806 protein-coding genes, 13 tRNA genes, 2 other RNA genes, 7 pseudogenes and 3 riboswitches (1 of these 831 running past the window's edge) are annotated in these 794,995 nt (G+C 63.1%); of the genes and pseudogenes, 492 read left to right on the top strand and 336 right to left on the bottom strand.

Annotated elements, in window-relative coordinates:
* From V8192_RS12025 to V8192_RS12015, 3 genes are all read left to right on the top strand, one after another.
* The coding region (locus V8192_RS12025) for an RHO alpha subunit C-terminal catalytic domain-containing protein (RefSeq protein ID WP_341633303.1) at window positions 1-855 on the top strand (855 nt) is incomplete at its 5' end.
* Between the two features lie 70 nt (window positions 856-925).
* Complete coding sequence (locus tag V8192_RS12020) at window positions 926-1,558, top strand: nuclear transport factor 2 family protein (RefSeq protein WP_341633302.1); 633 nt, start codon at window positions 926-928, stop codon at window positions 1,556-1,558.
* A gap of 81 nt (window positions 1,559-1,639) precedes the next feature.
* Window positions 1,640-2,134, top strand: coding sequence for a cupin domain-containing protein (locus V8192_RS12015; RefSeq protein WP_341633301.1), 495 nt, complete (start codon window positions 1,640-1,642; stop codon window positions 2,132-2,134).
* Between the two features lie 6 nt (window positions 2,135-2,140).
* Here V8192_RS12015 and V8192_RS12010 read toward each other — a convergent pair whose 3' ends face one another.
* The 5 genes from V8192_RS12010 to V8192_RS11990 all read right to left on the bottom strand — a co-directional run bounded on the left by V8192_RS12010 (window position 2,141) and on the right by V8192_RS11990 (window position 6,659).
* The gene (locus V8192_RS12010) at window positions 2,141-3,709 is read right to left on the bottom strand and encodes an AMP-binding protein (RefSeq protein WP_341633300.1); all 1,569 of its coding nucleotides are present in this window, start codon (window positions 3,707-3,709) and stop codon (window positions 2,141-2,143) included.
* A 17-nt stretch (window positions 3,710-3,726) separates the two neighbouring features.
* Window positions 3,727-4,401 (bottom strand): TetR family transcriptional regulator, encoded by a 675-nt coding sequence (locus tag V8192_RS12005; RefSeq protein ID WP_341633299.1) that lies wholly within the window; start codon window positions 4,399-4,401, stop codon window positions 3,727-3,729.
* Window positions 4,402-4,499: 98 nt separating this feature from the next.
* Window positions 4,500-4,712, bottom strand: a complete 213-nt coding sequence (locus V8192_RS12000) for a lipoyl domain-containing protein (RefSeq protein ID WP_341633344.1) — start codon at window positions 4,710-4,712, stop codon at window positions 4,500-4,502.
* A gap of 19 nt (window positions 4,713-4,731) precedes the next feature.
* Window positions 4,732-5,730: an alpha-ketoacid dehydrogenase subunit beta gene (locus V8192_RS11995; protein WP_341633298.1), complete on the bottom strand. Its 999-nt coding sequence runs from the start codon at window positions 5,728-5,730 to the stop codon at window positions 4,732-4,734.
* Window positions 5,727-6,659, bottom strand: a complete 933-nt coding sequence (locus tag V8192_RS11990) for a thiamine pyrophosphate-dependent dehydrogenase E1 component subunit alpha (RefSeq protein WP_341633343.1) — start codon at window positions 6,657-6,659, stop codon at window positions 5,727-5,729. Before V8192_RS11990 ends, V8192_RS11995 begins: the two co-directional genes overlap by 4 nt.
* A gap of 349 nt (window positions 6,660-7,008) precedes the next feature.
* Between V8192_RS11990 and V8192_RS11985 the strand changes: the two genes are divergently transcribed.
* The 6 genes from V8192_RS11985 to V8192_RS11960 all read left to right on the top strand — a co-directional run bounded on the left by V8192_RS11985 (window position 7,009) and on the right by V8192_RS11960 (window position 17,034).
* Entirely contained in the window at window positions 7,009-9,549 is a 2,541-nt protein-coding gene (locus V8192_RS11985; protein ID WP_341633297.1) for a TonB-dependent receptor, read from the top strand.
* 259 nt (window positions 9,550-9,808) lie between these two features.
* Window positions 9,809-10,126 carry a 2Fe-2S iron-sulfur cluster-binding protein gene (locus tag V8192_RS11980; protein ID WP_341633296.1) on the top strand — a complete coding sequence of 106 codons (318 nt, stop codon included), beginning with the start codon at window positions 9,809-9,811 and terminating at the stop codon, window positions 10,124-10,126.
* A gap of 1 nt (window position 10,127) precedes the next feature.
* Window positions 10,128-11,354 (top strand): NAD(P)/FAD-dependent oxidoreductase, encoded by a 1,227-nt coding sequence (locus tag V8192_RS11975; RefSeq protein ID WP_341633342.1) that lies wholly within the window; start codon window positions 10,128-10,130, stop codon window positions 11,352-11,354.
* Between the two features lie 172 nt (window positions 11,355-11,526).
* A complete protein-coding gene (locus V8192_RS11970) occupies window positions 11,527-12,438 on the top strand; it encodes a HEPN domain-containing protein (RefSeq protein WP_341633295.1) in 912 nt (303 codons plus the stop codon).
* Window positions 12,439-12,833: 395 nt separating this feature from the next.
* Entirely contained in the window at window positions 12,834-16,226 is a 3,393-nt protein-coding gene (locus V8192_RS11965; protein ID WP_341633294.1) for a beta propeller repeat protein, read from the top strand.
* Window positions 16,227-16,443: 217 nt separating this feature from the next.
* On the top strand, window positions 16,444-17,034 hold the full coding sequence (locus tag V8192_RS11960) for a hypothetical protein (RefSeq protein WP_341633293.1): 591 nt from the start codon (window positions 16,444-16,446) through the stop codon (window positions 17,032-17,034).
* 99 nt (window positions 17,035-17,133) lie between these two features.
* Here V8192_RS11960 and V8192_RS11955 read toward each other — a convergent pair whose 3' ends face one another.
* The 12 genes from V8192_RS11955 to V8192_RS11900 form a co-directional block, all read right to left on the bottom strand.
* Window positions 17,134-17,865, bottom strand: a complete 732-nt coding sequence (locus tag V8192_RS11955; protein ID WP_341633292.1) for a hypothetical protein — start codon at window positions 17,863-17,865, stop codon at window positions 17,134-17,136.
* Between the two features lie 110 nt (window positions 17,866-17,975).
* A complete protein-coding gene (locus tag V8192_RS11950; protein WP_341633291.1) occupies window positions 17,976-18,392 on the bottom strand; it encodes a DUF4345 domain-containing protein in 417 nt (138 codons plus the stop codon).
* 6 nt (window positions 18,393-18,398) lie between these two features.
* Window positions 18,399-18,890 carry a peptide-methionine (R)-S-oxide reductase MsrB gene (msrB, locus tag V8192_RS11945; protein ID WP_341633290.1) on the bottom strand — a complete coding sequence of 164 codons (492 nt, stop codon included), beginning with the start codon at window positions 18,888-18,890 and terminating at the stop codon, window positions 18,399-18,401.
* 57 nt (window positions 18,891-18,947) lie between these two features.
* Window positions 18,948-19,682, bottom strand: coding sequence for an anti-sigma factor (locus tag V8192_RS11940; protein WP_341633289.1), 735 nt, complete (start codon window positions 19,680-19,682; stop codon window positions 18,948-18,950).
* Complete coding sequence (locus V8192_RS11935) at window positions 19,679-20,248, bottom strand: sigma-70 family RNA polymerase sigma factor (RefSeq protein WP_341633288.1); 570 nt, start codon at window positions 20,246-20,248, stop codon at window positions 19,679-19,681. Before V8192_RS11935 ends, V8192_RS11940 begins: the two co-directional genes overlap by 4 nt.
* Before the next feature lie 127 nt (window positions 20,249-20,375).
* Entirely contained in the window at window positions 20,376-20,933 is a 558-nt protein-coding gene (locus V8192_RS11930) for a fasciclin domain-containing protein (protein ID WP_373276346.1), read from the bottom strand.
* 248 nt (window positions 20,934-21,181) lie between these two features.
* Window positions 21,182-21,526, bottom strand: a complete 345-nt coding sequence (locus V8192_RS11925; RefSeq protein WP_341633287.1) for a hypothetical protein — start codon at window positions 21,524-21,526, stop codon at window positions 21,182-21,184.
* A gap of 205 nt (window positions 21,527-21,731) precedes the next feature.
* Window positions 21,732-22,127: a glycine zipper 2TM domain-containing protein gene (locus V8192_RS11920; protein ID WP_341633286.1), complete on the bottom strand. Its 396-nt coding sequence runs from the start codon at window positions 22,125-22,127 to the stop codon at window positions 21,732-21,734.
* Between the two features lie 194 nt (window positions 22,128-22,321).
* Window positions 22,322-22,852 (bottom strand): GNAT family N-acetyltransferase, encoded by a 531-nt coding sequence (locus V8192_RS11915; RefSeq protein WP_341633285.1) that lies wholly within the window; start codon window positions 22,850-22,852, stop codon window positions 22,322-22,324.
* Window positions 22,843-23,127 (bottom strand): type II toxin-antitoxin system TacA family antitoxin, encoded by a 285-nt coding sequence (locus tag V8192_RS11910; RefSeq protein ID WP_341633284.1) that lies wholly within the window; start codon window positions 23,125-23,127, stop codon window positions 22,843-22,845. The genes V8192_RS11915 and V8192_RS11910 overlap by 10 nt, the downstream gene beginning before the upstream one ends.
* A 1,034-nt stretch (window positions 23,128-24,161) precedes the next feature.
* On the bottom strand, window positions 24,162-24,647 hold the full coding sequence (locus tag V8192_RS11905) for a hypothetical protein (protein WP_341633283.1): 486 nt from the start codon (window positions 24,645-24,647) through the stop codon (window positions 24,162-24,164).
* Between the two features lie 138 nt (window positions 24,648-24,785).
* A tRNA-Thr gene (locus V8192_RS11900) sits at window positions 24,786-24,861 on the bottom strand.
* A 148-nt stretch (window positions 24,862-25,009) separates the two neighbouring features.
* On the opposite strand from V8192_RS11900, the gene V8192_RS11895 reads away from it, so the two are divergent.
* The 3 genes from V8192_RS11895 to V8192_RS11885 all read left to right on the top strand — a co-directional run bounded on the left by V8192_RS11895 (window position 25,010) and on the right by V8192_RS11885 (window position 32,016).
* Window positions 25,010-26,428, top strand: a complete 1,419-nt coding sequence (locus V8192_RS11895) for a PAS domain-containing protein (protein ID WP_341633282.1) — start codon at window positions 25,010-25,012, stop codon at window positions 26,426-26,428.
* An 87-nt stretch (window positions 26,429-26,515) separates the two neighbouring features.
* Window positions 26,516-31,156, top strand: a complete 4,641-nt coding sequence (locus V8192_RS11890) for an NAD-glutamate dehydrogenase (RefSeq protein ID WP_341633281.1) — start codon at window positions 26,516-26,518, stop codon at window positions 31,154-31,156.
* On the top strand, window positions 31,156-32,016 hold the full coding sequence (locus V8192_RS11885; protein ID WP_341633280.1) for an ATP-grasp domain-containing protein: 861 nt from the start codon (window positions 31,156-31,158) through the stop codon (window positions 32,014-32,016). Before V8192_RS11890 ends, V8192_RS11885 begins: the two co-directional genes overlap by 1 nt.
* Here V8192_RS11885 and V8192_RS11880 read toward each other — a convergent pair.
* The 5 genes from V8192_RS11880 to V8192_RS11860 are packed head-to-tail and all read right to left on the bottom strand — an operon-like array spanning window position 31,973 to window position 37,727.
* Window positions 31,973-32,212, bottom strand: coding sequence for a ribbon-helix-helix domain-containing protein (locus tag V8192_RS11880; RefSeq protein WP_341633279.1), 240 nt, complete (start codon window positions 32,210-32,212; stop codon window positions 31,973-31,975). The two genes, V8192_RS11885 and V8192_RS11880, sit on opposite strands and share 44 nt — an antisense overlap.
* A complete protein-coding gene (gene phbB, locus V8192_RS11875; protein WP_341633278.1) occupies window positions 32,212-32,934 on the bottom strand; it encodes an acetoacetyl-CoA reductase in 723 nt (240 codons plus the stop codon). The genes V8192_RS11880 and phbB overlap by 1 nt, the downstream gene beginning before the upstream one ends.
* A gap of 28 nt (window positions 32,935-32,962) precedes the next feature.
* On the bottom strand, window positions 32,963-33,964 hold the full coding sequence (gene hemH / locus V8192_RS11870; RefSeq protein WP_341633277.1) for a ferrochelatase: 1,002 nt from the start codon (window positions 33,962-33,964) through the stop codon (window positions 32,963-32,965).
* Entirely contained in the window at window positions 33,964-36,063 is a 2,100-nt protein-coding gene (locus V8192_RS11865) for a molybdopterin cofactor-binding domain-containing protein (protein WP_341633276.1), read from the bottom strand. Before V8192_RS11865 ends, hemH begins: the two co-directional genes overlap by 1 nt.
* Window positions 36,060-37,727 carry a class I adenylate-forming enzyme family protein gene (locus V8192_RS11860; protein ID WP_341633275.1) on the bottom strand — a complete coding sequence of 556 codons (1,668 nt, stop codon included), beginning with the start codon at window positions 37,725-37,727 and terminating at the stop codon, window positions 36,060-36,062. Before V8192_RS11860 ends, V8192_RS11865 begins: the two co-directional genes overlap by 4 nt.
* A gap of 59 nt (window positions 37,728-37,786) precedes the next feature.
* On the opposite strand from V8192_RS11860, the gene lgt reads away from it, so the two are divergent.
* From lgt to V8192_RS11830, 6 genes are all read left to right on the top strand, one after another.
* Entirely contained in the window at window positions 37,787-38,680 is an 894-nt protein-coding gene (lgt, locus tag V8192_RS11855) for a prolipoprotein diacylglyceryl transferase (RefSeq protein WP_341633274.1), read from the top strand.
* Entirely contained in the window at window positions 38,677-39,654 is a 978-nt protein-coding gene (locus V8192_RS11850) for a class I SAM-dependent methyltransferase (RefSeq protein WP_341633273.1), read from the top strand. The genes lgt and V8192_RS11850 overlap by 4 nt, the downstream gene beginning before the upstream one ends.
* Complete coding sequence (locus tag V8192_RS11845) at window positions 39,651-40,160, top strand: GNAT family N-acetyltransferase (protein WP_341633272.1); 510 nt, start codon at window positions 39,651-39,653, stop codon at window positions 40,158-40,160. The genes V8192_RS11850 and V8192_RS11845 overlap by 4 nt, the downstream gene beginning before the upstream one ends.
* The gene (pgeF, locus tag V8192_RS11840) at window positions 40,157-40,924 is read left to right on the top strand and encodes a peptidoglycan editing factor PgeF (protein WP_341633271.1); all 768 of its coding nucleotides are present in this window, start codon (window positions 40,157-40,159) and stop codon (window positions 40,922-40,924) included. The genes V8192_RS11845 and pgeF overlap by 4 nt, the downstream gene beginning before the upstream one ends.
* 92 nt (window positions 40,925-41,016) lie before the next feature.
* Window positions 41,017-42,327 (top strand): cystathionine gamma-synthase family protein, encoded by a 1,311-nt coding sequence (locus V8192_RS11835; RefSeq protein ID WP_373276345.1) that lies wholly within the window; start codon window positions 41,017-41,019, stop codon window positions 42,325-42,327.
* 18 nt (window positions 42,328-42,345) lie between these two features.
* Window positions 42,346-42,720 carry a VOC family protein gene (locus V8192_RS11830; RefSeq protein ID WP_341633270.1) on the top strand — a complete coding sequence of 125 codons (375 nt, stop codon included), beginning with the start codon at window positions 42,346-42,348 and terminating at the stop codon, window positions 42,718-42,720.
* 31 nt (window positions 42,721-42,751) lie between these two features.
* Here the strand turns inward: V8192_RS11830 and V8192_RS11825 are convergent, their stop codons facing one another.
* From V8192_RS11825 to V8192_RS11815, 3 genes are read right to left on the bottom strand one after another with little or no spacing between them, the layout of a single operon-like run.
* Window positions 42,752-43,423 carry an HAD family hydrolase gene (locus V8192_RS11825; protein WP_341633269.1) on the bottom strand — a complete coding sequence of 224 codons (672 nt, stop codon included), beginning with the start codon at window positions 43,421-43,423 and terminating at the stop codon, window positions 42,752-42,754.
* Window positions 43,420-44,184 (bottom strand): nucleotidyltransferase family protein, encoded by a 765-nt coding sequence (locus tag V8192_RS11820; RefSeq protein ID WP_341633268.1) that lies wholly within the window; start codon window positions 44,182-44,184, stop codon window positions 43,420-43,422. The genes V8192_RS11825 and V8192_RS11820 overlap by 4 nt, the downstream gene beginning before the upstream one ends.
* Window positions 44,181-45,422 (bottom strand): CDP-alcohol phosphatidyltransferase family protein, encoded by a 1,242-nt coding sequence (locus V8192_RS11815; RefSeq protein ID WP_341633267.1) that lies wholly within the window; start codon window positions 45,420-45,422, stop codon window positions 44,181-44,183. The genes V8192_RS11820 and V8192_RS11815 overlap by 4 nt, the downstream gene beginning before the upstream one ends.
* Here V8192_RS11815 and V8192_RS11810 point away from each other — a divergent pair.
* The 4 genes from V8192_RS11810 to V8192_RS11795 are packed head-to-tail and all read left to right on the top strand — an operon-like array spanning window position 45,390 to window position 48,884.
* Window positions 45,390-46,496 (top strand): ABC transporter permease, encoded by a 1,107-nt coding sequence (locus V8192_RS11810; RefSeq protein WP_341633266.1) that lies wholly within the window; start codon window positions 45,390-45,392, stop codon window positions 46,494-46,496. The two genes, V8192_RS11815 and V8192_RS11810, sit on opposite strands and share 33 nt — an antisense overlap.
* The gene (locus V8192_RS11805) at window positions 46,493-47,323 is read left to right on the top strand and encodes an ABC transporter ATP-binding protein (RefSeq protein WP_341633265.1); all 831 of its coding nucleotides are present in this window, start codon (window positions 46,493-46,495) and stop codon (window positions 47,321-47,323) included. Before V8192_RS11810 ends, V8192_RS11805 begins: the two co-directional genes overlap by 4 nt.
* Entirely contained in the window at window positions 47,323-48,276 is a 954-nt protein-coding gene (locus tag V8192_RS11800) for an MlaD family protein (RefSeq protein ID WP_341633264.1), read from the top strand. The genes V8192_RS11805 and V8192_RS11800 overlap by 1 nt, the downstream gene beginning before the upstream one ends.
* Window positions 48,273-48,884 (top strand): ABC-type transport auxiliary lipoprotein family protein, encoded by a 612-nt coding sequence (locus tag V8192_RS11795; RefSeq protein WP_341633263.1) that lies wholly within the window; start codon window positions 48,273-48,275, stop codon window positions 48,882-48,884. The genes V8192_RS11800 and V8192_RS11795 overlap by 4 nt, the downstream gene beginning before the upstream one ends.
* A gap of 14 nt (window positions 48,885-48,898) precedes the next feature.
* Here the strand turns inward: V8192_RS11795 and pepN are convergent, their stop codons facing one another.
* A complete protein-coding gene (pepN, locus tag V8192_RS11790) occupies window positions 48,899-51,529 on the bottom strand; it encodes an aminopeptidase N (protein WP_341633262.1) in 2,631 nt (876 codons plus the stop codon).
* Between the two features lie 155 nt (window positions 51,530-51,684).
* Here pepN and V8192_RS11785 point away from each other — a divergent pair, with 155 nt between their 5' ends.
* From V8192_RS11785 to V8192_RS11765, 5 genes are all read left to right on the top strand, one after another.
* Window positions 51,685-51,945, top strand: coding sequence for a DUF2171 domain-containing protein (locus V8192_RS11785; RefSeq protein WP_341633261.1), 261 nt, complete (start codon window positions 51,685-51,687; stop codon window positions 51,943-51,945).
* Window positions 51,946-52,043: 98 nt separating this feature from the next.
* Window positions 52,044-52,478, top strand: coding sequence for a hypothetical protein (locus tag V8192_RS11780; RefSeq protein ID WP_341633260.1), 435 nt, complete (start codon window positions 52,044-52,046; stop codon window positions 52,476-52,478).
* A gap of 84 nt (window positions 52,479-52,562) precedes the next feature.
* The gene (locus V8192_RS11775; RefSeq protein ID WP_341633259.1) at window positions 52,563-52,892 is read left to right on the top strand and encodes a hypothetical protein; all 330 of its coding nucleotides are present in this window, start codon (window positions 52,563-52,565) and stop codon (window positions 52,890-52,892) included.
* Window positions 52,893-52,937: 45 nt separating this feature from the next.
* Entirely contained in the window at window positions 52,938-53,564 is a 627-nt protein-coding gene (locus tag V8192_RS11770; RefSeq protein WP_341633258.1) for a trimeric intracellular cation channel family protein, read from the top strand.
* A gap of 31 nt (window positions 53,565-53,595) precedes the next feature.
* Window positions 53,596-54,768, top strand: coding sequence for an LL-diaminopimelate aminotransferase (locus V8192_RS11765; protein WP_341633257.1), 1,173 nt, complete (start codon window positions 53,596-53,598; stop codon window positions 54,766-54,768).
* 12 nt (window positions 54,769-54,780) lie between these two features.
* On the opposite strand, the gene V8192_RS11760 is transcribed toward V8192_RS11765, so the two are convergent.
* From V8192_RS11760 to V8192_RS11750, 3 genes are all read right to left on the bottom strand, one after another.
* Window positions 54,781-55,578, bottom strand: coding sequence for a transporter (locus tag V8192_RS11760; protein WP_341633256.1), 798 nt, complete (start codon window positions 55,576-55,578; stop codon window positions 54,781-54,783).
* A gap of 98 nt (window positions 55,579-55,676) precedes the next feature.
* Window positions 55,677-56,129, bottom strand: coding sequence for a PilZ domain-containing protein (locus tag V8192_RS11755; protein ID WP_341633339.1), 453 nt, complete (start codon window positions 56,127-56,129; stop codon window positions 55,677-55,679).
* Window positions 56,126-56,431 (bottom strand): hypothetical protein, encoded by a 306-nt coding sequence (locus V8192_RS11750; RefSeq protein WP_341633255.1) that lies wholly within the window; start codon window positions 56,429-56,431, stop codon window positions 56,126-56,128. The genes V8192_RS11755 and V8192_RS11750 overlap by 4 nt, the downstream gene beginning before the upstream one ends.
* A gap of 208 nt (window positions 56,432-56,639) precedes the next feature.
* On the opposite strand from V8192_RS11750, the gene V8192_RS11745 reads away from it, so the two are divergent.
* The 3 genes from V8192_RS11745 to V8192_RS11735 all read left to right on the top strand — a co-directional run bounded on the left by V8192_RS11745 (window position 56,640) and on the right by V8192_RS11735 (window position 58,450).
* A complete protein-coding gene (locus tag V8192_RS11745) occupies window positions 56,640-57,308 on the top strand; it encodes a PEPxxWA-CTERM sorting domain-containing protein (protein ID WP_341633254.1) in 669 nt (222 codons plus the stop codon).
* A 218-nt stretch (window positions 57,309-57,526) separates the two neighbouring features.
* Complete coding sequence (locus V8192_RS11740; RefSeq protein WP_341633253.1) at window positions 57,527-58,090, top strand: PEPxxWA-CTERM sorting domain-containing protein; 564 nt, start codon at window positions 57,527-57,529, stop codon at window positions 58,088-58,090.
* A 12-nt stretch (window positions 58,091-58,102) separates the two neighbouring features.
* Window positions 58,103-58,450: a DUF6481 family protein gene (locus tag V8192_RS11735; protein ID WP_341633252.1), complete on the top strand. Its 348-nt coding sequence runs from the start codon at window positions 58,103-58,105 to the stop codon at window positions 58,448-58,450.
* Between the two features lie 49 nt (window positions 58,451-58,499).
* Here V8192_RS11735 and V8192_RS11730 read toward each other — a convergent pair whose 3' ends face one another.
* From V8192_RS11730 to V8192_RS11710, 5 genes are all read right to left on the bottom strand, one after another.
* Window positions 58,500-58,988 carry a RidA family protein gene (locus V8192_RS11730; protein ID WP_341633251.1) on the bottom strand — a complete coding sequence of 163 codons (489 nt, stop codon included), beginning with the start codon at window positions 58,986-58,988 and terminating at the stop codon, window positions 58,500-58,502.
* A 109-nt stretch (window positions 58,989-59,097) separates the two neighbouring features.
* The gene (locus V8192_RS11725) at window positions 59,098-59,682 is read right to left on the bottom strand and encodes a YdeI/OmpD-associated family protein (RefSeq protein WP_341633250.1); all 585 of its coding nucleotides are present in this window, start codon (window positions 59,680-59,682) and stop codon (window positions 59,098-59,100) included.
* Window positions 59,683-59,793: 111 nt separating this feature from the next.
* On the bottom strand, window positions 59,794-60,171 hold the full coding sequence (locus V8192_RS11720; protein WP_341633249.1) for a PilZ domain-containing protein: 378 nt from the start codon (window positions 60,169-60,171) through the stop codon (window positions 59,794-59,796).
* Window positions 60,172-60,327: 156 nt separating this feature from the next.
* On the bottom strand, window positions 60,328-60,978 hold the full coding sequence (locus V8192_RS11715) for a L,D-transpeptidase family protein (protein WP_341633248.1): 651 nt from the start codon (window positions 60,976-60,978) through the stop codon (window positions 60,328-60,330).
* 7 nt (window positions 60,979-60,985) lie between these two features.
* Window positions 60,986-61,273, bottom strand: a complete 288-nt coding sequence (locus tag V8192_RS11710) for a PilZ domain-containing protein (RefSeq protein WP_341633247.1) — start codon at window positions 61,271-61,273, stop codon at window positions 60,986-60,988.
* Window positions 61,274-61,471: 198 nt separating this feature from the next.
* Between V8192_RS11710 and V8192_RS11705 the strand changes: the two genes are divergently transcribed.
* Together V8192_RS11705 and V8192_RS11700 are read left to right on the top strand one after the other, a co-directional pair.
* Window positions 61,472-61,855, top strand: a complete 384-nt coding sequence (locus tag V8192_RS11705) for a hypothetical protein (protein ID WP_341633246.1) — start codon at window positions 61,472-61,474, stop codon at window positions 61,853-61,855.
* 43 nt (window positions 61,856-61,898) lie between these two features.
* Entirely contained in the window at window positions 61,899-64,112 is a 2,214-nt protein-coding gene (locus V8192_RS11700; RefSeq protein ID WP_341633245.1) for a TonB-dependent receptor, read from the top strand.
* A 92-nt stretch (window positions 64,113-64,204) separates the two neighbouring features.
* On the opposite strand, the gene V8192_RS11695 is transcribed toward V8192_RS11700, so the two are convergent.
* Window positions 64,205-65,890 carry a M28 family metallopeptidase gene (locus tag V8192_RS11695; RefSeq protein WP_341633244.1) on the bottom strand — a complete coding sequence of 562 codons (1,686 nt, stop codon included), beginning with the start codon at window positions 65,888-65,890 and terminating at the stop codon, window positions 64,205-64,207.
* A gap of 84 nt (window positions 65,891-65,974) precedes the next feature.
* On the opposite strand from V8192_RS11695, the gene V8192_RS11690 reads away from it, so the two are divergent.
* Window positions 65,975-66,865, top strand: coding sequence for an ROK family protein (locus V8192_RS11690; RefSeq protein ID WP_341633243.1), 891 nt, complete (start codon window positions 65,975-65,977; stop codon window positions 66,863-66,865).
* Here V8192_RS11690 and V8192_RS11685 read toward each other — a convergent pair.
* Entirely contained in the window at window positions 66,846-67,604 is a 759-nt protein-coding gene (locus V8192_RS11685; protein WP_341633242.1) for a class I mannose-6-phosphate isomerase, read from the bottom strand. The genes V8192_RS11690 and V8192_RS11685 overlap by 20 nt on opposite strands.
* 88 nt (window positions 67,605-67,692) lie before the next feature.
* On the opposite strand from V8192_RS11685, the gene V8192_RS11680 reads away from it, so the two are divergent.
* The 9 genes from V8192_RS11680 to V8192_RS11640 all read left to right on the top strand — a co-directional run bounded on the left by V8192_RS11680 (window position 67,693) and on the right by V8192_RS11640 (window position 75,625).
* On the top strand, window positions 67,693-69,048 hold the full coding sequence (locus V8192_RS11680) for a sugar MFS transporter (RefSeq protein ID WP_341633241.1): 1,356 nt from the start codon (window positions 67,693-67,695) through the stop codon (window positions 69,046-69,048).
* Window positions 69,049-69,296: 248 nt separating this feature from the next.
* Window positions 69,297-71,237, top strand: coding sequence for a ribonucleoside-diphosphate reductase subunit alpha (locus V8192_RS11675; RefSeq protein ID WP_373276344.1), 1,941 nt, complete (start codon window positions 69,297-69,299; stop codon window positions 71,235-71,237).
* Window positions 71,234-71,362, top strand: a complete 129-nt coding sequence (locus V8192_RS11670) for a hypothetical protein (protein ID WP_341633240.1) — start codon at window positions 71,234-71,236, stop codon at window positions 71,360-71,362. The genes V8192_RS11675 and V8192_RS11670 overlap by 4 nt, the downstream gene beginning before the upstream one ends.
* Window positions 71,359-73,605: a transferrin receptor-like dimerization domain-containing protein gene (locus V8192_RS11665; protein WP_341633239.1), complete on the top strand. Its 2,247-nt coding sequence runs from the start codon at window positions 71,359-71,361 to the stop codon at window positions 73,603-73,605. Before V8192_RS11670 ends, V8192_RS11665 begins: the two co-directional genes overlap by 4 nt.
* Entirely contained in the window at window positions 73,602-73,832 is a 231-nt protein-coding gene (locus V8192_RS11660) for a hypothetical protein (RefSeq protein WP_341633238.1), read from the top strand. Before V8192_RS11665 ends, V8192_RS11660 begins: the two co-directional genes overlap by 4 nt.
* Window positions 73,829-74,047, top strand: coding sequence for a hypothetical protein (locus V8192_RS11655; RefSeq protein WP_341633237.1), 219 nt, complete (start codon window positions 73,829-73,831; stop codon window positions 74,045-74,047). The genes V8192_RS11660 and V8192_RS11655 overlap by 4 nt, the downstream gene beginning before the upstream one ends.
* On the top strand, window positions 74,044-74,325 hold the full coding sequence (locus tag V8192_RS11650) for a hypothetical protein (RefSeq protein ID WP_341633236.1): 282 nt from the start codon (window positions 74,044-74,046) through the stop codon (window positions 74,323-74,325). The genes V8192_RS11655 and V8192_RS11650 overlap by 4 nt, the downstream gene beginning before the upstream one ends.
* Window positions 74,325-74,525 carry a hypothetical protein gene (locus V8192_RS11645; RefSeq protein WP_341633235.1) on the top strand — a complete coding sequence of 67 codons (201 nt, stop codon included), beginning with the start codon at window positions 74,325-74,327 and terminating at the stop codon, window positions 74,523-74,525. Before V8192_RS11650 ends, V8192_RS11645 begins: the two co-directional genes overlap by 1 nt.
* A 14-nt stretch (window positions 74,526-74,539) precedes the next feature.
* Window positions 74,540-75,625, top strand: a complete 1,086-nt coding sequence (locus tag V8192_RS11640; RefSeq protein ID WP_341633234.1) for a ribonucleotide-diphosphate reductase subunit beta — start codon at window positions 74,540-74,542, stop codon at window positions 75,623-75,625.
* A gap of 41 nt (window positions 75,626-75,666) precedes the next feature.
* Here the strand turns inward: V8192_RS11640 and V8192_RS11635 are convergent, their stop codons facing one another.
* Entirely contained in the window at window positions 75,667-76,236 is a 570-nt protein-coding gene (locus V8192_RS11635; RefSeq protein WP_341633233.1) for a thermonuclease family protein, read from the bottom strand.
* Window positions 76,237-76,511: 275 nt separating this feature from the next.
* Here V8192_RS11635 and V8192_RS11630 point away from each other — a divergent pair, with 275 nt between their 5' ends.
* Window positions 76,512-76,907 carry a DUF6632 domain-containing protein gene (locus tag V8192_RS11630; protein ID WP_341633232.1) on the top strand — a complete coding sequence of 132 codons (396 nt, stop codon included), beginning with the start codon at window positions 76,512-76,514 and terminating at the stop codon, window positions 76,905-76,907.
* A 45-nt stretch (window positions 76,908-76,952) separates the two neighbouring features.
* Here the strand turns inward: V8192_RS11630 and V8192_RS11625 are convergent, their stop codons facing one another.
* Both V8192_RS11625 and V8192_RS11620 read right to left on the bottom strand, forming a co-directional pair.
* Window positions 76,953-77,129: a hypothetical protein gene (locus V8192_RS11625; RefSeq protein WP_341633231.1), complete on the bottom strand. Its 177-nt coding sequence runs from the start codon at window positions 77,127-77,129 to the stop codon at window positions 76,953-76,955.
* A gap of 173 nt (window positions 77,130-77,302) precedes the next feature.
* Window positions 77,303-77,641: a hypothetical protein gene (locus V8192_RS11620; RefSeq protein WP_341633230.1), complete on the bottom strand. Its 339-nt coding sequence runs from the start codon at window positions 77,639-77,641 to the stop codon at window positions 77,303-77,305.
* Window positions 77,642-77,774: 133 nt separating this feature from the next.
* On the opposite strand from V8192_RS11620, the gene V8192_RS11615 reads away from it, so the two are divergent.
* A complete protein-coding gene (locus V8192_RS11615; protein ID WP_341633229.1) occupies window positions 77,775-78,266 on the top strand; it encodes a carboxymuconolactone decarboxylase family protein in 492 nt (163 codons plus the stop codon).
* Between the two features lie 6 nt (window positions 78,267-78,272).
* Here the strand turns inward: V8192_RS11615 and V8192_RS11610 are convergent, their stop codons facing one another.
* Complete coding sequence (locus V8192_RS11610) at window positions 78,273-78,845, bottom strand: hypothetical protein (RefSeq protein ID WP_341633228.1); 573 nt, start codon at window positions 78,843-78,845, stop codon at window positions 78,273-78,275.
* A gap of 128 nt (window positions 78,846-78,973) precedes the next feature.
* Here V8192_RS11610 and V8192_RS11605 point away from each other — a divergent pair, with 128 nt between their 5' ends.
* Window positions 78,974-79,390: a hypothetical protein gene (locus V8192_RS11605; protein ID WP_341633227.1), complete on the top strand. Its 417-nt coding sequence runs from the start codon at window positions 78,974-78,976 to the stop codon at window positions 79,388-79,390.
* On the opposite strand, the gene V8192_RS11600 is transcribed toward V8192_RS11605, so the two are convergent.
* On the bottom strand, window positions 79,391-80,599 hold the full coding sequence (locus V8192_RS11600; protein ID WP_341633226.1) for a serine hydrolase domain-containing protein: 1,209 nt from the start codon (window positions 80,597-80,599) through the stop codon (window positions 79,391-79,393).
* 58 nt (window positions 80,600-80,657) lie between these two features.
* Between V8192_RS11600 and V8192_RS11595 the strand changes: the two genes are divergently transcribed.
* On the top strand, window positions 80,658-82,427 hold the full coding sequence (locus V8192_RS11595) for a PHA/PHB synthase family protein (RefSeq protein ID WP_341633225.1): 1,770 nt from the start codon (window positions 80,658-80,660) through the stop codon (window positions 82,425-82,427).
* On the top strand, window positions 82,411-82,851 hold the full coding sequence (locus V8192_RS11590; protein ID WP_341633224.1) for a GNAT family N-acetyltransferase: 441 nt from the start codon (window positions 82,411-82,413) through the stop codon (window positions 82,849-82,851). The genes V8192_RS11595 and V8192_RS11590 overlap by 17 nt, the downstream gene beginning before the upstream one ends.
* Here the strand turns inward: V8192_RS11590 and V8192_RS11585 are convergent, their stop codons facing one another.
* From V8192_RS11585 to rarD, 3 genes are read right to left on the bottom strand one after another with little or no spacing between them, the layout of a single operon-like run.
* Window positions 82,852-83,436: a YdeI/OmpD-associated family protein gene (locus V8192_RS11585; RefSeq protein WP_341633223.1), complete on the bottom strand. Its 585-nt coding sequence runs from the start codon at window positions 83,434-83,436 to the stop codon at window positions 82,852-82,854.
* Window positions 83,433-83,654: a hypothetical protein gene (locus tag V8192_RS11580; RefSeq protein WP_341633222.1), complete on the bottom strand. Its 222-nt coding sequence runs from the start codon at window positions 83,652-83,654 to the stop codon at window positions 83,433-83,435. The genes V8192_RS11585 and V8192_RS11580 overlap by 4 nt, the downstream gene beginning before the upstream one ends.
* 16 nt (window positions 83,655-83,670) lie before the next feature.
* Window positions 83,671-84,576 (bottom strand): EamA family transporter RarD, encoded by a 906-nt coding sequence (gene rarD / locus V8192_RS11575; RefSeq protein WP_341633221.1) that lies wholly within the window; start codon window positions 84,574-84,576, stop codon window positions 83,671-83,673.
* Between the two features lie 123 nt (window positions 84,577-84,699).
* Between rarD and V8192_RS11570 the strand changes: the two genes are divergently transcribed.
* The 6 genes from V8192_RS11570 to V8192_RS11545 are packed head-to-tail and all read left to right on the top strand — an operon-like array spanning window position 84,700 to window position 88,411.
* Window positions 84,700-85,380 carry a DUF4893 domain-containing protein gene (locus V8192_RS11570; RefSeq protein ID WP_341633220.1) on the top strand — a complete coding sequence of 227 codons (681 nt, stop codon included), beginning with the start codon at window positions 84,700-84,702 and terminating at the stop codon, window positions 85,378-85,380.
* The gene (locus tag V8192_RS11565; RefSeq protein ID WP_341633219.1) at window positions 85,377-85,745 is read left to right on the top strand and encodes a ribose-phosphate pyrophosphokinase; all 369 of its coding nucleotides are present in this window, start codon (window positions 85,377-85,379) and stop codon (window positions 85,743-85,745) included. Before V8192_RS11570 ends, V8192_RS11565 begins: the two co-directional genes overlap by 4 nt.
* Before the next feature lie 21 nt (window positions 85,746-85,766).
* On the top strand, window positions 85,767-86,840 hold the full coding sequence (locus V8192_RS11560) for an RluA family pseudouridine synthase (protein WP_341633218.1): 1,074 nt from the start codon (window positions 85,767-85,769) through the stop codon (window positions 86,838-86,840).
* Window positions 86,837-87,502 (top strand): HAD-IA family hydrolase, encoded by a 666-nt coding sequence (locus tag V8192_RS11555; protein WP_341633217.1) that lies wholly within the window; start codon window positions 86,837-86,839, stop codon window positions 87,500-87,502. Before V8192_RS11560 ends, V8192_RS11555 begins: the two co-directional genes overlap by 4 nt.
* Complete coding sequence (locus tag V8192_RS11550) at window positions 87,495-87,722, top strand: hypothetical protein (RefSeq protein WP_341633216.1); 228 nt, start codon at window positions 87,495-87,497, stop codon at window positions 87,720-87,722. The genes V8192_RS11555 and V8192_RS11550 overlap by 8 nt, the downstream gene beginning before the upstream one ends.
* The gene (locus tag V8192_RS11545; RefSeq protein WP_341633215.1) at window positions 87,719-88,411 is read left to right on the top strand and encodes an ATP12 family chaperone protein; all 693 of its coding nucleotides are present in this window, start codon (window positions 87,719-87,721) and stop codon (window positions 88,409-88,411) included. The genes V8192_RS11550 and V8192_RS11545 overlap by 4 nt, the downstream gene beginning before the upstream one ends.
* Here V8192_RS11545 and gmk read toward each other — a convergent pair.
* On the bottom strand, window positions 88,408-89,049 hold the full coding sequence (gmk, locus tag V8192_RS11540; protein ID WP_341633214.1) for a guanylate kinase: 642 nt from the start codon (window positions 89,047-89,049) through the stop codon (window positions 88,408-88,410). The genes V8192_RS11545 and gmk overlap by 4 nt on opposite strands.
* 123 nt (window positions 89,050-89,172) lie before the next feature.
* Between gmk and V8192_RS11535 the strand changes: the two genes are divergently transcribed.
* The 3 genes from V8192_RS11535 (at window position 89,173) to murA (ending at window position 91,713) form a co-directional block, all read left to right on the top strand.
* Window positions 89,173-89,904: a phasin family protein gene (locus V8192_RS11535; protein ID WP_341633213.1), complete on the top strand. Its 732-nt coding sequence runs from the start codon at window positions 89,173-89,175 to the stop codon at window positions 89,902-89,904.
* A gap of 155 nt (window positions 89,905-90,059) precedes the next feature.
* Window positions 90,060-90,392: an ATP-dependent Clp protease adapter ClpS gene (clpS, locus tag V8192_RS11530; protein ID WP_341633337.1), complete on the top strand. Its 333-nt coding sequence runs from the start codon at window positions 90,060-90,062 to the stop codon at window positions 90,390-90,392.
* A gap of 37 nt (window positions 90,393-90,429) precedes the next feature.
* Entirely contained in the window at window positions 90,430-91,713 is a 1,284-nt protein-coding gene (gene murA, locus V8192_RS11525; RefSeq protein ID WP_341633212.1) for a UDP-N-acetylglucosamine 1-carboxyvinyltransferase, read from the top strand.
* Here murA and V8192_RS11520 read toward each other — a convergent pair.
* The 4 genes from V8192_RS11520 to V8192_RS11505 are packed head-to-tail and all read right to left on the bottom strand — an operon-like array spanning window position 91,710 to window position 98,397.
* A complete protein-coding gene (locus V8192_RS11520; protein WP_341633211.1) occupies window positions 91,710-92,501 on the bottom strand; it encodes a GNAT family N-acetyltransferase in 792 nt (263 codons plus the stop codon). The two genes, murA and V8192_RS11520, sit on opposite strands and share 4 nt — an antisense overlap.
* Window positions 92,498-93,763 (bottom strand): DUF445 domain-containing protein, encoded by a 1,266-nt coding sequence (locus V8192_RS11515; protein ID WP_341633210.1) that lies wholly within the window; start codon window positions 93,761-93,763, stop codon window positions 92,498-92,500. Before V8192_RS11515 ends, V8192_RS11520 begins: the two co-directional genes overlap by 4 nt.
* Before the next feature lie 48 nt (window positions 93,764-93,811).
* Complete coding sequence (locus V8192_RS11510) at window positions 93,812-97,201, bottom strand: efflux RND transporter permease subunit (RefSeq protein ID WP_341633209.1); 3,390 nt, start codon at window positions 97,199-97,201, stop codon at window positions 93,812-93,814.
* A gap of 29 nt (window positions 97,202-97,230) precedes the next feature.
* A complete protein-coding gene (locus V8192_RS11505; RefSeq protein ID WP_341633208.1) occupies window positions 97,231-98,397 on the bottom strand; it encodes an efflux RND transporter periplasmic adaptor subunit in 1,167 nt (388 codons plus the stop codon).
* A 198-nt stretch (window positions 98,398-98,595) separates the two neighbouring features.
* Between V8192_RS11505 and V8192_RS11500 the strand changes: the two genes are divergently transcribed.
* Complete coding sequence (locus tag V8192_RS11500; RefSeq protein WP_341633207.1) at window positions 98,596-98,856, top strand: GlsB/YeaQ/YmgE family stress response membrane protein; 261 nt, start codon at window positions 98,596-98,598, stop codon at window positions 98,854-98,856.
* Between the two features lie 70 nt (window positions 98,857-98,926).
* Window positions 98,927-99,640, top strand: a complete 714-nt coding sequence (locus V8192_RS11495) for an SIMPL domain-containing protein (protein WP_341633206.1) — start codon at window positions 98,927-98,929, stop codon at window positions 99,638-99,640.
* Between the two features lie 67 nt (window positions 99,641-99,707).
* Here the strand turns inward: V8192_RS11495 and V8192_RS11490 are convergent, their stop codons facing one another.
* The 3 genes from V8192_RS11490 to V8192_RS11480 form a co-directional block, all read right to left on the bottom strand.
* The gene (locus V8192_RS11490; RefSeq protein ID WP_341633205.1) at window positions 99,708-99,965 is read right to left on the bottom strand and encodes a GlsB/YeaQ/YmgE family stress response membrane protein; all 258 of its coding nucleotides are present in this window, start codon (window positions 99,963-99,965) and stop codon (window positions 99,708-99,710) included.
* Between the two features lie 167 nt (window positions 99,966-100,132).
* Entirely contained in the window at window positions 100,133-100,432 is a 300-nt protein-coding gene (gene sciP / locus V8192_RS11485; RefSeq protein WP_341633204.1) for a CtrA inhibitor SciP, read from the bottom strand.
* Between the two features lie 92 nt (window positions 100,433-100,524).
* Window positions 100,525-100,749, bottom strand: a complete 225-nt coding sequence (locus tag V8192_RS11480; RefSeq protein ID WP_341633203.1) for a hypothetical protein — start codon at window positions 100,747-100,749, stop codon at window positions 100,525-100,527.
* 84 nt (window positions 100,750-100,833) lie between these two features.
* Here V8192_RS11480 and mnmA point away from each other — a divergent pair, with 84 nt between their 5' ends.
* Genes mnmA through V8192_RS11465 form a run of 3 tightly spaced genes read left to right on the top strand, consistent with a single transcriptional unit; the run spans window position 100,834 to window position 103,463 of the window.
* Window positions 100,834-101,952, top strand: a complete 1,119-nt coding sequence (gene mnmA / locus V8192_RS11475) for a tRNA 2-thiouridine(34) synthase MnmA (protein WP_341633202.1) — start codon at window positions 100,834-100,836, stop codon at window positions 101,950-101,952.
* Window positions 101,936-102,400 carry an NUDIX hydrolase gene (locus tag V8192_RS11470; RefSeq protein ID WP_341633201.1) on the top strand — a complete coding sequence of 155 codons (465 nt, stop codon included), beginning with the start codon at window positions 101,936-101,938 and terminating at the stop codon, window positions 102,398-102,400. Before mnmA ends, V8192_RS11470 begins: the two co-directional genes overlap by 17 nt.
* Window positions 102,401-102,404: 4 nt before the next feature.
* Window positions 102,405-103,463 carry an alpha/beta fold hydrolase gene (locus V8192_RS11465; protein ID WP_373276343.1) on the top strand — a complete coding sequence of 353 codons (1,059 nt, stop codon included), beginning with the start codon at window positions 102,405-102,407 and terminating at the stop codon, window positions 103,461-103,463.
* Here V8192_RS11465 and V8192_RS11460 read toward each other — a convergent pair.
* Genes V8192_RS11460 through pdxH form a run of 4 tightly spaced genes read right to left on the bottom strand, consistent with a single transcriptional unit; the run spans window position 103,435 to window position 106,167 of the window.
* The gene (locus tag V8192_RS11460) at window positions 103,435-103,884 is read right to left on the bottom strand and encodes a YybH family protein (RefSeq protein ID WP_341633200.1); all 450 of its coding nucleotides are present in this window, start codon (window positions 103,882-103,884) and stop codon (window positions 103,435-103,437) included. The two genes, V8192_RS11465 and V8192_RS11460, sit on opposite strands and share 29 nt — an antisense overlap.
* Window positions 103,881-104,663 (bottom strand): PhzF family phenazine biosynthesis protein, encoded by a 783-nt coding sequence (locus V8192_RS11455; protein ID WP_341633199.1) that lies wholly within the window; start codon window positions 104,661-104,663, stop codon window positions 103,881-103,883. Before V8192_RS11455 ends, V8192_RS11460 begins: the two co-directional genes overlap by 4 nt.
* Window positions 104,660-105,595, bottom strand: a complete 936-nt coding sequence (locus V8192_RS11450) for a cation diffusion facilitator family transporter (RefSeq protein WP_341633198.1) — start codon at window positions 105,593-105,595, stop codon at window positions 104,660-104,662. Before V8192_RS11450 ends, V8192_RS11455 begins: the two co-directional genes overlap by 4 nt.
* Complete coding sequence (pdxH, locus tag V8192_RS11445) at window positions 105,592-106,167, bottom strand: pyridoxamine 5'-phosphate oxidase (RefSeq protein WP_341633197.1); 576 nt, start codon at window positions 106,165-106,167, stop codon at window positions 105,592-105,594. Before pdxH ends, V8192_RS11450 begins: the two co-directional genes overlap by 4 nt.
* 80 nt (window positions 106,168-106,247) lie before the next feature.
* Here pdxH and V8192_RS11440 point away from each other — a divergent pair, with 80 nt between their 5' ends.
* The 4 genes from V8192_RS11440 to V8192_RS11425 are packed head-to-tail and all read left to right on the top strand — an operon-like array spanning window position 106,248 to window position 109,329.
* Entirely contained in the window at window positions 106,248-107,213 is a 966-nt protein-coding gene (locus V8192_RS11440; RefSeq protein ID WP_341633196.1) for a DnaJ C-terminal domain-containing protein, read from the top strand.
* Window positions 107,214-107,222: 9 nt separating this feature from the next.
* Window positions 107,223-108,257: a YihY/virulence factor BrkB family protein gene (locus V8192_RS11435; protein ID WP_341633195.1), complete on the top strand. Its 1,035-nt coding sequence runs from the start codon at window positions 107,223-107,225 to the stop codon at window positions 108,255-108,257.
* Complete coding sequence (gene fabI, locus V8192_RS11430; RefSeq protein WP_341633194.1) at window positions 108,254-109,057, top strand: enoyl-ACP reductase FabI; 804 nt, start codon at window positions 108,254-108,256, stop codon at window positions 109,055-109,057. The genes V8192_RS11435 and fabI overlap by 4 nt, the downstream gene beginning before the upstream one ends.
* Window positions 109,057-109,329, top strand: coding sequence for an acylphosphatase (locus V8192_RS11425; RefSeq protein ID WP_341633193.1), 273 nt, complete (start codon window positions 109,057-109,059; stop codon window positions 109,327-109,329). Before fabI ends, V8192_RS11425 begins: the two co-directional genes overlap by 1 nt.
* On the opposite strand, the gene V8192_RS11420 is transcribed toward V8192_RS11425, so the two are convergent.
* Window positions 109,326-110,615: an adenylosuccinate synthase gene (locus tag V8192_RS11420; protein WP_341633192.1), complete on the bottom strand. Its 1,290-nt coding sequence runs from the start codon at window positions 110,613-110,615 to the stop codon at window positions 109,326-109,328. The two genes, V8192_RS11425 and V8192_RS11420, sit on opposite strands and share 4 nt — an antisense overlap.
* Before the next feature lie 165 nt (window positions 110,616-110,780).
* Here V8192_RS11420 and V8192_RS11415 point away from each other — a divergent pair, with 165 nt between their 5' ends.
* The gene (locus V8192_RS11415; protein ID WP_341633191.1) at window positions 110,781-111,074 is read left to right on the top strand and encodes a hypothetical protein; all 294 of its coding nucleotides are present in this window, start codon (window positions 110,781-110,783) and stop codon (window positions 111,072-111,074) included.
* Between the two features lie 56 nt (window positions 111,075-111,130).
* On the opposite strand, the gene serA is transcribed toward V8192_RS11415, so the two are convergent.
* Window positions 111,131-112,750 (bottom strand): phosphoglycerate dehydrogenase, encoded by a 1,620-nt coding sequence (gene serA, locus V8192_RS11410; protein WP_341633190.1) that lies wholly within the window; start codon window positions 112,748-112,750, stop codon window positions 111,131-111,133.
* Window positions 112,717-113,883 (bottom strand): phosphoserine transaminase, encoded by a 1,167-nt coding sequence (locus V8192_RS11405; RefSeq protein WP_341633189.1) that lies wholly within the window; start codon window positions 113,881-113,883, stop codon window positions 112,717-112,719. The genes serA and V8192_RS11405 overlap by 34 nt, the downstream gene beginning before the upstream one ends.
* A 382-nt stretch (window positions 113,884-114,265) precedes the next feature.
* Here V8192_RS11405 and V8192_RS11400 point away from each other — a divergent pair, with 382 nt between their 5' ends.
* Together V8192_RS11400 and V8192_RS11395 are read left to right on the top strand one after the other, a co-directional pair.
* On the top strand, window positions 114,266-115,327 hold the full coding sequence (locus tag V8192_RS11400; RefSeq protein ID WP_341633188.1) for a M23 family metallopeptidase: 1,062 nt from the start codon (window positions 114,266-114,268) through the stop codon (window positions 115,325-115,327).
* Window positions 115,328-115,403: 76 nt separating this feature from the next.
* Window positions 115,404-115,736: a HesB/IscA family protein gene (locus V8192_RS11395; protein WP_341633187.1), complete on the top strand. Its 333-nt coding sequence runs from the start codon at window positions 115,404-115,406 to the stop codon at window positions 115,734-115,736.
* On the opposite strand, the gene V8192_RS11390 is transcribed toward V8192_RS11395, so the two are convergent.
* Window positions 115,737-116,363 carry a hypothetical protein gene (locus V8192_RS11390; RefSeq protein ID WP_341633186.1) on the bottom strand — a complete coding sequence of 209 codons (627 nt, stop codon included), beginning with the start codon at window positions 116,361-116,363 and terminating at the stop codon, window positions 115,737-115,739. It lies immediately after the preceding gene.
* Window positions 116,364-116,827: 464 nt separating this feature from the next.
* Here V8192_RS11390 and V8192_RS11385 point away from each other — a divergent pair, with 464 nt between their 5' ends.
* The gene (locus V8192_RS11385) at window positions 116,828-117,562 is read left to right on the top strand and encodes a helix-turn-helix domain-containing protein (RefSeq protein ID WP_341633185.1); all 735 of its coding nucleotides are present in this window, start codon (window positions 116,828-116,830) and stop codon (window positions 117,560-117,562) included.
* Between the two features lie 24 nt (window positions 117,563-117,586).
* Window positions 117,587-118,360, top strand: a complete 774-nt coding sequence (gene xth, locus V8192_RS11380; RefSeq protein ID WP_341633184.1) for an exodeoxyribonuclease III — start codon at window positions 117,587-117,589, stop codon at window positions 118,358-118,360.
* A 27-nt stretch (window positions 118,361-118,387) separates the two neighbouring features.
* On the opposite strand, the gene V8192_RS11375 is transcribed toward xth, so the two are convergent.
* A complete protein-coding gene (locus tag V8192_RS11375) occupies window positions 118,388-119,530 on the bottom strand; it encodes an N-acetyltransferase (RefSeq protein ID WP_341633183.1) in 1,143 nt (380 codons plus the stop codon).
* 101 nt (window positions 119,531-119,631) lie between these two features.
* Between V8192_RS11375 and V8192_RS11370 the strand changes: the two genes are divergently transcribed.
* The 8 genes from V8192_RS11370 to V8192_RS11335 all read left to right on the top strand — a co-directional run bounded on the left by V8192_RS11370 (window position 119,632) and on the right by V8192_RS11335 (window position 126,698).
* The gene (locus V8192_RS11370; protein WP_341633182.1) at window positions 119,632-120,732 is read left to right on the top strand and encodes a fatty acid desaturase family protein; all 1,101 of its coding nucleotides are present in this window, start codon (window positions 119,632-119,634) and stop codon (window positions 120,730-120,732) included.
* 122 nt (window positions 120,733-120,854) lie between these two features.
* Window positions 120,855-121,274, top strand: a complete 420-nt coding sequence (gene rplQ / locus V8192_RS11365; RefSeq protein WP_341633181.1) for a 50S ribosomal protein L17 — start codon at window positions 120,855-120,857, stop codon at window positions 121,272-121,274.
* A gap of 44 nt (window positions 121,275-121,318) precedes the next feature.
* On the top strand, window positions 121,319-121,543 hold the full coding sequence (locus V8192_RS11360) for a hypothetical protein (RefSeq protein ID WP_341633180.1): 225 nt from the start codon (window positions 121,319-121,321) through the stop codon (window positions 121,541-121,543).
* Between the two features lie 115 nt (window positions 121,544-121,658).
* Window positions 121,659-122,183 (top strand): hypothetical protein, encoded by a 525-nt coding sequence (locus V8192_RS11355; RefSeq protein WP_341633179.1) that lies wholly within the window; start codon window positions 121,659-121,661, stop codon window positions 122,181-122,183.
* Window positions 122,184-122,296: 113 nt separating this feature from the next.
* Complete coding sequence (gene guaA, locus V8192_RS11350) at window positions 122,297-123,871, top strand: glutamine-hydrolyzing GMP synthase (protein WP_341633178.1); 1,575 nt, start codon at window positions 122,297-122,299, stop codon at window positions 123,869-123,871.
* The gene (locus V8192_RS11345; protein ID WP_341633177.1) at window positions 123,868-125,370 is read left to right on the top strand and encodes a M28 family peptidase; all 1,503 of its coding nucleotides are present in this window, start codon (window positions 123,868-123,870) and stop codon (window positions 125,368-125,370) included. Before guaA ends, V8192_RS11345 begins: the two co-directional genes overlap by 4 nt.
* A 47-nt stretch (window positions 125,371-125,417) precedes the next feature.
* Complete coding sequence (locus V8192_RS11340; protein WP_341633176.1) at window positions 125,418-125,987, top strand: hypothetical protein; 570 nt, start codon at window positions 125,418-125,420, stop codon at window positions 125,985-125,987.
* Between the two features lie 117 nt (window positions 125,988-126,104).
* A complete protein-coding gene (locus V8192_RS11335) occupies window positions 126,105-126,698 on the top strand; it encodes a L,D-transpeptidase family protein (protein WP_341633335.1) in 594 nt (197 codons plus the stop codon).
* Between the two features lie 55 nt (window positions 126,699-126,753).
* Here V8192_RS11335 and V8192_RS11330 read toward each other — a convergent pair whose 3' ends face one another.
* From V8192_RS11330 to V8192_RS11320, 3 genes are all read right to left on the bottom strand, one after another.
* Window positions 126,754-127,377, bottom strand: a complete 624-nt coding sequence (locus tag V8192_RS11330) for a hypothetical protein (RefSeq protein WP_341633175.1) — start codon at window positions 127,375-127,377, stop codon at window positions 126,754-126,756.
* A 103-nt stretch (window positions 127,378-127,480) separates the two neighbouring features.
* Window positions 127,481-128,848, bottom strand: a complete 1,368-nt coding sequence (locus tag V8192_RS11325) for a sensor histidine kinase (RefSeq protein WP_341633174.1) — start codon at window positions 128,846-128,848, stop codon at window positions 127,481-127,483.
* A gap of 18 nt (window positions 128,849-128,866) precedes the next feature.
* Window positions 128,867-129,550, bottom strand: coding sequence for a winged helix-turn-helix domain-containing protein (locus tag V8192_RS11320; protein WP_341633173.1), 684 nt, complete (start codon window positions 129,548-129,550; stop codon window positions 128,867-128,869).
* A gap of 185 nt (window positions 129,551-129,735) precedes the next feature.
* Between V8192_RS11320 and V8192_RS11315 the strand changes: the two genes are divergently transcribed.
* On the top strand, window positions 129,736-130,173 hold the full coding sequence (locus tag V8192_RS11315) for an RrF2 family transcriptional regulator (protein ID WP_341633172.1): 438 nt from the start codon (window positions 129,736-129,738) through the stop codon (window positions 130,171-130,173).
* Window positions 130,174-130,187: 14 nt separating this feature from the next.
* On the opposite strand, the gene V8192_RS11310 is transcribed toward V8192_RS11315, so the two are convergent.
* Window positions 130,188-130,361, bottom strand: coding sequence for a hypothetical protein (locus V8192_RS11310; protein ID WP_341633171.1), 174 nt, complete (start codon window positions 130,359-130,361; stop codon window positions 130,188-130,190).
* Between the two features lie 364 nt (window positions 130,362-130,725).
* On the opposite strand from V8192_RS11310, the gene V8192_RS11305 reads away from it, so the two are divergent.
* The 6 genes from V8192_RS11305 to V8192_RS11280 all read left to right on the top strand — a co-directional run bounded on the left by V8192_RS11305 (window position 130,726) and on the right by V8192_RS11280 (window position 135,848).
* On the top strand, window positions 130,726-130,965 hold the full coding sequence (locus V8192_RS11305) for a DUF6894 family protein (RefSeq protein ID WP_341633170.1): 240 nt from the start codon (window positions 130,726-130,728) through the stop codon (window positions 130,963-130,965).
* A 95-nt stretch (window positions 130,966-131,060) separates the two neighbouring features.
* Complete coding sequence (locus V8192_RS11300; RefSeq protein WP_341633169.1) at window positions 131,061-131,780, top strand: Crp/Fnr family transcriptional regulator; 720 nt, start codon at window positions 131,061-131,063, stop codon at window positions 131,778-131,780.
* 122 nt (window positions 131,781-131,902) lie between these two features.
* A complete protein-coding gene (locus V8192_RS11295; protein WP_341633168.1) occupies window positions 131,903-132,601 on the top strand; it encodes a tetratricopeptide repeat protein in 699 nt (232 codons plus the stop codon).
* 8 nt (window positions 132,602-132,609) lie between these two features.
* A complete protein-coding gene (locus V8192_RS11290) occupies window positions 132,610-133,941 on the top strand; it encodes a PQQ-like beta-propeller repeat protein (protein ID WP_341633167.1) in 1,332 nt (443 codons plus the stop codon).
* Window positions 133,942-133,980: 39 nt separating this feature from the next.
* The gene (gene der / locus V8192_RS11285) at window positions 133,981-135,333 is read left to right on the top strand and encodes a ribosome biogenesis GTPase Der (protein ID WP_341633166.1); all 1,353 of its coding nucleotides are present in this window, start codon (window positions 133,981-133,983) and stop codon (window positions 135,331-135,333) included.
* Between the two features lie 80 nt (window positions 135,334-135,413).
* Window positions 135,414-135,848, top strand: a complete 435-nt coding sequence (locus V8192_RS11280; protein WP_341633165.1) for an Hpt domain-containing protein — start codon at window positions 135,414-135,416, stop codon at window positions 135,846-135,848.
* Here V8192_RS11280 and bfr read toward each other — a convergent pair.
* From bfr to V8192_RS11250, 6 genes are all read right to left on the bottom strand, one after another.
* Window positions 135,845-136,324 carry a bacterioferritin gene (bfr, locus tag V8192_RS11275; RefSeq protein ID WP_341633164.1) on the bottom strand — a complete coding sequence of 160 codons (480 nt, stop codon included), beginning with the start codon at window positions 136,322-136,324 and terminating at the stop codon, window positions 135,845-135,847. The genes V8192_RS11280 and bfr overlap by 4 nt on opposite strands.
* Before the next feature lie 16 nt (window positions 136,325-136,340).
* Window positions 136,341-136,565: a (2Fe-2S)-binding protein gene (locus V8192_RS11270; protein ID WP_341633163.1), complete on the bottom strand. Its 225-nt coding sequence runs from the start codon at window positions 136,563-136,565 to the stop codon at window positions 136,341-136,343.
* Window positions 136,566-136,574: 9 nt separating this feature from the next.
* Complete coding sequence (locus tag V8192_RS11265) at window positions 136,575-137,027, bottom strand: hypothetical protein (protein ID WP_341633162.1); 453 nt, start codon at window positions 137,025-137,027, stop codon at window positions 136,575-136,577.
* 72 nt (window positions 137,028-137,099) lie between these two features.
* Window positions 137,100-139,340: a phosphoribosylformylglycinamidine synthase subunit PurL gene (gene purL, locus V8192_RS11260; protein ID WP_341633161.1), complete on the bottom strand. Its 2,241-nt coding sequence runs from the start codon at window positions 139,338-139,340 to the stop codon at window positions 137,100-137,102.
* A gap of 33 nt (window positions 139,341-139,373) precedes the next feature.
* On the bottom strand, window positions 139,374-140,957 hold the full coding sequence (locus V8192_RS11255; protein WP_341633160.1) for a serine hydrolase domain-containing protein: 1,584 nt from the start codon (window positions 140,955-140,957) through the stop codon (window positions 139,374-139,376).
* A 134-nt stretch (window positions 140,958-141,091) separates the two neighbouring features.
* Window positions 141,092-141,484 (bottom strand): hypothetical protein, encoded by a 393-nt coding sequence (locus tag V8192_RS11250; RefSeq protein ID WP_341633159.1) that lies wholly within the window; start codon window positions 141,482-141,484, stop codon window positions 141,092-141,094.
* Between the two features lie 45 nt (window positions 141,485-141,529).
* Between V8192_RS11250 and V8192_RS11245 the strand changes: the two genes are divergently transcribed.
* The 18 genes from V8192_RS11245 (at window position 141,530) to V8192_RS11160 (ending at window position 160,933) form a co-directional block, all read left to right on the top strand.
* Window positions 141,530-141,811: a hypothetical protein gene (locus V8192_RS11245; RefSeq protein WP_341633158.1), complete on the top strand. Its 282-nt coding sequence runs from the start codon at window positions 141,530-141,532 to the stop codon at window positions 141,809-141,811.
* Window positions 141,808-142,548 (top strand): motility-associated ABC transporter substrate-binding family protein, encoded by a 741-nt coding sequence (locus tag V8192_RS11240; protein WP_341633157.1) that lies wholly within the window; start codon window positions 141,808-141,810, stop codon window positions 142,546-142,548. The genes V8192_RS11245 and V8192_RS11240 overlap by 4 nt, the downstream gene beginning before the upstream one ends.
* A gap of 272 nt (window positions 142,549-142,820) precedes the next feature.
* Complete coding sequence (locus V8192_RS11235; RefSeq protein WP_341633156.1) at window positions 142,821-143,309, top strand: division/cell wall cluster transcriptional repressor MraZ; 489 nt, start codon at window positions 142,821-142,823, stop codon at window positions 143,307-143,309.
* Window positions 143,306-144,262 (top strand): 16S rRNA (cytosine(1402)-N(4))-methyltransferase RsmH, encoded by a 957-nt coding sequence (gene rsmH, locus V8192_RS11230; protein WP_341633155.1) that lies wholly within the window; start codon window positions 143,306-143,308, stop codon window positions 144,260-144,262. Before V8192_RS11235 ends, rsmH begins: the two co-directional genes overlap by 4 nt.
* Complete coding sequence (locus V8192_RS11225; protein ID WP_341633154.1) at window positions 144,259-145,065, top strand: hypothetical protein; 807 nt, start codon at window positions 144,259-144,261, stop codon at window positions 145,063-145,065. Before rsmH ends, V8192_RS11225 begins: the two co-directional genes overlap by 4 nt.
* The gene (locus V8192_RS11220; RefSeq protein ID WP_341633153.1) at window positions 145,062-146,774 is read left to right on the top strand and encodes a peptidoglycan D,D-transpeptidase FtsI family protein; all 1,713 of its coding nucleotides are present in this window, start codon (window positions 145,062-145,064) and stop codon (window positions 146,772-146,774) included. The genes V8192_RS11225 and V8192_RS11220 overlap by 4 nt, the downstream gene beginning before the upstream one ends.
* Window positions 146,775-146,782: 8 nt before the next feature.
* Window positions 146,783-148,198, top strand: coding sequence for a UDP-N-acetylmuramoyl-L-alanyl-D-glutamate--2,6-diaminopimelate ligase (locus V8192_RS11215; protein WP_341633152.1), 1,416 nt, complete (start codon window positions 146,783-146,785; stop codon window positions 148,196-148,198).
* Window positions 148,195-149,580, top strand: coding sequence for a UDP-N-acetylmuramoyl-tripeptide--D-alanyl-D-alanine ligase (locus V8192_RS11210; protein ID WP_341633151.1), 1,386 nt, complete (start codon window positions 148,195-148,197; stop codon window positions 149,578-149,580). Before V8192_RS11215 ends, V8192_RS11210 begins: the two co-directional genes overlap by 4 nt.
* Window positions 149,568-150,638 carry a phospho-N-acetylmuramoyl-pentapeptide-transferase gene (mraY, locus tag V8192_RS11205; protein WP_341633150.1) on the top strand — a complete coding sequence of 357 codons (1,071 nt, stop codon included), beginning with the start codon at window positions 149,568-149,570 and terminating at the stop codon, window positions 150,636-150,638. Before V8192_RS11210 ends, mraY begins: the two co-directional genes overlap by 13 nt.
* Window positions 150,635-151,930 (top strand): UDP-N-acetylmuramoyl-L-alanine--D-glutamate ligase, encoded by a 1,296-nt coding sequence (gene murD, locus V8192_RS11200; protein WP_341633149.1) that lies wholly within the window; start codon window positions 150,635-150,637, stop codon window positions 151,928-151,930. The genes mraY and murD overlap by 4 nt, the downstream gene beginning before the upstream one ends.
* Entirely contained in the window at window positions 151,927-153,150 is a 1,224-nt protein-coding gene (locus V8192_RS11195; RefSeq protein ID WP_341633148.1) for an FtsW/RodA/SpoVE family cell cycle protein, read from the top strand. Before murD ends, V8192_RS11195 begins: the two co-directional genes overlap by 4 nt.
* Window positions 153,147-154,307 (top strand): undecaprenyldiphospho-muramoylpentapeptide beta-N-acetylglucosaminyltransferase, encoded by a 1,161-nt coding sequence (gene murG / locus V8192_RS11190; RefSeq protein ID WP_341633147.1) that lies wholly within the window; start codon window positions 153,147-153,149, stop codon window positions 154,305-154,307. The genes V8192_RS11195 and murG overlap by 4 nt, the downstream gene beginning before the upstream one ends.
* Window positions 154,304-155,716 (top strand): UDP-N-acetylmuramate--L-alanine ligase, encoded by a 1,413-nt coding sequence (gene murC, locus V8192_RS11185; protein ID WP_341633146.1) that lies wholly within the window; start codon window positions 154,304-154,306, stop codon window positions 155,714-155,716. The genes murG and murC overlap by 4 nt, the downstream gene beginning before the upstream one ends.
* Window positions 155,713-156,609: a UDP-N-acetylmuramate dehydrogenase gene (murB, locus tag V8192_RS11180; protein ID WP_341633145.1), complete on the top strand. Its 897-nt coding sequence runs from the start codon at window positions 155,713-155,715 to the stop codon at window positions 156,607-156,609. The genes murC and murB overlap by 4 nt, the downstream gene beginning before the upstream one ends.
* Window positions 156,606-157,532, top strand: coding sequence for a D-alanine--D-alanine ligase (locus V8192_RS11175; protein ID WP_341633144.1), 927 nt, complete (start codon window positions 156,606-156,608; stop codon window positions 157,530-157,532). Before murB ends, V8192_RS11175 begins: the two co-directional genes overlap by 4 nt.
* On the top strand, window positions 157,529-158,458 hold the full coding sequence (locus tag V8192_RS11170; protein WP_341633143.1) for a cell division protein FtsQ/DivIB: 930 nt from the start codon (window positions 157,529-157,531) through the stop codon (window positions 158,456-158,458). Before V8192_RS11175 ends, V8192_RS11170 begins: the two co-directional genes overlap by 4 nt.
* Window positions 158,458-159,711 carry a cell division protein FtsA gene (gene ftsA, locus V8192_RS11165; protein ID WP_341633142.1) on the top strand — a complete coding sequence of 418 codons (1,254 nt, stop codon included), beginning with the start codon at window positions 158,458-158,460 and terminating at the stop codon, window positions 159,709-159,711. Before V8192_RS11170 ends, ftsA begins: the two co-directional genes overlap by 1 nt.
* 4 nt (window positions 159,712-159,715) lie before the next feature.
* Complete coding sequence (locus tag V8192_RS11160) at window positions 159,716-160,933, top strand: MFS transporter (RefSeq protein WP_341633141.1); 1,218 nt, start codon at window positions 159,716-159,718, stop codon at window positions 160,931-160,933.
* Here the strand turns inward: V8192_RS11160 and V8192_RS11155 are convergent, their stop codons facing one another.
* Together V8192_RS11155 and V8192_RS11150 are read right to left on the bottom strand one after the other, a co-directional pair.
* On the bottom strand, window positions 160,934-161,476 hold the full coding sequence (locus V8192_RS11155; protein ID WP_341633140.1) for a c-type cytochrome: 543 nt from the start codon (window positions 161,474-161,476) through the stop codon (window positions 160,934-160,936).
* Between the two features lie 15 nt (window positions 161,477-161,491).
* Complete coding sequence (locus V8192_RS11150) at window positions 161,492-163,858, bottom strand: membrane-bound PQQ-dependent dehydrogenase, glucose/quinate/shikimate family (protein ID WP_341633139.1); 2,367 nt, start codon at window positions 163,856-163,858, stop codon at window positions 161,492-161,494.
* A gap of 369 nt (window positions 163,859-164,227) precedes the next feature.
* Here V8192_RS11150 and ftsZ point away from each other — a divergent pair, with 369 nt between their 5' ends.
* The 16 genes from ftsZ (at window position 164,228) to tatC (ending at window position 180,090) form a co-directional block, all read left to right on the top strand.
* Window positions 164,228-165,577 carry a cell division protein FtsZ gene (gene ftsZ, locus V8192_RS11145; RefSeq protein ID WP_341633138.1) on the top strand — a complete coding sequence of 450 codons (1,350 nt, stop codon included), beginning with the start codon at window positions 164,228-164,230 and terminating at the stop codon, window positions 165,575-165,577.
* Window positions 165,578-165,737: 160 nt separating this feature from the next.
* Window positions 165,738-166,976 carry a tetratricopeptide repeat protein gene (locus V8192_RS11140; protein ID WP_341633137.1) on the top strand — a complete coding sequence of 413 codons (1,239 nt, stop codon included), beginning with the start codon at window positions 165,738-165,740 and terminating at the stop codon, window positions 166,974-166,976.
* A complete protein-coding gene (locus V8192_RS11135; RefSeq protein WP_341633136.1) occupies window positions 166,973-168,136 on the top strand; it encodes a deoxyguanosinetriphosphate triphosphohydrolase in 1,164 nt (387 codons plus the stop codon). Before V8192_RS11140 ends, V8192_RS11135 begins: the two co-directional genes overlap by 4 nt.
* A 61-nt stretch (window positions 168,137-168,197) precedes the next feature.
* Window positions 168,198-169,640, top strand: coding sequence for a DUF1800 domain-containing protein (locus V8192_RS11130; RefSeq protein ID WP_341633135.1), 1,443 nt, complete (start codon window positions 168,198-168,200; stop codon window positions 169,638-169,640).
* Window positions 169,641-169,642: 2 nt separating this feature from the next.
* Window positions 169,643-170,803, top strand: a complete 1,161-nt coding sequence (locus V8192_RS11125) for a DUF1501 domain-containing protein (RefSeq protein ID WP_341633134.1) — start codon at window positions 169,643-169,645, stop codon at window positions 170,801-170,803.
* Window positions 170,804-170,896: 93 nt separating this feature from the next.
* The gene (locus V8192_RS11120) at window positions 170,897-171,205 is read left to right on the top strand and encodes a hypothetical protein (RefSeq protein ID WP_341633133.1); all 309 of its coding nucleotides are present in this window, start codon (window positions 170,897-170,899) and stop codon (window positions 171,203-171,205) included.
* Window positions 171,206-171,275: 70 nt separating this feature from the next.
* On the top strand, window positions 171,276-173,009 hold the full coding sequence (gene argS / locus V8192_RS11115; protein ID WP_341633132.1) for an arginine--tRNA ligase: 1,734 nt from the start codon (window positions 171,276-171,278) through the stop codon (window positions 173,007-173,009).
* Window positions 173,009-173,761, top strand: a complete 753-nt coding sequence (locus V8192_RS11110) for a hypothetical protein (RefSeq protein WP_341633131.1) — start codon at window positions 173,009-173,011, stop codon at window positions 173,759-173,761. The genes argS and V8192_RS11110 overlap by 1 nt, the downstream gene beginning before the upstream one ends.
* The gene (locus tag V8192_RS11105) at window positions 173,758-174,423 is read left to right on the top strand and encodes an SPOR domain-containing protein (protein ID WP_341633130.1); all 666 of its coding nucleotides are present in this window, start codon (window positions 173,758-173,760) and stop codon (window positions 174,421-174,423) included. The genes V8192_RS11110 and V8192_RS11105 overlap by 4 nt, the downstream gene beginning before the upstream one ends.
* A complete protein-coding gene (gene nagZ / locus V8192_RS11100; protein ID WP_341633129.1) occupies window positions 174,423-175,430 on the top strand; it encodes a beta-N-acetylhexosaminidase in 1,008 nt (335 codons plus the stop codon). The genes V8192_RS11105 and nagZ overlap by 1 nt, the downstream gene beginning before the upstream one ends.
* A gap of 113 nt (window positions 175,431-175,543) precedes the next feature.
* Window positions 175,544-177,163: a S10 family peptidase gene (locus V8192_RS11095; protein ID WP_341633128.1), complete on the top strand. Its 1,620-nt coding sequence runs from the start codon at window positions 175,544-175,546 to the stop codon at window positions 177,161-177,163.
* 45 nt (window positions 177,164-177,208) lie between these two features.
* On the top strand, window positions 177,209-177,982 hold the full coding sequence (locus V8192_RS11090) for a segregation and condensation protein A (RefSeq protein ID WP_373276342.1): 774 nt from the start codon (window positions 177,209-177,211) through the stop codon (window positions 177,980-177,982).
* A complete protein-coding gene (gene scpB / locus V8192_RS11085; protein ID WP_341633126.1) occupies window positions 177,979-178,548 on the top strand; it encodes an SMC-Scp complex subunit ScpB in 570 nt (189 codons plus the stop codon). Before V8192_RS11090 ends, scpB begins: the two co-directional genes overlap by 4 nt.
* 25 nt (window positions 178,549-178,573) lie before the next feature.
* Window positions 178,574-178,867, top strand: a complete 294-nt coding sequence (locus V8192_RS11080) for a twin-arginine translocase TatA/TatE family subunit (protein WP_341633125.1) — start codon at window positions 178,574-178,576, stop codon at window positions 178,865-178,867.
* Window positions 178,868-178,882: 15 nt separating this feature from the next.
* Window positions 178,883-179,251 (top strand): Sec-independent protein translocase protein TatB, encoded by a 369-nt coding sequence (gene tatB, locus V8192_RS11075; RefSeq protein ID WP_341633124.1) that lies wholly within the window; start codon window positions 178,883-178,885, stop codon window positions 179,249-179,251.
* Complete coding sequence (tatC, locus tag V8192_RS11070) at window positions 179,248-180,090, top strand: twin-arginine translocase subunit TatC (protein ID WP_341633123.1); 843 nt, start codon at window positions 179,248-179,250, stop codon at window positions 180,088-180,090. Before tatB ends, tatC begins: the two co-directional genes overlap by 4 nt.
* Before the next feature lie 132 nt (window positions 180,091-180,222).
* Here tatC and V8192_RS11065 read toward each other — a convergent pair whose 3' ends face one another.
* Complete coding sequence (locus tag V8192_RS11065; protein WP_341633122.1) at window positions 180,223-181,755, bottom strand: sensor histidine kinase; 1,533 nt, start codon at window positions 181,753-181,755, stop codon at window positions 180,223-180,225.
* A gap of 21 nt (window positions 181,756-181,776) precedes the next feature.
* On the bottom strand, window positions 181,777-181,971 hold the full coding sequence (locus V8192_RS11060; protein WP_341633121.1) for a NepR family anti-sigma factor: 195 nt from the start codon (window positions 181,969-181,971) through the stop codon (window positions 181,777-181,779).
* A gap of 321 nt (window positions 181,972-182,292) precedes the next feature.
* Between V8192_RS11060 and V8192_RS11055 the strand changes: the two genes are divergently transcribed.
* Together V8192_RS11055 and V8192_RS11050 are read left to right on the top strand one after the other, a co-directional pair.
* A complete protein-coding gene (locus tag V8192_RS11055; RefSeq protein WP_341633120.1) occupies window positions 182,293-183,093 on the top strand; it encodes a response regulator in 801 nt (266 codons plus the stop codon).
* A gap of 308 nt (window positions 183,094-183,401) precedes the next feature.
* Window positions 183,402-184,040, top strand: a complete 639-nt coding sequence (locus V8192_RS11050; protein WP_341633119.1) for a sigma-70 family RNA polymerase sigma factor — start codon at window positions 183,402-183,404, stop codon at window positions 184,038-184,040.
* A 16-nt stretch (window positions 184,041-184,056) separates the two neighbouring features.
* Here the strand turns inward: V8192_RS11050 and V8192_RS11045 are convergent, their stop codons facing one another.
* A complete protein-coding gene (locus V8192_RS11045; protein WP_341633118.1) occupies window positions 184,057-184,266 on the bottom strand; it encodes a hypothetical protein in 210 nt (69 codons plus the stop codon).
* A gap of 44 nt (window positions 184,267-184,310) precedes the next feature.
* Here V8192_RS11045 and V8192_RS11040 point away from each other — a divergent pair, with 44 nt between their 5' ends.
* The gene (locus tag V8192_RS11040; RefSeq protein WP_341633117.1) at window positions 184,311-187,004 is read left to right on the top strand and encodes a bifunctional [glutamine synthetase] adenylyltransferase/[glutamine synthetase]-adenylyl-L-tyrosine phosphorylase; all 2,694 of its coding nucleotides are present in this window, start codon (window positions 184,311-184,313) and stop codon (window positions 187,002-187,004) included.
* Complete coding sequence (locus tag V8192_RS11035; protein WP_341633116.1) at window positions 187,001-187,462, top strand: peroxiredoxin; 462 nt, start codon at window positions 187,001-187,003, stop codon at window positions 187,460-187,462. The genes V8192_RS11040 and V8192_RS11035 overlap by 4 nt, the downstream gene beginning before the upstream one ends.
* Here the strand turns inward: V8192_RS11035 and V8192_RS11030 are convergent.
* From V8192_RS11030 to V8192_RS11000, 7 genes are all read right to left on the bottom strand, one after another.
* A complete protein-coding gene (locus tag V8192_RS11030) occupies window positions 187,459-188,892 on the bottom strand; it encodes a M20/M25/M40 family metallo-hydrolase (RefSeq protein ID WP_341633115.1) in 1,434 nt (477 codons plus the stop codon). The genes V8192_RS11035 and V8192_RS11030 overlap by 4 nt on opposite strands.
* A 73-nt stretch (window positions 188,893-188,965) precedes the next feature.
* Complete coding sequence (locus V8192_RS11025; RefSeq protein ID WP_341633114.1) at window positions 188,966-190,399, bottom strand: M20/M25/M40 family metallo-hydrolase; 1,434 nt, start codon at window positions 190,397-190,399, stop codon at window positions 188,966-188,968.
* A gap of 54 nt (window positions 190,400-190,453) precedes the next feature.
* Window positions 190,454-191,563, bottom strand: coding sequence for a cell division protein ZapE (zapE, locus tag V8192_RS11020; RefSeq protein ID WP_341633113.1), 1,110 nt, complete (start codon window positions 191,561-191,563; stop codon window positions 190,454-190,456).
* The gene (locus V8192_RS11015) at window positions 191,560-192,060 is read right to left on the bottom strand and encodes a PaaI family thioesterase (RefSeq protein WP_341633112.1); all 501 of its coding nucleotides are present in this window, start codon (window positions 192,058-192,060) and stop codon (window positions 191,560-191,562) included. Before V8192_RS11015 ends, zapE begins: the two co-directional genes overlap by 4 nt.
* On the bottom strand, window positions 192,057-192,833 hold the full coding sequence (locus V8192_RS11010) for a succinate dehydrogenase iron-sulfur subunit (RefSeq protein WP_341633111.1): 777 nt from the start codon (window positions 192,831-192,833) through the stop codon (window positions 192,057-192,059). The genes V8192_RS11015 and V8192_RS11010 overlap by 4 nt, the downstream gene beginning before the upstream one ends.
* Window positions 192,834-193,036: 203 nt before the next feature.
* Window positions 193,037-193,405 (bottom strand): hypothetical protein, encoded by a 369-nt coding sequence (locus tag V8192_RS11005; protein ID WP_341633110.1) that lies wholly within the window; start codon window positions 193,403-193,405, stop codon window positions 193,037-193,039.
* Window positions 193,406-193,568: 163 nt separating this feature from the next.
* Complete coding sequence (locus V8192_RS11000; protein WP_341633109.1) at window positions 193,569-193,901, bottom strand: hypothetical protein; 333 nt, start codon at window positions 193,899-193,901, stop codon at window positions 193,569-193,571.
* Between the two features lie 213 nt (window positions 193,902-194,114).
* On the opposite strand from V8192_RS11000, the gene mdh reads away from it, so the two are divergent.
* The 6 genes from mdh to lpdA (V8192_RS10970) all read left to right on the top strand — a co-directional run bounded on the left by mdh (window position 194,115) and on the right by lpdA (V8192_RS10970) (window position 202,125).
* On the top strand, window positions 194,115-195,092 hold the full coding sequence (gene mdh, locus V8192_RS10995) for a malate dehydrogenase (protein WP_341633108.1): 978 nt from the start codon (window positions 194,115-194,117) through the stop codon (window positions 195,090-195,092).
* Window positions 195,093-195,632 (top strand): hypothetical protein, encoded by a 540-nt coding sequence (locus V8192_RS10990; RefSeq protein ID WP_341633107.1) that lies wholly within the window; start codon window positions 195,093-195,095, stop codon window positions 195,630-195,632.
* Window positions 195,629-196,516: a succinate--CoA ligase subunit alpha gene (gene sucD, locus V8192_RS10985; protein ID WP_341633106.1), complete on the top strand. Its 888-nt coding sequence runs from the start codon at window positions 195,629-195,631 to the stop codon at window positions 196,514-196,516. The genes V8192_RS10990 and sucD overlap by 4 nt, the downstream gene beginning before the upstream one ends.
* A complete protein-coding gene (locus V8192_RS10980) occupies window positions 196,513-199,338 on the top strand; it encodes a 2-oxoglutarate dehydrogenase E1 component (protein ID WP_341633105.1) in 2,826 nt (941 codons plus the stop codon). Before sucD ends, V8192_RS10980 begins: the two co-directional genes overlap by 4 nt.
* A 9-nt stretch (window positions 199,339-199,347) precedes the next feature.
* Window positions 199,348-200,652 (top strand): 2-oxoglutarate dehydrogenase complex dihydrolipoyllysine-residue succinyltransferase, encoded by a 1,305-nt coding sequence (gene odhB, locus V8192_RS10975; protein WP_341633104.1) that lies wholly within the window; start codon window positions 199,348-199,350, stop codon window positions 200,650-200,652.
* A gap of 75 nt (window positions 200,653-200,727) precedes the next feature.
* Window positions 200,728-202,125, top strand: a complete 1,398-nt coding sequence (gene lpdA, locus V8192_RS10970; protein ID WP_341633103.1) for a dihydrolipoyl dehydrogenase — start codon at window positions 200,728-200,730, stop codon at window positions 202,123-202,125.
* Window positions 202,126-202,147: 22 nt separating this feature from the next.
* On the opposite strand, the gene sppA is transcribed toward lpdA (V8192_RS10970), so the two are convergent.
* On the bottom strand, window positions 202,148-204,007 hold the full coding sequence (gene sppA / locus V8192_RS10965; RefSeq protein WP_341633102.1) for a signal peptide peptidase SppA: 1,860 nt from the start codon (window positions 204,005-204,007) through the stop codon (window positions 202,148-202,150).
* 96 nt (window positions 204,008-204,103) lie between these two features.
* Between sppA and V8192_RS10960 the strand changes: the two genes are divergently transcribed.
* The 3 genes from V8192_RS10960 to groL all read left to right on the top strand — a co-directional run bounded on the left by V8192_RS10960 (window position 204,104) and on the right by groL (window position 207,613).
* Window positions 204,104-205,498 (top strand): MATE family efflux transporter, encoded by a 1,395-nt coding sequence (locus V8192_RS10960; protein ID WP_341633101.1) that lies wholly within the window; start codon window positions 204,104-204,106, stop codon window positions 205,496-205,498.
* Window positions 205,499-205,632: 134 nt separating this feature from the next.
* Window positions 205,633-205,920 carry a co-chaperone GroES gene (gene groES, locus V8192_RS10955; RefSeq protein ID WP_341633100.1) on the top strand — a complete coding sequence of 96 codons (288 nt, stop codon included), beginning with the start codon at window positions 205,633-205,635 and terminating at the stop codon, window positions 205,918-205,920.
* A 49-nt stretch (window positions 205,921-205,969) separates the two neighbouring features.
* Window positions 205,970-207,613: a chaperonin GroEL gene (groL, locus tag V8192_RS10950; protein WP_341633099.1), complete on the top strand. Its 1,644-nt coding sequence runs from the start codon at window positions 205,970-205,972 to the stop codon at window positions 207,611-207,613.
* Window positions 207,614-207,633: 20 nt separating this feature from the next.
* On the opposite strand, the gene V8192_RS10945 is transcribed toward groL, so the two are convergent.
* On the bottom strand, window positions 207,634-207,846 hold the full coding sequence (locus V8192_RS10945; protein WP_341633098.1) for a hypothetical protein: 213 nt from the start codon (window positions 207,844-207,846) through the stop codon (window positions 207,634-207,636).
* 87 nt (window positions 207,847-207,933) lie between these two features.
* A complete protein-coding gene (locus V8192_RS10940; protein ID WP_341633097.1) occupies window positions 207,934-208,185 on the bottom strand; it encodes a hypothetical protein in 252 nt (83 codons plus the stop codon).
* A gap of 171 nt (window positions 208,186-208,356) precedes the next feature.
* Here V8192_RS10940 and V8192_RS10935 point away from each other — a divergent pair, with 171 nt between their 5' ends.
* Genes V8192_RS10935 through metH form a run of 4 tightly spaced genes read left to right on the top strand, consistent with a single transcriptional unit; the run spans window position 208,357 to window position 213,868 of the window.
* Window positions 208,357-209,316, top strand: a complete 960-nt coding sequence (locus V8192_RS10935) for an ArsR/SmtB family transcription factor (protein ID WP_341633096.1) — start codon at window positions 208,357-208,359, stop codon at window positions 209,314-209,316.
* Window positions 209,313-210,215: a methylenetetrahydrofolate reductase [NAD(P)H] gene (gene metF, locus V8192_RS10930; protein WP_341633095.1), complete on the top strand. Its 903-nt coding sequence runs from the start codon at window positions 209,313-209,315 to the stop codon at window positions 210,213-210,215. Before V8192_RS10935 ends, metF begins: the two co-directional genes overlap by 4 nt.
* Window positions 210,212-211,246: a homocysteine S-methyltransferase family protein gene (locus tag V8192_RS10925; protein ID WP_341633094.1), complete on the top strand. Its 1,035-nt coding sequence runs from the start codon at window positions 210,212-210,214 to the stop codon at window positions 211,244-211,246. The genes metF and V8192_RS10925 overlap by 4 nt, the downstream gene beginning before the upstream one ends.
* Window positions 211,247-211,255: 9 nt before the next feature.
* The gene (metH, locus tag V8192_RS10920) at window positions 211,256-213,868 is read left to right on the top strand and encodes a methionine synthase (protein ID WP_341633093.1); all 2,613 of its coding nucleotides are present in this window, start codon (window positions 211,256-211,258) and stop codon (window positions 213,866-213,868) included.
* Here the strand turns inward: metH and V8192_RS10915 are convergent.
* On the bottom strand, window positions 213,865-214,806 hold the full coding sequence (locus tag V8192_RS10915; RefSeq protein ID WP_341633092.1) for a hypothetical protein: 942 nt from the start codon (window positions 214,804-214,806) through the stop codon (window positions 213,865-213,867). The two genes, metH and V8192_RS10915, sit on opposite strands and share 4 nt — an antisense overlap.
* The gene (locus V8192_RS10910; protein WP_341633091.1) at window positions 214,773-215,705 is read right to left on the bottom strand and encodes a tetratricopeptide repeat protein; all 933 of its coding nucleotides are present in this window, start codon (window positions 215,703-215,705) and stop codon (window positions 214,773-214,775) included. Before V8192_RS10910 ends, V8192_RS10915 begins: the two co-directional genes overlap by 34 nt.
* A gap of 115 nt (window positions 215,706-215,820) precedes the next feature.
* On the opposite strand from V8192_RS10910, the gene V8192_RS10905 reads away from it, so the two are divergent.
* Complete coding sequence (locus tag V8192_RS10905; RefSeq protein ID WP_341633090.1) at window positions 215,821-217,794, top strand: protein-disulfide reductase DsbD family protein; 1,974 nt, start codon at window positions 215,821-215,823, stop codon at window positions 217,792-217,794.
* On the opposite strand, the gene V8192_RS10900 is transcribed toward V8192_RS10905, so the two are convergent.
* Window positions 217,763-219,409 carry an amidohydrolase gene (locus V8192_RS10900; RefSeq protein WP_341633089.1) on the bottom strand — a complete coding sequence of 549 codons (1,647 nt, stop codon included), beginning with the start codon at window positions 219,407-219,409 and terminating at the stop codon, window positions 217,763-217,765. The two genes, V8192_RS10905 and V8192_RS10900, sit on opposite strands and share 32 nt — an antisense overlap.
* A gap of 52 nt (window positions 219,410-219,461) precedes the next feature.
* On the opposite strand from V8192_RS10900, the gene V8192_RS10895 reads away from it, so the two are divergent.
* Both V8192_RS10895 and V8192_RS10890 read left to right on the top strand, forming a co-directional pair.
* Window positions 219,462-220,694, top strand: coding sequence for a threonine ammonia-lyase (locus V8192_RS10895; RefSeq protein WP_341633088.1), 1,233 nt, complete (start codon window positions 219,462-219,464; stop codon window positions 220,692-220,694).
* A gap of 139 nt (window positions 220,695-220,833) precedes the next feature.
* Entirely contained in the window at window positions 220,834-221,646 is an 813-nt protein-coding gene (locus tag V8192_RS10890; RefSeq protein WP_341633087.1) for an arginyltransferase, read from the top strand.
* Here V8192_RS10890 and V8192_RS10885 read toward each other — a convergent pair.
* Together V8192_RS10885 and ctrA are read right to left on the bottom strand one after the other, a co-directional pair.
* On the bottom strand, window positions 221,643-222,716 hold the full coding sequence (locus tag V8192_RS10885; protein ID WP_341633086.1) for a winged helix-turn-helix domain-containing protein: 1,074 nt from the start codon (window positions 222,714-222,716) through the stop codon (window positions 221,643-221,645). The two genes, V8192_RS10890 and V8192_RS10885, sit on opposite strands and share 4 nt — an antisense overlap.
* A gap of 171 nt (window positions 222,717-222,887) precedes the next feature.
* Entirely contained in the window at window positions 222,888-223,601 is a 714-nt protein-coding gene (gene ctrA / locus V8192_RS10880) for a response regulator transcription factor CtrA (RefSeq protein WP_341633085.1), read from the bottom strand.
* A gap of 197 nt (window positions 223,602-223,798) precedes the next feature.
* Between ctrA and V8192_RS10875 the strand changes: the two genes are divergently transcribed.
* Genes V8192_RS10875 through msrC form a run of 3 tightly spaced genes read left to right on the top strand, consistent with a single transcriptional unit; the run spans window position 223,799 to window position 225,328 of the window.
* Window positions 223,799-224,449 carry an RluA family pseudouridine synthase gene (locus V8192_RS10875; RefSeq protein WP_341633084.1) on the top strand — a complete coding sequence of 217 codons (651 nt, stop codon included), beginning with the start codon at window positions 223,799-223,801 and terminating at the stop codon, window positions 224,447-224,449.
* Entirely contained in the window at window positions 224,439-224,849 is a 411-nt protein-coding gene (gene arfB, locus V8192_RS10870) for an alternative ribosome rescue aminoacyl-tRNA hydrolase ArfB (protein WP_341633083.1), read from the top strand. Before V8192_RS10875 ends, arfB begins: the two co-directional genes overlap by 11 nt.
* Window positions 224,850-224,887: 38 nt before the next feature.
* The gene (msrC, locus tag V8192_RS10865; RefSeq protein WP_341633334.1) at window positions 224,888-225,328 is read left to right on the top strand and encodes a free L-methionine (R)-S-oxide reductase MsrC; all 441 of its coding nucleotides are present in this window, start codon (window positions 224,888-224,890) and stop codon (window positions 225,326-225,328) included.
* Here msrC and V8192_RS10860 read toward each other — a convergent pair.
* Entirely contained in the window at window positions 225,325-225,792 is a 468-nt protein-coding gene (locus V8192_RS10860; protein ID WP_341633082.1) for a universal stress protein, read from the bottom strand. The genes msrC and V8192_RS10860 overlap by 4 nt on opposite strands.
* Window positions 225,793-225,915: 123 nt before the next feature.
* Between V8192_RS10860 and V8192_RS10855 the strand changes: the two genes are divergently transcribed.
* The 11 genes from V8192_RS10855 to V8192_RS10805 all read left to right on the top strand — a co-directional run bounded on the left by V8192_RS10855 (window position 225,916) and on the right by V8192_RS10805 (window position 235,143).
* Window positions 225,916-227,259 (top strand): pyruvate dehydrogenase complex dihydrolipoamide acetyltransferase, encoded by a 1,344-nt coding sequence (locus V8192_RS10855; protein WP_341633081.1) that lies wholly within the window; start codon window positions 225,916-225,918, stop codon window positions 227,257-227,259.
* A gap of 10 nt (window positions 227,260-227,269) precedes the next feature.
* On the top strand, window positions 227,270-227,713 hold the full coding sequence (locus V8192_RS10850; protein WP_341633080.1) for a hypothetical protein: 444 nt from the start codon (window positions 227,270-227,272) through the stop codon (window positions 227,711-227,713).
* Between the two features lie 29 nt (window positions 227,714-227,742).
* Window positions 227,743-228,093, top strand: coding sequence for an acyl-CoA thioesterase (locus V8192_RS10845; RefSeq protein WP_341633079.1), 351 nt, complete (start codon window positions 227,743-227,745; stop codon window positions 228,091-228,093).
* The gene (lpdA, locus tag V8192_RS10840) at window positions 228,086-229,501 is read left to right on the top strand and encodes a dihydrolipoyl dehydrogenase (protein ID WP_341633078.1); all 1,416 of its coding nucleotides are present in this window, start codon (window positions 228,086-228,088) and stop codon (window positions 229,499-229,501) included. Before V8192_RS10845 ends, lpdA (V8192_RS10840) begins: the two co-directional genes overlap by 8 nt.
* 56 nt (window positions 229,502-229,557) lie before the next feature.
* Window positions 229,558-230,925: a hypothetical protein gene (locus V8192_RS10835; protein WP_341633077.1), complete on the top strand. Its 1,368-nt coding sequence runs from the start codon at window positions 229,558-229,560 to the stop codon at window positions 230,923-230,925.
* Between the two features lie 55 nt (window positions 230,926-230,980).
* Window positions 230,981-231,910: a cation diffusion facilitator family transporter gene (locus V8192_RS10830; RefSeq protein ID WP_341633076.1), complete on the top strand. Its 930-nt coding sequence runs from the start codon at window positions 230,981-230,983 to the stop codon at window positions 231,908-231,910.
* 11 nt (window positions 231,911-231,921) lie between these two features.
* On the top strand, window positions 231,922-232,266 hold the full coding sequence (locus V8192_RS10825; protein WP_341633075.1) for a DUF3140 domain-containing protein: 345 nt from the start codon (window positions 231,922-231,924) through the stop codon (window positions 232,264-232,266).
* Between the two features lie 3 nt (window positions 232,267-232,269).
* Window positions 232,270-232,680 carry a cupin domain-containing protein gene (locus V8192_RS10820; protein WP_341633074.1) on the top strand — a complete coding sequence of 137 codons (411 nt, stop codon included), beginning with the start codon at window positions 232,270-232,272 and terminating at the stop codon, window positions 232,678-232,680.
* 134 nt (window positions 232,681-232,814) lie between these two features.
* Window positions 232,815-233,849: an aminotransferase class IV gene (locus tag V8192_RS10815; protein ID WP_341633073.1), complete on the top strand. Its 1,035-nt coding sequence runs from the start codon at window positions 232,815-232,817 to the stop codon at window positions 233,847-233,849.
* Window positions 233,846-234,583, top strand: a complete 738-nt coding sequence (locus tag V8192_RS10810) for a sulfotransferase-like domain-containing protein (protein WP_341633072.1) — start codon at window positions 233,846-233,848, stop codon at window positions 234,581-234,583. The genes V8192_RS10815 and V8192_RS10810 overlap by 4 nt, the downstream gene beginning before the upstream one ends.
* Window positions 234,583-235,143 carry a hypothetical protein gene (locus V8192_RS10805; protein WP_341633071.1) on the top strand — a complete coding sequence of 187 codons (561 nt, stop codon included), beginning with the start codon at window positions 234,583-234,585 and terminating at the stop codon, window positions 235,141-235,143. The genes V8192_RS10810 and V8192_RS10805 overlap by 1 nt, the downstream gene beginning before the upstream one ends.
* Window positions 235,144-235,167: 24 nt before the next feature.
* Here the strand turns inward: V8192_RS10805 and V8192_RS10800 are convergent, their stop codons facing one another.
* A complete protein-coding gene (locus tag V8192_RS10800) occupies window positions 235,168-235,410 on the bottom strand; it encodes a hypothetical protein (RefSeq protein ID WP_341633070.1) in 243 nt (80 codons plus the stop codon).
* 70 nt (window positions 235,411-235,480) lie between these two features.
* Entirely contained in the window at window positions 235,481-236,053 is a 573-nt protein-coding gene (locus V8192_RS10795; RefSeq protein ID WP_341633069.1) for a YbhB/YbcL family Raf kinase inhibitor-like protein, read from the bottom strand.
* Between the two features lie 285 nt (window positions 236,054-236,338).
* Here V8192_RS10795 and rpsL point away from each other — a divergent pair, with 285 nt between their 5' ends.
* The 27 genes and pseudogenes from rpsL to V8192_RS10660 all read left to right on the top strand — a co-directional run bounded on the left by rpsL (window position 236,339) and on the right by V8192_RS10660 (window position 253,157).
* Entirely contained in the window at window positions 236,339-236,710 is a 372-nt protein-coding gene (gene rpsL / locus V8192_RS10790) for a 30S ribosomal protein S12 (protein ID WP_147044308.1), read from the top strand.
* Between the two features lie 59 nt (window positions 236,711-236,769).
* The gene (rpsG, locus tag V8192_RS10785; protein ID WP_341633068.1) at window positions 236,770-237,240 is read left to right on the top strand and encodes a 30S ribosomal protein S7; all 471 of its coding nucleotides are present in this window, start codon (window positions 236,770-236,772) and stop codon (window positions 237,238-237,240) included.
* Window positions 237,241-237,306: 66 nt separating this feature from the next.
* Complete coding sequence (fusA, locus tag V8192_RS10780) at window positions 237,307-239,400, top strand: elongation factor G (protein WP_341633067.1); 2,094 nt, start codon at window positions 237,307-237,309, stop codon at window positions 239,398-239,400.
* A gap of 75 nt (window positions 239,401-239,475) precedes the next feature.
* Window positions 239,476-240,666, top strand: a complete 1,191-nt coding sequence (gene tuf, locus V8192_RS10775) for an elongation factor Tu (protein ID WP_341633066.1) — start codon at window positions 239,476-239,478, stop codon at window positions 240,664-240,666.
* A gap of 120 nt (window positions 240,667-240,786) precedes the next feature.
* The gene (rpsJ, locus tag V8192_RS10770; protein ID WP_028969184.1) at window positions 240,787-241,098 is read left to right on the top strand and encodes a 30S ribosomal protein S10; all 312 of its coding nucleotides are present in this window, start codon (window positions 240,787-240,789) and stop codon (window positions 241,096-241,098) included.
* Window positions 241,099-241,273: 175 nt separating this feature from the next.
* Window positions 241,274-242,173 carry a 50S ribosomal protein L3 gene (gene rplC, locus V8192_RS10765; protein WP_341633065.1) on the top strand — a complete coding sequence of 300 codons (900 nt, stop codon included), beginning with the start codon at window positions 241,274-241,276 and terminating at the stop codon, window positions 242,171-242,173.
* A 3-nt stretch (window positions 242,174-242,176) separates the two neighbouring features.
* Window positions 242,177-242,803, top strand: coding sequence for a 50S ribosomal protein L4 (gene rplD / locus V8192_RS10760; RefSeq protein WP_341633064.1), 627 nt, complete (start codon window positions 242,177-242,179; stop codon window positions 242,801-242,803).
* Complete coding sequence (locus tag V8192_RS10755) at window positions 242,796-243,122, top strand: 50S ribosomal protein L23 (RefSeq protein WP_341633063.1); 327 nt, start codon at window positions 242,796-242,798, stop codon at window positions 243,120-243,122. Before rplD ends, V8192_RS10755 begins: the two co-directional genes overlap by 8 nt.
* Window positions 243,122-243,958, top strand: coding sequence for a 50S ribosomal protein L2 (gene rplB, locus V8192_RS10750; protein ID WP_341633062.1), 837 nt, complete (start codon window positions 243,122-243,124; stop codon window positions 243,956-243,958). The genes V8192_RS10755 and rplB overlap by 1 nt, the downstream gene beginning before the upstream one ends.
* Window positions 243,959-243,961: 3 nt before the next feature.
* On the top strand, window positions 243,962-244,237 hold the full coding sequence (gene rpsS, locus V8192_RS10745) for a 30S ribosomal protein S19 (RefSeq protein ID WP_341633061.1): 276 nt from the start codon (window positions 243,962-243,964) through the stop codon (window positions 244,235-244,237).
* Window positions 244,237-244,614: a 50S ribosomal protein L22 gene (gene rplV / locus V8192_RS10740; protein WP_341633060.1), complete on the top strand. Its 378-nt coding sequence runs from the start codon at window positions 244,237-244,239 to the stop codon at window positions 244,612-244,614. The genes rpsS and rplV overlap by 1 nt, the downstream gene beginning before the upstream one ends.
* 2 nt (window positions 244,615-244,616) lie before the next feature.
* On the top strand, window positions 244,617-245,330 hold the full coding sequence (gene rpsC, locus V8192_RS10735; protein WP_341633059.1) for a 30S ribosomal protein S3: 714 nt from the start codon (window positions 244,617-244,619) through the stop codon (window positions 245,328-245,330).
* Between the two features lie 19 nt (window positions 245,331-245,349).
* Window positions 245,350-245,784, top strand: coding sequence for a 50S ribosomal protein L16 (gene rplP / locus V8192_RS10730; protein ID WP_341633058.1), 435 nt, complete (start codon window positions 245,350-245,352; stop codon window positions 245,782-245,784).
* Between the two features lies 1 nt (window position 245,785).
* Window positions 245,786-245,992 (top strand): 50S ribosomal protein L29, encoded by a 207-nt coding sequence (gene rpmC / locus V8192_RS10725; RefSeq protein ID WP_341633057.1) that lies wholly within the window; start codon window positions 245,786-245,788, stop codon window positions 245,990-245,992.
* 13 nt (window positions 245,993-246,005) lie between these two features.
* Window positions 246,006-246,236, top strand: a pseudogene (gene rpsQ, locus V8192_RS10720) (30S ribosomal protein S17); the annotation flags it as partial.
* A 182-nt stretch (window positions 246,237-246,418) separates the two neighbouring features.
* Window positions 246,419-246,787, top strand: a complete 369-nt coding sequence (gene rplN / locus V8192_RS10715) for a 50S ribosomal protein L14 (RefSeq protein WP_028969193.1) — start codon at window positions 246,419-246,421, stop codon at window positions 246,785-246,787.
* Window positions 246,787-247,104, top strand: a complete 318-nt coding sequence (gene rplX, locus V8192_RS10710) for a 50S ribosomal protein L24 (protein WP_341633056.1) — start codon at window positions 246,787-246,789, stop codon at window positions 247,102-247,104. The genes rplN and rplX overlap by 1 nt, the downstream gene beginning before the upstream one ends.
* A gap of 169 nt (window positions 247,105-247,273) precedes the next feature.
* Window positions 247,274-247,840: pseudogene (gene rplE / locus V8192_RS10705) on the top strand (50S ribosomal protein L5); the annotation flags it as partial.
* A gap of 33 nt (window positions 247,841-247,873) precedes the next feature.
* Entirely contained in the window at window positions 247,874-248,179 is a 306-nt protein-coding gene (rpsN, locus tag V8192_RS10700) for a 30S ribosomal protein S14 (RefSeq protein ID WP_341633055.1), read from the top strand.
* A 10-nt stretch (window positions 248,180-248,189) separates the two neighbouring features.
* A complete protein-coding gene (gene rpsH, locus V8192_RS10695) occupies window positions 248,190-248,585 on the top strand; it encodes a 30S ribosomal protein S8 (RefSeq protein WP_341633054.1) in 396 nt (131 codons plus the stop codon).
* Window positions 248,585-249,121, top strand: coding sequence for a 50S ribosomal protein L6 (gene rplF / locus V8192_RS10690; protein WP_341633053.1), 537 nt, complete (start codon window positions 248,585-248,587; stop codon window positions 249,119-249,121). The genes rpsH and rplF overlap by 1 nt, the downstream gene beginning before the upstream one ends.
* A 2-nt stretch (window positions 249,122-249,123) precedes the next feature.
* A complete protein-coding gene (rplR, locus tag V8192_RS10685; protein WP_341633052.1) occupies window positions 249,124-249,477 on the top strand; it encodes a 50S ribosomal protein L18 in 354 nt (117 codons plus the stop codon).
* Window positions 249,478-250,224, top strand: coding sequence for a 30S ribosomal protein S5 (gene rpsE, locus V8192_RS10680; protein ID WP_341633051.1), 747 nt, complete (start codon window positions 249,478-249,480; stop codon window positions 250,222-250,224).
* A gap of 6 nt (window positions 250,225-250,230) precedes the next feature.
* Window positions 250,231-250,413: a 50S ribosomal protein L30 gene (gene rpmD / locus V8192_RS10675; protein ID WP_341633050.1), complete on the top strand. Its 183-nt coding sequence runs from the start codon at window positions 250,231-250,233 to the stop codon at window positions 250,411-250,413.
* A 61-nt stretch (window positions 250,414-250,474) separates the two neighbouring features.
* Window positions 250,475-250,999 (top strand): 50S ribosomal protein L15, encoded by a 525-nt coding sequence (rplO, locus tag V8192_RS10670; RefSeq protein WP_341633049.1) that lies wholly within the window; start codon window positions 250,475-250,477, stop codon window positions 250,997-250,999.
* 97 nt (window positions 251,000-251,096) lie between these two features.
* The gene (gene secY / locus V8192_RS10665; protein WP_341633048.1) at window positions 251,097-252,467 is read left to right on the top strand and encodes a preprotein translocase subunit SecY; all 1,371 of its coding nucleotides are present in this window, start codon (window positions 251,097-251,099) and stop codon (window positions 252,465-252,467) included.
* A gap of 39 nt (window positions 252,468-252,506) precedes the next feature.
* Window positions 252,507-253,157, top strand: a complete 651-nt coding sequence (locus V8192_RS10660) for an adenylate kinase (RefSeq protein WP_341633333.1) — start codon at window positions 252,507-252,509, stop codon at window positions 253,155-253,157.
* Here the strand turns inward: V8192_RS10660 and V8192_RS10655 are convergent.
* Window positions 253,154-253,645: a dihydrofolate reductase gene (locus tag V8192_RS10655; protein ID WP_341633047.1), complete on the bottom strand. Its 492-nt coding sequence runs from the start codon at window positions 253,643-253,645 to the stop codon at window positions 253,154-253,156. The genes V8192_RS10660 and V8192_RS10655 overlap by 4 nt on opposite strands.
* A 54-nt stretch (window positions 253,646-253,699) precedes the next feature.
* On the opposite strand from V8192_RS10655, the gene V8192_RS10650 reads away from it, so the two are divergent.
* The gene (locus V8192_RS10650) at window positions 253,700-255,118 is read left to right on the top strand and encodes an FAD-binding oxidoreductase (protein WP_341633046.1); all 1,419 of its coding nucleotides are present in this window, start codon (window positions 253,700-253,702) and stop codon (window positions 255,116-255,118) included.
* A gap of 38 nt (window positions 255,119-255,156) precedes the next feature.
* On the opposite strand, the gene V8192_RS10645 is transcribed toward V8192_RS10650, so the two are convergent.
* Window positions 255,157-255,233 (bottom strand) — tRNA-Arg (locus V8192_RS10645).
* Between the two features lie 187 nt (window positions 255,234-255,420).
* Here V8192_RS10645 and V8192_RS10640 point away from each other — a divergent pair.
* Window positions 255,421-256,167 (top strand): queuosine precursor transporter, encoded by a 747-nt coding sequence (locus V8192_RS10640; RefSeq protein WP_341633045.1) that lies wholly within the window; start codon window positions 255,421-255,423, stop codon window positions 256,165-256,167.
* Here the strand turns inward: V8192_RS10640 and purQ are convergent.
* Both purQ and purS read right to left on the bottom strand, forming a co-directional pair.
* Window positions 256,164-256,832, bottom strand: a complete 669-nt coding sequence (gene purQ, locus V8192_RS10635; protein ID WP_341633044.1) for a phosphoribosylformylglycinamidine synthase subunit PurQ — start codon at window positions 256,830-256,832, stop codon at window positions 256,164-256,166. The genes V8192_RS10640 and purQ overlap by 4 nt on opposite strands.
* Window positions 256,829-257,068 carry a phosphoribosylformylglycinamidine synthase subunit PurS gene (gene purS, locus V8192_RS10630; protein WP_341633043.1) on the bottom strand — a complete coding sequence of 80 codons (240 nt, stop codon included), beginning with the start codon at window positions 257,066-257,068 and terminating at the stop codon, window positions 256,829-256,831. Before purS ends, purQ begins: the two co-directional genes overlap by 4 nt.
* Before the next feature lie 143 nt (window positions 257,069-257,211).
* Between purS and V8192_RS10625 the strand changes: the two genes are divergently transcribed.
* Window positions 257,212-257,364: a hypothetical protein gene (locus V8192_RS10625; RefSeq protein WP_341633042.1), complete on the top strand. Its 153-nt coding sequence runs from the start codon at window positions 257,212-257,214 to the stop codon at window positions 257,362-257,364.
* On the opposite strand, the gene V8192_RS10620 is transcribed toward V8192_RS10625, so the two are convergent.
* The 3 genes from V8192_RS10620 to V8192_RS10610 all read right to left on the bottom strand — a co-directional run bounded on the left by V8192_RS10620 (window position 257,361) and on the right by V8192_RS10610 (window position 260,511).
* A complete protein-coding gene (locus V8192_RS10620) occupies window positions 257,361-258,491 on the bottom strand; it encodes an acyl-CoA dehydrogenase family protein (protein ID WP_341633041.1) in 1,131 nt (376 codons plus the stop codon). The two genes, V8192_RS10625 and V8192_RS10620, sit on opposite strands and share 4 nt — an antisense overlap.
* A gap of 2 nt (window positions 258,492-258,493) precedes the next feature.
* Window positions 258,494-259,651, bottom strand: coding sequence for an acyl-CoA dehydrogenase family protein (locus V8192_RS10615; protein WP_341633040.1), 1,158 nt, complete (start codon window positions 259,649-259,651; stop codon window positions 258,494-258,496).
* A gap of 134 nt (window positions 259,652-259,785) precedes the next feature.
* Window positions 259,786-260,511, bottom strand: a complete 726-nt coding sequence (locus V8192_RS10610; protein WP_341633039.1) for a GAF domain-containing protein — start codon at window positions 260,509-260,511, stop codon at window positions 259,786-259,788.
* A 187-nt stretch (window positions 260,512-260,698) separates the two neighbouring features.
* Between V8192_RS10610 and V8192_RS10605 the strand changes: the two genes are divergently transcribed.
* A complete protein-coding gene (locus V8192_RS10605; protein WP_341633038.1) occupies window positions 260,699-260,953 on the top strand; it encodes a hypothetical protein in 255 nt (84 codons plus the stop codon).
* Between the two features lie 13 nt (window positions 260,954-260,966).
* On the opposite strand, the gene V8192_RS10600 is transcribed toward V8192_RS10605, so the two are convergent.
* Window positions 260,967-261,416, bottom strand: a complete 450-nt coding sequence (locus tag V8192_RS10600; protein ID WP_341633037.1) for a YidH family protein — start codon at window positions 261,414-261,416, stop codon at window positions 260,967-260,969.
* A 112-nt stretch (window positions 261,417-261,528) separates the two neighbouring features.
* Between V8192_RS10600 and V8192_RS10595 the strand changes: the two genes are divergently transcribed.
* A complete protein-coding gene (locus V8192_RS10595) occupies window positions 261,529-263,595 on the top strand; it encodes a 3-hydroxyacyl-CoA dehydrogenase NAD-binding domain-containing protein (protein WP_341633036.1) in 2,067 nt (688 codons plus the stop codon).
* On the opposite strand, the gene V8192_RS10590 is transcribed toward V8192_RS10595, so the two are convergent.
* The gene (locus V8192_RS10590; protein ID WP_341633035.1) at window positions 263,592-264,764 is read right to left on the bottom strand and encodes an MFS transporter; all 1,173 of its coding nucleotides are present in this window, start codon (window positions 264,762-264,764) and stop codon (window positions 263,592-263,594) included. The genes V8192_RS10595 and V8192_RS10590 overlap by 4 nt on opposite strands.
* Window positions 264,765-264,858: 94 nt before the next feature.
* Here V8192_RS10590 and V8192_RS10585 point away from each other — a divergent pair, with 94 nt between their 5' ends.
* The gene (locus V8192_RS10585; RefSeq protein WP_341633034.1) at window positions 264,859-265,269 is read left to right on the top strand and encodes a MarR family winged helix-turn-helix transcriptional regulator; all 411 of its coding nucleotides are present in this window, start codon (window positions 264,859-264,861) and stop codon (window positions 265,267-265,269) included.
* A 3-nt stretch (window positions 265,270-265,272) separates the two neighbouring features.
* Here the strand turns inward: V8192_RS10585 and V8192_RS10580 are convergent, their stop codons facing one another.
* On the bottom strand, window positions 265,273-265,497 hold the full coding sequence (locus V8192_RS10580) for a plasmid stabilization protein (RefSeq protein ID WP_341633033.1): 225 nt from the start codon (window positions 265,495-265,497) through the stop codon (window positions 265,273-265,275).
* A 127-nt stretch (window positions 265,498-265,624) separates the two neighbouring features.
* Between V8192_RS10580 and typA the strand changes: the two genes are divergently transcribed.
* Entirely contained in the window at window positions 265,625-267,442 is a 1,818-nt protein-coding gene (gene typA / locus V8192_RS10575; protein WP_341633032.1) for a translational GTPase TypA, read from the top strand.
* Here typA and V8192_RS10570 read toward each other — a convergent pair.
* Both V8192_RS10570 and V8192_RS10565 read right to left on the bottom strand, forming a co-directional pair.
* The gene (locus tag V8192_RS10570) at window positions 267,439-267,888 is read right to left on the bottom strand and encodes a DUF3828 domain-containing protein (RefSeq protein ID WP_341633031.1); all 450 of its coding nucleotides are present in this window, start codon (window positions 267,886-267,888) and stop codon (window positions 267,439-267,441) included. The two genes, typA and V8192_RS10570, sit on opposite strands and share 4 nt — an antisense overlap.
* A complete protein-coding gene (locus tag V8192_RS10565) occupies window positions 267,885-268,283 on the bottom strand; it encodes an EVE domain-containing protein (RefSeq protein WP_341633030.1) in 399 nt (132 codons plus the stop codon). The genes V8192_RS10570 and V8192_RS10565 overlap by 4 nt, the downstream gene beginning before the upstream one ends.
* Before the next feature lie 338 nt (window positions 268,284-268,621).
* Between V8192_RS10565 and V8192_RS10560 the strand changes: the two genes are divergently transcribed.
* Together V8192_RS10560 and V8192_RS10555 are read left to right on the top strand one after the other, a co-directional pair.
* Window positions 268,622-269,338 (top strand): cell wall hydrolase, encoded by a 717-nt coding sequence (locus V8192_RS10560; RefSeq protein ID WP_341633029.1) that lies wholly within the window; start codon window positions 268,622-268,624, stop codon window positions 269,336-269,338.
* Window positions 269,339-269,533: 195 nt separating this feature from the next.
* Complete coding sequence (locus V8192_RS10555; RefSeq protein WP_341633028.1) at window positions 269,534-270,037, top strand: LytR/AlgR family response regulator transcription factor; 504 nt, start codon at window positions 269,534-269,536, stop codon at window positions 270,035-270,037.
* Here V8192_RS10555 and V8192_RS10550 read toward each other — a convergent pair.
* Entirely contained in the window at window positions 270,034-270,783 is a 750-nt protein-coding gene (locus V8192_RS10550) for a glutathione S-transferase family protein (RefSeq protein WP_341633027.1), read from the bottom strand. The two genes, V8192_RS10555 and V8192_RS10550, sit on opposite strands and share 4 nt — an antisense overlap.
* 95 nt (window positions 270,784-270,878) lie before the next feature.
* Here V8192_RS10550 and V8192_RS10545 point away from each other — a divergent pair, with 95 nt between their 5' ends.
* The gene (locus tag V8192_RS10545; protein WP_341633026.1) at window positions 270,879-271,442 is read left to right on the top strand and encodes a GIN domain-containing protein; all 564 of its coding nucleotides are present in this window, start codon (window positions 270,879-270,881) and stop codon (window positions 271,440-271,442) included.
* On the opposite strand, the gene V8192_RS10540 is transcribed toward V8192_RS10545, so the two are convergent.
* Window positions 271,436-272,872, bottom strand: a complete 1,437-nt coding sequence (locus tag V8192_RS10540) for a glycoside hydrolase family 43 protein (protein WP_341633025.1) — start codon at window positions 272,870-272,872, stop codon at window positions 271,436-271,438. The two genes, V8192_RS10545 and V8192_RS10540, sit on opposite strands and share 7 nt — an antisense overlap.
* Window positions 272,873-272,900: 28 nt before the next feature.
* A tRNA-Gln gene (locus V8192_RS10535) sits at window positions 272,901-272,974 on the bottom strand.
* 153 nt (window positions 272,975-273,127) lie between these two features.
* Between V8192_RS10535 and V8192_RS10530 the strand changes: the two genes are divergently transcribed.
* The 3 genes from V8192_RS10530 to V8192_RS10520 are packed head-to-tail and all read left to right on the top strand — an operon-like array spanning window position 273,128 to window position 276,117.
* Window positions 273,128-274,186: a Ppx/GppA phosphatase family protein gene (locus V8192_RS10530; RefSeq protein WP_341633024.1), complete on the top strand. Its 1,059-nt coding sequence runs from the start codon at window positions 273,128-273,130 to the stop codon at window positions 274,184-274,186.
* Window positions 274,183-274,827 (top strand): RlmE family RNA methyltransferase, encoded by a 645-nt coding sequence (locus V8192_RS10525; protein ID WP_373276341.1) that lies wholly within the window; start codon window positions 274,183-274,185, stop codon window positions 274,825-274,827. Before V8192_RS10530 ends, V8192_RS10525 begins: the two co-directional genes overlap by 4 nt.
* A 36-nt stretch (window positions 274,828-274,863) precedes the next feature.
* Entirely contained in the window at window positions 274,864-276,117 is a 1,254-nt protein-coding gene (locus V8192_RS10520) for an NRAMP family divalent metal transporter (RefSeq protein ID WP_341633023.1), read from the top strand.
* A 30-nt stretch (window positions 276,118-276,147) separates the two neighbouring features.
* Here V8192_RS10520 and V8192_RS10515 read toward each other — a convergent pair whose 3' ends face one another.
* The 3 genes from V8192_RS10515 to V8192_RS10505 form a co-directional block, all read right to left on the bottom strand.
* Window positions 276,148-276,870: a DsbA family protein gene (locus tag V8192_RS10515; RefSeq protein ID WP_341633022.1), complete on the bottom strand. Its 723-nt coding sequence runs from the start codon at window positions 276,868-276,870 to the stop codon at window positions 276,148-276,150.
* Window positions 276,867-278,267, bottom strand: a complete 1,401-nt coding sequence (locus V8192_RS10510; protein ID WP_341633021.1) for a M48 family metalloprotease — start codon at window positions 278,265-278,267, stop codon at window positions 276,867-276,869. The genes V8192_RS10515 and V8192_RS10510 overlap by 4 nt, the downstream gene beginning before the upstream one ends.
* A gap of 64 nt (window positions 278,268-278,331) precedes the next feature.
* Window positions 278,332-280,794, bottom strand: coding sequence for an Rne/Rng family ribonuclease (locus tag V8192_RS10505; RefSeq protein WP_341633020.1), 2,463 nt, complete (start codon window positions 280,792-280,794; stop codon window positions 278,332-278,334).
* 416 nt (window positions 280,795-281,210) lie between these two features.
* Between V8192_RS10505 and V8192_RS10500 the strand changes: the two genes are divergently transcribed.
* The 7 genes from V8192_RS10500 to V8192_RS10470 all read left to right on the top strand — a co-directional run bounded on the left by V8192_RS10500 (window position 281,211) and on the right by V8192_RS10470 (window position 287,930).
* Window positions 281,211-282,083 (top strand): N-acetylmuramoyl-L-alanine amidase family protein, encoded by an 873-nt coding sequence (locus V8192_RS10500; protein WP_341633019.1) that lies wholly within the window; start codon window positions 281,211-281,213, stop codon window positions 282,081-282,083.
* A 40-nt stretch (window positions 282,084-282,123) separates the two neighbouring features.
* Window positions 282,124-284,751 (top strand): penicillin-binding protein 1A, encoded by a 2,628-nt coding sequence (locus V8192_RS10495; protein ID WP_341633018.1) that lies wholly within the window; start codon window positions 282,124-282,126, stop codon window positions 284,749-284,751.
* A 36-nt stretch (window positions 284,752-284,787) separates the two neighbouring features.
* Window positions 284,788-285,915: a peptide chain release factor 2 gene (gene prfB, locus V8192_RS10490; RefSeq protein ID WP_341633017.1), complete on the top strand. Its 1,128-nt coding sequence runs from the start codon at window positions 284,788-284,790 to the stop codon at window positions 285,913-285,915.
* 22 nt (window positions 285,916-285,937) lie between these two features.
* A complete protein-coding gene (locus V8192_RS10485) occupies window positions 285,938-286,594 on the top strand; it encodes a class I SAM-dependent methyltransferase (RefSeq protein WP_341633016.1) in 657 nt (218 codons plus the stop codon).
* Window positions 286,595-286,685: 91 nt separating this feature from the next.
* Window positions 286,686-287,480 carry a thymidylate synthase gene (locus tag V8192_RS10480; RefSeq protein WP_341633015.1) on the top strand — a complete coding sequence of 265 codons (795 nt, stop codon included), beginning with the start codon at window positions 286,686-286,688 and terminating at the stop codon, window positions 287,478-287,480.
* A 97-nt stretch (window positions 287,481-287,577) separates the two neighbouring features.
* Window positions 287,578-287,721 (top strand): entericidin EcnA/B family protein, encoded by a 144-nt coding sequence (locus V8192_RS10475; protein WP_341633014.1) that lies wholly within the window; start codon window positions 287,578-287,580, stop codon window positions 287,719-287,721.
* A 65-nt stretch (window positions 287,722-287,786) separates the two neighbouring features.
* Entirely contained in the window at window positions 287,787-287,930 is a 144-nt protein-coding gene (locus V8192_RS10470; RefSeq protein WP_341633013.1) for an entericidin EcnA/B family protein, read from the top strand.
* An 85-nt stretch (window positions 287,931-288,015) separates the two neighbouring features.
* Here V8192_RS10470 and rpoC read toward each other — a convergent pair whose 3' ends face one another.
* Window positions 288,016-292,290: a DNA-directed RNA polymerase subunit beta' gene (gene rpoC, locus V8192_RS10465; RefSeq protein WP_341633012.1), complete on the bottom strand. Its 4,275-nt coding sequence runs from the start codon at window positions 292,288-292,290 to the stop codon at window positions 288,016-288,018.
* A 53-nt stretch (window positions 292,291-292,343) separates the two neighbouring features.
* On the bottom strand, window positions 292,344-296,516 hold the full coding sequence (rpoB, locus tag V8192_RS10460) for a DNA-directed RNA polymerase subunit beta (protein WP_341633011.1): 4,173 nt from the start codon (window positions 296,514-296,516) through the stop codon (window positions 292,344-292,346).
* 268 nt (window positions 296,517-296,784) lie between these two features.
* Between rpoB and V8192_RS14680 the strand changes: the two genes are divergently transcribed.
* Window positions 296,785-297,045 (top strand): PEPxxWA-CTERM sorting domain-containing protein, encoded by a 261-nt coding sequence (locus V8192_RS14680; RefSeq protein WP_505574276.1) that lies wholly within the window; start codon window positions 296,785-296,787, stop codon window positions 297,043-297,045.
* 65 nt (window positions 297,046-297,110) lie between these two features.
* Here the strand turns inward: V8192_RS14680 and V8192_RS10450 are convergent, their stop codons facing one another.
* Window positions 297,111-299,630 carry a TonB-dependent receptor gene (locus V8192_RS10450; RefSeq protein WP_341633010.1) on the bottom strand — a complete coding sequence of 840 codons (2,520 nt, stop codon included), beginning with the start codon at window positions 299,628-299,630 and terminating at the stop codon, window positions 297,111-297,113.
* 114 nt (window positions 299,631-299,744) lie between these two features.
* Between V8192_RS10450 and V8192_RS10445 the strand changes: the two genes are divergently transcribed.
* Entirely contained in the window at window positions 299,745-300,383 is a 639-nt protein-coding gene (locus V8192_RS10445) for a TetR/AcrR family transcriptional regulator (RefSeq protein ID WP_341633009.1), read from the top strand.
* The gene (locus V8192_RS10440; RefSeq protein WP_341633008.1) at window positions 300,380-301,258 is read left to right on the top strand and encodes an alpha/beta fold hydrolase; all 879 of its coding nucleotides are present in this window, start codon (window positions 300,380-300,382) and stop codon (window positions 301,256-301,258) included. Before V8192_RS10445 ends, V8192_RS10440 begins: the two co-directional genes overlap by 4 nt.
* A gap of 79 nt (window positions 301,259-301,337) precedes the next feature.
* Here the strand turns inward: V8192_RS10440 and rplL are convergent, their stop codons facing one another.
* From rplL to rplK, 4 genes are all read right to left on the bottom strand, one after another.
* A complete protein-coding gene (gene rplL / locus V8192_RS10435) occupies window positions 301,338-301,721 on the bottom strand; it encodes a 50S ribosomal protein L7/L12 (RefSeq protein WP_341633007.1) in 384 nt (127 codons plus the stop codon).
* A gap of 60 nt (window positions 301,722-301,781) precedes the next feature.
* The gene (gene rplJ, locus V8192_RS10430; protein ID WP_341633006.1) at window positions 301,782-302,297 is read right to left on the bottom strand and encodes a 50S ribosomal protein L10; all 516 of its coding nucleotides are present in this window, start codon (window positions 302,295-302,297) and stop codon (window positions 301,782-301,784) included.
* Between the two features lie 578 nt (window positions 302,298-302,875).
* The gene (rplA, locus tag V8192_RS10425) at window positions 302,876-303,571 is read right to left on the bottom strand and encodes a 50S ribosomal protein L1 (RefSeq protein ID WP_341633005.1); all 696 of its coding nucleotides are present in this window, start codon (window positions 303,569-303,571) and stop codon (window positions 302,876-302,878) included.
* Window positions 303,572-303,574: 3 nt separating this feature from the next.
* Window positions 303,575-304,006 (bottom strand): 50S ribosomal protein L11, encoded by a 432-nt coding sequence (gene rplK, locus V8192_RS10420; RefSeq protein WP_341633004.1) that lies wholly within the window; start codon window positions 304,004-304,006, stop codon window positions 303,575-303,577.
* Between the two features lie 226 nt (window positions 304,007-304,232).
* Between rplK and V8192_RS10415 the strand changes: the two genes are divergently transcribed.
* Window positions 304,233-304,664, top strand: a complete 432-nt coding sequence (locus V8192_RS10415) for a cupin domain-containing protein (protein ID WP_341633003.1) — start codon at window positions 304,233-304,235, stop codon at window positions 304,662-304,664.
* A 317-nt stretch (window positions 304,665-304,981) separates the two neighbouring features.
* Here the strand turns inward: V8192_RS10415 and nusG are convergent, their stop codons facing one another.
* From nusG to V8192_RS10395, 4 genes are all read right to left on the bottom strand, one after another.
* Window positions 304,982-305,521 (bottom strand): transcription termination/antitermination protein NusG, encoded by a 540-nt coding sequence (gene nusG / locus V8192_RS10410; RefSeq protein WP_341633002.1) that lies wholly within the window; start codon window positions 305,519-305,521, stop codon window positions 304,982-304,984.
* A 61-nt stretch (window positions 305,522-305,582) separates the two neighbouring features.
* A complete protein-coding gene (gene secE, locus V8192_RS10405) occupies window positions 305,583-305,780 on the bottom strand; it encodes a preprotein translocase subunit SecE (protein WP_341633001.1) in 198 nt (65 codons plus the stop codon).
* A 190-nt stretch (window positions 305,781-305,970) separates the two neighbouring features.
* A tRNA-Trp gene (locus V8192_RS10400) sits at window positions 305,971-306,046 on the bottom strand.
* Window positions 306,047-306,090: 44 nt separating this feature from the next.
* Window positions 306,091-308,064, bottom strand: coding sequence for a CocE/NonD family hydrolase (locus V8192_RS10395; RefSeq protein ID WP_341633000.1), 1,974 nt, complete (start codon window positions 308,062-308,064; stop codon window positions 306,091-306,093).
* A gap of 418 nt (window positions 308,065-308,482) precedes the next feature.
* Between V8192_RS10395 and V8192_RS10390 the strand changes: the two genes are divergently transcribed.
* Entirely contained in the window at window positions 308,483-309,076 is a 594-nt protein-coding gene (locus tag V8192_RS10390) for a cytochrome b (RefSeq protein WP_341632999.1), read from the top strand.
* On the opposite strand, the gene V8192_RS10385 is transcribed toward V8192_RS10390, so the two are convergent.
* The gene (locus V8192_RS10385; protein WP_341633330.1) at window positions 309,073-309,330 is read right to left on the bottom strand and encodes a PilZ domain-containing protein; all 258 of its coding nucleotides are present in this window, start codon (window positions 309,328-309,330) and stop codon (window positions 309,073-309,075) included. The two genes, V8192_RS10390 and V8192_RS10385, sit on opposite strands and share 4 nt — an antisense overlap.
* Window positions 309,331-309,468: 138 nt before the next feature.
* Complete coding sequence (locus V8192_RS10380) at window positions 309,469-311,235, bottom strand: fatty acyl-AMP ligase (RefSeq protein WP_341632998.1); 1,767 nt, start codon at window positions 311,233-311,235, stop codon at window positions 309,469-309,471.
* 92 nt (window positions 311,236-311,327) lie between these two features.
* Between V8192_RS10380 and V8192_RS10375 the strand changes: the two genes are divergently transcribed.
* From V8192_RS10375 to V8192_RS10355, 5 genes and pseudogenes are all read left to right on the top strand, one after another.
* Window positions 311,328-311,894 (top strand): regulatory protein RecX, encoded by a 567-nt coding sequence (locus V8192_RS10375; RefSeq protein WP_341632997.1) that lies wholly within the window; start codon window positions 311,328-311,330, stop codon window positions 311,892-311,894.
* A 44-nt stretch (window positions 311,895-311,938) separates the two neighbouring features.
* Window positions 311,939-312,538: a cold-shock protein gene (locus tag V8192_RS10370; RefSeq protein WP_341632996.1), complete on the top strand. Its 600-nt coding sequence runs from the start codon at window positions 311,939-311,941 to the stop codon at window positions 312,536-312,538.
* Window positions 312,539-312,633: 95 nt separating this feature from the next.
* Entirely contained in the window at window positions 312,634-312,993 is a 360-nt protein-coding gene (locus tag V8192_RS10365) for a DUF192 domain-containing protein (RefSeq protein WP_341632995.1), read from the top strand.
* Between the two features lie 39 nt (window positions 312,994-313,032).
* Window positions 313,033-313,416, top strand: coding sequence for an NADH:ubiquinone oxidoreductase subunit NDUFA12 (locus V8192_RS10360; RefSeq protein ID WP_341632994.1), 384 nt, complete (start codon window positions 313,033-313,035; stop codon window positions 313,414-313,416).
* Between the two features lie 140 nt (window positions 313,417-313,556).
* Window positions 313,557-313,790: pseudogene (locus V8192_RS10355) on the top strand (DUF2155 domain-containing protein); the annotation flags it as partial.
* Between the two features lie 35 nt (window positions 313,791-313,825).
* On the opposite strand, the gene aat reads toward V8192_RS10355, so the two are convergent.
* Window positions 313,826-314,548 (bottom strand): leucyl/phenylalanyl-tRNA--protein transferase, encoded by a 723-nt coding sequence (gene aat, locus V8192_RS10350; protein WP_341632993.1) that lies wholly within the window; start codon window positions 314,546-314,548, stop codon window positions 313,826-313,828.
* An 11-nt stretch (window positions 314,549-314,559) separates the two neighbouring features.
* The gene (gene arsC, locus V8192_RS10345; RefSeq protein WP_341632992.1) at window positions 314,560-314,907 is read right to left on the bottom strand and encodes an arsenate reductase (glutaredoxin); all 348 of its coding nucleotides are present in this window, start codon (window positions 314,905-314,907) and stop codon (window positions 314,560-314,562) included.
* 199 nt (window positions 314,908-315,106) lie between these two features.
* On the opposite strand from arsC, the gene V8192_RS10340 reads away from it, so the two are divergent.
* Complete coding sequence (locus V8192_RS10340) at window positions 315,107-315,676, top strand: YMGG-like glycine zipper-containing protein (protein WP_341632991.1); 570 nt, start codon at window positions 315,107-315,109, stop codon at window positions 315,674-315,676.
* Between the two features lie 52 nt (window positions 315,677-315,728).
* A complete protein-coding gene (locus V8192_RS10335; protein WP_341632990.1) occupies window positions 315,729-317,108 on the top strand; it encodes a L,D-transpeptidase family protein in 1,380 nt (459 codons plus the stop codon).
* On the opposite strand, the gene V8192_RS10330 is transcribed toward V8192_RS10335, so the two are convergent.
* Both V8192_RS10330 and V8192_RS10325 read right to left on the bottom strand, forming a co-directional pair.
* Window positions 317,105-317,812, bottom strand: a complete 708-nt coding sequence (locus V8192_RS10330; protein ID WP_341632989.1) for an energy transducer TonB — start codon at window positions 317,810-317,812, stop codon at window positions 317,105-317,107. The genes V8192_RS10335 and V8192_RS10330 overlap by 4 nt on opposite strands.
* A 43-nt stretch (window positions 317,813-317,855) precedes the next feature.
* On the bottom strand, window positions 317,856-319,091 hold the full coding sequence (locus V8192_RS10325) for an MFS transporter (protein ID WP_341632988.1): 1,236 nt from the start codon (window positions 319,089-319,091) through the stop codon (window positions 317,856-317,858).
* A gap of 140 nt (window positions 319,092-319,231) precedes the next feature.
* Here V8192_RS10325 and V8192_RS10320 point away from each other — a divergent pair, with 140 nt between their 5' ends.
* Complete coding sequence (locus tag V8192_RS10320) at window positions 319,232-319,534, top strand: GCG_CRPN prefix-to-repeats domain-containing protein (protein WP_341632987.1); 303 nt, start codon at window positions 319,232-319,234, stop codon at window positions 319,532-319,534.
* On the opposite strand, the gene accC is transcribed toward V8192_RS10320, so the two are convergent.
* Complete coding sequence (gene accC, locus V8192_RS10315; RefSeq protein WP_341632986.1) at window positions 319,486-320,835, bottom strand: acetyl-CoA carboxylase biotin carboxylase subunit; 1,350 nt, start codon at window positions 320,833-320,835, stop codon at window positions 319,486-319,488. The two genes, V8192_RS10320 and accC, sit on opposite strands and share 49 nt — an antisense overlap.
* 11 nt (window positions 320,836-320,846) lie before the next feature.
* On the bottom strand, window positions 320,847-321,359 hold the full coding sequence (gene accB, locus V8192_RS10310) for an acetyl-CoA carboxylase biotin carboxyl carrier protein (RefSeq protein ID WP_341632985.1): 513 nt from the start codon (window positions 321,357-321,359) through the stop codon (window positions 320,847-320,849).
* 104 nt (window positions 321,360-321,463) lie between these two features.
* Here accB and thiS point away from each other — a divergent pair.
* Window positions 321,464-322,474 (top strand): annotated as a pseudogene (gene thiS, locus V8192_RS10305) (sulfur carrier protein ThiS).
* Here the strand turns inward: thiS and V8192_RS10300 are convergent.
* Window positions 322,467-323,273, bottom strand: coding sequence for a class I SAM-dependent methyltransferase (locus tag V8192_RS10300; protein WP_341632984.1), 807 nt, complete (start codon window positions 323,271-323,273; stop codon window positions 322,467-322,469). The pseudogene thiS and the gene V8192_RS10300 overlap by 8 nt on opposite strands.
* Window positions 323,274-323,319: 46 nt before the next feature.
* Between V8192_RS10300 and V8192_RS10295 the strand changes: the two genes are divergently transcribed.
* Window positions 323,320-323,973, top strand: coding sequence for a protein-L-isoaspartate(D-aspartate) O-methyltransferase (locus V8192_RS10295; protein ID WP_341632983.1), 654 nt, complete (start codon window positions 323,320-323,322; stop codon window positions 323,971-323,973).
* A complete protein-coding gene (locus V8192_RS10290) occupies window positions 323,966-325,588 on the top strand; it encodes an erythromycin esterase family protein (protein ID WP_341632982.1) in 1,623 nt (540 codons plus the stop codon). Before V8192_RS10295 ends, V8192_RS10290 begins: the two co-directional genes overlap by 8 nt.
* Window positions 325,589-325,735: 147 nt before the next feature.
* Here the strand turns inward: V8192_RS10290 and V8192_RS14660 are convergent.
* Window positions 325,736-326,173: pseudogene (locus V8192_RS14660) on the bottom strand (class I SAM-dependent methyltransferase); the annotation flags it as partial.
* Window positions 326,174-326,222: 49 nt separating this feature from the next.
* The gene (locus V8192_RS10285; RefSeq protein WP_341632981.1) at window positions 326,223-327,884 is read right to left on the bottom strand and encodes a thiamine pyrophosphate-binding protein; all 1,662 of its coding nucleotides are present in this window, start codon (window positions 327,882-327,884) and stop codon (window positions 326,223-326,225) included.
* A gap of 56 nt (window positions 327,885-327,940) precedes the next feature.
* On the opposite strand from V8192_RS10285, the gene V8192_RS10280 reads away from it, so the two are divergent.
* Entirely contained in the window at window positions 327,941-328,255 is a 315-nt protein-coding gene (locus tag V8192_RS10280) for an EthD family reductase (protein WP_341632980.1), read from the top strand.
* Between the two features lie 112 nt (window positions 328,256-328,367).
* On the opposite strand, the gene V8192_RS10275 is transcribed toward V8192_RS10280, so the two are convergent.
* On the bottom strand, window positions 328,368-329,789 hold the full coding sequence (locus tag V8192_RS10275; protein ID WP_341632979.1) for an NAD-dependent succinate-semialdehyde dehydrogenase: 1,422 nt from the start codon (window positions 329,787-329,789) through the stop codon (window positions 328,368-328,370).
* A gap of 73 nt (window positions 329,790-329,862) precedes the next feature.
* Between V8192_RS10275 and V8192_RS10270 the strand changes: the two genes are divergently transcribed.
* From V8192_RS10270 to V8192_RS10195, 16 genes are all read left to right on the top strand, one after another.
* The gene (locus V8192_RS10270) at window positions 329,863-330,165 is read left to right on the top strand and encodes an SCP2 sterol-binding domain-containing protein (RefSeq protein ID WP_341632978.1); all 303 of its coding nucleotides are present in this window, start codon (window positions 329,863-329,865) and stop codon (window positions 330,163-330,165) included.
* Between the two features lie 88 nt (window positions 330,166-330,253).
* Complete coding sequence (locus V8192_RS10265) at window positions 330,254-330,766, top strand: hypothetical protein (RefSeq protein ID WP_341632977.1); 513 nt, start codon at window positions 330,254-330,256, stop codon at window positions 330,764-330,766.
* A gap of 112 nt (window positions 330,767-330,878) precedes the next feature.
* The gene (locus V8192_RS10260) at window positions 330,879-331,586 is read left to right on the top strand and encodes a CoA transferase subunit A (protein WP_341632976.1); all 708 of its coding nucleotides are present in this window, start codon (window positions 330,879-330,881) and stop codon (window positions 331,584-331,586) included.
* Window positions 331,586-332,242, top strand: a complete 657-nt coding sequence (locus tag V8192_RS10255; RefSeq protein WP_341632975.1) for a CoA transferase subunit B — start codon at window positions 331,586-331,588, stop codon at window positions 332,240-332,242. The genes V8192_RS10260 and V8192_RS10255 overlap by 1 nt, the downstream gene beginning before the upstream one ends.
* Before the next feature lie 185 nt (window positions 332,243-332,427).
* Entirely contained in the window at window positions 332,428-333,423 is a 996-nt protein-coding gene (locus V8192_RS10250; protein WP_341632974.1) for an NADPH:quinone oxidoreductase family protein, read from the top strand.
* Complete coding sequence (locus V8192_RS10245) at window positions 333,420-333,776, top strand: VanZ family protein (RefSeq protein ID WP_341632973.1); 357 nt, start codon at window positions 333,420-333,422, stop codon at window positions 333,774-333,776. Before V8192_RS10250 ends, V8192_RS10245 begins: the two co-directional genes overlap by 4 nt.
* Before the next feature lie 57 nt (window positions 333,777-333,833).
* On the top strand, window positions 333,834-334,163 hold the full coding sequence (locus V8192_RS10240) for a DUF1476 domain-containing protein (protein WP_341632972.1): 330 nt from the start codon (window positions 333,834-333,836) through the stop codon (window positions 334,161-334,163).
* Window positions 334,163-334,414: a BolA family protein gene (locus tag V8192_RS10235; RefSeq protein WP_341632971.1), complete on the top strand. Its 252-nt coding sequence runs from the start codon at window positions 334,163-334,165 to the stop codon at window positions 334,412-334,414. The genes V8192_RS10240 and V8192_RS10235 overlap by 1 nt, the downstream gene beginning before the upstream one ends.
* On the top strand, window positions 334,407-334,721 hold the full coding sequence (grxD, locus tag V8192_RS10230) for a Grx4 family monothiol glutaredoxin (RefSeq protein ID WP_341632970.1): 315 nt from the start codon (window positions 334,407-334,409) through the stop codon (window positions 334,719-334,721). The genes V8192_RS10235 and grxD overlap by 8 nt, the downstream gene beginning before the upstream one ends.
* 255 nt (window positions 334,722-334,976) lie before the next feature.
* Window positions 334,977-336,221, top strand: a complete 1,245-nt coding sequence (locus V8192_RS10225) for a glycosyltransferase (protein WP_341632969.1) — start codon at window positions 334,977-334,979, stop codon at window positions 336,219-336,221.
* Between the two features lie 42 nt (window positions 336,222-336,263).
* Window positions 336,264-337,217, top strand: a complete 954-nt coding sequence (locus V8192_RS10220) for a hypothetical protein (protein WP_341632968.1) — start codon at window positions 336,264-336,266, stop codon at window positions 337,215-337,217.
* 32 nt (window positions 337,218-337,249) lie between these two features.
* On the top strand, window positions 337,250-338,095 hold the full coding sequence (locus tag V8192_RS10215; RefSeq protein WP_341632967.1) for an MBL fold metallo-hydrolase: 846 nt from the start codon (window positions 337,250-337,252) through the stop codon (window positions 338,093-338,095).
* Window positions 338,080-338,805 (top strand): DUF4230 domain-containing protein, encoded by a 726-nt coding sequence (locus tag V8192_RS10210; protein ID WP_341632966.1) that lies wholly within the window; start codon window positions 338,080-338,082, stop codon window positions 338,803-338,805. The genes V8192_RS10215 and V8192_RS10210 overlap by 16 nt, the downstream gene beginning before the upstream one ends.
* Window positions 338,802-339,842 carry a quinolinate synthase NadA gene (nadA, locus tag V8192_RS10205; RefSeq protein ID WP_341632965.1) on the top strand — a complete coding sequence of 347 codons (1,041 nt, stop codon included), beginning with the start codon at window positions 338,802-338,804 and terminating at the stop codon, window positions 339,840-339,842. The genes V8192_RS10210 and nadA overlap by 4 nt, the downstream gene beginning before the upstream one ends.
* Window positions 339,843-340,053: 211 nt before the next feature.
* Window positions 340,054-340,365, top strand: a complete 312-nt coding sequence (locus tag V8192_RS10200; protein WP_341632964.1) for a hypothetical protein — start codon at window positions 340,054-340,056, stop codon at window positions 340,363-340,365.
* A 16-nt stretch (window positions 340,366-340,381) separates the two neighbouring features.
* Window positions 340,382-341,101: an energy transducer TonB gene (locus V8192_RS10195; protein WP_341632963.1), complete on the top strand. Its 720-nt coding sequence runs from the start codon at window positions 340,382-340,384 to the stop codon at window positions 341,099-341,101.
* 86 nt (window positions 341,102-341,187) lie between these two features.
* Here V8192_RS10195 and V8192_RS10190 read toward each other — a convergent pair whose 3' ends face one another.
* Window positions 341,188-341,622, bottom strand: coding sequence for a DUF4112 domain-containing protein (locus V8192_RS10190; protein ID WP_341632962.1), 435 nt, complete (start codon window positions 341,620-341,622; stop codon window positions 341,188-341,190).
* 1 nt (window position 341,623) lies between these two features.
* Complete coding sequence (locus V8192_RS10185; protein ID WP_341632961.1) at window positions 341,624-343,084, bottom strand: ABC transporter substrate-binding protein; 1,461 nt, start codon at window positions 343,082-343,084, stop codon at window positions 341,624-341,626.
* Between the two features lie 97 nt (window positions 343,085-343,181).
* Between V8192_RS10185 and V8192_RS10180 the strand changes: the two genes are divergently transcribed.
* The 9 genes from V8192_RS10180 to V8192_RS10140 all read left to right on the top strand — a co-directional run bounded on the left by V8192_RS10180 (window position 343,182) and on the right by V8192_RS10140 (window position 351,676).
* Window positions 343,182-345,146, top strand: a complete 1,965-nt coding sequence (locus V8192_RS10180) for a transglycosylase domain-containing protein (protein WP_341632960.1) — start codon at window positions 343,182-343,184, stop codon at window positions 345,144-345,146.
* A 152-nt stretch (window positions 345,147-345,298) separates the two neighbouring features.
* Window positions 345,299-345,460, top strand: coding sequence for a Flp family type IVb pilin (locus V8192_RS10175; RefSeq protein ID WP_341632959.1), 162 nt, complete (start codon window positions 345,299-345,301; stop codon window positions 345,458-345,460).
* Window positions 345,461-345,585: 125 nt separating this feature from the next.
* A complete protein-coding gene (locus V8192_RS10170) occupies window positions 345,586-345,897 on the top strand; it encodes a hypothetical protein (protein WP_341632958.1) in 312 nt (103 codons plus the stop codon).
* A 70-nt stretch (window positions 345,898-345,967) separates the two neighbouring features.
* Window positions 345,968-346,249, top strand: a complete 282-nt coding sequence (locus V8192_RS10165; protein WP_341632957.1) for a PilZ domain-containing protein — start codon at window positions 345,968-345,970, stop codon at window positions 346,247-346,249.
* A gap of 109 nt (window positions 346,250-346,358) precedes the next feature.
* Complete coding sequence (locus V8192_RS10160; protein ID WP_341632956.1) at window positions 346,359-348,389, top strand: EAL domain-containing protein; 2,031 nt, start codon at window positions 346,359-346,361, stop codon at window positions 348,387-348,389.
* Between the two features lie 212 nt (window positions 348,390-348,601).
* Complete coding sequence (locus tag V8192_RS10155) at window positions 348,602-349,339, top strand: DUF5131 family protein (RefSeq protein WP_341632955.1); 738 nt, start codon at window positions 348,602-348,604, stop codon at window positions 349,337-349,339.
* A complete protein-coding gene (gene tcmP / locus V8192_RS10150; protein WP_341632954.1) occupies window positions 349,336-350,220 on the top strand; it encodes a three-Cys-motif partner protein TcmP in 885 nt (294 codons plus the stop codon). The genes V8192_RS10155 and tcmP overlap by 4 nt, the downstream gene beginning before the upstream one ends.
* 61 nt (window positions 350,221-350,281) lie before the next feature.
* A complete protein-coding gene (locus tag V8192_RS10145; RefSeq protein WP_341632953.1) occupies window positions 350,282-350,821 on the top strand; it encodes a hypothetical protein in 540 nt (179 codons plus the stop codon).
* A 186-nt stretch (window positions 350,822-351,007) separates the two neighbouring features.
* A complete protein-coding gene (locus tag V8192_RS10140; RefSeq protein WP_341632952.1) occupies window positions 351,008-351,676 on the top strand; it encodes a recombinase family protein in 669 nt (222 codons plus the stop codon).
* A gap of 126 nt (window positions 351,677-351,802) precedes the next feature.
* On the opposite strand, the gene V8192_RS10135 is transcribed toward V8192_RS10140, so the two are convergent.
* Window positions 351,803-352,303: a hypothetical protein gene (locus V8192_RS10135; protein WP_341632951.1), complete on the bottom strand. Its 501-nt coding sequence runs from the start codon at window positions 352,301-352,303 to the stop codon at window positions 351,803-351,805.
* A 101-nt stretch (window positions 352,304-352,404) separates the two neighbouring features.
* Between V8192_RS10135 and V8192_RS10130 the strand changes: the two genes are divergently transcribed.
* The 4 genes from V8192_RS10130 to V8192_RS10115 all read left to right on the top strand — a co-directional run bounded on the left by V8192_RS10130 (window position 352,405) and on the right by V8192_RS10115 (window position 354,821).
* A complete protein-coding gene (locus V8192_RS10130) occupies window positions 352,405-352,881 on the top strand; it encodes a hypothetical protein (protein WP_341632950.1) in 477 nt (158 codons plus the stop codon).
* Between the two features lie 71 nt (window positions 352,882-352,952).
* Entirely contained in the window at window positions 352,953-353,249 is a 297-nt protein-coding gene (locus V8192_RS10125) for a hypothetical protein (RefSeq protein WP_341632949.1), read from the top strand.
* Between the two features lie 95 nt (window positions 353,250-353,344).
* The gene (locus tag V8192_RS10120) at window positions 353,345-354,106 is read left to right on the top strand and encodes a hypothetical protein (RefSeq protein WP_341632948.1); all 762 of its coding nucleotides are present in this window, start codon (window positions 353,345-353,347) and stop codon (window positions 354,104-354,106) included.
* 91 nt (window positions 354,107-354,197) lie between these two features.
* Window positions 354,198-354,821: a hypothetical protein gene (locus V8192_RS10115; protein WP_341632947.1), complete on the top strand. Its 624-nt coding sequence runs from the start codon at window positions 354,198-354,200 to the stop codon at window positions 354,819-354,821.
* On the opposite strand, the gene V8192_RS10110 is transcribed toward V8192_RS10115, so the two are convergent.
* From V8192_RS10110 to V8192_RS10100, 3 genes are all read right to left on the bottom strand, one after another.
* Entirely contained in the window at window positions 354,818-356,359 is a 1,542-nt protein-coding gene (locus tag V8192_RS10110; RefSeq protein WP_341632946.1) for a DUF6538 domain-containing protein, read from the bottom strand. The two genes, V8192_RS10115 and V8192_RS10110, sit on opposite strands and share 4 nt — an antisense overlap.
* Before the next feature lie 95 nt (window positions 356,360-356,454).
* Window positions 356,455-356,530, bottom strand: a tRNA-Ala gene (locus tag V8192_RS10105).
* A gap of 79 nt (window positions 356,531-356,609) precedes the next feature.
* Window positions 356,610-356,933, bottom strand: a complete 324-nt coding sequence (locus V8192_RS10100; protein ID WP_341632945.1) for a TIGR02300 family protein — start codon at window positions 356,931-356,933, stop codon at window positions 356,610-356,612.
* 120 nt (window positions 356,934-357,053) lie between these two features.
* On the opposite strand from V8192_RS10100, the gene cmk reads away from it, so the two are divergent.
* Both cmk and V8192_RS10090 read left to right on the top strand, forming a co-directional pair.
* Window positions 357,054-357,710: a (d)CMP kinase gene (cmk, locus tag V8192_RS10095; RefSeq protein ID WP_341632944.1), complete on the top strand. Its 657-nt coding sequence runs from the start codon at window positions 357,054-357,056 to the stop codon at window positions 357,708-357,710.
* Between the two features lie 70 nt (window positions 357,711-357,780).
* Window positions 357,781-359,376, top strand: a complete 1,596-nt coding sequence (locus V8192_RS10090; RefSeq protein ID WP_341632943.1) for a putative bifunctional diguanylate cyclase/phosphodiesterase — start codon at window positions 357,781-357,783, stop codon at window positions 359,374-359,376.
* Here the strand turns inward: V8192_RS10090 and V8192_RS10085 are convergent, their stop codons facing one another.
* Window positions 359,377-359,922, bottom strand: a complete 546-nt coding sequence (locus tag V8192_RS10085) for a CAP domain-containing protein (RefSeq protein ID WP_341632942.1) — start codon at window positions 359,920-359,922, stop codon at window positions 359,377-359,379. It abuts the gene before it with no gap.
* Window positions 359,923-360,355: 433 nt separating this feature from the next.
* Between V8192_RS10085 and V8192_RS10080 the strand changes: the two genes are divergently transcribed.
* The gene (locus V8192_RS10080) at window positions 360,356-361,231 is read left to right on the top strand and encodes an outer membrane protein (RefSeq protein WP_341632941.1); all 876 of its coding nucleotides are present in this window, start codon (window positions 360,356-360,358) and stop codon (window positions 361,229-361,231) included.
* Window positions 361,232-361,407: 176 nt separating this feature from the next.
* Complete coding sequence (locus V8192_RS10075; protein WP_373276354.1) at window positions 361,408-362,142, top strand: sulfite exporter TauE/SafE family protein; 735 nt, start codon at window positions 361,408-361,410, stop codon at window positions 362,140-362,142.
* Here V8192_RS10075 and V8192_RS10070 read toward each other — a convergent pair.
* Both V8192_RS10070 and V8192_RS10065 read right to left on the bottom strand, forming a co-directional pair.
* On the bottom strand, window positions 362,139-362,657 hold the full coding sequence (locus V8192_RS10070; RefSeq protein ID WP_341633329.1) for a carboxymuconolactone decarboxylase family protein: 519 nt from the start codon (window positions 362,655-362,657) through the stop codon (window positions 362,139-362,141). The two genes, V8192_RS10075 and V8192_RS10070, sit on opposite strands and share 4 nt — an antisense overlap.
* Before the next feature lie 119 nt (window positions 362,658-362,776).
* Window positions 362,777-363,322 carry a peroxiredoxin gene (locus V8192_RS10065; protein ID WP_341632939.1) on the bottom strand — a complete coding sequence of 182 codons (546 nt, stop codon included), beginning with the start codon at window positions 363,320-363,322 and terminating at the stop codon, window positions 362,777-362,779.
* A 121-nt stretch (window positions 363,323-363,443) separates the two neighbouring features.
* Between V8192_RS10065 and V8192_RS10060 the strand changes: the two genes are divergently transcribed.
* Window positions 363,444-364,406 (top strand): hydrogen peroxide-inducible genes activator, encoded by a 963-nt coding sequence (locus tag V8192_RS10060; protein WP_341632938.1) that lies wholly within the window; start codon window positions 363,444-363,446, stop codon window positions 364,404-364,406.
* A 16-nt stretch (window positions 364,407-364,422) separates the two neighbouring features.
* On the opposite strand, the gene katG is transcribed toward V8192_RS10060, so the two are convergent.
* Both katG and pgsA read right to left on the bottom strand, forming a co-directional pair.
* Window positions 364,423-366,687: a catalase/peroxidase HPI gene (gene katG / locus V8192_RS10055; RefSeq protein WP_341632937.1), complete on the bottom strand. Its 2,265-nt coding sequence runs from the start codon at window positions 366,685-366,687 to the stop codon at window positions 364,423-364,425.
* A 284-nt stretch (window positions 366,688-366,971) separates the two neighbouring features.
* On the bottom strand, window positions 366,972-367,538 hold the full coding sequence (gene pgsA, locus V8192_RS10050; protein ID WP_341632936.1) for a CDP-diacylglycerol--glycerol-3-phosphate 3-phosphatidyltransferase: 567 nt from the start codon (window positions 367,536-367,538) through the stop codon (window positions 366,972-366,974).
* 97 nt (window positions 367,539-367,635) lie between these two features.
* Between pgsA and V8192_RS10045 the strand changes: the two genes are divergently transcribed.
* Window positions 367,636-368,910 carry an MFS transporter gene (locus tag V8192_RS10045; protein ID WP_341633328.1) on the top strand — a complete coding sequence of 425 codons (1,275 nt, stop codon included), beginning with the start codon at window positions 367,636-367,638 and terminating at the stop codon, window positions 368,908-368,910.
* Between the two features lie 4 nt (window positions 368,911-368,914).
* On the opposite strand, the gene V8192_RS10040 is transcribed toward V8192_RS10045, so the two are convergent.
* The 5 genes from V8192_RS10040 to rpsA form a co-directional block, all read right to left on the bottom strand.
* Window positions 368,915-369,085, bottom strand: coding sequence for a hypothetical protein (locus V8192_RS10040; protein WP_341632935.1), 171 nt, complete (start codon window positions 369,083-369,085; stop codon window positions 368,915-368,917).
* A 104-nt stretch (window positions 369,086-369,189) separates the two neighbouring features.
* On the bottom strand, window positions 369,190-370,779 hold the full coding sequence (locus tag V8192_RS10035; RefSeq protein ID WP_341632934.1) for a putative bifunctional diguanylate cyclase/phosphodiesterase: 1,590 nt from the start codon (window positions 370,777-370,779) through the stop codon (window positions 369,190-369,192).
* A 193-nt stretch (window positions 370,780-370,972) separates the two neighbouring features.
* Window positions 370,973-371,058 (bottom strand) — tRNA-Leu (locus V8192_RS10030).
* A 36-nt stretch (window positions 371,059-371,094) separates the two neighbouring features.
* Window positions 371,095-371,391, bottom strand: a complete 297-nt coding sequence (locus V8192_RS10025; RefSeq protein ID WP_341632933.1) for an integration host factor subunit beta — start codon at window positions 371,389-371,391, stop codon at window positions 371,095-371,097.
* 148 nt (window positions 371,392-371,539) lie between these two features.
* Entirely contained in the window at window positions 371,540-373,276 is a 1,737-nt protein-coding gene (gene rpsA / locus V8192_RS10020; RefSeq protein WP_341632932.1) for a 30S ribosomal protein S1, read from the bottom strand.
* A 416-nt stretch (window positions 373,277-373,692) separates the two neighbouring features.
* On the opposite strand from rpsA, the gene V8192_RS10015 reads away from it, so the two are divergent.
* From V8192_RS10015 to V8192_RS10005, 3 genes are all read left to right on the top strand, one after another.
* A complete protein-coding gene (locus V8192_RS10015; protein WP_341632931.1) occupies window positions 373,693-374,691 on the top strand; it encodes an LLM class flavin-dependent oxidoreductase in 999 nt (332 codons plus the stop codon).
* 80 nt (window positions 374,692-374,771) lie between these two features.
* Window positions 374,772-375,458, top strand: coding sequence for a serine O-acetyltransferase (cysE, locus tag V8192_RS10010; RefSeq protein ID WP_341632930.1), 687 nt, complete (start codon window positions 374,772-374,774; stop codon window positions 375,456-375,458).
* Window positions 375,455-375,796 (top strand): DUF2794 domain-containing protein, encoded by a 342-nt coding sequence (locus V8192_RS10005; RefSeq protein WP_341632929.1) that lies wholly within the window; start codon window positions 375,455-375,457, stop codon window positions 375,794-375,796. Before cysE ends, V8192_RS10005 begins: the two co-directional genes overlap by 4 nt.
* Here the strand turns inward: V8192_RS10005 and V8192_RS10000 are convergent.
* On the bottom strand, window positions 375,777-376,883 hold the full coding sequence (locus V8192_RS10000; protein ID WP_341632928.1) for a hypothetical protein: 1,107 nt from the start codon (window positions 376,881-376,883) through the stop codon (window positions 375,777-375,779). The two genes, V8192_RS10005 and V8192_RS10000, sit on opposite strands and share 20 nt — an antisense overlap.
* A 152-nt stretch (window positions 376,884-377,035) precedes the next feature.
* On the opposite strand from V8192_RS10000, the gene V8192_RS09995 reads away from it, so the two are divergent.
* Complete coding sequence (locus tag V8192_RS09995) at window positions 377,036-377,428, top strand: hypothetical protein (protein WP_341632927.1); 393 nt, start codon at window positions 377,036-377,038, stop codon at window positions 377,426-377,428.
* Here the strand turns inward: V8192_RS09995 and rsmD are convergent.
* Both rsmD and V8192_RS09985 read right to left on the bottom strand, forming a co-directional pair.
* A complete protein-coding gene (rsmD, locus tag V8192_RS09990) occupies window positions 377,406-377,939 on the bottom strand; it encodes a 16S rRNA (guanine(966)-N(2))-methyltransferase RsmD (RefSeq protein WP_341632926.1) in 534 nt (177 codons plus the stop codon). The two genes, V8192_RS09995 and rsmD, sit on opposite strands and share 23 nt — an antisense overlap.
* Window positions 377,940-378,764 (bottom strand): pseudouridine synthase, encoded by an 825-nt coding sequence (locus V8192_RS09985; RefSeq protein ID WP_341632925.1) that lies wholly within the window; start codon window positions 378,762-378,764, stop codon window positions 377,940-377,942. It abuts the gene before it with no gap.
* Between the two features lie 15 nt (window positions 378,765-378,779).
* Here V8192_RS09985 and V8192_RS09980 point away from each other — a divergent pair, with 15 nt between their 5' ends.
* Window positions 378,780-379,217, top strand: coding sequence for a response regulator (locus V8192_RS09980; protein ID WP_341632924.1), 438 nt, complete (start codon window positions 378,780-378,782; stop codon window positions 379,215-379,217).
* A 94-nt stretch (window positions 379,218-379,311) separates the two neighbouring features.
* The gene (locus V8192_RS09975; RefSeq protein ID WP_341632923.1) at window positions 379,312-380,697 is read left to right on the top strand and encodes an AmpG family muropeptide MFS transporter; all 1,386 of its coding nucleotides are present in this window, start codon (window positions 379,312-379,314) and stop codon (window positions 380,695-380,697) included.
* On the opposite strand, the gene V8192_RS09970 is transcribed toward V8192_RS09975, so the two are convergent.
* Genes V8192_RS09970 through V8192_RS09955 form a run of 4 tightly spaced genes read right to left on the bottom strand, consistent with a single transcriptional unit; the run spans window position 380,694 to window position 383,835 of the window.
* Entirely contained in the window at window positions 380,694-381,992 is a 1,299-nt protein-coding gene (locus V8192_RS09970) for a bifunctional folylpolyglutamate synthase/dihydrofolate synthase (protein WP_341632922.1), read from the bottom strand. The genes V8192_RS09975 and V8192_RS09970 overlap by 4 nt on opposite strands.
* Entirely contained in the window at window positions 381,992-382,849 is an 858-nt protein-coding gene (gene accD, locus V8192_RS09965) for an acetyl-CoA carboxylase, carboxyltransferase subunit beta (RefSeq protein WP_341632921.1), read from the bottom strand. The genes V8192_RS09970 and accD overlap by 1 nt, the downstream gene beginning before the upstream one ends.
* Before the next feature lie 3 nt (window positions 382,850-382,852).
* Window positions 382,853-383,551, bottom strand: a complete 699-nt coding sequence (pyrF, locus tag V8192_RS09960) for an orotidine-5'-phosphate decarboxylase (RefSeq protein WP_341632920.1) — start codon at window positions 383,549-383,551, stop codon at window positions 382,853-382,855.
* Complete coding sequence (locus V8192_RS09955) at window positions 383,548-383,835, bottom strand: lipopolysaccharide assembly protein LapA domain-containing protein (RefSeq protein WP_341632919.1); 288 nt, start codon at window positions 383,833-383,835, stop codon at window positions 383,548-383,550. The genes pyrF and V8192_RS09955 overlap by 4 nt, the downstream gene beginning before the upstream one ends.
* Window positions 383,836-383,983: 148 nt before the next feature.
* Between V8192_RS09955 and V8192_RS09950 the strand changes: the two genes are divergently transcribed.
* Window positions 383,984-385,273: a serine hydrolase domain-containing protein gene (locus V8192_RS09950; protein ID WP_341632918.1), complete on the top strand. Its 1,290-nt coding sequence runs from the start codon at window positions 383,984-383,986 to the stop codon at window positions 385,271-385,273.
* Here V8192_RS09950 and V8192_RS09945 read toward each other — a convergent pair.
* Window positions 385,270-385,554, bottom strand: a complete 285-nt coding sequence (locus V8192_RS09945) for a hypothetical protein (protein ID WP_341632917.1) — start codon at window positions 385,552-385,554, stop codon at window positions 385,270-385,272. The genes V8192_RS09950 and V8192_RS09945 overlap by 4 nt on opposite strands.
* Before the next feature lie 34 nt (window positions 385,555-385,588).
* Here V8192_RS09945 and V8192_RS09940 point away from each other — a divergent pair, with 34 nt between their 5' ends.
* On the top strand, window positions 385,589-386,086 hold the full coding sequence (locus V8192_RS09940; RefSeq protein WP_341632916.1) for a hemerythrin domain-containing protein: 498 nt from the start codon (window positions 385,589-385,591) through the stop codon (window positions 386,084-386,086).
* A gap of 215 nt (window positions 386,087-386,301) precedes the next feature.
* On the top strand, window positions 386,302-386,463 hold the full coding sequence (locus V8192_RS09935; RefSeq protein WP_341632915.1) for a hypothetical protein: 162 nt from the start codon (window positions 386,302-386,304) through the stop codon (window positions 386,461-386,463).
* Between the two features lie 43 nt (window positions 386,464-386,506).
* Here the strand turns inward: V8192_RS09935 and V8192_RS09930 are convergent, their stop codons facing one another.
* From V8192_RS09930 to V8192_RS09920, 3 genes are all read right to left on the bottom strand, one after another.
* Window positions 386,507-387,808: a L,D-transpeptidase family protein gene (locus V8192_RS09930; RefSeq protein ID WP_341632914.1), complete on the bottom strand. Its 1,302-nt coding sequence runs from the start codon at window positions 387,806-387,808 to the stop codon at window positions 386,507-386,509.
* 190 nt (window positions 387,809-387,998) lie between these two features.
* Complete coding sequence (locus V8192_RS09925; protein WP_341632913.1) at window positions 387,999-388,553, bottom strand: L,D-transpeptidase family protein; 555 nt, start codon at window positions 388,551-388,553, stop codon at window positions 387,999-388,001.
* Between the two features lie 271 nt (window positions 388,554-388,824).
* Window positions 388,825-389,472: a LuxR C-terminal-related transcriptional regulator gene (locus V8192_RS09920; RefSeq protein ID WP_341632912.1), complete on the bottom strand. Its 648-nt coding sequence runs from the start codon at window positions 389,470-389,472 to the stop codon at window positions 388,825-388,827.
* Between the two features lie 155 nt (window positions 389,473-389,627).
* Between V8192_RS09920 and V8192_RS09915 the strand changes: the two genes are divergently transcribed.
* Window positions 389,628-390,230, top strand: coding sequence for a PilZ domain-containing protein (locus V8192_RS09915; RefSeq protein WP_341632911.1), 603 nt, complete (start codon window positions 389,628-389,630; stop codon window positions 390,228-390,230).
* A gap of 10 nt (window positions 390,231-390,240) precedes the next feature.
* Here V8192_RS09915 and V8192_RS09910 read toward each other — a convergent pair whose 3' ends face one another.
* Entirely contained in the window at window positions 390,241-392,529 is a 2,289-nt protein-coding gene (locus V8192_RS09910; RefSeq protein ID WP_341632910.1) for an ATP-dependent helicase, read from the bottom strand.
* 981 nt (window positions 392,530-393,510) lie between these two features.
* On the opposite strand from V8192_RS09910, the gene V8192_RS09905 reads away from it, so the two are divergent.
* Window positions 393,511-394,047, top strand: a complete 537-nt coding sequence (locus V8192_RS09905; RefSeq protein WP_341632909.1) for a hypothetical protein — start codon at window positions 393,511-393,513, stop codon at window positions 394,045-394,047.
* Between the two features lie 51 nt (window positions 394,048-394,098).
* On the opposite strand, the gene V8192_RS09900 is transcribed toward V8192_RS09905, so the two are convergent.
* Window positions 394,099-394,473 (bottom strand): cupredoxin domain-containing protein, encoded by a 375-nt coding sequence (locus tag V8192_RS09900; RefSeq protein WP_341632908.1) that lies wholly within the window; start codon window positions 394,471-394,473, stop codon window positions 394,099-394,101.
* Window positions 394,474-394,859: 386 nt separating this feature from the next.
* On the opposite strand from V8192_RS09900, the gene V8192_RS09895 reads away from it, so the two are divergent.
* Window positions 394,860-395,705: an outer membrane protein gene (locus V8192_RS09895; protein WP_341632907.1), complete on the top strand. Its 846-nt coding sequence runs from the start codon at window positions 394,860-394,862 to the stop codon at window positions 395,703-395,705.
* A gap of 103 nt (window positions 395,706-395,808) precedes the next feature.
* On the opposite strand, the gene V8192_RS09890 is transcribed toward V8192_RS09895, so the two are convergent.
* Window positions 395,809-397,143, bottom strand: a complete 1,335-nt coding sequence (locus tag V8192_RS09890; RefSeq protein WP_341632906.1) for a L,D-transpeptidase family protein — start codon at window positions 397,141-397,143, stop codon at window positions 395,809-395,811.
* Between the two features lie 489 nt (window positions 397,144-397,632).
* On the opposite strand from V8192_RS09890, the gene V8192_RS09885 reads away from it, so the two are divergent.
* The 3 genes from V8192_RS09885 to V8192_RS09875 all read left to right on the top strand — a co-directional run bounded on the left by V8192_RS09885 (window position 397,633) and on the right by V8192_RS09875 (window position 399,373).
* Window positions 397,633-398,415, top strand: coding sequence for an SDR family NAD(P)-dependent oxidoreductase (locus V8192_RS09885; protein WP_341632905.1), 783 nt, complete (start codon window positions 397,633-397,635; stop codon window positions 398,413-398,415).
* A complete protein-coding gene (cysQ, locus tag V8192_RS09880) occupies window positions 398,415-399,242 on the top strand; it encodes a 3'(2'),5'-bisphosphate nucleotidase CysQ (protein ID WP_341632904.1) in 828 nt (275 codons plus the stop codon). Before V8192_RS09885 ends, cysQ begins: the two co-directional genes overlap by 1 nt.
* A 55-nt stretch (window positions 399,243-399,297) precedes the next feature.
* Window positions 399,298-399,373 (top strand) — tRNA-Val (locus V8192_RS09875).
* 2 nt (window positions 399,374-399,375) lie between these two features.
* Here V8192_RS09875 and V8192_RS09870 read toward each other — a convergent pair.
* The 4 genes from V8192_RS09870 to V8192_RS09855 form a co-directional block, all read right to left on the bottom strand.
* Window positions 399,376-399,939 carry a helix-turn-helix domain-containing protein gene (locus tag V8192_RS09870; RefSeq protein ID WP_341632903.1) on the bottom strand — a complete coding sequence of 188 codons (564 nt, stop codon included), beginning with the start codon at window positions 399,937-399,939 and terminating at the stop codon, window positions 399,376-399,378.
* A gap of 170 nt (window positions 399,940-400,109) precedes the next feature.
* A complete protein-coding gene (locus tag V8192_RS09865) occupies window positions 400,110-400,631 on the bottom strand; it encodes a hypothetical protein (protein ID WP_341632902.1) in 522 nt (173 codons plus the stop codon).
* A 213-nt stretch (window positions 400,632-400,844) separates the two neighbouring features.
* A complete protein-coding gene (locus V8192_RS09860; protein ID WP_341632901.1) occupies window positions 400,845-401,249 on the bottom strand; it encodes a hypothetical protein in 405 nt (134 codons plus the stop codon).
* Window positions 401,250-401,251: 2 nt separating this feature from the next.
* Window positions 401,252-401,650 carry a helix-turn-helix domain-containing protein gene (locus V8192_RS09855; RefSeq protein WP_341632900.1) on the bottom strand — a complete coding sequence of 133 codons (399 nt, stop codon included), beginning with the start codon at window positions 401,648-401,650 and terminating at the stop codon, window positions 401,252-401,254.
* Window positions 401,651-401,727: 77 nt separating this feature from the next.
* On the opposite strand from V8192_RS09855, the gene V8192_RS09850 reads away from it, so the two are divergent.
* A complete protein-coding gene (locus V8192_RS09850; protein WP_341632899.1) occupies window positions 401,728-402,147 on the top strand; it encodes a hypothetical protein in 420 nt (139 codons plus the stop codon).
* 166 nt (window positions 402,148-402,313) lie between these two features.
* Here the strand turns inward: V8192_RS09850 and V8192_RS09845 are convergent, their stop codons facing one another.
* Window positions 402,314-403,228, bottom strand: a complete 915-nt coding sequence (locus V8192_RS09845) for an IS1595 family transposase (RefSeq protein WP_341632898.1) — start codon at window positions 403,226-403,228, stop codon at window positions 402,314-402,316.
* A gap of 431 nt (window positions 403,229-403,659) precedes the next feature.
* Here V8192_RS09845 and V8192_RS09840 point away from each other — a divergent pair, with 431 nt between their 5' ends.
* Entirely contained in the window at window positions 403,660-404,313 is a 654-nt protein-coding gene (locus V8192_RS09840) for a glutathione S-transferase family protein (protein ID WP_341632897.1), read from the top strand.
* Window positions 404,314-404,421: 108 nt separating this feature from the next.
* Here V8192_RS09840 and V8192_RS09835 read toward each other — a convergent pair whose 3' ends face one another.
* The 4 genes from V8192_RS09835 to rpsF all read right to left on the bottom strand — a co-directional run bounded on the left by V8192_RS09835 (window position 404,422) and on the right by rpsF (window position 406,420).
* Window positions 404,422-405,003: a hypothetical protein gene (locus V8192_RS09835; RefSeq protein WP_341632896.1), complete on the bottom strand. Its 582-nt coding sequence runs from the start codon at window positions 405,001-405,003 to the stop codon at window positions 404,422-404,424.
* Between the two features lie 167 nt (window positions 405,004-405,170).
* On the bottom strand, window positions 405,171-405,779 hold the full coding sequence (rplI, locus tag V8192_RS09830; protein WP_341632895.1) for a 50S ribosomal protein L9: 609 nt from the start codon (window positions 405,777-405,779) through the stop codon (window positions 405,171-405,173).
* Between the two features lie 12 nt (window positions 405,780-405,791).
* Window positions 405,792-406,016, bottom strand: a complete 225-nt coding sequence (gene rpsR / locus V8192_RS09825; RefSeq protein WP_341632894.1) for a 30S ribosomal protein S18 — start codon at window positions 406,014-406,016, stop codon at window positions 405,792-405,794.
* Complete coding sequence (gene rpsF, locus V8192_RS09820; protein ID WP_341632893.1) at window positions 406,016-406,420, bottom strand: 30S ribosomal protein S6; 405 nt, start codon at window positions 406,418-406,420, stop codon at window positions 406,016-406,018. Before rpsF ends, rpsR begins: the two co-directional genes overlap by 1 nt.
* A gap of 249 nt (window positions 406,421-406,669) precedes the next feature.
* Here rpsF and V8192_RS09815 point away from each other — a divergent pair, with 249 nt between their 5' ends.
* Both V8192_RS09815 and V8192_RS09810 read left to right on the top strand, forming a co-directional pair.
* Window positions 406,670-407,179 carry a hypothetical protein gene (locus V8192_RS09815; RefSeq protein ID WP_341632892.1) on the top strand — a complete coding sequence of 170 codons (510 nt, stop codon included), beginning with the start codon at window positions 406,670-406,672 and terminating at the stop codon, window positions 407,177-407,179.
* Window positions 407,180-407,230: 51 nt separating this feature from the next.
* Window positions 407,231-408,409, top strand: coding sequence for an aromatic ring-hydroxylating oxygenase subunit alpha (locus V8192_RS09810; protein WP_341632891.1), 1,179 nt, complete (start codon window positions 407,231-407,233; stop codon window positions 408,407-408,409).
* Here the strand turns inward: V8192_RS09810 and V8192_RS09805 are convergent.
* Window positions 408,342-409,718: an APC family permease gene (locus V8192_RS09805; protein ID WP_341632890.1), complete on the bottom strand. Its 1,377-nt coding sequence runs from the start codon at window positions 409,716-409,718 to the stop codon at window positions 408,342-408,344. The two genes, V8192_RS09810 and V8192_RS09805, sit on opposite strands and share 68 nt — an antisense overlap.
* Before the next feature lie 10 nt (window positions 409,719-409,728).
* Complete coding sequence (locus V8192_RS09800; protein WP_341632889.1) at window positions 409,729-410,199, bottom strand: DUF4142 domain-containing protein; 471 nt, start codon at window positions 410,197-410,199, stop codon at window positions 409,729-409,731.
* A gap of 130 nt (window positions 410,200-410,329) precedes the next feature.
* On the opposite strand from V8192_RS09800, the gene fabD reads away from it, so the two are divergent.
* From fabD to dnaJ, 4 genes are all read left to right on the top strand, one after another.
* Window positions 410,330-411,256, top strand: coding sequence for an ACP S-malonyltransferase (fabD, locus tag V8192_RS09795; RefSeq protein ID WP_341632888.1), 927 nt, complete (start codon window positions 410,330-410,332; stop codon window positions 411,254-411,256).
* A 2-nt stretch (window positions 411,257-411,258) separates the two neighbouring features.
* Window positions 411,259-411,999, top strand: a complete 741-nt coding sequence (gene fabG / locus V8192_RS09790) for a 3-oxoacyl-[acyl-carrier-protein] reductase (RefSeq protein WP_341633327.1) — start codon at window positions 411,259-411,261, stop codon at window positions 411,997-411,999.
* 130 nt (window positions 412,000-412,129) lie between these two features.
* Window positions 412,130-414,076, top strand: a complete 1,947-nt coding sequence (gene dnaK, locus V8192_RS09785) for a molecular chaperone DnaK (RefSeq protein ID WP_341632887.1) — start codon at window positions 412,130-412,132, stop codon at window positions 414,074-414,076.
* Between the two features lie 61 nt (window positions 414,077-414,137).
* Window positions 414,138-415,256: a molecular chaperone DnaJ gene (gene dnaJ, locus V8192_RS09780; RefSeq protein ID WP_341632886.1), complete on the top strand. Its 1,119-nt coding sequence runs from the start codon at window positions 414,138-414,140 to the stop codon at window positions 415,254-415,256.
* Here the strand turns inward: dnaJ and V8192_RS09775 are convergent.
* From V8192_RS09775 to purB, 5 genes are all read right to left on the bottom strand, one after another.
* Window positions 415,253-415,903 carry a glutathione S-transferase family protein gene (locus tag V8192_RS09775; protein WP_341632885.1) on the bottom strand — a complete coding sequence of 217 codons (651 nt, stop codon included), beginning with the start codon at window positions 415,901-415,903 and terminating at the stop codon, window positions 415,253-415,255. The two genes, dnaJ and V8192_RS09775, sit on opposite strands and share 4 nt — an antisense overlap.
* A gap of 11 nt (window positions 415,904-415,914) precedes the next feature.
* Entirely contained in the window at window positions 415,915-416,385 is a 471-nt protein-coding gene (locus tag V8192_RS09770) for an SRPBCC family protein (protein ID WP_341632884.1), read from the bottom strand.
* Window positions 416,386-416,703, bottom strand: coding sequence for an ArsR/SmtB family transcription factor (locus tag V8192_RS09765; protein WP_341632883.1), 318 nt, complete (start codon window positions 416,701-416,703; stop codon window positions 416,386-416,388).
* Between the two features lie 76 nt (window positions 416,704-416,779).
* Complete coding sequence (locus V8192_RS09760; protein ID WP_341632882.1) at window positions 416,780-417,640, bottom strand: GAF domain-containing protein; 861 nt, start codon at window positions 417,638-417,640, stop codon at window positions 416,780-416,782.
* Between the two features lie 72 nt (window positions 417,641-417,712).
* Window positions 417,713-419,038, bottom strand: coding sequence for an adenylosuccinate lyase (gene purB / locus V8192_RS09755; protein ID WP_341632881.1), 1,326 nt, complete (start codon window positions 419,036-419,038; stop codon window positions 417,713-417,715).
* Window positions 419,039-419,170: 132 nt separating this feature from the next.
* On the opposite strand from purB, the gene V8192_RS09750 reads away from it, so the two are divergent.
* From V8192_RS09750 to V8192_RS09740, 3 genes are read left to right on the top strand one after another with little or no spacing between them, the layout of a single operon-like run.
* Entirely contained in the window at window positions 419,171-422,410 is a 3,240-nt protein-coding gene (locus V8192_RS09750) for an intermembrane phospholipid transport protein YdbH family protein (RefSeq protein WP_341632880.1), read from the top strand.
* Entirely contained in the window at window positions 422,407-422,616 is a 210-nt protein-coding gene (locus tag V8192_RS09745; protein WP_373276340.1) for a YnbE family lipoprotein, read from the top strand. Before V8192_RS09750 ends, V8192_RS09745 begins: the two co-directional genes overlap by 4 nt.
* A complete protein-coding gene (locus V8192_RS09740; protein WP_341632879.1) occupies window positions 422,613-422,975 on the top strand; it encodes a YdbL family probable chaperone protein in 363 nt (120 codons plus the stop codon). The genes V8192_RS09745 and V8192_RS09740 overlap by 4 nt, the downstream gene beginning before the upstream one ends.
* Here the strand turns inward: V8192_RS09740 and V8192_RS09735 are convergent.
* Window positions 422,963-423,688, bottom strand: coding sequence for a hypothetical protein (locus tag V8192_RS09735; protein ID WP_341632878.1), 726 nt, complete (start codon window positions 423,686-423,688; stop codon window positions 422,963-422,965). The two genes, V8192_RS09740 and V8192_RS09735, sit on opposite strands and share 13 nt — an antisense overlap.
* Window positions 423,689-423,838: 150 nt before the next feature.
* Here V8192_RS09735 and V8192_RS09730 point away from each other — a divergent pair, with 150 nt between their 5' ends.
* The 5 genes from V8192_RS09730 to V8192_RS09710 are packed head-to-tail and all read left to right on the top strand — an operon-like array spanning window position 423,839 to window position 426,274.
* Window positions 423,839-424,174, top strand: a complete 336-nt coding sequence (locus V8192_RS09730; protein WP_341632877.1) for an AtpZ/AtpI family protein — start codon at window positions 423,839-423,841, stop codon at window positions 424,172-424,174.
* A gap of 33 nt (window positions 424,175-424,207) precedes the next feature.
* A complete protein-coding gene (locus V8192_RS09725) occupies window positions 424,208-424,957 on the top strand; it encodes a F0F1 ATP synthase subunit A (protein WP_341633325.1) in 750 nt (249 codons plus the stop codon).
* Window positions 424,958-424,986: 29 nt separating this feature from the next.
* Complete coding sequence (locus tag V8192_RS09720) at window positions 424,987-425,220, top strand: F0F1 ATP synthase subunit C (protein ID WP_341632876.1); 234 nt, start codon at window positions 424,987-424,989, stop codon at window positions 425,218-425,220.
* A 21-nt stretch (window positions 425,221-425,241) separates the two neighbouring features.
* A complete protein-coding gene (locus tag V8192_RS09715) occupies window positions 425,242-425,733 on the top strand; it encodes a F0F1 ATP synthase subunit B family protein (protein ID WP_341632875.1) in 492 nt (163 codons plus the stop codon).
* Window positions 425,726-426,274, top strand: a complete 549-nt coding sequence (locus V8192_RS09710) for a F0F1 ATP synthase subunit B family protein (RefSeq protein ID WP_341632874.1) — start codon at window positions 425,726-425,728, stop codon at window positions 426,272-426,274. The genes V8192_RS09715 and V8192_RS09710 overlap by 8 nt, the downstream gene beginning before the upstream one ends.
* A 3-nt stretch (window positions 426,275-426,277) precedes the next feature.
* Here V8192_RS09710 and V8192_RS09705 read toward each other — a convergent pair whose 3' ends face one another.
* Both V8192_RS09705 and paaZ read right to left on the bottom strand, forming a co-directional pair.
* Window positions 426,278-426,706 (bottom strand): CBS domain-containing protein, encoded by a 429-nt coding sequence (locus tag V8192_RS09705; protein WP_341632873.1) that lies wholly within the window; start codon window positions 426,704-426,706, stop codon window positions 426,278-426,280.
* 59 nt (window positions 426,707-426,765) lie between these two features.
* Window positions 426,766-428,784 (bottom strand): phenylacetic acid degradation bifunctional protein PaaZ, encoded by a 2,019-nt coding sequence (paaZ, locus tag V8192_RS09700; RefSeq protein ID WP_341632872.1) that lies wholly within the window; start codon window positions 428,782-428,784, stop codon window positions 426,766-426,768.
* A 195-nt stretch (window positions 428,785-428,979) separates the two neighbouring features.
* Between paaZ and V8192_RS09695 the strand changes: the two genes are divergently transcribed.
* Entirely contained in the window at window positions 428,980-429,939 is a 960-nt protein-coding gene (locus V8192_RS09695) for a threonine ammonia-lyase (protein ID WP_341632871.1), read from the top strand.
* 126 nt (window positions 429,940-430,065) lie between these two features.
* Window positions 430,066-430,563, top strand: a complete 498-nt coding sequence (locus V8192_RS09690) for a hypothetical protein (protein WP_341632870.1) — start codon at window positions 430,066-430,068, stop codon at window positions 430,561-430,563.
* Here V8192_RS09690 and V8192_RS09685 read toward each other — a convergent pair.
* Window positions 430,560-431,312, bottom strand: coding sequence for an SDR family NAD(P)-dependent oxidoreductase (locus tag V8192_RS09685; protein ID WP_373276353.1), 753 nt, complete (start codon window positions 431,310-431,312; stop codon window positions 430,560-430,562). The genes V8192_RS09690 and V8192_RS09685 overlap by 4 nt on opposite strands.
* Before the next feature lie 45 nt (window positions 431,313-431,357).
* On the opposite strand from V8192_RS09685, the gene V8192_RS09680 reads away from it, so the two are divergent.
* Both V8192_RS09680 and V8192_RS09675 read left to right on the top strand, forming a co-directional pair.
* Entirely contained in the window at window positions 431,358-432,593 is a 1,236-nt protein-coding gene (locus tag V8192_RS09680) for an acyl-CoA dehydrogenase family protein (protein ID WP_341632868.1), read from the top strand.
* Window positions 432,590-433,615, top strand: a complete 1,026-nt coding sequence (locus V8192_RS09675) for a phosphotransferase family protein (protein WP_341632867.1) — start codon at window positions 432,590-432,592, stop codon at window positions 433,613-433,615. Before V8192_RS09680 ends, V8192_RS09675 begins: the two co-directional genes overlap by 4 nt.
* Here V8192_RS09675 and V8192_RS09670 read toward each other — a convergent pair.
* Both V8192_RS09670 and paaG read right to left on the bottom strand, forming a co-directional pair.
* The gene (locus V8192_RS09670; RefSeq protein ID WP_341632866.1) at window positions 433,612-433,767 is read right to left on the bottom strand and encodes a DUF3309 family protein; all 156 of its coding nucleotides are present in this window, start codon (window positions 433,765-433,767) and stop codon (window positions 433,612-433,614) included. The two genes, V8192_RS09675 and V8192_RS09670, sit on opposite strands and share 4 nt — an antisense overlap.
* 66 nt (window positions 433,768-433,833) lie before the next feature.
* Window positions 433,834-434,613, bottom strand: coding sequence for a 2-(1,2-epoxy-1,2-dihydrophenyl)acetyl-CoA isomerase PaaG (paaG, locus tag V8192_RS09665; protein ID WP_341632865.1), 780 nt, complete (start codon window positions 434,611-434,613; stop codon window positions 433,834-433,836).
* Window positions 434,614-434,639: 26 nt separating this feature from the next.
* On the opposite strand from paaG, the gene paaI reads away from it, so the two are divergent.
* The 8 genes from paaI to V8192_RS09625 are packed head-to-tail and all read left to right on the top strand — an operon-like array spanning window position 434,640 to window position 442,719.
* Window positions 434,640-435,065 carry a hydroxyphenylacetyl-CoA thioesterase PaaI gene (paaI, locus tag V8192_RS09660; protein ID WP_341632864.1) on the top strand — a complete coding sequence of 142 codons (426 nt, stop codon included), beginning with the start codon at window positions 434,640-434,642 and terminating at the stop codon, window positions 435,063-435,065.
* Between the two features lie 31 nt (window positions 435,066-435,096).
* On the top strand, window positions 435,097-436,077 hold the full coding sequence (gene paaA / locus V8192_RS09655; protein WP_341632863.1) for a 1,2-phenylacetyl-CoA epoxidase subunit PaaA: 981 nt from the start codon (window positions 435,097-435,099) through the stop codon (window positions 436,075-436,077).
* Window positions 436,074-436,358: a 1,2-phenylacetyl-CoA epoxidase subunit PaaB gene (paaB, locus tag V8192_RS09650; RefSeq protein ID WP_341632862.1), complete on the top strand. Its 285-nt coding sequence runs from the start codon at window positions 436,074-436,076 to the stop codon at window positions 436,356-436,358. The genes paaA and paaB overlap by 4 nt, the downstream gene beginning before the upstream one ends.
* Complete coding sequence (gene paaC / locus V8192_RS09645) at window positions 436,358-437,167, top strand: 1,2-phenylacetyl-CoA epoxidase subunit PaaC (RefSeq protein ID WP_341632861.1); 810 nt, start codon at window positions 436,358-436,360, stop codon at window positions 437,165-437,167. The genes paaB and paaC overlap by 1 nt, the downstream gene beginning before the upstream one ends.
* Window positions 437,167-438,240 carry a 2Fe-2S iron-sulfur cluster-binding protein gene (locus V8192_RS09640; protein WP_341632860.1) on the top strand — a complete coding sequence of 358 codons (1,074 nt, stop codon included), beginning with the start codon at window positions 437,167-437,169 and terminating at the stop codon, window positions 438,238-438,240. The genes paaC and V8192_RS09640 overlap by 1 nt, the downstream gene beginning before the upstream one ends.
* Before the next feature lie 19 nt (window positions 438,241-438,259).
* Window positions 438,260-439,453, top strand: a complete 1,194-nt coding sequence (locus V8192_RS09635) for an amino acid aminotransferase (RefSeq protein WP_341632859.1) — start codon at window positions 438,260-438,262, stop codon at window positions 439,451-439,453.
* A gap of 7 nt (window positions 439,454-439,460) precedes the next feature.
* Window positions 439,461-441,518 carry an alpha-ketoacid dehydrogenase subunit alpha/beta gene (locus V8192_RS09630; protein WP_341632858.1) on the top strand — a complete coding sequence of 686 codons (2,058 nt, stop codon included), beginning with the start codon at window positions 439,461-439,463 and terminating at the stop codon, window positions 441,516-441,518.
* 1 nt (window position 441,519) lies between these two features.
* Window positions 441,520-442,719 (top strand): dihydrolipoamide acetyltransferase family protein, encoded by a 1,200-nt coding sequence (locus tag V8192_RS09625; protein WP_341632857.1) that lies wholly within the window; start codon window positions 441,520-441,522, stop codon window positions 442,717-442,719.
* 58 nt (window positions 442,720-442,777) lie between these two features.
* Here the strand turns inward: V8192_RS09625 and V8192_RS09620 are convergent, their stop codons facing one another.
* The 3 genes from V8192_RS09620 to V8192_RS09610 form a co-directional block, all read right to left on the bottom strand.
* A complete protein-coding gene (locus tag V8192_RS09620) occupies window positions 442,778-443,503 on the bottom strand; it encodes a metallophosphoesterase family protein (protein WP_341632856.1) in 726 nt (241 codons plus the stop codon).
* Window positions 443,493-444,275: a nucleotidyltransferase gene (locus V8192_RS09615; RefSeq protein ID WP_341632855.1), complete on the bottom strand. Its 783-nt coding sequence runs from the start codon at window positions 444,273-444,275 to the stop codon at window positions 443,493-443,495. Before V8192_RS09615 ends, V8192_RS09620 begins: the two co-directional genes overlap by 11 nt.
* Before the next feature lie 136 nt (window positions 444,276-444,411).
* Window positions 444,412-445,416: a beta-propeller fold lactonase family protein gene (locus V8192_RS09610; protein WP_341632854.1), complete on the bottom strand. Its 1,005-nt coding sequence runs from the start codon at window positions 445,414-445,416 to the stop codon at window positions 444,412-444,414.
* A 165-nt stretch (window positions 445,417-445,581) separates the two neighbouring features.
* On the opposite strand from V8192_RS09610, the gene V8192_RS09605 reads away from it, so the two are divergent.
* Window positions 445,582-447,063 (top strand): amidohydrolase family protein, encoded by a 1,482-nt coding sequence (locus V8192_RS09605; RefSeq protein ID WP_341632853.1) that lies wholly within the window; start codon window positions 445,582-445,584, stop codon window positions 447,061-447,063.
* On the opposite strand, the gene V8192_RS09600 is transcribed toward V8192_RS09605, so the two are convergent.
* Window positions 447,057-448,193 carry a DmpA family aminopeptidase gene (locus tag V8192_RS09600; protein WP_341632852.1) on the bottom strand — a complete coding sequence of 379 codons (1,137 nt, stop codon included), beginning with the start codon at window positions 448,191-448,193 and terminating at the stop codon, window positions 447,057-447,059. The genes V8192_RS09605 and V8192_RS09600 overlap by 7 nt on opposite strands.
* A gap of 38 nt (window positions 448,194-448,231) precedes the next feature.
* Window positions 448,232-448,693: an arginine repressor gene (argR, locus tag V8192_RS09595; protein ID WP_341632851.1), complete on the bottom strand. Its 462-nt coding sequence runs from the start codon at window positions 448,691-448,693 to the stop codon at window positions 448,232-448,234.
* Window positions 448,694-448,745: 52 nt separating this feature from the next.
* Between argR and argC the strand changes: the two genes are divergently transcribed.
* Genes argC through V8192_RS09570 form a run of 5 tightly spaced genes read left to right on the top strand, consistent with a single transcriptional unit; the run spans window position 448,746 to window position 453,865 of the window.
* Window positions 448,746-449,753, top strand: a complete 1,008-nt coding sequence (gene argC / locus V8192_RS09590) for an N-acetyl-gamma-glutamyl-phosphate reductase (protein ID WP_341632850.1) — start codon at window positions 448,746-448,748, stop codon at window positions 449,751-449,753.
* Window positions 449,750-450,910 (top strand): bifunctional glutamate N-acetyltransferase/amino-acid acetyltransferase ArgJ, encoded by a 1,161-nt coding sequence (argJ, locus tag V8192_RS09585; protein ID WP_341632849.1) that lies wholly within the window; start codon window positions 449,750-449,752, stop codon window positions 450,908-450,910. The genes argC and argJ overlap by 4 nt, the downstream gene beginning before the upstream one ends.
* Window positions 450,910-451,785 (top strand): acetylglutamate kinase, encoded by an 876-nt coding sequence (argB, locus tag V8192_RS09580; RefSeq protein WP_341632848.1) that lies wholly within the window; start codon window positions 450,910-450,912, stop codon window positions 451,783-451,785. Before argJ ends, argB begins: the two co-directional genes overlap by 1 nt.
* Window positions 451,782-452,636 carry an ornithine carbamoyltransferase gene (locus tag V8192_RS09575; RefSeq protein ID WP_341632847.1) on the top strand — a complete coding sequence of 285 codons (855 nt, stop codon included), beginning with the start codon at window positions 451,782-451,784 and terminating at the stop codon, window positions 452,634-452,636. The genes argB and V8192_RS09575 overlap by 4 nt, the downstream gene beginning before the upstream one ends.
* Window positions 452,636-453,865 (top strand): argininosuccinate synthase, encoded by a 1,230-nt coding sequence (locus tag V8192_RS09570; RefSeq protein ID WP_341632846.1) that lies wholly within the window; start codon window positions 452,636-452,638, stop codon window positions 453,863-453,865. The genes V8192_RS09575 and V8192_RS09570 overlap by 1 nt, the downstream gene beginning before the upstream one ends.
* Here V8192_RS09570 and argH read toward each other — a convergent pair.
* On the bottom strand, window positions 453,854-455,251 hold the full coding sequence (gene argH / locus V8192_RS09565) for an argininosuccinate lyase (RefSeq protein ID WP_341632845.1): 1,398 nt from the start codon (window positions 455,249-455,251) through the stop codon (window positions 453,854-453,856). The two genes, V8192_RS09570 and argH, sit on opposite strands and share 12 nt — an antisense overlap.
* A gap of 256 nt (window positions 455,252-455,507) precedes the next feature.
* Between argH and V8192_RS09560 the strand changes: the two genes are divergently transcribed.
* Both V8192_RS09560 and V8192_RS09555 read left to right on the top strand, forming a co-directional pair.
* Entirely contained in the window at window positions 455,508-457,223 is a 1,716-nt protein-coding gene (locus V8192_RS09560; protein WP_341632844.1) for a type I secretion system permease/ATPase, read from the top strand.
* Entirely contained in the window at window positions 457,220-458,563 is a 1,344-nt protein-coding gene (locus V8192_RS09555; RefSeq protein ID WP_341632843.1) for an HlyD family type I secretion periplasmic adaptor subunit, read from the top strand. Before V8192_RS09560 ends, V8192_RS09555 begins: the two co-directional genes overlap by 4 nt.
* A 4-nt stretch (window positions 458,564-458,567) precedes the next feature.
* On the opposite strand, the gene V8192_RS09550 is transcribed toward V8192_RS09555, so the two are convergent.
* A tRNA-Arg gene (locus V8192_RS09550) sits at window positions 458,568-458,644 on the bottom strand.
* Window positions 458,645-458,674: 30 nt separating this feature from the next.
* Window positions 458,675-459,745, bottom strand: a complete 1,071-nt coding sequence (locus V8192_RS09545) for a polyhydroxyalkanoate synthase family protein (RefSeq protein WP_341632842.1) — start codon at window positions 459,743-459,745, stop codon at window positions 458,675-458,677.
* Here V8192_RS09545 and phaR point away from each other — a divergent pair.
* Window positions 459,744-460,265, top strand: a complete 522-nt coding sequence (phaR, locus tag V8192_RS09540; RefSeq protein WP_341632841.1) for a polyhydroxyalkanoate synthesis repressor PhaR — start codon at window positions 459,744-459,746, stop codon at window positions 460,263-460,265. The genes V8192_RS09545 and phaR overlap by 2 nt on opposite strands.
* A gap of 5 nt (window positions 460,266-460,270) precedes the next feature.
* Window positions 460,271-460,726: a hypothetical protein gene (locus V8192_RS09535; protein ID WP_341632840.1), complete on the top strand. Its 456-nt coding sequence runs from the start codon at window positions 460,271-460,273 to the stop codon at window positions 460,724-460,726.
* Window positions 460,727-461,251: 525 nt separating this feature from the next.
* On the opposite strand, the gene V8192_RS09530 is transcribed toward V8192_RS09535, so the two are convergent.
* Both V8192_RS09530 and V8192_RS09525 read right to left on the bottom strand, forming a co-directional pair.
* On the bottom strand, window positions 461,252-461,638 hold the full coding sequence (locus V8192_RS09530; RefSeq protein ID WP_341632839.1) for a hypothetical protein: 387 nt from the start codon (window positions 461,636-461,638) through the stop codon (window positions 461,252-461,254).
* A 114-nt stretch (window positions 461,639-461,752) separates the two neighbouring features.
* Window positions 461,753-463,537 (bottom strand): ABC transporter transmembrane domain-containing protein, encoded by a 1,785-nt coding sequence (locus V8192_RS09525; RefSeq protein ID WP_341632838.1) that lies wholly within the window; start codon window positions 463,535-463,537, stop codon window positions 461,753-461,755.
* A gap of 138 nt (window positions 463,538-463,675) precedes the next feature.
* Here V8192_RS09525 and V8192_RS09520 point away from each other — a divergent pair, with 138 nt between their 5' ends.
* Both V8192_RS09520 and V8192_RS09515 read left to right on the top strand, forming a co-directional pair.
* The gene (locus V8192_RS09520) at window positions 463,676-464,641 is read left to right on the top strand and encodes a hypothetical protein (RefSeq protein ID WP_341632837.1); all 966 of its coding nucleotides are present in this window, start codon (window positions 463,676-463,678) and stop codon (window positions 464,639-464,641) included.
* 101 nt (window positions 464,642-464,742) lie between these two features.
* Window positions 464,743-465,972 (top strand): polyhydroxyalkanoate depolymerase, encoded by a 1,230-nt coding sequence (locus tag V8192_RS09515; protein WP_341632836.1) that lies wholly within the window; start codon window positions 464,743-464,745, stop codon window positions 465,970-465,972.
* 198 nt (window positions 465,973-466,170) lie between these two features.
* Here V8192_RS09515 and V8192_RS09510 read toward each other — a convergent pair whose 3' ends face one another.
* The 8 genes from V8192_RS09510 to V8192_RS09475 all read right to left on the bottom strand — a co-directional run bounded on the left by V8192_RS09510 (window position 466,171) and on the right by V8192_RS09475 (window position 473,146).
* Window positions 466,171-467,571 (bottom strand): MFS transporter, encoded by a 1,401-nt coding sequence (locus V8192_RS09510; protein WP_341632835.1) that lies wholly within the window; start codon window positions 467,569-467,571, stop codon window positions 466,171-466,173.
* The gene (locus V8192_RS09505) at window positions 467,568-467,819 is read right to left on the bottom strand and encodes a hypothetical protein (RefSeq protein ID WP_341632834.1); all 252 of its coding nucleotides are present in this window, start codon (window positions 467,817-467,819) and stop codon (window positions 467,568-467,570) included. Before V8192_RS09505 ends, V8192_RS09510 begins: the two co-directional genes overlap by 4 nt.
* Window positions 467,820-467,844: 25 nt before the next feature.
* Window positions 467,845-468,444 (bottom strand): DUF4126 domain-containing protein, encoded by a 600-nt coding sequence (locus tag V8192_RS09500; RefSeq protein WP_341632833.1) that lies wholly within the window; start codon window positions 468,442-468,444, stop codon window positions 467,845-467,847.
* Between the two features lie 7 nt (window positions 468,445-468,451).
* A complete protein-coding gene (locus V8192_RS09495) occupies window positions 468,452-469,228 on the bottom strand; it encodes an SPFH domain-containing protein (protein WP_341632832.1) in 777 nt (258 codons plus the stop codon).
* Window positions 469,229-469,257: 29 nt separating this feature from the next.
* Entirely contained in the window at window positions 469,258-470,433 is a 1,176-nt protein-coding gene (locus V8192_RS09490) for an acetyl-CoA C-acyltransferase (RefSeq protein ID WP_341632831.1), read from the bottom strand.
* A gap of 10 nt (window positions 470,434-470,443) precedes the next feature.
* Window positions 470,444-470,893 carry a MaoC family dehydratase gene (locus V8192_RS09485; RefSeq protein ID WP_341632830.1) on the bottom strand — a complete coding sequence of 150 codons (450 nt, stop codon included), beginning with the start codon at window positions 470,891-470,893 and terminating at the stop codon, window positions 470,444-470,446.
* A 193-nt stretch (window positions 470,894-471,086) separates the two neighbouring features.
* A complete protein-coding gene (locus V8192_RS09480) occupies window positions 471,087-472,169 on the bottom strand; it encodes a mechanosensitive ion channel family protein (RefSeq protein ID WP_341632829.1) in 1,083 nt (360 codons plus the stop codon).
* Complete coding sequence (locus tag V8192_RS09475) at window positions 472,166-473,146, bottom strand: DNA topoisomerase IB (RefSeq protein ID WP_341632828.1); 981 nt, start codon at window positions 473,144-473,146, stop codon at window positions 472,166-472,168. The genes V8192_RS09480 and V8192_RS09475 overlap by 4 nt, the downstream gene beginning before the upstream one ends.
* 140 nt (window positions 473,147-473,286) lie before the next feature.
* Here V8192_RS09475 and V8192_RS09470 point away from each other — a divergent pair, with 140 nt between their 5' ends.
* The 3 genes from V8192_RS09470 (at window position 473,287) to V8192_RS09460 (ending at window position 475,278) form a co-directional block, all read left to right on the top strand.
* Window positions 473,287-473,868: a DJ-1/PfpI/YhbO family deglycase/protease gene (locus V8192_RS09470; RefSeq protein WP_341632827.1), complete on the top strand. Its 582-nt coding sequence runs from the start codon at window positions 473,287-473,289 to the stop codon at window positions 473,866-473,868.
* A gap of 48 nt (window positions 473,869-473,916) precedes the next feature.
* Window positions 473,917-474,477, top strand: a complete 561-nt coding sequence (locus V8192_RS09465; protein ID WP_341632826.1) for a hypothetical protein — start codon at window positions 473,917-473,919, stop codon at window positions 474,475-474,477.
* A 156-nt stretch (window positions 474,478-474,633) separates the two neighbouring features.
* Window positions 474,634-475,278 (top strand): S24 family peptidase, encoded by a 645-nt coding sequence (locus V8192_RS09460; protein WP_341632825.1) that lies wholly within the window; start codon window positions 474,634-474,636, stop codon window positions 475,276-475,278.
* On the opposite strand, the gene V8192_RS09455 is transcribed toward V8192_RS09460, so the two are convergent.
* Window positions 475,275-475,445, bottom strand: coding sequence for a hypothetical protein (locus V8192_RS09455; RefSeq protein ID WP_341632824.1), 171 nt, complete (start codon window positions 475,443-475,445; stop codon window positions 475,275-475,277). The two genes, V8192_RS09460 and V8192_RS09455, sit on opposite strands and share 4 nt — an antisense overlap.
* Before the next feature lie 10 nt (window positions 475,446-475,455).
* Between V8192_RS09455 and V8192_RS09450 the strand changes: the two genes are divergently transcribed.
* The 5 genes from V8192_RS09450 to V8192_RS09430 all read left to right on the top strand — a co-directional run bounded on the left by V8192_RS09450 (window position 475,456) and on the right by V8192_RS09430 (window position 484,992).
* Window positions 475,456-475,767 (top strand): hypothetical protein, encoded by a 312-nt coding sequence (locus tag V8192_RS09450; protein WP_341632823.1) that lies wholly within the window; start codon window positions 475,456-475,458, stop codon window positions 475,765-475,767.
* A 95-nt stretch (window positions 475,768-475,862) separates the two neighbouring features.
* Window positions 475,863-477,851 carry an autotransporter assembly complex protein TamA gene (locus V8192_RS09445; RefSeq protein WP_341632822.1) on the top strand — a complete coding sequence of 663 codons (1,989 nt, stop codon included), beginning with the start codon at window positions 475,863-475,865 and terminating at the stop codon, window positions 477,849-477,851.
* The gene (locus V8192_RS09440; RefSeq protein WP_341632821.1) at window positions 477,851-482,023 is read left to right on the top strand and encodes a translocation/assembly module TamB domain-containing protein; all 4,173 of its coding nucleotides are present in this window, start codon (window positions 477,851-477,853) and stop codon (window positions 482,021-482,023) included. Before V8192_RS09445 ends, V8192_RS09440 begins: the two co-directional genes overlap by 1 nt.
* A gap of 150 nt (window positions 482,024-482,173) precedes the next feature.
* Complete coding sequence (locus V8192_RS09435) at window positions 482,174-483,583, top strand: amino acid permease (RefSeq protein ID WP_341632820.1); 1,410 nt, start codon at window positions 482,174-482,176, stop codon at window positions 483,581-483,583.
* Window positions 483,580-484,992, top strand: a complete 1,413-nt coding sequence (locus V8192_RS09430; RefSeq protein ID WP_341632819.1) for a hypothetical protein — start codon at window positions 483,580-483,582, stop codon at window positions 484,990-484,992. Before V8192_RS09435 ends, V8192_RS09430 begins: the two co-directional genes overlap by 4 nt.
* Here the strand turns inward: V8192_RS09430 and V8192_RS09425 are convergent.
* Both V8192_RS09425 and glnA read right to left on the bottom strand, forming a co-directional pair.
* Window positions 484,982-485,899 carry a PilZ domain-containing protein gene (locus V8192_RS09425; protein WP_341632818.1) on the bottom strand — a complete coding sequence of 306 codons (918 nt, stop codon included), beginning with the start codon at window positions 485,897-485,899 and terminating at the stop codon, window positions 484,982-484,984. The genes V8192_RS09430 and V8192_RS09425 overlap by 11 nt on opposite strands.
* Window positions 485,900-486,053: 154 nt before the next feature.
* A complete protein-coding gene (gene glnA, locus V8192_RS09420; protein ID WP_341632817.1) occupies window positions 486,054-487,466 on the bottom strand; it encodes a type I glutamate--ammonia ligase in 1,413 nt (470 codons plus the stop codon).
* Between the two features lie 231 nt (window positions 487,467-487,697).
* Between glnA and V8192_RS09415 the strand changes: the two genes are divergently transcribed.
* The 6 genes from V8192_RS09415 (at window position 487,698) to V8192_RS09390 (ending at window position 493,307) form a co-directional block, all read left to right on the top strand.
* On the top strand, window positions 487,698-488,591 hold the full coding sequence (locus tag V8192_RS09415; protein ID WP_341632816.1) for a TSUP family transporter: 894 nt from the start codon (window positions 487,698-487,700) through the stop codon (window positions 488,589-488,591).
* Between the two features lie 359 nt (window positions 488,592-488,950).
* Window positions 488,951-489,745 carry a hypothetical protein gene (locus tag V8192_RS09410; protein WP_341632815.1) on the top strand — a complete coding sequence of 265 codons (795 nt, stop codon included), beginning with the start codon at window positions 488,951-488,953 and terminating at the stop codon, window positions 489,743-489,745.
* A gap of 136 nt (window positions 489,746-489,881) precedes the next feature.
* On the top strand, window positions 489,882-490,466 hold the full coding sequence (gene petA / locus V8192_RS09405) for a ubiquinol-cytochrome c reductase iron-sulfur subunit (protein WP_341632814.1): 585 nt from the start codon (window positions 489,882-489,884) through the stop codon (window positions 490,464-490,466).
* A gap of 7 nt (window positions 490,467-490,473) precedes the next feature.
* Window positions 490,474-491,796, top strand: a complete 1,323-nt coding sequence (locus V8192_RS09400; RefSeq protein ID WP_341632813.1) for a cytochrome b — start codon at window positions 490,474-490,476, stop codon at window positions 491,794-491,796.
* Window positions 491,797-491,815: 19 nt separating this feature from the next.
* Window positions 491,816-492,739: a cytochrome c1 gene (locus V8192_RS09395; RefSeq protein ID WP_341633324.1), complete on the top strand. Its 924-nt coding sequence runs from the start codon at window positions 491,816-491,818 to the stop codon at window positions 492,737-492,739.
* Window positions 492,740-492,875: 136 nt separating this feature from the next.
* The gene (locus V8192_RS09390; protein ID WP_341632812.1) at window positions 492,876-493,307 is read left to right on the top strand and encodes a hypothetical protein; all 432 of its coding nucleotides are present in this window, start codon (window positions 492,876-492,878) and stop codon (window positions 493,305-493,307) included.
* On the opposite strand, the gene V8192_RS09385 is transcribed toward V8192_RS09390, so the two are convergent.
* Window positions 493,295-493,759 (bottom strand): MaoC family dehydratase, encoded by a 465-nt coding sequence (locus V8192_RS09385; RefSeq protein ID WP_341632811.1) that lies wholly within the window; start codon window positions 493,757-493,759, stop codon window positions 493,295-493,297. The two genes, V8192_RS09390 and V8192_RS09385, sit on opposite strands and share 13 nt — an antisense overlap.
* A gap of 47 nt (window positions 493,760-493,806) precedes the next feature.
* On the opposite strand from V8192_RS09385, the gene V8192_RS09380 reads away from it, so the two are divergent.
* From V8192_RS09380 to V8192_RS09365, 4 genes are all read left to right on the top strand, one after another.
* Entirely contained in the window at window positions 493,807-495,396 is a 1,590-nt protein-coding gene (locus tag V8192_RS09380) for a sulfotransferase (protein WP_341632810.1), read from the top strand.
* A gap of 104 nt (window positions 495,397-495,500) precedes the next feature.
* Window positions 495,501-498,116, top strand: a complete 2,616-nt coding sequence (locus V8192_RS09375; RefSeq protein WP_341632809.1) for a TonB-dependent receptor — start codon at window positions 495,501-495,503, stop codon at window positions 498,114-498,116.
* A gap of 37 nt (window positions 498,117-498,153) precedes the next feature.
* Window positions 498,154-498,804 (top strand): phosphatase PAP2 family protein, encoded by a 651-nt coding sequence (locus tag V8192_RS09370; protein ID WP_341632808.1) that lies wholly within the window; start codon window positions 498,154-498,156, stop codon window positions 498,802-498,804.
* A gap of 30 nt (window positions 498,805-498,834) precedes the next feature.
* Window positions 498,835-499,035 carry a hypothetical protein gene (locus V8192_RS09365; RefSeq protein WP_341632807.1) on the top strand — a complete coding sequence of 67 codons (201 nt, stop codon included), beginning with the start codon at window positions 498,835-498,837 and terminating at the stop codon, window positions 499,033-499,035.
* Between the two features lie 6 nt (window positions 499,036-499,041).
* Here V8192_RS09365 and ychF read toward each other — a convergent pair whose 3' ends face one another.
* The 3 genes from ychF to V8192_RS09350 all read right to left on the bottom strand — a co-directional run bounded on the left by ychF (window position 499,042) and on the right by V8192_RS09350 (window position 501,412).
* Window positions 499,042-500,142, bottom strand: coding sequence for a redox-regulated ATPase YchF (gene ychF, locus V8192_RS09360; RefSeq protein ID WP_341632806.1), 1,101 nt, complete (start codon window positions 500,140-500,142; stop codon window positions 499,042-499,044).
* Between the two features lie 207 nt (window positions 500,143-500,349).
* Window positions 500,350-501,039, bottom strand: a complete 690-nt coding sequence (locus V8192_RS09355; RefSeq protein WP_341632805.1) for an alternative oxidase — start codon at window positions 501,037-501,039, stop codon at window positions 500,350-500,352.
* A gap of 184 nt (window positions 501,040-501,223) precedes the next feature.
* Window positions 501,224-501,412 (bottom strand): hypothetical protein, encoded by a 189-nt coding sequence (locus tag V8192_RS09350; RefSeq protein ID WP_341632804.1) that lies wholly within the window; start codon window positions 501,410-501,412, stop codon window positions 501,224-501,226.
* 98 nt (window positions 501,413-501,510) lie between these two features.
* Here V8192_RS09350 and V8192_RS09345 point away from each other — a divergent pair, with 98 nt between their 5' ends.
* The 6 genes from V8192_RS09345 (at window position 501,511) to V8192_RS09320 (ending at window position 507,874) form a co-directional block, all read left to right on the top strand.
* Window positions 501,511-502,662: a PAS domain-containing sensor histidine kinase gene (locus V8192_RS09345; RefSeq protein WP_341632803.1), complete on the top strand. Its 1,152-nt coding sequence runs from the start codon at window positions 501,511-501,513 to the stop codon at window positions 502,660-502,662.
* Entirely contained in the window at window positions 502,655-503,284 is a 630-nt protein-coding gene (locus V8192_RS09340; protein WP_341632802.1) for a response regulator transcription factor, read from the top strand. Before V8192_RS09345 ends, V8192_RS09340 begins: the two co-directional genes overlap by 8 nt.
* Window positions 503,285-503,357: 73 nt before the next feature.
* Entirely contained in the window at window positions 503,358-503,786 is a 429-nt protein-coding gene (locus tag V8192_RS09335; protein WP_341632801.1) for a hypothetical protein, read from the top strand.
* A gap of 39 nt (window positions 503,787-503,825) precedes the next feature.
* Entirely contained in the window at window positions 503,826-504,113 is a 288-nt protein-coding gene (locus V8192_RS09330; RefSeq protein WP_341632800.1) for a hypothetical protein, read from the top strand.
* A 131-nt stretch (window positions 504,114-504,244) separates the two neighbouring features.
* Window positions 504,245-506,647, top strand: a complete 2,403-nt coding sequence (locus V8192_RS09325; RefSeq protein WP_341632799.1) for a nitric-oxide reductase large subunit — start codon at window positions 504,245-504,247, stop codon at window positions 506,645-506,647.
* Complete coding sequence (locus V8192_RS09320) at window positions 506,648-507,874, top strand: NnrS family protein (RefSeq protein ID WP_341632798.1); 1,227 nt, start codon at window positions 506,648-506,650, stop codon at window positions 507,872-507,874.
* A 6-nt stretch (window positions 507,875-507,880) separates the two neighbouring features.
* Here the strand turns inward: V8192_RS09320 and V8192_RS09315 are convergent, their stop codons facing one another.
* The gene (locus tag V8192_RS09315) at window positions 507,881-508,477 is read right to left on the bottom strand and encodes a TIGR02466 family protein (protein ID WP_341632797.1); all 597 of its coding nucleotides are present in this window, start codon (window positions 508,475-508,477) and stop codon (window positions 507,881-507,883) included.
* A gap of 43 nt (window positions 508,478-508,520) precedes the next feature.
* On the opposite strand from V8192_RS09315, the gene V8192_RS09310 reads away from it, so the two are divergent.
* Entirely contained in the window at window positions 508,521-510,311 is a 1,791-nt protein-coding gene (locus tag V8192_RS09310; RefSeq protein ID WP_341632796.1) for a TIR domain-containing protein, read from the top strand.
* Here V8192_RS09310 and pth read toward each other — a convergent pair.
* From pth to V8192_RS09290, 4 genes are all read right to left on the bottom strand, one after another.
* Window positions 510,271-510,852: an aminoacyl-tRNA hydrolase gene (gene pth, locus V8192_RS09305; protein ID WP_341632795.1), complete on the bottom strand. Its 582-nt coding sequence runs from the start codon at window positions 510,850-510,852 to the stop codon at window positions 510,271-510,273. The two genes, V8192_RS09310 and pth, sit on opposite strands and share 41 nt — an antisense overlap.
* A gap of 85 nt (window positions 510,853-510,937) precedes the next feature.
* Entirely contained in the window at window positions 510,938-511,618 is a 681-nt protein-coding gene (locus tag V8192_RS09300; protein ID WP_341632794.1) for a 50S ribosomal protein L25/general stress protein Ctc, read from the bottom strand.
* 110 nt (window positions 511,619-511,728) lie between these two features.
* Window positions 511,729-512,544, bottom strand: coding sequence for a TraB/GumN family protein (locus tag V8192_RS09295; RefSeq protein ID WP_341632793.1), 816 nt, complete (start codon window positions 512,542-512,544; stop codon window positions 511,729-511,731).
* Between the two features lie 231 nt (window positions 512,545-512,775).
* Window positions 512,776-513,672: a TraB/GumN family protein gene (locus V8192_RS09290; RefSeq protein ID WP_341632792.1), complete on the bottom strand. Its 897-nt coding sequence runs from the start codon at window positions 513,670-513,672 to the stop codon at window positions 512,776-512,778.
* 125 nt (window positions 513,673-513,797) lie between these two features.
* On the opposite strand from V8192_RS09290, the gene V8192_RS09285 reads away from it, so the two are divergent.
* Both V8192_RS09285 and glyS read left to right on the top strand, forming a co-directional pair.
* Window positions 513,798-514,649: a glycine--tRNA ligase subunit alpha gene (locus V8192_RS09285; RefSeq protein WP_373276339.1), complete on the top strand. Its 852-nt coding sequence runs from the start codon at window positions 513,798-513,800 to the stop codon at window positions 514,647-514,649.
* Complete coding sequence (glyS, locus tag V8192_RS09280; protein ID WP_341633322.1) at window positions 514,649-516,811, top strand: glycine--tRNA ligase subunit beta; 2,163 nt, start codon at window positions 514,649-514,651, stop codon at window positions 516,809-516,811. Before V8192_RS09285 ends, glyS begins: the two co-directional genes overlap by 1 nt.
* Here glyS and V8192_RS09275 read toward each other — a convergent pair.
* The 8 genes from V8192_RS09275 to V8192_RS09240 all read right to left on the bottom strand — a co-directional run bounded on the left by V8192_RS09275 (window position 516,808) and on the right by V8192_RS09240 (window position 524,110).
* Entirely contained in the window at window positions 516,808-517,071 is a 264-nt protein-coding gene (locus V8192_RS09275; RefSeq protein WP_341632791.1) for a hypothetical protein, read from the bottom strand. The genes glyS and V8192_RS09275 overlap by 4 nt on opposite strands.
* A gap of 69 nt (window positions 517,072-517,140) precedes the next feature.
* Complete coding sequence (locus V8192_RS09270; RefSeq protein ID WP_341632790.1) at window positions 517,141-518,142, bottom strand: type II secretion system F family protein; 1,002 nt, start codon at window positions 518,140-518,142, stop codon at window positions 517,141-517,143.
* Window positions 518,143-518,159: 17 nt separating this feature from the next.
* A complete protein-coding gene (locus tag V8192_RS09265; protein WP_341632789.1) occupies window positions 518,160-519,125 on the bottom strand; it encodes a type II secretion system F family protein in 966 nt (321 codons plus the stop codon).
* A 62-nt stretch (window positions 519,126-519,187) separates the two neighbouring features.
* Window positions 519,188-520,456 carry a pilus assembly protein CpaE gene (locus tag V8192_RS09260; RefSeq protein ID WP_341632788.1) on the bottom strand — a complete coding sequence of 423 codons (1,269 nt, stop codon included), beginning with the start codon at window positions 520,454-520,456 and terminating at the stop codon, window positions 519,188-519,190.
* The gene (locus tag V8192_RS09255) at window positions 520,456-521,091 is read right to left on the bottom strand and encodes a CpaD family pilus assembly lipoprotein (protein ID WP_341632787.1); all 636 of its coding nucleotides are present in this window, start codon (window positions 521,089-521,091) and stop codon (window positions 520,456-520,458) included. The genes V8192_RS09260 and V8192_RS09255 overlap by 1 nt, the downstream gene beginning before the upstream one ends.
* A gap of 29 nt (window positions 521,092-521,120) precedes the next feature.
* A complete protein-coding gene (locus V8192_RS09250; RefSeq protein ID WP_341632786.1) occupies window positions 521,121-522,581 on the bottom strand; it encodes a type II and III secretion system protein family protein in 1,461 nt (486 codons plus the stop codon).
* Window position 522,582: 1 nt separating this feature from the next.
* Window positions 522,583-523,590 carry a Flp pilus assembly protein CpaB gene (gene cpaB / locus V8192_RS09245; protein ID WP_341632785.1) on the bottom strand — a complete coding sequence of 336 codons (1,008 nt, stop codon included), beginning with the start codon at window positions 523,588-523,590 and terminating at the stop codon, window positions 522,583-522,585.
* A 46-nt stretch (window positions 523,591-523,636) separates the two neighbouring features.
* Window positions 523,637-524,110 carry an A24 family peptidase gene (locus V8192_RS09240; protein WP_341632784.1) on the bottom strand — a complete coding sequence of 158 codons (474 nt, stop codon included), beginning with the start codon at window positions 524,108-524,110 and terminating at the stop codon, window positions 523,637-523,639.
* Window positions 524,111-524,160: 50 nt separating this feature from the next.
* Here V8192_RS09240 and V8192_RS09235 point away from each other — a divergent pair, with 50 nt between their 5' ends.
* A complete protein-coding gene (locus V8192_RS09235) occupies window positions 524,161-525,255 on the top strand; it encodes an NAD(P)/FAD-dependent oxidoreductase (RefSeq protein WP_341632783.1) in 1,095 nt (364 codons plus the stop codon).
* 128 nt (window positions 525,256-525,383) lie between these two features.
* On the opposite strand, the gene rnhA is transcribed toward V8192_RS09235, so the two are convergent.
* Together rnhA and ispH are read right to left on the bottom strand one after the other, a co-directional pair.
* Entirely contained in the window at window positions 525,384-525,842 is a 459-nt protein-coding gene (gene rnhA, locus V8192_RS09230) for a ribonuclease HI (protein ID WP_341633321.1), read from the bottom strand.
* Window positions 525,826-526,806, bottom strand: a complete 981-nt coding sequence (ispH, locus tag V8192_RS09225) for a 4-hydroxy-3-methylbut-2-enyl diphosphate reductase (RefSeq protein WP_341632782.1) — start codon at window positions 526,804-526,806, stop codon at window positions 525,826-525,828. Before ispH ends, rnhA begins: the two co-directional genes overlap by 17 nt.
* A 79-nt stretch (window positions 526,807-526,885) precedes the next feature.
* On the opposite strand from ispH, the gene V8192_RS09220 reads away from it, so the two are divergent.
* From V8192_RS09220 to V8192_RS09180, 9 genes are all read left to right on the top strand, one after another.
* On the top strand, window positions 526,886-527,527 hold the full coding sequence (locus V8192_RS09220) for a hypothetical protein (protein ID WP_341632781.1): 642 nt from the start codon (window positions 526,886-526,888) through the stop codon (window positions 527,525-527,527).
* Window positions 527,528-527,608: 81 nt separating this feature from the next.
* A riboswitch (glycine riboswitch) is annotated at window positions 527,609-527,698 on the top strand.
* Between the two features lies 1 nt (window position 527,699).
* Window positions 527,700-527,776, top strand: a riboswitch (glycine riboswitch).
* Window positions 527,777-527,841: 65 nt separating this feature from the next.
* Window positions 527,842-529,041 (top strand): glycine cleavage system aminomethyltransferase GcvT, encoded by a 1,200-nt coding sequence (gcvT, locus tag V8192_RS09215; RefSeq protein WP_341632780.1) that lies wholly within the window; start codon window positions 527,842-527,844, stop codon window positions 529,039-529,041.
* Window positions 529,041-529,412 (top strand): glycine cleavage system protein GcvH, encoded by a 372-nt coding sequence (gene gcvH / locus V8192_RS09210; protein ID WP_341632779.1) that lies wholly within the window; start codon window positions 529,041-529,043, stop codon window positions 529,410-529,412. Before gcvT ends, gcvH begins: the two co-directional genes overlap by 1 nt.
* Window positions 529,409-530,158 carry a class I SAM-dependent methyltransferase gene (locus V8192_RS09205; protein WP_341632778.1) on the top strand — a complete coding sequence of 250 codons (750 nt, stop codon included), beginning with the start codon at window positions 529,409-529,411 and terminating at the stop codon, window positions 530,156-530,158. The genes gcvH and V8192_RS09205 overlap by 4 nt, the downstream gene beginning before the upstream one ends.
* Entirely contained in the window at window positions 530,158-531,516 is a 1,359-nt protein-coding gene (gcvPA, locus tag V8192_RS09200) for an aminomethyl-transferring glycine dehydrogenase subunit GcvPA (protein ID WP_341632777.1), read from the top strand. The genes V8192_RS09205 and gcvPA overlap by 1 nt, the downstream gene beginning before the upstream one ends.
* The gene (gcvPB, locus tag V8192_RS09195) at window positions 531,513-533,081 is read left to right on the top strand and encodes an aminomethyl-transferring glycine dehydrogenase subunit GcvPB (protein ID WP_341632776.1); all 1,569 of its coding nucleotides are present in this window, start codon (window positions 531,513-531,515) and stop codon (window positions 533,079-533,081) included. Before gcvPA ends, gcvPB begins: the two co-directional genes overlap by 4 nt.
* Before the next feature lie 12 nt (window positions 533,082-533,093).
* On the top strand, window positions 533,094-533,600 hold the full coding sequence (locus tag V8192_RS09190; RefSeq protein ID WP_341632775.1) for a CcdC protein domain-containing protein: 507 nt from the start codon (window positions 533,094-533,096) through the stop codon (window positions 533,598-533,600).
* Window positions 533,593-534,228, top strand: a complete 636-nt coding sequence (locus tag V8192_RS09185) for a DUF938 domain-containing protein (protein ID WP_341632774.1) — start codon at window positions 533,593-533,595, stop codon at window positions 534,226-534,228. The genes V8192_RS09190 and V8192_RS09185 overlap by 8 nt, the downstream gene beginning before the upstream one ends.
* A gap of 34 nt (window positions 534,229-534,262) precedes the next feature.
* Window positions 534,263-534,676: a PilZ domain-containing protein gene (locus tag V8192_RS09180; RefSeq protein WP_341632773.1), complete on the top strand. Its 414-nt coding sequence runs from the start codon at window positions 534,263-534,265 to the stop codon at window positions 534,674-534,676.
* On the opposite strand, the gene V8192_RS09175 is transcribed toward V8192_RS09180, so the two are convergent.
* The gene (locus V8192_RS09175) at window positions 534,677-535,336 is read right to left on the bottom strand and encodes a PilZ domain-containing protein (protein WP_341632772.1); all 660 of its coding nucleotides are present in this window, start codon (window positions 535,334-535,336) and stop codon (window positions 534,677-534,679) included.
* A 167-nt stretch (window positions 535,337-535,503) separates the two neighbouring features.
* On the opposite strand from V8192_RS09175, the gene V8192_RS09170 reads away from it, so the two are divergent.
* A complete protein-coding gene (locus V8192_RS09170) occupies window positions 535,504-536,496 on the top strand; it encodes an aspartyl protease family protein (RefSeq protein ID WP_341632771.1) in 993 nt (330 codons plus the stop codon).
* A 43-nt stretch (window positions 536,497-536,539) separates the two neighbouring features.
* On the opposite strand, the gene surE is transcribed toward V8192_RS09170, so the two are convergent.
* Entirely contained in the window at window positions 536,540-537,316 is a 777-nt protein-coding gene (gene surE, locus V8192_RS09165) for a 5'/3'-nucleotidase SurE (protein WP_341632770.1), read from the bottom strand.
* Between the two features lie 282 nt (window positions 537,317-537,598).
* On the opposite strand from surE, the gene dksA reads away from it, so the two are divergent.
* On the top strand, window positions 537,599-538,066 hold the full coding sequence (dksA, locus tag V8192_RS09160) for an RNA polymerase-binding protein DksA (protein ID WP_373276338.1): 468 nt from the start codon (window positions 537,599-537,601) through the stop codon (window positions 538,064-538,066).
* Between the two features lie 85 nt (window positions 538,067-538,151).
* Here the strand turns inward: dksA and V8192_RS09155 are convergent, their stop codons facing one another.
* Window positions 538,152-538,316: a DUF465 domain-containing protein gene (locus tag V8192_RS09155; RefSeq protein WP_341632769.1), complete on the bottom strand. Its 165-nt coding sequence runs from the start codon at window positions 538,314-538,316 to the stop codon at window positions 538,152-538,154.
* Between the two features lie 161 nt (window positions 538,317-538,477).
* Between V8192_RS09155 and V8192_RS09150 the strand changes: the two genes are divergently transcribed.
* The 4 genes from V8192_RS09150 to V8192_RS09135 all read left to right on the top strand — a co-directional run bounded on the left by V8192_RS09150 (window position 538,478) and on the right by V8192_RS09135 (window position 540,842).
* Complete coding sequence (locus tag V8192_RS09150) at window positions 538,478-538,675, top strand: YdcH family protein (protein ID WP_341632768.1); 198 nt, start codon at window positions 538,478-538,480, stop codon at window positions 538,673-538,675.
* Between the two features lie 99 nt (window positions 538,676-538,774).
* Entirely contained in the window at window positions 538,775-539,260 is a 486-nt protein-coding gene (locus V8192_RS09145; RefSeq protein ID WP_341632767.1) for a DUF1465 family protein, read from the top strand.
* Between the two features lie 11 nt (window positions 539,261-539,271).
* Window positions 539,272-540,414 carry an iron-containing alcohol dehydrogenase gene (locus V8192_RS09140; RefSeq protein ID WP_341632766.1) on the top strand — a complete coding sequence of 381 codons (1,143 nt, stop codon included), beginning with the start codon at window positions 539,272-539,274 and terminating at the stop codon, window positions 540,412-540,414.
* Window positions 540,411-540,842 (top strand): acyl-CoA thioesterase, encoded by a 432-nt coding sequence (locus V8192_RS09135; protein ID WP_341632765.1) that lies wholly within the window; start codon window positions 540,411-540,413, stop codon window positions 540,840-540,842. The genes V8192_RS09140 and V8192_RS09135 overlap by 4 nt, the downstream gene beginning before the upstream one ends.
* On the opposite strand, the gene V8192_RS09130 is transcribed toward V8192_RS09135, so the two are convergent.
* Both V8192_RS09130 and V8192_RS09125 read right to left on the bottom strand, forming a co-directional pair.
* Window positions 540,835-541,797, bottom strand: coding sequence for an NAD(P)H-dependent flavin oxidoreductase (locus tag V8192_RS09130; protein ID WP_341632764.1), 963 nt, complete (start codon window positions 541,795-541,797; stop codon window positions 540,835-540,837). The genes V8192_RS09135 and V8192_RS09130 overlap by 8 nt on opposite strands.
* Entirely contained in the window at window positions 541,794-542,792 is a 999-nt protein-coding gene (locus V8192_RS09125) for an NAD-dependent epimerase/dehydratase family protein (RefSeq protein ID WP_341632763.1), read from the bottom strand. The genes V8192_RS09130 and V8192_RS09125 overlap by 4 nt, the downstream gene beginning before the upstream one ends.
* A gap of 53 nt (window positions 542,793-542,845) precedes the next feature.
* On the opposite strand from V8192_RS09125, the gene V8192_RS09120 reads away from it, so the two are divergent.
* Genes V8192_RS09120 through V8192_RS09100 form a run of 5 tightly spaced genes read left to right on the top strand, consistent with a single transcriptional unit; the run spans window position 542,846 to window position 550,032 of the window.
* On the top strand, window positions 542,846-546,334 hold the full coding sequence (locus tag V8192_RS09120; RefSeq protein ID WP_341632762.1) for a hydantoinase B/oxoprolinase family protein: 3,489 nt from the start codon (window positions 542,846-542,848) through the stop codon (window positions 546,332-546,334).
* Complete coding sequence (locus V8192_RS09115) at window positions 546,334-547,002, top strand: DUF969 domain-containing protein (RefSeq protein WP_341633319.1); 669 nt, start codon at window positions 546,334-546,336, stop codon at window positions 547,000-547,002. Before V8192_RS09120 ends, V8192_RS09115 begins: the two co-directional genes overlap by 1 nt.
* Window positions 546,999-547,955 carry a DUF979 domain-containing protein gene (locus tag V8192_RS09110; RefSeq protein WP_341632761.1) on the top strand — a complete coding sequence of 319 codons (957 nt, stop codon included), beginning with the start codon at window positions 546,999-547,001 and terminating at the stop codon, window positions 547,953-547,955. The genes V8192_RS09115 and V8192_RS09110 overlap by 4 nt, the downstream gene beginning before the upstream one ends.
* Window positions 547,952-548,962, top strand: a complete 1,011-nt coding sequence (locus V8192_RS09105; RefSeq protein ID WP_341632760.1) for a DUF2891 domain-containing protein — start codon at window positions 547,952-547,954, stop codon at window positions 548,960-548,962. Before V8192_RS09110 ends, V8192_RS09105 begins: the two co-directional genes overlap by 4 nt.
* 2 nt (window positions 548,963-548,964) lie before the next feature.
* On the top strand, window positions 548,965-550,032 hold the full coding sequence (locus V8192_RS09100; protein WP_341632759.1) for a 2OG-Fe(II) oxygenase family protein: 1,068 nt from the start codon (window positions 548,965-548,967) through the stop codon (window positions 550,030-550,032).
* Here the strand turns inward: V8192_RS09100 and V8192_RS09095 are convergent.
* The 10 genes from V8192_RS09095 to V8192_RS09050 all read right to left on the bottom strand — a co-directional run bounded on the left by V8192_RS09095 (window position 550,029) and on the right by V8192_RS09050 (window position 561,264).
* Window positions 550,029-551,483 carry an efflux transporter outer membrane subunit gene (locus V8192_RS09095; RefSeq protein ID WP_341632758.1) on the bottom strand — a complete coding sequence of 485 codons (1,455 nt, stop codon included), beginning with the start codon at window positions 551,481-551,483 and terminating at the stop codon, window positions 550,029-550,031. The two genes, V8192_RS09100 and V8192_RS09095, sit on opposite strands and share 4 nt — an antisense overlap.
* Window positions 551,480-554,668, bottom strand: a complete 3,189-nt coding sequence (locus tag V8192_RS09090; protein WP_341632757.1) for a multidrug efflux RND transporter permease subunit — start codon at window positions 554,666-554,668, stop codon at window positions 551,480-551,482. Before V8192_RS09090 ends, V8192_RS09095 begins: the two co-directional genes overlap by 4 nt.
* A 3-nt stretch (window positions 554,669-554,671) precedes the next feature.
* A complete protein-coding gene (locus tag V8192_RS09085) occupies window positions 554,672-555,886 on the bottom strand; it encodes an efflux RND transporter periplasmic adaptor subunit (RefSeq protein ID WP_341632756.1) in 1,215 nt (404 codons plus the stop codon).
* Between the two features lie 259 nt (window positions 555,887-556,145).
* Complete coding sequence (locus V8192_RS09080) at window positions 556,146-556,286, bottom strand: hypothetical protein (protein WP_341632755.1); 141 nt, start codon at window positions 556,284-556,286, stop codon at window positions 556,146-556,148.
* An 81-nt stretch (window positions 556,287-556,367) separates the two neighbouring features.
* Window positions 556,368-557,117, bottom strand: coding sequence for a TorF family putative porin (locus V8192_RS09075; RefSeq protein WP_341632754.1), 750 nt, complete (start codon window positions 557,115-557,117; stop codon window positions 556,368-556,370).
* Complete coding sequence (locus tag V8192_RS09070; RefSeq protein ID WP_341632753.1) at window positions 557,059-558,315, bottom strand: S8 family peptidase; 1,257 nt, start codon at window positions 558,313-558,315, stop codon at window positions 557,059-557,061. Before V8192_RS09070 ends, V8192_RS09075 begins: the two co-directional genes overlap by 59 nt.
* Complete coding sequence (locus V8192_RS09065; protein WP_341632752.1) at window positions 558,312-558,941, bottom strand: anti-sigma factor family protein; 630 nt, start codon at window positions 558,939-558,941, stop codon at window positions 558,312-558,314. The genes V8192_RS09070 and V8192_RS09065 overlap by 4 nt, the downstream gene beginning before the upstream one ends.
* A 10-nt stretch (window positions 558,942-558,951) precedes the next feature.
* Window positions 558,952-559,551, bottom strand: coding sequence for an RNA polymerase sigma factor (locus tag V8192_RS09060; RefSeq protein ID WP_341632751.1), 600 nt, complete (start codon window positions 559,549-559,551; stop codon window positions 558,952-558,954).
* A gap of 157 nt (window positions 559,552-559,708) precedes the next feature.
* Entirely contained in the window at window positions 559,709-560,581 is an 873-nt protein-coding gene (locus V8192_RS09055; RefSeq protein WP_341632750.1) for an SMP-30/gluconolactonase/LRE family protein, read from the bottom strand.
* A 260-nt stretch (window positions 560,582-560,841) separates the two neighbouring features.
* Complete coding sequence (locus V8192_RS09050; RefSeq protein WP_341632749.1) at window positions 560,842-561,264, bottom strand: hypothetical protein; 423 nt, start codon at window positions 561,262-561,264, stop codon at window positions 560,842-560,844.
* 262 nt (window positions 561,265-561,526) lie between these two features.
* Here V8192_RS09050 and V8192_RS09045 point away from each other — a divergent pair, with 262 nt between their 5' ends.
* The 3 genes from V8192_RS09045 (at window position 561,527) to V8192_RS09035 (ending at window position 564,500) form a co-directional block, all read left to right on the top strand.
* Window positions 561,527-562,582, top strand: coding sequence for a hypothetical protein (locus tag V8192_RS09045; RefSeq protein ID WP_341632748.1), 1,056 nt, complete (start codon window positions 561,527-561,529; stop codon window positions 562,580-562,582).
* 67 nt (window positions 562,583-562,649) lie between these two features.
* The gene (locus tag V8192_RS09040) at window positions 562,650-563,057 is read left to right on the top strand and encodes a hypothetical protein (RefSeq protein ID WP_341632747.1); all 408 of its coding nucleotides are present in this window, start codon (window positions 562,650-562,652) and stop codon (window positions 563,055-563,057) included.
* Window positions 563,058-563,135: 78 nt separating this feature from the next.
* Window positions 563,136-564,500 (top strand): amidohydrolase family protein, encoded by a 1,365-nt coding sequence (locus tag V8192_RS09035; RefSeq protein ID WP_341632746.1) that lies wholly within the window; start codon window positions 563,136-563,138, stop codon window positions 564,498-564,500.
* A 73-nt stretch (window positions 564,501-564,573) separates the two neighbouring features.
* On the opposite strand, the gene V8192_RS09030 is transcribed toward V8192_RS09035, so the two are convergent.
* Window positions 564,574-565,452, bottom strand: a complete 879-nt coding sequence (locus V8192_RS09030) for an alpha/beta fold hydrolase (RefSeq protein ID WP_341632745.1) — start codon at window positions 565,450-565,452, stop codon at window positions 564,574-564,576.
* A 184-nt stretch (window positions 565,453-565,636) separates the two neighbouring features.
* Here V8192_RS09030 and V8192_RS09025 point away from each other — a divergent pair, with 184 nt between their 5' ends.
* Both V8192_RS09025 and V8192_RS09020 read left to right on the top strand, forming a co-directional pair.
* Window positions 565,637-567,262: a SulP family inorganic anion transporter gene (locus tag V8192_RS09025; protein WP_341632744.1), complete on the top strand. Its 1,626-nt coding sequence runs from the start codon at window positions 565,637-565,639 to the stop codon at window positions 567,260-567,262.
* A gap of 5 nt (window positions 567,263-567,267) precedes the next feature.
* Window positions 567,268-567,882, top strand: coding sequence for a ParB-like protein (locus tag V8192_RS09020; RefSeq protein WP_341632743.1), 615 nt, complete (start codon window positions 567,268-567,270; stop codon window positions 567,880-567,882).
* An 18-nt stretch (window positions 567,883-567,900) separates the two neighbouring features.
* Here V8192_RS09020 and V8192_RS09015 read toward each other — a convergent pair whose 3' ends face one another.
* Window positions 567,901-568,527: a MarR family winged helix-turn-helix transcriptional regulator gene (locus V8192_RS09015; RefSeq protein WP_341632742.1), complete on the bottom strand. Its 627-nt coding sequence runs from the start codon at window positions 568,525-568,527 to the stop codon at window positions 567,901-567,903.
* Window positions 568,528-568,537: 10 nt separating this feature from the next.
* Here V8192_RS09015 and V8192_RS09010 point away from each other — a divergent pair, with 10 nt between their 5' ends.
* Entirely contained in the window at window positions 568,538-569,038 is a 501-nt protein-coding gene (locus tag V8192_RS09010; RefSeq protein ID WP_341632741.1) for a hypothetical protein, read from the top strand.
* Between the two features lie 35 nt (window positions 569,039-569,073).
* Here the strand turns inward: V8192_RS09010 and V8192_RS09005 are convergent, their stop codons facing one another.
* Window positions 569,074-569,526 (bottom strand): PAS domain-containing protein, encoded by a 453-nt coding sequence (locus tag V8192_RS09005; RefSeq protein ID WP_341632740.1) that lies wholly within the window; start codon window positions 569,524-569,526, stop codon window positions 569,074-569,076.
* Window positions 569,527-569,557: 31 nt separating this feature from the next.
* Window positions 569,558-570,040 (bottom strand): hypothetical protein, encoded by a 483-nt coding sequence (locus V8192_RS09000; protein ID WP_341632739.1) that lies wholly within the window; start codon window positions 570,038-570,040, stop codon window positions 569,558-569,560.
* A 300-nt stretch (window positions 570,041-570,340) separates the two neighbouring features.
* Here V8192_RS09000 and V8192_RS08995 point away from each other — a divergent pair, with 300 nt between their 5' ends.
* On the top strand, window positions 570,341-570,697 hold the full coding sequence (locus tag V8192_RS08995; protein WP_341632738.1) for a hypothetical protein: 357 nt from the start codon (window positions 570,341-570,343) through the stop codon (window positions 570,695-570,697).
* On the opposite strand, the gene V8192_RS08990 is transcribed toward V8192_RS08995, so the two are convergent.
* On the bottom strand, window positions 570,645-570,869 hold the full coding sequence (locus V8192_RS08990; protein ID WP_341632737.1) for a hypothetical protein: 225 nt from the start codon (window positions 570,867-570,869) through the stop codon (window positions 570,645-570,647). The genes V8192_RS08995 and V8192_RS08990 overlap by 53 nt on opposite strands.
* A gap of 219 nt (window positions 570,870-571,088) precedes the next feature.
* Between V8192_RS08990 and V8192_RS08985 the strand changes: the two genes are divergently transcribed.
* The 5 genes from V8192_RS08985 (at window position 571,089) to V8192_RS08965 (ending at window position 575,873) form a co-directional block, all read left to right on the top strand.
* Complete coding sequence (locus tag V8192_RS08985) at window positions 571,089-571,418, top strand: hypothetical protein (protein ID WP_341632736.1); 330 nt, start codon at window positions 571,089-571,091, stop codon at window positions 571,416-571,418.
* Between the two features lie 163 nt (window positions 571,419-571,581).
* Complete coding sequence (locus tag V8192_RS08980) at window positions 571,582-572,130, top strand: hypothetical protein (protein ID WP_341632735.1); 549 nt, start codon at window positions 571,582-571,584, stop codon at window positions 572,128-572,130.
* Window positions 572,131-572,266: 136 nt separating this feature from the next.
* Complete coding sequence (locus V8192_RS08975) at window positions 572,267-572,728, top strand: hypothetical protein (protein ID WP_341632734.1); 462 nt, start codon at window positions 572,267-572,269, stop codon at window positions 572,726-572,728.
* 56 nt (window positions 572,729-572,784) lie between these two features.
* Window positions 572,785-575,184 carry a TcfC E-set like domain-containing protein gene (locus tag V8192_RS08970; protein WP_341632733.1) on the top strand — a complete coding sequence of 800 codons (2,400 nt, stop codon included), beginning with the start codon at window positions 572,785-572,787 and terminating at the stop codon, window positions 575,182-575,184.
* Complete coding sequence (locus V8192_RS08965) at window positions 575,181-575,873, top strand: fimbrial biogenesis chaperone (protein WP_341632732.1); 693 nt, start codon at window positions 575,181-575,183, stop codon at window positions 575,871-575,873. The genes V8192_RS08970 and V8192_RS08965 overlap by 4 nt, the downstream gene beginning before the upstream one ends.
* A 35-nt stretch (window positions 575,874-575,908) precedes the next feature.
* On the opposite strand, the gene V8192_RS08960 is transcribed toward V8192_RS08965, so the two are convergent.
* The 3 genes from V8192_RS08960 to V8192_RS08950 form a co-directional block, all read right to left on the bottom strand.
* Window positions 575,909-576,121 carry a hypothetical protein gene (locus V8192_RS08960; protein ID WP_341632731.1) on the bottom strand — a complete coding sequence of 71 codons (213 nt, stop codon included), beginning with the start codon at window positions 576,119-576,121 and terminating at the stop codon, window positions 575,909-575,911.
* 330 nt (window positions 576,122-576,451) lie between these two features.
* Window positions 576,452-576,808 carry a PilZ domain-containing protein gene (locus V8192_RS08955; protein WP_341632730.1) on the bottom strand — a complete coding sequence of 119 codons (357 nt, stop codon included), beginning with the start codon at window positions 576,806-576,808 and terminating at the stop codon, window positions 576,452-576,454.
* A 99-nt stretch (window positions 576,809-576,907) separates the two neighbouring features.
* Window positions 576,908-577,072 carry a hypothetical protein gene (locus V8192_RS08950; RefSeq protein ID WP_341632729.1) on the bottom strand — a complete coding sequence of 55 codons (165 nt, stop codon included), beginning with the start codon at window positions 577,070-577,072 and terminating at the stop codon, window positions 576,908-576,910.
* Between the two features lie 207 nt (window positions 577,073-577,279).
* Here V8192_RS08950 and V8192_RS08945 point away from each other — a divergent pair, with 207 nt between their 5' ends.
* Entirely contained in the window at window positions 577,280-577,738 is a 459-nt protein-coding gene (locus tag V8192_RS08945; protein WP_341632728.1) for a MarR family winged helix-turn-helix transcriptional regulator, read from the top strand.
* Here V8192_RS08945 and V8192_RS08940 read toward each other — a convergent pair.
* Complete coding sequence (locus tag V8192_RS08940) at window positions 577,735-577,926, bottom strand: hypothetical protein (protein WP_341632727.1); 192 nt, start codon at window positions 577,924-577,926, stop codon at window positions 577,735-577,737. The two genes, V8192_RS08945 and V8192_RS08940, sit on opposite strands and share 4 nt — an antisense overlap.
* 287 nt (window positions 577,927-578,213) lie before the next feature.
* On the opposite strand from V8192_RS08940, the gene V8192_RS08935 reads away from it, so the two are divergent.
* A complete protein-coding gene (locus tag V8192_RS08935; RefSeq protein ID WP_341632726.1) occupies window positions 578,214-579,137 on the top strand; it encodes a nucleotidyltransferase domain-containing protein in 924 nt (307 codons plus the stop codon).
* A 50-nt stretch (window positions 579,138-579,187) separates the two neighbouring features.
* On the opposite strand, the gene V8192_RS08930 is transcribed toward V8192_RS08935, so the two are convergent.
* The gene (locus V8192_RS08930; RefSeq protein ID WP_341632725.1) at window positions 579,188-579,757 is read right to left on the bottom strand and encodes a DUF8737 domain-containing protein; all 570 of its coding nucleotides are present in this window, start codon (window positions 579,755-579,757) and stop codon (window positions 579,188-579,190) included.
* A gap of 34 nt (window positions 579,758-579,791) precedes the next feature.
* Complete coding sequence (locus V8192_RS08925; protein ID WP_341632724.1) at window positions 579,792-580,076, bottom strand: hypothetical protein; 285 nt, start codon at window positions 580,074-580,076, stop codon at window positions 579,792-579,794.
* A 138-nt stretch (window positions 580,077-580,214) separates the two neighbouring features.
* On the opposite strand from V8192_RS08925, the gene V8192_RS08920 reads away from it, so the two are divergent.
* The 12 genes from V8192_RS08920 (at window position 580,215) to V8192_RS08865 (ending at window position 597,551) form a co-directional block, all read left to right on the top strand.
* Window positions 580,215-581,123, top strand: a complete 909-nt coding sequence (locus V8192_RS08920; RefSeq protein WP_341632723.1) for a LysR family transcriptional regulator — start codon at window positions 580,215-580,217, stop codon at window positions 581,121-581,123.
* Window positions 581,124-581,597: 474 nt separating this feature from the next.
* Window positions 581,598-582,308: an AfsR/SARP family transcriptional regulator gene (locus tag V8192_RS08915; RefSeq protein ID WP_341632722.1), complete on the top strand. Its 711-nt coding sequence runs from the start codon at window positions 581,598-581,600 to the stop codon at window positions 582,306-582,308.
* Between the two features lie 211 nt (window positions 582,309-582,519).
* On the top strand, window positions 582,520-584,889 hold the full coding sequence (locus V8192_RS08910) for a hypothetical protein (protein WP_341632721.1): 2,370 nt from the start codon (window positions 582,520-582,522) through the stop codon (window positions 584,887-584,889).
* Window positions 584,889-586,157: a hypothetical protein gene (locus tag V8192_RS08905; RefSeq protein ID WP_341632720.1), complete on the top strand. Its 1,269-nt coding sequence runs from the start codon at window positions 584,889-584,891 to the stop codon at window positions 586,155-586,157. Before V8192_RS08910 ends, V8192_RS08905 begins: the two co-directional genes overlap by 1 nt.
* 18 nt (window positions 586,158-586,175) lie before the next feature.
* Window positions 586,176-586,592: a hypothetical protein gene (locus V8192_RS08900; RefSeq protein ID WP_341632719.1), complete on the top strand. Its 417-nt coding sequence runs from the start codon at window positions 586,176-586,178 to the stop codon at window positions 586,590-586,592.
* Window positions 586,589-587,701, top strand: coding sequence for a hypothetical protein (locus tag V8192_RS08895; RefSeq protein ID WP_341632718.1), 1,113 nt, complete (start codon window positions 586,589-586,591; stop codon window positions 587,699-587,701). The genes V8192_RS08900 and V8192_RS08895 overlap by 4 nt, the downstream gene beginning before the upstream one ends.
* An 18-nt stretch (window positions 587,702-587,719) precedes the next feature.
* Window positions 587,720-591,427: an OmpA family protein gene (locus tag V8192_RS08890; protein ID WP_341632717.1), complete on the top strand. Its 3,708-nt coding sequence runs from the start codon at window positions 587,720-587,722 to the stop codon at window positions 591,425-591,427.
* 537 nt (window positions 591,428-591,964) lie between these two features.
* Window positions 591,965-592,942, top strand: a complete 978-nt coding sequence (gene gnd / locus V8192_RS08885) for a phosphogluconate dehydrogenase (NAD(+)-dependent, decarboxylating) (protein WP_341632716.1) — start codon at window positions 591,965-591,967, stop codon at window positions 592,940-592,942.
* Between the two features lie 211 nt (window positions 592,943-593,153).
* Window positions 593,154-593,453 carry an AbrB/MazE/SpoVT family DNA-binding domain-containing protein gene (locus V8192_RS08880; protein WP_341632715.1) on the top strand — a complete coding sequence of 100 codons (300 nt, stop codon included), beginning with the start codon at window positions 593,154-593,156 and terminating at the stop codon, window positions 593,451-593,453.
* Window positions 593,410-593,823, top strand: coding sequence for a type II toxin-antitoxin system VapC family toxin (locus V8192_RS08875; protein WP_341632714.1), 414 nt, complete (start codon window positions 593,410-593,412; stop codon window positions 593,821-593,823). The genes V8192_RS08880 and V8192_RS08875 overlap by 44 nt, the downstream gene beginning before the upstream one ends.
* A gap of 15 nt (window positions 593,824-593,838) precedes the next feature.
* Window positions 593,839-594,300, top strand: a complete 462-nt coding sequence (locus V8192_RS08870) for a monooxygenase family protein (protein ID WP_341632713.1) — start codon at window positions 593,839-593,841, stop codon at window positions 594,298-594,300.
* A 218-nt stretch (window positions 594,301-594,518) separates the two neighbouring features.
* Window positions 594,519-597,551 (top strand): PAS domain-containing protein, encoded by a 3,033-nt coding sequence (locus V8192_RS08865; protein ID WP_341632712.1) that lies wholly within the window; start codon window positions 594,519-594,521, stop codon window positions 597,549-597,551.
* A 107-nt stretch (window positions 597,552-597,658) separates the two neighbouring features.
* Here V8192_RS08865 and V8192_RS08860 read toward each other — a convergent pair whose 3' ends face one another.
* Together V8192_RS08860 and V8192_RS08855 are read right to left on the bottom strand one after the other, a co-directional pair.
* Window positions 597,659-599,068, bottom strand: coding sequence for a M20/M25/M40 family metallo-hydrolase (locus V8192_RS08860; RefSeq protein ID WP_373276337.1), 1,410 nt, complete (start codon window positions 599,066-599,068; stop codon window positions 597,659-597,661).
* A 132-nt stretch (window positions 599,069-599,200) separates the two neighbouring features.
* Window positions 599,201-599,276: transfer RNA gene (locus tag V8192_RS08855), tRNA-Lys, on the bottom strand.
* Between the two features lie 157 nt (window positions 599,277-599,433).
* Between V8192_RS08855 and V8192_RS08850 the strand changes: the two genes are divergently transcribed.
* Window positions 599,434-602,493: a VPS10 domain-containing protein gene (locus V8192_RS08850; RefSeq protein WP_341632710.1), complete on the top strand. Its 3,060-nt coding sequence runs from the start codon at window positions 599,434-599,436 to the stop codon at window positions 602,491-602,493.
* Window positions 602,494-602,498: 5 nt separating this feature from the next.
* Here V8192_RS08850 and rodA read toward each other — a convergent pair whose 3' ends face one another.
* The 5 genes from rodA to V8192_RS08825 are packed head-to-tail and all read right to left on the bottom strand — an operon-like array spanning window position 602,499 to window position 607,975.
* A complete protein-coding gene (gene rodA / locus V8192_RS08845) occupies window positions 602,499-603,611 on the bottom strand; it encodes a rod shape-determining protein RodA (protein WP_341632709.1) in 1,113 nt (370 codons plus the stop codon).
* Window positions 603,608-605,521, bottom strand: a complete 1,914-nt coding sequence (mrdA, locus tag V8192_RS08840) for a penicillin-binding protein 2 (protein ID WP_341632708.1) — start codon at window positions 605,519-605,521, stop codon at window positions 603,608-603,610. The genes rodA and mrdA overlap by 4 nt, the downstream gene beginning before the upstream one ends.
* Entirely contained in the window at window positions 605,518-606,039 is a 522-nt protein-coding gene (gene mreD, locus V8192_RS08835) for a rod shape-determining protein MreD (protein ID WP_341632707.1), read from the bottom strand. The genes mrdA and mreD overlap by 4 nt, the downstream gene beginning before the upstream one ends.
* Window positions 606,039-606,917, bottom strand: coding sequence for a rod shape-determining protein MreC (locus tag V8192_RS08830; protein WP_341632706.1), 879 nt, complete (start codon window positions 606,915-606,917; stop codon window positions 606,039-606,041). Before V8192_RS08830 ends, mreD begins: the two co-directional genes overlap by 1 nt.
* A 14-nt stretch (window positions 606,918-606,931) precedes the next feature.
* Complete coding sequence (locus V8192_RS08825; protein ID WP_341632705.1) at window positions 606,932-607,975, bottom strand: rod shape-determining protein; 1,044 nt, start codon at window positions 607,973-607,975, stop codon at window positions 606,932-606,934.
* A 155-nt stretch (window positions 607,976-608,130) separates the two neighbouring features.
* Here V8192_RS08825 and mutL point away from each other — a divergent pair, with 155 nt between their 5' ends.
* The 4 genes from mutL to V8192_RS08805 all read left to right on the top strand — a co-directional run bounded on the left by mutL (window position 608,131) and on the right by V8192_RS08805 (window position 611,150).
* On the top strand, window positions 608,131-609,870 hold the full coding sequence (gene mutL, locus V8192_RS08820) for a DNA mismatch repair endonuclease MutL (protein ID WP_341632704.1): 1,740 nt from the start codon (window positions 608,131-608,133) through the stop codon (window positions 609,868-609,870).
* A 30-nt stretch (window positions 609,871-609,900) separates the two neighbouring features.
* Window positions 609,901-609,962, top strand: a riboswitch (Fluoride riboswitch).
* 23 nt (window positions 609,963-609,985) lie between these two features.
* On the top strand, window positions 609,986-610,369 hold the full coding sequence (crcB, locus tag V8192_RS08815; protein ID WP_341632703.1) for a fluoride efflux transporter CrcB: 384 nt from the start codon (window positions 609,986-609,988) through the stop codon (window positions 610,367-610,369).
* Window positions 610,366-610,914, top strand: coding sequence for an inorganic diphosphatase (ppa, locus tag V8192_RS08810; RefSeq protein ID WP_341632702.1), 549 nt, complete (start codon window positions 610,366-610,368; stop codon window positions 610,912-610,914). The genes crcB and ppa overlap by 4 nt, the downstream gene beginning before the upstream one ends.
* A 62-nt stretch (window positions 610,915-610,976) precedes the next feature.
* Window positions 610,977-611,150, top strand: a complete 174-nt coding sequence (locus V8192_RS08805; RefSeq protein WP_341632701.1) for a hypothetical protein — start codon at window positions 610,977-610,979, stop codon at window positions 611,148-611,150.
* Between the two features lie 70 nt (window positions 611,151-611,220).
* On the opposite strand, the gene miaA is transcribed toward V8192_RS08805, so the two are convergent.
* Entirely contained in the window at window positions 611,221-612,150 is a 930-nt protein-coding gene (miaA, locus tag V8192_RS08800; RefSeq protein ID WP_341632700.1) for a tRNA (adenosine(37)-N6)-dimethylallyltransferase MiaA, read from the bottom strand.
* Between miaA and serB the strand changes: the two genes are divergently transcribed.
* Window positions 612,149-613,027: a phosphoserine phosphatase SerB gene (serB, locus tag V8192_RS08795; RefSeq protein ID WP_341632699.1), complete on the top strand. Its 879-nt coding sequence runs from the start codon at window positions 612,149-612,151 to the stop codon at window positions 613,025-613,027. The genes miaA and serB overlap by 2 nt on opposite strands.
* On the opposite strand, the gene V8192_RS08790 is transcribed toward serB, so the two are convergent.
* Window positions 613,028-613,951 carry an SPOR domain-containing protein gene (locus tag V8192_RS08790; RefSeq protein ID WP_341632698.1) on the bottom strand — a complete coding sequence of 308 codons (924 nt, stop codon included), beginning with the start codon at window positions 613,949-613,951 and terminating at the stop codon, window positions 613,028-613,030.
* Window positions 613,952-614,087: 136 nt separating this feature from the next.
* Between V8192_RS08790 and V8192_RS08785 the strand changes: the two genes are divergently transcribed.
* The 3 genes from V8192_RS08785 to V8192_RS08775 are packed head-to-tail and all read left to right on the top strand — an operon-like array spanning window position 614,088 to window position 616,850.
* Window positions 614,088-614,810 (top strand): AAA family ATPase, encoded by a 723-nt coding sequence (locus V8192_RS08785; protein WP_341632697.1) that lies wholly within the window; start codon window positions 614,088-614,090, stop codon window positions 614,808-614,810.
* A 12-nt stretch (window positions 614,811-614,822) separates the two neighbouring features.
* On the top strand, window positions 614,823-615,536 hold the full coding sequence (locus tag V8192_RS08780) for a hypothetical protein (RefSeq protein ID WP_341632696.1): 714 nt from the start codon (window positions 614,823-614,825) through the stop codon (window positions 615,534-615,536).
* A gap of 6 nt (window positions 615,537-615,542) precedes the next feature.
* Window positions 615,543-616,850: an SPOR domain-containing protein gene (locus tag V8192_RS08775; RefSeq protein WP_341632695.1), complete on the top strand. Its 1,308-nt coding sequence runs from the start codon at window positions 615,543-615,545 to the stop codon at window positions 616,848-616,850.
* On the opposite strand, the gene V8192_RS08770 is transcribed toward V8192_RS08775, so the two are convergent.
* The 4 genes from V8192_RS08770 to V8192_RS08755 form a co-directional block, all read right to left on the bottom strand.
* On the bottom strand, window positions 616,847-617,737 hold the full coding sequence (locus V8192_RS08770) for an aspartate carbamoyltransferase catalytic subunit (protein ID WP_341632694.1): 891 nt from the start codon (window positions 617,735-617,737) through the stop codon (window positions 616,847-616,849). The two genes, V8192_RS08775 and V8192_RS08770, sit on opposite strands and share 4 nt — an antisense overlap.
* 11 nt (window positions 617,738-617,748) lie before the next feature.
* Window positions 617,749-618,222: a Holliday junction resolvase RuvX gene (gene ruvX / locus V8192_RS08765; protein WP_373276352.1), complete on the bottom strand. Its 474-nt coding sequence runs from the start codon at window positions 618,220-618,222 to the stop codon at window positions 617,749-617,751.
* Window positions 618,219-619,334 carry a DUF3089 domain-containing protein gene (locus V8192_RS08760; protein ID WP_341632692.1) on the bottom strand — a complete coding sequence of 372 codons (1,116 nt, stop codon included), beginning with the start codon at window positions 619,332-619,334 and terminating at the stop codon, window positions 618,219-618,221. Before V8192_RS08760 ends, ruvX begins: the two co-directional genes overlap by 4 nt.
* 219 nt (window positions 619,335-619,553) lie before the next feature.
* The gene (locus tag V8192_RS08755) at window positions 619,554-620,189 is read right to left on the bottom strand and encodes a DUF6445 family protein (protein ID WP_341632691.1); all 636 of its coding nucleotides are present in this window, start codon (window positions 620,187-620,189) and stop codon (window positions 619,554-619,556) included.
* A gap of 136 nt (window positions 620,190-620,325) precedes the next feature.
* Here V8192_RS08755 and gatC point away from each other — a divergent pair, with 136 nt between their 5' ends.
* From gatC to V8192_RS08735, 4 genes are all read left to right on the top strand, one after another.
* The gene (gene gatC, locus V8192_RS08750; protein ID WP_341632690.1) at window positions 620,326-620,613 is read left to right on the top strand and encodes an Asp-tRNA(Asn)/Glu-tRNA(Gln) amidotransferase subunit GatC; all 288 of its coding nucleotides are present in this window, start codon (window positions 620,326-620,328) and stop codon (window positions 620,611-620,613) included.
* A complete protein-coding gene (gatA, locus tag V8192_RS08745; protein ID WP_341632689.1) occupies window positions 620,610-622,082 on the top strand; it encodes an Asp-tRNA(Asn)/Glu-tRNA(Gln) amidotransferase subunit GatA in 1,473 nt (490 codons plus the stop codon). The genes gatC and gatA overlap by 4 nt, the downstream gene beginning before the upstream one ends.
* Before the next feature lie 2 nt (window positions 622,083-622,084).
* Window positions 622,085-623,566, top strand: coding sequence for an Asp-tRNA(Asn)/Glu-tRNA(Gln) amidotransferase subunit GatB (gene gatB / locus V8192_RS08740; RefSeq protein ID WP_341632688.1), 1,482 nt, complete (start codon window positions 622,085-622,087; stop codon window positions 623,564-623,566).
* A gap of 101 nt (window positions 623,567-623,667) precedes the next feature.
* A complete protein-coding gene (locus tag V8192_RS08735; protein WP_341632687.1) occupies window positions 623,668-625,293 on the top strand; it encodes an alkaline phosphatase family protein in 1,626 nt (541 codons plus the stop codon).
* Between the two features lie 45 nt (window positions 625,294-625,338).
* On the opposite strand, the gene V8192_RS08730 is transcribed toward V8192_RS08735, so the two are convergent.
* The gene (locus V8192_RS08730) at window positions 625,339-625,518 is read right to left on the bottom strand and encodes a hypothetical protein (protein WP_341632686.1); all 180 of its coding nucleotides are present in this window, start codon (window positions 625,516-625,518) and stop codon (window positions 625,339-625,341) included.
* 108 nt (window positions 625,519-625,626) lie between these two features.
* Here V8192_RS08730 and V8192_RS08725 point away from each other — a divergent pair.
* The 7 genes from V8192_RS08725 to recA all read left to right on the top strand — a co-directional run bounded on the left by V8192_RS08725 (window position 625,627) and on the right by recA (window position 634,346).
* Window positions 625,627-625,711, top strand: a tRNA-Leu gene (locus V8192_RS08725).
* A 103-nt stretch (window positions 625,712-625,814) separates the two neighbouring features.
* Window positions 625,815-627,422, top strand: a complete 1,608-nt coding sequence (tig, locus tag V8192_RS08720) for a trigger factor (RefSeq protein WP_341633318.1) — start codon at window positions 625,815-625,817, stop codon at window positions 627,420-627,422.
* Window positions 627,419-628,363: a cupin domain-containing protein gene (locus tag V8192_RS08715; protein ID WP_341632685.1), complete on the top strand. Its 945-nt coding sequence runs from the start codon at window positions 627,419-627,421 to the stop codon at window positions 628,361-628,363. The genes tig and V8192_RS08715 overlap by 4 nt, the downstream gene beginning before the upstream one ends.
* A 25-nt stretch (window positions 628,364-628,388) precedes the next feature.
* Window positions 628,389-629,321 (top strand): glycosyltransferase family 2 protein, encoded by a 933-nt coding sequence (locus V8192_RS08710; RefSeq protein ID WP_341632684.1) that lies wholly within the window; start codon window positions 628,389-628,391, stop codon window positions 629,319-629,321.
* 140 nt (window positions 629,322-629,461) lie between these two features.
* Entirely contained in the window at window positions 629,462-632,320 is a 2,859-nt protein-coding gene (locus tag V8192_RS08705) for a TonB-dependent receptor domain-containing protein (RefSeq protein ID WP_341632683.1), read from the top strand.
* 162 nt (window positions 632,321-632,482) lie between these two features.
* Entirely contained in the window at window positions 632,483-633,139 is a 657-nt protein-coding gene (gene clpP / locus V8192_RS08700) for an ATP-dependent Clp endopeptidase proteolytic subunit ClpP (protein WP_373276336.1), read from the top strand.
* Window positions 633,140-633,263: 124 nt separating this feature from the next.
* Entirely contained in the window at window positions 633,264-634,346 is a 1,083-nt protein-coding gene (gene recA, locus V8192_RS08695; RefSeq protein ID WP_341632682.1) for a recombinase RecA, read from the top strand.
* Between the two features lie 68 nt (window positions 634,347-634,414).
* Here the strand turns inward: recA and V8192_RS08690 are convergent, their stop codons facing one another.
* Window positions 634,415-635,701 carry a multidrug effflux MFS transporter gene (locus V8192_RS08690; protein WP_341632681.1) on the bottom strand — a complete coding sequence of 429 codons (1,287 nt, stop codon included), beginning with the start codon at window positions 635,699-635,701 and terminating at the stop codon, window positions 634,415-634,417.
* Between the two features lie 71 nt (window positions 635,702-635,772).
* On the opposite strand from V8192_RS08690, the gene V8192_RS08685 reads away from it, so the two are divergent.
* Window positions 635,773-637,023: a M24 family metallopeptidase gene (locus V8192_RS08685; protein WP_341632680.1), complete on the top strand. Its 1,251-nt coding sequence runs from the start codon at window positions 635,773-635,775 to the stop codon at window positions 637,021-637,023.
* Here V8192_RS08685 and V8192_RS08680 read toward each other — a convergent pair.
* Both V8192_RS08680 and V8192_RS08675 read right to left on the bottom strand, forming a co-directional pair.
* Entirely contained in the window at window positions 637,020-637,679 is a 660-nt protein-coding gene (locus V8192_RS08680) for a LysE family translocator (protein ID WP_341632679.1), read from the bottom strand. The two genes, V8192_RS08685 and V8192_RS08680, sit on opposite strands and share 4 nt — an antisense overlap.
* 1 nt (window position 637,680) lies before the next feature.
* The gene (locus V8192_RS08675) at window positions 637,681-638,997 is read right to left on the bottom strand and encodes a dicarboxylate/amino acid:cation symporter (protein WP_341632678.1); all 1,317 of its coding nucleotides are present in this window, start codon (window positions 638,995-638,997) and stop codon (window positions 637,681-637,683) included.
* 86 nt (window positions 638,998-639,083) lie between these two features.
* Between V8192_RS08675 and V8192_RS08670 the strand changes: the two genes are divergently transcribed.
* Genes V8192_RS08670 through V8192_RS08660 form a run of 3 tightly spaced genes read left to right on the top strand, consistent with a single transcriptional unit; the run spans window position 639,084 to window position 641,655 of the window.
* The gene (locus V8192_RS08670; RefSeq protein WP_341632677.1) at window positions 639,084-640,061 is read left to right on the top strand and encodes a KpsF/GutQ family sugar-phosphate isomerase; all 978 of its coding nucleotides are present in this window, start codon (window positions 639,084-639,086) and stop codon (window positions 640,059-640,061) included.
* Window positions 640,058-640,855, top strand: coding sequence for a 3-deoxy-manno-octulosonate cytidylyltransferase (locus V8192_RS08665; protein ID WP_341632676.1), 798 nt, complete (start codon window positions 640,058-640,060; stop codon window positions 640,853-640,855). The genes V8192_RS08670 and V8192_RS08665 overlap by 4 nt, the downstream gene beginning before the upstream one ends.
* Window positions 640,852-641,655: a TIGR01459 family HAD-type hydrolase gene (locus tag V8192_RS08660; RefSeq protein WP_341632675.1), complete on the top strand. Its 804-nt coding sequence runs from the start codon at window positions 640,852-640,854 to the stop codon at window positions 641,653-641,655. The genes V8192_RS08665 and V8192_RS08660 overlap by 4 nt, the downstream gene beginning before the upstream one ends.
* Window positions 641,656-641,674: 19 nt before the next feature.
* Here the strand turns inward: V8192_RS08660 and V8192_RS08655 are convergent, their stop codons facing one another.
* Window positions 641,675-643,015: a lipopolysaccharide biosynthesis protein gene (locus V8192_RS08655; protein WP_341632674.1), complete on the bottom strand. Its 1,341-nt coding sequence runs from the start codon at window positions 643,013-643,015 to the stop codon at window positions 641,675-641,677.
* Window positions 643,016-643,154: 139 nt separating this feature from the next.
* Window positions 643,155-645,182 carry an elongation factor G gene (locus tag V8192_RS08650; protein WP_341632673.1) on the bottom strand — a complete coding sequence of 676 codons (2,028 nt, stop codon included), beginning with the start codon at window positions 645,180-645,182 and terminating at the stop codon, window positions 643,155-643,157.
* A gap of 158 nt (window positions 645,183-645,340) precedes the next feature.
* On the opposite strand from V8192_RS08650, the gene V8192_RS08645 reads away from it, so the two are divergent.
* On the top strand, window positions 645,341-646,639 hold the full coding sequence (locus tag V8192_RS08645; RefSeq protein WP_341632672.1) for a YihY/virulence factor BrkB family protein: 1,299 nt from the start codon (window positions 645,341-645,343) through the stop codon (window positions 646,637-646,639).
* A gap of 15 nt (window positions 646,640-646,654) precedes the next feature.
* Complete coding sequence (locus V8192_RS08640; RefSeq protein ID WP_341632671.1) at window positions 646,655-647,704, top strand: YihY/virulence factor BrkB family protein; 1,050 nt, start codon at window positions 646,655-646,657, stop codon at window positions 647,702-647,704.
* Here V8192_RS08640 and rpoH read toward each other — a convergent pair.
* Window positions 647,701-648,606 carry an RNA polymerase sigma factor RpoH gene (gene rpoH / locus V8192_RS08635; RefSeq protein WP_341632670.1) on the bottom strand — a complete coding sequence of 302 codons (906 nt, stop codon included), beginning with the start codon at window positions 648,604-648,606 and terminating at the stop codon, window positions 647,701-647,703. The two genes, V8192_RS08640 and rpoH, sit on opposite strands and share 4 nt — an antisense overlap.
* 69 nt (window positions 648,607-648,675) lie before the next feature.
* Window positions 648,676-649,620, bottom strand: a complete 945-nt coding sequence (locus tag V8192_RS08630; protein ID WP_373276335.1) for an RluA family pseudouridine synthase — start codon at window positions 649,618-649,620, stop codon at window positions 648,676-648,678.
* Between the two features lie 142 nt (window positions 649,621-649,762).
* Between V8192_RS08630 and V8192_RS08625 the strand changes: the two genes are divergently transcribed.
* The 9 genes from V8192_RS08625 to V8192_RS08585 all read left to right on the top strand — a co-directional run bounded on the left by V8192_RS08625 (window position 649,763) and on the right by V8192_RS08585 (window position 657,374).
* Complete coding sequence (locus V8192_RS08625) at window positions 649,763-650,344, top strand: histidine phosphotransferase family protein (RefSeq protein WP_341632668.1); 582 nt, start codon at window positions 649,763-649,765, stop codon at window positions 650,342-650,344.
* 115 nt (window positions 650,345-650,459) lie between these two features.
* A complete protein-coding gene (locus V8192_RS08620) occupies window positions 650,460-652,799 on the top strand; it encodes a chemotaxis protein CheA (RefSeq protein WP_341632667.1) in 2,340 nt (779 codons plus the stop codon).
* A complete protein-coding gene (locus V8192_RS08615) occupies window positions 652,796-653,236 on the top strand; it encodes a chemotaxis protein CheW (RefSeq protein ID WP_341632666.1) in 441 nt (146 codons plus the stop codon). The genes V8192_RS08620 and V8192_RS08615 overlap by 4 nt, the downstream gene beginning before the upstream one ends.
* A gap of 58 nt (window positions 653,237-653,294) precedes the next feature.
* Window positions 653,295-653,660 carry a response regulator gene (locus tag V8192_RS08610; RefSeq protein ID WP_341632665.1) on the top strand — a complete coding sequence of 122 codons (366 nt, stop codon included), beginning with the start codon at window positions 653,295-653,297 and terminating at the stop codon, window positions 653,658-653,660.
* A gap of 83 nt (window positions 653,661-653,743) precedes the next feature.
* Window positions 653,744-654,769 (top strand): chemotaxis-specific protein-glutamate methyltransferase CheB, encoded by a 1,026-nt coding sequence (cheB, locus tag V8192_RS08605; RefSeq protein WP_341632664.1) that lies wholly within the window; start codon window positions 653,744-653,746, stop codon window positions 654,767-654,769.
* 2 nt (window positions 654,770-654,771) lie between these two features.
* Window positions 654,772-655,647 (top strand): CheR family methyltransferase, encoded by an 876-nt coding sequence (locus V8192_RS08600; protein ID WP_341632663.1) that lies wholly within the window; start codon window positions 654,772-654,774, stop codon window positions 655,645-655,647.
* A gap of 31 nt (window positions 655,648-655,678) precedes the next feature.
* Window positions 655,679-656,365, top strand: coding sequence for an N-acetylmuramoyl-L-alanine amidase (locus V8192_RS08595; protein WP_341632662.1), 687 nt, complete (start codon window positions 655,679-655,681; stop codon window positions 656,363-656,365).
* Window positions 656,366-656,380: 15 nt separating this feature from the next.
* An RNA gene (gene rnpB / locus V8192_RS08590) (RNase P RNA component class A) lies at window positions 656,381-656,776 on the top strand.
* A 58-nt stretch (window positions 656,777-656,834) separates the two neighbouring features.
* A complete protein-coding gene (locus V8192_RS08585) occupies window positions 656,835-657,374 on the top strand; it encodes a J domain-containing protein (RefSeq protein ID WP_341632661.1) in 540 nt (179 codons plus the stop codon).
* On the opposite strand, the gene V8192_RS08580 is transcribed toward V8192_RS08585, so the two are convergent.
* The 7 genes from V8192_RS08580 to pspA form a co-directional block, all read right to left on the bottom strand.
* Entirely contained in the window at window positions 657,371-657,790 is a 420-nt protein-coding gene (locus V8192_RS08580) for a SufE family protein (RefSeq protein WP_341632660.1), read from the bottom strand. The two genes, V8192_RS08585 and V8192_RS08580, sit on opposite strands and share 4 nt — an antisense overlap.
* A gap of 18 nt (window positions 657,791-657,808) precedes the next feature.
* A complete protein-coding gene (locus V8192_RS08575) occupies window positions 657,809-658,057 on the bottom strand; it encodes a hypothetical protein (RefSeq protein WP_341632659.1) in 249 nt (82 codons plus the stop codon).
* The gene (locus V8192_RS08570; protein WP_341632658.1) at window positions 658,054-658,332 is read right to left on the bottom strand and encodes a hypothetical protein; all 279 of its coding nucleotides are present in this window, start codon (window positions 658,330-658,332) and stop codon (window positions 658,054-658,056) included. The genes V8192_RS08575 and V8192_RS08570 overlap by 4 nt, the downstream gene beginning before the upstream one ends.
* A gap of 58 nt (window positions 658,333-658,390) precedes the next feature.
* Window positions 658,391-658,696: a hypothetical protein gene (locus tag V8192_RS08565; protein ID WP_341632657.1), complete on the bottom strand. Its 306-nt coding sequence runs from the start codon at window positions 658,694-658,696 to the stop codon at window positions 658,391-658,393.
* 16 nt (window positions 658,697-658,712) lie between these two features.
* Entirely contained in the window at window positions 658,713-659,042 is a 330-nt protein-coding gene (locus V8192_RS08560; RefSeq protein WP_373276351.1) for a PspC domain-containing protein, read from the bottom strand.
* Between the two features lie 133 nt (window positions 659,043-659,175).
* Window positions 659,176-659,445 carry an envelope stress response membrane protein PspB gene (gene pspB / locus V8192_RS08555; protein ID WP_341632655.1) on the bottom strand — a complete coding sequence of 90 codons (270 nt, stop codon included), beginning with the start codon at window positions 659,443-659,445 and terminating at the stop codon, window positions 659,176-659,178.
* A 3-nt stretch (window positions 659,446-659,448) separates the two neighbouring features.
* A complete protein-coding gene (gene pspA, locus V8192_RS08550; RefSeq protein ID WP_341632654.1) occupies window positions 659,449-660,117 on the bottom strand; it encodes a phage shock protein PspA in 669 nt (222 codons plus the stop codon).
* Between the two features lie 167 nt (window positions 660,118-660,284).
* Here pspA and pspF point away from each other — a divergent pair, with 167 nt between their 5' ends.
* Window positions 660,285-661,331: a phage shock protein operon transcriptional activator gene (pspF, locus tag V8192_RS08545; RefSeq protein ID WP_341632653.1), complete on the top strand. Its 1,047-nt coding sequence runs from the start codon at window positions 660,285-660,287 to the stop codon at window positions 661,329-661,331.
* A gap of 110 nt (window positions 661,332-661,441) precedes the next feature.
* On the top strand, window positions 661,442-661,996 hold the full coding sequence (locus tag V8192_RS08540) for a tetratricopeptide repeat protein (RefSeq protein WP_341632652.1): 555 nt from the start codon (window positions 661,442-661,444) through the stop codon (window positions 661,994-661,996).
* Window positions 661,997-662,026: 30 nt separating this feature from the next.
* On the opposite strand, the gene V8192_RS08535 is transcribed toward V8192_RS08540, so the two are convergent.
* Window positions 662,027-662,599, bottom strand: coding sequence for a urate hydroxylase PuuD (locus V8192_RS08535; RefSeq protein ID WP_341632651.1), 573 nt, complete (start codon window positions 662,597-662,599; stop codon window positions 662,027-662,029).
* Window positions 662,600-662,791: 192 nt separating this feature from the next.
* Between V8192_RS08535 and V8192_RS08530 the strand changes: the two genes are divergently transcribed.
* Window positions 662,792-663,451: a superoxide dismutase gene (locus tag V8192_RS08530; protein WP_341632650.1), complete on the top strand. Its 660-nt coding sequence runs from the start codon at window positions 662,792-662,794 to the stop codon at window positions 663,449-663,451.
* A 49-nt stretch (window positions 663,452-663,500) separates the two neighbouring features.
* Here the strand turns inward: V8192_RS08530 and V8192_RS08525 are convergent, their stop codons facing one another.
* The 6 genes from V8192_RS08525 to dapF are packed head-to-tail and all read right to left on the bottom strand — an operon-like array spanning window position 663,501 to window position 668,682.
* Window positions 663,501-664,262, bottom strand: coding sequence for an ABC transporter permease (locus V8192_RS08525; protein WP_341632649.1), 762 nt, complete (start codon window positions 664,260-664,262; stop codon window positions 663,501-663,503).
* Window positions 664,259-665,197: an ABC transporter ATP-binding protein gene (locus V8192_RS08520; protein WP_341632648.1), complete on the bottom strand. Its 939-nt coding sequence runs from the start codon at window positions 665,195-665,197 to the stop codon at window positions 664,259-664,261. The genes V8192_RS08525 and V8192_RS08520 overlap by 4 nt, the downstream gene beginning before the upstream one ends.
* Entirely contained in the window at window positions 665,194-665,808 is a 615-nt protein-coding gene (locus V8192_RS08515) for a septation protein A (protein ID WP_341632647.1), read from the bottom strand. The genes V8192_RS08520 and V8192_RS08515 overlap by 4 nt, the downstream gene beginning before the upstream one ends.
* Window positions 665,805-666,722 carry a signal recognition particle-docking protein FtsY gene (gene ftsY, locus V8192_RS08510; protein WP_341632646.1) on the bottom strand — a complete coding sequence of 306 codons (918 nt, stop codon included), beginning with the start codon at window positions 666,720-666,722 and terminating at the stop codon, window positions 665,805-665,807. The genes V8192_RS08515 and ftsY overlap by 4 nt, the downstream gene beginning before the upstream one ends.
* Window positions 666,719-667,885: a MiaB/RimO family radical SAM methylthiotransferase gene (locus V8192_RS08505; RefSeq protein ID WP_341632645.1), complete on the bottom strand. Its 1,167-nt coding sequence runs from the start codon at window positions 667,883-667,885 to the stop codon at window positions 666,719-666,721. The genes ftsY and V8192_RS08505 overlap by 4 nt, the downstream gene beginning before the upstream one ends.
* Entirely contained in the window at window positions 667,882-668,682 is an 801-nt protein-coding gene (dapF, locus tag V8192_RS08500) for a diaminopimelate epimerase (RefSeq protein ID WP_341632644.1), read from the bottom strand. The genes V8192_RS08505 and dapF overlap by 4 nt, the downstream gene beginning before the upstream one ends.
* A 413-nt stretch (window positions 668,683-669,095) precedes the next feature.
* Between dapF and V8192_RS08495 the strand changes: the two genes are divergently transcribed.
* The 4 genes and pseudogenes from V8192_RS08495 (at window position 669,096) to rimM (ending at window position 672,347) form a co-directional block, all read left to right on the top strand.
* Complete coding sequence (locus V8192_RS08495) at window positions 669,096-669,515, top strand: hypothetical protein (RefSeq protein ID WP_341632643.1); 420 nt, start codon at window positions 669,096-669,098, stop codon at window positions 669,513-669,515.
* Between the two features lie 173 nt (window positions 669,516-669,688).
* The gene (gene ffh / locus V8192_RS08490; RefSeq protein WP_341632642.1) at window positions 669,689-671,176 is read left to right on the top strand and encodes a signal recognition particle protein; all 1,488 of its coding nucleotides are present in this window, start codon (window positions 669,689-669,691) and stop codon (window positions 671,174-671,176) included.
* A 29-nt stretch (window positions 671,177-671,205) separates the two neighbouring features.
* Window positions 671,206-671,664: pseudogene (rpsP, locus tag V8192_RS08485) on the top strand (30S ribosomal protein S16); the annotation flags it as partial.
* 188 nt (window positions 671,665-671,852) lie between these two features.
* Window positions 671,853-672,347 (top strand): ribosome maturation factor RimM, encoded by a 495-nt coding sequence (gene rimM, locus V8192_RS08480; RefSeq protein WP_341632641.1) that lies wholly within the window; start codon window positions 671,853-671,855, stop codon window positions 672,345-672,347.
* On the opposite strand, the gene V8192_RS08475 is transcribed toward rimM, so the two are convergent.
* Window positions 672,344-673,300 carry an NAD(P)/FAD-dependent oxidoreductase gene (locus tag V8192_RS08475; protein ID WP_341632640.1) on the bottom strand — a complete coding sequence of 319 codons (957 nt, stop codon included), beginning with the start codon at window positions 673,298-673,300 and terminating at the stop codon, window positions 672,344-672,346. The two genes, rimM and V8192_RS08475, sit on opposite strands and share 4 nt — an antisense overlap.
* Window positions 673,301-673,337: 37 nt before the next feature.
* Between V8192_RS08475 and trmD the strand changes: the two genes are divergently transcribed.
* From trmD to V8192_RS08460, 3 genes are all read left to right on the top strand, one after another.
* Window positions 673,338-674,072: a tRNA (guanosine(37)-N1)-methyltransferase TrmD gene (gene trmD, locus V8192_RS08470; RefSeq protein ID WP_341632639.1), complete on the top strand. Its 735-nt coding sequence runs from the start codon at window positions 673,338-673,340 to the stop codon at window positions 674,070-674,072.
* 2 nt (window positions 674,073-674,074) lie between these two features.
* On the top strand, window positions 674,075-674,506 hold the full coding sequence (gene rplS, locus V8192_RS08465; RefSeq protein WP_341632638.1) for a 50S ribosomal protein L19: 432 nt from the start codon (window positions 674,075-674,077) through the stop codon (window positions 674,504-674,506).
* Window positions 674,507-674,590: 84 nt separating this feature from the next.
* A complete protein-coding gene (locus V8192_RS08460; protein ID WP_341632637.1) occupies window positions 674,591-676,795 on the top strand; it encodes a S9 family peptidase in 2,205 nt (734 codons plus the stop codon).
* Between the two features lie 12 nt (window positions 676,796-676,807).
* Here the strand turns inward: V8192_RS08460 and V8192_RS08455 are convergent, their stop codons facing one another.
* Window positions 676,808-677,635 (bottom strand): DUF2189 domain-containing protein, encoded by an 828-nt coding sequence (locus V8192_RS08455; RefSeq protein ID WP_341632636.1) that lies wholly within the window; start codon window positions 677,633-677,635, stop codon window positions 676,808-676,810.
* A gap of 82 nt (window positions 677,636-677,717) precedes the next feature.
* The gene (locus V8192_RS08450; protein ID WP_341632635.1) at window positions 677,718-679,928 is read right to left on the bottom strand and encodes a M28 family peptidase; all 2,211 of its coding nucleotides are present in this window, start codon (window positions 679,926-679,928) and stop codon (window positions 677,718-677,720) included.
* Between the two features lie 107 nt (window positions 679,929-680,035).
* On the opposite strand from V8192_RS08450, the gene V8192_RS08445 reads away from it, so the two are divergent.
* On the top strand, window positions 680,036-681,064 hold the full coding sequence (locus tag V8192_RS08445; protein WP_341632634.1) for an aspartate-semialdehyde dehydrogenase: 1,029 nt from the start codon (window positions 680,036-680,038) through the stop codon (window positions 681,062-681,064).
* Here V8192_RS08445 and V8192_RS08440 read toward each other — a convergent pair.
* Together V8192_RS08440 and V8192_RS08435 are read right to left on the bottom strand one after the other, a co-directional pair.
* A complete protein-coding gene (locus V8192_RS08440; protein WP_341632633.1) occupies window positions 681,061-681,723 on the bottom strand; it encodes a Fe2+-dependent dioxygenase in 663 nt (220 codons plus the stop codon). The two genes, V8192_RS08445 and V8192_RS08440, sit on opposite strands and share 4 nt — an antisense overlap.
* A 15-nt stretch (window positions 681,724-681,738) precedes the next feature.
* Window positions 681,739-682,740 carry a hypothetical protein gene (locus V8192_RS08435; RefSeq protein ID WP_341632632.1) on the bottom strand — a complete coding sequence of 334 codons (1,002 nt, stop codon included), beginning with the start codon at window positions 682,738-682,740 and terminating at the stop codon, window positions 681,739-681,741.
* A 46-nt stretch (window positions 682,741-682,786) separates the two neighbouring features.
* Between V8192_RS08435 and V8192_RS08430 the strand changes: the two genes are divergently transcribed.
* Window positions 682,787-683,233, top strand: a complete 447-nt coding sequence (locus tag V8192_RS08430) for a GFA family protein (RefSeq protein ID WP_341632631.1) — start codon at window positions 682,787-682,789, stop codon at window positions 683,231-683,233.
* The gene (locus V8192_RS08425) at window positions 683,230-683,985 is read left to right on the top strand and encodes an alpha/beta fold hydrolase (protein ID WP_341632630.1); all 756 of its coding nucleotides are present in this window, start codon (window positions 683,230-683,232) and stop codon (window positions 683,983-683,985) included. The genes V8192_RS08430 and V8192_RS08425 overlap by 4 nt, the downstream gene beginning before the upstream one ends.
* Window positions 683,986-684,029: 44 nt before the next feature.
* Here the strand turns inward: V8192_RS08425 and V8192_RS08420 are convergent, their stop codons facing one another.
* Both V8192_RS08420 and V8192_RS08415 read right to left on the bottom strand, forming a co-directional pair.
* Complete coding sequence (locus tag V8192_RS08420) at window positions 684,030-684,470, bottom strand: hypothetical protein (protein WP_341632629.1); 441 nt, start codon at window positions 684,468-684,470, stop codon at window positions 684,030-684,032.
* Between the two features lie 122 nt (window positions 684,471-684,592).
* Entirely contained in the window at window positions 684,593-685,081 is a 489-nt protein-coding gene (locus V8192_RS08415) for a peroxiredoxin (protein WP_341632628.1), read from the bottom strand.
* A 105-nt stretch (window positions 685,082-685,186) separates the two neighbouring features.
* Here V8192_RS08415 and V8192_RS08410 point away from each other — a divergent pair, with 105 nt between their 5' ends.
* The 3 genes from V8192_RS08410 to ahcY all read left to right on the top strand — a co-directional run bounded on the left by V8192_RS08410 (window position 685,187) and on the right by ahcY (window position 688,327).
* Complete coding sequence (locus tag V8192_RS08410) at window positions 685,187-685,762, top strand: YqgE/AlgH family protein (protein WP_341632627.1); 576 nt, start codon at window positions 685,187-685,189, stop codon at window positions 685,760-685,762.
* 34 nt (window positions 685,763-685,796) lie between these two features.
* A complete protein-coding gene (locus tag V8192_RS08405) occupies window positions 685,797-686,804 on the top strand; it encodes a lysylphosphatidylglycerol synthase transmembrane domain-containing protein (RefSeq protein ID WP_341632626.1) in 1,008 nt (335 codons plus the stop codon).
* 110 nt (window positions 686,805-686,914) lie between these two features.
* Complete coding sequence (ahcY, locus tag V8192_RS08400; RefSeq protein ID WP_341632625.1) at window positions 686,915-688,327, top strand: adenosylhomocysteinase; 1,413 nt, start codon at window positions 686,915-686,917, stop codon at window positions 688,325-688,327.
* A gap of 12 nt (window positions 688,328-688,339) precedes the next feature.
* Here the strand turns inward: ahcY and V8192_RS08395 are convergent, their stop codons facing one another.
* Window positions 688,340-689,302: a 2OG-Fe(II) oxygenase gene (locus V8192_RS08395; protein WP_341632624.1), complete on the bottom strand. Its 963-nt coding sequence runs from the start codon at window positions 689,300-689,302 to the stop codon at window positions 688,340-688,342.
* Between the two features lie 99 nt (window positions 689,303-689,401).
* On the bottom strand, window positions 689,402-692,776 hold the full coding sequence (locus V8192_RS08390; protein WP_341632623.1) for a TonB-dependent receptor domain-containing protein: 3,375 nt from the start codon (window positions 692,774-692,776) through the stop codon (window positions 689,402-689,404).
* A 276-nt stretch (window positions 692,777-693,052) separates the two neighbouring features.
* Here V8192_RS08390 and V8192_RS08385 point away from each other — a divergent pair, with 276 nt between their 5' ends.
* The 5 genes from V8192_RS08385 to V8192_RS08365 all read left to right on the top strand — a co-directional run bounded on the left by V8192_RS08385 (window position 693,053) and on the right by V8192_RS08365 (window position 700,445).
* Window positions 693,053-695,407: a sensor histidine kinase gene (locus V8192_RS08385; RefSeq protein WP_341632622.1), complete on the top strand. Its 2,355-nt coding sequence runs from the start codon at window positions 693,053-693,055 to the stop codon at window positions 695,405-695,407.
* Window positions 695,404-695,835 (top strand): tRNA (adenosine(37)-N6)-threonylcarbamoyltransferase complex ATPase subunit type 1 TsaE, encoded by a 432-nt coding sequence (tsaE, locus tag V8192_RS08380; RefSeq protein ID WP_341632621.1) that lies wholly within the window; start codon window positions 695,404-695,406, stop codon window positions 695,833-695,835. The genes V8192_RS08385 and tsaE overlap by 4 nt, the downstream gene beginning before the upstream one ends.
* Window positions 695,823-696,821: an aminoglycoside phosphotransferase family protein gene (locus V8192_RS08375; RefSeq protein WP_341632620.1), complete on the top strand. Its 999-nt coding sequence runs from the start codon at window positions 695,823-695,825 to the stop codon at window positions 696,819-696,821. Before tsaE ends, V8192_RS08375 begins: the two co-directional genes overlap by 13 nt.
* Before the next feature lie 62 nt (window positions 696,822-696,883).
* Window positions 696,884-697,579 carry a nucleotidyltransferase family protein gene (locus V8192_RS08370; RefSeq protein WP_341633316.1) on the top strand — a complete coding sequence of 232 codons (696 nt, stop codon included), beginning with the start codon at window positions 696,884-696,886 and terminating at the stop codon, window positions 697,577-697,579.
* Window positions 697,572-700,445, top strand: a complete 2,874-nt coding sequence (locus tag V8192_RS08365; protein WP_341632619.1) for a PD-(D/E)XK nuclease family protein — start codon at window positions 697,572-697,574, stop codon at window positions 700,443-700,445. Before V8192_RS08370 ends, V8192_RS08365 begins: the two co-directional genes overlap by 8 nt.
* A 2-nt stretch (window positions 700,446-700,447) precedes the next feature.
* Here the strand turns inward: V8192_RS08365 and V8192_RS08360 are convergent, their stop codons facing one another.
* Window positions 700,448-700,597, bottom strand: a complete 150-nt coding sequence (locus V8192_RS08360; RefSeq protein WP_341632618.1) for a hypothetical protein — start codon at window positions 700,595-700,597, stop codon at window positions 700,448-700,450.
* Window positions 700,598-700,638: 41 nt separating this feature from the next.
* On the opposite strand from V8192_RS08360, the gene addA reads away from it, so the two are divergent.
* Window positions 700,639-704,049, top strand: coding sequence for a double-strand break repair helicase AddA (gene addA / locus V8192_RS08355; protein WP_341632617.1), 3,411 nt, complete (start codon window positions 700,639-700,641; stop codon window positions 704,047-704,049).
* 64 nt (window positions 704,050-704,113) lie between these two features.
* Window positions 704,114-704,434 (top strand): thioredoxin, encoded by a 321-nt coding sequence (trxA, locus tag V8192_RS08350; protein ID WP_341632616.1) that lies wholly within the window; start codon window positions 704,114-704,116, stop codon window positions 704,432-704,434.
* A gap of 4 nt (window positions 704,435-704,438) precedes the next feature.
* On the opposite strand, the gene V8192_RS08345 is transcribed toward trxA, so the two are convergent.
* Window positions 704,439-704,876: a GFA family protein gene (locus V8192_RS08345; RefSeq protein ID WP_341632615.1), complete on the bottom strand. Its 438-nt coding sequence runs from the start codon at window positions 704,874-704,876 to the stop codon at window positions 704,439-704,441.
* Between the two features lie 121 nt (window positions 704,877-704,997).
* On the opposite strand from V8192_RS08345, the gene secA reads away from it, so the two are divergent.
* Both secA and putA read left to right on the top strand, forming a co-directional pair.
* The gene (gene secA / locus V8192_RS08340) at window positions 704,998-707,733 is read left to right on the top strand and encodes a preprotein translocase subunit SecA (protein WP_341632614.1); all 2,736 of its coding nucleotides are present in this window, start codon (window positions 704,998-705,000) and stop codon (window positions 707,731-707,733) included.
* Entirely contained in the window at window positions 707,712-710,867 is a 3,156-nt protein-coding gene (putA, locus tag V8192_RS08335) for a bifunctional proline dehydrogenase/L-glutamate gamma-semialdehyde dehydrogenase PutA (RefSeq protein ID WP_341632613.1), read from the top strand. Before secA ends, putA begins: the two co-directional genes overlap by 22 nt.
* Window positions 710,868-711,029: 162 nt before the next feature.
* Here putA and V8192_RS08330 read toward each other — a convergent pair.
* Together V8192_RS08330 and V8192_RS08325 are read right to left on the bottom strand one after the other, a co-directional pair.
* A tRNA-Asn gene (locus tag V8192_RS08330) sits at window positions 711,030-711,104 on the bottom strand.
* A 57-nt stretch (window positions 711,105-711,161) separates the two neighbouring features.
* On the bottom strand, window positions 711,162-711,920 hold the full coding sequence (locus tag V8192_RS08325) for an NAD kinase (RefSeq protein ID WP_341633315.1): 759 nt from the start codon (window positions 711,918-711,920) through the stop codon (window positions 711,162-711,164).
* Between the two features lie 317 nt (window positions 711,921-712,237).
* Between V8192_RS08325 and V8192_RS08320 the strand changes: the two genes are divergently transcribed.
* A complete protein-coding gene (locus V8192_RS08320; protein WP_341632612.1) occupies window positions 712,238-712,984 on the top strand; it encodes an EAL domain-containing protein in 747 nt (248 codons plus the stop codon).
* Window positions 712,985-713,001: 17 nt separating this feature from the next.
* On the opposite strand, the gene mfd is transcribed toward V8192_RS08320, so the two are convergent.
* Window positions 713,002-716,490: a transcription-repair coupling factor gene (gene mfd / locus V8192_RS08315; protein WP_341632611.1), complete on the bottom strand. Its 3,489-nt coding sequence runs from the start codon at window positions 716,488-716,490 to the stop codon at window positions 713,002-713,004.
* Window positions 716,487-716,753 carry an FAD assembly factor SdhE gene (locus V8192_RS08310; protein ID WP_373276350.1) on the bottom strand — a complete coding sequence of 89 codons (267 nt, stop codon included), beginning with the start codon at window positions 716,751-716,753 and terminating at the stop codon, window positions 716,487-716,489. The genes mfd and V8192_RS08310 overlap by 4 nt, the downstream gene beginning before the upstream one ends.
* 63 nt (window positions 716,754-716,816) lie before the next feature.
* Here V8192_RS08310 and recG point away from each other — a divergent pair, with 63 nt between their 5' ends.
* Both recG and V8192_RS08300 read left to right on the top strand, forming a co-directional pair.
* Entirely contained in the window at window positions 716,817-718,877 is a 2,061-nt protein-coding gene (gene recG, locus V8192_RS08305) for an ATP-dependent DNA helicase RecG (protein ID WP_341632609.1), read from the top strand.
* 11 nt (window positions 718,878-718,888) lie between these two features.
* On the top strand, window positions 718,889-719,338 hold the full coding sequence (locus tag V8192_RS08300) for a DMT family transporter (protein ID WP_341632608.1): 450 nt from the start codon (window positions 718,889-718,891) through the stop codon (window positions 719,336-719,338).
* Here V8192_RS08300 and tyrS read toward each other — a convergent pair.
* The gene (gene tyrS / locus V8192_RS08295; RefSeq protein WP_341632607.1) at window positions 719,335-720,558 is read right to left on the bottom strand and encodes a tyrosine--tRNA ligase; all 1,224 of its coding nucleotides are present in this window, start codon (window positions 720,556-720,558) and stop codon (window positions 719,335-719,337) included. The genes V8192_RS08300 and tyrS overlap by 4 nt on opposite strands.
* 45 nt (window positions 720,559-720,603) lie before the next feature.
* Here tyrS and V8192_RS08290 point away from each other — a divergent pair, with 45 nt between their 5' ends.
* The 4 genes from V8192_RS08290 to V8192_RS08275 all read left to right on the top strand — a co-directional run bounded on the left by V8192_RS08290 (window position 720,604) and on the right by V8192_RS08275 (window position 724,654).
* Window positions 720,604-721,146, top strand: coding sequence for a DOMON-like domain-containing protein (locus V8192_RS08290; RefSeq protein WP_341632606.1), 543 nt, complete (start codon window positions 720,604-720,606; stop codon window positions 721,144-721,146).
* Between the two features lie 11 nt (window positions 721,147-721,157).
* Window positions 721,158-722,357, top strand: a complete 1,200-nt coding sequence (locus tag V8192_RS08285) for an exo-beta-N-acetylmuramidase NamZ family protein (protein WP_341632605.1) — start codon at window positions 721,158-721,160, stop codon at window positions 722,355-722,357.
* A gap of 152 nt (window positions 722,358-722,509) precedes the next feature.
* The gene (locus V8192_RS08280) at window positions 722,510-723,832 is read left to right on the top strand and encodes a methyl-accepting chemotaxis protein (protein ID WP_341632604.1); all 1,323 of its coding nucleotides are present in this window, start codon (window positions 722,510-722,512) and stop codon (window positions 723,830-723,832) included.
* A 150-nt stretch (window positions 723,833-723,982) separates the two neighbouring features.
* A complete protein-coding gene (locus tag V8192_RS08275; protein ID WP_341632603.1) occupies window positions 723,983-724,654 on the top strand; it encodes a DUF6975 family protein in 672 nt (223 codons plus the stop codon).
* Here V8192_RS08275 and V8192_RS08270 read toward each other — a convergent pair.
* A complete protein-coding gene (locus V8192_RS08270; protein ID WP_341632602.1) occupies window positions 724,651-724,941 on the bottom strand; it encodes a PspC domain-containing protein in 291 nt (96 codons plus the stop codon). The genes V8192_RS08275 and V8192_RS08270 overlap by 4 nt on opposite strands.
* 330 nt (window positions 724,942-725,271) lie before the next feature.
* Window positions 725,272-726,480, bottom strand: a complete 1,209-nt coding sequence (locus V8192_RS08265; RefSeq protein WP_341632601.1) for a chymotrypsin family serine protease — start codon at window positions 726,478-726,480, stop codon at window positions 725,272-725,274.
* A gap of 39 nt (window positions 726,481-726,519) precedes the next feature.
* On the opposite strand from V8192_RS08265, the gene msrB (V8192_RS08260) reads away from it, so the two are divergent.
* On the top strand, window positions 726,520-727,005 hold the full coding sequence (msrB, locus tag V8192_RS08260; protein WP_341632600.1) for a peptide-methionine (R)-S-oxide reductase MsrB: 486 nt from the start codon (window positions 726,520-726,522) through the stop codon (window positions 727,003-727,005).
* 1 nt (window position 727,006) lies between these two features.
* Window positions 727,007-727,849 (top strand): trypsin-like peptidase domain-containing protein, encoded by an 843-nt coding sequence (locus V8192_RS08255; RefSeq protein ID WP_341632599.1) that lies wholly within the window; start codon window positions 727,007-727,009, stop codon window positions 727,847-727,849.
* A 43-nt stretch (window positions 727,850-727,892) separates the two neighbouring features.
* On the opposite strand, the gene V8192_RS08250 is transcribed toward V8192_RS08255, so the two are convergent.
* Entirely contained in the window at window positions 727,893-728,693 is an 801-nt protein-coding gene (locus tag V8192_RS08250; RefSeq protein WP_341632598.1) for a hypothetical protein, read from the bottom strand.
* A 117-nt stretch (window positions 728,694-728,810) separates the two neighbouring features.
* Here V8192_RS08250 and V8192_RS08245 point away from each other — a divergent pair, with 117 nt between their 5' ends.
* Window positions 728,811-729,329, top strand: a complete 519-nt coding sequence (locus V8192_RS08245; protein ID WP_341632597.1) for a GNAT family N-acetyltransferase — start codon at window positions 728,811-728,813, stop codon at window positions 729,327-729,329.
* 80 nt (window positions 729,330-729,409) lie between these two features.
* Complete coding sequence (locus V8192_RS08240) at window positions 729,410-729,967, top strand: hypothetical protein (protein WP_341632596.1); 558 nt, start codon at window positions 729,410-729,412, stop codon at window positions 729,965-729,967.
* A gap of 796 nt (window positions 729,968-730,763) precedes the next feature.
* Here the strand turns inward: V8192_RS08240 and rpoD are convergent.
* Together rpoD and dnaG are read right to left on the bottom strand one after the other, a co-directional pair.
* Window positions 730,764-732,818 carry an RNA polymerase sigma factor RpoD gene (rpoD, locus tag V8192_RS08235; RefSeq protein WP_341632595.1) on the bottom strand — a complete coding sequence of 685 codons (2,055 nt, stop codon included), beginning with the start codon at window positions 732,816-732,818 and terminating at the stop codon, window positions 730,764-730,766.
* A gap of 13 nt (window positions 732,819-732,831) precedes the next feature.
* Window positions 732,832-734,670 carry a DNA primase gene (gene dnaG / locus V8192_RS08230; RefSeq protein WP_341632594.1) on the bottom strand — a complete coding sequence of 613 codons (1,839 nt, stop codon included), beginning with the start codon at window positions 734,668-734,670 and terminating at the stop codon, window positions 732,832-732,834.
* Between the two features lie 222 nt (window positions 734,671-734,892).
* Between dnaG and V8192_RS08225 the strand changes: the two genes are divergently transcribed.
* On the top strand, window positions 734,893-735,270 hold the full coding sequence (locus V8192_RS08225; RefSeq protein WP_341632593.1) for a hypothetical protein: 378 nt from the start codon (window positions 734,893-734,895) through the stop codon (window positions 735,268-735,270).
* A 62-nt stretch (window positions 735,271-735,332) separates the two neighbouring features.
* Here the strand turns inward: V8192_RS08225 and V8192_RS08220 are convergent, their stop codons facing one another.
* Window positions 735,333-735,785: a GatB/YqeY domain-containing protein gene (locus tag V8192_RS08220; protein WP_341632592.1), complete on the bottom strand. Its 453-nt coding sequence runs from the start codon at window positions 735,783-735,785 to the stop codon at window positions 735,333-735,335.
* 142 nt (window positions 735,786-735,927) lie between these two features.
* Between V8192_RS08220 and carA the strand changes: the two genes are divergently transcribed.
* The 5 genes from carA to V8192_RS08195 all read left to right on the top strand — a co-directional run bounded on the left by carA (window position 735,928) and on the right by V8192_RS08195 (window position 741,920).
* On the top strand, window positions 735,928-737,097 hold the full coding sequence (gene carA / locus V8192_RS08215) for a glutamine-hydrolyzing carbamoyl-phosphate synthase small subunit (RefSeq protein WP_341632591.1): 1,170 nt from the start codon (window positions 735,928-735,930) through the stop codon (window positions 737,095-737,097).
* Window positions 737,094-737,372 carry a hypothetical protein gene (locus V8192_RS08210; protein WP_341632590.1) on the top strand — a complete coding sequence of 93 codons (279 nt, stop codon included), beginning with the start codon at window positions 737,094-737,096 and terminating at the stop codon, window positions 737,370-737,372. The genes carA and V8192_RS08210 overlap by 4 nt, the downstream gene beginning before the upstream one ends.
* The gene (gene carB / locus V8192_RS08205) at window positions 737,372-740,734 is read left to right on the top strand and encodes a carbamoyl-phosphate synthase large subunit (protein WP_341632589.1); all 3,363 of its coding nucleotides are present in this window, start codon (window positions 737,372-737,374) and stop codon (window positions 740,732-740,734) included. Before V8192_RS08210 ends, carB begins: the two co-directional genes overlap by 1 nt.
* Before the next feature lie 77 nt (window positions 740,735-740,811).
* On the top strand, window positions 740,812-741,288 hold the full coding sequence (gene greA / locus V8192_RS08200; RefSeq protein WP_341632588.1) for a transcription elongation factor GreA: 477 nt from the start codon (window positions 740,812-740,814) through the stop codon (window positions 741,286-741,288).
* 2 nt (window positions 741,289-741,290) lie between these two features.
* Window positions 741,291-741,920, top strand: a complete 630-nt coding sequence (locus V8192_RS08195; RefSeq protein ID WP_341632587.1) for a rhomboid family intramembrane serine protease — start codon at window positions 741,291-741,293, stop codon at window positions 741,918-741,920.
* On the opposite strand, the gene V8192_RS08190 is transcribed toward V8192_RS08195, so the two are convergent.
* The 6 genes from V8192_RS08190 to V8192_RS08165 are packed head-to-tail and all read right to left on the bottom strand — an operon-like array spanning window position 741,905 to window position 745,712.
* The gene (locus tag V8192_RS08190) at window positions 741,905-743,686 is read right to left on the bottom strand and encodes a DUF885 domain-containing protein (protein ID WP_341632586.1); all 1,782 of its coding nucleotides are present in this window, start codon (window positions 743,684-743,686) and stop codon (window positions 741,905-741,907) included. The genes V8192_RS08195 and V8192_RS08190 overlap by 16 nt on opposite strands.
* A gap of 57 nt (window positions 743,687-743,743) precedes the next feature.
* Window positions 743,744-743,986, bottom strand: a complete 243-nt coding sequence (locus tag V8192_RS08185) for a DUF4170 domain-containing protein (RefSeq protein WP_341632585.1) — start codon at window positions 743,984-743,986, stop codon at window positions 743,744-743,746.
* Between the two features lie 33 nt (window positions 743,987-744,019).
* Entirely contained in the window at window positions 744,020-744,433 is a 414-nt protein-coding gene (locus V8192_RS08180; RefSeq protein WP_341632584.1) for a hypothetical protein, read from the bottom strand.
* Between the two features lie 3 nt (window positions 744,434-744,436).
* Complete coding sequence (locus V8192_RS08175) at window positions 744,437-744,784, bottom strand: DUF3618 domain-containing protein (RefSeq protein WP_341632583.1); 348 nt, start codon at window positions 744,782-744,784, stop codon at window positions 744,437-744,439.
* Window positions 744,784-745,128, bottom strand: a complete 345-nt coding sequence (locus tag V8192_RS08170; RefSeq protein WP_341632582.1) for a phage holin family protein — start codon at window positions 745,126-745,128, stop codon at window positions 744,784-744,786. Before V8192_RS08170 ends, V8192_RS08175 begins: the two co-directional genes overlap by 1 nt.
* Window positions 745,128-745,712 carry a hypothetical protein gene (locus V8192_RS08165; protein WP_341632581.1) on the bottom strand — a complete coding sequence of 195 codons (585 nt, stop codon included), beginning with the start codon at window positions 745,710-745,712 and terminating at the stop codon, window positions 745,128-745,130. Before V8192_RS08165 ends, V8192_RS08170 begins: the two co-directional genes overlap by 1 nt.
* Window positions 745,713-745,856: 144 nt before the next feature.
* Between V8192_RS08165 and eno the strand changes: the two genes are divergently transcribed.
* The 6 genes and pseudogenes from eno to V8192_RS08135 all read left to right on the top strand — a co-directional run bounded on the left by eno (window position 745,857) and on the right by V8192_RS08135 (window position 750,831).
* Complete coding sequence (eno, locus tag V8192_RS08160; protein ID WP_341632580.1) at window positions 745,857-747,146, top strand: phosphopyruvate hydratase; 1,290 nt, start codon at window positions 745,857-745,859, stop codon at window positions 747,144-747,146.
* A 154-nt stretch (window positions 747,147-747,300) separates the two neighbouring features.
* Window positions 747,301-747,615: an FtsB family cell division protein gene (locus V8192_RS08155; RefSeq protein WP_341632579.1), complete on the top strand. Its 315-nt coding sequence runs from the start codon at window positions 747,301-747,303 to the stop codon at window positions 747,613-747,615.
* A 120-nt stretch (window positions 747,616-747,735) separates the two neighbouring features.
* Window positions 747,736-748,743 (top strand): pyruvate dehydrogenase (acetyl-transferring) E1 component subunit alpha, encoded by a 1,008-nt coding sequence (gene pdhA / locus V8192_RS08150; protein WP_341633314.1) that lies wholly within the window; start codon window positions 747,736-747,738, stop codon window positions 748,741-748,743.
* Window positions 748,743-750,176, top strand: a complete 1,434-nt coding sequence (locus tag V8192_RS08145) for a pyruvate dehydrogenase complex E1 component subunit beta (protein WP_341632578.1) — start codon at window positions 748,743-748,745, stop codon at window positions 750,174-750,176. The genes pdhA and V8192_RS08145 overlap by 1 nt, the downstream gene beginning before the upstream one ends.
* Window positions 750,169-750,342, top strand: a pseudogene (locus V8192_RS14655) (squalene/phytoene synthase family protein); the annotation flags it as partial. The gene V8192_RS08145 and the pseudogene V8192_RS14655, both read left to right, overlap by 8 nt.
* Window positions 750,343-750,387: 45 nt before the next feature.
* Window positions 750,388-750,831, top strand: coding sequence for a hypothetical protein (locus tag V8192_RS08135; protein ID WP_341632576.1), 444 nt, complete (start codon window positions 750,388-750,390; stop codon window positions 750,829-750,831).
* Between the two features lie 11 nt (window positions 750,832-750,842).
* Here the strand turns inward: V8192_RS08135 and trmFO are convergent, their stop codons facing one another.
* Window positions 750,843-752,174, bottom strand: a complete 1,332-nt coding sequence (trmFO, locus tag V8192_RS08130; protein ID WP_341632575.1) for a methylenetetrahydrofolate--tRNA-(uracil(54)-C(5))-methyltransferase (FADH(2)-oxidizing) TrmFO — start codon at window positions 752,172-752,174, stop codon at window positions 750,843-750,845.
* Window positions 752,175-752,306: 132 nt separating this feature from the next.
* On the opposite strand from trmFO, the gene V8192_RS08125 reads away from it, so the two are divergent.
* Window positions 752,307-752,738 carry a DUF488 domain-containing protein gene (locus V8192_RS08125; RefSeq protein ID WP_341632574.1) on the top strand — a complete coding sequence of 144 codons (432 nt, stop codon included), beginning with the start codon at window positions 752,307-752,309 and terminating at the stop codon, window positions 752,736-752,738.
* Window positions 752,739-752,749: 11 nt separating this feature from the next.
* Here the strand turns inward: V8192_RS08125 and V8192_RS08120 are convergent, their stop codons facing one another.
* Together V8192_RS08120 and gyrA are read right to left on the bottom strand one after the other, a co-directional pair.
* On the bottom strand, window positions 752,750-753,256 hold the full coding sequence (locus V8192_RS08120; protein WP_341632573.1) for a host attachment family protein: 507 nt from the start codon (window positions 753,254-753,256) through the stop codon (window positions 752,750-752,752).
* A 96-nt stretch (window positions 753,257-753,352) separates the two neighbouring features.
* Window positions 753,353-756,088, bottom strand: coding sequence for a DNA gyrase subunit A (gyrA, locus tag V8192_RS08115; protein ID WP_373276349.1), 2,736 nt, complete (start codon window positions 756,086-756,088; stop codon window positions 753,353-753,355).
* A gap of 372 nt (window positions 756,089-756,460) precedes the next feature.
* Here gyrA and V8192_RS08110 point away from each other — a divergent pair, with 372 nt between their 5' ends.
* The 4 genes from V8192_RS08110 to V8192_RS08095 all read left to right on the top strand — a co-directional run bounded on the left by V8192_RS08110 (window position 756,461) and on the right by V8192_RS08095 (window position 759,772).
* The gene (locus V8192_RS08110; protein ID WP_341632572.1) at window positions 756,461-757,720 is read left to right on the top strand and encodes a tetratricopeptide repeat protein; all 1,260 of its coding nucleotides are present in this window, start codon (window positions 756,461-756,463) and stop codon (window positions 757,718-757,720) included.
* Window positions 757,721-757,889: 169 nt separating this feature from the next.
* Window positions 757,890-759,467: a sensor histidine kinase gene (locus V8192_RS08105; RefSeq protein WP_341632571.1), complete on the top strand. Its 1,578-nt coding sequence runs from the start codon at window positions 757,890-757,892 to the stop codon at window positions 759,465-759,467.
* Window positions 759,468-759,521: 54 nt separating this feature from the next.
* Window positions 759,522-759,596 (top strand) — tRNA-Ile (locus tag V8192_RS08100).
* 99 nt (window positions 759,597-759,695) lie between these two features.
* Window positions 759,696-759,772, top strand: a tRNA-Pro gene (locus V8192_RS08095).
* A gap of 58 nt (window positions 759,773-759,830) precedes the next feature.
* Here V8192_RS08095 and V8192_RS08090 read toward each other — a convergent pair.
* The 3 genes from V8192_RS08090 to V8192_RS08080 form a co-directional block, all read right to left on the bottom strand.
* Window positions 759,831-760,115 (bottom strand): hypothetical protein, encoded by a 285-nt coding sequence (locus V8192_RS08090; protein WP_341632570.1) that lies wholly within the window; start codon window positions 760,113-760,115, stop codon window positions 759,831-759,833.
* 26 nt (window positions 760,116-760,141) lie between these two features.
* Complete coding sequence (locus V8192_RS08085) at window positions 760,142-761,548, bottom strand: M20/M25/M40 family metallo-hydrolase (RefSeq protein ID WP_341632569.1); 1,407 nt, start codon at window positions 761,546-761,548, stop codon at window positions 760,142-760,144.
* A 70-nt stretch (window positions 761,549-761,618) separates the two neighbouring features.
* Window positions 761,619-762,689 (bottom strand): PA0069 family radical SAM protein, encoded by a 1,071-nt coding sequence (locus tag V8192_RS08080; protein ID WP_341632568.1) that lies wholly within the window; start codon window positions 762,687-762,689, stop codon window positions 761,619-761,621.
* Between the two features lie 191 nt (window positions 762,690-762,880).
* Here V8192_RS08080 and V8192_RS08075 point away from each other — a divergent pair, with 191 nt between their 5' ends.
* Window positions 762,881-763,753, top strand: coding sequence for an outer membrane protein (locus tag V8192_RS08075; RefSeq protein ID WP_341632567.1), 873 nt, complete (start codon window positions 762,881-762,883; stop codon window positions 763,751-763,753).
* A gap of 72 nt (window positions 763,754-763,825) precedes the next feature.
* On the opposite strand, the gene V8192_RS08070 is transcribed toward V8192_RS08075, so the two are convergent.
* Window positions 763,826-765,631, bottom strand: coding sequence for a lytic transglycosylase domain-containing protein (locus V8192_RS08070; protein WP_341632566.1), 1,806 nt, complete (start codon window positions 765,629-765,631; stop codon window positions 763,826-763,828).
* The gene (locus V8192_RS08065; protein WP_341632565.1) at window positions 765,628-766,368 is read right to left on the bottom strand and encodes a uracil-DNA glycosylase; all 741 of its coding nucleotides are present in this window, start codon (window positions 766,366-766,368) and stop codon (window positions 765,628-765,630) included. Before V8192_RS08065 ends, V8192_RS08070 begins: the two co-directional genes overlap by 4 nt.
* A gap of 109 nt (window positions 766,369-766,477) precedes the next feature.
* Here V8192_RS08065 and V8192_RS08060 point away from each other — a divergent pair, with 109 nt between their 5' ends.
* The 5 genes from V8192_RS08060 (at window position 766,478) to V8192_RS08040 (ending at window position 773,127) form a co-directional block, all read left to right on the top strand.
* Window positions 766,478-768,127, top strand: a complete 1,650-nt coding sequence (locus tag V8192_RS08060; protein ID WP_341632564.1) for an electron transfer flavoprotein-ubiquinone oxidoreductase — start codon at window positions 766,478-766,480, stop codon at window positions 768,125-768,127.
* Window positions 768,128-768,239: 112 nt separating this feature from the next.
* Window positions 768,240-769,778, top strand: coding sequence for a tetratricopeptide repeat protein (locus V8192_RS08055; RefSeq protein WP_341632563.1), 1,539 nt, complete (start codon window positions 768,240-768,242; stop codon window positions 769,776-769,778).
* Window positions 769,775-770,584, top strand: coding sequence for a 4-(cytidine 5'-diphospho)-2-C-methyl-D-erythritol kinase (locus V8192_RS08050; RefSeq protein WP_341632562.1), 810 nt, complete (start codon window positions 769,775-769,777; stop codon window positions 770,582-770,584). Before V8192_RS08055 ends, V8192_RS08050 begins: the two co-directional genes overlap by 4 nt.
* A 9-nt stretch (window positions 770,585-770,593) precedes the next feature.
* On the top strand, window positions 770,594-771,955 hold the full coding sequence (locus tag V8192_RS08045; RefSeq protein ID WP_341632561.1) for an NAD(P)H-hydrate dehydratase: 1,362 nt from the start codon (window positions 770,594-770,596) through the stop codon (window positions 771,953-771,955).
* Entirely contained in the window at window positions 771,952-773,127 is a 1,176-nt protein-coding gene (locus tag V8192_RS08040) for a class I SAM-dependent RNA methyltransferase (protein WP_341632560.1), read from the top strand. The genes V8192_RS08045 and V8192_RS08040 overlap by 4 nt, the downstream gene beginning before the upstream one ends.
* Here the strand turns inward: V8192_RS08040 and V8192_RS08035 are convergent.
* The 3 genes from V8192_RS08035 to V8192_RS08025 form a co-directional block, all read right to left on the bottom strand.
* The gene (locus V8192_RS08035; RefSeq protein WP_341632559.1) at window positions 773,111-773,539 is read right to left on the bottom strand and encodes an MAPEG family protein; all 429 of its coding nucleotides are present in this window, start codon (window positions 773,537-773,539) and stop codon (window positions 773,111-773,113) included. The genes V8192_RS08040 and V8192_RS08035 overlap by 17 nt on opposite strands.
* A 65-nt stretch (window positions 773,540-773,604) precedes the next feature.
* Window positions 773,605-774,687 (bottom strand): 1,9-bis(guanidino)-5-aza-nonane synthase, encoded by a 1,083-nt coding sequence (locus tag V8192_RS08030; RefSeq protein WP_341633312.1) that lies wholly within the window; start codon window positions 774,685-774,687, stop codon window positions 773,605-773,607.
* 142 nt (window positions 774,688-774,829) lie between these two features.
* Entirely contained in the window at window positions 774,830-776,059 is a 1,230-nt protein-coding gene (locus V8192_RS08025) for a type III PLP-dependent enzyme (protein ID WP_341632558.1), read from the bottom strand.
* Window positions 776,060-776,251: 192 nt separating this feature from the next.
* On the opposite strand from V8192_RS08025, the gene V8192_RS08020 reads away from it, so the two are divergent.
* Window positions 776,252-777,208, top strand: coding sequence for a threonine ammonia-lyase (locus V8192_RS08020; protein ID WP_341632557.1), 957 nt, complete (start codon window positions 776,252-776,254; stop codon window positions 777,206-777,208).
* On the opposite strand, the gene V8192_RS08015 is transcribed toward V8192_RS08020, so the two are convergent.
* Window positions 777,205-777,459: a hypothetical protein gene (locus tag V8192_RS08015; protein WP_341632556.1), complete on the bottom strand. Its 255-nt coding sequence runs from the start codon at window positions 777,457-777,459 to the stop codon at window positions 777,205-777,207. The two genes, V8192_RS08020 and V8192_RS08015, sit on opposite strands and share 4 nt — an antisense overlap.
* Before the next feature lie 52 nt (window positions 777,460-777,511).
* On the opposite strand from V8192_RS08015, the gene V8192_RS08010 reads away from it, so the two are divergent.
* Entirely contained in the window at window positions 777,512-777,679 is a 168-nt protein-coding gene (locus tag V8192_RS08010) for a hypothetical protein (protein WP_341632555.1), read from the top strand.
* Here the strand turns inward: V8192_RS08010 and V8192_RS08005 are convergent.
* On the bottom strand, window positions 777,651-778,334 hold the full coding sequence (locus V8192_RS08005; protein ID WP_341632554.1) for an alpha/beta hydrolase: 684 nt from the start codon (window positions 778,332-778,334) through the stop codon (window positions 777,651-777,653). The genes V8192_RS08010 and V8192_RS08005 overlap by 29 nt on opposite strands.
* Window positions 778,335-778,460: 126 nt before the next feature.
* On the opposite strand from V8192_RS08005, the gene V8192_RS08000 reads away from it, so the two are divergent.
* Genes V8192_RS08000 through V8192_RS07990 form a run of 3 tightly spaced genes read left to right on the top strand, consistent with a single transcriptional unit; the run spans window position 778,461 to window position 780,972 of the window.
* The gene (locus tag V8192_RS08000; RefSeq protein ID WP_341632553.1) at window positions 778,461-779,525 is read left to right on the top strand and encodes a cysteine desulfurase family protein; all 1,065 of its coding nucleotides are present in this window, start codon (window positions 778,461-778,463) and stop codon (window positions 779,523-779,525) included.
* Window positions 779,522-780,640, top strand: a complete 1,119-nt coding sequence (locus tag V8192_RS07995; protein ID WP_341632552.1) for a cysteine desulfurase family protein — start codon at window positions 779,522-779,524, stop codon at window positions 780,638-780,640. Before V8192_RS08000 ends, V8192_RS07995 begins: the two co-directional genes overlap by 4 nt.
* Window positions 780,637-780,972, top strand: coding sequence for a 2Fe-2S iron-sulfur cluster-binding protein (locus V8192_RS07990; RefSeq protein ID WP_341632551.1), 336 nt, complete (start codon window positions 780,637-780,639; stop codon window positions 780,970-780,972). The genes V8192_RS07995 and V8192_RS07990 overlap by 4 nt, the downstream gene beginning before the upstream one ends.
* Here V8192_RS07990 and V8192_RS07985 read toward each other — a convergent pair.
* Window positions 780,969-781,661: an EF-hand domain-containing protein gene (locus tag V8192_RS07985; RefSeq protein WP_341632550.1), complete on the bottom strand. Its 693-nt coding sequence runs from the start codon at window positions 781,659-781,661 to the stop codon at window positions 780,969-780,971. The genes V8192_RS07990 and V8192_RS07985 overlap by 4 nt on opposite strands.
* A 117-nt stretch (window positions 781,662-781,778) precedes the next feature.
* On the bottom strand, window positions 781,779-782,516 hold the full coding sequence (locus V8192_RS07980) for an EF-hand domain-containing protein (protein ID WP_341632549.1): 738 nt from the start codon (window positions 782,514-782,516) through the stop codon (window positions 781,779-781,781).
* Window positions 782,517-782,612: 96 nt separating this feature from the next.
* Here V8192_RS07980 and ffs point away from each other — a divergent pair.
* The 9 genes from ffs to V8192_RS07935 all read left to right on the top strand — a co-directional run bounded on the left by ffs (window position 782,613) and on the right by V8192_RS07935 (window position 789,859).
* Window positions 782,613-782,707: signal recognition particle sRNA small type (gene ffs / locus V8192_RS07975), an RNA gene on the top strand.
* A gap of 77 nt (window positions 782,708-782,784) precedes the next feature.
* On the top strand, window positions 782,785-784,413 hold the full coding sequence (locus V8192_RS07970) for a DNA polymerase III subunit gamma/tau (RefSeq protein WP_341632548.1): 1,629 nt from the start codon (window positions 782,785-782,787) through the stop codon (window positions 784,411-784,413).
* Between the two features lie 10 nt (window positions 784,414-784,423).
* The gene (locus V8192_RS07965; protein ID WP_341633311.1) at window positions 784,424-784,747 is read left to right on the top strand and encodes a YbaB/EbfC family nucleoid-associated protein; all 324 of its coding nucleotides are present in this window, start codon (window positions 784,424-784,426) and stop codon (window positions 784,745-784,747) included.
* A gap of 27 nt (window positions 784,748-784,774) precedes the next feature.
* Window positions 784,775-786,412, top strand: coding sequence for a long-chain fatty acid--CoA ligase (locus V8192_RS07960; protein WP_341632547.1), 1,638 nt, complete (start codon window positions 784,775-784,777; stop codon window positions 786,410-786,412).
* Between the two features lie 70 nt (window positions 786,413-786,482).
* A complete protein-coding gene (gene ettA / locus V8192_RS07955; RefSeq protein WP_341632546.1) occupies window positions 786,483-788,162 on the top strand; it encodes an energy-dependent translational throttle protein EttA in 1,680 nt (559 codons plus the stop codon).
* An 11-nt stretch (window positions 788,163-788,173) separates the two neighbouring features.
* Window positions 788,174-788,662, top strand: coding sequence for a helix-turn-helix transcriptional regulator (locus V8192_RS07950; RefSeq protein ID WP_341632545.1), 489 nt, complete (start codon window positions 788,174-788,176; stop codon window positions 788,660-788,662).
* The gene (locus V8192_RS07945) at window positions 788,641-789,048 is read left to right on the top strand and encodes a VOC family protein (RefSeq protein ID WP_341632544.1); all 408 of its coding nucleotides are present in this window, start codon (window positions 788,641-788,643) and stop codon (window positions 789,046-789,048) included. The genes V8192_RS07950 and V8192_RS07945 overlap by 22 nt, the downstream gene beginning before the upstream one ends.
* A gap of 50 nt (window positions 789,049-789,098) precedes the next feature.
* The gene (locus V8192_RS07940; RefSeq protein ID WP_341632543.1) at window positions 789,099-789,500 is read left to right on the top strand and encodes a DUF1801 domain-containing protein; all 402 of its coding nucleotides are present in this window, start codon (window positions 789,099-789,101) and stop codon (window positions 789,498-789,500) included.
* Window positions 789,501-789,568: 68 nt separating this feature from the next.
* Entirely contained in the window at window positions 789,569-789,859 is a 291-nt protein-coding gene (locus V8192_RS07935; protein ID WP_341632542.1) for a DUF1905 domain-containing protein, read from the top strand.
* Window positions 789,860-790,236: 377 nt separating this feature from the next.
* Here V8192_RS07935 and V8192_RS07930 read toward each other — a convergent pair whose 3' ends face one another.
* Both V8192_RS07930 and V8192_RS07925 read right to left on the bottom strand, forming a co-directional pair.
* Window positions 790,237-790,803, bottom strand: a complete 567-nt coding sequence (locus tag V8192_RS07930; RefSeq protein ID WP_341632541.1) for a PAS domain-containing protein — start codon at window positions 790,801-790,803, stop codon at window positions 790,237-790,239.
* A gap of 168 nt (window positions 790,804-790,971) precedes the next feature.
* On the bottom strand, window positions 790,972-791,700 hold the full coding sequence (locus V8192_RS07925) for an NYN domain-containing protein (RefSeq protein WP_341632540.1): 729 nt from the start codon (window positions 791,698-791,700) through the stop codon (window positions 790,972-790,974).
* Window positions 791,701-791,866: 166 nt separating this feature from the next.
* On the opposite strand from V8192_RS07925, the gene V8192_RS07920 reads away from it, so the two are divergent.
* A complete protein-coding gene (locus V8192_RS07920; RefSeq protein ID WP_341632539.1) occupies window positions 791,867-792,247 on the top strand; it encodes a hypothetical protein in 381 nt (126 codons plus the stop codon).
* A 24-nt stretch (window positions 792,248-792,271) separates the two neighbouring features.
* On the opposite strand, the gene V8192_RS07915 is transcribed toward V8192_RS07920, so the two are convergent.
* Window positions 792,272-792,907: a carbonic anhydrase gene (locus V8192_RS07915; protein ID WP_341632538.1), complete on the bottom strand. Its 636-nt coding sequence runs from the start codon at window positions 792,905-792,907 to the stop codon at window positions 792,272-792,274.
* Between the two features lie 65 nt (window positions 792,908-792,972).
* Here V8192_RS07915 and lipA point away from each other — a divergent pair, with 65 nt between their 5' ends.
* Window positions 792,973-793,893: a lipoyl synthase gene (gene lipA, locus V8192_RS07910; protein ID WP_341632537.1), complete on the top strand. Its 921-nt coding sequence runs from the start codon at window positions 792,973-792,975 to the stop codon at window positions 793,891-793,893.
* Entirely contained in the window at window positions 793,893-794,354 is a 462-nt protein-coding gene (locus V8192_RS07905; RefSeq protein ID WP_341632536.1) for a type II toxin-antitoxin system RatA family toxin, read from the top strand. Before lipA ends, V8192_RS07905 begins: the two co-directional genes overlap by 1 nt.
* Here the strand turns inward: V8192_RS07905 and V8192_RS07900 are convergent.
* Window positions 794,315-794,818 carry a CinA family protein gene (locus V8192_RS07900; RefSeq protein WP_341632535.1) on the bottom strand — a complete coding sequence of 168 codons (504 nt, stop codon included), beginning with the start codon at window positions 794,816-794,818 and terminating at the stop codon, window positions 794,315-794,317. The genes V8192_RS07905 and V8192_RS07900 overlap by 40 nt on opposite strands.
* Window positions 794,815-794,995: the end of a bifunctional 2-C-methyl-D-erythritol 4-phosphate cytidylyltransferase/2-C-methyl-D-erythritol 2,4-cyclodiphosphate synthase gene (locus V8192_RS07895; RefSeq protein ID WP_341632534.1), read on the bottom strand. The gene runs 959 nt beyond the window's last position; only the last 181 of its 1,140 coding nucleotides appear in the window; its start codon lies beyond the right edge, outside the window; the stop codon is at window positions 794,815-794,817. Before V8192_RS07895 ends, V8192_RS07900 begins: the two co-directional genes overlap by 4 nt.

The following is a 794,995-nucleotide window of genomic DNA, read 5'->3' as shown; positions in this document are numbered from 1 at the left end:
GGCGGTCCCACGCTCGAGGAATATCTCAGCCCCTTGCCCGAGCATTTCAAACGCTGGCCACACGAGGAATGCACGACAGTAGCCTGGGTCGGGAAGGTGATCCGCGCGAACTGGAAGGCTGTCATGGAGGCGTTCATGGAGGCCTGGCACGCCTATACCACGCATCCCCAGATCGCCGCCTTCGTCTCGGACATGAACAGCCGGTACAACATTTACGGCGACAACGTGAACGTGGGTCTCAATGCGCAGGGCGCGATGTCTCCGATGCTCGATCCGGAAGGCAAGAGCGAACAATGGATCGTTGACGAATATCTGAAGTTCAACGGCCGCTCCGCGCTCAACGAAGATGCACCGCTGATCAAGGTTCCGGAAGGATCAACTGCGCGCCGCGTTCTGGGCGAACGCGCGCGACATGATTATTCGGAGCTCTACGACCGGGATCTCGATCACGCGACCGACGCCGAGCTGCTGGACTCCATCTTCTACAGCGTGTTTCCCAACTGGGGCCCGTGGGGCGGCTTCATGCCGAGCCTCGACTATCGGTTCCGTCCATGGCCGGACCAGGACACCACCCTCATGGAAGTCCGGATCCTGCTTCGTCAAAAGCCGGGAGAACCCATTCCGCGGTCGGTGCCAATGCGGCTGCTCGAAGTGGGCGAACCCTGGATCGATGCAGCCGAGCTTGGAACGGTGCTTGCCGAGATCCTCGACCAGGACGTCTCGAATGTCGAAGAGCTTCATCGCGGACTGAAGAGCTCAAAGACCGGCAAAGTACAGCTCGGCGACTATCAGGAAATCAGGATCCGCCAGTTCCATCAGACCCTCGACAAGTATCTGTCCGGGGAAAACGGCTGAGCTTTTCCGGGGAAGCCGCAGGCACTGAGCTGACAGCGCGCGCATCGAAATCGCGAGTGACGGAGTATTTATGGACCAAGCTATCCAATCGCAGAACGCCAGTTTGAGCGTGGACGACGTGCGGCTCCTTCGTGAAGTCGCCGACCGCCAGGCAATCACCGAAAAGCTCTATCTCTACTGCCGCGCCTGCGACCGGCTGGATCTGGAGCTCATGTCGTCGATCTTCTGGCCCGAGGCGATCGCCCATCACGGCACTTATGTCGGACCGGCCGACGGTTTCTGGAGGGGCGCATTGTTCTTTCTCAGCCGGATCGAGGCGGCACTCCATTATGCGACCAACGTCATTGTCGAAGTCGACGGCGACCACGCATACCAGGAATCGATCTTCTACGCCTGGCACCGTGTTCAGAAGGGCGAGTTTGCACCGGCCTCTTTTTCTGCAAGCCCCTATGCGGGGGATCTCGAAGGGGCCGATGACATGGTCTTCGACGGCTTCCCGGGGCACGACATCACCAAGGACGAGGATGCCATCTTCTGCGGCCGTTATGTGAACAAGTTCGAGCGGCGCAAGGGCGAGTGGCGCATCATTGACCATATCTGCTTCGTTGAATGGGAGCATTGGCAAGAGGCATCCGAGCGTAGCCCGGTCGCCCTTCACAACCTTGCGCGCCGCGATCGCACCGATCCCGTCTACCAGCGCTGAGCCGGAGCGTTCCGTCACGCCTGGCCTTCCCTCAGGATCGTCGGCCATTTTCTGAGTTGAACCCACTAAAGGAGGCCAGGAATGGCACTCGGAGAGCTTGGACCCGTACGCCGGGTCGTAACGGGTCACGACAGCGATGCGCGGCCGGTTATCCTTTCGGACGAGACGTTTGACACCGAGGCGATCCCATCGGGAGCTGCCGAATATGTGGACCTCTGGAACGGGCGGTCGCTGCCGCTCGATAACAATGAGCTTTACGACTGCCGCCATGACCCGGATGCAGCGCTGGCCGGTGCGTCCATCGTTCGCATTGTCGACCTTGCTCCCGGCGGCGCCTCGCAGATGCACCGCACCAACACGCTGGACTATTGCGTGCTGATTTCAGGCGAGCTCGAGCTCGAGCTCGAGGGCGCCGTCACGACGCGGTTGAAACCTGGTGAGATCGTCGTGCAGCGGGGCACAATGCATTTGTGGCGCAACCCGTCGCCCACCACTCCTTGCCGCATCGTGTTCGTGCTGACTGAAGCAAAGCCCTACGTTCATGGCGGCGCCGCCCTGCCGGAAGTCCATGGATGATGAGGCTCAGCTCCCGAGGAGCTTTCGAAGTTCCATCTTCAGAACCTTGCCGCTCGCGTTCCGGGGGAGATCGGCAACGAACCTGACCTGGGTCGGCTTCTTGTATGAAGCCAGCCGGTCCTTGCACCAGGCGATGATCTCGGACTCGGTTGCCATTGCTCCTCCCCGAAGGACGACAAAGGCGATAGGGGTTTCAACCCACTTCTCATGCGGGCCTCCGACAATCGCAACTTCGCGCACCGCGGGATGTGCGTCAATCACGGCCTCGACTTCCGCGCAGTAGATATTCTCCCCGCCCGAAATGATCATGTCGCTTCTGCGGTCGACGACGAAGAGAAACCCGTCTTCGTCGGCGCGCACGAGATCGCCGGAGCGAAACCAACCCTCGTGAAAAGCGGCTGCCGTTTGCTCCGGTGATTGCCAATATCCCTGCATGACGGTCGGACCGCGATAAATGATCTCGCCGGTCTCGCCGGTAGGCACGTCGCGCATCTCTTCGTCGACGATCCGGACTTCCACTCCAGGTACCGGGGTGCCGATCGAACCCTGCTTGTCGGGAAAGCGGTCAGCCCGCATTGCGCACGTAATCGAGCTCATCTCGGTTTGACCGAAGACGTTGTAGGTGCGCACGCCTGGAAAGGTGCGGTGGAGAGCGTCCCGAATGGAGGGCGGACATACCGATGCCCCCCAGGTCGCTCGCTCGAGGCAGAGGTCCGCGTCTCCAAGCTTCGCTTCTTCGCAGATGGCCTGCCACTGCGAAGGCACGAAAAAGCATGAGGTGATGCGCTCGCGTTCGAACAGCGAGGCGACTTCGGATGCATCGAACCCGCCCGTTGGAAGGATGATCGAGGTTCCGCCAAGATAGAGAAACGGGAGCAACCCGTTGAGACCGCCGATGTGGAACAGGGGCAGTCCAGCGAGCCAGCGTCGATCCGTCGCTGAAATCTCGAGCGCCGCGATCATGTTCACGGTGTTCACGAACAGGTTCAGATGACTGAGAACTGCGCCCTTGGGCCGGCCAGTGGTCCCCGAGGTGTACATGATGAACGCGGGCTCGGTCTCCGCAACGTCGATACCAGGCGAGCTTGTGGACGATGCCTCGAGGATCTCGTCGTAATCATCGCCGCCCGGCGAGAGGCGAGGGCAGGCGCGAAAGATCATGCGGCATGAGCCCGACTGGACGATCTCGCACGGCGCCACGACCGGGCCTGCGAACGCGTCGACAATCGCGAATGCCGCCCCCGACTGGGAAAGGATATATTGGACCTCGGGGCCCTTGAGACGAAAATTGACCGGCACGCAGATCCCGCCTGCGCGGCAAATGGCAAGGTAGATCTCGGGCAGTTCAAGGCAGTTGTTCATCATGACTGCCACTCTGTCGCCGAGGCGCAGTCCCCGCTCGATGAGGCCATTTGCAAATGCGCTCACTCGTGCGTCGAGATCCTTATAGCTTCGTTCACGGCCTTCGAACTTGAACGCGATGACATCCGGAATTTGCCGCGCGCTGCGCGCCAGCTGCTCGCCGAGCGTGACGCGGCGCCAGAGATCCGAGCGCTCGCTGGAACTGGGCCCCATCCTTCGGTCTCGGGTCGCTACTGGGCCGCGCCCGGCGCGACCTCGTCCGCTCTCAGCCCGCGCAGGAGAATCTCCACCGTATGATTGATGAAGCGGCGCTTGATGTCTTCATCGATCTCCCCGTAATCGAAGACCGACTTGAGAGCGAAGCTCGCCGTAAACAGCTGATCGCAAGCCCCGATGATCGTGAAATAGAAGAGCATCGGATCAATCGGGCGGAAAGCGCCTTCCCGAACGCCCTGTTCGAGGATGGCTTTCTGGGCATCGGCCGCGGGCTTGACCAGTCGATCCGAGATTTTCTGGGACTCTTCTGGATCGCTTTCGCTCAGAAGAATGAACAGCAGCTTGTTGAGGTAGCGATGACGAAAGTAGATGTTGATGAGGCCGGCCGTATGGATCCTCAGCTTCTCGGTCGCGGTCATGTTGCTTTGAGCGAGATGCTCGAGGTCTGCCATCGGCACCAGCACGGCGCGTTCGATCAGCGCCAGCATCAGGCCTTGCTTGCTCCCGAAATAATATTTCACCAGCGCTGAATTTAGCTGGGCCTTGGCCGCGATTTCGCTCAGCGAGATATCCAGCGTCTGACCATCGTTCATGAGGTCCGCTGCAGCATCGAGCAGGGCGTCGCGTGTTGACCGGCGCGCACCGCGCTCGCCGGCTCTGGCACTCGAAGCTGCGGCTCCTGAACGCATTTTTGGGCTCCTACGTGCGGGCAAATGAGTGCTCCCGGCAGGCGTGACGAGAAGTGCCTCGCGCCTGGTCGACCGACGCGCAGTCATTGTTGCACCAATTAGCTGATTTCGGCGACCACCGCTCCGACGGGATAGGTTTCACCCACCTCTCCGATGAATCGGATTGTGCCGGTCGCAGGAGACTCGACTTCCTGGACCGACTTTTCGCTTTCCATCGCGAAAATTGGATCACCTTCACTCACAGCGCTCCCGTCGGCCACAAGCCATTCCGATATCGTTCCATCCTGCATTGCGAAACCGATTTTCGGCATAACCACTGTAACAGCCATCTCAAGCCGCGCCCCTAAGAATTGCAGTCTCGATCTCGGCAGCAGTCGGCATGAATGCACTCTCCAGCGGCTGAGAGAAGGGCACCGGCGAGTATTTGCCGCAGACGCGCGCGACCGGCTGCTTGAGCTTGCCGAAGAGCTTCTCGTTGATCCGCGTTGCGATCTCGGCGCCTACGCCGAAATCCTTCACGGCTTCGTGCACGATAACGGCCCTCCCGGTCTTCCCGACCGACTGAATGATGAGGTCCTCGTCAAACGGCGCAACGGTCCGGAGATCCACGACCTCAACGCTGACCTGGTCCTTCAGCTTGTCGACGACCGCGAGAACGTCGTTGACCTGCTTGCCGTAGGTGATGACGGAAACATCGCTGCCTTCCTTGACGACATTTGCCTTCCCGAGCGGGATGAATTCGCCGCGTTTGGGAGGAGCGCCCGGAACCCAGTAAATTCCGAGCGGCTCGACGAACAGGCAGGGATCGGGATCATGGACGCAGGACCGGAGCAGGCCATAGGCGTCCCTGGGGTTGCTCGGGATCACCACCTTCAGTCCGGGGGTGTGCGCGAACCAGGCCTCGAGGAAATCGCTGTGCTGGCCTCCGTTGGCGAAGCCGGCTCCCGTCATCATCCGGATCGTGATCGGCACGTGCGTCTGGCCGCCCGACATGAACCTCAGTTTCGCCGCGTGGTTGACGATCATGTCCATCGCGACGGTCGTGAAGTTCATCAGCATGATTTCCGCGATGGGTTTCATGCCGCCGATGGACGCGCCGATCGCGGCGCCGATGATGGCCTGTTCCGAAATGGGCGTCGAACGTACACGCTTGTCGCCGAATTTCGTCGAGAGGCCCTTGGTCACTTCGACGACGCCTCCGCCTTCCTTGTCTCCGACGTCCTCGCCGAACAAGATCACATCCGGATCTGCTTCAAGAGCATCGTAGAGCGCGAGATTGATTGCCTGGAGGGCGGTCATGGGTTCAACCGCGGTGTCGACTTCGCTCATGCTGCCACCTCATGCTCAAAAACATCGCGGCGAATTTCTGCGACGTCGGGGTAGGGACTGTTCATTGCAAATTCGAGCGCCTCATCGATCTCGCGCTCGATCTCTTTTTCCGTCTGGTCCAACTCTTCTGTCGACGCATAGCCCTGAGCGACGAGCCATTCCCGGAATGCGGGGACGGGATCCTTCTTCATCCACGCCTCTTTCTCGCCGGCGTCCATATAGCCATCCATGTCGCCCAGAAGGTGGCCATGGAAACGGAAGGTCATCGCTTCAATGAGCGTCGGGCCGCCGCCGGACCTCGCGCGATCCACGGCCTCCCTGGCTGCAGCATACATGGCGAGCGGGTCGTTGCCGTCGACGTGTATGCCGGGCATCGAATAGGCGGCAGCTCGCTTTGCAATCTGGTCGATGGCCGTTCCGAACTCGTATTTCGTATGCTCGGCATAGCGATTGTTCTGACAGACGAAGACAACCGGCAGCTTCCAGATGGAAGCAAGATTGAGCGACTCGTGAAAGGCGCCGATATTTGCCGCGCCGTCACCGAAATAGGCGACCGCGATGCGGTCTTCGCCGCGCATCTGAGAAGCAAGTGCAAGGCCGTTCGCAATCGGCATGGACGATCCGACGATACCGGTCGTGACCATCACTCCGGAGCGGGGATCGCTGATATGCATCGGGCCGCCCTTGCCCTTGCAGGTGCCGGTGGCGCGCCCCGCCAGTTCTGCCCAGAGCTCCTTGACCGGCACGCCCTTCGCGAGGGAATCGTGAATGCCGCGATAAATCGTGCAGACATAGTCGTCCGGCCGCAGGCAAACCGACACGGACGAGGGAATGACTTCCTGGCCGCGGGCCGAATAATAATTGCCGATGATCCGCCCTGATTGAATCACGGAGCGAAACCGCTCGTCATTCTGCTTCAGGAGCGCCATCTTCCGATAGATCTCCTTGAGCGTTTCAGCCGACGCAGGCGGCGCGTTCGAGTCTTGCACTTAAGCCCTCCTGACCCTTAATCGATCGAATAAACCGTAACCGACGCAATCATCGCCCGCAAGGGGCTCAGACGGCTCTGCTCACTGTCCCGTTAACTCGTGTTGCGCGTTTTCAAATAATCGCTTGACTAATTATTCTTCTCTGGGGAGATTGGGCCAGCCGTCGACCGGAGGACTGGGCCGGCGGCCAGCCAGGCTGCGCGCGCTCGGCGCGGGGCCGAAGCAAAAGGGGAGAAGCCAAATGAGGTGCGGAAAGAGCATCAGACGCCGCCCGTCTGCGCGAAAGATTGTGCTCGCGGCCAGTGTAAGTGCCTTTTCTATTCTTAGCTCCGAGGCTCAGGCGCAACAGGCACAAGTCCCTCAGCCGCCGGCGACAGCGCCTGCAGAAACACCAGGAGCTCCCGTTTCGCGCCCGGTTGCGCCAACCCCGACGCCGGCCGACTCCGTCGATCAGTCCACGCACACCGGAGCTCTCGAGCCGATCATCGTCACTGCACAGAAGCGTGCCGAGAACCTTCAGCGCGTTCCGATCGCGGTCACTGCCCTGAGCGGGAAGACGGTCGAAGACCTGCATGCACAGACGCTGCAGGGCCTTGCCGGGACCGTTCCGGCGATCCAGATCAACAACTACGTCAACACGCCGAACACGGCAGCCGTGTTCATCCGCGGCATGGGCATTCTGGAGGCGGACCCCTGGGCCGGTCAGACCGTCTCGATCGTGGTCGACGGCGTGCCCCAATATTTCTCGATGGGCGCGCTTCTCAATCTGTTCGACATTGACCGTGTCGAGGTCCTTCGGGGCCCGCAGGGCACGCTGTTCGGTGCAAATACCACGGGCGGCGTCGTAAACGTCATAACGCGTCAGCCGACCGGGCGCCTCGGGATCCGCGCCGATGTCACCTACGGCAACTGGCACCGTTTCGAGGCCGATGCTGCGCTCGATCTGCCGATCGTCGACGACCTGCTCGCAGGCAAGATCACCATCTCGCATTTCCAGCGCGACGGCTGGTTCACGAACATCGTGGACGGAAGCCATATGGACAGGCGTGATCTGACCGCTTTCCGGGCCTATCTGAAATTCACGCCGGCGCCCAATGTGGATGCAACATTGAGCGGGGAATACGACCGGGCCCGGAACGGCGCCCCTGTCCAGGTGAATGGCGGAGTTCCGGGAGAAGCCCTGTTCGTGGCGCCGGGGACGGTTTTCCCGAACGCCGTCCTGCCGATGTACCAGTCGCCGTGTACGTCGCTGTTGGTGCCGTGCCATGCGCCGGACAAATACTTCAGCGCGAACGACTCTGTCCCCGACAAGAGCGACATGGACACGTATTTCGCGAACCTGACGGTAAACATTCGCGGAACCCCGATCGGCGACATCACGTCCATCACGGGATACAAGGATTTCCATCTCGTCGAATATACCGACCAGGATGGAACGCCGCTGTTCCTCCTCGATACCTATCGCAACACGAAGGGCTGGCAGTTCAGCGAAGAGCTGAGAACCTTCGCGCAGATTACCCCGCGCCTCAGTGGCATCGCCGGCGTCTTCTACATGAAGACCCACTTCGACCACGTGCAGGTCCTCAGACTTCCCGGGCTCGGGTTGCCGCATATCAGGCAGGAGAACCCGCAAAATCAGGACAACCACTCGGTCTCGGGGTTCCTGCAGGCCTATTACAAGATCACCGACAACCTCAGGTTGCAGGCCGGCGTTCGGTACACGCACGAATTCACGAAAATGGTTGCCTCGCTCGATCGCTACGGCCCCACGGACGGGTTCACCGGCGGCGTCTTCATTCCATCTCTCAGCATCGCCGCGAGCGGCCAGAAGGCCTGGAACAACTGGGGTGCAAAGGTTGGATTAGATTATCAGATCACACCGGACCAGTTGCTGTACGGCTATTGGGCGAGAGGGTTCAAATCGGGCGGCTTCTCGGGACGAATCGGCGTTCCGCAGGATCTCGGGCCGTTTGACCCCGAATATGTGGATACCTTTGAGGTTGGAGCCAAGACCGATTGGTTTTCTCATCACCTCCGGGCGAACCTTGCCCTCTTTTACACCAACTACCGCGATATGCAGCTTGCTCAGCAGTACTTCACGACCGATGCCAACGGCGTTGTCGTTCAAGGCAATACTGTCCGCAACGTCGCTGCGTCCCACATCAAGGGCGTCGAGTTCGACATGACGGCCAACCCGGTGGCTGGTCTCAACCTCACGGGATCGCTCGCCTATCTGGATGCGAGATATAAGAAGTTTCTTCTGACCAACATCGACCCGGCGACCGGAGTGACGGTCGTCGACATGGCGGGTCACCGTCTTCAGAATTCACCGAAGTGGAGCGGAGCAGCCGGGGCGAATTATACGTTCAATGTCGGCACCGGGCATATCACTGCAAACGTGCTCTACACCTACACGAGCTCGAAATTCCTCACGTCGGTCCAGGATGCGCCGCGATCGAAGTTGCAGCCCACGCACATCGTGGACGCTAACCTCGACTGGGCTCCGGGGGGAACGAACTGGACGTTGAGTGTGTGGGGCAAGAACCTGTTCGATCAGCGTTACCTCCAGAACGTGTTCGACTTCCCAGGGGTATTCGCGTTCGTGAGTTATCAGTCTCCGCGCGAGTTCGGGGTGACTGCACGCTACCGCTTCGACAGTGAACGGCGTAGTCTCGTGGCGCCTCCGCCGCCGCCGCTCCCGCCGCCCCCGCCGCCATCCCAGACGTGCCCTGACGGATCGGTGGTTGCAGTGACGGCGACGTGCCCGGCTCCGCCACCGCCGCCTCCGCCTCCACCACCTCCTGCGCCGGCGCCTCAGCGGGGGCAGTAGCCAAGGGCGAAGCATCGCAATTGAATGAGATCAGCGCCCAACTGCCTTCTGGGAGGGAGTTGGGCGCTTCCACGCAGGACTGATGACGAGGCACTCACTCGCGCAATTGAAGCCCCTCGCGGAAAATCAATGAATGAGGGCCATGAGTTTCAGAAGCAGGCTTTCGCCGTCGGCGGAGCGAGAAACCGACCCGCCCCCCTAGATAATTCAGCAGGTTTCGAACGTCCGGCCGTGCTGCGTGCAAGAGGCAGAAGATGTTATGCCCAGACTGGTAGTGACGACCCGCGATGGGACGCAGCACGTCGCAGAGGGCGCGACCGGAAAATCGGTAATGGAGAATCTTCGCGACGCCGGGTTCGACGAAATTCTCGCGCTTTGCGGAGGCTGTTGCTCCTGTGGGACCTGTCACGTCTATGTCGATCCGCAATTTGCAGCGAGATTGCCGCCGGTCGCCGAAGAGGAGGACGATCTCCTGGCGGGGTCAGACCATCGAACCGAAAGATCGCGTCTATCCTGTCAGATCTGCTTTGAGGAAAGCCTCGACGGCCTCCGGCTGACGATCGCACCGGAGGATTGACCTGCTGACCGATATTGCAATCGTCGGTGCCGGTCACGCCGGCACCCGGGCGGCAGCCTTGCTTCGGCAAAAAGGGTTTCAGGGCTCCATCGCGCTCATCACCGACGAGGCCGAGCAGCCTTATGAACGGCCACCTCTTTCAAAAGAATACCTGGCCGGCGAGAAGTCCTTCGATCGTCTGCTTTTCCACCCGCCCGCCTTCTGGGCCGAGCGCGACATCAAGCTGATGACGGGCGCTTTGGTCACCAATGTCGATGCGCTCGCGCATGAATTGTGGCTGATGGACGGCCGGACCCTCAATTACGGCACGCTGATATGGGCAGCCGGAGGTCGGCCCCGAAGACTGGCTTGTGAAGGGGCATCTGCTGAGGGCGTCCATACGATCCGCAACCGCGCGGACGTCGATGCCGTGAGATGCCGTCTCAATAAGGTCAGCAACGTTGTGGTCATCGGGGGCGGGTACATCGGGCTCGAGGTCGCAGCCGTGCTGACCACTCTCGGCAAGAAGGTGACACTTCTCGAAGCGCTCGACCGAGTTCTGTCGCGGGTAGCTGGAGAGCCCCTGTCGAGGTTTTTCGAAGCGGAGCATCGGCGGCAAGGCGTCGATCTTCGAACGAACGTCCAGGTGGCCTCGATCGAGACCGCCGGCGGCCGCGTCGTGGGCGTTCATACGATCGACGGCAGTCGGATTGCCTGCGAGATGGTCATCGTCGGAACCGGTATTGAACCCAGCGTGGAGGCTCTGCTCGCTGCGGGGGCGCGAGGGTCTAACGGGATCGACGTCGACGAATATTGCCGCACGAGCCTCGCCGACGTTTTCGCTGCCGGCGACTGCGCAGCGCATGAAAACGCGTTTGCCGGCGGTAGGCGCGTTCGTCTCGAGTCGGTGCAGAATGCGTCAGATCAGGCGGCTGCAGCGGTAAGCGCGATCATGGGCGACCCGCAGCCATACCATGCGACGCCATGGTTCTGGTCGAACCAATATGATTTGCGACTCCAGACCGTCGGCCTTTCGACTGACTATGAAAGTGTGATTGTTCGCGGCGATCCCGCCAGTCGCAGCTTCAGCGTGATTTACGTGCGATCTGGTAACGTCGTGGCTCTCGACTGCGTGAATGCCACCGGGGATTATGTGCAGGGCCGAAAACTCGTGGAGGCAAAGGTCGCTGCAGACCAGGCGGCGATCGAGCGGACCGAGATTCCCCTGAAGTCACTAATGGCAGAATGAGTTCGAGCCCGGTCCAGCACGACCCCCCGGGTCGCGTCGGATCGTGTGCAACTGTTCGCGAGGGTCCGCGGCCTCAAGAATGGTGCGCATCTGCGCTGCAAAACCCGCACTGCCGAATATAATCGGCCTGGCGGCACTTGGCAGGCGCGCAATCTCGCGCGATTCTGCCGCCGTGAAAACCAGCCTCGAAGATCTCCCGGACGGCAAACGTCGAGAGCTCGCGCACGTTGTGGACGTGATCCGCGAAGGCTTTGCGGAGGCCATCGCACACCGGACCATGGACCGCTTCCGAAACGGGAAGATCCTCAAGATCATCCTGTTCGGAAGCTATGCTCGCGGCGACTGGGTAGATGATCCCGTGGGTCGGTACTTTTCCGACTTCGATCTGCTGGTCGTAGTCAGCCACGAGGATCTGACCGATGTGCCAGAATTCTGGACGAAGACCGAGGATCGGCTGCTTGCCGAACTAAGCGAAGGCAAGGAGCTTAGAACTCCGGTCAGCCTCATCTACCACAGCCTCGATGACGTGAACGAGAAGCTCAGGCTGGGGCGCTATTTCTTCATCGACATTCTCAAAGAGGGCATTTTGCTTTTCGATGAGCACGGCCATGCCTTTGTCGAACCGCGTGAGCTCAGCCCGCGCGAAGCACTCGACGAAAGCCGCGATTATTTTGAGCGATGGATGCAGGGTGCGGACGAGGCACTTGGAACCGCGGCTTTTGCAATGTCAAAGGAGTGGAAGAATAAGGCGGCTTTCGACCTCCACCAAGCGGCTGAACGACTCTATCAATGTCTCTTCCTGGTGCGCACGCTCTACACGCCGAAGACGCACAATCTGAACCGCCTGCGCGCACTCGCCGAGAGTATGGAACCTAGCTTGAAACAAGTCTGGCCTAGCTCAACGCGCGATGAGAAGCGCGCGTACGCCCGGCTTCGCGAAGCTTACATCAAGGCTCGCTATTCTCGCGAGTATCGGATCACGAGCGAGCAGCTCGAATGGCTCGGATCGCGCGTCGAGCTTTTGAGGGCCCTCGTCGACCGCGCGTGCCAGAGTCGCTTGGAGGCGCTCGAAAACGCGGCATAACCGATTGCGTGCTTCACAATTGCTCTCTCGCTGAAGTCGATGCGGCCCCTATTTTCTCTGCGCTTGAAAGGTGATCTGTGTTAAGGTGGTAGCGCTCGGGAATTACATGTCTTCGTAAGCGTAGCGACTCGCGATTTGGCGAAGGAGCGCTGGCTATGGGCAGGTATTCTTCACGGGCGAGCGGCCCCGCAATTGAGCGACACACCTACACCAAGTTCAGGGCTATAGCGGTTGCAGCTGCAGCCGGCCTCGCAAGCCCCCCGTATGTCTCGGCTTTGGCGCAGCATGTTCCACTGAATCAGGTTCCCGCCCCACCTCCGAAGGTGCCGCTGGATCAGGTTGCGGCCCCGCCTCCGAAAGTGCCACTGGATCAGGTTGCCGCCCCACCTCCGAAGGTGCCGCTGGATCAAGTTCCGGCCCCGCCGCCGAAGGTGCCACTGGACCAGGTTGCAGCGCCGTCGCCAAAGGTGCCCCTTGGCCAGGTGCCGGCCGGGCAGGTCCCGCACTCCATACCAACGGATGTGATCTTAGGGTCCGTCCAGATCGTCAAAGTCGATCCGATGCCGGTGGCGAGAGGCCAACTGTTTGATCTGATCGTGCGATTGACGAGCTTTTCGAGCCAGCCGCTGACCGTCAGCCTGGCGCAAAACACGCAGGCGATGCCCACCGCAACATCGCTGACGCTAGGCCCGAAGGAGCAGAAAGTTGTGGCGGTTCGGGCCCGCCTAAGCGCGGCGGGACCGTTTCGCGCGACCGCAACGGCAAGTTGGCAAACTTCCCTCACGGTCACGAAGGTTTTGCCGAGCGGCCAGATCGTGCGCGATCCGGTTTACAAAAGGCTCGGCGAGGATTCGGTGGATCTAAACGTCCTCGATGCGCCGCCGGCGTCGATGTCATTCATCGATCTCAGTCCGGATGATCTGGTTGATGGTTCCGGCAATCCGATCACGGCTTCGGGCGTGGTCGATGCCATGGCCGGAACGCAGGAAGCGCTGTTTGCCATTCCAAAGACCGCGGGCGTATGGCGCTCGATCAACGGCCAGCGCTGGCAATATCTGAAGGGTTCGCCCCCGCGGGCCTTCTCAATCGCAATCGACCCTCAGAACAGCTCGCATATCGCCGTTGGTGAGAGAGCCGACGACAACAGCGTGGCACGATTGGGGAGGTCCGGCCTCTGGGAATCCTCCGACTTCGGAAACAGCTGGGTTTACACCTATGACCCGACGCCGGACGCCGACACCCAGGGCATCTCATCGGTCGCCTTTTCCAACAAGTCGTCAGCACTGTTCATTTTAACCAATCACGGCGTCGCGCGCAGAGACCGTAGCCAAACGGCAAATCCGTTCGCGGGATCGTTCCAGTACTCCGTGCTCAACAAGAATTGCAGTGGTCCTACGTCCCTTGCTGGCGTGACTGCGTTGACCGTGAGTGAAACTAAGGTCTGGGCGCGCTCCGACGCCAATATTTTCTATTCGACCGACGACGGAAAAACCTTCGCCTGTCAGGCTTTTCCACCCTCGGTCTTCCTGCCGTCGGCGCCAACGAGCTTCTCAAATGTTGTTCCGACCTTCAACACGACCAGCGCCGGTGCAAATGACGATGCTTCGATCGGGGCGTTTGACGATCGCGCATTCGTCATTTTCAATGCCAATACCACCGTACCGCGAGACGACCCACGGGCGACGGAGGATCCGCGCTGCGATCCATCGGACACCGTCAGAAATATCCCCGGGTTCAATGCATGCGTTTTCTCGCGCTCACCGCTACTCATCTTCGATCCAGGAAGAACAGGGCCGGCGGCATGGACCGCCCAGTTTACCGGCGACCGTGACGGGCGCGGGCTCAACGGCCGCCGGTTCGTCCAAGCCTTTCCGATCAATGCGTTCAAGTGCCCGGCATTCGCGGACCGCTCAATTGGGATCGGCCGCCAGATCATCTACGGCTCCGGCCAGGGCATCCAGCAGGCGAGTGGCGTCGACTCATCCGGCCGAATCACGTGGGACCCGGTAATCCTGACCAGCGCCGGATCGTTCCCCGGTGCCCAGCCCACGTCTGTTCATCCGGACATGTGGAACGCTCTCATTCCGCGGGATTTTTGTCCTCCTGCCAAGCGCACTGTCTTCATGAGCACGGACGGGGGAATCTACGCCGGCCAGTCGGCAGATGGGAAAGCCAGTCTGTCGGGCGCAGCATGGACGCTTAGAAGCGATGGGCTTCATGTCCAGACAGTCCAGAGCCTGTTCATGTCGCTGGGCTCTACCGTACCGCCGCCTACGCCAGGCAAATCGGCGCTCCCGATCCGAACGATCGCCTACCCCACGCAAGATAATGACGGCTGGTTTCGTGACGCCCTGGGCCACTGGAAAATCGCCTCGGTTCATGGCGATGCCAATTATGTGCTCGGCGATCTCGCCCAGCCGGGCGCTTTGATTTGGCGGAGACTCAACGTCGACGGTGACGGGCAGTCGCGGGCCTGGGCAACGCTGGTTGGCGCTGACGGATCCTTGACGTCGATCATGCTTGGACGAAATCAGCCCTTTGACGGTCCAACCCGAATTCAGGCCATTCAGAGCCTGCCCGGGGAGGTGCAGCCGGAGGGCGCGTTGGACGTGGTCATGCTGGTCAGCCTGCCATTGATTAATTCCAACGGGGTGGCCGTCGCGGATCCGCCAGGAGGGACCGGCAGCGGCTCCCGTCTGGCGCTCATTCGCAATACTCGTTTCGACCTCAAACCGGATGGTCCGAGTGAAGGGTTTGCGAGCTGGAAGATCGAAATGGACCAGTTGCCCACGGACACGCGGCGCTTCTGGGCCTCGGGCGGCCATTTCCGGCCGAATTATTTCTTTTACACCGGAAACAGTAATACCGCGTGCCCGGATGGCATCCAAGTTCGTCGGATATCTGTTGTAACAAGAACTTTCGTTTGGTCCTGCCTGATCCGTAACCTGCAGGGCATTCCTGTAGGGAACGACTTCGTTCCGAGCCGCGGCCCGGCATTCGTCAATCCTTATGACCCCAAGATGCTTCTGGTGGCTTCTACCTCGCCAAGTGGGAATGGAGTCATCAAGCTGTCAATCAACGGCGGCAGGGACTTCTGCGATCTTCCCGCACTGACCGCGCTTTTGACTCAATCGGGGCGGTATCCCGTGACCGGCGTGTTCGATCCGGACACGGTCTTCAAGAAACTGGGATCGCGCTTTCATGGTTACCCATTCAGCGTTCCCTCTTCAGTCAGTTTCGACCGTGCCTGGCCTGGTCGCCTCGCGATCGTCTCGCCTTACACGGGGGTGTTCGTGGGAAGTTTTTCGCCGCCGGGTCAAAAGGTCGTCGGCACCTGCAAGGATCCGGGGTGGAGCGAGCCGGTGTGGCGCGACTTGAACGACGCGCAGCCAACTTCGATGTCCTACATCAGCGATGCAATGATCATTGGGACGTCGGTCGTCGTGGCGACCGAAGGTCGGGGCATATTCGAGCTTCCGAACGTCCGCGTGGCGCCGTCCGCCAGTTATTTCGACCCCGTGGCACAAGCGAACCCGACGGGTTCGATCGCCACGCTGCGCTCAGGCAACGGAGCGTTCTTGAGTTGGGGCCGGGTTCTGGTGACAGTCATACCCTACGGAGGGCGCGACCCGCTGATCAACCAGGTCCAAGTTCGGAGTGATGGCAACGGGAACGTGACTTTGCCCTCGACGATACCTCCGGGCAGTTACGTTACCCAACTCCAGTTCCTCGGTGATGGCGTGTCTGCGCCAAGCATCGCCAAGTTCGCGTTGAGAATTACACCCTAGGCGGCAAAGCAAAGGTCGCCGCTTGGGTTCAGAAGTCGTGGCATCCGAGCACGGCTCTTTCCGCTCGCCTACACGGAGCGGCGAACTAGCGGTACTTCGGTCGATGAACCCGACGGGAGCATTGTTGTTGTATTAGGTTCATGCGTCTTATTCGCTTAATACGCGTTTGATCTTCGAGCTCCCCCGTATTTTCGGGTGAGAACCGAAGGAATTTCCCTTGAATAACTTCACTAGATATCTCGCCGCTGCGGCGGCGCTTGGCGGCTTGTCCGCTCCGCTGGTGGCCCAGTCATACCCCTATGGCTACCAGCAGCAGTCCTATCCGCAGCAAGCCTACGGCTATCAGCAGTCCTATCCGCAGCAGTCCTATGGTTACCAGCAGCAGGGCTATCCGCAGCCGGCCTATGGCTACGGCCAGGGCTATGCCCAGAACCCCGTTGGCCAGATCATCGATAGCCTGCTCGGCAACCGCTACAATGTCACGGATCGCCAGGCGGTGTCGCAGTGCGCCTCGGCAGCGATGACCCAGGCCGCCGCACGATATGGCAACGGCTACAACCGCGGCTACGGCAACAACGGCTACAGCGGCGCGATGCGCGTCACCTCGATCACTGACGTCCAGCGCCGCAGCGACGGTCTGCGCGTTTCAGGCATCATGCGTTCGGGGTATGGTGGCCAGTACGAAAATGGGTATGGCTACCAGAACCGCAATGTCGCCGCCGCCAACGTCAGCTTCCGCTGTAACGTCGACTATCGCGGCGCCGTCACCAACGTCCGGATCGGCCGCAACATGGCCTACGGCCGCTAAAAGAACTGGCAGGTCGGTCGCGCCAAGCGTGCGGCCGCCCTGCCGAATTTCAGCCGAAATCAGAAGATGCAGTTTCCTAGTCGGGACCGAGGGTGACGATTAGGGCTTAGGCGTCGGTCCAGGGGGCGGCGCAAAGTTGCTTTCCCTGCAGAATTTCACCGTTCCGGATTCTGCCAGCCAGGCGCGACGGTCTGCCTCCGACGGCACGTACCCCACGCGTTCGACGGCATGCATCATTTGCTCCGCCGTTCCCGCCATTTCCTGGTTGCGCAGTCGCTCGCCTTCGATCTCGCGTACAAAGGTGCTTTGTACCTGGGCATCGAGCCTCAACGGCTGCGAGAGAGCGACCAGATTGCCTAGGGTCACCTCTTCTTGATCGCCAAGCGCGCGGACGTGCTGCATTTGGGCATAATAAATTGGAAGGAACTCGCGCTCGCGGTCATTGAGGTGTGGTGCGACCCCTTCGTAGATCACGCTCTGCCACGCACTCTCCGTCCACGAGCGGATAGGTGTGCGCACGGTGAAACGAAACAAGTCGGAATGAACCGGCAAGGGGGTCATCGTCGAACCGGCACCAATAACTGCCGCCTCGACCCGCTGGAGCTGTGCATCGACGCAATCGGCGACAGCCTTGCGTTCTTCGCTGACCAAGAAGCCGTGGCCCACCTCAGCACGTAGCGCCTTTCGCGCGTCGGCCGCGCGCGCGTGCCAGCTAACCCACTCCGCAATCTGCTCGAACGTGAGCGCGATCAGCACGCCAAGAACGATTATCCCGACCTCGCCGACGAACTCGCGCCAGCCGTGCAGCGGCTTAGGTAGGTGGACATGCATGTGGCTGCCCCTCCGCGACCGCCGAAAGGTAACAGAAGATCCTACGTCCGCAACGGGGTGAGCTCCGCCCTTCCGAATGGGTGGTGGTTCACGCGAGCGGACACTTGGCCTTAGCCCGGCGCATTGCCGGAAATCCGTTCCAGTCTCCGCAGCCACAGCAGGAGCAGCGGAACAACCACCAGCTCCATAACCAGCGCAAAGCGATGGGCGGTGCCAGGCGCACCCTGCTCGATTGCGCCGAGGAGGCGCGATAGCCCTCCTAGAATGACGATCAATCCCAGCGTCCGGAATGTGCCTGAGCGCTGCTCGAAGCGCGGAACCGCCCAGGCAAATGCAAGGCCGATTCCCAACAACAGTCCCGACAAATAACGAAAATGGCTGTCGAGATCGGCGGGTGTCGGCAGCGCTCCCTGGATCATCGCCGGGCCGATCAGCGCTCCCCTTGCGCCCGCGGTGATCGGGACGATCGTCGCCGCCAGTACAGTGATCTGGAACAGTCGTCGTTCGGTAGATGGAGTTAGCAGCAAGAGGGTTCAGGCGGGCCGGAAGGTGAGGGCAAGACCGTTCATGCAGTAGCGAAGGCCGGTCGGCTTAGGGCCGTCGTTGAACACGTGGCCCAAATGACCGCCGCACCTGGCGCACAGCACTTCGGTCCGCTCGATCAGGAGGCTTCGATCGGTCCTGGTTACCACCGAACCTGCAATTGGCTTCCAGAAGCTCGGCCAGCCGGTGCCGCTTTCGAATTTGGTTTGCGATGAAAACAGGGGCTGTGCGCATCCAGCGCAAAGAAACATGCCTTTGCGATGCTCCTTCAGAAGCGGGCTGGTGAATGGCAGTTCGGTGCCAGCATTGCGCAAGATTTCGAAACGCTGCGCTCCCAGGAGCCGTTTCCATTCCGCAGGCGTGCGATTTACGCGAAAGGGCGTCGGCGCTGCTGCACCTTCACGCGCAAACAGCAACACGCCTGTCGCCGCTGCGCCGGCCGCTCCGATAAAGGCGCGCCGGTCGATGTTGGTCTTGATCATTGGATCCTCGGGTTGCGCGATACCGGAAGATACGGAGGGAACTTCCGATCGGATGCATCAGGCCTTGGTGAGGGCGCCAGAAGCAATAACCGGCCCGGTGGGCGCGCCGGTGGGCGACCCGCCGGGCGGTTCGATCGAGATCGCGATGGTGGCGCCATGCTGCAGCAGATCTGCAAGAGCGTCAGCTAATCGCATGTGCATATGCTTGTCGGCGGGCATCGTGCCCAGCGAGCGCGGCTTTCCGCCAGCTGGGATCACCCAGAGTTCGCGCGCGTGGCTCGTGTCGGCAGGAATTTCGCCAGGTACGGCGAGCACCAGTTGACGAGCAGTAGGATCCCAGCTTGCAACGACCTTGATCGCGCCCTTGTCGCCGAGCATTGCGACCATCGGTACTGAAGCCGGCGAGCGATTCTGCGCGGGAGGAGCAACCGCGGGCCGCGGTTCGAACGCGAGGAAAAGCGTGAGCGATGCTGCAAGCGCGCCCATCGCTCCGGTCGCCGTCCGCCAGAGATTAAGCTTTCGCCGAAGCGCCGCGACATTGTCGTTGGAGGCTGTACGTCCGCCGACGGCAGCCTCAATTCTGCCCCACAGGCTCGCCGGTGGAGCGACCTCGCTAATTTCTGCATCGAGTGGCGCCAGCCGGCCGCGCCAGCGCGCGACAGCTGCAGCAAACTGGGGATCCGAGCTTGCGCGGGTCTCAGCTTTACTCAAATCATCACCAGTGAGGAGCCGCAGCGCGTGTTCAGCTGCCATGGCCTCGCGGTCGTCGGTTGGGTCGGGCTTGCTGGTCATCTCTCGAGACATCCCCGAAGGCGCTGCAATCCGCGCCGGATCCAGCTTTTCATCGTCGGCAAGGGAACGCCCGCCTGTGCCGCAAGCTGGGGATAGGTGGAGCCCTCGAAAAAGGCCGATCGGATCGCGGTTCGGGCTCGTTCCTCAAGCTCGTTCAGGCACTCGGAGAGACGCACCGAATCCTGCGCCTGTCCAACGACATCGAACGCTGATGGGGCCTCGTCCGGTATCTTCGCCGCAGCGTCGGCATCATCGACTTCGCTTCGCCGCTGGCGAATGCGATCGATAGCCCGATTGCGTGCAAGAACGGAAAGCCAGGTGATCGCGCCCGCCTTGCCAGCGTCAAACCGATCGGCCTTGCGCCAGACCGTTAGAAAGACCTCCTGAAGAACTTCCTGAGCTTCGGCTTCGTTACCGGTCAGGCGAAGACAGATGCCGTAAAGCTTGGCCGATGTTCGCTGGTAAAGGAGTTTGAAGGCACCTCTGTCTCCGCCTGCGATTTCGCGAAGCAGCCAAACGAGCTGGTCCGTCTTGTCGGTGCCTGGGGATTGGGAACGGGAATCCACTCGATCGCTCATGCCCGATGCGGGCGTCCACCGGAAGGGAAAGCCGACGGGAGGACGGCGTGTTCCGACTTGAAGCACTGCACCCTCCCGCCGAACGTCGTCGGCCGACAACAGCCGAGTAGCAGGATTAACTGGGCATCAATACCGTATCGACCACGTGGATAACGCCATTGGACTGCATCACGTTGGGGATGGTGATGCGGGCCCGGTCGCCCTTTGCGTCAATCACCCACCAGCCGTTACCGGCCTTGCGGAACATGAGATTGTCGCCTTCGACGGTCTTCAATGTCGCCGTGCCATGATTGCGTGCGGCCATTCCCGCGATTTGCTGCGCCGTGATGCGGCCCGGGACCACATGATAGGTGAGAATTTTATCGAGCGTCGCTTTGTTTTCCGGCTTCACGAGGGTTTCGACGGTTCCGGCCGGAAGCTTCGCAAAGGCGGCGTTGGTTGGGGCGAAGACCGTGAAAGGGCCTTTGCCAGACAAAGTGCCGACAAGGCCGCCCGCTTTGACGGCCGCGACGAGCGTCGTGTGGTCCTTTGAATTGACGGCATTCTGAACGATGTTGCGGGTCGAATACATCGCTGCGCCGCCAACCATCGGATTGGCCACCAGGGCGGTTCCCACGGACAGCGACAGAATGCCGAATGCTGCGATCGCAAAGCGCGAATTGAACATGTTCATTTCCTCCTCTTGGGCATCTCGATTGAGTTGCAAGAGGAGATACGGAGCGTCTTCGCGAACGGATGCATAAATGTCCTGGCCCTTGGAACGCCCCGCCTGGGGCAACGCTCAGCCGTTTTCGCGTGAACGTTGAGCGAGGGCTAACAACTGGTCAGCGCCCGTACGGGCGTCGGGGGCTTTGGCCGATCGGATGCTAGCGTCCGGCGCCAAGCCAAGCCGCATGGCAATTGGCAATTCGATCTTTTTGATTAGTCGCGATCGTCGTTCCAGTCGCGGTCGCGGTCGCGATCGCGGTAACGGTTGTCATCGCGATCGCGGTAGCGGTCATGGTGTCGATGGTGTCTGTAGTAACCCCGGCTCCAATAGCCGTTGCTATAGCCCGGATAGCCGTATCCATAGCTGCGATTCGAGTAGCCATAGCTCGGATACGCGGAGCCGTAGCCAGGATATGAATAGCCGTAACCCGGATATGAGTAGCCGGAGCCGGGGTATGAATAGCCGTAGTTGCCATAGCCGTAGTACTGCGCGGTAGCCGGACCGGCTGCCAGTGCAGCCGCCGCCACGGCCGCTGATCCGATGAACAATTTACGCATTTGAAAACCCTCTCGCTTGGCGGGCAAAGTCTCGGTGTTCGACAACGCTTGAGTTCCAAACGAACGTTCGGGTACCTCGTTGCTCACCTGAGACGGTTCGAGGGCTTATTAGGCCGGGAGAGGCATCCGCGACGTTCTGGAGCCCGGATTCAAAAAGGGGGTCGGGCGATTAGCCCGACCCCTTCTTCATTCGCCTATTCTCGATTTAGCAGGTTGATTTGCCGATTTCACGTCCGACCAGCGCCCCGAGCGCGGCGCCGAGGATTGTGCCCGTCGTGCCGCTGTTCTGGTGGTAGTAGCCGCTTCCGCGGCCGATCGATCGGCCCAGTAGAGCGCCCGCACCGGCACCAACTATGGTACCCGTCGTGCCGCTACAGCGATGGCGCCTATAGTCGTAACCACCGCGATAATAGCCGTTATCGTAGCCGTATGCCTGCTGAGGATAGTACCCTTGCTGCGGGTAATACCCCTGCTGCGGGTAATATCCTTGCTGCTGGTAGCCGTATCCGTTGTTGTAGTCGTGATAGTGCCGTGCGTCGGCAGCCGCGGGAACTGCAACCATCGATACCGCCGACATGACGAGAATGAATCTCTTTAACATCTTATTGCTCCCTTCGGGCGGCCTGCTTCCGGCCGTTGAGGAAGGTATGCACCTGCTGCCTTGTCGCCTTTCTGAACTTGCTGTTCAGCGTGCGTAGTGTCCGCTTCTGACCTTCGCGGCGATCGGGCAGGCTCAGAACTCAGCACGCCAGATATCATCCATCTCGCCTTCCTTCGCTGGCGAAGGAGAGCCGTTTATAGTGCCCTGGCGATTGTCTCGATTGGAAGAAACATTGTCCGGCTGTCCGTCCGAAACAGTAGAAAGCCGTACTTCAGGTAAAAGGTGACGGCTTCGTTATCGACAGCGTGAACCATCATCGCGCGAACTCCCGCCGACCGCGAAATATCGAGCGTGCGCCGCATGGCTTCCTGCAACATCGCTAGGCCGATCCCGCTCTTCTGATGGTCTTGGTCGACGGCGAGGCGGCCAAGCACCATCACCGGCACTGGATTCGGCAGGTTATGTCGAAGCCTCCGAGGTATCTCAGAAAGAGCGACGCCTCCCGTCGCGAGCGTGTAATATCCAACGATGTCACCGGCCTTAGGCCCATTATTGGCGACAACCACGTAGGTTCGCGATGCGCGACCTTCGTTCTCGAGCGCGCGGGCTTTGAGCCATTCGGTGAGTTTCGGATTGCCGCAGTCGAACCCTTCAATTCGGTGTTCGGTAGTAAGCGGGACTGGAGCCGAGTAGGGACGCGCAGCTTCGAACTCGACTACGCCCACGGCGGCGGCCGCTTCATCAGCGCCTTGAGGGCGTCATTGGGCTTAGGCGTATTATCCAGCACCTCGGCGAAAGCGGTGCTCTCTTCTGGATCGAGCGCGAAGACGCGCTGATCCAAGAGCACGTCAATGGCATGAAGACGAGCACTTTCGAGCACGAACTCCGTGCGCGTTTTTCCTTCGACGGCCGCGGCACTGTCGATCAGGTCGCGAGTCCGCACCGGGATGCGCATCGTAATAGTGGCGTCAGCTTTGGGACGTTCGACGAGGGCAGCCATTTCGCTCTCCTTTATGCACCGCAACATGTGTGAATGTACTAACGTTGTCAATACAGTGCTAAGTGCATACATGCGCTCCAGGCCGCCTCATTCGCAGCGGCGCCGACTGCTTCTCTGCGGTCGACTAGGGCCCTCAGTCACCATCGTTTCAATAGTTTAGAGAGATATTTCAAGCTGTTGGGGCTCTTTCCCAATCGCTTCCCAAACTGCCCCGAGTTTCCAGTTGGACGATTGCCTCGCCAAAGCACTTTGGCTCAATCCAAATAGCGAAAACCGACCTCCTCTAAACCCACTTTTCGGGTTCGACATTCGTACGTGCAATCGACGTAAGCTTGACGTCGAATTGACGTGGACGAGACGTCGGTATACAGTTCGCCCAGTATCGGAAAGGACATTGGTATGGCTTATCAAGACCCCAACAAAGTCGACTCGCCCCGTGGTCGCTGGCGCACAATCGAGGTGCTCAGAACTACCGGTGACGGCGGAGACGCCCTCGCCGTGGGAATGTGGGATGGCGATCCTAGGCTGGCCATGCGCTGGAACGGCTCGGGTGAGGAGTCCGGCGTAGGCAGCCCACAATCGCGCGGGCTTCCGACGTGGTTCATTCTCCCGAAGTGGACGCAACTTGGTGTCTTAGAAAAAGCAGAGTTGGACCCGCAGGTTCTCAATCGAGCGAAGGCGATCCTTTTGCTCTGATCCGCAGGCTATCTCACAAGAGTGTGAAGTTTGTTGAATGTGCCGCGCCCAGAGCGCAGATACCGGCCGACTAGAGCTCGGAAAGGCGGCGCCCCGCAAGAGCCCCGCCAGCACTGCAACCCGGCGATCGGAGTGGCTTTCTCGGCCATTTCTAGCGCCTCGCCGTAGTCAAAGAGACTTTGATCCCCCCCCGGACGCCCCCTATAGCATTTTGGAGTTTGGCCGTGATTTATGGAGCCGCGACGCTCGGATTTGTTCTATGGTTTTTGTCGGGCTCGTGAGTTGAGTTTCACGGATGCGTTAATGCACAATCCCCAAAAAGGTGGCGAAAGCCCCGCCTAAGACCGGTTGAGGATCGTAAAGACCGCATTCCCGTACTGGCTGGCGATGTGTCCTGGCATCATGACCGTGCCAAGAGTGTCATAGCCCTTCAGCTTCAGAACGAAGTCGCGATAATCGATCTCGGTGTCTGGGTTGAACTCATCGTTGGCTTGAACCCAAGGGAAAGCGATCTCGCCTTGGCTTATTCGCTCCTGCGCGCCACCGACCTTTCCGACCCTTTGTCCGTATTGGTAAATGCCGTCCGGATGGCGGGGCGCAGCAGCCGCCTGTGACTCATTAGACCCGCGCGCGGCCAGCTTGCGCTTGCAGTCCTCTAGCTCGTCGTCGCGCAGCCTCAAACGCGCCTCTAGCGCGCTGATCTCGTGACGCTTCACATAGTTTACGATCACCCAGATTATTCCGGTAACCACAAGGATTGCGCCCAGATATAGCACAGGCGCGGCCTTCACCGCGTCCCATTGCTGTTGGAGATCGACGTCCATGGTGGCGCCGGTCTATCAGCCATTAGTGGGTGTGCAAAAGTTCACAATTCCCACTTATCTTTGATAATTCGGTGGGGATGGAGTGGGGTTCGGTCCCCTGAGCGAGTAGCTTTTCCAAGCTAACCCATTGAAAAGAGGTGGTGCCGCTTGCGTGACTCGAACACGCGACCCCATCATTACGAATGATGTGCTCTACCAGCTGAGCTAAAGCGGCTTGGCTCTTTTGAGGAAGCGGGGCGCCACCTATCAGCGCATCGCAAGACCCGCAAGCGGCCTTGGTTGCTAACCGTTTATGCTTAACGGTTTCGTAATGCTGGTCGGCCATTTTCTCTGGGAACGGGAAGAGTGGGCACCGACATATAATGGACAGCTATCGCGAGCATCCGAGCGACTTTGGCGAACCGCAGTCGGAACCGACTTCGGCGCCGAGCGAAGTCGCGATCGGCACCGACGAGCGCCGGATGCACGTCCGCGCCTATAATTACTGGGTTTCCCTGCTCGGCGGCCGCGATTTCCCCTCGATCGAGGACCTGGAACCCAGCAGCGTCGAAGATTTCGCGTCGAACAGCCTGCTGCTCGACTTCACCTGTGGGCACGACAATCCGGCTCTGCCTTATGTCGGCGCGGGCATACGCGAGGAATGCGGCCTCAATGACGACACGCGGACCATTGCCGACATACCCAGTCGATCGCTGCTGTCGCGTCTAACCGACCATTACATGCAGATCATCGCCAACCGGGCGCCGGTTGGTTTTGAAGCGGAGTTCGAAAATCCCAAGAGCGAAAGCATCTGCTACCGCGGCATTCTCATGCCCTTCTCGTCGGACGGCGAGCAGATCGACTTCATCTACGGCGTCATAAACTGGAAGTGCGTCGAGGAACCTGCCAAGCTTGCTTCACCCGTAATCGATCTTCCTGTCGTGGAATTTGCCCAGTCAGAAGAGGCTCCTTCCGAAGAAGTAGCGCCAGAGCCCAGCGAGCCGGATGACGACTTCCTGGAGCTGACTGACAGGATCGAACATCCGGAAATTTCGGCTGCTGTCGACGCTACCTCCGAGCAAGCGTTCGAAGCCGAGGAGGCCGGGCCGGCACCGGAGGCGGCCGACATCCAGCCGCCCGTGCATTTTTCCTGGGAGGACGGTCCGCTTCACGGCGACGAGGAGGCCGAGGTGCCGCTGCCGGAAGCCTCGCTCGACGAGAATGCGGGCCTTGCCGACCGCCTGTGGGCCGCGCGCGAAACCGCCGAGAGCGTCAAGGCCGGCGAGGGCCGCACGCGTTCCGCGCTCTACAAGGCCTTGTCGCTTGCCTACGATTTCGCGATCGCGGCCGACGAGAACCCGCAAGACTATGCCGAGCTTCTCGAGGAATCCGGTGTGAAGGCCCAGGCCCGGGCCCCGATGACGCCGATCGTGAAGCTCGTCTTCGGGGTCGACTACGACAAGGCTCGCTTGACCGAGTTCGCCGCCGCTCTTTCCTTTGCGCAGCGCCAGAGCCTTCGCCTCGGCGAGTTCCAGGATTTCATCGAGAAGCAGCCGGGCGGCCTCAAAGGCCTCGTTGCTGCCGAGCGGCAGGCGCGCCGTCCCGAACCCAGGGCCGATACCCGGGGCGAGATTGCCCGCAATCGCCTCCGCACCGCGCCATCCATCTCGCTTGCCGACTTGTCCGCAACCGAAGAATTCGCGGTCGTGGTCACTCGCCGCGGAGCCGACGGCACCCATGAGCCCGTTGCGATCGTCGAGGATGAAGCACTGATCGAACGCGCGATCCGCCGCGCCGCCTGAACTGTTCGGACGCCCGGGGTTGTCCGCTTCGCGAGGGCGGGTCTATAGGCCGCCCCGCCTCACAAACCCTCGGAGCATAATCTTTTCATGACGGCCCATACGCGCCTGGATCCGCCCTTGGTCGAGTCCATCAGAAAGGCGCTGACCGGAAACGCGCTGCCCGGCGAGACGCAGGGACTGAGCCGCGAAGGCGAGCGCGAAGCCGCAGAATTCCTGGCGCAGGTCGCCGCCAGCCGCAAGCGCGGCGACCTTGGCCTCGAGATCGAATCCATCGGCGGTGAGGCCGGCAACCGGCGGATGCGGATCGGCATCGTCAACGACGACATGCCGTTCCTCGTCGACTCCGTCGCAAATGCCGTTGCGGCCCGCCAGCTGACCATCCACCGCCTGCTTCACCCGGTCGTCTGCGTGGCCCGAGATGATAAAGGTGAGCTCCAGGCAATCGAAGCATATTGCGGGGACAAGAGCCGCCGCGAATCCATGATGTACCTCGAGCTCGACCGCGCCGACGCGCGCGGCCGGCACGAGCTCGCCGCCGACCTCAAGCGCGTTCTTGGCGACGTCCGGCTTGCCGTGCGCGACTGGGAAGCGTTGCAGCGGCAGATGCGCGAGGATGCGGCCGCGATTTCGGATCCTGAAGGCGCGGCTCTCCTCAACTGGTTTGCGGACGGCGCAATGACCTTGCTCGGCTACCAGGTCGAGCGCCCCTACGAGCAGCCGTCCAGCACGCTCGGCATCTTCAGCATTCCGGGTGCACCGACCGACGAGGGCGGCGCGCTCGGTGCAATGCAATATTTCGAGAAGGGCGGCGACATCCCGCTCATGGCCAAGGCCGAGCGCAAGTCGACGGTCCATCGCCGCGTGCCGCTCGATCTCCTCGTCGTTCCGATCAAGGAAAAGGGCAAGGTCACCTCGATCGGCGTCCACGCGGGCCTCTGGACCAGCGAAGCGCTCCGTGTTCCGCCCGAAAAGGTGCCGGTCCTCCGGGCGCGCCTCAAGCAGCTTGATCAGGACTTCGGCTTCGATCCCAAGGGCCACTCGGGCAAGGCGCTTCGCCACGCGGTCGCATCGCTGCCGCGCGATCTCGTCATCGCCGTCGACTATGAGGAGCTGCGCGAACTCGTCATGATGGCGATGTCGCTTGCCGACCGGCCGCGGCCCGCACTCCTCCAGGTGCGCTCGATCCTCAAGGGCCAGCTCTTCACGTTCGTCTGGCTGCCGCGCGAAGAGCTCAGCACCGCCCGCCGTACCGCAATCGCGATGCTGCTCGAGAACGAGGTCGGCCGCGAGATCACCAGCTGGTCGGTCGAGCTCGGCGATGCCGATCTCGCCCTCATCCGCTACACCCAATATATCGAGGAATCCGCACCTTCGCCCGACGCAGAGGCCCTGGATGCCGCCGTCGTCGAGATGGTTCGCGGGTGGGCACCGGCCGTCGAAGGCGAACTCATCAATGCCTCGAGCGCGCCCAGGGCCACGCGCCTCGCGCTCACCTACATCAACAGCTTTCCCGACGGCTATCGTGCGCGAACAGCGCCCGAAGAGGGCGCTGCCGACATCCTGCGCCTCTCCGAACTTACCGACGAGAACGACCGCGGTGTCCGCATTACGCGCGACGAACATGACGCTCCCTGTCACCTGAGGCTCAAGACCTACCGCCGGGGCGGCCTCATTCCGCTGTCGGACGTCGTGCCCGTTCTCGAGAACTTCGGCTTCCGGGTGCTCGAGGAATTCCCCACCGCTCTTTCCGGCGGCAACGGCTACATCCACGATTTCCGCGTCGAACTCGGCGCGGAAGCCGAGATGCAGTCGATCCTTGCACGCGCGATCGAAATCGAGCGGGCAATAGCCAACGTGCTGTGCGGATCGGCGGAGGACGACGAGTTCAACCAGCTCGTCCTTTACGCAGGCCTCGACCAGCAATCGGTCGTGTGGCTGCGCGCCTGGTTCCGCTACCTTCGCCAGACCGGAAGCAGCTTTGGCCTCGTTACCGTCGTCGATGCTCTTCGCCGCGCGCCCAATGCCACGCGTGCGCTCATCGGCCTCTTCGTCGCCGCGCACGATCCCGCCGCCAAGCAGCGCGAGCGCCAGGTCGCCGATTACCGCGACCAGCTGGACCGCTCGCTCGCCAAGGTGCGCTCGATCGACGATGACCGGATCCTTCGGCGCCTGCGCTCGCTGGTTGACGCGATCCTTCGCACCAACGCGTTCGCGCCAGCCGCCGAGGAAGCGCTCGCCTTCAAGATCAACAGCTCGATGGTGCCGGGGCTCCCGGCTCCCGTGCCGTGGCGCGAGATCTGGGTTTATTCGCCGCGCGTCGAGGGCATTCACCTGCGCGGTGGTCCGGTTGCCCGCGGCGGCATCCGCTGGTCGGACCGGCGCGATGATTTCCGGACCGAAATCCTGGGTCTCATGAAGGCGCAGGTCGTGAAGAATGCCGTCATCGTCCCGACGGGCGCCAAGGGCGGCTTCTATCCCAAGCAGCTTCCGCCCATGTCGAACCGCGAGGGCTGGCTCGAGGAAGGAACGGAAAGCTACCGGATCTACATCCGTTCGCTCCTCTCGGTTACCGACAACCTCGTCAACGACAAGGTCGTTCACCCGGATGCCGTGGTGATCCACGACGACGATGATCCCTATTTCGTCGTAGCCGCAGACAAGGGCACCGCGACCTTCTCGGACATCGCCAACGAGATCGCGCTTTCGCGCAACTTCTGGCTCGGCGATGCCTTCGCGAGCGGCGGCAGCCACGGCTATGATCATAAGGCGATGGGCATCACTGCCCGCGGCGCCTGGATCTCTGTCCAGCGGCATTTCCTGGAAATGGGCGTCGACGTTCAATCGGATCCGGTGACCGTCGCCGGCTGCGGCGACATGTCGGGCGACGTGTTCGGGAACGGCATGCTCCTTTCGACGTCGATCCAGCTCATCGCCGCCTTCGACCATCGCCACATCTTCATCGATCCCAATCCTGATGCCGCGAGGAGCTTCGAAGAGCGCAAGCGCCTGTTCGAACTGCCGCGTTCGAGCTGGGACGATTACGACCGCAAGCTCATCAGCAAGGGCGGCGGAGTTTATCCCCGGACCGAGAAGTCCATTGCGCTCAGCCCGGAAGCCCGCCAGGCGCTCGGCATCGAGGCCAAGGCGCTCGATCCTGCAAGCCTCATCAACGCGATCCTCAAGAGCCCGGTGGATCTCTTCTGGTTCGGCGGCATCGGCACCTACATCAAGGCCTCGAACCAGAGCCAGGCAGACGTTGGCGATCCCTCGAACGATGCTCTTCGTGCAAGCGCCAACGAGCTTCGCGCCAAGGTGATCGGCGAGGGCGCGAACCTTGGGATCACGCAGGCCGGGCGCATCGAGTTTGCCGAGCGGGGCGGAAGGATCAACACCGACTTCATCGACAACAGCGCCGGCGTCGATTGCTCCGACAACGAGGTGAACATCAAGATCCCGCTCAACCGCGAGATGCGCGAAGGGCGACTGGAGTTTGCCAAGAGGAACGCGCTTCTTGCGCGCATGACCGAGGACGTCAGCGAGATCGTGCTCGAGGACAATCGCCTCCAGACGCTCGCATTGTCGATCGCTGAAGCGGGCGGCGTCCAGGCGCTCCCCGGACACGTGCGCACGATCGAGCTCCTCGAGAGCTCCGGGCGCCTCGACCGCAAGGTCGAGGGGCTTGGGACGAGCGAAGAGCTGCTCCGGCGGGGCCAGGACAATCGCGGGCTGACGCGGCCTGAACTTGCCGTCGTGCTCTCGATCTCGAAACTCGTCCTCCAGGCAGCTGCCGAGGACCTGAAGCTCGCCGAAGATTCTCTGGTCGGCCCCCAGCTCTTCGACGCGTTCCCCAAGGCGATGCGCAAGAGCGAGACCGAAGCCATCAAGGCCCACCGGCTTCGCAACGAGATCGTCGCGACCAAGGTCGCAAACCGGCTCGTCAATCGGCTGGGGCCGGGCGTCGCCTTCGACCTTACCGAAGAAGAGGGCGCCTCGCTCCACCAGGTCGTCTCCGCCTTCCTCGTCGCCGAGCGCCTGCTCGACCTCGACAGGCTATGGAGCGAGATCGAGCAGGACGGGCTTCCCGAGACCGTCAGGATCGAGCTCTTCTCGATTGCGGCAGCAAGCGTGCGCTCGCATCTTTCCGACATCATCCGGGCTGCCGGCGGAGAGACCACGGTCTCGACGCTCTGCGCGCTCCTCGAACCTGGAACGCGGAAAATCTCTGCTGCTGCAACCAAGCTCATCCGCTCGGAGGTCAAGAACGAGGCTGCAGCCCGCCGCGACCGGCTGATCGCCCTTGGCGCCAGCGAGGACATCGTGAAAGGGCTCGTGCGCCTCTACGAGCTCGACGGCGTCTTCGGGATCGCCGCGCTCGCTTCGCGGCACACGCTGGACGAACTTGAGGTGACGCGTGCCTACACCCGCCTCGGCGAAGCGCTCGGACTCGACTGGGCACAGCAGCAGGTGGCGCGTTTCGTACCGGCAGACCAGTGGGAGCGGCTTCTGACGGCCGGCCTAGCGCGCGACTTCGAGCAGCTGAGGATCGAATTCCTCTCGCGTTGCCGCGGCAAGGACGTCGATGACGGTGTCGAAGAATGGGTCAAGGCTCACGGCGAGCGCATCGGCCAGTTCCGCGAACTCGTCGGGCGGGCACGGAGCGAAGGCCATGTGAGTGCACCGATGCTTGCGCAGATCGCCGGCCAGGCGCGCATCCTCCTGGGCCACTGATGCGCGTTGCCGTTCTGGTTCCCGATCCGGACTATCCGGAGCCATGGAGCTGGGCGTTCGACATCGAGGCTGATGCGCTGAAAGCCGCCGGCTGCACCGTTGATCCTGTCGCGTGGACCAGGATCGACGTCGTTTCTTCCTACGACCTGGTGATGCCGCTGGTCGCCTGGGGCTACCACCTCGATTATCCGCGCTGGCTTCGGCTCCTCGACCGCGCCGAGGCCGAACATTGGCCGATGATCAACCGGCCGGCCCTGCTGCGCTGGAACAGCGACAAGGCCTATCTTGCCGAGCTTGCGGAGCGCGGCGTCGCGACGGTCCCGACGCTTGCAGTCGAAGCCTGCTGCGATGCCGACCTGGAAGAGGCGCGCCGGCGTTTCGAGAGCGACTGGCTGGTGATCAAGCCGCCCGTTTCCGCAAGCGCCACGGGGACGCACAGGCTCGGGCCCAACGATGATCTTCCAGCCGACAGCCTAAGAAGGCCGATGATCGTCCAGCCGCTCATCGAGGAAATATCACGCACGGGCGAATTCTCGCTGATGCTGTTCGACGGCGAATTCAGCCATGCCGTCGTGAAGCGTCCGAAAAGCGGCGATTTCCGGGTGCAGCCGCATCTTGGCGGCGTGACGCTGCCGTCCAAGGCACCTCCGGGCGCTGTAGCCCTCGCCAAGAAGGCCCTTCAGGCAGCGCCCGTTCCTGCTGCCTACGCGCGGGTCGATATCGTTCCCGACGATGAAGGGACGCTCCGCATCATGGAGCTGGAGCTCATCGAACCTGCCCTGTTCCTCGATCACGCCGACGACGGCGGCGCGGCTTTCACGAACTCGGTTCTGCGCGGGCTTCAAAAAGCCACTGTCTGATGGCCGAGGTGAGGTTGGGCGGTTCCTCCGCGTCCAGCCGCGCGACGTCGATCTCCGCCACGAGCGCATTCAAAGGGCAGCCACGCTCGCGCGCCGCGACCTCGAGAGCCTGCCAGAATACAGGTTCGAGGCTGATCGACGTCTGGTGCCCGGCAATGAGCACCGATCTCTTCTTCGGAGGCGCGTACTGCGCCATCAATACATGTGCTGGCCGCCGTTGATCGACAGCGTCGAACCGGTGACGAAGCCGGCATTCTCATCGCACAGGAACGCAACGCCTCGCGCGATTTCGTCGGCCTTGCCGAGGCGCCCGACGGGGATGCGCGCGACGATCTTGCCGAGCACGTCCTCGGGAACCGCGGCGACCATGTCGGTGTCGATATATCCAGGCGCGATCGCGTTGACGGTGACACCGAAGCGCGCGCCTTCCTGCGCGAGCGCCTTGGTGAAGCCGTGAATGCCGGACTTGGCCGCTGCATAATTCACCTGGCCGTACTGGCCAGCCTGGCCGTTGATCGAGCCGATATTGACGATCCGGCCATATTTGCGACCGACCATTCCGTCGAACACCGCCTTGGCCATGTTGAAGCAGCCGCCAAGATTGGTGTCGATCACCTCCTGCCACTGCTGGTGGCTCATCTTGCGGATGGTGGTGTCGCGTGTGATCCCCGCATTGTTGACGAGGACGTCAACCGGCCCGAGTTCTTCTTCGACCTTGCGCACGCCCTCCTGGCAGGCCTCGAAATCGGAAACGTCCCACTTGTAGGAGCGAATGCCGGTGCGCTCGCTGAATTCGCGGGCCCGTTCCTCGTTGCCCGCGTAATTGGCTGCGACGCTCAATCCCAGGTCGCGCAGCGCCATGCTGATTGCTTCGCCGATACCGCGCGTACCGCCGGTGACGATCGCCACTCGTGCCATAGCCGTCTCCTCTCTCCGGCTAGGGCGCTTATTGCTGTGGAAGCCAGCCTGCAAGTTCACGCGAGATAAGGCGTTCGAGCATGGCGATGCCTTCGGTCGAATCGTTGAGGCAATCGAGAAGCGCGAACTGCTCCCCGCCGCCCTCGAGGAACGTCTTTCGGCCGCGAATGCCGAGCTCCTCGAGAGTCTCGATGCAATCGACCGAAAATCCGGGTGCTGCGATCGCAGCGCGCTTCACGCCTTCTGAAGCGTAGCGCGCGAGCGTCGCTTCGGTCGCGGGCTCGAGCCATTTCGCGCGCCCGAACCGCGACTGGAACGCGATATCGACCTCGCGGCCGATTGCCTTGCCGAGGAGCCGCGCCGTCTTCTGGCAGTGGCAGTGATAGGGATCGCCGAGGTCGAGTGTCCTCACCGGCATGCCGTGAAAGCTCAGGAGCAGCCGCTCGGGCTCGAATTTGAGCGCCTTGAGCTGCTTTTCGATGCTCGCCGCGAGCGCGCCGATGTACGCGGGGTCGTCGTAATAAGGCGGCAGTGTCCGGAGCGCCGGCTGGAAGCGCATCCGCGCAAGGGTTCCGAAGACGGCGTCGTTGGCGGTCGCGGTCGTTGCCGCGCAATATTGGGGATAGAGCGGCGCTGAAAGGATGCGCGTACACCCTTCCGCCATCATGTTGTCGAGTGCCGCGGCAATGCCGGGATGACCGTAACGCATCGCATAATGAATGCTGACGCCGGGTAATTTCGCGCGGAGCGCCTCGGCCTGCCGCGCGGCGATCGCGCGCAGGGGCGAACCCTCGTTGGTCCAGATCTGGTTGTAAGCCTCGGCGGACCTTTTTGGCCTGGTCCTGAGGATGATACCGTGGAGGACCGGCTTCCAGGCGAGCGGGTGTATTTCGATGACGCGCGGGTCGCTGAGGAACTCGGCCAGGTAGCGGCGTACGGCGCGCGCTTCCGGCGCGTCCGGCGTTCCGAGATTGATGAGGAGGACGCCGATCCTGGGGGTGGGCGTTCGTGGATGATCGGGCGGAAGCATCAGCCCTCAGCCATAGGATTGAACGGGATCGAGCGCATCCGCCTTCCCGAGCCCGCGTGAACCGCGTTCGCGAGTGCAGGGGCTACGGGAAGCGTCCCAAGGCCGCTGATCCCGCCGGCAGGCTCGCTACTTGGAATGATCTCGATGCTGATGTCGGGAGTATCGGCCAGGCGAGGCAGGCCGATGCCGCCGATCGGACGCGCACGCGGCATGCCCGCGATCCATTCGGGCGAGTGAACTGTGGCCTGGGCAAGTGCCCAGACGAGGCCTCCCGCGATCTGTTGCTGGACGAGCCCGGTGTTGACGGTCCTCCCGCAATCGACGGCGGCGACGAGCCGGTGGGCTTTGACGCGCTGCTCTTCGCCGATGCTCGCGACTGCAACGAGGCCGATATGGGACCCGAAGGCGGAAGCTCCTGCAATGCCCATCGTGCTTCCCTGTCCCCCGCCATCCCATCCTGAGAGCCGTGCGGCAGCTTGGAGGCAGCGGGCAAGGCGCCCGTTGCCGCCAAGCATCGACATGCGGAAGGCAAGAGGCTCCATTCCGGCAGCGTGCGCGAGTTCGTCGATGAAGCTCTCGGTGAAGAACGCGAATTCGCGCTCCGGCGAACCTCTCATGTAGCCTGGCGTGATCGGAAGCTCGGCATCGACCGCTTCGATCCTGATGCTCGGAATTGAATAGGGCGGGACCGCTCCGCCAAGCGCGCTTCGCCCGAGCCTGTCTGGCGCGTCCTTGCCAGCGAGGCGCGCAAGGGCGGAGCCAAGGCCGTCTGCAGTCGCGACCTTCATTGCCCAGGCGGCAGTTATGCCCCCTTCGCCGGGAAGCGCGGTCATCCGGGCAAGAGCGCCGGGAGCAACGCGGTCCTGGTTCTGGCTCACCGACTGCGAGAGGACGACCTGGACGGGGCGCCCAAGCGACTTTGCGAGCTCGGCCGCGATCGAGGCTGCATCGGGCTCCATCGCGCGGCCGGCAGGTTCGCCCGCCGGCATCGGGTAGAGGTTCTGATAGGCTTTCCCGAACCCTGGCGCCTGCGTCGCGGCCCAGATCTCGACGGCTCCGTCACTGATCCGCGCAGTAGCAGTGACGGGCTCAAGCCCGAGATGCTGCGAGGGGGCTGCAAAATAGGTTGCGGCGAGGGGACGCGACCCGCGCACGGCCGCACCATAATTGCCGCGGGAGAACCATTCGTGACCGGCAACATTTGCAAGTGCGTGCTCAAATGCCTGGCGCATGTCGGGCGCGCTTCGCGTGCCTGAAAAATGAGGATCGCCGGCCTTTGCTCCGCGCTCTGCGGTCCACCAGTTTTCGGCAACTACAGCGACCCATCGATCGGTAGTGCTGACGTGAACCACGCCCGGGATCTTTGCTGCCAAATCGCGCAAAAACTGGGTGACCCGGCCACCGGGCGGCGCGATACGGACGCTCGCGAACAGGAGGCCCGGCAGCCGGACGTCCCCTGCAAAGCGCCAGCTCCCTTGCGCCTTTGCGGGGCCATCGAGCCGCTGCAGCGCCTGGCCGATCAGCCGTTCCTTGGCGCGCAGCGCGACGTTCCTCGGGACGCTCCGGTCCGCGGCTTCTTCGGCAAGCTCGGCAAAGGTGAAGGTCCTCACCCCATTGATGACGAACCCGTCGGCCGTGTCGCAGGACGAAGGATCGACGTTCCAGCGATCGGCCGCCGCGCCAACGAGCATCGCGCGGGCGGTAGCCGCCGCTTGGCGGAGCGGCTGCTCGAACGCGCGCACCGACGTCGAATTGGCGGTGATCCTTACTCCGGAAGGCCAGCCCTCTTCCTTCGCCATCGCATTGGCATAGGCTTTCGCGAGCGGCGCCGGCTCGGCTCCGATACTCTCCCAGGCGGCACCAAGTTCATCAGCGACGATCTGCGCAAGACCGGTCCAGATCCCCTGTCCAGTCTCGACCTGTGGGACTGCGACCGTGATCTTTCCGCTGTTGGCGATCCTGATGAAATTGCCAAACGTCTGCTCGCCCCTGGCGGGCGCAAGTTCGCTCTCGAGATGCCGGGGCCAGAGTGAAAAGGCGACCACCAGGCCAATGCCTGCGCCGCCCGAGATCAGCAGTGTGCGCCGGTCGAGCTTCAACGCGCGTATTGGGCCTTGAGCGCCCGCCGGTCGATCTTTCCCGTGCCGAGGCGAGGCAGCGGTTCAGCCGACATGATGATGCGTTCGGGGATCTTGAACTTGGCGAGCTTGCCATCGAGGAACGTGCGCAGCTCCCCGGCTTCGAGCTCTTCGCCGGGCTTCAGGTGGATGATCGCGACCGGCACTTCGCCAAGGCGCTCGTCCGCGGCCCCGAATACCGCCGCTTCCGCGACCGCGGGACACGCATAGCATTCCGCTTCGACCTCGGCCGCCGAGATATTCTCGCCGCCCCTGATGATGATTTCCTTCTTGCGGTCGACGATGAAGAGATAGCCATCTTCGTCGAGATAACCGACGTCGCCGGTCCGGACCGTTCCATCGGACGCGACCGTCTCTTGCGTTGCCTCCGGATTGTCCCAGTAGCACTTGATGTTGGCGGCCGTGCGAATGCCGATCTCGCCGGTTTCTCCGGCCCCAAGGCGCCGGTCTCCGGCGCCGAGGATCGAGACCTCGACGAGCGGCCTTTGCGCTCGTCCCGTGGACGCCGGCTTTGCCGCATAGCTGCTCCAGAAATTGGCGCAGCCCGTGGCGTTGGTCTCGGTAAGCCCATAGCCGAGCGCCGGCTGCGCGTCCGGAAATTCGCTCCGCAGCCGCTCGACGTGGCTTACCGGCCGCGGCGCGCCGCCCGCCGTGATGTCCTTGAGTGACGAGAGGTCATATCTGGAGCGTTCGGGGTGGTTCATGATCTCGAGGCTCATCGTCGGCACGCCGACGAAATAGGTGATCTTCTCCTTCTCGATCAGCCGGAGCGCCTCCGTCGCGTCCCACTTGGGCATGATCACCATGCACCGGCCGATGACGAAGCTGTTGAGCATCACCGGGACTTCGCCCGTGACGTGGAAGAGCGGAACGCTGAGCAAGGTCCGTGCAGGTGTTGCGGGCGCGCGGCCCTCCTGCGTCAGGAGCCCCAGAAGGACGATGAGGCCGGTCGAATAGGCATAGACGCCCGTGGTCACTGCCCGGTGCGTCGAGAGGGCGCCCTTGGCTTCACCGGTGGATCCGGACGTGAAGAGGATGGTCGCGTCATCCTCCGGGGATAATTCGGGGAGTGCCGCATTCTCGTCCGCGCCGTCCATGATTGCAGCAATCGCGTCCTCGACCCGCTGGTCGATGGGCAGGCACACAGTCTCATACCGCCCGCAGCGCTCGTTGATCTTCTTTGCGCGGGGCGGATCGGCGATGATGAGCTTTGGGCGCGTGAGCTCGACCGCATGCTCCATCTCGAAGGGTTCCCACCATCCGTTGAGGAGCGTCGCGATGCCGCCGGCCTTCAGGATTGCCATGTAGGTGACGATCCATGCCGGGCAGTTTCGCATCGCAAGGCCGACGCGGTCCCCCTTGGCGATGCCGCGGGCAACGAGGCCCCGTGCGAGACGATCCGAAATTCGCTCGAGATCGGCAAAGGTCAGGCGTTCCTCGCCTGCGACCACGGCCTCGTTCGCGCCGTTGAGGGCAGCGAATGCCTTGAAGAACGAGGGCAGGGTCGCCGGAAAGTTGGTGACGATTCCCCGCCCGAGCCCGTCGCGCCCGATCTCCAGCCGCCCGCCGGGGCCGGTGACCCTCGCAAGCTCCTCGTCGAACCGGCGGTCGAGCTCGCTTTTCATGGATGTGTCACCGCTCCTTTGCCTTTGCGCGCCCTCGTCTTATGAGACGCTGAACTTTGATGGGGAAGCCCTTGCAAGCCGTCGACAACAGCCGCTTCGTTGCGTTTCCCGACCTGGGCCTTTCGCCCGTCGCGCTCCACATCGGATCCTTCGACCTTCGCTGGTACAGCCTTGCCTACCTCGCCGGCATTTTCATCGGCTACTGGTACCTGCTCAAATTATTGAAAGAACCCGGCGCCCCGCTCGCGCGGCGGCACGCCGACGACCTCGTCTTCTATGCCGCGCTCGGCATCATCCTCGGCGGCCGCCTCGGCTACGTCCTCTTCTACAACTTCGGCCAGTATCTGAAGCATCCCCTCGAGATCCTCAAACTGTGGGACGGGGGAATGTCCTTCCACGGGGGTGTCATAGGAACGACGGCCGGGATCATCTATTTCGCCCACAAGGAGAAGCTGAACTGGCTTCGCATCCATGATTACGTCGCCTGCTGCGCGCCGTTCGGGCTTTTCTTCGGGCGCCTCGCCAATTTCATCAACCAGGAGCTGTGGGGCGCACCGACGACGGTCCCCTGGGCGATCCGCTTCCAGGAATACAACGAATTCGGGCAGCGCGTCCTTGGACCGCCCCGCCACCCGAGCCAGCTTTACGAAGCCGTCCTCGAGGGCATCGTATTGTTCGTCATCCTCGCTTTCATGTTCTGGAAGACCAAGGCACGCTACGAGCCCGGTAAGCTCGTCGGCATATTCATTTTCTTCTACGGAATCTTCCGGTTCGGGATCGAGTTCATCCGTGAGCCCGACCAGCAGCTGATCGGCTTTGCCCAGGCGACCCACCTCCACATGGGCCAGTGGCTTTCGCTTCCGATGATCCTTGGCGGGATTTACCTGATCTGGACTGCTCCGAGGCGCCGTGTGCGCGTCGAACCGACGGTCGGCACCGCCTCGGTCGCGTGACGCCGCTGGAGCGTGCGCTTCGCGAGCGGATCGCCGCCGAAGGGGCGATCACTCTCGAAGCCTTCATGGACGCCTGCAACGCTTATTATTACGCGACGCGTGATCCTCTGGGTGCTCGCGGCGACTTCACGACGGCGCCCGAAATCAGCCAGATGTTCGGCGAAATGATCGGCGCAGCGCTCGTCGACTGCTGGAGGCGCGGCGGCGCGCCGCCGGACGCCATCTATGTCGAGCTCGGTCCCGGGCGAGGAACGCTATCGAGCGATGCCTTGCGGGTCATGCGGGCAGGGGGCTTCAAGGGCGAGGTGCACCTCGTCGAAACGAGCCCGGTGCTGCGCGAGGCTCAGGAAGAGGCTATTCCAGGGGCAAGCTGGCACGATAGCATCGATGATCTTCCAGCGCGCCCGCTGCTCCTGATCGCAAACGAATTCTTGGACGCCCTGCCGGTGCGCCAGCACGTCGAAGGGCTCGAGCGGCACGTTCTCGTTGCAGCGGGCGGTCTTGCCTTCGACCGCGACGGGGAGATCATCGAGACGTCGCCTGCACGCGAGGAAGCGGCCGCTTCGATCGCGACCTGCCTTGCAGCCAAGGGGGGCGCCGCCATCTTCATCGACTATGGACACGAAAAGAGCTGCAGCGGAGATACGTTGCAGGCCGTGCGGGGTCACGGCTACTCCCCCGTACTTGCAAACCCCGGGGAACAGGACCTGACTTCACATGTCGATTTCGAGGCGCTCGCAGACGCAGCCCGGGAAATGGGCGCGGCGGTATCGCCGCTCGTTCCCCAGGGCGAGTGGCTGATCCGCCTCGGCATCGAGGCCCGCGCTCAATCTTTATCCAGGGCCAATCCCGAGCGAGCCGAGGAGATCCAGGCCGCGCTCGAGCGACTGACGTCGCCGAGCCAGATGGGCGCGCTCTTCAAGGTGGTCGCAATCCACGCACCCGACTGGCCCGCGCCGGCAGGTCTTGCATGACCATCACCTATCGCGATGCGACGCCTGCCGATGCTGCAACGCTCGACCGCATCTTCGATACGAGCTTCTGCGACACGTTCGGCCACCTCTATTCGCCCGAGGATCTCGAGGCCTTTCTCTCGAGCTTCGGCGTCGCCGACTGGGAAGCGCAGCTCAGCGACCCGGCCTTCTCGTGCCGGATTGCCGAACAGGAAGGCGAGGCAGCAGGCTATATCAAGCTGGGTCCGCTGAAGCTTCCGGTCGAGACCGAGGGCCCGGCGCTCCTCCTTGACCAGCTCTATGTCCTCAAGGAGCATCATGGCGCCGGCATCGCCCAGAGCCTCATGGACTGGGGCGTGGAGGAAGCCCGGAGGCGCGGCGCCTCGCAGATCTTCCTCACGGTCTTCGTCGACAATCACCGGGCGCGCCGCTTCTACGACCGCTATGACTTTGAAGCCGTCGGCCGCTACGACTTCATGGTCGGGAACCACGCGGACGAAGACATCATCATGAGAAAGCTGCTGTGAGCGACGTCGAGGTTATCCGGGCGGTGAGCCTCGGAAGCCTGCCGCACGGCTTTCTTGGCCGCCGCGGCGGCATCTCCGTGGGCGAAATGGCGGGGCTCAATGTCGGCTACGGAAGCAGCGATGACCGCGAGGCAATCGAGGGCAATCGCCGCCTCGCGGTCGCGGCGCTCCTTCCCGATGCCGAGCTTGCGACCGTCCACCAGGTCCACTCGGCCGAGGCGATCGTCGCCTACGAGGCATGGGACCAGGGATCGCGACCGAAGGCCGACGCCATGGTTACCGATCGGCCCAACCTCATGCTTGGGATCCTGACCGCCGACTGCGCGCCGGTCCTGTTCGCAGATCACAAGGCCGTGGTCGTCGGCGCCGCCCACGCGGGCTGGCGCGGAGCGCTTGCTGGCGTGACCGACGCCGCGATCGAAGCGATGGAAGTGCTGGGCGCCAGGCGCGAGAACATCCACGCGGCCGTCGGGCCATGTATCGCGCAGCCGAGCTACGAGGTGGACGAGGCCTTTCGCGCGCGCTTCCTGCACGCCGATGGAGACAACGAGAGGTTTTTCGTTTCGAGCGACGTCGGCAAGCCGCATTTCGATCTTGAGGCTTATGTCGTCCATCGCCTGATCGCCGCCGGGATCGACGAGGTCGAGGCCCTCAACCTCGACACCTACGGCCAGCCGGACCGGTTCTACAGCTATCGCCGTTCCGTTCACCGCGGCGAATCCGACTACGGCCGGCAGCTGAGCGCCATCGCAATTCCGGGCTAGGAAGACCCGCCCGCCTTATCGGGGCCGGCGCGCAGTTGATTGGCGCGGCGCGGGTGTTGGCGCTAAGGCGCGCTCCGACAAGGAGATCCAGTTTGCCCACCGAACGTGAAATCGCAGCCGCCAGCTCCAGCCACCGCGCGCCGCGGCCCTCGCCAACGAAGATCGGCAACCGCCAGTTAAGCGCCCAGACGCTGATGCTCGGCTACGGTTTCGACCCGGAACTGAGCGAAGGTTCGCTCAAGCCCCCCATTTTCCTCACGTCCACGTTCGTGTTCGAGAATGCGGCCGCCGGAAAGCGCTTCTTCGAAGGCGTGACGGGAAAGCGTCCCGGCGGCGCTGAAGGCCTTATCTACTCGCGCTTCAACGGACCCAACCAGGAGATATTGGAAGACCGGCTCGCGGTCTGGGAAGATGCCGACGACGCGCTCGCTTTCTCGAGCGGAATGTCGGCGATCGCGACGCTCCTCCTGACCTTCGTTCGTCCCGGCGACTGCGTCGTCCATTCGGGCCCGCTCTATGCGGCGACCGAGACCCTGATCGCCAAGATCCTTGGCCAGTTCGGCGTATCCTGGGTCGACTTTCCCTCGGGCGCAACGCGCGAGGAGATCGACGAGGCGCTCGCCAGGGGCAAGGAAAAGGGCCGCGTCAGCCTCATCTATCTCGAGAGCCCGGCCAATCCCACCAACATGCTGGTCGACGTCGAGGCCGTCGCTGCTGCCCGCAACGCGGCCTTCGGCGAGAGCGAGCGGCCGCCGATCGCCATCGACAATACGTTCCTGGGTCCGCTCTGGGCAAAGCCGCTTGCACAGGGCGCCGACATCTCCGTCTACAGCCTCACCAAATATGTGGGCGGTCACAGCGATCTCGTCGCAGGCGCGCTCGTCGGCGAGAAGAACCTCATCAACCAGGTGCGCATGTTCCGCAACACGATCGGAACCATCTGCGACCCCAATACCGCCTGGATGCTTCTTCGGAGCCTCGAGACCCTCGAACTGCGAATGTCTCGCGCAGGCGAGAATGCAGCAAAGGTCTGCGACTTCCTCAAGAGCCATCCCAAGGTCGAGAAGATCGGCTACCTGGGCTTCCTCGAGGAAGGCTCGCGCCAGGCCGACATCTTCCGCCGCCATTGCAGCGGTGCCGGTTCGACCTTCTCGCTCTATCTGAAGGGCGGCGAAAAGGAGGCCTTCGCCTTTCTGGACGCGCTCCAGATCGCCAACCTTGCGGTGAGCCTGGGCGGTACCGAAACGCTTGCGAGCGCGCCGGCGGCGATGACTCACCTGTCGGTCCCGGAAGAGCGCAAGAAGCAGCTCGACATCACGCCCAACCTCGTCCGGATCTCGATCGGCTGCGAGGACGCCGACGATCTCATCGCGGACTTCGCGAACGCGCTTCAGGCGGTCTAGAAACGAGCGGAGCTGAGAATGGCGGTACTTGGAGTTGGCGGCCTGTTCTTCAGGGCGAAGAACCCCGAGGCCCTTGGCAACTGGTACCGCGAGCATCTCAACGTCGGAGCGGGCTGCGCTGCGGAAAATGCAGGCGCTCCCGACGACATGTGCTGGATGGCCGGTGGCGGTCCCGTCGTCTTCGCGCCCTTCTCAGTGGATACCGACTATTTCCCTGGCGCCTTCATGCTGAACCTTCGGGTCAGCGGATTACCCGGGATGATCGAGACGCTGAGGAGCAAGGGGATCGCGGTCGAGACGCGCGAGGAATGGAACGATCCCAATGTCGGCTCCTTTGCGCGCATCCAGGATCCCGAGGGTAACCCGGTGGAGCTCTGGGAACCGGTAAGCTAGGCTGCAGTGCTTTGGTTGACCTCGGCTGCCGCTAGCCCCAGTCCTCGATCTCCCATCCCTTCTGCTCGGCGAGCCGTCGAAGCTTTCCGTGCGGGTTCACTGCAACCGGCTGGTCCGCCCACTCGAAGGCGGGTCGGTCCGAGACATGGTCCGAATAGAAGCGGACATGGCCGTGAGCACCTTTAAGCTCTGAGGCTTCGATCCAGTCGGAGATCATCCGCATTTTCGCCGGGCCGTAGCAATTCTCGCCGGCGATCTTCGCGTGAACGCGGTCATCAAGGCCGATGATCGATCCCGTGCCGATCACGTCGTCAAAGCCGAGACGCTCTGCAATCGCATCGGCATAGAGCCGGTATGACGCCGTCGCCAGAACGAGGCGGCGGCCCTGCGCCTTGTCGCGGGCGATTGCCTCTCTCGCGCCGGGCCGGATGTTGGTTGCGACCTGCCGGTCCGCGAAGCTTTCGACGAGAGGCTGAAGTTCGCGCGGGTGGATCACTGCACCGAGCAGCAGGCGGTGATTGATCTCCTTCAGCCTCGCGCGGTCGATCAGGCGCATGGCGTAGGCGAGCATAGAGAGGATCGCGAACGGAAGCAGCAACAGCCGCAACGGCGCGCGGCGCATCGCGCAGTGAACGAGAAACGGCGTGTAGGTCGGCCGCCTCGTGACCGTCCGGTCCATGTCGTAGACGGCAAGTTCGCTCATGCTTTCCCCGCCAGGATTGCATCAGCAAGATCATGGTCGGCGGGCTTGTCCACGTCGACGCCGGCAAGCGGGTTCGAAAGCGTTACTCCCCTGATCCTGAGGTGAAGGCGCCCGCCGAGCCGCGAGAGCACGTCGTTCATGCTGACGAGGCGAAGCGCCACGCACAGGAGCAGCACGGGACCAAGAAGCGACATGACCCTCCAGGCCTTCTTCCGGTCCTGCTCGACCGAGCGCCAGAGTTCGATCGCCGGGCGAACCGCGGGCGATGCAAGGGCAAAGAGGTTGGCGCCGGTGTATGCGCTCTTTCGAAACCTGATCCAGGTCCGCTCGGTATTGGGGAGGCGCGCCATCAGGTTCGCGCGGTCGACGACCCCGATCGCGACGTCGGAGCCACGCGCGCCGCGCGCGAACTCGTCGACCGTCTGGGGATCGAGAAGGGCATGGTCGGCGGTCGTGACGAGGAGCGGCCACCTTGTCCCGGGATCATCGCACAGGGCAAGCATCGTCTCGGCGATGGTTCCGCCAGATTCCCGGAATTCTACGCGCGGATCCTTGGGGATGACGGCTGCGAGCCTGTCGGGCGCCTGCGAGAGGACCAGTATCCGCGAGATGCTCGCACTCTGGAGGAGAGCCCTGACGGGACGGCGCACCATGGGCTCGCCCCGAAGGGCGATGAGCGCCTTCATGTCGGTCCCGAACTGCGACGCGAATTCGTCGCGCCCCGGCCTCGAGCCCGCAAGCAGGATGGCGGTAAAGCTCACGCGTCGAGCCAGCTCGCGATCTTCTCTCCGCGTCCCTGCCGCTCGGTCATCTGGGCGAGCCGCACCGCGTGGAAGATGAGACTGATAAGCGTCCACCAGGCCACCAGTTCCAGGCCGCTGTCGGGGCGGCGGACGAGGAGGCTGAGGACGAGGATCACCATGTTGGGATTGCGCCTCGCGGTAACCAGCCGGAACCTGCTGTCGAGCGGCCGCCAGACGTGGATCTCCATGCCGGAGAAGCGCTGGATCGAGAGGCCCTCGATCGCTCGCTGGGCGACATAGCCGCCGACGATCACCCAGAGGACCATCGTTGCGTAGACGGGTTCGAGCGGGCGCCCATAAGCGGCAAGGCCATGAAGCCATGCCCACCACCAGAAAGGCGGATGGACGAGGTCGATGCCGTGATCAAAGACATTGCCCCACCTGGAGGAAGCGCCGGTGCAGCGCGCGAGCTTTCCGTCAACGGTGTCGAGCACCATGAAACCAAAGCCAGAGATGACGCCCCACCAATATTCGCCGCGCCAGAAGAAGTAGAAGGCAAGGAGGCAGAGCAACGCGCCCGCCAGTGTCACCATGTTGGGCGAAACGCCCGCGCGCGCAGCCCAGCGCGTCAGGTAGAAGGCGGGCCTGCGCCAGAGATAGAGAGTGAGCGCATCCGTGACGCCCTTGTAGGCGCCGTCGTAAGCTGCGCGCTCGACAGGCTCGGGGTCTGATGGATCGAGCGGGAGGACGAACGGCCGCTCTCTTTTTCTCAGTGCCGTGTTGCTGAGCTGCGCAGTCTCGCCGGCGATCATCTCATAACCCTCGATCGCGGTTCCCGCTGCGAGGGCCTCAGCAATGCTTTGAGCATCGTCGTCTTGAGGCACGTGCGCCATCACCGGCTTTCCACTCAGCGTCAGCACGCTCCTTGGCCGGTCGCGCAATTCCTTCAGCCAGACGGGATCCCAGCCATAGGCCATGCTTGCAAGGATCGCGGCGCGCCCCTGTTGCGGCGCATCTGCGCATTCCAGACCGGCGTTGGCCGCAAGCCGGCAAGCGCGCGCGTGCGCATCCATCCCGAAAGGACGCGCGGGATTTTGGCCGATCGGCACGAAGAGGAGAGGTGTCTCATTATCCACTGCCGTCGAGGCATAGAGGGGCACCAGTCGGCAGAAAAGTCCCGCGACTTGCCCAGAAGAGCCATTTCGCGCACTACTCCCCCGCGCATGGCCGAGGTTACTGAGCAGGAGACGGATCACCCGAGCGGCTCGGTCTACCGGGTCGCTGGAGCGCTGACCATCACGCGCGCCGCGACCACCCAGCGCGAGCTCGACGCGCTCCAGGATCCCATCACCATCGATCTTAGCGAAATCGACCGCATGGACACGGTCGGTGCATGGATCGTCTATCGGACCGTGCGCGACCGGGGAGCGAAGGTCATCGGCGCGAGCCGCGACGAGGTCAGCCTTCTGAAGCAGGTCGGCGAGTTCGATCATCCGGCGCAGGTCGTTCCCGACGAGCCGCACAATTTCATGGCCGGCCTTCGCGAGCTTGGACAATGGGTCGTCGAAATCGGACACACCCTCATTGGTCTACTCGGCTTCTTCGGCGCGACGCTCCTTGGCTTTGCAAACGTCATCCGCAGACCCACCCGCCGCTTTCGCGTGAATGCCGTCGTCCAGCGCTTCGATGTCGTTGGCGTGCGCGCGCTCGGCATCATTGGGCTAATGAGCTTCCTCATCGGTATCGTCATTGCCCAGCAGGGCTCGGTTCAGCTCGCCCAGTTCGGCGCCGAAGTTTACACCATCAACCTCATCGGCCGCATCACGGTCCGCGAGCTCGGCACGCTCATGACGGCGATCATGGTCGCGGGCCGATCGGGATCGGCGTTCGCAGCGCAGATCGGAACGATGAAGATCACCGAGGAAATCGATGCAATGCGGACCATCGGCGTGTCGCCGATCGAGGCGCTCGTGCTTCCGCGCATCATTGCAGCAGTGATAATGATGCCGCTTCTCGCCTTCTGGTCGATGCTCCTTTCGCTCATCGGTGGCGGCGTGTTCGTCTGGCTCTCGCTCGGGATCCCGCCGCTCACCTACATCCAGCGCCTCCAGGAAGTGATCCCGCTCACCGACATGTGGGTGGGCATCATCAAGGCGCCGGTGTTCGGCTTCATCATCGCGCTCGCCGGCTGCTTCCAGGGCATGCTCGTCCAGGGGAACAGCGAGGAAGTGGGCTCGCGCACCACGACCGCCGTCGTCCAGTCGATCTTCCTGGTGATCGTGCTCGATGCCGTATTCGCAGTCTTCTTCAGCACGATCGGCTGGGTATGACGCAGGTCCCCGAGAACCTCGACCCGACGTACGTGTCGAAAGACTGCAAGCCCATCATCACCGTGAGGGGGCTTCGCAACAGTTTCGGGGAACAGGTCGTCCACGAAGACCTCGATCTCACCGTCTGCAGAGGCGAGATTCTCGGCGTCGTCGGAGGTTCGGGCACCGGCAAGTCCGTGCTTCTCCGCTCGATCATCGGGCTCCAGACACCTGACACGGGCGAGGTCGAGGTGCTGGGCGAAAACATGATCGGGCGGGAGGAGGACGAGGCCAAGAATATCCGGCGCCGCTGGGGTATCCTGTTCCAGAACGGCGCTCTCTTCTCGACGCTCACCGTTGCCGAGAATGTCGAAGTCCCGATCCGCGAATACTTTCCGGGGATCAAGCCGCCGCTCCTCGACGAGATGGCCTCCTACAAGATCGCGATGGGCGGCCTCGATGCCGATGCGGGACCCAAATATCCTTCCGAACTCTCGGGTGGCATGGTGAAGAGAGCAGCGCTCGCACGCGCCCTCGCGCTCGACCCTGAACTGCTTTTCCTCGACGAGCCGACCGCCGGGCTCGATCCGATCGCGGCGGCGGCGTTCGACCAGCTCATCAAGTCGCTCCAGAAACGGCTCGAGCTTACGGTCTTCCTGATCACGCACGACCTCGATACGCTGCACGCGATCTGTGACCGCGTGGCCGTCCTTGCCGACAAGAAGGTCGTTGCGGTCGGAACGATTCCGGAACTATTGGCTTTGGACCATCCTTGGATACAAGAATATTTTAACGGGCCACGCGGCCGGACTGCGGCAGCGGCTTACGAAGAAGGGGCAATCGCGTAGTGGAGACCCGGTCGAACTACGTCATGGTTGGCGCGGTCACGGTGGCGCTGCTCGCCGGCGTCCTTCTCTTCATCGTCTGGCTTGCCGGTCTCTCGAACAAGGCGACCAAGTGCTTCGACATCTATTTTGCGCAGGGTGTCGGCGGCCTCAACAAGGGCTCGAACGTCAGCTTCTCGGGCGTTCCCGTCGGCCAGGTCCAGAAGATTTCCCTCCTCCCGAACCGTCCCGAGTTCGTGTGGGTGAGGGTCGAGGTCGACGAGCAGACGCCCGTCCTCCAGGGCACGAGCGCGCAGATCCATGGCGTCGGCTTCACCGGCGTTTCGGAAATCCAGCTCCAGGGAGCCGAGCGCGGGCGGCCCTCGATCGACCAGGTCGGGCCGCAGGGCTGCCCGGTCATCCCGGCAACCTCGGGCGGCATCAGCGCGCTTCTCAACAGCGCCCCGGAACTCATTGACCGCATCCAGCGCCTGACGGAGCGATTGACCGAGCTCCTGAGCGACAAGAACCAGAATTCGATCGCCGACATTCTCGAGAATATCGACGCGACCACCGCCCAGCTTAGAAAGCACGCGCCAGAGATGGGCGACACGATCGCCGAGATCAAAATTGCGTCGCACAATGCCGGGCTCGCGGCCAACAATGTCGCGGCACTCTCGGCCAACGCCAACCGGCTGGTAAGCGAGGACGGGCGTCCGGCCATGGAGAACCTCAACAAGGCGCTGACCTCGGTCCAGCAAACGACTGACAATCTGAATTCGATGATCAGCGATGCGCGCCCCGGCGTTCAGAACTTCAGCAAGTCGACGCTCCCGGAGGCGAACAAGCTCGTTCATGACCTTCGCGACCTGACGCAGTCGCTCCAGGCGGTGTCGAACCGCATCAACCAGCAGGGGATCGGCGGCACGCTGGGGCCCGAAAAACTGCCCGACTACAAGCCAGGGAAACGCAAATGAGGCTGTTGGCCAAGACGAGTGCCGCAATTGCGCTGGCGGCGGGACTTAGCGCCTGCTCGCTGAGCGGCATGCTTGGGGGCGGAAAGCCGCCCACCAATCTCGTCACCCTGACGCCCGAGGCGGCTGAGCCGCCGCAGATCGCGCGGACCGTGGCTGCGGGTCAGGCCGTCACCATCTCGACCCCGTCCGTCGCAAGGGAGCTGAGCACCGTGCGCGTTCCGGTCCAGGTTTCGCCGACCGACGTTCAATATGTAGCGAACCTGCAGCTGGTCGACACGCCGGCGCGCCTGTTCGCGAGCCTTCTTTCCGAGACTGTCCGGCGCAGCACCAACCGCGTCGTCCTCGATGCAGAACAGACAACGCTCGATCCCGGTCTCACCGTCACCGGCGCCCTTCAGCGCTTCGGCTATGACGCTTCAACGGGCCAGGTCGTCGTGACCTACGACAGTTCGCTTTCAGTCGCGGGCGGCAATCGCGTCGAGACGCGCCGGTTCAGCGCGAGTGCTCCTGCGGACGGAACCGCCGCGACCGTCGGACCGGCACTGAACCGCGCCGCCAACCAGGTCGCCGCCGACGTGGCCCGCTGGATCGGAAGCAGCGGCTCCTAGGAGCCCCGCTCGCCTCAGGCGAGCGACTTGCTCACCTGCTCGTAGACGTCCTTCGACAGCCCCGGTGCCGCGACGATGCGCTCGAGGGCCTGCCGCATCATGGCGGCTCGCCTGGGCTCGAACCGCTTCCAGCGGCCGAAGGGCGGCACCAGGCGCGCGGCGATCTGCGGATTGAGCTTGTCGGCAGCGATGATCATGTCGGCAAGGAAGGCATAGCCGCGCCCGCCTGCGCTGTGGAACGCCCAGTGGTTCGCGCCGAACGTGCCGGCGAGCGAGCGCAGCCGATTGGGGTTGGTCATCACGAAGTCGGGATGCGCTGAGAGCTTCAGCACCTGGTCGACCGTGTCAATGCGCTGCGCGGCGGCCTGGAGCGCAAACCACTTGTCGAGCACGAGCGCATCGTCGTGGAAGCGCTCGTAGAAGGCCTCTAGCGCCTGCGCCCGCTCAGGCGCGTCGAGCGAGACGAGGACGCCGAGCGCTCCCTGGCGGTCCGTCATGTTGTCGGCCGCGGTGAACTGCGCCTTGGCAAGCTCCGCCGCTTTCCGTTCGTCGGCCGCCGCCATCAACCCCAGCGAAACGGTTCTCAACCGCCGGATACCCTTGGCGGTTGGAGAAAGGTCATCGCCTTCAGCCCCGCCGATCCGGTGTGCCGCAAGAAGATCGTCCGCCAAGGCCCTGCCGATTTCCGTGCGCAAGCGATCTCGCGAAGCGTGGATCGCATCGGGATCGACGACATCCATCCGGTCGGCGATGAGGCTCTCGCTCGGAAGCAGGATCGCCTCGGCCTTGAACGCCGGATCGAGCGCGTTCGATTTCAACGTCGCGCCGATGGCGCGGACAACGGGCTCGAAGTCGACGGCTTCGCCGCGGGCACCGGCCGTCAGCGCCGACATCATCAGCTCCTGCATCGCCTCGTAACGGGCGAAGGGATCGGTGTCGGTTTGGGCGAGCTGTTCGAGTTCGTGCGGCTTTCGCTCTGCAGTCAGCAGAACCGGTGCCGAAAAGTCGCGGTTGATCGATAGAAGCGGCGTTTCGCTCACATTCTCGAACGTCACGCTCTGCTCGGCCCCTTCGAGGACGATCAGCTTCTCCGGGCAGATCTCGGCTCCGCTCTCCTTGCCGATGATGGCGGTCTTGAGCGGTATGGGCATCGGCTGCTTGACCGCCTGCCCGGGCGTCGGGTCCTCCTGCTGGCGCAGGTGCAGGGTGGCGCGCTTCGCCGCCGTGTCATGATCGAGCCGAGCGCTGACCTTGGGCGTTCCAGCCTGGCTGTACCAGATCTTGAAGGGCGTCAGGTCAACGCCGCTCGCATCCTCAAGCGCCTTGACGAAATCATCGCAGGTGGCCGCTTCGCCGTCGTGCCTCTCAAAATAGAGATCCGTCCCGGCCCGGAACTTGTCCGGCCCGAGCACCGTCGCAAGCATCCGGATGACCTCGGCGCCCTTGTTGTAGACGGTCGCGGTGTAGAAGTTTGAAATCTCGATATAGCTGTCGGGCCGCACGGGGTGAGCAAGCGGTCCCTGGTCTTCCGGAAATTGCGCGGCGCGCAGCACCCGGACGTCTTCGATCCTCTTGACCGCAGGGCTCCCGATGTCCGCCGAGAAGCTCTGGTCGCGAAAGACCGTGAAGCCTTCCTTGAGGCTCAGCTGGAACCAGTCGCGGCAGGTCACGCGGTCGCCCGACCAGTTGTGGAAATATTCGTGTGCGACGACCCGGGCGATATTGTCGAAATCGGCGTCGGTCGCCGTCTCTTGGTCGGCAAGGACGTAAGCCGAATTGAAGATGTTGAGGCTCTTGTTCTCCATCGCCCCCATGTTGAAGTCCGAGACCGCAACGATGTTGAAGAGATCAAGATCATATTCGCGGCCATAGACCTTCTCGTCCCAGGCCATCGCCAGCTTCAGGCTCTCCATCGCATGATGGGTCTTGGGAAGATCAGCCTCCCGGACCCAGATGAAGAGATCGACCTTGCGGCCGCTCATCGTGGTGAAGCTGTCGCGGTTTGCCTTGAGGTCGCCGGCAACGAGCGCGAACAGGTAGCAGGGCTTGGGGAAGGGATCCTCCCACTGCGCCCAGTGGCGGCCATTTACGGCCTCGCCTTGCCCGGTCCGGTTGCCGTTCGAGAGGAGGACCGGGAAGGCAGCGGCGTCACCCTCCATCCGCACGCTGTATTTCGAGAGGACGTCCGGACGGTCGGGGAAAAAAGTTATCCGCCGGAACCCCTGCGCCTCGCACTGCGTGCAGAGCATGCCGTTCGAGGCATAAAGGCCCATGAGCTTGGTGTTGGCCTCCGGGTGGATGACGGCCTCGGTTTCGACGGTCGCGCGGTCGCCCGCGATGTCGACCAGGAGCGCCGGACCCTCCATCCGGTGCTCGGCCGGCTGCCCGTCCACGAGGACTGAAACCAGCTGCACTCCGTCGCCGTCGAGACGCAGCGGCCGATCGTGCGAGCCGTTGCGCTCGACATTGAGAGTGGCGCGGACCTTCGTCGTCTCGAGGCCAAGATCGAAGTCGAGGGCGAGCTCGGGCACGAGCCAGTCTGGAGGGCGGTAATCCTCGCGGCGGATGGTGAGGTGCGTCGGCGAGGGCGGCGCTTCGGGAGCCGTGTTGGCCTCGGGGATGGTGGTGGTGCGGACGTCAGCCATAGGGGGCCGGGGTAAGCGGGATTGGGAGCGCGGACAACCCGGCCCCGAGGATGACTCGTGCAACAAACAAGCGTAGTCGGGCACCGCGCCGCTGAACCCCTGGCGCGAGCGAAGCGTTGGAACCACATTCAACCCCCTCAAGCGAGGAGAATGCCATGAGCGGCTTCGATGATATCCGCGAACATATGGAAGTGATCGGCGCCGACGGCGTTCACATCGGCACGGTCGACCGCGTCGAGGAGAATCGCATCAAGCTCATCCGCGCCGACAGCGGCGTCGCACACGAAGAGCATCACCATTTCATTCCCAGGGGTCTTGTTGCCGAGGTCGAGGGCGACAAGGTGCGCCTGACCGCGCGCGGGGACGTCGTTGCCGACCTCTTTGAACAGGAACAGAGCGGTAATCCGATCGGCTGACGTTTTGCCGTCGTGCCGGACTTGATCCGGCATCCGCCTTGCTCTCAAATGCTGAGAAGCCCCGGCTGGAAGAAGCCGGGGTGGCGGGGAGGCGGCCAATGCACAGGATCCTGATCTTCACTGGTCTTGCCGCGGCATTGGGCGCCTGCGGGCAATCGAGCGACAACAAGACGCAGAACGAGGCTTCCGCGAATGCGGCGGCGCCCAGGAAGGAGCGTCCACCTTATTGCTTCTTCAAGGACAGCGAGACCAAGGCCTGGGCAGCCTCGCGCGGCAAGGACGGGAACATCACGCTCAAGGGCAAGGTCTATCGCGAGGATTCCCGCTACCAGGCACAGATCGGCAAGATGGACGTCGTAGGCACGACCGCAACGGTCTGGCCGACCATTGCTCCCAACATGAGCAGTTACGGCGCTCCCGATAACTGGTGGGACGTCAAAGCCGTGATCCCCAACAGCGCGGGGGTGGATCAGGTGAGCGTCCACTGCGGCGAGAAGACGATCGCTGATCTGAAAGTCCCCCTGAAAAACTGACGGGCGCAGCCGCGCCCCGGCTCGCCGACGAGCCCATCCACGCGCTTATTGCAAAGAGGCCGTCCAAGGAGCAGCTAGCCCCCCGTGAAGAAACGGGATCAACTGGCGAGTCCCGCGCAGGAAAGCAGCTGGACGCGGCCCGACGCCTATATCGAGGCCCTGGCGCGCAAGCGCAGCTTCCGCCGGCGCAATGCCGACCGGCAGCGCACTCAGCCAGAGCGGCCCAGGCTCTTGCTCTCGACGGTCCCGTTCATGGCGCTCATCGGGCTTCTTGCCGTCCTTGCGGTCCTGATCATGATCCTGGCCTTCCCCGGAGCCCAGCCGCAGCAGAAGGCCACGCAGTTCGCTCAGAAGGAGCAGGGCGTGGCGCAGCCCGGCTGGTTCCAGGAAGCGCAGAAGGAAATGCATCGCTAGCAAGGGCGGCTTGCTGGACCAGCGCGCCGGCTGCATGACGATGCCATGGCCGCTCCGATAGTTCCCCATTTCTACGACGCGCTCATCATTCTCGACTATTTCGGGATTGCGGTGTTCGCGATTTCGGGCGCCCTCGTTGCCGCGGAACGCCGGCTCGATTTCGTGACCTTCGTCTTCTTTGCGGCCGTGACGGGCGTCGGGGGCGGCACGCTTCGCGACCTCCTCATCGGAGCGCCGGTGTTCTGGATCAGGAACAATGCGACCCTCCTCATCTGCATCGGCGCTGCGCTCGCAGTCTGGTCCGTCAACAGCCGCTGGATTGCAGGAAAAGCCCTCGACTGGTTCGATGCCGCCGGCATGACCGCTTATGCGACCTTCGGGTCGGCCAAGGCGATCGGCTACGGCGTAGCACCGGTGCCGGCATTCGCGATGGGCGTCCTTACCGCCTGCTTCGGCGGGATCGTCCGCGACCTCCTTGCAGGCGAACCCTCGATCCTCATGAGCAACGAACTCTATGTCACTGCCGCAGCGCTTTCTGCGGGCCTCTTTGTCATTCTGACGCTGGTTGGAGTTCCGCTCTGGCTGGCGGCGATCCCAGCTGCCCTTGCCGGGTTCGTCCTGCGGGGCCTCGCGATCACCCGGGGCTGGAGCCTTCCAGCGTACAGGGATTGATGCGCCGAGGTCCCGGCTGCAGACTCGCGCGATGGAATCCGACTTCTACCGAATTCAGCGTCTTCCTCCCTACGTCTTTGCCGAGGTTAATGCGATGAAGGCCGCTGCGCGCGCACGCGGCGAGGACATCGTCGATCTTGGAATGGGAAATCCCGACAGGCCGCCGCCGCCGCACGTGATCGAGAAGCTCGCCGAAGTCGCAAGCAACCCTCATGCGCATGGCTATTCCGCGAGCCGGGGGATCCCGGGTCTCAGAAAGGCGCAGGCCGCCTATTACGAGCGCCGCTTCGGCGTGACGCTCGATCCTGACAAGGAAGTCATCGTCACCCTGGGGTCCAAAGAAGGGCTCGCCAATCTCGCCCAGGCGATCACGGCCCCCGGCGATGTCGTCCTTGCGCCCAACCCGTCCTACCCGATCCATACGTTCGGCTTCATCATCGCGGGCGCTGCGATCCGTTCGATCCCGGCTGCGCCGGGGGAGGAATTCTTCGAGCGCCTGACCAACGCCATGAAGTACACGGTGCCGCGCCCCAAGGTCCTGGTCGTCGGCTACCCCTCCAACCCCACGGCCTATGTCGCCGACCTTGGCTTCTATGAACGCCTCGTCGCCTTCGCGCGCGAGCACGGGCTCATCGTCATTTCCGACCTTGCTTATGCGGAGATCTATTTCGGCGACACGCCCACGCCGTCCATCCTCCAGGTCGAGGGCGCAAAGGACGTCGCGGTGGAGTTCACCTCGATGTCCAAGACCTATTCGATGGCGGGCTGGCGGATCGGCTTCGCGGTCGGCAATGCCCGTCTCATCGAGGCGCTCGCACGCGTCAAATCCTACCTCGACTACGGCGCGTTCACGCCGGTGCAGGCGGCGGCCGTAGCCGCGCTCAACGGCCCGCAGGATGTCGTCGCTGCCAACCGCGAACTCTATCGGAAGCGCCGCGACGTGCTCGTCGAGAGTTTCGGGCGTGCCGGCTGGCCGATCCCCGTCCCTAGTGCCTCGATGTTCGCCTGGGTCCCGATCCCGGAGCGCTTTCATAACCTGGGCTCGATGGAATTCTCAAAGCAGCTGCTGACTGACGCCCACGTGGCGGTCGCTCCGGGCGTCGGCTTCGGCGAAGAAGGCGAGGGGTTCGTCAGGATTGCGCTGGTCGAGAATGAACAGCGGCTTCGCCAGGCGGCCCGGGGCGTGAAGAAGATGCTGACCTGAAGAGCATCGAGCTCAAAAGCGGTAGGATATGCCCGTATAGACTTCGACGTCGGGCGTCTGCTTGTTGAGGCCGAAATTGGCCCCGGCGTCGAGCTGCAGGTCCTTGGTCACGAGGTAGGCAGCAGAGCCGTCCCAGGAGACCTCCCTGCCCGTGTTGCCCGGATCCCAGTCCCACAGCGCCCAGATCTCGGTTGAAAGATTGAGCTTGTCGCTCGCTGCAATGCCAAGGTTCACCACCTGCTGGGCTGCGAGATGATAGCCGTGGCCGTCACCGTCGGCGAGAAGATCGAGCTCGGGATCGAGCGAGAGGGTGAGCGGTCCCTTGCCAAGCGGTATCTGGACGGGGACGAGAAGGCCGCCTTCGACCTTTCCGTTCCCGAGCTCGTGGTTGGCGGTCGGGATTTTGACGAAAGGGTCGAGCGTCACCTGTACCGGGGCATTGTCCGGCGTCACTGCGTATTTCACCCGAAGCAGGGTGTCCCCGAAGCTCGAATGATGCTCGTCTATGCCGCCGCCATGGATCGAAACACTTTCGAGCGGCGTCACCCATAACTCGATGTCGGCCCGGCTGCTGACACCATATTTGATCGCAGTATTGCCCCACGTGACGGCGTCGGTGCGCACGCCATCCGACGTGTCCCGGCTCCAGTCGATAAGGCCGGTCTCGATCTGCCATTTTCCTTGAGGGACCGTGCATGGACCCGTGGACCTGCTCGGGCGATCAGCGCAGATCGGCTGAACATCCGCCCCCAAAGCCGGCGCGGCAGTGCCAACCAGCGCTGCTGCAAATATCATCCCTAGCCCCCGCATTGCTGTTTCATGCGCCTGCGCAAGAGCCTGGTCGAGAGTTCAGGGTGTAAAGTTCATGCGGCCGATATGCGCCCGTCATGGAAATACCCATGATTTCATTATGCGGGCGAGGGCAACTCCATCAGCCGCCCCAGGAGCATGTCGAACACTGCCGGATGAATGGCGCTCGAGAATTGCATCCCTGTTGCCGTACCGTCCGCCCAGCAGACGCGCGAACCCAGTGGTTCGAGCTGCGGGAAACGGGTAATGGTGCAATCGCCGACTTCGCAGGGCTCGAGCATTTCTACCCTGCAGCCGTCGACGGAAATGTCCTTGAGCATTACGCCGAAGCTGAAACCGCCCACGCGGCGCACCAGCGCCTCGGATGCAATTGCCTTGCGGCTGAAGCGGCGACGCTCGACCTTTGGGTCAAGAACATCGCTGGACTGGAGCTGAGATGCCGGCCCGCAGGCGAGATAGGCCTGCATCTTTTCGGATACGACCTTGCGGGTCCCGGCCCGGGCGCGGTCGCTGACCTTGAGCAGTCGGCGCTGGGCCGATCGATCAATCATATGCACTGCTGCACCCCCTTTTCCTGGGCTCCGCCACGAGCTGCATTCTGAAGCTGGATCTCCCGGCGTGCCCCACGATCGCTGATGAGGAGGAAATAAGGCGCTGCAGGAGAGGAAGCCCCGAGATTGGAGAAGGTGCCGCCGTGCGCTTTGGGCACGAATGCCCAGACCGCCGACTGGCGATCCTGGCTCCGCGCGAAGCAATCGGCGAAGGCCTGCGTCGACTTGGCCGTCGTCAGCACCGGAAGCGCCGGTGCATCCGCACGCGGAGCCGCAGCGTTAACGATTACGCTGAGCAACACGACTAGTCCAAAATCTTTCATCTCTGGTTCCGTTAACCATTACGCCAAATTCCAGCCCAACTCCTGAAAAACGCTGACACGAGTTAAGCTGGTTTACTGTTCGTTTACCTTGAGATCTTCCGCAACAACCAAATAACAGCTGCACCATTATGGGGCGCATCGTTTCGCCGACTTGATCGGGAGGTCGGATTCACTGCCAAGTGGCGTCGTGGAAAACGCGCTGGAACGACAGCCAAATATCGCGGCTGCAATCCGCCGATCTCGCAGTGCGCGGGCGGCGAAGAAGTCGCGCGCACGGCGTTCGGTGGTTCTTGCCGCGCTCGTATCGCTCGCACTTGCAGGCGGCGGGTTCCTGACCCTCGACAGTGTCATGGGAGGCGATGCCGTCCAGGCCGCGGTTGCCAAGGCCGAGAGCCTTGCCGACCTCATCGGCCAGCGTTCGCCGGGCCAGCGCACCGCGGCGCTGCTTACAAAGACCAAGCACGCCCGCGCGCTCACCAGGGCGCGCGCCCGGCCGCACGTGGACGTGCCGTCGCAGACCGAACTTGCAAAAGTCCTGCTGTCGCCACCGTCACCGGAAGTCGCGCTCGATCTCGCGCCGGCACTTCCAATGGCCTCACTGACCACGCCGCCGCCGGTCGCCGGCTTCATTGTCCCTCCTTCGGGCGGGGGCGGGGGCGGCCTCGTCTCTCCCCCCGGCGGCGGTGGGGGCGGCGGCGTCTCGCCACCAGGCGGAACCGAGACATTCCCGAGCGGACCACGCGAACCTGTGCCTAGCGCAGTGCCCGAGCCTGCCTCATGGGCACTTATGTTGCTGGGTTTCGGGCTGGTCGGCTGGCGTGCGCGCCGGACCCGGCCCGCGCTTAAGGCCGCTTAAGCTCCATTCGCCACCCAAGCCGGACTTCGAGCGCCTCTTCAGGCTACGAAAGCTAACGATGGCTTTCCGGCCCATTCCCGCCATTGGCGGAGGGCTGCTTCCGGCCCAGACCGGATCCCAATCCTTTGGTCCGAAATTCGCCGTTGCTTCATTGACTCTGCAGGCCGAAGGTGAGTTAATCAGAAGTTAATAAAAAATTAATGATCGAGGAGTGTCCTATGAGACCCGTTTCGATCGCCGCGGCAGCAGCGCTGGCGGCTCTGGTTTCCACGGCCGCCGATGCGTCTGTCGTCTATTCATATGACGACACGATCCACGGCCGTTCGTGGCAACTGACGACGTCGGATTTCATCACGTCCACCACGTCGTTTACGGCAGCCCAGCTCGACAGTTGCTCGCCGGCCAGCGGATTTCCGTGCTCGAGAATTGATTTCGATATTCAGGCTGCAGGACCAAACATCGATGAGATCCTCATATTCTGGGACATGGGCAACGGCGGCTTCCTGGTAGCCGGAGATTTCTTCCAGACAGGCTCGTTAGGAGCTGTGGGAACTTACAAGTTCAGCTATTCCGTCGGGACCCTGACGGTATCGCAGCCCACGTCGGGAGTACCCGAACCCGCGACGTGGGCGATGATGGTTCTCGGCTTCAGCGCGATGGCGTTCGCGATACGGCGGAGCCGCTCGGTTCTTCGCGTTGCTTCAATACCAGTCTATCGAACGCCTGCTTTTCCACCGGTGCGGACATTTTCACGGCCGACCGGACAGGACGGCACAGGTTGAGTTGTTTTTTCCATGCATGGGGCGAAAAGGCGCCAGGCTCGTTCTGCAACCATGACCTCATTTAAGCCTCCGTCCTTCCAGGACCGTGTCGGCCAGGCCGCCGACGCGAAGGAAAGAGCATTGGCGCAGCTTCGGCTCAGGCCTGAGCCGGACCAAAATAAATTGGCTGAACGCAAGGCTGCCAGCGTGCGGCGCCAGGCGCGTGAAGATGCGAAGTCAATCGCGAAGAATGCGGCCGCAGAAGCCGCAGCGCAGTCCAAGGCCAAAGCCGCAGCCAAGGCGTCTGCGCCCGTTCCAAGCGAAGCCGAGCGAAAGGCGGCGCGTGACGCCCGCTATGCCGCAAGGAAGGCTCGCAAATAGGCGGGAGGTCTGCCTTCTACCAATTGCGCACGTTTGCCGGGAGCCTGGATCAGCGAGCCTCTCTTATCTCGACTTCACCTTCCACGATCACCGGGGAGTTGAGTGCGAGCTCGGCCATGCCCGCGACTGCTCGCGGACACAGAGCGGCCTCTTCACCAAACAGATCGATCATGAGTTCGGTGAAACCGTCGATCACAGGCGCAAGCGCCACGAACCCTGGTGCAGCGTTGACCATTCCAAAGACCCGGGTCCAGCTGATCAACCGATCGAGATCTCCAATTTCCCGCTTGAGATCGGCAAGTATGGCAAGCGCCGCCGAACGAGCTGCCGCACGACCCTGTTCGAGGGTGAGGTCCGACCCAACCTTTCCCGCGGGCCCGGCGAAATCGCCATTTGGAAGCCGTGGTCCGTGACCCGCGATTATCGCGCGATTGCCGATGACACGGACCTGGCGCCAACTGATCCGGAAGCCAGGTGGCGCTCGCATTGGATCGGGCAGCACGAGACCCATTTTCGAAAGCTTGCCCTCGATGTGCATGATTTTGGTCTCCAGGTTGGCGCCGCCTCACTCGTCAAGCTTACGCGATTTGGCGTATGTCGGAAGCTGACACCTGATCCCGCCGGTGGCGTCCTCGAAGTTGTAATCGCTAGCCGTGAATCGTCTCGCCGCGCTCAAGCATGGCGACATATTCAGCGATTTTCCTCGCGCGGGTCTCGGGACGCTTAACGGAGCCGATGCGGTAGAGGATTGCGTATCTGTTCGCACCCTTCAGCGTTGCAAAGAACGTCGCTGCCTGCTGATTGGCGTTGAGTGCATCCTGAAGGTCAGTGGGGACTTTCGCGGAACTTGCGGGCGCGTAGGCCGCGGCCCATCTGCCATCGGCCTTTGCAGCCTCAATTTGCGCGAGGCCTGACTTTCGCATCCTCCCCTCGGCAAGAAGCTCCGTCGCTCGGCTCTTGTTCACCTGCGACCATCTGCTGCGACGTTTTCGGGGTGTGAAACGGACGAGCCAATATTCGTCGTCATATTTGTCGAGCTGGCCGTCGATCCACCCGTAACAGAGCGCGGCGTCGATGGCTTCAGCCTTCGTCAGGCCAGGGGCGCTCGCCGACTTCTTCGGGAGCTTCAGCCATGCGCCGGCGGCCTCCGCGGGCTGCCGATCCAGCCACTCTTCGAAACTTTCAGCTGCGGGAAAAGCCAGAACAGGTAAGCCGTCGCGCTGCTCAGTCACCGGAAGTGACATAGCCGACGGATCCGTCAGCGCAACGTCACGTGCGACTGGAACGGCAAACCTTGCAGGCTCCCGAATTCCGGGAGCCGTCCTGGCTGGGAGGAGATGCAGCTAGCGCGCCACGCCGTAGTGCCAGTCTCTGGCGGCAATCCTTTCATCGACGCTGCTCCAAATCACTGAAGCGACCGCCACCTCCCGGCGCAACCGGGCAAACTCAAAGTTCGCGAGCGGGACGTCGAACGAGATCCCGCACTCTTCCTCTTGCAACCAGGCGACCGTGCCGAACACATGGACGCAGTCCAGTCTCAGCGACACCGCCGCTCCGGTAGTGGGCAGATGCGCGCCCTTGAGCCTCGCACCTGTCATCGACAGGTCCACGAGCTCCGCAAGGGCAGAGTTTTCAACCGTACTGAGAACGGCTGGTAGTGGGAGTTTCTCGCGCGAGGCGGCGCGCCGACCCCCGCCGATTTTCTTGCCGAAGATACGCATACTCGAGCCTCCAAAAGGCCCCCCGAAACCAATTGTTAATCTCTTGCGCCCTAACGAATGCTTTCAGAACAGCGTGAAGATCTGGTTTACGAATTGCCGGCCGCGCGGCTTCTTCCGGTCTCACCGATGCCCGAAAATTCTTCCGTGAATTGCGTCCTAGCTGTTTGAAGCCGGAGCGCGATGTCCTCGCCCGGCACCATCGACGATGAGCACTTCATCGCCAAGATGCGTGGCCGCGAACAGCTTGGCCGCGAAAGCCTCCGGAACGCCGATGCAGCCGTGCGTTGCATAGCCCCAGCGCACGTTGCTTGCATGAATGGAGACGCCGTCGGCCGTCAGGCGAAGAGTGAACGGCATCGGCGCGTCATAGGTCGCCGAGCGATGGTCCTTGAGCTTGGCCAAGACGGGGAACCTGCCGGTAGGCGTCGGAACGCCATCGGCGCCATAGAGGATCACGGCGGTGCCGATCTCGTGACCGGCGCGAAAGACCGAAAGGATCTGCGAATTAAGGTCGACCCGGATCCAGGTCGGGCCCGCGGGGACGCCCTCTTCATCCCATCGATAGTCGCCGTAGGTCATCCGACCGGGCACGGCGAGGATCGTCTTCACCGGCCGATCGACCAGGCCCGCCGCCAAGGCCTCGTGCAAGCTTGAGGCCGAAACCGGCAGGCGGCCGGCCGGAAGCGCCGCGTTCCTAAGCGGCTGTGCTGAGGCAGCCGGCGGATGCGCCTGGCCTGCCATCGACAGCGCTGCGGCGGTCGTGCCGCCGAGCGCGAACGCAGACAAGCCGATCAGGAGGCGCCTCATCGGCTGATCAGATCCCGCTTTGCTCGGGCTGGACGTCGCCGCCGACGAAGCGGGCGCCTGCGCAATCATCGCGTACCCAGCAGACCTCGACGTGGCTGGCGCCGCGCTTCAGCACGCGAAGCTCGAACGTCTCGCCCCGCTCGAATGTATCGGCCGAGCGAATCTGGCAGCCGCCGTAGGAGAGGTCCGAAAGGACGACGTCGGAATCGCGCGTGTCGCTAAGTGCGAAGCCGCGAAGGTTGACCGGTCGCCGCTCGTCGCGACTGACGAAAGATCTGAGCTCGAGATGCTCCATTGTTTGCCCCTATGATGTGAGCCCCCGGCTTACCACGAAGCCCAACTGGCGGCCTGCGCACAGAAGCGGCTGTGCCAAAACCGAACGGTCGGGCGCCTGGGAATTTTTGGGCCGCTCGCGACGTCAAAGCCCATGAAACCGGGAGCCGCTGGGACGCCCGGGTGGAAATGGCACAAGAGGGTGACTAAGGCACAGGGCATGCCGCGCGAGCGCCGTCGGTTGACGTTCATCCTCCTTGCATGCGCGCTTGCCGTGCGAATGCTGGTCCCTGCCGGCTGGATGCCGGCGACAGTCGGAGGGCCGCTGGCGATCGAACCGTGTCCCGCCGCGGACGCCTCGCCGATCATTGCGATGGTGGGGCATCATCACGATGCCCGCCACCACTCGCACAAGGCGCAACATGATGGTGACTGCGCCTTTGCTCCGCTGTCGAGCGCGTTCGCTGCGTCCGACACGCCGGCCGCACTCCTCACCAAGATGCCAGTCGCCGCGGCGCGTCCGGAAATTCCAGCTGAGCTCTTCTTCGCGACGGGGCCGCCTGCGCTGCCACCTCCAGCAAGAGGACCGCCTGCAATCGCCTGATTTCGTTCGCCAATAACCGAACTCGAACAGGTGATTGTCAAAAATGCCCGCAATAGAAGCGCCGCCTGCGGCGTCGTCGGCCATCGTGGTCGTCGGCACTCGCGAGGCTGCAGAAAAGACTCCCAGCACCACCGAAAGCGTCACTGCAGCGAGGCTTCGTGCAACGGTCGCGGTCCGCAACACGGAAGACGCTCTTCGCTATCTGCCGAGCCTCCTCGTTCGCAAGCGCCACGTCGGCGACACGCAGGCGCCGCTGGCCACCCGGACCTCGGGTGTCGGAGCGAGCGCGCGCAGCCTCGTCTACGCCGACGGCGTGCTGCTGTCGGCGCTGATCGGCAACAATAACAACTTTGCCTCGCCGCGCTGGGGCATGATCTCGCCCGAAGAGATCGAGCGGGTGGACGTACTCTATGGCCCGTTCTCTGCCATGTATCCCGGCAATTCGATCGGTGCGGTGGTCAACATTACGACCAAAATGCCCGACAGGCTCGAGGCGTCGGCGACGGTGGCGGGCAATTTGCAGGCGTTCGATCAATATGAGACCCGCGGTCACCACCCGGCGTACCAGCTGAGCGGGACCGTGGGTGACAGGATCGGGCCTGCAGCCTGGTTCCTTTCGGCGAACCACGTCGACAGCCGAAGCCAGCCCCTTGCTTATGTCACGGCCCTGCGCCCGGCCACGGCTTCCGCTGCAGGAATTCCGGTGACGGGCGCGGTCGCTGCCCTGAACCGCGGCGGCCAGCCCATCTCGGTCATCGGGGCAGGCGGCTTCGAGCACCAGCGGCAGGACAATCTGAAAGCGAAGGTCGCAATCGAGCTGAGCTCGAGCCTGCACTTCACCTGGCAGACCGCCCTCTTCCTCAATGATACCGACAGTCACGCGGACAGCTATCTGAAAAACTCGAGCGGGATCCCGGTCTATGCCGGGGCCGTGAATATCGACGGGCGCGCGGTGACCATTCCCGCAAGCGCCTTTTCGAACCAGGTCTACCGGTTCGACGAGCGCCACTGGATGCATTCGGCCAGCCTCGAGCAGAACTCCGGCCAGTTCTTCTGGTCGCTGATCGGCTCGGTCTACCGCTATGCAAGGGACGACCAGCGCATCCCTTCAGTCGCGTTGCCGTCCGCTTCTGAAGGCGGCGCGGGATCAATCACGCGGATGGGCGGCACGGGTTGGCGAACGCTCGATCTCCACGGCTACACCCGCGCGCTCGAGGACCACGAGGTTCACGGCGGCGCACACTTTGACGGTTTCACGCTGAAGAGCCGCCGCTTCATGACGAGCGATTGGCTGAGCGGGGAAGCAGGCGCGTTGGCGCAGGAATCGCGCGGCAAGTCTCGAACACTCGCTCTGTGGGCGGAGGACGAGTGGACTCCGGCCCCTGGCTTCGTGCTGACGCTTGGTGCACGCTATGAGTGGTGGAAGGCCTATGGCGGGCGAAACTTTTCCTCCCTCCCGGCGCTCGATGTGAGCCAGCCGAAGCGAAGCGCGCAGGGACTGTCGCCAAAGATCTCGCTTCGCTGGGAGCCCGCAAGGCGCTGGACCGTCACGATTTCGGGCGGCCGTGCGCTTCGCTTTCCGACTGTCAGCGAGCTCTACCAGGCGATCAGCACGGGTCCGACGATCACCGTCCCCGATCCCCATCTCAAACCCGAAAAGGCGCTTTCGGCCGAGCTTGCGATCGAACGACGATTGCCCGGCGGCCACGCGCGGCTCTCCCTGTTCCGCGAGAGCATCAAGGATGCGCTGATCTCGCAGGCGGGGCTGCTGCCGAGCCAGACGCAATTATTCAGCTTCGTTCAGAATATCGGAGGAACACGAACGAGCGGGATCGAGCTTGCCATCGACAAGAGCAATCTACTCCCACGTTTCGATCTGTCCGGCAGCCTCACCTTGGCCGATCCCAGGATCGTCTCCGATCCGGCCCTGAGAGCTGCAGAGGGGAAGCTCATCCCGCAGGTGCCGCGCCGCAAGGCGACACTCGTTGCCACTTATCGCCCGACTGACCGCCTCTCGCTGACCGGAGCAGTGCGATATTCGAGCCGCATGTTCGGAACGATCGATAACAGCGACATCGTCGGCCATACCTTCCAGGGCTTCGAGGGCTATGTCGTCGCCGACGCTCGCGCGCTTTATCGCCTGGCGCCCCGGATCGACATTGCGATGGGCATCGAGAACCTCACCGACCGCCGCTATTTCCTTTTCCACCCGTTCCCGGGCCGCACCTTGACCGCCGAGGTCCACTGGCACCTGTGAGGTGCGTCTAGAGCCTGATCCGGCCGTCGATCTTCCGCGCCTTCTTCACGTCGACCATGCGGGCAAAGCAGCGGGCCCTGCCTCCACGAGGTTCAGAGTCCGCGCTCGCCCTTGCGGTGCACAGGCGAGCCCCCGCGCGCTGCCTCGCTTTGGGCGCGTACGGCCGCGAATTCGGAAGTCGGTTTCCACCGCGGCCAGGCGCGACTGTTCGCGAGCCTTGATCCGATCGCGTAGAACAGCTCGGCCTCCTGCGCCGCACCCTTGAGGTTCCAGGTCGGCGCCCAGGCATCGCAGGTCTGATGATAGCAGTTGGTGGTGAAGCTGCTCAGCCACCGCTCGCCAGCCGGCCGTCCGCCTTCGACCATGTCGTAGGCACCGGAAAGCGCCATATCGAGCAGCACCGGAACGCCGCGCTTGGCAAAGGAGAAGTGATCGGCGCGGTAGAAGAGGCCGCGCTCGGGATGGTTCTCGTCCGTCACATAGCGGCCCTGGGCCCTGGCGGCCGATGCGAGATAATCCTCCATCTCGCTCTGACCCCGCCCGACGAGCACAGCGTCCTTCACCGCCCCGTTCCACTGCAGCGTGTCGAAGGTGAGGTTGGCAACCATGGTCTCCATCGGAAACAGCGGATGCTGGGCATAATATTCTGAGCCGAGCAGCCCTCGCTCCTCGCCGGTCCAGGCGGCGAACAGCAGTGTTCTTGCCGGCCGCGGGCCTGCCGAGAACAGCCGTGCGTCCTCGAGCATCGCGGCGAGCCCCAGCGCATCGTCCGCGGCGCCCGGGCGGATCGTGCCGCCCTTTGCGTCAGGAGGACCGATGCCATAGGCGTCCCAGTGGCCGCCGTAGCTGACCGTCTCGCTGGGATATCTGGAGCCGGTGAGCTTACCAAGCACGTTATGGCTGGTGATGCGGGCGAGCGTCACCGGGATGTCGGCCGAGAAACTTGCCTTGAGGTCGATGGGCCGGAAGGCGGCGCTCCGCGCCTCACGCCTCACCTGGTCATAGTCGCGGCCCGCACGCTTGAGCAGCGCCGCGGCAACACCCTCCTGGATCCAGCCCTGAAGCAGCACGGGCTGGGGTGCGCTGGCGGGCAGTGAAATGGCATAGCTCTCGCCAGCAGGGCTCTTCACCACCGCCCAGGGGTAACCGGCACCTTCGGTTTCGTGGACGACCAGCGCAGCGATTGCGCCGCGCCGCGCAGCCTCCTCATACTTGTAGGTCCAGCGGCCATAATAAGTCATGGTTCTGCCGCCGAACTTGCCGGCGACGGGTTCGCCTTTCGCGGCCTCGAAATCGGGATCGTTGACGAGCATCACTGCGACCTTGCCGTGAAGGTCGACGCCCTTGAAATCGTCCCATCCGCGCTCGGGCGCCGCGACGCCGTAACCGACAAATACCATCGGCGCATTCTGGATGCGGACACGGTCCACCGGGCGAACCGTGCCGAGGTAAATGTCGTCCGGGAAACGGAGCTGCTGCGTCTGGCCGGCCTGCGTGACCGAAAGCGCCATCGGAGCTTTCAGCTGCGTGTGGATCATCGGCACTTCTTGGGTCCACCCGCCATTCTCTCCGGCAGGCTCCAGGCCCGCGGCCTTGAACTGCTCGATGAGGTAGGGGACGGTCTTGGCTTCTCCCGGCGTCCCGGGCGCCCGGCCCTGGAATTCGTCCGACGAAAGCACGCGGCTGATGTCGGACATGCGCTGCATGTTGACGTGTGGAGCAGGGGGCGCAGCGCCGATCGCGGCCAATCCTGCAAGTGCCAACAGGCTCCGCTTCATTCCCGCCTCCTCTTCGCTCGTCACCCGCGAAACGGACAGGAGCGGCGCTTGTTGCGTCCTCTTCCTCATCGTAGCACCCACTTTATGATGGCAGCTTCCGCCAACTTCGCGGGCGTCGAACTCGGCGGGACGAAATGCGTGGCAATCCTTGCGCGCGGCCCCGGCGACGTCCTCGCCCGTGAAACTCTCCCGACAACTTCTCCGGGTGAGACATTGGAACGCATCGAGCAGGTCCTCGAAGAATGGCAGTCGGAGCATGGATTTGGAGCGCTGGGGATCGGAAGCTTCGGTCCGCTCGACCTTGATCCGGGCTCTTTCACTTACGGCCAGATTACGAGCACCCCGAAGCCGGGCTGGCGCGGCGCCCCGGTGCGCGAACGGCTCGCGCGCGCTTCTGGCGTGCCGACGGTATTCGACACGGATGTGAACGGCGCTGCGCTCGCCGAAATGCGCTGGGGCTCGGGCCGGGGCTTCGATGATTTTGCCTATGCGACGGTCGGAACCGGCGTCGGCGTCGGGCTCATCGTCAACGGCAAGCCGACGCGCGGCTTTGCGCACTGCGAACTCGGACACATCCGTGTCGCAAGACTAGCGGGAGACGAGTTTCCCGGCTCCTGTCCCTATCACGGAGATTGCGTGGAAGGGCTTGCCGCGGGCCCGTCGCTCAAGGCGCGTGTGGGGGACCGCGTCGGTGCCCTGAAGCCCGATGATCCCGTCTGGAACTCGGTGGCCTGGGCTCTTGCGCAGCTCTGCCACGCAATCGTCTGCGCTGCGACGCCGCGGGCAATTGCAATCGGGGGCGGCGTCATCGGTCACCAGCCGCATCTGCTTCCGCTCGTCGAACGACTGCTGGTCGAAAGTCTTGCCGGTTATGTCGAACTACCGCCCGGCGCAGCTTACGTCCGCGCACCCGATCTCGGGAACGATGCCGGCCCCATGGGCGCGATCGCTCTTGCTATGACCGCCTTGCGCTAGCGCCGACAAGCATCTGCCCGGACGCAAGACCGAAGGTTTCGCCGGGTTGGAGAAGAAAGCAGTCTCCAGCACCTTTGCCCTCGAGCGGCATCACCCAGCGCTGGCGGTCCTCGAGCACGTCTTTTGCAGTGAGGACCAAGGTGAAGTGCGGTCCATCAACAAGCATGCGATTTTCCCCCCGCGAGAGGTGCACGAGCTGGTCGGGGAAGGGGCCGGCCTTCGCCACTTCAATAGCGTCCTCGAGGTGCAGCGCGCGGGGACGCCCATAATCATAAAGCCGGTAGGTGACGTCCGAATTCTGCTGGAATTCGAGGAGCGATATGCCCGCCCCGATCGCGTGGATGGTTCCTGACGGCACGAACACGAAATCGCCGGCACTGACGGGCCGCCAGTCGATCAGCTCCTCGATCGATCCGTCCAGCGCCGCCGCCTGAAGTTCTTCCTTGCGCGCAGCGCGCTTGAGCCCGAGGCCAATCGTTGCGCCTGGCTCTGCCTCGAGGATTGTCCAGCACTCGCTCTTTCCCTCCGGAAGACTTCGCGAGCGCGCCTGTTCGTCGTCGGGATGAACCTGGATCGAAAGCCGTTCGCTGGTGAAGATATATTTGGCGAGGAGGGGAAGGTCCTTATCGCCCTCGAACCAGACTTCACCGATCCTCGTCCCCGCTGGCGGGTCGAACATCGGCGGAAGCGTCGTCCTCCCCCACGGCTTTTCGACATAGCGGCGCTGAAGCTTGATCATCGCCAAAGGTTTAGCAGCGAACGCGCTGCCTTGTGGAAGCGAATTTTCACTGTCACGTTCGCTTCTCGAAGCGCGAAAAGGGGAAAGCGTGCGACAGCGGCAAAGTGCAGGCGTCGGCGGCGCCTACGGGGTGGTCACCTGCCTGTTCTTCGCCTGGGGGTTCATCACCTCGCTCAACGACCCCCTGGTCGCCTCGGTCAAAGGCATCTTCCGCCTCACCGATGTCGAAGCGCAGCTCACCGCCTTTGCCTTCTTCATCGCTTACGGGGTGATGAGCCTTCCCGGCGCCGTGCTCCTCAGCCGGATGAAGTCGGTTCCGACCGTGCTCCTGTCGCTCGGGCTGATGGTCGCCGGCTGCCTCATCATGATGGCTGCCGTGAACGCGGCGATCTATCCCTTGATCCTCCTTGGCCTTTTCGTGCTCGCTAGCGGGATCACCATTCTCCAGGTCGCCGCGAACCCTCTCGCCGCGGCCCTCGGTTCGCCCGAACGAAGCCACTTCCGGCTGACGTTCAGCCAGGCCTTCAACAGCTTCGGTACCTTTCTTGGACCGATCCTCGGCGCGCACCTTTTCCTGCGCGGAATCGAGATCAAGCCGGGCACGGCGGTCACTGAAAGCGCCAGGGCGAGCGCGCTTGCCGGCATCGACCGCGCGTACCTCTGGCTCGCGGCGATGCTCCTCCTCATCGGCCTCATGATCTTCCTTGCCCGCAGGCTCATCGGCGCTGCAGCGCCGCCGCCGCCGCACGAGACCGCGAAACTCGGCATCGGCGCCACGATCAGCGAAGCCTTGTCCTCGCGCTGGGCATTGTTCGGCGGTCTTGCAATCTTTCTTTACGTGGGCGCCGAGGTGGCGATCGGAACGCAGATGGCGCTGTTCCTCAACTCCGACCTGGTCTGGGGCCGCTCCGATGCGCTGTTCGATGCACCCCTCGTCCGTTTCGTCGTCCCTCAGGACGGCGTTACCGGCCTTTCGCTCGAGCAGGCCGGAAAGGCGACCGCGCTCTACTGGGGCGGAGCGATGGTCGGCCGGTTCGTCGGTTCGGCGCTCCTGACCAGGATTCCGGCGCCGAGGCTGCTTGCGATCTTCACCGCGGCGGCCTGCGCTCTTTGTCTTTTCGTCTTCAGCGTCGGCGGGGTTCCCGCAGGATGGGCCGCACTCTCGATCGGCCTCTTCAATTCCATCATGTTTCCGGTGATCTTCACCATCACGCTCGAGCGATCGACTGCCAGCGAAGAAGCGACGTCGGGCTTCCTCTGTTTCTCGATCGTCGGCGGAGCCGTCCTGCCCCTCGTCGCCGGCCTGGTTTCGCAGCACAGCAGTTACGTCACGGCCTTCATCGTCCCGGCGGTCTGCTACGCGGTCCTGTGCCTCTTCGCGATCGCTTCGCGGAGCGCCGACGTCCGCCTGCGCGAGGAGCCGGCATCGGCGACGATCCACTGATTGTCTGCGCGCCGGGTGTTGCACCGCGGCAAATCCACAGGATTTTGTGTTGACAGATCATTTACCCGCTTGCGTCCAGCGCGCGTTGAGGCACAATAGCTAGTAGCGAACGAGGGGGAACACTCAACAACTGGTGTTCTGGCGCCGGAATGACTATATTCCGGTGACGGGAAAACTCGTCCCCGCTTTCCACAGGGAAGGGGGACGAAAAAGCCCCGAAGGGCGCGAAAAACGGCTAGGGTGCAGCAATGGACCCGAGTCGAACAAGTCAGGAACAAACGGTCCTCGACAGGGCCGATGAAGGACAGGGTAGCGCGATGGATTTCTCCACTGGCTCAGAAGTACCGAGCGACGAGGTTTCGACGGTTGCAACCGGCTCGAAGGCAGTTCACGCGCCCAAGTTCGCGGTGAAGACCGATTCAAAGCGCGACGACCTCCTGACCGAGTTCGGCAAGGAGACGTTGAAGGACCGCTACCTGCTTCCGGGCGAGGGTTACCAGGACCTCTTCGCACGCGTCGCTGCGGCCTATTCGGACGATGCCGACCACGCGCAGCGCGTCTACGATTATATCTCCAGGCTGTGGTTCATGCCGGCAACGCCCGTGCTCTCGAACGGCGGCACGGGGCGCGGCCTTCCGATCAGCTGCTATCTCAACACCGTCGACGACAGCCTCGAAGGGATCGTCGGCACGTGGAACGAGAACGTGTGGCTGGCGAGCCGGGGCGGCGGCATCGGCACCTACTGGGGCCGGGTGCGCGGTATCGGCGAGCCCGTCGGTTTGAACGGCAAGACCAGCGGCATCATTCCGTTCGTCCGCGTGATGGACAGCCTGACGCTCGCGATCAGCCAGGGTTCGCTTCGCCGCGGTTCGGCTGCCTGCTACCTCGACGTCTCGCATCCCGAGATCGAGGAGTTCCTCGAGATCCGCAAGCCGTCGGGCGACTTCAACCGCAAGGCGCTGAACCTTCACCACGGCGTCCTCGTGACCAACGAATTCATGGAGGCGGTGCGGGACGGCTCAGAGTTCATGCTTCGCTCGCCGCGCGACGGCTCGGAGCGCGGCAAGGTCGATGCGCGCAGCCTGTTCCAGAAGCTGGTCGAAACCCGCCTTGCGACGGGCGAGCCCTACATCATCTTCATCGACGCCGTGAACAAGGCGATGCCCAAGCATCACCGCGACCTCGGCCTCAAGGTTTCGACCTCGAACCTCTGCTCGGAAATCACGCTGCCGACCGGCCGCGACCACCTCGGCGCGGACCGCACGGCCGTTTGCTGCCTCAGTTCCCTCAGCCTCGAGACCTGGGACGAGTGGAACAAGGACAAGCAGTTCATCGAGGACGTCATGCGCTTCCTCGACAACGTGCTCAGCGACTATATCGCCAGGGCCCCGGACGAGATGGCCCGCGCCAAGTACAGCGCCGAGCGCGAGCGCAGCGTCGGCCTCGGCGTCATGGGTTTCCACTCGTTCCTGCAGTCGCGCGGCCTGTCGTTCGAAGGCGCGATGGCAAAGAGCTGGAACCTCAAGATCTTCAAGCACATCCGTGCGCAGGTCGACCAGGCATCGATGATGCTCGCAAAAGAGCGCGGGCCGTGCCCCGATGCCGCCGACATGGGCGTGATGGAGCGCTTTTCCTGCAAGATGGCGATCGCGCCGACGGCGTCCATCTCGATCATCGCCGGCGGGACGTCGGCGTGCATCGAGCCGATCCCGGCCAACATCTACACCCACAAGACGTTGTCCGGCTCCTTCTCGATCAAGAACCCCTATCTTGAGAAGCTGCTCGCGACCAAGTCGAAGGACAGCGACAAGGTGTGGAACTCGATCCTCGAGCAGGGCGGCTCGGTCCAGCACCTCGACTTCCTGACGCAGGAAGAAAAGGACGTGTTCAAGACCAGCTTCGAGATCGATCAGCGCTGGCTGCTCGAGCTTGCAGCCGATCGCACGCCGTTCATCGACCAGGCCCAGTCATTGAATCTCTTCATCCCGGCCGACGTCGACAAGTGGGACCTCATGATGCTTCACTTCCGCGCCTGGGAGCTTGGCATCAAGTCGCTCTATTACCTGAGGTCCAAGTCCGTGCAGCGCGCGGGTTTCGCCGGCGGCGTCGAGGCGGACAACACGCCCGAGCTCAAGGAAATCCAGCTCGCTTCGACCACCGACTATGACGAATGCCTGGCGTGCCAGTGAAGCGCGCGTTCAGTCTCAGGAAATACGCGAAGCGCGCGGGGCTGATCGTCTTCGCGCTCGTGGCGCTGGACCTCGTTGCGGGCGTCGCGACCGTTGCCCTTGGATCGGAGTTCCTGAAACGATGAAGTTGCGTGCTGCATCCAGTATTGCCGTCCTGGCGTTCGCTCTTGTTGCATCGGGGGCAGCTGCGCAGCCTGGAGACACGCCGCAGGCACTGGAGAAGAATTTCGACGCGCTCATCAGCGCCGCCGACCAGCAGGCATGGCTCGGTGAGATGGCGTCGGCGCCGAACCACGTCGGTTCGCCCCACGACAAGGCCAATGCCGAGATGCAGCTGGCACTGTTCAAGCAATGGGGCTGGGACGCGCACATCGAGCGCTTCGACGTCCTCTATCCGACGCCCATCTCGACTACGGTCGAGCTCGTGGCGCCCCAGCACGTGCAGCTCGGGGGCCAGGAGCCGGCGATCGCCCAGGACCCGTCCACTGCAAACCTCGCAGCGGCGCTTCCGCCCTACGTCGCCTATCAGGGCGATGGCGACGTCACCGCGCCCGTCGTCTACCTCAACTACGGCATGCCCGACGATTATGACGCGCTTGCGCAGCGCGGTATCGACGTTCGCGGCAAGATCGTTCTGGCCCGCTACGGCGGCGGATGGCGCGGCCTCAAGCCCAAGCTCGCCCAGGAGCATGGCGCAATCGGCTGCCTCATCTATTCTGATCCTGCCGACGACAGCTATGCCGAGGCCGACGTCTATCCGCGTGGCGGCGGGCGTCCCGAAGGCGGCATCCAGCGTGGCTCGGTCGCCGACATGCCGACCTACCCCGGTGATCCGCTGACGCCAGGGATCGGCGCGACGCCCGCGGCCAAGCGGCTGACCCGCGAGCAGGCGGTGACGATCCTTAAGATCCCGACGCTCCCGATCTCGTACGGCGACGCGACCAAGATCATTTCAGCGCTTCAGGGTCCGCTCGTCACCGGAAATGAGCGGGGCGCGCTCGCGCTCGCCTATCACTGGGGCGGCACCGATGCCGTAAAGGTCCATCTCGCAGTCAAGTCCGACTGGTCACTCAAGCCCGTCTACGACGTCATCGCGATGCTGCCGGGAAACATGTATCCCGACCAATGGATCGTGCGCGGCAATCACCACGACGGCTGGGTCTTCGGCGCTTCCGATCCGCTGACCGGTCAGGTCGCTCTGATGAGCGAAGCCAAGGCGATGGGCCAGCTCTATCGCCAGGGCTGGCGGCCGGCCCGCACCATCGTCTACGCGAGCTGGGACGGCGAGGAGCCGGGGTTGCTAGGCTCGACCGAATGGGCCGAGGCCCATGCCGCCGACCTCAAGCGCAAGGCGCTCATCTACATCAACAGCGACGTCAACGGCCGCGGCTTCCTCGAGGCCGAGGGCAGCCACGAGCTCCAGCATTATTTCAACCAGGCCGCGAACGATGTTCCGGATCCCAAGACCGGCGCCTCCTCGGCGCGGCGCGGCCGCGCCGGTGTTCTTGCCAGTGCGTACATGGACAAGGATTCGGAGAAAGCGGACGTCGTCGAAGCAGCCAAGAGCGGAGGCGACCTTCCGCTGGGTGCGCTCGGCTCCGGCTCCGACTACACCGCTTTCCTGCAGCACCTCGGGATCGCCTCTCTGAACGTCGGTTACGGCGGCGAGGACGAGAATGCCGGTAGCTATCACTCGGTCTACGACACCTCCTATCACGTCCTTCATTTCGACGATCCTGGCCTCCAGTACGGCGCTGCACTGTCGAAGGTCGTGGGTCGTCTCGTCATGCGCGCGGCCGATGCGCCGCGGGTTCCGGCGCGCTATTCCGACTTCGCCTCGACGGTCTCTCGCTATCTCACCGACATCAAGAAGCTAGAGGCCGACCAGCGCGACAAGGACCGGACGCTTGCCGATCTCAGGCGCGAAGGGGACTTCACGCTCGCGTCCTCCCCGCAGGACCCGATCATTGCGCCCGCCGACCGCGGGATCACGCCCGTGTTCGACATGCTCCCGCTCGAAAATGCCGTCGACCACCTGAAGCGCGCAGCTTCGGCCGCCGATGGAATGCTCGACCGCGAGGAGAACCTGCCCCCCGCTACGCAGGCGCGGATCAACGCCGGCCTCGCGCAGATCGACCAGCTGCTGCTCGATCCTCGGGGCCTTCCGGGGCGTCCGTGGTTCCAGAACCTTGTTTACGCGCCTGGTACGCTGACCGGCTACGGCGCCAAGACCTTGCCAGGCGTTCGCGAGGCGATCGAGCAGCGCCGCTGGGACGATGCGCGCACCTATGTCGTGCGCACCGCCAGGGTCCTCGAGGATTATGCCAACCGCCTCGATGAGGTGACTGCCATGGCGAAAACGTCATGACCGCGGCCCTCACTCCTGGCCGGATCGCCGAACTGGCGGTCGCAGTGCTGCTGCTGGGTGGAGGCATCTGGTTCTACCGCCGCCGCGACAAGTCGGACAATTACGGCGGGCAGGGCGCAGTCATCCTGCTCGTTGTGGGCGTGATCATCGCAATCCACGGCCTTGGCCTCCTGCGTTACCATCCGAGCAAGGCCGAGGCCGAACTGATGAAGGAGCGGTCGCAATGATGACTGCCTTCGTCCTCATCGGCGCAGTCGCGTTCGTCGTCGGGCTGGTGCTGGTCGTCACTGCGATCCGTCACCAGAGCGAGCAGCAGCCGCGCTACGCCGCGATGCTGATCGGCGGTATGATGGTGACGGCATTCGGTCTCGTCATCGGCGGCTTTGCAATCGCCTATCAGCGGGCCGCGCCGCTCGACCTCAATGCAGGAGCTGCCCAATGAGCATTGCCAGCTGCATTCATAATGCATGCGTCGCGACGCAGGACGCGCACGCCGTCGTTGCGGGCGCTCCGGGCTTCTGGGCGGGCCTCTGGCACGGCCTCATCTTCCCGCTCGCCTGGATCGTCTCTCTCTTTGTGCAGCAGGTCGCCGTCTATGCCGTTCCCAACAACGGTGGCTGGTACGACTTCGGCTACTTCCTCGGCATCGTCGTGTTCGGCGTCGGTGCGAGGCGCGGCCACACCGTCTACCGCGACCGCGTCGTCAAGGTGAGGGGCTGATGACCGGAGCCGTTCTTCTTGGCGTGATTTTTGTTGTCGCGGTCAGCGACATGCTGCTTGCGCTTTATTTTCGTAGCCTCGCGAAGGGCGCGCGTTGGACAGCTCCCGCCATGTTCGTGGCTGCGCCCGTCATGTCGCTCGCCATCGTCCTCATTTTCTCTGGTGTGATCCCGTCGGGGATCGAGCCCGTCAGATTTTAAGCGGAGTAACGCTGATGCCCTTGTTGCAAGCCTCCAAGACCTACAAGCCCTTCGAATACCCCTGGGCATTCGAATATTGGAAACGCCAGCAACAGATCCACTGGATGCCGGAGGAAGTGCCGCTCGGCGAGGACTGCCGCGACTGGGCGCAGAAGCTCTCCGACCACGAGCGTAACCTGCTGACGCAGATCTTCCGCTTCTTCACGCAGGCCGACGTCGAGGTGCAGGATTGCTACCACGACAAATATGGCCGCGTGTTCAAGCCGACCGAAATCAAGATGATGCTGACCGCCTTCTCCAACATGGAGACGGTCCACATCGCTGCCTACTCGCACCTTCTTGATACGATCGGCATGCCCGAGAGCGAGTATTCGGCCTTCCTCCAGTACAAGGAGATGAAGGACAAGCACGACTACCTTCAGCAGTTCGGCGTCGACACGGACGAGGACATTGCAAAGACGCTCGCGATGTTCGGCGGCTTCACGGAAGGGCTCCAGCTGTTCGCGAGCTTCGCGATGCTGATGAACTTCCCGCGCTTCAACAAGATGAAGGGGATGGGCCAGATCATCAGCTGGTCCGTGCGGGATGAGAGTCTCCACTGCGAGGGTATCATCAAGCTCTTCCACACCTTCGTGAAGGAGCGGGACTGCCTGACGCCCGCCGTTCGCGAGGCGATCATCGATGCGTGCCAGAAGACGGTCCGGCTCGAGGACGCGTTCATCGACCTCGCGTTCGAGATGGGACCGGTCAACGGGATGAGCCCCAAGGAGATCAAGAAGTACATCCGCTACATCGCGGACTGGCGCCTCGGGCAGCTGGGCTTTGCGCCCATCTACATGGTCGACGAGCACCCGCTTCCCTGGCTCGCGCCGCTTCTCAACGGCGTCGAGCACGCCAACTTCTTCGAGACGCGCGCGACCGAATATTCAAAGGCCGCGACCCGCGGAAACTGGAATGAGGTCTGGGACAACTTCGACCGCCGGCAGAAGGCCAAGGCCACGGCCGCCGCGGCGAACGATGGAACGCAGGGCTCGGAAGGCTCAGCCGAAGGCGAGGGCGGGCCGGACATGTTCTCCGCCGCGGGGGTTGCTGCGGAATAGATGCCTCAAGGGGCAGTCGGCCCGACTGTCCCCACCCATGGCTAGCACCAGGGCCGGCGACCGCTCCCATATTCGCGCGCGAGGCCGGCGCTGATCATTGCCTCGCCGACATCGTCGCCGTCGACCGCGACGTTCCTCAACAGGCGCCCGTAGATATCGCGGTCACGCTCGATGCTGCTCATGGTTACCGCCCCGCTGTTGAGCAGCTCGTGCAGCTTCCGGGTCGCCTCACCCCCCAGCCGCGCTTCGGAATCGCAGCGTGGCGGATGCGTTTCCGGCGCGTCGATCCCGGCGATGCGAACCTTCTCGCCATTCACGTAGAAAGTGTCGCCGTCGACCACGCAGTTCGTCCCGCCGCCCGCAGGACAATAGCCGAACGAAGCGCTCGTCGCGGACGCCTTCCCGGGGGAACCATCGTCCCGCTGCTCCGACCTTTCTTGCCAGGCAATATCCTGCGCATCGGGGGTTCGCGTCGGTACCGCCTGCACCGCGTTCCACTCGATTGGCGCGTCGGGCCCCGTTGCTGCGCTCCGGCCGTTCCGGTCGAGGAGATATCCCCCCGCTACCCCGAAGGCGAGCGCGCCCGCGATTAGTGCAACCGGCATTTTCATGGGACCGGATGCTAGCCCCTTCAGCTTACTTCGAAGTTAGCGGATCTTCTGCGCTTCGATGCGATAAGCCAACTTTATCGATCCGGGCCCGCCATTGATTGGCATAAGACGCCCAATCCTTTAGCCTGCGTAACGAAGCTGCCCGCTGGGGAGTGGCTGCGCGGGGTGCGCAGCCGCGGCTGTGGCTCCTTCCTGTTCAGCGCACGCGCACTGAGGCGGCAATCGTATCTCCTGCCCCGCGGATGTGCGGCCATCTGCAAAGAGGAAGACATTTCATGCCAAACAAGAATCCGCTTCTGTCGGCAGCGCTCGTCGTTTTCGGCGCCGCCTTTCTGCTCATCTTTCCGCTGTCGATCTTCTGGTCGTCGGGCTGGGCCTGGAACTCGGGCGGACCGATGGCGAGCGACTATTTCCTGATGATCGTTGCTGTCTATTTCACGCTCGGCGTGTTCATGATCCGTTCGGCGAGGGACCCCGCGGCCAATGCCTCGCTCATCTGGTTCGTTGTGTGGTCCAGCCTCGCCCACGGCCTCGTGATGGCGTGGGAATCGTTCCGAACGCCAAACATGACCGGCCATCTCGTCGGTGACGTTCCTGCACTGCTGCTGGTTGCCGCGGTGCTCGGCGGCCTCATGACGCGGGTGAAGACTAGCCGGACCCTAGCCGTCTGACTGGAAGGGCCGGGGCGGAGAGACGACCGCTCCGGCCCTCACAAATCATCCCGTAATCGCGCTGAGGCCGATCGAGATCGCGTTGATCGCCAGCGCGAACAGGATGATGCCGACCACGGCCAGGCCGATTTCCCACTCGCGCGATTGCCACATCGCCTTGTCGAGGCTCGCCGGCTTTTGCGGCGGCACGGGATCGCGGCGGATGCGAGAGGGGCGCACCATGACGCCCTTTTTCCCTGGGTTACGACTCTTGATCACGAGCCAAGCTTACGCGCCTGAGCTTACCACAGCGTTAGCGCCGCCTCGGGAATCGATTGAATGGACGGCCACTGATCGGGCATCGTCTGGACCGCCGACATGGCGAACTGGCCGCTGCAGCAATAGGAAAAATGGGCCTAAGCCCGCCTCTTCACCCGCGAGTTGGCGAAGAGCTCGGCTTCGTTCTTGCGCCGGATCCGCTCCTTCACTTCGGACGTGAAGTCCGCGGGCTCCGTATTGCAGCGGCGGTGCGTGAGGCAGAGATTTTCGAGTGCAGGCGCCTCGTTTTCTAGCGCAGGCGAAAACTGCTCGACTTTGGGGCCAAGGTCATGGCCGTCGGGCAGATCGAACCGCATCGGGCGCCGGCAACGGCGGCAGTCATCGCCGTCACGCCCGCGAAGTGCCGCGAGGCGCTGCTGCTGGAGCTGCCGCTTGTGCTTCCAGGGCGTCAAATACTTGGCGACGATCGAGCTCATGGCGCCACCCTCTAGCAGAGCCCGGTCACCAAAAGCTTAGCGGCATCCAAACTCACGCTATTCGAAGCGGCCGTGCCTTGATCGGCAGCCTCTCCTTCTTAACTCGGTCGCCTGGCCGACAGAGGAGGAAAGAATGCCTGCCGAACCATTACGCATGGACCTCTCCAAGCTTGCTCCGGATGCCTATCGCCACTTCCTCCAGCTCGAGGGCCTCATCGGTGGGCACGTCGAACGCAAGCTCCTTCATCTCCTGAAGCTGCGCGCTTCGCAGATCAACGGGTGCGCATTCTGCATCGCAATGCATACCGACGAGGCGCTTCGCGACGGCGAACCCGTCGAGCGCCTGACCCTTCTTGATGCGTGGGAGGAAAGCTCGCTCTTTTCGGAAAAGGAGCGGGCAGCGCTCGCCTGGATCGAGGAGGTGACGCTGATTGCCGACAGCGGCGCAAGCAAGTCTGCCTTCGAGGCTCTGAAACCCCATTTCAGCGAGGCGGAAATAGCGTGGCTGACCCTTGCGGCCGTCCAGATCAATGCGTGGAACCGCATGGCGATCAGCAGCCGTGCCCAATATGACGCCAAGATGTTCGCCCATCGGGCGCCGGAGAAGGCGCCCGAGCCGGCATAACGGCGCCTACTGCTGGGCAGAAACGGGCGGAGGGGCAGGAGCAGGAGCCGGGAGCGCCGCGGACGCTGCTTCCTTCGCCTTTTTCGCCGCGGCCTCGGCTTCCTTGGCCTCGCGCTCGGCCCTGGCCGCAAGGTAGAGCTGATATTCGTTCTGCTGGGGGTCGGTGACGAAGGTCTTGCCGACATTTTCGCCCTTGATCGCTTTCTGGACCATGGTTGCTGCTGTCGCGGCAGCCGTTACGACGTCGATTACCGGCCCACCGCGGCAACCCATCGGGCCGACGGTTGCGCAGCTATGGTCGGCAAACGTCTCTCGGGGATTGCGGGGCGCTCCGGGATCGCCCTTCTTCTTCATGCGCCGCGCCGCGAGAACATCGGGATCGATGCGGTAACCCTGCGGCTTTGGAGCACAGACCACGATCTGGTGCGTGCTGGGATCACTGTTCGCCTCCATGCACTTGCGCAGGTCGGCTGCCGCGGCAGTCTCTGCAGGAGGAGTTGCCTGGACCGGCGGTGAGGCGGGCCCCGCGCTTGCCGCCTGGGCGAAGAGCATGAACGCGAGGGGCAGGCCAGCGGGCATCAGCACCGCCTTGTACCCCGCAAGGTTGCCGGTGCGTGAACCATCAATGGGTACTCTTACGGATTGCAACGTCATCCGAATGAGCGCGTTTGTGCCGTGTCCGAAACGGACTCGAAAGGAGCAGCCACATGCACCGTGTGTTGCTTGGCGCTGCCGCGACATTGGCGGCCCTTACCGCATCATCCTCGGCCTCCGCGCTGGACGCCGCGGCGACGACCAGTTTCAGCTCAGTCTCGGGTTCCCACGCCTCCCGCGGCACGCTTCGCGCCGTGCCGGCCAACAGTGGAGGGATGGATTTCCGCCGCGGCGGCCGCCACTTCCGGCATATCCGCGTCGGCGACGATGTCGCCGGCGGGGGCTTCGGGTACAGCGGCTACAACGATTACGGCGACTATGACGCCAATCGCAGCTTCGATCCCGACAAGTGGAACGACTGGTGGCACGAACGTCCTGACCGCGCCTTCCCGCGCTGGGTATGGAACAATCAGAACTGCACGCCGGATCGCATGTGGTACTCGGGCAGCGGCTGGCGCTGCACGCCCTAGTTACCGACCAAGAAGGGAATAAGTGCGCCTGAAGGCACGCACCTCGGGCGCGGTGTAGGCGCTGTCCGGCGCTTTGGCTGCAGGGTCGGCGACGCCCGTTACGAAATAAGCGACGCCGCGGCCACGCGTGCGATCGATCCAAAGTCCGCTCTTCATGCCGTAGGCGTCACCGGCGTGGCCGGTAAGGATGGCCCCCTTGGTGCCAATGTCATCGGCACAGCCGGGGACCCTGGTTGGAAGCTGGTGCGTACCGTTTCCGGCGCTGCAGTAGAAACCGCCGTCGGTCTTTCCATTGCGGCCATCGAAGCGCCAGACCTGGGTCAGAAGCGTGTCGAGCGACCGAGGCGAAAGGATCCGGATTCCCTCGAGCGTGCCTCCGTTCAGCATCATTCGGCCGATCCGCGCCAGTCCGCGGGCCGAAATGCGAAGTCCTCCCTGCGGCGCGAACAGCGATCCGTTGTCGCCGAGCTTCCAGCGGGCAAGGTCGCACGCCTCGCCGTCCTTGACGAAGACCGGGCAGGCGGGACGCCTGCCGTGCAAATCGTCCTTGACCGCTTTTCCCTCTGGCGTGTCGAGTTCGACGGCATGTGCGACAGCGGCATCGCTGCAGGTGGGCCAGTTGAAGCAGGCGTCGAGCTTCATGGGCTCAAGGACGTTGCGGCGCATCCATATGTCGAAGCGCTCGCCCGTCGCCTTCTCGATGATCGAGCCGATGATCGGATAGTTGAGATTGACGTAGGCGAAATATCCCTCGCCCGGGCCATGCTGGGCATCCCAGTTGCCGCGATCGGCCATGACCTGCCGAAGCGAGCCCCCGAGCGGGATCACATAGTCATCGTCATGCTCGCGCACCGAAGCCGTGTGTGAAAGCAGCATCGAGAGCGTGATGGGCCGGTCGGGAAAGTTCGGGTTGCGAAGCGGCCAGCCGAGCCAGCGGGAGACATCGCTGCTGAGATCAAGCTTGCCCTCATCGACCAGCTTCATGACGCCGATCGCAGTGATCATCTTGCTTACCGAGGCGACACGAACCGGGTCGTCGATGGTGACCCCCCGGCCGCTCTGGGGATCGGCGATTCCGTCGGCAAAGGTCCCCAGTTCGCCGTTACGGTCGAATGCGACGCCCACTTGCGCATGGACTGGCGGAACCTGGGCCGGGACGCTCGCGCAGCCGGCGAGCGCAAGGCTTGTGAGAAGAGCAAAGCGGCGCATGATTGCAGCACTATCGTCCGAGCTTCGTTTGATTGGCAACTGAGCGTAAGAGCAGGGCATGGTCGAGCAGACAAACAGCAGCGCGATCCCGACGCTGGAGGACTGGCAGCATTGGACTCTGGTGATGGGCCGCGCCCAGCAGATGCTGATGGAATTCTGGTCCGAGAGCCTCAAGAAGGACCAGCCCTTTCCGGCCTGGTCAGCGCCGGCTTTCGGATTTGGAGAGGCGCAGGCCCCAAGCGATCCGGTCGCCCTCATGACCGCGGGCGCACAGGCCTGGGCGAAGGGTCTTGAAGCCTGGGGCAAGATGCTCGGCGGCGTGATGCCTGCTCCGGCCGGCGACGCGCAGCAGCGCAAGGATCGCCGGTTCGCTGCTCCCGAATGGAGCGAGAACCCGATCTTCGACACCATTCGCCAGACCTATTTGCGGGTATCGGACCAGCTCCTTGGGACGGTCGACGAAATCGAGGGGATCGACGCCGAGACGCGCGAGAAGATGCGCTTTGCGACGAAGAGCTTTGTCGACGCGATGAGCCCGTCCAACTTTGCGGTGACGAACCCGCAGGTGCTGAAACGGACGCTGGAGACGAGGGGCGAGAACCTGCTGAAGGGTCTTGCCAACATGCTCAGGGACATTGCGGCCGGGCAGCTGACCCAGACGAAGCCGGGTGTGTTCGAGGTCGGCCGAAATCTCGCAACCACCCCGGGCAAGGTTATCAAGCAGACACCGCTCTACCAGCTGATCCAGTACACGCCGGCTACCGATGAGGTCTTGCGAACGCCGGTCGTGATCTTTCCGCCGTGGATCAACCGTTTCTATATCCTCGACCTGACGCCCGAGAAGAGCTTCGTCCGCTGGTGCGTCGAAAACGGCATCAGTCTCTTCATGGTGAGCTGGAAGTCGGCCGACGAGACCATCGCCGATGCACGGCTCGACGATTATGTCCTTCAAGGCCAGATCGACGCGATCGATTCGATCCGCGAGCTCCTCGGTGTGCCGAGCGTCCACGCGATCGGTTATTGCGTCGCCGGAACGACGCTTGCCGCAACGCTTGGCTATCTCGAGGCGAAGGGTGAGGCGGACAAGGTCAGGTCAGCGACCTTCTTCACCGCGCAGGTCGACTTCTCGAAGGCCGGCGACCTCAAGCTCTTTACTGGCGAGGAGACCATGGCGCTCCTCGACCAGCTGACCAAGGAGAAGGGTTTTCTCGACGGCCGTTACATGGCCGCGACGTTCAACCTGCTGCGCGGCCGCGACCTCATCTGGAACTACGTCGTCAACAACTACCTGCTTGGCGAGGAACCCCCGCCCTTCGACCTGCTGCACTGGAACAGCGACACGACCAACCTGCCAGCGGGCTGGCATCGCGACTATCTTGAAACCCTCTACAAGGGAAACAAGCTGGTCGTGGCGGGCGGGATCAAGGTTGCCGGGACGCCCATCGACATCGACCGGGTGAAGACGCCGACCTACATCCAGGCGGGCCGGGAAGACCACATCGCGCCGCCAGAGAGTGTGTGGAAGATCATGGACCATTTTTCCGGGCCCAAGCGGTTCGTCCTTGCAGGCTCCGGCCACATCGCGGGCGTGGTCAATCCGCCCGCTGCCAAGAAATACCAATATTGGGTCACTGCCGCACAGGCCGGGAACCTCGAGGAGTTCATCGCTTCGGCCAAGGAGCAACAGGGCAGCTGGTGGCCCGACTGGCTCGAATGGCTGAAGAGCCAGGACCCGGCGAGCGTCAAAGCCGCGGGAGCGCGAATTCCGGGAAAGGGCAAGCTCAAAGCCATCGAGGACGCGCCCGGGAGTTATGTCAAAGCGCACTGACACGCTGATCCTGAGGCTCGCGCGGCCGGAGGAACATGCCGAGCTCGAGCAGCTCCAGGCGCATGCCGCGCTCGAACTACCAGATTACCGCAGGCAACTCCTGGCCCATCCCGAAGCAATCCACCTCCCGCCCGCCCAGATCGCCAACGGCCAGGTCATCGTTGCCGAATATAACGGCCAGGTCGCCGGCTTCGCCGCGGTCGTAGGCGGCGAGCTCGACGGCCTTTTCGTCGAACCCGACCTCTGGGGGCGCGGGATTGGCCGGGCACTGCTCGACGCCGCCACGCAGGAAGCGCGCAAGCGCGGCCTCGCGCTCACCGTCATCGCCAATCCGAGCGCGAGGCGCTTCTATGAAAGCTGCGGCTTTTCTCTGGAGGGTGACGCGCAGACGCGTTTTGGACCCGCCCTCAAGATGTCGCGCTGATCAGCAGTTCTCGTATGTCCAGTTGCGGCGCTTGCCGTCGGCAAGCCATTCGAGCGCGCTCGCGATGCGCTTCTGGCGCGTCGTGTCCTGCTTGGCCTCCGCGATCCACTCGAGATATTCGCGGCGGTGCCCGGGCGCGAAGGTGTCGAACGCCTGCCGGGCCTGCGGTGAGTTTTCGAGCGCTGCGGCGAAGTCCGGATGCATGTCAGGAAGTGCCTTTGGCTCAGCCTTGGGTTTGCGCGGTGCCGGAGCGTTACTCAGCGCTGCGGCGCGGGCGATGATCACGTCCAGATCGGCGGGCAGGTCCTCAAGACTGGTCAACCTCCCCAGCTGGCCCATGGCGCCGGCCCTGGTCTCGAGCCCCAGCTCCTGGCCCCGCCAGAAATTTACTGCTGCGTGACCTTTGAAAGCCGCGGTCCCAAGGACGATCTTGCCGTTCCGGCAGAATGCCGGATGGCTCCACTTCATTGTTTCCTCGATATCGGGGACGAGCGAGTGCACGCGCTCGCGAACCTTGGCTAGAATCGGCTGCGCGAACGGCTGCGCTCTTGCGATATAGGCATCGATGCGCGGCTCCCGTTTCACAGGATGCCGCCTCCCAGCACCAGCCGAACTATGCCGATCACGATCACGAGCAGGTTGAGGTTCCGGCCTGCAGTGCCGCGTGAAATGACGCCGATCGCGGCGCCCACCACGGCAAGCGGAATGATGAGCCAGTTGAGCCAGCCAAGCAGCGGCAGGAAAGCGACCAGCGCGCAGATGAGCGCAACTAAGCCGACGATCAGCGAGACGAGGTTGAACATCCGTCGGTTCCTATCATCATTCGGGTGGCTGCGGCAGGCGGGGCGCGCGAACGAGCGCACTGACATAAAGGGCAAGGGCGAGCCAGATCGCCGGGAAGGCGATCGCGTGCGCGAGGCCGACATGCTCTCCATAGATGACGGCGATCATGAACTGCAGCGTCGGCGCAATGAACTGGAGCATTCCAAGGGTCGAATATTGCAGCCGCTTTGCAGCTGCCGTGAAGAGAAGGAGGGGCGTCGTCGAGACGATGCCTGCAAGGAGCAGAAGGGCCGTCAGCATTTCGCTTCCGCCGAACACGGCGATCCCTTGTGAACTTCGCCATGCGAGCCAGAAAAGGGCCAGTGGAAAGAGGATCGCAGTCTCGATCGCGAGGCCAGTGACGGCGTCGGCCGCGACGATCTTCCTGAGCAAACCATAGAGCGCGAACGTCGCGCACAAGCCGAGGCTGATCCAGAGCTGGCTGAGAGCCCCTGCGGCAAGCACCGAGATCCCGACTGCAGCAATCGCGACAGCCGTCCACTGCAGCCTCGTCAGTCGCTCGTGAAGGACGAAGCGGCCGAGCAGCACGTTCACGAGCGGATTGAGATAATAACCGAAGCTCGCCGCGAGAATCCGGTCGCTCGTCACCGCATAGACATAGAGAAGCCAGTTCGCGCCGATGAGAAGCGCTGTCGCAAACAGGATCGCGACGGTCTCCCTGCGCGCCAGCGCCGCGCGCACTTTGGGCCAGCCCCGTGACAATAGGACGAGTAGTGCAAGAAAGGGCAGGGACCAGACTATGCGGTGGGCAACGATGATCGCCGCCGGAAGAACTTCGATCACCTTGAAATATAGGGGAAGCACGCCCCACAGGGCGTAGGCGAGCAGTCCCAGGACCAGTCCGCCCCGATGCGCCTCTGACGATCGTTCGTTCGCGTTCATCGGCGATGCGCCTAGCGGCGGTGAAGCCTGCATGAAAGAAGATGGTGACCGGTTCGTTGGTTGAAACCGGACGCCCCCCCTGCCAATTTAAAACGGGGGCAGAGCGGAAGGGCCGGGTTCTCAGTGACGCGACTGACGAAAGCCATCCTGATACACGCCGCATTGGCGAGCGTATTGGCCGGCTGCGCGACCAAGCCCATGCTGCGGCCAGGCGCCCGTGCAAGCGTCGAAGTCGGGCCGCCGGCCAAGTCGAACGCCTGGAAGGGCGTGACGACCGCTGCTGATGAGGACCGGCTCTCGCGGCTGGGCCTGGCCTGGCAGGAGGCGCTGGCGGACGCCCAGAAGTCCAACCCGGCCGATGTTCGCCGGGAAGGTAAGCTCTTGCTGCCGCGCTCGGCCCTGCCGCGGCCCGATCCCACGCCCGGCAGCTACAATTGCCGCCTGATCAAGCTTGGCAGCGCGAGCGGCAAGGGACGGTCCTTCGAAACCTTCAAGCCTTTCTTCTGCTACGTCGAGGTCGAGGACAACCTCCTCACCATCGTCAAGCAGACCGGCAGCCAGCGACCGGCGGGCCGGCTGTGGGAGGACGATGATCCACGTCGGCTGATCTTCCTTGGCAGCCTCGCGCTCGGAAACGAGGACCAGCCGCTTGCCTATGGCGACGATCCCAAGCGGAACATGGCCGGCGTCCTCGAGCGGATCGGTCCGTTTCGCTGGCGCCTCGTGATTCCCTGGCCGCAAAGCACGTCCAAGCTCGACGTCTTCGAGCTCACTCCCGTAGATTTCACCCAGCAGCCCCGATGAGCGAAGCAGGATTGCTCGCGGATCCGTCCGAGGTCCGCGCGATCCTCATTGCTTCGGCGCAGGCGAGACAGGCGATCAGCTACTCGGAGGCGCTGGAACTCCTCGGGCATCACTTCACGCGTCCCAAGATGCGGGCTCTGTGCAAGGTTCTCGCCTTTGTCGACGAAGATGCCGAGGGGAGGGGGGAACCCGAGCTCGCCGTGCTGGTCGTCCGCCAGTCCGACGGGCTCCCGGGCCAGGGCTGGTGGGTCGGCGGCGCCAGGAAGCATGGCTACAAGGGCCTGTGGGAGGGCCCCAAGGCGGCAAGGCTGGTCCGCAAGATCCAGGCCCGGGCGTTCGATTATTGGGCGGGACGCGCGGCCTAGCTTTCGCTAAGCGCCCCCATCGTGAGCGATATTCGCACCTTTACCGTCAGCGAGGACGACGACGGCATCCGGCTTGACCGCTGGTTCAAGAGGCACATGCCCGAGGTCAGCTTCAACATCGTTTCGAGGTGGGCCCGGACGGGGCAGCTGCGCCTGGCAGGAAAGCGCGCGGTCCCCGGCGACCGCGTGGAGGCAGGCCAGGAAATCCGGGTGCCACCATTGGAGGCCGCACCTGCCCGCACGTCCCGGCCGCAGCCGAGGCGGGAGACCCTGACCGAGGACGAGCAGCAGTTCGTTCGCGACATGGTGATCTACGAAGACCCGGGTGCCTTCGTCCTCAACAAGCCGCCGGGTCTTGCGACCCAGGGCGGGACCAAGACGAACCAGCATCTCGACCGCCTCCTCGACGGCCTCGCCGACGAACGCGGACGGCCCAAGCTGGTGCACCGGCTCGACAAGGACACGTCAGGAGCGCTGCTGGTCGCGCGCACCGCGCGCTCGGCCGGCCATTTCGCAAAGGCCTTTTCGGGCCGTACCGCCCGCAAGGTCTATTGGGCGATCATCGTCGGCGTGCCCGACGCTGAGGAGGGCGTCATCGACGCGCCGCTTGCCAAGCAGCCGGGGACGGGCGGCGAGAAGATGCACGTCGATCACGAAGAGGGTCTGCCGGCCAAAACCCGCTGGCGCGTCATCGATCGGGCCGGAAACCGGGCGGCCTGGGTTGAGTTGCAACCGCTCACGGGGCGCACGCACCAGCTGCGTGCACACATGGCCTCGATCGGGCACCCGGTCGTCGGCGATGCCAAATATGGCGGATCCGAAGCCTTCCTGACGGGCGGGATCAGCAGGAAGCTGCATCTTCACGCGCGGCGCATCCGGCTCGATGCTCCCGAGGGGGGGAAGATCGACGTCACCGCGCAGCTGCCTTCGCATTTTGCCGAGAGCCTTGCGACCCTCGGCTTCGACGAGAGCATCGGGAACGCGTTGCCCCTCCAGCAGCCGAAGGCTCCGGCGAGGCCGGCCCGTCCCAGGCGCGAAACGCGCCGCGGGGAACGGCGCTCGCGAGGTTCCTCTGCAAAGCCCAGGCGGCGGTGAACAGGCTTGCGATCTTCGACTGCGACGGGACGCTCGTCGACGGCGGCGCGCCGATCTACGCGGCCTTGAGCTCGAGCCTCCAGCAGAACGGCCTTGCCGTACCGCCGCCCGGCGTTTCGAGGCGGGTGATCGGGCTCAGCCTCGCCGAGGCAATGGCAGCCCTGTTCCCTGACCTGCCGCCCGAGCGGCATCAAAAGCTCGCCGACGATTACAGGCGGGCATTCAAGGACCTTCGGATTGCAGGCGAAGTCGAGGAGCCGCTGTTCGAGGGCGTCATCGACCTTCTCGATGCGCTGGAGGAAGACGGGTGGATCCTTGCAATTGCGACCGGAAAATCCGACCGCGGCCTCAGGCACTGCCTCGAGCAGCACGGGATTCACGCCCGCTTCGCCTCCTTGCAGACTGCCGACAGCCATCCTTCAAAGCCGCACCCTTCGATGGTCGAACAGGCGATTGCCGATGCAGGGGCGGTGCCGGAAACGACGATCGTCGTTGGGGACACGAGCTTCGACATGGCCATGGCGCGTGCGGCGGGAGCCTCGGGCATCGGCGCTGGATGGGGCTATCATGAGCCCGAGGAACTGATCCGCGCGGGGGCTCTTGCCGTTGCTGGCAGGCCGCTCGACGTCCTCACTCTCATCAAGGAGCATGTCGATGGATGACGATGTCGCACGCAGGCGCCTGCTCGTACATTCACTGATCAGGCTCGCCGGCCTTGCAATCTTCTTCCTGGGCGTTGCGATCATGTACACGGATCTGCTGCGGCGCGGCGGCTGGCCCCAGCTTGGCGCGATAATCGCGATCATGGGTGTCCTTGATTCGATACTGGCGCCGCGACTGCTCAAGAGGGCCTGGGACGAACAGGACCGCCTCGGGGAATGAAGAAATTCTGGAAGGACGTCGCGGCCGAGCCCGAGGGCGAGGGCTGGACGATCAAGCTCGACGGCCGGCCGGTGCGGACTCCGGCACGGGCGGAGCTCGTCGTTCCTTCGGAGGCGCTCGCCGAGGGAATCGCAGGGGAATGGCGATCGGTCGAGGGCGCGGTTGATCCAAGGAAAATGCCGCTCACCGGTATCGCCAATGCTGCGATCGACCGGGTCGTGCCCGACCGCCGGGACTTTGCCCTCGGGATCGCTCGTTATGCTGAGGCCGACCTTGCCTGTTACCGCGCGCAAGGGCCTCGCGAGCTCTCCGAGCGCCAGTCGCAGGAATGGGACAAGCTCCTTGGATGGGCCCGCCGCCGGTATGACGTCGATTTTGCAACGACGTGCGAACTGATGCACGTGCCTCAACCTGCGGCAACGATCGAGCGCCTGAAGCAGGCGCTCGTTGCGCTCGGCCCCTTTCACCTGGCTGGACTTTCGCCGCTGGTGACGATCGGCGGATCTCTTCTTGCAGCGCTGGCGGTGCTCGAAAGGCAGGTATCGCCCGAAGCTGCCTGGGACGCTGTAAGCATCGACGAGCGCTGGCAGATAGAGCGCTGGGGCGCGGACGCCGAGGCCGAAGCGCTGCTCGAAAGCCGCCGCCGCGACTTTCTCGCGGCTGCCCGGTTCCTTCAATTCCTCGACTAGTGCGCCGGCCCGATGAGGTCGCGCACGAAGGTCACAAGACCAATGCCCCGGGTTCGCTTCAGGCGCTCGGCGGTGACGATTGCCCGCACCTGCGCAAGGCACTGGTCCATGTCGCGGTTGACGAGCACATATTCATATTCGGGCCAGTGGCTGATCTCCGCTGCCGCCCGTGACATCCGGTCGGCGATCACCGCGTCAGCATCTGTTCCCCGACTTCTCAGCCTCCGCTCCAGCTCCTGCATCGAGGGCGGAAGGATGAAGATCGAAACGAGGTCCTCGCCCATCGCCGCCTGGAGCTGCTGTGTGCCCTGCCAGTCGATGTCGAAAAGTATGTCGCGGCCCTGGCGGAGCGCCTGCTTCACCGGGGCCTTGGGGGTGCCGTAGCGGTAACCGAACACGGGCGCCCATTCGACGAACTCGCCATCGTCGATCATGCTGTCGAAGCCGTCGTCATTGACGAAATGATAGTCGACATCGTCGACTTCGCTCGAGCGCTTCGGCCGTGTCGTTGCCGAGACCGACATCGTCACTTCCTTGTCCGCGTCCAGCAACATCCGGGCGATAGTGGATTTACCGGCACCGGAGGGGGAGGAGAGCACGATGAGAAGGCCGCGGCGCTGGCGGATAGGCTGGTCCATGGCCGTTCTTGCTTCGGCCGAACCGTTGCCGTCAAGCGACGGAATGCTGCAGTGCACAAAAAATCCCTTGAATTAGTGCGGTGCAATGTATATTGTGCAGTGCAACAAATTGGAGAATGAGTGATGGCGGACGAAACCAAGGTTGAAGTGCAGGCTACCCGGCAAGCGGCGGCCGAAGCACCGGCCAAGGTCGCCGACGTGGTGGCCGAGACAATCGAAAAGGTTGCCAAGGAAAGCACCAGGACCGCCAGGCGCACCCGCGCAGCCACCGCTCGCCGCGTCAAGCGCGAGACGGTCGCTCAGAAGACGGCGGCGAAGGCCGCTCCTCGCCGCAAAGTACGCAGCACCCGCACCGCGACGCGCAAGACCGCTGCCGCGGCCCAGAAAAGGATCCAGAACGTGACCCAGAACGCTTTCAATCTGGACGCCATCCCGGCGTTCGCTCCGCTCCAGACGATCTTCGCTGACGCCAACGAGCGTAGCCAGGACCTCGTGAAGAAGAGCCAGAAGGTCGCCGAAGAGCTTGCCGATCTCGCCCGCGCCAACGTCGAGGCGGTCGTCGAGGCCGGCCGCGTTGCCACCGAGGGCGCCCGCTCGATCGGCCAGGACGTCGTTGCCAAGCAGCGCAACAGCTTCGAGCAGGCCGCGGACGCGATCCGCTCGCTCGCCGAGGCAAAGAGCCCGACCGAATATCTGCAGCTTCAGGGCGACTTCGCCCGTGCTTCGTTCGACCGCGTGGTCGCCGAGAGCTCGAAGCTGACCGAGTCGCTCGTCAAGCTTGCGGGTGAGGCTTTCCAGCCTCTCTCGAACCGCGCGTCGGCCAACGCCGAGCGCTTCAACACTTTCGTTGCCTGACCCTCTCCCCTCCTAAGTCAGGGCAACGACTGTCGGCGGTCGCTCCAGTAACGGGGCGGCCGCCATTTTTTTACCGATATGCTGCTAACTCGCGACTTGCCGCGTTTTTGCGGGCTGCCATATTTCAGAATCAGATGATTTCGAAACTGATCACCATGGCCAGCGGGCCCAACGATGACGACGGCCTCGACGAGATCGAGACCGGAGTTGCGACACGCACCCGGCCCAAGACGAAGAAGCCGTCCAACTACAAAGTGCTGATGCTCAATGACGACTATACGCCGATGGAGTTCGTCGTTCTCGTCCTTCAGCGCTTCTTTTCGATGGGCATCGAGGATGCGACCCGAGTCATGCTCCAGGTTCACCAGCAGGGCGTCGCGGTGTGCGGCGTCTTCACCTACGAAGTCGCCGAGACGAAGGTCACGCAGGTAATCGACTTCGCGCGGGAGAACCAGCATCCGCTGCAGTGCACGCTTGAAAAAGCCTGAGCATTGCAGCGGCGCCAAGGTCCGCTAAACCGCCGCCGTGGACAGTATCTGGATCAAGGGCGGCAACAAGCTTCAGGGTGAGATCCCCATCAGCGGCGCAAAGAACGCGGCGCTGACGCTGATGCCCTGCGCGCTTCTCACTGAGGAGAAGCTGACGCTCGTCAACCTGCCGAGACTCGCTGACGTCGACACGTTCAGCCACTTGCTGAACCAGCTCGGGGTTTCGACGTCGGTCGCCGGCGTCAAGAAGGGCCAGGTCGGCCGGCGCATGACGCTCCAGGCCGACGAGATCGTCTCGACGATCGCGCCTTACGACATGGTTCGGAAGATGCGCGCCTCGGTGCTGGTCCTTGGACCCATGCTCGCGCGCATGGGCGAGGCGACCGTCTCGCTGCCCGGCGGCTGCGCCATCGGCGACCGTCCGATCGACCTCCATTTGAAGGCGCTCGAATCCATGGGCGCGGACATCGAGCTGGCGGCCGGCTACGTGAAGGCGAGCGCGCCCAAGGGACGGCTTGCGGGCGGCGATTTCAGCTTTCCCGTGGTCTCGGTCGGGGCGACCGAGAATGCGCTCATGGCCGCCGTCCTCGCCAGGGGCAAAACGCAGCTCTTCAACGCGGCTCGCGAACCGGAGATTGTCGACCTTTGCAATCTCCTCGTCGCGATGGGCGCCAGGATCCGCGGCATCGGCTCGGGGCATCTCATCATCGACGGGGTCGAGGGTCTTCACGGCTGCGAATATGAAGTGATGCCCGACCGCATCGAAGCCGGCAGCTATGCCTGCGCCGCTGGGATCACCGGCGGATCCCTGGACCTTATCGGCGCGCGCCCAGACGACATGCAGGCGACGCTGACAGCGCTCGCCCATGCCGGCCTCGTCATCGAGTTTCACAATCGCGGCATCAAGGTCAGCGCCAACGGGGGCCTCAAACCCCTCGCGCTTTCAACATCCCCCTTCCCGGGCTTTGCGACCGACATGCAGGCACAGTTCATGGCGATGCTCGCGCTCGCGCAGGGCGACAGCTTCCTCGAAGAGACGATCTTCGAGAACCGCTACATGCACGTGCCCGAACTCCGGCGAATGGGCGCGAACGTCGACATTCACGGTCGGTCTGCGATCGTCCACGGGGTGGAAGGCCTCACCGGTGCGAGCGTCATGGCGACGGACCTGCGCGCTTCGATGAGCCTGGTGCTCGCAGGCCTTGCCGCCGAGGGCGAGACCGAGGTCCTTCGGGTCTATCACCTCGATCGCGGTTACGAGCGGCTGGAGGACAAGCTCTCTGCCGTCGGAGCCACGATCGAACGGCGAAGCGCCGGCTAGAGCTTCTTGAAGAAGCGGATGCTGCTCCGCTCGTAGCCCATGTGCCTGTAGAAGGCGTGGGCCGCAGTCCTTCGGTCATTACTCGTCACTTCGACCAGCTGGCACCCTTCCTTGCGCATCCACTGTTCGGCGGCCTCGACGAGCTTTCGGCCGATCCCGTGGCGCTGTGCTTCCTTGGCCACGACCAGGGCGGTGATGCGTCCCAGCGGCGCAGGTCGATGGACGACCACGCGCCGGCCGACGCCGCACATACCCACGATGACCTTATCCAGGCTCGCGACGATCGGCGTCTCGCCGGTCTTCTTGAGTGAAGCGAGGTTCTTGCGGACCTGCTTCTCCCCGATCTCGTGCCCAAGTTCGTGGATCAGCTCGGCAAGGCGGGGCGCGTCCGAGGACTTGGCGTCCCGTATCTTCAACTTGGGCTGGGGTTTGGGCCTGGGACTCGGCGGCTCAACCGGGGCTGCGCGCGGCGCGCGCTCCGGCCCGGGCGCAGCATCATTGGCCGGTTGCCGCCCGGCCCGCTTAGCCTTGGGCCTGCGCGGCATGACGGCGACGTCGAGCGATGCGCCCCAGTCCTTTGCACCGAGGTTCCGCAGATAGTCTTCGACAGCTTCGGGCGGGGCTGTCGGACCCTTGGCGTCCATTCCAAAGACGGCCTTTCCGGACGCGTCGGTCAAGCCGACCTTCCCGAACCGTCTCTTGCCCGGGGTCCGCACCCGCGAGCGCACGAGCCTCAGGCCCCGGTTGCGGGCGCTCTCGGCAAGCTCGTCCAGCCTTGGATCACTCATAATTTGTCGATCAGGTAGAGGATGAGCCCGACGAGCCCGCCGACGAGCGTGCCGTTGATCCGGATATACTGGAGGTCGCGTCCGACCGCGGATTCGAGACGCGCCGTCACGGTCCGGGCATCCCAGCTCCGGATCGTTTCCGAGACCAGCTTGACGATCGAGCCTCCATAGCTCGCCGCCATTCCGACCACCGCGCGGCGCGCGAACTGGTTGATCGCCGAGCGGATACGCGCGTCCTTTTCGAGCGTGCCGCCCATGGACATGAGGATTTCGCCGAGCTTGCCGGCAAGGACTGCGTCCGGATTGCGCGCCGCCCGGATGATCGCTTCCCGGCCTTTCTGCCAGAGAGTGTCGAGCCAGAGGCTCACGGACTTGTTGTCGAGCAACTGCTCCTTGATCCCCTCGACCCGCTCCTGCGTCTCGGGCCTCGTCTGGAGGTCGTTCGCGAGTTGCACCAGGGCCTCCTCGACCTTGATCCTGACGGGATGGGCAGGATCGGTGGACATTTCGACGGTGAGCTTCTTCAGGCCGTCGATAATCGCATCCGCCAGTTTCTCGTCGAGACCGGCGAGCTTCAGCACCCAGTTGGCTTTCTTCTGGACCATGTCGCGGATCAATTGCTCGTTGGCATCGAGCGCCCGCGCCATCCAGCGGATCGCCGCTTCCAGCATCGGCACGTGGCGGTCTTCGTTGATTGCGGAGGCGAGAGCGTGTCCCAGCAGGGGCGAGACCTGCATGGTGCGAAGGCGGGTCGAGATCGCGCCCTTGACGATGCCGCCGAGGCGCTCGTCATCGAGGCTCTCGAAAATGTCTGCGATGAGCCGCGAGGCGCCCGCGCGGATGCGCGTGCCCTCACCTGCAGGGGTCTGGAGAAACCGGCCGGCTGCGGCTGCAATGTCGAGCCGCTGCATGCGCCGGGCAACGACTGCCGGAATGAGGAAGTTTTCGCGCAGGAAGGTCGCCAGCGCTTCCCCGATGCGATCCTTGTTGCGCGGAATGATGGCGGTATGGGGAATTGGAAGCCCCAGAGGGTGCCGGAAGAGCGCCGTGACCGCAAACCAGTCGGCAAGTCCGCCGACCATGGCCGCTTCAGCAAAGGCCTTCACATAACCAAGGAATGGATAGTCGGCCTGAAACGCGCGCGCCGCGATGAAGACCGCAGCCATGACGACGAGAAGTCCGGTCGCGACAACCTTCATTCCCTGTGCACCGGGCTGCACAGGGTTGAAGCGGGATAGGGTGCCGTTGGCGATTGCCCTCATGCCGGCTCAATAGACGAGCCGGCGCCAAGGTTCACAAGCCCCGGCCGACTATTCCGCTGGTACTGGTTGTCCGCCTGCGTGTGCGTCGCTTCCAACGAAGCGGTGGAACAGCTTGCCCGCCCGCGTCTCGATAGAGATCGCGATCGAGAAATAGGCAGGGACGAGCACCAAGGTCAGGAGCGTCGAGAAGATGAGGCCTCCGATGACGGTGATGCCCATCGGGGCGCGCCAGCTGTTGTCGCCGCTAACCGACACCGCCGTCGGAAGCATGCCCGCGACCATTGCGACCGTGGTCATGACGATCGGCTGCGCACGCTTGTGGCCGGCTTCCCAGATCGCTGCGTTCTTTGCCATTCCATGGTTCATCATCTCGACTGCGAAGTCGACCAGCAGGATCGAGTTCTTGGCGACGATGCCGAACAGCATGAGGATGCCGATGAGGACGAACAGCGAGATCGGCTGGCCCGAAATGTGCAGCGCGATCGCCGCACCGAGCGGCGCCAGGATCAGCGAGCCCATGTTCACGAACGGCGCGAGGAAGCGGCGATAGAGCAGCACCAGCACCGCGAACACGAGCAGCACACCCGCGACCAGCGCGACGGCGAAGTTGAACAAGAGCTCCGACTGCCACTTCTGGTTGCCGAGGTTCATCTTCTGCACGCCCTGCGGCAGGTTCTTGAAGCTCGGCAGCTGGTAGACCTTGGCCCACACGTCACCCTCGACGACGCCCGGCGCGAGATCCGCTCCGATCGCGACCCGGCGCAGCTGGTTCGAGCGCTGGATGGTGGTCGGACCCGAGCCGAACCCGATCTGCGCAACCGCCTTCAGCGGCACCGATCCACCTGACGAGGTCGGAACGGGCAGGTTCTCGAGCGTCTGGATGTCGCGCCGGGCATTCTCCGAAAGCGAGACCTGGATCGGCACCTGGCGATCGGACAGCGAGAATTTCGCGCTGTTCTGCTCGATGTCGCCAAGGGTCGCGATGCGGACCGTCTGGCTCAGCGCCGACGTCGTCACGCCGAGATCGGCAGCGAGGTCGAAGCGCGGCTTGATGGTGATCTCGGGCTGGGCAAGCTGGCTGCCGACGCGCGGTGCGCGAAGGCCGGGCACAGTTTCCATCTCCTTGGCGATCCGGTTTGCAACTTCGGTCAGCTGAACCGGATCGTCGCCGCCCAGGTACAGCATGATGTCGCGCTGGTCATTGTCCGGCCCGCCGCCGTTCTGGCTCATGAAGCTGACGCGTGCGTCAGGGAAAGCCGAAAGCGTCGGGGCGAGGTTCCGCTCGAACTCGGTGCTCGTGACCTTCCTGCTCTTCTTGAGGACGATGTTGACCCTGCCGGTCGCGACGTTCACGCGCTCGAACACGCGCTCGACATTGGGATCCTTGGAGACGAGCGCTGCGACCCGGTCGGTTGCCGCTTCGGTCTGCTTGAGGGTGCTTCCCGGCGGCAGCGTGATGTTCACCCGTGAATAATCATCGTTCTGGGGCGGGAAGAAGGAAAGTGACAGGGTACCGAACAGGACGACGCTCAGGAGCAACGTTGCAAGCCCCGCTCCGACCATCGTCAGCCTGTGGTCCTTCATCCGGGCATTCCAGCGCGCAGCGAATATCCCGTGCCAATTGGCAAAGCCGCTGCTTCCGAAAGTCTGCACGAGAAATCCGATGAGCTTCGCGGCAGCCCATGCAAGGCCCATGGCGACAAGGACGGCAATCGCAAATCCGATCGCTCCTGGGATGCTTGCCTTGCCAAGGCCGGCCATCACGCCGCCGATGCCGCCGACGAACACGGCGATGACGGGCAACAGGAGGAGGGCCCCGATCGCGTAATAACCGAACTTGCGCGGCACGCTCGGCAACCGTGCAAGAAGCGCGTTGGCCTTGGTCGTATCGAGGCTCCAGTTGAGGACCTTCAGATAGACGTCCATCCACTTCCACGCAGCGTGCGGCTGGGCGCCGTGCGAACGCAGGAAATAGGCCGCGATCAGCGGCGTGATCATCCGGGCGACGAACAGGCTCATCAGCACCGACAGAACGACGGTGAAGCCGAATGCCTTGAAATATTGGCCGGCAATGCCGGGCATCAGCGCGACCGGCAGGAATACCGCGACGATCGCCATGGTCGTCGCGAGCACCGCAAGGCCGATCTCGTCGGCCGCGTCCAGCGCAGCCTGATAGGCCGATTTGCCCATGCGCATGTGGCGGACGATATTTTCGATCTCGACGATGGCATCGTCGACGAGGACGCCGGCAACGAGGCCCATCGCCATGGTCGACATGAAGTTCATGGTGATGCCCATGAGGCTCATGAACCAGAAGGCGGGGATGGCCGAGAGCGGGATGGACACGGCCGAAATGGCGGTCGCGCGGATGTCGCGAAGGAAGAGCAGGACGACGAGAACCGCAAGTGCAGCGCCCTCGATCAGGCCTTCCATGGCCGAGCGGTACTGCGCCTTCGTATAGTCGACGGTGTTGAAGACCTCGGAGAAGTGGACCTTGGGGTTTTCCTTCTCGAGCTTCCTCAGTTCGCGCCAGGCATTGTCGTAAGCGGTGACTTCCGACGAGCCCTTGGCGCGCTGGATCATGAACGTGACGACCTGGCGGCCGTTCATCTTGGCCAATGATCGCTGCTCGGAATTGCTGTCCTTGACGTCGCCGAGGTCGGCAAGCCGGACGAACCGGCCCCCTGGAAGCGCGATCTGGGTCTGCGACAGCTGATAGGCGTCCTGGGCATTTCCGAGCACGCGGACCGACTGCTCGGAGCCGGCGATCTCGGCTCTGCCGCCGGCGCCGTTCATGTTGCTCTGCCGGAGCTGCTGGTTGACCTGCGCGGCCGTAATCCCCTGGGCCTGGAGCGCGGCGGGGTCGAGGGTGACCCGGACCGTGCGGTCGACGCCGCCGACGCGGCTGACTGCCGCCACGCCCTCGAGGCCGAGCAGGCGCTTTGCGACCGTGTTGTCGATATACCAGCTGAGCTGCTCGAGCGTCATGTCGGTCGTCTGCGCGCCGATGTAGGAGATCGGTTCGTCCTCGGCGTCGACGCGGGTGATCTGCGGCTCGAGGATGCCCTCGGGGAGGTTACTCCGGATCTGCGAGATCGCATTGCGAACGTCGTTGACGGCCCGGTCCGTTGGAGTTCCGAGCTGGAAGGTGACGAAGGTCGTGCTGTTGCCCTCGTTCACCGTGCTGTTGATCTCGTCGACGCCGGTTATTCCGCGAACGGCCGATTCGACCCGCTGGGTAACCTGGGTCTCCAGTTCGTTGGGAGCAGCGCCGGGTTGCGATACGGAGACGATCGCGGCCGGAAAGTCGATGTCCGGCGCATTGTTGACCTGCATCCGGGCGAAGGCAATCAGCCCTGCGAGCATCAGCCCGACGAACAGCACGATGGGACCGACCGGGTTGCGAATGCACCAGGACGAGATGTTGCGGAAATTCATGGCCTACTGCTTTCGTTCGAGCGCCTTGTTCAGCGCGCCGCCTGCCGTTGCGGATTGACCTTCTGACCCGGGTTCAGGAACGGACCGGCCGAGAGCACGACCGCCTCGTTGCCCGACAGGCCTGAAGCGATGGTGACACCGTTGTCATTGACGGTGCCGATGTGGATGTCGCGGCGTTCGACCTCGTTCTTCCTGTTGATGATGTAGACGTAATTGCCCCGATCATCGCTCTGGACGGCGCTCTGCGGAAGCATCGGTGCCGTGGTGGTTCCGGCCGTGATCTGGGCCTGGGCGAAGCCGCCCGGACGCATGGCGGGATCGTACGGAACGGCGATGCGGACGTCGCCGAGGCGTGATTGCGGATCGATGACGGGCGCTACCTGCCAGACGCGGCCGGTAAAGGTGCGGTCCGAGCCGACCGGAGTGACCTGCGCGGGCATTCCGACATGGACGAATGCAAGGTCCTGCTGCGAGAGCTGGGCGCGCATTTCCATCTGGCCGCCTTCGGCCATTCGGAACAGCGCTCCGCTGCCCGGGCTGACGACCTGGCCGACTTCGACGTTGCGAGCGAGAATCAGGCCGGCGGCTGGCGCAACGACATTGAGCTGGCCGATCTGCGCCCGCGTTGCGCCAAGCTGGGCCTGCGTGACTCGAACCTGAGCAAACGCGGCATCGCGCTCGGCGCGCTTGGAATCGATTTCCGCCTTGGAGACGAAGCCCCGCCCAAGCAGTGCGACGGCGCGGTCGTAATTGGACTGCGCAAGCGCGGCATTGGCCCTTGCAGCTTCGATCTGCGCTGCCTGCTGGGCCGCCTGCTGCGCCTGGACCGAGCGGTCCACCACTGCGAGCACCTGTCCTGCACGAACCCAGCTGCCGGCATCGACGAGCACGCGCACCACGCGGCCGCCCGCTCCGGCTATTCCGACCGGCTGGTCACGCTTTGCTCCGAGCGGACCGCTTGCAGTAACCACTCGGCCCACCTGGCTTTCACCCGGAACGATGACGCTGACGGACGGGACCTGGCCCGCGCCGGCGCCCTGCACCGGCTTGTTCGAACTGCGCGCCATCAGCAGGCCCACGACCACCAGCACCACGATGATGGCAAGCGCTGCCGCAACGATGATCTGGCGCTGCCGCCGCGAGCGATCCACGACCACCAAGGTGTCGGAGGAGTGAATCGAAGTTTCCCTGTTCATGCTGTCCATGCCTGTTTGCGAATCTTGAGTGGCCCTGGGGAACTGTATTAGCCCAATAAGTCACCTCGTGCAACAGACCCCGTGCCGTTAACCGGGGCTACTGCTTTTCGACTAACGGTGGCACTTGTTTCGCGAGCGGGCGTTGCCGCAGCGAACGTGAAGGTCGGTTGAACGACATTTAACAAAAGGGTGCTCCAAATGGAACATTATGGGATCATCGGCTGGATCGTAATCGGCGGACTTGCCGGCGCGATCGCAAAGCTGTTGATGCCGGGTAGGGACCCTGGCGGTTGCATCATTACGGTGCTCCTCGGCATCGCCGGCGCCCTCGTCGCGGGCTGGCTCGGTCACGCTATCGGCTGGTATTCCGAGAGCGAGGGAGCAGGATTTATTGCCGCCATCGTCGGTGCGTTCATCTTGCTTCTCATCTACCGGCTCGTCGCCGGTCGGCGCGCCTAGCCGTTCAGCAAACAGCCATGGCGCCCGGGCAATCGTTCGCGCCATGGAACGAATGTCCAGGGGAAGAAGAATGAGAAGTGCGCTTGTCGCGGCGCTTGCGCTTGGCGCAGTCGCCATTCCGTCGGCTGCTGCGGCCCAGCAGGCAGGCATCACACAATCGATTTCGGGCACCCGTCTCGACGTGACCGCAACGGGCGAGGTCATGCGAGTGCCAGACGTGGCGGTCATTTCCGCCGGCGTCGTCGCCCGCTCGGCCACCGCCGCCGGCGCTATTCAGGACACTGCCAACAGGATGAACCAGGTGCTCGGAGCGCTCAAGCGCGCCGGCGTGGACGAGAAGGATATCCAGACGAGCAACGTCAGCCTGAACCCTGAATATCGGTATCCGGAGAACCAGGCCCCGCAGCTCGTTGGCTATACCGCGACGAACAATGTGACGGTCCGCTTCCGCGATATCCGCGCGTCCGGGAAGATTCTCGATGCCCTGGTCGCGCAGGGCGCGAACCAGATCAACGGTCCGACCCTCGTCGTCGACAAGCCGCAAGCCGCGCTGGACGAAGCGCGAGTGAAGGCGATCGCTGCGGCGCGGGGCCGCGCCGAGCTCTATGCCCGCAGCCTTGGCCTTCGCATCGTGCGCGTGGTCGCCATCAGCGAGCAATCGGAATATCCCTCGCAGCCGATGCCGGTTCTCATGGGCGCGCGCATGGCGAGCGCGGAGACGAAGATCGAGCCCGGGCAGCAGAAACTCCAGGTGAGCGTTGCAATGACTTTTGAATTGCAGTGAGCGCCTAAAAGAAAGGCCGCCCGGGACATGTCCCGGACGGCCCTTTCTTCAATTGTCTGTGTTCTTGCTAGCGAACCGTTCCCCTGCGGACCAGGTTGACGATCGCCAGAAGGATGACCGCGCCGATCAGCGAATAGAGGAATGTCTCGATCGTGATCCCGTTGTTCAGGGATGCCCCGCCACCAAAAAGCAGCCCTGCGATCACTGCGCCGATGATGCCTACGACGATGTTGAGGATGATGCCCTGCTGGGCGTCGGTCCTCATGATTAGGCTTGCAAGCCAGCCGCAAATTCCGCCGACGATCAGCCAGATGATAATACCCATCAGCCTTCCCTCCTGTTGTGAGGGCCGCCTATTACCCGGCGGCCCCTGCGGCACCACAGACGCGTGATGCGCGGCGATTGTTCCGCAAACGGAAGGGTTCGTCCAGAAAATTGGTTAGTAAACGCCAGTAAAGATGGTCAGGGCGGCCCGCGCCCCGGCAAGGCGTCTCAGTAACGCTGCTGACGTTCGTACTGGTCGCGATATTGCTTGATGCGGGTCACGCGAAGTCCCGGCATGCCACTACGGTCGACCGCACGCTGCCAGCTCGTGAATTCCTCGAGGCTCAAGGTATAACGCTTGCAGGCTTCGTCGACGGAGAGAAGACCACCCGCAACGGCCGCGACCACTTCTGCCTTGCGCCGCACGACCCAGCGAGTCGTGTTCGCAGGCGGCAAGGAGTCGAGTGTCAGCGGCTCACCTAGAGGGCCGATGACCTGCGCCGGACGAATCTTCTGGTTCTCGAGCATTGTTCCGTCACACCTGCTTAATCATTGCTACTGGCCACTGTTTAATTCGGCCCCGTTGAAAATATTCTGAAACGTGCTGGTTAACGCGCTGGTCAGTCGACTTTCTGTCCCTTTAACCTTGGGGCCCCTTCCGCAAATGTCCCGCCGAGAAGCTTCATCGCGTCGCGCCAGCCATCGCCGCCCGAGAGATAGCAAGCGATCGCATCCTCTCGTGAGTGCCCGCTTTTTTCGGCTGCAGTGCCGAGAAGATCGAGCAACTCGTTCAGGCTGAGCGGCTCTCCCGCAGTCGTGCGAAAGTCGCCCTCGTAACGCGCCAAAACCGTCCCCCCGTTCGCCTTTCCTCCGGACCGTCTAGTCCTGAGGAGTGAAATTCGGGTAAAGAGCCCGGAAAGACCTTTCCGATGCCGATCGATTTCCAGCTTGGCCGCCCCGTCGGCGATGCCCGGATCGTCGTCGCCATGTCCGGCGGCGTCGACAGCTCCGTGACGGCCGCGCTCGCGGCGCAGACGGGGGCTGAAGTCATCGGCGTCACTCTCCAGCTCTATGACCAGGGTGAAGCCGTGCGGCGGTCGGGCGCCTGCTGCGCGGGACAGGACATCTATGATGCGAGGACGGTCGCTGCGCGGCTCGGCATCGCGCATTACGTCCTCGACTATGAGACCCGCTTCAGGAGCGGCGTCATCGACCGCTTCGTCGACGAATATGCCGAGGGACGAACGCCGGTACCCTGTGCGAGCTGCAACCAGGGCGTGAAGTTCGTCGATCTGGTCGACTTCGCGCGCGGGCTGGGCGCGGACTGCCTTGCGACGGGCCATTACGTGCGCCGCTTAGTGAACGACGGGCGAGCAGAGCTTCACAAGGGAGCCGATCCGCGGCGCGACCAGAGCTATTTTCTCTATGGTACGACGAGCGCGCAGCTGGACTTTCTTCGGTTCCCGCTCGGTGACCTTCCGAAGGACGACGTTCGGCGCATCGCAGCAGAGCTCGGTCTGGAGGTCGCCGCCAAGCCCGACAGCCAGGACATCTGCTTCGTCCCGGACGGCGACTATGCAGGCCTCGTGAAGCGCCTGCGGCCGGAAACCGAAGCGCCCGGGGAGATCGTCGACCTCGATGGCCGCGTCCTGGGGCAGCATCGCGGGGTCGTGCATTTCACCGTCGGGCAGCGCCGGGGCATTGAAATCGGCGGCCAGAAGGAGCCGCTCTATGTCGTTCGGATCGAGCCTCACAAGGCGCGGATCGTCGTCGGTCCGCGCCGCTTTCTCGCCGTTGCAGCGCTGCGCGTTGCGGGCTGGAACTGGCTGGGGGAGGACCAGCAGGATGTAAGCGTCAAGGTCCGCTCCCTTGCTGCTGCAGTACCGGCTCGCCGGACCGGCGACTGGATCCATTTCCGCCAGCCCGAATATGGCGTCGCTCCGGGCCAGGCGGCTGTTGTCTACGAGGGCACCCGGCTCCTTGGCGGCGGATCGATCGCTGAGACTGAGCGCCTCGGTAAGAGCGACATGGATGCCGCAGCCGCTTAGCGCCGGCGTGTTGCTGTTCCGCCAGCAGAACGATCAAATCGAGGTCCTTCTGATCAGGCCGGGCGGCCCTTACTGGCGCAAGAAGGACGTGGGCGCCTGGATGATCCCCAAGGGAACGATCGAACCGGGAGAAGCGCCTTCCGAGGCCGCGCTGCGCGAGTTCGAGGAGGAAACGGGGACCCGCCTCGAGGCCGTCCCGTTTCCGCTCGGCATGGTGCGCCAGTCGGGCGGCAAGACCGTGCAGGCCTTCGCCGTTGAAGGTGATCTCGACGCCAAGCGCATCCGCTCCAACCAGTTCGAGCTGGAGTGGCCCCCTCGCAGCGGGCGCCGTGAAATGTTTCCGGAAGTCGAGGAAGGGCGCTGGATGACACTTGCCGAAGCCCGCAAGATGATGCTTCCGAGCCAGCTTCCGCTGCTCGACGCTCTCGAAGCAAAGCTTGAAGGATAGGCCGATGTTCGCGTTGCTTGCCCTATTTGCCGCCCAGGCCGCTATGGCGCCGCGCCCGAGCTGGCCGATCCGCGAGCAGGACATCGTGCTGAAGGATTTCCGGTTTCGCGACGGCGAGGGGCTACCCGTCCTCAAGATGCACGTCACCACGCTTGGAACGCCGCACCGCAACGGCGCCGGGCAGATCGACAATGCAGTGATGGTGCTTCACGGCACGGGAGGGACCGGCAAGCAGTTCCTCCAGCCCCAGTTTGCCGACGAACTTTATGGGCCCGGCCAGCCCCTCGATATCGGCCGCTATTACGTAGTCCTTCCCGATAACATCGGTCACGGCGGCTCCTCCAAGCCGTCGGACGGCATGCGGATGCATTTCCCCAAGTACGATTATGACGACATGATCGAGGCGCAGCATCGCATGCTGACCGAAGGTCTTGGAATAACGCACCTTCGACTGATAATGGGCACGTCGATGGGCTGCATGCACAGTTTCGTCTGGGGCGAGACCTATCCTGATTTCGCAAGCGCGCTGATGCCGCTCGCGTGCGAGCCGATTGAAATCGCGGGTCTCAACCGGATGTGGAGGCAGCTCGCGATCAAGGGCATCGAAGCCGATCCCGCCTGGCAGGGCGGCAATTATGCGGCCGAGCCGATGACCGGGCTGCGTGCAGCGGAGAACCTGCTGTTCGTGGCGGGATCCGCACCGCTCCTCTACCAGAGGCAATATCCGACCCGGATTACGGCCAGTGCCTATGCCGAGCAGCGCGTCGAAAACGCCATCAAGGTGCTCGATGCCAACGATCTCATCTACCAGCTGGACTCGTCGCGAAACTACAATCCCTGGCCGCGCCTCGAACGCATCAGGGTGCCGCTCATGTGGATCAACTCGGCCGACGATTTCATCAATCCGCGCAACCTTCCCGTTTCGGCCGAGGCGCTGAAGCGGATGCCGACGGCCCGCTTTCGGCTGATCCCGGAAACGGCCGAGACCCACGGCCACGGCACCCACACCTGGGCAAAGTTCTGGAGGCAGGACCTCAGCGAGCTTCTGGCGCGTTCAAGATAGGGTTCACGTCATATGCCGAGACGTGGTTCACCGTGATCAGCCAGCGTCCGTGCACCTTCCGGAACAGGCGGGTATTGACGCCTTCGGTCACTCGAGTGCCGCGTTCCAGCCGGTACTGGCCCACGAGCATCGCCGCGTCCGGCGCGAGGATGTCGACCTTCATGTTGTAGAAGTGCAGGTGCCCGCGCCGCTCGGGCGAACCGCCATAGTCGCGAACGTAATGATCCAGCGTCCCTTGCCAGCCGTCCTGGAACTTCCCGCCGGAGACGAAGATCACGTCCGGGTTCCTGAACCCCGCCATGTAGCCGCGAAAGTCGCCGCGGTTCCATGCGGCTTCCATGCTCGCGACGGTCGAGAGGATTGCGGTCCTGTCTGCTTGCGGGCTCGCTGCAGCGAGCGCGAGAAGGGCGATGAGGCTCACAGCTGGAACTGTCCCACGATGACCGTGTGGCAATGGCCGCCGAGGACCGCCCGGTCTCCCTCCAGGCGGCAATGGAGGACACCGGTGCGCTCGCTTGCCTGGAACGCGGTAAATTCGCTGCGGCCGAGCCGCCCCGTCCAGTAAGGAACCAGCGCGGCATGGGCCGAACCGGTGACGGGATCCTCGTCGATGCCGAGATAGGGAACGAACACCCGGCTGATCACGTCCTCCTGCTCGCCGCGTGCTGTCACGACGGGCATTCGCCGGATCCGCGCGAGGCTCTTGAAGTCCGGCCTGCAGGCGCGGACTTCGTCTGCGCCGCCGACTTCGATGATTGCCGCGTCATTATAGCCGTCGGCCAGCCAGACCGGGCTGTCCGGGAGCCCGAGCGCCGCGCAGAGCTCGGGCTCGCGCACCTCACTCAGCCTTGCAGCGCGCATGTCGAGCTCGAGAAGATCCTCGTGCCGGCTGACGATGAGGACGCCCGACTTGGTGGAGAATCGCACCGACTGTCCGGTCATCAAAATGTGGCCGGCCGCAAGCGTCGCGTGGCCGCAGAGCTCGACTTCAGCAGCGGGCGTGAACCACCGGAGGTCGAAATCCGCATCGTCCTTCGCGCTTGGGACGGTGAAGGCGGTTTCGCTAAGATTGTTCTCGGCGGCGATCGCCTGCATCAGCCGATCGTCGAGCCACTTCTCGAGCGGCATGACAGCCGCCGGATTTCCGGTGAGGGGCCGCTCGGCGAAGGCATCGACCTGAAAGAAGGGAGTGGTCGTCAAGAGGCTTGCTCCGTGATTTCCTGCGGGAGAAGGGTTTCCCTGTCGAACTGACCTTCGGGATCCACGTGGATCAGGATCTCGAGATCCGGGAAGACCTGCTGCAACTGCTCCTCGGCATGGTCGAGGCGGTCGTGCGCTTCCTGAACGGTCCAGTCTGCAGGTACCCAGACGTGGAACTGGACGAAGCGCAGGGTCCCGCTCTTTCGCGTGCGAAGGTCGTGAAGACCCCGGAGCTCCTCGAATCGAGCCGCGGCGTCGAGGAATTGCTGCCGCTCCTCTTCGGGCCATTCCCGGTCCATGAGCTGGTTTACCGCTTCTCTCGAGGCACGGTACGCACCTGCAAGTAGCCAGAGCGCGATAATGATGCCGAAGATGGCGTCGGCCCCGGCAATGTGCAGGGCCTGGTCGAGGAGGAGCGCGACGATCACCGCGCCATTCAGCAGGAGATCTGACTTGTAGTGGACATTGTCGGTCTTGATCGCGACCGATCCGGTGCGTGCGATCACTGCCCGCTGGTACCAAAGGAGCAGGATCGTCATTGCGATGGCGAGGATCGATACGACGATGCCCAAGCCCATCGCCTCGGTCTGGGCACCGTGCGTCAGCCGGTCGGCCGCGCGCCACATGATGCCGATCGCCGAGACCGTGATGAGTGCGACCTGCGCAAGTGCGACCAGTGCCTCCGCCTTGCCGTGGCCGAAGCGGTGGTCGAGATCGGCCGGCTGGGCGGCGATCCTGACGCCCATCAGTGTCGTCAGGCTCGCGATGACGTCGAGGGCCGTGTCGGCGAGCGATCCCAGCATTGCGGTTGAATCGGTCTGGTAGGCAGCCCAGCTCTTGGCGACGAGGAGCACGAGGGCAAGGGTCACGCTTGCAAGCGCCGCACGCGTCGAATGAACGGAATGCTCCGCTGTGGTCTTTGCCGTCGTCACGGGTAAAGCAGCCCCTCGGTCCAGCTGTCACCGTCACGGACGAACAGGCGACGCTCGTGCAGCCGATGCTCACGGTCGGTCCAGAACTCGATCCGGTCTGGCACAAGGCGGTAGCCGCCCCAGTTGAGCGGGCGCGGGACGTCGCGGCCCTCGAAGCGCCGCTTCATTTCCTCGAAGCGGGCCTCGAACGTCGAGCGATTGGCGAGCGGGCGGGACTGGTCGGAAGCCCAGGCGCCGAGCTGCGAATCGCGGGCGCGGGTTGCAAAATAGGCGTCCGCCTCGGCGTTCGACACCCGCGCGACGGCTCCCTCGAGGCGCACCTGCCGCCGAAGCGACTTCCAGTGAAAGAGCAATGCCGCGTTGGGGTTTCGGGCGAGTTCGCGGCCCTTTGCGCTCTCCTCATTCGTGTAGAAGACGAAGCCGTCCTGGCCATGCCCCTTCAGCAGCACCATGCGAACGCTCGGCCTTCCTGCCTCGTTCACCGTTGCAAGCGCCATTGCCTCGGGGTCGCTAAGTTCGGCGGCCCGCGCCTCGGCAAACCATTTGTCGAAGAGAGCGAGCGGATCGGTCATTGAAACGGGGCCTTAGGCTTGGCCTTGCGCGCACTGCAACCCATCTGGTCAGGCAAGTACTGTTGCGGCATGGGAGGACAATGGCACTCGACCTCTACCAGCGTCTGGGACTGAAGCGCGGGGCGAGCGAGGCTGAGATCAAGAAAGCCTATCGGAGCCTCGCAAAGCAGCTTCACCCCGATCGGAACAAGGATAATCCGAACGCCGCCAAAAGGTTCGGCGAGGTAACCCACGCCTACGACCTGTTGTCGGACAAGGACAAGCGCGCCCGCTACGACCGCGGTGAAATCGACGAGGAGGGCAATCCCAAGATGCCCTTCGGCGCGGGCTTCGGAGGCTATTCGAGCGGAGCGGGTGGCCCGCAGCCAGGCGCCGGGCAGGGCTTCGAGAATTTCAACTTCGGCGGCGCCGACGGGGCCGATCTCAGCGACCTCTTCGAAGGCCTCTTCGGCGGCGCTCCGGGAGGCGGCGCGCGTGCTCGAGGCGGCCCGTTCAGCGGCTTCCGCCAGCGGTCGCGGATGCCGCAGAAGGGCGCAGACGTCGCCTATCGCCTGAAGATACCCTTCGAGGATGCAGTCGCGCTGAAGCCGCAGCGGATCACGCTGGCTGACGGCAAGACCATCGACCTCAAGCTTCCCAACGGCCTTGAAGACGGCACGAGGATCAGGCTGGCGGGCAAGGGAGAAGAAGGTCCGGACGGTCGCGGGGACGCGATCGTGACCATCGAGGTTGCACCGCACCGCTTCTTCACCCGCGAGGGGACGAATATTCGCCTCGAGCTGCCGGTCACCCTCAAGGAAGCCGTCATCGGCGCCAAGGTGAAGGCGCCGACGCCCGAGGGCCCCGTCATGCTCACCGTCCCCAAAGGGACCAGCTCGGGCAAGGTGCTGCGGCTCAAGGGCCGGGGCTTCGTCGGTAAGGACGGCAAGCGCGGCGACCAGCTGGTGACCCTGGAGGTCGCGATACCGCAGGGTGATCCGGAGCTCGAACGATTCGCGGAAAGCTGGGACGGCGGCGGCAACCCGCGGGCTCCATTCGGAGTTTAGCGGCGCCGGATGCGCGATCTTTCTCCTGAATCGCCCGAGGCCCGGCGCAAGCGCCTCGCGAGCATGCGTGCGGCCTTCGGGACGGAGGTCGAGGAAAAGCTGAAGCCGCGCCTTACCGCCTGGAGGGTCGTCCAGCGGGTCGCGATTGGCGTCTACAACGACGGCTTCATCCACGCCGGCAATCTCGCCTATCTCTCCATCGTCGCCCTGTTCCCCTTTTTCATCGTCGCTGCGGCCGTTGCTCACATCGTCGGGGAGAACCAGGACGCCGCGCTGACGGTGACCAATGTCCTTCGCCGGCTTCCTCCCGACGTCGCTTCGACCCTTCGGGAACCGATCCAGGAGGTCCTGACGGTCCGGACCGGCACGCTGCTGTGGCTGGGCGCGATCGTCGGCCTGTGGACGGCGACGAGCTTCATCGAGACGATCCGCGATATCCTGAGGAGGGCGTACGGCGTCAAATTCTGCGCCCCTTTCTGGGAATACCGTCTCGGTTCGATGCTCATGATCGTTGGAGCGGTGCTGCTGCTGATGCTCGCCTTTGCAGTGAGCGCGGCCCTGACCCTCGCCCACCAGCTGATCATTCGCTGGTTCCCGCTGGCGCAGGATGTCGCATCGACGCTGGGCCTCTACCGGCTGGTGCCGGCAGTGACCCTGTTCGTCACCTTCTACGGTCTCTTCTACGCGCTCACTCCCTCGCGCTATCGCAAGCATCGATGCCGCAAGTGGCCGGGTGCGCTGCTGATCACGGTCTGGTGGCTGGCGACCGTCGAGATCCTTCCGAGCGTCCTTTCGCTGTTCGGGGGATACAGCCGCACCTACGGAAGCCTTGCGGGCGTCATGATCACGCTCATCTTCTTCTTCGTCGTTGGTCTTGGCGTGGTCATCGGCGCCGAGCTGAATGCAGCGCTGGCAGAAACCGGCGCCACCGCGCTAAAGGGCGAAATATATACCGGGCCGTACACCGATGAGCTGGAGGTTGAGGAACCGCAGCCCGGGGAAGACGTGGAACCGGTGCTGCAAAGAGAGGGGCCGCAACTTTGAATGGACTGATGCACGGCAAGCGCGGGCTGATCATGGGCCTTGCCAACGACCGTTCGCTCGCGTGGGGCATCGCCCGGTCACTCAGCGCCCAGGGCGCCGAGCTTGCATTTTCCTATCAGGGCGAAGCGCTCGAGAAACGCGTGCGGCCGCTTGCAGCCGAGCTCGGCTCCGACCTCCTCGTTGATTGCGATGTCTCCGATATGAAGGCGCTCGATCAGACCTTTGCGGGTCTGAAGGAGCGATGGGAAAGGCTGGACTTCGTCGTCCACGCCATCGGTTTTTCCGACAAGAATGAGCTGAGGGGCAAGTTCGTCGATACCTCGATGGACAATTTTCTCATGACCATGAACATCTCGGTCTACAGCTTCGTCGCCGTTGCCCAGCGAGCGCGCGCCCTGATGGAACCTGGCGGATCGCTCCTGACGCTGACCTATTACGGCGCCGAGAAGGTCATCCCTCACTATAATGTGATGGGCGTCGCGAAATCGGCGCTCGAGACGTCGGTGAAGTATCTGGCGGCCGATCTTGGCCCCGAGGGCATCCGCGTCAACGCCATCTCGGCAGGCCCCATCAAGACTCTCGCGGCGAGCGGGATCGGCGACTTCCGCTACATCATGAAGTGGAACGAATATAATTCTCCACTGCGCCGCAACGTCACGATCGAGGACGTCGGAGGCGCCGGCCTCTACCTGCTGAGCGACCTTGCCGCAGGCGTCACGGGCGAGATCCACCACGTCGATGCCGGTTACAATGTCGTGGGCATGAAGGCGGAGGACGCGCCGGACATAACGACGGTCTGATGAAGATCGCCCGCATGATCCGCATCAGCGGGCGCGTGCAGGGGGTATTCTTCCGTGCCTGGACGAAGGAGCAGGCCGATCGCCTCGAGGTAGGCGGCTGGATCCGCAACTGCCCGGACGGGTCGGTCGAGGGGCACGTTGAAGGCCCGGAACAGTCGGTTGAGAAGCTGCTGAGCCTCTTGCGTCACGGTCCGCCGGGCGCGCGGGTCGACCAGCTGAAGGTTGGCGAAGCAGCGATCGAGAATGCCGACTGGTTTGCCGTTCGGCACTAGCCGGCGAACGGATCTCTCACGAGGATCGTGTCGTCGCGCTCGGGCGACGTGCTGACGAGCGCGACCGGACAGCGGATCAGTTCTTCGATCCTTCGGACATATTTGATCGCCCGGGCTGGAAGGTCCGCCCAGCTCCGGGCACCGTGCGTCGATCCGGGCCAGCCTTCGACGTCCTCGTAGATCGGCTCGACCCGCGCCTGATCGGCAGCGTGGGGCGGGAGGTAGTCCACCTGCTGTCCGCCGATCCTGTAGCCGGTGCAGATGCGGACCGTTTCGAAGCCGTCGAGAACGTCAAGCTTGGTGAGCGCGACGCCGGTAACCCCGCTGACCGCAACGGCCTGGCGCACCAGGACGGCGTCGAACCAGCCGCAGCGCCGCCGCCGCCCCGTGACGGTGCCGAATTCGTGCCCTCGTTCGCCCAGTCGCTGGCCGGTTTCATTGTCCTGCTCGGTGGGGAAGGGGCCGGAGCCGACGCGCGTGGTGTAGGCCTTGACGATGCCGAGCACGAAGCCGGCGGCCGAGGGTCCCATTCCGCTTCCCGGGCCTGTGGTTCCTGCAACGGTGTTCGAAGAGGTGACGAACGGGTAGGTGCCGTGGTCGACGTCGAGCAATACCCCCTGTGCCCCCTCGAACAGGATGCGGCGGCCCTTGATGCGAGCCTCGTCGAGGTCGCGCCAGACCGGCTTTGCGAAGGGCAGGACGAAGTCGGCGATCTTGGCAAGGTCGCCCTTGAGGCGTTCGCGGTCGACGGGAGGTTCGCCAAAGCCGGCGCGAAGTGCGTCATGATGGGCGCACAGGCGATCGAGCAGGGGACCAAGTTCGCCAAGATGCGCAAGATCGCAAACCCGGATGGCGCGGCGGCCGACCTTGTCCTCGTAGGCCGGCCCGATGCCGCGCCTGGTGGTTCCGATCTTGCCGGCACCCGAGGCATCCTCGCGCAGCGCATCAAGGTCGCGGTGGATAGGGAGGATCAGGGGGCACGTCTCGGCGATCATCAGCACATCTGGCGTAACCTCGACGCCAAGCTCGCGCATCCGCTGGACCTCGTCCCTGAGAGCCCAGGGATCGAGGACGACGCCATTTCCGATGACCGAGGGCGTGCCGCGGACGATCCCTGACGGAAGCAGCGAGAGCTTGTAGGTCTGGTTTCCGACGACCAGCGTGTGGCCCGCGTTGTGGCCCCCCTGGAAACGGACGACCATGTCCGCGCGGCTCGCGAGCCAGTCGACGATCTTGCCCTTGCCTTCGTCGCCCCATTGGGCGCCGATGACGGTGACATTTCCCACTTTTGCGCTTTCCTGCTGTGCAGCCCGCGCGCTCCTAGGGGCGAAGGATCGCCGCGTCCAGCCACGCCAATCGTTCGTTCGGCGGAACGGAAGCGCGTCTTGGGCGTATTGCCGTTCCGTCCGAGCACCGCAGCGGACGAGGACATTACGACAGGGGAAATGCTCATGAAGTCCACCACTATTCTCGCAATTGCGCTCGGCGTCGGCGCCCTCGCCGCATGCAACAAGAGTCCAACCGAGCAGGCCGCCGAAAACGTCGAATCGACCTATGGCAATGCTGCCGAGAACGTCGAAGCAACGACGTCCAACGCCGCCGAGGCGATCGAATCCAACGCGAGCAACGCGTCTTCGGACGTGAAGGCCGCTGGAAAGAACGAGGCGTCCGCGATCAAGAACGAAGGCAAGCAGAAGGCCAACGAGATCCGCAACGGCGCAGCCACAACCAATAACGCGCAGTAATTCCGCAATTCTTGAAGGGCGCTCCGCTTGTTGCGGAGCGCCCTAATTTTTGTCGTTCAGAAGCTCAGCGGCACCACTTCGCGGACGCCGGCCAGGGACTGGAGCTGCTGTGCCAGTCCAGGCGTGATCGGATCGTCGACGGCGACGAGCGCCACGGCTTCGCCGCCTTCCTTGCGGCGGCCGAGGTTGAAGGTTGCGATGTTGATCCGGTTTTCTCCCAGCTGTGTCCCGAGGGAGCCGATGAAGCCGGGCTGATCGTCATTGACGATATAGATCATCTGGCCGGTGAGCTCGGCCTCGACGGGGATGCCGAAGATATTCACAAGCCGCGGCGCGCGGTTGCCGAACAGGGTCCCTTCCACCCGCTTGTCGCCATGCTCGGTGCCCACTTTCACCGCGACCAGCGTATGATAGTCGCCCTCGTCCTCATTGCGGATCTCGCGCACGGCGATGCCCCGCTCCTTTGCAAGATAGGGCGCGTTGACCATGTTCACCGTGTCCGACCAGGTGCGCATGACGCCGGCAAGCACAGCGCCGGTGATCGGCTTGATGTTGAGCTCTGCTGCGGCCCCTTCGACCTCGATATCGATCGAGCGGATCTCGGTCCCCGCGATCTGCCCCACTAGCCGGCCGAGCTTCTCTGCAAGGCCCATATAGGGCTTGAGACGAGGCGCTTCCTCGGCCGAGAGGGAAGGGACGTTGACCGCGTTCGTAATGCCGCCGAGCAGCAGAAAATCGCTCATCTGCTCGGCGATCTGGATTGCGACATTGACCTGCGCTTCGGTTGTCGAGGCTCCAAGATGGGGTGTGCAGATGAGCCCCGGAGTCCCGAACAATGGATTGTCCTTGGCCGGCTCCTCAGCGAACACGTCGAGAGCCGCCCCGGCGACGTGACCGCTGTCCAGCCCCTCCTTCAATGCAGCCTCGTCGATGAGGCCGCCCCGCGCGCAATTGACGATCCGAACGCCCTTCTTCGTCTTTGAAAGGGCTTCGCGCCCGAGAATTCCACGCGTTTGATCGGTAAGAGGCGTGTGAAGAGTGATGAAATCAGCACGCGCGAGGAGCTCATCCAGCTCGACCTTGTCGACGCCCAGCTCCACGGCGCGCTCGGGTGAGAGAAAGGGGTCATAGGCCACGACCTTCATCCTGAGGCCGTGCGCGCGGTCGGCGACGATCGAGCCGATATTGCCGCAGCCGATGAGCCCCAGCGTCTTGCCGGAAAGCTCGACCCCCATGAAGCGGTTCTTCTCCCACTTGCCCGACTGGGTTGACTGGTTGGCCTGCGGGATTTCCCGGGCGAGCGCGAAGAGCATCGCGATCGCATGCTCTGCAGTCGTGATCGAATTGCCGAACGGCGTGTTCATGACGACGATACCGCGCGCCGATGCCGCGGGGACGTCGATCGTATCGACGCCGATCCCTGCCCGGCCGATCACCTTGAGGCGGGGCAGCGCCGCATCCATTGCCGCCGCATTGACCTTGGTCGAGCTGCGCACGGCAAGGCCGTCATAGCCGCCGATGATGGCGTTGAGTTCATCGGGTGCGAGACCGGGCTTTTCATCGACGATGATCCCGCGATCGCGGAAGATTGCCGCTGCGCGGGGGTCCATCTTGTCGGCGATGAGGACTTTGACAGGCTGGCTCACGCTGTCACCTCCCACGCCCAGTCGAGCCATGGCCCGAGCGCCTCGATATCGGCCGTCTCGACCGTTGCGCCGCACCAGATCCGAAGACCGGGGGGCGCATCCCGATAGGCCGTGACGTCAAAGGCCGCGCTTTCACGTTCAAGCAGCTGCCCGATGGCCTTCTGGCGCGAGCGGTTCGCATCTTCATCGGAGCGATCCGCAAATTGCAGGCAGACAGACGTGTTGGAACGGATTGCAGGGTCTCTGGCCAGATGCTCGATCCAGGAAGATTGCTGCACCCACCGGTCGACTGCCGCGGCATTGGCATCGGCGCGGCCTATGAGCCCTTCGAGGCCGCCCGCCTGCTCTGCCCAGCCGAGTGCGAACAGCCAGTCCTCGACACACAGCATCGATGGCGTGTTGATGGTCTCGCCCTTGAAGATGCCCTCGATGAGCGCGCCTGCCTTGGTCAGCCGGAAGATCTTGGGCAGGGGACGAGGGGCCGGCTCCCGCTCGAGACGCTCGACCGCGCGGGGACTGAGAACGAGCATCCCGTGCGCAGCCTCGCCTCCGAGCGCCTTCTGCCAACTGAAGGTACCGACATCGATCTTCGCCCAGTCGATCGGCTGGGCGAAAGCTGCCGAGGTTGCATCGCAAATGGAAAGGCCCGTTCTGTCCGGAGAGATCCAGTCGGCACCGGGTACGCGGACGCCGCTCGTCGTGCCGTTCCAGGTGAAGACGATGTCGCTTGCAGGGTCGATGCCCCCAAGTTCGGCGATCTGTCCATAATCTGCGGTCCGCACTTCCGCGTCGAGCTTCAGCTGCTTGGCGACATCGATCACCCACCCGGCGCCGAAGCTCTCCCAGGCGAGCATGACGACGGGCCGAGCGCCCAGCAGCGACCACATGGCAAGCTCCATCGCACCCGTGTCGGACGCGGGAACGATGCCGAGCTTGTAGTCGCGCGGAAGACCGAGGAGGGCGTGCGTTCGCTCGATTGCCTCTGAAAGCCTTGCCTTGCCGACGCTCCCTCGATGCGAACGGCCGAGCGCGATGGTTTCCAGCTTGTCGGGTGACCAGCCGGGCGGTTTTGCGCACGGTCCGGACGAGAAATAGGGACGCTTCGGTTTGGTTCTTGGTTTCGCCACGCGCAGCTCTGGCGCGGCGGCAGTCACTTCAGTCATGTTACTCTCCTCGCAGAGAGCTCGCGCCGCGTTGGGACGGCGTGGCCCGGAGCCGTTTGTAAGGTCGATTGTGGCCGCGGCAAGGCACTGCGAATGTTTCGCGCCCGATTCTTTGGGTTTTGTTGCTGCACTGCACAACAGCTTGAATTCGTTCAAATTGCCCTCAGAAAAAGGGGATTCGAACGGTTCACCGCGCCGACCGGACGACTCGTCCCACCGAGTGCCGGGAGAGGTTGAATTTGTTAACCATCCGAAAGCAGTGTCGCTCAGGCCAGAACGCGGTGGGCAATACGCGAGCTTGGCACTGGGGCTGGGGAGCTCCTTTCAGAGATGGACTTGGCGACGTGCTTTTGCGCGCGCGCTGAAAGTGGAGCGGGATCAGATGACGCAAGTATTGGCCGCAACAACGGGCCTTTTTCGCGACCGCGACCTGTTTATCCACGACGGTTCCAAGCTTCGCCGATTTCGTATTTCCGCACCGCTTCAGGCGGTGTTTTTCATGATCATGCTCGGTCTGGTCGCCTGGGCGAGCTACGCGACCGCCCGGCTCGTGACGCGTCCCTATTCGGCAACGGCCGGCCAAGCGGCGAGCCTTCCGGCGGCGACCGAGGCCCGCGCCCGGCTGATCGAGCAGCGCCAGGGGCTGATCGAGGCAGCACTTGCAGGCCAGAAGATCGATCCGCAGCTGATCGCGGCCGCCCAGAGCGGCCGCGTTGCCAATGACGGCCCGCTTGCCCGCGTCGAGGAGGCGCAGCTCCAGCAGGCGGCGCTGGTCGCCAAGGCGCTGGACGTCCGTTACGAGGTCACTGCCGCCGAGCTGAAGCGCCTCGGCATCACCCCCGCCCGCGTCGGCAGCCGCGAAGGGGTCGGCGGGCCGTTCGAGGCCGCCGGCAACTCGACCTTCAAGGCGCTTTTCGACAGCTGGAAGAAGCTCGACCAGCTCCAGGACGGCGTGATCGCGATCCCGTCCGACAAGCCCGTCAGGGTGAACGTTGAATTCACGAGCGGCTTTGGCGTCCGCGCCGATCCCTTCGTGCACGGCGCAGCGATGCATCCCGGGATCGATCTTGCGGGTTCTTACGGCACGCCCATCTACGCGACTGCCGAGGGAACCGTGCTCCGCGCGGGCTGGAACAGCGGCGGCTACGGCAACATGGTCGAGCTTGATCACGGCCGCGGTATCGTCACCCGCTATGGCCACATGTCGGCGGTCCTGGTCCATGCCGGCGACCACGTGACCCGCGGCGAGCAGATCGGCCGCATGGGCTCGACCGGGCGCTCGACCGGCAACCACCTTCACTACGAAGTCCGCATCGATGGCCGGCCAGTCAACCCGATCCCGTTCATGAAGTCGACCGACTATGTCCTCGCCATGCAGCGCCGTTCGGGCGCCGCCTCGATGGACGCGGTGGCGATCGGCGGACCCACGGGCGGGCAGCACTGATCAGATGCCGGGCGAGGCTCGCTGATGGCCGTCGCCCTTCCTTGTCCGGTGCGATAGAGCACCCTATCTCGCCTTCGTGAGCGAACCTCAGATCATTCTTACGCCGAACGCCGCCAAGCGCGTGGCCTGGATCGCCTCGCGCCAGGACAAGCCGGCGATCCTGCGCCTCGCGGTGGACGGCGGCGGCTGCGCGGGTTTCACTTACAAGTTCGAGCTAGCGCCAGAGCCCGAGACCGACGACGAAATCGCGGAAACCGACGGTGTCAGGCTCATCGTCGACCCGGTCAGCCTGGACCTCGTTCGGGGCTCCGCCGTCGATTTCGTCGAGGACCTCGGCGGCGCCGCATTCAAGGTGACCAATCCCAATGCGCAATCGGGCTGCGGCTGCGGTTCGAGCTTTTCCGTCTAGCTAGCGGGCGTGGTCGTGGACCTCGCCTGCTGATGCGTTTACCGCCGCGCAGCTGACCTTGGGGTTGAACGGCGCAAACTGCCCACTCGGATTGTCCCTGAAGAGCCACACGTGGAGGTCGTAATGCGGCTCGAACATGTGTGCCTCGTCGACCTTGGTGTGCGGATCGTCGGCCATCATTTCATATCGGACGCCATGGAAGCTCGGCGGCTCCTTGTGGCCGGCCTCCGCCCATGCCCACCTGAAAACCAGATTCTCGACTGCGACGAGCCTCAGCGAGCCGTCGGCTTGCGGCTCGTAGACGAGTACGCTGGGCTTCAGGAAATCCGTGTGCGTGCCGTTGCCGTTGACCCGCGGGTTGGGCGGCGCGCTGATGCCGAGGAGATCGGGCCGGAAATAGTGGATGCCCATCGCGCCGGCATTGGCGGGACCTCCCATCATTTTGGAAGTCACGCACATATTGCCCGGATCGCGCACATAGCCCTCGGCTAACGCCACGCGGACGTCCTGGAACCGCGCCGTGGCAGCGCGCACGGTGGCGAGATCCGGCTCGCTCGGTGCCCCCTGCAGCGGGTGCGACAGGGCAACCGCTAGCGTCAGAGCGGCGCCGCTCAGTTTCGGAATCATGATTTCTTCTTTTTGCCTAGAGTGCGAAGCTCGTTCTGAGCTTGGGATGAAGCACACGCCGCAGCGGGCGGCCCGCCGGCAGAGGCCGCTTGGCCTCCGCAGACTTCGCCTTGCCCCCGGCCGAGTTCTCCTCGACCTTGGCCCGTGCGGCGTGAGCTAGCGCTATGTCCGACCAGAGCGGGCTCATAGCGGAAAGGCCTGAATGCCGGTTATGGCCTGGATCGCGAGCAGCACCGCGCCAACGGTTATCACACCCCCGAATCCGGCTTTTGCGCGACTGATGAACACGGTCACGTTCCCCTTTGACTTCGTGTCGTGAAGCTTGTGTGCCTAATGATCCGGCCGCGGTTCACCCGCTACGGGAAACTCTTGGAAATTCGCGTTCCGGACGACACCGGCGATTCTAATTGTTGACGAGTTGTGCGGAATTGTGCGGAGATGTGCGCAGTTTCGGGGGCGATTCCATGCAGGGCGAACTCAGTGTCGAGGGCAGCCAATCCGTGGCGCTAGTGGTGCGCGAGGAGCTCGCACGCCGCCGCCAGTCCCGGCAGTGGCTGGCCGACGAGGCGAGGGTCAGCCTGTCGACGCTGGAGAAGGCCCTTGCGGGCCGGCGCCCCTTCACGCTGGCAACCGTCGTGCGGCTCGAGGACGCTCTTGGCACGAGTTTGCGCGAGCGTCGCGGAGCCGGCGAGGCGACCCAGTTCGCGCCGGCCTCCATGGGCGCCTATGCGCGTCCCGCGGTCCAGTGGCTTGAGGGAACCTACCTTACGCTGCGTCCCTCCTTCAGTGAGGCCGGGGCGATCTTTGCCTATCTCACCTCGATCATCTGGGATGAGGCAAACGGCCACCTTGTCTTCAGTGAGGCGGCACGGACCGACAGCGACTACGAGCAGAAGGGCTTTGTCTCTTTTCCCAACCTTTCGGGCGCGATCTACCTCGTGACGATCAGTACGGGCCAGTATCGCATGGCGCTCCTCAACCGGCCCTCCGGCCGGTCGCTCAACGGCATTCTCCTCACCCTTGCCGCCGGCGAGGGAGCCCAGCTGATTCCAGCGGCCGTACCCATCGTGCTTGTCCCCGTCGATCCTGCCGCCGGTTCGGATCTGGGCGTGGTGCGCCCGGGCGATCGCTGCTTCGAGGAATATAGAGACTGCGTCGACCGGATCACGAAGCGGGACTACGCGCGCTTTCCTGCCTGAGCTCCGGCGGCTAAGCGAACGCCCGTGAAGCTTGCTACCTACAATCTGAACGGCATCCGCGCGCGCCTTCCGCGCCTCCTCGAGTGGCTCGGCCGCGAAAAGCCCGACATCGTCTGCCTCCAGGAACTGAAGTGTGCCGACGAGGCGCTCCCGATCGCCGACATCGAGGCGGCGGGATACGGTGCCGTATGGCATGGCCAGAAGGGCTTCAACGGCGTCGCCGTCCTCGCGAAGGGCGACACGCCCGAGCTTCGCCGCATGGGCTTGCCCGGTGATCCCGACGACACGCACAGTCGCTACATCGAGGCCGAGGCGGGCGGCGTCGTCGTGGGCTCGCTATACCTGCCCAACGGCAATCCCGTCGGGACCGAGAAGTTCGAATATAAGCTGCGGTGGATGGAGCGGCTTTGCGACCATGCTGGCGAACTCCTGGAAGAGGAGCGTCCGGTGGTCCTCTGCGGCGACTGGAACGTCGTTCCTGAGGATCGCGACGTCTTCTCGGTAAGGGCAACGCAGCACGACGCCGTGATGCAGCCCCAGGCGCGTCAGCTGTGGCGGCGGATCGTCAACCAGGGATGGACCGACGCCCTCCGGTCATTCCATCCTCGCGAACCCAAACTCTATACCTTCTGGGACTATACGGCGGGCTGCTGGCAGCGCGATCTCGGCTTTCGTCTCGATCATCTTCTTTGCTCGCCCGAAGCTTCCGACCGGCTGCGCGGCGCCGGCGTCGACAAGTGGGCGCGAGGCGAGGAGAAAGCGAGCGATCATGCGCCGACGTGGATCGAACTTGGGTGAGGAGAGGGTGGCGCTTAGCCCGCCTTCCTACAATGCCTTTTCGTAGATCCGGTAACGGTGGTTGATCCTCGCGCCCGGGAGCTCGGCGATCGAGAGCATTCCCTTGTTGTCCTCGAGGATCCAGCCGAACTCCCCAACCCCGATACCGAATTTTCCGACGCAGTCGCGGCGCGTATATTCGATCAGCATGAAGGCGAGCTGGCTCGCCAGGCGTGACTGGTGGAGTTTGCGTGCAACGCCCATCAACGGGACCCGGGCGCGCGTCGTCTTGGGCTTCCGGAGCCGCCACAGGAGCTTGATGAAGTTGAACGGGAACAGCTCCCCGTTGAGGTCCCTCGTCAGCTCGTTGATATCGGGGATCGTGAGCATGAATGCGACGGGTTCCCCGTCCACCTCGGCGATGCGCACCAGTTCGTTGAAGATGATCGGCTTCAGCTTCTTGCCCGCATAAGCGATCTCGGCCTCGGTGAGCGGGACATAGCCCCAGTTGTTCGACCAGGCGTCATTGACGAGGTTGAGGACGATCCGCGCTTCCTCGTCGAACTTCGACTTGTCGACCATCCGGATGCGGATGTGCCGGTTACGCTCGCCCATCGCAATCAGCCGGTTGATCTTTGGATCGTCCCAGTGAGCGATGTTGACCTCGTAGGTGAGGAGATCCTTGGCCTTCGAATAGCCCGCCGCCTCGATCCAGCCGCGATATTCGGGCCGGTGATGGCCCATCATGGCCGTCGGGGGTTCGGAAAATCCTTCGATCTCGAGTCCCGGCTCATCCCAGATCGAGAGACTTATCGGTCCCAGCGCCCGGGTCATACCCTGCGTCACGAGCCATTCCTCGGCGGTCTTGATGAGCGCGGCAGCAGCTTCGCCGTCGAGCGCTTCGAACATTCCCCACTGGCCGGTGCCCTGGCCCATATGTTCCTGGACGAGATCGTCGACCTGCGCGCTGACACGGCCGACGGTGGCGCCGCCCCGTTCGGCAAGCCAGAGCTGTGCGCGGGCATGCTCGAACCATGGGTTCTTTCCCGGCGTGATGAGGCCATGCACCTCGTCCTTGAGGGGCGGCACCCAGGCGGGGTCGTCCTTGTAGACGTCCCATGCGAAATCGACGAAAGTCTTCCTGTCCTTTTTCGTGAGAACCGGGCGGATCGTTACGGGCGCGCTGCTCATCGCGCTTCGCTAGCGGCTGATTGCGCTCAAAGCCAGTTAAGGTTGAGCCGCCTAAGTCCGGCCACTATCTCTTTCTAAACGAGGAACTTCCGCAAAGACTTATGGACCAGACAGCGACCCTTGAGCGCAATCGCGCGGACGCGGCTGAGCTTCAGCCGGCACGGCCGCCACGCGACGATGCTGCGATGCTCAAGGCCGCGGCGAACCTGACGCGCGACCTCAATGTCCCGAGCGCCGGCATCTACTGGGCCGACATGATCGGTTCGGCAACGGCAGGTTATGCCGCCCTGCTGAGCGCGATGTTCGTCAGCCCCGGCTGGCTCGCGCTTGGATGCGCGATCATCGCCGTCCTTGCCCTTTATCGCGCGGGCTCTTTCATCCACGAACTGACCCATATCAAGAAGGGATCAGTGAGGGGCTTCCGGCTGACCTGGAACCTTCTCGTGGGCGTTCCCCTCATGGTGCCGAGTTTCATGTATGAGGGGGTCCACAACCAGCACCACGCCAAGCGCTATTACGGGACCATCGACGATCCCGAATATCTGCCGCTGGCGCTGATGCATCCCTGGACGCTTCCGGTCTTCCTTGTCGCCGCGGCGCTTGCGCCCGTCGGCATGCTGATCCGCTTCGCCGTCCTTGCGCCGCTCTCGCTCGTCTTTCCAAGGCTTCGAGCCCTGGTCGTCGGTCGCTACTCGGGTCTCCAGATCAATCCCCGGTTCGTGCGTCCCAAGCCCGAGGGCGAGTTCGCCCGCGACTGGGCATTGCAGGAAGCCGCCTGCAGCGTCTGGGCAATCGCACTTCTCGTGATGGTTGCGACCGGCATTGTCCCGCTGCGCGACTTCCTCATCTTTCTGGGGATCGCCTCGGGCGTCATGTTCTTGAACCAGGTGCGCACCCTCGTGGCGCACCTGTGGGAAAACGGGGGCGAGCCGATGAGCGTGACTGCCCAGTTCCTCGACAGCGTCAACGTTCCTCCGCCCGCCACTCTCCCGGCGCTCTGGGCGCCCGTGGGCCTGCGCTATCACGCGCTCCATCACCTGCTTCCTGGGCTGCCCTACCACAATCTCGGCGAAGCCCACCGGCGGCTCTGCCGTGAGCTAGACTCGAATTCGGTCTATCATCGTTCGACCCACCGACACCTGTCGGCCCTGGTCGCGCGCCTTGCTGCAAGCACCTTGACTATGCGGCGCAATTCCGCTTGAGGCGTCCCGTCCGGCGGGCCGTAGTGCTCGCCGTTCTTGTTAGGGGTGAAGGCGGTCCCCCTTAAGAACTGCCTGGCCGGGGTTACCTCATACGGACCCCAGACGAACGGAAGGACAAGACCATGCGCCATCGTGTTGGCGGCCGTAAACTTCAGCGCACCTCGAGCCACCGCGCAGCCCTGTTTCGCAACATGGCGGCGGCGCTCATCAAGCACGAGCAGATCCTGACCACGACGGCCAAGGCGAAAGAACTTCGCCCCTATGTCGAGAAGCTGGTTACGCTCGCCAAGCGCGGAGGCCTCAGCAACCGCCGCCTCGCCCAGGCCCGGCTGATGGACGACAAGCAGCTTGCCAAGCTCTTCGACGTCATCGCGCCGCGCTACGCGGACCGCAACGGTGGGTACACCCGGGTCATCAAGGCCGGCATCCGCTCGTCCGACGCCGCGCCGATCGCCGTCATCGAGTTCGTCGATCGTGACGTCGCCGCCAAGGGCCAGGATTCAGGTCCGGTGGTCGCCGAGGAAGAGTTCGAAGCCGCCTAAGAGGCGCGAACCTCCTTTCCCGGATTCGTTCGGGCGCTGGATTGATGGTATCATTTCGCCTGGGCCACTCGGGGGTGGCGGGCATGCATTACTATCGCCTGTATTTCATGGACGGCTTCAGCGGTCACATCGATCATTTCCGCGAGTTCGAGGCGGAGCATGACGATGCTGCGCTCGCGATCGCCGAGCGCTGGCGCGAAAAGGGGCCGATGGAGCTCTGGAATCGCGAGCGCAAGCTCAAACATTGGGACGATCCGGCACTCGACTGACTTGCTGAACCGCAGCAAACGACCGGTTCAGCCCGGGTGCAAGGCCGTAACGATAGACCCGAACTTGGCCGCCGTGCGTTGTGCCGGCGGAACGAGAATCAGGAGTAACAGGGCCATGAGGTCTTTCACCAAGGTTCTGGCCGGCGGCGTTGTTTTTGCCGCACTCGCCAGTGCAGCGCCTGCGATGGCGCAATATTATCCCGGATACGGCGACCCCTACGGCGGAAACGTCGTCGGCCAGGTGCTCAACAGCGTCCTGGGTGGCGGCTACGGTGGCTACGGCGGCGGCTATGGTTACGGCTACGGCGTGAACAGCCAGGCTGCCATCAACCAGTGCGCAGCCGCCGCGCAGGCGCGTCTCAGCCGCACCTACGCCTACGGCAGCCCGTACGGCTATGGTGGCGGAGCGCGTGTGCTCGGGATCACCAGGGTTGAGCCGCGCGGCGATGGCGGTCTGAGGATCCGCGGCGTTGCGACGACCGGCTACAATGCCAGTCCGGACCTCACCTTCAGCTGCAAGACGGACTATCGCGGCTACATTCGCGACGTCGACGTCGACAGGGGCTACAGCAACTACAATTACGGCTATCAGCCCTACAACAATTACGATTACTCGCAGTACGGCTACCGCCGCTACTAAGCGACGTCCGATTGTCACCAAGGATGCGCCGGGGTCCCAGCAGGGGCTCCGGCGCATTTGCTTGTGACCCCTCGAAACTTTACTCTTCTGGCTCGTCTCCCTATCGGCCCGCCATGACGGCCCAAGCCCCCAAGAACGTCACCGGCGAATCCATCCTCATCGTCGACTTCGGCAGCCAGGTGACACAGCTCATCGCCCGGCGCATCCGCGAAGCCGGCGTCTATTCGGAAATCGCGTCCTTCAACGCTGCCGAAGAGGCGTTCGAGAGGCTTAAGCCCAAGGGTATCGTCTTTTCGGGCGGGCCCGCCTCTGTCACCGAGCAGGACAGCCCGCGCGCGCCGCAAGTTCTCTTTGAAAGCGGCCTGCCCCTGCTGGGCATCTGCTACGGCCAGCAGACGCTTCACCAGCAACTGGGCGGCAAGGTCGTTGCCTCGGACCAACGCGAGTTCGGCCGCGCCTTCATCGAGATCTTGTCGCCCTCGGCGCTGTTCGACGGCCTATGGACGGTGGGCGAGAAGCACCAGGTCTGGATGAGCCACGGGGACCGGGTCGAGACGCTCGCCCCGGGGTTCGAGGTCGTCGCGACTTCGGAAGGAGCTCCGTTCGCAATCGCGACCAATGAGGCCGAGAAGCGGTTCAGCCTCATGTTCCACCCCGAGGTCGTCCACACGCCCGATGGCGGTAAGCTCCTGGCGAACTTCGTGCGTCACGTGTGCGGCTGCGCCGGCGACTGGACGATGGCGAGCTTCCGCGACGCCAAGGTCGCCGACATCCGGGCGCAGGTCGGCAGCGGCCGCGTGATCTGCGGCCTCTCGGGCGGGGTCGACAGCGCGGTTGCGGCGGTGCTCATCCACGAGGCCATCGGCGAACAGCTCACCTGCGTATTCGTCGACCACGGCCTGCTCCGGCAGGGCGAAGCAGAGCAGGTCGTCGGCCTGTTCCGCAACAGCTACAACATTCCCCTGGTCCACGTTGACGCGAGCCGCGATTTCCTGACGGGACTGAAGGGGGTCACCGAACCCGAGGCCAAGCGCAAGTTCATCGGCAAGACATTCATCGACGTGTTCGAGACGGAGGCAAGGAAGATCGGCGGCGCCGATTTCCTGGCGCAGGGCACGCTGTACCCGGACGTCATCGAGAGCGTCAGCTTCACCGGCGGTCCTTCCGTGACGATCAAGAGCCACCACAACGTGGGAGGCCTGCCCGAACGGATGAACATGAAACTGGTCGAGCCGCTGCGCGAACTGTTCAAGGACGAAGTGCGAGAGCTCGGGCGCGAACTCGGGCTGCCCGAAGCCTTCGTCCGGCGCCATCCCTTCCCGGGGCCAGGCCTTGCCATCCGGATCCCGGGCGAAGTCACGCGTGAGAAATGTGACATCCTGCGCAAGGCCGACGCCGTCTATCTCGAGGAAATCCGCAACGCCGGGCTTTACGATGCGATCTGGCAGGCGTTCGCAGTGCTGCTGCCGGTCCGCACTGTCGGCGTCATGGGCGATTATCGTACCTATGATTATGTTTGCGGTCTTCGCGCGGTCACATCGCTAGACGGCATGACGGCCGATATCTATCCGTTTGATGCCGCGTTCCTCAGCCGCGTCGCGACGCGGATCGTGAACGAGGTCCAGGGCATCAACCGCGTCGTCTACGATTATACCTCCAAGCCTCCTGGAACGATCGAATGGGAATGAAGTGCGTCTTTGCCGCCGCCTTCATCGCGGGAGCCGCGCCATCAGCGGCTCAGCTTCCCAGGCTCGACCCGGACACCGCCGCCTGGTGGGCGACAACTGCGCAGCTCTCGAACGATGCAATGGAGGGTCGCGACACGGGGTCCGCCGCCTATGAGCGGGCTGCCCGCCTCGTTGCTTCGAAATTCCAGGAGGCGGGTCTCAGGCCGGCGGGCGAGAATGGCACCTGGTTCCAGCGCGTGCCGATGCACGAGACTGCGATCACCAGTGCAAGGTTGAGCGCGGGCGGTCGGCCGCTCCGTTTCCTTCACGATCTTACCGTCTCTCCCGCGCCAGGCATCCCGGCGAGTATCGACCTGCCACTTGCTTATGGCGGATATTGCGCTCCGCAGGCGCTCCGCGAGGTCAATGGCAGGATCGTCATCTGCCACGGGACCCATCGAGCCGGCTTTCCGAGCGCAGCGCAGCGCGAGGCGGCAGTCAGGAGCGCCGGAGCAGCCGGCATGATGACGATCGCCGATCCCGGGTTCACGGTAGAGCCGCCGCGCTGGCCCTACGCTTACGCGCGAACGGTCACGCTCGCGACCGATCCCGCCAGGAACGATGCGTTCCTCAGGATGACGCTGAATGCCGCCTCCCTTCGCAAGCTGCTTTCGGGTAGCGGCAGGAATGCCGAGGCGCTCATCGCGGCGGGAAGCGGGGGCCGCGTGCTTCCGAGCTTTGGTCTTGCCGCGCGCCTCAAGGGGAATTTCATCCTTCGCGAGCGGGACATTGCTTCGCCCAACGTGGTCGGTTTCCTGCCGGGCTCGGATCCGGCGCTTGCAAACCAGGTGATCGTCCTTTCCGCCCACCTCGACGGCTATGGCTATGGAGAACCGGTGAACGGCGATCGGATCTATAATGGTACGCTCGACGACGCGGCCTATGTCGCGCTGCTGATCCGGCTGGCGCAGCGGCAGCACGGGAAACCCTTCCGCCGGCCGATCCTTCTTCTTGCCGTCACGGGCGAGGAGAAGGGGCTCCTTGGTTCGCGCTGGTTCGTGCAGCACATGACGCTGCCGAAGTCGCGGATCGCAGCCGACATCAATCTTGACCAGCTTCGCCCGATCTTTCCGCTTGAGCTGCTGACCGTCCATGCGCTCGACGAGACGACCCTTGGCGATGATTCGCGCACGGTTGCCCGCAAGCTCGGCTTTGAAGTCCAGCGCGATCCTGAGCCGGAGCGCAATCTGCTCCAGCGCTCGGACCAGTGGCCCTTCATCCAGGCAGGGATCCCGGCAACGGCATTCGTGTTCGGCTATCGGCCAGGTTCACGAAGCGAGCAAATCTACCGGCGGTGGTACCGCACCGGTTATCACAAGCCCCAGGACGACCTGAACCAGCCAATCGACTGGAAGGCCGCTGCAGACTTCAACCGCTTCTTCTACGCGCTCGTGGACCGCGTCGCGAACGAGGGTGCGGCGCCCGCCTGGATGCCCGGAAGCACTCTCAAGCCGCATTGATCTAGCGCGGTTTCCCATTAGCCTCTCGTCCGGGCACGGGGGGAGCGATGGAATTCTTCAACTATGTGATGGTGCTCGCCTCGGTGATCATCGGGCTTGCTGTGACTCACCTTCTTCAGGGCGTCGCGAAGCTGATCCAGCACCCCGAGCGTCAGAAGCTCTACTGGGTCCACCTCCTCTGGGTCGCGCTCATGTTCCTGAACGCGCTCTTCCTCTGGTGGTGGGAATACCAGCTCTCCAGCGTCCACCGCTGGACGTTTGAGCTTTACCTCTTCGTCCTCAGCTTCGCCGTCGTGCTTTACCTCATCTGCGCAGTGCTGATGCCATCGGAGCTGCGCGAATATGCAAACTACCGGGCCTATTATTATTCACGGCGCCGCTGGCTCTTCGGCCTCGTGCTTCTCTTCAGCGTGATGGATTTCGCTGACAGTGCAATTAAGGGTTCAGCTCACCTCGCTTCGCTTGGCTGGCCCTATTTTGCCGCGTTCACGACCCGGTCGCTGCTGCTCCTTGGCGCAATGAAGACACGCAATGCCAAATATCACGCCTTCGTGGTCCTGCTCTTCATCGCGCAGCTGGTCGCGCTTGCCTTTCGAAGCTTTCACACAATGCAATGAAACAGGACGAATCTCGCGCGTTAACAGTAACTTGGTATTAACCGTGGCATTGACTTTGCCGACCGGCCCTTGCTGTTCAGCGAAACGACCTTTGAATGGGAGCGTTGAGTGAAGCCGATGAGATATTGGGCGATCAGCTTGGCCGCGGGGGTGGTCGCGGCAGCATCCTCGGGCGTGTCGGATGCCAAGGGCTTGCACCTGTTCGCCAAGCGGACGCACGAGGCCGCTGCGCCGGCACGAGCTCTGCCCGCTCCCTACCACTGGACCCAAGGGGCCGCTCCCAAGGCCCACTGGGACATGGTCGCCGAGTTCAAGAAGGTTGGACTGAAGCCCGGCGATTACGTCTGGGCTGCCTCGGTGCCGTCCGAAGGCGAGACCCGCGTCGTCGTCGATCTCCTGACGCAGATGACCTACGTCTATCGGGGTGACAAGCTCATCGGGGCCTCGACCATGTCGAGCGCCAAGACCGGGCACATCACGCCTTATGGCTATTGGTCCGTTCTCGAGAAGCGGCCCTTCTACCGGTCCAAGAAATACGACAATGCCCCGATGCCGTTTATGCAGCGCATCGACAATTACGGCATTGCCTTCCACGGCGGGCTAAATCCTGGATACCCCGCGAGCCATGGTTGCATGCGGCTTCCGATGAAGTTCGCCCAGAAGCTCTACGGCGTGACGAAGGTCGGAACGAAGGTCGTGATCGAGGGATAAGGAAAGCGCGGGCCGAAGGGGTCGGCCCGGGCTTTCCTTGCTCACGCCCTGCCGGTTAGCGGCGGCCGGGGCTCGTATTTTCCGAGTTGTTCGTGCCGAGGGTCGCTTCGCTGACGGGGCTCGGTGTATTGCCGCCGCCTTCAAGCACTCGCTCCTGGGTCAGCTCGAGCTCCGCCGCCTCGCCCACCGGGACCTCCTTGCCCTGCTGCCTGATACGGCGCCAGTTCTCGAAGTCCGAGTGGAACTGCCGCTCGCGTTCGCGGCAATAGTCCGCATAGTCATTGTCCAGAGCCCGCATCTGCCGGTCGCGCCAGCTGAGGTAATGGTCGTCCTGGCGGCTGCTGAAATTGCGCGGCGAACGTTCCCAGCCGCCGCGGTCTTCGAACCCTCCCTGTTCATGGCCCGAGCTGCTGACATCGCCTTGGAATTCGCCGTAGCCGCGGCCATAGGCGCCGCTGCCGCGCCGTTCGTCCACGCCCGGCCCTCGCCAGCCGCGATCATCATCGCGGCGCAGCGACGAGCGTTCGTCTCTCGAGCCGCCCGAGAAGTCGCGATTTTCTGAGCGGCCCCGGTCCCTATCGAGCATGAACGCGCGGTTACTCTCGCCCCAGTCCTCACCTCGATTGTCGCTTCGGTCCGGAGCCTCGTCATATTCACGAAGATAGCCATGTCGTGCCACGTTGGTCTCCCTTGCTGATTTCGCTTTCCCAAACGAACGAGTCGGCAGTGGGGATGCGCAGACTGCCGCTCGACCAAGGAGCTGGTCGCAGCCGCGCGTCGGCTTAGGCCGCGCTCGCTTCGCCGGAGTGGACAGGAAGCTCGAGGATGGTGCGCAAGCCCGGCCGATTATCCTCGAGCTTGAGCGAGCCTTCGTGGAGGTGAGCGATGGCTTCGGCAAGTGCAAGACCAAGCCCGGCGCCTTCATCGGACCGGCTTGAATCGAGCCGCCCGAACCGCCTGCGCGCTTCCTCGCGCCGCTCGGCAGGGATACCGGGTCCCCGGTCTGCAACCTCGATGCGGATCCTGCTCTCCCCGGGCTCGACGCCGACGCGGATGTCACCCCCAGCCGAGCCGTAGCGAATGGCGTTCTCGACAAGGTTGCTCACGGCTTGAGCGAGGAGCTGGCGGTGGCCGAACAGCGGCACCGGGCGGGAAGGCCGGTCAAATTGAAGGGTTGCTCCACGTTCTTCGGCAAGGGGGTCGTACATCTCGGTGAGCTCTGCTGCGAGTTCGCCGACGTCGAACCAGTTGAACTGCTTGCGCCCCGTCAGGGCTTCTGATCGGCTGATCTCGAGGACGGCGGTGAGGATCCGCATGAGCGCGTCGGCCTGGCGAATGACGCTTCCGAGAAGTTCCTCCTGGTCCTTGGGATCGTTCGCTTCGGCCGCGGCGAATGCGGCGGAGCGGAGGCGGCTGACGGGGGAGCGCAGGTCGTGAGCAAGGCTGTCCGTGAGCAGCCGCAGTTCTTCCATCAGCGCACTGATCCGGTCGAGCATGGCGTTGATCTGGCTGCCGAGACGGTCAAATGCGTCGCCCGCTCCCGAGACCGGAACGCGCTGCGAGAGGTCGCGGGCGCTGATCCTGGTCGCGACGCTCGCGATGTCGCTGATGCGCCGCCCGACGTATCGCGCGGTGACGAGCCCGCATAGCAGGCCCAAAAGTCCCGCGACGATGAGTGCGATGAGAAGCGAACGTTCGAGCGTGTCGCGAATGGCATAACCCTCGCCCGCGATGCGCCCGTTGATGACCCACTGCCCGCTCGGCATTCGCTGCACGATGAGAGCGGCTTCTCGCGGCGTCGTCTGTCCGTGCTTCCTGATGAGAGCTATATGATAGCCTTCACGCAGCGGCAGCAGGTTCGATGGCATGCTCTCCAGATTGCCCAGGGTCTCGCGAGAATTGGGACCAAGCAGTGCCACGACGGCCTGCGGGTCCGCGTAGGTCATCGTATCTTCAATGGCATCCTGGAGCGCAGGCTTGCCGCCCGAGCGATAGACATCGCTGAGGACCTTCGCCTGTTCGAATACCTGTCCCCGGACGGTCGTGACCGCCTCGTCGTGGGTGCGATAGTAAATGAAGCCGATAACCGCGAGGTTGGACAGCAGCGCGAGCAGGCCCGCAAGCAGCGCGATACGTAGTGTCGTTGGCACGAAGGAGAGCTTACCGCGTCAGGCGGCAAGCATGTAGCCCGCTCCGCGAACAGTATGCAGAAGCGGCTTTTCGAACCCCTCGTCGAGCTTGCGCCGGAGCCGGCTCACGTGAACGTCGATGACATTTGTGCCCGGATCGAAATGATAGTCCCAGACCTGCTCCAGAAGCATGGTCCTGGTGACCACGCGGCCCTCGTTGCGGGCGAAATATTCGAGAAGCAGATATTCACGAGGCTTCAGGTCGAGTTTCTTGCCGGCCCGTTTGACCGTTCGGGACAAAGGATCGATCTCGAGATCGCCTACCGCCAGTCGATGATCCGCGGGGTCGACGCGCGATTCCCGCCGGCGCAGAAGCGCGTTTACGCGCGCGAGCAGCTCGGCGAAGGAGAATGGTTTGACGAGATAATCGTCCGACCCGCATTCGAGCCCCTCTATTCGATCCCCAACGGACGCGAGGGCCGACAAGATGAGTACGGGCGTATCGATCCGCGCTGCGCGAAGGGCCTTCAGCACCGACAGGCCGTCGAGCACTGGAAGCATCCGATCAAGGATGATGAGGTCGAAGCTGCCGTCGGTCGCCCGAAACAGGCCGTCCTGGCCGTTGGTGGCTTGTTCGACGCTGTGGCCTTCCTGGTTAAGGCCCTTGGCAAGGTATGACGCGGTTTCGCGGTCATCCTCGATCAACAGGATCTTGCGGCCCATTCACGCTCCAAAAAAGTCCGGTGGCAGTCCGGACGGCGCCGCGCGGGGAGTCGGCGAAACGGCGCCGCCGGCTTCATTGCCGGTTATCTTTCATGGTTTCTCAAGCCCGTGGCTGCAAGGTTAAATGCCGTTCATCGATCCGGTTTGCGCTTGCGGATTGCATCGCTAGGCTCTGCGCAAGAACCATGATTGCACAGAAAACCCGTTACGCATTGCGCTCGCTGCTGTTCCTTGCCGAGGAGCAGGGCGGAGCGCCGGTACAGCTTAGCCGCATCGCCGAAACGCAGCGCGTGCCACCCAAGTACCTCGAACTCATCATGCTCGAGCTCAAGAAATCGGGAGTGGTGAAGAGCGCGCGCGGACCCAAGGGCGGCTACCAGCTGGCCCGGCCGGCGGAGCAGATTTCCTTCGGCGAGGTGGTCCGGACGATGGAGGGCCCGATCGCGCTGGTCTCCTGCGCGAGCGTCAATTTCTATGCGCCTTGCGGGGACTGCCAGGACGAAGCGACCTGCGCGATCCGACGTGCGTTCGCTATCCTCAGGGACCAGAGCACGACGGTGCTCGATTCGATCTCGCTTGCCCAGGGAGCCGGCTGGGAACAGCGGCTGGGCGGAGACAAGTGATGCTTTGTTAAAGGCTAGCCGAGAACGCTGATCCTGCCGCTCGATACAATGTGCTTTGCCGCCGAATGCACCCCGTAGTGGCTGCTGACGCTATTGATCGTTGCAGCCGCGGGCCTTGCGAGGAACGCGAGAGGAAGCGCGAGCAGGATTGCGCGGGCAAAGTCGCCAACCCATTGGCGGTCAACCATGGAAAAACTCCGATTTTGATCCACGCCGCTATTCGGCGCACTTGTTGTTTCGACGAACGTCCAAGACCGAAGTTCCCATCGTTTCATTCCCGCAACTTGCCCTAACTGGCGGGGTTAACGGCGGAACGTTAGAAGCCTGCGCCGTGTTGACTTCCCACGATGGACACCTGGGCAGACGAGCGATTGCCCGCGCGGGTGCCGGGGGGCGCATGACCGCGCCCGCGATTTGTGCGCGAAAGGCGAGTGGCAAGACCGAGCAACCGGTCGCGCAGCTTCTCGACCCGCATTGCAACTTCCTCCCGTGCGGGCCGAAACCTAACGCAGGTTAATAGTAGTTCCTGAGACTGACGATAGTGCGCAAGGAATGCCCCGGTATCGAATCCACATGATCAACTCGGACTTCCAGAGCTTCGAGGAGACGGACTATCCATCGGTCGAGCGGGCGCTGCGCGCCGGAGTTCTCGCCGCCGCCAACGTCGCAAGCGAGAAAGTGGCTGCAGGCGAAGCCAATTCCGCCATCGAAATTCGCGTGGAAGAAGGGGACAAGATCCTTGCGCGCCGGATCATCACTTTCAGCATTTCGGACCTGGCAATCGGCGAATGATCACGCTGGCAAGTCCCCGAATCCAACCTGTATCAATATGAGGTCGCGGCCGGCGAACTAGCTCGTTGGCTGCGGAAGGTACGGAGTTTGCGTCCATGATCGAGGTTCATCTCAGGAAGCTTCGGGCTCGCGACGAAATCAGCGCCCAGGAAGAGCAGGCGATCCGGGGCCTCATCTCGCAGGTCATCGAGATCCCCGAGGACAGGACTTTCATTCGCCACGGCGAAGAGCTTCACCAGTCGACGTTGCTGCTCGACGGCTGGCTCGCGCGCGCCAAGGATCTTCCCAGCGGCCAGCGCCAGATTGCCGAACTGCATGTCGCAGGCGACTTCGCGGATCTCCACGGCTTCACGCTGAAGCATCTCGACCATGACCTGATCTCGATGAGCCGTTGCCGCCTCGCGCTCGTTCCGCATGACCGGCTGGTCGAGTTGACGGAGCGCTTCCCTCACCTGACCCGTGTCTACTGGTTCAGCACGAACCTCGATGCAGCGATCCACCGCGAGTGGACGCTGTCCCTCGGCCGCCGCTCCGCGCTTGGCCGCATGGCGCACCTGTTCTGCGAGCTCAACATCCGCCTTGCGATTGCGGACCGGGCGCAGAACGACAGCTACGAATTTCCGCTGACTCAGGTGGAACTTGGAGAGTGCCTGGGTCTCACTGCGGTCCACGTGAACCGCACGCTCCAGGAGCTTCGCCGAATGGGCCTCCTCGAATTGCAGAACCGCCGGGTCAGCATCCTGGACCTCAAGGGACTGAAGGGCGTTGCCGAATTCGACCCCGCCTATCTCTATCTCGAAAAGGAGGTGCGTTAGCGCACCCCTTTGCGTTTCGCGCCGTAGCCGCTAGACGAAGCGGCGCCAGCTTCCGTTCATCTGGGGTGGGGAAGGGAAGCGACCGGCATGTGGATCCCTGACCGAGCGGATTGAGGCACTTTTTGGCGCAGCCCCCGGATATTAGCGATTCGTTCGTCCGCGAGGTCGATGAGAACCTCCGGCGCGATCAAATGCGCGACTTCTTCAAGGCGTACGGCAATTTGCTGGCCGTCTTCGTCGTCCTGCTCCTCGCGGCGAGCGGCGGGTTCATCTGGTGGAAGCAGCACCAGGCGCAGCAGCACGGCGAGCAGGTCGAGAAGCTGGCCGAGATCTACAAGGATGCGGGCTCGGGCAACACCACCCAGCTTCCGCAGCAGCTCGACGAGCTGTCGAAGAGCAATAGCAAGGCCGTTCGAACCCAGGCGCGATTCGTTCGCGCAGCGCTTGCGCTCCAGCAGAGCGACCAGAAGACCGCGATCGCGATCTTCAGGGAACTGGCGAATGACGGCAGCCTGCCGCCACCCTATCGCAATGCGGCCCTTGTCCGTGAGACCGCGCTCGAGTTCGACCAACTGCAGCCCCAGGAAGTCGTCGCGAGGCTTCAGCCGCTTGCGAAGCCCGGCGAGCCATGGTTCGGAAGCGCCGGCGAGCTCACCGCTCTTGCCATGATCAAGCAGGGCAGGAAGCAGGAAGCCGGACAACTCTTCGCTGCCATCGGCAGGGATAACAGCGTACCCGAAAGCATCCGCACCCGCGCCGTTCAGATCGCGGGCTCGCTAGGCGTCGACGCAAGCGCGGCGCTCCCGACCCAGGCCCAGTAGGACCACCAATGACTACAAAGAAGTATTTCCGCGTCGCCATCCTGATTGCGGCGGCACTCGCCGCCAGCGGCTGCGGCGTGTTCAAGAAAGGCAAGGCCAGTACGCCCGTCATCGGACAGCGGATCGCAGTCCTGACCGGCGAGGGCGACGTTACTGTCGATCCCGCGACTGCCACCTTGCCGATGAGCCTTCCGCAGCCTGCGGTGAACACCGACTGGACCCAGTCGGGCGGCAACGCGACGAAATCGATGGGTCACCTCGCGTTCGGCAACGCGCTGACTCGCGCCTTCACCGTCCAGGCCGGCCGCGGCAGCTCGCTTTCGGCTCGTCTCGCGGCTGCGCCGGTCGTTGCCAACGGGCGCATCTATGCGATCGACACACTCGGAACCGTGCGCGCCTTCGACGCGCGCACCGGCGGCAGCCTGTGGTCGAGCCAGACACCCTCCGAAAAGGGAAACCAGGCATCGCTGTACGGCGGCGGGATCGCCTACGACCAGGGCCGCATCTATGCGACCAACGGCCTTGGTTATGTCGCAGCGCTCGATGACCGCAACGGCGGCCTCATCTGGAAGGTGCGACCAGGCGGGCCGCTTCGCGGTGCCCCGACGGTCGCCAACGGCGCCGTCTATGTCATGAGCGAGGACAATCAGATCTATTCGCTCAAGGAAGACGACGGCTCGACCAACTGGTCGCAGGCCGCTTCGCTCGAGATTGCAGGCGTATTCGGCTCAGCATCTCCGGCAGTCGGGCAGGGCACGGTGGTCGCCGGATTCTCCTCGGGCGAACTCAACGCCTACCGCTACGAGAACGGGCGAATGGTCTGGCAGGACGCCCTGCAGCGCACCAGCATCCGAACGAGCGTCTCTTCGCTGAACGACATCGATGCCGACCCCGTGATCGACAATGGCCAGGTGATAGCGGTTGGCCAGGGCGGACGCATGGTTGCGCTCGATATCCTGACCGGCCAGCGCCAATGGGAGCTGAACATTGCCGGCATCGACACGCCGTGGGTCGCCGGCGACTGGATCTTCGTCGTGACGGACCAGGCAAAGCTGATTTCGGTCTATCGGCAGAACGGGCACATCCGCTGGATCACGCAGCTCCAGCAGTTCGTGAAGCCCAAATCGAAGAAGGGCGAAGTGGACTATTCGGGGCCGGTCCTTGCCGGCAACCGGCTGATCATCACCGGCTCCAACGGCGCTGTCATCACGGTCGACCCGGCTACCGGCGCGATCCAGGGGCAGACGACTGTCGGGGCACCGATCAGCCTCTCCCCGATCGTCGCGAACTCGACGCTCTACGTGCTGGACGACCGCGGCCGTCTGAACGCGTTTCGCTAGGTCCTCGCAGCGCCCTCACGGCGCTGCTATCCCCCCGCCATGCCTATTCCGACCGTCGCCATCGTGGGTCGTCCCAACGTCGGCAAATCCACGCTGTTCAATCGGCTCGTGGGCAAGCGCGTTGCCCTGGTCGACGACCGCCCCGGCGTCACTCGTGACCGGCGCGAGGGCGAGGCCAACCTCCTCGGTCTCGATTTCCGCGTGATCGATACTGCAGGCTTCGAGGATGAGGACGCAGCGACACTGCCCGGCCGGATGCGGCGCCAGACGGAGGCTGCCGTCGGCGATGCCGACGCGGCTCTGTTCATGGTCGATGCGAGAAACGGCATCACGCCGCTCGATGAAGAGATCGGTCGATGGCTTCGGGCAGAAACAACTCCGGTCATCGTTGTTGCCAACAAGGCAGAAGGAAACGCCGGCGAAAGCGGCATTCTTGATGCCTATCGCCTGGGGCTGGGCGAGCCGGTTGCGATCAGCGCAGAGCATGGGGAAGGGATTGCCGACCTCTTCGAGGCACTCCGCCCGCACGTCGAGCACGAACATTTCGAGAGCGACGAGGAGGACGAGAGCGAACATGCGCTGAGCCTCGCCGTCGTCGGCCGCCCGAACGCGGGCAAGTCGACGCTCGTCAACAGGATGCTTGGGCAGGAGCGGATGATCACCGGCCCCGAGGCCGGGATTACCCGCGATTCCATCAGTCTCGACTGGGAGTGGGAGGGGCGCCCGGTACGCCTCGTCGACACTGCGGGCCTGAGGAAGCGCGCCAAGGTCGAGGACAAGCTCGAACGCCTGTCGGCCGCCGATACCAGGCGCGCCATCGACTATGCCGAGGTAGTTGTCCTCCTTCTCGATGCGACGAGGGGCCTTGAGGTGCAGGACCTCAAAATCGCGGCGCAGGTCATCGATGAAGGCCGCGCACTCATCATCGCGCTCAACAAGTGGGATGTCGCCGACAATGCCTCGGCCCTCTTCAACGGGGTCAAGGCGGCGCTGCAGGAGGGCCTGGCCCAGTTGAAGGACGTGCCGGTTCTCACTGTCTCGGCCAAGACCGGCAAGGGCATCGATACGATCCTCAAGGTCGCCTTCGAGGTCCGCGAGGCCTGGAGCCGGCGCATTCCGACAGGCGAGCTCAACCGCTGGTTCGAGGCCGCGATTGCCGCCAACCCGCCGCCCGCGCCCAAGGGACAGCGGATCAAGCTTCGCTATATCACGCAGGTCAAGACAAGGCCGCCGAGCTTCGCGGTGTTCGGCAACCGGACCGACGAGCTGCCGGAAAGCTACCGCCGCTATCTCGTCAACGCCCTCCGGCGCGACCTCGGACTGGGGGCGGTTCCGCTTCGCCTCAATTTCCGCGGGCGCAGCAATCCGTTTGATCGCGGCCACCGGCGCTAAGCCAAATTTTACTCTTTTCCGACTATCCCGGAGCCTTGTGAAGTCAGCCGGCGGGGGCACCGGCGCTTGAGGAGCGGCATGTGAGCGAGGAAGCTCGGGAAATCGTCGATTGGGCGCATTTCGAACGATCGCGAAGCGAGCTGGGGCCCGGTTTCATCCGAATCCTCAGCTATTTCAAGGAGGACGGCGTCAAGTCGATCGCTCAGATCGAGGAGGCGATGCGCGAGGAGAACACGCCCGGGCTCGTCATTCCCGCGCACACCTTGAAGGGGGAGGCGCGCCAGCTCGGCGCCGAGCCCCTCGCCAAGATCGCCGAGCTCATCGAGACGACCGCGCGCTTTTGCGTCGAAACTCATCGCTTCCCTGACGAACTCGTTCCCGAGGTCGTCCAGCTCCGGACCCTGTTCAACGACACGGTCGAGCTCTTCGACAAGGCTACCAATCCCCTGAAGACGCGGACCGGTCCGGCGGGCTTTGGCCGGAAGGTCACGAACCAGGGCTTCGGCAGGATCTAGTCTTTTGCCGGCTCCGACTGGAGCTGGACATAGTTCTGAAGCCCCATCCGGCTAATCATCTCGAACTGCTGCTCGAGCGTGTCCACATGCTCTTCCTCGTTGTCGAGGATCTCCGAGAAAAGATCGCGGCTGCCGTAGTCGCGGACGCCCTCGCAATGCGCGATCGCACCCTTGAGGTGGGTGAGGGCCTCGAGTTCAAGCTCGAGGTCCGCACGAAGGATCTCTTCGACATTCTCACCGATCCGGAGTCGGCCGAGCGCCTGAAAATTGGGGAGGCCATCGAGAAAGAGGATTCGCTCCGCGAGGCGATCCGCATGCTTCATCTCGTCGATTGATTCGGATCGTTCGAACTGGGCGAGCTTGTGCACACCCCAATTGTCGAGCAGCCGATAGTGAAGCCAATATTGATTGGTCGCGGTCAGCTCGTTCTTGAGCGCCTCGTTAAGAAGCTCGAGGACTTTGGAATCCCCCTTCATGGGGGCGCGGATGCGCTCAAGCCGCGGCGGCGTCAACCGTCAGGAGATCGGCCCGCTCTTCCTCGACGATCTCGCCGGCGTAGTCGAGGCAGCAGCCGCACTGGACCTCGCAGCCCAGGCAAGCATAGGCCGTCTCGGGCGAGGGCGCTCCCGCCCTGGCAGCCTTGCGGACCTCGGCCTCCGTGATTCGGTTGCAGATGCACACGATCATGCATCCTATATAGTCGATAATGCGAACCATTCGCAAGATCTATGCGCGCAAATAGTGTCTCGCGATGAGCAGGGTAGGTAGCGCGACCAGCACGATGTGGGCGAAGAGCTGCGTTCCGATCGAAAGCGCGCTCGGCGGCCAGGCGGCGGGAAACCGCAGCGGCACGACGAGAAGGTTCATCACCACGTAGGTGACAAGACCATAGACGAGGACCGAGACGAGCGGTCGGTGAAGAAGCGACGGGTGGTCGCGCGCGGCAAGGATGAAGACGCCGACCATAACTGCCATCAGCGTGAAGTGCACGACGAGACCCAGTGCAGAGCCTGCTCCTCCCCATTCGGTCGCCCTTGGGAAAGGACCCGAGGCAACGAACCTCAGCATGGCCGCCGGCTCCCGGCCTCGCATCAGCGTCAGTCCGGTCGCCAGAAGAATGTCGAGCGTCCCGCACAGGATCGTTGCAAGGATGATTGGCTTGAAAACGGCACCCTGCATGTTTCCCCCCGTTTGCGGCCCGTAATTGCTTTCCGAAGCGCCGCCGAACCGCAGCCGGCGCTATCCCCCGACCTAGAATTCCGGTGCCAGCTCGCTCCGCATGAGATTGGCAAAGAACCCCTGATGGGCCCGCCGAAGCTCGGCGAGGGGTACTGACTGGGACTTGCCGGTTGCGCTCGAGCGGATCAGCACCGCGTCTCCGCCGGTCGTCCCGATCTCGATCGCGAACAGCTGGGCAGCGTTGGCGATCGCGCGGACCCCTTCCGGCCAGCGCGTCGTGACGAGCATCCGGCCCTGGTCCTCGCCGAACAGGATTGCTGCGGGATTGCGCGCGCTTGGAAGTTTCACCTCTGCGCCGATCGATCCCGCGAGCGCCATCTCCGCGATCGCGACCAGTGCGCCCCCATCGCTGATGTCGTGGATTGCGGTGACTTTGCCGCCGGCAATGAGATCGCGCGCGACCTGGCCAAGTCGCCGCTCGACCGCGAGATCGACGGGCGGTGGGGGACCTTCGCGGCGGCCGTGGCAGACCTCCAGCCAGAGGGACTGGCCGACATGCCCCGTCGAGTGGCCAAGGAGCATGAGCGTCTCGCCGTCCGACTTGAAGGCAAGGGTGGCTGAATGCTCCCAGTTCTCGAGGATCCCGACGCCGCCGATCGCCGGCGTTGGAAGGATCGCGAGGCTGGTCCCGTCCTCGTTCTTGGTTTCATTGTAGAGCGACACATTCCCGCTCACGACCGGAAAATCGAGCGCCTTTGCGGCCTCGGCCATGCCCTCGATGCAGCCGACGAACTGTCCCATGATCTCGGGCCGCTGCGGATTGCCGAAGTTCAGGCAGTTCGTGATGGCGAGCGGCGTTGCACCGACAGCGCAGAGGTTGCGATAGGCCTCGGCGACCGCCTGCTTCCCGCCCTCGACCGGATCTGCCTGGCAATAACGCGGGGTTACGTCCGTCGTCATTGCGAGGGCCTTCCTGGTCCCGTGCACCCGGACCACCGCGGCATCGCCTCCAGGCTTCTGGACCGTGTCGGCTCCGACCGATTGATCATACTGCTCCCAGACCCACCGCCGGCTCGCGAGGTTGGGGGAGGCCATGAGCTTCAGGAGGTCCGCGCCAATGTCGCCACTCTCGGGGACGTCACCCAGCGGCTCGGACGCCCTGGGAACGGTATAGGGTCGTTCGTAGCAGGGCGCTTCGTCGGCCAGCGGGCCAAGCGGGATGTCGCAAACGACTTCTCCCTCCCAGACCAATTCCATCCGGCCAGTGTCGGTCACTTCGCCGATCACGGCGAAATCCAGCTCCCACTTGCGAAAGACCGCCTCGGCCTCGCCCTCGCGCCCGGGCTTCAGGACCATCAGCATCCGCTCCTGGCTTTCAGAGAGCATCATTTCATAGGGCGTCATTCCGGCTTCTCGGCACGGGACCCTGTTCATGTCGAGCCGGATGCCCACGCCGCCCTTGCTCGCCATCTCGACCGACGACGAGGTGAGCCCGGCCGCTCCCATGTCCTGAATGGCGACGATGGCGTCCGACGCCATCAATTCGAGGCAGGCCTCGATGAGCAGTTTTTCGGTGAAGGGATCGCCCACTTGTACGGTCGGCCGCTTCTCCTCGCTGTCCTCGGAGAAGTCGGCGCTCGCCATCGTGGCGCCGTGAATTCCGTCCCTGCCGGTTTTCGAGCCGACATAGACCACCGGGTTACCGATGCCGGCCGCCGCCGAATAGAAGATCTTGTCGGTTTTCGCGACGCCGACGGTCATCGCGTTGACGAGGATGTTGCCGTCGTAGGCGGGGTCGAAGTTCACCTCGCCTCCAACGGTCGGGACCCCCACGCAATTGCCATAGCCGCCGATGCCGGCGACGACGCCGGCAACGAGATGGCGGGTCTTGGGGTGATCAGGCCGGCCGAACCGGAGCGCGTTCAGGTTGGCAACCGGTCGGGCGCCCATGGTGAAGACGTCGCGCAGAATCCCCCCGACACCGGTCGCCGCGCCCTGGTAGGGCTCGATGTAGGAGGGATGATTGTGGCTCTCCATCTTGAAGATCGCCGCATCGCCGTCCCCGATATCGATCACGCCTGCATTTTCGCCCGGACCCTGGATGACCCAGGGAGCGGACGTCGGCAGCTTTCTCAGGTGCACGCGCGAACTCTTGTAGCTGCAATGCTCTGACCACATGACGGAGAAGATGCCGAGCTCAACGCGATTCGGCTCGCGGCCCAGCGCCTTCAGGATGCGGTCATATTCCTCCGGCGAGAGGCCATGCTCTGCGACCATCTCGGGGGTGATGCGGGGGGCGTCCAACACGTCCATGGCGGCGCTCCTATCCGGCTTCCTGACGCAAGCCTAGATGTCGTGCCGAACGAACTTCTCACCCGACAAGATGAGCGTCTGCGGATGACCGTCGATGAAGTTGGCAAAGGAGGCGCGTTCCGGCGACCAGCTTTCCTTGCCGACGCGCCAGAGATTGTTGCCGATGGACACCATCGGATTCTCCGTACCGACCCATAACCTGCCGCCGCGTTCGACGATCACTGCAGGGCCGAACCACGGATTGTCGTTGACGTAGCGTCCTGCAAGCCTGGCAAGCGCGGCGTCCGGGCGAGGGAGGGCGCCGGAAACGCCTTCCCGAAGATAGGTGTCTGGACCCCAGCTCGCGCCCGTGATCGCGTTGCCCGATCGCTCGAACATCAAGGTGAAGTTGCGAAAGGAGGGGTGCGACGTGCGGAACTGTCCGTCATCGACAAACTGGAGCGGTGCACTGGTTCCGGCGGCGAGAATGGTGAGCGGATTGCCGGGACGAATCTCGAATTTGCCGGCAGGACCGGTGTAGCGCCCAGGGTATGACGCTGCATGGGAAAGCGGCGGCTCAAGCCGCGGCGGGGAGGGAAGGGGCCGCCCCGAGAGGGCATTGGTCAGCGCATCCACTGCAAAACGCGTCAGCAGGCGCGGCCGATACTCGGCAAAGGCATTGAGGGTCGAGCTGGCGAACGCGCCGACGCCGCTTGCTGTGTCGACATGGAAGGAGGACGAGAAGGACAGCATGCCCCCCGTGTGGTGGAGATAGGCACGCCCGTTTGCAGCGACATGCATCAGCCCGTTTCCATAGGCCATGCCTGGCGTATCGCTCGGGACTGCGTGACTGACGAACTGCCTCGCCTTGTCTCCGGGAAGCCCGAGCGCCCGTCGTCCTTGCGCAGCGCCTGAAAGCGCGCTGAGGAAGGCCAGCATGTCCTCGGCGGTCGAGGCCACGCATCCCGCGCCTGCAGTGACGTCCACCCAGGGGGCAGGCCGCAATGGCATGCCGCGAAGGTACGGCACCAGCTGGTCGGCCGGCTCGTAGCCCTGCGCGTAAAGAACCCTGTCCGCGCCGATGATTGCGCCCTTCGAGCGCCTCATCCCGAGCGGTGCGAATATGCGCTCGCGCAGCAGCCGGGACAGCGGCCTTCCGCCGACATGCTCGGCAAGCTTTCCGAGGATCTCGTAGCCGGTGTTCGAATAATGCCAGTGACGGCCCGGCGGGTAGGCGGTCCAGAGACCGCCAGCCGGAAACACCGGTGCGTCGCCCGGAAGGCCGGCGACATGATCGAGGAGATCCTGGACCCTGATCGCGTTGCCGTCCGGAAGGGAAACGGTCGGGAGCAGGGCGCTTACGCGATCGGTCAGGCGCAGGCGGCCCTCCGAGGCAAGCTGGTGCACGACCGATGCGACCATGACCTTGCTGATCGAGCCGATCTGGAAGAGCGTGTCGGGCGTAATCGGCGTTCGCGCGTCGGCGTTTGCATAGCCGAAATCGAGGGTCGTGCGCTCACCGGTCGGAGTGACCAGCCCCAGCGTCAATCCAGGAAGGAAATTGTAGTCGAGGTCTTCCCTGCCGAACGCGCGAATAGCCTCGAGCGCGTGGGTGAGGTCGGGACGGGCCTGCGCCAAGGCCGGCCCGGCAAGCTGGCCAGCAGCAATTGCGATGGCGCTTCCGGTGAAGGTTCGCCTGCTGAGAAGTAAATCGCTCCTCCGCGCCCGTTCAAATGACGCGGAGGGGCGATCCAAGCGGATTCTGCTTTTGCCTAGGCTTTGCAGGACTGGGCCGGATGGCCCGGGACGGCGATCTTGGCCGAGCTCGCGGTTGCCGCGCCCTCGACGGAATAGCCACCAGGAGCGCTCATGGCCTTGCCGGCTTCGGCCGCCGAGACCTGGGTCGGGCTTCCGCCCTCCTGGGTGCGAACGTTCGCAGTCTTGTTGTCCGACAGCCAGTCCACGTAGACGACCTTGTTGTCGGCACAACGATAGATCTTGCTGGCGACGATCGAGGGCGGCAGTGCGACTGGCCCTTTCGCCGCCACGTTGGCGGCGGGGTCGTTGACCTCCGGGCCGCCCGCGACGATCGTGTGACTTTCCTTGTTGCAGCCGGCTAGCGCTGCGGCTGCCGCAAGAGTGATGAGCAGAGGGGTGCGAGTCATACCTGCCCAATTGCGGGGTGGGAACGCACCGTCAAGGCCATCGTCTTGCATATTGTCGAACTGGGACATAGCTTTGTCGATCAAATGCCTTACCAGGCCGGAAGCAGCGCACAGCGCATTCGCATCGGACTGACGGGGCTTGCTTTCGCCTTTCTGCTGGTCCTGCTCGGCTCCATCATCAGCCGCTCGAGTCGGGACCACGTGAACAATGCGGCGGAGCAGGCTGCCGCCAACGAGCCTAGCGAGCCGCTCGCGGAACTCGGAGTGGCGCCCGGGTCATCGGAAAGCACCAACATCAGCAACAACAGCGCTGCTGCAAAGAAATGACCGGTGCGCGCGGGCGCGCGTTCGCCACGTTCGCCATTGGTCTTGCCGTCATTGCCCTAATTGCACTGGTCGTTCTTGCAAACGCGCGCACAGGTCGCCCGGCCTCGTCGCCACCACGCGCGGTCCAGTCGCGGAAACTTCTTTTGATCACCAGCCTGCCGATCATCTTCAACGAGGACTTCAGCCTCGCCGGCGGCGGGTCACCGGTCCTCAAGAAGCTCCGCACCTCCTATCGCGTCGCGCCGATCAGCGTCACCAGCCCCGCTGAACTTGCAGGGGGAAACCTGCTTCTGATGGCGCATGCGCCGGCACAGACTGCCCAGAACCTCGTTGCACTCGACGACTGGGTACGAAGGGGCGGCCATGTTCTTGTTCTTGCCGACCCGCTTCTCGAATGGCCGAGCAAGCGGCCGCTCGGCGACCGGCTGCGTCCTTCGCCCATGTTCATGGATACCGGTCTTCTTGCCCACTGGGGCCTCCGGCTCGACGCCCCTGACGAACGCGGACAGCAGGTCCGCAAGCTCGGCAGCTATCGAATAGTCACGGTCTCGCCCGGACGCCTGGCGGGCACGTGCGAAGTCGGGGACGATGGCTTCGACGCGCGGTGCAGGATTGGGAAGGGACGCGCGATCATCGTTGCCGATGCCGATTTCCTGAATACGCCGGCACTTGGCCGGGAGGCCCAGCACAACCTCGACGCGCTCATGGAAATGCTTGCCGCTCTGGCGCGGCCGTGATTCGCTGAGTCACAGACTTATCCACAGGGTCGGGAACTGGAACAGAAGCAGAATGAAACCATCGGTGCCCGTCCAAAAGCCGCAGAAATCCGCCGTCGACCATTAAATCCCATTAATTCCCACGAAAACCCATTGTATCCCGCAACCCGTTGAGTTACCAACATGGTTGGAGCGCAGGGGGCTGACCCTTTGATTCGAATCTGACGCGGCGCGCGCGACGGCGCGCATCCGCGGCCGATGGCCCGCGTGCTCCGAACGGGGAGTGTTTGGGCGTGGCGCTAGAGCATCTGTTTCAGGGCAGCGCACTGAACGCGGTCGACGGAAAAGGCCGCGTTTCCATTCCCGCATTCCTGCGCAGTGTGATCGAGCGCCGCGGCGATGCACGCACCATTGTTCTTGCAAAGCACGAAGCCTTTCCCTGCCTCAGCGCCTATGACCCCGCATATGCCGCGCTGAAGCATGCCAAGCTCGAGCGGCTGCTCGAAAAGGAAGAGACGAGCGCCGACGCGCAGCTCGAATACCAGCAGCGAAACCTCATGGCGTTCGCAGCAACCGAGGAAGTCCCCTACGACAGTTCCGGCCGCATCCTCATGCCCCCGATGATGCGCCGCAAGGGACAGATCGGGGATCTGGTCCTGTTCCTTGGCACTGGCGAGACCTTCCAGATCTGGAATCCCGACCTCCTCCTCGGCGACGATCGCATCCCCGAGGACCTCAAGGACATCGCCCGCTTTCGCCTCGAAGAGCGAGGCGCGTCATGACCAGCGCCGGCGCTAAAGCGGCCCCTCATGTGCCGGTGCTGGTCGATGACGTGATCGGTGCGCTGCGGCTTGCCGGCGGCGAGACGGTGGTCGATGGAACATTCGGAGCGGGCGGCTACACGCGCGCCATGCTCTCGGCGGGGGCGGGACGGGTGATCGGCTTTGATCGCGACCCCGACGCGATCGAGGCTGGACGGTCGCTCGTCCCGGACCCGCGCCTGCTTTTGATCGAAGACCGCTTTTCGCAGATGGACCGGGTGCTCGCTGAGCGTGGCATCGGCCAGGTCGACGCGATCGCGCTCGACATCGGTGTCAGCTCGATGCAGCTGGACCGCCCCGACCGCGGTTTTTCGTTCCAGGGCGACGGTCCGCTCGACATGCGGATGAGCAAGTCGGGCCTGACTGCCGCCGAGTTCCTGAATTCGGCCGAGGAGGCCGAGATCGCCCGGGTCCTGCGCGACTATGGGGAGGAGCCGCGCGCCCGGGCGATTGCCCGCGCCATCGTTGCTGCACGTCCCGTCGAACGCACCGCGGAACTCGCTGCGATCGTCCGCCGCGCCGCGGGGTTCCGGGCCGGACAAAAGAGTGATCCCGCGACCCGCACCTTCCAGGCAATCCGCATCCATCTCAATGCCGAGCTCGAGGAACTCGAGCGGGGTCTCGAAGCGGCCGAGCGTGCGCTGAAGCCCGGCGGCCGCATTGCAGTCGTCACCTTCCACAGTCTCGAGGACCGGATCGTCAAGCGCTTCTTCCGCGAGCGCAGCGGCGCAACTCCGGCAGGCTCGCGCCACCGGCCCGAGGTCGCCGACGTCCGCGAGCCGACCTTCGAGGACGTGGCAAAGCCCGTTTCACCCTCGGAGCGCGAGCTCGCTTCCAATCCGCGCGCCCGCTCGGCCCGGCTTCGCTCTGCCATCCGTACCTCCGCTCCACCTCGCAAGGAACGCCTGCAATGAGTACCCGCAGCTTCCGCTCGGTTTTCATGGTCGCAAGCTGCGCCGGTGCGGCGCTTGGCTGCTATCTTGTATCGCTGCGCGTCGCTTCCGAGCGCGCTTCGCTCGAGGACGTCGAGACGAAGATCGTGCTCGCACAGCGCGACATGCGCTTGCTTCAGACCGAGATCGGCACGCGGGGCCGACTCTCGCAGCTCGAACGGTGGAATGCCGGCGCCTTCGCACTTTCGGCGCCTTCCGCGGACCAGTTCCTCAAGGGCAGCTTCGAGCTCGCCCGCCTCGAGCAGCCGCAGCAGAAGGTCGATTTCCACGCCCCGGTGGTGCTTGCCTCGGCCCCCGCGCCGGCCAAGCAGCCAAGTGTGGGCCAGGCGGAAACCGACGATTCAGGAGCGCCTGCCCCTGCAACTGCACCTGCACCGACCGGGATGGCAGCCCGCTCGCTGCTTCATGAAGCAAGTTTGAGTACGGAGACGCGCGAGGTTCCGGCGCGGAGGGTCGTCGCATTGCCCCAGGCGACCGCCAAACCCATGGGCGCGCTGGCTACGGCGGCTAAGCCAGTTCCATCCAGGCCCATGAAGAAGCCGGACCTCGCGGCCGCCCAGCATCTTCAAAAGGTGGCGGAAAAGCCATTACTGACCACTTCGGCCACACGTTCGAAGGCGCCCGCCAAGAAATCCGTGGATAAGCTCGCGCTCGTTACGGCGAGGACGATGACAAAGCCGGTTCGCCTTGCGAAGGTCGATCCGCTCGCGCCGCTTCCGGCGAAGCATTCCGGTCACTCCAAGGATATCGCCGCCGAACGATGAACGCACCGTCGCCCGCTCTCGTCGCGCCACGGCCCGAGCGGCTCCGACTCGTCGGCCAGCGCCGCCAGCTGCTTGCGACCATGCATCAGCGGCTGATGTTCGGCATGCTGGTCTATGCCGGTATTGTCGCGCTGATCGCGCTTCGGATCCTCTATCTTGCGGCCTTTGGCGATCATGCGGGTCGCAAGGAAGGGCTGACCGCACTGGTTCCGGAGCGGGGAGACATCGTCGACCGGAACGGCGATCCGCTGGCACGCACGATCGATGCCTGGACCATCGCCGTTCATCCCTCGAAGGTGATCGGGGACAAGCTCGCCCTTGCACAGCGTCTTGCACAGCTGATTCCCGAGCAGTCGGCCGAGCAATATTTCGCGCTGCTGAAATCAGGTAAGCCATTCTTCTACCTCAGGCGCCGTGCTTCGCCTTCGCTTGTCGCGGCCGTGAACGCGATCGGTGAACCCGGCCTTGCGATCGAGCGTGAGCCGGACCGGCTCTACCCCCAGACGACGCTTGCCGCACATGTGCTCGGCTACACCGACATCGACGGCCACGGCGTTGCCGGCATGGAGCGGGCGATGGACAAATATCTGTCCGATCCTGCGACCCGCGGCGATCCGCTGGTCCTCTCGATCGACAGCCGCGTCCAGCAGGCCCTGGAGCACGAGCTCCTCGACGCGATGACCCATTTCTCCGCCATTGGCGCTGCCGGCGTCGTGATGGACGTCCACACGGGCGAGGTGCTGGCGATGACTTCGCTGCCCCAGCTCAATCCCAATGACGCGGGCAACGGTTCGATGGACGCGCGCTTCAACCGCGCGACACTGGGCGTCTACGAGCTGGGCTCGACGTTCAAGCCGTTCACCGTCGCGATGGCGATGGACCTCGGCGTCGTGAAGTCGTTCGGACAGATGTACAATTGCCCCGACGAGCTCCACGTCTATGGCCACACCGTGCATGACACCGAACCCTATGGCCGGCCGTGCTCGGTCGCCGAGATCATGAAGAACAGCTCGAACATCGGAACGGCACAGATTGCGGACCAGGTTGGAGCCGATCGCCAGAAGGCCTTCCTGAAGAAAATGGGCTTCCTCGATCCCGTCCGGGTGGAGCTGAAGGAGCGCGGCCGGACCCTGACGCCCGGTTCTCGCTGGGGTCCGTTCGAGACCATGACTGTCGGTTTCGGCCACGGCATTGCCGTCACGCCGCTACACCTTGCGACAGGCTATGCGACCCTGTTCAACGGCGGTGTTTACCACCCGGCAACCCTCCTCAAGATCGGTCCGGGGCACCCGGTGCCGCAGGGCATGCGAGTCTTCACCGAGGAGACCAGCTACAAGATGCGCGCGCTTCTGCGCCTGGTGGTCACGAGCGGAACGGGTCGCAAGGCCGACGCGCCCGGCTACCGCGTCGGCGGCAAGACGGGTACGGCTGAAAAGCTGGCGAACGGCCACTACACCTCGGCGGCGGTGGTCACGAGCTTCGCGGGTGTGTTCCCGATGGATGACCCGCGTTATGTGATGGTGATGATGCTCGACGATCCCAAGGCGACCAAGGAAACCTTTGGTTTCCATACTGCTGCATGGAACATCGGCCCGGCTTTCGGTGTCGCCGTGAGCCGGATCGCGCCGTTGCTCGGCGTCGAGCCCGACAAGAGCCGTGAGCCGGACATGAGCCAGGTTCTGCCATTCGTTCACGAGACGAAGGAGTAAGAGCTCCGGTGCGGCTGCGCGACCTCGCGGAGGTGGATTCGGATTCTGAAGTAACGGGCTTTGCGATCGATCACCGCAAGGTCGCTCCTGGAAGCGTCTTCGGCGCCTTTGCCGGCGCTCTGTTCAATGGCGAGGACTTCATCGACCGGGCCGTCGAGCGGGGAGCCGTCGCGGTCGTTGCTCGACGAGAGGCGAAGGTGCAAGGCGTTCCGCTGCTCGCCGACAGCGAGCCGAGGCGCCTGTTCGCCGGTCTTGCGGGGAAATTCTATGCGCCGTTTCCAGAGACGGTGGTCGCGGTGACGGGCACCAACGGCAAGACTTCGACTGTCGAGATGGCGCGCCAGATGTGGCGCATGTCGGGCCACCGTTCGGCATCGATCGGGACGCTCGGCGTCACAACGTCCGATGACCAGGTTAGCACGGGCCTCACGACGCCCGACATCGTGACTTTCCTCAGCAACATGGCCGGTCTCAACCGCATGGGCATCAGCCATGTCGCCTACGAAGCCTCGAGCCACGGCCTCGACCAGCATCGCTGCGAGGGCGTGCCCCTCGCGGCGGCGGCCTTCACCAATTTCAGTCGCGACCATCTGGATTATCACGGGACGATGGACGCCTATTTTGAAGCGAAGATGAGGCTCTTCGAGGAACTCCTGCCGCGGGGAAGACCGGCGGTCGTCTGGACCGACGATCCGAGGTCCGACGAGGTCGCCGAGCGGGCGCGTCGCAGCGGGCATGAACTCCTGACCGTCGGGCGCAAGGGCGAGACGATCCGCCTCGTCGAACAGGCGACGACGGCACTTGGCCAGACCCTGCTCCTTGAACATTCGGGAAAGTCGCACCGCCTCGCGCTGCCGCTCATCGGCGCCTACCAGGCATCGAACGTTCTCACGGCAGCGGGCCTCGTGATCGCGACGGGAGGCCAGTGGAACGCGACATTCTCGGCAATGCAGCGCGTCGCGCCCGTCCGCGGGCGCCTGGAGCGGGCAGTAATCAGTCGCTCGGGCGTTCCTGTCTATATCGACTATGCTCATACGCCCGATGCGCTCGAAGCGGCCATTGCGGCGCTGCGTCCGCACGTCGAGGGGCGCCTCATCACCGTGTTCGGCGCGGGCGGCGACCGCGACCAGGGCAAGCGTCCGCAGATGGGCGCTGTCGCCATGCGATTGTCGGACGTCGTCATCGTCACCGATGACAATCCAAGAAGCGAGGATCCCGCGCGGATCCGCGCCGAGGTGATGGAGGGAGCATCGGGGGCTACCGAAGTCCCTGGCCGGCGCGAGGCGATTGCCGAAGCGATCCGGATTGCGCGCGCCGGTGACATCGTGCTGGTGGCCGGTAAAGGTCACGAGACCGGACAGATCATCGGCGATAAGGTCCTGCCCTTCGACGACGCGCTGGTCGCGCGTGAGTGCGCGACATGAGCGCCCTTTGGACCTCGGACGAGATTGCTGCTGCGACCGGCGGCAGAGCAAGCGAGCGCTTCGAAGTCAGCGGCGTTACCTTCGACAGCCGCGAAGTTGCGCCGGGCGACCTTTTCGTCGCGATGCCCGGCACCGTGCACGACGGCCACAAGTTCGTCGAGGGCGCCTTTCAGGCCGGCGCTGCCGGCGTCATCGTGTCCACTCCGGTCAAGGGCCCGCACATCCTCGTCGGCGACACATTCGCTGCCCTCGAGGCGCTCGGCCGTGCTTCGCGCGAGCGAAGCCGCGCGACGATATTCGGAGTGACGGGTTCAGTCGGAAAGACGAGCACGAAGGAGGCGCTCTACGCAGCGCTGGAGCGTAACCGGCCCGGCAAGATCCATCGTTCGGTGAAAAGCTACAACAACCATACCGGTGTTCCGCTAAGTCTCGCGCGCATGCCCCGCGACGTCGATTATGCGGTGCTTGAAATGGGCATGAACAACGCCGGCGAGATCCGGGCGCTGACCGCGCAGGTACGGCCGCACGTCGCTCTCATCACGGCGATCGCGCCGGCGCACATCGAGAACCTGGGTTCCGAAGAGGCTATCGCGGACGCCAAGGCCGAGATTTTCGAAGGCCTGGTCCGGGGCGGAACAGCGATCATCCCGAACGACACGCCGTACCGCGATCGCCTGGTAAGGGCTGCACGCCGCCACGCCGACCGGATCATCACCTTTGGCCGCGGCGATGCCGATGTCCACGCAGTTCACGCCGTACCGGCCGAGAGTGGAGGGAGCCTCATCAGCGCTGCGCTCCTCGAACGCGAACTGACGTTCACCATCTCGCAGCGCGGCGAGCATTGGGTTTCCAACTCGCTTGCAGTGCTCGCGGGCATCGAAGCTGTCGGTGCGGACGTGGGCCTTGCGGGCCTTGCACTTGCAGACCTTGGCGGCCTCAAGGGTCGCGGCGAACGGTACCGGCTCGAAATGGAAGGCGGCGAGGTCCTGCTGATCGACGAGAGCTACAATGCCAATCCGGCATCGATGGCGGCAACGCTCAAGAGCTTTGGTGCCGAGCGGAATGTCGTGCGGCGCATTGCAGTGCTTGGACCGATGCGCGAGCTGGGAGAGCACAGCCATGCGCTCCATGCAGGCCTTGCCCCGTCGGTGCTCGACGCTCACGTCGACCGGCTTATCCTGATCAGCGAGGACATGCGGCCGCTTGACGAGGCACTTGGGGAGCGCGTCGCCATCGACCGCGTCGCCAGCGTCGATGATGCGACCGACGTCCTGATGCGTCTTCTTCGCCCGGGCGACGCTGTACTCGTCAAGGCTTCCAACTCGGTGGGGCTTGCGAAGCTGGTCGAGCGCGTTGCAGGAGGGCACGCATGCTCTACCTGATCGCCGAGCAGCTCGGCTTTCCCGGCATCCTCAACCTCATTCGGTACATCACCTTTCGTGCGGGGGCGGCAAGCGCGACCGCGCTGCTGATCGGACTGCTTATCGGACCAAGGTTCATCAGCTGGCTGAGGGCCAAGCAGGGTAAGGGTCAGCCCATCCGCACCGACGGGCCACAGACCCATCTCGCAAAGCGCGGCACGCCGACCATGGGCGGCCTTCTCATCCTCACCTCCGTCGCCGTTTCCGTGTTGCTCTGGATGGACTTCCGGAACCCTTATGTCTGGGCCTGCCTGCTGGTGACCGCCGGCTTCGGGCTGATCGGGTGGCTCGACGACTACGACAAGGTCCGCAAGGCGCATCACGCGGGCTTATCGGGCAAGACCCGACTTACTCTCGAGTTCATCATCGCGGGGGTGGCGACCTGGCTGATGGTTAGGACTGGCGGCACTGGGCTGCATCTGCCGTTCGTCAAGGAGACGGTCGTGGACCTTGGCTGGTTCTACATCGTGTTCGGCGCCTTCGTGATCGTAGCCTTCGGCAACGCCGTGAACCTTACCGACGGGCTGGATGGACTTGCGACCATGCCGGTGATCATCGCCAGCCTTGCCTTCGTCCTCTTTGCTTACCTCGTCGGCAACGCCCGATTTGCAGCATATCTCGGTATTCCGCACGTTCCCGGTGCCGGAGACCTGACGGTCCTCCTCCTTGCGATAATCGGGGCCGGCCTTGCCTTCCTGTGGTTCAATGCGCCGCCCGCGGCGGTCTTCATGGGGGACACGGGAAGTCTTGCGCTGGGCGGCGCGCTCGGCGCGGTCGCGGTCGCCACCCACCACGAATTTGCGCTCGTCATCGTCGGCGGGATTTTTGTCGTTGAGGCGCTGTCGGTCATCATCCAGGTCGCAGTGTACAAGCGCACCGGCAGGCGCGTTTTCCTGATGGCGCCGATCCATCATCACTTCGAGCATCTCGGCTGGTCCGAGCCGACGGTCGTGATCCGGTTCTGGATAATCAGCTTCGTGCTGGCGCTTGCCGGGCTCGCGACCCTCAAGCTGAGGTGATCACCGCAAGGGCCTTCGCCGGAAAAAAATATGCAGTCTACGGCCTGGCGCGGTCGGGGCTCGCGACCGTCGCTGCCTTGATGGCGAGCGATGCGGAAGTGACCGCATGGGACGCCAGGGAAGCGGCGCGCGAAACCCTCCGTTCCACGTTCCCCGAATGCCGCATCGCCGACCTCGATGAAGTGGATCTTGGTCAATTCGACAGTCTCGTGGTGACGCCGGGCTTGCCGCTCAACCGTCACCCGGTCGCGCGCCGTGCCCGGGACGCCGGCATCGAAATCATCGGCGACATCGAGCTCTTTTCCCGAGCGCGGTCCGAGCTTCCTCCCCACAAGGTCGTGGGCATTACGGGGACCAACGGCAAGTCGACGACGACCGCGCTCATCCATCATATCCTCGAGACTGCCGGGTTCGCGACCACGATGGGCGGCAATATCGGTCTTCCGATCCTGGCGCAGGGCGCGCTGCCTGAGGGAGGCATCTACGTGCTCGAGCTATCGAGCTACCAGATCGACCTGACCTTCAGCCTCGACTGCGATGTCGCCGTGCTGCTCAACGTGACGCCCGACCATCTCGATCGCTACGATGGTTTCGCCGCCTACCGGGCCTCGAAGATGCGGCTCTTCGAACTGCAGTCACCCGACCATGTCGCCGTCTTCGCCGGTGAGGATCAGTTCGGGTACGAGGCCCATCAGGACCGCTCCTTGAGGGCACGCGGCTCGACGTTGCTCGCCGTTCGCGCGGACGCAGTGAACCAGGATCACTGGCCTGCACTTCAAGGGCCGCACAACGCGCAGAACGCGGCCGCGGCCATAGCCGCCTGCAGTGCGCTGGGCGTCGGAGCAGGCGAGATTGAACTCGGCCTCAGAAGCTATCCCGGCCTTCCACACCGGATGGAGCGCGTCCGCGACATGGACGGCGTGCTCTTCGTCAACGACAGCAAGGCAACGAACCCGACAGCGACCGCCCCTGCGCTCGCTGCCTTCGCTCGTATCCGCTGGATTTGCGGTGGACAGGCGAAAACCGACAACCTCGACGAATGCGCGCCCCACTTCGGTCACGTCGCCAAGGCCTATACCATTGGCGCAGCGGGCGAATTGTTCGCTAGGCTCTTGTCGCCGCACATGAGCGTGGCAGAATGTGAAACGCTGGAACGAGCGGTGGGAGCGGCAGCGGCGGAGGCAGAGGCCGGGGAGACGGTCTTGCTGTCTCCTGCATGCGCGAGCTTCGACCAGTTCCGCGACTTCGAGGCCCGGGGCGAGCAGTTTAGGGAATTGGTGGGGGCATTATGATCAAGAGCATCTCCGGCCAGATCAAGGCCAAGGCCGCGCTGATCGATCCGGACCGCTACGGCCGCTCCGACACGAGCGCGATCGGCCGCTGGTTCTGGGAAATCGACAAGGTCCTGCTCCTGCTCGTGACCGTGCTCATCGCGATCGGCCTCATCGCTGTCGCCGCCGCCTCGCCGGCGGCCGGTCAGCGCTACTCGGGCGGGAACGTCCATTTTTCGGAGCTCTATTATTTCTGGCGCCAGCTTGGCTGGATCGCACTGGGCATCCCGGTGATGATCGGTATTTCGATGATGGCGAAGGAGCGAGCCCGGCGGCTGAGCCTGTTCGGCGCAGCCTTCTTCTTCGTCCTGCTGATCTTCGTCCCCGTCCTCGGTCCCGAGGTGAACGGGGCGAGGCGCTGGATCAACTTCGGGGTCGGCCAGGTGCAGCCTTCCGAATTCCTCAAGCCTTTCTTCGTGGTCTCGATGGCGTGGCTCCTCAGCCTGAGGGGCGCCGACAAGTCGCTGCCGGTCTACCCGATTTCCGCCCTTTTCACCGGTGCGATCGCGTTCCTCCTGATGAAGCAGCCGGACTTCGGAAGCACGATCATCTTCTGCGCAGTCTGGGTCGCGATGCTGGCGCTCGCGGGCGTGTCGTTCCGCATACTGGGCGGCCTTGCTGCGGCCGGCCTCATCGGCATCGTCCTTGCCTATTTCTTCTACCCGGTCGCGACGACACGTATCGACGAGTTTCTGTTTGGCACGGGGGATAATTTCCAAGTCGAGAACGCGATGAGAACGCTGACGGCCGGCGGCCTGTTCGGCATGGGTCCGGGTGGCGGCACCCGCAAGTTCGGACTCCCCGAGCCTCATACGGACTACATCTTTTCGGTGATCGGCGAGGAGTTCGGTCTCATCGCCTGCCTTGCAATCGCGTTGCTTTACCTCGGCATTGTCGCGCGCGTCCTCATCAAGCTCCTCGATGAGGACAACAGCTTCTCTATTCTGGCCGCCGCGGGGCTCGCCGTTGAATTTGGTCTCCAGGCGCTCATCAATATGATGGTCAACGTCCAGCTCGCCCCATCGAAGGGGATGACCCTGCCGTTCATCAGCTACGGCGGGTCATCGATGCTTGCGCTGTCGATCGGCATGGGCTTGCTGCTCGCCTTCACGCGACGAAACCCGTATCTCACGCGTTCGCCGTACGTCGTGAAGTGGAGCGGGGAGTCTCGGACCGCATGAATTTCGTGCTCGCTGCCGGGGGGACTGGCGGCCACATGGTACCGGCGCATGCGGTGGCTGCGGAGCTCCGGAGCCGCGGCCACGGGGTGCTGTTGATCACTGACGAGCGCGGCGCTCGCTTCCCGGGTCTGTTTGAGAACGTAGCGGTCCACGTCCTTCCCGCAGGACGGCTCGGAGGCGGACCGATCGGCTGGCTCAAGGCTGCAGGCTCCGTGATCAGGGGAAGGGCGGAAGCCAAGCGCCTCTACCGAGACCACAGGCCCGACGCCGTTGTCGGCTTCGGCGGCTATCCTGCATTTCCGTCGCTCCTTGCTGCGAGCGCGATGAAGATCCCGACCGTCCTCCACGAGCAGAACGCGGTTATGGGACGCGTGAACCGCCTGCTGGCGAGCGAGGCAGAGGCTGTCGGGGTCGCCTACGACGAGATCGATCGCCTCAAGCCCCGGAACCGGGCGAAGACCGTGGTCGTCGGCAACCCGGTGCGCGAGGAGATCGCGCGCCTTGGCGAAATGCCCTTTCCGCCGTTCGACGAGGTTGCCCCGCTGAAGATCCTCGTCACCGGCGGAAGCCAGGGCGCAGCGATCCTCAGCCAGGTGGTTCCCGAGGGGCTGGGCATGCTCGATCCGTCGCTCCGCCGGCGCCTTCAGGTCGTGCAGCAATGCCGCCCCGACGACATCGAGCGGGTTAGGAGCCAGTATGCAGCGCTCGGCATACCGGCCGAGCTCATGACCTATATCGAAGACATGGCAGCCAAGCTTGGTGACTGCCACCTGATGATCGGTCGCGCCGGAGCCTCGACCATCGCCGAGCTGACCGCCGCCGGACGCCCGGCGATCCTCGTTCCCTATGCCGCTGCAACCGACGATCACCAGACGGCAAATGCGCGCGAAATGGTGAAGGCGGGCGGAGCGCGCGCCATCAAGCAGGAGAATTTCACGCCGGACGTGCTCGCCCGCCAGATCGAGGCGCTGGCAATGGATCCCGTCGCCCTCAACAACGCGGCCGCGCGGGCGCTGTCGGTGGGGCGGCCCCACGCGGCGCGTGACCTTGCTGACCTTATCGAGCGGGTCGGGAATGGCGCGGCGCCAGTCGCGGTCGGACCGGCGCTCAGTCCCAGAGTGACCGCCGACGCTCCGGGCGGAGCAATGCCTGCATGAGGAAGGCTCTCGGGACGGATATCGGAACCATCCACTTCGTCGGCATCGGCGGCATCGGCATGTCGGGCATCGCCGAGGTGATGCACAGGCTCGGCTACAAGGTGCAGGGTTCCGACGTCGCCGAAGGCTACGTCGTCGAGAAGCTGCGCAAGGAAGGCATACCGGTCACGATCGGGCATTCGGCCGAGAACCTCGGCGATGCGGCGGTCGTGGTCTGCTCGACCGCGATCAGGGAAACTAATCCCGAGATCCAGGCCGCTGCCGAGCGGCGGCTGCCGAGGGTTCGCCGGGCCGAGATGCTGGCCGAGCTGATGCGCATGCAAAAGACGGTCGCGGTTGCCGGGACCCACGGCAAGACCACCACGACCTCGATGGTCGCGGCGCTTCTCGACGGAGGCGGGCTTGATCCCACCGTCATCAACGGCGGGATCATCAACCGCTACGGCTCGAACGCGCGCCTCGGCAAGGGCGACTGGTGGGTGATCGAGGCGGACGAGAGCGACGGCAGCTTCCTCCGCCTCGACGGGACGATCGCAGTCGTCACCAACATCGATCCCGAGCATCTCGAGCATTACGGCAGCTTCGACCGCGTGAAGGACGCCTTCGTCGAGTTCGTTGAAAACGTCCCCTTCTATGGGCTCGCTGTCCTGTGCGTCGATCATCCAGAGGTGCAGAACATCATCGGGCGCATCCGCGACCGCCGGATCGTAACCTACGGCTTTTCGGCGCTGGCCGATGTCCGGGCCGACAATGTGACGCCGGTCGCCGGTGGGACCAGGTTCGATGCACTGATCCTCGACAGGGAAGGGGAGCGGCGCGCGCTGCCCGTTCATGTACCGATCCCGGGCCGCCACAATGTCCAGAACGCCCTTGCGGCGATAGCGGTCGCGCTGGAACTTGGAATTTCCGACGAGGCAATAGTTGCCGGATTCGAACGTTTCGATGGCGTCAAGCGCCGCTTCACCAAAGTCGGAGACGTCGGCGGCACGATCATCATCGACGATTATGCCCATCATCCCACGGAAATCCGCGCGGTCCTGGCGGCTGCCCGGGAAGGCGCCGAAGAGCGGGTGATCGCGGTGATGCAGCCGCATCGCTACACGCGACTCCAGTCGCTGATGGACGAGTTCCAGAGCGCGTTCAACGATGCGGACGTCGTATTCGTCACCCCCGTTTATCCGGCGGGCGAGGAGCCGATCGAAGGCGTCGATTCCAACGCGCTTGCCGAAGGGCTTCGCGCGCACGGGCACCGGATGGTCCGGGCCGTCGAGGACCTCGACGAACTCTGCCGGGAACTGCGCGACCTTGCTGCCGAGGGCGACATGGTCATCTGCATGGGCGCTGGCGACATCACCAAGTGGGCCGCGGCGCTTGCACGCGGCATTGACGAAGCGCGGGCAAGGAAATGAGCGGGATCGCCATCGCATCCCGGGTCAGGGGGCGCCTGACGCAAAATGCGCCGCTTGCACCGCTCGTGTGGTTCAAGAGCGGAGGCGCCGCAGAATGGTTGTTCGAGCCGAAGGATGAGGATGACCTCGTGCAGTTCCTGCACGACCTTGATCCTCAGGTCCCGGTCATGCCGCTTGGCCTTGGTTCAAACCTCATCGTTCGCGATGGCGGCGTTCTTGGAGTCGTCGTGCGCCTCGGGAAGCCCTTTTCCAGGATCGAGCGGCTGGACGAGGTGACCCTTCGGTGCGGCGGCGGAGCAAGCGGCATCCTCGTTTCCTCCACAGCACGGGATGCCGGCATTGCCGGTCTCGAATTCCTCCGCGGCATACCAGGGACGGTTGGCGGCTTCGTTCGGATGAACGGCGGCGCCTACGGCCGGGAGGTCAAAGACATCCTCGCCTCCGCCCGGATTGCACTTCGCTCAGGAGAGGTGGTCGAATGGCCGCTGGAGAAGCTCGGTTACACCTACCGGCACAGCGAGCTTCCTGACGGCGCAGTGGTGATCGAGGCCGTGTTTCGGGGGACGCCTGGTGATCCGAAGGCGATCGGAGCGGAAATGGACGCGATCGCCCGCGCTCGCGAGGAATCGCAGCCCCTGAGGAGCCGGACTGGCGGATCGACATTCAAGAATCCGAGCGGCCATAAGGCATGGGCGCTCATCGACGCGGCCGGGTGCCGCGGGTTTCGGATGGGCGATGCCCAGGTCTCGGAAAAGCATTGCAACTTCCTCCTCAATCTCGGTAGCGCGACAAGCGCCGAGATCGAGGCGCTGGGCGAGGAAGTCCGTCGCCGAGTTGAGGCGAAAACCCACATCACATTGGAATGGGAAATCCAGCGGGTCGGCCAGCAATGAACAAGGATCTTCACGTTGTCGTCCTCATGGGGGGCTGGTCGTCCGAGCGCGAGGTGTCACTTACCAGCGGCAAGGGAGTTGCAGCGGCGCTGCGGGAGCAAGGCTGGTCCAACGTGACCGAGCTCGACATGGACCGCAACGTTGCTGCTCGTCTCTCCGGGCTCAAGCCGGACATGGTCTTCAATGCGCTTCACGGGACCCCCGGCGAGGATGGCACCGTGCAGGGCATGATGGACCTCATGGGAGTGAAATATACCCATAGCGGCCTTGAAACCTCGGTCATCGCCATCGACAAGGAGCTGACCAAGATGGTCTTGGTGCCGCACGGCATACGGATGCCGGCGGGGCGGGTCGTCAGCAGCGAGAGCCTCCACCAGGAAGACCCCCTTCCGCGGCCCTATGTCGTAAAGCCGGTGAACGAGGGCTCTTCGGTCGGCGTCGCCATCGTCACCGACGATGGAAATTACGGCAATCCGGTCGGCCACGACGTCCCTGGCCCCTGGGACGAGTTCGACAAGCTTCTCGCCGAGCCCTTCATCAAGGGCCGCGAGCTCACGGTCGCAGTGATCGGAGGCGAGCCGCTCGGAGTTACGGAACTGAAGCCCAACGCGGGCTTCTACGACTATGCAGCAAAATATACCGACGGTCTCACCACGCACATCTGCCCGGCCCAGGTGCCCTTCGAGATTGCAAGCGCGATGATGGATATGGCTGCAAGGGCGCACATGCTGCTCGGCTGCAAGGGAGCCTCCCGCTCCGACTTTCGCTGGGACGATGAGCTGGGCGAAGCCGGCATTTACCTGCTCGAGGTCAACACCCAGCCAGGAATGACGCCGCTCAGCCTCGTTCCCGAACAGGCCAAGCTCAAGGGTCTCAGCTACGGGGAACTCGTCGAGCGGCTCATCGAGGAGGCGCTTCGATGAGCGCGGCTCACGTCAGGCGCGGCGGAGCAGCGCGGACCAGGGCCAAGAAGCCGTCGAAGGTCGCCGTCCCCAAGAAGATCGCCAAGCGCCTGCCCGTCGACCAGACGCGCGTCAACAAAGTGGCGGCGCTCGTGTTCGGCGCTTTCCTGCTCGCGATCGGCTTTGTCGTGCTGCTCGCGCTCGACATCCCCGCAAAAGCGGAACGCGCTGCTGGCGCGGCGATCGGCCACGCGGGCTTCACGGTCAGCGGCTACCAGATCGTCGGCATCGTACATATGAACCGGGCGCTCGTTGATGCGGTCGTGACGGACGAGCTACGCCGGGCAGCCGATGAAACCGGCTCCGCCAAGGCCCCGCAGGCGCTGGTCAGCGTGTCCGAAATACGAAGGCGCCTGCTCGGCTACGGCTGGGTCAAGGATGCAAGGGTATCGCGGCATTTGCCTGACACGCTGGTGATCGACATCGTCGAGCGAAAGCCGGCCGCGTTGTGGCAGAACCAGGGTCAGCTCGCGCTGATCGATAGCGAGGGCGTGGTCCTCGACCGGGTGCCCGTCGACAAAATGCCGGACCTGCCGCTGCTCATCGGCCCCGGTGCGAACGACCAGGAGGAACAACTGACTAAGCTCATGTCGGCAGTTCCGACGCTCAAGCCGCAGCTTGCTTCAGCGACATGGGTGGGCGGCCGGCGGTGGGATCTCAACTTCCAGTCGGGCGAGATCGTCGTGCTTCCCGAGGGAGAGGAACAGGCCAAGGCCGTGCTTATGAAGTTCGCGCGCGCCGACAAGGAAAGCGGGCTGCTTGGCCGCGGCATTGTCCGCTTCGACCTCAGGAAGCCTGGTCAGATGACGGTAAGACTGCCGCGGGCGCCCGGCGAGCCCATCCTTCCGCCGGCTCCTCCTGTTCCTGCGGCGCCTCGGGAGGGATAGTGGCGCAGATATCCGACCAGCCCCTCATTGCGGTCCTCGACATCGGCTCTTCCAAAGTGAGCGCGATGATTGCCCGTGCCGACGATGAGGGCCGCCTCGCCGTACTCGGCACCGGGCAGCGCGAAAGCCGCGGCGTGAAGCGCGGGTTTATCACGGATATGGCGGCGAGCGAGTTCGCGGTGCGCGAGGCGGTCGAGCTTGCCGAACGCATGTCGGGGCTCACCGTGGAGGACGTCTGGGCGAGCTATGGGGCCGGAGGGCTTGTCAGCGACGTCGCCAACGTTGAGGTCGAGCTTGGCGGACATGCCGTGGAACAGGCCGACATCGACCAGCTGCTCCAGGCGGGGAAGGACGCGATCGACAAGAACGGGCAGGTGGTGCTCCACGCCCATCCGGCGCTCTACACAATCGACCGCGCCCAGGGTGTCCAGCAACCCATCGGACTTCATGCCAGTCGCCTCGGCGTTGATATCCACGTGATCGCGGCCGAGCCTTCGCCCTTGCGCAACATCGATACGGTAATTCGGCAAGCTCACCTGGGGGTGCGTGCGATCGTCGCTTCGCCGATCGCGGCCGGTCTTGCCTGCCTGAGCGAGGAGGAGCGCGAGCTTGGCGTTGCGCTTGTCGAAATGGGAGCCGAGGTCACCAACGTCTCGGTTCACTACGGCGGTATGCTCGTTGGTCTCCGGTCCATCCCGCTTGGAGCCAAGGACATCACCAACGACATTGCCGCTGCTTTCGCCGTCCAGCGCCGCGACGCCGAGCGGCTCAAATGTTTCTACGGTTCGGCGATGACCAGCCCGCGCGACAATCACGAGGTGATCGAGGCGACGCAGATCGGCGCCGAGCCGGGCGCCGAGCCGATGAAGATGACCCGCGCGCAGCTGATGATGGTCATCCGCCAGCGGGTCGAGGAATTGACGAACGAGATAGAGGCGGCTCTCAAAGGCCTGGGGTTCACCGGACCCGTGGGCCGGCAGGTCGTGCTCACCGGGGGCGGTGCCGAGCTCAAGAACGCCGCCGATTACATGCAGGGAGTTCTTGGCCGCGCCGTGCGTGTCGGCCGGCCAAGACAAATCACGGGCCTTCCCGATGCCCACAGCGGTCCGGCCTTCTCGACGCTCGTGGGTCTCGCGCTTCTCGCGGCAAGCGGTCGCGGAGACATTCGCGACATCGCCGGACCGGCGCCGCGCCAGACGCATACCAAGGGCGTCATCGGTCGGCTGATGTCCGCGCTGCGCAGCAATTACTAGGGGGATGGCGACGGCCCTTAAGCAGCCCGGGGCAACGCTCCTCGTTCTGCTGCTCGGCGTGGCCGTTCTCCTGAACTACACCGACCGGGGTGCCATCGGAATCGCTGCTCCCCTGATGACTTCCGAGCTGAAACTGGGCCCGGAAGCCTTCGGTCTGGTCCTGTCGGCATTCTTCTGGGTCTATGCTCCGGTGCAGCTTGTCGTCGGCTGGCTGGTCGATCGTTTCTCGGTTTACCGGCTGCTCGCGGCCGGTGTGTTCCTCTGGGCCGCCGCCACTCTGGCAATGGGCTTCGTCGCGGGCTTCGCCTCGCTCCTCCTGCTTCGCATCCTCCTTGGCATGGGCGAAACCATCGCCTTTCCCGGCGCGTCCAAGATCATCACCCGCCATGTGCCTGATGACCGCCGCGGGATGGCGAACGCTGTCCTTGCGCTCGGCATTGCCCTTGGACCGGCGCTGGGAACATTGGTTGGCGGGCTCATTCTTGCCACGCAGGGCTGGCGGGCGATCTTCATTGTCTTTGGGGCCGTGACCCTGCTCTGGCTCATTCCCTGGCAGCTTGCTGTCCGCAATTGGGAGGATCGCGCCAAGGACGCGCGGGGCGAAACTGTTCCCGTTCGCCTGCTCCTTCGCAAATGGCCGCTCTGGTCGATGTCGATCGCCCACATGGCAAGCAACTACGTCTTCTATTTCCTCCTCGGCTGGCTTCCCCTGTTTCTGACGAGATCGCGCGGTCTTCCAATCGCTGAAATGACGTTCATTGCGACGCTGGGCTACACCGCTCAGGCCGTGTCGGCGCTCGGCCTGGGCTATATCTCGGATTGGTGGACGCGACATGGCTACGGCGAACCTGCGGTGCGGCGGGCCATGATGTTCGGGGGGCAGCTTCTCGCCGCCGGGGCTGTCTTCGGCCTCGCCTACGCGCAGTCGGATGCAGCTCTTGCGTTGGTTCTGTGCGTTGCGGGGGTCGCGACAGGTGCATTGTCGCTCAACACCTATGCCGTCGCGCAGATGTTCGCCGGCCCGAGAACGGCCGGGACATGGGTCGGGATCCAGAATGCAATCGGCAACTTGTCGGGCATCTTCGGGCCGATCCTCACGGGCTTCATCGTCCAGCGGGCAGGCTATACGAGCGCGTGCATCGTGACCGCCGCAATCGCCGCTGCGGGCGCTCTATGGTGGATCGTCGGAGTCCCCAAAATCCGGGAAATCGAGTTCGATTAGCTAGCGTTTCCGTTCGCAGATCCTCGCCGAACGCCACCGTTCATAGGCTTGCGGAGGCATTTTCGACATCGCTGCGACGAATGCCACCACATCATGCATCTGCGCGTCCGTCATGCTCTCGCGCCAGGCGGGCATCGCCGTCATTTTGATCCCGTTGCGGACGATCCAATAGAGCTCGCTGGAACTCCACTTCTGGCTCGCATCGAGCAAATAGGGCGGCTGCGGATTGAGCCCGTTGGTCCATTGCTGGCGTGCGACGGCGGGAGCGCCGTGGCACGCAACGCAATGCGTTTCATATTGGCAGAAGCCGCTCATCGCCTGGGCCGGCGAAACGGTGCGTGGAAGCTCCGCCAGAGGCGCACGGCGTCTCACGGAGTTGATCATCGTCTCGTGAGTGATCCACTCGACCAACCTGCTGTGGGGGTGCGATGCGGCGACGTTGAAAGCGCCCGATTTCACGTAGGCGAAGACGATCACCGGACCGGCAATGCCGACCAGGATGCCGGCAGCAATGAAATGAGAAAGCGAGGGCCAGCGGATCACTGCCCCCGGGTCTTCTCACCGCGGCAGCGCATAGGCAATCACGCTGTCGCCCATCGGGGTCTCCATGAAATGATGGCCGCCGGCAAAGATCACCAGAAATTCGCGCCCGTCCTGCTGGTAGACGATCGGAGTCGCCTGGCCTCCCGCAGGGAGGGGCACCGACCACAAGACCTTCCCGCTACGCTCGTCGATCGCGCGAATGAGACCGTCGGTCGCGGCAGCAATGAAAACGAGCCCGCTCGCGGTCGTGACGGCGCCGCCGTTGTTGGGGGTGCCGATCGCGAATGGCAACATCGTCGGAACGTTGAACGGTCCATTCTCGCGCGCCGTGCCGAACGGCCGGTCCCAGAGCGTCCTCCCAGTGGCGAGGTCGATGGCGCGGATCCCGCCGTAGGGGGGCCGCTTGCACATCAGCTTGGTGAACGGCATCCGCCAGCCGGCGTCGACCTTCACTGCGTAGGGAACGCCCCACTGCGGGTCGATTTCGTGTGGTTTGCTCGGCGGTTCGCTGGTCGCGAACCGCGGGACGATATGTTGCCTGTTCGCCGCTTCTCGCGGAACGAGCCGGACGTAATTGGGCATGTCGTTGTAATTGGCGATGATCACGCCCCGGACCGGGTCGACGGACACGCTGCCCCAGTCGCTACCGCCGTTATAGCCTGGATATTGAACGGTGAACTTGTCTGGACGCGGCGGCGTGTAGAAGCCGCGATAGTCGGCCTGGCGGTACTGGATGCGGCACACCATCTGGTCGATCGGAGACATGCCCCACATGTCGGATTCGACGAGATCAGGCTTCCTCAGCGTATGCCAGAGTGACACGATCTGTCGGGCGGCCCGCTCCATCGGTTCGACTCCGCCGAGCGGCGCCGCGATCGAGCCGACGGGTGTCAGCGGCTTTCCGGTCGCACGGTCGAGGACATATAGATCGCCCTGCTTCGAGGGCACGAGAAGCGCTGGCGTTCCGTGATAGTCGACCAGGCTTGGCTGACTGCCGATGTCATAGTCCCAGACGTCCTTGCTGACGGTCTGGAAGTCCCACCGGGGCTTTCCGGTCGTCACGTCGATGGCGACAAGGGAGCTTGCATATTGGTTTGCCTGGGGCGTGCGACCGGCCGAGATGTAGTCGTCGGCCATGTTACCGATCGGCAGGTAGACGAGGCCAAGTTTCTCATCGCCCGCGCTGGTCGCCCAGCTATTGGGCGTTCCGCGGGCCCAGACCTGACCCTTCGGGGGATAGCCGGTCCAATCGGGATGCATCATGTCCCAGGCCCAGGCGAGCTTGCCGGTCTTCGCATCGAAGCCCTGGATCACGCCCGAAGGAGCGCACCGACACTGACCATCGAGAATCTGGTGCGGAACGACGAGGATGCCGCGCACGATCGTCGGGGCCGAATTGATGGAGGCAGAGCCGGGAGGCACCCAGCCCATGCCGATCTTGGTGTCCTGCTGACCCGTGCCGTTGAAGTCGGTGCACGGCTTTCCGGTAAGGGCATCGACGGCGATCAGGCGGCTGTCGAGCGTCCCTTCGATAATCCGGCTTGCACAGAGGCTGTTCGCGGCCGCGCCCGGGACCTTGTAATAAGCAACGCCCCTGCACGCGGTGGTGTAGGGAATCCACGCGTCGGGAACATGGGGGTCGACGCGCCATTGCGGCTTTCCGGTGGCCGCATCGAGCGCAACGATGACGTTCTTTGCGGTGCAGGTGTAGAGAAGGTTGCCGACTTTCAGCGGCGTGTTCTCCGTGCCGTAGAGCTTCGCATAGTCGGGACTGGTGGGCATCCCGCCGGTGTGGACTTCCCAGACCTTGCGCAGCTTGCCGACATTATCCGGCGTAATCTGCGTCAGCGGCGTGTAACGCCATGCCGCATTGGTACCACCATAGGCCTGCCAGTCGGCGCCCGTCGCAAAGCCCGATGGGTCATTCATTCCAGGCGAACTCTGCGCCGGAAGGGCAGCAATGACCTGGTCTCCACCGGCGCCGAGCAGCGCAAAGCTTGCAGCGACGAAAATGACGCCAAGAGCGATGCCGCCGCCTGCGAACTTCCAGCGGTTCGCCGCGACGCTCATCGTGGGCATCACAAGCAGTACGGCGATCAGCAGCACGAGCGGCGCAACCAGCCATGGCACCATTGCCCAGGCATTCCCTCGCGCTTCTGCAAATCCCCAGACCGCGCTGAGGACGAACAGGCCCAGGTAAATCCAGCCGCCAAGCAGGCGACCCTTGAACAGGAGCCACGCCGAGACGAGCATCGAAATGCCGGCGATGAAATAATAAAGCGATCCGCCGAGACTAGCGAGCCATGCGCCGCCAATGGTCAGCACGATCCCGATCAGCGCCATCACGAACGCCAGGATGGTTGCTGGCCAGCTGCGCTTCATCGCTCCGCCTCCCTACTGTTACCGAAGGTTAACGGGTGTCGGCGCGGCGACGTTCCATGAACTAGAGTTCATCAGGAAGGCGGGCCGCAAGGGCCGGAAAAGACCTTCTTTTTCTCCGTGCGGTCAGCCGGGCGACTCCTGCGGAGCGGCAGGTCGCTCCCGGGGCGGGCGGAAACGACCGGCGCTCCCGGTCCCGCGAGAAGCTCGCGGGCGATTGCCGATCTTGTGGATAAGTGAGTCTTTCGGGCGACACCAATCCCCACTTTTTTCGTCTGCGTTAACTTTTTTCCTTGGCTTGCGACTCGCAATGATTCAAAGATTCTCCCCGAAGGCTCAACGCGTTGCAGTGCTTGGGGGAGGTTTAGGGACATGAGCATCGATTTCGTCAGGCCGGAGGTCGACGAGCTTCGTCCGCGGATCAGCGTGATCGGCGTCGGCGGAGCTGGCGGCAACGCCATTGCCAACATGATGAATGCGGACGTTCAGGGCGTCGACTTCGTTGTCGCCAACACCGACGCACAGGCGCTCAACAATTCAACCGCGGATCACCGAATCCAGCTCGGCCTCAAGATCACCCAGGGCCTGGGCGCCGGTTCCCGTCCCGAGATCGGCCGCGCCGCTGCCGAAGAGACGCTCGACGAGATCATCCGCTCGCTCGATGGCGCGCACATGTGCTTCATCGCAGCCGGAATGGGCGGAGGCACTGGCACGGGCGCTGCGCCCGTCATCGCCAAGGCTGCCCGCGACAAGGGTATCCTCACCGTAGGCGTCGTCACCAAGCCCTTTGCGTTTGAAGGCGCCCGCCGTTCACGATCGGCCGATGCTGGTATCGCCGAACTTCAGCAGCACGTCGACACGCTGATCGTGATCCCCAACCAGAATCTCTTCCGACTCGCCAACTCCGAGACGACCTTCAAGCAGGCATTCGAAATGGCGGACGAGGTCCTCCAGCAGGGTGTCCGCGGGATCACCGATCTCATGGTCATGCCAGGACTGATCAACCTCGACTTCGCTGACGTCCGCTCGGTGATGAGCGAGATGGGCAAGGCAATGATGGGCACGGGCGAAGCCGATGGCGACAACCGGGCGATCGAGGCGGCCGAAAAAGCGATTTCCAATCCGCTGCTCGACGGAGTCTCGATGAAGGGCGCCAAGGGCGTCATCATCTCGATCACCGGCGGCGAGGACATGCGCCTCATGGAAGTCGACGAGGCGGCCAGCCACATCAAGGAACTGGTTGATCCCGACGCGAATATCATCTGGGGTTCGGCCTTCAACAACGACCTTGGCGGCAAGATCCGCGTTTCCGTGGTCGCCACCGGAATCGAGGCCGATGCGGTTGCACAGCCGACGCCGGGCAAGGTCTTCAGCTTCCCAGCTCGCTCGTCGGCTCCCGTTGCAGCTCCCGCCAAGTCGGCCGAGCCGGCAACCGAGCAGGAGCTCGCCCCCGAGACGATTGCGGAGCAGGGCGATGACGAGCTTCTCCTCGGCGCGGACGATATTCTAACCAGTCCAGTCGGATCTCCGCCGATTGCCCCGCCCACCGACGAGGACGAAGCTGACGCTCCGACTTCGTCGTCCGGCGGCGGCACGCTTTTCGAGCGCATGTCGAACATTGCCCGCGGCGCCCCCAAGGCTCAGATCGATCCGGACGAGTCTGATTACAAACCCGAGCCGATCGATATTCCGCGCTTCCTCAACCGCCAGAACAACCAGTAGGCGGTTCGGGAAAAATGAGAGAGGGTGGCCCGCGGGCCGCCCTTTTTCGTTGGAAAGCGGGCTTCTCACCGCCTCGTTCGCACGGGTCAGCGTAAACCCTCTAGGCAGAAAGCTTATTGCAAGATTCCATGCGCCACCGGGAGGGATGATGAGGGGATTGGTGCATTTTCGATTGGCGGCTGCAATTGCCGCATCAGCGCTCGCGGCAGCGGTTGCTCCACCGGCCTCGGCGCAGGGCAGCTATTCGCCATATGATGAGAGCCCCGCGGCTGCGCTCGCGCGTTATGTCCGCGAGCTTGCGTCCGACCCTAAAGATTTCGACTCCCTGATCGGCGCTGGAAAGGCGGCGCTCCAGCTTGGCGACGCACAGGCGGCAGCAGGTTTCTTTGCGCGTGCCGATGACGTTAATCCTCGCAGTCCTCTGCCACAGGCAGGCATGGGCGCGGTTTCCGTCGCCAATGGCGAGCCGCAGGCTGCGCTTCCTTACTTCAAGCGCGCGCAGCAGCTTGGCCTCCCGCTTTCGAGTTTCGCCTGCGATCGCGGCCTTGCCTATGACCTGATGGGACAGCAGTCCCAGGCGCAGGCAGACTATCGGATGGCGCTCGCCGGCCGTGATGCGGAGGAGGCCCGGCGTCGCCTGGCGCTCAGTCTCGCGATCGGCGGTGACCGCAACGGAGCGCTCGAAGCGCTCGCGCCGTTGTCGGCAAAGGGCGATTCTGGAGTTGCCCGGGTCCGCGCATTCGTTCTTGCGCTGACGGGCGATTCCGCCTCTGCGATGAGCGCGATCAATGCCGCCATGCCCGGCTCCGCTTACGGTGTCGCGCCGTTGCTCCAGCGATTGCCGGCCCTTTCGGCGGCGCAAAAGGCAGCCGCCGTGAATTTCGGAATCTTCCCCGATTCGAACGGGGTCGCTTACGCGTCGGCCGCTCCGGTGAGACCGATGTCGACGGCTGCTGCAGTAACCAGTGTCAGCACAGATCGGCTGTCGGGTATCGATTCGCTGCTTCGAACGGCTCCCGCTCCGGCGGCGTCCGCCGCTCCGCAGGCGGCCTGGCACCCGCCGTTACAGCTCGCTTATGCGCCCCACCCTGCTCCAGGCCTGGCCCAGCGGGCACCTGGCTCGTTTCAGCCGGGCATCTGGCTTCAGCTGGCGAGCGGGTCGGACGTCGATTCCCTGACAGAGCAGTTCCGCCGGATGAGGGCGAAGAACCCGGACGTGTTCCAGGGCATCAAGCCCTATGTTGCCCGGGGCAGCGACGGCGCGCGGCTCGTCGTGGGTCCGTTCCGAGGTAAGTCGGATGCAGATACCTTTTCGGAGGATTTGGAGACGATCGGCGTCGAGCCGCTTCAATGGAGCAATTCACAAGCTGACAGGATTGCGCCACTTCCTGTTGGATGAAACTTCCCACCGGTGTCGCCGCCAACCCCGTCCGATCACGCGGCCGCCTTCATCCCGAACTCAATTCAGGTCCGCGCGGACCGCGAGACATTTTCCAGCGCGACCGCGACCGCCTGATCCACTCGGTCGCGTTCCGACGGCTTCGCCACAAGACTCAGGTGTTCGTCGCCCCCGATGGCGACCATTACCGGGTCCGGCTGACCCACAGTCTCGAAGTTGCCCAGATCGGGCGCACGATGGCCCGCGCCCTGGGTCTCAATGAAGACCTCACCGAAGCGCTCTGCCTTGCTCATGACCTTGGTCACCCGCCCTTCGGCCATGCAGGCGAAGACGCGCTTGACGCTGCCCTGAAGGAAGCCGGCGGGTTCGATCACAATGCTCATACCATCCGCATCGTCACCACGCTCGAAACGCCCTATCCGGACTTCGCGGGCCTGAACTTGAGCTGGGAGTGCCTGGAGGGGCTCGCCAAGCACAACGGTCCGGTCAGTGTGCAGACCTGGGCAATGTCCCAAGCCAACGCGGAATGGGACCTCGACCTTGCAAGCTGGCCCGGCCTTGAAGCCCAGCTCGCGGCCATTTCCGATGATATCGCCTATGACAATCATGACATCGACGACGGACTTCGAGCCGGCCTGCTCGATCTGGACGAGCTCCTTCAGCTCTCGCTGGTCAGTCGACTGTGGAAGGTGATCGAAAAGCGTCATCCGCAAGCGTCGGTCGAAAAGCGGCAGCGGGCGCTGGTGCGCGACATGATCGGCTACATGGTGAGCGACGTTCTTGCGGAAACCGAGCGGCGGGTACTCTCATCGCGCGTGAAGACGATCGACGACGTGCGGTCCGCCGATGGGGCTCTGGCCGGCTTTTCAGGCGAGCTCGCGGTCGAGGAGCGCGAACTCAAGCGGTTTCTCTACACGCGGCTCTACGATCTACCGGAGCTCAAGCCGGTGCGGATCGAAGCCGAGCGTGTCGTATCGGATCTTGCTGCCGCTTATCGCGCCAATCCGGCGCTGCTGCCGAAGCATTGGCAATGCGATGCCGACGAAAGAGACCGGCTGCGTACGATCGGCGATTTTATCGCGGGCATGACGGACCGTTTCGCCATTGCCCGGCACGAGGAGCTGGTCGGCCCGGTCAATCTCCCGGCGGACAGGTTCTAGGAATGTCGCTTCACAGCGCGTTCAGCTGAGCTGAAGATATTCGTCCCGCGAGGAGACGGGGATGCAATCGTCGACGATCGCGCTCAGCCGCTTCGGGCTTGGCGCCCGGCACGGGGATCAGTCGCCAGCCGACGCCCGGCGCTGGCTTGTGCGGCAACTTGACCGGTTCGATGCGCGTCCACAGGCGCTAACCCAGGTGCCGCAACGCGCCGACGTCATCGGCCAGCTTGCCGATTATCTGCAGGAGCAACAGACGGCGGCCCGAGCGCGCCGGCAGGTGCAGCCTGCCTCGATGTTGACGGGGATGCCGCAGCAGCAGGGCGACGAGCAAGCCGATCCGGTAAAACGCTATCTGAGGCAGAGTATCCGCGAGGACTATCTCGTGATGAACTCCGCGCGGCTTCAATCAGCGCTCACGACGGACAGCCCCTTCGTCGAGCGACTCGTCCATTTCTGGGCAAACCATTTTGCAGTCTCGATCGACAAGCTGCCGGTGATCGGTCTTGCGGGCCTGCTGGAGTTCGAGGCCATCCGGCCACATGTGCTGGGCACCTTCTCCGACATGCTGATCGCCGTCGAGCAGCACCCGGCGATGCTCGTCTATCTCGACCAGGCGCAGTCGATCGGTCCCAATTCGCGCGCCGGGGAGCTTGCGGCCCTGCGCGGCGGAAAGAAGCGCGGCCTCAACGAGAATCTCGCGCGCGAGATCATGGAGTTGCACACGCTTGGTGTCAGGACCGGTTACAGCCAGGCAGACGTGACCGAGTTTGCCCGCGCTCTCACAGGGTGGACTGTGAGCGGTCTCGGCCGGGGTCCCGCCGCCCGCCTCATCGGCGGCACTCCCGGCCAGTTCCATTTTGCGGACGTACTCCATGAGCCAGGCACCCGGACCATCATCGGCAAGAGATATGGCCAATCCGGCGAAGCCCAGGCCCGCGCAGTTCTTCTCGACCTCGCCCAAAGCCCCGCGACCGCAAGGCATCTATCGACGAAGCTTGCCCGCCACTTTGCAGGCGACGACCCACCTTCGTCGCTGATCGAAAGGCTGAGCAGGGCCTACCTGTCGAGCGGCGGCAAGCTTCCCAGCGTCTACCGGGCGCTCATCGAATCCCCGGAACCCTGGCTGCCCCAGCCTCTCAAGTTCAAGACGCCGTGGGAGTGGTCCGTTTCAGCGCTCCGGGCAATGGATCTGAGAACCCTGGACGCCCCGGCTGCAGCGAACCTCCTTCGGCAACTCGGCCAGCCCACGTGGCAGCCGGGATCGCCAGCTGGCTGGGATGATGTCGCGGCAAGCTGGGCCGGGCCCGATGCGCTCGTGCGCCGTGTCGAAGTCGCGCAGCGCCTCGCCGACAGGGGAGGCAGGACGATCGACGCCAGGGCTCTTGCCGAAGAGCTTTTTCCAGGTTCGCTCAGCGCTTCGACGCGCACTGCCATCGCGCGTGCCGAAAGCCCTGCCGAGGGGCTCGCACTTCTGCTCGTCAGCCCCGAGTTCGTTAGGAGATGACCATGCTCACGCGCAGGACCTTCATCGTCTCCGGAACCGCGGTCTCGGCCCTTGCGGGCTTGGGATCGCCCAGCCTGGCCCTGGCCAACGCCAACACCGAGCGTCGGTTCGTATTCATCATTCAACGAGGAGCGGCCGACGGACTTTCGATAGTCGCTCCAACAGGGGACCCAGGCTTTGCCGCCGTCCGCGGAGATTTTGCCCAGGATTCGGCAGGAGGGACAAAGCTCGGCTCCTTCTTCACACTTCATCCAGCGCTGACCGAGGTGGGGAGGATGTACTCCCAAAGGCAGGCGTTGTTCGTTCACGCAGCGGCGTCCCAGTACCGCGACCGCTCCCATTTCGATGGCCAGAACGTGCTCGAGACAGGCGGCTCGGCAGCCTATCGATTAAAGGATGGCTGGATCAATCGCCTGCTCGGCCTTCTTCCCGCCTTGGAGGCAAGGGCGCTCGCGCTCTCGTCGACCGTGCCCATGGCGCTGAGGGGCGCTCACGAGGTTTCCTCCTACGCCGCAAGCCAGTTGCCCAGTCCGTCCGATGAACTGCTCGCCCGCGTCGATGCTCTCTACGACAGCGACCATCAGCTTCACTCGTTGTGGTCGGCCGCGATGGAGACGCGCACGAGGGCAGGAAATTCGATGCAGGCCGGAGGCGGCCAGAAGGGCGCTGCGACTGGAACGCTCGCCGCCAAGATGCTGCTTTTTGGCGAAGGTGCGCGCGTCGTAATGATCGAGACCAACGGCTGGGATACGCATTCCGCGCAGCGCGGTCGCCTGAACGCGCAGCTCAGGGACCTCGACCAGACGCTGGCCGCCCTCCGCACCGGCCTTGGGGCGGAATGGTCGAATACGCTGGTGATCGTTGCTACCGAATTCGGGCGCACCGCACGACCCAACGGGACTGGCGGAACCGACCACGGTCAGGCCTCGGCGGCTATGCTCCTCGGCGGCAGTATCGCTGGAGGCAAGGTGATTGCCGACTGGCCCGGCCTGTCGGACGCGGCGCTCTACGAGGGACGCGACCTCAAGCCGACGACCGATCTCGATGCGCTCATCGCAGGCGCGCTGGCGCAGCACTATGGGCTCGAGCCTGCGCACGTGATGAGGGCGCTCTTCCCCGAAAGCCGTGGATCGGCGCTCCAGGCGGCGCTGGTGCTCAGCTAGCAGGACCCGGTTTCCTTTCCTTAACCACCACGCGCGATGATGCGGCCGATGGGGTGCAAGCGGGTCATTGTTCGAAGCGCATTGTGCGCGGCAATGCTGGTCGTGCTCGCCGGGCCATCGGCTGCTGCACCCGGCGAACCGCTGATCGTGACACCGCTCGGCAACCCTGACCCGGGTCTGGTTGCAGCGCCCGAGCCGCAGCTGATGCTTACGAAACTGCACAGCGGCGATGACCGCGATTCGGCTATCGAGGAGGCAATACAGAGCTTTGGCCGCGCCATCGGACAGGCCTCGCGCGCGGACCAGCAGGCCATCGAGGCACGCTGCCGATCCGGCCAGGCGAGCGCCAGTTCGGCCGATCGCTTCGCCTGGGCCGCCACGTGCCAATACGTCCGTCACTGACACCTTGAAGAGGTGACGCGCGAGCCTTGCTGCGCTAGAGGCGCCGCTTCCCAGCAGTGGTGGACGCGAATTGAGCCTCTACGCCCAATATTCCGCGCTCCTTGACGGAGTGCTTGATGACCTCGTCGCCGAAGGGTCGCTGCCAGCGGGCCTCGATCGCCGGATCGTGACGGTCGAACCGCCGCGAGATCCGTCTCACGGCGACCTCGCGACGAACGCGGCAATGGTGCTTGCCAAGCCCGCGGGCACGAACCCGCGCGCGCTTGCCGAGCTGATCAAGAGCAAGCTCGAGGCCGTGCCGACGGTGATCTCTGCGGCAATCGCCGGGCCCGGTTTCATCAACCTTCGCCTCGTGCCCGATGCGTGGCGCGACGAGCTGCGCACGATCCTCATGCAGGGTGAGGCCTATGGCCTTTCGACCGTCGGCGCCAACGAACGCGTCAACGTCGAATATGTCTCCGCCAACCCGACGGGCCCGCTGCACATGGGGCATTGCCGCGGCGCGGTCGTCGGCGACAGTCTTGCGCGGCTTCTGGAGGCCGCGGGATTCCGCGTCACCAAGGAATATTACGTCAACGATGCGGGTGCCCAGGTCGATACGCTCGCAAGGTCCGTTCAGCTGAGATACCTTGAGGCCCTCGGACAAGACATCGGAGAGATCCCCGAGGGAATGTACCCGGGCGAATATCTGAAGCCCGTCGGCACGATCCTCGCTGCTGAACATGGCGACACTTATGTCGGAAAGCCGGAGGCCGAATGGCTGCCAGTGTTCCGCGAGGCTGCAATCAAGGCGATGCTGGACCTCATCCGCTACGATCTTGGCCTTCTCAACATCCACCACGACCGGTTCTCGTCCGAAGCCGAGGTTCAGAAGAGTGGCGCGGTCACGGAGGCCATGGAGGTGCTCCGGGGCAAGGGCCTCGTATATGAAGGCACGCTCGAACGTCCCAAGAGCCTCAGTCCGCACGACGAATGGGAGCCGGTTCAACTCACTCTCTTCCGTTCGACCCAATTCGGTGATGACCAGGACCGGCCGATGAAGAAATCGGACGGCAGCTGGACCTATTTCGGCGCCGATGCCGCGTATCACTGGCAAAAGGCCAAGGAGGCGGATCACCTCGTCGACATCTGGGGCGCCGACCACGCCGGGACGGTCAAGCGCGTGCAGTCCGCGGTTACCGCGCTCACGGACAAGCGGGTCGATCTCGACGTCAAGCTCGTCCAGATGGTCCGCCTGTTCCGCGGCGGTGAGCCGGTGAAGATGAGCAAGCGGGCAGGCGACTTCGTGACGCTCGCGGAAGTGGTCAACGAAGTCGGCCGCGACGTCGTCCGCTTCATGATGCTCACGCGACGCGCCGACGCTCCGCTGGACTTCGATTTCACCAAGGTCGTCGAGGCTTCCAAAGACAATCCTGTCTTCTACGTCCAATATGCGCACGCAAGGATCAGCTCGCTCAAGCGCAAGGCGGCCGAGGCGGGTCTCGACCTTGGGAAAGAGGCCGACCTTGCACTCCTCGACGAGGAGGAACTCGGGCTCGTGAAGCGAATGTCGCAATATCCGCGAGTCCTCGAAAGTGCTGCGCTTGCGCACGAGCCGCACCGGATTGCCTTCTACCTTTATGATCTCGCCGCCGAGTTCCATGCCCTGTGGAACCGCGGAAACGATGCTCCCGACCGCCGTTTCCTCATCGAGAATAATCCACAACTTTCGCGGGCGCGGCTGGAACTCGCGATGGGAATCGCGCAGATCATCAGAAGCGGCCTCGATCTGATGGGGGTCGCTGCAACCGAGGAGATGCGTTGATGAGCCGCGTCGATACGGCGGCCCCTGACCGGCTGCCGTGGCTCCCAGACGAACCTTCGCCGGCCCCCGTGAGGCGGCAGCCAGGTTCGGTCGTTCCCTGGACGGTAGGGGGGGCGATCGCGATCGTCGTGGCCGGTGCCTTCTGGCTCGGAGCCCGCAGCTTGAACACGCAGGGTCCCCAAAATCGCACGCGCGGCGAGGCGTCGACCACGGTGCATTTGCCCGCTCCGCGGGCAATGGAGCCGCAAGTCAGGATTTCCGCTCCGCCAGAGGTTCGGCCTGTTGCCGCTCCCGAGGTCCGACCCACACCCATTCACGAGGTGCACGTTGTCCCTCCGCGACCGGCCAAATCCCACGCAGCGCCGGCTCCCGAAGCCTCATCCGGGGAGAAGCTGGCGGCGCAAACGGCGAATATCGCCCCGCCGCCTCAACCGGCCCGGTTCGTGCCCCCCAAGCCTTGGGACCCCCGCATCTTCCAGGGGGCCTCGGGCAGACTCGTCCAGATCGGCGCCTTCGGGACCACTCACCAGGCCAAACGGGGCTGGTGGTTCATGGTCCGCGCCTATCCGGCCGTTGCTCATTTGCCTGCGGTCGTGCGAACGAGCCGCAATTCCAGGGGGCGGGCCTTCTACCGCTTCCAGGTTGGCACCACCTCGCAGGCGCATTCCGAGATCCTCTGCCAGCGGATGCAGCGCATCGGGCTGAGCTGCGCTGTTGTCGGCCTTCCGTGGAAGGCCAAGGTCGAACGGTGACCGACGACCGTAGCCTGGATGAGCCTCTGCCGTGGCTCGCGCCCGTCGAAGACGAGGACGAGCCGCGCGGCATCTCGGCCCGGCGCATGCTCGTCGCGCTTGCCGTCGTGGTCCTTGCCGGCGTGGTGGTCGCCGGGACATTCTTCTGGCTTGGCCGACGGGACACGGTCGTGAACGGACCGCCGGAGCTGATCAAGGCGCCGCCAGGACCCTATAAGATCAAGCCTCCGAACCCGGGCGGGCTCGACATCAACGGCGAAAGCGAGACCGCGTTCGAGACGAGCGCGGGCGAGGACAAGGATTCGCAGCTCGACCTGAACAAGCTGCCCGAGACTCCTGTCGCAAAGCCTGTGAAGACCGCGCCCAAGCCCGCGCCTGCGGGCGAGGCGAAGGCGCCCGCGGCGGCCGAGGCCCCGGCATCGCCGCCCGCTGGCGGGTCCGGCAGCATCGTTCAGCTCGGCGCCTTCGCAAACCAGGCGCAGGCCGAGCGCGCATGGACCGTCCTGTCGGCCCGATTCCCGAGCGTCGCATCGCTCAGCAAGATGATCATACCGTTCTCGGGAGGCATTCGGCTGCGCGCCGGTGCGCCTTCGCCGGCCCAAGCCAAGCAGGTCTGCCAGACCCTCAAGGCCGCCGGCGAGAATTGCTTCGTCGCGCAATAATGCAGGCCGCGATCTACGGACTTGAGGGCGTTGCGCTCACGAACGAGGAACGAGGCTTCTTCCGTGACGCGGAGCCCGCCGGCTTCATCCTGTTCAGGCGGAACTGCGAAACGCCGGATCAGCTACTGCGGCTCACCGACAGCCTGCGTGCGCTTTCAGGCAAGGACGACCTTCCCATCCTGATCGACCAGGAAGGGGGCCGGGTCGCCCGCATGCGGCCGCCTGAATGGCCGGCCTTTCCCGCAGCCGAGAAGTTCGCGATCCTCTACCGCGCAGCGCCTTCTTCGGCGATCGAGGCTGTCCGCGCCAATGCACGGGCGCTTGCTCTGATGCTCCGGTCGGCCGGCATCAATGTCAACGCGCTGCCGCTGCTCGACGTCCGACAGGAGGGTGCAAGCGACATCATCGGCGACCGCGCGCTCGGATCCGAGCCGATGCAGGTCGCAGCGCTTGGCCGCGCCGTCCTGACCGGCATGGCGTCGGCAGGCGTTGTCGGGATCATCAAGCACATGCCGGGACATGGCCGGGCGCTCGTCGACAGCCACAAGGAACTGCCGGTCGTCAGTGCGTCTGCCGCGGACCTCGAGACCGACCTCGAGCCGTTCGAGCGGCTCGCGTCCGCCCCGATGGGGATGACCGCCCACGTCGTCTATACGACCTGGGACCCTGACCGGCCGGCGAGCCTTTCGCCGATCGTGATCCGCGACATCATCAGGGAGCGGATCGGTTTTGACGGCTGGCTGATGAGCGATGACCTTGGCATGGAGGCGCTGCGCGGTGATTTTGGGGACCGCGCCGCAGGGGTGATCGCAGCGGGGTGTGACGTTGCGCTGCACTGCTCGGGCAAGATGAACGAGATGGTCGCGGTGGCAGCCGCGGTTCCTGCGATGAGCGCGGAAGGCCACGATCGACTGGAACGCGCCATGGCCGAGACTCGAATCGATCTCGACCGCATTGATTTTGCTGAGGAAATTGCCAAGCGCGATCAGTTGCTCGCGCTCGTCTAGTCCGTCGTTCGTCGACGCTACAGGCCTCTTCGTCGACCGTCATGCGCGTTGGCCAGGATTGGCGCCAAGTTCGGGCCAGTTTCCTGTTACCCTATCCAAAGAGAAGGTTCCTGATGCGCTTCATGCTTGCTGCGTCCGCTGCCGCTTTGCTGCTTTCGACCTCTGCTCTCGCCCAGAACGCAGGGTCTTCCGGCGACAAGCCCAAGAGCCTCGATGCGATCCACAGCGAACAGATGATCGAGCAGGCAAAGTCGGGCTATGCTGACGCGCCGGTAGATGAGCGCACGGTGCAGACGCGGCACAGCGCATCGGTTGGCGGCCGCACAATTCCCTACACGGCGACTGCCGGCACGCTCACCATTCGGGATGTCGCGGGCAAGCCCAAGGCAAGCATCTTCTACACCGCCTACACGGCCGACGGCGCGTCAAGCGCCGGGCGCCCCGTCATGTTCTTCTATAATGGCGGGCCGGGTTCGGCATCGCTGTGGCTGCGCATGGGGTCGTTCGGACCGATGCGAATCCAGACCGGAAATCCGGAGACGATCCGGCCGGCCCCGTTCAACTTCGGCGCAAACCCGGACACCTTGCTCGGCTCGACCGATCTCGTCTTCATCGACGCGCCCGGCACCGGATATTCGCGGCCGCTCGGCGATGCGAAGGGCAGCGATTTCTACGGCGTCGACCAGGATGCCGACGCATTCTCCCGCGCTATCATCCGCTACGTGACCAAGTTCGGTCGCTGGGACAGCCCCAAGTTTCTGTTCGGCGAGAGCTACGGAACCACGCGTTCAGGCGCGCTTGCCTACCAGCTCCAGGACCGCGGACTCGCGCTGAACGGCGTCATTCTCCTCTCCTCGATCATGAATTACGGCCGGCGCCAGCCTGGGCTCGACCGGGACTATCTCAACTATCTGCCGAGCTATGCGGCGACGGCCTGGTACCACCACAAAATGGCCAATGCTCCCGCAACCGTTGATCAGGCCGCGGCCGAGGCCCGGGCGTTCGCGCAGGGACCTTATGCAGCAGCCCTCGAGAAGGGTCAGACCATCAGCCCCGAGGAGCGTCATTCGGTTGCGCTGCAGATGAGCGCACTCACCGGCCTCTCACCCGAGTTCATCGAGCGGGCCAACCTGCGCGTCGACCTCTCCCGTTTCCGCAAGGAGCTGCTGCGGAGCGAGCGTGAAACGATCGGCCGCTACGATTCGCGCTATACCGGCGTCGATCCTGATGCCGCCGGCGAGAGCCCGGACTATGATGCTTCCGATACGGCCATCAGCGGCGCGTTCATCGGCACGCTCAACACCTATCTGGCACGCGATCTCGGCTACCAGACCAACATGGCGTATCGGGCGAGCGCGAGCGAGGAAGAGGGTTTCAAGTGGGACTGGAACCACAAGGCGCCGGGAGCGCGCTTCCCGCTGCAGTCTCCGGACACGGCGCTGGATCTTGCCGCGGCCATGCGCCAGAATCCCTATCTCAAGGTCCTGTCGCTGAACGGCTGGTATGACATGGCGACGCCATTTTTCGGCACCGAATATGATCTCAACCACATGATGCTCGAGCCGGCGCAGGCACGGAACCTCCAGTTCCGCTACTATCCGTCCGGCCACATGGTCTATCTCAACCCTGACGCGCTTCACTCGATGCGTCTGGACGTCGAGCGTTTCGTCTACGACGCAGTCGGCGAGGCCCGCGGCGGAACGCCTGTGGCGGCACCCCGCCGCCGGCACTAGTTATCCCCAACAGAATGTGGCCCTGCCTTCGCAGGGCCACAACTAATGGTTATTATCCCTGCCGTGGACGAGGATTTCGAGGAACGGCCGTTCCGCCAGTCGGATGAGTTCAATCTCAATCTCGACGGCTGGGAGGGTCCCCTCGACCTTCTGCTGACCCTTGCCCGCGCGCAGAAGGTTGATCTTGCGCAGATCTCGATCCTTCAGCTCGTCGAACAATATCTCGCCTACCTCTCTGAGGCGCGGGCGCTCAAACTGGAAATCGCTGCCGACTATCTCGTGATGGCGGCTTGGCTTGCGTACCTCAAATCCTGCCTGCTCCTGCCCAAGGATCCGGAGCAGGATCCCAGCCCTGAAGAGATTGCCTTGCGGCTCCAACTGCGGCTCCAGCGCCTCGATGCGATGCGCGAGGCAGGTGCGCGGCTGCTTGGGCGTGACCGCATCGGCAGGGACGTGTTCCTGCGCGGGGCGCCGGAGGGGCTGAGGCTCGTGCGCAAGGCCGCCTGGCAGGTGCGAGACTTCGACCTGTTTGCCGCCTATGGCGCGGTCCGGGCCCGAACGGCGCCCGCGATGCACGTGGTCCATGCACGGGCCGTCATGACTCTTGACGAAGCCATCGAGCGCGTGGGCCGCATGATCGGCATGGCGCTTGACTGGACCTTTCTCGAAACCTTCCTTCCCTCGACCACTGACCCGCAGTTCCGAAGGTCGTGTCTCGCGTCGAGCTTCCTCGCCGCGCTCGAGCTTGCCCGGCGAGGCCGGCTCGACATTGCCCAGGACGAAGCGTTCGCCCCGATTTGGCTGAAGAGGGCAGCGTGACGGACGAGCTGGTGCGAGCAATCGAAGCGACGCTTTTTGCTTCGGCATCCCCACTCGGCGTCGAGGAAATCGCCGAGCATGTGGGCGAAGGCGAGATCAAGGGAGCGCTGGAGGAGCTTGCCAGCCAGTATGAAGGACGCGGAATCGAGCTCGTCGAACGGGCTGGCCGCTGGCACTTCCAGACCGCGCCGGACCTTGCTCACCTGCTGCGCCGCACACGCGAGGAGCCGCGGCGCCTGTCGCGGGCGGCGACCGAGACATTGGCGATCATTGCGTATCACGAACCCGTCTCGAGGGCGGAAATCGAGGCAATCCGCGGCGTCCAGATTTCGAAAGGCACGCTTGACGTGCTGATGGACGCCGGCTGGGTGCGGCCGGCCGGGCGCAGGGAGGGCCCCGGCCGGCCGTTGCTCTATGCGACGACCCAGGATTTCCTTACCCACTTCGGCCTTGGTTCGCGCCGCGACCTGCCGGGGATCGATGACCTCAAGGCGGCGGGACTTTTGGACCCGCTCGATGAGTCAGTCTTCCAGCTTCAGCTGGAAAGCGACGACCAAGGGGACTAGATAGCCCCGCAAAGGAGTTTCCCCGATGGGCGGTTTTAGCATTTGGCACATTCTGATTCTTGCGGTCCTCGTCCTGCTTTTGTTCGGCGGGAACCGGTTTTCCGCGATGATGGGAGACGTCGCCAAGGGCATTAAGAGCTTCAAGCAGGGAATGGCGGACGAGGATGATGACAAGATGCGGCGCTATGACGAGCAGCGCCGTGCCGATCCGCCCCGCCAGCTTCCGCGCGACGAGGCCCGCCCGCAGGAACCGATCGACGTGACGCCGCGTCCCGCCGAGCCCGCGGCGCCGCCGCCGCGAGACGACGAAGTCCGCTAAGCTCTCCCAACGCTCATGTTCGGCGTTGATTCTTCCGAGCTGGCCGTCGTCGCCATCCTCGCACTGATCTTCATTGGTCCCAAAGATCTGCCGAAGGTCATGCGTACCGTCGGCTACTGGGTGGGCCGCGTGCGCGGCATGGCCCGGCATTTCACCGCCGGCCTCGAGAACATGGTGCGCGAGGCGGAACTGGAGGAAATGGAGAAACGCTGGCGCGAGGAGAATGAGCGGATCATGCGGCTCCATCCCGCACAGCCCGAGCACGGTGAAGTCGGCCAGCCCGACGAGATGCCGCCGGTCGCGGACATCCCTGAACCCAGGCTGCCGTTCTCCGAAGCTCAGGCCGAAGACGAGCTGCCGCCTGAAAAGCGGCCGCTGCCATGAAAGACATCGACGATAGCAAGCAGCCGCTTCTTGAGCATCTGATCGAACTGCGGCGACGGCTTCTGTGGTCGCTGGCAACTCTCGTCGCCTGCTTCTTCGTCTGCTTCTATTTCGCCAAGGACATATTCGCCGTGCTGGTCCAGCCGCTGCTGCGCGCCGGCCAGGGCAAGCTCATCTACACGGACATATTCGAGGCCTTCTTCACGCAGGTGAAAGTCGCTTTGTTCGCGGCCATCATGCTGGCCTTCCCGATGATCGCGACGCAGCTCTGGCGGTTTGTCGCGCCGGGCCTCTACGCCAAGGAGAAAAAGGCTTTCCTGCCGTTTCTGATCATGACGCCGTTCTTCTTCGCTGGGGGGGCATGCTTTGCCTATTTCGCAGCGATGCCCTGGGCGCTCCATTTCCTCCTCAGCTACCAGGGCAATATCGGCGGCATCCAGCAGGAGGCGCTGCCGGGGGTCGGAAATTACCTGACTTTCGTCACAAGATTCCTCTTCGGTTTCGGCACCGCCTTCCTGCTGCCGATTCTCCTCATGATTCTCGAGCGAGCCGGCATCGTCACCCGCGAGCAGCTTGCGAAGTCGCGGCGCTACGCGATTGTCGCCTCCGCTGCGGTCGCTGCCGTCCTGACACCGCCCGACGTCGTCTCGATGCTAATGCTGCTTGTGCCGCTCTATGGCCTCTACGAGCTTGCGATCCTCGCTATCCGCGTGACGCATTGGCGCGAGGCTCGCCGGGCGTCGCGTTCAAATCCTCAGGTGGTGACAATGCCCCAGACAGAAGAGGGCCCGGAAGCGCCACCGGGGGGGGGGAGGGTTGGCGGTTCCGGGCCCATTTAAGCGGATAGCGAGAGCGGGGGGGCAAAAGGTCACTATCCGAACAGCATAACGCCCGTTCTTCGAAATGGGTTCCGGGCTGTCTCAAACTTTTGCGTTTTTTTTGGCTGTCGCCGTAACGACTGGCGGGGGCGGCTAAGTTGATGGAAATACAGGCAAATCTACGCTGTACCGACCAAGCTTGCGGTCGAGCGCGGATCGCAGCTGCTTGGCAAGTCCGCCGACGATCCTTTCGAACTGCACTTTTTCCGGATCGTCCTTCTCGTCGGGCACAAGGACCGGGCTGGTGAGCGCGAGGCGGGCCGTGAGCTCGCTCGTCCGCCGCAGCGAAAGCTCGACCGGCTCCTTGGGCGCGTGCAGCATCGCGAATTCGACGACTTCCGTGACCAGGAACGCGACCGCTACCGCGGCATCCTGCGTCGTATTGAGAGAATCGATGTCGAGTTCGACCATCAGCCCGCGGGCTGCGTCCGGCGCACTTGCCCTCAGTTCCGCCGCAAGCTCGGTAACCAGCGGCCGAAGAGCGATCCCGCGGTTCTCCTCCATTTCGGCAAAGTGGTTCCGGTGGACGATCGAGAGTGCACCGACGCGCCTGCTGATCCCGGCATAGGCCCCACGGGCTTCGGGGCTCTCGGCACTGCGGCCGTGAATGTTCAGAAGCGATGCGACCACCTGGAGATTGTTCTTCACGCGGTGATGGACCTCGCGCACCAGGCGCCGCTGCCCTTCGAGAGCTCCGCTCATTTCAAGCTCCGATTCCTCGGCGCGGGCGATTGCGCGCCCGAATGCGTCGCGCAGTTCCTGGATTTCCTCACTGGGCCCGAGTTTCTGCGGGAGGACGAGAGGGCCCTCGCCGGGCCGATAGGCAACGACCGCCTGCTCGAGATGCTTGAGCGGTCTGATCAAGAGGCGGCTGACCAGCAGCCAGGTGAGGAGGGCAGCGGCAATCCACATCAGGAGGGGAAGCAGCAGAAGCAGCCGATCGATGGTCGCGATCCTGCGGTGCGCCATGCCGATTCGTGCGTACAGATCCTTGTTGCTGATCGGCCAGTCGCTGAAAGTGAGGCTTGGATCGGGGCCAGGAGCGGGACCCAGAAGACGAAGCTCACGCATGTCGTCGCGAAGCACCAGGCTGCGGAGGGTTGATGCAACTTGCGAGGCCGCCGTCCGAAGCTCGTCGGTCGAAAGAACCGCCGTTGCCTCGCCCTTGTCGACGCCAACGCGGATTGCGACGCCATCCCCTGAAGGAGCGATGCGGACTCGAATCTGTCCCGGCCCCACCACGGGCAGGTCACCGGTGTCTCCGACCTTGCCGATTGCGCAAAGAGGCTTGCCGTCGGGCGTTTCCAGTTCGAAGCTCTGCGCAACGGCAGGCGCGATCGAAAGCGACTGCGTCGTCCGTTCGCAGGCTCCGTTCGTGCCGCTTGCAAGGGCTCCATTGGCCGCAATGCGAAGCGCCAGCGCGTTCCGCGCAATCAGGCTCTCGATCGATCCGACGGCGGCGCGTGACTGGTCCTGGTCGCGGCCTTCCAGCGCGGTATTGGCCTGCCGAATCCCGCTTTCGCCAATCCAGGCGAGCGCGATCCCGATCGGCAGCAGGACGGAGGTCAGGATGAGCAGAAGCTTGGCTGCCGTCGGCAGCCGGGCGAAACGTTCCGCCAGCGTCATGCGATCCTCCGGACGGAGGTTCTAGGTGAGCTTTCCAAGCAGATTAAGGAAATCGTCGGGAACGGCTTCACGAAGCGTATCATCGTAAGCCGAGCGTAACGCGCGGCCGAGATCGCTGGAGCGCTGCCTGCGCGCGCCCCGATCGGAAGCTGCGGACTTCTTCGAGCGCCTGGAATCTCCGGCTCCCTCCGTGTCGCTTCGCTTCTTCGCACTCAACTCCAGTCCCCCCTACGCGCGGGTCCTTGCGCGCTCATAATCAACTCTTTCCACGGTGCAACCGGCTCGTTGCTAAAGCCACGAACAGGCGACTGTCCCAAGACGATACGCATCGGGCCGACCGCTACGCAGCACAATTGTGCCGTCGCAGCGAGGCCGGCCCAACCGCGGAAACCAAATGGCCGGTGCTTTGTTCCAGATTGGCTTTCATCTCTGGGGGGCGACCAAGCTCGGACATTCGAACTCCTTCCAGGGTTGCAACCATTCAGGCGCGCCGCCTAAGACGGCGCCAATTACGATTTCGAGGGAGAATACCCGATCATGTCCCTTGGCCAGGAACTTGCTCCGCACCTGCCATTCCTCCGCCGTTATGCCCGCGCGCTTACCGGCAGCCAGACCCACGGCGACGCGTTCGTCCGTGCGACGCTCGAAGCGATCGTCGCCAAGCCCGACGAGTTTCCGCGCGATGTCGATCCGCGTCTTGGACTCTACAAGACCTTCCACGCCATCTGGTCGACCGCCAACGTCGAGGAAGGCGAGGAGCCGATGCAGGGCCCCATGGGCGCAGAAGGCATCGCTCATGCGCGCCTTTCCCGAATCACCCCGCTCTCCCGCCAGGCGTTGCTGCTGACGTCACTCGAAGGATTTTCGTCCGAGGACACCGCCTATCTCATCAACGCGTCCCCGGCCGACGTCGATTCGCTCGTCGCCGAGGCGCTTGAGGAAATCGAGCGGCAAACCCTCGCCGACGTCCTGATCATCGAGGACGAGCCGATCATCGCGATGGATATCGAGACGATCGTCCGCGACCTCGGCCACAATGTGACGGGCGTTGCTGTCACGCGCGACGAAGCCGTTGCTCAGGCTCGTCAGAATCCTCCCGGCCTCGTCCTTGCGGATATTCAGCTTGCCGACGATTCGAGCGGCATCGATGCGGTCAAGGACATTCTCGCGGAGTTCTCCGTCCCGGTGATCTTCATCACGGCCTTCCCGGAGCGGCTGCTTACCGGCACTCGTCCGGAGCCCACCTTCCTCATCACCAAGCCATTCCAGCGCTCGACGGTGAAGGCGGCGATTGCCCAGGCCCTCTTTTTCGACGCGGCAACAGTCCCGGCGGCCTGACGAGCGGAACACGGTTCAGCCCGGCGCGTTGGCCGGGCGAACAGTGATTTCGTAACGAGAGCAGAATGGCTGATCCGCGACCTTCCGATTCTCCGGTCCGAGAGACCGCGACGGAGGCGCGTGCGGGTTCGACTCCTGGCGTTGCCAGGAACGTTCTGATCTTTGGCACGCTGCTGGTGATTATTATTTTTGCCGTGATCGTCTTGGTCGGGCGCCCCTGAGCACCTAGCTTCTGTCACAGTCGCTGTTCATGTTCGATCAACGCTCGCGCGGCCACGTCCGCGCCAGTCTAACGGGTGGGGTCTAGTTTGACGGAAGCGCGCGAAGAGGACCGACCAGCCACTGCTTCAGCAGAGCCTGTTCCGCTGTCGGATCCTGAGTTCAAGGATCAGCTTGCGGCGGTTATCCCGCACCTGCGCGCGTTCGGTCGCTCGCTCTCGGGAAGTCGCGATCTCGCCGATGATCTCGTGCAGGAAACGCTGCTCAAGGCCTGGGCCGCGCGCAAGCGCTTCCAGGCCGGTACGAACATGCGCGCCTGGACCTTCATCATTCTGCGCAACCTGTTCCTCAGCCAGATGCGGCGCGCGCGATTCAAGGGCGAATGGGACGATATTACCGCTTCGAAGATCCTCGCTGCACCGGCGAGCCAGGATCGGCACATCGAACTTGGTGACATGCAGCGTGCTCTGATGCACCTGCCACAACCTCAGCGCGAGGCACTGATCCTCGTGGGGGCAGGCGGCTTCGCCTACGAGGAGGCAGCGGAAATCTGCGGCTGCGCGGTGGGCACGATCAAGAGCCGCGTCGCGCGCGGTCGGGTCGCCCTCGAGCAATTGCTCTCGAGCGGCAAGCTGCCGTCAAGGCGCCAGCACCGGACCGATCCCGACAAGTCGGCGTTGCAGACGATCATGGGGGAAGTCGACCAGCTCAGCCGCGACCACGAGTGATCGCCGGGCGTAAGCCTCAGTTCAAGCGCCGCAAAAGCTCCGCAAAATCCCGATCACATGGCTCGGTTGCCGCGGCCTCGAACGCGCGGCGAAGCGCAGCCGTGATCCCGGCATGCGTCGGCGGCATGTCGACCTGGATGAGTCGGCGGTCCATCGCGTTCTGGTCCGACGCCCAATGAGAATCCCGTTCCAGCTTCATTGCCATTGCAAACGACGCAACAGGCACGGAAGTTTCCTGCGAGTCGGGCGCGAAACGGTGAAAATGGGACGATGAGCGGGTTAGGTTCGACTTGCGGCAGGCCGGAGGCACTGCGCCGCGCCGCAGATCACGCACCTTTCCTGCGCGAGTCAATCCAGGTTCGGCCCGACATTGCCGAGACTTTTGCAACGAGCGGAGCAATCGCAGCAACGCAGCTCGCGCTGGGGGCTGACGGCGACACCCTTGAGATGCGCCTGCGGCGCCAGCGTCATGGGCTCGCTCTTGCGGTCGCACTCGGTGACCTCTCGGGAGAGCTGCAGCTCGAGGAAGTGACGGCGATGCTCTCCAGCTTTGCTGACCGGGCGCTGGACGAAGCGGTGCGCGGGACCATGGCGGAGCGCGTCGGGCAAGCCGATCCCCGCGGGTTCACCGTGATCGCCATGGGCAAGCTTGGCAGCCACGAACTCAATTATTCGTCGGACGTGGACCTTTTGCTCCTGTTTGATCCTGAGACCTTGCCCAGGCGCAGCCGCGAGGATGCCGGGGAGGCCGCCGTGCGCGTCGGTCGACGCCTCATCGAGATCATGCAGAAGCGCACTGCCGATGGATATGTGCAACGTGTGGACCTGAGGCTCAGGCCCTCGCCCGAGGTCACGCCCATCGTCCTTCCGGTCAACGCCGCCATCTCGCATTACGAATCGAGCGCTCTACCGTGGGAGAGAGCCGCTTTCATCCGCGCGCGGCCTGCGGCCGGCGACCTTTCGCTCGGACAGCGCTTCCTGGACTCCATCCAGCCCTTCGTCTGGCGGCGTTCACTCGACTTCGGGGTGATCGAGGAGGTGCGCCAGATCTCGGCAAGGATCCGCGACCATTTCGCGCAAGGTGCAATTATCGGGCCCGGCTACGACCTCAAGCGCGGCCGCGGCGGCATCCGGGAGGTCGAGTTCTTCGTCCAGATCCAGCAGATGATTCACGGCGGGAGGGATGCTTCGGTGCGTGCTCCTGCAACTCTGGATGCGATCAGCGCGCTGCTGGCGGCGGGCCGCCTCGAGGATGCGGCTGCAGGAGACCTCGCAGATGCGTACCGCGCTTTGCGCACCATCGAACACCGGGTGCAGATGATCGAGGACGCCCAGACCCATTTGCTCCCGCTCGAGCCGGCGGGGCTGGACAATGTCGCTCAGCTGCACGGGCTTGCCGACGGGAGCGAGCTCCTCGACGAGCTACGTCCCCATGTGGAGCGCGTCGGGACCTTGTTCGATGGCCTCGCGCCGGACACCAGCGCCCGGCTGTCGAATGATCCCGACATCCTTGGCGAGGAGCTGGAGACCCTTGGTTTCTTGGACCCCGGCTCCGCTGCCCGGCACATCGCCAACTGGCGCTCGGGCAAGGCCCGGTCGCTCCGTTCACCTCCTGCGCGACAGGCGTTCGAGGCGATGCTCCCCGGATTGCTGCGGGCGATCGCTGCAGGCCCCGATCCGAACTATGCGCTCAATCGCCTCGGCGACATCGTCGAACGCCTGTCGAGCGGCGTGAATTTCTTCCGTCTGCTCGAGGCCCGGCCGGTGCTTGCTCGCCTTCTTGCAAAAGTTCTCGCCCATGCTCCCGCGCTCGCCGATCAGCTCGCGCGGCGGCCCGAACTTTTCGAAGGCCTGTTCGACGCCTCGAGCTTTGCCATGCCGCCCGAACCTCAGGACTTCGCACAGCTGCTTGCAAATGCGATGGCCGGGAATCCCTACGACATCGCGCTCGACCGGGCCCGAAGGCTGGTCAATGAACGTCGCTTTGCGCTCGGCGTGCAATTGATCGATCGCCGCCGCGACCCGCTGGAGGTGACCGAGGGTTATGCGCGCGTGGCAGAAGGGGCGCTCGTTGCGCTGGGCAGCGCTGCCGAAAGCCAGTTCAGGGACGCACACGGCGCCTTTGGAGACAGCGAACTGGTCGTTCTCGGCCTTGGCCGGTTCGGCGGCCACTCACTGACACACGCGTCCGACCTCGATATCATCTACCTGCATACGGCTGCGCAGGGGACTACCTCAAACGGTCCGAAACCCCTCGGACCAAACGACTATTTCAATCGCCTCGCGAGCCGCGTGACCGCCGCGCTCAGCGTACCGACGGCGGCAGGTCCTCTCTATGAAGTCGATACCCGCCTGAGGCCCGAAGGAGCCAAGGGCATGCTCGTGGTGTCGATCGAAGCCTTCGAACGCTATCAGCGCAACGAGGCGTGGACCTGGGAGCATATGGCCCTATGCCGCGCGCGCCCGGTCTTCGGGTCCGCGGACGTGCGTGCACGCGTGACGGCGATGATCGACGACATCCTGAGGCTTCCACGCGACTATGGGAAAGTCGCCGAAGATGCATCGAAGATGCGAGCCGAGATCGCGCGCCACAAACCGCCGCACGGTCCGCTCGACGTGAAGCTTGGACCGGGCGGGCTGGTTGATCTCGAGTTCGCCGTTCACGTTCTTCAACTGACCAGACATGTCGGGCTCAGTACCCGGCTCGAAATTGCGCTCGAGGAACTGGAAGCAGACTCTTTGGTGCCTGCAAATATTGTCGACTCGCTAAAGTTGCTTTCGCGCATGCTGGTCATGATGCGGCTCGTCGCCCCGGGCGACATCAAGCCCACATCCGAAACCTGGCAACTGGTCGCGGAGGCGTGCGGCGCAGGAAGCTGGGAGGAGCTTCTTGCAGAGCACGAAGCTGCGCGGCACAGGATCGCCACGCTTTGGAACAGCATCAGGCAAGGGACATCGAAATGATCAGCGAAGGCGACCGGGCACCGGCAATCACTGTTATGCCGAGCGATGGGAGCAAGATCGACCTGGCTTCACCAGGTCAGCCCGTCGTCCTCTATTTCTACCCGAAGGACGATACGTCCGGCTGTACTCGGGAAGCGCAGGACTTCACGGCCCTAGCCGGCGAGTTCGCCAAGTCGGGAGTGAAGATCGTCGGCGTGTCGCGCGATCCGATGAAGAGCCACGAGAAATTCATCGGGAAATACGGCCTCGCCGTTCCTCTCGCTTCGGACGAGGACGGAAAGATTTCCGAGGCCTTTGGTACCTGGGTCGAGAAATCGATGTACGGCCGGAAATATATGGGGATGGAACGCGCAACCTATCTCATCGCGCAAGACGGGCGCGTTGTTCGCGCATGGCGCAAGGTGAAGGTTCCAGGCCACGCACAGGAGGTGCTCGGCGCGGCCAGGAAAGATGCCTAGCCGGCCAGCGCCTTCATGATCATTTCCCAGTGCAGTACGTCATCGTACATCGCGCGCACGGGAATTCGCTCGTCGAGGCCGTGGGCGCGCTCATCGTCGGGCGAGATGCCCCAGCTTCCATCGACGTCGTAGACGGGAATGCCCTTCGCGCGGAAGAAACTGCCGTCGCTGGCACCCGTGGACATCACCGGAAACACGTGCATTGCAGGCCCGTGAAAGCGAAGAGACGCGGCCTTGACCGCGTTGATAACGTCTGCACGCGGAGGTGAAGCCGGCGTCGGCACGCCGATATAGCCCGGGTCCGCCACGATCTCGACCTTGGGACCGACGAGCTGCTGGAGTTCGGCCTGCACCTGCTTCGGTTCGACGCCCGGGAAGATCCTGCAATTGACTGTCGCCTGCGCGGTTTGCGGAAGCGCGTTATCGGCATGCCCGCCCTTCAGCATGGTCGCGACGCAGCGCGTGCGGGTCAACCCGACCTCGAGCGGATTTGCCTCGATGGCGTCAGCCGCCGCGCCGTCTTTCGGGTTGGCAAGCCAGGCGCGGATCTGCCGTCCGAGCGGGCTGTTGCCTTCCTGCTGGGCGCGCTCGGCAAAATAGCCGCGAGTGATCTCGTTCTGCATCGGCTCGAAGCGATAGGCACGAAGCTTCTCAAGCGCGTCGGCAAGATCGTAGATCGCATTGTCGGGCCGCGGGCGGGAGCTGTGTCCGCCGGGATTATGGGTGGTGAAGAAATAGGTCTGAAAAGTCTTCTCCGCCATCGAGATGCCGAAGCCCAGGGGTCGGAAGTTGCGGTCATACGATGCGCCCCCGCCGTCGGCGTTCAGCCCGAACTCGGCGTCCGTCAGGTTGCGCCACTGCGTTGAGCCGAGCGTTGCACCCTTTCCCTGTGTTTCCTCATCGCCGCTATAAAAGAAGATGATGTCGCGATCGGGCTTGAAACCCTCGCTCATCAGCTTGACCGCGGCCATCGTCGTCGCGACGTCGCCGTTTTTCATGTCACTCGTGCCGCGCCCGAGGAAGTAGCCCCCTTCCTCGCGGAACTCGAACGGGTCGTACTTCCAGTCCTCGCGCTTGGCCTCCACCACGTCCATGTGACCCAGGATCAGCATCGGCTTCTTGGTCGGATGCGGCGAGCGCCACCGCACGATGAGCGCTTCCGTCTTGTCGCCGGGAAGCGCCTCGTACGGCATGAAGTGAATGTCCGCATCGGGGATCCCTGCGGCCCTGAACTGGTCGGCGAGCAGCTTTGCAACCTGCGGCACTTCGCCGCGTCCCCGGACGCTTGGAATCTCGATGGCCTGCTTGAAAAGGGCGCGGGTCTTTGCCTGCCACGCGGCCGGCAGTTGCGTCGGAACCGTACGTGGATCGACCGCGGCAAGTGCAGCGGTCGAGCTCAGTGCAAAGAGCAGAGCAACGAGGGAACGCATCGATCAATTCCTCCAGTGATGCGGCGGCCCACTAGATGGTGGGCTATCGCAGTCAAGCTATTCAGTTCGTGAACTATTTTCCGGCGAGATCCCTCAGCATCAGCTCCCAGTGGACGACATTGTCGTAGAGGGACTGGACCGGAATGCGCTCGTCCTTTCCGTGCGCGCGAAAGTCGGTCGGGACCTGCACCCAGGCCCCGTTGGTGCCGTAAATCGGAATCCCCGCGACACGGAAGGGCCGGGCATCGCTGGCGCCCGTGGACATCTCGGGAAAGACCGGCATTGCGGGATGAAGCGCCTGTACCGCGCGCGTGAATGCTGCCGTGACGTCGGGCCGGAGCGGAGAGGCAAGCGAGGCGACGTAATCGTCGTTCCGGGTGACCACGACGGTCGGGTCGTTCACGATATGCTCCAGCTCTCCCTTGACCGTATTGGGATCCTCACCCGGAAAGATCCGGCAATTGATCATCGCGGTTGCGAGCTGGGGAAGCGCATTGTCGGCATGCCCGCCGAACAGGCGAGTCGGCACGCAGCGGGTCCGCGTCAGCCCGACCTCGCTCTCGCTCGCCTCGATGAAATCGGCGGCCTCGCCGTCATTGGGATTTGCAAGCCAGCGCCGCATGGCGTCGCCGAGCGGCCCTTTTTCCATCTTTGCCCGGGCCGTGAAATAAGCCCGGGTCGTCTCGTTCATCTTGGGCGTGAAGCGGTATGCCTCCAGTTTGTCGAGGGCGTGAGCAAGGCTGTAGATGGCATTGTCCTTGCGCGGCTTTGACGAATGTCCGCCCCGGTTTCGCACAGTGAACGTATAGCTTGCGAAGGTCTTCTCGGCAGTCTGCATCGAAAAGCCGGCAGGGCTTCCATCGACATTGAATCCGCCGCCGCCGCCGTCGGCATTGAGACCGAATTCCGGATGGCCGAGAAGGTCGAGCCAATCGCTCGCACCCTTTCTTGCACCGATTCCGTTGGTCTCTTCATCGCCAGTAAACAGGACCACGATGTCACGGCTCGGTTTGAATCCCGCGGCCCGCAGATTGATCATCGCCTGGGTGATGGCCGTTATGCCATCCTTCATGTCGATGGTGCCCCGGCCATAATAATAATTGTCGCGCTCGGTGAGCACGAACGGGTCCGTGGTCGAATCCTCGCGCTTTGCCTCGACGACATCCATGTGGCCCATGAGGAGGAGGGGCTTGGCCCTGGGCGTCCCGGCGGCCCTCCAGCGGACGATCAGGGCGGCGGTATCGTCATCGCCGGTCGTCGCGCTTCCGGTGTGATAGGGAAGCACGTGCACGTCGGCCGCCGGAAAGCCCCCCGCTTTGAACTGGTCCGCAAGATATTGCGCCATCTCGGGTACCTTGTGGCGTCCGATGACGGTGGGCGTATTGACGATGTGCTCGAACATAGCGTGCGTCGACTGACGCTGAACCGGCGTAAGCTGCGGTCCCGCCCCGGCCGCGGCCGTTGATGCAAGCGCAATGAACGATGCTGCGGCCAACAGTCGGTGCATAGATCCCCTCCCCGGAAAATGAGTTGCGCGACGCTACGCTTCCGCGCCAGCGCGTCAAGCGGCGATGCCGTGCCCCTCCGCCAGATATTCTGCGCTCCGCATTTCCTCGAGGCGGCTGGCGGTGCGCTGGAATTCGAAGCTGCCATCGCCGGCCGGATAGAGACCTTCAGGCTCAGCGTCGGCGGCCGCCAGCAGTTTGACCTTGTGCTCGTACAGGGCGTCCACGAGCGTGACGAAGCGCGCCGCTTCGTTGCGCATTTCCCGTCCCATGACCGGAATGCCGACGATGATGACCGTGTGAAAACGACGGGCGATCGCGAGATAGTCGGCCGCACCGCGCGGTTCGCCGCAAAGGCGCTTGAACGAGAAGACCGCGACACCCTTGAGACTCTTGGGCACGTGAAGCGTGCGCCCGCCGCCCACTTCGATATCCTCGGAAGGAACTTTCGCCCGGTCCTCGACCGGATAGTCCGTCAGCTGGAAGAAGGCCTGGCTGAGGGCGGCGGTGGCGGCGGGACCATTCGGCAGGTGCCAGACCTCGACGCCGGTCAAACGGTCGAGCCGGTAGTCAACGGGCCCGTCGACCTCGACAACAAGCATCCGGCGTTCGATGAGCTCGATGAACGGGAAGAACAATTCACGGTTGAGCCCGCCCTTGTAGAGATCGCGCGGGGCCCTGTTTGACGTCGTGACGACTTTCACGCCCCGCTCGAGCAGCTTGCCGAACAGCCGGGATACGATCATCGCGTCGGCAGGATTGGTGATCTGCATCTCGTCGAAGCACAGGAGGCTTGCGCCCGCTGCAATCTCTTCGGCAACGGGGTCTATGGGATCGCCCTGCCCGCGCTCCCGGGCCTGCCTCAGTCTCGAATGCGTTTCCAGCATGAACTCGTTGAAGTGGACGCGGCGCTTGGGCTCGATTTTGATGTCGACGAAGGCGAGATCCATGAGCATCGACTTGCCGCGGCCGACGCCCCCCCAGAGATAAACCCCGCAAGGGCTTTCCGACGGCTCCTTGAAGAGCCGTGAAAGGAAGCCGTTTCCGTTCGCGATCCCGGCTGCAAGCCTGTCGAGCGCAGCCACGGCGCGCGCCTGAGCCGGATCCGGCTTCAGCTCGCCCGCGGCAATGAGTTGGTCGTACGCCGCCCGGACCGGTGCAGTCATCGTGCCGGTGCGTTGGGCCGGTTCACTTTCTTGAGTGTCCCGCTGAAGCTGTAGCAATTCTCGCCGTTCTGCTTGACGACGCCCTGAAGAAAAGCGTGCCCGCGCGTCTGCCTGACGAGTTCGACGTAAGCATCGAGCGGAGAGCCGGCCTGGCCCCGGTGGAGGAAATGGGTGCTGAGATGGAGCGTCACGTAGTGCGCGCGGTCCATTCCTCCGCAAAGACCGCCGGCAAACATCGACATGTCGATGAAGCTCATGACCGCGCCGCCGTGGATCGACCCGCCCATGTTCATGTGCGCCTCGGTCGGGAACATCCGGCAAATTCCGCGTCCAGGCCCGTCAGGCTTGAACAGCAGCCGCCCCGTCGCTGCAGCGAAGCTCGACGGTGGGAAGTCGCCCCAGCTGTACCAACCGGGATTGTCCGGATCGGGCGCGGCTCCGCGAGGAAGGCCGACGTCCTCCATCAGTTCCTCGTTTTGCGTACCCTCGTCGCTCACGCTGTCCGTTCGGCGATCAGCTTCTTGGTCTCGGCGATCGCCTTTGCAGGGTTGAGACCCTTGGGACAGACGTTCGCGCAGTTCATGATTGTGTGGCAGCGATAGAGCCGGAACGGGTCCTCGAGCTGGTCGAGCCGCTCGCCCGTGGCTTCATCGCGGCTGTCCGCGAGCCAGCGATAGGCCTGGAGGAGAATTGCGGGTCCCAGGAACTTGTCGGAGTTCCACCAATAGCTTGGGCAACTCGTCGAGCAGCAGAAGCAAAGGATGCATTCATAAAGTCCGTCGAGCTTGGAGCGGTCCTCCGGACTCTGCAGCCGCTCGCGTGATGGAGCCGGGCTCACCGACTTCAGCCACGGCTGGATCGAGGAATATTGCGCATAAGCGTGTGTCAGGTCGGGAACGAGGTCCTTCACCACGTCCATGTGCGGCAAGGGCGTGATCTGAACGTCGCCCTTCAATTCATCGATGGAGGTCGTGCAGGCGAGCCCGTTGCGCCCCTCCATGTTCATCGCGCACGAGCCGCAGATCCCTTCACGACACGACCGCCGGAACGTCAGCGTCGGGTCGATCTCGTTCTTGATCTTGATGAGCGCGTCGAGGACCATCGGTCCGCATTTGTCGAGGTCGATGGTGTAACGGTCCCAGCGTGGGTTCGCCTCGCTATCGGGGTCATAGCGGTAGATCTTGAACGTCTTGAGGCGCTTTCCCTCTTCGGGCTTCCACTCGCGTCCCTTTTTGACGGTACTGTTCCTGGGCAGGAAGAATTCGGCCAAGCGCTCAACTCCTTGTTGAGTGGGCCGCTAGCACGCGCCGATGCGCCTTTGGAAGAGTCAAGCGTTCGCTTCCTCTGGCCGACGTCTGGCAGGACGCGTCCGGTTGCCCGATGTGCCGGTGAGGCGTCATGGGTTCCCGCTGGAGCCAGAGCGCGCCGGCAGCGGCTGGAAGCCCCGCCGGCGGCTGAGGCCGGAATTGATTGCTAGCGGAGAAGCGCGCCCACTACCTGCTGGATCAGCATCGTCCGCGGGTCGACCGCGTAGAGATATCCGTCGTTGTAATAATAGCGGTAGCGGGTGCTGAGATCGTAGCGCCGCCTTACGTCGTATGGGATGCGGCCGTAGGAATAGAGCGTGCCGTAGCCGCTTTGCCATCTCTCGCCGCGGGCGAGCTTTCGGGCCTGTCCGGGCGGCATGCACCCGTTGTTTTTCTTGGCGAGGCCAGGCGGACAGCCGCCAAAATCCCCGTCACCGTCACCGTGACCGTGACCGTGACCGTTGCCCGGCTTTCCAAGTGCAGGCCCCGCAAGGCCGAGGGCCGCCGCGCCGGCGAGAAGAAGCAAATGTCTCATGCTGTCTCCAATTTCTGGATTGAACTGCGGACGAAACGATTGCGGGCCGCTTGCAGTTGCGATGCCGAGTGCTTTTTGTCGCGTCTCCGGGCCCTCGGTCCGTCCCAAACGAAGGGCCGCCCAAAGCATCGGGCGGCCCTTCCTGGTCCTGGGCGCCGAGCGCCTAGTGGCTGTACGTGTCGATAACCTTCGTTATCGCGTAGGTCGTCGGGTCGACCTCATAGAGATAGCCGTCGTCGTAGACGTAGCGCATGTTCGAGCCGAGCTTGTAATAGGTCACGACCGGCTGAGGAATGTCGGTAAGCGCCGTGTAGGTATAATTCGGGCCGTAGACATATCCGACCGCGCGCGCCGGAGGTGTTCCCTTGACGCGGTGCATCGAGACGCAGACGCCATTATCCCACTTGGTGCAGACGTAGGTCTTTGCCGGTGCCGGAGCGGCCGTCACGGCCATAACGGCAGCGGCGCTCGACAGTCCGAGAAGAATCTTCCTCATGATTGTCTCCTATTTTCATCAGCCACGTCGGGCTGCCCACATTTAACGATTGGTCCGGTGCAGGGTTTCGAAGCTGTTCATCTGGCTGAAAGGCGCCGAGCGGCCGGTCCCGTTTCCAAGGCGGTTGCCCGACTCTGCCTGCCGGTTTAGAGCGCCGCCAAAATATCGCGCCCGGTCCTCGGTGCGCTCGCAACAGCAGAGGAAACTGGCCTAATGGCTCGGAAGAAGATCGCCCTTATCGGCGCCGGCATGATCGGCGGTACGCTCGCCCACCTCGCGGCAATGCGTGAACTCGGTGACATCGTCCTGTTCGACATCGCCGAAGGTATTCCCGAGGGTAAGGCGCTCGACATCGCGCAGGCAGGCCCGGTCGATGATTTCGACGCCAGCCTGAAGGGATCGTCGGATTATGCCGACATTGCTGGCGCGGACGTCTGCATCGTGACCGCCGGCGTTGCCCGCAAGCCCGGCATGAGCCGTGATGATCTGATCGGCATCAACCTCAAGGTCATGAAGTCGGTCGGCGAGGGCATCCGTACCCACGCTCCCAACGCATTTGTTATCTGCATCACCAACCCGCTCGATGCGATGGTGTGGGCGTTGCGCGAATTCTCAGGCCTTCCGCCGCACATGGTGGTGGGCATGGCAGGAGTGCTCGACAGCGCGCGGTTCCGTCATTTCCTTGCCGAGGAATTCAACGTCAGCGTCGAGGACGTCACCGCCTTCGTGCTTGGGGGCCACGGGGACACGATGGTCCCCGTCGTCGGCTATTCAACGGTTGCAGGGATCCCGATCCCGGATCTCATCAAGATGGGCTGGTCGACCAAGGAAAAGATCGACTCCATCGTCAAGCGCACGCGCGGCGGCGGAGGCGAGATCGTCGCCCTGTTGAAGACCGGATCGGCTTATTACGCCCCGGCCACGAGCGCGATCGCGATGGCCGAGAGCTTCCTCAAGGACAAAAAACGCGTCCTTCCCTGTGCCGCGCACCTCAGCGGCCAGTACGGCGTCAACGATCTCTACGTCGGCGTTCCGGTAGTGATCGGCGCGGGCGGCGTCGAACGGATCGTCGAGATCGAACTCGACCCACAGGCCCGCGACAATTTCAACGTCAGTGTCGATGCCGTAAAGGAACTGCTCGAAGCGTGCAGGCAGATTGACAACTCGCTTGCGGAAGAAGCCGTCGCCTGAATGCCGGCCCTCGCTGCCTCCTTGTTATTGATGCAAGCTTCACCAGCTCCGTCCGAGACGGCCGTCAGTCCCGCAATCGCGGCTTACCGCGAGGCCTGCATCGAGGGCTCGTTCAAGCTTTCGCCGGCACGCGGGCGGGTACTGAAACCGGGCGAACCGTACAATTTTCTCGACTATCTGGCCTTCCCGGAATCCATTTCCCATCGGACCATCGTGAAGCTCAGCGAGCCGCCTTCAACCTACCTCATTTTTACCGAGTACAAGCAGCTTCAGCCAGGAAGCATCGCAAGGACCTGTGCGTTGGATTCCAATTCGGTTTCCAAGCGCGAGGCGATGGGCGCCTTTCTCGAGGGGCTGCCGGACAAGGAAGTTTCCCCAAAATGGATTCCCGACATGTATGAGCCGATATGGACCGTGAGCCATCCTGAGCTCGGTTACGCCAAGCAGTTCAGGTACCGCGAGGATGGGTCAACGGTGCTGGAAATCGGAATGTATCCGACCTCCGCTGCTCCAATGAACGCAGGTACGACAAAGCAATGAGCATCCTCGTCGATAGGAATACCAAGGTCATCACGCAGGGCATGACTGGTGAAACGGGGACGTTTCACACACAGCAGGCGCTTGCGTACGGCACCCAAATGGTCGCGGGCGTTACCCCGGGAAAGGGCGGCACCGAGCATATCGGCCTCCCGGTGTTCAATACCGTCCACGAAGCGGTCGCCAAGACCGGCGCAACCGCTTCGGTGATCTACGTTCCGCCGCCATTCGCGGCAGATTCGATCCTCGAGGCAGTCGATGCCGAGGTGCCCCTCATCGTTGCGATCACCGAGGGCATTCCGGTGCTCGACATGGTCAAGGTGAAGCGCGCCCTCTCGGGCTCCAAGTCCCGGCTGATCGGCCCCAATTGCCCGGGTGTACTCACTCCCAACGAATGCAAGATCGGGATCATGCCCGGCAACATCTTCCAGAAGGGGAGCGTGGGCGTCGTCAGCCGTTCCGGCACGCTCACTTATGAAGCCGTGTTCCAGACGACGAACGAAGGCCTCGGGCAGACGACTGCCGTCGGTATCGGCGGAGACCCCGTAAAGGGCACGGAATTCATCGACATCCTCGAGATGTTCCTTGCCGACGATGAGACTCAATCGATCATCATGATCGGCGAAATCGGCGGCAGCGCGGAGGAAGATGCAGCTCAGTTCCTTGCGGACGAGGCGAAACGCGGACGCAGGAAGCCCGTTGTAGGCTTCATTGCCGGGCGCACTGCTCCTCCTGGACGCCGCATGGGCCATGCCGGCGCCATCGTCTCGGGCGGGAAGGGCGATGCCGAAAGCAAGATCGCGGCGATGGAAGCGGCTGGAATTACTGTCAGCCCCAGCCCATCTCAACTGGGTAGGACCCTCAAGGAGTTGCTGGTTTCGGCATGAACGAAGTGGCGCGTATCGAGGAACAGGAAAAAGGTCCAAGCTGGGCACGGTCGAACTGGCCCCTGGCCGAACTCGATGACCTGAACCTTGGTCTCGATCCGACCCAGGCGACGATCGAGAAGGTGAAGGCCGCAGTCGCCGAGCGCGTTGCCCAGGCTAGCAGCGATCCCCAGGCAATTCGGCGCGCCGCGGAGGATTCGATCCGTGCCATGATGCTGATCCGCACCTACCGGGTGCGCGGTCATCTTGCCGCGGACCTGGATCCGCTGCGGCTTACTAGACGCGAGGTCCCGGCGGACCTCACGGCCGAATATCACGGCTTTAGCGACAATGATCTTGATCGGCCTGTGTGGCTGTGCGGCGCGCTCGGCTTCGAACAGGCGACCGTCCGCGAGATCGTGCGGGTGTTGCAGCGGAACTACTGCGGACACGTCGGCCTCGAATACATGCACATCAACGATGTGGATGAGCGCCGCTTCCTCCAGGGCCGGATGGAAGGCAAGGACGCCGAGATCACTTTCACACCCGAGGGCAAGCAATCCATCCTCGCCAAGGTCATCCACGCCGAGCAGTGGGAAAAATTCCTCGCCCGCAAATATGTCGGGACGAAGCGTTTCGGCCTGGACGGAGGCGAAAGCGCCGTTCCCGCGCTGGAAGCAGTCATCAAGTATGGCGGCCTCATGGGCGTTACCGAGATCGACGTCGGCATGGCCCATCGCGGTCGCCTCAACGTGCTTTCTAACGTGATGGGAAAACCCGCGCAGGCGATCTTCCACGAGTTCGCCGGCGGCGCGACCAATCCCGCCGATGTCGGCGGCTCGGGCGACGTGAAATACCACCTTGGAACATCGTCCGACCGCGAGTTCGACGGCAACCGGGTCCATCTTTCGCTGCTTCCCAACCCCTCGCACCTCGAGGCGGTCGACCCAGTGGTCCTGGGCAAGGCACGCGCGCTTCAGACGATCCGCGAAGACCAGCGCGGGAGAACGGTTCTTCCGATGCTCCTCCACGGCGATGCCGCCTTTGCAGGCCAGGGCGTCGTCTGGGAGTGCCTCAGCTTCTCCGGGCTCCCCGGCTATGGAACCGGCGGGACCATCCACTTCATCATCAACAACCAGGTCGGCTTTACGACAAGCCCCCAGTTCGCCCGGTCCTCGCCCTACCCGTCGGACGTGGCCAAGGGCATCCAGGCGCCGATCCTCCACGTCAATGGCGACGATCCCGAAGCGGTGACCTTCTGCTGCAAACTCGCGATCGAGTTCCGGCAGACGTTCGGCCGCGACATCGTCATCGACATGTGGTGCTATCGGCGCTTCGGCCACAACGAGGGCGACGAGCCGAGCTTCACCCAGCCGCAAATGTACGCGGCGATCAAGAAACACCCGCCAATCAGCCAGACCTATGGCCAGAAGCTGATCGGGGAAGGCGTGGTCGACCAGGCCTGGATCGAGCAGCAGACGAAGGATTACGTCGCTCATCTCGAAGACCAGTTCGAAGGCGCAGTTTCCTACCTGCCCAACAAGGCCGACTGGTTCGAGGGTCGCTGGGCAGGACTTGGTCGCCCCGACGAGCCGGTTCTTGGCCGCCGCAATATTCCGACCGCGATCAGCAACGAGGAGGTCCGGCGTCTCGGCGAGGTGCTGACGAGTGTTCCGGAGGGCTTCGTGATCCACAAGACCCTTCAGCGCATCCTGGATGCCAAGAAGGAGATGTTCGGGTCGGGCGAGGGCTTCGACTGGGCGACCGCGGAAGCGCTGGCTTTCGGGAGCCTGGTCGCGGAAGGCCTGGGCGTTCGCCTGTCGGGTCAGGACAGCGGCCGCGGAACCTTCAGCCAGCGGCATGCCGTTTGGGTCGATCAGCAGACCGGCCAGAAATACATCCCGCTGACGAGCATCGGCCCGGCACGCTTCGAAGTGCGCGATAGTCCGCTGTCAGAATTCGGCGTGCTCGGCTTTGAATATGGCTATTCGCTTGCCGACCCCAAAACGCTCGTTTTGTGGGAAGCGCAGTTCGGCGATTTCGCGAATGGTGCGCAGAGCATCATCGACCAGTTCGTCGCCGCAGGGGAGGCCAAGTGGCTTCGTGCGAGCGGCCTTGTCATGCTGCTGCCTCACGGCTTCGAAGGCCAGGGCCCGGAGCACAGCTCGGCGCGTCTTGAACGCTATCTGCAGCTTTGCGCGGAGGACAATTTCCAGGTCGCCAACTGCACGACCCCCGCCAATTATTTCCACATCCTTAGGCGGCAGATGCGGCGGGATTTCCGCAAGCCGCTCGTGATGATGACGCCCAAGTCGCTGCTGCGGAACAAGCTCGCGGTTTCGAGCATCGCGGATTTTACGGGGGAGAGCCATTTCCGCCGGATCCTCAGCGACCTCAATCCCCCCGCCGAAGGGGAAACCCGCCGACTGGTCCTGTGCTCGGGCAAGCTGGCCTACGAGCTCATGGAAGCGCGTGATGCGGCGGGCGATCTTGGTGTCGAAATCGTGCGCATCGAGCAACTCTATCCCTTCCCCTCGGAGCCTCTGCTGAGACGCCTCAAAGCGATGCCGAAGCTCACCGACCTCGTCTGGGCGCAGGAAGAACCGAAGAACAACGGCGCCTGGCTGTTCGTCGAAGACCTGCTCGAGCAATGTCTCGCCGATTCCGGGCGCGCCGGCATGCGGCCGCAATATGCAGGTCGAGATTCCAGCGCTTCGCCCGCGACGGGCCTTGCCAAGCGTCACGTTGCCGAACAGGCGGCGCTCATTGCCGCTGCGCTCGGTCACGATTCAACAAGCGGCGGCCGCGCCGCAACCGAGCGGCCGCCGGTCGCTGCAGAATAAAGGGAAACCATGGCCACTGATGTTGAAGTTCCGGCGCTCGGCGAATCCATCACCGAAGGAACGCTCGCCCAGTGGCTCAAGAAGCCGGGGGAGGCCGTTGCCGCCGACGAGCCGATCGCGAGCCTCGAGACGGACAAGGTCAGCGTCGAGGTTCCATCGCCCGTTGCCGGTGTTCTGACCGAGCAACTCGCCCAGGAAGGCGACAATGTCGCGGTCGGCGCCGTTATTGCCCGGATCGACGAAACGGCGACCGCCGGCGCGGCGGCGGCGGCCCCGACCCCCGCCCAGTCCGCTGCGGCCGGCACGGCCAATCCGCCGGGCGCCGGCGAAACTCCAGCGCTTCGCGCGGAGATGCCTGCACCGGTTGCCGAACTCGATCGGGAGGAAGAGCACATCACGACCTTGTCGCCGGCGGTCCGGCGGGCGGTGCTCGAATATCATGTCGACCCGACGAAGATCCGGGGCACGGGCAAGGACGGCCGGCTGACCAAGGACGACGTGATCGCTGCCGCCCAGTCGAAGGGCCCGCCCAGTCCAGGAGCGCCCGAGGCAAAGGCACCCTCGGCTCCCGCGGCACCTGCGCCGCAGGCCCGGCCCGCGGGCGGAGCGGGCGAGCGGCGCGAGGAGCGCGTCAAGATGACGCGGCTTCGGCAGACGATCGCCCGGCGCCTCAAGGAAGCGCAAAATACGGCGGCCATGCTGACGACGTTCAACGACGTCGACATGAGCGCGGTCATCGATGCCCGCGCCCGGTACAAGGACCTTTTCGAGAAGAAGCACGGCATCCGCCTCGGCTTCATGGGCTTTTTCGTGAAGGCCTGCGCGTTGGCCGCGAAGGACGTGCCTTCCGTCAACGGCAGCATCGAGGGAGAGGAGATCGTCTATCACGACTATCTCGACGTCTCGGTCGCCGTCTCTGCACCCAAGGGTCTTGTCGTGCCCGTCGTGCGCAATGCCGACAGCATGAGCTTTGCGGATATCGAAAAGACGATCGCGGATTTCGGCAGGCGCGCAAAGGACGGCACCCTTACGGTCGAGGAGATGCAGGGTGGCACCTTCACCATTTCCAACGGCGGAGTCTTCGGTTCGCTGCTCTCAACGCCGATTATCAATCCGCCCCAGTCGGCAGTCCTCGGCATGCACCGGATTGAGGAGCGGCCGGTCGTAAAGGGCGGACAGATCGTGGCCCGGCCGATGATGTATCTGGCGCTGAGCTACGATCACCGCTTGATCGACGGACGGGAGGCAGTGACTTTCCTCGTGCGCGTGAAGGAGGCGATCGAGGACCCGACGCGCCTCTTGATCGACCTCTAGTTTTCGGGCGTCGAGCTTGCGGCTCGGGTGCTGCCAACCTAAGTCGCGCCTCAAATCCACTCGACGGAGCATTTGATGGCCGACGCCTATGATTTCGACGTGCTTGTCATCGGCGCGGGCCCGGGAGGCTATGTCGCCGCGATCCGCGCGGCCCAGCTTGGTCTCAGGACGGCCTGCGCAGAAAGCCGCGAAACGCTTGGCGGCACCTGCCTCAACGTCGGCTGCATTCCCTCCAAGGCGCTTCTGCATGCCTCCGAGCTGTTCGAGGAAGCGGCACACGGCACTCTTGCCAAATGGGGCATCAAGACGAGCGGTGTCGAAGTTGATCTCGATACCATGCACGGCAGCCGCAAGGAGGCCGTGAAGGGCCTCACCCAGGGCGTCGAGTTCCTGTTCAAGAAGAACAAGGTCGAATGGCTGAAGGGGCTGGCCACGTTCGAGAGCGCGGATACGGTCAAGGTCGGTGACCGGACGGTGCGTGCGAAGAACGTCGTCATCGCCACCGGTTCATCGGTCACTCCGTTGCCCGGCATAACCATCGACCAGGAGCGCATCGTCGACTCGACCGGGGCTCTCGAGCTCCAGCAAGTGCCGCGGCGGATGGTCGTGATCGGGGGCGGCGTCATCGGACTTGAGCTCGGCTCGGTATGGCGACGTCTGGGAGCTCAGGTGACGGTCGTCGAATTTCTCGACCAGATCCTCCCAGGCTTTGACGCCGAGGTTCGCAAGGAAGCCAACAAGATCTTCAAGAAGCAGGGCTTCGAGTTCAGGCTTTCGACCAAGGTCACCAAGGCCGAGCGCAAGGGCGACACGGTGAGCCTTACAGTGGAGCCAGCGGCCGGCGGAGCAGCGGAAACCATCGAGACCGATGTCGTGCTTGTCTCGATCGGGCGTCGGCCCAACACCGAGGGTCTTGGTCTTGAGAAAGCGGGACTCCAGACCAACCAGCGCGGCCAGATCGAGACCGACCACGAGTTCCGCACCAAGGTCGCGGGCATCTGGGCAATCGGCGACGTGATCCCGGGACCGATGCTCGCCCACAAGGCCGAGGACGAGGGCATTGCGGTCGCTGAAAACATCGCCGGACTGACGGGCATCGTGAACCGCGAGATCATTCCCTCGGTCGTCTACACCATGCCCGAGATCGCGGGCGTTGGCCTCACCGAAGAGGAGGCTCGCAAGTCAGGCGAGGTGAAGGTCGGCAAGTTCCCGATGCTCGCGAACAGCCGCGCCAAGACCAACCGCGAGCCCGATGGCTTCGTGAAGGTCGTCGCGGACGCGAAGACGGACAGGGTTCTTGGCGTCTGGATGATCGCCTCGGTTGCAGGGACGATGATCGCGCAGGCAGCGCAGGCGATGGAGTTCGGCGCGACGAGCGAGGATATCGCTTATACCTGCCATGCTCACCCGACGCACTCGGAAGCGCTCAAGGAAGCGGCGATGGCGGTTCAGGGCAAGCCGATCCACATCTGAACCGGCCGGCCCTTCACCGGCTTCAGTTCAGCCAGCCTTTGACGAACCCCAGGAGCGTCAGATCCTTCTGCTCGATGCGCGCCGGGGCGACCGCCGGGCATTCGAGGCAGCGCACCTGGATACTGGGGCCGGACAGGATCGAGCGGACTTCGGCAAGGACGGACGCCAGTTGCTGCTGGGGTTCGTGTGCGAGCGTTGAGAAGGCGTCGGTCGGTGTCGCAGAGTCATCGTCGTTGGTGTTGGCAAGCGTCGCGATGAGCTGATCGCGAAGGCTGGGCTGCGCCTCGAGGTAGCGGACGCCGCGTTCGTTACCGAGGCCCGCAAGTTGCGCCGCCTTGGCAATCGCATCGCTGAAGCCTCCGAAACCGTCGACGAGGCCGATCTGCCGCGCGGTGCCGCCATCCCAGACGCGCCCCTGCGCGATCTGGTCGATCTGCTGGGGTGTCTTGTGGCGTGACTGGGCAACGAGGCTGAGGAAACGGCCATACATCGACTCAACGCCCGTCTGCAGGAGCTGGCTGGCCTGCGGCGAGGGGCCCTTGAGAAGATCGGGCTCGCCCGAGAGCGGCGTCGTCTTGACCCCGTCGGCGCCGACTCCGAGCTTCTGGAGGGTGCCCTGAAAGCTGGGCAACACCCCGAACACGCCGATCGAACCGGTGATGGTCGAGGGCTCTGCGTAGATGAAGTCGGCAGGGGTCGAGACCCAGTAGCCGCCCGATGCAGCGACGCTGCCCATCGAAACTACGATCGGGATCTTCTTCGATTTTGCTTCGACCAGGGCCTGCCGGATCCGCTCCGATGCAAGCACCGATCCGCCCGGGCTGTCGACGCGCACGACCAGCGCCTTGACGCCGCGGTTTCGTATGCCGTCCTGGATCTGGCTTGCGATCGTATCGCCGCCGGCAGTGCCCGGTCCTGCCTTCCCGTCGACGATCATGCCGGCGATGGTGACGACCCCGATGGGGCCCGATGGTTTCTGGTTGACGACATCGCCGACGTAGGAACCCAGCGAAATGCGCTTGAAAGCGGATCCATGCTCGCCGGCTCCTCCGCCAAGATCGGCAAGGCGGGATTCAAAATCGCGGCGGTCGCCGATGCGGTCGACGAGTCCTGCCTGGAGGGCGGCCTTGGCCATGTCGCCGCCGGCAGCGGCGACGGCGCCGTTCATGTTCGAGAGAAACAGGTCGATATTGGCCTTCGGCCGGGCCTGCTTCACTTCCTGGCGCCAGGTTTCGAGCCTCGCCTCATCGAGCGCGGTATAATTCTGCCTCGCCTCAGGCGACATGTCGTTGCGGATGTAGGGTTCGACCGCCGACTTGTAGGTGCCGACCCGGTAGACGTTGGCGGTTACGCCGAGCTTGTCGAGAAGCCCCTTGTAATAGAGGTTGGAACCGCCGGGGCCGGTGACCAGCACGCCGCCAAGCGGGTTCAGCCAGATTTCCGATGCCGCCGATGCAAGTGCGTAGCTGTCGTCCGTGAAACCGACGCCATAGGCGATGACAGGCTTACCGGCGCCGCGTACGCGCCGGACCGCGTCGGCAAGATCACCGATGGCGGTGGCTCCGCCCCCCGTGAAACCGTCGAGGTCGAGCGCGACCGCTTTCACTCGGCCGTCGTCACGGGCCTTGTCGAGCGCAGCGACGAGGTCGCGCAGGCGATATTCCTGGATCCGGCTGGAACCGGCGACGTCCGCCCACTGGCGGCGGGAAGGCTGCTCGACCACGCTGCCGTCGAGGTTCAGGTGAAGCACGCCGTCCCTCACCGGCGCGGGCCGTGCGGACAGAGCGCCATAGAGGCCGGCGAAGAACAGGATCAGGACGAGGAGGACGAGCGCGTCCTTCACCCCGACCAGTAGTTTCCAGATCGCGCGCAGAAATGTCATTGCCAAGCCTCTAGCTATTTGCCGCCGTTGCTAGCGGACTAGTGTCCGCACGGCCAAACCTTTTCGACGCGCGGGAGCCCAGCTACGGCCGGGGCAATGGACAGCGCCGGCACACGCATAGCCAAGGGCAACTGGCGCACGGAGTTACGGGCGATGATGACGCTCGCCTGGCCCCTGATCCTTGCCAATTTGACCCAGCAGGCCATCCAGGCGACCGACGTGCTGCTGATGGGGCGTCTCGGCGCTGCGCAGCTTGCCGCGGCGACGCTCGCCCTCAATCTCACTTTTACCTTCAACCTCCTGATGCTCGGGCTTCTCATCGCTTCCTCGCCGATGATGGCGACGGCTCTGGGGAAGCGGTCCAACTCGGTCCGGGACGTCCGCCGCACCTTCCGTGCCGGGCTCTGGCTTCTTGCGCTGGCCCTCCCGCCCTACTGGCTGCTCTTGTGGCACGTCGGCGCCTTCATGCAGGCATTCGGCGAAGCCGAGAGCCTCGCACGTCAGGGACAGACCTTTCTGCGCGCCTACATGTGGTGCACCGCGCCCTGGCTGCTCTTCCAGCTGCTCCGCAATTTCGTTTCAGCGCTCGAGCGGCCGCGCGCCATCCTCTGGCTCAGCATCAGCGGGATCGCGCTCAATGCTCTTCTCAGCTGGTCGCTGATCTTCGGCCACTTGGGAATGCCTGCCCTTGGTCTTGCAGGGGGCGGGATCGGAAGCACGCTGACCTGGCTCATCCTGTGCGGGGCCCTTGTCATGCTCGTCCAGCGCGACCGGCAGTTCCGCCGCTTCCACCTGTTCGGCCACTGGTGGCGCTTCGACCAGCAACGGACCATTGCGATGGTCCGTCTCGGCTGGCCAATCGGCCTCACCATGGCGCTCGAGATGGGCGTGTTCGCGCTTGCCGCCTATTTCATGGGCTGGATCGGAGCGCCGGCGGTCGCGGCGCACGCGGTGGCACTCCAGATTGCCGCTCTGACCTTCATGGTCCCGCTCGGCCTCGGGCAGGCGGCGACCGTTCGGGTCGGCCTCGCCCTTGGCCGCCGCGACGATGCCGGTATCGCACGGGCGGGCTGGACTGCCTGGGTGATCGGTGTCGGGTTCATGGGATCGATGGCGCTCGTGATGTGGGGCATTCCCCGGCAACTCGTCACCTTGTTCCTCGCCGACGTTCCGGCGAACGCGATGGTCATTGGACTTGCCGTGAGCTTCCTTCGCGTTGCCGCGGCATTCCAGCTGGTCGACGGGGCGCAGGTGATTGGCGCGGGCATGCTTCGCGGCCTTCACGATACGCGCTGGCCGCTGATCTTCGCGCTCGTCGGTTACTGGGTCGTTGGTCTTGGCATCGCCCTGTGGCTGGCGTTCGCCCGCGACTGGAAGGGCGTGGGAATCTGGGTCGGACTTGCCAGCGGACTTGCGGCAGTTGCAGTGTTGATGCTTGTCCGCTGGGTGCTGCGCGCGCGCCTCGGCCTGACCCGAGTCTCGCACGCCTAACACCAAAAGGTTTGAGTCGAACCGTTGACGGACGCTGAAGCGGCAACCATATGCGCGCCATCGCTGGCACTCTCAATGGCAGAGTGCCAACGTGCAAGGTTCAACTAACTAGAGAGAAGAGGGGGTTCCGACCCATGGGTTTCAGGCCGCTTCATGACCGTGTCCTCGTCCGCCGCGTCGAGGCCGATGATAAGACTGCTGGCGGGATCATCATTCCCGACACCGCCAAGGAAAAGCCGCAGGAGGGCGAAGTCATCGCCGTCGGCACCGGTTCCAAGGCCGATGACGGCAAGGTTACGCCGCTGGACGTCAAGGCCGGCGACAAGATCCTGTTCGGCAAATGGTCGGGGACCGAGGTCAAGATCGACGGTCAGGACCTGATCATCATGAAGGAAAGCGACATCCTCGGGGTAGTCGGCTGATCCTTCGCTTCCAACAGCAACTCAAATCTGAAAACGAAAGGGTAGCCAGATGGCAGCCAAGGACGTGAAATTCAGCCGTGATGCGCGCGAGCGCATCCTTAACGGCGTCGATATCCTCGCCAATGCGGTGAAAGTGACGCTGGGGCCCAAGGGCCGCAACGTCGTCATCGAAAAGAGCTTTGGCGCTCCGCGCGTCACCAAGGACGGCGTCACCGTCGCCAAGGAAATCGAGCTCAAGGACAAGTTCGAGAACATGGGCGCGCAGATGGTGCGCGAAGTCGCCTCGAAGACCAACGACATCGCCGGCGACGGCACCACCACTGCGACGGTTCTCGCTCAGTCGATCGTCCGCGAGGGCATGAAGTCGGTCGCGGCCGGCATGAACCCGATGGACCTCAAGCGCGGCATCGACATCGCCGTGAAGAAGGTGGTCGAGGACCTCAAGAGCCGTTCGAAGGACGTCTCGGGTTCCAACGAGATCGCCCAGGTCGGAATTATCTCGGCGAACGGCGACCGCGAGGTCGGCGAGAAGATCGCCGAGGCCATGGAGAAGGTCGGCAAGGAAGGCGTGATCACCGTCGAGGAGGCCAAGGGCCTCGAGTTCGAACTCGACGTCGTCGAGGGCATGCAGTTCGACCGCGGCTATCTCTCGCCCTACTTCATCACCAATCCTGAGAAGATGCAGGTCGAGCTTTCGGATCCCTATATCCTGATCCACGAGAAGAAGCTGTCGAACCTGCAGGCGATGCTTCCAATCCTCGAGGCTGTCGTTCAGAGCGGTCGTCCGCTCCTGATCATCGCCGAGGACATCGAGGGCGAGGCGCTTGCGACCCTGGTCGTCAACAAGCTCCGCGGCGGCCTTAAGGTCGCGGCCGTCAAGGCGCCTGGCTTCGGCGATCGCCGCAAGGCGATGCTCGAGGACATTGCGATCCTCACCGGCGGCGAGATGATCAGCGAGGATCTCGGCATCAAGCTCGAGAGCGTCACTCTGAACATGCTCGGCCAGGCCAAGCGCGTCACGATCGACAAGGACAATACGACGATCGTCGACGGGCACGGCACTCGCGAGTCAATCGAGGGTCGCGTGGGCGCCATCCGCCAGCAGATCGACAGCACGACGTCCGACTATGATCGCGAGAAGCTGCAGGAGCGGCTTGCCAAGCTCGCCGGCGGCGTTGCGGTCATCAAGGTCGGAGGTGCGACCGAGGTCGAGGTGAAGGAGCGCAAGGACCGCGTCGATGACGCGCTTCATGCGACCCGCGCCGCGGTCGAGGAAGGCATCGTCCCCGGCGGCGGTACTGCGCTTCTCTACGCGATCAAGGCTCTCGAGAGCCTCAAGGGCGAGAACGACGACCAGACCCGCGGAATCGACATCATCCGCAAGGCGCTCCAGTCGCCGGTGCGTCAGATCGCCGAGAATGCCGGTCATGATGGAGCAGTGGTCGCCGGCAAGCTGATCGAGGGCAATGACCCGAACCTCGGCTTCAACGCGCAGACCGAGGCTTATGAGAACCTGGTTCAGGCTGGCGTGATCGACCCGACCAAGGTCGTTCGCACGGCCCTCCAGGACGCCGCGAGCGTCGCTGGTCTCCTCATCACGACCGAGGCCTCGATCGCCGAGGCTCCGGACGACAAGCCTGCCCCGGCGATGGCCGGCGGCGGAATGGGCGGAATGGGAGGAATGGACTTCTAAGTCCGTTCGCTCATCTTGCTTCAGTTGGAAGGGCCGGGGCCATGCTCCGGCCCTTCTTCGTTTTGGGTCGCCGCCGGGGTCCCTTTACTCGGGGCAGGCTCGTTTCGGGCCATGTCGTTGAGCATGTCCTCGGCATTATCGAGCTGCGCCGATTGTTCGGCGGTCGGCGCCGGCGGTCCCTTGTCACGGCAGGACGCGGCAAGGAGCAGGATGCAGAGAATGAGCCTGTTCACTTGTTCGGGACTACCATCCCGATGGACCATAAAAAAAGGGCCGCCCGAGGGCGGCCCTTTTCCCGTAAATTCGCTTGTAGGCGAGGCTTACTTGTTCTCGACAGCAGCCTGAGCGTTGTCGACAGCGTTGCCGGCGTTCTGGACGGCATTGCCAGCTGCGTTGAGCGCGGCGTCGGCATTCGCCGTGGCACCGGCATTCTCGGTCGCCGCATTGACGTCCGTCGAAGCGGTGTTCTCGACTGCGGTCTCATTCGCCGCATTGTTCTCGGCATTGTTCTTGTTGCACCCGGCGAGGCCGAGGGCCAGGACCGCTGCGGTTACGATCGCAACCTTCTTCATGAGACTTTCACTCCCTTCATAAATGCCCCTGGGGAGGGCACCAACCCGGACCTCAACGTGCGAGTCGTTTAGGCCAGACCGGCGGCAATAGCGACAATCCCTATTGGCAGACAAGGGATTATTTCTACAGCCTGAATTGACCATATAAAGATATCTTTATATCCTTATCTCGTGACTTCAGAACTCCCGCTAGCCGACCGGTTCCAAGCGCTCGCCGATCCGACGCGCCTGCGCATCCTCGCGCTCTTGCGGCTGATGGAATTGTCCGTGGGCGAGCTTGCGCAGGTGCTGGGGCAAAGCCAGCCGCGTGTTTCGCGGCATTTGAAGATACTTGCCGATGCCGGGGTGCTCGACCGCCGAAAGGAAGGAAGCTGGGTCTTCCTGACGCTGGCGGACGCCGAGCGGGTCGAACCCTTGTTTGGGCTCATCGACAATTGGGCCGATCCCTCGACCCAGCTTTCCTTTGCCTCCGATGCAGCGCGCACCGAATCGATCCGCGCAGAGCGCGCCCAGGCCGCCAACCGCTACTTTGCAGGCCACGCCGAGGTCTGGGACCAGATTCGCTCCCTCCATGTCGCGGAGAGCGAAGTTGAAAGCGCGATCGATCGCGCATTTGCCGGGCAGACACTCGGCCGGTTCGTCGACATCGGCACGGGAACGGGCCGAATGATCGAGCTGTTCGGACCCCGCTCGGCCCAGGCAATCGGCATCGACCGGTCCTCCGAAATGCTCCGTCTCGCGCGCGTCAAGCTGGAGGCTGCAGGCATTCACTCGAGCCTCCGGCAGGGAGACATGTACGCGCTTCCGCTCGACGATCAGACTGCGGACAGCATCATCATCCACCAGGTGCTTCATTATGCGCATTCCCCCGCCTCGGCGATCGTCGAGGCCGCACGCGTCCTTGCGCCCGGCGGCACGCTCCTCGTCGTCGATTTTGCGGCTCACGAGCGCGAGGAGCTGCGTGATCGCGACGCTCATATCCGCCTCGGATTTGAGGATGAGGTCATGGCCGGCTGGTTTGCTGCCGCGGGTCTAGTAGTTGACCAGGTTCAGCATTTGAAAGGCGGCGAACTGACCGTGACCTTATGGCGAGGGATCAAGACGGCATTGCCGCAAAGGAGGGCCGCGTGAACGCCTTCGAAAGCCTGGGGCAGCACCTGCCACTGTTCGCAGAAGCGCGCGGCGACATCGAGGTCAGCTTCGAATTCTTTCCGCCCAAGACGGAAAAAATGGAACAGACCCTGTGGGAGTCGATCAAGACACTCGAGCCGCTCCATCCCCGGTTTGTTTCGGTGACCTACGGCGCCGGCGGATCAACTCGCGAACGCACTCACGCGACCGTCTCGAGGATCCTGAACGAAAGTTCGCTGGCGCCGGCTGCGCACCTTACCTGCGTCGGCGCGAGCCGTGAGGAAGTTGACGAGGTCGCCCGTGCATATTGGGACGCGGGCGTCAGGCACATCGTCGCGCTCCGCGGCGACCCCTCCGAGCCGGGAATTCCCTACAGCCAGTACCCCGGAGGCTATGAAAACGCCGCCGAACTGGTGGCAGGCCTCAAGAAAGTCGCGCCGTTCGAAATTTCCGTTGCAGCCTATCCGGAAATCCATCCGGACTCGGGAACACGCAAGGCCGATCTCGACAATCTCAGGCGCAAGGTCGACGCCGGCGCCGACCGGGCGATCACCCAGTTCTTCTTCTCTCCGGAATGCTTTCTGCGCTTTCAGGACGAAGTTGCCGATGCAGGCATTGATATCGAGATCGTCCCGGGGGTCATGCCGGTCACCAATTTCGCCGGAATCGTGCGCATGGCTTCCAATTGCGGAACGGCGCTTCCAGCCTGGCTCGGTCATCTGTTCGAGGGTCTCGACGACCTTCCCGCGGCGCGTCAGCTCATCGCCGCGACCATTGCCGCTGAGCTGTGCGGTCAGCTTTACGCCGGCGGCGTCCGCCATTTTCATTTCTACACGCTCAACCGTGCGGAACTCAGTTACGCGATCTGCCATCTTCTTGGGGTGAGGGCCAAAAAATGACACCATCAGAAAGCCTTCGTGCCGAAGCCGCCCGGCGGATCCTTATCAAGGACGGTGCCTACGGAACCTCGATCCAGGATCGAAAGCTGCAGAGCGCGGACTATTGCGGCGGCCTCAGCCTGCTGAAGGACCAGCGCGGCAACAACGACCTGTTGAACATCACGAGGCCCGATATCGTGCGGTCGATCTGCGAAAGCTTCGCCAAGGCCGGCGCCGAGATCCTTGCGACCAACAGCTTCAATGCGAATGCGATCTCGCAATCGGACTATGGTGCCGAGCATCTCGTCGGCGACATCAACCGGGCGGCCGCCCGGATCACGCGGGAGGTTGCCGACAGTGACGGCAGGAAGCGCTGGGTTGCAGGCGCGCTCGGACCCACGAACAAGACCCTGTCGCTATCGCCGAACGTCAACGATCCTGGATTTCGTGAAGTCGACTTCGATCAGGTGAAGGCCGTCTACCGGGAGCAGATCGATGCTCTGGTCGAAGGCGGCGTAGACTTCATCCTGGTGGAGACAATTTTCGATACGCTGAATGCCAAGGCCGCAATCATGGCGACCCTCGAGGCCGAACAGGCACTGGGCCGCGAGCTGCCGCTGATGATCTCGATGACGCTTACCGATCTCTCCGGGAGGAACCTTTCGGGCCACACGGTCGAAGCGTTTTGGGCCTCGGTGCGCCACGCGCGACCGGTCACGATCGGGCTCAATTGCTCGTTCGGAGCAGCGCAGCTGAGGCCGCACCTCACCGCCCTTTCGGCGATCGCCGATACGCTGGTGATGGCCTATCCGAACGCCGGGCTTCCCAATGAGCTCGGCGAATATGACGAAGCGGCCGAGCAGACGGCCGATCAGGTCCGCGAATGGGCCGAGAATAAGCTCGTGAACATCGTCGGCGGCTGTTGCGGGACGACTCCCCTGCACATTGCTGCCATCGCCGGGGCGGTGCGTGATTGCACGCCGCGCATCGCCCCGGCTCCTCCTCCCGGCACTCTGCTCGCCGGGCTCGAGCCGATGCTGATCGCCGCCTGACCCATGGAGATGACACGCGTGAATGATGTCGGCGCCGGCGCGCGCTTTGTAAACATTGGCGAGCGCTGCAACGTCACGGGCTCGGCCCGGTTCAAGAAACTGGTGCTCGCCGGTGACTATGATGCTGCAGTCGAGGTTGCTCGCGACCAGGTCGAGAACGGGGCTCAGATCGTCGACGTCAACATGGACGAGGCCCTGCTCGATTCCGAGCAGGCAATGGCAGTGTTCCTCAAGCGCATCGCCGCCGAACCCGACATTGCCCGCGTGCCCGTCATGATCGACAGCTCCAAATGGAGCGTGATCGAGGCCGGGCTGAAATGCGTCTCGGGCAAGCCGATCGTCAACTCCATTTCCATGAAGGAGGGCGAGGGACCGTTCATCGAGCTCGCGCGCAAGTGCCGCTCCTACGGCGCCGCGGTCGTGGTCATGGCCTTCGACGAAGTCGGGCAGGCTGACACATCCCAGCGCAAGGTCGAGATCTGCGAACGCGCCTACAAGCTTCTGGTCGCCGATGGCACCGATGCCGGGGACATCATCTTCGATCCCAACATCTTCGCTGTCGCGACCGGCATCGAGGAGCACCGCCGCTACGCGTTGGATTTCATCGAGGCGGCAAGCGAAATCCGGCGCCGCTGCCCCGGCACCCACATCTCAGGCGGACTGTCCAATCTGAGCTTCTCGTTCCGCGGCAACGAACCGGTGCGCCGCGCGATGCACAGCGTATTTCTCTACCACGCCATTCCAGCAGGAATGGACATGGGGATCGTCAACGCCGGCCAGCTCGACGTCTATGACCAGATCGACCCGGAACTGCGCGATGCCTGCGAGGACGTGGTGCTCGACCGGCGTGAGGATGCGACCGAGCGGCTGATCGAGCTTGCGGAGCGGTACAAGGGAACCGACGCTGCTGCAGAGAAGGCCGCTGCCGAGTGGCGATCCCTCCCGGTTGGAGAACGTCTGTCCTACGCGCTTGTGAAAGGGATCGACGCGCATATTGTCGACGACACCGAGGAAGCGCGGCAGGAGTTCGCAAGGCCGATCCAGGTGATCGAAGGCCCCCTGATGGACGGCATGAACATCGTCGGTGATCTTTTCGGATCGGGGAAAATGTTCCTGCCGCAGGTGGTGAAGTCCGCGCGCGTCATGAAGCGAGCCGTGGCGCACCTCATTCCCTTCATCGAGAAAGAAAAAGAGGAAACCGGAGTTACCACCGGCAAGGGCCGGATCGTGATGGCGACCGTCAAGGGCGACGTTCACGACATCGGCAAGAACATCGTCGGCGTCGTCCTGCAGTGCAACGGTTTCGAGGTGATCGACCTTGGAGTGATGGTGCCATGGCAGGACATCCTCAAAGCCGCGAACGACAACCGCGCTGACATGATCGGTCTCTCCGGCCTCATCACGCCCTCGCTCGACGAGATGGTGACGGTCGCCGGCGAAATGCAGCGCGCAGACATGACCCTGCCGTTGCTGATCGGCGGTGCCACAACGAGCAAGGCGCACACTGCGCTGAGGATTGACCCGGCCTATGAAGGGCCAGTGATCCACGTGCTCGATGCAAGCCGTGCGGTGGGCGTTGCCTCCTCGCTCGTCTCGGACACGCAGCGCGAGCCGCTGATCGCCACGACGGCCGATGATTATGACAAGTTGCGCAAGTCGCGGGAACGCAGCGGCCAGAGCCAGCTCTCGAGCCTGAAGGAGGCACGCGCCAACGCGTTTCCGTTCGATCCCTCGGGCCAGGCCCCTGCGCCGGCTTACCCAGGGCTCCACCATTTCGGCGAGTGGCCGGTGGCGGACCTGCGCGCCTCGATCGACTGGACTCCCTTCTTTCGCGCCTGGGAACTTGCCGGCAACTACCCCGCCATCCTCGACGATCCAGTCGTCGGCGAGAGCGCTCGCGGCCTTTTCAACGATGCACAGGCGATGCTCGACCAGATTATCGCCGAGCGATGGGTGACGCCTAAGGCCACCGTCGGACTGTGGCGTTGCAAGCGCGAAGGGGACGACGTCCTCGTGCTCGCCGGCAACGACTGGACGCGTGTTCCCTTTCTCCGCCAGCAGGTGAAAAAGCGCGAGGGAAGAGCCAACCTCTGCCTCGCCGATTTCATTAATCCGGACGGAGAGGACTGGATCGGCGGCTTCGCCGTCGGAATCCATGGCCTCGAGCCGCATCTTGAGCGGTTCAAGCAGACGATCGACGATTACGACGACATCCTGCTGAAGGCGCTCGCCGACCGCATGGCCGAGAGCTTTGCTGAGGTGCTTCACGCAACGGTGCGCAACCGCCTCTGGGGCTATGCGGACGAACACCTATCCAATGCCGACCTTATCCGGGAGAAGTTCAACGGCATCCGCCCTGCGCCCGGCTATCCAGCCTGTCCCGATCACAGCCTAAAGCCCGTCCTTTTCGACATGCTCGGAGGCAATCCCGCCGAAGTGACGCTGACCGAGAATTTCGCGATGCTGCCGACTTCAGCGGTTTCGGGCTTCTATTTTGGTCATCGCGACAGCCAGTATTTCGGAGTCGCGCGGATCGGAAGCGACCAGCTCGAGGAGTATGCCGAGCGCCGGGGTGTCTCGATCGAACAGGCGACGCGCTGGCTGCGGCCGAACCTCGACTAGTTCATCGATTTCCGAAGAGTGGCTTCTGAATAGAGCGAACCGGATTCTGCCGAGCGCAGCGCACGGGATCGCGCGGGCCACCTGGCTCGCCAATCGTCGAACATGCCGGCGGAAACATGATCGGCAAGAGCAATGGACCGAAGGTCGGCGTCAGCGTCCCGGAGAATTGAGCGGCTCTTGTCGGCTTTCCCTACCTGGAAATGCTCGTCGATGGCCCCGAGCGTCGAGCGCGCGGCCGAAATCAGGAATTGCGCTGTCCCTGCATCCCCGGCCCCGAAGCTGCCCCGGGCGAGCACGACAGCCGTTTCGACATTTCCGAGCGCCTGCTCGAGCGTGACATCGACTGTTGCGGGGCCCTTGCACGCGCTTTTCGAGAGGCTCCGCACATAGATCGTAAGACCGTCGAGTACGGCTGCCGGCGGCTCGGGCCCGTCGAATTCCTGTGTGACGAGGCCATGGATGAAGCGCCTGAGGTCTTCCTTGTTGGGATCGCGGGAGACCTTGAGCGTTGAGGGGGCGCCGGCAAGGTCGGGGATAGGCTTTGGATTGAATATCCCATCACCCCGGTGCGAACTCATGAGAGATGCCGTGACGTCGGCCGTGCCTGGACGGTCGGAGATGCCCGGGAAATGGAAGTCGGCATTAGTGCGCCCGTTGCGATGGCAACTGGCACAGCTCAGCCCCGCGCGTGCCGCCTGGCCGCCAAGAAGGAGCGGAGCCCGAAAGGCCAAGCGGCCGATCTCGGCGGAGCGCTCGAGCACCGGATCCCGATAGCGCTGGCGGCACTCTGCGGGCTGGTGAACGAGGGCACCGGCAAGGTCGCTCGTCTGGAGCCAGCGCGCCTCCCGGATCGGCAGGTCCGCCGGTGATGCCGCGCCGCAGAGGAGCAGGGCTCCCGCCGCCGCTATTGCGCGGGCTCGCCCTTGGCCTCGACCCACCGTCTCAACTCATTGGCTTCGGCGCATCCGAACGTGCAGAGGGAATCGAGCCTGGCGAGCATGCGCTTGCCGCCTGCAAGATCGCCGCGCTCGATCAGCAGCTCGCCATAATATTCGGTCGCGCCCTTGTGGTCCGGTGCCGCAGCCAGTGCCTGCCTGTAATAGCTGACGGCAATGTCGAAACGGCCAAGCTTGCGGTTGGCAAAGCCAAGGTAGGTGAGCACGTCCGGGTGAGCGCCGAAGGTCGCCTTGGCGCTCTGGAGCTCATCGATCGCCGCCTGGTACTGCTTTTGGTTGATGAGGCTGACCGCTTGCAAATAGGCCGTGTCGCCGGCCCTGGCGCTCGCGAAAAGAAAAGGCGGGCTGGTCTGCAGCTGGGCATGAGGCGGCTGCCCGATAGCTGACTGGACCGCGTCGATGGCCTGCTTGATCTGGTCCGCATCCTTGCACGTGCCCCTGCATTCGTCATTCAGCTTCTGGAGACGGCCAAGAGCAGCCTGGGCCCTGGCCGTGTCGCCGAGCTTTGCATAAGTGATGCCGAGCTCCTGCTCGGCGGGGATCAGCTTCGAATCCGCGCGGATCGCTTTTTCATAATGCCTTGCCGCGCCCTTGAGATCGTTGAGGCCGGCGTCCGCCATCCCGGCAAGGAAATTCGTGTTGGCGTCCTCGGGAGAGACACCCAGCACCCGCGCGAAGGATTTCTTCGCATCGGAGAATTGCTGTGCCTTAAGAGCATCAACGCCCTTGCGATATTCATCGGCCGCGTCGAACTGCGGCAGGTTCATGCTGGGAGTGCTTGTTGCTCCCATGCCGCCCGAATTGCCCATTGCGAAAGCGATTGCTGGAAAGAGAGCAAGGCCAAGGCTTAGCGCAGTTCGTGCGGCGGCGGTCGCGTGCATGGGAAATCCCCTCGTGCTGGAGTGGCTCAGAAATACCAACGGCCTTAGTGCGCTCGATTGAACCGAATGGTTCAAGCCTCGACCAAACGGCCTTCACCCTTTAGCCGCAAGGATCATGCGGAGATTCCTTCTTCTCCTCCTGCTGCTGTTTCTCGCGCCGGCTCAGGCGGAGGGACGCGGCATCGTGGCTCAGCTCGTTGCCGAAGGGCCCGCACCTCCTGGCGGCGAGGTCGAGCTTGCAATCCGCATGCGTCCGGCTCCCGGCTGGCACGGTTACTGGCTCAATCCCGGCGATGCCGGCCTGCCGATGAGCCTCGATTGGCAGCTTCCAAAGGGCTTCGCTGCGGGCCCGCTTCGTTATCCGGTACCTGGCCGCCTGACTGTCGCGGGCCTCATGAACTATGTGTTCCAGAGCGACTATGCACTGCTGGTCCGGTTGAAGGTTCCGAAGGACGCCGCCGGTACGGTTCCCATCCGCGCGCAGGCGCGCTGGCTCGCCTGCACCGACAAGATCTGCGTCCCCGAGCAGGGCCCGCTCGCGCTCGATCTGCCCGTCGGTAGCGGAACGCCCGCCCGCGCGCAGTTCGACGCATGGCGAACGCGGCTGCCCCAGCCACTTGCAACTCTTGGCAAGTTCGAGCTTGGCGATGGAAAGCTCCGGGTCGCCATTCCACTACCCGCGAGCGTTGAAGTGCGTGATCCCTACGTCTTTCCGATCACGGACAAGATCGTTGATTACGAAGCCCCGCAAAGCTTCCGCCGAGCGGGCGATTGGCTCGTCGCGGAATTGAGCGCGAAGGCCGCCCCGGCTGGCTTTTCAGGGGTGCTCGCGATTGCCGGGGGGAGGGGGCTCGAGTTCAGCGCCGTGCCGGGCGCCGTTCCGGCGGGGGGGGAATCACTCGGCGGCCCCGGCTGGGAAGCTATGCTGTTTGCAGTTCTCGGGGCGGTTGCGGGCGGCATTCTTCTCAATCTCATGCCTTGCGTCTTCCCGATCCTTGCATTGAAGGCGCTGCACCTTTCCCGGATGGGCGGAGAAAGCGGCCGGGCACGAACCGATGCACTTGCCTATGGCGCGGGCGCGATAATCGGTACTGGCGCTCTTGGCGCCGTACTCCTTGCGATTCGCGCCGCGGGTACCGAGGCCGGGTGGGCATTCCAGCTGCAGGACCCGCGCACCATCATGCTCCTGCTGCTCCTTGCAGTTGCAATCACCGCGAACCTCCTTGGCCTGTTCGAGCTGCCGGTGCTGGGCGGTGGCGCTCAGCCTGCAGGAAGCTTTGGAACAGGAGCGCTTGCGGCATTCGTGGCAACTCCGTGCGCAGGCCCGTTCCTTGGCGCCGCGCTCGGGACGGCCCTTCTGCTTCCGGCAGCTGGATCGGTGGCGGTCTTTGCAGCGCTTGGACTTGGTCTCGCGCTCCCGTTTCTGCTCGTCGCCTTCATTCCCGGAGCCCGGAGGCTGCTTCCAAAGCCAGGACCCTGGATGGACCGGCTAAAGCGTTTCCTTGCCATTCCCATGTGGGCGAGCGCCGCTGCAGCCCTGTGGCTGCTTTACCGGCAAACAGGCGAGCGGGGTCTGCTGGTCGGCATCGCTCTTACGATCGGACTGCTGTTTGCGCTGTTCGAGACCGGGCGCCTCCAAAGGACCGGCAGAGGGGGCGCCTGGGGCGGCGGCCTCGCTGCCCTCGCTCTCGCCGTCATCGCGCTTGCGCTCGTCCCCGGGCGCAGCGCTTCAACCGGGGGGCCGGCTGGCGCGCAGAAGTGGAGCGAGGCGCGCGTCCAGAGCTATGTTCAGAATGGCACGCCCGTGTTCGCTTATTTCACGGCGGACTGGTGCCTTACATGCAAGGTCAACGAAGCGGCGGCAATCGATCGCAGCGAGGTTCGGGATGCCTTCAGAAAGGCACACGTCAAGGTCCTGGTCGGTGACTGGACCAGCGGCGACCCGGCGATCACCCGCTTCCTCGAAGGTCGCGCCCGTGCCGGCGTTCCGCTCTATCTCTGGTATACTCCCGGAAAGCCGCCTGAAGAGCTGCCGCAGGTGCTCACGCCCGCAATGCTTATCTCCCGCGCTCAGGCCGCGAACCGCTAGCGGGACGGCTCCAGACCCGTTTCCCTCCGACCCAGGTCTCGAGCACCTCCGTGCGTGCGAGCTGCTGCGGATCGACCTTGGTCGGATCGCGATCGACCAGGATGAAGTCGGCCCACTTGCCGGGCTCAAGGGCCCCGATCCTGTCCTCGGCGAAACCGGCATAGGCGGATCCCCTTGTATAGGCGTGGAAAGCTTCCCCGAGCGACAGCCGCTCCGAGGGAATCCATCCGCCTGGCGGCTGACCATTGACGTCCTGGCGGCTGATCGCTGCCGAAAGGCCGGGGAAGGGATTGGGCGATTCCACCGGGAAGTCCGTCCCGAACGCCAGCCTGGCGCCGCTCTTCAGCACGCTCTGCCACGCATAGGACCCGGCGAGACGGTTCGGTCCGAGCCGGTCCTGGGCCATCAACCGATCACTCGTCTGATGGGTCGGCTGCATCGAGGCGATAATTCCAGCGGGCGCGAGGCGATGGATGTCGGCAGGATCGACGATCTGGAAATGCTCAATGCGCCAGCGCCTGTCGCCGGGATACTTGCGGTGCAACTGCTCGTATGTCCCGATGACCTGGGCGTTGGCCGCATCCCCGATTGCGTGGGTCGCGGTCTGGAATCCGGCGGCCGCAGCCTGGTCCGCGAGCGCAAGTATCTCCGCATCCGAATGAAACTGGAGGCCGCGCGTGTCCGGCCTGTCTGCATAAGGCTGCTTCAGCCATGCGCCGCGAGAGCCGAGCGCGCCGTCCGCGAAAAACTTGATCCCGACCGCCCTTAGCCGGTCGCCGTACATCCACCCCGTCGGGGCCGGCACCGCCTTCATCGATTCGACGCCGAGCAGGTAGCTCATCAGCCGAACATTCAATCGTCCGGCTTCTCCCGCCCGTCGAAAAGCCTCCCAGTCCGCAACCGACGTGCTCATCGAGCCCACGCCCGTCACGCCGAAGCCGAGCAGGATCTCCTGCGCCTTGGCCAATGCCCGGTCGAGGTCCGGCTGCGTCGGCGCCGGGATGGACTTGTCGATCAGTCCCCGAGCATTGTCGACGAAGAGGCCGTTTTCGATGCGCCCGCCAGCGGGCGCCGGTGTCTGGGTCGTCACGCCGGCGGCTCGCATCGCCGCGCTGTTTGCGACAACGGCATGGCCGTCCACCCGCTCGAGCACGACCGGCCGGTCCGGCACCACCGCGTCCAGATCCGCTGCAGTGGGAAAGCGCTTTTCGGGCCAGAGTTCCTGGTTCCAGCCAAAGCCGATCAGCCAAGGCATGTCCCGGTGCGCGGCGGCATAGGACCGAAGTCGCTCCTTGAGATCGCCGAGGGATGATGTGCCGACGAGGTTCAGGTGAAGCGCGCTGAAGCCAAGGTCCGTCACATGGCCGTGCGCATCGATGAGGCCCGGGAGCAGGGTCTCGCCGTGAGCATCGATAATAAGGTTCGCGCTCGGCGGCGTCTCTCCTGAACGGAGCACTCGCACGATCTTCCCGTCATCACCGATGAGAATACCGGTGAAGTGCCGGATCTGGCTTTGTCCATCCGCTTGGATGCCGTTGGCGTTGATGACGAGCGTGGTTGCGCCCGCGTTGGAGGCGAGCAGCGCTGCTGCGAGGGCGACTAGGGTCTTACGCATGGCCGCGGGCATAGCATTGTTAGGAGCACGCGGAAGGTCTAGCGGATCTGGCATGTTACAGACGTCCAGCTTGCAGCCCCCCACCATCGACGACATTCGGGCGGCGGCGCGGCGCATCGACGGCGCCGTGATCCGCACCCCGATGCTGGTGAGTAAGACCCTGTCCGAAATTATCGGCGCCGAAGTCTGGCTGAAGTTCGAGAACCTGCAGTTTACCGCCGCCTACAAGGAACGCGGAGCGCTGAACAAATTGCTCCAGCTTTCGCCGGAGGAGCGGGCCCGCGGCGTTATCGCCGCCTCGGCCGGCAATCATGCGCAAGCCGTCGCTTATCATGCCAAGCGGCTCGGGATTCCGGCGACCATCGTCATGCCGGAATCGACGCCGACGGTGAAGGTGACCCAGACCGCCGGTCACGGCGCCAAGGTCGTGCTGTTCGGAAAGATCGTCGACGACGCCTTCACCAGGGCTCGGGAGCTCGCGCTCGAGAATGGGTACGTGTTCGTCCACGCCTTTGACGATCCGCAGATTATCGCCGGTGCCGGGACCCTGGGCATCGAGATGCTGGAAGACGCGCCCGATCTGGACACCATCGTCGTGCCCATCGGAGGCGGCGGCCTCATGTCCGGAATATCGATTGCTGCCCGCGCGCTGAAGCCGGACATCGAGCTCATCGGCGTCGAGGCGGAACTCTATCCTTCGATGAAATGCGCGATCCAGCAGTGTCAGATGCCGCTTGGCGGAGATACGCTGGCTGAAGGAATCGCGGTCAAGCAGCCAGGCGAGCTCACTTCGCGCATCCTCAAGGAATATGCGAACGACGTCGCGCTGGTCTCGGAACGCGATCTCGAGCGCGCAGTGGCGATGCTCGTCGGGATCGAGAAGACCGTCGTTGAAGGAGCGGGCGCTGCCGGCATTGCCGCAATGCTTGCCGAACCCGGGCGCTACAAGGGCAAGAAGGTCGCCACCCTGCTGTGTGGCGGAAACATCGACACGCACCTGCTCGCGAACGTTCTGGTTCGCGACCTCGTCCGGCAGGGGCGTATCGCGCGGCTCCATGTTGCTGCGCACGACCAGCCGGGCGCGCTCGCTGCGATCACCGCTAAGGTCTACGAGGCGGGGGTCAACGTCATCGAGATCAATCACAGCCGGATCTTCACCAGGCTGCCTGCCAAGGACACGATGATCGAAGTTGAATGCGAGGCCCGCGATCCTCAGTCGATCGACGACGTGGTGGCGCGACTCGAAGCGGCGGGCTTCCGGGTCGAACGCGCTTCCCTCGACTGATTATCGCACGGGTTTTGTCGCAAACGGTTGTCTCTAGCCGGGACAACGACCGCAATCCGTCGAAATTGACGCATCCGAACTCTTTTCTTCGGCGTTAACCGGCAGCATAAAGAGTCTGGCAACTATCAGTGAGGTCCGGGTGAGCGCACCCTTTCGCTTCCCCAAATTCTTTGTGACGAACCCGAACCCGTGTCCGTACCTCCCGGGCAAGGTGGAGCGGAAGGTTTTTACCGAACTGAGCGGCCGCCATGCGAGCGAACTGAACGAGGCGCTCGGGCGGATTGGTTTTCGCCGCAGCCAGTCGGTCGCCTATCGCCCGAGCTGCATCGATTGCTCCGCCTGCGTCTCCGTCAGAGTGCTCGCGGCGGAGTTCGAAGCCACCGCAACCCAGCGCAAGCTGCTCCGCCGCCACGGCGACCTCGAAGTCAGCGCATGCAAGTCATGGACCACCGACGAGCAGTACCAGTTGTTACGGCGCTATCTTTCCGTTCGCCATCCGGGCGGCGGCATGGCGGAGATGGACGAAGGCGACTTTGCCGACATGGTCGAGCAGACCCCCGTCCGCACTTATGTCATCGAATATCGCGAACCCTCGACAGACGGGCGTCCTGGCCGGCTCGTCGGGGCGTGCCTCAGCGACCAGCAGAGCGACGGACTTTCGATGATCTACAGCTTCTTCGACGTCGGGCCGGACGCCCGCAGGGGCCTCGGGACGTTCATCATCCTCGATCATATCGTCCGTGCCGCTCGCGCGGGGCTGCCCTATGTCTATCTTGGCTATTGGGTCGAGGGCTCTTCCCGGATGGCGTACAAGACGAGCTTCCGACCGCTCGAACGGCTCGGTCGTGACGGCTGGCGACGGATGGACAGGATCGGTGCAGCTGACGCGCTCGACGAACCGATCGCGCTTCCGAGCCGGCGCGATCGCAAGCGCCTCCTCATCGAGGCTTAGCTTCTTATTCGGCCCAGGCGCTTTTGCGCGTGGGTCATTGCGACGACGACGCAGCCGGCGAACAGCGCTCCTTCAAGACCCGAAGTAACGAGCTGCGTCACGGGGCCGAACGTGCTTTCGCCGAACAGAGCGCCCATCCGGTCGACCCGCAACTTCGATCCTTTGAATTCTCCCTCGAGGAGGACCAGGCTTCCAAGAAGGAGACGACCGCCCAGCAGCGTTGCTGCGATCCCGGAGATAGCGCCCAGCGGCACCGCAATCGCTGCGGCCTTGCGAAGCGAGCCCCGAGGGAAGGCGAGCCAGGCGCTCAGGCCGACGCCGCCCCCCAGCAGCAGTCCTTCCATCGCGCCCGTAAATCCGCGAGGCCCGCGCCCGACCAGCAAAGTGAAGGCATCCAGGCCGACAAGCTTGACCGCGGCTCCGACGACGAGGCCTCCGCCGGCCCCCGCGGCCACCAGCCAATAGCCTTGCCTCGGCACCGCGAGCGTCGCGGCGCCGATGGAAAAGCTTACTCCGGCGCCTCCCATGATGCCAACGATGACCGTGATGCAGAGAATGACCAGCATGGTCGACAACGCCCCCACTCCGCCCTGGGCCGGCTCCAACGCGCCGAGAAAGCCGTAAATGAGGCCGCCGATCACCCCTGCTGCAATACCACCGAGCGTGCCTGCAAGGCCGGTCGCAACCGCCGCGGCCCGGCGATCGGGATTGCTCGGGGAGGGGGCCTGCGCGCCAGGGCTATCGACCAGACGGACCGGCGCGATGAAGCGATAACCGTGCTTGGGTACCGTCTCGATGAAACGGGGACTTGCTGCATCGTCACCGAGCTTGCGGCGGAGAGTCTTCATGCACTGCGTCAGCGCCTCGTCGGTGACGGGAACACCCCGCCAGACTTCGGTCAGGAACCGATCCTTGGAGACGAGCTTGCCCTCCTGGGCAACCAGAAGCGCGAGTGCGTCGAAGTAGCGGCCGTTGACCTCGACCGGGCCGGCCGGCGATCTCAGCCGCCGGTCGGCGGTGTCGAGCACGAACCGGTCGAATGCGAAGCTCGCGGCCAAACTGTCCCTCAACGCTTATTCATGCTGCTCGCCGGCGGATCGGCCAAGCCCGTCCACGAGTGATGCATGGGCGTTCTCAAATCGCAAGCAATTCGGAGCCAATCCGTCCAGGAGGGTGCCCCAAATAAAAAAGGCGGAGCCTTCCGGCCCCGCCTTTCTCCCCGTTGCCCCGTAACAATGGTCTCAGGCGACTGCGGCCTGCGACTGGGTCTCTTCGTCGTCCTCGGCGTCACGCAGCACATAGCCGCGGCCCCAGACGGTTTCGATGTAATTGGCGCCTCCGCAGGCCAGCGACAGCTTCTTGCGCAGCTTGCAGATGAACACGTCGATGATCTTCAGTTCGGGCTCGTCCATTCCGCCATAGAGATGATTGAGGAACATCTCCTTGGTAAGGGTCGTGCCCTTCCGGAGCGACAGGAGCTCCAGCATTGCATATTCCTTGCCGGTGAGGTGCACGCGGGCGCCGTCGACCTCGACCGTCTTTGCATCGAGATTCACTGCGAGCTTGCCGGTGCGGATCACCGATTGCGAATGGCCCTTCGAGCGGCGGACGATCGCGTGGATTCGGGCGACCAGCTCGTCACGGTGGAAGGGCTTGGTGACATAATCATCGGCGCCGAAGCCGAGCGCCCGGACCTTGCTGTCCATCTCGCCAATACCGGACAGGATCAGAACCGGAGTGGAGACCTTCGCCGTCCGAAGCTTCTTGAGCACATCGTAACCGTGCATGTCGGGCAGGTTGAGGTCGAGAAGGATGATGTCGTAGTCGTAGAGCTTGCCCAGATCGAGGCCTTCTTCACCAAGATCCGTCGTGTAAACGTTGAAGCCCTCGGTCCCGAGCATCAGTTCGATGCTCTTTGCCGTCGTCGGCTCATCCTCAATCAGCAGCACGCGCATCGATGATCCCCCCGTTCCCGACCGAAGACGTAAATCGCCCTTAACGGCCTTGAAGCGTCCATTAACCATTCGAGATCTGAAGGGAAAAGGTTAATATTTCCTAACGCGCTGGATTCCTTGTGTTGTTGCAGACGAGTCACAAATTCGCCCACAGCCGCGCCTTGCGCGGAAGCCTTCCTAACCTCCATGGCCTTCTCATGCTCCTTTCCGATTTTATCCTCTTCACCGATGCCGAGGCGATCGTGCTCGACAAGCCGGCGGGCCTGCCGGTCGATGCTCCGCGCCGCGGCGGCGACAGCATCGCGGCAAGGCTCGGCGAGCTGAAACTGGGGTTCAAGCGGGAGCCGACGGCAATGCACCGGCTCGACACGGACACGAGCGGGTGCCTTCTTTTCGCGCGGACTGCGAAGGCCCGCGCCATGTTCCAGCAGCTGTTCGAGAAGCGCGCTGTAGAAAAATTCTATCTTGCCGTCGTGGCGGCCGAGGTTCGTGAGGAATCGGGACTTATCGACATTCCGCTCGCGAAGACGTCGAGCGCAGAGGCTGGCTGGCGGATGGTCGCAGATGCTCATGGCCTTCCCGCAACAACGCACTGGCGGCGAATTGCGGTTCGCAGCGGCGCGAGCCTGCTGGAGTTCCGTCCCATGACGGGACGCACCCACCAGATCCGTGCGCACGCGCGCGAGGCCTTCGGTCGCGGGATCGCCGGCGACCGCGTCTACGGGGTTCCAGGAGGACCGATGCTGCTCCATGCATCTCGACTGGTCGTCCCCCGCGATGGCAAGCCGGCAATCGACGTGACTGCTCCCCTTCCTGATTCTTTCGGCGAGTGGCGCGATGCGGCCTGAGGACGTCATCATCCCCGAGCACGCGCTAAGCGAAACCTTCCTCGCAGCGACCGGGCCGGGCGGGCAGAATGTCAACAAGGTCGCGACCGCGGTGCAGCTGCGCGTCGATGTCTTCAGCCTCGGCCTTCACCCTGACGCCTATGAGAAGCTCAAGCGCATTGCCGGGAGCCGGCTCACCGGGTCCGGCGAAATTCTGATCACTGCGCGCCGGTTCCGAACGCAGGAAGCGAACCGAACCGATGCCCGCAACAGGCTGGCGGAGATGATTGCCGCTGCCCATATGGTAGATAGGAAACGCAAGCCGACGCGGCCGACGAAGGCGGCAAGGGCACAGCGGGTCGAGAAAAAGCGCCAGCGCAGCACGCTGAAGCAGGGGCGCGGGAAGGTGACGTTCGATTGACTTACGACTTCAGGATCGCAGCAGCGGACACCACAACGATGTACCGCGACCTTGCATCTGCGCTCGAGGGCCTCGTTGCCGGCGAGCCCGACCCGGTCGCCAACATGGCAAATGCGGCGGCGCTGGTTTTCGAAACCTTGCCCGACCTCAACTGGGCGGGCTTCTACCGCAATATCGGCGGCGAACTCGTCCTTGGCCCGTTCCAGGGTAGGCCTGCCTGCATCAGGATCAAGTTCGGTGAAGGCGTCTGCGGTGCTGCGGCCGCGACGCTGCAGGTCCAGCGGGTCGAAGACGTCAACGCTTTTCCGGGACACATCGCCTGCGATTCCGCCTCGAACAGCGAGATTGTCGTGCCGATCGTGCGTGAGGGCGAACTTCTCGCCGTGCTCGATCTCGACAGTCCGAACAGGGGACGGTTCACCAGCGAAGACGAAGCGGGCTGCGTAAGACTTGCGGAGATTCTCGCCCGCGTTCTCTAGGAGAGCTGCTCCAGCCGGTCGTCGCTGAGGCTTCCCGGGATGATCATGACGGGGCAGGGCAGCAGCCCGGCATCATGTCCTGCAAAGTCCGCGACGAGCGGTCCCGGCGTTCCGCTCGGCGCCGCACCCAGGACGAGCGCTGCGACCTCCTCGCGTTCCCCGATGAAATCACGGACACTACGCACCGCCTCGCCCTGGCGGATGATGATCTGCGCATCGATGCCCGATTCGTCGAGAATTTCGCCGATCGCGGAACTCACCACACCCTCGATCCTCAGCCGCTGCTCTTCCTCGATCGCCGCCTGTACGCCGCCGAACTGTACGAAGTCCTGGGGCTCGACGATCCCGAGGACTTCGATGCGCCCGCCGGTCTTTGCAGCGCGGCGCGCTGCAAAGCGCAACGCGACCCGCGACTCCGCGCTATCGTCGACCACGACGAGGTAGGTGCGCTGGCTTTCCCCCATGCAATCGCGAGTGCTGCGTTAAACCGTGAATAAGTGCAAGCGGGTGACTAGGGTATTCGGCGCGGACTTGACCACGCCCGCCGCATTGGCTTTGAGCGCGCGAGTCTTTCAGGACAGGTCCTCATGCCAATCGAACTCAAGATGCCCGCCCTTTCCCCGACCATGGAGGAGGGGACCCTTGCCAAGTGGCTCGTGAAAGAGGGCGACGAGGTCAAGTCGGGCGACATCCTCGCCGAGATCGAGACCGACAAGGCGACAATGGAGTTCGAGGCGGTCGACGAAGGCAAGATTGCCAAGATCCTCGTCCCCGAGGGAAGCGAGGGCGTGAAGGTCGGTGCGCCCATCGCCATTCTTGCGGGCGAGGGGGAAGATGCGGCGAAGGCCGCGGCGGGGGCTCCCAAGCCGGACACCGCAGCAGCGGCTCCGCCCAAGTCAGCGCCCGAACCAAAGGCGGATGCTACTCCAAGGACTGCTCCTGCCCCGGCATCGGCGACGAGGGAGCCGGCTCCATCGGCACCTGGACCCACGAGCGAGGCCGCGCCGGCAGCCGGTGGCGAAGGTGAGCGCGTCAAGGCTTCGCCGCTCGCCCGGCGCCTTGCGCAGGCACAGAAGCTCGACCTTTCCACAATCCAGGGGAGTGGTCCTGGCGGCCGGATCGTTCGAGCCGACGTCGATGCCGCTGCGGGGAGCGCCCCCGCGGCCGCCCCAGCCCGTGCTCCCGCGCCGCAGGCCGCGCCTGCGACGCATCTCGTCATGCCTGGACCCATCGAGCAGGCGATCCCGCACGAGACGGTCAAGCTGTCGAACATCCGGAAGACTATCGCGCGCCGCCTGACCGAGGCGAAGCAGCAGGTCCCTCACATCTACCTGACCGTCGATATCCAGCTCGACGCGTTGCTCAAGCTTCGCGGCGAGCTGAACGCGGGCCTTGCCGCCCGCAACATCAAGCTCAGCGTCAACGACCTCCTCATCAAGGCGCTTGCGCAGTCGCTCATCGCCGTTCCCGAATGCAACGTCGCTTTCGCGGGCGACCAGATGCTCAAATATAATCGCGCGGACATCTCGGTCGCCGTGTCGATCCCTGCAGGGCTCATTACGCCGATCATCGTCGCGGCCGAGACGAAGAGCGTTTCGGCGATCTCGGCCGAAATGAAGGATCTCGCTGAGCGGGCCCGCGACGGCAAACTCCAGCCGCAGGAATATCAGGGCGGAACCGCCTCGATATCGAACATGGGGATGTTCGGTATCAAGCAGTTCGAAGCCGTCATCAATCCGCCGCAGGGGATGATCATGGCGATCGGTGCCGGCGAGAAGCGGCCCTACGTCATCAACGAGAGCCTGCAAATCGCGACCGTGATGAGCGCAACGGGCAGCTTCGACCACCGGGCGATCGACGGCGCCGACGGCGCAAAGCTGATGAAAGCGTTCAAGGAGCTGGTCGAAAATCCCCTGGGAATGCTCGCGTAGGAGGTTCTTCATGTTCGTGAGAACAGCGCGGGGCGAACTCCTCCCACTGGCTGTCGTCGATCGGCTGTGGTCGACCCACGACGCCGGGCAATTGACCGAACATGGGCGTCTTAAGGACGGGACCGTCGAACAGCTTGCTCCAGGCGAGATTGCGCGTCTCAACGAGGCCGACGCCCACTCGTTTCCGGCCGCACCCGACACCTATGTGCTCCAGGAAGTGCTCGACGAACATGATCGGATGTCGCTCGAGCGGGTACTCGTTCTCGGCTGGATCGTGAGCCCCGACCGGGGCGTGCTCCCGATCACGATCGAGGGCGTCAACCACGGCCTCGAGGGAACGGCGCCGGTACTGATGCCGTCGGGCGAAGTGGTTCTGGCGATGAACTGCACTTACGCGAACGAGGAGTGCTATTTCGCCGACCTTAGAACGTCCACCAAAGTCTCCCCGACTTGACCCGTACTCCGCTCATCCGTGTCACCGCCATGCCAGCAGACACGAACCCTTATGGGGGCGTGTTCGGCGGCTGGCTGCTGGGCCAGATGGGCCTGGCCTGCGGTTCGTTCGCCTCGCGCCGAACGAGGGGTAAGGCGATCCTTGTTGCTGCCGACGCCATCAGGTTTCCCGGCGCAATGGCCGTCGGGGACGAGCTCAGCGTCTATGTCGACCTGCTGAAACAGGGGCGCACGTCCGTTCGGCTGAAAGCCGAAGCGATCGCCCGCCAGCGGGACGGTGAAAATGAAACCCTCGTGGCGGAGGGCGAGTTCACCTTCGTCGCGCTCGACGACAGGAACCAGCCGCGATCGATCGCGGCGGAAGAGGAAAACAATGGCTGACCAATATGACGTGATCGTGCTTGGGTCCGGACCCGGAGGCTATGTCGCCGCCATCCGCGCGGCGCAGCTCGGGTTGAAAACGGCGATCGTCGAGCGCGAGAACCTGGGCGGCATCTGCCTTAACTGGGGCTGCATTCCGACGAAGGCGCTCCTGCGCACTGCCGAGGTCTACCATTATCTCCAGCACGCCGATGCATACGGCCTCAGCAATGAGAAACCCTCGTTCGACCTCGGCAAGGTCGTCGCTCGAAGCCGGGCCGTTGCAAAGCAGCTCAACCAGGGCGTCGCCCACCTGATGAAGAAGAACAAGATCACCGTCCTGATGGGCGAGGGGAAGGTGACCGGAAAGGGCAAGATGTCGGTAAGAGGTCCCGACGGCAAAGAGACCGAGCTGGCCGCAAGACACATCATTCTTGCGACCGGCGCCCGCGCTCGTGACCTGCCTTTCGCGAAGGCCGACGGGAAGCGGATCTGGACCTATCGGCATGCGATGACCCCCTCGGAGATGCCGACCGAGCTGTTGGTCATCGGCTCAGGTGCGATCGGGATCGAGTTTGCGAGCTTCTTTGCCGACCTTGGGGCCAGGGTCACCGTGGTTGAAATGCTGGACCGCCTCGTTCCCGTCGAAGACGCGGAGGTCAGCGCCCAGCTCGCCAAGAGCCTCCAGAAGCAGGGTCTTACAATCCTCACAAGCGCCGGCGTCGAGAGCATCACGACCGATGCAAAGGGCGTCGCAGCGAAGATCAAGACGAGTGACGGAAAGACCTCCGAACAGCGTTTCAGCCATTGTATCGTCGCGGTCGGCATCCTTCCCAACACCGAAAATATCGGCCTTGAGCAGCTGGGGGTGAAAACGACCAAGGGCCACGTGGACACCGACGCCTACGGCCGGACGAACGTGCCCGGGATCTGGGCGATTGGCGATATAACCGCTCCGCCCTGGCTCGCGCACAAGGCCAGCCACGAAGGCGTGACGGCCGTCGAAGCCATCGCGCAGGAGCTCGGCAACAAGGGCGTTCATCCGCATCCGACCGATCCCAGGAACATCCCTGGCTGTACCTATTGCCGCCCCCAGGTCGCTTCTGTCGGCCTCACCGAGGCGAAGGCTAAGGAAGCGGGTTACGAGGTCAAGGTCGGCAAGTTTCCGGCGATCGGCAATGGCAAGGCAATTGCGCTGGGAGAGGTCGACGGGTTCGTGAAAACCGTATTCGACGCGAAAACAGGCGAGCTGCTGGGCGCTCACATGATCGGCGCCGAGGTCACCGAGCTCATCCAGGGCTATACGGTCGGCAAGACAGCGGAACTGGTCGAAGATGATTTCATCCAGACGGTGTTCCCGCATCCGACCCTTTCCGAAATGATGCATGAGAGCGTGCTCGCCGCGTTCGGGCGCGTGATTCACATCTGACTGGGCCCGCCAGGGCTTGGGTTGCCGGCGGCGCTGCGGCACTGCTGATCGCGGCCGTGACGGCCTGCTTCTGGCCGGGCGTGCCCATGTACGACACCGTCGCACAATATGGGCAGGTTCTAAGCAACGAGGTGGACGACTGGCACCCGCCGGTCATGGTCCGCCTGTGGCAGCTCCTGCGCCCGCTTGCGCCCCAGGGGGCCCCCATGTTCGCTCTCCAGACTGCGCTCTACGCGCTCGGGTTCGGCCTCCTCGTTGCCGCGCTCGCGCGAACAGCGCGTCCAAAATCCGCCATCGCGGCTGCTGCCCTCGGCCTCTCTCCGCTCCTTCTTGGATGGCAGATGGTTGTGCTCAAGGACGCGCAGATGCTGGGCGCGCTCGTCGCAGCCATCGGCATTGCCGCGCATTACCGGCTACAGGATCGCAATATCCCGTTGGGTACCGCCGCAGTGATGGTTTTGCTCATTGGCTATGCGACCTTGGTTCGCGCAAATGCCGTGTTCGCCACTGCGCCACTCGCCGCCCTCCTCCTGCGGCGACCTTTATCCATCGCCGTTCGGGGCCTCGCTGCGGTTATCGCCGTCGTGGCGGTTCTTGCTGCAACTCCGCTCATCGACCACCGACTTCTGGGCTCTGCCAGGAGCGAGGTCGCAAAGACCCAGCCGATCTTTGACCTCGCCGCGATCGCAGTCTCCTCGCCGGCTTCCCCCAGCGTCTTCACGAACGCCGAGCGTGAGCAGATCGGGAGACTTCACTGCGTTAAGGCATTCTTCTGGGATCCGCTTGGCGATCCGACGGCCTGCTCGGCAGCAACGGGCCGGCTGATGGCCGCGCCCGAGAGCGACCTCTATCGGGCTCTTGCCGCCGGCGTCGCTGCCCACCCGCTCGCATATGCGAGCCACCGGCTTCAACACTGGAACGCGACCGAGCGCTGGCTGGTCCAGCCCGGGCTCCCCGATGCGGCGCCGCCAATCGAGGCGGAGCCGAACGATCTTGGCCTGGAGACGCCGCCGAGCGCCCTTGCCGCAGGCTGGCAGGACGTCGCCGCCGTCGAGGCCGCAAGTCCGCTGGGCTGGCCGGTCGTCTGGACTGTGGTGAGCCTTTGCCTGCTTCCAATTGCCTGGCGCAGGCGCTCTGAGCCAGCGGGCGGCCTTGCCCTTGCCTTCATCGTTTCGGGTCTCACCCTGGAAGCGAGCTTTCTCATCGTCAGCATCGCCTCGGATCTTCGCTATCATCTATGGCCGATGCTCGCCGCGCCGCTCGCGCTGATCTTTCTTGGCGACGATCTTCGGGCACCGCGCCGTCAATGGATCATCGGGGCCGTCCTTGTGATCGTCGTCATCGCGGGCGGTGTCATCGCCCGTTCCTCGCTTCCTCGCGCTCCCGACAGCTACCAGGGCATGATCGATGCCGCCACTGGATGAAGCCGAGCGGGGCGGCTAGGGACGCCATGAACGAAGGCCCCGGGGGAACGAACGGTTGAGCGCCCACACGACCAGCACGCGAACGCTCGTCGTCGCGCTTGCCGCAAATCTTGGGATCGCCGCCTCAAAGTTTCTCGCGGCGGCCGTTACCGGTTCCTCGGCAATGCTTACCGAGGGTGTGCATAGCGTCGTCGATTCAACCAATCAGCTACTTTTGATGTGGGGACGACGGGCTGCAAAGAAGCCGCCCGACAAGATCCATCCCTTCGGCTACGGGCGCGAACTGTATTTCTGGAGCTTCGTCGTCGCCGTTCTGGTCTTCTCGCTCGGAGCGGGCGTGTCAGTGTACGAAGGTATTCTGCACATCCTCACACCAGAGCCGGCGGTCTCGCCTGGAATTGCCTATGCAGTCCTCCTCGTCGCCTTCCTGCTGGAGGGCTGGTCGACGGTGGAAGCCTATCGCGACTTCAGCAATGCCAAGGGCGACCTCGGCTGGTTCCAGGCGGTCCGCCAGTCCAAGGACCCGCCGGCCTTCATCGTTCTTCTCGAGAACGGTGCCGCCATGGCGGGCATCATCGCGGCAGCGGTTGGCCTCGTCGCCTCGCAGATAACGGGAGATCCCTTCTTTGATGGGGCTGCATCGATCATCATCGGGGTCATCCTCGGATTTACCGCGATCCTGCTCGCCTATGAATCGAAGGGCCTGCTGATCGGCGAGGCTGCAGATCCCGTCCTGGTCGACAATCTGCGTCGGCTGGCAGGCAGCCAGTCAGGAGTGGTCGGGGTCGGGCATGTGCTTACCGTCCACAGCTCGCCCGACCAGATCACCGTCATGATGAACGTCGACTTCCAGGACGATCTGCCTGCCGGCGAAGTAGAGCGCATCGTATGCCGCGTCGAAGTCGAGGCGCGGGAGAGATGGCCCGCCGTCAGGCGCTTGTTCGTAAGACCCATGCAGGGCGCTGCCGAGCAGCCGGGGTATTGAGCTTGCCCGTGATGAGCGAGGCTGATCGGACCAGAGTTCGGCGGGATTTTCTCGGATCCGTGAACATGAGCGCGGCCGAGCTCGAGCAATGGCTTGCGACGAGCGAAAGCCGGAAGGTCGGATGGAAGGGCACCAAGGGGGACCGGCCTGAAAGTGTCGGGCACGCGAGCGGTCGGCTCATTGTCCGGATCCTGCGCAAGGAGGAGGCCGAGCTCAGCGACGACGATCTCCTGCACATGCGCAAGGTCGTTGGCTTCATCCGCCGTCACTTGGCCCAGCAGCCCGCGAACATCTACACGTCCCGCTGGCGTTACAGCCTGATGAACTGGGGGCATGACCCACTCAAAGGAGAATGACGCATGAAGGGCTATTGCGACAACATCGAGAAGCGGACCCTTGAGAATGAGGATTTCCGCCGTGTCCTCTACACCGGACATCATCTGCAGCTGGTCGCGATGACTCTTCAGCCGGGCGACGAGATCGGCGAGGAGGTGCATGAAGACCGCGACCAGTTCTTCCGGATCGAGGAAGGAAACGGCGTCGTCGACATCGACGGAGTTCCCAATCACGTCGAGGACGATTCCGCGGTGATCGTGCCGGCGGGCGCTCGGCACAACGTCCGGAACACCGGGAGCGCTGCGCTGCGCCTTTATACAATCTACGGACCGCCCGAGCACCTGGACGGTATCGTCCAGTCGACCAAGGCCGAGGCCGACAGGCGCCATCCACACGAGGAATGGGACGGCGGGGTCACCGAACAGGGCGCCTAGCCAATTTTGCTGCCCCTTCCGCCCTGGTCACCGCGCTGAAGAGATGCGGTGGGCCAAGGCGGGAGTGATAATGCCGGCCGCAGGAAGTGGCGGGGCGTTGACATGGGATCTGAGGTCCCCGGTGCAGGATTTCGATGCCGATCGGGCGCTGGCGCGATATCTCGCCGATGGGCTCCACGCCGCGCCGCCGCGCTCGCCGGACGGCATTCCAGCTAGTTGCCAAGCCCGCGTCCGCGCTGCACGGTCGCGCCATGGCGAAGTCGATGCATGATGTTTCCGACCCGCGGAACGCCTCGGTCCTGATCAATGTCAACGGCGAGCTGAAGCCGCGTGCCGAGGCAGTCGTCTCGGTGTTCGACAGCGGGTTCATGCTTGGTGATGGCGTCTGGGAAGGGCTGCGGGTTCACCGCGGCAAACTCTCCTTTCTCGACCGCCATCTCGACCGGCTGTTCGAGGGTGCAAAAGCGCTCGCCATGGACATCGGCATCAGCCGCGAGGGTCTTTCCAAGCGCCTGTACGACACGCTTGATGCCAATCACATGACCGAGGGCGTCCACGTCCGCCTGATGGTGACCCGCGGCGTGCGCTCGACGCCATACCAGGACCCACGCGTCGTGGTCACTCCGGCAACCGTGGTGATCATCGCCGAGTACAAGAAACCTGACCCCGACGTCTTCGAGCGCGGCCTCAAGTTGTTCACGGTCCATGTCCGCCGCGGCGATCCCGCGGTCCAGGACCAGAAGATCAACTCGCATTCCAAGCTCAACTGCATTCTCGCCTCGATCCAGGCGACCCAGGCCGGTGCAGACGAAGGATTGATGCTCGATCCGCTCGGCTTTGTTGCAACCTGCAATTCGACGCATTTCTTCATCGTCCGCAAGGGCGAGGTTTGGACGTCGAGCGGCAAATATTGCCTCGGCGGCATCACTCGCGGTCTTGCACTCGAGATCGCCCGCGACGCTGGCATCCCGGCCATCGAAAAGGATTTCTCGCTGACCGACGTCTATGGCGCGGACGAGGCATTCGTCACCGGGACATTTGCCGGCATCGTGTCCGTAAGGGAGGTCGATGGTCGAACGCTTGGGTGCCGTGGTCCGGTAGTCGAGCGCCTTCAGGGCCTTTACGCGCAGCGGATCGAGCGCGACGCTGCCGAGCAAGTTCGGCCGTGACGATCCGCATTGCGATGTGGTCGGGGCCCCGTAACCTTTCCACCGCGATGATGCGCAGCTTCGGAAACCGGCCGGACACGTTCGTTTCGGATGAGCCTTTCTACGGCTGCTTCCTGAAGACGACCGGCGCCAGCCATCCCATGCGGGAAGAGACCATCGCAGCGATGGACTGCGACTGGGGAAGCGTCATGGAGGCGCTTCGAAGCGAGGCGCCGGGCGGCGCGCAATTCTGGTATCAGAAGCACATGTGGCACCACATGGTCGGCCCGGTCGGTCACGAGGATTTCGAAGGGTTCAGGCACGCGTTCCTGATCCGCGAGCCCGAGCGGATGATCGCCTCGTATCTGCGCAAGCGCGAAGCGGCCGCCTTCGAGAACTTTGGGATGGACCGCCAGGCGCAGTTCTTCGAGCGCGAGGCGGATCGGCTTGGTCATTCGCCGCCCGTGATTGACGCAAATGACGTGCTTTCAGACCCTGAAGGCGTGCTCAGGTCGCTTTGCGATGCGCTCGGCATTCCGTGGGACAAGGCAATGCTGGCCTGGGCCGCGGGAAGGCGGTCGACTGACGGGGCCTGGGCGCCGCATTGGTACGGGGCCGTCGAGACCAGCACGGGGTTCGGGCAGCCGGAGCGGGGCCCGGTCGACCTCCCCGACGATGCCCGCCGGCTCGCCGATCGCTGCCGTCCCTTTTACGACCGCCTCGCAGAACACCGCATCCTGCCCAGGCTAGGCTGATGGACGCATTCGGTTATCTCTCGGTCCTCATCTCCATCATCCTGGGGCTCGCGATCGCCCAGGTCCTCCAGGGCTATCGGGCACTCCTGCTAGCCCGAGGAAGGATCCATTCCGATCCCGCGGCCCTCATCTGGAGAGGGCTCGTATTGCTGTTCGCGGCCCAGGCCTGGTGGGCGAGCTTCGGCCTGACCAAGCGCGGCGAATGGGACTTCCTCGATTTCGCGGTAATCCTGCTCCAGATGGGCCTTCTCTACATGCTCTCGGCCCTGGTGCTTCCGGACGTCCCCGCGGAGGAACGTCTTGACCTTTCCGGCCACTTCGAGCGGCATCGGAAAGCGTTCTTCGCCTTCCTGGTGGCGATGCTTGCAAGCAGCATCCTCAAGGAAGCGGTGCTCGAGCACCGCCTTCCATCGCCGCTCAACCTGACATTCCACCTGGTGCTCGCCGCCATTGCCGGCGCGGGCATCGCGTTCAGCGGGAAGAGAATTCAGCTGGCTCTTGCAGTCACTGCGGTCGCCGGCTCCCTCTCATACGTGGCGCTGCTCTTCGCACATCTTTGAAGGCAGCTGACGCGGACGCCTGTGCTAGGCGATCACCCTGACGCCGTTCGCCGCCCACTCCTGGTCGACGTCGACATCGAGATCGGCCCATTCCTCGCGGGTGCGGCACTGGATGGTCTCGATGCGGCTCCCCGTCTCCGGATCCACGCGCAGGCAATATCTGGTCTGAGGCGTTCCGGACGGAGCGCCTGGCTGAGAGGCAGCCGGGTGCAGGGGCAATGCAGCCACCATCACGCTCAAGGGGATGATGAGGTCTTTGTACGTCATGTCGCTCTCCTTCAAGGCCAGGCGGACATCCCCTCCGCTTTGGCAGTTTAGCAGGAGTTGCGAGGTCGGCCTACTTTCGCTCGTAGGTGCCGATCAGTTCGCCCTGGGCGATCGCGTGCTTTTCCGCCGCCCGCTCGACGTCGGCGACTTTGGCGCCGGGCGCCACCTCCAGTCGAGGCACGTCGAGCGCGAAGAGCCGGAAATGATAGTGGTGCGGGCCGTGGCCCTTGGGTGGGCAGGGGCCGCCATAGCCAGGTTTGCCGAAATCATTGGCGACTTCGGTACCGACCTTGCCTTCCGCGCCGAGCGAGCGGGCCGATGCGGGGATGTCGAACACTCCCCAGTGGCGGAACGTGCCGCTCGGAGCATCCGGGTCGTCGATCACGAGCGCGAAGCTTTTCGTGCCTTCCGGCGGCTCCCCCCAGTGCAGGGCGGGCCTCTGGTCGGCTCCGTCGCAGGTATACTGGGCCGGGATGGGCTGACCTTCCCGGAAGGCGTCGCTCGTGAGGCTGAGTTTGGCGAGCGCTGCGTTCTCCACGGTTGCACCTCCGTTGGTTTGGGGGCCCGACCGGCTGTCGGCACCGCAGCTTGCCAGAAGCGCAAGCGCGAGAGAGGGGCCGAGCCTCGAAATGCTAAGGGTCATGTCGTGCCTCCCTTCAAAGGAAGCCCCACACGAACGAGCAGTACGCGCCAAGCGTTCCTTTGCACCGGGGCGCGGTTGACCCTTCACCCCTCGCCCGCTATGTGCCCGCCCGTCCGAGCGTCCTCTCGATTCATGGCTTTGATTCAGCTGGCGCCGGGCAAGAGCTGAACATTGCTCAACATGCGCGTCGCCGGGCGGCCCGTAAGGCTGCTTTGGCTCCGCGCTTTTTCTGTTGAGCAAAGTAACCCGCGGGGACTTCCCGCAAACATCAAGGTGAAGGGCTTCATGCCAACGATTAACCAGCTGATCCGCAAGGGTCGCGAGCCGCAAAAGGCCAAGTCCAAGGTCCCTGCGATGGAGCAGAATCCGCAGAAGCGCGGCGTCTGCACCCGTGTCTACACGACTACTCCGAAGAAGCCGAACTCGGCGCTTCGCAAGGTGGCGAAGGTGCGGCTCACCAACCAGCGCGAGGTGATCAGCTACATTCCGGGCGAGGGCCACAACCTCCAGGAGCACAGCGTTGTCCTAATCCGCGGCGGGCGCGTCCGCGACCTTCCGGGCGTCCGCTACCACGTCCTTCGCGGTGTCCTCGACACGCAGGGCGTCAAGGATCGCAAGCAGTCCCGCTCGAAGTACGGCGCCAAGCGTCCCAAGTAATTCACGAGAGTAAGCCCCGGACAGGTTCCGGAACCGGCTGAAGAGAAAGGAAACATCCAATGTCTCGTCGTCGTCGCCCAGAAAAGCGCGAAATCCTCCCTGATCCCAAGTTCGGGGACCTGGTCCTGTCGAAGTTCATGAATTCGGTCATGCTCGACGGCAAGAAGTCGGTTGCCGAGGGCATCGTCTACGGCGCGCTCGACAATGTCGAAACCCGCCTGAAGCGCGAGCCGCTCGGCGTCTTCCATGATGCGCTCAACAATGTGAAGCCCGGCATCGAGGTCCGCTCCCGCCGCGTCGGCGGTGCGACCTATCAGGTTCCGGTCGAGGTTCGTCCCGAGCGTGCCCAGGCACTTGCCATCAGGTGGCTGATCGGCGCCGCTCGCGCCCGTTCCGAGAAGACCATGTCGGGCAGGCTTTCGGGCGAGCTGATGGACGCGGCGCAGAACCGCGGCAACGCCGTCAAGAAGCGCGAGGACACGCACCGCATGGCGGAAGCGAACCGCGCGTTCAGCCACTACCGCTGGTAAGAACCGTACCTATATTGGTGGGGACCGGGCAAACCCGCTCCCCAAATCGCTAAGGAAGACACGAAAATGGCCCGCAGCCATCCGCTCGAGCGCTATCGCAACATCGGCATCATGGCACACATCGACGCCGGCAAGACGACGACCACCGAGCGCATCCTCTATTACACCGGCAAGTCCTACAAGATCGGCGAGGTCCACGAGGGCACCGCGACCATGGACTGGATGGAGCAAGAGCAGGAGCGGGGGATCACGATCACGTCCGCCGCGACGACCTGTTTCTGGCGTGCTGGCGACGGCAAGGGCGAAGAGCACCGCATCAACATCATCGACACGCCGGGACACGTCGACTTCACCATCGAGGTCGAGCGCTCGCTTCGCGTGCTCGACGGTGCGGTAGCCTGTTTCGACGGCGTCGCCGGCGTCGAGCCGCAGTCGGAGACGGTCTGGCGGCAGGCCGAAAAGTACAATGTTCCGCGCATGTGCTTCGTCAACAAGCTCGACCGCACCGGCGCGAATTTCGACATGTGCGTCGGCATGATCAAGGACCGTCTCGGTGCGCGTCCGCTCGTGCTTTACCTCCCGATAGGTCTTGAGAGCAGCTTCAAGGGCCTCGTTGACCTGGTCGAGAACCGGGCGATCATCTGGCTCGAGGAGAGCCTCGGCGCCAAGTTCGAATATCAGGACATTCCCGACGACCTGAAAGGCGCGGCCGAGGCTGCGCGCCAGGAACTCATCGAGACTGCAGTCGAGCAGGACGATGACGTGATGGTGGCCTATCTCGAAGGCAACGAGCCCGATGTCGCGACCCTGAAGAGGCTGATCCGCAAGGGCACGCTCAACTTCTCGTTCGTGCCGGTGCTCTGCGGCTCGGCGTTCAAGAACAAGGGTGTCCAGCCCCTGCTCGACGCAGTGGTGGATTATCTCCCGAGCCCGCTCGACATTCCGCCGGTCGAGGGCGTCAATCCGGACACCGATGCAGCCGATACCCGCGAGGCGTCGGACACGGCGCCGTTCTCCGCGCTGGCGTTCAAGATCATGAACGACCCGTTCGTCGGTACGCTGACCTTCGCGCGCATCTACTCGGGCAAGCTCGAGAAGGGCACGGTCAGCAACTCGGTCAAGGACAAGAAGGAAAAGATCGGGCGCATGCTGCTCATGCATGCGAACAACCGGGAAGACATCGAGACCGCTTATGCCGGCGACATCGTCGCCATCGCGGGCCTTAAGGAAACGACGACCGGCGACACGTTGTGCGATCCGGCCAAGCCCATCATCCTCGAGCGGATGGAGTTCCCGGATCCCGTCATCGAAGTGGCCGTCGAGCCCAAGACGAAGGCCGACCAGGAGAAAATGGGCATCGCCCTCAACCGCCTGGCCGCCGAGGATCCGAGCTTCCGCGTCACGACCGACCATGAATCGGGCCAGACCATCATCAAGGGGATGGGCGAGCTTCACCTCGAGATCCTCGTCGACCGCATGAAGCGCGAGTTCAAGGTCGAGGCCAATGTCGGCGCGCCGCAGGTCGCCTACCGCGAATATCTCGCGAAGCCGATCGAGCTTACATACACCCACAAGAAGCAGTCGGGCGGCTCCGGTCAGTTCGGCGAAGTGAAGGTGAAGGTGGTTCCCGGCGAGCGTGGCTCGGGCTTCCAGTTCCTCGACGAGATCAAGGGCGGCAACATCCCGCGCGAGTACATCCCGTCGGTGGAGAAGGGCATGCGGGAGACGGCCGAGACGGGTTCGCTCATCGGCTTCCCGATCGTCGACTTCTCGGTCCACCTGATCGACGGCAAGTACCATGACGTCGACTCTTCGGCATTGGCGTTCGAGATCACTGGGCGCGGCGCGATGCGCGAAGCTGCGCAGAAGGCCGGAATCAAGATCCTCGAGCCGATCATGAAGGTCGAGGTGGTGACGCCGGAGGATTATCTCGGCGACGTCATCGGCGACATCAACAGCCGGCGCGGCCAGATCCAGGGTACCGACAGCCGTGGCAATGCGCAGGTGGTCGAGGCGATGGTGCCGCTCGCGAACATGTTCGGCTACGTCAACCAGCTGCGTTCGTTTACGCAGGGACGCGCCCAGTACACCATGCAGTTCTCGCATTATGACGAGGTGCCGCAGAACGTCGCCGACGAGGTGAAGGCGAAGCTAGCGTAAGCGCAAAATAGTAGTTATGGGCGCGTCCGCGATGAGGGCGGCCGCCCGAATTCCTTTAAATAGAAGAGGCGTAAAATGGCGAAGGCTAAATTCGAGCGGAATAAGCCGCACGTGAACATTGGCACCATCGGTCACGTCGACCATGGCAAGACGTCCCTCACGGCGGCGATCACCAAGGTTCTTGCCGAGTCGGGCAAGGCCGAGTTCACCGACTATGCAAACATCGACAAGGCGCCCGAGGAGCGCGAGCGCGGTATCACCATTTCGACGGCGCACGTCGAATATGAGACCGACAAGCGCCACTATGCGCACGTCGACTGCCCGGGCCACGCGGACTATGTGAAGAACATGATCACCGGCGCTGCCCAGATGGACGGCGCGATCCTGGTCGTGTCGGCCGCCGACGGTCCGATGCCGCAGACCAAGGAGCACATCCTGCTCGCCAAGCAGGTCGGCGTTCCGACGATGGTCGTGTTCCTCAACAAGGTCGACCAGGTCGACGATCCGGAGCTGCTGGAGCTCGTCGAGCTCGAGATCCGCGAAGAGCTTTCCAAGCGCGATTTCGACGGCGACAACATTCCGATCGTCTCGGGTTCGGCCCTTGCGGCCCTCGAGGACAGCAACAAGGAAATCGGCCACGACGCGATCCTGAAGCTCATGGACGCGGTCGATGACTGGATCCCGACCCCCGAGCGTCCGCTCGACAAGCCGTTCCTGATGCCGATCGAAGACGTGTTCTCGATCTCCGGCCGCGGCACCGTCGTGACCGGCCGTGTCGAAACGGGCGTCATCAAGGTTGGCGAGGAAGTCGAAGTGGTCGGCATCCGCGACACCCAGAAGACGGTCGTGACCGGCGTCGAGATGTTCCGCAAGTTGCTCGACCAGGGCCAGGCGGGCGACAACATCGGCGCGCTTCTGCGCGGCATCGGTCGTGAGGACGTCGAGCGCGGCCAGGTTCTGGCCAAGCCCGGCTCGATCACGCCGCACACCGACTTCAAGGCAGAGGTCTATGTCCTTTCGAAGGACGAGGGGGGCCGTCACACGCCGTTCTTCGCCAACTATCGGCCGCAGTTCTACTTCCGGACGACGGACGTCACTGGCGAGGTCCAGCTCCCGGAGGGCACCGAGATGGTGATGCCGGGCGACAACGTGAATCTGGGCGTCAAGCTGATTGCCCCGATCGCCATGGACCCGGGCCTGCGCTTCGCGATCCGCGAAGGTGGCCGTACGGTCGGCGCAGGGGTTGTCGCCGAGATCACTAAGTAATATAGGGCGCCTGCCGCGCGATTCTGATCTCAGGGTCGCGCGGCTCGCTTTTGAGGTTTGGCTTTGTTCGCGGGACTGCCCGTTGGGTAGGCTCGCAGGCTCTTTCGCATCGGTAGGGAAATGGAAACGCAGAATATCCGGATTCGCCTGAAGGCGTTCGATCATCGAGTGCTCGACCAGGCGACTGGCGACATTGCCGACACGGCGCGTCGCACGGGTGCTCTCATTCGCGGTCCGATTCCCCTTCCGACGCGTATCGAGAAGTTCACCGTCAACCGTTCGCCGCACGTCGACAAGAAGTCGCGCGAGCAGTTCGAGGTGAGGACCTACAAGAGGCTGCTCGACATCGTGCAGCCGACGCCGCAGACGGTCGATGCGCTGATGAAGCTCGACCTCGCCGCCGGCGTCGACGTCGAGATCAAGCTGGCTTAACCGGCCAGTGCCCCTCTTTTGAGGGGTGAGAAATGGTGGATACCGCCGGAGACAAGCTCCGGGCTGCGTCCCCGCCGCTCTGTTCAAGGAGCATTAGCCCAGGCGGGGCACGCAAACATTTGATGGGCTGCAAGCACCCGAAATGGTTCGGGTGCCTCTGTGGAGGAGTTTGATCATGCGCACCGGCGTGATCGCGAAGAAGGTCGGTATGACCCGCCTGTTCCAGGCTGACGGTCGGCATGTGCCGGTTACCGTTCTGCAGCTGGACGACGTACAGGTCATCGGCCGCCGTGAAATGGATCGTGACGGCTATACCGCCGTCCAGCTCGGCGCCGGCAAGGCGAAGGCGAAGAACGTCGCCAAGCCCCAGCGCGCGGCTTTCGGCAAGGCCGAGGTCGAGCCCAAGGCGAGGATCGCCGAGTTCCGCGTCGCCGAGGACGCGCTCCTCGATGTTGGTGCACACATCAGTGCGGATCACTTTGTCGCAGGCCAGCTCGTCGACGTTGCAGGCGTGACGCAGGGCAAGGGCTTCGCGGGGGCCATGAAGCGTTGGGGCTTCGGGGGTCTGCGCGCAACTCACGGTGTTTCGGTTTCTCACCGCTCGCACGGTTCGACGGGTAACCGCCAGGATCCGGGCCGCGTCTTCAAGAACAAGAAGATGGCCGGCCACATGGGCGCCCGCAACCGTACTCAGCAGAACCTCGAGGTCGTCCGCACGGACCCGATCCGCGGCCTGCTGTTCATCAAGGGCTCCGTCCCCGGCCACAAGGGCGCCTGGCTCACGGTCAGCGACGCGATCAAGCTTCCGCGCCACGACACCGCTCCTTATCCTGCCGGCCTCCTCGAGGAACTGAAGCAGGAAGAGGTCGAAGTGCCGGCCGCTGGCCTGGTCGACGACGCCGCGGTCCACGAGATCCCGGCGCTGCCGAGCGACGAGGAAGTCGCGGCCATAGCCGCTGAGCAGGAAGCTGGCGTTGCTGCCGAGGCCGAGGCCCAGGCAGCCGCCGAAAATGAAGCAACGGAAGCTCCGAAGGACGAGGCCAAGCCCTCGCCCGACGAGAGCAAGGAAGGCTAAGCGATGAAGGTCAAGGTACAGACCCTCGACGCCAAGGCTGGCGGTGACATCGAGCTCAACGACGAGATTTTCGCCGTCGAGCCTCGCGCCGACATCCTTCACCGCGTCGTCACCTGGCAGCTCGTCAACCGTCGCGCTCCGGCCCGTGCGGCCCGCGAGCGCAGCGATGTCGCGCGCACCGGCAAGAAGTTCGGCCGTCAGAAGGGCGGCGGCACCGCCCGTCACGGCGACCGCAGGGCGCCGATCTTCATCGGCGGCGGCAAGGCGCACGGTCCGCGCGCGCGCATCTTCGCCTCGAGCCTCAACAAGAAGGTCCGTCAGCTCGGCCTCAAGATGGCTTTGTCGTCCAAGGCCCGCGACGGTAACCTCGTCGTCCTCGACAACCTCGACGTTGCCGAAGGCAAGACGAAGACGCTGAAGGCGCAGCTTGAGAAGCTGGGCTTCGGCAAGACCGCGCTGGTCATCGACGGCGAGGCACTCAACGTCGGTTTCGCCCGCGCCTCATCGAACCTCGAGAGCGTGAACCTGCTGCCGGCGATGGGGGCCAATGTTTACGACATCATGCGGCACGATACGCTGGTCCTGACCCGCGCAGCCGTCGAGAAGCTGGAGGCCCGGTTCAATGGCTAAGAAGCCGCAGAAGCCCGCGCCCGAGGCGCGCCACTACGACATCGTGCTTGCACCGCACATCACCGAGAAGTCGACGATGCTCTCGGAAAACAACTCTGTGGTGTTCAAGGTCGCGCCCGGCGCGACCAAGCCCGAGATCAAGGCTGCGATCGAGGCGCTTTTCAACCGCAAGGTTGCGAACGTGAACACGATCGTCACCAAGGGCAAGTCGAAGCGCTGGCAAGGCCGTCCCTACCGGCGCTCGGATTTCAAGAAGGCGATCGTGACGCTGGTGGAAGGCCAGGATCCGATCGACATTACTGAAGGGGTGCGGGGCTGATGGCTCTCAAGCAATATAACCCGACCTCGCCGGCCCGCCGCGGCCTGATCCTGGTCGACAAGTCGGCGCTGTGGAAGGGCAAGCCGGTCAAGAAGCTGACCGAAGGCAAGCGCAAGACCGGCGGTCGCAACAACAAGGGTCATGTGACCTCCCGCGGCATCGCCGGCGGTCACAAGCAGCGCTATCGCTATGTCGATTTCAAGCGCCGCACCTGGGACGTCCAGGCCACGGTCGAGCGTCTCGAATATGACCCGAACCGCTCCGCGTTCATCGCTCTCATCACCTATGAGGGCGGCGAGCAGGCCTACATCCTCGCGCCGCAGCGCCTTGCGCCCGGCGACAAGGTGATCGCCGGCAAGAAGGTCGACGTTAAGCCCGGCAATGCGATGGAAGTCGGCCAAATGCCCGTGGGCACGATCGTTCACAACGTCGAGCTCAAGCCCGGCAAGGGCGGTCAGATCGCCCGTGCAGCGGGCACCTACGTGCAGGTTGTGGGCCGCGACCGCGGAATGGTGATCGTCAGGCTGAATTCAGGCGAGCAGCGCTATGTCCGTTCGGACTGCATGGCGACGGTCGGCGCAGTGTCGAACCCCGACAATGCGAACACCAACCTAGCCAAGGCAGGCCGCAGCCGCTGGCTCGGCAAGCGGCCGCTCACCCGCGGCGTTGCCAAGAACCCGGTCGACCACCCGCACGGCGGTGGTGAAGGCCGGACCTCGGGCGGCCGTCATCCGGTTACTCCGTGGGGCAAGCCGACCAAGGGCGCCCGCACTCGTCACAACAAGTCGACCGACAAGTTCATCATTCGGTCGCGTCACGCGAAGAAGAAGGGTTAATCCATGGCCCGTTCCATCTGGAAAGGTCCTTTCGTCGAGCTTTCGCTCCTGAAGAAGGCGGAAGCTGCGCAGGAAAAGGGCGGCCGCGCGCCGATCAGGACCTGGTCACGTCGTTCGACCATCCTGCCTCAGTTCGTCGGACTGACCTTCAATGTCTACAACGGCCGCAAGTTCATCCCCGTCTCGGTCAACGAGGAAATGGTCGGGATGAAGCTTGGTGAGTTCGCGCCGACGCGAACCTTCCACGGCCACGCCTCAGACAAGAAGGGCAAGCGCTGATGGCCAAGCCAGTTGCACCCCGCAAGGTCGGCGAGAAGGAAGCGCTTGCGGTCGGGACCACGATCCGCGGCTCCGCACGAAAGCTCAACCTCGTCGCCGGAATGATCCGCGGCAAGAAGGTCGAGCAGGCGCTCAGCATCCTCCAGTTCTCGCCCAAGGCGATGGCCGAGGACGTGCGCAAGGTCCTCGCGTCCGCAGTCGCCAATGCCGAGAACAACCACAACCTCGACGTCGATGCGCTCATTGTCGCCGAGGCGAGCGTCGGCAAGTCGATCTCGATGAAGCGCTTCGCGACCCGTGCGCGCGGGCGGTCCAGCCGGATCGTCAAGCCGTTCAGCCGTCTCCGGGTCGTCGTTCGCGAGCAGGAAGAAGCTTAATCATGGGTCAGAAATCCTCACCGATCGGGCTTCGCCTGCAAATCAACCGTACCTGGGACAGCCGCTGGTTTGCGGAAGGCCAGGATTACGGCCGTCTGCTGCTCGAAGATCTCAATATCCGTAAGTTCATCCTCAAGAAGGTCCCCCAGGCCGCGATCTCGAAGGTCGTGATCGAGCGCCCGGCGAAGATCTGCCGGATCAGCATCTATGCTGCCCGTCCGGGCGTGATCATCGGCAAGAAGGGCGCCGACATCGAGAAGCTCAAGAAAGAGCTCCAGAAGATGACGAGCTCGGAGGTGAGCCTCAACATCGTCGAGATCCGCAAGCCGGAGATCGACGCCAAGCTCGTCGCCCAGGGCGTCGCCGACCAGCTCGAGCGCCGGATCGCCTTCCGCCGCGCGATGAAGCGGGCCGTGCAGTCGGCCCTTCGCCTCGGTGCAGAAGGGATCAGGATTACCTGTTCGGGCCGCCTTGGCGGTGCCGAGATCGCGCGTACCGAATGGTATCGCGAGGGCCGCGTTCCGCTGCACACGCTGCGCGGCAACGTCGATTACGCCGAGGCCGAGGCGCACACCGCCTATGGCGTGTGCGGCGTCAAGGTGTGGGTCTTCAAGGGCGAGATTTTCGCCCACGACCCGCTCGCACAGGACCGCCTGATGATGGAGGCCCAGACCTCCGGCGTTCGGCCGGCCCGCGAAGAACGCGGCAACCGGTAAGCGCGAAGGAAAATAACAGATGTTGCAACCCAAGCGCACCAAGTTCCGCAAGGCCTTCAAGGGCCGCATCCATGGCAACGCCAAGGGCGGAACCGAGCTCAATTTCGGCGCCTTCGGCCTCAAGGCCATGGAGCCGGAACGGATCACTGCTCGCCAGATCGAGGCGGCCCGCCGCGCGATCACCCGGCACATCAAGCGTACCGGCCGTCTCTGGATCCGGGTGTTCCCGGACGTTCCGGTGAGCTCCAAGCCTGCCGAAGTCCGCATGGGCTCGGGCAAGGGCGCGCCGGAATTCTGGGTCGCCCGTGTGAAGCCCGGCCGCATTCTCTTCGAGCTCGACGGGGTGCCTGGCTCGCTTGCGAAGACGGCGTTTGAACGCGCGGCTGAAAAGCTCCCGATCAAGACGAAGGTCGTGGCCCGCCTTGGCGAGAGCCTGGCCGCGGAGGAAAAGTAAGATGCCTGCGATCGACGATCTCAAGCAGAAGACCGACGACCAGCTCCAGCAGGAGCTGGGCGATCTGAAGCGCGAGCAGTTCAACCTGCGCTTCCAGTCGGCCACCAACCAGCTCGAGAAGCCGAGCCGAGTGCGCGAAGTTCGCCGCACGATCGCCCGGATCAAGACGCTGCAGAACGAACGCGCCCGCGCGCAGGCGAAGGGCTGAGGAGACTATCGAGATGCCAAAGCGCGTCCTCACCGGCACCGTGGTGTCCGACAAGGGTGACAAGACGGTCGTGGTCCGTGTCGAGCGGCGGGTGAAGCACCCGCTCTATGGCAAGATCATCAAGCTGTCGAAGAAATACCACGCTCATGATGCGGCCAATGAATTCCGCATGGGTGAGATCGTGCGCATCGAAGAGTGCGCGCCGATCTCGAAGCTGAAGACGTGGAAGGTCGTCGATCGCATCGGCGCTGCGAAGATGGGTGCAGTCGAGATCGACGAGCCCGAGCTCGTTGCGCCGACCGAGGAACCGGCGAAACCTGCGGAAGAGAAGGCCGAAAAGCCTGCCAAGAAGGGCAAGAAGGCCAAGGCCGAAGACGTCGCCGAAGCGGACGCCTGAGAAGAATTTGAGAGGATAAGGGTCGAACCATGATCCAGATGCAGTCCAACCTGGACGTTGCGGATAACAGCGGCGCAAAGCGCGTCCAGTGCATCAAGGTGCTGGGCGGCTCGAAGCGCCGCACTGCCGGCGTCGGCGACATCATCGTCGTCAGCGTCAAGGAAGCGGCGCCTCGCGGCCGCGTGAAGAAGGGCGACGTCCACCGTGCGGTGATCGTTCGAACGGCCAAGGATATCCGTCGTCCCGACGGGTCCGTGATCCGCTTCGACAGCAACGCCGCGGTGCTGGTCAACAAGAACGAGGAGCCGATCGGCACCCGTATCTTCGGCCCGGTGGTCCGCGAGCTTCGCGCAAGGAAGCACATGAAGATCATTTCGCTCGCCCCGGAGGTGCTGTGATGGCGGCGAGCAAAATCAAGAAGGGTGACCGCGTCGTCGTCCTGTCCGGCAAGGACAAGGGCCGTACGGGCGAGGTCGTGAGGGCGATGCCCAAGGAAGGCAAGGTCGTCGTCTCGGGGATCAACGTCCACGCGCGTCACCGCAAGCCGACCCAGCTCAACCCGCAGGGCGGGATCGAGCGCAAGGAAGCGCCGCTGCACGTGTCCAAGGTCGCAATCGCGACCGCCGACGGCAAGCCGAGCCGCGTCCGTTTCGAGGAGCGCGACGGCAAGAAGGTCCGCGTCGCGGCCAAGACCGGAGAGCTGATCCATGGCTGACAAGGAAAAGAAGGTCGAAGAGGCTCAAGAGCCCGCGACCGAACAGGTAGAGCTGGTCGGAGAGGCCAAGAAGGCCGAAGCCGAGGCGATCGAGGCGTTGCCCAAGGCCCAGAAGGCCGAGGCGCCCAAGCCCGAGAAGGTTGCGGACAAGCCGGCCAAGAAGCCAGCGAACTATGCCCCGCGCCTCAAGGCCGATTACGAGGACCGCATCGTCAAGGCGATGACCGAGAAGTTCGGTTACAAGAACCGCCTCGAGGTTCCGCGCCTTGAAAAGATCGTGATCAACATGGGCGTTGGCGATGCGACCCAGGACAAGAAGCGCGTCGAGACCGCTGCCGCCGAGATGCAGGCGATTTCTGGCCAGAAGCCGGTGATCACCAAGGCCAAGAAGTCGATCGCTCAGTTCAAGCTGCGTGAAGGCATGCCGATCGGTTGCAAGGTCACGCTGCGGCGCGAGCGCATGTACGAGTTCCTGGACCGTCTGGTGACGATCGCGCTCCCGCGGGTTCGCGATTTTCGCGGGCTCAACCCCAAGTCGTTCGATGGCCGTGGCAATTATGCCCTCGGCCTCAAGGAACAGATCATCTTCCCCGAGATCAACTACGATCAGATCGACAAGGTCCGGGGCATGGATGTCATTGTAACCACCACCGCGAAGACAGATGAGGAGGCGCGCGAGTTGCTGCGCCTGTTCAACTTCCCCTTCCCGGCAGAGGAGCAGCGGCAGGCCGCGTAAGCGCGCCTGCCCGATAGGAGAAGAACTTAAGTCATGGCGAAACTGAGTTCGATCAACAAGAACGAGCGGCGCAAGAAGCTCGTCCAGCAGAATGCGGCGAAGTACGCGAAGCTGAAGGCGATCGCGAACGATGAGTCGAAGGACGAGACCGAGCGCCTGATCGCGCGTCTGAAGATGGCCGAGTTGCCGCGCAACGGGAATCCCACGCGGGTTCGCAACCGTTGCGAGCTGACCGGCCGGTCGCGCGCTTATTACCGCAAGTTCCGCCTGTCGCGGATCATGCTCCGGGAGCTGGCCAACAAGGGTCTGATCCCGGGTGTGATCAAGTCGAGCTGGTAAGGGTTAGAATATGGCGATGACCGATCCACTGGGTGACCTGCTCACCCGCATCCGCAACGGCCAGCAGGCCCGGAAGGACAGTGTCCTTACCCCGGCCTCGAAGCTGCGCGTGCGGGTGCTCGATGTGCTCCAGCGCGAAGGCTACATCCGCGGCTACTCGGAAGAGGTGCTCGCGGGTCAGAAGGGCCTGCGCATCGAGCTCAAATATTTCGAAGGCCAGCCGGCAATCCAGCACCTGGCCCGCGTGTCGAAACCTGGCCGCCGCGTCTATTCAGCGGCGCGCGAGCTTCCCCGCATTCGCAACGGTCTTGGCACGATCATCGTGTCGACTCCTCGCGGCGTGCTCTCGGATGCCGAAGCGCGCGAGCAGAACGTCGGCGGCGAAGTGCTGGCGGAGGTGTTCTAATGTCCCGCATTGGCAAGAAACCGGTCGCGATGCCGCAGGGCGTCACGGCGACCGTCGAGGGCCAGACCCTGACCGTCAAAGGTCCCAAGGGGTCGCTCTCGATGCCGCTGCTCGACGATCTCGTGAAATATGAGATCGATGAGGGCGAAATCCGCGTCACGCCGTTGACCGACGCGCAGCGCAACCGCGCCGCGTGGGGCATGACCCGCACCAACGTTCAGAACCTCATCACTGGCGTGACCGAGGGCTTCACCAAGGTGCTCGAGATCACCGGCGTCGGCTATCGCGCCCAGGCGCAGGGCCGCAAGCTGCGCCTGCAGCTCGGCTACAGCCACGATGTGAACTACGACCTCCCGGAAGGCATCGACGTGAAGACGCCCGATCAGAACACGATCGAGATCAGCGGCATCGACAAGCAGAAGGTCGGTCAGGTCGCGGCCGAGATCCGCCGCTGGCGCAAGCCCGAGCCGTACAAGGGCAAGGGCATCAAATATCGCGGCGAGTACATCTTCCGCAAAGAAGGCAAGAAGAAGTAGCCATGGCGAAACTCTCCCTTTTCGACCGCCGCCGCCGCCGTGTGCGCACGGCGCTTCGCGCCCGCGCTTCCGGCAAGCCGCGGCTTTCGGTTCATCGCTCGGGCCGCCACATCTACGCCCAGGTCATCGACGACGCGGCGGGCAAGACGCTTGCCTCGGCCTCGACCCTCGACAAGGACCTGAAGGGCAAAACGGGCGCCACGACGGACAGCGCGGCTGCAGTCGGAACGACGATTGCAGAGCGCGCCAAGAAGGCGGGCGTATCCAAGGTCGTCTTCGACCGTGGCGGCTTCCTGTTCCATGGCCGAGTGAAGGCCCTCGCCGACGCTGCCCGCGAAGGCGGACTGGAGTTTTAAATGGCTGACGAAAACCAGACCAACGAAGTCAACACCGACCCGACCGAGGTGACGCAGGTTGCCGAGGCGACCCCGGCGCAGGCCGACGAACCGCAGCAGGCTCCCCGCGGCCGTGGTCCGCGCGGTGGGCGCGGCCGTGGCGGTGAAGGTGGCGGACGTGGCCGCGGCCGGCGCGACGATCGGCGCGGCCGCCGCGACGACGAGGAAGGTGGCGAGGAGCTCATTGAGAAGCTCGTTCACATCAACCGCGTGTCCAAGACCGTGAAGGGCGGCAAGCGCTTCGGCTTTGCCGCGCTCGTTGTGGTGGGCGACGGCAAGGGCCGCGCGGGCTTCGGCCACGGCAAGGCCCGCGAGGTGCCCGAGGCGATTTCGAAGGCGACTGCCGCCGCGAAGAAGGCGATGATCCGCGTTCCCCTGCGCGACGGCCGGACGCTTCATCATGACGCGCTTGGGCATTTCGGCGCTGGCCGGGTGACGATCCGCACGGCTCCGGCCGGAACGGGCATCATCGCGGGCGGCCCGATGCGGGCGATCTTCGAGAGCCTTGGCGTTGCCGATGTCGTCACCAAGTCGGTCGGCACTTCCAACCCCTACAACATGATCCGGGCCACTTTCGAGGCGCTGAAGGATCAGAACAGTCCGCGCGCGGTTTCTCAGCGTCGCGGCAAGAAGGTCGCAGACCTGTTGGGCCGCGGCGGCGCAAGCAACGCCGAAGCCGAGGCGCAGGCCGAAGCGATCGCGGAGTAAGTACAGATGTCGAAGATCAGGATCACCCAGACCGGATCGCCGATCCGCCGCGACAAGACGCAGCGGGCGACGCTTGTCGGCCTCGGCCTAAACAAGCTGCGCCGCAGCGTGGAAGTGGAGGGCACGCCTGAAGTGCTCGGCCAGGTCCGCAAGGTGCAGCACCTCGTGAAGGTCGAAGAGGCCGCCTAACCCCATTGCTCCCTCAAGAAAGGGAGCGCCGCGCGACAAAAGCGAAAGCGAGTGCAGATCAATGAAGCTCAATCAACTCAAGGATAACAAGGGCGCCCGCCAGGCGCGCGTCCGCGTCGGCCGCGGCATCGGATCCGGCCTCGGCAAGACTGCCGGGCGCGGCCAGAAGGGCGCCAAGTCGCGCTCGGGCGTCAGCATCGCCGGCTTTGAGGGCGGCCAGATGCCGCTCCACATGCGACTGCCGAAGCGCGGCTTCAACAATATCTTCGCCCGCGATTATGCCGAAGTGAACATCGGTGCCGTGCAGAAGGCGATCGATGCCGGCAAGCTCGACATCAAGGCGACACTGGACCAAGCAGCGCTCAGGGACGCTGGCCTTGCCCGAGGCGGCAAGGACGGCGTTCGCCTGCTCGGCAAGGGCGAGCTCAAGGCCAAGCTCAGCTTCAAGGTCGCTGGCGTGTCCAAGGGCGCGCGAGAGGCCGTTGAGAAGGCTGGCGGCTCGATCGAACTGATCGAGCGCAAGAACCCGGCCGAGCTCGCCGCCGCGAAGAAGGGCTCGCGCAAGGCCGCCGCTGCAAAGGCCTAAGGGGCCTTAGACAAGCGGCCTTGAGCCACTATATCGGCGGCGGGGAGGCTTTTGAGCCTATTCGCCGCCGTTCGTTTTTCCGGGGATTTTTCAGTCGATGGCATCAGCAGCCGAACAACTCGCCTCCAGCATTTCGTTCGCGAACTTTCAGAAGGCGACCGAGCTCAAGAAAAGGCTGTGGTTCACGATCGGCGCACTGATCCTGTTCCGCTTGCTCTCGTTCGTGCCGGTGCCGGGCATCGATCCCGTCGCAATGAGCGCGCTGTACCAGACGCAGAGCGGCGGCATTCTCGACGTCTTCAACACCTTCTCTGGTGGCGCGCTCTCGCGCTTTTCAATCGTGGCGCTCGGCGTCATGCCCTACATCACCGCCTCGATCGTCATCCAGCTCGGTGCGACGCTCTACGGCCCCTGGCAGGCGCTTCGCAAAGAAGGCGAGACCGGACGCAAGAAGCTCAATCAATACACGCGCTACCTCACCGTGATGATCACCCTGGTCCAGGGCTATCTCGCGGTCCGGGGCCTTGAGGCTCAGACACTCCGTCAGGGCATCCAGGCAGTCGTCATGCCGGGCGTGCTGTTCGAGCTTGCCGGCACGGTTAGCCTCGTGGGCGGCACTCTGTTCCTGATGTGGATCGGCGAGCAGATCACTAGCCGGGGCATCGGCAACGGCGTGTCGCTGATCATCATGGCGGGCATCGTCGCGCGCCTTCCGCAAGGGGTCGGCCAGCTGCTCGAAGGGGGACGCACGGGTTCGCTCAGCGGCGTTCTCATCGTCGGAATCATCGCGCTCAGCGTCGTGCTCATTCTCTTCATCTGCTTCATGGAACGGGCCCAGCGACGGGTGCTGATCCAGTATCCCAAGCGCCAGACCGCAAGAGGGATGCAACAGGAGCGCTCGCACCTTCCCATCAAGCTCAACACGGCCGGCGTGATCCCGCCGATCTTCGCTTCATCGCTGCTGCTGATGCCGCTGACCGTACTTCAGTGGGCGGGTAACCGGGCGGCGACGGAGGGGACGGCGAACGACTGGCTGATCACCATCACCACCTTCCTCCAGCCGCATTCGCCGGTCTACATCTCGCTTTATGCGATCGGCATCGCCTTCTTCACCTTCTTCTACACGGCGGTGCAGTTCAACAGCGAGGAGACTGCCGATAATCTGAAGCGCCATGGCGGTTTCATTCCCGGTGTGCGCCCGGGCAAGGCGACCGAGCATTATTTCGACTATCTGCTGAACCGCATCACGGTCGTCGGTGCTGCTTACCTGGTGCTGATCTGCGCGATCCCCGAGGTCCTCGCGGGCTCGGCGGGCCTGTCGAACCTGCGTCTTGGCGGGACCAGCTTGCTCATCGTCGTCAACGTGACGATGGACACCGTAAGTCAGATCCAAAGCCACTTGATCGCGCATCAATATGGCGACCTCATCAAGAAAGCGAAGCTCAAGACGACGCCGCGGCGGCGCTAACCTTCTCAAGCCGGCGAACAGGGAGAGCGCGCCGCAATGCTGAACATCATCCTGTTGGGCCCGCCGGGGGCGGGCAAGGGGACGCAGGCCGGGCGACTTCAGGCGCAGCGCGGAATGATCCAGCTGTCGACCGGCGACATGCTACGCGAGGCAGTCGCTGCCGGAACCCCGGTTGGCCTCAAGGCCAAGGCCGTCATGGAACGGGGCGAACTGGTGAGCGATGCCATCGTCAGCGCCCTGATCGGCGAGCGCCTCGACGCCTCGGCCGACAAGGGCGCGATCTTCGACGGCTTTCCAAGAACCAAACATCAGGCCGAAGCGCTCGAGATCCTGCTCGCCGAGAGAGGTCGCACGCTCGACCATGTCATCGAGCTCTCGGTCGACGACGAAGCGCTCATCAAGAGGATCACCGGGCGGTTCACCTGCGCCAAGTGCGGGACGGGCTATCACGACAGCTTTCGGCCGACGCGAGTGCCGGGCGTGTGCGACGTCTGCGGGTCGACCGAGTTCCGGCGGCGCCCGGACGACAATGAACAGACCGTCCGGACGCGCATGGACGAATATCGCGCCAAGACTGCGCCCATCCTGCCCTTCTACGAAGCCAAAGGACTTGTCCGCCGCGTCAACGGAATGGGGTCGATGGACGAAGTTGCAGCCGAGATCGACGCAATCCTCGACGCGGCTGCCTAGCCGCGCTCCAGCGTCACGAAGCGGAAGGCCGGGCGGCCGTCCGCCGCTCCATGCTCTTCCCTGAATGTCTCGCGCCAGGCGCCAGCGGCGCGCGGATCCTCGATAATGGTGTCGCCCGGGACGTCGTCGAGCACTTCGGTAAGCTCCAGCCGGTCTGCCCTCGGCAGGAAAAGCCTGAAGATGTCGGCGCCCCCGATCACCGAAACGGGCGCCTCGCCGGCAAGCTGCAGAGCTTGTGCCATGTCATGGGCAACTTCGGCGCCGTTCGCGTGCCAGTTTCGGTCCCGGGTCAGAACGACATGACGCCGGCCCGGCAATAGCCCGGGCAGACTGTCGAACGTCTTCCGGCCCATCACCATCACGCTTCCCATGGTCAGCGCCTTGAACCGTTTGAGGTCGGCAGGAAGATGCCAGGGGAGTTTTTCCTCGCGGCCGATCACGCCGTTTTGCGCGCGCGCGATGACAAGGGTGATGGCCGGTCTATCCACGACGATCACTGTGGCGGTGTCGCGCCTCGGTGCCAAGCAGGCTAATGGACCCACATGAACGGTTCCGAAGCACTGCTGATTGAAGAAGCTCGACGCAGGATCGGGCCCAAGGGCGTGATCACCGACCCCAAGGCGATCGAGCCATGGGTGACCGACTGGCGCGGCCGGATCCACGGGGCGGCTCCTGCGATCCTTGCTCCTTCCTCGACCGAAGAAGTCGTGGAAATCGTTCGTCTTGCGTCCGAGCACCGGGTGCCCCTCGTCCCCCAGGGCGGCAATACGGGAATGGCGGCAGGAGCAACCCCGCCGGCCGACGGCAGCGCGGTCATCCTTTCGATGCGGCGAATGAACCGCATCCGCTCGCTTCATCCCGAGAACCGGCTCGCAGTCGCAGAGGCCGGAGTCATACTCGCAGCGGTCCACGAGGCCGCCCACGAGCGGGGGATGCGGTTCCCGCTCACTCTTGGGGCCCGAGGTAGCTGCACGATCGGCGGTCTCGCCTCGACCAATGCAGGAGGAACGCAGGTCCTGAAGTTCGGAACGATGCGTTCGCTCGTCGCGGGAGTGGAAGCCGTGCTTCCCGACGGCTCGGTTCACAATGGGCTCTCAGGCCTCAAGAAGGACAATCGCGGTTACAGCCTCGACCAGCTGCTGGTCGGGGCGGAAGGAACTCTGGGGGTGATCACTGCAGTTGCACTGCGGCTTGTCCCGGCGGTTACTGCGCGCGCGGTCGCGTGGGCAGGCGTCGCGGACCCCGCCAGGGCACTTGAACTCCTGCGCTATCTCGAGGCGCGCACCGACAGCATCGAAGGGTTCGAACTGGTAGCGGGAGATTCGCTTGCGCTCGTTCTGAAGCATGTTCCCAACACTCGTGCCCCGCTTGAAGGAGAGCATGAATGGCACGTGCTGGTCGAAGCGACGACGAGCGCGGTCGAGCGGGATGTCGCGGGCGAGCTTGAGGGCCTCCTCGGTGCGGCATTGCAGCAAGGCCTCATCGGTGATGCAGTGCTCGCTGCCAGCGAGGGCCAGGCGGAAGCATTCTGGAAGCTGCGCGATTCAATCTCGGAAGCGGAGCGGGCCCAGGGTCAGACCCTGGCGCACGACATATCGGTCGCAGTCGCGGACATGCCTGCGTTCCTCACCGATGCCGCGGCAAAGGTCGAGGCCAAGTTTCCGGGCGTGATCGCGAGCGGGTTTGGCCACCTCGGCGACGGCAACATCCATTTCCACGTCCGCGCCGGGAGCCACGCTGCTTCTGACTGGTACGATAAGGAAGGGGAGCAGATCACGCGCTTCGTGGACGATCTCGTTACTGCTGCAGGGGGCTCGATCTCGGCCGAGCATGGCATCGGCCAGCTTAAGCGAGCGGAGTTCGCGCGGCTGGCACCGCCTGGCCGCGTTCACGCGCTTCGAGCTATCAAGCGGGCGCTTGATCCGCTGGCTATCATGAATCCGGGAAAGCTCGTTCCCTAGTCAGGATCGCATCGCGGCCAGTTCAGCTTTTTAAGAAGTGGCGCGCCCGGCAGGATTCGAACCTGCGACATTCGGCTTAGAAGGCCGATGCTCTATCCAGCTGAGCTACGGGCGCGCGCAAGCGAATGCCTAGTCTGATAGCGTGAACAGCGGAACCGTATAGCTCATGATAGGCATCTGGTGTCGCGCTTGCGGATTTTTTTATCCTGCCTGTTGCTAAGTCCCGGCCGGCTTCCTTCAGCGCGCGGGCCGCGACTTCCAGGCGAATTGACGCCCCGCACGGCAGCGCTAGGCATCAGCGGATGAAAGCCGAAGGGGAGGGGTTGCAGCACGTCGAGGCGCGGACGCTGCACGGGACGCATTTTCGCTATTTCGACTTCGTCATGGTCGCCTTCGTGGTGGTGCTGCTTCTCTCGAACGTTATCGGCGCCGAGAAACGCTCCTTCGTCAATCTTCCCGGCATAGGCCCGTGGCCGTTCGGCGCTGGAATCCTGTTCTTCCCGATCTCCTATGTCATCGATGACGTGCTGACCGAGGTCTACGGCTATGCGCGGGCCCGCCGCGCGATCTGGGCCGGTTTTGCGGCACTTGGCTTCATGGCAATCATGGAATGGACGGTTGTCCACTTGCCGGCCGCCGAGGGCTGGACCGGACAGCCAGCCTACGAGCGCGTGTTCGGCTCTGGATGGCGAATCATCATCGCGTCGCTGACTGCCTTCTTCGCCGGCGATTTCCTGAACTCCGTCGTCCTCGCCAAGATGAAGATCTGGACCAACGGCAAGCACCTCTGGACGCGGACGATCGGCAGCACGATCGTGGGAGAAGGGGCGGACAGCCTGATATTCTACCCGCTTGCCTTCTACGGCATGGCCGACTGGCCGGTCAGCGCGCTTGGCGCGGTGATGCTGAGCCAGTTTATCCTGAAGGTGAGCTGGGAGGTGGTCCTCACTCCCGTCACGTATGTCGTCATAGGCTGGCTGAAGACGCGCGAGGGCGTCGACGTTTACGACTTGGGGACAGATTTCTCCCCGTTCACCACCGATATCTAGGCGTTCACCGTTTCCAGCAGTCCCTCGAACAGACGGCGGCCGTCGGTGCCGCCGTGAGCGGGCTCAACCATTCTTTCCGGGTGCGGCATCAGCCCCAGGACGTTGCCCGCATCGTTGAGGATACCGGCGATGTCGCGCGCCGAGCCGTTGCACTCGTCGAGGTAGCGGAACGCCACGCGCCCTTGGCCCTCGAGCCGGTCGAGCGTTGAATCATCCGCCTGGTAATTGCCGTCGTGGTGCGCAACCGGAAGGACAATTGCCTCCCCGGCTTCATATTGAGCAGTGAACAGGCTCTGGCTGTTCTCGACGCGAAGCGGGACATTGCGACACACGAAGCTCAGCCGCGCATTGCGCATCAGCGCTCCAGGGAGCAATCCGGCCTCGGTCAGCACCTGGAATCCATTGCAGATGCCAAGTACGGACACGCCGCGTGCCGCGGCATCCTTCACGGCGCGCATGACGGGCGAGCGGGCGGCCATTGCGCCGGACCTCAGATAATCGCCGTAGGAAAAGCCGCCCGGCACACCGACGAGGTCGGTTCCCGGCGGAAGCTCGGTTTCCTTATGCCAGACCATATTGGGTTTGCGGCCGGTGATCAGTTCGAGCGCAACGGCGAGATCACGGTCACAGTTTGACCCCGGGAAGACGATGACTGCACTCTTCATGCGTTCTCCAGCCGTTCGATCCTGAAATTCTCGATGACCGTGTTGGCCAAAAGTTTGCGGCACATGTCCTCGATCAGGGCATCGCTCGTGCCCTCGGCAAGGTCCAGTTCGATCATCTTGCCCGCGCGGACGTCGTTCACGCCCGAGAAGCCGAGCCCTTCCAGGGCATGGTGAATGGCTTTCCCCTGGGGGTCGAGAACTCCGTTCTTGAGAGTGATGAACACGCGCGCTTTCATCGGTTCGCCTCTTAATTCCTGGGGTGCGGCGCCTCTATGGCTAGCGGCCCCGACCTGGGCAAGTTTCATACTCCGTTTACCTTGTTGGCCGATGATCAGCCACGCGCCGGTCAGTTGTTCACCGACGCTCGAGAGGAGTTCCCATGGTCGGCGGAATTGCGATCGCCATGTTTATCGCGCTCGTCGGCTGGGGCGGTAAATATTTCGGCTGGGATGATCCGGATGGGAAAGTCCAGCTCGCGCTCGTAACGGCCTTCATTCTGGGCATCATCGGCGGATTCAAGAGCAGAGGCTAATAACCGCTCAAGAGGGCGACCCGTTCGCGGTGCGCGAAGACGTCGCCGAACATTTCCCCAAGCACTGCCTCCCGCTTCATGAACAGTCCGATGTCGTGTTCGTCGGTCATTCCGATGCCGCCATGCATCTGCACGCCTTCCCGCACGGCGAGATTGGCCGCATCGACGGCCTTCGCCTTGGCGACTGACACATAGAGGCCGGCGTCGGGATCCCCGGAGTCCAGGAGCTCGGCCGCTTTGAAAGCCGCAGCACGAGCTATCTCGACCTCGGAATAGAGGTGAGCGGCCCGGTGTTGCAGCGCCTGGAACTCGCCGATGAACTTGCCGAACTGCTTGCGCTGTCGGAGGTAGTCGAGGGTCATCGCCGAGGCTCCTGAGGCGAGACCGACGAGCTCTGCTGCAATACCGGCGTTCCCCGCCTGAAGCGCTCGCTCGAGCCGGTGCCAGCCGCCATCGACATCCCCAATGGCAGCATCGGCGTCGAGCTCGACATTATCGAAGTCGAGCCTTGCAGCCTTCGAACTGTCAACGAGCGCAACATTTTCAACGTTCAGTCCGGGAATATCCTTGGGGACCGCAAAGAGCGTCAGTCCGGCAGTATCGCCCGGTGAGCCGGCTGTGCGGGCCGCCGTGACGATCATGTCGGCCGAGGCGCCCTGAACCACGAACTGCTTGGCGCCGTTGAGCACGAAGCCGTTGCCTTGGCGCTTGGCCTCAAGCGCGGTTCGCTCGGGGTGGTGCCGCGGGCCCTCGTCGACTGCGAGACTCAGCACAGCCTCACCCGCGAGGATGGCGGGATACCAGTGCTCGGCATGCTGGGTACCCTCGAGCGCCCGTGTTGCAACGACTGCGGTGGCAAGGAACGGCGAGGGCGTGAGATTGCGCCCGATTTCTTCGAGGACGAGAGCCACCTCGGTCGCGCCGAGCCCGAGGCCTCCGTGGCTCTCGGGGATGCAGATGCCGGTGAGGCCAAGGTTGGCGAACTCTCTCCAAAGGTCGTGTCCGAAGCCGTCGTTACAACCGGTATCGCGCCAGTGGCGGAGCTGCGTTGCTATGCCGCCTTGCTTGGAAAGGAAGCTCGCCGCGGTTTCCTGCAGCATCTTCTGGTCATCGGTGAGGAGAGCCATTGTCAGGCGCCCGGCAGACGAAGAATGTGCTTGGCGACGATGTTCAGCTGGATCTCGCTGGTACCGCCTTCAATCGAATTGCCTTTCGACCGGAGCCACGAGCGAGGGTTGCTGCCGCCCTTGCTGCGGTCACTGTCCCATTCGAGGGCGTCGCTTCCGCCTGCCGCCATCGCAAGTGCGTTTCGTCGCTTGTTCAGCTCCGTCCCCGCATATTTCATCATGGACGGGGAGGCCGAGTGCGCTTCACCCGCTTTCCACAGCGCTGTGAACCGTTCGCTCATCGCTGCAAAGGCAAGCGCGTCCACGTCGAACGCCGCGATCTCGGCCCGTAGCAGGGGGTTGCCGGGTTTCATCACCGGCCCCAGCGTGACAGCAGATCCCCCGGTCCCAAGGCCCATCCCGGCGATCATCTCCCGCTCGTGGCCGAGCAGATATTTAGCGACATCCCAGCCCTTGTTTACGTCGCCTACGATCTGGTCCTTGGGCACCTTCACGTCGTCGAAGAATGTCTCGCAAAAGGGCGACGAGCCGCTGATGAGGAGAATTGGCCTCGTCGAGACGCCGGGCGAGTCCATGTCGAACAGAAAGAAGCTGATCCCGCCCTGCTTGGATTCGCTCGAGGTCCGCACGAGGCAGAAGATCCAGTCGGCCTTGTCGGCATAGCTGGTCCATACCTTTTGCCCGTTGACCAGCCAGTGGTCGCCCCTGTCGTCCGCCCTGGTGTTGAGACCGGCAAGGTCCGAGCCCGCTCCCGGTTCGGAATAACCCTGGCACCAGCGGATTTCGCCGCGGGCGATTTGCGGCAAATAATGCTTCTTCTGTTCTTCTGTCCCGAACTTCAGCAGCGCTGGGCCCAGCATGGAAATTCCAAAGCTCGTCAGCGGCGACCGTGCCTCGATGCGCTGCATTTCCTCCTTGAGCGCCCGCGTCTCTTCGGGAGACAATCCTCCGCCGCCATAGTCCTTGGGCCAGTCGGCTACGGTCCAGCCGCGTGCTGCCATGGCCTCGAGCCACTTCTTCTGGGCGTCGGACTGGAATACCCAGTTTCGTCCACCCCAGCATATATCGGCCTCGGACCGGATCGGCTGGCGCATCTCGATGGGGCAATTCTCCTCGAGGAATGCCCGCGCTTCGCTACGAAATTCCTCGACTTCTCTCACTGGGAGCCTCCCACCGTCATTCGCCGAGCCAAGCACGGCTTACCCCCATTAGGGAAGTTATTTTCCAGTGGGCCTGCGCACGAAGGCCTTATCGCCGTGGCGAGCGTTAAGGGCGGCGCTGCGCCCACATGTCCCTAGTCTTCAGCCGTTTCAGGCTCGGCGAGGTAGCGCTGAACGATTTCCGCAAGCTTTCTGCTGTTCTCGACGACGGCCTCGACTGCCTCTTGGCCTTCGGCGTCGAGAGAAGGGGCCTGCTGGCTGATTGCTGTCGCAAGCGCCTGAAGGGCGGCGACCTGCCTCGGCAGCACGTCGGAAACGTGCATTCCGGGAGTGGGATTACGCGCCCTCGTGATGGCCTGGGCGACATTGTCCGCGATAACGTCGATGGCGCCGAGTTCGGCCCGGGTCGGGCCGCTCAAGCTGCGATGATAAATGGCGAAAGTGCCCATGAGATGGCCGTCGGCGTGCCGGATCGGCGTTGACCAGCAGGATCGAAGTCCGTGCGGAAGGGCAAGATCGCGGTACGCCGCCCACAGCGGGTCTGTCGCGATGTCGGTTACATATACGGGGCGGCCCAGGTACGCGGCCGTCCCGCAGGAGCCCGCCGATGGCCCGATCTCCGATCCGTCGATCGCGTCGACATAGGGCTTGGGAAGGCTCGGGGCTGCGCCGTGCGTCAATCGCTTTCCGTCCGGACTGAGCAGCAGCACAGACGTCAGTATCTCGTCGTCCGACATCTGCTCGACCGTCAGCAAGTGTCTGCTGAGAATTTCCTCGAGACTGTCGCCACGCCTGAGTTCGGCGGCAACGTCGCTCTGGCGAAGCTGCAGCGCCTGCCGCAGTCCGGCTGCAAAAGACATTCAGCTCTCCTGCTGAATTCCGGTGGGCCTGCAAATTTGACCTGCAGGTCAATTTGCCCACCACAGTCTATCGCAATTGCCGATCTCGCAGAAGCGGGCGGATTCTGCGGTTTTGCCCGGTCCGTCTCGTGCCCCAACCTTGGGGTTCACGCTGGTAAGAGACTTAAAAGCCAGCAGAATTACTGGTATGAAAGCCATTCCGTCCCTGACGAGTCGCGCGTTGCGAGGACTGGGCGGAATGGGCCGGGCGCACATGGAAAGTGACGCCGTCTATTACAGCCGCCGAGCGCGCGAGGAGCGCCAGGCGGCTTTTGGCGCCGCGCAGAAGAAGGTTCGGGACCGCCATCTCGAATTCGCGCTGGCGTACGAGCTTCGGACTCGCTTCCTGCTGGGGGACCCTCCGGTCGAGATCGTAATCGAGCCTTTTCTCATTCGGGGCTAGGGCTCGCCTTCCTTCAAGCCGACCAGATGCCGATCAGTGCTGCGAGGGTCACCACGAGCAGTATGATATTCATCGGGATGACGAGCTTGCGAGGCAGTGGCCTCAGGTCGGGATGAGTGGCCTTCGAAATGCCATGCAGCTCGCGCCAGACCGCCGCGACGATGCAAAAGCCGGCGAACAGGATCAGGATCGAGCCGGTCGTCCGGCCGACCCACTCCGGCAGGACCCCCCTTACCAGCGCCTTGGCGCCGACCCCGCTCGCAAGTGCCGCAAGAGCCGTACGCATCCAGGCCGCATAGGTACGCTCGGCAGCAAGTAAGCTCCGGTCGCCGGCAAGTATGGTCCGCCGATCCGCGCTGTCTGCGAACTGACCGATGCTCTGCTCGACCGCGCGCGCACTTCGCTTGATCTCGGCGGTCTGCCCCCGCAATTCCCGTTCGCGCATGTCCGGCCGGTCGGGCACTCTTCAATCTCCTCGCCATTGTTACGCGCGAACGGTCCCCTGGTTGCGCCACTTGCAAGCGTGTCAGCAGCGGCCTAGCCCCGCCGATCGGAGACCCGCCATGGAAGACCTGATGGAAAAGACGACGACCGGTCCGATCTCGACCCGCAAGCACGGCGACGTGCTGATCATCCTTTCGAACAATCCGCCTGTGAACGCGCTGTCGACACCTGTTCGGCAGGGCCTTGTAGAGGCCATCGCAGAGGCAGAGTCGGACGAATCCGTAAAGGCAGTCGTGATCGCCTGCGAGGGGCAGACCTTCTTTGCAGGAGCCGACATCACTGAATTCGGAAAGCCGCCGCAGCAGCCGTGGCTTCCGCTGGTCGTGGACACGATCGAGAACTGCAGCAAGCCGGTGGTCGCTGCCATCCACGGAACCGCGCTTGGGGGAGGCCTCGAGGTTGCGCTCGCCTGCCATTACCGCGTCGCGGTACCTTCGGCGAAGCTTGGAACTCCCGAGGTCAAGTTGGGACTGCTGCCAGGCGCTGGAGGGACCCAGCGGCTGCCGCGCGTCGCGGGCGTTCGCAAGGCTCTGGAAATGTGCGCGACCGGCAACCCGATTTCGGCAAAAGCGGCCTTTGATTGCGGACTGGTAGACCGGCTGATCGAGGACGACCTTATCCCGCATGCGGTGGGCTATGCCGAAGAAGTCCGGAACGTGCGCCCGCTGCCCAAGAGCTCGGAACGGAACTATAAGATCAACGAGTGCGATCCGGCGGTATTCGATGAATTCCGCCAGGAAAATGCGCGCAAGTTCCGCGGCTTCGAGGCGCCAGAGGCCAACATCAAGGCAGTGAGAACCGCCTGCGAGAAGCCTTATTCAGAAGGCGTTATCGAGGAACGCAAGCTGTTCATGGAGTTGATGAGCGGCACCCAGGCCCGAGCCCAGCAATATTTTTTCTTCGCCGAGCGAAAGGCCGCGAAGATCGAAGGCCTTCCCGAGAACACCGAACCCCGGCCGGTCCGCAAGGTCGGCGTGATCGGGGCGGGCACGATGGGCGGCGGCATCTCGATGAACTTCCTCTCGTCCGGAATTCCCGTGACGATCGTCGAGATGGGGCAGGAGGCACTCGACCGCGGCACCGGCGTCATGCTTCGCAATTACGAAGCGAGCGCGAAGAAGGGAAAGCTGACTGCCGAGCAGGTAGGCAAGGCGATGGGATTGCTCGAGCCGACCCTCGACTTTGCCGCGCTTGCAGACTGCGATCTCATTATCGAGGCCGTCTACGAGAACATGGACGTCAAGAAGGAGGTCTTCGGGCGGCTCGACAAGCTCGCAAAGCCGGGTGCGATCCTGGCGTCCAACACGTCGTATCTGGACATCAACGAGATCGCGGCGAGCATCTCGCGGCCCAGCGATGTCGTCGGCCTGCACTTCTTCTCGCCTGCGAACGTGATGAAGCTCCTCGAAGTGGTACGCGGTGACATGACGGCGCCGGACGTGCTGCTGACGGCAATGAAGATCGGCAAGGCGATCCGCAAAGTCCCCGTGGTTGCTCGCGTCTGTCACGGCTTCATCGGCAACCGCATGCTGATGCCGCGCCAGATCGAGGCGACCAAGCTTCTCCTTGAAGGAGCGACACCCGAGCAGGTCGATCGCGTCCATGTTGAGTTCGGGATGCCGATGGGGCCCTTCCAGATGGCGGACCTCGCGGGCGTCGACATCGGCTGGCATCGCGACCCGAACCGGGTCGAGAATATTCGCGATGCGTTGTGCGCAATCGACAGGTGGGGCCAGAAGAAGGGCGCCGGCTTCTACGATTATGACGAGAGGCGCCGACCCACGCCCTCACCCCTGGTCCAGGAAATCATCGAGGATTTCGCGCGAAAGCACGACGTCGAGCGCCGCGAGATCAGCGACGAGGAAATCGTCGAGCGCACGCTCTACACAATGGTGAACGAGGGCGCCAAGATCCTCGAAGAAGGCATTGCCCAGCGCGCCTCCGACATCGATGTCGTCTGGGTCTACGGCTACGGCTGGCCGGTTTATCGTGGCGGCCCGATGTTCTGGGCGGACACGGTGGGACTGGAGACGATCGTCGAGGGTCTGAAGCGGCAGGAAGAGAGGATGAAGCCCGAGTTCAGCTTTTCCAAGCTCCTTCTCGAGAAGGCGCGGGCCGGCGAGAAGTTTACGCGCTAGGAGCGGCGCTCCTGAAGCAGGCTCAGCATTGCAAGGGCGACGGCTGCAACGGCGGCGCTCGTAATAAAGGTCGCTGACGAGCCGTGGTGGTCCCACAGCCACCCGGCGCCAAGGTTTGCGAGCAGCGAAGCGATACCGGTTACGAACCAGAAGGCGCCGAAGCTCGTCGCGCGCAGTTCTTCGGGTGCACTATCGGCGATCATGCGCGCGAAGATGCCCTGCGTCAGCGCCATATGCGCTCCCCACAGGACGGCTCCAAGCGCAAGGCCGGCGAAAGTGCTGCTCGCGGCAAGGACAAGGTTGCCGGCGACGAGCACGATCATTCCGGCCATGAGGATGGTGCGCGGGCGCATGCGGTCGCTGAGGTCACCTGCCGGATAGGCAAGCGCGACATAGGCGAGATTGAAAATCGCGAGCGTCAGGGGCGACATTGCCCCCGTCAGCCCGATATCGATGCCCTTGAGGATCAGGAAAGCCTCGGAAAAGCGAGCCAGGGTGAAAAGAAATCCCACCTGCAGGAGGCGCTTGGTTTCCCGGTCGAGCTGCTTGAACCCGGCGAAGAAGGGAGATTTCTTCAAGGGCGCGAGGTGGTCCTGCGGTTCCCGGAGCGCCAGCCAGGCGAGCAGGAACGAGAGGCCAGCCGGGATGACTGCAATCCAGAAGACCTTGCGAATGTCGCTTGCAAGCCACGCCATGAGGCCGATGGCGACGATCGGGGCAAGAAGCGCACCGACCGTGTCCAGTGCCTGCCTCAGGCCAAAGGCTCGGCCGCGAATCTCGGGCGGCGTTTCGTCTGCGACCATGGCATCGCGCGGCGATCCCCGGATGCCCTTGCCGATGCGGTCGGCAAAGCGCGCCGCCATCAGCGCCCAGACATTCGCCGCGAGCGGGAAAAGCGGCTTCGAGAGGGCGGCAATGCCATAACCCGCCATGACCCAGGGCTTGCGCTTCAGGCTGCGGTCCGAAAGCCGGCCTGAAAAGAGCTTGGCGAAGTTGGCTGTCGCCTCGGCGATGCCGTCGATTGCGCCAAGCGCCGTCGCCGGGAGGCCGAGGACCAGCGTGATGAATGCCGGAAGGAGGGCGTGATAGATCTCGCTCGAGAGATCCATGAACAGGCTGACGAAGCCCAGGACCCAGACGTTGCGGGGAAGACGGGGACGAGAACTCACCGGCCCACATTGCGGCCCTCATCGCCGAAGGCAAGTGACGCATCGGCAACAACAACAATATTGCGCCGTCATAAACATTTGCTAGGTTGCAAGCATGATCGGGGGATCAACGCCGGAAGCGCTGGCGGCGCGATTTACCGCAGTCGTCCACTCGTGGATCAGCGAGGGCGCCACGGAGCGGACCGATCGCGCCCGGCGCAAACTCCTCTCGTCCATCGCGAACAACGAACCCGCGACGCTCAATGATGTCGCGCAGTCGATCGGTCGCGGGGCCCCGGCCGTCAGTCGTTCCGTCGATGCGCTCGTTCGCTCGGGACTTGTCGAGCGGACCCAGGATCCCAATAACCGGCGCCGCCTCGCGCTGCGCCTCACCCAGCAGGGGCGCGAACAGCTGACAAAGCGGGTCGCGGCGGGATCCGCGCTGCGCGCCAAGCTCGACCGCCTCGCACACAGCGAACTTCGGGCGCTCGAGCGCGCGATCGAGATCCTGGAGCGCGGAAACTAGCTGTCAGCCGTGGCCGCGACGGCGGCGGGTCTCCCAGCCCTTCTTGGCGGCTTCACTGCGGCTGCTCTTGCGGCCGTGGCCTGAATTCTTTCCGCCCTTGTCCTGCTTGTTCACTGTCGCCCAGGCGCGCCGTTCTGCCTCTTTCTTGGAGACGCCGCGCTTCTCATAGCCTTCTTCGATATGTTCGGCCTTGCGATCCTGCTTGGATGTATAAGCTCCACGGGGCATCGCTACTCTCCCTCGTTCGTTACTCGAACATGCAAACGCTCCAGGCCGGCAGCCGTGCCATGCTGCATTGCAACATGGGTTGGTTTTCACTATGTCGCGTCCACCAATTCTTTCCGGAAAAATCGAAATGAACCTGCGCAACGTGGCGATCATAGCCCACGTCGATCATGGCAAGACGACCCTTGTCGACCAGCTCTTCCGCCAGTCGGGCACGTTCCGCGACAACCAGCGCGTCGAGGAGCGCGCGATGGATTCGAACGATCTCGAAAAGGAGCGGGGGATCACCATCCTCGCAAAGTGCACGTCCGTCGAATGGCACGGCACCCACATCAACATCGTCGACACTCCCGGCCACGCCGACTTCGGCGCCGAGGTCGAGCGGATCCTCAGCATGGTGGACGGCGTCATCCTCCTGGTGGATGCAGCCGAAGGGCCCATGCCCCAGACGAAGTTCGTCACCGGAAAGGCGCTTGCTCTCGGGCTTCGGCCGATCGTCGTCGTCAACAAGATCGACCGGCCGGATGCGCGCCCTGCCGAGGTGCTCGACGAAATCTTCGAATTGTTCCTGAACCTCGATGCCAATGACGAACAGCTCGATTTCCCGACGCTCTATGCAAGTGGCCGTGCGGGATATGCAGGGCGCGAGGACAGCGTACGCGGAGGCGATTTGACGCCCCTTTTCGAAACTATCGTCAGCCACGTGCCTGCGCCGAAGCTCGATGCGGGCGGCGAGTTCAAGATGCTTGCGACGCTGCTCGACCGCGACCCTTTCCTCGGCCGTATTCTGACGGGCCGGATCGAAAGCGGAGCAATCAGCGTCAATGATCCGATCCGCGCAATGGACGTCAACGGGAATGTCGTCGAAGACGGCAGGGCGACCAAGCTGTTCGCGTTCCGCGGTCTGGAGCGCGTTCCCGTCGAGCAGGCTGAAGCAGGCGACATCATCGCGATTGCCGGCCTCATCAAGGCGACCGTCTCCAATACGATCGGTACTCCAACCATCGCCGAGCCGCTTGCCGCACGCGAGATCGACCCGCCGACGCTCAGCATGACCTTCGCAGTCAACGACAGTCCCTTCGCCGGCAAGGATGGCGACAAGGTGCAGAGCCGTGTCATCCGCGACCGCCTGGTGCGCGAGGCAGAGGGCAATGTCGCGATCAGGGTAACGGAGACCATCGGCGGCGAGGCCTATGAGGTCGCCGGCCGCGGCGAGCTCCAGCTTGGCGTGCTGATCGAAACGCTTCGCCGCGAGGGCTTCGAGCTTGGCATCAGCCGTCCCCGCGTTCTGTTCCGGGATGGCCCCAACGGGCGCGAAGAGCCCTATGAAACCGTTGTCGTGGACGTCGACGACGAATTCTCGGGCACGGTCATCGACAAGATGTCGCTGCGCAAGGCCGAGATGACCGACATGCGGCCCTCCGGCGGCGGCAAGACTCGCCTTACCTTCTCGGCTCCGTCCCGGGGCCTCCTGGGCTATCACGGCGAGTTCCTGTCCGATACGCGCGGAACCGGCATCATGAACCGGCTGTTCGAGAAATACGGCCCCTTCAAGGGATCGATTGCCGGCCGCCAGAATGGCGTCCTCATCTCGATGGAGCAGGGACCCGCCGTTGCCTACGCCCTGAACGCGCTTGAAGAACGGGGCATCCTTTTCGTTTCGCCGGGCGAGATGCTCTACGAGGGCATGGTCATTGGCGAGAATGCCAAGCCGCAAGACCTCGAAGTCAATCCGCTCAAGTCCAAGCAGCTCACCAACTTTCGTGCTTCAGGAAAGGACGAAGGCATTCGCCTCACGCCGCCGCGCCGGATGAGCCTTGAACAGGCGATCGCCTATATCCAGGACGACGAACTGGTCGAAGTGACGCCAAAGGCGATCCGAATCCGCAAGCGCTACCTCGATCCCCACGAGCGCAAGCGCCAGGCACGGAAGCTCGAAGCGGCCTAATGCCTGGCCTGCCGAGCCCGGTTCGAGCCCTCGAGCGCGCGCAGCAGGCTCGGTTCGTCGGGCGATGAAATGTCGGCTATCCGCCAGCCGGGCTTTGTCTGCACGAGGCTGAATGACACCCGCCGCGGCTTTTCTCGGGCAAAGTAGATCAGGACTTCGATCCGCGTGCGGCGAGGCCCCTTCTTCCTGGCGGCGGTGATGCGGGCCTTGAGACCGGCTGCATCCTGGCACTGGCAGACGGGATCACCGTCGAGGTAGCCGACCTCGCCTTTCGAAAGCCGGCTGTCCTCGTCGATCGCGGCGAGGAGCCTCGGTGCGAAATAACGGGCTGGGTCGCCGAGCGGATTGAAGTCTGTGCGCCGGTAACTGCGGTAGAGGCGTTCGATGTATTGACCTGGCGGCTCCATTGCGAGCGCCGCGGCAAGAGCGGCCGCTGCGAGCATCATTGGGCCATCTTCAAGATCCTGTCCCACTCCTCATCGCGTACCGGCGCGACGGAGAGGCGCGACTGGCGGATCAACTCCATCTTGGCGAGCTTCGGCTCAGACTTGATTTCTGCCAGGGTCACGGGTTTCGCAAGAGCGCGTACCGGCTCGACTTTGACCGAAACCCAGTCCGCGTCCTTGGGATCGGGCCGCGCCTCGCGGGCGATGCGCATGACGCCGACCACGGCCTTGTCGGACATGCTGTGATAGAAGAATGCGTCGTCGCCTTCCTTCATCGCCTTGAGGTGAAGCCGCGCTGCATTGTTGCGCACGCCGTCCCATTCCGTGCTCCCGTCGCGCACGAGATCGGACCAGCTGTAGCTTTCGGGCTCGGATTTCATCAGCCAATGGGCCACGCCATTTGTCTCCTTTCGGGACCGAAACTGTTAGCCGGACGGTGAAACGAATTAAACCGGCGATAAACGGTTTTCTGGGCCTGTGGAAAACTTTGAAAAACTGAACAATCTGAAAGGGTTCCTGATTCCATCCCGCGAGTCGCACAACTCACCGACATGCCCTTGGCCTCTCCGATTCGTTAACATATCTGGGATGAAGCAAATGAGAGCGGCGAGCCCGACGGCGATCTGAAAACGGCCGAAGGCTCCAGGCAAGACGGGGTATCCCCTGGAGGCAAAGAGCTCTGAAGAGAGCCTCTCCAGCGGGATCCTCCGCCAACACAAGGGCAAAAACAGTAGTGGTAAAGCTTCTCGGCGGGCGCGGCGCGTCCGCGGTCATGGGCCTTTTGATGCTTGGTCTCGCCTCGAGCGCGGCCGCGCAGGACATGAGCGCGCTCGGCAGCGTATCCGCAGCGGTGAAGGCGACGCAGGGCGCCCCCGCAGCTAGCCAGCTTGCTCCGACGCCTGCGGTTGCTTCGACGACGGCCGTCGCCAGCATCAACGGCACGGTCGTCCAAAGCCAGCCGGCGCAGTCGGTAACGGTTCGGCTCGCGCCCTCGATCGCGACAGAGGCTTCCTGGCTCTACAAGGCGGGATGGCCTCTCTACGCGCTGGTCGACAAGTTTGCGACCAGTGCCGCGCTGGACGAGCAGACGAACTGCCTTGCAACGGCAGTCTATTTCGAAGCGCGTGGTGAGAGCGTGGACGGACAGCTGGCGGTCGCCCGGGTGGTCATGAACCGCGCTGCCTCCGGGCGCTATCCGCCGGACTGGTGCAGCGTCGTCAAGCAGCACGCCCAGTTCTCGTTCGTCCGACACGGCGAGTTTCCCACTGTGGATGCCAATTGCCAGGCCTGGCGCCGCGCCGAGGCGATCGCCGAACTTGCGGTTGCGAACGTCGTTCCAAGCGTCAGCAACGACGTACTTTGGTATCACGCCAACTATGTCGCGCCGGCCTGGCGCCGCGGCCTCCAGGAGGTCCAGCAGATCGGCGCGCACATCTTCTATCGCGCTTAACATTTTCGATTTGGAGGGGGCGAGGGCGTTCCGGGCAGCAATGTCCGGGGCGCCTTTCTCGTTTCGGCGCATGACGGCAGCGGCTCAGCGATAACTCCGTTCACGAGGGATTCGCATGCGAATCGATCCGCGCAACGATCAAGTGACGGATTTTCCGGGGGGAATCTCCGCCCGGCGCATCGGGGAGGTCGCGGGATGCTCAATATCCTGATTGTCGAAGACGACAGCCAGCTGGCGGTTACGCTCAAATATCTGGTCGAGGACAATCCACGCTACCGCGTGATTGCGATCGCCGACGACGCCGACTCGGGGATCACGGCTGCCGAAATGCATCAGCCGGACCTGGTCTTGCTGGATCTGCATCTTGCCCATGGAACCACGGGTTTTTCGGTCGCCGTTCGGCTCAATGATCTTGGCGTGCCCTGCCTTTTCGTCAGCGGCAAGGCACCCCGCTTTCCAATGCCGGATCTCGCGATTGGCTGCCTCATGAAGCCCTTCACCGCCGAGGACGTGCATCGTTCGCTAGCGGCGGCCGAGGACCTTCTTCGCGGCCGCGAGACCTTACGGCCGAAAATGCCGCAGAACCTGACGCTCTATGAGCCGGCGCACACCGCCGCGGTCGAGGAGCCAGGCTTCATCCCCTCCAAGCGCTCGCTAAGGACACGCTTCGAGCACTGGATGGCGGGGCAGCACCACTAGAGCCGCATCATGCCGCGACGCGGTTCACGCACGCCGAGCGTCGCCTCGGTGAGCCGCGCGCCCGCTTCGATCAGGGCCTGGCGCCGACCCTTTATGTCCGCGTTGCGCTGGACATCCTCGAGCGGCAGCAGGCTTGCAAGGCAGGGGTGCGCAAGCGTCCGTTCGACAAAGGCCGACGTGCGCGGCCACTGCTCTGCGTTCGTGCTGAAGCCCGCGTAGGAGGCATTGCGAAAGAAGCTCGCGAGCGAGATATCGGCGACGCCGATCTCGCCGAACAGGAAGCCGTTTGCCGGCAGTTCGCCCTCGAGATAATCGAGCGATCGCGGGATGTCGCTATCGAGCGCCGTCTGGATCCGCTCCTCATCGCCCGGAACGCCCCATACGAGCGGATGGACGACTTTCTGGTAGAAGAGGCTCCAGATGAAGAGGTCGCCAAGTCGTGTATCCGCATATTCCTCGAGCCAGCGCGCGCGGGCGCGTTCCTGGGGTTCGGACGGAAACAGCGGGTGACCAGGATAGGTCTCGTCGAGATAGGCGCAGATCACCGATGAATCGCTGACCGAAAAGTCTCCATCGATGAGGACCGGGATACGGCAAAGCGGGCTGAGGCGGCGGAATTCGTCATTGCCGAAGAAGGGAGTGATGGGGTCGACCTCGTAAGCGATGCCCTTGAGGTTCAGGCATGCCAGCACCTTGCGCACGTAGGGACTGACGTAGCTGCCGATGATCGTGAGCGGCTTGGTCATCCCGTTTCCTTGCAACCGGGGTTCCTCCGCCGCAAGTGCTGGACACGCTGCATTTGTAGCGCTACAGATGTAGCGTACTTTCCTGAGAGGTTCTCATGACCCGCATTCTTCCGCCGTTCGCCCTGATCCTCGCTGCCTCAGCACCGGCCCTTGCAACTGAAACGCTCGCCGTACCGTCCTTCCAGTCGATCGAGCTTCGCGGCGGCGGCGATGTCCAGGTGCGCAGGGCCCCCGTCCAGCGAGTAACGCTCCTGGAGGGCAGCAGCCGGTATACGAGCGTCCTGGTCCTCAGCCGGGGCAGGCTGAGGATCGACGCCTGCAACGCACAATGCCCGCGAAATTACCGGCTGAATATTCTCGTCGAAAGTCCGGCAGTCCCGACCCTTGCCGTCGAAGGTGGGGGCAAGATCACCGCGGCCAACGGGTTCGGTGCCCAGCAGCAACTCGTCGCCGCCGTCGATGGCGGCGGCGTCATCGACACGTCCAATGTTGCCGCCGACACCGCGACTGCGGCCGTCAGCGGCGGCGGCGAAATCAAGGTCCGGGCGCTTCGCGTGCTCACCGCGGCCGTCAACGGCGGAGGTCTGGTGCGTTACTGGGGCAATCCAAGGGTGACGACGGCAATCAGGGGCGGGGGGGCCGTGCGAGCGGCTCATTGAGGGCCAGCAAGCTCCAGTACCCTGACGTGGTCGGCACGGAACTCAAGTCCGATCGTCAACAAGGCCCGAAACGCGTTGTAGCCGCCCGTTCCCGGATGGAACGCATGGAAGAAGAGCTGCGGCTCACCCTCCAGACCCTGCGCTACCGATGCATGGCCGGGCGCGAGCCATTCGCGCGTCGATCGAAGCAAAGGTTCGCCCTGCTTGGCATAGGGGCCGAGCGGATGGTCAGCTGATGCAACCCCGATTCCATATGACGGCGTCGAGAAATCATTGCCGGCATAGAAAAGCCAGTACCGGCCGTTCTGGCGCGTCACGAACGGTCCTTCGATGAGGTGCCCTTCCCAATCGAGATCGTTGCATAGCACGAGCCGGTCCTCGCCGATCAGGGATCGCCCGTCGTCGGCGATGCGCTGAGCGCGGATGGGGGTCGTCATCGATTCAAGGATGGTGGCAGCAAGACCAAACTCGATCAGTGCGGACCTGACTTGCGCCCAGTTCGCAAGCGCCGCCTCGATCAGGGGATGCATGAGGAAGAAGCGGACCATCGGCCGCTGGACGTTCGCCCAGCCGACGATTGCAGCTGCGAATGCCGCGGTTCGCCGATCAGCCTGCGATACGAACAACTTGTCGATCAGGTCCGGATTGTCGCGCAGCAGCATCGCAAGGGGTCGGGGCCAGATGCTGTTCGTGTCGTCCTTCCAGAACAGGTATTTTTGTCCGTCGGCATCCACGAACAGGTGAGAATCGATGACACCGCCGCTCATCTGTGCCTGGCCCGCAGCATAGCCAAGGCCGGTCGTGTTGACGGGCTTGCCCGTCACGAGCGGACTTCCATTGTCAGTCCATGGCCCGAGCGGCGAGGAAGCCCTGGCGAGGCCGATCGCAAGTGCGTTGTTCGCCTGCCTTGCGGTGAACACGAGCCAATATTCATCGCCGACCCTCGCCATCTCCGGGGCCCAGAAGTCGGCGATGTTCCGTCCCTTTGCGGCCCAGCGAGGTTCCTGGCCCCCGGGAAAGACGAAGCCTCTCGGCTCCCAGTGCCGAAGGTCGCTCGAATGCAGGATCGGAAAGGCGTCCGGTGCATCATTGGAGGTGCAGGTGAGCCAATAATCCTCTCCATCCCTCAGCACTGCAGGATCGCCGTAACCCACCAGGATCTGCGGGTGGACGTTCTCGGTGAGGAGCGGCCGCCAGGGAAGGCTTGCCTGCGGATGGTCGACTGCATCGGCAAAGACGTGCGGAATGCGGGTTCCAAAGTCGTGCGCGAGTTCCAGGAAGAAATCGGAGAAGTCCTGCTGCGTTGCCGTCCGAACCAGATAGCTCGCGCTCAATCCGTCGGACGCGACCTTGATGCGGAAGCCCTCGCCTTCGGTCTCGACGCCGACGGAGAAGGCAGTTTCGCGTGTCTGGGACCGTGTGTCAGCCATGCAGGCGTTCAATGCGTATGGCCGAGGATGGATGCCCCGCGTGGATTCGAACCACGATTGACGGAGTCAGAGTCCGTAGTCTTACCATTAGACGACGGGGCAGCTTGGAAGCCCGGCGAGATAGAAAGGGCGTTCAACACTGTCAACGCCGCGACAGGAACGACCCCGGCCTTGCCCAAAGCCATCAAATTGTGATTAAAACGGTACCAAGTCAGCCGTCCGCATTGGGCGGTGAAGGACAGAAATGGGCGTGTAATGGCGCAGCGCGTCGCCAGTGCGCCGGTCCTGCAGCAAAGGTACGCCACGCAGGGCAGGCCGTCGAACCAGGGTTTCCCCCAGAAACGGGAGCCGCACCGCCACACCTATGGCGCAATTGACCTTGGCACCAACAATTGCAGGCTGCTGATCGCTCGCCCTAACGAGGGAGGGTTTACCGTCATCGATGCCTTTTCGCGCATCGTCCGCCTGGGTGAGGGGCTCTCGCACACGGGCGAACTGTCGCAGGAGGCGATGGACCGCGCCGTCGGCGCCCTCGGCGTCTGTTCCGAAAAGCTCAGGCGCCGGAACGTCTCCCTTTCCCGCTCGGTCGCGACAGAGGCCTGCCGCCGGGCCAAGAACGGTGCTGAGTTTGCCGAGCGGGTCCGTTCCCAGACCGGCATCGTGCTCGACATCATCGAACCGGCCGAGGAGGCGCGCCTGGCGGTCCTTGGATGCCACAAGTTGCTGGAGCCCGGTGACGGTCCCGCCCTCATCTTCGATATCGGCGGGGGTTCTACCGAACTGGTCCTCGTCGACCAGGAGGAGGGTACGCCGAGGATCAGGGCATGGTGGAGTGCGCCCTGGGGCGTCGTTTCGCTCACCGAAAGCGAGGGCAAAGAGGCCCTCGAGGGTGCCGACAGGCTCAAGGCCTATATGCGCATGCGTGAGCGGGCGCGGCGCGCCTTTGCAAACTTTGCGACGATGCTTCCAAAGGACCGCGATGGAATCCGCCTTCTCGGGACCAGCGGGACGGTGACGACGCTCGCAAGCGTACACTTGGCACTTCCGTCCTATGACCGGCGGGCGGTCGACGGCCTGCATGTCCCGATCGAGGCGATGCAGACGATCAGCGCGATGATCGCGGGCATGGATTACGGGGAGCGTTCCGCCTTGCCCTGCATCGGGAACGAGCGCGCGGACCTGGTCGTGGCCGGCTGCGCGATCCTCGAGGCAATCATGGAGATCTGGCCTGCGAAGAACCTCGGAGTTGCCGATCGCGGTATCCGCGAAGGGATTCTGCGTTCCCTGATGGCTCGCGACGGCTGGCAATTGTGAAGCGGGTGAAGACCGCCAAGGGGCGGAAGGATTCCTCGACCCGTTGGCTCGAACGCCAGCTCAACGATCCTTACGTGAAGCGCGCGAAAGCGGAGAATTATCGCAGTCGCGCAGCGTACAAGCTGCTCGAGCTCGATGAACGCTTTAAGCTTCTGAAGGGCGTAAAGGCAGTGGTCGACCTTGGCATTGCGCCGGGAGGGTGGAGCCAGGTCGTCCGGCGCAAGGTGCCGGGCGCAAACATCGTGGGCATTGACCTGCTTCCAACTGATCCGATCGATGGGGTCACCATCCTCCAGCTCGACTTCATGGAGGATGCGGCACCTGCCCGGCTGAAGGAGGCGCTCGGATCTGGAGCCGACCTCGTCCTGTCGGATATGGCGGCCAATACCGTTGGCCATCAGCAGACTGACCATCTTCGGACCATGGCCCTGGTCGAAGCGGGCCTTGAATTTGCGCGCGAGGTGCTGAGGCCTGGCGGCGCCTACCTTGCCAAGGTGCTCGCAGGGGGCGCCGACAACCAGCTTGTCGCGGAGCTCAAGCGAAGCTTCGCAACCGTGAAGCATGCCAAGCCGCCCGCGAGCCGGAAGGATTCGAGCGAATGGTACGTCGTCGCCCAGGGATTCAAGGGAGGCGCCGAATAAGCTAGGTTCCAGGTTCTGCGCCGCGGGGAGGGTTCGTTGGAAGATAAGAAATCGTTTCTCGGGCGGCTCGGCCCGGGACTGATCACCGGTGCGGCGGATGACGACCCGAGCGGGATCGGCACGTACAGCCAGGTCGGCGCGCAGTTCGGTTACGGCCTGTCGTGGAGCCTGCTCTTCAGCCTACCGTTCATGGTCGTCATCCAGGATGTCGCAGCGCAGATCGGATCCGTGACGGGCCGCGGTATCGCGGCAAATCTCAGAAGCCATTACGCACGGCCGCTTCTCTGGCTTGCGGTAGTTCTGCTGCTTCTTGCAAACGTCATCAATCTCGGCGCCGACCTTAGTGCAATGGGCGCGGTGATGGAGATGCTCCTGGGCGGTCCGGTCGTCGCCTACACGCTCGGCTTCGGACTGATCTGCCTCTTCCTCGAGATATTCCTGAACTACCGCCACTATGCGGCGATCCTGAAGTTCACGACGCTTAGCCTGTTTGCCTATGTTGCGGTCGTTCTGACAGTCCATCTCCCGTGGGGAGAGGCACTGCGCGGCGTTCTTATACCCCATGTCGAATGGACGACGGCTTTTGCGACCGGCTTCGTCGCAATCCTTGGGACGACGATCAGCCCTTATCTGTTCTTCTGGCAGGCGGCGCAGGAGATCGAGGAGGAAAAGCGAACCCATTCGAAGCCGCTCTACGTCGCGCCGAGGAAGGCGGGACCGGAAATGGCCCGGATCCGTCAGGACACGCTGATCGGCATGGCCTTCAGCAATATCGTGGCCGTGTTCATTGTCTGGGCAGCTGCAGCCACCCTTCACGCTCACGGCGTCACGACCATCGAGACGGCCGCTGAGGCAGCGGAGGCATTAAGACCGGTCGCCGGGCGCTTCGCGTTCCTGCTCTTTGCACTCGGGATCATCGGCACCGGTCTCCTTGCCGTTCCGGTCCTTGCGGGATCGGCTGCCTATGCGGTTGCGGAAATGCTCGGTCGGCCGGCCAGCCTCGATTCCAAGCCGCTCAAGGCGCGTCTCTTCTACGGGACGATTGCGTGCACCACGCTCGCGGGAGCACTGCTTCAGTCGGTGGGCGTCAACCCCGTCCGCGCGCTCTACTGGAGCGCGGTCGTAAATGGCGTTCTTGCAGCCCCCCTGATGGCCCTGATGATGCTCATCGTCACCAACCCCCGCGCCATGGGACATCTGACGCTCGGGCGAAAAGGGGCGATACTTGGCTGGGCGGCAACGGTCCTCATGGCCGTTGCGACCCTGCTTTTCTTCGTCTCGCTCTACTGACCGATCGGCGGAGCTGCAAAGGGCGGTGGTTCAGGCCCCTCGCCGCGCGCGGGCGATCGCGTCCTTGAGCGTGTTGTAGCCGACCGCCCCGTTCATCACCTTGTCGCCGATCACGAACAAAGGCGTACCGGTAGCGCCGAGCTCGCCGGCGAGCTTCATGTTCCGGTTGAGCTCCGCCTCCACCTCAGGATCGGGCTGGGGCTGGGGAGCAAGGCCTGCCGCCTGCGCGGCCTTTGCATTCGTGTCGGGCGCAGGCCGGCCGCTTGCCCACAACGTGTCATGGAAACGCGAAAAGCGGCCGAGTTTGCTTGCTGCAAGGGATAGCCGCGCCGCGGTCAGACTGTCGGGACCAAGGATCGGAAGCTCCCGGTAGACGACCCTTAAGCCCTTGTCTTCCTGCAGAAGCCTGTCGACGCTGGGATTGCTCGCCTTGCAGTAAGGGCAGGCGTAATCGAAAAACTCGACGAGCGTGACCTCCGGCTTTGCGGCCCCCTTCCACGAGCTTCCAAAAGGCGTCTCGATCGCGGCGCGGTTGGCGGCAAGCACCGGCGCATATTGCGCGTCTCGAAGAGCAGAGACGGCATCGGTCAGGATGGCGGGGTCGGCAAGGAGGCCCTGACGGACAATCTTGCTGCTAAGGACGGCCGGAGCTGCGTAAAACAGCAATGCGGCGGTCAGGAGCGATCCTACGATGCCGCCGATCAGCGCCGCTCCCAACCCTCCCGATCGTGCGGCGACCCTGGTCTCGTTCACTCGCTATAGTCTTTCTTGTCGCGGTATTTCTTGTCTTTCTTGGCGAGCTCAGCGCGGGACACCATCGCGATATCCTGCGCGCGCAGGTAGTCCGGCGTTCCTGCCGGAATCCCCTTCATCGCCATCTGGGCGTTCGCAAGCGCCATCTTCGGATCGTTCTGGAGGTTGCTCCGCTCGGCCGTCGCAAGGGAAGCGCGCGCCTGATCGCCCTCGCGATCATAGATGATTCCAAGCTGATACCAGGCGAAGGGGTCCTCGTTGTCGCGGTTCACGGCGACCTTCAGGATCTGCTTCGCCTCCACGAAGTTCTTGGGATCCTCGGTCGCCACGAGCGCGTGGCCCAGCATCGCTGCGATCATCGGCGCTTCTCCTGAGCGACGTGTCGCCTCGCGTAGCACCGGTATGGCTTCCTGGGGCTTGCCGCCCTCGAGAAGGATCTGGCCCTTCAATTCGAGGAAGAAAGGATCGTGAGGGTCCTTCGCGAGCAGCGCGTCTGCCTCCGAGACGGCCTTATCGGGATAACCCCCGAGGTGATAGGCATAGGCGCGCGCATAATGTGCCGGGATGCTCTGGTCGCTCTCGGGATATTTGAGGACGGCCTGCTTGGGATTGACGTAGCCAAGTAGCTTCGCCTTGACGCGCTGGAAACGCGCCTCAAGCTCGGGGTCCGTCGGTTTGCTCCAGGACGGGTCGGTACGGAGAGTCTGCCCAAGGGCCTGGATCCGCTCCGAAGAGAGTGGGTGATCGCGGTCGAAGCTGTCCTTCGAATAGATCGCCAGCCGATATTCGAGATTTTGAAGCTTGCTGAAGAAGTCCAGCATGCCCTTGCCGCTGATGCCCGCTTTCGAGAGCAGGCGCGCGCCTGTGGCGTCCGCCGTCGCTTCCTGCCCACGCGTGAAGGCCATGAACTCGCCAAGGGCGGCCCGCTCGCCTGCCTGCATGATACCGATACCGGCTTCACCGCCGCCGGCCGCGAGCGCGACGGCCCCGAGAACCAGCGAAAGGATCGAGATGCCCAACGCCTGCTTTTCGCCCTGCTCGCTCCTGATCGCGTCGCCGGCGATCACGTGTCCAAGCTCGTGCGCGACAACGCCCTGAAGCTGGTTCACGTTGTCCGCATCTTCGAGCAGTCCCGACTGGACGTAAACCGTCTGTCCTCTCGCGACGAAGGCGTTGATCTCCGGATCGTTCAGCAAGGCGACGTTGACGCTGTTGGGGTCAAGTCCTCCGGCAATGATCAGCGGCCGGGCCATCTGCTTGAACATCAGCTCGGTCTCGGTGTCCCGCAGCACCTGAGGCGCCGAATCCTGCTGCGCCAGCGCGGGCTGGGCAGTGGCCGCAGCGAGGACGAGCGCCATCACCAGAAGGCGCGTAAGGCGGGCGAGCGACGATTTCATCGCCCGCCCGCTTAGCATTTCCGGGCATGAACGCGGCATGAAAACCGCTCGTCGGCTGACCGGCCTAGCCGAACGTCCTTTGCCACCACCCGCGCCTGAGTTCGCTGCTCTGATCTTCGGTGCTGTCGTTGTTGGCGACAGGAACCGGTGCTGCCTCTGCAGCAGCCGCGGGGACTTGCTCCTCTTCGGCGGCCTTCTTGGATCGGCGCTTCCTTGCCGGCTTCTCGGCCGGGGCTGCTTGTTCGGCGCTCTCGGCAGGCGGTGCTTCCGCGGGCTCCGGCTCTGCTACAGCCACCTCCGCCTCGACGGCCACCTTCTTGCGCCGACCGCGCTTGGGCGGGGCGGGCTCAGGCTCTCCGGCATGCTCTGTTTCAGCGATTGGAGGTTCATCCTCGATCGGCCTTTCGACCATCGGCGAGCTGTCAGGCTCAACTGCGCCCTCGACCTGTTCCGGCGCGGCCGAAGCAGCGCCGCGGCCCCGGCGACGGCGGCGACGGCGGCCGCCTTCGCGAGTTTCCTCGGTCGGCCCTTCCTTCGCCTCAGCTTCTGCGACGGGCTCCTCTGAGGCTTCGAGGGCAACGGCTTCGCCAGCCTCGAGCGGCTCAGCGCCCTCGCGGCGACCGCGGCCTCTGCCGCCGCGCCGGCGCCGGCGGCGTCTGCGACCCTGCCGTTCGCTTTCGCTTTCGGATGCGGCGTGAGTGCCCGTTTCCCCTTCTTCTTCTTCCTCTTCCTCCTCGTCGTCCTCGGGCTCGATTGCCTCGGCATCGAGATCCTGATCGTCAACGGCAATGGCCTGGGGAGCTCGAGGAACCGCGACAGGCCTTGGACCGGAGCTGTCGACGGTCATGCGTGCGCCCTCGAAGCTCTCGTCGATGATCACCTCGATCGACACTCCGTAGCGAAGTTCGATATCGGCAAGCTCGGCGCGCTTCTTGTTGAGCAGGTAAACAGCAGCCTCCTTGCCGGCGCGCAGAGAAATGCGATCGCCGCGCCCGCGCGCCGCCTCGTCCTCGAGGATGCGCAGCGCCGACAATCCGGCCGACGCGGCCGTGCGCATGAGGCCGGTACCCTCGCAATGCGGGCAGGGTTTGGTCGAGGCTTCGAGCACGCCCGTGCGCAGCCGCTGGCGGCTCATCTCCATGAGGCCGAAACTGGAAATACGGCCGACCTGGATCCGGGCACGGTCGTTCTTCAGCGCTTCCTTCATTGCTTTCTCGACTTTGCGGACATGGCTCGACTGCTCCATGTCGATGAAGTCGATCACGATGAGGCCCGCCATGTCCCGCAGCCTCAACTGTCGGGCGACCTCCTGGGCGGCTTCGAGATTCGTGTTGTAAGCCGTCTGCTCGATGTTGTGCTCGCGGGTCGAGCGGCCCGAGTTGATGTCGATCGAGACCAGTGCCTCGGTCGGATTGATGACGAGGTAGCCCCCGGACTTCAGCTGGACGATGGGCTGGTACATCGCGCTCAGCTGGTCCTCGACGCCGTAGCGCTGGAACAGGGGCGTTGTTTCGCTGTGGAGCTTCACCCGCCGCACATGGCTCGGCATCAACAGCTTCATGAAGCCGCGAGCGGCCCTGTAGCCGTCCTCGCCCTCGACGATCACTTCTTCGATCTCGCGGTGATAGAGATCCCGGATGGCGCGCTTGATAAGGTCGCTGTCGCGGTAGATGAGGGCAGGCGCGGTGCTCGACAAAGTGCGCTCGCGGATCTCGTCCCACAGCCGCGCAAGATAGTCGAAATCGCGTTTGATCTCGGTCTTGGTGCGGGAAAGGCCGGCCGTGCGGACGATCAGCCCCATCGTGGATGGAAGCTTGAGGTCCGTCATGATGGACTTGAGGCGCTTGCGATCCGCCCCGTTGGAAATCTTGCGCGATATGCCGCCACCGTGACTGGTGTTGGGCATCAGGACGCAATAGCGGCCTGCGAGGCTGAGATAGGTCGTAAGGGCCGCCCCCTTGTTGCCGCGCTCCTCCTTGACGACCTGGACCAGCAGCACTTGGCGGCGCTGGATCACGTCCTGGATCTTGTATCGACGCCTCAGGTTCTGGCGCTTGCGGCGAAGCTCGTCCGCCGCCGACTCATCGACAGGCGATCGTGCCGAGCCGGTCCCGGCTTCCTCGGTCGAGCCTTCGCCCTCGAGGTCGTCGCCACCGCGCTCGTCGTAATCCTCATCGGAGTGTTCGTCGTCGCTGCCGTTGTCGAACTCGGCAGCGCGAAGGCGCTCCTCCTCGGCGGCATGCTCGGCTTCCTCGCGAAGAAGTGCCTCGCGATCGGCCTTCGGGATCTGATAATAATCGGGGTGAATTTCGCTGAACGCGAGGAACCCGTGACGATTGCCGCCGTAATCGACGAACGCCGCCTGGAGCGACGGTTCTACCCTGGTGACCTTGGCGAGATAGATATTGCCTTTGAGCTGTTTGTGCTCGGCGGATTCGAAGTCAAACTCCTCGATCCGGTTTCCCTTGACGACCGCGACCCGGGTCTCTTCCGGGTGGCGCGCATCGATCAGCATGCGCATGGACATTGAATATTCTCCGGGCGCGCCTCGGCAGCGATACGGCGCTGCGGCGCGCGAAATTGGAACTTTCGCTGGTGGCGAAAGCAGGATGAATGGAAAGCGCCTCTGCTCGATTTGCCATCCTGCAGCCGTGCGCAGGGAACGCGCCGGCCGCACCTTTGTGGAGCGGACGTTGGGCGTTCTGTGGCATCATTCGAGCGTCAACCTCGTGTGGCCACGGTCCATCGCACCGGCCGGGCCGAATATTCTCCGGCGGTTGCCGAAGATTGCTATCCGGTTAGCATCAAGGGGTGACTGCCGCAACCGGCGCGACTACGCTCGTCAAAGCTCGTTGCATCCCGAAATATCAGTATTTTCCGGCTCTCGCCGGTGAAGGCAATTTTCCATTAACCAAATTCACGTGATACAAGCGTTTGGGTTCAATGACTTGGTTGAGGGCGATGATCGAGGGGAGGGCTAGGCGCCACGCGATTGCGGGCGCGGCGGTGACTGGGATCGCCGCCGTTGCGCTTCTCGTCCTCCTCGTCGGCCGCGGGAGCGATGCCGCCGCACAATCGAGCCTCACCGTCGACCTCCCTCCGCCAGCCAGTGACCGGATCTACGGCTCTCCGGTCGCAAAGGGCCGGCCGATCGTGGTGATCGACGCCGGCCACGGCGGTCGGGATCCAGGTGCGACGAGTGTCTCCGGGCAGGTCCGTGAAAAGGAACTGACCCTTGCACTTGCACAAGCGCTTCGCGACGAACTGGTGAAACGGGGGCGGGTGCGGGTGGCCATGACCCGCGAGGACGATCGCTACCTGACGCTCGATGATCGCGCGGCCGTCGCCCGCCGTCTCAACGCAGCGATGTTCGTCTCCATCCACATCGACAGCGCCGCCAACCCCCTTGCCCGCGGCGCGAGCGTCTATTCCCTTTCCGATGTCGCCTCGGACGCCGAGGCAGCGCGTCTCGCTGCGCGCGAGAATGCCGACTCAGGGACAATTGGCCGCGACGGCTCGGTCGAGACCATGCTCGCCGACCTTGCCATGCGCTCGCAGATGACTGCCTCGGCAGATCTCGCGTCCCGTCTCGTCAACAAGGCCGCCGGCCGGGTCGAGCTTCGCCCCAATCCTCACCGTTTCGCTGCTTTTCACGTGCTTCGCCGCGCCGATGCGCCAGCCGTATTGTTCGAGGCGGGATATCTCAGCAACGCCGACGACGAGGTGCTTCTGCGCAACCCGAACGAGCGCTCCAAGATGGTCCTTGCGCTTTCACAGGCGATCGAGACAGATATCGCAGCGCACCTGCGCCGTTAGTCTTCCCGCTGCCTTCCTAACCCGCTAGACGCTTCGCCCAATGAAGTTCGAGCGCCTGAACGTTCCGGAGTGGCCGCTGCCGGATCTCGTCGCCTTCAACGAGCGGGTGCACGGGGTGATCGATCCCTGGTGGCAGCGCCGATGGATTCGCCTGATCACCTGGATCGCAGCCGTGCTCTTCGCCCTTTTTGCGGCGATGTGGCTCTATTTCGCGAGTACCTTGCCGTCGGCTCAATACCTGCTTTCCTATCAGCCGCCCCTGCCGACCAACATCCGCGGGTTTGACGGCGAGCCGGTCCAGACCTTCGCGCGCGAAAGACGGGTCGATCTCTCCTATGACGAGATCCCGCCGCTCGTGGTGCACGCCTTCATCTCGGCCGAGGACAAGAGCTTTTTCGAGCATCACGGGCTCGATTACGGCGGGTTCGTCAAGGCCGTCTTCAACTACACGACCCACATCGGCCGTCACGGCCGGGTCCCGGGCGGGTCGACCATCACCCAGCAGGTCGCCAAATACCTGCTGCGCGACAGCAGCTACAATGTCGGACGCAAGGCGCGTGAAGCGATCATGGCCTTCCGGCTCGAAGACACGCTCAGCAAGCAGCAAATCCTCGAACTCTATCTCAATTCCATCTTCCTTGGCCGCAATGCCTATGGCGTGCAGGCGGCCGCACGCGCCTATTTCGACAAGGACGTCAACGAGCTGACTTTGCCGGAGGCGGCTTACCTTGCGGTCCTGCCGCGGGCTCCCGCCAATTACGATCCCGAGCGGGCGACCCAGAAGGCGCTCGACCGCCGCAGCTACGTGCTTCGCGAGATGTACAAGAATGGCTACATCACCGAAGACCAGTACAAGGCCGCGGAGACGCAGTCGCTCGGGACCATCCGCTATGGCAGCAACGAGAAGTTCCGGCAGCAGGGCGGCTACTTCATGGAGGAAGTCCGCCGCGAGCTGATCAAGCAGTTCGGGCAGGACGTTAAGGACGGCCCAAACAGCCTCTACGCCGGCGGATTGTGGGTCAGGAGTTCGATGAACCCGACCATGCAGGACGCTGCGGCACAGGCGCTGCGCGACGGCCTCGTGAGGTTCGACGGGAATCGCGGCTGGACCGACCTCAACAAGAAGATCGACCTGTCCAGGGACTGGGCCGGCCAGCTCGACCGGGCGCCCGTCGGAACCGGATATCCCGACTGGCTGAAGGCGGTCGTGCTGCAGAAGGGCGATACGCAGGCAACGATCGGGTTTTCCGACGGGTCGAGCGGCACCTTGTCGGCTGCCGATGCCGCCATGCCCAAGCGAGGCGTCGGCGGACGCGCGTTCGATTTCCTGAACCCTGGCATGGTGATCATCGTCAAGCGCACCTCAGGAAACAGCTATGCGCTCCGCGGGGTCCCGGAGGTTTCCGGCGGCATGCTCGTCGAGGAAGTCCACACCGGGCGGGTGATGGCGATGCAGGGCGGCTTCGACGTTGTCGGGTCCAGCTATAACCGCGCCACGCAGGCGCTTCGTCAGCCCGGCTCGGCGTTCAAGCCGATCGTCTACGTAACTGCCCTCATGAACGGCTTCACCCCGGCAACGATTGAACTCGATGCGCCCTTCTGCGTGTGGCAGGGCGCGGGCCTTGGCCAGAAGTGCTTCGTCAACTTCGATCGCCGGTCAGCAGGGCCGCACACCATGCGCTGGGGCGTCGAGCAATCGCGCAACCTGATGACCGTGCGGGCGGCATCCACCGTTGGCATGCCCAAGATCACCGATACGGCGCGCAAGCTCGGCGTCGGCGATTATGGCAATTACCTGTCGTTCGCTCTTGGTGCGGGCGATACGACGGTTCTTCGCCTGACCAACGCCTATGCCATCCTTGCCAACCAGGGACGGCAGGTGAAGCCGACCACGATCGACTATGTCGAAGACCGCAACGGCAAGGTCATCTACAGGACCGACAGCCGCTGCGCGCTGATGGGCAATTGCAACGCTCCCGATTGGGACGGGGGAGCAATGCCAAGGCCGCCAAGCCGCACCAGGCAGCTGCTCGACCCGATGGCTTCCTTCCAGATGGTCCATATCATGGAAGGGGTGATCAAACGGGGCACCGCCACGGTGCTTCGCGATCTCGACCGGCCATTGTTCGGCAAGACCGGAACCACCAACGGGCCGACCAACGTCTGGTTCGTCGGCGGGACGCCCGACATCGTTGCCGGCGTCTATCTCGGTTACGACACCCCGCGACCGCTCGGAGGCTGGGCGCAGGGCGGTCGGATCTCGGCCCCCATCTGGAAAGAATGGGCACTGACCGCGCTCAAGAACCAGCCCAAGGTGCCATTCGTAGCCCCGGCGGGCATCCGCTGGGTACGCATCGACCGCGCAAGCGGGAAGCCCGTCTTCGGCGTGTTCCCGACGAGCTCGGATCCCCTGTCATCGGTAATCTGGGAAGCGTTCCAGCCCCAGACGGAAGAGCAGCGAAACTTCCGCAGCTCGCTCGGAGACCCCTATAATTCCGACCAGCGGCAGCAGGCGATCCAGGCCTGGATGCAGCAGCAGCAACAGCTCCAGCAGGAACGGCAGAAGCAGCAGCAGGACAGCAATAGTGCGCCGGCATCGACGCCGGCGCAGCCAGCGCCGGGAGCGCCGCCGGCGACTGCTGGCTTGCCAACGGTGAACACGCTCTAATAGGGCTGCACCAGACCCGAACAGAGAGCATGAACGATGCGCGCCGAAGCGCAGGCCCATATCGACCAGATCAACGCCGCGACTGCGCTGCTGCGCCAGTTCCTCGACTGGGACCGTGCCTTGAAGCGCCTCGGGGAGCTGAACGCGAAGGTCGAGGATCCTACATTGTGGGACGATCCCAAGGCTGCGCAGGAGGTGATGCGTGAACGGCGCCGCCTCGAAGAGGCTATCGACGCGACGCGCACCTTGGAGCGCGAGCTTGCAGATACGTCAGAGCTGATCGAACTTGCTGAAAGCGAGGGCGACAACGAGCTTGTGGAGGACGGGATTCGAAGCCTCGCCGAGCTTGCAGAGCGGGCGGACCGCGACAAGGTCGCAGCGCTCCTTGCGGGCGAAGCCGACGCCAACAATGCCTATGTCGAGATCAATGCGGGCGCGGGCGGCACCGAGAGCCAGGACTGGGCCGAGATGCTCCAGCGCATGTACAGCCGATGGGCGGAACGCCACCGGATGAAGGTGGAACTCGTCGACTATCATTCCGGCGAGCAGGCGGGGATCAAGTCGGCGACGCTACTGATCAAGGGCGAGAACGCTTACGGCAATCTCAAGGTCGAAAGCGGTGTGCACCGCTTGGTCCGAATTTCACCCTACGATGCCAACGCGCGCCGGCACACCAGCTTTTCGAGCGTCTGGGTCTATCCGGAAGTCGACGAGGATATCGACATCCAGGTGGACGACAAGGACCTGCGGATCGATACCTACCGATCCTCGGGCGCAGGCGGACAACATGTGAACACGACCGACAGTGCGGTGCGGATCACTCATATTCCGACGGGCATCGTGGTGGCGTGCCAGAACGAACGCTCGCAGCATAAGAACCGCGCCTCGGCGATGAAGCAGCTGAAAGCGCGCCTCTACGAGGCGGAGCTGCAGAAGCGCGAAGCGGAGACCAGTGCAGCAAATGCGGCAAAGACGGATATCGGCTGGGGTCACCAGATCCGCTCCTATGTCCTGCAGCCGTACCAGCTGGTGAAAGACCTTCGCACCGCCGTTACGTCAACCAGCCCGGGAGATGTTCTCGACGGGGATCTCGATCGGTTCATGGCCGCCGCTTTGTCGCAGCGCGTGACAGGAGAGACGGTCGAGGTCGAGGATGTGGAGTAGGGCACAGGCAGCAGGGGCGCTAATGCTCCTTGCGGGATGCCGAGCGCAGCCAACCGAGCCGCACTTCCCAGTTGCGCACCGCGACGTCGCTCCAATCGTCGGTGGTACCTTCTCGACCGAAGATGCGCGCGACCGGCTTGGCGAAGCCGAGGAGGTCATGGATCTCGCCGGCGTCAGGGCCGGCATGTCGGTTGCCGACGTGGGGGCCGGTGAGGGCTATTACACAGTGCGCCTTGCTCGGGTGGTCGGCGCCAAGGGCCGGGTCCTTGCCGAGGATATCGTTCCTGATGTTCGTGATTCGCTCAGTGACCGCGTGCAGCGCGAGCGGCTCGACAATGTCGCAGTGAAGCTGGGCGCTCCCGACAACCCAATGCTTCCGTCGGGCTCGTTTGATCGCGTCTTTCTCGTTCATATGTATCACGAGGTCGCGAGCCCCTATGCCTTTCTCTGGCATATGCGCGAAGGCCTGAAGCCGAACGGCCTCGTGATTGTCGTCGATGCGAAGCGCGCGGTGAAACAGCATGGAATGCCGCCTGCCGAGCTCAAATGCGAGTTTGCAGCGCTCAACATGCAGCCCGTCAAGTTCACGGTCCTCACGGGCGGGGATGTCTATTTCATGGCCTTCCGTCTCGCGGGCCCGCGGCCTGCACCCGAGCAGATCAAGCCCTGCAGCGCGTAAGAGCGCAAAATGCAGCTCACCGCGCACCAGCGGCCTCGTTGCTTGAAAGATTAGCATTGGAACAAGGCCTCGAGCGCCATAGGTAGTCCTGATGCGGCAATATCTCGAACTCATGCAGCTGATCCTCGACAGGGGCGTCGAGCAGGAAGACCGCACCGGTACGGGCACCTTGTCCTGGTTCGGCGCGCAAATGCGCTTCGATCTTGCGGACGGCTTTCCGCTCCTGACGACCAAGAAGCTGCACCTGAGATCGATCATCGTGGAGCTGCTCTGGTTTCTTCGCGGGGATACCAATGTGCGCTGGCTCAATGAGCGCAAGGTCAGCATCTGGGACGATTGGGCAGACGAAAAGGGTGACCTTGGGCCGGTCTACGGCAAGCAATGGCGCGATTGGGAGACCGCCGACGGCCGGCATGTCGACCAGATTGCGAACCTCGTCGAACTCATCCGCAAGGACCCCTGTTCGAGGCGTCAGATCGTCACTGCATGGAACCCGGGCGAGATTTCCAAAATGGCGCTCGCCCCCTGTCACTGCCTGTTCCAGACACAGGTCGCAGCGGGACGGTTGAACATGCAGCTCTACCAGCGCAGCGCGGACGTCTTCCTCGGCGTGCCGTTCAATATCGCCTCCTACGCGCTTTTGACCCACATGCTGGCGCGCGAATGCGGGCTGGAACCGGGCGTGTTCGTCTGGACCGGCGGCGACTGCCACCTTTACTCGAACCACCTCGAGCAGGCTCGCCTGCAGCTGGAGCGTGAACCTCGAGACCTACCCAAACTGGTCATCAAGGATCGCGGGCAGGGCCTCTTTTCCTACGAGCCTGAAGACTTTCAGTTCGAGAACTACGAGCCGCACCCGCATATCGCCGCCCCGGTCGCAGTCTAGGGCGCGTTCGCCACATCCTCGACTGAAATACGCTGCTTATGGAGCCGTTTCGAACTCGCCGCGTTAGTTCCTGCCGTTAGCCAGGAGAGGACAAGTCATGTTCCAGAAAGTAACGACCGTGATCCTGATCGGCACCGCCTTGGTGCTGGCAGCGTGCAACACGGTCCGAGGCGCAGCGCGCGACGTCAATTCCGTCGCGAATTGCACCGAAAACGCGATGGGCGGAAGCTCGCGCTGCTAAGTAACTAGACAAACTGCTGTTGCCGCGGCCACACTCGTTCCGGAGCTTTAATGGAGGAGCGAGTGATGGTTCAGAAGGTGGCGGCGTTGGTGTTGGTCAGTGCGTGCCTTGTTGTGGCGGCGTGCAACACCGTGCGCGGCGCCGCTCAGGACGTGACCTCGGTCGCGAATTGCACCGAGAACACGATCAACAAGGGCTATTGTAAATAAGTCCAGGATTGGGCCGCTCAGACGGCAAAAAGAAAACCCCGCCGGCGCTGAACCGGCGGGGTTTTTGTTTGCCGAAGGGAAGGGCCTAGCTCTTCAGATAATCGCCCGCGTCGGCATCGAGGCCGTGGCCGCTCGGAACCACTTCGCCAAGCGGGTCACTGCCGATCCCGGCGGTGTCGTCGCGAGGAGTACGGGCGAGCTCGGCCGCACGAAGCTCCTCGGCGGAATCAGGAGCGATCAGCGCTTCCTGCATCCGCCGCTGGGCCGCCCGCAGCGCCGTGTCACGCGAGGAGGCAGCAACGCGCAGGCGGTTCATGCCCGCGCCCGTGCCTGCCGGGATCAGGCGCCCGACGATGACGTTTTCCTTGAGACCCTGAAGGACGTCGACCTTGCCCTGCACCGCGGCCTCGGTCAGCACGCGCGTGGTCTCCTGGAACGAGGCTGCCGAGATAAAGCTGCGGGTCTGCAGCGACGCCTTGGTGATGCCCAGGAGCACCGGCTTGCCCTCGGCCTTCTTCTGGCCCTTGGTGAGCCTCGAGTTCGTCTCGTCCATCTCGTCACGGTCGACCTGCTCGCCTGCGAGCAGCGTCGTGTCGCCGCCGTCGGTGATCTCGACCTTCTGCAGCATCTGGCGAACGATCACCTCGATGTGCTTGTCGTTGATCTTCACGCCCTGCAGTCGATAGACCTCCTGGATCTCGCTCACGAGATACTCGGCGAGCGCTTCGACCCCGAGGACCTCCAGGATGTCGTGCGGATCGGGTGAACCGCCGACGAGATTGTCCCCGCGCTTCACGTAATCGCCTTCCTGGACCTCGATCATCTTCGACTTCGGCACGAGATACTCGACCGGTTCCGACCCGTCGTCGGGCACGATCGCGATCTTCCGCTTCGCCTTGTAGTCGCGCATGAAGGTAACCTTGCCGGACACCTTGGCGATGATCGCATTCTCCTTGGGCTTGCGCGCCTCGAACAGCTCGGCGACGCGCGGCAGGCCACCGGTGATGTCACGCGTACGCGCGGCTTCCCGCGGCATGCGCGCCAGCACTTCGCCTGCCTCTACCTGCTGGCCGTCCTCGACCGCGATGATCGCGCCAGGCGCCAGACGGTAAACTCCGGCTTCCTTCGCCTTTTCGCCGGTGAGCGTCAGGCGGGGATGGAGCGACTCCTTCTTCGACTTTGCCGTATCGTCCGTGACCACGCGCTGGGTGATCCCGGTCGATTCGTCGACCTGCTCGGTCATCGTCCGGTTCTCGATCAGGTCCTGGTACTTCACGATACCGGCCTTCTCGGTGATCACCGGGCTGAACGAGGGATCCCATTCCGCGATGCGGTCGCCGCGGCTGACGATATGGCCACTCTCGCACAGCAGGTGCGCACCGTAGGGCACGCGGTGGGTCGAAAGCTCACGCCCGTCCATGTCGACGATCGCGATCTCGCCCGAGCGCGACAGCGAGAGATGCCGGCCGCGCGGGTCGACGATCGTGGGCATGTCGCGGAACTCGATCGTTCCGTCGACAGGCGCTTCAAGGTTCGACTGCTCGTTGAGCTGCGCCGCGCCGCCGATGTGGAAGGTCCGCATCGTCAGCTGCGTACCCGGCTCACCGATCGACTGGGCCGCGATCACGCCGACCGCCTCGCCGATGTTGACCGGAGTGCCGCGTGCAAGGTCGCGTCCGTAGCACTTGGCGCAAACGCCCTGCTTCGAAGCGCAGATCAGCGGGCTGCGGATCTTCACGCCCTGGAGACCGATCTCCTCGATGCGTGCGACCATTGCCTCGTCGAGGAGCTCGCCCTCGGCGATGACCGTCTCGCCCGACTTGGGATCGACGATGTCCTCGGCAGTGGTGCGGCCGAGCACCCGATCCGCAAGCGAGGCGATGACTGCGCCGCCCTGGACGATCGCGCGCATCTCGAGCGCACGGTCGGTGCCGCAATCATCCTCGATGATCACGGCGTCCTGAGACACGTCGACGAGACGGCGGGTGAGGTAACCCGAGTTCGCCGTCTTGAGCGCCGTGTCCGCGAGACCCTTGCGGGCACCGTGGGTGGAGTTGAAATACTCAAGGACGGTGAGACCTTCCTTGAAGTTCGAGATGATCGGCGTCTCGATGATCTCGCCCGACGGCTTGGCCATGAGACCGCGCATGCCGGCAAGCTGCTTGATCTGCGCCTGCGAGCCGCGGGCGCCCGAGTGAGCCATCATGTAGATCGAATTGAGATCGGCCTGACGTCCGTCCGGCCGCTTGGGAGTGGCCGAGATCTCCTTCATCATGGCGCTTGCGACCTGGTCGCCGCAGCGCGACCAGGCGTCGATCACCTTGTTGTACTTTTCCTGCTGGGTGATGAGGCCGTCCTGGTACTGCTGCTCGTAATCCTTCACGAGCGCGCGCGTCTCCTCGACGAGGCCCTCCTTCGCCTTCGGAATGACCATGTCATCCTTGCCGAAGGAAATGCCTGCCGCGAAGGCGTGCCGGAAGCCGAGCTGCATGATCGCGTCGGCGAACAGCACGGTCTCCTTCTGGCCCGTGTGGCGATAGACGATGTCGATGACGTCGCCGATCTCCTTCTTGGTGAGGATCCGGTTGACCGTTTCGAACGGGACCTTGTGGCTCTTGGGGAGAGTTTCGCCGAGCAGCATCCGGCCCGCCGTCGTCTCGAAGCGCTTCATGTAGGTCTGACCCTGCTCGTCCGTCTGCGGGACGCGGCTGATGATCTTCGAGTGAAGAGTGACAGCCCCTGCCGCAAGGGCCTGGTGGACTTCCGACATGTCGCTGAGGAGCATGCCCTGGCCCGGCTCGTCCTCCTTTTCGAGGCTGAGATAGTAGAGACCGAGCACCATGTCCTGCGAGGGGACGATGATCGGCTTGCCGTTGGCGGGCGAGAGAATGTTGTTGGTCGACATCATGAGGACGCGCGCTTCCAGCTGCGCCTCGAGGCTCAGCGGAACGTGCACTGCCATCTGGTCGCCGTCGAAGTCGGCATTGAAGGCCGCGCAGACCAGCGGATGAAGCTGGATTGCCTTGCCCTCGATGAGCACGGGCTCGAACGCCTGGATACCGAGACGGTGGAGCGTCGGGGCGCGGTTCAGGAGCACGGGGTGCTCGCGGATCACCTCGTCGAGGATGTCCCAGACCTCCTTGCGCTCTTTCTCGACCCACTTCTTCGCCTGCTTCAGCGTCATGCTGAGACCCTTGGCGTCGAGGCGGGAATAGATGAACGGCTTGAACAGCTCCAAGGCCATCTTCTTGGGGAGACCGCACTGGTGGAGCTTCAGCTCCGGACCAGTCACGATGACCGAACGCCCTGAATAGTCGACGCGCTTGCCGAGCAGGTTCTGGCGGAACCGGCCCTGCTTGCCCTTGAGCATGTCGGACAGCGACTTCAGCGGACGCTTGTTGGCACCCGTGATCGTCCGGCCGCGGCGGCCATTGTCGAAGAGGGCGTCGACCGCCTCCTGGAGCATGCGCTTTTCGTTGCGAACGATGATATCGGGCGCGCGAAGTTCCATGAGCCGCTTCAGACGGTTGTTGCGGTTGATCACGCGGCGATAGAGGTCGTTGAGGTCCGAGGTCGCGAACCGGCCGCCGTCGAGCGGCACGAGCGGGCGAAGCTCGGGCGGAATGACGGGGACGACATCGAGGATCATCCATTCGGGACGATTGCCCGATTCAAGGAAGCTCTCGACGACCTTCAGGCGCTTGATGATCTTCTTGGGCTTGAGCTCTGACTTGGTTTCCGCAAGCTCCTGGAGCAGCAGTTCCTTCTCGCCCGCAAGGTCGAGGTCCATCAGCATCTGCTTGACGGCTTCGGCGCCGATACCGGCCGAGAAGGCGTCCTCGCCATATTCGTCCTGGGCGGCGAGAAGCTCGTCCTCCGTCAGGAGCTGATACTTCTCGAGCGCGGTAAGGCCCGGCTCGATCACGACATAGCTCTCGAAATAAAGGATACGCTCGAGCTGCTTCAGCTGCATGTCGAGCAGCAGGCCGATCCGGCTCGGGAGCGACTTCAGGAACCAGATGTGAGCGACCGGAGCGGCGAGCTCGATGTGGCCCATGCGCTCGCGGCGGACCTTCGAGACGGTGACTTCGACGCCGCACTTCTCGCAGACGATTCCCTTGTATTTCATCCGCTTGTACTTGCCGCACAAGCACTCGTAGTCCTTGATCGGACCGAAGATGCGCGCGCAGAACAGGCCGTCTCGCTCCGGCTTGAACGTGCGGTAGTTGATCGTCTCGGGCTTCTTGATCTCGCCGAACGACCAGCTGCGGATCTTGTCGGGCGAGGCGATGCCGATGCGGATTTCGTCGAAGGTCTCCGGCTTGGCAATCGGGTTCGCGAAGTTCGTCAGTTCGTTCATTTGCTAAGCTCCTGACCCCTCCCCGAGATCGGGAGGGGTGGTGTGTCCTTGGTTTACTCGGCGGCGAGGGCGGTCGGGGCGTCATCCTCGTCGGCAACGCTGTCCAGCTCGACGTTGAGGCCCAGCGAACGCATTTCCTTGACGAGCACGTTGAAGCTCTCCGGAATGCCGGCCTCGAACGTGTCGTCGCCCTTGACGATCGCCTCGTAGACCTTCGTTCGGCCGATGACGTCGTCGGACTTCACCGTCAGCATTTCCTGAAGCGTGTAGGCGGCGCCGTAAGCCTGAAGAGCCCACACCTCCATTTCGCCGAAGCGCTGTCCGCCGAACTGCGCCTTGCCGCCCAGCGGCTGCTGGGTGACGAGGCTGTAGGGGCCGATCGAGCGTGCGTGGATCTTGTCGTCCACGAGGTGGTGGAGCTTCAGCATGTAGATGTAGCCCACGGTCACCTTGCGGTCGAACGGATTGCCCGTGCGGCCGTCGTACAGCGTCACCTGGCCCGAGGTGTCGAGACCCGCCTTGTCCAGCATCGCGCTGACGTCGGGTTCGCGCGCACCGTCGAACACCGGAGTGCCCATCGGAACGCCGGCGGTGAGGTTGGCCGCAAGGTCCATCAACGCGTCGTCATCGCGGGCGTCGATGTCCTTGGCATAGCCATCGCCATAGACGTCCTTGAGCTTGGCCCGGATCGCCCTCACGTCCTTGCCGGCGACGTCCCTGCCGCGCTCGTGCATGCCCTCGAGCATCTCCTGGATCTGGCGGCCAAGGCCGCGCGAGGCCCACCCGAGGTGGGTCTCGAAGATCTGCCCGACGTTCATTCGGCTCGGCACGCCCAGCGGGTTCAACACGATGTCGACCTGGGTCCCGTCCTCGAGGAACGGCATGTCCTCGATTGGCAGGATGCGGCTGATCACGCCCTTATTGCCGTGACGTCCGGCCATCTTGTCGCCCGGCTGAAGCTTGCGCTTCACCGCCACGAACACCTTGACCATCTTGAGCACGCCTGGCGGCAGCTCATCGCCGCGTTCCAGCTTCTCGACACGGTCCTCGAAGCGCCGGTTGATGGCGTTGGTCGCCTCGTCATACTGCGCCTTCACCGCTTCGAAGTCGGCCTGGCGCTTGTCGTCCTTGACGGCGATCTTCCACCAATCGTGACGATCGACGCTCTCGAGAGTCTCGGCGTCGAGCGCCGAGCCCTTCTTGATACCCTTCGGCGCGGCCGTTGCGACCTGGCCGACGAGCATCTCGCGCAGGCGCGAGAAGGTGGCCCGGTTGAGGATCCCCCGCTCGTCGTCGGCGTCCTTCTTGAGGCGCTCCTTTTCCTCGGTCTGGATGGCGCGGGTACGATCGTCGATGTCGATGCCGTGGCGGTTGAACACGCGGACCTCGACCACGGTCCCCGATACGCCCGGCGGCAGCCGAAGCGAGGTGTCGCGGACGTCGGAGGCCTTCTCGCCGAAGATCGCGCGAAGCAGCTTCTCTTCGGGAGTCATCGGGCTCTCGCCCTTCGGCGTGATCTTGCCGACCAGGATATCGCCCGGTTCGACTTCGGCGCCGATATAGACGATGCCCGCCTCGTCGAGGTTGCGCAGGGCTTCCTCGCCGACGTTCGGGATGTCGCGGGTGATGTCTTCGGGCCCGAGCTTGGTATCGCGGGCCATGACCTCGAACTCCTCGATATGGATCGAGGTGAAGACGTCATCCTTCACGATGCGCTCTGAGATGAGGATCGAATCCTCATAGTTGTACCCGTTCCACGGCATGAACGCGACGAGCACGTTCCGGCCGAGCGCGAGTTCGCCATATTCGGTCGAGGGACCGTCCGCGATGATCTCGCCTGCCTCGACCGGGTCACCTACCTTCACCAGCGGACGCTGATTGATGCAAGTATTCTGGTTCGAGCGCTGGAACTTCATCAGCGTATAAATGTCGACGCCGGACTCGCCGGGCCGCAGGTCGCCGGTGGCGCGCACGACGATGCGGGTCGCGTCGACCTGGTCGACGACGCCTGAACGGCGCGCTGCGATCGCAGCGCCCGAATCGCGCGCAACCGTCTCTTCCATGCCGGTGCCGACGAGGGGAGCCTCGGCCTTGATGAGCGGCACCGCCTGGCGCTGCATGTTCGAGCCCATAAGCGCACGGTTGGCGTCGTCATTCTCGAGGAACGGAATGAGCGAAGCTGCAACCGACACGAGCTGCTTTGGAGACACGTCCATCAAGGTGATCTGCTCGCGCGGAGCGATCAGGAACTCGCCGTTGCGGCGGGCCGAGATGATCTCCTCGACAAAGGTCCCGTCCTTGTTGAGCTCGGCGTTCGCCTGGGCGATCGTGTGCTTCGCCTCCTCCATCGCGGACAGATAGACGACCTCGTTGGTCACCTTGCCGTCGACGACCTTGCGGTAGGGGGTCTCGATGAAGCCATATTTGTTCACCCGGCTGAAGCTTGCCAGCGAGTTGATAAGCCCGATGTTGGGACCCTCAGGCGTCTCGATCGGGCAGATGCGGCCATAGTGGGTGGGGTGAACGTCGCGAACCTCGAAGCCCGCGCGCTCGCGGGTGAGGCCGCCCGGCCCGAGCGCCGAGACACGGCGCTTGTGGGTGACTTCCGAGAGCGGGTTCGTCTGGTCCATGAACTGCGAGAGCTGCGAGGAACCGAAGAACTCGCGGACGGCGGCAACGGCCGGCTTCGCATTGATGAGGTCGTTGGGCATGACGGTCGATACATCGACGCTGCTCATGCGCTCCTTGACCGCGCGCTCCATGCGCAGGAGGCCGACGCGATACTGGTTCTCCAAGAGCTCGCCGACCGAGCGGACCCGGCGGTTGGCGAGGTTGTCGATGTCGTCGATCTCGCCCTTGCCGTCCTTGAGATTCACGAGTTCCTGAACGACTGCGAGGATATCCTCCCTGCGGAGGGTCGTAACGGTGTCCTCGGCATCGAGGCCGAGGCGCATGTTGAGCTTCACCCGGCCGACGGCCGAGAGGTCGTAGCGCTCGGGGTCGAAGAACAGGCCGTAGAAGAGCGCATCCGCAGTCTCGCGCGTCGGCGGCTCGCCGGGACGCATCACGCGGTAGATGTCGGCGAGCGCGCTGTCGCCGTCCTCGCTCTTGTCCGCCTTGAGGGTGTTGCGGATCCACGGGCCCGTGTTGACGAAGTCGATGTCCAGCAGCTCGAGCGTCTTGACGCCCGCATTGTCGAGCTTCTCGAGGTTTTCCGGGGTAACCTCGTCGCCGGCCTCGATGTAAATCTCGCCCGTTTTCGCGTTGATGAGGTCATGCGCCGAATAGCGGCCGAAGATCTCCTCGGTCGGGATGATCAGGTTCTTGAGACCGTCCTTGGCTGCCTGGTTGGCGCGGCGCGGCGTGATCTTCTCGCCGGCCTTGAACATCACTTCGCCGCTATCGGCGTCGGCAACGTCGTGCGTCGGCTTCTGCCCGCGCCAGGCTTCGACGGAATAGGGGATCTGCCAGCCGTTCTTGCCGCGGACGTAGCTGACCGTCCTGTAGAAGGTGTTGAGGATCTCTTCGCTCGACATGCCGAGGGCATGGAGGAGCGCAGTAACCGGCAGCTTTCGCTTGCGGTCGATGCGGACGTTGACGATGTCCTTGGCGTCGAACTCGAAGTCCAGCCAGCTGCCGCGGTAAGGAATGACCCGGGCGGCGAAGAGGAACTTGCCGCTCGCGTGGGTCTTGCCGCGGTCGTGGTCGAACAGAACGCCCGGCGAGCGGTGCATCTGGCTGACGATCACGCGCTCGGTGCCGTTGATGATGAAAGTGCCGTTCATCGTCATGAGCGGCATGTCGCCCATGTAGACGTCCTGCTCCTTGATATCGATCACGGACTTGGCCTCCGTCTCGGGATCGATCTCGAAGGTCGTGAGACGCAGGGTAACGCGCATCGGGGCCGCATAGGTCAGCCCGCGCTGGCGGCACTCGTCGGTGTCGTATTTGGGCTCTTCGAGCTCATAATGATCGAAATCGAGGTGCGCGGTCCCGGCAAAGTCGACGATCGGGAATACCGAGCGGAGCGTCTTCTCGAGACCGGACACGTAACCGGTCTTGGGATCGGAGCGGAGGAACTGCTCGTAGCTCTCGCGCTGAACCTCGATGAGGTTCGGCATCTCGGAAATTTCGTGGATGTTGCCGAAAATCTTGCGGATGCGTCGCGAGTTGGTCTTGAGCCCGCTCGTCGTCTTCCGGGTCGATTCGATCGCTTTGGTGGCCATGTGCTTCCCTGCGCTACGCGAAGACGCACGGAAGCGTCCCCGCTAGGTTGCCCGATTTCCGGGCCGTCTTGTGGAGCGCTTGCCCCGCTACCCTCTCCAATGCGTTCGGTCCGTGCGCCGTTCGGACCCTGTCCCGGAGAGGACGGGAAAAGCCCCGGGCGCACGTCACCGTGCGGCGGAGCCGACTATTTGTTGGATGAGACCGATATAATGCTATTTCCCTCCTTGTGAAGGGGGGAAAGCGCAGTTCGCGCGAATAGATGGAGATTTGGGGCGCCCAAGGAGGTGTCCCGGCTTCCGGCTATCATGCATCAAAGCCAACAGCCGCCTGTGGGGCGGAATCCATTTCTCGTTCGACAGTGCGGCGGGTCTCACCGCCGGCCGCAGCGTCGGAACTTTCGCGTTGAATCAGTCGGTCTTCAACGCCGTGCCCGAGCCCTCGACATGGACGATGATGCTCCTCGGGTTCGGGTGCATCGGCGGCGCCATGCGCCGCAGGAAAAAAGGAGCAATCGCGCAAATCACGTGACTAAGTCCGCAGGTCGACAAGAGGGGCAGCTCTTGCGGGAGCTGCCCCTCCCTGGTTCACGCGTCCTAGAAATTCACTGCCGCGGACAGCCAGATTTGCCGCGGGTTGCCATAGAAGCCCGTCAGCACGCCGGTGCGGCCGAGCGTCGGCACGGCTTGCGTCGGCGACGTGATCGGAGTTCCGGCTGCGGTGATGAAGTCGCCAGTATAAGGGTTTTGCAGCAGGAAGTTGTAACCCGAGACGACATACTTCTTGTTTGCCAGATTCTTTCCATGGAGACCGAACTCGTAGCGACCGCCGTTCGAACGCCACATGATGTTCGCATCCCACAGAGCAAAGCCTGGCTGATCGATACCCGGAGATCTCAGCTCGAACTGCTGGCTGCTGCTGCGATAAGAGAGGGTGCTGTTGAGATTGAGACGGCCGCCAAATGCGGGCGCGTCATAGTCGATCGAACCGCTGAGGGTCCACTTCGGCGTATTCTGGATCTTCCTGAAATTCGCAAGGTCAACTTGGACGGGCGTGATCAACGGCGCGCCGTTGATGTTGCGATTCACAACCGTCAGAAAACTTAGATATTTCGCATCCAGATAACCAAGCGTTCCGGCGAGATTCAGCCGGTCACCGGACGCCAACATGTCTTGTGCCGCGCGCAAGTTCGTCTCGAGTTCGACGCCCCGGAAACGGGCCTTGCCCGCGTTGGTGGTAATTCCGACGAATGTCGGCACGCCGGTCGCAGTCACGCCGCCCGCCGAACCTGGGACCTGGACGTCCTTATAGTTTGCCTGGAACACGGCCAGCGCGAACTGCAGGCGGCGTTTGAACAATGCAGCCTTCCATCCTGCTTCGTAGCTGTCCACCTTCTCGGGGTCGAAGGCCATGAAGTCGTAGATCTCCTGCGCCGTGGGCGGCGTGGCCGGATTCGAGCGCGGTGTCGCGGTGGTCAGGCCGCGCGGGTCGAACCCGCCGCCTTTGAAGCCTCGTGAGTAGCTGACATAAATGTTGTTGTTCGGGTTTGGCTTGAAATTGACGGAGGCGCGTGGGGTGAATGCCCTGTCTGTTCGGCTGCCCTCGAAATTGGACGTGAGCGCGCCGAGCTGGCTCCCGACTCCAAAGCCGAAACTGCCGCCAAGCTGAGGTGCGCCCCCGAGAACGTAGTTTGCACGAATGATGCGCGCGTGGCGGTGGTCGTTCGTATAGCGACCCCCAACCGAAAGGCTCCACTGCGGCGTGAAGTCATAGGTGAAATCGCCGAATATCGCCCATGTCTTTGTCCGCACATCACCGCTCGTGGTCGCGGTGAGGCCCGGCAGTGCAAATACGCAACCCGGCAGGGGAACCGTCGGGCAGGTCGTGTAAAGCCGGACGTCAAATATGTCCTGAGCTCTCGCGTTCAGGTAGTAGACGCCGATGATGCCCTGAAGCGGGCCCTTGTCGACAACGCCCTGGAATTCCTGGCTGAATTGGTGATTACGGTAGATGGCGGGCACGTCCGTGTCGGCGTAAGGCAGCGCGTCGAAGTCGATCGGCGTGAAGCCCGTGTCCTTGCGGTACGCGGTGATCGTACGGAACTTCAACCAATCGGTGACGTCCATCTCGCCATGGAGCGCGATCCCGCCGCCCCGGATCCGCTGCTCCGGATCATTGAGGCTGCCTTGCGTATCCCAGACGTGACCGAGCACCTGCTGGCCGCCATTACAGGCGAACGGCGTTATCGAGAGCGTGCAGAGGTTCGGGATGAGCCGGTGGCCGCCACGCGGATTGCTGTTGTCCCACACGTAGTCGCCCTCGACGCGGAACCACGCCCTGTCAGACGGAATAAACTCGATGGTGCCGCGAGCTCCGACCACATCCTTGTTATAGTTGCGAAGTCCGTTGGTGAGGTTCTTTCCGAACCCGTTGTTGCTGAGCCTCGCAACCGTGCCGCTTATGAACAGACCCTTGGTTAAAGGTGAGGAGGCCGAGACGATCAGGTCGGCCTGATGATAGGTGCCAAGATTCGTCCGCATGCTGAAGTGCGGCCCATCCTGCGGGATCCGGCGAGTGACATATTTGATTGCGCCGCCGACGGTGTTGCGACCGTAGAGCGTGCCCTGCGGGCCGCGCAGCACTTCGATTCGTTCGACATCGTAGATGTCGAGCACTGCAGCTTGCGGACGATTGAAATAGACGTCGTCGAGGTAAAGCCCGACCCCCTGTTCGAAGCCTGCGACCGGATCCTGCTGGCCGATACCGCGGATGAATGGCGTGAGCGTCGAATTTGTCCCTCGTGAAACTTCGAGAGTGACGTTTGGCGTCGTGTCCGCAACGTCGGTGATGTCCAGTGCACCCTGGCGGTCGAGCTGTTCACCCGAATAAGCGGTGACAGCGACCGGCACGTTGAGCAGGATTTCATTGCGACGGCGCGTCGTGACGACGATTTCCTGATCGCTGCCCGTCGCGGCCTGTGTCTGCGTTTGCTGGTTGTTCGCCGTTTGCCCGGAAGTCGTGCCGGGGTTGGTTTGAGCTGCAAAAGCTGGAGTTGTGGAAAGCGCCGCGGCGGCAACGGTGCCGAAAAGAGCGGCGCGTGCAAAGGTCACGCCCATCAGACTGTTCTCCCCCTTCCAGGCGCGGTTGCGCCCGAAGTCAGAATCGTGTCTACTGAAACTTGAACCGTGTTTCAACTTGCTAATGAAATCCGCCGCGGTAGGGGGAGCCGGATGGGGGTAAAGATCGAGGACATAGCGCCATCGGGCGCGACCCGCGTCTCGAAAGCCCCGCGGACAGCGCGCGGCGAGCGGACGTTGCGCAAGATCCTTGACGCGGCACGCCAGGAATTCGGGGAGCGCGGGTTTTCCGACAGTTCGATCGTCGGTATTACGCGGCGCGCCGGCGTGGCGCTCGGTACCTTTTACACCTACTTCGATTCAAAAGAGGCTCTTTTCCAGGCACTGGTTCGCGACATGTCGATCCAAGTGCGCGATACGGTCGCGCCAGCGTTTAGGGAGGCGACCGACGCGCTCGACGGTGCGCGTCGCGGTCTGGAACTCTTCCTCGAATTCGTACGCGATCATCGCGACATTTACCGCATCATCGACGAGGCCGAGTTCGTCGATCCTCGCGCTTACCGCGAACATTATGAGACGACTGCAACGCGCATTGCGGCTCGCTTTGCGGCCGCGCGCGACAGTGGCGAGATTGCCGAGGATCTGACGAACGAAGATCTCGACATCCTCGCCTGGGCGTCGATGGGCGCCAATGTCTTCCTTGGTCTCCGGTTTTTCGTGTGGGACAGCGCGGATCCCAAGCATGTGGCGGCAGTCACCAACCGCCTCTTGCGAAAGGGTCTTACTTCATGAGCGACAGCAAACTGGTCGTGCGCGGCTATGAGGATCGCTATTTCACGGTCGGGGACGGTCTTCGGCTGCATTACCGCGATTATCCCGGCACCAGCCGCAAGCCGCCATTGCTTTGCCTGCATGGTTTGACACGAAACTCGCGCGACTGGGCGCAGTTCGCCGCTCATTATTCACCAGAGCACCGCGTACTGGCGCTTGATTTTCGTGGTCGCGCACAAAGCGAATATGACCCGGTTTGCGCGCGATACACGCCACTGACCTATGCCGGCGATGTGATCGAAATGCTCGACCAGCTCGGAATACCCGAGGCGATATTCGTCGGCACTTCGCTCGGCGGGCTTGTCACCATGGTGATTGCCGCGACGGCACCGCAGCGCATCAAGGCCAGCATCCTCAACGACGTCGGTCCAGACGTCGATCCAGCCGGCATCGATCGCATCCTTTCTTATGTCGGCAAGGATGTGCGTTTCGGTAGCTGGGATGAAGCGGCCGAGGCGATTGCCGCCAATTACGGCGGTTCGTTCGAGAGATACACGCATGACGACTGGATCAAGATGGCAAAGCGGAACTGCCGCGAGGAAGACGGCCAAATCCGGTTCGACTATGACATGGCAATCGCGGAGCCCTTCAAGACGATGGGAGCAACGCCGCAAGTCGACCTGTGGCCCTTATTCGAGGCGCTCGGCCGCAAGCCGCTGCTCGTCATCCGCGGCGAAAAGAGCGATCTTCTGACAGTTCAAACGACGGCGAAGATGCAGTCGGTTGCTCCAAACATGAAGCTCGCTGTCGTGCAGGGCGTGGGGCACGCCCCTGAGCTCAACGAGCCTGAGGCGGTAGCGGCGATTGAAGGCTTTCTGGCCGGGTTGAACGCCTGATCGCCAGCATTCCAGCGACGCAATAGAAAAAGGGCGGCCCCATTGGAGCCGCCCTTCAATCGCCAAACGCCTTCGAAGCTTACTTGAGCTCGACGGTTCCGCCGGCTTCCTCGATCTGCTTCTTGATCTTCTCGGCTTCGTCCTTGTTGACGCCTTCCTTGAGCGGCTTCGGCGCGCCTTCGACCAGCGCCTTCGCCTCGCCGAGGCCAAGACCGGTAATCACGCGGACTTCCTTGATCACGTTGATCTTCTTGCCACCGTCGCCGGTGAGAATGACGTCGAACTCGGTCTTTTCTTCAGCAGCCGGTGCGCCGGCGCCGGCGGCACCACCGGCCGGTGCGGCAACCGCCACAGCAGCGGCGGCCGAAACGCCCCACTTCTCTTCGAGCGCCTTGGCGAGATCCGCGGCTTCGAGAACGGTCAGTTCGGACAGCTGGTCGACCAGCTTAGCAATGTCAGCCATTTGATACTCCTTGGTGGGGCATTGGCCCCAAGTTGTCGTGCGTTGATGAAAAAGGTTCGCTTAGGCGGCCTGTTGGGCCGCATAGGCGCCGAAAACCCGTGCCAGCTGTGCACCTGGCTCGTTGATCGTACGGGCGATCTTGGTCGCGGGAGCCTGGATGAGGCCCACGATCGTCGCGCGCAGTTCGTCGAGCGAGGGAAGCGCAGCAAGTGCCTTGATCCCGTTTACGTCGAGGACCGTGTCGCCCATCGCTCCGCCGACGATCTCGAACTTGTCGGTCGTCTTGGCGAAATCGACTGCCACCTTGGCAGCCGCGACGGGGTCTTCGGACGTCGCAAGCGCAGTCGGGCCCTTGAGAAGGTCGCCGATCGGCTTGTAGCGCGTGTCCTCGAGCGCAATCAGGGCAAGTCGGTTCTTCGCAACTTTGAACTGGGCCCCGGCATCGCGCATCTTGAGCCGCAGGTCCGTGGACTGTGCGACCGTGAGTCCGAGATTGCGGGTGACGACCACCACGCTCGTCTCGGTCAAGACGTTTTTCAGCTCGGCGACCAGATCGGCTTTTTGCGAACGATCCACTGCCTACTCCAACATTTCGCTCGAAGCTTCACTTCGAGCGAGGTTCAACAAAGCTCCGGCGCGAACGCCAAAGCACTGAATGTCCGTGGGGCGTTGGATCGGCGGCGTTGCAATGGGCAACGCACGACGGGAGCGGTTTCCCGCTTCCGAGTGATTCCTGTCCCCGTCTAGGCTGCAAATTAAGAGGAGTTCCCGCTAGGGACCTGACCTCGGCAGCTGTCTCGGACGGCTGCACCGGACGAGCCGGTGCGAGGGCGCGCCTATAGCGAAAAATGCCGGTCGATCAACCCTTAGGGATGGGCCTTCAGCCAGGAAGCGCGCCGGCGCGCTCGCGCGCCTGCTTGTCTACTTGAAAATCGATCCGTGCAATCAACCCGCTTGCGGTCAGTCGTTGCAGTGCGGGGAGCTGCGTCTGGACGCCGGTTTCGACCGGCGCGAGGAGCGCTACAAGCCCGGCGGCAAAAGCGCGAGGCAAGCGCTGGAGGTTGCGAAAAGTGCAGCTGCAGATTTCATGAGAACCCTCCCAGGCGCGGCGAAGACGCAGCCGCGCCCGCGCCCGGAAGGGAAACAGTCGTTCGTTAGGCGCCGGCAACCTCGGCGAGGTCGACCTTCACGCCCGGGCCCATCGTCGAGGAAACCGAGAGCTTCTTCACGAACTTGCCCTTGGCGCCCGATGGCTTGCCCTTGATGATCGCGTCGATGAACGCGCTGAAATTCTCCTTGAGGTCCTCCTCGGAGAAGCTCGCCTTGCCGATGCCGGCGTGGACGATGCCCGCCTTCTCGACGCGGAACTCGACCTGGCCCGATTTTGCATCGTTGACTGCCTTGGCGACATCCATCGTGACCGTGCCGAGTTTCGGGTTCGGCATCAGGCCCTTGGGACCCAGGACTTTTCCGAGGCGGCCGACGACACCCATCATGTCGGGGGTCGCAATCACACGATCGAAATCGATCTGGCCGCCCTGAATGGTTTCCATCAGGTCCTCGGCCCCCACGACGTCGGCGCCGGCTGCCTTGGCCTCGTCGGCCTTGGCGCCCTTGGCGAACACCGCAACGCGGACGCTCTTGCCGGTGCCCTTGGGCAGATTGACAACGCCCCGGACCATCTGGTCCGCGTGCCGCGGATCAACCCCCAGATTCAAGGCGACCTCGATGGTCTCGTCGAACTTGGCGCTCGCATTGCCCTTCACGAGCGCGATCGCCTCGTCGACACCATAAAGCTTTTCGCGGTCGACGACCTGCAGTGATTTCTGGCGCTTGGAAAGCTTAGTCATCTCTTAGCCCTCCACCACGTTGAGGCCCATCGCGCGGGCGCTGCCTTCGATGATCTTGGTCGCCGCGTCGAGGTCGTTGGCGTTGAGATCCTTCATCTTGGTCTCGGCAATGTCGCGCAGCTGCGAGCGGCGGATCGTGCCCGCCGTTGCCTTGCCAGGCTCCTGCGAGCCCTTGCCAATCTTGGCCGCCTTCTTGAGCAGGAAGCTCGCGGGCGGGGTCTTGGTCGTGAAGGAGAAGCTTCGATCCGCATAGACCGTGATCACGGTCGGGATCGGTGCGCCTTTCTCGAGCTCCTGCGTCGCCGCGTTGAAGGCCTTGCAGAATTCCATGATATTGACGCCGCGCTGGCCAAGTGCCGGGCCGATGGGCGGCGCGGGATTGGCGGTGCCGGCTGGCACCTGCAGCTTGATGTAGCCGGTGATTTTCTTTGCCATTGTCTCACTCTTTAGTGCCCACCGCCGCCAGGCGGAGGAGGGCGGTTCAAGTTTAGCGGTTCAAGCGAACGCCGAAGCGATCTCCCGCAAATTGCGCTTCGAACCATCCCGAAGAATGGTCCGCTGCTCTCCCGGTTTCTCAGGAAGGCGGCCGCCTACATGAATTGGGCCGCGCCTGCAACTTATGCTAACAGCTTTGCGGGGAAGGTGTGAACAGGAGTAGCGAATGAAGAGGGCTATTCTTCTCACTGCAATGGCTTTGCTCACCGCCTCGTCGGCACAGGCGAAAACGCTCAGGTGGATGGACGGTCCGCCCGGGCTCCCGGCTGGAGCAAAATTCGCGGTCGTCTCGGGGGATCCCGGGAAGGAAGGCAAGTTCACCGTCCAGATCAAGATGCCTGCGGGCTACGCCGTTCCCGCCCACCATCATCCGACGGACGAGCGGGTTTCGGTTCTGTCTGGTGAGCTTCGTTACGGGATGGGCGACAAGCTCGATCGCGACCGCGCGGGCACCTTGAACCGAGGTCATCACGTCGTGATGCAGTCGGGCATGAACCACTGGGTGTTTACCAAGGACCCGGCAACGATTCAGGTCAGCGCGATGGGCCCCTTCCAGATTACCTACGTCGATCCCAAGGACGACCCGCGCACCAAGTAAATGCCGGGATGCGCCATCAATCGGTGGCGCCCGGGGTGCAGGACACGCGAAATGCTATTCCGCTGCAACACGCCTTGCAGTTGGCCTTTGTTCGCTCGCCTGCGCCGCAGAGACCCGCGATCGCCGGCAGCGCTTGGGACCGGGTACCCCAACGAAACAATAAGTGCCCGCATGCGGTGAAGCGTTGCGGGCGGGCACCGGTAAGCGCCCCTGAGGGACGACATCAGCAAAATTGCCCCTGGCCAAAGAAGAAAAGGACCGTCCGAAAGCGGCCCTCAGCCTGATGCAGTAACCGGATTTGGGCTCGTGACCCCTGGTTACTTCACTCTCTCGACTTGCTCGAACTCGAGCTCGACCGGGGTGGCACGACCGAAGATGCTGACCGAAACCTTCACTCGGCCGCGGTCGAAATCGAGCTCTTCCACGACGCCGTTGAAGCTTGCGAAAGGTCCGTCGAGCACCTTCACCGCATCGCCGATCTCATAGTCGACATTGATCTTCGCCTTTGGCGCGTGGGTTGCTGCTTCGTCCTTGGTGCTGAGCATGCGCGCCGCCTGCGCATCCGGGATCGGCTGGGGCTTTCCGCCCGGTCCCAGGAAACCCGTTACCTTGGGGGTGTTCTTGACGAGGTGGTAGACCTGGTCGTTCATCTCGAGCTTGGCGAGAACGTAACCGGGCATGAACTTGCGCTCGGATTCGACGCGCTTGCCGCGTTTGATCTCGGTGACAGTCTCGGTAGGCACCTCGATCTGTTCGACGAAGCGCTCGAGCCCCATTCGGGTCGCTTCGCTCATGATCGCGTCACGGACCTTGTTCTCGAAGCCCGAATAAGCGTGGATGATGTACCAGCGGGACATTGTTCTTACCTTTTAGATCCCTGATCCCGATCTCTCCTGGGAAGGAGCAGTGGGATGAAAGCTAGCCGAGGAAGCTCAGCAGATATTTCACGACCGTCGAGAAGAAGGCGTCGGTCGCGGCGAAAAAGAAAGCAAGCAGCAGAGTCATGATGATGACCATGATCGCGGTCGCGACCGTCTCCTTGCGGGTCGGCCAGTGCACTCTGCCCGTTTCGACACGGACCTGACGGATGAATTCGCCGGGGGAGACTTTGGCCACGTTCGTTCTGCTCGCTTGCGGATAGAAAAGCGCCCCGCGGACCTCTCGGGGCGGCGGGGCTGCGGCTCACTTAGCGGCGGCAGCTCGACTCTTCAAGGTCGTGAAACTGCCGTCCGATGTCACTCGTTGCGGGGTCCTGCTTGACCGCACCTCGGCCGCGCATTGCTCCTCGTCGGGCGGAAGGGAAGGGTGGCAGGAGTGGAGGGACTCGAACCCCCGGCCCTCGGTTTTGGAGACCGATGCTCTACCAACTGAGCTACACTCCTAGGACGCGAGGGCAGGTAGCCAGCAGGAGCGCGCCGCGCAAGGCTCAGTGAACGATCGGAAGACCGATCCAGCTGCCGCCCGTCCCAGTGAACACCCGCTGCGTCTGCGCACGATAGTCGCCGGGCTTCGCAAAGAAGATATTCGGGACAAAAGTCTGCGGGTTGCGATCGTAGAGCGGGAACCAGGTGGACTGGACCTGGATCATGAGCCGGTGCCCGGGCTGAACCACATAGTCGACCTGTGGCAATGCGAACTCGTAACTGACGGGCTGGTTTGCTGGAACGGGACTAGGATGCGCCGGATCGGTCCGGTAGCGGCCGCGCATCACGTCCATGGCGATCGCCAGCTCATAGCCCCCGAGTTCGGGTTTTTGCGGATATTGGTCGGGATAGACATCGATCAGCTTCACGATCCAGTCGCTGTCGGTGCCGCTGGTCGAGGCGACGAGATGAACCAGCGGCGTTCCCGCAAGACGCAGCGGCTCGCTCATCGGGGCGCTGGAATAAGTGAGGACGTCGGTTCGCGCTTCGGCGAAACGCTGGTCATCGACGAGCCACTGCCGCCAGCTCGAGTTGGGGCCGTAGGGCGGCAGGTTCGGACGGGCACGGTAGGTGACGGGACGCGCTGGATCGGAGACGTAGGAATCGAATGCCCGTCCGCCTGGAACAGCAAAGCTCATTCCGTTGCCCGGGGTCAGATAGAGCGGGGTGAGGTTTGCCGGGCACCCGGCGGCACAGGCGAGCGGCCAGTCATTGAGCTGCTTCCACTGGTTCGTTCCGGCCTCGAAGGCGGTGACTCGCGCGATGTTGGCGGGCGGTCCGGCTTTCAGATGTTCGTCGAGGAACGGGATCATCACGTTCTGGCGGAACCATTTGGCGGTATCGGAGCCCCACTCGATGGGACCAAGCGAATATGCGCTGATGTTCGCCTGTCCGTGGTGCCACGGGCCAAGCACGAGATGGGCGTTGCCATTGTCCCCTCGCTTGACCGCGTCGAACACGGCAGGCGCTCCGTAAATGTCTTCCTGGTCCCATTCGCTATCGACGAGCAGGGTCGGGACGGTCAGGGGTCTCGCGGCAAGGATCCGGTCTACCGCCTGGTCCTGCCAATATTCGTCATAGGCGGGATGCTGCGTCAGCCGTAGCCAGAAGGGTAACTGGTCCATTCCCATCGCACGGCCGTACTCTCCTGCTGAACCGTGGCGGAGAAAGGTGGCGTAGTCGTCGTAAGCGCCGGAGAACCATTGTTCCTCCGACTTCTTGTTGGCCGTCTGGCCATAGACGTAGCCGATCATTTCCTGGCGGAATGCGCCGTTGTGGAACCAGTCGTCGCCCTTCCAGACGTCGACCATCGGATTGATCGGGACGGAGGCCTTGAGGGCTGGGTGTGGATTGACGAGGGTCATCAGGGCGGTGAAGCCGTCGTAGCTCGTTCCGAACGTTCCCACTCGGCCGTTCGACTCGGGGACGTTCTTCACCAGCCACTCGATCGTGTCCCAGGCATCGGTCGAATGGTCCACGCTTGTCGGATTGAGGGGGCCCTTGAGGGGCCGGTTCATGACGTAATCGCCCTCGGACTTATATTTACCGCGCACGTCCTCAACGGCGACGATGTAGCCCGCGCGCACGAGCTCGGCATTGAGCGGCGAGAGGATATTCTCCGGCCATGGGCCGAAACCGCCGCGCTCGGTCGCCTTGTCGGCGGAGTAAGGCGTGCGATCGAGCATGATCGGATGCTTGCCGCCCGTGCCGCCACCGCGCGGAATGATGAGGACGGCATAGAGGCTCGCCCCGTCGCGCATCGGAATGTGAACCTCGCGGCGCACATATTGGAATTCGGCGCGCGGCGGCACGAAGCGCTGCGGGATGTCGCCGCCCTTCGGGATCGGCGCGACCGGCTGGAAGTGCGGCGGGATGTCTCCGCCCGGCTGGACGGCGGGCTGTACGTGGCTCTCGGCGAACACGGGGGGCGCAAGCGCCAGCGCCGCTGCAAGGAACGCCAATTTCTTGAGGCTCATTCGACTCCCTCTCGCGCGGCGCTATTGGCATGGCGCGCGCACGAGGAGCAACCCGGGTCCGGTTTTCCAGTCGAAAAGGAGCGGCCCCCGCGAAGCGCGGTCATGACGAGGTTCGCCAACGCTCTTCAAAGCCTGCAGTGGATCGCCTGCATTGCCATAGACGTCTTGCTCTTCGGAGCTGGGGTGACGGTGCCCGCGCGAAATCGTTCGGGGATACGGCCGTTTGCGCCTGGGTCGTGGACAGACCCGCAGATTGTCGGGCCAGAGCCTGCAAAGCTGCAGCGCTCGCCGTCGGAACGAAAGCGCAACGCGAGATGTTGGCGGGCGACATTCGAGCCGATGGGGCGAAGATATATCTTGAAGCGTTCGCGCTTTTCGCGAACTCTTGCAACAAGACGGGCTTGGACAGGCAGGTGAAATGAACGACCGGACCTTCTTCGACCGCACAACGCGCGTGATCGCCGCTGATGACGGAACGACCTATGACAGCGTGGCGATCGGCCTTCACTGGACAACCGCGGTACTCGTCATCGTGCAGTTCGTTTCGGCAATAACCTGGGACTATTGGGCGCGTGATACCCGTGAAACGATGCAAAGCCTGCACGTCTCGCTCGGCGTTCTTCTGACCGTTGTCATCATCGCCCGGATAATCTGGCGCCTGCTGCCGGGCCATCAGGTTTCATCGCTCGAGCTTGGCTGGGTCCGGACGCTCTCGAAGGGCGTCCATTACCTCTTCTATGTACTGTTGGCGGCGCAGGCGACGACGGGCTTCCTCTGGCGCTGGGCACAGGGTCACCCGGTGGCTTTCTTCGGGATCGGCATTCCCAACCCCTTCGGCGCCCTCGACCGCACCTCGCGGCATACGCTCCATGACCTTCACGAGAAAATCGGCTGGGGCATCATCATCATCGCCGCAGGCCACGCCGCGGCTGCCCTTTATCACCATTATGCGCTTCACGACCGTGTGCTCGGCCGTATGTTCCCGCCGGCGCGCCGATCAGAAGCGGTCTAGATTTCCGTCTCTTCGATGAACTTTGTACCAGCGCTTCCGAAAAGGGCCCAGCGCACCTGCGCCTTCACCCGGCCGATCCGCGGTATGGCGATCGTGAGCAACTCGCCGATCCGGAAGTGGTCGGTGCCGTCGAGGCGGCATCCCTCGTTCGAAATGTTGCTGACGAGCGCCGCCGACTGACTGCCGTCGGCGCGGTGGACCACCGCGTCGACCTCGACCGGAAACCGGTCCTGCCTGCCAATCCAACCCTGCATGCGCTCCACGACGCGCTCCCCCGTCCGAACGGATCTCTAGTGCGGCCACGTAAACATAGGTTTAATCCGGCCGTCTAGGAACTTAAGGCTTGGACCCCAACGTGGGTTAGAAATCGCAAGACCGGCCGGTTCCCCGGCTCAGGCGGCGATGTCGTAGGGCTGGATCTCGCCCGACAGGTAGAGGTTTCGCGCCTTTGTCCTCGAGAGCTTGCCCGAGCTCGTACGCGGGAGCGTTCGTGGGGGAACCAGCTCGACGACGGGCGTTATCCCGGTAATTGCCCGGACCCGCTCGCGGATCTCGTCACGAAGGCGGCCGCGCTCGGCGGCGTCGGACACGCGGCAATGGACGAGGACCGCCGGGGTTTCCTCGCCCGATGGTCCCGTGATCGCGAACGCCGCAATATCCCCGGACTTGAATCCTGGCAGCTGCTCGACGGCCCATTCGATGTCCTGCGGCCAGTGATTGCGCCCGTTGATGATGATCATGTCCTTGGCGCGGCCGACGATGAAAATGTAGCCTTTGGACATGTAGCCCATGTCGCCGGTGTCGAGCCAGCCATCCTCGCTCAGCGCCGCTTTCGTCGATTCCTCGTCGCGGAAATAGCTGTGCATGACGCTCTGGCCGCGGACGTAGACCTTTCCGATCCCTCGCTCGGACAGGATCTCGCCATCATTGTCCCTGATCTCGATCTCCATTCCGGTGACCGGGCGCCCGCAATTCACCACCGCACGGTAGCGACGGGGACGCTGATCGTCGGGGACACCGCCGGACAATTCGTTTTCCTCGACCAGCTCGAGCCGGATTCCCTCGCCGGGCGGCATCAGCGATACCGCCAGTGTCGCTTCCGCAAGACCGTAGCTCGGACAGAATGCGCTTGCCTTGAAACCCGCCTCGTCGAAGCAGTCGACGAAGGCCTGCATGACGTCCGGGCGGATCATGTCTGCCCCGTTTCCGGCGATGCGCCAGCGCGCGAGGTCGAAACGGTCCTGGGCGCGCGTCTGGGAACTCATTCGGCGCGAACAGATGTCGTAGCCGAAGGTCGGGGAATAGCTGACCGTCGTGCCCGGGTTGCGGGTGATCATGTCGAGCCAGGCAAGCGGTCGGCGCGCGAAATCCTCGGTCTTGAGATAGTCGACCGACATCTGAAGCGACATTGGCGAGAGGAAGCAGCCAACCAGTCCCATGTCATGATACCAGGGCAGCCAGGAAACGCAGCGATCCGTATCGCGGATCTGGAGGCCGATGCCATGAGCACGCAGATTGTCCAGAAGCGCTCGGTGGGTGACCGCAACACCGTGCGGAAAGCGCGTCGAGCCGCTCGAATATTGAAGGTAGGCAATGTCCTCAGGCTGCGCGTCCGGAAATGCCGCGCTGGAAGGTTCAATGCCTTCAAGCTCGTCCCACGAGCGCGAGACGACGCCTGCCTTCTTCGCAGCGTCGGCGCAGAAGTCCGCAAGCTCCGGCGGGTAGAGGAAGAGCGCAGGATCGCAGCTCTTCAGCTGGACGCCGAGCTGGTCGACATAAGCGTCGCGACCGCCAAAGCTGGTGGGCAAGGGCAGGGGGACAGGCCAGGCGCCCGCATAGACGGCGCCGAAGAAGACTGTGGCGAACTCTGCTCCGGTTTCGGCGACCAGCGCAATGCGGTCGCCCGGCTTGATGCCGAGCGCGAGGAATCGCCGTCCCGCGACAAGCGCATCGGCTCGCAGGTCCTTATAGGCGTAAGCGCTTGCAAGCATCCCGCGCGCGTCGTGGAAATTCAGGCCGCGCTTGCCCGTCGCTGCATAGTCGAGCGCCTCGCCAATCGTGCCAAAGTCGGCAAGCCGGCGCGGCAGGTCGTTATCGATGGTCGGGGTCGCCCCCGCGGGCGCGAGGTTCTTGATCACCGAAGTATTGCGCTCAAGCACGCAGTCCATTCCCTGACAGTTTCCGTTCGTTTGGGCCGCACCCCTCATGCAGCCGCGTTCTCCTTGGCGAGGGACTGTGGCACAAAAACGGCGTGAGTCCACCGTTCAAGACCAGGCGCACGGCGCCGCCGCTCAACGACGCCGCGCTCAGCGAACTCGCGCTGCGCTATGTCGGCAAGTATGCAACGACCCGCTCTAAGCTGCGCGCCTATCTTGCAAGAAAGCTCCGCGAGCGAGGCTGGGAGGGTTCGCTCGACCCTGACCTCGAGGCGCTCGCCGACAGGTTTGCAGAGCTTGGATACGTCGACGACGCAGCCTTTGCGCTCGCCAGGTCGCGCTCGCTTGCCGGCCGCGGCTTTGGGAGGCGGCGGCTGGCCGAGCAGCTGAGGCATGCGGGGATCGCCGAGGAGGACAGCCGCGAGGCGCTCGATGCGGCCGAAACCGTGGCCGTCTCGGCTGCGCTTCGCTTCGCGCAGCGGCGAAGAATCGGTCCTTTCGCCGCTGAAATGGCGGACCCCCGGACACGCGAACGGGCGATTGCCGCGATGGTCCGGGCGGGCCATGATTCTACCCTTGCGCGCAAGATTGTGGGCCTCGAGCCCGAGCAAGATGCCGATCTCGTTAACCTATGTGAAAGTTTGAGGCCCGACACAACGTAAAGTCGGTTTGCCGACACAATTACCCATGTTAATGGGGACTGATGGTGCGTACAGCTTTGCAACTGGCCGAAGGGGGCAATGACCACGCAATGGAGTCGGACGAGAGCTCGGGTCCGTCCGAGATGGAGCCCATTACCGGGCGTGTGAAGTGGTTCGATGCGACGCGCGGCTTCGGCTTCCTGGTGAGCGATGAGGTGGACGGCGATGTGCTGCTCCATTTCAGCGTACTGCGCGAACACGGCCGCCGCAGCGTTCCCGAGGGTACCGTCATCGAGTGTGTGCCCGTGCGACTTGACCGCGGCCTGCAGGCGAAGCGGGTTTTGTCGATCGACACCTCGTCGGCCTTGCCGCAACAGCCGCGCTCGTCCATTCCAGCGGGTGAACGCGCCGATCGCAAGGCACTTGCGGAAAATGCCGGCGAGTTCGAGCCGGTGGAGGTAAAATGGTTCAACCGCGTTCGCGGCTATGGCTTCGTCAAGCGACCGGACGAGTCGGGCGGCGAGGATGTCTTCGTGCACATGGAGACGGTGCGGATCTCGCACTTGCCGGAGCTCCAGCCAGGGCAGTTCCTCGAGGCCCGGATTGCGCCGTCGGCCAAGGGACTGACCGCCGTCGAACTTCGCGCCATCGGCGGGTCGGACTAGCCGCCGGCGCTTTCGCGGTACTGATCGCCTGCAGTCCTCAAGCGCCAGCCCAGAATGCTCCGGCTGAAAACGTTGCGCAGACGGGTCTTCGTGAAGTGCCGCTGACGGTCCGTTCGAAAAACGGCGTGCATCATTTCATCGTCGAGGTGGCCGCGACCCCCGAACAGCAGGAGCGGGGCCTCATGTTCCGCAAATCGCTCGCCCATGACCGGGGCATGATCTTCCCTTACGATCCCCCCCAGGAAGTTGCCTTCTGGATGAAGCACACGCTCATCCCGCTCGATATCATCTACATCAGGAGCGACGGCACCATCGCGCGGATCGTCAACGCCGAACCGATGGACATTACACCGCTGCCTTCCGGCGAGCCGGTGGTCGCCGTGCTCGAGATCGGCGGCGGACGTGCGAAGGACCTTGGAATTCACGAAGGCGACATGGTGAACTGGACGCACTAGCTTGCTTCGCGACGAGCGGGGGCGCTAAGGCGCTCGCCCATGGGATTTTGGTCCAGAACATTCACCTGGTGGAACGGCGCCACGTGGGGAACGGCGCTTTTCACGCGCCGGTTCGGCAACGAGGTCGGCCGCGACGAGGCGGGAAACGTCTATTATCAGGATAAGAAGCGTCCCCACCGGCGATGGGTGATTTATTCCGGCGCGAATGACGGTAGCCGGGTGCCGCCGAACTGGCAGCTCTGGTTGAGAGGTACGATCGAGGACTTGCCCGACAAGGCGCTTCCGCCTGTGCGAAAGTTTCAGCAGAAGCCGACCGCGAATCTCACGGGAACGATCGAAGCTTTCCGTCCCGACGGCGCGCTTGGATCCGGCAGGCTGCGCCCGGCCTCGACCGGGGACTATGAACCCTGGATCCCCGAATAAGCGTGCGATACGTCGCAGTTCCGTTGCTGATCGTGCTTGCGCTTGCCGGGTGCGGCAAGCGTTCCGAGCAGCAGAACGTTCCGCTTCCGACGGCGCGTCAGCCGGCCACGACCGCGAGCGGGCAGGGCGGAGTTACACCGATGGCCCAGCGGGTTGCGGTCCTTGGCATTCTCAACAAGCGTAACGGCATCGTCCAGAATATCGCTCTTCACCCCGGCCAGTCGGCACGCTGGAAGGACGTCATCGTGCGATTGCGCGCATGCGAGACGACCGCTCCATGGGAGCTCGAGAAACTGACCGGGGCCTTCGTCCAGGTTGACGTCCAGCAGCCCGACAAGCGCTGGAACCGCATCTTCTCCGGATGGCTCTACAAGGAATCGCCCTCGCTGAACGTCGTCGAGCATCCGGTCTATGACGTTTGGCCCAGAAGCTGCGAAATGACGTATCCCGCCGGCCCTCCCGCACCAGCGGCCCCGGCGAGCTCGAGCAGCCTCTCGAGCGCGAAGAAGTCCGGCGGGCCTTCGGCTGCAGAACCGGGCGCATCGACCAATGCGCCGGCCGGCGCGCCCCCGCCGAGCGCGGCCGACAATAATGCGACGTAGGTCTCACGCGGCACGCTGATCGCGCCGAGCGAGGCGAGGTGCTCGGTCATGAACTGGCAGTCGAGCAACGTGAAATTGCCGACCTTGAGACGGGCAACCAGCCATGCGAGCGCGACCTTCGACGCATCGCGCACCCGGCTGAACATGCTTTCCCCAAAGAAGGCCCGGCCGAGCTTCACGCCGTAAAGTCCGCCGACGAGCTCGCCTCCGCTCCATACTTCGATCGAGTGGGCATGACCCGAGCCGTGAAGTGCGAGCATGGCCCGCTCGAGCTCGGCGTTGATCCAGGTTTCTTCGCGCTCGGCACAGGCCGAAATGACGGCCTGAAAATCGGAGTCGAGAGTGACTTCGAGCCGCCCGGACCGAAGCGTCCGGCGAAGCGAATGCGACATGTGAAAACGATCGAGCGGGATAAGCGCCCGGTTGCGCGGCTCGACCCAGAAGAGCTCGGCCGCATTGCGGCTGTCCGCCATCGGGAAGATTCCGGTGGCATAACCCTGCAGCAACAGGCGCGGGTCGAGGCGACTCATGCGGCGGGAATTTACAAAATCTCGCGGACCTTGTCCTGCGGTCGGCAAAGCCGCACGCCGTTGGGCGTCTCGACGATCGGGCGGTTGATGAGGATGGGGTGGGCGACCATCGCGTCGAGAACCTCGTCGTCGCTGATATCGGGACGGTCGAGTCCGAGCTCGCCGGCAAGAGGTTCCTTGGTACGCAGGCCCTCGCGCGGACTAATGCCGGCACGCGCATAAAGGCGGACGAGTTCGTCGCGAGACGGCGGGTTTTTCAAATACTCGTGAATCCAGACGTCACAGCCGGCCTCGCGCAGGATATCGAGCGTCTTTCGCGATGTTCCGCACATCGGATTGTGAAAAATTGTAACTTTCATTTCCCTACTACTTCCGAAATGGATTCAGCTGGTTAAACAAAGATTTAACGCCGTCGACAGCCTTTCGCGCAAGCCTATTGTCGCGGCTGCGGAACGATGTCGCCAGATCGTCGTTCCAGCGCTTGTAACATGCACCGTCGTCGGCGGAAGGTACCGGCGTACGCATGTTCTACAGCTCATTTGAACGGGAGAAAGAGCGATGCAGAAATCCATCATAGCCCTGGCGCTTGGAAGTACCGCCATGCTCGGCGCTTGCGCGAACAATCCGCGTGTCGCGGAAGGCGCGGCGATCGGCGCGGCCGGCGGTGCGGCCGTTGGTGCCGTGGTGCCGGGCGTTAGCGTCATCGAGGGTGCCGCAGTGGGCGCCGCGATCGGCGGTCTTGCCGGCGCTGTCTGGGCCGACAACAACAATGACGGCTACGTCGATGGCTACATGTACAACGGCCAATATTATGCCGGCACGCCGCAGGGCTATGATCCCTCGACGCACAGCGTTCTTGCCAGTGCTGCCACCGGCGCCCTTGGCGGCGCGGCGCTTGGCGCGGCTGCGGGCGCAGTGATCCCCGGCGTGAGCATCCTCCAGGGCGCGGTCGTCGGCGCTGCCGTCGGCGGTCTTGCCGGAGCGATCTGGGCCGACCGTGACAACGACGGCCGGGTGGACGGCTACGTCTACAACGGGCAATATTATGCCGGTGCGCCGTCATCGACCGCTCTTCCGCCTCCGCCTCCGCCAGCTCCGGCGCCGATGGCACGCGGCGAACGCGGGTGAGTCAGACGGCCGCCGAACCGAATTTTCGGCGGGAAATCTGATTGGAGAATACGTGATCAGTTCGCGTGATGAGTGCACCGGCCGCTGGCCGGTGCACTTTTTTAAGAATGTCGGTTTGTTCGCCGCGGTTTTGCTCGCGGCGACGGGCGTTCCTGCTGCCGCGGCGCCACTGGCACCCGCCGTTGCACAGTCGCAGCAGCCCGTTTCGGGCCAGACGGTTGATGACTTCTACCGCATGCGAAACGGTTATCCGTTGTGGCTGGCGGCGAATTCGGGCGATGCGGCGCAGCAGCTTGTCGGTCTCCTTTCGACGTCCAATCTCGATGGCCTGAACCCTGCGCGATACAACGTCGCAGGACTTCAGCAGTCGATCGAGGCTGCGCGCACCGGGAAGCGCAAGCGGATCGACGAGGCCGACCGGCAGCTTTCTGCCGCGTTCGTCGCCTATGTGACCGACTTGCGTCAGGATCCCGGCGTCGGGGTCACCTATGTCGACCCGAGTCTCAGGCCCAGGGCGCCAAGCCCCCTGGCGTCATTGCTGATGGCAGCAGCGGCGCCTTCGCTCCCCGATTATGTTCATTCCATGGGATGGATGCACCCTATTTACGGGCAGCTTCGTCAGGCACTCGGAGGTCATGGCTATTCAACCGACCAGCAGCGTGACGTACTTGCGCTCAACCTGACCCGGGCGCGCGTACTGCCAGCGGGCAAGCAGCGCTATGTTCTCGTTAACGCCGCCCAGCAGCGCCTCTACATGTACGAGGACGAGAAACCGGTCGACTCGATGGTCGTCGTGGTCGGCAAGCCCAAGTGGCCCACGCCGATGCTGACGGCCTACATCCGATACGCCGCCCTCAACCCTTATTGGTACGTGCCCTCCGATCTTGCCGGCGAAGACGTCGGTCAGTTCGTCCTCAAGCAGGGCCTCTCCTATCTCGACAAGATGGGATACGAAATCGTCGATGACTGGACTCCCAATCCCACGATCATCGATCCCAAGACGATCGACTGGAAGGGAGTGGTCGACGGGAAGGTGGAGGTCCTCATCCGCCAAAAGCCCGGTCCCCAGAACTTCATGGGGCGCATGAAGTTCATGTTCCCGAACCAGTTTGGTGTCTATCTTCACGACAATCCGCGCCGCGAGCTCTTCCTGAAATCGGCCCGCTACTTCAGCGGTGGCTGCGTAAGGCTCGAGGACGCCGCCCGTCTTGGGCGCTGGCTGTTCGGGCACGACCTTGACTGGCAGTCCGCCGGTCCGGAGCAGCCCGTGCCCCTGGCCCAACCCGTGCCTGTCTACATCACCTACCTGACCGCGATGCCGGACGGCGCCTCGATTGCCTATTACGACGATGTCTACGGACGCGACGCCGCGAAGGTTGCAACTGCAGGTACCGATGCGGTGACGGGCGGCACTGGGGCCGGAAGCCGCTAGGGCTTCCACCAGTTGGGGAAGAACGTAACGTCCTGTGCGACTGGACGGCCGGCGGCATCGCGCGCCGGATCGAAACGGATGTACCGCACGGTCAGCTGACACATCAGTGTATCGGCATATCCGTTCCCGCTTGAGCGGGCGACGCGGCAATTGGAGACGGTCCCGTCAGGATTGACGCGTAGCGTGACACCGACGGTTCCCGTGCGAAGTCCGGTTGCCGCGAGCTGGCCATATTCGCGGTCCGGGATCCGCGAAATGCGACGCGCTGGCGTATAACCGGAGAAGTCGTTGCCACCACCTCCCGGTCCATTTCCCCTGCCGCCTGCACCTGGGCCATTCCCGGCCCCGGCCGCACCCGGGCTCGAGGCTGCGCCCGTGCCTGCGACTTTAGCCGCGGGGACGGGCGAGGGCTCGGGCAGCTTGGGCGGCGGAGCAACAATCGGTGATGCCTGGGCCCTTCTCGCGGGAGTTCCTTGGGGCTGCCTCATTGCGGGTCGAGGGACCGGTTTCGGCAACGGCTGGACGGGAGGCGGGGGCGGCGGCTCATTGATGCTGATGGTCGTCAGGTGCTCTACGGCGCGCTGCACCATCTGAACGTTGAGGCCCGAGACGATGATAAGGGCAAGAGCGGCATGAACGGCGACGACGCCGGCGATTGCCTTGGCCTTGTCGGGTCGGCCCGCAGTTCCTCGATAGCTGGACACAGCCATATCCTTGCTTCGAACAACGCCCGTTCGAAGCGATGGTTTAGTCGCGGGCAGCCACCGCGTCTGCGGTGAAGTCCGCGTTCTTGCGTTCGGGGCCAACTGCCGTCCAGATGGCAATGATCACGGCCGTGATGCCGCAGACAAGCGCCAGTGCGAAAGCGTAATCGTCTCCTCTTCCTTCGGCAATGCCGGCCTGGATCGGCGCGTTCTTGGAAGCGATGAGGTTGCCAAGCTGGTACGCGAAGCCTGGAAAGAGGCTTCGAGCTAGCGGGGGCGACAGCTCGTTGAGGTGGACCGGCACTATCCCCCATGCGCCCTGCACGGCGACCTGCATGAGGAAGCCGCCAAGAGCGAGCAGCGCGGGCGTTGCGGAAAAAGCCCAGAGCGGGATGATCGGCAGAGCAAGCAGGCTTGCGATGACGATCGCTCGCCTGCGCCCGATCCGTTCCGACCAGATTCCGAACGAGATGCCGCCCACCATTGCGCCCACGTTCATCAGCGCGGTGAGCGTCCCCGTCGTATGCGTGTCGAAGTGATGCTGCTTCTGGAGGAAGGTCGGATAAAGATCCTGCGTGCCGTGGCTGAAGAAGTTGAACGCCGTCATCAGCACGACGAGATAAAGAGCAATCTTCCAATGCCTGACGAGCTCCATGACGGGATTGGGCCGGCTCATTCCGCGTCGTGCCTCGAACACGGGGCTCTCGCGGACGTGGATGCGGATGAGCAGCACGAGGAGGGCAGGAGCGATGCCCACCATGAACATGCCGCGCCAGCCGATCGTGTCGAAGAGCAGGAAGTAAACCAGGCTCGCGACGAAATAACCTGAGGGATAGCCGCTCTGGAGCAGTCCGGAGACAGGCCCCCGGAGCCCTGCCGGAATGGATTCCATCACCAGACTCGCGCCAAGACCCCATTCTCCGCCCATCGCGACCCCGAACAGGAAACGCAGCGCCAGCAGGCTTGTCAGCGAAGGCGCAAAACCCGACGCAAATTCGAGCAACGAGAAGAGAATGATGTTGGCCATCAATACCGGCCGTCGCCCGAAATGTTCGCCCAGCCAGCCGAAGGCGAATGCGCCGATGGGGCGCGCGGCGAGCGTCAGGAAGACCGCCTGGGAAACCGCCTTGATGTCGGTCCCGAATTCCCTGGCGATTGCCGAAAGCATGAACACCATCAGGAAATAGTCGAAGGCGTCGAGGGTCCAGCCCAGATAGCTTGCCCAGATCGCGCTGCGTTGCGAAGGTTCGAGCGATTTCAGGTCTGCGATCAGGCTCATCAGCGGCTTCTCCCTCAGCCGATCGGTGATGCCCGCGGGCCAGCCGGTCGGCAAGCGCCTTCAGCGCGGCTCCTTAACCCTCGTTCATGGAACAGGCGGTCTCAGGACCGCGTTTCCCGAGACCCTTAACTAAGAAGGTCATGAAGGCTCTTATCGCGCTTGCAGCTGCGAGCCTTGTTGCGATCGTTGCGGCAGCCCCGGCCGATGCCAGGCAGGGGTGCGGCCCGGGCATGCACCGCATACCCAATGGCATGTGCGTTCCAAATCGTGGACGAACGCAGGTCTATGTCGTCGGCCGCTATTATCCGGGCCATGGCTACTGGTATCAGAACCGATGGTGGCACAACCGCTACCGCGCCCCACAACAGCTGGCGCTATCGCTAGGATCGGCGGGTTACTGCGCGTTCCTCGCGAGCCACTGCTCGAGCCATTTGATGGTGTAGTCGCCGGCGAGGAATTCGGGGTCGCGTACCAGCTTCTGGTGAAGCGGGATGGTGGTCTTCATCCCCTCCACCACAAATTCCTCCAGTGCGCGTCGGAGGCGGCGGATGCAGCTGTCTCTGTTGGACCCATAGACGATCAGCTTCCCGATCATGCTGTCGTAATAAGGCGGCACGCGGTAGCCGGTGTAGAGACCGCTATCGACACGCACGTGCATGCCTCCAGGTGCGACATAATTCTTCACGAGACCGGGTGAAGGCGCAAAGGTCTCAGGGTCCTCTGCATTGATCCTGCACTCGATTGCATGGCCGTGAAGCACCACTTGGTCCTGCGTGCAGGAAAGGCTCTCTCCACATGCGATCCGGATCTGCTCTCGAACCAGATCTATTCCGGTGATCATCTCGGTGACGGGATGCTCGACCTGGAGCCGGGTATTCATTTCGATGAAGTAGAATTCGCCGTTCTCGTACAGGAACTCGATCGTACCGGCGCCCCGATAGCTCATCTCCGCCATCGCCTTACGGACGCGTTCGCCCATCAGCTCCCGTTCGACGCGGCTGATCGCGGGGGAGGGCGCTTCCTCAAGCACTTTTTGGTGGCGGCGCTGAAGCGAGCAATCGCGTTCGCCAAGGTGAATTGCAGCGCCGTTCCCGTCGCCGAACACCTGGAATTCGATGTGGCGGGGATCGGCGAGATACTTTTCCATGTACACCGTGTCGTCGCCGAACGCGGATCGAGCCTCGGATGCCGCTTGGCTCATCAGGCTCTCGAGCTGGTCCTCCTCGGGCACGACCTTCATGCCGCGTCCGCCGCCACCCGAGGCGGCCTTGATGAGGACGGGGTACCCGATGTCCTCAGCGAGCCTCTTTGCCTCGGCGACGCTACGAAGCGGGCCGTCGGAACCGGGAACGAGCGGCAGGCCAAGCTTGGCGGCGGTGCGCTTCGCCTCGATCTTGTCGCCCATCGTTCGGATATGCTCCGGCTTGGGCCCCACCCAGATGATGTTGTGGCTCTCGACGATCTCGGCGAACTGCGCGTTCTCCGAGAGGAAGCCGTAGCCGGGGTGGATCGCGTCGGCGTGGACGATCTCGGCCGCCGAGATGATGTTGGGGATGTTGAGATAGCTCTCGGTCGCGGGCGGCGGCCCGATGCACACCGTTTCGTCGGCGAGGCGCACATGCATCGCATCGGTGTCCGCGGTGGAGTGGACCGCAACCGTCTTGATCCCCATTTCGTGGCATGCTCGGTGGACGCGGAGCGCAATCTCGCCGCGGTTGGCGATCAGCAGTTTCTGGATCTTCACCAGAGCGGCCCTTAGCCGATGATCACGAGCGGCTGGTCGAACTCGACGGGCTGGGCGTCGGCGACCATGATCTTCTTGATCACGCCCCCCTCGGGCGCGGTGATGGGGTTCATTACCTTCATGGCTTCGACAATCAGGAGCGTGTCGCCAGCCTTCACGGGCTTGCCGACCTCGATGAAGGCGTTGGCACCAGGCTCCGAGGCAAGGAAGGCAGTACCGACCATCGGCGACTTGACCATGGTCCCGGCAACCTCGCCGGCAGCTTCTGTTCCTATGTCCTCCTTGGCCTGCATCGGCGGACCCGTGAGGGCAGGAGCAGCAACCATGGCGGGGCCTGCCGACGGCATTGCGCCGATCACCGGCGGAGCCTCGCGTGCAACCTTGATTCGCCGCTCCCCGTCAGCAACTTCGATCTCCGTCAGCTCGTTGGCGGTGAGGAGCTCGGCAAGCTCCCGCACCAGATCGGGATCGATGCGCATGGCATCCTTTTCCCCCGAGCGGGCGGGCTCTTTCGATTGAGGCATGTTCTTCCCTATTCCTTTGGTGCAGCGCTCTGTCAGACGATGCGCCCTCAGTCCACCCTGAACAGACTTGGCGCTGCGACTGGTGGCTCCTAAGGCCGTGCCCGATGAGTCTGGACGGCAGCCTTGGAATCCGGGTGAACGGCGAGCACCGACGGGTACCCGGCGGGATCAGCGTCGCCGAGATGCTGAATGGCCTTGGCCTTGATCCACTGCGCGTGGCTGTCGAGCGCAATCTCGAGATCGTCCCGCGTTCCACGCTCGGGCTCGTTTGTGTCGAGGACGGCGATGATTTTGAAATCGTGCATTTCGTTGGAGGAGGTTGAGTGACGGCGCAACAGAAGATCAAGGCCGACCGCTGGAGCGTCGCGGGCCGCCTGTTCACGTCGCGGCTGATCGTCGGCACGGGCAAGTACAAGAGCCTCGAAGAAAATGCGGCTGCAGTCGAGGCATCGGGAGCGGAAATCGTCACCGTCGCGGTCCGGCGGGTGAACGTCTCGGACCCGAGCCAGCCGAGGCTCACCGATTTCATTGATCCCAACAAAATCACCTATCTACCCAACACGGCCGGTTGCTTTTCAGCCGACGAGGCGATCCGCACCCTGCGCCTCGCGCGCGAGGCGGGCGGCTGGAACCTCGTGAAGCTGGAGGTGCTGGGCGAGGCCAAGACCCTCTACCCGAACATGCGCGAAACGCTTCGCGCGACCGAGGTCCTCGTCAAGGAAGGCTTCGAACCGATGGTCTATTGCGTCGACGATCCGATCGCTGCCAAGCAGCTCGAGGAAGCGGGCGCCGTCGCGATCATGCCGCTGGGGGCGCCAATCGGCTCCGGGCTGGGACTGCAGAATCTCGTCACGATCAGGCTGATCGTCGAGGGAGCAGGAGTGCCCGTATTGGTCGACGCCGGCGTCGGTACGGCCAGCGATGCCGCCGAAGCGATGGAACTTGGCTGCGAGGGCGTTCTCATGAATACAGCCATCGCCGAGGCAAAGGACCCGGTATTGATGGCGCGCGCGATGAGGGCGGCGGTTGAAGCTGGGCGCCTCGCCTATCTTGCAGGACGCATGCAGAAGCGGCGTTACGCAGATCCCAGCAGCCCGCTCGCGGGCCTTATTTAGTCGCGGTCACGACGTGCGCCGACATGGGCGCATCAAAGCCCTTTGCACCTTCAAACTGGCGCAGCGCCGCACTTGCCGCGTCTGTCGCCAACGCAAGTGCGCCTTCCCCTTGCTTCTCGATGTCGGATCTCATTGGCGTCCCTTGCGTGAGCGCGATCGCTGCGTCGTGGGCCGATGCCGCGCGGCTTCGAAGATCGACGGTTTCGATCTCGATACTCGCAAAGCCCGCAGCACGAAGATCCTCCTCGATCCGTGCCGTGTCGAAGTAACGGAAGGGCACCCGCTCGTAAAAGGCGGTACAGTTCTCGGGAAAGAGGTCGGCAACGGCGCGTCCGGCGACCTTGGTGGCAAGGTTTGAATCGATGCTGTTCCAGACCAGGAGAAGGTAGGTCCCGCCGTCCCGAAGGACCCGCCAGGCCTCCCTGTTTGCCTTCACCTTGTCCGGGAAGAACATCACGCCGAACTGGCAGGCGACGAGATCGAAGCTGCCATCGTCAAAGGGCAATGAGAGCGCGTCACCCTGCAGGAAGCTGATGTTGGGCGATCTTAGGCGGCTGATCGCCCGCTCGAGCATGGGCTGGTTGAGATCGGTCGCGACGATCTGCGCATCTGGAAGGACGTCGAGTAGAGCCTCTGTCAGCACTCCAGTCCCCGCCGCCGTCTCGAGGATCCGGCGGGGGTGCAGCTCCCGTGCTTTTTCTGCTGCGTGCCGGGCGTAGGGACGGAATATGAGCGGCACCATGTAGCGGTCGTAAATCACCGGAATGGAGCCGGCGAAGACGCTGTCGGTGCCGGTCATCGGAACGCCCCCCTTGCTCCGTTGGTTCTCGCTGGGAATCGAGTCCATGACAGACTTCGCATCCGAGCGCGAGGCGATGGTCGAACGGCAGCTGCGCCGCCGGGGAATCACCGAGCCGGACATCCTCGACGCGTTTCGCGCCGTTCCGCGCGAAGCATTTGTTGGCGGGAATGTCGCCCATCTCGCTTACGGTGATCACCCGCTTCCGATCGAGGCAGAGCAAACCATCTCACAGCCCTATATCGTCGCGCTGATGATCCAGGCCGCGGCCATCCGGCGCGGCGACAGGGTGCTCGAGGTCGGATCAGGCTCGGGGTATGCCGCTGCCGTCATCAGCCGCATCGCGGCGCAAGTGATCGGTATCGAGCGGCAGCACGAGCTGGTCGAGGTCGCAAGCAAGAGGCTCCAGCTTCTCGGCTACGACAATGTCGTTATCGTCGAAGGCGACGGTACCAAGGGCTGGTCCGAGGCGGCACCCTATGATGCGATCCTCGCGGCAGCGAGCGGCAGCCACGTGCCTCAACCGCTCGTCGACCAGCTGAAGACCGGGGGGCGACTTGTCATGCCGCTGGGTGAGCCGGGCTGGAACCAGAAGCTCATCCGTATCCTCAAGAGCGAGGATGGGTCGCTTCAACAGTCGGACCTCGGCGCAGTACGGTTCGTTCCACTGATCGGCGAGCAAGGTTGGAAAGATGCTTGATTCGGAACTGGATCGCACGTCGCGGCTGATTGCCGGGGCGGCTGAGCCGCTGCCCGACATCGAGGACGAGCGGTTTGGGGCGTTCTTCGATCGTTTTGCCGATGCGCGGGTGGTTCTCCTCGGCGAAGCGAGCCACGGTACGTCCGAATTCTACCGCGCCCGAGCGGCTATCTCGAGGCGATTGATCGAGCATCACGGGTTCAACATCGTCGCCCTCGAGGCTGACTGGCCCGATGCAGCCACCATCGACCGGACCGTCAGGCATCGCGAGTGGCGGTCTGGCGAACTTCGCGCTTTCGAGCGCTTTCCAACCTGGATGTGGCGCAACCGCGAGTTTGACGACTTCGTTCACTGGCTTCGCGCCCATAATGCCGGCAGGCCCTATGAGGGCATGTGCGGCTTCTACGGGCTCGATCTCTACAATCTCTCCGGCTCGATGCAGGCGGTCATCGAATTTCTGGAGCGCGAAGACCCCGAACTCGCGCAGATTGCGCACCGCCGCTACGGCTGTCTTGAGCCATGGGCCGACGAGCCTCAGCTCTACGGTCGCAATGCGCTTCTGGAGGGCTATGCGCGCTGCGAAGTCGGCGTCATCCAGATGCTGAAGGATCTGCTGCAGCGGCAGCTCGACTGTTACTCCCCCGAATGCGACGAATGGCTGGACGCGGCCGCGAACGCACGTCTCGTTAAGGACGCCGAGGCTTACTACCGGGTCATGTATCATGGCTCCGCGGAGAGCTGGAACCTGCGCGACACGCACATGTTCGAGACGCTCGCCATGATCCTGGAGGCCAAGGGCCCACAGTCGAAGGCGATCGTCTGGGCTCATAACAGTCATATCGGCAATGCGGCTTCAACCGAAATGGGGCAGCGACGCGGAGAGCTGAACATCGGCCAGCTAGCCAAGGAAAAGTGGGACTCGAAGGCCAGGTTGATCGGCTTTGGGACACATAGTGGAACCGTCGCCGCGGCCGACGACTGGGACGAGCCGATGCAGATAAAACAAATTCGTCCCTCGCTGCCGCAGAGCCATGAACGGGCAAGTCACGACAGCGCGTTGCCGCGTTTCCTGCTTGACCTGCGTTCCGGCGCGGTTGGACGTGAGGTGGGCGAGGCGCTGCTCGAACCGCGGCTCGAGCGGTTCATCGGGGTCATTTACCGCCCGGAGACAGAGCGCTGGAGCCACTATAGCGATGCGATCCTCGCGCGGCAGTTCGATGCCTGGGTGTGGTTCGACGAAACTCATGCCGTCACAAACAGCAGGTCGTCCTGGCGAAGGTCCCGCGCCTTGCGACCGATATCGCCGTTGCCGCGGCCGACACCAGAGCAACGGTTCCTAAGGGCGACGGACCCCTTCAATGACCCAGGCGAGCGCCTCGCCGCTCCGCGTCCGGAGCAGCTTTCGGGGCTGAAGTTCAAAGCCGGTCGCGAGCGGCTGCAGCAAATTCTCGATGCTGCGATCATCAACACAGCAGAGCGCAAGCGAGTCGAGCATGACGAGCTCGGGTGCAAGAGCGTCCACAACGGCCCGCCAGACCTGCATCCTGCCGAGCTCGGGACTGCGGATATGCGAATGGAGACCGCGGCCTGCTTCCTCGATCAGCGAGTCATTTGAAACTTCGCTTTTCAGGAGCGCGATCCGCTCGGAAAGAGCCCTCGCGTCGCCCGAAAAGAATGCGGCCTGGACGCGGACCCCGCACAGGCCCTCGATCGCTCGCCGATGGCGTCGCATCGCCGCCAGGACGGGGCCGTCCGGGTGATGGACCAGCAACGACAGCCGACCACGCGGCACCAATACACGCGCTACCTGCGTCGAGGTCGCGACGGGATCGCCGTATTCATAGCCAAATTGGCTCACCGCGCAGTCGAACGAGCATTCCGGAAATGGCAGGGCTTCCATCGCCACGTTGGAAAGAAGCCGGAGTTCCGGGCTCGCTGAGCCCGGAACCCGGGCGATGTCGACGCCCGTCACCGCCAGTTGCGGGCCTGTCTCCCTGAGTGCTCGGCCGACCGCTCCCGATCCGCAGCCGAGGTCGAGCACGCGGGCGGTTTTGGACAGCCTGGATGCGAGAGCCGACCAGTGTTCGTCGAGAGGATCGCTAAGATCGGGGCTGCGCCCGAGACAACGGGAGTTTCGACCGTGGCCGGACCAGAATAGACTCCACGCTTCTGCGGTATTGGTTGCGTATGGCGGGCTCACTCGAGCTTGTGTGCGTCTTCCAAGCTCCGCAGTTCATGTCGCCTGAAATCTACGAACGCTTCCTCTCGCGAAGCTTCGTGATGGTGGTCGCGTTGCTGATCTGCTCGACGTCAGTCTTGCAGTGGAGAAGGCGAACGCCCTTCCGGCGGATTGCCTCGTCGAGCGCCGGGATGAACGCCTCGGTGCTCTCGATCGTCTCGGCCCAACCCCCATAGGCGCGTGCAAGGACCGAAAAATCGGGATTCCTGAGCTCGGTCGCACTGATCCGTTCGGGATATTCGCGTTCCTGGTGCATGCGGATCGTGCCGTAGCTGCCATTGTCGACGAGTATGACGAGGAGATCGGCTCCGTATTGAGCCGCCGTCGCCAATTCCTGGCCGTTCATCAGGAAATCCCCGTCGCCTGCGACGCAGACGACCGGTCGGTCCCTGAAACGTAGAGCGCCGGCAACCGCGGCGGGAAGGCCGTAACCCATCGTTCCGCTTGTCGGGGCGAGCTGTGTCGGCATGGGGCCGTAACGCCAGTAGCGATGCCACCAGCCGGAGAAATTGCCGGCGCCGTTACAGATGATGGTGTTTGGTGGGAGCTTATCGCGCATGGCCGCGACGCAGGGCCCCAGATCGAGCTTCGCGCCTTCGCGGGCCTTGGGTTCCGACCAGTCGAGCCATTCCTTGTGTGCCTCCTCGCCCAGCGAGAAGCGCACAAGCTCGGGATCGACCCATTCATCGATCATCTCGGCGAACTCACCCATGTCTGCGCAGATCGGAAGGTCGGCGTGATACACGCGGCCCAGCTCGTTGGGGTCGGGATGGACATGGACGAGAGTCTGACCGGGATGTTCGGGCGTGATGAGGGTGTAGCCGTCAGTGGTCGCTTCACCGAGGCGCGGGCCGACGGCGAGGATGAGATCGGCCTCTCGAATGCGCTGCTGCAGCTTCGGGTTGGGGCCATAGCCAAGCTGGCCTGCATAGACTTGGCAGGTGTTGCAGATCGCGTCCTGGCGGCGGAAGGCCGCGGCAACGGGGACCCCGTAGCGGAAGGCGAAATTTGCAAAATGGTGGGAGGCTCGGGGATTCCAGTCTGCGCCGCCGACGATCGCGACGGGCGAAGCGGCCTCTTTCAATAATTCGAACAGTGCTTGGATCGCGCCCGGATCGGGCTCCTCGACGACCGGCGGCACCGGCGGGCGGTCCGCTACCTCGACCTCGTCGCGCAGCATGTCTTCAGGGAGAGAGAGCACGACAGGGCCCGGCCTCCCGGCGGTCGCGACCCGGTAGGCGCGGGCCACATATTCAGGAATGCGCTGCGCATTCTCTATTCTCGCAGCCCACTTAGCGATCGGGGCGAAAAAAGCGGGAAAATCGATTTCCTGGAAGCCTTCGCGGTCGCGGTCGCCGCGCGCGACATCACCGATGAACAGGATCATCGGCGTCGAATCCTGGAAAGCGACGTGAACACCGCCGCTCGCGTTGGTCGCGCCGGGACCTCGGGTCACGAATGCAATGCCCGGCCGCCCGGTCATCTTGCCGTCCGCGTCGGCCATGTAGGCGACGCCGCCCTCCTGGCGGCAGACGATCGCCTCTATCTCCGGCGTGTCGAGGAGTGCGTCGAGCACTGCAAGGAAGCTCTCACCTGGGACAGTGAAGATGCGGTCGCATCCCTGGATCTTCAGCTGGTCAACGAGAATGCGTCCGCCGGTGCGCTTGGTCATGGCCCGCGCTCTAGCGGCTGGCGGGTCGGGTGCAAACTCGTGTAGGCGCGCGCTGCATGATCACCATCAGCATCACCTATCCACATGTCGACGGTGCGACCTTCGACTGGAACTATTACACGGCCACGCACCTGCCGCTTGTCGGCGAGACCTTCAAGCCGTTCGGTCTCACCTTTGCCAGCGTTCTACGCGGGATCGAAGCGGCGGGCGGCGGCGCGCCTCCTTACGTCGTGACGGTGCTTCTGACCTTCTCCGACGATCAGGCCGCCCGCAATGCAATTGCGTCGGAGCCCGCGAGGAAGCTTCGCGAAGATCTTGCAAACTTCACGACCATCAAGCCGATCGTTCAGCTCAATACGCCCATTCCCTGACGTCCCGGCGACGGCTTGGCGCAGCGCTCGGACCCGACCGATCTAGCCGGTGCGGGTCCCCGGAAACGGCGATCCGAGCGCGAGCAGCCGGAACACCGGACCGACTAGCGGTTCACGCCTGATGGATTGCCTTGACTACCTGATAGCTCTCGAGGCCCTCTTTTCCGCCTTCTGATCCGAATCCCGAATCCTTGACGCCACCGAAGGGCGCATCGGCAACGCTGATGGCAAATGTATTGACCCCGACCATGCCGCTCTCGACGAGGTCGCCGATGAGATTGGCACGGCGACCGTTCTCGGTAAAAGCAAAGGCGGCGAGGCCATAGGGGAGGCGGTTTGCCTGCTCGATGACTTCCTCGAACGTGTCGAACGGCCGCGAAACGGCGACTGGACCAAACGGCTCCTCATTCATGATCTGGGCGTCGTCGGGAACGTCGGCGAGCAGCGTCGGCTGGAAGAAGAAGCCGCTGTCGCCTCGTTCGCCGCCGGCAACCAGCCGTGCGCCCTTGGCCTTGGCATCCCCAACGAGACGGTCGATCGCCTCAGGCCGCCGCTGGTTGGCGAGCGGACCCATGCGGGTTCCCTCCTGGAGGCCGTTGCCAACCGTGACCCTGGCCGTCCGCTCGGCAAAGCCCTTGACGAAGGCATCGTAAATGCCGCGCTGGACGTAGAAGCGGGTCGGCGAGACGCAGACCTGACCAGCATTCCTGAATTTCTGCGGCACGACCATGTCGAGCGTCTTCTCGAGGTCACAGTCCTCGAAGATCAGCACCGGCGCATGACCGCCAAGTTCCATCGTCACGCGGGTCATGCTGTCCGCGCATAGCTTCATCAGATGCTTGCCGACTGCCGTCGAGCCGGTGAAGCTGACCTTGCGGATCGTGCGACTGGCAATGAGCGTGCTGCTGACAAGGTCGGCATCGCCGTGGACGAGCTGGGCAACGCCTGCCGGAATCCCGGCATCTGCAAGTGCGCGGAACAGCTCGGTCGTGGAGCCTGGAGTCTCGTGCGGCGGGCGAGAAATGACCGTGCAGCCGGCAGCGAGCGCCGGCGCGACTTTCTTTGCCAGGAGGTAGATCGGGAAGTTCCACGGGGTGAAGGTCGCAGTCGGCCCGACCGGCTGGCGGATGACGCGGCTGAGCTGGCCTGCGGGACGAACGAGCGTGCGGCCATAGTCCCGCTTTGCCTCCTCGGCATACCAGTCGAAGAGCTGCGCGGACGCGAGCGTCTCGGCCTTTGCTTCTGCAAGGATCTTGCCCTGCTCCTGGGTCAGCGTCGCGGCGATCGCATCGGCGCGTTCGCGCAGCAGCTTGGCCGCCTTGTGGAGGATCGCGCCGCGCTTCTCGACATCGAGCGCCCGCCACTCGGGCCAGGCGCGGCCCGACGCCGCGAGTGCTTCGTCGAGGTCGGCCTTCGTCGCGTAGGGCACCTCGGCAATCGGCTTTGCGTCCACCGGATTGACGACAGTGTGACCCGCGTCCGCGGACTTCCAGACGCCGTCGATGAAGAGCTTGAGGTCGGTTTCGTATCCCATGCGCGCCAGATAGGCCTCGCTTGAAGGCGCCGCAACACGCGGCTACCGCTACTGACAAAGGAGAAAGCAAGCGATGACGAAGCAGGACCTGGTCCAGCGAATGCAGGAAAGCAGCGCCTGGGTACCCGGCAAACGGGTCAAGATTGATTTTGGTGGCAATGAAGGCGCCATCATGCTCGATGGCGCTGCACAGCAAGTGACTGAAGATGATGGCGCGGCCGATACGACGATCCGGGTCGGATGGGACGACTGGCAGCAGATGGCCGCAGGCCAGCTAGACGGAATGACCGCGTTCATGATGGGCAAGCTCAAGGTCGAAGGCGACATGGGCAATGCGATGCAGCTCCAGGGCGTTCTCTCGAAGCTCCGCAGCTAGCGCCGGCCGCGCGCCGGTTCGTCGAAGCGCGATTGCCCGAGTGTCTCCACGAGGTGACATTCGAGCCTCAACTGAGGGAGGGCTCACGATGCGACGAGCAATCAGTGCATCCGCCCTTGCCGCGGGCATTTTCTCGGCAAGTCCGGGGCCGGCCGTTCAGGCTTCGTCTGTGCGCGCAGCCTGCGCCGCGCCAGAATATCACCAGCTCGATTTCTGGACCGGTCGCTGGGATGTCTACAACAAGGCGGGCCAGCTCGTCGCGCACAGCCTGATCGAACGCGTCTACGACTGCGGCATTCGCGAGAACTGGATGCCGATTGGAAAAGCTGGCGGTGGATCCCTCAGCATCTACGTTCCCGACCAGAGGCACTGGGAGCAATTCTGGATCGATTCATCCGGAAGCCGTGCGTTTTTCACAGGCGCCTGGAACGGGTCCGCCATGGTGATTACCGGCAAGTGGGCAGGTCCCCTTGTCCGGATGAGCTACAGCAAGAATGCGGATGGCTCGGTCCGCCAGTCCGGCGAACAGTCGACCGATAAGGGCAAGAGCTGGTCGCCCTCGTTCGAGTTCACGTACCGGCGCGCTCCAAGCGGTAACTGACACTTGCTTGACCCCCATTCGGCGAGGCTCCTATGGCCGCGCTGCCCGACATTCGAGCGGTAAAGTTGAAAGCTGGTTCAACTTTGCGTAGCCCGGCCCCAGGAGACGCGACGTGCAGAAAATCTACGCCAGTGCCGAGGCTGCGCTCGAAGGACTGCTGTTCGATGGAATGACGATTGCGGCGGGCGGTTTCGGCCTGTGCGGCATTCCTGAGCGACTGATCGATGCCATCCAGGCGAGCGGGGTCAAGGAGCTCACCATCGCATCGAACAATGCCGGCATCGACAACGAGGGCCTCGGCAAGCTGCTCCGAACGCGGCAGGTGAAAAAGATGATCTCGTCCTATGTCGGCGAGAACAAGGAGTTCGAGCGTCAATTCCTCGCCGGCGAGATCGAGGTCGAGTTCACTCCCCAGGGCACTCTTGCAGAGCGGATGCGCGCCGGCGGCGCGGGCATTCCAGGCTTCTACACCAGGACCGGTGTCGGGACCGAGGTCGCCGAGGGCAAGGAGCACAAGGATTTCGACGGGGAGACCTATGTGCTCGAGCGCGGAATTCGCGCGGACCTCAGCATCGTCAAGGGCTGGAAGGCGGACGAAACCGGCAATCTCATGTTCCGCAAGACTGCCCGGAACTTCAACCAGCCAGCGGCGACCTGCGGCAAGGTTTGCATCGCCGAGGTGGAGCAGATCGTGCCGGTAGGATCGCTTGATCCGGACTGCGTCCATTTACCCTCGATTTTCGTCAATCGCCTGATCCTCGGCGCTCCTTATGACAAGAAGATCGAGTTCCGGACCGTACGGCAGCGGGAGGCGGCGTGATGGCGACGGCAGTTGAGGCAAAGGGTTGGACGCGTGACCAGATGGCGCAGCGCGCCGCGAAGGAACTTCGCGATGGCTTCTACGTAAATCTTGGCATCGGGATCCCGACCCTTGTCGCAAATCACGTGCCGCAAGGCATGACCGTGACGCTACAGAGCGAGAACGGGATGCTTGGAATCGGACCGTTTCCGTATGACGACGCGGTCGATCCGGACCTCATCAACGCCGGCAAGCAGACCATCAGCGAGCTGCCGCAGTCGAGCTATTTCGACAGCGCGACCAGCTTTGCCATGATCCGCGGCGGACACATCGATCTTGCGGTGCTGGGCGGCATGGAGGTCAGCGAGGCCGGCGATCTTGCCAACTGGATGGTCCCAGGGAAGATGATCAAGGGAATGGGCGGCGCCATGGACCTCGTCGCGGGCGTCAAGAAGATCATCGTCGTCATGGAGCATGTCTCCAAGAACGGCGACCCCAAGTTCATTCCCCAATGCACGCTGCCGCTGACCGGCAAGAACGTCGTGGACATGATCATCACCGACATCGCAGTCTTCCAGCGACCCGACCACGAGAGTGCCTTCAGGCTTGTCGAGCTCGCTCCTGGCGTGACGCGAGAAGAGGTGCGTGAGAAGACGACCGCGCATTACACCGATTGATTTCGCGCCGGTCGTTCGCTTTCATCTGCGGTTGAAACGCGTGGTTCCTGCAACCTTCCCTCGCAAAGAGTGATTGAAGCCAATGGAGGCAAATTGGCCGAGCGCCTTATGAGCGAACCGCAATTGGTTGCCGGAGAAGATCTTCGGCGCGATGTTGACCTTTGCCCTTCAGCGCAGGCCATCTCGTGAAAGCCCTCCTGTCGCTTGAGCCGGGCGGCCCCGAGACGCTGCGCCTGAAGGAGGTTCCTCTTCCTCAACCTCGCCGCGCAGAGCTCCTGGTCCGTGTGCGGGCATGCGCAATCAATTTTCCCGATACGCTCATCATCGAGGACAAATATCAGCTGAAACCGGAACGGCCCTTCGCTCCGGGTGGAGAAATCGCCGGCGAAGTCGTCAGCCTGGGTGAGGGGGTCACCGGTTGGTCTGCGGGCGATCGCCTGATCGCAGCGACCGGCTTTGGCGGGCTTGCCGAGCAGGTGATCGTTCCTGCCGAACGCGCGGTCCCATTACCCCTGGAGCGGAGCTTCGAGGAAGGATCCGCGCTCCTGATGACTTATGCGACCGTGATCCACGCACTCGTGGACCGCGCCAGGCTGCAGCCGGGGCAGACCCTTCTCGTTCTTGGAGCAGCAGGGGGTATTGGGATCGCGGCCGTCGAGATTGGAAAGGCTATTGGCGCGCGGGTGATTGCTGCGGCCTCGTCAGATGAGAAGGCACGGGCAGCGACCAAGGCGGGCGCCGACCTTGCGATCGTCTATCCCACGGGTCCCTTCGATCGTGACGGCCAGAAGGCGCTTTCCGCCCTGTTCAAGGATGCTGCTGGTCCCGCGGGGGCCGATGTCATCCTCGACCCTGTCGGCGGCGACTATACGGAGCCGGCACTGAGATCGATCGCGTGGGAAGGTCGCTTCCTCGTGGTTGGTTTTCCTGCCGGTATCGCCCGCCTTCCGCTCAACCTCACGCTTCTGAAAAGCTGCGATGTGTGCGGCGTTTTCTGGGGCGCCTTTGCAGCGCGTGATCCTCGCCGCAACGCTGCGCATGTCGAACAGCTCTTTCGCTGGTGGGACGAAGGGAAGATCACCCCCAGGATCAGCGCCACCTATCCGCTGGAGCGCGCTGGAGAGGCTATCGCAGCACTTCGGGAAAGAACCGCCGTCGGCAAGCTGGTGGTCGTCCTTTGAGCCTGTCGAGGCGGCGCGCCGGCCGGATCGCGCGCGCCGTCTTCTGGGCGGCCTTCTGCTTCACTTTCGTCATGGCGGTTCTGCCGCATCCGCCCGAAGTTCCGGGCCAGCCCAATGACAAGGTCCAGCATATCGCAGCGTTCGCCACCCTCGCGCTGCTTGGAAGTCTCGCTTACCCCGCTGTCCGTCTGCTCAGTCTCCTCGTGGGCCTTTCCCTGTTCGGTGCGCTGATCGAGATGGTGCAAGCCATTCCCGCGCTCCAGCGCGACAGTGACGTGCGCGACTGGATCGCGGATACGATTGCAGCTGCAGCCGTGCTCCTGGCGGTTCGGTGGTGGCGTTCACGGCGCTAGCGTTGCCTACGGCGCGGCGCGGCCCTATCTGCCCCGGCGAATGCACAAGGGGAACGCATGACCCAGTTTGACGATCGCGAGCGCGCCTTCGAATCCAAGTTCGCACATGACGAGGAGATGAAATTCCGGATCACGGCGCGGCGCAACCGGCTGCTCGGTGAATGGGCCGCGCGCCAGATGGGACTGACCGAAGCGGAGGGCGAATCCTACGCAAAGGACGTGGTACGATCCGACTTCGAGGAAGCGGGCGAGCATGATGTGATCCGCAAGGTGCTCGGTGATCTCACGTCAGCGGGCGTCGATTGCGACGAGGAGAAGGTGCGCGAAGCCCTCCGTAACAAGGAGATCGAGGCGCGCCGGCAGATCATTGAAAGCACCAACCTCTGATGCCGATGGCCGCGAGCGAGATCGAGCGCCTGATCAAGACGTCGATACCCGACGCGGAGGTGACAATTCGCGATCTTGCCGGCGATGGCGACCACTACGCAGCGCGCATCGTGTCGAAGAGTTTTGAGGGAATGAGCCGCATCAGACAGCACCAGACTGTCTATGCAGCGCTTGGGGGCCGGGTCGGGGGTGAGCTACATGCGCTGCAGCTCGAAACTGCAGTGCCTCAATCGGAGACGAAAAGTGAGTGATGCCCAGAGCCGAATCGGCCAGATCGTGAAGAGCAATGACGTGGTCCTGTTCATGAAGGGAACTGCGCTTTTCCCGCAATGCGGCTTCTCGAGCCGGGCAATTGCAATCCTCGATCGTATCGGCGCCAGATACGAGACGGTCGACGTGCTTCAGGATCCCGAAATCCGATCTGGCATCAAGGACTATTCAGACTGGCCAACGATCCCGCAGCTCTATGTACGCGGCGAATTCGTCGGCGGTTCGGACATCATGATGGAGATGTTCGAGAGCGGGGAGCTTAAGGAACTGATCGGCCAGGAAGTCTGATGGCGGACGCCTGAAATGGAGAAGGGGTGGTTCAGCTGGACCAGAGAACCGCTGAACCACCCCTTCATGGCGTGGAACCAAGTGGACGGCATTACTGTAGCAATGCGCGTGCCAAACTAAAAAAACGGCAGATTTCTGGTACTTTCTTCTGGTAGCAAGGATGGACAGAACCGGCGTGCGTAAGAATTTCCGACAGATTTCACCTGGAGCGACTGCCGTTGGCACTTTGCCTCGTGTCCCGGGTTGGATGAAGCGGTGAGTCGCTCTGATCCTTCGCCGGTCCGTTTTGGCGGGGCCAAGCTGTTTTGCGACCTGACCCAAAGCTGGTCAGACGTCGGAGGCGGTGTGCGCACCTATCTGCTGCACAAGCGCCGGCATATCCTGGAGGCAACCCCCCACCGCCACTTGATGATCATCCCGGGGCCCAATGATTCGGTTATCGAACAGGAACGGGCGATCACCGTGACGATCCGCTCGCCCCAGGTTCCCGGAAGCCCGCATTACCGGCTGATGCTGCGCAACGGTGCAGTCCGGCGGGCGCTGGAAGAATACCGGCCGGACCTCATCGAGTGCCAGGACGCGTACAACTTGCCGTGGGCCGCGATCGCCTACCGGCGCAAAGCTCCCCAGACAGCCCTGATCGCAGCCTACATGACCGATTTCCCCACGGTCTACGTCGAGCGCCCGCTGTCCAGGTTCATCACGAGGCCTGTTGCAGGAATACTCGGGCGTGCAGCCTACGCCTATTGCGGAGCGCTGTACCGCCGGTTCGATTCCGTTTTCGCGCTGAGTGAAAATGGCGGTGCGGCCAAGCTTCGGGCGCTCGGCATCAATGAAGTCGAGGCGGTACCGCTGGGTGTCGAAGTGGGCGAGTTCGGGCCAACGAAGAGAGATCCAAGACTGCGTCAGGGCCTGGGCCTTGCGGACAACCAGCCACTCCTAATCTACGTCGGCAGGCTGGACGGCGAGAAAAAGCCCGATGTCGTGGTGGACGCCTTCCGCCGTCTCCCGGAAACCCTCGGCGCCAAGCTCGCACTCCTTGGTGAAGGGCCGTTAAAGGCCGACATCGAGGCGCTTGGAGACGAGCGCATCGTCATGCCGGGTTACGTGAACAACCGTGCCGAACTCGCGCGTTGGCTCGCGAGTGCGGACGTCTACGTATCCGCCATGGCTGACGAAACCTTTGGAATTTCGATCATCGAGGCGCAGGCCTCCGGCCTGCCGGTCGTCGGGGTCGCTGCCGGCGCGATGCTCGACCGCGTGAGGGAAAGCATGGGTCGCCTCGGGCCCGTGGGCGATGCGGTGGCAATGGCTGAGAACGTCCGGTCGGTTTTGTCGAGCGAGCGCTTGGCGATGGCCAGCGCGGCGCGGGCCCACGCGCTTCAGTTCAGCTGGGACAGCAGCATGGAAGCCCTGTTCGGCCGGGTATACCCGGCAGCATTCGAGCGTCGGCGCGAGCGTCAGCTGGCTCTTTCGGGAGCGGCGGCACTCGCCGCCTAGCCGGTTCAACGGGCATTCAGCGGCAGGACTGAAAATCAGGTGATGCATTCGAGGCTAATCAGTATCGTCATGCTCGCGTCGCTTGCGGCTGCGCCGTCGGCAGCGGCATCGAAGGCTGCCAGGAAATCCGTGCCGAAGGCTCCTTCTACACTCGCTCCGAAGCTCATCCAGAACTGTGATTCGCACAAGTTCGAAACAGTCGTCGACTCCCTGATCGACGGACAGCCCCACCAGTCGAAGGTCAAGCTCTGCGGGGTGGAGGGTCAGAGCGACGCCGAGTGGATCGAGACGCTTCGCGACGCGATCAAGAAGCTCGATGCCAACAAGGACATGGCGGGCCCCCAAAGGGACCAGATCGTCACTGCCATCAAGACCGAGATTGCGCGCCTGACGATCCTTGGAGCTGGACCGGTTCTCCCGCGTCGGGGGAGCGAAGCGACGGCTCTCCCTCAATCGCCGTTGTCACGCGATTACGCGACCTTGCCGCCGCTCCCTGTACCCCGCGAGACGGCGCCCCCGCCAAGGGACGTTCGACGCGAGGGGGCCGCGGGCAGCGATAGCTCGACGGCCGCCGTGCAGAAGGACTTTGCCCAGCTGCCTCCGATGCCCTCGCCCCTTCCGGCGGCAGCCCCGCCGGCCGCGACTGCGGTGCTTGCTCCGGCACTGCCACTCCGTCTCAACTTCGGTTGCGACACTCCTGGAGACCTTTCGTCCGACGCGCCCTGTGCGGAGTTCGAGCGTGAAACGAGGGTTACCGTTCATGCCGGCGAGGACATTCCGGCCGGTACTCTTCTCGAGTTCGTCCGCAACGACCATCCTCAGGCGCAAGTGGCGCTTGGCGGCCTTCGCCGCGGAGGCATGCTGCAGGTTGTGCTTCCTGCGAAAGTCTGCAGCGGCTTTGCGACGGGCAAGCTCGAGCTGAGGGTTGTCCGGGACGATGGAAATGGCGTGCCGCGGCCGCTCAGCAGCGAAGGGCCTTACAGCTTGCGCTGCTAGCAAGCAGGCGGGCGCCGTGGCACAGGCAGCGCATGGAAGCGCCCTATGCGAAGCTTGAGCAGCTGGAGCCCGGCATCGCGCGGGTGCTCGCGCATAATCCGTCCGCTTTCACATACTACGGGACACAGACATATCTCCTCGGCATCGACGAGGTCGCAGTGATCGACCCTGGCCCAGACATGCCAGAGCATATCGAGGCGCTTGAGAAGGCAATTGCGGGAAGACCCGTTGCCGCCATCATGTGCACTCACACTCACCGCGACCACAGCCCGGCTGCAGGGCCGCTTGCGAAGCGGGTCGGTGCGCCTGTCATCGGCTGCGCGGCGCTGGCGCTGGAGACTGTCGGTCCCAGGGCCGATGCTTCCTTCGATGGCGATTATGCGCCCGACCGCGTGCTCGCCGACGGCGAGACGGTGCATGTCGGCGGCGATGCGATATGTGCGGTCGCGACCCCCGGACATACCTCCAACCATCTGTGTTTTGCCTATCGCGGCGCCTTGTTCAGCGGCGATCACGTGATGGGCTGGTCGACCACGGTGGTTGTACCGCCCGATGGCGACATGGCGGCCTACATGCTGAGCCTCGACAAGCTGAGGCATCGCAATGACCGGACCTATTACCCGGCGCACGGACCGGCCGTTCAGAAGCCGGCCCAGTACGTCCGCCACCTGGTGGGTCACCGGATGCAGCGTGAGAAACAGATCCTCACCCTCGTGCGCGAGCGTTCAAGGGCGGTCCCCGATATCGTCGCCAATGCCTACCCGAGCCTTGATCCGCGTCTGGTCATCGCCGCGGGCGGCTCCGTGCTCGCTCATCTAAGGGACCTTGAGCGGCGAGGCCTCGTTAAACAGCAGCAGGACTTATGGACAGTCGTGTGAACCAGCCTCTGGTGCTCGTCATGGTCGCGGTTGCGCTGATCCTCGGCTTGCTCGTTGGCGCGGTCACCGGAATTGCCGGCCGGATCTTCGGTGGTCCAAATCCCAGGACGATCGCATCGGCGAGCCTTGAATCGATGCGCGCGCAGAATCGCCTGACGGTGTTCGCCGCCCGATACGTGTCGGTGGTGACGAGCGAGCAGGAGCGGCTCGGAGGACTTCTGAGCTCTGAACGGACGCTGATCCTGCCAGGCGACGTCCGCTATGAACTCGACTTGTCAAAGCTGCAGGCAAGCGACGTCAGCTGGGACGGATCGGCGCATTCGCTCAAGGTCCGGCTCCCCGAGGTCGAAGTCGCGGGACCCGACGTCGATATCAACGCCGTTAAGGAATATGGGAGCGGCGGGGTATTCTCCAGCCTCACCAACGCGAGCCAGCAGCTGGACACTGCCAATCGCGAAAAAGCGGTGGCTGACCTTCGCAAGCAGGCGACTGCGGCAATGCCGATGCAGCTTGCTCACCAGGCCGCACGGACGGCGATCGAGCGAAGCTTTGCCATGCCCCTGGTTGCAGCGGGCTTCAAGGACGTGAAAGTTCTCGCGCGCTTCCCGACGGAAGGGGACAAGGACGCTTCCTATATCGACCTCTCCACCCCATATGAGGAAGCAATCCAGGAAGCGGAGCGGCGAAGGGCTGCTCAAGGGCAAAGATGACTGTTCAGACCTCCAGCCTCAAGGGTCTTGATCTGCTTAAGGAGATCGGACGCCTCAAAGACGAGCGCAATGCCGTCATCCTCGCGCATTACTACCAGAAGCCAGAGATCCAGGATCTCGCCGACTTTGTCGGAGACAGCCTCGATCTATCGCGTAGGGCCGCCGAAACGGACGCCGATGTGATCGCCTTTTGCGGCGTTCGCTTCATGGCGGAGACCGCCAAGATCCTTTCGCCTGAAAAGATCGTGATATTGCCCGACATGGATGCCGGCTGCAGTCTCGAGGATTCTTGCCCGCCGGACCAATTTGCTGCGTTTCGAGCAGCGCATCCCGACCATATCGCGCTCACCTACATCAATTGCTCAGCAGCTGTGAAAGCGCTGTCGGACATCATCGTGACCAGCAGCAGCGCGGGCGTGATCCTCGAACAGATTCCAAAAGACCAGAAGATCATCTTCGGACCCGACCGGCATCTTGGCGGATACCTCGCCCGCAAGACCGGGCGCGACATGCTGCTCTGGCCTGGCATCTGCATCGTGCACCAGGCGTTCAGCGAGACCGAACTCCTGAAGCTCAAGGCCGAGCATCCGAATGCGCCGGTCGCAGCCCATCCGGAATGTCCTCCTCACATCGTCGATCATGCAGATCTTGTCGGCTCGACCAAGGCCATCCTGGACTTCGCGCTGAGCAGTGAAGCCCAGACGATCCTCGTCGCCACCGAGCCACACATCATTCACCAGATGCAGAAGGCCGCGCCCCACAAGGTCTTCATCGGTGTTCCTGGCGGCGACGGAAACTGCAACTGCAACATGTGCCCGTACATGGCGCTCAACACGCTGGAAAAGCTCTATGCAGCGCTCCGCGATCTTGAGCCGAGGATCGAGCTTTCACCCGAGGTCATGGAGCGTGCCCGCATTCCGCTCGAGCGCATGCTGGAGATGGCCGGCCGCACGGTTGGCCAAGGAGATGTGGGAAGACCAGTGCTGCCCGTCATCGATCATCCCGGGGAGATCGATCCGGCGATCAGCGGCGACTGATCCACTGGGCTCGGACGACGAGAATATTTGCCCGAAGAGGTCGTTTCGGGGTTTAAACGGAACAGCCCGGTGCCAAAGCCGTTAAACGGCCGGGCTGATGTGCTGCTGTACGTCTACTGACAAGCACGGCCCGCCGTAACCAACCGCCATTGCGAAACATGACGCGAGAATTCTCGTTAGAATGGCGAAACAACGAGTGAGAGACTGACAAATGCGCAAACTCAACAAGATCGTCACCGCCGCTGCACTCGCGGTCACCGCCGCCGGGTCGGTCGCAGTGCCTGCCGACGCTAGGACGCGTCACCGCCATTATTACAGCAGCACCCGTTACCACTATAAGTATTGCCGCCGCTCGTCGGCTGCGACCGGCAAGGTCGTCGGCGGCGTTACCGGCGCGGTGGTCGGCCATAGCCTGCTTGGCCACGGCCTGCTCGGCACGGCAGCCGGCGCCGTTGGCGGCGTCGTCGCGGGCGGAGCCATCGACCGGACGCTCACCGCGCCCCGGCGCTGCTATTATCGTTAAGCGTTGAAGCGGGCAGATGCCCGCCTACGCCGAACAACGTAAAACGGTACGGCCGCGGGAGCGCATTACGGCGCTCGCCGCGGTCGCCATCGTTCAGGCAGGGCTCGCGATTGGCTTGCTCACGGGCCTTCGTGTCGACGTCACCCACCCAGGCGAGATCGTCGAGCGGCTCGTCAGCATCACGCTCCAGAAGCCGCCGCCGCCTCCGCCCCCGGTTCAACCTCCACCCCGTCCCCGGCATCAAGAGGCTGCAGCGCCCAAGGCAGCGCCTGACAAGCTTGGGGGATCGCCGGGTCCTCAGCCCGCGCATGCGCCGCCCTCAGTGACGCCGATCGTGGCAGTGAAGCCGACTGCCGCACCCTCAGGGGGAGGCACCGGAACCGGTCCCGCGCTCGGGCCAGGCGCGGGCGGGGGGACTGGAGGAAACGGGTACGGGGAGGGAGACGGCGGGACTGACCTTGAGCATATCTCCGGGGATATCGGGCAATCGGACTATCCCCGCGATCTCGGCAGGGCAGGAGTGGGGGGACGTGTGAGTGTCACCCTGACGGTCGAGCCGACAGGACGGGTGAGCGCGTGCCGTCTCGACCGCTCGAGCGGAGTCCCGGAACTCGACTCACTGACCTGCCGTCTGATGCAGCAGCGCTTCCGGTTTCGCCCGAGCACCGATCGCTACGGGCGTCCCATCCGCGACGAGGTGGATTGGGACCACGACTGGATCCCGCCGCGCGGCTAGGAGACGGGAGAGGAAGAGCCCACCGGCTCGTCATTTTCCGCCAGACGTTCGGCCCGCCCCAATCGAGGCCAAAGGCGATGTGGAAATCAATCAGATCGCGTCGCCGTTGTCTCGATAGTCGTTGCCGCAGGATGATGTTTTTCGAGATGCTTCTTGATGATCTTCAGGTTGCGCGTGTTGGACCGAAAGAACAGGGTTGGGAGAACTCCCACGACCGGAACGACGGAAAATAGACCGAGAAGCCAGTTCGTCCCGACGTTTCCGCTCATTCGAGCCATCTGCCATTTGGACATGCCAAGATTCTTGGCTTCCCAAACGATATAGGCTCCGAGCGCCGCTGCCGCGATGTCCCCGACGATCGGCACGAGGTCCAGGATGACGTCGAGCCCGACGTCCCGCCGAGTACCCGGAATGACGAATAGATGCTCGAGCAGACGTTCCATCGTCTCGACACGCTGGCGGACGGACTGTGGATCCGAATCGAGCTTGGGAAGGTGCAGTCGGTGATCGTCCGTCGCCATCTCAGTCAGACCCTGGCTGTTGTTGCAGGCCCGTGAGCGTGTGACGTGCGTAACGGTTCCCCGCGAAGTTCTGGACGCGGGCCGAGACGAGTGACCAGCGGACGGGCGCAGTGATCGGAATGAAAAGCTCCGCTTCGTCGATCCGGGCCGCCGCCTGAACGAGCAGGGCATAACGTTGCGCGGGCACAGGTGATTGACGCGCGGCCTCCATCAGCTCGTCTGCCTGTTGGTCGCAGACGGGCGTGATATCGCACCGGAAACGGCGAACGAACCACGAGGCGGAGGTCGAGGGCGCGACCTCGTCCACAAGTGCAAAATCGGCCTCGATCGGCCTTTGCGCCCGTTCGACTGATATACCGATCGCACCCCAGTCGCGCCTGATCTCCTGAAACAGGAGATCAGCGCCCGGTCCGGCCGGCAGGAATACCTCTATCACGGGCTTGTTCTTGCCCAGCAGCCGATCGCTTTGGCTGCGCAGCGCCGCGATCCGGTCGCCAAGGGGCGTTCCGATCCACGACGGCGCCAGCGGTGCCGGCATGCCGTCGAGACCGGGTTCGAGCAAGGTCGCACGCGGCGCAAGGTCGGGAACTCCAAGCGCGCCGATCAGATTGCCCCGGTCGATCGCCTGCGCGAGGAGCTGCCGGACTTCGGGATTGTCGAGCGGGCCGCCGGCTCGCATCGGGACGAACCCGAACAATCCCGAGGCGGGGTCAAATCTCAGCGCCCCGCGCGGCAGCTGCACCTGCCGTGCGAGCGGCAGGTCGGCAAATGTTCCGCCAAGAAGGAGATCGGTCTTGGACGCGGCAAAGTCGGTGATCGCAGCGCTGGCGGGGGCGCCCGCAAGCAGGACTTCCTCGCGCTCGAGCTGGCCTTCGTCCCCATTGCTGATCTCGCGGCTGAGACGAACTTCTCCTCCGGGCCCGCCGGTCGAGACGGCGGTGAAAGGACCAGTGCCACTGCTCCCGCGGAGGATGGCGAGCTCGGGTTGCGCCAATAGCGAGAGCAGCGTGGGCCGCGGCGCGAGCAGCTGGATCTCGATGACCCGGTCGGTCATCGCCACCACATCCTCGATTGCGCCGAGGGAGTCCCGGAGCGGATTGCGACTGCGCTCCGCCAGCTGCCGCTTCAGCAGCCGCGCAATCTGCTGCGCAGTGATCTGCTCGCCGTCCGGCCATTTGGCCGACGCGATCCTGAAGATGTAGCCAAGACCATCCTCGCTGACGTTCCAGCGCTCTGCGAGTCCCGGCACGATATTGCCGTTCGCGTCGAAGCGCACGAGCCCCTGGGCGACACTTGCAAGGAGCACGGCATCTGCCGGTGGGAGTGGACCAAGGGACGGATCGCGCAGACGCGGGGCTCCGCCGATCACGACAGCCTTCAGCGCACCTCGAGGCTGCTCGTGGCAGGAGCCGGTAGCCAGCGACAAGGCGCACAACAGCAGCAAGGCGATGTGACGCCGCATCTGCGCCGATTTACCGGCAACGCCTCATTCAGCAAGCACTGGATATTGGCTCCAAGCTGTATTAGTTAAGTAAGGCAGTTACGTGGGTGCCGCTGAGATGAGGCTGGAGGAGAGGGACGCAATCTGGACTCGTGACGGCGTTCCCATCGAGGAGCTGCCCGATCCGTTCCCGCCAGAGGCGCCGCCGCCGGTTGAAGCCGAATCGTCCAAACGCCGCCGTTGGCCGCTTGTCCTTTATGCGACGGCAGCACTGATCGCGGTGACGCTGATCTGGCTGGTCATCACTGCGCCCCTGTCGCGGGCCCTGGAGCCACTCTCCGACCCCGCCTTGCTCCTCATGAGCGATGACGGGCATCCGATTGCGCTTCGGGGAGCGATCAAGGAGGCACCCGTCGACGTCGCCAAGCTCAATCCGCTGACGCCTGCTGCCTTCGTGGCCATCGAGGACCGGCGCTTCTATCGCCATTGGGGGGTCGACCTGCGCGGAATGGGGCGGGCCTTCGTTGCGGACATGCGCGGGGGCGGCGTTCGGCAGGGCGGAAGCACGATTACACAGCAGCTTGCCAAGACGAACTTCCTGTCGGGAGATCGAACGATCAAGCGCAAGGCCCAGGAAGTCATTATCGCTTTCTGGCTGGAGGCGTGGCTGACCAAGCAGGAGATCCTGTCCCGCTATCTGTCGAGCGTCTATTTCGGCGATGGAGTCTACGGACTGCGTGCGGCCTCCCACCATTATTTCCACCGCGATCCGCAACAGCTCAATCTCGCGCAATCCGCGATGCTTGCCGGGTTGGTGCAGGCGCCCTCCCGTCTGGCGCCGACCCAGCATCTTGCAGCAGCTCAGAAACGCGGCCGGCTCGTCCTCCGCGCAATGGCGGATACAGGCGTGATCAGCGAGGCGCGCGCCAGTGGCACTGCGGATGCGAGGCCCGTGGTGCAGGAGGCAAAGCTTCCAGCCGGAACCTATTTTGCCGATTGGGTCGCACCCTCTGCGGCAGGCGCCTTTGAATCCGGCTTTGGCCGCGTGAAGGTGCAGACAACGCTCGACCGGACCTTCCAGCGTCTTGCCGAGCGGGCTGTGAACCGTGCCTCGATCGGTGATGCACAGGCGGCACTGGTTGCCATGCGGCCTGATGGCCGCGTCGTCGCGATGGTGGGAGGCAGGAGCTACGCCCAGTCTTCGTTCAACCGGGTCACCCAGGCACGGCGGCAGCCCGGTTCCGCATTCAAGCTCTTTGTCTATCTGGCTGCACTGCGCGCGGGCTGGACGCCCGACAGCATGATCGCCGATTCACCGGTGACCATCGAAGGCTGGACGCCTGAGAACAGCGACCGTGTTTATCGCGGCCGGATCACTCTGCGCGAGGCATTCGCGCGCTCGAGCAACGCCGCAACAGTACGTCTGATGCAGCAGGTCGGCCGCGCAAACGTCATTCGCGCCGCGAGAGATCTGGGCATTACCACCCCCCTGCCGGACAAGCCGAGCCTTGCGCTAGGCACCGCGGGCGTCAGCCTGCTCGAGCTGACTTCCGCTTACGCTGCGGCTGAAAGCGGCCGATACCCCGTAGTGGCGAGAGGGCTCCCAGCCGAGCAACAGGCTGAAGGTCTCAAGGCGTTCTTTCGGACGGCAGGAGTCCTCGACCCGGACCGCGATCGTGGTCCCATGTTCGACCTCCTCTATGCAGCGGCGAACAACGGCACCGGCCGCCGGGCTGCCCTTCCTGTTCCCACTTTTGGAAAGACGGGCACGACGCAGGAAAACAGGGACGCGCTTTTTGTGGGCTTTGCCGGAAACCTGGTCGTTGGAGTTTGGGTCGGCCGCGACGACAACCGGTCTCTTGGAAAAATCAGCGGGGGCACCGTTCCCGCCGAAATCTGGCACAATTTCATGAGTTCGGCGCTCGCAGTCGATCACGAGCGCGGCCCAGCGCTACCCCCCGGCTTTCACCGGCCGGACCCGGAGCAGGAAAGCAAGAGCCCGCTTCCGCGCGAATGGAGCAATTCGACCAAGCCGCTCCGTGATCTCGTCCGGCAATTGGACGACCTCATCGGAGGTCGCTGAAAGCCTTAACGAAAGTTCATGTCGCGCCCCTGACATTTTAACCGTTCCTAAACCACGGACCGGCAGATTCCCCTCAGCCTGGGTCGGGTACAGGGTTGCACAGGCGGTAGGGCTCGATCCCGTTTGTCAAAGCCCATGATGGGAGACCAGAGATGGCGAAGTTTATGAAGCTGTTCAAGAATGAAGAAGGCGCAACGGCCATCGAATACGGCCTGATTGCTGCGCTGATTGCAGTCGCTGCCATTGGGGCGATGCAGGGCATCGGCAACAAGCTGAATACGACGTTCAACAACGTTTCAAATTCGCTCGGCTAAGAAGTTTCGTCAAACCCGAATAAGCGGCGGCGCCTTTCGCGTCGCCGCTTTTCTTTTGCCCGTTAACCTCTTCCACAACGGCCCTTATTGCGGCACTTGAGCCGCCAATGTCAGTTGAGGGGGTAATGAAGCGCTCATTGGCGATGCTGGGCCTACTTTTCTCGGTACGCGCCGGCGCCGAGGCGCGGCCCATCCTTTATGATCCTGTATCGCTCAACATCGGCGTGAACTGCCAATGGCAGTCGCGGTGCATGGTGCAGCAGCACAGGGCGATGAAGCGCGCCCTCAACTATGTCGCGAGAGAGCGGCCCCCACAGTGGCGGGTGCAGCTGTGCAATCGGAACGCAAGAAGAGCTGGCAACCGCGTCGATTGGATTGGTTTCGATCACTGCATCGGCAACCGCGCGCTGAAACCCGTAAGGCGAATGCGCCGCTAGCTGCGTTTAGTCTCCGGGGCTGCGCGCAAGGCCGTTCTTTGTTACTGTTGTTGTCGCGAAGGAGCATCCAATGGCTCGCACCCGCGGCATCAACAAAAGAGCGCCACGCATCGATATTCATCAGCCGGCAGTTCTCATCAACGCGGACGGCGTACGGTCCCAAGTCGTCGTCCTTGATGTGTCGAGTGGGGGATTTCGGCTGAAGGTCTCCGATTTTCTGTTGCGAATTGGCGAGTTCGTCACGCTTCGTGTGGAACATAGCGAGGAATTTCCAGCGCAGATCCGATGGGCTTTGGGGGACGAAGCGGGCGGGATCTTCCTGGAGCCGGTCGCCTACGAACGATGGACGTGATCCGACCCCAATTTCCTCAGTCCTGGCTAACGATACCTTAACGTCGATGGGGCATGATCTGCTTCTCGTCGAACGTGCATTTGGTGTGCGCTAGGGACGTGGGGATCCTGTGGGCAGTTTTAGCCGATTACTCAGATCATCTAGCGAGTCCGCGCAGGAGCCCGCGGAGGCACAGCCTTCGCGCGCAGAGGGTCTGATCGAGGAATTCGAAGCCAGCGAGAAAGGCTGGTTCTGGGAAACCGAGCGCGACGGTACGCTGTCATACATCAGTGAAAGCGTCGCAAGGACCCTCGGACGAGAGCTGGGCGATCTCCTCGGGCGGCCTTTCGCCGATCTAATCTCCACGCGGACCGAGGACAGCGGCCCGTCTGAGCGCACGCTTGGATTCTATCTTTCCTCCCACGTCGCCTTCCAGGACCTGACGGTAAGGGCCAGAAGCAAGAACGAGATCTGGTGGTCGGTCTCAGGAAGGCCGATTCACGACCAGGTCGGCCGTTTTTTCGGTTTCCGCGGATTCGCTTCTGATCTCACCAAGATGAGACAATCCGAAGTGGAGCTGGACCGTCTGGCACGGCAGGACTCGCTTACCGGGCTTGCCAACCGGGAAGCCCTGCGGCGGGCACTCGACGATGCGCTGATAAGCGCCAGCCGCAGGAAGCACCGCTGCTCCGTTTTCCTACTCGATCTCGACCGCTTCAAGGCCGTCAACGACACGCTGGGTCACCCGGCGGGCGATACGCTGCTTCGCCTGGTTGCTCTGAGGCTCACAGACGAAGTCGGGGATCTTGGTCAGGTTGGGCGGCTGGGGGGCGACGAATTCGAAATCGTTCTCCCGGCGGTCTCCTCCGAAGCCGACCTATCGCGCCTTGCGCAGGCCATCATTGATAGCCTCACGCGCCCGTACTTCATCAACGGCACGAACGTCACCATCGGGGCTTCTGTCGGGATCGTAACTTCGGATTATGATGATCGCACGGCCGACGATCTCATGCGAGACGCCGACCTTGCCCTCTATGCGGCGAAGGCGGCGGGAAAAGGGACTTACCGTTTCTACGTGCCCGAGATGCACGAGGAAGCACGCGAGCGGCAGCTCATGGAATCGGACCTTCGCGTCGCTATCGAGAAAGGCCAGCTGAGCGTTGTCTTTCAGCCAAGCGTGGATGCGACGACCGAAGTCCTCACGGGTTTCGAAGCGCTGGTGCGATGGACCCATCCAGAACATGGTCCGGTCAGCCCAGTGCAGTTCATTCCGCTCGCCGAGGAATTCGGCATCATCAACGAAATTGGCGAATGGGTATTGCGGGCGGCTTGCACCGAGGCGGCCAAGTGGCCGCGTCACGTTACGGTCGCGGTGAACCTGTCGCCGGTTCAGTTTAAGGCACAGTCACTGCCTACCATGATCAGAACGGTGCTGAGCGAAACCGGTCTTGCCGCAAAGCAGCTCGAGCTAGAGATCACGGAAGGGGTATTCCTGAGCAACGACGATCATGTTCACGAGATGATCGCCAGCCTCAAGAACATCGGCGTCAAGCTCGCCCTCGACGACTTCGGAACCGGCTATTCGAGCCTTAGCTATCTTCAGCGCGTCCCGTTCGACAAGATCAAGATCGACCAATCCTTTGTACGCGGCGCTTCCGACCCCAACAGTCGCAACGCCGCGCTCATCCGGGCAATGGTGGGTTTGGCGTCGGATCTTCAGATGACGACGACTGCCGAAGGCGTCGAGACGCAGGACGAACTGCTGCTTGTGAGGAAGCTCGGCTGCTCGCTGGTGCAGGGCTATATATTCGGCAAGCCAATGCCAGCCGAGGAGGCCTTCAAGCTCGCCTCGTCAAACAGCTCGGTCGCGCCGGACGGGTTCAAGAGGGCCCGTGAAACGCGCGTCAGGACCATCAGGGCCGCTGTGGTGCACCATGGAGGCAAGGTCATCCCGGGCCGCCTCAAGAACATCTCGTCGGGCGGCGCAATGGTCGAGGTCGTGGGGGAGCTGCCGGTGGGAGCGGAGATACGCCTCGACTCCTCATTCGGGTTCCTGATCGACGCGAAAGTCATCTGGACCAAGGGCGGCCAGACAGGAATGCAGTTCCGCGAACCGTTCAATCTCAAGCTGTTGCAAGCGGCAAAGCCGGGCCGGATCTAGTCGAGCTCAAATTGACCAGTTGGGGAAATGGTGGAGCCGAGGGGGATCGAACCCCTGACCCGTAACCATTGGAAAACAAAGACATTTTTCTGAGCGGCTGTTACCGTTGGTACACCCAGATGTAACAGTTCAGCGAGCTACGGCAAGCCTCCCGATGCGCCACCATTGCGCGGACCTTCAAGGCAAGGCATTTTATCCACAGGGGGAGTGGCGTGGCAGATCGCAGCAGCATCGAGTGGACAGACGCTACTTGGAACCCAGTAACGGGCTGCACCAAGATCAGTCCGGGGTGCGACCATTGCTATGCCGAGCGGTTCGCTGAACGGTTCCGTGGTGTAGCTGGCCATCCCTTCGAGGCCGGGTTTGATCTGACGTTGAGGCCGGAGCGGCTGGCCCATCCGCTTAGCTGGCGCAGGCCTCGCATGGTGTTCGTAAACTCCATGAGCGACCTATTTCATAAGGAAGTGCCGACCGCCTTCATCGATAAGGTATTCGACACCATGGAGGCCGCCGACTGGCATACCTTCCAAGTCCTCACCAAGCGTAGTTCCCTTATGAGCCGGTACTTGCAAAAGCGGTACGCAGAACGCCCGCCGCCGGGTAATGTATGGTTGGGGGTGTCCGTCGAGGATGGCGCTAGGAAGAGCCGTGTCGAACATTTGCGATCAGCTCCCGCCGCTGTCCGGTTCCTGTCTGTAGAGCCGCTCTTGGGGCCGGTCGGGAAGCTAAAGCTCCAAGACATTCATTGGGTAATCGTTGGTGGTGAAAGTGGCCCGCGTGCGCGACCAGTTGCGCTGGAGTGGGTGCGTGAGGTCCGCGACCAGTGCTTAGCGCAGCAAGTCCCCTTCTTCTTCAAGCAATGGGGCGGGCTGCGCCCTAAGACTGGTGGCAGGACTATCGAGGGCAGGGAATGGAATGAGTTCCCCAGTTGCCCAACTCTAGCTGCATGACCGTTCGCGCCCGTAAGCTCGACGTTACGGTAGGCCCGTGGGCGAAGGAGAAGCTCCAGGCGCTTGCGGATTACCTTGAGTACTACAACACCGTTCTGAAGAAGCAGGCTTGGCTCACGGGAACCATCTTCATCGATGGGTTCGCTGGAGCAGGGTACTCGCAGATCAGAGCGAAGTCGGACCCCAACCCGAGGCTCATTGACCTAACGGATGAGGAGCAATCCGAGTTCATAGCAGGTTCCCCTCGCGTCGCGTTGGAGCTGAAGACGCCCTTCCAGTTCTACCTGTTCATTGAGCGGGACGACCTTCGCAGGGCAGAGCTTGAGAAGCTCATCGCTGAGTTCCCTGATCGTGTCATTCGGGTCAGGGGCGGCGATGCGGGTACTGTTATCTCAGAGGTACTGTCCAAGCGGGATGACTGGAGCAAATACCGTGGAGTTGCCTTCCTCGACCCGTTCGGCACCCACTTGCCGTGGACCACTATTGAGCAGCTAGCTGCGACCAAGTCATTCGAGGTCTTAATCAACTTTCCCCTCCAGATGGCTATTCAGCGGCTGATACCCAAGGAAGGCGAGATTGATGAGGAGTGGCGCGGCCACTTCGATGAGTACTTTGGAACTGAAGAGTGGTTCGGTGAGGTCTATCAGCACACCGAGGGGCTGTTCGGCTGCGAGCTGAAGAAACGCGATGACTACGGCAAGCGCCTCCTACGGCTCTATCTCAAGCGCCTTGAGGCGGCGTTCGGCCATGTCTCGCCAGCTAAGCTGATCTGCAACACGAAGAAGCATTCACTGTACTACCTTGTTTGGGCTGGCCCTCATGCCGCTGGGCTGAAGGGTGCGCAGCACATCCTCAGCAAGGGGCAGCACGTTAGGGTCTAGGCCGCTGACACTAGCTTTCATTGCTCGAACGCTGGTCATTAAGGGATGAACGTTACGTCGGATGAGTACCGACTGGGGGATGAGGGTGGTTGTGAAAAGATCTTATGTGCGGCTGGGCATAGCCATTACCGCTTTAGCTCTGCCAAGCGCGGCACATGCCGACGTTGTATGGCCCGCTTTGTTTGTTGAGCGGAAGTTGCTCAGCATCCCAGTGATAGCATTGGGTTTGCTGGTCGAAGCATTGGTACTTCGGTTCTGCTTCGCCATGAGCTGGAAGCGGTCACTCACAGCATCGTTAGCGGTGAACGCTATTTCGACCATCCTAGGTATCCTGCTCATTCCACTGGCAGGCATTGTCTGGGAAATCTTCCCGGGGATTATCCTCTACAAGAGCTTCAATATGGGTACGTTCAACCCGATAACTTGGTCGGCAACATTTATCCTAGCCCTAGCGATAACGACCAGCATTGAGGTTGTTTGCCTTCGTCGGTTCTTCGGAGTTCCCGGCGGTAAGCGGACATGGCTTTGGTGGACGCTAGCTAACGCCGTGACGGTGGGTCTCGCCTTCGCCGGCCTCGTGGTTGAACCCATCAGCGCGTGAGCGCAGCACTCAACGACCTATATCCGGGCAGCTCGCGCGAAAGCGCCCCTCTGATCGGACGCGCGTGACCTTCCCCCCAAGGGGCCACACGATTGCTCAAATCATTCTGTCCAGAATAGTCTAACGTTCATTTGACAGTTATGGACAGTACCGTTACCCCGCTGCCAACAACAGCAGGGGCCAGTAATGCGTACCATCAACTACTACAGGGTATCGACGGCCAAGCAGGGCCGCAGCGGCTTGGGGCTGGAGGCGCAGCGGGCAGCTATCGCGAGCTTCTGCGCTAGTCGGGGATGTGAGCCGCTAGGCGAGTACACAGAGCAAGAGAGCGGCAAGCGGGATGATCGGCCGGAGCTGGCCAAGGCGCTCCACCATGCCAAGGTGACAGGGGCCACCCTCGTTATCGCAAAGCTCGACAGGCTCAGCCGCAATCTGGCCTTCCTCGCTGCCCTACAGGATGCCGGGACCAAGTTCGTTGCGGCGGACATGCCGGAAGCCAACGAGCTGACCATCCACATCATGGCAGCCATGGCACAGGCAGAGCGCAAGGCGATCAGCAAGCGGACCAAGGAAGCCCTAGCAGCAGCGAAAGCGAGGGGGACTAAGCTCGGCAATCCGATGGGTGCAAAGGCGTTCGGTAGTTACAGGGGGAACGGGGCTGCGGTCGCTGCGATCAAGGCTAAGTCGAGCGCCTTTGCTGCCGATGTCATGCCGATTGTCGATGCCATTAAGGCAGACGGCCACAGCAGCCTGCGAGCTATCGCCAAGGAACTGAACGGGCGGGGGATAGTCACTGCGAGGGGCGGAAAATGGGGGCCACAATCTGTCAGTGATTTGCTCCGGGCCGCATCCTGATTTGAAACCATGCGGCAGAGCCGATTTAAAGCTCGCTGGAGCCTATCTCGGACCGTCGCGCACGGAGATAGCGCAGTCCTCCTTTGCCATTCCACGGCCCGCAAATCGGCTCTCGCTGGGTGTGAGTTAACCGGAGCAAGCAACCAGATCGAAGAACTGCTTGGGCGCGCCATCGCGGGGGTTCAGCTCAGCAACTTGATGCCACAGTGCATCGCCCAGGCGCGGGATGAGGATGTGCGCAGGAGCGGTGTCACCACGATGCGGGATGCTGTCGATCACGTTGTATTGCGCGTCAGTCGCAATGTAATCGAAGTCACCTAGCGGTCGCGGCCCGCCATCGGGATTAGGAGGCTTCCAATCGGGTGCATCGACATCAGTAGTGGAGGCCAGATGCTGAAGGTCGTCCGCGCCACCCGGCCAAGGCAAAAACCAATACGTTCTGTTAGTCTTCCCCATGTGAACCCGAAAAGCGAGGTGGCTCGGCCAATCATCCCACCCGCTTGCGGCCTTGGCGGTGTTCACATTGCGGAAGCTTGCGGTGATGCTCGGCGCTGTGCGCATTGAGTACCGCGCGTGTTCGACGGTGCAGGAGAGAGACGCAGCAGCCGCTACCAACGCGATCAACATGCGGTCACGCTATACAGTCTGATGTCCACTTTCCAGCCGTTGCGTTTGCGCCGAACTGCACGCATCCTCGCATCGCTCGGGGAATGTAGGCGGGGGCCTGTATGTTGCTTCTACTGTTGCAGGCTGCCGTCGCGCAGCCGCCATTGAACCTAACCTGCGTCGGCGGCGGTACTGCCAACAAGGCGGCGGTCGCGACGGTCAACTCATACGGCAATGCATCGGGGATGGTTGGCACGACACCCTTCAGTGCATCCGGCAACGGTAGCTCGACTGTCACCACCATGCGCCATCAGGGGTTTGAAGATCAGGTAGATCTTAGGCTGTTCGCCGGGGATGACCGTATCAGGATGCCCCGGACCATGCTCCCGCCACTCCACGGTGGGGCGGATGGCTGGTTCAAGCTCAAGGATGTCCGCGTGGATGATCGATCGATCAAGGCCAGTGCGGCAGTGAACTTTATGAATAACCCCAAGGTCTACGTTGACCGGGTGACAGGCACGATCACCATATCAGGAAGAGGAGGGGATTTTACCGGACAGTGCGAAGCTATGGACCCCCAAGCTCCGAAGAAGTTCTAGGCGGCGTTCCTCGCTGACCATTGCGGAGAGCGGTAAATCGGTAGATGCTAATTGCCGTTAGGAGCGAGCCGATGGCAGATGTGACCTTCGCAGTTATGAGCATTCTGACGGCGGTCGGGCTGCTGCTGGTAGTGCTTAAGCCTGTTCCTATCTCTACGGGTCGAGCGTTCATATATGCGGGGGCGGCCACGCTTTGCGCCCATGCCATAGGAGTAAAGATTGTTGCGCCAATCCCGGAAGCGGCTGCCGACAAGCTAAGCTGGGTCACGCTGTTCGGTATGGCCGCGATGATTTTCTTGGTGGCTGGCCGTGGATTGGTCCGAACTGTCCGGAAGGATAATCCGGCTGCCTCGGGGATGGCGAACTAGCTTCAGACTTCCGCGTGTTGGCAACGTAAGAGCCGCACTTCACGACCTGCGATCTGCCGCGCCATCAATGGGCCGAACATCGCTTGCGACGGTTCATGCTCGACGTCATGGCAAGCCCGAGTACCCCGCGTAGATGGATGATGTTTGTGGAAGTGAGTGACGCCGATCAGCCGGTGAGTGACGGTAACGCCGATGCAGTAACCGCCGACCGCTTTGAGGCAGAGTACCAACGCATCCTTGCCGAGCTGCCGGACGATCTTCCCGATTACCGGGTGCCGCAGCCGAGCAGCGAGGAGGAAGCCTTCAGGGCGGAGGCCGAACGCTTGCTTGCACAGCTTCAGGAGCAGTTCCCTACACTATCGGGCAAGAAGATCGGGGGGGTCGGTAAACTGTACCTGTATGACCCCGAGACGTACAACGATACGCTAGAGCGAGACATCGTTCGGCGCTGGCTGGCAGAGCCGGAAACCTTGGAGCTTAGTGCCGAGCAAATGGCCCGGCTGGCGTCGAGCTGGTACGAGCGCGATGTTACACCCCATCGTTTCAAGCGCCGGTTCAAAGATCGGAAGCTCGCAAGCGAACTGCATCGGATATGCTTGGAGCATGGCAATCCCACAGACATCACTAAGTGCAACAGTCTCCCCGGTGTCCAACGACTGCTAAGGGTCCGAGCTAGGCAAACATCCAATGATTGGAGCTTCAGAGGAGAGATTATCTTTAGCTCAACTGGGGATGTCCTAATTAATCACAAGATCGCTTCCCAAGATGTTACAAGCACTGGCAAGAAGAGAGTTAGAGGTAATGGGGCGGCTATTGCCATTGACACCTTGAGGAAGCTGCTGGCATCATATCAATGATCTTGCCCCTGCTGTTCGGATAGGGAAATCAGGGGGCATCATTTGTATCCCTTATATTGCACAATCTGCACAAAATCAGCCGCACGTTCCCGTGACCCGCACCCATGGGGCGAAGTTCGGCGCGATGGAGCCTACGATTACCAAGTCACCCCGGCCATACGGGCCGCAGTCCGATACTCGATTTGCCCTACATCAGCGCCAGCCGCGAGCCGACAAGCTGGATGCCCGGCAGCGGCGGCTATGCGATGCCGACGCCGCGTTCATGGCAGCCCTCCGGCGCCGCGTGAGCAGCGAGGAGCGGTGGTCCGCCTTCATGGACGGCGCGTCCTACTACATCGCCTTGGAGAAGCCCTGCGGGCGCTGTAGCGACTTCCGCAAACGGACCCGTGATCGGTCCTGCTACCGTTGCCACTTACTGCGGGGTGCCGAGAACTTCGAACGGATGAAGGCGGGCCTTCCCTGCAAGGTTATGCGTAACAAGGACAGCCACCTGGACCTGCTAGATCGGCAACGACGGGAGCGGGAAGGCGACTGTATAATCCGGGAGTTCGGCACCATCACCGTAACCCGGTGGCCGACCGGGCGGTTAGAGGTTGTGTTCCCGGATGGGTACCATGAGCAGGACCTCTCCAAGCGAAAGCCCGAAGAAGTCTACCGCGCCATGGAGCTGCTGCCAGAGCTTAAGGACGCCCTGATCTGGGCGGGTTGGTATTAGGCCGCATCATTCAAGGTCGCTGCGCCACCTATCCGCAGTCCGGGGACTTTGTAGAGGTTCATGGCTTCTACCAGCCAATACAGGTTGTACCCGGTGCCGTAGTCGTCATGCACATCCTTACTGCTGTGGCCGACGAGCTGGCGCTGGATGCCCTCTGGAATGTCGCGCCGCCGAATATGGTCCGTGAACGTGTGCCGAAACGAGTGGAACGTCATCCGCTTATCAGTCACGTTGCAGGTATCGCGGAGATAGCGCCCGAACCACTGGCCCCACTTATGAGTAAGATTGCCGTACGGCCCGGGTGTGAGCTGATCGAACAATCTCTCGCGCCCTTGCTCGCTCGCTGCCTTGGCGAAAGCGACAAAGCCTAACTGCTGTAGCTGAGGGTGGACCGGGATAAGTCGCTCGCTCTCGGCGGTCTTAAGCTCAGTGCCATCCTCTCCTTCGACTTCGATGAGACTGATGAACCAACCGCGTTGCTCGGTCCCGTCCGGGTCGGGGTACGTCAGTTCCGCTATGTCTGATGGTCGGAGCTGTCCAAGTTCCTCCATCCGCGCGCCGGTGAATAGGGCGAGCAGGGGTATCCAGTAGGCTGCCTCTCCGCGACCTTGCGCTGGACGTTCGCCCTTGCCGTAAACTGGGCTGGAGAAGATGGTATTGAGAGCAGCGAGGTCGAATGGCTTGCGCTTATTCTTAGCGGCCTGCGTATCCTTCACGGTGATGCCATGCGCGACATTGTTGGGCGCATGTCCGTTGTCGGCCGCCCACTGAAGCAATGTGCGTAACCGGCTCAGCTTCTGCTTGATGTTGGCTAGGGTCTGACCTTCCTCCAGCAACTTGGACTTAAAGGTGAGGACATCCTGCCGGGTGAGTTGAGCGACCGGCTTCCTCCCGACCCGCTCATAGACCCAGCGGGCAACGGACCGATGAGCATCAATGCCCTTCTGCTTAGGCTTCCGCTCCGCTGCCCACCCGTCAACAACGCCCTCATCGAGCCATACAGCAGCGTCAGCGCCCGATGAAACGACCTGCGGGGTAGTAGGGCCGGACGCCTGCACGGCAGCTAGACGGGCCTCTGCGGCGGCTGCACGCTCCTCTTGTTCACGGATGAGGTCCTTCAGGGCGGCGTATCGCGGTGGCATCCGGGCCGTGGAATACTCCAGCCGTTCGCGCCACTCATCGCGATAATGCCGACGCTCTGCTCGTCGGCGTTGCCGCTCGGCCTCCTGCCGCGCCGCGAACTCGGCCTGCTCATGGGCGAACTCACCAAGCCAGCCGCCATCGATCAGCTCTGCTGGGGGTGTTCCGGTTGACCTGTCGGCTGCGAGCTTGGCCCGCGCCTCATCAAACAGAAGGTCAGTCTGCTGAACGAACTCCGGCAGTCGCCGCTTGGCTGCCTCCCGGTCCTTAGTGCCAAGCGACAGCTTGAACTCAGCCCTCGGTTTGCCGGTGGCAGTCAGGAGGTAAGGCCGAAGTTCGGCGGGAACGACGCGGCGGAAATAATAGGTCGAGCCGACCTGATCGAGGTACGTACACATGGGGTCCTACATCCCTATTACAGATGTAACACCCGCTTGGGATAAGTGCCTGTTTTCCGGTGTTTTCCTATGCCCTACAAGGGCTTAGGAGAGGTTGGTGGAGCCGAGGGGGATCGAACCCCTGACCTTCGCAATGCCATTGCGACGCTCTCCCAGCTGAGCTACGGCCCCACGTCCCTGAGCCCTTAGGCGATGTATCCCCCGCTGGAAAAGGGGGAATATCAACCCGGGCCTTGCTGAAATTCCTCGTCTAGGTTTCGTCGTCCTCGCCGGCGGTCTCGACGCCGAGATCGTCGTCGCCCGTCTCGAGGTCGACTTCCTCGTCGGCGCTGACCTCAGCGTCTTCGTCGATCGCGAGATCGTCGGCTGCAAGTTCATCGTCTCGCGCAGGTTCTTTGGCGGCGGCTGGCGCAGCGGCCTCGAAAGCAAGCGGCTGCTTCGATTTCAGCACCGGTTCCGGAATCCAGTCCGTCCCGCAATTGATGCAATGCACCGGATCCTCGTTGCCGAGATCGTAAAAGCGCGTCGAGCATTTGGGGCAAGTGCGCTTGGTGCCCCATTCGGGCTTCACCATGAGGGTCTCAACTCCAGTAAAATGTCATTGGCGCATGGCTTTGCCAGCGCGTTCGGCGGGGCGCCTTGCCATAGGGATATGCCCCTGTCAAAGCAGCGCGCCTTGGCCAAGGAAATGGGATTGATCGACGGCAAAAAGAAGGGGCCGGTTATTGCCGTCGACGGACCAGCCGCAAGCGGCAAGGGGACCGTTGCGCGTGCGCTCGCGGCGCATTTCAACCTTCCACACATGGACACCGGCCTTCTCTACCGCGCGGTAGCTCTCAAATTGTGGCGCTGGGGCGGGGACCCCGCCAGCGAGTTCGAGGCGCTGCGTGCTTGCGACGAGCTGGGCCTCAATCCGGAGGACGAAGAACTGAGAAGCGAGCCGGTCGGCAAGATCGCCTCGATGATCTCGGCTTATCCATCCGTTCGAACTGCGCTTCTCAAGCGCCAGCAAGATTTTGCGGCACAGGAGGGCGGCGCCGTCCTCGATGGCCGTGACATCGGAACGGTTGTTGCCCCGGACGCGGATGCGAAGCTCTTCGTCACTGCTTCAACGGAGGTTCGTGCCGACCGCCGCCTCAAGGAGCTCCAGGCGAGAGGAATGGTCGCGCATTACGAGGAAGTACTCGCCGATATCACGGCGCGTGACGAACGCGATTCGGGCCGTGCGGTCGCTCCGCTGAGACCTGCTCCCGATGCAATGCTGCTCGATACGAGCAATCTCGATCCTGACGAGGCGATCGCCAACGCGATCTTGCTCGTGGAGAAGCGGGTCGCCCGAGCCGAAGGCTGACGCTCTAGGCTAGGACAATATTCACTTCTCTTCGTCATAACCGGGGCGGGCAAGAAGTGGATCGAGTAGATTGCGTAAGGCTCGAAGCAAAACCGTCCGCCTCGCGGGCAGCCATGTCATCACCACGTGCGCGACCATCGCGGCGTTACTGCTCTTCGTTGCCCTGGGAAGCCGGATCGTGCCTGCCGCACTCCTGGGCAACCCGCTCCCGGCGTCGGACAGCACGCTCAAGGTCGCCTTCCTGCTCAACATCGCGATCATCCTGTTCGGGTGGCGCCGCTCGAAGGATCTGAAGGAGGCGCTCGATGCCTACGAGGCTGCCGAGCGCCTGGCGCAGCGCAACGCCAACACGGACCCGGCGACCGGACTTGCGAACCGACGCGAGCTGATGCGTTCTCTTGAGGAAGCGCTGCAGGACAAAAGTGGCGGGATATTTCTCGTGATCGACCTCGATCATTTCAAGCGAGTGAACGATCTTCACGGCCACCTTGCGGGTGACAAGGTTCTTCTCCGGGTCGCCGAGGCGTGCAGGAAGTCGGCTCCGGACGATGCTTGCTGCGCGCGCACCGGGGGCGATGAATTCGCGGTACTGTTGCCGGGCTCGGACGCTGCCACGGCTGAAGACGTGGCCACAAGAATTCTCTCAGCCGTTGCCGAGCCTCTCTTTGTCGAAGGAGCGCAGATGCAGGTGACTGCATCGATAGGCCTCGCACGCCTTGGCGACTGCGGGGACGAGGAAAGCGCTCTTCGCCAGAGCGACGTTGCACTTTATGCCGCCAAGCGCTCCGGGCGTAATGGTCTTGCCTGGTTCGATAAGGAACTCGAGCGCGAGATCACCGAACGGCTCAAGCTCGAAGAGGACATTCGCCATGGCATCAAGGCCGGCGAGTTCGTTCCCTTCTTCCAGCCGCTGGTCGATCTTGCCACCCGCCAGATCATCGGTTTTGAGGCGCTCGCCCGCTGGCGCAGTCCGGCGCGCGGGCTGATGGAGGCAGAGGCCTTCATCGAGACGGCGGAGCGGACGGGCTTGATCGGCCCCCTGACGTTGAGCGTTCTCGAACAGGCGCTGAAGGAAGCGCGGGGATGGCCCGGGCACCTGAAGCTCGCCGTCAACGTGTCTCCAGTTCAGTTTCGTGACGCGATGCTCGCAGAGCATATTCTGAAACTGCTCGCTGCCACCGGCTATCCCGCAAGCCGACTTGAAATCGAGATCACCGAGGGCTCGCTGCTCGAAGACCGCGATCAGGTGCTGACCATCATTCGCAGTCTCAAGAACGTCGGGGTCAGCATTTCCCTGGATGACTTCGGAACGGGTTATGCAAGCCTTGCCCAGGTCAATCGATTGCCACTCGACCGCATCAAGATCGACAAGAGCTTCATCACGACGATCGTGAAAAGCCAGCAGACGGCGGCAATCGTCAGCACAATTGCCGGCCTGGGACATAATCTTGACGTGCCGATCACGGCTGAAGGCGTCGAGTCCGAGCAGATCCGCAACGCTCTTGCGGATTTCGGCTGTTCCGAGGCCCAGGGGTGGCTGTTCGGAAGGGCCATTTCAGCCGAAGCGGTGCGCAACTTCCTCGCCATGAGCGGCGAGACGCCCATGGGCTCTCCCGCATCCGAGGAACCGCCGAAGGCAAGACCTCGCGCCAAGCGGCGCTGGTAATCAGCGTTCCGCGATTGAGGCGGCCACGAATATCGGCTTGCCGTCGATGTTTCCCGGCGGCGAATAGCGACAGATGAGATAATCCCAGTCGGCGGCATAGATCGCGCATCCCACGCGGGTCGTCGTCGGCCACACCATCTGCGTGTAGTGCGCAATGTCCTCCCACTGTCCGGTGCGACTGACTGCAGGAAACACGCCGGGCTGCAGAAGATACTTTTCCTTGCTCCACATGCCGACGAATCCCTCCGGAGACATGGTCCCATGCCAAGCCATGGCGAGATTCTCGCGTTCCCCGGGACGGGATTCGCGGGGCGAGTGAACAAGCGTCCGAAGTCGCGCGAGAGCCGGTCCGTACGATGCAGCATGCACGGCAAGCTCGGCGTCCCAGCGAAGGGGCGGCGCGCCGACCATCGAGCGCTCGCGGTTGTGCGCCGCAAGGACACGCGAAGCGAGGTCGCCGCGCGGGTCTTCCCCCACGGGCTGCGCTGAAACGGCGCTCGCAAGTGCAAATGTAACGAAGGCAGGAACGGCGCGCGAAAGCAGCATGACACCGAATTTCTCAGGAACTGCCTAAGCTACAGTTAAGTCATTGCTATTGGGCCGCTCTTGCAGTCCCACGCATACGACTGCGACACAGAATTCGTGTCGCTGAGAGCATAAAGGGCCGATTACTGCGATCGTCTGAGACTTCCGCCGATCAGGGCTTGCGGCGCAACGACCATATGAACGCCGACAAGCTGCTGATCAGTGCAGCAAGGGCGAGAAGTATGGCAGGATCAAGAACGAGCATGGTGGCGACTCCATGGCGATCTTGTTCCCTATTTGTTTCCTACGGACAATAGGTAAAAACCTATCTGAGGCGACATTAAATCGCTCGGTGCGGCTTTGCTGCAACGCCCGCGCGCTTGCGGACTTGGCTGATTTCCCTAGTTTTGCGGGGAGTCGAGACTAGCTCGCTCGAGAAACAAGGGGATCAGACATGCGCAAGCTCGTGATTGCTGCAGCGCTGTTATCAACGGCCGTTGCCACTCCCGCCCTCGCGCGCGATGGCGCGCCATATCTGGGTATCGACGCTGGGCTGGTGCGGCCCAACAACCTTAACCTTCGCTTTTCCAATTCGGCCACATCGATCAGCGATGCCGTCGTTCTGAAGCACAAATGGGGTTATGACGTGGACGCCGTCTTCGGCTACGATTTCGGACGCTTCCGGGTCGAAGGCGAGGCGTCTTACAAGCGCACGCGGATCAAGGATGCGGTCATCCAGGATACCGCGCTCCACGCAGTGGGCGCTCCTGGCATAGGCATCGCGGATTTCAATTCCAATGGTCATGGCGGCGTCTTTTCGGGGATGCTCAATGGCCTGGTCGATATTGGCCCTCAGGACTCGTTCAACATCTCCCTTGGAGGCGGTGTCGGTGAGGCATGGGCCAATTACCGGGCCGGCCTCACTCCGACCAACCCATTCAACTTTGCCGACCGCGACAACGCCCTGGCATGGCAGATCCTTGCCGAGGTGCACGTTCCCATCACCACGAACCTCGATGCCGGTATCAAGTACCGGCACTTCGAGACCGGCAAGCTCAAGTTCGGGTCGTTCTGCGACACCGGCTGCGGGACTGTCCTGCCCTACCGTCTGTCGGGCAAGTACAGGTCCAACAGCTTCATGGCGAGCCTGGTCTACAATTTCTGGTCCCCGCCGCCGCCGCCTCCGCCGCCGCCGCCTCCTCCGCCTCCGCCTCCGCCGCCTGCAACGCAGACCTGCCCGGACGGCTCGGTGATCCCGGCAACGGCGACCTGTCCGGCGCCGCCGCCCCCACCGCCGCCGCCGCCCCCGGCGCCGGAGCGCGGCCTGTAAGATAGTTTAGCTGCTTAAGAGCGCGAGCGTCGGAGGCGACGCTCGCGCTTTCTTTCCCTAAAGGGAACCGGAAGTCGCCTGCAGGGATTGCACCGCGGGCGCACTAGCACTCCGTGGGGGCCTCGATCTTCTCCGCCTATAACCCGCTCTACTCGGCCGCTGGTTTTCTGGTCGGAATGCTCGTTGGTCTGACCGGCGTCGGTGGCGGATCGCTGATGACGCCGATCCTCGTGCTGCTGTTCAATTTCCATCCGGCGACGGCCGTCGGAACTGACCTGCTCTATGCGTCGGTCACGAAGACCGTTGGAACCGCGGTTCACGGAAAGAAGGGCACGGTCGACTGGCGGATCGTGGGCGCGCTTGCCTCCGGGAGTGTTCCCGCTGCGATCTCGACGCTGTTCGTGATGAGCCGAGTCGGAACGCTGAACGAGAGTGCCGCAAACCTGTTGAATCTCCTGCTCGGCATCGCTCTTCTTGCAACCAGCATCTCGGTTCTTTTCCGCCCGCAGATACTGCGGTGGGCCGGCCATCACATCCACGCGATGGAACGCGACAGACGCACGCGCTGGACAGTTGCGCTGGGCGCCGCGCTCGGGGTACTCGTTTCGGTAACGTCGGTGGGCGCAGGAGCGCTAGGGACCACCGCCCTGCTCATCCTTTATCCCCGGCTGCCGGTGGCGCGGATTGCAGCAAGCGACATCGCGCACGCAGTGCCGCTGACCCTCATCGCCGGCATCGGCCACTGGCTGATCGGCTCGGTCGACCTCATGCTCATGCTGGCGCTTCTGCTCGGATCGATCCCGGGCATCATCGTTGGAAGCCTGCTGAGTGCACGCGCGTCCGACAACCTGCTCCGGCCGGTACTCGCAGCAACGCTCTTCGTCGTCGCAGTAAGGCTGCTCGTGGGCTAGAGCGTCGCGTGGACGGTCGCGATCGCCTTCATGACGGCGGCAATCCGGACGGCATTCTGAATGACGTCGGGCTTCACTCCATGCTCAAGCAGCAGACGCTCGTGGCTGTCGATGCACATGCCGCAACCGTTCATTGCCGAGACTGCTAGCGCGAAAAGCTCGAAATCATCCCTGGAGATGCCGTGCTGCCCGAGGAAGTTCATCCTCAGCCGGGCAGGCTTGGTTCCATATTCCGGGTTCGCGACGAGGTGGACGAAGCGATAATAGACGTTGTTCATGGCCATTACGGCCGCCGCGCCGCGGGCCGCATTCGCGACCTTGTCCTCGAGCTTGCCGGCCACCTCCTCTTCTGCCGCCGCGACGAGCGGCCGGTGTCCGGAGGCATGGGCGCAGGAGAGAAGAAGACCGAGCTTGCGCTCCTCGCCGATCAGCTGGTCGCTGAGTATGGAACCGAGGTTGAGCCGAAGGTCCTTTGCATATTCGGGAAGCGTGTCGGCAAATTGCTTTAGCGACATCATGATCTCTCCAGGACATGAAAAAGGGGCGGGCCTGGGGAAGAGAGCCCGCCCCTTCCGGTGGCCGGTGCGCCGGCCAATCGACCTCCCCAAGGGGGAAAGGGAGGGCGATTTCTTCGTTAGGCCGCCTGCGGCTTCAGGACCTCTTCTCCGGGGGTCCAGTTGCACGGGCAGAGCTCGTCCGTTTGCAGCGCGTCCAGAACCCGGAGCGTCTCGGCAGGATTGCGGCCGACGTTCAAGCCGTTGACGGTCACGTGCTGGATCACGTTATCGGGGTCGATGACGAAGGTGGCGCGATAGGCGACGCCCTCGTCGCGATCGACGATCCCGAGGGACTCGGCGAGCTCCTTCTTGTTGTCCGCGATCCACGGGAAATCGGCCTGAGCGAGCTGTTCATCCGAACGCCGCCAGGCGAAATGGACGTGCGCAGTGTCCGTCGAGGCGCCGATGAGGACCGCGTCGCGATCCTCGAAATCGGCCTTGAGCTCGCCGTAGCCGACGATCTCGGTCGGGCAGACGAAGGTGAAATCCTTGGGCCAGTAAAAGAGCACCTTCCACTTGCCGTTGGTTTCGCCAAGATCGATCGTCTCGCCTGCCGGCAGCGCGGACGTGCCCTGCTGGACCGGAAGCTTGAGTGCCGGAAGCTTGTCACCAACGGTAAGCATGTAATCAGATCTCCCTTATTTGTTGCGCTGCAACGTAACTTTGGATGAGGGTTATCTAGGTAGCTGGCTTAAATCGTTCAAGTCCATTATACGGCTGTCTGTGATTGGATTTTTCGATTAAATGATCGTCCATCTCCCGACCGTCAAACAACTCCAATATCTCGTCGCGTTGCGGCGCTTTGGACATTTCGGAAAGGCAGCCGACGCATGCTTCGTCACGCAGTCCACCTTGTCCGCGGGCCTGCGCGAACTCGAGACGCTGCTTGGTATCACTCTAGTCGAACGCACCCGCCGGGTGGTCCGGTTCACCCCTCTTGGAGAGAAGATTGCCGACAAGGCCGTGAAGGTCTTGCGGGAGACCGAGGAACTGGCCGAAATGGCGCGGGCGCAGGGACGTCCGCTGCACGGCGAGCTGAGGATGGGAGTGATCCCCACCATTGCTCCCTTCCTTCTGCCAACGATGCTGCCCCGGCTGCGCGATCAATGGCCGCAGCTGAAGCTGTACCTGCGCGAAGAGACCAGTAGCGCAGCCTGCGAGGCGCTTCACCGCGGCCAGCTCGACTGCGTGCTCCTCGCCTTGCCCTTCGCGTGCGGCGAAGTCGACAGCGCGCTATTGTTCGATGACCCCCTGTTCATTGCCTATCCGCATGGCGAGGCGCCCCGTGCCCGCTCGATAGACGCTGCCGAGATCGACGAGAACCGCCTGCTCCTGCTCGAGGACGGCCATTGTCTCAAGGACCATGCGCTTTCCGCCTGCAACCGGCCCGAACTCAGAGCCCATGCGGCGATGATGGGGACTTCGCTTCATACCCTCGTGCAGATGGTCGACAATGGCTTGGGACTGACGTTCGTCCCGGGCATGGCGATCGAAGCGGGAATCCTATCGGGGACCGGGGTCGTTGCAAGGCCGCTGAAGTCCGAACATCCCTATCGCCGGATCGCGCTCATATGGCGCAGGTCCAGCCCGCGCGAGCACGAGTTCCAGATGCTCGCGGCGACGTTGCGGCGGATTGCGGCCGATCTCATCCCGGATGTGGAGCCCGCAGAGACAGGCAAGACTGCGCTCGAGCCAGCCCAAGGCTGACCCGAGCGCGTCTCCACTATTTTGCGGCGACCGGCTCTGCGATGCTGCCGCCGTCCCCGGTGCTCTTCTCCTTCCAGCCGGAAGATTTGCGGGAAAGGTCGAAGCGGTCGGCGTTCATGACCTTCGTCCAGGCCGCGATGAAGTCCTTCACGAACTTTTCCCCGGCGTCGGCAGAACCGTAGACTTCCGAGAGGGCCCGTAGCTGCGAGTTGGAGCCGAACACGAGATCCGTCCGCGTAGCGATCCATTTCTCCTGGTCGGTCCCCCGGTCGGTTCCGACGAATTCCTCGTCGCTTTCATCGTCGACCTGCTTCCAGGCAGTCCGCATGTCGAGCAGGTTGACGAAGAAATCGTTCGTGAGCTGTCCCACCCGGTTGGTGAACACGCCGTGTTTGCGTCCGCCGCTGTTGGCGCCAAGCACGCGAAGCCCGCCGAGGAGAACGGTCATCTCGGGAGCGGTAAGGCCGAGCAGCTGGGCCCTGTCGACCAGCAGTTCTTCGGTCGGCACATTGTACCGGACGCCGAGATAGTTGCGGAAACCGTCGGCTTTGGGCTCGAGGACCTCGAAGCTCTCGAAGTCGGTTTCCTGTTCGCCGGCATCGCCTCGCCCTCCGGTAAACGGCACCTTCACGTCGTACCCGGCATCCTTCGCGGCCTTCTCGACGGCTGCCGAGCCGGCGAGCACGATCGCGTCGGCAAGCGACATGTCGCCGCGCAGCTCGTCGATCTTGGAGAGCACCCTTGCGAGCTCGGGTGGGTCATTGACCTCCCAGTCCCTGATCTTGGGGAAACGAATGCGCGCGCCGTTGGCGCCGCCACGATGGTCAGAGCTGCGATAGGTCGACGCCGAGGCCCACGCGGCCTTCACCAGTTCGCTGACGGTCAATCCGCTGCCAAGAACCTTCGACTTGAAATCGGCAATCGTGTTTTCGCCAGGAGTGCTGCCCCGCGGTACCGGGTCCTGCCAGATGAGGTCCTCGTTAGGGACTTCAGGACCAAGGTATCTCGCCTTGGGCCCCATGTCGCGATGGGTGAGTTTGAACCAGGCGCGGGCGAACGCGTCCGCGAAGGCCTGCGGATCCTTGCGGAACTTCTCCGAGATCTTGCGGAAGTCCGGATCCATCTTGAAGGCCATGTCCGCCGTCGTCATCATCGTCGGGACCTTTTTGCCGGGCGTGTGCGCCGCGGGCGCCATGTCCTCGGGCTTCTGGTCTTTTGGCTGCCATTGTTTTGCGCCGGCCGGGCTGGTCACCAGCTCGTAATCATAATCGAGCAGCATGTGGAAGTAGCCGTTGTCGGTATTCCACCTCCTCGGCGTCGGAGTCCACGGCCCCTCCAGCCCGCTCGTAATCGTGTCGTCGGCCATGCCGCATCCGTGTCCGCTCTGCCAGCCGAGGCCCTGCTGCGCGATGTCCGCGCCTTCGGGCTCCGCGCCGACCTTGGAGGCATCACCTGCTCCGTGGCATTTGCCGAAGGTGTGCCCGCCCGCCGTCAGCGCGACCGTTTCCTCGTCGTTCATGGCCATGCGGGAGAAGGTCATTCGGATTTCGCGGGCCGAAGCGAGCGGGTCGGCACTTCCACCGGGCCCTTCGGGATTGACGTAAATGAGGCCCATCTGGACGGCCGCAAGAGGGTTCTCCATCGCGGTCCCCGCGTCCTCGCCCATTCGCGGATTTGCACCCTTGCCAACCCAGTTTTCCTCGGTGCCCCAATAGACGTCGTGTTCGGGCTCGTAGACGTCCTTGCGGCCTCCGCCGAAGCCGAAAGTCGGACCGCCCATGGACTCGATGGCGACATTGCCTGCGAGTATGAGAAGATCCGCCCAGCTGAGATTGCGTCCATATTTCTGCTTGATGGGCCAGAGCAGCCGCCGAGCCTTGTCGAGATTGGCATTGTCCGGCCAGGAATTGAGCGGAGCAAATCGCTGCTGGCCCGAATTCGCGCCGCCCCGGCCGTCGCCGGTGCGGTAGGTTCCTGCTGCATGCCAGGCCATTCGGATGAAAAACGGGCCGTAATGCCCGTAGTCCGCCGGCCACCAGGGCTGACTGTCGGTCATCAGGGACGTCAGATCGCGCTTCACCGCGTCATAGTCGAGCTTCAGGAACGCTTCGGCATAATCGAAATCGTCGCCGTAAGGATCGCCGGTCGCACCTTGCTGGAGCAGGATTTCGAGCGAGAGCTGGTTCGGCCACCAGTCGCGGTTGGTGCGCCCGAGCAGTGTCCGAAGAGCCAGAGGCTCCCTTGAAGGATCGCTGAGCGGGCTGCTGGTCTTCGCGTCCATAGGTCCAATGCCCTCCTTTAAAATTGGCAGGCTGCGTTAGGACGGGTCGCGGAGCGAACGGAAACGAGTTGTTCTCGTCAGTGAGAACAAGGAAATCGATTATTGCCGATTGGAAGGCGGGGGCCGCGGCCGGGAGCGGGGAGGGGAGCCGCCGCGGCCCCTGTTGAGTCACAAGCAATGGCGGCGAACGGCGCCTGTCACGCGGGTTCACCGAATATGCTTGTTTTGGAGGTCAGGAAAACGACTAAAGTTCGTCAGAGATAATCGCGAAATCGATCAGCCTCTCAGTCCATGTGCCTGAGGCCGGTACGAAGATAGCTGTAGCCGGTCATGAGCGTCAGCGCGGCTGCCGCCCACAGGCAGACGAGCCCCACGTCGTGGACCCAGGTCATGTGCGGGAGGGCGCCCCCAAGGATGAGCGCGCCGAGGGCGACGAGCTGGAAAGTGGTTTTCCACTTGGCAAGCGCGCTGACCGGAACCGAAACCTGGAGGCCGGCCAGATATTCGCGAAGTCCTGAGACGATGATCTCGCGAAGGAGAATGATGAGACCGGCGATGATGTGCAGTCCGGCGATCTCGGGGACCGGGTTCGATTTTCGGCTGGAGATCAGCATGACGAGGACTGCCGCCACCATGATCTTGTCGGCAATGGGATCGAGGAACTGGCCCAGCTTCGAGATGCTGCCCCACGCCCGGGCGAGATAGCCGTCGAGATAGTCCGTGATCCCGACCAGACAGTAGAGGACGAAGGTGATCGCATAATCGATGGGCGCAGGGCGCCACAGAAGGAACACCAGGATCGGCACCGCGAGGATGCGCGAAAGCGTCAGCAGGTTAGGCAGTGACAGCATCGTTTCGGGGCATGACCGTTATAGGGTTTGGCGCGATGCGCAAAGCTGGCTATGCGTTCGCACCTATTCCGATGGCAGCCCACGCGCCCCAACCTTGATCCAGAACATCACTCACCTGCTCCGCGCGCGGCGGTTCGTGCCCCTGTTCGCGACCCAGTTCCTCGGCGCTTTCAACGACAGCCTCTTCAAACAGGCCGTCGTCCTGTTCGTCACCTACCAGCTCTTTTCGGACCCGCACCGCGAATTCCAGTTCAGCGCCATCGCCCAAGGGCTGTTCATCCTGCCCTTCTTTCTCTTTTCCGCGCTTGCGGGCCAAATTGCCGACGATCATGACAAGGCGCGGCTGATCCGCATCATCAAGTTCGCCGAAATCCTCATCATGATCCTTGGCGGTGCCGGCCTTATGCTCGCGAACATCCCGCTGATGCTGGCGGGCGTCTTTGCAATGGGTATCCACTCGACCTTCTTTGGTCCGATCAAATACGCGATCCTTCCGCAGCACCTCGATCGCGACGAAGTGCTCGGGGGCACCGGGCTTGTCGAAGCCGGTACGTACATCGCCATTCTCCTGGGGACGATCCTTGCCGGAGTCCTTGCCTCGCGGCCGCAGTCGGCAGCCGCGGCAGTCCTCGTTTTCGCACTGCTGGGATATTTTGCCGGACGGCAGGTTCCTCCTGCGCCGCCGGCCGCGGAGCGATTACCAATCACCTGGCACATCATTCACGCCTCGATCGAACTTGTCAGCGCGACCCTCCACATCCGGCGCCTGTTCCTGGCAATCCTATCGATCAGCTTCTTCTGGACGATCGGCGCGGTGCTGATCATCATCTTTCCGCCGCTCGTCAAAAACGTGCTCGGCGCCGACGAGCAGGTCGCGAGCCTTTTCATCGCCATTTTCTCGATCGGAATCGCGATCGGGTCGGTTGCCATCAACCGGATGCTGAAGAGTGAGGTCTCTGCCCGTTTCGCACCCGCCTCAGTGATCGCGATGGGGCTGTTCGTCCTGCTGCTGCATTTCGTCGCGCTGTCGTGGGGCAAGCACAACGGGCCGAGCCTCACCACCCTTGCAAACTTCCTCTTCAATCCGATGGCGTGGCCACTGATCCTGTGCCTTCTGGGTGTCGCGATCACCGGTGGGATGTTCGTCGTGCCGCTGTACGCGTTCCTCACGACGACGGTGCCCAAGACCGAGACGGCCCGGACCGTTGCCGCAAACAATATCGTCAATTCGGGCGCGATGGTGATCGGCTCGCTCGTCGCCTTCGGTCTCAGCAGTGCCGGCGTCGGACCGGTGGGCCAGCTGCTGCTGGTCGCGGGCATGTGCCTGGTCTCGGCATGGCTCGGCTGGAAGCTTCACCTCGCCTGCGACTGAGCGCTTAACCGATCAGGATCGAGACGAAGAGGAAACCGGCAACGAAGGTGGCTGCGAAAAGCTTCAGCTCTTCCGGCAGCTCCGCGCGGGCAGCTGCAGGCTCGTCCACCACGCGCAACGGCCCCCGGCCGAAGCGGAATGGATGCGAGGCAAAAACTGGCCTGACGAGCTGCATGGCAAAATCCCTAACGCGGTCTTTACCATGTTCCAAACTCACGCAAGGGAAACCGGCTCCGAACCGTCCCGTGCCGGGACGTCAGGTAATTTTCTTACGTAGACTTAGGCTTTGCGGGCGATGCGCAGCGGGGATGCCTGGGGGTCGTCCCTCGAGGCGAGTAGGTCACGTGCCTGCTCTGCGGGCATGGGCTTTCCGAAGTACCAGCCCTGTCCGATCTGGCAGCCGAGCCTTACGACCGTGCGGTAAGATTCCTCGTTCTCGATGCCCTCGACGCAGACCGGCACCCGTAAGGCGCCTGCAAGCGTCGTGACTGCGCGGACGATGGCGGAGCTTTCGCGCTTGGCATTGATATTGGTGACGAAGCTGCGGTCGATCTTGATGATGTCGAATGGCAGCGAGCGCAGGTGGGAAAGCGAGGAAAAGCCAGTTCCGAAATCGTCGAGCGCCAGTCGAATTCCTTGGTTCTTGAGACTTGTGACAATGGTCCGCGCGAGCTCGATGTCGGCAAACAGTGAGCTCTCCGTGACTTCGATGACCAGCCGCTCTGCAGGAAAGCCCGTGTCCGCGAGCGTTCGCACGATGCGCTGGGCGAGCCAGCCGTCGGCCAGCTGGAAGGGCGAGATGTTGACGGAGATCTTGATCTTGGGGTCCCACGAGGCAGCTTCACGCAGCGCCTCGGCGATTACATGCTCCGACAGGCGTCCGATCAGACCGATCTCTTCGGCGACGGGAATGAAGACGTCGGGGCCGATGAGGCCAGAAAGCGGGTGGATCCAGCGGGCGAGCATTTCGAACCCGACGATTTCGCCCGTCTGAAGGTCGACCTGTGGCTCGAAGTAGGGAACGAACTGGCCATATTCGAGACCGTGGCGGATTCCCTGCTCGATCTCGCCATGGGCGATTAGGGCTCGCTCCATGCCATCATCGAACCAGACGGGGCGGGCGACCCGGCCGCTTCGTGCATGATCCATCGCGATATCGGCCCGCCGGAGCAGGTCTGGAATGCGGACGTCCGCCGCGAGCGCGGTCGCAATGCCCGCGAACGCGCCGACCTGAATGATCTTCTCCTCGAAGAGGAGCGGCCGCGTAACTGTCCGCAAGACGGCGTCGGCGAGGACGTCGGCCCGTGCCATGTCCTCGTTCTTGAGCGCGAGCGCGACCGCAAACTCGTTTCCGCTGAGACGGGCCAGCACCGCGTCGGGCCCCAGTTCGTCCGCAAGCGAGACCGAAATCGTCTTGAGGAGGCGGTCGCCGGTCTCATAGCCGTGCTGGTCGTTGACGGCCTTGAAGCGGTGAATCTGGAAGGAGATGATGACGAGATTGTCGCCGTTCTCGCGGGCCGCGGCGCACAAGATTCCGGCACGATCAGCAAAGCCCTTTCGATTATAGAGGCCGGTGATCGTGTCCGTCGTCGCAAGGACCGTCGCCCGCCGTTCGTGCTCGGCCCGCATTTCGGCTTCATGCTGGAGATCGACGTACCGGCGCCAGCCGAACAGGATAAGGGCGACGTTGAGCGTCAGCGCGGTGCTCGCAAGGCGAATTTCGGGACCGAATTCCTGCCCGCCGATCCGAAGATTATGAAAGAAGGCGCTGCCATTCCAGATGAGGAGCATGACCGCGGTGATGAGCACCGCCAGCACCACTGCATCGCGGCGTGCCTTGATCAGCCTTGAGCTCGTTGAGCTGGTCACTCTTGGTCCGCCACTAGCCACGCGAACACTGATTACTTTGGAACGCTTAATAAATTCCCTCTACGAAACGAGATTAGCGCAAGTACGTAAACGCTTGAGGGATCTCGCTTTTTAAGGTTCGCTATGCCGTCGCCGATAGAGCGGCAACAGCCAGCCCGACGCGAATGCGGGGATCTCGCCTCTCGCTCGGCAATGGTGCGGACGGCGGGATTTGAACCCGCACTCCCTAACGGGAAGAGGATTTTAAGTCCCCAGCGTCTACCGTTCCGCCACGTCCGCTTGCCCAGCCACGGCGACGGTAGAGCCGGCCACAGGCTATTCCGCGGTGACTTCCTTCAGGTTTAAGCGCTCGCGCATTTCCTTGCCCGGCTTGAAATAGGGCACTCGCTTTGCATTCACGGAGACCGCCTCGCCGGTCCGCGGATTGCGGCCGACGCGGCCGTCGCGCTGCCGTGTTGAAAACGCGCCAAAGCCGCGCAACTCGACGCGGCCGCCACTTGCAAGCTGGTCAGTGATGGAATCAAAAATCGCGCTTACTACGCCCTCGACCTCGCGCTGCGTGAGGTCCGGGAAATCGGTGCAAAGCTTCTGCACCAGCTCAGAACGGATCATCGGCGTCCCCGCTTAAGGATGAACCGGCCCCAACTCCCCAGTTTAAACACGGGCCGCTTGAGTGTGAGGCTGTCAGGAAATCTTGTCTCACGCAAGAAGGATTTGCGCGGCACTCCACGAAAGAATGCCGCGCATTTCCGTGACTTGGTTACTTCTTCTTGGTGGATTTGCCCGCCTGGGCTTCCTTGAGGGCGGCGCCGAGGATGTCACCAAGCGAAGCGCCCGAATCCGAACTGCCGTACTGCGCGACGGCCTCCTTCTCCTCGGCAATCTGACGTGCCTTGACGGAGAAGTTGGGCTTCTTCGACCGATCGAACCCGGTGACCATCGCATCGAGCTTCTGGCCGACCTGGAAGCGTTCCGGACGCTGCTCGTCGCGGTCACGGCCAAGATCGCCGCGCTTGATGAAGCCGCCCGCTCCATCGTCGCCGACCTGCACGTCGAGCCCGGCATCCTGGACGGCCCTGACCGTGACGGTCACGGTATCGCCCTTCTTGACGCCGCCCGCGGTCGCACTTGCACTGCCCACGACAGCGCCTGCGCCTCCACCTTCGAGCTGCTTCATGCCGAGCGAAATGCGCTCCTTTTCGACATCGACGTCGAGCACCTGGGCGCGCACGGTTTCACCCTTGCGGTGAAGCTGAAGCGCTTCTTCGCCGGATACGCCCCAGGCGATATCCGACATGTGCACCATGCCATCGACATCGCCTTCCAGGCCGACGAACAGCCCGAACTCGGTCGCATTCTTGACCTCGCCCTCGACGACGGATCCGACCGGGTGTGCCTCGGCAAAGGCTTCCCACGGGTTCGACTGGGCCTGCTTGAGGCCAAGCGAGATGCGCCTCTTCTCCTCGTCGACCTCGAGGACCTTGACGTCCACCTCCTGCGAGGTTGAGACGATCTTGCCCGGATGGACGTTCTTCTTGGTCCAGCTCATCTCCGAGACGTGGACGAGACCCTCGATGCCCGGCTCGAGCTCGACGAAGGCACCATATTCGGTGATGTTGGTGACCCGGCCGCGGAACACGCCGCCCACCGGATACTTGGCTGCCGCGCCCTCCCAGGGATCGCTCTCGAGCTGCTTCATGCCAAGCGAGATCCGCTGCGTCTCCCGGTTTATGCGAATGATCTGCACCTTCACCGTGTCACCGATGTTCAGCACTTCGGAGGGGTGATTGACCCGCTTGTAGGAAATATCGGTCACGTGGAGCAGGCCGTCGATGCCGCCCAGATCGACGAAGGCGCCGTAGTCGGTGATGTTCTTGACCACGCCCTCGATCACCTGGCCCTCCGCCAGGCTCTGGATCAGGCCGGAACGCTGCTCGGCTCGGGTTTCCTCGAGAATTGCGCGGCGCGAAACCACGATATTGCCGCGGCGCCGATCCATCTTGAGAATCTGGAAGGGCTGGGGAAGATCCATGAGCGGCTGGACATCCCGCACCGGGCGGATGTCCACCTGCGAGCCTGGCAGGAAGGCAACAGCACCGCCAAGATCGACGGTGAAGCCGCCTTTCACCCGGCCGAAGATCACGCCCTCGACACGGTTGCCCGCAGAAAATTCGCCTTCGAGCTTGTCCCATGCCGCCTCGCGGCGCGCGCGGTCACGCGAGAGCATCGCTTCGCCTGCCGAATTCTCGACGCGGTCGACATATACCTCGACCTCGTCACCAATCTTGAGGTCGGCCTTCTGACCGGGCGCGGCGAATTCGCGCAGGGCCACGCGGCCCTCGCTCTTCAAGCCGACGTCGATCACGGCCATGTCGTTCTCGATCCCGGTCACGGTGCCCTTCACCACCTTGCCCTCGAAGGTTTCGTTTTCGCCGCCCAGGCTTTCATTGAGAAGGGCCGCGAAATCATCGCGGGTCGGGAAGGTCGTGGTCGCCATAAACTGTGTGTGTCCTGATCTCGTCAAATTCGCTTGCCGCGCCGCGCCACCATGGCGAGGCTCCTGCATGCGGACCTGGTTTCATTTGCTGCCGCGACGGCCCCATGCCGCAGCGGCGTCCCAGAGGTGGGTTCTCGAACAGTGTTCCGCCATGACAAAAAGCGCGTTACGGCGCCGGGTCTGCCGGACCGCCGTACGCGCTCGCCAAAGACGGGCTGTCCGAGGGGGTTACCACCCCGCAGGACGGTGCGCCCCTTAGCTTAGAGGGCCAATCGGGACAACCCGCCTTTAGACACAGCGGCGGAGAGCGGCCCTTGTTCGCGGCCCCCGATCATTCATCTTTGGCGTGAAGGGCTGCCAGGGGAGGGGGAGTTCCAGCCCTTTATTATCCGGTGCTCGGGCCCACATCCACGCGCATGGTTCCGCTCTCGGTCCTCGATCTCTCTCCTGTCACGCAAGGTAGCGATCCCGGCGCTTCCTTGCGCAATTCCGCGGATCTTGCACGCAACGCCGAGCGCCTCGGGTACAAACGGTTCTGGATGGCCGAACACCATTCGATGCCGGGAATCGCAAGCGCCGCCACGGCCGTCGCCCTCGCCTATGTCGGGTCCAAGACCTCGACCATCCGGATCGGCGCTGGCGGTGTCATGCTTCCCAACCACGCTCCGCTCGTGATCGCCGAACAGTTCGGGACCCTCGAGGCGCTTTATCCCGGGCGCATCGACCTGGGGCTCGGAAGGGCGCCCGGCACCGATCAGGCTGCCGCTTACGCCCTGCGCCGCAACCTTGCTTCGGATGCTGACCAGTTTCCCCACGATGTCGTCGAGCTCATGGGCTATTTCAAAGGCGAGAACGGCCGCGTCCGCGCCATTCCCGGCGAAGGTCTCGACATCCCGATCTGGATCCTGGGCTCGAGCCTCTTCGGTGCTCAGCTCGCTGCCATGCTCGGCCTTCCCTATGCCTTCGCGTCGCACTTCGCGCCGCAGATGATGATGGAGGCAAGCGATCTCTATCGCGAGCGGTTCGTGCCCTCGGAGCAGCTTGCAGAACCCTACGTGATGCTGGGTTTCAACGCGATCGTTGCCGAAACCGACGAGGAGGCCGAGCTCCTTGCGACCTCCGTCCAGCAGGCCTTCGTCTCGCTGCGCGCGGGCAACCCCATCCAGCTCCCGCCGCCCAGGGCCGGTTTCGCCGAGGAGCTGCCGCTCGAGGCCCGTGCGATCCTCCGCTCGGTCTTGTCTGCGAGCGCGATCGGAAGCCCTGAGAGAGCGGGCCGGCAGCTCAAGGAATTCATCGATCGGACCAGGCCCGACGAACTCATGGTAACAGCGCAGGTCTACGACCACGGCGCGCGCCTGCGGTCGTACGAGCTGCTGATGGAGCGCGTGAGCCGACTTGCAGAGTCCCCGCAGTGAAAGCTTCCGTTGACCAGCTGCTGGTATTTGGATCGGAGCTTACTTAGATTGGGGCGCCGTTAGGAAAGGAGTTTGAGCGCTTGCAGTCCGGGCTCATCGCCTATCTGGATTCGGTCAAGTCACGCGACCCCGCGGCACGCTCGCGCTGGGACGTGCTTTTCTATCCCGGCGTTACAGCGCTCGGGCTTCACCGCCTCGCGCACTGGCTGTGGGAAGGGCGGCTGTTCTTCCTCGCGCGCCTGATCAACCACACCGCGCGGTTCCTTACGGCCATAGACATCCATCCGGGCGCGAAAATCGGCAAGCGCTTCTTCCTCGACCATGGCTTCAGTGTCATCGGCGAGAGCGCCGAGATCGGGGACGACGTCACCATTTATCAGCATGTGACCTTGGGCGGCACGAACCCGACGACGGGCGTCGGCGGCAAGCGCCATCCGACGCTTCGTGACGGCGTCGTCGTCGGCTCAGGAGCGCAGATCCTGGGCCCGATCGTCATCGGTGAGGGCGCCAAGGTCGGCGCGAACTCGGTCGTGACCAAGGACGTCGCAGCAGGGCAAACCGTCGTTGGCATCCCGGCCAAGCCGGTTCCCGTCGACGTGGTCCACTACAGTCCCGGCTTCATGCCCTACGGCACCCCCTGCGGGGAGGATCTCGATCCGGTGAGGACGCGGCTTCTCGAGCTTGAAAACGAGATCGACGAGCTCCGCACCGAGCTCAAGGCCCTCAAGCTTGAACGGGCGCCGCAGCCCAAGGTCAAAAGCGCTTGAGCGTCGTCGCGCCGTTTCCCAGTGCCTGGGACCGGCGCCCAATCGCCACCTTTGACCGCAGGGAGCTGACGCGCATCCTCGACCTTTATGGCCGGATGGTCGCTGCCGGTCACTGGCGCGACTATGCGCTGAGGATTGACCCAGATGTCGCGGTGTTCGCTGCTTTCCGGCGCCACAGCGAGCGCCCCGAGGTAAGGATCGAAAAACGCCCCGAGCTTCGGCACAAGCAGGGGGCGTTCGCGCTCGTTGGCGAGCATGGCGTGGTGCTCAAGCGGGGCCATGAGCTTGCGGGCGTCCTGGCCCCGCTCGAGCGGCGCCTCATGCGGCTGGTTGGATAAGCGCTGAGCGATCGAGAAGCGGAAGCTTGTCGCGAAGGCTCTCCGGGAGCGACTTGACGACCGCGGTCCGGGCCTGATGCCAGAAGGCAGAAAGCATCAGCAGCGCCGAGCCGATCACCAGGGCCGTCAGTGCAACATTGAGCTCGACTGCGCCGAACTGCCGAAACAGCTCGTTCAGTGCAAAGAGCACGTAGGCGAGCGCCGACACGAGCAAGGCCCGCCGGTCAACCGCAAGCGCCGTGATTCCAAGGACGACATAGAGCAATACTGCAGTAAGACCGCCTCCCAGCCCCACATGCCCGCTGTTGAGACCGAGCAAGGTGAAGACAGGGTGGACGATCATGGGCGCTGCAAGGAGGTGCAGCCAGAAAGCGACGTCCGAGCGGCGGGTCAGCCGGCCGCGATCCGAGGAGTCCCACCACATGGCGAACAGGAACACTCCGAAGCCAAGGAAGAGGACCAGTCCCAGGATCGTGTTTCTTGCCTGGTCGATGTTGCCGCCAAGGCCGGCGATGAGGAGTGCGACGACGATCCCGGCAACAGCTGCCGCACCCGCGGCTACCGTGATCGGGACATGAAAGCGCCTCCAGTGCACCCAGGCCGCACCCCCCGCAACGGCAGCCGAGACGGCCCCGAGCAGGCCGCCGAGCTGGTCATTGCCGTCGACGTGTGCGGGACCAACGCCGAGGATGAGCGCGAACAGGGTGGCAGCGAACACGCCGCCTACGAAGGACAAAAGGAGGAGGATCGAAGGGAGTGCCATGCGGCGCTTGCCCGTGAAATATATCGCCAGGCCCCACGAGGTGAGCGCGACGAAGAGAGGCGCAAGAAAGGTCGGCCCGCGGGGGTCGATCGTGAGCCTGGCCGACTGGCCGATGCTCTGTCCGATCCACCCGACGGCGAACAGCAGGATTGCCGCTGCAATCGTGACGAAGATGTCATTGAAGCCCGTCAGCAGACGAAATTGCTCTTCGTCGGGGATCGCAGTCGCGCGCTGCCGCTCGATATGAGCGCGAAGCGCGCTCGCGGCTTCCTCGGTGATCACTCCCGAAGCAACCGCATCATCCAGCTCTTGCTGAGAATACATGCCTCTTCCTCCTGTTTTGCGGGAGGATAGACGGCTGTGTATTAGTGTGTCAATACAGCATGACAAACAGAAGCCGTGCCGGCCGCTCCCGGGGGATACGGAAATGGCCCAATGAGTTGAGGAGCTAAGGCTAGATCACAGGAGCGATGAGGATGGCAAAGAAGACGACCTCGAAGAGTGGCGGGAAGGCAGGCGGCGCGGGCCGCGACACCCGCGGCAAGAAGACCGGCACGTCGGTCGCGAAGCTGTCGGCGAGGAGCGAGGGCGGTTCACGATCCTCGGACGCAGGTATGGGGGAGGCGTTCATAAAGCTTATGCAAAGTCCGCTCGTCGCCGAACTGGTGGCAGTGGCTGCGACGGCCGCTCTCGCGGCCCTTGCCGAACATGGCTTTACGAGCGGTGGCACGACCCGCGGCAAGCGCGCGGGAAAAGCTGTAAAGGAGGCGGGCAAGGCCGCCGCCGCAGCCGTCGGCCGCAGGCTCGGAACCGAGGTCGACGAAATCAGGAAGGCCGCGAGCGCCTCTAGAACCGGCGCAAAAGCGTAAGGCGCGCGGGGCCGACCTCCCGCGTCGTCTCAATCCTGAAGGGTCCCGGCTCGACCTTATCATCGCGGCCCGTTTCGATGCTCATCCATCCGCCCTCGCCGAGCCAATCCGCGTTCGCGACGGCTTCGACCACTGCGCTTCCGGATCCGGGCGCATAGGGAGGATCGGCGAAAATGAGATCAAAGGTCCTCGAGCGCGGGAGCACAAGCCCCGAGCGCTGGAGGATCTCGACGCTTGCGCCCAGCCTTTGCGCATTGCGGCGGATCACCGCGGCCGCCGCGGCATCAGTCTCGACGAAGGTCGCGTGGGCAGCGCCGCGCGACAGCGCTTCCAGGCCCAGGGCTCCGCTTCCTGCAAAGAGGTCCGCGACCCGAAGGTCCTCGAAACTGCCGATGCGGCTCGCAATCATCGAGAAGAGGGTCTCACGCACACGGTCAAGGGTAGGCCGCGTGGCTTGTCCGGGCGGGGCCTCGAGCGGCCGACGCCGCCATTTGCCGGCGATGATCCTCACCTAGAGGCTCTTCCGGAATGCTTCTTGCTCGCTCTCCGCGACCTCGTCGACGTCACCTGGACCAAGGCCTGCGAGAGTAAGCGGGCCGTAGCTGGTCCGAATGAGCCGGGAGACCTGAAGCCCAAGATGGGCAAGGACCTTGCGCACCTCGCGGTTCTTGCCCTCTGCAAGGCTCATTTCGACCCAGCAATTGCGTCCAGTGCGCCGCTCGAGATTGGCATTGATTGACCCGTAATGGATGCCCTCGATGGTGATCCCCTCTGCGAGCCGCTCGAGCTGTTCCTGAGTGACGTGGCCGAAGGCGCGCGCGCGGTAGGTCCGAACAACGCCAGTGCGGGGCAGCTCGAGCTGGCGCTTCAGCTCGCCATCGTTGGTGAGGAGCAGCAGCCCTTCGGTCATGAAATCGAGGCGCCCAACGGGGATCAGCCTCGGAAGGCCGGGCGGCAGCCGGTCGTAGATCGTCGCGCGGCCTCGGGAATCGTGCGCAGCAGTGATGGTCCTTTGCGGCTTGTAGAATCGGAACAGCCTCGTCGAGGCCGCCGGGCGCACCGCCTTTCCATCGACGCTCACACCCTCGAGATTTTCGAGCAGGGTCGCAGGCGTGGTCAGTTTTTGGCCGTTGAGTTCGACCCTTCCTTCAAGGATCATGCGTTCGACCTCGCGCCGCGAGGCGACGCCTGCCCTCGCCAGCAACTTCGCGATGCGCTGGAGACCGCCCGCCGCCGCAGGCGCGCGGACCTGTGGCCCGGGGGGCACAGCGCGCTTCTTGGCATTGCCGCGATGCGGCACCGGTTTGCGCTTCGTTCGTTGCGGTGGCGTAGTCATGGGTCGGAAACGAGAATGCTGTTCGGGAAGCGTAAGCAGGTCGTCAAGCGGATCCTTATCGTCGAAGACGAGCCGCTGACCGCGTTCGATAATGAGAATATCCTTGCCGATGCCGGCTACGAGATCGTCGCGACGGTGGATGACCTCCAGGAGGCACTCGCCGTTCTCGAGCGCGAAGCGGTGGACCTAGTCCTCAGCGACCTTCGCCTGAAAAAGGAGCAGACCGGGATCGAGCTTGCAAACGAGGCGAGGGGTCGGGGCATTCCGACATTGTTCGCAACCGGGCACACTTATCCCGGTGCAGCGCAAATCGCTGTCGGCTGCCTGATGAAGCCCTATTCGGAGCGTCAGCTGACCAAGGCGATCGAATGCGTCGACAGGCACCTGCAGGGCGAGAAAGTGAAGACTCCTCGGGGCCTCGAGCTGTTCGTCGCGATAAACGAGGAGGAATAGCCGACCGCCCGTTCATCGCGGGGCTAGGCTTGCGTGGAAACAAGGCTAGTGTCGGGCTGAAGGACCCGGACGCGGGGATACAGGGGAGGGATCATTGGCAGCTTCTGCGAAGTCGACGGCCGAACGTAAGGGCCAATCATTCGGCGAAGTTGCCTCTTCCTATCTGAAGCCTCGTCCGCTCGGAGCCTTCCTGCTCGGGATTTCTAGCGGGTTTCCGCTGACGCTGCTTCTTGCGACGATGTCCTATTGGCTTTCAAAGGTCGGCATCGACAAGAAGACGATCGGTTTCGCCTTCGCGCTCGGCACCCCCTACACGCTGAAATTTCTCTGGGCGCCGCTGATCGACGGCATCAGCATTCCTGTGCTGACGCGCTTCCTTGGCCAGAGACGGGCCTGGCTTTGGACCGTGCAGGCGTTTCTCGCATTCGCGCTCATCCAGCTTGGAGCGAGCGATCCCGTCCATCACATCGGCCGCTTTGCGGTCTGGGGCGTCATCGTCGCCTTCCTAGCCGCGACGCAGGACATCATCATCGATGCCTATCGGATCGAGACATTGCCCGACGACGAGCTCGCGCAGGGAACCGCGACCAATCAGGTCGGCTACCGCACGGGCAATCTGCTTGCGGGCGCGGGGACCATCTATCTTGCCTCGAACGAGGGCATGGGCCTTGGCTGGGCCGCCGCCTACGGAACAACGGCGTTTCTCGTCCTCCCGGGCGCGATCGCATCGCTCTGGCTTGGGCCTGGCCGTCATACCGCGGTGCGCGAGCGCAGGCTTGGTCTTGCGGCAGCCGCGCACTTCCTGAAGCACAATGTCGTCGCGCCGTTCGCCGATTTCCTGCGGCGTCCCGGTGCCTGGCTGATCCTGCTTTTCGTACTCACCTACAAGCTTGGTGACGCGGTCGGCCAGAACATGCTGTCGCCGATGGTGGTACACCAGGGTTTCACCGATACCGACTATATCGCGATCAACAAGCTGGTCGGCTTCTGGTGCCTCGTGATCGGCTCGCTCATTGCCGGCGCACTGATCGCCCGCTTCGGAATGAGCCGGCTGCTGTTTGGAGCGGGCATCATCATGATGTTTGCGAACCTGCTGTTCGCTGCGGTTGCCAACACGGGCCATTCGGTGCCCCTGCTGACGCTTGCGGTTGCGACCGAGAACCTCTTTGCGGCAATTAGCCTCACGGTCTTCGCGACCTACCTTGCAGGCCTTTCGAACACGGCCTTCACCGCGACCCAATATGCGCTTTTATCGAGTGTCGCGGCAGTCGCGCGAACATTTGCAACAACACCCTCGGGCGTCGTTGCAGATTATCTCGGCTTTCCGTCTTTCTACGTTTTCTGCGCTTTCCTCGGCATCCCCGGACTGGTCTTTCTCTACTTCATGCGCAGAGCCGGATTCGTGGTCGAGACCGTTCGTCAGAAAGGCGTGCAGGGCGCCGAGCCCGAAGTCGAGGAGAAACCGTCCAAGGCTTCCTAGGCGGGCACCTGGCCGTTTGCTGACAGGACGGCGCCGGCGAGATAAAGCGAACCGAAGATCAGCACGCGGGCGTCGGCCGGAATGCTGGCGAGCGCCTGTTCGACGTCGTCGTGGCCCTCGGCTCGCATCCCTGCACCCGCGGCTATCTCGGTGAGATCATCGGGCGAAAAGCAGCTGTGGTCGGGGATGGGAACTGTGTGAACCTCATCGACGATGCCGCTGAAAGGCTCAAGCATTCCCAGCGGATCCTTTGTTGCAAGACTGGCGAAGACGATGTGCAGCGCCTTGCCGTCATCGAACTGATGGCGCGCATAGGTCGCGATCTGCCGCGCGGCGGAGGGATTGTGGCCGCCGTCGAGCCAGATCTCCCGATCGCCGGCGAGCGGCCCGGGACCAAGTCGTTGGAGCCGCGCCGGCCAATCGGCCCAGCCCACTGCCGCGGCGAGCGCGGCGTCTGGCACGGACAGCACTTGCTGGTGCCGCAGCATGGCGATGGCGAGGGCGGCATTCATCGCCTGGTGACGGCCGGGAAGCCGGGGTAGCGGAAGGTGGAGTTCGCCGCGCTCGTCGCGATAGTGGAGGCGGCCCTGCCGAGTGATCGCGTCCCAGGTGGCGCCCCGCGGCAGCCACGCGGCGCCCCTTTCCCGGGCGACCTCGCCGATGCGGGTTGCAACCGCCGGCGGGTAGAGCTGTGTGACGAGCGGAACGCCGTTTTTCGCGATTCCCGCCTTTTCGGCGGCGATATCGGTGAGGCCATGGCCAAGGAATTGCTGGTGATCCAGCGCGAGGTTCGCGATTCCCGTGACGAGCGGCCTGTCGATGACATTGGTTGCATCGAGCCGGCCACCAAGGCCGACTTCGAGGATGCACGCCTCAGCTGGCGTTCGTGCAAAAGCGAGGATGGCAGCCGCGGTAGCGACTTCAAAGAAGCTGGGCTCAATCCCAGCGCCAGCATCGAGCACTTCAGAGAGGAGGTCGGAGAGCTCCTCATCCCCGATCAACCGCCCGGCGATCCGGATGCGCTCGTTGAAGCGGACAAGGTGAGGACTGGTGAAGGCATGAACCTTGTGGCCGCCCGCCTCGAGAGCAGAGCGGAGAAAGGCGACCGTCGATCCCTTCCCGTTGGTGCCTGCAACGTGGATGACGGGCGGCAACCGATCCTGTGGTCGACCCAGCCGTGCAAGCACGGCCGCAATCCTCTCCAGGCCAAGACGGTCGCCCGCCGGGGAGAGCTTCGACAGGCGGTCGAGCTGCGCCTGGACACCTGGATGCGCCGAGCGCGCGAAATCCGCCATCAGGCGGCCTCTTGGGACTCCGGCGCGAGATAGGAGATCAACAGCGCCAGCTTGTCCTTCAGCTCGCCGCGCGGCACGACCATGTCGATCATGCCATGGTCGAGAAGATATTCGGCGCGCTGAAAGCCTTCGGGCAGTTTCTCCCGGATCGTCTGCTCGATGACCCGCTGCCCGGCAAACCCGATCAGCGCTCCGGGCTCGGCGATCTGCACGTCACCGAGCATCGCATAGGAGGCCGTAATCCCGCCGGTCGTCGGATCGGTCAGCACGACGATGTAAGGAAGGCCCGCCTCGCGCAGCATCTGCAATGCAACGGTCGTCTTGGGCATTTGCATGAGGGAGAGGGCACCTTCCTGCATGCGCGCGCCTCCGCCGGCAGTGAAAATGATGTAGGGGCAGCGGTCGGCAATGGCGCGCTCGACCGCAGCGACGAAGGCCGCGCCGACAGCGGTCCCCATCGAGCCGAGCATGAAACCCGTGTTCTGGACGCCGACGATCACGCTCGAACCGTTTATCCTGCCCTTCCCATTCACCAGCGCATCGCGATCGTGGGTTGCTGTTCGTGCAGCCTTCAGCCGCTCCGAGTATCGTTTGGTGTCCTTGAACTTGAGCGGATCCTCGCGAACCTCGGGCGCGGGGAGAAGTTCGTATTGAGCGGCGTCGAACAGCTGTTCGAACCTTTTCTCAGGCCCGATGCGATCGTGAAAGTTGCAGCGCGGGCAGACGTTGTAATTCTCTTCCCACTCCTTGACGAAAACCATGGTCCCGCACTTGATGCACTTGTGCCAGAGGTTCTCGGCCGTTTGCCGCTTGGGAAGAAACGGAATGCCGTTGCGGACGCGGCTTAACCAACTCATCGATCAATTCCTCGCTTGGGCAGGCATGTGGGCGAGGCCCGCCCCGATGTCCATGATCGCACCGGCAGGATCGGCTGCTCCGGTGATCGGCCGCCCGATGACCAGCACCGAGGCGCCATCCTCGAGCGCCTGGGCAGGCGTGACCACCCGTTTCTGGTCTCCCACGTCGGCGCCGGCAGGCCGGATTCCGGGTACGACAAAGAAGCCGCCCTCCCAGGCGGCCCGGGCCGAAGCGACTTCCGCTCCGGAGCAGACGATGCCGTCAAGGCCGCTCTCGCGCGCGAGGTCGGCAAGGTGCCTCACCTGGTCGCCCGGCGATCGCGAAATGCCTAAATCCCCAAGATCAGCCGCATCGAGACTGGTGAGCAGCGTTACAGCGACGACCCGCGTTCCTTGCGGGGCTGCGCGCTTGGCGGCGCGGAGCATTTCCCGCCCGCCGGCCGCGTGGACGGTTAGGATCGCCGGAGCGAGTGGAGCAAGGGCCTCGATTGCCTTTTCGACCGTGTTCGGGATGTCGTGAAGCTTGAGATCGAGGAAGACGGGAAGCCCAAGCTTGGTGATGCGGCTCACGCCCTCGGGGCCCTGGGCCGAAAAGAATTCCAGACCAAGCTTCACTCCGCCTGCATGTCCGCGGATCGCTTCGGCAAGGTTCAGTGCCCGCGCGAGGTCCGGCGTGTCGATCGCCACGAAGATCGGCTTCACGCTGCTGCCTCTTCCTCTTCGGCGACAGTTTCGAACGGCAAAGCCGCGACGCGGTTGCGCTCCATTGCATCGGCTCGTCGGCGAAGCGACCAGATCCGCGCGCGCAAGATGAGCCACGTCGGCAAGAAGCCGATCAGGAAGACAATGAGCATCAGGACCGGCAGCTTGATGTCGGCCTGGATATCTCCCCAGAGATTCAAGGTGACGTCCGACCAATTGCGGCTCGCAAACAGGACGACGACGACCGCGATCAGGACCCAGAACAGGGTCTTTAGGAATTGCATGGCGGGGCCGTTTAGGCGAGCCGCGCGTTTAAGGCCAGCGCCGGTAGCGTTCGTCGCGCCGCAGACTCGCTTCGTCGCAACTGCGTTAAGCTGTCGGTTGAGACGCGGAACCCCTGCCGCCACACCGCGGATAGGGGTGGGGAGAAGAGTGATTTTGGAGAAGGCGCAGAAGCTCGGCCTGGGCGCGTTTGCATTGCTCATGGGCGCGTCGCTGCTGGCGATGCGTCCTCACGATGCGTCCAGCAGCAAGCCACCGCAGGTTACGGCCGCGCACCTTAAACTCGCGACACTCTCGCCGGATTCGCGGCGCGATATTGACTATCGACTGCTCGACATGCGGCTGAAGGAGCTCATGGCCAAGCCGGCAATGGTCGGACTGGCTGTCGGCGTGGTCGAGAACGGACGAATCACGTTCCTCCAGGGCTATGGCGAGACGCTCGCGGGCTCGGGCGACAAGGTGACGCCGGAGACGGTATTCCGCTGGGCCTCGACCTCCAAGGGGGTCGCGGCGACGATGGTCACCAAGCTTGCCGAGCAGGGCAAGATCAATCTCCAGGCCCCTGTTGCGAATTACGCGCCCGACCTCAAGCTTCCGGCAGGTAATGAATATAAGGCGACCGTCGGCGACCTTCTGTCGCATCGGCTCGGACTTTATCGCAACGCTTACGACAACAAGCTGGAGGAAGGGCAGGATCCGAGCTTGCTCCGGTCCAGCCTTGCGCAGCTAAGTCCCGTCTGTGCCCCGGGTACGTGCTGGGACTACCAGAACGTCGCCTATGACGCTTCGAGCGAGATGGTCTCGCGCATCACCAACATGCCCTACGAGCAGGCGGTGAAGCGCTACCTGTTCAATCCGATCGGAATGTCCAGCGGCAGCGTGTCGATGGCGGGGCTTCAGTCGAATGCGAGCTGGGCCAAGCCGCACAGTGCGGGCCGGCGACCCGAGCCCATCGTCGATACCTATTACCATGTCCCTGGCGCCGCCGGCATCAACAGCAACATCAAGGATATGGCGCTGTGGATGGAGGCGCAGATGGGCGAAATGCCCGATGTGCTCGATGCCAAGGTACTGGATACCATTCACGCGCCCTACGTGGTGACACCGACCGAGCGGGGCCGGATGCGCAAGTTCCTCGAGCGCCTCGGCACAGCCTGGTATGGCTATGGCTGGCGAAGCTACGATTATGCCGGGCACCGGATCATCGGCCACCGAGGCGGTATCCGCGGGTATCGGTCCCTCATCCTGTTCGATCCTCAGAAGAAGAGCGGGGTAGTCGCCCTCTGGAATAGCGACACCTGGCAGCCAGGCGGCCTCGAGTTCGAGGTGATGGACATGATCTATCACCTTCCCTCCCGCGACTGGCTCGAGCTCAACAAGAATCCGGCGAAATCGATTGCGGCCCTCGACGCCGAGCCTGACAGCGGCGGCCCGTCCTAACCTCGCTCGGCTTCAGCTTCTGCCTTCCTGATCTCTCGCTGCTGGTCGAGGTGCGCCTTGTACCGGCACGCCATGCCCAAAATCGAAGTCGCCATGCCGAGGATGAGCGCAGGAAGGTGCCACCAGGGATCGTTCGACTTGGGCCAGGCGATCGCGCCGAGGAAGAAGACGCTCGCGATCGAGACCAGATAGCCGAGGCCCTTCCAGTCCACTCCTTGGCGTGCGGGAATCGTGACGCCTTCGCGGCCCATTTGATCTGAGGAACATCCAGGCTCGCGCATTGGTTTCCTTGCTTAAATCACATCGGAGGATTCCATGGCCGACAAGAACGCAATCGCTCTCCTGAAGGAAGATCACCGCGCCGTTGAAAAGCTGTTCAAGGAATTCGAAGAGGCCAAGGGCGAAGGACGCAAGGAGAAGCTTGCGCGGCGCATCTGCCTTGAACTTTCGATCCACACGAAGATCGAGGAAGAGATTTTCTATCCTGCGTGCGAGGGCAAGGTCGATGAAGACCTCCTGAAGGAAGCTTTTGTGGAGCACGACGCGGCGAAGCTCCTGATCGCCGAAATCGAGGCCGGAAATGGCAAGAGCGACGACTTCTTCGATGCAAAGGTCAAGGTCCTTTCAGAGGAAATCGAGCACCACGTCGAGGAGGAAGAAAAGGAGCTGTTCCCTGAGGTGCGCAAGGCTGACATCGACCTTGACGCGGTGGGAGAGCAGCTTGCTGATCGGAAGTCCGAACTTTTGAAGGACTTCAAAAAGTCCGGGGTTCCCGAGCCGGAGCTCAAGACGATGGACGAGGTCTCTATCTAGCGACTCGATACGGGTCCAAAACGAGAATCGCGCCCGGGAAAAAGCCCAGTTTTCTCCCGGATTATGGTCCCATCCTCTACCGATGGTATAGGAAGCGCGGGAGCGCATTTTGGATTATGCAGGCGTTGCGTTCCTGACAGCCCCAAAGAGGGGTGCCATCGGGCTCGATGGCCCCCGTGCGAAGCTGCCGCTTGTACGAGCCTGGGGCGACCGCGATGGGTAACGACGATCATATCTATCATCGGGAACGGGAGCAGCATTGCCGCCTGATGGCGGAGCTTGCGAGTGATCCCGATGTCCGTCGGCGACATGAGGAACTTGCCAAACTTCATGCAGGCCGCGCCGCTCTTCAAGGCGTAGGCAATCGGGCCGCATAAGCGCGGTCTAGGAGTGCCCCGGCCCCCCGTTACCGGCGCTGCGCTAGCGCAGCGCAGCGACCTGTGAGTCGCGCCCATAGATGTCATCGACGAAGCTCAGCTGACCGCCGTCGGCGTGCGCCGTCAGATAAGTCACGTAGATCGGTACCGGCGCCGGGAGCAGGACATTCTCCTCGGGCTCGCGCGACGCGGCCTGCGGCTCACGCCCCATCAGCCACCGGCCGAGCCGCTGGGCGTCCTGAAGGCGAATGCATCCGTGACTGAGGTTGCGATCGTCCGACGCGAACAGGTCCTTGTTCGGCGTGTCGTGCAGGTAGATGTCCGAGCCGTTGGGGAAGGGGATCTTGATCCGGCCCATTGAGTTCGCCGGCCCGGGCAGCTGGCGAACGCGCACCACCGTCTCGCCGGCAGCGACTTGCCGCCAGTTGACCTTGGCAGGATCAAGCAGCTGATCCGATCCGTCGTCGGCCATTACCTGGTACCCGTGAGACTTGAGGTAGCCGAGGCCCTGGTCGAGCACGTTCCTGGCGATCAGCGAGCGAACCATGTCCGCAGATACGTGCCAGTAAGGGTTCAGCGTCGCGTAATAGATGGTGCTGGCGATGAGCGGTGTCTGCGTGGAAGGATCGGCCTTGCCGACGATCACTTTCATCGAATCGACGATCCTGCCGTCTTCGATCATGTACAGCCTCGCGCCTGCGGTATCGATCATGACGAAACGGCCTTGGGGAGGGATGTCGCGGGCATGATCGAGACTCGCAAGCACGCGAGGATCGAGCTGGCCGCCATTGGACTGCATCGCCGCCCAGGCGGCATCGCGCAGTTCGGCATAGATGGGGTTCACCTGCGAGACTGAACGGACGTACGCCCCGAGCGAGGGCGCCGCGGCCGCCTTGGCAAGGATGGTCGCGGCGGAATCCCGGCGCGGAGTTACCCATCGATCGGCGTAGGTCATTCCCGAAGGGGGCGTCTGGAGCGCTTCGACATAGTGCACGAAAGCCGCCGAGAGCAGCCGGTCCGCCGCTGCTGCGGCCGCAGGATCACCGCCCGCCGCGCGGGCGAGGAGTTCCTGGGCCTGGGCAGCAATTGCCGGTCCGCTTGCGTAACCGTCGAGCGATGCGCGCTGAAGGAGCCCGATCAGTTCGCGGGCCGAAGCGCTGTCCACGCCGCCGCGAACCCACAGCGGAGCACCGCCTCTGCTCGCGTAAAAGGCATTGAGCGCCTGGTCCGCGGCAGGGTCGTAACTGGAAGCAGTCGCCAGCTCTGGGCTGGTCGCTGCCTGGGAAGGTACAGAAATTCCCATCAGTGCCGCACAGGCGACACCGGCAAGCATCCGGATTTTCACTGGTCGAAACCTTTGTTTTTCAGTCCTTTGAAGCGCAGAACGCTGCAGGGAGCTTGTTGTTCAAAATAAGTATTGACAAACGTGTTTCAATTGTTCCGCAACCGAACAGTCTGTTCCGGAAGGGAACATCTCCGGTGAGTCGCTAAGGGGCCGACAGGGGCCGCGCCGAGCGGGCGCGGCCCTCGGCTGTTCACGCGCCGATAAAGACCGGCGTTCCGACGCCGGTGACCGTGTAGAGTTTCTTGGCAAAGGCGCTCGGCAACCGGATGCAGCCGTGCGAGGCTGGGTAGCCAGGATTGAAGCCGCCGTGCAGAGCGATCCCATATTCGTCGATGCGCTGCATCCATGGCATCGGGGCATTGTCGTACTTCTTCGACCTGTAGAACGGCTTCTTGTCGAGGACCGAAAAGATCCCGGTCGGACTGGGCTTGTCGGTGCGCCCGGTCGAAATCGTCGCTGCAGCAACCAGCGTGTCACCACGATAGAGATAGGCGAGCTGGTCGGAGAGGCTGATCACGACGCGTTCGGCGCCAGTCGCGTCCGGTACGTCCCGCCAGACATACTGGCCGGGACGCAGGAGCTTGGGCCCGAAGGCGTTGAGCATGTCCACACGCGCCTGGCTCGCCGCGTCGCTCGCCTCCATCTTCGCTTCGTAGGTTTCCAGCGCAGACGCGGGAGTGGGTGCGACCACGTTCGCAAGGACGCACGTTCCCGACAGCGCCAGCACAAGGCCAATACGCTTCATTTTACACCTGAAATTTGTTCTTGACTTTTGCAGCGGAAATGCATCGCGGCCGAGTCGGGTTCCCCGGTTGTTGTTTCTGTCTCTTCCGCGAACAGCCTAGGCGCCTTTTTTCGCGGGGTGGGCCCCCGCGCCACGTCCCGATCAGATCGTGAAGCAAATGGCGGTTAAGAGGCGACGGGCACGAAGCAGAAGGGATAACACCCCGCGTTTCCGACGGCTTGAAGCGAGATCCTGGAATTGGCCGGTCGGAGGCCAATTCCATGAGCCGGGTTCAGCTCCGGTTTGCTGGAACCTCCATCATCAGCTGAAGTGGCCGGCCCTCATTGTCCTCGAAGGCCGCCATCCACTCCTCGGTGCCATTTCGGTGGCGATGGATGAGGTGGGGTGCGTTGATGAACTTGACGCCGCGCTGCTCGAGCGCGTCCCTCGTCGCATGGATGTCGGAAACAAGAAGGTAGAGGATCGACTGGCAGGCGAGATCGCCTTCCTCTTCAGTGAGCATCAGCCGCACGCCGCCCAGATCGAAGAAGGCGAGGTTGCCGAAACTGTACAATTCGGGAAGGCCGAGCACGTCCCGGTACCAGGCGTGCGACGCGGAGAAATCCCTGGTGGTGCGCGCGATCTGCCCAAGCGACATGTTGGGATTTGGAGCGGCTGCGGCATTCATGGCGGACCTCCTGCGCCGGTGAAGCGCCGTTGTTTTTGCAATTCCGTCCCATTTCCCGAGCTGCCCTCGGCTCGAGAAACCAAGTTTGGAGAGCGCATTGCCGACATGGAATTTCACCGCGTCGACGCTGACACCCATACGTTCGGCGATACGGCGGTTGGTCATGCCGTGGCGGACCTGCTCGGCTACCTTCCACTCAGCCGGTGTCAGCAGATCGTCGTGACGGGGGCGCCCACGGCTGTTCGTCGTCATGAAGCGAGACCTTAACGCTGCGCGATCCGAATTACCCTACCCGCTCTTTCGTGGGCCATCGTTAGCGACTTGTTAGTGCAGCAGGGCCAAGGTTGGTCCGACAGGTGCCGGAATGATGCAAATTGCCTGACGCCCCCTCAGTCACAACCGTCGTCGTGGGAAATCGTCTCCCATGGCCCGATGAACCGTCTGCCGCAGCCGGCGACGGTCCCTTCGACGCCGCTGCGATCTATCAGTCAGGCGCGCGCCAGGACTGCGTCATTCGCAAGATTTCTGCGCTCGGAGCGACCATCGGAAGTGATCTCGTGCCAGCACTCGGGGAACGAGTCTCGATCGAGATTGCAACCGGACAGAGGCCTTCCGGCAAGATCGCCTGGACCGGCCGTAAGGAGCTCGGTATCCGCTTTGATGACTGCATCGACATCATCGCGCTGCTGAACCGCAAGCTCGTCAGCCAGACACCGGAACGCCGGACCATGCCGCGGCTCGAGGTGCGGTGCCCGGCGCACATCAAGTGCGGGGAACATTTCTGGCCGGCCGTGCTGAGAAATATCTCGGCTAAGGGTCTGCAGCTCGAGGGAGAGCAGCTGCCTGCGATCGGCACCTATTCGGCCGTCTTTGTCGAGGGCCTCAACGTTCCCGCCGGAGAAGTCGTCTGGAAGCGATCCAATCTCGCTGGGGTCGAGCTGTTCGAGGAGCTGAGCTGGACGTCGATTATCTCGTGGGTCCGCGATCTGGTGCGCAAGGCGGGCGGCTAGGCGGCCCCCCTCAATCGGCGCTGACGAAGCTGTCGAGAACCTTCTTTCGGCCCGAATGCTCGAAGTCGATCTCGAGCTTGTTGCCTTCGATTGCCGCGATGGTGCCGTAACCGAACTTGCCATGGAACACGCGCTGGCCCAGCGACAGGTCGCTTCGCCCCTGATTGCCGAGGCTCACCGCCGAAGCCCGGGCCTCGATGATCCGCGCCGGCTCGGGGTTGAAATTGCCCCGTGCAGCGCGTTGCCATCCAGGTCCTCGAGTGCTCGCGCGCATTGATTGAGCCGGCCCGAGATGCGCGAAGGGGTCGGAACGCTCGGACCACTGGGCCCGCCACAAACTTTCACCCCCGGTCATCGTCGTCTGTTCATCGATATTGGGCTTGGGCAATTCGCCAACAAACCGCGACGGGATCGAGCTTGTCCACTGGCCGTAGATGCGGCGATTTGCCGCATGGAAGATCGCGGCGCGGCGCCGGGCGCGCGTGATAGCGACGTAGGCGAGGCGGCGTTCTTCCTCGAGCGAGGCAAGGCCTCCCTCATCGAGCGAACGCTGCGAGGGAAATACGCCTTCTTCCCAGCCTGCGAGATAGACGATGTCGAACTCGAGGCCCTTGGCCGCGTGGATGGTCATGATCGTCACGCGATCGCCCTGCCGAGCCTCATCATTGTCCATTACTAGCGACACGTGCTCGAGAAAGGCGCCGAGCGATTCATATTCTTCCATCGCGCGCGTCAGTTCGGCGAGGTTTTCGAGGCGGCCGGCACTTTCGGCCGAGCGATCCGCCTGAAGCATGGCAGTGTAGCCGCTTTCATCGAGCATGATGCGCGCAAGCTCGGGATGAGGAAGCTCGGCTGCCATTTGGCGCCATCGTGCAATGTCAGCCACGAAATTGCCGAGACTGCGCCGGGCCTGCGGCGTCAGTTCGTCGCTGTCGAGCAAGGTGGCGGCCGCAAGCAGGAGAGGTTGCTGCGTTGCACGCGCGTGGCGGTGAATGGTCGCGACCGCCTTGTCTCCAAGGCCGCGCTTGGGCGTGTTGACGATCCGTTCGAAAGCCAGATCGTCTGCGGGCTGGCTGACGAGGCGGAGATAGGCGATGGCGTCGCGGATTTCGGCGCGCTCGTAAAACCGGAAACCGCCGATGATCTGGTAGTATAGTCCGATCGCAATGAAGCGCTCCTCGAACTCGCGGGTTTGGAACTGCGCGCGGACGAGAATTGCGATATCGTCGAGACTTCCGCCGGAACGCATGTGGCTTTCGGCTTCCTCGCCGACCCGCCGCGCTTCTTCAGGACCGTCCCAGACACCGATGACCCGGACTTTCTCGCCATCGCCAGCATCGGTCCAGAGAGTCTTTCCAAGCCGCCCCGAATTGTGGGCGATCAGCCCGTCGGCAGCCGCGAGGATGTGGCTGGTCGAACGATAATTCTGCTCCAGCCGCACGATCTTGGCGCCCGGGAAATCCCGCTCGAAGCGGAGGATGTTTGCGACTTCCGCCCCGCGCCAGGAATAGATGGATTGATCGTCGTCTCCTACGCAGCAAAGATTGCGGCGCGGCTCAGCAAGAAGTCTTAGCCACTCATATTGGGACTGGTTGGTGTCCTGATATTCGTCGACGAGAATGTAGCGGAAGCGCTCGCGATAGGCCTGGAGTACATCGGCGTGGGTACGGAATATCACGAGCATGTGGAGGAGCAGGTCGCCGAAGTCGCAGGCGTTCAGGGTTTTGAGCCGCTCCTGGTACTGGGCGTAAAGTTCAGCGCCGCGCCCGGCGGCGAAGGCTTCGGATTCGCCTGCGTCGACCTGCGAGGCAGTGAGACCGCGATTCTTCCACCGGTCGATGAGCCCCGCGAGCTGGCGGGCCGGCCAACGCTTCTCGTCGAGATTGGCGGCGTGAATGAGCTGTTTGAGGACACGCAGCTGGTCGTCGGTATCGAGGATGGTGAAATTGGACTGAAGTCCGGCAAGCTCTGCATGGCTCCGGAGCATTCGCGCCGCAACGGAATGGAAGGTACCGAGCCAGGGCATGCCCTCAAGAGCGCCTCCTGACAGCGCGCCGACCCGCTCGCGCATCTCACGCGCGGCTTTGTTGGTGAAGGTGACTGCAAGGATTTGGCTCGGCCACGCCTTGCGCGTCGCAATGAGATGGGCGAGCCGGGCCGTGAGCGCGGCTGTCTTTCCGGTTCCTGCTCCGGCAAGAACAAGCACCGGACCCTCCGTCGTGAGCACCGCCTCCCGCTGAGGGCGGTTCAGGCCCCTGAGATAGGCGGGTTCTGGATTTAGCGCGGACGTTTCAGACACTTGATCGAGGTAGGCTGGAGGTTGCCGAACGGCAACCGACGGCCTCGCCGAATAGCGGTACTTTGTGGATTGGTCACGGAACAAAAGGAGGCCGAAAATACGCGCAGGTCAATGCCGTTGCCGCGCCGTTCGCGACGCGGTCGGTTCGCTCAAAACCGCTTTTTTGACATGGTTCCTACGGTTGCTACCGATATCCCCGTTATCCACAGCCTTATTACCGAAAATTTTGCTTCCGCGACTCGGGGCGAAGGTGCATGGTCTTCAAGTGATCGGGGCGGACGTCCCAGTCTCCTTCGGGAGGAAGGGGCAGAAGAACCGATCTCCGCCGGCCGGCAATGGGAAGAGCTTTCGGGTTCTTTTCGGGGCCAGCCGGGAAGAGGCGCCGGAAGAGATGATCTTCCTGTCGCGCGACGCGGCTCCTGAGGTTCTTCGGAATCGAGGTGAGCAAAGCGGGACGCGAGAGAGGTTATCCCAAGAAGGGCCGCAGAAAATCGGACGGTTTTGACCTGAGAACTTCGGTTTTCGTGGACAGGCCGGAAGAGCGAAAGACAAGCGAACCCTCGGGAGGCGCAGTCAAGTAGATCATCTGGCTCCTCGCAAGAGGGAGCAGTTCGATCGGAAGCGACGCCTGAGCTGGTGAGCCAGGATCGAGAGCGGGTAGGTAGGCCGCAAGGTACTATCAACCAGGTTACGAATACCGGCAGATCCTTCGCTCGGCGCAGTGGGGGCTGGCAGCAATGCCGGCCCCCATTTCCTTTGGGGCAGCAATTTTCGCACCCAAAATTCCGTCATTCTCCTTTCGCGCCAGCGGTTCTTCCACCGGGGATGATACGCGGTTTGCGCTTTGCCGAGGGTAGCCGGCGCGCCGGGCCGAACCAGCCTTCTTGCAGCTGATGGACACCAATCCGATTTCCCGCGTTTGGCGGATCAGGTGGCGACGGTAATCATGCCGTTGGAGCGTGGGGTGCGAAGGAGTGAAATGTGTTCCGCGCAATAGCTGCTTTGGCCCTGGCGTCCGCCTCCGCCCAGCCGACCTCTACCCTGACGTCGACCATCCCCTGGTGGGAGCGTGTCACCGTCACCGTTGGTGACGATGGGGAAACCCATTCGTGTCGTTATGAATCGAGCCTGCGACCGCAAAATGCGCAGGACTGCTCGGTTGCGAGCGCGCAGGCTTCGATGTCGAAGACTGCAAGTTCGTCGGGCGGCAAAGACCAGGTGACGCGGATCACGTTCGAGCGCCGGTTCAGTCCGGGCGAGAAGCCCGACGGCGCCTCGCTCCAGCCCGGCGAAACTCTGCTCGGCAGTTCGGTGATGGCTCTTGCCATCGACGGTCAGGGCGCGGTCAAGGGCTGCAAGGTCGTTTCGACAGCAGGATCTCTGCCCCCCCAATATGGCTGCAACGAAGCTTCATCCGAGCGTTTCGAGGCGAGCGTCAGCACTGCGCGCGTGCCGGCAGCGGCACGTGCAGGTTTCATGACCGTGCTCGTCTACGGCCATAGCGAGCACGTCGTCTAGCTCCGGAGGTTTTGCGTGGGCTCGTTCGTCCACGCGGAAAATCACGGACTGCTAATCGACCAGGATCTGATCGCTCATTCCCAGCTGTTTGTGGAAAAAATGGCTGCAATGGGCGCCGTAGCTTCCCGCGCGAGGTACGAGCGTCACGCTTCTCGACATGTGCGGCGGGAGATCAATCTCGCCGCCTGGCGCTGAGCCCCGAACGATCGTTGAATTTGCGAAGAACCGCTCTGCGCTGAAATCGTGGCTGCTCCCCGAGCGGTTTTCGAACACCAGCGTCACGGGACGACCAGCGGCGAGGTGAAGCGGGACGGGGCTAAACCCGTAGCTCCAGACGACTATGGTCTGGGTCGCAGGCTGTGCAAGGGCCGAGCCGCCGAAGGATAGAGACAATGCGGCAACAAGTGCGCGGCGGTACATCCTCATAAATGCCTCCTCATGTATCCCTGGGTGTCGCTGCCGGGGACGAGGGTTCAAATGCAGGGCGACACATACGAACCGAATCGGTCAAATAACTTCGGAGCGAACGAACCATAAGACGAGGTGGCCTGCTTAGATCGAGGCAGACCGGCTGCTCGCGCGAGACCTTAGGGACCGGGATGCCGATTCCGTTAGAGGCGTTCCTAAAGACCGGATCACTGAGGCTTCTGCGGCAGATACGATACATCAAGGTCTCTCGTTTTTCTCAGGCATCGCGGCAACTGAGGCTTTTCGGCAACAGCAGGAGGCAATCACAACCTTGCGCGGCAACCGGTGCTCTCATAATGTGTTCCGGCGGTTCAATCTTAGAACGCAAGTGAAAGGGGACAATTATGCGCAAGCTGGCCATTGCGATGGCGCTCGCGTCGACGGCCATCGCTACCCCGGCCGTCGCTCGGGATCATTCATTCTACGCGGGGCTCGAAGGTGGCGCCATGATAGTCGAGGACATGCACCTCGGCTACACGGATCCAACTCGGACCTTTGCTGACGCTTACCGGATCAATTATGGCACCGGCCTCGATGTCGATGCGATCGCCGGATACGATTTCGGCGTCGTTCGTCTCGAAGGGGAACTTGGTTACAAGCACGCATCGGTTGACAGCATCAACGCTCCGGCGAGCGCTGCTCCGATCCTGCCGAACACGACTGGCATGCTCTCTGGCGGAAAGGTCAATTCCCTTTCCGGCATGGTCAACGTGCTGCTCGACTTTGGCAATGAAGAAGCACTGAGCGGTTACATTGGCGGCGGCGCTGGTTATGCCAACGTCAAGGTCAGTGCTGCTACGGGTACGCCTGGTGCGCATGCCTTCAGTGACTCAGATTCGCACTTCGCCATGCAGGCGATTGCGGGTGTGCGTTATGCAGTCACCCCGAACATCGACGTCGGCATCAAGGTTCGCCACTTCGAAGCGCGCAACCTGAAGTTCTCCGACACCTTCAACGGTGTGCCGTTCACCTTCGACGGGACGTTCCGCGAGAACAGCCTGCTCGCAAGCGTGATCTACAACTTCTGGGCACCGCCGCCGCCTCCGCCGCCTCCGCCGCCTCCGCCACCTCCGCCGCCGCCACCGGCGACGCAGACCTGCCCGGATGGCTCGGTGATCCCGGCAACGGCGACCTGCCCGGCGCCGCCACCGCCACCGCCGCCTCCGCCGCCGGCTCCAGAGCGCGGCTAAGCGGCCAGTTCGGCAAAAAGATACCGGCCCGGACAACTCGTCCGGGCCGGTTTTCTTTTGTGCTGCCAATGCATGGTGGCGGACGGCCTAAGCCGTCAGAGGTTCAATTGGCCTGGGCAACCTGCGGGGCGGCTTTGTCCCATCCATAGAAGTCATTCGCATAGCTGACCTTGCCGTCGACCACGTGCGCCGTCAGGTAAGTGAGAACGATCGGGACCCCTTGAGGAAGTTTCACCGCAGTCTCGGGGTCACTGCCCGGCGCGACCGGATCCTGTCCGCCCAATAGCCAGCGCCCGAACCGGCGGGCATCCTCAACCCTCACGCAACCGTTGCTGAGGTTGCGCACCTGCTTGCCAAACAGATCCTTGCTCGGCGTATCGTGAAGATAGATTCCCTCGGGGTTGTCGAAGGGAAATTTGAGATTGCCCATCGAGTTCAAGGGACCCGGATCCTGACGGATGAGGAGGTGCGTCGTGCCGGCTGCAGCCGCCTTCCAGTCGACCGTCGCGGCATCGACGTCCTTGGCATTCATGCTCCACTCGTCGATCACGTGATATCCGTGAGACTTGAGGTATCTGGCGCCTTGCCGAAGGTAGGTTGGCGCGATTGTCTTGCGCACCAGATGGTCGGGCGCGTGCCAATAGGGATTGTAGGTGATGTAATACATCATGCTCGCAATGAGCGGTGTCGGCAATTCGTTCGTGCCAACGATGATCTTCATGGAATCAACCGGACGTCCGTCCTCGAACATCGTCAGTTGCTGGTTCCCGGAATCGACGAGCACAAAGCGGCCGCGTGCTGGAATCGAGCGGGCCCGGTCGAGGTTGGCCAACAGTCGCGCGTCAGGAGTCAGATTGCCGTTCGCCTGTGCATCTGCCCAGGCGGTGTCCCGCAGTTGTTGGTAGACGGGGTTGAGGTCGGAGGTCGCCGATATATAGCCTGCAAGCGACGGGGCAGCGGCCGCGGTCAAAAGGATTTCCTCCGTCCGGGTCCCGTGCGGCTTCAATATCGCATAGGCGTAAATCATCCCGTCGGTGGGTCTTTTCAGGGCTTGGACATAGCGGACCCACGCGGCCGATAGGAGTTGGTCAGCTGCTCCCGCCGCGGCAGGCGTCGCACGTACCTGCGAAACCGCCGACTGCACTTGCGCTGCGAGTTGCGGCCCTTCGGCAAAGCCGTCGAACGGAGAGCGCCGAAGAACTGCGGTCAGCTGCGCGATCGCGGGGCTGTCCGGCCCGTTCCGGAACCAGATTTGGCCAATGTGATAGGTCGAATAAGCGGCTGCGACGTCTGCCGGAATATTGAAAGCGGGGCCCGGGGCCGGAGCAGGCGCAGGGACACCCTGCTGAGCCTGCGCGCCAGCGCCTGCGAGGAGCAAGCTCAGTCCAAATCCAACTGCCCTCAGGCTCTGCGCCGTAGCGCGCACCGCAACCCCCATTTTCTATTTACGACCAGGATATCATCATCCTGCTCAAAAGTTTGGGATTTCTTATTAATAACGCCAATCTGCATTCGCGATGAATATCGCGCCTGCGGTAAATTAAATCCTGAAGTCAGGGGGCCGAAAGCCGGACGGAACGGAACCAAGATCCGGCGCATCGTTGCTCGAAACTGCAGGGATGCCTCGAAGGACCTTCGCCCGCGAGCGGCGCGCGTGCACCCAAGAGCGCGATAACTCCCGTGGCCGCCGTCGATGTCGAGCCAGTGAGCAAGACGCTCTTTGCGCTCCGGGTCTCCACCAATCCAGGACCTAGCTGAAACGGCCACGCCCAAACCCCCTGTCTTGTAGTCCGTCGTGCGCAACTCGACACCTGTATCTACGAAGCGCCTTCTCCCCGTGCTCGTTCCGCAGACGGGATCGTACTGGCTTGTGCGAGGCGCGGCTGAGCGCTTAGGCGGGCCAAACAATTGGGACGAAGGAACGGACATGGACGTAAACGGAGTGGCCGCCGTGGTGACGGGAGCGGCATCGGGCCTGGGCGAGGCAACTGCCCGCGAGCTGGCCCGCCTCGGCGCCAAAGTCGCCGTGTTCGATCGTGATAACCAGAGGGGAGAGCAGGTGGCCCGCGATATCGGCGGCATCTTCTGCGAAGTGGACGTAACCTCCGACGACAAAGTCCGTGCAGCCTTCGACAAGGCACGGGCTGCGCACGGCCAGGAGCGGATTCTGGTGAATTGCGCCGGCGTCGCCAACGCGGCCAAGACGGTCGCCCGCGAGAAGGATACCAAGGCTCCCAAATTCTACCCGATGCAGCAGTTCGAACTCGCGATTCAGATCAATCTCATCGGGACATTCCGCTGCATTGCCAATTCAGCCTTCGGCATGGTGGGGCTCGATCCCATTGGCTCCGACGGTGAAAGAGGCGTCATCATCAACACGGCATCGGTTGCGGCCGAGGACGGCCAAATCGGACAGGCTGCCTATTCCGCATCAAAGGGCGGAGTGCTCGCGATGGCCCTGCCGATCGCGCGCGACCTCATGAACGATGGAGTACGGGTGAACACGATACTTCCGGGGGTGTTCAAGACGCCGATGGTCGCCATGATGCCGCCCAACGTCCAGGACGCCCTCGGAGCGCAGGTGCCTTTCCCCAAGCGCCTCGGCCAGGCCGAGGAATATGCGCGGCTCGCGCGCTTCATGATCGAGAATCCGTATATGAATGCCGCTTCCGTACGGCTCGACGGCGGCATCCGGATGGCGCCCCGCTGATGATCGACTACGGCCTCCTCATCGATGATATCGCGGAGGCCGCCCGGGAGGCAGGTGAAGCGATTCTCGAGGTGGTGAGGAAGGGCTTCGAAGTCGAATCGAAGCAAGATTCCTCTCCGGTGACGGAAGCGGATCGAACAGCCGAGCTCATCATTTTGTCGGCGCTGGCTCGCGCCGCCCAAGGCGTCCCGGTGATTGCCGAGGAAGAGGTCGCAGCAGGGCGCATTCCCCCGCATGGCGACATTTACTTCCTGGTTGATCCGCTCGACGGAACCAGGGAGTTCGTTCGCGGGGGTGACGATTACACCGTAAATATCGGCCTTATCGAGCAAGGCGCGCCCAGGCTCGGAGTCGTCTTCGCTCCCGCCACCGGAAGGCTCCACGCCGGCGTGGTCGGCACTGGCGCGTGGTGCGACGAAGGTGCCGGCAGGCTCCCGATCCGTACCCGCCCACGCGGTAGCGAACTGACCGCCGTCGCCTCGAAGTCTCACCTCAACCAATCGACCATCGACTATCTGCAGGCGGCCGTGGGAGCTTGCGGCTACGTGGCCGTCGGATCCTCTCTGAAGTTCTGCATTGTCGCTGAAGGCAATGCCGACATCTACCCTCGAGCCTCACCCACGAGCGAGTGGGACACCGCTGCCGGACACGCAGTGCTGCTGGCAGCCGGCGGTCTCGTCGACGGGCCTGATGGTAGCCCGCTGGCCTATGGCAAGAGCGCCTTCCTCAATCGTGCCTTCGTTGCAACCTCGGGCTGGAAGCCTCTTCGTCTCGAATCCTTCCTTGAACCCTTCGGGGGCGGAGGCGACCTGCCGCAAGGCCTCTAGAGAGTAGCCGTCCGGCGCTTGCAGTGCAGACTTGCGCATGCAACTGGAGCGCAACGGGCGGTTAGCTCAGCTGGTAGAGCATCTCGTTTACACCGAGAGGGTCGGCGGTTCGAGCCCGTCACCGCCCACCATTTCAAAGACCTCGAACCAGCCTCGAGGCGACCGCGAGCCATGCGGGATTGGCTAGGACCTGCTGGCGGCCCCCCGCTTCTAGCGGAAGGATCTGGAGCTTTTCCTCGTCACCGTTGATGAGCCGTCCGAAAAGAAACCGGCCTCCCGGACGTGGAACAAGGACGTCGCGATTGAGCGCGCTTCTATATTCACCCGGTCCAATCATCTGGCACCACAGCTCGTCACCGGCGCGATATTCTCCGATGCTACTCGCGACGAGTACGGCGATCTGGCCCTCATCGGCGCGTGGCGGAACCACGATGGCCGGTTTGCGCGGTGCAATCGCGCCGCCTTGGCCAAGGATTGCTGCGACCTTCAGCTGGGCCACGGCCGCACCTTCCACGAGATCCTGCGCCTCGACCCCGAGCGCACGGGCGATCCGGTTCAGCCAGCCGACCGACACGGTTCTAACGCCGGTCTCGAGGCGCCCGATCGTTTGAGGCGTGGTCGGTGGCTCGCACCGGGCGGCAACGTCATCCAGCGTCAGGCCGCGCGCGCGGCGCACCTCCCTGATCCTCGTGATCATCAGTGGCCCCTTTTGAACCAACCAGGTTTGTTCAACCTCCTATGATTTTTCCGTTGTGGCAAGATCAGGGCAATTATGTACTTGAGTTAGCAAGGGTTGATTCGCTATGACTGTCAAGCGTGACAGGCCGGTAACCGAAGTGGTTAGCCCCGGTATGATTGAAGCGGGAATTACTCGCCTTCTTGATCTAGAGGAGGCGGAAGTGGGGCAATCTTATCTGGTAGCTGAGGTCTATCGAGCGATGCGAGAACTCGAAGGGCTGCCTGCGCCGTCGTCGGACCGCCATTGATCCCATCGGCTTCCCTTACCCAAACCCATTTCAAACAGCGCATGATCCACACCGAATACGGCAGCGTGTCCTGCATCGTCTGGAGAAGGGATTTCAGCGCGTCGATTGGCGCAGCAAACGGGATTTCGCGCCCGCGTCTATCCACCTTGTAGATTGTGCCGTGATATTCTCCACCCCACGACAACGGAAGCGCATGCTCAAGGATGTTACGGTTCTCACGCAGCCGGTTCATGAGGGCCACAAGATGCAGGCCGTGATCCTTGAGCAAAGCGTCGGTTTCGAACCGGTCGATAAGAAACTTCGCGAACTCAGCTTTGGTGGCATTGCCCATCTCGCCCAGGACGAAGCCCGCGACACGAGCATCAGTGTCCAGATAGTGAAACGCAAGCCGGTCGAGACGCATCTCAAGCTCGTTCCACGCAATCGCGATCTCGCCTACTATGCGAGCATATGTGCTGTGAGCAGGACGTTTAGCCAATGACGAAAGCCGACAATGAGATCTACTCCGAAGAGGAGACTGTCGCACGGCGCGAGGCTGCGTTGAAGCGAATGCTTAGCACGCCTCACACGACACATAAGGACAGCAAGCTTGGGAAACGGAAACTATGACGCGCTGTTAGGACGTCACCGTTAATTCAAACTCGAAAATGACGCTGTCTTGGCCATTTTGCGTCATGTGAAGTTTGAACTTGCCCAAGCCACCGGAGTGCCATGGAAAGATTCGCCACACGATTTGGGCGGGCATCGCCGCCGCATTTTCCGGAAGTTGCATGTCCCCGAAGTCTGACTCGGCCAGCCTCTGACCGTTATTCCCTTCGACCCACGTAATAATGTGCACAGCTTTGCCGACGGGCAACTGACCGTGGATTAAGAAAGTCAGCGGCGCTGTGAAGCTTTGAGAGCCTTTCGGCAACGTGATGCCGTTGCTGTAAAGGCCGACGATAATCAGCTTGCCGTTATCTTCTGTGCGAACGTCGTCGCACAAAAGGACGTATGAAACTTTCAGGGGAGCCGTCGCCACGGCTAGAGGACCGTGTCGAAAAAATTGGTAGGTTCGGCTTTCCCGCGTGTCCAATCCATCAGCGGTAGGTCGGTTTGCCTGTCTGTGCGCTCGCGCCTGGCGTCCTCGTAGGAGTAGTTCGGCCTTGGTAGATTGGCCAACGGCTCCAATGTGATTTTGAGTCGGTGGTTTGCTGCCCGAGCGATGTTGTGCAGCGTGCGCAACGTGACATTGCTCGCCTTGCCGGTAATGACCCGGCTGAACTGGCTGGGGTCCATGTCGATTCGACCGGCAAGGATTTGCTGATCTACGTCGCAGTCTTTTACGATCTTTGCGACTGCCTTCCATGTCCGCAGGCGCAGCGTGAACCAATGCTCGCCGAGAGCAGCTGCGCTGATCGGCTCTAACTTCGTGGTCATCATATTGTCCTAGCCCCACAGTTTGAAATGCAATTCGCGAGTGGCCAGCCGCGGTACCGAGGACGGACCCCCGCGAGTACGTGCCACTCGTCGTGAACCGTTTGCATGGCCGTCTGAAAAGGACACTTGTCGCGCAGCTTGCTAACGAAGGCGAAAAAGAGATCGGGCGCGGCAAAGCAGCCGAATATGCGCGCTGTCGGCGCGAACGTGATTTTGATTTCCCAAATGTCCGTGAGGTGCTTGTTCTTCCTCGGTTTCAGCCGCTTGAAGAACTCATCATCGTCGGCAATTTCGTCGGCGATAACGTAGGATTTGAGCAAGGCGCGAATGTTGTCGAGATAGTCCTGCTCCCGTTTGGTAGCAGCCTTCTCGTAAAGGCGGTCATGGATGCTCTTCGCAATATACAAGCAGCGTTTCTCACACTCATCATCGTCGAACGCCGGCACGAATCGCGCGAAGTCGCCGGAAGCTTCAGCCTCCTCCAAAATCGTTACGATTGACTTAAAAGTCAATTGGTCTGCAACTGATTTGCGACAGTCCGTGCAATTTCTGAGTCTGCATACCACTGGCCACGCTCTGGCGATTCGGCGCTCCGAAACTAACGCAGATCAAGTGTGAGTCCAGCGCTGGCGACGCTCACCAATCCAGCGCGGTGGCCTGAAGTAGCTAGGCTGCGAGTGCGTTAGTCCGCCGATAGGTGAGCCGACGCCCGACCATCCCCTTGAGGACGAGCGCAGCTCGCTCACCATCGCTGATGGTCTTGGTTGAGTAGCGCATGTCAAACTCGGCCAGATAGCGGTGCATGTGAGTGGCGCTCATGTGATGGTAGATGCCGACAACGCCGCGCTTGAAGATCGAAAAGAAGTTCTCTGCCGTGTTGCTGTGAACGCCCCCGGGACGCGCAAATTCGCGGTTGCTGTGAAGCGTCGTTCCATGTGCAGCGAACTCTTCGCCGATGCGATTATAAAAGCGCGCGTCGTCGGTCATGAGGATCGAGCTGCGATGCACGTTTGTGACCAGCGCGGCGCGCACGTTGGTATGGCCAATGTGCGTGATGTGGAACGACTTAGCGCGACCATCTTCGCGGTCGATCAGGGTGACGATTTTCTTCTTCGGCGCGATCTTGCCTGACAGACGCTTGCGCTTGCGACCGCCGACCACGGCTTCGTCACTCTCGACAACTTTACCCGGTCCGCCGAGCGGCTCGTGGGGGTTGTTGGCTTCATCCATCGCCTCGCGGATGCGGTGACAAAGGAACCATGCCGTCTTGTAGGTCACGCCCAGCATGCGCTCCATTTGCTTGGCGCTCATGCCCTTCTTGGAAGCCGCCATGAGGTGCGTTGCGAGCAACCACTTGTGGAGCGGAACGTGGCTGCGCTCCATCACCGTTCCGGTTCGCACCGTGAACTTCTGGCGGCAGACGTTGCAGAGGAACATCCCAGCCTGTGTTTTGCCGCCCATGCGGGTGACGCCAGTGCTCTCGCAGAACGGGCACACGGGCTCGCCATCGGGCCAACGCGACTGCTCAATGTGCGCGGTGGCCTTTGCTTCGTCATGGAAGATCGGATTTGTGATATTCATGGCTTGCCTCTTGCAAGCTTAGTACCACTGAGTGCCTGCTAAGTAAAGTATATAATTGCCAAGATCAGCGAGGATTCGACCTGCCGGAACGCGCACTCATCGGCGCCGGAGCCCGATGATCCGTTCCTCTCGGTACGCATCCGCTTAGCTCGTCGGACCGCGGCAATCGCGAGCGGCCCGGCCCATCGCAGAAAGGCACGGCCGGGCCGGAGACTCGCGTCGATTCGGGTGTGTTAGCCCACACGAGTCTCACTCCACTTATACACGAACTGCTGTTCCAGCGCTTCCAGCGCTTGCAGCGGATCGTGTATCGAAGATCGTCCTTGCTGCAGTTGCTGCGCGTCGCCGGCACTCCTAGTGGGACAGCATCAAATCAGCGGGCGAGGAACCTTCCAGGTCCGCCGTCTGACGTGAAAACCGGGGAGCAACCAATGATCCTTTATGGCTCGTCCTTGTCGCCGTTCGTGCGCAAGGTACTTGCGGTCGCAGGCGAGAAGAAGATCCAGATCGAGCTGCGTCCGACCGGCAGCGCGCCGGGCCACCCGAGCGCCGAATTTCTGGAGGTTAGCCCATTCCGCAAGATGCCTGGCCTGCGCGACGGCGATTACACGCTCGCGGATTCCAGCGCGATCGTCCATTATTTGGAAGCAAAGCAGCCCGAGCCTGCGATGATCCCTTCCGATCCAAGGCTGCGGGGTAAGACCATTTGGTACGATGAGTTCGCGGACACGATCCTTGTGGCTTGCGGCTCGAAGATTTTCTTCAACCGGATCGTGCGGCCGCGCTTCCTTGGTCTCCCTTGCGATGATGCGGCCGTCCGCGAGGCCGAGCTCAATGACCTGCCTCCCATTCTCGATTATCTCGAGAGGGTCGTTCCGTCAGAGGGCTATCTGGTCGGCGATAAGCTGTCGCTCGCCGATATCGCGGTTGCCAGTCCGTTCGCCAATTTTCGGCACACTAAGACGAACGTGGACCCCGATCGCTATCCCCGGATCCGAGCCTATGTGGATCGCATTCTCGCTCGGCCAAGTTTTTCAGAGTGGATTGAGCGGGAGGCTGCGCTTCTTGCAAGGGAGCCTGCCTGAAAGGGAAGCGCCGCGCTCCTTTTGAGAACGCGGCGCTTTTCGCCGTACTCAACAGGCCTTTCCGGAAGGAGGCGCCTTCGAATTTCCTCCGGAAGGCCCGCGGCTGCCTTAGCTATCCGACCCTTCGGAGCTGTCGGATTCGTTGGCATCCTCACCGAGCGCTCCTCGGCCCTGCCTGGCGAAATCCGAGCCCTGAGTTGCGTCAGCAGATGAACCGGCGGGCGAGCTGCCCGAACCACTATTTTGCAAATAGTCGCTGGATCCTGAACCCTTCGAGCCGATGAACCCTTCGTCCGACGAAGTCCCGGAACTGCTTGCCTGACCGCCTGAGCCCGAATTCTGATCGGCGGTGAGCGTTCCGCCATCACTTCTCGAGCTGGCCTGTCCGCTTGAGCTTTGTCCTCCGACGCTGGCGCCCTGGCCTACGGTCGTTCCTGAACCGGTATTGCTGTCGTTGCCGCCGAGGGGCTGACCGGCCTGGCTGCCAAGCCCCTGGGATTCCCGCCCGCTGCTCTGACCGCCGGAGCTGCCTTCATTGGCCTTCTCACTCGTCGTCTGCTGGGATCCCGACCGGCCGGCTCCGCCGGCCGGCTGTTGGCCGAACTCGTTCTGCTGGCTTTGCTGCCCGGCGGGCTGCTCGTTCCCAGTGTCCTGGTTCTTCTGGAACTCGTCGTCGCGTTCTTCAGCCATTGCGAAATACTCCTCACATGGTCCCCGCTCGCTCCGGGTGCAGAACATGGATCGGCGATCAACCGTTCCGAGCGCCCAACAGGCTTTGCGACGAACGGCCCGGCGCAACAAAAAAGGCCGCCGCTCTTTCGAGCAGCGGCCTCCTTTTTTCTGGCTGACGGCCGAGACTAGGCCTGTTCTGCCTCGTTCTCGGTCGATTCCGGTTCGGGCGAGCCTTCGGCCGCCGCGCCTGGCTCGGCGTTCGGGTCGTAGGCTTCGGTGAACGCAGCCGTATCGCGCTCGAACATCTGTGCCATGACGTCGATGCCCTGAGCCTGGAGATCCGCCTCTTCGGGCGAGCGAGCGACGTTGACCTTCACCGTCACCGCGACCTCCGGATGAAGCGCTATTCTCACCTCGTGCATACCGATCGCCTTGATCGGACGATCGAGCACCACCTGGCTCTTGGTCACCGTAGCGCCTTCGGCCTCGAGCGCGTCGACGATGTCGCGTGCACTGACCGAGCCGTAGAGCTGACCGGTGTTCGAGGCCTGGCGGATCAGCTGGACGGTCTTGCCGTCCACGCCCTTGGCGCTCTTTTCGGCCTCCGAGCGGCGGTTGGCATTTTCTTCCTCGATCCGCGCGCGGTTCGTTTCGAACAGCTTGCGGTTCGCGTCGTTGGCGCGCAACGCCTTCTTGCGCGGCAAGAGGTAGTTTCGGGCAAAGCCGTCCTTGACCTTCACCACGTCGCCGATGGCGCCAAGCTTCTCGACGCGCTCAAGCAGGATCACTTCCATGGGTCGCTCTCCTTACTTCACGATGTAGGGAAGAAGGCCGATGTGGCGGGCGCGCTTGATGGCCCGCGCGAGCTCGCGCTGCTTCTTCGAGGAGACGGCGGTGATGCGGGACGGAACGATCTTGCCGCGTTCGGAGACAAAACCCTGCAGCAGGCGCACGTCCTTGTAATCGATCTTCGGCGCGTCCTTGCCCGAGAAGGGGCACGACTTGCGGCGACGGAAGAATGCGCGAGCCATTATTCGACCTCCTCTTCACGCGGACGAAAGCTCGGACGATCATCGCGCTCTCCGCGTTCGGAACGCCGTTCGCGCTCCTTCTCGCCGCGCCGCATCATCGCGGACGGGCCCTTTTCATGCTCGTCGACCCGGATTGTGAGGAAGCGGATGATGTCCTCGTTGATGTTCGACTGACGTTCGAGCTCGGCGATCGCTGCTGGCGGCGCATCGACATCGAGCGCGACATAATGCGCCTTCCGGTTCTTCGCGATCCGGTAAGCGAGGCTGCGCAGGCCCCAGGTTTCGGTCTTGGCGACCTTCCCGCCATTATCTTCAATGATCTTGGTGGCGTTTTCCGCGAGCGCATCAATCTGGGCCTGTGCAAGGTCCTGGCGCGCGAGGAAAACATGCTCGTAGAGCGGCATGTTTCAATTCTCTCTGTTGACCGATCGCTGACGCCGCACGGTGCGACGCCCCTCCGGCTGTCTTCCAAAAACAACGGGCGCCCGGACAATGCCGCGCGCCAGCGCCGCCGCCTATGGGCGAACGTGCCCAAAAAGGCAAGTACGGCATGAACTTCGTGAGACCTTACGCCCACAAAGGAGTAAGGCGAAACAGCCGTGGGAGCCGCGGCCTAGTCTCCTCCGTTCTTACGGCATGAAAGGAGCCATATCATGACTGCATTATCGATCAGGGCCACTGTTGCGTCGCTCGCCGCGATCGCAATTGCAGGCTGCACGACGACTGGCGTTGGAACGGGTCAATCGGTCGGTGGAAACGTTGGAGCAACCTTCACCTGGACCGAGACGGGCGGAACCCAGGGCAATATGGTTGCACAGCTCAGCAACGGCCAGGTGTTCCAGGGCCCGATGTTCCAGATCACGCAGGAAAGCCGCTTCGATTACGGACCGCTGTGGAACGGATGGGGCCTGGGTGTCGGCTGGGGGCGCGGCTGGGGCGGACGCCGCTGGGGCTGGGGCTGGGGCGGCTGGGGCGGCTGGGGCCCTGACACGGTCACCCAATATACCGGCCAGGTGCTCGCCAACCTGCAGGGCCCCGGCGGGTTCATGCGCTGCCATTTCACGCTGATGAGCCCGTCGGTCGGCATGGCCGGCGGCGGCGTTGGTCAATGCCAGCTTCCTACGGGAACGATCATCAACGCGCAGTTCCCGCGCCATCGTTAAGTCGACAGGCGCGGATTGCGGTCCGCGCCCTTGTCGTGCCAAATTGGGTGGATGGCAACGCAGCTGAAGTCGGTGCACCCGACGCCTGACCCGCTGGACGGAATGAGCCTGCCAGGCTGGCTGTACTTCGATCCCGAGTTCTTCGAGGCCGAAAAAAAGGCCTTTTTGCGCGCCGCTCCTCAGGTCGTGTGTCACGAGCACGAGATTGCCGAGCCCGGAGCCTGGAGGACCCTCGACTATCTGGGGGAGAGCGTAATCGTGATCCGGGGCGACGACGGCGAGCCAAGGGCGTTCTCTAACGTCTGCCGGCATCGGGGATCCCGCCTCGTCGACGGGAACGGCGGCTGCACGAAGCTGCTGACCTGCCCGTACCATGCCTGGAGCTACGCGAGGGACGGCCGGTTGGTCGGTGTTCCGCACCGCGGCGAATATCCGGACCTTCGGACCGATGAGCTTGGCCTTGTCCCTGTTGAGCTTGAGAATTGGCTGGGCTTCCTATTCGTGAGGCTGGAGCCTGGCGGACCTTCGGTCGCCGAGATGATGGCGCCCTATGAGGACGAGGTTGCCCCTTACCGTTTTGCCGACCTCCGGCCGATCGGGCGCGTTACCCTTCGTGAGCGCAAGCTCAACTGGAAAACCATCGCGGACAATTACTCTGACGGGCTGCATATTCCCATCGGTCATCCCGGGCTCACGCGCCTGTTCGGCAGGAACTACCGGATCGAGGCGCGCAGCTACGTCGACAGAATGGAGGGCGATCTTGCCGAGAAGGAATCGACCAATCCTTCCGAGCGTTCGTATCAGCGCCTTCTTCCAAGGGTCGACCACCTGCCGGAAAGTCACCAGCGCAAGTGGCTCTATTACAAGCTGTTTCCGAACGTCGCTTTCGACATCTACCCGGACCAGGTCGATTTCATGCAGTTTCTGCCGGTGAGCGCCACCGAGACGGTCATCCGGGAGATCAGCTACGCAGTTCCGGACGAGCGCCGCGAAATGCAGGTAGCGCGCCACCTCAACTGGCGCATCAATCGGCGGGTCAACGCCGAGGACACCGAGCTCATTGCTCGTGTGCAGCTCGGCATGCAGTCTCCGACCTACAGGCCCGGCCCACTGGGGACGAGCGAGGTGTGCCTTCGAAGCTTCGCGCAGAAACTCCGGAAACTCATTCCGGAAGCTCGGCTGGAGGCGCCGCCTGCAGCCGGCTGGAGCCGTATAGCCAGCGCGAGATGAACCTGACCGGGAGGCCGGCAAGCGCAAGCCCGAACCCCCATAAGGTGGCTTCGAGACCCGCCCCGACGAACATCGCAAGCGAATAAAGAATCGCGACGAGCCCGATGATCGTTCCCTTGCCGACGACCTTGAGCTTGAGCGCTGCTGCTGCGCAGACGGCGTAGAGCACCAGCGCGGCGACCGTCGAAACCAGCGTGATGAAGACGTATAGCGCGACGAAATTCTTCGACGAACTCGCAAGCACCAGCAAGGCTGCGATCGCGGCCGAAATGAGGAGTGCACCAGCAGGCGCACCGACTTTGTTCGTCTTGCGGAATATCGGGGGCAAATCGCGGGCGTCGGCGATCGTGCGCGCAACTTCAGCGGCGAACAGCAGGAGGGAATTGCCAGTTCCGAAAGCGCTCACCGCCGCAATGATCGCGACGACCATCCCTGCGATAGGACCAAGGATCGGCGCGATTGCGTCGGCAAAGGGGGCACCGCTCTTTGCAGCAAGCAAGCTCGGCAGGAGCATGAGTGCCGAAACCGTAGAGAGCAGATAAATGATTGCGGTGAAGCCGGTTCCGACGATCGTCGCCATCGGAACCGTGGCTGTCGAATCGCGGGTCACACGTGCCGTTACTGCTGCCGCTTCGAACCCCGTCAGCGAGAAGAGCATGAGCGCGCCTGCAACAGTGATTGCGGATACTCCTATGGGCGTCGGCTCGAGCTGCTCGACGGCATGGCCTCCGGCAAGGCGCGCGATCACGAAGACGACGACCGCGACCAATGGAACGATCTTGATGAGTGTCGCGGTGACCTGAAGCACACCGGCGGACCGGGCGCCGCCCCAGTTGACGACGGTCAGCACGGCAATGCTGCCGAGTGCGACAGCGATGAGCCCTGGGCCCGACGCCGTTGCCGGAAAGACGTGTCCCAGGGCGCCGGCGACCGCAACCGAGACGGCCGCAACTCCGGTAATCTGGGAAATCATGTAGCTCCAGAGCGTCAGGAAGGCGGCGGTCTCTCCAAATGCCTGGGTCACATAGGCGAACGGGCCGCCAGGAATGGAGGCCGAGAGCCGCGCCAGCGAATAGGCTAGGCACATCGTGCCAAAGCCTGTGACGAGGAAGGCAATCACGAGATTAAAGCCGAAAGGGGCGAGCGTCGTCGGCAGGAGGTAGATGCCCGAGCCGATCATCGAGCCGATGACCATTGCGAGGCTCATCCATTTGCCGAGCATTCGCGATGCCGGCTCCGGACGGCTGTCGATTGCGATCGCTTCCTCGCTCATCGCGGGGACTGTCGCAGGTCGGTTGCGGACGCGCAACGGCTCCTGGCTAGCGAAGTGATCGGGCCATCGAGAGGTGGTGTTGCATGACCGGGATCGTCGCCGCCGCATAAGCGGCGGTCGCGCGATCCCCGCTGCGGACCTGCGCGCGGAAGAGCGCGATGTCCTTCTGATGATCGCCGATCATGTAACGTCGAACCTCGCGGTCGAAGCCGCGGCCGCTAAGGCGCTGCAGCCGCCGCTGTTCGCTGCGGGCCTCGGGAGTGAGCGTCGCGGGAATGCGAAGATGCATCCTGTCTGCGATGGCCTGCGCCTGTTGCAGTCCCTTGCCGTGATCGCCCACGAGCATCGAACCGAAGCTGCGGACCTCCTGCGTGGACCCTTGGCGCTGGATCATCCGTCCCAAGGTCACTTCGGAATAATTGCCCTGAATGGCGGCACGCAGGAAGACGGGAGCGGGCGCCGCCAACGCCGACGCTGGAACGAGCGCGACTGCGACAGTGAGGATCTTGCGGAACATGGACGTGCCTTTCCGTTTTCAGATGATCTTGCTCGGAAACCCGCCCGCCCGTGCGCCGGTTCCGACGGCTGCTTGACCCTCGCGGTTCCAGGGGCCAAGCGGCGCGCTTTGATTTTTCCGAGGGAACCCGATGCGCGCATTCCTTTTTCCGGGACAGGGCAGCCAGGCCGTGGGCATGGGTGCAGCGCTTGCCGGTGCAAGCCGGCAGGCACGCGATGTGTTCGATGAGGTAGACGAAGCGCTCGACCAGAACCTTTTCCGCCTCATGTGCGAGGGGCCTGACGAAGAGCTGAGGCTTACGGAAAATGCGCAGCCGGCGATCATGGCGCATTCGCTTGCCATATTGCGCACGATGGGCGTCCGCGTGGACGAGGTCGCAAGCTTTGTCGCGGGCCACAGTCTTGGCGAATATACAGCGCTGTGCGCATCGCGCTCATTCGATCTTCCGACAACGGCACGGTTGCTGAAGTTGCGCGGCCAGGCGATGCAGCGGGCAGTGCCGGTCGGCGAGGGAGCGATGGCGGCACTGCTCGGCGCCGATCTTGCGCTTGCGGAAAAGATTGCCGGCGCGGCATCCCAGGGCGAAGTCTGCACGGTCGCGAACGACAACGATCCCTCGCAGGTGGTGATCTCGGGGACGAAATCCGCCATCGATCGCGCGATCGCTCTTGCAAAGGAAATGGGCGCAAAGAGAGCGATCCCGCTTCCTGTCTCGGCGCCGTTCCATTGCGCTCTCATGCAGCCTGCTGCCGAAGCGATGCGGGACGCTCTTGGCTACGTGATCGTTGAAGAGCCGGTGGTGCCGGTGTTCACGAACGTGACGGCCCAGCCGCAGACCGACCCCGACACGATCCGAAACCAGCTCGTCGAGCAGGTTACCGCTATGGTCCGCTGGCGCGAGAGCGTAGCCAACATGTTCGACGCCGGAGTCCAGGATTTTGTTGAAATCGGCGGCAAGGTCCTCGGCCCCATGGTCAAGCGCATCGTTCCCGACGCGAAGGTCGCAAGCATCGTCACGATCGAGGACGTCGAAGCGCTCACGAAGGAGATTGCGTGACGATGTTCGACCTTGAGGGAATGACCGCGCTGGTGACAGGCGCGTCCGGAGGACTTGGCAGCGCCATCGCCGATGCGCTTGCCGGGGCGGGAGCGCGGCTCGCTTTGTCGGGCAGCAATGTCGAAAAGCTCGAGACCTTCCGCTCCAGCCTTGCTGGCGACCATGTTGCCCTGCCTTGCAACCTTTCGGACGGCGCTGCTGTCGACCAGCTCGTTCCCCGCGCGGTAGAGGCTCTTGGAGGAAAACTCGACATTCTAGTCAATAACGCCGGGGTCACTCGCGACAATCTTCTCATGCGCATGAAGGATGAGGAGTTCGAGGAAGTGATCCGCATCAATCTTGAAGCTGCGTTCAGGCTGATGCGGGCGGCTGCAAAGCCGATGATGAAGGCCCGTTTTGGACGGATCATCTCGATCACGTCCGTCGTCGGAGTGACCGGCAATCCGGGGCAGGCCAATTATGTTGCTTCGAAAGCGGGCCTGATCGGAATGACGAAATCGGTCGCGCAGGAGCTGGCCAGCCGCAGCATCACTGTCAATGCAATTGCCCCCGGATTCATGATTTCGGCGATGACTGATGCGCTTACCGAGCAGCAGCGCGCGGGCATCCTGTCGCGAATCCCGATGGGAGTGATGGGAAGCGGGGAGGATATCGGCGCGGCCTGCGTCTATCTTGCCTCGAAGGAGGCGGGCTACGTCACTGGCCAGACGATCCACGTCAACGGCGGCATGGCGATGCCCTGACGCAAGGTTAAGGCTCTCTTGCCGTACTCCTTGTCGTCGGTTCCACCGCACCTATATCCCGAATGAATTCAACATTTCGGCTGCCTAAAAAAGGGGGCCGATTGGGGCTGGAAGAAGAGGGATAGAAAACATGGCCAAGGTCATCGGTATCGACTTGGGCACAACCAACAGCTGCGTAGCGGTGATGGAAGGCGGCAAGCCGAAGGTCATCGAAAATAGCGAGGGGGCGCGGACCACTCCGTCCGTGGTCGCCTTCACGAAAGACGGCGAACGCCTGATCGGCCAGCCGGCCAAGCGCCAGGCGGTCACCAATCCCGACAACACGATTTTCGCGGTGAAGCGTCTCATCGGCCGTCGGTTCGACGACCCGATCACCAAGAAGGACACCGAGCTGGTGCCCTACAAGATCGTCAAGGGCGCCAATGGCGACGCGTGGGTGCAGGCTGGTGGCAAGGACTATTCGCCCTCGCAGATCTCGGCCTTTATCCTCCAGAAGATGAAGGAGACCGCCGAGGCGTATCTCGGCGAAACCGTCACCCAGGCCGTGATCACGGTTCCAGCTTACTTCAACGACGCGCAGCGTCAGGCAACGAAAGATGCCGGCCAGATCGCCGGCCTTGAGGTCCTGCGCATCATCAACGAGCCCACTGCCGCGGCCCTCGCCTATGGGCTCGAGAAGGACGACGGCAAGACAATCGCGGTATACGACCTTGGCGGCGGAACCTTCGACGTTTCGATCCTCGAGATCGGCGACGGGGTTTTCGAGGTGAAGTCGACCAATGGCGACACATTCCTCGGCGGCGAAGATTTCGACGCCCGGATCGTCAACTGGCTTGCGGACCGGTTCAAGACGAAGGAAAACATCGATCTGCGTACCGATCGGCTCGCGCTTCAGCGCCTGAAGGAGGCCGCGGAAAAAGCCAAGATCGAGCTTTCTTCGGCGGCCACGACCGAGATCAACCAGCCCTTCATCACGGCGCGCATGGAGGGAGGCACCACGACGCCGCTCCACCTCGTCGAGACGATCAGCCGCGCGGATCTCGAGAAACTGGTCGATGACCTCATCGAGCGGACGATCGAACCCTGCAAGAAGGCGCTCAAGGATGCCGGCGTGGACGCCAAGGACATCCATGACGTCGTCCTCGTCGGGGGCATGACCCGCATGCCGCGTGTGCGCGAGCGCGTGAAGGAGTTTTTCGGCAAGGATCCGCACACCGGCGTGAACCCGGATGAAGTGGTCGCCATGGGCGCAGCGATCCAGGCGGGCGTTCTCCAGGGGGACGTCAAGGACGTGCTGCTGCTCGATGTCACGCCGCTATCCCTCGGGATCGAGACTCTGGGCGGGGTTTTCACCCGGATGATCGACCGCAACACGACCATTCCGACGAAGAAGAGCCAGGTTTTCTCGACCGCCGAGGACAACCAGAACGCCGTGACGATCCGCGTCTTCCAGGGCGAGCGCGAGATGGCTGCGGACAACAAGGTTCTGGGGCAGTTCGATCTTGTCGGAATCCCGCCGGCGCCGCGAGGTGTGCCGCAGATCGAGGTGACGTTCGACATCGATGCAAACGGTATCGTCAACGTCTCGGCCAAGGACAAGGGAACGGGCAAGGAGCAGCAGATCCGGATCCAGGCTTCCGGCGGTCTTTCCGACAGCGACATCGAGAAAATGGTGCACGAGGCGGAGCAGTTCGCCGAGGACGACAAGAAGCGTCGCAGCGCTGCCGAGGCCCGGAACAATGCGGAAAGCCTCATCCACTCGACCGAGAAGCAGCTCGCCGAGCATGGCGACAAGGTTTCGCCAGATGTGAAGGGCGAGATCGAGCAGGCGCTCGCCGAAGCCAAAACGGCCGTTGAAAGCGGCGATGCCGAGCAGATGCAGCAGAAGACCGCTGCGCTGACCCAGGCCGCGATGAAACTGGGCGAGGCAATGTACAAGGCCCAGCAGGCCGAGACCGAGGGGGCCGCTGGCCCAGACGCCGGCACGTCGGGTCCAGGGACGGAGCAGAAGCCTGGCGAGGAAGAAGTCGTTGACGCGGAATTCTCCGAGGTCGACGAGGGCGAGAACAAGGGATGATGACCAGGCGCGGCTTCTCATCTGGGGGCCGCGCCGGTCCTGTAGGGCGTAGCGGGGAGCATTGATGGTCGAGCAGGACTATTACCAACTGCTGGGCGTCGTTCGCGGCGCCGACGACGCTTCGATCAAGGCGGCGTACCGCAGGCTCGCCAAGGAACATCACCCGGACCGCAAGAACGGCTGCAAGGAATCGGAAGCGCACTTCAAGGCGATCAACGAAGCCTATGACGTGCTGAAGGATCCGCAGAAGCGCGCCGCCTACGACCGTTTCGGAAAAGCTGCGTTCCAGAACGGCGGCGGCGGAGACCCCTTTGCCGAGGCGGGATTCAACGGCTTCTCCGACATCTTCTCGACGATTTTCGGCGAGTTCATGGACCCGCGGGCGCAGCAGAACGCCGCGCGCGGCGCGGACCTTCGCTACGATCTCGAATTAAGCCTCGAGGAAGCATTCACCGGGGTCGACAAGACCATCACCGTGCAGGCGATGACGACCTGCGAGCGCTGCCACGGCCGCGGCTGCACCAAGGCCGATCATTGCGCGAGCACCTGCAAGACCTGCAGCGGCATGGGCAAGGTTCGCGCGCAACAGGGATTCTTTGTCGTCGAGCGCGGCTGTCCGACCTGCCGCGGCGCAGGCGAGGTCATTACCGATCCGTGCGGCAACTGCCATGGCGAGGGAAGGGCGCTCTCGCAGCGCAAGCTGTCGGTGAAAATTCCGGCCGGCGTCGACGAGGGTACGCGCATCCGGGTCGCGGGTGAGGGTGAAGCAGGCGTTCGCGGCGCAGGAGGCGGCGACCTGTACCTCTTCGTCCATATGAAGCGCCATCCGATCTATGCGCGCGAGGGCACGACATTGATCGCCGATTGCCCGGTGAGTTTCACAACCGCGGCGCTGGGCGGGGCGATCAGCCTTCCAGGGATCGACGGCAATTCGATCGAGCTCAAGATTCCGAGCGGAATCCAGTCGGGCGAGCAACTGAGGCATCGCGGTGCGGGGATGAGCGTCTTGAACGGCCGTGGGCGCGGTGATCTCGTCGCCCGGATCCTCGTTGAGACGCCGACAAGGATGAGCCCCAAACAGAAGAAGCTCCTCGAGGAATTCCGGGAGACGGAAACCGGCGAGGAATGCCCTGCGACTAAGAGCTTCTTTGCCCGCGCTCGCGATTATTTTGCGGGCTAGGCTGCTTCGCTGAGAGCGGCCGGCGGCTGCGTCGCCACAAAGCTCGGCCTCGTCTTCATTCGCTCCAGCCAGGGCGCGAGCCGTGTTCCGGCAATGAGGTCGGCGCCTTCCGGCGTATCGCACAACAGGTCCAGCTGAGCGCCGAGCATGATGTCGGCGATGCTCATGCTTTCTCCAGAAAAGTAGGACTGTCCGCCAAGAATGCCGTCCAGCGTACTGAAACAGGTTCGAGCCATCGGCATTGCCTCGGCGATCGCCTGCTCGTTGCTCGGCAGCCCAAGCAGCCTTGGACCGATGATACGATTGAAGGCGATTGGTGCCGAAGCCTTCGGAAAGAAATAGCATTCAATGATGCCGATGACCTGGTTTACCCGGGCGCGCGCCTTTGGATTGCCGGGCATGAGCGGCGGGCTGGGAAAGATCTCGTCGAGGTAGCGCAGGATCGCTTGGGTTTCATAGATTTCGAAACCCGAATGCTCGAGAATTGGGATGCGGCCAAAGGGATGCTTCTCGAGATGCTGCGCACTACGCATGTCGGCGGGAGACATCGCCTCCAGCTCATAATCGACGCCTTTTTCAATCAGCCCGATTTGGACGCTTCGAAGAAACGGGCTTCCAGGAATTCCATGGACCTTGATGCTGGACATCTTTCGCTCTCCTATCGTTCTGAGGCTTCCGAATAGAGTTGGAGGAGGAGACCCCAGCCGTTGGGCGAATCCACCGCTTCACGGGCCGCTTCCGCGCGCTCACCCATGCGTTCGAGATGACGGTGCTCGAGATGCACCCGAGTTCCGGTTCCCTCGGGTGTGAAGATGACCTCGACCTCGGTGATAAGGTCAGGATCGAAGGTCCAGTCGGGAGTCAGCTGCCACGCAAGCAGCAGGCGCGAAGGGGGTTCCCAAGCGAGCACCTTCCCGACATCGCATTCCGATCCGTCAGCGAGGAGTTCGTACCAACGACCGCTTTCGCGCGGCTCGATCACAGGCCGGTCAAGATCGGTCTTCCCGATGTGATGAGACTTGGGCCACCAGCTCCCGATTCCCGAAGTGAAGACCGTGAATGCATGTTCCTGCGGTGCGTTCACGAAGATGGTCTTGCGCACCGGTGCTGGTTGAATCTTCGTGCTCATTCATGCTCCTTTGCGGGCACTGTACTCGGCTTCCTCGGCGAACGCGGCGAGCGCGGATTCCCAGAAGCGATCAAGCCAGGCGCGCATTGCGCCGAGCCCCCTGGGATCGATGTAGTAGATGCGCCGCGTCCCCTCGCTCCGATCCGCAACCAGCCCGGCCTCTTTCAGCACCTTTAGATGCTGTGACACGGCTGGGCGGGTGACCGGCAGTCCTCTTGCGATTTCGCCGACCGGGCGAGGTCCCTGCCGCAGCCGTTCGAGGACTGCCCGGCGAGTCGGATCGTGGAGGGCGCCGAAAATCCGATCAGTGTTAGTCATAACTTACCGTTAGCGATCACTAACATAATAGTCAACGGCTCGACGCGCTCGCAGTCCTTGACCTGCGTAGAATTGGTTAGTGTTTTGCTGCCCGGTCCAGCTGGAGCCGCAGCGCGAACATCTGTGCGAAAAGCTCCGCGGCCGCGTGGAGCTCGAAGCTCGGCTTACGGGGTGAGCGGCTTTCGCAGCAAAACTCGCCATCGAGCTGGCCGACCGTGAAGGGCACCCGGAGCATTGCGCGGATTCCATCCTCGCGCAGCTTGCCGCGATCATCGCTGGTAGGCGCGCGCATCAGCGCCTCGTGCACCGAGGTCTCGTCGGGCGCGCGCGGAAAAACTTCTACGCCTCTGGCGTCTGCATCCGCGATGAGCAGCGGCAGGTCCCGCGCATCCGCCGGCGCAGAGAATCGTGAGCGGCTGCTCTCGGCGCGCTCGTCGCCGCAGCTGAGCGTCACCCGATCATAGCCGGTAAGCGCCCGCATTCGGCGGGCTGCACCTTCGAGGAGGGCATCCCCGGCGAAGTCCGACAAACCTGCAATCAGTCCGCCAACGCTTCCGAAATGTTCCCCGAAACAGCCGGGAGCGGGCACGGCTTCGAGCAGCACCCGGCCTTCGCTCAGCTGGAATGCAATATCGACCAGGGCCGGGTCGTCGGTCAGCCTGACCGAGTAGGCGCGGGCGATGCCGATTGCTCCGCTGAGACGCGAAAAAAGGTTGCGAAGGTCGTGAAGCGCCTGGGAATGAACGAATTCCCCCAGGGGTTCGTCAATCAGCGTGGCGTGGGACTCGCCGAGTAGCTTGTGGATGTTCTCGGAAGCTCGCAGCACGATCCAGTCAGGAGAAAGCTCCAGCAGATAGCAGCCCGGCTGGACGCAGATGCTCTCGCCGCTGCTCGGCGCGTCCTCATCGCGGCGGTCGATCTCTTCGACTGTTTCCATACCCCCGGTCCGGCAGCAGAATAACCGGGGATTTGCGCAGTGCACATGAAAAATTTGTGTCCTGCGAAACAGTTAAGCTGACTTGCCGAACACCCGGTCGAAGATCGTGTCGACGTGTCGCATGTGATAGCCAAGATCGAAGAGGCCATCGAGCTCGTCGGCCGAGAGCCGTTTGGAGACATCGGGGTCAGCCTTGAGCAGACTGAGAAGCGACAGCTCTCCATCCGACTCCCAGACCTTCATCGCATTGCGCTGCACGAGCGCGTAGCTCTCCTCGCGGCTGAGACCCGCCTGGGTGAGCGCCAGAAGCACGCGCTGCGAGTGAACGAGACCTCCCATGCGATCGAGGTTCTTTTGCATTCGCTCGGGGTAGATCAAGAGCTTGTCGACGACACTCGTCAGGCGGCCGAGCGCGAAGTCGAGGGTGATCGTCGCATCCGGTCCGATGAACCGTTCCACGGACGAGTGCGAAATGTCCCGCTCATGCCAGAGCGCCACATTCTCAAGTGCCGGTGTCACGTAGCCGCGGACCACCCTTGCAAGACCGGTGAGGTTTTCGGTCAGGACGGGATTGCGCTTGTGCGGCATCGCCGAGCTCCCTTTCTGGCCCGGCGAAAAATACTCCTCCGCCTCCAGTACCTCGGTTCGCTGCAAATGCCGTATTTCGGTTGCAAGCCGCTCGACCGAAGAAGCGACGACGCCCAGCGTTGCGAAGAACATGGCGTGTCGGTCACGCGGGATGACCTGCGTCGACACCGGCTCAATGACGAGTTCCAACGCTGCAGCGACATGCTCCTCCACCTCCGGCCTGACGTTGGCAAAGGTGCCCACGGCGCCCGAAATGGCGCAGGTCGCGACGTCATTGCGGGCAGCGGCGAGCCGCTCGCGATTGCGGGAGAATTCGGCATGCGCCTGTGCAAGCTTCACGCCGAAGGTCGTGGGTTCCGCATGGATGCCGTGGCTCCGGCCTATCGTCGGCGTCATCTTGTGTTCCATCGCGCGCCGTTTCAGCACGCCAAGAAGTTCGTCGATATCGCGCAAGAGAAGGTCCGCGGCCTGCTTGAGCTGGACCGCAAGCGCCGTGTCGAGCACGTCCGAGCTCGTCATGCCCTGATGAAGCCAGCGCCGCTCCGGACCGAGCTTCTCGCCGGCCCAGGTGAGAAAGGCGATGACGTCGTGCTTGGTAACAGCCTCGATCGCGTCGATGGCCTCGATATCGATCTCTCCGATGACGTCGCGGTCGTAAGCTTCGCGGATCGTCCTTGCATCTTTGGCTGGGATCATCCCGATCCGGCCCATCGCTTCGGCTGCAAACACCTCGATTTGCCACCAGATCCGGTAGCGGTTCTTTGCCGACCAGATGGCCGTCATTTCGGGACGCGAATAGCGGGGGACCATGATGCGGGCGGCTAGCAGGGATGCCGTCCGGCTTCAAATGGCGAGGATTTGGTGTGGCCTAAATGAGCCGTCTTGCGCGAGGGTCATGCCGCATCTGGAACGGTCATCGCACGCGCGGGTTAGTAAGACCCAATGAACGAGCGGCGGAGAGATGAGGGGCTCGACCGGCCCGAGCCCGCGCATGTTGAAATCGTGCGCCGGCCGCTTTGGGCCCGCATCGCGTCGGCGCTCGCCGCCGTTCTGCTCGTCGTGCTCATCGTTGCCATCGTGTCGGTGTGGATACAGCGGCGGACGATCGCCACACACTATCTCAAAGGGGAATTCGAACGACGAGGAGTGACGGCGAGCTATCACCTCGATCGCGTCGGACTGCGCACCCAGGAAGTCACCAACCTCGTCATCGGCGATCCACGCCGGCCGGACCTCGTCGCCCGCTATGCGCACATCGAGACGCGCCTCAAGTGGAACGGCAATTTCGAGGTCTATCGCATCGTTGCGCGCGGCGTTCGCCTTCGCGGGCGGCTGGTTCATGGCCGCGTGAGCTGGGGCCAGATCGACAAGCTCCTGCCGCCTCCCACCAACAAACCCTTCGCGCTTCCCGAATTCGTGCTCGATATCGCCGACAGCACGATCTCGCTTGGCACTCCGTTCGGACCGCTCGGGTTCGCGCTCGAGGGTAACGGCAAGCTGAGTGGCGGCTTTGCCGGGCACGTGGCGATCGTCAGCCCGCGCCTGGTTCCTGGACGCTGCGCGGCCGTCGACCTTAAGGCCAATTTCGCCGTCGCCGTCGTTGCGCGGCACCCGAGGGTCGAGGGCCCACTGACCCTTGAACGCTTTGCATGTCCCGTCAGCCGCTTCGACATCGCAAAACCGAGGTTTGATGCGAAGGCGAGCTTCAACGAGGCGTTCACCAGCATCGACGGCAGCGGCCGCATGGCGATCTTCACATTGATCGCCGGCGCCAACGGCCTCGCGAACTTCGCGGGCGACATTACCTACAAGGGCTCCCTGAACCATGCTTCGGGCCGAGTAAGGTTGTCCGCCCAGAAATCGCGCCTTGCGACGATCACGGCCGACCGGACCAATCTTAACGGCGCCTATAGCCTCAACGGGCGTGAGGGGACGTTCGACCTCGTCGGCGACTATGCCGCCAGCAGCGCTGCGCTCGCACCGAGCATGATCGCCGGGGTGACCGGCCCTCTCGCAGCAGCCGCCAGAACCCCGATCGGACCCATAACCTCGAGCATCGGCGGTGCGATCGTCCGGACCGCCCGCAACTTCAATTCCTCGGGTCAGATCCGCGTCGTGAACTTCCCTCACGGAGGCGCTGCCCGGATCACCGAGGCAGACATCAACGGTCCAGGAGGCGCCAGGGCGCGGGTCTTCGGCGGCAGCGGGGTCACGTATTACTGGCCGGCAGGAGGCCTCAGGATCGATGGCAACATCGAGATGGGCGGCGGCGGCCTGCCGCAGGCCCGGGTGAGCCTCAGCCAGCCCCGTGCCGGAGCGCCGATGAGCGGCGTAGCGGACGTCGCGCCCTATTTTGCGAACGGCCAGCGCCTCGCACTGACGCCGATTCACTTCGGTCCGGGGCGAGGCGGCTCGACGGCGGTGAGCACCGTCGCGCAGCTCGATGGCCCGTTCTCCGACGGCCGTGTGCAGGCGCTTCGTCTTCCGATCAATGGCGAGGTCGGGCAGTCGGGGGGGTTCGCCTTCGGCACCTCCTGCCTCGTCGTCAGTTTTAACGCCCTCCAGGTGAGCACGCTGCAATTCGGTCCGACGCGGCTGCCCGTCTGCCCGATCGGCTCCGCAATCATCCTCAAGCGTCCAGGCAGCCCCGTGCTTACAAACGCGCGCTTGAACAGCATGGCTCTCGACGGACGCATCGGCAGCTCCCCACTGCACGTCGCCGCCGCCGCGGGGCAGATCGTCAATCAGCAATTCAATTTCACGAAGGTGGGCCTCAGGCTGGGAAGGGTGACTTCGCCAGTCATCTTTGAGGCAACAGCGCTGAGCGGCACTTTTGCGGGCTATCTCCACGGCAATTTCGACAATGCGAGCGGAACCATCGGAAAGGTGCCCCTGCAGCTGAGCGACGCCTCGGGCAATTGGGTCTTTCGAAACAGGAACCTGACCGTGAACAGCGCCCTCACCGTCAGCGACCGCAGTCCCAATCCGCGCTTCTACCCGCTGCGGAGCGACAACGTGCACTTTGCACTGGCCGGTGACCATATCCGGGCGACCGGATCGCTGAGGCATCCTGCTACGGGTACGCTCGTCACCAACGCCGACATCGTGCACCGGCTCTCGACGGGTACCGGCCATGCGACGCTCGAGGTGCCGGGTCTCGCCTTCGGTCCCAACTTCCAGCCCGAACAGCTAACGCGGCTTACGGAAGGCGTGGTGGCGCTCGTCAACGGTACGGTCCACGGCCAGGGCCGCATCGACTGGGCCGAAGGAGGGAAGGTCAGCTCGAGCGGCGAGTTTGCAACGGCGAACATGGACCTTGCTGCGCCCTTTGGACCAGTGACCGGCCTCAGCACGACCGTCCACTTCAGCGATCTTCTCGGGCTCACGACGCCGCCAGGGCAGGTTATGACCGTGAATACCGTCAATCCCGGCATCACCGTCAGTAACGGCGTTATCCACTATCAGCTGCTGCCGCATGATCTCGTGAAGGTCGAACGGGGCGAATGGCCATTCATGGGCGGCCGCCTGATCCTGCACGAAACCGTGCTGAACTTTGGTGCTCCAAGCGCGAAGCACCTCACGTTCGAGTTGCAGGGATTCAATGCGAAGATGTTCGTGGACAGCCTCGGTTTCCAGGGCTTCGAGCTTACCGGAACCTTCGACGGCGTGCTGCCGATGGTCTTCGACGAGAACGGCGGCCGCATCGCCGGGGGTGTACTGACCTCCCGGGCACCGGGCGGCGAGCTCAAGTACAGCGGCACCAAACCTGGCGGACTTGCAGGCGGACTGGCCTTCGACCTCCTCAGCGACATCCGCTACCGCTCGATGGTCATCCGCCTCGACGGCGATCTGGCCGGAGAATTCGCAACCCGTCTCGCGATCGACAAGGTATCGCTTGGTCCTGGCCACGGAATCATCGCGAGCCTTGTCCATTCGGCCTTCAGCAAGCTTCCGCTGAAGCTCAATCTCAATATCAACGGGCCGTTTCGGGCGCTCATCCAGATGGCCAAGGCCTTCAAGGATCCAACCCAGGTCATCGCTCCGGTGGTGCCGTTCCCGATCGACTCCCCTGCGCTGAAAGTCGAAGTGCTGAGCACTACGAAGAGCGAACAGCAAGGCGGCGCTGCCCCCGCGCATGCGCCTGTCCCCAAACCGTCACCACCATCCGGAGGTAGGAAGTGAAACGAACGCTGATCAGCACTGCACTTTGCGTTGCGGCGACAGTGCCGCTCGCAAGCTGCATCACCGTCAAAGCCCCCAGCAAGCCGATCGAGGTGAACCTCAATGTCGACATCCGGCAGGAGGTGCTCGTGCGGCTCCAGCAGGACGTCCAGCAGATGATCCAGAAGAACCCGCAGGCCTTCCCTCCGGCGCCGACGCATCCATGAAGAGCCTCATCTTCTCCCTTGTCGTACTGGCTGCCACTCCGTTGGCTGCCCAGTCGGTGCAGCTTGCCGCTGCAATTCAGGCGGGACAGGTGGGCGAGCGCTATGATGGCTACATGGGGACCGTGGGCGAACCTTCACCCGACCTTCGGCGGCAGGTCGCCGCAATCAATCTTCGGCGACGTAATCTCTATATCGAGCTAGCGGGGCGCAGAAACGTCACCGCATCTGTGGTGGGCTTGACGGCGGCCTGCACGCTGATCGCGCAATTGCCTGTGGGTCAAAGCTACATGCTGAGCGACGGCGTCTGGCGGAGGCGAGCGGCCGGCCAGCCGGTGTCCACTCCGGATTACTGCCGTTGAGTTTCGAACGAGGTTCGATATCCGGGCTTTAATGAAGAAACCATCTTCGCCGTGACGGGAAGCAGGATCTCATATTCCCCTTCGGCATAGGGGCCCGCGATATAAGGAGAGGCGACGAAATCAAATCCATCAAAGCGCCCGTTGCTGTCCCTGTCCACCGGCGCGATGGCGAGGTCATCAAACCGGGGGCATTGATCGAACTCGCCGCCAAGCTTCTCGCCCCCTCTGCGTTTGAACCGTTCGGCGTCGAGCAGCTCGCAATAGGCAGTACGAGCGAGCTTCGCAAAATCGGAAGCGTGGATGAATAGCTCGGGAACCCTTTGCTCCCGGTTCATCCTTCTGTCCCACAGCAGTGCACCGAAACTGGTGTTCGAGTGAGCGCCGCCGGTGAACGTGGCGAGCTGGTTCTGGAGGGACAGTAGCCGGGTGCTTTGGCCGCTTACCGTCCATTGCATCGAGTAACGATCCCGAATGCTCGCGCGCTGCTGCTCTTGGTAGACCTGCTGGTTCTCGAGGCCCGAACGAAGCGCCCTGCCGTAGGCTTCCTGCGCGCTGTTACGCATCATTGTGTCGATTGCCGGCACGCGGGCTGCTTGGGCCGGCCAGAAGTAAGTGAATTCAAGAGCTGCGCTTCGGCGCACGATCTTCACGCCGCCAGCAGGCGTCGCAGATGTGCAAAAGAGGCAAGCGGCCAAGAGGATGCCGTGCTTCATTGCGGCAGGGTACAGCCGCTTGCCGCGGTTGACTATCGGCCTGCCCGTTCATAAAGGAGCCGCGCCTTGGCGGTATCGCTTTTCCGCCATGTTCCTCGTCCCTGGCTGGCTCCTGGTGAAATGCCGAGGGGCGACGCACAGGGGAGACACATGGCTGAGGACGAAATCGACAAGGTTCCGAAGCTTCCACCAGATGCGCGGCTCGAATCGCTCGATGAGCGGCTCGACCGGTTGCAGCAGGACGAAGCGAAGAGGACCGCCAAACGTCAGCCTGATAGCAGTTATCAGGCAGGTCAGCTGGTTCTCAGTCAGCTCGTGGGCGCGCCTTTGGGCGGGGGGCTCATCGGGTGGCTGATGGATCGCTGGTTCGGTACGAACCCTTGGTGGATGTTGGTGATGCTGTTCGTCGGTTTCGCCGTCGGCATCTGGAATGTCTTTCGAATTGCAAACAGGTCCCAGGGCAAGGCTCCGGGCGAACGAGAATAGGAAGAGAAAGTGGCGGCCGGCGACATCGACCCGATGCACCAGTTTGTGATCGAGCCGATCTTCGGCTCATTCCAGCGAAACAACCCGTTCGTGTTCACCAACAGTGCCCTTTGGACTCTGATCGTCCTGTTCACGATCTGGTTGTTCATGTTCGGTGGCATGAAGCGCGAATTGATACCCGGCCGGTGGCAGATCATGGTCGAGGGCCTGATCGGCTTCGTCGACGACATGGTCCACGCGAGTATTGGTCCCGAAGGCAAGAAATATCTGCCCTGGGTGTTCACGGCCTTCATCTTCCTGCTGTTCGCCAATCTCATGGGCAACATGCCATTTGGTGTCGTCGCCGCGGCGCATCCCTTCACGGTGACCAGCCAGTTCACCTTCACCGGCATCATGTCCTTGATCAGTTTCGCGATCGTGATCGGTGTTGGTTTCTACAAGCATGGACTGCATTTCTTTTCGCTGTTCCTGCCCTCCGGCGTGCCGCTGATCGGCAAGATTCTGCTGTTCCCGATCGAATTCGTCTCGTTCCTGGTCAGGCCCTTCAGCCTCGGTCTTCGTCCGTTTATCGCCATGTTCGCCGGGCATATCTTGCTGGACATCTTCGGTAACTTCGTCGTTCAGGGTCTGCAGGCCGGCGGTGGTGGGATCGCCATCTCGCTTCTGTGCTTCCTGTTCGTCACTTTCATCAGTGCGCTCGAGCTGCTCGTCGCAGCGATCCAGGCCTATGTGTTTGCAATTTTGACGTCGCTGTACATCAACGACGCGGTCAATCTTCACTAACCACGATTTTTTCCAAGAGGAGTTCAACAATGGATCTTGCTTCCGCCAAGGTTATCGGCGCCGGTCTCGCGGCGATCGGCGTGGGCGCCGCAGCGCTCGGCGTCGGCTATGTCTTCGGCTCGTTCGTCAATAGCTCGCTGCGCAATCCCGCAGCGGCTGACAGCCAGCAGGGCCGGCTGTTCATCGGCTTCGCAGCTGCCGAGCTCCTCGGTCTGATGGCGTTCGCCATTGCGATGATCATCCTCTACGCCTTCAAGGGCTAAGCAAGCGCTCAAGGCGGTACGATGCCTCAGCTTTCGCAGCTTTCCCAGGTCTACCTCTCCCAGTTTCTCTGGCTGGCGGTAGCACTCGGCTTCATCTTCTTCGTGATCGCCCGCGGGATGGTTCCCAAGATCCAGGCGACTGTCGATGCACGCGAGCAGCGCATCGCCGGCGATCTTGAGGCTGCCCAGAAGGCGCGGGCTGCTGCTGACGAGACTGAGGCCGATTGGCGCGCGCGCATGGATGCGGCGCGCGCAGAGGCCGCCCGCCTAGCCAATGAGGCAAAGCAGGAAGGCGCAAGGCAGACGGAGGCAAGCGTCAAGGCGGCTGCCGAGAAGATCAATCTCAGGGTCGAGAGCGCGACAGGCAAGATCCGCGAAGCGCTCGATTCGGCTCGCGCCGAGGTCGAGAATGTCGCTGCCGACGCAACCAGGGAGATGGTCGCTCGGCTGACCGGTATCGCGATCGATCCCAAGGAAGCCGCAGCAGCGGTGAAGGCTGAGCTGAATGTCTGAGCAGCAAACCCAGGCATCGATCGGCCATGCGGCGGCACCGGAAGCCGGCGAGCCGTCATTCCTCGGGCTGAATCCCGGCGGATGGGTCGCGCTCGCGATGCTGGCCGTCTTCGCCGTCCTCATCTGGAAGAAGGTCCCGGCGGCGATCGGCCGGGCTCTCGACAGCAAGATCGCGCTTATTCGCGGCCAGCTCGCCGAAGCGGAAGCGCTCCGCAAGGAGGCTGAGGCGCTGAAGGCCGAATATGAAGCGAAGGCTGCTTCGGCAGACAAGGACCGCGAGATATTGCTCGAGCGCGCCCGCCACGAGGCCGGCGAGATTGTCGCCAAGGCCAAGGTGGACGCAGAATTGTTGATCGACCGCCGTACGCGCATGGCGGAGGACAAGATCGCCGCCGAGGAGCGTTCGGCAGTGGAGCAGGTTCGTGCAGCAGCGGCCGATGCGGCCGCCAAGGCTGCCGCGCGGCTGATCGCCGAACGTCACGATGCCGCCACCGACGCCAAGCTTGTCGATCAGGCCATTAGGGAAATCGGTTCCCGGTAAAGCTTACTGGCGGTGATCGCCGCCGGGCTGGCTCACTCCCTCGAGCGCTTCTGAGGCGCACTCGGTGTCGGTTTCCCGGCTGAGATCGCCGAGGCTGACGATACCGCACAGGCATTCCTTGTCGTCGAGTACCGGCAGACGCCGAACCTGGGCCTCGCTCATCTTCGCTGCGGCTTCCTCGACGTCGTCGTTGAGCCGAACGATGACGAGATCGTCCGTCATCAGCTCGCGCACGGGCGTCTCGGGCCCATAGCCCCGGGCGATGCCGCGGACAGCAATGTCCCTGTCTGTGATCATCCCGAGCAGGCGGTCGCCGTCGGTCACCGGGATGGATCCCGCGTCCGCGTTCAGCATGAAGTTTGCTGCCTGCTGCACCGACTGGTCGGGCCGCACGGTCTGGACGTCGCGCGTCATCACTTCGCTGACTTTCATGGTGGCACTCCTCCTGGAACCGACCCCAAGAACGATCGGCCAAGGGCAGGGGTTGCTCTCTACGGCTCGTTTTCGGTCAGGAGGTCGTAGCTCGCGACGAGCTCGTCCTTCTGGTTGTAAACCTCGACGGCCCAGCGGACCTGCCCAGTTTCCTCCGACTTGATCGACTTGGATCGGACGGTGAGTTCCACGCGGATCGAATCGCCTGGATAGACAGGGGTCAGGAAGCGCAGATTCTCAAGGCCGGTATTGGCAAGCACGGGACCAGGGTCGGGATCGACGAACAATCCGGCGGCGAAGCTCAGAAGCAGATAGCCGTGCGCGACACGTCCCTCGAAGATCGGAGAAGCCTTTGCCGCTTCTTCGTCCATGTGGGCGTAGAACTTGTCTCCGGTGAATTCCGCGAAATGCTCGATATCTTGAAGGCTGACGGTTCGGCTGGCCGTCTTCCAGGTGTCGCCGATGTGCAGTTCGCTCATCTTCAGGCGGAACGGGTGCGTTTCGATGATACGCTTTGGGGCGCCCGGGACATATTGCTCGGTGATGGCGCTGATCATCGCTGGAGAGGACTGGATCGCCGTGCGCTGCATGTAATGCTTGACGCCCCGCACCCCGCCCATCTCCTCGCTTCCGCCAGCACGCCCCGGGCCTCCGTGAACAAGCACGGGAAGCGGAGAGCCGTGGCCGGTCGATTCGGCCGCGTTCGTCCGGTCGATCACCAGCATGCGTCCGTGATATGCGGCTGCACCGGCTACGAAATCATGGGCTGCCTGCGGCGAGTGCGTGAACAGGGAGAGGACGAGGCTTCCCTTGCCCCTGTTCGCGAGCGCAACAGCGTCTTCCATGTCGCTGTAGGGCATGATCGTGGAAACAGGTCCGAACGGCTCGCAGTCGTGGACTGCCGACGTTCCCCAGGGATCGTCGGTTCGCAGGAGAACGGGAGGAAGGAAGGCCCCGCCGCGCACCGGAGGCTCGGCGTCGGGGTCACCTGCGACGATCCTTGCACCAGCGCTTTGCAGTTCTGCAATGCGCGCCCGGACGTCGTCGCGCTGGCTGATGCTGACGAGTGCTCCCATGCGCGTGTCCTCGGCGCGCGGATCCCCGACCTTGGTCCTTGAAAGACGCTCGGCCAGGGCGCGCTCGACCGCGTCGAGATATTGCGCCGGCGCCATGGCGCGCCGGATGGCAGTGCATTTCTGCCCTGCCTTTACGGTCATCTCGGTCGCGACTTCCTTGATGAACAGATCGAATTCCGGTGTCCCGGGAGCAGCGTCAGGACCAAGGAGCGAAGCGTTGAGGCTGTCCTGTTCGGCAATGAAGCGCACCGATTCCCGAATGACGGCGGGATGGGTACGAAGCTTGAGGGCGGTGTGAGCCGAGCCCGTGAAGCTGACAATGTCCTGGCCCGTCAAATGGTCGAAGAGGTCGCCGACGCCGCCCACGATAAGCTGGATCGCTCCTGCAGGTAGGACGTTGGCCTCGATCATGATCCGGAACGCAGCTTCCGCAAGATAGGCGGTCGCCGAGGCCGGCTTCACGATTGCCGGAACCCCGGCGAGGAGAGTGGGTGCAAGCTTCTCCAGCATTCCCCAGACGGGAAAGTTGAAGGCGTTGATGTGCACAGCGGCGCCCTGCAGCGGCGTATAGATGTGCTGGCCCACAAACGACCCGTTCTTTGAAAGTCCCTCCAGCGGCCCGTCGAGGAGTACGTGAGCGTCCGGCAACTCGCGCCGGCCCTTCGAGGAGAAGGAAAAGAGCGTTCCGGCGCCCCCCTCGATATCGATCCATCCATCCTTGCGGGTGGCACCGGTCAGATAGTTGAGTTCATAGAGCTCTTCCTTGCGGGCCATGAGGGCAAGGCCGAGCGCCTTGATCATTCGCGCGCGCTCATGAAAGGTCATCTTACGGAGCGCTGCGCCGCCGATTTCCCGGGCGTGGCTCAGCATTGCGCCGAAATCGAGTCCGCCCGACCCGGTCGTCGCAACGGCAGTACCGTCAATCGCGCTTGGAATTTCGACGAGGCCGTCGCCTGCGATCCAGCGGTCGCGATCGTAGTTCAGGAGCTGTTGGGTCTTCATGTCATCATTCTTCCGTCAGGGGCGGCCGGTCGGCAGCCATGTTCGGCGGGTCCGCTAAACGGCTGCCAATAGAGTCTCACCCGAGGCAACACCACCGCCATCGAGGAGGAGCCGGCGGCGTCCACAAAATGCGGCATTGGAAGGCGTGCCGCCGCTCCTTAAGAGAGGGTGCAGGCCCAGCGTACGAGGAACGCGATGATTGCACCGGTACGTCCAATCTCGATCGAAGACATTGAAAGTGCGCGCGAGCGCATCAGGGGTATCGTTGCAAGGACCCCGCTCGTAAAGCTGGAGCTCGGGCCGGGAGCGCCCGACATCCGGCTGAAACTCGAGAACCTCCAGCCGACGAACGCGTACAAGATCCGCGGCGGGTCCAATGCCGTCGCGAGCCTCTCGGACGAGGAACGGGCAAAGGGTGTCTGGACGATCAGCGCAGGCAATGCCGGGCAGGGTGTCGCTTATGCAGCAAGGGCCTTTGGCATTCCCTGTACGGTGGTTGCGATCGAGACGGCTCCCCAGACCAAGCTCGACCGGATGCGCGCACTCGGCGCAACCATCGTGCCGGTATCCTACGACCGCGCCTGGGTTGCCGCCGAGACTCACGAGTTCGAGGGGCTCGAGGGCACATTTGTCCATCCCTTCGACAATCACGAATTCATTTCAGGTCACGCGACGATGGGATTGGAAATTGTCGAGGACTGTCCCGAGGTCGGAACGGTGATCTGCGCGATCGGCGGAGGAGGGCTCATTACCGGCGTCGGGAGCGCAATCAAGGCTTGCAAGCCGGCGACAAAAGTCATTGGCGCCGAGCCCGAAACAGCCTCGCCCTACGCCTTGTCGCTGCGCGAGGGCGGTCCGCAGAAGTTTCTCGATTGGAAGGCTTCGTTCGTTGACGGAGCCGGCGGCAAGAGCGTCACCGAGCGGATGTGGCAGCGCATGCGGCCGGTCACGGACGGAACCATCACCGTGACGCTGGAACAGACCCGCGATGCAATGCGCATCATTGCTGAAAAATCACGGACGATTGCGGAAGGGGCAGGAGCCCTTGCGCTAGCCGCTGCGCTAAGCGACCCGTCGCTTGGCGGCCCGATCGTCTGCGTCGTCTCAGGCGGAAACATCGATCTCGACAAGTTCGCAGAGCTCGTCGCGAGCTAGGCGTTCGAGCCCGGCCAGCTGACCGCCGGATTAAACTTCTTTGCTAACGGTCTATCCGACAGCTGGCGTTCAGAATCGCGCGATAGGTTTTGGGTTGCTGGATCAACCACCACCGGAGAACTCGCCATGCGAAAAGCTCTTAGCATCGCTGCGGCCGGTCTTAGCGCCGTCACCCTTGCCGGCGCTGCATTCGCCGCGGCCCGGAACACCCACATGTTAAGCGTGCCGCTCCCGGACGGCTCGGTTGCGCAGGTCGAATATGTCGGAAGCGTCCCTCCAAGGGTAACGGTCTCACCGGCCGTTCCGGCCTTCACGCCATTCGGCATGCTTGATCGCAGCGCGTTCGACATCGAGCGCCAGATGGACGCGATGATGCAGCAGATCTCGTCGATGGCACGAGTGCCCGCGGTCGGAGGAACCGGCCTCGACGTTGCAGCTTACGGCAATGCACCGGCCGGTTCGAGCAGCGTCACCATCGTAACGACCAGCAGCGGCGGCAAGACGTGCACGCGAAGAACGGAGGTCAATTCACAGGGACCGGGCAAACCGCCCAAGGTCGCCTCCAGTCTCACTGGAGACTGTGCCGGAGGTGCAGCTCCAGCGCCGCAGCGCAACCCGACCTAGAGCATCCTCAGATCGAATCGGCTGGTCGTCGGATGGCTGCTCGAGAGACCTCCATCGACGACCAGGGCAGCACCATTGACGTAGCTCGACTCGTTCGAGGCAAGGAACAGTGCTGCCCTTGCGATCTCCTCGGGTTCGCCCCCGCGCCTCAGGGGATTGAGTTCGCCGATCCGGTTCGCCTTGCCGGCCTGCCGGGCCATGTCGTACATCGGCTTGGTCATGCCGGTCTCGATAAGGCCCGGACAGATGGCATTGACGCGCACGCCGGACCCTGAAAGCTGCTGTGCCGCAGTCTGCACGAGATTGATGACGCCCGCCTTTGATGCCGAGTAGGCAGCGCCGCCCGCACCCGAGCGAAGCCCGGCGACGCTCGCTGTGCAGATGACCGATCCGCCGCCGCGAGCGGCGATGATCGGAGCCGCATATTTGATCGCGAGAAACGGGCCGATGAGATTGACGCGCAGGATCTCGGCCCAGTCGTCCGCACTTTGCTCTCTTATCGTTGCCCAGCCGCCCGAGACGCCGGCGTTTGCGAAGAAGATGTCGAGGCCGCCGTGCTTGCTCGTCACGTCGTTCACGAGCCGAACGACATCGGGCTCGCTTCCTGCATCGACGACGACATCGCTGCCCTCACTGACGTCGGCACCAACCACGATCGCGCCTTCGCTCCGGAACAGCTGAACGGCAGCCCTCCCGATGCCCGAGGCCGCACCCGTGACGACAGCGACCTTTCCCGCAAGCGACTGCATCACCGGCTCATAGCCAACTAACATTGTTGCTGGTAGGCCAAACCCATGGATTTCAGCCTTAGCGCGGACGAGACCCAGTGGCAGGACCAGGTCCGCGATTTCATGGCCGAATATGTTCGGCCGCGCGTTCCGGACTACGAAGCGCAGCAGCGCGAAGGGGATCGCTGGAAGGTTCTCCCGGTCATCGAGGAGCTGAAGGCGAAGGCAAGAGCCGAGGGTCTCTGGAACCTCTTCATGCCCCCGTCCCACGGTGCGGCGAGCCTCGACGACACCTTCCAATTCGAAGGCCCGGCGCTCACCAATCTCCAATATGCCTTTTGCGCCGAGGAGATGGGCCGCATTCTCTGGTCGTCGGAGGTGTTCAACTGCTCGGCACCCGACACCGGCAACATGGAGGTCCTCAACCGCTACGGCACTCGCGAGCAGAAGGAGGAGTGGCTGCGACCGCTCATGGACGGAGAGATCCGTTCGGCATTCCTGATGACCGAGCCCGAGGTCGCCTCGTCCGACGCGACCAATATCAGGTGCAGCATCGAGATGCGCGGCAACGAATATGTGATCAATGGCCGCAAGTGGTGGTCGAGCGGCGCGGGCGACCCGCGGTGCAAGATCGCGATCCTCATGGGAAAGACGGATCCTGCGGCCGAACTTCACGAGCAGCAATCGATGATCCTGGTGCCGCTCGATGCCCCGGGCGTCACGATCAAGCGGCACTTGCCGGTCTTTGGCTATGACGACGCACCGCACGGACACATGGAGATTGAACTCGACGAGGTGCGAGTGCCGCCGTCCAACATGCTGCTCGGCGAGGGCCGGGGATTCGAGATCGCGCAGGGACGGCTTGGCCCGGGGCGGATCCATCACTGCATGCGGACGATCGGGGCCGCCGAAGAAGCACTGGGCGCCATGGTAGAGCGTCTCATGTCCCGCACCGCTTTCGGGAAGTCGATCGCCGAACAGGGCGTATGGGAAGAGCGGGTCGCCAATGCACGGATCGAAATCGAGATGACGAGGCTGTTGTGCCTCAAGGCAGCGGACATGATGGACAGGGCCGGCAACAAGGCGGCCAAGGGCGAGATTGCGATGATCAAGGTTGCAGCGCCGATCATGGCGCTCAAGGTCATTGACGATGCCATCCAGGCATTCGGTGCCGCGGGGGTCTCGGAAGATGCAGGGCTCGCGCGAGCCTATGCCTCGATCCGCACCCTGCGGCTCGCCGACGGTCCCGACGAGGTGCACCGGCGCGCCATTGCCCGCCTCGAGTACAAGAAACATCGGTGAGCGAGAAGCAGGTCGACGAAATTGCGCTCGGCCAATGGCTGGAGGCGAACGTCGAGGGCTTCGCGGGTCCCTTTGTACTGACCAAGTATCCGTCGGGCCAATCTAACCCGACCTATCGGATACGGGCGACTTCGGGCGATTATGTGATGCGCCGCAAGCCCTTCGGGACTCTTCTGCCCTCGGCTCACGCGGTCGATCGCGAGTACCAGCTGCTGTCGGCGCTCTTTCCGTTGGGCTTCCCCGTACCCGAGCCTTTGGCCCTGTGCGACGATCCGGAGCTCATCGGCGCAATCTTCTACGTGATGGCGATGGCGAAGGGGCGACCCTACGCCAACGGCGCTCTTCCCGATTTCGATCGTGAGACCCGACGGAGCATGTACGAGCAGCTCGTCGATACGCTTGCCGAGCTGCATAACGTGGATCCCGAGCGCGCGGGCCTTGGCGCTTTTGGAAAGCCCGGCAATTATTTCGAGCGCCAGGTCGCGCGCTGGACTCGCCAGTACCGCGATTCCCAGACCGACTTCATTGCCGAAATGGAGCGACTGATCGCCTTCCTTCCCGCGACTGTTCCCGAGCAGTCCCGGACCGCGATCGTGCACGGTGACTATCGCATCGACAATGTCATCTACGACGGCGACGGGAGCCTGACTGCGGTTCTGGACTGGGAGCTTGCAACGCTCGGTGATCCCCTGGCCGATTTCTCGTATCTTGCGATGCAGTGGGTCATGCCCGCGGACGGGGGCGCAGGACTTGCCGGCCTCGACCTGCAGCAACTTGGCATACCATCCCTCGAGGAGATCGTGGGCCGTTATTCAGAGCGTGCCGGCGTAGCGGTGGCGGACAAGCTTGACTGGTATTTCGCGTACAACCTGTTCCGCCTCGCCGGCATCGTCCAGGGCATCAAGAAGCGCGTGATAGACGGCACCGCGAGCCACGCGCAGGCGGCCGAAATGGCCAAACGCGTGCCGATGCTCGCGAGTGCCGCCTGGACCTTTGCCAGGAAAGCAGGCGCGGCGGGCTAGATTCTGCCCAGCAGCACCAGGACGACGATGATGATGAGGATGAGGCCCAACAGGCCCGACGGGCCATAGCCCCAGCTCGCGCTGTGACCCCAGCGCGGGAGAGCGCCGATGAGCAGCAGAATGAGCAGAATGATTAGGATCGTGCCAAGCACGGCGTGCCTCCTCTTTTGGTTGTTTGTGCGACGTAACGAACCAAAACCAAGGAGGGTTGCAGCCGTTCAACGCCCTTTGAATTTCGGCTGTCTCTTCTCGAGAAAGGCGGCGACTCCTTCGCGGTAATCCTCGGTGAAGCCGAGGCGCCGCATCGCCCCGGCCTGTCGATCCAGCTCTTCATCGAGGCTGTATTGCCAGCTCGCCCGGATCATCTCCTTGATTGCGGCAAGGCCGAGTGGCGGAAGCGAGGCAAGCCTGGCTGCTACCCCCTCGACTTCCGTGTCGAGCGCATCATCCTCGACCGCCTTCCAGATCAGTCCCCATTCCGCCGCCCTCTCGGCTGCGAGCGGCTCGCCGGTAAGTGCAAGTCCAAGCGCTCGTGCCTGGCCGACCAGGCGCGGAAGCGCCCATGTGCCCCCGCTATCGGGAATGAGGCCTATGGAGGAAAAGCTCTGGATGAACCTGGCCGACTTCGCAGCAATCGCGATATCGCAAGCAAGGGCGATGTTGGCGCCGGCACCAGCGGCGACTCCGTTGACGCGCGCGATCACCGGCTGGGGAAGAGAGGTCAGGGTACGGATCAGGGGATTCCACTGCGCCTCTACCGTTTCACCAAGGTCCACCGCCTCACCCGGCGCAACCGCCCGGTCATTGAGGTCCTGTCCCGCGCAAAAGCCGCGACCTGAGCCAGTCAGGACCACGACACGCGCATCGCCGAGATTCGCGAGCGCGTCGCGCACTTCTTCGTGCATCTGAACCGTGAAGCTGTTGAGCCGGTCAGGCCGATTGAGAGTTATCCGGGCGATCGCTCCGTCCGCCTTGAACTCGATGGTCTCGTAAGCCATGCGCGCCGAGTAGCGAAGGAGAGGCAGTGGACGCAAACGAACTCGCCGGCCGCGTCGCACGGCACATGATCGCCGCGGAAGGAACCGGACCCGCTTGGGGCCTCGCAATCGAGGAAGTAGGCGAAAACTATGCGCGCGTCTCGATGGTGGTGCGCCCCGATATGCTGAACGGCCATGGATTTGCTCACGGCGGAATGATCTTCGCGCTCGCCGACAGTGCATTTGCCTATGTGTGCAATGGCGCCAATCACGCCAGCGTGGCGGCGCAGGCTTCGATCGTCTTTCTCGATAAGGTGAAGGAAGGCGAGACGTTGATCGCCGAAGCCCATGAGGTCGCGCGCGAGGGCCGCGCCGGGGTGACCCGTGTCGCCGTCCGCGCAGGCGACGGTCGCAGCATTGCGGAGTTCACGGGCTATTCGCGCACGCTTGGCGGACCGGTCGTCGATATTTGAACCTTGGGCGCGCAGGGACTAGATCGCTTGCATGTACACGACCGAGCTCCAGAAGACCGCGAAGATCGAGAATCTCGAGGACCCCAAGCTACTCGACGCCTTCGAGGCGCGAGTCGCTGCAGATGACTTCATCGAGCCCAAGGACTGGATGCCGGAGGCGTATCGGCGCACGCTGACGCGGCAGATCAGCCAGCACGCGCATTCAGAGATCGTCGGGATGCTTCCCGAAGGCAATTGGATCACGAGGGCACCCTCGCTTCGGCGCAAGGCGATTCTCCTCGCGAAGGTGCAGGACGAGGCCGGACACGGACTCTATCTCTATTGCGCTGCGGAGACGCTGGGCACGAGCCGTGAGCAGATGATCGAGGCGCTGCACTCCGGAAAAGCCAAATATTCGACGATCTTCAATTATCCGACGCTTACCTGGGCCGACATCGGGGCGATCGGCTGGCTCGTCGATGGCGCTGCAATCATGAACCAGGTCCCGCTGCAACGGACGTCATACGGACCCTATGCAAGAGCGATGGTCCGCATATGCAAGGAAGAAAGCTTCCACCAGCGGCAGGGCTACGAGATCATGATCGCCCTGGCGAATGGCAGCTCCGAACAGAAGCGGATGGCGCAAGATGCCCTCAATCGGTGGTGGTGGCCCAGCCTCATGATGTTCGGACCGCCGGACGCCGACAGTCCCAACACCGCTCAGTCGATGCGGTGGCGGATCAAGCGCGAGACCAATGACGAGCTCCGGCAGAAGTTCGTCGACATCACGGTGCCTCAAGCCGATTTCCTCGGCCTCACCGTTCCCGACCCCGACCTTTCCTGGAACGAGGAGCGGGGCAGCTATGATTTCGGAAAAATCGACTGGGAGGAGTTCTACGCCGTTGTCAGGGGCGAGGGCCCTGTCGCAAAGGAGCGGATGAAGGCCCGGAGGGAGGCGTGGGACGAGGGTGCCTGGGTACGCGAGGCCGCGGCGGCGCATGAGGAGAAGCGGCGCGCGAGGAAGGCGGCGTGAGCAGTGACTGGCCGCTGTGGGAAGTATTCGTCCGCTCGAGGGGCGGCCTTTCGCATCGCCACGTTGGCAGTGTTCATGCTCCTGACGCGGAGCTCGCGCTCGCGCATGCGCGCGACACTTACACACGGCGGATGGAAGGAGTGAGCCTCTGGGTCGTGCCCTCGGCCGAGATCGTCGCGAGCGATCCCGACCATGCAGGCGAGCTTTTCGAGCCGGCTGAAAGCAAGATCTACCGGCATCCCACCTTCTACGAGATCCCGGACGAGGTGAAGCACATCTGATGGCTTCGCTGCCGCCGATCGACGTGCCGAGGGGAGCAATCGGTTCGGGCGTATTCGACGCGCCTGCCGAGCCTGGACGCGACCCTGCTCACCACGATTATCTGCTCCGCCTGGGCGACGATGCGCTGGTTCTCGGGCAGCGCCTGTCCGAATGGTGCGGTCACGGACCGGTGCTCGAAGTCGACATCAGCCTCGCCAATCTCGCGCTCGACCTCGTCGGCCAGGCAAATCTACTGCTCAATGATGCGGGCGATGGAGACCGGCTGGCATTCCATCGCGACGTGCTCGATTTCAGGAACTGCCTCTTGGTCGAGCAACCTAACGGTGACTTCGCGCAGACGATTGCGCGCCATTTCCTGTATGCGACCTGGCAGCATCTCCTGTTTCAGCGCTTGACTCAGTCGAGTGACAAGTTCCTCTCGGATTTCGCGCACAAGGCGGTCAAGGAAGTCGCGTACCATCGTGACCTCGCTGCCGACTGGACAATTCGCCTGGGCGACGGCACCGCGGAAAGCTCGGCCCGGATGGCCGACGGTCTCGACTGGTGCTGGAGGTTCGTGCCCGAGCTGTTCGAGGTGGACGACACGCTCCAGGCAGCGATCGACCAGGGGATCGCCCCCGATCCACGCGAATTTGAAGATGAGTATCGCTCTTCGATCAAAAGCGTGCTGGAGACAGCGCGGCTGGCGGCGCCCGCCGAACAGCGCCCGATCCTCGGCGGCCGTCGGGGACATCATAGCGAGCATCTCGGCCATCTGCTGGCGATCATGCAATTCCTGCCGCGAACCTATCCCGACGCGAGCTGGTAATGAGTGTCCATTTTCACGCGCTAAAGGTCGCGGAGATCGTTCCGGAGACCGCCGAAGCCAATTCCATCCGCTTTGAAATTCCGGCCGAGCTGCGCGACAGCTTCGCCTTTGCCGCAGGCCAGCACCTCACTCTTCGCGCTACCATCAACGGGACGGAAGTTCGCCGCAACTATTCCCTGTGCACCGCGCCGCGCGACGCTGACTGGATGGTCACCGTGAAAAGGATTGGCGGGGGACTCTTCTCGAACTGGGTCGGCGACGCGCTCAGGGCCGGGGATACCCTCGAGGTGATGGTGCCGCACGGCAGTTTCACCACGTCGTTCGATGCTCAGAACAGCCGTCATCTCGTCGGTATTGCGGGAGGGTCGGGGATCACCCCCGTCATCTCGCTGATAAAGACCCTCCTCGCCGAGGAGCCCAAGAGCCGGTTCACATTGCTCTACGGCAACCGCGACAGCAGCTCGGTCATCTTTCTCGAGGCGCTGGCGGGAATGAAGGACAAGTATCTCGGCCGCTTCGAGGTCTATCATTTCCTCGATGCGGAGGAACAGGACATCGAGCTCTTCAACGGAATGCTCGACCGCAAGCGCCTCGAGGAAGTCATCCCGGCGCTGATTCCCGATATGGCAGAGGTGGAGGGCTGGTTCATCTGCGGACCCGGCCCGATGATGGACGCTGCGGAAGGGGCCTTGCTCGACCGTAACATCCCCAAGGACCGGATCCACATCGAGCGCTTCACCGCGGACAGGCCACCCGAAGCCGTATCGCGCGAGATTGCGCAACTTCAGACCAAGGCTGAAGGGGTGAGCGTTGCAGTGACCCTCGACGGCCGCACGCGCCGCGTGCCCTTCACGAAGGGCAACATCCTCGACAGTGCTCGCGCGGCGGGCCTTCCTGCACCCTTTGCATGCAAGGCCGGCGTTTGTGCGACATGCCGTGCGAAAGTGACTAAGGGGGAGGTCGAGATGGCTGCCCGCTACGGACTCACGGACGAGGAAGTCGCGGAAGGCTATGTGCTGACCTGCCAGTCGGTACCGCTCGCTGATGGCGTCGCTGTGGATTACGATGCGTGACTGGGCTAATCGGCCTTCCATGCTAACCCGCACCGACACCCGCGGCCTCTCCGATCTGCCGGAGGTGCAGAGTGACTCCCTCATCGCGCTCATCGGCATGGTCAATGCCGACCCGCGGCCCGACAAGATCGATGTCGGCGTCGGCGTCTTCCGCGACGGTGCAGGGAACACTCCCATCCTCAAGGTAATGAAGGAAGCCGAGCAGCGGCTTCTCGATACGCAGTCGACCAAGGCCTATCTCGGCAGTTCTGGCGACAAGCGGTTTACCGAGTTGCTCCGACCCGTCCTTCTTGGCCAGCATGCCGGCGACGAACGCATCGTCGGTCTTCAGACTCCCGGTGGCTGCGGGGCCCTTCGGCTAGGGTTCGAGCTTCTCGCGGCAGCCAATCCGAACGCGCGCGTCTTTCTTGGCACGCCGACCTGGCCAAATCATCCGCCGATCGTCACGGCGGTTGGCCTCAAGGCCGTTGAATATGCCTATTACGAGCGCGGCCAGGCGATCATCCGCTTCGAGGACATGATCGCGGCGCTTCAGTCGGGCGAGCCGGGCGACGTCGCCCTCCTTCACGGCTGCTGCCACAATCCGACCGGCGCCGACCTCAGCGAAGAGCAATGGCGTGAAGTCGTTCGAGTGGTAAGCGAGCGCGGGCTGACGCCCCTGATTGACATTGCCTACCAGGGCTTCGGACGCGGTCTCGACGAGGATGCCTTCGGCGTTCGGCTGATGCTCGATGCCTGCGACGAAGTAGTCATTGCACAGAGCTGCGACAAGAACTTCAGCGTCTATCGTGATCGCGTCGGGTCCGTGTGGGTCAAGACCAGGTCGGCAGACGCGACGAGGACGGCAATGGCGCACCTCCACCAGATCGCCCGGGAAATGTGGTCGATGCCTCCCGACCATGGCGCGGCCGCGATCCACATCATCCTCGATGACCCGGAGCTTCGCGCGCGCTGGCTCGTCGAACTCCAGGGGATGCGGGACCGTATCAACTCGGTGCGGCAGCGGATCGCAGCCGCTGATCCGCGAATCTCTTTCATCGGTCGCCAGTTCGGCATGTTCTCGATGCTCCCGCTCAGCAAGGAACAGGTGCTGAAGCTTCGGAAGGACGATGGAATCTACATGGCCGACAGCGGCCGCTTCAACGTGGTCGGCATGGGCGACAGCAAGATCGATCGATTTATCACCGCCGTGGTCGGCGCACTGGACGCGTAGAACGACCATGGCTGATCGCGACCCGGGCCGAGTGTCGGCCGACGTGGACTGGCGCGAGGTCGCGCGCCTGGTGCTCACCAGCCGGGAGATGGACCGGCTCGAGGAGCAGGAACTGGTTCCCGCCAAGAAGGTGCTCTACCAGTTCAGCGCGCGTGGTCATGATATGGCCCAGGTGTTGCTCGGCCTTCAGCTCAAGGACGGTGACGGCGCTTTCGGATATTATCGGTCTAGGCCGCTGCTGCTCGCGCTCGGTGTTCCACTCGCCGACGCGCTTGGCTCGGGGATGGGCCTTGCCGGCGGCTATTCTGACGGGCGCGATATCGGGGTCGTTTTCAACTATCCCAATCCGGGCGGCGCGCATGCGCTTCCGATGTGCGGGGGCGTCGGAGCACAATATACGCCCGCGGCCGGCTGGGCACAGGCGATCAAATACAAGCAGCACGTGTTGAAGGAGGGTCCTCTCGATGCGATCTCCCTGGTGCTCGGAGGAGACGCGAGCTGCGCGACGGGCGGATTTTGGTCTGCGTTAACCATTGCGACGACACAAAGATTGCCATTGCTCATCTATGTCGAGGACAATGGGTACGGGATCTCGGTTCCCTCTCATTATCAGACTCCTGGCGAAGATATTGCGGCCAATCTCGCGACCTTTTCCGGGCTGGCCATCTTCAACGGTGATGGCACCGAACCGGCCGAGGCGGCCAAGCTGATCGAGGATGCTGTTGGCCATGTCCGGGAGCAGCAGGCTCCGGCACTTCTGCGGCTCAGAGTGCCGCGGCTCGAGGGCCACAGCTACCAGGATACGCAGACCTATAAAACCAAGGAACAAGTCGTGGCAGAGTGGCAGCGCGACCCGCTGCCCAAGCTCAAGGCACATTGTGCGAAACGTCAGGTCGGCGAGGATGCCTGGGCTGACCTCGAGCGCGAGGTCGCCTGGCAAGTCCAGGCGGGGCTCGCAGAGGCGGAGGCGAGGGGGGTATCCTCTCCCGAGACCGTCACGAGCAATGTCTTTTTCGAAGGCGAACTGCAGCAGGTCGGAGGTCTTTGGAGCAGTGGCTACAGGCAGCCTGCCTCGACCGATCAGCCGCAGGGCGAGGGTCAGCGCATCAACATGGTCACTGCCATCCGCCGGGTGCTCGACCAGGAACTTGAAGCGAACCCGCGCCTCCTTGCATTTGGCGAGGACGTCGGGCCCAAGGGCGGCGTTCATGCAGTAACACTTGGACTCCAGGACAAGTTTGGCTCCGAGCGCGTGTTTGATACCTCGCTCAACGAGGAGGGTATTGTCGGGCGGGCGGTCGGAATGGCGCTTGCAGGGCTCATGCCCGTCCCCGAAATCCAGTTCCGGAAGTATGCCGAGCCCGCGACCGAGCAGATTCACGACGCCGGCACCATGCGCTGGCGGACCCATAACCGCTTCGCGGCGCCGATGGTGCTGCGCGTGCCCGGCGGGTTCTTCAAGTGCGGCGATCCCTGGCACTCGATGACCAACGAGGTCGAGTTCGTGCACAATCCTGGATGGAAGGTCGCAGTCCCTTCCAATGCCGAGGACGCGGCCGGCTTGCTGCGCGGAAGTCTGCGCGGGAACGACCCCGTGCTCTTCTTCGAGCATCGCGCCATGCTCGACGACAGCTGGGCGCGGCGCCCGTGGCCCGGAGACGACTATGTGCTACCGTTCGGACGGGCCAGGAAAACGCGCGAAGGCGACTCGATCACAATCGTGACCTGGGGTGCGATGGTGCCGCGCTGCGAAGAGGCCGCCGAAGGCTTCAGTGCCGACGTCATCGACCTTCGCACTCTGCAACCCTGGGACAAGGACATGGTGCTTGAAAGCGTCCGCCGGACGCGTCGGTGCCTCATCGTCCACGAGGACCTGCGGACGGGCGGGTTCGGCGCGGAGATTGCTGCTGTCGTCGCGGACGAAGCCTTTCTCGACCTCGATGCCCCGGTTGCGCGGGTGACCATGCCCGACATCCCCAGTCCGCATCATCCCAAACTGATGGAGTGGGCGCTGCCGTCTCCGGCCCGAATTCGGCCCGAGATTGAACGCCTCGTGGGTTTTTGACTTGATCGAGGTCCGCGTCCCTGACGAACAGGAAGGTACCAAGGCGGTCGTCCGTGCCTGGCTCAAGCAGATTGGCGATGCGGTCGCCAAAAACGATCCGCTGGTCGAACTTGAAACGGACAAGGTCACGCAGGAAGTTCCCGCGCCCGCGGCCGGAGTTCTTGCCGAAATTCTGCTCGATACGGACGCAGAAGCGGTGCCCGGGGCCCTCTTGGCGAGGATCGAACAGGGTATTGCTGTCGAGCCTGCCGCCGCAGAGGCGCTCTCCGGGCCTGCCCAGGCCAGGAAGCAAGGATCGCCGGAAAAGACAGATCATGTTCGCGGGCCAGGGGAGAACGAAACAAGGCTGAGCCCGTCGGTCCGCCGCGCCTGCCTCCAGCACGGGGTCGATCCGACAAGGATCCAGGGCACCGGCCGCAACGGGCGTGTCACCCGCGAGGATATTGATCGCGTCGTTGCATCGGCAACGATCGTCAGCATCGGCGAGCCTTCCACCGCCCAGCCGCGTCAGTTCAATCCGCAGGATATTCCGCACGATCGCATGCGGCTCACCATCGCGGAAAACATGGTTCGTGCAGTTGCCGACCAGCCGCACGTGACCGCCGTGTTCGAGGCGGACTTCTCAAGCGTCGCGGCGCACAAGGCCGCGATGGCCGCGAAGGGCGTGAAGCTCAGTTACACCGCCTACATCGTCAAGGCAGCGGCCGATGCGATGGCGGCGGCGCCGGCGATCAATGGACGCTGGGAAAAGGACCGCATTAGCGTGTCGCCGACCATCGATGTGGGCGTCGGCACGGCCCTGGGTGAAAAGGGGCTGGTCGTCCCGGTAGTAAAGGACGCGGGCAGGCTCGAGCTCGAGCAGATCGGTGCAAGGCTCGATGACCTGACGAAGCGCGCGCGCGAGGGCAGGCTGGAGAGGTCCGATGTTTCCGGCGGAAGCTTCACCATCTCCAATCACGGCGTTTCCGGATCGCTACTTGCTGCTCCCATCATCCTTCACCAGGGACAGGCGGCGATCCTCGGTGTCGGCAAGCTCGAGAAGCGGCTGGTGGTCCGCGAAGTTGGCGGCCAGGACGCGATCCTCATCAGACCAATGGCCTACGTAACGCTCACCATCGACCACCGGGTCGTCGACGGGCACCAGACCAATGCGTGGCTGACGCGCTTTGTCGATATCCTCGAAAGCTGGCCGCAGCAGTAGCAGCGCGACGACTGTCTTTTGCGTGAGGCAGAACCCGCAAACGGAAAATCGCCGAAGCTCAGATCTCAAGCATTGCATAGGGGCGGCCAAATTTTGGCCGGACCACGAACTGCGCGACGTTGTACACCGGTTTTCCAAGCGGCGTGCGCCCCTCGTAAGTACCGTGGTGCGCGTGGCCGTGCACGACTGCTTTCACATGGTCGAACCGGTCGATTGGTTCGGCGAGGCGCTGTGCTCCCAGGTACTGGAAGATTTCGGCCGGCTCGCCCTCCAGCGTGCCGGTGATCGGCGAATAATGGAGAACGGCGACGCTGCGCTCGGTGCGCAGCGTGCGCAGGGCGTTTTCTAGCTTGCGGGCCTCTTTCATGGCTTCATCCACGAATGCCTTGACGATGGGCTCGCCGAACGGTGCGAGTTCGCCTCGTCCGAAGCCGCCGAGAAATCCCTTGACGCCGGCAAAGCCGACCCCGTCGATTTCGTGCGCCTGCTCATCGAGCACCACCATCCCTGCGCCGTGAAGGATCTCGCAGACCCTCTCGGGACATCCGCATTCGTAATCATGGTTCCCGAGCACGCCGAGCACCGGGATCGTGCAGGACTTGATGTCCTCGGCGAGGATTTCGGCCTCCCTCTCCTTGCCGAAATTGGTGAGATCGCCGCACAGGAGCAGAACGTCCGCATGGCTGGAAATTTCGGTGAACAGCTCACGGTAGGGAGCTTCATCGTTCTCCTGCACGTGAAGATCGCCAATTGCCGCCACCCGCATCGGACGGTTATTCGCCATATTGCTCTTCGAGATTACCGACCGCGTCCGAGAAGCCCCAGCGGTCCACGTCGATCGAATAGTCTCGCGGAGAGAATATGCGTCCGCGGCAGACTTTCTTGCCCGGTCCGGTGATGTCGGCCTGGTCCTGCAGCCGTTCGAGCAGCTCGTTCATCAACCATCTTGGAACGCAATGCCGCTCACTGGGATAGATGAAACGGAAGTTGAGGAGGGCCATCAGCAGCACTTCCCAGTAGAGCTCCATGTGGCTGAGCAATTGCTTCCAGTCGATCGCTTCATGGCACTTGAGGATCATGTGCGCGACGTCGGCCATGTCGTAGCGGTGGTGATCCTGGACAAAGATCTTCGACCAGATGAACTGGGTCGGCGGAACGAGTTTCACCCTGGCTCCAAACAGCTCGGTTTCGGGCGCGCCCACGAACCAGAGGTCAGTGACGTGCGTCGTGACCGTGGGCATGTTGGTGATCACGTCCACGAAAAGTTCGCCCCGTGTCACGCGGTAGAGCCAGCGCTCATCGACGATCTCCACGTCGAAGCCCTGTCCCTTGAAATAATGCAGCATCTTGAGGGCATCGCCGGCCTTGGCGAAGACGTCGACGTCCTTAGTCGGGCGATCGATACCGGTATAGCTTGCGAGCGCGTAAGTGCCCGACACGAGGAACGGAATTCCCGATTGGGCCATGTGCTTGAGGACTTCCGAGTAGAAGGCCTCCGCGGCTGGCGCCGGCTTGATCAGCGCAGGCTTGCGCTCGAGCGAATGAACATTGTCCACGCGTCACAAACGGGGAGGCCGGTAGCGAGGTTCCACTTAGGTGGCGCCCAAGGGGGCCTTCCCTCCAGCCCGAAAGGCCGGCCTGATTGATGGTCAGATATTCCAGCGCCGCACTGATCCAAGATCGAAGTCTCGTTCAGTGCGTCGCCGCCACGGGCGCCACGACAAGGATGCGGAAGGTGCCCGGAACGGCCTTCGGCCGCTCGTTGCCGACCGCAGGCTGAAGATCGGTTGCCGGCAGGTAGGCACGGCCCGTCGAGGGGTCGAGGGCGATCGTGCGCGCGCTTTTCGCCGTTTGCACGGTTTCGACCAGACGTGCCACTGGAGCAAGCTCGATCACCGACAGGCTACCGTCCGCTCCCGAGGGTATGAGTGCGACATGGCGGCGTTCGTCGAAGGCTGCGCCGTCGGGACGCTTCCCGATGGGAATGGAGGCGACGGGCTTGCCGGCCGCGGAGAGAATGACGGCAACGCCGTTCGCGCAGGCCGAGACGGTCTCGCGCGTGGCGGGATCATAAACGATACCGGTCGGACCATCGCAACCCGGGAGCGGCTCGTGCCTCAGCACCTTCCTTGCCCGGGTATCGATCACTGCGACCTCGTTGCGGTCCTCGACGTTGACATAGAGATGGCCGCGGCCGTCCGATGCTCCAAGTTCCAGTGAACCCCCGACCGCAACCTGGCCAAGGACCTTGGCTGACCGCGGATCGATCACGGTGATCCCTCCATCGCCCGGCGTCATGATCCACACGTCATGCGTCGCGGGGTCATAAGTGGCAGCGTCCGGCTTCTTTCCCGTCGGAAGGGTCGAGCGCACCTCACCGGTGCGACCATCGATGATCGTCGCCGTGTTGGAATTTCCGTTCGTGACGAGGACGTTGCTCGTGCCGGGAATTGCGAGGGCGGCATGACCGCCGTCCGCGGCAGCGAGCTTGTCGGTGACCTTGCCGCTTGCAAGGTCGACGGCCGTCACCGCGTCGCGGCGCGCCACGTAAAGGCGCTTGGCCATCGGATCGACGCTGAGCAGATCCCAGCCGCCGTCCGCCGCCTTGATCTGGTCCGCGGCGTGATAGGCAGGATTTGCGGCAACTGCGGCTGACGAAGAAACCAGGGCAAGCGCCGTAATGAAAAGCGAACGCACGAATGATATCCTTCCAACATCTGCTCGGACTGACCCTAGCCGCAAGTCAGTCGTCCGAGACCATGAAATTTTGGCCACATTCGGTGCGAACTTCTGACTGGCCAGGGGACCCGTTGCGGTCATCGCGGCGGCATGCAAGCTAACGTCCGGATTGGAGGAGCGCCCATGGATTTCCGGCTTCTTGCAGCTTGCGCGGCTACTGCGCTGTCATCGGCCGCGATCGGTGCGTCGGTTCTTGCACCGCCGCCCGCGCTCTCCGCGGACGTCCAGGCCTTCGTCCACGTACCTGGAGGCCAGATCGCCATCCAGCATCTTCGCATCATCGATGGCACGGGTGCCGCGCCGATCGAGAACGCGACCCTGCTGATCGACGGTTCAAAGATCGGGGCCGTCCTCAAGTCCGGTTCGCCAATACCGGCGGGTTACCGGCTTCTTGACGGAACCGGCGAAACGGCGATGCCGGGACTCGTGGGCATGCACAACCACATGTTCTACATCGCTCGGCCCAACCTCGATGCGAGCGGCCATTCAGAAAGCCCGCTCGACGTCCCGCAAATGACGTTCAGCGCGCCGCGGCTCTATCTCGGCAGCGGGGTCACGACGATGCGTACCACCGGGAGCGTCGAACCCTATACCGATCTCAACGTGAAGACCGCTATCGACAGCGGCAAGCTCGCGGGCCCTCACATGGACGTGACCGCGCCCTATCTCGAGGGCTCCGGCAGCCCGTTCATCCAGATGCACCAGATCACCTCGCCTGAGGATGCGCGGCGCACGGTGGGCTTCTGGGCAGAGCAGGGAGCAACCTCGTTCAAGGCCTACATGAACATCACGCGGGCCGAGCTCAAAGCCGCAATCGACGAGGCTCACCGCCGTCATCTGAAAATCACGGGTCACCTTTGCTCCGTCACCTATCCGGAAGCTGCAGCGCTTGGCATCGACGACCTCGAGCACGGCTTTTTTGTCAATACGCAGCTCGATCCGGGCAAGCAGCCTGATACGTGCACGGCAACGACCGGGACGCCGACCCTGCAGGCGATGAAGCCCGGCAGCATCGAAGCCAATGCGCTCATCAAGCTTCTGGTCGATCGGCACGTCGCGGTTACATCCACCCTGCCGGTGTTCGAGCAGAGCCTTGCGCTTCACGCGCCCCTCAACCCGCGCGCGATGGCCGTCCTGACCCCCCAGGCCCGAGAGGATTATCTTTACCTGCGCAACCTTGCCGCGAGCCGCGGTTCAACGGCGAAGGGAGAAGCCTTCGCGGAGGCCTACAAGAACGACCTGGGCCTCGAACGCCAGTTTGTTGCTGCCGGAGGCCTGCTGCTCGCGGGGCCTGATCCGACCGGCAATGGCGGGGTCATTCCCGGTTTCGGCGATCAACGCGAAATTGAGCTGCTGGTCGAGGCAGGCTTCTCGCCGGTGGAAGCGATCCGGATCGCAACTCTCAATGGAGCGATCTTTCTGGGGCTCGCCGATCGCATCGGCACGATTGCCCCGGGCAAGGAGGCTGACCTGTTCATCGTCGGCGGGAACCCTGCCGCGAACATCGCGGACGTCGAGAAGGTAGTCCTCGTCTTCAAGGACGGCGTGGGATTCGACAGCCGAAAGCTGATCGACAGCGTACGCGGGCGCTACGGCCGCTATTGACCGCGCGCGCGCCGGTAGAGCTTCACCACCTCTTCGATCGGCAGCGCGTCGACGTGGCGGCCATTGCCGTCCATCGGTGTCGCGGCGAACAGGGAATTGATGGCCGCCTCCTCTGCTGCCTCGACGGCGGCTTCGAACAGAGGCGACATCTGCTCGTTGGGCAGGTCGACCACCGGGCTCGGCTGGGCACGCCGCTCGGAAGTCCGGCGAACCTGGTCATTGACCGAAAAGGCGAGGGCATATTCGCCCGAACCATTGGTCATGGGTGAGCCCGTGCGTGCGATGCCAAGGAGACCCCGATGGGCTAGCCGCTCCAGGTTGCGGTCAGAAAGAGGGGCGTCGGTGGCGACGACGACGATCACCGAGCCATCGCCGCTAGCCTTGGAAAGCTCGTCCTTGAGATAATACTTGCCGAGTGCCTGGCCGACGGGAACACCCGCGACCTGGAGAACGCCGCCGTAATTCGTCTGAACCAGAACACCCACCGTCCAGCCGCCAAGGCTTCCAGGAAGCTGGCGCGAACTGGTCCCGATCCCGCCCTTCCAGCTGAAACAAATCGTGCCGGTGCCGGCGCCGACCGCGCCCTCCTCGACGGGGCCGCCGTGAGCCCGCTCGATCGCGGCGAGCGCGTCGGTAGATCGCACCTTGCGGGCACGGATGTCGTTAAGCGTGCCGTCATTGGTCTCGCCGACGATGGCGTTGACCGACCGGACATCTTCGTTGCCGGGCTGTCTCAGGGTCCATTCGATGGTTCCGGCGGCAGCTTCAGGGACGCTGAGCGTGTTCGTGAGCACGATCGGCGTTTCGATCTCACCAAGTTCCCTGACCTGCGTCGAGCCCATGAACTTGCCATAGGCATTCCCGACCGCGAACCCTGCAGGGACCTTGTCCTGGTAGAGATTGCCGCCATGCGGCAGGATCGCGGTCACGCCCGTACGGACTGTTGCACCTTCGATGATCGTGACCTGTCCGACCCTCACGCCGGCAACATCGGTGATTGCGTTGAGAGGGCCGGTTGGAAGGATCCCGATGGCAATGCCTGCTTCCCGTGCACGCGGGCGCCGCTCGGCCGCCTGGGCGTTCGCGGTCATGAGGAGCAGCAGGCTGAGGAGCGCGGCGCGAACATGCACGCACTCATGATTGCCGCATCATGTTCGTGCGGCAAGCCCTAGTGCAGTTCGCCTCGAAGCTTGACGCTCAGCGCCTCGGCTTCGGCGGAGCTGCGGCAGGCGATGAAGATCGCGTCGTCACCGCAGATCGTTCCGACGACCTCGGCAAGCTCCGACTGGTCCAGTACGACCCCCACGAGATGCGCGGAGCCGGGAGGCGTCTTGATGACAACGAGGTTGACCGCCGTCTCAACGGAACGGACCCAGTCCCTGAACACCGCCGCAAGGCGGGGGCTGGCACGGTTCGGCGCACTTTCCGGGAGAGCATAGCTCAAATGGCCATCGCGCCGGACCTTGATTGCGCCCAGTTGCTCAAGATCGCGCGAGACGGTCGCCTGGGTCACCAGAAAGCCCAGGGAACCTAATCGCTCGGCAAGCTCTTCCTGGCTCGACAGCGCGTTTTCCCGGATAAGGTCCGCGATTGCCCGCTGCCGACGCTCCTTGAGATCGGTCATACGCATGAATATGCACCATCTTGCATAGATATGCAATAAAGTGGATAGGGGCCGCGCGATGATTCGAACCGCGATCCTTGGTGCCTCGGGCTATGTGGGGGGTGAACTCCTGCGGCTGATCGCCGCGCATCCCCATTTAGTCCCGGCAAGGCTGTTCGGTGGAAGCAAGGCGGGGAGGCCTCTTTCAGCGGTGCATCCGCACCTCGCGCCTGCCTATCCGCATGCACTGCTCGAAACGATCGAACCTGGCGCCTTCAAGGATGTCGATCTCGTCTTTGCGGCACTTCCGCACGGTCACAGCCAGCGGCTGGCGGCCGAGATCCTCAAGAGCGGAATCCCGTTCGTCGACCTCGGCGCGGATTTCCGGCTCGAGGATGCGGCGACCTACGAGCGGTGGTACGGCCATGCGCACGAGGCACCCGAGCTACTCGGGGAATTCGTCTACGGTATCCCCGAGCTCAACCGCGACGCGATCAGAAACTCGAAGGCGGTTGCTGCCGCCGGCTGCTATGCAACTGCCGCGATCCTGGCGCTGAAGCCGCTGGTCGACGCCAAGCTGGTCAGGGCTGAGGGCCTGATCGTCGATGCAGCCTCGGGCGTCAGCGGAGCCGGGCGCGATGCCAAAGAAGCTACTGCCTTCAGCACCGTCCACGGCAGCTTTTCAGCTTATGGGCTTCTCAACCATCGTCATACGGCCGAAATGGAAATGGCGACCGGTGGGACGGTGTTGTTCACTCCGCACCTTGCGCCCATTGATCGCGGCATCCTTGCGACTTGCTACGGCGAAGCGCTCGGCCCCTGCGATCCGCTCGAGACGCTGCAAAGGTCGTATTCCGAAGAGCTGTTTGTCCACGTAACGGACCAGCTGCCCGCCACCAAGTGGGTCGCAGGGTCGAACGGCGCTCAGCTCACCGCCCGCTATGACGGACGGACCGGTCGCGTCCTTGCTTTGTCGGCAATCGACAATCTCGGCAAAGGCGCTGCGGGCCAGATGATCCAGTGCGCCAATCTGATGCTCGGCCTCGAGGAGAGCGCCGGCCTTACGACGATCGGAATCTATCCATGAGTGTGACCGCGGCCGAGGGCTTCGTTGCAGCCGGCTGTCATGCCGGCATCAAGCGGCGCAAGTTCGATATGGCTCTCCTTGCAACCAAAGATCTCCAGCCGGTTCCCTGCGCTGCGGTCTTTACGCAGAACAAGTTTGCAGCGCCTCCCGTCGAGTTCGATCGGGCAACGCTCCAGGCGAATGGCGGCAAGGCTGCGGCGGTGATCGTCAACTCGGGCAATGCCAATGCAGGAACGGGAGCTTCGGGCTATAAAGATGCGCAGCTTATGGCCGCCGCGACCGGTCAGGCCCTTCAGATCGCAAACTCGCATGTGCTCGTCTGTTCAACCGGGATCATCGGGACGCCGCTTCCAATGGATCCGATCCTCGCGGCAACGCCGCGCCTCGCGCACAAATTGTCCATTGAGGGCGGTCACGATGCAGCGCGCGGGATCCTCACGACCGATCACGAGGCGAAGGAAGTCGTCATCCAGGGCTCGAACTTCACCCTCGGCGGGATGGCCAAGGGTTGCGGCATGATCGCGCCGAACATGGCGACAATGCTCGCTTTCCTGACCACGGACGCGGGCGTTTCGCGATCCGTCATGCAGAAGGCGCTGAAGGCTGCCGCGGACGCGACGTTCAACACGCTCAACGTAGATGGCGCGACCTCGACAAACGACACCGCGATGCTTCTTGCAAGCGGCAAGCGCGGGCAGACGGACCCGGAGGAATTCGCAAACGTCGTCCTCGCCGCATGCCGCGATCTCACGATGAAGATGGCGCGCGATGCCGAGGGCATGACCCGGATCGCGCATCTTGCAGTCACGGGAGCGCGCACCAGCGAGGAAGCGAGGATCGCTGCGAAGAACATCGTCGAGAACAACCTTGTGAAGTGCAGCTGGTACGGCGGGGACCCTTACTGGGGTCGGCTGATGGCAGCCGCCGGATCGGCCGGCGTTGACCTCGACGTCGCAAAATCGCGCGTGGCCTACGGCGGCATTGTCGTTGCGAGCGCCGGGGTTGCGATCGAGCATGACGGCCAGGCACTTGCCGAGCACATGATGAGCGACGAGGTCGAGATCGAGGTTCACCTCGGCGCTGGCCATGGCTCGGCCAAGATGATCGGGATCGATCTTGGGCCAGGCTACATCAAAGAGAATAGCAAGACCTCGTGATGGCCAGTCTCCCGCCAACCGAAATCGCCCGCATCCTCGTCGAAGCGCTCCCCTACATCCGCCAGTTCGCCGGCAAATCGATTGTGGTGAAACTGGGCGGCGCGGCAATCGATCGCGACAGCGATCTTGCGCTCGCGCAGGACGTGCTTCTCCTCAGGAGCGTCGGAGTGCGATGCGTCCTCGTCCATGGTGGCGGCCCCCAGGTCGACGCCATGCTTCGCCGCGTCGGGAAGGAGCCGGAGTTTCGCGACGGCCTCCGGGTGACTGACGCCGAGACGCTCGAGATCGTTCGCATGGTGCTCGTTGGAAAGATCAATCGCGATCTTGTGGCGACGATCAACAGCCAGGCTGGAGACGAGCCCGTCGCGGTCGGAGTCTCCGGCGAGGATGCGGGGTTGCTTACGGTCACGCCGGGAGACCAGACGCTCGGCTTCGTCGGGAATGTCTCGGGTGTGCGCGCCGAACTCATCCACCGCCTCCTCGATGATGGATTGACCCCGGTCGTATCGACCGTCGGGGCCGATGCTGGCGGTCAGCCATTTAACGTCAATGCCGACGAGGCCGCGCGCGCCATCGCGGTCGCGATGAAGGCCGAGAAGATCGTCTATTTGACGGCGGTTCCGGGTCTGCTCGAAGATCCCGGGGATGAACAAACGCTCGTTCCCCGGCTGACGTCGGCCGAGCTTCGCGAGCGCATCGATCACGAAAGCGTCGGCAAGGGCATGATCCCCAAACTGAGGGCCTGCGCCGACGCGGTCGATCAGGGCGTCAATTTCGCCCATATCATCGACGGGCGAGTGCGCCATTCACTGCTCATCGAACTGCTGACCGATCACGGAGTGGGCACGATGATCCGTCGGGAGAAGAGCTGGTGAGGCACCTTTTGTCCATGCGCGACCTCACCTCGAGCGACGTCGAGTGGATCCTCGCGGCATCCGAGCAGCCCGCTCCCCGCTTGCTGGAAGGGAAGGGCGTCGCGCTTTACTTCGAGAAGCCAAGTTCGCGGACGCGCAATTCAATGGAGCTGGCGGCCGCCCAGCTTGGGGGACATCCCGTCTACATCCAGCCTGCTGAACTTGGCATCGGCACGCGCGAGAGCGTCGCGGACGTCACTCACACTCTGGCCTGTTTTCACGCGATTATCGCGGGGCGGGTGTTTGACCACGCCCTGCTTGAGGAAATGGCGCGTGTGAACGCCGCGCCCGTTCTCAACATGTTATCCGCAACCGACCATCCGCTTCAGGCCCTGGCCGACCTCCTGACGGTCAGGCAGCTGCTGGGCCGGCTTGAGGGTGCAAGAATCGCCTTCATCGGCGAGGGCAACAACGTGTCACGCTCGCTCGCCGAAGCCTGCGCGCTCGTCGGTGCCCGGTTCACGATCGCGAGCCCCGAGGGTTATGGCCTTGGCAATGCGATGGGCGTTCGCCAGCTAACCGATCCCGAGGAAGCTGTTGAAGGGGCGGACATCGTCTACACCGACGTCTGGGTCTCGATGGGAGGCGAAGAGAGCGAGGAGCGACGGGCTGCGTTCGAGCCATACCAGGTCAACGAGGCCCTGATGGCACTGGCACCAAACGCGCGCTTTCTTCACTGCCTTCCCGCGCGCCGGGGAGAGGAAGTGACGGCGCCGATAATCGACAGTTCGCGCTCGGCGATCTGGCGCCAGGCCGAGAACCGGATGCACACGGCGCGCGGTGCCATGCTTTGGATGTTGGAACAGAAATAATGACAAACAAGAAAATGAAGGTCGTGCTCGCTTATTCCGGCGGCCTCGACACCTCCATCATCCTGAAATGGCTGCAAACCGAATATGATGCAGAGGTCGTGACCTTCACGGCGGACCTGGGACAGGGCGAAGAAGTTGAGCCGGCCCGGCGCAAGGCCGAGATGCTCGGGGTTAAGCCCCAAAATATCTTCATCGAGGATCTGCGCGAGGAATTCGTCCGCGACTTCGTGTTCCCGATGTTTCGCGCCAACACGCAATACGAGGGGGATTATCTTCTCGGAACGTCGATCGCCCGGCCGCTGATCGCCAAGCGCCAGATCGAGATCGCGCGAGAGGTCGGCGCGGATGCGGTCTGTCATGGTGCGACCGGCAAGGGCAATGACCAGGTCCGCTTCGAGCTTGGCTATTATGCGCTCGAGCCCGAGATCAAGGTGATCGCGCCGTGGCGCGAGTGGAGCTTCCAGAGCCGCGAGGCGCTCATCGATTTTGCGGAGAAGTACCAGATCCCCATTGCCAAGGATAAGCGTGGCGAGGCTCCCTTCTCCATCGACGCAAACCTCCTCCACTCCTCCTCGGAAGGAAAGGTGCTTGAAGACCCGGCAGCCGAGCCGCCCGAATATGTCCACCAGCGGACGGTTTCGCCCGAAGATGCACCCGACAAGGCGCGCGTCGTCACCATCGACTTCGAGCGCGGGGATGCGGTCGCGATCGACGGCGAGAAGCTGTCACCGGCCAACTTGCTCACGAAGCTCAATCAGCTTGGCCACGACAATGGAATCGGCCGGCTCGACCTCGTCGAGAACCGATTTGTCGGAATGAAATCGCGCGGCGTTTACGAAACTCCCGGCGGCACCATCCTTCTAGCAGCGCACCGGGGCATCGAGAGCATCACGCTGGATGGTGGCGCGATGCATCTCAAGGACGAATTGATGCCGCGCTACGCCAGCCTCATTTACAACGGCTTCTGGTTCGCACCGGAGCGCGAGATGCTGCAGGCGGCCATCGACAGGAGCCAGGAGCATGTGACGGGCCGCGTCACGATGAAGCTCTACAAGGGCAATGCGACCGTCATCGGGCGCGAGAGCAGCCAGTCTCTTTATGACCAGGATCTGGTGACGTTCGAGGAAGGAAGCGGAAGCTACGATCACCGTGATGCGGCGGGGTTCATCCGACTGAACGCACTTCGGTTGCGCACGATCGCGCAGCGCGACCGCCGCCTAAAGTCCTAGGCCTTCTTTCGCGGCGGCGATCTGCTCGCGCACGCGAGCCGGCGCAGTTCCGCCATAGCTGGTGCGGCTTCGGACCGATGCCTCGACACACAGTACGTCATAGACCCGCTCGTCGATGCAATCGGCGATCTCGCGAAGTATTTCCAGCGGCAGTTCGGAGAGTTCGCATCGGCGATCTTCCGCCGCTTTTACGGCGCGGCCGGTGATGTGATGCGCTTCGCGAAACGGAATGTTGGCTTCCCGAACGAGCCAGTCGGCAAGATCGGTCGCCGTCGAAAACCCCTGCGAGGCGGCGGCGAGCATGCGGTCCGGAACGAAGTCCACCGTCTCGACCATCCCGGCGAGCGCCTCGAGCGACAGGATGAGGAGATCCCGGGCGTCGAACACGGGCTCCTTGTCGTCCTGCATGTCCTTCGAATAAGCGAGCGGCAGCCCCTTCATCGTCGCCATCAGCGAGACGAGGCTTCCAATAATCCGGCCGCTATGGCCGCGGACCAGCTCCGCGGCGTCGGGGTTGCGTTTCTGCGGCATGATCGAGGAGCCGGTCGAAAACTGGTCTGAGAGTTTCACGAAGCCGAACGGCGCGCTCGCCCAGATGATGAGCTCTTCGGAAAGACGCGACAGGTGAAGCGAACACTGAGTAGCGGCCATCAGATAATCGAGCGCGAAATCGCGGTCCGAGACGCTGTCGAGGCTGTTGGCCGTTGCACCATCGAAGGCGAGCGCGTCGGCGGTGCGCTCGCGATCAATCGGAAAACCGGTGCCTGCGAGAGCAGCTGAACCGAGCGGGCTCTGGTTCATCCGGGCACGCGCTTCGGTGAACCGCGAAAGGTCGCGGCGCAGCATTTCGTAATAGGCCATCAGGTGATGGCCCAGCGTCACCGGTTGCGCGACCTGAAGGTGCGTGAAACCGGGCATGATCGTCTCGGCGTGCTCCTCGGCTCGCTCGACGAGGACACGCTGCAGGCCGCGAACAGCATCGAGGGTTTCATCGCAGGCGTTTCGCACCCACAGACGAAAATCGGTTGCGACCTGGTCATTGCGAGACCTAGCCGTATGGAGGCGGCCGGCGGTCGCGCCGATCAATTCCCCGAGGCGGTGTTCGACGGTCATGTGGATGTCCTCGAGCTCGAGGCGTTCCGGAACGCCCTTTTGCTCGTATTCGGCACCGATCTGGTCGAGACCCTCGAGAATTGCAGACGCATCTGCGTCCGAGATGATGCCCTGGTCTCGAAGCATCGCCGCATGAGCCTTCGAAGCGGCGATGTCCTCGCGCCAAAGGCGCTTGTCGAATCCGATCGACGCATTGATGCGCGTCATCAGGCCGTCGGGCTTGGCCTTGAAGCGCCCGCCCCAGGTTCGCTGTCCATCCGGCTTGTCCGCCATGCGCTCCGCCGTGCCACGCACGCCGAAGTGGGTCAAACGGGTGAAGACTCTAAGATTCATGGTATTTCTTGCCGCCGAACCACATTGGGACTGCTCCGGTTTCCCTCCTAAGAAGCTGTTATTCCTTTCTTTTGTAAAATCGCGTAGGCCATGGAGCGGGTGCGCCGCGATCCTTTTGAAAAAGGCTCTTGCGTCCCCTCTGGGATAAAATAGCAGTGGCGGCGGCGTGTCATACAGAAGATCAGCAGCGATAAAGTTGCTTGGGGTCGAGGTTCCTGAGGCGCTCGCCGGGGCTCTTCGTCAGTGCCGCCGGCATTTCGTCGCGGCTGCCTGGTTCAGCCTGCTGATCAATGTCCTCTATCTCGCTCCGACCCTCTACATGCTTCAGGTCTACGACCGCGTCGTTCCGACTGGCGGCAAGACAACCCTGCTGTTCGTCACCCTGGCGCTGGCGCTCGCGCTGGTCTCGATGTGTGGTCTCGACATGGTCCGCGCGCGGCTTCTCGTCCGCGCGAGCGAACGCGTCGACGCAATTCTTGCGCCGCGGCTCCTCGAACAGATGATGGCCGCCGATACCGCCGGCACGGCACAGGGAATGCGCGACTTCGACTCGATCCGCGCGACCATCGGCACGCCGATCATTGCCGCCATGTTTGATGCACCCTGGACTCCGGTCTTCCTCCTCGTTGCCTTCATGTTGCACTTCTGGATCGGGATCATGGCGATCATCTCGGCCGTAATCCTCGTGTCGCTCGCCTGGTCGAACCAGAAGGCAACGCGGTCGCGGATGGACGTTGCCACCACTGCGATGGCGGCGGCGCACAATTCGGAGCAGGCGGCCGCTGTCCATGCAGCGACTGTGCGGGGCCTTGGCATGACGGACGCGATGGTCGCCCGGCAGCTGGACAATCGCCGGATCGCGCTTGCCAACTTGGTCGAGGCGCAAATGGCAGGCAGCCGCCTCACCGCGACCAGCAAGTTCTTCCGCATGTTCGTCCAGTCCGCCGCCCTGGGTCTTGGTGCACTGCTTGCGATTGCTGGAGACATTTCCGCAGGCGCGATCATTGCCGCCTCGATCCTGCTCAGCCGTGCGCTCGCTCCGATCGAAAGCATCATTGCGGGCTGGCCCTCCATAACGACCGCGAGGGCAGCGGTTCGCCGGCTGGCAATCACGCTCGAAAGTCTGGGCGACGAGCGCGCACATACCACTCTTCCTGCACCCAAGGGGCTCGTCGAAGTCGAGGGTGCCGGAGTCCGCGGCAGCGACGGTCGTCCGATCCTCGTCGGGATCAGCTTCCGTGCGCAGCCGGGCAAGATCCTGGGCATTATCGGTCCGAACGGGTCGGGCAAGTCTACGCTTGGGCGCGTGCTGGTGGGCGCAATAACGCCCGCTGTCGGCGCGGTCAGGATCGACGGGGCGAGGCTTGGAGACTGGGACCGAAGCGAGCTTGGCCGTCACATCGGCTACATGCCTCAGGAGCCGTCGCTGTTCGAAGGCACGATCAAGGAGAATATCTCCCGGTTCGTCACGCCGTTGACAGCCGACGAGGTAAAGGAAGTCGACGACAAAGTGATTGCCGCCGCAATGGAGGCAGGTGTTCACGAGATGATCCTGCAACTGCCGCAGGCTTACGAGAGCCGCCTTGGGCTCATGGGTTCGGGACTGTCGCTCGGACAGGCGCAGAGGATCGCGCTCGCGCGCGCTCTATACGGTTCTCCCACCATCCTCGTTCTTGATGAACCCAACGCCTTTCTCGACACTGCCGGCGAATCCGCTCTCATCGGCGCACTCAGCCGGGCGCGTGCGCGCGGCGCAACGGTCATCGTCATCGCGCATCGCCGCGGGATCGTCGATGCGTCCGACGAGCTGCTGGTGCTCGAGGATGGCCGACCGAAAATGATGGGTCCCTCCTCCGCGGTGGTGAGGCGGCTCGCAGGCCCGCAGAAGCCCAAGGCGGAGAATGCTGCATGAGCGACGCACTCGTCCTTCCGGTCGGGCCAGAAGCCGTCGCCGGCGATCCGCAGCCCGAAATCCGCCGCGGCATCATCATATCGATTCTCTTCTTCGTCCTGTTCCTTGGCTGGGCAGCCTTCATGCCCCTCGACGCGGGCGTGAATGCGCCCGGCATTATCGCCGTGTCAGGCAACCGCCAGACGGTCCAGCACAAGGATGGCGGGGTCATCACCGCCATCCACGTGCGTGAAGGTCAGCACGTCGAGGCGGGACAGGTGCTGGTCGAGCTGTCCGCCCCGGAGCTGAGAGCTTCGGAGCGCGCTCTGACAAGCGATTATCTGACACTTCTTGCACAGCGATCGCGCTTGCTCGCGGAACGGAGCGGCCAACGCGATTTCGGACCGCCGCCAGAATTTGCGTCGCTGTCGCCGGACGATCGTCCGATCGCCCAGCAGGTATTGGACCTCCAGCGCTCCGAGATGCACGCCCGGTCGGGTTCCATCTCCGCGCAGCAATCCGTCCTTGGGCAGCGCGCAGGCCAGCTCGTTCAGCAGCAGTCCGGATACACCCAGCAGCGGGCGCAGCTGCTCGAGCAGCAGCGCCTCATCGGCGAGGAGCTGGATGGTCTTCGTAAAATCGCGGAAAAAGGCTTTGCCTCAATGAACCGCGTTCGCGAGCTCGAGCGCCAGCAGGCGGAACTCAAAGGCCAGCAGGCAGCGATGGAAGCCGAATATGCCCGTGCAGGTCAGGGTATCGGTGAGACCAAGATGCAATCGCTGACGGTGACGCGTGACCGTCTCGAGCAGATCGAATCCGATCTCAAGGACACCCAGGGCAAGATATCGGAAGTGCTTCCAAAGCTCGTCGCGACCCGCGAGCAATTGCAGCACTCGCTGGTGCGGGCACCCGCAACAGGCCAGGTCGTGGGCCTTACCGTGTTCACCGTCGGAGGCGTGGTCGAGCCCGGCCAGAAGCTGATGGACATCGTCCCCGATGGCCGGGAACTGGTCATCCAGGCGCAGCTTAATCCGACGGACGCCGATGATGCTTACCCGGGCCAGCGCGCCCAAGTCCGCTTTCTGACCGTCCACAACCGGTCCCTGCCGCTGTTTACGGGCACGGTCAGGACCGTCTCCGCCGACAGCTTCACGGACGACAAGACCGGCCGTTCCTATTTCCGTGCGGAAATCGTGGTTCCTGAAAAGGAGCTCAACAGGGTGCGCTCGGTCCTCGGCCGCGGCGAGCTTCGTCCCGGGCTCCCCGTCGAATCGGTTCTCACGGTCCGCAAGCGGACTGCTCTTGATTATCTCCTGGAACCGCTCACCGGTGCATTGTGGCGCTCGGGCCACGAGGACTGAAGACTGGCGCACCCGACAGGATTCGAACCTGTGGCCTTTGCCTTCGGAGGGCAACGCTCTATCCAGCTGAGCTACGGGTGCGTTAGGAGGCGGACTTAGCGACCGCGTTCCTTACCGGCAAGGCGGCAGGAACGCCTTGATGCGTTCGCAAAGTGTGTTTCTTGCCGACCCGACGATCATTCCGACATGTCCTGAAGAAATTGGGACCGCCTCCCCCGAGGCAACCGTCTGGCCTGGTGCAATCGTGTCCCGCTCGGCAGTAAAGTGAAGTGCCGGAGCCAGGAGCCGATCAGAAACCAGGCGGCCGGCGACCAGCCATTGCCCTGAACCGGGCAGGTCCACCCCGAACAGACGCTCAACAAGCTCCTTTGCCGCCGGATATGGTAGAGGTTCTCCCTCGTTCGCCCACTCTTCAAGTTCGACGAAGCGGCGCGCTTGGGCGCTGTCCGGATCCAGTTGAGCAAACTGGGCGAACTTGCGGACGGTGCGCTCGGGGTCGAGCGACCAGAAGGCGGCCTGCAGCACCTCCATCGGCAGCGCGCCAAGATTTTCCGCGGCGCCTTTCGCCCGTTGCCACATGTCCAGTAGCGCACTTCTCGAACGCTCGGGATACCGGCTGAAATTCCAGGGTGCGGCCAGCGTGATGACGCGCTCCACCTCGATGAGGTTAGCAGCCGCGATCGACATGGTGCCGCCGAGGCAATAGCCAACGAGGGCGGCCGGTTCGCCCATCCTGTGCAGCAAAGGCAGCAGCAAGGCCTCGATATGGCCCGTTACGGAAAGCTCGGCACGCTCTCCCGACTTCCCCCAGTCCACGAGAAGGACCCGGCGTCCCATCCGGGCAATGGAGCCAGCGAGCGATACCTGCTCATCAAGATCGAGAATTCGCGGCGGGTTGATGAGCGAGGGTATGAGAACCAGGGGCGCTCCATTGCCGCCTAGATGTCGGAGCGTTGCGCCACGAACGCGCGCAAATTCGGGATTCGCGGGCTTGCGCTCGTAGCGCGGCGCCCGCTCATAAGCGCGCAAACCGGCAAGCGCCTCTGCTGCGAGCTCCGGATCGCGCGAGGAGACCTCCCGTACCAATTCGAGAAAGAGGGGCAGCGGCCGCGGCGCGCGTGCATGTTGCAGCGCACTATCTTCCGGTAGTAAGTCGCTTTTCGAATGCGGAGAGCTGTTCATGGCCAAATCTGCGGGCAAGGTTACGATCAAGAAATATGCGAACCGGCGTCTGTATGACACCGAAAGCTCGACTTACATCACGCTCGACCGGTTGGCGCAAATGGTGCGCGAGGGCCGCGAGTTCGAGGTGGTCGACGCAAAGAGCGGCGAGGACATCACCCGGCAGGTACTGACCCAGATCATTGTCGATGAGGAGGCGCGCGGCTCGACCATGCTTCCGATCAACTTCCTCAAGCAGCTGATCGGCCTTTACGGCAATTCCATGCAGAATCTCGTTCCGCAATATCTCGAGGCTGCCATGGAGGCATTCCAACGTAACCAGAGCGCAGTGAAAGATGCGTTCGGCGGGAACGTTTTTGCCGACATCGCCAAGCGCAACATGGCGATGTTCGAGGATGCAAGCCGCGCTTTCACGACCGGTGGAAAGACTTCGAAGAACGAGTCGACTCCGAGCGACGTCGACGAACTGAAAGCCGAGCTTGCTGCACTGCAGGCGAAGGTCGACCGACTGAGCCGCTGAAAATCATGAGAATTACAATCGCCAGCGCGTTCGCGCTGATCGCCGCGACGTCGCTCGAGGCGCAGTCCCTTCCCGATCTCAGCGCGGTTACGCCGATCGAAGGCAATTGGACTTACGCAGCGACGCCGGAGGGCAGCGATGCGACCTTTGCAAATGCGTCGGGTGGTCCGCAGCTATTCGTCCACTGCATGAAGGCAACGCGGCGCGTCAGTATCTCCAAGCCCGCGAACGCTGCAGCGCCGGCGATCAGCATATGGACGAGTTCGCTTACACGCAGCGTGCCCTCAAGCTTCAATCCTGCAACCGCGCGGCTGACGATCGATCTTTCCAATTACGACCCGATACTCGACGCCATTGCAACGAGCCGGGGACGAATCGGATTCAGCGTTGGAACCGAGTCTCCACTCGTTCTTCCTGCCTGGGCAGAAGCAGCTCATGTGATCGAGGATTGCCGCGCCTGAGCGGCGCGAAGCGAAGAAGATTGCCGAATGTTCACCGCATTACAAGTCTTGCGCTCGCGCTAACGATGAATCATCCTTCATGCGGCTTCAACGCAGCGAAAGGAGGTGATCCGATGTCTCATGGTTCAGCAGGGAGGTCGGAGAGGGGTGTTCGTAAGGCCTAATCGCTGACGGACGGCCACACCTCTGGCCGCTGACCATGTCGAAGGGCATCGCTGCATCAACCGCAGCGGTGCCCTTTAACATATCCGGCTTTCGCGCATTTCCGGCTTCATTCGGGAACCGTTACGGGGATAAAGTGTCTTTTGCCGCAATCGAGGGAGATGAAGCGATGGCCAAGTCCGCACGTAAGAGTTCTACCGGGTCGTCTTCGAGCAAAGACACGGTCGACAAGCTCGCCAAGGCGGCAATGAGCAAGGAAATGCTCGCTGCGGGTCTGGCCGCAGCTGCTGCAGCAATCAGCGCCAGCCCAAAAGCGCGCCGCGCGATTCGCGATGCAGGTCTCGACGCAGCCGACACTGCAAGTCAGGCTGCCAGCAATGTCATGGCAAGCGCAACCAAGCTTGGTTCATTGATCGCAGAAGCGGTCGCCGAAGCTGCACAACGCGTGATGTCGGGCAAGTGGACGGTTGAAGGGAGTGCGAGCACGACTTCGGCTTCCGGTTCGTCCTCGGGCAGCTCGCGCAGCAGCAGCGGCGCTCGCAAGTCGAGCGGATCGCGCGCGAAGTCCACTGCTTCGCGAGCGAAGTCGTCGAGCGCCCGTTCGACCTCGCCCCGGAAGAGGAGCGCGGGAGCGAAATCGTCCGCGGCCGGCACCAAGTCGACCACCGGTTCCAGCCGATCGAGCGGCGCGCGCAAGTCACCGAGCCGTGCGTCTGCGACGCGCGCTAAGACCGCTTCGGCAGGTAGCACCAAATCCCGGAGCAGCTCCGGCCGCTCGCGCGGCAAGTCCTCGCGCGGTTCGGGCGCACGCGGCCGCGGTGGCAGCCCGTCCGGAGGCGGCGGCGAGGGCGGCGGCTCAAAGGCCTAAGCCGCGCGATCCTCGAATTGTAGACGGGCGAGGCGCGCGTAGAGGCCTCCCCGGGCGCTGAGGCTCGCGTGGTTGCCTTCCTCGACGATCCGGCCTTCGTTCATGACGACGATGCGGTCGGCGGCGCGCACCGTCGCGAGACGGTGAGCGATGACGATCGTCGTGCGATCTTCCATGAGCCGGTCGAGAGCATCCTGAACCAGTCGCTCGCTTTCGGCATCGAGCGCCGAGGTTGCTTCGTCGAGCAATAGAAGCGGCGCATCACGCAGAAGGGCCCGGGCGATTGCGATCCGCTGCCGCTGTCCGCCCGAGAGACGCGCCCCGCCTTCACCCATGTAAGTGTCGAGCCCGTCAGGCAGGGCGCGGAGGAACTGCTCCGCATTTGCATCCTGAGCGGCTCGCCACAGTTCCTCCTCGCTGGCCTCCCAGTTGCCGTAACGAAGATTGTCGCGCGCCGAGGCTGCAAAAATCACCGTGTCCTGCGGCACCATCGCGATGCGTGCACGGATATCGGCGGGATCCGCGTCTCTGAGGTCGACGCCGTCGAGAAGGACGGCCCCTTGATCTGGATCGTAGAATCGCTCGGCGAGCTGGAAGAGTGTTGTCTTGCCGGCGCCCGACGGGCCGACGACTGCAAGCCGCTCCCGCGCCCGGACCTTCAGGGTGAAGTCGTTGAGCGCAGAGGTATCTCGCCGTGTCGGATAGTGAAAGGTGACATTTTCGAAGGCGAGCTCGCCGCGGGGCGGGACGGGTAGCTCCGCAGGTTGCGCGGGAGCGCTGATCGCGGGCTTCGCGTCAAGCAATTCTCCGAGGCGTTCCGACGCGCCGGCAGCTCTGAGCAGGTCACCGTAGACCTCCGACAGATTGCCAAAAGCGCCGGCAAGAAGGCCGCCATAAAGGACGAATGCCGCGATAGTGCCGCCTGTCATGCGCCCGGCTGCGACCTCGGAAGCCCCTTGCCAGATCACGAGCGTGATGGATCCGAAGATCAGGAAAATGACGATTGCAGTCATGACGGCGCGCACCAGAATGCGGCGCTTGGCGGTAGCGAAGACGCGGCCGACGGCCTGCGAGAACCGGCTCGTTTCGCGCTCTTCCTGGTTGAATGCCTGCACGATCTTCATCGCGCCGAGCACCTCACTGGTGACCGTGCCGAGATCGGCTATCCGGTCCTGGCTTCGCGTAGAAATCGAACGGACGCGCCGTCCAAGCACCGCGATTGGCAGTACGACGAGGAGCGCGCCCGCAAGGATGGACAGCGCAAGCTTGGGCGCGAGGGTGAACAATATGACGATGCAGACCAGGCCGAGGATCGTGTTGCGCAAAGCCACGGACACCGTGGTTCCGACGACCTGCTCGATGATCGTCGTGTCGACGGTGATGCGCGAGGTGATCTCCGCCGGACGATTTTCCTCGAAAAAGCCCGGGGATAGGCGCAGCAGGTTCCGGTGCACCGCGAGACGAATGTCCGCGACCGTGCGCTCGCCCATCCACGAGACGGAGTAGAACCTGACCGCTGTCGCAAGCGCCATGACGCCGACGAGCAGTAGCAGATATTCAAACCAGCGCGCGATGTCCCGGCTCGTCCCGGCGCCCGAAGCGAAGCCCTTGTCGATGATGAGCTTGAACGCATAGGGCACGCCGGACGTCGCGGCGGCCGCCACCAGCAGCGCAAGGGCGGCAACTGCAATGTGGCCGGGATACCGGAGCGCAAAGCTCCATACCATTCGAAGGTTCCGGATGGACCGCCCCTTCGGCCGGTTCGCGCTTTGGATCGCCATGCCGCTCAGTAACAGCCTGCATGGCGCGCCTCAAATGACGTCCAGGCAATGGGTATTTTGCCGTTTCTTGAAACGGTTGCGTCGGTTAGGCGAGCGCGTAGTAAATGCTGGTTTAACGAATCGCGAGGCAAGTGACACATGGCTGCGGAGGAAAACCAGCATCGGCCGGGCTTCAGCGGCCTACTGACTGAGCTGACCGACAGCGACGTCGTGATCGAGATCGGGGCGTCCGGTACGAGCCGCCAGCTGCTCGAAGTCGGCCCTGTCAGGTTTCTCGAGGATGCAGTCACGGCTTCCTATCGGGCGCTTGCGGGCTCGGTGCCCGTTCAGCTCGAGACGGTTGCAGTGCTGGAAGAAGTTTCGAAGCGCAGCCTCTCGCTCTGGTTGCGAACCCGTCATTCAGGAGATGGCGCCCTGGCGGATGGCGCCGATACGTCGCTTCTGAAGTTTCTCGCGCGCGGAACGCTCGCGATGATCGCCTGGATGGACGGCTCGCCCACCCTGCATCTCTCCGACCTCCAGCAGGCAATCAGGGTGCTCGCCTGGGGAACCTCGATCACGACCGCGGCCCATCCGGTACTTCCTGACTCTTCGAAGCTCGTTGGCGCGATCTCCGCGTGGCAGAAGGCCAAGGCCGCCCTCCATCCCGGTGATTCGGTCCGGATTATCACCAACAACGGTTCGGCCAAGCTCGATCTCGACAAGCGTATCGAAGACCCCCGGACGCTGCTTCTCTCGCGCAAATTGGTCAATCACTCCGCCGATATCATCTTCGTCGTCGAAATGCCGGACTACGAGGGAAGCGGGCAGTGGCAGCTGAAGCATGGAGAAACGCGAACCACAGCCATCGCAGAGCCCGGCACCTCGCTCGACGGCTTCTACCGCCGGGAGCTCGACATTCGCCCGGGTGACGCTCTGCGCTGCCGCGTCGACGTCGAGACCTCCTACGGACCTGATCACGAGGTCCTCGCGGAGCGCTACCGGATCATTGATATCATCGAAGTCCTGCCAGCCGGCAGGAACGAGATCGCTCCCGCATCGCCCGCCGCTGGCGAGGCGGCCGAGCGAGAGCCGGTCCAGGAGCTTGAAGAGGCCACTTCCTAGCGCTCGTATCGCTGCGGGACTGCCGCAGTGCAACATTCACCTTGCCAGCGACGTTAATGGTGGCCACATCACGGGCACAAGGGGCGCTTTTGTGAGGTTTGATGCTTTACGATGCTTATGAGGTCCAGCGCTCTTTTCTCGCAGGTGCGAGCAAGCTAGCCGGGCTTGGAGCCGGCTGGCTCAACAATCCGGCCAATCCCCTTGGCTACAGTGCGATGGGTCCTCTCGTTGCAGCGAGCCTCGAGGTCTTCGCACATGCAGCAGCTCCGCGCGGCAAGCCTGAATTCGGGATCGAAAGGGTCCGCGTCCGCGGAAAGGACGTGCCGATCCACGAGGAGATCCTGCTGAGAAAGCCGTTCGGCCAGCTCAAGCATTTCTCTCGTGAAGGAGCGACGCGGGGTCCCAGCCTTCTCATCGTCGCTCCGATGTCGGGTCACTATGCGACCCTGCTTCGCGGAACGGTCGAACGTCTTCTGCCAAGGTTCGACGTCTTCATTACCGATTGGCGTGACGCCAAGCTGGTCCCGCTCTCGCAAGGGGGCTTCGATCTTGATGATTACATCGATTATCTGATCGAGTTCCTCCAGCTCATCGGCAAGAAGACTGGCGAGCGTCCCCACATGCTGGCGGTCTGCCAGCCCGCCGTTCCGGCGTTTGCAGCTGCGGCGCTGATGAACGAGGACAAGGATCCGTATCGCCCCAAGTCGCTGACATTGATGGGAGGGCCGATCGACACCCGCGAGGCGCCGACGGCCGTGAATACGCTCGCAACCCAGCGCCCGTTCGCCTGGTTCGAGCAAAATGTCGTCGCCACTGTTCCGATGATCTACCCTGGCGCCGGACGGAAGGTCTATCCCGGCTTCCTGCAGCTGGCGGGGTTCATGACCATGAACCTTGGATCCCACCTTGTCAGCCATTGGGAGATGTTCAAGCATCTGGTCGTCGGTGACGAGGAGAGCGCGGCGTCGACGCAGAAATTCTACGACGAATATCGATCCGTGTGCGACATGACGGCCGAATTCTATCTCCAGACCGTTGACGTCGTCTTCCAGCAGCATCTGCTGCCGAAGGGGGAGATGGAACATCGGGGCCGGCTCGTTCGACCCGATGCTATCCGTGATACGGCATTGCTGGCGATCGAGGGCGAGCGCGACGACATCTCGGGGATCGGTCAGACGAAGGCTGCGCTCGAAATTGCCTCGAGACTGCCCAAGACGAAGAAGCAGTATTTGCTGGCGAGGGACGTCGGCCACTACGGCATCTTCAACGGCCGCAAGTGGCGCGAGAATATTGCCCCGGTTGTCGAGAAGTTCATCGAGGCCCACTCGTAACCCGTTGAATTGAGGGACGAAGACCCCATCTCTTTGCGCAGTTTCAACTGGCGAAAGGAGGTGGTCTGATGTCTCATTGTCACGTGCCGGACACGGTTTGGGTGAGCGCAGCCCCAGCGGAGGTCCGCGCTTAACGTCAGGCCACCTCGGCTTCGACAATGGAAGGCCGTCCGGCACCCGCCGGGCGGCCTTTGTCGTTCACGAGTTCTTCTTCATCTTCACCCCGCCGAGCATGGTGAGGGCGACGAGGCAGCTCGACACGGCAACGGCGGCGGAGATCGCCATCGCAAAGTGGAAGCCTTCGAACAGCGCCGAACCCCTGCTTGCAAGCACGGCGCCGAGCAGCGCGGTTGCGATCAGGCCCCCGGTGCGCGCAACGGCGCTGTTGAAGCCGGAAGCCATTGCGACATGAACCTCTTCAACTGACCCGAGGACCGAAGAGGTGAGGGGCGCAACGGCGATCGTCATTCCTGCGGCCATGACCGCGATCGCCGGGAAAATCCCCGTCCAATAGCTGCTGTGGGGCTCCGCGAGCCAGCAAAGCAGCATTCCGGCGCCGACCACGAGCGGCCCGATGGTCAGTGGCAGTCGCGGACCTGTGCGCGCGGCGAGACCTCCCATGGTCGGAGAGAGCGATGTCATGAGGAGAGGCAGGGGAAGCATTGCGAGGCCCGCCTGGACCGGAGAATAACCGCCGCTGGTAATCAGCACGTAAGGGATGAGCAGCATCGCTGCTCCAAAGGCCGCGTACAACAGAAATGTGAGGAGGTTGAGGCCGGAAAAGCACCTGTTGGCAAGGAGCGAAAGCGGCAGCATGGCGCGCTCGCCCCGCCGGTATTCAGCAACAAGGAACAGGCCCAGCATCACTGTACCGACGACCAGTGCGATGATCGCCTCGCCGGTCAGATGCCGCCTCGCCGACCAAAGGGTCAATGCGTAGGTAAGGCCGCCAAGTCCGGCCGTTGCCAGAAGCGCACCCGCGTAGTCAGTGCGGCCCGCGCCAGGCTCGCGGCTTTCGGCAACGAAGCGCAGCGCTATCAGGATGGCTCCAAGTGCGAGCGGAAGGTTGATGTAGAAAATCGCCGGCCAGCCGATAGTGCTGACCAGCCATCCGCCGATCAGGGGCGCGATGGCTGCAGCAGCTGCTCCCGCCGCAGCCCAGATGCCCACTGCACGGCCTCGTTTCTCGCCGGAGAAAGCCGCGTTGAGGAGGGCAAGGCTGTTGGGCAGGAGGAGTGCGGCGCCAATGCCCTGTGCCGCGCGCGCGGCAAGCAGGATCGGAAGGCTCGGCGCGAGCGCGCATACGAGCGACGTGATCGCAAAAATGCTGGTGCCGACGACGAGCAGTAGCCGGCGTCCGAAATGATCGCCGAGCGCACCGCCCAGAAGGAGAAGTGCCGAAAGGGGCAGCAGATAGGCGTTGACCACCCATTGAACCTGTTCGGCGTGCGCTCCGTAGCTCTCGCGGATAGCCGGCAGCGCGACGCTGAGGACGGACCCTTCGACGAACGACAGGCTCGAAGCGAGAACACAGGCGACGAGTGTCCAGCGCGGATCGGCGCGCTCGCGTACCCTTCCGCTGGCGTCCCGCGGGCTCAATCGACCCGTTCTGCGATCGCTGCCTCGACCATCTTCCTCCACATGTCCGCATCGCCCGCCGCTGCCATTTCGGGATCCGGTTCGCGCATCGTGTGGAGGACCGCGAGGGCCTGGTTGACATGCTCGCGCCAGAGCCTGTCGATCTTCTCGCCCGCCGACGGGTCGCTACCTTCGGCATTGCTGCTGTGCGCGGCTCCGGCAAGGACGCGCGCAATGCGTTCCACCAGCGGCTTTTCAGAAACGGGCATCGTTCACACTCCTCTTTTGGCGCACTCAACCCGCCTGCCGCCCTTTAGGTTCAAGAAAGCGCCGGACCATATGCCTCGCCGCGAGTACGAGCCAGATCGACAGGATCACGAGAACGAGCGCGATTAGTGCCGAGGCAATTGGATTGGCAATCGCAAGGCCGAGCAGGCCTGCCGTTGCAACATCCTCTCCGGTCGAGACGATCGCGTTCGAGAAGGGCTCCGGACTTGCATTGACAAGCGTTCGAGCACCCGCCTTTCCGGCATGGGCGACGAGCGCTGAAGCACCGCCTAAAAGGAAACTTCCGACCTGCCAGGCGGGGTCGGCACCGTCGACGATAGCCATCGCGAGCAAAGCCCCGCCAAGGGGGCGGACAACCGAATGGACGGCGTCCCAGAGGCTGTCCACCCAGGCGATCTTGTCGGCAAAGAATTCGGCAACCGCGCCGAGCGCGGCGATGCCGATGATCCAGTTATTGGCAAGGGCGTCGAGCGCGTGAAGCTGCTGGGGCAGCGCGACCCATCCAAGCTTCATCGACAGGCCCACCGCGAAGGTGACGAAGTAGAGGCGCCAGCCGGCGAGCAGGCTGACGGTCGATGCCAGCGCGATCAGCTGGATTGCACTCACCCTCGGCTCATTCGGCCGTCGCAGGCGGCAGGCCCGCGATCTTCCTTGCGGCATGGACGAGTTCGACCGGAAGCATCGCGATGATCGTGCTGTTGTGTTCGACTCCGATCTCGGCAAGCGCTTGCAGCCGCCTCAGTTCGAGCGCTCCCGGGACGGCGCTGATCACCTCTGCCGCGCTCGAGAGCTTCGCAGCCGCTTCCTGCTCGCCTTCGGCGCGGACGATGCGTGCCCGCTTCTCGCGGACCGCCTCCGCCTCCTTGGCAATGGCTCTTTGCATCTGCTCGGGGATGTCGACGTCCTTGATTTCGACCGAATCGATTTCCACCCCCCATTTCAGCGAGGCGTCTCGAAGCAGCTGCTGAAGCCGGTGATTGATGGAGGCGCGGTCCTTCAGCATGAGATCAAGATCGCTTTGCCCGATGGCATCACGAAGCGCCGTCTCGGCGGCCTGGACCGTCGCCCCTCGCCAGTCCTCGACCGCCGTCACGACCTGAATGGGCGAATCCGCGCGAAACCACAGGACTGCATTCACCCGTACCGCGACACCATCGCGCGTGATGGTTTCCTGGGTTTCCAATTGATAGGTGATGATCCGCTGGTCGACCCTAACGACGCGGTCAACAAAGGGAATGAGCCAGTACCAGCCCGGCCCCTTGGTCTGCCCGAGACGACCCAGGCGAAACAGGACACCGCGCTGATATTCCTGATTGATCCCGAAGCTCTTGAGCGACGTAACCAGGAACAGCACGACGATGACGGCCAGAAGGCCCACGGCGACAGGCATTGGCTTTCCCCGAAAGAATCGGCAGCCGATTATAGCACTTCGAACAATCCTGCCGCGCCCATTCCTCCCCCGACGCACATCGTGACCATGACGTGCTTCGCGCCGCGGCGTTTGCCCTCGATGAGTGCATGGCCGACGAGGCGCGCACCACTCATCCCATAGGGGTGGCCAATCGAGATCGCACCGCCGTTCACATTCAGCCGGTCCTCGGGGATTCCAAGCTTGTCCATGCAGTAGAGCACCTGGACTGCGAACGCCTCATTGAGTTCCCAGAGTCCGATATCGTCCATGGAAAGGCCAAAGCGCTTCAGAAGCTTCGGCACTGCGAATACCGGCCCGATTCCCATTTCTTCAGGAGCAGTCCCGGCGACAGCCATGCCTATGTACCGGCCCAGCGGCTCAAGCCCCCGCTTCTCGGCGAGGGACGCCTCCATCACGACCGAGGCCGACGCCCCGTCGCTGAGCTGGCTCGCATTACCTGCGGTGATCACGCTTCCCGGCCCTCGCACCGGCTCGAGCTTCTGCAGTCCCTCAAGGGTGGTCTCCGGCCGATTGCCCTCGTCGCGGTCGAGCGTCACCTCTTTCATTGAGACCTCTCCGGTCTCCTTGTCCTTGACCGCCATCTTCGCCGCCACCGGAATGATTTCATCGTCGAACTTGCCGGTTCGCTGGGCCTCAGCGGTCCGCTGCTGCGAGCGAAGCGCGTATTCGTCGCAGCGATCGCGCGAAATCGAATATCGCTTGCCGACGATCTCGGCGGTGTCGATCATCGGCATGTAGACACCGTTGTGCATGCTCAGGAGCTCGGGGTCCGGTCCAAGCCGCATCTCTCCCGTCTGGACGAGGCTGATGCTCTCCACTCCGCCGGCGACGACGATATCCATTCGATCGACGATCACCTGCTTTGCTGCGGTCGCGATCGACATGAGGCCGGACGAGCATTGGCGGTCGATCGACATGCCGGCCACTTCCACGGGCAACCCGGCGCGAAGGGCAGCGGTTCGCCCAATCGTCGTCTGGACCCCCTGTTGGAGCGCCGCCCCCATGATAACGTCGTCGACCTCGGCGGGATCGACTCTTGCGCGTTCCACCGCCGCGCGGATTGGATGCGCGGCAAGGGTAGGCGAGGGCGTTGCGTTGAAAGCGCCCCGATAAGCTTTTCCGATGCCTGTTCGGGCGGTCGAAACGATCACGGCGTCGCGCATCAAAATCTCCTCAGGTGAAAATCAGGCCGAGCCAGACGGCGGTCAGCGCCGGCTTGTCCTCGCCTTCGATTTCGACGGTCACGATGTGCCGCATCAATATCTGACCGGGCGCCTTCTCCTCAATCGAGTCAAGGATGAAGCGTCCCCGTACGCGTTTGCCCGAGCGAACCGGAGCGAGGAATCGCACCCGGTCCAGGCCGTAATTGACGGCCATCTTCACCCCTTGAGGAATGAGCATCGCCTCGGCTCCCATCCGGGAGAGCAACGAAAGCGAGAGGAAACCGTGCGCGATCGTTCCGCCAAATGGCGTCTGAGCGGTCACGTCGACGTGAATGAATTGGCGGTCCTCGGTCGCTTCGGCGAAGGCGTCGATCCGTGCCTGGTCAACTGTCAGCCACGAGGAGGTGCCGACTTCCTGGCCGATGCGGGCGCGGATATCGTCGAGGCTTGCGAGGGGCATCGCGCTTATTTGCAGAGGTGTGAATAGGAGTGCAATGGGCGACGCTCAAACATGCTGCAGCTAAGCTAGAGATGCCCACTCCGGAAATGCAGGTCGAACATCAGGCCTCGATCACACCCGAGAACTGGAAGCGGATGTTCGAGCAGCGCGGGATCGCTCTCGACGGACAGCCGATCGAAGGCGCCAGGGACGCCTAGAAGGGGAGCGGGGCCGTCGGCTGGTCCGATGCCCGCATGAGATGCAGCTTATTCTTCCCGATCCGCTCGATCAGCGCGCTGAGGATCGCCGACCGGTTCGCCGCCATCATCTCGTTGTCGCGCGTCGTATCGTCGTAGACCAAGTCGTAGGTCAGTGCTCCGCCTCCGGCACCGGCAAGTGCACAGCGCACGAGCTTGCATCCCTTTCGGTCCGCGACCGCAGCCGCCGCCGCTTCGCCCACGGCCTTGATCGAGGCTGCCGAAGCATCGCCTGCAATTGCAATATAGAGGGTGAACCTCCGTGCCTTTGCCTGCGCGAGATTATGGATCTCCCGCTCGAGCAGCTTGGTGTTCGCCATGATCAGCTGCTCGCCCGTCACCGAACGCAGCCGCGTCGTCTTGAGACCGATGCGTTCGACGGTTCCGGTGCTCTGGTCGTAGCGGATGGTGTCGCCCTTCTTGAACGGCTTGTCGAACAGGATCGAAAGGGCTGCGAACAGGTCGGAAAAAATGCCCTGCGCAGCGAGGCCGATCGCAATGCCGCCGATGCCGAGCCCCGCCACCAACGCGGTGACGTTGACCCCGAGGTTGTCGAGTATGAGGATCCCCGCAATCGCGAACAGCGCGACGCTGACCAGCACTCGGATGATGGCCATGGCATTGCCAAGCGCACTGGAACTGCTGTCTTCCGCCACCCGGCGACCAATCAGTCCCAGGATCAGCTCACGCCCCCAGATCGCCCCCTGCAGGGCAAAGGCGATCACGAACAAGATGTCGATGAGGCGTGCAACCCTGTGGGGAAGATCGGCATAGGTTGAGACCACGTCCGCCGCGGCAAGGACCATGAACGCAAGACTTGTTCTTGCAAACACCCGGCCGATTACGGCCCTCCAGCTCATTGCCAGCTCATCGCGCCGGATGGTCCGCTCGCCGTAGCTTCGAAGCACGAGCATGATGGCGACGAGTGCAGCCGCGGCGGCGAGGCCGACGACCAGTCCTTCGCGATTGGCCTCGAACCAGGCCGAGAGCATTTTCACCCCCATGAGCGGCGTCTTGGCGGCCCTTGCGCCCGCGATCAAGCGGCGGCTGTTCGCGCCGCTTGCCTTGGCTTCCTGCGCGGGCGCTTGCCCACCCTAACCAGGAATTCGAGCAAGGCGACTTCGGCACTGGAGAGGCGCTTTTTCCCGCGCGGCCGCTCCATGGCGTCGAGCGGATCGCGCGGGTTCACCTTCACTGCCTCGAGCAACTGAGGGTGAACATAAGACTTGCGGCTGATGGCGGGAGTGTTGCCAAGTGCCTCGGCCACGGGCTCGACGACGGTCTTGACGCTGATGCGTGCATTTTCGCTTTTTCGCAGCAACTGCTCGATGGCGATCACGCTCGCGCCCCAGGTGCGGAAGTGCTTGGCGGTGAAATCGCCTCCCGTCGCCTGCCTGATGTATTCATTGACGTCTCCCGACGTGATCGGCTTGGGCACCCCGTCTCCGTTGATATATTGGAACAGCATCTGGCCTGGCAGCTCCTGGCAGCGCTTGCAGATGCGCTTAAGGTGGGTGTCGGTGATGCTGACCTCATGAACGATCCCGTGCTTGCCGGTAAATCGCATCAGGAGCGAGTGACCGCTTCGCCGAAGGTGGCGGCGCCTTAAGGTTGTCGCGCCGTAGCTCTTGTTCTGCTTTGCATATTCTTCGTTCCCCACCCGGATATGCTCAGTGTCGAGAAGGCGGACGATTGCGGCAAGAACGGCGTCTTTGGACAGTTCCCGGCGCCTGAGATCCTGATCGACCCGCCGGCGGAGCCGCTGCAGAGACTTTCCGAATTCCAGCAGTCCTTCATATTTCGCGCTTTCCCGCTTGGCGCGGAAATCGGCGTGATAGCGATATTGCGTGCGCCCTCGTGCATCGATGCCGGTTGCTTGGAGATGACCGTTCGGATCGGCGCAAAACCACGCGTTCGCGTAAGCAGGGGGAAGTCCGATTGCGTTGAGCCGCTCGATCTCTTCGCGGTCGGTGATGCGATCACCTTCGGGTCCGAAATAGGCCCAGTATCTGCCCATTCGTTTGCGGGTGATTCCTGGCTCGGTGTTGCTGCTATGCCGAAGCATTTTCGCGGCCAGCTGGTTTTACTCGACTCATCAAGCGGCATAAGCGAGCGGGGCGAGAGCGGGTTCCTGCGAGCAAGTGAAGGAGGTACCCAATGCCGTCGATTCCGAACTCCAGAATTTTGATCGTCGCCACCGACGGGTTCGAGGAATGGGAGCTCTTTGGCCCGCGTCAGATCCTGCAGCAGCGGGGTGCCGAGGTCGTTCTTGCCTCGCTGACGCGCGACCCGATTCAGGCGACGGTCCATGATGATCCCGGAAAGACCATCCGTCCCGATATCACCATCGAGGAGGCCAATCCGGACGATTTCGAAGCGCTCATCCTGCCAGGAGGCGTCCGCAATCCCGACCACCTCCGCATCCACGGCAATGTGATTGCACTCATCAAGGCCTTCGCAGAAGAGGGCAAGCCGATCGGCGCAATCTGCCATGGCCCCTGGCTGCTCGTGGAAGCAGATCTCCTGCGCGGGCGGAAAGCCACTAGCTGGCCGTCAATTCGCACCGATCTAAGGAATGCGGGCGCCAACGTCGTCGACGAAGCCGCCGTCATCGACGCCAATATCGTCACCAGCCGAAATCCCGACGATGTCGAGGCCTTCACGAACGCACTCATCGACCTCATCGAAAAGCTGCCCGAGGTCGAGACGATCGATCACCCCCGCGAGGTGCCCGCCTAACGGAGTGGAAACCTTCCTTGGCTAAAAGTCCGCGCGATGAACGCGCGGATGATCAATCGTATCGAGACCGGTGCCGAACAGGTGGCGGCTGCGCTCCTTGGAGGCTCGGCGGGCTACGCCGCTTTTGCGCTGTCCGGCGGGGCTCAGCGCACTTTCTATGCCGCCGGTGCATCGGCTCTGGTCTACATTCTGTGCCGCATGGGAATGAAGGCGGCGAGCGGAGGGAAGGCCCGCTTCGACCTCCGAATTTTGGACGTGAGCAGTCTTGGCATCCCCGAGCCGGAAGAATTGCTGCTGACGGAGCAGGTCAGCGAGGAGCTGCTCCTTACTCAATCGGATCGCCTCGATGCCGAGCTCCTCCTGACCGACGCGGACCGGCTTCCAGGCACAGGCGCGCCAATGTCCGAGCCGCTGCTCCTCGATGATGTTCTTGCGGCGGTGGGCGCGGATGCACGTGTTGTTCGCCTGTTCGACCGGAAGGCGATGCCGACGCCTGGTCAGATGAGCTCCAGCATCGAGCGGCATCTCGACCGGGGAGCCGGTCCCGGACCCGATGCGGCGCAGGCGCTGTCGGACGCGCTCGCCCAACTGAGACGTTCGCTTCGCTAGCGAATAACCGGGACTGCGATCCCTGCCGCTTCGTCGCCGCCGACCGCCTCTGTGCAAAATCCTGTCGGAAGCTTCTCAGAAATCGAACGCGAGGTCGATTTTGCCGTGGATCCCTGATAGTCTAGGAAAATTCCTACGGCCATGAAATGATCCGCGATGGACGACCCCCGCCTTGCTCTCGAGCGGCTCTGTAAGGAGCGCGGCGAAGATTTTGCCGGGCTTTCGCGCATGCTCGGGCGCAACGCTGCCTATGTCCAGCAATACGTCCGTCGCGGCGTGCCAAAGAGGCTTCGGGAGGAGGAGCGGCGCAAGCTCGCCCGCTATTTTGCAGTTCCCGAAACACTTCTTGGCGGACCCGTAGATGCCGCGCTGGCGCCAGGCGGCCTCGTCAGCATCGTCCGGCACAAGGTGATGGTTTCGGCGGGCCCTGGCGCGGTGCCGGGGGAGGAGCCTGGAAAGCCCTATTTCGCATTCGACGAACGCTGGCTGAAAGCCCTGACTCCAAGTGCCCCCGCAAGCCTGTCGATCGTCCGTGTCGAAGGGGATTCGATGGCCCCGACCCTCAGCGCCGGCGATGACATCCTGGTCGACCTTGGCGATGGCGCCGATAGGCTCCGGGATGGAATTTACGTCTTGCGAAGCGATGATGCGCTGGTGGTGAAGCGCGTGGCACTCAATCCCGTCGCCCGCCGGGTGACGGTCCAGTCGGATAATCCTGCCTATCCTGACTGGCCCGATTGCGAACTTGCGGACATCAATCCGATTGGGCGGGTGATCTGGGCCGGTCGAAGGATCGTCTAGCTGCGCCGGAAATAGTCGATCGCCCAGGTGAGCAGGGCAAGAGCGATCCCCACCCCCGTGCCAATCAGGATCCCTTTCATCGGATTGCCGATGGCAAGACCGAAGGGCAGTCCGGCAAGGATAAAAATCGTGAGGAAACAGCCGCCAGCGCGGGTTGAGCTTTGCATCGGCGCCGCAATGCCAAGTGCGTGGCCGTTCGCCAAGAGCGAACATGGTCAACGCCGCGTTGACGATGATCGTCCGCAGTCGCTCAATGGTCGCCGGGTTAGAAGCGTTCCGATGGACATGCTCTTCATTCATGGCCGCGTTGCGCTCGCCGATGCTTCAGATCTCATTGAGCGTTACGGCGACGATGCCGGCTTCGAGGCTGCATCGCGCGCCGAGCGCAGCCGCGACAACGGCAATGTCGAGCGATTCTGCCACTGGCGGCAGATCGAGCGCGTCATAGCGACCCTTAGCAGCGACGAAATCGTGGGAACGGTTCACTAACCGATCCTCCTGCCGCCGGAACGTACTGGCGCCATTCAGGAGCCCCGGGTAAGGCTTGCTCTTCAATGAGCGGGAGGGGTTCAAGGATCAGTGCCGTGCGGCTGCTGTGTGCGGCTGCAGCGGCATCCTTTGAGCCGTCAGTGCTCCTCGCGCAGGCTGCACCGCAGACGCCCCCACCGAAGGAGCAGCAGCCCGACGCTGCAGAACTCGATCCCAACGCACCTCTGGCGCCGTTGCCGGACCTTGGGGTCGCGTGGCCCGAGCTGAACGCGAAGGATGTCGCAGCACCTCCGCCACCGGTGATCACGTCGCAGTCCAAAACCCGTCGCCTCGTCGCGGCGGGCGCTGGGGACATCCGGTACACGCTCGAGGTCGAAGGCCTCGGCTCGCTCGGCAATTTTGAGGAGCTGATGCGGAATTTCCGCCAGCAGTCCGCGCTCGAGGCAGAACGCAAGCGCCCTGCGAATGCAGCCCAGATCGGCCGGCGTGCGAGCGCCGATGCGGACCTACTTGCCCAGTTGCTTCGGTCGCAGGGCTATTATGATGCCGACGTCGAGCCAAGGACCGAAAAGGCCGGCGACGCGCTGCGCGTGGTGCTCGCGGCGGAGCCGGGCCAGCAATACCGTTTTGCCTCGGTCGACCTGCCGGGCCTCGAGGCCGCCGGCCCCGAAGCCGCGAGGTTGAGGGACGCCTTCGCGGTGAAGGCCGGCGATCCCGTCATCGCTGCCGACGTGATTGCAGGCGGTCTTGCGCTAACGCAGTCGCTGGGGGAGGCGGGATTTGCCGGAGCGAGGCTGGGTGACCAGGACATCGAGGTCAATCACGAGACGCACCTTGCGACCCTCACCCTGCCGGTTAATCCGGGTCCGGTCGCCCGCTTCGGCGCAATCCACGTCAGCGGCCGTCCCAACTTCAGCGCACGGCACGTCGGCATCATCGCACGCTTCAAGCGGGGCGACCCGTTCAAGCGCTCCAAGCTCGACGATCTGAGGCGCGCGCTTATTGCGACAACGCTCGTTGCCAACGTCGATATCGAGGTGGTTCCAGCCCAGGGCGGACGTGTCGTCGACCTCAATGTCAGGCTCGAACCTGCGCCTCCTCACACTATCGCGGGCGACCTTGGTTACGGAACCGCACAGGGCGTCCTTGCCGAAATCAGCTGGACGAACCGCAATTTCTTCAACCCCGAAGGCGCTCTGACGCTGCGCGGTATCGCAGGCACGACCGAACAGCTCCTGGGAGCACAGGTACGATTTTCAAACTTCCTGCAGCGCGACCAGACTCTCAGCCTGCAGGCGTCGGCCTCGCACCAGAAATTCGCGGCCTACAAGGCAAGGACCATATATCTCGCAGCCAATATCGAGCGTCAGAGCAACTTCATCTGGCAGAAGAAATGGACCTGGTCGTACGGAGGTGAGTGGCTCGCGACGGACGAACGCGGCGTGTTCAGCAGCACCGGCGTCAAGGACACCAGGACCTTCCTCGTTGCAGCCGCGCCGCTCACTCTTGGGTACGACGGCAGCGACAGTCTGCTCGATCCGACGCGCGGCTTCCGGCTGAGCGGCCGGATCAGCCCCGAAATCTCCTTCCACGGCGGACACATGACCTATGTCCGCGCTCAATTCGATGCGAGCGCCTACCATCCCGTCTCGGACAGGGTCGTTCTTGCGGGCCGTGTTCGCCTCGGCACCATCGTCGGCGCCGGCGTCTTCGATATAGCACCGTCGCGCCGTTTCTATTCCGGCGGGGGCGGATCGGTTCGCGGTTACGGCTATCAGCAACTCGGGCCCAAGGACCAGGATGGTGATCCCATCGGGGGCAGAGGCCTTGCCGAATTCGGCCTCGAAGCGCGCGTCAGGCTGAAGCAGTTTGGCGGCAATTTCGGGATCGTGCCCTTCTTTGATGGCGGCTCGCTTGCAACCGGCATCCGTCCTGCGTTCGACAAGTGGCGTTACGCGGCCGGGCTCGGGCTGCGCTATTATTCGAGCTTCGGGCCCATCCGCATCGATCTCGGCGTCCCGCTCAACCGCCAGAAGGGCGATGGTCCGTTTGCGGTCACCGTCTCGCTCGGCCAGGCTTTCTGATGGCCGAGGTCGCGGTCGATACACAGACACGGGAGCGGCCCCCGCGGCGATTGCGGCGAGACTGGGTGCGGCGCCTGCTCAACGAGCTCTTCGCGCTGTTCGTCGCGCTCCTTTTCCTGTTCGCAGGCCTGCTTGTGCTTCTCGACAGCGCGCCCGGGCACCGCTTCATCGTCGACCAGCTCAGCAAGCTCGAGACCGCCTCGGGTTTGCGCATCCGCATCGGACGCATTGACGGCTCAATCTTCGGCAAATCGCAGTTGCGCAATGTCACGATCGCCGACGGTCGCGGCGTTTTCCTCACATCGCCCAACATCAAACTCGACTGGACGCCTGGGGCATGGCTCGACAACAAGTTGTACGTCGACAGCCTGACTGCCGAGCGTGTGACGCTCATCCGCATTCCCAAACTCAAGCCGAGTACCAAGAAAGGCCCGATTCTTCCCGGGTTCGACATCCACATCGGCCAACTGCGCATCGATCGGCTCGACATCGGCCCGGCGGTGGGGGGCAAAGCGCGCAGCGGCAGGGTGCGAGGCAAGGCCAATGTCCACCGTGGCCGAGCGCTCGTCGAACTTGCGGCCGTCATCAACGGCGGCGGCGACCGGATTGGCTTCCGTCTGGATGCGGAGCCCGACCGTAACCGGTTCGACGTCGCTGCAAGGGTGATTGCACCGGCGGACGGTCTGGTCCCAGCGCTCATCGGCGCCAATCGGTCGGTCAATCTCTCGGTCGGCGGCAAGGGCAGCTGGACGCGCTGGCGCGGGACTGCTGCACTCGACCTCTCCGGCCGCCCCGCGGCACGTCTTGCTCTCGGGGTCGATAGCGGCAGGTATCAGCTGCAGGGCCAGATGGCGTCCGCTCCATTCCTGACGGGCAAATTGCAGCGGCTGACCTCGCCCATCGTCACGATCCGGGGTGACGCGACGCTGAAGGACCGGCTGCTCGACGGCGAGCTTGCTGCGGGCTCTCCCGAGCTTCGGGCAGTCGCCAGGGGCACGATCGACCTTGCGAACAACTATTATCGCGGAATGCGGCTCGGCATCGATCTTTTGAAACCTCCTGCGCTGTTCACCAACATGACGGGCAAGAGCGTACGCATGGTGTGGACGCTCGACGGTCCGTTCGCGACCGCAGATTATTCCTACCGACTGACTTCCGGTTTCGTGCAGTTCGACAATAACGGATTTACGGGCTTGCATGCCGAAGGGCGGGGACGCCTAACGCCCTGGCCGATGCGGGTGCCCATCCGCCTGTCCGCAAAGGCGATCACCGGTATTGGCGACGTCGCTGGCGCGATGCTTGCCAATCCCACCATCGAAGGATGGCTGACCCTCACGCCCAAGCTCGTGCAGGGAGAGGGCCTCAGGCTCACCAGCGCGAAGTGGACTGGCAAGCTTTCGCTCCTCATCGACCTCGTCACCGGCCGCTTCGACGTCCTTCTCTCGGGGGCGATGCAACGCTATCTGATCCCGGGTCTGGGCATTGTCGACGTCGTTACCGATCTCCATGTCGTGCCCGGTCCCAACAATAAGGGCAGTCACGTCGTCGGCACTGCCAGAGCCTGGGTCCGGCGGCTCGACAACAGCTTTTTCCAAAGCCTCACCGGCGGGTTGCCGTCGCTCACGACCAGTCTCGAGCGTGGTAATGACGGCATTGTCCACTTCACGAACCTGCAGATCTACTCGCCCAAGTTGAGGCTGTCTGGCGCAGGCGTCCGCTTCAAAGACGGGACGTTCCACATCAACGCTGCGGGACGCCAGGCGAAATATGGGCCCGTGAGGCTGGTGCTCGACGGTCATATCGAGCGACCCAGGCTCGACGTCTTCCTCGCCAGTCCCAATGAGGCGCTCGGGATCACCGCCATGCGCCTGTCGCTCGATCCGATTGCGGCGGGCTACAATTACCGCGCGAGCGGAGGCTCGCGGCTCGAAGCATTCACGAGCAACGGCCAGATCCTTCTACCGCACAATGCGCCGACGGTAATTGCCGTTGCAGCACTCGACGCAGGCCCCGCCCATGCGAGCGGCACTCTTACTTCCCTTCCGGGAGGGTTCAGCGGACGACTGACGCTTGCGAGGAGTGCCCTGGGCGGGACACTGGATTTCGCGCCTGCTGGCGGAGCGCAGCGTATCGATGCACACCTCGTCGCGAGCAACGCCAACTTCCCGACTGCTTTCTCGGTGCGGAGCGGCAGGGCGGATGGCATCATCATTCTCGCCGACGACCGCACGACCATCGAAGGCAGCCTCGACGGCCGCGGTATTTCGGCAGGGGCGGTCACGCTCGCCCGGCTCACCGCCAATGCCCGCCTGACCAACGGCACCGGCCAGGTCCGGGCTGCGTTCGCAGGCCGCCGCGGCGCAGCCTTCGCTTTCTCCACCCTGGCCGACATTTCGCCCGACACGATCAGACTTACAGGAAGCGGGCGGATCGAACGTCAGCCCCTTGTCCTCAACCAGCCGGCCGTGCTCACTCGCTCCGGCGATGGCTGGGCACTTGCTCCGACCAATCTCAGTTTTGCCGGCGGGAACGCGACGCTCTCGGGGCGCAGCGGTTCCGCTCCGGAAATCCACGCACAGCTGGCGGCAATGCCTTTGCAAGTGCTCGATCTGCTCTGGCCCAACCTCGACCTGTCGGGTTCAGCAACCGGCCGCCTCGACTATGCCTGGAAAAGCAATCGAAGCGGCCGCCTCGACCTGAAGGTCCATGGGCTGAGCAGGGCCGGCCTGGTGCTTGCCTCCAAGCCGATCGACGTTGCCGTCGCTGCAATCGTCAACGGAAACCAGGCGGGACTGCGCGCCGTCGCCGCCAGTGACGGATCGATCGTCGGGCGCGCGCAAGCAAAGTTCGCCCCGATGGGGCCGGGGCCCTTGGTTGCAGAGCTGATGAACGCGCCTCTGTTCGCGCAACTTCGCTATGTCGGACCGGCCGACACCCTCTGGCGGCTGACGGGCAGCGAGATCATCGACATGTCAGGTCCGCTTGCCGTTGGCGCCGACATCGGCGGCCGCCTTGCCGATCCGGTGATCCGCGGGTCCCTGCGAACCCAGAACGGACGCCTCGAGAGCCAGGTCACTGGAATGGTGATCGACCATGTCGCGAGCCAGGCCACCTTCTCGGGTCCGCAGCTGATTTTCCGCGAGATCACCGGGCAGACCACCGGCGGGGGCAGTATTTCGGGCGGCGGCAACATCACCTTCTCGGGCGGAAAGACGCTCCTCAACCTCTCGTTCAACGCCAGCCAGGCCTTGTTGCTCAATCGTGACGACGTCGCGGCCCGGGTCACCGGCCGTGTCGACCTCAAGTCCGATGCCAACGGCGGTCTCATCGCCGGCGATCTCAAGCTCAACAAGGGTCGCTTCCAGCTCGGGCACGCGAGCGCGGCGGCAGCGGTGCCGCAGCTCAACGTTCGCGAAACTGGCCTCGACGAAGAGGACGTGATCGAACCTGCATCGCTCCATCCCTGGAAGCTCAATCTCAAGCTCGCGGGCAGCGATCTCCAGGTTACCGGCCTTGGCATCAGCAGCCGATGGACCACGAACCTCCAGATCGGAGGTCTCGCCGATGCGCCGCGATTTACCGGACGCGCCGACCTCGTCCAAGGCAATTACGATTTTGCCGGCCGCATCTTCCGGATCGATCGCGGAGTCATCCGCTTCCGCGGGGAAAGCCCGCCCGATCCGCTTCTGGACATCCATGCCGAAGCGTCAGTGCAGGGCCTCGATGCATCCGTGAACGTGCGCGGGACGGGCGTCAGGCCGGAGATCAGCTTTGCAAGCACGCCTCCAATGCCCCAGGACGAACTTTTATCGCGGATCCTTTTCGGAACCTCCATCACCAACCTTTCTGCTCCGGAGGCTCTTCAGCTGGCTTCGGCGGTCGCAGCCCTGCAATCGGGAAACGGCAGCCTCGATCCGATCAACGCGCTCCGCCGTGCCATCGGTCTTGATCGCCTTCGGGTCGTCCCCGCCGACGTTGCAACAGGACAGAAAACTGCGCTCGGCGCCGGCAAATACATCACCCGAAGGCTGTATGTTGAGGTGATCACCGATGGAGCGGGCTATTCGGCAACACAGGTCGAATATCAGATGACGCGCTGGCTTTCGCTGCTGTCGACCGTTTCGACCATCGGGCGATCGAACGCGAGCGTTCGCGTCAGCAAGGATTACTAGTCGGCGGTTGACGAAGGCGCGACCGATACGAGGATTGACGAGCCCTGCTGTCATTGCGAGCGTAGCCAGGCAGTCCAGCGCGACTTCGTGGATTGCTTCGTCGCTGCGCTCCTCGCAAGGACGAATGACGCGAGGGGGAGTCACCGAAAGATGAAGAATTGGAACGTCCGCAAAGCGGTCATCGCGCCCGACCAGATGCCCGAGGAGCACCGTCTCAAGAAATCGCTGTCCTGGCCGCATCTTGTCGCCCTCGGGGTCGGAGCGATCGTCGGGACCGGCATCCTGACGCTGATCGGGGTGGGTGCGGGCAAGGCTGGCCCGGCGGTTATCCTCTCCTTCACGATCGCTGGGGTCATCTGCGCGTGCGCGGCGCTCGCCTACGCCGAAGTTGCAACGATGATCCCGGCGTCCGGCTCCGCCTACACCTATAGCTATGTCGTCTTCGGCGAACTTATCGCCTGGATGATCGGGGTGGCACTGATTTTGGAATATACGCTCGTTGTCAGTGCCGTCGCAGTCGGCTGGTCGGGCTATGCCTCGGGATTTCTGAAAGCGATCGGACTGGGATTGCCCGAGGTCCTGATCCAAGGGCCGGAACTCGGCGGCATCATCAACCTTCCGGCGATCTTCATCATCTGGGTCGTGGCTGCGCTCCTCATCGCCGGTACGCGCGAAAGCGCGACGTTCAACGCCATCCTGGTCCTCATCAAGATGGCGGCACTGGCTCTCTTCATTGCCGTCGCCCTGCCGGTCTTTAACGCGGACCATTTCCATCCCTTCATGCCTTTCGGCTTCCCGCGCAGCGGGCCGTCGGGAAGCGAGGTGGGCGTGATGGCCGCCGCGGCGATCATCTTCTTTGCATTCTACGGGTTCGACGCGATTGCCACCGCCGCCGAGGAGGCCAAGAACCCAAGCCGCGACCTTGCGATCGGCATCGTCGGGTCAATGGTGGTCTGTGTTCTCATCTACATGGCGGTGGCCGCAGCGGCGATCGGTGCCGTCGCCTACACGGGCTTTGCAAACAGCACAGAACCACTTGCACTGATCCTGCGCGAAATTGGCCAGCCATGGGCGGCCAAGGTTCTCGGGGCGTCGGCGGTCATCGCACTTCCCACCGTGATTCTCGCCTTCTTCTATGGACAGAGCCGCATTTTCTTCACCGTCGCCAGGGATGGTCTTCTTCCAAGCAGCCTCGCTCGCGTGTCGCGCCGGGGGACGCCTGTCAGGATCACCATCTTCACCGCAATCGTGACCTCGGTCTTTGGCGGACTCATCCCGCTCACCAGCATCGCGGCCCTTGCCAACGCCGGCACGCTCGCCGCTTTCATCGCGGTTTGCGCCGCGATGCTCGTTCTTCGTCGCCGGGAGCCGCATGCCGAGCGCAAGTTCCGTGCACCTGCCGCCCCACTAGTTGCGACAGTAGGGATAGTGGGCTGTCTCTACCTGTTCATCAGCCTTCCGAACCGCACGCAGATCTTCTTCCTCAGCGCCCAGGTTATCGGTCTCGTGCTTTACGCGATCTACGGTAGTCGCGCCGCGGAACGCGCCCGCGCGCGATGAGCACAGCTGCGGTCACGGACAAGCGGGCCGGACAGGCTTCGTCGATCCTTCCCTTGTTCGTTGCCGTGCTGCTGATCCCGGCGGTGCTCGGCAGCTCGAAAACCATTTTCAATGATGGCGACGTGAGCTGGCACATCGCCACCGGTCGATGGATCATCGATCACCGCGTGATCCCGCGTTTCGATCCCTTTTCCTTCACATGGGCGGGAAAGCCTTGGGTGCCGATCGAATGGCTTGCCGAAGTCTTTTACGCCTCTGCCTACCGCCTCGCCGGTTATTCAGGAGTGGCGGCGCTTGTCACTGCTGCACTGATGGCGCTGCATGCAGCGGTCTACCTTAACGCGACCCGATGGGTACGCCTCGCACTCCTGCCCGTCGTGCTCATGGACTTCGCGATCATTCCAATGCTGCTCGCAAGGCCCCACGTCCTCACCTGGCCGCTCCTGGCGGTCTGGCTGCTGCTGATGATGCGAGCGCGTGAACAGGACCGGGCTCCGCCGATCGTCGCGACGCTCCTGATAAGCCTTTGGGCGAACCTTCATGGCGGCTTTGTCTTCGGTCTGCTCGTCACGGCCCTGTTTGGCCTGGAAGCGCTGGTTGCTTCGGTCGATAAGGGAAAGGTGCTGCGGCAATGGATTCCCTTCGGGGCAGCCTGCGCACTCGCTCTATTCATCAACGGCAACGGCCTCGAGGGCGTTCTCCACCCGCTGCGCTTCACCCAGTTGCAGATGCTTCCCCTGATCGACGAGTGGAAACCCTCAAGTCCGGCCCGGACACCCTTCTTCTTCGCTGCACTCGCCCTTGCGCTGGCATTGACCGCCTGGAAGCGGCCACGGCTGCCGTGGACCCGCTGGTTGCTGCTCGCGATCTTCCTTGGCCTCGCGCTGCTGCAGGTCCGCCATCAGGCCATGTTCGCCATCTTGGCGGCAATGATCCTTCCGGAGGGATTTGCGGCGGGGAGAACCGCGGGACCCGCCATCGACCGGTCCATGCGCTGGATAGCTGCCGGCGGCGCACTGCTGCTTGTCTTCGTTCGCGGGCTCATGCCTCTCGAGCCGCCGGACAATGAAGCCAATCCGTGGAACCTCATTGCTGCAGTCCCTGCTGAATTGCGCTCACAGCCGGTCCTTAACGGCTATTCCATGGGCGGTCCGCTCATCCTTTCGGGTATCCGGCCCTATATCGACGGGCGGGGGGACATGTACGGCGACGCGCTTGTCCTCGGTTTCTCGCGGATCACGCACGGCGATGCTTCGGCGTTCGACCAAGCGGTGCAGCGCTGGAACATCCGCTGGGCGATGGTCCCGAACGACGACAAGGCGCTGATCGCGCTGCTCGAACAATCTCGATGGCGAAAGATCCATGCCGACAGGGTCGGCGCGATCTATGCGCGGCCTGCTAGTGTTTGAGGAAGCCGTCGAGCTGTTGCTGAAGCTCGGCGACCGACAGGCGATTCCAGCGCTGGGCGGATCCGTTGTCGCTTGTTCCCGACCCCTTGAGGTATGACGGGGGCGTCCATTCGACGGGTGCGACGCTCGGACGGGCTTCCGCAAGCAGTCCAAGATCGAATTCGGTGTGGAACCTGAGGCCCACTTGGTCCCCGACAGCCCACTCGACCGTAGCTGAGAGCGAGACAGCCTCGCTCAGCTCAAGGAGCGGCTCGGCGCCGACGAGCACTTGGTCGGACGTCTCGATCATCGCGCCCGTGCTCGAGATATTGCGGATGCGGACGTCGGAGCTTTGATAATTGTGATGGAGCGTCGCGTTCCAGATCAGCGGGTGCCGCGCTGCGGTCCGGTGTTCGTCATCTCTTGGCTCCGGCTCGGCCATGGACGGAACGGCCGCCGCTTCTTCGCGCACGGGAAAGGCAATGTGCGGGAAGGTGCGCTCGATCACGTGTCGCAGCACCGTTGCTACCTGGTCGGATGGCCAGTCGAGACGCGTCTCGTGCGCAAACTCGAGGCCGAGACGGCCCTCGCGCATCCAGCAGACGGCACATTCGATAGTTCCGTGCTGGCCAAGGTGGAGATCGATTCGATCCCAGAGCATGGGTTCGAAGTCGGCCGCGATCATTGCGCCGCCCCCCGAGAGGTTGACGAGCTCGACCTCGTGATCAGTGCCGTTGTGCGTGACCCGGGCGCGCTCGCCGGTGAGCCGATGGCGATCCTCGCCCCGGCTATTGGCGCGCTGTCGCGACTCGCGCGCGACCGCCACGCTGTGCAGCGTGTCGGGCCTGGCTCCCTTGGGTTTCTTGCGTCGTAACAGGGATTCCTCGCCGACTGCTGCGCCGCCGTAGATCTTCGCCCTGATATTCATCGCACTGCTCCGTACTCGCGCGACCTATCAATAGTTCGTCGTGGTTACGGAATCGTGCACGCTGTTTTGGGAAGTCGCGATGCCGATGGGAGGAAAGGGAAGGTGGGAGGGTTCCCCCCATCGGCGTCCCGAAAGACTGGATGTTACCGCAAAATTAAGCGGAATAATACATGTCGAATTCAACCGGGCTGGGAGTCGTTTCCCACCGCATGACCTCTTCCCATTTCAGATCGATGTAAGAATCGATCTGGTCGTCGCTGAACACGTCACCGCGCGTCAGGAAGGCCCGGTCGTTCTGAAGGCTGACGAGCGCCTCGCGAAGCGAGCCGCAGACGGTCGGGACGTGGACCAGTTCCTGCGGTGGCAGGTCATAGAGGTTCTTGTCCATCGGGTCTCCGGGATGGATCCGGTTCTGGATCCCGTCGAGACCGGCCATCAGCAACGCCGCATAGGCAAGATAGGGGTTGGCAAGAGCATCGGGGAAACGGAACTCGACCCGCTTCGCCTTTTCGCCTGCGCCGTAGGGGATACGGCAGGAAGCCGATCGGTTGCGGCTTGAATAAGCAAGGAGCACGGGCGCCTCGAACCCCGGAACCAGTCGCTTGTAGCTGTTGGTCGTGGGGTTGGTGAAAGCGTTGAGCGCCCGCGCGTGCTTGATCACCCCGCCAATGAAATAAAGCGCCATCTCGCTGAGGCCAGCATAGCCGTTGCCGGCGAACAGCGGCTTGCCGCCCTTCCAGATCGACATGTGTGTGTGCATCCCGCTGCCGTTATCCTTGGCGATCGGCTTTGGCATGAAGGTTGCCGTCTTGCCGTAGGCATGCGCGACCATGTGGACGACATATTTGTAGATCTGCATGCGGTCGGCAGTCTCGACGAGGCCGCCATAAGTCAGCCCGAGCTCGTGCTGGGAAGCGGCCACCTCGTGATGGTGCTTGTCCATCGGCAGCCCCATCTCCAGCATGGTCGAAACCATCTCGCCGCGGATGTCCATCGCGCTGTCGACCGGAGCGACCGGAAAATAGCCTCCCTTTGCGCGCGGGCGGTGAGCAAGATTGCCGCCTTCATATTCGCGCATGGTGTTGGTCGGAAGTTCGACGTCGTCGATCTTGAAGCCGCTTGCGCTGTAGCCGTCCTCGAACCGGACGTCGTCGAACATGAAGAACTCTGCCTCCGGGCCGACGAACACCGTGTCGCCGATCCCGGTCTGCTTGAGATAGGCCTCGGCTCGGGTGGCCGTCGAACGGGGATCGCGCGCGTAGAGCTCGCCCGTGCTGGGTTCGACGACGTTGCAGAACAACACGAGCATCGGCGTTGCGCTGAAGGGGTCGACATAGGCCGCATCGAGGTCGGGCTTCAGGATCATGTCCGACTCGTTGATCGCCTTCCAGCCGGCGATCGAGGATCCGTCGAACATGAAACCGTCGGTAAGACTGTCCTCGTCCACCACGGTCGAGGCCATGGTGAGGTGCTGCCACTTGCCCTTGGGATCGGTGAATCGGAGGTCGACCCAATCGATCTCCTCATCCTTGAGGCGTGAAAGGATGGTGCCCGCGTTGTTCGCCATTGGATCGGTTTCCGCTCAAAAGTTTCGTAACGCCCGAACGAAAAACGGCGCCGGCCCGGCGGCCTGCCGGACGAGGACGAATTGCGAATCGGGCTTGCACTCACAGATTCCCGACAGACCGGGCGAAGTCAGGAGCGCGGCGAATATTTCACCGGCGGAGCCTCCCGTTGTGCGCAAGCCCAGATGCTGTAGCATTTCCCACCTGCGGCTAACCGTTCGAAGGGGTAGTGGATGCTGATTGCGCTGCTCGTACCACTGTGCCTCGCAATCATCTTCTTTGCGATCGTCCTTGCGCGTTCAGCGATCGAGACGCGGGCCTGGCCTCCCCTCGAGAGCATCGCGCTCGGCGCGGTCGTGAGTTTCTTCGACACGCTCGGCATCGGCTCGTTCGCTCCGACCGCGGCCTGGCTCAAGTTCCGTCGGCTCGTCCCTGACAAGCTGCTGCCCCCGACGATGCTCGTGGGCCTCACTCCGCCAGCGATGACGGAGTCGATCATCTTCCTCATTCTCCTGGGAGTGATGGTCGACCCCGTTCTTCTGTTCGGCTCCGCCATTGCAGTTCTGCTCGGGGGCCTCGTCGGCGCTCCGCTCGTCGCGAGGGCGCGGGTGTGGATCGTCCAGCTGGTCGTCGCCATCGGACTGATGCTCGCGGCCGCAGCTTACGCGATGACGAACCTTCACCTCTTTCCTGGCGGCGGCACTGCCGCGGGTCTGTCGCCGTCCCTCACCGTCGCGGCGATCGCGGCAAGCTTCGGTTTTGGAGTGCTTCTCAATTTCGGTGTCGGGAATTACGCGCCGACCCTCGTCATGCTGAGCCTCATGGGCATGGACCCGCGGCTATGCTTTCCGATCATGGCAGGAGGCGCCGCCCTGATGGGAGCGGGCGCGGGAGCGCGGCATATCCAGTTGGGCACCACCGATCTCAAGACCGTGGTCGGCCTCGCGCTCGGCGGGATTCCGGCGGTCTTCGTTGCTGCATTCATCGTCAAGACGATGCCGATCGAGACGCTGCGCTGGCTTGTCATCGTGGTCGTTCTCTACGCAGCCGGGGTCATGCTGCGCGCCTCGCTCCTGGGCCGGCGTGAGCACCGTGCCGAGATGGGGACGGCAGCAATCGCGGAATAGGTTTGGGTGCGGCTCCGGAACAGTTGATGGCACAATCCATCATCGCAGCCCGGGCGGGCAAGAAGGAGGCGGAAGTAAATGCGCTCCATGCTGCTTTGGTTGATCGGCGTCCCGATCCCGATCATTCTGCTGCTGGCGCTGTGCACTCATCATTTCTGACGAGCTGCCAGTGCACCAGAAAACTCTGTTAATCTTTCGTTAACCGCGTTAATGGCGCGTCACCGGGTACCTGAATCGACCTCCGGTAGCCCGGCAGGGGTCCGCCTCGTTCTCGAGGCGGGCCCCGTCTCCTAATCGCAGTTTCAAGGGCCTGGAGGGAGGGCTAAGGTCGGCTCGCGGAGACTCGGGGGGGATTAGTCATGGCTACTGTGGCTCAACGGCCTGCAGCACCCGTAACAGGGGACGAAGGCTTCTTTCTACGCGGCGCAATCGCGATCGCCTGCACGATCGTCGCCGCCTTCTCGTTCCAGTATCTGATGGGCCGATCGACCTTCGCGGCTCCCCTGAGGGTCCATCTTCACGCCTGGGTGTTCATGGGGTGGGTCGCCATCTACCTTGCCCAGAACGTCTTCGTCGCAACCGACCGGATGAACCTTCACCGCCGGCTCGGATGGATTGCGGCAGGCTGGATGGTGCCGATGATCGTCATGGGGTTCATCGTCACCGCCGTAATGGTGCGCCATGGCACCGTGCCATTCTTCTTCAGGCCCCTGCAATTCCTGATTTTCGACCCGGTCACGGTTCTTACCTTCGCGGCCCTCACCACCAGCGCGATCGTGATGAGGCGGCGCACGGAATGGCACCGGCGGCTTCACTTCTGCGGCACGTCGATGCTGCTTGGTCCCGCGTTCGGCAGGCTGCTTCCGATGCCGCTGCTGCAGCCGCTCGCATGGGAAGCCGCCTTCGCTGCATCGCTGCTGTTTCCGCTTGCCGGAATGTGGGCAGACCTGCGCCGCAGCGGTCGTGTTCATCCCGCCTGGGCTTATGGAATCGCGACCATGATCGGCAGTTTCGTACTCGTCGAGGCTCTAACCTACAGTCCTGCCGGAACGCAGATTTATGACGCAGTGACGCGCGGTTCCCCCGGGGCTTCCATCGCGCCGCTGGAGTTTGCGCCGCCTCCGCCAGGACCGCTCATGACGGGACGGGGATAAAAGGGCTGCCCTAGAGGCCCTTGTCCGCCATAAATCCCCTCGCTATCAGGCCGCCCAATCGCTCCGGAGTTAGCACCCGGCGCGGCGTCCTACCGTGCCGACCGGCACACCAGAATTCGCGTCACAAAGGGGTATGATGGCCACCAAGGCACAACCGGCTGAGGGTCCCGCAACCACAGGTTCCAGCGGCGACGGCGTACGGCGCCGGGATTTCCTCAATGTCGCTGCGGTCAGCTTCGCAGGGGTTGGAACCGTCGCGGCGCTCGCGCCGCTGTTCGTCCAGATGGCGCCGTCGGCCGACGTGCTTGCGCTGGCGACGACCGAGGTCGACATTTCCAAGATCCAGTCAGGTCAGGGCATCAAGGCGGTATGGCGCAAGCAGCCCGTCTTCATCCGTAATCTGACGCCAAAGGAAATCGCGGAGGCCAATGCGGTCAAGCTTTCCGACCTGCGGGATCCCGAGACGCTCGCGCAGAGGACCAAGCCTGGCAAGGCCAACTGGCTGATCACGCTTGGCGTCTGCACCCATCTTGGTTGCGTACCGCTCGGCATCGGCGAGGGAGAGAACAAGGGGCCCTATGGCGGCTATTTCTGCCCGTGCCATGGCTCGATGTACGATACGGCGGCGCGTATCCGGCAAGGGCCGGCGCCGAAGAACCTGATGGTTCCCGACTACAAGTTCATGTCGCCGACGACGGTAATGATCGGCGCAAAGGGGTAAGCACAAAATGAGCTTTTCTTGGGCCAAGCCCTATGAACCCAAGCATCCCGTCATGCGCTGGCTCGACGAGCGCTTGCCGCTTCCGCGCCTCGCCTACGGCGCCGTCGGCGGCGGATATCCCGTGCCCCGCAACCTCAACTACTGGTGGAACTTCGGCGTTCTTGCCGGCATCTTCCTGACCATCCAGATCATCACGGGCATCGTCCTTGCGATGCACTATTACGCGTCGGGCGACGGTGCGTTCAATTCCGTGAACCAGCTGATCATGCGCGACGTCAACGCCGGCTGGCTGCTGCGCTACGCGCACATGAACGGCGCGAGTTTCTTCTTTATCGTGACGTACATCCACATTTTCCGTGGCCTTTACTACGGCTCCTACAAGGCACCGCGCGAGCTCATTTGGATGCTCGGCCTCGTGATCTACCTCTTGATGATGGCCACCGCCTTTATGGGCTACGTGCTGCCCTGGGGTCAGATGAGCTATTGGGGGGCGCAGGTCATTACCGGCTTCTTCTCGGCTTTCCCGATCATCGGCGAGCCGCTGCGCGTCTGGCTTCTTGGAGGCTATGCGCCGGACCAGGCCGCCCTGACCCGCTTCTTCTCGCTTCACTACCTGCTCCCCTTCGTGATCGCGGCGGTCGTGATCCTGCACATCTGGGCGCTCCATATTCCAGGTTCGGGCAATCCGACGGGTGTCGATGTCAAGGAGGAGCGCGATACGCTGCCGTTCCACCCCTTCTACACGGCCAAGGATGGCTGGTTCGCTGCTGCGTTCCTGCTCTTCTACTGCATCGTCACTTTCTTCGCTCCGAACTATCTGGGCCACGCGGACAATTACATTCCGGCAAATCCGCTCGCGACGCCCGCCGAAATCGTGCCCGAGTGGTATTTCTGGCCTTTCTACGCGATCCTGCGCTCGTTCACGTTCGACTTCATCCTGCCCGCGAAGCTGTGGGGAGTGCTGGCGATGTTCAGCTCGATCCTCCTGCTTTTCTTCCTGCCGTGGCTGGACAAGTCGCCGGTCCGCTCGGGTTCCTATCGCCCTGTCTTCAAGCGCTTCTTCATCCTCCTTGTGATCGACGTGGTGCTTCTGGGCTGGGCAGGCGGCGGAGCGCCAACGCCGCTCCGCAACGCGATCGGACAGATTTGCGCTGCCTATTATTTCCTTCACTTCCTCGTGATCCTGCCGATCGTGTCGCGGTTTGAAACGCCGCTTCCGCTCCCGAGCTCGATTTCCGAGAGCGTGCTGCACGGGGAGGCCGCGGAAGCTGCGCCCGCCGGGCAGAAAAAGAAGCGCGGCGGCTCAGTCGCCACGGCTGCGGCCGAGTAAAGGGGCATAGGGGAACATGCTGGCTCGCCTGATTAGTTACGCCATTGGCTTCGTCTTCGCCGGGATCCTGTTGATCTCGCTGATCACGGGGGTTGCGACCTATATCCATAGTCCGCCCGCTCCGCTCGCCGCCGAGGAGTTCCACCGGCAGCCAAAGCCGCTGCACCTCGCGTCCGACGGTCCTTTCGGCAAGTTCGACCGGCGGCAGCTGCAGCGCGGCTTCCAGGTCTATTCGGAAGTCTGCTCGGCGTGCCACAGCCTGAAGCTGGTCTCGTTCCGGGACCTCAAGGGCCTGGGTTACAATGACGCCGAGATCAAGAAGATCGCGTCTGACTGGAAGACCCAGGTCCCCTCGATCAATCCGGACACCGGTGAAGCCACGACCCGCAAGGCTCTGGCCTCCGATAATTTCCCGCCGCCCTTTGCGAACGAAGTGGCCGCTCGAGCGGCCAATAACAATGCGCTTCCGCCTGACCTGTCGCTCATCACCAAGGCGCGTGAAGGCGGAGCACCCTACGTCTATTCGCTGCTGACCGGCTTCCAGCCCGAACCCGCGGAGCTGCTCAAGAAGTTCCCGGAGGCGAAGACGCCGCCGAACCTGCACTACAATCCCTATTTCGCGAACCTCAACATCGCGATGCCGCCGCCCCTGACCACGACTGGCCAGGTGACCTACGCGGACGGAACTCCGGCGACGGTCGACCAGATGGCCAAGGATGTCGCGGCCTTTCTGGTTTGGACTGCGGAGCCAAGCCTTGAGAACCGTCACGCCGCGGGCATCGCGGTGGTCGTGTTCCTGCTGATCGGCACGATCCTTGGTTATCTTGCCTACCGGCAGATCTGGTACGAGGCGAAGCGATCGGTCCGGGTGACAGGTCCGCTTGATCCCCAGAACCAGACGAAGACGCGCCGGGCCAAGGCCAAGCAGGGCGTCGCAGGCTAATCCGCTGCAAATCCGGCTGCAAAAAAGTCGCTGACCTGCCATGTCGTGAGAATGGCCCTCGTTCATTTCAGCGACATGGCGGAACGCGCATAACCGGCGCTGCAGGTTTGTAACCTCATCCTTGAGGAGGATTACAATGCGTATGCGTCTTGCAGTGGCGCTCGTCGGCGGCGCTCTCAGCCTGAGTGGCTGCGCCTACGACATCTATGGCGACCCATATGGTTACGGCAGTTACGGCTACGGCCCCTATAGCGGCGTCTCCGGATATTATGGCAGTTACGGATACCCCGGTTACGGATACCCCGGTTACGGCTATGACGGCTATGGATACGGCGGCTACGATCCGTTCGGATGGTACGGCGACTATTATTATCCGGGCGTCGGCATCTACCTCTATGACCGCGGCCGCAACCGCCACCGATGGAACGACACTCAGCGGCGTTACTGGACCAACCGCACCAGCGCCTGGGAGAGCCGTTCGGGCACGACCATGGTCCGTGGTAACTGGAGCGGCTTCAACCGGGACCGTGGAACCACGACGTCAGACCGGCGGCATCACAGCGAGTGATGATGATCGGCGGGTCGCCGCCGGATCAGAACGATCGAGGTGAAGGTCATCACCACCTGGTCATCCTGGTTGGTCACGGTCGTGCGTGTCCTGAAGGAACCCATTTCCGGGCGGCTGCGTGAAGGCGTTTTCTCGAGAATTTGCCCTCGAACGTGGAGCGTGTCCCCGGGATAGACGGGCTTCTTCCACCTCAGCTCGTCGATGCCTGGCGAGCCGAGCCCCGCCTGGCGGTGCTTCACGACATGGCGTGCGATGACCGCCATCGTCATTGCCGCCGTGTGCCAGCCGCTCGCCGCGATCCTTCCAAAATGCGTCTTTGCCGCTTCCTCGTCAGATAGGTGAAAGGGCTGCGGATCATATTTGCTCGCGAACTCGAGCACTTCCTCGCGAGTCACTTTATACGAGCCGAAATCGGTTTCCGCGCCGACTTCCAAATCCTCGAAATAGATCATGGTGCCGGCGCATAGCGGCGGCCGTTGCTTGGCGCTACGGTAGCAAGGTGGCGACCTCTTTTTCCACTGGCGCGCGCTTGCACCCCAGCCTTCTTGAGGCCGCCGTGGCGCTCAATGAAAATCGCCTCGATGTCGCGGAGCGCATCCTCAAGCCGCACCTCAAGGAAGACCCGTTCGACGTAGCCGCCATCAGGATGCTGGCGGAACTCGCTGCCCGCATCGGTCGCTGGCGGGACGCCGAGAGCCTTCTTCGCCGCGCAGTCGAGCTTGCGCCGGGCTGGAACGCGGCCAAAGCCAACCTGGCCCTCGTACTTGGTCGTACCGGCAGGGCGCCCGAGGCGCTGGGACTGCTCGAAGAGATCTTCGAAGAAGAGCCCGACGATGTCGGACACTGGAATCTCAAGGCGGCGACGCTTGGCCGCGTCGGAGAGTTTGAAGAAGCGATCAGGCTTTATGAAGGAGTGCTCGAGCGTAGTCCCGCTCAGCCGCGTGTGTGGCTGAGCTACGGGCACATGCTGAAGACGATCGGCCGCCAGGCAGATGGCATTGCCGCCTACCGGAAGGCCATCGAGCTGCAGCCGACGCTCGGTGATGCCTGGTGGAGCCTTGCGAACCTCAAGACGGTAAGGTTTGACGAGCGCGACCTCCTCGCGATGAAGGCTGCGCTCGAGACGCCGGGCCTTGGCGATGAAGACCGGTTCCATCTCGATTTCGCCCTCGGCAAGGCGTTCCATGACGAGGGCCGTATCGAGGAGGCCTTCGCTCATTATTCGAGAGCAAACGCCCTGCGCCTCAAACGGCAGCCTTATCGCCCGGATGAGATCAGCCGATCCGTCGACCGCTCGATCGCGGCGTTCACGCATGATGCTTTTGCCGAGCGGCCCGGCGGTGCCCAGGCACCCGACCCGATCTTCATCGTCGGAATGCCGCGTGCCGGCTCGACACTCCTCGAGCAGATCCTTTCCTCGCACAGCATGGTCGAGGGAACTTCGGAGCTACCCGACTTACCCTTGCTGTCGCGAAAAATGGGGAGCTATCCGGAGGGGATTCTCAAGGCATCAGCAGACGAACGGCGCGATCTTGGCGAGGAATATCTGAAACGCGCCAGCGTTCAACGCCGGACCGATCGTCCCTTCTTCATCGACAAGCTGCCGAACAACTGGCTGTTTGTCCCGCTCATCCAGCTCATCCTTCCAAACGCCAAGGTCATCGACGCGCGGCGCCACCCACTCGGCTGCTGCCTTTCGAACTATCGCCAGCATTTCGCCCGCGGGCAGGCGTTCACGTACGATCTCCACGACGTCGGCCGCTATTATTCGGATTACGTTCGATTGATGGCGCATGTGGATGCAGTCCTTCCTGGACGCGTTCACCGCGTGATCTACGAACGGATGGTTGATGACACGGAGACAGAAGTAAGGCGGTTGCTCGAATATTGCGGTCTCGGCTTCGAATCCCAGGTCCTCGAATTCTACAACACCGAGCGCGCGGTTCGGACGGCGAGCTCCGAGCAGGTACGCCAGCCCATCTATCGCGAGGGGACCGAAGAGTGGCGCGCCTATGAGCAGCACCTCCTGCCGCTCAAGGCGGCCCTCGGGGCCGTACTCGACAGCTATCCCGACGCGCCCGCGTCCTGAAAGCAACGCCTCTGTAACAATCGTGTCAGCAGGACCTTCGCTCCTGTTGACTTTGCGCATCCGCTCTGCCGCAATGGCGACACAGGGCGATTGGGGGATTTTCAATGACCAATTTCCGCGCGATGACTCTGGGTCTTCTCGCTTCCACGGCGCTTGCGAGCCCGGCGCTCGGCCAGCCCGTGTCGACCGGCCAATCACCGGCGCCCGGGACGAATGCGACGGACGTGACTGCGCCGCCGCCGCGGGTTCAGAAGGCCCAGGACGGCAACGTGCCCGATCAGACCGAGATCGTCATTACCGCCACCAAGCGCGAGGAGCGTCTTCAGAACGTCCCGATGAGCGTCCAGGCGCTCGGCACGAGGCGGCTGGATCAGCTCAACATCTCCAATTTCGAGCAGTACACCAAGCAGCTGCCGTCGGTGACCTTCAACACGTCGCAGTCTGGCGGCACGGTGGTCTACATGCGCGGTGTCGCGACCGGCGGCGATGGCAACCACTCGGGATCGCTGCCTTCAGTCGGCGTCTATCTTGACGAGCAGCCGGTGACCACGGTCGGCGGCGCCCTCGACGTCCACATCTACGACATCGCCCGGATCGAAAGCCTCGCTGGTCCGCAGGGCACTCTCTACGGCGCATCGAGCGAAGCAGGGACGATCAGGATCATCACCAACAAGCCCGACCTCACGGCAACCTATGGACGCGTCGACGGCGAGCTCAATTCCGTCGATCACGGCAAGGCCGGCGGAAAGCTCGAGGGGATGATCAACATCCCGATTGCCCGGATGATCGCATTCCGGGGCGTCGGTTTTTACCAGAAGGACGCCGGCTTCATCGATAACGTGCCCGGCACCCGGACCTATTGCGGAACTCCGGTCACCGTACCCAATCCTAACCCGCCGCCTGCAACCACGATCGTGGGCTGTGTCCACAACGGAATCAGCGTCAACAACAACCAGTTCCTGCGCAAGAATATCAACGCAGTGACGACCTACGGCGGTCGGGCGGCGCTCAAAATCGACCTTGACGACAATTGGACCGTCACTCCGACGATCATGCACCAATATTCGAAACAGGACGGGTTCTACGCGTTCGACCCGACAGTCGGCGATCTCAAGGTCCAGCGCTTCCGGAATGAATATCGCCGCGACAAGTTCACGCAGGCGGCGCTCACCGTCCAGGGCAAGATCTGGAATTTCGACCTGACCTACGCCGGCGCATATATGGACCGGCCGACTTATTCACTGGGCGACTATACGGATTACGCCGATGCCTATGACCAGGCGTATGAAGGCCACGGCGGCCTCGCCAACTATTTCTACTACCAGGACGCGGCGGGTAACACGATCGATCCCAGGCAGTACATCCTGGGAAGCGAGCACTTCAAGAAGATGAGCCAGGAAATGCGGATCGCGACACCGCAGACCTGGCGTGCAAGGGCCATCGTGGGCGCTTTCTACCAGGTTCAGAAGAACCACATCTACCAGAACTACCTCGTCGACAATCTCGCGCCGAACCTGTCGGTCAATGGCTGGCCCGGAACCTTGTGGCTGACCCTCCAGGACCGCAAGGACAAGGACTGGGCGCTGTTCGGCGAAGGCGAATTCGATCTCACCCCCAAGCTCACCTTCATCGCGGGCGGACGGGTGTTCCGCTATCGGAACAGCCTGTTCGGATTTGCGGGCTTCGGCAAGAATCCCGCCTTTACCGAGGACAATGGCTTTCCGCCGCCTCCCAACGGGGCTGGAGGCAGCTCCGGCGTACGCCGCTGCCTCACCGTAAATGGTCTGCAGTTGCTCGACGACGAGAGTTCGCCCTTCGCTTCGGGAGGAGTTGCCGGAACGCCGTGCACCAACGTTGGCAACGTGGTGGACGGCAAAGCGGTGCCGAGGGAGAGCAGGGGGCATGGGTTCACGCATCGGCTGAGCGCACGCTACAAGCCGACCAAGGACCTGATGTTCTATGCGACGTGGTCGAGAGGTTTCAGGCCCGGCGGCATCAACCGCCAGCCGAGCGCCCCGGCCTATAATTCCGACTTCCTCACCAACTACGAGCTTGGCTGGAAAACCACCTTCGGGCCGCTGACCTGGAACGGCGCGCTCTATCACCAGATCTGGCGCAAATTTCAGTTCAGCTTCCTTGGCGATAACAGCCTGACCGTGATCCAGAACGGTCGCGACGCCAAGATCAACGGCGTCGAGACGGACGTCTCGTACGTTGCCGGAGGTCTCTCGGTGAACGCTGCCGCGGCCTATACGGACGCCAAGACAAAGGGAGCGATCTGCCACTCCTCTGTCGATCCGACGGCCGATTGTTCCTTGCCAGGCGACTGGATCGTCACGCCCTCGGGAACGAGGCTTCCGGTGACGCCGAAGTTCAAGGCCACGGCGACGGCGCGATACAGCTGGGCCGTGGGACCAGGTAAAGCCCACGTCCAGGGCAGCATCGCCTACCAGGGCTCGGCCAGCGTCGACATCCGCCAGGATGCCGACGGCGCCGGCACGAACCCGAATTCCTATCTCGGAAAGCTCCACGCCTCGACGCTCGTGGACCTCTTCGCGGGATACGACTGGGGCAGGTACGATTTCGAACTGTTTGGCAGCAACATCTTCGACAAGCGCAATGAGCTTGCCCGCTTTGTCGCCTGCAGCATCTGTACGCGCACCTATATTCTGCCTGGCAGGCCGCGCACCATCGGCATTCGGGCGGGGGTGAAATTCTAGGGCTGAACGGCGAGCGTCGCCGCTCGTTGTGCGGCGGATGACTGAACAAGTGCCGCGACGCGCCGTGCAATGGCGTTTCATTCTGGCCGTTGTTGGCCTCACAGCCATTTGGCTGGCGATGCTGCTTTGGGGGCGAGGCGCGCTCGACCGGACCGTCTATGAGGCGCTTTATGCCGGTCGCCGGCCGGTGCTCCTCGCCGTTGCGCGCTTCTTCACGGCCCTGGGCGAACCCTCGGTGCTTATTGCTGCCTGTGTCGGCTGCGCCCTCTGGCTCTGGCACGCGGGCCGAGGCCGGCTTGGCCTCGTGCTCCTGTCAATTGCACTGATCGGTCGAGGATTGAGCGAGGTGCAGAAATACTGGATCGCGCGCGCCCGTCCGGATCTCGAGGCGCACCTTGTCGTGGTCAAAACGAACAGCTTCCCAAGTGGTCATGCCGCAAGCTCGATGATCTTCTATCTCGCGCTCGCCCTGGCGCTTACTGCGCACCTTCGCTCGCATCGCATCGTGGCAGCGGGCGCCGTGATCTTGTCGCTGCTGATCGGGACGAGCCGGGTGATGCTCGGCGTTCACTGGCCAAGCGACGTCATCGGCGGCTGGAGCTTCGGGATGCTTTGGGTGCTCCTGACACTGAGGCCCGCCGAGCGCTTGTTTCGTGCCAATTCCGAGATGCGCCGAACCGGGCTATAGTGCCCGCGGGGGCACAGGAGGGACGAGGGAATGTCGAGACCATTCACCTGGACCGCATCGGCAATCTTTGCGCTGGTTGCGCTTATTCACCTTTATCGGATGCTGACTCACTTTCGGGTCGTCATCGGTTCCCTCGTCATCCCTCAATGGGCAAGCATCCTTGGCTTCGTCATCCCCGCAATCTTGAGCTGGATGCTGTGCCGGGAAGCCCGCGGCGCGCGTGGCCCTTGAGATGCTTCAGACGTTGAAGCGGAACAGCATGACGTCGCCGTCCTTCACGACATAGTCCTTGCCCTCTGACCGAAGCTTGCCGGCATCGCGGGCGCCAGTCTCGCCGGCGAACTTGATGTAGTCTTCGTAGGCGATCGTTTCGGCACGGATGAAGCCGCGCTCGAAATCGGTATGGATCTCGCCTGCCGCTTCGGGCGCCTTCGCGCCCTTGTGCACCGTCCAGGCGCGGGCTTCCTTGGGGCCCGCAGTGTAGAAGGTAATCAGCCCCAACAGCGCATAGGCCGCGTGGATCATCCGGTTGAGGCCGGTCTCGTGAAGTCCGAGGTCCGCGAGGAAGGCCTCCCGTTCCTCGGCCGGGAGGGTTGCGATTTCCGCCTCGATTGCAGCCGAGATCACGACGGCCTGCGCGCCTTCGGAAGCCGCTTTGTCGAAGACCTTGCGGGAAAGTGCATTTCCGTTCGCAGCCTCGTCTTCATCGACGTTGCAGACGTAGAGCACGGGCTTTGCGGTCAGGAGCTGCGCGCGCTGGAGCGCCCTTGCTTCCTCGTCGTCCCGCGGCTGCACGATGCGCGCGGGCTTGGACGCACGCAATAGATCGAGTGCTTGGCCGAGAACCGACGCTTCGATCTTCGCTTCCTTGTCCCCTTGCTGCGCCTTCTTCAAAAGGTTCGGCACTCTCCGCTCGAGGCTTTCGAGGTCCGCAAGCATCAACTCGGTCTCGACCGTCTCTGCATCCGCGATTGGATCCACACGTCCCTCGACGTGGGTTACGTCGCCATTCTCAAAACAGCGCAGCACGTGGATGATAGCATCCACCTCGCGAATGTTGGCGAGGAACTGGTTGCCGAGGCCCTCGCCCTGGCTCGCACCGCGGACAAGGCCGGCAATGTCAACAAATTCGATCTGGGTCTCCACCTCCTGCGCGGACTCGGCGATCTTGGCGATGCTGTCCAGGCGAGGGTCGGGGACTGCCACCCGGCCCACATTGGGTTCGATCGTGCAAAATGGATAATTTGCCGCCTGAGCTGCGGCAGTCTCGGTCAAGGCATTGAAAAGCGTCGATTTGCCGACGTTCGGCAGGCCGACGATGCCGCAGCGGAAGCCCATGATTGTCCTTGATTAAGGGAGAAGTGACGCCGCGCTTAGCCGCGCCTTTCAGGAAATTGAAGCGTTCGCCGGATCTTTCCGGCGGATCTTCTCACAGGCCGGTGATCGACTGACGCGTCGGGTTGAAGTGATTGGCGCCCCGGTCGCGAAGGGGCGCCAACTTCACGTTGGAGTGAGGAAAGGCGCCTCCTGTCCTCTTTCCTGGCGTCAGGCCGCTTCCTTCCACTGGGGCCGAAGTTCGTGATGTGGCGGGCAGGCCGCAACCGAGCCCTGCGGAAGCCCGGCGAGCTCGTTGGCGAACCCGTGGTTGACGTCGCGGTGGTGGGCTTCGTCAGCCCGCACGACCAGCACTACGTCCCGCAGGGTCGCGCCGTCTGGGAGACCCCAGTAACGCCTCGCAATCGCGGGCGCCGGCACGTTCTCGGAACGACCCTCGTCGATTTCGGCAAGATAGTGGGTGTAGCTGATGACCGCCTCTTCCTCGAAGTAGCCGACGACGCGGTGCGCAGTCTTCGAACTGATGAGGTAAAGCGCAAAGAAGAAGCAGTAGAAGATCCACTGCACCCCGATGATGACCGCCCGCTCGAAAAGGGTCGGCTTGCTGATCTCAATGAAGGTCATGAGATGCATGCGCTCGTTTTCGGCTTCGTCCATAAGCGTGCGAATCCAGCCCTTGTCATCGCAGATGCGGCGAAGACAGTGCAGGTGATTGATCGTTGCCCCGACCATCCCCGGGACCGCAGCAACCGTCTCGAGCACAACGGCGCGATGCCCGTATCGCTCGGCGAAGAAGGTGTCCGCGCACCAGCGAAGGGCCTTGGTGAAGCCGAAGGCAACGCGGTCGGATAGCCCCTTGGGATCATGATGGACCGAAAGGTCAATGAAGGGCGCGTTCATACGTAACTCTACTCCTGTCGCTTGCAAAACAGCCGATTGGCTGTTGCGGCGGGCGTCTAGGTCGAGGATGAACGCCTCGAAATCAGGGAATTTACGTAACGGAAAATACGAAGCCGGCGTGATCAACGCGTCAGCATTGCGTCGAAGTTCGTTCCTGGTTTTTTAGATTCTCCCGACGGTCCATCTACCGCCGCTTTTGACCCGGCGTTGCCTCGCCAGTCGCGCCTGCATCTCGAATTGCTCGGTCGATGACCTCGAGCGAATTCTTGCGCCCTTCGGCTTCGACCCGGGTGCGGTATCGCGCGAGCCGCCGTGCCAGATCGGCGGATCCGGGCTCATAATCTTCGTCGATCCGCGGGGCATGACTTTTCATGATGTCGCTTCATGTAGCGATGCGCCGGACGCGATTGGATAAGTAAGTTTCCGGAGTGCGCGCCGGCCGCGAAGCTGCCTTTGGGTTCGCGCATCGTTATGGCGAAACTCATCGACGAACAGACTTCGGAACCCCTCCGGGAAGCCGAGGCCCATTTGCGGTCAATCCTGGCGACCGTGCCCGACGCGATGGTGGTGATCGACGAACAGGGCACGATCCTGTCCTTCAGCGCTGCAGCGGAGACAATGTTCGGTTACGCTGAGACCGACGTCGTCGCCCAGAACGTCAAGATATTGATGCCTTCGCCCGACCGCGAACGGCACGATCAGTACATCATCAACTATCTGACGACCGGCAAGCGCAAGATCATCGGCGTCGGCCGCGTGACGACAGCGCTGCACCGCGACGGAAATACTTTTCCGATCGAGCTCTCCGTCGGCGAAGCCTGGATTGGCGAACGGCGGATTTTCACGGGGTTTATCCGCGATCTCACCGAGCGCCAGCAAACGCTGCTTCGGATGCAGGACCTTCAATCGGAACTCGCCCACGTCGGCCGGGTCAGTGAAATGGGAACACTTGCCTCATCCCTGGCGCACGAACTCAATCAGCCTCTGACTGCGGTCGCGAGCTACTGCGAAAGCGCGCGCGACCTCCTCGATCCCGACCCTGATGCACAGACGCTCGGCATGGTGAGAGACGCGCTCGATGAAGCGGCGCAGCAGGCCGTTCGCGCGGGGCAGATCGTGCGGCGGCTTCGGGACTTCATGAGCACTGGCGAAACCGAGCGGCATGTCGAAAGCCTGCAGCGTCTCATCAATGAAGCCAACGCGCTCGCACTGGTTGGCTCGCGGGAGCACGGGATCGACGTACAGCTCAAACTCGACCCGGGCGCCGACAAGGTGCTGGTCGATCGGATTCAGATTCAACAGGTGCTCGTCAATCTCATCCGCAACGCAATCGATGCGATGATGGACACTGCCAGGCGATGCCTGTCCTTGCGCACCGGGCAGGATGGCCAGGGGTTCGTCGAGGTCATCATCGAGGATACGGGCTCGGGCATCAGCGAGGCCATCGCGCCGCAATTATTCCAGCCGTTCGTCACATCGAAACAGAGCGGGATGGGAATTGGCCTCTCCATCTGTCGGACGATCGTCGAGGCGCATGGCGGCCGGATCTGGTTTGAACCCGGAAAAAGCGGCGGAACGGCATTCCATTTCACCGTGCCAAGTGGAGAAGCGAGAAATGGGTAGCGAAGACTTTCGCAACGTACATCTTGTCGACGATGACGACGCGATCCGCCGCTCCGTGAGCTTTGCGCTCAAGACATCGGGCTTTCAGGTGAGGGTATACGAGGACGGCGATGGAATCCTGAAGGTCGCACCGGACCTCGAGGCCGGTTGCATCCTTCTCGACATCCGGATGCCCGGGATGGACGGTCTTGAGGTGCAGGAGGCACTGAAATCGAAGGGCGTCACGCTTCCGGTCGTCATCATGACCGGCCACGGGGACGTCAGTCTCGCCGTTCGGGCGATGAAGGCCGGAGCCGTCGATTTCATCGAAAAGCCATTCCAGAAGGCCGTTCTGCTCTCGGCGATCGAGCATGGAATGGCGAGGCTCCACCAATCGGCCTCAAGTCTCAGGGAAGCGAACAATGCCTCGGTCAAGCTCCAGCTTCTGAGCGCGCGTGAGCGCGATGTTCTCGATGGGCTTGCAAAGGGACTTCCGAACAAGTCGATCGCCTACGATCTCGGCATCAGTCCGCGCACCGTCGAAATTCATCGCGCGAACCTCATGGCCAAGCTTGGCGTGAAGAGCCTTTCGGAAGCGCTTCGCGTTGCCTTTGCGGCCGAAGGCAGTCCTTCCGCTACGTAACATTACGAATGGAGCAGCCGTTCGACGAGCGCCATCCAGAGCCCAGTCAAAAGCTCGCGATGGAGTTGGTGGAATGAGTCGTCGTCAAACCCGGGAACAGCTTCTTGTCCGCGACGAGATCGTCGCTGCGCCTGCGAAGCGCGCCTGCGAAGACCAGAACTTCGAGCTCCCAGCGGCGATCTACATCGCAATGGTAACGATGTTTGCAGGGTTCGTGGCCGTGCTCAGTCTTGCGTTCCGCGGCGGACATCTTCCCGTTGTCTACGGCGTCATCTTCGCGTTCATTGCCGCTTTCTTCGCGATTCCGGCGATGTTTCCAGCAATGGTCCCCAAGGACGACCGCCGGACCGGGGCGCTGAGCCTTTTCGATTTCGGTCACCGCGGCATCATGACTGCAACGGGCCGAGCGAGCGCGCGCGAGGCGACCGTCCTTGTCCTGCTGCTGCCCTGCCTCATCCTTTGCTTCGGGATTTCCGTCGCGATCATCGCGTCGCTCACCTGAGATTTTGTGGACTCCAACTCAGCCCCATGGAGGTAAATCGTGGTCATTCTTCAAAGTCATTGGACCGATCGGCCAATTGAGAATGGCCAGCTCTCGCGGGACCGCGGTGGGCTCTTCGCGCTTGGGAATTCGGTGAAGCAGGCAAGAGCGGAGTCTGACCTCGACTATCTGCGCATGCGGGCCCTCAAGGAGTTGAGTGCCGCCGCAGGCGCACGGGACATTCGTGTCCGCCGTGTGCACTTCGAAATGGCGAAACGGTACCAGGCGCTGCTCCGGAGGGCCGAAGCTCAGTGGCTCCCGCGCTTGCGTTTCGCAGGAGAAGAATGAAGCTCGGCTGCACGCAGCCGACTAGATGTTCAACAGCATCCCTCCCTTAAGTTGCGGCGCACAATTCCAATGGCCGAAGCCCGGCCGGCCGCAACTTCCTGAGGGCGGAGGTTTTAATAGGGAGGGCGCACGTGCAGGACCGGGAACTAGCTCAACCATCGGTCGACCCCATCAGCAATATCCTCAAATGGATATTGCTCGTGACCGCTATCCTCTGTTTTGCGCTCCTTGGATGGGCAACGGTCCTCACTTACGAAATGGTGCCTCCGCACCCGCAAGTCTTCAAGGATCGCTCCGGAACCGCGATCATGACGGGCGAGGACATCGCCGCCGGCAAGGCTGGTTTCCAGAAAGCCGACCTCATGGATTACGGCAGCATCTACGGCATGGGGTCCTATTTCGGGGAGGATTATACCGCCTCGACCCTCGTTCGGCTGGGCGTGCTTACCAAGCAAAACCTAGCCGGATCGGGGAATATCCCGCCAAGTACGGCCGCGCCTGGTAACGGGTCGCTCGCCACGGCAGGGCCAGGCCAGTCAGCGCCCGTCATGACCACTCCTCCTGCCTCCTCGCGTGCCGAGGCACTCTCGGACGCCGCGGTCACCGCGACGATGCAGAAGCAGCTCCATGAAATCGATCTCACCCAACCAATCGTGATTCTTCCGGACGCAGCTGCGCAGGCAGTGCGGCAGCTCCAGCGCGAGCTCTCGACGAAGCTCAGTACGAGCAATCTGTCGGCGGGCTGGGTTCCCGCGCGAAGTCTCGACCCGGGCCTGCGCGCGAGGACCGCCGACTTCATCATCTATTCCGCAATCACGACCGTAGCCCGGCGTCCAGGTCAGCCAGGTACGTCATGGACCGAGAACTGGCCCTACGAACCCTCTGTCGGGAACACCCCGACCACGAATACCTTCCAATGGACCTGGATCAGCTTCTGCTTCACCTTCTTTGCAATGGGGTTCGTGCTGTGGCTCTACCGAGCCTATCTCGAGCATCCCGATGATGAGCCGAGAGAACGTGGTCTCGCAACCTATCGGGCGCTGACCCCGAGCCAGATCAAGACGGGCAAATATTTCATTGTGGTGGCGCTGGTGTTCCTTGCTTCGCAAGGGGCGGGTGCGATCATGGCTCACTCTTATTATGACCGGGAGACATTCTACGGCGTCCAGCTCAACTACATCCTTCCCTTCAACTTCCTGAGGAGCTTCCACCTACAGGCGCCGATCATATGGATCGGGCTTGGATGGATCGCGAGCGGGCTTTTCATCGCGCCAGCCATTGCGGGCGGACGCGAAGCAAAAGGGCAGGGGTTGCTCGTCGACCTCCTGTTCTGGGTTTCGCTGTTCGTCGTCGCGGCAGCCCTCACCGGAAATTATCTCGGCATCCAGGGGGTGATCGACAAAGGCTGGTTCTGGTTCGGGAACCAGGGCCTTTCCTACATCCAGCTCGGCCGCTTCTGGCAGATTCTGTTCTTCGTCGCGCTGCTCAGCTGGAGCGGTCTCATGTTCCGTGCCCTGTGGCCATCACGCGATGTTCTCGTTGAAGCGACCAAACAATTCTGGAGTGGCCGCATCCGGCTGGAGCACCTGATCTGGGCAGCGACAATCAATGTCGCCGTCCTCTATGTCTTTGGGATGATTCCGCTCACCGGAATCGAGAAGTCCTTCACGCTTACCGATTTCTGGCGCTGGTGGGTCGTTCACCTCTGGGTCGAGCAATCCTTCGAGTTCTTCGCGGTTGCAATGAGCGCCTACCTTCTGATGTCGCTCGGTCTTGTGTCGCGCACGCTCGCCGAGCGTTCCGTCTATCTCGAGCTCATTCTCATCTTCATGGGAGGCGTGCTTGGCACGGGGCACCATCTCTATTGGGCAGGCGGCCCCAGCATGTGGGTGCCACTGGGCTCGATGTTCTCCTTCATCGAGGTTCTTCCTCTGGTTCTTCTCATTCTCGAGGCGATTACCCAGCACCGCCTGATCAAGGGCGCCGGAGCCGCCTTCGATTATGGGCTAGCCTACCTCTATATCTTGGGCTCGGCCTTCTGGAACTTCGTCGGCGCCGGAGTTTTTGGCGGCGGAACGCTGAATGCGCCGCTCGTGAATTATTACGAACACGGCACCTTCCTGACGCTCAACCACGCGCACACATCACTGTTTGGTGCATTCGGCCTTCTCGCGCTCGGCCTCATTTACTTCTGTCTTCGCTATCGTGCCGGACCCGACGCGCAGTTCAACGAGACGCCAGGACGGATCGCGTTCTGGTGCTACAATGCGGGGCTGGTGATGTGGATCTTCCTTCACTTCTTCCCGATCGGCTGGCCACAACTCAACGCCGTATACGAGCACGGGCTTGCATGGGCGCGCAGCCAGGCCTTCTACGACCAGACCCGCTTCTGGCAGTGGATGCGCCTCCCCGGGGACGTCGTCTTCTCTGCCGGCGCACTGATCATGGGCTGGGACTTCATCGCGAAACTGGGAAAGCCGATCGGAACTTTGGGAGAATCCCGGCAAACTCCGGTGCCGGTGCCGGCCGAATAAATGAGCGGAAAGCTCAAGGTCGAAACCCGCGGCGAGCAGATGCTTGCACTAAGGAAGCGGCGAATGGCGGCGACCCTTCCGTTCCTCCGGGGCGGCTTCAGACCGTTCTTCTTCGGTGCCGCCGTTTGGGCCGTGATCGCAATCGCTCTCTGGCTTTGCGCGCTTGGGGGCCGGGTCAGTCTTCCAACACGGTTCGACGCCCTCGCCTGGCATCGCCACGAGATGATCTTCGGCTTCGTCGGAGCGGCGGTGTCGGGCTTCCTCCTGACGGCGATCCCCAATTGGACGGGCCGGCTTCCCATTGCCGGCAAGCCGCTGCTCTCGCTTTTCGGCCTATGGGCCGCATCGCGGCTCGCCGTTCTGTTTTCAGCCTTCGCCGGGCTGTGGCCCGCCGCGCTCCTCGACGTCGGATTGTTCGTTGCCCTTGCTCTCCTCGCCGGCCGCGAAGTGCTTGCCAGCAACAACCGCAACATGCCGGTCGTAGGGCTCGTGCTCCTTTTCGCCCTGGCCGACGCCGCGGACTATGCGGAAGCTGCAGGAACCATCTCCGGCGGTTACGGCTGGCGCGGTGCAATATCGCTCGTAATCATCATGATCTCGCTGATTGGCGGGCGGATCATTCCCTCGTTCACCAGAAACTGGATGGTGAAGCAGGGCTCGGATGGACCGCTTCCGACGCAGCCCCAGAGCCTCGATCTTCTCGTGATCGCGACGACAGCGATCGCGCTCTTCTTCTGGGTCGCATTCGCAAACAAGCCGCTCACGGGCTGGATGCTCGTCCTTGCCGCGCTGGCGCAGGCGCTGCGCCTTTCGCGGTGGGGAGGGCTTCGGACGATGAGAGATCCCTTGGTACTCATCCTCCACGTCGGCTATCTCTGGGTCCCTACGGGGCTCTTGCTGCTCGGCCTTTCGCGGGCCGGCCTCGATGTCCCGGAGAGCGCTGGAGTCCATGCGCTGACGGCAGGCGGAATGACGACAATGATCCTTGCCGTCATGACCCGCGCGACCCTTGGGCATACAGGGCGCGACCTCAGGGCGTCGCCGATCACCGTGTTCGCCTATGCTTCAGCCGCCCTTGGCGCGCTGCTGCGTGTCACCGCCTCGCTCGGCCTTGGCGCCTATTCGACGATGCTCAACGTCGCCGGTGCGTTCTGGGGCGCCGCCCTGCTGTTGTTCCTGTACGTCTACACGCCGATCCTGTGGAGCCCGCGGGTCGGGGAGCGGTGATCGAGCTCAGCTGAAATTGAAGGAAATGCTGAGGCGTTCTCCCCGTCCGGTCCCGGGAAGGACTTCGTGTCTCAGCCAGCTCTCCCACAGGAGGAGCAGTCCCGCACGGGGAAGGATGCTCACGAACGGCTGCAGCTCGTCGTCGGCATCTCTGCGACGCTGCGGCGCAGCCATCATCTGCGGAAGACGCGGGTCCTCGAAGCGGATCGCGCCGGCGCCCTTCGGGACCTCGACGTAGAGGGTGCCCGAGATGATGCTGTGCGGATGTACATGTCCACTATGATGTCCACCGGATTTCAACAGGTTCACCCACAGGCTGTCGAGCCTGGGTCTGCGGGAAAGTTCAAATGCGCATTCCTCGGCGAACTGCGACGCGTGCCGGGTGAGCCGCTTTGCAAGATCCCCGAAGGCGGGGTCGCGGCGCGGCAAGTCGTTGAGAGAGGCGTAGCTCGTATAGCCGGCGTAGCCGTGCTCTTTTGACCAGCCGCGTCCCGCCTGGTCGTCGCTCGCGAGCATCCGGATCGAATGCGCGAGATCTTTGAGGAGCGCATCATCGGCAAGCTCCCCCTCGTGAACCTGGGTGACGAACAGTCGACGTGCCATGGACTCGCCGTAGAGTCCTGATATCGAGCCGGGAAGGGGCTGAATGTCGGACGTGTTTGTGTCCTATGCGCGGCAAGACGAGCCGCATGCCCGAAGTGTTGTCGAGGCACTTCGAGCTGAGGGTTACCGCGTCTGGCGCGATGACGAGCTTCCTGCACACCGGCCGTACGCCGAAGTCATCGAGGAGCGGATCGCCGGCGCAAAGGCGCTTGTTGCTCTCTGGTCCAGCGAGGCAGCCAAGTCTCAGTGGGTCAGGGCGGAGGCTGATGCGGCGCGATCGGCGGGCAAGCTTGCGCAAGCAACGCTCGATGGAACGATACCCCCGCTGCCATTCAACCAGATCCAGTGCGCGGATCTCTCCGCCTGGGACGGAAGCGCCGATGCCCCGGGATGGTCCAAGCTCCTTTCAAGCCTTGCCGAGCTCGTGGGCCCCGCGAAGCATCAGGCCTCGCAAACCCGCTCGCGGCGCGAGTTCGCGGTTTGCGTCTTACCGTTCCAGAACATGAGTGGTGACGCCGAGCAGGAATATTTCAGCGACGGCATCAGCGAGGACATCACCACCGATCTCTCCAAAGTATCGGCGCTTGCGGTCACGGCCCGCAACACCGCCTTTACCTTCAAGGGAGCCGCCGTCGATATCTGCGAGGTGGCGCGCAAGCTCGGGGTCAGCCACGTCCTCGAAGGAAGCGTGCGCAAGGCGGGTGGACGGGTCCGGATCACTGCCCAGCTGATCGACGGAACAACGGGCGACCATCTCTGGGCCGAACGCTACGACCGCGATTTGACGGACATCTTCGAGATCCAGGACGAGATTTCAAAAGCGATCGTCGAAGCGCTGAAGCTCAAGCTCCTGCCGGCTGAGCAGAAAGCGATCGAGAAGAGGGGAACGACGAATTCTGACGCGTACAATCTCTATCTGATGGCGCGTCAGTCGTGGATTACCGGCGACTTTGGCGATCGACGGCGCGAGGAAAAGGTGATCCGCATTTGCAGGCGCGCGGTGGAGCTTGATCCTCAATATCCGCAGGCCTGGGCGCTGATGGCACTCGCCCAGTCGAACCTCTGCCACGGATTTGCCGCAAGCGAGGCGGTCGATGATGGTACGGCGGCTGCCGATCAGGCGCTCGTTCTCGATCCGAACATCGCCGAAGCGCATCTGCCAAAGGCCTGGCGTCTCGCCCAGGAAGGCCGGCACGACGATGCCAATCGCGAACTTGCGATCGCGCTCGAGCTTGGCCCCGATTCATGGGAGGTCAACAAGGAGGCCGCACGATTATTCTACCGGCAGAGACGGGCCGAGGAGGCGGCCCGTTACCTCGAGAAAGCGACGCGGGTCATGGAGGCTGATTACCACGGCCTCGGGATGCTCCTTGCATATTATTATGGCCGGGGTGACCTCGACGATGCCCGGCGAACTTCCCAAAGGCTCCTCGTACAGGTCGAAAAAGTGCTCGCGAGCGATCCTGACAACGGCGCTGCGCTTGCCTTTGGCGCAATGGGCCTTGCCACACTTGGAAACATGGACAGGGCAGCCGACTGGATCGAACGCTGCCTGCTTGTCGATCCTGAGAACCTCCAGATGAGGTACAATCTTGCCTGGGGCACCAACAAGGTCCTCGGCGATCCGGAAGGGGCCGTCGAGATGCTTGAGCCCGTCCTTGCCAATGCCGGAGCCAATATCATTCGCCTCGCCGCCAATGATCCGAACCTCGATAACCTCAGGGACCATCCCGTCTTCGCCAAAATGATGTCGGCGGCCAAGGAGCGGGTCGGGCTTACGCCAACTCCTCCCTTCAGGGCTCCTGGTGCAGCCGAAGCGCCACTTCGCTCATGAAGCGCGGATCATCGCCTCCTGCGAGCCATTCCGCCTCGCTCGCGATTGCCGCCAGCATATCGCTCAACGGCTCCATTTCGGCCTTTGCGAAATTGCCAAGCACGTAGGGGGTAACGAGGTCCTTGCGGCCGGGACCAGGGTGACCGATGCCGATCCGCACGCGCCTGAAATCGGGTCCAAGGCTTGCGTCGATCGACCGCAGCCCGTTGTGTCCGGCGGTACCGCCGCCGACCTTCACCTTGACCTTGAACGGCGCAAGATCGAGCTCGTCGTGGAAGGCGGTCAGCGCGTCGACGTCGAGCTTGTAGAAGCGCAGCGCCTGCTGAACCGCGTCACCGCTGTCGTTCATGAAGGTTTGCGGCTTCAGCAGCAGGATGCGATCCGGGCCGATTCGGCCCTCGGCGATGAGACTGCGGAATTTTTTCTGCCATGGCCCGAAGCCGTGTGCCTCGGCGACGATATCGGCGGCCATGAAGCCGACATTATGGCGCTGCAGCGCATATTTCGCGCCAGGATTGCCAAGACCCGCCCAGATTTGCATCGCGGCGCACCTAGCCTGAGCGGCAGCCAAAAAGAAACCGCCCGCCGGTGAGGGCGGGCGGTTGTCGTCTTGTATATTTCCTGGATCAGCCCTCGGCGGCCTGGGAGCCTTCGCCCTCCGTCTGGCCTTCCTCGGCTTCGCCCTCGACCGTCGGAACCTCGCCCGCAGGTGCAGCCTCTTCTTCTTCCTCGGCCTTCATTGCCGAAGGAGCAACGATGGTGGCGACGGTGAAATCCTCGTCCGTATTGGCCGGCGTGACGCCCTCCGGGAGCTTCACGGTACCGATGTGGATGGAATCGCCGATCTCGAGGCCGTCGAGCGGCACGTGGATCTCGTTCGGGATGCTTGCCGCGTCGCAGACGAGCTCCAGCTCGTGCACCACGACATTGAGGACGCCGCCACGCTTGAGGCCAGGTGAGGCTTCCTCGTTGTCAAAGCGCATCGGCACGGCAACGTGCACCTTGGTGTGCTCGCCGATCCTCAGGAAATCGACGTGGACCGGGCGGCTCGTGACCGGGTGGAAATCGATCGCCTTGGGCAAGGTGCGATGCGCCTTTCCCTTGAAGTCGATCATCACGACCGTGTTCATGAAGTGACCGGTGGAAAGCATCCTTGAAAGAAGCTTCTCTTCGATATGGATCGAGAGAGGCTCTTTCTTTTCGCCGTAGACCACGGCGGGAACCCGTCCGTCGCGGCGCAGTGCGCGGGAGGCTCCCTTGCCAGCCCGGTCGCGCGCCTCGGCGGGCAGCGTCAGCTGTTCGCTCATTTGGCTATACTCCGATTGCTAAAAACCCGCCGCCACGCCTCCAGGGATGACCATGGCTAAGGGAAGGGGCGCCCTAGTCGAGGGCGGCCGCAAAAGCAAGTTCGACCGACCTAGTTGACCCGCTGCGAGGCTATGCCGCGCTCGGCCAGCCGCACAAGGAGACTGTCCTTGCCCGCAAGATGGCCTGCGCCGACTGCGACAAATACGGTGCCGGGAGTCTGCATGCGAGCCCTGATCCAGTCGGCCCAGCGCTCGTTCCGCTCGGTGAACATCATCCGGTAGGTATCGGGCGAGGCGTTCTCGAGCTGGCCGAGCATCCGGACGAAGACGCTCTGGTCACCGCGCTTCCAGGCGGACTGCATTTCCGACATCGCCTTCGAAAGGCCTTCCAGCGGGCCGGCGCCGACGACGACCGGCTGTCCTGCCCGCGGTACGGGCGCTATCGCCGGCTGCGATGAAGGAAGACGGTTGAACATGTCGAGCTGCGACTGAAGCGTCTCGAGCCCCTCGACATCCTTGCCTTCGGCCTCGGCCACGTGCCGAAGTACCATGTCGGCACCGTTGTCGACCCGCATGCCCTGCGAGCGGCCGGCGCTGATGGCCATCCTGGTTGTTGCGAGGAACGAGGCGGACGGCGTGACCGAGGGCGGCTTGAACCCGGGAGTAGGAAGCAGGAAGGCCTGCCGGGGCTGTTCGGGAACGAGGGTCTCCAGGACCAGCTCGTTCGATTGTTCAAAGGCGTCCCTGACGCGGTCGCCGAACCACTGCGAATGGCCGTCGAGCGCGTGGAAGGTGCCGAAAATGTAGATGGTCGTGTCGGCGTCCCGGACCATGAACATGGCAGGCTGATCGGCCGGCGGAGCCGCATTGGGCACGGTCATCGGCGATGCGGCGGCCAGCGCTGCAGCGGCGAGCAAATTCACCATCCATCACCCTCCCGAGGCGAATGGCGCTGGAGCGAGGGATACCCGGACATCGGCGCGGCGCATTCGTCGCAGCGGGGAGCGGTCCCCCGACCACCCTCGATCCAGGCATCGGACCCCCCAGCCCGATACGTTGGAATGATGGTCATCAACTCGTTAAGAAAAGTCTAGCGAAAACCGGCAAAAGGTGAACATTTATCGGCTGATAGCCTCGAGGACCGGCCTTGCGGCCGCTTATTGCAGGCGGCGAACCCGGTAGCCGTCCTTCTTGAGCATCTCGACCACCGAATCCCGGCCGGCAAGGTGGCCGGCGCCGACCGCGATGAGGACTGCGCCGGGCTGAGCCATCCGCGATTCGATCCACTTGCTCCAATTGGCGTTTCGCTGGTGGATCAATGCCTGCTGGAGCGCCGGGGAAGCCGAAAGATCCCGGTCGAAGGTGCGCGCAATTCCCTGGACGTCGCCTTTCGACCAGGCCTGGAGCATCCCTGAGAAATCCGCGTTCATCGACTTGTCGCCTTCGATCGCGCCTTCGAGGAGGGAGCGTTGCGCGTTCTCGGGAAGACGATCGAAAAAGCTGAGCTGTTCAAGGTTGCTCTCGAGCTCGCCGACTGATTTTCCATGAGTTGTGAAGTCGTTCTTGAGAACGCCTTCGACGCCGCCTGAAAGCCCAAGTGCGCGAAACTTGTCACCGAGAAGAATGAAGGCCGCGGCCCAGGTCTTCATCTTGTCCAGCGCCTGGACGGGCATGCCACTCTTCTTCATCGCTTCCTGAAGCGCCATACGCTTGCCCGCCGGTACACGCTGGATGAGCGGCGGCAGGCCGTTTGCAAATCCAAGGCTCGCCATCGCGGACATGAGCTTTCCGGGATTCTTGTCATCGATGATCGTCTCCACGACCAGTTCCTGCGAGCCTGCAACCGCCTGGTCGAAGGCGGGGGTTCGCCATTGAACCTGGTCGGGAAGCAAGTGAATCGTTCCGAAGAGATAGATGGTGGTGTCGGGATCGCTCACCTCCCACAAGGCCGGCCTTGCAGCGTGCGGTGCGCGCGCCGCTGCCGGCACGGCGCCAAAGGCAATCAGCGGTACGCCAAGCGCGGTGACGAGCCGCCGAAGGAAATTTTTCACCATCAATTCAAATCCTCTCACCCGAGGGTTCGCATGGGTCGCTAACGGGCACAAGCTGAACCCCGACTTGCCCCTCCGCGAAGCATCCGCCAAAGCGCCGGAAACCACCTTCGACGGGGCATTTCCGCTTGAGCCTGAGCTTCCAGGACCTGATCCTTACGCTCCACCGCTACTGGGGCGCACAGGACTGCGTGATCCTGCAGCCCTATGACATGGAGATGGGGGCAGGGACGTTCCACCCCGCGACGGTGCTGCGCGCGCTTGGTCCCGATGCGTGGCGCGCAGCCTATGTTCAGCCCTGCCGCCGGCCCACCGATGGCCGGTACGGCGAAAACCCGAACCGGCTGGGTCATTACTATCAGTACCAGGTCGTTCTGAAGCCAAGCCCGGATGACCTGCAGGATCTTTATCTCGGCAGCCTGCGCGAGATCGGCATTGATCCCCTGAAGCACGACATAAGGTTCGTGGAAGACGACTGGGAAAGTCCAACGCTCGGCGCCTGGGGTCTTGGCTGGGAAGTATGGTGTGACGGGATGGAGGTGACCCAGTTCACCTATTTCCAGCAGGTCGGGGGGTTCGAATGCCGGCCGGTAACTGGTGAGCTCACCTACGGGCTCGAACGCCTCGCTATGTACATCCAGGGTGTCGACAACGTGTTCAGCCTGAAATTCAACGATGCCGGCGTCACCTATGGAGACGTCTTCCGCGAGAACGAGATCGAGATGTCGACCTACAATTTCGAGGTCGCCGACACCGACGCATTGTTCGAGCTGTTCCGCAAGGCTGCGGCCGAAAGCGAACGGTGCCTCGAGGCAAAGCTGCCGATCCCCGCCTATGAGCAGGCAATCAAGGCCAGCCACCTGTTCAACACGCTTCAGGCTAGGGGAGTGATCAGCGTCGCCGAGCGCCAGGCCTATATCGGGCGCGTGCGCGACCTTGCGAAGGCGGCCTGCGGAGCGTGGCTGGAGCGCACCGCCTGATGGCCGACTTCCTGCTCGAACTGTTGTCGGAAGAGATCCCGGCCCGAATGCAGGCGAAGGCCCGCAACGATCTTGCGCGCCTATTCGCCGAGTGTGTCCAGGCGGCGGGACTGAAGACCGGCGAAATCGATGTCCATTCGACACCGCGCCGGCTGGTGCTGATCGCGCGCGAGGTCGCGCAAGCGACCCTTGCGAGCCGCGAGGAAGTGAAGGGGCCGCGCACTTCCGCCCCGCCGCAGGCCCTTGAGGGTTTCCTTCGCAAGACGGGGCTCCGCCGGGAGCAGCTCGAGGATCGCGACGGCGTCTATTTCGCCCTGATCGAACGGGCAGGACAATCCGCCGGCGTCGTTCTTGGTGAGGCCGTCAGGCGCATCGTTGCTGACTTCCCCTGGCCCAAGTCGATGCGGTGGGGGTCCGGGACACTCCGGTGGGTGCGCCCCCTTCACGGCATCGTCGCGCTTCTGGGCGAAGAGATCGTGCCGGTCGAGATCGACGGCATTGCATCGGGCGCGACGACGTTCGGGCATCGTTTCCACCACCCGGGCCCGATCACGATCGGTGGAGCTGCCGACTACGCCGAGAAGCTTCGAGCGTGCCATGTGATCGTCGACCAGGAGGAGCGCGAGCGACTGATCCGCGACGGGGCCGCCGCCGTAGCGGCAGCGGCAGGGCTTCAACTCCTGCCGGACGAAGGGCTGGTTGTCGAAAATGCGGGGCTTACCGAATGGCCGGTGCCGCTGGTTGGCCGCTTTGATCCCGAATTTCTCGACGTGCCGCGGGAAGTCATCGTCCTCACGATGCGCACCAATCAGAAATATTTTGCCTGCACCAATGACGAAGGCCTGCTTGCGCCGGCGTTCGTATGTGTCGCCAACGTCGGCGCGGCCGATGGCGGGGAGGCGATCAGCAAGGGAAATGCGCGAGTGCTCGCAGCGCGCCTCGCCGATGCGCGATTCTTCTGGGAGCAAGACCTCAAGATTCCTCTCGAGGAGCAGGCGAGAAAGCTTGGCGGGATCGTTTTCCACGAGAAGCTCGGGACCGTCGCAGACAAGGTCGATCGGATCTCAAGGCTGGCGCGATGGCTGGTCGAAAGCGGCACACTCAAGGCCGATCCCGACGAGGTCGAGCGCGCTTCAAGGCTGGCCAAAGCCGATCTCGTCACCGGAATGGTCGGCGAGTTTCCTGAGCTGCAGGGCGTCATCGGGGGCTATCTTGCCGAGGTCCAGGGCGAAACAGCGGCCGTCGCCGAGGCGGTTCGCGACCAGTATAAGCCGATCGGGCAGGGAGAGGCCCCAAGGGCTCCCGTCAGCGTTGCGGTGGCGCTCGCGGACAAACTCGACACGATTTGCGCCTTCTTCGGCATCGACCAGAAACCGACCGGTTCAAAGGATCCGTTCGCGCTTCGCCGAGCCGCAATCGCATCGATAGAACTCATCGTCCAAAATTCTCTGCGGGTGGGGCTCGCCGAGGCGGTGCGCGGCGCACTTGCAATCCGCGCTGCACAATCGGGGGAGGAAGCAGGCGCACACCGACTTGACCGAACTGCCCCTGAAATTCTCGATTTCTTCGCCGATCGCCTGAAGGTGCAGCAACGCGAGGCCGGGGTTCGACACGACCTCATCGACGCGGTCTTCGCGCTTGGAGGCGAGGATGATCTGGTGCGACTGCTCGCCCGCGTGAAGGCGCTCCAGCTGTTCATCGAAACGGAAGACGGCGCGGACCTCCTCACCGCCTACAAGCGGGCCGCCAACATTCTCAGAAAGGAAAACTGGACGGGTCCGCAGGTGATGGGCTCGCCGGCCTCGCAGGGAATTCCGCAGACAGGTGAAGAGGACCCGCTGGTGCTCGTCGAAGAGCCGATCCTCAAGGACGCTGTTGCCGAGATGGCATCAGGGACGGCGGGGGCCGACATGCCGCAGGAAAAAGCGTTGATCGCCGCCCTCGATTCGGCCGAGCCCAAGGCCGATTCTGCTGTTCTTTGCGAAGACTTCGCCGGTGCGATGGCTGCGCTGGCGTCGCTCCGGAGCCCCATCGACCAGTTCTTCGACCATGTGACGGTCAACGACCCCGATCCCGCCAAGCGCGAGCGGCGCCTCAATCTTCTGATGCGCTTTCGCGACAGCGTCGGTCGCGTCGCCGACTTTAGCAGGATCGAGGGCTAGAGCGGCCGGTCCTCGGCCGGGTTCCGGACCGCAGCGCCGCGCAGGCTGTCGCGCTCGCGCCATTCCTTCTCGCGCTCGTCCCACTCGCGCTGGCGATCCTCGTGCGCCTTCTCGAGCTCGCGCCGCCGTTCGACTTCGCTGTTGTAGCGTGTCTTCCATTTGCGCCGCCCGCCGGCGGTCAGGAATACCCCGATGAGGATGCCGAGGAGGAAAGTAAGGGCGCAGATCGCCCACAGGTTGGGATCGGTGGTGATGTTCATGTCGGCTCCCGAACGACAGGGGTTACGCGGCGACTACGCTTCAGCGCACCGCCGCGTTCCCTCCATTCGTCAGCCGTTCAGGAAGTGATCGTGGATCGAGCAGCTCGCCGGGCCGAGAATGACCACGAAGAGCGTCGGAAGAATGAACAGGATCAGCGGTACCGTCATGATCGCGGGCAACCGCGCCGCTTTCTCTTCCGCGCGCATCATGCGCTGATGGCGGAACTCGGCGGACAGGACGCGCAGTGCGCTTGCAAGCGGCGTGCCGTACTTTTCGGTCTGGATCATGGTGGTAACGACGCCTCGTACGGCTTCCAGATCGACGCGCTGCGCGAGATTCTCGAAGGCCTGGCGGCGTTCGTTGAGGAAGCCGAGCTCGATGGCAGTCAGTCCGAACTCGTCGCCAAGTTCAGGATAGGCCTTGCCAAGCTCGCGTGACACCCGCCCGAAAGCGGCGTCGACGGTGAGACCTGCCTCAGCGCAGATCACCAGGAGGTCGAGGGCATCCGGGAGCCCCTTGCGGATCGCGTTGCTGCGCTTCTGGACCTTGTTCTTCAGCCAGACGTCGGGCGCCTTGTAGCTGCCGACGAGCACGCCGGCGACGGTCGCATAGCGGCGGAACCATCCCCAGTCGGGCCAGTGGTTGAGCATGTAGATCATCACCACTGCGCCGATGCCGAGCACGACCGGCAGCACGAAGCGCGCGAAGATGATGAAAAAGGCCAGGTCCTTGGTGCGGATGCCGGCCTGCATGAGGCGGATCTGCGTCTTCTTGACCTGGTCGTCCTGAAGCATCTTGAACTGCGACAGGAGCTGCCGGACGTTGTCCGCGGCCTGGTTGCGATTGGTGAGCCTCTTGCGCTTGTTGGTCGAGGCAACGATGCCCGCCTTCAGCTGCTCGCGGCGCTCGTTGAGGGCTTTCACCCGTCGCGCCATCGGGTCTTTCACCGTCGTCGCTGCATAAGCGGCGAACAGCACGGCGAAGGTCGCGACGGCACTGAGGATCGTCGCGATCCAGATGACGTCGAAGCCGAGGATGTGTGGGCCGCTCGGGGGCGCCGCAACCTGCATGGTCTAACTAGCCTCCCTTAGATCTCGAAGTTGACCATCTTGGCCATGATGAGGCCGCCAAGGCCCATCCAGATCATGCCGCCGATTCCGGCAACGATCAGGCGCTGGTCAATGAAGAATTGGCCCATGTACCGAGGGTTGATCATGTACACGAGGCCGAAGACGACGAACGGCAGCGAGCCGACGATATAGGCCGATGCCTTCGATTCCGAGCTCATCGCGCGAATCTTGAGCTTCATCTGCGCACGCTTGCGGAGCACGTCGGCAAGGTTCGACAGGGTCTCGGCAAGGTTGCCGCCGGTCTCGCGCTGGATGGCAAGCGTGATGACGAAGAACTGGAACTCGGCGGTACCGAGGCGGTCAGCCGTTTCCTGGAGAGCAGCTTCCATCGTGCGGCCGATCTTCATCTTGTCGGAGACCATTCGGAACTCGACGCCGACCGGCCCCTGGATTTCGCCCGCGACGATGCCCAGCGTCTCGGTGATGGGCAGACCCGAGCGAAGCCCGCGCACCATCAGCTCGATCGCATCGGGGAAGTTCGAAGTGAACTTGTTGATGCGGCGCTTGATCATCCGGCCGACAAAGAAATGCGGTCCGCCGATGCCGAAAAAGATGCCCAGCAGCAGCGACAGGAACAGCGGCGCCCCTTTTATGGTCAGCGCGACGGTCACGAAGAGCACGATGCCGGTGGCGATTATCGCATACTTGCCAAGGCTGATGTCCTTTCCCGTCTGCTCGAGGCGCTTGCGCAGGAGCGCCGGCCTCGGGATCAGGGTCGAGGCAATGCCCTCGAACTTGGTCGCCCGCTCCGCGAACAGCTTGCGGATCTGTGCCTGGGCGCTGCCCGCGATGGTATCGCCGTGACGCTCCTTGATGAGTTCGATGCGCCGCTTGACGTTCTTGGCAGCGGATGGACCGCTCAGCGCCGTGAGGGCGAGCATGATCGCCGCGGCCGCACCGATAATAAGTAGCCACAAGAGCATGCTTGCCTCGCCTTCTCACTTCTTACGATCGGCGCCCGATGGGAACGCCGTGCACCGCTCGCTTAGGCCGCTTTGTCCTTCGGCTTGGCGAGCATCGACTTCAGATTGTCGACCAGCGACTTGTTCCCGCCGGTCGCCTGCGGCTCAGCTGCAGTCCCTTCCTCGCTCGCATGGTTGAGAACCATGCCCGAGAGCGCGTTGAAGGGAGCCGCGAGCTTGCCGCCGGCAACTTCGGCCATCGGCTTGCCGAGCTTTGCCGACTGGGCAGCAACCTTGGAGTCGAACGGGAAGACGACATCGACCGACCGTTCGATCGATTGCTCGAAATCCTTGCGGCTGATCTCCAGGGCTCCGCCCGAGGGAACGCTGTTTGCAACGACGATCACCTTCGTCTGCGGTGCATTGGATTTCAGCCACGCAAGAATGCGGATCGTGTCGCGTGTCGCGGCGAGCGTCAGCTCGGCGACCACGACTGCGACGTGCGCATCGTGCACCAGGTGCGGATACTGGATCAGCATCTGCCGGGGCAGGTCGAGTACGGTCGATTCGAACGCGTTGCGCATCTCTTCCTGCAGCTGGAAGAAAGCGGAGCCGTCGGTTACCAGCGGCTGGTGGATGGGCGCTTCGGCCGAGAGAACCGAGAGGCGCTCGTTGGCGCGAACCATGGCGCGTTCGATGAACAGTCCGTCGATGCGGCTCGGATTCTCGATGGCGTCGGTAAGACCGCGGCCTGGCTCGAGGTCGAGCGCCAGGGCGCCCGTGCCGAAATGCACGTCGAGGTCGAGCAGCGCCGTCGAGCGGCGCGCCTTTTCACCGAAGAGCCAGGCGAGAGAGGTCGCGATCGTCGAAGCGCCGACGCCGCCGCGGACGCCGATAACGGCAGCCATGACGTGCGGGCGATCCGCCTGCGTCTCGCCGCGCGGTCCCGAAAGGATCATCTGCGCGTGTGCAAAGGTGTCGCGCAGCTGATCAACGGTGAAGGGCTTCAGCAGATAATCGTGAATGCCGCTCGCGACGAGGTCGCGATAGAGGCGCACGTCGTTGACGGTGCCCGCTGCAATCACGATCGTGCCGGGCTCGCAGACTTCCGCGAGCGCGTTGATGTCGTTCAGCGGATCCGCGGACTCGCTGAGGTCGACGAACAGGATGTTCGGACTTGCCGATACCGAGAGCGACTGGACGGCGTTGCGAAGACCGCCCTTGTTCACTTTCTCCGGCGACCAGCCGTGCTCGACCGCCACCGGCCGAAGCATGTCGGCGGTCGCGTCGTCGCACACGAAGGCCGTGAACGGATCGCGCAAACCTGCGCGTGCCTGGAACGGGGCGTTCATTAATTGCCTCCCTTGGGCGATACTGACTGGAGACCGCCGGCGCCCGTCATGGGCTTGGTGCGGTACATGTCGACTGCGCGGGCCGCGGCGACCGCATCGGTGACCGGGGCGGCCTCGCGGCCGTGGATCAGGTCTTGCGGATCGGCGATCATCGCAGCGAGGTTGGAGTTCACCGAGCAGCCGTAATTGGACATCGACTGGTTGTTCCAGTCGGGCTGCGAGGGCCGGCTCCAGTTCGGGCAGTTGGGCACGAACGCGCGGCGACGAGCGACAACCACACGGACCGATCCGGGCCGGACGGGACCCGCAGTGACAGGAGCGCCGGGCGTCACGATCATTCCGTAGCGGCCCGCGATGACGGCAACCTGCGACCGGGCACCGGGGGCGTAGCCGCCGTCGACGTAGACCGTGTCGCCATAGCCAAGATCGAGGCCCTGGAACCATCCGTTCAGGCGATCACTCTCGCCTGAAGCAAGGGTGCCTCCGGGAGCTGCGGCGTCGAACACGTAGTTCGCGCTGGTCACGACCGGCACGTTGACGGCGGACAGTCCGGCCGCCCTCACATCGGGTCCGGTGGGCGTCTGGCAGCCCGCCAGGGCAGAGCCGAGAGCGATGAGGAGAAACTTCGAGCGCATCGTCGATTCCTTCCTGAAAGGGCCGCGGATCACCGACGGAACCCGGGGGCGGGAGCCGCGCTACCGGCCGGGATCGGCGCGGCGGGTGCAGCAATGGCCGTCGGAGTGCGGTCGCCGCTGCGGCCGCTGAACGTCTGTCCGCCGACGTCACGCACGAGGTCGTTCGGTGCGCGGTAGCCGTCGATTGGAGTTGCGAGCTGTCCGGAGATCGGGCGGACCAGATACGGCGTCACGATGACGACCATTTCCGTTTCCTGCCGCTGGTACTTGGTCGAGCGGAACAGCATGCCCAGGATCGGCAGGTCGCCAAGGAACGGTGCCTTGTCGACGCTGTTGTTCCCCGTGTTCTGCAACAGGCCGGCAATCATGAAGGACTGGCCCGAGCCGAGCTCGACCGTCGTTTCCGCGCGCCTCGTGATGAGTGCGGGCACCTTGAAGTTGGCAAGGTTTACCGCGCCTGCATCGGAAAGCTGGCTGACCTCGGGTCGGACGCGCATGGAAATGCGCCCGTCGCCAAGCACGATCGGCGTGAAGGCGAGGCCAACACCGTACTGCTTGTATTCGATGGTCACGGCATTGTTGCCCTGCGACACCGGGATCGGGAACTCGCCGCCGGCGAGGAAGCTCGCAGTCTCGCCCGAGAGGGCCGTCAGCGTCGGTTCCGCGAGGATCGTTGCGACGCCGTCGCTTGCGGCGATGTCGAGCGAACCCAGAATGTCGAGGCCGAGCAGGTGCCCGAACGCGCCGAGAGTCGTTGCCGTGCTCGAGATGTTGACAATCCCGCTGTTAGGACCGCTGATGGTGCCGGGATTGCCGCGGCCGATGGCGAATTTGAAGCCGCCGGTCGAGTCGTGCGACAGCAGATTGACGCCCATCGATTTCAACAGCGAACGATTGACCTCTGCGATGCGCACCTTGAGCATCACCTGCAGCGGCGTCGCCGTTTTCAGCCGGTTGACCGGAACGATGTCCAGAAGGTCACCCACCTTCTTGCCCGGATTGAGCAGCGAAGTGACAAGCGACTGGGCCTGCGCCGCATCTTCGGGCGAGGCGACCGTGCCGTTCATGACCGCGACCTGACCGACGGTGGTGATGGTGATGTTCGAGTCAGGCATTGCGGCGTGAATGATTTCGTTCACGTTCGCGAGGTTCTGGGCGACCCGGACATTGGTCGCGTAGACAACGCGGCCGCCTTTCGAGGTCGCAAAGATCGTCGTTTCGCCCGAGTCCTTGCCGAACACGTAGAGCTGGGTCGGCGAGCGGACCTGGACGTCGGCGATGGCGTCGTTGGCGACAAAGAGGTCGCTCATCGGCTCCGACAGACGGATGAGGGTACCCGTGCCCTTGCTGAGGTTCAGCGTCTCGGCCGGCTTGGCCGAGGTCGGCTGGGCAGCGGCCGGAGCCGCGGCGCCTGCCGTGCCGAGCGCAATTGCCAGTGCGGCCATTGCGGTGCCGAGGCGAGCCCGGCGGGTGATGGCTTGAGTCTTCATCTTAGCGAGCTCCCACCGGAACAACGGTGACATTATTGCCGCGAGCGATGCGGACGACCGGGCCGACGGGCATGGCCGCCGCCGCCGGGGTTGCACCCGTGGCTCCCGCAGCCGGAGCTGCGGCAGTGCGAGCGGGGACGGAGCGGCGCTGGAAGCGCGACACGTCACCGCCGGTCGAGAAGGTCGTGCTGCCGTCGATCGGCCGGTTGGCCATTGCCGTCAGCATCTGCCTTTCCTGGTCCGGGCTGGTGCCGGCCGGAACCTTGATGTCGCCGGCTGCAACCGCACGCTCCATGTCCGACGTGTTGTCGGCGATCGAGCGAAGGGACAGCGACAGCGAGCCGAGGCTCTGCGCAACCGCGATCTTCTCGGCGATGCGCGGAGTGACCTCGAGCGTTACGTTCGAGAACGCGCGCACCTGGGTCTTGCCCTCATCATCCTTGTCGGTCATGCGCTGGTCGGTCGCGAGGACCCTCAGGTTGCGAAGGATCGTCTCGGCAACCTTCAGCGGGGCGCCGTCACCGCCGCCCTGGACCTGCTGTGTCAGCACGAGGTCGACATGGTCGCCCGGGAAGACGAAGCCCGCGACGCCGGCGGAGAGGTTCACGGGAACCGTGATGGCGCGCATTCCGGGGCCAAGCGCCGCGGCGAGGAAGCCGCGATCCTGCGGCCCGACGAGCGCTCCGCGGGTCACCGGCTGACCTGCCGTGATCGGATAGCGAACGACCGTGCCGAGCAGCTTGCGGGGATCGCCGTCAGGCTGGCCCTCGACATAATAGGCGTTCTGCATCAGTTCCTTCGGCCAGGGCTGAAGAGTGAAGCTGTCGGCATCGATAATCGTACCGACGGGCAGCGACTTCTTGGCGACCAGCACCTTGGGTCCCATCGGGACGGGCGCGGCCGCAGCCTGCGGCGCAGCAGCACCGGCGAACATATTCTTGGCCATGACAGCGGTTACGACCGCTATGACCAGCGCTCCAACGAGCAGCGCGAGCTTCTTTACATCCATGGCGAAATCGCCTCCCCCTTACGGGCCCCTTGAACAGCCTCAGAAATCAGACAAATTGGTTAAGAAACCGTTGGGCGAGAATCGCGAGACCGCCAAAGGCGATCGCGACCCCATACGGAATGTTCGGACGTCCCTCGCGCCGAGCTGCCCGGTGCCAGCCGACAATGGCCAAGGTCAGCACCCCGCCCGCGACAGACATCAGCACCAGAAACTTGACCGTCGATGCGATCGGAAACCACAGCGCGAACGCGGCTGCGAGCTTCACATCGCCTCCACCCATCATCCCCATGTAGAATGCCGCAGCGAGCAGCCCGAACACCGTAACGGCGGCTGCAACGTGCACCGCCATGCCAGGCCAGGGCGCCAGCGAAATCGACATCCAGTAAAGGGGAGCTCCGAGCGCCACCGTCAAATTCAGGCGGTTCGAAATCGTGAACGTGCGCGCATCGATCACCGCAGCGACGACGAGCATCGCTGCGAGCCACAGGAGCAACAGATCGGTAAACGTGCCGTTGAACATGGTTCCACCCCTAGACGGCGCGGCTTTCCAATTCGTAACCAGCGACGGGAATGGACAAATTTGACGTCATCATCGTGGGCGGAGGCATCGCCGGTGCAAGCCTTGGAGCCGAGATAGCAGCGAGCACTCGGACGCTCATCATCGAGGCCGAAGACCATTGCGGCTACCATTCGACCGGCCGCTCGGCCGCATTCTACCTCGAAAGCTATGGAGGGCCTGAGGTTGCGAAGCTGAGCAAGGCATCGCGCTCATTTCTCGAGTCGCCGCCTGCCGGTTTTTCCGAACATGGGTTCCTGCGCACGCGCGGCGACCTTCACCTGACCCATGACGAGTTGCCCAGTCTCCCAGCCGGGATCGACACGAGGATCATCGAACGCGCCGAACTCGAGCGCCTTCTTCCCGGAATCAGGCCGCAATGGCGCCGGGCGCTGTTCGAGCCCGGCTGCGCAGACATTGATGCGGGAGGCCTGCACGGTGCTTATCTGCGCCGGTTTCGGCGGGACGGGGGCGAACTTGGCACGCGTGCGAGGCTGCACTCGGCCACCCGGCGCGAAGGCGCGTGGCACGTGACCCTCGAAGACGGTTCAACGCTGGATGCAGCGACGATCGTGATTGCCGCCGGCGCCTGGGCCGACGACGTCGCAAGAGCGTGCGGTCTTGCGCCCCTCGACATTGCGCCCAAGCGGCGGACGATGGTTCAGCTGAGAGTTGGGCGCGCCGGTCTCAGGGATCTGCCCCTGGTCGATGATGCCGAGGGCACATTCTACTTCAAGGGGGAGGGCGAGAGGTCGCTGTGGCTCAGTCCCCACGACGAAATCGCGAGCGTACCCTGCGATGCAGCGCCCGAGGAGATCGACATCGCGATCGCGATCGAGCGTTTCAAGAATGTGGTCGATTGGCCGGTGGAACGGGTCGAGCGCAGCTGGGCGGGCCTTCGAAGCTTCGCTCCGGACCGCCTCCCGGTCTATGGATTTGATGCGACTGCGCCCGGCATTTTCTGGTGTGTGGGGCAAGGGGGGTTCGGGATCCAGACTTCGCCTGCCGCCGCCAGGCTCGCGGCATCCCTGCTTCTTGGTGAAGCGGGCCATCCAACCGTTGCGAAGATCGACCCGGCAATTTTTTCGCCGCGGCGTTTCCCACACTGATCCTGAAGTGAGAGTTGGGGAGGCGTGGGTGACGCCTCCCCTCACCAACTTTCCAACAGGGGAACGAGAGAGTCGGTGACGGCCGGCTATTTAATCCTGCCGACTCCGCATCAAAAGTGAACTTTAATTCACAGCCTGTGGTGGGTTCGCTGATCGTCCGCGGCGGCACAAGCGAGCGCATCGACGCGGTCGTTTTCGGGATGCCCGCTGTGGCCCTTCACCCAATGCCATTCGACCCGGTGCGGTGCTGCAGCGCTGATCAGCTCCTGCCACAGCCGGGCGTTCTTGACCGGCTTCTTGTCGGCGGTCCGCCATCCATTGCGCTGCCAGTTGTGAACCCAGCGGGTGATCCCGTCACGAACGTAGATGCTGTCGGTGTGCAAACGCACGAGACAGGGCCGCTTTAGGGCTTCTAGACCCTTGATCGCAGCCATCAGTTCCATTCGGTTGTTGGTGGTGAGGGCCTCGCCCCCCGATAGCTCGCGCTCCTTGCCGCCCGTCCGGAGGAGAGCGGCCCAGCCGCCAGGACCGGGGTTGCCGCGGCAGGCACCGTCGGTGAAGATGTCGACTTCAGGCAAGTTGGTCAGGCGCAAGCTCGCGCGGCAGCTTGAAAACCATCCGCTCGGGGGTGTGGTCCGCCTCGACTTCCTCGATATCGAAGCGGGTGCGCAGGGCGTCGACCACCTCGCGAACGAGCGTTTCCGGCGCCGAGGCGCCTGCGGTTATCCCGAGGGTCTCGGGCTTTCCGAGCCAGTGCCAGTCGATGTCGGACGCGCGCTCGATGAGGCGCGCCGGTACACCGAGGCGCTCGGCGACTTCAGCGAGGCGGAGCGAGTTGCTGCTGTTGGGAGCGCCGATGACAAGCATCCGCTCGCACTCCGCAGCAATTGCCTTCACGGCGGCCTGCCGATTCGAGGTCGCGTAGCAGATGTCCTCGCTGCGCGGCGCGCGGATGCCCGGGAACCGGGCCTTTAGGGCCTCCACGATCGCGGCCGTATCGTCGACCGAGAGGGTCGTTTGTGTCAGGAATGCAAGGCTCGCAGTGGCGGGAACCCCAAGGTCACCGACGTCCTCGACCGTCTCGACGAGCGTCATGGACCCGTTGGGTACCTGCCCGAAGGTGCCGATGACCTCGGGGTGACCGGCATGGCCGATAAAGAGGATGTGGCGCCCTTCCTCGATAAGGCGCTGGGCCTGGCGATGGACTTTGGAGACGAGGGGACAGGTCGCATCGACATAGGTAAGGCCGCGATCCTGCGCCGCCGCGGGCACGGACTTTGGAACTCCGTGCGCGGAAAACACGACGGGCCTGTCGTCCGGAACCTCGTCGAGCTCGTCGACGAATACGGCGCCCATGCTTTTCAGACGTTCGACCACGAACCGGTTATGGACAATTTCGTGGCGCACGTAGACGGGTGAACCGAACCGCTCGAGCGCAAGCTCCACGATCTGGATCGCCCGGTCGACGCCGGCGCAGAAACCGCGGGGCGCTGCGATCACGACGCGCAAGGGAGGAAGTGGGCTTGGGGGTTCAGGCACGGTGCAGGCCATGTAAGGCATCGCTTGCAGCCATAGAAGGCCCTTCCTATGAACGCGGGCCAGTTCTCTGCCTCAAAGGAACCATCCGCACGTGAAGCTCCGCCTCGCCGCTCTAACTGCCCTGACGCTGCTCGGTGGGTGCCGCCATGCGGGCGACCTCACATCCGACAATGGCGGGGGCGTCTATGCCGTGCGCAGCACGTGCCCGATCACCGGCATCCCTGCAGGGACTGGCGACGTCACCATTTTCAATCCATCGGACAGCCGCGATTCCCGTGCCATCGACGTGACTGCGGCGATCACCCAGCTCCGCGCCTTCTGCCAGGACGCGGGCAATGACGTGGTTTCGACCATCACCTTCACGGTAGTCGGCCTTCGCCGTGATGCGGGGCCGGCGAGGCAGGTGATACTCCCTTATTTCGATGTCGCGCTCCGCGGCGGCAGCAGCATTGCAGCCAAGCAGATCGGCGCCGTGGCCCTCAACTTCCCCGCAGGAAGCCAGCACGCGACGACCCGGGCCCAGGCCAGCGTCCGCGTGAACCGTTCCGCAGCGACGCTTCCCGCCAGCGTCCGCGCGATCCTCACTCGTCCGCGCAAGGCGGGCGAGGCGGAGGCCGCGATCGATCCTTTGGCTGAACCTGGAGTCCGGTCGGCTGTTGCGAACGCGACATTCGAGCATCTGGTGGGCTTCCAGCTGACGCAGGACCAGCTGAAGTACAACGCAACCCGCTAGATTCTCACGCGCAAGTTCGCGTTGACTCCCGTTTCCAGCACCGCCAAGGCTCCGCCCGTCGCCGGAGGGTGAAACCTCCGGAATGGCCGCGCGGGAGAGTGTGGCGACAGCCACCGCCGAAGGAGCAACCGCCCCCGGAATCTCTCAGGCACCACGGACCGCGCGCGCCTGACAGTCTGGAAAGTGCTCTTCTTCAGTCGAAGGCGGGCCGCCGAAGGGGCAAAGCTCTCAGGCGCTAGGGACAGACGGGGGCGGCTGGCACTGGCTCGTGAGGCGAGCCTTGTCCGTCGCACCTTTTTCTGGAGCGCATGGTAATGAGCAGGGAAGTCCATAACGGCCCGACCGACGACACCCAGGCGCGGGGCACGCCCTACAGCGGCGATCCCGACGGCGGCGCGGGTGCTCGGCCCGAGCCCCTTGGCAAGCTGGCGCTCGATTCGTGGCATCGAGCTCGAGGAGCGCGGATGGTCCCCTTCGCCGGCTACGAGATGCCCGTGCAGTACGAAGGCATCATCGCCGAGCACCTCTGGACTCGCGAGAATGCCGGCCTGTTCGACGTGAGCCACATGGGCCAGCTCCTCGTTCATGGCCAAGGCGTGGATGCGGCACTGGAATCGCTGATGCCCGGAGACTTCCGCGCGGCAAAGGACATGGTCCCCAAATATTCGCTGCTGTTGGACGAGCATGGCGGGATCATCGACGACCTCATGGCCACTCGCCGCGGCGACGATTTCTATGTCGTTGTGAACGGTGCAACCAAGCACGGCGACATGAACGTCATGCGCGCAAATCTGCCGGCCGAAATCGTCATCGACTATATGAAGGAGCAGGCGCTCCTCGCGCTACAGGGACCCCGTGCAGCGGAAGTGCTCGAGACGCTCATTCCGGGCGTCGCCGAGCTCAGCTTCATGGAGGGGCGGCCATTCAACTGGAGCGGCCACAGCCTATGGATCAGCCGTTCCGGCTACACGGGCGAGGACGGGTTCGAGATTTCGGTTCCCGGAAATGCAGCGGCCGCGCTTGCCGACGCGATCACTGCGCATGACCTTGCAAGGCCGATCGGGCTTGGCGCTCGGGATTCGCTTCGGCTCGAGGCCGGGCTTCCGCTCTACGGCCACGACCTTGATCTCAAGACTACGCCGGTGATGGCCGGCCTCAACTTTGCCATCAACAAAAGGCGGCGCGCCGAGGGTGGTTTCCCGGGCGCCATGCGCATCCTTGCCGAGCTCGACAATGGTCCGATCGAGAAGCGCGTGGGCTTCGAGATCGATGGACGACAGCCGGTTCGCGAAGGTGCGCTTGTCCTTGATGGCGAGGGTAACGAGGTAGGCAAGATCACGAGCGGCGGGTTCTCGCCGAGCCTGCAGCGCCCGATCGCCATGGGCTATGTTGCAAATCACCTTTCGGGACAGGGCACCTCGCTGAAGCTCGAGCAGCGCGGAAAGCTGTTCGATGCGCGCGTCGTTTCAATGCCATTCGTTCCGCACCGCTATCACCGCAAGGGAGCTGCCTGATGCCTGTCTATTTCACAAAGGAGCACGAATGGATCCGGGTCGAGGAGGACACTGCGACCGTCGGAATCTCCAGCCACGCCCAGGAACAGCTGGGCGACATCGTCTTTGCTGAAGTTCCCGATGCGGGCCGGCGCCTTGCCAAGGGCCAGGAGGCCGCCGTGGTCGAATCCGTGAAGGCTGCCTCCGATGTCTATGCCCCGGTCTCGGGCGAAGTGATCGAAGGCAATCAGGCAGTCGTCGACGATCCGGCGCTCGTGAACAGCGATCCAGAGGGGCAGGGCTGGTTCTTCAAGCTGAAGCTCGACAATCCATCCGAGCTGGGCGGATTGATGGACGAGGGCGCCTACCGCGAGTGGATACAGACCCTTTGAGCAAGGCGGTCGCCTCGACCAGCAAATGGGATGCCGCAGATTATGCGCGGGTTGGCGGTTTCGTCGCCGAACTCGGCGGGGCGGCGCTCGACCTTCTCGATCCCCTGCCCGGGGAGCGGATCCTCGATGTCGGCTGCGGCGAAGGTACGCTGACGAACCGGATCATCGAGCGCGGAGCGACGGTGCTCGGGATCGACAGCTCTCCTGAAATGATCGCAGCGGCCCGCGAAAGAGGCGTCGATGCGCTGCTGCTTGCAGCCGAGGACATGCAATTCTTCGCCCAGTTCGACGCAGCCTTCTCCAATGCGACCCTTCACTGGGTGTTGCACAAGGAGCAGGCGGCCCGCGCGATCTTCCGAGCGCTAAAGCCCGGCGGCCGGTTCGCCGGCGAGATGGGTGGCGAGGGCAATCTGAGAAAGCTGCGCGAGGCACTCGATGAGGAGCTCGTCATCCGTGGCTATCTTCCGCCCCTAGAAGCCAGCAACTGGTACGCGTGCCCAGAGGATTTTGCTGCGGTCTACGAGGCTGCCGGCTTTGGGGAGATCGATGCCCGGCTGATCGAGCGTCCGACTCCCATCGAGCATGGCATTGCCCAATGGGTGACGACCTTCCGCAAGGGGTGGCTCGATCGGGCCGGCGTTCCCGAGGAAGAGCGAGGGGAAATTGGAACGGCGGTCGCGGACCGCGTCGGATCCAACGTCGCTGACTATGTCCGACTCCGCTTCATCATGAGGAAGCCTGACTGATGCGCTATCTGCCGCTGAGCAATGCCGACCGCAGCGACATGCTGGGTGTGATCGGCTCCGGCTCGATCGAGGAACTGTTCAAGGACGTGCCTGGCGAGGCTCGGCTCACCGGACCGATCGACGGACTGCCTATGCACGCCTCCGAGATGGAGGTTGAGCGGCACATGACCGCTCTGTCGCGCAAGAACATGGTCGCAGGCAGTACGCCTTTCTTCCTGGGCTGCGGCGCCTACAGGCACCACGTCCCGGCGAGCGTCGATCATGTCATCCAGCGCGGTGAATTCCTGACCAGCTATACGCCCTACCAGCCAGAGATCGCGCAGGGCACGCTGCAGATGCTGTTTGAATTCCAGACGCAGGTTGCGCGGCTGTTCGGCTGCGAGGTGGCGAACGCCTCGATGTACGACGGTTCGACCGCGATGTGGGAGGCGATCGTCATGGCGCGCCGCATCACGCGCAAGAACAAGACGATCTTCTCCTCCGGCGTCCATCCTCACTATGTCAGCGTTGCTCGAACCATGGCGAAGTTCACCGGGGACGAGCTCCACGGCGGAGCGCCCGAACTCGGCGCTGCAACGGACGCCGACAAGCTCATCGCATTGATGGACGGGGAGACAAGCGCGGTTGTCGTCCAATACCCTGATATCCTCGGCCGCATCACGGACCTTACGCCCATCGCCGAAGCGGCGCACTCTTCCGGCGCCCTCCTTATCGCAGTCGTCACCGAACCGGTGGCGCTGGGACTGATCCGGTCTCCTGGAGAAATGGGCGCCGACATCGTCGTCGGCGAGGGCCAGTCGATCGGTGTCGGCCTCCAGTTCGGCGGCCCTTACGTCGGCCTGTTCGCGTGCCGCGAGAAGCATGTCAGGCAGATGCCGGGGCGGCTCGTGGGCGAAACGGTCGACGCAGAAGGAAAGCGCGGCTTCGTTCTGACGCTGTCGACACGCGAGCAGCACATCCGCCGCGAGAAGGCGACCTCGAACATCTGCACCAGCTCGGTCCTCTGCGCCCTCGCATTCACGGCCCATCTGACGCTTCTGGGCGAAAAGGGGCTGAGGCAGCTGGCTTCCTTGAACCACGCGCGCGCGTGCGAGGCTGCGGACCGCCTCGCTGCCATCTCGGGAGTGGAAGTCGTGAACGACAGTTTCTTCAACGAATTCACCTTGAGGCTGCCGATCGCGGCGCGCCCCGCAGTGCATGCGATGGTGAAGAGCGGCGTGCTTGGCGGTGTCTCGCTCGGCCGGCTCTATCCCGGCATCCAGAGCCTCGAGAACGGTCTTGTGATCGCGGTCACCGAAACCGTGAGCGCCGAAGACATCTTCGCACTTGAAACTGCCGTAAAGGAGGTCGTCCAATGACCATCAATCCTTCGGGATGGCGGCCCTCTTCGCCGGCGAACGAGCAGGGACAAATGGAGACGGTCACCGGGAACCGCGCCCTGATGCTCGAGGAGCCCCTGCTGTTCGAGATCGGTTCGACCGGGCAGACCGGCGTCGACTTCGAGGACGCGCCGAAGTGCGAGGCGAGGATTGGAAAGCTCGAACGCTCGCGTCCGATCGGGCTTCCGGGCCTCAGCGAGCCAGAGACGGTTCGCCACTACACCCGCCTGTCGCGACAGAATTATGCGATTGATCTGGGCCTTTTCCCCCTCGGGTCATGCACGATGAAACACAATCCGCGGCTCAATGAGAAGGTCGCGAGGCTGCCGGGTTTCGCGGACGTTCACCCGTTGCAGCCGCAGGAGACGGTCCAGGGCGCGCTGGAGGTGATCAACGAGCTGGCGTTCTGGCTGCTCGAACTCACCGGCATGCAGGGCGTTGCGATGAGCCCGAAGGCCGGCGCACACGGCGAGCTGTGCGGTCTCCTTTGCATCAGGGCCGCACTCGAGGCCCGCGGCGACCGCCGCGAAGTCGTGCTGGTGCCTGAAAGCGCTCACGGGACGAACCCCGCCACCGCCGCCTTTGCCGGCTATCGCGTCGAGAACATTCCGGCGAATGCAGCCGGACGGGTCGACCTCGAGGCGCTGCAGGCTCGGCTCGGACCCGATGTCGCGGCGGTGATGATCACCAATCCCAACACCTGCGGCCTCTTCGAACCTGACATGAAGGCGATAAGCGACGCGGTCCACGCCGCGGGCGCGTTCGTCTATTGTGACGGAGCGAACTTCAACGCGATCGTTGGCAAGGTCCGCCCGGGGGACCTCGGGGTCGACGCCATGCACATCAACCTCCACAAGACTTTCTCGACCCCACACGGAGGGGGCGGGCCCGGATCAGGGCCGGTGGTGTTGTCAGAAGCGCTCGCTCCCTATGGTCCGCTGCCCTTCGTCGCCCGGATGGCAGACGGCAGCTACAAGCTCGTCGAAGAGGAAAATGCCGGAGAGGAGCATCCCCACGCATTCGGCCGAATGGTGGCATTCCACGGACAGATGGGAATGTTCACCCGCGCGCTCGCTTATATTCTGAGCCACGGCGCGGACGGCCTGAAGCAAGTTGCAGAAGATGCGGTCCTCAACGCCAATTATATTCTCAGGAGCCTTGAAGACGTGCTCGAAGCGCCCTTCGCCAAGAGCGGGCCCTGCATGCACGAAGCAATCTTTTCCGATCGCGGCTTTGCTGGCGACGTCAATACGCTCGACCTCGCCAAGGCTCTGATCGACGAGGGCTTCCATCCAATGACCATGTATTTTCCGCTGGTCGTGCACGGTGCGATGCTCGTCGAACCGACCGAAACCGAATCCAAGGCGAGCTTAGACCAGTTCATCATGGCAGTTCGCTCGATCGCGCAACGGGCGAGAGCCGGCGACCAGAGCCTGAAATCGGCCCCGGTCTACGCACCGCGTCGGCGGCTCGATGAAACCCTGGCGGCGAGAAAGCCTGTGCTGACATACAAGGAACAAGATCACGCCGAAGCGGCGGAGTAGGGAGGGCAGCGGGTGCAGCATCAAGGGGGAAGTTTCGCTGCAACGGCGCTACCGTTTGTGGTGCTCGCCGTGGTCCTGCTCCTGCGGTTCCGCTCGATGGGCAAGGAGCGGCGGCTCAATCCGGGGACGCTGTGGATCGTGCCGGTGCTCTATTTTCTTATCGCGGGCTCGATGCTGTTCGCACTTGTCCCTCCGCCTCTTGGCTGGGGGCTTCTCCTTGCCGGCCTTGTGATCGGCATCGCGGCAGGCTGGCACCGCGGCAAGCTGATCCTGATCCGCCGGAACTCCGAAACCGGCGAATTGCGCCAGAAGGCTTCACCCCTGGCGATGCTGCTTCTGCTGGTGCTGGTTGCACTCAAGCTTGGAGCCCGCGCGATCTTCGGTGAAACCGCCGCTGGCCAGCCGGGAAGCAGCGCCATGCTTCTAACTGATGCGTTCATCGGCTTCGCGCTCGGCCTGCTCTCGGCAACGCGGCTTGAGCTTTACTTGCGTGCGCGCAGAATTGCCGCGAATGGGTGACGTCCGCCGGTTTTACGAAGCCCAGATAGCGGGAGCCCGCCGCTCGGCTCCTGCGGCACTTCGCAATCGGGAACCGATTGCAAAGGTCCTTGCCGACTGGCTGCCGTCGACCGGCCTGGTCCTCGAGATCGCGAGCGGGACCGGCGAACACGCGGTCTATTTTGCCGAACGCTTTCACGAGCTCGAATGGCAGCCAAGCGACGTCCACGAGGATGCACTGAGATCCATTTCTGCATGGCAGGAGGGGAGCCGGCTCTCCAACGTTCGCGCGCCGGTTTTCCTCGATGCGGCCGCCGCCGACTGGCCGATAGCGAAAGCCGACGCCATCATCAGCATCAACATGGTTCACATCAGCCCGTGGGCTTCGGCACTGGGGCTCATCGGGGGAGCCGTCCGGCTGCTGAATCCTGGCGCGCCGCTGATCCTTTATGGTCCCTGGCTGAAGGACGACATTCCGACCGCCCAAAGCAACCTCGACTTTGACGAGAGCCTCAAGAGCCGCGATCCGGAATGGGGTTTGCGGAGCGTTGAAGATTTCGCGGCCGCGGCTGGCGAGCGGGGACTCCGGCTCGACGAAACCCGGGTCATGCCCGCAAATAATCTGATGCTTCTTCTGCGCCGATGTTAAACTAAGATTTACCGTCCGGGCTTACGAACGAGTCATGGACGAGAGCAGCATTTCCCAGAACCGGCGTTCGCGTCGGTCACCGGTGCTCCTGACAGCCACCATCTACGTCGCCGGCGTTCCCGTGACGGTAAAGCTGCGCAACCTTTCCGAGCAAGGCGCCCTGATCGAAAGCGATCGCCTGCCGGCGGAAGGATCGGAAACCTATTTCGAACGCAAGGACATGCGCCTCAAGAGCCGCATTGTCTGGGTTCAGGGAAAGTTTGCCGGAGTGGCGTTCGACACGCCGCTGAAGCGCGAGGAAGTGCTCCGGCAGATTCCTGCGCCCAAGCAAAAGGCGCAGCAGGATTTCCGCCGTCCGGGTCTGGCTTGCCGGCCATTGTCGGCGCACGAGCGCAGCATGGTCGAAAACTGGCTCGCCAAGGCTCAGATCGGATTGATCGGCGATTGATCAGCCGGTCGCGCAGCGGCGCTCGTCGCCCTGCTGCTCGCGAAGAAACCCCATCAACTCGTCGACAGGATAGACGCGGTTGAAGCCGATCCCGTAATAATGACCTTCTCTCCACCGGACGACGCCGGCTGCCGAATGAAGGCCCGGCAGCCCAACGACGACATCGCCGTCAAGCTGCAGCCGGGTTGGCGATTCAACACATAGGCCACCCTGCGAAATGTTGACGACGCGGGCACTCCAGACTTCACCTTCATGGCGCAGCGACGCACTGCACTCGAGCTCGATCCGCGGCATTCGCGGCCGCGGGGCGCCTCCCGGGGCGCTCAGCAACGTGACGACGTCTACCTTTGAATCGAAGACGATTCCCGTAAGACCGTTCTCGGACCATTGTGCGATCCCGCTGACGCTTTCCCCGTGCTTGAGCTCGACCGCGAGACGGGTCCCGGCCTCGATCGGGGAATAGGGGCGGATCATCATACCGCCTGCCGATACGTTGCGGATGAGGCAAAGTTCGCGGCGGCCATCAATGACGAGCGCGCCGACGCGCAGCAGGCTCATGTACCGATCGCCCGTGCGACGTTCGCCCCTTCGACGCTCAGGCTGTGCCGGCGGCGCTGCCGAGATCGAATAATTGGTGGTTTCAACCAGACGTTTGCTCAAGACAGTGGGCTCCGACACTCGAATTGCGCAACTTGCGTTGCCTCAATCCAATCCGACGTTCGTCGAACCGGCCCCACTCCGCGCAGATCCCTAGCAGCCAAGGCTTACCAGAGAGTTTCATTACAGCCGTTCCGGCGGTTTGCCGTGCGCTCGACGCGAGCGTAGAGATGCACCGGGAGAAGGTCATGAAGAAGAGCCTTGCAGTACTGACGTTTCTATCGGCCGCTTCTGCCGCCTGGGCGCAGCCCGCGACAACGCAGCTGGATTCGGTTGCCGGTGTTCCCGAGATCGACAAGGCAACGCAGACGCAGGACGTCAAATTCCGCAACGAGCACGACGACCGGATGACCGTTCCGGTACGACTGTCGGGAGCAGGACCTTATCGCTTCCTCGTCGATACCGGCGCCGACCGCACCGCGGTCTCGAGAGAGATTGCTGACAGATTGAACCTCAAGAGCGCGGGCGGCGCAGAGCTGCACACGGTCGCCGGGACTTCGGAAGTGAGAACGGCGACGGTTCACGATTTCGAATTCACGCATCCTCCTGAACGGTCGGTCGAAGCGGCAGTGCTCGAGAGCGCCAATATCGGGGCGGACGGAATTGTCGGGGTGGATATGCTGCGCTCGCAGCGCGTCCAGTTCGATTTCCAGAACCAGACCATGTCGATCGTGCCCTCGAAGTCGCCGGACTTCCGTCCTGAGCCCGGGACCATCATCGTCGAGGCGCGCCGCAAGAACGGCCGTCTCATCGTCACCGATGCGGAGGCGAACGGCGCGCGCCTGACGGTTGTCCTCGATACAGGCTCGCAAATCACCATCGGCAACCAGGCGCTTCGCGAGCGGCTCGTCGGACGCAATCTCATCAATGGCCGGCAAACGGTCGAGCTTGAATCTGTCACCGGCGAGAAGATCTCGGGCGAATATATGTTCATTCGTGAGCTCAACGTCGGCGGCATTGGTCTCAACAACCTCGCAATCGTCTTCACCAATGCCCACACATTCAAGCAGCTCGGGCTCGACAAAAGACCCGCGCTCCTTCTGGGCATGAATGCCATCCGCGCCTTCAAGAAGGTGTCGATCGACTTTGCCAACAAGAAATTCAGGGTCGTTCTGCCCGAAAGCAGCGGCCTCGACGTGCGCCTCGCGAGCGCGGAAGACTGACGGCTCCTTTCGTTGTCTGGCGCCGCCTGTCCGATGCGCGGGCCTAGGCCTGATCTCCGATCAAGCGCTCGTGCAGGGACTGCAGCGAGGCTTCATGCGTCAAATCAAGGTGCAGCGGGCTGACTGAAACATAGCCGGCGGCGATCGCCTCGAGGTCGGTGAGATGTCCGGGCGTCTCCACCATCGGTCCCAGCCCGAACCAGTAGTAATCGTAGCCGCGCGGATCGGTTCGCTGGACGATGCGGAGGCGGCCGTAGTCGCGCAGGCCCTGGCGGCAGACCCTGATTCCCTGGACGTCGTCGGGCGATATCGCAGGAAAGTTGACGTTGATGAGGGTCTTGGGCTCCGTCTTGAAGTCCAGCAAAGGTCCAAGAACCCGCTCGGCCCAGGCCTCCGCAGCAGCGAATGGGACCGTGTCTCCCATCCCTTCGCGCGAATAGCCTTGGCTCAGCGCTATCGAGGGGACGCCGGCGAGTGCGCCTTCCATGGCTGCCGAGACCGTTCCTGAATAAGTGACGTCTTCGGCAAGATTGGCGCCCCGGTTGATCCCGGAAAGGATCACGTCCGGGGGCGAATCCTTCATGACGTGCGCGAGTGCAAGCATGACGGCGTCGGTTGGCGTTCCCGTCACCGAGAAGCGCCGGTCATCGTGTCGCCGGAGTCGCACGGGCGTCGTCAGGGTGAGCGAATGGCCGGCCCCAGACTGTTCTTCTGCCGGCGCGACGATCCATATGTCGTCGCTGAACTTGCGGGCGACGCTTTCCAGCAATCGCAAGCCGCGGGCGTTCACGCCGTCGTCGTTCGTGAGGAGAATGCGCACAAAATGCCTATGGGCGAGCGGCCTTTACGCTGCAACTGCGAAGAAAAACGCGCCATATTCGCAACAGCTTGGCGATTTCTTCACTGTTCGTTCGTCAGTTCTTGTTAACAGTCGGCGGCATATTTATAGGCCCAATTGGGGATGACAGGCTTTGCCGGATAAGTCCCGGGAAAGTCAGTCTTATTCGCCTCCGGCTGCACCGGTGGCCCCGGCCGCAGCCAGGCGGCGGCGTATGGGGCGTCCGCATTGGGAACGTGCGGGCATGTGCGGGGAGGGACTTGAATGGCGACTGCTCTAGTCGACCTTTACGGCGGCGAAGATTTCGAACCTTTCGACAGAATCATTCTTCCCGAGGGCTATCGTCCCTCGGACGACGAAGAATTCATGTGCGGCAAGCACCGCGCTTATTTCCTTCGCAAGCTCAAGGCGTGGAAGGAAGACATCATCGAGGAGTCGCGCCAGACCATGGCGCAGCTGCAGGTCGACTCGCTGCGCGAGCCCGATCTTGCCGACCGCGCCTCGAGCGAGACCGACTGGTCCATCGAGCTGCGCACGCGTGATCGGCAGCGCAAGCTGATCTCGAAGATCGATTGTGCGATCCGCCGCCTCTACGAGGGCGAGTATGGCTATTGCGAAGTGAGCGGCGAGCCGATCACGCTTGGCCGGCTCGAGGCACGCCCGATCGCGACGATGACGCTCGAGGCACAGGAGCGCCACGAGCGTATCGAGCGCGTGTCCAGAGACGATTAGGAAGGTTCAAGCGCCGCGGCGTTGGCGTGCCGGTCGGTCCTCGGACTGACTGCGCGCCAAAACGCCGCGCACAAAAAAGGCCGCCTCAGTGTGTGAGGTGGCCGGCCATTTCGTCTTTCAGTTTCAGTTTCTCTTTCTTGAGTCGGTGGAGAAGGTCTTCGTCGGGATGGGCTCGATGCTCTTCTTCCTCGATGAGGGCGTGAAGAGCCGCATGCTTCGACTCCAATTCCTCGACCATTGCCTTGTCCATTGGTGCGGTTCCTTTCGGTCAGCTTGTCACCACCGCGTAATAAAACACGAATCGCTGCGATTGTCTTGAGCCATCTAACGGCTGGACGAGGCAGCAGCGCTGCTCGCCGTGAATGCCGGTGAGGTTCCGGGACCGCCTCAGATCGGCTAGATCATGCACAAATGAATGACGATCAGCCGCCGCCGACGCTCGAAGCACTGAAGGCCGAGCACCGGCGATTGGACGAGCGCATTCAGTTCCTCTCCTCCGAGCCGACGGGAGATCAGCTCCAGCTTGCCCGCCTCAAACGCCGCAAGCTGATGCTGAAGGACCAGATCCAGCAGATCATCGACTCCAGTGTTCCGGACATCATTGCCTAGAGAGCGGTGTCCCGTTGGGAGACAGAACGCGACCCATTCAAGCCCTCGGGATGGATCGGACGTTTTCTCGGGGCGTAGAGAGTGGCAGTGTCGATGGTCATGGACGAATCAGATATGTCGAAACCACAGGTGCGCATCACCTCGCGGTTGATCGACTCCCTGTATACGGAAGCGATGCTGCTTGCCGACGAGGCGCGTTCCTATTTCGATGACGCGGGACGCGAGGAACGCTCGACTCTTCAGCCTTTCGCACGGGTCGGCTTTGCCTGCGAATCGCTTAAGGTAACGACCCGCATCATGCACATCGTCGCCTGGCTCCTGACGCAGCGCGCAATCGAGTCGGGCGAAATCGCGGCACGCGATGGACAGCGACCGGAGCGCCGCCTCGGTAACGCGCAGGACAGCGATCCGCTCGTTGTCGGGACGTTGCCGCCCTCAGCGCAAAAGCTGATCAACTCGAGCGCCGATCTTTACGCGCGCGTGAAGCGGCTCGACGATGGCGGTCTTGAGGTGGATGCACCGCAAAGCCCGGCCCGGGCGCTGATGGGCCGCCTCGAACGTGGACTTGGCGGACAGAGCGGCTAACTAGACGGCCCATGCGGCCGTTTACTTTCAATCCAGGGCCGAAGCTGCTTGCTGGTCCCCAGCAGGCGCAGGCTCTTGCAGAGAAACTGCCCGCAGGTCCCTGTCTTCTCGTCACGGACAAGGAACTGGTTAGCATCGGCATTCCCGATGCGTACCGCGACGCGATCGGCGGCGGGCGCGAGGTCACTGTTTTCGATTGCGTGGAGGCGGATCCCTCGAAGGCGACTCTGATTGCGGCTACCGAGGCAGGCCGCTCGGCAGGCGTCACCTCCGTCGTTGGCCTTGGGGGCGGCAGCCCAATGGATGTAGCCAAGCTCGCAGCCTACCTTCTTGGGTCCGGCGACAGTCTGGACGAGATCTGGGGGGTAGGGCTCGCAAGGGGTGAAAGGCTTCCCCTGGCACTGATCCCGACGACGGCCGGTACGGGTTCGGAAGCGACGCCGATCTCGGTAATCACCTGCGAGGGAGGAGTGAAGCTTGCGGTGAACTCGGCACCGCTGATCGCCGACTGGTCGGTCCTCGACCCCACGCTGACACTCGGGCTTCCGGGCCACGTCACCGCGGCCACGGGCATCGATGCGATCGTTCACGCGGTGGAGGCCTTCACCTCGGCGCGTCTCAAAAACCCGTTGTCCGATGTTCTCGCGCGCGAGGCGCTTCGCCTCCTCAGCGCCAATCTTCTAACGGCGGTCAGGGAGCCGCAGAACCTCGAAGCCCGCTCCTCGATGCTGCTTGGTGCCCATCTTGCGGGCCTCGCCTTTTCGAACGCCCCGGTAGCGGGCGTGCACGCACTTGCTTATCCGCTCGGCGGGCTGCACCACCTGCCGCATGGCCTTACGAACGCGCTGATGCTTCGTCACGTCATGGGGCACAATCTCGAAGCGGCTCGCGATCATTATGCAGAGCTTGCCGAGATCGTTGAGCCAGGGTGCGCGGCCGAGGGAAGCCAGGCGAAGGCAGCCTTGCTCATCGAACGATTGCAGGGACTTGCGAAGAATAGCGGCCTCTCGCTGCGTCTGCGGGACCATGGCATTGCGTTCGAAGAAGCGTCAGCACTTGCGAAGGAGGCGATGAAGCAGACGCGCCTCCTCGTGAACAACCCCTGCGAGATCAGCGAGAGCGATGCGCAGCGCCTTTACGAGGCCGCCTGGTGACCCGCGAGGCTGCCGCCGGAAGGGACGAATTCAGGACATGGCAGCGGTTCACGACCCGTTGGGCCGACAACGATGCCTATGGCCACGTCAACAACACGATCTTCTACGAATGGTTCGACAGCGCAGTGAACAGCTGGCTCGTCGAGCAAGACATGCTCGACATTGCCAATGGAAATCCGATCGCGCTCGTCGCCGAGACGCGCTGCAGCTATTTCGAGCCACTCGCCTTTCCCCAGGAGGTTGAGGTAGGCCTTACGGCCGCACACGTAGGCGGCTCGAGCATCCGCTACCGGATCGGCGTTTTTGGTATCGGCAGCAAGAAAGCGGCCGCACAGGGCGAGTTCTTGCATGTCGTGGTGGACCGTGACACTCGCCGGCCGGTCGACATACCCGCGAGCTGGCGCGCGAGGCTGAAGACGATCAGCTAGCGCAAAGCCGCGCCTTGGCTTCGAAAAATTGCTCGGCCAGGAGATCCACATACTCGGCGACCGGACGAACGCGGTCGATGGCCCCGATGCCCTGGCCCGAGCCCCAGATGTCGCGCCATGCCTTGGACTTGCCCGAACCCTCGGAGCCGAACTTCATCGTCTCGAGATTGCCGCGCTCGAGATTGTCAGGATCGAGCCCCGCGTTGACGATGGACGAGCGCAGATAATTGCCGTGCACACCGGTGAAGAGATCGGAATAGACGATATCGGCTGCCCCGCTATCCACGATCGCCTGTTTGTAGCCCTCGGGCGCGTTGGCTTCCGTGGTCGCGATGAAGGGTGATCCCACATAGGCAAGGTCGGCGCCGGCCGCCTTTGCGGCAAGCACCGAGCGACCGTTTGCAATTGCCCCCGAGAGGATCAGTGGTCCCTCGAACCAGGAGCGGATTTCCTGGACCAAGGCGAACGGCGACCACCGTCCGGCGTGCCCCCCGGCGCCGGCCGCAACCGCGATGATTCCGTCTGCGCCCTTTTCGACAGCCTTTCTTGCGAAGCGGTCGTCGATCACGTCATGAAGCGTAATACCGCCCCACGAATGCACAGCTTCATTGAGTTCCGCCCGCGCGCCGAGCGAGGTTATGACGATTGGCACCTTCCACTTTGCACAGACCGTCATGTCGTGTTCGAACCGGTCGTTCGAACGGTGGACGATCTGGTTGACGGCGTAAGGGGCGGCGGGCCGCTCCGGATGCTCTCGGTCCCATCGGGCGAGGCTTTCCGTGATCTCGTTCAACCATTCGTCGAGCAGCTCCGCCGGCCGGGCGTTCAGTGCCGGGAAGCTTCCGACAATACCGCTCGTGCACTGGGCGATGACGAGCCTTGGGTTGGAGACGATGAACATCGGAGAACCGATGACTGGAATGCGCAGTCCGCCAAGGATCGGAGGCAGGCTCACAGTCCGTGATACTCCCGGTACCACTGTACGAACCGCGGCACGCCTTCAGTAATGCTCGTCGTCGATCGGAACCCATGGTCACGCTCGATCGCGCTGATGTCGGCGAAGGTCTCGAGCACGTCGCCCGCCTGCATCGGCTGGGGATCGAGCAAGGCCTTTCGCCCGGTCTCCTCCTCCAGAAGCTCGACGACACGCATGAGGTTTTCGCTGCGGCTGTTTCCGATGTTGTACAGCGCGTGCGGACTGGTGCTTCCGCCGGCCTTGGTCTGGCCGTCATCGAGCGGCGGACCGTCGAGGCAGGCGACAACACCCCGGACAATGTCGTCGACGTAGGTGAAATCGCGCCGCATTTCCCCGCCATTGAACAGCGGGATCGGCTCGCCCGCGTACATCGCCTTCGTGAAAATCCACATCGCCATGTCGGGCCGGCCCCATGGCCCATAGACGGTGAAGAAGCGAAGGCCGGTCAAGGGGAGGCGATAGAGGCTCGAATAGCTTTCGCTCAAGAGCTCGTCGGCCTTCTTTGTCGCCGCATAGAGCGAGAGGGGGTGATCGACGCGGTCCTCGACCCGGAACGGCAGGCTCTTGTTTCCGCCATAGACGGAAGAGGACGACGCATAGACCGTATGCCGGGGCCGCCGGGCGCGAGCGAGCTCGAGCATGTTGCAATGCCCCACGAGGTTCGACTGCACGTAGACGTGCGGGTTCTTGAGGCTGTAGCGGACACCGGCCTGCGCCCCGAGGTGGACAATGCCCTCGATGTCGATCGTGTCCGCGAAGGCGCTCAGCGCGTCCGCATCGGAAAAGTCGATCTTCTCGAAGCGGAAGCGATTTCCGAATTGCTGCTTCAGGTTCGTCAGTCGCGCCTGCTTGAGGCCCGGGTCGTAATAATCGTTGAGGTTGTCGATCGCCGCAACCTCGTCTCCGCGCTCGAGCAGTACGCGCGAGGTCGCCGCCCCGATGAACCCCGCAGCTCCCGTTACCAGAACAGCCATGCCGGTTTCTTAGGGGGTGCAGTCGAGGCCGCAAAGGCCTTAGAGGCCAGTCGATGAAACCCGGCTGGACCTTTGCAATCGACCGCGGCGGTACTTTCACCGACGTCGTCGCACGCTCGTCGGCAGGACGCATCAGGATCGAGAAGCTGCTTTCCGAGAATCGTGCCCAGTACGAGGACGCAGCCCTCGAGGCGATTGCGCGCATCCTCGCTGACGAGGGCGGTGAGATCGCCGAGGTGCGCATGGGTACCACCGTTGCCACGAATGCCCTTCTTGAGCGCAAGGGCGAGCGCGTTGCGCTTGCCATTACACGGGGTTTCGGGGACGCGCTCAGGATCGGCTACCAGGCCCGGCCCTCCATCTTCGCACGGCACATTGTCCTGCCATCGATGCTCTACGAGCAAGTGCTTGAGATCGATGAACGGGTCGGCGTCAACGGCGAGGTCCTCGTGCCGCTCGATGAGGTGCAGGCGCGCGAAGCGCTCGCGCGGGCCCGCGAGAGCGGCATCGATGCGCTCGCCATTGTCCTGATGCACGGGTGGCGCTTCCTCGACCACGAGCGGCGCCTCGCGGGGATCGCGAGCAAGCTCGGCTTCAGCCAGATCTCCGTCAGTCACGAGGTGGCGCCATTGATCAAGCTCGTCGGCCGGGGCGACACTACCGTGGTCGACGCCTACCTCTCGCCGGTGCTGCGACGCTATGTCGAGCGCGTTGCGGCAGGCCTTCCGGAGAAGGCCGATCTTCACTTCATGCAGTCGAACGGCGGCCTTGCACGAGCAAACGCATTCCGGGGCAAGGATGCAATCCTCTCGGGGCCCGCTGGAGGAGTGGTCGGGATGGTCGCGGCAAGCGCGCCCCTTGGACGTGAGCGGCTGATCGGCTTCGATATGGGCGGGACTTCTACAGACGTGTCGCACTACGCGGGCCAGTTCGAGCTTGCGGACGAGAGTGTCGTTGCGGGAGTTCGGATTCGTGCTCCGATGATGCAGATCCATACGGTCGCGGCGGGTGGCGGCTCGGTCTGCAGGTTCGATGGAATGCGCTTTCGCGTTGGTCCTGAAAGCGCCGGTGCGAGTCCTGGTCCTGCCTGTTATCGCAGCGGCGGTCCCTTGACCCTTACCGACTGCAACCTTTTCCTCGGGCGTATCGATCCCTCCCGGTTCCCGGCAGTGTTCGGGCCGGATGCGAACCAGCCGCTGGACCAAGATGCGGCCACGGCTCGCCTCAAGGAGGTCGCCGACCAGCTGGGAGGCTCAAAGGATCTTGCGGATATTGCGCGAGGCTTTCTCGATATTGCAGTCGACAACATGGCTGCGGCGATCCGCAAGATCTCGATCGCCCGGGGACATGATGTCACGCGCTATACGCTTGCCTGCTTCGGGGGAGCTGGCGGGCAACATGCGTGCGCCGTCGCGGACGCGCTCGGCATGGAGACGATCCTTGTCCATCCCCTCGCCGGCGTGTTGTCTGCCTTCGGTATCGGTATCGCCGATGTGAAGGCGATCCGGGAAGCGAGCTGGCTGAAACCGCTCGAAGAGGATTTTGAAGCAGCCCTTGGCGATCTTGAGCGCGCTGCCGAAGCCGCGCTGCTCGAGCAGGGCGTGTCCCGCGATCGCATCGAGCTCCTCCGCCGCACGCGCCTGCGCACGGTCGGCAGCGACACGACCCTCGAGGTCGCGGTCAGCTCGCGCAGCGAAATGCAGTCGGCCTTCGCGGCGTTGCACAGGAAGCGCTTCGGCTATTGGGACGCGGGCGCGCAGGTCATCGTTGACGCGCTGGTCGTAGAAGCAATCGGGCGATCGGCCGTCCCGCCGGCCCTCGACATGAAAGCCAAAGGCACGGGACAGATCTTCGAGGGACCCGCGCTCATCTTCGAACCGACCTCGACCATCGTAGTCGAGCACGGCTGGCGCGCCGAGCGCACGAACGACGGCACGCTCGTTCTTGTTCGCCCCGTGCCGCTCGAACGCACAAAGGCGATCGGCACCGATGTCGACCCCGTCCGTCTCGAGATTTTCAACAATCTCTTCATGGCGATAGCCGAAGAAATGGGTGTTGCGCTGCAATCGACGGCGACCAGCGTCAACATCAAGGAGCGGCTCGATTTCTCCTGCGCGATCTTCGATGCCGGGGGCGCGCTAATTGCCAATGCCCCCCATATCCCGGTGCATCTCGGCTCCATGGGCGAGAGCATTCGGCGCGTGATCGAGGCACGGGGCGGCGGCGCTGACGGACGCGGAATCCGGCGCGGCGATGCCTACGCGCTTAACGACCCTTACCGTGGCGGAACGCATCTGCCGGATATCACGGTCGTCCTTCCCGTCTTCTATGGAGACGGGGAAGAGCCGTCCGCCTTCGTCGCCGCTCGAGGCCACCATGCGGATATCGGCGGCATTGCACCGGGGTCGATGCCGCCCGACAGCCGGAGCATCGACCAGGAAGGCGTGCTTATCGATAATGCGCTGCTCGTCGACGAGGGCCGTTTCTGCGAGGCGGAAATGCGCGCGCTGCTGGGGTCAGGAAAATGGCCGGCACGCAGCCCTGACCGTAACATGTCGGATCTGAAGGCCCAGCTCGCGGCGTGCGTGAGGGGTGCAGAAGGGCTCGTGCAGACCGCTCAGGAATATGGAGCGCAGGTAGTCGCAGCCTACATGGGCCACGTCCTTGCGAATGCCGAGGAATCGGTGCGCCGGCTGCTCGATCGCCTGGACGACGGCGAATTCGATTATGAAATGGACAATGGTGCCCACGTCCGCGTGCGGATCTCAATCGACAAGAAGGCGCGCTCGGCAACCTTTGATTTCACCGGCACGAGCGGCCAGCTCCAGGACAATTTCAACGCGCCATATTCGATAGTTCGGGCAGCATCGCTCTACGTCGTTCGAACATTGATCGATGATCAGATCCCGATGAACGATGGCTGCCTCCGGCCGATCAGGCTGGTCGTCCCCGACGCCTCGATGCTCAACCCTCGATATCCGGCCGCCGTCGTCGCCGGAAACGTGGAGACGAGCCAGGTCGTGACCGATGCATTGTTTGCCGCAACGCGGCGCCTCGCGCCGAGCCAGGGAACGATGAACAACTTCACATTCGGGAATGAGAGATACCAATATTACGAAACGATTGCCGGCGGTTCGGGAGCGGGACCGGATCATGACGGGACCAGTGCGGTACAGACCCACATGACCAATAGCCGGCTGACGGATCCGGAAATCCTCGAAAGCAGGCTGCCCGTTCGCCTTGACCAGTTCGCAATCCGTCACGGCTCGGGAGGGGAGGGTGCGCATCGCGGCGGCGAAGGGGTGGTTCGAGCCGTCACATTCCTTGAGCCCATGCGCGCGAACATCCTCGCCAACCGGCGCCGCGTTCCTCCGAGGGGAATCGAGGGAGGGGCGGACGCAAAGGCCGGCCGCAACTGGGTCGAGCGCGCCGACGGCAGCGTCGAAATGCTGAGCGCTACGGCCTATGCCGAGGTTGGGCCCGGCGACCGTTTCGTAATCGAGACGCCCGGCGGGGGCGGGTATGGCAGGAGAGGCGAGTGATCGATTATTGGCCGCTGATCGGAATTGCGCTCGTCGTTGTCGGTTTTGCGCTCCGGTTCAATCCCTTGCTCGTCGTCGCGCTTGCAGGACTTGCAACCGGGCTTTTCGCCGGAATGCCCTTCGAAAAGGTCCTCGCGACCCTCGGCAAGGGGTTCAACGACAATCGCAACGTCACCCTCATTTATATCGTGCTTCCGGTTATCGGGCTTCTCGAGCGCTTCGGGTTGCAGCAGCGCGCGCGAACGATCATCGCCGAGATGCGCGGTGCGACCACCGGCCGCCTGCTTCTCCTCTATCTGGGGTTTCGGCAGATCTTCTCGGCGCTCGGCCTCACATCGGTAGCGGGCCACGCGCAGACCGTTCGACCACTCGTTGCCCCGATGGCGCTTGCCGCGGCCGAGAAGCAGCACGGCAGCCTGGACGAGGAAACCACCGAGAAGGTGAAGGCGATGTCTGCGGCGACCGACAATGTCGGCCTGTTCTTTGGCGAGGATATCTTCATCGCGATTTCATCGATCCTCCTCATTCAGGGTGCGCTTGCCGGCTTCGGAATCGAGCTCACTCCGTTCCAGCTGTCGGTCTGGGCGATCCCGAGTGCCATTTTGGCGTTCCTGATCCACGGGACCCGGCTTCTGCTGCTCGACCGCAGGCTCGGACGGCGACGATGATCGACCTGCACTGGCTCTACATCTTCGCCGGAACAGTGTTCGGCAGCTTCGCAATCGGGTCGGCCCGAGATTCGAGCAACCCGAAGCGAATGGGCAATGCCGCATTCTGGACATTGCTGACCGTCAGTTTCTGGTTCGGCGATTTCCTCGGAAATATTGGCAACGGCGTGCTGGTGCTTGCTCTCGTCGTGCTTGCCGGAACGCACCGGCTTGCCCGGGGATCGAATGCGTCGACCACCGGTGAAGAGCGCGAGCAATTTTCCGGGCGCTACGGCAACCGGCTGTTCCTTCCGGCGCTGATTATCCCGTTCACCGCGTTCATCGGCACGCTGCTGTTCAATTATACGCCGCTCAAAGACACAGGCTGGATCGATCCGAAGGCGGTGACCCTGGTGCTGCTTGGTTGCGGGGTCATCATCGCCACGGCGACATGCTATTTCTGGCTTCGCCCACCGGTCATGGCCGGCGTTGATGAAGGAAGCCGTCTCGCCAATGCCATCGGCTGGGCGATGGTGCTTCCGCAGATGCTGGCATCGCTTGGAGTTATCTTCGCCGCGGCGGGCGTTGGAGGCACGATCGGTGCGCTCGTCAGCGCGATCATTCCGAGCGGGAGCATATTCCTGGCAGTCGTTCTCTACGCGCTCGGAATGGTCGTCTTCACGATGATCATGGGCAATGCATTCGCTGCCTTCCCCGTGATGGCCGCTGCAATCGGGGTTCCGATCCTGATCCACGGCGATGGAGGCAATCCCGCCGTCATCGGCGCGGTCGGCATGCTGTCGGGTTTCTGCGGAACGCTCATGACCCCCATGGCTGCCAACTTCAACATCGTCCCTGCGGCCCTTCTCGAGCTCAAGAGCCAATATTCGGTGATTCGCGCCCAGGTGCCGACGGCCATTGCAATGCTCATCGCCAATGCCGCCATCCTCTACGTTGCAGGGTTCCACCTATGACGAGACTTGATCACGAGATGGGTTCCCGGATGGCTGAAATCGCGCTTGGCCACGTGACCAGGGAATATCCCCACAAGCTGGACCACGTGCTCGAAAGCGATGAGGACGCAAGGACACCCCGCACCCTCCATCCGATCTTTTTCGGGAGCTTCGACTGGCACAGCTGTGTCCACGGGTGGTGGGCGCTCCTGAGCCTTCGCCGATTGTTTCCGCAAATCAGGGAAGCGGCCGCGATCGCGAGCCTCGCAGACGAGACTTTCACCCGGGAAAAAGTCAGAGCCGAGCTCGCTTACCTGGAACGGGGGTCGAGCCGGGGGTTCGAGCGTCCCTACGGCTGGGCCTGGCTCTTGAAACTGCACCTTGAAGCGGCGGACCACCCCGAGCGCTGGGGCGGGGAGCTTGAACCCCTTGCACGCGCCTTTGCCGGTCGCCTCGGCGGATACTTGGACATTCTTACCTACCCGATCCGGGTCGGAACGCATTTCAATACGGCCTTTGCTCTCATCCTCTCGCTCGACTGGGCCGAACGGTTCGATCCGCCGCTGGCTCAACGGATCCGCAACAGGGCGCTTCACTGGTTTGGCGCCGACCGGGATTGCCAGGCGTGGGAACCGGGAGGCGACGAGTTCCTGTCATCGGCCCTCACCGAAGGCCTCTGCATGGCGCGGGCGCAGCCGCAGGACTTTTCCGCCTGGTTCGCGCAATTCCTGCCGGGCGTTTCCAATCGGCAGCCGGCGGCGCTGTTCGAGCCTGCGACTGTCAGTGATCGGACCGACGGCAAGATTGCTCATCTGGATGGGCTCAATCTCAGCCGTTCGTGGTGCTGGCGAAGCATCGCGCCCGCTCTTCCAGCGGAAAAAAGTGCGATCGCTGAGGCGGCTGCCGACGAACACCTCGCCGCTGCTCTTCCCCACATCGCGGGCGATTACATGGGTGAACACTGGCTCGCGAGCTTCGCGCTCCTTGCGTTCCTGTCGCACGAGCAGCATGCAGCGGCTATGATCTAGTGATGGCGGACACGAACGCACTCAGCGCGGACTTCCGCAAGTACGACCAGGTCGAGAAGGCCCACACTTACCGACTTGCCGAACATGAGGGCGATGAGTTCGACGAGGATTATGAAATCGCGACGCTGGACCTGTCCCAGTTCCTCTCGGGAAGCGAGCGCGACAAGGCTCGGTTCGCCAGCAACTTCGTCGCAGCACTGGGTGAAATCGGCTTTGCCGTCCTTGAAGGACACGGCATCGATCGCGCGCTCTACGACGAGGTTGACGAGGCGGTGCTGGAATTATTCGGAGAAACGCCGCTTGCCGACAAGCTGCGCTTCCGGGCCGAGCGGCACGGCTCCGTCGCGCAAGGCTATTTCCCGATCGAGCATACAAGCGAGATCCATGACGATCTTGTCGAAGGATGGGTCTTTTGCAGGCGCGCGTTCGATGTTCCGCAACACCGGGAGGGGAGGTTCGAGCCCGAGGACTATTGGCCGCGAGCCGGGTTTGAACCGCGCTTTCGCAAGGTCGTCGAGGCTCATGAGCGTCTGTTCGTCCCGATCGCGCAGGCAATGCTCCAAGGCCTCGGCTGCAATTCGCACCTGCTCGATCAAAAACTCCGCCAGACCAACCTCGGGCTTCGGCTGAATTACTATCCGCCAATGACGGGCAGACAGGACCAATCCGGCGCAGGAAGGTTGCTTGGCCACGAAGACGTCGACCTCTTCACCTTGCTTCCGGCATCGAAGATCGACGGGCTCCAGGTATGGAATCACCGTAGCGGCAAGTGGGTGAAGCTCAGTCCCCCTCGAGGCTCCCTCATCATCAACACCGGCGACTATATGCAGCGCATATCGAACGATCGGCTGCCCTCGACCACCCACCGTGTGGGCAAGCCCGGCGACGGCTCACATATCGAGCGTCCGCGCGTGTCGTTCGCGACCAATGTGTACCTCTGGGAAGACGAACTCCTCGAGGTCCTTCCAGGTCTTGGCCCGCCAAAATACCCGCCCATCAAGGCGATCACCTTTCACACCCGAAGCACCGCCAAATTCTACGGCGACGACTATGCTGTGAATGAGGTCTAGCTAGGCGAGCACAAATCGGTGGTCGGTCCGGCCACGACGCGGTCGCCCGGCAGCGGCTGGCACACGGGCGTCGACTGAAGGGAAGCGTCTCCGCCGATCGTCTGGTAGGTCGTCACGATATTCCGGGCGGCAGTAAGCTTGATCTGAACGATCTGCTGCTGAGCTGCATAATAGGACCGCTGGGCATCGAGCACCGTCAGGAACGGATCGATTCCGGCGCGGTAGCGCGCCTCGGTCAACGTGTAGGTGTCGGCGGTCGCAAGCTGCTGCCGCTCGCGCGCGGCGATTTCGTCGTTCATCGTGCCCCGGCGGGCAAGCGCGTCGGCAACCTCACGGAACGCCGTCTGGACCGTGTGCTGGTAGGTCGCGACAGCGGCACTGCGCTGGGCTTCGCTGAGGCGAACATTGGCGTGGCCCGCACCGCCCTGAAAGATCGTGTAGCCCGCATTGGCGCCCGCGCTCCAGCCGAATGCGCCGCCGGTGAACAGCTTTACGAGCGCGCTGCTCGCAAAGCCCAGCAGGCCGGTAAGCGAGATGCGTGGAAAAAGGGCTGCCCTCGCCGCGCCAATCTGGGCGTTCGCAGCGCGCAGCTGATACTCGGCTTGGAGCACGTCCGGCCGCCGCAGCAGGACGTAGGAATCAAGGCCCGCGGGGACGGGCGCAACATGGCCGAACGCCTCGTCGATGGATGCCGACAAGAGCTTCGGATCGATGGGCGCACCCACCAGCAACTGCAGTGCATTCACATCCTGCGCGACGGCCGTCCGTTGCCGGGCGAGGTCTGCCTGAGCGACGTCGAGTATCTGTTCGGCCTGCCTGAGGTCGGTTCGGGGCGCCACTCCGCCCTCCAAACGGGCGCGGGTCAGATTGACGCTCTTTTGAGCGCTTGCTGCCGTTTCCTGCGAGATCCGCAACAGGCTCGAGTCCGCGGCGTAATCGAGCCAGGCCCCCGCCACGTCGGCAACAAGAGCGAGGCGAGTTGCGCGTGCCCCGGCTTCGCTCGCAAGATAGCGTTCGAGCTGTACGTGGGTGAGCGAGCGGACCCGTCCGAACAAGTCGATCTCGAAGCTCGGGACGCTGACACCGGCCGTATATTGCGCGCTGACGTCGCTCGATTTGTCTCCGGATACGCTGACCCCCGCGCTCGAATTCACGGTTGGCAGCTGCTGCGCCCGTTGAATCCGGTATTGCTCGCGCGCAGCGGCAATATTGGAGGCTGCGACCATGAGGTCCCGGTTGTTGGCCAGGGCCTCGCCGATGAGCGCTTGCAGTCGAGGGTCCTTGAAAACCTCTTGGTAGGTGAGAACGGGCAATCCCACTTCTGCCTGAACGAGATAGGGATCGCCGACCGGCCAAGACGCCGGAATTGCCGGGTCGGGCCGTACATATTTGGGCTCCATGGTGGTGCAGGCCGATGCAAGCAGCGTGACGAGAATGAGGGCGCGCTTCATGCCTTTGCCTCCCGTCGGCGCCGCAGCCTTTCGCGAAGCACCTTCACGCCGTCGCGTACACCGCGGCGTACAAGGACGAAGAAGAAGGGGATGTAGAAGATGGCGAGAATGGTCGCGGTCAGCATTCCGCCGATGACGGCTGTTCCGATCGCCATTCGGCTGTTGGCCCCGGCACCGGTTGCAAGAGCGAGCGGAAGAACGCCGAAAATGAAGGCGAAGCTCGTCATTAAGATCGGTCGCAGGCGGATACGTGCGGCCTCGATCGCAGCATCGATGACGCGCTGGCCCTGACGCTCGGCGCGCTCCGCAAATTCGACCATCAGAATCGCGTTCTTGGCGGAAAGGCCCATGGTCGTGATGAGACCGACTTGGAGATAGACATCATTCTGCAGGCCCCGCAGCGTCACGAACAAAATCGAGCCCAGAAGCCCCACGGGGATGACGAGGAGGACGGCCACCGGGATCGACCAGCTTTCGTACAGTGCCGCGAGGCACAGGAAGACGACGATGAGCGCGACTGCATAAAGGATTGGCGCCTGGCCCGCCGACAGCCGTTCCTGGTATGACTGGCCGGCCCAGGCGACCGTGATCCCGGGGACCTTGCTCGCGAGACTCTCGATGATGTTCATCGCCTGACCCGAGCTCACGCCGGGAGTTCCCTGTCCCGAGATTTCAAACGAGGGATAGCCAAGGAAACGTGACGAGCTCGTCGGGGTCGTGATCCACGAGGTCTGGGCGAAGGACGAGAAGGGGACCATGCTCCCCTGGGTGTTGCGGACGAACCATTGGTCGATGTCGCTCGGCTTGGAACGGAAAGGAGCATCACCCTGGACGTACACGCGCTTGACGCGCCCGCGGTCGATGAAATCGTTCACATAGCGACCGCCCCAGGCGGCCGAGAGCGTGTTGTTCACGTCGGCGGGATTGAGGCCGAGCGTCGCGACGCGTTGCTGGTCGATATTGACCTTGAGGCTCGCGACATCGGGAAGCTCGCTCAGGCGAACCGACGTGAGTTGGGGGTTCGCCGAGGCTTCGGCCAGGAGGCGGTCTCTTGCGTCAGCAAACTGCTCCCTCGTCATGCTGCCGGTGTTCAGCATCTCCATCGTGAAGCCGGTGGATTGGCCAAGGCCGCGGATCGCGCCTGGGACCAGCGCGAAAACCTGCGCATCGCGAAGCCCCCGAAATGCGGCCGAGGCACGCTGGACGATGGCGTCGGCGCTGTTTTTCGAGCCCTTGCGTTTGTCGTAGTCGGCAAGGTTCATGAAGCCCTGTCCGGTGTTCTGACCTGCGGCTCCCTGTCCGCCCCCTGCAACGGTGAAGAAGGTCTTGATATTGTTGCGGTCGGGACCGCGCAGGAAGTAATCCTCGACCTGCCTTTGGACCTGCTGCGTGCGGGTCATGGTTGCGCCGGCGGGCAAGCGGAACTGGACCAGCGCTGCACCCTGGTCCTCGGTCGGCAGGAAGCCAGTCGGAAGCCGGAAAAACAGCAGCATGAGCATCACGACCACGCCCGCATAGATGGCGAGGAAAATCCATTTACGGTCGACCACACGGCTGACGCTCTGGACGAACCAGTCGCGGAAGCGATCGAAACCCGCGTTGAACTTCAAACGGCCAAGCTCGATCGTGTGAGCGGCGCGGGGAGCCGACCGGCCAAACCAGGTTTCCTCGACCGTTGCGTGCTTGCGGCGCAGGATGTTCGCCGCGATCGCCGGGCTGAGCGTCAGTGCAATGAAGACCGAGAGAGCCATCGCAGAGACGATGGTGGCCGAGAACTGCCGGTAGATGACGCCGGTCGACCCACCAAAGAAGACCATCGGCAGAAAGACTGCGGAAAGCACCAGCGCGATTGCGACAAGCGCCATCTGGATCTGCTCCATCGAGGCGACCGTCGCATCGCGCGGCGTCATCTCGGGATTTTCTTCAAGCAGGCGTTCGACGTTCTCGACCACGACGATTGCATCGTCGACCAGCAGCCCGGTCGCGAGCACGAGACCGAAGAGGGTCATGGTGTTGATTGAAAAACCGAGCGCGTAGAGGATCCCGAAGGTCCCCAGGAGCACGACGGGCACGGCGATGAACGGGATGAGTGTCGCCCGCCAGCTCTGGAGGAAGACGAACATGACGAGGACGACCAGCAAAATCGCCTCGAGAAGGGTCTTCACCACCTCCCAGATCGAGAGCTTGATGAAGTCGGTCGTGTCGTTCGCATACGCGTAGCGGAATCCCGCTGGCATGCGAGGCGCGATCTCGGCGACCTTCTGCTTGACAAGCGTTGCTGTCCTCAGCGCATTGGCGCCGGGTTCGAGCGAAATGCCGATGCCGGCGCCTGGGTGCCCGTTGGCGCGGATCCTCGCCGAATAATTGTCCGCGCCCATTTCGACGCGTGCAACATCGCCGAGCAGGACACGCGCACCGGTCGGGTCCGACTTCACGACAACGTTGCGAAATTGTTCAGGCGTCTGGAGTCGCCCTTGTGACGTCACCGTCGCGTTGAGCTGCTGGCCTTCGGGCTGCGGCAGGCCGCCGACCTCGCCGGCGGCGATCTCAGTATTCTGGTTCTGAAGGGCAGTGATCACGTCGCCCGGGACCAAGCCGAAGCTCTGGAGCTTGTGAGGATCGAGCCAGATGCGCATCGCGTAGGAGGATCCGAACACGTTGACGTCGCCGACGCCCGGCACCCGCGAAAGCTCGTCCTGCATGTTCGTTGTCAGCCAGTCGGAGACGTCGAAGTTCGTGCTTTTGTCGGTCGTATCGTAGATCGACACGATCATCAGAAGGTCAGGCGCGCCCTTGGTGACGCGCACACCCTGCTGCTGGACCTGCTGTGGAAGCCGCGAGATCGCAGCCTGGATGGCGTTCTGGACCTGGACCTGAGCAATGTCCGGATCGACGCCCTTCTGGAGAATGACACTGATCGAGACCTGCCCGCGCGCCGTCGAGGACGATTGAAAATAGAGCATCCCGTCGATGCCCGTGAGCTGCTGCTCGAGAATCTGGGTTACGCTGCTTTCGAGCGTTGCGGCGGAGGCGCCGGGGTAACTTGCACGAATGTTGATCTGCGTCGGGGCGACATCCGGATATTGGGCGACGGGCAGCGAAATGATCGCTCCTATTCCCACCAGCATGATGATGATTGCGATCACCCACGCAAAAATCGGGCGATCGATGAAGAGCTTCGACATCCGCTAGCGGCTCTGGCGCTGGTTCTTCATTGCGCCCGGCGGCGGCGCCTTCACCTTCTGCGGTGCGTTCTGCGGCACCGGCTTGATCGGATCTCCGTCCTTGAGGTTCGCCGTTCCCTGGGTGATGACCTTTTCGCCGGGGGCAAGGCCGCCGGTCACGACCCACTCGGTCCCTTGCGTGCGAACCGCCTGGACGGTCCGCTGGACCGCACGGTTCCCAGGTCCGACCACGAACAGGGTCGCGTTTCCTTGTGGATCCCGGGAAATTGCCTGCTGAGGAACGAGAATGGCGGAGGTCTGCACGGCCTGTGCGAACTGGGCCGTTACGAACATGCCGGGCAGGAGGATCGACTGCGGATTTGGAAACCGGGCCCGGATCGTCACTGTTCCGGTACCCTGGTTGACGATGACTTCGCTGAATTCGACCGTGCCCGTGTAACCGTACATCGAGCCATCCGGCAGCTTGAGGCGCACCTGCGCTTCGGTCGAAACCGCACCGCCCTTAGAAAGTGCCGCCCGCAAGTTCAAAAGGTCCGCGGCGGACTGCTGGATGTCGACGAAGACCGGATCAAGGCGAGTGATCGTTGCAAGAGCGTCGGTCTGATTGGCCGTGACGAGCGCGCCTTCGGTGACACTGGAGAGACTTATTCGGCCGGTGATCGGCGCAGGCACCCTTGTGAAGCGCATGTTGACCTGCGCCTGCCGGAGGCTCGCGCTGTTCTGCGCCACTGCGGCGTCCGCCTGCCGCGCCTGGGCGAGGGCGTCCGTATAATCCTGCTTGGAAATTGCCTCCATCTTGGCAAGCGGCGCGTAACGTTGCGCCCGCGTCCGAGCGGCGACCGCACTGGCACGGGCGCTCTGAAGGTTGGCCGATGCCTGGGCCTGCTGCGCTGCGTAGATGCTCGGATCGATCTGATAGAGCGTCTGCCCCTGGTGCACGACCGATCCCTCGCGAAACATCCGCCTGAGGATCACGCCCGAGACCTGCGGCCGGACGTCGGACACCTGGTATGCCGCCACCCGGCCGGGCAGTTCCTGCTCAATCGGCGCGCTGCCCAGCTGGACGACGACATAGCCGACACTTGGAGTCCCGCCGCCGCCGCGACCCGCCCGGCCTCCCCGCCCGCCGGCGGGATCGGTGCTGTTGCCGCAGGCCGTGAGGAGGAGACAGGCCGCAACGAGTGTCGCTGCTCGGCGAGAAAACGAACGATCAGTCACAGGCGCGCCCAATTTCGATTGTCCGTCCGGATTGCAAAACTGGCCGCCTTTAAACTGGCGACCATGCGCCAATCGAGAGTTGAACGTTAACTATCGTACATCGCGGAGTGAGGCATGTCTCAATCCGCGAGGAATCTGTCAACTATTGTCCTACAAAATATATATATGTCGGCGCACGAATTGTATCGGCGCCGGTTGTTTTTCGTGAACACAGAACCGCCTCTGACGCCGGCAATATGAACATCGGCGGGCCGCTAGGTTAACTTTCGACAATAGCGGCCGTTCCTTCGACGAACGGGCCCGAAGCGCCGACGAGCGGCCGCCGCTCACGAACGGGCCGCGGACCGCCCCTTGGGCTGCTTGCTGCCGATGGATAGAAGCTCGCCGAGTGCGCGGCCATTGGCGGGGGGGCGCCGGCCCTCGCGCACTCGGCGAGCACCTGGTTAGTGGGCTTCTGGCGCTCTCCGGTTCATTGCCCGTGTCAAAGGCTGTAAGTCAGACCGACGATCAGGGCGTTGCGCTTGTGACGGCGATCGCGATAGGCTCCCTGGCCTGGGCGCACTGCGCTCCAGGCGGCTTCGATCGAAACGGGGCCCGCGACGCGAGCGATTTCGAGCTTCCAGTCAAGGTCCTCGGAATAGCGGTAGCCGGGATGGACAGTTCGAAAGGGCACGAGGAGCCCAGCGTGGGCGCTAAAGCTCATGTTCTTGCCAAGCGGCCAGTTGCCATTCAGCTCGCCATAAGCCGAGCCGCCCTTCACATAATCGGGCGAGAGGTTGATCCTTGCACTGACGAGCTTGCCGGAAACTCCCGCATAGACTTCGCTGTAGGAGAGGGAGGCCGCGCGATCCGAATATTTCGAATAAGAGGAATGGGTGACGCCGAGATCCACCGACATTCGCGGCGAAACACGCGTCGCATAGCCACCGTTCAGGATAAAACCGAGGGGCTTCAATCCTTCGCTGCGGCTCGCGACAACGCTGCCCGAAACCGCTCCATAAAGCCCGTTCGGCGCGTCATATGACAAGTCCAGAATACCGGCCGGCCGGCCATCGCTCAGCGAATAGCCGCGGAACCGCAAATCATTGAACAGCGAGACGGCTGCATTGACCTGCGCTTTCGCTGGCGAGCCGCCAAGGCATGCCAGGGAAAGCGCACAGGCTGCAAGCGGACTAATCGCCCTGGTGGCCCGTCGGCCCTCCAGCAAGCCGCGCAGGCGTGCAGCAGTCACAGGCGCCCGCTACCCGAAGCAGGCTGGCGCACGCATCGATCTTCCCTCCGCCGCTCCGGTCGGAGACAAGCACAAGCGAAGCCGAGTGGCGCCGCTCGCGCATCAGTGCGACGAGACCGCTGACGTGCGCAGCGGCGTACGAATTGCCATTGACGAGAAACCATCGTCCTCCCGGCTCTGTGGTCGGGACATCGCGTCCGGGCGCAATGTACGCGCGAGCGTGCGGCGGTGCCAAGGCGGCGTCAGCGACCGCCAGAATGCCGGGCATTGAAGCGGGGAAGCCGCCGCTCACCTGCTTGCCGTCGAAGGCCGTAACCACGGTGCTTCCCTTGCCGAGCGCGAGCTTCAGGAGTTCACGAAGGAGGCGGTCATCCGGACCGCTGAGGCTGAGGTTGATCACCTCTGCACGGTTCTCGACGGCAAAATAGATAGCCTTTGCAAGGCTGAGCGTGTCGCAGACTGTGGCTGCGCTCGGAGATCCTTTCACCTGCCAGCAGGCGCGCAGCCCCATGAGACGTGCACCAGGTGCAACGCCGGCGATGCCGATGCCATTGTCGGCTTTTGCAGCGATGATACCGGCGACACCCGTGCCGTGCTGCTCCGCTGCAAGCGGCTGTCCGCTGACGAAGTTGCGATTGACGAGCAGTTGACCGCTAAGGTCTGGGTGAGTGGTCTCAATGCCGCTGTCGACGACGGCAATTCGCACTCCTCGCCCTGTCGCAATCCGATGGAGGTCCGCAAGGTGCCACAGGTTGGCCGCAGGCTCAGCGGCGAACAGGGGGTCATTGTGCGGCGCGGCCGCGCCGCGCGCGCCATAGAGAGCGATCGGCTGGGCCCAATCGACGTCGGGGTCGTGCGAGACCTGGTCTGCGGCGGCACTCGTCGATCGGCCATTGGGGACGATCATCACAAAGCAGTCGACGCCGATCATCGGCATCGGCCAGTTGTCGGTAAGAGCAAGGCCGTATTGATGAGCAATACGTTTCGCGACGCGGCGGCGGGCGCTTTCTCCTACCTGATCCCCATAGGCTCCCCCATAATCGCCGGTCAGCCGATAATGCGCGGCGGCCTGGCGGAGCATCACCAGAATCTCGCGGTCGGGAGGAGGCGTTTCCGCGCGGGCGGGGCTCCAGGCGAGCGAGACGAGCATCGCGGTGATAACCGCAAGAAATGGCAACGGCTGCCGGGCGCGTCTCACGGGAGAGTTCCGTCGATGGGCTGCGCCATCTGAACATCACGGTCCTTCTGGAGACGGTCGAGCGACTGCAGGCGCTGTTCGGAAGGAACGTGCAGCAGATAGGCGTTTGCGTCTGTCGGGCCCTCGACGATCGAAGCATTGGCCGAGCGAAGAGTCGACCTCAGCTTCTCTTCAGTAGCCTGTGGCCGGAAGATGATGATGAGGTCTGCGTTGGCGGGCGCAGGGGCGGAGCCGAGCGCCTGATAGTTGGGCCTGCTCATGGAGAAAAGGAGCGTTCCTCCAATGACCAGTACTCCCAGCTGAGCCGCGGCAAGGCCGGCCACTACGGGGTGCCTGACGATGCTCCAGCGGCGTCTGCCCGCTCTTGCCCCAGAATCCCTCTGCGTGCGGCCCGGCTCCATTCGCCTACGGAGCCGGGCCCAACCGGCATCGACCTCCGGTGTATAACCTCGGAATTCATGAACCAGGCGCCGCTCGAGGAGGAGCTGTTCGCGGCAATCTGCGCATGACGACAAATGCTGTTCGACGAGAAGCCGATCAGAAGGTTCAAGCTGCCCTGTCGCATACCATGGCAGAAGCATCTCGGCTTCATCGTGCGGCTGCGCGTGTGAAACGGGATCGGACATGAGCTTCTCCCTAGAGCCAATCCGACATTTTGCCCGGGAGCGCCCGCTTCAGGCGGCGCCGGGCGTGGAACATGCGGGTCTTCACGGTGTCGACAGGACACTCGACGATCTCTGCAATCTGCCGGTAGCCCATGCCGTGGAAGTAGGTGAGGTCGACGACTGCGCGATGCTCTGGTGAGAGGGTCGCCATCGCGTCGCGAAGCGCCTGCGCAAGGCGCTGGTGCTGCAAGTGCGCATCGGGTTCGGGCTCGTCGCTCGCCTCGTGCTCGAGGCTCTCGTCGGGCAGCGGATCAGGCCAGCGCGACTTTGCTTTGAGCGCCTTGCGATAGGCGATCGCGAAGATCCAGGTCGAGGGCTTGCTCGAGCCCCGGAAACGATCCGCAGTTTGCCAGACCACCATCATCGTATCGTCAAGAACCTCTTCCACGAGTTGCGGCCGTTGCAGGATATTGGCGAGAAACCGGCCCAGTCGGGGCTGATACATGCGGTACAGCGCCTCGAACGCCTCGAGATTCTTGGCGCCGACATGGGCCAATAACTGCCTTTCGTCCGGGGCGCCCGTTCGAGCTGCCCCGGTCCACGGGCGCTTGAGACTCGCCGACCAGCTCACTTGCGGACTATCCCCACGCTCATGGGTGTCTCCGGGCGCCGGGAAGGTTCATGCCGGCGCGCAAGCACAGTTTACGCTCTATTCTTTCGAAGTCGAACTCAGGCGAATGGAAGTTGCAGCGTGCTTCTCCCCGATGACCTTCGAGCGGATTGAAGGATCAGAGACGAGCGAGAGGACAAGGGATCCCTGGCACGTCGACGCGAAACTCGAACAGGTCTCCGATGAGGGGTTGCCTCGCGATCGCGTTGGAAGAAAGGAGCTGACGCGCCGTCGTAGCATAGGCCGTCCTCAGGTCATTGCCGCCAAAGGCGATCTTCGTAATGTTCGACACCGGGAAGCGGACCTTGTCGACGAGGTCGCCGGCGGGGGAGTAGCGCCGGGCCTCCCAGCCAGCATAGAGCGAAATCCACAAATGCCCCTCGGCGTCGATGGTGGGACCATCAGGATGGCCCTCCTTGGGATCGATTCGGACGAACGGTCGCGGATCTCGAAGATCGCCATCATTCGCGATGTCGGCGACAGCGATCGTGCCCTTGAGCGTATCCACGTAATAGAGAAGCTTGCCGTCGGGCGAGACCGCGGGACCGTTCGTGATCGCGATCCCTTCGAGCTGCGTCGCTGTCAGCCTCCCCTCGAAATAGGTGTAGAAAGCGCCGCTTCTTGCCTTTTCCCCATTGTCCATCGTGCCGAACCAAAGACGGCCCGAAGGATCGGTCACGCCGTCGTTCAGGCGGTTGGTGGGAAGCTGCGGCTCTACTTGGACTAGGAGCTCGAAATCGCCGCTTGTCTCGTCGAACCGATAGAGACCCGACTGGAGCCCCGCAACGAACCCTCCGCCTTCGGCGGGAAGGATGAAGCCTACCTGCTCGGGTGCATTCCAGCTTTGCTTGCTGGCGGTTCGAGGTTCGTATCGATGGATCTGCTGCTTCTTGATGTCGACGAACCAGAGCGCTTCGTCCCTCCCGGTCCACACAGGTCCCTCGCCGAGCTCGGCCCCAAGCTCCCATACGGCAGACGGCGCTCGGGACATGTCAGAACTCCCCTCTGCGAGCGAAGAATTGGCGGCCTGCGGTCAATGGCAGGATAACTTCGTTTTGCAGGAGGCGGCGGCCTCCCGGGCGCGCCGTGTCGACGGTCTCGGGCTTCTGTTCGGGCGTGTACGATTTTAGTCCTTGGAGTGTCCGCATGTTGCCACGGACAACGCGCGAAGCGCGAATGTGTCCGGCGGGGAGGAACGCGTGGGCGACCTTGGAAGGTCGCATTGCGCCGGCGCTGAACCGCATCACCCGGTCACCGTGCCTTTCCTGAGCTGCGTACAACCTCGTGGATTTCCTTGGTTAGGTCCGTGTTCTGCAGCAGCAAGCGCTTCATTTCGTCGTTGATCCGCAGCAGTTCCTCTGAATCGCGATAGGTCTGCTCGAGCTGACGATCCGATTTTTCGGCCGCGATCTTCTGTCCGACCATGATGATCGAGAGGAGGACGAGCTGGAGGAAGGTCTGGGCGATCCAGGCGATAAGCGTCGCGGTGCCGCCCCTGATCGCCGCCGGGAGGCTTACAAGCGCGAGCGCTGCGAAGGCGTAGGCACACCACATCGTCCCCACGACATTGGTGATGGAAATCGCGAGCCAGTCATTGAAGCGATTCTCCCGTCTTTCGAGCGGGCGGAGAAACTTCTTCCTCAATTCCATGTACGGATTGGGAGAATGGTCCATGGTGTCATCCCTTCTAGCCGCGCAGTGCTAGCCTTCGTGCACTTCGTCTTCCACCCATTGAAAAATGGCCGTCCGGCGGTCCGCTGCCACGCTGATTGTCTTCGCGCCGGCTTCCACACAATCTTGTCGCGATGCTTGTCATGACCTTCCAGGAGCCAAGGGGAACATCACCGAAAACTAGTTTCCGCGTCTCGGGCTTAACGGAAAGCTTATCGCTTCCGGTTCTAATGCGCTTTCGGAAAGTTCGAAGCGGAGTTCGCGTATGGCAACGCTCGCCAATCGGGAGACGTATTCGGCCCTCGGCAAGGGTCTCGGCGCGTGCGCTGCAATGGGAACCTGCTTTTGCATTCTGGACACGATCCGGAACCCGAGTGCCGGCACCTTCATGAGCGTGTGCATCTTCGGTTCTGCTGCCTGGGCACTGCTCGCGGGAGCGGTCAAGGTGAAGCGGCCGAGTTTCGCGACCTCGGCCCCCGAGCACGCATCGGAAACGATCGTCGGATGGGAACTTGGAGCGCCTTCCTGGATCCGCGCCTTGGTCTGGATCGGGCTTTTTCTCGTCATGCTCGTGCTTGTCGCCGAAGCGACACTCAACAGATCACGGCTGCATATCTCTGCGAACGGCGCAAAGCTGTTCTCTACGGCGGCGTTCGGGATCTATCTCCTGGGATGCCAGCGCTTGGAGAGGTTTGTCAGACTGCACCTTCGCGGGCGCTATCCCGACAAACCGCAAGTCTCGATCAGCGCAACAGGCCTCTGGATCACGGGGACCGAGATCCCATGGGGCTCCATTCAAGGGCTCACTCGCCGGAAGCGCAGCCTCAAGGTCATCGGCGTGGAGACAATTCTCGTTCGCGCCCGCAATTCTAAGCGATCCGAGGACATTGAAATCGATCTTTCGGACAGCGTTGAGGATCCGGACCTGCTCTATGCAAAGCTCCGGTCCGCCGCCGCGGCTCACGGAGTGCAGCTTCAGCTACCACGACGCGAGTCAGCTGCGGCGACGCGAAAGCGCGTGGCCGCGACCCGCGAGCAGGCAAGGGCGTCGCTGGCAAAGGCCGAACAATGGCGCGCGGGCCTGGGGGAGGGGATGGCCAAAACAGAAGCGCAACTGGAAGACGTGAAGTCCAGGATCGTTCAGACCGAGAACAGGATCGCGGAGCTGAAGGCCGCCCTTTCAAAGGAAGATTGCCCGCTCGAACAGACCCAAAAGCAATTGGAGCTGACACAAGCCAGTCTCCGGACGATGCTTGGCTTGCGCGAGGCAACGGAAAGGTTGCTCGCAACCCAGCGAAAGGCATACGAAAAACGCCTCTAGGCGAGGTCGCGTAAAGCGGGAGTTGCACCCCATTGCGAAGATCGCCTTCGCTGGCGATAGATGTTTTGTGCGATCAGCTGGAATCTTCGACGAGCTCTCAAAACGGGTGCCTTCGATCGTGGCACTTACCTTTTGCGCCGCGCTTCTCGCAGCCTGGACTGGCGCACCTGTCTGGCTCTCGGACGCCCTTGCGATCATCGTCGTTGGCCTCGCTCTCCTGCTGCTGGCTGGACGGGGGCGGCGCCGGGAGTTCAAGAGCCCGGCGGGCATCAAGCAGGTGATTGGATACGAGCTCGCCGGCGAAGGGACGCCGCGGGGCTCTTACCTGTTGGGCTTTTTCGGCTTCCTCACCCTCATGCTGATCGGCTTCCAATCCCCTTATCGGATGCCCGTCTTTTCGGGCATCGCGCTGACCCTCGTGTGGGGCTTTGTGAACGCCCGCTATCCCGAGGATGAGAACACCCCGCAGCACTGACGCAGCTTCTGCTGCCATTGCAGACAGCCTGCCGTTCGACCAACAAGGGAGGCCAAAAAGAGGAGTAGCGACGCGCTCATGCCTACCTTCAAGGCACTGCTAAAATTCGCTCTTGCCGCGACCGCCTTCGCCGCAGGTGCGCAGGCGACCGGCGCTCCTATCCAGATAGCAGCATTCATCCACGTCAACGTCGTGCCGATGACCCAAGACCAGGTCTTGAGGGACCAGACTGTGCTGGTCGAAAAAGGCAGGATCGCTTTCATCGGCCGCGGGATCGCGATCCCCGAAGGAGCCGAGGTGATCGAGGGAAATGGCAGGTTCCTGTTGCCCGGCCTTGCCGACATGCACAGTCATTCTGATACCCGCGAGGACTTGAAGGTCTATCTCGCGAACGGGGTGACGACGATCCTCAACATGGGAGGCGCCTCAGCGGGGTTCATGGACAGCATTCGTCCGGGCGCGAACAGGGGAGCGCTCCCGGGCCCCCATGTCTACGCCGCTTTCAGGGTCGACGGTTCGCCCCAGTACAACAACTTTTTCGTGACGACGCCCGACGAAGCCCGGGCAATCGTTCGTATCGCCAAGACCAACGGATACGACTTCATCAAGGTCTACAACGATCTTTCCCCGGAATGCTTCGAGGCACTGATCGAGGAGGGAAAGGCATTGCATGTACCGATCGTGGGACATGGCGTTACCGCGGTCGGATTAAGAAAGCAGCTCGACGCCGGCCAGGTGATGGTCGCCCACACCGAGGAGTTTCTCTATACCGTGTTCTACGGTCCTGGTGACATCCCCGAGGCGGGCGCACCGGATCCATCGAAAATCCCCGGCGCGATCAATTTCGTTTTGCGCGACAAGGCGTTCGTCACGGCGGACCTCAACACCTATGCGACGATTGCCCGGCAGTGGGGAAAACCTGCGGTTGCCGCCGCCTATCTCCATTCGCCCGACGTACGATATCTTGGTCCCAGCGATCGCATCCTTTGGGCACGAGAGGATTATAAGAAGCGCCGCGGATCCCTCGATGCGCGGGCCGCGTTCCTGCAGCGGTTCATCAAGGCGATGAGCGATGCCGGAGTCCCGCTGATCGCGGGTACCGATGCTCCTTCAATTCCCGGGCTCGTTGCAGGCTTTTCGCTTCATGATGATTTGAAGGCGCTGACAGAGGCTGGCCTGACACTTTATCAGGCCCTGGCGACTGCCACCCGAACTCCGGGCGAGTTCATTCGGCAATCGCTGGGCGAGCAGGTTCCATTCGGGACTGTCACGGTCGGCGCTCGTGCCGATCTCGTCCTTAGTCAAGAAAACCCCCTCGCCAATCTTGCAACCTTGCGCAGACCCATTGGGGTCATGGCCGCGGGACGCTGGTATTCCGCAAAGGAGCTCAGCGGATTGCTTCAAAGCGTCGCAACAGAATACGGGCGAGCATCCAGTCCATAAATTCGCTCGGGACTTTGCGCCTTGCACGAAAAGCGGGCCGCTTCGAGGCAGCGGCCCGCTCTTGCGTGCCGGATCAGCCGGTCGTCTCGGCCAATGGTATGGCGGATCGATCCGATGCTCCGCCACTAGAGCCAAGGAACGCGACGAGGTCGTCGCAAAGCCGCTCCTTGTCCGTCTCGAACAGGCCGTGCGCGCTCCCGTCATATTCGATCAGCTTCGAGCCGGGCACTCTCTTTGCCATCACTCGCCCAGTGGCATCGATCGGCACCGTCTTGTCGGACGTCCCGTGGATGATGAGGGTCGGCACGCCATCGAAGCTCTGGATGTCGGGCCGGAAGTCGGTGCTGGCGAAGGCACTCGCCGCCGCGAGCGTGGGTCTCAATCCTGCCATCATCGATTGGCGCCAGGCGTTCGTCTCCACTTCGCCGCTGACAGGCTGGCTGATGAACCCCGTTCCGAAGAAGTCTTTGAAGAATGCTTTGAAGAAATGCGCGCGGTCCTTCTTTATGCCCGCGGCGATCTCGTCGAAGCTCGATTGCGGTACGCCGTTAGGATTGTCGCCTGCCTGGAGCATGGCAGGAACGACAGAACTTATCAGCACGGCTTTTTTCACTCGCTTTCTTCCCTGCTTGGTGAGGAACCGCGCGACTTCGCCGCCGCCCATTGAGAATCCGACAAGCGAGACGGGCTCGGTAATGCCGGCGTCCTCGAGAACCGCCGCCACATCGTCGCTATAGGTGTCGTAGTCATGGCCGTTCCACGGCTGGTCCGAACGGCCAAAGCCGCGCCGGTCGGGAAAGATACAGCGATGCCCCGCTTCGACCAGTCTCAATGCCGCGTCGTCCCACGTGTCGGCACTCAACGGCCAACCGTGAAGCAACACGACGGGATCACCTCGTCCCCAATCCTTGTAATAGAGCATGCAGCCGTCGCGAGCCCGGGCATAAGGCATTGGAAGCTCTCCTTCTGATCCCACCTGCCCCTTCTAACTCGCAGCAGCGCTCAAGGGTGCCTCGGACAGGCCAGTTCCACGGTCGGCTCAGCCCATCGGGACCGCGCTCTTGCCCGGCGCTGGGGCCAAGCACTGCGTTCAACAGCTATTGACAACTGGTCCTCGATCCGTGGGTTTTATCGCCATGGCACCCCCAAGCCCGCGAAGCCCGATCGTCGGCGACCTTGTCGGAAGTGTTTCGCTCGCGGGCCTCATGGTCCCGGAGGCGATCGCCTATTCGGCGATCGCGGGATTGCCGGCCTCGTTCGGTCTCATGGCTGCGATCACCGGACCCATTGCCTACGCAATCAATGGTCGAAGCCGGCTTGCGGTTGTTACCGCGACCAGTGGGGCGGCAGCTCTGCTGGCCGCAGCGATATCCAACGCCGGTATTGCGGATGTCCCCCGGAGCGAGTGTGCTCTCGCGTTGACGTTTCTTATCGGCATCTTCTTTCTTCTGGGCGCAGCTTTTCGACTGGCTTCTCTCACGAGCTTTGTCTCGCGCGCCGTCCTCCACGGATTTGGACTGGGTCTCGCGATCACCATCACCATCCGGCAATTGCCGAATTTGTTCGGACTGGGGATCAGCCAGGGACCCCCATTGCAGATCCTTGGCTCGATGATTGCAAATGCGCGCAGTATCCATGGGCCGAGCGCCATGCTTGGCTGCCTTGCGCTCCTCTTTGCCTGGCTGTGCAGACGTTTCAAATTTTCCGCAGGCGGCCTTGTCCTCACCGTTTCCGCGGTTCTCGCGATGCACTTTGGCCCAGCGGGACACTTCGGAATTAGAACCGCCGGTCCCCTCGATCTCAACTTCGCCGCTCCGCATCTCCCAGCGTTGCCCGCCAGGGACTGGGCCAGACTGTCACAGCTCGCCTTGCCTGTCGCGCTCGTTATCCTCGCGGAGAGCTGGGCAACGATCCGCTCACTTGCCGCCCCGCGCGGAGAAGCTGTTTCGGCCGAGCGCGAAATTACGGCTCTGGGTTTGTCAAATCTCGCCTCCGCGCTCTTTCGCGGACTGCCGGTGGGCGCAGGTTTTTCGATCGGCAACGCGAGCGAGCAGGCTGGCACCGCGAGCAGGGCAGGGGCGGTGCTTGCCGCGATCATTGCGGGCGTCGCCGCTTTCGGCGCAGCTGGCTGGATGGCTCTTATTCCGGAGCCTGTTCTTGCAGCCATTGTCATTTCGGCCCTCGCACATGCATTGTCGCCGAAGCCGATCTATTCGCTTTTCCGCCTGGACCGGGACCAATGGGTGGCGATTGCGGCCGCAGTTGGCGTCCTGCTGCTGGGTATCGTCAATGGACTGCTCATTGCCGTCGCCCTTTCCGTCCTCGGGCTCCTCCGGCGGCTTGCCTACCCCAGTCTCAGCGAGCTTGGACGGACGGGCGCCCATGATTTCGTCGATTGCTCGACGCACCCGGAAGCAGCGCCCGTCGCCGGGATGCTCGTCATTCGTCCAAATGCGCCTCTATTCTTCGGGAATGCCGAGACGATCCTGTTCGACATCGGGCGACGAGCCCGGAAAGAGCGGGCGAAGACCATCATCCTCAGCCTCGAAGAAACAGACGATCTCGATAGCAGCACGCTGGAGGCGCTCCTCGAGTTCAGGCAGGCAATGGCAGCCCAAGGGAGATCGCTGATCCTTGCGCGCGTACACGACCGGGCGAGGACCGTCCTTGATCGGGGCGGCCTTGCAGATCTTGCACAGGCGGGGACCTTCAGCGTGGACGATGCCGTCAGCATGGCTGCTCGTGCGCCTTTGATGGAGTAGGAAAATTGGCCGACAATCGAGACCCGCTGCTTTCTCCCGTTCCCATCCATCAGCTCCGGCCAACCCAGATCACCGTGGGGTTGATCGAAGTGACCGAGCGGCGGAGGCGATGGGACGAGCTCGGCGGGAAGAAAGCCGAATATCTAGGGCAGCACATGATGCCCGTCGTCATCGGACCCAAGGGCCATCCCTACGTCATCGATCATCACCATCTTGCGCGAGCGTTGCACGATGAGGGGCAGAAAAAGGTGCTCATCCAGCCTGTCGCCAATCTTCACAGCCTCTCCCAGGAGCATTTCTGGCGCTTTCTCGACAACAAGGGCTGGCTTCATCCGTTCGACGAACACGGGAGACGGCAGCCCTACTCGGCCATTCCCAAAAGGATTGCCCATCTGAAGGATGATCCCTTCAGATCGCTGGCGGGCGCCGTCAGGAATGCCGGCGGCTATGCCAAGGAGGTCACGCCCTTCATGGAGTTCATCTGGGCCGACTATTTCCGCAGCACTTTTCGCGCCCGCGATATCCGAAATCACTGGAAGCGAACGCTGGAAGAGGCCGTCGCGCTAGCCCGCGGTCACGACGCCCATTTCATGCCTGGCTGGTGTGGACCCGCCATTTAAGACGCGTCCGGCAGCGCTTCAGAGCGGAAGCACCGATGGCCATACCGAGGCCAGATAGCGCTCCATGACGTTCCGGCCGGACTCCGACATTTCCAGCCACCAGCGGCGCTCGCCCTCCGGATCATGGCGGCGGACGAGCAGGCCCTCCTGCTCTAGAACGCTTATCCACCGAAGCGCGGTGGTGGCGGGGACGACGCTTTCACGGCAGATCGTGCTCACGAGCAGCGGTTCCTTCTCGAGGAGTGCCACGTAGGCCTGGAGCAGGATGTCCCATGCGGGATCAGCGAACAAATGCGCGCCAAAGAAACTCGCTCGTGCGCGCCTCGCGACCAGCAATTGTTTCAGCTGGGCGCATGAGGGGCGCGATTCCGTCTTGCCCGTCTCTTGAGGATTGATCTCAACTTTTTTCCCCAGCCCATTGAATTGAGGAAGGAAACATTTGGGCGTCGCTGGAGAATTCGGATACCGGTTAGAAATCAATTTGCGCGTCACCGGCTTTCCCTCGAAAGAAACGGGTGCGGTCTTGGCAGACCTAGCATTCTTCTTGATCGGTTTTCGGCGACAATGCAGTTTGCTCGGGGCACAGACTGTGCACTTTGCTTTTAAAAAGAGACCAGCTTCAGGAGTAAAAACTGTTTCCAGCACCTCGAATTGCGTGGTCCTTTCAGTCGATGACGAAGAAGTTGGAGCCAAGAGCCGTCTTGTTCACATTGCGCTACTGAACCTCAATCTGCGTTTCATGGAGAACTGGCGTTCGGTCCAAATGGCTGCGGCCGGTTCCGTACTCGATTACGAATCCCTCATGATCCTGATGGCGATCATCGTGATTGTCGGGGAAAGGATACTTCGAGCCGAACTGGAACCCGAGCTTCAATCGCTCGAGCGGCTTCTCCCGCCGGAGAGGGTCGGAAAAGCAAACTTCAGTTCCATTGCCGCTGCGACCGGGATCAACCGTGAGACCGTTCGGCGCAAAGTGAACAAGCTTCAGAAGGCCGGGTGGCTCGTGCGTGACAAAGAAGGTATCCGGACTGTGCCGGGCGTCATCCCTTACGAAGACCTTCGAGGCATCATCGGCGCACAGCTCGATGCACTCACCCGGACGGTGAATCAGCTGACGAGGCTTGGAGTCTTGCCGGCCAAGTGCCGCGAAGTCTGAGGCTTGGGCAGGATCCGTTCCGGACGCCAGCCTTCTCAGATCACGAATTTCAGGCCGTGCAGGCAGATGACCTTGCCGGCCTGGCATACGGGAGCGCCAATCAGGCGAACCCGGCGAGCTTCGCCGACTGCGGCCGCGCGGATATCGATGTCGAGCGTGAAACCACGCTTGTGGCGAATGGCGTGGCTGCGCAGACGCTCCATTTTCGCCCTCGAATCTTCGGAGTAGAGCGAGAGGGCGTCAGACCGGCTGACGACTGTGCCCCGCGGTAATCCGAAAATATCGTACACTCCGCCAGACCAGGTAAGCGTCTCCTTTGTAAGGTCGCACTCCCAGAGTCCGGCGTGCTGCAGGCCAAGAGCGCCGACACCTTCGGGCTCGATTGCATCGGCAACAGCGCAATTGAGGATGAGCCCCAGGTCGAAATGACGCGGCTGCTCCCACAGCGGCCAGCTGCTGTGAAGGGGAGAGGGGTCAGCGAGGCTCATTCAACTTTCCACGTCCCCGTCCAGGGGACGATCAGATGGTAGTGACGCTCGGAAGCTGGGCAAAATAGTGGCGCAGTGCCCGGCTCGTGTCGGGCGCAAGCTCGACATAGGCGCGGCGACCGTCATGCGGATCATCGCGGCGCACAAAAAGTCCTTTGTCGACGATCGCGTTCAGCCATCTCAAGGCCGTCGTCGCCGGGACGGCTGCGGCGGCGCATAGGTTCGAGACGGTCACGCGGTGCTGTGACAACTCGGCCTTCAGAAGCTCGAGCATCATGTCCCAGGCGGGATCAGCAAAAAGGTCGGCCGCGAAGTAGCTGGCGCGAAGCCGCCGGGCATGGATCACCGCCCGAACGCTATCGACCGACAAGTCGGGACCCGATGCCGAACCGGACGTGAAGGTCGACCGCCCCTGGTCTGCCGAAAGGCGCGCAAGCGTGCTCGCGATGCGACCCACCTCATCGCTCAGCTGGAGCAGGCGTTCCGGATTCAATTCTTTGTTGTGAGCAGTCATTGAGAACCTCGACCCATCCAATGGTTCAGCTGTATCGATCCGAGCTCCTGCTAATTAACCTTAGTAATGGACCGATGTCAGCCCATTTCCGCGTCCAAAATGGAGTAAATTGCTGGTTTGCCTCGGAAAGCCGCGGGCATGCCGCGCCCTTGCTTGCACCCGTACCCTAAATCTGCTTACCATCGATGGGTCAGCGTGCCGAGCTGATCCGTCGAGAATCGCACGTCAGTCCTCAAAGACCAGTCGCTTCGCGAAGCTGTTTTTTCGCAGCTGATCTCAGGGGAATTCAAGGGATATGGCGTGGAATTTGAGCCTGTCGTCACCGACGAGCAGCGAATTGCATCGATCTTAAGGCTTCGACGGGCCCGGACCGACGAGTTCGGAGCCGGGCTATTCGACGATCTGGCCTGGGATATCCTCCTCCAGCTCTATGCAGCGAGGCTCGGCAACCGGAAGTTGCGCCTTGCAGACCTTGGCGACATTGCGCCCACATCGACGCTTGCCCGCTGGACTGCGGTCCTTGAGGAGCGGGATCTCGTCTCGTGCGGGCTCGATCCTCTGAAGCCCTGCGATATGTGGATCGAATTGTCGAATGCCGGCGAAGTCAAAATGGCAAGACTGTTCCGGAGCCTTCTCCATTCTCACTCATTCGCGTGAACGCCGCGCTCATTGTTGCCGGCAGGAGATCTTCGAGTTGGTTTGCGGCGAGATCGACATGTGCTGCGATCTGCCCCGGTGCAGCTGCAAGATCGAGGAGCTCGATCGCAGAATGGAGATGAAAAAGAGCGCTCGTCAGCAGCTTCTGCTTTGAATTTTCAATGTCGCTCATGATCGTCCGAACTCGTGCTATCGTCGTTAATTTTTCGTGAACTCCCTAGCCTAGCGAAGGCTCGATGCAAAGACGCAGCTGCTTTGACCCGAGTCCAGGGCCTCTCTGCCCTCGTCTCCCGGGACGGAGCGAAACTGTGTCCGAAACGGTGCCTTCCGCAACCTTCCGTTTGATCGCCGGAACGAAAAGGTCCGCTGCTTCATTTTGCTGGCGGCAGACATGAGACTCTGGCGAACCATTTCGATTGCATGCGCGATGCTGCCGCTATTTGCTCCCGCGCCCGCTTACGCGCAATCGATCCGCGGCAATCTTGGCGCCCAGTCCCGGGCGTCCATCCACATCAGCGTGACGGTGGTCCCCCGGTTCCAGATCCCGGCCAGCGCGCGGGAGCCCAGTCTCTCGAACGCTCCGGCGTTGAGATACTCCCTCGTCCGTACGCCCCTTGATGGATCTTCGACCACTCCGGCGAAGGCCGAGAGTGGAGAAAAGGGAGCGGCTCTCGATGCGACCCCCGGAGAAGGTGCGCTGGTGCTCGTCGTTCCCGACTAGAGACTCAAGGCTCGGGCCTTAGCTTCATGAGGAAGGCTTAGGCCTTCGTAACCGTTCCTGCTCACGCGCTTGGGCGAGCGGCGATTTAACGTCTTTTTTACGGGGTCCAAGTTACCTCCAAAACGGACCGGTCTTTAATGGACCGTCGTGGTGGGGACAGAAAATGGACAATGCTCGGTATCGTCGGCTCGTCGCCGGCATCATTATGGCAGCGCTTGCGCAAGGTACGGCTCTCGGAGCGACGCAGGGATCGCTCGGCTCTACGTCGACGGGATCGATCTCGATCGGCGCAAGCGTTCCCAATCGCATACAGATCAGCGGCCTTGCGGATGTATCCTTCACGAACCAGGATCCGGCAACGCCCGCTGCCAATGCACAGAATGTCTGCGTCTGGAGCAACACCAGCACCAAGGGCTACAATGTCACTGCAACGGGCAGCGGCACGGGAAGCGCCTTCACGCTCGCGAACGGCGCGGCAACCGTGCCTTATGCCGTCGAGTGGGCCGGAAGCTCCGGGCAGAGCACCGGAACGGCGCTGACGACCGGCTCGGCGCTGGCGGGGCTGACGTCGACGGCGACTAATGCCACCTGTTCTTCAGGACCGGGAAGCTCGGCAAGCCTGATCGTCAAGATCCCGACGACAAGCCTTCAGAGCATGCAGGCTGCGGCCTCATACACCGGCACGCTCACCCTGGTCGTCGCACCAGAGTGATCGCGCGCTGGTGGTGGCGACCCAAACTTCTGCCACCGCCCTTGTGAAGACAAAGAGCGGACCAGGCTTTTTGCCGGGCGCGGCTGCCCGGTCGGCGGCGCTCGCTTGCGCTCGCCGCCGGCGGGCGCCTTTCGCCTTGCTGCTTCTGTTGCCGCTCATCACCGCGGGAGAGCCGGCAAGTGCGGCCAGCAATAAGGTGAGGATCAGCAAACTTGTCGACATCGCCTTTGGGACGATCGCCAATCTTGGCGCGGATGCAGTTCGCAGCGAGAGCGTCTGCCTTTTCGCCGACACCAGCACCAACGGCTATAATGTCACCGCGACAGGGACAGGAACCGGAGGAGCCTTCGAGCTCTCCGGCCCTGGCCGCATGGCCTATGACGTTCAGTGGAGCAGCTCGTCGGGGCAAAGCTCGGGTACCCGGCTTGTCCCCAACGTTCCGCTTACGGGCCAGGTGAGCTCCGCGACGCAGCAGACCTGCGGCACCGGGCCTGCGACGAGCGCGAGCCTGGTCGTCATTCTCCGCGCGGCGGCGCTCTCGAGCGCGGGCGCCGGAGCCTATAGCGGAACACTCACTGTTCTCATCGGACCTGAGTGATCGGGCCAGCGATGCGACGCATAGTAAGCCATGCCCTACGCCTTCTCGCGTTAACCATGATTTTGCCTGGATCGGCTGGCGCGGCTAGCTTTGTCTCGAGCGGGATCCCCGAGGGCTTCGACGAGCTGGCAACTCCACGCGAGGTTTTCGTCGACGTCTATTTCGGCGGGCGCAAGGTCGGGGAAGCGCTTGCGGTGACGAGGCCGGGATACTTGAGGTTCAAATCTCCCGGCGTCCTCTTAGCGCTTCCGGACGTGATCGAGGCGCCGCAGCTCACGTCCACCCTCTCTGGCGAACTTCCCGTCAACGGCCAGGCGATCTGCTCGCAGTCCAATGCCGGCCAATGCGGAACCCTCGAGCCCGAGATCGCTGCAATCATCTATGATGAAGACCATTTCCGGGTCGACGTCTTCATCAACCCCAGGTTCCTCCGCACCGTTCCGACGAAGACCCAGGGCTATTTGCCGGTGCCGAGCGCGCCGCTCTCCGTAACCAACACCGTGGGGCTGAACGCGTCAGGGACTTTCGGGGGGTCGTCGACCTACAATATCCAGAACCGCACCATCATCGGGCTTCACAACGCCCGGGTCCGGGCCAACACGTCGGTTGCCTCCGATCTCGGGCTAGTGGTCGACGATCTGGTTGCTGAAGTGGATCGGAAGGACCTGCGCTATTCGGCGGGGCTGTTTTGGGCGCCCGGCGACGAGTTTACTGGTCAGCGCCGGATTCTGGGGGCAGGGGTTGGAACCCAATTCGACACTTGGGCGGACCAGCAAGAACTTCACGGCACCCCGCTCATCCTGTTTCTTTCGCAGCCTGCGCGTGTCGAGCTCGTGGTCGATGGCCGGCTCGTCAGCTCGCGCTCCTACGATGCCGGGAACATCGAACTCGATACGTCCGCCTTGTCGGAAGGCTCCTATTCAGTCTTGCTCAGAATCCGGGAAGCCAACGGGTCGGTCCGCGAGGAGCACAGGTTCTTCGTCAAGAACGCCAAGATGCCTCCTTCGAGGCACCCGATATTCTACGCCTACGGCGGCCTTCTTGCGAACACGCGCCGTCATCGGCCTGTCAGCCTCACCCACAGCTTTTACTATCAGGCCGGAACCGCCTGGCGGCTGACCAACAGTCTTGCGTTCGACGCCGCGGTCCTTGGCACGCAGCACAACGCCATTGCGCAAGCAGGCGCCTGGTACATCAAGGGGCCGGCGCGGTTGCGCGCCGCGGGCCTCGCTTCAAGCACGGGGGATTGGGGGGCACTGCTACAGCTCAGCACGGCAGGGCACGGCCTCTTCAGCGCGAGCTTTGATCTGAGGCGCATCTGGTCCCATGACAACAAGCCTCTGGTTCCGCTGCCTTTTTATACGAACAATTTCGACCTTGGCCCTCCAAGCGGGCTGCAGCTTGCGTCCGGCTCCTATACCCAGGCGACCGCGAGCCTCGGGCTGCGGCTCGGAACGGGCTTTCTCTCGGTCGTCGGATCCTATCGAAAGGACCGGCACCTTCCTGCGGATTACACGATCGGCCCGAGCGTCAATCTCCCGGTGGTCACGCGAAACCGGTTGCAGCTCGTGTTCGAAGCCTCGGCGGAGCGTACGAGGACCGAGAAGGCAGCTTTTGCAGGCCTTCGGGTCCTTTTCAATTCCGGGCATCTGTCGATGCTTGGAACGGCTGGCCACGCCTATCAGGATGAGAAAGGGGAGCGCTCGATCTCGCGCGCCGTCGGAAGTCTCGCGGCGCAATATTCCTACGAAACTGCAGATCGGACGCTCATCAACGGCGAAGCAGGGGTCGACAGGAACATCGCGTCCTCGACGATCCACGCCGGCGGTACCATCGAGAGCCATCTGGGGAATTTGCGCGCCGATGTCCTTCACGATCTCGAGGGCCGCGGGGGTACGCAATATGACGTGGCTTTCCAGTCGGGATTCGGGCTTGGCGCACAAGCGGCCGCCTGGAGCGGCCGCGATCTTGAGCAGAGTGCAATCGTCGTCTCAGTGAAAGGAGATGCGTCTGGTGCTTCGTTCAACGTTCTTGTCGATGACGTTGCCAAGGGTATCGTCAGCACGGGGCACCGCCTTTCGATCTTCGTTCCGGGTTATCGCACCTACAAGGTCCGGCTCGTTCCAACCGCTGCCGTACCGGTCGATTATGACAGCGCCGCCCGCGAGGTGACCCTTTATCCGGGTAATGTTCAGTCGCTCGCGTGGCGCGCCGAAACCTATTTCACCGTCTTCGGGCAGGCGACTTCGAGCAATGGAGAGCCGATTTCCGACGCGCTCGTTCAGACGCCCAAGGGCATCGCACAGACCGACGGGAACGGCTATTTCCAGGTCGACGTACGCCGCGGAGATGCGATCAGCATCGCGAGAGCTGACGGTCCCGCGTGCAAGGCCAGTATCGGCGAGGTCACGGTCAGGAACGACTTTGCTTCGATCGGAAAGGTTGTCTGCCAGTGAGCAAGTTTCATCGCCTTGTGATGCTTCCCTTTGCCCTTGCGTCCTTCGCGTGGGCGGCGCCTGCGAGCGCCGATCTCGTATTGAGCGAGCTCATCGTCGAGCTTCAGCCCGCAAAGCAGGTTCGCGATGACGTGGAGATCTGGAACAATTCTCCTGAACGAAGCTACGTTGCTGTCGAGCCTCGCGAGATCCTCAACCCGGGCCGGCCTTCCCAGAGCGAGAGAAAGGATCCCGATCCGCAGAAGCTCGGCCTTCTCGTTTCGCCTTCGCGAATGATCCTTGAGCCTGGCCAGCGCAAGCTCGTGAGGATGGCGATGCTCTCCTCGGACGCCGACAAGGAGCACGTCTACCGCGTGACCGTCAAACCGGTCGTCGGCGGGATCCAATCGAGTGACACAGGTCTCAAGGTGGTGATCGGCTATGATGTCCTGGTGCTGGTGAGGCCCGCGCAACCTGCGCCGCGCGTCACTGCTTTGAGAAAAGGCAGGGAGCTGACCTTCAGCAACTCCGGCAATGTCAGCGTGGAAGTCATCGAGGGACGCCAGTGTCCAAATGCCCGTGCGCAGTGCGCGCAGCTACCGGGGAAGAGGCTCTATCCTGGGGCTTCCTGGACCGTTGAGCTGCCCTCCGATCTTCCCGCCCAATATGTGCTGAAGTCGCCGGGGCGATCCGACCGGGCGACATACTGACCGCGGCTGAGCCACGTCTTTCTGGTCTCGTCAGATCACAGGTGCGGTTCGCGTGGAGATGCCGGCGCCGATTTCCGTGCGTGCTTGGCAATGAGGTCCCGAAGGCGGCAGATCGCAAGATCAAGATGCGCACCGATTTCGGCCGTCCCTTCGCACCGGTCGATCAGCTCCAGCGCTTCTTCCATTCGCGAAAGGGCTTCAGGACCGTCCCGATGCAGCGCTTCCGACCCGTCTTTGCCCATACGCATCCCCATCGCACCCGAGCGGGCAATAAACCCCAATGGGCGCGAACCAGCGACAATTGAACCCATTTCGGAGCGATGATCAACGCCCGACTAACGCCTGACAGGCTAGAGGGTTCGCACACGTTCTCAACCCCACTTGGGAACGTTGAAAACTATGGGAAGGCTCGCCGCTCGAGACGGCGGGCCTTCTTTGCACGGGGGAAAAGAAGACGTTCCTGCCCCACACCAAATGCCCGCAAAGCCAAGACGAAATTAAGAATAGGGCGGCCCTCGTGGCGGGCCGAAGATAACCTGCATCTAGGTCCCTGGGGCCGCGCGAAGTCTCAAGTAGTTTCAGGAAGCGAGCCGCACCCGCCCTTCGATCCAATGGGCAATGACCTGCATCGGGATTGGCGTCTCGAACACCAGTCCTGCCTCATCGCGGCTGTTCCAGCGAACATAGGCGTCGAGCGATGGCAGGTCGGCGAGCGTGACGATTGCGCGGTCGCCCTGTGCCAACGGCGAGGTGGTCCGGACCCGGACCCCCATGCTTGAAATATCGCATACGACGGCTCGGTAGATGCGGCCGCCGGACCGGAGGCACGCGGATGCCTGGACATTGACGCGCGGTGTCGAGCGGCGACGCTGCGGCCTCAGCTTCTGGCGGACGCGTAGCAGCGCCTCGGCATTGAGCTCCGTATTGAAGTTCATGCCAGCGACATCGTCCTCAAGCCACAAGATCCGTCCGGGAACCGGCGTTTCGTCGGCGACGCGGATCGAGGCATGGTCTTCGACGACCGGCTGCGAATATCATTTTAGCTGTACGCCCGCAGACGAGATGTTCTTGACGAGGCAAAGTGATGATTTGCCATATTGCTCAAGGACGCCGACCCTCAGGATCAGCGTGTAGCGCGCTTGCCTGCGGCGCTCGGTCTGGCCCGAGGCGTCGCCTTCCGTTTTCGAATTCCGTATCAAGGTGAGCTCCCCGCCAGGAGCGATTTTGCCGCCGCTACGCTTGCAGAATTCTCTACACTCAATCCAAAGTGGTTTCGATTGTGCCAGGATGCAAGTCACGAAAAATCCATGAGAATTCTGACAGGGAAAACGAAGCATTAACTATTATTGGTAATAGAAGACACTGCTCGGGAACATTGTGCTTTGGACGATGAAACGATGGGAAGCATGGCTTACGGCAACCTTACTCACCCAGAACGTTCGACCGCTCTCAATCCCGATGGCGGCTCTGTTCCGGCCTCGACCGGCGCGTCGGCGAATGCCGGAGCCGGCGGGAAAGGAAAGGCGATCCCGCAGCTCGTGAGGGCAATCCAGGCTGCAAGGCGCCGCCGTGACGCCTTGTTCGCGCCGGAGCTGTTTGCAGATCCTGCATGGGACATGCTGCTCGAACTTTATGCACTTCATCTCGAGCAGAAACGCGTATCCGTTTCGAGCCTGTGCATTGCTGCCTATGTACCTCCAACAACGGCCCTTCGCTGGGTCGCGAAGCTGGAAGAGGAGCGGCTGGCCACACGCACCGAGGATCCGATGGACGGTCGCCGTACCTGGATTGAACTCAGCGCAGTGGGGATCGAGCGAATGGAGCGCTATTTCGAGATGCTGCCGCTCGCGTCCGCTTCAATCTAGTCGGGCAACGACCTGCGCATGTTGCGGCCGAACTCCTCGGCCGCCGCGCTCGCATCAGAAAGATGCTCTTCCAATCGAACGATCGCGAGATCGAGGTGAGCCCCGATCTGCGCGGGTGCCTGGCTCTCGTCGAGCATTGTCAAAGCGCGTCGCATGAGAGCAAGCGCCTCGCTCCACATAATGTCCATCTTTTGCCCCCCGCCTCCGAGCAGCCGGTGCGCACATCATATTGAATTCACCGCGTTTGAACCAGATCCCAAGATGTGGTGCTGGGGACACGACTTTCGAGCAACGGAACAGGCGCGAACCGAGCTCTGATTTATCCGATTTCCTCACGCGAACGGATTGCAGAGGCGTGGTTCAGAATTGTCGCTTGTCTGGCCCGGTGGTCCGACGCGACGCTTGCACTGCAATTTTCGGTGCGCCGATGATGCACTGTGCAGACTTTGTTCGACGCAATAGGAATAGGCTCGCGATGCGCACCGGTCTCGATCATCTTCCATCCGCGAAGCGGCGTGAGCTCGAACGCGTGGTGCAGATCCTGTTCGAGGAGTTCGATGAGGCGCGCTCGCTCGCGACCCAGGAGTGGAAGAAGAAGGGCCGCATTCTCAAGATCATTCTTTACGGCTCATATGCGCGGGGAAACTGGGTCGACGAGCCGCACACGGCCAAAGGCTACCAGTCCGATTTCGACCTATTGGTCATCGTCAATGACAAGAGGCTCGTCGATCGCGTCCAATATTGGGTGAAAGCGGAGGAACGGCTCAACCGCGAGCTATCGATTACCCGGACGCTGAAGACACCGGTCAACTTCATCGTCCACACGCTTGACGAGGTGAACGAGGGTCTCGTCGATGGCCGGTTCTTCTTCATGGATGTCGTTCGCGACGGTGTCGCCATCTATCAAAGCGATGACAGCGAACTCGCCGAGCCCAGGCCGAAGACACCAGCGCAGGCGCTCGCGATGGCCAAGGAATATTATGACGACTGGTTTCCGAGTGCAGCTGCGCTTCAAGAAGGAACTAATTTCTACATCGGGAAAGGCCGTTTCAAGGAGGCGGCTTTTTCCCTTCACCAAGCGACGGAACGGCTTTACCACTGTGTCTTGCTCGTCTGCACTTTCTACACGCCGCACATCCACAATCTTGCGTTTCTCCGGACCCAGGCCGAGCGGCTCGATCGTCGCCTAGCTGAGGTCTGGCCGGCTGGCGGACGCAAGGAGCGCGCCATGTTTGAGAAGCTCAAGGACGCCTATGTGAAGGCGCGTTATTCCAAACAATACCGCATCACTGCTGATGAACTTGCTTGGCTGAGCGAGCGGGTCAGTGAGCTGGCAAAGGCAGTTGAGGTCGTTTGTCTTGAACGGATAAGGGTTTTGAAGCGCATCGGCGCTGGGTGATTGGGGCGGCTCCGCCGTCGACTAAACCGCGAACTACGAACGACGCTTCCCTACAAGGATCCTCGCGCTGACCGGAATTTGCCTCGGTCATGAGGTGAGGCCGATTTCAACTCTCGAGCAGCCCCATCTTCGCTCAAGTTCGTCCTCCACCGCGCGAGCAGAATGAACGCCGCCACATGAGTGATCATGAGGATTGGTACGTAGATGATGGGAATAGCGTAGGTGGTGCCGAGCTGCCCGGCGACATCAGCGAGCCCAAGCCGGGTCGCATTGTAATAATCAACCAGGAGGTCGGCGACGCCGACAACATTGAATCCGGCAACGAAGAGCCAAAACAACGGACGTCGCCTGATTGTCAGGAGCGCAGCAATAGCAAGAACGCCGGTTGCAAAATCACCCCAGGCGGCAAACTTCGCGAACGTTGAAGGAAGCGCACCGACCACCCCGGGAAGAATGAATACGAGGCCGAAGAAACGGAAGCTGTGAAGCGTGGCGATGGCCCGCTGCGCAGCTACTGGCTCCATGGCTCTGAGCCTCGGCCAGATGTAAGTGCCAAAGGCAAGCAGCCACGCGACGTAGCCGAGCACCAGATGAATATCGAAGATGTTGCTCTGCGTCATGGGGATCGTCCATCAAAGCCGCCCAACGTCGGGCTCAGGATTCGGCAATCAGTAGCCGGAGTGGGAAAAGCGGACCGACGGGGATGTATTCGTGATCGATCAGATCTTCCTTGGCCAATGGCAGGTCATCCATGATGGCGCTCGCCTCAGCGAGATCCTTTGTATCGAGGAGGAAGATCGCGCCGCGTCCGTCACCTCGCGCGTACCATTCGCGGATCTTGCCGCTGAGATAGAGTTGCACCGTGTGCCTGATTTCATTGGGCATGATGCCCATCACCCGTTCGCGGGTGATTCCAGGTTTCGCAGTAAGGATGACCATCACGCCAGTTGTTGAAGGCGATGTCGCTTCCGAATGTTGAGTTGGAGGGGCCATGATAAATGTCCTTTGGGCACGGGTCGGAGGCTGGATTTAGGACGGCTTCCGGCGCGTGACTATTCGCGATAATGTGGATAGCTTGTGAAGCAGCGCTACACAGTCAGGCGGGGCGCGCTCGAAGGAGTTGAAGCCTTTCTAGCGACGGCCAGGCACCGAAGTTTCCGTCGGGCGGCGAGCGAGCTTGGAGTCACGCCTTCGGCCATCAGTCAGGCGGTTCGAGCGCTGGAAGCGCGACTGGGAGCAGTGCTGCTCTTTCGGACGACCAGGAGCGTTGGGCTCACCGAAGCGGGTCAGCGTTTCTTCGATCGCGCGGCGCCGGCGTTCGATGAGCTAATCGCGGCGGCCGAGGCCGCCCGCGACCTTGGCCAGCGGCCAACGGGTCTGCTGCGCCTCTCAGTCCCCAGAGGAGTCGTGCCCCTGATCCTCGAACCGATCATTGCATCCTTTTGCAATGCCCATCCGCAAATGGAGGTGGAGATCGCCGCCAGCGAACAAATGGTCGACCTTGCGAGCGGCGGCTTCGACGCTGGAATCCGAATGGGACAGCTCATTGCGCCTGACATGGTCGCTGTGCGGCTCACGCAGCCTTTTCCCTTCGTAGTGGTCGGAAGTCCTGAATATCTGGAACGTCACGGTCGCCCGGAGAGGCTGGAGGACCTGGGCCATCACGCGTGCTTGCGCCTGCGCCGATCGAGCGGAGCCATCGGGTCCTGGACCTTTATCGACGGCAATAAGAGGATCGAGGCAGTCGTCGCAGGGCCTCTCATCGCCCACGATTACCCGACGCTTATCGGCGCTGCCCGGCGTGGTCTCGGCCTCGCTCAAGTGCCCGAGCCTCTGGCGAGGGTCGCTCTGGGCGAAGGCGCACTTCAAGCGCTGTTGCCGGAGTTTGCGCTGACGACGCCCGGCGTGTTTCTCTATCACGTAGGCAAGCGCCAGGTCCTGCCCAAGCTACGGGCGTTCATCGACCACGTGAAGGGCTTGGATTGAAGGTAGCGCACCGGACATCGGTTCGGGATTACAATTCGAACTATGGGATTCGTCGAAACGCTCGTTCACGGTGCCGAGCATAGGCTGGCCCGGTCGGGGGAGGGGAGGGTTGGACCGGGCCACTCCTACGCGTCTTCCGTGCTTGGAGACGCGGGTGAATGAGCCCTAGCAGACGTTAATCGCGACTGAACCTGCGCAACTGGCCGGCGTCTTTTGCAGGGCGAATGACCTGGGCCATTGCTCGGCGATCGACCGCGCAGGTTCGCACCGCGGCTGAACTGCGCCATACAGTCGATTACTGATTCATGTTATTTAGCGCCTGCTCGGTGAGTCGCGGAGGCGGCTGTGCGGGCAACAGGTCGATTGACGAAATCCGATTGAAAACGGGATAGGACGGCGCTGGCGCGAAGGGTCCGCCGCGCTGTTGCGCCCGAGGTCTGACTAGACGCCGGAACGACGCGGTCAGCTACGAGCATGGACGGAGCGCTTGGCATGGGAACGACCGAGCGGATGGTGGCGATTGTCGGGCGCCTCGGCGTGCGCCCGATGGTGCGCCTTTCGCTGCCGGCCCGGCGCATCCTTGCGTTCCTCGCTTTGTCGGGAGGAGGACCTGTCCCGCGAGCGATTGCGTCGGCGAAGCTCTGGCCGGATTTCCCGGAAGAGGCGGCTCGGGCAAACCTCAGGCGTGCCCTGTGGAACGTCCCGGCGGGATGGATCGGATCGGAGGGCGATGATCTCCTCCTCAATGCAGCGACCGATCTTGCCGACGCAGAACTTGCAGCTACCCGTGCGCTCGAGGAGGCAGAGCTTCAGCTGGACGAGATCAAGCTTCTTTCGAGCGATCTCCTCGAGGGCTGGAACGAGGAATGGGCGATCCCTGCCCAGGATCGTTTCAGGCTCCTTCGGGTGCAGGCGCTCGAGATGGCCTGTCGAACGATGACACGGGCGGGGCACCTAACCCTTGCGATCCAGGCTGGATCCGCAGCTCTTGCGGCCGAACCCTTGCGCGAATCTGCTGCAGCGGCGCTTATCGACGCGCATCTTGCGCAGGAGAACCGCTATGAGGCGGTTCGGTGCTTCCGGTCGCTCGCGCGCCGGCTGAACGACGAACTCGGGGTCGACCCGCAGCCCGCGCTTGCCGAACGTGTCATGGCTTGCGCTATTCCCGTGGGCTGCCTTCACTAAATAGCTCGGCCCTGCCGCAGATCAGGGACGGGACGCTCGGCGGACGGTTTCGCGATGCAGCGCGGATGATAGATGGACGCTGCGCGCGATGCAGCGGGACCCTCCCGGTGCCGCTCCGGGGACGAGGGCGAGCCGCGCCGGGAACGGCTGGCGAGCGGTCCCTGGACTCTCTTTGTGGTCTAATTTCTCCGACTCACAAGAAGGAGGGCTTATGGACCAGCTTCGCGAGCAGCCGTGGAACGGCGAAGCGACGCTCGAGTCTCCATTCGCCGAGGCCGCGCTTGACCCTCGCCAGGAGGCCTTGGGCGAATCTGAAATGGCATCCCCCTTTGCCGAAGCGCTAGAGGCGAGCCTGCCTGAAAACGAGCGGGACCAGCTGCTCGCCGAGGCGTTCGCTGAACTCAGGGATGAAGCCTTCGATGCTGCCGTTTCCGCGCTTGCGGAGGAAACCGAACAGGCAGTCGCCGATCGGTTCACCGGTGAAACGCCGGCACAGTCGGGAGAGCGCGAGCGTTTTGCCGACAATTATCTTTCACCCGTTCGCTTCGAGGCCGAACGCTACCTCAATACCCTGGAGGCCGGGCTTGCCGGACTCGACTTCGGATCGCTGACCGAAGAGCAACTCGACGAGAAGCTCGACCAGTTCGATCCCCAGCTGGGCGAGGTGACGCCCGCGGGCGAGGAATTTATCGGCGGTCTCATCCGAAAGGCGAAAAGCGCCGTCAAGTTCGTGGCCAATGCGGCAAAAAGTGTCGGCGGTCTCGCGGGCAAGCTCCTGGGCCCCGTCCTCGGGCGGCTGAAGAAGCTTATCGAGCCTCTGCTGAAACGTGTGCTGCAATTTGCGATCGGCCGGCTTCCGGCCCCGCTGCGCCCGGCCGCGCGCGAGCTTGCCAAGCGCATCAGCCTCGAGGCCGAGGAAGGCGAAGGAGAGGCCGAACAATGGGAAGGGCCAGCTTTGGAAGCGGAGGAAGGCGAAGAGCTCGCGTCCCCCGCTTCACCCGGCGACCCCGAGAGCCTCGCCGAGGAATTCGACGCGGCGCTCGCCGAAGCATTTGCGGGTGACTTCCAGGAGGGTGAAGCCGAGCAGGAAGAATTCTACGGCAGCGAAAGCGAGACCGACGGGCGTCAGCTGGAGCAGCTCGCCGAAGCACGCTCCAGGCTCATCGAGACCCTCAAGAGCGGCGACGAGGAGGCGGTAGGTCCCGCAGTCGAGCAGTTCGTACCCGTGCTCCTTGGAGCGCTGCGCCTCGGCATCAATCTCGTCGGCAGACCCAAAGTCGTCAGCTTCCTTGCCGGATATCTTGCCAAGCTGATCCGCGGATGGGTGGGGCCGCAGCTCTCGCAGCCCCTCTCGAACGCCATCGTCGACACCGGCCTGCGGCTGGTTTCGCTCGAGGCCGAGGAGGAAGGCGGCGCACTGTCCTCCGAAGCAGGGCCGATCGCTCTTGCGAGCGCTATCGAGGATACCATCCGTCGCTTTTCGGAACAGGAATCCTATATTTTCGAGAATGAGGAGCTGACCGAGCTTGCTGCCGCCGAAGCGTTCAGTGAAGCGGTATCGAGCCACTTCCCTCCTCAATTCGTCCGGCCCGATCTTCGTCAGGCACCGTCGCTTGGCGGAACCTTCGTCGCAAGGCGGCCAAGAAGCGTCCGGGCATATCGCAAGTACAGCCGGCTGCCCGAAATCGAGGTCACGCCGCAGATTGCAGATTCGCTGCCAAGCTTTGGCGGACGCACGCTTGGCGGAACGCTTCGCGCGGCTGGCGTCAAGCTGCCGGTCCGCGCGCGAATGCACATCTACCAGGCGGCGCCGGGAACGACCCTGCCGTCGATCGCGAGGACCGATCAGTCATTGAACGGGCAGGGAAGGGGCTACGTGCCCTCGAGCAGCTTTCATCCCCTGACCCCGGCAGCCGCGGGGCTCCTGCTTCGCGAACCCCGCCTCGGCGTCTCCCCGCCGGCTTCCTTCATGCGCTCGCCAAACCGGGTCGCCGTCGGCCAGCGGGTCTATGTGCTTCAGCCCGTCACGGCCGGAGTTCCGACCTTGCCCGCCACGCGCGCAGGGCGAATAACCGCTGCCCGGCTTGCCCCAAGCAGCACGCGCGTCCGGATCGACCGCGCAGGCGAACGGCTGACGGCCCGCTTCTTCTTCAGCGAAGCCGAAGCACAGCGCATTGCAAGGCTGATCCGCGAGGGCAGGGGTCACAATGCCCTGGTCCAGGCCCTGGTCGGTGCTTGGCGCACGATCGATCCCGGCCATTCAGGTTCGCTTATCCTCGGCAAGCATGGCGAAGCCTTCGAGGAGCTCACGCCGGGTCTCCCCAAGCAGCGCCGGCGCTTGGGCGCACATCGCCACCATCACCGACGCCGGATGCGTCAGTGGATCATTCCGGCGCTTGCCAGGTGGGCACGCTACAATGCCGAGGCATTCGCGCGCGCTGCGGCCGATCCTGCCTCAGGGGTGACCGTCCTCGTCCAGATGGGACTTCCTTTCGGCATGGCGCGCCGCGGCCTGCGCCAGTCGCTCCCTGGCATGCCGCCGGCGGTCACGGTCTCGGTGGTTCCGGGGATGCGGGGCTGATGGCGAAGACTGCCGTCCTCGACCAGCGGCTCGTGGCCGCCGACCTCAAGCGCCAGCTGGCGCACTGGCTGGCGGCTGCGCGTACCTTCCGCGACGCCGAGGAATTTGCCTCGCTCGAGGCGTGGCGTTCGGTCGAGCGTGATACCGGGGCACCGCTCCGCAAGCAGATGAACGTGATCGTCGAAGAGCTGATCGCGATGGGCGAGGCAGCCGGTCGCCTGCTCGACGAGGCCGCGAACGATGCGCAGCGACTTCCTGCCGCCGCAGCGGCGGTCCTCCTCTTCCGGCGACGCTACGTGCAGGTCGACACGACGATCGATTTCCTTGGCGACGCGGTAAATTCGCGCACGAGCGCAGTCCTTCGCGCCGCTCTTTCCAACCTCGACGATCTTGCCGTCGCCAGCATGACCCCCGCGCTCGAGCGGGCCGGAAAACCTATTCCGAGGGTCCTGACTTACCAGGACAAGGGCACGGGCGCCTCGATTTTACGCGCCGGCGTTCGATTGTGGGCTCCGGGTGCAGTGATGCCGGTCGCGGCGATCAAGGTCGTCAGGCACAATCTCTATCGGCCCACCTCGCTCTTCCACGAGACCGGACATCAGGTCGCCTATCTCACCGACTGGACCCCCTCGGTCGAGGAATGCATCGCCAAGTCTCTTTCGGGCGACCGAGAGCTCGCTACGATGTGGACACCGTGGGCATCGGAAATCACGGCCGACGTCTTTGCTTTCCTTCACACGGGCTATGCGTCGGTCGCAGCGCTTTATGACGTCGTCAGCGACGCCGCGACAATATTGCGCTGGCCGGTCGGGGATCCCCATCCGATAGGCTGGCTGAGGACGGCGCTTGGCTGCGAGTTCTCGCGCCACTGTTTCGGCGAGGACGGCCCCTGGTCTCACCTTCTTGGCGCGATGGACGCGCATTATCCTCCGAGCCTTGCGGACGAATCTGTTCGGCCGCTCCTCGAGCGATCGCGCCGCGTGATGCCGTCCATTGCAGCAGCCTGCCTCTCGGCTCCGGTTCCTGCCCTTGGCGGAAAGCCTATGACGGATGTTCACGATCCCGCGCGAGTTTCGCCTGCAGCGCTTCAGCAGCTGGAGACGGGGGCCGGCCCGGCGCTCTGGACATCGCCGCACTGGCGGCAGGCCGAAGGCATCCGGATCGTCGCCCTTGCAGGACTTCGGGAAGCGGAAAAGCCCGAGACAGCTCCCCAATGGATCGAACGCGCCCGCCGGTGGCTGACCGGCGGCGAAGCGCTAGCCGCTTGATGAGGAAGGAATAGCAGGATGGCCAAGACGACAGGAACAGCGGGCAAGGATGCCGCCTCGGCTGAGCTGAACAGCGATCTGCTCCAGTTCATCGTCGAACGGCACGACCAGCTCTGGACGAGGATCACCGAACGCGACGATGCCCTGCACAACCAGGTACTCGGGATCGTCTCGAAGATCGTCGATGCAAATTCGCTCGACCGGGTTCTGGCAACAGGCCTTCAGGAAATCGCCGACCAGCTCGAGGAGCAGATGAGCCCCTTAAGGGAGATTCCGAACAGCCATAAGCGGCTCGAGGACCCCGAGGACGCGCGGCTCACGGCTCTCAATCTCGCGCTCGAGCGCCCCGATTTTTCCCTTCCTGGAGCAACGGAGGTCGGGCCCCTGCTCGGCGTCCCGACACCCGATTTCGAAGCAGGGAGTTACCGGTCATGATTCCGCTTCTCGTCCAGCGCATCTCAAACGGATTGGCGATCCCGCCCGAGGATGCTGCACTGCTGGTGCTGACGTCGGATCCTTTCGACATCGTCCTTCACATGGAGCAGCTCTGGCATCTCTCCAAGCCGTGGGGAGCGCCCCCTGCCGCGGGCCCCGCAAAGCAGGCCCTGTTCGGAACCGGAGCCTTTGCCGCTTACGCTCCCGCCTTTCTCCCGGCCTGGGATCATCTGGGCTACAGTTACGTGCTCGAGAATACGCGGATCATCCAGATCCTTCGCCGCGTGGTGCGCGAATACCGGTCGGGTGAAGGACTGGGCTTTCCAAAAGTCGAGACGCAGCGCTGGCTGGATGCGACCGAGGTCTTGCTGTTCGGCGCTGCCAATCCAATCGCCTCCTGGCTGTCGACCAGCACCGTGAGGCAGGACCCGGAAGGGGTGCGGCGAAACGCCTACTGGCGCTTCTTCGGCCTCGACCTCGCCTTCGGCACCGATGACAACCGTTCGCCGACCTATGACAAGGCAACGGCTGCAAACACGACCTTCGTCCGTCTGTTCGAGGAGCTGCTGTTCGAACTCTGGCAGGCAATGTCGAACGTGCGCAACGTCGCGGGCGTCAACAATGCCGATGATGACCGCATCTACCGCATCGCCGAGGAGCTGCGGTTCATTCTTACCTCAAGACGCCTCAATTCCATGCTTGGGCGCGAAGAACTTGCCGCAGCGACGGCACTCGGCTGGGCCGAGCTCACGGTCGCATTCAACACGCCGCTCGTTGCGGATCTCAGCGCCAAGGCGCGGGATCCGGCAAGCCGCCTGCAGCTCATCGGCGAGCGCGTGGGCCTCAAGGCGCACAGCAAGAGCGCGGCTTTCTTCTCGATGGCAGCTGACCTGTCGAAATTCCTCTACCTGGTCGAGTCCGGACTCGTGGCGGGACCCGACAAGTCATGGCTTCTGTACATGGAGACCCCGCCGATGGGGCAGACCGGTAACCCGATCGGACCGGAATCGCGGCGCGTGATCACCGAATGGGCAGCAGCCACCGGCAAGGACCTGAAGATTCGCGCAAAGCCGGCCGAGATACGGCCGCGCCTGGTTGCAGTCGCCTGAAGCTGAGGAGGGCCGGTCATGGACGCTCTGAGGGACGAGCAGTTCGACGAGCTTGGGCTGGAGACCCCGTTCAGCGGGTCGCTGACGGGCGAGACGGACCGCGAAGGTCCGCTGAATTTTGGGGAAGAAACGTTCGTGACCCTCCCCTCGAGCGAGCTCCAGTCAGCATCCTCGCTCGAAAGCGCCATTTCAGAAGCCGAGAGCGAGGCGGCCCAGTCGAGCGAGGCCGAATGGCTCGAGGCCGAATGGCTCGAAACGCCGTCGGCCGCCGCCGCGGAGTCGCTGGAAAGCTACTGCGAGCGCCTCGGCCGGCAATGGTCGGAGCGGCGCAGGGGCGATCCTTCGGCCGAGGCCCTGCGCGCCTGGCTCATGGAAGATCATGAAGCGACCCAGCTCGGTGCTCAACAGCGCTGGAAGAAGCTCAGCGGTTCGGCCGATTTCGCTTCCCGCGTCACTCGCGCCTGGATGATCAGCCGCGAAGAGCAGATGCACTTCCAGACTGATCCAGGCGCTGGCGTGAAGCCTCTTGGTCCGTTCAACCCGCCCGCGGCGAAAGTGGAGCTGATCGCCGAAGGGCTCATTGAGGGGAGCGACAAGGCGCCGGTTGCGCCGCTCACCGCGCGGTTCGCGCGGCAACTCAAGCGGACGTTTCCGGGCGTCCAGATGTCCAACTACCGCGGCCACGGTGGCGGGTCGTTTCTCAATCGCGGTTATTCCCTCGACCTGTTCCTGGAGGGCCGCGACGAGCGGGGCTTCTACAAGCCGGAACAGGTCAAGAAGCTCCTGAGAGCAGTGAGTTCGGCCGCGCGGTCGGTTGGTGCCGGATGGCGCTGCCTTTACAACGATTTCCAAGTTGCTGACGCGATCAACCGCGAGTTCGGGCACCGCCACGTCCTTTTCATCGGCGCAGTGAGCCGTGACCGCTCCAAGCGAGTGACCGGCCTCAATTGGCACGGGCCCAACCCGCTGATCCTGCACGTGCATCTCGACCTTGCACCAGTTGCTGGGGCCGAGCTCGGGGAAAGCGAGCATTCTGACGCTGGTGAAGCCGAAGTGCATCTTTGCGCCGCATGCGAGAAAGGCCGTGCCGACGGTTTTGCATTCCATGATCAAGCAGTTCTGGAGGAGGTGAGGGACCCGTTCGAAAGCCGCGGCGAAGCGCTCGAGCAACGGGGCGAGGAGCCGCACGCAGAAGCCTTTGAGCAGGAGTCGAAGGAATTGGCGGAGGCGGGCCTGAGCCCGGCCGAGCGGCGAGCGCTGGAAATCACCAGCACGCTTGAAACGGGGAAGGCCGGAGGTTTCTACGGCTTAAGCGGAAATTTCGACGGCCAGGGCCTGTCTTTCGGCCTCGTCAACTGGACGATTGGTACCGGCAGCCTCCAGCCGCTGCTGCGCGATTTCGCGCATGAGGAGCCGTCCCGCTGGAAGGCGGTCTTCGGTCGCGACGCCGACCGCTTCGAGGCCCTCATCGCCAGGAAGGGCCGCGAAGCCGAGCGCGAGCAGCTCCGCTTCGCGGTCGAGGAGATGAACGAGAAAGCGCTGGTGCGCGGACACGTGCGCTGGGCGATCAGGGAGCCCTGGCGAACCTATTTCAAACGCCTCTCCGAAGAGCCCGCGTTCCGGCAGATCCAACTGCGCTACGTTCGCAACCTGCTTGGGCGTGCTGCCTATTTCTGCCGGTTGTTCGCACTCAAGAGCGAACGTGCCTTTGCGTTCATGTTCGACGCGGTGTCGAGCCACGGCAAATGGTGGCTGACCAGGAAGTTTCCCGGCGGCGCACAGAAGCGCCGGCTGCTTCTGGAAGAGCGCCTTCGTCCCTTTGGCGGCATCGGTCACGGTCCCGAGCGCGAGGTGCTGCTGATTATTGCCGATGTCCTTGCCGAAACGTCGGCGCCGCGCTGGGCCGATAACGTGCGCTCGCGCAAACGCTGGTTCGTGACGGGAGAGCACCGCCGGGCCCGCGAACTCGCCGGCCTCGAGCCGAGTGCCGACCGTCCCTGGACCTTATCTGCAGGCACCATCGTCCATGAGGAAGGCGAAGAACTTGCCTGGCTAGACTTCGAGGGAGGTCCCCAGATGGAGGAGTTCAGCTCAGAATATCATGAGGGCGAGGCGCCCTGGCCCGGCGAGGCGGAAAACTGGGCTGCCGAGGCTGAAAGCCAGTTCGAGTCTGAGGGCGGCTTTGGTTCAGAGACAGCCTTTGGCTCTGAAGCCGCTCTGGGCGAACTCGGTTTTGAAAGTGGTTTTGGTTCTGAATCCTTAGAACAGGGGGAAGAGGAGTGGCGACCGAGCGAAGCGATGGTCGAGGCTCTCCTGGCAGCACCCCAGAGCGAATCCCTGGACTATGAGGAATCGGAAGCCCCGGCGCAGGCGTGCCGTGATTATCCCGATTCCTACCGGAAGCTCATTCGGCGGCGAAATACGCCTGGCGAAGTTCTCAACCGAACGCAGGGCAATCCTTCGACCGATCTCACTTTGCAGTTCAGCGATTATGACGTGAACGCCTATCTCGCCGGCGAAAAGGCGAAGCATGCCGCAAACGTGGGAACGATCACCGACTTCATCCGCCGGCGCCTTGCCCAGGGCTCGAGCGTTGATGTCACCATCACCGGTTCGGCAAGCCACACCGGCACCCGGGAGTACAACCAGGAGCTGTCGGACAAGCGTGCCGACTGCATGGCCCGGATGATCCGCGCGTCACTGACGTCCTCGGAGCTTGCGCGGATACGCTTCGACACGCACGGCGAGGGCTTCGATAAATCAAAGTGCGAAGGCTCGCAGTGCGAGCTTCCGGGCTTTCGCTCGGTGCTCGTGAGCGTCCACGCGCCTAACCGGCCACCGACGCCCATCAAGCCGGAGCCGCCTGGCTTCGATAAATTTTCGATCCGATGCTGTTCGTTCCACAGCAAGAAGATCGAGGAGGTCGCCCTTGATGCGTTGCTGAGGAAGCTTCCCGAAGGAATGCCCCGCTGGGCCGCTGAGAAGATCGAGCCGATCTTGCGCAAGCGCGGGGCCGAGGTGCTGAGCAAGCTCCTGAAGCGCCTCCCGAAACTTGCGCAGCTCTCGGGCGACGTGAAGAAGCTGCTGAAGTTCCTGCCTGTCGAAATCACGCGGCAGACCGCAGTCTTCCAGATCAGGGAACGGCGCGACGTCCCGAACCCCGAGCAGATCACGCTATGCTATTCGGGGTGGGGTGGTCGCCTTGCGCTCCCGCTTCCCGGCAAGCTCGATGATGCGCTCGACGAACTCCTGCCGCCGCTGCCGAAATTTGCCCCGAGAGTGATGGTCGAGGCTCGCGAGCAGCTCAAACGCCTGATGAAGGACGAGCTCAAGAACCTGCTCCCGGGCCGCGTCGCCAGCCTTCTTGGAAAGCTCGACAGCAACACACCGGGCCCATGGAAGCCGTTCGAACTGAACAGGAGACAGCGGCTCGCAGTCTTCCTCGGCCGCGCCGAGATCTTCATCGACATCATTTCCGACATCCAGGAGCCTGGACAGATTACCCTCGGCTTCGACAGCCGGCCGTGGACGATGCCGGACAAGCAGCAGCGGACCATTTTGAGGTGTCAGCGCGGCTGCGCAGAATCGGTGATCCAGCTACAGATTGCCGGAGGCGGCTTCGATCTCCTCTCGGTCAATGTCGGCGATCTGGAGAGCAAGGGCTGCGCGTGCACGACCGAGGCGCAGTCGGAGGCGTTTGAGCCCGAGGCGTTTGAGTTCGCCTGAGGCTTTCAGCTGCCTCAAGACCGAACCCGATATGTGTAAAGCAAGCGATACATGCTGCGCGTGGAGAACGGCCGGCCTTTCGTATCCCGGGCGCGTTAACATCGTCCGTTGTACAAAAAATTAACTGACCGCGGCGCATTGCGGACGAGGCCGCATAGTATTGCGGCCGTCCGCAGCCTGTACGAAAGGCCACGGCCGCGTAAGCCATGCTGCAGGTGCGTACGCCCGTGGCCGCGTTCCCAAGGAACACGGCTAGGGGCATCCCCGCACGAGCCCGTGCACCCCCGTGATCAGTTCCAAAGCTGGCAAGCGGACTGTCGTTCGATGAATGGACGCTGCAGGATAGTCTTCGTCTGCCCCCGAGCTTCTTGAATTGCATCTTGATGCCTGGGGCAGGCCCCAGGAGATGGTGGAGCGCCTAGCCGACGATTAGCAGGAGGTGCCGATAAAAAGCGTAACCCGCGGCTCGGACAGCTCCGGGATAGGCAATCGCTACTCAAAATCGGCTAGGTACCAGGCAAAGGAGTCGTACGCGAAATGCGTCTAGCGGTAATCGGCCTGGGCCGGATGGGTGGTAATATTTCGAGGCGCCTCCTGCGCGCGGGCCACGAAGTCGTCGGCTTCGACCGGAACGAGGAGAGTGTTCGTGAACTGATTTCGGACGGCCTGGTCGGAACCAGTTCGCTCGAGGCTGCCGCGGCGAACCTTTCGGCGCCGCGCATTTTCTGGGTGATGCTCCCAGCGGGTGCTGCGACCGAAGAGACCGTCATTGCACTCCGCGACCTCGCAGAGCCTGGCGATGTGATCATCGATGGGGGCAACAGCTTCTTCAAGGACGACATCCGGCGTTCGAAAGAATGCGCGACAACCGGAATCCACTACGTCGATGTCGGGACTTCGGGTGGCATCTGGGGACTGGACCGGGGCTATTGCCTGATGATCGGCGGCGATCCCGAAGCGGTCGAGCTTCTCGATCCGATCTTCAACTCGCTGGCTCCGGGCCTGGGCACAACCGTTCCAACGCCGACCCGGATCAGTGGCGACGAGCGGCCGGAGCGCGGCTACATCCACGCCGGTCCGGCTGGATCCGGCCATTTCGTGAAGATGGTGCACAACGGGATCGAGTATGGGCTGATGCAGGCCTACGCTGAGGGCTTCGACATCCTGCGAGGGCGCGCGTCCGAAAAGCTCGCAGCTGATGAAAAATATGCGCTCAACTTGCCCGACATTGCCGAGGTCTGGCGCCGAGGATCTGTCATTTCATCCTGGCTGCTCGACCTTTGTGCGCTCGAACTCGCCGGTGACCACGAACTCAAGCAGTTCAGTGGGCGGGTTGCCGACAGCGGGGAAGGCCAGTGGACCGTTGACGCGGCGATGGAGGAAGCGATCCCCGCAAACGTCCTTACCGCTGCGCTGTTCGCGCGCTACCGGAGCCGGGAAGACGATAGCTTCGCTGACAAGATCCTTTCTGCAATGCGGTTCGGATTCGGCGGCCATGTCGAGATGCCACAATGAAGGGGTGCCCCGCGAGAAGCGCAGCTTTCGAGTGGGGGAGTCTTGCCGAAGCTAGCCGCGGGAAGCTCGAAACCGACAGTCGCCACTGGCTGCTGGTTTGCTTCGCATAGCTGCACCATTTTTCTGGCCTGCGGGCGACCGCTGCAAATTGGCAACCTGCGCTCGCCCGGATCGCGATGCTTGACAAATCTTTGATCTCCGGCAATCTTACATGGTTCTTACCAGAAAGAAATTCGCGATGCCGTCTTCAGAAAGGCTAACTACGGTACTCTCGACCAAGGGACAGGTTATATTGCCGAAGGTCATTCGTGACCGTCGACATTGGGACAGCGGTACCAGACTTGTGGTTGAGGACACGGACGATGGCGTTCTCCTCAAGCGCGCCCCACTTTTCGAGCCTACCAGCATCACAAAGGTCGCAGGCATGCTTGCTTACCCAGGCAAAGCCAAATCCATCGAAGAAATGGATGCTGCGGTCGCGCGGGAAGCCAAACGTCGTGCGCGCCATTGATACCAACGTCCTCATCCGTTTCCTAACGAAGGACGATCCAGAGCAATACGCGAAGGCAAGAGTGCTGATAGAAGGGGGCGACATCTTTGTTGCCACCACCGTTCTACTGGAAGCTGAATGGGTGCTACGCAGTGGCTATGAGTATAGTCGCATCGACATCATCAGCGCCCTTCGAAGCTTTGGCGGTCTAGCAGGTGTCACGCTCGAGAATCCTTACGCCACTGCTCAGGCGCTCGAATGGGCCGAGGCCGGTATGGACTTCGCGGACGCTCTCCATCTCGCATCGTCGAGCCGGTACGGCAGCTTTCACACTTTTGATGCGAGACTTCTCAGGTCCGCCCCCGATGACGTCGAGGTGTGCGGGCCCTGACGGCAGGATCATCTAATGCAAGCGATCGACCGCCAGTCGGTAGACCTCACGCAATACCCGGATCTTGTGATGATAATGCTCGGCTTTCGAGTTCGCGGCTGGCGCGGTCTTTTGGCGATGCGCCAAGTCGGTCCAGGCCTCGCCCGGATCGGGCGTGAGCGACCCGACGGACTGCTTGCTCACGAAGGAATGCTATTCGGTTGGACGCATTTCGGTTTCCGACAATATTGGCGCGACTTCGGTTCGCTGGAGCGTTTCACTCGAAGCGAACCGCACGCCGAGTGGTGGCGTCGCATTAGCGAACTCTCAGCGTCCGCTGGGTTCTGGCACGAGACCTATCATGCCAAGGGTGGTGTCGAAGCACTGTACGTCGGAATGGGAAGCGCGGTGGGTCTGCAGCGGTTCGCGCCAGCACTTTCGCCGATCGGATCGTTCTTAACGGCGCGGCAGCGACTATCTAGAGCGGTCAACACGTAGAGTGACCAGTAGAGGCTCCGTCCTGCCACCCAATCGAGTGATCGTCCGCATCGGCCAGGACTCGCCGGAAGCAAGACGGTCGGCTTTCGGCCAAGTGCCGTCCCGGACCGCTGTGAAGGGCGACAGGCAGGGATAAAGCGCAAGTCTACATGCCAAGGCGCCCGCGGTCGCAGGCTCGGCCTTGCATTCGTGACTTCGTTGCCTGACTTGTGATGGCGGTGAGCTCCCGAATCATAAATGAAGAGAGCGATGTTGCTCTCACTGCAACCAACGACGCCGCACAATCGAGCGATCTCAACTTCCTCGCCGGTGGAGGTGAAGTCGGTGCGCTGATGCGCTCCCATGATTGGTCTAAATCCCCCCTGGGTAAGCCTTACACCTGGCCCCAATCCCTTCGCTCAGTCGTCGGCTTGCTGCTCAATTCCAAGTTTCCCATGTTCGTAGCCTGGGGAGAACAGCTCGGCTTTCTCTACAACGACCCCTACGCCGAGATCCTTGGAGGCAAGCACCCTCAAGCTCTAGGCGCGCGCTTTCATGATATCTGGACGGAGATCTGGCCCGACATCGCGCCACTCATCGATGCGGCGATGCGGGGCGAATCAATCTACCGCGAGGACCTGCCCCTCACCATGAACCGCAAGGGTTATGATGAGCACACTTGGTTCACATTCAGCTACTCGCCAGTGCGGAATGAAAGCGGCGTGGTCGCTGGGATGTTCTGCGCGGTTAAGGAGACCACCGACCAGGTGCTGGGCAAGCGCCGGCGCGAAGCGCTCCTGAACCTCGACGAGCGGTTGCGCGATCTCGCCGATACTGGCGATCTGTCATTCGTTGCATCGGAGCTGCTCGGCGAAACGCTGGGGGCGGATCGGGTAGGTTACGGCGTCATCGATCCCCGGACCAGAAGCATTTCCGTCGAGCGCAGCTGGAGCAAAGCGGACCTGGACGACGTCTCGGGGCGTCATCAATTCAGCGATTACGGCGACTACATCGGAGAACTCCTTCGCGGAGTACCCGTCGCGAACAGCGATGTGAGCACTGACCCCCGCACACGCGCCAAGAAAGAGGCGTTCCAAAGCCTCGGCATGAGAGCACACCTGGATGTCCCCGTGATCGAGGACGGTCGAGCGGTCGCTGAGATGTTCCTCCACTCGAAGTTGCCGCGCCTCTGGACCGACGACGAGATCGCATTCTGCCGCGACGTCGCCGAACGGACCCACGCCGCGATCGCCCGTCGTGCGGCAGAGCAGGTAGGACGCGAAAGCGAGGCGCGGCTTCGCGCGGCACTCGAGGCGAGCCAATCGGGAACCTTCCATTGGGATATCGTCACCAACGAGCTGGATTGGGATGACGCGCTGGATAAGTTGTTCGGCTTGAGGCCTGGCAACACGGCACGTAGCCTCGATCAGTTCATTGAGATGGTGCACCCGGACGAGAGGGCGGGCGTCATCGAGCGCTGCCAACGGTGCGCCAGCACAGGCGCTGATTTCGAAATGGAGTTCCGCGTCGTCTGGCCAGACGGAACTATTCATTGGCTTTACGACAGGGGCAAGACCTTCGGCGGCGAGGATGGCCGTCCCGCATTCATGACCGGGGCGTGCGTCGACATTACTGAACGGATGACGGCCGAAGAGCAGCGCCGAGAAAGCGAGGAACGACTGCGCCTCGCGACTGAGGCCGCGAACATCGGTACTTGGGACTTCAACCCGGAAACCGGCGACCTTCGTTGGGACGAGCGCTGCAAAGAGCTGTTCGGCCTCAGTCCAGAATCGGCCATCGATTATTCAGTCTTTCTCGCAGGTCTGCATCCGGATGACCGCGAAAATACGGATAAAGCTGTGCAAGCCGCATTGGAGCCCGGCAGTTCCGGCCAATTTAATGTCCGCTACCGGACCATCGGCCCGGACGATCATGTCGAGCGTTGGATCGCGGCCTCCGGACGCACCGTGTTCGTAAATACGAGTGGCGAGCGACGCGCGGTGCGTTTCATCGGAACGGTCATCGATATTAGCGAGCGGGTGCGAGCGGAACAGGCGCTGACCGCTCTGAATGAAACGCTCGAAAGCCGGGTCCAGGAAGAGATCAGCCGCCGCGCCCAGGCCGAGGATGTGCTTCGCCAGACGCAGAAGATGGAAACGGTGGGGCAGCTTTCAGGCGGTATCGCCCACGACTTCAACAATTTGCTCCAGGTCATCCACGGCAATCTGTCGATCCTGCAGCTTGCCCTTCCTAGCGATGACGGCAAGCTGAGGCGCGCTGTGGCTAACGCCATGAGCGGCACAGAGCGAGCCGCAGTCCTTACCAAACGCTTGCTCGCTTTCTCTCGTCGGCAGCCGCTCGATCCCCGTCCGGTCGACGTTAATCGGCTTATCCTCGACATGACCGAATTGCTCCATCGAACGCTCGGGGAAACGATCGTTATCGAAACGCGCTTGTCGGCGGAGGTGCCCAATGCGCTCGTGGACGGAAATCAGCTCGAGAACGCGATCATCAACCTCGCGATTAACGCGCGCGACGCGATGCCGGGAGGCGGACGACTTGAGATCACCACCGCAATTGCCGAGCTTGATACGGCTTATGTCACGGCAAATCCTGACGCGCGGCCCGGCAATTACGTCCGTATCCAGGTTAAAGATCACGGCGAGGGCATGAGCGAGGCGATTCGCAACCGCGCGATCGAGCCATTCTTCTCAACCAAGGAGGTCGGCCAAGGGACGGGCCTAGGCTTGTCCATGGTCTATGGCTTCATTCGGCAATCGGGAGGGCACCTCCTCCTCAACTCAAAAGAGGGCGTCGGCACGACAGTCGAGCTCTACGTGCCGTGCTCGGAGTCTGCAGCGCAGATTCACTCATCGCGAACCGAGAACCCAGAACTGCCGCGCGGCCGCGGTGAATGCGTGCTCCTCTGCGAGGATGATAACGAGGTCCGCTCTTTCTCAAGCGAAGTTCTGAGTGATCTTGGTTATACCGTTATCGAATCTCGCGATGCCAATTCCGCGATGGCGGCGCTCGCCGAGCGTGGCTTCGTCGATCTCCTCTTTACCGATGTCGTTCTTCCTGGCGGCAAGACCGGGGCGGATCTGGCTCGCGAAGCGCGCAGAATTCAGCCGGGGCTGAAGGTTCTCTTTACAACCGGATATGCTCGAAGTGCGCTCGATAGCGAGCAGCGGGGCGCCAAGAGCCTTGAGCTATTATTGAAGCCATTTGCAGTTGAGGACCTTGCCACCAAAGTCCGCGAGATTCTGGGCTAAGTCTGTTGTCCGCTTGGAATCGGTCTGGTCGATCCCGCATACCTGAGCCTAGGTCTGCTTCCGTTGGTATCACGCCTAAAAGCGGACGGTCCCGGGAGAAAGCGTCGTCAGCCGGCGTACGCCTTGATCAAGTCGTAAAGGTAGTCACGCCCGACGTAGAGGGATCTCACTTCGACCCGCTCGTTTAAGCCGTGCACGCCGTTGCCGTCTGGGTCGCCCCATGCGCCCGGCACCCCGTAGGTGGGGATGCCTACTGCGCCCAGAAAAGTCGCATCGGTATAGCCATTGGACATCGACGGAACGACCGGCACACCTGGGAAATACTTAGCGGCCAGCTGCTTTGCCGGTCTCATAACTTTGGGATCGAGCGGAGGTGCAGGGGGCGACGGACGGAGCGGCGCGAGCGTCGTCACGCTTACACCCTGATCGCCGACGATGTTCGCTAGCTCTCCGCGGATTTCTTCAACCGAATGCCCTGGAAAGATCCGACAATTAACGAATGCCCCGGCGCGCTGTGCCAGGGCGTTGCGTGCATGCCCGCCGTCCAGCATGGTTGCGACGCACGTTGTCCGGAGATTGGAATGTAGTTCGGGGTCACGGTTCACCACCGTTTCGGCGGCCTTGTCACGCGGGTTGGCGACTAATGCCAACATCGCCGCCCCGGTCGCATCATGGCGCCCTGCGCCCGCTTCCCGGAAATAGGTCCTGGTAGTCTCGGTCCACTCGATGGGAAACTCATGCGCCTCGATTTTCACGAGGGCATGCGCCAGCTCATATATGGCGTTGTCGGGCCGAGGCACCGAGCTGTGGCCGCCCGGATTGCGAGTCTCGAGTCTGTAGGTCGCGAACGTCTTCTCGCCGACCTGCATGGCCTGCTCAACGACGTGGCCCTTGCCGTCACTTGCGCCGCCGCCGCCCTCGTTCAAGGCGAACTCCGCATCGATAAGATCCCGCTTGTTCGCGGCGAGCCATTGAGCGCCGTTGAAGGCTCCGTTGGTTTCTTCACCACAGGTGAGGGCAATCTTCACCGTGCGCTTCGGCTTGTAACCGGATCGCCGGAACCGACTGAGCGTATCGACGAGCATCGCAGCCATCGCTTTGTCGTCCAAGGAGCCGCGACCGTAAAAATAGCCATTCTCCTCGATCAGAGTGAACGGGTCGCGGCTCCAGTCCTCGCGTTTGGCTTCAACAACGTCGAGATGGGCGATGCCTAATATCGGCTTCAGTGTTCTCGATGTGCCGGGATAGACGGCGACTAGCCCGCCTTCTTTGGGATGTTCGGGATCGGCGAACAAAGTGAGTTGGCTTTCCGGAAGTCCGGCTGATTTGAGCCGCGCGGCCATCCTCTGAGCGGCGAGGGTGCAGCTCCCGGAGCTTAATGTCGTGTTTGTTTCAACCAGTTCTTTGTAGAGGCTGCGGAACTCCACCTGGTCCGGACGAAGCGTCTCGGCAGCGGCCGCTGCGCCACCAGCAACCATCGAATATACTGCGCACGCGCAGGCCAGCAATTCAGTCATTTTCCGCATAAAATTGCCCCTCCCCAGAAGAGGGGAACCTACCAGAGGCAGCTATGTCGGCAATGGGTCTGGTACCCAAACGGTACCCCAACAAAACCTTCGACGACTAACCTCGTCTAAGTCGTTGAAGAATGGTGGACGCACTAGGGCTCGAACCTAGGACCCGCTGATTAAGAGTCAGCTGCTCTACCAACTGAGCTATGCGTCCACTGCCGTTAGGCGGAGCTCCGGCGGTGCTTTCCGCTCTGGAGCGGCGGCGCCGGTAGCATGGGCTTAACTGGGGCGCAACCGCCTGATCTTCAAGCGGCGCTCCTGCTGTTCTACGTGAGGAACGACTCGTCCTTCCCCGCTCCAGGAAATTGCCCGTGCGCCTTCGAACCAATCTGCTTGCTGCTGCCGCTCTTGTGTCCCTCTCGGTCAGCGCCCATTCGGCGAGCGTCGACCCAAGTCTTTTCCAGGATCTCCACTGGCGCTCCGTCGGCCCTTTTCGGGGCGGCCGGGTGCTCGCGGTTCAAGGCGATCCTGTGGATGCAAAGCGTTTTTACTTCGGGGCGGTCAACGGCGGCGTATGGCGCAGCGATGATGCAGGACGCACCTGGCAGCCGATCTTCGACCAGGTGAACGTGGGATCGATCGGTGCCATCGCAATTGCTCCTTCAAATCCCAAGATCATCTATGTCGGTACGGGCGAAGCGGACATGCGCTCGGATATTGCCCAGGGCATCGGCATGTTCCGGTCGAGCGATGCCGGCGCGACCTGGCAGGCCATCGGTCTTTCCGATACCCAGCAGATCGGCAAGATCCTGGTCGATCCGCGCAATCCCAATGTCATCCTCGTTGCAGCGCTTGGGCACCCTTATGGCCCCAACGAGGAGCGCGGTATCTTCCGCTCGACCGACGGCGGCGCGCACTGGACTAAAACGCTCTACAGGGATGCGGACACCGGCGCGATCGACATGGCCTTCGAACCTGGAAACCCGAGCGTCGTCTACGCAGCGCTCTGGCAGACGAGGCGTCCCCCCTGGAATACCTACCCGCCTTCAAACGGCTCTGGCAGCGGGCTCTACAAGTCAACCGACGGCGGGCGCACGTGGCATCAACTTGCAGGACACGGCCTTCCCGGATCTCCGGCGCGGATCGGCATCGCTACAAGTGGAGCAAAGCCGCATCGTGTTTATACGCTGATCGACAGCGACAAGGCTGGGGAAGGCGGCCTCTATCGCTCCGACAACTCCGGCGCGAGCTGGACCAAGGTCACCGGCGACAAGCGCATCTGGCAGCGCGGCTGGTACTTCGGCGGGATCACCGCCAATCCCAAGAATGCGAACCAGCTCTGGGTTCAGAACACCATCCAGCTGCGCTCGGACGATGGGGGCGCTCACTTCGTGCCGATCAAGGGCGATCCGACGGGGGATGATTTCCACACGCTCTGGATCGACCCGAAGAATCCGGATCGGCGCATCCTCGGGGTCGACCAGGGAACTCTGGTCACCATCAACGGGGGCAGGACCTGGAGCAGCTGGTACAACCAGCCGACGGCCCAATTTTATCACGTGTCGACCGACAATCGCTTCCCCTATCGCATTTACGGAGCACAGCAGGATTCAGGCGCAGCATCCGTTGCAAGCCGAACGGACAACAGGTTCGACGGCATTACCATGGGCGAGTTTCATGAAGTGACGGCGGGCGGCGAGAGCGGCGAGATCGCGCCCGATCCCGATGATCCCGATGTCGTCTACGGGGGCGCCGTCGACAGGCTCGACCTCAAATCAGGGCAAACCAGAAGTGTCGATCCGACGCTTGCGTTCCCGGGTGAATATCGGGGCGAGTGGACTCTCCCGCTGACGTTCGGAAAGCGGGACCACGCCCTCTACTTTGGCAACCAGCGTCTGTTCCGGACGATGAACGGAGGGCAGACGTGGACGCCCATCAGTCCGGATCTGACGCGGCCGGACCCAGAGGCGCCGGCGACACTCGACGCAGCGACGCTCAAGGACACTGCAACCAAGGGCCCGCGTCGAGGCGTCATCTATGACATCGGGACATCCCCGATCCGTGACGGTCTCATCTGGGTCGGCACGGACGACGGCCTCATCTGGCGGACGGACGACAATGGCGCGCACTGGATCAACGTCACTCCGCCGCAGCTGAAGCCCTGGTGGAAAGTCGGGATCATCGAGCCATCGCACTTCGATCCCAGCACCGCTTATGCTGCGATCGATCTCCACCGGATCGATGACCAGCGGCCGCTCATTCTGAGAACACGTGATGGGGGCCGGACCTGGACCGAGATCACCAACGGCCTGCCAAGGGGCGCCGGTGCCAACTCGGTCAACGTCGTTCGCGAGGACCCGGCGCGTCGCGGGCTCCTTTTTGCTGGAACCGAACGGAGCGCCTACGTCTCCTTCGACGACGGCGAGAGCTGGCAATTGCTCAACCGCGACCTTCCCACCACCTCGGTCCGCGACATCACCATTCACGGCGATGACCTCGTGATCGCCACCCACGGCCGCGGCTTCTATGTGCTCGACGACATCGTTCCGCTTCGTGCTCTCGCCGGCAATGCCGCCCCTGGCATCCACCTCTACCCGCAGGCCGCCGCCTACCGCGTCAACGAGCCGAACTTCACGGGTACACCCATGCCCAAGGACGAGCCGGTCAGCGTCAATCCGCCGCTCGGCGCGATGATCGACTATGCGCTTCCGGCAACCGCCACCGGCCCGGTGCAGGTCGCGATTTACGACCAGTCAGGAGCGCTGGTGAGCCGTTTCAGCAGCACTGACCCTGTAAAGCCGATCGACCTCTCCAAGTTACCGGTCGCGCCAGAATGGGTCGTCTCGCCAAGGCCGCCGGCAGCGGGACCTGGCCATCATCGCTTCGTCTGGGACCTGCATTATGCAAAGCCCGCCGGCCTCAAGGAGGAAGACACGCCCCAAGGTGTCTGGGCTCCACCCGGGCGCTATACGGTCGAGCTGACGACGAACGGACAGGCGCTTCGCCAACCCCTGACCGTCCTTGCCGATCCCAGAGTCCGCGTCAGCCAGGCTGATTTCGACGCCGAGTTTCACCTCGCAAAGCAGATAGAGGCCCAGCGCGTGCGGGTGCGCGCAATGCTGGAGCAGGCTCGGGATCTCAAGGAGAGCCTTGGCAGGCTCAAGGGCCAAGCCGATGCCGATGCACTGTCGGCAAAGCTCGACCGCTTCCTCGGCGAGGCGGCGCCGATTGCAGGGACCAGCGACCCGACGACCCTCACCAGCGTTTCGGAGTGGCTGGACAATCTCGCGCAGGCCGTGGACGGTGCAGACGGCGCCCCGAGCCCCGACAACCTTCGTGGATATGCGGCGCTCGTGGCGGCACTCGATGCAATCGAGCCCAGGTGGCGAAGCTTCGAAGCGGCCGCGCGGGCCCGTGTGCCTGCTGCCTGATCCCGTCAGATCAGGCGGGACACCGTTCGCTGCTGGCGCTCGAGGGCCATCAGCAGGCCAAGGCACAGCATCACCGTCATGACGGCAGACCCGCCGAAGCTCACGAGCGGGAGCGGCACGCCGACGACGGGAGCAAGGCCCATCACCATCATGAGATTGATGGCGACGTAGAAGAAGATGGTGGCCGAAAGACCGGCGGCGGCGAGCTGCGCAAACCTCGTCCGGCCGTTCTGGCTGACGCGCATCCCCCAGCTGATCACTCCAGCGAAGGCGAGGATCAGAAGGACGCCACCGACCAATCCCCATTCTTCCGCCATGGTGGCGAATACGAAGTCGGTGTGACCTTCGGGGAGATAGTCGAGGTGGCTTTGACTGCCGTGGAGGAAGCCCTTGCCCCAGATGCCGCCGGAACCGATCGCGATCTTCGACTGGGCGATATGGTATCCTGCGCCCAGCGGGTCGCTCTCGGGATCCAGGAACACGTCGATGCGCTTGCGCTGATAGCCGTGCATCATCCCATAGACGATTGGGGCCGCAACCCCGACGACCGCGGCGGGAGCGGCGAAAATCCACCAGGGAAGTCCCGCGAGGAACATGACGGTCACGCCGCAGAGCATGACCATGATGCACGTTCCAAGGTCGGGCTGGACGAGGATCAGGACCGCGGGAACGCCAAGCAGTGCTAGCGCCGGCCAGATGGCTCGCCATTTGCGGATCTCGGCAGCGGGAACGAGCTCGTAGAAACGGGCGAGCGTCAGAACGATCGCAGGCTTCATGAATTCCGAAGGCTGGAGCCGGACAGGACCGAGATCGAGCCAGCGCTGCGCGCCTTTGCTGACGAAGCCCAGCGCCTCGACGCCAAGGAGCATGACGAGCGTGACGCCGTAGAGCGGAAAGGCGATCGCCTTGATGGTCGATTCCCTCATCCAAGACATTCCAACGGCGATGCCAAGGAAGCCGACAAAGACGATCGCCTGCTTGACCGCCCAGGGATGAATAGAACCTCCCGCCGCCGAATAGAGAACGACGAGGCCGAAGGCTGCAATGGCCGTGACGAGGAAGATAAGCCGCCACGGCAGCCTCGCGAGCGGCCGCGGAATGATCGCCGAAGTGATCATGCCTTTTCGGCGGGGAGCGGCGGCAGGCCGTTCGCGCTGCGCCAGGCGGCGGTCTTGTGCTGCATTCGTTCGATAAGGGTTCCGCCGATGCTCTGCTCGAAGGCCTGAAGCGACGCGATCGCCTTCTTGCGGTCGTAGAGGAAGGTGAGCGTGTCTCGGATCAACGGGGCTGCGACCGCGGCGCCGAAACCGCCATGCTCGACGATGGCTCCGGCTGCGTATCGCGGATTGTCGAAGGGAACGAACCCCATGAACAAGGAATGGTCACGGAGCTTCCAGAGGGCCGCAGTATAGTCGCCGCGCTCGCTGGAGCTGAGATTGTGGGTCTGGGCGGTGCCGGTCTTTCCCGCCATCTGGATGCCCGGAAGCGGGAGCTTTGCTGCAGCGGCCGTCCCGTGATCGACGACGCCTGCCATCGCGGTGCGGATGAAATTCAGGTGGTCGGCGTCCACCGCGAGCTGCTGCTGCGGGACCACCGGCTTGCTCTTGAGCAGGCGCGGCATCACCCGCTTCCCGGTCGCCAGGCGGCTTGCCATGACGGCGAGCTGCATCGGGTTGATGAGAACCATGCCCTGGCCGATTGACATGTTGATCGTGTCATACGTCTGCCACTGGCGATGATATTTGCGCATCATCCAGTCAGGATCGGGGATCGTTCCGTAGCGCTGGTTGTCAAAAGGCAAATCGAACTTCTCGCCAAAGCCCATCGAGCGGACCATCGGAGCAAGCTTTTCAGCGCCCACGCGCCGGCACATCTCGTAGAAATAGATGTCGCAGCTCTGCTCGATCGCGCGGGTCATATCGACCGGGCCGTGGCGCTTGTCGCAGTGGAAGACGTGATTGCCGAGCGGGTAGGAGCCGGTGCAGTTCACCCGTTCGGTGCGATCGATGCCGGCATTGAGAAGCGCCATGGCCATCGAGGGCTTGATCGTTGAGCCGGAGGGGTAAAGGCTCTCCAGGGCCTTGTCGACGAGCGGCAAATGGTCGTCTCCCGACAGCATCCTCCACTCGTTCTTGCTGATCCCGTCGGAAAAATTGTTCGGGTCGAACGAGGGCATCGACGGCATGGCCAGGATGTCCCCGTTGGTGACGTCAAGAACCACGACCGAACAGGATTGGTCGCCGATCCGCCGCGCTGCATATTCGTGCAGCTCTGAGTCGATCGTCAGCTGGACCGTGCCTCCGCTGCGGTCGGGCTTGGGCTCGAGCTCCTTTACAAGCTTGCCTCGCGCGGTGACTTCCACGCGCTGGCCGCCGGGCTCGCCGCGAAGAACCGGCTCGAGCGTCTTTTCAAGGCCTTCCTTGCCGATCTTGACGCCCGGGATGAGGAGCAGCGGGTTCTTGTTCTCCTTTTCATATTCCGTCGCCGATGCAGCGCCTACATATCCGACGAGCTGGCCCACCGCCGGTCCTGCCGGATAGAAGCGTGTGAACCCCCGCGAGGCTGCGACGCCGGGAAGGTCGGGCAGCCGAACGGTAATCGCTGCATATTGCTCGTAATCCACGTTGTCGGCGACGGAGACGGGCTGAAAGCCCCGCGACTGTGACAGTTCGCGCGTAATCCGTTCGACTTCGTCCGGCGGCAGGCTCAGCAGCCGCTGGAGTTCGGCGATGATCTTGGGCCCATCGAGGATCTGCTGCGGGATGAGATCGACGCGGAAGCTCGCCTTGTTGATCGCGATCGGCCTGCCGTTGCGGTCGATTATCCATCCGCGCCGCGGCGGCACCGGGATGAGCTGGACCCGGTTGCTCTCCGAGAGCAGCTGGTATTTTTCGTTCTGTGCGATTGCAAGCCACCCCATGCGGCCCACGAGAAGACCGCCGACGGCCGCCTGCGCGCCGCCGAGCAGCATCATCCTCCTCGAAAAGGTGATCGACTGGTGGGCGACGGTGATGCGCATGTGCTTCATCGGCCGAGCCTCCAGGCATCGACCCTGGAAACAACCCAGGCAATCGCCGGGAAGATGCAGATCGAGATGACGAGCGCCGGCACCATTCTAACAAAGGGAGGCGCCGCGTCGGCAAGCCTTGCAACGCGCCACTGCAGCCATTCGTTGATTGCGATCAGCACTGCTGCAAGCACCCATTCGATCCAGTAGTCACGCCACATCGTGCGGCGATCGATAAGATCGAGCGCCAGCATGGTCGAACTCCACAAAGCTATTGAAAATCCTATGGGATAACCGGTGAACAGGTCGTTGACGAAGCCGAGCGGAGCAGCCCACCAGGCCGGCCATGGGTCGGCCCTGAGCAGTCGCCAGCTGATGAAGACGAGAAATCCGAAATCCGGATACCAGCCGCTGGTCGAAATGATCGGAAGGGCTGCGAGGAGCGAGGCGGTGACGACCGTGATCGCAGGCACGTAAGCGGCAAAGCGCGAAGGCCCTTGTCCGATGCGCCGCGGCGGTGTGAGGGCGGCCCGGACCATCAGGGTGCTTCCGTTGCCGCCGGCGCCTTCTCGGCTGCGACTGCTGCCGGCTCGAAGGGGGCCTCGACGATCGCGAAACTGGTCGTCGAGGGATCTGCAAGCGGCAGGGCGACCGCGCCGTCATCGTCGAGCTTGACGACGCGCGCGATCGGCACGAGCGGCGGATAGAGGCCGCCCGTTCCGGACGTGATGATGATGTCGCCGCGCTTGAAGGGATTACGGCCAACCTCGAGCGGCCGAACATCGATCGTTCCGTCGCCGCGGCCCTGCGCGATGACCGGAATACCGTTTCTCAGCAGCCGCGCGGGGACGATATTGGCCCGGTCCGAAACCAGGAGGACTCTCGAGGCAAGTGCGCCTGCATCGATGATCCGGCCGACGAGCCCGTCCGCCGAGCGAACCGGCATTCCGACCCTGACCCCGTCCCGCGAACCTGCAGAAAGGATCGCGAACCGGCGCGGGCTGTTGAACGAGGAACCGACGATACGCCCCGCTGCGAGCGTGGTCCGCTCGTGTTCGCGAAGCTGGAGCGTCGCTTTCAGCTGCAAGTTCTCCTGGAAGATTGCCCTTGCCTCGACCATGCGCTGAAGCATCGCCCGGCGATCGCGCTTCAGCGCGGCGTTCTGGTTCGCTGCATCCCAGTAATTGCCTGCTCCCGTGAATATGCCGGAAGCCGTCGCCGTCACTTCGTGAAGCGCGCCTGCCACCGGACCCGTGACATCAAGCGCTGCGCCTCGAACCCGCTCGAAGGTCTGCGGCGCGACCAGCGACATGGTGAGCATGACGAGGCCCACGATGATCCCTGCGATCACCGCGAGGAAACTGAAGAACAGCCCGTACTGGGCTCGACGCGACCAGCCGGGACGCGCGGTCGCCACCGCTCAGCCCCGCTTTATGCGGTTTGCAGCACGCCGCGGAACTGCTCTTCCTCCAGCGCGCGGCCGGTGCCGAGCGCGACGCAGGTGAGCGGGTCGTCGGCGACCGTGACAGGAAGGCCGGTCTCGTCGCGCAATACCTCGTCGAGACCCTGCAGCAGCGCGCCGCCCCCGGTGAGGACGATGCCCTGGTCGCAAATGTCGGCGGCAAGTTCGGGGGCCGTGTTCTCGAGCGCGATCCGAACGCCTTCGACAATCGTTCCGACGGGCTCCGAGAGGGCTTCGGCGATCTGGCCCTGGTTGATCGATATTTCCTTGGGCACGCCGTTGACGAGGTCGCGGCCCTTGATGTGGACAGTCTTGCCGATCCCGTCGACCGGCGGCTTGGCGATGCCGACTTCCTTCTTGATCCGTTCGGCGGTCGCTTCACCGATCAGCAGATTGTGGTTGCGGCGGACATAGGAGCTGATTGCCTCGTCCATCTTGTCGCCGCCAACCCGGACCGACGTCGTGTAGGCGAGGCCCCGAAGCGAGAGGACAGCGACCTCGGTCGTTCCTCCGCCGATATCGACCACCATCGATCCGATGGGCTGGGTCACCGGCATGTCGGCCCCGATCGCGGCGGCCATGGGCTCCTCGATCAGGTAGACGGCACTTGCGCCGGCGTTCGACGCGGCATCGCGGATGGCGCGGCGCTCGACCGACGTCGATCCCGAGGGAACGCAGATGACGATCTCGGGGAAACGCCAGGCGCGCATCTTGCCGCCGTGCACCTTGTGGATGAAGTGCTTGATCATCTGCTCGGCGACGTCGATGTCGGCGATGACGCCGTCGCGCAGGGGACGGATCGCCTCGATCTGGTCGGGCGTCTTTCCCATCATCAGCTTGGCGTCGTCTCCGACAGCCTTGACCTTCTTGATCCCGTTGATGGTCTCGATGGCGACGACCGACGGCTCATTGAGGACGATGCCGCGGCCGCGGACGTACACGAGCGTGTTGGCGGTCCCAAGATCGATCGCCATGTCGTGCGACATCCATTTGAACCAACGATTCCAGAACATTAAACCCCGCCCTCTCGCTGATGTTCGCCGCGCAGTCGCAAAAAAGCTCGCGCCGCTTAAATTCTGATTCTACTCAACCCGTTGAATGCGCCCTGAATTTTCGGGAAAAATCAGGGCTTCGCCGGCGCCTTCCGAATGGGCTAGGAACGGTTAACATGTCAATAAGAAGGCTGCCTCCGGAACTCATCAATCGCATCGCCGCGGGCGAGGTTGTCGAGCGACCTGCGAGCGCGCTCAAAGAACTTGTGGAAAACTCGCTCGACGCGGGCGCGACTCAGCTGTCGGTGAGGCTTCGGGCGGGCGGACTCGACCTTATCGAAGTCGCTGATGACGGCTGCGGAATGAGCCCGGACGAGATGCGCCTCGCGCTCGAGCGTCATGCGACATCCAAACTTCCAGACAACGCGATCGACCGCATAACGAGTTTCGGCTTTCGGGGCGAAGCCTTGCCCTCCATCGCCAGCGTGTCACGCCTGACCCTTGAGAGCCGCGTGCGCGGCAAGGACGGTTGGCGGATCGCGCTCGACCATGGCGAGGGTCTGGAAGAAGGGCCCGCGGCGCTTCCGCCCGGGACCCGGATCCGCGTCGAGGGCCTCTTCGACAAGGTTCCGGCACGGCGCAAGTTCCTCCGCTCGCCGCGGGCGGAATATGCAGCCTGTCTCGATGCCGTGAAGCGGCTTGCGATGGCGAGGAGCGATGTCGGTTTCACGCTCGAACACGACGGACGGCGCATCCTGACGCTTCAGCCGGCAGACGCACCGGCGCGGGTCGCGGAGATTCTCACACATGAGCTCGACCGCCACGGGATCGGGATCGACTGCACGAGAGACGGTCTTCACCTGACCGGCGTCATCAGCCTTCCGACCTTCAATCGCGGCATGGCCGACCAGCAATATCTCTTTGTGAACTCAAGGCCGGTCAAGGACCGGCTCCTCGTCGGCGCACTTCGCGCAGCCTACCGCGACCTCATCGCCCGCGACCGGCACCCGATCGCCGCGCTTTTTCTCGACGTTCCGCTCGAGGAAGTCGACGTCAACGTCCACCCGGCAAAGACCGAAGTCCGCTTTCGCGATCCGGCTTGCGTCCGGGGACTGATCGTCGGCGGCTTGAGGCGCGCGCTTGACGAAGAAAGCGGCAGGAGCGCGGCGCGGGAGCAGGCTGCCGCCCCCGTCATGTGGACTTCGAGCGCAAGCTACCAGCCCGAGCCCAATCTCAGCCTTGGGCTTTCGAGCCTCAAGGGCGCGCAAAGGGTCTTCGAGCCCGTCGCCTTCGTCCCCCAGGCCCGCGCCGAGCCGGCCGTTGAGCCGGTACCGAGCTATCCCCTCGGGGTTGCGCGCGGACAGGTGGCCGCAACTTATATCGTCGCGGAAGCCGAGGACGGGCTCGTTATCGTCGACCAGCACGCCGCGCACGAGCGGCTTGTCCTCGAACGGATGCGGGCCGGGCGGGAAGGAGGGCTGGTTGCTCGCCAGGCACTGCTGATCCCGGAAGTCGTCGAGCTCGACGAGCCCGACTGCGACCGCCTGGAAGGAGCAGCGACCGAGCTTGCCGAAATGGGTCTTGAACTCGAGCGGTTCGGGCCTTCAGCGATACTGGTCAGGTCTCTTCCGGCGGCACTTGGCAAGACGGATGCCGATGCTCTTCTTCAGGATCTCGCCACCGAGATCGCGGAGCTTGGAGGTCCGATGAGCCTTCGTGACAAGCTCGACCACGTCGCGGCGACCATCGCCTGCCACGGCTCCGTCCGCGCGGGCCGCCTGCTCTCGGTCGCCGAGATGAACGCCCTCCTTCGCGAAATGGAGGTGACGCCCCGGTCCGGTCAGTGCAATCACGGCCGTCCGACCTGGGTGAAGCTTGGCCATGGAGAGATCGAAAAGCTGTTCGGCCGCCGGTAGCTTGTCCGAAAGGATTGTATTGCTAAGGAGATACCCTCGGGGAATGGGGTCTCCCTTGTAACCGCCGACCGGCTGATGGCTCCTACAGGCGCATTCGTGCAGCAGTAGGAGCATTATGCTTTATCTCATCGTGTTCATCGGAGCCGGCATCGGCGGCGCGCTTCGCCACGGCGTCAACATCAGCGCTGCCAGATTATTCGGCTTCGGCTTTCCGTTCGGGACCTTCATCGTCAACGTCGCGGGCTCGTTCGTGATGGGCTTGCTTGCCGGCTTCTTTGCCTATCGTGCCGGCGTTCCCCAGCATGTCCGGCTGTTCCTGACGACCGGCATCCTGGGCGGTTTCACGACGTTCTCGACCTTCTCGCTCGACACTGCCTTGCTCATCGAGCGCCATTCGCTGGGGCTTGCGGCAGGTTATGTCATAGGCTCGGTCGCTGCGGCCCTGGCGGCATTGTTCTTTGGCCTGGCGGTGTTTAGGAGCGCGGGCCACCTGCCATGAACATTGACCTTATTCCCACGGGCGATGATCCGCCCAGCAACATCAACGTCGTCATCGAAGTCCCCGTCGGCGGGGAGCCGGTGAAATATGAATTCGACAAGAAGTCGGGCGCCCTGTTCGTCGATCGCATCCTTCACACACCGATGCGCTATCCGGCCAATTATGGCTTCGTCCCCCACACGCTCTCCCCGGACGGCGATCCGCTCGATGCCCTGGTGATCGCCCGCTCGCCGTTCGTCCCGGGATGCGTCGTGCGCGCACGTCCGATCGGCGTACTCAACCTCGAAGACGAGCACGGCGGCGACGAGAAGCTCATTTGCGTTCCCGTCGATACGACCTTCCCTTATTATTCAGACGTCGGCGAGCGCCAGGACCTGCCCTCGATCGTCCTGCAGCAGATCGAACATTTCTTCACCCACTATAAGGACCTGGAAGCCGACAAGTGGGTGCGGGTCGGCCACTGGGGCGATGCGGCGGACGCCGGTCGAATCGTGCTTGAGGCGATTGAGCGAGCCAAGGGCAGGGTCGAGGCAACAATCGCCTGAGCAGGCGCGACATTCAGGCTCGATTCTGCTACCTATCCTCCTCCCAAGGACGGAGGCGCGCCATGTCTAACGATGACCGCATCTATTTCGCGCGCCGGGCTGCCGAGGAACAGGAACGCGCAGTATCCGCCGCCAACCCGGATGTCGCCCAGGCCCATCGAAGGATGCAGCGCGCCTATCTCGAGCGCGCGAGCGTCGGCGACCGGCCGCAGGGCGCCAACGAAACGATCGGCTGATCAGCCTTCTGCAGCCTTGAGGAGGGGTAGATCTCTTCAGGCATCAAGGAGCGGGTCCGGGCCCGGCGGCCTAGCTCTGCAAAGTGAGGAGGGCCAGCGCTTCCCCAAGACGGTCGAGATCGAGCGCTTCCTTCCATCGCGGCCAGCCTGCGGGAGGCTGATGAGCGAACCAGGTATATTGGCGCTTTGCATAGCGGCGGGTCGCCTGCTGCCCCCTCGCGACCGCCTCGTCGAGCGAACTCTCTCCGAGCAGGTAGGCAGAAATTTCGCGCACTCCGATGGCGCGCATCACCGGGAGGTTGGGATTGAGGTTTCGGGCAAGGAGCGCCTCGACCTCCGGAACTGCGCCGGCCGCCGCCATGTGCACAAACCGTTCGTCGCAGCGGGCGTAAATCCACTTGCGGGGCGGGAGCAGGATGAGAGGACGAAGTTCGACCTCGCCGGCGATTCCGCCGTGGCGCTGGCCCTGCCATTCACCAAGGGTGCGGCCGGTTGAAAGGATGACCTCGAGCGCGCGGCTGATCCGCGCGGTGTCTGCAGGCTCGAGCCTCGAAGCGGCGGCCGGATCGAGCATCTGCAGCCTGGCGCGATTTTCCTCGGTTGATGTGCTTCGCACCCGCATCCGAACCTCAGGATCGATCGCGGGAACCGGAGCGATCCCCTCGAGCAGCGTCCGGAGGTAAAGGCCGGTCCCTCCAACGAGAAGCGGCGTTCGCCCGCGGGCATGGACGTCGGCGATCGCGGTCTTCGCCATCAAGGCCCATTCGGCTGCCGAACAGGGGAGGGCGCCGTCCCGGACGCCGTAGAGCTGGTGTTCGGCCTGCCCTAGCTCCTCGCTTCCCGGGGCAGCGCTCAAAATGCGAAGGTCGCGGTAAAGCTGTGCACTGTCGGCGTTGACGATTACGCCTCCAATTTGCTCTGCAAGCGCGAGCGCCAGTGCCGACTTGCCGCTCGCAGTCGGCCCGGCAATGAGGGCAAGTGGAGGTTTGGACGAAGGCATGGGTATCGCGACCCTGATAGCAGCGGGACGGCTCGATGACAGGCTGGTCGACCGCGTGCTCGGCCTGTTGCGCGAGCTCGATCCGGGAGCATCGTTTCTTCGCTGGATCGATGAGGGAGATGCAGCCGACCTCGCCTTTGCCGGCGTGGGAAAGTCCGCCCGCTGGGCGATCGACGGCCTCGAGGGCGTCGATATCGTGGTGCAACAGGACGAGCCCAGGTGGAAAAGCCTCCTCGTGGCTGACATGGATTCGACCATCATCGGTCAGGAATGCATCGACGAGCTTGCAGACTATGTCGGTCTCAAGGACAAGGTGGCGCGGATCACCGAGCGGGCCATGCAGGGCGAGCTCGATTTTCCAGGTGCGCTGCGGGAACGCGTGCGGCTGCTTGCGGGCCTCGACCAGCGGGCGCTCAGCCGCTGTCTTAGCGAACGGGTCGAAATCACCGCCGGTGCGGAAACGCTCGTCCAGACCATGCGGGCGGGAGGTGCAAGCTGCCTCCTCGTCTCGGGCGGCTTCCTCTCCTTTGCCGAGCCCATCGCAAGCGCGGTCGGTTTCGACCGGGTGAGGGCAAACCGCCTGGTATTTACTGGCGGCAAGCTTTCGGGCGAGGTTGGAGATCCCATCATCGATGCGATGGCGAAACGCGACGCGCTCGTCGAAGAGCGGGACCGGCTGGGCCTCAAAGTGGAGGATGTGATTGCGATCGGCGACGGCGCGAACGACAAGTTGATGATCGAGGAGGCCGGCCTTGGCATCGCTTTTCGTGCCAAGCCCGCGCTGGTCGACGTCGCCGACGCCGAGCTGAGGCACCATGGACTGGACGCACTCCTCTGGGTCCAGGGGGTCGCCCGCCGCGACTGGTTCCGAAACTAGCTATTTTGCAGGGACAGGAAAGCAGGCCGTGCCAATGGCGCGGCAGGCAGCTTCGGCGGCAGCGCGGCTTGCAAAAGGTCCCACCTGGAGACGCGTGACGCTTCCTGCGGCAATATAAAAAGGCCCGCGCCCTTGGAGCGCGGCCTTCCCCGAGACCCGGTGATAAAGCGCTTCGGCACCGCCCCACTGCGAGAAAGCGCCAAGCTGAATACGCCAGTTGCCGGTCGCAGGTGCGGGAATCCGTTCAGGAGCGGCGGCCTTTGCAACCTGCACCTTGGGCGGTTTGATCGTGACCTTTCTTGGCATCGTCTGCCTTGGCGGAGGAGCTTCGGCGGTTCGCACTGCCTTCACCGTCCGTGCGGCTGGCGGTGGCGGCGAGGGCGCCATCGCCAGCGCCTTTTTCCGGTCGATAGCCGGCATCAGCTCGTTCAGCTGCGCAAGCGTGTCTCTTGCGGGCACGAGGCCCTGCCCGGCGGCGCGGCTCACATAGGAATAGCCGAGCATCCGGTCCTGCGTGACGCCGTCCCCGTTATAAAGGGCGGTGCCGTAGACGAGCTGGGCGCGCGGTTCCCCTTCTTCTGCTGCCTGCTTGAGCCATTTGAGGCCCGAAGCCTGGTCGCCGTTCTGGAAAAGCAGGAGGCCAAGGGTGGTCTGCGCATCGAGATGACCGCTCGTCGCCGCTTTCTCGAACCAGCTCTTGGCGAGGGCGAGATTGATCGGCACTCCGCGGCCAAGCCGGTAGGCCTGGCCAAGATTGAACTGGGCGTCGGCATCGCCCTTCTCCGCGAGCGGACGCCAAATGGCGACTGCGCCTGCATAATCGGCGCGCTGCCATGCATCTATTCCGGCTTTTACCGACTGCGCAGAGAGTGGGGCGCTCAGGAGCGCTGCGAGAAAAGCGGCGACTAAGTACCTGGCACCCATGCGTTAACTCACCCCCGAATCTTCTTAGCCGACCGCAGGGTAAGGGCAAACAGCGTCGTGGCAATGTTAACCAGATTTTAGAGGCTCTGGTGTCACTCCGCTCGCTGAATTGGCGTTATCACGCGAGGGGAAAAGCATGCGCGTCCTGGCAATGGCATCGCAAAAGGGCGGGTCCGGTAAGACGACCCTGTCCGGACATCTTGCGGTGCAGGCACAGCTCTCGGGAGCTGGCCCGGTCTGCCTGATCGACATCGATCCGCAAGGCAGCCTTGCCGATTGGTGGAACGAACGCGAAGCCGACATGCCGGCCTTTGCGCAGACCACCGTCGCCCGGCTTGCATCGGACCTCGAGGTCCTTCGGCAGCAGGGCTTTCGTCTCGCCGTCATCGACACTCCTCCAGCCATCACCATGGCGATCCAGAGCGTCATCGCCGTTGCCGAGCTGATCGTAATTCCCACCCGCCCGAGCCCGCACGACCTTCGTGCCGTCGGCGCCACGGTCGATCTTTGCGACCGGGCCGGGAAGCCCCTCATCTTCGTCGTCAATGCTGCAACGCCCAAGGCGAAGATCACCTACGAGGCAGCTGTCGCGCTCTCGCAGCACGGCACCGTTGCACCCGTCACTCTTCACCACCGCACGGACTTTGCAGCCTCGATGATCGATGGCCGCACGGTCATGGAAATCGATCCCCAGGGCCGATCCGCCAAGGAAGTCGGCGAGTTGTGGGAATATATTTCCGACCGCCTCGAGAAGAATTTCCGCCGGACGGTGTTTGCCGCTCCGGGCGCTGCGCCGGGAATCACCGCTGTCAGTCCGCGTCCCGTAGGTGGTTTCGGCCGCCGCGTTGTCGGCCAGTAAGGAGCCGCGCAAGTGGCCACCGAAGCCAAGCCTTTCGCCTCCCTTTCTTCTGGCCTTCTCGCCCGCAAGGGCGCTGCCCGGCCCGCCATGCGCCCGCAAGGGTTCGGCCAGGTCGGCAATGGCCTGGAGGACCTGGGTTGGAACGACATGGGCTTTGAGCCGCCGAAGCCGGCCGAAGTCGCGCGGGATCCTGATCATGATGCCTTCGGCGACGATGTGGTCGAGCATCCGCGGGCGCATCCCACGGGACTGACGCCCATCCATTCGCCTGTCCATTCCCAACAGGCGGAGATCGAAGACCGCTTCAGCGCCGCGGATGACGTCGAGCGGGAAGAGATCGAAGACCGCTTCAGCGCCGCGGATGACGCCGAGCGGGAAGAGATCGAAGACCACTTCAGCGCCGCGGATGACGCTGAAGAGGAGATCGACGAGACGGCCGAGCCCTATGAGCCCGAGGCAGTTGAAGCCCCGGTCAAGGCCCCGGTCGTTCTGCCGGTCGCAGTCGCTGTTCCAAGGCGCGCTCCGCGCCCGCGTTCAGTGCCTGGAAGCAAGGGAAAGGCGGCGTTCACGCTCCGCCTCGATCCAAACCGTCATCTCAAGTTGCGGCTCGCATGCGCGGTGGATGGGCGCTCGGCTCAGCAGCTTGTGACCGATGCGCTCGATCAGATGCTCGAGCGCATGCCCGAACTCGACGGGCTGGCCGCAAAGGCAAAACGCAGGGGGTAATTTTCGATGACTCAGCCTTTTCGCTCCAGTTCTGCAGCCTCTCTCATCGTGCTCGCATCGATGATGGCGGGCTGCGCCGCGCACCCGAGTCACGTGGCGGCCGCCTCTTCGGCCGGAAAGGCAGATCCGCAGGTGGGTCTCGCAACGCGGGCCATGGCTGCTCTCGACGCGAACAATGCTCCGGCTGCCATTGACTTTGCCGAGCGCGCGGTTGCGAACACGCCCACCGATGCGGGCTTTCGCGCACTTCTTGGCAGCGCTTATTTCGCCGGCGGGCGTTTCCACTCGGCAGAGGCTGCGTACAAGGATTCGCTGACGATCGATGGAAACCAGCCTCAGGTCATCCTGAAGCTCGCGCTGGTCGAGATCGCTCAGGGCAAGAATGTCGAAGCCGTTGCCAGCCTGAATGCAGGCCGCGCAGTGCTCGATCCTTCCGATTACGGCCTTGCACTGGCTCTCGCGGGCCATCCGGCCGCTGCAGTGACAATTCTCCAGACCGCAGCGCGCCAGCAGAGTGCCGACGCGACGGTTCGCCAGAATCTCGCCCTTGCCTATGCGCTCGCCGGCGACTGGAGCAACGCTCGGATCATCGCCGCGCAGGACGTCCCCGCGAACCAGCTTGATGATCGCATTCAGCAGTGGATGCAGTTCGCAAAGCCAGCTCATGCTTCCGATCAGGTGGCCTCGCTGGTCGGCGTGAAGCCGGCGGCGGTCGATGCCGGTCAACCGGTCCAGCTTGCCCTCAACAAGGCAAGTCCGACCGCGACCCAGGTTGCAGCGTCAGTCGCGGCTCCGCCCAAGCCCGCTCAGCCGAACATCGTCGTCGAAGCCTCAGTCCCGGAGTCGATCCCGGCGCCTGTTCATGCAGTCGCTCCGGCCCCGCCGCCGGCGCGTCCGACCATCGCCACCCTTGCCCAGTCGGCAGTCAGCGAAGCCAAGGCAGTCATCGCGTCCTTTACCCACAGCGCTCCCGTTGCTCCAAAGCCGGCGGTGGTTCGCCGCGCTGCTGTACAGACGGTCGCGGCGCGCCGCGGGAATTCGACGGCGGTCGTGCAGCTCGGCGCCTATGGCTCGCCGCAACGTGTGCTGACCGCATGGGACGGGCAGGCTCGCAAATATGGCGCACTCAAGGCCTATCTGCCGATGAGCGCCCGCTTCTCAAGCGCGAAGGGCACGTTCTACCGCCTGTCCGTGCGTGGTTTCGACAGCCTTGGCCAGGCGAATGCTCTGTGCAGCTCCCTTCGCCACCAGGGTGGAACCTGCTTCGTTCGCAATCTCGCGGGCGACACGCCGGTCCAGTACGCCTCGCGCTAGGAAGCGCTCCCGATCACCAGCTCGAGGCAGGCCATCCGGACTGCAACGCCCATCTGAACCTGCAGGGCGATGAGTGATCGCTGCGGATCGTCGGCGACGCTGTCGGCAATCTCGACGCCCCGGTTCATTGGACCCGGATGCATGACCACCGCGCCTTTGGATGCAGTTGCGAGCCGTTCGGGCGTGAGCCCGTAACGAGACAAATACTCGCCCGGCGCATCGCCGAGCTCGTCCTCGAGCCGCTCGCGCTGGACGCGGAGCATCATCACGACGTCTGCGCCCGCGATTGCTTCGTCCACGGAGACCTTGGGCAGGCCCAGGGGCATCAGCTCGGAAGGTCCGGCAAGCCGGACCTCCGCGCCGAGCCGCGGCAGTAGCTTGGCGTTCGAGCGGGCGACCCGGCTGTGGCGGATGTCGCCGCAGATCGCGATCTTGAGGCCATCAATTCGGCCGAGCCGATGCCGTATCGTGGCCGCATCGAGGAGAGCCTGCGTCGGATGCTCGTTGGTGCCGTCGCCCGCGTTCAGCACCGGCGCGTCCATGACCGATGCAAAGATTGCTGGAGCGCCGTTATCGCGGTGGCGGATCACAAGCGCATCGGGCCGCATCGCGTTGAGGGTCCGGGCGGTGTCCTCAAGAGTCTCGCCCTTGCTGACCGAGCTCCGCTCGACCGATAGCGCGATCGCCGAAGCACCCAGGCGATGAGCGGCGGTCGCGAACGACATCGCCGTCCGCGTCGAGTTCTCATAGAAAACGTTGAAGATGATCCGGCCATGCAGGCGTTCGGTCGAACGCCGCCCCCGGTTGCCTTCGAAATAGAGATCGGCGCGATCGATGATGTCGGCGATCTCGGCGTCGCTCAGCGAGTCGATTGAAAGAATGTCCACGAGCGCGTCGCTTATTGCGGCGGCAACAGGTTGGCCAGTGCGTCGATCGCGCCCTGGAGGATGTGCGCTGCCGCGAGGGCATCGACCTTCTCGGCCCGGCGGGCGCGGCTGACGTCGGCTTCGATCATCGCTCGCTCGACTGCCTGCGTCGACCAGCGCTCGTCCCAGAGGAGGAGCGGCAACTCGAGCGGCGAAAGATTGCGGGCGAACGCTCGAACGGACTGGGTTCGCGGGCTGTCACTGCCGTCCATGTTGAGGGGAAGGCCAACGACGAGACCTACCAGATGCTCGCGTTCGATGATGACCGTGAGGTTCGCGAGATCCCTCGTGAACTTTGTCCGGCGAATGGTCTCGAGTGGGCCTGCAAAATGCCACCCGGCATCGCAAATCGCGATCCCGATGGTCTTCGTTCCGACATCCAGTCCCGCGAGCTTGCCCCCGGCTCCGAGCAGGCTTGCAAACTCGCTGATGTCGGCAGTGATCAGCGATGCCATGCAGTCAGCCTTCGTTCTGCGTCTTGGCGGATCGCTCCCCAGAAGAGTGCGTAATCGTAGACGTGATAATTGTTGCCAGGCAGGACGTACGGCCCGAGCGGCGGCGGTATGCCGTCAACGATGAGAAGCCCCTTGTCGCAGTGCGCTCCAATCAAGCCCGGCTGAAGGGTTGCCGAGCTAAGATCGGCGTTCGGGACCAGCGTCCCCTTGTTCTCACCGGGAGCGCCGACGCCATTCATCGTCCCGGTGATCGGATTGATGCAAAGGACATCATCCGGTCGCCGTTCCTGGCCAGTGAGGCCTCTGGTCTTCTTCCACGCATCCAGCATGATTCCAGGATTGGCCGGCGCCCGGAACGTCATCCATGAGAGGATGCAGCCGGTTTCGGCTGGAGCAGTGCATGCCGGCAGGCCGAGCGCGGGAAGGTCAGCGGTCGTGCTGATCGGCCATCCGACGACATAGGCAGCGACGATGCGATTGGAGACTGGTTGGCCAGCGATTTTCTCGCGGAGCAGGCGCTCGAGATGAAGTGCCCCCTGACTGTGCGCTGCAAGGATGATCGGGCTTCCCTTGGGCACCTGCCGCAGGAATTCGTCGAAGGCCGCGGCGACGTCGCGATAGGCAAGGTCGAGCGCCTTTCGGGCATCTTCGCTCTTGAGGAGAAAGGCTCCGTAGGCGGCCTGGCGGTAGCGCGGCGCCCAGACCACCGCATTCTGGTTGAAGGCGCTTGCCTGGCTTTGGACGAAAAGCCGGGTCCGAAATTCGGTGTCGACGCCCGGCTCCAGCGGCGCGTTCCATCGATCGCGCTCCAGATAGGTCGTCGGATGAATGTAGAAGAGCTGCGCCTGGAGTGCTTTCCCTTGTCGGGGGGGATCGCCTTCCGGAAGCCACGGCGACGGGTCGTCCGGAAGTCCTGGCCGGGCGATCCAGTTCGACGCCTGACCGTAGTCCGGAGCGCCGCCAGCCTTTGCGGGCTCAAAATGTCCCTTTGGCGCGGCCTCGCTGATCAGTGCACGTCCGCCCCATTGGTAGATCGAAAAGGCGGCCGCGACGACCAGCACGGTCAGCACGAACACACAACCTAGGAATCGCCGGGCGTACATCGGGCGGGCGGTTAGGGGAGGGGAATGGTCCGGGCAAGCGGCCCGAACTCCCCCCGCGTCGACGGGACGCGCAAACCGTTGGAAAGGAAGACTTATGGCGGGAAACTGAACCGGGACCCTAGTTCCATCGGGTGAGCCCGCTGGCGGAGCGGATCGACCGGCGCGCTGCGGGCAAGCATATGACCGGGCCGCCTCATCTCTTGTTCTGGACGCAGGGAGTTAGGCCTGCGCCTGCGCGCCGTTCGTTGCAGCACCGCGCAGGAAAAACATGAGATAGACGAGCCGGCCATTCTCGAGCGAATCGCCGAAGCTTGGACCGGCGGTGTGCCAATATTGCGGCTGGAGCAGGATCAGCCGGTTGAACCGCATGGGCACCGTCATCGTCAGTTCCCACTTGGACCGGTCGTGAGCGTCCTTGTCGAGGATTTGCGCTCGAAGCTCCTCGTAGGAGGAGTAACCCGTCTCCTGAAGTGCTTCGGGGGTCAGCGGAAGGTGATCGGTATTGGTCGGCAGATGGCGGTAGAATTCCGTTCCTCCCCGGCAATCCTCCGGCCGCGAGAGAAAGAGAATTCCCGACCAATGGCTCTGGTCGATGTGGATGCGTGCAGGCTTGTCGTCGTCCGAAGCGAGCGAGACACGGCAGCTGCCATGCGAGAAATCCCTCGTCCACGGCGCTCGAACGGGCTCGTAGACCAGCTGCGACACCGTTCTCTCAAGGCCCTCGATGTTGATTTTTTCGACCGAGTTGAGGCCGGGATAACGACCCTCGACCCTGTACGTGAGCTCGAGCGCCCTTTGCCGGACGATCTGCGGGTTGCGCAGGAAGTCGTCGATCACGATCACATGCGGAATCACGCGCAATCGCCCCCAAAGCACTGGTTCCGAGCCAGGGACAGTAGCGTGTCCGGCAGCGGGCGCAAATTCTTCGGGGGCCCCAGAGGTGTTCGCGCGCTTGCCGCTCCGGGGCCCCGCGGCTATCGCGCCGCCCGCAATGTCAGTTTCTTCCGAACAGGTCCGGCACATCGCCAAGCTCGCGCGGATCGCGATGAGCGAGGAGGAACTCGAGCGCCTCGTGCCCGAGCTCAACAATATCCTTGGCTGGGTAGAGCAGCTCGGCGAAGTCGATACCGACGGGATCGAGCCGCTGACGGCAGTGATCGACCAGGAGCTTCGCCTGCGCGAGGACGTCGTCGATGCCGGCAACATTCGTGACGAGGTCCTCGCCAATGCTCCCGATGCGCAGCACGGATTCTTCGCGGTCCCCAAGGTGATCGAATGATCGAGCTGACGACAAAGTCGATTGCGGAGCTGCGCGAGGGCTTCCGGGCCGGGGACTTCAGCGCGCGCGAGATCGCGGAAGGGTTCAACGCTGCGGTCGCGGCCGCAAAGTCTCTCAACGCCTATACCGTCGAGACTCCGGAGGACGCGCTCGCAGCTGCCGAAGCGGCCGACAATGCGCGGGGAGGCGGCGAATTGCCTTCGCTCGCCGGCATTCCGCTCGGAATCAAGGACCTGTTCGCGACAAGGGGCGTCGACACGACAGCGGGCAGCAGGATCCTCAAGAATTTCAGGCCGCCCTATGAAAGCACCGTCACTGCAAATCTGCGCAAGGCGGGCGCCGGGATGCTCGGCAAGCTCAACATGGACGAGTTTGCCATGGGCTCATCGAACGAGACCAGCGCCTATGGGCCCGTGGTCAGTCCGTGGCGGCGCAAGGGAAGCAACGTCGGCCTGACGCCGGGCGGTTCTTCAGGTGGTTCGGCGGCCGCAGTCGCTGCCGGCATTGCTCCTGGGGTAACCGGCACGGACACCGGCGGCTCGATCCGCCAGCCCGCCGCCTTCACGGGCATTTGCGGGATCAAGCCGACCTATGGCCGCTGCTCGCGCTGGGGGATCGTCGCCTTTGCAAGCTCGCTCGACCAGGCGGGCCCGATGGCAAGGACGGTGCGCGACTGCGCGATCCTGCTTGAGGCGATGGTGAGCTTCGATCCCAAGGATTCGACGTCCCTCGACCTGCCGGTGCCGGCTTGGGAAAGGCAATTGTCGAGCGACCTTAAGGGCAAGCGCGTCGGCATTCCCAGGGAATATCGGATCGATGGAGTGCCGGCCGAGATCGACGCCTTGTGGGACCAGGGTATCGAGTGGCTGAAGGATGCCGGCGCGACGCCGGTCGAGATCAGCCTTCCGCACACCAAATATGCGCTTCCGACCTACTATATCATCGCGCCTGCCGAGGCTTCCTCGAACCTCGCCCGCTACGACGGCGTTCGTTACGGGATAAGGGTCACTGGCAATGACGGCCTCGATGGCATGTATTCGGCGACCCGGGCCGAAGGGTTCGGCGCCGAGGTGAAGCGCAGGATCATGATCGGTACCTACGTTCTGTCGGCCGGGTTCTACGATGCCTATTTTACCAAGGCGCAGAAGGTTCGGGCGCTCATCAAGCAGGACTTTGCACGTGCGTTCGAGCAGTGCGACGTCATCCTGACCCCCACAGCGCCTTCTGCCGCGTTCGGGATCGGCGAGACCACCGACCCGCTTGCAATGTACCTCAACGACGTGTTCGCAGTCCCTGCGAGCCTGGCGGGCCTCCCGGCGATGAGTGTTCCTGGCGGACTTGACGGACAGGGACTTCCGCTGGGGCTCCACCTCATCGGCAACGCACTCGACGAGCAGGCCGTCCTGAACGCTGGCCTCGCGATCGAGGAGCGGGCCGGGTTCACTGCGCGGCCGGAGAAATGGTGGTAGTGATGGCGGACGCAGCTGCTCCCTTCCGAATCAAGGGCGAAACGGGCGAATGGGAGGTCGTGGTCGGCCTCGAGGTCCACGCGCAGATTACGGCGAGCAAGGCCAAGCTTTTCTCGGGCGCTGCGACGGCGTTCGGAGCCGAGCCGAACACGCAGGTGAGTCTCGTCGACGCTGCGATGCCCGGCATGCTTCCAGTGCCGAACAGGGAATGCATTCGGCAGGCGGTCCGGACCGGCATGGCGCTTGATGCCAAGATCAACGCATGGAGCCGTTTCGACCGGAAGAATTATTTCTACGCCGACCTGCCCCAGGGCTACCAGATCAGTCAGTTGTACCATCCGCTGGTCGGAGAGGGTGAGATCGAGGTCCTCGTCGACGAGAAGAACGAGGCAAGCGCCAAGCGGATCGGCATCGAGCGGATCCACGTCGAACAGGATGCGGGCAAGCTGATGCACGACCAGCATCCGACCATGAGCTATGTCGATCTCAATCGCTGCGGCGTTGCACTGATGGAAATCGTGTCGCGACCGGACATGCGAAGTCCTGCCGAGGCGGGGGCTTATCTCAGAAAACTTCGCGCAATCCTGCGCTACGTGGGTTCTTGCGACGGCAATATGGAAGAGGGCTCGATGCGAGCCGACGTGAACGTCAGCGTGCGAAAGCCCGGCGATGCATTCGGGACCAGGACCGAGACCAAGAATGTCAATTCCGTCCGGTTCGTGATGGCGGTGGTCGAGCACGAGGCGAAGCGGCAGGTCGAGCTCATCGAAAGCGGCGGCAAGGTCGCGCAGGAAACCCGTCTTTTCGACCCCGACAAGGGCGTGACCCGGTCTTTGAGGTCCAAGGAAGACGCGCACGATTATCGCTATTTCCCGGATCCCGATCTCTTGCCGCTCGAGCTCGACGAAGCGTTTCTCGAAGAATGCCGGGGATCACTCCCGGAGCTTCCCGACGCCAAGCGGCAACGATATGAGGATCTTGGGATAACGACCTACAACGCCGGCGTCCTGACCGCCGAAGTGGAAACGGCGCGGTGGTTCGATGCACTGCTCGATGCAGGTGTCGACCCGAAACAGGGTGCTAACTGGGTGGTTGCGGAGCTGTTCGGAGCGCTCAACCGGCGTTCCGAGAGCATCGAGAAAAGTCCCGTTTCTCCCTCGCAGGCTGCCGAGCTTCTGGGTCTTGTCGCAAACGGCACGATTTCCGGAACCATTGCCAAGCAGGTCTTTGAGATCATGCTCGAGACGGGCGAGGGCCCGTCCGATGTCGTCGAGAAGCGCGGACTGAAACAGACGAGCGACACCGGGGCGATCGACGCCGAGATCGATAAGGTTCTCGCAGCCAATGCCGACAAGGTTGCCGAGTATAAGGGCGGCAAGCAGCAGTTGTTCGGCTTCTTCGTGGGCCAGACGATGAAGGCGATGCAGGGCAAGGCCAATCCGCAGCTCGTCAACGAGCGGCTGCGCTCCAAACTCTCCGATTAAATCGGCGGAGCGGCCTTGATCCCGCGCACGGAGCCATATCAGTGTCAGTTTCAAAGAGCAGGGGTCGGTTCCCGCTCACAGGGACGGTCATCGGGAGGTACATGCGTAAATTGATTCTGGCTGTCGCGGCGGCTCTCATTGCTTCCCAGTCCGGTGCCCAGCCGCAGGCGCGGCCGCCAAGGCTCCTCGTCGTCATCTCGATCGACCAGTTCTCCGCAGACCTGTTCGACCAATACAGGCCGCAGTTCACGGGCGGCTTTGCGCGTCTTGCGTCGGGGACGGTGTTTCACAACGGCTACCAGAGCCACGCAGCGACCGAGACCTGTCCAGGCCATTCGACGATCCTCACGGGCGATCATCCATCGAGGACGGGGATCGTGAACAATGTCTGGATCGACCAGTCGATCTCGCGGTCCGACAAAAGCGTCTACTGCGCCGAGGACGAGACCAGACCCGGCACGAGCTCGACCGCCTACAAAGTCTCTCCAACGCACCTCGTGGTGCCGACATTGGGCGAGCTCATGAAGGCTCGTTGGCCCGGTAGCCGGAGTGTGGCGGTCGCAGGCAAGGACAGGGCCGCTGTCATGATGACGGGCCATCTCGTCGACCAGCGCTGGTATTGGGACGGTAAAACGTTCGTCACCGATCTCGAGAGCGCGCCAGTTCCAAGAATCGTGCCCAAATTCACTGCTGCGCTCGCGGCGGCGCTGGCCCAGTCACTCCCGGCGCTCGAGGCGCCCCCGCTTTGCCAGGGCCGCGCTGCACCAATCGTATTGGAGGGCGGCGCCAAGACGGTGGGTTCAGGCCAGCTTGCGCGTGCGGCAGGGGATCTTGCCGCCTTCCGCGCATCGCCGGAGCTCGATGGTGACACGCTGGCGCTCGCCGCGGGTCTTCTCGACGAAATGCAGCTTGGCCGCGGGGCCAGTTCGGATCTCCTCGCGATCAGTCTTTCGGCGACCGACTATGTGGGTCATGCCTACGGCCCGGGGGGGCAGGAGATGTGTCTCCAGCTGCTGGAGCTCGACCGCGAGCTCGGCGACTTCCTGCAAGTGCTCGACCGGCGCGGCATCGATTATGCGGTCGCGCTCACCGCCGATCACGGAGGCAAGGATATCCCCGAGCGTGAACGGCTGGCCGGCGTCCGCGATGCAGCCCGCGTCGATCCGGCGCTCAGCCCGGCGACAATGGGCAAGGCGCTCACCGCCAGGCTCGCACTTCGCGGGCCGGGCCTCCTCGGCGATAGTCCAGCCGGCGACATGTGGGTCGACCACAGCCTTCCGGCGAGTGACCAGCATCGGCTTCTTTCCGCTGCCCTTGCCGCCTACCGCGCGCATCCGCAGGTCGAGGCGGTGTTCTCCGCTGCGCAGATCGCTGCGACTGCGGTGCCGACGGGCGATCCTGCAGGCTGGAGTGTCCTCCAGCGCGTGAGGGCAAGCTATTATCCCGGCCGGTCCGGAGACCTGTTCGTCGTTCTGAAGCCCAACATCACTCCCATCGCCAGTCCGACGGGCTCCGTCGCGACTCACGGGTCGGTCTGGGACTACGACCGGCGCGTGCCGATCCTCTTCTGGCGTCCCGGAACCAGCGGCTCGACCATCGAGCGGTCGGCCGAGACCACCGATATCCTGCCGACTCTGGCAGGCATGATCGGTCTCAGCCTTGCCCCCGGGTCAATCGATGGACATTGCCTGGCGGAGGTCCCGGGGGCTTCCTGCCCCGCACGCTGAGCGGCAGCTACTTGCCGCCGCTCGCTCGCTCCTGGACTGCGAGGGTCATCCGACCGGCGAAATGGGCGTTGTCGGCGGCTCGGTCCCCGGCGAGGGAGGCGAGGGGACGTCGATATTGGGCGTCGTGCCGGGCTCCTCGGACGGAGCGTGGGTTGGCTGTCCCGGCTGCGAGGGCTGAGGCGTCCCGGGCGAGGGCGAAGGTTCTTCTGGCGGATGCTGCTGCATCGATGGGCTCCTTTTCACTCCGAACGCCCATCCCGACATGAGGGTTGCGGGCTTATGCGGGTTGCCCGGCGTCCGATCCTTGCTATAGGCCGCGGCTTCTTGGGCCGCGCGCGCGTGGCGGAACTGGTAGACGCGCTGGATTTAGGTTCCAGTATCGCAAGATGTGGGGGTTCAAGTCCCTCCGCGCGCACCATGTCCACGCGCAGGCTGTCCGGGGGATTGCCGGCGCTTGGCATCGGCGGGCCCCGGGACCGCCGCCCGCCAAGCGATAGAATTCAGGATATGGACCAGTGACCATCAAGACTGTCGAGACCCAGAACGAAGGCCTGAAGCGCGCCTTCATGCTGACCATTCCCGCCGAGGACATCGAAGCGCGGGTCGAGCAGGAAGTGAAACGCATCGCGCCGCAGATCCGCATGCCAGGCTTCCGTCCCGGGAAGGTTCCGCCGAACCTCATCCGCAAGATGCACGGAGAGAGCCTTCGCGGCGATGCCCTGCAGGGCGCAGTCCAGGAAGGCGTGCAGCAGCTGCTGACAGAGCAGAAGATTCGCCCCGCGCTGCAGCCGCAGGTCGAACTCAACGAGGGCTATGAGCCCGGCAAGGACGCCGAGATCAAGGTCAGCCTCGAGGCACTGCCGGACGTGCCGCCACCGGAGATCGGCGATCTGAAGCTCGACCGCTTGACGGTGGAGCCCGACGAGAAGGCGGTGGACGAGCAGATCGGACAGCTCGCGAGCCAGAACAAGCGCTGGGAGGATGCCGATAAGAAATATGCCGCCGCCAACGGCGACCTCGTCGTCATGGACTTCGAAGGCGAGGTCGAGGGGAAGCCTTTCGAGGGTGGCAAGGGCGAGGACATGTCCATCGAGCTCGGCTCCGGTCGGCTGATCCCGGGGTTCGAGGAGCAGCTCGTCGGTGCAAAGTCCGGCGACACGCGCGAGGTCAAAGTGACCTTCCCCGAGGATTATCCGGTCGAGAACCTCAAGGGGAAGGACGCGCTGTTCGCGATCACCGTCAAGGGTGTGAAGACCGCTGGCGAGACCAAGGTCGACGAAGAGTTCGCAAAGTCCCTTGGGCTCAACGATCTCGACCAGCTGAAGGGCCTGGTCCGCGACCAGCAGACCCAGGAGCTGAACGGTCTTACCCGGACCCACATGAAGCGCCAGCTGCTCGACCAGCTCGCCGGCCGGCACGATTTCCCGGTGCCCGAATCAATGGTCGAGGCGGAGTATGAGAACATCCTTGGCCAGCTTCGCCACGAAGCGAGCCACGAAGCCGATCCTCAGGCTGCGCTCGCGGAGATCGAGGCGGAATCGGGCGAATACCGGCGCATCGCGGAGCGTCGCGTGCGCCTTGGACTTCTGCTCTCGGAGATCGGCTCTGCCAACGGTGTGGAAGTCACCGAACAGGAGATGAACCGCCTCATCATGCAGGCGGCGTCCCAGTACCAGGGCAAGGATCGCGAAACCTTCATCCGCTACATTCAGCAGGAGCCGATGGCTGCAGCCCAGCTTCGCGCCCCGCTCTACGAGGACAAGGTCGTCGACTTCCTCTTCTCGAAGGCCAACATCAGCGAACGGAAGGCGACCCGCGCCGAACTGGAGGCGGACCTCGAGGCCGAAGAAGGGCATGTCCACGGCCCAGGCTGCGGCCACGACCATGGTCACGACCATGCACCGGCCAAGGGGAAGAAGTCGGCCTCCAAGGCCAAGGCCGCCAAGGCAGAGGACAAGCTCGTCGCCGAAGAGCCGGCAAAGGGGGCGGTTGAAAAATCCTCGCCCAAGCCGACGCCCGCCAAGCCGGTGAAGGATGGCGCGGGCTCGAAGGCCCCCGCCGCCAAAGCCAAGCCGGACGCAAAGGCCAAGAAGGCGCCGGCAAAGAAGGCGCCGGCAAAGAAGGCTTGAACAAAGCCGAAATCGACTGCGAGGACCTGAACCTCGCGATCGAGGACCTGCGACGCAAGGGCTTCCGCCTGGACGCCATTTACCCCGCCGAGGATCCCACGTCAGCGGTCCTCAGCCGAGGGTCGGAAAGCGTCCGGCTCGCGGTGCCGGGCGCTCCGGTACTTCCAGCTGCATTGCCCGGGTTCAGAGCCGAATTCGTTCTGACCCATGCTGGCGGCCAATCGTCAGAGGGCCGTGCCGGCATGCTGTACCGAGACCTCATCCCGGGACGGACGGGCGGCCGCTATGTCGCATCCCACATTACCATTCCCGAAGGCGGGCCCGTCAGCGACTGGGTTCATTATCACCGAATTGCCCTTCAGATGATCTTCGTCAGGCGAGGCTGGGTGCGTGTCGTCTACGAGGATCAGGGCGAGCCCTTCATCATGGAGGCGGGCGACATCGTTCTTCAGCCGCCTCTCATCCGCCACCGAGTGCTCGAAAGTTCCCCGGGCCTCGAGGTGATCGAGATCAGCGCACCTGCGCTTCACGCGACGTTCGCCGATCACGAGATGGAACTGCCCGGGCGCCGTTCGCCGGACCGGCTGTTTGGCAACCAGCGCTTTCTTCACCGACGTCTGTCACTGGGATCCTGGACACCTTTTGGCGCAGGGGAGGCCAAGGAAACCGGTATGAACGAAGCGACGGCCGGCCTTGCCGACGTCCGGCTGGTCCGGGCCGGGGTTGCCGGCGCCGTCGAATTTGGCCCGCACTCTGGGGAACTTGTGTTCGGTTTCGTGCTCGAGGGTAAAGCAAGGCTCAACGGGCACGAGCTTCATGCTGCCGACGCCTTCGTCATTCCGCCGGGCAAGTCGTGGAGGTTCTTCGATGCGAACCGAGACTTCCGGTTACTCCACGTGACGACTGCGCGGCTCGACGCAGCCGCTGATTATTTCCTATAGCTGCCGACTTCCTGAGGGGGTGCGCTTGAACGAGGGTCAATCACCGAAAATTGCGGTCGTGCTTCCTTGTTACAACGAAGAAGCCGCAATCGGTGCAACAGTGGCGGGCTTCCGGGCCGCGCTGCCAGGCGCGACCATCTACGTCTACGATAACAACAGCGCGGATCGGACGAGCGAGATAGCTGTCCAGGCGGGCGCCGTCGTCAGGATGGAACGGCAGCAGGGAAAGGGACATGTCGTCAGGCGCATGTTCGCGGACATCGACGCCGACGTCTACGTGATGGCCGACGGAGATCTCACCTACGATCCCAAGTCGGCACCACAGATGGTCGATCTCCTCCTTGCCGAGCAGCTGGACATGGTCGTGGGCACCCGGCGGCACGAGGAGAAGGAAGCCTATCGAGGGGGCCACGTTCTGGGGAACAGGCTGTTCACGGGGATTCTTGCCGGTCTGTTCGGTCGCAGCTTCACGGATATCTTCTCGGGCTACCGGGTTTTCTCGCGGCGGTTCGTGAAGAGCTTTCCCGTCCTCTCGTCGGGTTTCGAGATCGAGACGGAAATGAGCGTTCACGCGCTGGAGCTGAGAATGCCGGTCGGAGAGGTCGAGACCGTCTACGCCGCGCGCCCGGAAGGCTCGGAGTCGAAGCTTTCCACCTATTCGGACGGGTGGCGCATCCTCCGAACGATCGTCACCCTCTACCGGGTCGAGCGGCCTTCGCTTTTCTTCGGGACAATCGGCGCGCTGCTGGTGGCGATCGCGGTCGTGCTCGCGATCCCGCTTGTCATGACCTACCTCAAAACGGGGCTGGTTCCTCGCTTTCCGACCGCGATCCTCGTTACGGGAATCATCATCGTGGCGGTCCTGTGTTTCTTCGCCGGGCTCATACTCGACACTGTGACGAGGGGTCGGCGGGAGGTACGTCGGTTATCTTATCTTTCGTTAGCGGCTCCTCGGTAACTGTCGAAAATTTGCATCAGCGGTCGACAATTGTGTCGGCAGCGTGACAGTTTTTCGCGACTAATTTCTGACGGCTGTTAGTTTTGCTTGCTTAAGCGACGTGTCGGTCAACGGCACCGCACACAAAGGGGGAAGGGAATATGAACCGGTTCGACACTGTCCTTCGGACGAGCGTGGCTTTTATGGCATTGTCCGCGGGCGGTGGAGTTGCAGCGGCCCAGACCGCGGCTCCCGCGCAGGCCTCCGTGCCTGCAAGCCAGGAAATCGTGATTACGGGATCGCGCATCCGCCGCGATCCTCTCAATCAGAATGCTCCGGTAGTCTTCCTCGACAAGAGCACGATCGACAAGACGGGCCTGTCGGCGGTCGGCGACGTGCTGCAGCGCATTCCGAGCGCTGCCGGCGGCCTCAATACGAAGGTGAACAACAGCGGCAACCTCGGCAACCCGCCCGACGGCGGTGGTGTCGGCGCGGGCTCGGCCACGATCGACCTGCGATACCTTGGCGCGAACCGTACCCTGGTGCTCGTCGACGGCCTGCGCTTTGTGAATGGCACCAGTGCCAGCGGCATTCCCGGCGCCGTCGATCTCAACACCATCCCCATCAACATGATCGACCGCGTTGAGGTCCTACAGTCCGGCGCTTCGCCGCTCTACGGCTCGGACGCGATTGCAGGCGTCGTCAACGTCATAACGGTCTCTCAACAGCGGGGGCTCAGGGCGTCGGCCCAATATGGCGAGTTCGGCCAGGGAGATGGCAAGACCTGGGACCTCCAGGCGAGCTACGGATTCCATCCCAACCGGACCAGCATCGTCTTCGGCGCCAGCTATGCCAAGCAGGACCCAGTCTATTCGAGGGATCGCTCGATCTCGCTGTTTCCCAATCCGGGGCAGACGTCATGCACCGATCCTGTTGGCGGTTGCAGCAGCGCCGCGATCAACGGGCGCTTCCGGACATTTGTGGTGCCAGATAACAGCCAGACGATATCCAACCCGCCGAATAACCATCCCACACTGGCCGACCTGCGGCATTTCACCAATGCAGACCGTTTTAACTTCGCACCGTTCCAGTACATTATCACGCCCTCGAAGCGCTACGGCGCCTGGTTCAGCTCGAAGAGCGAGCTCAGCGATGTGGTGAACCTTCGGATAAAGGCGCTCTACAATCACCGCGATTCCGAGAACAAGGCGGCCTATGAGCCCCTGTTCATCGGCCCCGACGCGGGCAATGGCGCGGGCAGCCTGTTCGACACCTTGTCCTTCGACGTCACCAACCCGTACAATCCTTACGGCGTGACGCTCCAGTCGGGGGTCAACCCCAACGGCACGCCGAACGGCCAGACGCCGAACTATTCGTTTATCGCGCGTCGCCTCGTCGAGGCGGGACAGCGCGATTTCCATCAGCACGTCGACACCATGTCGGTTACCGGCACACTGGACGGCTCTTTCCACATCGGTTCGCGCCAGTGGTACTGGGACATCAACACCACCTGGGGACACAATAAGGCGAAGCAGAGCTTCACCGGAAACGTTCGGGCCGACCGCGTCGCACAGGCGATCGGCCCGGTCGCGAATTGTACGGCGCCCTGCGTTCCTTTGAACCTCTTCGGCGGCCAGGGGTCGATCACCCCGGCGATGCTCGGATGGATCGCGTTCACCGAGCATGACAAGAGCGCGCAGGAACTGTGGGACAACAGCGCCAACATCTCTGGCCCTGTCTTCGACCTGCCCGCAGGACCGGTTGAAGTCGCGCTCGGTTATGAGCACCGCTACCAGAAGGCCTATTTCACGCCGGACCCGATCGTCTCGGCGGGCCTTGGTGCGGACATCCCGGCTCAGCCCGCAAAGGGCCATTACGACGTCAACGAGTTCTACGGAGAGGTCCGGGTTCCGATCCTGAAGGACGTGCCCGGCGCCTATTCGCTGGAGGTCAACGGCGCAGGCCGATACTCCCATTATTCGACCAGTGGCGGAAGTACGACCTACACCGCCAATGGTCTGTGGAGGCCGGTGCACGATCTGCTTGTTCGCGGCACGTATTCGACCGGGTTCCGCGCCCCGACGATCGGCGAGCTATTCGGCGGGCGGTCGCGTTTTGACCTTCCGGTCACGGATCCTTGCACGAGCGACGTCAGCGGCGCGTTCCAGACCAACGCCACGGTGCGTGCAAACTGCATTGCACACGGCGTCCCGGCTAACGGCAGCTACGCCGAGCCGCCGGGCCAGCTTCCCGTCATCACGCAGGGCAATATCAACCTCAAACCCGAGAAGTCGAAGAGCCTCAACTTCGGTGCGGTGTACGCCCACTCGTGGGGCGGCAATTCCTTCAGCATCGAGGGCGATTATCACGACATCAAGATCGACCACGCAATCAGTGCGCTCGATCCTAACTTGACGCTCAACAATTGCGCGTTCCAGGGGACCGGCTGCAACCTCATCATCCGTACCGCCAACGGCTTCGTGAACGAGATCGACGGAACGCTTCAGAACCTCGACAGCATTCATACGCGGTCGATTGACACGAGCCTCACTTACCGTTCACCGCCCACCCAGATGGGCAGGTTCGGGCTCACGGCGAACGGCTCGTGGCTGCTCAAATATGTTCTGGTCGAGTCAAACGGCTTTCTCGTGATCAACCGTCGGGGAACCGAGCGCGGAAGCCCCGACCAGGCCTATCCAAAGTTCAAAGGAAACGCGACGGTCGACTGGTCGCTGGGAGACGTCGCCCTTGCACTGACGGGCCGGTACATAGCGGCGGTGAGCGAGATCAATCCGAACACCAACCTGCCCAACATCCTGCACAAGAGGCTCTATGTGGACGGGCAGTTCAACTGGCGCCTGCCGTTCCTCGAGCGGCGCGTGACCCTGACCGTTGGAGGCAACAACCTCACCGACAAGGATCCGCCCGCTTGCTTTACCTGCAGCGTGAACAATTATGATCCGACGACTTATGACGTTCCGGGACGCTTCTTCTACGGCCGCATCTCGTACAAGATGTAGTCGCTAGGGGACTTCCTGCAGCGATGGTGGGCGGCTCGCTTCGGCGCAGCCGCCCATTTTCTTGCTGGCATGCCGCCCTGAACATGCCGCGCGGGTCAATCCTTGAACCTTTCCGAATTCACGCCGATGTAGGTGCGACCAGTAATAAAGGATCCGCCTCTCGTGATTGATCATCAGGACATCGTCTCCCAGCTCGTTCCCATCGTCATCGAGCAATCCAACCGGGGCGAGCGCAGCTTCGACATCTATTCGCGGCTGCTGCGCGAGCGGATCGTATTCATCACCGGCGCGATCGAGGACCATATGGCCTCGCTCGTCACCGCCCAGCTGCTCTTCCTCGAGTCCGAGAACCCGAAGAAGGACATCTTCATGTACATCAACTCGCCGGGCGGCGTGGTGACCGCCGGCCTCGCGATCCACGATACGATGCAATACATCCGTCCCAAGATCAGCACCGTCTGCATCGGCCAGGCCGCTTCGATGGGAAGCTTTCTTCTCGCCGCTGGCGAGCCTGGAATGCGGGTCGCCCTTACCAACAGCCGGATCATGATCCACCAGCCTTCGGGCGGCGCGCAGGGCATGGCCGCTGACATCGAGATCCAGGCGCGCGAGATCCTGAGGATGCGCCAGCGTCTCAACGAGCTCTATGCGAAGTATACGGGCCAGGCGCTCGAGGAAATCGAGAAGGCGATGGACCGCGATAAGTTCCTTGAGACGGACGAAGCCAAGGCGTTCGGTTTGATCGACGAAGTCTTCGACAAGCGGCCCGAGCCGGGCGACGATTCCGGCACTGGGGCTGGAGACGTGACCCCGGCTTAGTACAACAGAGAGCTTCCTTTGCCTTCGTTCTCCTATTGTTCTCCAAGAACAAATGGGATACGAGCATTTCTCCACAGGCGGGGTTCGGCCGCCGTTGATTGACGCTTGAACGGAGACAGGGGACATGGCAGCGCAGCTCAAAGTCATCGATAGAACATCGGAAGCCCCAAGGATGGATCGTCAGAAGGCGCTTGAAGCGGCGCTTGCCCAAATCGACCGCGCCTTCGGCAAAGGCTCCGCGATGAAATTGGGCAGCCGCGAAAAGATCGAGATCGAAACGATCTCGAGCGGAAGTCTTGGACTCGACATCGCGCTCGGCGTCGGCGGCCTCCCGCGCGGACGCATCATCGAGATCTACGGGCCGGAAAGTTCAGGCAAGACGACGCTCGCGCTGCACGCGATTGCAGAGGCGCAGCGGAACGGCGGAACGGCCGCCTTCGTGGACGCCGAGCACGCCCTCGATCCGGTTTACGCGAGGAAGCTTGGCGTCGACATCGACGAACTGATCGTGTCCCAGCCGGACACCGGCGAACAGGCGCTCGAGATCGTCGACACGCTCGTCCGGTCGAATGCAGTCGATGTCCTCGTGGTGGACTCGGTCGCGGCACTAGTGCCCCGCGCCGAGATCGAAGGTGAGATGGGGGACAGCCATGTTGGCCTCCAGGCGCGTCTCATGAGCCAGGCGTTGCGAAAGCTTACCGGGTCGATCAGCCGCTCGCAGTGCATGGTCATCTTCATCAATCAGGTCCGGATGAAGATCGGCGTCATGTACGGCAATCCGGAGACGACGACTGGGGGCAATGCGCTGAAATTCTATGCCTCGGTGAGGCTCGACATCCGGCGCACCGGACAGATCAAGGACCGCGACGACATCGTCGGCAACACGACGCGCGTAAAGGTGGTCAAGAACAAGGTCGCGCCGCCGTTCAAGCAGGTCGAGTTCGACATCATGTACGGCGAGGGTATCTCGAAGATTGGAGAGATCCTGGACCTTGGGGTCAAAGCCGGCCTCGTCGAGAAATCCGGATCCTGGTTCAGCTATGATTCGGTACGGATCGGCCAGGGACGCGAGAACGCCAAGCAGTATCTCAAGGAAAATCCAGAGGTCGCAAAGCGCATCGAAAACGCAATCCGCGGCAAAACCGAGGAAGTCGGCGAGGCCTTGATGGTCGGCGCTGGCCCGGACGACGGCGAACTCGCCGAATAGGCTAAGAACTCCCCAGCGGCGGGCGGATGTGCATGGCGCTCCGCCCGCTGCCCTTGCTTGCGAACTTCTTAGGCGAGGTCTTCGGGGATTGCTGTCGAATCTCGAGCGGCTTCCTGCTCATCGGGATCGGACTCGATGGGAGCGAACAGCCGCTTGGGCTCGGTCATCAGGAGCACGACAAAGCCGCCGGTCGCGCAGGCCGCAGTACCGATGAGATAGGGCAGGGTAGTTCCGTTGAAGTGGCGTCCGATGAGGAAGCCGAGCACTGCGCCCCCGATCGTGCCGATCATACCCTGGACCGATGAAGCTGTTCCCGCAATCGGTGCCATATGCTCCATCGCGAGCGTGCTAAGGTTCGAGGAGGTGAAGGCGAATGCGCACATGGTGAGCGCCTGGAGGAAGATGAAGCTTCCCAGTGTCTCGTGGCCGGTGAGCGCGACCCCCACGTGGATGAGCGCAATGCCCATGAACGCAGCGGCGGCCGTATGGCCGACCCGGCGCAGGCCGAACCTGCCGACGACGCGCGAATTGGTCCAGGATGCGAGCGCCATCGGCGCTGCGATGGCGGCGAAAACTGCTCCGATCAGCCTGGGCTCGTGGAAAGCCTCGAAGACGATCTGCTGGATGGAAGCGATATAGGCAACGAGGACGCCGAAGCTGATCGTGAGCGCTGCCGTATAGCCCCGCGATTGCGGCTCGCGAATGGTGTCCCAGATGGCTGAAGCCATGTCCCCAAATCTGAGGCTTCGGCGAAATTCCGGATGAAGCGTTTCCGGCAGGCGAACCCACGACCAGAGCAGCATTGCAAGCGCGTAGGCGGCGAGGACGACGAAGATGGCTTCCCACGGCGCGATGAGCAGAATTGCAAGACCGATGTTTGGAGCGAGCACCGGCATCAGCATGAAGACCATGAACACGAGGCTCATGACGCGGGCCATGGCTTCGCGCTCGAAAAGGTCCCGGACCATCGCAACGACAAGCACGCGAGTGACTGCAGCTGACGCGCCCATGGCGAACCGCGAAGCAATCAAGAGCGGGAAGGTCCCGACAAATGCGCACAGCAATGCAAAGATGCCATAGAGGATGATCCCCGCTGCAAGGACGGGCTTTCGTCCAAACCGGTCGGCGAGCGGCCCCCAGATCAGTTGCGTCGAGGCGAACCCGACGAAGTAGGCGACAACGACAAGCTGCCGGTCATTCTCGTTGAGTACGTGGAGCGACCGGCCGATCGCCGGGAGCGCCGGGATCATCGCATCGATCGCGAAGGAATTGAGGCCCATGAGCGCGGCGAGCATCGCTGTCATCTCGCGCGTCCCGGGGCGCTTCACACCGTCATGAGAAAGGGACTCGAACATGGAAGCGCGCGTGCTGGCCGATTGGCCACGAGCGTGCAACAGTGAGCCTCGAAAACGGCTGGGGGATTGAGATGATTCAGCGTCGCAGCTTTCTTGCCGGCACCGGGGCATTTGCCGCCGCACTGACGGTGCCGTTCGATCGCGTGCTGGCCACAGCGAAGGAAAAACTGGCGCCCGTCGCGCTTCCGCCGCCAATCAGCCAGGCCGAGCGCGTCCAGCGGATGACGCGTGCTCGGGCTCTCATGCAGCAGAACGGGATTGGAGCGGTTATCGTCGAATCGGGATCGAGCCTCGATTATCTGACCGGGGTTCAGTGGCACCGGTCAGAACGCCTCACAGCAGCAGTCATTCCAGCTGAAGGCGATCCCGTCATCGTAACGCCTTTCTTCGAGCGCCCTTCCGTTGCCGAAACGCTCGCCATTCCCGCCGAGATCAGGAGCTGGAACGAAGACGAGGATCCGCTGAAGCTCGTCGCTGACTTCCTGAGGGAACGCCGCGTCGCGGGACAGCCCGTCGGCTTCGAGGAGACCGACCGCTATTTCATCGTCGACCGCCTCGCGCAGCAGCTACCCGGGACAAAGGCAGTAAACGCCAATCCCGTCGTTCGCTCTCTGAGGCTTATCAAGTCGCCGTCCGAACTTGCACTGATGCAAGCGGCCAACGACATCACCATCCGGGCGATGCGCCATGCCGGCGAAGGCGCCCGGGCCGGTATGACTCCTGCCGACTTCGGCGCCGCGATCGACGCTGCCACGGCCTCGCTTGGCGGAAGCCCCGAGTTCTCGCTTGTGCTCATAGATGAAGCCTCGGCCCAACCGCATGGCTCAAGAAAACCGCAGGTGGCGAGGGCTGGAAGTACGATCCTTTTCGATTGCGGGTGCACCGTTCACGGCTACCAGTCCGATATCTCCCGTACGTTCGTCTTCGGCGCCGCCCCCTCTTCCGAGCAGCGCAAGGTCTGGGATCAGGTCCGTCAGGGTCAGCAGATCGCGATCCGCGCCGCGCGAATCGGCGCTCCTGCAGGAAGCGTGGATGACGCTGTTCGCGCTGCCTACGAAAGCTGGGGCTATGGACCGGGCTACAAGCTTCCCGGTCTCTCGCACCGGACCGGGCACGGCATCGGCATGGACGGCCATGAGCCGGCCTATCTTGTTCACGGCGACATGACGCCGCTTGCGCCTGGCATGTGCTTTTCAGACGAGCCGGGGATCTACATTCCCGGCAAGTTCGGAGTGCGGCTCGAGGACTGCTGGTACATGACGAACTCGGGTCCGCGATTTTTCACTGAGCCGCCGTCGAGCATTGATCGGCCGTTCGGCTAGGCTCGCCTCGCGAAGGCGAGGCGCAGGGCAAAGCCAGCCATCGCCGTTGCCGCAAGATAGCGGGCAGCGCGGCCGATCCAGCTCACGTGCGCGAGCCTTTTGGCAGTGCTTGCCGCAACGAGCGCGACGAGGACGTTCACGATCGTTCCGACGATGGCGAACCAGAGGCCAAGGCAGAGGATCTGCAGCGCCGGGATGCGCGCTGCTGGGTCGACGAACTGCGGCAGGAAGGCCAGGAAGAAGAGCGCGACCTTGGGGTTGAGAATGTTGACGAGTGCCGCAGAGCGGAGGAGCTTCGATCCCGACTGGTGCGGCTGGCCAGTGCGCTCTCCGCCATCGCCGTTTCCTGCCCATATCAGCGAAATCGCAATGTAGGCGAGATAGGCAGCGCCAATCCATTTAATGATGGTGAAAGCGCTCTGCGAGGCGGCGAGGAGCGCCGAGAGGCCAAGGACAGCCGCGCTAATGTGAACGAGAGTTCCTGCCCCGATCCCAAGCGCCGCAACGATGCCGTCGCGCCGTCCGCCCCGTGCCGAACTTGCAATGACGAAGGTCATATCGGCGCCCGGCACGATGTTAAGCGCAAGGCCAGAAGCGACGAAAGCCAGAAAGAGCCCCAGGCGGGGAAGCAGCTCGATTCCCGCGATGCTCAGCACCTCAGAAGTGGTCGTGTACTTCGCCCGCGTGCGGAACGTGCGAAGGCGCGTGGCGCGTGTCGACTTCGGGGGAGCGTTCGGATCCCAAGGCACCCTCCCAGCGAGCAACGACACTTGCTGCCACCGCGTTGCCGATCACGTTCGTTCCCGATCGCCCCATGTCGAGGAAGTGATCCACAGCAAGGATCAGGAGCAGGCCTGCTTCCGGGATTTTGAACATTGGCATGATCGCGGCAATGACGACGAGGCTCGCGCGCGGAACACCCGCCATGCCCTTCGACGTCACCATCAAGACGAGGAGCATGGTGATTTCCTGGCCGAGCGACAGATGGATGCCGTAGGCCTGCGCGATGAAGATCGTCGCGAAGGTCATGTACATCATCGAGCCGTCCAGATTGAACGAATAGCCCAGGGGCAGGACGAAGCTCGCGATACGGGGCGGGACACCGAAGCGGTCAAGCTCTTCGAGCGTCCGCGGATAGGCCGCCTCGGAGGACGCGGTTGAGAAGGCGAGCAGTACAGGGTCCCTGATGTAGCGCACGAGGTGCCGTGTTCTGGGACCCACGATGAGGAAGCAAACCCCGATCAATACCGCCCACAAAACGATAAGTCCGAGGTAGAAGCTTCCCACGAACTTCCCGAGCGTCGCCACGATCTGGGGTCCGCGCTCGGCAAGTGCGCTCGTCACCGCGGTAAACACGGCGAAGGGGGCGAAGCGCATCACGTAATTCGTGACCTGCAGCATGACCCGGACGAGCGCCTCGACCCCGTGGACGATGGGGCGTCCCTTTTCGCCGACCGCGGTCAGTGCGATGCCGAAGAATAGAGAGAAAATGACGATGGGCAGGATCTCGTTGGCGCTCATCGCCTCGAAGATCGACTGCGGCACGACGTGGCTGATGAAATCCTTGAGATTGAACGCGGCGGTTTCGACCCCGCTTGCCGTCGAGGATGCCGGCAGCGGGAGGTTGAGGCCGACGCCCGGTTGCAGTGCATTGACGATGATGAGGCCCAGCGTAAGCGAAACAAGGCTCGCCAGGATGAACCAAAGTATCGAGCGCACCCCGACACGGCCAAGGGCCGCAACGTCGCCCATGTGCGCGATGCCAGCGACAAGGGTCGAGAAAACGAGGGGCGCGATGATCATCTTGATCAGACGCAGGAACAGCGCAGTGACTATGCTGAGATAATCAGCGATTTCCTTGAGCTGCGCGGCGCTGGCCGGGGTGCCGTCGTCAATCGCGGCGTTGATCGCCCAGCCGGCGATCAGGCCGAGCACCAGCGCAATGAGGATGTAGCGGGTCAGTGTCTTGGCCATAAGTCCCCTTCGTGGCAGGACCCAAGCCGCAGGTTCACTCCACGTCAAGCTTCACAGCTGTCGCCCGCATGGGTAGGGCGCGCGTCATGGCAGCAGATAATCCCACCCCAGTAGGCGTTCTCGAGTTCGGGCGCGCCATTTTGCACGACGAGGCGCGGGCTCTCGATGCACTTGCCGATAGCCTCGGCTCGCCCTTCGAGAAGGCCATTGGCCTCATCTACGACTGCAAGGGCAAACTGATCGTCAGCGGGCTTGGCAAATCGGGCCATGTCGGTCGCAAGATTGCCGCGACCTTCGCCTCTACCGGCACCACCGCGGTTTTCCTTCATCTTGCCGAAGCCATTCACGGCGATCTTGGAATGGCGGCCGAGGGCGACGTCGCAATCCTCATTTCCCAGAGCGGGGAAACGTCAGAGCTGGAACCGGTTATCGACCATTTTCAGCGTGCTCGCATTCCGATCATCGCAATCACCGGTCACGATGGCACAACCCTTGCGGAGGCCGCGACCGCACCGCTCGTACTCCCGCATTGGCCCGAGGTTGGACCTGAGTCCGTCGCTCCAACTACCTCCACCACCATGACCCTTGCTCTTGGCGATGCGCTGGCGATGACGGTCATGCGCCAGAAAGGCTTCACCCGCACCGACTTTGGGCGGCTCCATCCGGGCGGAACGCTCGGAGCGCGCCTGCGGCCCGTGCGCCGGCTGATGCATGGCGGCAAGTCGCTCCCGCTCACCGGCGCGGTGAGTTCGATGCACGACACGATCGTTGAAATGACCGCGAAACGGCTCGGTGTCGTCGGCGTGACGGACGAGAACGGCTATCTGGTCGGGGTGATCACGGACGGCGATCTTCGCCGCAATATCGAGCGCGGGCTCGAGCATAGTGCCGGCGAGTTCATGACGCGCGATCCCAAGACCATCGGGCCTGATGATCTGATCGACGACGCGCTTGCGCTGTTCGATGAGTTCAAGATCACTGCGCTCTTTGTTGTCACGGACGACGGGGAGGGAAAGAAGCCCGTCGGAGTTCTCCACATCCACGATTGCCCCGTCAGCCGATGAACAGCGTCATCCTGATCCCCGCTCGCTATCAATCGTCGCGCTATCCTGGAAAACCATTGGTTCCGCTCAAAGGCGCGAACGGCATAGCAAAACCGCTTATTCAGCGGAGCGTTGAAGCGGCCCGCCGGGTATCCGGCGTGTCTGGGGTATTCGTCGTGACGGACGACGAGCGCATTGCAGACGCATGTGCGCCCGCGCGCGTTGGTGTCATCATGACCTCACCCGACTGCCTCAATGGCACCGAGCGCTGTGCCGAGGCGCTCGATCAGCTTCACGACGTTGACCTGGTCATCAATTTCCAGGGGGACGCACTGCTGACGCCAGCTTATTTTATCGAAGCTTTGGTAGCCCGCATGCGCTCCGATCCTGAAGCAATGGTCGCAACTCCCGCCATGCGCGTCACGAGCGCGGAGGTTCGGCAGCTCCAGGCCGAGGAAATGCGGGGCCTCGTCGGGGGCACGAGCGTTGTGACCGACAGCCAGGGTCACGCACTTTACTTCTCCAAGCGGCTGATCCCGCATCTTCCACCAGCGGCCCTTGAAGGGGAGATGTCTCCCGTTCGCCTCCACGTTGGTGTTTATGCCTATCGCCCCGAGGCACTTCGCGCTTACGTAAGGACGCCTGTCAGCGAGCTGGAGAAGCTCGAGGGCCTGGAGCAGCTGCGCTTTCTATCGGCAGGTGTTCCGGTCGCGGTCGTCGAGGTCGAAACGCCCGCCTTCACGCTTCGCGAGTTGAATAACCCCGAAGATGTCCTGCCAATCGAGCAGGCCCTCGCGGAGGCCGGCCTCGAGTGAATTATTTCGATTCGCTCGACCCAAGGTACCGCTTGATCCTGTGCGATGTCTGGGGGGTCGTTCACGACGGCGTGAACCTGTATCCAGGCGCCGAAGCACGGCTCAAAAAATGGCGCGGGGAGGGCCGGTGCGTCGCCCTCATTACCAATGCGCCGCGTACCGCCGAAGCCGTCGAGGAGCAGCTCCAACGCATTGGATTGCCGCGCGAATCCTATGACTTCGTAGCGACCAGCGGCGAGGCGGGCATCGAAGCGCTGAACCGGCTAAAAGACCCGGTGGGGTTCGTGGGTACGACCGGCGACCGTCAAATCCTCGAGGGCAGGGGAGTCAGAATTTCGGCCCGCGACGATTTCACCGAGCTCGCCTGCACCGGAATCATGGCGGAGCGACCGCGGCCGGAGGACTACGCGGCTGATCTTGAACGGTGGGCAAATCGGGACGTCCACATGCATTGCCTCAATCCGGACCGCGTGGTCGTTCGAGGCGGCATCATGGAGGCATGCGCGGGCGCGATTGCGGACCTTTACCAGGAATTCGGCGGGCGCGTGACGTGGTACGGCAAGCCGTTCGAAGCGATTTATCGCCATGCCCTGCACCGGGCCGGAGACCCACCGGCCAACCAGGTCCTTGCCGTGGGCGACGGCATTCAAACGGACATTCTGGGCGCTGCCCGGATGGGCTTCGACGCGGTCTTCGTCAGCGAGGGCATTCATGCCGGCGAACCTTTCCCCCAAGATTTTGCGGTCCGGAACGGACTTGGTGAATGGCATCCGGTGGGGGCCGTTGAAGGACTTGCCTGAGCGATCTGTTCTACGCTGACTAAGGGCACCCGCTTTCTGAAAGATTGCTCCGCTGGGCCGGTTTCGCGCGCATACGGCGGTGCTCGCCAAGGAGCTGAATCATCATCGCGGCGGTGTTGACCAGATTCGCGAGCACGAGGGCGATCGCAGCTCCAGTAATGTTCCACTCCCACGAGAGCGGAGCAATGGAGGCGAAGAAGATCGCGCTTCCGAGGAGTTTCCCCTTAAGCGGGCCGTCCGATCGGCCAAGCGCGTAGAGCATTGGTGCAAGCGGGAAGCTGAAAACTCCGAGGAACGGGATCGCCATCAGGATTATCAGCGGCTGATAGGCGCCGAGGAAGGCTTTTCCGAACAGCAGGGACATGAGAGGCTTGCCGCCGACGAGAAGGAGCAAGATCGCAGTCAAGGCTATTCCGCTCACCAGAGCCGTGCCCCGGACCATGAGCTTCCAGGGCTTCCTGGAGGTAAGGTCCATGCGCATGACTTCCGGGTAAAAAGCCTTGCCAAGAAGATCGGCTGGTTTGGATGCGCTGTCGGCTAGCTGCGATGCGATCCGGAAGAGTGCAGCACCGGCGGGCCCCAGCAATCCGCCTACCACCAGCCTCCCAATGGGACCCCAGACGGCCTGCACGCTGGTCGTCAGGTTGACATCGATTGCGAAACGCCAGGCTCCGGGGAGGACCGTGGGACGCAGCGTCGGACGAATACCGGCAAGAAGCCCGTTCCGCTTGAGCTCGCGCCAACCCAGAACCCAGGGGTAAACCTGCCCGGCGAGCTCGGTCACGTACCAGACCGCGACGTAAACAGAGAACGGTGCAGCCGTGAAAAATGCGACGCCCGCGAGGACTGCCCGGGTAATCGGGGTGATGGTGTCTGACCAGCTCATCAGATCGAAGCGATCGAGGACGCGAAGCACGCCATCGGGAGTTGCGGAACTCATGATCGGCAGGACCGTGCAGTAGAGCATCGCAAGCCAGAGATATTCTTGGCTGATGCCCGTCCATGGACCAATGAACGGCAGCAGGACCGCGCCTCCGATGAGGCCGATGATTCCGCTCAATACGTCAAGGCCGAAAGCAAAGCCCGTCGCGACCTTGAAATGCTCCGGATCGCCATGAGCGATGCCGTGCCCGCCGTAGCGAACGATCAGCTGCCACGACTGGAACTTGGCGATGCCGTTCACAGCTTTCACGTAGCTGGTGATGAGGATCAGCACGCCGAATAGAACCACGCCGAGCCCGCGTGCAGCGAAGGCGAGCGTCGCGATGCCGCAGACCGCGGCCACGATCTTCGAGGCGCCGAGATAGCTCGTATTCTTGAGCAGCGAGCGGAAATGCTGGTCTTTGAACCAGTGCTTCATTGTCGCCGGGCTTATACGCGCGGCTGCGATCCGCAAACATGCTTCCTCTCGAAGCAGGCTCCGGGTCCTTCGCTAGAGCCCTTCGGCCAGCGGCGATCGGAATGCTGTCCGAAAGCCGGGACGGACTGCGGCGTTTTCGCTACGCGGGCTCCGGCTCACGCTGTTGGATCACCTTGTCGGCAAGGGGACCATTGAGTTCGGCCAGATGGTCGAATTCGGACTCGTAGGTTGCAAGCCCCTGGCTCTGCGACCTGAGCTCGGCCTCGAGCCCCGACAGTTCGGCTTCGGGGATCAGGGCGTCAATTCGGTCCCATCCGGTCCACCCGTCGCGCGGACCCATGCCGAGCATCTGGCCGCGTCTGCCTGCGACCGCCGAAGTCACCCGGCTCGTTGCGCTCGACGGGCAGACGACCGTGAGCTTGTGCATGGGCTCGAGGAGATGCGGGTTTGCTGCAGCGAGCGCCTCCTGCATGGCAATCCGTCCCGCCAGTCGGAACGCGAGTTCGGAACTGTCGACGCTGTGATAGCTGCCGTCGACCAGGGTGACCGAACAATCGACCACCTGGAAGCCGAGCGGTCCCTTGCGCATGGCCTCGGCAACTCCTTCCTCAACGGCCGGAATCCATTGCCTCGGCACTGAGCCGCCGTGGATTTTCTCCTCGAAGATGAACCCGGAACCACGCGGCAGTGGCTTCACTTCGATGATGACGTCGCCGAACTGGCCATGACCGCCTGACTGCTTCTTGTGGCGGCCCTTCTGGGTAACGTGCTTGCGGATCGATTCACGGTAGCCGACTGAGGGCACGTGGCTTCGTACCTCGACTCCGTATCGGCGCTTCAGCCGCGCGATCACGGTGTTGAGATGCTCGTCGTTCACTCCCCGCAGGCGGATCTCGTGGTTCGCTTCATCATGTTCGATGACGAGCGCCGAGTCTTCCTCGCTGAGGCGCTGGAGCGCGCCAGAAAGCTTGACGTCGTCCTTGCGGTCCGCAGGCTCGATCGCGATCGCGCAGTTGCGCGCCGGATATTCGATTTCAATTCCTTGCGGGAGCTTGCCGGTGCCGAGCCACTGGCCCGCCTTGACGGTATCGATCTTGGCGACGGCGACAAGGTCGCCGTCACGCGCCTCGCTGACCTTCGCGGTCTTATCCCCCTGGACCGAGAACAGGGCGCCGAGACGGGCGTGGTCGCCGTCCTCGGTCTTGAGATCGGAGCCTTCAGCGATGCGGCCACCGAGCACCCGGGAGAGTGCCAGCCGCCCGATCGAGCCGTGGATTATCTTGAACACGTAAAGCGAGGGGTCCGATACTCCGAGACGGTTGGCGGCGTTCTGGGGCGGAGGAGCCTCGTGGCGCATCGCCTTAAGCAACCTGCGAACGCCCCATGAACTGCTGGCGGAGCCGAACAGGACCGATACACCAAGGTTGTCGCCGGTCTCGCGGGCAAGGTCCTGGAGCACCTTCTCGCGGGTGGGCGATTGATCCATCAGCAATTGCTCGAGAAGTTCGTCGTCGTGATCTGCAAGCTGTTCGAGCATGTGAGTGCGCGCTTCAAGCTCGCGGTCCTGGAGCTCGGAAGGGATCCCCACGCGCTCCGAGGGCTGCCCCGCACGATATTTGAACGCATATTCGAGGGCGAGATCAACGAAGCCGCTGATCTTCTCCCCGTCCCAGATCGGAATCTGGCGCGCCATCAGCGGCGAGACGCTCATCGGCTGCAGCGCCGAGAGAAGGTCGCGGATCCGGCCATGCGCCTGGTCGATGCGATTGACGAAAATGAGGTGAGGGATGCCGAGTTCGTCGAGCGCGCGTAGCGCAGGAGCTGCCAGCGGAGCGCGCGCAGGATCGGGATCGACGACGACGATTGCAACGTCGGCGATCGCAAGTGCCTTCGCACCGTCGGCGGCAAAGCCGATCGAGCCAGGGACGTCGATGATCGCGAAATCATCGCCAAGATAGCTGAAATTGTAGAGATTGAGTTCGGTCGAACCGCCGCGCTGGCGCGCTTCAGGGCTCGAATCCCCGATGCTGGAGCCGTTGGCGGTGGACCCTAACCGGTCGGTGGCGCCGGCCGCGAACAGCATCGCTTCGGCAAGGCTGGTTTTTCCTGCGCCGGCGGGTCCCACCAGCGCAATTACTCGGGTGCCTTTGGATGGTTGTCCGGCCATGCGACTCTCCCTTCGTGCCGTTACGGGCGCGCGAGTCGCACAAGAAAGGCGCTCGGGCGCCGTCTGGTGAAACTCCCACCGTCCGCCTGTTTTTCGCGCTTTGCAAGAGGGGAACGGCTCGCCCCGTGCCGGGTTGGGCCGCCAAGGAGCCTCGCCGCATGGAAAGCATGACAACGAAGGCGGCGAGCGCCGCAAGTGCCCCGCCCGGGAAGAAGGGGCGCGAGGCTGAAACGCCAGCGCAAATCCCGGCTCCGGGATGGAAGGAGATCGCATTCCGAACCTGGAAAGAATCCTCGAAGGACAACATCTCGCTCGTTGCCGCAGGCGTGGCTTTCTACGGGTTTCTGGCACTGGTGCCGCTGCTTGGTGCGACTGTCCTCACCTATGGCCTCATCGCCAATCCGGACACAGTGCTCCACAACGTCCAGTCCCTGGCGAAGACGATGCCGCAGGACATCGCGAAGCTCGTCGGCGATCAGCTGTTGAACGTCGTCAAGACATCGGGAGGCAAAAAGGGGCTTGGTCTCATTGCTGCCCTCGCCGTTGCTCTGTGGGGTGCGCGCAACGCTGCCGGCTCCGTCATCATCGCGCTCAACATTGCCTATGAAGAGGAAGAGAAACGCGGCTGGCTGCAGGTAACCTTCCTGTCGATCGCGATCACGGCCGCGACGGTGCTCCTCGCAATGATCGGTGCCGCTGCGATCGGAACGATGTCGGCACTCAACCGATTGCTTCCCGCAACGGGCCCCGCCTTGATCTTCGCCGGCCAAGCGCTCGCCTATGCGTTTCTTGCTGCGGTAGCTGCCGCTGCAGCAGCAACGCTCTACCGCTACGGGCCGTCGCGCAAACGCGCGAAATGGACCTGGATCACTCCGGGCTCCTTGTTCTTCGCGCTCGCGTGGGTGGTGTTGACGCTGGGGTTCGGATTCTACGTCTCCCGCTTCGGCAAGTACAACGTCACCTATGGCTCCCTTGGCGGCGTCATAATCTTCGTCACGTGGCTGTATCTTTCGAGCTTCGTCCTTCTGTTTGGAGCGGAGTTCAATTCAGAGGTCGAGCATCAGACAGCGCGGGACACGACGGCGCAGCCGGGTGACAGACCGCTCGGCGAGCGCGGCGCCTGGTCAGCGGACCATGTCGCCGACGGGCCGCAGGATGAGGGCAAGGAAGCGGGGAGGGAGCCGCCGCTCTCGGACGATCCGGGGGCGCGCGAGGATGGCGAGCGTCCCGCGCCGGCCCGGCCCGAACATTCATCACCGTGGCAGGGACAGCCCTATTTCGCAGCCCGCCTCACCAGCCGCGCGGCGAGTATCGCCGGGCTTCGCAAGGTCGGCATAGCCTCGGCGGCGCTCTCCACCCTGGGGCTGTCGATGTTGCGAAAGCGCGGACGTGAAGCTGCAGGCGCAACGCTCGTCGCAGCCGCAGTTGGTCTGTCGCTGCTCAGGCGGGAGGATTAGGCTAGCAGCGAGAACATGGCTGATCGCGAACCGAACATCGATCCCCGCGGACACCAGGCGGTTTCGCCGTGGCAGATGCCGGCTGCGGCCTGGAAGGACATCGGGGCACGGACCTACAAAAGGGTTTGGGACGACAACGTCGGTCTCGTCGCCGCCGGAGTTGCGTTCTACGGCTTCTTCGCCCTGCTATCGCTCCTGGGCCTTATCGTTCTCGTCTACGGCTTTGTTGCCGACCCATTCACGGTCGTCGAGCACATGCAGGCGCTGACGGCAGTTCTTCCAAGCGATGTCGCCCTGGTCATCGGGGACCAGCTGATGACTGCGGTCCGGGCTTCACAGAAGACCAAGGGGTTCGGCATCCTGCTCGCATTTCTCATCGCGGTTTACGGCGGCACCAATGGCGCTGCCTCGGTGATCACGGCGCTCAATATCGCCTATGAGGAAAAGGAGAAGCGGTCGCTTCTGGCTTTCTACGTGCTTGCGGTTCTGATGACTCTCGCGGCGCTTCTGGTGGCCCTGTGTGCCCTGGCAGCGACCGCAACCCTTGCTTATCTCCAGCACGTCTTCCCGAAAGCATCGACCGAGCTCGTGACCGCGGGGAAGGTCGCGGGCTACTTGGTCCTAGCGCTTCTCGCCTCGGGGATTGCATCGACGCTCTATCGTTTCGGACCTTCGCGCGAGCAGGCGAAGTGGACCTGGATTACTCCTGGAAGCCTGTTCGCTGCGCTTGCCTGGCTGCTCCTGACGTGGGCGTTCGGAGTCTACGTCAGCCGTTTTACGAACTATCGCGCAAGCTACGGTTCTCTAGCTGCTGTCGTCGCCCTCCTGACCTGGATGTACTTGTCGGCTTATGCGTTCGTGTTTGGTGCGGAGCTCAACAGCGAGATCGAGCACCAGACCGCCAAGGACAGCACTACCGGGTCACCAGAGCCGCTGGGCGAGCGGGGCGCCTGGGCGGCCGACAATGTCGCAATCGACGACGCGGTGCAGGACCGGCCCGAGGAACAGCGCGAAGGTGAAAAGCTGACGCAGGCGACGCCCAAGGTCGCCGACGAAAGGGGCTAGGCCGCCGGAAGCAGCCGGCGCTCGCCCGCAAGGCGCAGAAGCGCCGCCTGAAGTTTCTCAAACGCGCGAACCTCGATCTGCCGGATGCGCTCCCGGCTTACGCCATAGACCTGACTGAGCTCCTCAAGCGTCTTCGGCTCGTCGGCAAGGCGGCGCTCCATCAGGATGTGCTTCTCGCGGTCGTTGAGGCTTTCAAGCGCGCTCATCAGCAGGTCGTGACGAACCCGGGTCTCCTCGTCCTCCGCGATCCGCTCGTCCTGCAAGGGGCCGCTGTCGACCAGGAAATCCTGCCACTGGTTCTCGCCCTCGCTGTCCTTGAGAGGGGCGTTAAGGCTGGTGTCTCCGCCCATCGCCATGCGACGGTTCATCGACACGACTTCGTCCTCGCTCACTCCAAGATCGGTGGCGATCTTCGCGACGTCCTGGGGCTTGAGGTCACCTTCCTCGAAAGCGTCGATCTGGTTCTTCATCCGGCGAAGGTTGAAGAACAGCTTCTTCTGCGCCGCCGTGGTGCCCATTTTGACGAGGCTCCAGGAGCGCAGGATGAATTCCTGGATGGAGGCGCGGATCCACCACATCGCATAGGTCGCGAGGCGGAAACCGCGGTCGGGTTCGAACTTCTTCACGCCCTGCATCAGGCCGATATTGCCTTCGCTGATGAGCTCGCTGACCGGGAGACCATAGCCGCGATAGCCCATGGCGATCTTGGCAACGAGCCGAAGGTGCGAATTGACCAGCTTTGCCGCTGCCTCGGTGTCCCCGTGCTCGCGCCACCGCTTGGCAAGCATATATTCTTCCTCGGGGCTGAGGATCGGAAATTTCTTGATCTCCGAGAGATAGCGGTTGAGTCCGGCCTCCCCGCCGGACGCCGGGATTGAGACGATCCCTTTTGCTTCAGCCATTTTCTTCGTCTTCTCCCTTTTGCAGGGCGAGATCCTCAGGATGGGACCTGCGCCCTAACGAGTTAATTCCTATACACCAAGCGCCTTGAACAGTTCCTGCATGTCCGGCGGCATGGGACTTGAGAACGACATCCTGTGCTTTGTGACAGGATGGACGAACCCAAGTTCAGCCGCGTGCAGCGCCTGCCGGTGAAACTGCAATTCCTTCAAGATCTTGCCATGTGCCTTTCCCGACCGGCCGTACACCGGGTCGCCGAGCAGCGGATGACCGATCGAGGCCATGTGAACGCGGACCTGGTGAGTGCGGCCGGTTTCCAGCCGACATTCGACGAGGGCCGCCTCGCCAAGAAGCTTGAGCCGCTTCCAGTGTGTCACGGCCCGCCTGCCGCGATTGGCGATGGCAATCTTCTTGCGATTGACCGGTGAGCGCGCCAGCGGCGCATCGATGGTGCCGGCAGCGGTCTTCGGCACGCCGCCCACGAGCGCCAAATAGCGCCGGTCTATCGAGTGAGCGGCAAATTGCTTGGCAAGTCCTTCGTGGGCGACGTCGGTCTTGGCGACGACCAGCAGGCCCGACGTATCCTTGTCGATCCGGTGGACGATGCCTGGTCGTGCAACGCCGCCGATGCCCGAAAGAGATCCTCGGCAATGATGGAGGAGGGCATTGACGAGCGTCCCGTCGAGATTTCCCGCGGCCGGATGAACGACGAGGCCGGCGGGTTTGTCCACGACGAGGAGATGCTCGTCCTCGAACAGTATGTTCAGCGGTATGTCCTGCGCCTCGTTGTGTGCCGGCTGAGGCTCGGGGACAGCGACCCGGAGGGATTCCTCGCCGCGGACCTTGGCGGCAGGGTCCCGGACCGCCCCCCCATCCGTTTCCACAGCACCGCTCCGGATCAGGGCCTTGAGGCGTTCACGCGACAAGGTGGGCAGGGCTGCCGCAAGCGCACGGTCGAGCCGCCAGCCGGCATGGGCAGGCTCCAGGCTCACGCGGATCGTCTGAATTCCCCCCATCCTTGTCGATAATATGGGAATCGTGCACCGGCGCTTCAACGTTGTAGCGCTTGCGCGACATGAAACTCTGCCGCATCAATTGCTTGCGATGAAGCCAGTTGATCTTGCGAGCCTGCTCTGCTCCCGCCTTTGCCACGATCTCATGTCGCCAATCGGAGCGCTCAACAATGGCATCGAGCTGCTGGCCGACGAGACCGACCCCGAAATGCGCGAGAAGTGCCTGGAGCTGCTCGCGGACAGCGCCCGGGCGTCGGCAAACAAGCTCAAGTTCTTCCGGCTCGCCTTCGGAGCTGCCGGCGGGTTCGGCGAAGAGATCGATACGCACGAAGCGGAGGTCGCACTCGAAGGACTGTTCGGCCCGGAACGCCGTATCGAACTCGGCTGGAGCGTTGGCGAGGCAAAGCTGCCCAAGGATGCAGTAAAGCTGCTGCTCAATCTTGCGATGCTTGCAGGCGATGCGCTTGTACGCGGCGGAAGGCTCGATGTCGGGGCCGAACGCTGTGATGGGGAGGTAGAGGTCGCAGTCCGCGCGGAAGGGCCCCGGATTCTCCTCGATCCTGCGCTCCGCCAGACGCTCTCGGATGGCGGCGACGGCTCGATCGAGCCTCGTGCGGCGGCTGCATGGCTGGCGCACAATATGGTCGCGAGCGGTGGCGGCACGATCCAGCTGTCCGATCCAGGAGACGCGGCCCTTCTCATAGGAGCGCGTATCCGGGCCGCCTGACGTTCCCGGCACTTTTTCGAGCGCCCGCCCCCCGCGCGGCTGCCGAATACACGGATAACGGGGCATTAACTCCTCCCCGGCATAAGCATCCCGAACCCCATGGGATTGCACGCGCGTGGATGATCTGATTGCTGATTTCGTAGCCGAATGCCGCGAAATGCTCGAAGCGCTGGGCGGCGAGATCGTTGCCTGGGAAGCGCAGCCTGACGACCGTGCGCGGCTCGATAGCATCTTCCGCTTCGTCCACACGGTGAAGGGCAATTGCGGGTTTTTCGATTTTCCCCGTCTCGAGGCGCTCAGCCACGCGGCCGAGGACGCGCTCGCCGACGTGAGGGGCGGGCGCCGGCAGGCCGATGCCTTCCTTGTCAGTGCGGTTCTCGCGATCATCGACCGCATCGGCGAAATGGTGGCTGCAATCGAGGCCGGCGAGGAGATGCCTGCGGGCGATGACAGCGCTCTCATTCATGCGCTTGCGCCTGGCGCAGAAGCTTCTGCAACGCCCGTCGCCGCGGCAGTCGCCGAAGGTGGCGTCCGCTCGTCGGCGGCGCCGAGGACGATCCGGTTGTCGGTCGAGCTTCTCGACCGGGTGATGAGCACGGTCTCCGACATGGTGCTGGCGAGGAACGAGCTTGCGCGGCGCCTTCGTGAATCGGAAGCCGACGTTGCGGTCGACGGAGCCTTCGAGCGATTGTCCTCGATCATTGCCGAAATGCGCGACGCGATCACCCGCACGCGCATGCAGCGGATCGAGAACCTGTTCGTCGGCCTGCCGCGGATGGTCCGCGATCTTTCGGCAGAGCTTGGAAAACAGGTGCTGGTCGATATTGAAGGGGGCGACGTCGAGCTCGATCGCGAGATGATCGAGATGATCCGGGACCCCTTGACACATATCATCCGGAACGCCGTCGATCACGGCATCGAAAAACCGGCGGAGCGCCTCAAGGCCGGAAAGCGCGAAATCGGAGTGCTTTCGGTTTCGGCGCGCCAGTCGGGTAACCAGATCCTCATCGACATCCATGACGATGGTCGCGGCATCGACGGCAAGAAGCTGCTCGAGAAGGCGATTGCATCGGGAATCGTCGACAAGCTCGGTGCGAGCCAGCTTTCAGTGCGCGAGCAGCTCGCGTTGATCTTCGAAGCGGGGCTGTCGACTGCAAAGCAGGTCACCGCAATCTCCGGTCGCGGCGTCGGAATGGACGTGGTCCGCTCGAACGTCGAACGGATCGGCGGCATCGTCGAGGTCGACAGCAGGGTCGGCGAGGGCACCCGAATGACCCTTCGGGTTCCACTGACCCTCACCATCATTCCAGCGCTCACGGTCTCGATCGCCGGCCAGCACTTTGCCATTCCGCGCTCGGCCATCGAGGAGATCGTTCGCGCCAATGGCGAGAGCGTCACTCTCGAGCACGTCGGCGGAGCGGGCATCGCGACCATCAGAGGCCGCCGCGTTCCGGAGGTTTCGCTTGCCGCCGTCCTCGGTCTCGAGAGCGGAATCGACGAACAGGACCGTACGCTGATCGTGCTCCACCCAGCGGGGGGCGACGTTTATGCGCTCTCGGTGGACCGGATCCATGATCACGAGGAACTTGTCGTCAAACCCGCCGCACCAGTGGTCATGGCGACGGGCCTCTATGCCGGGACGACGCTGGCCGACGACGGAAGCCCGATCCTGCTCTTCGATCCCGCCGGCATCGCCGAGGTGGCCGGTGTGAAGCTCGAGGCGCTGGAACGCGGCGCGCGGATTGCCGATGGTCCTGCTAGCGCAGTCTCGAAAGCGATCCCCGTCCTTCTTTTCCGCGGCGTGGACGGCGGCCGCCGAGCGCTCCGCCTCGCGATCGTCGATCGTATCGAGGAGGTGGCGGCCTCCAACGTCAAACAGGCGGCAGGACAGCTGCGCGTCAAGGTTGGTGAAGCAATCCTGCCCCTTGCAGGCATGACCTCCAGCGAGGTCGGGGACGGCAAGATCCGTCTCTTCCGCCTCAATGACGGCGCCCACGAGATCGGCTACGCATTCAGCGAGGTCGTCGACTTTGCGACGATCGAACATGACATCATCCACGCCGAAAGGGCCGGCGAGATCGGCGGCGTCACGTTGATCAACGGCGAACCCGCCGAGCTCGTCGACGCGCACTGGCTGTTCGCAAACCATGTCGGAGCGGCGGCCAGGGCGACGGATCTCCCGGTTTGCCGCATACCCAACGATGATCCCTGGATGCAGAACATGCTGCGCCCGATCGTCGAGGCAGCAGGCTACCGCGTCATCGGGGATGAAGATGCCGAAAAGGCCGACCTCGTTATCGCGGCTGATGGCGAACAGGTCCGCAAGGACGCCAGGGCCATCATCCTTCGAAACGAGCCGGAACCGAGCAGCAGGAAGGACGAGAGCATCTACCGTTATGACCGCGCTGGCCTTCTCATGGCGCTCAAGTCCGCAGCCGGGGGGAAAGCCAAGTGAACGAGCTTCTGCTGGTCGTGACGATCGCCGGTGAGCGGGTCGCCCTGCCGTCGGCGGCGGTCGAGTCCGTCGTCGAGCTGGATACCCTCATCCCGGTACCCCGGGCTGCTCCGCACGTCGCCGGACTTTCCGCGCTTCGAAGCAGGGTGCTGACGGTCATCGACTGCATGCGCTCGCTCGAGCTTGGCGCGACCGATTGCAGTGACGGAATTCGCGAAGCTGCAGTCGTCGAACTCGGCGGTCATCATTACGCGCTCATCGTCGATCTCGTCGAAGACGTCGTTGAGGCGCTTTCCGAGCCGCTGCCGGTGCGCGCGGCGATGGGAGCGGGATGGGAGCGCGTCTCATGTGGAATGGTCGAGACCGAGACCGGGCCGCTGCTGCTGGCCGACGTTTCGGCACTGATTGCCGGTGCCGAGGCCAAGGCCGCGGCTTAAGCTCTTCGTTACCCTTAGCGTTTATTTGCCTCACGGTTGGAAGCGGGAAAGCCGAAGAATGAAAAGCTGTTTGATCGTCGATGACTCGAAGGTGATCCGAAAGGTCGCGCGGCACATTCTCGAGACCCTCGAGTTCGAGGTCGAGGAAGCCGGTGACGGCCAGGAAGCGCTGTCCCGCTGTGAGGCTAAGATGCCTGACGTCGTGCTGCTCGACTGGAACATGCCGGTGATGAGCGGGATGGAGTTCCTGAAACTCCTGCGCCAGCGCGGTCATGAGGACCAGCCCAAGGTCGTGTTCTGCACGACCGAGAATGACATGGCGCACATTCGCGCTGCACTGGAAGCCGGTGCAGACGAATATGTGATGAAGCCTTTCGACCGCGAGACGCTCCACATCAAGCTCCAGCTCGTCGGCGTCGCCTGAGCGGCCGGGTCATGGAGCGGGCGCTCGCCAGATCGCGGGACCGCTTTTTGGACCCGCGCAGTACAGGTCGCAGAATCCGACTCATGATCGTCGATGACTCGACGGTCGCACGCGCCGTGCTGTCGCGCATGGTGGAAAGCGATCCTGCATTCGAGATCACCGCGGTCGCCGGAACTGCCGAAGATGCCATCGAGGCGCTCGGGGAGTGCCGCGTGGACATCGTCATCCTGGATCTCGAGATGCCTGGAGCGGGCGGTCTCAAGTCCATTCCCCGGATCATTGCAGCTGCTGCTGGCGCAAAGATCATGATTGTCTCGTCCCTCGCCGAAGACGGCGCCGAGCAGACCGTTGCAGCGCTTGCTCTTGGCGCAGCGGACACCATGCCAAAACCAGGGACCGGACGCTTCAACGGCAGGTTTTCCGAGATATTGCTCGGCAAGCTCAAGGCCCTGGGTTACGTCGGTGACCGGCTGGCCATGCCGGTCGCGGAAGGCTCCGTTTCGCGCACGCTTCTTCGGGCAATGCCTTCGGACGCGATCGAGTGCCTTGCAATCGGTGCATCAACCGGGGGCATTCACGCGCTTGGCGTTCTCTTCAAGGCGCTTCCTACAAGGATCGGAGTGCCGATCCTTGTGACACAGCACCTGCCCATTCCTTTCATGAGCGTCTTCGCGCGCCAGCTCGGCTGCGTTGCGCGGCGCGAGGCGCTTGTCGCGCAGGACGGCATGGAGCTCGTTCCCGACCTCATCCTGGTTGCGCCGGGCGATGCGCACCTCACGGTCGAACCTTCGCGTTCGGGGCATGTCGTGCGCCTTACCCATGGCCGCAGTAGCAGCGGCTGCATGCCCTCGGTTGATCCGATGTTTGCATCCGTTGGAGCGATGTTTGGGAGCGGTGCGCTGGGAGTGGTCCTCACCGGCATGGGTCGCGACGGTGCCGAAGGCGCTTCGCGACTGGTTGCCTGCGGTGGATCCATTTTTGCGCAGGACGAAGGCAGCTGCGCGGTATGGGGGATGCCGCGCGCCGTACTTGAGGCGGGACTGGCCTGCGCCGTGCTTCCGCCTGAGAAAATCGCCCGGCGTATCGCCGGTCGGACCGAGGAGCAGTAGGCGTGCAAATAAGCGACAGTTCGAGCCGTATTCTCGCAGGCCTCCTTGAAGCACGCACCGGCCAGCAGCTCACCATGAGCCGCCGGTGGCGCATCGAAACGGCACTTTCCGCATTGCTTCGCGAGCGCGGCATCGCGACCCTTGATGAGCTCATCACCATCCTCGTCATGGGCAAGGAGCCGAGCTTGTCACAAAAGGTCGTCGAAGCGCTGCTTAACAACGAGACTTACTTCTTTCGCGATCGCGCGCCCTTTGACGTGCTGCAGCGGCATGCGCTCCCCGAGCTCGCCCAGCGACGGGCCCAAAACAAGCACCTCAAGATCTGGTCCGCCGGCTGCTCGAGCGGCCAGGAAGTCTATTCGCTCTCGATGCTTTTTGCCGAGGAGCCCGACAAGTGGCGCGGCTGGACCATCGATATCCTCGGGACCGACGTTTCCACCTCGTGCGTGGACCGCTCCCGCTCCGGCGCGTACAGCCAGTTTGAGGTGCAGCGGGGTCTTGGAATCAACCAGATGATCCGGTGGTTCGAGGAAACACCGGAAGGTTGGCGAGCCGTCGAAGGCCTTCGCAAACCAGTCCGCTTCCAGGTGCACAATCTTCTAGAGCCGGCACCTCATCCAGGCGATTTCGACATCATATTGTGCCGGAACGTCCTCCTCTACCTCAGCCCGGAGAAGAAGACGCTCGCGTTCGAGAGGATTGCAGGCGCGATGGCGGCTGACGGCTGGCTGATGCTCGGGGCAGGCGAGACGGTGATCGGACAATCGGGCAAGCTTGGCGCCGATATCAACGCCCGGGGCCTCTATCGGCTCGTTGGCGACAAGAGCCGTGTCGAGAAACGCGGTGGTCCGGACCGGAGAATATCAGCCGGGGGTTGACCCCGCGGCCGTAGCTGTGCGCCATTGGCGCATGGATCTGGACTTCGTCGAGCGGCTGTCGCCCAATTTTGACGAGCGGCAGCTGCCTGTCTCGATGATCGTGCTTCACTATACCGGGATGCCCGATGCCCAGGGGGCCCTTGATCGCCTGACATCTCCGGAGGCGGGCGTCTCCTGCCATTACCTGATCGACGAGGATGGAACCGCCTATCGTCTCGTCGACGAGCAGAAACGCGCCTGGCACGCCGGTAAATCCCGGTGGCGGGGAATAACGGACGTCAATTCTGCAAGCGTCGGGATCGAGATCGTCAATCCCGGCCACGAATTCGGCTACCGTCCGTTTCCTGACGAACAGATCGCCTCGCTCATCCCGCTCGTCGCGGATATCAAGGAGCGGCATGGCATCGGCCGTGGCAATGTGGTCGGCCATTCGGATGTTGCACCGGCGCGGAAGGAAGACCCTGGCGAGCTATTTCCCTGGCAGGCGCTTGCAAAGCGCCGCCTTGCACTCCCGAGCCCGACGCGGGACCTCATCGATCCTTACTGGACCGATGCGGGCTTCCTGCTGGCCCTCGAGCGTTTCGGTTATGACGTCACCGAGCCCCAAAAGGCGGTCATTGCCTTCCAGCGCCGCTTCCGTCCCGACATGATCGACGGGATCATCGACGGCGAGTGCCGCGCAAAACTGCTCGCCTTGTTGCTGCCGAGGCCGCAGTAGCCCATATTGGCAAAGCCAGAGGGCCGGGCGGCCGCGGGTTTCGAATGAAACGCGAGGAAAGTCCGGGCTCCATGGAACCACGGTGCCGGGTAACGCCCGGCGAGCTGTCATAGCCTTGGCGAAGGCGGCTCAGGGAAAGTGCCACAGAAAGGACACCGCCCGTCTTCGGACAGGTAAGGTCGAAAGGGTGCGGCAAGAGCGCACCGCGGCCCTGGCAACAGGACCGGCACGGTAAACCCCACCGGGTGCAAGACCGAATAGGGGCGGCATATGGGCCTGGTTCCGGCTCGCTGCCCGGGTTGGTTGCTGGAGGGGCGGGGCAACCCGTCCCCTAGAGGAATGGCCGCACATCCTCTCCCGTCTGCAGACGGGGGTGGAGGACAGAACCCGGCTTACAGGCCCTCTGGCATTTTTCACTGGAGTCGGCGGCTCGCAATCGGGCCGACGACACCCTAAACCGCAGGAAGCTATGCCTCGGCAGAAAAGATCGGACGATTGGGGATTCCCCCGCTGGCGCTCGTACGGCGACAAGGGCCGGACTGCGGCAAGGCTGCGCCTGTGTGACCGTGAGGGCTGCACGGAGATCGGCGACCGGCCGGCTCCCAAGGCGCCCAACAGCCCCGAGCGCTGGTATTTCTGCGAGGCCCATGCTGCCGAATACAACAAGAACTGGAACTATTTTGCCGGGCTCAGTCCCGAGGAAGCTGCCCGCCGGGCTGCCGAGGAAGAGCAAGGCTCCAAGGGCTTCCGCAAGTCCGCCCAATGGAAATGGGCGGGTCCGGGCGACGGCAGCCGGTCACGCGACGAGATGCGCGCGCTAGATGCACTCGAGCTCGACAGCGACGCCGAGTTCACCGCGATCAAGGCCGCGCACCGGCGGCTCGTCAAGGAGACACATCCGGACGCGAACCCCGGTGACGAGGAAGCTGCAAAGCGCTTCAAGCAGGTCCAGGCCGCCTATGACGTGCTGCGCAAGGCTGAAGAGCGCAAGAACGGAAAAGAGGCTTAAGCCGCAGCCGCGTAGCGCTCGGCGGTCTGTTTCACGAGCGCGATCATGTTGGGTACGCCCTGCGTCCGGTTTGCAGTGAGATGCCTCGACAGCTCGAAAGGCGCGAGGCATTCGGCGATGTCGAGTTTGGAGACCTCGGCGGCCGGCATGTCCTGGACCGCGCTGAGGACGAGTGCGACAACGCCTTTGGTGATTGCCGAATTGCTGTCGGCAAGAAAGTGCAGCCGTCCCTTGGCGCTGGTGGGATAGACCCAGACCGACGCCGAGCAACCGCGCACCTTGGTCGCGTCGGTCTTCAGCGCATCGACCATGGGTTCGAGCTGCCGGCCTAGGTCAATCAATAGCCGGTAGCGATCCTCCGCATCGACGAGCTGATATTCTTCCAGGATCTCCGAGAGAGGGGGAAGGCCGGTCATTCCATCCGCCTAGCACCGCTATCGATCGCGAAGCGACTCGATTTCCTTGGCGAGGCTATTCTCTTTTTCGACGGTGATGCGCTCGAGGACCTTGATACGCTCCTTGAGCTCCTGAACCTCCTGGCGGAGGCGCTGGGTTTCCTGCGAATCGATGGGGTCGCCCCGCATTTCCCGCATTGAACGAACGGGAATGCCGAGCCTGTGTCTTACGATCGAGAAAACGAAGACCATGAACAGGAGGGCAAGGACAAACTCGGGACCATTCATTGGGTCTTTTCTCCCGAAGTAACGCGCGGCGCATCGCGCAGCGCCTCGATCTGCGCCGCCGTCTGGGCGCCGCCGTCCGTGACGATCTGCTCGACCACCCGAAGCCGCTGCTCGAAACGCTCCATGTGCTGGGCATATTGAGCGCTTTTCTCCGCGGCGAGATGGGTCTGCGCGTCGATCTGCTTTTCCTTGATCCGCAGCCACATCTTGAACGGCGCGAAGCCGATCGCCGCCAGGGGAATGAGAACCCAGATCCAGCTCGCGATATTGTTCATGTTGGTAGTGCCCCTTTATCCGCTGTGTGCGGGAATGTCGTTACGGCCGAGCTTTGGATCAAGCCGACGGGTCGCTTGCCGCAATGCGCTTGCGAGCGGTCCGTCGCGGTGCCTCGCGCAATGCCTCGATCTGCGCAGCGGTCTGGGCCCCACCGTCGGTCACGATCTGTTCGAGGACGCGAACGCGTTCCTCGAGCTCGTGCGATCTCGACGCATATTGCGCGGCCTTTTCGGCCGCGTTGAGCGCTTCGACCTCGAGCTTCTTCTCGCGGAATTTGAAGAAGCGATTGGCGATCAGCATGATCATGACCGTTGGCAGGCCAATGATGATCGTCGCAAGCATGACGGCTGTCGGACCTTGCATTATCCTCTTCCCCTCTTCAGCGCAGCTGTTCGATCTCTCGTGCAAGAGAGCGGTTCTCGGTGGTCACGTAACTCTCAATGTCGGCAAGCCGGCGATCGATATCCTTAAGGCGCGAGCGAATGTCGCGCGCGGCGCGCGTCGGGGACGCCCTGACGCCCTGCCAGAATTGCTGTTCTTCACGGTCCACCCGCTCGAGCGCCACGGGCTTGTTGGGGCTCACCCACCCCATGATGAAATAAAAGGGCAGGATGCTGCCGCCGCTCATGAACAGGGCGGCAAGCATCGCAACGCGGATCAGGCTGACGTCAAAGCCCGTATAGTCGGCGATGCCGGCGCAGACCCCCATGATCTTGCCGTTGCGCTTGTCGCGATAGAAGCGCGTGCGGCTGGCCGGCTGCTCTGCATAATAGGTTGGCTGTTCGGTTATCGGCTGCGGCTGGTTGGTGCGAGGCTCGACGGGATAGCGGTCGTAGGCCATTTCATTCACCGTCTACGAGCAGGCGCCGCTCTTCGTGGGCCGGCATGCATTGCTGGCGCCAGTTCGGATTTTCGGCTGTCATGATGCGCTCGATCGTGCACAGGCGGTCGTCGAGACGACGCGCCGCCTCGTGCAGCTCATCGAGGAGCTTCTCGTCCCCCGAGGTGAGGGTCGCAGCAGTCTTCCATTTCGTAATGTAGTGAAACACCAGCCAGGGCAGGCCGATAAAAAGCATCCCGACGATGAGCACGGGAATCAGCACGTCATCCATCTTCTATTTCCCCCTTGCCTTGAGCGCGGCCTTCATTGCTGCAAGCTCGGCATCGACCGACTCCGCGGCCTTCAGTTCTGCAATTTCTTCCTCGAGGCTCTTGGGCCCGGTCATTCCGAGCGCATCCGCACGGCCCTCGGCAAAATCTGCACGCCGCTCCAGCAGTTCGAACTTGGAGAATGCATCTTCCGTCCGGCTGCCGTTCATGATCTCGCGGGCGCGGGCGCGGGTGACCGCGCTTTCGAAACGCGCTGCAATGGCGTTCTGGCGGGCACGCGCCTCGCGAAGCTTGTTCTGGAGCTTGGCGATGTCGCCTTCATAGCCTTTCAGCGTGTCGTCGATGCCCTTGATCTCGTCGCGCAGCCCGTCTGCCATGTCGGCGGCCTTCTGCCGCTCGATGAGGGCTGCCTTTGCAAGGTCCTCCCGCTCCTTCGACAGGGCGAGCTCGGCCTTCTCGGTCCAGTTCTTCTGGAGGTCATCGAGGCGCGAAAGCGCGCGTCGCATCTCCTTGCCGTCGGCGATGCAACGGGCGGCCGAAGCGCGTACCTCGACCAGTGTCTCCTCCATTTCGAGGATCACCATCCGGATCATCTTCGCCGGATCTTCCGAGCGGTCGAGCATCTCGGTGATGTTGGCGGCGAAGATATCCCGTGTTCGGGAAAAAATACTCATCAAACACTCCGCATGCGAAAATTAGGGCCCTAAACCTGCGATTGACCATTCAAGAGCCGTGCCAGAATGGCAAAAAGGCCGCTCTTATGCAAAATCCTTCATTTCGTTCCTGAAATCGCAGTGAAAATCCTTGCCAAATGGTGGGATCTGCCACCAACAGTCGGCGCGTGGAGCGGTCCGAACAGTTCATCGGCCAGAGCCTGGCCTTCCTCGATGCGGTTGAGCGCGCGAGCCGTGCCGCCCCCCTTAACCGTCCGGTGCTTGTTATCGGAGAGCGGGGCACCGGCAAGGAGCTCATCGCCGAACGTCTGCACCACCTCTCGTCCCGCTGGGCGGGCCCGCTGATTATCATGAACTGCGCGGCACTTCCCGAAAATCTCATCGAGGCCGAATTGTTCGGCCACGAGGCCGGGAGCTTCACCGGTGCCGTCAAGACGCGTCACGGCCGGTTCGAGGAAGCCGATGGCGGGACATTGTTCCTCGACGAGCTCGGGACCTTGTCCATGCCTGCCCAGGACCGTCTCCTGCGCGCCGTCGAATATGGAGAGATCACGCGCATCGGCGCGTCAAAGCCGATCGGAGTCGACGTGCGGATCGTCGCCGCGACCAACGAGAACCTTCCCGCGCAGGTCGAAAGGGGCAGGTTCAGGCCTGACCTCCTTGACCGTCTGTCCTTCGAGGTCATCACGCTTCCGCCGCTGCGCGCACGCGACGGCGACGTGCCGCTCCTGGCCGAGCATTTCGGGCGCCGCATGGCGGTCGAGCTCGATTGGCCCAACTGGCCCGGCTTCACGCCGCGCGCGCTCGCTGAGCTCGAGGCTTATCCGTGGCTCGGAAATGTGCGTGAACTGAGGAATGTGATCGAGCGGGCCGTCTATCGGCATGAAGATCCCGAGCGCCCAGTCGACAAGATCAACTTCGATCCGTTTCATTCCCCCTGGGCTCCGGCGGCGACTTTCAGGGCCGCCACTCACGCGCCGCCGGCGGAAGTTGAAGACGTCGGCAGCACGCCTGTTGCAGCAGCCCCGCCGCCTCCCCCTGCCGGGACCAACGATTTCCGGGCGGCCGTATCCGATTACGAGCGGGTGCTGCTCGAGGACGCACTACGTCGGAACCGGTTCAACCAGCGGGCGACCGCGGCGGCGCTCAACCTCAGTTATGACCAGCTTCGCCACGCACTGAAGCGTCACAAGCTGCAGGACACCGCCGTCTAGAGGTCTTCAGCCGATTTGCGGGGCGCCCCGCTCGTCTATTTGTCGAAACGCTGGTGAACCTGGCCTCGATCGGGCGTACCGTGCCTCCTGCTCATGGAAGGAGGCTTGATATGAAGAGCCTGACTTTGTTCGCGGGTGCCGCGATGTTGGCTTTGGGCGTTTCGGCCGCTTCGGCCGCGATAATCAGCCTCGGGGGTCCGCTCTCCCGGATCTGCTATGAGCAGGCCCTGGCGCGCGACGGCCGCGACGTTGCGATCGAGGGCTGCACGCGTTCGCTCGACGAGGAAGCCCTGATGCCGCACGACCGTGCAGCGACGCTGGTCAATCGCGGCATTCTCTACATGGTGCACGGCAACGATCTTTCTGCCGATGCAGACTTCAATGCCGCTCTTGCGATGGACGCCCGCCTGTCCGATGCCTGGCTGAACAAGGGCTTCCTGCGGCTTCGCAAAGGCAATGGCCGCGATGCATTGCCACTGCTCCAGAAGGGCATCGACAACGCTCCCCACCGCCAGGCCCTCGCAATCTTTGCAAGGGGCGTCGCCTATGAGCAAATGGGCCAATACCGCCTCGCTTATGCGGATTTGAAGCGGGCTCACGATCTCGAGCCCGGCTGGTCGCTTCCAAGCGAATATCTCGCAAGCTACCGGTTCGTCGGCCGGTAGAAGCCCGGCAAACAAACGAGGGCCGGCTCCCTAGTGGGCGTTGGTCATCGCCAACAGCATCGGGATCGACAGCAAGGTGTTGGTCCTCGAGAAGATCATGGCGACACGCGCCGCCTTGGCTTTGGTCGCGTCGTCCGCCGGTACCATTCCGAGCGCCTTCTTCTGGTTCGGCCAGATGACGAACCACACGTTGAACGCCATGATGAGAGCAAGCCACATGCCGATGCCGATCAGCCGAGCGGTTCGATCGAGAGTGAGCGCTTCCCTAAGCTCGCCGTAGGACCAGGCGAGGAGCAGCCCCGTCAAGACGGTGAATGCCGCGCCCCAGCGAAAATAGAACAACGCGCTCGGGGCGATATATTTGGAGACCCCCGGTTTGAGCTCTGCGGGTATCGTGGGCATCGTGGGGATCTGCACGAAGTTGAAATAGTAAAGCAGACCGATCCACGTAATTCCGAAGAAGACGTGCAGCCATTGCAGGACCCCGTTCAGCAGATCGCCCGTGGGGGGCCGATACCCGGAATCCGGAAAGACCGTGATCAGGACCGCAAGCAGCACGCCCACGATCACAACGACCGCAAGATTCTCAAAGAACTTTCCCATCTGCTTCCCCCTTTTGTGATCCGATACCCCCGCATCGGCCGTGCACTTCAGCGCAAATGATCGTTTCGTTGTCGTTTGTGGGTTGAATTTTCCTGCCGCGCAAGCATCTGGGACGCATGCGGGCGGGGGGCTTGCTATGGGGAGTCGGCGTGCAAGCGTCGTTTTCCCGGCACTTCAAGGAGTTGCCTCGAAATGTCGTTCCAGCTGCCCGATCTACCATTCGCCAAGGATGCTCTTGCCCCGGTCATGTCGGCAGAGACCCTCGAATATCATCACGGCAAGCACCACAGGGCGTACGTGAACAAGACCAACGAGCTCGTCCAGGGCCAGCAGGACTTGTCCGGTGCCTCGCTGATCCAGGTCGTCAAGGCCGCCAAGCAAGGCGGGAACAACAAGCTTTTCAACAACAGCGCGCAGCTGTGGAACCACAGCTTCTTCTGGCAGTGCCTCAGTCCTGCTGGAGGTCAGCAGCCCGGCGGCAAGCTCGCCAAGCTGATCGAGGACGGATTTGGCAATCCTCAGGCGCTTCTCGACAAGCTCCAGGAAGAAGCCGTGAACCACTTCTCCAACGGCTGGGCGTGGCTGGTCCTCGATCGCGGCAGCCTGCGTGTCACTTCTCTTCACGATGCGGACACGCCGATCGTCCATGACGGCATGGTGCCCTTGTTCACGCTCGATGTGTGGGAGCATGCTTATTACATCGACTATCGCAATGAGCGGCCTCGGTTTGCCTCGAGCGTTCTATCCAACATCGTCAACTGGGACTTCGTGGCCCAGAATCTCGACGGCCAGGGCTTCGAGCGCGCAAACCAGCAAGGTGAGGGCGCACGCTCGGCAGAGTTGACGGCCTGACCGTCCAGCTATGGGGTCGTCAGTCCGGTTGCGGACTGACGTTTCCCCTTCATTGCTTGAGCCGGTACCCTGTTCTGAACATCCACCCGATCACCGCCATGCACACGGCGATGATGCCGAGGGTAACGAGAACGCTGGACCAGACGGGCACGTCAGCGATCGAATAGAAGCTCCAGCGAAATCCGCTGATCACATGGACGATCGGATTGAACAGCGTGATCGTCCGGAACGGCTCATGCAGAGCCTTTACCGAGTAAAAAGCGCCGCCGAGGAAGGTCAGCGGGGTGATCACCAGCATCGGAATGATCTGGAGCTGCTCAAAATTCTGCGCCCAGACGCCGATGGCGAAGCCGAATAGACAAAAGCCGCTCGAAATGGCGATGAGAAACAGGATCATCGCGAGCGGATGATCGACCCGCACGGGCACGAAAAGCGTGGCCGTCGCAAGCGTCACGAGCGCGAGGATGACGGACTTGGTAACGGCTGCGCCGACATAGGCGAGAACCGCTTCCAGACTCGAGATCGGTGCTGATAAAAGTTCGTAAATCGTTCCTGTAAACTTTGGAAAATAAATGCCAAAACTGGCATTGAAGATTGATTGCATGAAGACGCTGAGAAGAGTCAGTCCAGGGACGATGAAGGCCCCGAAGCTCACTCCTTCCATGCTCGTCATGCGGCTGCCAAGTGCCGACCCGAACACGACGAAATAAAGAGCAGTGGTGATCACCGGCGTGATGAGGCTCTGCCAGAGCGTCCGCTTCCAGCGCGCCATCTCGAACCGATAGATCGCCGCAATTCCATGGCTGTTCATGCGGCGCTCCGCGGCTGGTGGACGAGCTCGACGAAAATGTCCTCGAGGCTGGACTGGTGCGTGGAGAGGTCCTTGTAGGCAATCCCAAGGTCGCCCAGGCGCCGCATCAGCGAGGCGATCCCCGTGCGTTCGGCATGGCTGTCGAATTCGTAGCAAAGCACGTGTCCGTCCTGCTCGAGGCGGAGCCTCCATTCCCCGAGATCCGGCGGAATTGCAGCGAGGGGCTCTGCGAGCATGATATCGAGTGTCTTCCTACCCATTCTGGCAATGAGAGACTTCTTCTCGTCGACGGCAATGAGCTCGCCCTTGCTGATGACCCCGACCCGGTCGGCCATCTCCTCGGCTTCTTCGATATAGTGGGTGGTCAGGATAATCGTCGTCCCATCGGCGCGAAGCTTGCGGACGAGTTCCCACATGTCACGGCGAAGTTCGACGTCCACGCCCGCGGTCGGCTCATCGAGGAACAGGATTTCCGGCTCATGGGACAGCGCCTTTGCGATCATCACGCGCCTCTTCATGCCGCCCGAGAGGTGCATCATGATCGTCTTGCGCTTGTCCCAGAGCGAAAGTCGTTTCAGCAGTTCCTCCGTGAAGGCATCGTCGCGTGGCTTTCCGTAGAGGCCGCGTGAGAAGCTCACCGTGTTCCAGACCGGCTCGAACGCCTCCGTCGTGAGTTCCTGCGGTACAAGACCGATGCGGCTGCGTGCGTGGCGATAGTCGTCGTGCCAGTTCTTTCCGTCGACGAGCACTTCCCCGCTGGTTGAGGTCACGATGCCGCAGATGATGTTGATCAGTGTCGTCTTGCCCGCGCCATTGGGGCCCAGGAGCGCGAAGATCTCGCCCCGGTTGATGTCGAGATCGACCGACCTCAGGGCATCGACCCCGGTTCCATAGGTCTTGCGCAGCTTGCGGATGGAGAGAATGGGATCGCTCATTCGATTGGCCCTGGTTCGGAAGGCATCGCGTCATCTTTCATAAGGCCGTGCCGCAGGAGCATTGGGATGTTCGCCGCGGCGAACAGGAAAGTGAGGGGAAGTGCGCCCCAGAGCTTGAAGCCGACCCAGAAATTGGTGGTGCTGTTGCGCCAGACCAGCTCGTTCAGGATCGCCATGAAGACAAAAAAGGCCGCCCAGTTACGCGTAAGCTTTGCCCAGCCCTTCTCATCAAGACCGGGATAGGTTGATCCAAGGACGCGCTGGAGGAGAGGGCGGTCGGTCGCCAGTCCGAACCATAGCAGGCCCGATACCAGCGCATAATAGACCGTCGGCTTCATCTTGATGAAGCTCTCGTTGTGCAGCCAGATGGTCAGTCCTCCAAGGATCACCACCATCACGCCCGAAAACCATAGCAACGGCGAAATCCGGTGGTAGCGGATCGCCGAGAAGAGCATTGCGGCGATCATCGCGACCATGAAGGCCCCGGTTGCCACGAAGATCTTCATGAAGGTCGGCACTGGCGCCAAAAAATTGACGAGAAAGAAGACCAGCAGCGGCCCTAGATCGATCAGGAGCTTGGCGCCGCCCTGCGGCTCTTGAGGCCGGCTCATTCGGGCGGCAGTCCGGCAATCGCGCGAGCGACGGCGCGGGGGTCGAAGGGACGCAGGTCGTCGGCCGTTTCGCCAACACCGATCGCGTGGATTGGAAGGCCGAATTTCTCGGCGGCCGCGACGAGGATGCCGCCTCGGGCAGTGCCGTCGAGCTTGGTCATGATGAGGCCCGTCACCCCGGCCGTTTCCCGGAACACCTCGACCTGCGCAAGCGCGTTCTGGCCAGTGGTCGCGTCGAGGACGAGAAGGACGTCGTGCGGGGCCTGCGGGTTGAGGCGGCCGAGAACCCGCCGGATCTTTGCAAGCTCCTCCATCAGGTGAGCCTTGTTCTGGAGCCTGCCGGCGGTGTCGACGATGAGGACGTCTTCGCCGGTGGCGGTCGCCTGTTTTACGCCGTCAAATACGATTCCAGCAGCGTCTCCTCCTTCCCTCCCGGAAATGACCGGCGCTCCGACGCGCTGTCCCCAGACCTGGAGCTGCTCGATCGCAGCGGCTCGAAACGTGTCCCCGGCTGCAAGGAGGACGCCATAATCCTGCTCCTTCAGCCAATGCGCGAGCTTCCCGATAGTCGTCGTCTTGCCCGAACCGTTGACGCCGATCACCAGGATTACATGCGGGCGAGGAAACCCGTTTATTTCGAGTGGCTTGGCAACAGGTGCCAAGATTTTTTCGATCTCATCGGCAAGGATTGAGCGAAGGCCTCTCTCGTCGAGCCGATCGAACTTCTGACGGGCGATCGCCTCGCGGATGCGGTGAGAGGCTTCAGGACCCAGATCCGAAGCTATCAGTGCTTCCTCGATGTCGTCGAGTGTCGAGGTGTCGAGGGCTGCGCGGGCGGTAAGGCCGGTCAGGTTGTCGGCGACCCGTTCGGCAGTCTTCTGAAATCCACCGCGGAGGCGGTCGAGCCAGCTCATGCCCAGGCCGCCGTGACGATGTCTTCGTCGCAGCTGAGGATTTGCGCGGGCGCGGCCGCTCCGCGGGCAGCACCCTCGATCCGCACTGGAGCAAAATTGTCGGTGTGTCCTCTCCCGCCGTTTTCGATCAGAACGGGCTGTGTCGATCCGACCAGGCCGCCGAGCCAGCGACGACGGCGGTTTGCCGCCCAATTGCGCAGGCGCGCAGCGCGACCTTTCACGACTTCACGTGGCAGCTGCGGCATTCTTGCTGCAGGCGTGCCCGGGCGCGGCGAGAAGGGAAAGACATGAGCAGCAACGATATCACAATCATCTAGCAATTTCAGGGTGTTGATAGACATTTCCTCTGTTTCGGTGGGAAATCCGGCAATGATATCGGCTCCAATGGTCGCGTCGGTGCGGGTCTCTTTGATCCGCTCCACGGCGCGGACGGCGGCCGCCCTGCTGTGACGCCTTTTCATCCGCTTGAGGATCAGGTCATCGCCGGCCTGCAGTGACAGGTGGAAGTGCGGCATCAACCGCGGCTCACTTTCAATGAGCTCGAATAGATCTTCATCGATCTCGATGCTGTCGAGCGAGGAGAGGCGAAGCCGTGCAAGTCTTGGTTCGGATGCGAGTAGCCTTTGGCAAAGCCTGCCGAGGCCTCCTTCATAGTCGGTAATGTCGACGCCGGTCAGGACGATTTCCTTCGCACCCCGATCGATCTCGCGCGCCACGGCATCGAGGATTGCGCCGAACGGCAGTGAGCGGCTGGGCCCTCGAGCCTGCCAGATCGAACAGAAGGTGCAGCGGTGGTCGCAGCCAGACTGGACGCCAACGAAGCTGCGAACATGGCCCATGAAACCAGACGGCACTGGCGGCATGACGTCAACTTGTGACAAGCTATTGAGTTTGTTGAAATTTCCAACGATAAGCTCAACGCCAGGCAAGTCCGCGAGGGCTCGCGGTTCGAGCTCTGCGGCGCATCCCGTGACGAGGATCTTGGCGCCTGGCCGCTCCCGATGGACGCGCCGTATCGCCTGGCGGGTCTGGCGGACTGCCTCGTTTGTAACAGCGCAGCTGTTGACGACGACCCAGTCCTCGTCGGTCGTCGCAGAGCGCGCGATCGTCTCGCTTTCGGCAAAGTTGAGCCGGCAGCCAAGAGTGATGGTTTCGACACTCACAGGAGAGCCTCGAGGTCGAGCTCGCCGCTGAAAACATGCGTTGCCTTGCCGCGCATCCGGACGAGTTCGCCCGGAGCCCAGCCGATGGTGAGCGATCCGCCTTGCATGATGACGGTCGCGGGCGAAGTCACCCGCCTCGTCTTGATCGCGCAGACCGCGGTCGCACAGGCCCCGGTGCCGCAAGCGAGTGTCAGGCCGGCGCCCCGTTCCCATGTCTTCAGGTGAATGGACGCGCCCTCGACCTTTGCGACATTGACGTTGATCCGCTCGGGAAAGGCCGGATCATGCTCGATCCTTGGACCAAGATCCGCGATCGGAATCGCTTCTGGCTCCCCGACGAAGAAGACGAGGTGCGGATTTCCGACATTGACCGCCATCGGCTCTGCAAGTCCGTCCCAGGCCATCGGAAGAGCGTTGGTGTCCATTGCATAGGCGAGTGGAATTTCCTCCCAGGCGAACCGCGGCTCGCCAAGACTAACCTCCACCTCCTCTCCAAGGTCCGAACCTTCGAGCAGGCCTCCGGGGCTGTCGATGCGCCTGGCGCCCGTCAGCTGCACGATGCAGCGCGTGGCATTGCCGCAGGCTTCGACCTCGCTGCCGTCGCTGTTCCAGATTCGCATTCGAAGATCCGCCCGATCGCTCGGCTCAAGCAGGATCAGCTGATCGCAGCCGATGCCGGTCCTGCGGTCCGCGATCGCCCTTGCAAGACGCGGCGTGACGTCGACCGGCTTCTCGCGCCCATCGAGGATCACGAAGTCGTTGCCGAGCCCGTGCATCTTGTCGAAGCGCTGTCTCATCCTCCTAGGCAAGTTCCGGCGCACAGCCGCGCATCGGCTCGATAACCCGGGCGAGCACGTCCGCACCATTGAGAACGGAGGCGCCGCAGCGCTCCCAGTGAGCGAGCAGTGCCCTTGGCAAAGAAGAGCGGACGCTCGGGTTCGCGCAAGAAGCGCGACTGGCCGACCCGGCCGAGCATGAGGGGTGCCGGCTCGCCGGATCCAAGCTGTGAGCCGTCAGCTTAATCGCAACATAGGGCGTGCCGCACCGATCGAGAGCCGCGAACAGGGGTTGAAACCACTGCGGGTGCTCGTAGAGGACGGCTAGCTGCGCGCTTCTGGCAACACTCATTGCCGCGCGCACTTACGGAGCGGTCGGGCGCAAGTCCACAAGTGAGGGTCAGGTAAAGATGGCGCGAGCGGCGAGTGACGTCATGCAATCGATCATCTTTTCGGCAATCCTCGACGGGGTTGCGGCGCTGAAGCGTGCTTCCGGGGGCCTTCCCAACCAGCTGCTGCGCGACGTGCAGGCAATTCATCCCAACGTGACCTTCGCCGATCTTCCCAAGGACCTGCAGGACCAGATCGCGGAAAGCACGCGCGCGGCTTTCACCCAGCTTTTGAAAGAGGGCTACGCGGTTGGACCGCGGCAGCAGATTCAACAGACGCGGCCACTCGACCGCGTTCCCGAACGTGATCGTCGGGGTCCGCCGCGTGGCCCCAATCAGGGGCATCGCCGCGGCGGCCGCCCGCCCAAGGGCGGCGGCACGGACGATCGACCCAATGGTCCCGGTGGTGGACGCCCGTCCGGCGGCCGGCCACGCAAACCCAAGGGCAAACCTCGGCTAGGTTGAACTTGCGCGCATGAACGGCTAAGCGCCGCGGCGTCTTAACGGACATACATCATGTCGAGCGCCCGAGGGTGCACGCCGGCCGACGAGGTTTCGTCCGCCGGCGTATTTTGCGTTCGACGTGGAGTTTCGGCGGGCAGCCCCCACATCGGGGGTCTGTCAGATGGAGTGAGTGAATGTTCGACACGTTGAGCGATCGGCTCGGCAGCGTATTCGACCGGCTTCGGGGACGTGGTGCCCTGACGGAGGCCGATGTGCGCGCCGCGATGCGCGAAGTGCGGGTGGCCCTTCTGGAAGCGGACGTTGCACTCCCGGTGGCACGCGACTTCGTCGAACGGGTCACCGAAAGAGCCGTGGGCCAGGAGGTGCTGCGCTCGGTCACGCCCGGCCAGATGGTCGTCAAGATCGTCAATGACGCGCTGATCGAGACGCTCGGCGCCGAGACCGCCGAACTCGACCTTAATGTCAGCCCGCCGGCGGTCGTCATGATGGTCGGCCTGCAGGGGTCGGGCAAAACCACCACCACCGCCAAGCTCGCGAAACGCCTTGCCGAGCGCGATCGCAAGAAGGTGCTGATGGCATCGCTCGACGTCGCCCGGCCGGCCGCCCAGGAGCAGCTGGCAGTGCTCGGCCGCCAGACCAGCGTCGACACGCTGCCGATTGTGGCGGGACAGCAGCCGGTCGACATCGCGAGGCGGGCGCTGAACGCGGCGAAGCTCCAGGGATATGACGTGGTGCTGCTCGACACCGCAGGGCGCCTCCACGTCGACGACCAGCTCATGAGCGAGATGAAGGCGGTCGCTGAGGCTTCCGCCCCCACCGAAACCCTGCTCGTGGTGGACAGTCTGACGGGCCAGGACGCGGTCAATGTCGCCAAGGGCTTTGCGGCAGAGGTCGATCTTACCGGTGTAATCCTCACCCGCATGGACGGCGATGCCCGCGGCGGTGCTGCCCTGTCGATGCGAGCCGTGACGGGCAAGCCGATCAAGTTTGCAGGCGTTGGCGAAGCCCTCGACAAGCTTGAGGCCTTCCACCCGGACCGGGTCGCCGGACGCATTCTTGGAATGGGCGACGTGGTCAGCCTCGTCGAGCGTGCCGCCGAGACCATCAAGGTCGAGGAAGCGGAGAAGCTCGCGGCCAAGATGGCCAAGGGCAAGTTCGACCTCGATGACCTCCGCGCCCAGCTGCAGCAGATGCAACGGATGGGCGGGCTGGGGGCTCTGGCCGGAATGATGCCGGGGCTGAAGGGCATGAAGGGCGCGATGGACCAGGCCGCGAACAGCAAGGCGCTGGTTCACATGGAGGCGATGCTTTCGTCGATGACCGCCAAGGAGCGTGCGAAGCCCGACGTCATCAACGCCAAGCGCAAGATCCGGATTGCCAAGGGCTCGGGGACCACGGTCCAGGAAATCAACAAGCTCCTGAAGACGCATCAGGAAATGTCGAGTGCCATGAAGCGGCTCAAGAAGATGGGCGGTCTTGGCAAGCTCGCTGCGATGTTCAGCAAGGGTGGCCTTGAAGGTGCGCTCGGCGGACTTGCCCCTCCGGGCGCACTTCCTTCGGGCAGCGCCCCCGGTCTTGGCGGCGGCGGATCATTACCCGGACTGGGGGGTGGCGCTCCGTTCAATCTTCCGCCCGGTTTCGACAAGTTTTCAAAACGATAAACGAAATAGTTGAAAGGAAAAACGAAGTCATGGCTCTAGCAATTCGCCTCTCGCGCGGTGGCGCCAAGAAGCGGCCCTATTACCGCATCGTCGTCACCGACAGCCGTTCGCCCCGCGACGGCCGCTTCATCGAAAAGGTCGGGACCTATAACCCGCTGCTCGCGAAGGATTCGCCCGAGCGCGTCAAGCTCGATGCCGACCGGGTCAGCCATTGGCTGAGCGTCGGCGCCCAGCCGTCGGACCGCGTCCTGCGCTTCCTCGATGCCGCCGGCATCCGCGAGCGTGCTGCCCGCAACAATCCGAACAAGGCGGAGCCGGGCGAGAAGGCCAAGGAACGAGCCGAATCCCGCGCGGCCAAGGAAGCCGCTGCTGCTGAAGCTGCTGCTGCGCCGCAGGAGGAAGCCGAGGCCGTTGTTGCCGAGGAAATCGAGGCCGCGACCGCAGAGCCGACTGCCGAGGCCGAAGCCGTTGCCGCCGAGGTCTCCGAGCAGACGCCCCCGGCAGAGGCGACTTCCGAGCCCGATAACCAGGGCGAGTCCAGCGCGGAACCGGCCGAAGGCGCCGATGACGCGACGCCTCCCACGAGCGAATCCCCGCAGGCAGCCGAGACGACAGGCGAAGGCCAGTCGTCCGAAGAGCCCGCTGAAGGGGCCGCCGAGGACGCCAAGGCCTGAACATGAGCGAGAGCGGCGAGCGTAGGATCGCGCTCGCCGCGGTCGCCGGCGCCCATGGCGTCAGGGGCGAGGTCCGGCTCAAACTGTTCAGCGAGAAGGCCGAGAACCTCGCCAGGCACCAGAATCTTATCGTTGGAGGAGCCGCACGGCGTCTCCTTTCGATTCGCGAGGGCAGCAACACTGCAGTCGCACGGTTCGAGGGAATTGCGGATCGCGCCGCTGCCGAGGCGATCCGCGGCGCGCTGGTCGAGGTGGAGCGTTCGGACCTGCCGCCGCTCGAGGAAGGCGAATATTATCACGCCGATCTCGTCGGAGTTGCGGCGGTGGATCAATCCGGGAACGCGATCGGGACCATCCTCGGGGTGGATAATTATGGCGCCGGGGACCTGCTGGAGATCGAACTGGAAGACGGGAAGCGTTCGCTGATACCGTTTCGCCAGGGCATCGCCGATCTTGCAGACGGCAAGGTCGTCGTGGATCCGGAGTTTCTCGCCTAGCTGTCGCTGGCGGCTTCCTGCATCTCGCCTCGCGCTTCTCGCCAGCGTGATTGTTGCTCGCAAAGATCGTTGCGAATCGTGGTTGCTGCGACGCCGCCTTCGCCCATCGCATGGCTGATCTGGTCGAGGCCGATGACCACGTCTCCAGCCGCATAGAGGCCCGGAACGTTTGTGCGCTGGTGGCTGTCCACCTTGATGCAGCTGTCGTTCGACAGGGCAGCGCCGGCCATCTCGGCCAATTGCGTGTGAGTGTCTGACCCGAGTGCGGGATAAATGGTGTCGAAGGTGTAATGGCCCTCGGCGGTGTCGACAACGATACAGCCATCGGGGATGGCGACTGCCTGCGCAGGACCATCGACACACTCGATGCCGGCGTCCTTCAACCTTCTGAAATCCTCGGGCTTGAGACGGAGCGCCTTGTCCGGAGCAATGAGGGTCACATCGGCAGTATAGCTCCTCATGAACAGCGCCTCTGCCACTCCGTGGCTGTCGCTGCCGATCACTCCTACCTTCTTGTCAGTGACTTCATACCCATCGCATATCGGGCAGTAGCGAACGAGGCCGCGCGTCAGCGCCTCGTCGTGCAGTTCCTCGTCCATCGGGAGCCGCCGGTTGGTGACGCCGGTCGCGAGAAGCACGCTTCGAGCGGCCGTGCTGCCTGATCCCCAGGTCGCCGTGAAGAGGTTCGTTTGAGCGTCCCGCTCGAGCTTCGTCACGAATTCGGCTTCCATCTTCGCGCCATATTTGCACGCCTGATCCCGCATTCGCGCAACGAGTTCGGTTCCCTTGATCCCGTCCGGGAAGCCCGGGACGTTGCGCGTACAGGGTATCGAGGACGCCCGGCTCTTTCCGGCGTCGACGACCATGACCTCGAGGTGGAATCTTGCAAGATAGATGGCGGCGGTAAGGCCCGCCGGTCCTCCTCCGATGATGAGGCAGTCGAGGGTTTCCATGCGCAGCCCAATGGATTGTGATAGCGGCGGTTCCGCAATGACGTTCAGGGCCTCCATTCTCACGCTCTATCCAGACATGTTCCCAGGGCCCCTCGGCGCGAGCCTCGCCGGCAAGGCGCTCCAGCAAGGTCTATGGAGCCTCGAGGCCAGGAACATTCGCGATTTTGCAACCGACAAGCACCGGAGCGTCGACGACACGCCCGCCGGCGGCGGAGCCGGAATGGTGCTTCGGCCAGACGTGCTCGCCTCCGCGCTCGACGAGGTCGCGGACGGGCGGCCGATGCTTGCATTGTCTCCGCGCGGTGCGCCGCTGGCGCAGGCCAGGGTCCGGGAACTTGCGAGCGGGGAGGGACTGATCCTTCTGTGCGGGCGCTTCGAGGGATTCGACGAGCGCATCTTTGAAGCTCGCCCACTGGAGCCGGTCTCGATCGGTGACTATGTCCTGTCGGGCGGCGAGCTTGCAGCGATGGTGATCCTCGATGCTTGCGTGAGGCTGCTTCCCGGGGTAATGGGCGCGGCCTCCAGCGGAGAGGAGGAGAGCTTCGAGCAAGGTCTCCTGGAATATCCGCACTATACCCGGCCTGTAACATGGGAAGGGCGCACGATCCCCGAAGTGCTGCGGTCGGGGGATCATGCGAAGATCGCGGCGTGGCGACACGAACGTGCGATCAAAGATACACGGCTAAGGCGGCCGGACCTGATCGAGCGCCACGGGGGCGCATCGCAGGCACCGCCCTCTGGCGCGCGGCGACGAGAAACGAAGGCTGACTGACAATGAACCTGATCGAGACCCTGGAGCGCGAAGCGATCGACGCGCTGACCAAGGACAAGCCCGTTCCCGAATTCCGCCCGGGCGACACGCTGCGCGTCGGCGTCAAGGTGATCGAGGGCGACCGCACCCGCGTGCAGGCGTTCGAGGGCGTTTGTATCGCCCGCGCCAACAAGGGCGTGGGTTCGAGCTTCACCGTCCGCAAGATTTCATTCGGCGAGGGCGTTGAACGCGTCTTCCCGCTTTATTCACCGATCATCGATTCGATCGAGGTCGTGCGCCGCGGCGATGTTCGCCGCGCCAAACTCTATTACCTTCGTGGCCGTACGGGTAAGGCTGCCCGTATCGCCGAGCGCCGCACCGTCCAGCGCGATGTAGCAGGCGGGCAGGGTGCGGAGACCGAGGCTCAGCGCGCCGAGAAGGCTCCCGAGGCCTAGTAACTCCGGTCCGAGATCCATTGGGAGGCGGAGCGTTCGCGCTCCGCCTTTTCTTTTGCCGTTTTGAACCTAGGGTCGCGACGCATGCGTAAGCTTGCCTCTGCCCTTCTCCTTGCCGCCGCTTCCCCAGCCTTCGCCAGCGATATCCCGCTCGAGCGCATCTTCTCGAGCCCCGCACTCAGCGGACCCACCCCGCGCGAGGCCCGGATATCTCCCGACGGTCACTATGTGACACTTCTGAAGAACCGGCCGGAGGACAAGGAGCGGTACGATCTGTGGGCGATCGATACCGTGACCGGCAGCGAGCGGATGCTGGTCGATTCCAAGAAGGTCGGCAGCGGCGGCGCTATCTCGGAGGAAGAGAAGATGCGTCGCGAGCGGGCGCGTATCGCCGGCACCAAGGGGATCACCGAATATGGATGGGCGCCGGATTCCCGGTCGATCCTGATGCCCATCGACGGGGACCTTTATCTTGCAACGCTCGATGGACATGTGCGCCGGCTGACGAACACCGCCGCGACGGAGATCGATCCGAAGGTATCCGAGACGGGCCGCTATCTGTCTTTCCTCAGGGATCACAATGTGTTCGTCATGGATGCTGCAACCGGGCAGGAACATCCGCTGACCAGCGATGGCGGCGGCACGCTCAGCTGGGGCTCCGCGGAGTTCGTCGCACAGGAGGAACTTGGACGCGATACGGGCCACTGGTGGTCGCCGGACGATCGATATCTCGCCGTTACGCGCGTTGACGAAAGCCCTGTCGAGATAGTCAAGAGGGCCGCGATCGGCGCTTCGGGGACGGACCTGATCGAGCAACGCTATCCCGCCGCCGGGACAAGGAATGCTGTTGTCGGCCTCTATGTCATGACCCCCGATGGGCAGTCGAAAGTGAAGGCCGATCTCGGTAGCGATCCCGATTACTATCTGGCGCGAGTAGACTGGGCCAGGGACGCTCGAAGCCTGTACGTGCAGCGCCTCAGCCGTGATCAGAAGCGGCTCGACATGCTCCGGGTCGACCCGGCGACAGGACATGCGACCCTGCTGTTCTCGGAGACGTCACCGACCTGGGTGAACCTCACCGACAATTTCAAGGCGCTCAAGGACGGGAGTTTCGTCTGGTCATCCGAGCGAACCGGCTATTCGCACCTCTATCGCTGGAAGAAAGGCCGATGGAGGCAGCTGACCCATGGCGAATGGGCGGTCGAGAAAGTCGCGGGTGTCGATGAAAAAACGCACCGGATCTATTTCATGGGCACACTCGAGAGCCCGCTCGAGCAACAGCTCTACTGGGTCAGTTACGATCGAGCATCCACACCGATCCGAGTGACGGAAAAAGGGTGGTACAACAATGCGGTGATGGACAAGGGCGCGACCCGCGCGCTGGTGACGCGCTCTGATACTTCCCAACCCTCGCAAACGTATCTCGCTGACCGGACCGGCAAGCGTCTAGCCTGGGTGGAGGAAAACGCACTCAACGCATCGCACCCTTACGCACCCTACCTCGACAGCCACGTAAAGCCGGTGTTCGGAAGCATTACGGGGCCTGACGGTTCCAGGCTCTACTATCGGCTGCTCACGCCCAGGTTGGAGCCGGGCAAGCATTATCCCGTCTTCTTCTATGTCTATGGCGGTCCCCACGGACAGCAGGTCACCGATGCTTGGTACGCGCAGCTTCCCCTCCACGAGGCGCTCGTCGACCGAGGCTGGATCGTCTTCACCCTCGACAACCGAGGGACCAATCGTCGCGGAACGAAGTTCGAAAACGCGGTCTACCGCGACATGGGCGATGCCGAAGTTCAGGACCAGCTCGCGGGCGTCAAGTGGCTGAAAGAGCAGCCGTTCGTCGATCCGGGAAAGATCGCGGTAATGGGCTGGTCTTACGGGGGTTACATGACCCTCAAGCTGCTCGAGAAAGCACCCGGTGTCTTCGCGGCAGGTGTTGCAGTGGCACCCGTTACGAAATGGGAGCTTTACGACACCGCCTATACCGAGCGCTACCTTGGCAATCCTGCGCTTGATCCCAAGCCCTACGAGATATCAGGTGCGCTCGGAGACGCGGTGAAAATTCGCGACCCCCTGCTTCTGGTTCACGGCATGTCGGACGACAACGTGATCTTCCAGAACAGCACTGAACTTTATGCTCGTCTGCAGCAAGCGAAGCGCCCGTTCGAAATGATGGCCTATCCCGGAGCGACGCATGCGATCGCCGGGGAGGGGCCCCAGACGCACGTCTGGACAACCATCATTCGCTTTCTTGACGACAAGGTCCTCGGCAAGCGCCAAGACTAGGCGACTAGGCGACTAGGCGACTTGGCGGCTTCCGAGCGCATCGCGGTCGATGAGCCGCGTGTAGAGATGCCAGGTCGCATAGCCGAGCCACGGCAGGACGAAGGCGAGGCCGACGAACAGCGGGATCGACCCGAGCACCAGCAATGCGCCAACGATGATCCCCCAGCGGATCATCTCGCCCTTGTTCGAATGAGCAGCTCGCCACGAAGCGGAGACCGCCTCCGGAGCACTGATGTTGGAGTCGACCAGCATCGGCAGGGAAACGACGCTCAAGGCGAGCACTATCCATCCGAATATCGCCCCGACGGCGCCGCCCGCAATGATCAGCGCCCACCCGCGCGGAGTTGTGAAGATTGTCGCGAGGAAATCAGGAACCGATTCCGGCGTCGCCCAGCCGAACAGGGCCGCGTAAAGCGCGCCGGCGGCGAGGAGCCACAGGAAGAAGATGAGTAGCAGCATCCCGGCAACGATCCCCATTTCATCGGCGGATGGGCGTTTGCGGACCTCTAGAAAGTTGAACCAGTGCACGTCCTGCTGTCCTGCCTCGCGCCTTCTTGCGAGTTCATAGAAGCCGACGGCTGCGACCGGCCCCAGCAGCCCGACCCCGGCAACGACTGGTACGAAGAAGGGCATCAGCGGCGAGCTGGTGGTCATCACGACGGCCGCAAGACCAATGACGGTATAAACCACGCCCGCGAACACGATGTCGCCCCGGAAGGTCAGGAAATCGTCAAGTCCTCGACGCAACGAATAACTGAGATCCTCGTGGTTGATCTTGCGGACACGGATTTGTGCTGGTTTACGCGACGCACCGCCGCCAGCGATCGTGTTGGTCGCCATGACACCTCCTTTGATCGGTGCCGTCCGGCGCATCGCACGCCGGGCGCCTCCCCTGGCGCATATCACAAAGCAGGCGAGTCGGTCAGAGCTTAACGCTGGAACGAGTAATCGTCTGGTTCGGTGCATATTGCGGGATCGCATCGCGCGGCCGTGCTTGGATCAGCGGGCGAGCCTCCCCCGGAAGGCCGAACGCGGTCGAGAAGATCTCCGCCTCGACGGGCATGCGGGTGCCAAGGACGACCTCGACCTGAAGTCCCTCGCATGATCGGCCCGTGCAGCGCAGGAGCGGCTTGTCCGGCTCTCCATTTTCGGGAATTGGCGCTGCAGCACCCGGCAGGCCAAGCGCGAGAACCTTGGCCTCTCTTGGGAATCGGATCGATATGCTGTTGGCGCCGCCCGCCGACAGTACGATGCGGAGCCGCCGCTGAGCCCCCTCCTGGCTGCTGGCGACGACGCGGGCGGAGGGCTCCGGACCTGCGAGAAGCGGCGCTCGCGTGATCCACCTCGTCCTGCCGTTATAGGGGAGAACACCCCTGCTCCATTCCCCCGGATAATTGGGGGGCAAGGGCGCCTGCTTGGTAGCAATTGCCCAATTCGCGCTGTGCGACTGGACATCCCGGAAATAATCGATGCTGAACCCCAGGGGCCGGTCGCCGCTTGCACGGGGTATTGCGAGCGCCGCTGCCGATAGGCCCAGGGAACACAGGACCAGCAAGGCGATCGACGGGCGCAGCGCCGAGGGATCGGCCTCGACCAGTGCCGGCAGGCTCGCGAGCGCCGCAAGGGGAGCGACGACCCAGAGCGGACCGTCGATCAGAAGCATCTCGATGAGCGCCAGAAGCTCGGCGAACATCAGCAGCTGGATGAGGAAAGCAAGGATCATGATCAGGTTTCCGGCAGCTGGCGAACGCCTTGAAACCGCAATTCCGATCAATGCTACTAGAGGCGCGACGAGGAAGAAGATCGTCGCGCCAGGAAGCACGATGCTGAGGAGCGACCCGACAATGAGAATGACGAGCCACGATGCTGCGCGCATCCGGCGCCGATCGATGGCGCGTCCAATGCGCATGTAGATTGCGCCCATGGAAAGAAGCAGCGCTGCATAGATCGCAAGGTAGGCGATGAGCGGATAAGCCCGCCAGAAGTCCCCCGCTCTCAGGAGGGTCAGGAGAAAGCCGACGAAAGCCGCGGCGGCGGCACCGCCAACAATCATCGCGCCGGCAACGGCTAGCGGCTTTCCAGCAGCTTTCTCGCGTGCCGCAAAAAGGATGGAGGCAAGCAGCAGGAATGCCAGGATGATGGCGGCCGCGACGAGCGGCAGTTTGATGATTCCCCGGCCAAGGAGGTCGGTGAAGACCGTTCGACCCTTGCCTTGGACGGACGGATCGGCAAGCGCCGCCATCGCCCGCGTCGTCGCAAGAGCCTGGCTCCCGACCTGCGCGAGGCTGTTGCGATCGAGGGCAGCAACGGTATCGCCAGGAGAATGGTAGCGGGTTTCATTCCCGATGATCCCGTAGTTGAGCAAGGTCCAGCCGCGCGGCTTGAAGAAGACGACGTCGGTCGTGTTGGGGATGAGCCTCGCAAAGTCCGTGCTGATCGAGTTGGCGTAGGGATGGCTTACTGCACCGGAATAGATGCTGATCGCTGCTTCATTGGGATCGTTCGTTTCGTACATCAGGGAGGGCCCCGTGACGCCGCGGACGTCGATGTTGATCAGTGAGTTGACCTCGTGGGCGAGGGCATCGCTCGTGACGAATGCGTGGGCGCCGTTCAGTCCGAGCTCCTCTCCTTCGTTGAAAAGAAGGGTTACGGGCCGGGGCGGCGGAGATGCCTTGAGAATCGATCCGATTTCGAGGAGCGCCGCTACCCCGAGGCCATCGTCGGCAGCGCCTGGCCCCGTCGGCGTACTGTCATAATGCGCGTTGAGAAGCAGCTGCGGCCCGGGCCGCAGCGACGGGATCGTCGCGATAATGTTGCGAACCCTCGAGCAGCTGACGAAGCGGCCCTTTGGCAGGGCGCTGCAATCGATTGTGTCCTGGACCCTGGAACTCAGCCCAATCGCCTGCAGCTCACCGATGAGCCGCGCGCGCACCGCGTCGTCGGCGGGGCTGTCGACAGGATGCGCTCGCTGGTCGCCGAGGATCCGCTGGAGGCGTGCTGAGGCCCGGTCCGCATCGAACTCGCCAGCCTTGGCGAGCGATGGCCGGGCGGGCGGTGCGACAAGGATCCCCTTGAAGGCGAATGCCGCGAGAAGCAGCGCCATCACCATCAATCCGCGCCAGGCTGCCGCCATGCTTTTCCCCCCTCGAGCCTAGGTGAATGTGACAGCTTTGGCCGCGTTGACAATCGCGGGGGCCGAGCCCACTTCGCGCGGCACATCGAGCAAGGAAGATAACGTCAATGGGTTACCGGGTCGCGGTCGTCGGAGCGACCGGCAATGTGGGTCGAGAGCTCCTAAACATCCTCGCCGAGCGGCAATTTCCGCTCGATGAGGTGGCCGCTCTGGCATCCTCCCGCTCAACGGGGGACGAGATTGATTTTGGCGACAGCGGAGAAACCCTCCGGGTCAAGAATCTCGAGCATTTCGATTTTTCAGGCTGGGACATCGCCCTGTTCGCTGCGGGGTCGGACGCCTCCCGGATCTATGCTCCCAGGGCTGCTGCCTCGGGCTGTACCGTGATCGACAACAGCTCGCTGTTCCGGATGGACCCGGACGTTCCGCTGATCGTCCCGGAAGTCAATTCGGACGCGATCGCGGGCTATTCCAAGAAGAATATCATCGCCAACCCCAATTGCTCAACTGCGCAGTTGGTGGTTGCACTCAAGCCGCTTCACGATGCGGCGCGGATCAAGCGCGTCGTCGTTGCCACGTATCAATCGGTATCAGGCACCGGTAAGGCGGCGATGGACGAGCTCTTCGAGCAGTCGCGCAATATCTTCGTCGGCGACGCCAATGAGCCCGTCGTCTATCCCAAGCAGATCGCCTTCAACGTCATCCCGCAATGCGACGTCTTCCTCGATGACGGGTCGACCAAGGAGGAGTGGAAACTGGTCGTCGAGACCAAGAAGATCCTCGATCCTTCGATCAAGCTTACTGCCACTTGTGTCCGGGTGCCCGTGTTTGTTGGTCACTCCGAGGCCGTGAATATCGAGTTCGAGAATGAAATCTCGGCTGACGAGGCGCGAGATATCCTGCGCGAGGCTCCGGGCATCATGGTCGTCGATAAGCGGGAGCCAGGTGGATATGTCACGCCGGTCGAGGCCGTCGGCGAATATGCGACCTATGTCAGCCGCATCCGCGACGACCCGACCGTCGAGAACGGGCTAAGCCTCTGGGTGGTAAGCGACAACCTGCGCAAGGGAGCCGCTCTGAACGCCGTCCAGATCGCGGAGCTTCTGGGGCGCAAACACCTTCAGAAGGCGGCCTAGGGCTGCTCCGCCCAATATCGAAGCAGCTGCGCCTGGACGAGCTGCATCCGGGTATAATTTTCGTGGCTCATCTTCAGTCCCTCGAGCGCAGCGACCTCGTTCAGATTGTACAGCAAGTTGCGGCGAAACGGGTCAGGCACGCGGCTCTGGATGAAGGTGATCGCAACCAGCCTTTCCCCCTTGGTAACCGGCTCGACCTCGTGGAGCGTGTCTGACGGGTAGATGACGGCTTCACCGGGACGAAGCTTGATTCTGATATCGGCGTCGCCGAGCTGGATGTGCAGCGATCCACCCTCATACGTGGAAGGCTCGCTGAGAAAGACCGTGCAGCTGAGATCGCTTCGAAGCTCCCCTTGCGGCATGCGGATGAAGGCAGAGTCCGTGTGGAAGCCATACTTCATTCCGGGCCGGTAGCGGGTCAGGAACGGGGGAGCGATCCGCGCGGGAAACGCAAAATCGCGGAATTCCTCGCTGCGCGCGAATGCCTGGAGCAGCATCTGGGAGCTCTTCTGATAGGCCTGCGGCTCGTGGAGCTGTTCGTTCTGCTTTGCGGTGTTGTGAGGATTGGTGATGCGCCCGTCGACGAACGGCGAGGCTGCGGCGATGCGTCGGCACTCCTCGATTTCCTGCGTCGTCAGAAGGGTGATGGTTCGGTACATCGGCGATCCGGAATTCTAGCGGAGAAGAGCGCGCGCAAGCAGCGGCGCTTTCTCGGCTGCTTGGATAAGCATGGCAAGAGCGGAGGCAATCTCTTCCGAGTGGGTCTTGCCCGCATCGGCAAGCTGGCGCCGCCGGGCCTCGGCACCGAACTCGTATTCGAGAGCCTTCGAATAGCGGTTCATAAGGGGCCCTTCGGCAATCCGGGCAACCTCGCCCGGTTCATTCATGAGATCGAAGAACTGGCAGAGAGCCTCGAGCTGTGCGGCGGGCCTGTCCAGGAACTCGTCGAAGTCAGTCCAGCTGACCGCTTCGCCGGGAAGCCTCTCGGCCGCGCTCTCCAGTGCCGTCATTTCGCATGCCCAGACCAGCGCTGCGACCTTCGCCTGGCTCGTCAGGGGATCGCCGAACTCGATCCCGGCCCTTGCCGCACGGGCCCGATAGAATTGGGTGAGGGTCTGGAGCTCGGCCGGCGAACTGTCGCCTGCGAGAATGGTCCTCATGTAGGTGTCTGCCGATGCGTGGAGAAAAAGGGCGCGTCCTTTCTCGCCGACCAGTTCTGCTGCAATTTCACTGACCATGCTCGTTGCCTTGACGACGGCCGCGCCGTCTTTCGTGAAGGTGCGCGACATCAATGCTCGGGCGGTGGGCACGAACATATCGCGTACCTCGCGCGGAAAGAAGGTGAGGTCGCGCAGGGCGCGGGGCTCCCGGATCGAAAGGACGCCGTCCAGTTCCCCGAGGAGGCGCGAAACAAGGGTCGATCCGACATGGCCGATGTGGAAGATCCAGCGGGCATCTGAGCGGGCGTTGTCCGGCCGGCCATGTTCGATCTCGGCCCAGTTCAGGAGATGATTGCGGTGGCCCGCTTCAAGGAGACGGTCATCAAGGAAGCTCGCCTGCCGGTAGTCCTCCGCGGTCAGTTCGACCGCGCGCAGCAGGCCGGCCTTGGGATCGAGCGCCTGCGCAAGCCATCGTGCGTCGTGCCAAATCTCGTTCGAACCGGGAGCGCTGGACATGCGGTCACTTAGCCGCGCAAGAGGCCTCAACAAAGGGAGGATCGCCATGGCCGAGCAGATGACCGGCGGCTGTGCATGCGGACGCGTCCGTTACCGGGCAAACGTCGAGGACGACGACGCTTATTTGTGTCACTGCCGGATGTGCCAGCGATCGACGGGCTCAGTCTCCATCGCGTTCAAGAGCATGAAGCAGGCGGATATCCAGTGGGAGCATGAGCCAGACTGGTACGACAGTTCGCCCATCGCCCAGCGTCCATATTGCAGCAAATGCGGAACCTCCCTCGGCTTCAGGTTTCGCGAAGGCAGTGACCGCATGGATCTTACCGTCGCCTCGTTTGACGAACCGTCGCGATTCCGGCCGAGGCATCATTTCGGCGCCGAGAGCATCCTCCCTGCCTGGATCGACACTCACGGCCTGCCGGAAAAGCGGAGCGAAGATTATTCCCTTCTGGTCGACAAATGGATCGAGGCGACCGGGGAGTTTCCGGGATGAGCGAGCCAAGCGTCCATTTCTGGTCCGCCTCCGACGGGATCGAACTGGCTTATCATGAGCTCGGCGAGGGGAGGACGGTCCTGCTGCTGCACGGGCTCTTCTCGGATGCCCGGATGAACTGGATCAAGTTCGGTCATGCCAATCGGATCGCTGCGCGGGGCTTCAAGGTCGTCATGCCCGATCTTCGGGCTCACGGGCTCAGCGGGCGGCCCCACGAACCCGAATATTATCCTCTGGGCATCCTTGCCCGGGACCTGCATGAGCTGGTGTCTTACCTGGGCCTGGCGGACTTCGACCTCGGGGGATTTTCACTCGGCGCGCGAACGACGCTCGAAGGGGTGGGCGAGGGCCTCCGGCCGCGCCGGGCAATCCTCGGCGGTGCGGGCCTTGAAGGTCTGAAGCACTGGCAACGGCGCAAGCACTTCTTTCTGGAGGCGATCGAGCTGTTTGATCGCGTGCAGCGAGGTGATCCCCACTGGCTCTCGATCCAGTTCATGAAGAGCCAGAAGGTCGACCGGGTCGCGGCCGGCCTGCTTCTGGAGAGTTTCGCCGACGCCTTCATGGACTGGCTGAGGGCATTCACCATGCCGACGCTGGTTGTTTGCGGATCGGAGGACGACGACAACGGCTCCGCCGAGGAACTGGCAGCCGCCCTTCCCGAGGCGCGGTTCGTCGAGGTTCCAGGATCGCATATGAGCTCGGTAACGCGGCCCGAGCTTGGCGAGGCCATCGCCGAGTTCCTGGCTCGGTAAAAGAAAAGGGGCGCCGGGAAGCGCCCCTTGATGGTGATTCTTGGTTATTCCTGCGTTGCAGCGGCCGAGCCAGCTCGGCCGCGACCACTTGCTGGACCGGTCGTGCCGCCGCCGCCACTTGTCGCGCCAAGGGTTGAGTTTCCGCCGCCTGTTTCGCTCATTCCTCGATTGCGGCTGGAAGTGGAACGGTTGCCGCTGCTGGTGGAAGTCGTGAGGCCGGCTTTGTCCTCATTGCTGTCGAACGAGCTGCCCGAACCAAAATTGTCGGTCCATTCTCCGATCTGCTCGCTGATGTTCGACAACTGGTTGCTGATCTGCGAGCGCTTCGACCACAGAAACAGTCCGGCTGCGGCAGCGCCAGCGGCGACGGCTGCGGCGGCCATCGGCCTGTCGCGAGCGATCTCAATGACGCCGCCTGTTCTGTCGCTCCCTCGGTTGCCCGAGCTGCTGCTGCGACTTCGTCCACCACGGGTATTTCTGGCCATTTGCTATCTCCTCGGAATGAGTTTGCTCTCGCCGTACCAACGACTGAAAGCGTTGCACGTTCGGCGCGCAAACGGCTCCGAGCGGCGAGGAGTGGCCCTACGTCGGTGAGTGGGAGGAAGGTTCAGGCTGTGGCGAGCTGATCGAGCATCGTTTCGGCGCTCGATGCACGATATTCGCCGGGCTGCTCGACGTTCAGCTGCTCGACGACGCCGTCATTGACGATCATCGAATAGCGCTGCGACCTCTTGCCCATGCCGAACTTGCTGCCGTCGAAGGAGAGCCCGACGGCGTCGGAAAAAGCGCCATTGCCGTCGGCGAGCATCGTAATGTCCTCGCTTCCATCGCGCTCGCCCCAAGCAGCCATCACGAACGGGTCGTTGACGGAGATGCATGCGATTTCATCCACGCCGTTGCCTTTGAGATCGCCCGCTTTCTCGACGAACGAGGGAAGGTGACGCGCCGAACAGGTCGGCGTGAACGCGCCCGGGACTGCGAAGAGAGCAACCCGCTTGTTGGCGAAGAATTCGCTGCTGGTCGTGGGCCTTGGCCCATCGGCGGTGGCGATCGTTAGCGGCACGTCGGGAAGGCGGTCGCCTTTCTGGATGGTCATGGCTTTCAAGGCTCCTGCGCTGAAGGGATGAGCCGCGCCTTAGGCCTGCCGTACGACGCTCTCAAGTATTGCCTGCCCCGCGGCTGCGTCCCATTGTCGACAACCATGGTTGCGCAGCCGACGTTTCTTTCAGGCAAGTTGCTTCTGGCGATGCCCGGGATGGCGGATCCCCGATTCGAACGGGCGGTCATCGCCCTTTGCGTTCACGACGAAAATGGCGCTGTCGGGATTGGAATCGGTCACAAGCGGGCCGGAATCAGCTTTCGCGGTTTGCTGAGGCAGCTGGACATCGATCCCGGCGAAGCACCGGACTGCGCTGTACATCATGGTGGACCCGTGGAGCCCGGCAGAGGCTTTGTTCTTCATTCCAACGATTGGGGCGGGCAGGACACGCTTCACGTCAACGGGGGGAATGATGCTCTGTTCGCGATGACCGGCACGATCGACGTCCTTCGCGCCATTGCCGAGGGACGCGGGCCCAATCAGTGGATCGCGGCCTTGGGCTATGCCGGCTGGGGAGAAGGTCAGCTCGACGAGGAAATGACCAGGCACGGCTGGTTTGCAGCAAGGACCGATACGAAGATCCTGTTCGAGACTCCGACCGACGAGCGGTGGGCCGCCTCCTTCAAGGCCGAGGGCATCGATCCACGGCTGCTTGCGAACGAGACCGGCGCCGCCTGAGGGAAAGTAACGGCTGCTCCGGCGTTCGCAACGGATGAGCCGCGCAAACAACGACCAGGAACGGGGATCCCAAACCGAAGGAGCGTTCTCGAGCTGGCGGGGCTGGTTTCTCGCCGCGATGCTGATCGCCGGCCTCGTGGTCGCCGCCGTCCACTGGGGCGACGTCGAGCACTTTGCTGCGCTTTTGACGCAGGCGAAGCCACTTTGGCTTGCTCTTGCGGCGCTTCTTCAACTTGCGACTTATGTCGGGCTCGCTGCCCAGTGGTGGCTGGTGCTTCGGCGCGGACGGACACCCGAGGAAGGCGGCGACCTCTTCCGGCTCACCCTTGCAAAGCATTTTGCCGACCAGGTCATCCCGACTGCGGGGGTAAGCGGGAACGTGCTCCTCGTGGACCGGCTGGTGCACCTTGGTGTTCCGAGGAAGAATGCCGTCGCGGCGCTGCTTCTGCAGATCGTCGCTTATTACATGTCCTATGCGATGGGCGCCCTTTGGGTGCTCGTTGTTCTCTGGTGGAAAAGCCGCACGAGCGTGCTTCTGACACTGGCAGTTCTTGCGTTCCTCGTCGTTGCGGGCGGGATCCCGCTCCTCGTCCTCTGGCTTCACCGGCGGGGGCAGAAGCGAATTCCCCGGTGGATTGCAAAATGGTCCAAGGCGAAGCGCTTTTTCGAACTCGTCGGAGAAGCGCCAAGGGAACTCGTGCGCGACCCCTCGCTCATCGCCTGGCTGACGGCCCTCAACCTTGCCGTATTCGTGGCCGACGCTGCAACGATGCAAGCATGCGTGAAGGCGCTTGGCGTCCACGCGCCGCTCAGCGCAGGCTACGTCGCCTTCATGTTTGCCTCGATTGCGGTCATCCTCGGGCCCATCCCGATGGGACTGGGTTCGTTTGAGGCGGTCAGCATCGCAATGCTCCGCCTGTTCGGGGTTCCGTTCGAGGCAGCGCTCTCGGCGACTTTGCTCTTTCGCGGCTTCACCCTGTGGCTCCCCCTGATACCCGGAGGCATATTGCTGCGCTACGAGATGAAGGCCGCCCAGACCTGAAGTCCAACATATAAAGAAATCTTTATATTTGCCTTTGGAGCCGCTGGCCGCTAACGGCCTCGGATAACCGCGCCCACCAGGCGCTCATCCATTTTTCGGAGATCTTCGACGTGGCGACGCAGGCTGAAACCCGTTTCAACGACTATGTTGTAAAGGACCTCGGCCTTGCCGACTTCGGACGCAAGGAGATCGAGATCGCCGAGACCGAAATGCCGGGGCTCATGGCCCTGCGCGAGGAATTCGGAGTCTCGAAGCCCTTGAAGGGCGCTCGCATCACCGGTTCGCTGCACATGACGATCCAGACGGCCGTGCTCATCGAGACTCTCGTCGAGCTGGGCGCGGAAGTACGCTGGGCATCGTGCAATATCTTCTCGACGCAGGATCATGCGGCAGCTGCCATCGCAGCACGCAACATCCCAGTGTTCGCAATCAAGGGCGAAACGCTCGAGGATTACTGGGACTATGTCGTGCGCATCTTCGACTGGGGCCGCGAGACGACTGCCAACATGATCCTCGACGATGGCGGCGACGCGACGATGTTCGCGCTCTGGGGTTACCGGGTCGAGAAGGGCGAGGAGCTGTTCACGCCGTCCAACGAAGAGGAAGAAATCTTCGCGGTGACCCTGAAGCGCTTTCTTTCCGAGCGCCCCGGCTATCTCACCAAGACCGTCGAAACGATCAAGGGCGTGTCCGAAGAGACTACCACCGGTGTTCATCGGCTTTACGAGCTTGCGAAGAGCGGCAAGCTCCCGTTCCCGGCCATCAACGTCAACGACAGCGTCACGAAGTCGAAGTTCGACAATCTCTACGGCTGCCGCGAGAGTCTGGTAGACGCGATCCGCCGCGCGACGGACGTCATGCTTGCGGGCAAGGTTGCCTGCGTGGCCGGCTTCGGCGATGTCGGCAAGGGCTCGGCTGCATCGCTCCGCCAGGGCGGCGCCCGGGTTCTCGTGACTGAGATCGATCCGATCTGCGCGCTTCAGGCCGCGATGGAAGGCTATGAGGTCGTAACGATGGAAGAGGCGACCAAGCGCGCCGACATATTCGTCACCGCGACCGGGAACATGGACGTGATCACGCTCGACCACATGCGGGCGATGAAGAACATGGCGATCGTCTCCAACATCGGCCATTTCGACAGCGAGATTCAGATCGGTGCGCTGGCGAACATGAAGTGGACCGAGATCAAGCCGCAGGTAGACGAGGTGGAATTCCCGGACGGCAAGAAGATCATCGTCCTGTCGAAGGGCCGTCTTGTGAACCTTGGCAACGCGACCGGGCACCCGAGCTTCGTTATGAGCTCGAGCTTCACCAACCAGGTGCTGGCACAGATCGAGCTCTTCACCAAGGGCGACGATTATAAGAATGACGTCTACGTGCTTCCCAAGCACCTCGACGAGAAAGTCGCCCGGCTTCACCTCGACAAGCTCGGAGTCAAGCTCACCAAGCTCAACGACAAGCAGGCGACTTATATCGGCGTCTCGGCCGAGGGTCCGTTCAAGCCGGACCACTATCGCTACTAAGGGGGCGGCCGCCTAAAGAACGAGCGGCGCCGCGCGGATCCAGCGCGACGCGAGATGCTTGACGCCGCTTGTGATAGGCAGGCCGGCATGCACTGCAAGCGCGTCGGGGGCCCCGTCGCCAGACGCGTTGCGGAACATGAGTCCGTCGCCAAGCTGACCTCGAACCTTAAAGCCGAGCGCGGGAAATGCGGTTTCGCCGCCTTCGTAATCCTCGTTCAGGTAAACGAGGAACGTGAGCACCCGCTGCTCTGAGCTCGTGACCCCTGGCAGGGCATCGCTGTGCGGCCGATATTGCTCGCCGGGCGCATAGCGAAGCACCTGGAGTGGTTCACCGGCGCGGACGTCGGTCTGACTTGCAGCCGCGATACGGCGGTTCAGCGCGTGAATTGCAGGATTCTCGTCCACAAATGGAAAGGCCGCCGCCTGTGATGTTCGCACCGGGTTGGGTAGTTGCGCTCCGGTATGGGGGTCAACGACGACGCTCGGCTTCAGTGCGGGAGCCGCGGCTTCGACGAGATAGGCACATTCGGCCGGCGTGAAAAAGGAGGGAAATAGACGCACCTCGGGTGCCTGAGACAGGGTCTCGCTTGGAAAGTCGCCAGCGGCCGTTCCATCGGGAGCAAAGCGCATCGCCTCGATAAGCTGCAACTGGCTGGCCGCTTCCCTGTCCGTCCGTGCCGCCTCCCTGAGGAGCATCATTGCCCGCGGCCAGTCGGCGGGCGCGCCAACGCCGCCCGCTGTAAACGCGCGAAGAACGGTTGCGGAATATTCGTCTCCGAGCTCCGCTGCTCGCTCGAACAGAGCGCGCGAGCCCGTTAAATCACGTCGGACCAGCTCCCCCACCAGCAACCAGAGCGCAAGTTCGCGCGCGGCGAGCGGATCGCCCGATCGCTCGGCCGTTTTCAGCAGGGTGGCAGCCTGCTCGACGTCGCCTCGATGGAGCAGCGCTTCGGCTCGGTTGATGACATCGCTCACGATTCTGCTCTTGGCAGTGCAGGGCGTCGCTTTCCAGAGCACAAAAAAGAGCCGGGAGTTCCCTCCCGGCTCCATAAGTCTGCGATTTTAAAGCGACGCCTAGAAGCGGGCCTTGATACCGCCGTAATAATTGCGACCCCGAATGTCGTAGATCGCGCTTCCCGACCCGAGGCCGGTGTTTCCAAGCGGCGGGACCTTGTTGAAGATGTTGTTCACGCCAACGTAAAACTGGACGTTCTTGGCCATGAACACCGGACCGGTGTCCCACTGGAACCGAAGGTCGTGGTAGGTAACCGCCGGGTTCCATTCGATGTCGGCGAAATCCGCGTTGTTGGGCGGACAGCCGGTGGTGGTGCAGGCTGTCGGCAGCGGATTGAAGTCCTCGAACGCGGCACCGTTGATGATCATCCGGCTGATGTAGTGGACCCGGTAGCCGAACGTCACGTTTCCGACCTTGAGGTCGGCGTCCAGCCGAGCCTCGTCCTTCGGATCGCCGAGCTCGCTGAGGATCCGGTTCTCGAAGTTTGGCAGCGACGGATTCTCGAAGTTGCTCGACTGCAGGCCGTGCACCCAGAGCAGGTTGGTATCAAGCAGCACTTTGGGAGCAAGGCGCGCGCGGTAGCCGATTTGGGTATCAATGCCGCGGCGAATTCGCTTGGCGAAGTTCTGCGGAATTGAAGTCAGCGAGTTCGCGGCGATCCAGCCTGGCTGGTCTCCGGTATTTGGATCCTGGCTGGCACCACGGAAGCGCGTGAACAATGCGCAGAACTGGTTCTGCAGGTTCGGCTGATCGTAGCACGCATTCGCAATCGCTTGCGCGGAAAGCGACACGATCACGTTGTTCACCCTGATGTTGTAATAATCGACGCTCAGGGAGAAGCCCGGGACGAAGCGAGGCTGAACCACCACGCCCAGCGTCAGCGACTTGGACGACTCAGCCTTCAAATCGGTGTTGCTTCCGCTGTTGATGGGCAGCGAACGCGTGATGTTCTGAAGACCGTTGAGCAAAGTCGAACCGAGGTCGGCAAGGCAGTTTGCCGGACGATTCGGGTTGCTGCCGATCTGGTTGGGCTGACACGGATCGTTGAAACCGGGTGCAAAGTTCGGAACGACCGGGAACGCGGTCTCCGATACGTTGGGAGCGCGAACGGCCTTACCGTAGTTGCCGCGGAAACGAACGTCCCGGACCGGGGCCCATTCGCCACCGAAGTTATACGTCCAGACGGTGCCGACCGCGCCCTTGTACTCCGAAACACGGGCAGCGCCCGTTGCAGTCAGTTCGTGGAATAACGGCATGTCCTTCAGGATCGGCACGTTAAGCTCGCCGAAGGCTTCCTTGACCGTGAAGGTCGGCGGGTTGAAATCGCCGATCACGACCGCGTTGGTTCCCCCGCTCTCGACGAACGGGTCGTCGGTGTATCGAGCGCGCTCGCGGCGGTATTCGGCACCGAGCACGAAACCGATCGGACCGCCCGGGAGCGAAAACAACTGGCTCGAATCGCCGTTCATGAAGCCGAGGAAGTCCAGCTGGCTCATGCTGGCGGTCGTGTGCGAATTGTAGGTGAAATAGTTGACTGCAGCAGCGTTGTTCGCTCCCGCGCCGAACGGATCGTAGGGCACGCATGCCGCTATATCGGATGCGAGGTTGGCGCTCTGGCCGGCGACTCCGACAGCTGCCGATGGGACGAACTGCGAACGGCACTGGATCTGGCCATTCGCCGGATTGCGGCCGGAATCGATCGAAAGCAGGAACCGTTGCCGGTTCAGGAAGCCGAATGTCTCATCAGTCTGATGGAATTTGCCGTAGTTGGCCGAGATTTCGTAACTCCAATCGTCGTTGAAGGTGCCGCGGGCACCGACGACGACGCGGTAGGTCTTACGCACGAAATCCTCGTCGCGGATGCCCGCGTCGATCAGGTTCCTCGCATCGACAAAACGGAAACTTCCGTTGTTGATGTTGGCGATGTCCGTTGCAGTGAGAAGGTTGGTCGCCTGACCCGGCAACGGTGTCGTCGTGCAGACGCCGGACAGGCTCGGCCTGCAGCCCGATGCAAGAAGCGCGTTTGCGATTGTCGTTCGGTCTGCCGGATCAAGGAACGGGTTATCGAGGCGGATCTGCTGGCGGGAATCGAAGCCGCCAGTAGTGCCCTGGATGAATGATGGGCCCGCGTTGTTGCCCCGCGTGTGAATGCGGTTCCACTTGGCTTCGATGAACGGCTCGAACGCGTCGCTCACGGTGTAGTGCGCGAGCAGGTTCAGGTTGATGCGATCCTGCTTTGGAAGCACCGAAACCGTCTGGCCTTCGCGCCCGGTCTGTCCGTTTCCGCCGATGATCGTGCCGATGATGCCCGAACCGGCACGGGTACCGGTCTGCTGCACTAGACGGCCGTCCGGTGTGAAGATGTACGTGCAGTTGTAGGCGGTGCCGGCGGTCGCGCCCGAGCCAATTCCGCCCGCGCCATTCGTCGTGCCGATTCCCCTGCCGCAAAGCGGGCTAGGGTTGCCGGTCAGCGATGAATTCTGGGTGATCGGCACGAGGCCGTTCGGGTTGATGCTGGCGCTGCTGATGTTCTTGATGAAAATGCGGTCGGGGAAGCCGTCACTGCCGTTGGGCAATCCACCCGGATCGACGTCGACCACCACGAAGGTGTTGTTCTGGCGCATCCACGGAATATCGGACGCGAAAACGCGGTCCTGGTGGGCATATTCCGCGTCGAGGGTGATATTGCCCCGGCCACCGTTGAAGTTCGTGCCCCAGACCGCGGACGTGATGTAGTTCGCGCCATAATTGTCCTCAGAGTCGGCGCCCTGAACGCGTACCTGAAGGCCCTGGAAATCGCGCTTCAGGATGAAGTTCACGACACCCGCGATTGCATCCGAGCCGTAGACGGCCGAGTTGCCGCCCGTGACGATGTCGACGCGATCGATGAGATCGTTCGGGATCGTGTTGATATCGGGCGACACCGCATTGTTGAGGATGTCGGCGCCGACGTGGCGGCGGCCGTTGACCAGCGTCAGCGTCCGGACGGTGCCAAGGCCACGAAGGTCGAGAAGGTTGAGGCCGGCGATGCCGATGCCAAGGCCCGGGTTCTGCTGGGCGAAGGTGCTGCGAAGCTGGGGCAGGTCGTTGAGCGCGTCACCAACGCTCGTTTGACCGGTCTGGAAGAATTGCTCGCCCTGGATCGAGGTGACCGGAACGACCGATTCGAGGTTCGGACGGCGGATACGCGAACCCGTGACGACGATGCCCTGGTCTGAAGGCGACGAAGTGACGTTGTTCGCCTGCGTTGCCGGAATGACCCGGTTGGGCTGGGTCTGGTTGGTCGTAACCGGCGGGGCGGGCGGTTCATGCGCCACGGTCGTCGGCGGCACGGAGTTCGTCACCGGCTGCGCGGCATAGGCAGGGCTTGCCGCAAAAAGAATCAACGCCCCGGTCTGGAGCGCCGTGGCGCCCAGCAAATTCGTCTTCAACATTGGAGTACTTCCCCTCGTTTTCCCCTTGGGTACCCCTTCTGAGTTCCCGATCTCGGGCGGCAGTTCAAACCATTCGTACATCGAGAGTTCAGTTTTCGGGCACCTGTCACTTTAATGTCACGAAATCCGAACGGGGGCGGTAAACCGGGCCCAAGTCCTGTCGGGCAGCCGACTATTGAACCTCACAACTCGTTGCCTTTTTGCGACAGTGGCGGTTCCCGGCCTTTCATTTGGTCGACAGGTACGTATGAATCTGGCGAGGGGGTGGTGTCGAAAATGGCCGCGTCGGGCGAAGCAGGTTTGGCGATTGCGGCGCTTGCATTGCTGTGGCTCGGCATCGGGGCAGCGATCGCGATAATTGCGTCCCGCCGGTTCCGGCTTGCACAGGACATCCTCGAAGGTGCGCGTGCCAATGCTCGCCTGCTCGAACTGATGCCCGCTCGTCCGCTCCTCGTGCGCGCCGATCAGCGCATTGAAGCCGATCAACAGCTCACTCGTGCGCTCGGCCTCGATCTGGCGCCTGCGGTTCTTGGGGACCTCGCCGGCAACGATTGCGGAATTGGGCCTGACGACCTGAAGTCGCTCGAGGCCGAGATCGGGGCAGCGCAAGCTTCGGCAGGCAGGGTTTCGTGCAAGGTCCGCGCGAATGGTTCCACCCGCATATTTGATGTGCGCGGAGGTCCCGCTCCTGGCGAACCGCCAGGAAGCCTGCTGCTCTGGTTCTTCGACACCAGCGCCGGAGAAGAGGAACGCGCCAAACTCGCGCTGAGGCTGCGTCATACCGAAGGTGCCTTGAACTCGCTCACCCACCTGATCGAGGCCGCTCCCTTTCCGATGTGGTACCGGGGTCCGGACCTGGAGCTCGGACTCGTCAACAGTGCTTTCGTGCACGCGGTCGAGGGGAGAGACGCGGCCGAGGTCATCGAACGCGGCGCTGAACTCATTGACGCCGAGGGTGACGACAGCCCGACGGCATCGGCCCGGAAGGCGAAGGAAAGCGGCCGCGTGGTTTCGCGCATGCAGGCGGCGATCATCCGCGGCGAACGGCGCATGCTCCGGATCGTGAACGTCCCGCTCGCGACCGGCGGGGTGGCGGGATATGCCGTGGACGTTCAGGATCTCGAGGACGCGCGCGCAGAGCTTGCGCGCTATATTGAAAGCCAGCGTGAACTTGCCGACCGGATGACTGCCGGAACCGCCCAGTTCGACGCCGACCGTACACTCAGCTTCTTCAATCGCCCGTTTGCAATAATGAGCCAGCTCGATCCCGAATGGCTCGCCGAAAAACCCGAATTCGATCGCGTGATCGAACGGATGCGGGACACGCAGCGCCTTCCCGAGACGCGCGACTTTCCCGCGTGGAAGGATGAGCGGCGCAACTGGTTCACGAGCGCCGACGAGGTGATCGAGGAAGAGTGGATGCTGCCCGCGGGCGATCACATCCGGGTGGTCGTCCAGCCGCTCCCGGACGGCGGCCTCAGGCTGTTCCTCGAGGATCGTACCGAGCAGCTTCGGCTCGCGTCCGCCCGCGATACCTTGCTGAGGGTCCGCGCCGCGACCTTCGATAATCTGTTCGAAGCGATCAGTGTCTTTGCGAGCGACGGCAGGCTTTACACCTGGAACCAGCGCTTCCTCGAAGACTGGGAGCTGGACGAGGAATGGCTGACCACACATCCCCGGGTGGACGAGCTCGTCCCTGCAATGGCCCGCAAGCTCGTCAATCCCACGGCAGCACCCCAGATCCGCGAAACGGTGCGCCAGACGACGAACGAGCGTCAATCGGCAAGCGGGCGCATTTCGATGACCGACGGAAGGCACTTCCAATATGCAGCTGTGCCGCTTCCCGACGGAAACGCGCTTCTCACCATGGTGGACGTTACCGACTCAACCCGGATCGAGGCGGCGCTTCGCGAGCGCGCCACGGCCCTGGAGGAAGCCGACCGGGTAAAGACCGATTTCGTTGCAAACATGAGCTACGAACTGAGGACCCCGCTGACCTCGATCGGCGGCTTCGCCGAGCTGCTCGGCGGGGGCTATGCGGGTGAGCTTTCGGCCAAGGCGCGCGACTATGTGAGTGCGATCCTGGAATCCGTCGAGCGATTGTCGAAGCTGATCAACGACGTGCTCGACCTCACGACAGGAGACACTCGCGGCGTCGCGCTGGAAAAGGAGCGCGTCGACATCGCGGGGCTGTGCCGCGCCGCGGCCGAGACGTTGAAGCCGAGAGCTGCCGAAAAGGCACAGAAGCTCGACGTCGAGGTTTCCCCGTCGGCCGGGCACGTATTTGCGGATGCACGACGCCTGCGCGAATCCGTCGAGCACGTTTTGCAGAATGCCATTGCGTACACGGAGGGAAAGGGGCGGATCTGCCTCAGCGCCGAAGGCGACAAGAAGCAGGCGGTCATCAAGATTAGCGACAATGGCGCCGGTATCCAGGCCGAGGACCTGCCTCGCGTCTTCAACCGTTTCGACCGCATCGCGGAGGCCGGAGCAAGGGGTGAGGCCGCGCTCGGACTGGGCCTTCCTCTCACGCGCCAGTTCATCGAGGCACACGGTGGGACAGTCGAGCTCGATTCAAAGACGGGGAAGGGCACGACCGTGACCCTCATCATTCCCCGCGGTTCGCGATGATCCTCAGCAGCGAAGAGGCGACAGCAGATCTCGGGACGGCCCTGGCGCGAGTTGTGCGCCCCGGCGATGTCATCACGCTGTCTGGACCGCTTGGCGTCGGGAAAACATCGCTCGGTCGCGGTTTCATCAGCGGGCTCGGGCATGCCGGCGAGGTTCCAAGCCCGAGCTTTGCGATCGTGCAGCCCTACGATGACGTCGATCCGCCGGTATGGCACGTCGATCTCTACCGGATCGAGGAACCCTCCGAGATCGACGAACTCGGGCTCGATGCCGCAGCGGACGCGGTGCTGCTCGTCGAATGGCCGGAACGAGCCGGTCCCGGCGCGTGGGACGAAGCCCTCCGCCTGTCGCTCGACTTTGCTCAGGATGGCGACAGAATCTTGACAGCCGAGGTGCCCCCGTCATGGGAGGGACGATGGCCTCCTTGATGACTCCGCCGCCCCATGCCCCTGATTTCCTTGCTGCTTCCGGCTGGGCGGGAGCAAGGATCCTCCCGCTTGCCGGGGACGCATCGTTTCGCCGTTACTTCCGTGTCGTGGATGGCGCCCGGACGGCAGTGCTCATGGATGCTCCGCCTCCGCACGAGGATCCGCAGCCGTTCATTTCCGTTGCCCAATGGCTGATCGGAACCGGATTGAGCGCTCCCGAGATCCTCGCGAGCGACCTTGAACGGGGATTGCTGCTGCTCGGCGATTTCGGAAGCATTCGGCTGCGCGAGACGCTCGACGAAGATCCCGCCCGGGAACGCGAACTGTATGAAATCGCGACGGACGTCCTCATCCATCTGCACGATCACCCGCCGATGCCGGGACTGAAGCCGCATGGGCTTAGCCAGTGGCTCGATGAGCTGACCCTGTTTACCGACTGGTATTGTCCGGCGGTTGGAGCGAGCGTCGATGTCGAGGCATATCGGACTGCATGGGAGCAAGTCCTTGAGCCTATCGCCAGCGATGGCCTCGGGCCCGTTACCGTACTTCGCGATTATCATGCAGAGAACATCATGCTCGTCGAGGGCCGCGAAGGTGTCGCCCATTTCGGCCTGCTGGATTTCCAGGATGCTCTTGCCGGCCATCCCGCCTACGACGTCGCCTCGGTTCTCGAGGATGCGCGCCGGGACGTCGAGCCCGCGATCGAGCGGGAGATGATCGACCGCTATATGGCGGCCACGGGTCACGGGGAAGCATTCGAGCGCGCCTACTGGGCGCTCGCAGCGCAGCGTAACACCCGGATCCTCGGGGTTTTCACGCGCCTGTGGAAGCGCGACAACAAGCCGGGCTACCGCCGCTTCCAGCCGAGGATGTGGGGCCTTCTGGAACGCGACCTTGCCCAGCCGAACCTCAAGCCTTTACGCGACTGGTTCGACGCGAACGTTGCGCCCGAGCACAGGCGCGAGCCTTGGAAGCAGGCCGCGTGAGCACCGCCAAACGCGCGCTGAGGTTGAGAGCCGAAGTCCCAGCCGAAGTACCACAGACGGCGATGATCATGGCTGCCGGTCTCGGCAAGCGCATGCGCCCGCTGACCGCGACCAGGCCCAAGCCGCTCATCGAGGTGAACGGCAAGGCGCTTCTTGACCATGTCCTCGAACGGCTCCGCGCAGCCGGCGTCAAGAAGGTGGTCGTCAATGTTCACTACCTCGCGGACGCCCTAGAAGCTCATCTTGCAAGCCGCGCGCACGGGCTGGAGGTGGTCATTTCCGACGAGCGAGGGCTCCTCATGGAAACCGGCGGGGGACTGGTTAAGGCAGCTCCGCTCATCGACAGCGACCCGTTCCTCGCGCTCAACAGCGACAACCTCTGGATCGACGGCCCCGCCGACACGATCAGGCTGCTCGCCTCGCAATGGGATGATTCGAGGATGGACGCGCTGCTCCTGCTCGTTCCGCAGGCAAGCGCGCTCAATCACCGGGGTCTCGGCGACTTTCACATGGACCGCCAGGGCCGGATCAGGCGCCGCGAGCGAAGCCACGTCGCGCCGTTCGTATTCACCGGCATCCAAATGGTATCGAAGAGGTTGCTGCGAGAAGCGCCCGAGGGTCCCTTCTCGACCAATATCCTCTGGGACCGGGCGATCGAAGAGGGTCGCGCCTTTGGGGCAGTCCATCAGGGCCTTTGGTTCGACGTCGGCACTCCCCAATCCATTCCGATGACGGAAGCGGCGCTCGAGAATGTCTGACCCGCAGCGGGTCGCCGTCTATACAATCCCCTCTCACCGTTCGTTCGCCGACGCGCTAGCAGCAGGCCTCATCGCCCGGTTCGGCCAGGACGAACTCGGCCTTGCGCAGGGCCGCATCCTCTTGCCCAACAATCGCGCGGTCAGAGCGGTTACCGACGCCTTCGTTCGGGCGAGCGGTGCTGGCCTCCTGTTGCCCCGTCTCATTCCTGTTGGCGATCCTGAACTGGACGAGCGCGTTGGCGGAGCTTTGGACCGGATCGAAAAGGACCCCGATCCACCCGCTATTGATCCCGCGGAGCGGCTATTGAAACTTGCCTCGATCCTTCAGGGCCAAGGTACGGCCGAGAGCCTGCGCCTTGCCGCCGATCTTGCGCGCACGCTCGATGCCCTGTTGATCGAGGAAATCGACCCACGGAAACTCAAGGGCGCGGTCGGGGAGGCAAGCGATCTCGCGCGGCACTGGGAACATTCGCTCGCACGGCTCGAACTCATCTACGAGGCGTGGCCGCAGATCCTCGCCCAGCAAGGGGCGGTGGATCTTGCAGAGCACCGTAATCGATTGCTGAACCGCCTTGCGAGGCGCTGGGAGAATGATCCTCCTGGCGGCTTCACGGTCGCTGCGGGCATTACGACTATCGCACCCGCGGTCGCGGCTCTCGTCGCCCGTGTCGCGCGCATGCCAGGGGGAATGGTCGTGCTTCCCGGCTTGTGGCTGGCGGACGTCTTTCCGGCTGAGGAATGGGAGGCGCTCGGTCCGGACGAAAGCGGGAGAGGGGAGTCAACCCACCCGCAATTCCAGCTGAAGCTCTTGCTCGGCCGCCTCGGGATCGCCCGCGAGGAAGTGCAGGAGTGGCGCTGGTCGAGTGGCGCGAGTTCGACGCGAGCACGCTTAAGGGCCGTCGCCAACGCGATGGCCGCTCCTCAATTTTCGCAGAAATGGCAGACGCTCAAGCCCTCTGAACGACGCCTGGGCGACATTCGTCTGGCCGAGTTGCCCGATCCTGCCGCCGAAGCGCAGGCCATTGCGCTGGCACTGCGCGAAGCTCTCGAAATTCCCGGCAGGACCGCGGCGCTCGTCACTCCGGACCGACAACTTGCAGGACGGGTTTCGGGACTGCTTGCACGGTGGGATATCGAGGCGGACGACAGCGCCGGTAGGCCACTCGCGACAACCGCCGTCGGCACGCTCTTGATGGCGATTGCAAGCACTGCTGTTGAAGACCTGTCACCTGTCCCGCTGCTCGCTCTGCTCAAGCATCCCCTGGTAGGCGGGGAGGGCGAGGATCGTCTCGCCTGGCTGGACAAGGTCCGCGAACTCGACCTCAAGCTGCGGGGCCCCCGGCCGGTCCCGCGGCTGGCCGGGCTGGACGCACACTTCGGGAACGCGAGCTCCTGGCAAATCGTGCGTCCACGTGTCGAAACCATCGATGCAATGCTTCGTGAGCCCGTGTCGCTCTCGAAGCTTGCTGAGGAGCTGTCCAGGGCAGCGGAGGACATTGCGGGCGATTCCGTCTGGCGGGGACCGGCGGGCCGGATTGCAGCAGAGATGATGGCTGAACTGCAGGCCTCCAGGGCAGCTGCGGAATTGATCGTTGCAGCCGAAGATGCAGTGCCGCTGCTTCGCCAGCTCATGGACGAGAAAGCAGTGCGGCCGCCCTACGGCGGACACCCCCGGATCTTCATCTGGGGTTTGCTGGAGGCCCGGCTGCAGCGGGCAGACCTGCTCGTTCTTGGCGGCCTCAACGAGGGAGTCTGGCCAGCCCTTCCGGCACCGGATCCCTGGCTGCCGCCAAAGGTCCGGGCAGCGCTTGGAATGCCCACACTGGACGGCCGCATTGGTCTTGCTGCGCACGATTTTGCAAGCGCACTCGGAGCGCCCGAAGTGCTGATCACGCGGGCAAACCGAGATTTAAAGTCACCAACGGTGGCTTCGCGCTTCCTGCTCCGTCTCGACGCGATAAGCGGGGGTCTCCCAAGGGACATCCGCCTTGAGCGCCTGACATCGGCGCTCGATGATCCAGGAAGGCAGAGACCGGTCGAAAAACCAGCGCCCTCTGTGCCCCTCGAACAGCGGCCGAAGAAAATTCGGGTAACTGACGTCGATCGGCTCAAGGCCGATCCCTTTGCTTTCTATGCACGCGCCATACTTGACCTCAAGCTGCTTGACGTCGTCGACGCCGATCACACGGCCGCCTGGAAGGGCACCCAGGTCCACCGGGTTCTCGAGGAATGGCTCTTGCACGACGGCTGCGATCCGGAACGACTTCGCGGCCGCGCCGAGCGGCTTCTAAAGGACGCGGCGATCCATCCGATGCTTCGGGCGCTTTGGGCGCCGCGGCTGCTGGAGGCCATCGACTGGATTGCTGCAACGGAGCGGCAGAACCAGTCCGAGGGACGGCGGCCGCTCGCGGCAGAGGCAAAAGGGGAGGCGGTGCTCGGCGACGTGACGATTTACGGCCGGGTCGATCGCATCGACCGGCTCGCCGGCGGCGGCCTTGCGATCATCGATTACAAGACCGGTCAGCCTCCCACCCAGAAAGCCGTGACGGAAGGTTTTGCACTTCAGCTTGGACTTCTTGCACTGATTGCTCGCGCGGGTGGATTTGAGGGGATCGAGGGTGAGCCTCAGGCCTTCGAATATTGGTCACTTGCCCGGCACCGGGGACAGTTCGGGAGGCTGATGCGTCCCGACAAGGACATGGCGCCAGGCGAATTCCTGGACCATGCCTGTCGCAACTTCGTCGAAGCCGCGGGCAAGTGGCTCACTGGAAGCGAGCCTTTTACGGCAAAGCTCAACCCTGCTTATGCGCCCTACGGCGACTACGACCAGCTGATGCGTCTGGAAGAATGGTACGGCCGCAGATGAAACTAGCGGCGCGGTTTCTTCTTCACCTTGGATGCGTAAAGCAAGGCGGCGACAATCGCTGCGGAGCCGATTCCGACCGCCACGCCGGCCTTGACCAGCTTGGCACGTCGTTGCTCGCTTGCCCGGTCGATTTCGTCGTTTTTATCGTCCATGCGCGGTCCTCTATGGCGTTCGCCGCGGGATGGGAAGCGGGATGAGCGGGCGTTTCAGAACCTTCCCAGAGCTCAAGGATGCGCAGGCGCGCGCCTCGGATCCATTGGCACATGCGTCCCTCTCAGCCTCGGCAGGGACGGGAAAAACGCAGGTGCTCACGGCTCGCGTCCTTCGGCTGCTGCTCAGGGGCGCGCGTCCCGAATCCATTCTCTGTCTCACCTTCACGAAGGCAGCCGCAGCCGAGATGTCGAACCGCATCGGTGCGCGCCTTGCCGCCTGGGTCCGGTTGAAGGACAGTGAGCTTGGGACGGACCTTCTTCACCTCGGGGAATCGAACGATCCCAAGATGCGCCAACGCGCTCGGCAGTTGTTCGCCAAAGTGCTGGATTGTCCCGGCGGCCTAAAGATCCAGACGATCCACAGCTTCGCGCAGTCGCTTCTTGCTGCTTTTCCGGCAGAGGCCGGGATCACGCCTGGCTTCCAGCCGATCGAGGGACGCGCGGAGCAGGAGCTTGTCCGCCGAACTCTTGCGGATCTTATGGCGGATGCGGAGGCTGGAGGCGACGGCCAGCTGATCCTCGATGTCCAGTCTCTCAGCCGCCGTCTGGGGGAAAGAGACGCCGTCGAATATCTTCGTGCATGCGCCCGGCGGCCTCAGGCCCTTGCTGCGCTCGGGTCCCGCGAGACAATCGAACCGGCCATCCGCCGGATGATGGACCTTCCGGGCGAATCCGTTGAAGAGTATATCGCGAACCACTGCGGCGATGACCGGTTCGACTGCGATCTGCTCCGCGCTGTCGCGGATGCAAACCGGCGATGGGGCGCCCAAACCGGTGTCGGGCACGCGAACCTCATCGATGAATGGCTCCAGCTGACGCCGATCGAACGTGCAGCTTCATTGTCGAGGCTGCGCAAGGTCGTCCTCACGGACAGCGACACGCTGCGGGTGACGGCCGGCCAGACCAAGGCCGAGCCCCATTACGAATCGCACGCAGGCCGTCTTGCGGTCCTCATCGGCGATCTGCTGCGGATCCAGAACGGCGCGAGACTTGCACGCGACATCGCGGCCGGTCTTCGCGCGGGGCAGGCGTTCGCGGGCGCCTATGCGCAGGCCAAACGTGCCATCGGCGTCGCCGACTTCGACGATCTCATCGAATGGACGCGGCGCCTTCTGGCCCAGCCGGGAATGGGTGAATGGGTCCGCTTCAAGCTCGATCGGCAGGTAGATCACGTGCTCGTGGACGAGGCGCAGGACACCAATGCGGCGCAATGGGAGATCATCGAGCATCTGGTCGACGAGTTCTTCAGCGGATCGAGTGAAAGTGAAGACCGCAATCGCACCTTGTTCATGGTCGGCGACTTCAAGCAGGCCATTTACGGCTTTCAAGGAACGGATCCCCGCCGGTTCCACGAAGCACGCGAACGCTTCAAGAAACGTGCAGCTACCTTGAGTAACGGCGCGGACTTGTTCTCCTACCAGCAGCGGGCACGCGAATTTCGCGACCTCTCCATCGCTGCGAGCTTCCGGTCGGCACAGCCGGTCCTCGATGTCGTCGACGCGATGATCGGGACAGTAGGCCCCGAGGCGATGGCCCTTAGCGAAACACCGCCGCCGCACCGGGCGCACGACCAGGCCCGGCCGGGCCGGGTCGAACTTTGGCAGCCCTTCGCCGTGGAGCCGTCGCCCGACGAGAGCGACGAGGGTGAAGAGCGATGGGTGGCGCAGCGCGACCGTCAATATGCGCAGATGCTCGCCGAGCGCGTCGAGCGAATGATCGAGGAGGCGCCGGTGCTGGCCTCCACGGGACGGCCGCTTTCTCCCGGTGATATTCTGGTGCTTGTCCGAAGCCGCGGCGAACTTGCTTCGCTCATCGTTGCGCGATTGTTCGCAGCCGGGGTTCCGGTGGCCGGCGTCGACCGTCTGCACCTGCACGAGCCGCTCGCGGTCCAGGACCTGCTCGCCGCGGTGAAATTTGCCGTCCAGCCCAATGATGACCTCAGCCTAGCGTGCCTTCTGGTTTCGCCCCTGATCGGCTGGGACCAGGACCGGCTGCGGGATCTCGCCTTTGGCCGGAAGGGGTCATTGTGGCGCGAGCTTCGCGACCGCGCCGACGAATTCCGCGAAGCTTATGAGGCACTGTCTGAGTTGCTGCGGATCGCAGATTTCGTGACGCCCTCGCGATTTCTCCAGACGATCCTGTCGGGTCCGATGAGCGGCCGCCGCAAGCTTTACGGCCGTCTCGGACTGGCGGCGCGCGACGCGATCGATGAACTGATCAACAGCGTGCTCGAGTTCGAGCGCAGCGAAATTCCCTCGCTCGATCGCTTTCTTTCCTGGTTCTCGCGAGGGACCGTCGACGTGCAGCGTGACCCAGGGCAGCCCGCGAACCAGGTCCGGGTCATGACGGTCCACGGAGCCAAGGGCCTGGAGGCAGGCGTCGTCATTCTCGCGGATGCCACCGCGGATCCGGCGCGACTTGGGCGAATGCCGCTCGCTCTCGATATCGAGACCAGCCAGGCTGGCCTTGCACCGCTTCTGAGGCCGAAGAAGGACGAGCGCTGCCCTCCGTTCGAGCAAGTCATTGTCGATGAGGAACAGCGTGATCTCCAGGAACATCTGAGGCTGCTCTACGTCGCACTCACCCGCGCTGCAGACCGGCTCATCATTGCTGGAGTGCTACCCAAGGCCAGGAAGGACGGTTCGGACCCCAGGCCGGCCAATTCCTGGCATGTCATCGTCGAGCGCGCGATGGCCGACATGGGTGCTCATGGAGGGGAGAACCACGTCCTCCTTCGCCACGGCTCGCCAGGCACGGCTGCGGCCAAACAGCTGCGCGAACGGGTCGAGCTCTTGCCGGCCAAAGTGCCTGACTGGGCCCTTAGAGCTGCACCGCCGGAATCGCGGCCGCCGCGGCCGCTCGCCCCGTCCGCTATTGCGGTGGATGACGAGAGAGCCTCCTCCCCTGGCCCCGCGATGCGAACGGCAGCGCAGCGCGGAATCTGGATCCATCAGCTTCTGGAACGCCTCCCGGCGGTCGAGGAAGGCAGCCGCCGGTCCGCTGCGGATCTCTGGCTGGAGCGTTCGGCAGGGGTGACTGACTCCTCTGTTCGCAACGAGATCGTGGACCAGGTGTGTTCGATAATTTCCGCTTCCGCTTTTTCGGCGCTTTTCGGACCGACCTCGCTGGGCGAGGCGCCGCTCGCAGCAACGTTATCCGATGGACGCGTGATCGCCGGAACGGTCGACCGGCTTCTCGTCGAACAAGGCCGGGTCTCGGTGATCGACTTCAAGACCGGAAGGGTGCCCGCTTCGGACGCCGACATCCCGAACAGCCATCGCTTGCAGATGATGGCTTATGCCGAGGCATTACGGGTCATCTTTCCTGGACGAGAAGTGCGGGCCTCGCTGCTCTACACTGCCGGCCCAAGACTCATCGAAATCATGTCTTGAGGGCCTTGCGACGAGCCCCCATATGCTTGTTAACTTTTGTTGCCTGCCAGGAGATTTGTCCGCCATGACCACCAAGACGGTCACCGACCAGAGCTTTGCTTCCGACGTCCTTGGTTCCGAGGGTCCGGTCCTTGTCGATTTCTGGGCGGAATGGTGCGGCCCGTGTCGGATGATCGCCCCCGCGCTGGAGGAGATCGCCGGCGAACTCGGCGAAAAGGTCACCATCGCCAAGCTGAACATCGACGAAAATCCGGATACGCCGAGCCGGTACGGCGTTCGCGGCATTCCCACCATGCTTCTTTTCAAGGGGGGCCAGCCGGTTGCCCAGAAAGTTGGTGCGGCTCCGCGCAGCCAGATCCAGCAGTGGCTAGAGGGAAACCTCTAGGCTTTCATTCCGGCGGTTCCGTTCCCGCAAGGCCTCTGGTCAGGGGGCGGAATTTCTCATGCCTCGGCAGAGTATCGGCTGGCTCAAACCAGCCGATGCGGCTTCCCCAGAAGATGTGAAAACCGGGCGCGACACTTTCGGGTTCGTCGAGCGTCGCGACGCTGAAATCCACCGTCTCGGGCTGATGATTGACCTTCATCAGGAACGGCGTTCCGCAATCGCCGCAAAAACTGCGGTGCCCGAAGCTCGAGGAAGCGACCGACCTCACCTTATCCTCTCCCCGTGTCCAGGCGAGATCTCCCTCGGCGACGCTCGCGAAAACCATCGCCGGCGCGCCGCTTGTCAGCTGGCAGGTGCGACAATGGCACCACCCGCAGTCGAACGGATCACTCCTAAGCTCGTAGCGGACAGCGCCGCACATGCATCCGCCCTTCAGTCCCATAACGGTCCACCTTAATTGACTATACGGGGGGCGCTCCTTACATCGCCCGACGCAGTTTCCCAGAGCGTCCGCGGGAGCTTTTCGCCCTTTCTGCAACGCACGGGTTTTTAAGGGAATTCACGTGTTCGCCTCAGTGGCAAAAAGCATCTTCGGATCGGCCAACGATCGCTATGTCCGCGGCCTCGGCAAATATGTCGACGCAATCAACGGGTTCGAGCCCAACATTCACGCGCTTTCTGACGAGGAGCTGCGCGGCCAGACCGACCTCTTTCGCAAGCGTCTCGCCGATGGCGAGAAGCTAGACAATCTCCTGCCCGAGGCGTTCGCGACAGTGCGCGAGGCCGCGATCCGCACCCTTGGGCAGCGCCATTATGATGTCCAGCTAATCGGCGCCATCGCGCTTCATCGCGGCGAGATTGCAGAGATGAAGACGGGCGAGGGCAAGACCCTCGTTGCAACGCTCGCGGTCTACCTCAACGCGCTGGAGGGGAAGGGCGTCCACGTCGTTACGGTCAACGACTATCTTGCACGCCGCGACGCCGACTGGATGGGACAGATCTACCGCTTCCTCGGGATGAGCGTTGGAGTGATCGTTCCCAACCTTACCGACGAGCAGCGCCGCGAAGCCTATAATTCCGATATCTGCTACGCGACGAACAACGAACTCGGCTTCGATTATCTTCGCGACAACATGAAATACAGCCGCGACCAGATGGTCCAGCGGCCGTTCAATTTCGCCATCGTCGACGAGGTGGATTCGATCCTGATCGACGAGGCCCGCACTCCGCTCATCATCTCGGGCCCGACCGACGACAAGTCGGATCTTTACATTGCCGTCGACGGCATCGTGAAATCGCTTCAGCCCTCGCACTATGAAAAGGACGAGAAGCAAAAGAGCGTCGTCCTCACCGAAGAGGGTACCGAAAAGGCCGAGCGCCTCCTCGAAGGGGCCGGGCTGATCGAGGGACGGAACCTCTACGACATCGCGAACACGCAGGTCGTCCACCACCTGAACCAGGCCCTCAAGGCCAATGTCATGTTCAAGAAGGACATCGACTATATCGTGAAGGACGGGAAAGTCGTCATCATCGACGAGTTCACGGGCCGGATGATGGACGGGCGGCGCTGGTCTGACGGCCTTCACCAGGCCGTGGAGGCCAAGGAAGGCGTCGATATCGAGCCTGAAAATCAGACGCTCGCCTCGATTACCTTCCAGAACTATTTCCGCATGTACCCGAAGCTTTCGGGCATGACCGGCACGGCAATGACCGAGGCACCGGAATTCTTCGATATCTACAAGATGAACGTGGTGGCGATCCCGACGAACGTCCCTGTGCAGCGCCTCGACGAGGACGATGTCTTCTACAAGACGATGCAGGAGAAGTTCGGAGCCATCGCCGACGAGATCAACACCAAGCAGGAACAGGGCCAGCCGGTCCTGGTCGGTACGGTGTCGATCGAGAAGTCGGAAATGCTTTCGGAGTTCCTTCACCAGCGCGGGATCAAGCACTCGGTCCTGAACGCCCGCTTCCATGAGCAGGAAGCACATATCGTGGCGCAGGCCGGCCGGCTTGGAGCGGTCACCATCGCCACCAACATGGCGGGCCGGGGCACGGACATTCAGCTTGGGGGCAACCTCGAGTTCCGCATGCGCGACGAACATTCAGAACTCGTTGCAGGCACTCCCGAATACGATGCTCAAGCGGAGAAAATCCGTGCCGAGATCGCCGCGGAAAAGCAGCGCGTCCTGGAAGGTGGCGGGCTCTACGTCCTTGGCACCGAGCGTCACGAGAGCCGGCGCATCGACAACCAGCTGCGCGGTCGCTCGGGCCGGCAGGGCGATCCTGGCCTTTCGAAATTCTATCTCAGTCTCGATGACGACCTGCTGCGCATTTTCGGGCCCCAGACGATGTTTGCGCGGCTCATGAACAGCCAGCTCGAGCAGGGTGAAGCACTCACCCACCGCTGGATCTCGAAGGCAATCGAGACCGCGCAGAAGAAGGTCGAGGCGCGCAATTACGACATCCGCAAGCAGGTGGTCGAGTTCGACGACGTGATGAACGATCAGCGCAAGGTCATTTACGAGCAGCGCGCCGACATCATGGACGCCGAAAGCGTCAGTGACGTCATCACCGACATGCGCGCCGAGACGGTCGCTGCGATTGTCGCGGTCAACTGCCCCGAGGGTACCTATCCCGAGCAGTGGAATATCGACGCGCTCAAGGAAGCCGTCGACGAAGTCTTCGGGCTTCAGCCGCCGATCGATGAGTGGCTCCAGGAAGAGGCCGTACACTCCGAAATGATCATCGAGCGGGTGCAGAAGCTCGCTGACGAGGCGATGGCCGGAAAGCTTGAACAGCTCGATCCAGGCCGGTGGCAGGATATCGAAAAACAGATCCTCATCCAGACTCTCGATCACCACTGGAAGGAGCACCTCGCGACCCTCGATGCGCTGCGCCAGGTCATTCACCTGCGCAGCTACGCCCAGAAGAAGCCGATCGATGAATACAAGCAGGAGGCCTTCCTTCTCTTCGAGCGGCTGCTGGTGTCGATCCGGGAGGAGGTCACGCGCTTCCTGATGCGTGCCCAGGTCCAGCTAGAGCCCATGCCGCCGCCGGCGCTTCCGGACTTCATCACGCAGCACCTTGATCCATTCTCGGCCGATGACGACACGGCGGACATCGATGCGGCGGCGCGAGGCCTCATGCCCAGCATCCCCTTGCTCAACATTCCGCAGCCACCGATGCCGCAGCGAGACGAGGCCGGGAATGTCGTCGAAGCGCCAATCAGCCGCAACGCACCTTGCCCGTGCGGTTCGGGCAAGAAGTACAAGCATTGCCACGGGCTGCCCGCGTAACGCCGGAGCGGGCGGCCGCTCCAAAGCCAATCGACCGCTCGGAGCTGAGGCGCGCCTACCGGCCTGACGAGGACGAGCTCGTAAGGAAGCGCCTCGGCGAGGCCCGGCTCAGCACCCGCCAGGAGGGCGAGGCCAGCGCTACCGCGCGGGCGCTGGTCAAGGGCGTGCGTGCCCATAAGCCTTCGGGCGTGGACGCCTTCCTTCATGCCTATGACCTGGGCTCGGACGAAGGCATCGCCATGATGTGCCTTGCCGAGGCGCTCCTGCGCATCCCGGACGCTCATACCGCCGACGAGCTGATTGCCGACAAGCTGGCCGGGCCGGACTGGTCTGAGCAACTTGGCCGCTCCGGCTCTGCTTTCGTCAACGCCGCGACCTTCTCGCTGCTTTTGACGGGCAAAGTGCTGGAGAGCGCGCAGGATCGCTCGGACAATTGGAAGGCTGCGCTCGGCCGGGCGGTTGGGCGCCTTGGGGAGCCTGTCGTGCGCACCGCCGTTCGCGAGGCGATGAAGATCCTTGGCCGCAACTTCGTTTTCGGCCGGACGATCGACGAAGCGCTCAAGCGCGCCCAGCCGGAGCGACGCCAGGGTCTCAGCCACAGCTTCGACATGCTCGGGGAAGCCGCAAGGACCTTTGAAGACGCTAACCGCTACGCAGAAGCCTATCGGGGCGCCCTTTCCCGGATCGCCAAGGATGCGAAGGGCGGCTTCAGGAAGTCGCCTGGAATTTCCGTCAAGCTGACGGCCCTCCATCCGCGTTTCGAATATACACGCCGCGAGGAAGCCCTTGGCGCCGTCATTCCGGTGGCCCGCGAACTTGCTCTCAAGGCCTCCAGGGCCGATGTTCATTTCACCATCGATGCCGAAGAGGCGGACCGCCTCGAGCTCCAGATGGATGTGTTCGAGGCTCTTCTTGCGGACGACCAGCTTTTCGAGAACGGCTGGGGCGGCTTTGGTATTGCAATCCAGGCCTATCAGAAGCGCGCCGTGCCCTTGTGCGACTGGGTGATCGAGGCAGCGCGCGCCAGGGGCCGGACCCTCATGTGCAGGCTTGTAAAGGGCGCCTACTGGGACACCGAGATCAAGGCTGCCCAGGTCGGGGGCTTGCCCGAATATCCCGTGTGGACGCGTAAGGTCGCGACCGACGTTTCCTATCTTGCCTGCGCCAAGAAGCTGCTCGGTGCGACCGACGTCATCTATCCTGCCTTCGCGACTCACAATGCAAATACCATCGGGCAGGTAAAGGCCCTCGCAGGCAACAAGGAATTCGAGTTCCAACGCCTTCACGGCATGGGCGAAGAGCTTTACCAGGAGCTGGCGAAGCTCGAGCAGCATCTCGGCGAAACCCCAACTCCCGTGCGCATTTACGCGCCGGTCGGAAGCCACAAGGAACTGCTCGCATACCTCGTGCGCCGCCTGCTCGAGAACGGCGCCAATTCAAGCTTCGTCAACCGCATCGCCGATGAACAGGTGTCGATCGACGAACTGGTGCGCGATCCCGTCCTTGAGCTTGAAGCGCTCGAACCGAAGCGCAATCCGAAAATTATCCTGCCGCGAGACGTGTTCGGCGTAGATCGCCGCAACAGCGCGGGCCTGGACCTCTCTGATGCTCTGGAGCGCGACCCGGTCCTGAGCCGACTTGCTGTTCTTGAAGGAAAGCGCTGGACGGCAAAACCGACCCTCGGGAACGGAACGCCAAGAGCAGTGACCTCGCCGCAGGATCGCCGTGTCGAGGTCGGACAGGTGTTCGAAGCCAGTGCATCCGAGGTTGCAATGATGGTTGAGGCCGGTGCTGCGGCGCAGGCCAATTGGGATGCTCTTGGCGGCGAAGCGCGCGGCCGGCTCCTCGATCGCACGGCGGATCTCTTCGAGCAGCATCGCGAGGATTTCTACTCACTTTGCATTCGCGAGGCCGGGAAAACGCTTCCCGATGCGATCCTCGAGGTGCGCGAGGCCGTCGATTTCCTGCGGTTCTACGCGTCGGAAGCACGGCGCCTCTTCGCGCGGCCGATGCCGCTGCCCGGTCCAACCGGGGAACACAACGAATTGCGGCTCCATGGCCGCGGCGTCTTCGCCTGTATCTCTCCCTGGAACTTCCCGCTGGCGATCTTCACCGGCCCGGTCGCGGCAGCACTTGCCGCAGGGAACAGCGCGATCGCGAAGCCCGCCGAGCAGACACCGCTTATCGGCGCCCTGGCTATCGATCTCTTTCACGCCGCTGGCTTTCCGAAGGACGTCGTCCAGCTCGCCCCTGGCGATGGGCGGGTGGGTGCAGCACTGACTGGCCACCCCCTTTTAGCGGGAGTTGCGTTTACGGGCTCGACCGAGACTGCAAGGCTGATCAACCGCGGCCTTGCTGAGCGCGACGGGCCAATCATCCCGTTCATCGCCGAGACGGGCGGCCAGAATGCGATGATTGTCGACAGCTCGGCCCTTCCTGAGCAGGTGACGAGGGATGTGATCTCCTCGGCGTTCCAGAGCGCCGGCCAGCGCTGCTCCGCCTGCCGCGTCGTCTTCGTCCAGGAAGATGTCGCCGAAGGCATGATCAGGATGATCGCCGGAGCGATGGAAGCGCTGAAAGTCGGCGACCCCAACGACCTTGCGACCGATGTTGGTCCGGTGATCGACGAAGATGCCAAGCGCGCGCTCGAGAACCATCTCTCCTGGCTCGAAAAGAATGCAAAGCGCATCAGCAGGCTGCCGCAACCGAACGAGGCCGCCAACGGCAGCTTCGTTGCTCCGGCGCTTTATGAGATCAGGTCGCTGAGCGAGCTCAACCGTGAGAATTTCGGTCCCATTCTCCACGTCATCCGCTTTGCCGGCGACCGGCTCGACAAGGTCGTGGCGGAGATCAACGCCACTGGTTACGGGCTTACGCTTGGCCTTCAAAGCCGGATCGACACGGTGCGCGACTATGTCGAGGAACATGCCCGCGTCGGCAATTTCTACGTCAACCGCAACCAGATCGGTGCAGTGGTCGAGAGCCAGCCTTTCGGCGGCGAGGGCCTTTCGGGCACCGGGCCGAAGGCCGGCGGTCCACATTACGTCGCTCGTTTCGCGACGGAGCGCGTGACTTGTATCGACACGACTGCCGCAGGCGGAAATGCGAGCCTGATGGCCGCGCTCGAAGGCTGATTCGTCCCAGGCTGGCACGGTTTAAGAGCTCGCTGGAGCACTAAGGGAAAATCGGTGTTGATAGCCGCGCGGGGCGGCCCTCTTAGCGGGCACGAACACGCCTCGCAGGAGCGGTCCGGTTGCACGCAGCCGGGCCGCTTCGTTCAAGTGAGTTTTAGAAAATGGCTCCCCGGGCCTGATTCGAACAGGCGGCCGTCCGATTAACAGTCGGATGCTCTACCGCTGAGCTACCGGGGAGTGTCCCGCTTGCGGGCAGGGCGGCTAGATAGCGCCCAACTCCTTAAAGGCAAGTCATCACGTCGCAAATTGCTCCATGGCAATGCGCTCGTCGAGCGCATGTTCAGGGTCGAAGAGGAGGGTGAGCGAACGTTCGCGGTCAAGCCGCACCTCGACGCGCGCGACATCGCGCACTTCGATCTGGTCGGCGACGGCCGAAACCGGGCGGTTCTCCGCCTCGAGGATCCTGAAACAGACGGCCGTGTCGTCGGGGAGAATTGCGCCCGACCAGCGGCGCGGCCGAAAGGGGCTGATAGGAGTGAGGGCCAGCACCTTGGCCTGTAGCGGCAGTATCGGACCCCTTGCTGAGAGGTTGTACGCGGTCGAGCCGGCGGGCGTCGCCACAAGAACACCATCGCAGGCAAGTTCGGGCAGGGCGACGCGGCCGTTGACCGAGATCTCGATCTTCGCCGTTTGGCGCGTTTCTCTCAGAAGGGAGACTTCGTTCATCGCGGAATAGGTGAACTTCTCGCCGCTGACCTTGGTCGCACACATCTGTAGCGGTGCGACGCGGATTGCCTTGGCGCCCGCGATCCGCTCGGGCAGGCAGTCGATACGCCAGTCGTTCATCAGGAACCCGACGGTTCCACGGTTCATGCCGAAGACCGGCTTCGGCTTCCCGGCTTCGAGCATCCGGTGGAGAGCCTGCAACATGAACCCGTCGCCGCCCAGAGCGACGAGCGTCTGCGCCTCCGCTTCTTCGGCAAAGTCATACCGTCGCCGCAAAAGAGCCTCGGCCGCTCGGGCGATTTCGGTGTGAGACGAAAGAAGTCCGATCCCGAGTGCCTTGAGGTCGAGCTTCGGGTGATCGCCGGGGGCAGGTCCGTCAGCGTTCAACCAGTGCCTCCTTCCTCAGTTTGGCCGGAGGGCAAGATAGGAGCTGACGCCGCCAAGGTCACTGTCCCGTTTCGGGCCGTGGCGGAAGCCCGTCATTTCACCACCTCCTGGAGCCGACTAGCTGCATGGCTGTGTGACCAGGGACAACATCGGTTTTGGGGGTAGATAACGTGTTGACCTTGGATAACATCGGTAAGTGGGGACGGCGGGCGTCGGACAAAGGGGCACCGGCACCCGCCGCCCCGCGGCGTGACCTGATGCTCGAAGCAGCCATTGCGCACGAGCAGATCGACGTTTTTTTCCAGCCGCTGATCGAGCCTTGCACCGGCCGGATCGTCGGGGCCGAAGCCCTTGCGCGCTCACCGGTGATCGCCGGGGGCGAACTCCTTTTTGCGCGGGCCAATGCAGGAGGTCTCGGCGAGCGCCTTTCGCGGCTGGTGCAGCGAAAAGCGCTGCGCTCCGCTGCAGTCTGGGAGGGGCCGCTCAAGGACCTTGGCCTGTCGATCAATGTCCTGCCGGCGGATATCTCGCGGCCAGGCTACGAAAGTTGGCTGCTCGATGAAATTCGGGTTGCCGGCATCAATCCGAAACGCGTGACCGCGGAGATCACCGAAAGCGCGCTTCTGGTCGACCAGGAAGCCGTCACCGAGCGCCTCCAGCGCCTTCGTGAGGCCGGCATTGGCATTGCCGTCGACGATTTTGGCACCGGCTATGCCAATCTTGCCTATCTCACCTCGCTGCCACTGGACGCGATCAAGATCGATCGGGGGCTCGTTGCTGACCTCGTGGGAGGCGAACGCGATCGGATCGTCGTCAAGGCGCTGATCCATCTTGCCCGGGAGCTCGAGCTGAAGGTTGTCGTCGAGGGCGTCGAAACGACGGGCCAGCTGGCTCTTCTCGCGGAATGGGGATGTGATCTCTACCAGGGCTTTCTTGGCGCAGGTGCACTGACCCAGGAGGAACTGGGCCGGTTCGTCGCTGCAGCGAACGCCGAAGCGGCCTGACCGCCTCGGCCTCCGCCTCACGCGGCTTCCTTCTTTTCAGCGGCCGAGGCGACGCGTGCCAGCCCGCGCGAGAGCTGGAGCGCGCCGTTCAGCCGTGCCTCTGGACTCGGCCAGTCGCGTACTATCGTCATCTTGCTGTCCGGCCTCAGCTTTGCCGCGCCCTTCAGCCGTTCGATGTAACCGAGTAGCCCGGGAAGGTCCGGAAAGCCCGTTTCAGCGAAGGTGACGACGGCGCCCTTAGGGCCGATGTCGAGCTTCGCGACAAAGGCTTCGCGGCAGTTCAGCTTGACCTCGACGATCTTCATGAGGTTCCCCGTTTCCTCCGGGAGCGTACCGAAGCGATCGATGAGTTCGGCAGCGAACGCATCGATTGCCTGCCGGTCGTCGAGTTCACCAAGGCGGCGATAGAGACCCATCCGCAGATCAAGATCGGGGACGTAGGCCTCCGGGATCATGATCGGCGCGTCGACGCTGATCTGGGGCGTGAACTCTTCCTGTCGGGGAATGCCGCCGGCCTTGATCTCCACGATCGCGTCCTCGAGCATCGACTGATAGAGCTCGAAACCGACTTCCTTGATGTGCCCCGACTGTTCGTCCCCCAGCAGATTGCCTGCACCGCGGATGTCGAGGTCGTGGCTTGCGAGCTGGAAGCCGGCGCCGAGACTGTCGAGATCTGCGAGCACCCGGAGCCTTTTTTGTGCAGCTTCGGTGATCGAGCGCTCGGCCGGCATGGTGAGGTAAGCGTAGGCCCGCGTCTTCGAGCGCCCGACGCGTCCCCGCAGCTGGTAGAGCTGAGCAAGGCCGAAGCGGTCGGACCGAAAGATGATGAGGGTGTTGGCGTTGGGAATGTCGAGGCCGCTCTCGACGATGGTGGTCGATAGCAGCACGTCGTATCTGCGGTCGTAGAAGGCGCTCATCCGCTCCTCGACCTGGGTCGCGCTCATCTGACCGTGGGCGGTAACGAACTTCACTTCGGGTACTTGCGTGCGAAGCCACTCTTCCATGTCGGGCAAATCGGCGATGCGGGGTACGACGAAGAAGCTTTGTCCTCCCCGATAATGCTCGCGAAGCAGTGCCTCGCGAAGGACGACGCCGTCCCAGGGCGTCACGTAGGTGCGTACAGCCAGCCGGTCGACGGGGGGTGTCTGGATGACCGACAGCTCGCGAAGACCGCTCATCGCCATCTGCAAGGTTCGTGGGATCGGAGTAGCAGTCAGCGTCAGGACGTGGACGTCAGACTTCAAGGCCTTCAGCCGTTCCTTGTGAGCAACCCCGAAATGCTGCTCCTCGTCGACGATGACGAGGCCCAGCCGCTTGAACTCGACACTCTTGGCAAGAAGGGCGTGCGTGCCGACAATGATGTCGAGCGTGCCGTCTGCCAGGCGTTCCTTGGTCTTCTTCGCTTCGGCGGCCCCGACGAGGCGCGAGAGCCTTCCAACGTTGAGCGGAAAACCCTGGAGGCGCTCCACGAAGTTCCTGTAGTGCTGGCGTGCAAGCAGAGTGGTCGGGCAGATGAGAGCGACCTGGCGTCCCGACATCGCCATGACGAAGGCGGCGCGAAGCGCAACTTCGGTCTTTCCAAACCCGACATCTCCACACACCAGGCGGTCCATCGGCTTTCCAGCCTCGAGGTCGCCGAGCACGTCCGCGATCGCGCGGTCCTGGTCGTCGGTTTCCTCGTAAGGAAAGCGGTCCACGAACGCGGGGTAGCTGGTGTCGGGTTCTGCAATGATGCCGGGCCTCGTTGCCCGCATCGCGGCTACCTTGATCAGCTCGCCCGCAATCTCGCGAATCCGCTCTTTCATCCGCGACTTGCGCCGCTGCCAGGCCTCGCCGCCGAGGCTGTCGAGCGAGACGCCCTCGCTTTCGCTTCCGTAGCGGCTCAGCAGCTCGATGTTTTCGACGGGAACGTAGAGCTTGTCGCCCCGCGCATATTCGAGCGCGACGCAGTCGTGCGGCACCTTGCTCACGGGGATCTGGGTCAGGCCCTCGTAGCGTCCGATGCCGTGGTCTGCGTGAACGACGAGGTCTCCGGGCGAGAGCGTCGCCAGCTCCTGGAGAAAGGCGTCGGCTGCCTTGCGCTTCTTGCGCCTGCGCACCAGCCGGTCACCGAGCATATCCTGCTCGGTAAGCAGAGCGACGCCGGCGGTGGTGAAGCCATGATCGAGCGGCAGCACCAGGAGCGAGGGCTGGGTCTTCGAGCCAAGCGCGTCGTGCCAGGTATCGACTTGCTTGTGCGCCTTGAGACCATGTTCTTCGAGAAGACCCGACAATCGTTCCCGCGCACCGGCAGTGTAGCTTGCGAGCACGACCTTGTGGCCGCTCTTTCGAAGCTCGCTGATATGTTTGGTGACCGCTTCGTAGACGTTCGACTGCTGTGCCCGCTCGGGTGTGAAATCGCGCGCCGGCTGTACTTTGAAATCGAGGACACGATCGGATTCGGGTTCCGGAAAGGGCGATGCCAGATGGATCGGTCTCTCGCGGACGAACTGGGACCATTCGTCCTTTCCGACGTACAGGAGGTCGGGCTCGAGCGGGCGATAACTGCCCGGTTCGCCCTCCATCGCGCGCACGCGGTTCTGATAATAATCCTCAATCGCTTCGCGACGGCTGGTGAGCGCCTGGTCGGCCGAAGTATCCCTGACCAGCAGATCGTTTTCGCCCAAATGGTCGAACAGCGTTGCAAGCCGTTCCTCGAGGAGCGGTAACCAATGCTCCATGCCCGCCATTCGGCGGCCATCCGAAAGAGCCTGATAAAGCGGGTCCTGCGTTGCGGTCGCTCCGAATTTCTCCCGGTAGCGCGAACGGAAGCGCTTGATCGTCTCAGGATCGAGCAAGGCTTCGGAGGCGGGCATCAGAGTGAATGTCTCGGCCCTGTCGGTCGAGCGCTGGTCGGCGGGGTCGAACCGTCTGACGCTGTCGATTTCGTCGCCGAAGAAATCGAGGCGGAGCGCGAATTTCTCGCCCGCGGGGAAAACATCGATCAACGATCCGCGGACCGCATATTCGCCGTGCTCGGCGACGGTGTCGGCGCGCTGATAGCCAAGGGCATTGAGCTGTTCGACAAGCGCTTCACGGGGCATTCGCTGGCCCACGTCGATTCGGCGCGTCAGCTGACGGATCCGGAAAGGCGTCAGCATGCGCTGCGAGGCCGCGCTCGAGGTCGCGATGAGCAGTTGGGGCCGGCTGGAACCAGCCTGGATGGCGCTCAGCGTCGCGAGCCGCTCCGCCATGACGCGAAGCGCGGGCGAAGCGCGGTCGAATGGCAGGCAATCCCAGCCAGGAAAGGTCAGGACCTCCACTTCGGGCGCGAACGAGGGCACGGTATCGGCAAGCGCCCGCATCTCGATTTCGTCGGCGACGATTGCCACTGCACGGCTGCTGTTGCTGCGACCATGCGCCGCACGCGCGAGGTCCGCGGCGAGCCATGGCAGAAACCCCATCGGCACGCCGGCAAGCGTCAGGGGCTCGCTGGCACGAAGAACACGCTGGAGCGGTTCGCTCATCGCGCGATCCTGACATAGTCGAGGTTCTTCAACGCCTCGATCATGGGTCCGGCGAACCGGGCAGGCGGCTCGCAGGTGCCAAGCGCCCATGCCATGATGTCGACGTCCTGCTCTTCGAGCATGGCGGAGAACAATGCTCGCTCGCTCTGCGTCCAGGAGGCGTGATGTGCGTCGAAGAAGCCGCCGATCATAAGGTCGGCTTCCTTGGTGCCGCGATGATGCGCGCGCCAGTGGAGGCGCTTAAGGTCCGGGTCGGAAGGCATCGGGCCCATGTAGTAAGACTTGCGTCTCATTGCGAGCGGCGGAACAGCCGCTAACAATCAATCATGCGGCCCGAGATTCTCAACCCCCTGTTCACGGAGGTGGAAGCGCTGAAAGGCGTCGGCCAGCAGGTCGCCAAGCTGCTTGGCAAGCTTGGGATAAAGCGGACTGTTGATCTGCTCTACCATTTGCCGACGGGATCGATCGAGCGCATCCGGGCGCCGGCCGTCGATATCTCTCTCATCGGCCGAAACGTCATTCTCGATCTCAAGCCCTTCCAGATACGCGAGACGCGGTCCGGCCGCGGGCCGACGCGCATCCTCGCAGCGGACGGCGAAGGCAACTCGGTGAGCCTCGTCTATTTCAACAATCCCGGATGGGCCAAGCGCAGCCTCCCAATGGGTGAAACCCGGACGATTTCCGGCAAGCTCGAGCGCTATGGTGATGAGTGGCAGGTCATCCATCCGGAGGTCAGCGAAGCTGGGAAAGGCCCGCAGCCTGCGGTTCGGGAGCCGGTTTACCCGCTGACCGAGGGTCTTGCGAACCGGCGTCTCGGCGAGTTCGTGCGCGAAGCGATCCAGCGCGCGCCCGAACTTCCGGAGTGGATCGAGCAGAGCCTGCTCAGCCGCGAGGGATGGGCTGGTTGGCGATCATCCCTGGCGCTCGCTCACCGGGAACCTGGCGAGCTCGAGATGCGCAAGCGCCTCGCGTACGACGAGATTTTCGCTAATCAGCTTGCACTTCTCTTGCTGAGGCAGTCGCAGCGGCACCACCGGACACTGCCCCTGCCGGGCACCGGCGAACTGACGGCGAGGCTCCGGCTTCCCTACCGGCTAACGGGCGCGCAGCGACGGGTGATCGAGGAGATCCGCGGAGACATGGCGCAATCCGCGCCGATGCTTCGGCTGCTGCAGGGCGATGTCGGATCCGGAAAGACCCTCGTTGCCGTCCTCGCCATGCTCGGGGCAGTCGAATCCGGTGCGCAGGCAGCGCTGCTAGCGCCGACGGAGATCCTTGCCCGCCAGCATTATGCGACCCTGCTGAAGCAGCTGGACAGCACCGGTGTGAGGATAGCCATCCTGACCGGCCGCGAGAAAGGGAAAGCGCGAGACAGCCTTTTGATGGGCCTTGCCGACGGCTCCATCCACGTCCTCGTCGGCACGCACGCGATCTTCCAGGAAAAGGTTGCCTACAAGAAGCTTGGCCTTGCAGTCATCGATGAACAGCATCGTTTTGGAGTTTCGCAGCGGCTGCTGCTCGCTTCCAAGGCCGAGCATCCGCCGCACCTGCTCGTCATGACGGCAACGCCCATCCCGCGGACACTTACGCTGACCCAATATGGCGAAATGGACGTCAGCCGGATCGACGAGATGCCACCCGGACGTACGCCGGTCGAAACGAAGGTGATCAGCGAGGAGAGGCTGGCGGACCTGATCGATGGCCTTGGCCGTCACATCGCCGGAGGCGGCCAGGCCTATTGGGTATGCCCGCTCGTCGAAGAGAGCGAAAAAACCGATGCCGCTGCCGCCGAGGAGCGTGCGCGAATGCTGAGACTGCGCTTTGGCGAGGAGAAAGTCGGCCTCGTCCACGGCCGCATGAAAGGCGCCGAAAAGGACGCGGTCATGGACCAGTTCGCGTCCTCCAGGCTTGCCGTCCTTGTTGCAACGACGGTTATCGAAGTGGGCGTTGACGTCCCCAATGCGACGCTCATGATCGTCGAAGGCGCAGAGCGGTTCGGCCTTGCGCAGCTTCACCAGCTTCGCGGGCGCGTTGGTCGCGGCGCCGGCAAGAGCATGTGCATTCTTGTCCGGGGGCCGCTCCTGAGCGAAGTGGGCCGCGCGCGCCTGTCCCTCCTGCGCGAAACCGGCGACGGGTTTCGTATCGCGGAGGAGGATCTTCGCCTGCGGGGCCCCGGCGAGATTCTCGGCACCCGCCAGTCGGGCGAGGAGGTTTTCCGGGTCGCGACGGCCGACGACGTCAACGATCTCGCTCCGATCGCTCAAAGCGATGCTCAGCTGCTCCTGGAGCGCGATGGCGGGCTCAAGGGGGAACGCGGGCAAGCTGCCCGGATTTGCCTCTATTTGTTCGAGCGGGACCAGGCAGTGGCCCTGCTTCGCTCAGGATAAGGATCCGTTCAATGAACCCGGCCGCGATCATACCCCTCTTTCTCGTGCTTGGCGCAGGGGGAATGATTGCGCTCCAGGCACCGACCAATGCGATGCTCGCCAAGGCAGGGAGCTCGCCCGTCCTTGCTGCACTGATCTCCTTTGCGGTGGGCACGATTGTCCTGCTGCTCGTCTGGCTTGCAAGCGGCTCGCGCCTGCGTCCCGCCGCCTTCGCAGGACTTCCCGCCTATGCCTGGTTCGGGGGTGCCTATGGAGCCCTCTACGTTGCAGTCGCAGCCTATGCAGCGCCAAGGATCGGCCTTGCCTCGCTGATTACCATCGGCATCGCCGGACAGATCGCCATGGCCCTCGCCCTCGATCACATGGGGGCTCTTGGCCTGCCTCGCGAGCCTGTGAACCTTGGCAGGATCGCCGGCGCACTCCTCGTTATCGCCGGCGTGGTGCTGGTCAGGCGGAGCTAGGGAAGAAGAAGCGCGTGTCTCTTCCTGCCCAGGCTGAGCTTCAGTGGGCGCTCGCCTGCAGTGAGCACGAGGCCAGGATCGCTGACGGTAACGTCGTCGAGCCGCACTGCACCCTCGGCGACTTTGCGCTTCGCCTCCTTGTTCGAAGGCGTGAAACCAAGCGCGGTCAGTGCATGAGCGACGTTCATTCCGGCGCCGAGAGAAATCGTCGGGAGATCATCGCCGGCCCCTCCGCCCACGAAGGTGTCGCGCGCTGTCTGCTCTGCTGCAGCTGCTGCAGCGCGTCCATGGAGCATCGCTGTGGCTTCCGTCGCAAGGACGATCTTAGCCTGATTGATCTCTGCCCCTTCGAGCTCTTCGAGCCTCGCGATCTCGCCGACGGGAAGGTCGGTGAAAAGCCTAAGAAAGCGCCCGACGTCGGCGTCCTGCGTGTTCCGCCAGAACTGCCAGTAATCATATGAACTTAGAAGATTTTCATCCAGCCAGACGGCGCCTTGCGCCGTCTTCCCCATCTTTGAGCCATCAGCGGTCGTAATGAGCGGTGTCGTCACCCCGAACAGTTCGGTGCCATCGATGCGGCGAGCAAGCTCGATGCCATTGACGATATTGCCCCACTGGTCCGAGCCGCCGAACTGGGCGCGGCATCCAACCCGCCTCGACAGTTCGAGGAAATCATACGCCTGCAGGATCATGTAGTTGAATTCGAGGAAGGTCAGCGGCTGCTCGCGGTCGAGACGAAGTCGGACGCTGTCGAATGTCAGCATGCGGTTGATCGTGAAATGCGGCCCGACGTCCCGGAGGAAAGATATGTATTCGAGCGTATCGAGCCAGTTGGCATTGTTGACGATGACGGCATCTGAGGGTTGATCGCCAAACGTCAGGAATCGCTCGAAGACGCGGCGAATGGCGGCGATGTTCGCGTCGATCACCTCGTTCGTCAGGAGCTTGCGGCTTTCGTCCTTCCCGCTCGGGTCGCCGACCTTCGTGGTTCCCCCTCCCATAAGCACGATCGGACGATGCCCCGCTTGCTGCAAGCGGCGCAGCATCATGATCTGGACGAGGCTTCCGACGTGGAGGCTGGGGGCCGTGGCATCGAACCCGATGTAGGCGCTTACCACCTCCTTGCTTGCCAGTGCGTCGAATGCCGCTGCGTCGGTCAGCTGGTGGATATAGCCGCGCTCATCGAGGAGCTTCAGGAGGGAGGATCGAAACTCGGTCATGATCGCCGCTTAGCGTCGTTAACTCTCGCCTGCTACACTCTCGCAATGCAGCTGAACCTCGTTCCGCATCCGGCGACGCCGCCTTCGGCCCCGACCTTCAAGCTATGGGCCAATATCGACCATGCGGGCGCGCTTGGGGTCGTTGCTTCAACCAATATCTGGTTCGGTATTGGCGCCCCCGCCTCCCGCTTCGTCCTGCCCGAGGAAGTGAAGGACGAGCCGGAGCGCGCGGAGGACCTTTGGGAGACGACCTGCTTCGAGGCGTTCCTGCGGGCGCCGGGGGAACAGGCCTATCGCGAATGGAATTTCGCGCCGTCCGGTGACTGGGCTGCCTACGATTTCACCTCGCATCGCGACGGCCGGGCCAATGCCGACGTCGCGGTTCCTTATGTCCGGCTCGAGGACAACATGACCTGGTGGGCGGTCGGTGCGACCATCGCGGTTGATGCCGCCATCCCCTGGCAGCTCGGCCTCTCTGCCGTCCTCGAGGAAAAGGACGGCACGAAGTCCTACTGGGCGCTCGCCCATCCTGAAGGTGACAAGCCGGACTTCCACGACCCGGCTTGCTTCGCTGCGCACCTTCCCTAAGCAGCGTTTTCATGACCCTGTTTGGTATCGATCGGCTGCTCGCCGAGCCCGAGCTGCGCCGTCCCCTCGAAGGCAAGCGCGTGGCGCTTCTTGCTCATCCAGCGTCGGTGACGCGCGATCTGACGCACAGCCTGGACGCCCTGGTCGCAAGCGGCCTTAACGTTACTGCTGCCTTTGGCCCGCAGCACGGCCTCAGGGGCGACAAGCAGGACAATATGGTCGAATCCGAGGACTTCAGCGACCCTGTTCACATGATCCCGGTCTTCAGCCTCTACGGGGACGTCCGCCGTCCGAGCGGCCAGTCCATGGGGACGTTCGACACCATCGTCGTCGATCTCCAGGATCTCGGCTGCAGAATCTACACGTTCATCACGACGCTTCTCTACGTGCTCGAAGCCGCCGCACAGCATGGCAAGAGCGTCTGGGTACTCGACCGGCCCAATCCGGCAGGGCGCCCGGTCGAAGGCCTGACGCTCCGCCCCGGCTGGGAGAGCTTCGTTGGTGCAGGTCCGCTCCCCATGCGCCATGGCCTAACTCTTGGGGAGCTCGGTTACTGGTTTATCCGGCGGTTTGGTCTGGAGGTCGACTATCACGTCGTCAAAATGGAGGCCTGGGAGCCGGATGCGGAGCCGGGTTTCGGCTGGCCGCCCGAGCGCGTATGGATCAATCCCAGCCCCAATGCCGCCAATCTCAACATGGCGAGGGCTTACGCGGGCACGGTCATGCTGGAGGGAACGACGCTCAGCGAGGGCAGGGGAACAACCCGTCCCCTCGAACTATTCGGTGCGCCGGGGCTCGAGCCGAGAAAGATCCTGGCCGAGATGGAGCGGCTGGCTCCAGACTGGCTCAACGGCTCGAGACTTCGCGAGATCACTTTCCAGCCGACGTTCCACAAGCACGTCGGGGAAATGTGCAGCGGCCTCTTCATTCACGCCGAAGGGCCTTTCTACGACCATCGGGCGTTTCGCCCGTGGCGGCTCCAGTCGCTTGCTTTCAAGGCAATCCGCCGCCTCCGCCCCGATTACGAGCTCTGGCGCGATTTTCCTTACGAATATGTCTTCGACAAGCTCGCGATCGACGTCATCAACGGTTCGCCGCTGCTGCGCGAATGGGTGGATGATGAAAATGGCATGCCAGGCGATCTTGATGCGCTGACGCTTCCGGATGAGCGCGACTGGGCCGAGGAGCGCAAGGAGTTCCTCCTCTACTGAAGCCGAGCGTGGTTAACGAAGAAGTAGGAGGTTCATCGCTATCCCGTCTCGAGTATTGAGCTGGGAGCGCGCCGGCGATGGCCACGCAGGGTATCGAACAAGTTACTGAAAATGCCATTCGCGTTGTAGCGCGCGATTGCGGGTCTCTGTCGATGGAATGCAGCGACGTCGCGGGATACGTCCAGGGCGTCGCGACCCGGATCGGCGAGCATATGCGAATGCTCGACCAGCTCGAGGAAGTCACCACCAGGCTTCTGGGTGACCAGGCTCGGGTCAGCGATTCGACCGACGAGGCCCGGCTCCTGTCCGAACAGGCCAAGGCCAAGCTCGAGGCCGGGCGCGAGGCCATCGAGGGCACCATCGAGAGTTTCAAGGGTCTTACTGAACTGGTCGTGCAGCTCGGCGAGCGCATGGCCGGCTTCGCTGCGGCGATGAACCAGGTTCAGACCGTTTCATCGACGATCGAGACGATCGCGCGCAAGACGAACATGCTGGCTCTCAACGCGACGATCGAGGCAGCACGGGCCGGCGATGCGGGCCGCAGCTTCGCGGTCGTTGCAGCCGAAGTGAAGAAGCTCGCGCACGATACCCGTGCAGCGACCAGCCAGATCGCCTCGACCCTCGGGGAACTGACCCGCGAGGCAGGAGCGGTGACAACCGAGATCAAGACTGGCGTGGAGCGCAGCCGTGCGGCCCAGTCCGGCTTCGGCACCATCAGCGACACTGTCCGCGAAGTCAGCGAAATCGTCGGCATGGTCGATCGGCAGACCGAAGGCATTGCTCACTCGACGAACATGATCCAGACGAGCGTCGACCGGGTGAAGGCGGGGCTTACGGACTTTGCCGCCGATGCGCGCGAGAACGGGCAGGAACTGCTGACCGCCGAGAAGCGGCTGGCTCACCTCGAGATGCTGTCGAACACCATGCTCGATACGCTGGCCAATTCGGGCGCCGAGATCGACGATACTCCTTTCATCCTGAAGGCACAGGAGACCTGCCGCCAGATCCAGCATGCGATCGAACATGCGATCGAGGCAGGCGAAATCAGCCTCGATGACGTTTTCGACCGCGATTACCAGGTCGTCGAGGGGTCGAACCCCGTCCAATACAACGTCCGCTTCAACGAGGCTGCCGACCAGTACGTTCGTCCGATCCTTGACCGCAGCGAAAGTTCAGACAGCAGGGTGATTGGCTGTGCCATCGGCGATGTGAACGGCTATCTTCCGACGCACCTTAGCAAGCGCAGTCATCCCCAGGGGCCCGATCCGGTCTGGAACGACGAGCACTGCCGCAACCGGCGAATTCTAATCGACGACACGACGCGCATGGCGCTCGCCAGCGAGAAGCCGGCAACGCTTGCTACCTACCGCATGGAACTTGGTGACAAATTCATCCCGGTGAAGAACGTCTTCGTGCCGCTGTGGATCAAGGGCCAGCGCTGGGGCAATTTCGAACTTGCGTACCGGGATGACTGACAAGCGGGGAACACGCGCAAGAGACGAGCTTTGTCCGTCTCCGAACAGGGTTCCTGAAAGCTTACCTGCCCATAAACCTCGTCTTTACGCCCTTGCGTTAGGACGATCCCATTAGGGCCTTCCTTAAGGGCCCGGAACGAGGGGTAAGGAATGGCCATCAATAGGGCCGTCGGCCAACATCAGGTCAGCGTTGCCGAAGCCCAGCTTGCACGGGTCGCAGGCGAGGGTTGTGCTCGCCATTCATACCTCAATACACTCCTGGAAGCGTCCGGCCGGCACTCGGGCCGCGACCTTGCCGATGCGGTTCACCTTCTCTGCAGCATGCATGGCCGTTATCCAGGGCTCGTCGAAATCGCGCTGCAGCGTTGTCCCAAGGGTGAGGTGCATGAGTGGCTGTCGCGCGCGTCCGAGGGCTTCGAGCGCGAACGTCTTTACGTCGTGCGCCTGACGGCTGCGGTCGGTCCATTGCCGAGCACGCCCGGAGCGGCTGAAACCGAGGCGAGCCTTGTTGCGGCGCGCCATGCGCTCGAAACGCTTGCCATGTCCGAGCGGAACGGCTGCGCACTGGGCGCTGCGACGGCTCTCGTGGGCGACTGGTGGCCGATCCGCCGACTGCTCGACCGCGCTGCCGCCCGGGTCGGAACGGAGGCGCCGGCACCTTCGCTGCCCGATGAGTCCTCGGTTGTGGCGATTATCGAGCGAGGCGCCGAAACGATGGCAAGCGCCCGCGCCCTCGCCTTTGGCGGTGAGCAGCTTCTGCTCCAGCACCGAGCGTTGTTCGACCTGCTCGAAGCTCGCGCCGAAGCTCGCGGCGACTTTTAAGCCGCCCTCTTCAGTTCCTGCTGTTCATTGGCCGGCTCCAGCTGCTGCTGGGAAAGCTGTTCCTCGTTCACCGCCTTCCTGGGGAAGAGAAGCCGCGAACCCATAACTGCCAACCCAAGGGCGAGGTACGTGCCGATCGCCAGCATGGGGCTGTAAATCACCGACGCTGCAAAGGGGATACGCAGGAACACGGGGTTGAACCCGAAATCCTCGCCGATCGCCTCGCAGACGCCCAGGATCGTGTGCGACCGCAGCGGGAGGGCGACCTGATTGACCTGCGCTTCCATTTGTCACTCCATTCAAAAAATCTTGCACGTCAATCTAAGCAAGGTCCGTGCCAACGTTAAAAACAACATACATTCAACAACTTGTCTGGTCAGCGATCCGCGCGCTTCGCAACTTTCACCATCTGTTCGGCCCGAGAGTTGGGAATTCCCACCTGATGCCGCAAGTGCGATATTGCACCGCAGCATTTGAACGGTGGCCTTTCAGCGACAACCTGCACCGCGGCCCGTTCCGGCTAGCGAGCTGATCGCGCATCATGATGACGCCGAGCCGCCTTTGCGGACAACAGGGCTATGAAGCGCGGAAAGGAAGCCGCCGGGCCCGGGCCCAGCTCAGTGGCGAGCTGGCCGCCTGGGAGCTTTCATCACAAGAAGGCGCCACGGAGGGGGCAGATAGTCCGTCGACATGTAATAATAGAAGAGGCACTGGCCAGTGGAGGCGCGGTTGACGCCCTTCGCGATACCGAAGGCGACTTCCCCGCTAAACACCGGTCCGCCGCTGTCTCCGGGAACGCAGCCCGGCCCCTTTACCGTGACCCAGGTCGGAGAACAGGGGCCGCCGCACAGGTCACCGGGCGGTGCATAATCGGTGAACTCGACCGTGGCGCAGCTGTATCCCGAGCTTTCGCCATAGTGGCAGACAAAGTCGCCCGCCCTGGTGCTTGCGACATTGCGCCAGGTCACAAGGCGCCGCAGGGTCCCAGCGCCGCGGTTGCTGTAGAAGAGCGGATCCGGGGAATTCGGACTGCCGTTGATCTGCACGTCCTGATAACCCGCACCCCAGGAGCCGATCATCGGCAGATCGACGCTGCTTCCGTCACGGTCGATATAAGTGAGATCGTCCGGGCAATGCGCAGCGGTGGTGATCGCGGTCGCTTCGCCGTTAGTCACCACGAATGCGGTGGTGCAGAGGTTTCGCCGGTTTGTGACCGAGTTCAGTCCCTCGACGCGTCCGCCGCCATCGACCGTCATGTCGGTTTCGTTGAGCTCGTTGACGACTACGCGGACAGGTACGCCGCCCACCTCTTCAGCGCGGCTCTTGATTGCCACCATTCCGTACCGGTCGACGTCGGCGCGCGTCACCAGGAGAACGACTTCGCCGCTGCGCTGGTCGTAGCCGGCTCCGCGGGCGTTTGGCAGGTCAGCCCTGAGGTCGATCAGGTGCTTGCGCAATGCGCTGAGAGCCTGCGCGTGAGTGGCCCTGGCGCCAATCCGGAAGAAGATCGGAACGCCGGCCGTGCTGCGCTCGGCGACCGGTTCGTTCCCGGTCAAGAGAATGACGATCCTGAACTGGGGTCTGTGCTCAATTGAAATTCCGGCAAGGCGCTCCGCGAATTCCCGAGCGATTGCGTCGGTCGCATCTACGCTGTCCTGCTGCGCCTTGAGGCGCCGGGCCGCTTCGCCAATGCTCACCCCGAACTGTGCTGCATATTGAAGCGCATCGTCGGCGAGCGCCTCGTCAAAGGTCTGGGCGGGTTGTGCGACCCCGGCGGTAGAAATCGCAAGCAGCAGCAGCGCATGCACCCATCGAATCGCGCTCAATGCGTCACCATGTTAGGGGCATGCCCGCAAGGAGGATCTATGGCCACTACCGGCACAACCACCTTCGATCTCACACCCCCAACCGACGCGCAATTGCAGAGACTCGTTGCCGATCTCAGCGATGAAGAGAAGCATGTCCTTCTCGAACATGGCACCGAGGCCCCGTTTTGCGGAGTGTTTCTGAACGAGAAGAGGCCAGGCCTGTTCACGTGTCGGCTCTGCGGACTGCCCTTGTTCCACGGCGGCACCAAGTTCGAGAGCGGAACAGGGTGGCCGAGCTTCACGATGCCCTTCGATGCGGACCATCTGAAGTACATACGTGACACGAGCTACGGCATGACCCGAACCGAGATTGTCTGTGCACGGTGCGGGTCGCACCAGGGACACGTCTTTCCAGACGGCCCCCCACCGACGGGCGAGCGCTATTGCATCAACTCGGTGAGCCTTGCATTTACGCCCGCCGGCGAGCCGCTTCCCGACAAACTCGGTCGCGGTGCCCCGGAGGGCGAAATCCTCGAGGACTGACATGGCTTCCCGTGCATCGGCAATCCGTCTGCCCCTGCTGCTGCTCTTGCTACTGCTCGTCGTCTCCGCGATCATCGGAGGCGTCGTCGCGAGGATGTTGCCTCCAGGCCAGGTCGATCCCGGCCCAAGGCTGCTGGCGAGCGCCTCGGACAACAGCCTTGCACCCCTAGTCCGCAAGACGGCGCCGGCAGTCGTCAACATCGCGGTGCTCCAGCCCTCGCCAGCAGAACAGAATCCGCTTCTGCAGGATCCCTTCTTTCGCCGCTATTTCGGGGTACCCGACGCGGCGCTCCAGCCAACGATGGCTGCTGGCTCGGGCGTCATCGTCGATGGCAAGCGGGGCTTCGTGATCACCAACTTTCACGTCGTCCGCGAAGCGAGCGCCGTGAACGTTATCCTGAGGGACGGGCGCCGCTTTGCAGCGCAGCTCCTCGGCGTTGCTCCAAGTCTTGATCTTGCGGTCCTCAGCATCAACTCGAGGAACCTGCCAAGCCTCCCACTGGGCGACAGCCGGAAGCTCGAGGTTGGAGACTATGTCGTCGCCATTGGTAATCCGTTCGGCCTTGGACAGACAGTCACTAGCGGTATCGTCAGCGCTACCGACCGGCCCTTGGGGCAGGGGGATTCGAGACGGTTCATCCAGACCGACGCACCGATCAATCCCGGCAATTCGGGCGGAGCGCTAATCAATCTTCATGGCGAGCTCATCGGCATCAATTCGGCCTTGTTCAGTCCGAGCACCAGTGAAAGCAGCGCAGGCAATGTCGGTATCGGCTTTGCCATCCCGAGCAATGTCGTGAAACAGGTTCTGCAAGAGGCTGAGCGCGCGCCTGCGCGTCAATAGGAAAGTGGACTGGCCTTTCCGATCAGGCGAACCGGGGTCGAGATCACTGACCGCGATCGTTGCTTGTCCGCATTACGCTGTAATCGATCCTGATCCGGACCCACGAACCGACAAGCGGCTTACCGCCTTTACGGGGCGGGCGTACCCGGAACTGCCACGCCGCCTGCCGGACGGCCGAGGCGAGATGCGAACCCGGGGGATTATTCTCCAGCTCGATGCAGTCGTCGACGCGGTCGTTCGGGATTGTCCTGCATTCCACCAGTCCGTAGCCGTCGGGAGCGTTGCGAGGCAGGTATCCGGAAAGTTCGGCATCAGTCGGCTCGCGCGCCCATTCCGCGTTGTAGAGCGCTTCGCCGTTGGGTCCCCGGCCTATGACTTCGCTGTCGCCGCCGCCTCCGGACCCGGCAGCGGGAAGCCTGGAGATGTCAGAAGCGGCCATCTCTTCCTTGCTCATTTCGAGCCACGGCGATGGCTTCGTCGTCGTCTGTGGCGGGGGCGCAATGGTCGGCTTGACCGGCAGGATGATGGGCGGCGGCTTGGGCACGGGCCGTTCCTGCGCGACGTGCCGGGGCTGGAGGACGCTTTTCTTCGTAGAGGACGAGCTTCGGCTCTGCGGAATGAGATCAACCACGATCCCTCTCAGCGTCCGTTGCGAAGCCGGCGGCGGAATGACGCCGAGCGTCATGAGGACGAGCAGCAGCGCAAGATTGATCGCAAGGGCAAGCGCAAAGCCCGAGGCGCGCCGCTTGAGCGGCTGCCGGTCGTAGGGCGAAGGGGGGCGATAGGCGGGCAAGGTCTGGTAGTGTTCGGAACGTCGCGTTTCAGCCGGACTAGCGGTTTTCAACGTGAACTGGGAGTGAAGTCTTGGAGCCGCGTCCAGCCCTCGCACCGTGCCTCTTGCGAGCTGGGGCGGTGATTAACTGACCTTGCGGCGGGAACGGGCGCAGTGAAATGAGCGCCAATGGGCCTTACCATTCGGGGCGTTGCCGAAGCCGACGCGGACGCCATTGCGTCGATCTACGCTCACCATGTCCTGAACGGCACGGCCTCATACGATCTTGAGCCTCCGCCGTCGGAGTTTCATCGCTCCAAGATCCGCCGGATTACCGGTGCCAGCTGGCCCTTCCTGGTGGCGGAAGTTGACGGCGAGGTTGCAGGCTACGCCTACGTTACCCAGTTCCGGGACCGCGCGGCCTATCGTTTCACAGGCGAGGACAGCATCTATGTCCATCCTCGAAGAATGGGCCACGGCATCGGAAAAGCGCTTCTCGGGCAATTGCTGGAGCGATCGGCTGCACATGGGTTTCGGACCGTCATCGCGGTCATCGGGGGCGCAGAGCCTGCCTCGATTGCCCTCCATCGAGTGTTGGGCTTCCGTGAGGCGGGGCGGCTCAAGGCAGTGGGTTTCAAGTTCGGCCGCTGGCTCGATAGCGTTTACATGCAGCGCGAGCTGATTTGCGCTCCGCCCGATAGCAGTTAAGTTCCGGGCGGGAATGATCCTGTCCCTTCGCTCGGTTGGCAGGTCGTCTCCGAGGCAGGATGCGGGGAGGGGGCGCGCAGGTGAATCCGTTCGATTACCTCTTCAGTTTTTACGGACTGCTCCTTGGCATTGCTGTTGCAAATGTCGCGATCGGCTTTGCCGACATGTGGCGCGATTGCGAGAAGATCGCTGTCGGAACCTGCCCTCCGCTTGTCGCATCAAGCGTACTTCTGGGGGGAATGAACATCTGGCTGCAGATGTGGCACACGCGGCCTTATCTCACGGTGGACGGCGTCCAGATGCTCGCAGCGGCGGCCGTGTCGCTGCCTTACGTCTTCGTGAGCCGTGCGATCTTTCCGGGGACAGAGAACAAGCCTGAACGCAGCCTCGAGGACCATTATCTCAAACACCGCCGCATGATCCTCATCCTGCTGGCCATTCCGCCGATCGTTTCCGTCGTTACTCACATAAGCCTCGACCAGGTGCGATATGAGGGATTGGAGGCGTGGTGGGCCGCTGCCCGGATTACGGTGCCGCTGCTGCTCGTGCCATTTTCGGGACGCAGCGTTCAGAGAGCCGGGCTTGGCGTGCTCAATCTCGTCCAACTCGTGGGCTTGGTCGAGGGACTCTTTCGTTAACCTTCTCTGCTGACATCTGGGTAACGCGCCTCCGGTAAATCTGGAGTCGGCAGCGTCGCTCAGTCTTTAGCGAGCTCGGCGGCTCTGCCGCCAGATGCCGGCGCGCGGGCCAGAGGAACTGGGCGAACCGGCGAGTAGGGGGCCCTGCCTCCGTCGGATTGCTTCCCCCTTGCCGACGTCGAGACGGGGCCCTTTCATCACTCGAGCGGAACCTGTGTCGGTTTGTCGACGTTCGATGAACCACGATGGATACAAAGACCTTGAACCTCTGGCGTCAGATCGAGAGCGGCCGGCGGCAGGGACGGCAGCAGGCGGGCGGCCGTGCCAAGCCTAGCTGTGCTCCTGCTCCGCAGACGGGCGGGAGCTGATCTGGCCAGATTCCCGGCCACTTGGAGCGTTCGATCCCAAGACGTGCCGCGACCCAAAGGCCGCTTCGCCAAATCTGGATAGCTTGCCCGGCGAGCGTGCCACGCACGCTTAGCCGACGCTCTCGTCTCCTTCGCCGGCGCCGTGCGTGTCCGCCTCCGGGAACGGTTCATTGGAATTTGCGGCAACGAGCTTCGCGCGGCAATCATCGACCAGCACGCGGCAGCGGCCGAGGCTTTCGATTAGCTCAGCGTTAACCCTGAAAAGGTATGCGTTTTCTTGCGTATCTTGTTGATCGGACACGGGAAAACCCGCTTCTAACCCAGGTTACGCCCAAACGTCGGATATCCGACTCTGTTCCAACATCCGGTGCCGAAACTGCGCAAGTGTGAAAGCCGCGTGGCGGAGCAGGCTGCATCGCCCGCAGCCATTACTGATCCAAGAAGGAACGCATCTTCCTGCTGCGAGAAGGATGCTTCAGTTTCCTGAGCGCCTTGGCCTCGATCTGCCGGATACGCTCACGAGTGACCGAGAACTGCTGACCAACTTCCTCGAGGGTGTGATCGGTGTTCATACCGATCCCGAAGCGCATCCTCAGCACGCGCTCCTCGCGCGGCGTCAGCGAGGCAAGGACCCTCGTCACGGTCTCCTTGAGATTTGATTGTATGGCGGCATCGACCGGAATGACTGCATTCTTGTCCTCGATGAAGTCGCCCAGATGACTGTCCTCCTCGTCGCCGATCGGCGTTTCGAGACTGATCGGCTCCTTGGCGATCTTGAGGACCTTGCGAACCTTTTCGAGCGGCATGGAAAGACGCTCGGCAAGCTCCTCCGGAGTCGCCTCGCGGCCGGTTTCGTGGAGGAACTGGCGGCCGGTTCGGACGAGCTTGTTGATGGTCTCGATCATGTGCACCGGGATTCGGATCGTCCGAGCCTGATCGGCAATCGAGCGGGTGATCGCCTGCCGGATCCACCAGGTCGCATAGGTCGAGAACTTGTAGCCGCGACGGTATTCGAACTTGTCGACCGCCTTCATGAGGCCAATGTTCCCCTCCTGGATGAGGTCGAGGAACTGCAGGCCGCGGTTCGTATATTTCTTTGCGATCGAAATGACGAGGCGAAGGTTGGCTTCGACCATCTCCTTCTTGGCGATGCGCGCTTCGCGCTCCGCCTTCTGGACCTGGTTCACGATACGGCGGAACTCGCCGAGCGAAGTGCCGGTGCCCTGCGCGATCGTCGCAATCTCGTTGCGGATACGCTCGACGGTATCCTTCTCCGCTGCAGCAAAGGCAGCCCATTTCTTGTCGAGCTTAGCAACATCGGTGAGCCAGCTTTCGTCAAGCTCGTGACCCATGTAGCTCTCGAGGAATGCTCTGCGGGGAACGCGGTGCCGTTCGGCGAGGCGCAGCATCTGGCCGCCGAGCGCTGTGAGGCGGCGGTTGTAGCTGTAGAGCTGCTCGACGAGGTATTCGATCTTGCTGCCGTGAAACTGGACGCTTTCGACCTCGGCGGTCAGTTGCTCGCGCAGCTTCTGGTACTTCTTCTCCTCGGAAGCAGCGAAATCCTGCCCGAGCTGGAGCGAGTCCATGCGTGCGCCCTGGACCTTTGAGAACTTCTTGAAGACCGACGTGATCTCCGCGAACTTCTCGAGGGCCTGCGGCTTCAGGGTCTCTTCCATCTGGGCAAGCGAGAGGGTGTTGTCCTCGTCTTCCTCCTCCGCCTGCGGACGTGCACGGCGCTCGACCATGTCTTCGTCTTCATCGTCCGAAGATGCCTCGGGCTCGTCGGCGACCTCTTCCTCTTCCTTGATCGAGGGACCGGCAACCTTTTCGCTGATCTCGCCCTCGGGGCCTTCGCCCCCTTCCTCGGCTTCGGTCAGCTGCTCGGCCGTCGGGCCTTTGCTCAGCATTGCCTCAAGATCGAGGATCTCGCGCAGCTGCATGCGGCCCTCGTTCAGGGCATTCGACCAGGCAATGATGGCGTTGAAGGTGATGGGAGATTCGCACAGGCCCCAGATCATGGTGTCGCGGCCAGCCTCGATTCGCTTGGCGATGGCGATCTCGCCCTCACGGGAAAGCAGCTCCACGGCCCCCATCTCGCGAAGGTACATGCGCACGGGGTCGTCGGTGCGGTCGGTCGGCTCCTTCTTCGTTGCGGCAGCAGGCCGTGGGCCGCCGTCGTCGAGGGGATCGACCTCGTCTTCGATCGCAGGTTCGGCTTCGCTCTCGGATTCCTCCTCGTCGTCGCCGCGTTCCTCGTTCTCGACGACATTGATGCCCATGTCGTTGATCGCGGACATGATGTCCTCGATCTGCTCGCTCGACATCTGATCCTGAGGCAGCGCCTCGTTGATCTCGTCATAGGTAACGAAGCCGCGCTTCTTGGCGCGGGCGATCAGCTTTTTGATCGACGCGTCGTTGAGGTCGATGAGGGGCGCATCGCCCGCCTCGGCCGTTTCGACTTCCTGAGTATCGTTTTTCGCCATAGGTTTCCGCCGCTTAGTCGGTGCCGGCGAGCTGCGCCAGCCTCTGTCTCAATCCCCGCCGCGCCTCGATAAGGCGTTGCTGTTCCTCCAGGGCCTCGTCGGTGAAATCCCGCTTCAGCCGTTCCGTTGCATGGTCCAGGGCCTTTTCAACCTCCTCCGCCGCGGCGATGATCTCGACCGCCGCTGCCAGATCGCTTCGCGCGCGGTCCGGGTCGCTGTCGCGTCGGGTGAAGGAAAAGCCCAGGGCGCGCGGGGCCTTGCCGCCCGTTGCTCCATCGGTGCCCAATATGGTGTGAAGGCTCGTTTGATCAAGCACCGCGCCGGAGAAGGCCGCATTGACGAGATCGTCTCGCGCCTTTGCTGTCGGTTTGTCGGCGATCGGAAGAGCCGCGAGCTGTTCACAATGAGCCGCAAGTTCCTCCGGATAATTGGAAAAGCCCAGTATGAGCGCGCGTGCCGTGGTTGCGTCGATCCCCTCGCTTGCAATCGCCCGGGCCTCGTCCCTGACGGGTGGGGGGACAGGTATGAAGCGGCCGTTCCTGAAGCTTCCGCGGGATGCGGACTTCGCGAATGCCCGCGGGCCCTCCTGGGGGCGTCGCTGGGCATAGAAGCGATTGAGCCAATCCTCGCGGTAGATACGTGCAAGGTCGGAGTGACCGATCAGCCCGGCATGCGCGATCAGGCGCTCCTTGAGGCCCGCCCAGGCTTCGGGGGTGGTGAGCGGTTCGGCACTGACTTCATGACGCCAGAGGTGGGCGTCGAGAGGCTCGCTGTTGGCCAGCAGTTCCTCGAAGGCTTCGCGTCCGCCGGTCCGGATGACATCGTCGGGATCCTGTCCCGATGGCAGTTCGACAAAGCGCAAGGTTCGATCCGGACGAAGAAGCGGAAGCGCCCGCTGAGCCGCCCTGATCGCTGCTTTCCTGCCGGCACTGTCGCCATCGAAGCACAGGATCGGCGCTGGCTCCAGCCGCCACAGTCGCTCCAGCTGGCCCTCGGTCAGCGCTGTGCCGTTCGGTGCCACCGCCTCGGCGATCCCGGCACGGTCAAGAGCGATCACGTCCATATAGCCCTCGACGACGATCAGGCGCCGGGCGGTCCTGCTGGCCGGGCCGGCCCGGTCGAGATTGAAGAGGGTGCGGCCCTTGTCGAAGAGAACGGTCTGCGGCGAGTTCAGATATTTCGGCTCGCCCGGCCCTAAAATGCGGCCCCCGAAGCCGATCACTCTTCCGCGGGGGTCCCGGATCGGGATCATCAGCCGCCCTCGAAAACGGTCGTAACTCTCCCTGTCACCATCTTCGGGGCGGATTAGCATGCCCGTTTCAACGAGCCTGTCTTCACCGAGCTTTTCAAGCGCCCGCTTCAACGAAAGGCGGTTGTCGGGTGCAAGACCAAGTCCGAACCGCTGGGCCGCTGCGGCGTCAATGCCGCGGCCCTTGAGATATTCACGGGCATCCGCTCCGCCGATGCCGTTCAGTTGCTCCGAATACCATTTTGCAACCTCGGCCATCACGTCGGTAAGCGTCGCTGTACGCTCTGCCTGTTCCCTTGCCTTGGGATCGGGGGCGGGGACATCCATGCCCGCCTTCGAAGCAAGATCCTTGACCGCGTCCATGAACGCCAGTCCACGGTGATCGGTGAGGAAGCGGATCGCGTCTCCATGCGCTCCGCAACCGAAGCAATGGTAGAAATGCTTGTCGTCGTTCACCGTGAAGCTTGGGGTCTTCTCGTTGTGAAACGGGCAGCAGGCCTTCCACTCGCGGCCGGCGCGGATGAGCTTCACCGAAGGCGCGATGACCCCCGAGAGGGTTGTGCGCGCGCGCAGTTCGTCGAGCCAGGCGGGTGAAAGCGTCATATTGGGAAGTGAATTTTGTGGCAGCCGACTCGCGCGCCCGCAAGCGCGCGTAGGGAACTTATCCACAGGTCGCGAATGCACATCGTTCGAGGCCACCAGCCTAGATAGTTGATAACAAACGATTCATTCCATGCACGAAACGACGCAATTGAAGGTAATCTGTCACCGTTCCGACACACGGCGGCGAAAGATCGCTGAGCGGAATGAAAAGGGAGGGGTTCTATGCTGAATAAAATCGGCGGGCTTGCCCGCGCTCTCTACATTGTCCTCGCGATAGTCGCCGGGTTCGTTGCCCTTGGCGCAATGGATGTTGCGTTGGTACTTGTCGTGCTGGGCCTCGTCGCTGGCCTTGCAGTGCCACGGGATAGAATGGTTCTCCTGGCGGCGCTCGTGATCGCCATCCCGATCGTCGGCGCAGCGCTCGGCCATATTCCGACGATCGGTGCGCAGCTGACCGCGGTGGCCGCCAATCTGCAGCTGGGCGCGGCTGGATCGCTTGCGACTGCAATTGCGATCTTCCTTTACGAACTCGTGATGGAAGGGGTCACGGGCCTTGCGGGCTCCGCAGGCGCCGGTACGCCAGCTACCGCCGCGAGATAGTCATCAATCGGATTCCTGAGGCCCCGCCGCTCGAAAGGCGGCGGGGCCTTTTTTGATGCTCCTCAGGACAGGGCAGCCTTGACGAGGCCGGATGCGCGAGCCGGTTCGATCGAGGCTCCGAGCCGTTCCTTCACGAGAGCCATGACCCGTCCCATGTCCTTCATCGAAGTGGCCCCGGTCTCGGTAATGATCTCGCGGATGCGCGCTTGGGCTTCGGCATCGCTGAGCTGCTGTGGGAGGAAGCGCTCGATTACGGCGATTTCGGCTTCCTCGACCAGCGCCCGGTCCTCGCGCCCGTTCTTGCGATAGATGTCGGCTGATTCCCGGCGCTGCTTCACCATCTTCTGCAGAACTTCCGTGACGAGCTGGTTGTCGTCTTTCGGAGCACTGCCGGTGCGTGCCTCGATGTCCCGATTCTTGATCGCGGCCTGGACCAGTCGAAGGGTCGCGGTCGTCTCCTTGTCGCCGCCTTTCATGGCGGTCACGAGCGCGGTCTTGATGTCGTCGCGGATCATGTGTCGGTCGTTCCCAGGAAACCTCCAGCCCTAGCCGCGGATTTATGGCCTGACCAGCGGTTGACCGGACGCGCAAACCGGCATAGCGGCGGTGCCTTAGCGACATCGCTGCGAAACCCCTGACGGAAGGCTGCTCACGCCCATGGCCGACGTACGACCTCTGCACGCGCCCCGACCCGAGGGTGCAACCGGAGTCATTGTATTCGCCGATGGCAGAACCGCCTGGGGCCAGGGATTTGGCGCCGAAGGCGAGGCGGTGGGCGAGCTTTGCTTCAATACGGCCATGACCGGCTATCAGGAAGTGATGACCGATCCCTCCTACGCGAAGCAGGTCATCGCCTTCACCTTTCCCCACATCGGCAATGTCGGCGCCAACGAAGAGGATGTGGAGGCAGGAGAAGCCCATGCGCTCGGTTGCCTCGTACGCGAGGTTGTGACCGAGCCGTCCAACTATCGCGCCAACCAGGGCTTTGCCGCGTGGATGGCCAAGTCCGGCCGCATCGGCATCGCGGGCATCGATACTCGGGCACTCACCAAGCTGGTACGAACGGAAGGTCCCCCGACGATCGCCATCGCGCACCGCCATGACGGCCAGTTCGACATGGAGAAGCTCCACAAGATGGCTTCCGAGTGGCCAGGGCTCGAGGGCATGGACCTCGCCAGGGACGTCAGCCGGCTCCAGGTCGAGCGCTGGACCGGTGGCAAGTGGCGCTGGGGGCAGGGGTATGAGATGGGCGGCGACGATGCGCGCCGCCCGCATGTCGTCGCGGTCGATTATGGCAACAAACGCAATATCTTCCGGCTGCTCGTGGAGGCTGGTGCGAGGGTAACGGTCGTGCCTGCGACCGCTTCGTTCGAAGAGATCATGGGACATGAACCGGACGGTTTCTTTCTGTCCAATGGTCCTGGTGATCCTTCAGCGACGGGCGAATATGCGGTTCCGGTGATCCGTCAGATGCTCGAGACCAGGAAGCCGCTGTTCGGTATCTGCCTTGGCCATCAGATGCTGGCTCTCGCTGTCGGCGGCAGGACATCGAAGATGTTCCAGGGCCACCGCGGAGCCAACCATCCGGTGAAGCGGCTGTCGGATGGTCGAGTCGAGATCACCAGCATGAACCACGGCTTCGCGGTCGAGCGTCAGGGCTTGCCCGAGAATGTTCGCGAGACTCACGTGTCGTTGTTCGACGGCAGCAATTGCGGGATCGAGCTTACGGACCGGCCGGCGTTCAGTGTTCAATATCACCCCGAGGCCAGCCCGGGTCCGCAGGACAGCTTCTACCTGTTCGAGAAATTCGTCGAGGCGATGCAATGAGAGGAGCGGTCCTCATTTCGACCTGTGCGCTCCTCCTCACTAGCTGCGCAACCGCGCAGCTCCATAGCGAAGACCAGCTTAACCAGGTTGCGATAGCGTGCGGCCTCTCCGTCGGCGACGTGGTCCAGGAGACAGAGGAGAAGCGCCTTCTGTTTCTCTATCGGGTGGCGCCCAAGCCCCAGCAGCGACACTGCGTCTATCAATGGGCGCGCCGCAATCACCTTACGCTCGTCACTATCAACGCCGTCAACGAAGGCCCGGGACCGCAGAGCTGATGCCCAAGCGCACCGACATTTCCTCGATCCTCATCATCGGCGCGGGCCCGATCGTCATCGGGCAGGCTGCCGAGTTCGATTATTCCGGAAGTCAGGCCGTCAAGGCGCTGAAAAGCGAAGGTTATCGCGTGATCGTCGTCAATTCGAACCCGGCGACGATCATGACCGATCCGGACCTTGCAGATGCGACCTATGTCGAGCCAATCACCCCGGAGATCGTTACCAAAATCCTCGAGAAGGAGCGGCCAGACGCATTGCTCCCGACGATGGGTGGGCAGACTGCGCTGAACACGGCGCTCGCCCTGTTCAAGGACGGTACTCTGGACCGGCTCGGGATCGAGCTCATCGGAGCGAATGCGCAGGCGATCGAGAAGGCGGAGGACCGGCTCAAGTTCCGGGAGGCGATGGACAAGATCGGCCTGGAAAGCCCGCGGTCCCGGATCGCTCACAGCCTCGAAGACGCGCTTCAGGTCCTCGAATATGTCGGTCTGCCGGCAATCATCCGGCCGAGCTTCACGCTCGGCGGCACCGGCGGCGGTATTGCATATAATCGCGACGAATTCGTCCAGATCGTGCTCGGCGGCCTCGAGGCCAGCCCGACAACCGAGGTCTTGATCGAGGAATCGGTGCTCGGCTGGAAGGAGTTCGAGATGGAGGTCGTGCGCGATCGCGCCGACAACGCCATCATCATCTGCTCCATCGAGAACGTTGACCCCATGGGCGTCCACACCGGTGACAGCATCACCGTCGCGCCGGCCCTGACGCTGACCGACAAGGAATATCAGCGCATGCGCTCGGCGAGCATTGCCGTGCTGAGAGAAATCGGCGTTGAAACAGGTGGTTCAAACGTTCAGTTCGCAGTTGATCCGAAGACAGGACGAATGGTGGTGATCGAGATGAACCCGCGCGTTTCGCGGTCCTCGGCACTGGCTTCGAAGGCGACCGGCTTCCCGATCGCAAAAGTGGCTGCCCGGCTGGCGGTCGGATACACGCTCGACGAGATCGCGAACGACATCACTGGCGGGGCTACCCCCGCAAGCTTCGAGCCGACGATCGATTACGTTGTCACCAAGATCCCGCGCTTTGCATTCGAGAAATTCAAGGGCGCGGATGCTCTTCTTTCGACCTCGATGAAGTCGGTGGGCGAAGTGATGGCGATCGGTCGGAATTTTGCGGAGAGCCTGCAGAAGGCGCTCCGGGGTCTGGAAACCGGTCTCTGCGGCCTTGATCGAGTGCGCGAGTTTGAGAACGCCGACCCCGCGCAGATCGAGAGCGCGCTTGCACGGGCAACGCCGGATCGGCTGCTCGTCGCGGGCGAGGCCCTGCGGCAAGGCTTTTCGGTCGAGCGGATCAACGAGATCGCCGGTTTTGATCCGTGGTTCCTGAAGCGCCTGCAGGAGATTGTCGAGGCGGAAGAGGAGCTTCGGCTGAACGGGCTCCCGAATGATTCGCGCGGCATGCGCCGGCTGAAGGCGATGGGATTCTCGGACGAACGACTGGCCCAGCTCTCGCTTCGCTCGGCGCACGTACAGCGCGAGATGAGCGAGGCCGTGGCAGCCGGAGGATCGGGGGTCGTACACAGCGCAATGGCAGGAATGACGGGCGGGATCACCGAAGCCGAGGTCCGCGCGCATCGGCTGCGTCTCGATGTCCGGCCCGTCTTCAAGCGCATCGACAGCTGTGCCGCCGAGTTCGACGCGACGACGCCCTACCTTTACTCGACCTACGAGGCGCCGCTGTTTGGTGAACCCGAGGACGAGGCCGATGTCAGCGAACGCCGAAAGGTCATGATCCTGGGCGGTGGTCCCAACCGGATCGGCCAGGGGATCGAGTTCGATTATTGCTGCTGCCACGCCGCCTTTGCGCTCGGGCGCGACCGCGGCGATCAGAAGGGCGCCGGGTTCGAAACCATCATGGTGAATTGCAACCCGGAGACGGTCTCGACCGACCCTGACACCTCCGATCGGCTCTATTTTGAGCCATTGACCGCAGAAGACGTGCTCGAAGTCGTGCGGCGGGAGCAGGAGAAGGGTGAGCTGCTCGGCGTCATCGTGCAGCTCGGCGGTCAGACCCCGCTGAAGCTCGCCGAACAGCTCCAGGCGGCTGGCGTGCCGATCCTCGGGACCTCGCCTGACAGCATCGACCTTGCCGAAGACCGCGAGCGGTTCGCAGCGCTTGTTCAGCAGCTCGGGCTCAAGCAGCCGTCCAACGGCATTGCACGCAGCAGGGACGAGGCGATCCGGGTCGCGGATCGGATTGGCTATCCGGTGCTGCTGAGGCCTTCCTACGTGCTCGGCGGCCGCGGGATGGAGGTGGTCGAAGGTCCCCAGCAGCTCGACCATTATATCGCGACTGCGGTCCAGGTGTCGGGCAAGAGTCCGGTCCTCATCGACCGCTATCTTCGGGATGCGATCGAAGTCGACGTCGACGCGATCTGCGACGGGACGGACGTCGCCGTCTGCGGCGTCCTTCAGCATATCGAGGAGGCCGGCGTGCATTCGGGCGACAGCGCCTGCTCGATCCCGCCCTATAGCCTGCCGCCTGCCATCGTCGCCGAGATCGAGAGGCAGACGGGCGAACTTGCGCTTGCACTGAAGGTCAAGGGACTGATGAACGTGCAATTCGCGGTCAAGGACGAGGAGGTCTACCTCATCGAGGTCAATCCGCGCGCCAGCCGCACCGTCCCCTTCGTTGCAAAGGCAATCGGTCGTCCAGTCGCCAAGATCGCGGCTCGGGTAATGGCGGGTGAGCCCCTTCAGAGCTTCGGGGTCATAAGCCGCACCCTCGACTATATCGCCGTGAAGGAATCGGTATTCCCCTTCGCGCGCTTCCCCGGAACTGATCCGGTACTTGGACCGGAAATGAAGAGTACGGGTGAAGTCATGGGAATTGCCGGAGAATTTGATATTGCTTTTGCAAAAGCGCTGATCGGCGCCGGAATGACCCTGCCGCAGGGCGGAACCGCGTTCGTCTCGGTCAAGGACGCCGACAAGGACAATATCGTGCCAGCGGTCGAAAAGCTGGTGGAACTGGGCTTCCAAATCATTGCGACCGCAGGAACGGCGGCTCACCTCAAGGCCAGGGGTTTGCCCATCGAGGTCGTGAACAAGGTAGCGCAGGGCCGTCCCCACATCGTCGATCGACTGCTCGACGGGGACGTCGCGATTGTCTTCAATACCACGGAAGGCTGGCAATCCCTGAAGGACAGCCATTCGATCCGCACGACGGCCCTCAACAAGAAGGTTCCCTATTTCACTACCGCGCCCGCAAGTGTGGCTGCGGCGCGATCTATCGAGGCAGTCCGTGGGCGCGCGCTTGAAGTCGCCTCGCTCCAATCCTATTATTCCGGCTCCCCAGGCTAGGCTTTTCACTCACAACCTGTTGCCACCGCGGGCCCGAAGGCACGCCGGGGCGGGGTTTTGAAAAGAGGATTTTGACAATGGCGACTGCCGAAAAGGTGCCGATGCTGGCCGAGGGCCATCGCAAGCTGAACGATGAGCTCAAGCGTTTGCGCAGCGAGCGACCGGCGATCGTCGAGGCGATCGAGGAAGCCCGCGCGCACGGCGATCTTAGCGAAAATGCGGAGTATCACGCCGCCAAGGAGCGCCAGGGCCAGATCGAGGCCACGATCGCCGATCTCGAAGACCGGCTGAGCAGGGCCATGGTCATCGATCCGACCACGCTGTCGGGCGACAAGGTCGTGTTCGGCGCGACGGTTACGCTGACCGATGAAGACAATAAGAAGGTGAAGTACCAGCTGGTCGGCCAGACCGAAGCAGACGCCAGGGTTGGGCGCATCAGCTACAATTCGCCCCTCGGCCGTGCTCTCATCGGGCGCCAGAAGGGCGAGGAGGTCGAGGTCTCGACGCCTTCGGGCGACCGCTATTACGAGATCAACAAAATCGAGTTCATCTGATCGTGCAGCGCTTTCCGCGCACGGCGACCAACATCATCACCGCGATCACGGGCGCTGCCTGGGTGATCGCGGTGCTTTTTGGCCAGTCTGATCAGGCTGCCTATGCGCTGGGCTTCATCCCGCTTCGGGTGACTGCTCCTGCAGCACTCTTTCCTTCAGTCCCCGTCTACCTCACGCCGCTGACTGCAACGCTCGTTCATTCGAACCTCGTCCATCTTGGTTTCAACCTGCTGATCCTGGTCTGGTGCGGAACACAGGTGGAGCGGATCATCGGAGCGGGCGGGCTCGTCGTCCTGTATGTCATCGGAGCCTTCGCGGCTGCCGCTGCCCAGTGGGGCATCAACCCGCATGGAACGGTGCCGATGATCGGAGCGAGCGGAGCGATCAGCGCCGTCATGGGCGCATTTGCGCTGAGCTACGGACGGGCTCGGCCGTTCACGAACAATCTCGCCGTCAACCGCTGGATCAACGTCGTCTGGTTGATGGGCGCCTGGATCGTGCTGCAGGTGATGATGGGCTGGCTCGGCAACCAGCAGGGCTATCTTCTCGCGACCCCCGCCCATGTCGGCGGCTTTGCAGCAGGCCTGCTGCTGCAGCGTCCGCTGTTGCTCTGGCGCTATCGCAACGCCTGAGGGGCAGTCGCCGGCCTCGCCCCTTTGCTCTCGGCGATGAAGCGGTGAACCTCGTCCTCGAGGATCGGCAGCGGCACCGAGCCCAGGCCTAGAAGCATCGAGTGGAATTTCTTGATGTCGAAGCCGGTGCCGAGCTGCTGTTCAGCCTCTGACCGCAACCGCCGGATCTCGAGCTCGCCGAGCTTGTAGGATAGGGCTTGGCCGGGCCAGCTGATGTAGCGGTCGACCTCAGTCTCGACCTCGTGGTTTGAAAGGGCCGTATGCCCGGCAAGATAGTCGATCGCCTTCTGGCGGGACCAGCCGTAGTGGTGCATGCCGGTGTCGATCACGAGACGGACCGCGCGCCACATCGCGTAGCTCTGCTGGCCGAACCGCTCATAGGGCGTCCTGTAGATGCCCATCTCGTTGCCGAGCCATTCGCAATAGAGGCCCCAGCCTTCGCCATAGCCTGAAAAGTAGATGTTGCGCCGGAAGCGCGGGAGCGCCGGTCCTTCCTTGGCGAGCGCCGCCTGGAAGCTGTGGCCCGGTGTGCACTCGTGGAGAGTGAGCACGGGAATGTTGTAAAGGGGCCTACTGGGAAGGTCGTAGGTGTTCATCTGGCAGCTTTCGAGGCCGCCCCGTCCGGATGTGTAGAAGGGAGCAAGCGCCTCGGGCACCGGGATGATCGTGAACCGGCGGCGGGGGAGGACTTCAAAATAGTCCTTGAGCTTCCCGTCGACGCGCTTCGCTGCGTAGGAGGAGACGCCCAGCAGGTCGTCCGGGTTCCTGGCGATGAATTGCGGGTCGGTCTTCAGAAAGTGCAGAAACTCGGGGAAAGTCCCCTTGAAACCACTGTCCTTCATGGTCTGAAGCATCTGGGCCTGAAGGCGGTCGACCTCCTTCAGACCGATCTCGTGGATTTGCTCGGGAGTAAGGTCGAGTGTCGTGAACTTGCGGATCTGCGCCTGGTAGTAAGCATCGCCGTCCGGCAGGTCATGCGCCGCGGTCGTCCTGCGTGCACCTGGAACGTAGGTGTCGCGATAGAAGCTCAGGAGGCGCCCATAGGCGGGCACCACCGCCTCATCGATTGCTGCCTTGCCTTCCTCGCGCAGCCTCGACTGGTCGGCTGCACTGATCGTCGAGGGCATCGTCCTGAATGCATCGAAAAAAGCGTTCTGCTCGGCAGGCTTGATGAAGGAGGCAATCGAACCATCGCGCCCGGCAAGAGTGGCCTGGGGCGGCGTGAAGCCACGCTTCAAGCCCGCCCGCATGTTTGCGATCTGCTCCGCGAAATAGCGCGGAACGTCGCGCATCCGGGCAACATAGCGCTGATAGGCGGCGGCATCGTCCAGCGGATCGCGCTGGTTCAGATAGGTCCAGAAATTGCTATCGCTATTGGCCGGCATCTCCCAGTCGCGGAACTTTGCGTCGGCAATTGCCGCTTCGAGGATCGCCCTCAGAACCCCCGCGTTGATCCGCTCACCAGGCGAGAGGCTCCCCGCAGGAACGGCATTGAGCTGCTCGAGGAGGCTTTGCTGGAACCGGGCGCGGGCGAGCTGTGCCGCCGGATCGACCTTCGGAAGGTACGCCGCATCCTGATTCTCCCCCTTGGAATCGATGAAGAAACCCGATTCCTTCTGGTCCCAGTCCGCGTAGGCTTCATAAAGAGCCCTGAGCCTCGCATCCGCCGATGTTGGCGAAGGCGCTGCGACGGCCTGTGCTACCGCGATCGACGAGGGTGCAGTGCCAAGGGCGGCTAACAGAAAGAGCGAATGGATCCTGCGCATGCCCCTACGGTGACGCTTATTCCGCCGCCGTGCAATGTGGCAGCCGGGAAGAAGGCTTCACGCAGCGGGAAGCCGGGGGCGCGAAATGCCGTCCATGTCGGGCTCGAGAAGGCGATGGAGGTGAACCACCACATATTTCATCTCGGCATCATCGACGCTGCCCTGCGCCTTGCCGCGCCAGGCTTCTTCGGCGGCCGCGTAGCTGTCGTAGACGCCGACGAGGTCGATCGTATTCATATCGAAATCGAGGCCGCGCGGATCCTTGACCCGGCCGCCGAACACCAGATGAAGCTTGCTCATGGCACTTCGCGGTACCGCATCGGGAGGGCTTAGTCAGCCCTTGTTGCGGACGGCTTCGACCGCCGCGCCCGCGGACGCGCGCGCGGCATCGGTCAGGTCGTCGAGGAGCTTCTTGATGGTTTCCTCTCCCTTGTCGCGATTGAGCCCCATGGCGTTCAGCCGTTCGGTTCCCGTGCCGCGCGCAGCGTCGAACGCAGAGCGGGCGCTGTCCTTGACGCGGCGTGCCGTGGGACGGACGAGGCGCGTCTCGGCTTGGGTGCGCGGAAGCAGGGCCGCGATAAGTGCGCCTGCAGCAAGGCCGCCCGCGAGCGCCAGGAGTGGGGCCTCGCCAAGCGTGTCGACAGCGCGTTCACGGGCGTCCGAATAGGCTTCGATCGCTCGCTGCCGGGCCGAGACTCCGGCCTCGTCCTCGCCGGCTTCAGTACGGGCACTATTCTCATTGATCATTGGTTACTCTCCACTGGGTTCCTGGGCGGCCTTCGTCCTGCGGGCCTTGCGTGATTTTCGTTTCGCGCCGACGCGGCCCACCGCCTTGCTTGCAAGATCCATCAGCGGCTCGCGGGCGAGGAACATCGTGAGCGCTGCCACGATACCGGTCGCGGCCAAGGGCCGGGCGCGGACCGCATCGACCGTGTTCTCGGCAAGGTCTGCCCCTTTTTCCTTGGCTCCTTGCCAGGTGTTGCGGGCAAGCGTCTTCGGGCTGACCCGATCCTGAAGCTCATGCGCCGTCGACATGAGCCGGCCGCGGCGTTGCTCGACCTCGATCCGGGCAGCTGCAATTTCAGGCGTGTCGCCCATCAGAGATCCTGTTTCAGGCGGCTGTATCCGTACCAGCCAAGCAAGCCGGCGATGGCCGCGAATATCAGCATTCCGACGAACCCGGCCGCAAGCGGTCCGATCAATGTCGCGAGCGCAACAACCACGCCTACCGCAAGCGCGGTCAGCGCAGTCATCCCGATGAGCAAGGCTGCGACGAACAGTCCGACGGGAAGGGCAAGCGCCTTGCCCTTGGCAGCGGCGATCGCCTTGTAGAGGCCGATCTCGGCACGTGCGTAAGCCTTGCCCTCCTCGATTAGCTCGTGGACGAGCTCGCCGACTGGGCGTTCGGCCGGTGGCGGTCCTGGGTCGGCAGGCTTCAGCATCAGTCCTCGTCGTCCTCGCGGCTGTCCGGGGCAAGCCCGGTTTTCAATAGCCGCGCGACGACGAACCCGACGACGGCGGCGCCGGCAAGGGCAACGCCAGGACTGTTGCGAACGAAGTTTCGCGTGTCGTCGATCAGCTCGTCAGGATCCTTGGAGGCAATCGTGTTGGCGACATTCTCGATGGAGCCTGCCGCGCGCCGCGCATAGTCGCCATATTCCGCGCCAAGGCGCTCCTCGATCCCGGGGGCAGTGTCCCCGACCATCCGGGCCACGTTGGCAAGGGCTTCGGACGTGCGTTCAAGACCCTGGGTCACGAGGCCGCGCGCCTTTTCGCCGGCCTGGCTCGAGAGCTGCTCACGGCCGCTTCGGAAACGCTCGGCGAGGCCGCGGTCGGGGCTGGCGCTGCCGCTCACGTCCCGCTCTGCATCTCCGCTGGGCGCCGGTATCTTCTTTTCTGTCACCAATGAGGTGTCCTCCACTTTTCCGGTGCCGCCATCGTCGGCGCGCGCGGCGCCTTCAATCACGGCGTCCGTTCCGTCAGGCAGTGCAGCGGTGCGATCATCACCAGCCATTTGTTCAGTCATCGGGGCCAGTCCTCCTCTGCCGCTTGAACCCGAAGGGCGATGCCTTCGTTCCGACGACGGCAGCGAAAGTTGCACAGGCAATCGCGCCGCTTATAGGCGCTTTGCATCCGCCAATATTGTTACGCCCACGCAAGAAGGAAAGCCATGACCGCGATTGTCGACGTCCATGCCCGCCAGATCCTCGACAGCCGCGGCAATCCCACGGTCGAGGTGGACGTTACGCTCGAAGACGGGAGCATGGGCCGCGCCGCCGTTCCCTCGGGAGCCTCGACCGGGGCTCATGAGGCGGTCGAGCTGAGGGATGGCGACAAGAGCCGCTGGGGCGGGAAGGGCGTGACCAAGGCGGTCCAGGGCGTAAATGGCGAGATCGCAGAGGCCGTGGTGGGTCTCGAGGCGGAGGACCAGGCCGGCCTCGACCGCGAACTCATCCAGCTTGATGGAACCGAGAACAAGGAGCGTCTCGGGGCCAATGCGATACTGGGTGTCAGCCTTGCGACCGCAAAGGCAGCTGCCGACGCCGTCGGCCTGCCACTCTACCGCTACGTCGGCGGGGTCGATGCCAACCTCCTTCCGGTTCCGATGATGAATATCCTCAACGGCGGCGTCCATGCCGACAACGGCATCGACTTTCAGGAATTCATGGTCATGCCGGTCGGGGCTCCCGACTTTGCGGAAGCCCTCCGCTGCGGGACGGAAATCTTTCATTCTCTCAAGAGCGGTCTCCATGCCGGCGGATTGTCGACGGCCGTTGGTGACGAAGGCGGCTTCGCGCCCGCCATCGGCAGTGCCCGCGAAGCGCTCGATTTCATCGACAAGGCGGTAAGTGCGGCGGGATACAGCTTGGGTAGCGATGTCCTTCTCGGGCTCGACTGCGCATCGAGCGAGTTCTTCAAAGATGGCCGGTACGAGATGAAGGGGGAGGGCAGGACGCTCTCGCCTGCCGAGATGGCAGACTATCTCGCCGACCTTGCGTCAAACTACCCGATCGCCTCGATCGAGGACGGCATGGCCGAGGACGACGCGGACGGCTGGAAAGTCCTCACCGACAAACTCGGCGCCCGTGTGCAGCTGGTCGGTGACGATGCCTTCGTGACGAACGTCAAGCGGCTGCAATGGGGCATCGATCACGGGATCGCCAATTCGATCCTCATCAAGGTGAACCAGATCGGCTCGCTCACCGAGACGATCGATGCAGTACGGCTCGCGCAGACGAGCGCCTATACTGCAGTTATGTCACACCGGTCGGGCGAGACCGAGGATTCGACCATTGCCGACCTCGCCGTTGCGCTCACCTGCGGCCAGATCAAGACCGGGAGCCTGGCGCGTTCGGACCGAACCGCCAAATACAACCAGTTGCTGAGGATTGAGGAGGAGCTCGGAGATACGGCCCGCTATGCGGGAGCAGCAGCAATCAAGGCCTACCGGGCGCAATGACGTCATCCTCGCATCGGCGGGACGTTGCGAAGAAGTATTCGGGGTAAGCTTTCGTTAGACTTGCGGCGGTTCATCCACAGTTTCATCCCTCAACAATCCCCCAAACCATTCTTTTCACTTGCGTTCGTGACTCACTCGTGATTCTTTTGACTTCATGATGTCGGGACCCGACCGAATTTTTGCGCTGATCCGGCGGGTCGCAATGCCGGCCCTCGCGGTGATCGTCGTTGGAACGTTTGCAGGCCATGCGGTCGCGGGCCCCAACGGAATTCTTGCCTGGGGCAGCTATCACCGCGCGCTTCAGCAGCGCCAGGCGGAACTGGTTCAGATCGAACAGCAGCGTGCCCAGCTCAAGCACCGCTCGGACCTGCTTGATCCCCGCAAGGCCGATCCCGACATGGCTGATGAGCTGGTGCGCAAGGACCTCGGACTGGTGCGTCCCGACGAGGTGATCATTCCCCTCGATTGAGCGAATTGGGCGGCCAGTTGCCGCCTGCCCAACCGCCTCCTATAGGCTGGCCCGCTTCTGACATTGAGAGAGTTTGCCGTGGCGAAAAGCGCCAAGAAAGCCGCCGCTCCCGCGGAGCAGATGGAACAGTTCGAACGCCCCCGTCAGCCGGAGCGATTCAGGGCCGACAAGGACCAGCTCCTTCAATTTTACCGAGAAATGCTGCTCATTCGTCGCTTCGAGGAGCGTGCAGGTCAGCTTTACGGTCTCGGGCTGATCGGCGGCTTCTGCCACCTCTATATCGGGCAGGAGGCGGTCGCCGTAGGGCTTCAGTCCGCGATGACGGTCGGCAAGGACAGCGTCATTACCGGATATCGCGATCACGGGCACATGCTCGCCTACGGCATCGATCCCAAGGTCATCATGGCCGAACTCACCGGCCGCGCAGCGGGCATTTCCAAGGGCAAGGGCGGGTCGATGCACATGTTCAGCGTCGACCATGGCTTTTACGGCGGTCACGGCATCGTCGGCGCTCAGGTCCCGCTCGGCACGGGGCTCGCGTTCAAGCACAAATATAGCGAGGATGGCGGGGTCTGCCTGACGTACCTCGGCGATGGCGCGGTCAATCAGGGGCAGGTCTATGAGGCCTTCAACATGGCCAAGCTCTGGGACCTCCCGGTCATTTACGCGATCGAGAACAATCAATATGCGATGGGCACGTCGCTCAAGCGCTCCTCCGCGGAGCCGCTGCTCTATCGCCGCGGCGAGGCACATCGCATTCCCGGGTTGCAGGTCGACGGCATGGACGTACTAGCGGTTCGCGGGGCGGCCGAAGTGGCTCTCGAATGGACAAGGAGCGGCAAGGGACCGATCATCATCGAGTTCCTGACCTATCGCTATCGGGGACATTCGATGTCGGATCCTGCGCGCTATCGAACGCGCGAGGAAGTGCAGGACGTGCGGGAGAACCGCGATCCCATCACCCACGCTGAACGCGAGCTCGAGACGATGGGAGTCAAGGAAGAGGATCTCAAGGCGATCGACAAGCAGATCAAGGACATCGTCGTCGGTGCTGCGAAGTTTGCTGAAGAAGCGCCGGAGCCGGATCCATCCGAGCTCTACACCGACGTCCTGGTGGGGAGCTACTGATGCCGGTCGAGCTGAAGATGCCTGCCTTGTCCCCGACCATGGAGGAGGGGACCCTTGCCAAGTGGCTCGTGAAAGAGGGCGACGAGGTCAAGTCGGGCGACATCCTCGCCGAGATCGAGACCGACAAGGCGACGATGGAGTTCGAGGCGGTCGACGAAGGCAAGATCACGAAGATCCTCGTCCCCGAGGGCACCGACGGTGTGAAAGTCGGGCAACCGATAGCCTTGCTCACTGGCGATGGTGAGCAGGCCACCGAGAGCACGGAGCAGCCGGCGGCCGAAACCAGGGAGCAGCCGGCGCCCGCGATGGAGGCGGAGCCCGCGGTCCCCGTGCCCGCATCACAGCAGGACGAAGCGACGCCGACACCCCACGTGTTTGAAACGGCAGCCCGCGACCTCGTTGCCGACGTCGCGAAAACGCACGATGATCCCGAAGTGCCCGAGGGCACGCCGCTCGTGACACTGACCGTGCGTGAAGCGCTTCGTGACGCCATGGCCGAAGAGATGCGCAAGGATGAGCGTGTCTTCGTCATGGGCGAGGAAGTCGCCGAATATCAGGGCGCATATAAGGTTACCCAGAACCTGCTTCAGGAATTCGGGGCCAAGCGCGTCGTCGATACGCCGATCACCGAATATGGCTTTGCGGGGCTGGGCACCGGTGCTGCGATGGGCGGCTTGAGGCCGATCGTCGAGTTCATGACCTTCAACTTCGCGATGCAGGCAATCGACCACATCATCAATTCGGCTGCCAAGACCAACTATATGTCGGGCGGCCAGATGCGCTGCCCGGTCGTGTTCCGCGGCCCCAACGGCGCGGCGGCCCGGGTGGCCGCCCAGCACAGCCAGAATTACGGCAGCTGGTACGCCCATGTGCCGGGACTGGTCGTCATCGCCCCCTATAGTGCAGCCGATGCAAAGGGCCTTCTCAAGGCCGCTATCCGCACCGACGACCCGGTCGTCTTTCTCGAGAACGAGTTGCTCTACGGGCAGCATTTCGACGTCCCGCAACTCGACGACTATGTCCTCCCGATCGGCAAGGCCCGGATCGTTCGGCCTGGCAAGGATGTGACCATCGTCAGCTATTCGATCGGCGTCGGCGTGGCCCTCGAAGCGGCGCAGGAGCTGATGGGGCTAGGGATCAACGCCGAAGTCATCGACCTTCGAACGCTTCGGCCGCTCGACAAGGCGACCGTTCTGGAGAGCCTGAAGCGCACGAACCGCATGGTCGTGGTCGAGGAAGGCTGGCCGGTGTGCTCGATCGCCTCGGAAATCATTTCGATCGCGATGACGGAAGGCTTTGACGACCTTGATGCGCCGGTCCTGCGGGTTACCGACGCCGATGTGCCGCTGCCTTATGCCGCCAATCTTGAAAAGCTCGCGCTGATCAAGGCGTCTCAAGTGGTCGAGGCAGTGAAAGCCGTCACCTATCGCTGAGCGGAGGCTCGATCTCGACCGCAGCGTCGCGCTGGAGCAGCTGCCCCGCGAGCTGAGGCCGGCATTTTCCGCACTCTGGAACCTTGACCTCGCGTTCGCCGACATCGTTTCGACGAGCAGCGATCGACATCTCGGCGCGATTCGCCTCGCCTGGTGGCGCGAGCGGCTCGAAGATCTCGACCAGGGCCACGCCCTACCCGCTGAGCCTCGCTTGCAGGCGCTCTCGGCCCAACTGCTCGACCGCGGTATCAGCGGCGCGCAATTGTCGCAGCTGGAAGACGGCTGGCTTCCGTTGCTGGAGCCGTTTCCTTGGGGACGTGGTCAAGCCGAAGCACTGAGCCTCAGGGGCAGCATGCTCTTTCGCATCGGTGCGAGGCTCCTTCGAAGTGATGAAAGCGCAGCAGCAGCGGCCGGAGCCGTGTGGTCACTCGTGGACGGAGCCCGCCATTGCAGCGATCGCGCCTCGCGTGCACTGCTGATGGAAGAGGCCCGGTCGGCATTGGCGGCTGTGCCCGCGAGAATGGCGCGGCGGCTTCGAGGTCTGACGGTCGTGGGAGCGATCGCTGCGACCGAGCTCTTCGGTGACGGCGATGGAGCGAGGCGGCTGAAGGCCGCTATCGCCCACCGGCTCCTTGGGACGTTCCCCCGGAATTGAGGCGCAGGCCTCTAGACGGGTTCGCCGACCTTCGACAGATCGAGCCAGGAAGCAAGTTGGGCACGCGCGCGATCAGTGTAAGCCTTCTTGCGGTCCGCGCGCTTGGAGCGGCCCCCGATGGGCGGCATCAGGCCGAAATTCACGTTCATCGGCTGGAAGGTCTCGGAGTTTGCTCCGCCCGTAATGTGGGCGAGGAGCGCACCGATGGCAGTCTCGGGCGGAGGCGGCGCGAGCTCTTCACCCCGAATTTCGGCAATTGCAAATCGCGCGGCGAGAATGCCAGTGGCAGCACTTTCGACGTAGCCTTCACAACCCGTAATCTGGCCAGCAAAGCGCACGTTTGGCTTTGATTTCAAGCGAAGTTCACTGTCCAACAGCTTGGGAGAGTTGATGAAACTGTTCCGGTGAATTCCGCCGAGGCGCGCGAATTCAGCATTCTCGAGACCGGGAATTGTCCGGAAAATGCGCACCTGCTCGCCATGCTTGAGCTTGGTCTGGAAGCCGACCATGTTCCACAGTGTCCCAAGCCTGTTGTCCTGGCGAAGCTGGACGACGGCATAGGGCCAACGCCCGGTACGGGGATTGTCGAGACCCATCGGTTTCATTGGCCCGTGGCGCAGGGTCTCGGGCCCGCGCTCGGCCATTACCTCGATCGGCATGCAGCCTTCGAAATACGGCGTTTCCTTTTCCCAGTCGTGAAAGGGCATCTTTTCGCCGTCGACGAGCGCTTGGACGAACGTCTGGTACTGCTCCCTGTCGAGCGGGCAATTGATGTAATCCTTCCCGCCCTTGTCCCACCGCGCCGCCATCCAGGCGATGTCCATGTCGACACTGTCGCGATGCACGATGGGGGCGATCGCGTCGAAGAATGCGAGAGCGCCCTCGCCGGTTTCTGCAGCAATCGCTTCGGCGAGGCGCGAGCCGGTCAGAGGACCCGTGGCAATGATCGCCGGGTGGCGCGGGAGCTCGTCGACCCGCTCGCGGACGATCTCGATGTTGGGATGTCCCTCGATCGCGCGCGTGACCCTTCCGGCGAAGCCTTCGCGGTCTACTGCCAGGGCGGAGCCGGCGGGGACACGGCACTCCTCGGCTGCCGCCATGATGAGGGACGAGAGCGACCGCATCTCCTGGTGCAGCAGGCCAACCGCGTTGTGCTCGGGATCATCCGACCGGAAACTGTTGGAGCATACCATTTCCGCCAGCTGATCGGTCTCATGGGCAGGGGTATTATCTCCGCCGCCCCTCATTTCACTCAGACGGACGCGAATACCTGCCTCGGCGAGCTGCCATGCGGCCTCCGAGCCCGCAAGGCCGCCGCCGACGATCTGGAGGTCAAAGGACATAGCGCGCTGTTAGTCGCGGGAGAGCGCGCTATCCAGCATTAGCTGGCGACTGCCAGGCGGTGCGGCTCTCCCTCGTGGCCCTCAACTCCGGTATGGGCTGCGCTCTTTGCAAGGACAGACGAGGCATTAGCCGTGCGCATATTCACCATCGGCTATGAGGGTACGACGGTCGGCGAGTTCATCGAGGCTCTCACCAGGGCCGGCGTCAAGCGCGTCATTGACGTTCGCGCACTGCCACTGTCGCGGCGCCCGGGATTCTCGAAATCACCGCTCCGTGCCGCGCTCGAAGAAGCGAATATCGAGTATGTTCACCTGAAGGCTCTCGGCACGCCGCCCGAAGGCCGAGCTGCCGCAAGAGCTGGCCGACACGCAGAACTCGAACGCATCTATTCCGGCCAGCTGGAATTGCCCGAGGCTATTGGCCAATCGGCACAGATGCTCGAACTTGCCCGCGAGAAGCCGTCGGCTTTGCTATGCATGGAGCGTGACCCCGCACACTGTCACCGTAGCTTGCTAATCGAGGCGGTGGCCGCCGACGCGGACGTCGTTCACCTTTACGCCTGACTGGCGAAAGATCAGACCGCGGGAAGTTCCACGGGCGCCGTGTGGCCGTTGAGAAGAGCCTCGATATCGGGGATCGGACGGCCCGTCATTTCCTTGTCGACGGTGCAGATAATTCGCTTCTGGACTTCCTTGTGAAGGCTCTTCTTGAGAACACCGAGAGCCTTTGGCGGGGCTACGATCGCCAGCGCATCGAAATCCTGGCGAAGCACGCGCTTCTTCAGCTCCTCCGCCGCTTCCTTTACCCAGCGGTCCTCTTCCTGCTGATGGAAATCCGTTTCTTCCATTGCAGCGCGGCCCAGGTGAGCGCCGGCCTGATTGCCGACGCCGGTTCCTGCCGCGCCTGCGGAGCGAGCCGCGGACCCGGCAGCATCCGTCCGATAATCGCGATCCTTCCTGTCCTCGCGCTCATCGTGCGACTCGGTACGCAGATCGATCTGGTTCTCGTCGCCGTGATTGCGAAGGAACAGGATCTTTCGGCCGTCGGCGACCAGGACCAGCGCGTTATGGGGAAGGGGCATGAGCGATTTCCTCCTGAACAATACTGCCTAGGAGAACGCGAACCTGCCTGAGGCGGTTGCGGCGGCTCGTCGCAAGCCGAACCGCCTCCGACGCTCCTAATCCTGCTCCGGATCGGCGGGCTTCTCAAGCTCGCTTTCGCCGATGACCGCATCAGGAACGGGTGCGATCTCATCGCCGCCTTCGAGCTCGATCTCTTCCTCCTCGGTTTCCTCGATCTTTGCGACGCTCACCACATGTTCGTTTTCGGCGACACGGAAGATCGTGACGCCCATCGTGTTGCGCCCGGCAATTCGAATGTCGCCGACTGTTGTCCGGATCATCTTGCCCTGATCGGTGACCAGCATCAGCTGTTCGCCGGGTAGGGCCGGGAAGCTTGCGACGACCCGGCCATTGCGTTCCGAGGTGTCGATGTTGGTGATGCCCTGGCCGCCGCGGTTGGTGCGGCGATATTCGTAGGCCGAGGATCGCTTCCCATAGCCGTTCTCGGTGACGGTGAGGATGAACTGCTCATTGTCCTGCAACTCGGTATAGCGGTCGGGAGCAAGCATGCATTCAACGTCCTCGCGGTCCCGCCACGGCGGGCACTTGAGATAGGCCTCGCGCTCCTCCTGCGTGGTTCCGACACGGTGGAGGATCGACATCGAGATGACTTCGTCACCCGGCTGCAGGCGGACTCCCCGGACACCGGTCGAAGTGCGGGACTGGAACTCGCGAACGTCGGTTGCCTTGAACCGGATTGCCTTGCCGTTTCGGGTCGCAAGAAGGACGTCGTCCCCCTCGGTAAGGAGTTCGACCCCGATCAGCCGGTCGGTCGGATCCGCTTGCTCGTCGCTGTCGTCATTCGTCTCGACGTCCTCTGCAGGGCCGGTGCCGAACCGCATCGCGATCTTGCCGGCGGTCGGGATGTTGGTGAAGGCGGCCATGCTGTTGCGGCGCACCGTGCCATGAGCAGTCGCGAACATGATGTGCAGGCCGCCCCATTCCGTTTCGTCCTCGGGGAGCGCAAGCACGGTCGAGATGCTCTCACCTTCCGCCAGGGGAAGGAGATTGACCATTGGCCTGCCCTTCGTGTTCGGACCACCCTCGGGCAGTCTCCAGACCTTCATCCGGTAGACCCGTCCGAAGTTGGAGAAGAACAGGACGGGATTGTGGGTCGAGGTCACGAAGAGGGTGGTGACGGCATCCTCGTCCTTGGTGGCCATCCCGGCGCGACCCTTGCCGCCCCGCTTCTGCTCGCGGAATACCGCGAGCGGCGTACGCTTGATGTAGCCCTCCATGGTCACGCTTACGACCATGTCCTCGCGTTCGATAAGGTCTTCGTCCTCGATGCCGTCGGCAGCAGGCGCGAGCTCGGTGACGCGCGGCGTCGCGAACTCTGCTTCGACCTCGTCGAACTCTTCGCGCATCAGTCCGTAGAGCCGTGAGCGGTTCGCGAGGATTTCCAGCAGTTCGCCGATGTTCGTCGCAAGTCCCTCTAGCTCCCCCGCGATCTCGTCGCGGCCAAGAGCGGTCAGGCGGTGCAGGCGCAGTTCCAGAATGGCTCGGACCTGCGCTTCGGAAAGCCGGTAGGTTTTTTCCGCCTTCTGCGGTTCGACCGCTTCGACGAGCGCGATGTACGGACGGATCTCGTCCATCGGCCAATCTCGCTCGAGCAGCCGCTCACGGGCGGCGGCCGGAGACGCCGAGCCGCGGATCAGTTTCACGACTTCGTCGAGGTTGGTGACGGCGACGACGAGACCGAGGAGGAGGTGGGCGCGCTCCCGGGCCTTGAACAGCTCGAACTTCGAGCGCCTCGTGATCACTTCCTCGCGGAAGCGGACGAAGCTCTCGATGATGTCCCTCAAAGTCAGCGTTTCAGGACGGCCGCCGCGAATGGCCAGCATGTTGGCGGGAAAGCTCGATTGCGCCGGGGTGTGCCGCCACAGCTGATTGAGAACTACTTCGGGCGTCGCGTCGCGCTTGAGATCGATCACGATGCGAACACCAAGGCGGTTCGACTCGTCGCGGATGTCGGAGACGCCCTCGATGCGCTTGTCCTTCGCGGCTTCCGCGATCTTTTCGACAAGGCCGGACTTGCCGACCTGGTAGGGAATTTCCGTAAGGACGATCGACCGGCGCTCACCCCGGCCTTCCTCGACATGGTGGCGCGATCGAAGCATTATCGAACCACGGCCGCTCGTGTAGGCACTGCGGATTCCCGACTGGCCAAGGATGAAACCCCCCGTCGGGAAATCCGGGCCCTTGACGTGCTCCATCAGGTCTTCGGAGCTGATAGCCGGATCGTCGATATAGGCGCGGCAGGCGGCGAGCACCTCACCCAGATTGTGCGGCGGGATGTTGGTCGCCATTCCGACCGCGATTCCACCTGCACCGTTGACCAGAAGATTGGGAAAGCGGGCAGGGAGGACCTGCGGCTCCCGCTCGGAGGCGTCATAGTTTGGCTGGAAGTCGACCGTGTCCCGGTCGATGTCGCCCAGGAGGAAGTTGGCGACCTTCGCCAGGCGCGCTTCGGTGTAACGCATCGCCGCCGGCGGATCGGGGTCCATCGAACCGAAATTGCCCTGGCCGTCGATCAGCGGCACGCGCATCGACCAGTTCTGGGTCATTCGCGCAAGTGCATCGTAGATCGCGGAGTCGCCGTGCGGGTGATACTTACCCATGACGTCACCGACGATGCGGCTCGACTTGCGATAAGGCCGCCCTGCGACATAGCCGGCCTCCTGGCAGGCAAAGAGGATTCGCCGATGAACCGGCTTGAGGCCGTCGCGCACGTCGGGAAGCGCGCGGCTCACGATCACGCTCATCGCGTAATCGAGATAGGAGGTCTTCATCTCCTCGACGATGGAGATGGGGGCGATATCGCTCTCGCCGCCGGGGGGCGGATTGCTGTTATCGTTGCGGTCGTCGACCGGCGGTTCGGTAGCCAAGTAAAATCCTGTCGCTTAAAGGGCACGCGGGGGCTGTGGGCTGATGACGCCACCCCCTTCTTCCTACCTAGTGTATTTGGCGGGGATTGCCACCCCGCGCACGCGCGCGCGCGTGGAGGAAATTGGCAGCTGGAGCTTTTTTCCCGCTAAATCAAGTGGTTCAAATCATATTCAGGGCGGACGGACCAAGGAACTTGGCCTCGCAACATTCCGGGTCTAAGGCGCCGCCGTCATTGGCGGACGGCGCGCTCGGCCGCAAGGAGAGAGGGTAATCCCATGAAGCTCATCACAACTCCGGCGATTGCGCTCGTCGCCGGCATCATCGCTGTACCTGCCGCTGCACAATATGGCGCTGCTGCCCAGCCCCAAAGTGGTGCAAATGCTCAGCAGCAACAGGCGCCTGCGCAGACTGCTCAGCCGCAGATCAAGCCGTCCGGCAAGGCGCTGAAGGCGCTCGTCGACCTTCAGACTGCCGTCAACAACAAGGACTATGCCAACGTTCCTGCAAAGGTCGCAGCGGCTCAGGCGGTCGCCAGCACTAAGGAAGACCGGTATCTGATCGGGCAGATGCAGCTCAAAGCGGCTGTCGGCGCGAACGACATGGCGGCGATGGGCACTGCGATCGATGCCATCGCGAACTCAGGCTATGGCGATGCGGCGACGAACGCCAAGCTCTACACCAGCCTCGGCTCCGAGCTCTACAACGCCAAGCAGTACCCGCAGGCCGCGACCGCATTCCAGAAGGCCGTGGCGCTCAATCCGAACGACCCGCAGGCCGGCACTCTTCTGGGTGAAGCCTATTTCGCGGAAGGCCAGAAGGCCCAGGCCGCCGCGCAGTTCCAGAAGGCGATCCAGTCGCGCGTGGCAGCGGGCCAGAAGCCGGACGAACCGCTCATCAAGCGCGCGGTCGCGGTTGCTTACGAAAGCCAGTCGCCGTCGGCGGTCGACCTTGCGCGGCAGTGGGTGACCGCTTATCCGAACGCCAACAGCTGGCATGACGCGATCGCCATCTATCGCAATCTCAATCACCCCGACGCTGCTACCGAGTTCGACCTCTTGCGGCTCGCGCGGGTGACTGATGCGCTTCAGGGAACCGCTGACTATCACGCTTACGCCTACCAGGCCGCAGACCAGGCAAACTATGGCGAGGCGAAGTCGCTGATCGCGGAGGGAATTGCGTCTGGAAAGATCAAGGCCAGCGATCCCATCGTGCAGGAAATCCAGGGAGCACTGAAAGCGAAGCCGACGCCGACGGCAGCGGACCTCGCGGCCGCGGAAAAGGCCGCCCGCGAGCCCAACGCGTTCCTGCGCGTAGGCGACCGTTATTATGGCGCCGGGAATTATGCGAAGGCAGCCGAGCTTTACCGCGAGGCGGTCCAGCACGGCGCGGACAAGGACGTTGCCAATCTGCGGCTCGGCGAGGCGCTCGCCCGAAGTGGGGACAAGGCCGGCGCGACTGCAGCTCTCAACTTGGTGACGGGATCGCATGCGCAAATCGCCAAATATTGGCTCACCTACGTAAACCAGCGCGCCTAGGGTCTTTGGACTTAGGCAAAATTCTGGGGCGTCGGCTTACCCGGCGCCCCCTTTTTTTGGTCATTCGGACGCTGTCCGGTTACGGGACAGTTAAGCAATAGCTCCTTAGCGCATTGTAAACGCTCGCATAGAGCGACACGAGGGTGCGTTCTAAGGAAAACAGCCAGCAGTGCGCTTCGACGATCGTCTCATGACTGTCCTCAATCAGCCGGCGGAGGATCGTCACGACGCGGCCGTAAGGTGGCGCCAGCTCGTCGACCTCGTTGCGAGGGCCGGAGCAAGCGGAGCAAGTCCCATCGTGGCCGAGGCTCTCGAAGCCATCCGGAGCGAGGGACCAAGAGTCGAAGAACGGCTCCGGGCGGCCGCGGCACGTGCCGTGGCTGCGCTCCCTCTTCCTCTCGGGCTCCTTGAATATTTTGCGTCCGACAACCTTACCGTCTCGGCGCCGGTGCTTGCTGCGGCAACGCTGGATGCCCACCAGTGGCAGGTTCTCAACGAGAGCGCGGACGCGGAAACCCGGCGTTTCATTGCGACACTCCATCCCGAGATCCCCATGGAGCCGGTCGAGGAAGCTACAAAGCCGGTACCTGCGCCGCCCGATGCACATCTGCCCGCACCCGCCCCGGAACCCGTGTCCGACGTCCCGGCTTATGCGCCGCCATCGCTCCACGAAGTTGTCGAGCGGATCGAGCAACGCCGGCGCCTTCGATCGGCTCAGGCTGTTCGATATCCGGCGCAGACGGCAGCCATGCCGGAAGATTCGCCCGCCTTGTTCCGATGGGAATGTGGGCCGGGCGGAGAAATTGCCTGGGTCGAAGGAGCCCCGCGGGGGCCGTTGATCGGCCGCTCGATAGCCAAGGTCGTCGAAGGCGAGGGCGACCGTGTCGATGGGGATGTCGTGCGCGCCTTTGCTCTACGCGCACCCTTTCGCGATGCCTCGCTCACCGTTGCAGGAAGTGGCCCGGTCGCCGGCGAATGGAAGATCAGTGGTGTTCCTGCCTTTGAGTCCGCGGACGGACGCTTTGCAGGTTATCGAGGGGTTGCACTGAGGGAAGAACCCGAAGTCGTGCCGGTCGCCCCGGCACGTGAAAGCATGCCCGATGTTCTCGCCGACCCGGATTCGCTGCGCGAGCTGGTGCACGAAATCAAAACGCCTCTCAACGCTATCATCGGCTTTGCCGAAATCATCGAGGGTCAATATCTGGGCCCTGCCGATCGGGGTTATCGCGACAGGGCTGCCGAAATCGTCCGCCAGGCGCGCATGCTGCTCACTGCAATCGATGACCTTGATTTCGCGGCCAAGGTCCATTCGGCGAGCGGTACTGCTCGCGAGCGGATTGACCTCGCGGGCCTTGTCCAGCGAGAGGCGCGCGAACTGCGCAGCGTTGCCTCGAGACGTGCCATCGAAATCGAGCTCAGCTTGCCGCGAGTGGAAGTCCCAGCGCGCGTTCAGCCAGAACTAGCTGACCGCCTGCTGTTTCGGTTGTTCGGAGCGCTGGTAGAGCGAGCGGAGCCGGGCGAGCGCTTGCCGGTCCTCGTCGAAGGGACTGGAGACAGTGCTCGCATTTCCATCGGGAGGCCGGCCGCAATGCGCGGCCTTTCCGATGCGGACCTGTTCGAGGCGGGCCGGGGAGACTCGATGCAGGCCGAATTTGCGCTCCGTCTCGCGCGCGGTCTCGCGCGCATCGCCGGCGGCGACCTTGTCAGCAGCCGCGACGGCTTTGCGCTGGTGTTTGCGCGAGGCTGAGCTTTGCGCCTTGGCGTTGCGCCAAGGCTTGTCTATCTCGCGGTCCCACCGGTGGGGCCTGTAGCTCAACGGTAGAGCCGGCCGCTCATAACGGCTAGGTTGTAGGTTCGAATCCTGCCGGGCCCACCAGTGTTTCGCGGGATGTCCCCAGCACCCCGCTCACGGCGGTCATACGCTCGCGATCGAGGGGATTGGCGAGAGCGACAATCGGCCCTAACGGCGGATCGTCGGGGAGTGGCGCAGTCTGGTAGCGCATCTGCTTTGGGAGCAGAGGGTCGCAGGTTCGAATCCTGTCTCCCCGACCATCGTTTCAGCGTCGAGCCCGATGCTCGATTGTGCCGTCCCCTCGTAAGGAGGAGACTGCTACTTCGACTTGTTCTCCGATGTCGTGGTCGTCTTGGTCTCGGTGTGCTCTTCCTTGCCAACCTTCACGCTGACATCGGTGTTGCCGACCTTGTTTTCGATCTTGTCGCCCGTTTTCTGGACATCGTTGCCGATGTCTGCCGCGATGTTCTGAGCTGTGTTGCCAAGAGCGGCCGCGGTGTTCTGCGCGGTATTCTGGTCATATTGAACGGTAACGGAATTGCCGTCCTTGCTGACGTTGCACGCGGCGAGCAGCACGAGCGGAATAACAAGTATGAAGCGCATGTCGGTCCTCCCTAGTTTTGCGAGGATCAACGCCGCTTTGGCTGTTTCGGTCCCGATTCAATTCCGCCGGAAAGTATCGCCAGTGCTGCAGTCCAGGCGGCGACGTTCTGGCGAAGCTGTGCGGGATCGATCTTGTCGAGCGTATCGTCGGGCGTGTGATGCCAGTCGAAATAGCGAGCGCCGTCCTGGTTCAGCGAAATCCACGGCGCTCCAGCGGCGATCGTCGGCTCGACGTCGGTTCCGTCGGCATCGCCGCTGTCATTCCTGGTGATACCGAGCGGCGCGAGCGCTGCCGCGAGCTGGGAATAGGCGGCAGGGTCGGTCTTCATCAGCTTCGAGCTGAAACGCCATATCCGATCGGCACCGAAGTCGCTCTCGCCGGCGATGGCATAGCGATCCTGTGCATGTCCCTCTGCAAGCGCCTTCCCGCCAAGGCCGCCCGGCTCCTCGGCGCCAAACCAGACTATCCGAATGGTGCGCAGCGGCCGGCCAGCGTCCATGATGTGCTTTGCTGCTGCAGTGACGATGGCAACGCCTGACGCATCGTCTATTGCCCCGGTGCCGAGATCCCAGCTGTCTAGATGCCCGCCAACCAGGAGGATCGGCGCGTGAGGATCGCGTCCGGGTACTTCGGCGATGACATTCCCCGAACGGCCGTTCTCGCTCCGCTGGCTGACGAGGGTGAGATGCATGGTCACCGGTTGTCCGCGCTTCAAGATCCGGACGAGCTGTTCGGCATCGGGAACCGCAAGCGCGCCAGCAGGGATGGGGGCTGCGCCGTCGGTGAAGTACTGGACGCCGGTATGAGGGTTGCGGTGATGGTCGGTCCCGATGGACCGGATCACGATGGCAAGCGCGCCCTTCCGGGAAGCAATGGTTGGTCCCTGGCGTCGTGGAGCGCCGAACTGCCCATAACCGGACCCGTCTTGCGCCGGCATCATGTGATGGTCGATGAAGACGATCTTGCCTTTGACGGCGCTGTCCGGGGCTGCCCGCAACGCATCGACACTGTCAAAATAGACGACCTCCCCGGTTACGCCGGAAGGACCGGTCGAACCGCTATAGCCCAGCGCAGCGACCGCGAGTTTCTGCGGAAAGGGCGAGACGATCTCGGCGGCCTCGGCGCCGCGGGTCCATATCGGCATCGTGAACGGCTCGACGTGAACATTGGCAAAGCCCATCGCCTTCAGCCTTCTAAGGGCCCAGTCGCGTGCGCGGGTCTCGGCCTCCGTCGCGGCAAGGCGCTGGCCGACTTCCGTGGTCAGTCCTTCCGTGATGTCCCAGGCGTAATGGTCATTGTCGAGGGCATTGTCCCGAAGCGCTGCGATCTTGGGATCAACAAGGACGGGCGGCGGCAGGCTTGTGACCGACTGCTGGGCGAGCGCGGGCGTGGCCGAGGCGAGGAGGAGTAAGGCGAGGATCGTTCTTGTCATGGTTGTTAGGCGTAGCAGCGCCGAGCGCTGAGTCACCGCCTCGCATCGATAAAAATTGAATGTTGGTCGATCAAATCAGGCGCATCTGGTCGCCCTCGGGTGGCCGGAAGAGATCGGTCCGCAGGGGGAACTTGGCCTGGCGTAGGCCATATTTTTTCGACGCGATCTCGAACCTGGTCCGGAGCAGCTCGGCCCACGGTCCCTGTCCGCGCATCCTGCTGAAGAAACCCGGATCGTTGTCGCGGCCTCCACGAAGCGAACGGATGGTCGCCATCACCTTTGCGGCGCGATCGGGATAATGCTCGTCGAGCCACGCGCGAAACAGCGGCGCAACCTCATGCGGAAGTCGTACGGGAAGATAGAAGCCGCCAGGAGCACCGGCTTCGACCGAGGCCTCGACGATATGCTCCAGCTCATGGTCAGTGATCTGCGGAATGACGGGAGCAATCGCGACGTAGCACGGTACTCCGGCCTCGTTCAGGGCCTTGATCGCGGCCATGCGCTTCTTGGGCTGCGGTGCTCTTGGCTCAAGCGTCCGCGCTACCCCTGGATCAAGCGAGGTCACCGACAGCGCGACGGACGCGAGCTTCAGGTCAGCGGCTTCCTTCAGGAGCTCGATGTCGCGAAGTACGCGGTCCGACTTGGTGGTGATGGTGAAGGGATGGCGCGTCTCGACGAGCAATTCGACAAGGGACCGGGTGATCCGCCATCGCTCCTCGATCGGTTGGTAGGGATCGGTGTTGGTGCCCATCGCAATCGGACGGCATTCATAGCCCGGGCGGGACAGCGCGGCGTGAAGCAGCTGGGCGGCATTGGGCTTCACGAACAATCGCGATTCGAAATCCACGCCAGGTGAGAGATCATGATAGGCGTGGGTCGGCCGAGCAAAACAATAGATGCAGCCGTGCTCGCAGCCGCGAAAGGCGTTGACGGAGCGGTCAAAGCCGATGTCCGGTGAGCTGTTCCTCGTCAAAATCGATTTTGGATGCTCGATCGTCACGGTGGTGCGGCGCTTCTGGACTCCGTCGAGCGCTTCGACCTGGTCCAGCCATTCGCCCTCGACCACCCGTTCCTTGAGGTTGAAGCGCGTGGGCGTGGCGTTGCGGGTTGCCCCGCGCCCGTGGTTCGACTCGACCGGCATGAGCGCGATTCTAGGCGCCGAAACGGAACATAACAAGAACGCAGGATGAAAAACGACGAACCGCGCTTGTCCCGGGGACGAACCGAGCGGTGATGCTCATTCGTAATGATCGATTCATCTGGGAGCCAGCTTCGGACGCCCAGTCCCGCGCGCAACAGGGGCTCATTGAAGCCAAAAGGGAAATCGAAAAAATGCGCAAATCTGTATTTCTGGCGGTAGCCGGGACCGTTCTCGCGGCGCCCGCCTGGGCGGCGCCGAGCGGCCCCTACGTCGGGATCGAGGGAGGGGTCACCCTTCCTCAGACCAACAAATATGACGTGACGGTCACGAACGGCACGACGAGCACCACCTACGCGGATGGCTACCGTGTCAAGAACCGGATGGGCTACGATGTCGACCTCATCGCCGGTTACCAGCTCGGCCTGCTGAGGCTCGAGGCGGAAGGCGGCTATCAGAACGCCAAGGTCAAAAGTCTGGGCGTTTCAAGCACGCTACTGACCGACGTCGGCGCCGCGGCCGGAACGACGATCACCGCCGCCAACCTCGGCGTCGGCGGTCACGTTGGAATAACCAAGCTGATGGGCAATGCGCTCGTCGACGGAGACTTCGGGGGAGGCTTCGGCGGCTATATCGGCGCCGGCGCCGGGCGAGCATGGACGCGCTTCTCGGGCGACAAGGACAATGCCTGGGCATACCAGGGCATAGCCGGTCTGCGGATGGCCGTGACGCCGAACCTCGATGCCGGCGTCAAGTATGAGTATTTCCGTACCGGCAAGCTCAACTTCGCCGACGCGTTCACTGTGAACAATACCAACTTCACGACGAACGCTCGTGGCCATCTCACCTCGAACAACGTTCTTGCGAGCTTGGTCTATCACTTCAATTCGCGCGAGGCCGTCGCTCCCATCCCCGCGGCAGCTCCGGCCCCACCGCCGCCGCCGCCGCCGGCGCCTGCGACGCAGACATGTCCGGATGGATCGGTGATCGAAGCAACGGCGACCTGCCCGGCACCGCCTCCGCCTCCCCCGCCGCCACCGCCGGCGCAGCGCGGCGAGCGCGGCTAGGAATTCAACGACCAACAACTCTCACAAGAGAGCAACTGGCCTCCCGGATCCCTCGCCGGGAGGCCTTTTTTTTTAGTGGTTCATCGCCGTCATGCTTGTCGGAAAGCTCGGCCAGCGATGCTGGGCCATGTCGGTCAGCGTTGCAGTCTGCTCGTTGTTGAGGCCCTGGTAGACCCACATGTTCCGAAGCACTGCAGGTACGTAATAGCGTGTTTCCCAATAGGGCAGGGACTCGATCCAGAGCAGTGGATCGCCCCTGTCGTTGATCGCTGCCCAGCGAGCTACTGGCAGCGGGCCTGCATTATAGGAGGCGATGATTCGGGGAAGCTGGCCGCCAGTCGAGGAATCGCCCCGCATGCGTTCGATGAAGCTCTGCCCGAACTCGAGGTTGTACCGCGGATCCGTAAGGCTCGAGCGCGTATAGGCAAGGCCCCGGCTGCTTGCCTCCTGCTGCGCCGTAATGGGCAACACCTGCATCAGTCCAACCGCGCCGGCTGCACTCACTGCCGTGCGGCGAAAAGCGGACTCCTGCACGATGTGGCCAAAAGCCAGTGCAGGATCCACTCGCCAGCCGTTGACGGGCCTCCAGCGAGGATTGGGATAGCGATCCGCCGAATCCGAACGGGCGCCCCACTGACCGTGGTTCGCGAGCCATAGCTGGGCTGCGGGAAGGTCGAGCTGCTTTGCAAGCTGGATCAACGCGTGGTGCTCGGTCGGGAGGCCGATCTTCGCCTGGTGGCGGAGCATCTCCTCGGCAAGCGCGGGTTCGCCGATGCTTGCGAGCTCCTTTGCCCGCTGGACGTTGGGAAGCGCGTCTACCGGCGGGTCGAAGCCGATGAACGGATCTCCGGCAAGCGTGGTCGAGACGCCAAGGGTCTCGCGAGCAAGAAGCCCATAGAAGCTTTCGGTAGATTCGGGCGCCACCACCGCGGCTCTCAGCAGAGGTTCGACGGCTGCCGGGCGTCCGGCAGCCTGTTCGGCGCGCGCAGCCCAATAATAGCCGCCGGCCTTCAGTTCGCGCTGTTGCGCAAGCCGTGCCACGTCCTTGAAGGCTGCCGAAGCCGCATTCCAGTCGGCGAGGCGCCACGAGGCGAGGCCCGAAATCCAGGCCGCCTGGCTCGCCCATTCCCCCGACGCGCCCTGGCGCCAGGTATCGGCTACGCGGCGCGCGTCCATGTCGAGGCCATTGACGTAATAAGCAAAGGCGACGCGCTGGCCCGCTTCGGCCCTTGCCTCCGTCGAGATCTGCGGGGCGTAGGTCAGGAGCTGGGCCTCGGCGCCTGCAGCATCGTTCGTCTTGATGAGCGGGTCGAGGGCGGCTCGGAGCTGGTCGGCATAGGGCTCGCCAGTGACCGGGTGGGCCTTGTAGCGGATCGGCGCCGAACCGATGCCGTAGGTGGCTTTTTCCGGAATGACCGACGGAGCGATGAGCGCCCCACGCTTCACCGCCATCGCGGCGAGCTGCTCGGCCTGCGGGAGTTCGGGTGCCTCGGCGATCAATGCCTGGAGAGAAGCAAGGTCAACCACGGGCGATCCCTTGGCCGTATAAAGCTCGGCCTTGGCGACTGGCGTCAGGATGCTCCTTGGAAGGACGGCGATGCCGGCCTGAGCCGACGCCCACTGGCCCGCATCGATCGCGTCGAACACGCCGCGCCAATCCTTGGGTACGACGACCGTTTTCGCGGGCGCTGCCTGGGTGATGATGATTGGCGGCTCGGACTGGAGCGGTGTCGTCACCTGGTTCTGCCGCCCGGCGGGCGCGGGTGCCTGCTGCGGCCCCGGTGCCGTGGGCAGGGGCGAAAGCGGATCGGGAGCTTGCTGCGCAAACACCGGCGCAGCCCAGATCAGCACCCCAAACGCGAGCAGTCCGGACTTCAAGAATCATCCTCCATCAGCAGCAACAAGTCCTTCCATGCCAACGACTTGTTTGAGGGTTGATTAATCAGGTGACGGGGGTGAAAGGTGGCAATGGTCCGCACGCCTTCGATTCTATGGACGTGGCCACGGGCCTGGGTGAGCGGCTTTCCCAGAAGCGCTTGCGCTGGTCCCTCGCCGAACAGCAGCAGGCGCTGCGGCCGCGCGAGGCGAATGTGTCGCCGGGCGATCTCCGCGCAGGCCGCGCGGTCGGCTGCGGTCATTCTGGCACCCGGCACGTGGAAGCAGGACAGCGACGCGCTGTAGGCCTCTTCGGTCGGGATCTTGATCGCCGCCAGCATTTTCATTGCAAGATCCCAGGATTCGCCACCGATCGGCTGGCCGGCGGCGAAATCCTCGAGCGTCGGCGCCTCGCTCAGCAGCATGACCGCGGCATTCTCGGGCCCATGGGGCATGATCCGGCGCGCGGTTGCCGACGCGAGCGGAAGCTGCGAGCTGCTTGCCAGCCACGCCTGCAGGTCCACGAGAGTGTCGTGTGACGGGGGAGCAATGTTCGGAGCCGGGGCCGGCTCGGTGGGTGCAGCGGGCGCCCGCGCAACCGGCGGCTTCAGCCAGTCTCGCGGATCTTCCTGGATCGCAACGTCGACGCCTGCAGCGAGCCACCAGGCCAATGCGCTTCGTGCCTCGGCGATCCCGATAGATTCTAGTTCCCCGCCCACGGCGCGTACCTCGCGCGCCATTGACGCCATGGTCAAGGAATTGGCAGGGCAGACGAGTCGAAATGTGTGGACAGCGCGACGAGATGCAGATGCCGGGCACCGCGCGCCAGCGGGGGGTAAAGGGAAGCGCATGAGCGAACGCGAATCCATGGCGTATGACGTGGTCATCGTCGGAGCCGGTCCCGCCGGACTTGCCGCCGCCATCCGCCTGAAACAGCTCGCCCGGGATGCAGGGCGCGAGCTTGGCGTCTGCATCCTCGAGAAAGGAAGCGAGGTCGGTGCCCACATTTTGTCGGGAGCGGTGATCGATCCCGTGTCACTCAACGAGCTCATCCCGGACTGGAAGGAACGGGGCGCCCCAATCGGGGTGCCGGTCAGCGAGAACCATCACTGGGTGCTGGGCAAGAACGGGAAGTTCTCGATCCCCGAAGTGCTGATGCCGCCCTTCATGCGCAATGCCGGGAACTATACCTTGAGCCTTGGTAACCTGTGTCGCTGGCTTGCCGGCCAGGCCGAGGAACTGGGCGTCGAGATCTTTCCGGGGTTCCCCGCCGCCGAATTGCTGTTCAACGACGACGGCTCGCTGAAGGGCGTCGCAACCGGTGACATGGGCATCGCCCGCGACGGCTCGCGCCGGCCCGATTACCAGCCCGGAATGGAGCTCCACGCGCGGTACACGCTGCTCGCTGAAGGGGCGCGGGGCCACCTCACCAAGCGACTGACTGACATCTTCGGCCTGCGGGATGAGAGTGGACCGCAGGTTTTTGGACTTGGCATCAAGGAGTTGTGGGATGTTCCTGCCGAGAAACACAAGCCTGGACGAGTGATCCACACCCAAGGCTGGCCGCTCGACGATGCATGGGGTGGAGGATTCATCTACCATCAGGAGAATAACCAGGTTGCCCTCGGGTTCATTGTCTCGCTGGACTATTCGAACCCCTACATTTCGCCCTTCGAGGAGATGCAGCGGTGGAAGTCGCACCCCGCGGTGCGTTCCGAGATCGAAGGAGGACGGCGGGTGTCCTACGGCGCCCGGGTGATCAACGAGGGGGGATACCAGGCAATTCCCAAGCTGGCGTTTCCAGGAGGCGCCTTGATCGGCTGTTCGGCAGGCTTCGTGAACGTGCCCAGGATCAAGGGCACGCACAACGCGATGAAGTCGGGCATGCTCGCGGCGGATGCTGCCTTCGATGCCCTAGCGAACGAGCGCTCCGGCGACATTCTCGAGACCTATCCTGCAGCGGTGCGGTCGAGCCGGATCGAGCGCGATCTCAAGATGGTGCGCAACGCCCAGCCCGCCGTTGCGCACTGGGGCGGGCTCTTGGGAACGCTCTATGCCGGTCTCGACATGTGGCTGAACTACCTTCGGATCGGCGTTCCCTGGACGCTGCGCCACAAACCCGACCACACGCGCCTGAAGCGCAAGGAAGCCGTCCGCCAAATCGACTATCCCAAACCCGATGGGGTTCTCAGCTTCGATCGCCTCTCCTCAGTATTCATTTCGAACACAAACCACGAGGAAGACCAGCCGGTTCATCTGACGCTCAAGGACGCGGACATACCAACGGCCATCAACCTGCCGGTCTATGCGGGCCCCGAACAGCGCTATTGCCCGGCAGGAGTGTACGAATTCGTCGATGGCGGGAATGGCGAACCCAGGCTTCAGATCAACGCGCAGAACTGCGTTCACTGCAAGACGTGCGACATCAAGGACCCGACCCAGAACATCAACTGGGTCACTCCTGAAGGCGGCGGAGGCCCCAATTATCCGAACATGTAAGTGGCTTGGGGGCGCCGCGGCGGCGGCAGCGGCCCTCGTTCCCGCTCACGGAGCCGCGCGCCTCAGCGCCTCCGATACGGCCAGGACCTATGTCGAGGCACGGGCGGCGGCGATGAGCGGCGAGCATACGCGGGCCGCGCAGCTTCTTGCTGCCCTCGCCGAGGCGCAGCCGGATCAGGTCGACATAGCCCGGAAGGCGCTGAGCGAGGCGATCGGTGCGGGCCAGATGGACCTTGCTCTGGCGCTTGCCCGAAGCATGCCGGCTTCAAAGCTCCCAGGCGATGCCCGTCTTTTATTGGCTGGTTCGGAAATCCGGCGCGGGCACCCCGAGCGCTCGCTGCCGTGGCTAACTCCAAGCGGCGAAAACGGCGATCTCACTTTCCTTTCACCGCTCGTCACCGCCTGGTCGGCGGCCGATCGCGGCAATGTCGACCAGGCGATTTCGACGATCGACGAGCTGCCGCGCAACAGCCTGCTGGCGCCGATGGCATCGGAGGAACGGGCCTTCCTCCTCCTGAAAGCGCGCCGCAGTGCCGAAGCCGAACCGCTTGCACGCCAGGTAATTGGCCATGCGGGCGGCCGGGAGCAGCGCCTGAGACTGGCCTTTGCAGATGCATTCCTTGGCGCCGGGGACCGCCAGCGTGCCCTCATGATCATCGAGGGCATGGGGGAAGGCGAGGCAGCGGCTCGTCAGCGGATCATGGCCGGGAAAACGAGCGGTCTTGCCGTCGACAGCCTTCCCAAAGCCTATGCCGAGGTGATCAACGCGCTTGCGGCGGATCTCATGCGGATGCCGCGGGCAGCGCCGCCGATCGGCCTCGTGCAGATTGCTCGCTACGTCGACCCGCAAAACAACGGCACGACGGCGCTCCTTGCACTCCTTCTCTCACGGCAGGGCCGCGACCGCGAGGCATTGGCACTCCTTGCGCGTGTGCCTGCAAGCGAGCCCCTGATCGGGCAGGTCCGCGACGTTCAGACGCGCGTTCTGACCGGGAACAAGAAGTTCGATGAGGCTTATGGGATCGCAGCAGCCGCGGCTGCCGCCCGCGACGCTGAACCGACCGATTATTCGCGCCTGGGCGATGTTCTCCAGGCAATGAAGCGGCCTGCTGCTGCAGCAGACGCTTATGGCCGGGCAATTGCGCTTGCCCAGGCGCAGGGCCAGCGAAGCGAGCTGTGGACGCTGATGCTGCTTCGCGCAAACGCGCTCGAAGACGCAAACCGATGGCCCGAGGCGAGACAGACCCTGCAGCAGGCGCTGGCAATTGCCCCGGAACAGCCGCTTCTGCTCAACTTCATGGGCTATGGGGAGCTTGAGCGCGGCGAGAATATGGATTCGGCCGAGGCGATGATCCGCAAGGCAAGCGAGCTTGCGCCGGACGACGCCTCCATCACGGATTCGCTCGGCTGGGCCGAGTTCAAGCGGGGCAAGGTCGACCAAGCGATAGAGACGCTTCAGCGCGCAGCCGAGAAGGACCCGGACCAGGCCGAGATCCAGGAACATCTGGGCGACGCCCTGTACGAGTCGGGACGGCGCTATGAAGCGCGTTTCGCATGGAATGCCGCGCTCGTGACCGCCGAGGACGACATTGCGAACCGGGTCAAGGCAAAGCTCGTCAGCGGTCTCACCACCGCAAACGCGGCGCCTTGAGCGCCGGCGCGCGCGAGATCGCGCCGGCCAAGATCAATCTTGCGCTGCACGTTCGCGGCGGGCTTGCCGACGGCAGGCACGCAATCGAGACGATCTTCGCCTTCTGTACGGACGGGGACCGTCTGGAGGCCCGCGCGGCCAGCGAGATTTCACTCGACGTCACCGGCCCGTTCGCCGAGGCCCTTCGCCACGAGGACAATCTCGTCATGAAAGCCGCGCTTGCGCTTGCAGCTTCGGCTGGGGTTACAAAGGGCGCGGCGCTTGTTCTTGAAAAAAACCTTCCGGTCGCCTCGGGCATCGGCGGCGGTTCTGCCGATGCCGCCGCCGCCCTGCGGCTCCTGACTTCGTTATGGCAGATCGATCCGGCCCATGCCCTGGCCCTCGCTCCCCGCCTCGGAAGCGACGTGCCGGCGTGTCTGCTCAGTCTGCCCATGCGCGGCGAGGGCGCCGGCGATCGGCTGACCCCCATAGATCCCGGCGGCCTTTCGAATACGCCGGTTCTCCTCGTGAACCCAGGCGTGCCGCTGTCGACAGCGAAGGTCTTTGAGCTATGGGATTGGAAGGACCGGGGTCCACTCGGGGACTGGCGCCACGGGCGGAACGATCTCGAGCAGCCGGCCATCGATCTCGCACCGCCGATCGCTTCGGTGCTTTCCTGGCTCTCGGCAAGGCCGGGAGCGACTTTCGTGCGCATGTCAGGCTCGGGGGCGACCTGTTTTGCACTGTTCGAGAACGAAGAGGCCCGAGACCGGGCGGTCGAACAGGCTCCCAGCCAATGGTGGCGCCTTCCGACATACCTGCGCTAGGGCCGCCAAATGACCGGTCGACCAATCCTCACTTGCGATGCGATGCGAGCCGCGGAGCAGCAGGCAATCGAGGGCGGAACCAGCGTCAAGGACCTGATGGAGCGGGCAGGGGCAGGCCTTGCAGAAGCCGCCTTCCGGTTCGCAGGACCAATGGACACACTGATCCTGTGCGGGCCGGGCAACAATGGCGGTGACGGCTATGTCGCGGCCCGCAGGCTCGCCGAGCGCGGGGTCGACGTTCGGATAGCCGCGTTGGGGGAGCCCGGGAGCGAAGCGGCAAGACAGGCTCGCGGACAATGGAAGGGCGAGGTCGAGCAGCTTGGGCCCGATACGGCGCCGCGGCCGCTGCTCATCGACGCACTCTTCGGAACGGGTCTCAAGCGAAGCCTGGATCAATCTGTATCTGAACAGCTTTCTCGTCTCTGCGATGCCGCCTCTCTAAGCATTGCCTGCGATCTTCCCAGCGGTGTTGAAACGGACAACGGGGTGCAGCTTGGACCGGTGCCGGTCTTCAGCATGACCGTTAGCTTTGGTGCACTGAAGCCCGCTCATCTGCTTCATCCGGCCATGAACAAGTGCGGCCGGCTGGTGCTGGCGGATATCGGAATAGACGCAGGCTGCACCTGGCATGAGATCGGCCCCCCAATGCTGCCGCCCGTCCTGCCGGGAATGCACAAATATACGCGGGGGCTCGTTCATGCGCTCGCGGGCAAGATGCCCGGCGCGATCGCTCTTGCAGCGAAGTCGGCGGCACTGAGCGGGGCTGGCTATGTGCGGGTGAGCACCTCGCGGCCTATCGAGGGCCTTCCGTCGGCAATCGTCCAGGTCGACACGGCGGAGGTGAATGACGAGCGCATCGGATGCCTGCTCGTCGGTTCCGGAATGGGCGATATTCCGCAGGTCCTGACACTCTCTCTCACGTCGCGGGCGCCCAAGGTCATCGATGCCGATGCCATCGCGCAGCTTGGCGAACCAAAGCGCCTCAAGGGACAGAATGCGATCATTACGCCCCACGAGGGGGAATTCCGCAAGTTGTTCGGACAGATAGAGGGAGCTAAGCCCGAGCGGGCCCTCGAGGCTGCCAGGCGCAGCGGCGCGGTCGTCGTCTACAAGGGCGATGACACGCTGGTTGCCTCGCCCGACGGGCGGCTGGGCTTTCGTCCGCCGGCACCGTCCTGGCTTGCGAGCGCTGGAACGGGCGATGTTCTTGCAGGAATGGTCGCGGCCCTTCGGGCGCGGGGGATGGAAGCCTTCGAGGCGGCCTCCGCCGCGGTATGGCTGCATGGGCGCGCTGCGGAGCTTGCCGGTCCCCATCTGATCGCCGACGACCTTGCTGCCGCGATACCGCGCGCTCTCGACCTTGTCGCATGAACGAGCTCATTGTTGGAATCGCGGCCCGGGGTGACGGTGTGACGGCAGCTGGCCGCCACGTACCTTTTTCGGTTCCAGGTGATGCTGTCCTTGACGACGGCGCGCTGGCATTCGGCCCCCATCACCAGAAGCCCCCTTGCCGCCATTTCCCGGAATGCGGCGGCTGCCAGCTCCAGCACGCCGATGACGAGGCCTATCGCGGCTATCTCGTGTCGCGCGTGGAGGGCGCTCTTTCCCAGCATGGCCTGGAGACAGAAGTCCGTCCGCCCTATCTCTCCCCGCCCTTCAGCCGCCGCCGCGCGTCGCTCAAGGCCATGAAGGTCGGACAAAGCGCGCTTCTCGGGTTCAACGCCCAGATGTCACACCGCATCGTCGACATGCACGAATGCCATGTCCTCAGACCTGAACTATTCGAGCTCGTAGAGCCACTGCGCGAGCTTCTTGCGGGCTTACTGACGCCAAGGCGGATCGCAGACGTCCAGCTGACGCTGATCGACCGCGGTGTCGAGGTGCTGATAAAGGGCATTTTCGCTGGAAGGCTGGCTGAAATCGAGCAACTGACGTCATTTGCGATGAAGCACGACCTTGCGCGGCTGGGGATGGACCGCGGGCTAGGTCCGGACATCCTGTACGAGCCGGTGCCCGCAACCATAACCCTCTCGGGTTCGCCGGTTGCCTTTCCTCCAGGAGCGTTCCTCCAGGCGACGCAAGATGGAGAAGACGCCCTTGTCACGGCGGTGCGAGAAGCGGTCCAGGGAACGCGCACTGCCGCCGACCTCTTTTCCGGCCTTGGCACCTTCGCCCTTGGCGCTGGGGCAAACTATGCAGCGGAAGCCTCGCGCGATGCCGCGGCGGCCTTAAAGCGGGCCGCACCCCACATCAACGTTGAACACCGGGACCTCTATCGCCGCCCCCTCGATCGCGCCGAGCTGGACCGTTTCGAAGCCGTCGTCCTCGATCCGCCCCGGAGCGGCGCTGCCGAGCAGGTGGAAGCGTTATCGGACTCGAAGGTTGGCCGCATCGCCTACGTCAGCTGCAACCCCGCGACGTTCGCGCGGGACGCCAAGTCCCTCGTTCTTGGAGGTTATCAGCTGAGATGGATCGAGCCCGTCGGACAGTTTCGATGGTCGACCCATGTCGAGCTCGCTTCCTGCTTCACGCGTGGTGGATGAGGAAGATTGCAGCGTGGATCGCGAGACAGGCAAGACTGATCGAGGCAAGCAGGAAGATCAGGAACCGGATTCTCACGACGTTGAAAGTCGACTGGACGATGCTGTGCACGATCCTCAGGCCGACATAGGCCCAGGCTAGGTAGACGTTGATCCAGGCATCGAAGCCCATGAGCACCAGCGCGAAAATGATCGCATAGAAGATCGTCGGCTGCTCCATCAGGTGCTGGTAGTTGTGCGCCGGCCAATGGGCGGTTCCAGGATGCCTTGCCTCGAGATCAACGCCGCGGCTGCCGGGCGGAATCTCGCGGCTATTGCCAACCAGGGGTCCGCGTTTGATCGCCATCCAGACGAGCATGACAATCGACCAGATGACGAGCGCCACGACCGGACCGAGCAGCGGACTGATGTGCATGGAAAAACCCTCCCCCTTTTTATCGGAGGAGGGTGCTTCACTTCAGTGATGTCCGCAATCCGTCGTTAGTCGAACAGCTTGCTGAAACGACGCTTTTGGCGGTTACGCCACGCGCCGCGGTGCCACGCATCGCTCGCAAGGAGGGGGAGTACCGAAGTCGCTTCGGCAAAGACCATCTGCTCCATCGCGGTCGACACCTTGCCCCAGCTCGCGGCTTCCTGGAGCGTGGAGGACGAGCAGGCGCCGTCGCGGGCGTCGGCAACGGTGATCTGGACGGCATATTTGTGAACCTCGACATCGTCGTGGCCAAGAATTTCGGCGCACACGACCGTGTCCTGGGTGAAGTTCTTGGGAACGCCGCCGCCGATCATCAGCAGGCCCGTAGTGCCCGCCTTGATCTTGATGTCGGTGAGCTCGCGGAAGTCGGCGATGCTGTCGAGGGTCAGGTAATGGCCGCCGCGCTTCATCGCATCGACCTGGTGCTTGACGAGGCCGAAGCCGGCCGAGCTGTCGGTGAAGGCCGGGCAGAAGATCGGCACATCGTGCTCGTAGGCGAGCTGGACGAGGCTGCCTTCCTTCTTTGCATTCCCTGCGCTCAGCCATTTGCCCATCTCGCGGATGAAGGCCCTGCTGGAATAGGGGCGAGGCTCGAGGCCGTCTGCGATCTCGCCGATCGTGTGGTCGCAGTCCTGTAGCTGCTGCTCATCAATGTAGGTGTCGTAAATACGGTCGATATAGAGCGAACGCAGCGTATCATCGTCAGGAATTTCATTGGCTTGGTAATGTTTGTGGCCAAGCGCTTCGAAGAAATCCATGTCGACGATCGTGGCACCGGTCGCGACAATTGCGTCGACCATGTTCGACTTCACGAGCTCGGCGTAGAGATCCATGCACCCGCCTGCCGAGGTCGAGCCCGCGACTACCAGGATGATCGAGCAGGCCGGATCCTCGAGCATCGTGTTGTAGATCTTCGTCGCGCGGGAGAGATCGCGGCTGGTAAAGCTCATCTTGCCCATCGAATCGATGATCGGTCGAGCGTCGAACTTCGTGATGTCGATATGCTCGACCGGGCTCGACAGGAGCTCCGCCTTGCGCGTGTCGTTGATACGGTCGGTATCCTGAACCTTGTTCAACGTCTCGGCTTCCATGTTCATGCTCCAATGCGTCGCCGCTCCACGGATGGAGCGGCATCAGGGTAGGACATGTCGTTTCTTAAGGGGGACAGCCTCACCCCATGAACCGCCTTGAGCGGTTAGCTCCCCTCCCGCGTCAGCGGAAGGGGAGAAACACCTATAGTTTCACGATGTTGCTGCGAGCCGGGGCCCTCGCACCGTAAAGGCTCGCCATCGGCTCGTCGTCCACGATTGCACAATCGACGACTCCAAAGCCGTTGAACTGGGTGCGCATCGCACAGCCGTAAGCACCCAGCATCCCGATCTCGATATAATCGCCGGGGCCGACGTCCGCAGGCAGCTCGAACGGGCCCTTCATGCGATCCAGATCATCGCAGGTGGGTCCATAGAAACTGAACGGCGCCGGCCGTACTCGCGATTCCCCGTCGCGAACGAGGTTTACCGGATAGCGCCAGCCGATGTGGGCCGCATCGAACAGAGCGCCATAGGCACCGTCGTTGATGTACAGCTCGTCGCCGCGCCGCCTCTCGACCCGGACGAGGACGCTTGCATATTCGGCACACAGCGCACGGCCAGGCTCGCACCAGAGCTCGGCCGAATAGCTGATCGGCAGGGCTTCGAATGCCTGGTGGATGACCGCGAAAAAGGTCTCGAGCGGCGGCGGCTCCATGCCCGGATAGGAGGAGGGGAAACCTCCTCCGACATCGACGATGTCAACCGTCACAGCGGCCTCGATGATGGCCTCGCGCACGCGCGACATTGCCTCGGCGAAGGCTGCCGGTGTCATCGCCTGGCTCCCGACGTGGAAGCAGATGCCCAAAGCATCCGCTGCCTGGCGGGCAGCGAAGAGGAGCGTGCTCACATCCCGGGGATCCGCGCCGAACTTCGAAGCGAGGCTCAGCTTGGCATGGTCCGAGCTCACGCGGATGCGAACGAGGAGATTGAGGTCGCTTGCCGCCACGCCGTTGCTCGAAGTTGCCCGGACGATCTTGTCGAGCTCTTCGATGGTGTCGAGGCTGAAGGTTCTTACCCCATGCTCGAAATAAGCCTCGGCGATCGCCTCCTCGGCTTTGACCGGGTGCATGAAACAAAGCACGCAGTCGGGAAGGCTCTCGTGAAGGAGGCGAACCTCACCGATCGAGGCCACGTCATAATGCGTGATTCCCGCTTCCCAGAGAATGCGCAGGAGATCCGGCGACGGGTTTGCCTTGACTGCGTAGAGCGAGCGGCCCGGGAACTTCTCGACGAAGAAGCGGGCAGCGCGCCGCGCCGCGTGCGGGCGAAGAAGCGTGACCGGCTGGACCGGGCGCAGCTTGGCGATATCGACAGCCCCCCGGCTGCCGGTCGGGGCGGACGCTAGCCCCAGCGAGCGATGATGCTTGTGCAACTCAAGGGACCTCCAACGGGGTAGTTTCGACAAAGAGCTGCCTTGCGGTTGGAAGTCCCATGGGGCAGCGGGGGCGCGATATATGTTTGAGGGTCCCTACTGTAAAGATGTTTTGGTTCCATTGGGCCAATGGCTGGGAATTTCTGTCGCCAAACTGCAACAGCTCATCGAAAGGATAGGTTTATCAATAGCTTGCTGGATGATCCCAAGGTCCGACGCGATGATGTGCTGGTCGCCTCCAGGCGCATTGCGGGCGAGGTCGAACGAACGCCTCTGATCGAGACCGAAATCGGCGGAATCCGCAGCTGGCTAAAGTGCGAATGTCTCCAGACCGGCGGCGCGTTCAAGCTTCGAGGGGCCGCGAACCGCTTGCTCCAGCTTACGGGTGAAGAGCGACAGCGCGGCGTCGTCGCCTTTTCCTCGGGCAATCATGCCCGCGGGGTCGCGATCGCGGCAAGGCGCCTTGGCATCCGCGCAATCATCGTCATGCCGGCTGACGCGCCGCAGGTGAAGGTCGAGGGGACGCGGAAAGAGGGCGCCGAGATCGTGTTCTACGACCGGCGTACCCAAAGTCGTGAGGAAATTGCCGGCCGAATTGCAAGCGAGACGGGCGCCACGGTGGTGCCAAGCTTCGATGATCCCGCGATTGTCGCCGGCCAGGGAACGGCGGGCCTCGAGATCGTCGACCAGCTCGGGCGCAGTCCGCCCCGCATCATGATCCCGTGTGGCGGCGGCGGGCTCGCGTCCGGAATCGCCCTCGCGGTGCCCGACGCCGAGATCGTCGTCGTCGAGCCGGATGGCTGGGACGACATGGGCCGGTCGCTGGAGCTCGGTGAGATCGTTCCCGTGGCGCCCGGCGCGCCGGATACGTTCTGTGATGCAATCATGACCCCGCGAGTGTCGCCGATCACGTTTGGTATCCTCGAGGCACGACAGGCCCACGCGCTCTCGGTCAGCGATGGCGAGGTTGCCGATGCAATCAGGTTTGCCTGGAACAGGCACGGCCTGGTCGTCGAACCCGGAGCCGCGGTTGCTCTCGCGGCACTTCTGGCGGCAAAGCTACCTGCCCTTGAGGATACGGTGGTGATCGTGTCGGGCGGGAATATCGATCCTGCGCTTCACGCGCAGATCATTGCCCAGCCGGCTTAGGCGACGTTGCGTGTCTTGTACTCGCCCGGCTCCAAGTGAACGGGGCTTGAGCGTTCGACGGCCTTGGTCAGTTCCTCGAGCTCGGCCGCAAGGGTCTTCAATTCGGCGGCAAGGAAGCGGCGCTCGTTTTCGGCGACCGACTCAGAGGCGTCGATGAGCGTGTCGAGCATCATGGCGATGCAGGGCAGGATCGTTTCTTCGATCCGTTCGAACGCCTCGTCGAGCCGCGTCTGCTGGTCAGCCTTGGGCATGAGTCCATTTCGCCCAAATTTGGTTAAGTGTTGGTGAAGTTGGCAGGAATGAATGGATAAATTTTCAGAAAGCGCGCTTGCCGTCGCGATGATCGCGGGTTTCCTGCTGCTTGCAGGCGGCGCCAAACTGCTGTTCGACCGTCAGACGCGGGCGCGCGGCGTGCTGATGATCCTCGCCGCGCTCGTGCTCGTCATGAACGTGATGATCTGGACGGTATAGCGGGCTTCACGGGGTCGGTTGCGAGCCGCATGTCGAGATAATCGTCGACAGACTTCATCAACAGGTCGAGCTCGTTTGCGAAAAAGTGATTGGCACCGGGCACGAGATCGTGATGGATCGTGATGTGCCTCTGGGTCCGGAGCTTGTCGACAAGCTTCTGCACTGCGCCCGGAGTAACGACCTCGTCCGCTTCGCCCTGGATGATGATTCCCGAGGACGGGCAGGGGGCAAGGAAACTGAAGTCATACATGTTGGCGGGCGGCGCGATCGAGATGAACCCGCGGATTTCCGGGCGGCGCATCAGGAGTTGCATCCCGATCCAGGCCCCGAAGCTGACGCCGGCGACCCAAGTAGTTTCTGCCTCGGGATGGATGCTCTGCACCCAGTCAAGCGCGCTCGCGGCGTCGGAGAGCTCGCCAATGCCATTGTCGAACACGCCCTGGCTCTTGCCCACTCCGCGGAAGTTGAAGCGCAGCGTCGCAAAGCCCCGCTTCACGAAGGTTTGGTAAAGTAGCTGGACGATCTTGTTGTTCATCGTTCCGCCGGCCTGCGGATGAGAGTGCAGGACCAGCGCGACTGGAGCGCGCGGGCGGGTACCGGGATGAAAACGTCCTTCAAGACGGCCCTCGGGGCCTGGGAAAATGACTTCTGGCATGAAAGTGGCGTAAGCTCGCGAATAAGGTCCGCTGCGCGGGTGCGCAGCGGCGTGCGCTCCTATATAGGGACGGGCGTTCGTGTGGCAATTGGCAGGAATCCGGCGGTTTTGAGCAGCCCTGAGCGATTGTACCTGGACCATGCGGCGACGACGCCGGTGCTCCCCGCGGCGCAGGCTGCTTTCGCCGCCGCAATGGCGGCCTGGGCCAACCCAAGTTCTCCCCACGCCGACGGGCGTCGGGCGCGCGCCGCCTTCGAGGAGGCGCGTCTCCGCATCGCCAGGGAGCTCGGTTGGCGTCATGACGTCATTCTGACTTCTGGCGCGAGCGAAGCGGTGCAGATTGCAGCGGCCCGTGCAAAGGCGCCGGGGCGTCTCGTCAATCCGACCGAGCATGATGTCGTCATCGCTGCAACGGGCGCGGAAGCGGTCCCGCTCGTTCTCAACGGGGACGGCCGGGTCGACGTTGCCGGGCTCGAGGCCGCACTTGCCGCCGGGCCGGCCCTCGTGGCCGTCCAGCTCGTCAACAACGAGACGGGCATCGTGCAGCCGATCGGGGAAATCCAGGAATTGGTGCGAAACGCAGGATCGCTGCTCCTGTGTGACTGCGCGCAAGCTGCCGGGAAGATCACGCTTCCGGAAGCCGACTTTATTGCCGTGTCGGCGCACAAGTTCGGCGGGCCTCCAGGGGTCGGTGCGCTGCTGGTCCGCGATCTTGGAACGCTCGAGGCGAGCGGAGGCCAGGAAAGGGGCTACCGCCGCGGTACCGAGAACTGGCCCGCGGTCGCCGCCATGGCGGCCGCCCTCGAAACTCATGCCTTCAGCTCCGCGCTTCCGCGGCTTGAAACGCTAAGGACGCATCTTGAGGATGAAATTACCGCCTCGGGAGGAATCGTGATCGGATCGGGCGCGCCGCGCCTTGCAACGATCGGAAATTATTCGATGCCCGGCGTCTCAAGCGCGAGCCAGGTCGTTCAACTCGATCTTGCCGGCATTTCCGTGTCCGCCGGCAGCGCCTGCTCATCAGGAAGCATGAAGCCGAGCCGCGTCCTTGGCGCAATGGGCGTCCCCCATCATGTCTTCGCTTCGGTCGTTCGCATCAGTTTCGGTCCGGACACGAGCGGGGCGGACGTGGACCGGTTTATCGCGGAGTGGCGCGGCATCCAGGCGCGCGCGGGTAAGGCGGTCGCATGATCTACCTCGACTACCAGGCGACCACGCCTGTTGCCCCAGAAGTCGCCAAGGCGATGCAGCCCTGGATCGAGGAGAAGTTCGCAAACCCGCATTCGCCGTCACGCTGGGGCCACGAGGCCGCCGCGGCCGTCGAGGTGGCACGCAGGCAAGTCGAGAATGCGCTCGGGTGCAAGGGAGGGAGCCTCGCTTTTACGGGGACCGCGACCGAAGCGCTGAACTGGGCGCTGAAGGGCACGGCCGAAAACGCCCCGAAGGGCCGCAACCGGATCATTACGCTCGCGACCGAGCATGCAGCGGTTCTCGACACCTGCGAATGGCTTGCAGGGAAGGGGATCGATCTAACGGTGCTTCCGGTGCAGCCGAACGGGCGGCTCGACCTCGACCTCCTCGCAAGGGAGCTTGACGAACGGGTGTTGCTGGTCGCCGTAATGATGGTCAACAACGAAATCGGCGTCACCCAGCCGATTTCGGAGATATCGCGCATGACCCATGAGGTCGGTGCGGTGATGCTCTGCGACGCCGTTCAGGCGTTCGGGAAGTTCGAGATCGGAAGCGGTCCCGATCTTGTCGCGATCTCTGCCCACAAGATACACGGCCCAAAGGGCATCGGGGCGCTCTGGATGCGAAAGGGCAAAGAGCCGGAAACGCTGATCCACGGCGGTGGTCAGGAACGGGGCCTTCGTTCAGGAACCCTGTCGCCGGCGCTGTGCGTCGGCTTTGGAGCGGCGGCAAAGCTTGCCGATGAAAGAATGACGCGCGACTACGATCATATCCGCAAGTTGTGGAAGGCAGCGGTCGATGCGCTTGGACCGGGCTGGGTCATCAACGGCTGCACCGAGTGCCGCTACCACGGTAATATCAATGTCCGGCGCGAAGGCGTGGATGCAGCGAGACTGATAGCGGACCTGCGCGACATTGCATTTTCACTCGGCAGTGCGTGCGCGAGCGGGTCGGGACGACCAAGCCATGTCCTGCGCGCGCTCGGACTTGACTACCGCGAGACGCGTTCCTCGGTTCGCCTCGGCTTTGGTCGCTATACTACCCAGGCCGAACTGGTCGACGCATGCCATCGTCTCGCTAGAGCTGCGCGCGAGCAGGAGAAGCTCGACGCGTGACCTTGGTTCGGTTTTTCAAGGCGGACGGGACCCTCGACAAGGAAGTGGAAGCGGAGCCGGGCCAGCGGCTTCTCGACGTAGCGTGGGCCGCGCGCGAACCTCTCGAAGGCGCGTGCGAGGGAGTGATGGCCTGCTCGACGTGTCACGTGATCGTCAGCGCCGAGGATTTTGCGAAGCTTCCTCCAGCAACGGAAGAAGAAGAGGATCTGCTCGATCTCGCCGCCCACGCGACGCGTACGTCGCGCCTCGCGTGCCAGATCATCCTGACCGAGGACATGAGTGTCCTGACGGTCCGGATTCCACCCGAGGCGAGAAACTGGATGGGGCGCTAATATTGGTCCGATCCCGGATCGCTCGGCGGGGCTGCCGGGGTGGTCTCGCGGTTGGGCTGCGCGGCCGGCGCGGGACGGATTGACTCCAGTCCTGCAACGCTGAGCCGGCCGCGATGATCAAGGTCGAGCGCGAGAAAGCGTTGTCCCGCAGCGGCCCGGAATTCGGCGAGGGAGACGCCGCGATTGAAATCGGCGTCGGCGGAAGCAACCGGCTCTGGAAGGTCGAGCAGGCCGAAGCGGGAGGCTCCCTGGTGCCCGTCATCGTTCTCGCGCAGCGGCCGGTAGCCATGATGACCTGCGCCTTGATGGCCGCCCCGCCCGCCTTGGCTGGCGCCGCTTTCCATCCCGGCCACCGCGAAATCCGGTTCGCCGCTGATTTCGGGCGCGATCACCTGTTCATAGTGCGTCGTCTCGTCGGGATCGATCTCGCCGTCATGATTTGTGTCGAGGGTTGCAAAGAAGCGCTCCGCGTCTGCCTGCATTTCATCGAGGCTCAGGTACCCGTCATGATTGCGGTCGGCCTGTGCGAACCAGGCTTCCAGCGCATCGCCGTTTCGATCCGCATGAAAAGGTTCGCCCATCGGGCTGATGAAGAGCCTTCCCCAGTGGCGGTGGGGCTGCGGGGGTGGTTCGGGAGCCGGCGATGGTGCGAGCAGGGCGGCGAATAGAAGCAGGGAAGGAACGGGCATCGCGGAGCCCCCTTTTTGTTGGGAAGCGATGGCGTCTTATTCTGAGCGTGAACGGCTGATGAAAAACCCGGCTTTCGCAGATGAACTTTTGGACAGGGTGCGGGCCTGCAAGCGGTTCTATTTTCCAGGCGGCAGTGGCAGCCCGATGCGAGTGTCGGGGGCGTCCTTCTTGAGCTTCGGCTTCCCCTTCGCCGGCGGCGGCGGAAGAAGCGACCTCAAGCCTTCGAGCGTGAGCTTGCCCTGCCGCTGACGATCAAGAAGCCGGAACCGCTCGATCGCCGCTTGCCTAAATTCGGCGACCGTGATCGCGCGGTTGAAGTCAGCGTCGGCGGCAGCAACTGGCTCGGGAATGTTGAGCAATGCGTAACGGGCGGCTCCCTGAGGTCCTCCGTCAAGGTCGGAGTTGGCGTCCTGGCGGTGGCGGTCGCGCTTGCTCTGGCGGCCTTGATCATCGCCGGGACTATCTCCAAGCGAGGGGTCATCACCGCCCGATTTTGCCGGGGCCAGCTCGCCGCGGCCTCGCTTTCGCTTAGCGTTCACCTGAATCTCGGGCGCAAGCTGCCATTCGTAGCGAACCAGCTCCTCGGGCTCGATCTGCCCATCATGATCAAGGTCGAGAGTCGCGAAGAAGCGCTCGGCGTCCGCCACCATCTCGTCCTGAGTGAGCATCGCGTCATGGTTCCTGTCCGCCTGCTGGAACCAGTCGGCAAGCGTGTCGTCGGTGGCAGAATGGGACCTGAAAGCCTCGCCCATCGGACTGATGAATGGTGCCCAGGCATATCCCGTCACGACGACCGGGCCCGAGGGAGCCGCGGCTGCCGCGAAGAGCGCGAAAAGGGTGGCGCAATTGGGCATGCGGGTCTCGACTTCTCGTCGTGCCGCTGAACCCTTGATGAAGGAAGCGTGTCGAACAGGAACTTGCACGGCGCGGGCTCTTCACCCATATGCCCGCGCGGAAGTCGGCGGACGGCGCTGTCGCCAACCTGGTCAGGTCCGGAAGGAAGCAGCCACAACGATTAGGCGCCGGGTCGTCGGCTTCCACCGACGGCGCCGAAGCGTGCGACGGGCCTTGATGGACACAGCCGTATCGCAATCCGCTTGTTCAGCCCCTAAGTCTGAAGCCATGGAAGACGCCGAATCGCCCGGACTGGGGCTCGATATTCCCGAGCAGTCGAAGGAGGCCGCGGGCGCGGCGCCGTACCGCGTTCTTGCGCGCAAGTATCGGCCGCAGAGATTCTCAGAACTGATTGGCCAGGACGCGATGGTGAAGACCCTCGCCAACGCTATCGAGCGTGGCCGCATCGCACATGCTTTTCTGCTGACGGGCGTGCGGGGGGTAGGCAAGACCTCGACCGCGCGACTGATCGCCAAGGCGCTGAATTGCATCGGGCCCGACGGGAAGGGCGGACCGACGATCACCCCATGCAACGCATGCGAACCGTGCCGGGCGATTGCTGAGGGGCGCCACATCGATGTCATCGAGATGGATGCCGCCAGCCACACGGGTGTCGACGACATTCGCGAGATTATCGACGCAGTCCGATATTCCTCGGTGAGCGCGCGCTACAAGATCTACATCATCGACGAAGTCCATATGCTGTCCAAGAACGCTTTCAATGCGTTGCTGAAGACTCTTGAGGAACCACCTGAGCACGTGAAATTCCTGTTCGCGACGACCGAGGTCAACAAGGTGCCGGTGACGGTATTGTCGCGCTGTCAGCGATTTGATTTGAGACGCATCCCCGCAGAGAAGCTCGCAGCACATTTTGCGGATGTCGCGGGGGCTGAAGGCGTCGACGTCGAACCCGATGCTCTCGGCATGATTGCCCGGGCTGCCGAGGGATCGGCGCGCGACGGCTTGTCGATCCTCGACCAGGCAATCGCACACGGTGCTGGCAGCGTCAGCGCCGAACAGGTCCGCGACATGCTCGGACTCGCCGACCGCGGACGTGTCCGCCGCCTGTTGCAGCTGGTGCTCGCGGGCGACGCGCCGGCTTCGCTCGCCGAGCTTGACGAGGCGCACGACCTTGGGATCGATCCGACGCAGCTTCTGCGCGGCCTCATGGAAAGTCTTCATCTTGCAACGCGCTCGAAAGCAGGCGCGAGTGCCGACGCGCTGCTGAGCGCCGAGGAGCGTGAAGCCGCCGGCGAAATGGCAGCGGCGCTCTCCTGGGGAGCGATTCATCGGCTATGGCAGATGCTGCTCAAGGGATTGCAGGACGTCGACGTCGCGCCCGACCCCCGCGAAGCCGCCGAGATGGCGCTCCTGAGGCTCATCCATGCAGCAGACATGCCCGATCCTGCGTCGCTGATCGCGAGATTGAGCGACGGTGCGGGCACGGCGCCAGTCGCAGGTTCTGCGGCCAAGGGGTCGGGTCCGACGACAAGAATTCCGACTGATTTCACGGGCCTCATCAGGGCAGTGGAAGGAAGCGGGAAGCACTTGCTTGCGCAGCAGCTGCACGACCAGGTCGGGCTCGTCCGCTACGCTCCTCCCGAACTGGTTTTGAGGCCGACGCGACCGCTTGGCGCGGATTGGTCGCGGGACGTGGCGGTGGGGCTGAAGGCAGCCACCGGGGCGACCTGGCAGGTCTCACTCTCCGACGATGCCGGCGAGCCCTCGCTGCTCGATCAGGAGAAAATGGCCGAGGAGCGCGTTCGCGCCGATGTCCTCGCCGATCCGAATGTCCGCGCGGTGATGGACACGTTTCCTGATGCCGAACTAGAATCCTTCTCGACGAGAGGCGCCTGAAATGCCCGAGATGCCCGATTTTGAATCGATCATGCAGATGGCGCAAAATGCGCAGAACGAGCTGCAGAAGGCCCAGGACAATCTCGACAAGATCGAAGTCGAGGGTGCCGCCGGCGGCGGCATGGTGAAGATCCGGGCAACTGCCAAGGGCCGCATCCTCTCGGTGAATATCGACGAGAGCCTGCTTCAGCCTTCCGAGAAGACCATGGTGGAGGATTTGATCGCAGCCGCGATCAACGATGCCCGCGCCAAGGCCGACAGCGCTGCTGCCGACGAAATGCAGAAGATGCAGAGCAGCCTGCCGCTCCCACCTGGATTTAAGCTGCCGTTCTAACCGTTTGACGCTCGCCGTTTCTGCGTCATGATGCGCATCCTACAAGGGGAGGCGCTTGTGGGCATGCTCGGCGCAATGCAGGACTTTCCACTCCGCATCATGCGGATCCTCGATCACGCCCAACGTGAACATGGAGGCCGCGAGATCGTTGCGGCACGCGCCGACGGCATCACCTATCGCACGAACTGGAGCGCGGTAGCCCACGATGCGAGGCGGCTGGCGCAGGCGCTAGAGCGCAGGGGGGTCGGGCCTACCGACCGGGTTGGCACCATGGCCGTCAACCACGACCGCCATCTCGTATCCTGGTTCGGCACGGTGGGAATGGGCGGCGTCATCCACACCAACAACCATCGGCTGTTCGACGACCAGCTCGAATATATCGTCAACCACGCGGAAGACCGCGTGCTGCTCTACGATCGCGCGTTTGCGCCCCTCGTTGAGCGCATGAAGCCGAAGTGGAAATCGATCCAGCACTACATCTGCTTCGACGACGAGTTTGACGACGTGCTTGCTGCCGAGGACGGCGACTATCGCTGGAGGGAAGGAGACGAACGCGACCCCTGCGGTCTTTGCTACACGAGCGGAACGACCGGTCATCCGAAAGGGGTCCTGTACGAGCATCGTTCGACCGTGCTGCACACGATGACGGTGATCGCCCCCGATGCATTCGATCTCTCGGCGACGTCGGTGATGCTTCCAATTGTCCCGATGTTTCATGCGGGGAGCTGGTGCCTCCCTTATGCGGCGGCAATGTCGGGAATGAAGCTCGTCTGCTGCGCGGACAATAATCCTGAGCGCATTTGCGGGCTCTTCAATGCGGAAGGCGTTACTCACTCGGCCGGGGTTCCCACGGTCTGGCTTTCATTGATCGACCATGTGGAGCGTACCGGCGCCTCGCTCGGCAAATTGCATACGGTCATTTGCGGAGGATCATCTGCGCCTCCTGCCACGATCCGCTGGTTCACGGATCGCGGCATCAGGCTCAATCACCTGTGGGGAATGACGGAAATGTCTCCGGTTGGAACCGTTGGCGCTCCTCCCGCAAACTGGGAGTCCATGAACAAGGAGGAACGTTTCGCCTACATGACCCGTCCCGGGCGCTCGGTCTTCGGTGTCGAGCTGCGGGTCATCGACGACGAAGGAAATGTCATGCCCCGCGACGGCAAGAGCTCGGGGCGGCTCCAGACCCGCGGGCCGGCAGTAGTACAACGCTACTTCAAACAGGACAGCGACTGCGTCGATGAGGACAGCTGGTTCGATACCGGCGATGTTGCGGTAATTCATCCAGACAACAGCCTCAGGCTCACCGACCGCGCCAAGGACGTGATCAAGTCGGGCGGAGAATGGATCAGCTCAATCGAGATCGAGAATGTGGCCGTGGGCTGTCCAGGAGTGGCCGAAGCCGCCGCCATCGGCATTCCCCATCCCAAATGGGATGAACGGCCGCTCCTGCTGATCGTGCGTGACCCGGGCAGCACGGTCTGCGAGGCCGAGGTGCGCTCATTTCTCTCGGGCCAGATGGCAAAATGGTGGATGCCGGACGCGATCGAGTTCGTCGAAGAGCTGCCGCACACCGCCACCGGCAAGCTCAGCAAGAAGGACCTGCGGGACCGCTATCGCGACTATCGGCTCCCTACCGCAGTCCAGATGGTCGGGCGCGACTAGAAAAACCGCGCGCGGTCCACTAACTCGGCCGCAATCTTCCAGCATTCATTCGAAGGAATATCGCGACCCCATGGCCGCCCAATATGCATTTGTGATGAAGGACATGACCAAGTCCTTCCCCGGCGCCCAGAAGCCGGTGCTCAGCCACATCAACCTGCAATTCTATCACGGCGCGAAGATCGGGATTGTCGGTCCGAACGGCGCCGGCAAATCGACGTTGATGAAAATCATGGCCGGTATCGACAGGGACTTCCAGGGCGAAGCCTGGCCCGGTGAGAACATCACCGTCGGCTATCTGCCCCAGGAACCGCAGCTCGATCCCAGCAAGAACGTGCTCGAGAACGTCAAGGACGGCGCCCGGGACGTCGCCGACATGGTGGACCGTTTCAATGCGATCTCCGCCGAGATGGGTGACCCCAAGGACGATACCGATTTTGATGCGCTGATGGAGGAGATGGGCGATCTCCAGGCGAAGATCGATGCAGTCGAGGGCTGGACGCTCGACAACCAGCTCGAGGTTGCGATGGAGGCTTTGCGCTGTCCGCCTCCAGACTGGGAGGTCGGCAGTCTTTCAGGCGGCGAGAAGCGCCGAATCGCGCTCACTCGCCTGCTCATCCAGAAACCTTCGATCCTCCTCCTCGACGAGCCGACCAACCATCTCGACGCCGAGAGCGTCCAGTGGCTCGAGAACCATCTGAAGGAATATCCGGGCGCGGTGCTGATGATCACCCACGACCGGTACTTCCTCGACAATGTGGTCAGCTGGATCCTCGAGCTCGATCGGGGCAAGTATTTTCCCTACGAGGGCAATTACTCGACCTACCTCGAGAAGAAGGCCAAGCGCCTCGACCAGGAAGAGCGCGAGGAATCGGGCCGTCAGAAGGCAATCCGCGACGAGCTCGCGTGGATCCGCCAGGGGGCGAAGGCACGGCAGACCAAGTCCAAGGCGCGTATCGCCAAGTTCGAGCAACTGGTTGCAGCGCAGGAAAACCGGACTCCCGGCAAGGCGGAAATCCTTATCCAGGTTCCCGAACGCCTGGGCGGCAAGGTCATCGAGGCAAACAATCTCACCAAAGCCTATGGCGACAAGTTGCTGTTCGAGAATCTGTCTTTCACACTGCCGCCCGGCGGCATCGTGGGCGTCATCGGGCCCAACGGCGCCGGCAAGTCGACCTTGTTCAAGATTATCACCGGTCAGGAAAAGCCGGATTCCGGAACGATCGACATCGGTCACACGGTGCACTTGGGATATGTCGACCAGAGCCGCGACCACCTCGATAATTCGAAGAACGTCTGGGAGGAAATTTCGGACGGGCTCGACTACATGAAGGTCAATGGCCACGACCAGTCGACCCGCGCCTACGTGGGTGCGTTCAACTTCAAGGGCCAGGACCAGCAGAAGAACGTCGGCAAGCTTTCAGGCGGCGAGCGCAACCGGGTGAACATCGCCAAGATGCTCAAACGCGGCGGAAACGTGCTGCTCCTCGACGAGCCGACCAACGACCTCGACGTCGAGACGCTCGGTGCCCTCGAGGAGGCGATCGAGAATTTCGCCGGGTGCGCAGTGATTATCAGCCACGACCGGTTCTTCCTCGATCGCCTGGCGACGCACATCCTGGCCTTTGAAGGCGATAGCCGTGTCGAGTGGTTCGAGGGCAATTTCGAAGCCTATGAAGAAGACAAGGTCCGTCGTCTGGGCGAGGAAGCCACGCGTCCGCACCGGATGAGCTATCGTAAACTGACGAGGTAAGCCTCGCCCTTATGGAACTGCTGCTGCGCCGGTTGCTTCGTGCAAAGGACCGCATGGACGGGGCCTCGCACGAGGAATGGCCGGTGCAGCGCCTGGCCGCGGTCAGTGGTGTGTCCGCGGCGCATTTCGCAAGGTCTTTCAAGGAGGCCTTCGGAATCCCTCCGCACCGCTACCTACTGGCACGGCGGATCGAGCGTGCGAGGGCGCTGCTTCGGGATACCAATCTTCCGATCACCGAGATTGCATTCCGGACCGGCTGGAACAGCCTTGGCACCTTCGGGCGCATTTTCCGTGAGATTACGGGCGAAAGCCCAAGCCAACTTCGTGCGAAAGAGCGGGCCGCCGGCCATGCTTTGGAGCAGGTACCGCACTGTTTCGTCAGTGCTGCACAAAGACCCGATCTCATCATAGCAGTTTCGGAGAAGCGACGCCGTCGGGGGAAGGATAATGCGACGGCACCCCAACCAACGGAGGTCCCATGTCGCAAGGTGTCGGAGTAGTCGGTCTGTACGTTCACGATCAGGATCAAGCCCTCGATTTCTACGTCGGGAAGCTGGGCTTCAAGGTTCACACGGACGCACGGAATGGCGATTATCGCTGGCTGACGGTGCAACATCCCGAGCAGCCTTCATTTCAGCTCGGCCTGTTCAAGCCGCAGCCGCCAACGGTCGATGAAGCGACGGCGCAGACGCTCGATGCAATCGTCGCGAAGGGCGCGATGCCACCTCTCGTCCTGGTCGTCGATTCTTGCGAGGCGGCATACGAGGAGATGCGCGAGCGCGGCGTGGAATTCACCCAGGAGCCGGTCGAGCGATATGGAAGTGTCGATGCGAGTTTCCGCGATCCGTCCGGCAACGGCTGGAAACTGATCGAGGCTCGTCAATGACGTGCGCCGAACATTTTCGGGTGGAAGCGCCGATAAGAAGGAGCGATTTCATGGACGGTGACGGCTCGAGCGCGGTCGATGCGAAGATCCGGTCTCTCGACGACTGGCGTGGCGCGATGCTCGCCAAGCTGCGCGGGCTGATCAAGGAAGCGGACCCGGACGTGCTCGAGGAGGTGAAGTGGCGAAAGGCCTCCAACCCGCTGGGGGTGCCGACCTGGTCGCATTCGGGAATCATATGCACGGGCGAAACCTACAAGGACAAGGTGAAGCTGACTTTCGCGAGGGGCGCAGCGCTCAACGATGCGCACGGGCTGTTCAACTCCAGCCTTGAAGGCGGTGTGCGGCGTGCAATCGATTTCGCCCAGGGTGCCAAGATCGACGAAGAAGCGATCAAGGGGCTCATCAGGGAAGCCATTGCTGCAAACCTCGCGGCCAAGTCCCACGGGCCCTGAATGGGTTTGCGCCTTCTTTTAGGACCACGGTGCATTGTCTGCGGTCTCGATGATATCGGCCGGAAGAAATGATTAGGCTGAGGGCTCCTCTGAAGGTCTGGACCTTCGCTGACGGCATCTCTCATTTCATGAGCATTCCCGAGGAGCTTTCCGGGGAAATCAGAGCTCACGCATTGTTCGTTCGAAGAGGCTTTGGCTCGGTGAGGGTCGAGGCGAGGATTGACGACTTCACGTGGAGGACTTCGGTGTTCCCGTCCAAGAGCAGCGGTGGCTATTTTCTACCGGTGAAGATCGAGGTGCTACGCAGGACCGGCATCGCCGCCGGCGACGAAGTCGAGGTGAGCCTCGAGCTCTTGTAACGGAACCATCGCGACAGGCGTCCTGTTAACGGCATCGTGCAGCAGGGCATCGCGGACCTCTTGAACGCGGGCCAGAACGCGGCTGCGCAGGTCTCCGGCCCGGCCGGGCATGGGTTGCGGCTTTTCGGAGTGACGCTCACCGGAGCCACAACCGAAAACGGGCACAAGTTCGTTCTTACAATCGCCTTCATCGCAATTGCCCCGGCGGTCGCCTGGGCTTCGAGCAAATCCTCAAGCTGTTCATCGGCACCCGGAAGGGCCCGCGCTTCCAGGGACCAGATCGCCCGCGACATTGTCCACGGCTCTGAACAGCACGGAATGGCGATTGGCGCTCCCCGGCAACAGCTGTCGCGTCATCCACGACCGCTCAATGAGCCTCAGGTGCGCTTGTGGGTCAGCCCGTCGGCTATCTTCTCATATCCCGACGCCATGTCTCCCAGCACCTTGCTCGTTGCCCGGTCGTAGGTTGCGTCGGCAAGCCGCCGGCAGCGCTCGGCCTGCTCGTGAAGCAACCCGCTTTGCTCGTCCGTCACATCTACGAGCATGTTGAGCGCGCCGATGAATTTGCCGCTGCCGTCGAAAAGCGGGGTCGGATAGGGCCTGAACGCAAGGCGCGTTCCGTCAGGCCGCTCGGCAATGGCGATGACGTCGCGCACAGGCTGTCTCGTCCTGATCGCCTGCGCCATCGGGCATTCATCGCTGCTGAGCGGCTCGCCGCTGGTCGTGAACAATCGCAGGGTCACACACCATCGATCCTGTCCGACAACGGGCTCCCGGCCCGCAAATTCGACGCACGCGTGATTCCAGTAGGTAACGAGGCCGTCGCTGTCCGTAGTGTAGACGGGGACCGGAATCTCATCGATCTTAAATCGGCACTTGGGTCCGCCGGCGACCGCGCTAACGGCCGTGTCGAGGAAATATTCGGGGTCCTGCCGAGACAGCATGGTTTCGCGAGTCGATTCTAACGTGGGTTAGACAGCTCAACCGGTCACCGGCGGTGCCGTTCCCCCTCCTACTGCAAAAAGCTAACTGCCTGTGTCGGCGGGACAACAGTCTCCGACTCGGTACGCCTGCGAAATTTCTGTGGATGAAGGATCCACAGGGCTCTCGCGTCAGCGAAGTCGCTTGACGAGGAGTCGTCCTTCATCGCCGGTCTTCACTTCGAAGTTCGGCACCGCCTTGATGAGGTCGGAAAGACGGGTGAAACCATAGTTTCGCGCTGCAAAGCTCGAAACGGCCTTGGTTCGCTGCCCGAGTTCGGAAAGGGAAGTATAGCCGTCCTCATCGCGCTTCGAGGCCTTGTAGGCCGAGCCCAGTACTTGCAGCAGTTCCGGGTCGACGGGCCTCTGGCCCTTGGCAATCACGGGCTGTTCGAGCTGCTCCGCGTCCTCGAGAGCAAGGGCGCCGACGTCAAAGAACCGAGTGCAGGCCTGCTGAAAGGAATGAGGGGTCTTGGCGGTCCCGAACCCATAGACCTGAAGGCCGTCCTCGCGGATGCGCTGGGCAAGCGGCAGGAAATCGCTGTCCGAGGACATGATGCCGAAATGGTCGACGTTGCCGCGGTAGAGCAGATCCATCGCGTCTATTGTCATTCGCATGTCGGTCGAGCTCTTCCCTTTGACGACGTCAAACTGCTGCATCGGCACGATGGAATGGGTGCCGGTGAGATTGCCCCAGCCCTTGAGGCTCGCCTTGGCCCAGTTTCCGTAGGCGCGGCGGATGTTGATCGTGCCAAGTTCGCCAAGGACGAGCAGCACGTCGTCGAGGTGTTCGGGCGACGCATTATCCGCGTCAATCAGAAGGGCAATGTTGGCTTCCTGCTCCGGTGATCGCTCGCGCATTTCGATTCCCTTTTTTGTGATCGTCTCTAGCGCTGCGGCGCGGAATGGCCACAGGCCGGCGCTCAGTCTGTTTCAAGCTGAACCACGGATGATCGGAGCCGGAACGAAATGCCGGTTGGCGCGCTTGTGGCGTGCGACAGGGGGCGAGTTGAGAAGGGATAAGACAATGAAAAACCTTGGTCTTGCTGTAGCCCTCGCCGCCAGTGTTGCGGTGGCCGGCTGCTCGACCTACCCCAACGGGTATGGCTATGATCCATATTACGGCGGCTCTTATAATAATCCCTATTATGGCAACGGCTATTACGGGAATCGAAGCACGGGTGCGAACGTAGCCACGGGCGCCGCCGTGGGCGCCGCCACTGGCGCCGTCGCCGGCGCGATCATTCCGGGTGTAAGCGTCGGCCAGGGCGCCATCGCTGGTGCAATTCTCGGCGGCGTCCTGGGCGCCACCGTCAACGGCCACCAATATTATCGCGACACCCGCGGCTACTGCTATTACGTCGACCAGTACGGCCAGCCGCATTACAGCTACGATATTCGTTGCTAGTTCAATAGCTTGATGAACGAATTGCTAGGCGGGGCGGAAGTCACCTTCTGCCTCGTCGAGCACATAGAGACGGCCCTCGGATATTGAAAAGTGCGCGCCGTGCAGCTTCAGCTCGCCCGCCCGCTCGCGCTCGGCAATCCAGGGAAAAGTCCGCAAATTGGCAAGACTGACCTTCACGGCCTCGCGTTCCATGTCGAGAAAGGCTTCGCGATCGAGTTGGCTGTGACGAGCGCGGACGATGTCCCGCGCTTCGCTTAGCATTCTCACCCAGTCGGCAATGAAATGGCCTTCGCCAGGTTCGGTCTCGTCGAACTTGCCGGTAAGAGCGGCCGAGCAGCCTCCGCACAGCCCGTGGCCCATGACGAGGATCTCTCCCACCTTGAGCTGGGTGACCGCGAATTCGAGCGCTGCTGAGACGCCATGGTAGCCGCTTGATGTTTCATAGGGCGGCGCGAGCGCGGCGATGTTGCGGGCGACGAAGATCTCGCCGGGCCGGGCATCGAAGATTTGAGCGGGGTCTACTCGGCTGTCGGCGCAGGACAGGATCATGACCTGGGGGCTTTGGCCTTCCGCCAGTTCGGACCAGCGTTCATGCTGGTGGACCCAGTCCGTCTCGCGGAAGCGTCTGTAACCTTCGATGAGCTGCGTAAGATAGGGCATCAGCCTGCGCTAACCGCAGCAGGCCGGGGGTGGCAAGCTTCACTGCCAGTCGCTATCTGCGCCGCATGAACGCTCCCGCCGCAGTTCCGCCCAGACAGCGAAAACCCGACTGGATCCGCGTCAAGGCGCCGGTCAGCGAAGGCTATCATGCCACGCGAAGGTTGATGCGCGATCTCAACCTTGCGACCGTTTGCGAGGAAGCGGCGTGCCCCAACATCGGCGAGTGCTGGACCAAGAAGCACGCGACGGTGATGATCCTCGGCGACACGTGCACCCGGGCCTGCGCATTCTGCAACGTGAAGACCGGTATGCCACGAGCGGTTGATCCACTCGAACCCGAACATGTCGCGACGGCGGCGGCAGAGCTGGGCCTCGAGCATATCGTCATCACGTCAGTGGACCGGGACGACCTGCCGGACGGCGGCGCGCGACAATTCGTGAAGGTGATCGAGGCGCTGAGAAAACGCACGCCCTCGACGACAATCGAAATCCTGACGCCTGACTTTCGCAACAAGAGCGAGGAGGCGGTCGAGGAGATCGTTGCAGCCGGGCCCGACGTCTACAATCACAATCTCGAGACCGTTCCGCGGCTCTATCCGACCATCCGTCCGGGCGCGCGCTATTATGCCTCGCTGCGGCTGCTCGAGAGCGTGAAGCGCAAGGCGCCGCACATCTTCACCAAGTCAGGAGTAATGGTCGGCCTTGGCGAGCAGCGGCTGGAGGTCCACCAGGTCATGGACGACATGCGCTCGGCGGGCGTCGATTTTCTCACCATGGGCCAGTATCTCCAGCCGACCCCCCGTCACGCCGCGGTCGAGGAATTTGTGACCCCTAAGGCATTCGAGGCCTATGCCGCGATTGCGCGCGCCAAGGGTTTCCTCCTGGTTGCGGCCTCGCCGCTGACGCGGTCGAGCTATCATGCCGGCGACGACTTCAAGAAGATGCAGGCCGCACGGCTTGCACAGCTGGAGCGTTCGAACGGCTGATGCCGCGCCACAGCGAGACGAAGCATCTTCCTTATACACCCGAGCAATTGTTCGACCTCGTTGCGGACGTTGCCCGATACGACGAGTTCCTGCCCTGGGTCGTGGCAGTACGCATCAGATCATCCAGCGAAACGGAGACGGTCGCGGATCTTGTGGTTGGCTTCAATGCCTTCAAGGAGCGCTTCACAAGCCGCGTCGTCAAGGAACGTCCGAGCCGGATCTGCGTCGATTATGTCGAAGGTCCCCTCAAGTATCTGCACAACGAGTGGAAATTCGACCGCGCCGCCGACGGCGGAACCGACGTCGGGTTCTCGGTCGATTTTGCGTTCAAGTCGCGCTTGTTCGAAACGCTTGCAGGAGCGATGTTCGATCGGGCCCTGCGGCGCATGACCGGTGCGTTCGAGCAACGCGCAGCGGCGCTCTACGGTATTAACAGGTCAAGCGCGCAAAGCGCCGCCTGAAGGCGCACGCCCGAACGGGTCTTTTCATCGAAGAATTTCTGATCGGCAACGATCTTGGCAGGGTCTGCGCCGCGCTCGGCGCGCGCAAAAACGACAGTGCCAACGGGCTTCTGCGGTGTCCCGCCGCCAGGACCAGCGATGCCCGTGATTGCGACCGCGACGTCCGCATCCGAGGCGGCAAGAGCGCCCCTCGCCATTGCCCAGGCGGTTGCAACGCTCACTGCTCCGAATGTATCTACGACCTCCTCCGAGACATGCAGCTCGTGGATTTTCGCGGCATTCGAATAAGTTACGTAGCCTGCCTCGAACATTTCAGATGACCCCGGAATCTCCGTCAGGGCGGCGCTGACGAGGCCGCCGGTGCAACTTTCGGCAATTGTCACCCTGCGGCCGGCGGCGCGGTTCGCCTCGACGACCTCTCGCGCCTTGTCGACGAGCTCCTTGGGAAGAAGTGAATCCGTCATTCGAATCCCATGCGGATGGTTGCAACGGCCTGAGCTGCAATCCCCTCGCGGCGGCCGGCGAAACCGAGGCCTTCGGTCGTGGTTGCCTTCACGCTCACCTGATCAACGCTCAAGTTTGCGATTTCGGCAATTTTCGCACGCATTTTGCCGCGATGAGGCCCGACTTTGGGCTCCTCG

Origin of the sequence: Sphingomonas agri (genome assembly GCF_038148795.1) — a bacterium.
Lineage (GTDB): Bacteria > Pseudomonadota > Alphaproteobacteria > Sphingomonadales > Sphingomonadaceae > Sphingomicrobium > Sphingomicrobium agri.
This window is presented reverse-complemented; position numbering and strand designations above follow the sequence as displayed.

Bases quoted from the DNA above. Each gene is read 5' to 3' on its own strand.
- V8192_RS12020 (WP_341633302.1), top strand. From the start codon at position 926: ATGGACCAAGCTATCCAATCGCAGAACGCCAGTTTGAGCGTGGACGAC.
- V8192_RS12015 (WP_341633301.1), top strand. From the start codon at position 1,640: ATGGCACTCGGAGAGCTTGGACCCGTACGCCGGGTCGTAACGGGTCAC.
- V8192_RS12010 (WP_341633300.1), bottom strand. From the start codon at position 3,709: ATGGGGCCCAGTTCCAGCGAGCGCTCGGATCTCTGGCGCCGCGTCACG.
- V8192_RS12005 (WP_341633299.1), bottom strand. From the start codon at position 4,401: ATGCGTTCAGGAGCCGCAGCTTCGAGTGCCAGAGCCGGCGAGCGCGGT.
- V8192_RS12000 (WP_341633344.1), bottom strand. From the start codon at position 4,712: ATGCCGAAAATCGGTTTCGCAATGCAGGATGGAACGATATCGGAATGG.
- V8192_RS11995 (WP_341633298.1), bottom strand. From the start codon at position 5,730: ATGAGCGAAGTCGACACCGCGGTTGAACCCATGACCGCCCTCCAGGCA.
- V8192_RS11990 (WP_341633343.1), bottom strand. From the start codon at position 6,659: ATGGCGCTCCTGAAGCAGAATGACGAGCGGTTTCGCTCCGTGATTCAA.
- V8192_RS11980 (WP_341633296.1), top strand. From the start codon at position 9,809: ATGCCCAGACTGGTAGTGACGACCCGCGATGGGACGCAGCACGTCGCA.
- V8192_RS11955 (WP_341633292.1), bottom strand. From the start codon at position 17,865: ATGCATGTCCACCTACCTAAGCCGCTGCACGGCTGGCGCGAGTTCGTC.
- msrB (WP_341633290.1), bottom strand. From the start codon at position 18,890: ATGATCAAGACCAACATCGACCGGCGCGCCTTTATCGGAGCGGCCGGC.
- V8192_RS11940 (WP_341633289.1), bottom strand. From the start codon at position 19,682: ATGACCAGCAAGCCCGACCCAACCGACGACCGCGAGGCCATGGCAGCT.
- V8192_RS11930 (WP_373276346.1), bottom strand. From the start codon at position 20,933: ATGAACATGTTCAATTCGCGCTTTGCGATCGCAGCATTCGGCATTCTG.
- V8192_RS11925 (WP_341633287.1), bottom strand. From the start codon at position 21,526: ATGCGTAAATTGTTCATCGGATCAGCGGCCGTGGCGGCGGCTGCACTG.
- V8192_RS11920 (WP_341633286.1), bottom strand. From the start codon at position 22,127: ATGTTAAAGAGATTCATTCTCGTCATGTCGGCGGTATCGATGGTTGCA.
- V8192_RS11910 (WP_341633284.1), bottom strand. From the start codon at position 23,127: ATGGCTGCCCTCGTCGAACGTCCCAAAGCTGACGCCACTATTACGATG.
- V8192_RS11905 (WP_341633283.1), bottom strand. From the start codon at position 24,647: ATGGACGTCGATCTCCAACAGCAATGGGACGCGGTGAAGGCCGCGCCT.
- V8192_RS11895 (WP_341633282.1), top strand. From the start codon at position 25,010: ATGGACAGCTATCGCGAGCATCCGAGCGACTTTGGCGAACCGCAGTCG.
- V8192_RS11890 (WP_341633281.1), top strand. From the start codon at position 26,516: ATGACGGCCCATACGCGCCTGGATCCGCCCTTGGTCGAGTCCATCAGA.
- V8192_RS11885 (WP_341633280.1), top strand. From the start codon at position 31,156: ATGCGCGTTGCCGTTCTGGTTCCCGATCCGGACTATCCGGAGCCATGG.
- V8192_RS11880 (WP_341633279.1), bottom strand. From the start codon at position 32,212: ATGGCGCAGTACGCGCCTCCGAAGAAGAGATCGGTGCTCATTGCCGGG.
- phbB (WP_341633278.1), bottom strand. From the start codon at position 32,934: ATGGCACGAGTGGCGATCGTCACCGGCGGTACGCGCGGTATCGGCGAA.
- hemH (WP_341633277.1), bottom strand. From the start codon at position 33,964: ATGCTTCCGCCCGATCATCCACGAACGCCCACCCCCAGGATCGGCGTC.
- V8192_RS11860 (WP_341633275.1), bottom strand. From the start codon at position 37,727: ATGAAAAGCGAGCTCGACCGCCGGTTCGACGAGGAGCTTGCGAGGGTC.
- lgt (WP_341633274.1), top strand. From the start codon at position 37,787: ATGGGGAAGCCCTTGCAAGCCGTCGACAACAGCCGCTTCGTTGCGTTT.
- V8192_RS11845 (WP_341633272.1), top strand. From the start codon at position 39,651: ATGACCATCACCTATCGCGATGCGACGCCTGCCGATGCTGCAACGCTC.
- V8192_RS11830 (WP_341633270.1), top strand. From the start codon at position 42,346: ATGGCGGTACTTGGAGTTGGCGGCCTGTTCTTCAGGGCGAAGAACCCC.
- V8192_RS11825 (WP_341633269.1), bottom strand. From the start codon at position 43,423: ATGAGCGAACTTGCCGTCTACGACATGGACCGGACGGTCACGAGGCGG.
- V8192_RS11810 (WP_341633266.1), top strand. From the start codon at position 45,390: ATGGCCGAGGTTACTGAGCAGGAGACGGATCACCCGAGCGGCTCGGTC.
- V8192_RS11805 (WP_341633265.1), top strand. From the start codon at position 46,493: ATGACGCAGGTCCCCGAGAACCTCGACCCGACGTACGTGTCGAAAGAC.
- V8192_RS11795 (WP_341633263.1), top strand. From the start codon at position 48,273: ATGAGGCTGTTGGCCAAGACGAGTGCCGCAATTGCGCTGGCGGCGGGA.
- pepN (WP_341633262.1), bottom strand. From the start codon at position 51,529: ATGGCTGACGTCCGCACCACCACCATCCCCGAGGCCAACACGGCTCCC.
- V8192_RS11785 (WP_341633261.1), top strand. From the start codon at position 51,685: ATGAGCGGCTTCGATGATATCCGCGAACATATGGAAGTGATCGGCGCC.
- V8192_RS11780 (WP_341633260.1), top strand. From the start codon at position 52,044: ATGCACAGGATCCTGATCTTCACTGGTCTTGCCGCGGCATTGGGCGCC.
- V8192_RS11770 (WP_341633258.1), top strand. From the start codon at position 52,938: ATGGCCGCTCCGATAGTTCCCCATTTCTACGACGCGCTCATCATTCTC.
- V8192_RS11765 (WP_341633257.1), top strand. From the start codon at position 53,596: ATGGAATCCGACTTCTACCGAATTCAGCGTCTTCCTCCCTACGTCTTT.
- V8192_RS11760 (WP_341633256.1), bottom strand. From the start codon at position 55,578: ATGCGGGGGCTAGGGATGATATTTGCAGCAGCGCTGGTTGGCACTGCC.
- V8192_RS11755 (WP_341633339.1), bottom strand. From the start codon at position 56,129: ATGATTGATCGATCGGCCCAGCGCCGACTGCTCAAGGTCAGCGACCGC.
- V8192_RS11740 (WP_341633253.1), top strand. From the start codon at position 57,527: ATGAGACCCGTTTCGATCGCCGCGGCAGCAGCGCTGGCGGCTCTGGTT.
- V8192_RS11735 (WP_341633252.1), top strand. From the start codon at position 58,103: ATGCATGGGGCGAAAAGGCGCCAGGCTCGTTCTGCAACCATGACCTCA.
- V8192_RS11730 (WP_341633251.1), bottom strand. From the start codon at position 58,988: ATGCACATCGAGGGCAAGCTTTCGAAAATGGGTCTCGTGCTGCCCGAT.
- V8192_RS11720 (WP_341633249.1), bottom strand. From the start codon at position 60,171: ATGCGTATCTTCGGCAAGAAAATCGGCGGGGGTCGGCGCGCCGCCTCG.
- V8192_RS11715 (WP_341633248.1), bottom strand. From the start codon at position 60,978: ATGAGGCGCCTCCTGATCGGCTTGTCTGCGTTCGCGCTCGGCGGCACG.
- V8192_RS11710 (WP_341633247.1), bottom strand. From the start codon at position 61,273: ATGGAGCATCTCGAGCTCAGATCTTTCGTCAGTCGCGACGAGCGGCGA.
- V8192_RS11705 (WP_341633246.1), top strand. From the start codon at position 61,472: ATGCCGCGCGAGCGCCGTCGGTTGACGTTCATCCTCCTTGCATGCGCG.
- V8192_RS11700 (WP_341633245.1), top strand. From the start codon at position 61,899: ATGCCCGCAATAGAAGCGCCGCCTGCGGCGTCGTCGGCCATCGTGGTC.
- V8192_RS11695 (WP_341633244.1), bottom strand. From the start codon at position 65,890: ATGAAGCGGAGCCTGTTGGCACTTGCAGGATTGGCCGCGATCGGCGCT.
- V8192_RS11690 (WP_341633243.1), top strand. From the start codon at position 65,975: ATGATGGCAGCTTCCGCCAACTTCGCGGGCGTCGAACTCGGCGGGACG.
- V8192_RS11685 (WP_341633242.1), bottom strand. From the start codon at position 67,604: ATGATCAAGCTTCAGCGCCGCTATGTCGAAAAGCCGTGGGGGAGGACG.
- V8192_RS11675 (WP_373276344.1), top strand. From the start codon at position 69,297: ATGGACCCGAGTCGAACAAGTCAGGAACAAACGGTCCTCGACAGGGCC.
- V8192_RS11665 (WP_341633239.1), top strand. From the start codon at position 71,359: ATGAAGTTGCGTGCTGCATCCAGTATTGCCGTCCTGGCGTTCGCTCTT.
- V8192_RS11660 (WP_341633238.1), top strand. From the start codon at position 73,602: ATGACCGCGGCCCTCACTCCTGGCCGGATCGCCGAACTGGCGGTCGCA.
- V8192_RS11655 (WP_341633237.1), top strand. From the start codon at position 73,829: ATGATGACTGCCTTCGTCCTCATCGGCGCAGTCGCGTTCGTCGTCGGG.
- V8192_RS11650 (WP_341633236.1), top strand. From the start codon at position 74,044: ATGAGCATTGCCAGCTGCATTCATAATGCATGCGTCGCGACGCAGGAC.
- V8192_RS11645 (WP_341633235.1), top strand. From the start codon at position 74,325: ATGACCGGAGCCGTTCTTCTTGGCGTGATTTTTGTTGTCGCGGTCAGC.
- V8192_RS11640 (WP_341633234.1), top strand. From the start codon at position 74,540: ATGCCCTTGTTGCAAGCCTCCAAGACCTACAAGCCCTTCGAATACCCC.
- V8192_RS11635 (WP_341633233.1), bottom strand. From the start codon at position 76,236: ATGAAAATGCCGGTTGCACTAATCGCGGGCGCGCTCGCCTTCGGGGTA.
- V8192_RS11630 (WP_341633232.1), top strand. From the start codon at position 76,512: ATGCCAAACAAGAATCCGCTTCTGTCGGCAGCGCTCGTCGTTTTCGGC.
- V8192_RS11625 (WP_341633231.1), bottom strand. From the start codon at position 77,129: ATGGTGCGCCCCTCTCGCATCCGCCGCGATCCCGTGCCGCCGCAAAAG.
- V8192_RS11620 (WP_341633230.1), bottom strand. From the start codon at position 77,641: ATGAGCTCGATCGTCGCCAAGTATTTGACGCCCTGGAAGCACAAGCGG.
- V8192_RS11615 (WP_341633229.1), top strand. From the start codon at position 77,775: ATGCCTGCCGAACCATTACGCATGGACCTCTCCAAGCTTGCTCCGGAT.
- V8192_RS11610 (WP_341633228.1), bottom strand. From the start codon at position 78,845: ATGCCCGCTGGCCTGCCCCTCGCGTTCATGCTCTTCGCCCAGGCGGCA.
- V8192_RS11605 (WP_341633227.1), top strand. From the start codon at position 78,974: ATGCACCGTGTGTTGCTTGGCGCTGCCGCGACATTGGCGGCCCTTACC.
- V8192_RS11600 (WP_341633226.1), bottom strand. From the start codon at position 80,599: ATGCGCCGCTTTGCTCTTCTCACAAGCCTTGCGCTCGCCGGCTGCGCG.
- V8192_RS11595 (WP_341633225.1), top strand. From the start codon at position 80,658: ATGGTCGAGCAGACAAACAGCAGCGCGATCCCGACGCTGGAGGACTGG.
- V8192_RS11590 (WP_341633224.1), top strand. From the start codon at position 82,411: ATGTCAAAGCGCACTGACACGCTGATCCTGAGGCTCGCGCGGCCGGAG.
- V8192_RS11580 (WP_341633222.1), bottom strand. From the start codon at position 83,654: ATGTTCAACCTCGTCTCGCTGATCGTCGGCTTAGTTGCGCTCATCTGC.
- rarD (WP_341633221.1), bottom strand. From the start codon at position 84,576: ATGAACGCGAACGAACGATCGTCAGAGGCGCATCGGGGCGGACTGGTC.
- V8192_RS11565 (WP_341633219.1), top strand. From the start codon at position 85,377: ATGAGCGAAGCAGGATTGCTCGCGGATCCGTCCGAGGTCCGCGCGATC.
- V8192_RS11550 (WP_341633216.1), top strand. From the start codon at position 87,495: ATGGATGACGATGTCGCACGCAGGCGCCTGCTCGTACATTCACTGATC.
- V8192_RS11545 (WP_341633215.1), top strand. From the start codon at position 87,719: ATGAAGAAATTCTGGAAGGACGTCGCGGCCGAGCCCGAGGGCGAGGGC.
- gmk (WP_341633214.1), bottom strand. From the start codon at position 89,049: ATGGACCAGCCTATCCGCCAGCGCCGCGGCCTTCTCATCGTGCTCTCC.
- V8192_RS11535 (WP_341633213.1), top strand. From the start codon at position 89,173: ATGGCGGACGAAACCAAGGTTGAAGTGCAGGCTACCCGGCAAGCGGCG.
- clpS (WP_341633337.1), top strand. From the start codon at position 90,060: ATGGCCAGCGGGCCCAACGATGACGACGGCCTCGACGAGATCGAGACC.
- V8192_RS11520 (WP_341633211.1), bottom strand. From the start codon at position 92,501: ATGAGTGATCCAAGGCTGGACGAGCTTGCCGAGAGCGCCCGCAACCGG.
- V8192_RS11515 (WP_341633210.1), bottom strand. From the start codon at position 93,763: ATGAGGGCAATCGCCAACGGCACCCTATCCCGCTTCAACCCTGTGCAG.
- V8192_RS11510 (WP_341633209.1), bottom strand. From the start codon at position 97,201: ATGAATTTCCGCAACATCTCGTCCTGGTGCATTCGCAACCCGGTCGGT.
- V8192_RS11505 (WP_341633208.1), bottom strand. From the start codon at position 98,397: ATGAACAGGGAAACTTCGATTCACTCCTCCGACACCTTGGTGGTCGTG.
- V8192_RS11500 (WP_341633207.1), top strand. From the start codon at position 98,596: ATGGAACATTATGGGATCATCGGCTGGATCGTAATCGGCGGACTTGCC.
- V8192_RS11495 (WP_341633206.1), top strand. From the start codon at position 98,927: ATGAGAAGTGCGCTTGTCGCGGCGCTTGCGCTTGGCGCAGTCGCCATT.
- V8192_RS11490 (WP_341633205.1), bottom strand. From the start codon at position 99,965: ATGGGTATTATCATCTGGCTGATCGTCGGCGGAATTTGCGGCTGGCTT.
- sciP (WP_341633204.1), bottom strand. From the start codon at position 100,432: ATGCTCGAGAACCAGAAGATTCGTCCGGCGCAGGTCATCGGCCCTCTA.
- mnmA (WP_341633202.1), top strand. From the start codon at position 100,834: ATGCCGATCGATTTCCAGCTTGGCCGCCCCGTCGGCGATGCCCGGATC.
- V8192_RS11470 (WP_341633201.1), top strand. From the start codon at position 101,936: ATGCCGCAGCCGCTTAGCGCCGGCGTGTTGCTGTTCCGCCAGCAGAAC.
- V8192_RS11465 (WP_373276343.1), top strand. From the start codon at position 102,405: ATGTTCGCGTTGCTTGCCCTATTTGCCGCCCAGGCCGCTATGGCGCCG.
- pdxH (WP_341633197.1), bottom strand. From the start codon at position 106,167: ATGACCGATCCGCTCGCTCTCTTCGACAAATGGTTTGCCGAGGCGCGG.
- V8192_RS11440 (WP_341633196.1), top strand. From the start codon at position 106,248: ATGGCACTCGACCTCTACCAGCGTCTGGGACTGAAGCGCGGGGCGAGC.
- V8192_RS11435 (WP_341633195.1), top strand. From the start codon at position 107,223: ATGCGCGATCTTTCTCCTGAATCGCCCGAGGCCCGGCGCAAGCGCCTC.
- V8192_RS11425 (WP_341633193.1), top strand. From the start codon at position 109,057: ATGAAGATCGCCCGCATGATCCGCATCAGCGGGCGCGTGCAGGGGGTA.
- V8192_RS11415 (WP_341633191.1), top strand. From the start codon at position 110,781: ATGAAGTCCACCACTATTCTCGCAATTGCGCTCGGCGTCGGCGCCCTC.
- serA (WP_341633190.1), bottom strand. From the start codon at position 112,750: ATGGCTCGACTGGGCGTGGGAGGTGACAGCGTGAGCCAGCCTGTCAAA.
- V8192_RS11405 (WP_341633189.1), bottom strand. From the start codon at position 113,883: ATGACTGAAGTGACTGCCGCCGCGCCAGAGCTGCGCGTGGCGAAACCA.
- V8192_RS11400 (WP_341633188.1), top strand. From the start codon at position 114,266: ATGACGCAAGTATTGGCCGCAACAACGGGCCTTTTTCGCGACCGCGAC.
- V8192_RS11390 (WP_341633186.1), bottom strand. From the start codon at position 116,363: ATGATTCCGAAACTGAGCGGCGCCGCTCTGACGCTAGCGGTTGCCCTG.
- V8192_RS11385 (WP_341633185.1), top strand. From the start codon at position 116,828: ATGCAGGGCGAACTCAGTGTCGAGGGCAGCCAATCCGTGGCGCTAGTG.
- V8192_RS11375 (WP_341633183.1), bottom strand. From the start codon at position 119,530: ATGAGCAGCGCGCCCGTAACGATCCGCCCGGTTCTCACGAAAAAGGAC.
- V8192_RS11370 (WP_341633182.1), top strand. From the start codon at position 119,632: ATGGACCAGACAGCGACCCTTGAGCGCAATCGCGCGGACGCGGCTGAG.
- rplQ (WP_341633181.1), top strand. From the start codon at position 120,855: ATGCGCCATCGTGTTGGCGGCCGTAAACTTCAGCGCACCTCGAGCCAC.
- V8192_RS11360 (WP_341633180.1), top strand. From the start codon at position 121,319: ATGGTATCATTTCGCCTGGGCCACTCGGGGGTGGCGGGCATGCATTAC.
- V8192_RS11355 (WP_341633179.1), top strand. From the start codon at position 121,659: ATGAGGTCTTTCACCAAGGTTCTGGCCGGCGGCGTTGTTTTTGCCGCA.
- guaA (WP_341633178.1), top strand. From the start codon at position 122,297: ATGACGGCCCAAGCCCCCAAGAACGTCACCGGCGAATCCATCCTCATC.
- V8192_RS11345 (WP_341633177.1), top strand. From the start codon at position 123,868: ATGAAGTGCGTCTTTGCCGCCGCCTTCATCGCGGGAGCCGCGCCATCA.
- V8192_RS11340 (WP_341633176.1), top strand. From the start codon at position 125,418: ATGGAATTCTTCAACTATGTGATGGTGCTCGCCTCGGTGATCATCGGG.
- V8192_RS11335 (WP_341633335.1), top strand. From the start codon at position 126,105: ATGAGATATTGGGCGATCAGCTTGGCCGCGGGGGTGGTCGCGGCAGCA.
- V8192_RS11320 (WP_341633173.1), bottom strand. From the start codon at position 129,550: ATGGGCCGCAAGATCCTGTTGATCGAGGATGACCGCGAAACCGCGTCA.
- V8192_RS11315 (WP_341633172.1), top strand. From the start codon at position 129,736: ATGATTGCACAGAAAACCCGTTACGCATTGCGCTCGCTGCTGTTCCTT.
- V8192_RS11310 (WP_341633171.1), bottom strand. From the start codon at position 130,361: ATGGTTGACCGCCAATGGGTTGGCGACTTTGCCCGCGCAATCCTGCTC.
- V8192_RS11305 (WP_341633170.1), top strand. From the start codon at position 130,726: ATGCCCCGGTATCGAATCCACATGATCAACTCGGACTTCCAGAGCTTC.
- V8192_RS11300 (WP_341633169.1), top strand. From the start codon at position 131,061: ATGATCGAGGTTCATCTCAGGAAGCTTCGGGCTCGCGACGAAATCAGC.
- V8192_RS11290 (WP_341633167.1), top strand. From the start codon at position 132,610: ATGACTACAAAGAAGTATTTCCGCGTCGCCATCCTGATTGCGGCGGCA.
- der (WP_341633166.1), top strand. From the start codon at position 133,981: ATGCCTATTCCGACCGTCGCCATCGTGGGTCGTCCCAACGTCGGCAAA.
- bfr (WP_341633164.1), bottom strand. From the start codon at position 136,324: ATGAAGGGGGATTCCAAAGTCCTCGAGCTTCTTAACGAGGCGCTCAAG.
- V8192_RS11270 (WP_341633163.1), bottom strand. From the start codon at position 136,565: ATGGTTCGCATTATCGACTATATAGGATGCATGATCGTGTGCATCTGC.
- V8192_RS11265 (WP_341633162.1), bottom strand. From the start codon at position 137,027: ATGCAGGGTGCCGTTTTCAAGCCAATCATCCTTGCAACGATCCTGTGC.
- purL (WP_341633161.1), bottom strand. From the start codon at position 139,340: ATGGACGTGTTGGACGCCCCCCGCATCACCCCCGAGATGGTCGCAGAG.
- V8192_RS11250 (WP_341633159.1), bottom strand. From the start codon at position 141,484: ATGACTCGCACCCCTCTGCTCATCACTCTTGCGGCAGCCGCAGCGCTA.
- V8192_RS11240 (WP_341633157.1), top strand. From the start codon at position 141,808: ATGACCGGTGCGCGCGGGCGCGCGTTCGCCACGTTCGCCATTGGTCTT.
- rsmH (WP_341633155.1), top strand. From the start codon at position 143,306: ATGACCAGCGCCGGCGCTAAAGCGGCCCCTCATGTGCCGGTGCTGGTC.
- V8192_RS11225 (WP_341633154.1), top strand. From the start codon at position 144,259: ATGAGTACCCGCAGCTTCCGCTCGGTTTTCATGGTCGCAAGCTGCGCC.
- V8192_RS11220 (WP_341633153.1), top strand. From the start codon at position 145,062: ATGAACGCACCGTCGCCCGCTCTCGTCGCGCCACGGCCCGAGCGGCTC.
- V8192_RS11210 (WP_341633151.1), top strand. From the start codon at position 148,195: ATGAGCGCCCTTTGGACCTCGGACGAGATTGCTGCTGCGACCGGCGGC.
- mraY (WP_341633150.1), top strand. From the start codon at position 149,568: ATGCTCTACCTGATCGCCGAGCAGCTCGGCTTTCCCGGCATCCTCAAC.
- V8192_RS11195 (WP_341633148.1), top strand. From the start codon at position 151,927: ATGATCAAGAGCATCTCCGGCCAGATCAAGGCCAAGGCCGCGCTGATC.
- murG (WP_341633147.1), top strand. From the start codon at position 153,147: ATGAATTTCGTGCTCGCTGCCGGGGGGACTGGCGGCCACATGGTACCG.
- murC (WP_341633146.1), top strand. From the start codon at position 154,304: ATGAGGAAGGCTCTCGGGACGGATATCGGAACCATCCACTTCGTCGGC.
- murB (WP_341633145.1), top strand. From the start codon at position 155,713: ATGAGCGGGATCGCCATCGCATCCCGGGTCAGGGGGCGCCTGACGCAA.
- V8192_RS11175 (WP_341633144.1), top strand. From the start codon at position 156,606: ATGAACAAGGATCTTCACGTTGTCGTCCTCATGGGGGGCTGGTCGTCC.
- V8192_RS11170 (WP_341633143.1), top strand. From the start codon at position 157,529: ATGAGCGCGGCTCACGTCAGGCGCGGCGGAGCAGCGCGGACCAGGGCC.
- V8192_RS11160 (WP_341633141.1), top strand. From the start codon at position 159,716: ATGGCGACGGCCCTTAAGCAGCCCGGGGCAACGCTCCTCGTTCTGCTG.
- V8192_RS11150 (WP_341633139.1), bottom strand. From the start codon at position 163,858: ATGAAGCGCAGCTGGCCAGCAACCATCCTGGCGTTCGTGATGGCGCTG.
- ftsZ (WP_341633138.1), top strand. From the start codon at position 164,228: ATGAGCATCGATTTCGTCAGGCCGGAGGTCGACGAGCTTCGTCCGCGG.
- V8192_RS11135 (WP_341633136.1), top strand. From the start codon at position 166,973: ATGAAACTTCCCACCGGTGTCGCCGCCAACCCCGTCCGATCACGCGGC.
- V8192_RS11130 (WP_341633135.1), top strand. From the start codon at position 168,198: ATGCAATCGTCGACGATCGCGCTCAGCCGCTTCGGGCTTGGCGCCCGG.
- V8192_RS11125 (WP_341633134.1), top strand. From the start codon at position 169,643: ATGCTCACGCGCAGGACCTTCATCGTCTCCGGAACCGCGGTCTCGGCC.
- V8192_RS11120 (WP_341633133.1), top strand. From the start codon at position 170,897: ATGCTGGTCGTGCTCGCCGGGCCATCGGCTGCTGCACCCGGCGAACCG.
- V8192_RS11110 (WP_341633131.1), top strand. From the start codon at position 173,009: ATGAGCCGCGTCGATACGGCGGCCCCTGACCGGCTGCCGTGGCTCCCA.
- nagZ (WP_341633129.1), top strand. From the start codon at position 174,423: ATGCAGGCCGCGATCTACGGACTTGAGGGCGTTGCGCTCACGAACGAG.
- V8192_RS11095 (WP_341633128.1), top strand. From the start codon at position 175,544: ATGCGCTTCATGCTTGCTGCGTCCGCTGCCGCTTTGCTGCTTTCGACC.
- V8192_RS11090 (WP_373276342.1), top strand. From the start codon at position 177,209: ATGGTTATTATCCCTGCCGTGGACGAGGATTTCGAGGAACGGCCGTTC.
- V8192_RS11080 (WP_341633125.1), top strand. From the start codon at position 178,574: ATGGGCGGTTTTAGCATTTGGCACATTCTGATTCTTGCGGTCCTCGTC.
- tatB (WP_341633124.1), top strand. From the start codon at position 178,883: ATGTTCGGCGTTGATTCTTCCGAGCTGGCCGTCGTCGCCATCCTCGCA.
- tatC (WP_341633123.1), top strand. From the start codon at position 179,248: ATGAAAGACATCGACGATAGCAAGCAGCCGCTTCTTGAGCATCTGATC.
- V8192_RS11065 (WP_341633122.1), bottom strand. From the start codon at position 181,755: ATGACGCTGGCGGAACGTTTCGCCCGGCTGCCGACGGCAGCCAAGCTT.
- V8192_RS11055 (WP_341633120.1), top strand. From the start codon at position 182,293: ATGTCCCTTGGCCAGGAACTTGCTCCGCACCTGCCATTCCTCCGCCGT.
- V8192_RS11040 (WP_341633117.1), top strand. From the start codon at position 184,311: ATGAGCGGGTTAGGTTCGACTTGCGGCAGGCCGGAGGCACTGCGCCGC.
- V8192_RS11035 (WP_341633116.1), top strand. From the start codon at position 187,001: ATGATCAGCGAAGGCGACCGGGCACCGGCAATCACTGTTATGCCGAGC.
- V8192_RS11030 (WP_341633115.1), bottom strand. From the start codon at position 188,892: ATGCGTTCCCTCGTTGCTCTGCTCTTTGCACTGAGCTCGACCGCTGCA.
- V8192_RS11025 (WP_341633114.1), bottom strand. From the start codon at position 190,399: ATGCACCGACTGTTGGCCGCAGCATCGTTCATTGCGCTTGCATCAACG.
- zapE (WP_341633113.1), bottom strand. From the start codon at position 191,563: ATGACTGCACCGGTCCGGGCGGCGTACGACCAACTCATTGCCGCGGGC.
- V8192_RS11005 (WP_341633110.1), bottom strand. From the start codon at position 193,405: ATGAGACATTTGCTTCTTCTCGCCGGCGCGGCGGCCCTCGGCCTTGCG.
- V8192_RS11000 (WP_341633109.1), bottom strand. From the start codon at position 193,901: ATGAGGAAGATTCTTCTCGGACTGTCGAGCGCCGCTGCCGTTATGGCC.
- mdh (WP_341633108.1), top strand. From the start codon at position 194,115: ATGGCTCGGAAGAAGATCGCCCTTATCGGCGCCGGCATGATCGGCGGT.
- V8192_RS10990 (WP_341633107.1), top strand. From the start codon at position 195,093: ATGCCGGCCCTCGCTGCCTCCTTGTTATTGATGCAAGCTTCACCAGCT.
- sucD (WP_341633106.1), top strand. From the start codon at position 195,629: ATGAGCATCCTCGTCGATAGGAATACCAAGGTCATCACGCAGGGCATG.
- V8192_RS10980 (WP_341633105.1), top strand. From the start codon at position 196,513: ATGAACGAAGTGGCGCGTATCGAGGAACAGGAAAAAGGTCCAAGCTGG.
- odhB (WP_341633104.1), top strand. From the start codon at position 199,348: ATGGCCACTGATGTTGAAGTTCCGGCGCTCGGCGAATCCATCACCGAA.
- lpdA (WP_341633103.1), top strand. From the start codon at position 200,728: ATGGCCGACGCCTATGATTTCGACGTGCTTGTCATCGGCGCGGGCCCG.
- sppA (WP_341633102.1), bottom strand. From the start codon at position 204,007: ATGACATTTCTGCGCGCGATCTGGAAACTACTGGTCGGGGTGAAGGAC.
- V8192_RS10960 (WP_341633101.1), top strand. From the start codon at position 204,104: ATGGACAGCGCCGGCACACGCATAGCCAAGGGCAACTGGCGCACGGAG.
- groES (WP_341633100.1), top strand. From the start codon at position 205,633: ATGGGTTTCAGGCCGCTTCATGACCGTGTCCTCGTCCGCCGCGTCGAG.
- groL (WP_341633099.1), top strand. From the start codon at position 205,970: ATGGCAGCCAAGGACGTGAAATTCAGCCGTGATGCGCGCGAGCGCATC.
- V8192_RS10940 (WP_341633097.1), bottom strand. From the start codon at position 208,185: ATGAAGAAGGTTGCGATCGTAACCGCAGCGGTCCTGGCCCTCGGCCTC.
- V8192_RS10925 (WP_341633094.1), top strand. From the start codon at position 210,212: ATGACACCATCAGAAAGCCTTCGTGCCGAAGCCGCCCGGCGGATCCTT.
- metH (WP_341633093.1), top strand. From the start codon at position 211,256: ATGACACGCGTGAATGATGTCGGCGCCGGCGCGCGCTTTGTAAACATT.
- V8192_RS10910 (WP_341633091.1), bottom strand. From the start codon at position 215,705: ATGCACGCGACCGCCGCCGCACGAACTGCGCTAAGCCTTGGCCTTGCT.
- V8192_RS10905 (WP_341633090.1), top strand. From the start codon at position 215,821: ATGCGGAGATTCCTTCTTCTCCTCCTGCTGCTGTTTCTCGCGCCGGCT.
- V8192_RS10900 (WP_341633089.1), bottom strand. From the start codon at position 219,409: ATGCGTAAGACCCTAGTCGCCCTCGCAGCAGCGCTGCTCGCCTCCAAC.
- V8192_RS10895 (WP_341633088.1), top strand. From the start codon at position 219,462: ATGTTACAGACGTCCAGCTTGCAGCCCCCCACCATCGACGACATTCGG.
- ctrA (WP_341633085.1), bottom strand. From the start codon at position 223,601: ATGCGCGTGCTGCTGATTGAGGATGAGCCGACGACGGCAAAGAGCATC.
- V8192_RS10875 (WP_341633084.1), top strand. From the start codon at position 223,799: ATGCTCCTTTCCGATTTTATCCTCTTCACCGATGCCGAGGCGATCGTG.
- arfB (WP_341633083.1), top strand. From the start codon at position 224,439: ATGCGGCCTGAGGACGTCATCATCCCCGAGCACGCGCTAAGCGAAACC.
- msrC (WP_341633334.1), top strand. From the start codon at position 224,888: ATGTACCGCGACCTTGCATCTGCGCTCGAGGGCCTCGTTGCCGGCGAG.
- V8192_RS10860 (WP_341633082.1), bottom strand. From the start codon at position 225,792: ATGGGGGAAAGCCAGCGCACCTACCTCGTCGTGGTCGACGATAGCGCG.
- V8192_RS10855 (WP_341633081.1), top strand. From the start codon at position 225,916: ATGCCAATCGAACTCAAGATGCCCGCCCTTTCCCCGACCATGGAGGAG.
- V8192_RS10850 (WP_341633080.1), top strand. From the start codon at position 227,270: ATGTTCGTGAGAACAGCGCGGGGCGAACTCCTCCCACTGGCTGTCGTC.
- V8192_RS10845 (WP_341633079.1), top strand. From the start codon at position 227,743: ATGCCAGCAGACACGAACCCTTATGGGGGCGTGTTCGGCGGCTGGCTG.
- lpdA (WP_341633078.1), top strand. From the start codon at position 228,086: ATGGCTGACCAATATGACGTGATCGTGCTTGGGTCCGGACCCGGAGGC.
- V8192_RS10825 (WP_341633075.1), top strand. From the start codon at position 231,922: ATGAGCGAGGCTGATCGGACCAGAGTTCGGCGGGATTTTCTCGGATCC.
- V8192_RS10820 (WP_341633074.1), top strand. From the start codon at position 232,270: ATGAAGGGCTATTGCGACAACATCGAGAAGCGGACCCTTGAGAATGAG.
- V8192_RS10815 (WP_341633073.1), top strand. From the start codon at position 232,815: ATGCCGATCGGGCGCTGGCGCGATATCTCGCCGATGGGCTCCACGCCG.
- V8192_RS10805 (WP_341633071.1), top strand. From the start codon at position 234,583: ATGGACGCATTCGGTTATCTCTCGGTCCTCATCTCCATCATCCTGGGG.
- V8192_RS10800 (WP_341633070.1), bottom strand. From the start codon at position 235,410: ATGACGTACAAAGACCTCATCATCCCCTTGAGCGTGATGGTGGCTGCA.
- V8192_RS10795 (WP_341633069.1), bottom strand. From the start codon at position 236,053: ATGACCCTTAGCATTTCGAGGCTCGGCCCCTCTCTCGCGCTTGCGCTT.
- rpsL (WP_147044308.1), top strand. From the start codon at position 236,339: ATGCCAACGATTAACCAGCTGATCCGCAAGGGTCGCGAGCCGCAAAAG.
- rpsG (WP_341633068.1), top strand. From the start codon at position 236,770: ATGTCTCGTCGTCGTCGCCCAGAAAAGCGCGAAATCCTCCCTGATCCC.
- fusA (WP_341633067.1), top strand. From the start codon at position 237,307: ATGGCCCGCAGCCATCCGCTCGAGCGCTATCGCAACATCGGCATCATG.
- tuf (WP_341633066.1), top strand. From the start codon at position 239,476: ATGGCGAAGGCTAAATTCGAGCGGAATAAGCCGCACGTGAACATTGGC.
- rpsJ (WP_028969184.1), top strand. From the start codon at position 240,787: ATGGAAACGCAGAATATCCGGATTCGCCTGAAGGCGTTCGATCATCGA.
- rplC (WP_341633065.1), top strand. From the start codon at position 241,274: ATGCGCACCGGCGTGATCGCGAAGAAGGTCGGTATGACCCGCCTGTTC.
- rplD (WP_341633064.1), top strand. From the start codon at position 242,177: ATGAAGGTCAAGGTACAGACCCTCGACGCCAAGGCTGGCGGTGACATC.
- V8192_RS10755 (WP_341633063.1), top strand. From the start codon at position 242,796: ATGGCTAAGAAGCCGCAGAAGCCCGCGCCCGAGGCGCGCCACTACGAC.
- rplB (WP_341633062.1), top strand. From the start codon at position 243,122: ATGGCTCTCAAGCAATATAACCCGACCTCGCCGGCCCGCCGCGGCCTG.
- rpsS (WP_341633061.1), top strand. From the start codon at position 243,962: ATGGCCCGTTCCATCTGGAAAGGTCCTTTCGTCGAGCTTTCGCTCCTG.
- rplV (WP_341633060.1), top strand. From the start codon at position 244,237: ATGGCCAAGCCAGTTGCACCCCGCAAGGTCGGCGAGAAGGAAGCGCTT.
- rpsC (WP_341633059.1), top strand. From the start codon at position 244,617: ATGGGTCAGAAATCCTCACCGATCGGGCTTCGCCTGCAAATCAACCGT.
- rplP (WP_341633058.1), top strand. From the start codon at position 245,350: ATGTTGCAACCCAAGCGCACCAAGTTCCGCAAGGCCTTCAAGGGCCGC.
- rpmC (WP_341633057.1), top strand. From the start codon at position 245,786: ATGCCTGCGATCGACGATCTCAAGCAGAAGACCGACGACCAGCTCCAG.
- rplN (WP_028969193.1), top strand. From the start codon at position 246,419: ATGATCCAGATGCAGTCCAACCTGGACGTTGCGGATAACAGCGGCGCA.
- rplX (WP_341633056.1), top strand. From the start codon at position 246,787: ATGGCGGCGAGCAAAATCAAGAAGGGTGACCGCGTCGTCGTCCTGTCC.
- rpsN (WP_341633055.1), top strand. From the start codon at position 247,874: ATGGCGAAACTGAGTTCGATCAACAAGAACGAGCGGCGCAAGAAGCTC.
- rpsH (WP_341633054.1), top strand. From the start codon at position 248,190: ATGGCGATGACCGATCCACTGGGTGACCTGCTCACCCGCATCCGCAAC.
- rplF (WP_341633053.1), top strand. From the start codon at position 248,585: ATGTCCCGCATTGGCAAGAAACCGGTCGCGATGCCGCAGGGCGTCACG.
- rplR (WP_341633052.1), top strand. From the start codon at position 249,124: ATGGCGAAACTCTCCCTTTTCGACCGCCGCCGCCGCCGTGTGCGCACG.
- rpsE (WP_341633051.1), top strand. From the start codon at position 249,478: ATGGCTGACGAAAACCAGACCAACGAAGTCAACACCGACCCGACCGAG.
- rpmD (WP_341633050.1), top strand. From the start codon at position 250,231: ATGTCGAAGATCAGGATCACCCAGACCGGATCGCCGATCCGCCGCGAC.
- rplO (WP_341633049.1), top strand. From the start codon at position 250,475: ATGAAGCTCAATCAACTCAAGGATAACAAGGGCGCCCGCCAGGCGCGC.
- secY (WP_341633048.1), top strand. From the start codon at position 251,097: ATGGCATCAGCAGCCGAACAACTCGCCTCCAGCATTTCGTTCGCGAAC.
- V8192_RS10650 (WP_341633046.1), top strand. From the start codon at position 253,700: ATGAACGGTTCCGAAGCACTGCTGATTGAAGAAGCTCGACGCAGGATC.
- V8192_RS10640 (WP_341633045.1), top strand. From the start codon at position 255,421: ATGAAAGCCGAAGGGGAGGGGTTGCAGCACGTCGAGGCGCGGACGCTG.
- purQ (WP_341633044.1), bottom strand. From the start codon at position 256,832: ATGAAGAGTGCAGTCATCGTCTTCCCGGGGTCAAACTGTGACCGTGAT.
- purS (WP_341633043.1), bottom strand. From the start codon at position 257,068: ATGAAAGCGCGCGTGTTCATCACTCTCAAGAACGGAGTTCTCGACCCC.
- V8192_RS10625 (WP_341633042.1), top strand. From the start codon at position 257,212: ATGGTCGGCGGAATTGCGATCGCCATGTTTATCGCGCTCGTCGGCTGG.
- V8192_RS10620 (WP_341633041.1), bottom strand. From the start codon at position 258,491: ATGGCTCTCCTCACCGATGACCAGAAGATGCTGCAGGAAACCGCGGCG.
- V8192_RS10610 (WP_341633039.1), bottom strand. From the start codon at position 260,511: ATGTCTTTTGCAGCCGGACTGCGGCAGGCGCTGCAGCTTCGCCAGAGC.
- V8192_RS10605 (WP_341633038.1), top strand. From the start codon at position 260,699: ATGAAAGCCATTCCGTCCCTGACGAGTCGCGCGTTGCGAGGACTGGGC.
- V8192_RS10595 (WP_341633036.1), top strand. From the start codon at position 261,529: ATGGAAAAGACGACGACCGGTCCGATCTCGACCCGCAAGCACGGCGAC.
- V8192_RS10585 (WP_341633034.1), top strand. From the start codon at position 264,859: ATGATCGGGGGATCAACGCCGGAAGCGCTGGCGGCGCGATTTACCGCA.
- V8192_RS10580 (WP_341633033.1), bottom strand. From the start codon at position 265,497: ATGCCCCGTGGAGCTTATACATCCAAGCAGGATCGCAAGGCCGAACAT.
- typA (WP_341633032.1), top strand. From the start codon at position 265,625: ATGAACCTGCGCAACGTGGCGATCATAGCCCACGTCGATCATGGCAAG.
- V8192_RS10570 (WP_341633031.1), bottom strand. From the start codon at position 267,888: ATGATGCTCGCAGCGGCCGCTCTTGCCGCGGCGCTCGCAATGGAGCCG.
- V8192_RS10555 (WP_341633028.1), top strand. From the start codon at position 269,534: ATGCTCAATATCCTGATTGTCGAAGACGACAGCCAGCTGGCGGTTACG.
- V8192_RS10550 (WP_341633027.1), bottom strand. From the start codon at position 270,783: ATGACCAAGCCGCTCACGATCATCGGCAGCTACGTCAGTCCCTACGTG.
- V8192_RS10545 (WP_341633026.1), top strand. From the start codon at position 270,879: ATGACCCGCATTCTTCCGCCGTTCGCCCTGATCCTCGCTGCCTCAGCA.
- V8192_RS10540 (WP_341633025.1), bottom strand. From the start codon at position 272,872: ATGGCTGACACACGGTCCCAGACACGCGAAACTGCCTTCTCCGTCGGC.
- V8192_RS10530 (WP_341633024.1), top strand. From the start codon at position 273,128: ATGGCGCAGCGCGTCGCCAGTGCGCCGGTCCTGCAGCAAAGGTACGCC.
- V8192_RS10510 (WP_341633021.1), bottom strand. From the start codon at position 278,267: ATGAAATCGTCGCTCGCCCGCCTTACGCGCCTTCTGGTGATGGCGCTC.
- V8192_RS10505 (WP_341633020.1), bottom strand. From the start codon at position 280,794: ATGTCCATGCGCATGCTGATCGATGCGCGCCACCCGGAAGAGACCCGG.
- V8192_RS10500 (WP_341633019.1), top strand. From the start codon at position 281,211: ATGACTTGGTTGAGGGCGATGATCGAGGGGAGGGCTAGGCGCCACGCG.
- V8192_RS10495 (WP_341633018.1), top strand. From the start codon at position 282,124: ATGAAGTTCGAGCGCCTGAACGTTCCGGAGTGGCCGCTGCCGGATCTC.
- prfB (WP_341633017.1), top strand. From the start codon at position 284,788: ATGCGCGCCGAAGCGCAGGCCCATATCGACCAGATCAACGCCGCGACT.
- V8192_RS10485 (WP_341633016.1), top strand. From the start codon at position 285,938: ATGCTCCTTGCGGGATGCCGAGCGCAGCCAACCGAGCCGCACTTCCCA.
- V8192_RS10480 (WP_341633015.1), top strand. From the start codon at position 286,686: ATGCGGCAATATCTCGAACTCATGCAGCTGATCCTCGACAGGGGCGTC.
- V8192_RS10475 (WP_341633014.1), top strand. From the start codon at position 287,578: ATGTTCCAGAAAGTAACGACCGTGATCCTGATCGGCACCGCCTTGGTG.
- V8192_RS10470 (WP_341633013.1), top strand. From the start codon at position 287,787: ATGGTTCAGAAGGTGGCGGCGTTGGTGTTGGTCAGTGCGTGCCTTGTT.
- rpoC (WP_341633012.1), bottom strand. From the start codon at position 292,290: ATGAACGAACTGACGAACTTCGCGAACCCGATTGCCAAGCCGGAGACC.
- rpoB (WP_341633011.1), bottom strand. From the start codon at position 296,516: ATGGCCACCAAAGCGATCGAATCGACCCGGAAGACGACGAGCGGGCTC.
- V8192_RS10450 (WP_341633010.1), bottom strand. From the start codon at position 299,630: ATGGGCGTGACCTTTGCACGCGCCGCTCTTTTCGGCACCGTTGCCGCC.
- V8192_RS10445 (WP_341633009.1), top strand. From the start codon at position 299,745: ATGGGGGTAAAGATCGAGGACATAGCGCCATCGGGCGCGACCCGCGTC.
- V8192_RS10440 (WP_341633008.1), top strand. From the start codon at position 300,380: ATGAGCGACAGCAAACTGGTCGTGCGCGGCTATGAGGATCGCTATTTC.
- rplL (WP_341633007.1), bottom strand. From the start codon at position 301,721: ATGGCTGACATTGCTAAGCTGGTCGACCAGCTGTCCGAACTGACCGTT.
- rplA (WP_341633005.1), bottom strand. From the start codon at position 303,571: ATGACTAAGCTTTCCAAGCGCCAGAAATCACTGCAGGTCGTCGACCGC.
- rplK (WP_341633004.1), bottom strand. From the start codon at position 304,006: ATGGCAAAGAAAATCACCGGCTACATCAAGCTGCAGGTGCCAGCCGGC.
- V8192_RS10415 (WP_341633003.1), top strand. From the start codon at position 304,233: ATGAAGAGGGCTATTCTTCTCACTGCAATGGCTTTGCTCACCGCCTCG.
- nusG (WP_341633002.1), bottom strand. From the start codon at position 305,521: ATGTCCCGCTGGTACATCATCCACGCTTATTCGGGCTTCGAGAACAAG.
- V8192_RS10395 (WP_341633000.1), bottom strand. From the start codon at position 308,064: ATGAGCCTCAAGAAATTGGCGTTCCTTGCAGCGGCGCTGGCGCTTGCG.
- V8192_RS10390 (WP_341632999.1), top strand. From the start codon at position 308,483: ATGAACGACCGGACCTTCTTCGACCGCACAACGCGCGTGATCGCCGCT.
- V8192_RS10385 (WP_341633330.1), bottom strand. From the start codon at position 309,330: ATGCAGGGTTGGATTGGCAGGCAGGACCGGTTTCCGGTCGAGGTCGAC.
- V8192_RS10360 (WP_341632994.1), top strand. From the start codon at position 313,033: ATGGGATTTTGGTCCAGAACATTCACCTGGTGGAACGGCGCCACGTGG.
- aat (WP_341632993.1), bottom strand. From the start codon at position 314,548: ATGAGTCGCCTCGACCCGCGCCTGTTGCTGCAGGGTTATGCCACCGGA.
- arsC (WP_341632992.1), bottom strand. From the start codon at position 314,907: ATGAAAGTTACAATTTTTCACAATCCGATGTGCGGAACATCGCGAAAG.
- V8192_RS10340 (WP_341632991.1), top strand. From the start codon at position 315,107: ATGCAGAAATCCATCATAGCCCTGGCGCTTGGAAGTACCGCCATGCTC.
- V8192_RS10325 (WP_341632988.1), bottom strand. From the start codon at position 319,091: ATGAGCCTGATCGCAGACCTGAAATCGCTCGAACCTTCGCAACGCAGC.
- V8192_RS10320 (WP_341632987.1), top strand. From the start codon at position 319,232: ATGAAGGCTCTTATCGCGCTTGCAGCTGCGAGCCTTGTTGCGATCGTT.
- accB (WP_341632985.1), bottom strand. From the start codon at position 321,359: ATGCCTCAATCGAAAGAGCCCGCCCGCTCGGGGGAAAAGGATGCCATG.
- V8192_RS10300 (WP_341632984.1), bottom strand. From the start codon at position 323,273: ATGACCGGCACCGACAGCGTCTTCGCCGGCTCCATTCCGGTGATTTAC.
- V8192_RS10295 (WP_341632983.1), top strand. From the start codon at position 323,320: ATGACAGACTTCGCATCCGAGCGCGAGGCGATGGTCGAACGGCAGCTG.
- V8192_RS10290 (WP_341632982.1), top strand. From the start codon at position 323,966: ATGCTTGATTCGGAACTGGATCGCACGTCGCGGCTGATTGCCGGGGCG.
- V8192_RS10285 (WP_341632981.1), bottom strand. From the start codon at position 327,884: ATGACCAAGCGCACCGGCGGACGCATTCTCGTTGACCAGCTGAAGATC.
- V8192_RS10280 (WP_341632980.1), top strand. From the start codon at position 327,941: ATGATCACCATCAGCATCACCTATCCACATGTCGACGGTGCGACCTTC.
- V8192_RS10275 (WP_341632979.1), bottom strand. From the start codon at position 329,789: ATGGGATACGAAACCGACCTCAAGCTCTTCATCGACGGCGTCTGGAAG.
- V8192_RS10270 (WP_341632978.1), top strand. From the start codon at position 329,863: ATGACGAAGCAGGACCTGGTCCAGCGAATGCAGGAAAGCAGCGCCTGG.
- V8192_RS10265 (WP_341632977.1), top strand. From the start codon at position 330,254: ATGCGACGAGCAATCAGTGCATCCGCCCTTGCCGCGGGCATTTTCTCG.
- V8192_RS10255 (WP_341632975.1), top strand. From the start codon at position 331,586: ATGGCGACGGCAGTTGAGGCAAAGGGTTGGACGCGTGACCAGATGGCG.
- V8192_RS10240 (WP_341632972.1), top strand. From the start codon at position 333,834: ATGACCCAGTTTGACGATCGCGAGCGCGCCTTCGAATCCAAGTTCGCA.
- V8192_RS10235 (WP_341632971.1), top strand. From the start codon at position 334,163: ATGCCGATGGCCGCGAGCGAGATCGAGCGCCTGATCAAGACGTCGATA.
- V8192_RS10220 (WP_341632968.1), top strand. From the start codon at position 336,264: ATGCATTCGAGGCTAATCAGTATCGTCATGCTCGCGTCGCTTGCGGCT.
- V8192_RS10215 (WP_341632967.1), top strand. From the start codon at position 337,250: ATGGAAGCGCCCTATGCGAAGCTTGAGCAGCTGGAGCCCGGCATCGCG.
- V8192_RS10210 (WP_341632966.1), top strand. From the start codon at position 338,080: ATGGACAGTCGTGTGAACCAGCCTCTGGTGCTCGTCATGGTCGCGGTT.
- nadA (WP_341632965.1), top strand. From the start codon at position 338,802: ATGACTGTTCAGACCTCCAGCCTCAAGGGTCTTGATCTGCTTAAGGAG.
- V8192_RS10200 (WP_341632964.1), top strand. From the start codon at position 340,054: ATGCGCAAACTCAACAAGATCGTCACCGCCGCTGCACTCGCGGTCACC.
- V8192_RS10195 (WP_341632963.1), top strand. From the start codon at position 340,382: ATGCCCGCCTACGCCGAACAACGTAAAACGGTACGGCCGCGGGAGCGC.
- V8192_RS10190 (WP_341632962.1), bottom strand. From the start codon at position 341,622: ATGGCGACGGACGATCACCGACTGCACCTTCCCAAGCTCGATTCGGAT.
- V8192_RS10185 (WP_341632961.1), bottom strand. From the start codon at position 343,084: ATGCGGCGTCACATCGCCTTGCTGCTGTTGTGCGCCTTGTCGCTGGCT.
- V8192_RS10180 (WP_341632960.1), top strand. From the start codon at position 343,182: ATGAGGCTGGAGGAGAGGGACGCAATCTGGACTCGTGACGGCGTTCCC.
- V8192_RS10175 (WP_341632959.1), top strand. From the start codon at position 345,299: ATGGCGAAGTTTATGAAGCTGTTCAAGAATGAAGAAGGCGCAACGGCC.
- V8192_RS10170 (WP_341632958.1), top strand. From the start codon at position 345,586: ATGAAGCGCTCATTGGCGATGCTGGGCCTACTTTTCTCGGTACGCGCC.
- V8192_RS10165 (WP_341632957.1), top strand. From the start codon at position 345,968: ATGGCTCGCACCCGCGGCATCAACAAAAGAGCGCCACGCATCGATATT.
- tcmP (WP_341632954.1), top strand. From the start codon at position 349,336: ATGACCGTTCGCGCCCGTAAGCTCGACGTTACGGTAGGCCCGTGGGCG.
- V8192_RS10145 (WP_341632953.1), top strand. From the start codon at position 350,282: ATGAGTACCGACTGGGGGATGAGGGTGGTTGTGAAAAGATCTTATGTG.
- V8192_RS10140 (WP_341632952.1), top strand. From the start codon at position 351,008: ATGCGTACCATCAACTACTACAGGGTATCGACGGCCAAGCAGGGCCGC.
- V8192_RS10135 (WP_341632951.1), bottom strand. From the start codon at position 352,303: ATGTTGATCGCGTTGGTAGCGGCTGCTGCGTCTCTCTCCTGCACCGTC.
- V8192_RS10130 (WP_341632950.1), top strand. From the start codon at position 352,405: ATGTTGCTTCTACTGTTGCAGGCTGCCGTCGCGCAGCCGCCATTGAAC.
- V8192_RS10125 (WP_341632949.1), top strand. From the start codon at position 352,953: ATGGCAGATGTGACCTTCGCAGTTATGAGCATTCTGACGGCGGTCGGG.
- V8192_RS10120 (WP_341632948.1), top strand. From the start codon at position 353,345: ATGCTCGACGTCATGGCAAGCCCGAGTACCCCGCGTAGATGGATGATG.
- V8192_RS10110 (WP_341632946.1), bottom strand. From the start codon at position 356,359: ATGTGTACGTACCTCGATCAGGTCGGCTCGACCTATTATTTCCGCCGC.
- V8192_RS10100 (WP_341632945.1), bottom strand. From the start codon at position 356,933: ATGGTGAAGCCCGAATGGGGCACCAAGCGCACTTGCCCCAAATGCTCG.
- V8192_RS10085 (WP_341632942.1), bottom strand. From the start codon at position 359,922: ATGCTGCTTTCGCGCGCCGTTCCTGCCTTCGTTACATTTGCACTTGCG.
- V8192_RS10080 (WP_341632941.1), top strand. From the start codon at position 360,356: ATGCGCAAGCTCGTGATTGCTGCAGCGCTGTTATCAACGGCCGTTGCC.
- V8192_RS10075 (WP_373276354.1), top strand. From the start codon at position 361,408: ATGCTCGTTGGTCTGACCGGCGTCGGTGGCGGATCGCTGATGACGCCG.
- V8192_RS10070 (WP_341633329.1), bottom strand. From the start codon at position 362,657: ATGTCGCTAAAGCAATTTGCCGACACGCTTCCCGAATATGCAAAGGAC.
- V8192_RS10065 (WP_341632939.1), bottom strand. From the start codon at position 363,322: ATGCTTACCGTTGGTGACAAGCTTCCGGCACTCAAGCTTCCGGTCCAG.
- V8192_RS10060 (WP_341632938.1), top strand. From the start codon at position 363,444: ATGATCGTCCATCTCCCGACCGTCAAACAACTCCAATATCTCGTCGCG.
- katG (WP_341632937.1), bottom strand. From the start codon at position 366,687: ATGGACGCGAAGACCAGCAGCCCGCTCAGCGATCCTTCAAGGGAGCCT.
- pgsA (WP_341632936.1), bottom strand. From the start codon at position 367,538: ATGCTGTCACTGCCTAACCTGCTGACGCTTTCGCGCATCCTCGCGGTG.
- V8192_RS10040 (WP_341632935.1), bottom strand. From the start codon at position 369,085: ATGCAGCTCGTCAGGCCAGTTTTTGCCTCGCATCCATTCCGCTTCGGC.
- V8192_RS10025 (WP_341632933.1), bottom strand. From the start codon at position 371,391: ATGATCCGTTCTGAGCTGGTGCAGAAGCTTTGCACCGATTTCCCGGAC.
- rpsA (WP_341632932.1), bottom strand. From the start codon at position 373,276: ATGGCGACCACGACCTTCCCGACCCGCGATGATTTCGCGGCCCTTCTC.
- V8192_RS10015 (WP_341632931.1), top strand. From the start codon at position 373,693: ATGGTTCCGCTCTCGGTCCTCGATCTCTCTCCTGTCACGCAAGGTAGC.
- V8192_RS10000 (WP_341632928.1), bottom strand. From the start codon at position 376,883: ATGTATTCTCAGCAAGAGCTGGATGATGCGGTTGCTTCGGGAGTGATC.
- V8192_RS09995 (WP_341632927.1), top strand. From the start codon at position 377,036: ATGGCAAAGAAGACGACCTCGAAGAGTGGCGGGAAGGCAGGCGGCGCG.
- V8192_RS09985 (WP_341632925.1), bottom strand. From the start codon at position 378,764: ATGACTACGCCACCGCAACGAACGAAGCGCAAACCGGTGCCGCATCGC.
- V8192_RS09980 (WP_341632924.1), top strand. From the start codon at position 378,780: ATGCTGTTCGGGAAGCGTAAGCAGGTCGTCAAGCGGATCCTTATCGTC.
- V8192_RS09970 (WP_341632922.1), bottom strand. From the start codon at position 381,992: ATGGCGGATTTCGCGCGCTCGGCGCATCCAGGTGTCCAGGCGCAGCTC.
- accD (WP_341632921.1), bottom strand. From the start codon at position 382,849: ATGAGTTGGTTAAGCCGCGTCCGCAACGGCATTCCGTTTCTTCCCAAG.
- V8192_RS09955 (WP_341632919.1), bottom strand. From the start codon at position 383,835: ATGCAATTCCTAAAGACCCTGTTCTGGGTCCTGATCGCGGTCGTCGTC.
- V8192_RS09945 (WP_341632917.1), bottom strand. From the start codon at position 385,554: ATGCGCGAGCCTGGATGTTCCTCAGATCAAATGGGCCGCGAAGGCGTC.
- V8192_RS09940 (WP_341632916.1), top strand. From the start codon at position 385,589: ATGGCCGACAAGAACGCAATCGCTCTCCTGAAGGAAGATCACCGCGCC.
- V8192_RS09935 (WP_341632915.1), top strand. From the start codon at position 386,302: ATGGGTAACGACGATCATATCTATCATCGGGAACGGGAGCAGCATTGC.
- V8192_RS09925 (WP_341632913.1), bottom strand. From the start codon at position 388,553: ATGAAGCGTATTGGCCTTGTGCTGGCGCTGTCGGGAACGTGCGTCCTT.
- V8192_RS09920 (WP_341632912.1), bottom strand. From the start codon at position 389,472: ATGACGACGAACAGCCGTGGGCGCCCCCGTCACGACGATCTGCTGACA.
- V8192_RS09900 (WP_341632908.1), bottom strand. From the start codon at position 394,473: ATGAGGATGTACCGCCGCGCACTTGTTGCCGCATTGTCTCTATCCTTC.
- V8192_RS09895 (WP_341632907.1), top strand. From the start codon at position 394,860: ATGCGCAAGCTGGCCATTGCGATGGCGCTCGCGTCGACGGCCATCGCT.
- V8192_RS09890 (WP_341632906.1), bottom strand. From the start codon at position 397,143: ATGGGGGTTGCGGTGCGCGCTACGGCGCAGAGCCTGAGGGCAGTTGGA.
- V8192_RS09885 (WP_341632905.1), top strand. From the start codon at position 397,633: ATGGACGTAAACGGAGTGGCCGCCGTGGTGACGGGAGCGGCATCGGGC.
- cysQ (WP_341632904.1), top strand. From the start codon at position 398,415: ATGATCGACTACGGCCTCCTCATCGATGATATCGCGGAGGCCGCCCGG.
- V8192_RS09870 (WP_341632903.1), bottom strand. From the start codon at position 399,939: ATGATCACGAGGATCAGGGAGGTGCGCCGCGCGCGCGGCCTGACGCTG.
- V8192_RS09865 (WP_341632902.1), bottom strand. From the start codon at position 400,631: ATGCGTCTCGACCGGCTTGCGTTTCACTATCTGGACACTGATGCTCGT.
- V8192_RS09855 (WP_341632900.1), bottom strand. From the start codon at position 401,650: ATGATGACCACGAAGTTAGAGCCGATCAGCGCAGCTGCTCTCGGCGAG.
- V8192_RS09845 (WP_341632898.1), bottom strand. From the start codon at position 403,228: ATGAATATCACAAATCCGATCTTCCATGACGAAGCAAAGGCCACCGCG.
- V8192_RS09840 (WP_341632897.1), top strand. From the start codon at position 403,660: ATGATCCTTTATGGCTCGTCCTTGTCGCCGTTCGTGCGCAAGGTACTT.
- V8192_RS09835 (WP_341632896.1), bottom strand. From the start codon at position 405,003: ATGGCTGAAGAACGCGACGACGAGTTCCAGAAGAACCAGGACACTGGG.
- rplI (WP_341632895.1), bottom strand. From the start codon at position 405,779: ATGGAAGTGATCCTGCTTGAGCGCGTCGAGAAGCTTGGCGCCATCGGC.
- rpsR (WP_341632894.1), bottom strand. From the start codon at position 406,016: ATGGCTCGCGCATTCTTCCGTCGCCGCAAGTCGTGCCCCTTCTCGGGC.
- rpsF (WP_341632893.1), bottom strand. From the start codon at position 406,420: ATGCCGCTCTACGAGCATGTTTTCCTCGCGCGCCAGGACCTTGCACAG.
- V8192_RS09815 (WP_341632892.1), top strand. From the start codon at position 406,670: ATGACTGCATTATCGATCAGGGCCACTGTTGCGTCGCTCGCCGCGATC.
- V8192_RS09810 (WP_341632891.1), top strand. From the start codon at position 407,231: ATGGCAACGCAGCTGAAGTCGGTGCACCCGACGCCTGACCCGCTGGAC.
- V8192_RS09800 (WP_341632889.1), bottom strand. From the start codon at position 410,199: ATGTTCCGCAAGATCCTCACTGTCGCAGTCGCGCTCGTTCCAGCGTCG.
- fabD (WP_341632888.1), top strand. From the start codon at position 410,330: ATGCGCGCATTCCTTTTTCCGGGACAGGGCAGCCAGGCCGTGGGCATG.
- fabG (WP_341633327.1), top strand. From the start codon at position 411,259: ATGTTCGACCTTGAGGGAATGACCGCGCTGGTGACAGGCGCGTCCGGA.
- dnaK (WP_341632887.1), top strand. From the start codon at position 412,130: ATGGCCAAGGTCATCGGTATCGACTTGGGCACAACCAACAGCTGCGTA.
- V8192_RS09775 (WP_341632885.1), bottom strand. From the start codon at position 415,903: ATGTCCAGCATCAAGGTCCATGGAATTCCTGGAAGCCCGTTTCTTCGA.
- V8192_RS09770 (WP_341632884.1), bottom strand. From the start codon at position 416,385: ATGAGCACGAAGATTCAACCAGCACCGGTGCGCAAGACCATCTTCGTG.
- V8192_RS09765 (WP_341632883.1), bottom strand. From the start codon at position 416,703: ATGACTAACACTGATCGGATTTTCGGCGCCCTCCACGATCCGACTCGC.
- V8192_RS09760 (WP_341632882.1), bottom strand. From the start codon at position 417,640: ATGGAAACAGTCGAAGAGATCGACCGCCGCGATGAGGACGCGCCGAGC.
- purB (WP_341632881.1), bottom strand. From the start codon at position 419,038: ATGGTCCCCCGCTATTCGCGTCCCGAAATGACGGCCATCTGGTCGGCA.
- V8192_RS09750 (WP_341632880.1), top strand. From the start codon at position 419,171: ATGAACGAGCGGCGGAGAGATGAGGGGCTCGACCGGCCCGAGCCCGCG.
- V8192_RS09740 (WP_341632879.1), top strand. From the start codon at position 422,613: ATGAAGAGCCTCATCTTCTCCCTTGTCGTACTGGCTGCCACTCCGTTG.
- V8192_RS09735 (WP_341632878.1), bottom strand. From the start codon at position 423,688: ATGAAGCACGGCATCCTCTTGGCCGCTTGCCTCTTTTGCACATCTGCG.
- V8192_RS09730 (WP_341632877.1), top strand. From the start codon at position 423,839: ATGGCTGAGGACGAAATCGACAAGGTTCCGAAGCTTCCACCAGATGCG.
- V8192_RS09725 (WP_341633325.1), top strand. From the start codon at position 424,208: ATGCACCAGTTTGTGATCGAGCCGATCTTCGGCTCATTCCAGCGAAAC.
- V8192_RS09720 (WP_341632876.1), top strand. From the start codon at position 424,987: ATGGATCTTGCTTCCGCCAAGGTTATCGGCGCCGGTCTCGCGGCGATC.
- V8192_RS09715 (WP_341632875.1), top strand. From the start codon at position 425,242: ATGCCTCAGCTTTCGCAGCTTTCCCAGGTCTACCTCTCCCAGTTTCTC.
- V8192_RS09710 (WP_341632874.1), top strand. From the start codon at position 425,726: ATGTCTGAGCAGCAAACCCAGGCATCGATCGGCCATGCGGCGGCACCG.
- V8192_RS09705 (WP_341632873.1), bottom strand. From the start codon at position 426,706: ATGAAAGTCAGCGAAGTGATGACGCGCGACGTCCAGACCGTGCGGCCC.
- paaZ (WP_341632872.1), bottom strand. From the start codon at position 428,784: ATGAAGACCCAACAGCTCCTGAACTACGATCGCGACCGCTGGATCGCA.
- V8192_RS09695 (WP_341632871.1), top strand. From the start codon at position 428,980: ATGATTGCACCGGTACGTCCAATCTCGATCGAAGACATTGAAAGTGCG.
- V8192_RS09690 (WP_341632870.1), top strand. From the start codon at position 430,066: ATGCGAAAAGCTCTTAGCATCGCTGCGGCCGGTCTTAGCGCCGTCACC.
- V8192_RS09685 (WP_373276353.1), bottom strand. From the start codon at position 431,312: ATGCAGTCGCTTGCGGGAAAGGTCGCTGTCGTCACGGGTGCGGCCTCG.
- V8192_RS09680 (WP_341632868.1), top strand. From the start codon at position 431,358: ATGGATTTCAGCCTTAGCGCGGACGAGACCCAGTGGCAGGACCAGGTC.
- paaG (WP_341632865.1), bottom strand. From the start codon at position 434,613: ATGGCTTACGAGACCATCGAGTTCAAGGCGGACGGAGCGATCGCCCGG.
- paaA (WP_341632863.1), top strand. From the start codon at position 435,097: ATGTACACGACCGAGCTCCAGAAGACCGCGAAGATCGAGAATCTCGAG.
- paaC (WP_341632861.1), top strand. From the start codon at position 436,358: ATGGCTTCGCTGCCGCCGATCGACGTGCCGAGGGGAGCAATCGGTTCG.
- V8192_RS09640 (WP_341632860.1), top strand. From the start codon at position 437,167: ATGAGTGTCCATTTTCACGCGCTAAAGGTCGCGGAGATCGTTCCGGAG.
- V8192_RS09635 (WP_341632859.1), top strand. From the start codon at position 438,260: ATGCTAACCCGCACCGACACCCGCGGCCTCTCCGATCTGCCGGAGGTG.
- V8192_RS09630 (WP_341632858.1), top strand. From the start codon at position 439,461: ATGGCTGATCGCGACCCGGGCCGAGTGTCGGCCGACGTGGACTGGCGC.
- V8192_RS09620 (WP_341632856.1), bottom strand. From the start codon at position 443,503: ATGGCGAATAACCGTCCGATGCGGGTGGCGGCAATTGGCGATCTTCAC.
- V8192_RS09605 (WP_341632853.1), top strand. From the start codon at position 445,582: ATGGATTTCCGGCTTCTTGCAGCTTGCGCGGCTACTGCGCTGTCATCG.
- argR (WP_341632851.1), bottom strand. From the start codon at position 448,693: ATGCGTATGACCGATCTCAAGGAGCGTCGGCAGCGGGCAATCGCGGAC.
- argC (WP_341632850.1), top strand. From the start codon at position 448,746: ATGATTCGAACCGCGATCCTTGGTGCCTCGGGCTATGTGGGGGGTGAA.
- argJ (WP_341632849.1), top strand. From the start codon at position 449,750: ATGAGTGTGACCGCGGCCGAGGGCTTCGTTGCAGCCGGCTGTCATGCC.
- argB (WP_341632848.1), top strand. From the start codon at position 450,910: ATGGCCAGTCTCCCGCCAACCGAAATCGCCCGCATCCTCGTCGAAGCG.
- V8192_RS09570 (WP_341632846.1), top strand. From the start codon at position 452,636: ATGACAAACAAGAAAATGAAGGTCGTGCTCGCTTATTCCGGCGGCCTC.
- argH (WP_341632845.1), bottom strand. From the start codon at position 455,251: ATGGCGGACAAGCCGGATGGACAGCGAACCTGGGGCGGGCGCTTCAAG.
- V8192_RS09555 (WP_341632843.1), top strand. From the start codon at position 457,220: ATGAGCGACGCACTCGTCCTTCCGGTCGGGCCAGAAGCCGTCGCCGGC.
- phaR (WP_341632841.1), top strand. From the start codon at position 459,744: ATGGCCAAATCTGCGGGCAAGGTTACGATCAAGAAATATGCGAACCGG.
- V8192_RS09545 (WP_341632842.1), bottom strand. From the start codon at position 459,745: ATGAACAGCTCTCCGCATTCGAAAAGCGACTTACTACCGGAAGATAGT.
- V8192_RS09535 (WP_341632840.1), top strand. From the start codon at position 460,271: ATGAGAATTACAATCGCCAGCGCGTTCGCGCTGATCGCCGCGACGTCG.
- V8192_RS09525 (WP_341632838.1), bottom strand. From the start codon at position 463,537: ATGGCGATCCAAAGCGCGAACCGGCCGAAGGGGCGGTCCATCCGGAAC.
- V8192_RS09520 (WP_341632837.1), top strand. From the start codon at position 463,676: ATGGCTGCGGAGGAAAACCAGCATCGGCCGGGCTTCAGCGGCCTACTG.
- V8192_RS09515 (WP_341632836.1), top strand. From the start codon at position 464,743: ATGCTTTACGATGCTTATGAGGTCCAGCGCTCTTTTCTCGCAGGTGCG.
- V8192_RS09505 (WP_341632834.1), bottom strand. From the start codon at position 467,819: ATGCCCGTTTCTGAAAAGCCGCTGGTGGAACGCATTGCGCGCGTCCTT.
- V8192_RS09495 (WP_341632832.1), bottom strand. From the start codon at position 469,228: ATGCCTGTCGCCGTGGGCCTTCTGGCCGTCATCGTCGTGCTGTTCCTG.
- V8192_RS09490 (WP_341632831.1), bottom strand. From the start codon at position 470,433: ATGCGCGACGCCGTGATCGTTTCGACCGCCCGAACAGGCATCGGAAAA.
- V8192_RS09485 (WP_341632830.1), bottom strand. From the start codon at position 470,893: ATGCCCCTCGCAAGCCTCGACGATATCCGCGCCCGCATCGGCCAGGAA.
- V8192_RS09475 (WP_341632828.1), bottom strand. From the start codon at position 473,146: ATGGGCAGATACTGGGCCTATTTCGGACCCGAAGGTGATCGCATCACC.
- V8192_RS09470 (WP_341632827.1), top strand. From the start codon at position 473,287: ATGCCGTCGATTCCGAACTCCAGAATTTTGATCGTCGCCACCGACGGG.
- V8192_RS09465 (WP_341632826.1), top strand. From the start codon at position 473,917: ATGATCAATCGTATCGAGACCGGTGCCGAACAGGTGGCGGCTGCGCTC.
- V8192_RS09460 (WP_341632825.1), top strand. From the start codon at position 474,634: ATGGACGACCCCCGCCTTGCTCTCGAGCGGCTCTGTAAGGAGCGCGGC.
- V8192_RS09455 (WP_341632824.1), bottom strand. From the start codon at position 475,445: ATGCAAAGCTCAACCCGCGCTGGCGGCTGTTTCCTCACGATTTTTATC.
- V8192_RS09450 (WP_341632823.1), top strand. From the start codon at position 475,456: ATGCCAAGTGCGTGGCCGTTCGCCAAGAGCGAACATGGTCAACGCCGC.
- V8192_RS09440 (WP_341632821.1), top strand. From the start codon at position 477,851: ATGGCCGAGGTCGCGGTCGATACACAGACACGGGAGCGGCCCCCGCGG.
- V8192_RS09435 (WP_341632820.1), top strand. From the start codon at position 482,174: ATGAAGAATTGGAACGTCCGCAAAGCGGTCATCGCGCCCGACCAGATG.
- V8192_RS09430 (WP_341632819.1), top strand. From the start codon at position 483,580: ATGAGCACAGCTGCGGTCACGGACAAGCGGGCCGGACAGGCTTCGTCG.
- V8192_RS09425 (WP_341632818.1), bottom strand. From the start codon at position 485,899: ATGAATATCAGGGCGAAGATCTACGGCGGCGCAGCAGTCGGCGAGGAA.
- glnA (WP_341632817.1), bottom strand. From the start codon at position 487,466: ATGGCGAACAACGCGGGCACCATCCTTTCACGCCTCAAGGATGAGGAG.
- V8192_RS09415 (WP_341632816.1), top strand. From the start codon at position 487,698: ATGCTGATTGCGCTGCTCGTACCACTGTGCCTCGCAATCATCTTCTTT.
- V8192_RS09410 (WP_341632815.1), top strand. From the start codon at position 488,951: ATGGCTACTGTGGCTCAACGGCCTGCAGCACCCGTAACAGGGGACGAA.
- petA (WP_341632814.1), top strand. From the start codon at position 489,882: ATGGCCACCAAGGCACAACCGGCTGAGGGTCCCGCAACCACAGGTTCC.
- V8192_RS09400 (WP_341632813.1), top strand. From the start codon at position 490,474: ATGAGCTTTTCTTGGGCCAAGCCCTATGAACCCAAGCATCCCGTCATG.
- V8192_RS09390 (WP_341632812.1), top strand. From the start codon at position 492,876: ATGCGTATGCGTCTTGCAGTGGCGCTCGTCGGCGGCGCTCTCAGCCTG.
- V8192_RS09385 (WP_341632811.1), bottom strand. From the start codon at position 493,759: ATGATCTATTTCGAGGATTTGGAAGTCGGCGCGGAAACCGATTTCGGC.
- V8192_RS09375 (WP_341632809.1), top strand. From the start codon at position 495,501: ATGACCAATTTCCGCGCGATGACTCTGGGTCTTCTCGCTTCCACGGCG.
- V8192_RS09370 (WP_341632808.1), top strand. From the start codon at position 498,154: ATGACTGAACAAGTGCCGCGACGCGCCGTGCAATGGCGTTTCATTCTG.
- V8192_RS09365 (WP_341632807.1), top strand. From the start codon at position 498,835: ATGTCGAGACCATTCACCTGGACCGCATCGGCAATCTTTGCGCTGGTT.
- ychF (WP_341632806.1), bottom strand. From the start codon at position 500,142: ATGGGCTTCCGCTGCGGCATCGTCGGCCTGCCGAACGTCGGCAAATCG.
- V8192_RS09355 (WP_341632805.1), bottom strand. From the start codon at position 501,039: ATGAACGCGCCCTTCATTGACCTTTCGGTCCATCATGATCCCAAGGGG.
- V8192_RS09350 (WP_341632804.1), bottom strand. From the start codon at position 501,412: ATGAAAAGTCATGCCCCGCGGATCGACGAAGATTATGAGCCCGGATCC.
- V8192_RS09345 (WP_341632803.1), top strand. From the start codon at position 501,511: ATGGCGAAACTCATCGACGAACAGACTTCGGAACCCCTCCGGGAAGCC.
- V8192_RS09340 (WP_341632802.1), top strand. From the start codon at position 502,655: ATGGGTAGCGAAGACTTTCGCAACGTACATCTTGTCGACGATGACGAC.
- V8192_RS09335 (WP_341632801.1), top strand. From the start codon at position 503,358: ATGAGTCGTCGTCAAACCCGGGAACAGCTTCTTGTCCGCGACGAGATC.
- V8192_RS09320 (WP_341632798.1), top strand. From the start codon at position 506,648: ATGAGCGGAAAGCTCAAGGTCGAAACCCGCGGCGAGCAGATGCTTGCA.
- V8192_RS09315 (WP_341632797.1), bottom strand. From the start codon at position 508,477: ATGGCACGTCGACTGTTCGTCACCCAGGTTCACGAGGGGGAGCTTGCC.
- V8192_RS09310 (WP_341632796.1), top strand. From the start codon at position 508,521: ATGTCGGACGTGTTTGTGTCCTATGCGCGGCAAGACGAGCCGCATGCC.
- pth (WP_341632795.1), bottom strand. From the start codon at position 510,852: ATGCAAATCTGGGCGGGTCTTGGCAATCCTGGCGCGAAATATGCGCTG.
- V8192_RS09300 (WP_341632794.1), bottom strand. From the start codon at position 511,618: ATGAGCGAACAGCTGACGCTGCCCGCCGAGGCGCGCGACCGGGCTGGC.
- V8192_RS09295 (WP_341632793.1), bottom strand. From the start codon at position 512,544: ATGGTGAATTTGCTCGCCGCTGCAGCGCTGGCCGCCGCATCGCCGATG.
- V8192_RS09290 (WP_341632792.1), bottom strand. From the start codon at position 513,672: ATGGTGAAAAATTTCCTTCGGCGGCTCGTCACCGCGCTTGGCGTACCG.
- glyS (WP_341633322.1), top strand. From the start codon at position 514,649: ATGGCCGACTTCCTGCTCGAACTGTTGTCGGAAGAGATCCCGGCCCGA.
- V8192_RS09275 (WP_341632791.1), bottom strand. From the start codon at position 517,071: ATGAACATCACCACCGATCCCAACCTGTGGGCGATCTGCGCCCTTACT.
- V8192_RS09270 (WP_341632790.1), bottom strand. From the start codon at position 518,142: ATGCAGGTTGCGGCGCCCCCGAGCGGCCCACACATCCTCGGCTTCGAC.
- V8192_RS09265 (WP_341632789.1), bottom strand. From the start codon at position 519,125: ATGCTCTTGTGGCTACTTATTATCGGTGCGGCCGCGGCGATCATGCTC.
- V8192_RS09260 (WP_341632788.1), bottom strand. From the start codon at position 520,456: ATGAACGCCCCGTTCCAGGCACGCGCAGGTTTGCGCGATCCGTTCACG.
- V8192_RS09255 (WP_341632787.1), bottom strand. From the start codon at position 521,091: ATGCGCTCGAAGTTTCTCCTCATCGCTCTCGGCTCTGCCCTGGCGGGC.
- V8192_RS09250 (WP_341632786.1), bottom strand. From the start codon at position 522,581: ATGAAGACTCAAGCCATCACCCGCCGGGCTCGCCTCGGCACCGCAATG.
- cpaB (WP_341632785.1), bottom strand. From the start codon at position 523,590: ATGGATGTAAAGAAGCTCGCGCTGCTCGTTGGAGCGCTGGTCATAGCG.
- V8192_RS09240 (WP_341632784.1), bottom strand. From the start codon at position 524,110: ATGTTCAACGGCACGTTTACCGATCTGTTGCTCCTGTGGCTCGCAGCG.
- V8192_RS09235 (WP_341632783.1), top strand. From the start codon at position 524,161: ATGGACAAATTTGACGTCATCATCGTGGGCGGAGGCATCGCCGGTGCA.
- ispH (WP_341632782.1), bottom strand. From the start codon at position 526,806: ATGGCCTGCACCGTGCCTGAACCCCCAAGCCCACTTCCTCCCTTGCGC.
- gcvT (WP_341632780.1), top strand. From the start codon at position 527,842: ATGAGCAGGGAAGTCCATAACGGCCCGACCGACGACACCCAGGCGCGG.
- gcvH (WP_341632779.1), top strand. From the start codon at position 529,041: ATGCCTGTCTATTTCACAAAGGAGCACGAATGGATCCGGGTCGAGGAG.
- gcvPA (WP_341632777.1), top strand. From the start codon at position 530,158: ATGCGCTATCTGCCGCTGAGCAATGCCGACCGCAGCGACATGCTGGGT.
- gcvPB (WP_341632776.1), top strand. From the start codon at position 531,513: ATGACCATCAATCCTTCGGGATGGCGGCCCTCTTCGCCGGCGAACGAG.
- V8192_RS09185 (WP_341632774.1), top strand. From the start codon at position 533,593: ATGGGTGACGTCCGCCGGTTTTACGAAGCCCAGATAGCGGGAGCCCGC.
- V8192_RS09180 (WP_341632773.1), top strand. From the start codon at position 534,263: ATGGACGAGAGCAGCATTTCCCAGAACCGGCGTTCGCGTCGGTCACCG.
- V8192_RS09170 (WP_341632771.1), top strand. From the start codon at position 535,504: ATGCACCGGGAGAAGGTCATGAAGAAGAGCCTTGCAGTACTGACGTTT.
- dksA (WP_373276338.1), top strand. From the start codon at position 537,599: ATGGCGACTGCTCTAGTCGACCTTTACGGCGGCGAAGATTTCGAACCT.
- V8192_RS09155 (WP_341632769.1), bottom strand. From the start codon at position 538,316: ATGGACAAGGCAATGGTCGAGGAATTGGAGTCGAAGCATGCGGCTCTT.
- V8192_RS09150 (WP_341632768.1), top strand. From the start codon at position 538,478: ATGAATGACGATCAGCCGCCGCCGACGCTCGAAGCACTGAAGGCCGAG.
- V8192_RS09145 (WP_341632767.1), top strand. From the start codon at position 538,775: ATGGACGAATCAGATATGTCGAAACCACAGGTGCGCATCACCTCGCGG.
- V8192_RS09140 (WP_341632766.1), top strand. From the start codon at position 539,272: ATGCGGCCGTTTACTTTCAATCCAGGGCCGAAGCTGCTTGCTGGTCCC.
- V8192_RS09125 (WP_341632763.1), bottom strand. From the start codon at position 542,792: ATGGCTGTTCTGGTAACGGGAGCTGCGGGGTTCATCGGGGCGGCGACC.
- V8192_RS09120 (WP_341632762.1), top strand. From the start codon at position 542,846: ATGAAACCCGGCTGGACCTTTGCAATCGACCGCGGCGGTACTTTCACC.
- V8192_RS09110 (WP_341632761.1), top strand. From the start codon at position 546,999: ATGATCGACCTGCACTGGCTCTACATCTTCGCCGGAACAGTGTTCGGC.
- V8192_RS09105 (WP_341632760.1), top strand. From the start codon at position 547,952: ATGACGAGACTTGATCACGAGATGGGTTCCCGGATGGCTGAAATCGCG.
- V8192_RS09100 (WP_341632759.1), top strand. From the start codon at position 548,965: ATGGCGGACACGAACGCACTCAGCGCGGACTTCCGCAAGTACGACCAG.
- V8192_RS09095 (WP_341632758.1), bottom strand. From the start codon at position 551,483: ATGAAGCGCGCCCTCATTCTCGTCACGCTGCTTGCATCGGCCTGCACC.
- V8192_RS09090 (WP_341632757.1), bottom strand. From the start codon at position 554,668: ATGTCGAAGCTCTTCATCGATCGCCCGATTTTTGCGTGGGTGATCGCA.
- V8192_RS09080 (WP_341632755.1), bottom strand. From the start codon at position 556,286: ATGGCCGCGCACTCGGCGAGCTTCTATCCATCGGCAGCAAGCAGCCCA.
- V8192_RS09065 (WP_341632752.1), bottom strand. From the start codon at position 558,941: ATGTCCGATCCCGTTTCACACGCGCAGCCGCACGATGAAGCCGAGATG.
- V8192_RS09055 (WP_341632750.1), bottom strand. From the start codon at position 560,581: ATGTCCCGAGCGCCGTCTGCCGTATGGGAGCTTGGGGCCGAGCTCGGC.
- V8192_RS09050 (WP_341632749.1), bottom strand. From the start codon at position 561,264: ATGGACCATTCTCCCAATCCGTACATGGAATTGAGGAAGAAGTTTCTC.
- V8192_RS09045 (WP_341632748.1), top strand. From the start codon at position 561,527: ATGGCAACGCTCGCCAATCGGGAGACGTATTCGGCCCTCGGCAAGGGT.
- V8192_RS09035 (WP_341632746.1), top strand. From the start codon at position 563,136: ATGCCTACCTTCAAGGCACTGCTAAAATTCGCTCTTGCCGCGACCGCC.
- V8192_RS09030 (WP_341632745.1), bottom strand. From the start codon at position 565,452: ATGCCTTATGCCCGGGCTCGCGACGGCTGCATGCTCTATTACAAGGAT.
- V8192_RS09025 (WP_341632744.1), top strand. From the start codon at position 565,637: ATGGCACCCCCAAGCCCGCGAAGCCCGATCGTCGGCGACCTTGTCGGA.
- V8192_RS09005 (WP_341632740.1), bottom strand. From the start codon at position 569,526: ATGAGCCTCGCTGACCCCTCTCCCCTTCACAGCAGCTGGCCGCTGTGG.
- V8192_RS09000 (WP_341632739.1), bottom strand. From the start codon at position 570,040: ATGACTGCTCACAACAAAGAATTGAATCCGGAACGCCTGCTCCAGCTG.
- V8192_RS08990 (WP_341632737.1), bottom strand. From the start codon at position 570,869: ATGAGCGACATTGAAAATTCAAAGCAGAAGCTGCTGACGAGCGCTCTT.
- V8192_RS08985 (WP_341632736.1), top strand. From the start codon at position 571,089: ATGAGACTCTGGCGAACCATTTCGATTGCATGCGCGATGCTGCCGCTA.
- V8192_RS08980 (WP_341632735.1), top strand. From the start codon at position 571,582: ATGGACAATGCTCGGTATCGTCGGCTCGTCGCCGGCATCATTATGGCA.
- V8192_RS08970 (WP_341632733.1), top strand. From the start codon at position 572,785: ATGATTTTGCCTGGATCGGCTGGCGCGGCTAGCTTTGTCTCGAGCGGG.
- V8192_RS08960 (WP_341632731.1), bottom strand. From the start codon at position 576,121: ATGCGTATGGGCAAAGACGGGTCGGAAGCGCTGCATCGGGACGGTCCT.
- V8192_RS08955 (WP_341632730.1), bottom strand. From the start codon at position 576,808: ATGAACTTCAATACGGAGCTCAATGCCGAGGCGCTGCTACGCGTCCGC.
- V8192_RS08945 (WP_341632728.1), top strand. From the start codon at position 577,280: ATGGCTTACGGCAACCTTACTCACCCAGAACGTTCGACCGCTCTCAAT.
- V8192_RS08940 (WP_341632727.1), bottom strand. From the start codon at position 577,926: ATGGACATTATGTGGAGCGAGGCGCTTGCTCTCATGCGACGCGCTTTG.
- V8192_RS08935 (WP_341632726.1), top strand. From the start codon at position 578,214: ATGCGCACCGGTCTCGATCATCTTCCATCCGCGAAGCGGCGTGAGCTC.
- V8192_RS08930 (WP_341632725.1), bottom strand. From the start codon at position 579,757: ATGACGCAGAGCAACATCTTCGATATTCATCTGGTGCTCGGCTACGTC.
- V8192_RS08925 (WP_341632724.1), bottom strand. From the start codon at position 580,076: ATGGTCATCCTTACTGCGAAACCTGGAATCACCCGCGAACGGGTGATG.
- V8192_RS08915 (WP_341632722.1), top strand. From the start codon at position 581,598: ATGGACGGAGCGCTTGGCATGGGAACGACCGAGCGGATGGTGGCGATT.
- V8192_RS08910 (WP_341632721.1), top strand. From the start codon at position 582,520: ATGGACCAGCTTCGCGAGCAGCCGTGGAACGGCGAAGCGACGCTCGAG.
- V8192_RS08905 (WP_341632720.1), top strand. From the start codon at position 584,889: ATGGCGAAGACTGCCGTCCTCGACCAGCGGCTCGTGGCCGCCGACCTC.
- V8192_RS08900 (WP_341632719.1), top strand. From the start codon at position 586,176: ATGGCCAAGACGACAGGAACAGCGGGCAAGGATGCCGCCTCGGCTGAG.
- V8192_RS08895 (WP_341632718.1), top strand. From the start codon at position 586,589: ATGATTCCGCTTCTCGTCCAGCGCATCTCAAACGGATTGGCGATCCCG.
- V8192_RS08890 (WP_341632717.1), top strand. From the start codon at position 587,720: ATGGACGCTCTGAGGGACGAGCAGTTCGACGAGCTTGGGCTGGAGACC.
- gnd (WP_341632716.1), top strand. From the start codon at position 591,965: ATGCGTCTAGCGGTAATCGGCCTGGGCCGGATGGGTGGTAATATTTCG.
- V8192_RS08880 (WP_341632715.1), top strand. From the start codon at position 593,154: ATGGTTCTTACCAGAAAGAAATTCGCGATGCCGTCTTCAGAAAGGCTA.
- V8192_RS08875 (WP_341632714.1), top strand. From the start codon at position 593,410: ATGCTGCGGTCGCGCGGGAAGCCAAACGTCGTGCGCGCCATTGATACC.
- V8192_RS08870 (WP_341632713.1), top strand. From the start codon at position 593,839: ATGCAAGCGATCGACCGCCAGTCGGTAGACCTCACGCAATACCCGGAT.
- V8192_RS08860 (WP_373276337.1), bottom strand. From the start codon at position 599,068: ATGACTGAATTGCTGGCCTGCGCGTGCGCAGTATATTCGATGGTTGCT.
- rodA (WP_341632709.1), bottom strand. From the start codon at position 603,611: ATGATCACTTCGGCGATCATTCCGCGGCCGCTCGCGAGGCTGCCGTGG.
- mrdA (WP_341632708.1), bottom strand. From the start codon at position 605,521: ATGAAGCACATGCGCATCACCGTCGCCCACCAGTCGATCACCTTTTCG.
- mreD (WP_341632707.1), bottom strand. From the start codon at position 606,039: ATGGTCCGGGCCGCCCTCACACCGCCGCGGCGCATCGGACAAGGGCCT.
- V8192_RS08825 (WP_341632705.1), bottom strand. From the start codon at position 607,975: ATGTTCTGGAATCGTTGGTTCAAATGGATGTCGCACGACATGGCGATC.
- mutL (WP_341632704.1), top strand. From the start codon at position 608,131: ATGTCAATAAGAAGGCTGCCTCCGGAACTCATCAATCGCATCGCCGCG.
- crcB (WP_341632703.1), top strand. From the start codon at position 609,986: ATGCTTTATCTCATCGTGTTCATCGGAGCCGGCATCGGCGGCGCGCTT.
- ppa (WP_341632702.1), top strand. From the start codon at position 610,366: ATGAACATTGACCTTATTCCCACGGGCGATGATCCGCCCAGCAACATC.
- V8192_RS08805 (WP_341632701.1), top strand. From the start codon at position 610,977: ATGTCTAACGATGACCGCATCTATTTCGCGCGCCGGGCTGCCGAGGAA.
- serB (WP_341632699.1), top strand. From the start codon at position 612,149: ATGGGTATCGCGACCCTGATAGCAGCGGGACGGCTCGATGACAGGCTG.
- miaA (WP_341632700.1), bottom strand. From the start codon at position 612,150: ATGCCTTCGTCCAAACCTCCACTTGCCCTCATTGCCGGGCCGACTGCG.
- V8192_RS08790 (WP_341632698.1), bottom strand. From the start codon at position 613,951: ATGGGTGCCAGGTACTTAGTCGCCGCTTTTCTCGCAGCGCTCCTGAGC.
- V8192_RS08785 (WP_341632697.1), top strand. From the start codon at position 614,088: ATGCGCGTCCTGGCAATGGCATCGCAAAAGGGCGGGTCCGGTAAGACG.
- V8192_RS08775 (WP_341632695.1), top strand. From the start codon at position 615,543: ATGACTCAGCCTTTTCGCTCCAGTTCTGCAGCCTCTCTCATCGTGCTC.
- V8192_RS08760 (WP_341632692.1), bottom strand. From the start codon at position 619,334: ATGTACGCCCGGCGATTCCTAGGTTGTGTGTTCGTGCTGACCGTGCTG.
- gatC (WP_341632690.1), top strand. From the start codon at position 620,326: ATGTCAGTTTCTTCCGAACAGGTCCGGCACATCGCCAAGCTCGCGCGG.
- gatA (WP_341632689.1), top strand. From the start codon at position 620,610: ATGATCGAGCTGACGACAAAGTCGATTGCGGAGCTGCGCGAGGGCTTC.
- gatB (WP_341632688.1), top strand. From the start codon at position 622,085: ATGGCGGACGCAGCTGCTCCCTTCCGAATCAAGGGCGAAACGGGCGAA.
- V8192_RS08735 (WP_341632687.1), top strand. From the start codon at position 623,668: ATGCGTAAATTGATTCTGGCTGTCGCGGCGGCTCTCATTGCTTCCCAG.
- V8192_RS08730 (WP_341632686.1), bottom strand. From the start codon at position 625,518: ATGCAGCAGCATCCGCCAGAAGAACCTTCGCCCTCGCCCGGGACGCCT.
- V8192_RS08705 (WP_341632683.1), top strand. From the start codon at position 629,462: ATGAACCGGTTCGACACTGTCCTTCGGACGAGCGTGGCTTTTATGGCA.
- recA (WP_341632682.1), top strand. From the start codon at position 633,264: ATGGCAGCGCAGCTCAAAGTCATCGATAGAACATCGGAAGCCCCAAGG.
- V8192_RS08690 (WP_341632681.1), bottom strand. From the start codon at position 635,701: ATGTTCGAGTCCCTTTCTCATGACGGTGTGAAGCGCCCCGGGACGCGC.
- V8192_RS08685 (WP_341632680.1), top strand. From the start codon at position 635,773: ATGATTCAGCGTCGCAGCTTTCTTGCCGGCACCGGGGCATTTGCCGCC.
- V8192_RS08675 (WP_341632678.1), bottom strand. From the start codon at position 638,997: ATGGCCAAGACACTGACCCGCTACATCCTCATTGCGCTGGTGCTCGGC.
- V8192_RS08670 (WP_341632677.1), top strand. From the start codon at position 639,084: ATGGCAGCAGATAATCCCACCCCAGTAGGCGTTCTCGAGTTCGGGCGC.
- V8192_RS08665 (WP_341632676.1), top strand. From the start codon at position 640,058: ATGAACAGCGTCATCCTGATCCCCGCTCGCTATCAATCGTCGCGCTAT.
- V8192_RS08655 (WP_341632674.1), bottom strand. From the start codon at position 643,015: ATGAAGCACTGGTTCAAAGACCAGCATTTCCGCTCGCTGCTCAAGAAT.
- V8192_RS08650 (WP_341632673.1), bottom strand. From the start codon at position 645,182: ATGGCCGGACAACCATCCAAAGGCACCCGAGTAATTGCGCTGGTGGGA.
- V8192_RS08645 (WP_341632672.1), top strand. From the start codon at position 645,341: ATGGAAAGCATGACAACGAAGGCGGCGAGCGCCGCAAGTGCCCCGCCC.
- V8192_RS08640 (WP_341632671.1), top strand. From the start codon at position 646,655: ATGGCTGATCGCGAACCGAACATCGATCCCCGCGGACACCAGGCGGTT.
- rpoH (WP_341632670.1), bottom strand. From the start codon at position 648,606: ATGGCTGAAGCAAAAGGGATCGTCTCAATCCCGGCGTCCGGCGGGGAG.
- V8192_RS08630 (WP_373276335.1), bottom strand. From the start codon at position 649,620: ATGGGGGGAATTCAGACGATCCGCGTGAGCCTGGAGCCTGCCCATGCC.
- V8192_RS08625 (WP_341632668.1), top strand. From the start codon at position 649,763: ATGTCGCCAATCGGAGCGCTCAACAATGGCATCGAGCTGCTGGCCGAC.
- V8192_RS08610 (WP_341632665.1), top strand. From the start codon at position 653,295: ATGAAAAGCTGTTTGATCGTCGATGACTCGAAGGTGATCCGAAAGGTC.
- cheB (WP_341632664.1), top strand. From the start codon at position 653,744: ATGATCGTCGATGACTCGACGGTCGCACGCGCCGTGCTGTCGCGCATG.
- V8192_RS08595 (WP_341632662.1), top strand. From the start codon at position 655,679: ATGGATCTGGACTTCGTCGAGCGGCTGTCGCCCAATTTTGACGAGCGG.
- V8192_RS08585 (WP_341632661.1), top strand. From the start codon at position 656,835: ATGCCTCGGCAGAAAAGATCGGACGATTGGGGATTCCCCCGCTGGCGC.
- V8192_RS08580 (WP_341632660.1), bottom strand. From the start codon at position 657,790: ATGACCGGCCTTCCCCCTCTCTCGGAGATCCTGGAAGAATATCAGCTC.
- V8192_RS08575 (WP_341632659.1), bottom strand. From the start codon at position 658,057: ATGAATGGTCCCGAGTTTGTCCTTGCCCTCCTGTTCATGGTCTTCGTT.
- V8192_RS08570 (WP_341632658.1), bottom strand. From the start codon at position 658,332: ATGAACAATATCGCGAGCTGGATCTGGGTTCTCATTCCCCTGGCGGCG.
- V8192_RS08565 (WP_341632657.1), bottom strand. From the start codon at position 658,696: ATGCAAGGTCCGACAGCCGTCATGCTTGCGACGATCATCATTGGCCTG.
- V8192_RS08560 (WP_373276351.1), bottom strand. From the start codon at position 659,042: ATGGGGGTCTGCGCCGGCATCGCCGACTATACGGGCTTTGACGTCAGC.
- pspB (WP_341632655.1), bottom strand. From the start codon at position 659,445: ATGGATGACGTGCTGATTCCCGTGCTCATCGTCGGGATGCTTTTTATC.
- pspA (WP_341632654.1), bottom strand. From the start codon at position 660,117: ATGAGTATTTTTTCCCGAACACGGGATATCTTCGCCGCCAACATCACC.
- V8192_RS08540 (WP_341632652.1), top strand. From the start codon at position 661,442: ATGAAGAGCCTGACTTTGTTCGCGGGTGCCGCGATGTTGGCTTTGGGC.
- V8192_RS08535 (WP_341632651.1), bottom strand. From the start codon at position 662,599: ATGGGAAAGTTCTTTGAGAATCTTGCGGTCGTTGTGATCGTGGGCGTG.
- V8192_RS08530 (WP_341632650.1), top strand. From the start codon at position 662,792: ATGTCGTTCCAGCTGCCCGATCTACCATTCGCCAAGGATGCTCTTGCC.
- V8192_RS08525 (WP_341632649.1), bottom strand. From the start codon at position 664,262: ATGAACAGCCATGGAATTGCGGCGATCTATCGGTTCGAGATGGCGCGC.
- V8192_RS08520 (WP_341632648.1), bottom strand. From the start codon at position 665,197: ATGAGCGATCCCATTCTCTCCATCCGCAAGCTGCGCAAGACCTATGGA.
- V8192_RS08515 (WP_341632647.1), bottom strand. From the start codon at position 665,808: ATGAGCCGGCCTCAAGAGCCGCAGGGCGGCGCCAAGCTCCTGATCGAT.
- ftsY (WP_341632646.1), bottom strand. From the start codon at position 666,722: ATGAGCTGGCTCGACCGCCTCCGCGGTGGATTTCAGAAGACTGCCGAA.
- dapF (WP_341632644.1), bottom strand. From the start codon at position 668,682: ATGAGACAGCGCTTCGACAAGATGCACGGGCTCGGCAACGACTTCGTG.
- V8192_RS08495 (WP_341632643.1), top strand. From the start codon at position 669,096: ATGCAATCGATCATCTTTTCGGCAATCCTCGACGGGGTTGCGGCGCTG.
- ffh (WP_341632642.1), top strand. From the start codon at position 669,689: ATGTTCGACACGTTGAGCGATCGGCTCGGCAGCGTATTCGACCGGCTT.
- rimM (WP_341632641.1), top strand. From the start codon at position 671,853: ATGAGCGAGAGCGGCGAGCGTAGGATCGCGCTCGCCGCGGTCGCCGGC.
- V8192_RS08475 (WP_341632640.1), bottom strand. From the start codon at position 673,300: ATGGAAACCCTCGACTGCCTCATCATCGGAGGAGGACCGGCGGGCCTT.
- trmD (WP_341632639.1), top strand. From the start codon at position 673,338: ATGACGTTCAGGGCCTCCATTCTCACGCTCTATCCAGACATGTTCCCA.
- rplS (WP_341632638.1), top strand. From the start codon at position 674,075: ATGAACCTGATCGAGACCCTGGAGCGCGAAGCGATCGACGCGCTGACC.
- V8192_RS08460 (WP_341632637.1), top strand. From the start codon at position 674,591: ATGCGTAAGCTTGCCTCTGCCCTTCTCCTTGCCGCCGCTTCCCCAGCC.
- V8192_RS08455 (WP_341632636.1), bottom strand. From the start codon at position 677,635: ATGGCGACCAACACGATCGCTGGCGGCGGTGCGTCGCGTAAACCAGCA.
- V8192_RS08450 (WP_341632635.1), bottom strand. From the start codon at position 679,928: ATGGCGGCAGCCTGGCGCGGATTGATGGTGATGGCGCTGCTTCTCGCG.
- V8192_RS08445 (WP_341632634.1), top strand. From the start codon at position 680,036: ATGGGTTACCGGGTCGCGGTCGTCGGAGCGACCGGCAATGTGGGTCGA.
- V8192_RS08440 (WP_341632633.1), bottom strand. From the start codon at position 681,723: ATGTACCGAACCATCACCCTTCTGACGACGCAGGAAATCGAGGAGTGC.
- V8192_RS08435 (WP_341632632.1), bottom strand. From the start codon at position 682,740: ATGTCCAGCGCTCCCGGTTCGAACGAGATTTGGCACGACGCACGATGG.
- V8192_RS08430 (WP_341632631.1), top strand. From the start codon at position 682,787: ATGGCCGAGCAGATGACCGGCGGCTGTGCATGCGGACGCGTCCGTTAC.
- V8192_RS08425 (WP_341632630.1), top strand. From the start codon at position 683,230: ATGAGCGAGCCAAGCGTCCATTTCTGGTCCGCCTCCGACGGGATCGAA.
- V8192_RS08420 (WP_341632629.1), bottom strand. From the start codon at position 684,470: ATGGCCAGAAATACCCGTGGTGGACGAAGTCGCAGCAGCAGCTCGGGC.
- V8192_RS08415 (WP_341632628.1), bottom strand. From the start codon at position 685,081: ATGACCATCCAGAAAGGCGACCGCCTTCCCGACGTGCCGCTAACGATC.
- V8192_RS08410 (WP_341632627.1), top strand. From the start codon at position 685,187: ATGGTTGCGCAGCCGACGTTTCTTTCAGGCAAGTTGCTTCTGGCGATG.
- V8192_RS08405 (WP_341632626.1), top strand. From the start codon at position 685,797: ATGAGCCGCGCAAACAACGACCAGGAACGGGGATCCCAAACCGAAGGA.
- V8192_RS08390 (WP_341632623.1), bottom strand. From the start codon at position 692,776: ATGTTGAAGACGAATTTGCTGGGCGCCACGGCGCTCCAGACCGGGGCG.
- V8192_RS08385 (WP_341632622.1), top strand. From the start codon at position 693,053: ATGGCCGCGTCGGGCGAAGCAGGTTTGGCGATTGCGGCGCTTGCATTG.
- tsaE (WP_341632621.1), top strand. From the start codon at position 695,404: ATGATCCTCAGCAGCGAAGAGGCGACAGCAGATCTCGGGACGGCCCTG.
- V8192_RS08375 (WP_341632620.1), top strand. From the start codon at position 695,823: ATGGCCTCCTTGATGACTCCGCCGCCCCATGCCCCTGATTTCCTTGCT.
- V8192_RS08370 (WP_341633316.1), top strand. From the start codon at position 696,884: ATGATCATGGCTGCCGGTCTCGGCAAGCGCATGCGCCCGCTGACCGCG.
- V8192_RS08365 (WP_341632619.1), top strand. From the start codon at position 697,572: ATGTCTGACCCGCAGCGGGTCGCCGTCTATACAATCCCCTCTCACCGT.
- V8192_RS08360 (WP_341632618.1), bottom strand. From the start codon at position 700,597: ATGGACGATAAAAACGACGAAATCGACCGGGCAAGCGAGCAACGACGT.
- addA (WP_341632617.1), top strand. From the start codon at position 700,639: ATGAGCGGGCGTTTCAGAACCTTCCCAGAGCTCAAGGATGCGCAGGCG.
- trxA (WP_341632616.1), top strand. From the start codon at position 704,114: ATGACCACCAAGACGGTCACCGACCAGAGCTTTGCTTCCGACGTCCTT.
- V8192_RS08345 (WP_341632615.1), bottom strand. From the start codon at position 704,876: ATGGGACTGAAGGGCGGATGCATGTGCGGCGCTGTCCGCTACGAGCTT.
- V8192_RS08320 (WP_341632612.1), top strand. From the start codon at position 712,238: ATGCTCGAAGCAGCCATTGCGCACGAGCAGATCGACGTTTTTTTCCAG.
- mfd (WP_341632611.1), bottom strand. From the start codon at position 716,490: ATGAGCGAACCGCTCCAGCGTGTTCTTCGTGCCAGCGAGCCCCTGACG.
- V8192_RS08310 (WP_373276350.1), bottom strand. From the start codon at position 716,753: ATGCCTTCCGACCCGGACCTTAAGCGCCTCCACTGGCGCGCGCATCAT.
- recG (WP_341632609.1), top strand. From the start codon at position 716,817: ATGCGGCCCGAGATTCTCAACCCCCTGTTCACGGAGGTGGAAGCGCTG.
- V8192_RS08300 (WP_341632608.1), top strand. From the start codon at position 718,889: ATGAACCCGGCCGCGATCATACCCCTCTTTCTCGTGCTTGGCGCAGGG.
- tyrS (WP_341632607.1), bottom strand. From the start codon at position 720,558: ATGACCGAGTTTCGATCCTCCCTCCTGAAGCTCCTCGATGAGCGCGGC.
- V8192_RS08290 (WP_341632606.1), top strand. From the start codon at position 720,604: ATGCAGCTGAACCTCGTTCCGCATCCGGCGACGCCGCCTTCGGCCCCG.
- V8192_RS08285 (WP_341632605.1), top strand. From the start codon at position 721,158: ATGACCCTGTTTGGTATCGATCGGCTGCTCGCCGAGCCCGAGCTGCGC.
- V8192_RS08280 (WP_341632604.1), top strand. From the start codon at position 722,510: ATGGAATGCAGCGACGTCGCGGGATACGTCCAGGGCGTCGCGACCCGG.
- V8192_RS08275 (WP_341632603.1), top strand. From the start codon at position 723,983: ATGGCCATCAATAGGGCCGTCGGCCAACATCAGGTCAGCGTTGCCGAA.
- V8192_RS08270 (WP_341632602.1), bottom strand. From the start codon at position 724,941: ATGGAAGCGCAGGTCAATCAGGTCGCCCTCCCGCTGCGGTCGCACACG.
- msrB (WP_341632600.1), top strand. From the start codon at position 726,520: ATGGCCACTACCGGCACAACCACCTTCGATCTCACACCCCCAACCGAC.
- V8192_RS08255 (WP_341632599.1), top strand. From the start codon at position 727,007: ATGGCTTCCCGTGCATCGGCAATCCGTCTGCCCCTGCTGCTGCTCTTG.
- V8192_RS08245 (WP_341632597.1), top strand. From the start codon at position 728,811: ATGGGCCTTACCATTCGGGGCGTTGCCGAAGCCGACGCGGACGCCATT.
- rpoD (WP_341632595.1), bottom strand. From the start codon at position 732,818: ATGGCGAAAAACGATACTCAGGAAGTCGAAACGGCCGAGGCGGGCGAT.
- dnaG (WP_341632594.1), bottom strand. From the start codon at position 734,670: ATGACGCTTTCACCCGCCTGGCTCGACGAACTGCGCGCGCGCACAACC.
- V8192_RS08225 (WP_341632593.1), top strand. From the start codon at position 734,893: ATGCTGAATAAAATCGGCGGGCTTGCCCGCGCTCTCTACATTGTCCTC.
- V8192_RS08220 (WP_341632592.1), bottom strand. From the start codon at position 735,785: ATGATCCGCGACGACATCAAGACCGCGCTCGTGACCGCCATGAAAGGC.
- carA (WP_341632591.1), top strand. From the start codon at position 735,928: ATGGCCGACGTACGACCTCTGCACGCGCCCCGACCCGAGGGTGCAACC.
- V8192_RS08210 (WP_341632590.1), top strand. From the start codon at position 737,094: ATGAGAGGAGCGGTCCTCATTTCGACCTGTGCGCTCCTCCTCACTAGC.
- carB (WP_341632589.1), top strand. From the start codon at position 737,372: ATGCCCAAGCGCACCGACATTTCCTCGATCCTCATCATCGGCGCGGGC.
- greA (WP_341632588.1), top strand. From the start codon at position 740,812: ATGGCGACTGCCGAAAAGGTGCCGATGCTGGCCGAGGGCCATCGCAAG.
- V8192_RS08190 (WP_341632586.1), bottom strand. From the start codon at position 743,686: ATGCGCAGGATCCATTCGCTCTTTCTGTTAGCCGCCCTTGGCACTGCA.
- V8192_RS08185 (WP_341632585.1), bottom strand. From the start codon at position 743,986: ATGAGCAAGCTTCATCTGGTGTTCGGCGGCCGGGTCAAGGATCCGCGC.
- V8192_RS08180 (WP_341632584.1), bottom strand. From the start codon at position 744,433: ATGATCAATGAGAATAGTGCCCGTACTGAAGCCGGCGAGGACGAGGCC.
- V8192_RS08175 (WP_341632583.1), bottom strand. From the start codon at position 744,784: ATGGGCGACACGCCTGAAATTGCAGCTGCCCGGATCGAGGTCGAGCAA.
- V8192_RS08170 (WP_341632582.1), bottom strand. From the start codon at position 745,128: ATGCTGAAGCCTGCCGACCCAGGACCGCCACCGGCCGAACGCCCAGTC.
- V8192_RS08165 (WP_341632581.1), bottom strand. From the start codon at position 745,712: ATGACTGAACAAATGGCTGGTGATGATCGCACCGCTGCACTGCCTGAC.
- eno (WP_341632580.1), top strand. From the start codon at position 745,857: ATGACCGCGATTGTCGACGTCCATGCCCGCCAGATCCTCGACAGCCGC.
- V8192_RS08155 (WP_341632579.1), top strand. From the start codon at position 747,301: ATGATGTCGGGACCCGACCGAATTTTTGCGCTGATCCGGCGGGTCGCA.
- pdhA (WP_341633314.1), top strand. From the start codon at position 747,736: ATGGAACAGTTCGAACGCCCCCGTCAGCCGGAGCGATTCAGGGCCGAC.
- V8192_RS08145 (WP_341632578.1), top strand. From the start codon at position 748,743: ATGCCGGTCGAGCTGAAGATGCCTGCCTTGTCCCCGACCATGGAGGAG.
- trmFO (WP_341632575.1), bottom strand. From the start codon at position 752,174: ATGTCCTTTGACCTCCAGATCGTCGGCGGCGGCCTTGCGGGCTCGGAG.
- V8192_RS08120 (WP_341632573.1), bottom strand. From the start codon at position 753,256: ATGCCCCTTCCCCATAACGCGCTGGTCCTGGTCGCCGACGGCCGAAAG.
- gyrA (WP_373276349.1), bottom strand. From the start codon at position 756,088: ATGAAGACCTCCTATCTCGATTACGCGATGAGCGTGATCGTGAGCCGC.
- V8192_RS08110 (WP_341632572.1), top strand. From the start codon at position 756,461: ATGAAGCTCATCACAACTCCGGCGATTGCGCTCGTCGCCGGCATCATC.
- V8192_RS08090 (WP_341632570.1), bottom strand. From the start codon at position 760,115: ATGCGCTTCATACTTGTTATTCCGCTCGTGCTGCTCGCCGCGTGCAAC.
- V8192_RS08085 (WP_341632569.1), bottom strand. From the start codon at position 761,548: ATGACAAGAACGATCCTCGCCTTACTCCTCCTCGCCTCGGCCACGCCC.
- V8192_RS08080 (WP_341632568.1), bottom strand. From the start codon at position 762,689: ATGCCGGTCGAGTCGAACCACGGGCGCGGGGCAACCCGCAACGCCACG.
- V8192_RS08075 (WP_341632567.1), top strand. From the start codon at position 762,881: ATGCGCAAATCTGTATTTCTGGCGGTAGCCGGGACCGTTCTCGCGGCG.
- V8192_RS08065 (WP_341632565.1), bottom strand. From the start codon at position 766,368: ATGGCGCGCGAGGTACGCGCCGTGGGCGGGGAACTAGAATCTATCGGG.
- V8192_RS08060 (WP_341632564.1), top strand. From the start codon at position 766,478: ATGAGCGAACGCGAATCCATGGCGTATGACGTGGTCATCGTCGGAGCC.
- V8192_RS08055 (WP_341632563.1), top strand. From the start codon at position 768,240: ATGAGCGGCGAGCATACGCGGGCCGCGCAGCTTCTTGCTGCCCTCGCC.
- V8192_RS08045 (WP_341632561.1), top strand. From the start codon at position 770,594: ATGACCGGTCGACCAATCCTCACTTGCGATGCGATGCGAGCCGCGGAG.
- V8192_RS08040 (WP_341632560.1), top strand. From the start codon at position 771,952: ATGAACGAGCTCATTGTTGGAATCGCGGCCCGGGGTGACGGTGTGACG.
- V8192_RS08035 (WP_341632559.1), bottom strand. From the start codon at position 773,539: ATGCACATCAGTCCGCTGCTCGGTCCGGTCGTGGCGCTCGTCATCTGG.
- V8192_RS08030 (WP_341633312.1), bottom strand. From the start codon at position 774,687: ATGGAAGCCGAGACGTTGAACAAGGTTCAGGATACCGACCGTATCAAC.
- V8192_RS08015 (WP_341632556.1), bottom strand. From the start codon at position 777,459: ATGCCCAAGGCTGACCAGCAGACGCGGCTCGACGAGGCGTTCGAACGG.
- V8192_RS08010 (WP_341632555.1), top strand. From the start codon at position 777,512: ATGGATAAATTTTCAGAAAGCGCGCTTGCCGTCGCGATGATCGCGGGT.
- V8192_RS08005 (WP_341632554.1), bottom strand. From the start codon at position 778,334: ATGCCAGAAGTCATTTTCCCAGGCCCCGAGGGCCGTCTTGAAGGACGT.
- V8192_RS07995 (WP_341632552.1), top strand. From the start codon at position 779,522: ATGATCTACCTCGACTACCAGGCGACCACGCCTGTTGCCCCAGAAGTC.
- V8192_RS07985 (WP_341632550.1), bottom strand. From the start codon at position 781,661: ATGCCCGTTCCTTCCCTGCTTCTATTCGCCGCCCTGCTCGCACCATCG.
- V8192_RS07980 (WP_341632549.1), bottom strand. From the start codon at position 782,516: ATGCCCAATTGCGCCACCCTTTTCGCGCTCTTCGCGGCAGCCGCGGCT.
- V8192_RS07970 (WP_341632548.1), top strand. From the start codon at position 782,785: ATGGAAGACGCCGAATCGCCCGGACTGGGGCTCGATATTCCCGAGCAG.
- V8192_RS07965 (WP_341633311.1), top strand. From the start codon at position 784,424: ATGCCCGATTTTGAATCGATCATGCAGATGGCGCAAAATGCGCAGAAC.
- V8192_RS07960 (WP_341632547.1), top strand. From the start codon at position 784,775: ATGATGCGCATCCTACAAGGGGAGGCGCTTGTGGGCATGCTCGGCGCA.
- ettA (WP_341632546.1), top strand. From the start codon at position 786,483: ATGGCCGCCCAATATGCATTTGTGATGAAGGACATGACCAAGTCCTTC.
- V8192_RS07950 (WP_341632545.1), top strand. From the start codon at position 788,174: ATGGAACTGCTGCTGCGCCGGTTGCTTCGTGCAAAGGACCGCATGGAC.
- V8192_RS07945 (WP_341632544.1), top strand. From the start codon at position 788,641: ATGTCGCAAGGTGTCGGAGTAGTCGGTCTGTACGTTCACGATCAGGAT.
- V8192_RS07940 (WP_341632543.1), top strand. From the start codon at position 789,099: ATGGACGGTGACGGCTCGAGCGCGGTCGATGCGAAGATCCGGTCTCTC.
- V8192_RS07935 (WP_341632542.1), top strand. From the start codon at position 789,569: ATGATTAGGCTGAGGGCTCCTCTGAAGGTCTGGACCTTCGCTGACGGC.
- V8192_RS07930 (WP_341632541.1), bottom strand. From the start codon at position 790,803: ATGCTGTCTCGGCAGGACCCCGAATATTTCCTCGACACGGCCGTTAGC.
- V8192_RS07925 (WP_341632540.1), bottom strand. From the start codon at position 791,700: ATGCGCGAGCGATCACCGGAGCAGGAAGCCAACATTGCCCTTCTGATT.
- V8192_RS07920 (WP_341632539.1), top strand. From the start codon at position 791,867: ATGAAAAACCTTGGTCTTGCTGTAGCCCTCGCCGCCAGTGTTGCGGTG.
- V8192_RS07915 (WP_341632538.1), bottom strand. From the start codon at position 792,907: ATGCCCTATCTTACGCAGCTCATCGAAGGTTACAGACGCTTCCGCGAG.
- lipA (WP_341632537.1), top strand. From the start codon at position 792,973: ATGAACGCTCCCGCCGCAGTTCCGCCCAGACAGCGAAAACCCGACTGG.
- V8192_RS07905 (WP_341632536.1), top strand. From the start codon at position 793,893: ATGCCGCGCCACAGCGAGACGAAGCATCTTCCTTATACACCCGAGCAA.
- V8192_RS07900 (WP_341632535.1), bottom strand. From the start codon at position 794,818: ATGACGGATTCACTTCTTCCCAAGGAGCTCGTCGACAAGGCGCGAGAG.